Origin of the sequence: Paenibacillus sp. FSL R7-0312 (assembly GCF_038004445.1) — a bacterium.
Taxonomy (GTDB): domain Bacteria; phylum Bacillota; class Bacilli; order Paenibacillales; family Paenibacillaceae; genus Paenibacillus_AQ.
In genome coordinates, this window is record NZ_JBBORE010000001.1 from 5,185,723 (window position 1) to 6,108,468 (window position 922,746).

Annotated in this window: 860 protein-coding genes, 1 tRNA gene, 7 pseudogenes, 2 riboswitches and 2 other annotated features (2 of these 872 cut by a window edge); of the genes and pseudogenes, 213 read left to right on the forward strand and 655 right to left on the reverse strand. The window is 51.2% G+C overall.

Features of this window, described 5'->3' with window-relative positions; translation table 11 throughout:
* Positions 1–605, reverse strand: partial view of a sedoheptulokinase gene (locus MKX70_RS22545; protein ID WP_340840779.1) — the start only. Its footprint begins 781 nt before the window's first position; only the first 605 of its 1,386 coding nucleotides appear in the window; it begins with the start codon at positions 603–605; its stop codon lies off the left edge, out of view.
* 88 nt (positions 606–693) lie between these two features.
* Between MKX70_RS22545 and MKX70_RS22550 the strand changes: the two are divergent.
* Positions 694–930 (forward strand): annotated as a pseudogene (locus MKX70_RS22550) (SDR family oxidoreductase); the annotation flags it as partial.
* 68 nt (positions 931–998) lie between these two features.
* On the opposite strand, the gene MKX70_RS22555 reads toward MKX70_RS22550, so the two are convergent.
* The 5 genes from MKX70_RS22555 to nirB all read right to left on the reverse strand — a co-directional run bounded on the left by MKX70_RS22555 (position 999) and on the right by nirB (position 5,932).
* A complete protein-coding gene (locus MKX70_RS22555; RefSeq protein ID WP_042236352.1) occupies positions 999–1,319 on the reverse strand; it encodes an iron-sulfur cluster biosynthesis family protein in 321 nt (106 codons plus the stop codon).
* 193 nt (positions 1,320–1,512) lie between these two features.
* Positions 1,513–2,280: a uroporphyrinogen-III C-methyltransferase gene (gene cobA / locus MKX70_RS22560; protein WP_042236351.1), complete on the reverse strand. Its 768-nt coding sequence runs from the start codon at positions 2,278–2,280 to the stop codon at positions 1,513–1,515.
* On the reverse strand, positions 2,277–3,146 hold the full coding sequence (locus MKX70_RS22565) for a formate/nitrite transporter family protein (RefSeq protein ID WP_042236349.1): 870 nt from the start codon (positions 3,144–3,146) through the stop codon (positions 2,277–2,279). Before MKX70_RS22565 ends, cobA begins: the two co-directional genes overlap by 4 nt.
* Positions 3,147–3,175: 29 nt before the next feature.
* On the reverse strand, positions 3,176–3,487 hold the full coding sequence (nirD, locus tag MKX70_RS22570; protein WP_039291804.1) for a nitrite reductase small subunit NirD: 312 nt from the start codon (positions 3,485–3,487) through the stop codon (positions 3,176–3,178).
* A gap of 18 nt (positions 3,488–3,505) precedes the next feature.
* Positions 3,506–5,932, reverse strand: coding sequence for a nitrite reductase large subunit NirB (nirB, locus tag MKX70_RS22575; protein ID WP_042236348.1), 2,427 nt, complete (start codon positions 5,930–5,932; stop codon positions 3,506–3,508).
* Positions 5,933–6,274: 342 nt separating this feature from the next.
* Between nirB and MKX70_RS22580 the strand changes: the two genes are divergently transcribed.
* Entirely contained in the window at positions 6,275–6,871 is a 597-nt protein-coding gene (locus tag MKX70_RS22580; protein ID WP_042236346.1) for an ANTAR domain-containing response regulator, read from the forward strand.
* A 12-nt stretch (positions 6,872–6,883) separates the two neighbouring features.
* On the forward strand, positions 6,884–7,930 hold the full coding sequence (locus MKX70_RS22585) for an anthranilate phosphoribosyltransferase (RefSeq protein WP_042236344.1): 1,047 nt from the start codon (positions 6,884–6,886) through the stop codon (positions 7,928–7,930).
* Between the two features lie 356 nt (positions 7,931–8,286).
* Here the strand turns inward: MKX70_RS22585 and MKX70_RS22590 are convergent, their stop codons facing one another.
* The 7 genes from MKX70_RS22590 to MKX70_RS22620 form a co-directional block, all read right to left on the reverse strand.
* The gene (locus tag MKX70_RS22590; protein ID WP_269322104.1) at positions 8,287–8,418 is read right to left on the reverse strand and encodes a hypothetical protein; all 132 of its coding nucleotides are present in this window, start codon (positions 8,416–8,418) and stop codon (positions 8,287–8,289) included.
* A 186-nt stretch (positions 8,419–8,604) separates the two neighbouring features.
* Complete coding sequence (locus tag MKX70_RS22595; RefSeq protein ID WP_042236342.1) at positions 8,605–9,099, reverse strand: DMT family transporter; 495 nt, start codon at positions 9,097–9,099, stop codon at positions 8,605–8,607.
* A gap of 77 nt (positions 9,100–9,176) precedes the next feature.
* Positions 9,177–9,602 carry a DMT family transporter gene (locus tag MKX70_RS22600; protein WP_039291582.1) on the reverse strand — a complete coding sequence of 142 codons (426 nt, stop codon included), beginning with the start codon at positions 9,600–9,602 and terminating at the stop codon, positions 9,177–9,179.
* 183 nt (positions 9,603–9,785) lie between these two features.
* Positions 9,786–10,187 (reverse strand): NUDIX hydrolase, encoded by a 402-nt coding sequence (locus MKX70_RS22605; RefSeq protein WP_042236340.1) that lies wholly within the window; start codon positions 10,185–10,187, stop codon positions 9,786–9,788.
* A gap of 19 nt (positions 10,188–10,206) precedes the next feature.
* Complete coding sequence (locus MKX70_RS22610) at positions 10,207–12,165, reverse strand: elongation factor G (protein ID WP_042236339.1); 1,959 nt, start codon at positions 12,163–12,165, stop codon at positions 10,207–10,209.
* A 9-nt stretch (positions 12,166–12,174) separates the two neighbouring features.
* Positions 12,175–13,158 carry an aldo/keto reductase gene (locus MKX70_RS22615; RefSeq protein WP_042236338.1) on the reverse strand — a complete coding sequence of 328 codons (984 nt, stop codon included), beginning with the start codon at positions 13,156–13,158 and terminating at the stop codon, positions 12,175–12,177.
* A 424-nt stretch (positions 13,159–13,582) separates the two neighbouring features.
* Entirely contained in the window at positions 13,583–13,822 is a 240-nt protein-coding gene (locus MKX70_RS22620) for a GNAT family N-acetyltransferase (RefSeq protein ID WP_042236336.1), read from the reverse strand.
* Between the two features lie 65 nt (positions 13,823–13,887).
* Here MKX70_RS22620 and MKX70_RS22625 point away from each other — a divergent pair, with 65 nt between their 5' ends.
* Positions 13,888–14,091, forward strand: a complete 204-nt coding sequence (locus MKX70_RS22625; protein ID WP_042236335.1) for a TOBE domain-containing protein — start codon at positions 13,888–13,890, stop codon at positions 14,089–14,091.
* A gap of 98 nt (positions 14,092–14,189) precedes the next feature.
* On the opposite strand, the gene MKX70_RS22630 is transcribed toward MKX70_RS22625, so the two are convergent.
* The 15 genes from MKX70_RS22630 to MKX70_RS22700 all read right to left on the reverse strand — a co-directional run bounded on the left by MKX70_RS22630 (position 14,190) and on the right by MKX70_RS22700 (position 30,855).
* Positions 14,190–15,476, reverse strand: coding sequence for a sensor histidine kinase (locus MKX70_RS22630; RefSeq protein ID WP_052416386.1), 1,287 nt, complete (start codon positions 15,474–15,476; stop codon positions 14,190–14,192).
* Entirely contained in the window at positions 15,463–16,143 is a 681-nt protein-coding gene (locus MKX70_RS22635; RefSeq protein WP_042236334.1) for a response regulator transcription factor, read from the reverse strand. The genes MKX70_RS22630 and MKX70_RS22635 overlap by 14 nt, the downstream gene beginning before the upstream one ends.
* A 22-nt stretch (positions 16,144–16,165) precedes the next feature.
* Complete coding sequence (locus tag MKX70_RS22640) at positions 16,166–16,942, reverse strand: ABC transporter ATP-binding protein (protein ID WP_042236333.1); 777 nt, start codon at positions 16,940–16,942, stop codon at positions 16,166–16,168.
* 42 nt (positions 16,943–16,984) lie between these two features.
* The gene (locus tag MKX70_RS22645; RefSeq protein ID WP_042236330.1) at positions 16,985–19,336 is read right to left on the reverse strand and encodes an ABC transporter permease; all 2,352 of its coding nucleotides are present in this window, start codon (positions 19,334–19,336) and stop codon (positions 16,985–16,987) included.
* A 136-nt stretch (positions 19,337–19,472) separates the two neighbouring features.
* Positions 19,473–21,044, reverse strand: a complete 1,572-nt coding sequence (locus MKX70_RS22650) for an ABC-F family ATP-binding cassette domain-containing protein (RefSeq protein ID WP_042236328.1) — start codon at positions 21,042–21,044, stop codon at positions 19,473–19,475.
* A gap of 130 nt (positions 21,045–21,174) precedes the next feature.
* On the reverse strand, positions 21,175–22,347 hold the full coding sequence (locus tag MKX70_RS22655) for an alanyl-tRNA editing protein (protein ID WP_340840780.1): 1,173 nt from the start codon (positions 22,345–22,347) through the stop codon (positions 21,175–21,177).
* Positions 22,340–22,786: a GNAT family N-acetyltransferase gene (locus MKX70_RS22660; protein WP_340840781.1), complete on the reverse strand. Its 447-nt coding sequence runs from the start codon at positions 22,784–22,786 to the stop codon at positions 22,340–22,342. The genes MKX70_RS22655 and MKX70_RS22660 overlap by 8 nt, the downstream gene beginning before the upstream one ends.
* 23 nt (positions 22,787–22,809) lie before the next feature.
* Complete coding sequence (locus MKX70_RS22665; RefSeq protein WP_042236324.1) at positions 22,810–23,574, reverse strand: TSUP family transporter; 765 nt, start codon at positions 23,572–23,574, stop codon at positions 22,810–22,812.
* A gap of 122 nt (positions 23,575–23,696) precedes the next feature.
* Positions 23,697–24,131 (reverse strand): NUDIX hydrolase, encoded by a 435-nt coding sequence (locus tag MKX70_RS22670; RefSeq protein ID WP_042236323.1) that lies wholly within the window; start codon positions 24,129–24,131, stop codon positions 23,697–23,699.
* A 190-nt stretch (positions 24,132–24,321) separates the two neighbouring features.
* Positions 24,322–24,501: a hypothetical protein gene (locus MKX70_RS22675; protein WP_042236321.1), complete on the reverse strand. Its 180-nt coding sequence runs from the start codon at positions 24,499–24,501 to the stop codon at positions 24,322–24,324.
* Positions 24,502–24,641: 140 nt separating this feature from the next.
* On the reverse strand, positions 24,642–25,361 hold the full coding sequence (locus MKX70_RS22680; RefSeq protein ID WP_042236318.1) for a YebC/PmpR family DNA-binding transcriptional regulator: 720 nt from the start codon (positions 25,359–25,361) through the stop codon (positions 24,642–24,644).
* A gap of 95 nt (positions 25,362–25,456) precedes the next feature.
* A complete protein-coding gene (gene lysS / locus MKX70_RS22685; protein WP_042236316.1) occupies positions 25,457–27,010 on the reverse strand; it encodes a lysine--tRNA ligase in 1,554 nt (517 codons plus the stop codon).
* Between the two features lie 541 nt (positions 27,011–27,551).
* Positions 27,552–28,667, reverse strand: a complete 1,116-nt coding sequence (locus MKX70_RS22690; protein WP_340840782.1) for a 5-methyltetrahydropteroyltriglutamate--homocysteine S-methyltransferase — start codon at positions 28,665–28,667, stop codon at positions 27,552–27,554.
* 15 nt (positions 28,668–28,682) lie between these two features.
* Positions 28,683–29,615, reverse strand: coding sequence for a LysR family transcriptional regulator (locus MKX70_RS22695; RefSeq protein WP_039291538.1), 933 nt, complete (start codon positions 29,613–29,615; stop codon positions 28,683–28,685).
* A 118-nt stretch (positions 29,616–29,733) separates the two neighbouring features.
* The gene (locus MKX70_RS22700) at positions 29,734–30,855 is read right to left on the reverse strand and encodes a phosphodiester glycosidase family protein (RefSeq protein WP_340840783.1); all 1,122 of its coding nucleotides are present in this window, start codon (positions 30,853–30,855) and stop codon (positions 29,734–29,736) included.
* 252 nt (positions 30,856–31,107) lie between these two features.
* Between MKX70_RS22700 and MKX70_RS22705 the strand changes: the two genes are divergently transcribed.
* Together MKX70_RS22705 and MKX70_RS22710 are read left to right on the forward strand one after the other, a co-directional pair.
* Entirely contained in the window at positions 31,108–32,058 is a 951-nt protein-coding gene (locus MKX70_RS22705; protein ID WP_340840784.1) for a helix-turn-helix transcriptional regulator, read from the forward strand.
* A 131-nt stretch (positions 32,059–32,189) separates the two neighbouring features.
* Positions 32,190–32,558, forward strand: coding sequence for a VOC family protein (locus tag MKX70_RS22710; RefSeq protein ID WP_042236306.1), 369 nt, complete (start codon positions 32,190–32,192; stop codon positions 32,556–32,558).
* A 360-nt stretch (positions 32,559–32,918) separates the two neighbouring features.
* On the opposite strand, the gene MKX70_RS22715 is transcribed toward MKX70_RS22710, so the two are convergent.
* Positions 32,919–33,368, reverse strand: a complete 450-nt coding sequence (locus tag MKX70_RS22715) for a MerR family transcriptional regulator (RefSeq protein ID WP_340786353.1) — start codon at positions 33,366–33,368, stop codon at positions 32,919–32,921.
* A 170-nt stretch (positions 33,369–33,538) separates the two neighbouring features.
* Between MKX70_RS22715 and MKX70_RS22720 the strand changes: the two genes are divergently transcribed.
* Positions 33,539–34,390 (forward strand): aldo/keto reductase, encoded by an 852-nt coding sequence (locus MKX70_RS22720; protein WP_340840785.1) that lies wholly within the window; start codon positions 33,539–33,541, stop codon positions 34,388–34,390.
* 131 nt (positions 34,391–34,521) lie between these two features.
* Here MKX70_RS22720 and MKX70_RS22725 read toward each other — a convergent pair whose 3' ends face one another.
* The 8 genes from MKX70_RS22725 to MKX70_RS22760 form a co-directional block, all read right to left on the reverse strand.
* A complete protein-coding gene (locus tag MKX70_RS22725) occupies positions 34,522–35,991 on the reverse strand; it encodes a TPM domain-containing protein (RefSeq protein ID WP_340840786.1) in 1,470 nt (489 codons plus the stop codon).
* A gap of 126 nt (positions 35,992–36,117) precedes the next feature.
* Positions 36,118–36,948, reverse strand: coding sequence for an aldo/keto reductase (locus MKX70_RS22730; protein ID WP_340840787.1), 831 nt, complete (start codon positions 36,946–36,948; stop codon positions 36,118–36,120).
* Positions 36,949–36,986: 38 nt separating this feature from the next.
* On the reverse strand, positions 36,987–41,477 hold the full coding sequence (locus MKX70_RS22735; protein WP_340840789.1) for a hypothetical protein: 4,491 nt from the start codon (positions 41,475–41,477) through the stop codon (positions 36,987–36,989).
* Positions 41,464–42,222 (reverse strand): DUF6063 family protein, encoded by a 759-nt coding sequence (locus MKX70_RS22740; RefSeq protein WP_340786367.1) that lies wholly within the window; start codon positions 42,220–42,222, stop codon positions 41,464–41,466. Before MKX70_RS22740 ends, MKX70_RS22735 begins: the two co-directional genes overlap by 14 nt.
* Positions 42,223–42,233: 11 nt before the next feature.
* Positions 42,234–43,739 carry a hypothetical protein gene (locus tag MKX70_RS22745; protein ID WP_340840790.1) on the reverse strand — a complete coding sequence of 502 codons (1,506 nt, stop codon included), beginning with the start codon at positions 43,737–43,739 and terminating at the stop codon, positions 42,234–42,236.
* Positions 43,740–43,983: 244 nt separating this feature from the next.
* Complete coding sequence (locus MKX70_RS22750) at positions 43,984–44,580, reverse strand: GNAT family N-acetyltransferase (protein ID WP_042236294.1); 597 nt, start codon at positions 44,578–44,580, stop codon at positions 43,984–43,986.
* A 56-nt stretch (positions 44,581–44,636) separates the two neighbouring features.
* Complete coding sequence (thrS, locus tag MKX70_RS22755; RefSeq protein WP_340840791.1) at positions 44,637–46,550, reverse strand: threonine--tRNA ligase; 1,914 nt, start codon at positions 46,548–46,550, stop codon at positions 44,637–44,639.
* Positions 46,551–47,005: 455 nt separating this feature from the next.
* Complete coding sequence (locus tag MKX70_RS22760) at positions 47,006–47,671, reverse strand: HAD family hydrolase (protein ID WP_340840792.1); 666 nt, start codon at positions 47,669–47,671, stop codon at positions 47,006–47,008.
* A 121-nt stretch (positions 47,672–47,792) separates the two neighbouring features.
* Here MKX70_RS22760 and MKX70_RS22765 point away from each other — a divergent pair, with 121 nt between their 5' ends.
* Both MKX70_RS22765 and MKX70_RS22770 read left to right on the forward strand, forming a co-directional pair.
* Positions 47,793–48,278 (forward strand): DUF6803 family protein, encoded by a 486-nt coding sequence (locus tag MKX70_RS22765; RefSeq protein WP_039291493.1) that lies wholly within the window; start codon positions 47,793–47,795, stop codon positions 48,276–48,278.
* 232 nt (positions 48,279–48,510) lie between these two features.
* Positions 48,511–49,188: a DUF1796 family putative cysteine peptidase gene (locus tag MKX70_RS22770; RefSeq protein ID WP_340840793.1), complete on the forward strand. Its 678-nt coding sequence runs from the start codon at positions 48,511–48,513 to the stop codon at positions 49,186–49,188.
* Here the strand turns inward: MKX70_RS22770 and MKX70_RS22775 are convergent, their stop codons facing one another.
* The 12 genes from MKX70_RS22775 to MKX70_RS22830 form a co-directional block, all read right to left on the reverse strand.
* Positions 49,189–50,574, reverse strand: coding sequence for a sensor histidine kinase (locus MKX70_RS22775; RefSeq protein ID WP_340840794.1), 1,386 nt, complete (start codon positions 50,572–50,574; stop codon positions 49,189–49,191).
* Entirely contained in the window at positions 50,564–51,277 is a 714-nt protein-coding gene (locus tag MKX70_RS22780) for a response regulator transcription factor (RefSeq protein WP_340840795.1), read from the reverse strand. Before MKX70_RS22780 ends, MKX70_RS22775 begins: the two co-directional genes overlap by 11 nt.
* Positions 51,278–51,424: 147 nt before the next feature.
* On the reverse strand, positions 51,425–52,618 hold the full coding sequence (locus tag MKX70_RS22785) for a cell wall-binding repeat-containing protein (RefSeq protein WP_340840796.1): 1,194 nt from the start codon (positions 52,616–52,618) through the stop codon (positions 51,425–51,427).
* 74 nt (positions 52,619–52,692) lie between these two features.
* Positions 52,693–53,163: a beta-1,3-glucanase family protein gene (locus tag MKX70_RS22790; protein ID WP_340840797.1), complete on the reverse strand. Its 471-nt coding sequence runs from the start codon at positions 53,161–53,163 to the stop codon at positions 52,693–52,695.
* Between the two features lie 38 nt (positions 53,164–53,201).
* Positions 53,202–54,053, reverse strand: a complete 852-nt coding sequence (locus MKX70_RS22795) for a beta-1,3-glucanase family protein (RefSeq protein WP_340840798.1) — start codon at positions 54,051–54,053, stop codon at positions 53,202–53,204.
* Positions 54,054–54,391: 338 nt separating this feature from the next.
* Positions 54,392–54,904 (reverse strand): peptide-methionine (S)-S-oxide reductase MsrA, encoded by a 513-nt coding sequence (gene msrA, locus MKX70_RS22800; RefSeq protein ID WP_042236281.1) that lies wholly within the window; start codon positions 54,902–54,904, stop codon positions 54,392–54,394.
* Between the two features lie 95 nt (positions 54,905–54,999).
* Entirely contained in the window at positions 55,000–55,434 is a 435-nt protein-coding gene (locus tag MKX70_RS22805; RefSeq protein ID WP_042236279.1) for a GNAT family N-acetyltransferase, read from the reverse strand.
* Between the two features lie 22 nt (positions 55,435–55,456).
* A complete protein-coding gene (locus MKX70_RS22810) occupies positions 55,457–56,038 on the reverse strand; it encodes a TetR/AcrR family transcriptional regulator (protein WP_042236277.1) in 582 nt (193 codons plus the stop codon).
* Between the two features lie 175 nt (positions 56,039–56,213).
* A complete protein-coding gene (locus MKX70_RS22815) occupies positions 56,214–57,239 on the reverse strand; it encodes a Gfo/Idh/MocA family protein (protein WP_340840799.1) in 1,026 nt (341 codons plus the stop codon).
* 39 nt (positions 57,240–57,278) lie between these two features.
* Positions 57,279–58,367, reverse strand: a complete 1,089-nt coding sequence (locus MKX70_RS22820) for a Gfo/Idh/MocA family protein (RefSeq protein ID WP_340840800.1) — start codon at positions 58,365–58,367, stop codon at positions 57,279–57,281.
* Positions 58,364–59,140, reverse strand: a complete 777-nt coding sequence (locus tag MKX70_RS22825; RefSeq protein WP_340840801.1) for a sugar phosphate isomerase/epimerase family protein — start codon at positions 59,138–59,140, stop codon at positions 58,364–58,366. Before MKX70_RS22825 ends, MKX70_RS22820 begins: the two co-directional genes overlap by 4 nt.
* A gap of 70 nt (positions 59,141–59,210) precedes the next feature.
* Positions 59,211–60,374, reverse strand: coding sequence for a Gfo/Idh/MocA family protein (locus tag MKX70_RS22830; RefSeq protein WP_340840802.1), 1,164 nt, complete (start codon positions 60,372–60,374; stop codon positions 59,211–59,213).
* A 159-nt stretch (positions 60,375–60,533) separates the two neighbouring features.
* Here MKX70_RS22830 and MKX70_RS22835 point away from each other — a divergent pair, with 159 nt between their 5' ends.
* Complete coding sequence (locus MKX70_RS22835) at positions 60,534–61,367, forward strand: helix-turn-helix domain-containing protein (RefSeq protein ID WP_331281919.1); 834 nt, start codon at positions 60,534–60,536, stop codon at positions 61,365–61,367.
* 492 nt (positions 61,368–61,859) lie between these two features.
* Here the strand turns inward: MKX70_RS22835 and uxaC are convergent, their stop codons facing one another.
* A complete protein-coding gene (gene uxaC, locus MKX70_RS22840; protein WP_340840803.1) occupies positions 61,860–63,269 on the reverse strand; it encodes a glucuronate isomerase in 1,410 nt (469 codons plus the stop codon).
* Positions 63,270–63,479: 210 nt separating this feature from the next.
* On the opposite strand from uxaC, the gene MKX70_RS22845 reads away from it, so the two are divergent.
* Together MKX70_RS22845 and MKX70_RS22850 are read left to right on the forward strand one after the other, a co-directional pair.
* Positions 63,480–64,157 (forward strand): GntR family transcriptional regulator, encoded by a 678-nt coding sequence (locus tag MKX70_RS22845; protein WP_039292670.1) that lies wholly within the window; start codon positions 63,480–63,482, stop codon positions 64,155–64,157.
* 137 nt (positions 64,158–64,294) lie between these two features.
* On the forward strand, positions 64,295–64,477 hold the full coding sequence (locus tag MKX70_RS22850; protein ID WP_340840804.1) for a hypothetical protein: 183 nt from the start codon (positions 64,295–64,297) through the stop codon (positions 64,475–64,477).
* A 113-nt stretch (positions 64,478–64,590) separates the two neighbouring features.
* On the opposite strand, the gene MKX70_RS22855 is transcribed toward MKX70_RS22850, so the two are convergent.
* The 8 genes from MKX70_RS22855 to MKX70_RS22890 all read right to left on the reverse strand — a co-directional run bounded on the left by MKX70_RS22855 (position 64,591) and on the right by MKX70_RS22890 (position 79,048).
* Entirely contained in the window at positions 64,591–66,378 is a 1,788-nt protein-coding gene (locus MKX70_RS22855; RefSeq protein ID WP_340840805.1) for a glycoside hydrolase family 36 protein, read from the reverse strand.
* 42 nt (positions 66,379–66,420) lie between these two features.
* Positions 66,421–68,139, reverse strand: coding sequence for a cache domain-containing sensor histidine kinase (locus MKX70_RS22860; RefSeq protein ID WP_340840807.1), 1,719 nt, complete (start codon positions 68,137–68,139; stop codon positions 66,421–66,423).
* A gap of 1 nt (position 68,140) precedes the next feature.
* Positions 68,141–69,706: a response regulator gene (locus tag MKX70_RS22865; protein WP_340840808.1), complete on the reverse strand. Its 1,566-nt coding sequence runs from the start codon at positions 69,704–69,706 to the stop codon at positions 68,141–68,143.
* A 137-nt stretch (positions 69,707–69,843) separates the two neighbouring features.
* A complete protein-coding gene (locus MKX70_RS22870; RefSeq protein ID WP_445323712.1) occupies positions 69,844–71,484 on the reverse strand; it encodes an extracellular solute-binding protein in 1,641 nt (546 codons plus the stop codon).
* 72 nt (positions 71,485–71,556) lie between these two features.
* Positions 71,557–72,456 carry a carbohydrate ABC transporter permease gene (locus tag MKX70_RS22875; protein ID WP_042137056.1) on the reverse strand — a complete coding sequence of 300 codons (900 nt, stop codon included), beginning with the start codon at positions 72,454–72,456 and terminating at the stop codon, positions 71,557–71,559.
* Between the two features lie 76 nt (positions 72,457–72,532).
* Positions 72,533–73,495: an ABC transporter permease gene (locus MKX70_RS22880; RefSeq protein WP_042236258.1), complete on the reverse strand. Its 963-nt coding sequence runs from the start codon at positions 73,493–73,495 to the stop codon at positions 72,533–72,535.
* 139 nt (positions 73,496–73,634) lie between these two features.
* Complete coding sequence (locus MKX70_RS22885) at positions 73,635–76,637, reverse strand: glycosyl hydrolase (RefSeq protein WP_340840810.1); 3,003 nt, start codon at positions 76,635–76,637, stop codon at positions 73,635–73,637.
* Positions 76,638–76,795: 158 nt separating this feature from the next.
* Complete coding sequence (locus tag MKX70_RS22890; protein ID WP_340840811.1) at positions 76,796–79,048, reverse strand: hypothetical protein; 2,253 nt, start codon at positions 79,046–79,048, stop codon at positions 76,796–76,798.
* A gap of 361 nt (positions 79,049–79,409) precedes the next feature.
* On the opposite strand from MKX70_RS22890, the gene MKX70_RS22895 reads away from it, so the two are divergent.
* Positions 79,410–80,111 (forward strand): HAD family hydrolase, encoded by a 702-nt coding sequence (locus MKX70_RS22895; protein WP_340840812.1) that lies wholly within the window; start codon positions 79,410–79,412, stop codon positions 80,109–80,111.
* Positions 80,112–80,462: 351 nt separating this feature from the next.
* On the opposite strand, the gene MKX70_RS22900 is transcribed toward MKX70_RS22895, so the two are convergent.
* Both MKX70_RS22900 and MKX70_RS22905 read right to left on the reverse strand, forming a co-directional pair.
* Positions 80,463–80,762 (reverse strand): putative quinol monooxygenase, encoded by a 300-nt coding sequence (locus MKX70_RS22900; protein ID WP_340786450.1) that lies wholly within the window; start codon positions 80,760–80,762, stop codon positions 80,463–80,465.
* Positions 80,763–80,851: 89 nt separating this feature from the next.
* Positions 80,852–81,862 carry an NADP-dependent oxidoreductase gene (locus tag MKX70_RS22905; RefSeq protein WP_340840814.1) on the reverse strand — a complete coding sequence of 337 codons (1,011 nt, stop codon included), beginning with the start codon at positions 81,860–81,862 and terminating at the stop codon, positions 80,852–80,854.
* Between the two features lie 120 nt (positions 81,863–81,982).
* Between MKX70_RS22905 and MKX70_RS22910 the strand changes: the two genes are divergently transcribed.
* Entirely contained in the window at positions 81,983–82,552 is a 570-nt protein-coding gene (locus tag MKX70_RS22910) for a TetR/AcrR family transcriptional regulator (protein ID WP_340840815.1), read from the forward strand.
* 219 nt (positions 82,553–82,771) lie between these two features.
* Here MKX70_RS22910 and MKX70_RS22915 read toward each other — a convergent pair whose 3' ends face one another.
* From MKX70_RS22915 to MKX70_RS22940, 6 genes are all read right to left on the reverse strand, one after another.
* Entirely contained in the window at positions 82,772–83,449 is a 678-nt protein-coding gene (locus tag MKX70_RS22915; RefSeq protein WP_042236243.1) for an ABC transporter ATP-binding protein, read from the reverse strand.
* Complete coding sequence (locus MKX70_RS22920) at positions 83,446–84,573, reverse strand: ABC transporter permease (RefSeq protein ID WP_042236240.1); 1,128 nt, start codon at positions 84,571–84,573, stop codon at positions 83,446–83,448. The genes MKX70_RS22915 and MKX70_RS22920 overlap by 4 nt, the downstream gene beginning before the upstream one ends.
* A gap of 117 nt (positions 84,574–84,690) precedes the next feature.
* Positions 84,691–86,076 (reverse strand): sensor histidine kinase, encoded by a 1,386-nt coding sequence (locus MKX70_RS22925; RefSeq protein WP_340840816.1) that lies wholly within the window; start codon positions 86,074–86,076, stop codon positions 84,691–84,693.
* Entirely contained in the window at positions 86,073–86,750 is a 678-nt protein-coding gene (locus MKX70_RS22930; protein ID WP_039292716.1) for a response regulator transcription factor, read from the reverse strand. The genes MKX70_RS22925 and MKX70_RS22930 overlap by 4 nt, the downstream gene beginning before the upstream one ends.
* A gap of 72 nt (positions 86,751–86,822) precedes the next feature.
* A complete protein-coding gene (locus MKX70_RS22935) occupies positions 86,823–87,656 on the reverse strand; it encodes an NAD(P)H-binding protein (RefSeq protein WP_340840817.1) in 834 nt (277 codons plus the stop codon).
* A gap of 2 nt (positions 87,657–87,658) precedes the next feature.
* Positions 87,659–88,213 carry a MarR family winged helix-turn-helix transcriptional regulator gene (locus MKX70_RS22940; protein ID WP_331281918.1) on the reverse strand — a complete coding sequence of 185 codons (555 nt, stop codon included), beginning with the start codon at positions 88,211–88,213 and terminating at the stop codon, positions 87,659–87,661.
* Positions 88,214–88,709: 496 nt separating this feature from the next.
* Here MKX70_RS22940 and MKX70_RS22945 point away from each other — a divergent pair, with 496 nt between their 5' ends.
* From MKX70_RS22945 to MKX70_RS22955, 3 genes are all read left to right on the forward strand, one after another.
* Complete coding sequence (locus tag MKX70_RS22945; RefSeq protein WP_340782749.1) at positions 88,710–89,840, forward strand: IS4 family transposase; 1,131 nt, start codon at positions 88,710–88,712, stop codon at positions 89,838–89,840.
* 195 nt (positions 89,841–90,035) lie between these two features.
* Positions 90,036–90,350, forward strand: a complete 315-nt coding sequence (locus MKX70_RS22950; protein WP_052415919.1) for a helix-turn-helix domain-containing protein — start codon at positions 90,036–90,038, stop codon at positions 90,348–90,350.
* Positions 90,351–90,355: 5 nt separating this feature from the next.
* Positions 90,356–91,288 (forward strand): IS3 family transposase, encoded by a 933-nt coding sequence (locus tag MKX70_RS22955; RefSeq protein WP_081956614.1) that lies wholly within the window; start codon positions 90,356–90,358, stop codon positions 91,286–91,288.
* Between the two features lie 439 nt (positions 91,289–91,727).
* Here the strand turns inward: MKX70_RS22955 and MKX70_RS22960 are convergent, their stop codons facing one another.
* The gene (locus MKX70_RS22960; RefSeq protein ID WP_340790204.1) at positions 91,728–92,918 is read right to left on the reverse strand and encodes a metallophosphoesterase; all 1,191 of its coding nucleotides are present in this window, start codon (positions 92,916–92,918) and stop codon (positions 91,728–91,730) included.
* Between the two features lie 206 nt (positions 92,919–93,124).
* Between MKX70_RS22960 and MKX70_RS22965 the strand changes: the two genes are divergently transcribed.
* The gene (locus tag MKX70_RS22965) at positions 93,125–93,388 is read left to right on the forward strand and encodes a hypothetical protein (RefSeq protein WP_340786465.1); all 264 of its coding nucleotides are present in this window, start codon (positions 93,125–93,127) and stop codon (positions 93,386–93,388) included.
* A 234-nt stretch (positions 93,389–93,622) separates the two neighbouring features.
* Here the strand turns inward: MKX70_RS22965 and tnpB are convergent, their stop codons facing one another.
* The 6 genes from tnpB to MKX70_RS22995 all read right to left on the reverse strand — a co-directional run bounded on the left by tnpB (position 93,623) and on the right by MKX70_RS22995 (position 97,888).
* The gene (gene tnpB, locus MKX70_RS22970) at positions 93,623–94,696 is read right to left on the reverse strand and encodes an IS200/IS605 family element RNA-guided endonuclease TnpB (RefSeq protein ID WP_340786466.1); all 1,074 of its coding nucleotides are present in this window, start codon (positions 94,694–94,696) and stop codon (positions 93,623–93,625) included.
* 9 nt (positions 94,697–94,705) lie between these two features.
* Positions 94,706–95,104 carry an IS200/IS605 family transposase gene (gene tnpA, locus MKX70_RS22975; RefSeq protein ID WP_156123092.1) on the reverse strand — a complete coding sequence of 133 codons (399 nt, stop codon included), beginning with the start codon at positions 95,102–95,104 and terminating at the stop codon, positions 94,706–94,708.
* A 126-nt stretch (positions 95,105–95,230) separates the two neighbouring features.
* Positions 95,231–95,509 carry an HIT family protein gene (locus tag MKX70_RS22980; protein WP_081956522.1) on the reverse strand — a complete coding sequence of 93 codons (279 nt, stop codon included), beginning with the start codon at positions 95,507–95,509 and terminating at the stop codon, positions 95,231–95,233.
* A gap of 67 nt (positions 95,510–95,576) precedes the next feature.
* Positions 95,577–95,990, reverse strand: coding sequence for a bacteriohemerythrin (locus tag MKX70_RS22985; protein ID WP_081956521.1), 414 nt, complete (start codon positions 95,988–95,990; stop codon positions 95,577–95,579).
* Between the two features lie 233 nt (positions 95,991–96,223).
* Positions 96,224–97,129, reverse strand: coding sequence for an NUDIX hydrolase (locus MKX70_RS22990; protein WP_340786477.1), 906 nt, complete (start codon positions 97,127–97,129; stop codon positions 96,224–96,226).
* 156 nt (positions 97,130–97,285) lie between these two features.
* Positions 97,286–97,888, reverse strand: a complete 603-nt coding sequence (locus MKX70_RS22995) for a TetR/AcrR family transcriptional regulator (protein WP_340840818.1) — start codon at positions 97,886–97,888, stop codon at positions 97,286–97,288.
* A gap of 142 nt (positions 97,889–98,030) precedes the next feature.
* On the opposite strand from MKX70_RS22995, the gene MKX70_RS23000 reads away from it, so the two are divergent.
* Positions 98,031–98,729 carry a DUF1295 domain-containing protein gene (locus MKX70_RS23000; protein WP_340840819.1) on the forward strand — a complete coding sequence of 233 codons (699 nt, stop codon included), beginning with the start codon at positions 98,031–98,033 and terminating at the stop codon, positions 98,727–98,729.
* Positions 98,730–98,825: 96 nt separating this feature from the next.
* On the opposite strand, the gene MKX70_RS23005 is transcribed toward MKX70_RS23000, so the two are convergent.
* The 3 genes from MKX70_RS23005 to MKX70_RS23015 form a co-directional block, all read right to left on the reverse strand.
* Entirely contained in the window at positions 98,826–99,689 is an 864-nt protein-coding gene (locus tag MKX70_RS23005) for a cation diffusion facilitator family transporter (RefSeq protein ID WP_039292727.1), read from the reverse strand.
* 326 nt (positions 99,690–100,015) lie between these two features.
* Entirely contained in the window at positions 100,016–100,519 is a 504-nt protein-coding gene (locus MKX70_RS23010) for a ferritin (protein WP_039292730.1), read from the reverse strand.
* A gap of 157 nt (positions 100,520–100,676) precedes the next feature.
* Positions 100,677–100,898 (reverse strand): hypothetical protein, encoded by a 222-nt coding sequence (locus MKX70_RS23015; RefSeq protein WP_340840820.1) that lies wholly within the window; start codon positions 100,896–100,898, stop codon positions 100,677–100,679.
* A 31-nt stretch (positions 100,899–100,929) separates the two neighbouring features.
* On the opposite strand from MKX70_RS23015, the gene nagZ reads away from it, so the two are divergent.
* On the forward strand, positions 100,930–102,006 hold the full coding sequence (gene nagZ / locus MKX70_RS23020; RefSeq protein ID WP_340840821.1) for a beta-N-acetylhexosaminidase: 1,077 nt from the start codon (positions 100,930–100,932) through the stop codon (positions 102,004–102,006).
* 370 nt (positions 102,007–102,376) lie between these two features.
* Here nagZ and MKX70_RS23025 read toward each other — a convergent pair whose 3' ends face one another.
* From MKX70_RS23025 to MKX70_RS23045, 5 genes and pseudogenes are all read right to left on the reverse strand, one after another.
* A complete protein-coding gene (locus MKX70_RS23025) occupies positions 102,377–103,480 on the reverse strand; it encodes an efflux RND transporter periplasmic adaptor subunit (RefSeq protein ID WP_340840822.1) in 1,104 nt (367 codons plus the stop codon).
* 24 nt (positions 103,481–103,504) lie between these two features.
* A complete protein-coding gene (locus MKX70_RS23030) occupies positions 103,505–104,896 on the reverse strand; it encodes an ABC transporter permease (RefSeq protein ID WP_340840823.1) in 1,392 nt (463 codons plus the stop codon).
* A 215-nt stretch (positions 104,897–105,111) separates the two neighbouring features.
* Positions 105,112–105,777: pseudogene (locus MKX70_RS23035) on the reverse strand (ABC transporter ATP-binding protein); the annotation flags it as partial.
* 39 nt (positions 105,778–105,816) lie between these two features.
* On the reverse strand, positions 105,817–108,411 hold the full coding sequence (locus tag MKX70_RS23040; protein WP_340840824.1) for a hypothetical protein: 2,595 nt from the start codon (positions 108,409–108,411) through the stop codon (positions 105,817–105,819).
* Positions 108,412–108,594: 183 nt separating this feature from the next.
* A complete protein-coding gene (locus MKX70_RS23045) occupies positions 108,595–109,428 on the reverse strand; it encodes a helix-turn-helix transcriptional regulator (protein ID WP_042236228.1) in 834 nt (277 codons plus the stop codon).
* 145 nt (positions 109,429–109,573) lie between these two features.
* Here MKX70_RS23045 and MKX70_RS23050 point away from each other — a divergent pair, with 145 nt between their 5' ends.
* The 3 genes from MKX70_RS23050 to MKX70_RS23060 all read left to right on the forward strand — a co-directional run bounded on the left by MKX70_RS23050 (position 109,574) and on the right by MKX70_RS23060 (position 113,269).
* The gene (locus MKX70_RS23050) at positions 109,574–111,637 is read left to right on the forward strand and encodes a beta-galactosidase (protein WP_340840825.1); all 2,064 of its coding nucleotides are present in this window, start codon (positions 109,574–109,576) and stop codon (positions 111,635–111,637) included.
* Positions 111,638–112,232: 595 nt separating this feature from the next.
* A complete protein-coding gene (locus MKX70_RS23055) occupies positions 112,233–112,952 on the forward strand; it encodes an AzlC family ABC transporter permease (protein WP_340841687.1) in 720 nt (239 codons plus the stop codon).
* A complete protein-coding gene (locus MKX70_RS23060) occupies positions 112,943–113,269 on the forward strand; it encodes an AzlD domain-containing protein (RefSeq protein WP_340786505.1) in 327 nt (108 codons plus the stop codon). The genes MKX70_RS23055 and MKX70_RS23060 overlap by 10 nt, the downstream gene beginning before the upstream one ends.
* Before the next feature lie 4 nt (positions 113,270–113,273).
* Here MKX70_RS23060 and MKX70_RS23065 read toward each other — a convergent pair whose 3' ends face one another.
* The 10 genes from MKX70_RS23065 to MKX70_RS23110 form a co-directional block, all read right to left on the reverse strand.
* Positions 113,274–114,215 (reverse strand): alpha/beta hydrolase, encoded by a 942-nt coding sequence (locus MKX70_RS23065; RefSeq protein WP_340840826.1) that lies wholly within the window; start codon positions 114,213–114,215, stop codon positions 113,274–113,276.
* Between the two features lie 98 nt (positions 114,216–114,313).
* The gene (locus tag MKX70_RS23070) at positions 114,314–114,721 is read right to left on the reverse strand and encodes a MerR family transcriptional regulator (RefSeq protein ID WP_042236223.1); all 408 of its coding nucleotides are present in this window, start codon (positions 114,719–114,721) and stop codon (positions 114,314–114,316) included.
* 27 nt (positions 114,722–114,748) lie between these two features.
* Complete coding sequence (locus tag MKX70_RS23075; protein WP_340840827.1) at positions 114,749–116,089, reverse strand: hypothetical protein; 1,341 nt, start codon at positions 116,087–116,089, stop codon at positions 114,749–114,751.
* On the reverse strand, positions 116,086–117,174 hold the full coding sequence (locus tag MKX70_RS23080) for a DUF58 domain-containing protein (protein WP_340840828.1): 1,089 nt from the start codon (positions 117,172–117,174) through the stop codon (positions 116,086–116,088). The genes MKX70_RS23075 and MKX70_RS23080 overlap by 4 nt, the downstream gene beginning before the upstream one ends.
* Before the next feature lie 3 nt (positions 117,175–117,177).
* On the reverse strand, positions 117,178–118,155 hold the full coding sequence (locus MKX70_RS23085) for an AAA family ATPase (protein WP_340840829.1): 978 nt from the start codon (positions 118,153–118,155) through the stop codon (positions 117,178–117,180).
* A 94-nt stretch (positions 118,156–118,249) separates the two neighbouring features.
* Positions 118,250–119,341, reverse strand: a complete 1,092-nt coding sequence (locus MKX70_RS23090; protein ID WP_340840830.1) for a GerAB/ArcD/ProY family transporter — start codon at positions 119,339–119,341, stop codon at positions 118,250–118,252.
* Positions 119,342–119,359: 18 nt separating this feature from the next.
* A complete protein-coding gene (locus MKX70_RS23095; protein ID WP_340840831.1) occupies positions 119,360–120,508 on the reverse strand; it encodes a Ger(x)C family spore germination protein in 1,149 nt (382 codons plus the stop codon).
* Positions 120,505–121,953: a spore germination protein gene (locus tag MKX70_RS23100; protein ID WP_340840832.1), complete on the reverse strand. Its 1,449-nt coding sequence runs from the start codon at positions 121,951–121,953 to the stop codon at positions 120,505–120,507. The genes MKX70_RS23095 and MKX70_RS23100 overlap by 4 nt, the downstream gene beginning before the upstream one ends.
* Before the next feature lie 184 nt (positions 121,954–122,137).
* Positions 122,138–123,115 (reverse strand): aldo/keto reductase, encoded by a 978-nt coding sequence (locus MKX70_RS23105; protein WP_042236208.1) that lies wholly within the window; start codon positions 123,113–123,115, stop codon positions 122,138–122,140.
* An 88-nt stretch (positions 123,116–123,203) separates the two neighbouring features.
* Positions 123,204–124,064: a DUF421 domain-containing protein gene (locus tag MKX70_RS23110; protein WP_042236206.1), complete on the reverse strand. Its 861-nt coding sequence runs from the start codon at positions 124,062–124,064 to the stop codon at positions 123,204–123,206.
* 216 nt (positions 124,065–124,280) lie between these two features.
* Between MKX70_RS23110 and MKX70_RS23115 the strand changes: the two genes are divergently transcribed.
* Positions 124,281–124,487, forward strand: coding sequence for a DUF1657 domain-containing protein (locus MKX70_RS23115; protein ID WP_042236203.1), 207 nt, complete (start codon positions 124,281–124,283; stop codon positions 124,485–124,487).
* 94 nt (positions 124,488–124,581) lie between these two features.
* Here the strand turns inward: MKX70_RS23115 and MKX70_RS23120 are convergent.
* The 3 genes and pseudogenes from MKX70_RS23120 to MKX70_RS23130 all read right to left on the reverse strand — a co-directional run.
* A pseudogene (locus tag MKX70_RS23120) lies at positions 124,582–124,905 on the reverse strand (class I SAM-dependent methyltransferase); the annotation flags it as partial.
* Positions 124,906–125,205: 300 nt separating this feature from the next.
* Positions 125,206–126,270, reverse strand: coding sequence for a Gfo/Idh/MocA family protein (locus MKX70_RS23125; RefSeq protein WP_042236201.1), 1,065 nt, complete (start codon positions 126,268–126,270; stop codon positions 125,206–125,208).
* 21 nt (positions 126,271–126,291) lie between these two features.
* Positions 126,292–127,179 (reverse strand): sugar phosphate isomerase/epimerase family protein, encoded by an 888-nt coding sequence (locus tag MKX70_RS23130; RefSeq protein WP_042236199.1) that lies wholly within the window; start codon positions 127,177–127,179, stop codon positions 126,292–126,294.
* A gap of 124 nt (positions 127,180–127,303) precedes the next feature.
* Between MKX70_RS23130 and MKX70_RS23135 the strand changes: the two genes are divergently transcribed.
* Positions 127,304–128,173 (forward strand): helix-turn-helix domain-containing protein, encoded by an 870-nt coding sequence (locus MKX70_RS23135; protein ID WP_042236198.1) that lies wholly within the window; start codon positions 127,304–127,306, stop codon positions 128,171–128,173.
* Between the two features lie 173 nt (positions 128,174–128,346).
* Here the strand turns inward: MKX70_RS23135 and MKX70_RS23140 are convergent, their stop codons facing one another.
* The 5 genes from MKX70_RS23140 to MKX70_RS23160 form a co-directional block, all read right to left on the reverse strand.
* Complete coding sequence (locus MKX70_RS23140) at positions 128,347–129,507, reverse strand: Gfo/Idh/MocA family protein (protein ID WP_042236195.1); 1,161 nt, start codon at positions 129,505–129,507, stop codon at positions 128,347–128,349.
* 242 nt (positions 129,508–129,749) lie between these two features.
* On the reverse strand, positions 129,750–130,952 hold the full coding sequence (locus tag MKX70_RS23145) for an L-serine ammonia-lyase, iron-sulfur-dependent, subunit alpha (RefSeq protein WP_340840833.1): 1,203 nt from the start codon (positions 130,950–130,952) through the stop codon (positions 129,750–129,752).
* Positions 130,953–131,012: 60 nt separating this feature from the next.
* On the reverse strand, positions 131,013–131,834 hold the full coding sequence (locus MKX70_RS23150; protein ID WP_340840834.1) for an enoyl-CoA hydratase/isomerase family protein: 822 nt from the start codon (positions 131,832–131,834) through the stop codon (positions 131,013–131,015).
* Positions 131,835–131,838: 4 nt separating this feature from the next.
* Positions 131,839–132,678: an enoyl-CoA hydratase/isomerase family protein gene (locus MKX70_RS23155; RefSeq protein ID WP_042236190.1), complete on the reverse strand. Its 840-nt coding sequence runs from the start codon at positions 132,676–132,678 to the stop codon at positions 131,839–131,841.
* A 29-nt stretch (positions 132,679–132,707) separates the two neighbouring features.
* A complete protein-coding gene (locus tag MKX70_RS23160; RefSeq protein WP_340840835.1) occupies positions 132,708–133,934 on the reverse strand; it encodes a M20 metallopeptidase family protein in 1,227 nt (408 codons plus the stop codon).
* A gap of 224 nt (positions 133,935–134,158) precedes the next feature.
* On the opposite strand from MKX70_RS23160, the gene MKX70_RS23165 reads away from it, so the two are divergent.
* Positions 134,159–135,478 (forward strand): hypothetical protein, encoded by a 1,320-nt coding sequence (locus MKX70_RS23165; RefSeq protein ID WP_042236188.1) that lies wholly within the window; start codon positions 134,159–134,161, stop codon positions 135,476–135,478.
* A 119-nt stretch (positions 135,479–135,597) separates the two neighbouring features.
* Here the strand turns inward: MKX70_RS23165 and MKX70_RS23170 are convergent, their stop codons facing one another.
* Entirely contained in the window at positions 135,598–136,479 is an 882-nt protein-coding gene (locus MKX70_RS23170; RefSeq protein WP_340840836.1) for a LysR family transcriptional regulator, read from the reverse strand.
* Positions 136,480–136,599: 120 nt separating this feature from the next.
* On the opposite strand from MKX70_RS23170, the gene MKX70_RS23175 reads away from it, so the two are divergent.
* The gene (locus tag MKX70_RS23175; RefSeq protein WP_042236184.1) at positions 136,600–137,502 is read left to right on the forward strand and encodes a DMT family transporter; all 903 of its coding nucleotides are present in this window, start codon (positions 136,600–136,602) and stop codon (positions 137,500–137,502) included.
* A gap of 310 nt (positions 137,503–137,812) precedes the next feature.
* Here the strand turns inward: MKX70_RS23175 and MKX70_RS23180 are convergent, their stop codons facing one another.
* The 8 genes from MKX70_RS23180 to MKX70_RS23215 form a co-directional block, all read right to left on the reverse strand.
* Positions 137,813–139,312: a DHA2 family efflux MFS transporter permease subunit gene (locus MKX70_RS23180; RefSeq protein ID WP_042236181.1), complete on the reverse strand. Its 1,500-nt coding sequence runs from the start codon at positions 139,310–139,312 to the stop codon at positions 137,813–137,815.
* 30 nt (positions 139,313–139,342) lie between these two features.
* Positions 139,343–139,966 carry a TetR/AcrR family transcriptional regulator gene (locus tag MKX70_RS23185; protein ID WP_340840837.1) on the reverse strand — a complete coding sequence of 208 codons (624 nt, stop codon included), beginning with the start codon at positions 139,964–139,966 and terminating at the stop codon, positions 139,343–139,345.
* 208 nt (positions 139,967–140,174) lie between these two features.
* Positions 140,175–140,945, reverse strand: a complete 771-nt coding sequence (locus tag MKX70_RS23190) for a stalk domain-containing protein (RefSeq protein WP_340840838.1) — start codon at positions 140,943–140,945, stop codon at positions 140,175–140,177.
* Positions 140,946–141,045: 100 nt separating this feature from the next.
* The gene (locus MKX70_RS23195) at positions 141,046–141,816 is read right to left on the reverse strand and encodes a M15 family metallopeptidase (protein WP_081956517.1); all 771 of its coding nucleotides are present in this window, start codon (positions 141,814–141,816) and stop codon (positions 141,046–141,048) included.
* Between the two features lie 65 nt (positions 141,817–141,881).
* On the reverse strand, positions 141,882–143,219 hold the full coding sequence (locus tag MKX70_RS23200; RefSeq protein ID WP_340840839.1) for an FtsW/RodA/SpoVE family cell cycle protein: 1,338 nt from the start codon (positions 143,217–143,219) through the stop codon (positions 141,882–141,884).
* On the reverse strand, positions 143,216–143,548 hold the full coding sequence (locus tag MKX70_RS23205) for a PadR family transcriptional regulator (protein ID WP_039292805.1): 333 nt from the start codon (positions 143,546–143,548) through the stop codon (positions 143,216–143,218). Before MKX70_RS23205 ends, MKX70_RS23200 begins: the two co-directional genes overlap by 4 nt.
* Positions 143,549–143,817: 269 nt before the next feature.
* Positions 143,818–145,272 carry a DHA2 family efflux MFS transporter permease subunit gene (locus MKX70_RS23210; RefSeq protein WP_340841688.1) on the reverse strand — a complete coding sequence of 485 codons (1,455 nt, stop codon included), beginning with the start codon at positions 145,270–145,272 and terminating at the stop codon, positions 143,818–143,820.
* 99 nt (positions 145,273–145,371) lie between these two features.
* Positions 145,372–145,941 (reverse strand): TetR/AcrR family transcriptional regulator, encoded by a 570-nt coding sequence (locus tag MKX70_RS23215; protein WP_340786551.1) that lies wholly within the window; start codon positions 145,939–145,941, stop codon positions 145,372–145,374.
* A 184-nt stretch (positions 145,942–146,125) separates the two neighbouring features.
* Between MKX70_RS23215 and MKX70_RS23220 the strand changes: the two genes are divergently transcribed.
* On the forward strand, positions 146,126–146,569 hold the full coding sequence (locus tag MKX70_RS23220; protein ID WP_340840840.1) for a DUF4395 domain-containing protein: 444 nt from the start codon (positions 146,126–146,128) through the stop codon (positions 146,567–146,569).
* 111 nt (positions 146,570–146,680) lie between these two features.
* Here MKX70_RS23220 and MKX70_RS23225 read toward each other — a convergent pair whose 3' ends face one another.
* The 9 genes from MKX70_RS23225 to MKX70_RS23265 form a co-directional block, all read right to left on the reverse strand.
* Positions 146,681–147,019 carry a DUF6054 family protein gene (locus MKX70_RS23225; RefSeq protein ID WP_042236168.1) on the reverse strand — a complete coding sequence of 113 codons (339 nt, stop codon included), beginning with the start codon at positions 147,017–147,019 and terminating at the stop codon, positions 146,681–146,683.
* Positions 147,020–147,061: 42 nt separating this feature from the next.
* Positions 147,062–147,592, reverse strand: a complete 531-nt coding sequence (locus tag MKX70_RS23230; RefSeq protein ID WP_042236165.1) for a hypothetical protein — start codon at positions 147,590–147,592, stop codon at positions 147,062–147,064.
* A gap of 213 nt (positions 147,593–147,805) precedes the next feature.
* Positions 147,806–148,552 (reverse strand): 4'-phosphopantetheinyl transferase family protein, encoded by a 747-nt coding sequence (locus MKX70_RS23235; protein WP_340840841.1) that lies wholly within the window; start codon positions 148,550–148,552, stop codon positions 147,806–147,808.
* A gap of 31 nt (positions 148,553–148,583) precedes the next feature.
* Entirely contained in the window at positions 148,584–149,516 is a 933-nt protein-coding gene (locus MKX70_RS23240; protein ID WP_340840842.1) for an NAD-dependent epimerase/dehydratase family protein, read from the reverse strand.
* Positions 149,517–149,848: 332 nt separating this feature from the next.
* Positions 149,849–150,823 (reverse strand): ROK family protein, encoded by a 975-nt coding sequence (locus tag MKX70_RS23245; protein WP_042236158.1) that lies wholly within the window; start codon positions 150,821–150,823, stop codon positions 149,849–149,851.
* Positions 150,824–151,007: 184 nt separating this feature from the next.
* Entirely contained in the window at positions 151,008–151,793 is a 786-nt protein-coding gene (locus MKX70_RS23250) for an ABC transporter permease (protein ID WP_042236156.1), read from the reverse strand.
* A 6-nt stretch (positions 151,794–151,799) separates the two neighbouring features.
* Positions 151,800–152,594 carry an ABC transporter permease gene (locus MKX70_RS23255; RefSeq protein ID WP_042242455.1) on the reverse strand — a complete coding sequence of 265 codons (795 nt, stop codon included), beginning with the start codon at positions 152,592–152,594 and terminating at the stop codon, positions 151,800–151,802.
* A 73-nt stretch (positions 152,595–152,667) separates the two neighbouring features.
* A complete protein-coding gene (locus MKX70_RS23260) occupies positions 152,668–153,723 on the reverse strand; it encodes an ABC transporter ATP-binding protein (protein ID WP_042236154.1) in 1,056 nt (351 codons plus the stop codon).
* A gap of 110 nt (positions 153,724–153,833) precedes the next feature.
* On the reverse strand, positions 153,834–154,616 hold the full coding sequence (locus tag MKX70_RS23265) for a GTP cyclohydrolase II (protein ID WP_042236152.1): 783 nt from the start codon (positions 154,614–154,616) through the stop codon (positions 153,834–153,836).
* 294 nt (positions 154,617–154,910) lie between these two features.
* Between MKX70_RS23265 and MKX70_RS23270 the strand changes: the two genes are divergently transcribed.
* Positions 154,911–155,237 (forward strand): winged helix-turn-helix transcriptional regulator, encoded by a 327-nt coding sequence (locus tag MKX70_RS23270; protein ID WP_039292833.1) that lies wholly within the window; start codon positions 154,911–154,913, stop codon positions 155,235–155,237.
* A 74-nt stretch (positions 155,238–155,311) separates the two neighbouring features.
* On the opposite strand, the gene MKX70_RS23275 is transcribed toward MKX70_RS23270, so the two are convergent.
* The 9 genes from MKX70_RS23275 to MKX70_RS23315 form a co-directional block, all read right to left on the reverse strand.
* A complete protein-coding gene (locus MKX70_RS23275; protein WP_340840843.1) occupies positions 155,312–156,193 on the reverse strand; it encodes an ABC transporter permease in 882 nt (293 codons plus the stop codon).
* Positions 156,190–157,185 (reverse strand): ABC transporter ATP-binding protein, encoded by a 996-nt coding sequence (locus MKX70_RS23280; RefSeq protein ID WP_340840844.1) that lies wholly within the window; start codon positions 157,183–157,185, stop codon positions 156,190–156,192. The genes MKX70_RS23275 and MKX70_RS23280 overlap by 4 nt, the downstream gene beginning before the upstream one ends.
* Positions 157,182–158,306 (reverse strand): hypothetical protein, encoded by a 1,125-nt coding sequence (locus MKX70_RS23285; protein ID WP_340840845.1) that lies wholly within the window; start codon positions 158,304–158,306, stop codon positions 157,182–157,184. Before MKX70_RS23285 ends, MKX70_RS23280 begins: the two co-directional genes overlap by 4 nt.
* Before the next feature lie 23 nt (positions 158,307–158,329).
* Positions 158,330–158,845, reverse strand: coding sequence for a sigma-70 family RNA polymerase sigma factor (locus MKX70_RS23290; RefSeq protein WP_042236145.1), 516 nt, complete (start codon positions 158,843–158,845; stop codon positions 158,330–158,332).
* A 235-nt stretch (positions 158,846–159,080) separates the two neighbouring features.
* Complete coding sequence (locus MKX70_RS23295) at positions 159,081–160,535, reverse strand: PTS transporter subunit EIIC (protein WP_042236143.1); 1,455 nt, start codon at positions 160,533–160,535, stop codon at positions 159,081–159,083.
* Positions 160,536–160,577: 42 nt separating this feature from the next.
* A complete protein-coding gene (locus MKX70_RS23300; protein WP_042236141.1) occupies positions 160,578–161,087 on the reverse strand; it encodes a PTS sugar transporter subunit IIA in 510 nt (169 codons plus the stop codon).
* A gap of 21 nt (positions 161,088–161,108) precedes the next feature.
* Positions 161,109–161,975: a PRD domain-containing protein gene (locus MKX70_RS23305; protein WP_081956514.1), complete on the reverse strand. Its 867-nt coding sequence runs from the start codon at positions 161,973–161,975 to the stop codon at positions 161,109–161,111.
* Positions 161,976–162,311: 336 nt separating this feature from the next.
* The gene (locus tag MKX70_RS23310; RefSeq protein ID WP_340840846.1) at positions 162,312–165,053 is read right to left on the reverse strand and encodes a CHASE3 domain-containing protein; all 2,742 of its coding nucleotides are present in this window, start codon (positions 165,051–165,053) and stop codon (positions 162,312–162,314) included.
* 100 nt (positions 165,054–165,153) lie between these two features.
* On the reverse strand, positions 165,154–165,537 hold the full coding sequence (locus tag MKX70_RS23315; protein ID WP_042136936.1) for a DivIVA domain-containing protein: 384 nt from the start codon (positions 165,535–165,537) through the stop codon (positions 165,154–165,156).
* A gap of 190 nt (positions 165,538–165,727) precedes the next feature.
* Between MKX70_RS23315 and MKX70_RS23320 the strand changes: the two genes are divergently transcribed.
* Positions 165,728–166,291: a TraR/DksA C4-type zinc finger protein gene (locus MKX70_RS23320; RefSeq protein ID WP_340840847.1), complete on the forward strand. Its 564-nt coding sequence runs from the start codon at positions 165,728–165,730 to the stop codon at positions 166,289–166,291.
* Positions 166,292–166,325: 34 nt separating this feature from the next.
* Here the strand turns inward: MKX70_RS23320 and MKX70_RS23325 are convergent, their stop codons facing one another.
* A complete protein-coding gene (locus MKX70_RS23325; RefSeq protein WP_042236138.1) occupies positions 166,326–166,685 on the reverse strand; it encodes a helix-turn-helix transcriptional regulator in 360 nt (119 codons plus the stop codon).
* Between the two features lie 1,094 nt (positions 166,686–167,779).
* Here MKX70_RS23325 and MKX70_RS23330 point away from each other — a divergent pair.
* Positions 167,780–168,343 carry a GNAT family N-acetyltransferase gene (locus tag MKX70_RS23330; protein ID WP_340840848.1) on the forward strand — a complete coding sequence of 188 codons (564 nt, stop codon included), beginning with the start codon at positions 167,780–167,782 and terminating at the stop codon, positions 168,341–168,343.
* A 125-nt stretch (positions 168,344–168,468) separates the two neighbouring features.
* On the opposite strand, the gene MKX70_RS23335 is transcribed toward MKX70_RS23330, so the two are convergent.
* From MKX70_RS23335 to MKX70_RS23445, 23 genes are all read right to left on the reverse strand, one after another.
* A complete protein-coding gene (locus MKX70_RS23335; RefSeq protein WP_340786602.1) occupies positions 168,469–169,125 on the reverse strand; it encodes a general stress protein in 657 nt (218 codons plus the stop codon).
* A 111-nt stretch (positions 169,126–169,236) separates the two neighbouring features.
* Positions 169,237–171,729 carry an ATP-dependent helicase HrpB gene (gene hrpB / locus MKX70_RS23340; RefSeq protein WP_340840849.1) on the reverse strand — a complete coding sequence of 831 codons (2,493 nt, stop codon included), beginning with the start codon at positions 171,727–171,729 and terminating at the stop codon, positions 169,237–169,239.
* Between the two features lie 446 nt (positions 171,730–172,175).
* Complete coding sequence (locus MKX70_RS23345; protein ID WP_340786606.1) at positions 172,176–172,574, reverse strand: DnaJ family domain-containing protein; 399 nt, start codon at positions 172,572–172,574, stop codon at positions 172,176–172,178.
* A gap of 64 nt (positions 172,575–172,638) precedes the next feature.
* Positions 172,639–173,028 (reverse strand): GIY-YIG nuclease family protein, encoded by a 390-nt coding sequence (locus MKX70_RS23350; protein WP_042236134.1) that lies wholly within the window; start codon positions 173,026–173,028, stop codon positions 172,639–172,641.
* A 53-nt stretch (positions 173,029–173,081) separates the two neighbouring features.
* The gene (locus tag MKX70_RS23355) at positions 173,082–173,849 is read right to left on the reverse strand and encodes a DUF2087 domain-containing protein (RefSeq protein WP_042236132.1); all 768 of its coding nucleotides are present in this window, start codon (positions 173,847–173,849) and stop codon (positions 173,082–173,084) included.
* Positions 173,850–174,027: 178 nt separating this feature from the next.
* Positions 174,028–174,372, reverse strand: a complete 345-nt coding sequence (locus MKX70_RS23360) for a DUF1801 domain-containing protein (protein WP_340840850.1) — start codon at positions 174,370–174,372, stop codon at positions 174,028–174,030.
* Between the two features lie 137 nt (positions 174,373–174,509).
* On the reverse strand, positions 174,510–174,734 hold the full coding sequence (locus MKX70_RS23365) for a hypothetical protein (RefSeq protein WP_340840851.1): 225 nt from the start codon (positions 174,732–174,734) through the stop codon (positions 174,510–174,512).
* Positions 174,735–174,809: 75 nt separating this feature from the next.
* Positions 174,810–175,619, reverse strand: a complete 810-nt coding sequence (locus MKX70_RS23370; protein ID WP_042236129.1) for an SDR family oxidoreductase — start codon at positions 175,617–175,619, stop codon at positions 174,810–174,812.
* Between the two features lie 184 nt (positions 175,620–175,803).
* Positions 175,804–176,670: a transglutaminase family protein gene (locus MKX70_RS23375; protein ID WP_042236127.1), complete on the reverse strand. Its 867-nt coding sequence runs from the start codon at positions 176,668–176,670 to the stop codon at positions 175,804–175,806.
* Entirely contained in the window at positions 176,667–177,620 is a 954-nt protein-coding gene (locus MKX70_RS23380; RefSeq protein ID WP_340840852.1) for an alpha-E domain-containing protein, read from the reverse strand. Before MKX70_RS23380 ends, MKX70_RS23375 begins: the two co-directional genes overlap by 4 nt.
* 58 nt (positions 177,621–177,678) lie before the next feature.
* Positions 177,679–179,142 carry a circularly permuted type 2 ATP-grasp protein gene (locus tag MKX70_RS23385; RefSeq protein ID WP_042236125.1) on the reverse strand — a complete coding sequence of 488 codons (1,464 nt, stop codon included), beginning with the start codon at positions 179,140–179,142 and terminating at the stop codon, positions 177,679–177,681.
* An 848-nt stretch (positions 179,143–179,990) separates the two neighbouring features.
* Positions 179,991–180,989, reverse strand: a complete 999-nt coding sequence (gene ftsY / locus MKX70_RS23390) for a signal recognition particle-docking protein FtsY (RefSeq protein ID WP_340840853.1) — start codon at positions 180,987–180,989, stop codon at positions 179,991–179,993.
* A gap of 81 nt (positions 180,990–181,070) precedes the next feature.
* A complete protein-coding gene (gene smc, locus MKX70_RS23395; RefSeq protein WP_340840854.1) occupies positions 181,071–184,640 on the reverse strand; it encodes a chromosome segregation protein SMC in 3,570 nt (1,189 codons plus the stop codon).
* Between the two features lie 231 nt (positions 184,641–184,871).
* A complete protein-coding gene (rnc, locus tag MKX70_RS23400) occupies positions 184,872–185,576 on the reverse strand; it encodes a ribonuclease III (protein ID WP_042236118.1) in 705 nt (234 codons plus the stop codon).
* Positions 185,577–185,588: 12 nt separating this feature from the next.
* Positions 185,589–186,827, reverse strand: coding sequence for a beta-ketoacyl-ACP synthase II (fabF, locus tag MKX70_RS23405; protein ID WP_083442770.1), 1,239 nt, complete (start codon positions 186,825–186,827; stop codon positions 185,589–185,591).
* Between the two features lie 220 nt (positions 186,828–187,047).
* Positions 187,048–187,281 (reverse strand): acyl carrier protein, encoded by a 234-nt coding sequence (locus tag MKX70_RS23410; RefSeq protein ID WP_039307421.1) that lies wholly within the window; start codon positions 187,279–187,281, stop codon positions 187,048–187,050.
* A gap of 120 nt (positions 187,282–187,401) precedes the next feature.
* Positions 187,402–188,151, reverse strand: a complete 750-nt coding sequence (gene fabG / locus MKX70_RS23415; protein ID WP_340841689.1) for a 3-oxoacyl-[acyl-carrier-protein] reductase — start codon at positions 188,149–188,151, stop codon at positions 187,402–187,404.
* Positions 188,152–188,202: 51 nt separating this feature from the next.
* Positions 188,203–189,126: an ACP S-malonyltransferase gene (fabD, locus tag MKX70_RS23420; protein WP_340786626.1), complete on the reverse strand. Its 924-nt coding sequence runs from the start codon at positions 189,124–189,126 to the stop codon at positions 188,203–188,205.
* Positions 189,127–189,217: 91 nt separating this feature from the next.
* Positions 189,218–190,207 (reverse strand): beta-ketoacyl-ACP synthase III, encoded by a 990-nt coding sequence (locus MKX70_RS23425; RefSeq protein ID WP_144026103.1) that lies wholly within the window; start codon positions 190,205–190,207, stop codon positions 189,218–189,220.
* An 8-nt stretch (positions 190,208–190,215) separates the two neighbouring features.
* Positions 190,216–191,205 (reverse strand): phosphate acyltransferase PlsX, encoded by a 990-nt coding sequence (plsX, locus tag MKX70_RS23430; protein ID WP_042236112.1) that lies wholly within the window; start codon positions 191,203–191,205, stop codon positions 190,216–190,218.
* Entirely contained in the window at positions 191,189–191,785 is a 597-nt protein-coding gene (fapR, locus tag MKX70_RS23435; RefSeq protein ID WP_039307413.1) for a transcription factor FapR, read from the reverse strand. Before fapR ends, plsX begins: the two co-directional genes overlap by 17 nt.
* 314 nt (positions 191,786–192,099) lie before the next feature.
* Complete coding sequence (rpmF, locus tag MKX70_RS23440) at positions 192,100–192,273, reverse strand: 50S ribosomal protein L32 (RefSeq protein WP_019911234.1); 174 nt, start codon at positions 192,271–192,273, stop codon at positions 192,100–192,102.
* Positions 192,274–192,326: 53 nt separating this feature from the next.
* Positions 192,327–192,848, reverse strand: a complete 522-nt coding sequence (locus MKX70_RS23445) for a YceD family protein (protein ID WP_039307410.1) — start codon at positions 192,846–192,848, stop codon at positions 192,327–192,329.
* 204 nt (positions 192,849–193,052) lie between these two features.
* Here MKX70_RS23445 and MKX70_RS23450 point away from each other — a divergent pair, with 204 nt between their 5' ends.
* Complete coding sequence (locus MKX70_RS23450) at positions 193,053–194,291, forward strand: nucleotidyltransferase (RefSeq protein WP_042236110.1); 1,239 nt, start codon at positions 193,053–193,055, stop codon at positions 194,289–194,291.
* Here the strand turns inward: MKX70_RS23450 and MKX70_RS23455 are convergent.
* Positions 194,281–195,321: a YlbL family protein gene (locus MKX70_RS23455; protein ID WP_340786807.1), complete on the reverse strand. Its 1,041-nt coding sequence runs from the start codon at positions 195,319–195,321 to the stop codon at positions 194,281–194,283. The genes MKX70_RS23450 and MKX70_RS23455 overlap by 11 nt on opposite strands.
* Positions 195,322–195,481: 160 nt before the next feature.
* Between MKX70_RS23455 and MKX70_RS23460 the strand changes: the two genes are divergently transcribed.
* On the forward strand, positions 195,482–196,735 hold the full coding sequence (locus tag MKX70_RS23460; RefSeq protein WP_340840856.1) for a nucleoside recognition domain-containing protein: 1,254 nt from the start codon (positions 195,482–195,484) through the stop codon (positions 196,733–196,735).
* Here MKX70_RS23460 and coaD read toward each other — a convergent pair.
* The 12 genes from coaD to MKX70_RS23520 all read right to left on the reverse strand — a co-directional run bounded on the left by coaD (position 196,707) and on the right by MKX70_RS23520 (position 205,456).
* Positions 196,707–197,225, reverse strand: coding sequence for a pantetheine-phosphate adenylyltransferase (gene coaD / locus MKX70_RS23465; RefSeq protein ID WP_156123140.1), 519 nt, complete (start codon positions 197,223–197,225; stop codon positions 196,707–196,709). The two genes, MKX70_RS23460 and coaD, sit on opposite strands and share 29 nt — an antisense overlap.
* Positions 197,209–197,817 (reverse strand): 16S rRNA (guanine(966)-N(2))-methyltransferase RsmD, encoded by a 609-nt coding sequence (gene rsmD, locus MKX70_RS23470; protein ID WP_042236104.1) that lies wholly within the window; start codon positions 197,815–197,817, stop codon positions 197,209–197,211. Before rsmD ends, coaD begins: the two co-directional genes overlap by 17 nt.
* Before the next feature lie 353 nt (positions 197,818–198,170).
* Positions 198,171–198,488, reverse strand: coding sequence for a hypothetical protein (locus MKX70_RS23475; RefSeq protein WP_042236102.1), 318 nt, complete (start codon positions 198,486–198,488; stop codon positions 198,171–198,173).
* A 56-nt stretch (positions 198,489–198,544) separates the two neighbouring features.
* Entirely contained in the window at positions 198,545–200,272 is a 1,728-nt protein-coding gene (locus MKX70_RS23480; RefSeq protein WP_340840857.1) for an alpha/beta fold hydrolase, read from the reverse strand.
* A 76-nt stretch (positions 200,273–200,348) separates the two neighbouring features.
* Positions 200,349–200,813, reverse strand: a complete 465-nt coding sequence (locus MKX70_RS23485; protein WP_340786818.1) for a GNAT family N-acetyltransferase — start codon at positions 200,811–200,813, stop codon at positions 200,349–200,351.
* A gap of 52 nt (positions 200,814–200,865) precedes the next feature.
* Entirely contained in the window at positions 200,866–201,117 is a 252-nt protein-coding gene (locus MKX70_RS23490) for a YjcQ family protein (RefSeq protein WP_340786819.1), read from the reverse strand.
* Positions 201,118–201,258: 141 nt separating this feature from the next.
* Complete coding sequence (locus tag MKX70_RS23495) at positions 201,259–201,393, reverse strand: sporulation protein YjcZ (RefSeq protein ID WP_099052468.1); 135 nt, start codon at positions 201,391–201,393, stop codon at positions 201,259–201,261.
* Between the two features lie 147 nt (positions 201,394–201,540).
* Positions 201,541–201,963, reverse strand: coding sequence for a hypothetical protein (locus tag MKX70_RS23500; RefSeq protein WP_340786826.1), 423 nt, complete (start codon positions 201,961–201,963; stop codon positions 201,541–201,543).
* 99 nt (positions 201,964–202,062) lie between these two features.
* Positions 202,063–202,344, reverse strand: a complete 282-nt coding sequence (locus MKX70_RS23505; protein ID WP_340840858.1) for a holin — start codon at positions 202,342–202,344, stop codon at positions 202,063–202,065.
* 5 nt (positions 202,345–202,349) lie between these two features.
* Positions 202,350–203,153, reverse strand: coding sequence for a glycoside hydrolase family 73 protein (locus MKX70_RS23510; protein ID WP_340840859.1), 804 nt, complete (start codon positions 203,151–203,153; stop codon positions 202,350–202,352).
* A gap of 144 nt (positions 203,154–203,297) precedes the next feature.
* Positions 203,298–203,402: a sporulation protein YjcZ gene (locus tag MKX70_RS23515; RefSeq protein WP_197073088.1), complete on the reverse strand. Its 105-nt coding sequence runs from the start codon at positions 203,400–203,402 to the stop codon at positions 203,298–203,300.
* A 419-nt stretch (positions 203,403–203,821) separates the two neighbouring features.
* Positions 203,822–205,456, reverse strand: a complete 1,635-nt coding sequence (locus MKX70_RS23520; RefSeq protein WP_340840860.1) for a sensor domain-containing diguanylate cyclase — start codon at positions 205,454–205,456, stop codon at positions 203,822–203,824.
* 265 nt (positions 205,457–205,721) lie between these two features.
* Between MKX70_RS23520 and MKX70_RS23525 the strand changes: the two genes are divergently transcribed.
* Complete coding sequence (locus MKX70_RS23525; RefSeq protein WP_231637862.1) at positions 205,722–206,009, forward strand: hypothetical protein; 288 nt, start codon at positions 205,722–205,724, stop codon at positions 206,007–206,009.
* A 127-nt stretch (positions 206,010–206,136) separates the two neighbouring features.
* On the opposite strand, the gene MKX70_RS23530 is transcribed toward MKX70_RS23525, so the two are convergent.
* Complete coding sequence (locus tag MKX70_RS23530) at positions 206,137–206,742, reverse strand: pentapeptide repeat-containing protein (RefSeq protein ID WP_340840861.1); 606 nt, start codon at positions 206,740–206,742, stop codon at positions 206,137–206,139.
* Between the two features lie 141 nt (positions 206,743–206,883).
* On the opposite strand from MKX70_RS23530, the gene MKX70_RS23535 reads away from it, so the two are divergent.
* Positions 206,884–207,267, forward strand: coding sequence for a PilZ domain-containing protein (locus MKX70_RS23535; RefSeq protein WP_340840862.1), 384 nt, complete (start codon positions 206,884–206,886; stop codon positions 207,265–207,267).
* Between the two features lie 92 nt (positions 207,268–207,359).
* Here MKX70_RS23535 and MKX70_RS23540 read toward each other — a convergent pair whose 3' ends face one another.
* The 5 genes from MKX70_RS23540 to MKX70_RS23560 are packed head-to-tail and all read right to left on the reverse strand — an operon-like array spanning position 207,360 to position 210,891.
* Positions 207,360–208,094, reverse strand: coding sequence for a hypothetical protein (locus MKX70_RS23540; protein WP_042236086.1), 735 nt, complete (start codon positions 208,092–208,094; stop codon positions 207,360–207,362).
* Positions 208,088–208,789, reverse strand: a complete 702-nt coding sequence (locus tag MKX70_RS23545; RefSeq protein WP_042236085.1) for an ABC transporter ATP-binding protein — start codon at positions 208,787–208,789, stop codon at positions 208,088–208,090. The genes MKX70_RS23540 and MKX70_RS23545 overlap by 7 nt, the downstream gene beginning before the upstream one ends.
* A gap of 14 nt (positions 208,790–208,803) precedes the next feature.
* Entirely contained in the window at positions 208,804–209,178 is a 375-nt protein-coding gene (locus tag MKX70_RS23550; protein WP_171719315.1) for a GntR family transcriptional regulator, read from the reverse strand.
* Positions 209,178–209,927 (reverse strand): ABC transporter permease, encoded by a 750-nt coding sequence (locus MKX70_RS23555; RefSeq protein WP_340840863.1) that lies wholly within the window; start codon positions 209,925–209,927, stop codon positions 209,178–209,180. The genes MKX70_RS23550 and MKX70_RS23555 overlap by 1 nt, the downstream gene beginning before the upstream one ends.
* Entirely contained in the window at positions 209,920–210,891 is a 972-nt protein-coding gene (locus MKX70_RS23560; protein ID WP_042236081.1) for an ABC transporter ATP-binding protein, read from the reverse strand. The genes MKX70_RS23555 and MKX70_RS23560 overlap by 8 nt, the downstream gene beginning before the upstream one ends.
* A gap of 260 nt (positions 210,892–211,151) precedes the next feature.
* Between MKX70_RS23560 and MKX70_RS23565 the strand changes: the two genes are divergently transcribed.
* Complete coding sequence (locus MKX70_RS23565) at positions 211,152–211,523, forward strand: hypothetical protein (protein WP_042236079.1); 372 nt, start codon at positions 211,152–211,154, stop codon at positions 211,521–211,523.
* Positions 211,524–211,594: 71 nt separating this feature from the next.
* On the forward strand, positions 211,595–211,933 hold the full coding sequence (locus tag MKX70_RS23570) for a hypothetical protein (RefSeq protein WP_340840864.1): 339 nt from the start codon (positions 211,595–211,597) through the stop codon (positions 211,931–211,933).
* A gap of 277 nt (positions 211,934–212,210) precedes the next feature.
* Here MKX70_RS23570 and MKX70_RS23575 read toward each other — a convergent pair whose 3' ends face one another.
* The gene (locus MKX70_RS23575; protein ID WP_340841690.1) at positions 212,211–213,206 is read right to left on the reverse strand and encodes a phosphotransferase enzyme family protein; all 996 of its coding nucleotides are present in this window, start codon (positions 213,204–213,206) and stop codon (positions 212,211–212,213) included.
* A gap of 162 nt (positions 213,207–213,368) precedes the next feature.
* Between MKX70_RS23575 and MKX70_RS23580 the strand changes: the two genes are divergently transcribed.
* A complete protein-coding gene (locus tag MKX70_RS23580; RefSeq protein WP_042236074.1) occupies positions 213,369–214,208 on the forward strand; it encodes a sulfurtransferase in 840 nt (279 codons plus the stop codon).
* Between the two features lie 319 nt (positions 214,209–214,527).
* Positions 214,528–215,793, forward strand: a complete 1,266-nt coding sequence (locus MKX70_RS23585) for a hypothetical protein (protein ID WP_340840865.1) — start codon at positions 214,528–214,530, stop codon at positions 215,791–215,793.
* Between the two features lie 263 nt (positions 215,794–216,056).
* On the opposite strand, the gene MKX70_RS23590 is transcribed toward MKX70_RS23585, so the two are convergent.
* Positions 216,057–216,713 (reverse strand): hypothetical protein, encoded by a 657-nt coding sequence (locus MKX70_RS23590; RefSeq protein WP_340840867.1) that lies wholly within the window; start codon positions 216,711–216,713, stop codon positions 216,057–216,059.
* 675 nt (positions 216,714–217,388) lie between these two features.
* On the opposite strand from MKX70_RS23590, the gene MKX70_RS23595 reads away from it, so the two are divergent.
* From MKX70_RS23595 to MKX70_RS23615, 5 genes are all read left to right on the forward strand, one after another.
* The gene (locus tag MKX70_RS23595) at positions 217,389–217,739 is read left to right on the forward strand and encodes a DUF975 family protein (protein ID WP_231637861.1); all 351 of its coding nucleotides are present in this window, start codon (positions 217,389–217,391) and stop codon (positions 217,737–217,739) included.
* A gap of 506 nt (positions 217,740–218,245) precedes the next feature.
* The gene (locus tag MKX70_RS23600) at positions 218,246–218,503 is read left to right on the forward strand and encodes a hypothetical protein (RefSeq protein ID WP_340840870.1); all 258 of its coding nucleotides are present in this window, start codon (positions 218,246–218,248) and stop codon (positions 218,501–218,503) included.
* A 407-nt stretch (positions 218,504–218,910) separates the two neighbouring features.
* Positions 218,911–220,566: a helix-turn-helix domain-containing protein gene (locus MKX70_RS23605; RefSeq protein ID WP_340840871.1), complete on the forward strand. Its 1,656-nt coding sequence runs from the start codon at positions 218,911–218,913 to the stop codon at positions 220,564–220,566.
* A 120-nt stretch (positions 220,567–220,686) separates the two neighbouring features.
* Positions 220,687–221,649, forward strand: coding sequence for an ABC transporter substrate-binding protein (locus MKX70_RS23610; protein WP_340840872.1), 963 nt, complete (start codon positions 220,687–220,689; stop codon positions 221,647–221,649).
* A gap of 13 nt (positions 221,650–221,662) precedes the next feature.
* Positions 221,663–222,418 carry a (2Fe-2S)-binding protein gene (locus tag MKX70_RS23615; protein WP_340840873.1) on the forward strand — a complete coding sequence of 252 codons (756 nt, stop codon included), beginning with the start codon at positions 221,663–221,665 and terminating at the stop codon, positions 222,416–222,418.
* Between the two features lie 200 nt (positions 222,419–222,618).
* On the opposite strand, the gene MKX70_RS23620 is transcribed toward MKX70_RS23615, so the two are convergent.
* Both MKX70_RS23620 and MKX70_RS23625 read right to left on the reverse strand, forming a co-directional pair.
* Positions 222,619–224,145 carry a serine hydrolase domain-containing protein gene (locus MKX70_RS23620; RefSeq protein ID WP_340840875.1) on the reverse strand — a complete coding sequence of 509 codons (1,527 nt, stop codon included), beginning with the start codon at positions 224,143–224,145 and terminating at the stop codon, positions 222,619–222,621.
* Complete coding sequence (locus MKX70_RS23625; protein WP_340840877.1) at positions 224,111–224,287, reverse strand: hypothetical protein; 177 nt, start codon at positions 224,285–224,287, stop codon at positions 224,111–224,113. The genes MKX70_RS23620 and MKX70_RS23625 overlap by 35 nt, the downstream gene beginning before the upstream one ends.
* A gap of 156 nt (positions 224,288–224,443) precedes the next feature.
* Between MKX70_RS23625 and MKX70_RS23630 the strand changes: the two genes are divergently transcribed.
* Complete coding sequence (locus MKX70_RS23630; RefSeq protein WP_042236063.1) at positions 224,444–224,971, forward strand: MepB family protein; 528 nt, start codon at positions 224,444–224,446, stop codon at positions 224,969–224,971.
* The gene (locus tag MKX70_RS23635; protein ID WP_340840879.1) at positions 224,968–226,338 is read left to right on the forward strand and encodes a cryptochrome/photolyase family protein; all 1,371 of its coding nucleotides are present in this window, start codon (positions 224,968–224,970) and stop codon (positions 226,336–226,338) included. Before MKX70_RS23630 ends, MKX70_RS23635 begins: the two co-directional genes overlap by 4 nt.
* Positions 226,339–226,391: 53 nt before the next feature.
* Here the strand turns inward: MKX70_RS23635 and MKX70_RS23640 are convergent, their stop codons facing one another.
* Entirely contained in the window at positions 226,392–227,504 is a 1,113-nt protein-coding gene (locus MKX70_RS23640; protein WP_340840880.1) for a metallophosphoesterase, read from the reverse strand.
* 173 nt (positions 227,505–227,677) lie between these two features.
* Here MKX70_RS23640 and MKX70_RS23645 point away from each other — a divergent pair, with 173 nt between their 5' ends.
* Complete coding sequence (locus MKX70_RS23645) at positions 227,678–228,931, forward strand: MFS transporter (protein ID WP_340840881.1); 1,254 nt, start codon at positions 227,678–227,680, stop codon at positions 228,929–228,931.
* Between the two features lie 65 nt (positions 228,932–228,996).
* Here the strand turns inward: MKX70_RS23645 and mnhG are convergent, their stop codons facing one another.
* From mnhG to MKX70_RS23680, 7 genes are all read right to left on the reverse strand, one after another.
* Positions 228,997–229,380 (reverse strand): monovalent cation/H(+) antiporter subunit G, encoded by a 384-nt coding sequence (mnhG, locus tag MKX70_RS23650; RefSeq protein WP_340840883.1) that lies wholly within the window; start codon positions 229,378–229,380, stop codon positions 228,997–228,999.
* The gene (locus MKX70_RS23655; protein WP_340840885.1) at positions 229,355–229,648 is read right to left on the reverse strand and encodes a Na(+)/H(+) antiporter subunit F1; all 294 of its coding nucleotides are present in this window, start codon (positions 229,646–229,648) and stop codon (positions 229,355–229,357) included. The genes mnhG and MKX70_RS23655 overlap by 26 nt, the downstream gene beginning before the upstream one ends.
* Positions 229,645–230,124 carry a Na+/H+ antiporter subunit E gene (locus MKX70_RS23660; protein ID WP_039306107.1) on the reverse strand — a complete coding sequence of 160 codons (480 nt, stop codon included), beginning with the start codon at positions 230,122–230,124 and terminating at the stop codon, positions 229,645–229,647. The genes MKX70_RS23655 and MKX70_RS23660 overlap by 4 nt, the downstream gene beginning before the upstream one ends.
* 6 nt (positions 230,125–230,130) lie before the next feature.
* Positions 230,131–231,609 (reverse strand): Na+/H+ antiporter subunit D, encoded by a 1,479-nt coding sequence (locus tag MKX70_RS23665; protein WP_340840887.1) that lies wholly within the window; start codon positions 231,607–231,609, stop codon positions 230,131–230,133.
* The gene (locus tag MKX70_RS23670) at positions 231,606–231,941 is read right to left on the reverse strand and encodes a Na(+)/H(+) antiporter subunit C (protein WP_340840888.1); all 336 of its coding nucleotides are present in this window, start codon (positions 231,939–231,941) and stop codon (positions 231,606–231,608) included. The genes MKX70_RS23665 and MKX70_RS23670 overlap by 4 nt, the downstream gene beginning before the upstream one ends.
* Positions 231,941–234,805 (reverse strand): Na+/H+ antiporter subunit A, encoded by a 2,865-nt coding sequence (locus MKX70_RS23675; RefSeq protein WP_340840889.1) that lies wholly within the window; start codon positions 234,803–234,805, stop codon positions 231,941–231,943. Before MKX70_RS23675 ends, MKX70_RS23670 begins: the two co-directional genes overlap by 1 nt.
* A gap of 66 nt (positions 234,806–234,871) precedes the next feature.
* A complete protein-coding gene (locus MKX70_RS23680) occupies positions 234,872–235,480 on the reverse strand; it encodes a universal stress protein (RefSeq protein ID WP_340840891.1) in 609 nt (202 codons plus the stop codon).
* A 476-nt stretch (positions 235,481–235,956) separates the two neighbouring features.
* On the opposite strand from MKX70_RS23680, the gene gdhA reads away from it, so the two are divergent.
* The gene (gdhA, locus tag MKX70_RS23685) at positions 235,957–237,312 is read left to right on the forward strand and encodes an NADP-specific glutamate dehydrogenase (RefSeq protein WP_445323713.1); all 1,356 of its coding nucleotides are present in this window, start codon (positions 235,957–235,959) and stop codon (positions 237,310–237,312) included.
* Positions 237,313–237,857: 545 nt separating this feature from the next.
* On the opposite strand, the gene MKX70_RS23690 is transcribed toward gdhA, so the two are convergent.
* Entirely contained in the window at positions 237,858–238,841 is a 984-nt protein-coding gene (locus MKX70_RS23690) for a diaminopimelate dehydrogenase (protein ID WP_042236050.1), read from the reverse strand.
* Between the two features lie 188 nt (positions 238,842–239,029).
* Between MKX70_RS23690 and MKX70_RS23695 the strand changes: the two genes are divergently transcribed.
* Positions 239,030–239,644, forward strand: coding sequence for an alpha/beta fold hydrolase (locus tag MKX70_RS23695; protein ID WP_052416357.1), 615 nt, complete (start codon positions 239,030–239,032; stop codon positions 239,642–239,644).
* An 86-nt stretch (positions 239,645–239,730) separates the two neighbouring features.
* On the opposite strand, the gene MKX70_RS23700 is transcribed toward MKX70_RS23695, so the two are convergent.
* Positions 239,731–242,124 (reverse strand): polyprenyl synthetase family protein, encoded by a 2,394-nt coding sequence (locus tag MKX70_RS23700; RefSeq protein WP_445323675.1) that lies wholly within the window; start codon positions 242,122–242,124, stop codon positions 239,731–239,733.
* Positions 242,125–242,338: 214 nt separating this feature from the next.
* On the opposite strand from MKX70_RS23700, the gene MKX70_RS23705 reads away from it, so the two are divergent.
* The 4 genes from MKX70_RS23705 (at position 242,339) to MKX70_RS23720 (ending at position 246,901) form a co-directional block, all read left to right on the forward strand.
* Positions 242,339–243,310, forward strand: coding sequence for an iron-hydroxamate ABC transporter substrate-binding protein (locus MKX70_RS23705; protein WP_340840896.1), 972 nt, complete (start codon positions 242,339–242,341; stop codon positions 243,308–243,310).
* A gap of 93 nt (positions 243,311–243,403) precedes the next feature.
* Positions 243,404–244,426 carry a FecCD family ABC transporter permease gene (locus tag MKX70_RS23710; protein ID WP_042236045.1) on the forward strand — a complete coding sequence of 341 codons (1,023 nt, stop codon included), beginning with the start codon at positions 243,404–243,406 and terminating at the stop codon, positions 244,424–244,426.
* A complete protein-coding gene (locus tag MKX70_RS23715) occupies positions 244,423–245,436 on the forward strand; it encodes a FecCD family ABC transporter permease (RefSeq protein ID WP_340840897.1) in 1,014 nt (337 codons plus the stop codon). The genes MKX70_RS23710 and MKX70_RS23715 overlap by 4 nt, the downstream gene beginning before the upstream one ends.
* A gap of 115 nt (positions 245,437–245,551) precedes the next feature.
* Positions 245,552–246,901, forward strand: a complete 1,350-nt coding sequence (locus tag MKX70_RS23720; protein ID WP_042236041.1) for an FAD-binding oxidoreductase — start codon at positions 245,552–245,554, stop codon at positions 246,899–246,901.
* Positions 246,902–246,969: 68 nt separating this feature from the next.
* Here MKX70_RS23720 and MKX70_RS23725 read toward each other — a convergent pair whose 3' ends face one another.
* The 6 genes from MKX70_RS23725 to licT all read right to left on the reverse strand — a co-directional run bounded on the left by MKX70_RS23725 (position 246,970) and on the right by licT (position 255,345).
* Entirely contained in the window at positions 246,970–248,559 is a 1,590-nt protein-coding gene (locus tag MKX70_RS23725; protein WP_340840898.1) for an ABC transporter substrate-binding protein, read from the reverse strand.
* A 256-nt stretch (positions 248,560–248,815) separates the two neighbouring features.
* Complete coding sequence (locus MKX70_RS23730) at positions 248,816–249,115, reverse strand: heme biosynthesis protein HemY (RefSeq protein ID WP_042136836.1); 300 nt, start codon at positions 249,113–249,115, stop codon at positions 248,816–248,818.
* A 233-nt stretch (positions 249,116–249,348) separates the two neighbouring features.
* Positions 249,349–250,719, reverse strand: coding sequence for a DHA2 family efflux MFS transporter permease subunit (locus MKX70_RS23735; RefSeq protein WP_340840900.1), 1,371 nt, complete (start codon positions 250,717–250,719; stop codon positions 249,349–249,351).
* A gap of 294 nt (positions 250,720–251,013) precedes the next feature.
* Positions 251,014–252,462, reverse strand: a complete 1,449-nt coding sequence (locus tag MKX70_RS23740; RefSeq protein ID WP_445323714.1) for a 6-phospho-beta-glucosidase — start codon at positions 252,460–252,462, stop codon at positions 251,014–251,016.
* 45 nt (positions 252,463–252,507) lie between these two features.
* A complete protein-coding gene (locus MKX70_RS23745) occupies positions 252,508–254,406 on the reverse strand; it encodes a beta-glucoside-specific PTS transporter subunit IIABC (protein WP_340840905.1) in 1,899 nt (632 codons plus the stop codon).
* 102 nt (positions 254,407–254,508) lie between these two features.
* Complete coding sequence (gene licT / locus MKX70_RS23750; RefSeq protein ID WP_042236034.1) at positions 254,509–255,345, reverse strand: BglG family transcription antiterminator LicT; 837 nt, start codon at positions 255,343–255,345, stop codon at positions 254,509–254,511.
* 357 nt (positions 255,346–255,702) lie between these two features.
* Between licT and MKX70_RS23755 the strand changes: the two genes are divergently transcribed.
* The 4 genes from MKX70_RS23755 to MKX70_RS23770 all read left to right on the forward strand — a co-directional run bounded on the left by MKX70_RS23755 (position 255,703) and on the right by MKX70_RS23770 (position 260,925).
* Positions 255,703–256,386 (forward strand): response regulator transcription factor, encoded by a 684-nt coding sequence (locus MKX70_RS23755; RefSeq protein WP_340840907.1) that lies wholly within the window; start codon positions 255,703–255,705, stop codon positions 256,384–256,386.
* Positions 256,386–257,666 (forward strand): HAMP domain-containing sensor histidine kinase, encoded by a 1,281-nt coding sequence (locus tag MKX70_RS23760; RefSeq protein ID WP_340840908.1) that lies wholly within the window; start codon positions 256,386–256,388, stop codon positions 257,664–257,666. The genes MKX70_RS23755 and MKX70_RS23760 overlap by 1 nt, the downstream gene beginning before the upstream one ends.
* 140 nt (positions 257,667–257,806) lie before the next feature.
* Positions 257,807–258,580, forward strand: coding sequence for an ABC transporter ATP-binding protein (locus MKX70_RS23765; RefSeq protein ID WP_340840910.1), 774 nt, complete (start codon positions 257,807–257,809; stop codon positions 258,578–258,580).
* Positions 258,581–258,582: 2 nt separating this feature from the next.
* Complete coding sequence (locus MKX70_RS23770; RefSeq protein ID WP_340840911.1) at positions 258,583–260,925, forward strand: ABC transporter permease; 2,343 nt, start codon at positions 258,583–258,585, stop codon at positions 260,923–260,925.
* Between the two features lie 24 nt (positions 260,926–260,949).
* Here the strand turns inward: MKX70_RS23770 and MKX70_RS23775 are convergent, their stop codons facing one another.
* The 3 genes from MKX70_RS23775 to MKX70_RS23785 all read right to left on the reverse strand — a co-directional run bounded on the left by MKX70_RS23775 (position 260,950) and on the right by MKX70_RS23785 (position 264,658).
* On the reverse strand, positions 260,950–261,915 hold the full coding sequence (locus tag MKX70_RS23775; protein WP_340841691.1) for a DMT family transporter: 966 nt from the start codon (positions 261,913–261,915) through the stop codon (positions 260,950–260,952).
* Between the two features lie 86 nt (positions 261,916–262,001).
* Positions 262,002–262,111, reverse strand: a riboswitch (purine riboswitch).
* 70 nt (positions 262,112–262,181) lie between these two features.
* Positions 262,182–264,293, reverse strand: a complete 2,112-nt coding sequence (locus MKX70_RS23780; protein WP_340840912.1) for a M56 family metallopeptidase — start codon at positions 264,291–264,293, stop codon at positions 262,182–262,184.
* Between the two features lie 2 nt (positions 264,294–264,295).
* Positions 264,296–264,658: a BlaI/MecI/CopY family transcriptional regulator gene (locus MKX70_RS23785; protein ID WP_340840913.1), complete on the reverse strand. Its 363-nt coding sequence runs from the start codon at positions 264,656–264,658 to the stop codon at positions 264,296–264,298.
* 208 nt (positions 264,659–264,866) lie between these two features.
* Between MKX70_RS23785 and MKX70_RS23790 the strand changes: the two genes are divergently transcribed.
* The 3 genes from MKX70_RS23790 to MKX70_RS23800 are packed head-to-tail and all read left to right on the forward strand — an operon-like array spanning position 264,867 to position 268,499.
* Positions 264,867–265,616, forward strand: coding sequence for a hypothetical protein (locus MKX70_RS23790; protein WP_340840915.1), 750 nt, complete (start codon positions 264,867–264,869; stop codon positions 265,614–265,616).
* Positions 265,617–265,643: 27 nt separating this feature from the next.
* Positions 265,644–267,332 carry a vWA domain-containing protein gene (locus tag MKX70_RS23795; RefSeq protein ID WP_340840918.1) on the forward strand — a complete coding sequence of 563 codons (1,689 nt, stop codon included), beginning with the start codon at positions 265,644–265,646 and terminating at the stop codon, positions 267,330–267,332.
* Positions 267,333–267,359: 27 nt separating this feature from the next.
* The gene (locus MKX70_RS23800) at positions 267,360–268,499 is read left to right on the forward strand and encodes a toxic anion resistance protein (RefSeq protein ID WP_340786984.1); all 1,140 of its coding nucleotides are present in this window, start codon (positions 267,360–267,362) and stop codon (positions 268,497–268,499) included.
* Positions 268,500–268,672: 173 nt separating this feature from the next.
* On the opposite strand, the gene MKX70_RS23805 is transcribed toward MKX70_RS23800, so the two are convergent.
* The gene (locus MKX70_RS23805) at positions 268,673–269,599 is read right to left on the reverse strand and encodes an AraC family transcriptional regulator (RefSeq protein WP_052416349.1); all 927 of its coding nucleotides are present in this window, start codon (positions 269,597–269,599) and stop codon (positions 268,673–268,675) included.
* Between the two features lie 161 nt (positions 269,600–269,760).
* On the opposite strand from MKX70_RS23805, the gene MKX70_RS23810 reads away from it, so the two are divergent.
* The 5 genes from MKX70_RS23810 to MKX70_RS23830 all read left to right on the forward strand — a co-directional run bounded on the left by MKX70_RS23810 (position 269,761) and on the right by MKX70_RS23830 (position 275,375).
* Positions 269,761–270,891 carry a serine hydrolase domain-containing protein gene (locus tag MKX70_RS23810; RefSeq protein WP_340840920.1) on the forward strand — a complete coding sequence of 377 codons (1,131 nt, stop codon included), beginning with the start codon at positions 269,761–269,763 and terminating at the stop codon, positions 270,889–270,891.
* A 95-nt stretch (positions 270,892–270,986) separates the two neighbouring features.
* Positions 270,987–271,832, forward strand: coding sequence for an ornithine carbamoyltransferase (locus MKX70_RS23815; RefSeq protein ID WP_042236027.1), 846 nt, complete (start codon positions 270,987–270,989; stop codon positions 271,830–271,832).
* 202 nt (positions 271,833–272,034) lie between these two features.
* On the forward strand, positions 272,035–272,616 hold the full coding sequence (locus tag MKX70_RS23820; RefSeq protein ID WP_042236025.1) for an RNA polymerase sigma factor: 582 nt from the start codon (positions 272,035–272,037) through the stop codon (positions 272,614–272,616).
* Positions 272,585–274,156 (forward strand): DUF4179 domain-containing protein, encoded by a 1,572-nt coding sequence (locus MKX70_RS23825; RefSeq protein WP_340840921.1) that lies wholly within the window; start codon positions 272,585–272,587, stop codon positions 274,154–274,156. The genes MKX70_RS23820 and MKX70_RS23825 overlap by 32 nt, the downstream gene beginning before the upstream one ends.
* A 64-nt stretch (positions 274,157–274,220) precedes the next feature.
* Positions 274,221–275,375 carry a hypothetical protein gene (locus MKX70_RS23830; protein ID WP_340840922.1) on the forward strand — a complete coding sequence of 385 codons (1,155 nt, stop codon included), beginning with the start codon at positions 274,221–274,223 and terminating at the stop codon, positions 275,373–275,375.
* A gap of 102 nt (positions 275,376–275,477) precedes the next feature.
* Here the strand turns inward: MKX70_RS23830 and MKX70_RS23835 are convergent, their stop codons facing one another.
* Together MKX70_RS23835 and MKX70_RS23840 are read right to left on the reverse strand one after the other, a co-directional pair.
* Positions 275,478–275,744, reverse strand: a complete 267-nt coding sequence (locus MKX70_RS23835) for an SDR family NAD(P)-dependent oxidoreductase (RefSeq protein WP_197073085.1) — start codon at positions 275,742–275,744, stop codon at positions 275,478–275,480.
* A gap of 22 nt (positions 275,745–275,766) precedes the next feature.
* A complete protein-coding gene (locus tag MKX70_RS23840) occupies positions 275,767–275,916 on the reverse strand; it encodes a hypothetical protein (RefSeq protein ID WP_156123134.1) in 150 nt (49 codons plus the stop codon).
* Positions 275,917–276,196: 280 nt separating this feature from the next.
* On the opposite strand from MKX70_RS23840, the gene MKX70_RS23845 reads away from it, so the two are divergent.
* Positions 276,197–277,492 carry a DUF5050 domain-containing protein gene (locus tag MKX70_RS23845; protein WP_340840923.1) on the forward strand — a complete coding sequence of 432 codons (1,296 nt, stop codon included), beginning with the start codon at positions 276,197–276,199 and terminating at the stop codon, positions 277,490–277,492.
* A 22-nt stretch (positions 277,493–277,514) separates the two neighbouring features.
* On the opposite strand, the gene MKX70_RS23850 is transcribed toward MKX70_RS23845, so the two are convergent.
* A complete protein-coding gene (locus tag MKX70_RS23850) occupies positions 277,515–277,700 on the reverse strand; it encodes a hypothetical protein (protein WP_042236019.1) in 186 nt (61 codons plus the stop codon).
* Positions 277,687–277,839, reverse strand: a complete 153-nt coding sequence (locus MKX70_RS33470) for a hypothetical protein (protein ID WP_081956509.1) — start codon at positions 277,837–277,839, stop codon at positions 277,687–277,689. Before MKX70_RS33470 ends, MKX70_RS23850 begins: the two co-directional genes overlap by 14 nt.
* A 183-nt stretch (positions 277,840–278,022) precedes the next feature.
* Here MKX70_RS33470 and MKX70_RS23855 point away from each other — a divergent pair, with 183 nt between their 5' ends.
* Entirely contained in the window at positions 278,023–278,397 is a 375-nt protein-coding gene (locus MKX70_RS23855; protein WP_052416342.1) for a hypothetical protein, read from the forward strand.
* A gap of 93 nt (positions 278,398–278,490) precedes the next feature.
* On the opposite strand, the gene MKX70_RS23860 is transcribed toward MKX70_RS23855, so the two are convergent.
* The 5 genes from MKX70_RS23860 to MKX70_RS23880 form a co-directional block, all read right to left on the reverse strand.
* Positions 278,491–279,624, reverse strand: a complete 1,134-nt coding sequence (locus MKX70_RS23860; protein ID WP_340840927.1) for a DUF4179 domain-containing protein — start codon at positions 279,622–279,624, stop codon at positions 278,491–278,493.
* Positions 279,614–280,150, reverse strand: a complete 537-nt coding sequence (locus tag MKX70_RS23865) for a sigma-70 family RNA polymerase sigma factor (protein ID WP_340840929.1) — start codon at positions 280,148–280,150, stop codon at positions 279,614–279,616. The genes MKX70_RS23860 and MKX70_RS23865 overlap by 11 nt, the downstream gene beginning before the upstream one ends.
* Before the next feature lie 169 nt (positions 280,151–280,319).
* Positions 280,320–281,552, reverse strand: a complete 1,233-nt coding sequence (locus MKX70_RS23870; RefSeq protein ID WP_340840931.1) for an aminopeptidase — start codon at positions 281,550–281,552, stop codon at positions 280,320–280,322.
* A 103-nt stretch (positions 281,553–281,655) separates the two neighbouring features.
* Positions 281,656–282,204: a hypothetical protein gene (locus tag MKX70_RS23875; protein ID WP_340840933.1), complete on the reverse strand. Its 549-nt coding sequence runs from the start codon at positions 282,202–282,204 to the stop codon at positions 281,656–281,658.
* 85 nt (positions 282,205–282,289) lie between these two features.
* On the reverse strand, positions 282,290–282,637 hold the full coding sequence (locus tag MKX70_RS23880) for a hypothetical protein (RefSeq protein ID WP_340840935.1): 348 nt from the start codon (positions 282,635–282,637) through the stop codon (positions 282,290–282,292).
* A gap of 216 nt (positions 282,638–282,853) precedes the next feature.
* Here MKX70_RS23880 and MKX70_RS23885 point away from each other — a divergent pair, with 216 nt between their 5' ends.
* Positions 282,854–283,984, forward strand: coding sequence for a VanZ family protein (locus MKX70_RS23885; protein WP_340840936.1), 1,131 nt, complete (start codon positions 282,854–282,856; stop codon positions 283,982–283,984).
* Positions 283,985–284,014: 30 nt separating this feature from the next.
* A complete protein-coding gene (locus MKX70_RS23890) occupies positions 284,015–285,556 on the forward strand; it encodes an amidase family protein (protein WP_340840937.1) in 1,542 nt (513 codons plus the stop codon).
* A gap of 79 nt (positions 285,557–285,635) precedes the next feature.
* Here MKX70_RS23890 and MKX70_RS23895 read toward each other — a convergent pair whose 3' ends face one another.
* Positions 285,636–286,403: an exodeoxyribonuclease III gene (locus MKX70_RS23895; protein WP_340840939.1), complete on the reverse strand. Its 768-nt coding sequence runs from the start codon at positions 286,401–286,403 to the stop codon at positions 285,636–285,638.
* 89 nt (positions 286,404–286,492) lie between these two features.
* On the opposite strand from MKX70_RS23895, the gene MKX70_RS23900 reads away from it, so the two are divergent.
* Entirely contained in the window at positions 286,493–286,615 is a 123-nt protein-coding gene (locus MKX70_RS23900; protein WP_269322102.1) for a hypothetical protein, read from the forward strand.
* 342 nt (positions 286,616–286,957) lie between these two features.
* Positions 286,958–287,245: a hypothetical protein gene (locus tag MKX70_RS23905; RefSeq protein ID WP_042236003.1), complete on the forward strand. Its 288-nt coding sequence runs from the start codon at positions 286,958–286,960 to the stop codon at positions 287,243–287,245.
* A gap of 179 nt (positions 287,246–287,424) precedes the next feature.
* On the opposite strand, the gene MKX70_RS23910 is transcribed toward MKX70_RS23905, so the two are convergent.
* Entirely contained in the window at positions 287,425–287,670 is a 246-nt protein-coding gene (locus tag MKX70_RS23910) for a DUF7667 family protein (protein ID WP_340840941.1), read from the reverse strand.
* Positions 287,671–287,795: 125 nt separating this feature from the next.
* Here MKX70_RS23910 and MKX70_RS23915 point away from each other — a divergent pair, with 125 nt between their 5' ends.
* Positions 287,796–288,020, forward strand: coding sequence for a helix-turn-helix domain-containing protein (locus MKX70_RS23915; RefSeq protein ID WP_340840942.1), 225 nt, complete (start codon positions 287,796–287,798; stop codon positions 288,018–288,020).
* Positions 288,021–288,037: 17 nt separating this feature from the next.
* Here MKX70_RS23915 and MKX70_RS23920 read toward each other — a convergent pair whose 3' ends face one another.
* From MKX70_RS23920 to MKX70_RS23985, 14 genes are all read right to left on the reverse strand, one after another.
* Positions 288,038–288,361, reverse strand: coding sequence for a YolD-like family protein (locus MKX70_RS23920; RefSeq protein WP_340840944.1), 324 nt, complete (start codon positions 288,359–288,361; stop codon positions 288,038–288,040).
* A 13-nt stretch (positions 288,362–288,374) separates the two neighbouring features.
* Positions 288,375–288,683: a hypothetical protein gene (locus tag MKX70_RS23925; protein WP_340840946.1), complete on the reverse strand. Its 309-nt coding sequence runs from the start codon at positions 288,681–288,683 to the stop codon at positions 288,375–288,377.
* A complete protein-coding gene (locus MKX70_RS23930; protein WP_340840948.1) occupies positions 288,673–288,873 on the reverse strand; it encodes a hypothetical protein in 201 nt (66 codons plus the stop codon). Before MKX70_RS23930 ends, MKX70_RS23925 begins: the two co-directional genes overlap by 11 nt.
* Positions 288,874–288,969: 96 nt before the next feature.
* The gene (locus tag MKX70_RS23935) at positions 288,970–289,203 is read right to left on the reverse strand and encodes a hypothetical protein (RefSeq protein ID WP_340840950.1); all 234 of its coding nucleotides are present in this window, start codon (positions 289,201–289,203) and stop codon (positions 288,970–288,972) included.
* Between the two features lie 133 nt (positions 289,204–289,336).
* Positions 289,337–290,923, reverse strand: a complete 1,587-nt coding sequence (locus MKX70_RS23940; RefSeq protein WP_340840952.1) for an SIR2 family protein — start codon at positions 290,921–290,923, stop codon at positions 289,337–289,339.
* Between the two features lie 99 nt (positions 290,924–291,022).
* On the reverse strand, positions 291,023–291,385 hold the full coding sequence (locus MKX70_RS23945; RefSeq protein WP_340840954.1) for a phage holin, LLH family: 363 nt from the start codon (positions 291,383–291,385) through the stop codon (positions 291,023–291,025).
* 12 nt (positions 291,386–291,397) lie between these two features.
* A complete protein-coding gene (locus MKX70_RS23950; RefSeq protein WP_340840955.1) occupies positions 291,398–292,315 on the reverse strand; it encodes a peptidoglycan recognition protein family protein in 918 nt (305 codons plus the stop codon).
* Positions 292,315–292,683 (reverse strand): hypothetical protein, encoded by a 369-nt coding sequence (locus MKX70_RS23955; protein ID WP_340840956.1) that lies wholly within the window; start codon positions 292,681–292,683, stop codon positions 292,315–292,317. Before MKX70_RS23955 ends, MKX70_RS23950 begins: the two co-directional genes overlap by 1 nt.
* On the reverse strand, positions 292,673–292,888 hold the full coding sequence (locus MKX70_RS23960; RefSeq protein WP_042215744.1) for a hypothetical protein: 216 nt from the start codon (positions 292,886–292,888) through the stop codon (positions 292,673–292,675). The genes MKX70_RS23955 and MKX70_RS23960 overlap by 11 nt, the downstream gene beginning before the upstream one ends.
* Position 292,889: 1 nt before the next feature.
* On the reverse strand, positions 292,890–293,174 hold the full coding sequence (locus MKX70_RS23965) for a hypothetical protein (protein WP_340840958.1): 285 nt from the start codon (positions 293,172–293,174) through the stop codon (positions 292,890–292,892).
* Between the two features lie 86 nt (positions 293,175–293,260).
* Positions 293,261–293,416 (reverse strand): hypothetical protein, encoded by a 156-nt coding sequence (locus MKX70_RS23970; protein WP_340840960.1) that lies wholly within the window; start codon positions 293,414–293,416, stop codon positions 293,261–293,263.
* 118 nt (positions 293,417–293,534) lie between these two features.
* Positions 293,535–294,362: a hypothetical protein gene (locus MKX70_RS23975; RefSeq protein ID WP_340840962.1), complete on the reverse strand. Its 828-nt coding sequence runs from the start codon at positions 294,360–294,362 to the stop codon at positions 293,535–293,537.
* 1 nt (position 294,363) lies between these two features.
* Entirely contained in the window at positions 294,364–294,906 is a 543-nt protein-coding gene (locus tag MKX70_RS23980) for a hypothetical protein (protein WP_340840964.1), read from the reverse strand.
* A 75-nt stretch (positions 294,907–294,981) separates the two neighbouring features.
* Entirely contained in the window at positions 294,982–296,988 is a 2,007-nt protein-coding gene (locus tag MKX70_RS23985) for a phage tail protein (RefSeq protein WP_340840967.1), read from the reverse strand.
* Positions 296,989–297,104: 116 nt separating this feature from the next.
* On the opposite strand from MKX70_RS23985, the gene MKX70_RS23990 reads away from it, so the two are divergent.
* Entirely contained in the window at positions 297,105–297,476 is a 372-nt protein-coding gene (locus MKX70_RS23990) for a hypothetical protein (RefSeq protein ID WP_340840969.1), read from the forward strand.
* 29 nt (positions 297,477–297,505) lie between these two features.
* On the opposite strand, the gene MKX70_RS23995 is transcribed toward MKX70_RS23990, so the two are convergent.
* The 24 genes from MKX70_RS23995 to terS all read right to left on the reverse strand — a co-directional run bounded on the left by MKX70_RS23995 (position 297,506) and on the right by terS (position 318,867).
* Entirely contained in the window at positions 297,506–297,862 is a 357-nt protein-coding gene (locus tag MKX70_RS23995) for a winged helix-turn-helix domain-containing protein (RefSeq protein ID WP_340840971.1), read from the reverse strand.
* Positions 297,863–297,980: 118 nt separating this feature from the next.
* Positions 297,981–298,715, reverse strand: a complete 735-nt coding sequence (locus tag MKX70_RS24000) for a hypothetical protein (protein WP_340840973.1) — start codon at positions 298,713–298,715, stop codon at positions 297,981–297,983.
* A 65-nt stretch (positions 298,716–298,780) separates the two neighbouring features.
* A complete protein-coding gene (locus MKX70_RS24005; protein ID WP_340840975.1) occupies positions 298,781–298,957 on the reverse strand; it encodes a hypothetical protein in 177 nt (58 codons plus the stop codon).
* A gap of 77 nt (positions 298,958–299,034) precedes the next feature.
* A complete protein-coding gene (locus MKX70_RS24010) occupies positions 299,035–299,352 on the reverse strand; it encodes a hypothetical protein (protein ID WP_340840976.1) in 318 nt (105 codons plus the stop codon).
* Positions 299,353–299,374: 22 nt separating this feature from the next.
* Positions 299,375–301,669, reverse strand: coding sequence for a hypothetical protein (locus MKX70_RS24015; RefSeq protein WP_340840977.1), 2,295 nt, complete (start codon positions 301,667–301,669; stop codon positions 299,375–299,377).
* 16 nt (positions 301,670–301,685) lie between these two features.
* A complete protein-coding gene (locus MKX70_RS24020) occupies positions 301,686–302,480 on the reverse strand; it encodes a phage tail domain-containing protein (protein WP_340840978.1) in 795 nt (264 codons plus the stop codon).
* Positions 302,477–306,961 (reverse strand): phage tail tape measure protein, encoded by a 4,485-nt coding sequence (locus MKX70_RS24025; protein ID WP_340840979.1) that lies wholly within the window; start codon positions 306,959–306,961, stop codon positions 302,477–302,479. Before MKX70_RS24025 ends, MKX70_RS24020 begins: the two co-directional genes overlap by 4 nt.
* A 302-nt stretch (positions 306,962–307,263) precedes the next feature.
* Positions 307,264–307,671, reverse strand: a complete 408-nt coding sequence (locus MKX70_RS24030) for a hypothetical protein (protein ID WP_340840980.1) — start codon at positions 307,669–307,671, stop codon at positions 307,264–307,266.
* Positions 307,672–307,751: 80 nt separating this feature from the next.
* Entirely contained in the window at positions 307,752–308,303 is a 552-nt protein-coding gene (locus MKX70_RS24035) for a hypothetical protein (RefSeq protein ID WP_340840982.1), read from the reverse strand.
* Between the two features lie 20 nt (positions 308,304–308,323).
* Positions 308,324–308,659 carry a hypothetical protein gene (locus tag MKX70_RS24040; protein ID WP_340840984.1) on the reverse strand — a complete coding sequence of 112 codons (336 nt, stop codon included), beginning with the start codon at positions 308,657–308,659 and terminating at the stop codon, positions 308,324–308,326.
* 2 nt (positions 308,660–308,661) lie between these two features.
* Positions 308,662–309,063: a minor capsid protein gene (locus MKX70_RS24045; protein WP_340840986.1), complete on the reverse strand. Its 402-nt coding sequence runs from the start codon at positions 309,061–309,063 to the stop codon at positions 308,662–308,664.
* Between the two features lie 4 nt (positions 309,064–309,067).
* Positions 309,068–309,520 (reverse strand): HK97 gp10 family phage protein, encoded by a 453-nt coding sequence (locus tag MKX70_RS24050; protein WP_340840987.1) that lies wholly within the window; start codon positions 309,518–309,520, stop codon positions 309,068–309,070.
* Positions 309,513–309,728: a hypothetical protein gene (locus MKX70_RS24055; RefSeq protein ID WP_340840988.1), complete on the reverse strand. Its 216-nt coding sequence runs from the start codon at positions 309,726–309,728 to the stop codon at positions 309,513–309,515. Before MKX70_RS24055 ends, MKX70_RS24050 begins: the two co-directional genes overlap by 8 nt.
* A 98-nt stretch (positions 309,729–309,826) precedes the next feature.
* On the reverse strand, positions 309,827–310,213 hold the full coding sequence (locus MKX70_RS24060) for a hypothetical protein (RefSeq protein ID WP_340840989.1): 387 nt from the start codon (positions 310,211–310,213) through the stop codon (positions 309,827–309,829).
* A 10-nt stretch (positions 310,214–310,223) separates the two neighbouring features.
* Positions 310,224–310,583: a hypothetical protein gene (locus tag MKX70_RS24065; RefSeq protein WP_340840990.1), complete on the reverse strand. Its 360-nt coding sequence runs from the start codon at positions 310,581–310,583 to the stop codon at positions 310,224–310,226.
* A 64-nt stretch (positions 310,584–310,647) separates the two neighbouring features.
* Positions 310,648–311,733 (reverse strand): major capsid protein, encoded by a 1,086-nt coding sequence (locus MKX70_RS24070; protein ID WP_340840991.1) that lies wholly within the window; start codon positions 311,731–311,733, stop codon positions 310,648–310,650.
* Positions 311,734–311,768: 35 nt separating this feature from the next.
* Positions 311,769–312,350 carry a hypothetical protein gene (locus MKX70_RS24075; RefSeq protein WP_340840992.1) on the reverse strand — a complete coding sequence of 194 codons (582 nt, stop codon included), beginning with the start codon at positions 312,348–312,350 and terminating at the stop codon, positions 311,769–311,771.
* Between the two features lie 15 nt (positions 312,351–312,365).
* Complete coding sequence (locus MKX70_RS24080) at positions 312,366–313,067, reverse strand: scaffolding protein (protein WP_340840993.1); 702 nt, start codon at positions 313,065–313,067, stop codon at positions 312,366–312,368.
* 88 nt (positions 313,068–313,155) lie between these two features.
* Positions 313,156–313,653: a hypothetical protein gene (locus tag MKX70_RS24085; RefSeq protein ID WP_340840994.1), complete on the reverse strand. Its 498-nt coding sequence runs from the start codon at positions 313,651–313,653 to the stop codon at positions 313,156–313,158.
* Between the two features lie 5 nt (positions 313,654–313,658).
* Positions 313,659–314,714, reverse strand: a complete 1,056-nt coding sequence (locus MKX70_RS24090) for a phage minor capsid protein (protein WP_340840995.1) — start codon at positions 314,712–314,714, stop codon at positions 313,659–313,661.
* Between the two features lies 1 nt (position 314,715).
* Positions 314,716–316,221 carry a hypothetical protein gene (locus tag MKX70_RS24095; RefSeq protein ID WP_340840997.1) on the reverse strand — a complete coding sequence of 502 codons (1,506 nt, stop codon included), beginning with the start codon at positions 316,219–316,221 and terminating at the stop codon, positions 314,716–314,718.
* Positions 316,222–316,251: 30 nt separating this feature from the next.
* On the reverse strand, positions 316,252–316,506 hold the full coding sequence (locus MKX70_RS24100) for a hypothetical protein (RefSeq protein WP_340840998.1): 255 nt from the start codon (positions 316,504–316,506) through the stop codon (positions 316,252–316,254).
* A gap of 32 nt (positions 316,507–316,538) precedes the next feature.
* Positions 316,539–317,969: a DEAD/DEAH box helicase family protein gene (locus tag MKX70_RS24105; RefSeq protein WP_340840999.1), complete on the reverse strand. Its 1,431-nt coding sequence runs from the start codon at positions 317,967–317,969 to the stop codon at positions 316,539–316,541.
* Entirely contained in the window at positions 317,959–318,867 is a 909-nt protein-coding gene (gene terS, locus MKX70_RS24110) for a phage terminase small subunit (RefSeq protein WP_340841000.1), read from the reverse strand. Before terS ends, MKX70_RS24105 begins: the two co-directional genes overlap by 11 nt.
* A gap of 96 nt (positions 318,868–318,963) precedes the next feature.
* Between terS and MKX70_RS24115 the strand changes: the two genes are divergently transcribed.
* Positions 318,964–319,611 (forward strand): DUF4145 domain-containing protein, encoded by a 648-nt coding sequence (locus MKX70_RS24115; protein ID WP_340841001.1) that lies wholly within the window; start codon positions 318,964–318,966, stop codon positions 319,609–319,611.
* 247 nt (positions 319,612–319,858) lie between these two features.
* Here MKX70_RS24115 and MKX70_RS24120 read toward each other — a convergent pair whose 3' ends face one another.
* The 3 genes from MKX70_RS24120 to MKX70_RS24130 form a co-directional block, all read right to left on the reverse strand.
* The gene (locus MKX70_RS24120; RefSeq protein ID WP_340841002.1) at positions 319,859–320,260 is read right to left on the reverse strand and encodes a hypothetical protein; all 402 of its coding nucleotides are present in this window, start codon (positions 320,258–320,260) and stop codon (positions 319,859–319,861) included.
* A 786-nt stretch (positions 320,261–321,046) separates the two neighbouring features.
* Complete coding sequence (locus MKX70_RS24125) at positions 321,047–321,355, reverse strand: hypothetical protein (RefSeq protein WP_340841003.1); 309 nt, start codon at positions 321,353–321,355, stop codon at positions 321,047–321,049.
* 298 nt (positions 321,356–321,653) lie between these two features.
* Positions 321,654–322,139, reverse strand: coding sequence for a hypothetical protein (locus MKX70_RS24130; protein ID WP_042215813.1), 486 nt, complete (start codon positions 322,137–322,139; stop codon positions 321,654–321,656).
* A 170-nt stretch (positions 322,140–322,309) separates the two neighbouring features.
* Between MKX70_RS24130 and MKX70_RS24135 the strand changes: the two genes are divergently transcribed.
* Positions 322,310–322,498 (forward strand): hypothetical protein, encoded by a 189-nt coding sequence (locus tag MKX70_RS24135; protein ID WP_340841004.1) that lies wholly within the window; start codon positions 322,310–322,312, stop codon positions 322,496–322,498.
* Positions 322,499–322,534: 36 nt separating this feature from the next.
* On the opposite strand, the gene MKX70_RS24140 is transcribed toward MKX70_RS24135, so the two are convergent.
* The 29 genes from MKX70_RS24140 to MKX70_RS24280 form a co-directional block, all read right to left on the reverse strand.
* Complete coding sequence (locus MKX70_RS24140) at positions 322,535–323,584, reverse strand: DUF5131 family protein (RefSeq protein ID WP_340841005.1); 1,050 nt, start codon at positions 323,582–323,584, stop codon at positions 322,535–322,537.
* A gap of 5 nt (positions 323,585–323,589) precedes the next feature.
* Positions 323,590–324,120 carry a hypothetical protein gene (locus MKX70_RS24145; RefSeq protein WP_340841006.1) on the reverse strand — a complete coding sequence of 177 codons (531 nt, stop codon included), beginning with the start codon at positions 324,118–324,120 and terminating at the stop codon, positions 323,590–323,592.
* Positions 324,121–324,175: 55 nt separating this feature from the next.
* A complete protein-coding gene (locus MKX70_RS24150; RefSeq protein ID WP_340841007.1) occupies positions 324,176–324,859 on the reverse strand; it encodes a hypothetical protein in 684 nt (227 codons plus the stop codon).
* A 22-nt stretch (positions 324,860–324,881) separates the two neighbouring features.
* Complete coding sequence (locus MKX70_RS24155) at positions 324,882–325,949, reverse strand: hypothetical protein (RefSeq protein WP_340841008.1); 1,068 nt, start codon at positions 325,947–325,949, stop codon at positions 324,882–324,884.
* Between the two features lie 295 nt (positions 325,950–326,244).
* Positions 326,245–327,924, reverse strand: a complete 1,680-nt coding sequence (locus tag MKX70_RS24160; RefSeq protein WP_340841009.1) for a DNA cytosine methyltransferase — start codon at positions 327,922–327,924, stop codon at positions 326,245–326,247.
* Positions 327,925–327,938: 14 nt separating this feature from the next.
* Complete coding sequence (locus MKX70_RS24165; protein WP_340841010.1) at positions 327,939–328,130, reverse strand: zinc-finger domain-containing protein; 192 nt, start codon at positions 328,128–328,130, stop codon at positions 327,939–327,941.
* A gap of 15 nt (positions 328,131–328,145) precedes the next feature.
* Complete coding sequence (locus MKX70_RS24170) at positions 328,146–328,289, reverse strand: hypothetical protein (protein WP_340841011.1); 144 nt, start codon at positions 328,287–328,289, stop codon at positions 328,146–328,148.
* Positions 328,286–328,411 (reverse strand): hypothetical protein, encoded by a 126-nt coding sequence (locus tag MKX70_RS24175; protein ID WP_340841012.1) that lies wholly within the window; start codon positions 328,409–328,411, stop codon positions 328,286–328,288. The genes MKX70_RS24170 and MKX70_RS24175 overlap by 4 nt, the downstream gene beginning before the upstream one ends.
* 39 nt (positions 328,412–328,450) lie before the next feature.
* On the reverse strand, positions 328,451–328,888 hold the full coding sequence (locus MKX70_RS24180; RefSeq protein WP_340841013.1) for a DUF5348 domain-containing protein: 438 nt from the start codon (positions 328,886–328,888) through the stop codon (positions 328,451–328,453).
* A 17-nt stretch (positions 328,889–328,905) separates the two neighbouring features.
* Positions 328,906–329,334 carry a hypothetical protein gene (locus MKX70_RS24185; RefSeq protein ID WP_340841014.1) on the reverse strand — a complete coding sequence of 143 codons (429 nt, stop codon included), beginning with the start codon at positions 329,332–329,334 and terminating at the stop codon, positions 328,906–328,908.
* The gene (locus MKX70_RS24190) at positions 329,303–329,539 is read right to left on the reverse strand and encodes an IDEAL domain-containing protein (RefSeq protein ID WP_340841015.1); all 237 of its coding nucleotides are present in this window, start codon (positions 329,537–329,539) and stop codon (positions 329,303–329,305) included. The genes MKX70_RS24185 and MKX70_RS24190 overlap by 32 nt, the downstream gene beginning before the upstream one ends.
* 32 nt (positions 329,540–329,571) lie before the next feature.
* A complete protein-coding gene (locus tag MKX70_RS24195) occupies positions 329,572–330,552 on the reverse strand; it encodes a hypothetical protein (protein WP_340841016.1) in 981 nt (326 codons plus the stop codon).
* 68 nt (positions 330,553–330,620) lie between these two features.
* Complete coding sequence (locus tag MKX70_RS24200) at positions 330,621–331,040, reverse strand: RusA family crossover junction endodeoxyribonuclease (RefSeq protein ID WP_340841017.1); 420 nt, start codon at positions 331,038–331,040, stop codon at positions 330,621–330,623.
* A 137-nt stretch (positions 331,041–331,177) separates the two neighbouring features.
* Entirely contained in the window at positions 331,178–331,369 is a 192-nt protein-coding gene (locus MKX70_RS24205) for a hypothetical protein (RefSeq protein WP_340841018.1), read from the reverse strand.
* Entirely contained in the window at positions 331,366–331,527 is a 162-nt protein-coding gene (locus tag MKX70_RS24210; protein WP_340841019.1) for a DUF6906 family protein, read from the reverse strand. Before MKX70_RS24210 ends, MKX70_RS24205 begins: the two co-directional genes overlap by 4 nt.
* Before the next feature lie 15 nt (positions 331,528–331,542).
* Positions 331,543–332,952: a replicative DNA helicase gene (gene dnaB / locus MKX70_RS24215; protein WP_340841020.1), complete on the reverse strand. Its 1,410-nt coding sequence runs from the start codon at positions 332,950–332,952 to the stop codon at positions 331,543–331,545.
* Positions 332,939–333,289 (reverse strand): replicative helicase loader/inhibitor, encoded by a 351-nt coding sequence (locus MKX70_RS24220; RefSeq protein WP_340841021.1) that lies wholly within the window; start codon positions 333,287–333,289, stop codon positions 332,939–332,941. The genes dnaB and MKX70_RS24220 overlap by 14 nt, the downstream gene beginning before the upstream one ends.
* Positions 333,249–334,172 (reverse strand): hypothetical protein, encoded by a 924-nt coding sequence (locus MKX70_RS24225; RefSeq protein ID WP_340841022.1) that lies wholly within the window; start codon positions 334,170–334,172, stop codon positions 333,249–333,251. Before MKX70_RS24225 ends, MKX70_RS24220 begins: the two co-directional genes overlap by 41 nt.
* A gap of 221 nt (positions 334,173–334,393) precedes the next feature.
* Positions 334,394–335,101, reverse strand: coding sequence for an MBL fold metallo-hydrolase (locus MKX70_RS24230; protein ID WP_340841023.1), 708 nt, complete (start codon positions 335,099–335,101; stop codon positions 334,394–334,396).
* A 3-nt stretch (positions 335,102–335,104) separates the two neighbouring features.
* The gene (locus MKX70_RS24235; protein ID WP_340841024.1) at positions 335,105–336,172 is read right to left on the reverse strand and encodes a recombinational DNA repair protein (RecE pathway); all 1,068 of its coding nucleotides are present in this window, start codon (positions 336,170–336,172) and stop codon (positions 335,105–335,107) included.
* A complete protein-coding gene (locus tag MKX70_RS24240; protein ID WP_340841025.1) occupies positions 336,173–338,161 on the reverse strand; it encodes a hypothetical protein in 1,989 nt (662 codons plus the stop codon).
* Entirely contained in the window at positions 338,158–338,418 is a 261-nt protein-coding gene (locus MKX70_RS24245) for a hypothetical protein (protein WP_340841026.1), read from the reverse strand. Before MKX70_RS24245 ends, MKX70_RS24240 begins: the two co-directional genes overlap by 4 nt.
* Before the next feature lie 104 nt (positions 338,419–338,522).
* Entirely contained in the window at positions 338,523–338,753 is a 231-nt protein-coding gene (locus tag MKX70_RS24250; RefSeq protein ID WP_340841027.1) for a hypothetical protein, read from the reverse strand.
* Positions 338,750–338,995 (reverse strand): hypothetical protein, encoded by a 246-nt coding sequence (locus tag MKX70_RS24255; RefSeq protein ID WP_340841028.1) that lies wholly within the window; start codon positions 338,993–338,995, stop codon positions 338,750–338,752. The genes MKX70_RS24250 and MKX70_RS24255 overlap by 4 nt, the downstream gene beginning before the upstream one ends.
* A 318-nt stretch (positions 338,996–339,313) precedes the next feature.
* Positions 339,314–339,583: a hypothetical protein gene (locus tag MKX70_RS24260; RefSeq protein WP_340841029.1), complete on the reverse strand. Its 270-nt coding sequence runs from the start codon at positions 339,581–339,583 to the stop codon at positions 339,314–339,316.
* On the reverse strand, positions 339,580–339,873 hold the full coding sequence (locus MKX70_RS24265) for a hypothetical protein (protein WP_340841030.1): 294 nt from the start codon (positions 339,871–339,873) through the stop codon (positions 339,580–339,582). The genes MKX70_RS24260 and MKX70_RS24265 overlap by 4 nt, the downstream gene beginning before the upstream one ends.
* Before the next feature lie 11 nt (positions 339,874–339,884).
* The gene (locus MKX70_RS24270; RefSeq protein WP_340841032.1) at positions 339,885–340,400 is read right to left on the reverse strand and encodes an XRE family transcriptional regulator; all 516 of its coding nucleotides are present in this window, start codon (positions 340,398–340,400) and stop codon (positions 339,885–339,887) included.
* 129 nt (positions 340,401–340,529) lie between these two features.
* On the reverse strand, positions 340,530–340,844 hold the full coding sequence (locus tag MKX70_RS24275) for a DNA-binding protein (protein ID WP_340841033.1): 315 nt from the start codon (positions 340,842–340,844) through the stop codon (positions 340,530–340,532).
* The gene (locus tag MKX70_RS24280; protein ID WP_340841034.1) at positions 340,845–341,084 is read right to left on the reverse strand and encodes a helix-turn-helix transcriptional regulator; all 240 of its coding nucleotides are present in this window, start codon (positions 341,082–341,084) and stop codon (positions 340,845–340,847) included.
* A gap of 155 nt (positions 341,085–341,239) precedes the next feature.
* Between MKX70_RS24280 and MKX70_RS24285 the strand changes: the two genes are divergently transcribed.
* Entirely contained in the window at positions 341,240–341,584 is a 345-nt protein-coding gene (locus tag MKX70_RS24285; protein ID WP_042215867.1) for a helix-turn-helix domain-containing protein, read from the forward strand.
* On the opposite strand, the gene MKX70_RS24290 is transcribed toward MKX70_RS24285, so the two are convergent.
* Complete coding sequence (locus MKX70_RS24290; protein ID WP_340841035.1) at positions 341,581–341,703, reverse strand: hypothetical protein; 123 nt, start codon at positions 341,701–341,703, stop codon at positions 341,581–341,583. The genes MKX70_RS24285 and MKX70_RS24290 overlap by 4 nt on opposite strands.
* A gap of 105 nt (positions 341,704–341,808) precedes the next feature.
* Here MKX70_RS24290 and MKX70_RS24295 point away from each other — a divergent pair, with 105 nt between their 5' ends.
* Positions 341,809–342,060 (forward strand): helix-turn-helix domain-containing protein, encoded by a 252-nt coding sequence (locus MKX70_RS24295; protein ID WP_340841036.1) that lies wholly within the window; start codon positions 341,809–341,811, stop codon positions 342,058–342,060.
* A 190-nt stretch (positions 342,061–342,250) separates the two neighbouring features.
* On the opposite strand, the gene MKX70_RS24300 is transcribed toward MKX70_RS24295, so the two are convergent.
* Entirely contained in the window at positions 342,251–342,583 is a 333-nt protein-coding gene (locus MKX70_RS24300; RefSeq protein WP_340841037.1) for a hypothetical protein, read from the reverse strand.
* A gap of 99 nt (positions 342,584–342,682) precedes the next feature.
* On the opposite strand from MKX70_RS24300, the gene MKX70_RS24305 reads away from it, so the two are divergent.
* A complete protein-coding gene (locus MKX70_RS24305) occupies positions 342,683–343,120 on the forward strand; it encodes a hypothetical protein (RefSeq protein ID WP_340841038.1) in 438 nt (145 codons plus the stop codon).
* Between the two features lie 20 nt (positions 343,121–343,140).
* Positions 343,141–344,469 (forward strand): tyrosine-type recombinase/integrase, encoded by a 1,329-nt coding sequence (locus MKX70_RS24310; RefSeq protein WP_340841039.1) that lies wholly within the window; start codon positions 343,141–343,143, stop codon positions 344,467–344,469.
* Between the two features lie 179 nt (positions 344,470–344,648).
* On the opposite strand, the gene MKX70_RS24315 is transcribed toward MKX70_RS24310, so the two are convergent.
* Positions 344,649–345,758: a citrate synthase/methylcitrate synthase gene (locus MKX70_RS24315; RefSeq protein WP_042236002.1), complete on the reverse strand. Its 1,110-nt coding sequence runs from the start codon at positions 345,756–345,758 to the stop codon at positions 344,649–344,651.
* A 119-nt stretch (positions 345,759–345,877) separates the two neighbouring features.
* On the reverse strand, positions 345,878–346,723 hold the full coding sequence (locus MKX70_RS24320) for a helix-turn-helix transcriptional regulator (protein WP_042236001.1): 846 nt from the start codon (positions 346,721–346,723) through the stop codon (positions 345,878–345,880).
* A 134-nt stretch (positions 346,724–346,857) separates the two neighbouring features.
* Here MKX70_RS24320 and fabF (MKX70_RS24325) point away from each other — a divergent pair, with 134 nt between their 5' ends.
* Complete coding sequence (gene fabF / locus MKX70_RS24325; protein WP_340841040.1) at positions 346,858–348,096, forward strand: beta-ketoacyl-ACP synthase II; 1,239 nt, start codon at positions 346,858–346,860, stop codon at positions 348,094–348,096.
* 313 nt (positions 348,097–348,409) lie between these two features.
* On the opposite strand, the gene MKX70_RS24330 is transcribed toward fabF (MKX70_RS24325), so the two are convergent.
* The gene (locus tag MKX70_RS24330) at positions 348,410–349,285 is read right to left on the reverse strand and encodes a LysR family transcriptional regulator (protein ID WP_340841041.1); all 876 of its coding nucleotides are present in this window, start codon (positions 349,283–349,285) and stop codon (positions 348,410–348,412) included.
* 166 nt (positions 349,286–349,451) lie between these two features.
* On the opposite strand from MKX70_RS24330, the gene MKX70_RS24335 reads away from it, so the two are divergent.
* The gene (locus MKX70_RS24335; protein ID WP_340841042.1) at positions 349,452–350,612 is read left to right on the forward strand and encodes an MFS transporter; all 1,161 of its coding nucleotides are present in this window, start codon (positions 349,452–349,454) and stop codon (positions 350,610–350,612) included.
* A gap of 116 nt (positions 350,613–350,728) precedes the next feature.
* Here MKX70_RS24335 and MKX70_RS24340 read toward each other — a convergent pair whose 3' ends face one another.
* From MKX70_RS24340 to MKX70_RS24350, 3 genes are all read right to left on the reverse strand, one after another.
* Positions 350,729–352,162, reverse strand: coding sequence for a glycoside hydrolase family 43 protein (locus MKX70_RS24340; RefSeq protein ID WP_445323676.1), 1,434 nt, complete (start codon positions 352,160–352,162; stop codon positions 350,729–350,731).
* Positions 352,163–352,381: 219 nt separating this feature from the next.
* Positions 352,382–353,452: an ABC transporter ATP-binding protein gene (locus MKX70_RS24345; protein WP_042235994.1), complete on the reverse strand. Its 1,071-nt coding sequence runs from the start codon at positions 353,450–353,452 to the stop codon at positions 352,382–352,384.
* Positions 353,453–353,619: 167 nt separating this feature from the next.
* The gene (locus MKX70_RS24350; RefSeq protein ID WP_340787037.1) at positions 353,620–353,757 is read right to left on the reverse strand and encodes a hypothetical protein; all 138 of its coding nucleotides are present in this window, start codon (positions 353,755–353,757) and stop codon (positions 353,620–353,622) included.
* A 459-nt stretch (positions 353,758–354,216) separates the two neighbouring features.
* Here MKX70_RS24350 and fabV point away from each other — a divergent pair, with 459 nt between their 5' ends.
* Positions 354,217–355,413 (forward strand): enoyl-ACP reductase FabV, encoded by a 1,197-nt coding sequence (gene fabV, locus MKX70_RS24355; protein ID WP_042235992.1) that lies wholly within the window; start codon positions 354,217–354,219, stop codon positions 355,411–355,413.
* A gap of 151 nt (positions 355,414–355,564) precedes the next feature.
* Here fabV and MKX70_RS24360 read toward each other — a convergent pair whose 3' ends face one another.
* The 5 genes from MKX70_RS24360 to MKX70_RS24380 are packed head-to-tail and all read right to left on the reverse strand — an operon-like array spanning position 355,565 to position 360,522.
* Positions 355,565–356,536 (reverse strand): phosphotransferase family protein, encoded by a 972-nt coding sequence (locus MKX70_RS24360; protein ID WP_340841043.1) that lies wholly within the window; start codon positions 356,534–356,536, stop codon positions 355,565–355,567.
* A gap of 1 nt (position 356,537) precedes the next feature.
* Positions 356,538–357,506 (reverse strand): sugar phosphate isomerase/epimerase family protein, encoded by a 969-nt coding sequence (locus tag MKX70_RS24365; RefSeq protein ID WP_042235990.1) that lies wholly within the window; start codon positions 357,504–357,506, stop codon positions 356,538–356,540.
* A 39-nt stretch (positions 357,507–357,545) separates the two neighbouring features.
* Positions 357,546–358,616, reverse strand: a complete 1,071-nt coding sequence (locus MKX70_RS24370) for a Gfo/Idh/MocA family protein (protein ID WP_042235988.1) — start codon at positions 358,614–358,616, stop codon at positions 357,546–357,548.
* 48 nt (positions 358,617–358,664) lie between these two features.
* Positions 358,665–359,762 carry a Gfo/Idh/MocA family protein gene (locus tag MKX70_RS24375; protein WP_340787048.1) on the reverse strand — a complete coding sequence of 366 codons (1,098 nt, stop codon included), beginning with the start codon at positions 359,760–359,762 and terminating at the stop codon, positions 358,665–358,667.
* Positions 359,755–360,522, reverse strand: a complete 768-nt coding sequence (locus tag MKX70_RS24380) for a sugar phosphate isomerase/epimerase family protein (RefSeq protein WP_042235983.1) — start codon at positions 360,520–360,522, stop codon at positions 359,755–359,757. The genes MKX70_RS24375 and MKX70_RS24380 overlap by 8 nt, the downstream gene beginning before the upstream one ends.
* Positions 360,523–360,835: 313 nt before the next feature.
* Here MKX70_RS24380 and MKX70_RS24385 point away from each other — a divergent pair, with 313 nt between their 5' ends.
* Positions 360,836–361,654, forward strand: coding sequence for a helix-turn-helix domain-containing protein (locus tag MKX70_RS24385; RefSeq protein ID WP_039303582.1), 819 nt, complete (start codon positions 360,836–360,838; stop codon positions 361,652–361,654).
* Between the two features lie 2 nt (positions 361,655–361,656).
* On the opposite strand, the gene MKX70_RS24390 is transcribed toward MKX70_RS24385, so the two are convergent.
* Entirely contained in the window at positions 361,657–361,869 is a 213-nt protein-coding gene (locus MKX70_RS24390) for a hypothetical protein (RefSeq protein ID WP_340787056.1), read from the reverse strand.
* 260 nt (positions 361,870–362,129) lie between these two features.
* Here MKX70_RS24390 and MKX70_RS24395 point away from each other — a divergent pair, with 260 nt between their 5' ends.
* Positions 362,130–362,810: a TIGR00266 family protein gene (locus tag MKX70_RS24395; protein WP_042235978.1), complete on the forward strand. Its 681-nt coding sequence runs from the start codon at positions 362,130–362,132 to the stop codon at positions 362,808–362,810.
* Positions 362,811–362,915: 105 nt separating this feature from the next.
* Here MKX70_RS24395 and MKX70_RS24400 read toward each other — a convergent pair whose 3' ends face one another.
* Positions 362,916–363,506 (reverse strand): TetR/AcrR family transcriptional regulator, encoded by a 591-nt coding sequence (locus MKX70_RS24400; RefSeq protein WP_042136757.1) that lies wholly within the window; start codon positions 363,504–363,506, stop codon positions 362,916–362,918.
* Positions 363,507–363,644: 138 nt separating this feature from the next.
* Positions 363,645–364,118: a ferric iron uptake transcriptional regulator gene (fur, locus tag MKX70_RS24405; protein ID WP_042136755.1), complete on the reverse strand. Its 474-nt coding sequence runs from the start codon at positions 364,116–364,118 to the stop codon at positions 363,645–363,647.
* 253 nt (positions 364,119–364,371) lie between these two features.
* On the opposite strand from fur, the gene MKX70_RS24410 reads away from it, so the two are divergent.
* Together MKX70_RS24410 and MKX70_RS24415 are read left to right on the forward strand one after the other, a co-directional pair.
* On the forward strand, positions 364,372–364,947 hold the full coding sequence (locus MKX70_RS24410; protein WP_042136753.1) for a hypothetical protein: 576 nt from the start codon (positions 364,372–364,374) through the stop codon (positions 364,945–364,947).
* A gap of 132 nt (positions 364,948–365,079) precedes the next feature.
* Positions 365,080–365,754 (forward strand): S-layer homology domain-containing protein, encoded by a 675-nt coding sequence (locus MKX70_RS24415; protein ID WP_340787070.1) that lies wholly within the window; start codon positions 365,080–365,082, stop codon positions 365,752–365,754.
* Between the two features lie 86 nt (positions 365,755–365,840).
* On the opposite strand, the gene MKX70_RS24420 is transcribed toward MKX70_RS24415, so the two are convergent.
* The 4 genes from MKX70_RS24420 to MKX70_RS24435 all read right to left on the reverse strand — a co-directional run bounded on the left by MKX70_RS24420 (position 365,841) and on the right by MKX70_RS24435 (position 370,002).
* Complete coding sequence (locus MKX70_RS24420; protein ID WP_340787073.1) at positions 365,841–366,590, reverse strand: amino acid ABC transporter ATP-binding protein; 750 nt, start codon at positions 366,588–366,590, stop codon at positions 365,841–365,843.
* Between the two features lie 12 nt (positions 366,591–366,602).
* Positions 366,603–367,271, reverse strand: coding sequence for an amino acid ABC transporter permease (locus tag MKX70_RS24425; RefSeq protein WP_042136746.1), 669 nt, complete (start codon positions 367,269–367,271; stop codon positions 366,603–366,605).
* Positions 367,272–367,364: 93 nt separating this feature from the next.
* Positions 367,365–368,219, reverse strand: coding sequence for an amino acid ABC transporter substrate-binding protein (locus MKX70_RS24430; protein ID WP_340787078.1), 855 nt, complete (start codon positions 368,217–368,219; stop codon positions 367,365–367,367).
* 262 nt (positions 368,220–368,481) lie between these two features.
* Entirely contained in the window at positions 368,482–370,002 is a 1,521-nt protein-coding gene (locus tag MKX70_RS24435; RefSeq protein WP_340787080.1) for a DHA2 family efflux MFS transporter permease subunit, read from the reverse strand.
* 345 nt (positions 370,003–370,347) lie between these two features.
* On the opposite strand from MKX70_RS24435, the gene MKX70_RS24440 reads away from it, so the two are divergent.
* The 9 genes from MKX70_RS24440 to MKX70_RS24480 all read left to right on the forward strand — a co-directional run bounded on the left by MKX70_RS24440 (position 370,348) and on the right by MKX70_RS24480 (position 378,824).
* Positions 370,348–371,013, forward strand: a complete 666-nt coding sequence (locus tag MKX70_RS24440; RefSeq protein WP_340787083.1) for a TetR/AcrR family transcriptional regulator — start codon at positions 370,348–370,350, stop codon at positions 371,011–371,013.
* Positions 371,014–371,081: 68 nt separating this feature from the next.
* A riboswitch (TPP riboswitch) is annotated at positions 371,082–371,184 on the forward strand.
* 112 nt (positions 371,185–371,296) lie between these two features.
* Entirely contained in the window at positions 371,297–372,079 is a 783-nt protein-coding gene (locus tag MKX70_RS24445) for an ABC transporter ATP-binding protein (protein WP_340787086.1), read from the forward strand.
* The gene (locus MKX70_RS24450; RefSeq protein ID WP_340787098.1) at positions 372,060–372,836 is read left to right on the forward strand and encodes an ABC transporter permease; all 777 of its coding nucleotides are present in this window, start codon (positions 372,060–372,062) and stop codon (positions 372,834–372,836) included. The genes MKX70_RS24445 and MKX70_RS24450 overlap by 20 nt, the downstream gene beginning before the upstream one ends.
* Positions 372,833–373,912 carry an ABC transporter substrate-binding protein gene (locus MKX70_RS24455; RefSeq protein WP_340787100.1) on the forward strand — a complete coding sequence of 360 codons (1,080 nt, stop codon included), beginning with the start codon at positions 372,833–372,835 and terminating at the stop codon, positions 373,910–373,912. Before MKX70_RS24450 ends, MKX70_RS24455 begins: the two co-directional genes overlap by 4 nt.
* 75 nt (positions 373,913–373,987) lie before the next feature.
* Positions 373,988–374,785 carry a hydroxyethylthiazole kinase gene (thiM, locus tag MKX70_RS24460; protein WP_340787102.1) on the forward strand — a complete coding sequence of 266 codons (798 nt, stop codon included), beginning with the start codon at positions 373,988–373,990 and terminating at the stop codon, positions 374,783–374,785.
* 27 nt (positions 374,786–374,812) lie between these two features.
* Positions 374,813–375,640: a bifunctional hydroxymethylpyrimidine kinase/phosphomethylpyrimidine kinase gene (thiD, locus tag MKX70_RS24465; protein ID WP_042235945.1), complete on the forward strand. Its 828-nt coding sequence runs from the start codon at positions 374,813–374,815 to the stop codon at positions 375,638–375,640.
* Positions 375,637–376,308: a thiamine phosphate synthase gene (thiE, locus tag MKX70_RS24470; RefSeq protein ID WP_042235943.1), complete on the forward strand. Its 672-nt coding sequence runs from the start codon at positions 375,637–375,639 to the stop codon at positions 376,306–376,308. Before thiD (MKX70_RS24465) ends, thiE begins: the two co-directional genes overlap by 4 nt.
* Positions 376,309–376,515: 207 nt before the next feature.
* A complete protein-coding gene (locus MKX70_RS24475) occupies positions 376,516–376,992 on the forward strand; it encodes a MarR family winged helix-turn-helix transcriptional regulator (protein ID WP_042235941.1) in 477 nt (158 codons plus the stop codon).
* 20 nt (positions 376,993–377,012) lie between these two features.
* Entirely contained in the window at positions 377,013–378,824 is a 1,812-nt protein-coding gene (locus MKX70_RS24480) for an ABC transporter ATP-binding protein (protein ID WP_340787105.1), read from the forward strand.
* A gap of 90 nt (positions 378,825–378,914) precedes the next feature.
* Here the strand turns inward: MKX70_RS24480 and MKX70_RS24485 are convergent, their stop codons facing one another.
* The 19 genes and pseudogenes from MKX70_RS24485 to psiE form a co-directional block, all read right to left on the reverse strand.
* Entirely contained in the window at positions 378,915–379,859 is a 945-nt protein-coding gene (locus MKX70_RS24485) for a hypothetical protein (RefSeq protein ID WP_340841044.1), read from the reverse strand.
* A 19-nt stretch (positions 379,860–379,878) separates the two neighbouring features.
* Positions 379,879–380,580: a pseudouridine synthase gene (locus tag MKX70_RS24490; protein ID WP_042235936.1), complete on the reverse strand. Its 702-nt coding sequence runs from the start codon at positions 380,578–380,580 to the stop codon at positions 379,879–379,881.
* A gap of 158 nt (positions 380,581–380,738) precedes the next feature.
* Positions 380,739–380,936, reverse strand: coding sequence for a DUF3934 family protein (locus MKX70_RS24495; RefSeq protein ID WP_039303638.1), 198 nt, complete (start codon positions 380,934–380,936; stop codon positions 380,739–380,741).
* A 146-nt stretch (positions 380,937–381,082) separates the two neighbouring features.
* Positions 381,083–382,168: an aspartate-semialdehyde dehydrogenase gene (gene asd, locus MKX70_RS24500; protein WP_042235932.1), complete on the reverse strand. Its 1,086-nt coding sequence runs from the start codon at positions 382,166–382,168 to the stop codon at positions 381,083–381,085.
* A 122-nt stretch (positions 382,169–382,290) separates the two neighbouring features.
* Entirely contained in the window at positions 382,291–383,508 is a 1,218-nt protein-coding gene (locus MKX70_RS24505; protein WP_340841045.1) for a VWA domain-containing protein, read from the reverse strand.
* Positions 383,509–385,857, reverse strand: a complete 2,349-nt coding sequence (locus MKX70_RS24510) for a DUF5682 family protein (RefSeq protein WP_340841046.1) — start codon at positions 385,855–385,857, stop codon at positions 383,509–383,511.
* The gene (locus tag MKX70_RS24515; protein ID WP_039303646.1) at positions 385,854–386,957 is read right to left on the reverse strand and encodes an AAA family ATPase; all 1,104 of its coding nucleotides are present in this window, start codon (positions 386,955–386,957) and stop codon (positions 385,854–385,856) included. Before MKX70_RS24515 ends, MKX70_RS24510 begins: the two co-directional genes overlap by 4 nt.
* Before the next feature lie 60 nt (positions 386,958–387,017).
* Positions 387,018–388,865, reverse strand: a complete 1,848-nt coding sequence (locus MKX70_RS24520; RefSeq protein ID WP_340841047.1) for a HEAT repeat domain-containing protein — start codon at positions 388,863–388,865, stop codon at positions 387,018–387,020.
* An 81-nt stretch (positions 388,866–388,946) separates the two neighbouring features.
* Positions 388,947–390,392: an SWIM zinc finger family protein gene (locus MKX70_RS24525; protein WP_340841048.1), complete on the reverse strand. Its 1,446-nt coding sequence runs from the start codon at positions 390,390–390,392 to the stop codon at positions 388,947–388,949.
* Between the two features lie 579 nt (positions 390,393–390,971).
* On the reverse strand, positions 390,972–391,574 hold the full coding sequence (locus MKX70_RS24530) for a response regulator transcription factor (RefSeq protein WP_042136705.1): 603 nt from the start codon (positions 391,572–391,574) through the stop codon (positions 390,972–390,974).
* Positions 391,574–392,710: a sensor histidine kinase gene (locus tag MKX70_RS24535; protein ID WP_042235918.1), complete on the reverse strand. Its 1,137-nt coding sequence runs from the start codon at positions 392,708–392,710 to the stop codon at positions 391,574–391,576. Before MKX70_RS24535 ends, MKX70_RS24530 begins: the two co-directional genes overlap by 1 nt.
* A 150-nt stretch (positions 392,711–392,860) precedes the next feature.
* Positions 392,861–393,928, reverse strand: a complete 1,068-nt coding sequence (locus tag MKX70_RS24540) for a fatty acid desaturase (protein WP_042235916.1) — start codon at positions 393,926–393,928, stop codon at positions 392,861–392,863.
* Positions 393,929–394,049: 121 nt separating this feature from the next.
* Positions 394,050–395,255: an MFS transporter gene (locus MKX70_RS24545; RefSeq protein ID WP_042235914.1), complete on the reverse strand. Its 1,206-nt coding sequence runs from the start codon at positions 395,253–395,255 to the stop codon at positions 394,050–394,052.
* 983 nt (positions 395,256–396,238) lie between these two features.
* A complete protein-coding gene (locus MKX70_RS24550) occupies positions 396,239–397,834 on the reverse strand; it encodes a response regulator (RefSeq protein ID WP_042235911.1) in 1,596 nt (531 codons plus the stop codon).
* A gap of 18 nt (positions 397,835–397,852) precedes the next feature.
* Positions 397,853–399,220 (reverse strand): ABC transporter substrate-binding protein, encoded by a 1,368-nt coding sequence (locus MKX70_RS24555; protein ID WP_042235908.1) that lies wholly within the window; start codon positions 399,218–399,220, stop codon positions 397,853–397,855.
* A 14-nt stretch (positions 399,221–399,234) separates the two neighbouring features.
* Complete coding sequence (locus MKX70_RS24560; protein ID WP_340841050.1) at positions 399,235–400,962, reverse strand: cache domain-containing sensor histidine kinase; 1,728 nt, start codon at positions 400,960–400,962, stop codon at positions 399,235–399,237.
* Positions 400,963–401,047: 85 nt separating this feature from the next.
* Entirely contained in the window at positions 401,048–402,409 is a 1,362-nt protein-coding gene (locus tag MKX70_RS24565; protein ID WP_042235902.1) for an ABC transporter substrate-binding protein, read from the reverse strand.
* 272 nt (positions 402,410–402,681) lie between these two features.
* Positions 402,682–403,289: pseudogene (locus tag MKX70_RS33475) on the reverse strand (transposase); the annotation flags it as partial.
* A 459-nt stretch (positions 403,290–403,748) separates the two neighbouring features.
* Positions 403,749–404,153 carry a phosphate-starvation-inducible protein PsiE gene (gene psiE / locus MKX70_RS24580; RefSeq protein WP_042235901.1) on the reverse strand — a complete coding sequence of 135 codons (405 nt, stop codon included), beginning with the start codon at positions 404,151–404,153 and terminating at the stop codon, positions 403,749–403,751.
* Between the two features lie 165 nt (positions 404,154–404,318).
* Between psiE and MKX70_RS24585 the strand changes: the two genes are divergently transcribed.
* The 3 genes from MKX70_RS24585 to MKX70_RS24595 all read left to right on the forward strand — a co-directional run bounded on the left by MKX70_RS24585 (position 404,319) and on the right by MKX70_RS24595 (position 405,861).
* Positions 404,319–404,531: a hypothetical protein gene (locus MKX70_RS24585; protein ID WP_039298136.1), complete on the forward strand. Its 213-nt coding sequence runs from the start codon at positions 404,319–404,321 to the stop codon at positions 404,529–404,531.
* 3 nt (positions 404,532–404,534) lie between these two features.
* Entirely contained in the window at positions 404,535–404,840 is a 306-nt protein-coding gene (locus tag MKX70_RS24590) for an HNH endonuclease (protein WP_081956504.1), read from the forward strand.
* A 103-nt stretch (positions 404,841–404,943) separates the two neighbouring features.
* A complete protein-coding gene (locus MKX70_RS24595; protein ID WP_042235898.1) occupies positions 404,944–405,861 on the forward strand; it encodes a manganese catalase family protein in 918 nt (305 codons plus the stop codon).
* A 142-nt stretch (positions 405,862–406,003) separates the two neighbouring features.
* Here MKX70_RS24595 and MKX70_RS24600 read toward each other — a convergent pair whose 3' ends face one another.
* Positions 406,004–406,162: a hypothetical protein gene (locus MKX70_RS24600; protein WP_197073083.1), complete on the reverse strand. Its 159-nt coding sequence runs from the start codon at positions 406,160–406,162 to the stop codon at positions 406,004–406,006.
* A gap of 173 nt (positions 406,163–406,335) precedes the next feature.
* The gene (locus MKX70_RS24605) at positions 406,336–407,337 is read right to left on the reverse strand and encodes an aldo/keto reductase (protein ID WP_340841051.1); all 1,002 of its coding nucleotides are present in this window, start codon (positions 407,335–407,337) and stop codon (positions 406,336–406,338) included.
* Positions 407,338–407,584: 247 nt separating this feature from the next.
* Between MKX70_RS24605 and MKX70_RS24610 the strand changes: the two genes are divergently transcribed.
* Positions 407,585–408,256, forward strand: coding sequence for a tetratricopeptide repeat protein (locus tag MKX70_RS24610; RefSeq protein ID WP_042235893.1), 672 nt, complete (start codon positions 407,585–407,587; stop codon positions 408,254–408,256).
* Positions 408,257–408,386: 130 nt separating this feature from the next.
* Here MKX70_RS24610 and MKX70_RS24615 read toward each other — a convergent pair whose 3' ends face one another.
* The 5 genes from MKX70_RS24615 to rpiA form a co-directional block, all read right to left on the reverse strand.
* Complete coding sequence (locus MKX70_RS24615; RefSeq protein ID WP_340841052.1) at positions 408,387–411,545, reverse strand: MMPL family transporter; 3,159 nt, start codon at positions 411,543–411,545, stop codon at positions 408,387–408,389.
* Complete coding sequence (locus MKX70_RS24620; protein ID WP_340841053.1) at positions 411,542–411,994, reverse strand: MarR family winged helix-turn-helix transcriptional regulator; 453 nt, start codon at positions 411,992–411,994, stop codon at positions 411,542–411,544. Before MKX70_RS24620 ends, MKX70_RS24615 begins: the two co-directional genes overlap by 4 nt.
* A gap of 212 nt (positions 411,995–412,206) precedes the next feature.
* A complete protein-coding gene (locus tag MKX70_RS24625) occupies positions 412,207–412,647 on the reverse strand; it encodes a GNAT family N-acetyltransferase (RefSeq protein ID WP_042235882.1) in 441 nt (146 codons plus the stop codon).
* Positions 412,637–413,167: a VanZ family protein gene (locus MKX70_RS24630; RefSeq protein WP_231637857.1), complete on the reverse strand. Its 531-nt coding sequence runs from the start codon at positions 413,165–413,167 to the stop codon at positions 412,637–412,639. Before MKX70_RS24630 ends, MKX70_RS24625 begins: the two co-directional genes overlap by 11 nt.
* Positions 413,136–413,816: a ribose-5-phosphate isomerase RpiA gene (rpiA, locus tag MKX70_RS24635; protein WP_197073117.1), complete on the reverse strand. Its 681-nt coding sequence runs from the start codon at positions 413,814–413,816 to the stop codon at positions 413,136–413,138. Before rpiA ends, MKX70_RS24630 begins: the two co-directional genes overlap by 32 nt.
* A gap of 72 nt (positions 413,817–413,888) precedes the next feature.
* Here rpiA and MKX70_RS24640 point away from each other — a divergent pair, with 72 nt between their 5' ends.
* Positions 413,889–414,086, forward strand: coding sequence for a hypothetical protein (locus MKX70_RS24640; protein ID WP_039298117.1), 198 nt, complete (start codon positions 413,889–413,891; stop codon positions 414,084–414,086).
* A 61-nt stretch (positions 414,087–414,147) separates the two neighbouring features.
* On the opposite strand, the gene MKX70_RS24645 is transcribed toward MKX70_RS24640, so the two are convergent.
* Both MKX70_RS24645 and MKX70_RS24650 read right to left on the reverse strand, forming a co-directional pair.
* Positions 414,148–414,702, reverse strand: a complete 555-nt coding sequence (locus MKX70_RS24645; protein ID WP_340787171.1) for a macro domain-containing protein — start codon at positions 414,700–414,702, stop codon at positions 414,148–414,150.
* On the reverse strand, positions 414,686–415,129 hold the full coding sequence (locus MKX70_RS24650; RefSeq protein ID WP_340787174.1) for a hypothetical protein: 444 nt from the start codon (positions 415,127–415,129) through the stop codon (positions 414,686–414,688). The genes MKX70_RS24645 and MKX70_RS24650 overlap by 17 nt, the downstream gene beginning before the upstream one ends.
* Before the next feature lie 238 nt (positions 415,130–415,367).
* Here MKX70_RS24650 and fsa point away from each other — a divergent pair, with 238 nt between their 5' ends.
* The 3 genes from fsa (at position 415,368) to MKX70_RS24665 (ending at position 417,820) form a co-directional block, all read left to right on the forward strand.
* On the forward strand, positions 415,368–416,015 hold the full coding sequence (gene fsa / locus MKX70_RS24655; protein ID WP_042213033.1) for a fructose-6-phosphate aldolase: 648 nt from the start codon (positions 415,368–415,370) through the stop codon (positions 416,013–416,015).
* 143 nt (positions 416,016–416,158) lie between these two features.
* On the forward strand, positions 416,159–416,596 hold the full coding sequence (locus MKX70_RS24660) for a MarR family winged helix-turn-helix transcriptional regulator (RefSeq protein WP_042235870.1): 438 nt from the start codon (positions 416,159–416,161) through the stop codon (positions 416,594–416,596).
* A gap of 12 nt (positions 416,597–416,608) precedes the next feature.
* Entirely contained in the window at positions 416,609–417,820 is a 1,212-nt protein-coding gene (locus MKX70_RS24665) for an MFS transporter (protein ID WP_042235867.1), read from the forward strand.
* 5 nt (positions 417,821–417,825) lie between these two features.
* On the opposite strand, the gene MKX70_RS24670 is transcribed toward MKX70_RS24665, so the two are convergent.
* From MKX70_RS24670 to MKX70_RS24680, 3 genes are all read right to left on the reverse strand, one after another.
* Complete coding sequence (locus tag MKX70_RS24670; protein ID WP_156123125.1) at positions 417,826–417,966, reverse strand: hypothetical protein; 141 nt, start codon at positions 417,964–417,966, stop codon at positions 417,826–417,828.
* Positions 417,967–418,026: 60 nt separating this feature from the next.
* Positions 418,027–420,384, reverse strand: coding sequence for an RNA polymerase recycling motor HelD (helD, locus tag MKX70_RS24675; RefSeq protein WP_340787186.1), 2,358 nt, complete (start codon positions 420,382–420,384; stop codon positions 418,027–418,029).
* 241 nt (positions 420,385–420,625) lie between these two features.
* On the reverse strand, positions 420,626–421,681 hold the full coding sequence (locus tag MKX70_RS24680; protein WP_042235860.1) for an FUSC family protein: 1,056 nt from the start codon (positions 421,679–421,681) through the stop codon (positions 420,626–420,628).
* 228 nt (positions 421,682–421,909) lie between these two features.
* Between MKX70_RS24680 and MKX70_RS24685 the strand changes: the two genes are divergently transcribed.
* Positions 421,910–422,410, forward strand: coding sequence for a hypothetical protein (locus MKX70_RS24685; RefSeq protein WP_340841054.1), 501 nt, complete (start codon positions 421,910–421,912; stop codon positions 422,408–422,410).
* A gap of 32 nt (positions 422,411–422,442) precedes the next feature.
* Here MKX70_RS24685 and MKX70_RS24690 read toward each other — a convergent pair whose 3' ends face one another.
* Entirely contained in the window at positions 422,443–423,123 is a 681-nt protein-coding gene (locus MKX70_RS24690; protein WP_042235855.1) for a phosphatase PAP2 family protein, read from the reverse strand.
* Positions 423,124–423,233: 110 nt separating this feature from the next.
* Here MKX70_RS24690 and hfq point away from each other — a divergent pair, with 110 nt between their 5' ends.
* Complete coding sequence (hfq, locus tag MKX70_RS24695; RefSeq protein WP_039298097.1) at positions 423,234–423,455, forward strand: RNA chaperone Hfq; 222 nt, start codon at positions 423,234–423,236, stop codon at positions 423,453–423,455.
* 157 nt (positions 423,456–423,612) lie between these two features.
* On the opposite strand, the gene MKX70_RS24700 is transcribed toward hfq, so the two are convergent.
* Positions 423,613–424,719: a lactonase family protein gene (locus MKX70_RS24700; protein WP_340787194.1), complete on the reverse strand. Its 1,107-nt coding sequence runs from the start codon at positions 424,717–424,719 to the stop codon at positions 423,613–423,615.
* A gap of 199 nt (positions 424,720–424,918) precedes the next feature.
* Between MKX70_RS24700 and MKX70_RS24705 the strand changes: the two genes are divergently transcribed.
* Together MKX70_RS24705 and MKX70_RS24710 are read left to right on the forward strand one after the other, a co-directional pair.
* The gene (locus tag MKX70_RS24705) at positions 424,919–425,254 is read left to right on the forward strand and encodes a LytTR family transcriptional regulator DNA-binding domain-containing protein (RefSeq protein ID WP_039298093.1); all 336 of its coding nucleotides are present in this window, start codon (positions 424,919–424,921) and stop codon (positions 425,252–425,254) included.
* Positions 425,255–425,507: 253 nt separating this feature from the next.
* Positions 425,508–426,746: a peptidylprolyl isomerase gene (locus MKX70_RS24710; RefSeq protein ID WP_340841055.1), complete on the forward strand. Its 1,239-nt coding sequence runs from the start codon at positions 425,508–425,510 to the stop codon at positions 426,744–426,746.
* A 96-nt stretch (positions 426,747–426,842) separates the two neighbouring features.
* Here MKX70_RS24710 and MKX70_RS24715 read toward each other — a convergent pair whose 3' ends face one another.
* Positions 426,843–427,037: a hypothetical protein gene (locus tag MKX70_RS24715; protein WP_042235847.1), complete on the reverse strand. Its 195-nt coding sequence runs from the start codon at positions 427,035–427,037 to the stop codon at positions 426,843–426,845.
* A gap of 79 nt (positions 427,038–427,116) precedes the next feature.
* Positions 427,117–427,716 (reverse strand): nitroreductase family protein, encoded by a 600-nt coding sequence (locus MKX70_RS24720; RefSeq protein WP_340841056.1) that lies wholly within the window; start codon positions 427,714–427,716, stop codon positions 427,117–427,119.
* A 314-nt stretch (positions 427,717–428,030) separates the two neighbouring features.
* Between MKX70_RS24720 and MKX70_RS24725 the strand changes: the two genes are divergently transcribed.
* Positions 428,031–429,407 carry a metallophosphoesterase gene (locus MKX70_RS24725; RefSeq protein ID WP_340841057.1) on the forward strand — a complete coding sequence of 459 codons (1,377 nt, stop codon included), beginning with the start codon at positions 428,031–428,033 and terminating at the stop codon, positions 429,405–429,407.
* A gap of 28 nt (positions 429,408–429,435) precedes the next feature.
* Complete coding sequence (locus tag MKX70_RS24730; RefSeq protein ID WP_340841058.1) at positions 429,436–429,651, forward strand: DNA-binding protein; 216 nt, start codon at positions 429,436–429,438, stop codon at positions 429,649–429,651.
* 349 nt (positions 429,652–430,000) lie between these two features.
* Here the strand turns inward: MKX70_RS24730 and MKX70_RS24735 are convergent, their stop codons facing one another.
* The 5 genes from MKX70_RS24735 to MKX70_RS24755 all read right to left on the reverse strand — a co-directional run bounded on the left by MKX70_RS24735 (position 430,001) and on the right by MKX70_RS24755 (position 433,818).
* A complete protein-coding gene (locus tag MKX70_RS24735) occupies positions 430,001–430,375 on the reverse strand; it encodes a hypothetical protein (protein ID WP_340841059.1) in 375 nt (124 codons plus the stop codon).
* A gap of 103 nt (positions 430,376–430,478) precedes the next feature.
* A complete protein-coding gene (locus MKX70_RS24740; protein ID WP_042242392.1) occupies positions 430,479–431,408 on the reverse strand; it encodes a phosphotransferase in 930 nt (309 codons plus the stop codon).
* Positions 431,409–431,654: 246 nt separating this feature from the next.
* Complete coding sequence (locus MKX70_RS24745) at positions 431,655–432,161, reverse strand: hypothetical protein (protein ID WP_340841060.1); 507 nt, start codon at positions 432,159–432,161, stop codon at positions 431,655–431,657.
* An 18-nt stretch (positions 432,162–432,179) separates the two neighbouring features.
* The gene (locus MKX70_RS24750) at positions 432,180–433,394 is read right to left on the reverse strand and encodes a chromate transporter (RefSeq protein WP_042235836.1); all 1,215 of its coding nucleotides are present in this window, start codon (positions 433,392–433,394) and stop codon (positions 432,180–432,182) included.
* A 79-nt stretch (positions 433,395–433,473) separates the two neighbouring features.
* Positions 433,474–433,818: a winged helix-turn-helix transcriptional regulator gene (locus MKX70_RS24755; RefSeq protein ID WP_340841061.1), complete on the reverse strand. Its 345-nt coding sequence runs from the start codon at positions 433,816–433,818 to the stop codon at positions 433,474–433,476.
* 135 nt (positions 433,819–433,953) lie between these two features.
* Between MKX70_RS24755 and MKX70_RS24760 the strand changes: the two genes are divergently transcribed.
* The gene (locus tag MKX70_RS24760) at positions 433,954–434,307 is read left to right on the forward strand and encodes a DoxX family protein (protein ID WP_340841062.1); all 354 of its coding nucleotides are present in this window, start codon (positions 433,954–433,956) and stop codon (positions 434,305–434,307) included.
* 20 nt (positions 434,308–434,327) lie between these two features.
* Here the strand turns inward: MKX70_RS24760 and MKX70_RS24765 are convergent, their stop codons facing one another.
* From MKX70_RS24765 to MKX70_RS24810, 10 genes are all read right to left on the reverse strand, one after another.
* Positions 434,328–434,612: a hypothetical protein gene (locus MKX70_RS24765; protein WP_340841063.1), complete on the reverse strand. Its 285-nt coding sequence runs from the start codon at positions 434,610–434,612 to the stop codon at positions 434,328–434,330.
* 126 nt (positions 434,613–434,738) lie between these two features.
* A complete protein-coding gene (locus MKX70_RS24770; RefSeq protein WP_052416327.1) occupies positions 434,739–436,247 on the reverse strand; it encodes a copper amine oxidase N-terminal domain-containing protein in 1,509 nt (502 codons plus the stop codon).
* 93 nt (positions 436,248–436,340) lie between these two features.
* Entirely contained in the window at positions 436,341–437,009 is a 669-nt protein-coding gene (locus tag MKX70_RS24775; protein WP_042235828.1) for a TraX family protein, read from the reverse strand.
* Between the two features lie 151 nt (positions 437,010–437,160).
* On the reverse strand, positions 437,161–438,324 hold the full coding sequence (gene mmsB / locus MKX70_RS24780; protein ID WP_042235825.1) for a multiple monosaccharide ABC transporter permease: 1,164 nt from the start codon (positions 438,322–438,324) through the stop codon (positions 437,161–437,163).
* 6 nt (positions 438,325–438,330) lie between these two features.
* Entirely contained in the window at positions 438,331–439,860 is a 1,530-nt protein-coding gene (gene mmsA, locus MKX70_RS24785; protein WP_042235820.1) for a multiple monosaccharide ABC transporter ATP-binding protein, read from the reverse strand.
* Between the two features lie 99 nt (positions 439,861–439,959).
* Positions 439,960–441,048 carry a multiple monosaccharide ABC transporter substrate-binding protein gene (chvE, locus tag MKX70_RS24790; protein WP_042235818.1) on the reverse strand — a complete coding sequence of 363 codons (1,089 nt, stop codon included), beginning with the start codon at positions 441,046–441,048 and terminating at the stop codon, positions 439,960–439,962.
* A gap of 181 nt (positions 441,049–441,229) precedes the next feature.
* Positions 441,230–441,553, reverse strand: a complete 324-nt coding sequence (locus MKX70_RS24795) for a hypothetical protein (protein WP_042235816.1) — start codon at positions 441,551–441,553, stop codon at positions 441,230–441,232.
* A gap of 43 nt (positions 441,554–441,596) precedes the next feature.
* Positions 441,597–442,823 carry a response regulator transcription factor gene (locus MKX70_RS24800; RefSeq protein ID WP_042235812.1) on the reverse strand — a complete coding sequence of 409 codons (1,227 nt, stop codon included), beginning with the start codon at positions 442,821–442,823 and terminating at the stop codon, positions 441,597–441,599.
* A 21-nt stretch (positions 442,824–442,844) separates the two neighbouring features.
* The gene (locus MKX70_RS24805) at positions 442,845–444,704 is read right to left on the reverse strand and encodes a cache domain-containing sensor histidine kinase (RefSeq protein WP_340841064.1); all 1,860 of its coding nucleotides are present in this window, start codon (positions 444,702–444,704) and stop codon (positions 442,845–442,847) included.
* A gap of 24 nt (positions 444,705–444,728) precedes the next feature.
* Complete coding sequence (locus MKX70_RS24810) at positions 444,729–445,742, reverse strand: substrate-binding domain-containing protein (RefSeq protein ID WP_042235806.1); 1,014 nt, start codon at positions 445,740–445,742, stop codon at positions 444,729–444,731.
* A gap of 256 nt (positions 445,743–445,998) precedes the next feature.
* On the opposite strand from MKX70_RS24810, the gene MKX70_RS24815 reads away from it, so the two are divergent.
* The 4 genes from MKX70_RS24815 to MKX70_RS24830 all read left to right on the forward strand — a co-directional run bounded on the left by MKX70_RS24815 (position 445,999) and on the right by MKX70_RS24830 (position 449,198).
* Complete coding sequence (locus tag MKX70_RS24815; RefSeq protein ID WP_042136633.1) at positions 445,999–446,187, forward strand: hypothetical protein; 189 nt, start codon at positions 445,999–446,001, stop codon at positions 446,185–446,187.
* Between the two features lie 125 nt (positions 446,188–446,312).
* Positions 446,313–447,233: a helix-turn-helix transcriptional regulator gene (locus MKX70_RS24820; RefSeq protein WP_340787238.1), complete on the forward strand. Its 921-nt coding sequence runs from the start codon at positions 446,313–446,315 to the stop codon at positions 447,231–447,233.
* Positions 447,223–448,215 (forward strand): hypothetical protein, encoded by a 993-nt coding sequence (locus MKX70_RS24825; protein ID WP_340787241.1) that lies wholly within the window; start codon positions 447,223–447,225, stop codon positions 448,213–448,215. The genes MKX70_RS24820 and MKX70_RS24825 overlap by 11 nt, the downstream gene beginning before the upstream one ends.
* Positions 448,212–449,198 (forward strand): hypothetical protein, encoded by a 987-nt coding sequence (locus tag MKX70_RS24830; RefSeq protein ID WP_042235797.1) that lies wholly within the window; start codon positions 448,212–448,214, stop codon positions 449,196–449,198. The genes MKX70_RS24825 and MKX70_RS24830 overlap by 4 nt, the downstream gene beginning before the upstream one ends.
* Positions 449,199–449,213: 15 nt before the next feature.
* On the opposite strand, the gene MKX70_RS24835 is transcribed toward MKX70_RS24830, so the two are convergent.
* The 4 genes from MKX70_RS24835 to MKX70_RS24850 form a co-directional block, all read right to left on the reverse strand.
* A complete protein-coding gene (locus MKX70_RS24835) occupies positions 449,214–451,025 on the reverse strand; it encodes an LTA synthase family protein (protein WP_340787245.1) in 1,812 nt (603 codons plus the stop codon).
* 426 nt (positions 451,026–451,451) lie between these two features.
* On the reverse strand, positions 451,452–452,441 hold the full coding sequence (locus MKX70_RS24840) for an aldose 1-epimerase (protein ID WP_042235792.1): 990 nt from the start codon (positions 452,439–452,441) through the stop codon (positions 451,452–451,454).
* 86 nt (positions 452,442–452,527) lie between these two features.
* Positions 452,528–453,253: an MgtC/SapB family protein gene (locus MKX70_RS24845; RefSeq protein WP_039298052.1), complete on the reverse strand. Its 726-nt coding sequence runs from the start codon at positions 453,251–453,253 to the stop codon at positions 452,528–452,530.
* A gap of 224 nt (positions 453,254–453,477) precedes the next feature.
* The gene (locus MKX70_RS24850) at positions 453,478–454,269 is read right to left on the reverse strand and encodes an SDR family oxidoreductase (protein ID WP_042235790.1); all 792 of its coding nucleotides are present in this window, start codon (positions 454,267–454,269) and stop codon (positions 453,478–453,480) included.
* A gap of 192 nt (positions 454,270–454,461) precedes the next feature.
* On the opposite strand from MKX70_RS24850, the gene MKX70_RS24855 reads away from it, so the two are divergent.
* Positions 454,462–454,584 (forward strand): hypothetical protein, encoded by a 123-nt coding sequence (locus MKX70_RS24855; RefSeq protein WP_269322101.1) that lies wholly within the window; start codon positions 454,462–454,464, stop codon positions 454,582–454,584.
* A 149-nt stretch (positions 454,585–454,733) separates the two neighbouring features.
* On the opposite strand, the gene MKX70_RS24860 is transcribed toward MKX70_RS24855, so the two are convergent.
* The 3 genes from MKX70_RS24860 to MKX70_RS24870 all read right to left on the reverse strand — a co-directional run bounded on the left by MKX70_RS24860 (position 454,734) and on the right by MKX70_RS24870 (position 457,586).
* On the reverse strand, positions 454,734–455,528 hold the full coding sequence (locus tag MKX70_RS24860) for an ABC transporter ATP-binding protein (RefSeq protein ID WP_039298046.1): 795 nt from the start codon (positions 455,526–455,528) through the stop codon (positions 454,734–454,736).
* Positions 455,515–456,441 (reverse strand): ABC transporter permease, encoded by a 927-nt coding sequence (locus MKX70_RS24865; RefSeq protein ID WP_042136618.1) that lies wholly within the window; start codon positions 456,439–456,441, stop codon positions 455,515–455,517. The genes MKX70_RS24860 and MKX70_RS24865 overlap by 14 nt, the downstream gene beginning before the upstream one ends.
* Before the next feature lie 68 nt (positions 456,442–456,509).
* The gene (locus tag MKX70_RS24870; RefSeq protein ID WP_042235785.1) at positions 456,510–457,586 is read right to left on the reverse strand and encodes an ABC transporter substrate-binding protein; all 1,077 of its coding nucleotides are present in this window, start codon (positions 457,584–457,586) and stop codon (positions 456,510–456,512) included.
* A 326-nt stretch (positions 457,587–457,912) separates the two neighbouring features.
* Between MKX70_RS24870 and MKX70_RS24875 the strand changes: the two genes are divergently transcribed.
* Positions 457,913–458,842, forward strand: a complete 930-nt coding sequence (locus tag MKX70_RS24875; RefSeq protein ID WP_042235783.1) for a C40 family peptidase — start codon at positions 457,913–457,915, stop codon at positions 458,840–458,842.
* A 99-nt stretch (positions 458,843–458,941) separates the two neighbouring features.
* On the opposite strand, the gene MKX70_RS24880 is transcribed toward MKX70_RS24875, so the two are convergent.
* Together MKX70_RS24880 and MKX70_RS24885 are read right to left on the reverse strand one after the other, a co-directional pair.
* A complete protein-coding gene (locus MKX70_RS24880) occupies positions 458,942–461,650 on the reverse strand; it encodes a calcium-translocating P-type ATPase, SERCA-type (protein ID WP_042242388.1) in 2,709 nt (902 codons plus the stop codon).
* Positions 461,651–461,791: 141 nt separating this feature from the next.
* Positions 461,792–462,205, reverse strand: coding sequence for a DUF2500 domain-containing protein (locus MKX70_RS24885; protein ID WP_231637855.1), 414 nt, complete (start codon positions 462,203–462,205; stop codon positions 461,792–461,794).
* 182 nt (positions 462,206–462,387) lie between these two features.
* Between MKX70_RS24885 and MKX70_RS24890 the strand changes: the two genes are divergently transcribed.
* Both MKX70_RS24890 and MKX70_RS24895 read left to right on the forward strand, forming a co-directional pair.
* Positions 462,388–462,747: a hypothetical protein gene (locus tag MKX70_RS24890; protein ID WP_340841066.1), complete on the forward strand. Its 360-nt coding sequence runs from the start codon at positions 462,388–462,390 to the stop codon at positions 462,745–462,747.
* 70 nt (positions 462,748–462,817) lie between these two features.
* Entirely contained in the window at positions 462,818–463,690 is an 873-nt protein-coding gene (locus MKX70_RS24895) for a YitT family protein (protein WP_340841067.1), read from the forward strand.
* Between the two features lie 111 nt (positions 463,691–463,801).
* Here MKX70_RS24895 and MKX70_RS24900 read toward each other — a convergent pair whose 3' ends face one another.
* The 4 genes from MKX70_RS24900 to MKX70_RS24915 form a co-directional block, all read right to left on the reverse strand.
* A complete protein-coding gene (locus MKX70_RS24900; RefSeq protein WP_039298036.1) occupies positions 463,802–464,089 on the reverse strand; it encodes a stage VI sporulation protein F in 288 nt (95 codons plus the stop codon).
* 66 nt (positions 464,090–464,155) lie between these two features.
* Positions 464,156–466,207, reverse strand: a complete 2,052-nt coding sequence (recG, locus tag MKX70_RS24905) for an ATP-dependent DNA helicase RecG (protein ID WP_340841068.1) — start codon at positions 466,205–466,207, stop codon at positions 464,156–464,158.
* Between the two features lie 14 nt (positions 466,208–466,221).
* Complete coding sequence (locus MKX70_RS24910) at positions 466,222–467,082, reverse strand: DegV family protein (RefSeq protein WP_042235774.1); 861 nt, start codon at positions 467,080–467,082, stop codon at positions 466,222–466,224.
* A gap of 59 nt (positions 467,083–467,141) precedes the next feature.
* Complete coding sequence (locus tag MKX70_RS24915; protein ID WP_340841069.1) at positions 467,142–468,920, reverse strand: DAK2 domain-containing protein; 1,779 nt, start codon at positions 468,918–468,920, stop codon at positions 467,142–467,144.
* A 191-nt stretch (positions 468,921–469,111) separates the two neighbouring features.
* On the opposite strand from MKX70_RS24915, the gene rpmB reads away from it, so the two are divergent.
* The gene (gene rpmB, locus MKX70_RS24920; RefSeq protein ID WP_019911441.1) at positions 469,112–469,300 is read left to right on the forward strand and encodes a 50S ribosomal protein L28; all 189 of its coding nucleotides are present in this window, start codon (positions 469,112–469,114) and stop codon (positions 469,298–469,300) included.
* A 98-nt stretch (positions 469,301–469,398) separates the two neighbouring features.
* Here the strand turns inward: rpmB and spoVM are convergent, their stop codons facing one another.
* The 20 genes from spoVM to MKX70_RS25020 form a co-directional block, all read right to left on the reverse strand.
* On the reverse strand, positions 469,399–469,479 hold the full coding sequence (gene spoVM, locus MKX70_RS24925; RefSeq protein WP_020431362.1) for a stage V sporulation protein SpoVM: 81 nt from the start codon (positions 469,477–469,479) through the stop codon (positions 469,399–469,401).
* Between the two features lie 171 nt (positions 469,480–469,650).
* Positions 469,651–470,319, reverse strand: a complete 669-nt coding sequence (gene rpe / locus MKX70_RS24930) for a ribulose-phosphate 3-epimerase (RefSeq protein ID WP_042235769.1) — start codon at positions 470,317–470,319, stop codon at positions 469,651–469,653.
* 4 nt (positions 470,320–470,323) lie between these two features.
* A complete protein-coding gene (gene rsgA / locus MKX70_RS24935) occupies positions 470,324–471,229 on the reverse strand; it encodes a ribosome small subunit-dependent GTPase A (protein WP_042136602.1) in 906 nt (301 codons plus the stop codon).
* A gap of 118 nt (positions 471,230–471,347) precedes the next feature.
* Complete coding sequence (pknB, locus tag MKX70_RS24940; protein WP_340841070.1) at positions 471,348–473,555, reverse strand: Stk1 family PASTA domain-containing Ser/Thr kinase; 2,208 nt, start codon at positions 473,553–473,555, stop codon at positions 471,348–471,350.
* Positions 473,552–474,328 (reverse strand): Stp1/IreP family PP2C-type Ser/Thr phosphatase, encoded by a 777-nt coding sequence (locus tag MKX70_RS24945; protein ID WP_042235766.1) that lies wholly within the window; start codon positions 474,326–474,328, stop codon positions 473,552–473,554. Before MKX70_RS24945 ends, pknB begins: the two co-directional genes overlap by 4 nt.
* Positions 474,329–474,334: 6 nt before the next feature.
* Positions 474,335–475,375: a 23S rRNA (adenine(2503)-C(2))-methyltransferase RlmN gene (gene rlmN, locus MKX70_RS24950; RefSeq protein ID WP_042235764.1), complete on the reverse strand. Its 1,041-nt coding sequence runs from the start codon at positions 475,373–475,375 to the stop codon at positions 474,335–474,337.
* Between the two features lie 151 nt (positions 475,376–475,526).
* A complete protein-coding gene (gene rsmB, locus MKX70_RS24955; protein WP_081956500.1) occupies positions 475,527–477,011 on the reverse strand; it encodes a 16S rRNA (cytosine(967)-C(5))-methyltransferase RsmB in 1,485 nt (494 codons plus the stop codon).
* On the reverse strand, positions 477,008–477,949 hold the full coding sequence (gene fmt, locus MKX70_RS24960) for a methionyl-tRNA formyltransferase (RefSeq protein WP_042235762.1): 942 nt from the start codon (positions 477,947–477,949) through the stop codon (positions 477,008–477,010). Before fmt ends, rsmB begins: the two co-directional genes overlap by 4 nt.
* Before the next feature lie 5 nt (positions 477,950–477,954).
* The gene (gene def / locus MKX70_RS24965; RefSeq protein WP_042235760.1) at positions 477,955–478,440 is read right to left on the reverse strand and encodes a peptide deformylase; all 486 of its coding nucleotides are present in this window, start codon (positions 478,438–478,440) and stop codon (positions 477,955–477,957) included.
* A gap of 104 nt (positions 478,441–478,544) precedes the next feature.
* Positions 478,545–481,076, reverse strand: a complete 2,532-nt coding sequence (gene priA, locus MKX70_RS24970; RefSeq protein WP_042235757.1) for a primosomal protein N' — start codon at positions 481,074–481,076, stop codon at positions 478,545–478,547.
* Complete coding sequence (gene coaBC / locus MKX70_RS24975; protein WP_042235754.1) at positions 481,076–482,308, reverse strand: bifunctional phosphopantothenoylcysteine decarboxylase/phosphopantothenate--cysteine ligase CoaBC; 1,233 nt, start codon at positions 482,306–482,308, stop codon at positions 481,076–481,078. Before coaBC ends, priA begins: the two co-directional genes overlap by 1 nt.
* A gap of 312 nt (positions 482,309–482,620) precedes the next feature.
* Positions 482,621–482,824, reverse strand: a complete 204-nt coding sequence (rpoZ, locus tag MKX70_RS24980; protein ID WP_039298009.1) for a DNA-directed RNA polymerase subunit omega — start codon at positions 482,822–482,824, stop codon at positions 482,621–482,623.
* Positions 482,825–482,878: 54 nt separating this feature from the next.
* A complete protein-coding gene (gene gmk / locus MKX70_RS24985; RefSeq protein WP_039298007.1) occupies positions 482,879–483,448 on the reverse strand; it encodes a guanylate kinase in 570 nt (189 codons plus the stop codon).
* Between the two features lie 18 nt (positions 483,449–483,466).
* Positions 483,467–483,727 carry an extracellular matrix/biofilm regulator RemA gene (gene remA / locus MKX70_RS24990; protein WP_006209218.1) on the reverse strand — a complete coding sequence of 87 codons (261 nt, stop codon included), beginning with the start codon at positions 483,725–483,727 and terminating at the stop codon, positions 483,467–483,469.
* Positions 483,728–483,777: 50 nt separating this feature from the next.
* The gene (locus MKX70_RS24995; RefSeq protein WP_340841071.1) at positions 483,778–484,674 is read right to left on the reverse strand and encodes a YicC/YloC family endoribonuclease; all 897 of its coding nucleotides are present in this window, start codon (positions 484,672–484,674) and stop codon (positions 483,778–483,780) included.
* A 38-nt stretch (positions 484,675–484,712) separates the two neighbouring features.
* Positions 484,713–486,587, reverse strand: coding sequence for a bifunctional homocysteine S-methyltransferase/methylenetetrahydrofolate reductase (locus MKX70_RS25000; protein ID WP_042235748.1), 1,875 nt, complete (start codon positions 486,585–486,587; stop codon positions 484,713–484,715).
* Between the two features lie 257 nt (positions 486,588–486,844).
* Positions 486,845–488,560 (reverse strand): methyl-accepting chemotaxis protein, encoded by a 1,716-nt coding sequence (locus MKX70_RS25005; protein ID WP_340841072.1) that lies wholly within the window; start codon positions 488,558–488,560, stop codon positions 486,845–486,847.
* Complete coding sequence (locus MKX70_RS25010) at positions 488,557–489,873, reverse strand: ABC transporter substrate-binding protein (RefSeq protein WP_042235745.1); 1,317 nt, start codon at positions 489,871–489,873, stop codon at positions 488,557–488,559. The genes MKX70_RS25005 and MKX70_RS25010 overlap by 4 nt, the downstream gene beginning before the upstream one ends.
* A gap of 251 nt (positions 489,874–490,124) precedes the next feature.
* Complete coding sequence (dapF, locus tag MKX70_RS25015) at positions 490,125–490,961, reverse strand: diaminopimelate epimerase (protein ID WP_340841073.1); 837 nt, start codon at positions 490,959–490,961, stop codon at positions 490,125–490,127.
* 112 nt (positions 490,962–491,073) lie between these two features.
* Positions 491,074–493,884, reverse strand: a complete 2,811-nt coding sequence (locus MKX70_RS25020) for a calcium-translocating P-type ATPase, SERCA-type (protein ID WP_340841074.1) — start codon at positions 493,882–493,884, stop codon at positions 491,074–491,076.
* 190 nt (positions 493,885–494,074) lie between these two features.
* Here MKX70_RS25020 and MKX70_RS25025 point away from each other — a divergent pair, with 190 nt between their 5' ends.
* Positions 494,075–495,961, forward strand: coding sequence for an Rqc2 family fibronectin-binding protein (locus tag MKX70_RS25025; protein WP_042235736.1), 1,887 nt, complete (start codon positions 494,075–494,077; stop codon positions 495,959–495,961).
* Between the two features lie 154 nt (positions 495,962–496,115).
* Here the strand turns inward: MKX70_RS25025 and MKX70_RS25030 are convergent, their stop codons facing one another.
* The 14 genes from MKX70_RS25030 to MKX70_RS25095 all read right to left on the reverse strand — a co-directional run bounded on the left by MKX70_RS25030 (position 496,116) and on the right by MKX70_RS25095 (position 511,683).
* Positions 496,116–496,976, reverse strand: coding sequence for a PHP domain-containing protein (locus MKX70_RS25030; RefSeq protein WP_445323715.1), 861 nt, complete (start codon positions 496,974–496,976; stop codon positions 496,116–496,118).
* A gap of 126 nt (positions 496,977–497,102) precedes the next feature.
* The gene (locus MKX70_RS25035) at positions 497,103–498,002 is read right to left on the reverse strand and encodes a selenium metabolism-associated LysR family transcriptional regulator (RefSeq protein WP_340841075.1); all 900 of its coding nucleotides are present in this window, start codon (positions 498,000–498,002) and stop codon (positions 497,103–497,105) included.
* Positions 498,003–498,124: 122 nt separating this feature from the next.
* Complete coding sequence (locus MKX70_RS25040; RefSeq protein WP_042235732.1) at positions 498,125–498,562, reverse strand: hypothetical protein; 438 nt, start codon at positions 498,560–498,562, stop codon at positions 498,125–498,127.
* A 117-nt stretch (positions 498,563–498,679) separates the two neighbouring features.
* Positions 498,680–499,648 carry a GGDEF domain-containing protein gene (locus tag MKX70_RS25045; protein ID WP_042235730.1) on the reverse strand — a complete coding sequence of 323 codons (969 nt, stop codon included), beginning with the start codon at positions 499,646–499,648 and terminating at the stop codon, positions 498,680–498,682.
* Positions 499,629–500,537 (reverse strand): EAL domain-containing protein, encoded by a 909-nt coding sequence (locus tag MKX70_RS25050; RefSeq protein WP_042235727.1) that lies wholly within the window; start codon positions 500,535–500,537, stop codon positions 499,629–499,631. Before MKX70_RS25050 ends, MKX70_RS25045 begins: the two co-directional genes overlap by 20 nt.
* A gap of 610 nt (positions 500,538–501,147) precedes the next feature.
* Positions 501,148–501,858 (reverse strand): ethanolamine ammonia-lyase subunit EutC, encoded by a 711-nt coding sequence (gene eutC, locus MKX70_RS25055; protein ID WP_042235724.1) that lies wholly within the window; start codon positions 501,856–501,858, stop codon positions 501,148–501,150.
* 20 nt (positions 501,859–501,878) lie between these two features.
* The gene (locus MKX70_RS25060; protein WP_340841077.1) at positions 501,879–503,234 is read right to left on the reverse strand and encodes an ethanolamine ammonia-lyase subunit EutB; all 1,356 of its coding nucleotides are present in this window, start codon (positions 503,232–503,234) and stop codon (positions 501,879–501,881) included.
* A 20-nt stretch (positions 503,235–503,254) separates the two neighbouring features.
* Positions 503,255–504,763, reverse strand: coding sequence for an ethanolamine ammonia-lyase reactivating factor EutA (locus MKX70_RS25065; RefSeq protein WP_340841078.1), 1,509 nt, complete (start codon positions 504,761–504,763; stop codon positions 503,255–503,257).
* A gap of 399 nt (positions 504,764–505,162) precedes the next feature.
* Positions 505,163–505,426 carry a YlbG family protein gene (locus tag MKX70_RS25070; RefSeq protein WP_020432997.1) on the reverse strand — a complete coding sequence of 88 codons (264 nt, stop codon included), beginning with the start codon at positions 505,424–505,426 and terminating at the stop codon, positions 505,163–505,165.
* A 42-nt stretch (positions 505,427–505,468) separates the two neighbouring features.
* Positions 505,469–505,906: a YlbF family regulator gene (locus MKX70_RS25075; protein WP_042235721.1), complete on the reverse strand. Its 438-nt coding sequence runs from the start codon at positions 505,904–505,906 to the stop codon at positions 505,469–505,471.
* A gap of 46 nt (positions 505,907–505,952) precedes the next feature.
* Positions 505,953–508,118, reverse strand: coding sequence for a helicase-associated domain-containing protein (locus MKX70_RS25080; protein ID WP_340841079.1), 2,166 nt, complete (start codon positions 508,116–508,118; stop codon positions 505,953–505,955).
* Positions 508,115–509,827, reverse strand: a complete 1,713-nt coding sequence (locus MKX70_RS25085) for a DNA repair helicase XPB (RefSeq protein WP_042235718.1) — start codon at positions 509,825–509,827, stop codon at positions 508,115–508,117. Before MKX70_RS25085 ends, MKX70_RS25080 begins: the two co-directional genes overlap by 4 nt.
* Before the next feature lie 171 nt (positions 509,828–509,998).
* Positions 509,999–510,430: a CBS domain-containing protein gene (locus MKX70_RS25090; RefSeq protein ID WP_340841080.1), complete on the reverse strand. Its 432-nt coding sequence runs from the start codon at positions 510,428–510,430 to the stop codon at positions 509,999–510,001.
* Between the two features lie 80 nt (positions 510,431–510,510).
* The gene (locus MKX70_RS25095; protein ID WP_042235714.1) at positions 510,511–511,683 is read right to left on the reverse strand and encodes a M20 family metallopeptidase; all 1,173 of its coding nucleotides are present in this window, start codon (positions 511,681–511,683) and stop codon (positions 510,511–510,513) included.
* 240 nt (positions 511,684–511,923) lie between these two features.
* Between MKX70_RS25095 and MKX70_RS25100 the strand changes: the two genes are divergently transcribed.
* Positions 511,924–512,271, forward strand: coding sequence for a YugN family protein (locus MKX70_RS25100; RefSeq protein WP_042212854.1), 348 nt, complete (start codon positions 511,924–511,926; stop codon positions 512,269–512,271).
* Positions 512,268–513,536: a putative lipid II flippase FtsW gene (gene ftsW, locus MKX70_RS25105; RefSeq protein ID WP_340841081.1), complete on the forward strand. Its 1,269-nt coding sequence runs from the start codon at positions 512,268–512,270 to the stop codon at positions 513,534–513,536. The genes MKX70_RS25100 and ftsW overlap by 4 nt, the downstream gene beginning before the upstream one ends.
* 106 nt (positions 513,537–513,642) lie before the next feature.
* On the opposite strand, the gene MKX70_RS25110 is transcribed toward ftsW, so the two are convergent.
* Positions 513,643–514,008 carry an Asp23/Gls24 family envelope stress response protein gene (locus tag MKX70_RS25110; RefSeq protein ID WP_019911482.1) on the reverse strand — a complete coding sequence of 122 codons (366 nt, stop codon included), beginning with the start codon at positions 514,006–514,008 and terminating at the stop codon, positions 513,643–513,645.
* A 154-nt stretch (positions 514,009–514,162) separates the two neighbouring features.
* On the opposite strand from MKX70_RS25110, the gene cax reads away from it, so the two are divergent.
* The gene (gene cax / locus MKX70_RS25115) at positions 514,163–515,233 is read left to right on the forward strand and encodes a calcium/proton exchanger (protein ID WP_042235710.1); all 1,071 of its coding nucleotides are present in this window, start codon (positions 514,163–514,165) and stop codon (positions 515,231–515,233) included.
* A gap of 72 nt (positions 515,234–515,305) precedes the next feature.
* Here the strand turns inward: cax and MKX70_RS25120 are convergent, their stop codons facing one another.
* From MKX70_RS25120 to MKX70_RS25140, 5 genes are all read right to left on the reverse strand, one after another.
* Entirely contained in the window at positions 515,306–515,608 is a 303-nt protein-coding gene (locus tag MKX70_RS25120; RefSeq protein WP_039297956.1) for a YlaN family protein, read from the reverse strand.
* Positions 515,609–515,786: 178 nt separating this feature from the next.
* Complete coding sequence (locus tag MKX70_RS25125) at positions 515,787–516,032, reverse strand: HPr family phosphocarrier protein (protein ID WP_042136544.1); 246 nt, start codon at positions 516,030–516,032, stop codon at positions 515,787–515,789.
* A 138-nt stretch (positions 516,033–516,170) separates the two neighbouring features.
* Positions 516,171–517,286, reverse strand: coding sequence for an aminopeptidase (locus tag MKX70_RS25130; RefSeq protein WP_042235709.1), 1,116 nt, complete (start codon positions 517,284–517,286; stop codon positions 516,171–516,173).
* A gap of 94 nt (positions 517,287–517,380) precedes the next feature.
* A complete protein-coding gene (locus tag MKX70_RS25135) occupies positions 517,381–518,247 on the reverse strand; it encodes a hypothetical protein (protein WP_042235706.1) in 867 nt (288 codons plus the stop codon).
* Positions 518,248–518,417: 170 nt separating this feature from the next.
* A complete protein-coding gene (locus tag MKX70_RS25140) occupies positions 518,418–520,418 on the reverse strand; it encodes a sensor domain-containing diguanylate cyclase (RefSeq protein WP_042235704.1) in 2,001 nt (666 codons plus the stop codon).
* A gap of 391 nt (positions 520,419–520,809) precedes the next feature.
* On the opposite strand from MKX70_RS25140, the gene rpsD reads away from it, so the two are divergent.
* Both rpsD and MKX70_RS25150 read left to right on the forward strand, forming a co-directional pair.
* Positions 520,810–521,409: a 30S ribosomal protein S4 gene (gene rpsD, locus MKX70_RS25145; RefSeq protein ID WP_039297946.1), complete on the forward strand. Its 600-nt coding sequence runs from the start codon at positions 520,810–520,812 to the stop codon at positions 521,407–521,409.
* A gap of 245 nt (positions 521,410–521,654) precedes the next feature.
* A complete protein-coding gene (locus MKX70_RS25150) occupies positions 521,655–524,573 on the forward strand; it encodes a transglycosylase domain-containing protein (protein ID WP_340841082.1) in 2,919 nt (972 codons plus the stop codon).
* 95 nt (positions 524,574–524,668) lie between these two features.
* Here MKX70_RS25150 and acsA read toward each other — a convergent pair whose 3' ends face one another.
* On the reverse strand, positions 524,669–526,393 hold the full coding sequence (acsA, locus tag MKX70_RS25155; RefSeq protein WP_340787439.1) for an acetate--CoA ligase: 1,725 nt from the start codon (positions 526,391–526,393) through the stop codon (positions 524,669–524,671).
* Positions 526,394–526,553: 160 nt separating this feature from the next.
* Between acsA and MKX70_RS25160 the strand changes: the two genes are divergently transcribed.
* The gene (locus MKX70_RS25160) at positions 526,554–527,186 is read left to right on the forward strand and encodes a GNAT family N-acetyltransferase (RefSeq protein WP_340841083.1); all 633 of its coding nucleotides are present in this window, start codon (positions 526,554–526,556) and stop codon (positions 527,184–527,186) included.
* Positions 527,187–527,212: 26 nt separating this feature from the next.
* Here MKX70_RS25160 and MKX70_RS25165 read toward each other — a convergent pair whose 3' ends face one another.
* The 3 genes from MKX70_RS25165 to MKX70_RS25175 form a co-directional block, all read right to left on the reverse strand.
* Entirely contained in the window at positions 527,213–527,908 is a 696-nt protein-coding gene (locus MKX70_RS25165) for a 5'-methylthioadenosine/adenosylhomocysteine nucleosidase (RefSeq protein ID WP_340841084.1), read from the reverse strand.
* Between the two features lie 94 nt (positions 527,909–528,002).
* Positions 528,003–529,013, reverse strand: coding sequence for a catabolite control protein A (gene ccpA, locus MKX70_RS25170; RefSeq protein ID WP_036695017.1), 1,011 nt, complete (start codon positions 529,011–529,013; stop codon positions 528,003–528,005).
* Between the two features lie 374 nt (positions 529,014–529,387).
* On the reverse strand, positions 529,388–529,843 hold the full coding sequence (locus MKX70_RS25175) for a hypothetical protein (protein ID WP_340787449.1): 456 nt from the start codon (positions 529,841–529,843) through the stop codon (positions 529,388–529,390).
* A gap of 283 nt (positions 529,844–530,126) precedes the next feature.
* Here MKX70_RS25175 and MKX70_RS25180 point away from each other — a divergent pair, with 283 nt between their 5' ends.
* Positions 530,127–530,651 (forward strand): type 1 glutamine amidotransferase domain-containing protein, encoded by a 525-nt coding sequence (locus tag MKX70_RS25180; RefSeq protein ID WP_042136527.1) that lies wholly within the window; start codon positions 530,127–530,129, stop codon positions 530,649–530,651.
* Positions 530,652–530,743: 92 nt separating this feature from the next.
* On the opposite strand, the gene MKX70_RS25185 is transcribed toward MKX70_RS25180, so the two are convergent.
* The 8 genes from MKX70_RS25185 to aroA form a co-directional block, all read right to left on the reverse strand.
* Entirely contained in the window at positions 530,744–532,153 is a 1,410-nt protein-coding gene (locus tag MKX70_RS25185) for a hypothetical protein (protein ID WP_340841085.1), read from the reverse strand.
* Positions 532,140–532,679, reverse strand: coding sequence for a sigma-70 family RNA polymerase sigma factor (locus tag MKX70_RS25190; protein ID WP_340841086.1), 540 nt, complete (start codon positions 532,677–532,679; stop codon positions 532,140–532,142). Before MKX70_RS25190 ends, MKX70_RS25185 begins: the two co-directional genes overlap by 14 nt.
* Before the next feature lie 221 nt (positions 532,680–532,900).
* Positions 532,901–534,667 (reverse strand): phosphoenolpyruvate--protein phosphotransferase, encoded by a 1,767-nt coding sequence (gene ptsP, locus MKX70_RS25195; RefSeq protein ID WP_340787463.1) that lies wholly within the window; start codon positions 534,665–534,667, stop codon positions 532,901–532,903.
* On the reverse strand, positions 534,664–536,550 hold the full coding sequence (locus MKX70_RS25200) for a glucose PTS transporter subunit IIA (protein WP_042235684.1): 1,887 nt from the start codon (positions 536,548–536,550) through the stop codon (positions 534,664–534,666). Before MKX70_RS25200 ends, ptsP begins: the two co-directional genes overlap by 4 nt.
* Positions 536,551–537,136: 586 nt before the next feature.
* Positions 537,137–537,607: a hypothetical protein gene (locus MKX70_RS25205; protein WP_445323677.1), complete on the reverse strand. Its 471-nt coding sequence runs from the start codon at positions 537,605–537,607 to the stop codon at positions 537,137–537,139.
* Positions 537,608–538,140: 533 nt separating this feature from the next.
* Positions 538,141–538,575 carry a CoA-binding protein gene (locus MKX70_RS25210; RefSeq protein ID WP_340841087.1) on the reverse strand — a complete coding sequence of 145 codons (435 nt, stop codon included), beginning with the start codon at positions 538,573–538,575 and terminating at the stop codon, positions 538,141–538,143.
* Positions 538,576–538,743: 168 nt separating this feature from the next.
* Positions 538,744–539,304 carry a GNAT family N-acetyltransferase gene (locus tag MKX70_RS25215; protein WP_340841088.1) on the reverse strand — a complete coding sequence of 187 codons (561 nt, stop codon included), beginning with the start codon at positions 539,302–539,304 and terminating at the stop codon, positions 538,744–538,746.
* Positions 539,292–540,584 carry a 3-phosphoshikimate 1-carboxyvinyltransferase gene (gene aroA, locus MKX70_RS25220; protein WP_042235675.1) on the reverse strand — a complete coding sequence of 431 codons (1,293 nt, stop codon included), beginning with the start codon at positions 540,582–540,584 and terminating at the stop codon, positions 539,292–539,294. Before aroA ends, MKX70_RS25215 begins: the two co-directional genes overlap by 13 nt.
* Positions 540,585–540,701: 117 nt before the next feature.
* On the opposite strand from aroA, the gene MKX70_RS25225 reads away from it, so the two are divergent.
* The gene (locus MKX70_RS25225) at positions 540,702–541,010 is read left to right on the forward strand and encodes a rhodanese-like domain-containing protein (protein ID WP_042235672.1); all 309 of its coding nucleotides are present in this window, start codon (positions 540,702–540,704) and stop codon (positions 541,008–541,010) included.
* Between the two features lie 31 nt (positions 541,011–541,041).
* Here the strand turns inward: MKX70_RS25225 and MKX70_RS25230 are convergent, their stop codons facing one another.
* The 4 genes from MKX70_RS25230 to MKX70_RS25245 all read right to left on the reverse strand — a co-directional run bounded on the left by MKX70_RS25230 (position 541,042) and on the right by MKX70_RS25245 (position 545,583).
* Complete coding sequence (locus MKX70_RS25230; protein WP_042235669.1) at positions 541,042–541,548, reverse strand: shikimate kinase; 507 nt, start codon at positions 541,546–541,548, stop codon at positions 541,042–541,044.
* Between the two features lie 147 nt (positions 541,549–541,695).
* Complete coding sequence (gene gndA, locus MKX70_RS25235; protein WP_039297916.1) at positions 541,696–543,108, reverse strand: NADP-dependent phosphogluconate dehydrogenase; 1,413 nt, start codon at positions 543,106–543,108, stop codon at positions 541,696–541,698.
* Between the two features lie 266 nt (positions 543,109–543,374).
* Positions 543,375–543,971: a hypothetical protein gene (locus MKX70_RS25240; protein ID WP_039297913.1), complete on the reverse strand. Its 597-nt coding sequence runs from the start codon at positions 543,969–543,971 to the stop codon at positions 543,375–543,377.
* Positions 543,972–544,293: 322 nt separating this feature from the next.
* Positions 544,294–545,583: an MFS transporter gene (locus tag MKX70_RS25245; protein ID WP_042235665.1), complete on the reverse strand. Its 1,290-nt coding sequence runs from the start codon at positions 545,581–545,583 to the stop codon at positions 544,294–544,296.
* 189 nt (positions 545,584–545,772) lie between these two features.
* On the opposite strand from MKX70_RS25245, the gene MKX70_RS25250 reads away from it, so the two are divergent.
* The gene (locus tag MKX70_RS25250) at positions 545,773–547,248 is read left to right on the forward strand and encodes an aminotransferase class I/II-fold pyridoxal phosphate-dependent enzyme (protein WP_039297911.1); all 1,476 of its coding nucleotides are present in this window, start codon (positions 545,773–545,775) and stop codon (positions 547,246–547,248) included.
* Between the two features lie 116 nt (positions 547,249–547,364).
* Here MKX70_RS25250 and MKX70_RS25255 read toward each other — a convergent pair whose 3' ends face one another.
* The 6 genes from MKX70_RS25255 to MKX70_RS25280 all read right to left on the reverse strand — a co-directional run bounded on the left by MKX70_RS25255 (position 547,365) and on the right by MKX70_RS25280 (position 550,836).
* Positions 547,365–547,688, reverse strand: a complete 324-nt coding sequence (locus tag MKX70_RS25255) for a DUF1292 domain-containing protein (protein WP_019911532.1) — start codon at positions 547,686–547,688, stop codon at positions 547,365–547,367.
* A gap of 84 nt (positions 547,689–547,772) precedes the next feature.
* Complete coding sequence (locus MKX70_RS25260; protein ID WP_039297906.1) at positions 547,773–548,327, reverse strand: hypothetical protein; 555 nt, start codon at positions 548,325–548,327, stop codon at positions 547,773–547,775.
* Between the two features lie 244 nt (positions 548,328–548,571).
* The gene (locus MKX70_RS25265) at positions 548,572–548,808 is read right to left on the reverse strand and encodes a DUF3892 domain-containing protein (RefSeq protein WP_039297904.1); all 237 of its coding nucleotides are present in this window, start codon (positions 548,806–548,808) and stop codon (positions 548,572–548,574) included.
* 92 nt (positions 548,809–548,900) lie between these two features.
* The gene (locus MKX70_RS25270; RefSeq protein WP_042235661.1) at positions 548,901–549,344 is read right to left on the reverse strand and encodes a GNAT family N-acetyltransferase; all 444 of its coding nucleotides are present in this window, start codon (positions 549,342–549,344) and stop codon (positions 548,901–548,903) included.
* Between the two features lie 122 nt (positions 549,345–549,466).
* Entirely contained in the window at positions 549,467–549,682 is a 216-nt protein-coding gene (locus MKX70_RS25275) for a hypothetical protein (RefSeq protein WP_042235658.1), read from the reverse strand.
* A 68-nt stretch (positions 549,683–549,750) separates the two neighbouring features.
* Positions 549,751–550,836, reverse strand: a complete 1,086-nt coding sequence (locus MKX70_RS25280) for a site-2 protease family protein (RefSeq protein WP_042235655.1) — start codon at positions 550,834–550,836, stop codon at positions 549,751–549,753.
* 74 nt (positions 550,837–550,910) lie between these two features.
* Positions 550,911–551,180: a binding site (T-box leader), on the forward strand.
* A 115-nt stretch (positions 551,181–551,295) separates the two neighbouring features.
* On the opposite strand from MKX70_RS25280, the gene metG reads away from it, so the two are divergent.
* On the forward strand, positions 551,296–552,972 hold the full coding sequence (gene metG, locus MKX70_RS25285) for a methionine--tRNA ligase (protein ID WP_042235652.1): 1,677 nt from the start codon (positions 551,296–551,298) through the stop codon (positions 552,970–552,972).
* Between the two features lie 935 nt (positions 552,973–553,907).
* On the opposite strand, the gene MKX70_RS25290 is transcribed toward metG, so the two are convergent.
* From MKX70_RS25290 to MKX70_RS25310, 5 genes are all read right to left on the reverse strand, one after another.
* Positions 553,908–554,858 carry an aldo/keto reductase gene (locus tag MKX70_RS25290; protein ID WP_340841089.1) on the reverse strand — a complete coding sequence of 317 codons (951 nt, stop codon included), beginning with the start codon at positions 554,856–554,858 and terminating at the stop codon, positions 553,908–553,910.
* 152 nt (positions 554,859–555,010) lie between these two features.
* Positions 555,011–555,835: a helix-turn-helix transcriptional regulator gene (locus tag MKX70_RS25295; RefSeq protein WP_340787491.1), complete on the reverse strand. Its 825-nt coding sequence runs from the start codon at positions 555,833–555,835 to the stop codon at positions 555,011–555,013.
* A gap of 249 nt (positions 555,836–556,084) precedes the next feature.
* Complete coding sequence (locus MKX70_RS25300; protein WP_042235647.1) at positions 556,085–556,852, reverse strand: creatininase family protein; 768 nt, start codon at positions 556,850–556,852, stop codon at positions 556,085–556,087.
* 26 nt (positions 556,853–556,878) lie between these two features.
* Complete coding sequence (locus tag MKX70_RS25305; protein ID WP_042235645.1) at positions 556,879–557,361, reverse strand: NUDIX hydrolase; 483 nt, start codon at positions 557,359–557,361, stop codon at positions 556,879–556,881.
* 77 nt (positions 557,362–557,438) lie between these two features.
* Entirely contained in the window at positions 557,439–557,870 is a 432-nt protein-coding gene (locus tag MKX70_RS25310; protein WP_340787496.1) for an NUDIX hydrolase, read from the reverse strand.
* 281 nt (positions 557,871–558,151) lie between these two features.
* On the opposite strand from MKX70_RS25310, the gene MKX70_RS25315 reads away from it, so the two are divergent.
* A tRNA-Val gene (locus tag MKX70_RS25315) sits at positions 558,152–558,223 on the forward strand.
* A gap of 853 nt (positions 558,224–559,076) precedes the next feature.
* On the opposite strand, the gene MKX70_RS25320 is transcribed toward MKX70_RS25315, so the two are convergent.
* Positions 559,077–559,907: an SDR family oxidoreductase gene (locus MKX70_RS25320; protein WP_042235600.1), complete on the reverse strand. Its 831-nt coding sequence runs from the start codon at positions 559,905–559,907 to the stop codon at positions 559,077–559,079.
* Positions 559,908–559,953: 46 nt separating this feature from the next.
* Positions 559,954–560,703 carry an SDR family oxidoreductase gene (locus MKX70_RS25325; RefSeq protein ID WP_042235598.1) on the reverse strand — a complete coding sequence of 250 codons (750 nt, stop codon included), beginning with the start codon at positions 560,701–560,703 and terminating at the stop codon, positions 559,954–559,956.
* Positions 560,704–560,848: 145 nt separating this feature from the next.
* On the opposite strand from MKX70_RS25325, the gene MKX70_RS25330 reads away from it, so the two are divergent.
* A complete protein-coding gene (locus MKX70_RS25330) occupies positions 560,849–561,523 on the forward strand; it encodes a TetR/AcrR family transcriptional regulator (RefSeq protein ID WP_042235596.1) in 675 nt (224 codons plus the stop codon).
* Between the two features lie 300 nt (positions 561,524–561,823).
* Here MKX70_RS25330 and MKX70_RS25335 read toward each other — a convergent pair.
* Positions 561,824–562,860 (reverse strand): IS630 family transposase gene (locus tag MKX70_RS25335; RefSeq protein WP_269322090.1). Its coding sequence is split into 2 segments (ribosomal slippage): positions 561,824–562,360 and positions 562,363–562,860, totalling 1,035 coding nucleotides; the frame shifts between segments, so codons are not numbered across the junction.
* A 101-nt stretch (positions 562,861–562,961) separates the two neighbouring features.
* Positions 562,962–563,243: pseudogene (locus tag MKX70_RS25340) on the reverse strand (SDR family NAD(P)-dependent oxidoreductase); the annotation flags it as partial.
* A gap of 540 nt (positions 563,244–563,783) precedes the next feature.
* Between MKX70_RS25340 and MKX70_RS25345 the strand changes: the two are divergent.
* Positions 563,784–564,014 (forward strand): YuzF family protein, encoded by a 231-nt coding sequence (locus MKX70_RS25345; RefSeq protein ID WP_063840107.1) that lies wholly within the window; start codon positions 563,784–563,786, stop codon positions 564,012–564,014.
* Positions 564,015–564,526: 512 nt separating this feature from the next.
* Here the strand turns inward: MKX70_RS25345 and MKX70_RS25350 are convergent.
* Entirely contained in the window at positions 564,527–565,492 is a 966-nt protein-coding gene (locus MKX70_RS25350) for a helix-turn-helix transcriptional regulator (RefSeq protein ID WP_340841090.1), read from the reverse strand.
* Positions 565,493–565,682: 190 nt separating this feature from the next.
* Between MKX70_RS25350 and MKX70_RS25355 the strand changes: the two genes are divergently transcribed.
* Both MKX70_RS25355 and MKX70_RS33480 read left to right on the forward strand, forming a co-directional pair.
* Positions 565,683–566,108 carry a hypothetical protein gene (locus tag MKX70_RS25355; RefSeq protein ID WP_042235587.1) on the forward strand — a complete coding sequence of 142 codons (426 nt, stop codon included), beginning with the start codon at positions 565,683–565,685 and terminating at the stop codon, positions 566,106–566,108.
* Positions 566,109–566,600: 492 nt separating this feature from the next.
* Positions 566,601–566,828 carry a DUF1801 domain-containing protein gene (locus MKX70_RS33480; protein ID WP_445323678.1) on the forward strand — a complete coding sequence of 76 codons (228 nt, stop codon included), beginning with the start codon at positions 566,601–566,603 and terminating at the stop codon, positions 566,826–566,828.
* 48 nt (positions 566,829–566,876) lie between these two features.
* Here the strand turns inward: MKX70_RS33480 and MKX70_RS25365 are convergent, their stop codons facing one another.
* The 6 genes from MKX70_RS25365 to MKX70_RS25390 all read right to left on the reverse strand — a co-directional run bounded on the left by MKX70_RS25365 (position 566,877) and on the right by MKX70_RS25390 (position 569,738).
* Complete coding sequence (locus MKX70_RS25365) at positions 566,877–567,248, reverse strand: LytTR family DNA-binding domain-containing protein (protein WP_042212764.1); 372 nt, start codon at positions 567,246–567,248, stop codon at positions 566,877–566,879.
* Positions 567,249–567,261: 13 nt separating this feature from the next.
* On the reverse strand, positions 567,262–567,384 hold the full coding sequence (locus MKX70_RS25370; RefSeq protein ID WP_156123117.1) for a cyclic lactone autoinducer peptide: 123 nt from the start codon (positions 567,382–567,384) through the stop codon (positions 567,262–567,264).
* Between the two features lie 13 nt (positions 567,385–567,397).
* Positions 567,398–567,934, reverse strand: coding sequence for an accessory gene regulator ArgB-like protein (locus MKX70_RS25375; protein WP_340841091.1), 537 nt, complete (start codon positions 567,932–567,934; stop codon positions 567,398–567,400).
* The gene (locus MKX70_RS25380; RefSeq protein WP_052416314.1) at positions 567,927–568,553 is read right to left on the reverse strand and encodes a hypothetical protein; all 627 of its coding nucleotides are present in this window, start codon (positions 568,551–568,553) and stop codon (positions 567,927–567,929) included. Before MKX70_RS25380 ends, MKX70_RS25375 begins: the two co-directional genes overlap by 8 nt.
* A 218-nt stretch (positions 568,554–568,771) precedes the next feature.
* Positions 568,772–569,065, reverse strand: a complete 294-nt coding sequence (locus tag MKX70_RS25385; protein ID WP_156123115.1) for a hypothetical protein — start codon at positions 569,063–569,065, stop codon at positions 568,772–568,774.
* Between the two features lie 181 nt (positions 569,066–569,246).
* Entirely contained in the window at positions 569,247–569,738 is a 492-nt protein-coding gene (locus MKX70_RS25390) for a hypothetical protein (protein WP_052416312.1), read from the reverse strand.
* A gap of 131 nt (positions 569,739–569,869) precedes the next feature.
* On the opposite strand from MKX70_RS25390, the gene MKX70_RS25395 reads away from it, so the two are divergent.
* Together MKX70_RS25395 and MKX70_RS25400 are read left to right on the forward strand one after the other, a co-directional pair.
* Positions 569,870–570,049 carry a hypothetical protein gene (locus tag MKX70_RS25395; RefSeq protein ID WP_340787523.1) on the forward strand — a complete coding sequence of 60 codons (180 nt, stop codon included), beginning with the start codon at positions 569,870–569,872 and terminating at the stop codon, positions 570,047–570,049.
* A gap of 39 nt (positions 570,050–570,088) precedes the next feature.
* Positions 570,089–570,694, forward strand: coding sequence for a thermonuclease family protein (locus MKX70_RS25400; RefSeq protein WP_340841092.1), 606 nt, complete (start codon positions 570,089–570,091; stop codon positions 570,692–570,694).
* 36 nt (positions 570,695–570,730) lie between these two features.
* Here MKX70_RS25400 and MKX70_RS25405 read toward each other — a convergent pair whose 3' ends face one another.
* The 4 genes from MKX70_RS25405 to MKX70_RS25420 form a co-directional block, all read right to left on the reverse strand.
* On the reverse strand, positions 570,731–571,402 hold the full coding sequence (locus MKX70_RS25405) for a stalk domain-containing protein (RefSeq protein WP_042136296.1): 672 nt from the start codon (positions 571,400–571,402) through the stop codon (positions 570,731–570,733).
* Positions 571,403–571,568: 166 nt separating this feature from the next.
* Positions 571,569–571,784: a hypothetical protein gene (locus MKX70_RS25410; protein WP_042235579.1), complete on the reverse strand. Its 216-nt coding sequence runs from the start codon at positions 571,782–571,784 to the stop codon at positions 571,569–571,571.
* A gap of 82 nt (positions 571,785–571,866) precedes the next feature.
* Positions 571,867–572,133 carry a hypothetical protein gene (locus MKX70_RS25415; RefSeq protein WP_042235578.1) on the reverse strand — a complete coding sequence of 89 codons (267 nt, stop codon included), beginning with the start codon at positions 572,131–572,133 and terminating at the stop codon, positions 571,867–571,869.
* A 197-nt stretch (positions 572,134–572,330) separates the two neighbouring features.
* Positions 572,331–572,786 carry a VOC family protein gene (locus MKX70_RS25420; protein WP_340841093.1) on the reverse strand — a complete coding sequence of 152 codons (456 nt, stop codon included), beginning with the start codon at positions 572,784–572,786 and terminating at the stop codon, positions 572,331–572,333.
* A 585-nt stretch (positions 572,787–573,371) separates the two neighbouring features.
* On the opposite strand from MKX70_RS25420, the gene MKX70_RS25425 reads away from it, so the two are divergent.
* Positions 573,372–574,427, forward strand: a complete 1,056-nt coding sequence (locus MKX70_RS25425) for a LacI family DNA-binding transcriptional regulator (RefSeq protein ID WP_340841094.1) — start codon at positions 573,372–573,374, stop codon at positions 574,425–574,427.
* 92 nt (positions 574,428–574,519) lie between these two features.
* A complete protein-coding gene (locus MKX70_RS25430; RefSeq protein WP_042235569.1) occupies positions 574,520–576,955 on the forward strand; it encodes a GH36-type glycosyl hydrolase domain-containing protein in 2,436 nt (811 codons plus the stop codon).
* Between the two features lie 171 nt (positions 576,956–577,126).
* Here the strand turns inward: MKX70_RS25430 and MKX70_RS25435 are convergent, their stop codons facing one another.
* Positions 577,127–579,109: a glycoside hydrolase family 127 protein gene (locus MKX70_RS25435; protein ID WP_340841095.1), complete on the reverse strand. Its 1,983-nt coding sequence runs from the start codon at positions 579,107–579,109 to the stop codon at positions 577,127–577,129.
* Between the two features lie 147 nt (positions 579,110–579,256).
* Here MKX70_RS25435 and MKX70_RS25440 point away from each other — a divergent pair, with 147 nt between their 5' ends.
* Entirely contained in the window at positions 579,257–580,129 is an 873-nt protein-coding gene (locus MKX70_RS25440) for a helix-turn-helix transcriptional regulator (protein ID WP_340841096.1), read from the forward strand.
* Positions 580,130–580,168: 39 nt separating this feature from the next.
* Here MKX70_RS25440 and MKX70_RS25445 read toward each other — a convergent pair whose 3' ends face one another.
* Positions 580,169–580,387 (reverse strand): hypothetical protein, encoded by a 219-nt coding sequence (locus tag MKX70_RS25445; protein ID WP_340841097.1) that lies wholly within the window; start codon positions 580,385–580,387, stop codon positions 580,169–580,171.
* 110 nt (positions 580,388–580,497) lie between these two features.
* Between MKX70_RS25445 and MKX70_RS25450 the strand changes: the two genes are divergently transcribed.
* The 4 genes from MKX70_RS25450 to MKX70_RS25465 all read left to right on the forward strand — a co-directional run bounded on the left by MKX70_RS25450 (position 580,498) and on the right by MKX70_RS25465 (position 583,073).
* On the forward strand, positions 580,498–581,016 hold the full coding sequence (locus tag MKX70_RS25450) for a DUF3231 family protein (protein ID WP_340841098.1): 519 nt from the start codon (positions 580,498–580,500) through the stop codon (positions 581,014–581,016).
* Between the two features lie 108 nt (positions 581,017–581,124).
* Complete coding sequence (locus MKX70_RS25455) at positions 581,125–581,706, forward strand: YitT family protein (RefSeq protein WP_042235555.1); 582 nt, start codon at positions 581,125–581,127, stop codon at positions 581,704–581,706.
* Positions 581,707–581,850: 144 nt separating this feature from the next.
* The gene (locus MKX70_RS25460) at positions 581,851–582,618 is read left to right on the forward strand and encodes a threonine/serine exporter family protein (protein WP_042235553.1); all 768 of its coding nucleotides are present in this window, start codon (positions 581,851–581,853) and stop codon (positions 582,616–582,618) included.
* 26 nt (positions 582,619–582,644) lie between these two features.
* Entirely contained in the window at positions 582,645–583,073 is a 429-nt protein-coding gene (locus MKX70_RS25465) for a threonine/serine exporter family protein (protein ID WP_042235551.1), read from the forward strand.
* Between the two features lie 365 nt (positions 583,074–583,438).
* Here the strand turns inward: MKX70_RS25465 and MKX70_RS25470 are convergent, their stop codons facing one another.
* The 20 genes from MKX70_RS25470 to MKX70_RS25560 form a co-directional block, all read right to left on the reverse strand.
* On the reverse strand, positions 583,439–583,954 hold the full coding sequence (locus tag MKX70_RS25470; RefSeq protein ID WP_231637852.1) for a GNAT family N-acetyltransferase: 516 nt from the start codon (positions 583,952–583,954) through the stop codon (positions 583,439–583,441).
* A gap of 3 nt (positions 583,955–583,957) precedes the next feature.
* Complete coding sequence (locus MKX70_RS25475; protein WP_340841099.1) at positions 583,958–585,982, reverse strand: Na+/H+ antiporter; 2,025 nt, start codon at positions 585,980–585,982, stop codon at positions 583,958–583,960.
* A 160-nt stretch (positions 585,983–586,142) separates the two neighbouring features.
* Positions 586,143–587,018, reverse strand: coding sequence for a beta-1,6-N-acetylglucosaminyltransferase (locus MKX70_RS25480; RefSeq protein ID WP_340841100.1), 876 nt, complete (start codon positions 587,016–587,018; stop codon positions 586,143–586,145).
* 75 nt (positions 587,019–587,093) lie between these two features.
* Positions 587,094–587,960 (reverse strand): VOC family protein, encoded by an 867-nt coding sequence (locus tag MKX70_RS25485; RefSeq protein ID WP_042235543.1) that lies wholly within the window; start codon positions 587,958–587,960, stop codon positions 587,094–587,096.
* 236 nt (positions 587,961–588,196) lie between these two features.
* A complete protein-coding gene (locus MKX70_RS25490; RefSeq protein ID WP_042235540.1) occupies positions 588,197–588,871 on the reverse strand; it encodes a DUF4085 family protein in 675 nt (224 codons plus the stop codon).
* A gap of 25 nt (positions 588,872–588,896) precedes the next feature.
* Entirely contained in the window at positions 588,897–589,325 is a 429-nt protein-coding gene (locus tag MKX70_RS25495; protein WP_042235538.1) for a helix-turn-helix domain-containing protein, read from the reverse strand.
* Between the two features lie 59 nt (positions 589,326–589,384).
* Positions 589,385–589,564 (reverse strand): hypothetical protein, encoded by a 180-nt coding sequence (locus MKX70_RS25500; protein ID WP_039297066.1) that lies wholly within the window; start codon positions 589,562–589,564, stop codon positions 589,385–589,387.
* Positions 589,565–589,952: 388 nt separating this feature from the next.
* On the reverse strand, positions 589,953–590,249 hold the full coding sequence (locus tag MKX70_RS25505) for a hypothetical protein (RefSeq protein WP_340841101.1): 297 nt from the start codon (positions 590,247–590,249) through the stop codon (positions 589,953–589,955).
* A gap of 19 nt (positions 590,250–590,268) precedes the next feature.
* Positions 590,269–590,691 (reverse strand): Rrf2 family transcriptional regulator, encoded by a 423-nt coding sequence (locus tag MKX70_RS25510; RefSeq protein ID WP_340841102.1) that lies wholly within the window; start codon positions 590,689–590,691, stop codon positions 590,269–590,271.
* A gap of 63 nt (positions 590,692–590,754) precedes the next feature.
* Positions 590,755–591,564, reverse strand: coding sequence for a HEAT repeat domain-containing protein (locus MKX70_RS25515; RefSeq protein ID WP_340841103.1), 810 nt, complete (start codon positions 591,562–591,564; stop codon positions 590,755–590,757).
* A 16-nt stretch (positions 591,565–591,580) separates the two neighbouring features.
* Complete coding sequence (locus MKX70_RS25520) at positions 591,581–592,180, reverse strand: DJ-1/PfpI family protein (protein WP_340787570.1); 600 nt, start codon at positions 592,178–592,180, stop codon at positions 591,581–591,583.
* Between the two features lie 39 nt (positions 592,181–592,219).
* Positions 592,220–592,537, reverse strand: a complete 318-nt coding sequence (locus MKX70_RS25525) for a carboxymuconolactone decarboxylase family protein (protein WP_340841104.1) — start codon at positions 592,535–592,537, stop codon at positions 592,220–592,222.
* A gap of 90 nt (positions 592,538–592,627) precedes the next feature.
* Positions 592,628–593,374, reverse strand: coding sequence for a type I methionyl aminopeptidase (map, locus tag MKX70_RS25530; RefSeq protein ID WP_039297084.1), 747 nt, complete (start codon positions 593,372–593,374; stop codon positions 592,628–592,630).
* A gap of 5 nt (positions 593,375–593,379) precedes the next feature.
* Positions 593,380–594,156: a metallophosphoesterase family protein gene (locus MKX70_RS25535; protein ID WP_340787577.1), complete on the reverse strand. Its 777-nt coding sequence runs from the start codon at positions 594,154–594,156 to the stop codon at positions 593,380–593,382.
* A gap of 38 nt (positions 594,157–594,194) precedes the next feature.
* Entirely contained in the window at positions 594,195–595,211 is a 1,017-nt protein-coding gene (locus MKX70_RS25540) for a hypothetical protein (protein WP_340841106.1), read from the reverse strand.
* Between the two features lie 189 nt (positions 595,212–595,400).
* Positions 595,401–596,030, reverse strand: coding sequence for an SGNH/GDSL hydrolase family protein (locus MKX70_RS25545; RefSeq protein WP_042136230.1), 630 nt, complete (start codon positions 596,028–596,030; stop codon positions 595,401–595,403).
* Positions 596,031–596,172: 142 nt separating this feature from the next.
* Positions 596,173–596,310: a hypothetical protein gene (locus MKX70_RS33485; RefSeq protein WP_445323679.1), complete on the reverse strand. Its 138-nt coding sequence runs from the start codon at positions 596,308–596,310 to the stop codon at positions 596,173–596,175.
* Between the two features lie 34 nt (positions 596,311–596,344).
* On the reverse strand, positions 596,345–597,136 hold the full coding sequence (locus MKX70_RS25550) for an alpha/beta fold hydrolase (RefSeq protein ID WP_231637850.1): 792 nt from the start codon (positions 597,134–597,136) through the stop codon (positions 596,345–596,347).
* 215 nt (positions 597,137–597,351) lie between these two features.
* Positions 597,352–598,530: an NAD(P)/FAD-dependent oxidoreductase gene (locus MKX70_RS25555; RefSeq protein WP_340841693.1), complete on the reverse strand. Its 1,179-nt coding sequence runs from the start codon at positions 598,528–598,530 to the stop codon at positions 597,352–597,354.
* 40 nt (positions 598,531–598,570) lie between these two features.
* Positions 598,571–599,008, reverse strand: coding sequence for a DUF1641 domain-containing protein (locus tag MKX70_RS25560; protein ID WP_042136226.1), 438 nt, complete (start codon positions 599,006–599,008; stop codon positions 598,571–598,573).
* Between the two features lie 325 nt (positions 599,009–599,333).
* Here MKX70_RS25560 and MKX70_RS25565 point away from each other — a divergent pair, with 325 nt between their 5' ends.
* Positions 599,334–599,951: a nitroreductase family protein gene (locus MKX70_RS25565; protein ID WP_076245312.1), complete on the forward strand. Its 618-nt coding sequence runs from the start codon at positions 599,334–599,336 to the stop codon at positions 599,949–599,951.
* Positions 599,952–600,069: 118 nt separating this feature from the next.
* Here MKX70_RS25565 and MKX70_RS25570 read toward each other — a convergent pair whose 3' ends face one another.
* The 4 genes from MKX70_RS25570 to MKX70_RS25585 all read right to left on the reverse strand — a co-directional run bounded on the left by MKX70_RS25570 (position 600,070) and on the right by MKX70_RS25585 (position 604,489).
* On the reverse strand, positions 600,070–600,699 hold the full coding sequence (locus tag MKX70_RS25570) for a hypothetical protein (protein ID WP_340841108.1): 630 nt from the start codon (positions 600,697–600,699) through the stop codon (positions 600,070–600,072).
* Between the two features lie 1,159 nt (positions 600,700–601,858).
* Entirely contained in the window at positions 601,859–602,779 is a 921-nt protein-coding gene (locus tag MKX70_RS25575; RefSeq protein WP_156123109.1) for a hypothetical protein, read from the reverse strand.
* Between the two features lie 35 nt (positions 602,780–602,814).
* A complete protein-coding gene (locus MKX70_RS25580; protein ID WP_340841109.1) occupies positions 602,815–603,408 on the reverse strand; it encodes a sigma-70 family RNA polymerase sigma factor in 594 nt (197 codons plus the stop codon).
* A 184-nt stretch (positions 603,409–603,592) separates the two neighbouring features.
* Positions 603,593–604,489: a LysR family transcriptional regulator gene (locus MKX70_RS25585; RefSeq protein WP_042235508.1), complete on the reverse strand. Its 897-nt coding sequence runs from the start codon at positions 604,487–604,489 to the stop codon at positions 603,593–603,595.
* A 401-nt stretch (positions 604,490–604,890) separates the two neighbouring features.
* On the opposite strand from MKX70_RS25585, the gene MKX70_RS25590 reads away from it, so the two are divergent.
* Positions 604,891–605,631: an SDR family NAD(P)-dependent oxidoreductase gene (locus MKX70_RS25590; protein WP_042235504.1), complete on the forward strand. Its 741-nt coding sequence runs from the start codon at positions 604,891–604,893 to the stop codon at positions 605,629–605,631.
* Between the two features lie 125 nt (positions 605,632–605,756).
* Here MKX70_RS25590 and MKX70_RS25595 read toward each other — a convergent pair whose 3' ends face one another.
* From MKX70_RS25595 to MKX70_RS25620, 6 genes are all read right to left on the reverse strand, one after another.
* Positions 605,757–609,425, reverse strand: coding sequence for a X2-like carbohydrate binding domain-containing protein (locus tag MKX70_RS25595; protein ID WP_445323716.1), 3,669 nt, complete (start codon positions 609,423–609,425; stop codon positions 605,757–605,759).
* A gap of 192 nt (positions 609,426–609,617) precedes the next feature.
* Complete coding sequence (locus MKX70_RS25600; protein WP_042235502.1) at positions 609,618–610,874, reverse strand: purple acid phosphatase family protein; 1,257 nt, start codon at positions 610,872–610,874, stop codon at positions 609,618–609,620.
* A 154-nt stretch (positions 610,875–611,028) separates the two neighbouring features.
* Positions 611,029–611,469 carry a hypothetical protein gene (locus tag MKX70_RS25605; protein WP_340841110.1) on the reverse strand — a complete coding sequence of 147 codons (441 nt, stop codon included), beginning with the start codon at positions 611,467–611,469 and terminating at the stop codon, positions 611,029–611,031.
* A gap of 130 nt (positions 611,470–611,599) precedes the next feature.
* A complete protein-coding gene (locus tag MKX70_RS25610; protein ID WP_042235500.1) occupies positions 611,600–612,043 on the reverse strand; it encodes a hypothetical protein in 444 nt (147 codons plus the stop codon).
* A 27-nt stretch (positions 612,044–612,070) separates the two neighbouring features.
* The gene (locus MKX70_RS25615; protein WP_340790213.1) at positions 612,071–612,481 is read right to left on the reverse strand and encodes a DUF4279 domain-containing protein; all 411 of its coding nucleotides are present in this window, start codon (positions 612,479–612,481) and stop codon (positions 612,071–612,073) included.
* A gap of 157 nt (positions 612,482–612,638) precedes the next feature.
* A complete protein-coding gene (locus tag MKX70_RS25620) occupies positions 612,639–613,223 on the reverse strand; it encodes a hypothetical protein (RefSeq protein WP_042235496.1) in 585 nt (194 codons plus the stop codon).
* A gap of 151 nt (positions 613,224–613,374) precedes the next feature.
* Between MKX70_RS25620 and MKX70_RS25625 the strand changes: the two genes are divergently transcribed.
* The gene (locus MKX70_RS25625; protein WP_042235495.1) at positions 613,375–614,307 is read left to right on the forward strand and encodes a serine hydrolase domain-containing protein; all 933 of its coding nucleotides are present in this window, start codon (positions 613,375–613,377) and stop codon (positions 614,305–614,307) included.
* A gap of 796 nt (positions 614,308–615,103) precedes the next feature.
* Here MKX70_RS25625 and MKX70_RS25630 read toward each other — a convergent pair.
* The 3 genes from MKX70_RS25630 to MKX70_RS25640 are packed head-to-tail and all read right to left on the reverse strand — an operon-like array spanning position 615,104 to position 617,266.
* The gene (locus MKX70_RS25630; protein ID WP_340841111.1) at positions 615,104–615,757 is read right to left on the reverse strand and encodes a YcnI family copper-binding membrane protein; all 654 of its coding nucleotides are present in this window, start codon (positions 615,755–615,757) and stop codon (positions 615,104–615,106) included.
* Between the two features lie 50 nt (positions 615,758–615,807).
* Positions 615,808–616,473, reverse strand: a complete 666-nt coding sequence (locus MKX70_RS25635; protein WP_340841112.1) for a response regulator transcription factor — start codon at positions 616,471–616,473, stop codon at positions 615,808–615,810.
* Complete coding sequence (locus MKX70_RS25640; RefSeq protein ID WP_042242331.1) at positions 616,442–617,266, reverse strand: sensor histidine kinase; 825 nt, start codon at positions 617,264–617,266, stop codon at positions 616,442–616,444. Before MKX70_RS25640 ends, MKX70_RS25635 begins: the two co-directional genes overlap by 32 nt.
* 287 nt (positions 617,267–617,553) lie before the next feature.
* Here MKX70_RS25640 and MKX70_RS25645 point away from each other — a divergent pair, with 287 nt between their 5' ends.
* From MKX70_RS25645 to MKX70_RS25660, 4 genes are all read left to right on the forward strand, one after another.
* Entirely contained in the window at positions 617,554–618,249 is a 696-nt protein-coding gene (locus tag MKX70_RS25645; RefSeq protein ID WP_340841113.1) for a response regulator transcription factor, read from the forward strand.
* The gene (locus MKX70_RS25650; protein ID WP_042235488.1) at positions 618,242–619,339 is read left to right on the forward strand and encodes a HAMP domain-containing sensor histidine kinase; all 1,098 of its coding nucleotides are present in this window, start codon (positions 618,242–618,244) and stop codon (positions 619,337–619,339) included. Before MKX70_RS25645 ends, MKX70_RS25650 begins: the two co-directional genes overlap by 8 nt.
* 135 nt (positions 619,340–619,474) lie before the next feature.
* The gene (locus MKX70_RS25655; RefSeq protein WP_340841114.1) at positions 619,475–620,332 is read left to right on the forward strand and encodes a M15 family metallopeptidase; all 858 of its coding nucleotides are present in this window, start codon (positions 619,475–619,477) and stop codon (positions 620,330–620,332) included.
* Between the two features lie 47 nt (positions 620,333–620,379).
* A complete protein-coding gene (locus MKX70_RS25660) occupies positions 620,380–620,988 on the forward strand; it encodes a VanZ family protein (RefSeq protein ID WP_340841115.1) in 609 nt (202 codons plus the stop codon).
* Between the two features lie 39 nt (positions 620,989–621,027).
* Here MKX70_RS25660 and MKX70_RS25665 read toward each other — a convergent pair whose 3' ends face one another.
* Positions 621,028–622,053: a hypothetical protein gene (locus MKX70_RS25665; RefSeq protein WP_340787620.1), complete on the reverse strand. Its 1,026-nt coding sequence runs from the start codon at positions 622,051–622,053 to the stop codon at positions 621,028–621,030.
* An 18-nt stretch (positions 622,054–622,071) separates the two neighbouring features.
* Positions 622,072–622,995, reverse strand: coding sequence for a cysteine synthase A (gene cysK / locus MKX70_RS25670; RefSeq protein ID WP_042235483.1), 924 nt, complete (start codon positions 622,993–622,995; stop codon positions 622,072–622,074).
* Between the two features lie 270 nt (positions 622,996–623,265).
* Between cysK and MKX70_RS25675 the strand changes: the two genes are divergently transcribed.
* Complete coding sequence (locus MKX70_RS25675; protein ID WP_042235481.1) at positions 623,266–623,625, forward strand: hypothetical protein; 360 nt, start codon at positions 623,266–623,268, stop codon at positions 623,623–623,625.
* Positions 623,626–623,738: 113 nt separating this feature from the next.
* Here the strand turns inward: MKX70_RS25675 and MKX70_RS25680 are convergent, their stop codons facing one another.
* Entirely contained in the window at positions 623,739–627,656 is a 3,918-nt protein-coding gene (locus tag MKX70_RS25680) for a galactose-binding domain-containing protein (protein WP_063840073.1), read from the reverse strand.
* A 433-nt stretch (positions 627,657–628,089) separates the two neighbouring features.
* Here MKX70_RS25680 and MKX70_RS25685 point away from each other — a divergent pair, with 433 nt between their 5' ends.
* Positions 628,090–629,172 carry a nucleotidyltransferase domain-containing protein gene (locus MKX70_RS25685; RefSeq protein ID WP_340841117.1) on the forward strand — a complete coding sequence of 361 codons (1,083 nt, stop codon included), beginning with the start codon at positions 628,090–628,092 and terminating at the stop codon, positions 629,170–629,172.
* A gap of 47 nt (positions 629,173–629,219) precedes the next feature.
* Complete coding sequence (locus tag MKX70_RS25690; RefSeq protein WP_042235477.1) at positions 629,220–629,975, forward strand: creatininase family protein; 756 nt, start codon at positions 629,220–629,222, stop codon at positions 629,973–629,975.
* A 158-nt stretch (positions 629,976–630,133) separates the two neighbouring features.
* Here the strand turns inward: MKX70_RS25690 and MKX70_RS25695 are convergent, their stop codons facing one another.
* The 4 genes from MKX70_RS25695 to MKX70_RS25710 all read right to left on the reverse strand — a co-directional run bounded on the left by MKX70_RS25695 (position 630,134) and on the right by MKX70_RS25710 (position 635,364).
* Positions 630,134–631,837: a methyl-accepting chemotaxis protein gene (locus tag MKX70_RS25695; RefSeq protein WP_340841118.1), complete on the reverse strand. Its 1,704-nt coding sequence runs from the start codon at positions 631,835–631,837 to the stop codon at positions 630,134–630,136.
* Positions 631,838–632,516: 679 nt separating this feature from the next.
* A complete protein-coding gene (locus MKX70_RS25700) occupies positions 632,517–633,215 on the reverse strand; it encodes a Crp/Fnr family transcriptional regulator (RefSeq protein WP_042235475.1) in 699 nt (232 codons plus the stop codon).
* An 81-nt stretch (positions 633,216–633,296) separates the two neighbouring features.
* Positions 633,297–633,830, reverse strand: coding sequence for a hypothetical protein (locus tag MKX70_RS25705; RefSeq protein ID WP_340841119.1), 534 nt, complete (start codon positions 633,828–633,830; stop codon positions 633,297–633,299).
* Position 633,831: 1 nt separating this feature from the next.
* Positions 633,832–635,364 (reverse strand): DUF4153 domain-containing protein, encoded by a 1,533-nt coding sequence (locus tag MKX70_RS25710; protein WP_340841121.1) that lies wholly within the window; start codon positions 635,362–635,364, stop codon positions 633,832–633,834.
* A gap of 113 nt (positions 635,365–635,477) precedes the next feature.
* Here MKX70_RS25710 and MKX70_RS25715 point away from each other — a divergent pair, with 113 nt between their 5' ends.
* Positions 635,478–637,154: an ABC transporter substrate-binding protein gene (locus MKX70_RS25715; RefSeq protein ID WP_340841122.1), complete on the forward strand. Its 1,677-nt coding sequence runs from the start codon at positions 635,478–635,480 to the stop codon at positions 637,152–637,154.
* 115 nt (positions 637,155–637,269) lie between these two features.
* Here the strand turns inward: MKX70_RS25715 and MKX70_RS25720 are convergent, their stop codons facing one another.
* The 8 genes from MKX70_RS25720 to MKX70_RS25755 form a co-directional block, all read right to left on the reverse strand.
* Complete coding sequence (locus MKX70_RS25720; RefSeq protein ID WP_340841123.1) at positions 637,270–637,761, reverse strand: DinB family protein; 492 nt, start codon at positions 637,759–637,761, stop codon at positions 637,270–637,272.
* Between the two features lie 95 nt (positions 637,762–637,856).
* Positions 637,857–638,180, reverse strand: a complete 324-nt coding sequence (locus MKX70_RS25725; RefSeq protein ID WP_340841124.1) for a DUF1835 domain-containing protein — start codon at positions 638,178–638,180, stop codon at positions 637,857–637,859.
* Positions 638,181–638,314: 134 nt separating this feature from the next.
* A complete protein-coding gene (locus tag MKX70_RS25730) occupies positions 638,315–639,142 on the reverse strand; it encodes a stalk domain-containing protein (RefSeq protein WP_340787646.1) in 828 nt (275 codons plus the stop codon).
* A gap of 795 nt (positions 639,143–639,937) precedes the next feature.
* A complete protein-coding gene (locus MKX70_RS25735) occupies positions 639,938–640,762 on the reverse strand; it encodes a carbohydrate ABC transporter permease (RefSeq protein ID WP_042235465.1) in 825 nt (274 codons plus the stop codon).
* Positions 640,755–641,651 (reverse strand): carbohydrate ABC transporter permease, encoded by an 897-nt coding sequence (locus MKX70_RS25740; protein ID WP_340841125.1) that lies wholly within the window; start codon positions 641,649–641,651, stop codon positions 640,755–640,757. The genes MKX70_RS25735 and MKX70_RS25740 overlap by 8 nt, the downstream gene beginning before the upstream one ends.
* A gap of 112 nt (positions 641,652–641,763) precedes the next feature.
* Positions 641,764–643,104, reverse strand: a complete 1,341-nt coding sequence (locus MKX70_RS25745) for an ABC transporter substrate-binding protein (protein ID WP_340841126.1) — start codon at positions 643,102–643,104, stop codon at positions 641,764–641,766.
* A gap of 186 nt (positions 643,105–643,290) precedes the next feature.
* Positions 643,291–645,072 (reverse strand): cache domain-containing sensor histidine kinase, encoded by a 1,782-nt coding sequence (locus MKX70_RS25750; protein WP_340841127.1) that lies wholly within the window; start codon positions 645,070–645,072, stop codon positions 643,291–643,293.
* A gap of 5 nt (positions 645,073–645,077) precedes the next feature.
* Complete coding sequence (locus tag MKX70_RS25755) at positions 645,078–646,676, reverse strand: response regulator transcription factor (RefSeq protein WP_340787653.1); 1,599 nt, start codon at positions 646,674–646,676, stop codon at positions 645,078–645,080.
* 193 nt (positions 646,677–646,869) lie between these two features.
* Here MKX70_RS25755 and MKX70_RS25760 point away from each other — a divergent pair, with 193 nt between their 5' ends.
* Positions 646,870–647,802, forward strand: coding sequence for a hypothetical protein (locus MKX70_RS25760; RefSeq protein ID WP_042235457.1), 933 nt, complete (start codon positions 646,870–646,872; stop codon positions 647,800–647,802).
* Between the two features lies 1 nt (position 647,803).
* Here MKX70_RS25760 and MKX70_RS25765 read toward each other — a convergent pair whose 3' ends face one another.
* The 7 genes from MKX70_RS25765 to MKX70_RS25795 all read right to left on the reverse strand — a co-directional run bounded on the left by MKX70_RS25765 (position 647,804) and on the right by MKX70_RS25795 (position 653,060).
* A complete protein-coding gene (locus MKX70_RS25765) occupies positions 647,804–648,247 on the reverse strand; it encodes a GNAT family N-acetyltransferase (protein ID WP_042235456.1) in 444 nt (147 codons plus the stop codon).
* A 37-nt stretch (positions 648,248–648,284) separates the two neighbouring features.
* Positions 648,285–648,854, reverse strand: coding sequence for a histidine phosphatase family protein (locus tag MKX70_RS25770; protein ID WP_340841129.1), 570 nt, complete (start codon positions 648,852–648,854; stop codon positions 648,285–648,287).
* A gap of 62 nt (positions 648,855–648,916) precedes the next feature.
* Positions 648,917–649,357 (reverse strand): hypothetical protein, encoded by a 441-nt coding sequence (locus tag MKX70_RS25775; protein ID WP_042235454.1) that lies wholly within the window; start codon positions 649,355–649,357, stop codon positions 648,917–648,919.
* Between the two features lie 62 nt (positions 649,358–649,419).
* Positions 649,420–649,953 (reverse strand): AAA family ATPase, encoded by a 534-nt coding sequence (locus MKX70_RS25780; RefSeq protein ID WP_042235452.1) that lies wholly within the window; start codon positions 649,951–649,953, stop codon positions 649,420–649,422.
* Between the two features lie 498 nt (positions 649,954–650,451).
* Entirely contained in the window at positions 650,452–651,858 is a 1,407-nt protein-coding gene (locus tag MKX70_RS25785; protein ID WP_340841130.1) for an NAD-dependent malic enzyme, read from the reverse strand.
* A gap of 75 nt (positions 651,859–651,933) precedes the next feature.
* On the reverse strand, positions 651,934–652,425 hold the full coding sequence (locus tag MKX70_RS25790) for a hypothetical protein (protein WP_340841132.1): 492 nt from the start codon (positions 652,423–652,425) through the stop codon (positions 651,934–651,936).
* A 38-nt stretch (positions 652,426–652,463) separates the two neighbouring features.
* Positions 652,464–653,060: a TetR/AcrR family transcriptional regulator gene (locus MKX70_RS25795; RefSeq protein ID WP_340841134.1), complete on the reverse strand. Its 597-nt coding sequence runs from the start codon at positions 653,058–653,060 to the stop codon at positions 652,464–652,466.
* A 120-nt stretch (positions 653,061–653,180) separates the two neighbouring features.
* Between MKX70_RS25795 and MKX70_RS25800 the strand changes: the two genes are divergently transcribed.
* Positions 653,181–654,173: an acrylyl-CoA reductase family protein gene (locus MKX70_RS25800; RefSeq protein ID WP_340841135.1), complete on the forward strand. Its 993-nt coding sequence runs from the start codon at positions 653,181–653,183 to the stop codon at positions 654,171–654,173.
* A gap of 126 nt (positions 654,174–654,299) precedes the next feature.
* Here MKX70_RS25800 and MKX70_RS25805 read toward each other — a convergent pair whose 3' ends face one another.
* The 9 genes from MKX70_RS25805 to MKX70_RS25845 all read right to left on the reverse strand — a co-directional run bounded on the left by MKX70_RS25805 (position 654,300) and on the right by MKX70_RS25845 (position 663,449).
* Positions 654,300–655,079, reverse strand: a complete 780-nt coding sequence (locus MKX70_RS25805; RefSeq protein WP_445323680.1) for a cupin domain-containing protein — start codon at positions 655,077–655,079, stop codon at positions 654,300–654,302.
* Between the two features lie 136 nt (positions 655,080–655,215).
* Positions 655,216–656,808 carry a sensor domain-containing diguanylate cyclase gene (locus MKX70_RS25810; RefSeq protein WP_340787676.1) on the reverse strand — a complete coding sequence of 531 codons (1,593 nt, stop codon included), beginning with the start codon at positions 656,806–656,808 and terminating at the stop codon, positions 655,216–655,218.
* Positions 656,809–657,058: 250 nt separating this feature from the next.
* Entirely contained in the window at positions 657,059–657,610 is a 552-nt protein-coding gene (locus MKX70_RS25815) for a YfiT family bacillithiol transferase (RefSeq protein WP_042235440.1), read from the reverse strand.
* 22 nt (positions 657,611–657,632) lie between these two features.
* On the reverse strand, positions 657,633–658,337 hold the full coding sequence (locus tag MKX70_RS25820) for an HAD family hydrolase (protein WP_052416290.1): 705 nt from the start codon (positions 658,335–658,337) through the stop codon (positions 657,633–657,635).
* Between the two features lie 19 nt (positions 658,338–658,356).
* Positions 658,357–659,982 carry a glycoside hydrolase family 9 protein gene (locus MKX70_RS25825; protein ID WP_340787684.1) on the reverse strand — a complete coding sequence of 542 codons (1,626 nt, stop codon included), beginning with the start codon at positions 659,980–659,982 and terminating at the stop codon, positions 658,357–658,359.
* Positions 659,975–660,832 (reverse strand): Cof-type HAD-IIB family hydrolase, encoded by an 858-nt coding sequence (locus MKX70_RS25830; protein WP_340787686.1) that lies wholly within the window; start codon positions 660,830–660,832, stop codon positions 659,975–659,977. The genes MKX70_RS25825 and MKX70_RS25830 overlap by 8 nt, the downstream gene beginning before the upstream one ends.
* Positions 660,833–660,868: 36 nt before the next feature.
* On the reverse strand, positions 660,869–661,609 hold the full coding sequence (locus MKX70_RS25835; RefSeq protein WP_042235434.1) for a GTP pyrophosphokinase: 741 nt from the start codon (positions 661,607–661,609) through the stop codon (positions 660,869–660,871).
* 199 nt (positions 661,610–661,808) lie between these two features.
* Positions 661,809–662,843 carry an HD-GYP domain-containing protein gene (locus tag MKX70_RS25840; protein WP_042235432.1) on the reverse strand — a complete coding sequence of 345 codons (1,035 nt, stop codon included), beginning with the start codon at positions 662,841–662,843 and terminating at the stop codon, positions 661,809–661,811.
* Positions 662,844–662,996: 153 nt separating this feature from the next.
* Entirely contained in the window at positions 662,997–663,449 is a 453-nt protein-coding gene (locus tag MKX70_RS25845; RefSeq protein ID WP_042235430.1) for a hypothetical protein, read from the reverse strand.
* A gap of 134 nt (positions 663,450–663,583) precedes the next feature.
* Here MKX70_RS25845 and MKX70_RS25850 point away from each other — a divergent pair, with 134 nt between their 5' ends.
* Positions 663,584–663,892, forward strand: a complete 309-nt coding sequence (locus MKX70_RS25850; RefSeq protein ID WP_231637849.1) for a Dabb family protein — start codon at positions 663,584–663,586, stop codon at positions 663,890–663,892.
* A 6-nt stretch (positions 663,893–663,898) separates the two neighbouring features.
* Here MKX70_RS25850 and lepB read toward each other — a convergent pair whose 3' ends face one another.
* The 11 genes from lepB to MKX70_RS25905 form a co-directional block, all read right to left on the reverse strand.
* A complete protein-coding gene (gene lepB / locus MKX70_RS25855; RefSeq protein ID WP_039297176.1) occupies positions 663,899–664,396 on the reverse strand; it encodes a signal peptidase I in 498 nt (165 codons plus the stop codon).
* Positions 664,397–664,422: 26 nt separating this feature from the next.
* Positions 664,423–664,824, reverse strand: a complete 402-nt coding sequence (locus MKX70_RS25860; RefSeq protein ID WP_160311794.1) for a DUF4265 domain-containing protein — start codon at positions 664,822–664,824, stop codon at positions 664,423–664,425.
* A 43-nt stretch (positions 664,825–664,867) separates the two neighbouring features.
* Positions 664,868–665,452 carry a hypothetical protein gene (locus MKX70_RS25865; protein ID WP_042235426.1) on the reverse strand — a complete coding sequence of 195 codons (585 nt, stop codon included), beginning with the start codon at positions 665,450–665,452 and terminating at the stop codon, positions 664,868–664,870.
* Positions 665,453–665,594: 142 nt separating this feature from the next.
* Positions 665,595–666,467 carry an SDR family oxidoreductase gene (locus tag MKX70_RS25870; RefSeq protein ID WP_340841137.1) on the reverse strand — a complete coding sequence of 291 codons (873 nt, stop codon included), beginning with the start codon at positions 666,465–666,467 and terminating at the stop codon, positions 665,595–665,597.
* 30 nt (positions 666,468–666,497) lie between these two features.
* Entirely contained in the window at positions 666,498–667,085 is a 588-nt protein-coding gene (gene pgsA / locus MKX70_RS25875) for a CDP-diacylglycerol--glycerol-3-phosphate 3-phosphatidyltransferase (protein WP_340841138.1), read from the reverse strand.
* 30 nt (positions 667,086–667,115) lie between these two features.
* Positions 667,116–668,267 carry a GNAT family N-acetyltransferase gene (locus MKX70_RS25880; protein ID WP_340841139.1) on the reverse strand — a complete coding sequence of 384 codons (1,152 nt, stop codon included), beginning with the start codon at positions 668,265–668,267 and terminating at the stop codon, positions 667,116–667,118.
* Positions 668,264–669,571 carry a F390 synthetase-related protein gene (locus MKX70_RS25885; protein WP_231637891.1) on the reverse strand — a complete coding sequence of 436 codons (1,308 nt, stop codon included), beginning with the start codon at positions 669,569–669,571 and terminating at the stop codon, positions 668,264–668,266. The genes MKX70_RS25880 and MKX70_RS25885 overlap by 4 nt, the downstream gene beginning before the upstream one ends.
* Positions 669,572–669,576: 5 nt before the next feature.
* On the reverse strand, positions 669,577–670,431 hold the full coding sequence (locus tag MKX70_RS25890; protein WP_340787708.1) for an MBL fold metallo-hydrolase: 855 nt from the start codon (positions 670,429–670,431) through the stop codon (positions 669,577–669,579).
* Positions 670,428–671,420: an NAD-dependent epimerase/dehydratase family protein gene (locus tag MKX70_RS25895; RefSeq protein ID WP_042235415.1), complete on the reverse strand. Its 993-nt coding sequence runs from the start codon at positions 671,418–671,420 to the stop codon at positions 670,428–670,430. Before MKX70_RS25895 ends, MKX70_RS25890 begins: the two co-directional genes overlap by 4 nt.
* Positions 671,417–672,646: an ATP-grasp domain-containing protein gene (locus MKX70_RS25900; protein WP_340787710.1), complete on the reverse strand. Its 1,230-nt coding sequence runs from the start codon at positions 672,644–672,646 to the stop codon at positions 671,417–671,419. The genes MKX70_RS25895 and MKX70_RS25900 overlap by 4 nt, the downstream gene beginning before the upstream one ends.
* On the reverse strand, positions 672,636–673,637 hold the full coding sequence (locus MKX70_RS25905) for a beta-ketoacyl-ACP synthase III (RefSeq protein ID WP_340787713.1): 1,002 nt from the start codon (positions 673,635–673,637) through the stop codon (positions 672,636–672,638). The genes MKX70_RS25900 and MKX70_RS25905 overlap by 11 nt, the downstream gene beginning before the upstream one ends.
* A 302-nt stretch (positions 673,638–673,939) precedes the next feature.
* Here MKX70_RS25905 and MKX70_RS25910 point away from each other — a divergent pair, with 302 nt between their 5' ends.
* Positions 673,940–674,728: a hypothetical protein gene (locus tag MKX70_RS25910; protein WP_340787716.1), complete on the forward strand. Its 789-nt coding sequence runs from the start codon at positions 673,940–673,942 to the stop codon at positions 674,726–674,728.
* A gap of 14 nt (positions 674,729–674,742) precedes the next feature.
* On the opposite strand, the gene MKX70_RS25915 is transcribed toward MKX70_RS25910, so the two are convergent.
* The 9 genes from MKX70_RS25915 to MKX70_RS25955 form a co-directional block, all read right to left on the reverse strand.
* Entirely contained in the window at positions 674,743–675,534 is a 792-nt protein-coding gene (locus MKX70_RS25915; RefSeq protein ID WP_042235407.1) for a lipid II flippase Amj family protein, read from the reverse strand.
* 121 nt (positions 675,535–675,655) lie between these two features.
* Positions 675,656–676,045, reverse strand: coding sequence for a ribosomal maturation YjgA family protein (locus tag MKX70_RS25920; RefSeq protein ID WP_231637848.1), 390 nt, complete (start codon positions 676,043–676,045; stop codon positions 675,656–675,658).
* Positions 676,046–676,120: 75 nt separating this feature from the next.
* A complete protein-coding gene (locus MKX70_RS25925; protein WP_042235404.1) occupies positions 676,121–676,597 on the reverse strand; it encodes an NUDIX domain-containing protein in 477 nt (158 codons plus the stop codon).
* A gap of 53 nt (positions 676,598–676,650) precedes the next feature.
* Positions 676,651–677,109 carry a DUF4362 domain-containing protein gene (locus tag MKX70_RS25930; protein WP_042235402.1) on the reverse strand — a complete coding sequence of 153 codons (459 nt, stop codon included), beginning with the start codon at positions 677,107–677,109 and terminating at the stop codon, positions 676,651–676,653.
* Positions 677,110–677,589: 480 nt separating this feature from the next.
* Positions 677,590–678,174 carry a putative ABC transporter permease gene (locus tag MKX70_RS25935; RefSeq protein ID WP_231637847.1) on the reverse strand — a complete coding sequence of 195 codons (585 nt, stop codon included), beginning with the start codon at positions 678,172–678,174 and terminating at the stop codon, positions 677,590–677,592.
* Between the two features lie 654 nt (positions 678,175–678,828).
* Entirely contained in the window at positions 678,829–679,017 is a 189-nt protein-coding gene (locus MKX70_RS25940) for a hypothetical protein (protein ID WP_039297241.1), read from the reverse strand.
* A gap of 251 nt (positions 679,018–679,268) precedes the next feature.
* Positions 679,269–679,442, reverse strand: a complete 174-nt coding sequence (locus MKX70_RS25945; RefSeq protein WP_179093583.1) for a hypothetical protein — start codon at positions 679,440–679,442, stop codon at positions 679,269–679,271.
* A 90-nt stretch (positions 679,443–679,532) separates the two neighbouring features.
* A complete protein-coding gene (locus tag MKX70_RS25950; protein WP_042235399.1) occupies positions 679,533–680,075 on the reverse strand; it encodes a hypothetical protein in 543 nt (180 codons plus the stop codon).
* Positions 680,076–680,114: 39 nt separating this feature from the next.
* Positions 680,115–681,017 carry an ArsR/SmtB family transcription factor gene (locus MKX70_RS25955; RefSeq protein ID WP_042235397.1) on the reverse strand — a complete coding sequence of 301 codons (903 nt, stop codon included), beginning with the start codon at positions 681,015–681,017 and terminating at the stop codon, positions 680,115–680,117.
* 162 nt (positions 681,018–681,179) lie between these two features.
* Here MKX70_RS25955 and arfA point away from each other — a divergent pair, with 162 nt between their 5' ends.
* Positions 681,180–682,688 carry an arabinosylfuranosidase ArfA gene (gene arfA, locus MKX70_RS25960; protein WP_042235396.1) on the forward strand — a complete coding sequence of 503 codons (1,509 nt, stop codon included), beginning with the start codon at positions 681,180–681,182 and terminating at the stop codon, positions 682,686–682,688.
* Positions 682,689–682,697: 9 nt separating this feature from the next.
* Here the strand turns inward: arfA and MKX70_RS25965 are convergent, their stop codons facing one another.
* From MKX70_RS25965 to MKX70_RS25975, 3 genes are all read right to left on the reverse strand, one after another.
* A complete protein-coding gene (locus MKX70_RS25965; RefSeq protein WP_042235394.1) occupies positions 682,698–683,387 on the reverse strand; it encodes an LrgB family protein in 690 nt (229 codons plus the stop codon).
* A complete protein-coding gene (locus tag MKX70_RS25970; protein WP_042235393.1) occupies positions 683,384–683,800 on the reverse strand; it encodes a CidA/LrgA family protein in 417 nt (138 codons plus the stop codon). Before MKX70_RS25970 ends, MKX70_RS25965 begins: the two co-directional genes overlap by 4 nt.
* 223 nt (positions 683,801–684,023) lie before the next feature.
* The gene (locus MKX70_RS25975) at positions 684,024–684,710 is read right to left on the reverse strand and encodes an NAD(P)H-dependent oxidoreductase (RefSeq protein ID WP_042235391.1); all 687 of its coding nucleotides are present in this window, start codon (positions 684,708–684,710) and stop codon (positions 684,024–684,026) included.
* Between the two features lie 150 nt (positions 684,711–684,860).
* Here MKX70_RS25975 and MKX70_RS25980 point away from each other — a divergent pair, with 150 nt between their 5' ends.
* Positions 684,861–685,262 (forward strand): winged helix-turn-helix transcriptional regulator, encoded by a 402-nt coding sequence (locus MKX70_RS25980; protein WP_042235389.1) that lies wholly within the window; start codon positions 684,861–684,863, stop codon positions 685,260–685,262.
* A 46-nt stretch (positions 685,263–685,308) separates the two neighbouring features.
* Here the strand turns inward: MKX70_RS25980 and MKX70_RS25985 are convergent, their stop codons facing one another.
* Positions 685,309–685,683 (reverse strand): YkvA family protein, encoded by a 375-nt coding sequence (locus MKX70_RS25985; protein ID WP_340787739.1) that lies wholly within the window; start codon positions 685,681–685,683, stop codon positions 685,309–685,311.
* A gap of 113 nt (positions 685,684–685,796) precedes the next feature.
* Entirely contained in the window at positions 685,797–686,756 is a 960-nt protein-coding gene (locus MKX70_RS25990; protein WP_042235387.1) for an acetylxylan esterase, read from the reverse strand.
* Between the two features lie 100 nt (positions 686,757–686,856).
* Between MKX70_RS25990 and MKX70_RS25995 the strand changes: the two genes are divergently transcribed.
* The 3 genes from MKX70_RS25995 (at position 686,857) to MKX70_RS26005 (ending at position 690,007) form a co-directional block, all read left to right on the forward strand.
* A complete protein-coding gene (locus MKX70_RS25995) occupies positions 686,857–687,693 on the forward strand; it encodes a sugar phosphate isomerase/epimerase family protein (RefSeq protein WP_042235385.1) in 837 nt (278 codons plus the stop codon).
* A 248-nt stretch (positions 687,694–687,941) separates the two neighbouring features.
* Positions 687,942–689,045, forward strand: a complete 1,104-nt coding sequence (locus tag MKX70_RS26000; protein WP_340841140.1) for a glycosyltransferase family 4 protein — start codon at positions 687,942–687,944, stop codon at positions 689,043–689,045.
* A 200-nt stretch (positions 689,046–689,245) separates the two neighbouring features.
* Positions 689,246–690,007, forward strand: a complete 762-nt coding sequence (locus MKX70_RS26005; protein ID WP_039297257.1) for an SGNH/GDSL hydrolase family protein — start codon at positions 689,246–689,248, stop codon at positions 690,005–690,007.
* Between the two features lie 139 nt (positions 690,008–690,146).
* Here the strand turns inward: MKX70_RS26005 and MKX70_RS26010 are convergent, their stop codons facing one another.
* A complete protein-coding gene (locus tag MKX70_RS26010) occupies positions 690,147–690,941 on the reverse strand; it encodes an AraC family transcriptional regulator (protein WP_340841141.1) in 795 nt (264 codons plus the stop codon).
* A 137-nt stretch (positions 690,942–691,078) separates the two neighbouring features.
* On the opposite strand from MKX70_RS26010, the gene MKX70_RS26015 reads away from it, so the two are divergent.
* Complete coding sequence (locus tag MKX70_RS26015) at positions 691,079–692,425, forward strand: glycoside hydrolase family 30 protein (protein WP_340841142.1); 1,347 nt, start codon at positions 691,079–691,081, stop codon at positions 692,423–692,425.
* A gap of 103 nt (positions 692,426–692,528) precedes the next feature.
* Here the strand turns inward: MKX70_RS26015 and MKX70_RS26020 are convergent, their stop codons facing one another.
* A complete protein-coding gene (locus MKX70_RS26020) occupies positions 692,529–693,650 on the reverse strand; it encodes a glycosyltransferase family 2 protein (protein ID WP_340841143.1) in 1,122 nt (373 codons plus the stop codon).
* A 182-nt stretch (positions 693,651–693,832) separates the two neighbouring features.
* Here MKX70_RS26020 and MKX70_RS26025 point away from each other — a divergent pair, with 182 nt between their 5' ends.
* The 3 genes from MKX70_RS26025 (at position 693,833) to thiD (MKX70_RS26035) (ending at position 696,807) form a co-directional block, all read left to right on the forward strand.
* A complete protein-coding gene (locus MKX70_RS26025; protein ID WP_340841144.1) occupies positions 693,833–694,228 on the forward strand; it encodes an RNA polymerase sigma factor in 396 nt (131 codons plus the stop codon).
* Positions 694,229–694,261: 33 nt separating this feature from the next.
* Positions 694,262–695,731, forward strand: coding sequence for a DUF4850 domain-containing protein (locus MKX70_RS26030; RefSeq protein WP_340841145.1), 1,470 nt, complete (start codon positions 694,262–694,264; stop codon positions 695,729–695,731).
* A gap of 263 nt (positions 695,732–695,994) precedes the next feature.
* Positions 695,995–696,807, forward strand: coding sequence for a bifunctional hydroxymethylpyrimidine kinase/phosphomethylpyrimidine kinase (gene thiD / locus MKX70_RS26035; protein ID WP_042235373.1), 813 nt, complete (start codon positions 695,995–695,997; stop codon positions 696,805–696,807).
* Between the two features lie 118 nt (positions 696,808–696,925).
* Here the strand turns inward: thiD (MKX70_RS26035) and MKX70_RS26040 are convergent, their stop codons facing one another.
* The 3 genes from MKX70_RS26040 to MKX70_RS26050 all read right to left on the reverse strand — a co-directional run bounded on the left by MKX70_RS26040 (position 696,926) and on the right by MKX70_RS26050 (position 699,270).
* Positions 696,926–697,831 carry a hypothetical protein gene (locus MKX70_RS26040; RefSeq protein WP_042235371.1) on the reverse strand — a complete coding sequence of 302 codons (906 nt, stop codon included), beginning with the start codon at positions 697,829–697,831 and terminating at the stop codon, positions 696,926–696,928.
* Between the two features lie 84 nt (positions 697,832–697,915).
* The gene (locus MKX70_RS26045) at positions 697,916–698,437 is read right to left on the reverse strand and encodes a GNAT family N-acetyltransferase (protein WP_445323681.1); all 522 of its coding nucleotides are present in this window, start codon (positions 698,435–698,437) and stop codon (positions 697,916–697,918) included.
* Positions 698,434–699,270: a helix-turn-helix domain-containing protein gene (locus tag MKX70_RS26050; protein WP_340841146.1), complete on the reverse strand. Its 837-nt coding sequence runs from the start codon at positions 699,268–699,270 to the stop codon at positions 698,434–698,436. Before MKX70_RS26050 ends, MKX70_RS26045 begins: the two co-directional genes overlap by 4 nt.
* A gap of 123 nt (positions 699,271–699,393) precedes the next feature.
* On the opposite strand from MKX70_RS26050, the gene MKX70_RS26055 reads away from it, so the two are divergent.
* Complete coding sequence (locus tag MKX70_RS26055) at positions 699,394–700,851, forward strand: alpha-L-fucosidase (RefSeq protein ID WP_340841147.1); 1,458 nt, start codon at positions 699,394–699,396, stop codon at positions 700,849–700,851.
* A 135-nt stretch (positions 700,852–700,986) separates the two neighbouring features.
* On the opposite strand, the gene MKX70_RS26060 is transcribed toward MKX70_RS26055, so the two are convergent.
* On the reverse strand, positions 700,987–701,808 hold the full coding sequence (locus tag MKX70_RS26060; RefSeq protein WP_042235364.1) for an AraC family transcriptional regulator: 822 nt from the start codon (positions 701,806–701,808) through the stop codon (positions 700,987–700,989).
* A 197-nt stretch (positions 701,809–702,005) separates the two neighbouring features.
* On the opposite strand from MKX70_RS26060, the gene MKX70_RS26065 reads away from it, so the two are divergent.
* Positions 702,006–705,119, forward strand: a complete 3,114-nt coding sequence (locus MKX70_RS26065; protein WP_340841148.1) for a glycoside hydrolase family 2 TIM barrel-domain containing protein — start codon at positions 702,006–702,008, stop codon at positions 705,117–705,119.
* 601 nt (positions 705,120–705,720) lie between these two features.
* Positions 705,721–706,695: a phosphotransferase gene (locus MKX70_RS26070; protein WP_042235361.1), complete on the forward strand. Its 975-nt coding sequence runs from the start codon at positions 705,721–705,723 to the stop codon at positions 706,693–706,695.
* A gap of 6 nt (positions 706,696–706,701) precedes the next feature.
* Here MKX70_RS26070 and MKX70_RS26075 read toward each other — a convergent pair whose 3' ends face one another.
* A complete protein-coding gene (locus MKX70_RS26075; protein WP_340841149.1) occupies positions 706,702–707,448 on the reverse strand; it encodes a glycoside hydrolase family 16 protein in 747 nt (248 codons plus the stop codon).
* Between the two features lie 148 nt (positions 707,449–707,596).
* Between MKX70_RS26075 and MKX70_RS26080 the strand changes: the two genes are divergently transcribed.
* From MKX70_RS26080 to MKX70_RS26115, 8 genes are all read left to right on the forward strand, one after another.
* A complete protein-coding gene (locus tag MKX70_RS26080; protein WP_340841150.1) occupies positions 707,597–708,517 on the forward strand; it encodes an ABC transporter permease in 921 nt (306 codons plus the stop codon).
* A 57-nt stretch (positions 708,518–708,574) separates the two neighbouring features.
* Entirely contained in the window at positions 708,575–709,459 is an 885-nt protein-coding gene (locus tag MKX70_RS26085; protein WP_340841151.1) for a carbohydrate ABC transporter permease, read from the forward strand.
* 45 nt (positions 709,460–709,504) lie between these two features.
* Positions 709,505–711,175: an extracellular solute-binding protein gene (locus tag MKX70_RS26090; RefSeq protein ID WP_340841152.1), complete on the forward strand. Its 1,671-nt coding sequence runs from the start codon at positions 709,505–709,507 to the stop codon at positions 711,173–711,175.
* Between the two features lie 140 nt (positions 711,176–711,315).
* The gene (locus MKX70_RS26095; protein ID WP_042235358.1) at positions 711,316–713,154 is read left to right on the forward strand and encodes a sensor histidine kinase; all 1,839 of its coding nucleotides are present in this window, start codon (positions 711,316–711,318) and stop codon (positions 713,152–713,154) included.
* A gap of 2 nt (positions 713,155–713,156) precedes the next feature.
* On the forward strand, positions 713,157–714,728 hold the full coding sequence (locus tag MKX70_RS26100; RefSeq protein WP_042235356.1) for a response regulator: 1,572 nt from the start codon (positions 713,157–713,159) through the stop codon (positions 714,726–714,728).
* Between the two features lie 168 nt (positions 714,729–714,896).
* The gene (locus tag MKX70_RS26105; protein WP_042235354.1) at positions 714,897–717,539 is read left to right on the forward strand and encodes a family 16 glycosylhydrolase; all 2,643 of its coding nucleotides are present in this window, start codon (positions 714,897–714,899) and stop codon (positions 717,537–717,539) included.
* 211 nt (positions 717,540–717,750) lie between these two features.
* Positions 717,751–718,245, forward strand: coding sequence for an RNA polymerase sigma factor (locus MKX70_RS26110; RefSeq protein WP_340787776.1), 495 nt, complete (start codon positions 717,751–717,753; stop codon positions 718,243–718,245).
* Positions 718,242–719,207: a hypothetical protein gene (locus tag MKX70_RS26115; RefSeq protein WP_340787779.1), complete on the forward strand. Its 966-nt coding sequence runs from the start codon at positions 718,242–718,244 to the stop codon at positions 719,205–719,207. Before MKX70_RS26110 ends, MKX70_RS26115 begins: the two co-directional genes overlap by 4 nt.
* Positions 719,208–719,728: 521 nt before the next feature.
* Here MKX70_RS26115 and MKX70_RS26120 read toward each other — a convergent pair.
* The 10 genes from MKX70_RS26120 to MKX70_RS26165 all read right to left on the reverse strand — a co-directional run bounded on the left by MKX70_RS26120 (position 719,729) and on the right by MKX70_RS26165 (position 728,937).
* On the reverse strand, positions 719,729–720,259 hold the full coding sequence (locus MKX70_RS26120) for a hypothetical protein (protein WP_340787782.1): 531 nt from the start codon (positions 720,257–720,259) through the stop codon (positions 719,729–719,731).
* Entirely contained in the window at positions 720,256–720,618 is a 363-nt protein-coding gene (locus tag MKX70_RS26125) for a MerR family transcriptional regulator (RefSeq protein WP_042235351.1), read from the reverse strand. The genes MKX70_RS26120 and MKX70_RS26125 overlap by 4 nt, the downstream gene beginning before the upstream one ends.
* 208 nt (positions 720,619–720,826) lie before the next feature.
* On the reverse strand, positions 720,827–721,570 hold the full coding sequence (locus MKX70_RS26130; RefSeq protein WP_340841153.1) for a hypothetical protein: 744 nt from the start codon (positions 721,568–721,570) through the stop codon (positions 720,827–720,829).
* Positions 721,571–721,611: 41 nt separating this feature from the next.
* A complete protein-coding gene (helD, locus tag MKX70_RS26135) occupies positions 721,612–724,032 on the reverse strand; it encodes an RNA polymerase recycling motor HelD (protein WP_340841154.1) in 2,421 nt (806 codons plus the stop codon).
* Positions 724,033–724,331: 299 nt separating this feature from the next.
* Positions 724,332–724,925 carry a flavin reductase family protein gene (locus MKX70_RS26140; protein WP_340841155.1) on the reverse strand — a complete coding sequence of 198 codons (594 nt, stop codon included), beginning with the start codon at positions 724,923–724,925 and terminating at the stop codon, positions 724,332–724,334.
* A 30-nt stretch (positions 724,926–724,955) separates the two neighbouring features.
* Complete coding sequence (locus MKX70_RS26145) at positions 724,956–725,894, reverse strand: ring-cleaving dioxygenase (RefSeq protein ID WP_340841156.1); 939 nt, start codon at positions 725,892–725,894, stop codon at positions 724,956–724,958.
* 323 nt (positions 725,895–726,217) lie between these two features.
* Positions 726,218–726,691, reverse strand: a complete 474-nt coding sequence (locus tag MKX70_RS26150) for a GNAT family N-acetyltransferase (RefSeq protein WP_340841157.1) — start codon at positions 726,689–726,691, stop codon at positions 726,218–726,220.
* 18 nt (positions 726,692–726,709) lie between these two features.
* Entirely contained in the window at positions 726,710–727,306 is a 597-nt protein-coding gene (locus MKX70_RS26155) for a GNAT family N-acetyltransferase (protein ID WP_197073080.1), read from the reverse strand.
* Positions 727,307–727,328: 22 nt separating this feature from the next.
* Positions 727,329–728,204, reverse strand: coding sequence for a MerR family transcriptional regulator (locus tag MKX70_RS26160; protein ID WP_042235342.1), 876 nt, complete (start codon positions 728,202–728,204; stop codon positions 727,329–727,331).
* Positions 728,205–728,439: 235 nt separating this feature from the next.
* A complete protein-coding gene (locus MKX70_RS26165; protein ID WP_340841158.1) occupies positions 728,440–728,937 on the reverse strand; it encodes a serine hydrolase domain-containing protein in 498 nt (165 codons plus the stop codon).
* Positions 728,938–729,019: 82 nt separating this feature from the next.
* Positions 729,020–729,278, forward strand: a binding site (T-box leader).
* Between the two features lie 43 nt (positions 729,279–729,321).
* Between MKX70_RS26165 and MKX70_RS26170 the strand changes: the two genes are divergently transcribed.
* A complete protein-coding gene (locus MKX70_RS26170) occupies positions 729,322–730,323 on the forward strand; it encodes a tryptophan--tRNA ligase (RefSeq protein WP_042235338.1) in 1,002 nt (333 codons plus the stop codon).
* Between the two features lie 324 nt (positions 730,324–730,647).
* Here MKX70_RS26170 and MKX70_RS26175 read toward each other — a convergent pair whose 3' ends face one another.
* The 7 genes from MKX70_RS26175 to MKX70_RS26205 all read right to left on the reverse strand — a co-directional run bounded on the left by MKX70_RS26175 (position 730,648) and on the right by MKX70_RS26205 (position 739,300).
* Positions 730,648–732,246 carry a hypothetical protein gene (locus MKX70_RS26175; protein ID WP_340841159.1) on the reverse strand — a complete coding sequence of 533 codons (1,599 nt, stop codon included), beginning with the start codon at positions 732,244–732,246 and terminating at the stop codon, positions 730,648–730,650.
* Complete coding sequence (locus MKX70_RS26180; protein WP_340841160.1) at positions 732,239–732,952, reverse strand: ABC transporter ATP-binding protein; 714 nt, start codon at positions 732,950–732,952, stop codon at positions 732,239–732,241. Before MKX70_RS26180 ends, MKX70_RS26175 begins: the two co-directional genes overlap by 8 nt.
* Positions 732,953–733,024: 72 nt before the next feature.
* Positions 733,025–733,783 carry an ABC transporter ATP-binding protein gene (locus MKX70_RS26185; RefSeq protein ID WP_340841695.1) on the reverse strand — a complete coding sequence of 253 codons (759 nt, stop codon included), beginning with the start codon at positions 733,781–733,783 and terminating at the stop codon, positions 733,025–733,027.
* Between the two features lie 9 nt (positions 733,784–733,792).
* On the reverse strand, positions 733,793–736,111 hold the full coding sequence (locus MKX70_RS26190) for an ABC transporter permease (RefSeq protein WP_340841161.1): 2,319 nt from the start codon (positions 736,109–736,111) through the stop codon (positions 733,793–733,795).
* Entirely contained in the window at positions 736,096–737,403 is a 1,308-nt protein-coding gene (locus tag MKX70_RS26195) for an MFS transporter (RefSeq protein ID WP_340841162.1), read from the reverse strand. Before MKX70_RS26195 ends, MKX70_RS26190 begins: the two co-directional genes overlap by 16 nt.
* Positions 737,387–738,049 (reverse strand): TetR/AcrR family transcriptional regulator, encoded by a 663-nt coding sequence (locus tag MKX70_RS26200; RefSeq protein WP_340841163.1) that lies wholly within the window; start codon positions 738,047–738,049, stop codon positions 737,387–737,389. The genes MKX70_RS26195 and MKX70_RS26200 overlap by 17 nt, the downstream gene beginning before the upstream one ends.
* A 279-nt stretch (positions 738,050–738,328) precedes the next feature.
* The gene (locus tag MKX70_RS26205) at positions 738,329–739,300 is read right to left on the reverse strand and encodes an aldo/keto reductase (RefSeq protein WP_340841164.1); all 972 of its coding nucleotides are present in this window, start codon (positions 739,298–739,300) and stop codon (positions 738,329–738,331) included.
* A gap of 117 nt (positions 739,301–739,417) precedes the next feature.
* Between MKX70_RS26205 and MKX70_RS26210 the strand changes: the two genes are divergently transcribed.
* Positions 739,418–739,852, forward strand: coding sequence for a MarR family winged helix-turn-helix transcriptional regulator (locus MKX70_RS26210; RefSeq protein WP_340787810.1), 435 nt, complete (start codon positions 739,418–739,420; stop codon positions 739,850–739,852).
* Positions 739,853–739,963: 111 nt separating this feature from the next.
* Here the strand turns inward: MKX70_RS26210 and MKX70_RS26215 are convergent, their stop codons facing one another.
* From MKX70_RS26215 to MKX70_RS26225, 3 genes and pseudogenes are all read right to left on the reverse strand, one after another.
* On the reverse strand, positions 739,964–740,827 hold the full coding sequence (locus tag MKX70_RS26215; RefSeq protein ID WP_340841165.1) for an aldo/keto reductase: 864 nt from the start codon (positions 740,825–740,827) through the stop codon (positions 739,964–739,966).
* Positions 740,828–740,870: 43 nt separating this feature from the next.
* Positions 740,871–741,214 (reverse strand): annotated as a pseudogene (locus MKX70_RS26220) (ArsR/SmtB family transcription factor).
* 125 nt (positions 741,215–741,339) lie between these two features.
* Entirely contained in the window at positions 741,340–742,110 is a 771-nt protein-coding gene (locus tag MKX70_RS26225) for a hypothetical protein (protein WP_042235319.1), read from the reverse strand.
* A 205-nt stretch (positions 742,111–742,315) separates the two neighbouring features.
* Between MKX70_RS26225 and MKX70_RS26230 the strand changes: the two genes are divergently transcribed.
* The 5 genes from MKX70_RS26230 (at position 742,316) to MKX70_RS26250 (ending at position 746,865) form a co-directional block, all read left to right on the forward strand.
* Positions 742,316–743,344 (forward strand): ArsR/SmtB family transcription factor, encoded by a 1,029-nt coding sequence (locus MKX70_RS26230; RefSeq protein WP_340841166.1) that lies wholly within the window; start codon positions 742,316–742,318, stop codon positions 743,342–743,344.
* 136 nt (positions 743,345–743,480) lie between these two features.
* A complete protein-coding gene (locus MKX70_RS26235; RefSeq protein ID WP_340841167.1) occupies positions 743,481–744,461 on the forward strand; it encodes an ABC transporter ATP-binding protein in 981 nt (326 codons plus the stop codon).
* A complete protein-coding gene (locus tag MKX70_RS26240; protein ID WP_042235315.1) occupies positions 744,458–745,255 on the forward strand; it encodes an ABC transporter permease in 798 nt (265 codons plus the stop codon). Before MKX70_RS26235 ends, MKX70_RS26240 begins: the two co-directional genes overlap by 4 nt.
* Position 745,256: 1 nt before the next feature.
* On the forward strand, positions 745,257–746,051 hold the full coding sequence (locus tag MKX70_RS26245) for an ABC transporter permease (protein ID WP_042235314.1): 795 nt from the start codon (positions 745,257–745,259) through the stop codon (positions 746,049–746,051).
* A gap of 112 nt (positions 746,052–746,163) precedes the next feature.
* Entirely contained in the window at positions 746,164–746,865 is a 702-nt protein-coding gene (locus tag MKX70_RS26250) for a lysophospholipid acyltransferase family protein (protein WP_340841168.1), read from the forward strand.
* 56 nt (positions 746,866–746,921) lie between these two features.
* Here MKX70_RS26250 and MKX70_RS26255 read toward each other — a convergent pair whose 3' ends face one another.
* On the reverse strand, positions 746,922–747,377 hold the full coding sequence (locus tag MKX70_RS26255) for a MarR family winged helix-turn-helix transcriptional regulator (protein WP_340787829.1): 456 nt from the start codon (positions 747,375–747,377) through the stop codon (positions 746,922–746,924).
* A 164-nt stretch (positions 747,378–747,541) separates the two neighbouring features.
* Between MKX70_RS26255 and MKX70_RS26260 the strand changes: the two genes are divergently transcribed.
* The 3 genes from MKX70_RS26260 to MKX70_RS26270 all read left to right on the forward strand — a co-directional run bounded on the left by MKX70_RS26260 (position 747,542) and on the right by MKX70_RS26270 (position 750,752).
* On the forward strand, positions 747,542–748,507 hold the full coding sequence (locus tag MKX70_RS26260; protein WP_340841169.1) for a quinone oxidoreductase family protein: 966 nt from the start codon (positions 747,542–747,544) through the stop codon (positions 748,505–748,507).
* Between the two features lie 175 nt (positions 748,508–748,682).
* Positions 748,683–749,288, forward strand: coding sequence for a histidine phosphatase family protein (locus MKX70_RS26265; RefSeq protein WP_042235308.1), 606 nt, complete (start codon positions 748,683–748,685; stop codon positions 749,286–749,288).
* Positions 749,289–749,418: 130 nt separating this feature from the next.
* A protein-coding gene (locus tag MKX70_RS26270) for an IS3 family transposase (protein WP_156123488.1) occupies positions 749,419–750,752 on the forward strand; the annotation gives its coding sequence in 2 pieces (ribosomal slippage) (positions 749,419–749,800 and positions 749,800–750,752; 1,335 coding nt in all).
* 85 nt (positions 750,753–750,837) lie between these two features.
* Here the strand turns inward: MKX70_RS26270 and MKX70_RS26275 are convergent.
* The 3 genes from MKX70_RS26275 to MKX70_RS26285 form a co-directional block, all read right to left on the reverse strand.
* Entirely contained in the window at positions 750,838–752,712 is a 1,875-nt protein-coding gene (locus MKX70_RS26275) for an LTA synthase family protein (RefSeq protein WP_340841170.1), read from the reverse strand.
* Between the two features lie 238 nt (positions 752,713–752,950).
* Positions 752,951–753,955 (reverse strand): phosphotransferase enzyme family protein, encoded by a 1,005-nt coding sequence (locus tag MKX70_RS26280; protein WP_042242274.1) that lies wholly within the window; start codon positions 753,953–753,955, stop codon positions 752,951–752,953.
* A gap of 418 nt (positions 753,956–754,373) precedes the next feature.
* Positions 754,374–755,420: an aromatic ring-hydroxylating dioxygenase subunit alpha gene (locus tag MKX70_RS26285; RefSeq protein WP_340787837.1), complete on the reverse strand. Its 1,047-nt coding sequence runs from the start codon at positions 755,418–755,420 to the stop codon at positions 754,374–754,376.
* A 439-nt stretch (positions 755,421–755,859) separates the two neighbouring features.
* On the opposite strand from MKX70_RS26285, the gene MKX70_RS26290 reads away from it, so the two are divergent.
* Positions 755,860–756,402 (forward strand): NADPH-dependent FMN reductase, encoded by a 543-nt coding sequence (locus MKX70_RS26290; protein WP_039308902.1) that lies wholly within the window; start codon positions 755,860–755,862, stop codon positions 756,400–756,402.
* 470 nt (positions 756,403–756,872) lie between these two features.
* Here the strand turns inward: MKX70_RS26290 and MKX70_RS26295 are convergent, their stop codons facing one another.
* Positions 756,873–757,934: a helix-turn-helix transcriptional regulator gene (locus MKX70_RS26295; protein ID WP_042235303.1), complete on the reverse strand. Its 1,062-nt coding sequence runs from the start codon at positions 757,932–757,934 to the stop codon at positions 756,873–756,875.
* A gap of 128 nt (positions 757,935–758,062) precedes the next feature.
* Between MKX70_RS26295 and MKX70_RS26300 the strand changes: the two genes are divergently transcribed.
* Positions 758,063–759,181, forward strand: a complete 1,119-nt coding sequence (locus tag MKX70_RS26300; RefSeq protein WP_042235301.1) for a saccharopine dehydrogenase family protein — start codon at positions 758,063–758,065, stop codon at positions 759,179–759,181.
* A 125-nt stretch (positions 759,182–759,306) separates the two neighbouring features.
* Here the strand turns inward: MKX70_RS26300 and MKX70_RS26305 are convergent, their stop codons facing one another.
* From MKX70_RS26305 to MKX70_RS26365, 13 genes are all read right to left on the reverse strand, one after another.
* A complete protein-coding gene (locus MKX70_RS26305; RefSeq protein ID WP_340841171.1) occupies positions 759,307–760,128 on the reverse strand; it encodes a methyl-accepting chemotaxis protein in 822 nt (273 codons plus the stop codon).
* A gap of 92 nt (positions 760,129–760,220) precedes the next feature.
* Complete coding sequence (locus tag MKX70_RS26310; protein WP_340787849.1) at positions 760,221–760,985, reverse strand: DUF817 domain-containing protein; 765 nt, start codon at positions 760,983–760,985, stop codon at positions 760,221–760,223.
* A 33-nt stretch (positions 760,986–761,018) separates the two neighbouring features.
* Positions 761,019–761,234, reverse strand: coding sequence for a helix-turn-helix domain-containing protein (locus tag MKX70_RS26315; RefSeq protein WP_042235296.1), 216 nt, complete (start codon positions 761,232–761,234; stop codon positions 761,019–761,021).
* Between the two features lie 10 nt (positions 761,235–761,244).
* On the reverse strand, positions 761,245–761,733 hold the full coding sequence (locus tag MKX70_RS26320) for a DUF2975 domain-containing protein (RefSeq protein ID WP_042235294.1): 489 nt from the start codon (positions 761,731–761,733) through the stop codon (positions 761,245–761,247).
* Between the two features lie 543 nt (positions 761,734–762,276).
* Positions 762,277–762,591 (reverse strand): L-rhamnose mutarotase, encoded by a 315-nt coding sequence (rhaM, locus tag MKX70_RS26325; protein ID WP_042235292.1) that lies wholly within the window; start codon positions 762,589–762,591, stop codon positions 762,277–762,279.
* 132 nt (positions 762,592–762,723) lie between these two features.
* Complete coding sequence (locus MKX70_RS26330; RefSeq protein ID WP_340841172.1) at positions 762,724–764,028, reverse strand: alkaline phosphatase family protein; 1,305 nt, start codon at positions 764,026–764,028, stop codon at positions 762,724–762,726.
* Between the two features lies 1 nt (position 764,029).
* Entirely contained in the window at positions 764,030–765,256 is a 1,227-nt protein-coding gene (locus MKX70_RS26335; protein ID WP_039308881.1) for an MFS transporter, read from the reverse strand.
* Positions 765,257–765,557: 301 nt separating this feature from the next.
* Positions 765,558–766,688 carry an IS4 family transposase gene (locus tag MKX70_RS26340; protein ID WP_042233458.1) on the reverse strand — a complete coding sequence of 377 codons (1,131 nt, stop codon included), beginning with the start codon at positions 766,686–766,688 and terminating at the stop codon, positions 765,558–765,560.
* 339 nt (positions 766,689–767,027) lie between these two features.
* Positions 767,028–767,798, reverse strand: coding sequence for an ABC transporter permease (locus MKX70_RS26345; RefSeq protein WP_042235288.1), 771 nt, complete (start codon positions 767,796–767,798; stop codon positions 767,028–767,030).
* A complete protein-coding gene (locus MKX70_RS26350) occupies positions 767,799–768,557 on the reverse strand; it encodes an ABC transporter ATP-binding protein (protein WP_340841173.1) in 759 nt (252 codons plus the stop codon).
* Positions 768,558–768,572: 15 nt separating this feature from the next.
* Positions 768,573–768,923, reverse strand: coding sequence for a DUF1048 domain-containing protein (locus MKX70_RS26355; RefSeq protein WP_340841174.1), 351 nt, complete (start codon positions 768,921–768,923; stop codon positions 768,573–768,575).
* 15 nt (positions 768,924–768,938) lie between these two features.
* The gene (locus MKX70_RS26360; RefSeq protein ID WP_042235283.1) at positions 768,939–769,286 is read right to left on the reverse strand and encodes a DUF1048 domain-containing protein; all 348 of its coding nucleotides are present in this window, start codon (positions 769,284–769,286) and stop codon (positions 768,939–768,941) included.
* On the reverse strand, positions 769,283–769,591 hold the full coding sequence (locus MKX70_RS26365) for a PadR family transcriptional regulator (protein WP_340841696.1): 309 nt from the start codon (positions 769,589–769,591) through the stop codon (positions 769,283–769,285). The genes MKX70_RS26360 and MKX70_RS26365 overlap by 4 nt, the downstream gene beginning before the upstream one ends.
* A 214-nt stretch (positions 769,592–769,805) precedes the next feature.
* On the opposite strand from MKX70_RS26365, the gene MKX70_RS26370 reads away from it, so the two are divergent.
* Positions 769,806–770,357, forward strand: coding sequence for a dihydrofolate reductase family protein (locus MKX70_RS26370; protein ID WP_340787876.1), 552 nt, complete (start codon positions 769,806–769,808; stop codon positions 770,355–770,357).
* A 21-nt stretch (positions 770,358–770,378) separates the two neighbouring features.
* Here the strand turns inward: MKX70_RS26370 and MKX70_RS26375 are convergent, their stop codons facing one another.
* The 8 genes from MKX70_RS26375 to sbnA all read right to left on the reverse strand — a co-directional run bounded on the left by MKX70_RS26375 (position 770,379) and on the right by sbnA (position 780,911).
* Complete coding sequence (locus tag MKX70_RS26375; RefSeq protein ID WP_340841175.1) at positions 770,379–771,365, reverse strand: GGDEF domain-containing protein; 987 nt, start codon at positions 771,363–771,365, stop codon at positions 770,379–770,381.
* 251 nt (positions 771,366–771,616) lie between these two features.
* Positions 771,617–772,483: a protease modulator HflC gene (gene hflC / locus MKX70_RS26380; RefSeq protein WP_340841176.1), complete on the reverse strand. Its 867-nt coding sequence runs from the start codon at positions 772,481–772,483 to the stop codon at positions 771,617–771,619.
* Positions 772,480–773,502, reverse strand: coding sequence for an FtsH protease activity modulator HflK (gene hflK / locus MKX70_RS26385; protein ID WP_081956793.1), 1,023 nt, complete (start codon positions 773,500–773,502; stop codon positions 772,480–772,482). Before hflK ends, hflC begins: the two co-directional genes overlap by 4 nt.
* 143 nt (positions 773,503–773,645) lie before the next feature.
* Entirely contained in the window at positions 773,646–774,752 is a 1,107-nt protein-coding gene (locus tag MKX70_RS26390; RefSeq protein WP_042235276.1) for a GerAB/ArcD/ProY family transporter, read from the reverse strand.
* On the reverse strand, positions 774,749–776,011 hold the full coding sequence (locus MKX70_RS26395; protein WP_042235274.1) for a Ger(x)C family spore germination protein: 1,263 nt from the start codon (positions 776,009–776,011) through the stop codon (positions 774,749–774,751). The genes MKX70_RS26390 and MKX70_RS26395 overlap by 4 nt, the downstream gene beginning before the upstream one ends.
* Positions 776,012–776,035: 24 nt before the next feature.
* Positions 776,036–777,547: a spore germination protein gene (locus MKX70_RS26400; RefSeq protein WP_042235272.1), complete on the reverse strand. Its 1,512-nt coding sequence runs from the start codon at positions 777,545–777,547 to the stop codon at positions 776,036–776,038.
* A gap of 74 nt (positions 777,548–777,621) precedes the next feature.
* On the reverse strand, positions 777,622–778,587 hold the full coding sequence (locus MKX70_RS26405) for a 2,3-diaminopropionate biosynthesis protein SbnB (RefSeq protein ID WP_340841177.1): 966 nt from the start codon (positions 778,585–778,587) through the stop codon (positions 777,622–777,624).
* A gap of 20 nt (positions 778,588–778,607) precedes the next feature.
* The gene (sbnA, locus tag MKX70_RS26410) at positions 778,608–780,911 is read right to left on the reverse strand and encodes a 2,3-diaminopropionate biosynthesis protein SbnA (RefSeq protein WP_340841178.1); all 2,304 of its coding nucleotides are present in this window, start codon (positions 780,909–780,911) and stop codon (positions 778,608–778,610) included.
* Between the two features lie 73 nt (positions 780,912–780,984).
* Here sbnA and MKX70_RS26415 point away from each other — a divergent pair, with 73 nt between their 5' ends.
* Positions 780,985–781,827, forward strand: a complete 843-nt coding sequence (locus tag MKX70_RS26415; protein WP_340841179.1) for a YheC/YheD family protein — start codon at positions 780,985–780,987, stop codon at positions 781,825–781,827.
* Positions 781,828–781,873: 46 nt separating this feature from the next.
* On the opposite strand, the gene MKX70_RS26420 is transcribed toward MKX70_RS26415, so the two are convergent.
* The 5 genes from MKX70_RS26420 to MKX70_RS26440 all read right to left on the reverse strand — a co-directional run bounded on the left by MKX70_RS26420 (position 781,874) and on the right by MKX70_RS26440 (position 787,906).
* Positions 781,874–782,581: a response regulator transcription factor gene (locus MKX70_RS26420; protein WP_042235267.1), complete on the reverse strand. Its 708-nt coding sequence runs from the start codon at positions 782,579–782,581 to the stop codon at positions 781,874–781,876.
* Positions 782,556–784,322, reverse strand: coding sequence for a sensor histidine kinase (locus MKX70_RS26425; protein WP_340787891.1), 1,767 nt, complete (start codon positions 784,320–784,322; stop codon positions 782,556–782,558). Before MKX70_RS26425 ends, MKX70_RS26420 begins: the two co-directional genes overlap by 26 nt.
* 96 nt (positions 784,323–784,418) lie before the next feature.
* Positions 784,419–785,990, reverse strand: coding sequence for an extracellular solute-binding protein (locus MKX70_RS26430; protein WP_340841180.1), 1,572 nt, complete (start codon positions 785,988–785,990; stop codon positions 784,419–784,421).
* 33 nt (positions 785,991–786,023) lie between these two features.
* Positions 786,024–786,905, reverse strand: coding sequence for a carbohydrate ABC transporter permease (locus MKX70_RS26435; protein ID WP_340787897.1), 882 nt, complete (start codon positions 786,903–786,905; stop codon positions 786,024–786,026).
* 17 nt (positions 786,906–786,922) lie between these two features.
* Positions 786,923–787,906, reverse strand: a complete 984-nt coding sequence (locus tag MKX70_RS26440) for an ABC transporter permease (RefSeq protein ID WP_340841181.1) — start codon at positions 787,904–787,906, stop codon at positions 786,923–786,925.
* 211 nt (positions 787,907–788,117) lie between these two features.
* Here MKX70_RS26440 and MKX70_RS26445 point away from each other — a divergent pair, with 211 nt between their 5' ends.
* Complete coding sequence (locus tag MKX70_RS26445; protein WP_042235259.1) at positions 788,118–788,954, forward strand: helix-turn-helix domain-containing protein; 837 nt, start codon at positions 788,118–788,120, stop codon at positions 788,952–788,954.
* Positions 788,955–789,263: 309 nt separating this feature from the next.
* On the opposite strand, the gene MKX70_RS26450 is transcribed toward MKX70_RS26445, so the two are convergent.
* The 9 genes from MKX70_RS26450 to MKX70_RS26490 all read right to left on the reverse strand — a co-directional run bounded on the left by MKX70_RS26450 (position 789,264) and on the right by MKX70_RS26490 (position 801,789).
* On the reverse strand, positions 789,264–789,902 hold the full coding sequence (locus tag MKX70_RS26450) for a hypothetical protein (protein WP_340841182.1): 639 nt from the start codon (positions 789,900–789,902) through the stop codon (positions 789,264–789,266).
* A gap of 555 nt (positions 789,903–790,457) precedes the next feature.
* Complete coding sequence (locus MKX70_RS26455; RefSeq protein WP_231637845.1) at positions 790,458–791,549, reverse strand: endo-1,4-beta-xylanase; 1,092 nt, start codon at positions 791,547–791,549, stop codon at positions 790,458–790,460.
* A 251-nt stretch (positions 791,550–791,800) separates the two neighbouring features.
* Complete coding sequence (locus MKX70_RS26460) at positions 791,801–793,846, reverse strand: beta-xylosidase family glycoside hydrolase (RefSeq protein ID WP_340841183.1); 2,046 nt, start codon at positions 793,844–793,846, stop codon at positions 791,801–791,803.
* Between the two features lie 29 nt (positions 793,847–793,875).
* Positions 793,876–795,783 carry a carbohydrate-binding protein gene (locus tag MKX70_RS26465; RefSeq protein ID WP_445323682.1) on the reverse strand — a complete coding sequence of 636 codons (1,908 nt, stop codon included), beginning with the start codon at positions 795,781–795,783 and terminating at the stop codon, positions 793,876–793,878.
* A 240-nt stretch (positions 795,784–796,023) separates the two neighbouring features.
* Positions 796,024–797,064 carry an ABC transporter substrate-binding protein gene (locus MKX70_RS26470; RefSeq protein WP_231637844.1) on the reverse strand — a complete coding sequence of 347 codons (1,041 nt, stop codon included), beginning with the start codon at positions 797,062–797,064 and terminating at the stop codon, positions 796,024–796,026.
* A gap of 88 nt (positions 797,065–797,152) precedes the next feature.
* Entirely contained in the window at positions 797,153–798,121 is a 969-nt protein-coding gene (yjfF, locus tag MKX70_RS26475; RefSeq protein ID WP_340841184.1) for a galactofuranose ABC transporter, permease protein YjfF, read from the reverse strand.
* Complete coding sequence (locus MKX70_RS26480) at positions 798,111–799,151, reverse strand: ABC transporter permease (protein WP_042235247.1); 1,041 nt, start codon at positions 799,149–799,151, stop codon at positions 798,111–798,113. The genes yjfF and MKX70_RS26480 overlap by 11 nt, the downstream gene beginning before the upstream one ends.
* 7 nt (positions 799,152–799,158) lie before the next feature.
* Complete coding sequence (locus MKX70_RS26485; protein WP_231637843.1) at positions 799,159–800,682, reverse strand: sugar ABC transporter ATP-binding protein; 1,524 nt, start codon at positions 800,680–800,682, stop codon at positions 799,159–799,161.
* 69 nt (positions 800,683–800,751) lie between these two features.
* The gene (locus tag MKX70_RS26490; protein WP_042235243.1) at positions 800,752–801,789 is read right to left on the reverse strand and encodes an ABC transporter substrate-binding protein; all 1,038 of its coding nucleotides are present in this window, start codon (positions 801,787–801,789) and stop codon (positions 800,752–800,754) included.
* A 267-nt stretch (positions 801,790–802,056) separates the two neighbouring features.
* On the opposite strand from MKX70_RS26490, the gene MKX70_RS26495 reads away from it, so the two are divergent.
* The 3 genes from MKX70_RS26495 to MKX70_RS26505 are packed head-to-tail and all read left to right on the forward strand — an operon-like array spanning position 802,057 to position 806,419.
* Positions 802,057–803,865, forward strand: a complete 1,809-nt coding sequence (locus MKX70_RS26495) for a cache domain-containing sensor histidine kinase (protein WP_231637842.1) — start codon at positions 802,057–802,059, stop codon at positions 803,863–803,865.
* On the forward strand, positions 803,862–805,457 hold the full coding sequence (locus MKX70_RS26500; RefSeq protein WP_042235241.1) for a response regulator transcription factor: 1,596 nt from the start codon (positions 803,862–803,864) through the stop codon (positions 805,455–805,457). The genes MKX70_RS26495 and MKX70_RS26500 overlap by 4 nt, the downstream gene beginning before the upstream one ends.
* Positions 805,457–806,419, forward strand: a complete 963-nt coding sequence (locus tag MKX70_RS26505; protein WP_052416270.1) for a sugar ABC transporter substrate-binding protein — start codon at positions 805,457–805,459, stop codon at positions 806,417–806,419. Before MKX70_RS26500 ends, MKX70_RS26505 begins: the two co-directional genes overlap by 1 nt.
* Before the next feature lie 306 nt (positions 806,420–806,725).
* On the opposite strand, the gene MKX70_RS26510 is transcribed toward MKX70_RS26505, so the two are convergent.
* Entirely contained in the window at positions 806,726–814,789 is an 8,064-nt protein-coding gene (locus MKX70_RS26510; RefSeq protein ID WP_340841186.1) for an endo-1,4-beta-xylanase, read from the reverse strand.
* 338 nt (positions 814,790–815,127) lie between these two features.
* On the reverse strand, positions 815,128–816,480 hold the full coding sequence (locus MKX70_RS26515) for a glucuronoxylanase (RefSeq protein WP_042235240.1): 1,353 nt from the start codon (positions 816,478–816,480) through the stop codon (positions 815,128–815,130).
* 249 nt (positions 816,481–816,729) lie between these two features.
* Between MKX70_RS26515 and MKX70_RS26520 the strand changes: the two genes are divergently transcribed.
* On the forward strand, positions 816,730–817,587 hold the full coding sequence (locus tag MKX70_RS26520; protein ID WP_340841187.1) for an AraC family transcriptional regulator: 858 nt from the start codon (positions 816,730–816,732) through the stop codon (positions 817,585–817,587).
* 71 nt (positions 817,588–817,658) lie between these two features.
* Here the strand turns inward: MKX70_RS26520 and MKX70_RS26525 are convergent, their stop codons facing one another.
* A complete protein-coding gene (locus MKX70_RS26525) occupies positions 817,659–819,662 on the reverse strand; it encodes a hypothetical protein (protein WP_340841188.1) in 2,004 nt (667 codons plus the stop codon).
* Positions 819,663–819,808: 146 nt separating this feature from the next.
* On the opposite strand from MKX70_RS26525, the gene MKX70_RS26530 reads away from it, so the two are divergent.
* Positions 819,809–820,666, forward strand: coding sequence for a helix-turn-helix domain-containing protein (locus MKX70_RS26530; protein ID WP_340841189.1), 858 nt, complete (start codon positions 819,809–819,811; stop codon positions 820,664–820,666).
* Positions 820,667–820,703: 37 nt separating this feature from the next.
* On the opposite strand, the gene MKX70_RS26535 is transcribed toward MKX70_RS26530, so the two are convergent.
* The 8 genes from MKX70_RS26535 to MKX70_RS26570 form a co-directional block, all read right to left on the reverse strand.
* Positions 820,704–821,822, reverse strand: a complete 1,119-nt coding sequence (locus MKX70_RS26535) for a GNAT family N-acetyltransferase (protein WP_340841191.1) — start codon at positions 821,820–821,822, stop codon at positions 820,704–820,706.
* Between the two features lie 79 nt (positions 821,823–821,901).
* Positions 821,902–823,203, reverse strand: coding sequence for an ABC transporter substrate-binding protein (locus MKX70_RS26540; protein ID WP_042235233.1), 1,302 nt, complete (start codon positions 823,201–823,203; stop codon positions 821,902–821,904).
* Between the two features lie 68 nt (positions 823,204–823,271).
* Positions 823,272–824,102: a carbohydrate ABC transporter permease gene (locus tag MKX70_RS26545; RefSeq protein ID WP_173137502.1), complete on the reverse strand. Its 831-nt coding sequence runs from the start codon at positions 824,100–824,102 to the stop codon at positions 823,272–823,274.
* A 12-nt stretch (positions 824,103–824,114) separates the two neighbouring features.
* On the reverse strand, positions 824,115–825,026 hold the full coding sequence (locus tag MKX70_RS26550) for a carbohydrate ABC transporter permease (RefSeq protein ID WP_340841192.1): 912 nt from the start codon (positions 825,024–825,026) through the stop codon (positions 824,115–824,117).
* Between the two features lie 63 nt (positions 825,027–825,089).
* On the reverse strand, positions 825,090–826,412 hold the full coding sequence (locus tag MKX70_RS26555) for an ABC transporter substrate-binding protein (protein ID WP_340841193.1): 1,323 nt from the start codon (positions 826,410–826,412) through the stop codon (positions 825,090–825,092).
* A 199-nt stretch (positions 826,413–826,611) separates the two neighbouring features.
* Positions 826,612–828,204 carry a response regulator gene (locus MKX70_RS26560; RefSeq protein WP_340841194.1) on the reverse strand — a complete coding sequence of 531 codons (1,593 nt, stop codon included), beginning with the start codon at positions 828,202–828,204 and terminating at the stop codon, positions 826,612–826,614.
* Positions 828,201–830,015: a sensor histidine kinase gene (locus MKX70_RS26565; RefSeq protein WP_231637840.1), complete on the reverse strand. Its 1,815-nt coding sequence runs from the start codon at positions 830,013–830,015 to the stop codon at positions 828,201–828,203. Before MKX70_RS26565 ends, MKX70_RS26560 begins: the two co-directional genes overlap by 4 nt.
* Before the next feature lie 123 nt (positions 830,016–830,138).
* Positions 830,139–830,288 (reverse strand): hypothetical protein, encoded by a 150-nt coding sequence (locus MKX70_RS26570; RefSeq protein WP_156123102.1) that lies wholly within the window; start codon positions 830,286–830,288, stop codon positions 830,139–830,141.
* A gap of 256 nt (positions 830,289–830,544) precedes the next feature.
* Between MKX70_RS26570 and MKX70_RS26575 the strand changes: the two genes are divergently transcribed.
* Entirely contained in the window at positions 830,545–835,629 is a 5,085-nt protein-coding gene (locus MKX70_RS26575; RefSeq protein WP_340841195.1) for an S-layer homology domain-containing protein, read from the forward strand.
* An 832-nt stretch (positions 835,630–836,461) separates the two neighbouring features.
* On the opposite strand, the gene MKX70_RS26580 is transcribed toward MKX70_RS26575, so the two are convergent.
* The 16 genes from MKX70_RS26580 to MKX70_RS26655 all read right to left on the reverse strand — a co-directional run bounded on the left by MKX70_RS26580 (position 836,462) and on the right by MKX70_RS26655 (position 860,015).
* On the reverse strand, positions 836,462–836,671 hold the full coding sequence (locus tag MKX70_RS26580) for a hypothetical protein (protein ID WP_197073143.1): 210 nt from the start codon (positions 836,669–836,671) through the stop codon (positions 836,462–836,464).
* A 12-nt stretch (positions 836,672–836,683) separates the two neighbouring features.
* Positions 836,684–837,862 (reverse strand): glycoside hydrolase family 27 protein, encoded by a 1,179-nt coding sequence (locus tag MKX70_RS26585; RefSeq protein WP_340841196.1) that lies wholly within the window; start codon positions 837,860–837,862, stop codon positions 836,684–836,686.
* A gap of 1,014 nt (positions 837,863–838,876) precedes the next feature.
* On the reverse strand, positions 838,877–840,583 hold the full coding sequence (locus MKX70_RS26590; protein WP_340841197.1) for an RICIN domain-containing protein: 1,707 nt from the start codon (positions 840,581–840,583) through the stop codon (positions 838,877–838,879).
* Between the two features lie 128 nt (positions 840,584–840,711).
* Positions 840,712–842,346, reverse strand: coding sequence for a response regulator (locus MKX70_RS26595; RefSeq protein WP_042235224.1), 1,635 nt, complete (start codon positions 842,344–842,346; stop codon positions 840,712–840,714).
* Positions 842,324–844,081, reverse strand: a complete 1,758-nt coding sequence (locus MKX70_RS26600) for a sensor histidine kinase (protein WP_042235222.1) — start codon at positions 844,079–844,081, stop codon at positions 842,324–842,326. The genes MKX70_RS26595 and MKX70_RS26600 overlap by 23 nt, the downstream gene beginning before the upstream one ends.
* Before the next feature lie 33 nt (positions 844,082–844,114).
* Positions 844,115–845,788: an extracellular solute-binding protein gene (locus MKX70_RS26605; protein WP_445323717.1), complete on the reverse strand. Its 1,674-nt coding sequence runs from the start codon at positions 845,786–845,788 to the stop codon at positions 844,115–844,117.
* A gap of 136 nt (positions 845,789–845,924) precedes the next feature.
* Positions 845,925–847,196 (reverse strand): endo-1,4-beta-xylanase, encoded by a 1,272-nt coding sequence (locus MKX70_RS26610; protein ID WP_340841198.1) that lies wholly within the window; start codon positions 847,194–847,196, stop codon positions 845,925–845,927.
* 30 nt (positions 847,197–847,226) lie between these two features.
* Positions 847,227–848,174, reverse strand: a complete 948-nt coding sequence (locus MKX70_RS26615) for a carbohydrate ABC transporter permease (RefSeq protein WP_156123098.1) — start codon at positions 848,172–848,174, stop codon at positions 847,227–847,229.
* 16 nt (positions 848,175–848,190) lie between these two features.
* Positions 848,191–849,096, reverse strand: coding sequence for a carbohydrate ABC transporter permease (locus tag MKX70_RS26620; protein WP_042235219.1), 906 nt, complete (start codon positions 849,094–849,096; stop codon positions 848,191–848,193).
* Positions 849,093–851,654 (reverse strand): DUF5696 domain-containing protein, encoded by a 2,562-nt coding sequence (locus MKX70_RS26625; RefSeq protein WP_042235217.1) that lies wholly within the window; start codon positions 851,652–851,654, stop codon positions 849,093–849,095. Before MKX70_RS26625 ends, MKX70_RS26620 begins: the two co-directional genes overlap by 4 nt.
* A gap of 14 nt (positions 851,655–851,668) precedes the next feature.
* On the reverse strand, positions 851,669–852,295 hold the full coding sequence (locus tag MKX70_RS26630) for a YIP1 family protein (protein WP_042235216.1): 627 nt from the start codon (positions 852,293–852,295) through the stop codon (positions 851,669–851,671).
* A complete protein-coding gene (locus MKX70_RS26635; RefSeq protein WP_042235214.1) occupies positions 852,292–853,752 on the reverse strand; it encodes a hypothetical protein in 1,461 nt (486 codons plus the stop codon). The genes MKX70_RS26630 and MKX70_RS26635 overlap by 4 nt, the downstream gene beginning before the upstream one ends.
* A gap of 18 nt (positions 853,753–853,770) precedes the next feature.
* Positions 853,771–854,652 (reverse strand): carbohydrate ABC transporter permease, encoded by an 882-nt coding sequence (locus MKX70_RS26640; protein WP_340787997.1) that lies wholly within the window; start codon positions 854,650–854,652, stop codon positions 853,771–853,773.
* Positions 854,649–855,614 (reverse strand): carbohydrate ABC transporter permease, encoded by a 966-nt coding sequence (locus MKX70_RS26645; protein ID WP_340788000.1) that lies wholly within the window; start codon positions 855,612–855,614, stop codon positions 854,649–854,651. The genes MKX70_RS26640 and MKX70_RS26645 overlap by 4 nt, the downstream gene beginning before the upstream one ends.
* Before the next feature lie 18 nt (positions 855,615–855,632).
* Positions 855,633–858,527 (reverse strand): extracellular solute-binding protein, encoded by a 2,895-nt coding sequence (locus tag MKX70_RS26650; protein ID WP_340841200.1) that lies wholly within the window; start codon positions 858,525–858,527, stop codon positions 855,633–855,635.
* Positions 858,528–858,623: 96 nt separating this feature from the next.
* Positions 858,624–860,015: an ABC transporter substrate-binding protein gene (locus MKX70_RS26655; RefSeq protein WP_340841201.1), complete on the reverse strand. Its 1,392-nt coding sequence runs from the start codon at positions 860,013–860,015 to the stop codon at positions 858,624–858,626.
* A gap of 255 nt (positions 860,016–860,270) precedes the next feature.
* Here MKX70_RS26655 and MKX70_RS26660 point away from each other — a divergent pair, with 255 nt between their 5' ends.
* From MKX70_RS26660 to MKX70_RS26675, 4 genes are all read left to right on the forward strand, one after another.
* Positions 860,271–861,038 carry a helix-turn-helix transcriptional regulator gene (locus tag MKX70_RS26660; RefSeq protein ID WP_340841203.1) on the forward strand — a complete coding sequence of 256 codons (768 nt, stop codon included), beginning with the start codon at positions 860,271–860,273 and terminating at the stop codon, positions 861,036–861,038.
* A gap of 372 nt (positions 861,039–861,410) precedes the next feature.
* The gene (locus tag MKX70_RS26665; RefSeq protein WP_340841204.1) at positions 861,411–862,325 is read left to right on the forward strand and encodes an ABC transporter permease subunit; all 915 of its coding nucleotides are present in this window, start codon (positions 861,411–861,413) and stop codon (positions 862,323–862,325) included.
* Positions 862,322–863,287 carry a carbohydrate ABC transporter permease gene (locus MKX70_RS26670; RefSeq protein WP_197073078.1) on the forward strand — a complete coding sequence of 322 codons (966 nt, stop codon included), beginning with the start codon at positions 862,322–862,324 and terminating at the stop codon, positions 863,285–863,287. Before MKX70_RS26665 ends, MKX70_RS26670 begins: the two co-directional genes overlap by 4 nt.
* 46 nt (positions 863,288–863,333) lie before the next feature.
* Positions 863,334–865,127: a hypothetical protein gene (locus MKX70_RS26675; protein WP_340788018.1), complete on the forward strand. Its 1,794-nt coding sequence runs from the start codon at positions 863,334–863,336 to the stop codon at positions 865,125–865,127.
* A 687-nt stretch (positions 865,128–865,814) separates the two neighbouring features.
* Here MKX70_RS26675 and MKX70_RS26680 read toward each other — a convergent pair.
* From MKX70_RS26680 to MKX70_RS26720, 8 genes and pseudogenes are all read right to left on the reverse strand, one after another.
* A complete protein-coding gene (locus tag MKX70_RS26680) occupies positions 865,815–866,597 on the reverse strand; it encodes an alpha/beta hydrolase (RefSeq protein ID WP_042235204.1) in 783 nt (260 codons plus the stop codon).
* 91 nt (positions 866,598–866,688) lie between these two features.
* The gene (locus MKX70_RS26685; protein WP_340841205.1) at positions 866,689–868,713 is read right to left on the reverse strand and encodes a right-handed parallel beta-helix repeat-containing protein; all 2,025 of its coding nucleotides are present in this window, start codon (positions 868,711–868,713) and stop codon (positions 866,689–866,691) included.
* Between the two features lie 244 nt (positions 868,714–868,957).
* Positions 868,958–869,905, reverse strand: a complete 948-nt coding sequence (locus tag MKX70_RS26690; protein WP_340841206.1) for a carbohydrate ABC transporter permease — start codon at positions 869,903–869,905, stop codon at positions 868,958–868,960.
* A 16-nt stretch (positions 869,906–869,921) separates the two neighbouring features.
* A complete protein-coding gene (locus tag MKX70_RS26695) occupies positions 869,922–870,896 on the reverse strand; it encodes an ABC transporter permease (RefSeq protein ID WP_042235199.1) in 975 nt (324 codons plus the stop codon).
* 90 nt (positions 870,897–870,986) lie between these two features.
* Positions 870,987–872,696, reverse strand: a pseudogene (locus MKX70_RS26705) (ABC transporter substrate-binding protein).
* A gap of 102 nt (positions 872,697–872,798) precedes the next feature.
* A complete protein-coding gene (locus MKX70_RS26710; protein ID WP_042235195.1) occupies positions 872,799–874,541 on the reverse strand; it encodes a sensor histidine kinase in 1,743 nt (580 codons plus the stop codon).
* Positions 874,542–874,559: 18 nt separating this feature from the next.
* The gene (locus MKX70_RS26715) at positions 874,560–876,125 is read right to left on the reverse strand and encodes a response regulator transcription factor (RefSeq protein ID WP_042235194.1); all 1,566 of its coding nucleotides are present in this window, start codon (positions 876,123–876,125) and stop codon (positions 874,560–874,562) included.
* A 128-nt stretch (positions 876,126–876,253) separates the two neighbouring features.
* Positions 876,254–877,999, reverse strand: a complete 1,746-nt coding sequence (locus tag MKX70_RS26720) for a family 43 glycosylhydrolase (RefSeq protein WP_231637836.1) — start codon at positions 877,997–877,999, stop codon at positions 876,254–876,256.
* A gap of 241 nt (positions 878,000–878,240) precedes the next feature.
* Between MKX70_RS26720 and MKX70_RS26725 the strand changes: the two genes are divergently transcribed.
* Positions 878,241–879,032 (forward strand): helix-turn-helix transcriptional regulator, encoded by a 792-nt coding sequence (locus MKX70_RS26725; protein WP_340788041.1) that lies wholly within the window; start codon positions 878,241–878,243, stop codon positions 879,030–879,032.
* Between the two features lie 645 nt (positions 879,033–879,677).
* Here MKX70_RS26725 and MKX70_RS26730 read toward each other — a convergent pair.
* Positions 879,678–881,660: a glycoside hydrolase family 31 protein gene (locus tag MKX70_RS26730; protein WP_340788044.1), complete on the reverse strand. Its 1,983-nt coding sequence runs from the start codon at positions 881,658–881,660 to the stop codon at positions 879,678–879,680.
* A gap of 125 nt (positions 881,661–881,785) precedes the next feature.
* On the opposite strand from MKX70_RS26730, the gene MKX70_RS26735 reads away from it, so the two are divergent.
* Complete coding sequence (locus MKX70_RS26735; protein WP_042235185.1) at positions 881,786–882,676, forward strand: AraC family transcriptional regulator; 891 nt, start codon at positions 881,786–881,788, stop codon at positions 882,674–882,676.
* On the opposite strand, the gene MKX70_RS26740 is transcribed toward MKX70_RS26735, so the two are convergent.
* The 9 genes from MKX70_RS26740 to MKX70_RS26780 form a co-directional block, all read right to left on the reverse strand.
* A complete protein-coding gene (locus tag MKX70_RS26740; protein ID WP_340788047.1) occupies positions 882,673–884,187 on the reverse strand; it encodes a glycoside hydrolase family 43 protein in 1,515 nt (504 codons plus the stop codon). The two genes, MKX70_RS26735 and MKX70_RS26740, sit on opposite strands and share 4 nt — an antisense overlap.
* A gap of 23 nt (positions 884,188–884,210) precedes the next feature.
* Positions 884,211–885,641, reverse strand: coding sequence for a glycoside hydrolase family 43 protein (locus tag MKX70_RS26745; RefSeq protein WP_042235182.1), 1,431 nt, complete (start codon positions 885,639–885,641; stop codon positions 884,211–884,213).
* A 20-nt stretch (positions 885,642–885,661) separates the two neighbouring features.
* Positions 885,662–886,681 carry an endo-1,4-beta-xylanase gene (locus tag MKX70_RS26750; RefSeq protein ID WP_042235180.1) on the reverse strand — a complete coding sequence of 340 codons (1,020 nt, stop codon included), beginning with the start codon at positions 886,679–886,681 and terminating at the stop codon, positions 885,662–885,664.
* Between the two features lie 116 nt (positions 886,682–886,797).
* A complete protein-coding gene (locus MKX70_RS26755; protein ID WP_340841209.1) occupies positions 886,798–888,318 on the reverse strand; it encodes a response regulator transcription factor in 1,521 nt (506 codons plus the stop codon).
* On the reverse strand, positions 888,311–890,119 hold the full coding sequence (locus MKX70_RS26760; protein WP_042235175.1) for a sensor histidine kinase: 1,809 nt from the start codon (positions 890,117–890,119) through the stop codon (positions 888,311–888,313). Before MKX70_RS26760 ends, MKX70_RS26755 begins: the two co-directional genes overlap by 8 nt.
* A gap of 24 nt (positions 890,120–890,143) precedes the next feature.
* Complete coding sequence (locus tag MKX70_RS26765) at positions 890,144–891,676, reverse strand: response regulator transcription factor (protein ID WP_340788055.1); 1,533 nt, start codon at positions 891,674–891,676, stop codon at positions 890,144–890,146.
* Between the two features lie 129 nt (positions 891,677–891,805).
* Complete coding sequence (locus MKX70_RS26770; protein WP_340788058.1) at positions 891,806–892,717, reverse strand: carbohydrate ABC transporter permease; 912 nt, start codon at positions 892,715–892,717, stop codon at positions 891,806–891,808.
* Between the two features lie 14 nt (positions 892,718–892,731).
* Positions 892,732–893,718 carry an ABC transporter permease gene (locus MKX70_RS26775; RefSeq protein WP_052416259.1) on the reverse strand — a complete coding sequence of 329 codons (987 nt, stop codon included), beginning with the start codon at positions 893,716–893,718 and terminating at the stop codon, positions 892,732–892,734.
* 93 nt (positions 893,719–893,811) lie between these two features.
* Positions 893,812–895,494 carry an extracellular solute-binding protein gene (locus MKX70_RS26780; protein ID WP_042235169.1) on the reverse strand — a complete coding sequence of 561 codons (1,683 nt, stop codon included), beginning with the start codon at positions 895,492–895,494 and terminating at the stop codon, positions 893,812–893,814.
* A 616-nt stretch (positions 895,495–896,110) separates the two neighbouring features.
* Between MKX70_RS26780 and MKX70_RS26785 the strand changes: the two genes are divergently transcribed.
* Together MKX70_RS26785 and MKX70_RS26790 are read left to right on the forward strand one after the other, a co-directional pair.
* On the forward strand, positions 896,111–896,425 hold the full coding sequence (locus MKX70_RS26785; RefSeq protein ID WP_340841210.1) for a helix-turn-helix domain-containing protein: 315 nt from the start codon (positions 896,111–896,113) through the stop codon (positions 896,423–896,425).
* A 151-nt stretch (positions 896,426–896,576) separates the two neighbouring features.
* Positions 896,577–897,362: an IS3 family transposase gene (locus MKX70_RS26790; protein WP_340841211.1), complete on the forward strand. Its 786-nt coding sequence runs from the start codon at positions 896,577–896,579 to the stop codon at positions 897,360–897,362.
* A 462-nt stretch (positions 897,363–897,824) separates the two neighbouring features.
* Here MKX70_RS26790 and MKX70_RS26795 read toward each other — a convergent pair whose 3' ends face one another.
* The 4 genes from MKX70_RS26795 to MKX70_RS26810 all read right to left on the reverse strand — a co-directional run bounded on the left by MKX70_RS26795 (position 897,825) and on the right by MKX70_RS26810 (position 902,989).
* Positions 897,825–900,062 (reverse strand): glycoside hydrolase family 95 protein, encoded by a 2,238-nt coding sequence (locus MKX70_RS26795; protein WP_445323718.1) that lies wholly within the window; start codon positions 900,060–900,062, stop codon positions 897,825–897,827.
* Between the two features lie 31 nt (positions 900,063–900,093).
* Positions 900,094–901,113 (reverse strand): zinc-binding alcohol dehydrogenase family protein, encoded by a 1,020-nt coding sequence (locus tag MKX70_RS26800; protein WP_042235165.1) that lies wholly within the window; start codon positions 901,111–901,113, stop codon positions 900,094–900,096.
* Complete coding sequence (locus MKX70_RS26805) at positions 901,113–902,072, reverse strand: aldo/keto reductase (protein WP_340788071.1); 960 nt, start codon at positions 902,070–902,072, stop codon at positions 901,113–901,115. Before MKX70_RS26805 ends, MKX70_RS26800 begins: the two co-directional genes overlap by 1 nt.
* 77 nt (positions 902,073–902,149) lie before the next feature.
* Positions 902,150–902,989 (reverse strand): amidohydrolase family protein, encoded by an 840-nt coding sequence (locus MKX70_RS26810; protein WP_042235161.1) that lies wholly within the window; start codon positions 902,987–902,989, stop codon positions 902,150–902,152.
* Positions 902,990–903,120: 131 nt separating this feature from the next.
* Between MKX70_RS26810 and MKX70_RS26815 the strand changes: the two genes are divergently transcribed.
* Positions 903,121–903,990: an AraC family transcriptional regulator gene (locus tag MKX70_RS26815; protein ID WP_042235159.1), complete on the forward strand. Its 870-nt coding sequence runs from the start codon at positions 903,121–903,123 to the stop codon at positions 903,988–903,990.
* An 11-nt stretch (positions 903,991–904,001) separates the two neighbouring features.
* Here the strand turns inward: MKX70_RS26815 and MKX70_RS26820 are convergent, their stop codons facing one another.
* On the reverse strand, positions 904,002–906,446 hold the full coding sequence (locus tag MKX70_RS26820; protein WP_340841213.1) for a glycoside hydrolase family 31 protein: 2,445 nt from the start codon (positions 906,444–906,446) through the stop codon (positions 904,002–904,004).
* A gap of 100 nt (positions 906,447–906,546) precedes the next feature.
* Between MKX70_RS26820 and MKX70_RS26825 the strand changes: the two genes are divergently transcribed.
* Entirely contained in the window at positions 906,547–907,440 is an 894-nt protein-coding gene (locus MKX70_RS26825; protein WP_042235157.1) for a helix-turn-helix transcriptional regulator, read from the forward strand.
* Between the two features lie 131 nt (positions 907,441–907,571).
* Here the strand turns inward: MKX70_RS26825 and MKX70_RS26830 are convergent, their stop codons facing one another.
* A complete protein-coding gene (locus MKX70_RS26830; protein WP_042235155.1) occupies positions 907,572–908,999 on the reverse strand; it encodes a family 43 glycosylhydrolase in 1,428 nt (475 codons plus the stop codon).
* A gap of 270 nt (positions 909,000–909,269) precedes the next feature.
* Positions 909,270–911,093 (reverse strand): family 43 glycosylhydrolase, encoded by a 1,824-nt coding sequence (locus MKX70_RS26835; protein ID WP_340841214.1) that lies wholly within the window; start codon positions 911,091–911,093, stop codon positions 909,270–909,272.
* A gap of 224 nt (positions 911,094–911,317) precedes the next feature.
* Between MKX70_RS26835 and MKX70_RS26840 the strand changes: the two genes are divergently transcribed.
* Positions 911,318–912,463 carry a glycosyl hydrolase family 8 gene (locus MKX70_RS26840; RefSeq protein WP_042235152.1) on the forward strand — a complete coding sequence of 382 codons (1,146 nt, stop codon included), beginning with the start codon at positions 911,318–911,320 and terminating at the stop codon, positions 912,461–912,463.
* Between the two features lie 278 nt (positions 912,464–912,741).
* On the opposite strand, the gene MKX70_RS26845 is transcribed toward MKX70_RS26840, so the two are convergent.
* From MKX70_RS26845 to MKX70_RS26865, 5 genes are all read right to left on the reverse strand, one after another.
* Complete coding sequence (locus MKX70_RS26845) at positions 912,742–914,370, reverse strand: response regulator (protein ID WP_042235150.1); 1,629 nt, start codon at positions 914,368–914,370, stop codon at positions 912,742–912,744.
* Positions 914,348–916,114, reverse strand: coding sequence for a sensor histidine kinase (locus tag MKX70_RS26850; RefSeq protein ID WP_340841215.1), 1,767 nt, complete (start codon positions 916,112–916,114; stop codon positions 914,348–914,350). The genes MKX70_RS26845 and MKX70_RS26850 overlap by 23 nt, the downstream gene beginning before the upstream one ends.
* 83 nt (positions 916,115–916,197) lie before the next feature.
* The gene (locus MKX70_RS26855; RefSeq protein WP_445323719.1) at positions 916,198–917,019 is read right to left on the reverse strand and encodes a carbohydrate ABC transporter permease; all 822 of its coding nucleotides are present in this window, start codon (positions 917,017–917,019) and stop codon (positions 916,198–916,200) included.
* Between the two features lie 113 nt (positions 917,020–917,132).
* Entirely contained in the window at positions 917,133–918,032 is a 900-nt protein-coding gene (locus tag MKX70_RS26860; RefSeq protein ID WP_042235145.1) for an ABC transporter permease, read from the reverse strand.
* Between the two features lie 19 nt (positions 918,033–918,051).
* Complete coding sequence (locus tag MKX70_RS26865) at positions 918,052–919,779, reverse strand: extracellular solute-binding protein (RefSeq protein WP_340841217.1); 1,728 nt, start codon at positions 919,777–919,779, stop codon at positions 918,052–918,054.
* A 783-nt stretch (positions 919,780–920,562) separates the two neighbouring features.
* Between MKX70_RS26865 and MKX70_RS26870 the strand changes: the two genes are divergently transcribed.
* Both MKX70_RS26870 and MKX70_RS26875 read left to right on the forward strand, forming a co-directional pair.
* Positions 920,563–920,727 (forward strand): hypothetical protein, encoded by a 165-nt coding sequence (locus MKX70_RS26870; RefSeq protein WP_156123096.1) that lies wholly within the window; start codon positions 920,563–920,565, stop codon positions 920,725–920,727.
* 29 nt (positions 920,728–920,756) lie between these two features.
* Positions 920,757–921,521 carry an AraC family transcriptional regulator gene (locus tag MKX70_RS26875; protein ID WP_042235141.1) on the forward strand — a complete coding sequence of 255 codons (765 nt, stop codon included), beginning with the start codon at positions 920,757–920,759 and terminating at the stop codon, positions 921,519–921,521.
* Positions 921,522–921,547: 26 nt separating this feature from the next.
* On the opposite strand, the gene MKX70_RS26880 is transcribed toward MKX70_RS26875, so the two are convergent.
* Positions 921,548–922,746 carry the 3' portion of a carboxylesterase/lipase family protein gene (locus MKX70_RS26880; protein ID WP_042235139.1) on the reverse strand. 325 nt of this gene lie beyond the right edge of the window, so the window shows 1,199 of its 1,524 coding nt (coding positions 326–1,524); its start codon lies beyond the right edge, outside the window; it ends in the stop codon at positions 921,548–921,550.

Sequence of the window (922,746 nt, forward strand, 5' to 3'; positions counted from 1 at the left end):
ACATCAATTCCGGCCTGCATAAGCGCAGTGATATCAAAAGCACCTGTCTCCAAGCTGTAGCCCCCGATGCCAGCCGCCTGCGTTGCATCAATTAGAGGTACCACGCTGTTCGCCAGCCTCATCGCGATGTAATCCGCAATCGTGCAGAATTGGACTGCATGCTCAGGCACCAGCTGATGCTGCAAATTATAATAGTGAGTGGCTAGTCCGTAGCCGGGAGCTATACGATATCCGGTTAGCCTGCTAAGCTGCTGCGCATAAGTGAGGCTGTCACCCGCCCTGCAAGGCAGATTTCCTCTGCCATCCTGCCACGTATAGAGCGGGCCCAGAGGATTCCCGCTCTGGTCTATATATACAATCCCGTGCATCTGCCCGGTCAGGCCGATTCCTGCTGCTTCCGGCCCCCTTGACAGCAGGAAACCAAGGATACGTTCAGCCTGCTGCAGAATAATCCCCGGCTCCTGCAGACGTTCCCATTCATGATTCAGGCTGAAGGGTTTACTTACCTGTTCCTCTGTCGTCGAATGCAGGACGGTTCGTGTCTCCAGATCGTAGAGCAATCCGGAAATTGAGGTGGTTCCGATATCCAGTCCGATCATGATCATATACTTCATCCTCTTCCCGTTCATATAGCCTCTATGGTAAGCCTTCATGAAGTACAGCGTCAACCAGGCAGCAAGGAGTGATTATTAACGTAGCATCCGCTGCAATGCGATTGCTCCGGGCGGGGTGGAGAGTAATATCGGATCTGCCATGACGCATATTAATGAATTCGGGAAGGGACATACCCAGCCGGGGGCGGCTCTCAATCCGCGCACAGGCAAACCGGAGGAAATCGCGCTGCTTGCCCTGTTCCTCGGCTCAGACGAAGCAAGCTTTATTAATGAAGCTGTAGTGACAGCCGATGGCGGATGGACTGCTTATGAATAGTCTGCCCTGCTTCAAAAGAAAGGCCATCTCCCGTTATTCACGGTGGATGGCCTTATTACATACCGTTGTTAGTTGCGTGCATCCTGCACCCTGATATTACTGCCGAACAAAGTAGAATCGCTTGTCAGTTTGTAGGCCGGGTAGCCTTCCTCTGCTTCCAGTCGCATGATCTCATCGAATAGGGATTCCTGCTGCCGGTCACACAGAAAGGTGAAGGGTTCGGTTTGAAATACGATATCCGTCGGGGAAGGACCGCTTACAATCCGGATGACCAGAACGCCATTACAGCCGCAATCCTCCGTATCATAGAACATTTTGAATTGCCCGGGCTGGCCGGCAAGACTCTGCGTAAGACGTTCTTCAGTAAGCGGGTTTAGTTGTATTTGCATCAGATATTTCTCTCCTTTGTAGGGCAAAATGCCTGAGAATTCGATCAGGTGACAAGTATAGTGTGTATTTTGCCTGGACTCCTGTGACAGCAGTCACTTTGGGTTTGACATTAATATAACATATAATCAGGCGTTGACGTGCCCCGGCCGCCGCCGGGTCATGTCAACGCCTGATTAGGGATTATACTATATCTTAGCCGATCTGTGAGCGCACTGCCTTTTCCAGGCTGAGTAGTTCCTCTCTTACCTTAACCACTTCGCCAATAATGATGATGGCAGGATTGCTGATTCTCATCGCCGCTGCCAGTTTGCCAATACTGCCGAGCGTTCCGGTCACCGTCCGTTCGCGCACTGTTGTCCCGTTCTCAATCAGTGCAATAGGTGTCAGCGGATCTTTCCCGTGCTTAAGCAGCTGATCACAAATCTCGCCCAGTTTGCTGACTCCCATATAGATGACAAGAGTGTCCACACTATGGGCAAGTGCATCCCATCGTACCGGAGAGTCCTGATCATGGCAGCGGCTGCCGGTCACGATAGCGAATGAGGCTGCCAAACCGCGATGGGTCAGCGGGATGCCGGCAGAAGCTGCTGCACCGATCGCCGAGGTGATCCCTGGAATTACTTCGTATGGGATTCCTGCAGCGGCGGCTTCCAGCGCTTCCTCCCCGCCCCGTCCGAAGACAAACGGGTCTCCGCCTTTCAGGCGTACCACATGACATCCGGCTGCAGCATAGTTGATCATCAGCTGTTGGGTGGATTCCTGCGGCATCGAGTGAAGTCCGGGTGCTTTGCCGCAGTAGATGCGCAGAACATCGCTTTTGGCATAGCCCAGCAGCTCTTCATTCACCAGGCGGTCATACAGAATCACATCTGCACACTGAATACGCCGCAGTGCCTTGACTGTAATCAGCTCGGGATCACCGGGGCCTGCACCGACAATGGATATGCTGCCCTGCTTCATAGGCTTTTCTCCAGGGCGGCTGTGGCTGAGATTACTGTATCGCGTCCCGGCGTCAATCCGGCTTCAGAAGAGGCTCCGGGTTTGAAACTTTTTTGCGACAGATATAGAAGAATGCCTGTGAACAGCAGGCCTCCGGCGAAATTGCCGATTAGTACGGGAATACCGTTCCAGATCCACCAGTCCGCGAAGCTGACATTCGCGCCAAGCATCATTCCGGCAGGAATAACGAAGAAGTTGACTACCGTATGCTCGAAGCCTTGCCCGAAGAAGGTAAGGATCGGCAGCCACATGGCGAAGATTTTGCCGGATGTGGATTTGGAGGTCATGGCCAGAACCGCACCCAGCGTAACCATCCAGTTGCAGAGTATGGCTTTGATGAAGGCGAGTGTCATCCCCTCTGCCCCCATACTCTTGTAGGCCGTCGTCTTGCCTTCACTGGCCGTAATCAGTGTCTGAATCAGCGGATTCGACATATCCGTCCCCATCTTCGTAATTGTGAGTCCATAGAGAGCTGCGTATACTGCGCATCCAATCAGATGCCCGATAATAACCCAGAAGAAATTACCCAGCATCCGTTTTATTGTTGTCCGCTTCTCCAGCACAGCCAGCGGGACCAGGGCAAAGCTGCCGGTGACGAGTTCAAGCCCAAGTAGAATGATCATCACAAAGCCTACAGGAAACAGAAGTGCACCAACCATCGGGATCTTGGTCTGAGCGGTTGCGGTAAAGGCCAGCGTTGTGGCACAGGCCAGTATGGCACCGCCAAGGCTGCCGCGGACAATCAGCTGCATAATGCCCAGTTCCGCTTTGGTCTTGCCGGCTTCAATCATTGAGGTCAATACTTCACTTGGTTTGACATAGTCCATTAGGAATCCCCCTTATATGCTCGGATGAATTATATCGTTAGGTACAAGCTGCCACTGGTGTGATCAACCTCTACCTCATAGGTTGTCACATGCCCTGTATCAGGTGCCTGCACGTCACCGCTATGGAGATCGATCCGCCAGTCATGGAGCGGACAATGCACCTTCGAACCGCAGACCATCCCTTCGGATAAGACTCCGCCTTTATGCGGGCATTTATTCTCCACCGCCAGCACCTCCCCGCTGCTTAACCGGAACAAGGCAATCTCGGTATTTCCCACCCGTAACTTACGCGAGCCCTTGATGTCAATATCGTTCAAGTTACCAATGAGCATCTTGGTCATTGTCATTTGTAAGCCCCCTTAGACTGTCTCCGGCAAGGAGATCGGTTCGAAATTTTTGCGCAGCTCCGGTGTATTCACAATTTGCTTCCATGGATCGGTGGTGAGACTAAGCGTCTTCTGAATTCTCTCCTGCAGCGCCAATCGTGCCTCGCGGGACTCCAGCGCCTGCTTGATGCTGTCAAGGCCGACACGTTCCACCCACTGGGCAGTCCGTTCATTCCACCCGGCATTTTCACGGTAATATTGCAGGAACGCACTGGCCCACTCCATCACCTCATCATCGGTCTTCACCACGCAGAGCAGCTCCGTGGCCCGGACATGAACGCCGCCGTTGCCGCCGATATGCAGCTCCCAGCCGCCGTCAATGGCTACGACACCGAAGTCCTTAATCGTCGCTTCCGCACAGTTGCGCGGGCAACCGGATACGGCCAGCTTCACTTTGCCCGGTGTGTTCAGCCGTTCAAAGGCCTGTTCCAGCCGGATACCCATTCCAAGGGCATCCTGTGTGCCGAACCGGCAATAGGTGGAGCCGACACAGGTTTTCACTGTCCGCAGTGTCTTGCCGTAGGCATGGCCGGAGGGCATATCCAGCTCTTCCCACATCTTCGGCAGGTCCTCCTTCTTCACCCCAAGCAGATCGAGCCGTTGTCCGCCGGTGAACTTGACCAGCGGTACCTCGAACTTCACCGCAACCTGGGCAATCTTGATCAGTTCTGCCGGAGAGGTGACACCTCCGTAGATTCTCGGCACCACAGAATACGTACCGTCCTTCTGGATATTGGCATGATAGCGCTCATTGGTGAATCTGGATTCGTTCTCATCCAGATATTCCTCAGGCCAGAGCATTCCCAGGTAGTAGTTAAGGGAAGGCCGGCATTTGGCGCAGCCTTCTTCATTGCTCCACTCCAGGACATTCATGACCTCCTTGACAGTCATCAGCTTCATCCGTTTAATTTCGGCGACGATCTCATCCCTCCCGAGCGTGGTGCAGCCGCAGATCCCTTCTTTGACCGTTACGGCATCCTCACCGGCATATAGCTGCAGCAGTCCTTCCACCAGCGGCTTGCAGCCGCCACAGGAAGCCGAAGCTTTGGTGCAGGCTTTGATCTGCCCAACACTGGTACAGCCGCCGGAGGTAATCGCATCGGCAATCGCCCCTTTCGAGACTCCATTGCAGCCGCAGATGATCTCATCATCTGCCATTCCTTCAAGCCGGTTCCCTTTAGGTGCCAGCGCATCAGCAGATATTCCGAGCAGCAGCTCTTTTTCTCTCCCCTTAATATTCTCGCCCTTCTTAATCATCGAGAACAGCTGCGCTCCGTCACCTGTATCACCGAACAGCACGGCTCCAATCAGTTTGTCGCCGTGAAGGACCAGCTTCTTATACACACCGTCGGTCTCATCCTGGAACCGCAGCGCCTTGGTGCCGGGCTGTTCGGTGAATTGTCCTGCCGAGAACACATCGACGCCGGATACCTTCAGCTTGGTAGAGGTAACCGAACCGGCGTAGCCTTCTGTTGGTACACCTGCCAGCCTTTTAGCCAGGACGGCTCCCTGTTCATATAGCGGGGCGACAAGCCCGTAGGCAATACCCCGGTGTTCCGCGCACTCCCCGACGGCATAGATGCCGGGCAGGCTGCTCTCCATATAATCGTTCACAATAATCCCGCGGTTGACTTCAATCCCGCTGCTGCGGGCAAGCTCTACATTCGGCTTGATGCCGACAGCCATCACAATCAGATCCGCGTCTTCTATGCTGCCATCTGCGAACAAAAGGCCCTTGACCCGCTTTTTGCCAAGAACTGCTTCGGACTGCTTCTTCAGCAGGAACTTCATTCCCTGGCCTTCCAGTTCCTTGCGCAGCATTACGGAGGCGGACTCGTCCAGCTGGCGCTCCATAATATATTCATGGATGTGGACTACCGATACCTCCATCCCCAGATGCAGCAGCCCTCTTGCCGCCTCCAGTCCGAGCAGACCGCCGCCGATCACCAGCGCTTTGCCATATTTTTGCGATACCTCCTGCATGATTTGTGTATCCTTGATGTCCCGGAAGGCAATAACGCCCTCCTTATCTGCACCCGGGATCGGCAGCATGAAGGGGTTGGAGCCGGTTGCCAGAATCAGCTCATCATAACTGGCAGTAATTCCTTTATCCGTATGGACTTTGCGCTCTACAGGATCAATGGAGGTTACGGTGTGTCCTGTATACAGCTGAATATTGAAGCTCCGGTACCACTCCAGATCGTTGATTACGATCTCTTCAAGGCTTGCACCGCCTGCAAGAACAGAAGACAACATGATCCGGTTATAATTCGGATGCGGCTCCGAACCAAAGATTGTAATGTCATAAGCCTCCGGCGCTAATTTGAGCAGATGCTCAATCACCCGTACCCCCGCCATCCCGTTGCCGACTAGTATCAGTTTTTTGCGAATTGCTGACATGTCTCTCTCTCCTCTCCAGGTAAACAACAGAAATAGCCCGCTTCACTCCGCCCGGAAACATACTTCTTCCCTTGCGATTTAAGTGAAAGCAGGCGCCATTGCCGCTTCAACCGAATACATCGTTGTATTCGAAGAATTGATGAATTTGTTAAAACGACTATACTACAGCCATCCTGATTACGTCAATAATTATGACATATAAAATTTTATTATTTTAATTCATCGACAAAATTACCTAAACTGTGTTATATAATATTACATCATCTTTATTCCGACTGTACTTGTTCTCCACTGATGTGCAGACTTAACCCCTTATTATATGTAAAAGGAGCGTCGTCAACTATGCATTCCCTGTTAGTTATAGATCCGGGCAGAACAGAGAATTCCGCAGAAGAACGCTCCTCACCAAGTCCTGACAGTATTCTCAGTTCCTGCGGTTATGTAACCGGGACGGCTGCTTCGGAAGATCAGGTCTTTCCGCTGATCAGTGATACGGATGCCTTCATTCTCCATCTCCCCGTTACTGAGATCAGTTATTGGAGAAGTATTCTGGTTCAGCACAAGGTTGCCCCGGTACTCTGGTGGTGTACCCCGCGAACCGCAACGTTATCCGTCTCTGCCTGTGGAGATGATATTATGGTGGATGGAATATTGTCTCCGGCGATGCAGCCTCAGGAGATCCACTGGATCCTCCACTTCAGCTCCAGACAATGCTTCGAGCGCCAGCAATGGCTCAAGGAACGGGAACAGCTGTTATCCCGGCTTGAGGAGCGTAAATGGATCGACATGGCCAAAGGTATTCTCTCCAAAGCCAGGAACATCAGCGAATCCGAAGCTTACGACCTGCTGCGCAAGCAGGCCATGAATGAACGGAAACGGATGGTCGATGTCGCTACTTCCATTGTCAAGGTGTACCAGATGCTGCAGGATCAAACTTAAGGAGACTTCCATATGATTAATATTCTGAAAGAAGTGGCCCGCGGGAAGCGCGGTGCCAAGGATTTAAGCTACGGGGAAGCGGAATATGCGGCGGAAGCCATTCTCGGACAGACTGCTTCTCCGGTGCAGATTGGCGCGTTCCTGATCGCCGAACGCATGAAGCTGGAGAGCCTGGAAGAGCTGGAAGCCTTCGTCGCGGTCTGCCGCAAATATGCCTCACGGGAACCTGTCCAACAGGGGATCGATTGTGCCGGCCCCTATGACGGCAGGGTTCATTCTTTCATCGCCACATTCCCGGCAGCCTTCCTTCTGTCTGCCGCCGGTCTGCCGGTTACCCTGCATGGCTCCGCAGGCTTGCCTCCGAAGTGGGGAATTACGCTGCAGGATATCATTCAAGCATCCGGAATTGATATTGCCGGTCTGAGCCGCAGTGCCGCCATTGAGGCGGCGGAGGCCAGCGGTGTGCTGTTCGCAAATTCTGAGCAGTGGTGCCCGCCGCTGGGTGCATTGCGCGGCCTGCGTGAAGACATTGGGCTGCGCACGATTTTCAACACAGCCGAGAAGCTGATTGATTATTCCTGTTCACCTTATATCGTCTTCGGCATTTTTCATAATACGGTATTCGACCGGATCTCCCGGCTGATTGTGAAGCTCGGTTATCAGCGGGGATTGGTTGTTCAAGGCGTGGAAGGCTCAGAGGATCTGTATATCGACCGGCCGAACCGCGTATACCGCATTCAGAATGGAGCGGCGGAGCTGGATATTATTGATCCGGAGTCGCTCGGACTGGACGTGCCCGTTCCGGAGTTCAGTTGGACAGCCGAAAGACAGCTGCGTACCGCCGAGGAAGTGCTGCAGGGCGGCGGACATCTGGCATTCTACAATCAGACACTGCTCAATGGCGCAGCCCGACTCCATGCCGCCGGCAGGGTCAACTCTATTGAGGAAGGCGTCTATACCTGCAAGCATCTGCTGGATAACGGTCAGGCCTGGAATACGTATGCGAAATGGAAAAGCACGATGTTAGCAAGCAGGGCAGCCTCCCTTGGGCAGGTGTAGCCTCTTTGCAGGCGTATAAAGGGGCGGCAGACCGTATTTGCAGTCTGCTTTTTGCGCGCGGTTAAGCACCGGGCTGCTGCCTGGTGTTGCTTTCCTTTGCGGGAGTACTGGCGATCAGGCACTTTTTCTGCGGGAGCATACCGGGTTCTACACAACTAACACACTATTATGAGGACTGAGATTCCGTTATTTCAGCAGTTTTGGCGAAATCGCTTGACAAGCGGACTCAGATTCCGTTAAGTGTCCGAAACACGCTCATTTTTTGTCCGAATGTACAGGATAACGGAATGTCAGTCCGCGTACGCTGCAATAGAGCTTTTTACATGAAATAGAGGAATATCAGTCCGCTTCTTCACTTAGTCGAACAGTTCCAGTACCACAAGCATCTCCAGTACCACAAGCACCTCCAACACACCAGTATTTCCAATTCCCCAACTCCACCAGTACGCTACCAGCACTACCAGCTCCACCAGTACCTTCATCCCCACCAGTACCCGTTCTTAGCAAGCCCTCACATATCAGCATCTCTCCTGTAACGGCAGCTTACCCGTCCCTATAAGGAAAGCATCTTTTCAGCAAGGAATAGAAGGATAAATTTATGGTGGATGCCAATAAATTCTTGTATATTGAAAAAAAAGCACGCAGTCCGTATTTGAACGGTGCGCGCCTCACATTTAATCCGTATGCAGCGCATTGCGGCGCTCGATGGCTCCGGCGGATTCTTTAGAATCGCTTTTGCCTCCTAATTTGAACACCAGAATTCCCCCGACGATGATGAGCACACCGATCAGCTGATTGAACGAGAACGGAACCTTCTCCAGGCCCAGCCAGCCCAAGGAATCCCAGAGTAAGGCGAAGCCGAGCTGAGCGGTCAGGACAATGGAGATGGCATAAGTTGCGCCAAGAATTCGGGTGGCCTGGACCAGACAGATGACGACACCCACACCGATCATACCGCTGAACCAGTACCAGGGCTGCATATGCTGCAGCGTGAACATGTTCTTCCCTTCCATAATCAGCCCCATAATCAGTGAAGCTGCGAATCCCATGCCCAGCACCAGTGTGGTGGTTGTCCAGGAGCCTGTATGCTCATTGACCTTGGCATTGAAAATATTCTGAAGACTAACCAGTGCACCCGCGATTAGCGCGAGTAATATTCCTGCTAACATATCTGTTGCTCCCTTATATACTAATTTGTATTGCCTTGTTGCCTGCTGGATATATTCTACATTGCTTGACCTAATCATCAGAACTTCAGCACGACCACACCCAGGATCATCATCCCGATCCCGATAAACTGCGGCAGCTTCATCTTCTGCTTGGCTACCCCGAACCAGCCCTTGATGTCGATGACAAAAGTCAGGCACAGCTGGGCAATCAGCAAAGCGGAGATGGTTAAGGTGACACCGATGCTCTGAATCGCCGTAACCTCACTGAAAATAACGAATGCGGCAAATCCGCCACCGATCAGATACAACGGATTAACCTTGCGGAAGCCGTGTTTCTTCCCGTCCCGTACGATCAGCGCAATGACCAGCGCCATCAGGAATCCGGTGAACTGTGTGATCGTTGCTGCCTGCCATGTACCAATATCCTGGCTGATTCTTGCATTCGCTACCCCTTGCAGCGTAATGCATGCCCCGCCTATAAATGCGAAAATTATCCCCTTCATCTGTCTCTCTCCTCTATATACTGTCTGCTTTAATTAAAAGCCAGTTTGCCGGATTCGGGAAGGACATATGTCCTGAGTTGTAAAAAGTGTCTGCGAACAGCTGCCCGAAAGCGGCCGGTAAAGAGATAAAAAGCCCATTCCAAACCGGATTTCCGGCTCGAAACGGGCTTATAACTGTATGGTTTAGGAGAGTAGCTTCATTTCCCGCAGCTTGTCCATAATCAACACACTGACAGCTGATACACGGGCTTTATCCTCATAGGTTAACCAGGCCAATTCCTCGATTTCGGAAGCCGGACTCAGTTCACCCGTGAAATCTGCCGTGAGGCAGGTCATCCGGACTGAAATGCCCTCTGCTTTGCCATGCGCTGGAGCTTCAAAGCTTCCGAATTCCGCAATAGTCTCCGGTATGATCTGAACAGATAATTCCTCAAGGATCTCCCGGATCAATGTCTGTGCATCACTCTCACCATGCTCCCGTTTGCCTCCCGGGAAATAATAAGTGTCCTTTCCTTTGGAACGCGCACCAAGCACCTTGCCGTCCACAATATATATCCAGGCAATTTTATCAATTACTTCTGTCATTGTCCGTCTGCACCTTTCTTCATCGAACTTTAATATGCATTTGCTGCTCCGCTTCATCCCAGGGTACCGGATACGCCTGGCCTTTGGCGCAGAAGATCGAGGTAGAGGAGTAAGCCGGATCGGCATTTTTATTATAATTCCGCTGCTGAATTACTGTCCCGGTCTGATGGCACGGCTGATAACCCGCGACTCTAAGCGACAGCGAACCCTTGCCCTGGGTCATGGAAGCCAGTCTCACCCCATAATTCATGAAGCTTGCCACTGGAACCGTACCGGTAATGACAGCGTTGGACTCCGTAATCTCAGGTGGGCTGAAGCTGCCGCTGGCCTGCTGGATATCACTCATTACTTTGCCCACGTAGTCTGAATCTATCCGGAGCTTCAGGTCATAGACTGGCTCCAGCAGCAGATTCACGGCCTGCTCCAGCCCCTGGCGTAAGGCACGGTAAGCCGCTTCACGGAAATCTCCACCGTTCGTATGCTTATTATGTGCTCTGCCGCTAAGCAGGGTGATCTTCAGGTCGGTCAGCGGTGAACCGGTCAGCAGGCCGTGATGGCCGCTCTCCAGCAAATGCTGCTCAATCTGATGCTGATAGCCCACGGCCAGATCATCCGGATGACAATTGTTAATGTAGGTAATACCGCTGCCGCGTTCCCCAGCCTCCAGCTTCAGATGAACCTCGGCGTAGTGGCCCAGCGGTTCGAAATGTCCGTAGCCATAGACGGTGCCAGTGATCGTCTCCTTGTAGAGAATCTCCGGCGGACCAAAAGTGATCCGGATCTGAAACCGTTCAGCCATGATCTGCTCCAGAATCTCCAGCTGAATTCCTCCCATCACATGGATATGCAGCTCCTGCAGCTCTTCATCCCAGCTTACATTGAGCGAAGGATCTTCCGCACCCAACTGTCCAAAGGCATTCATCAGTTCTTTCAGGTGTACCGGCGGCTCAAAAAGGACTTTGGATTTCAGCGTAGGTATCAGGCCGCTTTCCTGTGAGTCCATCAGTTCACCAACGCCCTCACCGGGCAGGGCCTCAGTAAGCCCTACAACCGCGAACAGTTCCCCTGCGGCAGCCCAATCGGCGGAAATATATTTGGTGCTATTATATTTCCGGATTCCGGTGACCCGCGCCGATAAACGTTCCGGTCCATGTCCGTACATTATGCTGTCCCTATTCTTCAGAACTCCCTGTAGAGCCTTGATGTAGGTGATACGCGTGCCTTTTTCGTCGTGGCGGATCTTGTAGACTCTCCCCGCAAAAGGCAGCTCATGATCGTACTCCGTGAAGGTTAACGCGTTAAGAACCTCCAGGAACCCGTCCACCCCTTGATCAAGCAATGCAGAGCCCTGCATACACGGAAATATCTCTCCGCGCTTCAACATGTCTGGCAGAGCACTATGGAAGACGTTGTCAGACAGTGTTCCTTCCAGATACACTTCCAACAGCTCGTCATCACGCTCGGCTATAAATGCTCTCTGCTCATCAGTCAACGCTTCCCCCGGCTGCTGCGACAGCAGGAAGGCATTGCCGCTGAGCTGCTGCCGGATCTCTTCGAGTACACGCTGCGTATCCGCACCAGCACGGTCGGTTTTGTTAATGAAGAACAGGGTGGGAATGTTATGCTGGCGCAGCAGCTGCCATACGGTTTCCGTATGACTCTCCACGCCTTCCACCGCACTGAGGATGACCACCGCATAATCCAGCACCTGCAGACAGCGCTCCATCTCTGGAGAGAAATCAACATGGCCCGGAGTATCCAGCAGGAAATACCGCGAATCCTTATACACAAATTCCGCCTGATCGGCAAAAACAGTGATTCCGCGCGCTTTTTCAATCTCGTGGGTATCCATGAAGGTATCCTGATGATCCACTCTGCCACGGCTGCGGATCGCTTCGGTATGGTAGAGCAGCTGCTCAGCGAAGGTCGTCTTGCCGGCATCTACATGTGCGAGCAGTCCGACAGTTATATTATTCATACGGTGCGCTTACACACCTCCACGGATATGCGGAGCTACTTCGGACTGATAAAATTCGCTAAGACGCTCCATTTCAGCTGAACTATAGGATGGAACATCCAGTGTAGCAAGATTGTCTGCGATCTGAGCCTCGTTCTTGAAGCCAGGAATGACACAGCTGACGGCCGGATGATCCAGAATCCAGCGCATAGATGCTCTGGCCATATTCCCGCGTCCTTCTGCGATCCAGTCGAGCTTGCGGGCCAATGCAACACCGGTGACAAACGGCAGTCCGGCGAAGGTCTCCCCGACATTAAAGTGCTCCCCGTTCGCATTGAAGCTGCGGTGGTCGTTCTCCTGGAATGTGCTGGATTCCTTGAATTTACCAGTCAGCAGTCCGCTGGCCAGCGGCAAACGCACCAGAATACCCGCTCCGTGGGCGGCAGCACGCGGCAGCAGTTCAAGTGCAGGCTGCTGGCGAAACAGATTGAAGATCACCTGCAGCGCCTCCACACCTGGATATTCAAGGCATAGCAGACCTTCCTCGATAGTTTCAACACTCACGCCGTAATGGCGGATTTTGCCTTCAGCTTTCAATTGGTCAAGCGCTTCGAAGACACTGCCGTCCCGTAGAATCTCAATCGGAGGACAGTGGATCTGATACAGATCAATGGCCTCTCTCTCCAGCCTGCGCAGGCTCTGTTCACAATATTCACTAATTCTGCGTGCGGAGTAGTTCTGCGGATCATGAATATCTCCACCACGGCAGAACTTAGTGGCAATATGTATCTCATCCTGCTTGCCTTTGGTTGCCTTGGCGAGTAGCTCTTCCGCATGCCCGGAGCCGTATACATCGGCAGTATCAAAGAAATTAACGCCCTGCTCCAAAGCCAGCTGCAATCCCTTGAGTCCGTCTTCATCCCTGCTGCTGCCCCAGTCCCCGCCGATTGCCCAAGTGCCAAAGCTGACTTCACTTACTGATAAACCTGTATTTCCCAGCTTGCGGTATTTCATCGTAGAACCTCCGTTTTGAGTTTAGTTAGTATAATGAATCCTATGGAACCGTTAACAACTGACCTTATTATTATGAATGGTTTGCACGGTAAGGTCCAGTCTCTGTATAGTTATACCGCCCCATACTTAATCGCAGATTGCATACTAGTCCGTTCTTGCGGGAGATTCCAAGTCCATCCACCTCTGACGCGGACTGAGATTCCCTTAATTGAGCTTATCAGGGTGATTTGCTGAACAATCGGACTCAGAATCGCTTAAATTACTCAATACTGTTCATTTCAGACACGATTTAACTAGATAACGGAATCTCAGTCCGCATCCTACAACACTGGATTTCTTACCCAAATGCAACATAGAGTTGTTTACATTAAAAAAGACCGCCTCCATTCTAATGGAGCACAGCCGGTGACTGAAGTTTAAGCTCCTAGCTCTCCATGACATAAGCAAACACCGGATAGCTCTCCACATGCTCGAATCCCAGCTTCAGTGCCAACCTATGTGACGCGGTATTCTCATGTGTGGTTTCCCACAAGGGTAGCTGGCCTCTCTCCAGGTAATAACTAATCAGTGACCGGGCGGCTAGCGTCCCGTATCCTTTACCGCGCTCAGCTTCTGAGTATGTAACCACATCAATGAAATAACTGTTGTTCACGGTCCTCTTCATGAGCCTCCAGAACAGTAAATTCCCTGTAGTCAACGGTCACACCATATTCAACCTCCAATACAATCATGAAGATCAGCGCCAGAAACCAGTTTGAAGGTACTGTAGTGTCGATTGAAGAGGGACAAGTCAATGCGAAGGTTGTGGTGGACACCGGAGGCCAGAAGCTCACTTCTATTATCTCAGTAGAAGCGCTACGCGATTTGGAACTGAAGGAAGGCTCTGCTGTTACGGCAATTATCAAAGCTTCCTCCGTATTGCTGATGGCATAACCGGCTTACGGCTTGCGCCGGGTAAGCTCATAGCCTATGCAAGCCCGCACGCCAAAAGACCTGATCCGGCGATCCGCCGCCACTCAGGTCTTTTGGGTTCAGTACCGCAGCACCAGCACAAACCGCATGCCCCGCTCCAGCGGCTCCGCGAAGATATCGCCGCCCATCTTCACCAGCAGCTGCTTGCAGATGAATAGGCCGAGGCCGTTACCCGGCTTCCCGTCCGCATTGGAGCCGCGCCAGAAGCTGGCGAAGATATAGGGCAGCTCGCCCAGCAATAGCGGTTCGCCTGAATTCTCAATGACGATGAGCTGGCGGTAGTCCTCTTCCCGGAAGGTCATGCTGACCGTACCGCCATCGCCGTATTTTATCGCATTCTCGATAAGATTATTAAGTACTTCAAGCAGCCTATCCAGATCACCCAACAGCAGCTTGTCCTGATAAGGACCCACCTTCAGCTCTATCTTCAGCAACTCCAACCGTTCTTTATGACCCAGGACCACCTTCTTGATTAACTCACTGATATAGAACTCCCCCGGCACGACCTCCATTTCCTGCAGTGAGGAGACTGAAGCCATGATAATATCGCCGATCAGCTGTTCAATATCCTCTGCTTTCTGACCAATCAGCCTTGCAGCAGCTTTGCGTTTCTCTTCACTGTCATAGAGGCTTTCGTCCAGCGCACTGGCGTATAGCCTGATCGAGGCGACCGGTGTTTTGAGCTCATGCGATAGAGAAGCGACCAGCGTCTGGCGGTCTTTTTCCAGGCGGAGATTGGTCTGCTTCTGGGTGTCCAGCGTTTGCCGCAGCAGGTCGAGCCCCCATACGAAACGGCCGAAGAACCGGCTCCGGTGCTCCTTCATCCCTGTATTCACATGACCCCTGGACAGCTCATAAGGCAACTCTTGTAGGGTGTGAAACGGCTGCAGAATCTGCTTACGGATATAGAACAGCAGGGCTATCATTGCCCCAAGCACCGCCAGCAGGAACACATTCAGGACCAGGAATACGCTGCGGTCCGCACCGGGCAACCGGTATGAGAACCTTAAATACCCTGTCAGCTGCTGCTCCAGATAGACAGGTTTGACCGTGAATTCGTATGAATCCGCTACACCTATTCCGGCAAAAAACCGCTCAACTGCCTGTGCTTCCGCCCCCTGATCTATCCAGCTTAAGCCGTTAACGTATGTATAATCTCCCGGAGTAAGTATAATCTCTTCCGGCCGCACCCCGCGCTGCACCTGCTCAATAATCCGGTTGATCTCCACCCGGTAAGCTTTGCCGGGCTCCCTTATTTCCCGGTAGGATACATATGTATTCAGAATGGCAATCACGATGAACCCGCCGAGTATTGTCCAGAGAATCAGTCTGTTAAATGCCTTCATACTTGTATCCTACCCCCCAGACGGTTACAATCCGCCTTGGCTCTTTGGGGTTCAGTTCGATTTTGTCCCGCAGCTTATTCATATGTACCGTCAGCGTCGAAGGCTCACTGAAGCTGTCTGCCCCCCATACCTGCTGGAACAGCCACTCTTTACGCAGAGCCTTTCCCTTGTTATTCATCAGCAGCACCAGCAGCTCATATTCCTTGGCCGTCATCCCGAGCTGCTGCCCGCCTCTATATACCATCATCGAGGTCCGGTTAACTGTAAGGTCTCCATCTGCCAGCAGCTGCTTATCATCGTTCATCTCATAGCTGCGACGCAGATGTGCTTTGACCTTGGCTGTCAGCAGGTTGACCGAAAAAGGCTTCTCCAGATAATCATCTGCGCCCAGCGTAAGGCCGATAATCTTATTGTCATCCCCATGGCGTGCACTCATAATCAGAATCGGCAAATTGAACTTCTCCCTGGCGATTCTGCAGACGGCGAAGCCGTCAAGCTCCGGCAGCATAATATCGAGCAGCAGCAGCCTGACCGGATGCATCTCCAAATATGTCAACCCCTCTTCCCCGGAAGCCGCAATGAATACAGAATACCCCTCCAACTGCAAAAAATCCTTGATCACCTCCGCCAGCTCCGCATTGTCTTCAATGATCAGAATATCCGCCACGGCTATCTCCTCCTGCTGCTTGTTACCAGCCCATCTCCATCAGCCAGCCCGCCAGGCTGCGCTCACGTTCCCTCGAACCCTGCTCCGGTGAATATTTGCCCAGGACATGCTCGCCCTGAATATTGCCGTCCACCATATATAATACCTTATCACTCTGTGCGGCTACCTTCACATCATGGGTCACAATCATAACGGTTGTTCCCTCACGGTTGATCCGGCACAGCTCATTCATGACTTCCTGCGCAGCTTTCGAATGGAGTGCACCCGTCGGTTCATCGGCAAACAGCATCGCCGGCTCATTAATCAGTGCCCGGCAAATACAGGCCCGCTGCAGCTGTCCGCCGGATACCTCTGTAATGTCATGTCCGGCCGTTTCAATAATATTCAGCTTCCGCATCAACGCATCTGCGTACTGATTGACATCGCTGCGGCTGCGCCTGCTTCCCTTCCCGGATATCGCCTGATAGCCCGATAGAATGATATTATCATAAACCGACAGATTGCTCAGCATATGCATCTGTTGAAAGATGAATCCCATCTTGTGCAGCCTCAGGTCAGCCATTCCTTTCTCGGAGAGCTGCGAGAGACTCTGCCCGTCAAACACCACTTCACCCGCCGTGAGCCGGTCCATCCCGCTGACGGTGTAGAGCAGTGTTGATTTACCTGAGCCGGACGGCCCCATCACGGACACGAATTCTCCTTCATGAAGCGTAAGATTAATATTCCGCAGGACATTATTCTGTCCTTTATTTACAATATAGGTTTTGCATAGATTGGTCACTTCAAGTACAGCTGCCATTCAATATTCCTCCTTGGGTAAATGATTTCTGTTCGCTGAAGCTCACTCTTTATTCATATTCCAGATCTGCACACGTTTGATCTGACCGCAGCTGGTGTATACCGCCAGCATGACGACAGCAAGGATGAGCAGCGGATAGAACACATAGACCTGAAGCGGGACGATCGTGAGTTCCAGCTTCGTCAGACCGAATATCCGGAAGAGGATGCCGAGTAAACGTCCTCCAAGGGTGTTTGCGGCGATTACACCCAGGATTAATGAGGCTGCCATAATAATCAGAATGCGCAGCACCTGCCACAGCCGGATGGCTGAATTCGTGAAGCCGATGCTCTTCATCACCGCAATCCCGTGCACTTCCTTCGTAATCATCAGCCTGACAAACAGGCTAGTGATGAAGAATGTAATGATGCAGATAATTGCCGTGAGCAGCGAATTGATGCTTTTTAACTGGCCCATGAAGCCTCCAGTGATTTCGCCCAGCATTTCCAGCGCCGTCTTGATATTCAGGTCACTGTACTGACTCTGGATTTCCTTAATCATCTCTGCCTTTTGGTCAGCCGGGGCATTGATTGTTCCGGAGAACAGATAAGCACCTATCACCTGCGGGTTGTATTCCTGTGCAATCCAGACCGCATAGCCCTCGTTAGAGATACTTTGGAACAATCCGGTAATGATAAAAGTGCTTTGTACGCCATCAATCTCAAATATCATATTGTCGCCAACCTGCTTGCCGTATTTCTCGCTCATAATGGTTGTAACAGCAATTTCATTCTTAAGCATAGGCGCAGTGCCCTCCAGGAATGGAACGGATTCAGCGAAGTCATTCTTCTGTCCGTTAATTCTCCGGTTCTCTTGCCCGTCATCAGAAATGTACTTGGTCATCAATGCGTAATTCGCCGCAAGTGACACGTCAAACCCTTGCTCCTTCATACTCCGGCTGATTTCTGCCTTCTCCTGCTGAATCTCTTGAGTGGTCTTATCCCCGACCACAGTCTTGGTATAGAAATCCGCTCCAATCGTACCAAAATAATCCAGAAACGTAGGAGAAACAATTGTATTGGTCAAATTCACCGGAATCAGAATGATGGCTGTACTTAAGATTAGAGTTAGAATAAGCGAGGTATAGCTTTTCAGCCGGTTCAGCACATCGCTCAGCGCCAGGAAGAATGCGGTATGCAGGAACCGGCTTTTATGTAAATGAATGCTGCGGGAAGCCTTGAAGCGTTCTCCTGTCTGGCCTTGGCGGATAGCGTCAATGGCCGAAGCCTTGTTAATCTTGCGCATACAGAGTAAACAGAACAACAGAATGAAACCTATAATGGCCACAGTGCTGCACGCTGAAATAATGATGCTGATGCTGCCGCCGGGTAAGATCAGATACTGCGAGGTCCTGCGGGACATTAGCTCTGTCAGCGGAAGGCTGATTCCAAGTCCGATGGCGCCGCCAAGAAAGGCGAGACCCATATATTTCGTTAAATAGAGCTGCTTGATCCCCCGGCTCCTGAACCCGATCGCTTTCATCACGCCGATCTCCTTGTACTCATCCTGCAGCGTAGAGACAATCGTGAACCGCAGGGTGAGAAATGCAATGAAGATCAGAAACAGGCTGATCGCAAACATCATCACGGAGATGATCTGGTCTGTTAAATAAGACGTGGAGACTAGCGACTTGTCGGCATCGAAGTTAATAGGCAGATTCGTTGTGGCGAATGAGCCCGACAATTCCGTGGGAGATATACCCGGGACCGCGATTAAGCTCCACAGATTCACCAGAGAATCGTCTGGCAGGCTCTGCTCTATTTCTGCAAAATCTTCATCCGCCAGTATAATCCGTTTGAAGCCCATCAAATCCGACCCCATAAAGGCATCCTTGAAGAAACCGTGCACCTTGAAGGTTTTCGTTATATTGTCAAAGGTAAGCGTGATTGGTTCTCCTGACTTAATGCCACTGGCTAGTATTAGGCTTGTCGGCAGTCCTATTTCCCCTGGCTGAAGGCTATAAGGCTCATTGTCTTCTCCAAAGATAAGATTGACCTGCTCCGGCACGGTAGACAGCATAAGACTCATATTCCCGGAAAAGCTGGCACGCCCGTCAGGCATTTCTATCTGATTCAGCGTTATTGAGATAAATTTCTCCATGTACGAAGTCTCTACTCTCTTCTCATTCCGAATCCATTCCTGGATGACCTTGTTATATTCCGGATGATCGGCCAGCGCAATATTAAGATCTGCCACCCGGCTCTTGTCAATAAAACTGTCGAGGGCGCTGGAGGTGGAATACATCAGGCTGGAGCTGCTCGCTACGAGCGTAGAAGCCAGAATAATGAGTACCAATAGAACGGTATTCATCACTTTTTTACGCCGCAGATCTTTTTTAAGTATTTTCAGGAACACGATGTTGTTCTCCTTTCGTCAAGCTCTGTCCTGATTATAACGGGGCAAATATTAAATAATCCTTAAGTCGCTGCAAAAGAAATCCGCGCAAAAAAAGAGCTACAGTATGATCCATAGCTCTCTAATTACTTCTAACCTAAACGTCCTGCTCCGAGATGCCCGATTCCGGGTCAAAGGTAAGCATCTTCGTCGCTATTTTATCAATAAAGAACCGGTCATGGCTGACGGTAACAACCGCCCCGGGAAAATGAATGAGTGCCTGCTCCATCACTTGAATACTGGTCAGATCCAGATGATTGGTAGGCTCATCCAGGATGATCACAGCAGCACCGGAGAGAAGGCATTTCGCTAACGCTACTCTGGCCTGCTGGCCGCCGGATAGATGTCCGATCCTTTTGCTCAAATCTATTTCCGAGAATTGCAGCATAGACAGGAATTTGTTCACTTTTTTCCGCGGCGCATCGAGACCCAGACCATACACATTAACCGCATGGCTTACTGTATCTTTAGGATCAAGCTCGTCCCACATCCGATTGAAATACGCGTAGCTGACACCTCGCTCCCAGGTCACAACCCCGGAATCCGGCTCCTCCTGACCCGTCAACACCTTGATTAGCGTCGATTTCCCGCTTCCGTTAGGGCCGACGATGACCAGCCGGTCTTCCTTTTGAATGTCGAAGCTAATGTTCTGGAAGATGGTCCGGTCATCATACGTCTGGCCAATTCCCTTCACTTCAGCAAGCTTGTCCGGAAAACGCAAATTGCTATAAATATCGGTAATCAGGACATTCACAGGATGCGGCTCCACCCGCTTTTTGATCTCCGTCAGCTTGCGCGACAGGCGGTCTTTGGGAGACTTTTTACGGCCCCGGTTATCCATGGCTTCAGACTCCATAAGCAGAAGTTCTTCCTCCCATTCAAACTGACGGTCGAGTACCTTTTTGCGCATCTTCTTTTTTTGAACATAATCGGTATAATTGCCTTCGTACTCCTGGAAATGATAATTCTCGATTTCTATGGTCCGTGTTACTACCCTGTCAATAAACTGCCGGTCATGTGAGACCAGAAGCATCGCCCCGGTGAAACGGTGCAGCCACTGCTCGAGCCATACGATGCCATCCATGTCCAGAAAGTTGGTAGGTTCATCGAGCAATACGACATCGGGCACCTCAATTAAGACCTTGGCCAGTGCCGCGCGGTTCCGCCACCCTCCTGATAACTCGTCTACAGGCTGATGCCGTGATCTCTCATCAAACCCCAGTTTAGTGAGCACCGTATTAATCTCCACCGAGACATTCCAGCCATCCAAATGATCCATCTGTTCAAAAAGCTCCGCTTGCCGTTCTAACAGGGTATTCATCTGGTTATCATCCGTTACTTGCCCAAGCTGTTCCCCAATTTGCTGTAGCTCCTGTTCGATAAGCGTCACCTGCCCGAAGCACAGCTCCAGCTCCTGTTGCACAGACAAGGACCCGGATAGCTCCGAGAATTGGGAGAAATAACTGATCTTAACCTTCGGGTCCAGCTCCACGTTCCCGGCCGTAGGCTGTTCTTGTCCCATGATCAGCTTGAATACAGTCGATTTACCTGCACCATTGCGTCCGATTAGACCTATTCGTTCACCTTTGCTTACGCGGAAATAGATATCTCTGAAGATCAATGTATCCTCATATTTCTTTGTCACATTCTCCATACGTATTACGCTCAAACCTATCGCCCCTCTGGTTCATAACCTCAAAATTCATCTATCCACACTCAGGGGTGATTATAACACTAAATCCGCATAACCGTTGTCACATTACACAAAAGGCCGCGATCCGCGGCCTTTTCACTTGAAACTAGAATTGTTTTTGGGCAAAATCATAAAAGGCCACGGCTGATTCCCATACCGGGAAGCCGGCCTGGGCCAGCTTGTCGCTGCCTCCGCCTTTGCCCTGATATTCGCCAAGATGGGCTTTGAAGAAGGCTCCGCAGGACAGATCCGCAGCACCGCTGTGGGCGAGCACCGCTTTATTCTCCGCCGCGCTCAGCAGCAGAACAGGCAGGTCCGTTAACGCTGTAAGCTTCGCCGCCAGACTCTGCAAATCCTTAAGCGGTCGGGTATCAGAAATATGTGTAATCAGTCCGCTGCCGGGTTCCAGTGCGGATAATAGCTCCCGGGCCAGATAAATATCATTCTGTTCCTTAAGCGAAGCCAGTTCAGTCTGCACCAGCTTCTGCTCATGCTCCCATTTCTCAATCCGGTCGATAATTTCGTCCTTACCGGTATTGAACTTGGCTGACAGCTTCCCCAGAATACGTACATTGTCATTGAATTCATCCAGTGCCCGGCTTCCGCATTTGAAGGTAATCCGGGTGTTGCCCTTCTGCTTCTCGGAACGCAGCAGCTTGATCATGCCCACGGCTCCTGTTGAAGCTACATGTGTCCCCCCGCAGGCGTTATGTTCGACACCTTCAATCTCCACAATCCGGATGTCCTCTGTCACCTTAGGCAGCTTCACCAGCGGTAGCCTGGCCATTTCTTCTGAAGTGACGAAGTAGCTGGTTATACTGCGGTTCAGGTATATCTGGCGGTTGACCTCTTGTTCGGCCTCCGCCATCTGTGCAGCAGACAGCTCCGGCACTCCGATGTCAATCGTGGCATAGTCACTGCCTAGGTGGAAGCTTAGTGTCAACGCCTGGTACAGATCACGGAAGACAGCCGACAACAAATGCTGGCCGCTGTGCTGCTGCATGTGGTCAAATCTCCGGCTCCAGTCGAGCCTGCAATTGACTTCAGCCCGATCAGGAAGCTGCGCTACCTTATGCAGCACCTCATTATCTTCCAGCACTACATCCAGCACCGGAAACTCACCTATGTACCCTGTATCACAAGGCTGTCCGCCGCCATGGGGATAGAAGGCTGTCTCTGCAAGTGTCACATAGATCCCGTCTTCACGTTCAACTGTACCACTTATGGTTGTACTCCATTCATTCAAGTAGGCTGAATCATAATACAGCTTCTTAGTCATGCGTAGACTCCTTTCCGTTACCGTCTTCAGCGGGCGTGAAGAACCTTTCCATTACGACATAGTCCTTGCCGCCCTTGCTGAAAACCTCATCTGTTGCCTGCATGCCAAATTTCTTGTAGAAGCCTGCTTTGTAGGTTCGTGCGTTGCAATAGATCCTTTGTACCCCTGCCTGCTCTGCCTCTTTCAGCACCGTCTGCAGCAGTCTGCTGCCGTAGCCCAGACCCTGCTCCAGCTCCAGCGTAGCAAACTTGCGGAACTGTGCTTCTGTACCATTAATAAACAGAGATAACACCGACACCAGTTGCTCACCCAGATACAGCCCGTAATGTACGCCAAGCTCATCATCCGTAAGTTTGATGTAATCCGGCTCTCTCTCGGGCCACATCACTTCATGCCTCAGTTTCCATGCTTCTTCCTTCTGTATGATCCTGATCTCCATCTCATCCACTCCAATATATGTACTTAATGCATCGTATCCCATATCTGCTTGCCGATCAATATGACAGTGACTGTTATGAATAGCGGGCGGATATACGCCGCGCCTTTGCGGATGGCAATTCTGGAGCCCACAATAGCTCCGATCACCATCGGAATGCCCAGAATCAGCCCATGGGTATAGCTGACAGAGCCGAGGGCTATAAACGTAAGCAGACTCGTGATGTTGCTGGCGAAATTCAGCATTTTGGCATTGCCTGCGGCCGTAACAAATTCGAAGCCCATCATCAGAAAAGCAAAGATCAGAAAAGATCCGGTTCCCGGTCCGAAGAAGCCATCGTAGAAGCCTATGACCAGTGCCGCGATAATCCCGATCAGCCGTGTTCTGCCATTGCTGCCGGAGAAGGTGGATACATCTCCCCAGGCTTTTTTGAACAACGTATAGACCGTTATCACTACCAGCATGACAATGACCAGCGGCTTCAGAAACTCTGAAGGTACCTGACGGACGGTAAGTGTACCGGCTACCGCACCTATAATGGACAACGGAATCAGTGTCCGGACCAGCTTGAAATTGATTTTGCCGGACCGCACGAAAGAAGCCGTACTGGTCAGGGAGCACATTGACCCGGCCAATTTGCTGCTGCCCAGCAGCAGAGGGAGAGGAATCCCTACGGACAGCAGTGCAGGAATTGCAATCAGTCCTCCCCCGCCTACCACAGAGTCAATTAATCCGGCCAAAAAACCGCAAAGCACCAATACTGCGACCATGCCAATCGTCCAATCTTCCATCCTGCGAAAATCCTCCTGCTATGTACTTTACATTTGTTTTCAGTAAACTTCATTCAGCATACACAATTTTCGCAGGATGCACCATAGATTTGTGAAAATGCGTACGGCTCCGGTTACTCCTGTCACGCCCAGCCATGTGAAGCAAACCAGACACCATCCCTGAACTTGCTCCAGGCCTCCTGCACAAAAGGGATTACATTCTCCGGAAGATCATCCAGCGGGAACCAGCGCAGATCATCGCATTTATCCGGCTCGGTGTTGCAAATCTCACCGCTCCAATGCTCCGCTTTGAAGAAGAAATCAATCCGTTCATTTCCGGGAGTCCGGATATGCATCGCTCCGAGCATTTCAAGGTCTGATGGCGCGATGACAGCACCGCATTCTTCCCGGACTTCACGGATGGCGGCGGAGAACAACTCCTCACCTCCATCCAGCTTGCCCGCAGGCAGACCGTAATCCCCGTCATGATGTCCTGTGTTCAAGCGCCTCAGCAGCAATATTTGCCCATCTTTGATCAGAAATACATGGACTACACTCAACAACCGGAAAGGTTCCATTTGTTAATCCCTCCTGTATGATCAGCTAACCAAATAAAGAGAACATTAGTTTGCCTTTTTACAATCGACTATAGCATACTAGGCTGTACTTTGTCAGACGGAAAGAGTACTGTCTTCTTCATTGAATGCCAAAAAGCGGTAAGGTTGCCCTCACCGCCCGCTTGGCCCCTGCTACATTAACAGGAACAAATCATTTATACGTATTCTGCTCATTTTTCTTATAGGTCGTTTTGTCATCCCTCAGGGATTCCTTGCGGATGTCACTCTTCTTCTGTTCCATCTGCTGCGCTTCCTGGCTGGTGACCGGGTCCTGATCAAGCTCCTTGACGGTATTAACCAGGTTCTTATCCGGTGCTGTATATTCTTCCACTGTATTGCCTCCTCTAAGTAGTGTGCTACTCGGTTCGGTTTATTTTGGCAAAGATCGGTACAGAATATACACAGCATGGCAGAAGTAAAAAAGCGGACAAGCCTGAGAATGGGCTTGTCCGCTTAGCAAAGCAGCTTATTCTATTCTTCCGAATCCACGTTATGGTAGACCTGCTGCACATCGTCCAGTTCTTCAAGAGCGTCAATCAGCTTCTCGAACTGCGCCTGTGCATCTTCAGGCAGGGCCACATAATTCTGTGGAAGCAGAGTCAGCTCGGCTACGGTAAATTCCGTAATGCCTGCGCCGCGGAAAGCTTCCTGTACAGCGTGGAACTGGTCGGGTTCGGCATATACAATCACTGCTTCATCCTCTTCCAGCACATCACGGACATCCAGGTCTGCTTCAATCAGCAGCTCCATCACTTCATCCGCCGATTTGCCTTCTACACCGATTACAGCTGTCGGATCGAACATATACGTTACCGAACCGCTGACACCCATATTCCCGCCGTTCTTACTGAAGGTGGAGCGTACCAGCGGAGCTGTACGGTTGACGTTATTCGTCAGCGCATCGACCACGATCATCGAACCGCTTGGACCGAAGCCTTCATAACGGAGCTCCACGTAATTTTCGTCGCCGCTGCCTTTTGCTTTTTCGAGTGCACGGTCGATAATCGCCTTCGGCACATTATAGGTTTTGGCCCGTTCCAGAACAACCTTTAGTGCCCGGTTGGATTCCGGATCAGGTTCGCCCTTCTTAGCGACAACATAGATTTCTACACCGAACTTGGCGTAGACTTTACTTGTATTGGCATCCTTGGATGCTTTCTTTTCCTTAATATTATTCCACTTACGACCCATATCGTTACCGCTCGCTTTCCAACATTTGATTAAAAACAGTCCTGTATATTATACCTCTGTTCGATATATCCCGTAAAGGGCCGTCCGGCGCTCATTCATAAATCCAGTAAAGCCAGCATCCGGTCCGTCCCCGCAGCCTGAATAAGCATTGGCAGACGCGGGCCTTCATCCGCACTCAGAACCAGCTGATAGATGATGGTGAACAGCCTTTTTTGCTGAGTCCGCATTGTTTTTTTGTCTTCATGATGACAGATCGCGTAGATTTGAGTCATTCTCTGCGTTTCGTCCAGCTCACAGTTTCTTAGCAGGCCGCAGAGGGTGCGCAGCCATTTCAGTTCTGCCGCGTCCAGTGAATGATAATAGGCTAAGTTCGGCGAAGAATTGACCGTAATCAGCTTGTGCGGCATCCAGTTTCTGATCCAGTGCTCCGCCCGGTCCGCCGTCAGCAGCAGCTGATGCTCATCTGCCTTCTCCCCATTCTTGGTGAGAATATCCCGGAGCAGTTCCCGATCGAAGTTGATTAATGGCAGCAGACTGGACACCTGATTGAAGCTCGGGGACGTTCCGGTAGAGCCGCTTAGCAGCGATAATTCCAGCGCATCCGCAAGATCACCAGTTAATGCTCCGGTATGAACTCCAGCAGCATACCGCTCGAACTCCGCATAATTGCGCAGCACATCCTCATCCAGTCCAATATGAAAAGCAGCATTCGGCTGGTATTTGGCGAACAGGAACAGGATATTCTCCGGGGCATATATGTTCAGCAGATCATCGGGTGTGTAATTATGCCCGGAAGAGCTGGACATTTTGGAGTAACTGCCTTTAATGCTGATAAATTCATAGGGCTCATACATAGGCGGAGGGTTGCCGAAGATCCGCTCCGAGATTACTGCGGCCACATTATAGCTTCCGGTTTCAGACGAATGATCACGCCCTCCAGGCTCAAATACCACCTGCTCCATGTTCCAGCGCATCGGCCAGTCGATTTTCCAGTGCAGCTTCAGGTTGTCAGCCTCAGGAACACGAATGGTATCGGCATGACCGCACTTACAGCTATACACCACGGTCTCTGCGCTGTCGTCGAAGCTGTGAATCGTTGTCGCATCTTTTCCGCATCGTCTGCAGTATACACTTACCGGATAAAAAGCTGCCCGGTCTTCCGCAGAGCTCTCCCCTGTTTTGAACGACATCAGAATATCGTAGATCTCTTCCCGGTGGCGCAGGGCATGCAGGATAGCCGGATTATAGCGGTGTGACTGGTATTCCCGGCTCTGGTAGATGAATTCAGGCTCGATCTCAAACGCTTGCAGTGCCTGCTCAAACTCCGCCTCGAAATGTGCCGCGTACGAAGTATGGCAGCCATAGGGACAGGGAACCTGCGAATACGGCAGCCCTATATATTGTCCGAACGAAGGGTCCACAAGCTTCGGCACCTTCCGGAACCGGTCAAAGTCATCCCACGAGAAAATGAACCGTACCTCCTTCCCCGCCCGCCGCAGCGCTTTGGCTACAAACGAAGTGGTCACAATCTCGCGGAAATTTCCGATATGGACCGATCCGGACGGACTGATCCCCGATGCACATACAAAAGTCTGCCGCTCCGGATGGTTCACGATTAACTGGCTTGCTATTCTCTCTGCCCAATGCATGACAATCACCTCTACTGTTAGTATGGAGCTCATGTGGAGCCTGTTAGATTTGGCACGACGCCCGGCCGCCCGGGAACACAAAAAAGCTCCCGCCCTCAAGATTGTTATCTTGAGGACGAGAGCTTGAATAAGCTTCGTGGTACCACCTCTGTTCGCGGACCTATTGCTAATCTTCCGCCTCTTCGGGTACGGCCTTTACGCTTATACCCTATCTCTGTAACGGGAGATCCCGGCATAGCATCCTTGGGGCTGTGCCCAATTCCGTATGCAGCTCAGAGACTTTTTTCAGATCAGACGCTTCGCTGCCCCCTTTCACCACTCTGGAGCTCTCTGTGAACGCTGCCGCCTGCCTACTCTTCTCTTCATCGCTTGTGTGTATGTAAGTAATTATTTGCAAGTGTACTTCGGGAGGGAGGGTTCTGTCAATAACAAAGCATTAACCGGGAACAGTCCCTCCTTGGGAGATTCCCCCATTTCTTTTGCAAAAAAGAGAGCAGGTCACCCCTTCGGGCAAACCCGCCCTCTATGCAGCATATACCTTCTACTCCCAAACCTCATCCGCCGTCTCAATCACCAGCCGCAGCTTGTCCCACTGCTCTTCTTCGGTCAGGATATTCCCTTCCTCGGAGGAGGCGAAGCCGCATTGGGTGCTGAGACAGAGCTGATTAATATCCACATATTGTGACGCTTCTGCGATCCGGGCTTTGAGCTGCTCTTTGCTCTCCAGGCCGCCATGCTTCGTGGTCACCAGCCCCAGCACTACAAATTGGTTACGAATAAAGCGCAGCGGTTCGAAATCACCGGAACGTTCATTGTCATACTCCAGGAAGAACGCATCCACTTCGGCGCCAGCGAACAGCTCTTCGGCAACCGGCCCGTAGCCCCCGGCAGCAAACCAGGTCGAGCGGAGATTACCTCTGCACACATGCAGCGCAATCGTCATATCCGCAGGGCGGGCAGCGATGCTCTCATTAATCAGCCGGACATAGTCCTTCGCCAGCTGGTCGGGATCGACGCCTCTGCTGCGCAGATGCGCCCGGTGTTTGCCGCTGCAAAGTGTGCCCCACGTGGTATCATCGAGCTGCAGATACCGGCAGCCAGCATCGTAGAAGGCCTGTATCGCATCCCGGTACACCTGGATGATATCTCCATACAGCGTTGCGGAATCCGAGTAGACCTCGTTTCCGTTATAATCCTGCACGAAATGAAACAGCGCCGGTGAAGGAATGGTCATTTTGGCAAGCGTGACTCCGGCCATCTGCTGCAGACTGCTGAAGTCTGCCACCATAGGATGGTCGCCGAATGCGATTTTCCCGGTAATCTTGAAGCTCTCTGCCCGGTTCACCGGTTCCTTGGAGCTGCCGGCCGGCCCGAGCGTGATCTTCTGCGTCCCCTGGACCCCGAAGAAGAAATCAAGATGCCACCAGGAGCGGCGGAACTCGCCATCGGTTACGGCATGCAACCCCAGGGATTTCTGCTGCTGGAGCAGCTTGGCAATCTCTATGTTCTCAACCTCACGCAGTTCCCCGGCAGTCATGGTACCTTGGGCATACAGGCTGCGCGCTGCTTTGAGCGCCTCTGGCCGCAGGAAGCTTCCGACAATGTCATAGCGAAAGGGCGGTGCATTTCTTGTCGATCCGATAACTGGACTACTCATACGTCCCTCCTGCTGTTAAAGTAAGAATGACTCAAGCTCGAAATAATTATCCGACACCAGATCATTCAGAATGTTAATATACCCCGACATAATCTCGCTCGGTTTACGGTCCTTGTGGGCAATCCAGCCGACAGAGAACACCTCTTTGCTGTCAAAAGGAATAGTGACCAGTCCCGCATCATTCAGCTCAGAGGCCATTATCCCTGTGCCTACCGTATACGAATCACTTCCGAGCAGCAGATGAGTCAGTGTGGCGCGGTCGGTAACTTTAATATTCTTCTCAATCTGCGTGAAGCTAAGCATTTCCTCCGAGAAGTGCAGTGAGTTGTTATCCCCCTGCTCAAAAGTAATATAAGGAAACGCAAGAATATCATCAATAGTGATTCTCTCTTTGCCGGCCAGCACATGTCCTGCCCGCACATACACATGCGGATTCGTATTGAATAGCGGTGTAAACTTCAGGTTACCGTCGCTGAACAGCTTGTTCATTACCTTATAGTTACTCTCATTGATATACAGAATACCAATATCGCTGCGCAGGGTACGCACATCCTCAATAATCTCATAGGTCTGCGTCTCCCGCAGGCTGAAATTGTATTCCGCTATCTTACTCTCCTTCATCAGCTTCACAAATGCGTCCGTAACAAAAGCATAGTGCTGCGTGGATACCGAAAAGTAGATCGGACTGCGTTTCTTGCCGGTATAGCGGTTCTCCATAAACTCCGTTTGTTCAATAATCTGCCGGGCATAGCCCAGAAACTCCATGCCTTCCGCCGAGATGCTGATCCCCCGGTTGTTGCGTTCGAAGATTGTAATGCCAAGCTCGCTCTCCAGCTCCTTGATAGCATTCGAGAGGCTGGGCTGTGACACAAATAGCCTTTTGGCCGCTTCGTTCATAGAGCCGCTGTTCGCAATCTCAATTGCGTAGCGGAGCTGCTGCAATGTCAAACCTGTTCCCCCTCTGATCAAGGAATTCACCTATACTACAAATAAGAATTTAATAGTTATCCTATCACACCTTACCGCACCCAATCTACTAGGGATTATGCAGCGTGAAAAGCTGAAGTTATTGGGTCCGCTTCTTGCCCGCATCGATTTTGGACGGATCAAGTCCTTCCCAGATGTTCCTGATATCCGCCTGTCCGGGATCTTCAAACACCAGGAATGCCGTAGGCAGATAACGCTCCCCGTATTGTGAAGAAGGCTTGTTGAGAATCTCGTTGTCCTTCACCAGTACAGTGGATGAACCCCCGTCCAGATTGGCTGCGATTACCGCACCCTGCTTCAGCATAATCTGCTGCACATCATACAGATTCGCCCCGATGCTGTAGCCCGGCTGCCGCCCGTCGATGACCACGAAGATCAGCGCACCGTCCGCCCGTTGGCCCATAGCCGTTCTTGGGGCGATCCCCCAGCCTTCAGCGGCATTCTTGATCTGGCCTTTGCCGTTCACAATAATCCGCGGCTGAAAAGTCACCGCCTCCTGTACTCCCATCTTGCTCAGCTCATCTAACGTGTAGTTTCCGGCGATCATTTTGCCTTCTTTATCAAGACCCACAATCTGTGTAGACTTCTTGCCGCCAAGTCCGTTATAGTACAGCTTCCCTTGTGAGACGACCAGCCCGATCGGCTTGAAGCCATTGCCTTTCCAGTTCGGATCGGCGAAGCCCCCGCCGTTCACCCCGGCGATTGCCCCTGTCCGCGCCACCATACTGGATACCTTTTCCCCTGAACCAACCTTATCGGGTACACCCAGACGGACCTTCTTCGGATCATTCACAATCATCACATAACCGGCATACCCGCTGCCAGTAACCTTTTCAATTTCGACCAGCGGTTTATCCTCCGGGACCACGGGCTCCGGTTCAATCACATGGGTGTCTACCTCATTGCCCATCTCCTGAAACCGCTCTGTATATTCGCTGACGCGGTTCTTAAGCTCATCTTCGCCAATTATATATTTGGCCATATACCGGTGTTGTGTCGTAATCAGTGTATCGGCGATCAGATATCGGGTGTTCTGGGCAGACGGTGCAAGGTAGAGCCAGCCTCCGGCTATAATCATCAGGATGAGGCAGAACATAAATACTCTGAAGACTGTACGGAAAAAGCCCCTTTTCTTGCGCTTACGGGCCGGTTTTTTCTTCTTGCGGACAGTGGAACGTTGCGGTAATGATGAAGAATTCACTTCTAGATATCCTCCCTAAACAAGCCTTTTGTTGTATACTTCTATACACTCACATATCTCATAATAGAGCAATATAGAAGTTTAAAAGTTTCAGTTTGGTCAATTCTCTGTCCATTATCTGTTATTTTCTGCTCAAGGATAGGAATCAATCAGAATACAGCAAATAGAAATGTAGAAACTATCATACGTTATTTTGAAACCACGAAAGATATGATCAAGGGTTGAATTCTAAGCAAGGGAGTGCAGCTTCAATTGAATAAAACAGAGCGTCTTTTATCGATTGTGATGGAACTACAGCGAAGTAAATTGCAGACAGCTGATGAATTAGCAGCGGTCTTAGGGGTTAGTGTAAGAACGATCTATCGTGATATGCAGGCTCTGAGTGAAGCGGGAGTTCCCATCATCGGTGAGACTGGATTAGGATACTCCTTAATGGAAGGCTATTTTCTTCCACCCATCAGTTTTACCACAGAAGAGGCAGTATCACTTCTTCTTGGAGCTGAATTCATAGAGAAACGTTTTGATCCGACTTATCGCAATAGTGCCCGTTCTTCCCGCAGAAAAATAGAAGCCATTCTTTCCCGGCCCATGCGTGAAGAGACAACCCGAATCCAAGGGAGCATCCGGTTGCTTCAAAGGGATGAAAAGGTCATAATGGCCCGGGACAAAGTAAACTTGGGAATCATTCGTGAAGCCATGCTGGAGGGCAAGAAACTTCGTTTAACCTATCACAAGCGGGTGGCTGAAGCTGATGGGAACCGGGTAAATGTGCGAATTGTATCGCCATACGGATTAGCACATGATGAGCAGAATGGCTGGCTGTTACTTGCTTTCTGTGACCTAAGGGAGGATATTCGCCATTTCCGGGTCTCCCGGATCAGTGACCTTACCATGACTGAGGATACGTTTCAGACTCCCGATAACTTCAACCTTGAGTCCTACCGGCCGAAGGATACCCGTAGCGTACGGGTCTGCGCAATTTTTAATCCAAACATCACAGATAGAGTTGAAGAAGCCAATAACTATTATATGGAGACTGCCGAATCTAAAGAGGACGGTTACCATGTCACTTTTCGTGTCCACGAGCCGGAAGAATTGCTGAGCTGGATGCTTGGATGGGGGGCAGATGTAGTAGTCACTGAACCTGAATCCTTCAAAAACCGGATAAGAGAAGAAATCGAAAAAATGAAAGAACGCTACTGACATGCTGTTGGCAGTAGGGGGCTTGTATAATCAAGATATACGAATAGTGCATTGAAGATTTGCAAATGCTGATTTTGAGGCGATGGCGAGTCAGATGATTATTCTAATAACATAAACAGGAGGACATTATTATGTCAGCAATTGGACCCGACTTCATTTCACTACAAGTAAGCAATCTTGAAGGCTCTGCGGAATTCTATCAGAACTATCTCGGACTGGTCCGCTCCCAGGCGGGCCCACCTCATGCTGTGGTCTTTGATACCAAGCCCATTGCATTTGCCCTTCGTGATCTAATGCCTGGAATAGAACTCGGTACAGGCACTCAACCTGGACTTGGTGTCGCTCTATGGCTTCATGCCCCTGATACGCAAGAAATCCACGACAAGCTTATTGCAGCAGGCGTAAAGATTACATCCGCACCCATAGACGGCCCCTTCGGACGAACCTTTACATTTGCCGACCCGGACGGTTATCAGGTTACTCTTCATAGTAAAGGCTAATACGCAAAAGTATTCAGCTTAATAACTAGGGATAGGCTCCCCATATGGTAGACAGGTGAGATCATACAACCTGTCTACAGTATGGGGAGTTTTTTCATGTCGGCGAATTGTCAGGCTAAGTGGAACACCTTGTACGGCAAGGCTATTTCTCCAACTCATAGCGGGCCGCGATAATGCCCGACTTGAGCGTTCGGCTGGATAGCAGCTTGAGCCTGATTTTCTCACCGTCATCGTGGAATGCTGATTTCCCACTGCCCAAGATGACCGGACAAATCGAGTTTTCTCATGTTTGCTTCTCCTCCGATTTCGAATTTTCTTCAAAGACAACAATATTGTGCAAATCTGTTCGTTCGGAGCATCTCACGCCTTCCGGACAGCGGGGGAGTACAACACGTCAGCATGCATATGCTGAATTTCGGCCCAGTTGCGGGGATTGGTCGTATCTGGTATACCATGCTCCAGAATGTCCTGATATAGGGCAGTTTTTTGTTCCAGATGGGCTATATGCCGTTTGGCTTCTTCAAGCTTAATGAGCGCTGCTTCTTTATGCTTCATCATGAGTTCACTGCGTTGCGGAAGGGTCGAATCACCTTCGAGACAGAGATCAATGTATATTTTGATAACTTCAATCGGCATCCCGGATTGCTTGAGACATCTGACGCCATGCAGCCAGTTGATCGATTCTTCATCGAACAGCCGGATATTATTCTGGTTTCGCTGTACGCTGGGCACCAGCCCTTTATCCGTGTAATAGCGTACAGCGTGCTCAGTGAGTCCTGTAATCAGGGCGGCTTCTTTGACCGTATGCATGTGTGATCCTCCTTGAAAAAAATGATAAGACCGCTTGACTTCGTGTTACACGAAGGCGATAGGCTTATTGTAATGCAACTCGGATGGAAGTGTGGAATCCCCGCTTCAGTATCCTACTTGGGGATACGCACCGTTTGCTGTTGTACATCTGAATACTGGGAGGAATTATAATGCTAAACGTAACCTTAAACAATGGTGTGAAAATGCCGATCATCGGTTTTGGTGTCTACCAAATCCCGGATGCTGGAGAATGCGAGAACGCCGTATATGAAGCACTAATGGCTGGATACCGCCTCATTGACACAGCGGCCGGTTACCTCAACGAGGAAGCGGTTGGACGCGCAATTAAGCGTAGCGGCGTGAAGCGTGAGGAACTATTCATCACGACCAAGCTTTGGGTTCAGGATGCCGGCTATGAGAGTGCCAAGCTGGCGTTCGCCAAATCCTTGAATAAGCTGCAGCTCGACTATCTCGATCTATACCTTATTCACCAGCCGTTCGGGGATTACTACGGCGCTTGGCGTGCTATGGAAGAATTGTACCGCGATAACAAGATCAGGGCGATCGGTGTCAGCAACTTCCTGCCCGACCGTCTGATGGACCTCATTGTGCATAACGAAATCGTACCCGCTGTCAACCAGATCGAAACGCACCCGTTCTACCAGCAGGCCGAGAGCGCTGCTTTTATGAAAGATCAGGGCGTGCAGCACCAGTCGTGGGCGCCGTTTGCTGAAGGACTGGGCAACATGTTCGGCAACGAAGTCCTGGCCTCGATTGCAGAACAACACAACAAGTCCGTCGCCCAGGTCGTGCTGCGCTGGCTTGTTCAGCGTGGAATCGTTGTGATTCCAAAATCAGTGAGAAAAGAGCGGATCGCGGAGAACTTCAATATTTTCGATTTTGAGTTGAGCGCGGATGATATCGGACAAATTACCGCCCTCGATACGCGGGACAGTCTTTTCTTATCCTACCACGATCCGAAGTTCGTCAAGATGCTGGGCACCTTGAGGGTTGATCTGTAAACCTTGATCAAACCGTAAGCTCGTCACATCTTTATCTTTATCTTTATCAATGAAAAAAAGGGACAGGGCGGTCACACGGCCACTGTCCTTTTTTACAATACTTTATTTGCATAGTCTACAGCTCCAGCCTATCACCGGTGTCTGCCTACACCGCCTCCGCTGCTTGCACTGCCGCCTCCGCCGGCATTATTATCATCATCGTCATCATAGGAAGAATAACGCCCCGCTCCACCCCCATTGGTAGAACCGCCATCCCCCTCATTTTCATCCTGGTAAGAGGAATGGCGTCCTACTCCGCCACCGCTTGATGAACCGCCACCTCCCTCATTGCTACCCCAGAAGCTGCTCTGCGAACTGCTGTGATTCAAGGCTTCGTTACGATGCCGCTCATGCCGGCGGTGCCGCCGCTGCCGCATAGTAGAACCTGAGCCGAACCTGGTAACTAGACGGTTAATATTCTGCTGATTGAACGGATTAAGCCGTGATCCAAAACGGGCAATTAAACGGTTGCGGCCGGAAGCAGCAAGACTGAATATAGCAATGATTATCAGATACACTCCCATAATCTTTAATCCTGTAGATGCGCTGACGGGTTTCGGTTTGTCGTTAATATGCGATTTTACGGGTGATTGGGTTCCTGCTGCAGCGGTAGATTTGGAGCCCGCCGCCGCAGCCTCCAGGCTGGCATCTGCTCTGGCCAGGAAGAAGCTGTAGAAAGCGTTCGCCGTCCCGGTTGCCCCGCCTGCGTAATCCTTTGCGGCAAATTCCGGTTCAAGTACCGTGTCCAGTATTCCGCCAATGCGTTCATTGGTCAAAATTCCATCGATTGCCTTACCCTGAAGGACATGATAATTATCTCCGCCGATATCCAGCACCAGCATTACATCTTTAGGCCCTGCGGCTACGCCGGCGAACTTCGCATACGTATAATCCTGCAGGCTTTTATCACCGGAATTCTTGATTGTCACTACATAGATCCCGCTTCCGGTCGTTGCCGCATAACGGTTGCTGGACTGGTTCAGATAATCCTTCGTAACTTGTTTGAAGACCCCGGCATTATCCGATACATAGTTTTTGGTGCCGACAGTCTCCGAATAGATTCCGCCAAGCTCCTGAATTAATGAACCATAGGTTTTGCGCGCACCAGCGCTATAGTTCTTCGCCGCGAAATCCGGCTCCAGTGACTCCGATAGAATCCGGGATAACACCTTGTCGTTCAGCGTATCCTCCAGACCTTTGCCCGGAACCGCCCAGTAATCATCATCCTGGGTGGAGAGCAGCAGCAGAACTCCGTTATTCTTATCTGCCGAACCGACTCCCCATGCATTGAACAGCGAGGTCGCATACTCTTGCATCGATGTTCCGTTCGTAGTATTCACCGTCACCAGCACAACTTGAGCACCAGTCTGCTGATGCAGCTTCACGCCGTAATTGACCATATAATTCTCTGTCTTCTGATCGATTACGCCCGCGAAGTCATTCACATAAAAGGACTCCGAATGGGCGGGAACAGCTGCCTCCGTCCGGCTTGGCGCCAGCGGCAGCAGAAGCAGGATCATCAGAATAGTGATAAGCGCATTTTTTAAAGTTTTCTCATACATTAATACCCCTCCGGCTACTTATATCTCTACTATACTATATCGGTTAAGCTCACAATGGGATATAGTTCCATTCCCCTTATACTTATGTCCGAATCTAGTACATATTCAAAAGAGACTGCCCGGAGGTTACTCGTTATTAAATCTGTCCGGATGCGATCCAAAGCGCTGGTTGTTGTTCAGCGCATTAATGCGGCTGATTTCATCCTCTGACAGTTCGAAATCAAAGATATCGGCATTCGCGATAATCCGCTCTTCTTTGACCGACTTTGGAATCGTCACAATGCCGTTCTGCAGATCCCAGCGCAGGATGACCTGAGGCAGCGTTTTGTTATGGCGTGCCGCAATGTCAGCAATCACCTCATTGTCCAGCAGATGGCCTTGGGCCAGCGGAGCCCATGCTTCAATCTGAATGTCCTGCGCCCGGCAAAACTCACGAAGCTCAAGCTGGCTAAGCAGCGGATGCAGTTCCACCTGGTTAACCATCGGCTTCACCTTGGCTTCAGTTAAAAGATCTTCCAAATGATCTATCTGGAAGTTCGAGACACCGATCGCACGGACTTTTCCGTCTGCATACAGCTTCTCAAGTGCGCGCCAGGTGTCTTTATATTTGGCTCTAATCGGCCAGTGCACCAGATACAGATCCACATAATCCAATCCCAGTTTGCTGAGACTCAGGTCAAATGCCGCCAGCGTAGAATCGTACCCCTGATCGTTATTCCATACCTTGGTGGTGATGAACAGCTCGTCGCGGGCAATCCCGGATTCACGGATCGCCTGACCGACTCCCTCTTCATTACCATACACAGTTGCTGTATCAATGCTTCTGTATCCGGCCTTAATTGCTGCTTTGACAGAATCCACAACCTCTTGGCCTTCCTGGACCTTGAACACTCCCAGACCAAACCAAGGCATTTCTACACCGTTAGCTAACTTCGTTGCCGACTTTAGGTTCATCATTATCAGAGTACCACCCATCTATATGATTTGGATTGTTGCTAGAACAATGAGGCAGGGACCAGCTTGCGTCCGCCCTTAATCAGGGTTGAATCCAGTGCATCTCCTTTATCCCCGCCAAAATACAGCTGCCAGTACACACCGAAACGGATGCTGACGTCATTCTTCACCAGCTCCGGCGGCGTAACGATCAGCCACTGGAACTTCAGCGCCTTGGAAATCTCGAATACCGGATCAAGCACGTTATTGGAGACCATTTCACCGAACGGATTATCGTACAGGAAGACCGTCCAGCCTTTATTCTCCCGGTTGACGCGCTTGTGGGTCATAATCATCATCGCCACCAGCAGCTGAACCGACTGGCGTTGACCGCCGCTGCCGACGGCCTCATCCAGCGCCCCGCGGTTAATGACCTCCCAATCCGAGTAATGGTACTCTTCCGGTGCTGCGTAGAGGAAATAATTCTCGGTCACCGGTTTATATACCTGGAGCACCGGGAAGCGGTTCTGCAGCGCGGCATACACCATCCGCCCGTCATTAATCAGCTCTCTGACTACGGAAGCCGGAACCTGCTCGATCTTCGGGAACTTCTCTAGCAGGCTGCTGATGCAGCGGTTGAAATACTCACTGACCAGCGGTTCGATGTCATCTGTCGTTCTCGGAACGGTAATATTCTTGTAATTCAGCCGGACCAGGGGGAAGGCATGCCCGTTCTCATTATGAATGATCATCCGGCGTTCCATCCGCTTGAGAATGTCGGTAATCTGCACGACCCGCTTCGCGGCACGTCCTACCCACAGCTTACGCGACAGCTCCATATCTTCCTTGTCACTGCGGATACTCTCAATCTGATCACGTGAGCTCTGGAGCATCGAGTCCAGCACCTGCAGTGCAATCGAGAAATCATCCCAGTGAACTGTGTTCAGCCGGTCCTGAATTTTGGTCTCCAGCTCAACGTTCCATCCGGATTTGGCCAGTCTGCCGCTGAGCGTTGTCTTCTCTTCCTTGACCTTGCGCGAGATTTCCGCACGCTGACTGCGGCTCTCCTTGCTGCGCAGCAGCCAGTCTGCAACCAAGTGCTCACAGTTCTCCCGCACATCCAGCTGCACGTCCTCGGGCACATCCCGCAGCGGCATGCGGCTCTCCACATGGGTATCCATGACCTTGCTCTGATTGGAGAGAGTCTGCAGCCAAATATCCATTGAGGCAAGCGCCTGCTTGCTTGTATTCAGCAAATACTCATTCTCGCGGAAGCGCGCACTTAGCTCTTCTTCCTTCTGTACCAGTGGCTCATGCCAGAGCTCTACAGCACGCTCGTGCTTCTCCTTGATGGCCTTCTCGGCTTTGCCCAGCTCCTTCTGCAGGTTGTCCAGCTCTGCCATACAGCGGATGTAGGAATCGCGGATATGCTGATAATCCTCGTCCAGAATCGCCGTGTCACTCTTCTGCCGTGTTCTGGCCGACTGAATAACCTCCGGTGATTCATCCGGTTCGGGCGCAGACTGCCATCCGTCATCGACCTGATGTACTGCAGCTTCCAGTTCAACCAGCTGTTGTCCCGCCGCTTTGATCTGGGCAGCCCGTGTGCGGATTTCCAGCTCATTCTGGCTGAGGGACTGCTGCAGACTTTCCACGGTACTCAGCAGCTGCAGCAGCTTATCCTGTAATGCTTCATCCGGCACTGCTTCTTCCTGCACAGTATCTTGTGCAGCACCGCCATGTTCACTCGGGAAGTGAATCTCCGGGAACCAGTTTTGCAGCCGCGGGAACAAGGAATACTTAGCTTCTCCCAGCCACTTCTCCCGTTGCAGGGCGAGGCTGTCTATGTCCGCCTTCAGAAGTGCCAGATGCTGTTCCTTAACGGCAATCTCTTTGCTTAAGGCTGTCTTCAATTCAACTGACTTTTGTTTGTCCTTGTAATCCTGCTCCTGCTTCCGGCTACGCTCCGCCCATTCACGCAGCGCCGCTGCCCTGGCCTCATGCTCGGTTTTCTCGGCCTCACTGACAGCCAGATCTCTGGCTATTCCGGATATAGTCTCTTCATTAAGGGACATTTCAGCATTCAATTCATTTAGACTCTTGCCAAGCTCCTGCTGCCGGGTCTCTAATACCTGCTGTCTGGCCCGCAGACTTACGGTGTGTTCACCCTGGAGCAGACGGTCATACTCCTGTCTGGCTGATTTCAGCTTCGCCAGATACCCTTCCGCATCCTGCAGCTCTTCTTCCCGCTCTTTGAGCCGGGAGGCGATCCCTTGCTTCCAGTCCAGGAAACGCTCCGGCTGCAGCACCATCTGCGGCCCTTGATGGGTGAGCAGCAGGAATGAAGCTCCTGTGGCATCCGCCATTTCCTCACGCACGAAGACCGGGACAGGCGATTTGAGCAAAAGCTCCTGAAGCAGCTCAGGCTGAAGCTTAGCCGATTCACGCTTCGTTACAATCAGCCCGTAAGGCAGCAGCGGGTGACGTTCCAGCTCCTCTTCACGGACCAGGTAAGACTGGTCGTTTAGATATGCACTGCCGATCATGGAGCTGATCTTCAGGGCATCCAGGGCATCCTTCACTGTCAGGATATCATTATTAGGCAGCCAATAGGCTTCCTGCTGCAGCTCTACATCCAGCAATTGATTATAGTATTCCCGTCTGAGCCGCTTCGTCTGCAGCTCGGCATCATCCAGCCTGCGGATGAACCGTTCCTGAATAAGTGATTTGGCCTCGAACAATGCTGTCGTCCCGAGCTGCTGATGTTCTTCATACATTTCCAGCAGAACTACAAGCTGTGACCAGAGCTGTGATTCCTTGCCCATCTGAGCTTCAATCCGGTCCGTAAGCTCCTCCGCCTGGCTTGCAGCCCCCAGCAGCTTCTCAGTCAGCCGTGTATGTCTGGTATGCAGAGCAAGCTTCTCTTCTTCTGCGGATTTGCGCTGCTCGTTCAGGGCAACGATATTCTCGGTAATGCTTCTGGCTGCAATCATCGTGCGCTGAAGTGCGGCTGCCGGGGAATGGGCAGCCTCCTGCCCGTGGCGGGAAGCGAACACTCCCAGATCTTCGGTATACTGGCGGATGAGCGCCGTCAATTCATGAATCTTGCCCTCCAGTCCGCCGAGTTCAAGCAGGAATGCTTCCCGGCCTTTGCGCAGAACGGCCTCTTCTGCACCCAGAGCCTGCTGGCGGCCGCTGAAGAACAGAATTCGCGCTTGCCACAGCCGGTAGACCTCATCCCACTGCAGGCGAAGCTCCTGCTTGGCCGCTTGAATGACCTCTTGGCGCTCCTTCATCGCAAGGGAGCCTTCGATGGCTTCAATTTCCTTCTGCCACTGCTCCATCTGGCGGATCTGCAGTCTGCGTCTGGCTAGATAATGGGCAACCTCAAGAGCCTTTTCCTTGATCTTCGATTCCTCCAACCGCTGCTTAGCCCGTGCCTGATTATCCGAGACCGCTTTGAAATCATCCTGTTTGCGGTCACGCTCTTCCTTAAGCTTCAGATACTTCAGATTATCCGTCTCAAATTTCAGCTGCTTCGCTTCCTGATAATGCCCGGCCAGCTCATCCGCAGTTTTGCGGCGCTTGTCCTCGGCATTCTTCAGCTCATCATAGATCACCGTGTACAGCTGCCGCCCGAACAATTCGGTCTCCTGAAAGCTGCGGTCAGCCTCAGTCCCCTGCTTGACGGCCTCATAGAGCGGGGCGGCAAGTGAAGTGAATTCAGCAAAAGCCCGCTCTCTCTGCTCCAGCATCGGCAGCCTCTGTGCAACCGTAGCGGAATCTATGAACATCCGCTGAAGCGAGCCTTCATCCTCGCGCATGCTGCCGTTCAGACTGGACCCGATTTCCGGAATAATCAGCTTCTCGAACAGATTGTGGTTGGTAAAGGCGTCATTCTTCTGGAAATAGCCTTTAATTCCGCCCTCTTCACCGTTGATTCTCCGCATATTCCGCCATTCATCAATATGGATATCCCGGTCTGCCAGAAAAGCATAATATTTCTTAAGGTCCGAGCTGTGGCTGCCATACGCAACGATCTCATTACGCCGCTCACGGACAAATTGCTGAATCGCTTCAAAGCTGGCCGGAGTGTTCAGCTCGTGATCATAGAGCGGCAGAGTAGACAACGTAAGCTCCGCATTCTCATCATAATTGAGCAGCGCATAGAGCAGATAATCTACTTTGATCTCCAGCTGATCCATGGAGTTCTGGGCAGTCATTGCGATTCCGGTGGTTATGTATTCCGTCCGTTCCGGCTCGTCCAGCCGCCATTCGATGGCAACGTGGAACGTATAGGGCTTCAGCTGTTTTTTGTGATTATGGAAGAAGGCTTCTACCTGGTTCTCATTATCTTTACCCCAGGCCGCCTTGGGCATCAGCAGCTGGAATATCGACTGCAGCAGTACGCCCTTTCCCCCGCCGTTCATCAGCGTAATCAGCGTGTTGGACGGGCCTTCCTCATTGCACAGGTCGAGGATCATATCCTCATATTTCTTCAGCATCTTCTCATATTTAAGTCCGGCGATGCGGATTCGCTCAATGCGCGGCATGGGCTTCCTCCTCCTTCTCGCTGAGTGTCCGGCCAATCAGGGCCTTCAGCTCCTTATAGCGGTCCACATCATGATAGAGATAACGCATCCGCTCATACAGCTCTTCCCGGGGGAAAATCCGCTTCTCGTTCTCGGAGATGAACACCAGATGTTCTTCCTCCAGCAGCTTCATCCCCTCATGGATCAGGCCGATCCGTGAGCCGGCGCCGCGGGTCAGCGAATCGCCCTCCTCCTGGCTTTTGGTCTGCATATACAGGCTGCTCCATACTTTGTACATCGCCTGAATATCCAGCCGCCACTGCTTGCTGAAGCTGCCGTCTTCGTCCATGTCCATCCATGTCTGGAACAGGACGGATACCTGATCCGAGAGCTGTATGTAGGACATGCTGTCCTGACCCGGCTTGAAATGCTGTTCATCCTGATCCATCTCAGCCAGGAACACCAGAATAATTACGTTGATGATATGCAGATGCGTCTTGCGTTCGATGCGCGAATATTTATTGCGCAGCTGTGTGAAGTTGCTGGCAAAGCCGGAACCCATTGGACTCACGAGCAGGTGCAGACGATGCCCGGAGTTCATAATCCGGCAGCCGGCTTCTTTGGCTACATATTGTAAGGCATCATAAGCGACGGTATCCTGCAGGCATTCGGCCGCAGCGGGATCATCAAGTGATATCACCTTGCGGCGAAGCAGGTCGAAGAACAGCCGTGAAGCCTGTTGTACTTGCTCTAACGAATAACTCATGCTGAATCATCTCACTTCTCTACTATAGTAATGGTATAAGGACTGATCTCCAGACCGGGCCAGCGGATGCTGCCTTGCTGCCCGTTAGCAATCCTGGTCTGCAGCACTTTGCCCCGCAAGGTCTCAAGCTCCGGGTGGTCCGCAATCAGCCGCCCAATCAGCTTCTGACATTCATCGGCCCCGCCGTGACCTTCCACTTCCTGCTCCTGCACCTTAATTTCGGTATGGAAAAATTGAACCCACAGGTCCACCGCATTGGGGGTATCCGCCCAGCGCCGCTGTTCATCCTCAGAGAAAGCCTCTGCCGAGAATGTAAAGCTTCCCTGTTCTGCCAGTCCGGCGAAGACCGGCAGCCAAAGCTCAGATACCTCGGTCCACGGTATGCTTTTGGGGACATAGTGGAGTTCTTCCTCCTCCCCGGCTTCATCCGGGTCTTCCGGCAATTCGTCCGGCAGGAAGCCGACATCCTGCTCTTCCCAGGCCCAGGCCAGCGGATAAATGAAGTCTTGGCTGGGAGAGAATAGCCCGCTGATCAGAGTTTCCATGCTGTCTCCATCCGGCAACCCTTCCGGCTTCACCCATTCCTCCCAGACGTGGGTACGGAAGTTGAAGCCGGCGGCACCCCAGAACAGCTCGGGGAAGTTGAGCCTGAGATTGGTTTCCGCTTCAAAAATGCTAAGTACCACTTCGGCAAGCTCATCATGCACCCGACGGGAGAGTTCGACCCGCTCGGAGAGCAGGCGCAGCTCATTGAAGTCGATGACATCCTTCTCATCATTGGCCAGCCGGGCCAGCGAGCGGTGAATATTATCGAAATGCTTGCGTTCTTCGTCAAATTGCTGATGAATCTCCTCCAGCCGCTGGTGCCGCTGAGCGCCATATTCGCTGAAGATATGCTTCGGATTACGGCGTAGCGCATTGCGGTATTCCTGCTGCTGCTGGGTCATCTTCCGCACCCGGGAGATCAGCTCGTTCACATCCTGCATCGCCCGGGTTACCCGTCCATGCTTGATATGCATCTGAATCTCGAGCAGCTTGATGCTGATTTGAAATTCGTCAATGATCTCATGGCTCATGAAGATCAGCTCCATCGCATATTCGGAGAGCCGGTAGATTGTGGTCCCGTTCTCTTCCCAGCTGGTACGGGTGGCATCTTCATCCACTGAGAAATATTTGTATTTCTGCACCGCCATCTGACGGGACTGATCATCATAATAGTTCGCCTCGAAATCCCCGCCGCCTCCGCTCCACAGTAGCCCGTCCACCAGCCGTTCCACCGATTCCGGACTGCCAAGCTTCGCGATGCCGAAGCGTTCAAGCGAGCTCCAGGTCAGCTGGACCAGATCCTCCCTGGATCTCTGTTCATTCGATTCCAGCTCCAGATAATAGATCTGCAGCAGCACGCTTAGAGCAATCATTTCCTTATAAGGCTGAAGCTCGCCGAGATTCATGCCTGCCCCCAGACTCCATAGGGGATTCAGCCGTTTATTCCGTTCTCCAAAATCATTCCAGTTCATGCTCCAGCCAACCTCGCCATCACTTCATAATTTACCTCACAACATAACATAAACCCACATCTGCCCCGAAGGGTGAAGTATGGGCTAAGATCACGATAAACGATATATTGGGGAATGTATGTTTCTATCCTCAGTTCTTTCTATTATATCAATGTTTCTCAGATATGGCTATTTGCAAAAAAATAATAGAGGGGCCCGCAATGGGACCCCTCTAAGCTTCGCTTGGGCACCCGGATGGATGCAGCTACTTATACTTCACATTCAACAAATAATCAAGATTAGCCTTCACCGCCGGCCACTCGTCATCAATGATACTGTACAGCGCATTGTCCATAACCATGCCGTCAGAAGTGAGGCGGTGCTTGCGCAGCACGCCTTCCCGGACAGCACCAATCCGTTCAACCGCCCGCTGTGACCGGAGGTTGCTACTGACAATAGAGAAGTTAACACGGATTAATCCGAGCGCCTCGAAGCAGTACTGCAGAAGCAGCGACTTCGACTCCGTGTTCACTGCGGTTCTCCAGTAATCCGGCGAAATCCAGGTGCAGCCGATCTCAGCATTGCGGTGTGTCCGGTCCAGATGCATGATCCGCGTAGTGCCGGCAATTCGGCCGGAAGCCTGCTCAATGATGACAAAAGGCATATCCGTACCTTTAGCCTTGTTCACCAATGCCGCGTCAATCAATTGCCCTACCTGCTCTTCTGTACTGATTCTTCTCCAGGTGTATTCCCAGATCAGCGGATCGTTCAGCACCTTAACCAGCTCCGGCTTATGCTCTTCCATGAGGGGCACAAGCCTGATCACGCTGCCCTCCAGTTGCTCAGCATTCTTCGAAATCATATCAGCCCTCCTGAACTTTGACTACCTATTCTTCGACTACCTATTAATGAAGCAATTTATTTCCGATCAGCGATTTGGCCGGCCAGCAGCTGAATGAATTCCTGCACGCTGAGCGGTATTTGTGTACTCTCCGCACGGCCCCGAACGGAAACAGTACCGTTGTTCTGTTCTTGATCTCCAAGTACGAGCATATAAGGCACTTTCTCCAGCTGTGCTTCACGGATTTTGTAGCCCAGCTTCTCATCCCGCACATCCATCTCAACCCGCAGTCCGGCAGCCTGCAGCTGCTCTTTAACCTCGAAGGCATAATCAGCATGAACCCCGGATACAGGCAGCAGCTTGACTTGCACGGGAGACAGCCATAGCGGAAAAGCTCCGCTGAAGTGCTCTGTAAGAATGCCCATGAACCGGTCAATGGAGCCGAATACAGCACGGTGAATGACTACCGGACGGTGTTTTACGTTATCTTCACCAATATAAGTCAGATCGAACTTCTCCGGCATTTGGAAATCCAGCTGGATTGTACCGCATTGCCAGCTTCTTTTCAAGGCATCAAGGACATGGAAATCGATCTTAGGCCCGTAAAAAGCGCCATCCCCCTCGTTCACCCGATACAGGGTCCCGTTATTCTTCAGCACGCGTTCGAGCGACAGCTCCGCCTGATCCCAGAGTTCTTCAGCCCCCATATAATCATCCGGACGTGTGGACAGCTCCACCTTGTACTCGAAACCGAATACTTTGTACATCTGATCAATGAGCTCCAGCACCCGGCTAATTTCATCCTCAATCTGTTCCGGCAGGACAAACAGGTGGGCATCATCCTGGCAAAACGTGCGGACACGCATCATACCATTCAGCGCCCCTGAGAATTCATGGCGGTGGACCTGGCCATATTCAGCAATCCGGATCGGCAGCTCACGGTAGGAACGAAGGCTGTTCTTGTAGATCAGCATATGTCCGGGGCAGTTCATCGGTTTGAGCGCAAAATCTGTTTCATCTACTTTTGTGAAATACATCTCGTCTTTATAATGATCCCAGTGTCCGGACTGCTCCCATAGCCTTCTGTTCATCATCAGGGGTGAACGGACCTCATCGTAGCCGCTGGACCTCTGTAATTCACGCGAGAAGTTCTCCAGCTCTGTACGGATAAGCATCCCTTTCGGCAGATAGAACGGCATACCCGGCGCTTCTTCGGAGAACATGAACAACCCAAGTTCCTTGCCCAGCTTGCGGTGATCACGCTTCTTCGCTTCCTCCAGCATGTGGAGATGCTCCTCCAGCTGGGATTTCTTGAAGAATGAAGTTCCGTAGATCCGCTGGAGCACCTGATTATCTGAATCCCCGCGCCAGTAGGCTCCCGCTACGCTAAGCAGCTTGTAGGCCTTGATCCGGCCAGTAGACGGCAAATGCGGCCCCCGGCACAGATCAGTGAATTCACCTTGCTCATACAAGCTGATCACTGCATCCTCCGGCAGGTCACGGAGCAGTTCAAGCTTAAGGGGCTCCTCCAGCTGCCGGAACCGTTCCATCGCTTCACTTCTGCTGACAACCCGGCGCAGAATCGGCAGATTTTCTCCGATTATCTTCTCCATTTCCCGCTCAATCGCACTCAAATCTTCCACGGACAACGGACGTGCTATATCAATATCGTAATAGAATCCATCCTCTATGACCGGACCGATACCCAATTTAACATTCTGATCCCCGTAGATCCGTTTGACAGCCTGGGCCATCAGATGAGCTGTACTATGTCTGTGGATCATTAGACCCTCACTGCTGTCCGCCATTATAATTTCAACGAGGCTATCCTGTTCAACCGGGTGATCAAGGTCAACGAGCCTGCCGTCGATTCTACCGGCTACCGCATTCTTCTTCAGACTTGCACTGATTGACTCCGCAACCTGCGCAACTGTGGTGTTACGCGAATACCTCCTATTTGTTCCATCCGGCAGTTTCACTTGAATCTCCATGATTGTGGCCTCCATTTCTTCAGGTTTCTGTTAGTGTGATTTGAACGCAAAAAAACGCATCTCATCCCGGAAAGGGACGAGTGCGTCTAAGCTCGTGGTTCCACCCTAATTCGACTATGTATTCACGGACCCCCGGCTGTTCGGCGGAAACGTGATAAGCACAATCCTCATGGCATCCGTTAACGGGGATGGGTCGGTGGCATTTACAGCCTCACTAACAGCAGGAGGGTTCAGTGTCACGGCTGCAAAGGGGTAACATCCGGCTGGTCTCTGTAAGAAGCTCTCACCTTGCACTTCTCTCTCTGGTCAGTCCTGGGAGGATATCCTGTCTCTGGTCATTGCCTTAGATATGGTGTTGCTGGTTACATAATACTGAATGCCTTCGCTAAAAGTCAATACCTCAATGTAAAAATAGTTGTATGCCGCTGCCCCCCCCGGCAATCTATCCGTTACTATCATTCACTTGAAATCCGTGAAATAATCTTACCCGTTTCTTCAACCGTAGGAGCAATATAATCCGCTCCGGCAGCTGATAATTCCTCCTCCGAACCGTAGCCGAATAACACGCCAATGGAGGGCACACCGCAGGCCTTCGCCCCGATAATATCATGCTCCCTGTCCCCGATCATCAGCGCCTGTGCGGCAGGAATATCATTCTGATCCAGCACATACTGGATCACCTCGCGCTTCTTCGAGCGTGTCCCGTCCAGATTGCTGCCAGCGGTGAACCTGAAGAAGTGATCCAGCTTGTAATGGCGGAGAATTTCCTCAGCAAAGACCGTGGGCTTGGATGTCGCCACATACAGGCTGAACCCCTGATTCCGCAGGTTCTCCAGTAACTCCGGAACCCCTGGGATCACATTGTTCTCGAACATGCCTAGCGTCCGGTAACGCTCCCGGTAGAAGTCCACGCCCTGCAGGGCAGCTTCATGTGTCAGACCCTGGATGTGAACAAAAGAATCATAGAGCGGCGGCCCGATATACGGGATCAGCAGGTCGGGATGCTCCACCCCGATCCCTAACTTATGCAGTGCATATTCCACGCATTTGGTGATGCCTTCTTTGGGGTCGGTTAATGTGCCGTCCAGATCAAATAAAATATGATGCAACGCGTCCTTCACTTCCGTTCGTGCTCCCTTCCTGTTTAACTTTTATCCATCATACCTTCCTTTCTTCATACTTTCCACACACTTATCTACTAACATCACTATGTAAGCTATATTTGAATTTGGAGGATGTAACATGAACATGACGCATTATATGTCCCTGCTGGCGGACAATCAGCCATGGAATCTGATTCTTTTTATGGCGATTCCCGTGATTTTTGCCGAGACGATAACGGTTACGGAGTTTATTATTCTGTTCACCAAGAAGCTGAACGGGCCGCTCCGAGCGTTCAACCGGGTATGTAGTATTCTTGCCGGACTCTATTTCACCGGAGTTTTCCTGTACTTGTTCCCTACCGCCTTCATTCCGCTCACCGCAAATGGTGAATGGCACACCTGGGTGGATGTAGTTGCGGTAAGCTTTTATCTGAGCGGAGTCATCTTCCTGCTGCCTCTGGCCCTGCTGGATCTCGGTCTCATCGCCCGCAAACGCAGTGAAGAGAGCAAGCTTAAGCTGCATTTCCTGCTGATCAGCGGCTTCCTCGTTGTTGCCCACATCGCCATGATCTTCGGGATGGTGAACCCGGAAATTATGGGCGGAATGGCTGGCATGAGCCACTAAGAGTTGAGTCACTTAAGTTTATAAAAGATTGACAGGTGTCCGGGGAGGCTATAGAAATAGCTGCCCGGGCGCCTTTTGGTTTTCATTACGCACAAACCCCTCAGAATGAAATCGCCTCTCAGCTATCCGAAGCATGTGTACCGCTGAATTTTGTCTCATCCGTCCAATCAATCCCGGAGCATCTCGTATATGATTTACTAACGATGAAGTCTGGATAGAGATGGGTGAATTCATGAAACTACAAGACGTCAAAAAGGACTATGGACTGATCGTCAGCTTAGGTTCATCTTGTGCGCCAGCAATTAACCTGAAGAGATACGGTCTACGTAAATTCTCAATGCCTCTAGACTGGATGATTTCGTATTCACTGGCAGACGTCAACCGGCTTCTAAAGAATGAGTTCAAGAACTTTATGGATTTGAGAAATCTGCATCCGTTGGATGAGACTCATTTTTTGCTGGATGATGGAGATCCCGTATATTTGGATCATTCCAGGAACAATCTGTCACCATCCTATTTCATACGGGACTCTCTGTATAACATCATCTCTGCCCACGATTTCCCGATTATTCCAGGTCAGGGCTGGAGCGCTTCCTATCCCGCCTACAGACTGAAGCTGGAATACCGGGTCGGCCGGTTCTGGAACAGTCTGCTCAGCAGCGACAATAGTTTATTTATCAGATGGTTTGCAAGCGCTGAACAGGTACTGGAGCTGCATAGGATATTATCAAAACTTTTAGACAACAAGAAATTCACAATACTCATCCTAAATCCCATACCCGGCCTTACCCTAACAAGAGAAGCCGAATGGGGTATCGGCAATGTCTGCGTTCTGGAAGTGCCTGGCGATATGAATGATTATGCGAATTGGGATTACATCCTGCAAGGGATAAGTCTAAATCATTCTTAGTTATCTCTTAAAAGTAACCTCACAGCGTGTTCCTACGCCGACCTTACTTGTAAATACAATCGTACCGCCGAGCAGCTCGACCAGCTTGTTCACAATTGAAAGCCCGAGGCCGGAGCCTCCGTATTGCCGCGAGCGGGATTTCTCTACCCGGTAAAAACGGTCAAAAATAAAGGGAAGCTCCGCCTCCGGAATTCCGATTCCCGTATCCTCTACAACAAATATTGCTGAGTCCGGAGTGAATCTTAGATTCACCTTGATCTGTCCCTTTTCGGTATAGCGGACAGCATTCTCCAGCAGATTCATCACAATTTGCTCCATCCGTTTGCCATCGCCTAATACCCTCACGTCCTGCCCGCCATCGTACGACGCTGTCAGCAGCAGACCTTTCTCCTTCGCCGGTAATTCCACCCTGCGGACCGCCTGATCCACGATCTGTCTGAGATCGACCTGTTCCAGGTTCAGTGGAATTCTGCCCTCTTCCATCTTGGCCAGCTCGAACAAGTCGTCGACCAGGTGCTGCAGCCGGTGCGCTTCCTGATCGATGATGTCGAGATACAGTCCCTTCTCTTCCTCCGTCTCATACAACCCGCTCTTCAATACCTTGGCATATCCCTGCAGGTAAGTAATCGGTGTCCGCAGTTCATGTGAAATGTTAGCGAGGAATTCCTGTCGGGTATCCCTGTAACGCTGCAGATCAACGGCCAGATCGTTAATGGCTCCTGCGAGGAAACCAATCTCATCCTTACCGCGGATGGTAAGGCGTGTCTCCAGTTCACCGGCGGCGATCTTGCGGGTGGCTCTCTGCATCTGCAGAAGCGGACGGGACAGGACCACGGCAATAATCCAGGTGATGCCGAGCGCCAGAAGGAATGCGCCGATCCCGGCAAGCAGCAGTATATTACGTACTGAGGCCAGCGATTCTTCCATATTCGTGGTGGAGGACATCACATATAGCGCCGAACTGACACCTTCACTGCCCGAGATAGGCTGACCAGTAACGAAATAACGGTGCCCCTCTGGATCTTTGTACAGGAAGCTGACCGTTTTGCCGTTGAAAATATCAGTTAGATCCCCGGTTCGGATAAACGCCCTGTCCGAAGAATCGTGAACGCCTGAATGGAGACTCGTATGGCCATCGGGAAGTATGTTAAATATACTGACATTAGAGAATTCAGCAAACGTCGTCATCATCTGGCTGGTCGTGGATTCCTTGGACTGGGCCATGACCGTGAAATGGGAGGCGAGCTCCTCCGTTTCCGTCTGCATTTCGTTGTAATAGAAGCTGGTGAACATCCTGTCGATCACCATGCCCAGCGACAGCAGCACGATCAGGAATACGGACATGATGACCAGCCCAAGCTTGGAGCCGATGATATTATGTTTCATCCGGACTACCTGTGACCTGGAATTTATAACCGAGGCCCCATACCGTTTGCACCGGATTATACGCCAGTCCCGCTCTCTGCATCTTTTCGCGGATATTCTTGATGTGTGTGTCGATGACCCGGGTTTCACCGCCGTAATCGTTGCCCCATAACCGTTCGACCAGCTCATCGCGGGTGAATACCCGTTGTCCGCTGCGCGCAAGCAAGGCCAGGAGATCGAACTCTTTTAACGTAAAATCAACGTTCTGGCCCTGTACACGCACCTCGCGTGCCTCCGGGTAAATCCGCAAATCGGGGTATTCCAGTACTTCTTCCCGGGGTGCCAGTGACTGCGTCAGCGCAGAACGGCGGAGCAGCGAATGTATCCGGGCCAGCAGTTCCTCCGGCTCAAACGGCTTAGTCAGATAATCATCCGCGCCGATGCCAAGACCCTGCACCTTATCCTTAATCTCCGAACGCGCGGTGAGCATCAGGATGGGGATATGGCTCTGCTCCCGGATCACACGGCAGACCTGCCAGCCATCCATGTCAGGCATCATCACATCGAGCAGTATCAGATCAAACGCGTGCTGCCCCGCCATGCGGATGGCTTCCTGCCCCGTGGCCGCTTCCTTGGTGGTGAAGCCCTCATTCAGCAGATATATACGCAGCAAATTCCGCATATTCCATTCATCGTCTACTATAAGTATTTGAGATTTGGACAAGCCGTTCACCCTTTTTTGTGGAATGGTTAATCGTTCGTGCATTCATTATACCCAAGTGGGAACGGTTATGCCGTTCTTTTGGGGTGAGGTCCGTTTCCGCGAAAAAAGAGCAAGTCGACAGCGGGTCCCGCTGCCGGCTTGCTCTGTCTAATGCCCCGAGTGCGGATTGTCACCGGAGGCGGAGGAAATTTCCAGCATGTCATCGATCTCACTCTGCGCCGCGGCGCTGATCGTTGCTGCATCGCCAGTCAGCCAAGCGTGATTATACGGGCCTTCCGCCGGTGAATCCTTGAATTTGGGCTGCAGCTCCATCGTATAATTCATCAGAGAATCCGGCAATCCGTCCTGCTTCATGAAGACCAGCGGCGCGTGTTTGCCCAGATGGGAGAAGGGGGCTGCGGCAATCGCAAGCATCGTTGAATCCGTAGTCAACAAGGACAGATTATGTCCGGGAGCAGTGATTCCCCAGCCGAAGCCGTTCGCCGTATCCTTGAATTTGGCAAAGGCAATGGCATTCTCATAAGGATCCTCTCCCGCTATACGCGTAACCGTTCCGTATTGCTTAAGCTGCTCTTCCACATCAGCTGAAATGACAGATTGGGGACCGAGAATGTAGATTGCTGCACTGCCGCCGCGTTCCTTGAGCGCGTCTGCTGTTGCAGCCGGGATTTCGCTTTTTCTCACATATAGTAAAGGCTCTGGCATATGGGCGATCCAGTTCACAGCCGGGAGGGTATATTCAGGACTATCCACCGATCCGATAATTACACTCTGCGGCAGCTCGCCTGACACTTTCGCATAGTAAGCATCAATAGCGCCTGCCACTGCGGCTGGATCATCCCCTTCAATCTTGTCCAGCTTCAGATTAAGCGAGCTGAGCTGCGACTCGACAGCTTCAGACGAAGGACCGACAATTACAACCTGAATGCCGTCATTGCCGTCCGCACCAAGCGGCTTCAGCCGCTTCAATTCAGTAAGAGTCTCATCCGGCACACCATTTTGGGTGAAAAAGAGCACCGGACCGTTGTTCGGATGGTGGATCAGGTCCGTGCTTACCGCCGCAATCTGCCAGTTATCCACACTTGTCAGGACTACAGACGATGGCCGGTTGCCCTTCGTTTCAGCCGTCCATAAGGTCCGGGAGACCAGTACAGCCGCCTGAACAGGGTCAGAGGAGTTAATCCGTGTTGTATTCTTGGTAGCGATCCATGGCGTGGTTACTGCTGTTTGTGCAGGGATAGCGCTTGATTCTTCCTTGTTATCCCCGCCCGGGCTGCAACCCGCCAGTATAGCTCCAAGCAGCAGGATAAAGGTAGCCGTCAGTAGTCTTTTCTTCATCATTGTCCCTCCATTCAAGTTGCTCTAGCGAATACCTAGAAGTGTACAGGACAAATGTGTAGAAAGAATGAAGCTGCTTACCAGGCCACGCGGATAATCAGGCCTTTGGGATCGCCGACTTCGAGATAGGCCGCCTGGCCGTTGACATCATCATAAGGGAAGCCGTAAGCCAGCCCGCTGATGCTGTGATCATGCCAGAACTTCGCATAGTAATTGGCTGGAGCCGCTTTGTAATAGTCCTCGACATTGTTCCAGTTGCCGGAGGTGTAGACATGGCGGTTAATGGCAGCGCTGGTGGCAGCATCAATAAGCGAGCCATCGTTGCGGAGAATATCCTGGGTGCTGTAGCTGGAATAACCTGCGAAATAATTGCCGTTGGCCCCGCCGGCTTTAAACGATCCATGGACAGGAGCGATAATCCGGTAAGGCGCCTGATCCGTAGCAAGTGATTTGAAGGCGGACGGTACTTCATTCTGGTATTTAGTGAAGATTCCGGCCCGTGTCTCCGATTCCAGCTCGCCTACGGTCTTATCATAGCCGCCCGACAAGCCTACCAGCCGGTGCTGGATCGGGAAGCCGAAGGCATCTACGCGTGTCGGTTGCCGTGATAGCCTGTAGCATCCACCGTGAATTCAACGAAATCGAAATAGAGATTACGGTTAGGGTCGGTAGGATTATCAATATCCGGTCCGGCAAAGCCGTCATCATAAGTCTTGATGTACAGCGGCGTGCCTACGCTGAGGAACATGCGGCCGGAGGTGATTTTGGGCATCGTTACCCAGGAAGCCTGACTTACGGTATGGTAGATATTCGCGTAATTCACGCCGTTCTTGATCAGATGACCGGAGGCATCATTCAGCGCATTAGAGATTGGCAGCAGATTGCCGCTCAGATCCAGATAACTCCATTTACCGTTGGCCGGATTAATGCCGATGACTCCCCAATATACCTGATTGTCCGGATAAGCTCCGCCCGTGCCGTTCATGACCTTCACCGACACGGAACCTCCCGGCGGGGTGGGAATGGAAGAGGCGGTAATGGAATAGATCGAAGCAGAGGAACCCCCAGGCGGGGTAGTCGGCGCCGTTCCGGCGGTATACGTAAACCAGCCGGTATCATATGCCGGTGTTCCATTGTTGTACGTGAAGAAATAGGTGAGAACCGTTCCGCTGGTAACGCCAGTGACCACCTGCTCATAGCGGGCTTTGCTGCTGTTGTAGGTAGTACGGTAATTGAGCTGCGTTCCGGAATTGACCTTGTAATGTACATCCACCCAACTGGTGCTTACTGTAGATTTGAACCAGATCGTCGCTGTAGTTCCCGACAATTCTACTCCCTGGGTATAATCAGCGGCGGCAGCTTTGGAACCAAAGAATGGCAGGCAAGAGAGCAGAAGCACGAACGCAAGCATGGACATTAGCCATTTTTTACGCATCATATATTCCTCCTGAATTATAGTGGCATTGCTGTAATCATTACCTTTAGCAACGGGAAGCTATAGACAGATCATTCAGCATTTCAGAAAATATCCACCCTCCCCCATCCCCGGATCAAACCAGAATTACGTGTAGATGTATGCGTTTACAAATATGATTATAGTAGGGCAAATCTTCATTTAGTAGGCTCGGAATTTCGGATTCAGGTTCCCATTTTTTGGTTTTATGACTTAATTTCTTCCGTTTCACCTCTAGAGCGCTGCAAAAATAGCAAAAAGCCCTCAATCCCCAGATGCCAGGTGATTAAAGGCTTTTCTAAACTTTATTTCAGTATCCGCTTTTACCAGTGCTGCGAAATAAAGGTATCCCGTCCGGATTGCTCACGGTCCTCTTTATAATGCTTCGGATTCTTCTTGTGATAGTCCTGATGATAGTCCTCAGCCGGATAGAAATGGGGTGCAGGCAGAATCTCCGTCACCACAGGAAGCTCAAATCTGCCGCTGGCCGCCACTTGCTCCCGGGAAGCCAAAGCCGCCAGCCGCTGCTCTTCATTATAGTAGAATACCGCTGTCCGGTACTGCGTGCCGCGATCCTGAAACTGTCCGCCGTCATCCGTCGGATCAATCTGCGGCCAGAACAGCTCCAGCAGTCTATCGTAGGGGAAAAGTGCCGGATCAAACGTAATCTGTACTACCTCATAGTGACCCGTTGTCCCAGTCTTGACCTGCTCATATGTAGGGTTCTCCACCGTGCCTCCGGCGTACCCTGATACAATTCCTTGAATTCCGGGAAGCTCTTCAAACGGTGTAACCATGCACCAGAAGCAGCCTCCGGCAAACATTGCCTGTTCCATAAGCTTAATCCCTCTCCCTGTCTCTCATCTGCAATTCATACATTAACGCTTGTTCTGAAGATAAGGCCTGCTGGTCATAAAGTCAATTTGAGAGATTAGACCTGCAAGCTTTTGACCATAATGACGTGGGGAATTCCATCTTCCATAAAGACAGGCGAGGAAGTCTCATAGCCCAGCTTCTGATAAAAGCCTTCGGCCTGCTTCTGGCCATGCAGCTTAGCTTGCCGGAGTCCTTGCTCTACTGCCATAGCCTCCAATGTGCCGATAATTACGGACCCTAGCCCGCTTCGGCGGTACGGGGCCAGCAGACAAATCCGTTCCAGCTTGGCCCATCCGTCCACAACCCGCAATCTGGCTGTTCCTACTGGAGCGTCCTCATCCTCGTGAAACACCAATATATGCTCTGCCTGGTTCTCATATTGATCAAATTCATCGGCCAGCGGTACGCCCTGCTCCTCCACAAACACTTCACGTCTGATCCGGAAGGCCTCTTGTAATCCTGCTTCATTCGTAACCTTGTCTACACGCATATCATCCTGCCTCCCTCTCCGGTTAAGCTTGCTTAATACCCGCCCAGAAAATCCCCCAGATATCCTCCAGGCGCTGTTCAAATTCCTCCTGCTTGTAAAATAACATCTGCATAGCGATCCCGTCCAGCAAACAATAATAGGCCGAGAGCAGGCTGTCTGTCCGCTGCTGCCGTATGACTCCCGTGCTCATGCCCTCCTCAAAAATCGCCCGGTACAGCACAGCGGAACGTTGCTCCATCACCGCAATCTGCTCCTCCAGCAAATCTTGGAAGAACGGCGGCGGAAATTGCACGGCCATTTTGTAGAATGCAGTCAATACCGGGTGCTCCGCTTTGTAATAGTAGTTCTTATACATAATCTCACGCAGCTTCATCTCTATAGGTGTATCCCTGAGGCCCTTATACAGTTGTTCAAGAAATTCATAGTAATGCCGGGCCATTTCGCCGAAGGCGGCCATGAACAAATCCTCTTTTTTCGGAAAATAGGTAGCAATGGATTGCTTCTTAATCCCTACCGCCTGGGCAATCCCTGCCAACGAAGCTCCTTCAAAGCCCTTCTCGGCGAATTGTGAACATGCAGCCTGCAGTATCGCGTTAGCAGTCATCTCATCAACCCCCTGACGATCGTCAGGTAATTATCACATGCAGATTATAGGTTTGTCAATCTTGCAGGCAACACCCCTGTATGATCGTTGCAGCGCGCCAAAAAAGGATCACAGCACGTGATCCTTTTGCCTTGTACACTATGAGGGTACTACGTATCATCTTATTCCGTTCATTCTACACATACTGTCCTGCAGTCAACCCAGTTCTGCTCGTCGAGGACATGTAGATCCCTTCGATCAGTTCAAGCGTCTTAATTCCTTCCGCTGCGTCAATCCAGAACTTTCGGCCATCACGGATATGGGCATAGAAATCATCAATTAACCGTGAATGTCCGCTCCCCCAATACGATTTCCCCTTGGTGCTGCCGGTTGCCGGTTCGCTGAGCAGCGTCTCTTGCCCGTCCTTTAACAGATACAGGCAATCCCGGCGCTGCAGCAGCGTTCCCTGCTCGAAGACCAGCTCCAGTTCAACCGGAGAATTCACCACATAAGCATTGGTACCGTAAAAGAGTCCGCGCGCACCATTCCTGAAGCTGATGCATGCATGCGCACTGTCCTCCACTTCAATGACTTCATTCAGCACATCGGTTGTGACACTGCCCTTCACGGAAGAAATTTCACCGCCGAACCATTGCAGCAGATCCAGGGTATGAATAGTCTGGTTGATGAGCACACCTCCGCCTTCAGTAGCCCAGCGTCCTCTCCAGCTGCTATTCTTGTAATAATCGCTACTACGGGTCCAGGTAACTACCCCCTTCATACAAATGAGGGCTCCCAATTCGCCGGAATCTATCATTGTCTTGATCCGGACCGAAGGGTCATTGTAACGGTTCTGGAAAACTACACCGAGCTGCCCCTCCGCTTGATCAGCGGCTGCCTGCATGAACCGGGCAGAAGGTACATCCAGCGCCATCGGCTTCTCGGTTAACACATGTTTGCCGGCCTTCAGCAGTTCCACCGCCATCCCGGCATGCAGATAATGGGGCGTGCACAAATGGACAATACCGATATCCGACCGCTCCAGAAGCTGCCTGTAATCCGTCAAGGCTTCGCATCCATAATCCTGAGCGGATTGTGCCGCCTGAACGGGATCACTGTCCACCACGGCCAGCAGCCGCGCATCATCTATAGAAGCAATGGCCCTGGCATGCAGCGGAGCAATCGCACCGCAGCCGACAATCGCTGCTCCAATTGGATTCATCTTATACACCTTCCGTTCTTCTAGTAGCTGTTCATGCAACTATTTGAGAGTATCCGGGGTCAGATTGAGCGCTTGACGCTGCGCCTCCAGGCATAGTTCGGCCGCCTTGAAGGCATGCTCCTGGGTCATGGCATTTTCTGTACGCTGCAGGCAGTCCAGGATCAGCTCGCCGAAGAACGGAAAGCCGATTTTACCTGCTACATGTTCATAATGTTCTCCTTCACGGTCCACATAGTAGACATGGTCAGGGGTGCTGGAGCGGCCAATATCGCTGTATTTGCGCAGCTCGATATACCCTTCCGTGCCTAGAATAATGGTCCGTCCGTCCCCCCATGTTCCCAGACCCGCCGGAGTGAACCAGTCCACCCGGAAATATTGGGTAGCCCCGTTATCGCCAACCAGCGTGGCATCTCCGAAATCCTCCAGCTCCGGGTACGCCGGATTGTTGTAATTGGCTACCTTGCTGTGCAATACCTTCGCATCGCGGCAGCCTGCATAGAAGAGGAACTGCTCAATCTGGTGGCTGCCAATGTCACAGAGAATGCCTCCGTACTTGTCACGCTGGAAGAACCATTCCGGGCGGCTATTCGCATTTAACCGGTGAGGTCCCATGCCTATTACCTGGAGGACACGGCCAATGGCTCCCTGCTGCACCAGGTGACCGGCATAGACAGCGCTCTCCACATGCAGTCTTTCGCTGTAATACGTCATGTACTTCCGCTGTGTCTGCTCTACCTGAAGGCGTGCTGCTGCCAGCTGATCGAGTGAGGTGAACGGTGATTTGTCCGTGAAATAATCCTTCCCGTGCGCCATGACGCGCAGACCCAGCGGACCCCGCTCCGAAGGAACCGCCGCCGCCGCTATGAGCCGTACTTCAGGATCTTCAAGAATCTCTTCAGCCGAGCGTGCGGCCCGGACGCCGGGATAGGTGTTCTGGAACACTTTCACCTTCTCGGGGTCAGGATCGTATACCCATTTCAGTTGTGCTCCCGCTTCCACAAGCCCGTTGCACATCCCGTAGATATGCCCGTGATCCAGCGCCAGTGCGGCAATTACGAATTCACCGGGGCCCACAACAGGCTTGGCCTCATGTACCGGGGCATACATCATTCCGTCCTTGCGGCTCATGCTTCAACCTCCAGCTTGGCGTGCAGATAGTTCAGACTAATCTCCAGGCTCTCAAACGGATCACGCTGGCACACATCCTGCTCCACGATATGCCATTCCACACCTGTCTTGCGGCAGGCTTCAATAATCGCTCCGTAATTCATGTTCCCCTGGCCGATTTCGGCAAAAACCGGTTTGCGCGACAGAATCGTCATATCTTTGAAATGCACCGCCTGCATTCTGCCCTTCACTTTATGAATCCACTCTACAGGATCGCCGCCTCCGGCTTGAACCCAGTACAGATCGAGCTCAAAGCCAAAAACCTCCGGATCACTTTCCTGCAGCAGAATCTCCATACCCGTCATGCCTTCGAACCGTTCAAATTCAAAATCATGATTATGATAGACAAATTGCAGGCCATACTGCTCCTTCAGCGTACGCGCGATTCCGGAAGCCAGCTTGGCAAAGGTGCGGTAGCCTTCCTGGCTGGTCTGATACTCTGCCGGCAGTGCGCCAAGGCCGATGTACTTGCAGTTCCACAGCTTATGTTCAGCCGCGAGCGCATCCAGATCATTCACCAGCCGGTTCCAGGGGACATGCGTTGCACATATTTTCAAGCCGTATTCATCCGCATACTCCTTCACCAGCTGGGAGTCAATGGGTCCAATCCCCGAGATCTGCACGGCCTGGTAGCCAATTTCACTCACCTTCCGCAGACTTTCTCTTAACCCCTCCGGGGTCTGGGTAAATTCACGTAAGGTATACATTTGTGCGGCAATCGTTGAACGCTCCATTTCATTCATCCACTCCTAGATTAGTTTGAATTGGTTAGATGATGCTATACCTGCAGATTAAAGAGTGATGCTAGTGGGTTCCCGATACATCCAGGGCTTTCTGGCTGACAGGCGCCTTTTGAAAAGTAGAGTTCTGCACCTGCACCATCAGCTTCTCGTGGAACAAGTCGCTGTCGATCGGCAGGTCTACCCAGTTATCGGTCCATGCTGACAGGTACATCGCATTGGACAGTGTCAGTCCGTGAATCCCCTCTTCTCCAGGCGCCAGGAGAGGCTCGTCATGAAGAATGGCATTGGTGAAATTACGCAGAATGCCTTTATGCTGATCTCCCTCACCAGGGGCAACCGGAATCTCGCATTTCCAGCACTCGGGTGCTCCGAATCCTCCTGTAAATTCAGCATTGAACTGCGGCTCCGGTGTGCGCAGGCGGAAGAACGTAAGCTTCCCGTCTTCGATTATGATTTTACCGTTGTCGCCTGTGATCTCGAACCGGTTAGTGCCCGGCGCTTCCCCTGTGGTGGTGATGAACAGCCCCGTTGCGCCGTTCTCATATTCCACATAGGCAGTCACATCATCCTCCACCTCAATGTTGCGGTACTTCCCGAAGTGGCAAAAAGCCCGTACCCGCTTCGGCATCATTCCGGTCGTCCACTGCCAGAGATCCAGCTGATGCGGGTCCTGGTTAAGCAGTACGCCGCCGCCTTCTCCGCCCCAGGTCGCCCGCCAGCCGCCGGAGTCATAGTAACTCTGAGAGCGGTACCAATTGGTGATAATCCAGTTCGTCCGCCGGATCTCCCCCAGCTCCCCTGACTTGATCAGCTCTCTAAGCTTCTGGTAGAGCGGGTTGGTCCGCTGGTTGTACATAATGCCAAACTTGCGGTCAGACCTCGCAGCAGCGTCGTTCATCTCCTGAACAGCTTTGGTGTAGACGCCTGCGGGCTTCTCAATCAGAACATGCAGCCCGTACCCCAGCGCTTCAATCGCCAGCGGCGGATGATCATAATGCGGTGTGGCAATCAGCACAGCATCAATGCTGCCAGACTTGAACAATTCTTCCGGTGAACTGAACCGCTGCACTCTATCCGGCAAATGCTCCTCCGCCCAGTCCAGCCTTTCCTGGTTGCTGTCACAAACGGCTGCCAGCTCGGCCCCCTTAATATCACTCAGCAGGCTTTGCGCATGCGCTCGCCCCATATTGCCCACTCCGATAATGCCAAATCGTACCTTTTCCATCTCCCAATCACTTCCTATTACAGTTTATGATATGAGGATAACCTTAATCGCCCCCGCTGAACATGACTGTAATTAAGGTGTTTTTGTATAATAATAAGATGTATTAGATAAATGAAAGCGGTATAATGAATGTATGAGCGTTGTAAAGGAGCTAAACCTATGAATATGAATGCCAACGGAAACCTGACCGGACGCCTGCTGCAGAATCTGACCGTTACCGTTACGCATGCCCAGTTAACCAGCAGATACCCCGGATGGAATAGGACAAACGAGACCCCTTCCTTCAACCGGCTGTACTATATTGATTCCGGCGAAGGCAAAGTGATCATCAACGGCGTGGCGTATTATCCCAAGCCCGGACAATTAATGATCATGCCGGCTGGCTCTACCCAGACCACGGACACCTCGCCGAATGATCCTTATACGCGCTACTATTGCCATTTCGATGCGCAGATCGGGGAATGGCCGCTGTTTCATTCTGCGAATAAGCTCTACATCAGCGATGTGCCGGATCCGGATGCGGTAAGGGCGATTTTCACGGAAATGATTGATTTGTTTCAGGATACCGGTTTTCTGGCGACTCTGCGGACTCAGGCTTCGCTGCTCACGCTATTGGCGCTGTGTCTGGAATCGGGAGGCTACAGCAATTTCCTGGATGACCTGACACATACCAGCGATCAGGGGAAGCTGGCGAATGTGCTGACTTACATTGACCAGCGCCTGATGCGTCCGCTTGATGTGGAAGAGCTGGCGGAGCTCGTTCATCTGCATCCGAACTATTTCATTCCCTATTTCAAGAAATTCATCGGCGTTCCCCCGATGCAGTACGTTCAGCTGAAACGGATGGAGCTCGCTAAAAGACAGCTCTCCTACACCGATTTCAGCATCTCCAATATCGCTGAGCAGGTCGGCATGGAGCTTGCCCATTTCTCCAAGGTATTCAAGAAGACTACTGGCGTTTCTCCTTCTGCTTACCGGAGCAGTACGAAGTAGGGGGGCTTGGGGTACGATAATCATATGCGCCTTGGGTGAATGCTCTGCTCCATTCCAGCTAAGACTGCGATAGCTGATATAAGATCCAGCAGTTCAGAACGTGCGGCGTTACTTCGCTGGACCCGACTTTTAGGCAAAAAACCGCTTCCGAGGAATGCTAGTTGGATTTTCGGCACTTAATTATCCCGTTTCTCCCATTCAAAGGCGAGTAAGTGGATTTTCAGCATTTAATTCTGCGAATATTCTAACTTTTCCTATTTTCAGTAGAAGTAAGTGTTGTTTTTCCAACTAGATTAGCCGAATTAGTTATTCCTGCAGAATTAGATGTCATTTATCCAACTGCTTCCGGCAGAGTCTCTGAGCACAACTTAATAGGGGTCCATATATAAGCACAAAAAACAGCAATACTCCAAAGGTTATTCCAAATGAAAAAAAGGAACCATCCCAAGCCATATGATGGCTGATAGGACTGTTCCTTTTTGTAGCTACATACTATTTAATCCCGAAATATGTCTCGGCATTGTTGTAACAGATGTTCTCGATCGTCCGGCCCACAAAAGCATAATCACGCGGCAGATCGCCCTCTTCAATCCATGTGCCGAACAGGTTGCAGAGAATCCGGCGGAAATATTCATGTCGCGTGAAGGAGAGGAAGCTTCTGGAGTCGGTCAGCATGCCGACGAATGGACTGATCAGCCCGATGCTGGAGAGCGCCTTCAATTGCTGCAGCATGCCTTCCTTCTGATCATGGAACCACCAGCCTGAGCCCATCTGCACTTTGCCTTTGATCCCAGAGCCCTGGAAATTACCGATCGATGTGGCAATCATCTCGTATTGTGACGGATTCAGCGTATACACAATGGTCTTCGGAAGCTGTCCGCTGGCATCCAGATCATTCAGCAAGGCGTTCAAGCTGCGTGCCATATTGAAGTCCAGAATCGAATCGAAGCCGCTGTCCTTGCCAAGCGCATCGAACATCCGTGAGTTGTTATTGCGGAGCGCCCCGATATGCAGCTGCATGCTCCAGCCCCGCTCGTGGTAGAGCCGGCCTAATTTGAGCAGTGTGTAGCTCTGGAACTTCTGTTCCTCCTGGGCGCTGATCTCCTCGCCTTTGAAGGCACGGGCAAATATGTAAGCTGCTTCATGTTCGGTTGAATGGGCGTGCGGAAGCTCACCGAAGGCCTGATCCGACAGACGGCAGCCATGCTTGTGGAAATAATCGATCCGCGAAGTCACAGCCTTCATGAATTCGGAATAACAGTGAATTTCCAGTCCGCTGGCTTCACTTAACGTGGCAACATAGCCGGCAAACCCTTCATCGCGGATATTCAGCACCCGGTCCGGTCTGAAGGTTGGAGCAACCACGGTCTCCAGTGCACTGTCATTCTTAATAAGAATGTGATGCTCCAGTGAATCGGCCGGATCATCCGTTGTGCAGACGACGTCAACATTCTGCTTCTTAAGGATGCCCTGTGTAGTCATGCCGTCTCCTTGCAGCTGTTCATTACAGCGGTGCCAGACACTCTCCGCGTTATCGGCCGAGAGCAGCTCATCGATGCCGAAGTAGCGCTTCAGCTCCAGATGTGTCCAATGGTACAGCGGATTGCCCAGCATCTCGGGTACGGAACGTGCCCAGACCATAAATTTGTCTTTGTCCGGAGCGTTCCCAGTAATCAGCTGTTCATCAATACCGAGCCAGCGCAGCGCACGCCACTTGTAATGGTCCCCCGATAACGCCAAATCGGCAATATTGCGGAACTTGCGGTTGCTGCTGATCTCCTGAGGATTCAGATGACTGTGGAAATCGTAGATCGGCATTTTTTGGGCATAGTCATGGTACAGGGTTTGCGCACTTTTGTTGAGGAGCAGCCAATCTTCATGAATAAAAGGTGAGGTACTCAATGTGTTCTCCAGCCTTTCGTCATACCGTATTTTAGAAGATAAGAATGTATAAGCTACACGCAATATAACGTTCTTATCTTTCCCGCAGAAGAGGATTCCTGTCCTGGTGAGGACGGTATTAGCCGTTTCTGCCTGTTTGCACTACCATACTACCATACTTGTATGGTAGTATGGTAGTGCTTCTGAACAACTTAACAGGAGGGCTACGCGATGGAATACATTATCGGTACACAAGCGGTTTCCACAAGGGACATCGTGTATCGTTCTTTGAAGAATCAGATTTTGCTGTTGGAGCTGCCTCCCGGCACCAGCATCTCGGAGAAAGAAATTTCACTTAAATTCAATGTTAGCCGCACTCCCGTCAGAGAGAGCTTCGTCCGGCTGGCCCAAGAGGGCCTGCTCGATGTCTATCCCCAGCGCGGAACGGTTGTCTCTCTTATTGATTCCGGACTCGTCGAAGAAGCCCGCTTCATGCGCGAGCATCTGGAGCGGGCGGTTATGCGCGAGGCCTGCAGCTCTTTTCAGGCCAAACATCTTATAGATCTAAAGGCGAATCTGGATAAACAGAGACTCTGCATTGAAGATCAGGACTATAAAGAAATGTTCATGCTGGATGAAGAATTCCATCATCTGATCTTTACAGGCTGCAGCAAGAAGAACACCTGGGAAGTCGTCCAGCAGATCAAGGTCCATCTGAACCGCAGCCGGATGCTTAAGCTTACGGCAGATCATAATTGGGAGCATCTGTATCAGCAGCATTATTGCCTCTATGAAGCGATTCAGACACATGATGTTTCGCAGGGTGATCATATGATGCAGGAGCATATGGCCTTAACCATTGCCGATCAGGAGATGCTGATGGAGAAATACCCGCAGTACTACAAGTAGAAACGACTCTGCCGTCCATTTAAAAAGGAATCCGAGGAACTGAATAGAAGCCCCGCCCGGCGGGTAATGATGCCCGATAGTAAACAGACTTCGTCCTATTTAGGATCATACTTACATTAGAGAAGGGTTGGATACCTATGTCTGAGTTCGCCGATGACCAAAGTTCCGGCTGGATAGTACGCAAAGAGCTGGCCAGCGGCGAATTAAGTGAACTAAGAATCAGGCATACACTGACTGAACGGGATTTCCGGATCATCCGGCAGAAGAATGCTCCAGATACACTGGCTATGCGGGTCTTTATCGGGAAGCTGCTGGATTGATATACTCTGCTCCAGTTAATCAGCAAGCAGAAGCCAGAGCAGAACAGCTTCAATACGGCCGGTCCTCCACTGGAATACATGTGGGGGACCGGCCGTATTGTAAGAACAATTATTCAGCTATTCGGGGCAGGCCGAATCATGATTATCCCTGCCGGCGGAACCTCCAGTGCATGCACACCTTTCTTCCACACCAGCCTGTGGTCCGCAATAACAGTTCCGCGGCAGTCGCGGATATTCACGAGCAGCAGACCCGGATCGCGGTCCAGCTCCAGTACCAGGCGCGGGTTCAGCGTCCCGTTGATTACCAGAACCAGCCCGGGCAAATCCCCTGCTAAAGGGATCACTGTATCATGATAAGCGGCAAACACCCACTTCTGCGCGGTGCGGGCGATGACAAGCGGATACAGCAGCTCGGGACTCACCGGCTCCAATCTGCCGTCCAGCAATACATCCCGGTGCTCGCGCCAGAAGCTTAGCCAGAAGCCCAGCATAGCCTTATGCGGCTCAGGCAGAGTATCCAGCCGTACAGATATCTGCGGCACAGCGAACAGAATGTTAATGAACTGCAATGCCGCTGCCTCGACCGGTTCCTCCGGATTCCACATCAGCATATCGGCATGTGCCGCGGTATCCCCGCAGATCAGCCGGATATCGATTGTATGCATCCGGTTCTGCAGGGCATCGTTCGGACAATCTGCTGCCCGGAACATATTGCCGTATTTGCGCATCAGCGGTCCGGTATAATTCTGGCGGAATTCGATCAGAATATCCGGCTTCAGCTGCCGCAAGCGGGAGAGGATTCCGCTTAACAACAGATCGACGGCTTCCGGAACCGAGCCTGTATCCCGGCTGCCCCCGTCGTCATCCTTCTGGTCCGCCTCCCGGGCCGTATAGAAGCTATCCACGAAGTCGAGCTTGAAGCCGTCCAGATTCCATTCCAGCAATGCCTGCTCATATAAGGAAATTATATATTCCCGGACTTCCGGATAACGGGGATCGGCCACGCCTGCTCCGAAGCTCTCACTATAGTAGAGTAACTTATCCTTGAAGCGCAGCCAGGCTTCACTATGCTTGCCGATGAACGGCACGGCATACCACAGCAGGTATTTCATGCCAAGGTCATGGACACGGGCTACATGAGCCTGCATATCCGCGATTTTGTCCGGGCTGGCCTTCCAGTCTCCGCAATACGCATACCCCCGGGCTTCATCCGACGTCTGCCAGCCGTCATCCACAATTACCGAGCCGCAGCCCAGTTCACCTGCGAGTCTGCACTCCAGCTCTATGGTCTCCGGCTTCAGCTGCTGATGGAAGCTATACCAGGTGGAATACACCGGCTCCCTTGCAGTATCAGGAACCGGGGACGGCTCAATCCCTTTCAAGCCTGCCCACCATTTCCCCGCTGCGCCCAGTGCTTCATAGTAAGGAACGCTGCGGGAATCCAGCCGCAGGATGAGCTCATAATGAGTTAAGGGAGAGACATCGCCTGCGAACAACGTTACAGCACATTGAAAGCTGGACGTTTCTTCATTCAGTCCCGCACGCAGCTCCAGCGGATTCAAGACATCGGAGCAGGCAAAGGTCAGAGCATTGTTCCCCCTGCTACCATACAGGCTGACAACCGGTGCAGAGAAAGTGGATCTGGACAGGAACCCCTCCCGCCAATCAGGAACCAGTCCCCTGTTTCGTTCCGCTGCCGGATGCCACATTCCTTGAATATCAATGGCCTGGCAGCACCAGCGAAGGGTTAGCTTGGGGGGAGCTGCCGGAACAGGAGCACTGAGTGTCAGGACAGTATAGGTAACGCCATCTACTCCGTGCTCCACATGAAGCTGAGATTGAAAGTCCGGACTGCTTCCTTCAAGAAGAATCTCGTAATCTCCCGTGCGAATGGTCTTCATTACGGTCCAAGCTCCTTCATAGCCAATTATCCGCTTATACGGTTATAACCGGCAGGGAATCGAAATCTGCACACAGGTGCCAATTCCGGAACGGCTGGCGATTAGCACTCCGTATTCACTGCCGCCATGCAGCTTAATCCGGGAATCTACATTACGGATGCCGTAGCCGATCCGGGTCCCCTCAGGGGCCAGAATCTGCCGGATGGTATCCGCATTCATGCCTACCCCATTGTCTATAATCTTGAAGATGATGCTGTCCTCCCTCTTCTCCGCTACCAGCCGGATTCCGATGGTGCTGCCGAACCAGGCATGCTCCAGCACATTCTCAATCATCGGCTGCAGAATCAGCTTCACCGTCGCATACTCCAGCACCCCGGGGTCAATATCGTAATATACCGACATCCGCTCCCCGTATTTGATGCCCTGAATGGCAATATAAGCCTTGGCATGCTCAATTTCATTGCCCACGGTTGTGATAATTCCGCCCCGGTTCAAAGACAGCCGGTAGAACTTGGCCAGCTCCTGAACGAGGGTGTGCAGCTTCTGAATATCTCCGAACTGGGCCAGACGATTGATCGAGGAGAGTGTATTGTAGAGGAAATGCGGATTGATCTGCGCCTGCAGTGATTCCAGCTCCGCTTCTTTTTTCTGAAGATTGGCAACATAATTCTTATGAATCAGCTCTTCGATATTGCTGCCCATCCGGTTGAAGGCTACCGCAATCTGTGCCAGTTCGTCATTGCCCTTATACTTAATTCTCTTGTGAAAGTCTCCATCGTGAAAAGCGTTCAGCGATCCGACGATCTTCTGAATCCGCCGGGTGAAATAGCTGGATACTCCGATGCCGAGACAGGCCAGGACCAGCGCGCTGGCCAGACAGACCAGCAGAGTCATTCTCCGCACTTCGTTTGCACTCTCATCGAACTGGCTGTTCGGAATATAGGCCTGCAGCACCCATCCCACACCGTTCAGCGGTTCACTCAGCTGTAGCCGGTTACCGCTGGAATATAAGGTGCCGGAATCAGCAGTCTCCGGCGAAGATTCCAGCACCATTCTGCCGCTGCGGTCGGTCACCACAAGAGTGGCATATTCGCCGATCTTGCGGTAATCCACCGAATCCAGCAGATCCTGCATCTGAACGGTCACCCGGATTAGACCCATGCTCCGCTGCTTCTGAATATCATCCAGCCGCTGGATCAGCGAGATATTGCCATTCGCCTCATCGCGCAGAACCTGCCGCCATTGTCCGGTACCGGCCTTAGCTTCCGGCATCACAAGAGCCTGGTACCATTTCTCTTTCCGTATTCTTTGTACATGAAAAATTTCGTAACGTTTGGTCGAAAGCAGCGGATTGGGTCCAATCTCGCTGTAGTATAGTTCAGGAATGGAGTCATTCTCCAGATATAGCGACAGTCCGACATTACCTGCCGTGTAATTGAGCAGATTCTCAAGCGTAGGCATCAGGGTCTTCGTCATGGTCTCATAGCTGTACCAGCCTTGATCATAGCGCCGCAGGGCACTTTGCAGATTGAAATTATAGTATAAAGTGCTGGATATACGTTCAATATTATCCGTACGGTAGGTGATGTTATCCCGCATTTGCTGCAGTGTGCCTTGTATGTTCTCCCTCGTCTTCTGTTTGAGCGAGTTCACGGAATGACTGTAGGCGAACATGCCTACCGTACCCACAGCTACCAGCAGGCAGAACACATAAGGCAGAATCAGCTTGTATCCGTAGGGCATGCTTAGCCTGCGCCACATCTTACAGATGTCTCCTGTAGTCGCCCGGGCTGACTCCGTAATAATCCTTGAATTGCTTGCTGAAATGGGACAGATTCTTATAGCCGACCCGCTGGGCAGCTTCATAAACCTTAAGCTTCGGGTCACCAAGCAGCAGCTTCACCCGTTCCAGCCGTCTTAAGGAGACATAGTCGGAGAAATAGACTCCCTTCTCTTCAAAGAAAATCTGTCCCAGATGATTGGGCGAGAAGGAGAAATGATTGGCAGCATCCCGCAGCATCACGTTGTGCTCCAGACGTTCCTCTATATAAGCTTCAATCTCCTGTACGAGCTTGCGTTTCTTGCCCTGCCGTTTACGCTGCAAATGCTCCGACAGCTCGAACATACGGCGGCGCAGCCAGGATTTCATATCCTGGGTAGTCTCGAAATGGTAGAGAATGCTCAGATGCTTCCGGTCCAGTCCGAGCACCCCGTAGAAGTCCTCATTAATCGTATGCAAATAAGCATCGAGCTTCGACACCACATGCAGAAACAGCTGATAGATCTCCAGCTTGGTCTCCATATGCCCTACCCACACGAACAGCTCCTCATTACAATCGTCGATGGCAACCAGCCGGTAAGAGGACATGGCCTGAAACAAGGCCTGGAGAATATCATCAAGATCCTTAGCTTCAGCCGTAACCGGCCCTCTGGCATCCGTGTGCAGTATCAGCTTGCCTTTGCCCAGGAACAGCTTCAATCCTAGGGCTTCCTTGGCCCGCTGGAAGGAGAAATGCAGCTCCTTCAGACTGTTCACCAGCGGTCCGGCTCCTATGGTCACTGTCAGCGGAGTTCCGCTGACCGCATGATGAATGAATTCCCTTAGCCGTCCATGCTCTACACGTTCTTCAAGGATTAGAGCAAAATGGAACTGATCCAGTCTGCAGACCTGAATCCGTTCCATCGCACAGAACTGTTCAACCGACAGGCTCAGCTGCTGCTCTACTGCCGCTTGGGCCTCCTCACTATATCCGTTCAGCTTCCAGGCCAGGTCATCTGGTTCCAGCAGAGCGGTGTACAGGCGGGATCTTTGCCATGCAATCCCCATGCGTTGAAGCAGCGGCAATACCCGGTCCTCATCCGGTGTTCCATCGAGAAGCTGCATGAACAGCTCACGCTTCAGCAGGGGTTCCGACTCCGAGAAATAATGCTCCAGATGGCTATGCGCCCGTTCCTTGTTCAGGGCCTCCTTCACATCAATCAACGTCCGCCGCATATCCTCATCGTCCACAGGCTTCAGAATATAACCGCAGGCACTCATGGAAATGGCCTGCTTGGCATACTGGAAATCCTCATAACCGCTGACAAAAACAATCTTCAGCATCGGATTCAGCTCAAGTGCTCTGCGGGCAAGCTCCATCCCGGTCATAATCGGCATCTTGATATCCGTAACGACAATATCCACCTGCTGCGCTTCCAGCACTTCAAGCGCCTCGAAGCCGCTGCTTGCGGCTGCACACACTTCCATGTCCATATCTTCCCAGTTCATGAAGTATTGCAGACCCTTCAGATCCAGCAGCTCATCGTCAACCAGCAGCACCTTATACATTCCATCCCCTCCTTCAGACCGCTTGCTGCCAAGGCGCAAGAGCGGAGGTTATCCCCTTAAGGCGGAAGGCAGCCCCTTCCCAAATAATGGGGTATACTTGGCTTCAGTATACCCCACGCCCCAGGCAGACTCTATTGTTATTTCATCCTGCTGAGGTTGTTCTGCCATCTTTCCGTCTGGTACGCCAGCAGCTTACCGTAACCCGCTTTTGAGGCGTCTTCATTCGCTTGGTTAATCAGGCTCAGCACCTCTTCATCACTCTTGGCATACAGCGTCTTGGCAAAAGCCTCCTGATAGATATCGTTAACGGCAGTGGCAATGGTTCCTTCTTCCGAATCCGGAAGCGGATCAAGGTTCACGAATTCCGTAAAGTTTCGGGAAGTCTTCCAGGTCACTTTCTGCTGTGCCAGCGTCGTCCAATTCTGCTTGTCAGCCGGCAGCTGCGCATCCATCTTGGCTTTGGTCTGATCGATGAATGTCGTATTGCCTACCCAGTTGAAGCGGCCGATTCTTTCCTTGTCTTTTCCTGCCTGCTCTGTGCTAAGACCCCCGGCATTCAGAATCGGTACTCCATCTGCGTCAGTCTCATCCCAGTAGAGCCCCTTACGTCCGAAGTTGATAATACGCTGGCCCTCCTCTCCGGTTAACCAGTCCAGATAGGAGAAGATCGCTTCAGGGTCCTTGGCATTCTTCGTAATAACAAGCACATTCCAGCCGAGGGAATTGTAATTATTCGGAGTGATTTTGGTGGCATCCAGGCCAGCTTTGTGGATCGGCCAGATGATCTCATAGCCCGCTTCCGGATCGGTAGCCTTCAGGGCACCGTCCGCTCCCCGGCCCGGATTGACCACATCGCCATCCACGTATACTGCGACGCGGCCTGTTTTCAGCTTTTCGTTAATCTGGTCGCCGGTCTGCGTGAATACATCCTGTGAAATCAGCTTGTCGCGGAACAGCTTGCTGGCATACTGCATGTTCTCAATGAAAATCGGGTCTTCAAAGATCGACTTCAGTTCATTGCCCACAGGATTAGCTCTCGTCAGATAAGGTTTGTTCTCCGCCCATCCGCCATACATGGTATCAATGCCCCGGCCTTTGGCTCCAACCTCCAGCGGAACAACATCACTGTATTTCTCCTTCACCAGCTTCAGATAGGCATACAGATCATCGAAGGTTTCCAGCTTCGGCGAGCCCAGCTCTTTATAAATTTTCTTGTTGATGATCCAACCGCCGTTGCCGTTGGGGCTTGAGGTATACCAGTTCGGGAACTGGTACAGCTTGCCGTCGTCTGAGCGGAGCATACCGAGTGTGGCTTCCCCGGCGTTATTCTTAAGATTCGGATATTTGTCGAGATAATCATCCAGTGCCACCAGCATTCCGCCTTGCCGCAGACGCTCGACACTCGCACCGCGGTCCGTCATAATGACATCCGGCAGACTGCCTGAAGCAATCATGGTGCTGAACTTCGTCTCGGCAGCGCCGCTTGACTGAACGGGAGTCATATTGACCTTAAGGGTATCGGCAATCCAGCGCGTGGTTGAGTCGGCGCCCCACTGCTCCGTAGTATCCCAGTCATAATTGCTGTAATAGCTGAAGGTTACCGGCTTCACTGTGCTTACTGCGTCTGTGGAAGGCTCCGTAGTTGCGGGTACCGCCGTTTCCGCTGCAGCAGTGGCTGCCGCCGGTTCTTTAACGGGTTCTGCCGTACCCTGAACTGCCGCGTTATTCCCTCCGCCACACCCGGCCATCAGCAGCACCGTGCATAATGCAACCGTCATTTGTGTCCATCGTTTGGTCGTCCGTTTCAAATTAAGTAACCCCTCTCTACATGTGAGTTCAAGAAATCTGCGCTACTCTTTCAAGGAACCGATGAGTACCCCTTTGACAAAATATTTTTGCAGAAACGGATACACCATAATGATCGGCAGCGTTGCCACCATAGTGGTAGCCATAATCAGCGACTTGGTGGTGACAGACTGCACCAAAGCCAGACGGTCCTGGGCTGCCGCATTGCCGACGGACTGAAGCTGATCGGTCACAATATTGGAGCTCAGGATCTGCTTCAGCAGCGTCTGGATCGGAATCAGGCTGGGATCGTTAATATAAATGCTGGCTGAGAACCAGTCATTCCAGTGATAGACGGCGGTAAAAAGGGACAGGGTTGCCACGACGGGACCCGATATGGGAAGGACGATGCGGATCAGCACACCGATATGGTTGCAGCCGTCAATCCGTGCCGATTCCGCCAGTCCCGCCGGCAGGCCAAGAAAGAAGGTCCGGAAAATAATCATATTATATACACTGATTAAGCCGGGAATAACGAGAACCCAAAAGGTGTCCATCATGCCAAACTCCCGCAGCAGCAGAAAGGTAGGAATTAAGCCGCCGCTGAAATACATTGTAATGATGCAGAAGACCATATAGAACCTGCGTCCGATCAGCTCATGACGTGATAGTCCGTAAGCCAGGATAGCCGTGAACAGCACGGACAGGATCGTTCCGGTTAGCGTTCTCAGAATGGATATCATGAACGCCTGCCCGATCCGGCTGTCCTGGAAGACGACCTCATAGTTATCAAACGTTGGGACCCGGGGCCAGAACGTGATGCCGCCCAGCGATGTATCCGAGCCCATATTGAAAGATATAACCAGGGAATTCCAGAAGGGATACAGGGTGACGAAGCCCAGCAGGATCAGAATGATATAAATGAACAGCTGCAGCACTTTATCCCCCGTTGACAGCTTCATCATAACCTGTAACCCCTTTCCCCGCAGCGTCTGATTTCATGAACATTTCTGCATCTATACCGCTTTGATGCTGCTTCGCTCACCATAGGCTGGAGCCCATTTTTCTGGCTGCCTTATTGGCCAGCGCCAGCAGTGTTACACTGACAACTGCCTTGAACAACCCTGCTGCTGCCGCGTATGAGAAGCGGTTATTCAGAATCCCCATCCGGTACACATAGGTATCGATTACATCCGACACATCACGGAGAATCGGATTCGTGGCCAGAATGAGAATATCTTCAAACCCGGCGTTAAGAATATTACCCACCGCCAGAATCATGAAGATGATAATGACTGGCCGGATACATGGCAGTGTGATCAGCTGGATCTGCTTGAATCTCCCTGCCCCGTCGATGGAAGCGGCTTCATACAGATGCGGATCAATTCCGGCAATGGCAGCCAGATAGACAATGGCGGCAAACCCCATCTCTTTCCACATCCCCGTCCCAACGAGAATACTCCAGAAATACTCCGGCACAGACAGAAAGCTGATCGGTTCAGAGGTTAGATTCAGGCTCATCAGCAGCATGTTAACGCTTCCATTATCAGTCGACAGCATCGAGCCTACGAAACCGCCGACGATCACCCACGAGAGAAAATGCGGCAGATAGCTTACGGTCTGCACGACCCGCTTGAACATCATACTCCGGACTTCATTCAACATCAGCGCCAGCAGTATCGGTGCCGGGAAGCCGAAGCAGAGCTTCAGCAGACTGATCACCATCGTGTTGCGCATGACTCTCCAGAAGTCCGGGGAATTGAAGAAAGCCTCGAAATGCTTCAGTCCCACCCATGGGCTGTGTAAAAATCCGCCGAACAGCTGATAATCCTGGAAAGCCATTAGAACTCCGTACATGGGCAGGTAACTGAAAATAAAAATGAAGATCAAAGCAGGCACTACCATCAGCTGAAGATCCCATTGTCTGATCCAGTTATTGCACCAATATACTGATTTTCCTTTCTTCCGGACAGGCAATCTCCGCTCGATTTCCACATTGGTCATCCTTCCTGTTTCTTTGCTTTACACCTTCATTCTATGATCTCCAGGAAGGAGCTACCAGTAGCGCAGCCAACGAAAACTGTGGTCCAGCAACGGAGATTTTTCCGGATCACTCCGGCTGGTTGAGTTAGTTACAGTGGGCTTATTCTTCCTCCACGGGCAATTTGATAGCTTTTACATCGTCTATATACAGTGTTCCGCTGCCCTGTGCCCCGCTGCCTTGGGCAATATAGAAGGCGAACTCTTTAATAGAACCCAGATCGATGACGCCGTTGCCGCCGGTAGACCAGCCGGGCCGCAGGAATTCGGTAAAAGGAATGCTAACAAGCACTGGCGTTGTGCCTTGAACCGGAATACTCGCTTCCCATACCTCACCGTTCGTCTCATGAAACTGAACCGCAAGCTGCCGGTTCGAGCCATCCGGCTGCAGCCAGAAGGAAATGGCTTCCATCCCCGGCCATTCCTTGCCCATGCTGCGGTAGACTCCCGCATAGCCGGGATTGCCTACCGTATAGTCCAGCTTAAGCCCGTAGATGCCGCTGTTCAGATGGTAAGTGTCCAGCGTGATCGTTGCCAGGTTACCGGAGACATTCCGCTGCCATTTGGCACGCAGGCTGCTGTTCGAGCTGCCGTACTGCTCGAAATCATCAATGAGATAACTGTCCGCAGGCGGCGGTACATACGGACCGTTGCCTGTTTCGCCGTTATGGAGCGCACGCGGATTGCTATAGAGCGCTTGAATGGCACTGAGAGAATTTTTGTCGGTCAAATATTGCGACCAGGTCATGAAATACGCATACCGGGGCTGCTTCTCCCGCAGCATATCCATGTCCGGCAGTTCCCCGTTCTCCCCGATAGCAATCGGTCTGCCGCCGCTAAGCTGCACAAGCTTGTTGTAATACGTATCCCGGTAATCGTTGTTATAGATATCCATCGCCAGCACATCTACCGCATCATGACCGGGATAATAAGGAGCAGAATCATAGGCCCATGAGCTCTCGGCATTCGGGCTCCATACCCAGATCAGATTATCCAGACCATGCAGATGGGTGAAACGGTCATACATATTGTCCCACAGCTGCCTGAACAGCTCCGGCCGCGCGCCCCACCAGAAGAATTCGGCATTCATCTCATGATACGGCCGCCACAGCACCGGAATGCCTTCGTCTCTCAGCTGAGCAAGATATCCTGCAACTTCATCCACTTGAGCAGCCCACTGATTGTAGAGTGCAGTCCCCGGAGTAACAATCTCCGCCATCTGAGCTGCTGTTACATCTCCTGTGACACTTTCCCATCCGGCGGTGGCAGAGTCCATAGGACGGGGCTCATGATACGTCAGGGTAATAATGCTGCCCGTATGACCTTTGTTGATAGCCTCGTCAATCATGGCCTGGCGCAGGGCGCTGAAATCCCCGCTGGTATAATAGGCGAAATCCGAACCCCAGATTGCCGGATAATATCCGGTCAATTCTGCTGCCGTATCATACCAAAGGGATGGCGCTTCGTAATAGTTATGCTGCCCCGTGTACACAGCATTGCCGACCGTGGCATAGAGCCGGTCCAGAAGGGCCACCGCTTCCTCCGATGCTCCCGGATTCACCGGGAACATCTTGCCGGTAGTGAGCTCAAGTGAACTCGCCGCTGACACTGCCGTCCCTTCGCTGACTGCTGTCACCTTCACCTCATAAAGACTCTCAGGTGACAGACCTTCCAGCTTATAGGCATACAAGGATTGGCCAGGAACATAAGGCACCGTTATATTGCTCCATTCAGTATCCGCCGCCTTTTTGAAGGTAATGCTATAATTCTTCACACCAAAAGGACCCGTAGCTGCCAGCCACTCCAGATCAGCGGATACACCATCTGTACGGTTCACGGTAAACCCTGCGGGCGCCCCAGGTGCAAGGTCCTCTGGAAGCTCCGGCAGCTTGCCGATATATACCTGATCCAGGAACTGATCCGTCCCCGTCTGATTCTTTGCTGTCAGCTGCATATATTCGGTGGAACCTGTTATCCGCAGCTGATTCTCCGAGCGTGCCCATACCATAGCAGTATTTGTGATCAGCGGATGCTCAGTTTCAGAGGATTCCTGATAGACACTGAGGCTTACGGTAGATGCTAGCGGGGGTACAGCTGCTGACCTGGTCCAGTAGGAAACCAGATAAGAGTCTTCCCCGTATACAGGAATCTCCTCGCTTCTGATTGCCGAATTGTCCGTCAACCGCGCCGCATATTGTCCAGCGTATGTTCCGTAGGTTATTGTCTGCACTGTTCCCGTTTCGGTCCACGGGCTGATCGAAGCCGTTTCGAAACCGCCATTAGTTAGCAGATTCACGCCCGGCGTTGCCTCCATGCCCATCACAGCACCGGATGTATTGCCGGCCGTATCTCTGGAACGCAGCATGATAGCGTATACAGAGAACGGTTCAAGGTTCTGCAAAGTATAGGTGTACGAGGTAACGGTCTCCAGATGCGGAACCGATAAGGTATTCCAGCCGGAGTCTTCTGTTTTTTTGTAAGACAGCTGGTAAGATTCGACCGCCATATCATCTGTAGAGCCCGCCCAGGTCAGCTTAAGTGAATCCGGCTCATGCTCGGCTGTCCAGGTTCCGGGAGTTGACGGCCGTTCAATGTCAACATTCTCCCGGATCAAAGCGTCATCAATATAGTAATCTTTGCTGGTGCTGTTCCAGAAGGAGAAACGGATGTACTGCACCCCGGGAGCCGGTGTGTACAGCAGCTGCTTATACTCCCACTGGGTCGAACCGGAGAAAAAGAGATATTGCTTCGTCTGCTGACTGCCGAAGGCATCCAGATCGATCGCCGCACTCGTCACTCCCGTTCCTGCGAATTTGACCCACAAGCCTACCCTGTAGGTTTTACCTTCCTGCACTGCTACGGACGCAGATGCCCCGCCTGTATTCCGCTTCACCTGAAGACTCTTCGTGCCACCATGCTTCTCGGCGGTTGTCACCACCGGACTCCCCCATTTCTCCCACGACACATCTCCCGCTTCGAAGCCGGGATTTCCAAGCAGATTCTCCCCTGCCGAATAAGATACCGCTGGCGGCAGGAGAATTGATGCAACAAACAGAGCGAGGGCCAGGCAACCATGCAACCATTTTTTGCTCGTTCGTGCAGCCACTTTGTTCAGTCCTCCATTTGAATAGAGCCGGATTATATTCGATGATTACATCGTCCGGCCCATCAAATGTAAGCGTTTTCCTAGAGACTCAACAAGAACCCGCAGCAACGAAAACTGTGTTTCAGCAATGACAACGCAGTTAAAAGCAGCAATACCCGCTACAGGCTGATTGTCCCGCGGAAAGCACCGTTGCCGCAGGTGACGGCAAGCACTTGTCTGACCTCACAATCAAGCGCAATCCCCTTCCAGCGGACAGCTCCAAGCGGGGCATGCTCCCACTCCTCCCAGGTATCTCCCCCATCCCGGCTCCAGGCCATTTCAGATTCTGTGGAGGTCCGGACCATCGGTTCGCTGGCCGATATCAGCACATCCTCTCCGTGTTCACCCCGCCCAACACAGAGTGCTGATACATTGAAGAGCTTGCCTGCCATAACCGGAAACAGCTTGTGCCAGCTCTGTCCGCCGTCACTGCTGCGCCATAGCCCTTCCGAAATAAACCCCGCATAGATTGTCCCCGGACAGGAGGGGGAGTACGCCACTGCGCTCAGTATTGAAGCCGGGCCGCCATGCTGAAAAGGAAGCCCCTCTCCTATGAAATCCCAGGTGTCACCATGGTCTGAGGATTGCCAAATCCCCTCCGTGGCTTCTCCGGCAATTAGCTGTCCTGCCAGATGCGGATTCGTATCCATGAGCTGGTTGGACCCGCAGGCATTCTTAACCTGATAGACTACAACGGACAGCAGTTCGGCTTCAATCCAGCGCTTCTGATGCGGAAGTGTCTCCACATAAGCCGGAGGCCGAAAAGCTGTGCGGTCCCATGAAGTGCCGCCGTCCCGCGACCGGTAGATTCCTGCGCCTGCACTGACTGCCCCGTCCACATAGGCATAATAGGTGCCCGGCTGATTGCCGTCCTCACGCAAAGCCTGCACGAATAACCCGGGACCCAGTGTTAAAGCTGCTCGGGCACGGTCTTCACCATCGTGGTATACAGCGATACAGGCTGTATTGCCGTGGCCGATGAGGCCGTACAGATACAATCCCGGATCTGCTGCGGAATTAACAGCCGCAGAGCTTCCGGAATAGCCGGACAGTCCGGGCAGATTGCGGAAGGAGAGACCGCCATCCTCGGTCACCTTCGGAGAATGGTCCGCCATGGTGACACAGAACTTGCGTGGCTGCAGCTTATCTGCTACCACCGCTTCCATGCAGGTGGTCTCAAGCCCCCGGAACTGCCCGGCCCGCCAGGTTATTCCGCCATCTCCGCTGTAGGCTACCCCATACCAGTTGCAGAGATAGAGGCGGCCTGGTGTGAACCGGTCTACGATAATCTTGGAGATCGCCCAGCCGGCAGCAGAAGCCCGTGAACCTCCGTTAAAGCTGTCCATGTATGCCGGAAAGCCGCTTAAATCATTATCCCTGTGATGATGCAGCAGTCTCCACCGCTCCGCGCCATCGTCTGTAACATACAGCGGTATCGGCGGGATGTCCTGCATCTGCGGGCGCAGATCAGGTGCTGTATACCAGCGCTCCGGGACATGCCAATCCTGGACAAGGGTCCCGTACCGCTGCTCTCCCTTCAGCAGACCTTCTCCGGCAGACTGCCAGGTCTGCCCTCCGTCTGCACTGCTCTTGATGCCGCCCCAGATGCAGGCGGCCAGCAGCCGCTGCGGGTCCCGGCTGTCGAATGACAGCCCGGCAAAGCTGGGACCTTCAACCAGCAGCTCCCACGATTGTCCCGAGTCACGGCTGAGATACAGCCTGCCCGCCTTCCCCCGTGGGCGGTCCTGCAGCAGTCCTAATATGCCGTACTCCCCCGGATCGGCATAATCCATATTCAGCTCCTCATCGCTGATCGTTCCGGCATATAACATACCCGGCTGATCCGGGTGAAAAGCTACACACCCGAAACGCTCCTCCGGAAGGCTGCTCTGCTCCCAGCTCTCTCCTTCATCCCTGCTGATCCAGAGTCCGCCGGTATACCCGCCGGCCGCTACAATTCCGGGATGAAAGGGATCTACGGCAATGACCTCCCCGTACATCCGGGTCGGCCCGTTGCCGTAGAAGCCCATCCCGCCGCAGACCTCATACCAGCTGTTCCCGCCATCTGCCGACTTGTGCACCGCGCCGTAGAAGGTCCTGCTCCTCACTTCGCCGCAGCAGCGGAACATCACCTCCGGGTGATGACTGCTAATGGCAAAGCTCTGCACCTGATGGTGGTAAGCCTGGGTCAATCCCCGGTTCAGGGTCTCCCAGCTCTCCCCGCCATCACTGCTGCGGAAGACGCCCGCCACATCACAGCGGGCATATAATACACGGTTGTCCGCCGGATGCTGCAGAAGGCCGGTAATATAACCGCCTCCGCCCAGCGCCGCCGGCAGCAAGACACCTGGCAGATTTAATGAATTTTCCATGTCAGCTTCTCCCCCTCGCTCCAGTTCCTCTAAGCATAACTTGGAGCTGACCAGAGCGGCATCCCCGGCAGCAACGATATCTACCGCTGAACAAAGAATGTGAATCGCAGTACAAAGCTGCTGCTTCTTTTCTAAATTCATAATTGCCTAAATCAGGACAAAGTGGCCGTACTGTATTCAAGAATAAAGTATTCGTCTGACCGGGTTTCATCAAGCTAACGGGCAGTATACTTTCGTAAGCAGGCAGGCTATATGCCTCAATGAGAATCTAAAATAGGAAATAAGCACAGATTAAATTCTCTTTTACAAAAGGTTTTTTACCATTATCATTTCATAAAAAGATAAAGTAGGGGGATTTGAAATGACTATAATAAAACCTGTTCGCGGTATATTTTTTGACCTTGGTTGGACAATTTTCCGTCCAGCAACAGGTGATTGGAGAATAACAGTAAAAGCTTTGGAATATATAAATCCACAAATTCTATGGTCAATACCACAAGATAAATTTAATACTGTAATTTCAAAAGCAAATGAATACGTTAAAAATGAAATTTACAAAACTGAAAATGAGGAGCTTGAAAGGTATATTAATTACTATAAAACGATTGCAGAAATGTTACCAGAAATCGATATTACATACGAACAAGCTGAAATTATTGCATATGATAGAGTGTATAACGATTCTAATTACGTTTTTTTTGATAATACAAAGAAGACAATTCGAGGTCTGAAAGAAAAGTATAAGATTGGAGTTATTTCAGATACTGACCCATCAATTAAAAGGGTCTTAAAAAATGCAGGTATATATGATTATTTTGATACTATGACACTTAGTTTTGAACTTGGAGAAACTAAGCCAAGTCTTGGCATGTTTAGACACGCACTTGAGGCTATGAATTTGCCAGCAATAGAAACAGTATTTATCGATGATTATGAAAAGAACTTAGATAGTGCATCAACCTTGGGTATGCAATCAGTTTTAACCCTTTCAAGACCAAACTCTGATGAAAGTACAAAACATCTAAACATTAAGAAGTTTTCCGATTTGTTGTTATATTTATAAAATTAGAAATTGATTTAACATTGTATTTTATGCACACGTACATTGATCTTATGTAATTCCGCTGACGGGAACGATAGCGCTATGACAATAGGCAGGCGAAATCATTAGATGCCTATTAAGCTAACGGGCAGTTTCGTTTAAGGAGCCGATACTTTATTAATACAAAGCAGAAGGATCCGCCGCAGCGGATCCTTCTTACTTCTGTTGCCAAGAACAGCTCAAATCTCTTTTAGTAGTGGAAAATGAAACTAGTGCCCGCAATTGGATAACAAAAGCCGAATGAGTGGGAAACTTCACGTTCTGTTCTTTTCTGTTAGAGATTGGGGGAGTCCCCCGGTCTAAACAACTTTTTCACTCCATAAATGAGCGCTCGTTCGAGACGTCGTATTTTAGAATGTCCATTGTCATCTTGTTCCCCCACTTTTTCAAAAACGGCGCTGACTCATGTCTTTCAACATGGGCCGTCAGCGATTCTTGATCTTGCCACCGCTGGACAGTCAGCATACGTCCGGTGCGTGCATCTTCCAAAGTAAAGGCATAAAACAGGCATCCCTTTTCAGCTCTCGTGCTGGAAACAACGGCCTGAACTTCTGCAGTGAACTCATTCACATCAGATGGATCTAGGTGAGCGTAACCCATGAGTATCATCATTGCTGTTCATCCTTTTCTTAAGTGAGTAAATTGTTTCATAACTAATTCTAATTCTGCTTAGAGAGTGATAATCGTTCGAGCTGCCGTCCTTACACGATCGTGAGCACGATTTTGCCTTGAATGTGTCCACCGGATACCCGCTCATGCGCCTTGCGAGCATCGGAGAGTGGGAATGTACTATCAATGGCGACGCGAACCGTCCCCGCGTCGAGTAAGCGTCCTAATTCCGCCAACTGCGGACCATTGGAGCGCACCTGGGTCATTGATACCGTGATGCCCAGTTTCGCGGCTTCCTCAGCGTCAGAGAAGCCTATGAATACCGGGAACAAAGCTCCGCCTCGCTTGAGCGTGCGCAAGAATCGACCGGTTGTTGGACCACCAAGGGTATCGAGGACGAGATCAACGTCTTTGGCGATATCCTCAGGAGAGTTTTTGGTATAATCAATGAATTCGTCAGCACCAAGCCCGCGCAGGAATGACTCATGTTTACCCGATGCGACCGCGATGACATGCGCGCCCTGCCATTTAGCCAGTTGTACCGCTATATGCCCCACGCCGCCCGCAGCGCCATTGATGAGTACCGTCTTGCCCTTAAGCGGCACCGGACGATGCGGCTCCGGTTGAAACGGATTCGCTTCACTATGCCCCAGCTCCATCAGGAACTGCCATCCGGTGAGACCTGCCATTGGCGCTCCTGCAGCAAGCACGTGATCGATGCCAGCCGGTTTCAGCGCAAGATCTGATGCTGGTGCGGTGACGTACTCGGCATAAGCAGTGCTCTCCCCCATACTAGGAAAACGAACCATACCGAAAACTTCATCGCCGACGGAGAAGCCATGCACATCCCTAGCTACCGCCTCGACGACGCCCGACACGTCCGACCCCAGAATCAAGGGAAAGGACACCGCTGGCTGCCACTCAGGAGGAAGATCCTTATACCCTTCGCGCAAATACCAGTCAGGCGGATTGATGCCAACCGCGTGAACGCGGACCAGCACCTCACCTGGTTTCAGCTCGGGAAAAGGCGCCTCCTCGTAACGCAGTACCTCTGGGCCGCCGAATTCATACTGACGAATTGCTTTCATTGTATCTTTAGACATCTGGCTTTCTCCCTTCATGCAAATGAGTTATACTTACCAGAGCAGCGCTCCGTTTAAACGGATCACCGTTCCGCTTATGATTATACGGAGCACTGCTCCTATTGTCAAGGGGGGATAACTATGCGATCCGATGCAAAGAAAAACTATGAGCACATACTGACAATCGCGAACGTCGTTGTAACTGAGCACGGCGCCGATGCCTCGCTGCGCGATATCGCACGCAGAGCTGGTGTCGGGCTCGGCACACTATATCGTCATTTTCCGACCAGAGAGGCGCTGCTTGATACATTGCTCCGTGCAGGTTTCGACGAGTTGACCGTAAAGGCATGTGAGCTCGAGACTGCGGATTCACCCGGTGATGCACTTGTGTCTTGGCTACGTGAGGTCGTTACATTCACTGGGATCTATCAGGGTGTTGTGTCAGTTATGGTTGAGGCTATGGAGGACACGGAGTCCGCACTCCACGCTTCGTGCGTCACGTTACGAGAGGCAGGTGCACGGCTTCTCGTTCGCGCTCAGTCCAGGGGACTTGCGCGTACCGACATGAACGGTGATGACCTGTTCGCGCTAGCTGCTGCACTTGCGTGGCTCGGCGACCAGCCCTCGTCAGTGCCACGAGCTGAGCATGTTTTTAGTATTATTGTGAGCGCAATTCTAACGAATGGAGCGAGCAGCGATTTCAAGGCATAGCTGCGAACTTAGGGCAGGTTGGACCCATAGTGGAGGTTAGTTAAACAACAACAGCGGCAGAAGAAGACTTTATCTATGCAGTCTTCTTCTACCGCTGCTTCATTTTATGGATCGTCTAAAACTTATTTGTCCACAACTGATGTACATCATCTTCCTAACTAAAAAAAAAACTGAACCCCGTCCCCGGGATTCAGTCTCACTATCCACTCAAATCATAACCTAGGCTTGAACCAGCACGCCATCCTCCAGATGAAGCACACGGTCGCACCACTCCAGCATGCGGTCATCGTGGGTTACCATGACAGCTGCCTTGCCTTCGCTCCGCACCTCATCGGCGATCATCCGCACTACTTCTCTGCCGCGGCTGTAATCCAGACTCGCTGTCGGCTCATCTGCGAACAGGATAGCCGGTTTGTTCATCCACGCCCGGGCAATGGCCACACGCTGCTTCTCACCGCCGGACAACTGCTCGGGATACTGATTGCGCCGCTCCCAGATTTCCAGACGCTTCAGCAGATAGGTTGCCCGAACCTTGGCTTCCTTCGTGGTGAGCTTGGCCAGCTTGGCAACATAGAGCAGCTGTTCCTCCACCTTCAGGAAAGGCAGCAGCTGTGCGCTCTGGAACATGAACCCGATCTTTTGCAGCCTCAGCTCCGTCAAAGCCCCTTTGTCTTTGTCACGCAGTGATTCACCATCGATGAAGATTTCCCCGCTTGTTGGGGTGAGCAGAGCACCGGCGGCAGAGAGAAAAGTGCTTTTGCCGGACCCTGAAGGACCCAATACCGCTACGAATTCACCTTCGTTTACCGTAAAATCCAGGTTATTCAGAACAGTCATTGCCCCGTCTCCGTCCCCGTAGGTTTTGGTCACTTGCTTCATGATTAATTTGGCGCTCATGCTCCAGTCCTCCCTATCGCTTCCAAGGCATCCACCTTGGCTACTCTTGCTACAGATATCAGTGAACCCAGCAGTGACATTCCGATGAACAGCAGGCTGGTCAGAATCATCGTCTGCCCGTCCAGCTGGAACGGCATCGCATCCGGCAGCCCCATATTCATTCCGAACGTAAGCAGCAGGCTCAGTGCCAGACTGGCTACAGACAGAATCAGGACTTGGCCGACCACGCTCCAGGCTAAATAGGACATTTTGGTACCCATTGCCTTAAGAATACCGAACTGGCTGGTCTTCTGGATTGTGATGACGTAGAAGAATACGGCAAGTACAACTGCAGCAATAATGAACAGGAAGGCTATCATCATAAGCAGAGAATTCTGTTCAGCCGCATATCCGGGGACACTGGAAATCGCCTGTTTCTGGGTAATCACCTCTACCGCCTGCTGCTGTCCGGCAATTTCAGATGCCTGTGCAGAAGATACTTTTAGCGCAATAACGTTGTAAGGAGCATCACTTGAATTACTTGAACTGCTGCCGCTCTGGACCGCCCCTTGCTTCATGGCCTGCCAATCCAGCTGGTTAATATATACCACCGGCGTATGGCTGTAAGAGCTGTCTTTCACAAAACCGCTAACCGTCCAGCTCATGCCCGTTGCCTGATCACTGATTGTACTGCCGATCGTGACACCGGACTCTTCCAGCTTCGAATCTACCACGGCACTCCCTTGAACTTCATTGGTGATTCCAGCACCATCCTTCACTTCAGGAGCCAGCATCCCCGCCATATCTACGGCAAAAAAAGTAATGTCCGCCTTCACATCCGCATCGGCAGCAGTAATAGTACTGGTCTGCACGCCAAGCGGAGTTGCCTTCGCCTCCCCGGCTACCGCACGGGCTGCTGCAAGCTCCGAATCGCCTAATTGTGAACGTCTAAACGTATGGTCAGCGTCGCTCTGCACGACAAAATAATTCGCAGGCATATTCTCCAGTGCCGAGATATTTGCATAGGCAAGTCCTCTGGCCAGGCCCGTTACGAACAGGACCAGAAACGAAACCAGCAGCATAATCACCATTATGAGGCTGTAGCGTGCTTTGGAATGCCTCATCTCCCGTAAAGCCAAAAACATATAACCACTCCTTCTAATCTGTATATCCACAGTTTAGAGGATGAAAATGAACGGAGTATGAATAAAGAATTACATTATACAGATTGAACAATAGTTCATCTGTTACTATACGTCTGCTCACTCTGAATAGTGGCTGGGCAAAGTGACAGTAAAAGTGGTGCCCTCTCCAACTGTACTTGCCACCTCGATTGTACCGTTATGCGCCTGGATAATCTTCTGTGCAATGGCCAGCCCCAGCCCGCTGCTGTTGCTGTCACGGGTGCGCGCCTGATCCACTTTGTAGAACCGGTCGAAGATCATCGGCAGCTGCTCCGCAGGAATCCCTTCACCGTTATCCGTCACCGTTACAGTACACGTATGATCGTCTGCACGTGCTGCAATGCTGATTGTGCCGCCCGCCGGAGTGTACTTCACGGCATTCGAGACCAGGTTCATCCATACCTGATAGAGCAGGTTAGGGTCGCCTTCCAGTGTAATTTCAGCTACGTGCAGCCGGACCGCAAGCTCCTTCTCTGTAAGATGCCATTCCATAATCTGCATGACCTGGCGGAGCTGGGCACGGAGGTCGAAGCTTCGCTTCTGCAGGGCATGTTCTTCATAGTCGAGTGAGGATAAAGTGAGCAGCTGCTTGCTGAGCACGGATAGCCGGCGGCTCTCTTCATCAATGATCGACAGGTACTCCAGCCTCTGGGGTTCGGGCAGTGTACCGTCTTTGAGCGCATGGGCAAAGCCCTGGATGGACGTCAGCGGAGATTCAATTTCATGCGAGACATTGGCGACAAATTCCTGACGCGCCCGGTTCGTGCGTTCCAGCTCCCGGCTCATCGTCATGAAATGGGAGGCCAGCTGGCCGATTTCATCGCGCCGGGCGGTATATAATTTGATGTCGTACCTGCCTTTGGATATTTTGAGCGTAGCCTCGGTTAGCCGCGTTATGGGCTTCACCACATGGAATACTGTAATGAGCATGAACCACAGGCTGAATAAGATAATGACGCCAATCAGCACGGCAAAAAAGATCCGCAGCTCCCCAAACTGCACCTCAGCATCCGGACGCATGAACAATGCATAAGTCTGTCCGGTGATCTGAACAGGTACACCAATCGAATTGCTGAGCTGATTATCGAAGAAGCCAGTGATAAATGCTGAGCTGGGGAAATTACCGACTCCGTGGTAAATGCCCCCCGCCAGCACCTTTTGCAGCGCTCCCTCCTGCAGGTCATTTTTGCGGAAAGGCAGGCCGTAGAATTGTTCATCGCCGTTGTCATTGGACAGATACATCTTGTACCCTAACGAGGCTGTACTCAGCAGATACTCCTCCACCGCATCCGGGTGGTCCTGAATGAACTGCTGCAAGCCGATGGCCATTTTGGTCAGCTTAGCATCGTTCTGCGGTTTGATTTTGGCCTGATAATAGAGATTGGAGACGAGGAACCCCAGTACACTGCTGATCACTATAACCGAGCAGAACACAATACTCATTCTTACATACAGCGATCTCATGTGTTCACCATGTCCACTTTGTAGCCAATCCCGCGTACGGTGCGAATCGTGAAATCATTCTGGTAGTCGCTGAACCGCTGGCGCAGCCGTTTGATATGCACATCTACCGTCCGCTCATCCCCCTCATAATCTGCTCCCCAGACCCGTTCGATCAGCTCACTGCGCGAGAATAGCCGTCCGGGATATTGCGCCAGCTGGGCCAGCAGCTCGAATTCCTTCACCGGCAGCAAAAGCACCTCATTCCCGTCACTGATCTCATAATTCTTTCGGTCAATCACCAGTGAGTTCAGGCGGATTTTATCGTCAGAGGCAATCGAATAGCGGCGGAACAGTGCCTTAATGCGGAACAGCAGCTCCTCCGGTTCAAAAGGCTTGGTCACATAATCATCCGTCCCGCGCAGATACCCCTGCTCCTTGTCGCTGAGCTGTTGGCGGGCCGTCAGGAGGATCACCGGAATATCGTAAGTTTCCCTTATGTACGAGCATAGCTCCAGACCATCCATGTGCGGCATCATCACATCCACTACCGCGAGATCCACTGTCTGCTCCTGCATCAGGGTTACCGCTTCCCGGCCGTCGCCGGCTTCCAGGACATGATACCCCTCTCTCGTCAAGACATGCCGCAGCAGCGTGCGGATATGGACATCATCGTCGGCTACTATAATTTTTTTCAACTGTAAGCTCTCCCTCCGGGCTTGCCGAATTCAATGACATCATACTAGCAACAAACCATTCTTAAGACAAGCCTATGAGCCTTCACCCGTTCTTGTGAGAAAAGGCATAATGCTCTCCTTCAGCGGTGTGACAGGACGCCCCATTAGCCGTTCCAAGTCTCCTGAAGTGGATGAGGTATCCAGCTTGCTCATAAAAGCATAGATCCAGTGCTGAGCTGCGGCATCCTGACGGTGTACCACGGGCTTCCCGGCAACCCCGGTTAATACTTCAGTCAGATCAACAAAATCCCAGGTATGTGCAGCGGCCAGCTCATAAATAGGATTGCCTGGTTCTCCTTCAAGAAGCACAGCCGCAGCTGCCAGCGCAAGATCTCCACGGGTTACCGAATTGAACTTCCATTCACCCGGAGCGGTAATCAATTCCCCGCTGGACAGAGCTTCCTTCAGCCCCAGCACTCCTACGAAATCAATGTATAAGGCATTGCGCAAAAAGGTATATTCCAGTCCGGAGTCTATAATCGCCTGCTCGGTTAGCGTGTGCACATTGTCCGGATTGCTCTGCTCAGATCTCTGCCGGGGAAAAGCAAAACCCGTATAGAGAATATGCCCGACACCGCTTCGCTTAGCAGCATCAATGACCCGCTTGTGCTGGATCAGACGTATGCCGTCATCCGTATTCGAGCTGGAGATTAGCAGCAGCCGGGATATCCCGCGAAAAGCTTCGTCCAGCGATTCCGTCACATCGTAATCGGCATAACGGACTTCTACGCCTTGCTCCCGTAGATACGCCGCCTGCTCCAGCTTCCGCACTCCGGCTACAAGCTGTTCTGCGGGGATACGGCTGCGCAAATTTTCTATGATCAGACTTCCCAATTGTCCGGTAGCGCCAGTAATCATTATCTTCATTCTTATCTCTCCCTTGTATGTTCGCTCAATTTGTTCAGCAGACCCAGCAGCTGGTGCAGCTCCGTTTCATCCAGACGCTTCATCACGCTGGCAACAGCTTCCCGGTTTCCAGGCAACTGTTCAGACAGCAGGACGCGGCCAGCTTCGGTAATCGAAATCACCGTCTTGCGTCCATCCTTGGCATGATCCGCACGGGAGATATAACCGTCTTTCTCCAGCGGAGTGAGCAGGAGGCTGATATTGGCTTTGGTTACACCGATTCTCTCAGCGAGCAGTGAAGGCAGTATCGCTCCCCCTTGCTTCGCAATCTCTACCAGTACGCGAATTCTTGCCCCGTTCAGCCCTTGAGCCTGCCAGTATTTCTCGGATACGGCTACTGCATGGGCTGTCGCTCCCACCATAGCGAAGAAAACCTCATTGTGGAGCGGCAGCTCCAGCACATACTTTTGCAGTGCATCCATCCGTGCATCCAGCCGATCATTCATTCTTTCACTCATAAGTCCATTCATAGAATCATCCATCAGTCCGTTCAATTGTTCGTCGGCTGGTTTATTCATCCGCTCACCCATTCTATCATTCAAAGTTTTGTCCATATCGCCCTTTATTGAGACATAACGCCTCTTAACGAGACATAACGCCTCTTAACGAGACATAACGCCTCTTAACGCCTCTTAACGCTTCTTAAGGTCCCTTAACGATGCAAACTAATTATAGTTAATAGCTTAACTATATTTAAGTAGAGAATAACTCAACCAGCTCTTATTGTCAAAATGTTGCATCAGTGCCCCCCGGTAGATGTGGGTTTAAACTAAAAGCCATTTTAATGACACATAGTTTGGGTTTTGATCATACGATTTCAGTACTCGGTTGGTTTAGGCATTCGGTTGGGTATTCATTCGGATCTTGCGCAGGATTACTGGTGATTTAACCGGACTAAGCCCGGATTGTTGTATTAAATGTAGGCGTGTTGATTTCCCAAAAAAAGGGACGAAAAAGGCCGCCATTTCGGGTAATGGTAAGTACGACCAAACCAAACCGAAATGAGGCGACCTCATGAATAAATATACCCCATTTTTAGCCGTTTTCAAACAAGTGTTAACACCGGAAGAAGTCCAAATGGTGACCGGACAAACCGAGGACTACGTGGATAGAGGAACCAAAATGACCGTCGGGTTGCTGCTCGATTACTTTGTCCAAGCCTGCTACCACAAATGGGACGGATTCCGGCAGAGTGCCCGCTTAGGCCCAAGCTTTGACTTGCCAGAAATTCATTACTCCACCCTTTCCGGCAAGGCCGGTGAAGTCCCTTACGAAATCTTCAAACGTATCTTTCAACTGCTCGTCACGAAATGTAACCGCCAAACCCGGCGGCATTTGAATCTTCCTAAAGATCTTTTGCTGATTGACTCGACTACGGTCACGGCAGCGAACTCTCGAATGCCTTGGGCCTCGTACAAAAAATTCAGAGGGGGTATTAAGCTGCATGTTGCTCTTTCGCATGGCCAGCGTTCACCCCTGAACGTGAAGGAATCGATCGCGAAGCGCAATGACGCTCCGTTTGGAGAAGTCTTGGCAGATACGGACTACATTTTGGTACAGGATCGGGCGTATGGAAAAATCAGCAGATTGGATCAATATGTGCTCCAGGGCCAGTCGTTTGTGATTCGGCTCAAAGACAATCTCCATTTGGTGAAGCCAAGAGAACTCCAGCGACCCGCAGAGGGAGAAACGAAAATTGTTCGTGATATTACTTGTTATATCGGTCAAGGGAAGTGCCAATCTGCTCAGCGCCACCGGGTCGTAGAATTTGAAAATGACCGGGGTGAAGTCGTACGGGTCGTGACCGATTTGAGAAAAGAGTCCGCTCATGTGATCGCTGAAATCTACAAGGCACGCTGGGAAATTGAAGTCTTTTTCCGCTGGATTAAACAGCATCTGAACGTGCCATGTCTATTTGGAACCACCGAAAATGCGGTATACAGCCAATTGTTTGTGGCCCTTGCTGTCTATGTGCTTCTGAAACGCGTTTATGATGAAATCCACCCCAACGTGCCTGCCTTTGCTCAACTGACCCTTTGGGAATTTATGCAGCATTGGCGTATATTTAGTCTTCCGCTGGAGTGGCAGGTTCAACTTAGTCTGCTCAGGAACAAAGGGGTTTTGGGAATTATATCCATCCCATAATATGGGGAATCAACAGGCCTGTATTAAATGCAAGATTTTTTCTTAATTCACTTGTAAAAATGGTTATTCTTGTACTTTTCACAACGATTCTTACGATTCAGCCGGTTATCGGACTGAATTCTCCACAGCCCCCTAAAGAAGTTGGAGTCCTCCCCCACAAAAATGTAGACTAGATACAGGAGGAGGATGAACGGAATGGGACACTTAACAGGAACAAGAGAGAAGGCAGCGCAAGAGGTGTTGTCTGGCATTAAGGCGGCGGTGGTTGCCCGAAAGTATGGGGTGACTCCATCAACGGTGAATCAGTGGGTGAGGGATTACCGGGAAGCCCATGGGGAGCAAGATCATCCGTATCCCCAGGACCAGGTGGAGGAACGGAAGCGCCTGCTGGACGTCGAGCAGAAATATGAGAAGGCCGTCAAGATGCTCGGTGAAAAGGAGTTAGAGATTGAGATTCTGCGTGAACTGCTAAAAAAGCCAACCCCTGCTTATCCGAAAAAATCGAGGTAGCCGATATGTTCATTAAGCAGGGGAATACCGCAGCCTTGGTGCTCCGTCTCGTGGGGCTAGCAGAGTCTACGTACTACGACCGTAAGAAACGCAAGAAGCAGGAGGCACAGGCCGTCCCCCAGGGGCGTGGAAGACCCCTACCCGGCTACTCCCTGACCGAGTCGGGAGAGAAGATTAGCGACGAGCAGATCCAGGAAATGCTCCTGGAACTGGTCGCTGGAGAAGAGCACGTGTACGGGTACAAACTGCTGGCCAAGTGCTTGTGGAACCAGCACGGGCTGAGGCTCAACCACAAGAAAAGCTACCGGCTGTGTCAGGCGCTGGAGATCCTGCAGCCCCAGCGTCAGAAGCGCTTTAAGCATCCCCGGAAGCTGCCGGAGAACCGAGTCATTACCGGAGCGGGCCAGCTCTGGCAGATGGACATTAAATACGGGTATGTGGCGGGCCGGGACCGGCATTTCTTCGTCCTGAGCATTATCGATGTGTTTACCCGGGTTATCGTCGGGTATCACCGAGGATCGTCGTGTGAGGCCAAGCACGCCTGCCAGACGCTGGGACGCGCCATGGAGCAACACTGCGCCCCTGGCAGCGCGCGCCCGGTGATCCGCACCGACAACGGCCCCCAGTTCATCAGCCATCTGTTTGGCGACATGTGTGAAAGCTGGGAGATGACCCATGAACGCATTCCGCCTCGAACGCCGGATTTAAATGCTTTTATTGAATCGTTCCACAGCAATATCGATCGGGATTTGTTCCGCAAAGAGGCCTTCGACACGTTCGAAGAGGCCTATGAAGCCGTGGACCGGTACATGGACTTTTACAATAACCGCAGAATGCATACGAGTCTTCGCAACATGCCGCCAGCTACCTTTGCGGAGTGGGTGCTGACCCTAGAAGACCAGTCCTGCTTCTTCTGGCCGAGAGAAAAAGCGAAATAAAGAGCAAGGCTACGACAAGTACCGATTTTATACGGAGGACTCCGGGATAAGGGGGTCGCACCGAATTGTTGTAGTTTGTGCAAGATTCCCGGTAAATTAGCGAGATCGAATTCGAATTGTTGTACTTTCTGCATGATTTCTCCCTCGTTTGATCGGATCAGGCCTGCTATGTTCCACTTTTCGCATAAATAAAACCCCCTATCCTTCAGTCGAAGGTAGGGGGCAAGGCGGAAGGCACACGAAGGACGTCAAAAGGTACAAGTTACGGTAGATGGTACACTTCCGATAGATGGTACAGTTACCGTAGATGGGTCAGTTCCAGTAGATGGTTCAAATCCGACAGATGGGTCAGTTCCAGTAGATGGTACAGTCACGGTGGATGGTACAGAACACAGTAGCTGGCTCACGTACAATTATGTCGCCTCCACTAGAGGATCTTTTAGATCAATACCGCCTTAGCCGTTGAAGTTACTGGTTCATCGTTGTAGCTCATACTACCCTCCAGAACAACCTCCAGCTTGATCAGCTCAGAGCGGCTGGCCAGACGGATCGGCGGTCCCCAGGTTCCGTAACCGGAGGAGACAATGACATGCAGCTTGTCTTTGAGCAGATAACCCCAGTCCAGCTCGAACAGGCGTCTCGTAATCCAGTGATTCGGAGCAATCTGCCCGCGGTGGGTATGTCCCGACAGCAGTACATCCACGCCAGCCCGCGCAGCAAGCTCGAAGCCGGTCGGCTGATGATCCATCATAATAATCGGCTTCGTGCGGTCAAGTCCGTCCAGCAGAGCGTCTACACTGAGCCGTCCACCCGCTTCCATCGCCTCCGCCGTCTTGTCTTTGCGGCCCACAACGTATACTCCCGAGGTTTCCACAACCTCATCCTGCAGAACTTTAATGCCTATGTTCTTCATCACTTCGGTGTACTGCGCAATCGAACCGCCATAATACTCATGATTCCCCAGCACAGCATAGACCCCGTAACGTGCCTTAAGCTGCTTCAACTGCTGGTCCATTCCATTGCGGATAAAAGGTTCGATGCTGTCATCCAGCACATCTCCGGCCAGAAGCACGATATCGGGATTCATCGCATTAATCTCCGAGACCATCCGGCGTAAATGCCGGTTCCCGACAATGTTGCCCAAATGCAGGTCAGAGGCTACAGCTACCGTCAGCGGAACGCTGGTTCCGATAGACTTATCGACTTTCAGTCTGTGGCTCCGCACCACTGTACTCCAGGCATTACGTGAACCCCATAGCAGGAATACGGCAAGCAGTGCCAGCACGGTAGCTCCAGCTTCGGTCACAAACGCCGAGAGGCCCACACCAGTGAGCGCCAGCACTCCATATACCAGATCGGTCAACGGCAGCAGAAGCACGGCAAACTCCATACAGGCCAAATAATAGGAGCCGACCACCTTGAACAACCGGCCAACCGGCTTAAGCGCCTTCGGCAACGGAACTCTGCCAATAATATAAGAGAAGGCAATCACAAGAAAGACAGGCCAGTACGCAGCAGCATGAATACCCGGCAGCCATTCCTGGAGCAGAACCCACAGATGCCATCCAATGTAGAAATTAACAAGTCCAAGCACAAGAAGCATGATAATTCCCGAAGCCAGCATGCGCATGTTTTTCACCCTATCCACTCCCTTAAGGTAAGTTTCTATAATATCTACTTCAGATCATATCACAAAGTATTCGAGAGGTATAAATTGTGCTCTGCCACTATGAAAAATCTTAGACACATCAGGAACTTTGCAGAATAAAAACGAATCCGTTCTATGTAACAGTTGAGCAACTATTTACGTTAAGCGGGAGAAAGGTGAGGATTTCCTTGGATCATACTTTTATGAAAAACATTGATCCTTACTTCATGAGGTTTGATTACTCTGATACACAAAAGGTGGCAACTAGTGAACATAAGCTAGACGATGATGGACTTGGATTGTTGATTGATTCAATCGAGCATACCAAACAAGATCCATCAGCATTTGCTGCAAACTTCTGCCTGAAGATAAAAAATTACTGCTGGAAGATTATTAAGCTGTGTATGCACAGTAAAAAAGAGCCCAGCAGGCTCCATTTATACTTCACTTAATGCTTTCAGAATTTTCCCTTTAGTCTCGTTTAACCGTGTCTCTGCACCATCCGGGTGCAAGGGCTCACTCCAGGCCATCCCATCACCCTCGTACCTTGGAACAACATGCATATGGTAATGGGTCAGATCGGTGAACTACACACCACCTAAGAGGTGGGTGCTTCTTGGTCAATAGAGCTACTGCTCCAAGTTTACCCAAGCTTATAGGCTAGTTCCTAACCCGCTAATGGCCATTTACATGGCTAGTTGTAGAAGATTCAGTGCCGCATTCCGGTCTCTGTCATGCTCTGTATGACAGGCAGGACAGGACCACTCCCGTACGGCTAGGTTCTTGACTTCTGCATTTTTGTAGCCACAGCAGGAACACAATTGACTGCTTGCAAAGTGTTTGGGGGCAATGATTAATTCTCTGCCGTACCATTTCGCTTTGTAGGTCAGCATGTCTCTGAACAGGCTCCAAGACACTTCGGATATGGCTTTGGCTAACTTATGATTCTGCATCATGTTCTTTACACGCAAGTCCTCCATCACGATCACTTGGTTTTCGTTTATCATTTGGGTGGACGTTTTGTGCAAAAAGTCTTTCCGTTGATTCGCTATTTTTTCATGCAGTCTGGCGACCTTCAGCCTTGCTTTATACCGGTTACGGCTCCCTTTCTTCTTTCGTGACAAGTCCTTTTGCAGCTTGGCTAATCGTTGTTCAGACTTCCGCAAGTACTTCGGATTCGGTATGATTTCGCCATGTGAAGGAATCGCAAAGTCTTTCAACCCCAGATCCACACCGATCTTCGTCTCGAGTGGGGGCAATGGGATGATATCCGTTTCCACCAATACGGAAGCGTAATATTTTCCCGTGGGTGTTTTGGAAATGGTGCATGATTTAATACGTCCCTCGAATGGACGGTGCAGCTTGATTTTGATTTTCGTTTTTAGTTTAGGAATTTTGATCCTTCCATCTGTAATGGAAATGGTTCCCTTCTGGTTATTGGTTGTGAAGCTATGGCTATTCCTCTTCTTGCTCTTGAATTTTGGAAATCCCACGTTCGGTTCACGGAAGAAATTCTGATATGCCTTGTCCAAGTGAAGCTGGGCATTGGCTAAGGCTAGACTATCCACTTCTTTCAGCCAGGCAAAATCCTTTTTGTAGGGCGCAGGTGTCGTTTTGAGCATCGTTTCCGTTTGCTTGTAATGTTCAATCTTATCTGCAAGCATTCGATTGTAGATGAAGCGAACTGCGCCGAATACTTTAGTGAAGTACTGCTCTTGCTTATAGGTGGGATGGATTCGATACTTATAAGCCTTTAACACCTGTCCACCTCATTTCTGACCTTGAGATTCGATGTACTTCCGGATGACTTCAATCGGCGCACCGCCAGTCGTCAGTAGACAATAACTTCTGGACCAGAAATATTCCTTCCACAGCTGTTGACGAATTACAGGAAATTCTTTCTTAATTAGACGGGAGGATGCACTCTTATAAGCGTTCAGAAATTTAGAAATATCGCTATTGGGGTGAGCTTTCATTAGAATGTGAACATGATCCTTGTCATGCTTCCATTCCTGCAGGGTGATATTGTAATTAGGCTGAATAGACTCAAATATCTCTTGTAACCGATTCGAAATGTCATCGTCTATTACTTTTCTGCGGTACTTCACGACTAGAACAAGATGATAATGAAGAGAGAATACTGAATGATTATTTGTGTCTAATTCCACGGATATCACAACCTATTTCATAATACTACTGAATACTTTTATTGTAATATTTTAGGTTGTATTTGTCTATGAGAAAGACCGCTGACATTCATCCCGCCACTTAGAGAAGTGGGGGAATTCTGACAGCTAACTGTTAAATTTACCGCCGTCAGCACAAATTCTAATCCCATCCGGTTTGTACAAGCTTTTGAGCAGCGCAGTAACCTTCTGCGAAGCATCCATAACCGCATGCGCGGTTTCCGGGTCCAGCTCGTCAGTATCCAGGTAATGCTTTTTAGGAAGAATCAGGGTATGCCCTTCATTGAACGGAGCGATATCAAGGACACAAGTGATAAGTTCATTTTCCAGTATAATATTCAGGTCTGGTTCAATACCCTTAGCGATTCTGCATCCCAGGCAATCCATATTGCGCCTCTCTCCCCTCTAAAAAAAGAAAATGCCCTGCGGCATCTTCGTGTTCCGGATTATGTAGTTAAACGGCTTTGTTACCTTTTGCAGCGATACAGTCCCCGATCAGCTTGTCACATTTGTGAATATGATTAATCAGCCAGTCAGTCAAAGTTCGGTTAAGCTTGATTGTTGACAATACGGATACCCCTTTGGTCTTAATGCTCTCTTCCAGATCCAGAACGGTCTGTACGAATTCAGCATGCGTCTTCTGGTGTTCTGTCAGTTCAGGGAAGTCGATGTCCTTCATCAATTGCTCTTCACTGCCGAAATGCTCCACGGTGTAGTCCTTGAGGAATTTCAGTGTTTCTTCGATCTTCTCTTTGCCCTGCTGATTGGTACATGCTTCAAAAAAGTCATTCAGCTTCACAAGCAGCTGTCTGTGCTGGCAGTCAATCTTCTCTACTCCGATGTCATATGAATCCTTCCAGGTAATCAATGACTCACCTACCCTTTACAATAAATTACATAATGAAAAGCATAATTTATTGTCCACTTTTCCGCATAAAACCTCTATAAACAACATCACACGTCATGCTAATTGTCGAATAAGGTGGACTGAGCCACGATAATCCGTAAGGTCTCTGGAGTCGGCTGGATGTTAATTCCGCTGAGTCTGTAACATAGGTTGTACTGGTCTTCTAGCAGGCTGTTAACCTATATTTCGCATCCTCAAGTTAGATTCCACTCTAGATTGTATCTGTACAGCTTCGATGGGCGGTGTCCGGCATCGCGGGTACTCTCATCCGTCTCAATCACCCGCTCAGCAATCTTGCGGCGGAATGCGGCGGCGAGCAGCTCTTTGCCAAGGATGATTTCATACACACGCTGAAGCTCGGACAAGGTGAACAGCGGCGGCATCAGATTGAATACAATATCGGTATACTCAGCTTTGCCGCGCAAGCGTTCGATTGCAGCCTGCACCATCATTAGATGGTCAAAAGAAAACCCCGAGCTCCGGACAATCTCACGGTCCATATGGCGGACATGCCCCCGGATGGTTTCGGTAAGCCTGACCACACCACTGAGCTTCGCCTGTTCATTCTGCAGAATAATCTCCACAAATGTCTCCAGCCGGATGCCCTGCTCCAGCTCCTCGCGGCGTGTCTCCAGGATATTATAAGAAACCTCAAACCAGGCTGCTGCGGCCGCATCATCCCCTGCCTGTACAGTCAACGCTTTGCGGTCCACGAGTGCCATGTAAGAACAACTGATCACCCGCATACGCGGATCACGCTGAACATCGCCCCAGGTATATAACTGTTCCATATAAATATTATCAATATTAGTCTCACTGTACAGCTCCCGGCGGGCTGCCTCCTCTACGCTTTCGTGGATCCCCACGAATCCTCCAGGCAACGCCCATTGTCCCAGAAAAGGATGTTCACCGCGCTGTATCAGCAGAAGCTGCAGTGATTTCTCGGCCAGCTTGCGGTAATTATCCTGCTGCTCCTCCATTACAGTGAAGATCAGCATATCCACAGCAACAGACGGACGTTCATAGTTCCCGGCGTCATAAGTCTTCAGGAACTGCTCTTCGGTTAGACCGTTGTGATCAGTGACGGGTTGGTTAGGCATGGGTGCACTCCTTTTTCTCATAATTATACCTCTTGTTAATAACATAGTGTTATTATATATCGCTTCCTGGAATGCATGCCAAGCACAAGTATAGCTGGAAAAATGACAAAATTCCGTTATAGTATCCTTTTATTACTTCAAAAAATGGTAATACCTCTATTCTGATTTGGCATCCCGCATATCGCCCATAAGACCTTTGAAGAAAAATTGAATAAAGCGTTCTTCGGAAATAACAGGATGATCGGAAGGTCCAGTCTCTTGGAACTGAATCATCGCTTTCTGGTACATATTGAAATAAAAGAATAGTTCGTCTTCCTTCAAATCCTCTGCCACATACTGCTCTTCCTTCCCACGCTGAACGAGCTTCAGCAGAATTGGAACGAACTTCATCGCCAGAAACCGATCCACTCTCCCATGCATCGCAAGACTATCAGCAGATTGATTCATGCAGTCATGAATGACCTTGACGTATTTCATTTCCTCCGTCATTACCGTATACATGAGCTTTGGATAAGACATATGGCCTTCTATTAACTGCTCATATCTCTTCAATTGTTCCTCCATCATTTCACTGATAGCTTCAAATAACAGATCGTCCTTGCTCCCGAAATAATTGTAGATGGATACTTGAGATACTTTTGCATCCTTGGATATTTCTTTAATCGTTGCTGCTCGAAAGCTGTTATGGTTAAGCTTCTCTCTTGTTATGGCTAATATAAGCCGTTTCTTCTCTTGCGTTCGTCTCTCAAATCCGTTCAACTGTGATCCCTCCTCACTACCCAACAATAGTTTTTAACGATCGCGATGTCAAATTTCAAAACTATATAGCCAATTGATTAAAGTTGAGCTAAAATAAGTTTTATAATATTGTCTTTTTAAATTTCAAAACTAGGGGCGCACCATGAAATCTCTTTATCAAAACGCGCAAAACGCAGGCTATTGGTATCCTCGTCTTACCTTATTTGCGCTAGAGACGATTCTCTTGGTAATTTCCAGCTGGATGCTTTTTTTGGATGGTACTGAGGTATTAAATACTGTATTCCATTGGAATTTAACACATGGTAATGCAGGACGGAATTTGCTTCTATTCATCCTTATTTTAATCGTTTTCGTTCGGATGAAATTCACGATGTTTTATCTTCTAAGAAGAGCTATGCCATGGCAGGAGGCGTTCAGTGTTCCAGCGGCTTTTTCGTTGTACTATATCGTTATTCCTCTTCTCAGCTTAACCCGCAACAAACCTTTGAATGGATGGGACATTGTATTTGCCGTCATTTTTGTCACCGGTTCAATCTTTAATTCGCATTCCGAATGGCTTCGTCATTTATGGAAACAAAAACCAGAGCATAAAGGAAAACTGTATACAGGCGGCTACTTCCGCTATTCCGTCCATATTAACTATTTCGGAGATGTATTGTGGGTGCTTGCGATGGCGCTCACCGCATGGAACGCATGGGCGCTGCTCGTACCACTATGGTTGGTCTGTTTCTTCGCATTCTACAACATCCCGATGCTCGATAAGTACCTTGCCGAGAAGTATGACAATGATTTCGAACATTACCGTAAAAAAACAAAAACATTTATTTCTTTTATCTTTTAACTGAGCGTTTTGCATCATTCGTTTTCCAGAAAAAAATAAGGATAGCATATATGCTATCCGTTTGTCTGCCAATGGTTCGAAGCAACTATATATGAATCACAAGGGTTCAATATGGACAAGCACCGTAGCTACTTGATGGCGGTCTTTCAACTGGTCCTCAATCTCTTCCGTAATATCATGGCTCTGCACCACATTCAGTCTGGAATCCACAAGTACCGTAGTATCCACTAGTACATTGTTTCCGTGAATGCGGGCTTTGATATCCTTAATTAACTCTACGCCTTCAATCTCCGATACCGTCTGCTTCATTAACTCCAGCTCACTTGCATCGAATCCGTCTGTCAGGTCATGAGTGGCTTTGCGGAAGATATCCCAAGCGGTTTTGCAGATCAGCAGACCGACAATGGTAGCAGTAAGCGGATCAAGCCACGGAATGCCGAACTGTGAGCCGATAATACCAATGAAGGCACCCACGCTTACGAGCGCATCCGAACGGTTATCCTGGGCAACGGCATGCATCGCATTGCTGTTCAATTTACGGGCAAGCTTGATGTTATACCTAAACACAGCGATCATAATCACAGCACAGGCAGCTGCCGTCCACGCGGCAATTAGATCAGGGGTTTCCAGCGAAGGCTGAATAAACTTGTTGACACCCTGATACAGCACTTGAAAGCCTACAGCAATCATAATGAAGGAGGCGATCAGTGCAGCAACTGTCTCTGCTCTGAAATGACCATAGCTGTGATTGGAATCCGGGGGTCTGCGGGAAATCTTCAGGCCTGTCAAAATGGCTATGGAAGCAATAATATCGGTGCTGTTATTCAGTCCGTCGGCAAGTAGTGCCTGCGAGCCTGAAACGGAGCCGATAAACAATTTGACGGCAGATAGCAAGATGTAGGCTAGTAGACTGAGCCAAGCCCCTTTTTCACTTTGTTTAATATCGCTGTAATTATCCAAGAAAAAGGACCTCCAAATATTAGTATTGTTCCATACTACACGCTGACTGGCGGGTGGGTCTAGAGAAACAGTGTTGCCGGACTGCGCAAGAGTTAACCCCGCCAAATAGAGTTGCGGATCCGGAAGTATGTTGCCTTGCGCAACATTGTTTGCCCCGGTTCAACATGGAGCACGAATCCCTGTCGCAGAACCCTGTAACTTTTCATTGCAAACATCGTCTAACTAATAAGAAGCCGTCACGGCAGCCGCATTAAAAAGCGGATCCCCTCCTTATATAGGAGGTATCCGCTGTAAAAGCAAACGAAAGGGACAAGTCCGGAATTATTTTATTCCGCCGGAGGTGTAAAGGAACGGGCGGCGAACTCGGCATCCAGCATATAGAAAGCATTACTGTCCGTTTCAATCCGTTTGAGCTTGGCGATAATATTGCTGAAGAGCGCTTCTTCTTCCACCTGCTCGTCAATGAACCATTTGAGGAAATAGATTGTAGCATGCTCGCGTTCATCCAGGGCCAAATCAGCCAGATGATAGAATTTCTTCGTATTCTGCTGCTCATGGGCGAAGGCATGCTCGAACGCATCCAGCATAGATGAATATTCATTGTTCGGCTCCGGCAGGGCGGCAAGGGTGGCACGATAGTCACGGTCGTTGAGGAATTTGTAGATTTTCATCGCATGGAACCGCTCTTCTTCAGCCTGCACCAGGAAAAAGTTGGCGAATCCATCCAGACTTTCACCGGAACAATACGCGGCCATCGCCAGGTATACATGAGCGGAGTAGAACTCGAAATTCATCTGTTCATTTAGCGTGTTCATTAATTGTTCTTTCATTGACAGGTCACCTCATCCTTCTCATTTGTGTACACAGTAAGCAGTTCTTATGTAAAATCTACTTCATCTTAACATTCCTACCCGCCAATCAGCAACCGAAAGGACGAATTCCAACAATGAAATGGTTCAGCCCACGCCAATATAAATCGTCCCTGCATCAGCGCCCTCTCTTCCTAGTGACAACCGTTGTTTGTCTTCTGCTGGCAAGTGGTTGTGGAGGAAACGGAAGCTCTGCACAGGCAGGAACGGGTCCTTCCCGGGCACCGGCATCAGCTTCTCCCTCTGCTTCGGTAACTACACCGGCAGCAGCAGCAGAAACACCTGCAGCCAGTGTCCAGCCCTCCGCTACTTCTGCTTCGGCAGCAAACAGTACAGACATTAGTGACGTTATCTCCCGGAAGCTAGCCGGAATGACTCTGGAGGACAAGATCGGGCAGATGCTGCTGGTCGGAATCGATGGAACTGCGGCAGAGTCAGCGGCACAGAAGATGATTGCCGAAGACAAGGTTGGCGGAATCATCCTCTATTCCGATAATATCAGCAGCCTGAAGCAATTGGTCAGTCTGACCAATGCCTTGAAGAAAAGCAATAACGGCAACCCTGCCCCGCTGTTCATGAGTGTGGACCAGGAAGGCGGCAAGGTGAGCAGGCTTCCTGCTGAATACGCAGTGTTCCCTTCAAATGCAGCGGTAGGAAAAGGGAATACTGCCACCGATGCCGGAACAATGGGCGAACTTCTCGCCCGGGCCGTGAAGTCCTCCGGCTTCAACATGGATTTCGCACCTGTCCTTGATATTAACAGCAATCCGGATAACCCGGTTATTGGTGACCGGTCCTTCGGCAGCACTGCAGATCTGGTAGTCCGACTCGGCATCGCCGAAATGAAGGGCTTGGAGTCTGAAGGGATTGTGCCTGTAGTGAAGCATTATCCCGGCCATGGGGATACTTCCGTGGATTCCCATCTGGAGCTGCCGGTAATTAACAAAACCGAGGCGCAGCTCGCCAAGCTGGAATGGCTACCTTTCCAGGCGGCTATTAAGGAGAAGGCAGATGCAGTTATGGTAGCCCATATCCTGTATCCGAAGCTGGACCCTGAGAAACCCGCTTCCCTGTCCAAAGTAATCATCGGCGAGCAGCTGCGCGGAGAGATGGGCTTCAAGGGAGTTGTCATTACCGATGATCTTACGATGGGCGCTATCGTCAAGAACTACAGCCTCGCTGCGGCTGCAGTCGATACTGTACGGGCCGGCAGCGATATTCTGCTGGTCGCCCACGAGTACAAGAATGAGCAGGCGGTGCGTGCCGCTCTGCTTAGCAGCGTGAAGGACGGTACGATCACAGAATCACGGATTGATGAAAGTGTCTACCGCATTCTTGCACTGAAAGCCAAATATGAGCTGACCGATCAGGCGGTCCCCGTCCCGGATCTTACCGGGCTGAACAACGGGATCAAAGCTTGGCGTAAGCCATTTCTTCAGAACAAGTAGTTAACAAGCGGAATCGGTACCACTCTCAACAATTTATACGCTCTGGGGAAGTGAAGCTTACTCCTTATGCAGTAGCGAGAGGTGTGAACCAGCAGAGTTGGAAAAAAGGCACTTAATTCTGCCGAAACCATGCGCTTCAGGGAGGCAGTTGGAAAAAGTACAATTAATCCACTGAGCCCCAAGGATTTTAGCAGAATTCGGTCTGATTAAGTGTTGTTTATCCAACTGTTTCCAGGAATTGTGCCCGTGACATCAAATTAGATGTACTAATTCCACTTAGATCATCCGCCGCGCTCCGCCTGTAATTTGTATTTATAAATAGCCCCAAACCCGGCAATCAACCCGGTTGGGGCTATTCATTGTTGCTATACTACTGCAGAACCACGGTGTCTCCTGCCTTCAGTCCTGACAGCACTTCCGTTTTGTCTGTTGTTTCCATTCCGACCTTAATCTCTTTCCGTTCATACTGCCCGTTCCCTTTGTCCAGCATCACAAAGGCTAATTCACCTTCACGGATAACAGCGATATTGGATACAACCACTGCTTTCTCTTTGCGCGAGGTTTCGATGTCTCCGCTCAGGCTGAGTCCGCCGATCAAATGCTCGTCCGGCTGGAGGGAGATGACGACTTCAAATTGCGGAATTTGTCCGGCTGTGTTCTGGCCTGTGGTGGTGGTGGCAAATTTGGCTACTTCTGTTACCTCACCGTTCAGGATCAGGTCCTTCATCGCGGTCATCTTCACCTTAACCTTCATGCCTTTTTTGATGCGGAAGATATCCTGCTCTCCGACCTGGGCAATGAACTCCACCTTCTTCATGTCCACAATCTTGCCGATGTATTGATTGTCGGTTACCGTCTGCGGCCGTTCAGTGCTGCTGTCAAACAGGAAGATGCCGTTCTCCGGTGCATGATACACGGCAGTGCCCAGCTTCGCCTTCTTCTCCGAAAGCTCCTTGGCTTGAATCTCGGCAGTCACCTGATTCAGCTCGTCGTTCAGACGCGCCGTTTCCTGGGCGGCCAATGCTTTCAGCCGTTCCGCTTCCGTACCGGCCGGAACCGCAGTATCGTCCTCCTGCTGGCTGACAAAAGCGTTCAGTTCTCCCTCCAGCTTCGCCTTGCGGTTGGCAGCCTCTGCTGTAGCAATCTCGTTGCGTAGCGTAGTCTGATCCAGGGTGAAGAGCACATCGCCCTTCTTCACCTGCGCCCCATTCTCAACCTTCCAAGCCGTAACCTTGGAGGCAAAAGGTGCGTATACCAGCGTCTCCTGCTGGTATTGCGATCTGCCCTTGATCTGTATCGAGCTGGTTAGCGTTTCCTCTGTTACCGGGAAGCTGATCACCTGCATCGTTTCCGGCGGGAGCTCGGCAGTCTCCTCGCCCTTGAAGAATTTGGTATACCCCAGATAACCTGCGGTACTGATGATACCTAAGATTATGATCCACTTCAGGCTCTTCTTTAGAGTCCTCTTCATCATTTCGGCTTCCTTTCTAGCTTAGGGTTAGTCTCGTTTAATGGCAGTTAATGCATCGGTTCTGGAGGCGCTGATCGCCGGATAAATCCCCGACAATACGCCGGTCATAATGGCAAAGGACATCCCGATCGGCAAATTCATCGGCGGGATGAAGAAATTCATTCCATCGCCTGCCGAACCGACCAGCTTATTCAGCCCCATGACAATTAAGTAAGAGAACAAGACACCCAGCATTCCGCCCAGCAGTCCCAGAAGCGCAGCTTCTGTAATGAACATATTGCGGATCTGCCCCATGTTCGCTCCCAGCACCTTCATGATTCCAATCTGCCGGCGGCGCTGATGAGTCGACATGGTCATAGCCACAATGATGGAGATCGAAGCGATCACCAGGATAAACACCCCGATTCCGAGTGCAGCCATCTTAATCATGTCGAATTGTTCTTTCAGCATCTCCTGCTGGAATAGATTGTCTTGAGCGTTCAGTGTCAGCTTCTGAATCATCTGCTCCACCGACTTGATGTTCGCCACATCGTCCACTTTGACCGTAAGCGAGTTATACGTCCCCTCCGGTGGAAGAGTGAGCACACTGGTGGTGGAATTATCGAAGGTCAGCTCCTTGGAGAGCTGCAAGGCCGTTTCGGGCGACATGTACATAATCTTATCATACGATGCCCGCAGGTCATCCATTCCCTTGGGAGTTGCCAGAATTCCGTCTACCTGAAGGGGCGAGCTAAGCTTGATAACCGGTGTTGTAGAGCTGTAATCCTGAGCCTGAATCTGGATCTGCTTCCGATACATTTCGGTGGGCACAGTGGCTAATTTGTCATATTGCTGGTACAGGTCCTGATTGAACGGGTCCGCATTCATCTGGTCAAACAGCTTCTGACGGGTCTCCAGGTCAATCAAACCAAGAGTGGCCCCGTAACTCAGCACAATCGACCCTACTTGACCACCGGCTCCCCCTTGCTTGAACTTGTGATCATAGGCCGTCAACATCTTCAAATCGGCAATGATGATACGGACATCGGCGATTTTGTTATCCACGGTCACCATCTGCAAGTATCCGGCTTCCTGGAACGGCGAAGCGGCCTTTACATGATTCAGCCCCTGGATGATCTTCAGCTTCTGGTCGGTCAGCTTACCGGGGTCGAGGTTCTCATTCACTTCTCCAGAACCGCCGCCTCCGCTGCCGCCCTTGCCGTTTGATGGAATCCCACCGCCCGGCGAGACCATGATTTCATCCATTTTGAAATTCTGGTTCACCTGTTCAGTCACATAGACCTGAGCAGATTGGCCCACACTCAAGGCCACGATAATAGCTGCGCAGCCGATGGAAATCCCGGTCATACAGAGACCTGTGACCACCTTGCGCCGTTTGACCTGTTCCCAGGCCATCCGTGAAATATCTCTGATCTTCACGGCTCCCCTCCCTCTGCAGGCTTAGCTTCCACAGCGGTCTGGTGTTCAGGTTCTTCAGCGGTCTGATGTTCATCCGCTGCTGCTGTCAGGTGTTCTGTCTCTACAGCTTCCTGCTCAGCTTCTGCAGCTAATTGCTCTTCAACCTCAACCACTACCACTGCTTCCTGTTCAGCTTCCTCGGCTATTTGCTCTTCAACCTGTACTTCTCTCTGCGATTCTGTAATCAGGAAGCCATCCCTGAGCGTAAAAATCCGCTGCATTTGTTCAGCCACCTTGTATTCATGGGTAACCACAATAAACGTGGTCTTCATCGTACGGTTCAGATTCAGCAGAATGCTGATAATCTCCTCTTCGGTCTTGGAATCCAGGTTCCCCGTCGGCTCATCGGCGAAGATGACCGACGGCTCTGTGATCAGCGACCGGGCAATACTGACCCGCTGCTGCTGTCCACCGGAGAGCTGGGAAGGAAATAAATCCGCCTTGTCGGGAATCCCCACCTGCTCCAGCAGCGCAAGCGCCTTTGCCTTGCGGGCCTTGGGAGAGACCGACTGGAAGACCAGCGGCAGCTCCACATTCTCACGGACCGTGAGGCTTGAAATCAGCTCATATGCCTGAAAGATAAAGCCGATATTCTTGCGCCGGAACTCGGCAAGCTTATTCTCGCCCATCTTCACAATGTCCTGGTCGGCAATGTAGATATGACCTTCCGTAGGCTTCATCAAGCCGGCCATCAGATTAAGGAGCGTCGACTTGCCGGACCCCGAGCTGCCCAGTAGTGCAACCATCTCCCCCTGATTGATCGAAAAATTGATTTTATGAAGAACGGATGTCCATTCATTACCGCTTTTGTACGAATGCGTAATATCTTCAACACGCAACATGGAAGCTGCTCCTTTTTAGGCTGATGTGAATTTCAATTACTATGATTTAGGCGGAAGCTCTTCTTTGACGATATAGACCTGGCCGCCGAGCATCAGCCGTTCGCCCTGGAATTCATCATACAAGGTTAATTTATAAGTACCACCGCCGAGAGTTTTATACAGGCTTCTGTTGATGGCGAGCGAATAGACGTTGTTCGTTCCCTCAATCAGGTCGGTACCTATGATGAGCGTCTTTTCCTGCGAGATTCCGAAAGGATCGGTAATTTGTAGAATAAGCTTATGCTCCAAGGCTCCTGCATCGTATTGATAATCCCGCTTCAAATTGTAGTTAATTGAAATATTGATAGTATCCGTGGATATCATATGTCTGCCTTCTGAGCTCAGGAAGGAAATGGTATAAGGATATAGAACCGTATTCAGTAGTGTGGTTGCCGGTACATTGGCCTGCGGATTCAGCTGGAGCGCAGCCACATCTACAAATCCGGTCGCTTCCTCCTTACTCTCAATCAGCTTGCCTCCGTTGATACCGGCACCCAGATAGAGGGAGATGTCACTGATGTCCGTGGTTTTGGGCAGCTTGGTCCAGAAGACCACGAGCTGTTTCGCACCGGGAGCAGCGCTGTTATCTGATTGGCTAGGCGTTGCCTCAAAATATTGTCCATCTTTGGTTCTGTAATACGCCTGCAGCCGGGCCATCTTGCTCTGTCGCTTTTCTTCACTGCTCATGAGCAGCTCGGTATAGACCAGATTGTAATTTTCCCCTTCATAGACGGTCGTTCTGTTTTCCTGCACAGTGGCTGTTTTGCCTTTTCCATTGACGGTGTAGTTCTTGCCCTGCGGAATGATGGCGATACTGTTAATCGAGTTGTTAATGCTCAGATCCAGGAATGGAACGGTTTCTGTATTCTCTGTGCCGTATAAGGCGATTCGGATATCCCGGAACTCAGCCGTATAGGCGATTTTGCCGAGTACATACAGTACCACTGACTTGCCGGGGGCCAGAACCGAAGATTCTTTATTCTCCATGAACAGATCCGTAGTCACAAGCAGACTGTCATTATCGAGCTTGATGGAACCTTTAAGTTCCGGCAGGGTCAGCGACACGGATTGTGTATTGGTAATTTTCAGTCTGGCGGCTACAATATCATCATCTCTCCAAGGGTAACGCTGCACAGATTGAATACTGTAAGAGAAGGAGCCGTATGAATTCGTCGTCATGTACTCCTGCCCCGTCTGCACATCCGCACGAAGCGCGTAAGGAATGACGAAATAGGCAACCGGGAAAATCATTTTGGATGTCGTTGCTCCACTGCCGGCATTCCCTGCACCAGGCGTTCCTTCTGTACCTTCTGTACCTGCCGTACCAGATCCAATTGCTGTATCCGCGCCAACCGCTTCGATCATCATGAGCTGCAGCCCGGATTGCTCCACTTCAAGCGGTACGCGGACCGTCAGCGGAATGATTTTGGTCTCTAGCGGCTTGAGCGTAACTCCGCTTAACCCCTTCGCACTCACCGGGAAGGTTGTGCCTTTCTGGGATTTGACCGCCAGCTCATAGCTTGGCAGCGTGACTGCTTTGTTGCCGGTATTCTTGATCTGCATCTGAAAAGTCCATACCGCATCAGCATCCTGTGAATATACATTGGCATTGCGTATCAGCGTTTCTATGGTATTGCTGTTCACGATGATTTTTTTGACTACGCCGCTGCCGACGACCAGATTAGGCGATGTGGCCGCTGGAAGCTTATAGGCCGATTTCGGCAGCTCCAGCTTCGTAGTTTCATCCTTTTGCGTAAATTGAAGCTTCATATTATCCGTCTTGAGGTAAGCTGGTATTTCGGCCAGATAATAGATGCTCCGCTTCTCTTGCGGCTGAATCTTGTAATCCGCCTGCGTGCTGCTTAATGCAAGCTCAAAGGAAGTCCCGCTGGCGGATACCAGGTACGCGGAATACCCCGGATCACCCAGCACCTTGTTTCCTTTATTGGTCAGATTGAGCCCTACCTTGGCATAGACTTTGCCGCCGTATTTGTAGAGCTGCAGTGAATCCGCACTGACTGTAACAGGAATGTCGTTCATGGTGATATTCAGGCTTGTACCGGCTGCAGCAGCTGTGGAGTAATTCGCCGGAACTGCGTAAGAACCCGTCTGCTTCAAGTACCCCTTCGCCTTGGCGTCCCAGACCAGCATAGAGATCTTAAGGCCCTGCAAGGATGAAGTTTGTCCCACATTTACATAGTAGGTAACGCTCAGACTTTCTTTCGCTCCGACCTTTTTCTTCAGTGCATCCGTACCTACCGGATTTCCCGGAAGCACTGAACCTCCAGGTGTTACAACCCGTGAGAAATATTTCAGCAGACTCGCGCTTGAATTACCGGAATTGGTATATTTCAGCGTATAAGATACGATATTTCCGCCGGTCTGACTCCAGATGTTCACGTTCTCAAGTACTGCTGTCACCCCGGCTCCCAGCGTAACGGGATTGAATTTGAATGCTGGTGCAGCGGCAGATGCCGCCGCATTCTTAGTTGTTGCGGCTGCGGCGGCAACGGGGGCAGCGATGCTGCCGGCCAGCTGACCGGCTACAAGCGTACTCACGAGCAGAGCAGCATATGTAACTCTATACTTTCTCATTTATTTCCCTCCAGATGTATTTACTAGCAATATTATAGTTGCAGATCGCGTGGAAATTGTATCCACTTTGTAACCCTTCGCTTCCGTTTGTAACCTTCTCAAGCAAAAACATGTCAAGTACAGCACAAAAAGCGCTGATAATGTAACAAAGTTTGTTAATATTGTTTCGGCTACACTATGATTCTATGAGCTGAACAACCGTCTGTACTGGTTGGGCGGCATGCCTTCCAGCTGTCTGAAGACCTTAATGAAGTAACTGGACTGGTGAAAACCGCTCTGCAGTGCAATTTGCGCGACAGACAGCTCAGTCGAGACCAGCAGCAGCTTGGCACGGGCCATCCGGCAGTCACTTAAATAACGGTTCGGCGTCTTGCCCATTATGCTCCGGAACAGCCGCAGAAAATGATAGCTGCTGTAACCGGCAAGCCTAGCCATCGCTTCCAGTGTCCAGGGCCGCTCGCATTCGCTGTGTATCCTGTCGGCCGTGAGCCGGATGGAATGTCTGATCTCCAGCGGCACCGCCCCGTGCAGCGGCTCAGAATTCTGCATCAGGGTCACAAGAATCTCATAGAGCAGAGTAGACAGACGCGGTTCACTCCGGGTCTCATAAGCCGCACTTAGCCTGTACATCTCCTCGAAGACCGGTTCATAGCCCGTTCCGGGATCGAAGGTGAAAAAATAACCGCGGGAGTGATCCGCCTCCTCCAGCATCGGCAAAGATAAAGCTGTGGCGAAATGGACCCAGCGCACATTCCAGGCCTGGCCCGGCTCAGAACCGTATTGCTGGTAAGCCCCCCGCGGGAACAGAAACCCGCTCCCCCGCTTCATGGATATCCGTTCCCCTTCCTGGAACACATACCCTTCTCCGCCAAAGACCATATGTAGATTATAGCTGTTCAGGAGCCCTTCGCTTCTACGCTCTGCATGCTGGGGGAAGTCGCTGTAATGGCCCAGCATCTCCGGATAGCACACATAGTGCGTATATGCAGGCTGCGGCAGAACCCAATGTTTTTTCATATTAACTCTCACCTCCACCTGCCGTATATCAAGCACGCAATATAGTAATACAATAGCAATATTATGTTATATAAGTGTATACACTGCTGATAATACAATAGATTGGTATCAACTATAAAGCATATATTTACACTTGGAGGTTACTATGAAGAAACCTGTTGCTGCAGAACGATTCGAGCTTGGCGTCTGTTATTATCCCGAACACTGGCCTGAATCCATGTGGGCGGATGATTACCGCCGTATGGTTGAAACCGGATTCACTATTGTTCGTCTGGGCGAGTTCGCCTGGTCGGTCTTTGAGCCGGAAGAAGGTCAATTTCAATTCGGCCTGTTTGACCGTGCTATTGATTTGGCGCACAGCTACGGGCTGAAGGTCATTATGGGAACACCTACTGCCACTCCGCCTGCCTGGCTTACCGAACAATATCCTGAGGTATTAAATGTGACTTATGAAGGTGTGACGATGCAGCACGGCATGCGCCGTCATTATAATTACAGCAGTCCCAAATACCGCGAGCTCTGCGCCAGAATTGTGACTAAGCTTGCCGCGCATTACGGAAGCCACCCTGGTGTGTCCGGATGGCAGATTGACAACGAATTGAACTGTGAAGTCAATGTATTCTACTCGGAGAGTGACCATCTTGCCTTTCGGGCATGGCTTCAGGACAAATATGTAACACTGGAAAAGCTGAACGAAGCCTGGGGTACTGTGTTCTGGAATCAGACCTATACACGCTGGTCACAGGTCTATCTGACCCGGCCAACCCCCTCGCCGAACCAGCCCAATCCGCATCAGGCACTGGATGAGAAGCGCTTCATCTCTTATAACACGATTTATTTTGCCAAGATCCAGGCGGATATCCTCCGTGAACTGGCTCCTGACCAGTGGGTGACTACGAATGGCTTATTCGGACATCTGGACAGCCATGAACTGAATGACGAGCTGCTGGACTTCTTCAGCTATGATTCATATCCGCAGTTCTCCACCATTTACTTTGATCCGGCAGAGGTGAACCCGCTGCGTGACCGCGGCTGGGGGCTGTCACTCTCTGCGGTCCGCTCGGTAAGCAGCAACTTCTGTGTGATGGAACAGCAGTCGGGACCCGGCGGTTGGGTAAACCGGATGGATATGCCTTCTCCGAAGCCCGGGCAGATGCGGCTGTGGACTTACCAGTCTATCGCCCATGGTGCGGATATGCTGCTCTACTTCCGCTGGCGGACAGCTACTATGGGGAACGAAATCTATTGGCACGGCTTGAACGACTATCATAACCAGCCGAACCGGCGCGTGAAGGAAGCCGAGCAGATCGGCAAGGAGCTGGCAAAGATCGGCAAAGCCTTCATCGGCAGCCGGACTCAGGCTAATATCGCCATCGTGCGGGATTATGATAATGAGTGGGACGGGGAATATGACGTCTGGCACGGGCCATTCATGTGGCAGAGCAACAAGGAATGGTTCAAGGCACTGCAGCGGATGCATATGCCCAATGATGTTCTGTATATGCGCAGCAATACAACGCTTGCAGAGCTTGTGCGTTACGAGGTGCTGGTCTACCCGCACCCGGCCATTATGAGCGACGACACAGCGGCCCTGCTGGATCAATATGTACAGCAAGGCGGGAAGCTGATCTTCGGCTGCCGCACCGGATACAAGGATACCACCGGACAATGTTATATGCGGCCTTTTCCCGGAGCAGCCCAGGAGATGTGCGGTGTAACCGTGGAAGAGTTCACTATGGTCAAAGGAACACGTCAGCCTACCTCGATCCGTTGGACGAATAATCCAGAGACGCTCACGGGTGCGGATGCTTTCAATGATATTCTTCATGTGGAAGAGAACAGTGTCGAGGTTATGGGAACCTACGCTACCGATTATTATGCCGGCAAACCGGCAGTAACCCGCAACAAGCGCGGCAAGGGGGAAGTCTGGTACTACGGGGCTGTATTTAATGAGCAGGCCGTGCTGCAATTGATCGGAAGTTTGGGACTGAATTCACCAGCTGCTGAATGGCTGGAATTGCCGCCGGAGATTGAGCTGCAGATCCGCGCTTCTGAGGAGAATACCACTGCAGGACTCACCTTCCTGCTTAACTATAGTGAAGAACCGGCAGAGATCGTGCTTAAGAAATCCAGAACGGATCTGCTGAGCGGACAAACCCTCAGTGGAAATTATACGCTGGATGGATATGGCGTTCTGGTGCTGGAATAACAATTGCTATGAAGTCTAGGGCATGACTATATCAAAATAAAAGGGTTCCGCCGCCGCAGATTGCTCTGCGGATAGCGGAACCCTTTTGCTGCTGCAAGCTGCCCGGCACCGAAACTGGCGAAGGCATTGCAGCATATAAAATATAGAATTTCCTTGCAATACGCTGTGAATTATTAGATATTAAAAACTGAAATTCATATTCAGTTTCAACGTGGAAGTTAGTTATAGTTGTATTATGTGCAATTATAAACAGAGAAAAAGCATGTTTGCCTCTTATAACTGTAGTCTGTACAACTAAATTTGCCCGAATGGGCGAGCCCCCCTCTACATAGGGCAGTTTAATTGCACGATATACAACTAAACGCTTAAACACTAGTAAAACAGATGGTTTAGTTGTACAAAGTACAATTAAGCTTACCTGATATACCGTAGCCAGTCACTGTCAAACCTTCAGCAAGCAGTTTACCAAAGTAGGTATTACAAGTTTATATGTGATGCTATACATAGCTTGGAGATGAATAGTTTGGACTATAGAGGAGCGAGTGAATCCGTGAAGCCAGAATTCATACAACAGGAGTCTCCGGCGAATGGCCGCCTGCAGCAGGATGCCCTTGAGGTACCGGAGGGGAATGACACCTTCCTGCAAGGGGTCAAAGACTGCCTCCCTACTCTGCTCGGCTATCTAAGCATTGGCTTTGCAGCAGGTGTTGTGGAGAAAACGGCCGGCCTCTCCATTGCCGAAATCGCCATGATCTCCATTATTCTTTATGCCGGATCAGCACAGTTTATCGCCGCAGGAATGATTGCGGCCGGAAGCAGCGCCTCCAGCATCATTATCACAATTCTGCTGGTCAATCTGCGTCATCTGCTGCTGAGCGCGGCGATATCGCCGTACTTCCGCCATTTGAATCCGCTGCGCAATCTGCTGATTGGATCACTGCTTACCGATGAGACCTTCGGGGTAGCCATCCAGAAGAGCACCTCCAGGAAGCGGATCAGCGAGAAATGGATGCACGGGCTTAATATTACAGCCTATTTGAACTGGTTCCTGGCCAATATCGCCGGCGCCTTCCTCGGACAGTGGATATCCAGTCCGGAGAAGTGGGGGCTGGATTTCGCTCTGCCCGCCATGTTCATCGGACTGCTGGTGCTGACGGTCATGGCACGGCGCAAATATCTGCTGGACATTACCGTCGGCTTCATAGCTGTCATTGTTGCCGTTCTGGTCTCTATTCTGTGGTCGCCCAGCATGGGCGTGATTGCGGCAGCTCTTGTAGCCTCTACGATTGGAATGGTGATTGAACAATGGAAATAAGACTGGACATCTTCTTCATTATCCTGGGTGCTGCACTTGTTACCTTCCTTCCCCGCGTTCTTCCGCTTATGCTGCTTAGCAGGATCTCCATTCCGGACTGGGGGATGCGCTGGTTAAGCTTTGTGCCGATTGCGGTAATGGCTGCATTGGTCGCCCAGGAACTATTCGTAACAGACGGCAAGTTCGCGGGGCTTTCCACGAATATGGAGCTGATCGCGGCATTCCCCTCCTTCTGGATAGCCGTCAAAACCCGCAGCCTGCTCGGAACCGTAGTTACCGGTATCCTGGCGCTGATGCTGCTGCGTCTGCTGTTTTAAGCTCTTATACTTCAGCTTCCAGCTTCAGCGTCTCTTTTACATAATCGCCAATATGATGAATCGCCTGCTGCGCTTCAGGCAGCAGCGCAGCCAGCATCTGAAACACACTCCACATGTTCTCCCACACTTCCAGCGTGGCGGGTGTCCCATCCATCAGTGCCTTACCGGCCAGCCGCTCGGCATCGCTCAGCAGAACCTCGTGATCACCTACTTGAATGAACAGAGGCGGCAATCCAGTGAGGTCTTGTCTCAGCGGTGATAATAGTGCAGGAGCTTCCCCGGCATACTCTCCAAGATAATCTTCCAGAATACGCTGATTAGTCTCCCTGCTTCCTGTGGGATCTCTATCTGCCCGGCTCGTATAAGACTCTCCGTCCAAATGAACAAGATCTCCATGAGGCGAGAGCAGGAATGCGCCGCCAGGAAGCGCCTTCTCTTCATCCCGCAGAGAGATCAGCGTCATAAGGGCCAGCGTGGCACCTACAGAATCTCCGCCAAATATGATGTGCCCGGGCTTGAAGCCCTGGTCCAGCAGCCATTGGTACGCAGACAGGCAATCTTCACCTGCAGCCGGATAACGAAATTCCGGAGCCAGCCGGTATTCCACAGTAAGCACAGCAATTCCGCTGGCGGCCGAGAGCCTAGCGGCCAGATCCCGGTAAACTGCACAGCTGCCGGCCACAAACCCTCCGCCGTGGAAATACAGAATTACCTTAGTCTCCCTATTTGCATCCGTTTTTTCATCAGCCCTGACCCACTCCCCACTGAACCTCTCTGTCCTTACCTGCTCAACCTGCACACCGTTTAACGCAGGCAGTTGTCCGGTGGATTCCGCAAGGGCGGCGCGGATCTCTTGGGCAGGTTGTCCCGGATACGGTTTATTGTACTTCAACTGGTTGGAAATGGCCTGCAGCAGTCCGGCCGGAGTTACACTAGGGCATATCATAACGGTTCATTCCTCCTCTTAATCGTTCATAGACACAATATAAACCCTGTACCGGAGTACAGGGTCAAGTGGCTATCTCAGATTAAATTCCCGCCGATTCAGCCTTTCATGTTCAAGATATCAAGAGTCTCCTGAATACCTGGATGTATGTCCTGTGTAAGGAGGCTGCTCTTCAATTCTTCCAGCTTTGTGCGGGTCTTGTGCCGTTTGGCAATCTCCAGATCTACAGCGGCCATTTTACTTTCAATGACTGTAATAAAGTCCGGTATTCCGATACTGCCGTCTGCAGATTTGACCAAAGCTTTCTTGATCTCACGCAGAGTGAAGCCGCAAGCTTTCGCATTCTGAATGAAAGCGATCCGTCCCAGTGCTTCCTCCGGATACATCCGGTATCCGCTGGACGTGCGCTGCGGCTGCGGAATCAACCCGTATTTCTCATAAAATCTTAGCGTTTCTATGTTTACTCCGGCCTCTTTGGCCAGCTCGCCTCGTAAATATGGGGTCATCCCTATTTCTCCTTCCTGCAGGATTAGTTAGAGCTTCAACTGTTCTTTAAGTGCGGTAATCTCTTCAGCAGAGAGCTCAGTGAGGTCTGAGTGTTCATCTGCATATCTGGCCTTATTATAAAGGGCAAGCAGACGGCTATAGGCTTGCCCTTCGCTGCCCGGATTTTTGCGCTGCCGCTTCTGTCCTTCCGACCACGCTGCCACATCGGCACCCGTCTCCCGAGGGGTCAGATATGCCTTCACCTCATATCCGTCGATATGCTTGGCGCGAAGCCAATGCCGATAGAGCCAGCGGATGCGTGCCCGGCTTCCGTCCATCGTCTCCCACCGGTCCCGGCGGCTGGATGGTGTAAGCTTGGTACGCAAGTAATCTCTGAAACCCTGAACGGTCTGCTCCCAAGTGAATAGGCTGGTCTCTTCATCCTGATAACCGGCAGCAGCTGCAGGCGATTCTCTACGCAGTAGTGTCAACAGCCAGTCCATTGCTCTGCGGAGTAGTCCACCGGTATTTCTGTATAGCCAGCGTACACCGTAATACAGCACCACAACTATTGCAGCCGCCCCTATAATATAGAAGCCAATGTTAAGAATTGCGGCCAGAATGCCAGGTTCGCCGGCTTCCGCTGCCGGGAATTCCTGAATGGCTTGTGGGGGAGCCTCCTCCGGCGGAGGTTCTTCTGCACCGGAAGACAGCCGGCTGAGCCAGGTGAAGAAGAGCCTCGCCGCATTCCACAGCAGCATACCCACCGCTTTGCCTCCGCCCGCCGCCAGGATTGCCGCCAGGACAATGAAGCCCGCCAGATACAGGTGGTTATGCCGCCGCAGGCCTTCGGGCAGACGTGCTGAATCACTGTTTAAGGAGCTGTAGCGCAGATGGCTGCTGCTCGAGTCAATCAGTGCCAGCACCAGACATAAGCTTCCGCTCCAGGTTAGAATAGTCACATTATCCTGCAGCTCCGGAATCCGGGAGAAGGCTATTGAAGCAATGAAATAGATTGTGATTCCGGCCAGATAGATTCTGAACCGGTTCATCCGTGAAGCAGTAGTCATGCCAAGATAGGCACAGACTGCGGCACCCGCTACCAGCGGGATGCCCGGAAGTGTCAGTATGCTGCTTATCAGTCCGGCTAAGAGACCCATCAGCAGCGCTGCCAGCAGCTGCTGCCATAACCGGCTGCACTTATAGCGCAGCAGTACACCGCCTGCAACCAGCAGCGGTAATAGGTAAATCCACCGGACCACTGCTTCACCGGATTGCAGATAAGCCTGAAGAACCAGCCAGACAGGCAGAAGCAGCAGCCAGTCTATGAATGCAGTAATCCAAAGCGCAAGGTTGGCCTGGAAGGAAGACGAGAAACGGAGCTTCATCGCGCTGCACCGCCTTCTTCCGGAATATCCAGCCATTCTACGCCATTCCCCATGAAGCTTAATGCAGCAGCAGCAGCCTGCAGCTCCGCCCCCCGGTGACAGGTAATGATCAGATAATCTGCATCACCCTCCCCCTTCTCTGCTTCAATCTCCATCAGCCTGCTCATTGGCAATGTTCTGTCCAGATTCAGTCTGGCCAGCATGCCCAGGAATTCTTCAGCATGTGATATTGGCCAGGTATCCACCGGCTCTCTTGCCCCGCCGCCGTCCAGCCTTCCGTTGCTGAGCAGCCGGGTCTCAATGCCATGGCTGATGGCATATTCAGCCACAGTCGCCGCATACCGGATGCCTAGCTCAATCCGCTCCACATCGGTTACGGTCCGCCACATGGAATCGCTGATCTCCACGTTCAGGCAGATTACAAGCCTTGAATCGGCCGTGTAATCCTTCTGATGCACCTGCATGCTTCCTGTCCGGGCTGTCGCTTTCCAGTTAATCGAAGCCAGGGAATCCCCTGCACTGTACTCACGGGTACCTGCGGACAGGAACGGATCTTCTACAATCCAGCGCTTGACGGGCAGCTCGCCGAGCCAGCTGTGCACCGGCAGCGGAAGCTCATGAAATTGAAGCAGCCCCGGGTAGACAAGGAGCTCCAGCTGCAGCGGGAATGTCTTCGATCTGCGGCTCATGCCGAAGAGATCCCCCGTGGTCATGGTTGCGGTCTCCAGAAGAAACAATCCGCGCTCCCGGCAAATCACATTATGCCGGCGTTTGATGTGGCGGTAAGACCTTAGAAAGAACAGGCTGACGTGATTCTGTGAGATCTCGCCGCTGCTGATGCCCAGATTCTCCTGGGAACCGAACTCAAGCCCCCGGGCGATACTGGATTCCAGACGCAGCCAAGGCAGCGGAAGCAGCTTCTTATTCATGATCTCCTCGACCATCTCCACCTGCTCTCCTGCATATACGGCCTTGGAAGAGAAATAGCGGGTATATGTAACCTTCTTAAGTGCGTTACGGTCGTATACAGCAGAGACGAACAACAACAGGAACAGCGTGCTTGCAATGAACCACGGCAGCGACATGGCTCATTCCACCCTTCCGCCTCTGGACAGGACAGCAGCCTCCGCCGGAACCTCCACCTCGCGCAGCACCTGTAGCACGACCTCTGCCGATTGCCCCTCGCGGACTCCGGGTCCGCGCTGAAGGATGAGCCGGTGTGCAAGCACCGGAACGGCCACGGACTTAATATCATCCGGAAGTACATAATTCCGCCCTTGAATCAGAGCATACCCCTGCGAAGCACGCAGGAGGGCGAAGCTTGCCCGGGGGCTCGCACCCAGCCGGACAGCAGGAGATTTACGTGTAGCTTCGACCACACTGATCATATACGCCAGCAGTTCATCACTTACATTAATACCAGCGGTAAGCCGCTGCATCTCTTGAATTTCCTCTGCACCTGCAACCGCACCGGTATCCTCCAGCGGGTTGTTCTGGCGGAACCGCTGCAGAATATGAACCCCTTCATCGAATGTAGGGTACCCTGTTGTAATCCGCATTAAGAACCGGTCGAGCTGTGCCTCCGGCAACGGGAACGTCCCCTGGCTGTCAATCGGATTCTGCGTGGCGATGACCAGAAATGGCCGCTGCAGCTCATGAGTCACACCGTCGATGGTAATCTGCCGCTCCTCCATACATTCCAGCAGGCTTGACTGGGTACGCGGAGTGGCCCGGTTAATCTCATCAGCGAGCAGAATACTGGCGAATACCGGACCTGGACGGAATTGAAATTCCCCGCTTTTCTGGTTGTAGTAGTTGATGCCGCTTAAGTCAGAAGGCAGCAGGTCGGGCGTGAATTGAATCCGCTTGAATGTGCAGTCCAGCGAGCGGGCGAGTGTTTTGGCAAGCAGCGTTTTGCCTGTTCCGGGCACATCCTCCAGGAGGACATGACCATTTGCGAGCAAAGCGGTCAGCAGCAGGTTTACACCATCATCTTTTCCGACAATAACCTTAGCCAAATTTTCCCGGATCGATTCAATTCGAGCAGATGCTTCTTGAAGATTCATGTATAATGACACCATCCTATTCCAAAAAAAGGTATGTACTATAGCTTCATCATACCAGAAAGCGTCTACATTATATAATTGGGAGAATCAACAGTCATTTCAGCTGCTTGCCGGACTTCGAGCGTACCCATGCCACGATAAAATAGTACACCGGTATAAACTCCACAATCAGCCAAAAAATAGTCGTATTGAAAGAATAATAATTGTGGTAATATACGGCCACATTCATCGAGTATACAAATGCAATGGTAATGGAACAGACCGTCAGGAGCGGAATCATAACTTTTTTTGCTTTTTGTCTGGTAAGATACAAGGCGCATTTATAAGCAACATAGATCATAAAAGAGCTGTGAATAAACATTGAGGACGACCATATGCCAATCAGAATCGGATCAGAGTTTCCCAGGAGATCATCATTCGAGGAACTGCGGATCATCTGCAGGAAGGGAAACTGCAGTTCCTTCCCGAGATACGGGCCGAAATTCAGCATAGTCATAAGCCATACAATCAGAACAATCAGTATCACAGTGCCCCCCCCAAGACTCAGTGGCTTCATGATCTTATTGCTGATCTTAAGCTCCGGGGCAACAAAAAGAAACACAACCCATTCGCCAAACCAGGACATCACCGTAATCGAATCCTTAATGACGATACGCGGGTCATGATAATGGAGAAATGCCGGAAGCATAGCATATTCTGCATGCTGGATGAATAAATACGTACTTAGAATAGCGAAGACAATGCAGATCAGAGCAATGCCTTCCGACATATACACCATAGAGGCCAAACCCAGATGAGCGGTGTACATAATGACAAGACCCACAACAAGTATAATAAAAAGCGGGGGAGTTCCGCGCAAATAATTGCCTCCGAAGAACAGTGCGAAATTTTGTATATCATATGATACGTAATAAATACACCAGCACAAGAGCAGAATCACTATGATTCCATGCAGCCACTTCCCCATGATCTCTGCCCCGAACTCTACCCAGCCTATTTCCGGCTTGAGCTTTCCCACCAGGATCGTGAAATATAACAGAATCAGGCCGAGGAAACCGCCTAGAATCAGGCTTATCCAGCCTTGGTAGGATGAGGTTTCAATGAGACCGGGAATCAGAAACATCGTGCTTTGAGAGCCCAGGTATACAATCGAGAACCGAGTCATTTGCCATTTCGATGTCCGCATATTTTCTCCTTCGCCCCCTTATTTCTCCGAACCAAAATCTGCAATTTTAAAATCAGCTGTCACCTTGATCCGGGCCTCCCTGCTGTAATAATCCTCCCAGTGATCACGCAGACGTTTCCATTCTTCCGGATAATTCCATTCCAGCAGCATACCGAGCTGAAGTACATCTACTCCCGCCTTCTGCACATTTTCCAGCGTCTCCGAAACTTCCTTTACCACTTTCTCCTGAAGTTTGGTCTTAAGCAGATGGCTGAGCTGGTCCGCTTTACGTTGATTGGAGTCCTTGAAGGAGGTTATACTCGCCCGGCCTTTTAGCTTCACATGGAATTCTGGCCCTCCAGGAGTCATCTTGACAGAGGAGGAGGCCTTGTCATTCAGAAAATACGCAGTGGCAGTCCCCTTTCCGTCATCCTCCCAAGCAAACGAATTTACAGATTGAACGTAATGATCTGCCGCCCAAGCCAAGGCTCTACCCTCTTTCACCTTCAGTATGGCCTTCATCTTCTTATCCTGAAACAGCATCACACCGTCTACCCCGCACCAATATTCTTTCTTCCCCTGCTCAGAAGTTTCACTTTTTTTGCCGAAAGACAAATAATTCATGGCATAGCCCATATGGTAGGATTCCGACAGTATGCAGTCTCTGATTGTAGTGCTGAACAGAACCTTTTGCCGGGCCATATTATTGAGTACCTGATCGGGCAATTGCTCGAAGACCGGTGTCAGCAACGGGATCTCCTTAGCCTTGCCCGGAGCAGCCATAATATAGGTTCCGAGAGAATTCTCAGGCTGCCGCTGGAACCATTCCAGCATATCTCCTATCCCCTGCTTGGCATATTGTTTGCCCAGTACAATTATCTTGAGATGTGAAGCCTCCATTTTGCGTGACAAATCCTTCTGAATCAGCAGGATAGCTTCCGGAATGGTCGGTGCAGTCTTGGATACCATAGAATAGCTCTTTCCGTCTCCAGCCCCGCCCCCTTGTGTGCCTGAATCCAGACGGTTAGGGAGCGGTGAACTGATCGTCACCTCAACCGTTCCGGGTTCCTCACCAACGTCAATAAACAAGCCATAGACAAAGGTCAATTCGTCCAGTTCCAGCTTGGACCAGCAGCCGGTCAGATTCATAAGCAGCACTAACACAAGGATCAGCTTGAGTGGTTTCATTGCTTCTGTCTCCTTTTATTCTTCCTGTCGGTATAAGAAGAGCTGCGCTCCGTCATATACTGGGACGGAACACGGACCACGGTATCCTTCCAGTCTTCAAGAACCAGCGGAGCCACCGGCTGGAGAAAGGGAGTGCCGAACGATTTTAGATTAGCCAGATGGCCATATATGATAAAGACGGCAATGAAGACGCCAATCAGTCCCATCGTCCCCCCCAGAATCAGGAGCACGAAACGCAGCAGCCTGAAGGTCAATCCAAGCTCAAGATGGGGGATGATGTAGGAGGCGATACCCGTAATGGAAACTACAATGACCATGGGTGCTGAGACAATTCCCGCCTGTACCGCTGCCTGCCCTATGACAATACCGCCGATAATAGAGACAGTCTGGCCAACCGGCTTCGGAATGCGGGTCCCTGCTTCTCTCAGTGCTTCGAAAGTAAGTTCCATGATCAAAGCTTCCGTCAGTGCGGAGAAAGGGATATTCTCACGGGCGGCAGCAATGGTGATCAGCAGGTTGGACGGAATAATCTGTGCGTGGAAGGTTGTGATCGCCACATATAAAGAAGGCAGAATCATCGATATCAGCGAGAAAAAGAAGCGGACCAGCCGGATCCAGCTGCCGGCATAGAAGTTCTGGTAATAATCCTCAGAGGATTGCAGGAGCGCAAAGAAAGTTACAGGTGCCAGTAATGCCGACGGGGTACCGTCCTGCAATATGCTGATTCTGCCCTCCATCAATGATGCGGCTACAGAGTCGGGACGTTCTGTATATTGATAGATTGGAAAAGGTGAAAAATCCCCCTGGCGCATATGCTCAGCCAAATAGCTGATGCCCAGAATTCCGTCGACTGAAAGATTATTTAGTTTCTCTTCCATTTCATCCAGGATTTCCGGCTTACAGAGCCCTTCGATATAAACCAGATATACATCGGTTTTGGTGTATCTGCCAATCGAGAAATGTTTGGTCTTCAGATCAGCATGTTTGATTTTGTGCCGCAGCAAGGACAGATTCGTCTGAACATCCTCGATAAAAGCCTCCTGGGGTCCAATGACCACCAGCTCGTTCTGTGATTCGGACACTGCCCTCTTCTGATATTGGGTAATTTCGAAATAATAGACATAAGGCAGCCCTTCAATACATAGAACCGGATTCCCGCTGACAATCAGCTCCACGGCCCTGTCCGGATGAAAAGCCTTCATATATGGAATCACAAAGGCTGAGCCGCGGTCCAGACGCTCCATGAATTGCGGCCAGTCCGGTTCACTGTTAGCCTCTGATTTCAGCGGACTGGCAACAAATTCCTGCAAGCTAAGCATGTCCACGATGGCAGGTATATAGATCAGGATGCAGGCGTGTCCGTACACATGTATCGACTGGTATACAGCATCACTGCAATCTGTGAGCTGTTCTTGGATGAGCTCAAGTATATTCTTGTCCGGCACCCTGCCTGCCTCCTTCCGGCTATAGAGAATCTTCCTTAGTGTGCCAGAACACCCTCAATTTATGCCTCTAAGCGCAAATAGCCCCACTATGCGGGGGCCCGAAACCTATAAATTCTATTAAAAAAGGAGCCGGATCACCCCGGCTCCTCCATTAAACGGTGCATTATCGTTGCTGTATCTGTCCTTAGAAGCCCATCACAGGATGAGGAATATAAGGCTCCTCCAAACGGAGTACATCTTCCGGACTGAGCGTGACCGACACCGCTGCAGCGGCATCCTCCAGATGGCTCATGCTGGTCGCTCCGACAATTGGTGCTGTGACCGGCTTCTTCTGCAGGACCCAGGCTAGTGCAACCTGGGCACGCGGAAGACCCCGTTCTTCAGCAATCTCCTTCACTCTCAGCGCCACAAGGCGGTCGGCTTCCTCCGTCCGGGAGTACAGCAGCTTAGCAAATTGGTCACTTTCCGACCGGGTACTCGTCTCCTGCCAGTCCCGGGTCAGCCTCCCGCGGGCCAGCGGACTCCAGGGAATCACTCCGATCCCTTCCGCTTCGCACAGCGGCAGCATTTCCCGTTCTTCCTCACGATACAGCAGATTCACATAATTCTGCATCGATACGAACCGGGTCCAGCCGTGCCGCTCCGCCACATGCAGTGCCTTCAGAAACTGCCAGGCAGACATCGAGGATGCTCCGATGTAGCGAGCTTTGCCCGCCTTCACCACATCATGCAGCGCTTCCATCGTCTCTTCAACCGGGGTCGACGGGTCCCAGCGGTGAATCTGGTACAAGTCCACATAATCCGTCCCCAGCCGCTTCAGGCTATGGTCGATCTCGCTCATAATAGCCTTGCGCGACAAACCTCCGCCATTGGGGCCGGGACGCATTTTACCATGCACCTTTGTAGCAATGACCACTTCATCCCGGGAGGTGAAATCCTTGAGCGCACGTCCGACAATCTCTTCGCTGGTACCGTCAGAATAAATGTTGGCCGTATCGAAGAAGTTGATGCCCAACTCCAGCGCTTTGCGGATAAACGGCCGGCTCTCTTGCTCATTCAGTGACCAGGGATGGGTCCCGCGCTCCGGCACCCCGTAGCTCATACACCCCAAGCAAATCCGTGATACATCCAGTCCCGTTGTTCCCAGCTTCACATATTCCATAATCGGCAGATCCTCCTTCTGGCTAAATAGATCTTATGAAATCGATTATAGTATACCGCTGCCGGTTAGCTTCAACCAATATTTTGTGTCAATTTTGGATAAAAGGCTTCAGTCTCTTCAGCAAGGTCTGCAGCTGTTCTGAGCAATTTTCGTACATCTGCTTGGCTTCTTTATGCTTCGTAGACAAGCTGAACAGCTCCAGATCGGCTTCGCATTTCTTCAGCAGCGCATACAGCTGGGGCTTGTCCTGCGGCTGCTGAACCTCCACACTATCCGTGTACAAATCTACGGTAAGCTCACCGTAAGAGTCTACCTGGCCCAGGAATACATTTTCCGCGCTCAGATTCAGCTTCTCCAGTTCTCCCTGCAGCCAGCCGCGCGACAGATTCAGGGCATCGAGTGGTTCATCCATAATTTCGCCGTCCATTATCACCGCCTGAGTCTCTCTCTCTGGAGCAACCTTAATTCCAAGATGCTTAGGTGTAAGCGGCTGATTCTCACGGGTGAGCAGCACATTGATTGCACCGTCCGACTCCATAATGGCAAATTCAACATCGGCCACTTTGAAGACATCCTTCTTGCGCAGCTCCTCCAGCAGCTCGTCCGTCGACAGACGCTCCTTCTTCATATTGTCTTCCAGGATCTTACCGTCTTTGATCAGTACGGTCGATTTGAAATCAATGAAATCCCGTGCTTTCTTGCTCTTGATCTGCAGGAACTCAATCCCGAATGAGAAAGCAACCCAGACAAGTAGGGCGATCATGCCTAGATGCCAGGTTTTGTCTGTATCCAGCGAGATATATGCTGCAATACTGCCTATAGTAATTCCCGTAATGTATTCGAAAAAAGACAGCTGTGATACCTGTCGCTTCCCCAGCATTTTGGTAAGGAAGAAAAGCACTACTACAGCAAAAATTGTCCGAAGAATGACCTCCAGTGCTTCCGGCATTCGTAAAACCTCCTGTGAAGTTATTCATGTTCCGCATATGTATCTTCATTATTTGTCACAACAGGCGGAAAATAACCAAGAGAATAAATTCCTGCTGCCAAACGGCGCACTGGCCTTCTGCTCAATGGGATTTATTACCTGTATTTCATACTGCCGGATGCGGATACTACGCTGTGAGATTTTGTTCCAACCCAGACCCGAGGAGGTAATGATCCAATGACTGTTGCATCACAGGTCAAAACCTGCGTAGCTTCGCTGAAGAGCGCCCAAGCCAGTCTTGAGCAGTTTGCCATGGAAACCCAGAACGAGGAAGCCAAGACCCTGTTCACCAGTGCTGCAGAGCAGACGCTGCAAATTGTCCAGCAAGTGGAAGGCCGCGTAACCGAAATCGAGAAAGAAGAGCCGCAGTATAAAGGGTTCTAACTTGCATTAGTTATCAAGAACGGTAAATAGGCTGATCCATACGCAGATTTCCCTGCAACCGGATCAGCCTATTTGTTACTTTTGAATACAAGTCTCACAGTTTAACTGCATCGGCAATTAATGAAATAAAACCTAACTTCCCCTCCGCATTACGGTGATCAAAACGCTTCGACCGGTAGATGAAACCGCCGCGCTCATCCCAGGGAAATTCATGAAATTGGCCGGATTCATCACAGTATTCCAGCAGTTTAACCTGATACCCTGCGGCAGTGAACATCTTCTGCAGAGTAATATAAGTATGTACGATCCGGTGGGAGGCAGCAGGATGGTCCAGCGGTCCCGGCCCGCCGATCTGCACAATGTTCTGATAAGCTTCATCAGGGAAGAACCCGTCCGGAACAGCACAGCGGATATATCCGCCAAGAGCCACCTCCGCTTCCAATCACTACTTTTAACGGTTCATTCAACCGGACCACTCCTTGGTTAGCATTCACTACCCTGGTATCCATTGTAATCTCATTTGTAGAGATCAGGAATACAGCTTTGTCAGCTTTCCATGGATTTATGTGACTTGTTTTGCAACCTCTGGTGAAGCGGACTGACATTCCTCTATTTGCTCAGATTGGGCGAATTTACTGCGCAAGCGGACTCAGATTCCGTTCCTGTCTGACTGAATGAAGAGGGGGCAGCCAATCGGCTGCCCCCTCTTCCACTCAATTTATTTATCAGGCACATTCCGCTCGGCATTCCGGATAAATTCCGCAATGTTCAGCTTGCTGCCTGTCCGCGTACTCTCCAAAGCGCCAAGCACCATCGCCATACTGTAGCGGTTGTCGCGACAGTCAGTCTCGGCGGGACGCTGCTCCGCTAGTGAGCGGAACATCTCTTCAAGACAGCCCTGATGGAAGGTCTCCTTCATCTGCACAGCCGGCCCTTCTACCCGCTCATATTCATTGAGGAACTGTCCGGAAGCTTCACCGCCACCGATAATCTCGGCATACGGCATATCCCGGCCATCCCAGATCGCTGCCCCCCGTTCCCCCTGGACCCGCCATGACGCTTCCCAGGACGTAGGCGCGCCTTCCGCACACCACGAGCCCTGATAACAGAATACGGAGCCGTCTGACATTTCGAAGATACAGATGGCTGCCGCATTCCCTTCATACCATGATCCGGGAGGGTTAAATTCCTGGCAGTACACACTTACAGGATCGGCGCCGCTGATAAAGCGGGCCTGATCGAAGGTATGGATGGCCATGTCCAGGAGCAGCGGGCTGTCCATCGCTTCCCGGAATCCGCCGAAATGCGGGGCCAGAAAGAAGCTTGCGCTTATGGAACCCGTTCTCCCTATTGCTCCCGAGGTGATTAACCCGCGCAAAGAGCGGATATGCGGATCATACCTGCGGTTCTGCATTACGGCATGGCTCAGCCCGGTACGTCCGGCCATGTTAACGATTTCATTACATTGCTCCATCGTTTCTGCCAGCGGCTTCTCGGTGAAGACATGACATCCGGCTTCCAGTGCCTTACTGGCAATACTGAAATGGCTCGAAGGCACGGTGATATCGAACACCAGATTAGCCGCTGTAGCTTCAATTGCCTGTGATATATCTGTAAATACCGGGCAGGTCAGTCCATGCTTCTCACCCATGGTCTGCGCGGATTCCACCCGGATGTCTACGAGTCCGACGATTTCAATTTCAGTATGCTTCACCGCATAACTGATCCATTCATTAGCCATGGCTCCACAGCCCGCTACAACTACACGATACTCTGCTGTCATAGGTGTTCCCCGCTTTCTGGATTAGACCGGATTCGGCACGAAGCTTCCGCCCCGGCATTTTTTCAAATAATGGAGCGCATGAACCTGGCCTGTCATTTCCAGGTCATCACGATAAACGGGATCATGCCAGCCTTCGATATCAATCGTTCCTGTGTACCCGGCCTGCCGCAGTATTGAGATTACATCAGTCCAGTTCGTATCTCCAAAGCCCGGTGTCCGGTGCCACACATACGGCTTAGGTCCGTGAATTCCGTATTCCTTGATAATATCCCAGGCAATCGTAGCGTCCTTGCCGTGCACGTGAAAAATTTTGTCCGTCCATTTGCGCAGCTGCGGAATCGGATCAATTAGCTGCACCATCTGGTGGCAGGGCTCCCATTCCAGACCCAGGTTATCGGCATCCACCGCATTGAACATTTTCTCCCAAGCTGTAGGGTTATGGGCAATATTCCAGTCCCCGGATTGCCAGTTTCCATCCATGGAACAGTTCTCAAAGGCGATTCTGACACCGCGGTCCGCAGCTCTTTTGGAGAGCTCACCGAACACCTCTGCGAATTTCGGAATGGATTCGTCGATTGAAACCCCAGGCAGACGTCCGGTAAAGCCGGAGACCATATCGCTTCCAAACAAATGGGCATGATCGATCAGCCGTTCCCAGCTAGCCAGAGCATCGGAGTTATCCCCAGTGCCTGTAAGCGGATTCCCGAATATCCCTACAGAAGAGATCACGAAATCATGCTCCGCGGCCAATTCACGCACCCGTGCAGCAGTTTCTGTCAGATCCGTATTTCCCGTCGTCTGCCAGAAGGTCAGGCTGAATGATTCGAATCCGTGTCCTATAATTTGCGGAATCACTCTTAGTGCATCTCCGCCTCCCACCAGTGTCCCGATTCTCATTGTATCCTGCATCTTGTATACCACTCCAATATTGGTTTATAGTTAGTTCAATAACCCAAGTATATCCCTCATTTCGGGCAAAATCTCTTCTTATCTTGCGTTAAACTAGCTGAATCTTGTGGGAGTTGAAGCCATTATGACATATCCGAAAGAACTGAAGGAATATCCTGCGCTCGAGGAGAAGACCTATCCATTCCGCTTATTCTTCAACCATTGCAGGGATGCCAAGCCCCAACAGAATATCCTGTTCCTGCACTGGCATGAGCATTTCGAGATTATTGTCATGCGTGAAGGCCGGGCGATCTTTCATGTGGACAGCAAACCTTATGAGGCCGGCCCCGGAGACGTGATCATGGTACCTTCCGGCGGGCTGCATGTCGGCTATAGCCTGGATAGCGGGGATGTTTCCTATGTCTCAATTGTTTTTCATGCCTCATTGTTCAAGGACCGCAATCAGGATTCCCAGCATGAGCAATATGTGGCACCTTATCTTAGCAACCGGTATCAGTTTCCTGTCATGCCAGTGGTCCACAACCCGGAATGCGCCTCGTATTATCCCTTGCTTGAGCGGATTATTGAGGAAGTGCAGGCAAAACAACCGGCTTTTCAGCTTGTGGTGAAGAACCAGCTCCACTTATTCTTCACACACCTGTCCCGTACATTTCCCGCGCAGCAGAGCGAACGCCATTCTATCAACCGCGAACGCTTCAAGCCGTTGCTGGAATATCTGGAAACACATGTCGATCAGAAAATGTCGGTCGAGCGTGCTGCCCGCTTTGTCAATCTGAACGCTTTCCATTTCTGCAAAACCTTCAAGAAGCTGACAGGACGCACCTTCATCGACTATGTGAACCTGTGCCGGATGGATGAAGCCGAGCGGCTGCTTAAGGAGACCGGCTTCAGCATTACAGAGATTTCCGGCAGAGTCGGCTGTGACAATCCCAATTATTTCACGAAGCTCTATAAGCAGTACAAAGGCCTGACACCCTCTATGGTACGTAAATAGCCCTCTGTTTTTAAAATTGAAGCAAGCAGCAATACGCCCATAACAGAAAACAGCGATTCTCCAGTAACGGGAGAATCACTGCTTTTTGACGTTTGAAGCTTTTGAGAAATATGAGAATCTGACTTGTCAGTAGAATGTCTACTTTTGGGATAGCCCCTTATACATTGTAGTATCTACATTTCAGATATCGGAACCCAGCGCCGCTCTTCAATCGAACGTTCCACAGCTTCCAGTACAGCCTGGCATTTCACACCGTCACGGAAATTCGGCTCAGGCTGACGGCCTTCGGCAATCGCATTCGACAGCTCCAGCATCTCGTGAATGAATGTGTGCTCAAATCCAATGGTATGGCCCGGCGGCCACCAGGCTTCAGCATAGTCATGTGCAGGATCGGTGGCGAGCACTCTCCGGAAGCCCTGCACATCTTCGTCATCCGAGGTCAGATAGACCTCCAGTTCGTTCATCCGCTCGAAGTCGAATTTCACACTGCCCAGACTGCCATTGATCTCAAAAGAATTGGTCGAACGATGCCCGGCAGCGAACCGTGTCGCCTCAAAGCTGCCCAATGCGCCGTTTGCAAAACGGGCCAGGAACAAAGTAGCATCATCCACCGTTACTGCGCCGCGCGGTGCATCTTTGCTGGCCCGGGCGCTAAGACCTGTCATCTCCGTTGCCAGCGGCCGTTCCTTGACGAATGTCTCACTCATGCCAATGACCTCCTGCACATCGCCTACCAGGAAATGGGCCAGATCAATCAGATGCGCCCCCAGATCCCCATGCGATCCTGAGCCGGCAATCTCCTTCTGCAGACGCCAGACCAGCGGGAATTCAGGATCGAGAATCCAGTCCTGCAGGAACCAGGCACGGAAATGATAGACCTTTCCGAGCCGCCCGCTCTCAATCAGCCGTTTCGCCAGCCTGACCGCCGGGGAGAAACGGTAATTGAAGCCAACCATATGAACAATGCCGGCCGCCTCTGCAGCCTGGAGCATTTCTCGCGAATCTGCCAGATTCAGCGCCAGCGGCTTCTCGCAGAAAATATGCTTGCCAGCAGCAGCCGCCGCCAGCGCAATCTCCTTATGGGCATTGCTCGGCGCATTGATGTCGATTAGATCAATATCGCTGCGGGAGACCAGCTCCTTCCAGTCCGTCACACCTTCCGACCAGCCCAGCTGGCCGGCGGCCTCCTGCAGCGCTTCTTCATTCCGTCCGCAAATGACAGACATTTGCGGTTTGAGTGCCTGGGGGAAGAACATGGGCAGACTGCGGTAGGCATTACTGTGGGCTTTGCCCATGAACTTATAACCTATCATTCCGATCCGTAGCTGTTTCATTTGAAGCCTCCTCTACTAAATTCACTACTCCATGTACACGCATACATTTTCTCATCCAAGCGGCGCTCCGTCAAATTGCTTCTTGCGCAGATGACCAGCTCTGCACAGATTGGATGAATCGCTTCCGTTGCCTCGAAACGTATTTCATCGAATGGACAGTGAATCCTAATATATCAAAAAGAACGTCCCTTCTGCCAACCTGCAGCATGGGACGTTCTTCGTCATTTTTCACAAGTATGAAATTATGCTTTGTAGAGCTTAGCAAGCCCGCCCTCTGAAGTTTCACGGTACCTGCTGTTCATATCCAGGCCTGTCTCATACATGGTCTGTACAACTAGATCAAAGGATATCTTACGGGTACCAGACAAGAATTTGGCCAGGCTCAGCGCATTGATCGCCCGCATCGCACCGACAGCGTTCCGCTCAATGCAAGGGATTTGAACCAGTCCGTTAATCGGATCACAGGTTAACCCCAAGTGGTGTTCCATAGCAACCTCCGCCGCATACTCAATCTGGTCGATCTCCATACCAGACAATTCAGCCAGTGCAGCCGCTGCCATAGAGCAAGCCGTGCCGACCTCCGCCTGGCAGCCGCACTGAGCGCCGCTGATGGACGCGTTCTGCTTGACCAGATTGCCAATGAGCCCGCCGACCGCTAGAGCCCGGAGGATCTGTTCATCCGGAACCTGCATCTTCTCCTGCATATAACGTAGCGAGGCGGGCACGACACCGCTGGCCCCGCAGGTCGGGGCCGTTACGACAGTGCCGGCGGCGGCATTCTGTTCGTTGACGGCGAAAGCGTATGCGCTGACGATCCTGTTCTCCCTCGTCTCCGGGCTCTCATCCATATCCCGCTGATGATACAGATATTTCGCCTTGCGTTCGACTTCAAGACCGCCCTCCAGAATACCTGTGACAGACAGCCCTTCGTCGATCGAACGCTTCATCGCTTCCCAGATTCCTTGGAGGAAATCCCAGATCTGTTCGCCTTCACGCTGCTCAACGTAATCGCTTAGGGAGATATGATTCGCTTTACACAAGGTACTGATTGCTACAAAGGAGTTCTCCGGGTAGACATCGGGCGTTTGCATCTCCTCCCGCCCCTCAATAACGATGTCCCCGCCGCCAATACTGACAACACGCATAGATGAGGTTTGCCGCCCGTCTTTGTAAGCGAACAAGTCCATGGTATTGGGATGTGGCAGAACAAAATCTGCCTGTGGAACAAATTCAACCTCCGCCGGAACGGGTGAAAGTGCTCTAAGAATAGCCTTGTCCGTCAAATGGCCTTTGCCTGTTTTGGCAAGGGAACCATAAATTAACGCCTTGAATTGGTCTGCGTCTTCATTCTCTGATTTGAAGATCCTGGCCGCCTTCTCCGGCCCCATAGTATGGGAGCTGGACGGTCCACTGCCAATCTTAAATAGCTCAGTCAACGATCTCATAGCACCCTTATCCCTTCTCAGTTGTCTTTGGCTTAAGCTCTTCATCCTGCGGCTTGAGGCTCATTGACCCTTCCCCTGAAAACGTTCCTTGAGCTTCATCAGGCGCTCATGAATCCCCTCTTCATCAATGGCCATGTCAACCAATTGGTGAGTAATCTGTAGACCCTGATCATTTGCAAGAGCTTTTTTCCACGGGTGCGACACAATCGAATGAGTAAGATGTCTGACAGAGCGGGGTGCCTGCATGATTCTTTCTGCCAGCTGCCACGCGCGTGGAAGAAGCTGTTCACGAGGCAGCACCTCATTGACCAGACCGAGGTCTAGTGCCTCTTGAGCATCAATGTTCATCCCCGTGTATGCGTAGTATGCCGCTTTCTTGCTCCCCAGTATCTTTTGAAGGGCCAGGACGATTCCGTCTCCAGGCGGAACACCGCCCAGATAATGGGCATCGAAGAACGCAGTGTCTTCCGCACAAATGGTAATATCACAAAGTGATCCCAGCTGCCAATGTGCACCTGTGCCATTGATCGCCCCAATCGTGGGGATATCCAGGCAATGAACCATATTTTCAATCATCCGGAGTGAGTCGTGGTACATTTGCAGCTTCCGGCGATTCGTCCAATCCATGAATTTGGTGGTCCAGACTTCAGGATTGCCGGTCTGCCACAGCTCTCCTGTCCCAGTAAGGATCATGACCTCATTCTCAGGATCACGGCCAATATCTGACCATACATTACCGTAGGCAGTCTGTACCGACCAGTCAAATTGAAGCGGTTCCCCGCCGGTGTGCATACGCACTTCGAGTATGCCGCCGCGGCGGGTCATGATGAACAAGTCCTTGTACTTCTCCGAATATTCTTCGAATCGTGTAGGTCCCGTCATCTCGCTATTGAACATCTTTGCCCATAAGGCGCCCTTGCATTTTCTTCAGGCGCTCCAGAGCACCTTCTTCATCAATGGCCATGTCGTACATTTGATGGGCAAGCTGGAATCCCTGATCGGCGACCATAGCCTGCTTCCATGGACGGGAGATGATAGAGTGCGACAGATGTCTCGTTGAACGCGGTGCCTGCATAATCATCTCGGCAAGCTCCCATGCGCGGGGCAGAAGCTGTTCCCGGGGCAGAACTTCACTAACAATGCCCAGGTCCAATGCGGTTTGACCATTGATATTCTTGCCGGTGTATGCGTAGTAGGCTGCTTTTTTGAAACCGATCATGTTCTGCAGTGTGAGCAGCATTCCATCTCCGGGAGGTGTGCCTCCCAGATAATGCGGATCAAAGAAGTCGGCGTCTTCGGTACAAATGGTAATGTCACAGAGAGTCGCGAGTTCACAGTGCGTTCCCGGACCATTGATTGCCCCGATGGTCGGGATGTCAATGCAGAAGATCAGATTCTCAAGCAGTCTCAGCGATTCATGATACTGTTCGAGCTTCTTTTGCTTCGGCCAATCCATAAATTTCGTATTCCAGACCTCTGGGTCGCCAATCAACCATTTATCCCCAGTTCCCGTAATAATCATGACTTCGTTCTCAGGGTCACGGCCGATATCTGACCAGGCATGAGACCAGGCGGTATGAGCTTCCCAATTGTGCGTGTACGAACCTCCGCCCGTGTGAAGACGCACTTCAATGATTCCGTCACGGCGGGTCATTAACAGGAATTCCTTGTATTTCTCCGAGTACTCTTCGAATTTGGTGGGTCCAATCATACGTCTCTCTGTCATTGTAATTCCTCCTAAGTTTGGTTTAGAGCTTAACCGTTATTTTCAAGCCAGTCTCTGGCAAATGCTGCATAAGCCGCAGCCCCTCTATGAAGCACCTCATCCGAGAACATCGTCTTCGGATGGTGTACAGGGTAACTATAACCATCTTCGATATTGCCTGCGTTAAGAAACACTGTGGTACTTGGCACCGCCTGTGAGACAAAGGCGAAGTCTTCTGATCCCATTAATTTACCGCCGGGTACCAGCTCAGTTATACCAATGTAGGAACCGTCACCAAAGGTATTTTCAATCGAAATCCTCATTTGCTCATTAAGCCCGCCATCCGTTTTCACTTCAGGACAACCCCTCGAATAGATCACATCCAGCTTTGCCTGAAAAGTTTCTCCGATACCTGCTGTAATTTCGCGGATACGGATCTCCATTTTATCCCGCAGTGCGGCGTTAAATGTGCGTACACTGCCTTTCAATCTGGCCGTATCGGGAATCACATTGTTTGTACTTCCGCCTTCCATCACGCCGATGGTAAGGACTGCATGTTCAATCGGCGAAATTTCACGGCTAAGTATACCCTGCAGCGCCAGATGAAGATGAGCAGCCACATTTAAGGGGTCCACTGCGGCCTCGGGCATTGCGCCATGTGAACCCCTTCCGCGGATGATGATTTCGAACCAATCCGAAGAAGCAGAAATCGCTCCACCTTCCTCAGGCACTACAAATTGTCCGATAGGAAGTGGCATTCCGGTCAACACGTGAAGCATCATAGCTGCATCCACTTTAGGAGTGTCGAGAATCCCGCTCTCAAGCATCATTTTTGCCCCATGCAGCGTCTCTTCACCCGGCTGAAACATAAGCTTAACCGTCCCGCGAAGCTGCTCTTCGTTAGCCTTCAGGATCTCCGCCGCTCCCAGCAGCATGGAAGTATGCATGTCATGACCACAAGCATGCATGTTCCCGTTCAACGACGCGTAAGAAAGCTCCGTTTCCTCTGCAATAGGCAAAGCGTCCATATCTGCACGGATAAGAACCACCTTCCCGTCATGCTGCCCGCCAATGGTAACCGTTAGACCTGATTCCCCTACTGGAGCGGGCTTAAGACCCATCGACTCCAACACCTCTTTTACATAAGCAGTTGTCCTGGGCAAACTTAAATCAAGCTCCGGAATCGCATGAAGATGATGCCTGTACATGACCAATTTGTCCTGCAGCTGATGAGCCATACTCAAATAGTCTCCAGCTTCTTCAATCACAATGAACATCTCCCGCAACATAAATTGAATGAATGTAAGTACAGAGTTTAAATGTCCTCCTTCACATTTTAAGACTTTTTAAGAACACAATCATCGTACTTTTAAATTCCTTCGCTGTCAAGATATTTATAGACATTTTAAGAACATTATTTTAAAGGCTGCCGGAACATTGTAATATCACATTTATTGTGATATAACTCTTTTGATTGAACTGTTTATGAAAGGAATCTACTATGAAAATCAAGCTGGGTATTATCACGCCAGAGACCCATATGGATTATTTCCGCGCTATTGAAGAAGAAATGCGGCCCTTATGCCAGTTCCGGTTCCTTACCGTCAGCAACTTCAGGGAAACAACAGACCTATATCTGCAGAACTTAGGTTCAGTGGATGGATTTGTGGTCAGCGGCAGGATGCTTTATGAGTCAATAGATAAGGATTGCCTGGATGAGAAGGTCCCTATTCACATTTTGCAGGATAATGAGAATCTTCTGTATAGAGAACTTTTCCGGCTGCTGGTCACAGAACCAGGGCTTGATATATCGAGGATCTATGTGGATTATGCGTATATCATTGATTCTTTCAGTGAATTCCAACAATACCTGACTCATGATGGAAAGCCCATTGACGGCGAAGATCTGCTCGAACGGGTGGAGACCATGCTGGAGAACCATATCACGCTGTGGGAAGACAAGAAGATTGACCTGTCCATTACGGCGTTCGGCCACTTCGTTCCAGAGCTCCAAAAGCACGGAGTCAGATATATCTTGATCCGGCCCACTTTGGAAGATGTTAAAGAAACCCTAAGAGAGATCATCAACGAAATTACCATCCTCAAACTTAAGAGCCAGAGGGCAGTTGTAGCATGTGTATCGACCAAAACGGCACAGCCGCCATCCGAAGAGCAGCTTCATGAGCTGAAAATTCTTGTCGGCAGGTTTCTGCGCAGCGTGAATCTTGCCGACACAGCCCAAATTTCGGAAGGCTTTGTCAGACTATACACCACCTACGGAAATTTCATGAAAATTACCTCTGGCGCGCAGAACTGCTCCCTGCTGGAGTATCTGGAAGAGTACGTAAGCTACAAGGTGAAGATCGGGTGGGGCTCAGGACATGAGTATTTTCAAGCTAACGAGAACGCCACCAAAGCTTACAGACAGGCCAAAGCCTTTACGGGCAGTTGCAGCTTTTTTATTAACGAGGATCAGCAGGTTATCGGCCCAATGCGGAGCATGAATGTCATTCAGTTCTCTGAACAGGGGGACCCGGAAATCATCGCATTGGCCAAAAATATTGGAATAAACAACATCAATTTGCAGAAAATCATGTCCTACGCAGAAATTATGAGAACCAATAAATTATCCTCTGAGGATGTTGCTGGGTGCCTGTCCATGACCGTCAAAGGTGCAAACCGTATCCTTAACAAAATTGAAGAAAAAAAATACGTCCAAACGGTATTTGAGAAACGTGACAACAGTAAAGGCCGGCCGAAAAAATACTACGAGCTGTTGTTTCTCGACAAAGAAGGGCGCCAATTAAGCAAAACCAAGTAGAGGCTGTCCCAATAGTAGATATTCTACTGACAAGTTAGGTTCTCAAATTTCTCAAAAGCTTCGAACGTTAAAAAAGCAGCGATTCCCGTTATTGGAGAATCGCTGCTTTTACTTCCCCGTCAAATCCCTTCTTGGCCAGGCGACCAATTCTGCACATGCTGCAGGAACCGCTTCGTTGCAGGAGAAGCATATTTCATTGAGCTGACCGCAATGCCCAGAGAACGGAAGCTGCACTCCTCCAGCTCCAGCATCGCCACATGCTCTTGCTGGAAGCGGGTAACCAGCTCCGGGAGGATGCTGATACCCAGGCCTTTTTCCACCATAGCTATAATCGCATAATCATCTCCGGCCGAGAATTTGATGTTCGGCTTAATCCCCGCTTTCTCCAGCACCCGCTGCACATCATAGTCCGAGCCGGGCCTCGGAATGATGAAATCCTCGTAGGCGATCTGGGCCAGCGGCATATACGGGGCTTTGCTCAGAGGGTGGTCTAACGGAAGAATGGCCAGCATCCGGTCCTGCTTGAGCGGAAACACCTCGAATTTCTCCCTGGTAGGCAGTGAAAGGAAGCCACAATCGACCACCCCGGCCTCAATCCACTGCTCAATCTCCAGATACCCGCCCTCCATCAGCTTGAATTCAATGTAAGGGTACTCTCTCCGGAATTGTTTGATCATGTCCGGCAGCCAATGAACGGATACACTTGTGAAGGTGCCTATTGTTATGGTCCCTGTCTCCAGACCATGAATATCGGCCACCTGCTGCTTCAGCTGCTCATTCCATTTGAGGATTTCGCGGATAGGCGGAATAACCTGCTCCCCATTGACTGTCAGCTTGACACCGGAACGGCTCCTCACAAGCAGCGGGAATCCGAATTCGCTCTCCAGACTGCTGATGGTATGGCTTATACCGGATTGGGTGAAGCCCAGCACCTCGGCGGCTTTGGTCAGACTGCCCAGTTCAACCACTTTCAGAAAGACTTCGTACTTAATAAGGCTCATCGGTAACCCTCTCATTTCACATGAGCATTTCTCATGTATCATATGATAAACATTCAGTTAACTTATGTATTTGAGCGTATTATACTATACTCACTTGGAATAAAGAAGGATGATGATGGAATGAAGCCGCTAAAGGCCGAGCTGATGCTCATAGTAGTAACGATGTTCTGGGGTTCCTCCTACCTGTTCATGAAAATGGGGCTCGGCACACTGGGAGAATTCAATCTGATTGCACTGCGTTTCGGGCTGGCCTTCATTCTGGCGGCTCTGCTGTTCCACAAACGTCTGCGCGGTGTGGACGCCAGAACATTGAAATATGGAGCTCTGCTTGGCTTCCTTCTACTCGGCGTGTTCACCTGTATCACCTTCGGACTGAAGACTACTACGACCTCAAACGCCGGCTTCCTCGTCGCCTTGACCGTTGTGTTTGTACCGCTGCTGGATGTGCTAATCTTCAAAAAGAAAGTCGCACCTCCTCAGATCTTCGGAGCCATTCTGGCCATCGCCGGTATCGGGCTGCTCACCCTGAACGGCTCGCTGCATATCCGGCCCGGTGATCTGCTCTGTATTCTGGCTGCTGTATTCTACGCCGTACAGATTCTGGTCACCAGCAGGGCTGTACAATCCAGCGATTCGCTGAATATCGGCATTCTCCAGCTGGGCTTCGCCGGGGGATATGCCCTGATTCTGTCAGCTGTCTTCGAGACTCCCGCACTGCCTTCGACTCTTCCCGGCTGGATCGCCATCCTCGCACTCGGAATTTTCTGCAGCGCCTGCGGCTTCATCCTGCAGCCCGTTGCCCAGAAATACACAACGCCGACCCGCACCGGATTAATCTTCGCCCTGGAACCGGTCTTTGCCGCTTTCTTCGGCTACTGGTTCGCACATGAGCAGCTTTCGCTGCAAGGTTACACCGGCGCTGCCCTTGTCCTGCTGGGCATTATAGCTTCCGAGCTGCTCGGCAGATTGCACTTTGCCCCTTTCCCGGCAAGAACGCTTAAGAAACGGCGGGCCAATCTATAGCCTTCCGATGATGGCTCTGATCTGCTCTCTCTGTCTTCGATTCCGGGAAGAAGAACAGCATACCTCTAATTCCTCCTTTCGCCCTTCTGTATAGCCGTACTATAAGATGACAGCAATTGAATTACTTAAGTTCTTGCTGTAAGGACATAAATGTTGTACGTAGTACAACTCTGATACCGAGATACCCGTAGGGTTGGGAGAAATGTTGTATTTTGTTCAGGATTTCGAATCGTAATCGCAACAACGGGGATGAAATCAGAAAAAACCGCCGCAGCGATATGCTGCGACGGTCGTAAACCCAAGATATGAATTAATGTCCCATCATTACAGCAGCGTCCGCTTGCTGGCCTTCCGGAGTTCCGGCGGAACCGGCTGTCTTCGGTTTGCGCAGAATCAGACTGATGACCACTCCGGCCAGCGCGATGCAGGCGGAGAGGAAGAATACATCATTGAAGCCCTGAACAGCGGCGACAAGCGGGTTGCTTCCGGCAGCCATCTCACCCATATGAACGGTAATCTGGCTGGTTAAGTATCCGGTCATACCGGCAACCGCGAAGGATACAACAACCTGCTGGGCTGCGGCGGTAAGCGGAGTCACCCGGCCAACCCATTCACGCGGCGCGGAGTTCAGAACATGGGTGTTGACCGGCATCATCGACAAGCCCATTCCCAGACCCATCATAGCAAGACAGCCCATGATAACGGGAAGACTGGTGTCTACTGTAACACCGGACAACAGGAACAGTGCAGTGGAAATGATACTGAGTCCGACAAAGAGCAATGGGCGTGCACCAATCTTATCGAATAAGCGGCCCCCCACCGGCATACCGATACCGGATGCCAGCGCCTGCGGAAGTAGAATGAGACCTGTCTCAAGCGGTGTGTAGTTCCGGATCTGCTGCAGATACAGCGGAACGAACAGCATGGAACCGAATAAGGCAGCCTGGGTCACCCAGGATAGGATAATGCCGCGTGTGAAGTCCGATGAACGGAAGACACGCAGCTCCAGCAACGGATGCTTCTGCAGCAGCTCAGCGATGACGAACAGCACCAGCGCCACACCACCGACAGACAAACCTACAAGAGCCCCCGTCGAGGTCCAGCTTTCACCTCCGCCTTGATTCACGCCATAAGCAAGCATGGAGAACGCAAGCGGAGCCAGAATGATACCGAAGATATCCAGATGCGCTTTGCCCTTCTTCTCGGTAACAGGCAGATATTTAACTCCCAGAATGATACCAACGATACCGATAGGCAGGTTGATCAGGAAGATCCAGTGCCAGCTCACGTATTCTACCAGCCAGCCGGAGAGGATCGGACCAAGTGCCGGAGCCAGCAGCATGGGAACACCGAGCATCCCCATAATAGAACCTCTGCGCTCTGCCGGAGCCAGTCTGAAGACCATTGCCATACCGATTGGAGCTACCATCCCGCCGCCAAGACCTTGTATGACACGGAAGATGACCAGCTGCGTCGAGGTCTGGGCAACCGAACAAAGAACGGACCCCAATACAAACATAACAATAGTCGTTAGAAAGACTTGCTTGGACCCGAAGCGGTCAGTCATGTAGCCAGCCAGCGGAATTACAGCAGCCAGCGCCAGTGTATACCCCGTAATGGCCCACTGAACGGTCTTAAGATCTGTTGCGAAATACTGCACCAGATTCGGTACCGCAACGTTTACAGCAGTGCTGTCCAAGATAACCATAATCATGCCGACGATAATAGCCATTAACGGCGGAATAATGGCTTTCAGCGAGAACGGTACTTCCACTGCTGCACTGTTTCCTTTATTTGAGGCGTTTGTCATTCTCTTCTCCACTCTTTTCTCTGTTTATAATTAGTTATACTTATGAAAATAAAGTTCAAATAACCCATCAATCTGCTCCTCAAGCGGCGAAAGCCTGAAGAACTCCTTGAGATCCTCCCGGTCCTTCGGCAGGCTGGAGACCATAATTACCGGAAAAACAATGGCCCCATAGACTTGCATCATCATCATCATGAGCTTGTCGCGGTCCTGCTCCCCTGTGATCTCACTGAGCACTTCCTTAATGCGTTCAAGCCTCATCAATTTGGAGTACTTCGCATATTCATCCTGTGAGCCCATAATATGATGTCTTTGATCAAGCATCTGCCGGGCCATTCCCGGGTAACGGCTGAGATTCATAATATAACGCATGAAAAATAGCTTCATCCGCTCCTTCGGCGGCAGGCTGTCATCTTCCAGTGTTTTGAAGGCATCATCAAATGTAGACACTAGCTTCTTCACTGCGTCGCCAAATAGCTTTTCCTTGGAGCCGTAATAATAATTCACCAGTGCAAGATTCGTCTCTGCCCTTGCTGCGATACTCCGAAGGGTGATACAACTGAACCCCTCCTCGCGGATCAAATCCACGGTAGCATCGAGTATAATCTGCTTCGTATCTTTATCTGAAGGATCAGCATTGTTGTCAGATTTAACCATAATGCAGGTTGTCGCCCTCCTTCACCACAATTTCTAATCAATGATTTAAACAGCGTTTAATCAGAATCTAAAGTTACTCTCTTTGGAGTGATCTGTCAATAGAAGTTTTCAGAAATTTTCAAAAGTGTTGGTCATTAATAAAAAAGAAGCATCTCCGGCAGCGGTTTACAGCTGTGAGATGCTCCTGCTATGAATGATCCGTTATTTGTTATTTCGACGGGTTGGCCAGCACTTCCGCTGCCTGCAGCGCCGCCAGACTCAGCTTCACGATTTTGCCCGATGTATTCAGCTCCAGTGTCAGTAGCGCCTCGGATTTGGAGAAGGACAGCACGCTTGTTATTGTCATATTCCCTTCATGCTGCCGGCTCTCCGTAGATTTCACTCCGAAGTACTGGCCTGCCGGAGCACTTACACCCTCCCAGCTCTGCTGAATGACGGGCAGCGAGGGCTGCTCTGCTTCCACAGCGAAGTAACGCTCGCGGAGTCCCGTATAGTTGCCTGCGGCCAGCAATCCGGCTACCGCTCCGGCAGCTACCTCCGGTGAGTAGATCTCAACTTGAGCTTTTGCCGGATCATAGGATGTAACCAGCCCTATCGCTCTAAAAAAAGACAATGGTGCATAGGCCCGCTGCTGCTTCAGTTCAATGCTATCTGTAAAAGCCACCCGATCCTTGCCGTTCAGAAGGATCTCTTTCCCGCCCAGCCTGAATTCAATCGTTTCCTGGAACCGGTTCAGCTTAAACTGCCCTGTAGCTCCTATAAAGGTAGTCTTGTACTTAAGGATTTCCGAAGTCTCCCGGAGCGGGAGCATTGGGGTTGTTCCACTAGTATAGGTTTGCGGTCCATCCAGCTGCAAGGCTTGTCCGTTCACTATAATATTTACACCCGGGGCTGCGTGGACACTATTACCGGTTAATACTCCCGATCCTGCTGCCAATAACAGTACACTTAGGAAAACGGCTACGATTCTGTTCTTCAAATCGATCCCACCTCTCCTGTAATATAATTATTATGCACGCAAACTTCAGGCACTAAACTTACATTAATCATTAACCGTTCTGCGCAGCTTTGGAACAGCCTCACTCCACATTAAAGTTAAAATACTGCCGCGGATACGGCTCCTTGATCAGTGTGAAATGCCACCATTCCTTGGTATAGGGCTTGAAGCCCTGCTTCGACATGGCATCCTTAAGAACTTTACGGTTGGCATGCTGGGTACTGTTGACCAGAGTAGTATTATAGTAAGAAATCTCACCGAAGAAATCATACGGGCTGCCCATGTCAACCAGCGCCCCCGTTTTTTTATCAGCCAGTGTCAGATCGATGGTGCTGCCCCGCGAGTGCCCTGATTTCTTGGAGATGAAGCCCAGCTTGAATAGATTACGCTTGTCCAGCTTGGGATAATACTGCTGCTTCATCTTAATATCCGCGGCATCCTGTGACCAGCGTACGAAGTGATTAACGGCTTTTTGCGGACGGTAGGCATCATAGATTCTCAGGATATAACCTTTGCCGTCCAGATCATCGCTGACTTTCTTGAGCGCATTGGCTGCAGTCCGCGAGAAAATCGCCAGCGGAGCCTTATACCCGTCCACCCTTGTTCCGGTGAAATTATTCTCACTGTAGTAGCGTATCTCATATTGCGCCTTAGGAATCACTTCATCCAGATACACAAAACCGCCGGGCAGGTTGTGTTTCTTCTCCACCCTACTTTGCGCCGGGGCTGCGGCTGTATTCTGTATCTTAGGAGCAGCAGCTGTGGCTGCTGTTGCCGTTAGAAGGGCAGCTCCGCCTAGGATAATCGCACATGAGATCAGCCCCAACCTTCTGCCTGTAATTCGCAGCTTCATCACAATGCTAACCCCTCTCCTGCCTCGTCCGTATTTTTCACCCTACCAGTATACGTGCAGCAGCACTAGGCGTCCATAGTTAAGTCCAGACTTGTATCCGCAGGAAGCATATCCTTCCGCCGGTAGACACCCATCAGCAGCCCGACAGCGGCGAATTCAATGAAGACATGCTGTCCGTAGCTGAGGAATGGGAACGGTATAGCTGTGATTGGCATTCTTCCGCTGAGGATCGATAGACCATAAACTAAGCGGATGGCTAACATGAGAGCCAGAGCAAGGATAAGCATCCGCCCGTAGGTATCGCGTACAGCGCGGGTATAGGAGATCATTTTGAGAACGAACCAGCCCACTGCCGCAATGAAGAGCAAGCCCCCGGCCCAGCCGAAGCATTGAACCAGAAATACCGGAAAAAGATCCGAATACGCATACGGCAGTCCTTCTTCCGCACCTCCGAAGCCATACCCTCTCCAGCCTGCGGATGTAATGGTCTCGTGAATTCTGCGGTTGAGGTAACCCGGGCCATTAAGCATATAATTATGATTTATCGCTCCGATGACCCTGTCACGCAAATTCATATTACTCCAAACATACATGGCTCCGCCCGACACAAATGTTATAACCATTAATCCGGCTGTAATCCAGCGCCGTGTTATCCATACATATAGCGTCAGCGATACTGCCAAATAAACCACCAGCTCCGGTAAAGACCGGAGCGCCGCATAGATCGCCGCAGGCAGCAGCAGTAAGGCTAACTCCGCTAATTCCCTGGTCCGTCTGCTCCATTTCAGCATAAAGCTGCGGCTGGTCCATATCCCTGCCAGAGCGATAACAAATAGATAAGGACTGTATCCAACCAGATCAAAATATAAGCCCAAAAAACCAACATAGCGTCTGTTCCCATTGATTAATTCAGGACCCAGCCATAGGCTGGCAACTATAGCCATTAATGCTGCAGCATAGATGAATCCTGATGCTCTCTGAAGCAGCTTGAAATTGACGAAGTACATTCCTGTCATAACGGCGATCCCAAGGCTGATATACACCGTCTGGCGCATCGTCAGATCAGATAAGGCCGGGTTGAAGGAGGTTCCGGCTTCTATCGCCCCCATCCCCAGCAGACTTACAGCTGATAACATCATTACTGCTGTGAGCAGTCCCCACGGAATCCGCGGTTTATGGATTTTGTGCAGACCCCGGCCGATCACCTGCGGATCACCCATTTGCGCGATAGCATATTGCTGCGCTTCTTCTTCAGTTGCGCCAAGCTGCTGGCGCTCCAGCATTAAGTCCTGGAAGTGCCCGCTAAGCTCCTCCCGGATCTCCCTGTGCATTCCTTTGGCTCTGACCTCTGCACACACCCTATCCAGATAGTTATCCAGCTTTTTCTTCCGCCGCTCCATCATGCTCCGCCCTCCCCCAACACAGAATCCACCGCGCCTTTGAAAAGATTCCATTCCGCTCTCTTCTCCTGCAGCTTCGCCTTGCCTTCATCCAGCAGCCGGTAATATTTGCGTTTGCGCCCTTCTACCTCAAGCCAATACGCCTCCACCCAGCGTTCGCTCTCCATCGCATGAAGTATCGGGTAGAGCGTGCCCTCCTTCAGGGAAAACACCCCCTGCGAGCGCTGCTCCAGCTCTTTAATCAGTTCGTAGCCATATAACGGCTTATCGAGTAGCAGCGTGAGAATTAAGGTCCCCGTGCTGCCCTTCAGCATTTCTTTGCTGACTTTCATTGACGTCCCCTCCCGTTCGTATGGCAATTCACTGATACATCGTTAATCTATGCTTAATATACTTTAATTCCCAGTTGATGTCCAATCATCGTCTTAAACTCAGGAATCCTTTTTTACAACAATTATGAATTAGGAGCGTTATCATGAGAGAAATGTTATATTTAGGGCAGGATTTTTTACAATCAATGCTCTGTGAGCTCCATATTGCACATAACAAAAACAGCACACCCGTAATCCGGATGTGCTGTTTGCTGTATAAGAAGATTAGTTTAGTGCATGGAAGCCTGTGTCTTGTGCGAGACAATAACACGTTTGAGGAAGAAAGCAACAACCAGACCAACAATGGCCATCACCATGCCGAAGATGAACGCATTCTGTACCCCATGGGTAAATGCAGCGCCAATATTCAGCGGATCACCAGGGTCAGTTACAGTCTTCATGTAGCTCTTGGTACCGGAGGTCATAATGCTTACTGCCAGAGCCGTACCAATCGCCCCTGCAACCTGCTGCAGAGTATTCATGATCGCTGTACCGTCAGGATAGTATTCCAGCGGAAGCTGATTGATCCCGTTCGTCTGGGCAGGCATCATAATCATCGAGATTCCGATCATGAGCACGCTGTGAAGTACAATTACGAAGATAACGGTAGAAGTTGCTGTAATACTGGAGAAGAACCACAGCGAGACAGCTACGAGCACGAGTCCTGGAATAACCAGCCATTTCGGACCGTATTTATCGAACAGGCGTCCCATCACCGGCGACATCAGTCCGTTGATAATTCCGCCCGGCAGCAGCAGTAAGCCTGCTTTGAACGCAGTATAGCCTTGTCCCTGCTGCAGGTACATCGGAAGAATCAGCATCGAGGACAGAATCACCATCATACAGATGAAGACCATCAGAACACCGACCACGAACATCGGGAATTTGAAGGCACGCAGATTAATCATCGGCTGCTTCATCGTCAACTGCCGGATGCAGAATAGAACGAGCGCAATTACACCAATAGCAATGGCGATAATCACCTTCGGACTTCCCCAGCCTTCCGCTTCACCGGCGCTGCTGAATCCATACACAACGCCGCCGAAACCGAGTGACGATAATACGATCGAGAGGATATCAATCTTCGGCTTGGTCACTTCTGTGACGTTCTGCATGAAGAAAATTCCGCTGAACAGCGCGATCACAAGGAACGGCAGGGACAGCCAGAAGATCCAGTGCCAGCTGAGACTCTCAATCAGCAGACCTGCAATGGTTGGGCCGATCGCTGGAGCTACCATGATGACGAGTCCGATGAGCCCCATCGCCGCGCCTCTTTTCTCCGCAGGGATAATAATCAGGATCGTGTTGAACATCAGCGGCAAAAGGAGTGCAGTTCCCATCGCCTGAACCACACGCGCTGTAAGCAGGAATTCGAAATTCGGCGCCATTGCAGCCAGGAATGTTCCCGCAATCGAGAAGCAGAGTGCAGCAATGAACAGCTGTCTGGTGGTGAACCACTGCAGCAGCAGCCCGGAGATCGGAACCAGAATACCCAGCGTCAGCAGGTAAGCAGTAGTCAGCCATTGCGCAGTGGTCGGAGTAATTTGTAATACATTCATAAGATCACTTAAGGCTACATTTAATGCAGTCTCACTGAACATGCCGATAAATCCGGCAAGCAATAAGGAGACGAGAATTGGAAGGGTCTTAAATTTGCGGGGCTCTGTGTGCCCCTTACCAGTCATAGTTGCGTTCACTCTCATATCCTCCTGATAATCTGTTTGTTCTCTCTCTATTTATTGCTGTATTGCAGTATTGCGTTGGTACGATGGTTCTCTGAAACCTTAAGCCAGTATTGCCGGAATACTCTCTGCTGCTGCAACCAGCGGCTGGACATTTCGGCAGGTCAACGCCAGCAGCAGCGCACCTTCAAACAAGGAGACCACAACAGTCGCCTTGCGCACAGCAGCTTCCTCCTGCATGCCTTCCTTCATCAGACGCTGGGCGATCACATCCTGCCAATCCTTGAACACACATTGACAAGCAGTCCTCAGCTCATTGCTGACACAGGAAGTCTCAACGGCTACCCAGAAGCTGAACGGCACCAATCCTTCGAAAGAAGATTCCTCCGCTTCCCTGGCTATAGACAGAATGAAATTCTGCACCGCCTGGGCAGGTGAGGCTTCACTCTCTACATAATGCCGCAAATTTTGGGAGACCATTTCACTTGTCCGGTTAATGCAGGTCAACACCAGCTCTTCTTTGCCGTGAGGAAAATAATAATACAATGATCCCTTGGGCGAATCGCTGTCCTTGATGATCTGATTTAGCCCGGTTGCATGATAGCCCTGTGTGAAAAACAATCTTGAAGCCGTATCCAGAATAGCTTCACGTGCATTATGCTTGTTTGACAAGCCGGACACTTCCTTTATAGATGTTTCTGCACTTTTATAACAATTGGTCTACATAATAAAACCACGAGTGGGCTCCGCTGTCAATGGATAATAATTTCAAATTTTAATGTTTACGCTTACCGATTGCCACATTGCAGATCATTGGTTATAATTTAATTATTCCAATGCGAAAGGTGTGGATTTAATGAGTGAGCCTTCAATCATTAAGGGAATTCCCCGGCCGTTAGTCAGAACTAATCAGGCTTTTATCGTAATTTCTGTATTATTGTCACTATTTACGGGAGCTTACTGGATTCTTGCCCTGCCGCTTGCCGCAGGACTGTCTGGCCTAATCTTCGGATATAATCCGGTGATCAAGGTTGCAGCGAAATTCCTGACTAAGGCGCGCTCCGCCTATGTACTGGAAGACTGGGAACAGCAGCAGTTCAACCAGAGCATTGCCGTCTTCTGCCTGACTGCAGGGCTGGTCAGCTTCCTTGCCGGCTGGACCGTAGCCGCTTATATCTTCTCGATCATGGTTGCGGTAGCAGCCACAGTAGCTATCCTCGGCTTCTGCATCGGGTGCTTCATCCACTACCAGTGGAGAATGTATACCTATAGACGCAAACAGGCAGCTCTCCACAAATAAGCAGGAGTCCGTGCTGCCCGTGCGGTGAATCTTACAGGGCCAGTAAGCCGCAGCAGCAGTATGCTGCCGGACCTACACTGGCCTCCAAGCTCCCCTCCTTAACCTCCCCGCTTATTCCACAATATAATCCGCCAGAATTCGCTCCACCGAAGAAGCGAAGCTTTTGCCGGCGCCCCAATCGAGCTTAAGGATCAACCCGTTGGAGCCTCCCGCCGGAATAAGCCGGACATTACTTCTGCCCTTCAGATTATCGACTAGGATCACCAGCGCAGCCTGATTACCGGACCGAAAATAATACCGCTCATAGACCAGCGTCCCGATCATCTTGCCTTCACCGAGATCATTCAGCTCCTCGTACAGCAGCTCCGACTCCTGCGGCATTCCCTCTTTGATTAGCGCAAGCGTCTCATTGGGCTGCAATTTAACATTGAGTTGATAGGCCTCATTCATGCTCATCACCCTCCCACGGGTATAGGGTATACAACTATTTACCTAATTGCCTTCGCCAGCCACATCCCAGCGATGACGGAATTTCTCCAGCCGCGGATGTAGTTGTGCCGGCGCTTCTGATACCAGCAAACGCAGCTTGACGATCCATTCCTCGAAGGAGGAATAAGACGCGAACAGATTTGCCATCTCCGGAGTCAGATAGAGAAAGTAAGGAGCGGAATAGACCTCACTGATATGGCGCAGCGCAGAATCGAGCGGGGTGTATTTCTTGCGTTTCCCCTCCAGACTTTCCACCGTAATGAAAGACCGGCCCTGATCTCTTTTCCACTCATGCAGCCGGTCCTCCCGTTTATGAAAAGCCTGCACCGGCTCCTTCGTCATCCGTCTAACGGTTTCTTCATGCAGCGGATACAGCACCAGCTTGGTGAATTTTCGCTCTATCGCTGTCTCAGCCGCCTTCAGCAAATCCATATCCGAGATATGCTCGAATGAATCATAGAAGATCAAGGTTCCTTTGCGTTCACCGGCTGGCGGTTCATAACCATAAGGCACATGTTGAATGTCTCGTTTCATCATTACCCTCCTGTGAGCTTCAATATCTACAGCATATCATGCTACTCCGGATCGCGTACAATTCTGAGACTTAGAACTTATGCACTGAATGGAAATACTAGCCAAAAAAGCAGCGGTGCCATGATGGCAATCGCTGCTGTATGTAAGTGTCGCGCCGCGCAAGGATATACTGCGTCCAGTAAAACTTATGCCGGCTGTCGGGTACCCTCTTCCCTACAAGACGATGAGTCCGTCAGGTTCTGGAGCAGATTGCTCCGCCTGCAGCCGGCAGCGCCGCAGAAACACTTCGACGAGATCCTTAGCCCGGACCACCAAATACTGATCAGGAAAGCGGAAATCTGTTGAACAAGCGGTCAGCACGTAGCCCGGATCTACCGGATATTGCCTGAACGCATGATCGGGCAGCCGGTCGCTAAGCACAGACTGCTCATACTTCAAAGCGTACTGCTCGGAGAATACAGAACGGATTGGAATCGTCAGGCCAATGCCCTCCATCTTCAGATAACTCTCCTTCCGCGTCCACAAGTCATAGAAATAGCGTATTTGAGCCTCTGATTTCAAGCTCTGGTATCGCTCCATTTCTTCAGGGGACAGGCTGTACCGGGCTAATGCCGGATTTATGGCTGCCATCTTCTGAATGTCGATTCCTACCCGCTGTCCCTTGCGGCTGACGATACCTGCCACCCATTTCCCCGAATGTGAGAGGTTAAAGTCCCACGGTTCACGCATAGCAGACAGCCGGGGTTTGCCAAACACCCCTTGGTCAAAACAGATCTCATCATTCCGCATCCCCTCCATATCCATAGCGAACATCCGGGCAAGGATGTCTCCGATAAGAGACCTGCGAACATCGTCTTCACGTTTCAGCCGGCTGCTGCTCATCCGGCGTTCTGGTGACACATAGGGCAGCAACTCAGGAACCGAAAAAGCGGTCCCGAGTGATACGGCAATGATATGCATGAACGGCTAAGCCTCCTATTGGTTCTCCTGTCTATTCCTGCTGCTCCCGGAACCAGCCCAAGGTTTCTTTGACTGCATCCTTGTAGGCGGTTGGAGAATATTCCGGGAACCGCTTCATGAATTTGTTCTCGCTCAGCACCAGCGGATACTGGAATTCGTATAGCAGCTCATGGAATTCTTTAGCTTCTTTATCGAATATACCTGCCAAACCAACGGCCCAGCCCGGCAGTGTCCGGCATTTCCTTGGACTGTCTGCTTCATCCTGGATGATATTCAGGAACTGACGGCCCTCAATCGCCCCGGAGCCCGACACATGCCACTCCCCTTCTTCCCCGCTTTCCGCCAGTAGCACTGCTGCTTTAGCCGCATCGCGGATATAGATCAGATCATGGGGAACATCCAGCCTGACCGGCCAGGCGATGGTTTTGGCCTGCAGCGCTCCGTTAAATATGGGTCCGAATACCCTGTTCGTAACGTTGGGGCCATAGTAGTCGGGATAACGCGGAATGACATTGCGGAAGCCGTTCTCCGCTGCCTGCTTCTTCAGCAGCTCTTCCATTTGGTTACGAAGCTTCCCTTTACGGGTAAGAGCCGCCTTGGGATGGCTTTCATCAGCGGGAAGGTATTGGAATCTGCCGTATCCGTAGACATTCCCGGGAAATACCAGCGTCTGCCCGGAATGCAGCTTCGCGGTTACCCGTTCCAACGCTTTGGGCATGATCGTGTACCAGTCCTGGTAAGGCACATTAAGACAGAAGTAGACCGTTCTCACTCCTGTCAGCAGAGAAGCAAGTGCCCTCTCATCTTGTATATACAGTGAAACCATAGTCAGCAGCGGTCCTCTCAATCTGCTTAGTGCCTCATTAGAACGATGATAGGTCGCTGTTACCAGCTTACCTCGCCACAGTAATTCTTGGGTGATGGAATGGCCCAAACCGCCATTGCCTCCGATTACGAGATTCATAACATTACTTGGCTCCTTATCGAGCGGATGAATACCTTCAGCCACCAGCTTCACGGTTTATTCAGTCTGCCCGGGATGATGTTTAGCAGTTATGAAGAACCGTTACATGCCGCTTCCACAGAAACTGCGGATAAAGAACTGCTGCCGAATTCTTAACCTGTTATTAGTATACAGCCAAGAATATGCTGTCATCATTGGGATAATTTGACGATTATTGTCGGTTGAGGTCCTTAATATGTAGATATGGTGAATTATTGTAATTCAATAGTTTTGCATCACTCATAGTTAGTCTTCGCCGATCAATTTCAGGAGATCATTGTCCCGGTCAATCATCATTTTAGAGCATTCAGTCTCTGGTCCGCATATACCGCCGCGCCAAGTGTGCCCGCTCTGGCGCCCAATTCGGCTTGAACGATCCTGCATTTGCTTCCTGAGAGCTTCAGCGCATGAGCATTTACAGTGCCGCGGACGCTGCCAAGCAGCCGTTCTCCTGCGGCAGCCATGCCGCCTCCAACAATGATCAGCTCCGGGTTCAGCAGATTAATTACATTTGCCAGACCGTACCCCAGCAGCTCTCCGGTTTCATGCATGACTTCGACCGCCAGCGGGTCCCCGAGATCATAAGCCTCCGAGATCATCTTTGCGGTAATTTGGCCGTCATCCTGATTCGTCCAGGCCAGGATCTGACTGCTCCTTCCTTCCCGGAGCTTCTCCTTGAATGTATGGACCATGCCTACAGCAGATACATACCTCCCGAGGCAGCCGGAGCTCCCGCAGCGGCAGGGCCTGCCCTGCCTGTACATATTCATGTGTCCGATTTCACCAGCGCTGAAAGTTGTTCCGTACAACACCTTGCCGTCATGGACAATGCCTGAGCCCAGTCCGGTTCCAAGTGTGAGCAGCACCAGGTTACGGCATCCTTGTCCGGCTCCCTGCTGCCATTCCCCATATAAGTTAACCCGTACATCATTATCGATGTAGACCGGAAAATTATAAAAGGGCTTCATTGCATTCACTATATGTATTTGTTCCCATCCGGGAAAGTTAGGCGAAAAGATGGACAGGCCTTCCTCCGGGTCCAGCAGACCGGGAATTCCCATCCCCATACAGGTGATCTGCTGCTGATCTATCCCTTTGCCCTCTGTCAGCTGTGTAACGGCCAGCCTGATCCTGGCGAGCACATGCGCCGGCCCTGCCGCCGCTTCCGTTGGCAGAGACAGCTCACCGACTGCTCTGTAATCCCCATCGAACAATCCAGCTTTGATATTCGTTCCGCCCAAATCGATACCTATCGTATATTTTTCCATCGCTTCTGCTCCTTTACATTATTTGTCCTGGCTTCACTCTCCCTCCTTATTATGCGCTTTCATTTATTGGGCAGGTAGGATTTTTTGAGCATCATTATAGTATTTTCTACACGAAAAGGGCCGTCCGTGCCATCCTATAGATAGCTGCTCGGACGACCCTGTATGATTTTCTTAGCGGAATCCCTTAAGAACCCGCACCTTTATACCGCTTAACGCCATAGCTCCAGGCCATCAGCCCAATGCCGAGGAACACAGCACCCACTAGGGGGGTCAACAGCGCCATCCCCTTCATCTCATCACGGTGGAGGAACAGAGCTGCCGGATAGATCCCGACAAATGCAAACGGAATAATCCAGGTGAGCAGCACCTGAATCGCCCGGTTGTAGATCGTAACCGGATAACGGCCGTAGGTCTGGATATTATACATCAGCGGCAGAATACCCGTCGGCGCATCTGAATAGAAAGACAGTGAAGTCAATGTCGTATAGATGCCGGTATAGATTGCTACCGCACTGAGTGTCAGGATAATCAGCATCGGAAGCGTCCACCATTCGAACGGCAAGCCCAGATTGCTGCCGCTGATTGCCATAATAATCAGTCCGATGAAGGAGCCCATAAGTGATGGCGGGTCCACATTCTCCAGGAAAATCTGGAACAGATTATGCGCCGGTCGGGTCAGAATGCGGTCCATCTCACCTTTGACGATATATCGCTCACTGAAGCCCCACATATTCACGAAACAGCTGAACACGCCGAACGGCACCATAAAGAACCCGTAGACGAACACCACTTCGTTCTGATTCCAGCCGCCCAGGCTGTCGGTATGCATGAAAATGACCATAATGAAGATAAAGTTCGTTGCCTGGAAGAGAAGATCGGAAACAACCTCCACCCAGAAATCAGCACGATAGGTTAACCTTGTCTTCATATAATTTTTCAAATATTCAATTAACAAACCTAAATAATACATTCCGGCTCAACCTCCCTGCACGAACAGCCGCTGGCGCGCTGCGTGATATAGCCAGACAATCGGAATCAGCAGGACCAGGAACCAGATGACCTGGATGCCCAGCACATTCCAAATGCCCACTCCCTGCACCCGGCCCGTGAATACGGAACCCGGCAGGTACGTGATGGCCTGAAAGGGCAGAATCTTGAGAATGGACGATAACCAGCCCGGAAAAAGCGTAATCGGGACGATCAGGCCAGAGAACAGGTCAACGATAACACGCTTCATGCGCATCATCCCCTCGTTATTCTCGACGAAGAATGCAGAGAGCCCCGTTATGATATTAATCTGTGAGCTGATCAGGAAACTGAAGAAGAGCATTACCAGGAAACCGATCCAGGCGGATGGTTCTGTCGGCAGTTGCACCGGAAACAGCAGAATGGCAATCACCATGCCCGGAATCATCAGCATCATGAAGCGGAACAGGCCTTCGCCAAGTCCCTGCATCATTTTGACCAGCACATAGTTATAAGGTCGGATGAACTGAATCGCGATGCTGCCGTCACGGATATCGGTAGAAATCTCCCTGTCCAGGTTATTGAAATAGAACGCCCGAGCCATCCACGAGACGGCCACATACGTAGTCATCTGTGCTCCGGTAAAGCCGCCTAGTGATTCTCCGCCTCCATAAATAGCTTTCCAGGTGAAATAGTTGACCCCGATATTCAGCGTGTAGATCAGAATTCCTGAATAGTAATTGATCCGGTAAGCCAGCATCGTCAGAAAGCGGATGCGGATGAAATCGAAATAAGCGCCGAGCAGCAGCCTTCGTCCGTTCTCCCGGGAGCCGCCCGGTGTTCTGCTGCCGGAGGAGGAAGCTGCCGTTGCCAGCTGCTTAGACATGGAGTGCCTCTTTCTCATCACTCAGTGCCGCGATCCGCTCTTCCGGCTTCTCTGCCGAGCCTGACTGATAAATACTGCGGACGATGTCATCCGTATTGGTTTCGATGATTTTGATATCTGTAATATCTGCCTGTCCGACCACCCGGCCCAGCACATCCGATACATTCAGCTCGAGCGGAATCCATACCTTGGCACCCAGCTCATTCTCGGCTGTCCAGGTAACCGGCATCCCCTCTGTCCACTGCACCAGCTGCTGCAGCTTCGTAGCGGTACCGAACTGGAACTGCACTTCACGTCCCGTTCCCCACCGCTGCTTGAGATCCTCAAGACCCCCGTCATAGATAATCCGACCGTCATCCAGCATGATTACCCGCGAGCAGAGAGCTTCAATATCCTGCAGATCATGCGTCGTCAGCAGGATGGTCGTGCCATGCTCACGGTTCATATCCTTGAGGAACTCTCGAATCTCTGACTTCACGACAATATCAAGGCCAATCGTCGGCTCATCCAGAAACAGAATCGACGGATTGTGCAGCAGCGCAGCGACCAGCTCACAGCGCATCCGCTGTCCGAGACTGAGCTTACGTACCGGACGGTTCAGCAGCTCCTGCAGCTCCAGCCGCTCAACGAGCTCATCCAGCCGTTTTTTGAAATCCTGCTCGGAGACCCGGTACACCTTACGCAGCAGTTGGAAGGATTCGATGACACCGATATCCCACCAGAGCTGGCTGCGCTGTCCGAATACAACTCCGATATTCTGTACGAACTTCTCACGTTCCGCATACGGCACGAAGCCGCCTACAGAAAGACTGCCGGCGGTAGGTACGAGAATACCAGTGAGCATCTTAATCGTGGTCGATTTGCCGGCCCCGTTCTCCCCGATGTATCCGCATATTTCGCCTTCCGGAATACTGAACGAAATGTCCTTCACTGCGGTCACTTCGGAATATTGCCGTTTAAACAAATCAGCGAAGGCTCCTTTGAGGCCCTCGCGGTTTTTTTGGACTTTAAATGTCTTGCGCAAGTCCTGCACTTGAATAGCATTCATAGGTTACCTCACTAAGCTAAGTATTGGGTTCAGTACCCCATTATAATAGAATGAATCCAAAAGTACTACCTATTTCCCTTACCATTCTGCTCTGTCAGAGTACGGCCGGCTTATTTAGCTACTCTGCCCTCAAAAAAATCCGCGCTCTGCACAGCCTCCAGATGTCCGGAACGGGCTACTTTGGTCCGCAGATACTTTTCGTTGAAGACCGAGACATCGCCCCATAGCGGTACTCTTTTGACCGTGTTCATTCCGGCAGCTCTCAGAGCTTCCATCTTCTTCGGATTATTGGTGATCAGGGTCACCGGTTTGCTGCGCAGGTGCTGAAGCACACTGATCGCGTCTGTGTAATCTCTGGAATCATCAGCAAAGCCCAGCTCCAGATTAGCTTCTACAGTATCATATCCTTCTTCCTGCAGAATATAAGCCATGGCTTTGCTGAACAGGCCGATGCCTCGTCCCTCATGATTAGCCAGGTAAAAGAGTGCTCCGGAACCATGCTGGGCAATCATCTTCATCGATGTGTGCAGCTGGAAGCCGCAATCGCAGCGTTTGCTGCCAAAAATATCACCGGTGTGGCAAATGCTGTGCATCCGGATCAGCGCTTCGTCGGAGTTCTCGAAATCCCCATAGACAAGAACGCTCGACTGTTGTCCATCCGCAAGGTTCATTGAAGACAACCGGCTGATAAGCAGTTCAGTAGCCTCTTTACCTTCCGCTTGCTGAAGCTCTTCATCCGTCACTTTCAGCCAGCTGTACCATTTGAAGGTAACGGTCTCCCCGTCCAGGTTCACCGGCAAGGTAATGGGACCAACCAGTATATTCGTGGAATCATCCTTGGAGATCCGTTTGATTTTGTTCTGTAATATGGAAAGGATATCGGGTTTGATCATGAGTACACCGTCCTAAAAGTTTTGATAGCATAGACTTCTTCGATTCCGTTTCGCAAAACTTGCTTCGGAAGCATACACTTAGTTTTGATAGCATAGCCTAAGCAACTTTTCTCCCAAAAATGCGTAATAGCCTATGCCGGGTTCGTAAAATTTTAATATTCATTATTTGCGCTAGTAACTATTTGTAAGTTAGTTTATCATTGTAATATAAGTTCGTCAAGTTATAAAATATATTTAAATATTAATGATTACTTATTGTAAGTTTATGATATAATGAATGTCGAGGTGATGCTAATGAACAATTTCGAGATGTGTCCACGCTTCGAAAAAGCGGTCGATGTGCTTAGTAAACGGTGGGTTGCACTGATCGTATTCGTCCTGATGGATGGTCCGCGGCGATTCGGGGAAATCGAGCATTGCTTATCCAATCTCAGCGGCAAAGTATTATCCGACCGGCTGAAGGAAATGGAGAACGAAGGCATCATTCAGCGCACGGTGTATCCTGAAATGCCTGTGCGTATTGAGTATTCGTTAACCGACAAAGGCACGGCACTGGCTCCCATTCTTGGTGAAATCGGTAACTGGTCTACGGATTGGATTGAGATTGGCGTGACCAAATGATTGCCGGCCTGCATGCGAAGCAGCGCCCCTGAAGTTCCTTAACCAGGAAACTTTGAGGGCGCTGTTTATTTGTCTTATAAATCCTTGCGCTGAAAATGCAGAATTCCTATTGCAAATACAATTACGGTATAACACACAGCATATACGATGAATGACACTGACGGGTACGCGCTGATATTAATGATGCTAAGTCCGCCGTTACTTAGGGAAACCAGACCGCTGATATCCTTCAGACTGAACAGCTCGGCGGTCATTCTGCGCTGCAAGGCATCTGCCGGCATCAGCATCGACATGATCCCGGTCAGATTATGCAGCACATTCAGCGCGTCGTTCTCCAGCCGCAGCGAACCGCTTAGCTTATCAAGCATTCCTCCCAGAAACCCTGCCCCATAGAGCATCGTCATGAACACACCGTTACCCAGCGCCGAGAAAATCCCTGAGCCCAGCATGGATACGGAGATTAACAATGGAACCACAGAAGCAAACAGCAAAAATGACTTCACTAGTGCTGCCGGATCTCTGGGAACGCTCGCATGGACATTTGTGATCAGTAGGATAGCCAGAAATAGAATGAAGGCATAAACTACACCCAGTGTTACGAAACCGAGCCAGCGTCCGGCATACCATTTCCAGCGCGGCAGCGGCCGGGGCAGCAATGCCTGCATGACTCCCTGTTCCGCTTCCCCGGCAATTACCGAGAACGAGCTGAAGATCGCCAGAAAGGCGATTACAAAGGCGCCGAAGAAGTATCCCAGACTAAGAATAAAGGCGCCGTTCGTAAATCGTGTGAACAACTCACTCCCGTTATGTATAGACCCTGCCCCAGGCTCATTCTTTCCAACCGTATCGGCCACAAACCAGAAGGCGATCAGAAAGACAAACGTGAGCAGCAGAGTTAGCAGCATCACCTTTTTACGCAGCATTTCCTTCCATGTCATTTCAAGTATGGTATTCATTCGCTCTCTCCCCTATGGCTAAGTCCGGATACAGCATCCATGAACCACTCTTCCAGCCGTTCTTGTTTGCGGGTTACTTCATATAGAGTCATCCCCTGCTCCACAATCAGCCCGTTCAGCCAGCCCGCCTGCTCCTCGTTGTCCAGCTCTGCTTCCAGCCATACGACACTGCTGCCTAATTCCGGCTCTTGTCCGATTCCCTGCCTGGTTTTTCCGGCTCCAGCGGCCGTCTGCCGGATGGTAAGCCCTGTATGTTCCTTCAGCCAGGACAGCAAAAAAGGCGTATACCCGCCCACTTTGAAATGCCAGCTGGTCCGCTGGCTCAGGATCTCTGATACTTTGCCGTGCCGCAGGACCGTCCCGTTATTAAGCATGGCCATCCGGTCGCACAGCACTTCAACATCCTCAAGCAAATGGGAGTTGAGAAATATCGTGATCCCTCTCTCCTTGAGCCGCTCCAGAATCATCCGTACTTCCATTCTCCCGATTGGATCAAGCGCAGAGGAGGGCTCATCGAGAAAAATAATTTCCGGCTCGTTGACCAGCGCACAAGCCAGTCCCAGCCGCTGTTGCATTCCCTTGGAATAATGCTTGACCCGGTCCTTCCCCCGCTGACCAATGCCTACTTCCTGCAGAAGCTGTGGGATCCTTATGTCCGCCACACTTTTCCGGGTCCGGCTTAGCTTAGCATGCAGTCTGACTACCTCTTCTCCGGTCAGCCACTCCTGATAGCGGTATAGCTCAGGCAAGTACCCAATCTTGGCTTTGGCTTCAAGAGAACCGAGCGGATGACCCAGGATGGAAGCTTTCCCGCCCGTTGGCGAGATGAGTCCCACCAGCATTTTGACGAAGGTGCTCTTGCCGGCACCGTTGGGGCCGAGGAAGCCGAAGGCTTCCCCTTTCCCCACAGTGATGGTAACATCCCGGCAACCGCGTCCATTAGGATACTCTTTGGTCAGGGCGTTAGCATCAATTGCAGGTGCGCTACTCATTCTGTAATCAACTCCTGTACCTTCTGAATGAACTTATCCCTATCCGGATAGACATCTCCGCCTGTAAGCTGGAGCATCTGACCATCCTGGACCCAGACTGCGGAATAGCTATAGCCTTCGCTGAACTTCATTTCGGTAAGAATAACAGGGGTGTCAGCCACTGTAATCTGTTCATCATTGCTGCCCTTTATCAGCGGCATCGGAATATCACCAGACAGAATCCGGCTCTTCTGCAGGTCGCTTCTCAGATAATCGGGAATTAGCGGAAAGTTAACTACGGCATCCAACGCTTCATCCATATCTATAGAAGGATCAACGGTAATTACAGGTGTATTCATCTGTGACAGAGTAGCCCAATGCTCCTGATCTGTAGACAGGTCATAATTCACAATTTCGGGCAAATGCAGTGTAATCGGTTTTCCGTCCACAGACTCCGGCAGCAGATCGTTCGAGCCTACACGCTTCAATGCCTGATTCACTTCATCCACGTTCAGCGTAAGGGTAATATCACGGGACGCGCTTACCTCTACAGTCTTCATATTAGTAATATCTTGGCCCTTCAGGTGTTCATATCCCAGCACCCCTTGTATTTCCCCAACCGGGAGCTTGCCCTCGACAGATCCGTTAGCGAATGTGAAGGTGCCGAAGGAATTCATAGTTTGGTTGAAATTGCCTTCACCGCTCACCTGATAGAACATATCCCGAAGATCGCTCTCTTCGACTACGGCTACATCCTGCATCCGGAATTGGTTCAGGATAGCCGCCATGGCGGTATTGCCTACTGGAGTAGCCAGGATAGCGGCGAAGATGGCAACCCCTGCAGCTGCAGCAGCCCATTTACGGCTGCGGCTTAGTCCCGGTCTGCGTGATTTACGGACGGAATTCTGCGAAAGCCCTGAATCTGTATTCTCCCTTGCTCTTATTGAAGATATAGAATGGATTCCGCTTGCCGCAGAATCCGTTTTAACGGTTTCCTCTGTTGTAGCCGCTAGGACTGCCTCCCGCTTGCCCCAATCTGCCCATACCGGATTCACCGGTTCTTGCCCGAGCTTCTCCTGCAGTTTAGCCCAAGCCTCGTCTGTTCCCGCAGGCTGGGAATTCCCATGTGCTCTATTATTCATTGCTTCATTCCTCCCGGATGATCTTATTCTTGCGGAAGCGACTTCACCGCATGCTGTTTCAATTTGGCGGTAGCCCGGCTTAACAGCGTGCCTACCACCGGCGGGTTCACACCGAGCTCTCCGGCGATCTCCGCATAGCTGTAACCCGAGTACTTAAGCAGCAGAGCCTGCCGGTCCCGCTCAGGTAGCCCGTCCAGCCAGTTCCTCACATCTTCCTGGTCCAGCTTGCCCAGCACTATTTCTTCCCCCGTAGGGGCTGAGGCATCTGTGTCGTACATTAACTCCTGCTTATTAATCAGTCTGCGCTCCCGTACTTGCTTGTTCAGGTAATCGTAACCGATCCGTGTAAGCACTCTATGCAGCCAGGCTCCCAGAGCTTCGGGATCATCCGGCGGATTTCTGTACAGTCTCAGAAAGACCTCCTGCGCCAAATCATCGGCTGCACTCTCATCCCTTACAAGCGCAGCCAGCTTTCGGCGCACGATTGGATAATGTGTATAAAAAATCGATTTAAAGTTGTCTGATTCCGGAATGTCCATCAGGTAATCCTCCTTATCCGCTGCAGCTATAAGTAAGACGAAGGCTGAGGCAGATTTGTATCATTCCCATTCCAAATGGTCCATCTAATTCTTACCATAAGAGCTGACGGTACGCAAAATAACCCACAAATTGGGGTATACGGATCTTATTTCTCAGCTATCCACAATCAGTTTGTGCGTAAAAAAAGCAGACATCCAAGATGTCCGCTTCGGATTAAACTATTGTGCTGCAGAGTTACATCAGCTTTTTAATATCATCCTTAATCTGCTCGGACTGCGGTCCGAATACAATCTGTACGGCCCCTTGCCCCAGTCTCATTACACCGGAAGCGCCAAGCTGCTTAAGGGCGGAATCCTTAACCGCCTTTTCATCGTTAACGTTAAGACGCAGACGGGTGATGCAGGCATCGATGCTGCGGATGTTCGCAGGGCCACCGATGTTCTCCAGAATCTTAGCAGCACGGGAAGAAGCCGACACGGTTGTTGTGCCTTTGCCCAAGTCAATCATCTCATCATCTGTATCATCTTCACGGCCAGGTGTTTTGAGATTGAACTTCGCGATAACAAAGCGGAACAATACATAATAGAGTACGAAGAAAGCCAGCCCTACAGGAATTAGAACCCATGCATTGGTTGAGAGCTTCAAGTTGGTCAGGTAGTCAATGAGACCTGCGGAGAAACTGAAACCTAGCCGTACATCTAGAATGTACATCACTGCCATGGACACACCTGTCAGAATCGCATGAACTAGATACAGAAGCGGTGCCACAAACATAAATGAGAATTCCAGTGGTTCGGTAATACCTGTAAGTATAGAGGCAATAGCAGAACCAATGAATATTGATGCTACCATCTTTTTCTTTTCCGGTTTTGCGGTATGGATGAAGGCAAGCGCCGCACCAGGCAAAGCAAACATCATAATCGGGAAGAACCCTGTGGTGAACATCCCTGCACTTTTATCTCCGGCCAGGAAGCGCCAAACATCACCATGGATTACCTCACCGGCTGCGTTCGTATAATCACCAAGCTGGAACCAAGCAATAGTGTTAATGACATGATGAAGGCCAATCGGAACAAGCAGACGGTTTGCGGTTCCGAATACAAATGCGCCAATTGCGCCAAGGCCTACTACCCAGTTCCCGAAATCACTGATGACATCCTGTACCGGGCTCCAGATCATACCGATGAAGACCGCCAGTACCATAGTCGAAGCAGCTGTAACAATTGGAACAAAACGTTTACCGGCGAAGAAGCCCAGCCAATCCGGCATTTTGATATTATGATATTTCTTATACAGGAACGCTGCCCAGGCTCCGGCGAATATACCACCAAGCACACCCATATCCAGCACTACATCATCACCAATGAAACCAAAGGTTGCCGGTACGATTAACAATACTTTGGTAAGAACCATATAAGCAATTAGTGCGGATAAAGCAGCTACGGCATCCCCGGCGAATCCAATGGCGACACCAATTGCAAAAATTAAGGCCAGGTTGCCGAATACCGCACCAGCACCTGCGTTTAAGAATGGAGCAACGTATTGGTTCAAGAATCCACCTATTGTGCTACCCAGATGCAAATCCTTTTCATAATCGAGAAGTCCAAGCCCTTGCAGAATCGCTGCTGCCGGCAATGTTGCGACTGGAAGCATCAGAGACTTCCCTAACTTCTGTAAAAAAGCTAACATAATGAAATCATCTCCCGGTTTCATATTAGTACGTATATGTTTTTATAGCTTTGAAGCCACTGTAAGAATACTGCTCTGTCCCGCAGATATTGCGCCGTAATGGCATTTGACTTCCGGGGTATACTCCTCGCTGCTGGTCACAATGACCGGTGTAATGGTTCGGTACCCCGCTGTCCGTATCGCCTCGAGATCGAACTCAATCAGCGTCTGGCCTGCTTTTACTTCATCACCATTTACAATATGGCTAGTGAATCCGCTTCCTTTTAAGCTGACGGTGTCAATTCCTATATGCATCAGCAGCTGCAGACCGGAGGAATGCTCCAGGATAAGTGCGTGATTGGTTTTGACCACATGAGCGATTTTGCCGTCAAAGGGGGCGATTAATTTCCCTTCGGAAGGTTCTATAGCAATCCCCTTGCCCATATGTCCGCCAGCAAAGGTCTCATCCGGCACTTCGGATAACGGCACGGCTTGCCCGCTGACCGGCGCAGATATCTCAATGCTGGTCTCAGCATGTTTCTCTTCTTTTTTAGATTTCCATCTGGAAAACATAAATTCCACTCCCTGCCTCTGCTATTTGTTTTTCTCTAAGGTCTGGAATAAGCGGTGCAGATGCATGGCCAGAAAGCATATCTCTTCTTCCGGTACGTCTACACCAAGCTTGCCTTGCATGATCTTTCCCATTTTATGAGCGAGCTTATATTCATCCTTGTATTCTTTCTTGATGTGCTTCACGAATGGATTATCTATGAGCGAACCCTGCAGAATCCGTTCAATAGAGAATCTCAAATGAACCATCAGCCGGACATGATTCATACTACCCTGTTCAAAAATAATATTGCGTTCGTTGCGGATCATATCCATCAGATCACTGACGATGTTAGAGGCCTTGACTAGCTGACCAACCGGCACATTGCTGACCGCAGAATATACGTGATAGGTGAGGAATCCGACTTCATCTTCAGGGATCCGCACCTCAAATTCCGCGCTGATCTTCTCCGATGCCTTGTAAGCGATCTCAAATTCCCTGGGAAAGGTCATCCGGGTTTCCTCAAGGAACGGATTGACAATGTCCATCCCGCTCCGCAAGCGGAAAATGGTGAACTGGATATGGCTGGGGAGCGCCAAATAGATCTTGTCGTTTAACTTGCCGGGAAACTCACGGGCGATATCCGAAATAATCTCATCCGTAATCCTCATGACCTTAGGATCTATATCTTCCAGCAGAATCTGATACTGGCTCCATTCTTCCCGGTCCTCCAGCCGAAACAGCTTCTCAATCCGGGGATCATCCGCATCAATCACACCTGCGTCTTTAAGCGCAAAACCGATGCCCTTGCCGATAATCACATATTCCTTGCTTTTCTTGCCTCCTTGGACCATCACGACATTATTTCCAATCACCCGCAAAACCTGAAATTGTTCATTTTCCCTCGCCAAGTTCTCCCTCCTTTCCGTCCATTGCCTGATTTTTCGCACAAAAAAGAGCCAAGACTGACTCAAATGAATGAGATCAGATCTTGGCTCATGCCCTATAAAGGTAACACGCCACTTGCATATAAATGATCATTTATGATCTCATAATAAATCATACCTTGTATTCCGTCAATGGGTTTTTCGAAAAGTCAAGTTTTGCCCCTGCCAGTCTGCCTGTATCGTTGTAGTCTGCACCATTATTCAGTATTTATGCATAATAATCCCTTAATTCCGCATGAAAAAAGAGTCAGACAAAACTCTCTAGAGGAGTTCTTGCCTGACTCTTCAGTTGTAGACTTATTAAGCCCGTTCCTGTATCCACCGGCACATCCGGCTGACTACATCTTTCATTACTACAGGTTTGCTTATGAAATCTGATGCTCCTGCGGTCAGACACCGTTCACGGTCTTCCTTCATAGTCTTGGCTGAAATCGCAATGATCGGAAGCTCTGTGAGTAATAGTTCTTCCCGGATAATAGACAAGGTATCGTAGCCATCGAGATTCGGCATCATGATGTCGAGCAATACAATATCCACATCAGGCTGTTCTCTGACAATCTGCAGACACTCGTAACCTGTCTGGGCAGTGAGGATATTCATTTCATAAGGCTCCAGGCCCTTCTGCAGTGCAAAAATATTACGCGTATCATCATCTACAATCAGAACAGTTCTGCCCTGAAGCTTCTGGAACTCCTTATCAAACAGTAAATCTTTGCTGTTGGCCACCGTCCCGCGCAGGGCAGCCTCTGCCTGTTCAGAAGCTGCTGCAGCCTGAGTCTGCCCCGGAAGGCTATCTGGCTCTTCCCCGCTGTCCAGCTCACGGCATGGAAGATAGAGCGTGAACGTGCTGCCTGCACCCTCTTCACTCTCCAGGCTGATATGTCCGCCCAGCAGCTTGGCTAACTGAAGCGAAATGGACAGCCCTAATCCGGTTCCTCCGAATCTGCGGGCAGTCGTCCCATCAGCTTGACGGAAGGCCTCAAAGATCAGTTCGCGGTTCTCCGCCGAAATGCCGATACCCGTATCTTTTACCGCAAAGGACAGTAAGGTATCATTCATGGCGTAATTCATATTCGAGTAGGAATCCAGCTTATGGACATCCACAGAAACTGAACCATGCTGTGTGAATTTGAACGCATTGGATAGCAGATTACGCAGGATCTGGTGCATCCTCATTTCATCGGTGAAGAACAGATCGGGAACCTCTGCGCCAATGGTCACCTCAAATTCTAAATGCCTTCCCTCAGCGAGCTTACCGAAATAACCTTGCAGCAGGGACGGCAGCTCTGTAAGATTAACGGCATCCATTTCCACCAGCATTTTGCCGGCTTCCACCTTGGAGAGATCAAGAATATCATTAATCATACTCAGCAGATCACTGCCGGAATCGTAAATTACAGAGGCATAGCCCTGTTCTTCTTCTGTCAATGTGTGATTGCGGTTCTCTGTAAGCAGCTGTGAGAGAATCAGCATGCTATTGAGCGGAGTGCGCAGTTCATGTGACATATTGGCCAGAAATTCCGATTTATAGCGGGAGCTTAGCTCAAGCTGTTCATTGTACCGCTCCAGCTCTATTGCTGCGTTCTCTGCCACAGACTTCTGATCCTCAAGCTCCTTGTTCACGGTCAGCAATTCACTGGTCTGATCCTGCAGCTCCTCAGTCTGTACCTGAAGCTCCTCCGACTGCACCTGCAGCTCTTCGGATTGCACCTGCAGCTCTTCATTCATAACCTGTGATTCATGCAGGAGCTTCTGAATCTCCATTCGGGTCATTACGGAATTGACGGTCACGCCCATCATTTGCAGCAATTCATCCAGCAGCTCGAAATGATATGGCGCCCACCGCGTAAGCGCAGCAACCTCCAGCACTGCTACCGTCTTGTTCTCAAAAACAATCGGAGCGATGACCGCAAACCGCGGAGCAGTCCTGCCCAAACCAGAGGAGATATAAATATAATCCTCCGGTAGATGCTCAATAATGTTAACCCGCTGATCCAATGCGCACTGGCCGATCAAACCCGCTCCAGGCTGAACGAGATCTCCGCTTAAACGGGCTTCTTTGTTCTCGGCTCCAGCATAGGAGTACCTCCGCTCAAAAAGCTCATCCCGGTTAAGCACAAATATAGTCGCGTACTGCATTTCCAGCATCAGCGACAGGCGGTTGATAAAGATCCGGCACAAAGCAGCCATATCCGTCGTTTCCTGCAGTGCAATGGACATCGAAGTAAGCTGTTCGCTGTTCCACTGATCCCGCTGCACAGTGTCCAGCAGGCCATTGGTCGCTTCTCCCAATTCATAGATCTCATCAAACGTCTTCACTTTGATTCGCTCTGACCTATTCCCTCCGCTGGCTATTTCGTTAATGGCCCGGATTACACTGTGCAAAGGATTCACAATGCTGGCTGAGAGCAGATAGGTAATGAGTGAGGCTAATACGGCTACGAGACCCCAAAGAATGTACATCGTAATAAGCAGCTTATGGTTACTGTCTTTGAGATTGTTAATGCGCTCTTTGGTAAGCGTGCGTTCAATATCGCGAAAGTAATCGGATTGCGTACGAATCGCATCGATCACTATTTTACCTGCGTCATTGCGAAAAAAAGCACTTACAGTCTCATTCTGGCCATTCCGCTTCAGATCAACTACATATTGACCGGCCTCATCGATCCATTTCTCAATATTATCTGAAATGTTATTCAGGTTCCCGACTTGCTCCGGGTTATCTGTAATCAGACCGTGTAGCTTCGCGAAATTAATCCGCCATTCTACAAGTCCGTTACTATATGGCTCCAGGTAAGACTCGTCCCCGGTAAGGGCGTACCCCCTTTGCCCGGTCTCCATATCCAGAACATTTTTTTCAATTTGATATGTAAGTTCATGAACCTCGATATCATGGTCACTCAGGAACACGGTTTCTTTCTCCAGGCTGGTAATCCTGTTGGAGACGATAACCAGAAACAGCCCCAGCATTAATAAAATGATGACATATCCAAGTGCGATTTTGCCACGGATCTTCAAGCTCCACGCATGCTTCTCCGGCAATGGTCCAACCCCCATTTTGCGTTATAATATACTTTATTTCCTATAATTGTAAAGTCTGGTGCAAGGGGTAACAGGTAGACCGGTTTCCAGGTGTAAAGTCCTACAAATATCCTTCTGTACGCGGTAATCTGTCCTTGAGCTGCCGTACATTAGCTTCAAGCTTAATAATAATTTCTTCCAAATCCAGCGGGTCGATCCCTTTGATAACCGGAGCAGGCGCTGTTGCTGCCTTGGTCTCGGCCTTCAACTCCTTCATTTCAATCTGCTGCTCCTGCCACTTGTCCATCAGATCGGCAATGGTAGCATAGAACCGCTCATAATCCTTAATTACACTATCCAGAAACGTATCCACTTCCTCGGCATCGTAACCGCGAAGCTTCATGCTGAATTCCTTCTCATGAATAGTAAGTGCATCCAGAGTAATACCTAGCTGGCTGAACAGCTTTCTTTGCTTGTCCAACCGGCGTTTCATATGTTCGTCCATTTAAGTAACCTCCAAAGTTATGCTGCTTTCATCCGGCAGTAATTATTATAACAGGGTGAAAGCAACCTGAAAACATCACTAAAGTTGCATTTAAGCAGAAGTGAGCCTGCTGATTGCACTCTGGGACAATAGGGTAAGGAAAGATTACAACAGTATAACCACTACACACATCCGAAAGGAAGATGACCCGATGAGCCACTTAACAAAATCAGAGTTGACTAAGCTCCAGCAGCTACTTGAGGAGCGCAGAACAGAACTGGAACAGCATTTCTCCAGCAACGGGGCGGAAGACAGCCTGCTGGGCGATTCACTTACACTCTCTACGGGAGAACTCTCTTCTGTCGATAACCACCCTGCCGATACAGGAACCGAAACCTTTGAACGCAGCCGTGACCTGTCCATCAACACTTCACTATCCCAAGAATTAACCGATATCGAAGCTGCCCTTCAGCGGATTAAAGACGGTACTTATGGAATCTGTGAAATCAGCAAGCAGGAAATTCCTTATGAACGTCTTGAAGCCATCCCCCACACCCGTTACGCTGTTGAATATGCCCCGTCCAGCCGGAATTCAGACGTGCGTCCCGTGGAAGAAGAAGTCATGACTCCACCGCCTTCCGGCGCAGGCCAGGGACGGCAGGAGCATAGCGGGAGATTCGATGACGCCGGTGCCTGGGAAGCAGTCGAGGATTACGGCAGTGCGAGCTCACCTGTTACCTCTCCGGGCCAGGATACCGAAGAAGAGGATTCCTGAGCTACGGGCAGAATGGCAGGTCAATAGATTAGCTTCAAAAGTTGTCTGCGACCGCCTTATTCAATATCCCCAGACAGCGGTCCAGATCAGTCTTCACCTGCTTTTTGTACAGCTTGGCCTTCTCCTCCCCGTCGGCAGTGAAATGATATAGGACAATCTCCTGAAAATCGACTTTGGGATCACTGCCCTTTAGCTGCTTCGTGCGGAAAAGTATCCCCTGCTGCACTAATTCATGCAGCGCACGGTAAATTTCACTTTGGGGAGGGGAATACCCATACGCTTTGAAATCTCTCCGCAAATCCTCCAACATCTGATAACCGTATCCTTTGTGCTGTTCCACCATAGTAATCAGATATACTTTTATAAACGCCCGCTGTGCAATCATGAACGCCATAGGTCACCTCCTGGGTGTTTTTTTGATTTGGATTCTTTGATATGGTTTTTGATATGAAGAATACTTTTCATTTTTATAATGGCTTTTTTATGGTTTGTTTTGGCTTCCTTATTACCCTAGTATAAACCCTATTTCCCATCTTTCACAACAAGTTATGCCCAAGTTAAATTCAGGACATCGGGAGGGTTTGAATACTAGCCTCCTTTTTCCGGTTTGAAAATTTGATAGATACATGTTGAGTGTGATTTAAGGTGTATGAGTGTGTAGGCACGTGTTGGTATTTTTTTATATTTCTATTGTGAATTATTCATATAATGAATTTGCAGAATAACAGGAATCAGTGGGGCGAAGTAGCCTTGCTTGCTCAAGCGGACTGATTAGTCGGAATAACCCTCCAATTTCATGGTGTCGAAATATACTATCGGTCGATTCCATTTTGATCCCTCGTTGAGCTGGAGTTTTCTTTGTTTCTTGGCAGCTGTATACCTGTACTGACCGGACTTATCTATATTTATTTATTAATTGGGAGTTTATTTAATGCTATCAACCTATTATGAATTTTTCACATAGTGATATTATACAATTTTTCGGGGTTTGTTCTTTGAACTTCTGTTGTCTCTTATGGTCTTTTGTTGGTCTCCAGTTGGTCTATATTTATTTATTTTATCGATCTATTTAATCTTTCCTATTACTTCATTTGTTTTGTTTGTTTGTGTGTTCTTGGTCGGTTTTTGTTTTTCTATTTTCCCTTGTCTGTTTGTATCTTTTGTTTATTTCTTCATAATGCTTGAGTTACTATTGTGAATTTTTCATGTATTGAAATTTCAATTCTCGCTACATATTTATTGTTGTAAATGCAACATAAATCATGTACTATTTTTTCACCTCCATGTGACAATATTATTACGGGCTGCAGAAGTCACGGTAAAATCACCCGAGCGAACAGTCCTAAATGTTGTACAAATTGCAACTTGTATGTATTGATCCAAGCTGATTCGTAAGGATTTTTAGTTAGTGCCGTTAGTCTCTGAAGTTCAGCTTATACAGGGTAGTTGTAATAACGGGAGCTTGATTGGAATAAGGAGGAGTCATACATGAGTATAACTATAACAAAATGCTCGGCCGGCGATTTGGGCTTGCTTCAAGAAATTAGTGTTGAAACCCTCAGGGGTACCTTTGAGCATCAAAATTCAGCGGAGGTTATGCAAACCTATTTAGAGAAAGCTTTTAACCTGGAGCAATTAAATATCGAGTTATCTAATACCGCTTCTGAATTCTATTTCATCTACTCCAAAGGCGAGCCTGCCGGGTATTTGAAAGTAAACACGAATGAGGCCCAATCTGAAAATATGGGTAACCATTCGCTTGAAATCGAGCGGATCTATATCAGGAGGCCTTTTCACAATCAGGGACTTGGAAAATATCTGATAAATAAAGCCATAGCAATTGCGGTTGAGCGGAACATCGATAAAATTTGGCTGGGCGTGTGGGAACGAAACGGGGGTGCGATTGCTTTTTATACAAAAATGGGGTTTGTCCAGACCGGTACGCATTGTTTCTATATGGGCGACGAGGAACAGACTGATTATATAATGACCAAAATGCTTAACAGCACCGCAGCAGAGGGAACAATAATCACTTCAGAAAAGCATTCATAGACCCTACGGACTCTTAGACGATACCTGCTCGATATCCCTCCTAAAGCAAAGACTGCCCCAGGCCGAATGCTCCTGTGAGGCAGTCCTTGTTATCCTTTATATCATTTTGAAATGAATCTGCTGATTTACATTTTGTCGCGGTTATAGAGGTCCGGATCTCTGTCGGCGTTCATCGCACCTCTATTACCCAGCGTGTTGCCGACCCTTGTATCCTCCGGAATAATATCGGGATTCGTAGGTCCACGGTCTGCCAGTGTGCTGTTTACGGTATCGTCTGCATAGAGGCTGTCGTAACGGCTTGCATTGAGGGAACGGTTCCCCCGGAAAATATTATGGATATCCCTGCCGCGGCCGTTGTCATCAACGAGGACGAGGATTTTGCCGCTGTCCACGTATCCTTCGTAATCACGGGCTTCATCCTCCGGAATGCCGAGTCCGATTAATCCGCCCACCAGTCCGCCTGCACCTGCGCCAATTGCAGCGCCTGTCAAAGTGGCTACAATGGGACCTGCTGCGAGGATCGGTCCTATCCCCGGGATAGCGAGTGCGCCGATTCCTGCTAGTAATCCGGTGATTCCGCCGACTACGCCCCCGGTTGCCGCTCCTGTTGCTACGCCTTCCGGCGCCATCGTTCCTGTATCCTTGGAAATGCTTTTTAAATCATCACGATCCCGTGTAATTACTGAAATATCGTCGTTAGTGAACCCTTGACTCTGTAAACTTTCAATTGCTCTGGTCGCTTCTTGTTCTGTGTCGAATACACCTACGATTTTATCTGTCACTTGAAGCCCTCCTTCGAAATTGTCGTTCGCTATTGTATTACCCATTCACAGGTGTGCCAAACAGCGATTCCAATTCTTTGCGGGCTAATTTGCGTTAATATGCAAAAATGTTTATTTGGACGGGCGGGTGCGGTTGGTTGGAATAGCCTGCAGCGGGTCATCCGGCCAGTAGTGCTTAGGATAGCGGCCTTTCAAATCTTTTTTGACCTCAAAATATGTGCCCTGCCAAAAGCTGGCCAGGTCTGAGGTCACCTGCATCGGCCTTCTGGCCGGAGACAACAGATGCAGCAGTACCGGAATCTTCCCTCCGCCAATCCTCGGCGTATCGGTCTGCCCGAACATTTCCTGCAGCCTCACGGCCAATACTGGAGATCCCGGATTGCTGTAATCCAGTGGAATACGCGACCCGCTAGGCACGGTAATATGTGTGGGCGCCTCTTTGTTCAACGTCTGCCTGCTGTTCCAGTCCAGCATACTCTCCAAAGCCTGGGTCAGATTCACACGCTGCAGATCGCGCAGATTACGCATTCCGTGGATATACGGGGCCAGCCATTCGTCCAGGGTACCGCACAGCGCAGCATCGGACATATCCGGAAAGTGCGCCCGCAGGGCATGCAGGAAGCCCATCCGCTGGCGCAGCTGGATGGTTCCCTTTTCCCACGGCAGCCGTTCCAGCCCTTCTGCGGCAATCACTTTCAGCAGTACGCGTTCCGTCTCCTCTGGGGTTGCGCGTTCATGCGTCGTCTCCTTCAGGATGAGCGCGCCCAGCCGGGTTACTCTGCGCGCCTTCACGCTTCCGCTCTCGCTGTCCCAGTAGACTTCGCGCTCTTCAAGAAGGCTGTCCGCATGATGCTTCAGCAGATCCTGCTCGGAGAGCTCTGCGGCAAGCATGATCCGGCTCTGCCCGGCACGATCATCCACGCCGGGCGCCACAATATAGGGCGAGCGCGCCAGCGGCTGGCCCTCACGCATCGCCGCCCCCCGACCTCCGGAGAGCAGAAACGCGCCATCGCCGCGTTTTTGCCCGATGCGGTCGGGATAGGCGAACGACAACAGCAGCCCGCTGAGGCTGATGTTGTCAGGCGGTCCGCCCGGCGCTGCCTGCAGCTGCGCCAGGAAGTTCCGGCTCTCGCGCTGCACCGCGCGAAGGGCCGCCGGGTCCGCTCCGCCGCCGGCAGCGGAGCGCCCGGACCCGAGCAGCGCCTCCACGCGCAGCGTGAGGTCGCTGCTTAGTGCCGCGGGACCCTTGAAGAGGTCCCGCTCCTGCAGCAGCGCCGCGAGCAGTGCCGCGAGCGGCGCTGCTGCAAGGTCTGCCGCGCGCAGCAGCATGTGCGCGATGCGCGGGTGCGCGCCTAGCGCGGCCATGCTGCGGCCGTGCGGCGTGATGGCGCCGCCGGCGTCTAGCGCGCCGAGCTGGCGCAGCAGCGCCGTGGCCTGCGCGTAAGGCGCGGCAGGCGGCGCGTCGAGCCAGGCGAGCGCTCCGGGCCCCGGCACGCCCCACAGCGCCAGCTCCAGGGCGAGCTGCGCCAGGTCGGTCTCCATAATCTCCGGCACGTTATCGTCCGGAAGGCGGTCATGCTCTTCCCGGCTCCACAGCCTGTAGCATACGCCCGGCGCCGTGCGGCCGGCCCGGCCGCGCCGCTGATCCGCCGAGGCCTTCGAGACCGGCACTGTGGTCAGCCGCGGCATGCCGGTGCGCGGAGAGAACACCTGGGTCCGTCTTAGTCCCGTGTCAATCACCGTGCGCACACCTTGAATCGTCAGACTGGTCTCGGCGATGGATGTCGCCAGGACGACCTTGCGTTCTCCCGGTACAGCCGCTGCGACCGCTTCATCCTGCATCTGCTGCGGCAGCTGGCCATATAGCGGACGCAGCACAGTTCCCTCCGGAAGACCACAGGAGGCCAGTTCCTGCTCCGTCCGCCGGATCTCCCGTTCGCCCGGCAGGAAGACCAGTACATCCCCCGGCTGCTCGGCAAGTGCCCGGCGCACGGCAGCCGCTGCCGCTATCTCTGGATAGATCTTTTCGGGGCCCGGTACATACACCGTTTCAACCGGATAAGTCCGTCCCGGACAATGGACTACCGGCGCCCCGCCAAGCAGAGCCGATACCCGCTCACCATCCAGTGTCGCCGACATCACCAGAATGCGCAGATCCTCCCGCAGTACACTCTGTGCTTCGAGCGTCAGCGCCAGCCCCAGATCAGCATGCAGGCTCCGCTCATGATATTCATCGAAGATCACGAGTCCGACATCACCGAGCGAAGGATCGCTTTGCAGCATTCTAGTTAACACGCCTTCTGTAACTACAACGATACGCGTATTCCTGCCGACCCTGGTATCCATCCGCATCCGGTATCCGACCGTCTGGCCGACCGTTTCACCGAGACAGGAAGCCATATAAGCCGCCGCCGAACGGGCTGCTAGACGTCTGGGCTCCAGCATGAGAATGGTTTTACCGGCGAGCCAAGGCTCGTCCAAAAAAGCCGGAGGGGTCCCTGTTGTCTTACCCGCTCCCGGCTCGGCGATCAGTATTGCCGCAGTAGTATCTCTAAGTATTCTTTTCAGGTCAGGGAGCACCTGCATAATTGGAAGCTGCTTCATTTCATCTCTCCATCATCCGCTACAAATTAGGTGTAATTTGAATTAACATACTTTAATCAGGTATATCCATTTCATTATCATGGGCGAAACCGGCCTGGATATCAAGGAGTTCAGCTCAAATTAAGATTATACAACTATAACGAGCCATTTCTGCCTGGGAGCCGGTTTAATTGCACTCTCTACACTTATTAAATTCTCATGCCGTAAAAGAATAATTCTCCTATTTTTAGTTGTACAGAATGCAGTTATCCCGGATCATCCGTTTCATCCCCGTCTTTTAACTGCAGGATATACAATTATCCGCTAACGCTCTGTATTATTGTCTGCACTATAAGAGCTCACGGTACAACCCGCTGTTGTACAGACTACTTATATTTTCGCTCCAGCTATATACACAGAGAAGCAGCCCCCAGTTCTTCGAACTGGAGGCTGCTCCTACATATTCCTTACTCGTCCATTCCTTCAAGCCGCTGCCGGATCTTATCTCCGTAATCCATATAAGCCGCACTGCCGTCCAGTCCGCGCTCCTGCAGCAGTGCCTGCAGACGCAGGCGCTTCAGGGACAGCTTAGATTCCAGCTCCTTGCGTTCACCGCTATCGCTGTTCCCGCTGCGATGGCAGGCAGCCAGCAATTCTTCCAGGGTTACACACTCCGCACGCAGCGAGACTTCTTCGGGCAGCAGCCCTGCATTCTTCATGATCTTGAAGGACATCCGCAGATCCTCAGGCACTCCCGAGAGATCCTCCAGTTCCAGCGGCTTGCCATGCCCAGGCAGATTAGTGAACTCTCCGCTGCGCATGGCCTCCTGAATTCTCTGTTCTGCAAGCCAAGATAATATAGCCATTCACACCGCTCCATTCGCCAGCGCCTGCTGTTTGCCCTTATTTTAGCACAGGCGCTGATGAAATTCATTCCCGGTTTACTTTCTGCTTATGATAACCCCGCTCCCCGTATGGAGATAGCTGCTCCAGCCATTTGTTCTCCAGCTCCGGCAGCATTTTGCGGTATTTCTTCAATTCCTGTACATCTGCCACGAAATCTTCTTCTGGCTTAATCTGCTCCAATACCTCAAAACGGAACCCGGCCTCACCATATTTATTCCAATCGGCCTGCAGCTCCTTGTTGTCATGGTTGTTGATATCCAGCATGAACTTATGCTTGTTCCAGACCCCATCGAGATTCAGGCTGCTTCCTACATACGCTTTGTCGTTGCCGGTATTTACAATTCTGTATACCCCCATCGGCCGGTGCGAGTGCGCATAATTATATCCCAGCTCTTTGCGTCTTAATTTGTCCATTCTCTTGTCTCTCCTTCATATCTGCGCTAGTCTGTGTTCTCCCTTAAACTGCGCTATAATTTCACCCAGTAGCTGCTTCCGTCATCTTCGCGGTCCAGCAGTCCGTAATCGATCAGGTAGCGCCGCAGCGTCACATAATCAGGATAAGCCGATTCCAGCACGGCGTTAATTTCTTTCTCGCTGTACTCGCGTCCCGTCTCAAAACGCTGGATCAAATGCCGCAGAATTGCCGCTTTGCGTTTCTGTTTCTTCGGGAACTCTGATAAGGGGCCGTCCAGGCCCTGTTTGAAATACGCACCCAAGATCTCGGTATTCTCCTGTTCAGTAATGGCGAACCGTTCATCAACCATCACAGCCGTACGCGGAATACTGACAAAAGGGGATGAAGCCCCCGGCTTCTCTTCGGCCAGCTCCATTACAGCCAGGAAAAGCCTGGCCTGCTTCACCTTCTCCCGAAGGGTGAACCGGTGATTGCGGACTGTAGACGTGCTGCCGATTCCCAGCTCTTTGGCGGCCTCAGCGTCACTTAGACTTTGACGGAAGGCCTGCAGCAGACCCTTCTGCAGCTCCGTTAATCCGGTCAGCTTCTTATCCAGCGTAAGCAGCCAAGCGAACATTCCACCGTGCATGGTATCTACATGCTGAGCTGCGAACCTCTCAGCTTCATAGAAGCTGTCCCCATCCTTATAAATAATCCCCTTCTCGAATGGCTCTCCGCAGACCAGACAATGGAACACAGCCAGGTGCCCGTCACCTTCACAGGTATAGCCCTGCTTCAATTCTGCAATGGAGGCATTCCAGAATTTCTCTGAAATCCGCATCGCTTCATTTCCTTCCGACAACTGGATCACCACATTCTTTGTTTGTTTTTATATAGACATAATATCATTTCGTTTGTTATTTTACAACTATCTAATTAGATTGTTTGTTTAAAAAATAAAAACACCGCCAATTAAGGCAGTGTCTCAGTTCCCCGCTGTGGTTATTTGATTAATCGTTCTATAATGAAGCCGTGGCTTGTTTCAGCAAGGAGGACAGCAGCTCATAATCAACAGTCTTGCCCTCCGGCAGCTTGGTTGTCAGACGGTCCCCGCTTCCCGCTTCGAATTGGCCTTCAGGCACCTCCAGCGCTGCTGCATTGAATATGGAGAAGCTCACCCAGCCTTTGGCGGTGGAGATTACAGCTGCATATTTTCCGTTTTTGAGAAAATGCGGTTTGCCGTATTGAATCCGTTCCGTCACGTCAGGAACCGTTTCGTGAATCACTTGACGTAACTTAGAGCATATCTCCAATTGCCAGGGTACTTTGATTTGAGCAATGAAATTTGTAACCTCTTCATTCATGGAATCACCTTTTTCTGGAGGATGTGATGCAGGCTCTTACGGTTTGGCTATAGCAGCAATATCCCGGTTCTCCACAATATCACGGTCATGGCCCCGGCCCACAATGTGAATCATGGCCAGTCCAATTTCCTGCAGAGTCACGGCATACCCGGTGATAAGGCGCGCAGCACGGGGTACATCCATCCAATAGCATAATAATATTTATGTGTGCGGGTCAAGCCCGGAGTAGGCCGGATAAACCCCGGACGAAAGAAGTAGGTTCCCCGGAACGGCAGTTTGCGCAGATCATTCTCCGTCTTCCCCTTCACTCTGGCCCACATACTGCGCCCTTGTTCTGTGCTGTCCGTACCTGATCCGTTCACATAAAAACAACCCTGTCCAGATCACGCGGATCTTCGGACAAGGTTATTTTCTACAGCCTATTTTATACAAGCTACTCAAGATAACAATGACTCCGCTCCATCAATAACAATCTGCGCACCGGTAATATGGATCGACTCATCTGAGGCCAGGAACGCCACCAGATCAGCCACATTCTCAGGTTTACCTGGACCGTCAGCGAGGGGCTGTGCACCTTCGGGGAATTCAATCGGAATCACAATCGATTCTACATCCTCATTGAACTCTGTGCTTTCATCGATATTCGTGGATATTGCTCCTGGGCAAATGACATTCACACGGATTTTGAACTTGGCCAGCTCCAGCGCGGCCATCTTCGCAAACGCCACTTGGCCTGCCTTGGTTGTACTGTATGGTGACCAGCCGAAGCTGGCGAATCTGCTATTGCCGTTAATCGAGCTGGTGATAATGATGCTGCCTTTGCCCTTCTCCTTCAGGTGGGGAATGCTGTATTTCAGCGTCAGGAAGGTACCCGTCAGATTGACTGAAATGGTTTTCTCCCAATCACTCAGGCTCAGCTCCTCAATCGGACCGACTGCTCCGTTAATGCCGGCATTCGCGAAGACAATATCAAGCCCTCCGAAATGCTCCACGGTCCTGCGCACCGCTTCTTCCATTCGCACGGCATCCGAAGTATCTACATCAATGGCTAATGCGCAGTCTTTGCGCTGTTTGTTCAGCTTCTGCTCCAGGATCGAGGTACGTTCATTCACCAGATCGAATAAGGCCACATTCGCACCTTCACGCGCCATCTGAATCGCGGCCGCTCTGCCGATCCCCGAGCCCGCACCTGTAATTATGGCCGTTTTCCCGAGAAAACGCTGCTTTTTAGCTATATTTGGGCTCATATGTATTCTCTCCCTCCGTATCGTCCATCTTCATGAGAATGGTTCTGTTTCAAGATTACCCATTTGAGCCTGGATTATAATCATTTTATGCAAAAATTGCACAAAGTTTGTGCAACTTGCACAGTATTATCACACGTTCACAATAAGAAAGGACCCCACCGTTGTGAGGTCCTGCCTGTTGTCTTTAATTATCCAGCCGACGGACATCCACTTTAACAGTAAGGGTGCCCGCTACCCCGCGGTAGACGCCTTTGACCGGAACAATATCCTTGTAATCCCGTCCATGTCCAAGCTTGATATACCGCCAGCTGACTTCAACATTATTAGTCGGATCGAAGCCGAGCCAGCCCGTTCCCGGAATATGGGTCTCTACCCAGGCATGTGAGGCCTGCTCGAAATTGGCATTGCCTCCCTGCAGATCGCCGACAAAATGATACCCGCTCACATAACGCGACGGCAGCCCTACACTGCGGCAGACGGCAATCATCAGATGCGCATAATCCTGACAGACCCCGCGTTTGAGCTTCAGCGCTTTTTTGACCGTTGTGTTTACGCTGGTCGCTTCAGGGTCATATGTGAACTGTTCATAGATCGTTGAGGAGAGCTTCTTGGTCCACTCATACATATCCTCGGCTTCCTCAAAAGGATGCTGTGAAGCAAACTCCACCAGCTCAGGCGTCACCTCGGTATACCTTGTCGGCAGAATAAACTCCACATAACGGTTCTGGAACTTCTCATCATTAAGCAGCTTTACCTGCTCCTCCAGCGGGATATGCGGCAGGTCCGCACCCTGGGCTTTGTCGAGCGTCACCACCGTCGCTTTGGTATGGATCACCATCTCCGTATGCGGCTTGTTCACAGAATAGGCATGGACGCGGTTGCCGAAGAAGTCTTCATAGGTCAACAGATTGGCCGGCGGGTGCACCTCCACCTCATGATGGTAACAGGATTGGCGGTAATTGGTGCGCGGCGTCAGCCTGATCTCATTGACACTGTCCGTCACCGGCTCCGAATAAGTGTAGGTTGTTGTGTGATTGATTTGGATCTTCATACCGAGACTCCTTCACGGCGAAAAAATGCACCCTCCATTGTTTTGCCGAGCTTCTGGCAGGATAACATTAGAGCCTGCAGTACATCCTCAACCAAGTCACCGGACATTTCCTCCTTCTCCATATAGTCCAGCTCGGCTTTGATCTTCCCCGCCTGACGGATGACCTTCTCATGCCCCGAGCCCTTCTCGGAGCTATCCAGCTCCAGCTTAGCCAGATGCTCCTCCAGCTTATGGAAGGAGAATCTTATGGAACGCGGGAATTGCGGATTCACAATCAGGAATTCCAAAATGCATTCGGGGGACATATCATCCGCGTAATACCGGCGGAATGACTGATAACCGCTCACCGATTTCAGCACCGCTTGCAATTTCGTATAGATTGAATTGATATCCTTCGATTTACAGGATACCGTTACTGCCTGAAGAATACGCGTCGTATTCTCGGCCCGTTCCAGGAACCGGCCACTTTCAATGAAATGCCATTCGTTGCCGCGAAGCATCACCGACTGTTCTGCTCCGAGGAACATGGCGGCGCGTTCTTTGATCTGCTGATAGAACTGGTGGGGACTGCTCATAATATCTGCTACCGACTGCTCGCCAAGCCACAGATTGAAGCTGTTGGCTATATCCCACAGCTCACTGGGCAAATGCTGGCGCAGGGTGCGCAGATTGTTCCTGGCCTGATGCACACAGGAGAACAATGAATTTGTATTACCGAGATCCAGTGTGATGAAGGACAGCACATCCTGCTCAGCGAAGCTCTCGAACTGCTGCAGATATTCATTCCGGACACCAAGCGCATCAATCAGCCTCGACCACTTATGGCCTTCCGCCTGGAAATCCTCTTCCTGTTGAATATGATAATGCACATCGATCAGCCTTGCATGATTCTCGGCCCGTTCTATATACCGGCCAATCCAGAATAAAGCCTCCGCATTGCGATTCAGCATCGTAGCCACCCCTTCACCTTACATATTGATGCTGCATTATTGGTGAATCCATATCACGCTAGGCCATTACCCAAGTGTCCTTCACTCCGCCGCCTTGTGATGAGTTCACGACCAGCGAGCCTTCGCGCATCGCCACCCGGGTAAGACCGCCGGGAATCACATGGGGCTTGCGGTCAGCCCCCATTAGCACGAACGCTCTAAGATCAATATGGCGCGGCGCCATGGAAGCTCCCGACAATACCGGTGCACGGGACAGCGACATTATGGGCTGGGCGATATACCGCTCCGGTTCCGCCAGAATTTTGAGCCGGAAATCCACCAGATCCTGCTTGGTCGCCTCGCTTCCGATCAGCATACCGTATCCGCCGGAGAGTGAGGTCTCCTTCACCACCATTTCGGACAGATTATCCAGCACGTACTGTCGCTCTTGCGGCCGGGATAGCAGGTATGTCGGAACATTGCCCAGAATCGGTTCTTCATTGAGATAATAACGGATCATATCCGGCACATACACATACATGGCCTTGTCATCTGCGACGCCGGTTCCTGGTGCATTGGCAATTGCGATATTCCCGGCACGGTAGGCATTCATTAAGCCGGCAACCCCAAGCAGTGAGCTGGGCTGAAAAGCCAAAGGATCGATGAAATCATCATCCAAACGGCGGTACAGTACATCCACGCGGCGCAAGCCATTCATTTCCTTCAGGTAGATCTTGTGGTCCTGGGCTACCAGATCCCGTCCTTCTACCAGGTGGATGCCCATTTGCTGAGCGAGAAAAGCATGCTCGTAATACGCGGAGTTATATTCGCCAGGGGTCAGCAAAGCGATCACCGGATCTTTGGTGCGCGAAGGGGAAAGGCTGCGAAGTACCGACAGGAACCGGTTCAGGCTGTGATCCACATCGCGGATAGAGCTGGCGAACGATAATTCGGGAAAGAGCTGGTTCATAAGGGATCTGCCTTTGAATAAATAGGAAAATCCGGAAGGCGTACGCAAGTTATCTTCAAGCACATAATACTCACCGTCATGATGGCGGATCAGGTCGATCCCCGAGGTAGTAACGTAAGCACCGCCAGGGACCCGAAGTCCAGTCATTTCCGGCCGGAAATAGCAGTTGGATATAATCATCCGCCGGGGGACAACCCCATCCTTCACGATATATTGCTCATGGTAAATATCATGAATGAACAGGTTAAGTGCTGTAATCCGCTGCACAATGCCAGCTTCAAGCCGCTCCCATTCTGCCTTTGGAATAATCCGTGGAATCATGTCGAAGGGAATTGTCCGCTCCATCGGTTGATCCTGTGCCGGGTTGTAGAGTGTAAAAGTAATGCCTTCTTCCATCATCCGACGCTGCATCAGCTTCTGCTTGCCTTGCAGCTCTTCGGGGCTCATCCCGGAAAACATGCGGTTCACATGCTTGTAATGAGGCCGGATACTCCGTTCATCGGCATACATTTCATCGTAAAAATGCTGCAATGAATACGGAGCTACACCGGGCAAAGGATCTAGTTTGGACATGAGCCCGACTCCTCTCGGATCAGTGTAATGTGTAAAGTTTATTGACAAATTAGCTTACTTTTTAGAAATATATCATGAAAATATTAAATACTAACTTCATAATACGTAAATGATAATGTTCATGTCAATATATATAACAGCAAAATGGAGTTTATGAACCATCCCGCATGATTGGAATCGCTTCCTTTCTCTTAAAGGTGCTTTGGAGGCGTGCTAATGGGAATCGTACATCAAATTGTATGCAGGAGCGTTGACAAGCAGTACTATTATGAATTTTTCATATAATGTTTTTTTATATTGATTTCGGTAAAACAACAGCCGTTCCTTCTATTTAAATGTGGGCGGGCTGCTTCACGACTTAAAAAAGTGGGTTCGACCGCTTCATGCCTTAAAGAAGTGAGTGGGGCTACTTCATGCCCATCACCTATGATGCGGACTGAAATTCTGCTAATCGCGCAAAATCTTGTGATTTGCAGAGCATTCGGATTGAGAATCCCTTATATGACTTCTGACACCTCATTTTCAGCTCCAATGAACAGGATAACTGCACTATCAAAAAGCGGTTTTTTCAGGAAATAAGTCCGTTCCCCGTACTGTCTGCAGCTACAGCTTCCTCTTACCTTCCATTTCTACCTCCACTTCTACTTCTACTTCTACTTCCACTATGAAGCCTGGTTCCTCACATGTTATACTTGGGGATTTCCGGATTTCCGGATTCAACAACGCCTTTTTCACAAAACATGTAGTCTATAGTTTCCCATACCAAAAAAGCCTCCAGGGCATTTTCGCTCACTGGAGGCCTTATAGATTACGTTCATACTGGTGCAGCAGGAGTTGAGACCCGGATATTACGCTTGGCCTTCGGTCTCTTCCTCTTCAGAGATCATGCCTGCGAACAGGGCATGCACGAACTGGTCGGAATCAAACGGCTGGAGGTCTTCCATCTTCTCGCCCAGTCCCACCAGCTTCACCGGCAGATTCATCTCCTGGCGGATGGCTACTACAATTCCGCCCTTTGCGGTGCCGTCCAGCTTGGTCAGCACCAGCCCGGTCACACCGCTCTTCTCTCCAAACAGCTTGGCCTGGCTGAGTGCATTCTGGCCGGTCGTTGCATCCAGTACCATCAATACCTCATGCGGGGCACTCGGTATTTCGCGCTGAATCACCCGGAAGATTTTGTTCAGCTCTTCCATCAGATTGCTCTTGTTCTGCAGTCTACCGGCAGTATCGCAGATCAGTACGTCTACGTTACGCTGCTTGGCAGCCTGTACCGCATCGAACATAACAGCTGCCGGGTCAGAACCTGCCTGCTGCTTAATCACATCCACGCCCGCGCGCTGACCCCAGACCTCGAGCTGTTCAATTGCTCCCGCGCGGAAAGTATCGCCTGCCGCCAGCAACACCTTCTTGCCTTCCTGCTTATAACGGTGCGCCAGCTTGCCGATCGTCGTAGTCTTACCGACCCCGTTCACGCCTACGAACAGAATGACTGTAATGCCGACCGGATTCTCGTTCAGACTGTTATCGTCATCGCCGCGCAGCAGCTCCATCAGCTTGCGGGAGAGAATCGGCTGGAGCTCTGAAGCATCCTCGATCCGCTTCTGCTTCACTTCGACGCGCAGCTCTTCCACCAAATTCATTACTGTATTGACGCCAACATCGGCACCGATCAGAATCTCTTCCAGCTCTTCATAGAATTCTTCATCTATCTTTTTGCGGCGGATGATCAGATCAGAGACCTTCTCAACGAAGCCCTTGCGGGTCTTCTCCAGGCCGTCGCGGAATTGTTTCGTTACGCTTTCCGTTTTGCCGGAGATGCTTTCTTTCAGTTTCTTAAAAAAGCTCATATTGTTCCTCCTAAAAGTTTTATGAAGCGATACTGCATAGAATTACTCCGCAATAAAACTCACTTCGTAAGCATCAGCCTATCAGGCAATTTCCGCCTCTTCATCCTCCAGCCGCACCGATACGAGCTTGGACACGCCGCCTTCCTCCATGGTCACGCCATAGAGTACATCCGCTTCCTCCATCGTTCCTTTGCGGTGAGTAACTACGATAAACTGCGTCTGCTCCGAGAACTCGCGCAGATATTGGGCGAAGCGCACGACATTGGCTTCATCCAGCGCCGCTTCCACTTCATCCAGTACGCAGAACGGCACCGGCTTGACCTGAAGGATCGCGAACAGCAAGGCCATAGCGGTCAAAGCGCGTTCACCGCCGGACAGAAGCTGCAGGTTCTGCAGTTTTTTGCCCGGAGGCTGGGCGACAATATCAATCCCCGTATCCAGCATATGCTCCGGATCAAGCAGCATCAGGTCTGCCCGCCCACCCCCGAACAGCTTTGAGAATACCGTGCCGAATTCACGGCGGATAGCATCAAAGGTCTGCTTGAAGCGTTTGGACATTTCCTCTTCCATCTCATGAATGACATGATACAGCGTAGTTTTGGCTTCGACCAGATCGTCTTTCTGTCCGCTGAGGAAGGTATAGCGTTCATACACCCGCTGATACTCTTCAATGGCGCCAAGGTTCACCTCACCCAATCCGGAGATGCTGCGCTTCAGACGCTGTACTTCCATCTGCGCTGCTGGCACATCCTCGGGAACCGGATAACGCTGCTTAGCCAGCTCATAGCTTAGTTCATAATCATCGCTCAGCTTGCGCAATATATTATCCAGCTCCACATCCAGCCGCCCGACGGCAACCTCCGTTGAACGGAGCTTGTCTTCAACCCCTTTAAGCGCCTGCCGCTGGTCTTTGGTCTCTCCTTCAGCCAGTTCCAGCTTGCGAGAGATCGCGGTACGGTCGGCACGGGCCAGGTCGAGCTTCGCTGAGGTATCTTCCTTCTTGAGGCGTAAGCTGTTCACATCTTCCTTCTGCTTCACAGCTTCGCGTGTATTCTCTTCCAGATCCTGCTCGATGGTCATCAGCAGGCTGCGGCTCTGCCGCAGCTCTTTCTCCTGCGAGCCGGCATCCTGTCGCATACGCCGCAGCTGCTCCTCCAGGGAGAAAATCTCCTGGTCCAGCTTCCCTTCCGTAACCTTCATGCCTGTCAGCTTACCCTGCAGCTCTTCCTTGGCGGTTTCATTTGCCTTACGGTCGGATTCGGCGTTCCGGATGGCCTCGTGGGCTTCCTTCTCTTCCTTCTCCAGCCGGGCAAGCTCCGCCTCCGCCTGCTTGCGGGTCTCTTCGAAGCCGCGGACCTCATTCTCGAATCCGCTGCGCTCTGCGCCAGCACCCTCAACCTGCTCCTTGACGTGGCGAAGCTCCTGCTCCAGCTGCTTCAGATCACCGGAGACCCGCTGCTCCTCCAGACGTTTCTCGTCACCGTCATGCCGCAGCTCTTCCAGCTTCTGCGCTGCTTTGTCCTGCTCGGCGCGCAGACGGAGGATTCCCTGCTTCAGCTTGGCGATCTGCTGCTCGCTCTCTTCAATCTCGCCGAACAATTGGTCCAGCTGCCGTTTGCGGCTGAGCAGACTGTTGTTCTTCTTATGCTGGCTGCCCCCGGTCATCGAACCGCCGGCATTGACAACATCTCCCTCAAGCGTTACGACTCTGTACCGGTATTGGCATTTGGCCGCAATGCGGTTCGCCTGCTCCAGGCTCTCAGCGATAACCACATTCCCCAGTAAACTCCCTACAATGCTAGAATATTTCTCTTCGAAACCAACCAGCTCAGAACCAATCCCGACAAACCCCTCGGCACCTTCCACCATACTGCGGTCACTGCCGGTAATCTGCCGGGGCCGGATTACATCCAGCGGCAGGAAGGTCGCCCGTCCCAGCTGGCGCTGCTTTAGGAAAGCAATCGCTTGCCGGGACACAGCTTCGTTCTCCATAACAACATGCTGCAGTGAAGCGCCCATGGCCGTCTCAATAGCCATTTCGAGCTTCTCCGGAACCGAGATTAGTTCAGCAACCGCGCCGTGAACGCCGGTTAACTGTCCTTTGCGTGCACCTTTCAGCACTTCCTTAACCCCAAGCATGAATCCGTCAAAATCATCCTGCATTTCCTTCATCGTCTCATGCCGGGAGACCTGGGCTTCGCGTTTCTGCTCCCATTTGCGCAGGCCGCTTTGCGTTTCCTCCATCAGCTTCTGCCGCTTACCGGTCTGCTCGCTCTCCGTAATGTACGCGCCGCGCAGCAGGCCTATTTCCTTGCCGAGTCCGGCAATCTTATCCTTAAGCCCGCTCTGGGCAGAGGTCAGCTCCTCCAGCCGGGCTGTCCATTTGCCGCTCTCTTCCTGGCTGCGGCTCATCCGCTTCTCGAGGCTCTCCTTCTGCTGATCCGCATAGCGGATTTCATTACGCGCCTGAGCCATCAGGTTCATCAGCTCGAGCAGCGCGCTCTTCAGCTTCTCTTCCTTGCTCTGGCTGATGCCCCCGGCAACACCCTGCAGCCGGGATTCTTCATCGGCCAGTTGCAGACGCAGTTCCTCCAGTGCCTGGCGGGACTGCTTCAGCTTATGCTCAAGCTCCGCCAGCTCACGCTGCCGTCCCTCAGAACGCTCGCCTACAGAACCAAGTGTCTGCATCAGCTGTTCGCGGTTGTTCTCCAGGTTGCGGCGGCGTTCTTTGAGCAGCTCTCCGTAGCCTTCACTCTTCTCATTCGCTTCACTGTAATGCAGCAGCTGCTCCTGCAGCTTCTCCACTTCCTGCTCCAGGCTCCGCAGCTCAGCACGGCCGCTCTCCAGCTTGGCGTCATGGGCGGAGACTACTGTCGACAGCTCCAGCTGTTCATCCTTCAGCAGCTCAAGCCGGGCATTCCCCTCCTGCCAGGCCGTATGTATGCCTTCAATCTGATGCACATATACGGAGATCTCCAAATGCTTCAGCTGCTCACGCAGTTCCTTGTAACGGATGGCCTTCTCGGACTGATCCTTCAGCGGCCCCACCTGATCCTCAAGCTCACTGATCAGGTCATGAATCCGCAGCAAATTCTGCTCGGTCTCGTCCAATTTGCGTCCGGCGTCTTTTTTGCGTGATTTATATTTAACAATCCCCGAAGCCTCTTCAAAAATCCCCCTCCGGTCTTCGGAACGGGTACTAAGTATCTCTTCAATCCGGCCTTGTCCAATAATCGAATAAGCCTCACGACCGATCCCGGTATCCATAAACAGCTCTGTGATATCCTTCAGCCGGCAGGCTTGCTTATTGATTAAATATTCACTTTCTCCGCTGCGGTGCACACGGCGGGTAACCGTAACCTCGCTGAAATCCAGCGGCAGTACATGATCCTCATTATCCAGCGTAAGAGAGACCTCGCCGTAATTGACCGCTTTGCGGGCGTCACTTCCGGCAAAGATAATATCTTCCATTTTACCGCCGCGCAGTGATTTGGCACTCTGTTCGCCAAGCACCCAGCGTATACCGTCGGAAATATTACTTTTGCCGCTTCCGTTCGGGCCGACTACGGCCGTAATTCCGCGCACAAACTCCATTTCCGTTTTGTCGGCAAATGATTTGAAGCCAGCTAATTCAATCCGTTTCAGAAACATAACTCGCCTATCACCTCTAACCCATTATACCATAGCGTTTCCTTGCCTAAACACCCCCACAAAGTGGTGCACTCGCTTCGACGTTTACTCAAGTACTTTGCGGGGACCCAAAAACATTTTATTTCTGATATCTCGAAAAAGAGCAGCAAAAGTCTGACTTCCGCCTAAACGCCGGCATTCAGACCATTGCTGCTCTACTCCGCTTGCCCAGCTTTGCTGTTCAAGTCTACCTCAGGCACCGTCTTCCTTCAAATGCAATAACGCCGCTGCTGCGGCCTGCTGTTCCGCTTCCTTCTTGGAACGGCCGCTGCCGCTGCCCAGCGAACGGCTGGCCATGAACACTTCAGATACGAATTCGCGCTCGTGCGCCGGTCCGCGCTCTTCAATAATCCGATATTCCAGCGTACCCATGCCATGATGCTGTATCAGTTCCTGAAGCTCTGTTTTGAAATCGCTCATCTGCATTTGCAGCTTACCATCGGTTTCGACCAGCGGGAAAACGTGATTATCCAGAAACTTCCGGGCCGTTTCCAGTCCCTGATCGAGATAAAGCGCTCCCACGAAGGCTTCAAACACATCGGCCAGCAGAGCCGGGCGGGTACGCCCGCCCGTAAGTTCTTCCCCCTTACCCAGCAGCACAAACCGTCCGAAGCCGAGCGTCTCGGCAAACCGGACCAGCGACGGCTCGCATACAATAGCGGCACGCAGCTTGGTCAGTTCACCTTCAGGCCTGTCCGGGAGCAGATTGTACAAATATTCGGACACCGTAAGCTCCAGTACAGCGTCACCCAAAAATTCCAGGCGCTCATTGTCCTGATGCTGATTGAAACGGTGTTCGTTCACATAAGATGCATGGGTAAAAGCCTGCTTCAGAAGTACAGGATCGTGAAATTGGATTTGAAGTTGGCTTTGTAACTGCTTCAGGTCTCCTTTCACTGCACTGTCCCCCTACTTATTATATTTTTTGAGTATAACAGTCGCGTTATGTCCTCCGAATCCGAATGAATTCGACATTGCGATATTCAGATCCGCCTTACGGGGCACATTCGGAACATAATCCAGATCACAATCCGGATCAGGATTGTCCAAATTAATCGTAGGAGCAATCATGCCCTTCTGCAGCGAAAGACCGCAGATAATCGCTTCCACACCTCCGGCAGCGCCAAGCAAGTGGCCTGTCATTGATTTGGTGGAACTGATCGCTACCTTGTACGCGTGCTCACCCAGAGCTTTCTTGACAGCCGCTGTTTCCGATTTGTCGCCTACCGGTGTAGAGGTGCCATGCGCATTGATGTAATCGATATCCTCCGGATTAATTCCGGCATCGCGGATCGCCATCTTCATGCAGCGTGCTGCACCGTCAGGATCAGGCTCGGTCATATGATGGGCATCGGCACTCAGGCCATAACCAATCACTTCGGCGTAAATCTTGGCTCCGCGTTTCTCTGCATGTTCCAGAGATTCGAGAATCAGGATTCCTGCGCCTTCACCCATAACGAAACCGTCACGGTCAACATCGAACGGGCGGCTTGCCTTCTGCGGCTCGTCATTGCGGGTGGACATGGCTCTCATCGCACAAAAGCCTGCCATACCTGTAGGACGGATGGTTGCTTCTGCACCGCCACAGATCATCGCATCCGCATCACCGCGCTGTATCAGCCGGAAGGATTCACCAATGGAATGGCTGCCTGTCGCACAAGCGGTTACCGTCGTTGTATTCGGACCTTTGGCACCGAGATTGATCGACAGCTGGCCGGAGCCCATGTTGGCAATCATCATTGGAATGAAGAACGGGCTGACCCGTTTCGGGCCTTTTTCCAGCAGCAGATTGTGATTGTCTTCCCAAGTACCCAGACCGCCGATACCGGAGCCGACAGAAACGCCGATACGCTCAGCATCGATATCTTCGCCAATCTTCAGTCCGCTGTCCTTCAGGGCTTCTTCGCCGGCAGCAACCGCAAATTGCACGAAACGGTCCATTTTGCGGGCTTCCTTACGGCCGAAACGTTCCTCAGCATTGAAATCCTTGACCGAAGCCGCAATTCGCGTAGTATATTCACTGACATCAAAAGCTTCAACAAGAGATACTCCGGATGTACCGCTCATCAGGCTGTCCCAGAACGTTTCCAGATCCTTGCCCAGCGACGTCATCACTCCCATACCTGTAACAACCACTCTTTGACTCAAACGCGCTCACCCCATCTGTAGGCTGTAATACTTCTACAACATGTAATTGTATTCCGGCCAGAAGTCTATATAAACTGCAGTCGCCGCAAGATTAACCCATCTGCGGTTCTGTTATTTTCCCCATAAAGATGCTCATGCACCCTTTGCTGCTGCCCTTAAATCACCTCAAAATGAGGAGAAGTCCCGCCCTGGCAGGAACGGGACCCTCAATCATATGACTCTAGGTATGAGATTGTATGTACTTCACAACTTCACCCACGGTCGTAATACTCTCTGCATCTTCATCAGAGATTTCCATATCGAATTCATCTTCCAATTCCATAACCAATTCTACTACATCAAGAGAATCAGCACCTAAATCATCTTTGAAAGACGCTTCTAATGTTACCTCAGCTTCATCGGCACCTAAGCGGTCGATGACAATGCGTTTTACACGCTCCAATACATCGGACATCCGGTTCACCTCCTCTTTTGGTATTATACGAGATATGAAGTCAAAATACCATAGAGCATAAAAAACGCTTTCTGGCCGCCTCTGCTCTCTTCCCCCGTAATGATCTGACGCTTAGAAGCCTTACATGTACATTCCGCCATCCACATGAAGTGTCTGACCTGTCATGTAGGCTGCCCCTTCCGAGGCCAGGAATACCGCCGCGTTAGCAATGTCCTCCGCCCGCCCAAGCTTCGCAAGGGGAATCCCCTTGATCAGCTCACTGCGGACTTCATCGGACAGCTCGCGGGTCATATCGGTATCGATGAACCCTGGCGCAATGCAGTTCACGGTAATTCCCCGTGAAGCCAGCTCGCGTGCCGCGGATTTCGTCATCCCGATAACCCCTGCCTTGGCAGCCGTATAGTTCACCTGACCGGGATTACCCGTCACACCCACGACAGAGGAAATATTGATGATCCGGCCGTAACGCTGCTTCATCATCGGACGTGTCGCTGCCTTCAGACAATTGAACACACCCTTCAGATTCGTCTCGATGACCTGGTCGAATTCTTCCTCTTTCATGCGCATAATCAGATTATCCCGGGTAATGCCGGCATTATTCACAAGAATATCAATTTTTCCCCAAGTGTTAATAACCTCTTTCACGAGGTTCTCCGCTTGTTCGCTGTTACCGACATTCCCTTGCAGAGCAATTCCTTCCGAGCCCAGCTCCTGAATCCGGGCTACAGTTTCCTCTGCCGACTGAAGGCTGCCCGAGTAGTTCACGGCAACCTTCACGCCCTGCTCCGCCAGTGCCAGTGCAATAGCACGGCCAATCCCCCGGGAACCGCCGGTAACCAGGGCGGTCTGACCTTTGAGTGCTGCAAACATTTCCAGTTGTCCCCCTTCAATAATCATGCCGCTATTCTCATGTCAAGCGGATTACCAGCCAGTCTGAGCGCTCTCAAGGCTGTTGATATTCACGAGCTTAACATTTTTGTCAATTTTGCGGATCAGGCCTGCCAGCACGCTGCCGGAGCCGATCTCTACAAAAGTGTCCACGCCGTCTGCAATAAGCCATTCCACGCTGTCCTGCCAGAGTACAGGAGAGAATACCTGCGCTACCAGCAGATTACGGATCTCTTCCGGATCCGTTACCGGGGCAGCTGTGACATTGACGATTACCGGCATAACAGGAACGTTAAAGGTTACTTTCTGCAGCTCTGCAGCCAGCTGTTCAGCGGCTTCCTTCATTAATGAGGAGTGGAACGGGCCGCTGACCTCCAGCGGAATTGCCCGTTTGCCGCCTGCTTCCTTAACGCGCTGCACCACTTCATTCACGCCAGCCACGGTGCCGGAAACCACGATCTGTCCCGGGCAGTTGACGTTAGCCAGCTCAACGGAATTGCCAGCCTCTGAAATACTGCGGCAAAGTTCCGTGAGGGCCGCACGGTCTGCGCCAAGTGTAGCAGCCATAGCCCCTTGTCCTCCTGGTACAGCTTCTTCCATGAATTGTCCGCGCAGACGGACCAGCCGCACTGCATCCTCATAAGAGAGGACCCCGGCGGCTACAAGAGCGCTGTATTCACCAAGACTGTGACCTGCTACATAATCAGGCGTTACCCCTAAATCCCGCAGTGCTTCCAGATAAGCCACACTGGCTGTAACCAATGCCGGCTGTGTATTGACAGTCTGCTTAAGCTCGCTCTCAGGTCCTTCAAATATAAGCTTACTTAGCGGAAATCCAAGTACTTCGTCACCCTTTTCAAATACTGCACGGCTCTGCGGCAGGGCTTCATATACATCCTTACCCATACCAACTGCCTGTGCACCCTGACCGGGAAAGACAAATGCGATTTTACCCATGATGCTTAAAAGCTCCCTTCCCGTTAACAGCGGCTCCTCCCGCCTTACGCCCGGATAGAACCGCTTCGTTCTGTTAGTATTGCCCTGTTCTTTACCAGATCAGTACGGAAGCTCCCCAGGTGAGTCCGCCGCCGAAGCCGACCATAAGCACCGTGTCGCCTTCCTTCATCCGGCCTTCCTCTGCTGCTTCCACAAGTGCCAGCGGAATGGACGCCGCTGAAGTATTCGCATATTTATCCACATTGATAACACATTTCTCAGGCGGCAGATCCAGACGCTGCATCGCCGATTGAATAATCCGGATGTTAGCCTGGTGAGGCACGAACAAGTCGATATTCTCCTTGGTCAATCCCGCTTTGGTTAGCACACGTTCCGTAGCCGTCCCCATTACACGCACCGCAAATTTGAATACTTCACGGCCGTTCATATAGATGAAATGCTTCTTGTCTTCTACCGTCTGCTGGGAAGCCGGCAGACGTGAACCGCCTGCTTCCATCTTGAGCAGGCTGCCGCCGGAACCTTCAGCGCCAAGATCGAAGGACTGGAAGCCGCGGCCTTCCGGAACTTCACCTACAATGACTGCGCCGGCACCATCACCGAACAGTACACAAGTGTTGCGGTCTGTATAATCCGTGATGCGCGACAATGTGTCAGCACCAATAACAAGCGCATTGTTATACATTCCGTTCTGGATAAAGCCGGTTGCCGTAGCCAGACTGTAGACGAAACCGGAGCAGGCTGCCGACAGGTCAAAGGCCGCAGCCCCCTTAGCGCCCAGCTTGTCCTGAAGAATACAGGCTGTGGATGGGAAAGTGCTGTCCGGTGTAACTGTGGCTACAATAATAAGATCAAGCTCTTCCGCCTTCATGCCAGCGGATTCCAGTGCCTTCAGCGCTGCTTCATAAGCAAGATCGGATGTGGCTTGTTCCGGAGCAGCAATATGCCGTTCCCGGATTCCTGTACGGCTGACAATCCATTCATCGTTTGTGTCGACGATCTTCTCCAGATCGCTGTTGGTCAATATTCTCTCGGGTACATATTTCCCTGTACCAATGATTCCTACCGGACGTAATTGTTTCATATCGTCACTCACTTCCCGCTAATTTCTCTGGATATACTGGCTACCAGATCCGCCTGCAGTGCAATCCGGGCCTGCCTTACCGCATTCTTCACCGCGTTGCCGTCGGAGGAGCCATGCCCCTTCACTACGAGACCGCTAAGACCGAGCAGCGGCGCTCCGCCGTGCTCCTTATAATCCATTTTGCCCTTCAGACTTCTAAGCTCCGGCATCAGTATGGCTGCGCCCAGCTTGGTCTTAAGCGACTTGCTGAATTGCTCCTTCAGCAGAGAGAACATGGCTCCTGCCGTTCCTTCCAGCGTCTTCAGAAGGATATTGCCGGCAAACCCGTCACAGACCAGCACATCGCAGGCTCCCGTGAGCACATCCCGCGCCTCCACATTGCCGACAAAATGAATGCCAGTCAAAGCTTCAAGCAGCGGATAAGCTTCTTTGGTCAGCTCATTCCCCTTGCCAGGCTCAGTCCCTACGTTCAGCAGGCCTACCCGGGGCTTCGCAATGCCATGGACCTTATTACGGTATATGCTGCCCATCAGGGCATATTGGGCCAGATGCTGCGGTTTGGCATCCATATTGGCACCCAGGTCCAGGGCTAATACGCCGACATCATCCAGCGTTGGTATCATCGGTGCCAGGGCAGGACGTTCTATACCCTGCATTCTTCCCACAACCAGCAGCCCCGTAGTCATAAGTGCTCCGGTATTGCCGGACGAGATCATGGCATCGGCCTCACCTTCGCGCACCATCCGTCCGGCGACTACCATGGACGAATCCTTTTTACGGCGGACTGCTTTCACCGGCTCCTCATCGGAACCGATCACATCCCCTGCATGACGCACCGTCACATTGGACGGCTTGTTCTTGAGCAGCGGCGCAAGTCTGGCTTCATCACCGACCAGCACGATCTGCGTATCACTCCACTCCGCAGCTGCGGCCAGGGCCCCTTCTACATTACACTCAGGAGCATTATCCCCGCCCATGGCATCAATGGCGATCAGCACTCCGGTTTCCCCCTTCGCTGTACTCTTCAATTGCAGAACGGTACACTACAAAATGGCCTTGAAATACCAGTTCTTCTCCAACATATGTAAACACGTCCACCTCAGCTTTGCCGTTCCGGCCCGCAAGCGAGCGTACCTGCGCTTTGGCGATACATTTCTCACCCAGCCGGACCATGCGCACGAACCGGATATCGGCTGAAGCGGTCAGGGCAATTTCATCATTGATAACAGCAACTGCCAGCGAATTCGCCTGGCCGAAGACATAATGGCCGCGGGCAATCCCGTTTCTGGAGAAAACATGCTCTTCACGGATCTCAAAAATAGAAATCCCGCTCCGGTCCAGCTGCAAATCGACTATGTCACCAACCACTTCATCAACAGGCAGGGAACGGACCTGATCATAGGAGTGCTCTGCCATTTGCTTCATCCGTTCACGCAGCTCCGGAATCCCCAGCTCCATCCGATCCAGCCGGATCGTCTGAATGCTCACCTTCAGCTGGCGGGTCAATTCCCGGTCCGTTACAAAAGGATTACCTTCAATGATTGAGAGCAGCTGCTGCTGCCGTTCTTTCTTGGACAACCGTTCGATGGCGACTCACCTCCTGGCACATGCCTCTACTGAAAAGCATCCGGCCGCAAGAGTGGCCGCTTGTAGTTATAATTCTCTGTTCTTAATTAACAATTAGAACCAGGTACTAATATGTAGTATAAAGCATGACGCCGCAAAAATAAAGCTTTGACTTGAAAACCGGCGCAAACCCGCAGCGGACTTGGGGAAACAGTACGGGAAACAGAAGGATGAACTATCATGTGAAGCATATAAATTCATATATCCCCAAAAAAATAGCACTTCACCGGCAGATGAAGTGCTACTCTTATATGCAAATATGCAAACTATTGTTTGATGATCTCTCTTGCTTTGTATGTTCCGCAAACTTTGCATACGTGGTGAGCCAGTTTCAGCTCTCCGCATTGTTCACATTTCACCATACCTGGAACTACCAGTTTAAAGTGAGTACGACGCTTGTCACGGCGTGTCTTGGACGTTCTGCGTTGTGGTACTGCCATGTTAATCAACCTCCTGATTTTGGTTTTGACCCGTTATAGCCCGGGATTTGTTCTTAGTTATCTTGCTTGGTAAAGAATCCTTTCAACCCAGCGAGTCTTGGATCGATCACTGTGTTGTCGCAACTGCAGGTGCCTTCGTTCAAGTTCTGTCCGCATTTCTGACAAAGACCAAGACAGTCTGCCTTGCACAATACCGAATCCGGTAAGTGCAGTACGAAATTTTCTTCCACATAGGGGATAAGATCCACAATCTCATCCTTGATGTAAATGAGTTCCTCACCTTCATCTTCCGGAAGAATTGGCTGTTTAAGCCACTTGAAAGTCTCAGCGAAAGGAATGTTCAGCTTACTGTTAACCTCCGTGAGACAACGTGAACATAACATGTCCACTTCTCCACTCAGTGTTCCCACCACGTTCACACTATCGGTTCCCGCGGGCAGCGCTTTAAGGTCTACTGAGAGTGGTGCAACAGCAAGAATATCCTTGCGCCCTTTGACAACCTCACTGACATCCACAACATCGTGGAGGACCAGGGGCTCGTCGGCATTCGCTAATTTGCGAAAGTGAATGTTCATAGTTATCACTCCAAACAAACAAAATTTATTATACCTATTATTACCGAACTTTGTCAACCATTTTTCCTTTATATTGTTTCAGGCACAGAGACAATTTATGATATAGATAAGTTTAATGCAAGAAATCTGCAAAAAACGGGAAGGAATGAGTCTGAATCCGGAACCCGAATCGTCAGATATCCCAGAATAGGGCGTGAAGCAAACGTGACCACTGTAGGCATTATAGCCGAATATAACCCTTTACATAACGGGCATGTCCACCATTTCAGCGAGGCCAAAAGAATCTCCGGAGCCGAAAGCTCCATCGTCATCATGAGCGGCCCGTTCACCCAGCGCGGCGAGCCGGCGGCGGTCAGCAAGCGTGCCCGCACCGAGATGGCGCTGCATATGGGCGCCGACCTCGTGATTGAGCTGCCGGTGGCTTATGCCGTACAGCCGGCGGAATGGTTCGCCTTCGGAGCGGTATTCCTGCTGGAGGCTACCGGCGTCGTGGACAGCCTGTGCTTCGGCTCCGAAGCCGGCACTTTGGGCGCGCTGCTGCCCTTGGCCGGATTCCTGGCCGAGGAGAGCAGCGCGCTTAAGGACGAGATCCGCGCGCGCATGGCACAAGGTGCGGGATTCCCCGCCGCATACAGCGCAGCTGCGGCGGCAGCCTGGGGGGAGACTCCCGCCGGGAACGGGAGTCCCCTTGATGCCGAGGCGCTGCTGCGGCAGCCGAACAACAGCCTCGGCCTGCACTACCTGATCGCGCTGCAGCGGCTCGGCAGCGCGATCAGGCCCTTCACCGTGCCGCGGACCGGCGCGGGCTTCCACGACCCGCTGCAGGGCGGGTCGTCCATTGCCAGTGCGACAGCAATCCGCAGGCTGCTGCGGGAAGGCGGCTCTCCGGCGGCATACATGCCGGAGTATAGCGTGTCCATCCTGGAGAGAGAGCATGCAGCGGGCCGGGGGCCGGTTACGCTCGAGGACTTCCAGACTCCGCTGCGCCACGTGCTCTCCACACACTCAGCCGCTGAGCTGCGAACGGTGCAGGATATGAATGAAGGGCTGGAGAACCGGATACTCCGCATCCTTCCCCAGCTCGGCAGGTTCACGGTCGCCGGTCTTCTGCAGGAGCTGAAGAGCAGACGTTACACCCATACACGGCTGCAGCGTCTGCTGCTTCATACCTTGCTGAATCACAGCAAAGAAGAAATGACCCCGGCCGCACTGGCCCAGGGTCCGGGTTATATCCGGGTTCTTGGCTTCCGGGAGAGCGGCCGCAGGCTGCTGAAGCAAATGAAGCAGCGCGCGGCACTTCCGGTGGTCACAAGCCCTGCCCGCTTCTCCCATCCTATGCTGGAGCGGGATCTGCAGGCGGCAGCTGTGTTCGCCGCTGCTTATGCCGATCCCGCACGAAATGATCTGTACAGCGATTATCTGGAGCCGCCGGTCAGGATTTGATGACCGGCTGTTCTTCCATATATTTCAGCGCATCAGACAGAGTCGATACCGGAATCAGCTTCATGTCCGTGCCGATCTGGTCAGCTTTTGCCTTGGCTTCCTCATAGTTTTTGACTGGAACGAAGAAGAATTCGGCACCTTTGCGGTCAGCAGCCACAATCTTATGCTTCACTCCGCCGATCGCTCCCACATTTCCCTCAGCATCAATTGTACCTGTACCCGCTACCCGGTGGCCCTTGGTCAAATCTCCCGGAGTGAGCCGGTTATAGATTTCCATGGTGAACATCAATCCTGCGGAAGGTCCTCCTACATTCGTATCCACAAAACTGACGCCTTTCCCCTCTTCTTTAGGCTGTACCTTCTGAACAGCTCCGATAACAACCCCGAAGCCAGGCCGTCCGGCCGAGGTTTCTTTATCCTTAACCTCCACCAGCTTCACCTGCTCGGAAATTTCCTTGCCTCCACGCTGCAGGACTACCTCAACGGTATCGCCGATTTTGTATGCAGACAGCAAGGCAGACAGAGCCGCCGGATCAGCTGCGTGCTGTCCTTTTACACTGATAATCTTGTCGCCCGGCTTAAATTGGCCCTGATTGGTTGCGTCCGGCACTGAGAACACGTACAAATAATCCACAACATCCTCATACGGCACTTTGGCAGCATGATAAGCGGCCTGTACAGCATAAGACTGTGAACTGTTCATATAAAAGACCTGCTCAGCCGCGTATTCCTGCTCCGTCTTATCCTGCAGGCGGGTCTCTTTCAGGACAACCTCCGCATTCGAGTTAAATACGGAGGCGACCAGAAGCGCCACATTGGCATAACTGGCAGATACGGTAGTCATCATGAACATGCCCTGCTCCGCGGGATCAGCATTCTCCACCTTGATCATCGGGGCTACCTCGGAGGCGCTTCCCGGCTGATACACAATATACGGAGTATTCATAAAGACAGCAACATAGAGAATGACCACAAATGTAAATAAGTAGGCTGTGGCGCGGATACCCACACGGCGTTTCTGTTGCCTCAAGTCTCTTCCCCTTCTTTCCCGCGGCATGCAGCCCCGGCATTGGAATGTGCTGCCAGGAGCCGGGAGCTTCTCTCCGGCTGTGGCATGATGGTTGTCTCCCCTGCATAAATTGATAACAAGCTCTGCCCATGTCCTAAGCTATGAAGAGGTGATGCTACTAATGATTAACTTTACAATACGGCGGTTCTTCCGGGGTTCGGCTCCATTCCTATCAGGGGCGGCTGCGATCCTGCTCGCAATAGCGATCGTCTTGGCACCGGAATCCTCATTTAAGGCTTCCCTTGCGGGACTGAAGCTCTGGTGGTCCCTTGTCTTCCCGGCACTGCTGCCATTCCTGATCCTGTCAGAGATGCTGACCGCTTCAGGGTTCGTGCATGGCATCGGCGTCCTGCTGGAGCCGCTGATGAAACGCTTGTTCCGGCTTCCCGGAGCAGGCGGCTGGACGCTTGTGCTCGGAATCACCGCCGGCTTCCCGGCCGGAGCCGGAGCGGTGATGCAGCTGCATAAGCAGGGGGACATCACGGACAAGGATGCCGGACGTCTGGCCTCCATGGTCCATTATGCCAGCCCGGTTACACTGCTTATTGTCGTCGGCACCGCTTTTCTGCACAGTCCGGCAGCCGGATACGCCCTGCTTGCCATTCACTGGCTGTCAGGCCTTGCCACCGGATGGCTATCCGCTCTCTTCAGCGGAACGCGGAAGAGTAGCGAAGCCGCCGCCACTGTCAGCAGACTGCCACGCAGCGGCCCGCACGCCAAAAAAGCATCCTTGCCCGGGCGAATCCATCAGGCGGCACTGGATGCCCGCGCGAGAGACGGACGGGGCTTCGGCAAAGTGCTGGGCGAATCTGTATCCGCCGCCGTCCAGAACCTGATGATCGTAGGCGGCTATATGATCATGTTCGCAGTAGTTATTAACATCATCACCAGGCTGCTGCCGCAGCTCCCGTCTCCGCTGGCTGCCGGAGTGCTAGAGATTCACCTCGGTGCCCATGCGGTAACCTCAGATTCGGCCAGCCCTGGAGGGTTCTTGTCCGGCAGTCTTCTCGGTCCCGCTTTGCTGTCAGCTCTGCTTGCCTGGAGCGGAATCTGCGCCCAGCTTCAGGCGCTGACTTTGCTTAAACCGGCTAATGTCCGCTTTCTCCCGTTTGCTGCAGTTCGGTTATTGCATGGACTAACCGCCTTTGCCTTAACCCTACTGCTCTGGAAGCCGCTCGTAAATATCCGCGCCGCTGTACTTCCGGTCTTCACCAGTACCGGTTCAGACAGTCTGGAAACCGGTTTAGGCTCTGCAACCGGAATATGGGGCTTGTTCCCTCAGATTCTTAGTCTGCAGGGACTAATACTCCTGCTCCTGCTAAGCTTATCAGTAGCTCTAAAGCTTTTTACTTGGCGCCGCCATCCATCCGTTTGAACTTAAGCTTCATGGCCTGTTCCACTTCAGGCGTTACAAAATCCGAGACGTTCCCGCCAAAGTGGGCAATTTCCTTAACCACACTTGAGCTAAGATAGGAATATCTCGGATTGGTCATCATAAATATCGTTTCTGCTTCGGGATCCAGATTATGATTAATCGATGCATTCTGCAGCTCATACTCAAAGTCGGTGACCGTACGGATACCCCGTACAATCACCTGTGCATCCTTTTGCCGGACATAATTAACGAGCAGATCACGGAAGCTGTCGATCTCTACATTCGGGATGTCCGCTGTAGCCTGGCGCAGAAGCTCTGTACGCTCCTCGACTGAAAATAACGGATTCTTGCTTAAATTGTTCAGCACCGCCACAATCAGCCTGTCGAACTGTTTCGCTGCACGGTGAATAATATCCATATGTCCCAGGGTTACCGGATCAAAGGTTCCGGGATAGATTGCCACACGCTCTTTTCTAATTTGCAGACTCATCATTAACCTCCTCGCCACTGACGGCAACTTCCGGCAGAGCAGCTTCATACTGATAGATTGAGATCGTAGTCTCTCCATATACGGATTGCCGTGTCCTGCTGAATCCCGGTATATTCTCCGGATATTCATAACCCGATTCATGCTCAAGCACAATTACGGCATCAGGCTTCAGCAGATTCTTGGCTGCCATCGTCATCATAAGCTCATCCCCGTGCTTCAGACGATACGGTGGGTCCAGAAAAACAAGATCAAACGCTCTCCCCCGCTTCTCCAGCGCAGCCAGTGCCCTTCCGGCATCATTGCGGTAGACTTCGGCCTGCGACTCCACCTTGGCTGCCTTTAGATTCGCCCGCACAGTGTCGAGCGCCTTCTGCTCCATATCCACAAATACGGCGGCTTCCATCCCTCTGCTCAAGGCCTCAATCCCAAGCCCTCCGGTACCGGCATACAGATCCAGTGCCGTTCCGCCTTCAAAATAAGGCCCGATCATACTGAATAAGGCTTCCTTCACTTTATCGGTTGTAGGCCGGGTGCCATTGCCTGGAACACTCTTAAGCGGCCTGCCCTTTGCAGTGCCCGATATTACTCTCACCGATCATCCACCTGCTTTTATGTCTCTATTTATTATGCCGTTTCAGGGCACAAGTCCAAGCCTATAGTACCACAATTATTCCGTGAAATAAAAAGATTGTCCGACTTTGTCACAATGCGCAGTTCAGAAGTTTTGGAGAATGGATGTATAAAAGTCCGGCAACCGGGCCATCATGTAACTATCGACATCGCAAAATGTCGTAGACAACCGCGGAGCAGGCTTACGTTTCCCCATAAGCTCTTCGTCCGGTTTCTCCTCTCCCATGAAAGAGGCTCCCGAAAGGGAGCCTCGATTTTTTGTGTTGGGAAACCTATAAGAAAAGCCCGGCACCATGCAGTGCCGGACTAAGCAATTTATTTAATTCGTTTAATGAGAGCCTCTTGCTCAATCGAGCGTGCCGACAGCAGTTCGATGATCCGATGCTGATTCTCCAGAATGGACTCCATCCGGATCACCCGTTCATTGGTATCCAATACCGCACGTTTAATCAATTCCTGATCCTGCTTCAATATTTGCACATCTTGCTTCAGCGTCTGTTGATCCTGCTTCACTAATTGAACTTCCTGCTTCAAGCCGGTCTGTTCAGTCTCAATCCGTTCCAAGCGCTCATTCACAGGCTCTAATTCTTCACGAATGACGGATCTTAACAACATTGCCAGATCATTATCCATGCATCCCGCTCCTTAAAACTTAATAAATAGATTGTACCAGAACCAAGCTTCTTATTCTACCTGCTCTGCTTCAAAATCCATCGCCCCATATCTTTAATCACCTGGGCATCGACCATACCGGGGACATTGTATTCATCCGGTGTTCCTGCCCCCGCTCCGTCATAATCAACGAAGAAATGATTCAGGCCCGGATACAGCTTGAACTCTGCCAAGCTATTATTCTTCAGAACATCCTTCCAGAGCGGATAATCCACGTCCGCATAGACCTGGAAATCATCGCTTCCCTGCAACACAAGCACAGGTTTCGTCAGCTTCCGGCCCAGCTCGGCGGTACTGTGCTGATCCATTTCCTTGAAGTAATACGCCGCTGCACCAAACACAGCCGGAGCAGCTTTGGCCTGCTCTTCTGTCAGTGCCGACAGCGCCTTGGCTTTGGCCAGCTCCGCATTCACGCCGGCAGCGGCTTCTGCCTTAGCAGGAATAGCATCATCCAGCCTGGAGATCACTCTCATATTCTGGTCGTAGATAATCTCCCACAAGCTTCGCGGTGAGCCGGCAAGCAGGATTAACCCGGCGAAGTTGCCGCCATCCGCATCAATTCTCGGGCCCAGCATCCCGCCCAGGCTGTGCCCGGCAAGATATACCTGCACAGCATCCATACGCTTGTCCTGCTTAAGCAGAGCTGCCGCTGCAATGGCATCTTCAACCGTTTCTTCCTTAACGGTAACCGATGCGGCGGCACTTCCCATGAATTCCTGCGGATAGCTGTAGCCCCGCTTGTCATAACGCAGAACTGCAATTCCCTGTTCTGCAAGACCATACGCTATATCACGGAAGGGCTTGTACGCATATGCTGCTTCATTAAGATCAGAAATACCTGAACCGTGCACCAGTACTACAGAAGGCAAAGGCTTCCCGGTTGCTTTGGGGAGAGTCAGAATGCCCTTAAGCGGATGTGAGGTCCCTGCTCCTACTGTAACTGCTTCTTCGGTAACACCTGCCGGCAGAGCCAGCTCCGGCGCTGCTTGCGGATCTTCGTACGGAGTAAACCACAGCCCCTGAATCTGGCCGCTGCTGTTGACTGTAAACTTCACCGTGAGCTTTCCATGTGCAAATACAGCGATACCGGACAGAGAATACCGCCCATTGTCACGGCTGCTTTTCAGCGAATCGACCTTACCATACTCTCCATAAGCAGCAGTAAAGCTCTCCCAGACCTGTTGAAGTTTAAGACTCGACAAGTTTTTCCTCACCTCTGTGCTGAAGAACCGGTCTGATAATGCTTCATACTGGCCGGAAGCAAGCAGCTTCATTACTGACTCGGTGTAATTCTGCGGTGTGCTTATTTCTGCCTGGCCAGAGCCCGGACCGGGCTTAGTAATATAGCCGATCTCATCCAGTAGCGGCAACGGTACATAAATTCGATTGTTCTTCAGAACAGCTGCACCTTCAATGGTAAGTGTATCCTTTCCATTTAAGATAAACTGACCGCCTTCCAGCTTCATCAAGAGCTCTGTACCGCTGAGCTTGATTTGCAGACTGGAGCTCTCTTTTATGTAAGCCGTCTCAAACCCCAAAGCTTCCCCTGCCTGACGGACAGGCACCATGATCATTGTACCCTCCAGATATGGCGCCTCGGCTGCGGGGAACTTCAATACTTCACCGTTCACACTCAGAGTTACTTTGTTATCCGCTGCCTGCGCTACCCGCGGTGTGACAAAGCCCGCTGATAACAGCAGAGAGCAGGCCAGCATGGACAACAAGAATCGTTTGGGTCTTCTCATTGATTACAACTCCCTTCAATACTCACATCCTTTTGTTTATACGGAGCATTTGGCAGATAGTTACATAATCCCAAATTTATTTCCCGCCATTCAAGTCCTGTGATAACCGCACCATATCCCTGCAATGTATGCCATTTTCGTATATAATCTCCGCGTAATGTCTGGTGAAAAAATCAAAATCTACGCCAACGATCCGAAAGCCGCATTTTTGATATAACGCCAGCTGCCCCAAGCTTGAATTCCCCGTTCCCAGTTCAATAGTTGTATAGCCCGTTTGCCTCGCTGTCTCAATGGCGCGCTGCACCAACATCTTGCCGATCCCTTGACCCTGATGCTCTTCAGCAACCGCCACATTCACCAGCTCGGCTGTATCCGGCCGGGTAGGCAGCAGCACATACACACCCAATAACTCCTCATCCTGGACGGCAATATAGCAGTCTCCTCTTTTGAGGTAGTCCTTCACCAATGATTCGGACGGATCGGCGGACAGCAGCAAATCCATCGGCGGCAATTCGCCGGGCAGCAATTTTCTGATATCCATACAAGCCCCCTTGTGCTGAAACATCAAATTCTGTATCTCAGTCAGCGTAAATTCAAATTCTGCCCGATTCTTTCAGTAGAATAAAATCATGGCCGCGGCGGGTCAGCTTCATTCCGGTAGTCCGGACAGTTACAGTACCATTGCCGGCTCTCGGGAAGCTCACATTCTCCACCATCCGGCTGTCCACAAGCTCCTCCATAATATCGGCATACTCTGCGGCCTCCAGCCCCATTTCATCCTGACCGACCGGCTTGCCCAATTCAATCCGCTTAAGTATGGCATAGACCAATTCCTTCTCTTCCATGAAGCACCTCTTTCATCACTGCATTGATTGCCATGAAGACAATGACTACTATTATCGCATATTCCTGCCAGACATAGCTAATCAGAAAAAAAGCGCAGTCCCAAGGCCTTTGCCCAGGACTGCGCTGATTGACGTTAAGGTCTAGTAGAAGCAGGCACTCAGAATAATAACCAGCAGGATATAAAGTACCAGAATCGCACCGGTTGAAGTCCAAGGACTTACCGGAACCACATTAACGCCGCCTACATTACCACCGTATCCGCAATCTGCACCCATGAGATTACCTCCTTCAAAATGATGACTACAGAACAGAATATGAGCAGAATGCCTTAACAGATTGGGCGAAACGGTCAAAATTTGGGGGTATGTACAAGGGCATCCTGCCCGGTCAACCGAACCGGACAGGATGCATGAATCTAAGGATTAATCGGAAACCAGAATTCCGTCAAAGCTCTCAGGACCTACACGAACCGTACCGAGAAGGCTAGAGGAGATAAATGCAGTATAAGTCAGCTGCGGAGTAATCGGCGGAATGAAGTCATCCGCAGAGAAGGTGATAACCTGTGGAGCCAGCACACTAAGGCTGAAAGTAGAGGTAGCGGAGTACACTAAAGGATCCGTGGGCAACGTTCCTCTAACGATTGAAATAGTAATCCCAACGAGTGCAAGCGGAAGCTGTACACTTACAGTACCCTTCATTATGACTCGTGGGTTAGTGGTTACACCCTCTGTGATAATACCAATCTGCCCGAACAGCTGCGGAGTATCAACCACCAGAATCGGTATTGCAATAGAGTTGGCAGTACTGGCATTCTGCGAAGTTCTTCCATCAACATAAGTTCCCATATCAAGCACCTCCTTTCTTCATATATGTGTATTAACAAGTCCCCGGAATTGCTTGGATATAACGCCAATGCACATCTCCCCATATTACGAGCAGCCTGCTTAATCTTCCTTGGTGGTCCCGCTACGCTTGTTAAAGGCCAGTTCAAACAATCCAGTTGCCGACAATCCCGCAAGCCCGCCTGCCCATAAACGCAGAATAAGGTTCATATCTGTAAAAGGATAGGCTACAGCTCCGACCAGCAGACCAATACCCAGTCCCACTGCGGGAACAACGTTGCGCGGAAGATTCACACTGTTCTTCACCAGTTGAACCAGCGCCATCACAAAGACGGCCAACAGCGACGCAAACGCCAGCACATTGTTAAGTGCATCGTTGTACATAAGGTTTACGCCTCCTTCTTGGTAACCAGCAGTCCGGCCCTGTTCAGCACCGTCAATATCCGGTAGAAATCATAGCTTCCTCCTGTAGGGGTATCGAGCAATCCCGCTGCCACCGCTGCCTGAACCGCCGGCTCTGCCCAGGCAGGTATGCTTACTGCAGCACGGCCTTCTATTGCGGTAAGCCGTTCTGCTACTCCTTTAATTGCCTGTCCCTGTTCCAGAACACCCGTTTTGAGCGTATCCCGGCTTACTGTAAGTCCTGCCAGCAATACCCGCATCTCCTGAAGCTCCGTTTCCAGAGTCGCAAGCCTTTGTTTATCTTCAGCCGACATCTCCTCATCCTCCTTCAGCTCATCGTATTGATACAAGTTATACGCATCCATAATCTGAATCAGCTTTGACGCGTAGTTCGGATCAGTCGCATACCCCGCAGCGGCAATCTCCCTTGCAGCCGTTCTGCCGTCCGCTCCAATCACCTTGCTGTATAAGACCCGGTTCCAGGAGACGCCCTGGGCAATCAGCGCAGAATGGTCAGCCACAGATTCGCCCCAGTTATTGTAGGCTCTGAAAAGCGCAGATACCTGCACAGCTTGGCCGTTCCTATATTCCGTAGTCCGGATTGACAAGCTTCCGGCGGGTCCGCTGCCTTTGATGCCAAACAGATTATTAGCCTTCGCGGTCAGGCTGCTGTTCCCCCAGCCGGATTCCAGCGCGGCCTGGGCAATTGTCAGGGAAGCCGCAATATGACTGCGCTGCATATCAGCCACGGCAAAGGAGGCTATTCGGGAGATAAACTCAGAATCCGTCATTTCATCACATCCCTTCCTACTATATTAAATGCTCGTTCTGTTATGCTGCCTGTGCTTATCCCTGATACTTCAGGGTCATTTATGCAAAAAGCGCCAGAGCTCCCGCTCCGGCGCTTTTTAAGTTATTCGTCTAGTTAGCTTCAGCTAAAATACGCTGAGGATAATAACCAGCAAGATAAACAGTACCAAAATGGTAGCAGCAGACGTTCCAATACAGCCATAGCCGTAACCAGCCACATTCTCTCCCATTGCAATTCCTCCCTCAGCCTGTGCCGTCGTTTATGTCTTTCCTTAGCATCATATGCCTGAGGTCCTGAAAAAACCGGGCTAATGCATAATATGGTAATTATAAGCAAAAAAAGTATTGTGAAATCTTCCATCGTAGCGTAAACTAGTAATAATTAACTATATCGGAGGGACTAATTTACTATGCCTTCATATTATTTTAAGGAATTCTGGACACCGCTGAGTTGGGTAGGTATTAAGTTTTTCCGGGATGACGAAGGATTTCTATGGATTAAATGGTGGTCTAAGCCACGCAAGAGATTACGCTGACTTTGTTAGATACATATCTGCATATAGTTCTCTATAACCAGAATGCCAAATAACCTCTCTCTGTCATTTGACGGAGAAAGGTTATTTGCTGTTATGAATATGCGCTGGAGAACTTAAGAAGCCGCTTCAAACGTAATCCGGTTCTTACCGCTCCGTTTGGAAATGTATAACGCTTCATCCGCCAGCCGCAGGGTTTCAACAGTGTCGCTGCCCCCGTCCGGTGTCCATACTGCCGCGCCTACACTACAGCCGACATGCAGATTCTCGCCTCTGATCACAATGGGCAGATTGATTTTACTGATAATCCGTGAAGCCACAATTTCTGCCTCCTTCATAGGTTTGCCGGCAGAGGTATTAAGAATAATGACGAACTCATCCCCGCCCAGCCGGGCTACGATTTCATTATCACGTGTGCAGTCCATCAGCCTGAAGGCTACCTCCTGCAGCAAGGCGTCGCCGATTGCATGGCCGAAGGTATCATTTACTTTTTTGAAGCCATCCAGATCAAGGTATAGGAAACTAAGCGTTGTGCGGTTCTGCTTGGCTTTGCTGACCGCATGGGCCAGAAATTCATCCAGCGCTGCCCGGTTGGGCAAGCCCGTAAGCTTGTCATGCAGCGCCATATCCGACATGAAGCTCAGCTTGTTCTCTGTCTTGGTCAGATTATTCACCAGGTTGCGCAGTGACGCGGACAGAATCGCCACATCTTTGAACCGGGTCGAAGATGGAATCTCCACATCAGCGCCGGAGCTGAGCAGATCGGCTGTGCGGGTAATGTTCCTCAGCGGACGGCTGATCCATCCGGCCAGCAGCCAGCCGATAACCGCGAAGACAACTGCGGTGATCAGTCCGCTGATCAGAATAAAGCGCTCAAGCTGATGCACCGAGGCAAATGCAATATCCGCTGGCTGGCGGATAATGACCGACCAGCCCAGCCCGGGATAATTCAGATAGCCGTCCCCGTAGGCATAGCCGGTCAGATAGGAGTCCTGATTCCGCTCCTGTTCAATAATCCATGAACTATTACCGCTGCGGGCTTTCTGCAGCACTTCATCCGGCATTCTTTTGCCGACGAGTGCTTCAGGACCGAGAAGGATCGTGTCATCTTTCCTGCTGACAACAAACACTTCTACACCCTTCAGGCGCTCCTTGAGCGGAGTCACAATGGAAGCCTCGACTTCACGCGACCACTCCCAGCTGAGGTGTGCGGCCAGTACACCGCTTGTCCGGCCTTGCTTGTCAGTAACCGGCACGCTCACATCCACAAACTGCAAGGCTTCGCCGGTAGGATTGGGAAGCAGCTTCGAGAGCAGCACCGCATCATGGACATCACCGGTGAAGGTCCCCTTCAGGCCTTCCTGAAACACCGGCCGCTGGCTAATATTCGTACCCTGGAGTATATGATCTGTGGAAGAAAGGACATTCCCTTTATTATCGAGGAAACCCACCCAGGTGAACACCGGCAGACTCTTCTTCAGCTGATTAAGCAATCCGCTGACCTCTGAGGAGTCAACCGGCTCCTGAAATGCATTAAGCTTGCTGAGTACCTCGACTTCTCCGGAACGTGACCACATGAAATGATCAAGCTTCTCAGACATTTGGTAGGCTTCTTCCGCCAGAGAGCTGCCAATGCTGACCTCTACGGACTGTGTAGACCGGTGGCCGATAACATAGCTGAGCAACGCCGTTAATAGGATAATAATGACCGCAAAAGCCGTTGCAAATAACGTACGCAGATTTAAAGACATTCACATTCTCCTCTTCGGAAGACCTTTTCGTAGCACCGACCGCCGAGGTTGCCTGGAAGCACACTCAATGTCGAAAAGCGTCGATAATTATTTATCGGAAGGAATCAGGGGAAATATAATACAGCTACCGGCAGACTTTCCGATTTCCTTAATTTAGCTCATATGTTGTATCAATATTGTGCGGAGTTGGGCGGATGATAGTGTTTACTTTGTGGCATTATAGTATAATCTGCTTTGTAGCACATGCCACCTTAAGGAGTGATTGATGATGACAGAACAATTTGAAATGTATGATGATCCGTTCAAGATGCTTATTCTGCTGGCAACGCTTATATCGGAGAAACAGGGGACCGAGCTGAAATTTGAGCATGTCCCTTCTTATGAGAATGAGGTTTTTGCCATTGAACACCAGAGATTCCTCTATAAAAAAGACGGCACGGAAATTACCTGGTTTGAGTTCCTTGGCAGAGATATTGCCTCTTCCAGCGATCTGACCCGTTCCCAGTACAACAAAATGTTCGTAGATTGCATGGCTTCACTCTATAGCCTCTAATTCTTCACCAGGTTACATAAAGCAGCCCCAACAAAAACTGCAGCCCTGCCGTCCCGTTCCGGGGCGGCAGTTCCTTTGTTGCTACACCTATGCAGGTGTATAGGGAATAACCGGCCAGCCCCTCCGGTTATCCGACCTTGGCTCCCATCGAGCGCGCCAGCAGCACAGCCTGCTCCACATCCAGCCTTACCCCTTTAAGATCAAGACTCTTCAGGTCTATCCCCTCAAGCTTGGCACCCTGCAGATCCGCCCCTGCAAGCTGGCACTGCGCAAGCTGTACACGGCTTAAGTCGGCACCGCGCAGGTCCGCTTTTTGCAAATTGCAGCCCTGCATATCCGCCTCGGCGAACCGGATGCCCCGCAGATCCTGCCTGCTGAGATTCAGATGGCGCAGATTTGTATAAGCCCAGTCCCCTCCGGAGAGAGTAATCCCATCCATATAAGCATTCGCGAAATCGGAACCAATCATCTTGCAATTCTCAAACTTCGACACAAACAGATTCGCCCCGGTAAACTTGCAATTGGTAAAAGCCCCGTCTCGATGCAGTGAAGCATTAAGCAGCGCACCGGTAAAATCACAGTCCACAAAACGGCAGCCGGTGGAGGTCATTTCTTCCATGGAAGCCCCTCTGAACGAGCAGTGTTCAAAGGTACAACCATTTATTTCTCCATCCTGCATATTGGCATAATCAAAGTTATGATTCTGAAAGGTTTCATTGTGGTATTGATACATAATGTTTTGACCCCTCTTCCTATGGGTATTGATTCTAAAGTTCTGAATACCGGATAATAATTTATTTTTAAATATACTACTTTAGGAGATTGTCCAAGTGTAGCCGTTTCGATATAATAGCAAATAAACTCGCGGAGGTAAATGATGGATGACTCCAGCAGAAAAGAACCGTTCCGTTATGTTATGAACCAGCCCATCGATTGCTGGCTTGAAATCCCGGCCAGTAATAACGGGCCCGGAGCCAGTAAATTGACGGAAGGCATCCTGCTAGACCTTAGCCGTTCCGGCTGTAAGGTACGTACTTCTCTGAACCTCCGTTTTACTGCAGGTGATACGAAGCTGATTATACATTTCCAGCTGGCGGAAGAGAAGCTTCAGTATGAAGGAAGTGTCCGCTGGGGTTGGATGTTCGGCCTTGGACAATTCCAGTACGGGGTAAGGCTTGATCTGCAGGAAGCCGAAGAAGAACAGCTGCTGCGGGAGCTGGAGATCTGGACCCACGGCAGAAGGGCTCAAGGATTGTAACTGTAATTTGCACAAAAACGAAAGCAAGGCTGACATCGTCAGCCTTGCTTTCTTGTTGAATGGACATATGCTCAGGGCAGCTCCCTACACGATCACACTTCAATTCTTTTCTTCACCATTACAACCATTGAATAGATCAGAATAAAGGCAACTACAAATTCGAGCACAAGCGGCCATTGATTGGTAGAAAGGTATCTAATCGTTACTCCGCTTTCTGGCCGCAGATTACTCTCGTAAACCTCAAAATTAAAGGTATTGTCCAGACCAATGAAATAGCTGTTAAACATAAGTTTTTCAAGATAGGCTATACCATTCTGCAGAAGTGTGAGGATCACAATCCCTACCCATATTCTCCACTTGAACCGTAAGCTTAATGCTACAGTAATAGAGAACATGACCATAATCATCATGAAACCAGCTGACCACATAAACTGCAGTAAACATCTTAAGCCAACTGACACTATATTGTCCGGCAGGAAGTCTAGCGGGTAGATAAGCTGGTAAATGCTAAAATGCACCAGGCCCAGAGCGATCACCGTCAAGATTAGCAGCAGCGCAAACAGCAACGGTGACATGACCGTCTGCAGGGCAGTAACCGGGATAAGCCGCCGCTGGTAAGACTTCAGATTCCGGAAATAACTGAATACAGCTATAAATACAAGCGCCAATGCAAGTATAAAGTAGATAACCAGATTCAGCGAAACTAGTTGTTCATTAACTTTAGTGCTGGATATCCAAATCGCAGGCTGAACCAGCAGAGCAATTACAATAAAGACAAGGATCCGTTCCCTTCTGCGTCTCAGATCATATTTTAGCAGCTTCAGCATTCGGCAAACACCTCTCTGAACAGCTCATCTATACTTTTCCCGCGCTCCAGTCTGAGCTCTTCCACTTCGCGCTGGAGAACGATCTCCCCGTTTTTCAAGAAAATAACCTCGTCAAAAATTCGTTCGATATCGTTCACCAGGTGTGTAGAGATCAGAATGCTGCTGTCTTCCTCATAGAACTCCATCAGCGCATTCAGAATCTTGGTCCGTGCTACAGGGTCGACACCGCCGATTGGTTCATCCAGCATGTAGAGTCTGGCCCGGCGCGACAGCGCAAGCGTGAGCTGGAGACGTTCGTTCATCCCTTTGGATAACGTCCGGACCTTATCCTGCCCTCTGAGGTTCATGAAATCGAGCATCCGATGTGCTTTGGCCTGATCGAAGTCCGGGTAGAAATCCCGCTGGAACTTCAGCGCATCCCCCACATTCATCCAAGACTCCGTAACGGGGACATCAGGCATGAAGGATACAAGCTTCCGGCTCTCCACCCCAATGGGAACACCGAGGACTGATATCCGGCCTGAGCCCGGCTGTGCCAATCCTGCGATCAGCTTCATGAGGGTACTTTTGCCGCTGCCGTTGCTGCCGAGCAGTCCGGTAATTCTGCCTGCGCCCAGTCTAAAGGAGACATTGCGCAGCGCTTGTTTGGAGCCGAACTTCTTGGTCACACCCTGTACTTCAAGTAACTCATCCACTCTTGGTAATCCCCCTATTCTTGGTCGCGCTGATGTATATTCTCCGCTACGGCCGCCAGAATATCTTCACCCTGGAAGCCGAGCTCCTGCATGCCGCGGATAAAACGGTCCAGCACATCCTGTGCCATTTCCTTCTTGATGGTCAGAATCGTCTCTTCTCTTCCGGTAACATATCTGCCCATGCCGCGGCGGGTCTCCACGATTGTCTCACGCTCCAGTTCCTGAAAGGTTCTTTGTACCGTATTCGGGTTAATCTGCAGTTCTGCCGCCAATTCACGTACTGAGGGGATTTTGTCACCGGGCTTCAGCTTGCCTGTAATGATCTCCCCTTTGATGTAATTCATGATCTGAAGATAAATCGGCTGGTTGTTATCAAATTCGATAACCATCAAGCAACATCCCTGCGTCTGAAGACCGCAAATCCAGCGAACAGGAACAACGCCAGATATATGCACAGCAGCACAATGGAGAAGTTCAACGTCATTCCAGGAATCGGCGCACCCCCATCTTTATACGCTGCGAGATTTAGGTTCGGGAACAGGAAGTATTTATAGAAATCACGGTTGATGATGATTTTATCTATGGTAGTGGCAAAGATAGTCGCACCGATCGTTACCCCTGTTGAGCGGGTCAGGATTCCGAGCATAAATCCGAGCGTGGCATACACGATGCAGTATACGGAGGAGTACAACAGTGAGGTAAGGATATCGCTGAGTCCTGAGTCCCCTCCGCTGAGTCCAAAGAAGATCATTCCTGAGACAAACAGCGCGATCGTTGCAATCAGCAGCATACTCAATGAATAGAGCAGTACGGTTACATATTTAGAGGCCAGTATCGCAGTCCGGCTGCGGGCCCGGATCAGCAGAAACTTGATGGTCCCCTGGCTGTATTCTTTGGACACAATCCCCGATATCCCTACAATGACGAGGATCACCAGCACCTGGCCGATTCCTGTAGGCAGCAGTGAGTCTGCTGTGAATTCCGCCGCAGAGGTATACGTATCCGCCCCTGCCACCGTGTGCACAATATAACCTATTACAAATACCATCAGCACCAGAAGGGCATATGGAACAGTAAAGCTGCGTTTCTTCGAGATTTTGAGCCATTCATTCAGTACGAGCTGATTAAATTTACGCAATGCGGTTCCCCCCTGTCCATTTCAGGAAATCATCTTCCAGACTCTGTTTATTCTCGGTAATCCGGTATACCCCAACCTTGGCTTCACTGAGTGCAGCCACAAGCACCGGAACATTCCCGTCGGGCAGGCTTACATGCAGCTCGGAGTGAGCTTCATCTGTCCCGGTCACCTCCACACCTTGCAATGCTTCGGCAACAGTACGCGCGTTCCCGGTATTATCCACCCGGATGGTGAGGGCTACTTCACTGCGCGCTTCCGGCGCCTCAGCAATCTGCGTAACCGTCACAAGCTTCCCGTTCTGAATGACAACTGCGCGGTGGCAGATCTGTTCAATCTCGGCCAGCATATGGCTGGAGATTAGTATTGCAATTCCTTCCACCTCGGCAATCGTGCGCATATAATCGCGCATTTCCCGGATTCCGGCGGGGTCCAGCCCGTTGGTCGGTTCATCCAGAATGAGCAGCTTCGGCGAATGCAGCAAGGCCTGGGCGATGCCCAGACGCTGGCGCATGCCCAGCGAATATGCTTTTACCTTCTTCTCCATCGCTTCCTGCAGTCCAACCAGCGCCACAACTTCATCAATCCGCGATTCTCCGGCCCCGTCGCTCATCCGCAGATACTGCTTCAGATTGTCATAACCGGTCATATGGGGATAAAACTCCGGATTCTCGATGATCGCTCCGATCTGCGAGATGGCCCGCTTGAAATCCTTTTGTATGCTGTGCCCATGAATGAGGACATCTCCTCCGCTCATACGGATGAGTCCGGTCATCATGCGGATGGTGGTCGTTTTGCCCGCCCCGTTTGGACCCAGCAGTCCGATAATCTCCCCTCTGCGGATGTCGAAGCTAAGGTTGTCTACGATTGCCTTCCCTTTTATCACCTTGCTGACGCCTTGCATTTCCAATACGGTTTCTTTCTTCACCGGGCCTGACAGCCCTTGATTACGAGTGGATGTATTCATGACAGCCTCCTTGTGTAGTACGGGATTGTTATTGTTTTCAACTGTGCTTTTAAATTGTTGTATTGGTGTGTTAGTTAAATAGTACACTAGACATTTCAATCTGTAAAGCCCGTTTGTGAATTTTTTCCTTATCCTCACCTGAAACAGGCTATTCATGCGTGGGGTTTAACCATACCAGTCTTCCAAAGCAATCATAGAATAGTATTGCAACTGGCAGTATCGCACTGCATTTGCCATTCCAGCTTCGAGGAGGAGTTCGCATGGACAAAGAGGTTCATATCTCACAGACTTATCCGCGGCTGACCGTGTACAGCGAGGAAAACTACCGGGGAAGAAGCAGAATTTACAGGGGCAATCTGGGTATCCGTAATACAGACAATATCCTGGACGGAATCGAAAGTCTCCGTTTCTTCTCCACCAGCAGCAATGCTACGCTCGTCCTGTTCAGCAGAACCCGGTTCAGAGGCAGCTTCCGTGTACTTCGCGGGAACCACAGTATTCGTGATCTGGATGACTATATCTCAGGCAACGATGTAGAGTCGATTATCTCAACTAACCAAAGGCTGACCCTGGCACAAATCCGCAGCATCCGCAGCAGCGGAAATCTGCCTTCGGGTTACCGGCTGATCTAGTAGCATCCACAAGACCAATAGGGCACGCTCCGGTATCGCCCAGCCGGAGTGTGCCCTATTTGGTTGTTCGAATGAATCCAAAGCGGGTAATCAAGGAAACCTTCTTCCAGAAATACTTCTGGCTGTTAGCTGGATTTGCCTTTGCCGTAGTTATCCTGGGGTTTGCTGACCGCTATTATGTCACAGCCTGGGGGCTTGGAGTGCAGCAGGGGCTCATCACCGCCAAAACGGTGCAATGTGCCATCTTATGGATAGCCGGACTGATATTAACATTGAAGCTTTACGGCATCACAATTAGAGCTAGGGACAAATTCAAGGGCGGCTACCGGTTCTTCTATATCTTCAGCTTCCTGAATTGGCCCGCAGCGGTGCTGCTGGTTCTAACCTTTGTCTTCCAAACCCCTCAGTAGACGCTTGACCTGGTTCATTATTGGAAAAGCGGCAGCTTCGCCGAGTATTCTACCCTAATTACGGACAGCAGGAAAAGCTGCGAAACCAGCGGCAGCTGTACGCTCATCGTAGACACCACGGATCAGGGGAGATTCCGTGTTAATGGCTATATGAGCAGTCTGATTCTTGCTCATGAAACAGAAATAACCGCCATCCGGTATCTTCCTGCTTCCCGGCGAATCATTAATTTCCGTACGGGGGAGGGCTGGCAGTAAACTAGCGGATGAATAAATTCAGCTACAGCTTCCCGCCCGACATCTGAAGCACCTCTGCTGCGAGCACTGCGATCTGCTCCTGCAGCACATCCACTTCATCAATGCCTTTCCAGTAACGGGTGACAAAATGAAGAAAGACGTCGACCTTACGCAGCAGGATCAGCGTGGGAATCGCTGCAAATTCTTCCGCCGTAAACATGATCTTGCGGCTGAAGCCCCGCCAGAAATCACGGAGAATCCGCTCTTCCTCTTCGTGGCACAGCATTCCGGATAGAATGACCGCAGCCTCCATGGCCCGCACATCCCAGGTACAGAACTCAAAATCAAGCAGCGCCGTCACCTGCGCAGCATCCTCCGCATCCACCAGCAGGTTGGAGGCATTAAGATCGCCATGCACCAGCTGGTGGGGTAATCCCTCCAGCTGCTCCAATGAGTCTGCCACACCTTCATAAGCCTCAACCAGCACTTTCAGTTCGGGCAGCAAACCCTGGAGAGGTTCAGGCGGGTTCAACAACAGGTCGCGAAGCGCTTCCCGGGTACACAGCGGGTATGACCGCCCCAACTCATAGTAGGGCTTGTATACAGCAGGGATCTCCGGCTTCACATCAGCGAGCACAGCAGATAATGTCCCGGCCGCCTCACCGAACGACTCATAGAAGCCCGAATCCTGTTCAGCGGGAGATTCACCATCAATATAGCCGAACAGGCAAGCGAGCTTTCCGTCCCCCTCTTCAAGCTGAACCATCGTTTCCCCTGTGGAGGTAAGAATGGGAACAGGGGTTTTAAACGGCAAATCCAGTATAGCCAGCTTCTGCAGCACGGCATGCTCGAACTCTATTTTATTCCGGTCCCGATGTGTATCATAGATTCTTAGTACAGCGCGGCGGGCGTCCTTGTCCACGAAGTAGGTGGTGTTATTCCAGCCTCCGCTCCGCTTCCTTAACGTTCCATTCCACTCCGGCCAGGCCTGGCTTACAATAGTATCCGTAGGCTTTTGCCCCTTTCCAAGTAAATATATGTACTGTAATTATCTTCAGTTCACTCCACTGGTTCTCAAGCCATTGTAGAATCAGGATTGAGACTATGTCAAATTGCCATGATTCAGGTTCAGCGGTTATGCGGAAATCTATTTTTCCGTTATAATTAACTTCACAGAATATAAGTAAAGGATGGGATACATATGCACGCTACCGTAACCAAACGCTGGCTGCTCGCCAGACTCTACGAGCCGGAGCAGATCATCGTTGACTGCCGCTTCACACTGGGCAAACCTCAGGCCGGCAGAAATAGTTATGAAGAAGAGCATATTCCGGGTGCAGTCTATCTGGATATGGAGCTGGATCTGTCATCTCCGGTTGGCGGACATGGCGGCCGTCATCCCCTGCCTGATCCTGAGGTGCTGGCCGCACGGCTCACGAAGCTTGGAATCGGCAACGATTCACGTATTGTCGCCTATGACGATGAGAGCGGCATGAACGCTGCCCGGCTGTGGTGGCTGCTGCGCTACCTCGGACACGAGCAGGTATTCATCCTGGAAGGCGGCTTCAGCCAGTGGAAAGCCGAGAAATACCCGGTGACGGATCATCAGCCGGTGCGGGTGCCAAGTACTTTTACGGCAAATGTACAGCCGCATATGCTGGTGGACGTTGAAGAGGTTCGGGAGGTGTCGAAGAAGACGGTAAATGCTGTCTTGATCGACTCCCGCGCGAATGACCGCTATCACGGCCAGAACGAGACCTTGGACAAGAAGGCCGGACATATCCCCGGCGCGGTTAATTACTTCTGGAAAGACACGCAGAACGCAGACGGCAGCTTCAAGAGCGCCGATGAGCTTGCGGAGCACTTTGCAGGTCTCGACAAGGACTGTGAGATCATCGTCTACTGCGGCTCCGGAGTAACCGCTTGCCCGAATGTACTGGCCTTGGAGAAGGCCGGGTTCAAGAACGTGCGGCTGTATGCGGGGAGCTGGAGTGACTGGATTTCGTACGAGGAGAATCCGGTGGCGACTGGGGAAGAGTAAATATGATGAGCCCGCGTCCGACGCGGGCTATTTGTGCTGGGATCATATAGGTTTAGAATTCGTACAGAGTCCAAGAGGTATCTTAAGCCAACAAGGAGTTAACCTCAAGCGGGAGAAAACATTTGCAAGCAGATAAAGGACATTAACTAATTATCGCTCCCTGAACACATCGAGAGAGATCAGGAGAACGCTCCAAACAAGTAAGGTGTTTTTTGTTAATTTGAGAAAATCCACAGAATTCTTCATACGCACTCAAGGCTTTTAGCCATTTATTCAGGTGCGAAAGTTGAGTGACTTATAATACTGGAGGTACATTTTTTTGGAACTTGAGAAGCTTTTGTTTCTTTTATCTAAGGCCGAACAACCTAATCATGTATTATTTTCATTAAACATCTACGGCATTACTTCTAGAAAATTTAAAACAATTGTAGCACTTGTGAATTATGATAAAGATATAATCCCAAATCAACTAAGTAACCTTGCTAGGTCGGATGCACATGATTTTGTTTCTTATTTTTCTTCAGAAAATCTATTTTTTGTTGATGAAAAATTATTAGAAGAGATAAACGACGGAAAATCAGTAGACTTTCCACTTGATTATTCAATAATGGTTGATTCAAATTATGCGAGCTATATACATAGATTTATCAATGCTGATACTATAGATTTCAATAATAATGTATTCAACACAATTTCTATATTGCTAAAGGAAAGATTTAATTATGACTATTGGTTCTATTTACTAGAAAACTACAAGGATACTTCACTACATATGGAATTCAACTTACAAATTTTCATAAAGGAGCATCAGGATCTACATTCGAATTTAGTTAGTTTAGAGCTTTTTAAAAGTATAGATATTGATGAATTTAAAGATTCTAATAGAATAATTTACACAATTTCCAAAGAACAAGCAGTTAACAATGCAAATAAATTAATTGAGGACTTGTATTGCAGTGAAAGCGGGAAAGAATTTCTGAATCAATTTATCTTTATCCAAAAACAAATGACACTAATACTAATTGGAATACTGAAAATAAACTTTAAAAGTGGAAAGAATGCTGCAAAGAAAGTTTCTGAGTTATTTGAATACATGAATGAGATTGTAGGTGCCTACTTTGATCGTGAAATGATATTGGCACATAAATATTTCAATAAACCTGGTGGATTTAGAATATTTAGCAAAATTCAAAAGAGGGGTAAAACATCTGATTTATTAAAAAAAATTGAAAATATATCATGGGACTTTATTGTCCCGCGAGTTATGGAATATTTCATGAAGAATGTTGGCGAAGGGCGATTTTATTTACCCTTCTTTTTATCACATGACAGGGGTCTTAAAGATATTATGGATCTCTACAAAGTCAAAGGTGTCTTTTTTAATGAGGAGATCGGTCCACTACCGCTTACAAGTGAGACAAACGTTGAGTATTTTGAGAAAGAAGGTTGTACGATAGATTTTGAATTCTATTTTTCAAATGAAAATAAGCAAAAACGGGCTCGAATACTTAAGAGAAATAGACAATCCGTTGAGGAACTTATACAAAAAGAGTTTCAAGAGCTGGTGGAGATATTAGGTAATTAAAGCGCCTCTAAATCTAGCTTGCTAATAATTTCCGATGATGGTTTGAAGCTAATCCTACTTTTATGAACATGTATGAGTATAGGAAACATTGTTTGACTCAGTAAATTGTATGTAACTCTCGTTTTTTATACTCCGAAGTTAACATGAAGCCAACTAGCATTCACGTTGCCAGCTGCGAATGTACAACTCTTTACAGGAAGTTGGAGCGATCGATTAGTTATGTAAAGCTGTGGCTACCGGCGAATAATCAACATTAGAGCCAATTAGAGGAGCAATTCATCATCCCGCCGCCTCTTTACATGGCTGGTTTTCCATAACCATTCGCCGGTTACATTACTCATCAGTTCAGATCTGGACTTTGGCGTACCTATATACTCATAATAAATAATTCGCTGAGATACTCCTCTTGCCACGGGGTGAAATTCCCCTTTATCCACCAGCATGCGGCAGTATTTGATGACAGTCGTTGTATGCAGCTCCAGCTCTCTCGCAGCTTCAGCCGGGCGAAGGACACGATGGGGACGGAGGGCTGACCGCATCAAATCACATTCAATTTTAGAATAGGTTCTCTTAGCGCTGCTATGTACAGACCTTTCTGCCGACAAATATGGAAACAGAATACTCCGCAGCGCGGAGAGGATGAACGACGGATTCTCTTTCAGCTCATCCAGTGATATAAAGAGCAGCATGCAATCCTGTGACTGTAGGAAAAGCCCGCGGTTCAGGTCCATCCGGTATTTGCTCCGGTCCGTGCCATGTGAGCCAAAGTCCATAATCTCAAATGCAATACGCCAGACTCCTACCTCCCATAATACATCGACAAAATAGGATCTGCCACGCCAATCCTTAACTTCATATTCCGGGTGTAGTCCCTGAAAATGTCCGGCCAGCCAATGCTCATGTTCTTCCTTAAAGCCCATTGTCCATCCCTCACTCTGCAATGTAATTTGCTTCTAAACGCACAAAACCCCGCCTTCTTCCGAATAGGTTAGGAGACGGGGCATACTTTGCCGCGTTTGCTTGTATCTATACTTAGTGTGACACTTTTAGCTGGCTAAAATAATAAAAAAAGATCAATTCTGTATTCAGTCAAAGGTTACAGTAATTAATGGATTGTCTAATGACATAATCTATGGTATCAATTGTAAGACGAAGAATAAAATGCTAACAAGGAAAGAGGTTTTTTGATGTGGGATCGTAAAGAAATAAAGGGAAGGGCTAAGAATGTTCTCCGCACCTCGTATTGGAAGGCTTTTGTAGTAAGTTTACTGCTGGTCTTTCTCGGAGAAGGCTCAGGTCTTCCAAGCTTAAATCGGAACTGGGGATCGTCGGCACGTTCTAAAATTTCCAGCTCCGGTGTGGAAGTAGATTGGAGCGTGTTAGGGTCTTTTCTTGCAATCGCATTATTCATAATTGGCATCTTCGTAGTAATTGGAATAGCGTTTTATGTCCTGATCGCTTCCCCTCTTACTGTAGGTTCACTGCGCTACTTCAAACGATCTGCCGAGGGTGAAGTCCGGATGGGCAATGTCGGCTATGCGTTTAACAGGGACCGGTATTGGGCTATAGTTCTAACTATGCTCTGGAGAGGTTTCTTGAATTTCTTATGGTTCCTGCTGCTCATCATTCCTGGCATTGTAAAATCCTATGCGTACAGTCAGGTGCCTTACATCCTTGCGGACAATCCGCATATCGGGTATAACCGCGCAGTAGAATTAAGCAAGCAAATGACACGCGGTCATAAATTCAGCATGTTTGTGCTTGATTTGAGCTTCATTGGCTGGATTCTGCTGGGCCTGCTGGCACTCGGCATCGGCGTATTATTTGTTCAGCCCTATATCAATGCCACTAAGGCCGAGCTGTACCTGGAGTTGCGCCACAATGCACTTTCGTATAATTTGACAACGGCCCATGAACTCCGGTTAGCACAGACCCCGTTTTACTAATATCATATCAGTTAATCTTTAATACCAGGATGGAGTTGCTGAAAGCGGTAATCGTCAAACTGCAGCAGCTCCATTACCTTTGACTCAGCTTCTACGGCGCCCTGTTAGATTTGCCAGCTCTCTTCGCACGCTCACACCCAAGCTCTTAATTGATCCATGTCTGATTTCCACTATTTATACAAGTACACAACATAATTCAACTGAAAAGCATTGTATACAAAAGTAAACAGCCGGCCTTGTTCAAAAAGACTCCTTCGTCTCCGTGCAGCATCTGTCCGCATCCCGGAGCATCTGTCAGCACTTCTGCGAAGCGGTCCGTTGAGGCCCTCCTGTTCCGGCCTTAGCCGTGCTCACCCTGCCTGAAGAAGACTGGACCGCATTGGGTGCGTTCCGTAATTCCTGTATAATGGTAAACATTACGCCGGATGTGATATTACTCTTACTAACCGCAGGTAAACAAGGTCCATCAGGCGTCTGAAACCGCAAACCGGAAAGGATGAAGTCATTTGAGTTATACGGAATTACTGGAACGGAAAAGCGAAATTCTGAAGAAGACAGTCGAGAACTGGGTTATGAAAGAAAATCGCGACGGACTGGACCGTCAGGAGACCCATATTTACCGGAATATGCTCAAGGAGCTTCACCAGAACGAATATGAATTAAATGGTGTGCGGGACGAAGAAGCCGTCAAACGCCAGGACTCCGAGTCTTCTAAAAAGAAAAACACCGTGACCGCTCTCGAACATGCAAGCACAAACGTTTGATTACGGTTAACGTACCGTTTGCGAATAAGAATATGACGGGCCGCCCGTGCTCAGTTGCTTGCTGAAGCCGGGCGGCTTTTTTTTGCCGGACAATAACTGAGCAGGTTGTCTTGTGTGCGTACCGGTTTGAGCGGACTCCGCCTGCACCAGCTCGTATCGCGGATGTTGCGGGAAGACTTCCAGCGGCGGGACCCGGGACGATATCACCGGATGCGGTCCAGAACAGTCTTGCTCACAGAGAGGTTCCCTGCGTCCAATATACACTGCAGCAACCGAAGCTTTTCATATGAGCCCCTACATTCTACCGTCACTCCAGGCTGGCATTTATCCATCTGGGGCATGTACTCACAAGGGTGCTGAGGGAGATTGATCTGCACGGTGACAGATAGCGGAAGGTGGTACGAAGAATGAATGACAAGAACGGGATCCCTACTGCGGGAACCTTCGGACAGCTTAATCAGATGTGGTTCAGGCTTCGCAGCATTGAGCAGAACAGCAGTCTCACGGGAGAGTGTTCACTCCGCCTGCAATTTCTTGAATCGCATCTGCTCCTGATTCCAGTTTCGGGCCGGGGCTGGATCACTGTGGACGGCAAGTATAGCGAACTCAGACCCGGATATTTGTCCGTGTGCCTGCCTGGGCAACTAATCGAAGCACAGTTAGACAGCTCAGGAGAGCTGGGATTATATATTCTGCGCTTTGATGTATTTGGGCTGCGTGATCTGCCTGGGCCTCATGAACCTCATGAACCGGCAAGCTCTCCGGAGCTTCATTGTCGCTTCCCATGGGAAGGCGAAGCCGCAGTTGCTTCAACGATTACTTACAGCAAACACTGTGAAGCCATCGCCGCTTCCATGCGGAGTGATAACGGCCTGGAGCGGCTGCGGGCCCAGAGCAGATTCTATGAACTGCTGTACAGCTTGCTCAGCGATGCAGACCAGCTGCAGCCGAGCGATATCGACGCTGTTATGGAGCGGGTCAAGACTTATATAGAGCAGCACTACCGTGAGGATCTCTCCATCGCTCTGCTGGCTGGCGAGGCAGGCACCAGCGCAAGACATTTCATCCGGCTGTTCAAGCAGAGATACGGTCTCAGCGCGATTGAATACCTGACCGAATACCGGATCAGACAAGCAAGAAGTTTTATGCTGCCGCATACGAATTATGAATTGAAGGATATTGCCGCTTACGTCGGTTACAAGGATATTGCTTATTTCCGGCGCAAGTTCAAGCAAGTTACGGGTGTAGCTCCGGCCACCTTCATGCGGAATGCCAAGTTGAAGATCGTTGCCTACCACGGCAATCTAATCGGGGCACTGCTTACGCTGAATATTATTCCCTTCGCTGCTCCGGCTGACCATCCGTGGACTGAATATTACCGCCGGAAATATGAGCCAGGTGCAGTGCTGCCGCTTGCCGAGGATGATGAGAGCAGAATAGAGCAGCTCGCCTCCCTCCGTCCTGATTACATCTTGGGTTTGGAGCAAACGCTAAGTCCGGCTATACAGCAGCAGCTTGGAGAGCTTGCCTCCACTTATCTGGTGCCCCGTCATCCCATGGACTGGCGGACGCAATTAAGATTCATTGGAGATTGCCTGGGCAAGTCAAAGGAGGCGGCAGCATGGCTAAACCGGTATGAGCGCAAAGCCAAATCTATACGGGCAGACTTCGTCTTTGAACCCGCCAGTGTCAGACTGCTGATTGCCCGGATATCTGCACAGACAATCACCGTGATGTCTAACCGGAGCCTAGGTGAAGTACTCTACGATGATCTGCAGTTTATTCCGGCGAACGTTGTGAACCGCAAGCTTGAAGGGCAGACCTTGACGCTGGAAGAGTTGGAGTCTGCGGATACGGACAAGCTTCTGCTGATTGTAGATGAGGATGCCAGCTCGCAGGCCATCTGGTCCAGGCTCCGGGATAAGGCGCCGTGGAAGCATCCTGATTCAGCCGGATATTCGCGTGTTGAGCTTCTCCCTCCCTTCCCTTGGACGGAGTATACCTCATTTACACAGGAGCTGATTCTTGAGCTGGCTCTGTCTCTGTGGCGTAATTGGACATAAAATATTGGCGTGATCGTCAATAGTCGAAAACTCAGGATTGTTTTATACTCCTAACAGTGATATTGATTCTCACTATCAGGTGAGGATGAAGGTATCAATACTCAGGAGGTTACAAAATATATGAGACAGATGAGACAAGGTATGGCATTGTGTATGGCTATTGTCCTGATATTGATCATGGCGGCCTGCTCAAATAAGGATGGACAGGCCAAGGCTGACGCTACAGCGAAAGCGGATTATCGTGTAGTGAACAGTGAACAAGGAGAGATTAAGATCCCTGCCCATCCCACTAGAGTCGTTGGCCTATCCGTAGTCTACCCGGAGTTTCTGCAAGCCTTAGGCGTTACACCCGTCGCAGTTCAGAATTACCAGGAAGAGTTCCCTACCTATCTACAAGAGCCTTTCAAGGATACTCTGAAAATGGGCATTGCCAAAACCCCGAATTTTGAAATGATATTGGCCTCCGATCCAGATCTCATCCTTGCTCCCGCATGGTGGTCAGGCAAAGACTTTGACCAGTTATCCGGGATCGCACCGACGGTTCTGCTGCCCGAACGTGAGGACTGGCGTGATGAACTGAAGGATATCGCCGAGGTGCTGGACAAGAAGGAACTTGCAGAGAAAGTCATTCAGGAGCTCGAGGTCCAGGAAGACGAAGCCAAACTGAAGTTAGATGCCCTGGTTGGCAACGAAACCGTGATGTATATGATGGTTATGCCTAACAGCTTCGTTCTCTATGGGGATCAGATCGATCGCGGCAAGTTTATTCATACCATCATGGGACTGGAGATGATTCCAAACTTCCCTGATAAAGATCCGTCACTTTCCATATCCCTGGAGAAGTTACCGGAGTACAACCCCGACCACCTCATTCTGCAATTGAATAATGAGGACAGCCCGGAGGTGCAGCAAACCTATGAGGATATGCTGAACAGCCCTCTGTGGAAGAACATGAAGGCAGTCAAGAATAATCAGGTGTACATGATGGCGGGCAAGGATTGGTTTAACCTGGGCATGTCTCCGCTGGCGAACCGCTATGCGATTGATGCGGTTCTAGAGGCCTTCGGAGGCAACTCGAAATAAAGGGGATTTCAGGATGTGCGAAACTGGAAACATGCAGTGGGCAGAACGTTTCTTCATCTTTCCTGAAGCCGTAGAGAATGCAGTGATTACTATATCACTTACTGAATTATGCCAGCCTGCTGCAGCAGAGCATCTGCTCAGCACTTATGCTTCTATGCTTGGAACGGCGAACAAACGACTCGCGGCGGCCATCTTTTGCAGCTGGATCGCCGGAATCTGCGGAGCCAAAGCTGTACTGCTAACGGCTGGACACCCGATGGCTTATGATTTGTGCGGGAGCAATATGTCTGTGCAGCTCCTCCGCACGGAGGGATACCCCGAATTCGCCTTCCCTATCCATAATCTGCGGGAGGGTGTCTATGATCGGACGGGTAAGGGAAATGAATTCATAGACGAGCTTGGAATGTTCTACAAAAATGATGTCAGACCGATTATTGCTGCGCTTGCCGAGGCTTCACAGACCGGAGCAGTGATGCTGTGGAAGCAGGTGTACAGTCAGTTGTATACCTTCATGGAAGAGGAAGCCCAGGATGCAGCAAGTGAGATCCGCCGCGCTCAGATCACCGAACAATTCAAGGCTGTGACCTGGGCGCTGAAGCCGGAGGACTTCGGACTTCGCAGTAATCCGTTCCGCATTCTAGCCAGATTCCGAACGGACCCAAGCCCCCCTCATCACTTGATATCTATTAAGGCAACCTGCTGTCTGGCCTACCAGCTCAGAGCGGATCATGGATATTGCAGCAGTTGTCCTATACTGCCGGTGGAATAGACAGACAACAACAAGCTGAGCATAAAGTCGCATTTACACCGCACTCTCTTCGGAACGCAAAAAATACATCGCCGGTGAGCATGCGTCCCTTGGCGATGTATTCTTCAATTATCATATATTGGTAATCAGTATAGGGAAAAGGATCATTAAGGCTGGGCTTTTTCAACATGTATTTCAATCGTCTGTAATTGGTTGCGCTATTAACTGTAGAACTGCCAGAATACAAGCAACCCCACCTGAACAACCATCATGACTATAGGAAGAATAGCTGACCACTTGCCACGGGCTGTTGAAGCAGAGCGGTTCTTCCTCCAGGATAGCAGCAGCGCGGCCAAGAACAACACCGCCAGTCCAGTCAGACCATAGTTAACCAAAATCTGCGGATACACTTCTGCGTAGGCACGTTCATTGTTGCTTAGCATCCTCAAGGCCAGAATCAGGTTGTTCAACACAATGCCGGTGCCTGTCAAAGTGAGGCCAGCTGCCAGCATGCGGCTGACGGCACGTGGTGCAGGGCGTGTTCCGGCTCTTCGCTTGTTCAATATTGCCTGTATCAGCAAGACAAACGGGGCGATAACGAAATAGAGGATGACCAGTGCCGCAAGCACGGCACTCAAGAGCAGCACCGGCATTGATTTGCCTGCAGGCAGCGGCAAATAATCTGTCGTATATACCGAGATGGCCTCCACCTTACCCTCACTGACCGTGGCATGCAGCATTGGCCAGGCATCCAGCGCCGAGTCTCCGCTCACTTTCTCATAGAGATAGGGCTGAACCTGCTTATAGCTTCCAGTCATCCCGGCAAGTGATACCCGGAGTTGATCTTCCCCCTGTGGCTCAAGCTTCATCAGCGTTAGATAGGGGAATAGATTCATGAAGCCGTGTCCGGGGCGCCGCGCAGCCATGAATTCGCCTTGAACCTCTGACGAATCCGGCAGATCACCGGCATCTGCCTGCTCACGCGTGCCCAGTATTGCTTTGGTCAGACCATGTACAATATTGGATTCGCTGGCCTGATTGGTCATAATTATAATCGCGAACCGGTCTTCGGGCACAATCTGCAGATTGGTGGCAAATGCAATCGTATTTCCGCCATGTCCAAGCGTACGCTTCATTCCGGGATATTCCCAGAACCCATGGGCAATACCCGGCATTCCTTCAGCTGAGGTATAACTCTGAGTCAGCATCGTGCCCAGTGTCTCCGGCTTCTCGAACAGAGGGGATGCTTCTCCGGCTGCAGGCATGAATGCCATCGCAAACTTAGCCAGATCTTCTGCAGTGCCGTTATTGCCTCCGTTAGGGTACATGGACATATAATTCCATGATCCTTGCGTAAAACTCCCTTCTCCCTCGAAGAAATAACCTTTAGCTTTATGCTCCAGCAGCTCCGGACGGTCCTCTACAATAGAATAGGCAATCGAATCCTTCATCCCGAGGGGATCAAAAATATGCTGATGAACGTATTCATGATAAGGCTGGCCGCTGATTCTCTCCACAATATAGGCAGCCAGTGAGTTGCCGCAGTTAGAGTAAGCTACAACCTCACCCGGTCTGTAAATCTGTGCCGGCTGGGCCTGCTGCAGCCCCTCTTCCAAAGAGCGTACTTCCTCAGGGGACTGATAAGCCATGTCGAACATATACTCCTCGAATCCGGCATTGTGGTTCATCAGATGAAGCATCGTTATGGGATCATCATATTTCAGCCTGGTCAGGAAATTGTCCGGCAAAAGCTTCCAAACGGGTCAGCAGAATCCCTGATGGGGTTACTCCCACTGCTCCTCCGCTGCCTTTCCCGGCAGCAAATGCCGTGATACTGCCGGATAATAGCAATAGTATTGAGAACATAACGGTAAATTCTTTTCTTGACAATTAAACCTCTCCTTTAGTCGGGTAAATTCCTGCAGTTCCCCCATTCTAACAAATATCATCCTGCATAACATTACAGACAGCTTACATTTATGCCGGATGGACTGGTATTATCTTAATTGAAGACAGCATTATAACCACTCAGGAAGAAGGCATCTCATGAATAACTTTTATAATACGTTAGCTTATATAACTGATGCGTTTTATGCACCTGCCCGCTTCACTGTTGATTCAGTGCGGGAAGAACCTCAGAATGCCGAATACGGCGCAGGGTGGTTCCAGCTGAATACTCTGTCCGTTCGGTTCCGTGTTGCAAAAATCACCCCAACGAAGACAGGGCAGTTTGTCGTCTTCTGGGAAAAGGATGCGGAGCGGAAAAACCGGGCTTTTGCCTATATGAACGCTCCCGATATATTGGTAATCCACACCTTCCATCCCTTCAGCGGGGAGAGTGGACAGTTCGTCTTTCCCAAAGACGTGCTGAGAATGCAAGGGGTGCTGGCGGACAAGGATGCACCAGGAAAAATGGCAATGCGCGTGTATCCGGACTGGGATACCGTGACTAATAAGCAGGCTTCTGCTGCGCAGAAATGGCAGCTGCCTTATTTTTCGAGAGTAGCTCCCATGAACGATCAGCATATGCAGGCCTTAACCCGGTTGTATGAACCAAAGGAATTACAGCTATGATTCTGTTCATTCACCGGAAGGATCTGCGGACAGATGATCTTCCAGCTTTTGATGCCATCTGCTCTGCGCAGGAAAACTCCCTGCATGTATTGATTCTGGAGCCATTTTTATTACGGAATGAACGTTATCTTGAGCATAGCGGCCTGAATTTCCTCCAGCATGTATCCACCCTGCAGCAGGAATATGAACGTCAAGGTAAGCTTCTCCATATTCTTTACGGGGAGCCGGATGCTATCTTAAGGAGTCTGGCCGGGGTTCACCCGATTCATGAGGTTAGGATCCATGCCGACTATACCCCCTATGCTCTGAAAAGAGACAGGCTTCTGCGTGACACGGCCCATGCGCTGAGCCTCCGGTTTCACACCCATCATGACAGCATGCTCTGTGACCTGGAAGATTTCATGGATTGGTGCGGGCGGAGTGAGCCCTTTAAGGTATTCACCCCCTTTTACCGCCGCTGGCGCAGTTTTCTCTCGGAACGCTTCCGGCCTCCCTACTCTGCGGGTCTGCAGGAACTGCAAACCGTGGACATTCATCCGCAAATAACTGACACCTTCCGGATTCCCGGAGAGATTACCCGGCAGCTCACAGCGCTTGCCCAGCCTGCGCAGACGATGAGTCCCCGTCATCTGCTTGAGGATTTCCTGCAAACGGAGCTGCAGCATTATGCGGCACACCGTGATAACTATTCGCAGGAAGGGACAAGCCGGCTCAGCAGGCATATTAATACAGGGGCGATTTCTGTCCGGACGGTCTATAGCCGGCTTACGGAGAACGGGCACTTCGGGGAAGAATGGCTCAGACAGGTGGCCTGGAGGGATTTCTTTCTGTATCAGGCGCGGCTGGAACCTGATTATTTCAACTACGAGAATGTGTATGATCTGTCTGCTCTGGGGACATGTAATTTCGAGGCATGGTCCAGCGGTAAGACCGGTATTCCGGTCATCGATGCAGCTATGCGCCAGCTGAATGAAACCGGCTGGATGCCAAACCGGCTGCGGATGATTACTGCGATGTTCCTGACCAAGAATCTCGGCTGCCCGTTTATTTACGGGGAGCGCTACTTCCGGCTGAAGCTTAGCGATTATGACAATACTTTGAACCGCGGCGGCTGGCTGTGGAGCTCTTCACTCGGATACGATGCCTCGCCTTACTTCCGGGTGATGAATCCGGTAACCCAGTCTCAGACCCACGACCCAAGCGGCAGCTATATCCGCACCTGGATGCCTGAGCTGTCAGAACTGTCAGACCAGGCCATCCACCTGCCCCGCGCTGATGCCATTGTTGATCTTAAGCGGTCACGGGCGCTGGCTATAGAACTCTACAAGGAAATATTGAGCAGCAAAGGAGCTGCGTCTCAAGAGTGAGCTGCTTATAACAAGAAAGGCCCATCCGAATATCCGGATGGACCCTTCTTGTACTATCGCTCTGAATGATTAAAATTCACATGAATGGATACTACCTCCGACCGCGATCCGATACGGATCGGCGGACCCCAGAATCCATATCCGGAGGATACTATGGAATGGAGCTGCCCTTTCTGCAGATATCCCCAGTCATTCTCAAACAATCTGTCAGTCAATATATTGGCAGGCGCAATCTGTCCGCGGTGGGTATGACCGGAGACCATCAGATCAATCCCCTGCTCCTCTGCTGTGTCGAAACCGACCGGTTGATGCTCCAGCATAAACACCGGCTTAGCAGGATCTGTGTTCTTGGTCAGATCCTCCAGCTTCGCACGTTCCTTATCACTGTAATCCTTCCGCCCGATCAGCGTCAGCCAGTCTCCCACCTCAATGGCTTCATCATAGAGAACCTGAATCCCGCTCTCCTCCAGAAGACTGATGATCTCCTCCGTCCCGCCTTTGAAGCGGTCATGATTACCCAGAGAAGCATACACGCCGAGCGGAGCCTTAATCTCCGATAAAACAGCTCCGATTCCCTTCTCCTTATACGGCCGGACATCATCATCTACAATATCACCGGGGAGCAGGACAATATCCGGGTGTAGCGCATTGATCTCCTCAACCATCCGCAGCGCATGGCCTTTACCCGACAAATAGCCGAAATGCATATCAGAGGCCATCACAATATGAAGTTCACCGTTCGCCGGACCCGTCTTGCCGATCTTAAGTTCATAGGAACGGACAACCGGACTGTAAGCGTTGAAGCTCCCGAATCCAAGCAGACCGGCCAGCAGCAGCATAGTAAGAATCCCCGACCACTTCTGAACGGCATGACGCGGCAGCCTGCTCAGCTTCGTTAGCCAGACCGATAGATGAACAAGCGGCAGCAGCAGAATCAATAAGCTGAACAAGGCCAGCCAGTAGCTGCCGATAACACTTAAAATCGCCGATCCTGCAACCACTCTGGACAGGATCAGCGAGCTGGCCAGAAAAACAAGCGCAAGGATATAGAATAGCCGGAACCTGCCCGACACTACCGGCTTGATCCAGCCCCAGCCGCTCCAGCCGATGTAGAATACAATTAAGGCATATACAATAATAAATACGATTCCGATAAGGATATACATGTTAACCACCTTATGTTAATTTCATCCGGGCACAAAAGCTTTTCTAACCAGTCTACAGTAACTTCAGGCACTACTGCAACTTAGCTGTGTTTTGTTGTTGACATTGTCCTGTAATTATCATTTAATGGTTTGGACCTTTCCTTACTTTACAGACAACCCTGGAGGATTTCATCATGGCACAACCTTTCTTTCCAAGACTGCAGGGAAACAGCCGGGGCTGCTTAACCTTTGAGCCTTTTTTCCTGATTCCCTACAGCATGTTCTCCACCTATGCCACGCTTTATATGTACGAGCTGGGACTGACGGAGCTGAACATCGGCTGGATTACCACGATCGGACTGATCGTCCAGGTATTCTCTTCATTAATCAGCGGATATTTAACGGACCGACTGGGACGCAAGCGGGCCATTTTATATTTCGACCTGCTTAGCTGGAGCCTGGCCACCCTGTTATGGGCCGCATCACAGAACCTGTGGTTTTTTGCGGCCGCTGCGGTCATTAACGGCTTCCAGCGTGTCCCGCATATTGCCTTTTATTGCCTGATTGTCGAAGACACCCGGCCCTCTGACCGGACGTATGTCTTCACGCTGCTGCAGATTATCGGTGTCATCGGAGGGTTGTTTGCACCGCTGGGCGGTCTGCTTGTACACCAGTACGGCATGATTCAGGGGATGCGGATGATGTATGTGCTCGCGTTTCTGTTCATGACCTTCCAGTTCGTCGGCCGTCAGCTAACGACCCGCGAAACCGAAGCCGGAATAAGGAAACGCCAGGAAACACGTGAACTTGGACTGCGGGAAATTATGGTCGAATATGGCGGCGCATTCCGTGAGCTGTGGGCGGAGCGCAATCTGCTGCTGATCTTCGGCGTATACATCCTGTTCAACTTTCAGGCCACGCTGAAGAGCACCTATCTGTCACTGTATCTGGCTGATTATCTGCATATGGATAGCGGTATCCTGTCCCTGTTTCCGGCGGTCTCTTCGGTAATCATGCTGCTGACCTTATGGCTTCTTATGCCCAAAATCCCGGACCAGAGCGCCCACCGCTCCATGATGGCCGGCTTCGGACTCTCTGCGCTATCCAATGCCATGCTGGTGTTATATCCTTCCTCCAGCCTCTTGTGGATCGGACTCAGCACCATACTGGCAGCCGTGGGACTGATGATCAGCTCCCCTTATCTGGAGGCGGCCGTACAGAACGCCATCGATGACGATAAGCGGGCCAAAGTATTTTCCACCCTGTCCGTGCTGATCCTGCTGTTCACTGCACCTGCGGGCATCATCGGCGGCTGGGCATACAAGCTCGATCCGCGAATCCCGCTCTGGCTGGTCACAGCAGCGTTTATCCTTTCCTATATGCTGCTGCATCTGTACCGCAGACGGACTGCGCGGAATCACAATTCTCCGCAGCAGCTTTCACAATAAACCAGGGCAGGGATGTCCCTCAGACCATTTATGGCCTGGAGGACATCCCTGTTTACACCTTACGGCTATGACGTTGAAGAATCCGACTTGATCCGTTCCTTCTCCAGCACCTCTTTGAGGTCATCCTGGATACGGCGGTTCCACAGCGGAACACCGGAGCGGTAGGCCGCCCGGCCGGTCAGGTGGGCTGACAACGGGGAAGTCATAAATACAAAGAGGATCCCCAGCAGCAGCTTTGCACTGACGTAATCGAGAAAAAAAGCAAAGTAGAGAAACGCCCCGCTGAGCACACACAATACACCAAGCGTAGCGCTTTTAGCAGCAGCATGTGATCTTAAATAGACATCCGGCAGACGGATCAGACCCACAGAGCTCACAGCACTGAGCAGTGCACCAGTCAGGATAAGCAATACGAACAGCAATTCAACGGCCGTCCTGATCATTTCCATGTTCAAACACCACTCCCCTTTCGATATATCTGGCCAGCGCCATCGTTCCGATAAAAGAGAGAATGCCGATCAGCAGAATGTATTCAATGAAGGCCTCAGTCTTGAACAGGATCGAGAGAACCGCCACCATCGCCAGCAGGTTGATTCCGATTGTATCGAGTGCTGCGACCCGGTCAGGCAGCGAGGGTCCTTTGACCAGCCTCCAGGCACAAATCGCAATCGAAATGACCATGATCGAAAGCGACAGCATGAGTATAAAATGAATCATGAACGGGTCACCTCCAGAATCGCTCGTTCGAACGTATTGCGGATATTCGCGCCGAACTGTTCCACATCCTGTATATCCATCGCATGAATGTATAAAGTCCGGTTATCTTTGGATACTTCCAGCACCACGGAGCCCGGAGTCAGGCAGAGCAGTGTAATCAGCACAGCAACCTCCCAATCCGACTCCAGCTCCGTGTGGTACATTAGAATAGCCGGTCGAATGTTGAGGTTCGGCCGAAGCACCGCCTTGACCACGATATAACTGGATACAACCAGTTCCCGCAGCAGCAGGCCAGCCAGCTTCACAATAGCCCATACCTTGCCAAGATACAGCCGCCCGTCGAAGAAACGCCGCATAGCCATGAGAACTGCAATACCCAGCACATACCCGACGATGAAGCCGGAGGCCGTCCAGTCATTATTCAAGAACATCCACACGAACGCTATCATGAGATTTAATAATATTTGAAAGGCCATCTTCATCTACTCCTTCATGACAGCGTTAATGTATTCTGCCGGATCAGCCAGCACGGCCCCGGCTTGAGCCACAAGCCCGTTCACCGTTTCGGCGCCGATCCCCATCAGGATGATGAGGACAAACAGCACAGCAGCCGGTGCCATCATAGCTTTGTAGCGCAGCGGATGGACTTCTTCCTCGCTTCTTTCACCACCCCAGAATACTTCCTGGAACACTTTGACCAGCGAATAGAGCACAACGAAGCTTGACGCCAGTGCAATAAGTGCAAGAGCGACGTGCTGCTCCGCGAAGCCGCTGCGGACCATCATCACTTTCCCGGCAAAACCGCTAAGCGGCGGTACGCCCACCAAGGCCAAGGATAGAATAAAAAACATCCAGCCCGTCCAGGGATATCGGCGGATCAGGCCGCCCATTTGCCGCAGCTGCTCCGTTCCCGACGCTGCAATAATCATTCCGCCCAGGAAGAACAGCAGCGCCTTGGCAATCATGTCGTGCATCAGATAGAACACTACCCCGTTTAATGAATCCTGGGTTGCCACCGATATGCCAAAGGCAATAAAGCCTACGCTAATCACAATATTATAATTAAAAATCCGGCTCAAATCATTGTAAGCCAGCGCGCCGACAGCTCCAAGAATCATTGTTGCTCCGGCCATCCAGCCGATCAGCGTATGTGTCAGTCCCGGATCATGAACAAAAATCAGGGAGAATGTACGCGTGATGGCATACAGCCCAACTTTGGTCAGCAAGGCTCCGAACAGCGCTCTTACGGCCAGGGGCGGAGCACTGTATGAATCCGGCAGCCAGAAGAACAGCAGCAGACCGGCTTTGAGCGAGAAGACCAGCAGCAGCAGTACAGCAATTACATTCATGACACCGCCCTGCCCCGCCTCCGCTACACGGACCGCCAGATGCGCCATGTTAAGCGTACCTGTCGCAGCGTACAGATAAGCAATTGCCGCTACGAACAAGCTGGAAGAGATCACATTGACGAGTATATATTTCAGTGTCTCCCGCAGCTGAACCCGGGTTCCGCCGAGTACAATCATCGCGTAGGAGGCAACCAGCAATACCTCGAAGCATACAAACAGGTTAAACAGGTCTCCCGTAAGGAAGGACCCGAACACACCGGTCAGCAGGAAATGGAAGAAGGTGTAGTAGTAGAACCGCTCCCGCTCTTCCCCGATGCTTGCGAAGGAAAAGAACAGGCAGGCCGCGCCTACAACTGCCGTGGTTAATACAAGCAATGCCGCAAACATATCAGCAACAAAGACGATGCCGTAGGGCGGCAGCCACCCTCCCATGTACAGCGTTTGAATCCCGTTTGTATTCACCTGATACACAATAATTAATGCAACGGCAATATTCACAAATACACTGATTGCACTGATTATACGCTGCAGGTTAATTCTTTCCTTCAGAAAAATCAGGATGACCGCCGTAAAGGCCGGAATCAGCAAAGGCAGTACCAGCAGATTGTTCATGGTCTCTCCCCCTTGCTTCCTTCCACATCATCCATGCCTGCCGAGCGGTATGCCTGGTAAGCCAGCACGATGAAAAACGCGGATACCCCAAAGCTGATTACAATCGAAGTAAGGATAAGCGCCTGCGGCAGCGGATCGACATAACTGTCCGCTTTCTCGCCAAGCAGCGGTGAAGCACCAGTCTTAAGTCCCGCCATGGTCAGCAGCAGCAGATGAACACCGTGAGTCAGCAGTGTTGTCCCCAGAAGGATGCGGAGCAGGCTTTTGGATAAGACCAGATATACTCCTACGGTAAACAAGACACCGATCGCCAGGGCAATAAGGATCTCCATCAGTTATCCCTCCCGATCGTAAAGATGATATTCATGGTAACACCGATAACAGACAGGTACACGCCCAGATCGAACAGTGTAGCTGTAGTGAGTTCAGTCTTGCCCATCACCGGCAGCTCGAAATAGCCGAAGGTCTGGGTCAGGAACGGAACATCGAATACAAAGGAACCTATCCCTGTGAGAAAAGCTATAGAAATTCCGGCCGCAATTAACTTACGGTAATCGACAGGCAGCACCTTCTGTACAAACTCTGTACCGAACGCAATCGAGAGCAGCACGAGCCCGGCTGCAGCCATCAATGCGCCGATAAATCCGCCGCCCGGATGATTATGACCGGCAAAGAACAAATACAAGGAGAAGGTAATGATAATCACGAAGGCCACTTTGGCCACAGACTGCAGCAGCACATCGTTACTGCGCGCATAACGCGGCTTGTTATCGTCCGGCACATCTCTGACCAGATCAGGCTTACTGCCCGGTTCAAGCTGCAGCTTAATCATTGAATAAATAGCCAGCGAGGCCAGACCAAGCACCGTAATCTCAAACATGGTATCAAAGCCGCGGAAATCCACCAGCAGCACGTTGACTATATTTTTGCCGCCGCCGAGGGTATAGCTGTTCTCCACGTAGAAGCTTGAGATGGACTCGAACGGACTGCTCCCAAGCGCCGCCAGTGCGACAAGTGTCATCGTTGCCCCGAACCCTACGGCGATGATCAGCTTCGGGATTTTCACCCGGAATTTGACCTTCTCCCGCTTCAGTCTGGGCAAATGCCGGAAGCAGAGCAGGAACAGCGTCACCGACACGACTTCGACGATCATCTGCGTAAGTGCCAGATCGGGTGCACGGAACAGGATGAAGAGCAATGTCACCATATACCCTACCATTCCCGTCAACAGAATTGCCGCAATCCTGGACTTGGCGAATGGAATCGCGAGCGCACCTGTCAGCAGGACCAGCACTGCCACGACTTCAAAGAAGGTGACCGGAGCATACTCCCCTTGCCCAAACGTAATTCCGTCTACGTACAGCAACGAACCGCCAACTATAACAATAATCAAGGTGAAAATATACATTAGATAATGGCGCATGGAGCCCGTCATATATAGCCCTGTGACCGAACGGGATACCCGCTCCACCAGCCGGATACTGCCGTCGTAGACCTGATTCAGCGTGTACCCGCTGCGCCATTCCTTATTAACCAGACTTAACCGGCCATACACACGGTATACGACAATTCCCAGTAGGATCACACCCAGAGTCATCCACACTTCAGCTGTGAAGCCATGCCAGAAATAGATATTCACATAAAAAGGTGAGCTTGCCGCCAGCTGCGGATGAATAGCATTCATTCCCGGTACAATCAGTGTCTTGGACAGGATGTTCGGAAACAGTCCGGTGATAACGGCCAGCAGTGCCAGGAGAATCGGAGGTAGCAGCAGCCCAAGCGGCGCTTCATGCGGCTTCTTATCCAGCTTCTCAGGCTGGTATTTGCCGAAAAAGGTATGAAAAACCATAATCATGCTGTATGCAAAGGTAAATATGCTTGCAATCCAGGCCAGCACCGGAAAGATCGTGTAGAAGGATTGCGGGCTAAGGATATCCAGCTGTCTGATGTTCAGTACAGCCGTGAAGAACATTTCTTTACTCAGGAATCCCGCAAACGGCGGGAGCCCTGCCATGGAAAAGCTGCCGATCAGCGCTACCGTGAAGGTCACCGGCATTAGCGACACCAGTCCCCCCAGCTTGCGCAGATCACGGGTGTTCGTCTCATGATCGACAATCCCGACCACCATGAACAGCGAACCCTTGAATATGGCATGATTAATCAAATGAAAGAGGGCAGCCGTTGTTGCGGCGGTAAAGAACACAGCCTCTTCACCCGTGTAGAATGAAGCTGCCGATCCCATTCCCAAGAGTCCCATAATCAGTCCCAGCTGGCTGATTGTAGAATAGGCTAACAGAGCCTTCAGGTCCGTCTGCTTCATCGCCTGGATCGATCCATAGATCAAGGTGATCAGGCCGACGCCCGACACAATCCAAAACCACTCATGTTGCCCCGCAAACACCGGGCTGAAACGCGCGACCAGGTACAGTCCTGCTTTGACCATCGTTGCCGAGTGCAGATATGCGCTGACCGGGGTAGGTGCTTCCATCGCATCCGGCAGCCAGATATGAAACGGAAACTGGGCCGATTTGGTGAAGGCCCCCAGCAGAATCAGGATCATCGACGGTATGAACAGCGGTTGTCGGCTGATGTCCCCGGCCTGGCTCCAGATTTCGCGGATACTGAAGGTCCCAGTCATACCGTACAGCATCAGGAATCCGGCGAACATCGCCAGGCCACCGAATACCGTAATTAGCATCGACTTCAGTGCGCCGTAGCGTGACTTCTGTCTCCGGTGCCAATAGGCAATCAGGAGGAAGGAGGACACACTTGTCAGCTCCCAGAAGCCGTACAGGACCATCAGGTTATCGGACATTACCACCCCGAGCATCGCGCCCATAAAGATTAGGAGATATACATAAAACGGGGTCAGTTCTTCTTTGCGTTTGTCCAGGTAATAAATCGAGTAGAAGATGACAAGCATCCCCATTCCCGTAATTAACAATGCGAACAGCAAACTTAATCCATCGAGATGAAATACCAGATTAATGCCAAGGGACGGAATCCAGGATACAGTCTCATATCCGTACTCCCCTCCCTTAATGATAGGAATCCGGGTCAAGAAATAAATGAACAACACCAGCGGTCCGGCAAGTACAAGCCACCCCCGATGGAGCCTGGCTATCCTTCGGCGTAGAAGCGCTATCATCAGGGCCAGCAGAAACGGAACAAGTACGGTTATATGCAGCAAAGGCAAGCCTCCTTTTCCACTCTTCAGTATAGGTTGTGAACACTGGTACTTACTTCTGGAAGGAAACCATGTTTATACGGGATCGGTTAATGTCCCTTCACAGATATGCAAATATCTCGCTTTACCATCTTGCTCAATTCTGAACAAGCCATTCTCAAATTCCGTGTGCAATTCGTGAAAAAACTTCCCTTTGATGTAATCCTGTCCTTTCGGCTCATCACTGAGCTGGTAAACGCCCTCATTCTTTACCAGATAGGAGATCACGCCTTCTTCATGCGTCTCTTCGAGACCGGCGCGCATCCGCTGCACAGCCACAACATGCAGATCCATCATCTTCATTTTGCTGATCAGCTCATTGACAAAGTTGCGCTTGGTCAGCTCCTGCCACAGCGTCTGGGCCGATTGCCCGATAATGATCTGCGTAACATCCTTCTCTTCTGCCGCTTCAACGATAACATCCGTTGTCTTGCGCCCCCGGCGTTTGCGGACCATAAACTCTGCTCCGGCTTCCTCGGCCAGACGCTTCCAGACCGCCATGAACATTTCTTTGCTCTGATTGTATTCATCACTGTCTGAACTCTCCACATTGAGCACATAGAGCGGTGCCCCAAGCATCTCAGATAGCTCGACTCCCCGCCGGATTAACCGCTCCCCGTGCGGACCATAATGAACGCATACCATAATTTTTTCCTTGTGAATGACTTTCGCCCTCCTGTAACATGGGCAAGAAATACAAAAGGAGCCTACTGGCGTTAGGCCCCTTTCTGTTGTTTCAAACCCTAAAAATTATACTTAAATTATATCTATTCCGATACTGTTTGTAAAGTTTACGGACAAGGAAATGACAACATTGAAACATTATTACCATTATATAGAATGCTTAATTTCAGCCGGAAGTATGCTTATCAGTCATAATTAACAACGCACTTAATGGATGAAATAACGGATTCCTTTATAGCTTAGACCGGATATATCTAGCACAACATGTAAGGTTCATAGAATTTCTTAATGACCACACCAAAAATAATTGATTGGTAAATTGATGTAAGGTTTTATAGAATTCTTTTAAATTAAAAATAAATCCGGGGCTGCCCGAATCCACTATCAGACAGGGAGTGCTAGCTAAAGTGTCCACCGTTCATTCCGTTTCTTCAGAAATTACTAATCAGGCTGTACAATATGTTCATCAGATATACGCGGAGGTCCAGCAGCGCGACCCGCAAGAGGCCGAGTTTCATCAGGCGGTCAAGGAGTTCCTGGATTGTCTCGTGCCTGTCCTGGCCCGTCATCCGCAATATATGAAGCATGGTATTCTCGAACGGCTGGTTGAACCCGAGCGCAGCATATCCTTCCGCGTGCCCTGGGTCGATGATGCCGGCAAGGTCCGGGTCAACCGCGGTTTCCGCGTTCAATACAGTAGCGCCATCGGCCCTTACAAAGGCGGACTCCGCTTCCACCCTTCCGTTTATCTTGGCATCATCAAGTTCCTGGGCTTCGAGCAGATTTTCAAAAATGCGCTGACCGGACTGCCCATGGGCGGCGGCAAAGGCGGCAGTGATTTCGATCCCAAGGATAAGTCGGATCAGGAAGTTATGCGCTTTACCCAGAGCTTCATGACGGAATTGTACCGCCATATCGGCCAGGATACGGATGTTCCCGCAGGGGATATCGGTGTGGGCGCACGCGAGATCGGCTATATGTTCGGACAATATAAACGGATTCACGGAGGACATGCGGCCGGGGTTCTCACCGGAAAAGGGCTGCTGTACGGCGGAAGTCTGGCGCGTAAGGAGGCTACCGGCTACGGCTGTGTATACTTCGTGCAGGAAATGCTGTCATCGACACGGGGAACCAGCTTCGAGGGCAGCCGGGTAGTCATCTCGGGATCAGGGAACGTCTCCATTTATGCCATTGAGAAGGCCCAGCAGCTGGGAGCTCTTGTTATCGCGTGCAGTGATTCCAACGGATACATTCATGATCCGCAAGGCATCAACCTCGCTACTGTCAAAAGACTGAAGGAAACCGAACGCCTGCGCATCAGCGAATACGTGAAGGAGCATCCGCATGCCCAGTACATTGATGGCTGCAGCGGAATCTGGAGTCTGCCTTGCGATATCGCCCTGCCTTGCGCCACCCAGAATGAGCTTGATCTGGCATCCGCCCGGACGCTGATTCTGAACGGGGTTCAGGCCATCGGCGAAGGGGCTAATATGCCGACGACGATTGAAGCGGTTGAATTGTTCCTTGAGAATGATGTGTTGTTCGCTCCGGCCAAGGCTGCTAATGCAGGAGGAGTAGCGGTCTCGGGACTTGAAATGAGCCAGAACAGCATGCGGCTGGCCTGGAGCTTCGAAGAGGTCGATGCCAGGCTGCAGGAGATTATGAAGAGTATCTACCGCAGAACCGTACAGGCGGCAGAGGAATATGGGGTTGCCGGTAACCTGGTGGCCGGAGCCAACATCGCCGGCTTCCTGAAGGTCGCCGATACCATGCTGGCGCAGGGGATTGTGTAACTAAATAAGCAGCAGATTAATGGCGGGCGGAACAAGCTTTGGTTATTACAGCGAGTTGTATGGACTACCCGCAATCGATCTGTTGCTATATGTGTAAAGCTACCTGCGCTTGATTACGTGGAAAATGCTGCTTTTTATACAACAATTCTTGATTAGACCCGATATTCTGAAGGAAATGTTGTATTTCGTGCAGGATTTCAGTATGACTATTTCGTCCAGCTTATTTAGTAACCGTGTTTGTCCGGTTCCTTCCACTCCCTATGGATCAGAGGTACTTCTACCTCTGATTTTTTTTTGATTCCAGCAGAACCTGCAGAAGGGGTGTCTCAAAGGCCATGAAATGGCTGCTTGAGACACCCCTAGTTTTTTGAGTATAAGATACACATAAACTCGTGGTGAGAACGCTCCGCGAACGGACCGTTGTTCCAACTGCTGTGCTTTTTAAGCAGGATCAGGGTCTCCCCCGGGCGAGCCCCGGCCAGATCATCGTCATCACAGCAGCCGGCTGCTCCCACCAGCATGCCCGTTGCTCACTCTTCGCCAGCCTACAGCAGCTCGCGCCGCAGCGTCTCTGCCGATTTTGGGGACAGATGGCCAAGCGGAATATCGAATACCGTCTTGGCACCCTTATGGCCTTCATGCTTCAGGCGGACAGCTGCGCGGGCGTAGGCTGCCAGCACGCTGGCCGTAAATTCCGGATTACTGTCCAGCTTCAACCCGAATTCGACAATCTGCTTGCTTCCGCCGCCGGTTATACCGCTACGGATAACGAAGCCGCCATGCGGCATGCCGGAATGCTTCGCAGCAAGCTCATCCTCCGAAATGAAGTTCACCGTTGTATCATAATCGGCGAAATAATTCGGCATCTCCACAATGCTCCGGGTGATTGCCTCACGGTCCGCCCCATCTTCCGCCACTACGAAACATTCGCGGCGGTGCTTCTCGCGGGTAGTCAGCTGCGGGGTCTCACCACCGCGGATATTGTCAATGACCTCCTGGACAGGAACGGTATATTGCACGCCTGCCTTCACACCGGGAACGCGGCGGATCGCATCCGAATGCCCTTGGCTGACCCCGGTGCCCCAGAAGGTATACTCCTCACCTTCCGGCAGGATGGACTGCATCAGCAGACGGTTCATGGAGAACATTCCCGGGTCCCAGCCCGTTGAGATCACACTAACTGTCCCGCCGCCTTGGGCTGCCTTATCCACGGCAGTGAAGAAGTCAGGAATTTTGGCATGGGTGTCAAAGCTGTCCACTGTATTAAACAGCCGGGCCAGCTGTGGGGTCTGCTCCGGCAGATCTGTTGCTGATCCGCCGCACAGAATCATTACGTCGATTTTGCCTATGTATTGCTCGGCTGCGGATATATGCTCTGTAACTGTTCCTGTGATCTCCGCCAGCTGCTGCGGGTCTCTGCGGGTAAATATAGCTGCAAGCTCCATATCCGGATTTTGTTCAATCGCCTGCTGCACCCCCTTGCCCAAATTCCCGTAACCGACAATCCCAACTCTGATGTTTGAAGTCATGTTTAATATAGTCCTCCCTTGCCGGTTAACCCGGAGATATGAATCCTTTAAATTATAAGTATATATACATTACACGAAATGTAAACAATTAAGCGTATATAAATTGAATTTTCCCGGACTTGTCCTTTCCCCGTTCTTCACTTACAATGAGTCCAATTGATAATCATTCTTAATGGATGGGGTGGAAAATGAAGCTGCCAGCTGCGATATCTCATACGTATGGAAACAGCCACTACATAAAAATACTGGACGGGCTTCAGCTCCATTACATGGAGAACGGATCCGGTCCGGTAACTGTCGTATTCGAATCGGGCATGGGGATGTCCCGCTCTGCCTGGGGGCTGGTGCAGCCGGTAGTCGCCAGGTACGCGCGGGCCGTCGTCTACGACCGGGCGGGCAGCGGAAAGAGTGACGTGGACCACGCCCCAAGGACCCTGAGCAGAATGGCTGATGATCTCATGTGCCTATTGAACCGCTTAGGAGCAGGCCCCTTCATTCTCGTCGGACACAGCTGGGGCGGGCCTGTCGTCCGCACTGTAGCTGCACGGAACCCCGCCATCATCCGCGGAATTGTTCTGGTCGATCCGACAGACGAGCATTGCAGGCTGTATTTCGAGGAAGCCTCCGTGAAGCATTTCGCCAAGATGAACACCCTCCTTCCGCTGCTTGCCGGAACCGGCTTATACAAGCTGATGGGAAGCAAGCCGGGCAAGGTTCTGCCAGCGGATGTCTACAAGGAACAGCGGCAGGAGGATTTCACTATGCGGGCAGCTCATACCATGGTTGCTGAGGGAGCAACCTGAATCCCGGCAATCCGGTCATATGATCATGTACAGCGAGCCCGGGCTGGTCGCAGATGAGGTCAGACGGATGATCGATTAGTCCGGGCTTACCGCTCCCTGTTCACCACATAATTCATTAAATGCTTCAGGAAGGTAATATTACGCGGGATCCCGCGCAGTGCCTCATTGGCCTTGCAATAGTGATCCCACATCTCTTTACTGGCCCCTTCTTGACCAAGAATCGAGACAAAATTCGTATTATTGTTAACAACATCGTTGCCGACAGGCTTACCAAGTACATGCGTATCCCCTTCCACATCAAGCAAATCATCCTTAATCTGAAAAGCAATTCCCATATGGTAAGCGATTTTTTGGAGTGCAGCGATCTCTGCTTCACCAACCTCTGCCAGCATAGCCGGCATAACCAGACACGCCTCAAAGGCCACTCCTGTTTTGTAAAAGCACACATTATTCAGCTGCTCCAGCGTCAATGTTTTGCCTTTTGCATCCAAATCCATCGCCTGACCCATACACATCTCCTCTGCCTTCCGGGCTGAATAACGGATCAGAGCAAGCACAGTCTCCGCCTTAAAGCGGTCAAGCGAGGCCTGCTCCCCAATAGCCTTCTGGATCAGATACAGACCGGTTAACTCCGCAACTGCACTGCTGTGAATCTCATGCAGGGTCGTGCGCCCTCTGCGGGTAGCGGCATTATCCTGGGAAGGCAGATCATCGAAGATCAGGGAGGCGGTATGCATATATTCAAGCGAGCGGAGAAGCGGAACTATGGCTGCTGGCTCCAAGCCGTATTCCTTCACACCCATCACCCAGGTTAGAATCGGACGCACCCGCTTGCCGTCACCCTCCAGACTGTAATTGGCCGCATCGATCAGCCGCTCCTTCATGGCCGGAAGTTCCTGTGGCTTGGTAAAGAGCAGTTCGTCATTGATCAGACTGCGGACACTTTTAAACGTATCGGCAAACTCCTTCTGCTCCCTGGCATCCTTCTTCAAGTGCTCAATCATCCGGTCCCGCAGCAGCTTATCAAAAAAGTCCACTTCATCCGCTTTGTCTACCATGATCTGAATGAGCCTGTTAAACTCTGTATTTCCTGGTGCAAAAATCCTCATCGTCTCATTATACTTATCTGATCCCACACGTTCTTTGTATCGTTTGAGCCCGTTAATCGCCCGATCCAGTATTACCTCACGGGCTTTGGCATCGGAGTGGTATACACTGTGGATCAGATTGGAGATCACCGCCCAGTATAATTCAAAAGGATTCATCAGATCCGGCCTTTGCTCATGATATTTCATATAATAAGTGTAAGGCGTTACGGCTCCATCACTCATATCCTCGGTCATATCCGCGAAATCATCGGCAAGCTGATTGTATAGGCCAAAAAAGAAGGTCCGCTCTTCAAATCCCTCATCCTCAGGCGCACTAATCACCGAACGCGCAATGAGCCGGGACGACGATGACTTCAAGATAACGGGGATGTACAGCTCTTCGTTAGTGTAATCCCTCTTGGTGAGCACTTTGACACGGTCCCTATCCTGAGCCTGAAAAAAAACATAGGACTGGCCGAAAAAGATATGCTGTGTCTCCGGCCGCTGCTGCTGCTTAATATACTCGAATGCCTCTGAAAGCTCCGAATGAATGTATCCGATCAGCTTCATATTCTCGCCGGTCCAGCCGCCCAGCCCAGGGACAACCCCGGTAAGCAGTGCCTCACGGATCAGCTCGGAGTACTGTTCTTTCTCACGAGCCGTCAGTATCTGTGAATCCAGCAGATCGTCAACGAAAGGATACGTCAGTCCATAGGAATAGCCAAGCCTGATCGCTTCATCCAATCTCCGGGAGCGTTCCACAGGCGCAGTATCATCGTCCATCTCTTCGATAACATGCAGAATAACGCCAACGATAATCTTGATTAGCTTGCGCTGGGCATGCTCCGCGTTCATTCCCTCCGGGATATGGGCAGCTACAGATCTTAATTTGGCAAACACCCAGATCACTGCAGCTTCTATCCCTTCCTTCTGGGCCCAGCGGTATACCCCGTCCAGATTCATGAAATCCGGCACTTCTCCACTGCCTGAGCGGGCAGACTTCAGCAGATGCTGGTTCAGATCAGCGATGGTTCTCCTGATCCGTTTCTGTGTATCTGGAGAATCCGGTGCCTTACCCAGATCCCTCATATAAATGTACGAGACGCTCCGGTCCAGATAATCATCCAGCTTCCCTGTGTAATTCAGCCATTGGATGTAGCGGTAATAATTTTGGGTATCCGGCTTTTTCTTTCCGGGTGACCACAAGGACAACACGGAGAAGCGCCGGATATGCTTTTTTTTCCATTCATGGATATCCGCCGTCAACGCCGTCACATAAGATTGGCTCTTCATCTGATCATGGAGTGAGCTTAAGTAGCGGGCGGCCTTCTGCTCAGCCAATGGATAACCTGTATGGGGATGATCTCTGACAATTTCATTCATAGGATGCACAACCTTAGCTTCATATTGGTTTATTTTGCTGTATTTCGGCCTTTGAACAAATGGGGATCCTGCTTTTTATCCTAATACGAACAACTGGCACCATGGTTACGAAATCAAGTTAAGGATTGACAAACGGCCTATAAACATTTAAAGTTTTAACAGTCATATCATTGATAATGATTATCAATTTCATAAAACATCACGGAAAGGGAGATTACCAGTAATGAAGAAATTGTTGTTACCCTTACTCATCCTTACCCTCCTGCTTCTAAGTGCCTGCGGCAATAATGCAAGCAACAGTGCAAGCAGCAATACAACTGCTGCCACAACTACACCGGCACCCGAAGCCAGCGCAACTGCAAGTGCTGACAACAGCAGCGCGGATACCATTACTTATGAGTCCGAAACCGGACCTGTCGAAGTTCCCGCTAATCCCCAGCGTGTTGTAGTTCTTGCCGGATACGCAGGCAACCTGCTCGCTCTGGATGTCCCCCTCGCCGGAGTGGATTCCTACATCAAAGCAAATCCGAATTTCCAGGACCAGTTGAAGGATGTCGCCGAAGTCTCCGAGGAGAATGTGGAGAGTATTCTGAATCTCAAGCCAGACTTAATCATTGCTTCGTCAGACACCAAAAACCTGGACAAGATGAAACAAATTGCACCAGTAGTTACCTATACATATAACAAAGTGGATTATCTGACGCAGATCCTGGAGATCGGCAAAGCGGTTAACCAGGAGCAGAAAGCCGCTGACTGGATTGCTGATTTCAAGGCACGTGCCCAGGCAGCCGGAGAAGAAATCAAAGCCAAAATCGGTGCTGATAGCACGATTTCGGTTATTGAAGGAGATTCCAAAAATCTGTACACCTTCGGCAGCGCCTGGGGAGGCGGTACAGAAATCATCTATCAGGCCATGGGGCTGAAGATGCCGGATAAAGTGAAGGAAATGACAGCCAAAGACGGATATTTCAATTTGTCACTGGAAATCCTGCCGGATTATATGGGAGATTACGTGATCTACAGCAAAGACCCTACCGGTGATGCTTCCTTCCAGGAGACTTCCACTTACAAGGATATCCCGGCCGTCAAAAATAACCATGTCTACGAAATAGATGCTACATCTTTCTATTTCAACGATGCACTGTCACTCGACTATCAGCTTGATTTTATTTCCAAGTCATTGCTGGGAAATTAAATAATCTTTAATAATCCAGCCACGTGAAACCGAAAAAAGGAGCGCAAATCGCGTTCTTTTTTTTCGCAAACTGATAAGGAACGGATGGTTGAAATGGGAAAACAGTCTCCGCAAAAGCCGATAAACTCTACTTTTATGCTTAAGCTGCTCGTCAGCATGATTTTATTTGTGGCCGTATTTGCCCTGGCGGTCAGGCTTGGTGCCAAAAATGTTTCACTGGCGGATATTTGGAGCGCCATCAGCAACCCGAAGGCTACGGGTGGTGATATCTCTATCATCCGTGAACTGCGGCTGCCCCGTGAAGTCGGCGGCATACTGGTAGGCGCTGCCCTTGCTGTTGCCGGGGCAATCATGCAGGGACTAACCCGAAATCCGCTTGCCGATCCGGGACTCCTTGGTTTGACCGCAGGTGCCAATGCTGCACTGGCGGTATCCTTTGCCTTCATCCCCTCCATCGGATACTACGGAATCATGATCGCCTGTTTCATCGGCGCAGCCTGTGGCGTGATGCTGGTGTTCGGGATCGCTGCACTCCGGAGGCAGAATATGTCGCCTCTGCGGATGGTGCTGGCCGGTTCTGCCGTATCCGCTCTGCTGACCGCTGTAGCCGAAGGAATCAGCCTTCAATTTAAGATCTCTAAAAATGTATCGATGTGGACATCCGGCGGGCTGATCGGCACCACCTGGGGTCAGATTACAGCAATAGCTCCTGTAATTATCATTTGCCTCATCGTTTCCATTCTGTTGTCCCGTCAGCTGACAATCCTTAGTCTGAACGAAGGAACGGCTGTGAGTCTTGGGCTCAAGACGACTCAGGTTAAAATTGCACTGTACATATTGATCACGCTGCTCGCAGGCGCTGCTGTTGCGCTTGTCGGCAACATCGCTTTCGTCGGCCTAATGATCCCCCATCTCGTGCGGGTGTTTGCCGGGACAGATTACCGCGCCATTCTGCCGCTGTCCGCCATTGCCGGCGCCACCTTTATGGTGTTCGCCGACACACTCGGCCGGATGATTGACGTCCCGTTCGAAACGCCTGTCGCCGCGATCGTGGCTGTGCTGGGCCTGCCGTTCTTCCTGTTCATTGTCCGTAAAGGAGTGCGATCCTTCTCATGAAACCAGCCCGGCTGTATCGTAATCAACCGCTTGTCGTATTGTTGCTCATGCTTCTTATCCTGGCTACCATCGTTATCGGAATAGGGATCGGATCTTCCCCGGTGTCATACGGGAGACTGATTCCGACAATCCTCGGGCACGGTTCTTTCGAGGATAATTTTGTACTGTTCTCCATCCGCCTCCCCCGGATACTGATTACGCTGCTCGCAGGTATGGCGCTTGCTTTATCCGGTGCTATTCTGCAGGGCATTACCCGCAATGAGCTGGCTGATCCGGGAATTATAGGCATTAATGCCGGGGCCGGGGTCGGGGTTACCGTCTTTTTCATCTTTGCATCCATTGACGCCGGGTCCTTCATATACATGATTCCACTTGCGGCATTCGCCGGAGCCCTGGTAACCGCTGTACTCATCTATGCGTTTTCCTACACCCGCACCGATGGCGTTCAGCCGATCAGGCTGGTCATCACCGGAGTCGGGTTCTCCATGGCGCTCTCCGGCGTGATGATCGTACTCATCTCTTCCGTGGACAGGACCAAGGTGGACTTCATCTCCAAATGGCTGGCCGGCAATGTGTGGGGTACAGACTGGCCTTTCGTTCTGGCCCTGCTGCCCTGGCTGATCCTTCTGGTTCCTTATGTGCTGTACAAATCCAGAACACTGAATTTGCTTGCTTTGAATGAGCCTACTTCTATCGGTGCAGGCGTGGCGGTCTCCAGAGACCGGGTCCTCCTTATGCTGGCGGCGGTTGCGCTGGCGGCGTCGGCTGTTTCGATGACCGGCGGCATCGCCTTTGTCGGCCTGATGGCTCCGCATATTGCCAGAGCCCTGGTAGGAGCGAGGCACCAGCAATTCGTGCCGGTATCCATATTAATCGGCGGCTGGCTGCTGCTGCTGGCAGATACGATTGGCCGTAACCTGACCCAGCCAGACGGTATCGCCGCCGGAATCATGGTTGCATTTATCGGCGCTCCTTATTTCCTGTATCTTCTATTGAAGAAAGAAGGATAGTACTGACGCAAACTCTCCGCATAAGCCCACTCCATAGACTAACGCCCTACATACTATATCGGGACCTAACTGCATACATGCAGTTAAATTGTTAGCTCAAAAGGAGCTGGAATCATTGAAATCAGGAACGAGACTTACCGGGCGGGTTATCTATAAAGGTGATCCGGGCTATGAAACGGCACGCAAAAATTGGGATCCGCATACGGACAGATTCCCGAAGGTATTTGTCTTTGCACAGCAAACGCAGGATGTAGCCAACGCCATCCGCTGGGCCAACGAGAATAACATCCCTATCCGGCCAAGAAGCGGCAGACATTCGCTGGAGGTCAATCTGTCCCAGGTCAACGGAGGCATTGTCATCGATGTAAGTGAACTGAGGAGCATCAAGCTCAATAAAAAATCGGGAACTGCAGTTGTGGGGACCGGAAATACGGTGGGAAGAATCGCCCATACGCTTGCACGGCAGGGATACATGGCCCCTTTTGGGGATAGCCCTACTGTCGGAATCGGGGGCATTACACTAGGCGGGGGAATTGGGCCGCTTCAGCGGACCGTAGGCCTTGTCAGCGATAATCTGATTGAGCTCGAAATGGTGGATGCCAAAGGCAGAATAATTGTCGCCAATAAGAACAGCAACGCCGATCTCCTCTGGGCTTCGCGCGGGGGTGGCGGAGGTAATTTCGGAGTCTGCACCCGTTATAAGTTCAAAGTGCGTCCCGCGCCGGCCACGGCGACCGTATTCCGCATCACCTGGCCCTGGAATCAGTTCGAGAAGGTACTCAAAGCCTGGCAGCGCTGGGCTCCTTCCGTTAACACCAGACTGGGCAGCGAGCTATCCATTGGTCCCAAAAAGGGCGGTAATGTCAGCATGCTGGGCCTGTTCCTCGGATCAAAAGCGGAGGCGGTCCGCCTCTTAAAGCCCATTACGGACGTAGGGACGCCCACGAATCAATTGATCCGCTCTTTACCTTATCCCAAAGTAGTGAGTTTCCTGCTGGCTCCCGATCCGGTGCAGACCCAAAGATTCAGCAACCAGTTCTCCAGCGGTTTCGGAAGAAAACCATTCCCGGATAAAGCGTTTAAGTCTATGCGTGAGTTCCTTGAGAACGTGGAGGGCGAGTTCGCAGGATTCTATTTCCTCAACTGGGGCGGGGCTGTAAGCCGTAAATCACCCAGATCTACCGCCTTCTACTGGCGTAAAGCGAAATTCTATGTAGAGTGGAACAGTTCATGGGTCAAGAAATCGGATGCTGCCAAAAATATTGCCATAGTGCGGAATACACGCCGGAAGCTGCAGCCGTTCATCGTCGGAAGCTATATTAATGTTCCGGACCAGGGGATCAAACATTCCGGCCCGGTCTATTATGGAGCGAACTATCCCCGGTTACGGAGAGTCAAAGCCAAATATGACCCCGGAAATGTATTTAACAATCCGCAGAGCATTCCCCCGGCCCGTAAAGTATAATAATAAGATTAAACTTATAAAGAGGCCCGCATATATCCTGCGGGCCTCCTTCTTATGGTTCCAGCCTTTTACTGCCCGGAATTAGCCAGGAATTCATCAATTTGCCGCTGAACCTCTGCGATGATGGTATCAATTCCTGCTTCCTTCACTTGTGCCTGAAGCTTGGCCAGTCCGCCGTCCACATCCTTCACTGAACCGTATTCCAGCGGAATGCCATATTGCAGCATCACATTACCGACATTAGCTACCTCCGTCTTCACTTTACTGTTGTCGAAGACAAAGGTCTCCAGCGGATAGTGGTAAACCTCACCTTCCCATTTGTCAGTCAGTGCATTGCCTTCGTCAGGGAAGGAGGCGTTGTCCCGGTTCAATGGGGAGTTAAAGCCCCAGTTGGAGAATCCGGTATAGTTAGCATTTTTCTCAGCATTCGTATATTTATCGTCGCCAACCGGATTATAATGCACAGCCGTTATGCCGTTCATCATCAGATCATGCAGTTCCTTGTCATTCTGCAGCAGATCAATCACCATCAGTGAACGTTCCGGGTTCTTGGTCGTAGCGTGAATGGAGACCCCGTTCTGGGTGGAGACAGCAACAGACTTCTTCTTGTCCGGTGTAATATCAGCCAGAGCCAGCTCATACGGTGAATTTTTCTCGCGCATATCCGTCATTAAAGCGCCTAGTGTGCCAAGATTGTGTGTGATCGATGCGGTCTTGCCTGCACGGAACTCCTGCTGGTGATCCAGCTTGCTGTTGAGTGCGCTCTTCGACCAGGCATTGTGATCCGCAAGATCTTTATAATAGTAGACAAGCTCTTTGAATTCCGGAGTTTCGTATACATTGAATACCTTACCGGCCGGATCTGTCAGCTTGAAGCCAATCGGCAAATCAAAGTCGAACATGTTCCATTCATTCTGCTGCTTCAGCAGGACCCGGTCCAGATTGTGCAGCTTCCAGTCCCCTGTCTCCGGTACGAACGGAGTGACACCCTGCTCCTTCTCGGAGACCGTCTTGAGATAACTAGCATACGCCTCCGGACTGTTGATCTCCGGCAGATTATATTTCTTGCGCAGGTCCTCCCGGTACAGGATCAGCTTCTCAATCGTTTCCCCGCGGTTCTGAGGCACCATATAGAGCTTGCCGTTCACCTTCGCCTGACCCCAGCCCACCTCCGGCATCGCCTCCCAGGTCATCGGCGCGTACTTCTGCAGCAATTCATCAGTCAGCTCAAGAAACCCGCCTTTGAGGGCCTGATCATTATAGCCTGCCCAGTTGGCAGAGTAAATGAGGTCAAAATTCTCATTCGCCGCCAGTTTAAGCGGATATTTCTGCGCCCAATCCGACCAGTCCAGGAACTCGGCTTCCAGCGTAGCGTTAACTTTTTCCTTCAGCTTCTTGTTAATCTCTCCAAATACCAGGTCATAGTCGACCGGCTTAGGTCCTACAAAAATCATCTTTAGTGTTACGGGCTGGGACGTATCCACTGTGCCGGAATCTCCGGCTGGGCTGGCATTCGTCCCTGCAGCTTCTGTCGCGGTTGCCGAAGCCTGCGGCTCCGCCATGCTTCCTCCGGCATTACCGTTGTTATTGCCGCATGCTGCAAGCAGAGAGATCATCAGTATACCGGACAGCAGTGTTAATCTTTTTTTCTTATTCAATTGAATTTCCCCCCAGCGTATGTGTAATCGCTTACAATTACAGTATAATAAAAAATCCAAGCCGGTCTAATGTAGGCAGTCAACGATTATACATACTTTTGCAACGACTTTTTGGGCGGAAGTACAATAAATGATGAATTTTGCCGTTCTGTTTATTTTAACAGCCCAAAGAGACGGCATTAGCTTTAGCAGCCCTTATAAGGCTGTTAAGACAATGCCGTCTCAAACCATATGGTGCTATATCAGATTCAGCTGCTTATTTCTCAAGAAATCCTGTGGAGGGATTCGTAATGAAGAAGCCTTCTTGGGGAACATAGAAATACTGAATCCAGACACCGTCGAGCAGCGGTTGACGTGTATCCAGCACAATCTCGATACCTTTATCCGTGGCAACCACTTCATCATGCTCCGTCGGTGTATCAAGAGCAACATCATAGTGGCCGTGATTGCCGTGATCCTGAGTAATAATGACGCGGATCTTCTTGCCTTCCGCTTCAGGAGTGTTCAGCATATCCTTCAGAACCTTCGCAGCATTGCGGTTAACTTTAACTTTCATCCTCTAGCGACCTCTATTCTTTGTAATTTACAATAAGAAATCCATTATAACATAATATAAGGTGCTATATATAATTCACCAATAAATTGCGCCAGCTCTTAGTGCAGCAAAAAGAGAGCCGGGCTTGGCTCTCTCCTGTTTTCTTCCATTTCCCTTTGTGCTGCTGAGGATAATATCCGGTTTGAGCTTCAGGATCGCTTCCAGATCAGGTTCTGCCTTTTCCCCGATCGCTGTTACAACCCCTTCAGATTAAACGATAAACCTAATCCGGCTATGGCCACTACGGTCAAACTCCAAAAAGCGGCATGGAATCCCTGCATCATATTCACCGGGAATGCGAAAGAACTGTAATTCATCGTAATCGTCATTATGGCTATCAGCAGAACCCCTCCCATAGAGCTGGCTATCGAGCGGATCGAAATCGTCATTGGAGAGGCATGTGCAATCATCTTGGGAGATACGCTTGCCATCGCATAGGCGGTAACAGGTGTCATAATAAAACCGATTCCAACCATTAGAAATACATATAGCACTGCGAGTATAAGTATGGATGAATCCTGGGATAACATAAGCGAGATTAGCAAAGATACCCCGGCAATGAGGGTAAACCCGCCGCGAAGCACCAGCCTCACTCCATAGCGGTCATATATTTTCCCGGAGATTACACTGGTACACCCCAGCAGCAGCGCACCCGGCAGCAGCATTAGACCTGACTCCCTTGGCGTCAGCCCCCGGACATTCTGCACATATAACGGAATCAGCAGCTCAGCCCCCACCATTACGATGAACAACAGCACCCCAATGATTGAGGCGAGGCTAAAGCTTCTGTTCTTGAACAGCTTGAAATCAAGTAATGGAGCGGTAAGCTTCAGCTGACGCCTGATAAATAGAACTATGAACAATATCCCGCTTAGGATAGCGGCTCCTGCCCATATCCGCGAAGCACGTTGATCCCCTGCCAGATTAACTCCATATAGCAGACCGGCAAATCCGGTTGTTGAGAATAAAATAGATATGTAGTCCAGCTTCTCCCGGTGTCTCTCCCCCACATTCTTCAGACTGAACGCAGCGAGCAGCAGATTGGCTATCACCACAGGCAGCAATGCATAGAACAGAATCCGCCAGGAGTGATCCTGAACGACTAATCCTGACAGGGTCGGACCCAGCGCCGGAGCCAGGCCCATTACCAGTCCGATTAATCCCATAGCCGAGCCTATCTTCCCCTTCGGGAACACCCTAAGAATCGTTGTCTGGAACAGAGGCATCAGCAGGCCTGCACCCAGGCCCTGAATAATACGCCCGCACAGAATCAAGATAAAGTCCGGGGATATTCCCGCGATCAGTGTACCTGCTGCAAAGGCACTTGCCGAAGTAAAGAATAAACCTCTTGTCGTGAATCTTCCGATTAAAAACCCGGCAACAGGCACCGTTATGCCTGCAGTCAGATAATATACAGTAATCAGCCATTGGGCCCTGCCCTCATCAATCCCCAAATCCAGCATCATTCTGGGCAATGCCGTATTCAGCATCGTCTGCATCAGCTGCCCGAGGAAATTCGCGATGACCAGCGAAGATACGATTAATCCGGGTCTGTTTTTTTCCATTCTCTCTCCACCTGTCTCGCTTTATTGGATATATTGAAGATATATTAAGTCCTTAATAAAAACGAAATACGCTCACCGCTTAACTTCTGACAATATTCCCGGTTAATTAGACAGGCCGTAAACCGCTCTATCAAAGACTTAATGTATCTACAATATATTCAAAAGTACAGATTGTCAATCTGTACTTACAGGAGTCAGCATCCTAGCATTCTCGTTACACAATAAAATAGCAGCCGAGCAGTGCAGAAACACTGTTTGGCTGCTATTCTTATGAAGTCATTGCTGATAGCCTGATTAATCCAGCTGTGTTCCGCTGCTGGCGATTACATTTTTGTACCAGTAAAAGCTGTCTTTGCGGGATCTGGCCAGTGTGCCCTTCCCTTCATTGTCCTTGTCGACATAGATGAATCCGTAGCGCTTCTTCATTTCGCCTGTTCCTGCGCTGACCAGATCAATGCAGCCCCAAGGAGTATAGCCGATCAATTCTACCCCGTCCTCCAGCGCTTCTCCCATTGTCTTGACATGTTCCCGCAAATATTCGATCCGGTAGATGTCTTTGATCGAACCGTCCGCTTCAACGGTATCTACAGCTCCAAGTCCATTCTCCACTACCATCATAGGAATGCCATATCGGTTGTAAATATGGTTCAGGGACCATCTGAGCCCTTGCGGGTCTATCTGCCATTCCCATGCGCTTGCCTGCAAATATGGATTCTTCAGCCCCATCGACAGGTTGCCTCCGATTGCCTCCTGATCCGGTGCTGCGCTTACACAGGTGGATGAATAGTAGCTGAAGGTGTAGAAATCTACACAGCCTTCCCGCAGCGTCTGCCCATCCTCCCCCTCCACCTGGAGCTTAATATTCTTCTCCTTGAAGTATCTTGTAGCGAAGCCCGGATATGCGCCTCTGACCTGTACATCCGAGCAGAGGAAATTGCTCAGATTATCCTTTTGCTGCGCCAGCAGAACGTCTTCCGGATTACAGGTCAACGGGTAAGAACACATGTAGGCAATCATGCAGCCGATCTGGAACTTCTCATTGATCTCATGCCCCAGCTTCACGGCTTTGGCACTTGCTAGGAACTGGTGATGCAGCGCCTGATAACGCATTTGCTCATTGTCGCCGATTGCGGAAGTACCGAGTTCTGCATTGCCCTGTGGCATGATCGCTCCCGCCATGAATGTTCCGAACGGCATCGTCAGAATATTAATCTCATTGAAGGTCAGCCAGTATTTCACACTGTCCTTGTACCTATTGAAGATCACTTCACAGAAACGGATATAGAAGTCAATCGTCCTGCGGTCGGTCCACCCGTTATAGGCTTCAGCCAGATGAAACGGGGTTTCATAGTGGGAGATCGTCACCAGCGGTTCGATCTGATGCTTTTTGAGTTCGGCAAAGACCTGATCGTAGAATTGAAGGCCCTCCTCGTTCGGCTGCGCATCATCCCCATTCGGGAAAATCCGTGACCAGGCGATGGACAAGCGGAATACTTTGAAGCCCATTTCGGCAAACAAAGCGATATCCTCCTTGTAGCGGTGATAGAAATCCACTGCCTCATGGCTAGGATAGTTAGAACCGGCTTCAAGAACAGGTGTGATTCTTCTGGATAACGTATGCGTTCCGGCAGTAATCACATCGGCAGTGCTTAGTCCCTTGCCTCCAGCATCGAATCCGCCCTCCAGCTGATTGGCAGCGGTTGCACCGCCCCACAGGAAATCCTCCGGAAAACTTTTGTACATTATGCTCATTCTAGTTCCTCCTCGTTTGGGGTTTCATTGAACAGATCAGATCATGACCGTCAGCAGATTCTCCCTGTAATCAATGCTCTTCAGGTCCGTCTCAATCACATCGAGATACTCTGCGGAATTCGAAATAATGACCGGTGTGGTCAGGGTATAGCCAGCCTCTCTGATCGCCGCTACATCAAACTCCATCAGCAGCTGTCCTTTTTTGACCAGATCACCTTGCTTGGCCTTAGGAGTGAAGTATTTGCCCTTTAATTTGACGGTATCCTTGCCCACATGAATCAGGATATCGACCCCGTTATCACTGGTGATCCCTATGGCATGCCCGGATGCGAACAATGTGGTCAGTACCCCGTCTACCGGTGAGTATACCTTGCCTTCCAGCGGCTCAATCGCGATGCCCTTGCCCATGGCTCCTGTAGAGAAGGCTTCGTCAGTCAGCTCGGACAGCGCTCTGATCTGGCCCTTCAGCGGACTTCCCACAGTCTCCTGCTTCACAAGCGTATTGCGCGGGGTGCCTGTGCTCTTGCTCTCAGCAGCCTCTTCATCCTTAAAACCGGAGAAGAATACAAGAATGAAGCCTAGAATGAAGCTGATTATAATCGCCGCAATTGCACCGTAGAAGCCTTTATCCATACCGTCCGGACTGATATAACTTGGAATCCCGAAGACGCCCAGCCCCCCGAGAATGTAGCCCTTGGTCCCCATCAGACCGATGATCCCGCCTCCTACTGCCGCAGCGATACAGCTTAAGACAAACGGCTTCTTGCGCGGCAGCGTAATCCCGTAAATAGCGGGTTCGGTAACACCGAAGACCCCTGAAATGATTGCCGGAATAGACAATGACTTAAGCTTGACGTTCTTCGTCCGCATCAGAATAGCCAGCACCGCACCGGTCTGAGCAAAGGAAGCACCGAAGGAAGCCGCAAGAATCGGATCATATTTCAGCACAGCCATATTATTAAGCGCGATCGGCACCAGCCCCCAATGCAAACCGAAGATGACAAATACCTGCCAGAATGCGCCAACCAGCAAGCCTTCAATAACCGGACTGAGATTGTAGAGGAACAAGGTTCCCTCTCCCAGCAGTTGTCCTGCCCAGGTGGAGATTGGACCAATCGCAATCAGTGCCAGCGGAACGATGATCAGCAGAGTGAAGAACGGAACCAGGAAGGTGCGCACCACACTCGGAATCACTTTCTTGAAGAAGCCTTCCAGCTTGGAGCCTACAAAGGTTGAGAGGATGATCGGAATAACACTGGAGGTATACGACATCAGGATGACCGGGATACCCAGGAACGTAATGTACACCGGTGATTCAAACACCGTTCCGCTAAAAAGGGTATACAGCGGCTCGCCGGCAGCTGTTATATTGCCGAAGGCCGGATACACCAGCGTTGCGCCAATCGCCATTCCGATAAAGATATTGGCGCCAAACTTCTTCGCCGACGTATACCCGAGGAAAATCGGGAAGAAATAGAACAGGCAATCCCCGAGCGCATTAAGAATCTGGTAGGTACCTGAAGTATTCGTAATTAGTCCCAGCGTCACAAACAGTGCAGTGAACCCCTTAATCATTCCTGTTGCGCACAGCACACCAAGCGTCGGAGAGAATACCCCGGAGATCATATCGATAAACCTGTTGAACAGGCTTGTTTTACCGGCAGCGGCTGCCTCTGATCGGTCTTCCTGAAATCCGCCAGCAGCCATAACCTGGGCATAGACCTCAGATACATGATTGCCGATGACAACCTGATACTGGCCGCCGCTCTGAATGACCGTAACAACTCCATCCATATTTTTCAGCACATCTGTGTTCGCCAGTGTTTCGTTCTTAAGTTTGAAGCGCAGACGGGTTATACAATGGGTTAATCCGTTAACATTTTCTTTGCCGCCGACGTTCCTGATAATTTCATTAGCGAGTGCATCATATTTCATCCTAAACCCTCCCATTCCCAATTAAAATACAAAAAACGAAACCACCCGGCAATGTTCTGCCGATTTGGTTTCGCCTGCATGACCAGTAACAATCCAAAGGTTTTATTCAGTTTGTCTTTGTGTTACCCGCTGAATGTGAATCGTCAAGTACAGCCTTTCCTCATCCAGAAGCCGGGTGTCCAGATATTGCTCAATTTTGAGTACACAGCTATGCGCCTTTTTGTATTTGGTCCGTACCTGCTTGAGCAGAAAATCATCAACCGACTCCACCGATTCCTTCTTACGTGACCGCTGGAAAAAATACCGCAGATGGGTAATGAACCGTTCATAGCTGACCGAACTCTCATCAATCTCGTTGTTATATGAATACTTAACAATATTGAGAATGTCATCGATCTGTTGCGTCTGTCTGGTGACATCAGCAATTCTATGACCGGAGCTGTTCATTTGCGCATTGATCAGATGCAGGGCAATATTGCCGGCTTCATCCTCCGGCAGGCGGATGCGGGTATAACTCTGAATGATCTGCAAGGCATGAATTGCGATACCATATTCCTTGGGATAACAGCGCTGTATCTCCCAGATGAGCGGATTGGTATTGCGGATCCCCTGGTCCCAGAGCCTTAGTGCATGGGTCAAATGATCCGTTAATGTAACATAGATATAATCGCTTAGGCGCACCTTCAGGGATTGCTTGGCATATTCGATAATATCGTGGCTTAAGGCTACATATTCGGCGGGCGCATCTGCCATTAATGCTTTGAATTTCTCCGAAGCATCATTCTGTTTCAGCACAAACGTCTTCTCAATCAGAGATACATCCACCGGATCGCCGGCGTTCTTCTTGAATCCGATGCCGCGTCCCATGACCACCAATTCATCTTTGCCTGAATCCTTGGCAATAATGGCATTGTTATTGAAAATTTTTTCGATAATCAACCCTCTGCCCTCCTTTATCCCGAATTTCATTCATCAATACAGGATGTAGACGGATTAATCAAGGATTCCCACGGCGTCCCGCAGGCCTTAACATAAAGAAAGGCAAAACCCAAAACACGTGACCATGTTTTGGGTTTTGCCTTTTCAGTAACAATCCCAAATTCAGAATAGCACTCTATTTCACTTTTGGCAACAATAATGTTTGCGCTTTCAATGAACGTTATTCCGTCCGGATGACCGGAACATTCTGCGTAGGCAGGTAATCTCCGCGAAGTCATTTCCCCCCAACCTTGACTTATTGTTGTAAAATGAGCTCATAGAATTGAAACCTATATTTATCGGATCGGGGACAGATACATGCGATACGACTGTTTAATTGTAGATGATGAAGTGGAGCTGGCGGAAACGACCAGTGAGTATTTCAATCTGTTCGATGTCTCGACGGCCTATGTAACTAGTGCGGGTGCCTGCCGGGAATTCATCCAGGAGCACACTGTCTCCCTTATTCTGCTGGATATCAATCTTGGCGGGGAATCGGGCTTCCAGCTATGCAAAGAGCTGAGGCAGATTACGGACATCCCCATTCTGTTCATCAGCGCCCGCTCCAGCGAGGACGATGTTCTGATTGCGCTGGATATCGGCGGGGATGATTATATTCACAAACCTTATACACTGCGGGTCATGCTGGCCAAAGCGAAGGCGGTACTCAAACGTTACGGCAGCGAGAACCCGGACGAACCTGCATTACTCCAGGCCGGACCCTTACAGATTGATCCCGGACTGAGACGGGTCCAGCTGAACGGTGTGCCGCTCAAATTGAAGACGATGGAATACAAATTAATCAGCTACCTTATTCTGCATAAAAACCGGGTCATCCCCAAGGAAGAGCTGTTCACGGCGGTCTGGGGTGAGGCCCTTACAGGTGACGGCACATTGAATGTACATATCCGCCATCTGCGCGAGAAGATTGAACAGAATCCCAATCAGCCCCGGTATATCAAGACGGTATGGGGCATCGGTTATGCCTTCGAGGATCAATAATGATGTCCAGAAAACTGCTGCTTGCCCTGCTGCTGGTTGTTCTGTGTACTTGTGCAGCTTATCTGCTTCTGCTGGCGAATATTAGGGATAGAGAATCCACGGATAGAGTGGATAGAGTGGCTATCAACAGCATCGTGAAGCTTACTGAACAGAACTGGGGAGCGGTCCGGGGGAATATCTATCCCGAGTCCCCGTATGACTTCGCTGTTGTGGATTCCTCAGATACACTCTTATACCAGTCAGCAGCCGGAATTGCAGACTCGGTGAATGAAGCTATTAATCATCGCGATACGCTGATTGATGTAACTGTTCAAGACCAGACTGTTGGCAAAGTGATAATTCATAACAACTACAGCGCAGTCTTGTCCCGGCTCAAGCTGAACTTCACCCTTGTCACTGCTGCCTCGCTTCTGCTGCTGATCCTGCTCTGTCTGGCGTATATCCTTTACCTGAACCGGATGATCTTCCGCCCTTTCCGCCAAATGCAGCGTTTCGCCAAGCATATCGCCAAAGGCGAGCTGGATATTCCGCTGGAAATGGACCAGAGCAATATGTTCGGTGCCTTTACCGAAAGCTTTGATCTGATGCGCGAAGAGCTGGCGGCGGCAAGACATAATGAATATCTGGCTAACAAAAGTAAACAAGAACTGGTCGCCAGCCTCAGCCATGACATCAAGACACCTGTATCCTCGATCAAGGCCATCACCGAGCTGATGATCTTAAGCGCGGACAATGACAAAGTCAGCCGGCAGCTGAACTCGCTGTACGCCAAAGCCGACCAGATTGATCATCTTGTAACGGATATGTTCCATGCCACAATGGAGGAACTCAATGAATTGCAGGTAAACATAACCGAAGAGCCCAGCACTTTGCTAGATGTTTTAATAGAAAACGCCAATTATTATGAACAGATCACAGCTGCGCCTATCCCCGAATGTCTCCTGAGCACGGATCCCCTGCGCCTGCAGCAGGTGATTGATAATGTCGTGAATAATTCCAATAAATATGCCGGAACGCCCATTGATGTTGCCTTTGAAATCGTCGAAGGCTTCCTGGTGATGCAATTCAACGACTATGGACCTGGTGTTTCCGGGGACGAGCTGCCGCTGCTCTTCAACAAATTCTACCGGGGCAGCCGGGCTGTATATCAGAGCGGTTCCGGACTGGGGCTGTATATCTCCCGGTATCTGATGCGCAAGATGCATGGAGATATCGTGTGCTATAGCAACGGAAACGGTTTCACGGTAAAGCTGCTCATTCCGCTGGCCGGAAAGAATTAAGAATCTGCTAAGCTTCGCGCAAAGACATGTTAAGAATATTCACCGTAGAATAAAACTGTAGCTGTATATAAAGGCTGCAGCCATTATGGGATGCCGGCAGGTGCCCATTAATGAGTATGACCTAAATGGAGAGTCTTGCCATGAGTGAACCATCCAAACCAGTATTGATGCAAACCAAAAAGCTGTGTAAAACCTTCTCGAACGGAGGTGTTCAGCAGCATGTCCTGAAGAATCTCGATCTGACACTGTACAAGGGTGATTTCACAGTCATCATGGGCAGCTCCGGTTCAGGCAAATCTACCCTGCTCTATGCAATCTCCGGGATGGACAAACCGACGCTCGGGGAGATTCTTTTTGAGGAACAGGATATTACCGGCCTCAGCAATGATCAGCTGGCTGTGTTCCGGCGGAAACATTGCGGATTTGTCTTCCAGCAGATTCATCTGCTCGATACCATGAGTGTGCTCGATAATGTGCTGTCCAGTGCTTATCTGGTGCAAAAGGACAGGAACGCGGCGGTAAACCGGGCCAAACAGCTGCTCACTGAAGTGGGCCTGGATGCTACCAAGTGGATGAAGTTTCCGGCACAGCTGTCGGGCGGAGAGGCTCAGCGGGCCGGGATCGTCCGGGCTTTGATTAATACGCCTACCGCCTTGTTCGCCGATGAACCTACCGGAGCGCTTAACAGTGCAGCAGGCGCGAGTGTCCTTGGCGTCCTGACGGAGATGAATGCGCGCGGGCAGAGCATCATTCTGGTCACCCATGATCTCAAGACTGCTCTGCGCGGCAACCGAATACTCTATCTGCGGGACGGCGTGATGGTTGGCGAATTGCAGCTCTCTTCCTACAGCGGGGCTAACGGGCCGGAGCGGCAGGAGCAAGTACAGTCTTTTTTAGCGGATTTGGGGTGGTAAGGATGCACAGTGTTCAAGGAAAACTGGCCTGGTCCAATATTCGCAAGCGGAAAAGCTCCACTGCCGCGCTCTTTCTGCTCATTCTGCTGGCCGTTCTGCTGCTGTACACCGGAGTCTCGGTGGTACTGAAGCTGGGTTCTTTTCAGGAACAAAAAATGACGGAGCTTAAAACACCGGACGTAATCTCTTATTTCGCGACGGATGAACATCTCAAGGAATATGAGGCTCTGCTGGACAGTTATCCGTATACCGCCATGTGGGAGATGGAGCCCGCACTCCTGCTGTCTGACGTTACTATGAAGTATGGACCAAACGATATTACTACCGGATTGTTAATTCTGAATGCAGATCAGCAGCGGACCTTGGCTCCCTTCCGAACCATCTCTCCGGTCCATTCAGACGGCTCTAATCTGATCTATCTGTCCTATGTATTCCATGTCGGTGCAGGCTATAACGCTGGTGACAGCCTATCCTTCACTTACGGGAACCAGGTCTATACCTACAAGATTGGCGGGTTTATAGAGGAGCCATTGATAGGAACGCTTAGCAACGGTGCGCCTAAAGTGTTTATGCTGGGCAGTACCTACCGGGAGCTGGCTGAACGTACCGGTCAAACCGCAAAGTACAGCTTCCTCTCTGCGGCTGTAACTAATCCTGACAAAGCGGAGAAGCTCTGGCAATTGTTAAGGGAGCAACTGTCCGCTTCAGGAACAAGCGCAACCTATGTTGTAATGAGTGCGCAGACGGGCATATCCGGAAATCTGGTGTTTGTCAATTTCCTGACAGCGATCCTGCTTGTCTTCGCTCTTATCATGGTGGTCATCTCACTGATAGTTATCCGCTCCCAGATTCTTGAGCATATTGAAGACCATATGCAGAATATTGGCGTACTGAAAGCAAATGGCTATACCTCCTGGCAGGTGATCACAGCACTTCTGTTACAGTTTGCCTGGATATCCGTTGCCGCCGCAGTCCCGGGCATAGCTGCTGCCGGAGCCGTCATGCCTTATGCCGGCAATCTGATCTCCTCTTCCATCGGATTAATCTGGCCCGCGTCCTTTGACATACTCGCCGCTGTACTCAGCATGCTGTTCATCATGGGTATGGTTATGCTGGTCACCTTTATGTCCAGCAGGCGGATCAGAGACATCACACCCATCGCTGCGCTGCAGAGCGGATTTCTGAACCATAATTTCAAAAAAAACCGCATGCCGCTGGAACACTCTCCGCTTGGCCTGCAGTTTGCTTTGGGACTTAAAACCTTACTCCGGCAAACCAAGCAGAACCTGATGATTCTGCTCATTGTCGCGGGGTTAACCTTTTCCAGTATCGCCTGCTCTATTCTGAATTACAACTTCACAGGTGACACGAACGCCGTTCTTCAGCTTGTGGGTTTAGAACAAAGCACCTTTCAAATCGTACTGAACAGGGGAAAGCTTCAGCCCGAACGGATTGCCCAGGTGAAAAGCTTAGAGGGCGTACGCAAAACCTCCCTCCTGGGCAGCCTCGCAGCTTCTGTTCAAGATACCAGCATTACGCTGAAGGTATCCGATGATTTCGATACCATGGAGACGCAGACGGTGTACAAAGGCAGACCGCCGATCTATGACAATGAGATTGCTGTTTCCGGAATCATTGCGCGGCAGGAAGGAAAAACCATCGGCGATGAAATTGAGGTCAGCACAAACGGGGTATCCGGCAAATACCTGATCTGCGGGCTCAGCCAGCAAATCAATCAGCTGGGAATGGTAGCGACCATGACGGAGACAGGTCTGAGGCGGCTGCTTCCGGATTACACCCTTACTACACTCAATGTATATCTAAACGAGGGAGCTGATCCTAACATATTTACTCAGGATCTTGAGCGTAACTTCCCCGGCCAATGGTCGGCAACCAATGTGGAGGAGATGCTGCAAGGGACGCTCGGCACGTTCACTTCAGCCATTACCTCCATGACAACAGTCATAACGGTGGTAACAATTATTGTAGTCACACTGATTCTGTATCTGGTCATAAAAACCCTGATTCTGAAGCGCAAACGGGAATTCGGAATTCTGAAAGGGCTGGGATATACCACCTTTAATCTGATTACACAAATCACCTTCAGCCTGCTTCCGGTAGTAGCTCTTGGAGTACTTGCCGGAAGTCTGCTGGGGTACTTTTACTCTGATACCGTGTTCGAAATGCTTCTCTCGAGTCTCGGAATTTTCAATATTCAATTCGCGGCAAATTTGCCGCAGATTCTGTTACTGGGTATTGCTATTCTCGCAGCAGCTTTTATTGTAACCCTGTTAGTCTCATTGAGAATCCGCAAGATCAGTGTATACGGTCTGATTACGGAGTAGAATTAGCCTTGGCTGAATAAGAACTTAAACGGATGTTGAAGTTACGGACCGGGAATTTCTCCAACGCAGCTTATACAGCTCCGGCAGTACGACTCCGATCAGCACCAGAATCACTCCGGTCCACTGCAAGCCGCTCACATGCTCATGCAGTACGAACGAGGACAGCAGCACGGCAACCGGCAGTTCAGCGGCACCCAGGATACCAGCCATGCCTCCCCCGATATGCGGAACACCGATGGCGAACAGGACTGGCGGAATAAAGGCGCCGAACAATCCCAGCAGGAAGCCGAACAACAGCAGCTGACTCCACAGCAAACCGTTAAACAGGAAGTATGGCGGGAACAGGATGAACAGCAGCAGCAGGCCGCCGGTAACCATCCAGGCGCTACGGTAGGCCGGATGCGCAGCCGGAACGGCTTTGCCGCTGAAGATAATAAACATGGAGTAGCTTACCGCAGATAACAGCCCGAGCATAAGCCCGAGTGCGTTAAACTCGGCAGCTCCCTGATTCAGAATTCCGGCTGCCAGCAGCGTCCCCCCGAACAGCAGGATCAAGGTCAGCACGGTGATCTTATCGGGGCGCTGACGTTTGCTTACAGCCTGGATCAGCACACTGATCCAGGTGAACTGGAACAGAAGAATAATCGCGAGCGACGCCGGAATATACCGGAGGGACTGGTAGTACAGCAGACCGGTAACCACTGTTGGCGCACCGGCGAGCATTAGCAGCAATCTGTGCTTCCAGGCCAGCTTCATGGCTGGTGCCTGGCTGACAGCAGCCGCGGCCGCAGTATTAGTACGGCTGCGCTGTTTGCGATTCTCTCTAACCTTGGTATATAAGGCCAGCAGCCAGGCGAGAATGCAGCCGGTCAGCAGCTGCGTACCAACGACTTCACCCAGCTTATAGCCTTCTCCGTATGCTAATACGACGATTGTGGATAAAATGCCGTAGCTCATAGCGCCTATGAGCACGGAGATTAAGTATTTCATATCTTTCATTTCAATTATGCCTCCTGAATCTCTGTTGTGTCGGCCGCAACACGCAAATAATCCTAACTCCGGGATAGGGACCTGTGTAACAAAGTCCTTATCATCGTAGTTAGGAAGAGTAGGCTTCCTGTAGAAACCCTCGCCCTGATGTACCTGATGGCTGCGAGGTTATACGAGAACAATATGTAATTATCGGGTTGACGACTGTTCATATGTTACACGTCAAGTGAGCTGGCGTCAACCCTAAATTCTTAAAATTTGTGGAGTTACGGGACATAGACCTCTGTGACGGTATTAACCGTGTTATTGCTTACCGTAATCATACAAGGAGGGGCGAAGCCGGTAAACTGCTCAGAATACGCAATAAACTCCGCTTTGCTGACGCTTTGGAGCGATCCGGGATTCACACGGTCTATCAGCTTATACTCCGTTTCCGCCGTGACAGTGTAGAGATCGTTAATCGTATATTTGTTGAGGATATAGAATCCTCCCGGCAGATCCTCCTCCGTGATACCCAGGGCGGCAAAACGTTCAGAATCTTCAAGCGTCAGCCACTCCACCTGATCCAAATTCAATGTGTCGCTGTCCATGGCAAGACCTGTAACGTAACCAAGGAAGCTGCTAACAGGTGTAATTGCAAAATCTGCGGCAGTTGCCTCATAATCTACTACAAGATTGTCTCTGGATACCGGCTGGCCCAGTTCAGTTCTGATATATTGAACCGCCACCTGAAGCGGGTCAAGCCATGCCTGTTCCGTCCCCGCATCAGCTCCCGCCTGCAGGCTGGCATAGTATGCAGCCAGAGTCTCTTCCGTCTCCGGTGTTTCGTAATACTCATTGCCGCGCGTATCCATCCAGCGTTCGACGGTCCAGATACCTTGCTCTCCCTGCTTCACCGGCTGGGATAATAACAGCTGGCTGGTCTCACCAGTGGTCATAATAAATTTGACCAGGATATGATTGCCGCTGAATGTCTCATGCGGAAGCATGCCTTTCTCTTCAAAGAACTTGCGGAGAACTGTTTCCTGACCGGCCGGCCGGGACATGTCGTTCTCCCCGCTCCTGATCTCCCCCAGATACTCCGGTATAGAATCCTGATAGGAGAATACAAGTATCGGCTTGCCCATACTCCCGTCTTCGGTAAGCATGCCGTCTTCTATATTTATATTTCCCAGCTGCATTAATTTGTCTGCATCATCCGGCTTCAGCCTGTATTCCATTGCCCAGAGCTGTACACGCGTATCCAGCAGGTGATCGAATTCACCGATTCTCTCAAATGTAGTGATGGTGCTATCCTCAAAAGTTAGATCCGGCACCGCCCTTTGATAGGACGCAATATTTGCCTCAATGTATTGTTCTGCGTAATCCCTTTCTGTCATTTCAACCTGCTGTCTGGGGTTGCCAAGCAGCCCCACGCTGATCGCGGCGATTCCGGCAATACAGAGCAGGACTACCCAGAATGCGGGTTTGCGGTAATGTAAAATATTTCGGATCCGTCCTTTCGTACCACTCTCTCCAAAAGCAAGCGGCGAGCCGTTGGTAAAACGTCTCCCTGTTGACAAAGCTAACAGCGAGAGCGAATAATCCTGCTTGATTCCGCTGCCCAGCTGCCGGATCACACTCTCATCACAGGATTTCTCCATATCCTCGCTCATCAGGAAGAATGCGAGCCAGACCAGCGGATTAAACCAGTGGATACAGAGAACAACACATGCCAGCGGCTTAATGATATGGTCAAATCTGCGGATATGCACCTGCTCATGCTTGATGATATAAGCCCGCTCCTGATCACGCAGACCGGGGGGGAGATAAATCCGCGGCCTCAACATACCCGAGACAAACGGGGTTGAGATCCATCTGGTTTCATAGATATTACCGGATAGGAGCTTTGCGCTCTCCAGCCTGCGTTTCAGGCGGACTGTGGCAATCAGGCTGTGGAGAAGCATTACACCAATCCCGGTAAGCCAAATATACAGCGCAGTCTGGGCCCATGGATTACCGGAAGCCGTGCTGTCTGCAGGTTGAGCAGAAGCAGCTGACTGTGATACTGCATTCTCAGGCTGCAGGCTGACGGTTGCGGTATAACCCGCCTCCGGTAACTGCAGGGATTGAGCGGGCTGGGGCTCTGGCAGGCTTGCCCCTGCAGCAGCTTGGTAAGCCGTCAATTTCAATGAAATCTGTTGCGCTTCAGGTGGTATAAGACTGACGGCACTCTCGAAAGAAAACGGGCAGATCAGCCGAAACAAGACTATGGACCATAATGCATAGGAATAGATCTTGGGAACCCTGCGGAGCATCAGCCGCATAAGGATTACAATTACAATACAGTAGCTGCCTGTAATAGTCATCTTCATCAGGTGTTCCAACAGCTGATCCACGGCTATTCCTCCTTATGCTCCTTGATTAGCTTCACAAAGGCATCTACTTCGCTGTCACTAAGCTTCCGGCTTCTGGTGAACGCCGCCAGAAACCTGGGCAAGGAGCCCTCGAAGGTCTCCTCCACGAACTGCTTGCTCTGTTCGGCGTAGAAATCCTCTTTATTCAGAATTGCCGTAACTATGCCATTCCGGTTCTCACATATGCCTTTGCTCTCCAAACGCTTCAACATCGTATACGTTGTTGATTTCTTCCAGTTCAGTTCAGTCTCGCACAGCTTCACGAGATCGCCTGAAGGAATAGGCTCATGGCTCCAGATCAAATCTGCGAATTTGGACTCCATATCCGTTAATGCATTTTTCCTCAAGTTATTCAGCCCTTTCGGTCTACAAGTTGTAGACTCAACTGAACTCAGTTTACAACTTGTAGACCGGAATGTCCAGAAGTTAAGCTGCCTTGTTCATGACTGATAGTTCACAAATGCATATTGTCCCCCATTATTAACAGACCCTGCACAGTATTTCTCACCATTTACGAATCAAAAGGAGCAGTAGCTAAATATACTCTTGGAGGGGGTGTTAATCCTGAATAGTTCCGGACTCGTTAAGCTGCTGGGCGTAATTGCCGGAGTCGTCATTCTGAACATTGCTATCTTATCGCCAGGATTACTCGGAGTAGCCATCGGCGGGTCCAGTGCTCTTGAAACTGCAGCAGGGGTGACCCTGCTGGTTGTCAGCCTGCTGATTGTGCTCTACGGGAGTTATACCCTGCTCTTCAAACGGGCAATTATTCCCGCTGTCCCCTCTCTCGATTCACGGGAAGACTATATAGCTGAACTTAACCGCTACCGTAATGTGAGGGTACTGAAAGAGGATGTCGCCCTGGCCCTGGATCAGCTGGAGCGGATGGATAAGAAGAAGCTGACGCTGTTGAATGTTCTTGCCGGGCGTTTCGAGCGGTCAGAGCTCAGTTTCCGGAAGTTCCACACGGTGATTCAAGACGTTGAGAAGCTCCTATACCTGAATATCCGCAGTATCTTGAACAAGCTAAGCGTATTCGATGCCGCCGAGTTCACGCAATTTACGGGCAAAATCAACTCCGGCAGATTCACAAGTACATTCATCCAGAAGAAGAACGCCTTGTTCAACGAATATTTCACCCATGTCAAAGGCTGTCTGGCAGCAAATGAAGAGATACTGCTGAAGCTGGACCAGCTGCTGCTGGAGATCTCCCAGCTCGGAAGTGCTGATTATGATGCCGCTCTGGAAATGCCCTGCATGCAGGAGCTGACCGCCCTGATCGGGCAGACGAAACTCTATCAATAGTGAATCAGTAGGGAAAGGAAGATGATTATGGCCAGGAAAAGCAAAACATTCATCGTTCTGGGCCTCATTGCCGTGTCCGTCTTTGCGCTTGTCTACTTCGGAATCAGCCTGACCGCGAACATGGGCAAATCCAAGACAGAGATCTCTGCAGAAGATGCTGATAAAAAGCTGAACAGGATCTATAAAGATATTAACGTGAGCAGTACCGCACCTGTAAAAGGGCAAATTGATCTTGATCCGGCAGCAGTCGGCGATTCATTGCCCGAGATCTCCAAATTCCCGCTTTCTGTGAATAGTACAACGGACAGCTACGCCGAAATATTCTCCTCGACCGAGAAATCCGGCACCGGCAACGACGGCTGGCTGAATGAAGTGGCCAATGACTTCAACGCTGCGGGTATCCTCGTGGACGGCAAGCACGTCTCTGTCAGCATCCGTAATATCGCTTCGGGTACAGCCGCGGATTATATCCGGTCCGGCAAATATGTGCCAGACGCCTACACTCCGTCCAATGAGCTATGGGGTGAAATGGTCAAGGCAAGCGGCGTCTCTGCAGAACTTGTATCTGAGCGGCTGGCCGGCAATGTAGCCGGGGTGGTCATGAGCAAGCAGAAATATGATCAGCTGGTCGGCAAATACGGCTCGATTAATGTGAAGACGATCACCGATGCCATTGCAGCGAATGAGCTCGCGATGGGCTACACTGATCCTTTTGCCAGCTCCACGGGATTGAATTTCCTCGTGACTGCACTGGGCACGTTCGACAGTACGGATCTGCTGGGGGACAAGGCGGTTCAAGGCTTTGAGAAGTTCCAGGCGAATGTGCCTTTCATTGCCTCCACTACCCTGCAGATGCGGGATGCGGCGAAGTCGGGCATGCTGGATGCCTTTGTGCTGGAATATCAGACATATGTCAATGCGGCGGATCTGACAAGCGGGTATGTGTTTACCCCCTTCGGGGTACGGCATGACAGTCCGCTCTATGCACTGGGTGATTTGCCAGAAGAGAAGCTGGAGATTATACGCAAGTTCGCCGAATTTGCCGTGCAGGACAAAACCCAGACAGCAGCCTCGGACAGAGGCTTTAACGGTCTGAATGATTACAAGTCCGAGCTGGCTCCGGTGAACGGCTCCCTCCTCTCCTCAGCCCAGAAGCTATGGAAGGAGAAAAAAGACGGCAGCAAACCGATTGCCGCAGTATTCGTAGCTGATGTATCGGGCAGCATGGCCGGGGAACCGCTGAACCGGCTCAAGGAATCGCTGCTGAAGGGCCAGAAGTTTCTGGGCAAGGACAACAGCATCGGATTTGTCTCCTACTCCAGTGATGTGACGATTAATCTGCCGATCGGCAAATACGACACCAATCAGCAGTCCATGTTCGTTGGGGCGATCAATAGCCTGCAGGCTGCCGGAGGAACGGCTACTTTTGACGGAATGGTCGTTGCCATGAAGATGCTGAAAGAGGAACTCACGCTGCATCCGGAGATGAAACCGCTGATCTTCGTGCTTAGTGACGGGGAAACGAATGAAGGACATTCATTGGATGAGATCAGAGGATTGATTGAGAGCTACAAAATCCCCGTATATACAATTGGATATAACGCCAACATCAAGGCACTCGAGAGCATTTCAAGCATCAACGAGGCGGCAAATATCAATGCAGATACTGAAGATGTGGTCTACAAAATCGGCAATCTGCTCAATGTACAAATGTAAGTCCCATATTCCCGAAGGAGGGTTCCCATGTCATTCTCAATGGAAATTCCCAGCCCTGAGAAGCTGAAAGAGGCCGTCGAAGAGCAGGTTCAGCCGGAGCCGGAGGAAGTTACGCAGCTGAAGGAACAGGCGGTCAATAATGTATCCAATATTCTTGCACTGGATTTCGATTCACTGGAGAAACGCAAATCAGTGTTGCAGTCGATTGACAGCTTCGGGATGGGCACCATGCGCTCCTCTTCTGAGAAGAATTCACTCCTTCAGGTATCTGTAGGTAATCTATCCAAGACCGGTGATGAAGGCGGCCAGGTCGCCAGGGGATTAACAGAGCTGCATCTGCAGCTGAAGGATCTGGACCCGAGTGCAGTTGATTTCGCCAAAAACGGCTTCCTGGGCAAGTTCTTCCATCCCCTGCGCAATTACTTCGCCAAATACCAGAAGGCGGATAGTGTCATCTCCGATATCATTCTGTCTCTGGATAAAGGCAAAAGCGTGCTGAAAAATGACAATACCACCTTAGAGATTGAGCAGCAGACTCTGCGGGAGCTGACTAAACGGCTTAAAAAGGAAATTCAGCTCGGCATCCTCATGGATCAGGAGATCGAGACGCAGATTGAGGCGGCTAAGCAGCGCAGTGAAGACGAGGATAAAATCCGGTTCATCACCGAAGAAGTACTCTTCCCTCTGCGCCAGCGGGTTATGGACCTGCAGCAGATGCTGGTGGTGAATCAACAGGGGATCATGGCCATTGAAGTCGTAATACGTAACAACAAAGAGCTGATCCGCGGTGTGGACAGAGCACGGAATGTTACGGTATCTGCGCTCAAAATATCGGTTACGGTCGCAAGTGCCTTATACAATCAGAAGATCGTGCTCAAAAAGATCGAGCTGCTGAACCAGACCACCAACAACCTGATCAGCGGCACCTCCAAAATGTTGAAGGACCAAGGCGCGGCCATTCACAAGCAATCGCTCGAAACCAGTATTTCCGCTGACACCTTGAAGCAAGCGTTCACGGATGTCCTGTCTGCACTCGATTCTATCAGCACCTACAAGCAGGAAGCCCTCCCCAAGATGCGGGAGACGATCAACCAGTTCCGGGAACTGGCGGATAACGGAGAACAGCAGATCCGGCGGCTGGAAAAAGGCAGTACGCTGGGGTTATAGCACTACTGAGCACTACTGTTGTCAGCATAAAGTAATGGATTGGACTGAGCTCTAAAATCAAAACAGCGGCAGCTTAGGACAGAAAAATAGCGTCCTTGACTGTCGCTGTTTCCATAGATAACGTTATATCCTAGTGTTCACAGACATACGGAATACCGTTATTACGTGTTACCTCAGAAGCCGGCTTCGTTTAGTTTAACAGGGATGCCAAATTCCATTTTCCACTGTCCTGCCTTATGGTCAAGCGAGTTGGATAAGAAAATTTCCAGGGCTGGTCGTGAGACGTCCCATACATACGGGCTTAGAGGAAGCCACTCGGTGGAGACTAAGTGGAGCAAATCTTTCACCTTATCGGGTCTGTCTCTCAGCTGCACTAGGGCGTACTTGCCTCCCGGGATCGTCCGGACGCCTAGATCGCCAGTCGGTGTCATCCGGTGCTCCGTTGTAATGCAAGCATCGTACCTGTGTCTGCCATCCGGTGTAATGTAAGGGTCATCCAGGATGAGTCCGACAGTTAAGCTGTCTTTAGTCAAGGCTTCTCTCGCGGCCAACCACGAGGTTACATGCTCAAAGAGCCCTGTAATATCCGAATTAATCCTTCCTTCATTGATAGTCCCCCTATATCGGGCATAGATCGTATTCATCGGAGCGAGGCTCCGAATCTCGATCGGGAGCTCTGCCAGCTTGCAGGACAGATCGGTGGACTTTTCCAAGGTGACTTTAGCCCTAAACCGTTCGGCGATCGTCCGCAGGCGAAATCTGTCCCGGTATTCAGAAGCGCTGAGCCCGGTATGCTTGCGGAATACTCTGCAAAAATGGGCCTGAGTTTGCAGACCACAATCCAAAGCGATCTCAGTGATGCTTCTACCTGGATGAAACAATAACAGCTTGATTGCCTTCTCGATGCGGATCCGCTGGATAAACCCGTGCACGTTCTCATCCATCACCGTTTTGAACACCCGATGAAAGTGATAGGGGGAGTAGGCACTCACGTCCGATAATTCTTCAAGGGTTAATGACTCCGTAAGATGCTCTTCCATGTAGTTGACGACATGGTTGATCCTGTACCGGTATTCCAATTCCAAGGCTTTTGCCGCCACTATCCGTTTCCCACCTTTCCTTTATCCCATTCATAGGTTCAGCCTTATTTTTTATTATAGCAAGATTTGTTAATTCGTTAGCAAGAAATTGGAAGACGATACGCGCCCATTACACTACCATAAGGGAGTTCGACTTATAAACTTAAGGGGTGTGTTACGCTGTGAACAAATTATTCAGCTTTGCTAAGCTGGCCATGGTGGCTGGGGCAGTTTGTCTGATCCTTACCACTTCCGCTTGCTCTTCCGAAAAGTCCTCAACCTCTGTGCCATCCCTCAACAGCTCCAAGGTGATTAGCTTGCCTAATGGGGAGTGGCCGATCGGCACTCCAGAGCAGGTAGGGATGGATTCCAAGGAAATCGAGGCAGTGATGCAACAAGCCAAGGAATCGGCGGTTCTCTCCATGCTTGTTGTTAGAGACGGCACAATCGTCTCCGAGTATTACAAGGATGGCATGCCGGATTCTATGCTGGCTGTAAACTCCATCACTAAGAGCGTGACTTCGCTCTTAATCGGGATAGCTATCGACAAAGGCTATCTGAAAGGAATTGATGAGCCGATCGAGGCTTTTTTTCCCGAATATAAGGATTCGTTCGATTCATCAGCTAAGAAATCTATTACCATAGAGCATCTGCTCAGTATGACAAGTGGCTTGCATTTCCCGGAATGGACCGAGTGGAATTATATGCTCAAACCTATGACGGAGACCAAGGACTGGAACCAATTTATACTTAGCCAATCAATGAATGACGCTCCAGGTAGTATTTGGAATTATAATACTGGCGGTTCCCAATTGCTGGCGGCGATTATCAGAAAAACGACTGGAAAATCCGAACTCGATTTTGCCAAGGAATATCTGTTGGGTCCTCTCGACATTAATAGCGTAGAGTGGCCTAGTTCACCTGATGATTCGAATTCAGGTGGTTTCGGACTGAAGATGATGCCAAGGGATCTGGCGAAGATTGGCCAATTGGTGCTTAACCTTGGCATATGGAATGGTGAACGTATTGTATCGGAGGCATGGATCCAGGAATCGACCTCTCCGCATTCGGAGGGAAATGCGAATTTCGGTAATTATGGCTACCATTGGTGGATGAATCAGTACAGCGGGCACAAGGCCATCTTCGGTATGGGTTATGCCGGCCAATATTTGACCCTCGTACCCGACCTTGATCTGGTAATTGTCGTAAACTCGGCTTTCTCCAAGAGTCCCCAGGATACCCTCCTCCCCATTCAGTATATCGGGCGCTTGGTCAAAGCCGTGAGCTCTAATACTATCATTCAACACCAGTAACTTTTTGTCATTAATTGGTTTGTATATCCTTCCGCATTAATGTATATTTATACAGTTACTGTAATGAATATACCCATGTCAAGGAGGATACCACAATGCATTTTCTGGATATAGGCCAGCTCACCGCTGAGCAGATCCTTGAAATATTTGAACTAACCGATCAGCTTCGTTACAGAAGCCCGGAGCCTTTACTTGATGGTAAGACGATGATTCTGTTCTTCCCCGATACCAGTCTGCGGACCCGGATCAGCTTCGAGAAAGGCATCCGGGACCTGGGCGGAGCCTATATCACCTTTCCTCCGGACGCTTTGGATAAGAAGGAATCCCCCGGGGATATGATCCGCTATCTGGAGAACTGGGGGGACGGTATTATCGCCAGATATCCGGAGTTGTCCAAGCTGGAAGAGCTGTCGGCGCACGCTTCGATTCCAGTGATTAATGCCATGACTGCGCACAATCACCCCTGTGAGATTCTGGCTGACCTGTACGCCCTGCGCTCCATCAGAGAGAACTACCGGGAACTGACCTACACCTTCATAGGTCCGGCAGGCAATATATCCAGAAGCTGGATGGAAGCCGCCAAGGCCCTGAACCTCTCATTTAATCATGTATGCACACCTGGAAATGAAATGGGAACAAATACCACCAACTATGCGTTTCACACCAGTCTGGACAGTGTTCTGCCGGAGAGCGACGTTATTCTTACCGATTCGTTGCCCGTAACTTGTCTGACGCAGGAGTATCTTGGTGCCTACCAAATTACCCTTGAGCGGATGAGATGTGCCAAACCGGAGGCAATCTTAAATCCTTGCCCGCCCTTCTTCCGCAATGAGGAAGTAAGTGAAGATGCGATTGCTTCACCTTATTTTGCCGGATTCGGATTCAAGAAAAGTCTGATCTATCTGCAGCAGGCCATTCTTATCTATTGTTTATCCCATTAACTGCAGGATCGGATTGAACCTGTTCATTAAATAAATTCCTTCAGGGCAGTCTTCGGACAGCTTTCAATTTGTTCCTTACAGCCTGCTTCTCAGAAACTGCTGCCTAAGATCAGAACCGGATACGAAATATTTGCGCTAAAAGTGAGAAAGATCGGACCGTCTGCGCGTCTTATAAGTAAATACGTCCATTTGGAGGCAATAGATGAAGGAACAAGACAATGCCGAAATCATAATTGCCGAGGTGCTGGCCGGAAATCGTGAGGCTTTTGCTATACTGGTTGACCAGTATAAATCCGGTTTATACCGTCTGCTGCTGGGTCTCGGTGCGAGCCATCAGGATGCGCAGGATCTGGCGCAGGAGACTTTCATTCAGGCCTATCAGAAGCTGCGCAGCCATAATGAGCAGTCCAGCTTCGCCGCCTGGCTCTACGCCATTGCCATCAACCGGTTCAGATCACAGAAGCGGCGCAAGGCATTCTCTTTCTCGGGAGGCTCCATTCTGGAAGAGAGGGATCAGGCCCCGACACCTGAAGAGCGGTATATGATCAAGGAAAACAAGCTGGAGCTGCAAAAAAAGCTGGCCCGGCTTCCGGAACGCTACCGGATCGTGCTGCTGCTGCGTTATACCAATGAATTGACCTATGAGGAAATTTCCGCCATCACGGGAATGACCTTGCATCAGGTGAAGAACCGTCTGCACCGCGCCCGCTTAAAGCTCAAAAAACAATGGCCGAAACCGAAGGAGGATTCCAATGAAAAAATCGGATTACCGCACACACGATAATGTGGCAGATGAGGTTATGCTGATGTCTCTGTCCGGTTATGAAGATCATCAGATGGATGAGGATTTCACGGGGCGTGTTATGGAGCAAATCCGCCAGACGGAGATTTTGCCTGCATCAAGCGGGTCCATGGCTGGCTATACCAGCAATCCCGGCCGCAGAAGGTTCCGGCATAATGTACTATGGGCAGGCTTGGGTACAGCTGCCATTGCGCTGGCGGTCCTGCTGTTCCTGCTCCCGGACTTATCTGCTCTACAGCAGATCCAATCCGCCAAATCCCATCGGCTGCTCATACTGCCTTCCGAGTGGAGTGACCATCACCTGCTGGAAGCCAAGAAAGCCGGGGTAGTGAAGCTGCCTGATATTGAGGTCACGGATCAGGGCTATACGCTGACGCTTCAAGAGGTTGTTGCCGACCCGAACCGGATGATTCTGAATCTGAGAATTACCGATGCCAAAGGTCAGCCAGATGAAGAAATGATGAGTATGTTTGATATCACCCAGCTGCAGCTCCGTAACGAGGAAGGGCTAGAAATTGGAGACCTGCAGGTCATCAATCATATGAGTACTAAGCTCGGCCCCGATAAGTTCAGGATTGAATATCTGTTATTAACCTATTATTTCAAAGGAGAACAGCCCGGGGATACCGTATTCATTGAAGGGAAGGTTCATGAGCTGATGCTGGACTACAAGACCAATGATAGGATTTCGGGGAATTGGAGCTTCAGTTATGCTGCAGACATGACAACCGCCAACGCTCTGACAGTGAACTCTGATTTGAGTAAATACAGCTACACCACACCTGAAGGGCTGGAAATTCTGATGAAAGGCATCACGCATTCTCCTGCCGGTGCCAAAATTGAATTCAGTACCCTGCTTAAGGATAAGCTGGCCTCCCAAGTTCCGGAGAACCGCAGGATTAATCTGGGTGTCAGGTATCATTTCGAGAATGCCAAAGGTCAAATCGTAGGATCGCTCATTAATACTAAATATGGCGGAATGTCTGAGATGTACAACGTCGGTCATGATCTCCAATTGAACTGGAGTTATCATTTAACGGAACTTCCATATCTCAGCGAGCCGATTTATTTCGTACTCGACGGCTTCTCCATCCCTGTTGAATCGGATGATTCATTAACGTTCAATCCGGCGCTGCTGAAGACAAAGCCTGCTGTCTTTGCAGCAGAGGGCGATATCTTGAATGTGAATAATATAAAGATCACTGAGACTCAGACCTTGCCGGGTCTGTCGGCCTGGATGGCTGTCAGCGGCAAATTCAGCAATGAATTCGATATGGACAAATGGATAGCCCGGGACGGCAATGGCACCGAGTATGATGTAATCCGCTGGGGTTCCTACCGGGAGGGGGATCTCGTTACCTTTGGCCAGAGTAGTGGGAACTCTGATCTTGTGTATCTGATTGTTGACGGTATGAAATCCATTCCGAAGGAGCTGACGCTAATCCGTACAGTCACAGACAAGCTCTTCAATGACGCCGACTGGAGCTTCGAGTTGCCTCGCTCGGCTGCAACTTCACAATGATTTCCGCGTCTATTCCTAATAATAGGGATTCATTATCCCAATAATAGGAAATGGATGTGAATCTATGAACCGCAGTATTAGGCTATTCTTGCTATTGCTTGTAACCATTGCTGCACTCGGCGGCTGCAGTTCAGTGCAGGCTGGTCCCCCTAAGTCTTCTTCCTCATCCGCTGCTCCAGGATTCACAGGAACGGTGGCCACAAGCACACCTGAACCTGCCGTTTCCCCGTCTGCTCCTGGAGTTACCGTAGCCCCTGGTGCGGAGGCTATACCGGATCCGGCAGATTCCTTCCGGGGTGTCCGGCTTGTCAGCAAACAGGGAGAGGTTATAAGAGAATGGGCTTCAGCAGCCATTAACTTGTTTCAACCGGTAAGGACCGGACTGAACGAACAGCAGCAACTGCTTATCTACCACATCGGCAGTGAGCAGCCAGAGCTTCTGGCGGAGGACGGAAGCATAACATCCTGGCCGGCACCGCAATGGTCCGGTGAGGAACCTCCCTACGGCAATGACTACGGCAATGATGTGCTCTATGCCGACCGGCTGCTGAATGATGAGATTTTCGCTGTCAAAGGAAACCGCACTTTATACCTGGTGAATATTACAACCGGAGAAGCCAAAAAGCTGTATACTGCCAAGCGGCCGGTATATGGCCTCACCGCATCTCCGGATAACAGCCAGGCTGCCCTGCTTGTTGCCTCTGAGCCGTATATAGGTCCTGACGCCGATTTGATTGTGCTGAACCGTAAGGGCGAAGAAGTCTTCAGCAAACCGAGGGCCAGCGTCCAAAGCCACAGTGACGGATTTCTGTTTATTTATCCGATGGCCTGGAAAGATCCCGGTATCCTCACAGTTCCGGTCAGCGGATATGAGCAATATGGCAACGGTGGAGTGAATCTGGTTCATACCGATACTGGGGTAATTGAGTTCTTGGAGAAGCCTTCACTTCCCGCTGGCCTGCTGCTTCTCTTCGAGGAATCCGCCGGAAAGGTGAAATTCCCGGAGGAGCTGCACTTCCTCCCCGAGCCTGGAGACCAGCCCGTGTATTATGCGGTTCAAGGTATGAATTCGGATATCTGGCTGCTTAATCAGAAGACCCGGCAAGCCGTGAAGCTGGAGAGGGGACGTCTGCTGAAATGGACCAGTGACGGCAACCTGCTGGTGGGCAAAACCTCAAGGGAACTGCTTGAGGCCTATATAGGAACAGATTCTTTATAATATGCAGTCACTAGCATAATTTTCGATAGCGTACCTACCACACGCAAAAAAAGCGGGGATCAGCTATGCGCCGGTCCCCGCTTCCCTGTATTCACTACAAATTTATATTTTCTCATCCCAAATTTTCCGCTCATTCTCCTTCACCAGCAGCTCAGCCGCCTCGGGATAGACCTTCTGGAACGGATGATGTTTGGCTTCGATGCTCGTCTGAGTCATCTCCAGTGAACTGAATACATTAGTCTCAATAATCCGGCGGACATTCTCCAGCAGAATTTCTGCAACCGGTCCGGCTTCGCCGATACCGGCGTTGGTTACATAGATATCAAAATCATAGGTTTCCAGCTGGCTGTGGTCCCGCTTATTGTTCACATCGAGCTTCACCACCTCAAGCTCAACGCCCTCCGCCTCTCTGCCACCTCTCTACCGCCTCCCGCAAGGGGAACATTTGTGAGATCGTATCTACGGAAGCGATCACCTTATGTCCCTTTTTGGCCAGCCCGATCGCCGCCCCCTGGCCCAGTCCGCTGCCATGTGCTTCCACTTATACTTCTCGTATAATGCGGTTCGGTTACATTTTCTCATTCGTGCAAGTCTTGGGACTCTTTCCATCACTCGTCAGACTATATTTCCTTTCCTCCCCGTAGGATTACCGCCTTTCACCATACATAAGAACGCAGAATCCCCTAGCAACTTCCTTGATAACTTTTATGTTTCAGTTAATAATTGGTTCTTTAGATTTATATTACATATTGTGAATCTCTCCGATATCTTATTAGGACAGTATTTACTGTATACCACATCTGCCAAAGAGGAGACTTCACATGAACGCTTTAAAGTTATTATCCAAAAAACTAGGTTGCATTCTACTTGCACTGTTACTGGTTACCATCGGTACAGCAGGCGCCAGCCGGACACAAACGGCTTCAGCGGCAGCAGGTAAAGCATATGTGTATTATGTATCCAATGAAGTTCTATACCGTGTAACGACAGACGGAAGTGAAACACAGAAAATCGCCGAGAATTTCGATGGCAACGGATTAATGTCGACAGGTAAATATCTCTATTTTTACTATGAAAGCTCCATGGGTATACAGCGCCTATCTTTAACTGATCCCGATGCCTTAATCACCAATTTTAGCGGAGATCGCAATATTGTCTATTTCTTGATCGATGGCGACTTCCTGTACTTCATGGATGACACGGGCAGCATCTACCGGACTTCAGCCAATGCTGAAGATGATACCCAGCTTACGCGGGTCGCAGACAATGCAGATGCGAACTTCCAGTGCTTCGACGTCCTGAATGGACGAATCTACTATAATGCCTTGAAGGATACAACCACTACCTGGGTAGCTTCTAAGCCTAGTGACGGGAGCGGAGCCATTCAATGGATCGCCAGCGGAGCTATTCAGGATGCCAGTTTCATCCACCCGTATGGTGCCAGCCTTAACCTGATGATTGACACTATTCCTGGTGAAACAGAATATTCCCTTAATTCTAAGGTGCTCTACACGCTTCCCTTAAGCGGAGGGGCTCCCAAAGCAGCCAATGCCAAAAGTCCGCTGGATTCAAATGAAGTGTACGCGGGCACCTGGTCCAATAATTACTTCCTGTTTAACAAAGGGATTAAACTTGATGCAAATGGAGAGAACAACTTCACTACTGGCAAAGGCTTCCTGATTGACAAAAACGGAAAAATCCTTCAACTGAGCCAGAATAGTGTCCTAAGCATCAGCGAGTTAAGCAATACCAAACTGGCATATGTGGATTCCAAAGGCAAAGCATATATCAGCACTCTTGCAAATGGCAAAATAGCCTCTTCTAAGGCACTTGCACTGACTAATGTTATCAATGTCCAAACCGTAAAGAATGGAACCACGCTTACTACCATTTTTTATACCAAAAACGATGCTTATGTACTGAATGCCGATTCAACACTGACCAAGATGGCGGGTGTAGAATCTGACTACTCCGTAATTACAAACGATATCCCGGGTATATATTATATTAACGCTGGAGACAACGATTGTTTGTACCGGTTCAGCAATGATGGTAAAACCAAAACCAAGCTTTCGACTGGTCCCGTAACTTTTATTGGCCTGGTCTCTACGAAATAAATACTAAAGAAACTGGCTCGCTTCAATATTGAAGTGTAAGCCCAGAACGAAAGACCATGCACTGATATAACAGCTGCATGGCCTTTTTTTCATTTAAATATAAATTCACACAAATAACTATATCCCGTCTGAAAAGTTCTGGATCAAGCCGCAGACTTCTTCCGGCTCCGCCATTCATCATTTCAATCAGCAATTCAGCGGCAAGCATTCCAATTTCTTCCTACCGGTGACGTATGGTGGTAAGCGGCGCTTCGTATATGCGGTAAAAAAGCATCATCATAGCCAATCACCGAGAGATCGTCAGGCAACTTTATCCCCTTACGGCCTAATTCCATAATTGCCCCCATAGCCACGAGGTCATTGGCACAGCATACCGCTTAATATCAAGTTTTCTGTCCAGAGAAGGCATTCTGAATTAGCCCGGTTTAAGAGCGTTTCCCGTAGGCCTTGCCCTCTTAGGGCATACCCCTAACCGGCACGGTATATTTGAGGATGCTGACGAATGCCGCACACTGGCGGACCAGTATGAAGTGCAGAATATCTGGTGGGAGAAACCCGGGATTCTCTACCCTTTTCTGATCATGGTGAATTCACTGCCGGCTGGTTTCGCACTGATTGCCACTCCGCCGCACTGCGCGCAGGGGGTGAATTATTTCGTGAATGACTTTTTTCTGCTGCAGCCCTTCAGGGGAATTGGTATCGCGGAGCAAGCGGCTGTGGAGCTGTTTGGACGGTTCCGGGGCGAATGGGAGCTATTTACCAATCCGGCGGTGAAGAATCTAACCGGACAGAAATTCTGGCGGAAGACGGTCTCCCGCTATACGCAGGGTCAATATACAGAGTGCACCGGAGAGACCTTCGACGGGTACCTGCTTGCCTTCAGATTCAATAACCGGATTGAATAAGTGTTAACCTTAATAGTTAGACACTGCACAGGTGACACAGCACAAAGGCTGACGCGCTGAAAATACCGGCGGTCAGCCTGCTCTCATCATATTTTACGGCAGAATGGGCACGTTAATTTCCTTGGCATTCTTCCCCGTACCTGTCTTCAGAATCATATTCAGGGACTTGGGCTGATCCAGCAGATTGCTGCCGTATCTCCGTTCAAACCCCTCATAAGTCCCGGATCCCAGCGTCATTCCTAGATGGATAGTTCCATATTTTGTAATCGACTGAATTTCATTCCCGTATACAACTTCAAATATATTTTGCCTGTTCTGCCAGGTAATATCTGACTCATTCTTAATTTTAATCATCGTCCGGATCAGAAGGGGTGAGATTTCAACCTTCTCCAGTGTCACTTCGATCCCGTCCAGGACGAAGTCTTCATCCGGCTGAACAATGACAGTTTGCTGCTCTTTGAATTTCGGGTCCAGCTTGAAGCTGACCTTGAGTCTGGGAGAATAATGCATGTCGGCTACAATTGTCCCTGTCTTCGGCTGACCAAGCTTGCCGGTGTCCACAGAGGCGATCTGGAAATCCGCTTCCAGCTGTTCCGGGAACGGCTTGTTCCGGTCCAGATTAATAATGCTTCGGCCGTAGTAAATACGGTTATTGAGCAGGCCAGAAGCCGCCCTATTGCCCCCGATTCCGCCACCGTTCTCCAAATATTGTCCTGTCGATAGATCCTTCATTCGTGCACTGCTGGTACCATAGACCTCCTGGCCTTCAGCCACTTCTGCGGTATACAAAAAGATAATCCGGTTCTCATCCGCTGTAACGGCATTCAATGTGATCTTGTAATCTCCGCTAGCGGCACTATGATTAATCATCTGGATATAATTATGCCGGATAGCTGAATCCAGAGTCGCTGCCTCCATATCAAAAGAGTAGAGCCGTTTAAACTTTTCCAGCTCTCCCCAATTCACTGCTCCAGGAGGCGCGGCAGTATGCGATGTGGAATCGTGGATTACTGGAATGAAAAATAGGATCATTGCGGCAACCGCAGCGGCAGCCAGACCGATGAAAGAACCTTTGGTGAATCTGCTCTGCCAGCTTCTTCTGCGTCCGCTCTCCATTCCCGCCTGAACTGCCATTCTGACCGCATTGCCTCCGGCGTCCGCTTCAGCTGCCTCGTGTATACGGACCGCATCAGACAACATCGCCTGTTCTTCCCTGCTACTGTTCATTCCATTCACCCCGGTTCTTCATAATCATCCTAAGCTGCTTCAGTCCTTTGTGCTGCCAGGTTTTGACTGTCCCTTCCGGCTTCTTAAGCAGGACGGCGATTTCAGCCAAGGTCATATCATTGTAATATTTGAGCAGCAGCACATGACGGTATTTCAGCTTCACCTGCGAGAGTGCCCACTGCATCTCCATAGTATGAGTGCTGTTATGAATGACCGGCTCAATCATGTTCTCCGCTGCGGTTGTGACCGCCCTCTTCCTTCTCCGCTGTTCGTCAATGCAGACATAGATTAATATCCGTATCAGCCAGGATTTGAAGGCCTGGGGATCTTTCAGGGTTCTTCGTTTCATCCAGGCCCGGCAGGTTGTTTCCTGCAAGGCTTCCAGCGCATCGTTGCGGTTGCCCAGATAACTGTATGCAATATGATACAGCTGATCGCTGTGCTCCATAACCGCCTTAACAAAATCCATCTCTTCATGCGGCACAGCGGCAGCAACCCGTTTCATCTCTGCCCCGGACATCGTCATCTCTCCCTCTCCTCTCCATCACTTTTACATGAATTAGACGGAGAGGTGTCACAAACAGTTTTATCCTGCGGCAATGATTATAACAAAAAAAGCCGCATTCCCCGCTGACCGGGAAAAAATGCGGCCTTACTTGTGGAACGCAGCTGATAAGCCGCCGAATATCCTTCGGCTACAGCACCCAGTTACCTTGGCGGAACACCGGTTCGATGGTCCCATCGGCCAGCTCCCCGTCAATATCAAGCTCCGCCGAGCCAATCATGAAATCGACATGCGTAAGGCTGACATTGGCTCCCCTGGCAATCAGTTCTTCGCTTGTCATGGAAGTCCCGCCTTCAATGTTAACCGGATACGCACTGCCTAGGGCGAAATGACAAGATGCATTCTCATCGATCCCGGTATTATAGAATACTCTGTTCAGCCGGGAGATCGGCGAGTCATGCGGCACCAGTGCCACCTCCCCAAGATAAGAGGCCCCTTCATCCGTGTCCAGCAGCGAGGTCAGATGCTCACGCCCGGATTCGGCATCATAGGCTGTAACCTTACCGTCCGTAAAGGTAACCGTAATTCCGTCCACCAGCCGTCCGTTCAGATTAAGCGGAAGGGTGCTTTTGACAGTACCATTGACTCCGGTGCGATGCGGCATCGTGTAGATTTCTTCCGTTGGCATATTTGCTACGAAATACACACCACCGGCATTCTCACCTCCGCCGCCGCGCCACAGATGGCCTTCAGGCAGTTGTACGCGCAGATCCGTGCCCGGTGCACGGTAATGCAGGCTTTTATACCGCTTGGCATTCATCCGCTCTTGGCTCTGCTTGAGGTCACCGATATGACTGCGCCATGCAGCAACCGGGTCCTCACTGCCCACACGGTTCATCTGGAACACTGCTTCCCACATTGCCTCAATCCGGCCCTCTTCCGGCATATCAGCGAATACCTTGTCCGCCCAGGCACGCGTAGGTGCCTTGACCAGCGACCAGCTGATTCGGTTGTTGCGGGTATAGTTCTGATATTTCTTGCGTGCTACCGCAGCAGCCTTAACCGCTGTGGAGACTTTGGCGGAATCAATTCCGCGGAACAGCTCAGGGTCTGGTACCTTTATATGTAATATAGCCCCGCCTTCTTCAGCGAACCCCTCCAGCATGTCCGCATGCCACTGCGGGTAATATCCGAAGGAATCCTCAGAAGCCTTCTCATAACGGATGCGCGTTACCGCTTCATCATCCCAGTCCACAAGCACATATTTAGCCCCTGCCTCATAAGCTTTGCCTACGATTAGCCGGGTAAGCTCCACAGTCTCAAGCGGTGCATGCACCATCAGCACTTGCCCCGGCTGCACGTTCACGCCAACCTTTACCACAAGCTCTGCATATTTCTCCAGCATCAGATCAAAATCCTTCATGTCTACTCTTCCTCCGTATCTATTCCGTCTATGAATGATTCTTGCCTTGCTTTGAACAAACCCACTTGTTATTTTAACGCAAAAAAGGGCATGTGGCGATCAGTTAATCCACCTCTGTCCATTTTCCTGTATAGACGCCGCTCTCATCACTTCGGATCATAAACCGGGCTTCGCTGAACACCGAGTTATGCCGGTAAGCAGACATTGTCAGCTCACTCTCTGTAATTCTCTCCGGTGATTCTCCGGTTAGCGGAGTCCAATAGATCGTCTCACCCGGCGCTATCGTAATCTCCTTACCAGCCTGGTTCACCTTATAGTCTGGCGCATTCCAGCGTATGAAGCTGCCCGTACTTGCACTCAGCCTGATCTCATCCGCATCTTCAGCATTTACAATTAGCGTATAGCCGGGTGCCTTGCTGTCGGTGACACGGTAGCTTCCATAAGAAGCCTCACGATCCGGCTGCGCCGGCTCCGGTGTTCCGTCTGCAGTATGAACCGTTAGACTAAATACCTTCTGCCATGCCTGAAGCTTCTCCGGACCGGAAGAAATCTCCCTGTAAAAAAAGGCAAGCAATCCTAGAGCGATAATGAGCAGCACTCCCGCAACGAGGCGAAACCGGGCCTTCTTCATTCCGGTCCTTGTCCTGTTCATTCCCATCCCCCTCCAATCATATTAATCTCCCTGCTGCGCCGGAAACGGAAAGTGCATTTCCCCTCCGCCTCCGGTACCGCAGAATCTACTGTTTATCCACCTGCAGCAGCGTAATTGTCTTCACATCATACGTATGTGAAATCTTCTCTTCGTCAATCACTTTCAATTTCGTGAGACTCGCTACTTTGGCCGGGTCTGCCTTGGAGAGCAGCCTCCATAGTTCCGGATCTGACAATGTCTGGTAAAGCTTATCATCATCATATTCCTTCCGGTTCTGCGTGACAAGCTTCACTTTGTAGCTGCCGATAACCGACTCCACCTTGCCCTGTTCTGCAAAATAGGCCAGAATATCCTGCCTCAGCCCGGCCAGCTCCTTTTCCAGCTCCTTCTGCCTGGTCTTCAGTTTATAATACTGCTGTACCTTCTTCTCCATCTTGTCTCACGCTCCTCTCCTCATATGTATGCAGGAAAGAACGGATAGAATGATTAATTCCATGGATTAAGCCCGGGTATAATTCTATACTGAAGTCGGTTCAAGCAAGTTATAATAGGGGAAATAGTCTGCAACATTAAAAAGCGGGTCTCATACATAATGTTTAGCATCCTATCGAGAAATCGTTCAGACAAAAACTAAGGCAGCAGGTGAACTATGTTTCAATCCTATCTTTTTCCGATCTCTTATGCGTTTATGGTTTTTCCGTTAGCGGCGCTGTTCTTCACTTTGCCGTTCCTGATCGTTCAATACCGCCGGCACGGTTATATCAACAAGATTCGGGCGCTAATCCTCTATTTGCTGCTCCTCTACTTGCTGAACGCCTTTTTCCTGGTGCTGCTGCCCATGCCGGACTCACGCCATAACGCTGCGCCTACCGGGCATATGCTCCAGCCTGTGCCGCTGCAGTTCATTCAGGACATCTTGCACAATACGCATCTCTCGCGTAATGAGCCGTCAAGCTATCTTAACGTACTGCGCGAAACGGATTTCCTGCTGGCTGCCTTCAATGTTGTACTGACTCTACCTTTCGGGCTGTTTCTGGGCTACTATTTCCGGACCCGATGGGTCGTGTGCATCATGCTATCTTTCGGGCTGTCGCTATTGTTTGAGATTACACAGATTACCGGAATTTACGGTTTCTTCGACCATCCTTACCGGATCTTTGATGTCGATGACCTGATCACCAATACGTTCGGCGGAATAGCCGGATTCCGGATCGCCTTATGGATCTCCAGACTGCTGCCGCGGATTGAACAGCTGGACAGCCAGGAGGATTTATCCGCCAAAAAGGTTACCTACACCCGCAGAGGCCTCGCTTGCCTGCTGGATGCAGTCCTATGGATGTCAGCGGCACTTCTGCTCAATCAGCTATCTCTGAATATTTCATTCTGGGCAGTCAGTGTGGTGTATTTCCTGATTGTCCCTCTCTTTACCGGAGGGCGGACGCTCGGCAAATGGGTGGTGCGAATCCGGCTGGGCAGTGCGGATGGCGGTCCGCTCAAATTATGGATGGTGTGGGTGAGGTATGGTCTACTCTATGGATTGCTTGGAGGAATAAACTTCCTGTCCCTTGATTCTGCCTTAATGCTTAATTTCGGCACTGCCAGTTCTACGGTTATACGAATTACAGCCGCGCTTGCCGATCTGATCTTCTTCATTCATCTGATTCTGCGGATGTTTAAGCGTGACCGGCCGCTATTCTATGAAGAGTGGAGCCGGACCCGCAATGTGATTACCTGGCCGGACCCGCAGCCGGCTGCTGCCGCTGAGACGCTAGCCAACTAAAATTCTATGTATAGAGAGAAGAAAACAGCCATGAAAAATAATGATGCAGACCTTAGCAGCAACCCCCTCAGCAACATTCAATCCCCCGCCCGGGAATGGCAGGAATGGATAATTGAAGCGGATATAACAGCCATGCAGCAGGAAATGGAGCAGGGAAAATTATCTTCCGAGCGGTTAACAGCGCTGTATTTAGAGCGGATTGACCGGTATGACAGCCTGCTGAAATCTGTACTGGAGATTAATCCGGATGCACTAGAGATTGCCCGGGGGCTGGATCAGGAACGCCGGGACAAGGGAGTGCGTAGTCCGCTGCACGGAATCCCAGTACTTGTTAAGGATAATATCGCTACTTCGGACAAGCTGCACACCAGTGCGGGAGCGCTGGCATTGGCAGATTACAGGGCTGCTGAAGATGCCGTAGTAATTAATAAGCTGCGCGCTGCAGGCGCAGTGATTCTGGGAAAAGCAAATATGACGGAGTGGGCCAACTTCATGTCGCCCACCATGTGGGCGGGATACAGCTCACGCGGCGGACTGGTGCTGAATCCTTACGGGCCCGGCGAGCTGTTCATTGGCGGCTCCAGTTCGGGAAGTGCTGCGGCCGTTGCCGCTAACCTGGCAGCTGCCGCTCTGGGCACGGAAACTTCGGGTTCCATCATTTGTCCGGCTGCCCAGAACTCGCTTACCGGCATCAAACCTACGTGGGGGCTGGTAAGCAATGCGGGGATTATACCAGGGATCGGCAGCCAGGATACCGCCGGTCCGATGGCCAGAACCGTATCGGATGCCGCACTCCTCCTCAGTATCATTGCCGGTACCGGAGAGCATCCCCACGGGACTTTATCGGATGGGACAGCAGGCAGACAGGATTATACTGCCTCTCTGGATATTGAATACGTGAAATCCAAACGGATTGGTATCCCGAGATTCTATTATCGGGATTTGGATGAGGAGGCTCTGCTCCTGATGGAATCTGCCATAGCTGTTCTTAAAGAACTTGGCGCTGAAGTCATTGATCCCATTGAGCTTCCTTGCCAGAATGCCGAGTGGAATGCAGTTATTCTGCAATATGAATTCAAAAAAGGCTTAAACCGTTATTTAAGCGGCCTGCCTGCTTCTATCCCGGTGCATTCCCTGCAGGAGTTAATCGAATTCAACAACCAGCACAGCGCACAGGCGCTGAAATATGGTCAGGGATGGCTGGATACTTCCGGAGACGACATTACGGAGCAGGAATATCTGGAGCAGCTGCAATTCTCCCGGTCCATGGCTGGCAGACAAGGCATCGATTATGCACTGGAGCATTACGGTCTGGATGCCATCATGTTTGCCGGATTTCACGGCACTGACCTGGCAGCCAGAGCCGGCTATCCGCTCATTACAGTCCCGGCCGGATATACCACTACCGGGATAACTGCACCGGGAGGCTATATCACCAACGGTCCACAGGGGGTCACCTTCTCCGCCTCAGCCTTCAGCGAAGCCGTGCTGATCGGCATTGCTTACAGCTTCGAGCAGGCCACGAAACACCGGCGTCCTCCGCTTCTTGACACGGCCGGAGAAGCTGATTGATGTTACAAATAGAGGCGGTACCCCGCAACCCGGGATACCGCCTCTATGCTTTATGTTCTTTTGTACAACAAATATAAATCTACACTTCCGCCGCATCGGCAAGATGAAGGACTACCGGACAATGATCACTGCCAAGAATATTACACTCTATCCCTGCATCCAGGAGGCGCGGGGCCAGCCGCGAGGAAGCGAGGAAATAGTCGATCCGCCAGCCTACATTCTTCTCTCTTACCTTCGGCATATAGGACCACCAGCTGTAGGCACCTTCAAGCTCAGGATAGAAATACCGGAAAGTATCAACGAACCCGGCCTCCAGCAGCTCTGTCATCTTTCCGCGTTCTTCATCGGTGAATCCTGAATTGCCGCGGTTTGATTTGGCATTCTTGAGATCAATATCCTGATGCGCCACATTCAAATCCCCGCAGACGAGAACCGGCTTATGCGCATCCAGCTTCTGCAGATAATTGCGGAATTCATCCTCCCATTCCATCCGGTAATCCAGTCTCGACAGATCCCGTTTGGCATTCGGAGTGTATACATTCACCAGATAGAAGTCTGCAAATTCCAGGGTAATAATCCTTCCCTCGTCTTCGGTCTCCTTGTCCAGACCATATCTGACAGACAGCGGCTTAATCCGGGTGAAGACGGCTGTGCCTGAATATCCTTTTTTGAGGGCATAATTCCAGTACTGCGAATACTCCTCACCGTGGTCAAGAACAATCTGACCCTCCTGAAGCTTCGTTTCCTGTACACAGAAGATGTCTGCGGCGCTTTCCCGGAAATATTCGTTAAACCCTTTATTCACACAAGCTCTTAGACCGTTTACATTCCAGGACACCAGCTTCATCGTTGTCATTCTCCTTACCATTCACTAGAATTAGCTCCAGTGTACCATACTATTCGCACCCGGTAAGCCTTGACTTAAGTCCGGCACGGATGGACGACACCTTTATCGGGGTCTATCTTCTGGAGCTGGGAGGCAAATCTGCACTGGTAGGCCAGTCCTTTTTCATAGCCGCAATCAGCGAGATTGTAGTCTTCCCCTTAATCTTCTGGTGACTGCGCAAGGGCAAGGAGCTGAGTGTCCGGCATGCTGGCCTCCTATGCGGAGGCGCAATCTATCAGGCTTACGGCGGCAGAGTGCTCTACTTCAGCATAGCTGCCATGTCTTTTGCCGGAATGCTCTTCGGGCGTAAAATGCTCCAGCTTCGGTCATAGACCAAATCCATAGAGTAATCGAACCGCAAAGAGCCTCCGCCCGCCATGGGTAGAGGACCTTCTTCTATTTCATTCTAACTCTCATCACCCTATTAAAATGTGCTAATCTCCCAAGACATTCGTTGCAGCAATCATAGTTTCGGCGAATATGATATCCTATCAAACGAAAAGGAGGTCATTACCATGGCAATCTTGTTACCGCAACAATTCTTCAACCTGGCTGCAGGCGTTGGTAAATCATATTATGAGAATCTGGCTGGAGGCATCAACGCGGCTGTAACTGTAAATAACAACTCCGGTTTCCCTGTGGACCTTGTTCTTTACAGAGTCAATGCTCCAGTCGTCACTTATACTATTCCTGCGCTGAACAGTCTCACAATTTCTGTAAACCTGCTGCTTGTTGCCGCACTTCTCAGCTCAGCTGCAGGCGCAGTCTTCGGCACCATCGAAGTTGCAACCTCTGATTTCTAATCTAATGTCAGAGTATCCCCCTCATACGCTCTTGGGCTTTTCGGGACTTCCCTCAGTCCCGTTAAGTCTTTTTTTTGTTTCTCATGGACATGTCTAATCAAATTCACTTCGTCAAACCACTGCCGCCTTTTTCAATCTTGTGATTTTATTTGTGATTTGTGATTCTCGAAAATCGTTTGTTAAACCTTCGGCACTCTCTCCGTCAATCGCAGCACCTCCAGCTTCCGCTGCAGCTCCAGCTGCCATTCGTGGTCGTGCGTTGCTCCGGCCAGTATCGATTGATTTTGAATCATCAGACAGTCCCAGCAATACCTGGCGTTCTCCCGCAGGCAGTATTGCAGCTCCTTGGCCTCTTCGAGCGTCAGAGGTCCGGCCATATTAATATGAAAGATCTCTGCCAAGCGTAAATGTACTGGTAACATCATAAATCACTCTCCTGTATTATCATCCTAATACATCATATGCAAGTGTATCAGAAAGATGATACGCGTATGAGGATATTGATACATTTTTCCTTGTGATGTATACTTTTGGAAAAGGAGGCTTGTCCGTGATCAAGAATAATATAAAGGACATCATGGACCGGCAGAATAAAGGGATACGAGGCACTGCGAGGGAGACGGGTTTAGCCATCAACACTGTGTCGGGGCTATACCATAATACGTCCAAACGCGTGGACTTTGAGACGCTGGAGAAGCTCTGCAAACACCTGAAGGTTAGCACTGGGGAACTCATTGAGTACATAGAAGACGAAGAAACCCCACCAGAGCAGTGAAGCTCGGCGGGGTTTAATTATGTAATGACTCGTATCACATCATCGATCTTGATCCAGCTGAAGTCCTCTTCCATCTGAAACTTGATTCGCCGCAGTTGCCGATCTACTTTAACTACAGCCCCGCGAACCTTCAAATCCTTATAAGGGTCAAATAATACAATTGTGATCTGCTCCTGCTTCAGTAATGAGTACCCGAACGCCTGGTCAATCAATTCCCATTCATCAGGGTCGATCACGGGTCGGCTGTGTCGTCCCTGCTCTTGCATTTCCTGCCTCAGCAGCTGCACATGCTCTGGCAGCATGAACCGACTACCTTCCCATACACTCTCCAGTTTCTTCATGATGTCTGCCCTCCTAGTACTCGGTCCAATAATCTATATTCCCTGTCAATGGTGCTTGCTGTGATTTGTGTGGGCCTGCCGCAGCATGATCTTTAAATGGGACGTCCCTTTCCCAAGCCTCGATTACACTGGCCGTCTCAACCGGCTGCTTATCGTCCCACTGAATGTAGTGATGTTCAACCAACTGCAGCATACCCGCTTTGATTGCTGCCGGCCTGCGGCCACTCAGCCGTTTCAGCTCCTCCAGTGTTGGCATCCGGCGAAAGTGTCCGTTAAACTGAAACATGATCCGAAGCAGCTTGCGCGCCGTATCATCCAGCATGACGATTCTCCGCTACTGGTCTCCATGAAAGAATGCTGGCAGCCAAGAACACCCGAGGCGCGCCAGTGGTCAGACAGGTGGCCCGGATGCGGCCGTCACGTATGCCGAGGATCTCAATCTTCCGCTGCGTGATCTTGCCCGCTTTGTCCTGGTATATCATTTCGATGGTTTGGCCGATGCTCATTTTCATGTGATCGCCTCCAAAATAGGAACGTTTGTTTGTATTATATGCTGTATACTCAATATTTAGCAATGGTTTGAATTGCCAAGAAACAAAAAAATCCGCCTACCAGTTAGGTAGACGGTCTAATTCTGCTCTGAATTCAAAACGCTCCCGGACGAACCGGGCACCAGCTATCTTGATGGATTGAGGCGTGTAACCTTCGACTATTCCGCCGTTATCCATTAAATGGCCAACCGGATCCAGATCAAGCCGAAACCACACTGATACCTGGGATTGTGCAAGGGCTGCCGCAAAGAAATCATTATCGCTTTTCAATACTTTATAATAACTATTCAACGGAACAAATCCTCCTAGTATTAGGAAATTCCATGACAAAAAACATTGATTTTTAAGGAATAATTCTGTATTATAAACATATACTATTACGGTTTCAAAGAGGTTAGCGTCAATCCACACGTGGGTTCGAGCGCTAACCTTTATTAATTATAAAATCAAAAATCATTAGTAACCTTCTAAAAGATGTCGGTAGACTCCGTGCTCCCTCTGCTTTGAAACCCTCAAGTTTTTCTTTAATATAATCATTCAGCTCTTGTTTATCTAATTTCAATGCATTATATGCTATCACTTCAAATTCCTTGTCTGGTTTAAATTTGAGTTTCATTATGGTATTCATTGAAGGCATCCTTATTTTATAAGATGCATTTATCTTTTTTATGCATACCGTAGCATCTGGATATGAAATGATCCTATGTTTTATTTTATCTTTGTCAAATGGATGAAGATTTGTTTTATCGATATCAACGTCTTTAACATATTTTAGAAATGGAATTCTTGATATGGCGCTCTGACTTGCAATAAATCGTAATGCTATATCTGTATGAAAAGGTTCGCTTTCATAAAAATAATTATACACGTAGCTTACGAAGTCAGGCATTTGAAAAATATAAGTAGCATCTCCCAATGCAACTATTAATTTCCCATCCCCTATCCTTTTTTCAATTTCATCCAATTGATCAGGAGCGACAAGTAGTGTATTCAAGCTACCTTTCCTACCTCCATCAACAATTAATTTCTTTATCACATGCTGATACTTCCGAACCTCAGACGGTGCTATTCCCTGATCAACTTTACTTATTTTATCAAATACAAGCCCAAAATTATCAGTTTTAATAACTTTTAGTTTGCAGCCTAAATCCCTATCGGTTAGTACCTCTTCAATTAAGCCATGTTCTCCTTCGAGCCATTCTACTAGAATCAAACGATTTTCCAACAATTCCACTTCAGCATCAGAAAGCGATCGGGTAAAATCACTTATGATTTTTCTCATATTAACATCGGTTAGAGAATATCCCAAAAATATGATGGGGGACGTAAGCATCATAGAGATTATCTTTGCTGTAATTAGAACTGAGTTTTTTTCAAAACGTAGATAATCGCTTTTCGTTATGGTTATATCGTCGGGGCTATCCACGCAACCATGCAGTTTATATAGTTCTGCATAATCGAAAGACTCACCAAAAAACCCGCGTTGTCCAATGTATTTTGTAATTGTATGAACACCAGATTCGTTATAAGAATCTTCGATAAATGTATCGTAGTTTGTAGTCAGAATGATTTGTGTTTTTAAAAGCATTTTAGTAAATAGCTTATACTCCTCTTCCGTTTCTACCTTTAAATTATATTGTTTAAAACGGTTAGATATTGCCTTTTTAAATGGAGATAATTTAGATTTGAAAGAGTCTTGTTGCGTGAAGTTGTCAATATCCAAATTACCACTATTAAAGAGTCGATTGAATTCTGTTTCTAAAGTAGCCCCAACTTGAATGTATGCCTCATGATCAATTTCTTTTTCATTGAAGTGAGGGTAATTCGATTGAACTTGAGAGCGAGCATTATTCAACTCGCCATAAAAATTATGTAGATTTGCTTTTTTCCAAAATTCTTCAAGCAAAGTTGGCCAATCAGGAAAGTCATTAAGAAATCTTTTTGAAATACCTGAACCGATAAAAACTATTGGAAATTCATTTTTTTCTAGCAGTTGATCTAATATCGACAATGAAATCACTCCTTTAGCAAAACCGTTAGGAAAATAGTACCACAAATTACAATTGTGCAAAACAAAAAAAGCCCACCAGCCGAAGCCAGTGGGCAATTATTACTGCTTGGTCAATACTGTCGCTTTATAAGCAAGGTACGCCTTTTCCACGGCCGCCCGGATCTCCTCTGGAGCAACCTTGATACCCCGCGCTTCCAACTGATCAGAAGCATACACCAGCGCCTGCTGAAGCTTGTCCTCCCCGCCCAGCTCCTTGTAGACCGTCTGCGCATATGCAAAGCCCTCGGAAGCAATCTTGTGCAGCAGTTCCCGCTGAGACACTGACAGTTTAGCATCAAACCAAGAGTCTGCCTTTACCTGCAGCAACGCCACCGCCCGCAGGATCACTGTAGCGAGAACGCCGATAACAGCCAGCACGACGGCTGTGATGTACGGCTGGGCCTGATCAATAATGGTTTGCATATTAAACCTCTCCTATTCTATCGGCATGCCCGCAGCTCGCCGCAGGTGATTTGCCGTATTGTTAAAGTAAGCCATAGCCGTCTTATCACTCTTGACCTTCGCCGCCTGCCAGCCGGGAGAAAGCCACCTGAACACCAACTCCTGCACGTTACTCTTCGGCAGCTGAGTAAATGGCGCTGCCGATCCCGGTTGTAATGGTATGCGGGCAGCCAGCCGCAGGTTATTAGCCAGATTGTGCAGATGCAGGGTGCCTACGGAGTCGCCTGCCTTCCGGGCTGCGAACCATGCCGGGGATACATAATCCTCAATGAGTGCCTGCGCTACACTGGCCGGCAGCTGCACGGCAGTAGGTGCAACAATAACTACCGGCTCCTCCTGCATTTCCTTGACCACATCGTAGAGTAGGTCCTTCAGTGTCTTCCCGATGGTAGACAGCGCCTGGTCAACATCGCTCTTGCGGGTTGGGTCCAGTTGCTTATGGCTAGGGATGTGTGTCAGCGGGTTAAGCTTCCATTTGTCACAGCAGTAGGCCAGATACCACACATAACGCTTGTATGCCTCAAGGGTATTGATCTTACCGCCGTAGCACAGCTCCACACCCAGGGCGATGTCATTGGCGTCATCGCCGTATTTGGCATTGTCAGTAGTCACGTTGTATAGCACATGCCAGGCTTTCTCTGCCGGGTCCGTCCCGGTGCCGGTTGGGATGATCTCCAGGATCTTCTTATCGTCAATGAAGACCTGCGCGGAAACTGACCGGTTCAACAGCGTCTGAAAATACTCAAAGTGATTATCCGCCGTCGCCCCGGGATTCCCGGTATCATGGGCAACTAAAAAGCCCGGCGTACCCGTTACTAACCGAGTGCCGGGCCGAACGTTTTGGCGCTTGTTGATATAGCGCCGCTCAATCGTATATTTATTTTTGATCATTACCGTCTAACTCCCTTCTTCTTTTCCGGCCGTTCTAAGAACAGCCCCAAGTCCCTGCCCTGCACCAAGATAGCCAGCGCGCAGAGCGTAACCGTCGTACCGATCACTCCGATGGTCCATCCCCAATCCTGCAACAACCGAAAGGAGTAACCGCTCCAACCTTCAATGCGGCCGAAACGGATCACGAACCCGATTAGGCGTTCCAAAGCATAAGCGGTAAACATCAGCATTCCGAGTACCAGCCCGATGCCGACAACGCCCTCCCGGTATTTCTTCCTGAAATAGATGTGCATGGCTGCTGTGATATAAATGATGCAAATCAGCGATAACGCATAGCAGATGAGTGTAATGGTGTCGTTAGCGCGCATAGTTCTCCCCCTCTTTCGTACTGTGATCGTAAATAAAAGCGCCGGCGAAGCCATTGGACCGGACGACTTCCTTGTGTCGTTCGTCCAGGTCCTCATATCTCCGAATCGCCCACTTCACTTCCTGTTCCTTCTCTTCTAATTCCGCCTCTTTCTTTTTGATGGCGGGTATCTTTCTGAGCAGTTCGAACAAACTTACTCGCGGCATGTTACCCACCTCCGTCCTGGTCGCCCGGATTCAAACGATCTGCAGGCTTCATTTTCTCCATAACATCACTACTCCGATTTAGAGCAGCCACGGCGGATATGGCCTTCTCGATTGCATCATCCCGCTGCTTCTCCGCCTTCTCCAGCGACTTTCCCGGCACCAACTTACCAATAACCAACCACCTACCAACAATGACCAACAGCAGCGCTTCCCCGAGCGCAAACACCCAGCCAATTCCGTACTTGTCCGCCAACGATAGGGCGTCTGCTAAGCTTGGTATATCCATCCTCCCGCCCCTCTCTCTACATGGAAATAGCCCGCGGATCGGCTCCGAGGGCAAAAAAATAGCACGCTCCTCTTCAGGGCGTGCCGCTATTCAACCGGTGACTCCAAATCTGCTGCCACTTTGCTGTCTGCTGCCTTCTTACGGGCTTCGTCCAGTGCAGCCAGTGCTTCGCCGATCTGCATGTCGATCTGCTGAAGCAGCTCATGCTGCCGGCCGGGATGGGAGTTAATGAGCAGCAACACAACTTCCACCGCCTCCTGTACCGGCTGGGTGAGATCGATGGAAACGTCGAGTTTGGTTACTTTGGCCAGAGGGATCACCTCCTTTCGAGGGAATAAAAAAGAGCCCTCATAAGAGGACTCACAGGTCGATTTCAAACAATATGGATAAACCGCCAGCTTCGTTATACGCCTTGAGGACCTTCAGCATAGCCTGCTTCTGCTGCTTGGTTAGTGTCATATCATAATGGCGACTCTCACCCTGAGCACGAATAATAACCTTCTCAGCATTGCCGATCTTCTGCACAATCGGTAGGATCTCTTTGTCGATAAATGGTTCGTAATACTCCCATACACCACCGCTGCTATTATCCCGAATCACTTCAGAATACTCAGGTGTAAGTTCGAATATCTCGCCATCTGCATTGATGGTGTACTTATCAATGAAGATCCAATCATCCCCGGCGAATTGAATCCTGAAGCGCGGGTTTGAAATTACTCCGTCGTTGCTCTTAGAGAAGTATACATAAGCATCATTCTCATTGACATGTCTTGAAGTTGACTGAGCATAGAAGAATGAAATATTTCGGACCTCATCTTTAGACTCGCGCAATCCAGATAACGCCTGCTTCACTTCGTCTGGAGACTTCGTTGGCTCGGCGGCCGTTTCTGAGGATATGCCGCTGCCGTTCTTCTTGTAAAGTTCAGCTGACCAGGCAAGAACTTCCTTTGTCTTTGGATCATCCGGGTACAGTCCGTTCATCTGATCTCCAGAGGAAAGCAGGCTTGTGTAGTCCCCGGCTTCATAATGTCCTTTCGCCTCTTCATAGAGGCTGTCCAGACTTGGAGCCGCAGGAGCCTCTGTAGCAACAGGCGAAGGAGTCGGGCTTGGCTCTGTTAATTCTACATTAGAAGAGCAAGCAGACAATATAGCAACAACTAACAATAAACTAAGCAATTTCCTGTTCATTTTACTTCAATAGTGCAGAGATCTTCGCATCGATTTCTACTAATTGTTGATTCAAGGTTACAAGTTCGGCCTTCATTTCAACAATTTGTTTCTTCAATGATTCCACCAACTCCAATTGCTGTTTACCAAGAGTGCCATTGTTGGCCAGTTCTTCAGCCAATTGGTCGTGAGTAGGAATAACATCTGATTCGATATTTTGTATTCCCGCTTCTCTTTTAGCAATCTCCCTAATAACCTGATCCCGCTGGCTATTCAAGTTTAACAGCAGGGCTGATTTTGGCGTTATAGTCGTCTTCAAGTCATCACTCATGATTATTTTCTTCCCTTCAACGGTCAGCTCAGCTCCAGTCGCTTCCGCAACGGACCTAACCGGGGCATAAGCTGAACCATTAATGATTACAGCATCAGCAATCTTCGCGCCGTTCTTTTCAATCGAAAAAAGACCCTGAACTTTCTGACCGATGAGATTATTGGAGGCAGCAAACGCCGATGCTCCACCAATTAATAAAACCCCAGCAATCACCCCAGATATCATTTTCTTCAAGTCATCATACCTCCCTATTTATTTATCCTAATAATACCATATGTCGGTAAATAGGGATGGAATGATTATCTTAGTTTACGCCCAAGGTTCACTTGCGAGGTAAGTCCAGATTGAGTTTATATCAGAACTTAATGATGAAATTTGAGACTGTAAAGAAGATAATTCTGATTGCAAAGTATTATGGGATGAATCACTGTAAAAACTGCTCCACGAAGGTATTCTGACGTATCCACCCGATGGGCTCAATATCACATTGTCGCCAATAATCATGGCATTGTCATAAGCGCTCATGATAAACCCCGATGTTGGTGAATTGAATAACGTCGACTCATTCCCGTTTGCCAAGAACCTGATCTTGCTGACCCCCCCGTCGTAAGCTGGAATCAAAATCCCATTGTCAGGATCAGCATATACACCAAATGCAATGCTCGACGGATCAATTTCTACGCGCGGGTAGATACCAGGAGCAGCCGTTCTAAACATTGCCCCCGTCACTGTGCCGGCAATAATATCCGAATAGGTCATCGTGCTTTCTTCAATCAGCCCCGTCAACGTTATGGACCGTGCCACGACATTCCCAGCCATGTCCACTCGGAACGGAGCACTCGCCCAATCCGCATGCCCTGCGCTGATGCCGCTAGGATTGATCTTAGTGATGTTGTTACCTTCGCCAATCTCCATCCGGACAAAGTTACCGAGCACCCCGGCAATGACTTCAGCAGCAATGCCCCGGCCGGTGATGGCCGTTCGCGCTGTGGCCCCACCGTCTTCTGTGATAATGAACCCGTGTGAAGTCAGGACCATCTGCACATTCGGATGATCCACTTCCTGCAGCACAATGCCGCGGCTGTCGTAAATGATCTCGCTCTTGGAAGCATTAATGTCGATGACGGCCTGCTTGGCGAACTCTTCGAAGGCAGCTGCCCGCACCCGGCCGCCGGACAGGAGGTCATTCAGGATCTGCTTGCTGCGCTCCAGGTCAGCGAGAACCTGAGTATCATCCCGCATCTGGTAATTGGAGAGCGTCGCCTGCGAGTGCTTATCCATGCTGAACGGATACTCCGTCAGTTCCATCACCCGGCAGCTGACGCGCTGCAGCTCCATTTCCGGATCGTACGCATAGACGGTGTCGCCCAGCCGGGGCTGCTGCTCGTCTGGATCAATCTTGTAGATATCCGCCGCGTTGACTCCGATCTCAAACTCCGGCATTTCCTTCTTCCGCAAAGCCTCCCGGGTAGCGATCAGCAGTTCTTCCGGATCTTCGATATTCTGATCGATGAGCTCACCGTCATAAAATGCGTTGACGTTGTTGGTCCAGTACTGAGTATACGGAGAGATCAGGTAATTGACGGCCAGTTTGTTGTCGACAATGGCTCCAGGTAAGGACTGCAGCAGGCTGCGCTCCTCCGTGGTCAGGAAGTCGGCAGACAGGCCGATGAATGTGCGGCCGTCCTTCATTTGGCTGAACAGGCGAGTTACCAGGTTCGAAGCATCGTCCTTGAATGAGTCGCTGATGATGTTCTTCTTCAGCCGGTATTCGAATCCATCGTCTGAACCGATGCGCTTGTGCAAGTGAATGACGAAGTTGTCCGGATCAATCTCGCAGCCATACAGGTTGACGGTATCCTGCAGGGCAGCCAGTGCCGTGGTCGCTCCCCAATCCTTGACGTCGCGGAGGTCAAAAGTGTCGTGTATGACGAAGGTGTACACACCACCTGTGGCCGCGCTGATCTTGTCCAGCAGTACGCTGATGTGAACGCCGTATGCCTCATCGATGTAATCGGAGTACATCATCTTGAAGTCGATCATCTTGAACATGATGTGCGTACAGACGACCTGGGCGCTGATCACTTTGTTGCTGCGATCCCGGGCGCGGCTCTGCACGACATAAAATTGGCCACGCTCGTCTTGAACGTGGCCTTTGGGTATGATCAACTCTTTGTAATCGGTGCTGGTCATTGGGACGGTGAAGGATATCTCATAATCGCTGTTCAGCCGACGACGGCGCTGGATGTCAGTGCATTGGACTAGCAGGCCAGTTGGGGCACGGTTGCGGTCGAAGGATTTCAGGTGCTGCTGCATGGTGGAGGCTCCTTTCAAAATAACTCTGATTAAACCTATTTAAATGATTTCAGGTATTAAATTCCAAACACAGTTTGTCGATATTATATACACTTTACTATGAAGGAGTGTTAGGTTTGGAGGAAATAGAGGCATCTAAACATGCAATTAAAGATATTCAGAGTATCGAAAAAAAATATAAAGATAAATTAACAAAAGAAGACTTATCGTATTTGATAATCCATCTTAATTTTGAATTAGATACATTAAAACAACCATTCATAATTACTGCTGGATTATCATTTACGGCATTTGTATTTGGATTAATGATTACGCAAGTGTTTAAGGAAAATTCTTGGATAATGCTTCTTATACTGAGTGTTATATTTCTAAGTCTTCTGGGTCATTTGGGTTGGAAATACCACACTAGACTGAAGCATTACACTTTAAGAAAACACATCACTGAGAAAATACTTTGTGAAGTAGAACAAAAAGAGCCTTCGGAGTGATCCGGCAGGCTCTTTTTTATTTGAAATCACTATTCATTATTTATGATTTGTTTTCCAGAGGGTATTACTGGCGGAAACCATTCTTCGAATGTTTCGATACCTTTATCAGTTAATTTCCAGTAACCCTTTCTATTCGGATCAGACTGTATGATTCCTTTTCCTTTCAAATGATCATATGATGATCTCACTCTGGCTTGCCAATCGTTATATCCCTTTTCCGTTAAATGATTCTTCTGTTCTTCTGACAAGCCAAAATGATTGGCCACTAGTTCGTAGGCTTCGGAGGTTGTTACAAATTCTCTCCCGGTTCTATGTTGCAAATACAATTTGTACCACAAGATGAAGTGCAGTTCTTCAAGATTTGGTAAGTCTTCATTGTATCTCATCCGTATAAATATCCCCCTACAAATCATGTTTTGATATCCATTTTCAGGATATCATAAAATTTTAGGGTAGACAAAAATTTTCATGTTGCGCAGTATGGTCCTACTGTCAATAAGTAACTTAAGCAAGGAGTAGATACAAATCATCTATAAACTTTCGTAAATGCTCATAAGAAGTTTTTATCAAATCGATTATTCTAATATTCGAATCTTTAAAAGCAAAATCTGTCCAATCAACCAACTCAATAGGTTCCTTTATCTTGCTCATATCACTTCTGATTTGGCCCCCTGAAATAACAAAATCATTGCTTTGTTTTACACCATTAATAACATTTCCTGAAATAATTATATTTGTGTTACTGCCTCTATTATAATTCAAACTAAAAGCATCAGTCAGTTTAACTGTCCTCATGGCGAGCCGTTCTTGCTTCCTTTGTTCTACATGTTTGATTTTATTTGTGATGTTGCAGATATCATATATCCATGTCTTACGACTATTAAATGACTGAACTGACAAAATCAACTGATATATCTCATTGTGAATAGATTGAAGGTTTTTGAAGCTTCTTCCTAAACTAGAATGAAAATCACCTAAACTCTTGCCGTAAGGGAAATATAGTGACATTTTCCCCCTTTGCTCCTCCGTTTTCCCGTCCCTGTCCTTATAGAGAAAGTCATAAATATCGTGAGCTGCATAATCCAAGCAACTTCTTAGATGTTCTAATGCTGATTTAACCTTAGGCTTTGAAATCTCCAATATTCCCGAATTAGTATTAGCCTTGCTTTTCTGAGTTTCTAATGAAGCTACAATTTCTTCAACTTCAGATAGTAATTCTTCTATATCAGATTTTCTCATGATCAAACCTCCTTTTTATCTATCATTCAATAAAAAGGAGTTATATCCTTTATTGTAAAAGTGAATTATTGATAAAGATTTACATGTGATTTAATAGCCAGCGGGTTGTTTGTTACGGCTGCCCATCCTTTGCAAGATTCACTACCGCACCGACAGGGCAAAGTAATCATTCCATTTAAATACTCCTCTATTTGAATATTCGACCTCCTGCAGTAATCTTCTTCAAACTCTTTCTTATTCATATTGCCCTCCTACTCCAGCACATCAACAGCAGACGCAGATGCTGTTAAACACTTGATATGTTTATAAGTCTGCCTTTTTAATCGACCGTGCCGTCACCGTTGGTAGTTTCTCTGATCAAATCTATGATGTGCCAGAGGTCTGCTTCCCGGTATTCATTTGGAGGTTTTCCTGGGGCGAAGTCAGGCGATTCAGACATTAACAAATCGTAATGTTGGCCTCGCACTTGATAGTATTCGTGTGTCAAAACGGTTCCATCTGCTGACTTTAAAGCGATCGTTACATCAACAATCCGAGACCCTTTATTTTCATTGATCACATAAAATTCTTCAGTCGACACCTCCACCTGCTTTTTGACTGATTCCGTTAAGGTAACATATCTATTAGAAGAACGCATGCTTTCACCTCTTTCATCTTTTCTACTTCCAACGACCAGTACATGAAAGCCTAATTCTAATGGCATCTGTTTTGCTCGTTGGGCTAACGACTTGATACTGTACATAAGTCGGATGAACTCCGACTAAAACCCCAAATAATACACTCTGCGTGTCATTATTAGGCACGATGCTGGGGCTAAAATCACTATTTAAAAAAGTTGCTGGGAATGCCCATGTCCTTGCTGGTGATTTATACATACTGCCATCAGCTGTTGTAATGTCCAAGCCATAGACTACTAAGTTCGTGTAGCAAATCATCGTACCATCATCGTACCTAATGTAGTTACCCTGACCGTTACTTCCGGCACTATGAATCGACTTTTCGATAATCCATCCCGTAACATTGTAACCATCAAACTTTTTCAGATAGGTTCCTTCAGGGCTGTTCCAGATGCTTCCGTTTCCGGCAGCTACACCAGTTGGACTATTTTTAGAGGAGTGTTGGATGTTCACAAAGTTTTGAGATAGCAAATCCAAACTGTACTCCAAGTAACCATCTGCAAACCCCGGACAAATATTGTTTACCAGATGCACTTCGTCCACATGCACATTATCAAAGCGTATAGCGCGGTCATATGAGGCAGTGTGATAAACGGTGCTCCCTTCGATTCGGACAATTCCGTAAGTATCCATTCCGGTGAGCGCATCAATTACAATTCCGTGACTTCCCGCGATCCGTACAGCATTAGTCAACTCAAGGCCACTAATGATTACATCCGTTGGATAATTTTCAGCGGGAAAAATCTCAAGTCCGCCTGCAGTAAATCCCTCAAATTCACTATTTTTAACGACTACCTTTTCGAAATATTTAACTGACATGCCCTTGCCCACATACATTATCTCCGACCCTTTGTATCTTACTTTGTTATCGGTCCAAATAATCTGACCGGAATTGCTACTCATATTGTTACACAGCAATCCGTGTCCTGAACTACTGGCAAGGTCAATATTATGGTTGTTAATCTTCAAATCGACAATTCTATTGCCATAGAAATTCCAAAGACTAAACCCATGTGTGCAATTAAAAACGGTGTTAGAATTATACAATGCTTCTTCCATGTCCATATTTGTTGCAGATAAAATGAAAGGGTTCGTGTATCCCGAAATTATGTTATTGGAGATTACAGATACCTTAGCGTGATTTTCGATTGCACAGTTGCCGTGCTGAGTTGGCATATTAGTATTGAAAAATGTGCAGCCGTCTACTAATAATTCCTCTCCGTTAAAATACAGAGAGGAGTGGTCTACTTGCTCATTTCCGGGGATGCTTGATCCACTTTCCATAATGACGCAGTTTAGGACCTTCACCCTACCAAAACCTGTCTCGTTGTCCCGACCGAACCGAAAGTGCTGCAAACCTGCATTGTTGAAGGATTTAACATTGCGCACGACAACATTATCTCCATTCCAGCATTGGATAGAGTTGTTCTCTTTAGCATAATCACCTGGATCTACGATCATGTTGTTAGTACCGTTCAGATCAAAAGCAAAGTCAGAAAGGATTACATTTTCGACAAGGTCGTCCATTGACTCAGTCGAAAATCCATTAAAATAACCGATACCCCCAGGAAAGTTTAAACCTCCCGCGGCCTTCAAAATACTCCCGAACCCATCTCCCTTGAAATTTACTCCCGACCTGAAAAAGAGTAGCGCATTTCTAAATCCCTTAACGGTGTTTAACCAGTACAGTCCTGTAGAGAGTTTCACCGTCCCCCCGCCGCGACTGTAACAGTAGTCCATGGCAGCTTGTATAGCTAGTTGATCTATTTCATTCGTGAGTGATGTAGCTAACGGATACTTCATTTGGGCTGTTGCTAGCGTTGGAAACCTCTCTGACAAAGGGTGGCTTTCCCCGTCTCCGATTGCACCAAATGACTTTGGGTTTATCGCCATATCCGCCAACTGCGCATTAGTCTGAAGGAACTCTGTATCCACCCGATCCTTCAAAGTGTCATATGTTGTGCCTGACACACTGACAGCCGCAGCCGCAGCCTGTGTTCCGTCTCCGCCGTCCACAATGACGTTATCGAGTGTATCCTTTAGTCCATCTAAGCCTTCTTTGATGTTTGTCGCCCCGACAACAGCTCCATCATAAGTGACGTGCTCAGCCGCATGAGCAGCTGTCGAAGCCTTGTGTGTTGTGATATCGCTCTGCGCTCCAGTGATTCGGCCTTCATGATCTGTTAAATCCGTCTGAATATCGGCGTAGTTGTCATTGTGCCTCTGTAGGTTCACGAGATCGAGGAGCTTCGTAATGGTCCGTCGATTAAAAATCATATCCGTATGCCCCTTTCTAATAGAGGTATTGATAGCGATAGATCACTTCAACAGTGATATTGGGGCTTGTAGCCGTCACGGTGAATGTTGTCTCACCTGGTTCAAGAACGAAGAACACACCATTGCTGCGGGACCAAGCATTAACCCCATTAAGCCGCACCGAGCATTTATCCAGGTCGCTGTCTAACTCAAACACATCATTAGCTCCAGCGCTGCCGGTGATGGTCAAGGTCTGGCTGCCGTCACTTAGCGATAGATTTGTGAATGCACCGGTAATGCGGATCAATGGGTAAGCCAAGGTAGAACCTTCATTGTTAACGGTGAAGGTCTGCCCGCTCGCTGTAATCGGGAACGAAGAATCGGAGATATAAAAATATCCCTCCCCGAAGGAAAGGCCATCTCCATATTCCCGCAGCTCGGTATCCTGTATCGACTCGATCCACGAATCATCCATCTTCATAGGCACATCAATCTTCCGGTTCCCGGTCGAAGTGTCAAATGCCATAGAACCGCGATACTCTGCAATGAATCTCTTTTGCGGAATATCATCAAAGATGACTATTGCCGGGCCATTCTTCACATCAAATACACGGGCCAGGTTCGCCACAGTGCCGTAATAATCATCACCCATGATAAATAGGCCCAAGCCGAGTGGCCGGGCCGCATAGGTACTGCCGAAGTTCTTGACGCCGTCCCTGCCGGCAAGCTTGATGGTGTTTTCCTCGGTATCCGGCAGGGGCGGTAGGTCACGGGAGACCAGCAGGATGTTCAGGGTTGAGAGCCAGACACCGTTTACTGATACATCATTCATCCGGACTTCACTCCCATCGTCTGCATCCTCCGCGCCGTCTTCTCTCGTTCAGAATAAAGGATTTCCGTGTCTGCCCGGTCTTCCAAGGTTACACCATTAACGGACATATCGATGTGGTTCTCTACCTTGGTTTCTGACTTCGCCACACCAGCTGCCGCTCCGATAATGCCTGGGTTGTCCAAAATCCGGAACAAGCCATTGAGCTGCGCAGTATTGAAGATCGCTTCCTGGCCGTGCGCGATGATCGGTACCGGAGTTCCGGCAGACCCCGGGATAATACCACCGACATCGAAGCTCTGTAGCTTATCGCCAGTGTCCTTGGTAATGCCGTACAGATCGCGCAGCGCTTGATTCCGGGAGGCAAGTCGCATCATTTCAGTGCGGTTGCCTGCGGCAGCAGCTGCGGCATAGGCATCCTTGTTGGCATTGTACTCAGCAAGGTCAGCATCCTTCTGAGCTGCTTGCTTGGCAGCAGAGATTGCTGACATCTTCGATTGGTACTGTATGATGAAGGCGTCCAGATCAGTCAGAATCTGCGTATTGGCCGTGCCGGCGGAAGATACCCGGAAAGCAGCGATGCCCGCTTCAATCATCTTGATGTCATCGGAATAAGTATCAAAGGCTTCTTTCAGATCATCATAATGCGCTTCAGTCTTATCCTTCTCATCCTCGAACGCCTGAAGCTGAACGTCCTTCTCATCCTGCAACGCATCCTTCTGGTTGTTCAGGTCCCGCTTGCGGAGGTCGCGTTCGTGATCCTGTATAAGTTTGTCGCGCTCAGCAATGACCTTCTCACGCTCCTGCTGACCGGGTTTTCCGACCGCAGAAGCAAGCAATTCAATGCGGGCATTCTTCTTGGCAAGTTCTTCTTCGAAATCAATATCCTCATTGGCTTCGGCTTCCTTCGCCAGCAGATCATCAATAGCCTTGATCTTGGCATCCTGCGACGAGACATAAGCATCCTTACGGGATTCAATCGCAGCCAGATCGGCTTTCTGCGCTTCATCAATCCGGTCCTTCTCAGCATCTACAAGTTCCTTGGTCAGATCCAGCGTCTTATCCGTCAGGTCCTTCCGGGATTGATAGAGTTCATCATCCGCCTTCTCATAATAATTTGAATCGATGGCGTATTGATTCCGCAGGTCTGTCCAGGCTTTAACCTTATACGTTGCAATTTCTGCCTCAGTAGAACCTGATTCCTCCAGCTGTCGGACTTCTTTCTCAATTAGCTTGGAACGCTTCTCATACAACTCGCTGATCTGCGTCTCTGTCTCCGCAGCAACTTCCTTGCGGGATTGCCGGACCTGGTCATCAGCAGCCTTATACTGCTCGGAATCCTTGTTGTACCGATCCCGCAGCCGGGTCCAGGAATCCAGCTTCATCTGAGCGATCTGCAGCTCCGTCTTCCCACTGTCCTCCATCCGCTTGGATTCAGCATCAATCCAGGTGGCAGAAAAGTCATACCGGGACTTGACCGAATCCTCACCCAAGCGTTTGAGTTGCAGGGTCAGCGTGCGAGCATCGTCAACCGATTCAGACAAAAACTTAGCATGCTTCTTTCGGAGTGCTTCGTACTTCTCTATCTGCTTTTCGGCCGTCAGATCGTAATAATCAGCCTGGAACTGGATGGTCTTCAGGTCGGCCTCGTATGCAGCTTGACGAGCTTCGGCAGCAAGTTCGGCAGCTGTTTTTCCGGTGGCTGGTTTATCCTTCTTAACCTTTTCGGGATCAGTCAGATCAATGCCCGGACCGCTTGGCCCATCCAAGTCAAAATTACCAGATGATAGAGCGGCGGCCGCAACTTCAATTACCTTTTGTTTCTCCGCCAGTTCCCGCTGTTGATCTGTCAGTTTGGTCAGTTCTTTTTCCGTTTGTACCTTCAAAGTATTATTCACGATGTCCATGACATTAGGAGTCGTCCTCTTCGCTCTTTCCTCATTTTGCTTCACCGACTCAGCAAATGTGGAAGCTTGGACACCGTTGACCGCATTCATAGATTTTAGGAGTTCACCATAATTCTTGATTTGAGCCTCAACGGCCGCTTTCTGTGCCGCGGTCTCTGTCACCAGAGCCTGCATCCGCTTGGAAGCTCCAGAAATAGCCTGGTTAGTAAAGTGGCGGTCTGATTCAATCTGACCTTCAATAACACCGATATTGTCAGCTCGGATCCGTCCGTCTTCCTCCTGGACAGCATTGAGACCAGGATACTCCCGCTTGAGCGCGTTCGTAGCATCGACGAGCTCCTTCTTCTGTGCCTGATCCAACTTCTGCGCTGAGGACAGTTTTTTGAAGGTAGCAAGCGACTTTTCTAAAGCCTTCAGCTTGTCGTTCTTTGCAGCTAGGTCAGAAACTTCCGCTTTCTGTTCTTCAAAGAGAGCACCGACAGAACCCTTAATCGCCGTGTTCATTTCCTTAAGCTTCTCAGTCGCCTTCTCAACGCCGTCAAAACCCATACTCCGAAGTTGTTTATCGATCTTCTCCAGCTGCTCATTGATGTCCATCGCTTCGGACATCATCTGGGGATTCCCTTGACCGGCTTCACCCTTCTTTTGAATCTCATTTAGCCGTTGCTGCAATTTCTCGCGCTCATGAAGTGCCTTGGTAAGATCCTCCGTCTTCTTCCGGAGTTCGGTCAGATCATCCACGGAACGCTTAACAGGAGAATCATTAAGAGTATCGTTGAGCTCCGCCTGTGCAGCTTCGAAGTTCTTAGTCTCTTCCTTGGCCTCATTGTATTTCCCAACGAGAAAGGCTGCGCCGGCAGCGACCGCTCCAATGGCTACAGCTAAAAGCCCTAACATTGGAATTGTTTTTGCAGTGAGTGTGCCCGCCAATATCGCAGCTTCGTATGCAACCTTGACTGCATCAATGGCTTTTTTTAGCTGATAGGCAACGACAACGCCGCCAAGTAATAGCGGTGGCAAAGCTGCGAAGGTAATTAGCGCAGCCTGCGTTGACTTATCAAGCTCGGAAAATCCGGTTAGCAAGGCGGTTACGCCTTCAACCGCCTCCCTGACAGCCGGTAGGAACATATCCCCGATGATGATTCCGGCACTCTCAAACGCGCTGCCCATGTTATCTGCAGCGCCCTTCAGGGTATCCATCTGAGTTTTCGCAACACGTTCCGCAGTCCCCCCTGCTTCGGCGAGGGAATCGGTGTAAGCGTTAAGCTTGCCGCTGCCCGCTTCAATTAGCGTAATAAATGCAGACGCCGCTTCGCGTCCGGCAAGTGTGGCAGCTACATCAGCTTGCTGTGCCTGGGTAAGCCGTGGCCAGATTTCAGTTAATTGCTTGACGATGCCAGATAACGGAAGAATGTTGCCTGCGGTATCTTTTATCGAAAAACCCAACTTATCCATGTATCCGGCAGCTTCCTTGGAAGGGGAAGCCAGCGCCAGGAGGATCGCCCGTAACCCTGTACCCGCCATCTCACCTTTAATGCCGGCATCAGACAAAGCACCAACCGCCGCAGTGGCCTCTTCGAGAGACAACCCCATGGACTTGGCAACCGGGGCGACGTATTTCATCGCCATACCCAGGTCAGTCACATCGGCATTGGTCGAAATACTGGACGATGCCAGCACGTCCACAACTCGAGTGGTCTCAGTAGCTGCCATTCCAAACCCGCGCAAAATGGAGGAGGCGATGTCTGCTGTTGTGGCCAGATCAACATTACCGGCTGCTGCGAGTGACAGCACGCCCGGCATTGCCGCGATGATCTCCTTTGTATCAAAACCTGCCTGTCCCAACTCGGACATGGCGTCAGCAGCCTGCGAAGCCGAGAACTTGGTCTGAGCACCGAGCTTAATCGCATTAATCCGCAAAGCTTCGAAGTCAGCACCCGTTGCTTCTGTAATCGCCTTGACGTTCTGCATGGCCTGTTCGAAATCAGCTGCCGTCTGCACAGACTTGGCAATCGCAGCTCCAACAGCAATCGCCATGGCTGCATATGCAGCACCGAGCGACTGAATCTCAAAATCAACACTACCGGTTACTTCATTAAGCTCTTGCATCTGATTGATAATGTCGTCTATGACTGAGCTGCTGACTCCGAGATTCTCAAGTTCCTCTCTGACACTGGCAAGTTGCTGCTCAAACATTTCTGGGTTGGCCCGGCGGATCGCTTCATTAATGTTGTCAATGTTCTGGCCACTTGCCCCAATATCACGCAGTGACGAGTTCAATTTATCAAAATTCCCCGTTGCATCACGGGCACGGGTTCCCATCTTCTGCACACCGTCAGAGGCGTTCTTCGCGCTCTTCTCGGTCTGACCCATGTTCTTATTGATCTTACTGATCGTCTCCGCGCTGACTCCGGACTCGGCCAAAGCCTTATTTAATTGCTGTATATCAATGCCGGCCTTCTTGGCCGTTTCGCCCATGCTGGCAAAATCCTTCTTCACTTCTTTGATGTCGCGTTTGATGCCGTTGGCATCGGCAGTCAGCTTTGCTTTCAACTCTCCAAGGTTTCCTCCTGCCACTGATTAACCTCCTCCCTTCATGCGCGCAAGCTGCGCTTGATACTGATCTTCTGCGGAAGCCCGCGGCTTCTCCGGGACCTTTGGAAGCACTTTGATATAGCGATTAATGATTTCCTGCCGGACTTTCGCATCAGTGATATGTGGATAGGATGCAACCTCAAGCTGAGCAATCATTTCCGATGCACGGGCTTGATCCTTCAGCAAGAGCAACTGAGGCAAGTCAATAAAGAAGTACTCGTTCTCAATCTGATGCTGCGTCTTATCCAGTACCGTGCAGCAGCGTAAAACAAAATCGTCATAGGTTAACCCTGGGCCTGATTCTGACGAGCCGCGATTGAGGTCACGAACTGCTGCGCCATCGGGGGAACCAGGCCGCTTAAGTTTTTTAGGGCTGCATTCATGTCGTTCTTGGCCCAAGTGAGATTCAGGAACTCCGTGCATTCAGCCAGGCTCGCCTGCTCGCTGAGTTCGTCTATATCCAAATCGCTGAGTAGCGATGTGAGTTCGTAGATTTCATCGATCATGACTTCCGCTCCGGCGACGATCATAATGGAACGGTCGGCCGGTGGGACCAGGAATACTTTGACGAGAAGATCACCGATCGTGCCGAGGTGGTCTGTCAGCTTCTTCAGGCGGTTCCTGGTAAGCTTAGGTATGGACACCGTGCGGTTACCGAGCTTCAGCTTCTCTTTTCTGATAAGTGGAAACACATTCATCCCTCATTTCTCGGAATACAAAAAAAGGAGAAGGCACAATGCCCTCTCCCAGAATGGTTCTATTCAATTATGTTTTACGCTGTGGCTGTGATATCGCCCCAGGTGTAGAGCAGGCCCTTCGGTGTGGCATTAACATCCGGATAAGCCATAGCAGCAACAGTCAGCCGCAGGTTGTTATCCAGGACGAACGCGGCGTTCATATCAAACTTGATGCCGACACTCTCGATGTAAATGAACCGGGACGGATCAGTGATGCCCTGCGGCTTTATAACCGCCCGCTTGCGCGGCAGCTCCTTACCAGCCAAACCTGTGACCTGATACTTCACCTTTGCAGGTGTGTCGCCGTCTACAACCTTGGATGCATTCGGGTTGTAAGTGACAACCTTCTCGAAGTCCATATCTGGAGTCTCAAAGTTGATCGCTCCTGTGGTACCCGTGACAATGGACTTCACCGGCGCGGTACCCGTTTGGTCAACGGTTGGTTCGAAGTAAGTTGTGGTCGTTGTGAAATTGATACCGCCCTGGGTCAGGTCAATAGTGATCGCATCAGATTCCTCAGTTCCATTCGCGTTAATCCCCCATGTAAAGATGCCGGGGCCTGCGTAAATATTATTGATATCACTCATGAATTAATTCAGCTCCTCTCTTATGATTGCAAGCTCAGAACACCCACGAGGATGTCTGTGCTTACGGAAAAATCGACATGGACAAAGCCGCCCTGGTTATACAGCTCGGCATCGAATGGTCCAATGAAGCTCTGATCACCTGCAGAAACAGAAACAACCTTCTGCCCGGTGCGACCGTGTTTATCGGTAGACATCGGAATCGTCACATTCACTGCGCTGCCGGATCCGTTATCGACGTACAACAGCTGCGCGCCGTTGTTCTGGAATTGCATGTCATCTGCGGAGTTTGCTGCCTGCGTTGCCAACTCTACTCCCGCCAAACTTGCGGTTGATCTCGCTATCGTGGCTCTAGCCATGATTATTCCTCCCTCGCGTAAAACTCAAAATTTGTTGAATAGATCGGCCTGTCCTTTTCATCCAGCCCAATGAAGATCGGCTGCATTGTAGCTACGCTGGAAAAGACATAGGTGCTGCCGAGCATGTAATTCGATTCTCGGTGCAGCAGCTTGGACAATCCCTTCGCCACTATCTCAGCCGCCGCCATATTAGCCGGGTTGGCCTTGTAGGACTTTCCCTTGATGATAATCTGATAGGACGGCCGCTCCGTCGGAACATAGTCATCCGGCGGAGGACCGCCAGAGTCTTCAACGAAGAGGCAAGGAAACTTTGCCTCAGGGAGATCTGCGGGTATAAAGTTAGCATCCGGATATACGGAGTAGCCGGCTGCTGTCAGGAAAGTAATCAGATCACTTGCGAGCATGGCATCACCATCCTTCCAATATCTTGGACAACTCACTCTTGATCAGCTTTTCGTTTAGTTTGATGGCATTCGCCAGGTACTTCTTGCCCGGCATATAACCTCTATAATTGCCTTTGCTCAAGGTCTTCTCCCCAGGCTTGAGTGTAATCACCTTGCCCAGCGAAGACTTGTTAAATCCCTCATGCTGGATGACAGAGTAATCATTCACATCTACAGTAGCCCCGAAGTCGATGGAGGATAATCCAATTAGCTGAACAAGTTCCCCAACTTCCAGGGCTCCCTCCAAATCACCGATATCATTAGGAGCCAGCCTCTTCGCATCATGGATGATCTTCATGGCCAGTTTGGTCAATGTCGCATCAAGGCGGATTTCGATGTCCTTCTCCAGATCATCGAGCCGGTCAATGATCTTGTCCAAGCCGTCCAGTTCGAAGGAGAACGCGCCGTTATCAGCCATACAGAACCACTTCCTTGACATCATCGGTACCGAGATACTTCCGGATCTCATAGTGTTTAACATCGATGCGGACCTCTGTGCCAATCGCATCGATGTACAGAAGCCAGTCATCGAAGCCGACAGCATTGATTCCCTCCAGGTAAACGGTGTAGGCGACCGTGATCTCCTCGCCCTTGGCGTTTTTAACGAGTTTTTGTTCCTCGACCACCTTGGCATCCTTCTCCACCGGATCAGCTGGCAGAGGGCGGCCCCAATCATCGACACCGGGGTGATAATGGATAACGGTCGCTGGGTAACCGAACAGACTCATATCAGACACCCGCCATATTGCAGGTCAGTGCCGTCTTCTTCAGCCTCTTCTTCTGCAATCTCGCTGGCCGTCTTCCCTAGCAGGTCCCGCACGTCCGGAGCCACAACATCACGGATGCCGCTATACGTGACGCCCTCTCCATGATCATCTACTGACTTGACGCCATGCTTCTGAAACTTAAGCGCCGGGTCCAGCCCTTGCATCTCCCAGATGGATTGCAAGGCGATAACCTCAATGTTCAGGACCACAGCAGGATACCATCGAGCCAGATTGCGCTCTGCCTGCTTCACGGCCAGTGGCTGCTTCGCGGGCTTCTTATCCCATGCATCCGTATCGAGGACGTTCTCCGCTATCCAGAGGTTGACCTCTTCGGTAGTGGGCATGACTCATCACCTACTTCTTTTCAGCTTCAGCAATGGCAACAGTAAGTTCCTCGGCCGTCTTGGTGTCAAAACCCTCGATGTCCAGTTCAGCAGCCTTCGTGCGGAGTTCTTGTAGCTCGGCCTCTTTCTCGGTAATGGCTTCCTTCAGTTTTACTTCACCCAGACGGCCAGCCTGCGGCACGCCGAGTACCTTTGCCCGCTCCCGCAGTGCCTGCAGTTCGGTGTCATCCTCCGGCAGGGGTTCGACTTCATCGGCATAATCTTTAGCTATCAGATCAACAGCAATCTCATCATCCAACTTGCGGATGATATCCCCCGGCTTCAACCACTTCCCGCCGTTCTTCACAACGCCTTTCAATTTGATATCCACTTCATTCACCCTTTCCTCTAAGTGATCTTACGTGATAAAAGAAAAGAGCCCCCGGAGGAGGCTCCTAGATTACGGTAGCGCTCATAACAGAATCGGCATACGGGAACGAAGGGAACGCCAAGTTCACACCGACCGTGCGGAGCCGCAGTGGATGTTTGCTGACCAGATCACGGAAAACGTAGATACCATTTTCGCCAGTAGCTTCCGCCTCGATGCCGGATACCATGGACTCGGTTGTCTCTGCCCACAGGTAGTCACCCAGTTTGCCTCCCGGCAGCATCACGAACCGATCTTCCGGTGTCATGCGGACGGTGCTGTAACTGGTCTTACCATTAACCAAGGCAGTGTTCTCTGTCCGGGCAATCGTATCGTAAGCAAGGATACGCGGCAGCTTCATCCGGTCGGTGATAGCATCCAACTGGCTCGAATCCAATTGCGGCGGAACTGCTGTTCCGGATGGGTTGCCGAAGTAGAATTGCCTCATGGAAAGGTTGTTCAGCAGGTACGAGAGAATTGTCTGGCTGGTGAATGCACGTTCCAGAATTACGCCACGGGCTTTCTGGATGTTAAACCACGTCTGCATGTCGAGAAGTGGTGTGGAATTCACCAGGTCACTCCAACGGTCAGTACCACTGAGGACAGGTTTCTGATCATTGGTAAAACCATAGTCAACAGTAATACGGACATCGTCTTCAACATAGTTTACAGCACCGAGGCTTGCTGCCTGCATAGCGATCCACTCTTTACGAGCCCGGATACTGGATACTGCATACTTCGCATCATCCAGCTGATCCCGCACAATGCTGGCAACTTCCTGTCTCCGAAGGCCTGACGCCTGGCTTGCCATCAGCAGCAGACGGATCAACTTCTCGTCCATCCAGCGACCGCGCTGAATCTTAGGAATCTCAATGCGCTGTCCGGATGTACCTTCACGGGAACCGTACTTAGTTTCAGTCCCAAGGTGTGCGATCGATGCCATAACAGGCAGCGTCGATGCCGACTTGATCACATCAATGGTAAGCTCGTCCGTTTGCAGTGGCGGGAACAGGATATTCTGCCAGTAGTCATTCTGAATCGTGAGGTTAGACGCATAGACCAGCAGTTCCTCCCCGGACAGCGCCTCTTCTAACAACAACAGTTCTGGATCCATATGTTATTCATTCCTTTCAAGTGAGTAGAATTGGATTAAGCAAAGGTGATGCCGGGCATCTTAGCTTTAAGAGCAGCATCAACGGTAACGGCCAGACGTGCAGAGATGAGCTTCGCCACTTCGACGCCGCCGATGACATGGTCACCATCCTTTACGTTGGCCGTGCGGACAGTGAAGAATGTCGGAGTGTCGCCTCCGTCTGCCATGGTCAGCACGCCGTTAGCGGTGGTATAGGCATTAGTAATCGCCGTGAAGGAAATCGTCTTAGTGCCGGTATTAATCGCGGTGATAGTCTTCGGCTCGGTGTTCGTGCCGTTGTAGAAGGTAATGATATCCCCGACCACCAGCCGACTGACATCATTGAGCACAGCTGTAGTTGCATTTGCTGCGACGTTGGCAGTAAGCGCAAGCCCGCCAGTGTACGGACGATATTTGCCAGATGCCGTGATCTTCGCCATCGGCGTACCCTTTTTGATAATCCGATTGCCATTGGCATCAGCCGGAACCTTGGTGTAATCGACGGTGGCGCCGTTCGTAATGAACCGGACAACTTCCATCGAAGCGAAGATTTCATAATCGCCTTCCACTTCAAAGAGTGGACGTGGTTGTAATCTCATAACGAGTACTCCTCCTTATTTTTTTGCCCAAGGATCATTGGCAGCTGCAGTTGCAGTGCTGTCGTTTTGGGCCAATTTCTTAATGTTCTCAAGCGCTGACTTCTTCTGGTCCGGGGAGTTCGGAACGGTTGCACCGAATCGGCCAGTGCTTCCAGTCTTAGCCTTCAGCAGGTGCGGCTTTTTCTTTGCCAGCGCCTCCAGCGCTTCCTTGACGCCCTCCAGCTCGCCTTTGTCATTCTCCTTGACGGCGGTCAGATCAGACAGCGCGGCAGCATCCTCCCAATCGGCAAACCCGAGTTCGTTCGCCAGTACCTTTACCTCGGCATTTAGCAAGCGTTTGAAGGTCTTGTCGTTCTGTTCCTTCTCACGCGCCTTGATTTTGTCCTCGACCAGGCGGTCGACTTCAGCGGGATCAAGTTTCCCGTCTCCAGCCTTATCCTTGTCTTTCGGCTTCAGGGCAGCCTGCATGGCTTCGACGGAGTCATAACCCAGCTCCTTCGCCAGCGCAACTTGCCCTGCCTTCTCCGCGCGGGAAACACGCTTTTGGACTGCGGCATCAAGCTCGGCCTGCGTGAAGGTCTTGTCACCGCCTTTATCTCCCGCAGCACCAGCACCGCCCTCGCCGCCTGCTCCTCCAGCTCCACCTTCACCGCCGCCACCGTCCGGTGCGAAGAGTTGATGAAACCGTGGAAACCGTCTTGAAATATATGTGTACATGTTGTTGACCTCCTGTTTTATGCCCGGGTAGGCTTCCTCGATAGGCAGTTTAAAGTCATGCCACGGTTTGGACAAAACAAAAAGCCGCCTATTTAGCGACTTGGTGTGCCATATCTTTAAAAATAATAGTTGCAGGGCCATCGGAGTCAATAACCACGTTGTTCGTTTTGAAATGGAAATGCTCGCCTGCCGCAACCCTGACAACTTCACCTTCAGATCCTCGCCTCAATGCAATCAAACCTTTACTGATTGCTTCAATGGCCTGCTCCTCGGCAATTTGGAGTGGTCCATCTGTGAACTTTCCGGTTATCGGATATAAGTGAATATGGAGCAGCTCATGAACGAGGTATTGCTCCATGTCCTGAGGCAGAACATTATCTGGATCATAATCGATTGGATCGAGGATAAGGATAAGTGCAATCCGATTCGCCAGAGTGATACGAATCTCTGCATTCAAATCAGTGTCTGACATATCACGTAAACGTGACAACTTAACATTTATGATCCAATCCTGCAGCCGGAGCACCTTCTGCCATTCTGCGCATTTGATTTGCAACTCCTCTTCAGTGTAAATAACAGTATCCAAGGCAATCAGCCTCCCTTCTTCTTAATCTCAATGTTGGCCGCCCGATAGAGTTCCTGCAGCTCCCCGTATTTCTTGGTGCCTCGCACTTTTCCACTGGCAAACTGTTTCAGATCAGGCGTATCGTTCGGAAGCGTGGCCTTGTACCTGATCCATTGCTTCCGGGTCTCATTCTTCCGCGACTTTTCCCGCTGCAGCTCGTTGTACCGCTTTATATTGGCTTCGGTACGGCTTTCTTGGTCGAATGACCGATTGCTATCCTTAATGGTCTGCTCAACCTCTGCGTCAGGTGTATATTCTTCAACCCATACCGAAATGGAGTGAACACAATGGCTATGATACGGCGGCCGCAGCTCCAGCTTTGGGAATCGCTTGTCTGCTCCGCTGATGGAGTAGACACGGCCCTGATACTTGGCACACATCGAACAGGTGATGCCGACAGAGTTGACATACACCAGGTCCTGTCCGTTTTGCACGGCCATGTTCTCGGTACCGGTGACATGCGCCTTGCGCTGATGATACTGCACAACGCCAGCCATGTACTTGTCAGCAGGAATCTCCGCTCCATTTTTCGCAATCATCCCGGTGATGCCCTGCTTATTAACCTCAGCAACAGCATTCTGCGTAGCCTGCCGCCGGCTGACGCCCTGGATACGCGACTGCTTATTCGCACGGCTGACAGCAGTTTCAATCCGCCGCTTTGCATCGCGGCTCATATGTTCGGACGCCTCAAGAATGGAATAGAATCCCTCGTCTGAGATCGTCTGTGCCGCCTGCTGGTGGATGATAGTCTTAAGCGAACTGTTAACCGTTTCAGCTGCTATACCTGCTGCCGTCATCTGCTCAACCGCTACGGCAGCTCCGTTACGGTATTCAGAGCCAACCAGATCAGCCAGACCTTGTCCGGCACTACTGGTCAACTCCTCGACGATCACCTCAACCTGCCGAAGCAGCTGCTGCCTGCGGCGATTCGAGATATTGCCGTCCTCCAGCGATTGGACGAGGGCACGCAGGCGTTCATCCGTCAGGACATACTGAGCGATAAGTTCCTCCGACGTAGCCATCCTACACCGTCACCCGGGGCGGCTGCGTGTAGGTCGGGTTTAAAGTGTCGACCGCCTTCTCATCCTGGATCTTCTGAATTTCTGCAGCAATTGCTTCCTCTGACCAATCCGGATGCAGCCGGCGAACCGTGGTTTCAAGCGATTGGACTCCGTCAACATACTTCTTGCTCTCTTCCTCGTCCTTCTCGCTCTCAGCCTTCGGCAGCATGGTTCCCCATTCAATGACCGGGTTAACAGGCTTCAGTCCGCCTTTACCAATCGCATTTTCGAGCAACATGCACTTCCGGATGGCGTCCTTGATTGCTGAGTCAAACTTATCTTTGATCGCCTCGGCCTTAATGACCGACTGTATCCAGAGATAGAGCAGCGCAATACCGGTATCGCCCTTGGCATCCTCCAGCCCAGCTGCCTGAACAGAAGTCTTGGAAACGGCCAGCAGGTACCGAATCAGCCTCTCAACATGCTTGAAAGACTGGTCCGTCTTGGCATCCCAGGTGATGTATTGCGGGATGGCCCCGGTCTTCTCATCGAAGGAAACAACCTCCAGATCAGCTCCACGAACAAACCGAGCACCGTAATCACGCTGGTTCTGGTTGGCGACCGTATCCCACAGTGCCCGCGGAATCGCCAGCTTCGGCTTACCGTGCTTATCGAAAACGATGGAATCCCGGGTGATCGTCCAGTTGATTTCCTCCTGGATAGTGTCGATGTTCCGCAGAGCCGAACGGCCTCTGGGGTGCAGCAGGGTTTCATCGTTGATGACAAAGCCGCAGAGCAGCTCATCCACATCCTTCAGGGTCTGATCATCCGGGATCTCGATCTCATAAGTCGCGGCATACTGGTTGATATCAATCTGATCGCCAACACTGTCGCCGTCCATCTTATAGACATGCTGCTGGATGGTGAGCCCTTCATCACTGAGCTCCTGGCGCTCCACCCGGAGGAACTTCAGTTCTCCGCCCTTACCATCATCCCATTTCTCAATCCATGCCAGGTCAGCCCCGTTCCCATCCTCATGCGGAAAGTACCGATCACCAAGCACCCATTCGAACCAGACCTTACCCTTAGCACTCCGCCGGATCCGGTAAGCGATCAGACCGTCAACCTGGTGCTGTGTGACTGCTGACCATATCTTGTCATTCGGCTTGGAGGCGGTGACCACGGCAGAAACAAACTCCAGCTCCGGCCCCGCTTCCACGTCCGCCGACACATTACCGAGCGCACGGTTGATCAGGTCAGCCGGCACTTCAGCTACAAGAGAAGCGAAGTTGACCACGACATACTGATGCTCGCTTGTTATCTTGATGTCTGCGCTCATGCCGCGACGGATTAACCCCGGACGCGACCGCCGGAACACCCGCTCCGTGGTTTGGATGCTGCGAGCCCGCGGGAAGATCTGGTCATGATCTCCGCCATAGAGCAGCCGGTAATAGTTCATATCCTCGACTTCAACGTCATACGGCGGCGGCGGGAAACGCTTCTTGCTGTAAATGATGGTCACGGTCATTCCTCCTTTCTGGGCAATAAAAAAAGCCGCTCATTTGAGCGACTGCATAATTTTATCAACTTCAATAATTACCGAATCGATAGAGAAGTGAGTCAATCCATTGAATTTTTCCTGATAGTACTCATGGGCTTTAACATTATCCTTCCATACCTCAAACCCGACGGCTACACTTGCATTGTCGTAATTGCTGGCCAGTCGTGTTTTTAATACATCTTGATCAACTGTCGCCAATTCAAGACTCGGAACGTGGTAATCAAAATAGTTGAAAAGGACGAAGATATACATTCAAAGCCCTCCCTTTGCACCATAATATCACATTACCAACCACCAGGCCGCATAATGGTGTATTGCATATCTGGTTCGGTTACAAATGAAAGGATCACGGCGTCAGCTCGGTCAGGAGAATCAAGCCCGCGCTTCTTCATGTCCTCTTTCCGCTCCAACGCAATACGTCCCTTGCTGGTCATGCGGTACTTCCGCTGGGATAGCTGAGTGATCAGCCTCTCATCATTCGGAAGCTCAATCTCCATTGACCCACCCTGCAGATGCTTGGAAAAGGCTTCTTGGAGAACATCTCTGAGAACGGCCCATGATTCGGTACCTCTGTTCTCGTAATGTTCCAGTTCATCATCGGTAGCCTTACTGCCGTTATTCACTGGGATGACCCACCAATCTGTCAGCCCCTCCTCAAGGATCACCTCATTCAAACGGTCCGTGACTCCACCGCCGACGCCACTGTCATCGACCTTGATCTCAACACGGCGAAGGCCCGGCGTATGTCTCAACATATCCCGGCCAGCAGCAATAACCCTGCCGGCGGTAACCATCGTGTCCTGCTTGTTGTAGCATTGCAGCGGAAATACCTTCATGCCGACTCGCAGAGCAATAACCGTTTCATCATCACCAAAGCGCGCCACGTCCACGCCGATGTGAAGTGTGTCACCCCTGGCTTCAATATGAGCAGCTGCCGCAAGCTCCACCAGCTCCAGCGGAATAAACGCATCTGCCTCTGCCTTTGGAAACTCCCCGAAGACCCGGACCCGGATCACATCGCTGTCTGCACCGTATTTATCGATTAGCATTTCGATGTTCTCGCGGCTGGTACGCTTGCTATCCCGGCTATCGACCTTGTGGGTCTTGAACTTTGCCCGGTCCCGGTTATGAGAATCATAAAAAACCCCACTCGTTCGAGTCGGGTTGCTGCATAACAGAAGCTTATTTCCATCACCGGATAGTGTACCGAGTATGGTTTCCATGATCTTGTCACCGATACCAGAGGCTTCGTCTACTACAAAGAGCATGTAGTCTTCATGGAAACCAGCCATGTTTTCCGGCTTGGTCGCGGTACGCGCTGTAGCAAACCAACGCTCCTCATGACCGACCATGTAAATCTTGGTCTTTGTCCACTTCAATAGGTTCTTCACCAGTGAGCGCTCCAGCCATTTAGAAACCTCGGCCCAAAGTACATCATGCAGTTGTTGCTTGGTTGGAGCTGTACACACCACCTTGGGATTTGGCCGGCAGCAGAGAAACCAAATAACAAGCGCTGCCTCAAATGCTGTCTTCCCGACTCCCTGACCTGAGCGAACGCTTGTCCGCGGATGCATAGATACATCAGCCATTGCCTTCCGCTGCCAGTCATCTGGATCAAAGCCGAGCATGTCTTCGGAGAAGGCGACCGGATCGTCCCAATACAAATCGATGAGATCCGTCAGGGCAGCGACAACATTATACGGTTTACTGCTCATGCTGTTCACTCGCTTTCAAGGCTCTACGCCGCTCCGCGATCTCACGAATAGTATCTGTCCAGCTTGCGGTCGCACCTTCAGCACCTTGCAGCTTCTGAAGCTCAATCCGGAGGATTTCTGTGCGAACCTGCTTCTCCTCATCAACAGCGATGAGTTTGTTCTTCAGCTCAATAGCCCGGATCTTCTTATCCTGGATGCGGGTAAGGGCTTCTTCCAGCTTCAGAATGTCATCCAACTTGCGGAATGTCTTCTCCTCAACCTTGGACAGCACCATCTCATCACGATTAACTGGAACATTCTTCGTGATGCCTGACTTCTCGTCATGAACTGTGCCTATACCCTTAATGCTCTTGAGCTCCTGAAGCTCGCTTCGTTCCTTCTCGGAAAGTCCATCCATCAGGTCTTTGATTCGTTGCATCATACGGCGCTCCCGCACAGAGAGAAGGGTTATGGAGTCATCGGCCTGCGCAACTGGATCGGTATTGATATGATCCATGAGCAGCTGCTCGGCTTCAGTAAGAGTGTCCAACCATATGGTTTCATGCTCGCCAGTGGTAACAGCCTTCTTATTGCCGAAGGGACCGCCGTGGCCGCCTTTGTTTCCCAACGCATTCTTGCTGCCGGGAGGAGCACCGCCACGATTGCCGACAGCGTTCTTGTTTCCCTTCGGCGCGCCAATCTTTCTTTTAGAACGTTCCGGTTTATTTGGAGCGTTCCCTTCATCAGTTCGGAACGTTCCGTTTAATTGGCCGGACCAGTTATCCTTACTCTTCCAGCCCCGGATCGTCCCAGCAGACACATTCAGCTGAGCAGCAATTTCAACAAGATCGAGCTGCCCGCCACTGTCCAGCCACATTTTTTCTGCTTCTGCCCTTTTTGGGTCTCTTTCTCTTGGCATTTACATTTCACCACCTCCGAAATTTTATTGATAAAAAGGGTTTTTATGAAAATAGTAGAATAAATTCTATATAAAAAAGAAAGGGAACGTGACTTAATGAACGCAGAATATTTTCCACCAAAGCATAAGGAATCGTCTTTTCATTGCCCCTATTGCGGTGTTCTCGCACAACAAACATGGGGGGACTTGTTGCATAATGTTGGTAATCAAATAGGTTATGTTGACAAGTTTGATGCAAGCAGATGTGGTCATTGTAATAAAATTTCTCATTGGCATAATGGACTTTTAGTAATACCAAATGTTAAAACAGCACCATCAGCACATGTAGATATGCCTTTATCAGTAATTGAAGATTATAATGAGGCGCGTGAAATTGCCAATCTATCTCCAAGAGGCGCAGCCGCACTTCTTAGATTGGCTATTCAAAAATTAATGAAAGAGCTTGGAGAACCGGGCAAAGACATTAACACTGATATAGGCTCTTTGGTTAGAAAAGGACTGCCCGATGAAATACAACAGGCGTTTGACATACTTAGAGTAATAGGCAATGAATCTGTACATCCTGGGGAACTAAATTTAAAAGACGATATAGAAACAGCATTACAACTATTTGATCTTATTAATTTTATTATTGAGGATCGAATATCTCGGAAAGCGAAAATTTCTTCACTCTTTTCACGCCTGCCTGCTGGAAAGCTAAAAGGCATTGAAGACCGGGATAAAAACAAACCTGTCAGTCCATAATGCCGTATAATTTATAAGAGGTCCGATTGAGGCGATGTCGCTCACATTCGACCTCTTTTTATGTTATGTCGGTTTTGTGTAGGGTCAGGCTCAAATGTATCAGCACGCTGCGTGGCTTGCTGCTCCCTGCCATTCTCCGGCTTCATCCTCACAAACGGACGCCATCCACCAAAAACGCTTAAATCACCTCACAGAAGGCCATATATCGACATGAAAAAAGCACCCTTGATATTGGGTGCTCACTCACTCATTGAATCGTAATCCTGGATCGTTGCAAATATTCATCAAAACTATAGCCATGAATAGAGTTGAGTATTTCTCCTATTGCATATTGCTCTTTGGTTATAGTCATGGTGTTTAATACTGGGTAAGGAATATACGACCGATGTCCATCGACTGCCACGGTATAAAACTGTTCGATTATAGAATCATTAAACTGAAGAAAATACTTCTTTCTTACTGCATTTTTATCCGGAAAGCTTCTTGCCCAATCCTCATAAAACCCTTCATCACCAACAGATTCAGATCTATCAGAAAGAATAGATATTCTGATGTCTCCCATAAACACATATTTTCCGATATCGTCGTCATAAATCCAATCATCAGGCGATGAGTTGGAAATAAGAGACTTAAATTCGCTATATCTCATTCTGCGCACCTCCCTTCGACATCATATTTCGACGCTCAGGAAGATTTTCCCTTCTGACAAACAGGCCTTCCACAAAACTGCCTTGTTCCTACCCAGCGCCCCCATACACAGCGTGCGCATTTAGCTGGCTGATTCGGATGTTCTTTAACCAGCGGAGGCCGGATGCTATTCTGTTTTCTTGCCATGCTGATCACCCTTTCGTGAATACAATCGAATCCAATCATGCAAATCGCTTTTCGATAATGAACTGGACTGAAGCGCAACTGCTAGTTCCCGTTTCCACTCTTCAGAACCGAACTCATAAAACCTTGCTGCTATCTCCACCAGAATCCCCCTTTCCTCATAATAAAAAAGCCACCCAATTATGAGCGACTTCGGGATATGTATTCGATTAAATCCTGCAATGAGCCTGGTCTATAGAGCGGCGTCCGCTAAGCGTCCGCAGCAAATGCGCTGCGCTCTTTGCTTAAATCTTTACCTCCATTGTTACAGAGGAGAACAACACAATTTTACTGAGCTTGAGAAATCGGAGTCAAAGCCGCCACAGCTGATCTCAGCAGATATGCTCACGTAAATCTCATTCTATCTCTTCATTGCTCACTCTTTCGGCAAATGCTGCCGAGAGTATTTCCGGACGGTTCCATCTATTAACTTAGCTTCTATAACCTTGAGCCCCGAAGTAACTTTATCTGTGCTGATGACCCGGGCAGGCTCATGCACGATGTTGCCATTTACCCGATATCCGAATTTCCTAATGTTCCCGAATTTCACGATGAGCACCTCCAGTTATACCGGCTTATATTTCAGCTTCAGTTCATCCATCATTACCTTGACTTCTGCCTGCTCCCGTTCAATCCTTTCTTGGAGAACATCACGTTTCGCAGGATCCTTCAAAGCAGCGAATCTATCCCGCAGCTTAGCGATGGAGCGCTGTTTCTCACGGACGGCAGTGTCCGTATAAAAGGACGGATAGTGTTGTTGGCAGTAAGGACACTCAAAATACGTTTCCTCAATTGAGTCTTCAAGTCGGCGATGCTGCACGAAGATATGAAATCCACCCTTACAGTTATCACATTTAACCGGCATACCGTTCATAGTAACCCTCCAGAAGTTTGATTTGATCTTATCATCGGTTGGAACAAATTAAATCCGGCACTCACTCAGGCGGCCGGCTGCCTCCACGATCCGAACTTTAACCGTTGTGGTCACGGTTCTAGGGGGACAAGGGTAACAAGATCGGAGTAAAAGAAAAAGCGAGAGGAGGTACGCCTCGGTTAATGCTGCATTGCTGCAGCCGTGCGTGTCACTCTCGCCTGATTTCCACATTACCAATATAGCACGGTAGAATCTTCATGTGGTGTTCAGAAAACCCCGCTATTCCGCCATGTTTTCATCAGTTCCTCTTCAATATTTCATCGAAGAATCCCATCTGTACCAAGGAGTTCGCTATCATCTTGGTTCCCCGCTCAATGTAACGATCCACGGTGCTGCCTGATGCGTAAGTAAACAGGATCGTATTACTGCGGTTATGTCCTTCGATGAATCTGGCCTTGATCACCTTCTTTATTCCCTGGTGCGGAATCAGGTTATATGCTCGGAAGATCATGAACGTATAAACGCGGTACCGCTCATACATCCATTTCTGCTTTTCGGTCAGGATTACAGCATTGGCTGTCTTGTCGGCGTGCAGCTCGTCCGCACTCAACCTGCGGGCAGCCTCTCCATCAACCGCAACCTGAGCCATTTCTGATTGGAACCCGTTGAAATCTTCTATAAACAAAATCATGTCCCGATATCGTTCGAGGTAGAACTCGGTCTCTGTAATCTCCTCCTCTGATGCTTTAGCAAACAATTCCCCTTGCTCGTATGCCATCGCCATTCCCCTCATTCCCCTTTATGTTATAATGTCAAGAGGAATGATTTACCGAAATGACCCCCGCCCCGGCCAAGGATATGGGGGTCTTTGCTTTGTCTACTGTCCAGAATCTTCGAAATGCGTTTACCTCATGCTATTATTCATTTATTCTGTTCTATATGGAGGTGGGTAGTTTGGTTACTTATAAACAAATCACTGCTTATATTAAAGAAGAACATGGTTATACAGCTCAAACTTGTTGGATTGCACATATGAAAGAAGTTTGCGAATTAATTCCTAAAAACCCTTCTAGAGTTAAACCATGTCCACCAAACAAGCAGAAAGACTTGTTAGAAGCATTTAAGCATTTTAATATGATTTAGTTTCTCCCTGCTTAGCTAGAAGTCGCTAAGCCTTTTTTATTGCTGCGCCATCCCTCCAGGGAACTCATCCCACTTTCGTCCGTCCAACTCTCTGCCCGCAGCCTGCATACCGATCCGGCATACCGATGTGTCCGGGTCGAAATGAAACCACGGCTTACCCTTAATTCCGGGCTCGTTGCAGCGCAGGGCATGAGTCTCCCGCCATTCACCCCACTGTTTGAAGAAGAACGGCACACCTGCAGCCTGACACTGGTCCCGCAGCTCCTGCACCCACCACGGATGCATTGGCCGGGCTTTGGAGCCGCTCTCTCCGCCTACTATGACCCAATCAATGCCGGCTGTGTGCTGTTTAGGCTCTCGTCCGCAATGGCGCATACCATCCGGGGTTCCAACTGAACATTGATTCTCCCACCCGTAAGTAGCATCACCTGGGTTGAATTTGTGCCACTTCCATATATCAACCGGACCCAGCAATGGCTCGCAGCTCAGAAAACGGATGGCTGCCGGAGTCTGCAGCAGGAGTGGTATCCGTTCATCTGCAGCCTGCTGGTTCTCAACACTTACGCCGAGCCAGAGGTTAGGCAACGGCCACATTTCTTCAATCGGCCATCCGCTGATGTACTCCGAATAGAACACATCCCCATCATCCATTATCAAAATACCGTCCAGCGCCTTGCTCCAGCGCTCCAGCAGCCGTTCAGGTCCTGCCGAGAAGTATTCCCGCATACGCTCCGGCCGCTTGGTCAGCAACATATAGGTGTGCTTGCCAACTCCCTCCAGCATGTGAGATGCAAGCATGATACCGAATACCTGGTCAATGTACGGCTGCGGTACTTCCTGGTGGAAAAGGTCGCTCATACTGTTGACGAATATCCGCCGGTCTCTCTTCCAGCGAATCGGCTGCATCAGCTTATCCGGCCGCAATGTCACATCAAATCCTGATTCAAAGTAATGTCCGGGAACACCTTTGAAGCGCTCCGCGAAGCTCTTGGCGTAGCAGTTCCGGCACCCTTCGCTGACTTTGCTGCAGCCGGTGACCGGATTCCACGTGGCGTCACACCACTCAATGCCTGTTTTGTCGCTCATACTGGTTATGCCTCCCCTTTAAAATCGACTATGCAATCAGGTAATGCACCATATATCAGTCGCTCTCCAATTTTGGAGAGTCGCATCCATATTGGATCGCCAGCATCGCGATGTCGTGTTAATAGTTTTGTTGCTCCACACCAATCCACCTGGTGCGGCTCATATCCCCAGATCGCAAAGTTATATGAGGACCATAATTCCCGGCATGCATCTCTTAGTGGATCATCGCGGTAATCAGACCGTTTGTTTTGACCCAACCTCAGATGGTACTCAACTGGGCTTAATACGTCCGGCGGAATGATTACTTTTACGTCAACATGCTCATATCCAGAGGTTGTTACGTTTGGATGTGATGGCATCCAAAGCAGATTATTAATCTCGATCTTCAGGGCCCGCTCTGATTTGAGTTTCTCGTATTCATCCCAGCCTAATGCCTTCCGGCTCTCGGCGATTCTCTCCTGGAGACTCTCCGATTCAAGTAATTTCTGAGCCTGCAGCTTCTCTTCATTCAATATTTCAAAAAGATCAATCTGCATCTGCTTATCAGCTCCTTTATAGGGGGAGAGGGTGGTTAACCCTCCCTCGAATGGCTTACTCGTATTCCGGGTTTCCAAACTCCGTTTCGTAATCATCAAGGATCAGCTTCGCCTTCTGAGACCACATCTTGAACAGAGTTGCATCCAGTCCGTACATACCGCCCATAATCACGCGGTTATCAAAATTTTTGTCAGCTACCTCAGCTCTCGAAATAGTCATATCTTTCTCAAGAGAGATCTTGTATTTGCATTGGTACCATTCAACATCTTCTTTCGGGTCCATATAAACGTATTTGGTGCCGTACTTCTCCTCGACAATAACAGTGATTTGCTCAACCTCTTCATAGGACAACTCTTCAAGTTTGAGTTCATCCTCAACCATTTCTTTAACTAATTCTGAAAGCATGTACTCGTTTTTCCCGGTTCCAAGCAATTCTTGTAACTGTTCTTGCATTCTGGCAACGCCCACATCATGAACTGAACGTTCAATTTCGCCCTTTATCGCATTCAGAATTACTTGGTTGTATGAAGGTATGTCCAACTTTTCAAGGTTGATCTGGAGTTGACTATTCACCGCCTCTTTCAATCCTTTGCCGAAATCGCTCCAACTTCTCAGAGAGTCTTCCACAATATCCTTGATCGTAGTTTCAAGCTGCTTTTTAATAATCTTTTCTACGTATCCTTCCTTTTTCAATTCAGCCAGCTTATCGTTAATGATCAGATTCATATCCATGCTCATGGCCGTTCTCTCCTTATAGGGGCTATGCCCTGATTAGTAGCTCATCTGGATTCCATTTCTTCTGGATCGCCGCCTCCCAGCCGCTTACCCACCGGTTCAGCTCCGCTCCATGCACCGCGCTTATCCGCTCATGCTCTGCTGCGTAAACCTCGTCCAGCGGCCGCCTGCTGTAGTGCAGGAATGGAATGCTCTTCATGATCTTGCTGCCGGTACGCTGAACCTTTCGCAGCGCTTGGTCGAAGTAACAGGCCTTCAGGAAGGACAGGGGCTCCGCTTCGATAATCTCGTCCCAGTCCATCCCTATGTCCCGGGCTCCATCACAGTTGAAGGGGCAGAGGTAGCAGCGGGAACGCCGTGTAGGGAATCTGTTGTCCTCCAGAAACCGGATGCTGCCGGCCGTAGTCTCGTTCTGCTCCACCAGCGGATAAGCCAACCGAACGTATTTGAACTGCGGGGACTGGCTGGTGTTGATCCGGCGGATCTCGTCGTATGAAAAGCCGATGTCAATAATGAACCCGATGTTATCTGGCATCTGCTGCCGATACCCCAGCCCATGAAGCTCCAGCACCGCCCGGCGGGCCGCCTGCTTGACGGGAACAATCTTGAAGTCCACCGTGCACTGCCTGGGCATCATCCCTGCCGCCTTAATCTCTCCGGTAACCGGGTCCATCGTGCTGCAGTATACTGGCATTTGGAACCGCTGATAGTCCGTATGGATGTAGCGCATCAGCATTTCTTCCAGCCCACGCTCCATGCTGCTGTGATGTGTGATTATAAAAGGCGTGGTATTCCCGCAGGCCTGCTGCCGCCGCTGCCACCAGGCAACCTGCTCATGAATGAACTGCGGCTCCGCACCGGTGTCAGAAAATATGATGTAGTCATAATGGATAAGTCCCTGAAAGTGCTGCTCCAGCAAGTGTGCGGATTGCGTGCCGCCGCCGAAGGAGAGAACATGGTATATGCGATCCCGGCCCAGCTCCAGCAGTTCCGCTTTGATTTGCGCTTTGGTCTTGAATATCCCTTCGCGGTATTTCTTGTGATCACGGTAGTCGGGAGTGATCTCGAAGAGCTCAAGCTGTTCGGGCTGCATGTCTGTTCCCTCCGTGAGCGATAAATTATTTTTTATGAAAATTAGGTAAATGGGATTTTCCTCCCGGTAATGAAGGACCAGAACCATTAAAGATGGTTACTCAATTGCCGGGAGGCTATATATCATGCAAATCATTAATAAAGTTTCTGAGAAAGTAACCAAATTCGTCACTAAACATCCCTTAATAACTGAATACCTATTAGTTCCATTCCTTTTACATTTAGGTGACAAATTATTTTGGATCCTTGTTGGATTGCTCATAAACTAAAGTCCAACTGCCCAGTTGTGGGCCTAATCATTGCAGCACTGTCGGCCTCTGTTCCTCACCAGGAGCCACCCATACCGGATTCCAGCTAAGCTGAAAGGATATGCCCGCTTCAGCTTCCGCTGCCGCCATCAGGATGACATTGCCCATAGCCTCCTCAGCTCCCGGAGGAACAGCATTCCCGATGTACTCCCGTGCCTTGGCATCATTACAGCCCTCAAGCTGGAACGGTCTGCCGTCTGGAAGATGCGTAGGGAAGTTCTGCAGCATGGCGAGTTCATAGGTAGTGAGCGGCCGGTGCCAAGTACCATCTTGGGCGATTATCACCCAAACTCCCTGTTCGTTGTCTTTCGGAATTCTCGGATCAGCTACCGCTGCAGCTGAAGCATGAATATCGGCGCTGCCAATCACTGTCTTGGCTGGCTGATCCCAGTCTTGGACACCGTAGCTATCCGCCCGTGGGGTGCATTTCAGCAAAGGATCTGCAATGGCAATAGCCCCGCTGCCAAATCGCGTACCTGTCACACATGGCGCCACCTCGTCAACCCGCACTACCCGGTAGGCTGCCGGGTGACGACTAGGCCGTTCCTTCAATGCAGGATCAGCGATGCTGGCTCCGCCCTGATATGGTCCAGCAGCACCGGTTATGCAGGAGGATTGTTCATCTACCGATTGTATCCGCAGAATATTTGTCTTGCCTTCGCTGTTAATATGAAGCCGTGGGTCCGACACTGCGGCAACACCATTGCTGCGACCGGGTCCCGCCGTGCTGGTTACTGCTCTGCTCGGTTCATTCCAATCAGCCACTTCGTATGCCCCTCGCCGCGGTTCATGTGCAATTCGCAAGTTCTGCCAATCGACCTTGTTCAGATCTCGCCAATCTCCGCCGGCGAGTATAAGGGCCAATCGCATCCAAGTCTTCCACTGCAGCTGCTGTAATTTGTTCATCGGACCGCCTGCAACTGTATCTCCTGGGGCAGGCAAGGGTCCAAGTACCTCTCCGATGCTCTTCATGGGCTTAGCTTCAGGGTAATAAATCACATTTGGAATCTGCTTCGGATCGCGAGCCTTAAGAAGAAACCGCACTCGATTTTGCCCAAGCCCACCAATGGTGCCCAGGTTATGATCAGACCGAACACTTACCTCATATCCGTATTTCTTAAGCATCTTCAGAATTTGCTTCAATAAAGGTTTGCCCCGACTGGTGATTCTCGGTACATTCTCCAGTTGAATGACTGCCGGGATGGATCCCCCATATTCCAGACAAGCCTGCAAAGCCATTTCCAATCCATGAACAGTAAGGAAATTAAGTGCCTGATATTGAGCTGAAGCAGCTCTATCAGACGGAAGCAGTCCGCTGAGTCCCTTGCATGGTGGTGAGAGGAACAGGAAGAACGGGACCTGCTCCTTGAATGCCAGCCAGATATCCCAAGGCGTTGTTTCCCTCCAAGTATCAGGCGCCTCATGTCCGTGCCAGGCTTCATATTGCCAACGCTTGAACAAATCCATTACAACGGATGTATTCTCACCACAGATCAAATCATGATTGCGGCATGCTACCGGATCGTTATCGATCGAGCACAGCACCTTGAACTTATAAACCTTGCCGCCAAATTCAACTGTTGAGCGCATTGCTCCGGCCGTGGCCCCGCCGATCCCCGCAAAGAGGAACGCTGCAGTTTTATAGATGATGTTTTCTGGTAAGCCCAAAGCTTCACGCCCTTTCACGTATGATCACGTACCAATTCCCGACCTTGTAACTGCAGCAGCCCGCCCACCGGACACTGCTTGTTGCAGTTCCCGTCTATCTTGGAATAAGTGCTGCCGTGCTTCTGGTTAAGCTCCACACGCTGCGGGCAGACCCCGCAATGCTGGAGGATATCGCTTATTGCATATACCGCCTGCAGTCTGGTCATTATTCAGCATCCTTTCTATATAAGGCAGCTCAGCAGCAGCCAGAGAACAAACATCGCTATGCTGAACCGGACAAGTACCCGATTCGCGCTCGGCAGCTCCTCTTCCCGCGCCGTCATAATCCGGCCGTTGTCGTCTCTGAAGCGAATGACTGTTTTCATCGCGGATACACCCTCTTCATTTTGTAGTTGGTCTTGCCCCACTTCTGCCGGCGGCGCCGGAACAGCTCCGCAGCAGCCTCCTGCCGCAGAACCGGGTGCGCGCCGGTGTCCCACATAATCATTCGTAATTGCTGGGGAGTCGCAGCGCGCCAGTTCATAGCTCAACCAAAGCGCTTTACGCGTTTGACCCTTACCAACACCCCCGCCAACGGTAGCTCTGGCTCGGCGACGATGTAATAATCTCCATTGTGTTCGATCCGGCTTGCACGCCACATGTCCGGCCATCCGTGTTCGCCACGTTGCAGGTATTCAACCCGCGATCCGGAATTCAATTCGAAACCGCCGACTTCATAACGGCCCAAGCCGTTCTTTGCGAGTTGCCCTTCCGCTACCACTTGAGCATTCAACAGATCAAATGCAGTCCGGATGTCATCAATCCGTTCACCAATTGCTCCATACTCTTTCCGCAGATACTGGTCCTGAGGATCATTGCGGTCATAATTTTCTGTCCAGCCTTCCTCCGCTCCTTCGATCGCTGCCTGTACCATACGCAGCTTAGGCATCAGGCCTGCCAATGCATCGTGTATCACTTTCTTCATAATGAATCCCTCCTGATTTATACAATCCTGGCTTTGCTCCAAAATCCCTTAGTGTCGGTGTTAGCCGCTCTATTTCGCTTCATCAGGAAATCATAGTACCGTGGTCCGTACTTCTCGACCTGGTCCTTGCGATTCTGGATAATGTCAGCGACTAACTTATCCAAATCATTGGTACAGTAGAAGTATTTGAGATAGCGATCCAGTTCGACATAACTGTGATCGATGTTCTTCAGTAAATTGAAGCGATTAGAGCGGCTGAGCTTACCCATGTGATCACTAATCCGGACGCTGTTCGCCACGCCGTAATCAAATTTGAGGTAAACACTGTTAGTGGTGAAGGCGTCATACCGCTGTACGGTGATTCCGTGGGCCTTAACCGCCCGGGTGATCCGGTCTGCTAACTTCCGGATGGATTCATCCTTTGGACGCCGATGTGACTTGCCCATAATCCTGCACCGCCCTTACTCCGGCCAGTTCCGCCGAGTACTGAAAGAACGCTTCCGGGTCCGAATCATCCAGTGCCTGGTCGATCAGCTTGAGTAGTCGTTCCTCATTAAAGCTCTGGATAGAGGCTTGCCAAATTGCATCAGCGTGAACGCTCAGCATAGCTCCATAACGCAGCTGCATGAGCATCCCGAAATCGATGAACATCGCGCTCCCTCCTTTGTAAGAGAAGAAGCAGCTTACGCTGCTCCTCCGCCACCCTTCATTTTCTTAGCTGCCAGTTTCTTGTAGGCGCTGAATTTCCCCTGGAACTGTCCCTTGGTCATTCCCTGAGAAACAGCGATCTCCAGCCAAGTCTTGTCTTCCTTAGCCCGCTTCTCAATCAGCTCCGGGAACGGGATAGGCTGCCCTTGATGCTCAATTTCTGGGAAGATCGGGCGTTCCTTCAGAATGAAGGCATCCAACTCGTCTTTATCCACTTCCTCAGCATCTGTAGGGTCTGCTGGGTCCTGACCTGGTTCACCGGCGGGGTCACCTCCAGGCTGTCCGCCTTCTGCATCCCACTCCGGCACGAATCCATCGCCTTCACCATCTTGAACAGGGCCATCTGCTTCTTCAATAACGATATCTCCGTCTTCACCTTCAGCCGAACCGCCATCTTCAGTGACTGGAGCTGCCTCCGCTGCTGCGGAAGGGGCTACACCCTGGGACTGCATCCACTCATGCCAAGCTGCTGCGGAAGGGGCTACACGCTTGCGGTATTCATCAATCTTTTCGACGATCTTGCCGCTGCTGATCCCGAGCTCGGAAGCGATCTTCATGTAAGTCTCCCCGCCGGCCAAACGCAGGGAGAAGGCGACGAAATCATAATCCAAATCCTCGAAGGTCGGTGCCAGGCCGGACTGGATGAATTCTTCGATGATGGCCAGTTCGATCTCTGCCGGCAGTTGCTTGATCTCAATCTTCTCGGCGGGCAGCCCCAGGTCCATCGCAAGCTGCTCACCCTCAGGCTTCACCTCGGAAACAACGCCGTTATCCACCCGGTAGGTCTTGATCGGCTTCTCTGTCCGGGCGTTGATCTCAATGTTGTAATTGACCACTGCGGAATCCAGCGATGCCGTCACCTTATCCCCGATCATTTCATGCAGCCATTCAATCTTTCCGCGAAGATCTTCCCCGGCCACAACCAGCAAGATGTTCACGTCACCGTCAGCCTTCAAGTCAACCTTCTTTACCAATCCTTTAAAATCGAGATATCCCACAATTCCCCATTCCCTTCATGTTTGGATTAAGTTAATTCCTTGATCTTCACTTCAATGCGCGGCCGGTTACTATACCGCTTCCGAACAAATGCATCCACCACCTGGCTGTCATCCTTCCAGATAATGCCCTTCAGAGCATCCTTCACCCCTTTCAGGTAATTGTCTGCATCCGGCTTGGTGACCGGGAGGATCTCGCCGCGCTCAGCTGCCGCCGCCTTAGCAGGATATTTACTGATGCTTTTTGGCATCGTTCTGTATGCAGTGACGGCAATCCCAAGTGGCCCCTCCAGCAGAGCTGCCGGCGCGAACTCCCGGGCGGCCAGCCGAACATAATCCTTATAGTCCCGGGACTTGGCCGGATCATAGGCTCTCGTGAAGCCGCCCGCAGTGCTGAACTTAGGCCGGCCCTGGGCGACTGGCTCCCCGTAAACGGTGAACTGAATCATTCGGCTTCCCTCCCCGCTGCCCTTGTGGCATCATCCCTGAGTCGAGAACATACACCGTACCAGCAATCCGGCCGCTGTCATCACGGATGACGAAGTAATTACGGCGCTGAAAGAATGGGTCGATCAGTTTGCGCTTCTTAGCCAATCTGCTCAGCTCCCCTCTGCCGCTTACCCATCACCAAATCAAATTCGGCGATTCCTTCGTCCACCTGTTCAGGATCCAACTCTGCGAATTCTGCCAGCAGAACCAAGCGCTCCGGTACGAGCCCCGTGTTCTGGTAGTAGGTGACCATGAAGTGATAGACGTGCCAGTAATTCCAGGCACTCACGACACTGCCCTCCGGATCGTCCGGGGCTTGCCGGAGTACCGATTTATCAGTACTAACTGTTCACGCGTATCCCGCTCCACAAACCAATTCCCCGCAATTAAGCCAGCTGCCTGAATTTCAAGCTTCTGCCGGCGTGTTGGCCGCTTTTCCTGCTTCATCACAATTCCCCTTTCTCATGCCCATTTGCGTTTATCAATATCATCCGGCGGAGCCGGAATGTCGCTGTGTGCCCGCTCGTAGTTGACGAATTTATTGAATTCCTTCAGGAACACCAGCTCTACCGTGCCCACCGGGCCATTCCGCTGCTTTGAGATAATGATCTCGATGATGTTCTTCTTCTCGGATTCCTTATCGTAATAGTCATCTCGGTACAAGAAGGCTACGATATCGGCATCCTGCTCGATGGAGCCAGACTCCCGAAGGTCGCTCATCATCGGGCGTTTGTCCTGGCGTTGCTCCACACCGCGGCTGAGCTGGGACAGGGCAATCACTGGAACCTCAAGTTCCCGCGCAAGCTGCTTCAGCGTCCGGCTGATCTGAGACACCTCTTCCTGCCGGTTCACTCCCCGCTGCCCTCTACCCTGGATAAGCTGCAGGTAGTCAATGACAATCATACCGAGGCCTTTTTCCTTCTTGAGCCGCCGGCACTTGGAACGAATCTCGTTGACCGTGATTCCTGGAGTATCGTCGATGTAGATGTCAGCCTCGGATAGAGATCCCATCGCCATGGACATCTTCTGCCAATCATCTTCCTCGAAGTGCCCGGTCCGCATCCGGCTCGCATCGATGTTGCCTTCAGCACAGACCATGCGCTGCACGAGTTGAGCATTGGACATCTCAAGGCTAAATACGGCAACTGTCTCTTTGGCACGAACTGCCACGTTCTGAGCGATGTTCAAGGCGAACGCTGTCTTTCCCACCGATGGCCGGGCTGCAACAATGATCAGATCATTACGCTGGAATCCGGAGGTCATCTTGTCGAGATCGTCAAACCCGGACCGGATACCAGTGATCCCTCGTGATGTTTCCCGCACGCTGTACCGCTGTTCGGCGTCTTCCCAGACCTGCATCAGAACGTCCTTCATGGTGGCAAACTCTCGAGCTGGAACCGACTGATCGGAGAGCTTCGAGACAGCATGTTCTGCCATCGCGATGAAGCCTTTCACATCCTGTTCCTCACCAGCATTTCGCAGCAGATCCATTGCAGTGTCTATGGCTTGGCGCCGTAGGAACATTTCCTGTACCCGCTCCGCATAATATCCGGCGTTTGCCACGGTCGGAACAGCTCCAGCCATCCGAGCCAGATAACTGACCCCGCCGACTTTCTCGAGCTCCTCACTGTCTTTTAGCTGGGAGGTCAAGCTGACCATATCGATCGGCAGCTCAGCGTCGTTCAGCTTGCGCATAGCCCGGAAGATTCGGGCATGGCCTTTGTCACTGAATTCTCCCCCCTGCAAGATGTCGGCAGCAGCATCGTAAGCCGTCTGGTCCAAGAGTGCGGCTCCAAGAACTGCCTGCTCTGCTTCAAGATCAATCGGTGGCTGAATGCCCATCTGCTCCAGCATTTCTTCACGATTCAGCATTTGCTTCGCCTCGAATCTTCCGCTTTACTTCGTCCCAGTACCCTTCAGGCGGCGGTTTGCTGCTGGCGCTCCAGGTGTCGAGATTAGCAAAGTGCTGATCAGTCAGAATTTTCATCTGCTCCCGCTCGATCTGCTCCCCGAGACGGCCACGAATCTCCGCAACATTTGGCGGAAATTCCTTTGTCTTGATATGGGCGTCAACATTCTCCCTGGCAGCTTCAAACGGGAAATCCTTCAGGTATTTGTACAGCCGTTCAATGTTTTCAGGCGACTTGTCAAACCCGGGATAGTTGGCCTTAATGGTGCGGACCAGAAGAATGACCTCCAGTTTCTCCACGTCGTCGTTCCTCCTCGATCATCATGTCTAATTCTGCAAGCTCTCGTTGCTGTTTGGTTTGGTGCTGCGGCTTATCTGGCGGCTCTCCCGGGGCGACTCCGTCAGTCGGTGCTGCGGTAGTTTGGGAGTTCAGCCATGCTTTTTTAATCCCGTCCACGTAGTATAAAAAGCTTGTGGGATACTTAAAGCCGTCTCCCTCGCGTTCTCGCTTTGCCTGAAGCAGGCTCTCCATAGTTCGGATGGTAAAAGGGTTAGGCGTACCTCCGGCGACCATCCTACCCATGGCTTCGCGTTCACGTGGGGAAATGTGAATATCAAGTCTGTGATTCATTTTGCAAAAGGCATTTAAAAGTTCGAACATATCTCCTGGCTTGCCTTGATCAATCTCATCAGCGAACTCATTGTCAGTAGTAGAAGTAATAGTAGTACTAAGATCTTTTAATACAGTGTCGGGAAAGTGGTCCAATTTTCGGACAGCTTCACCGTCAGCTTTTGAAAAGTAGTCCGGTTTTTGGACCACTTCTTCACCAACTATATTAAAGTGGTCCGAATTTCGGACAGGTTCGCCGACAACTATTAGATCAAAACTGACCGTGTAACTACCCTTAGCACTCCCCCGAGGAGGGGAAGTATAGCCGATCAATCCGGCATTGACGAGTTTACTACGATGTGTGTTAATGGTATCCCGACTCTTTATTCCGGTTTGAAGTGTAAGCTCAGTGTTTGTCATTTGGAAAGCCCGCTTCCATCCCAGCTTGCAAGATTTCCGCCATAAGGCGACCATGATTGCAATTCCCTCTGGTCCGTATTCCTCAGGACCGCCTATCGCTTCATACTGGTTAAGGAGGCCGGCCATAGTTGGTTCTCTGGCTGACTCCGTCATTCACTCCCCCCTCCCGCAGCAGCCGTGCTAATTCACTTGATTGTTTCTATCGTCCTGAATATAAATGTGCGGATACTTTGCTCGGACCACGGTGAAGCCCGGATGCCCCCGAGCGAAGTACTCTTTGACCTCTGCTTTGAATGATTCCGGGTCAGATGACCGCAAGGCCCACAATCGTTCACTGATCATGCTGATCCAGATCCGTTCTCCCATTGGCCCGTTCATCGATCTGCTACCCGGACGAGCGCACCGGTGGTCTCCTGAATCTCTTGCTTGAAGCGCTCGGCATCGCTGTTCCCATCAGACAGGTGCAGCAGCCAGATCTCCTCAGCATTCCGGGTATCATTGGCTTTCAAGAAATCCTTTACATTCTCCAGGGAGAAATGAGACCGAAGCAGCCGTTTCTTTTGCGCGGGATGAAGGTGGCCGGAAGCCACTCGCTCATTGACGATGTCCCGGGAGTAATTGCACTCCACCATGATGTGAGTCAGTCCGCTGAAGCGATGCCGGCAGTAATAGGTATCTGTCAGGAAGACCAGTTTATCACCTGCTGTATTCGCCAGTAGGAAGCCCAGAGGCTCCTCCACATCATGCTGAATATCGAACGGTAGAATCGTCCAGGTGCCTATCGTGAACTGCTCCAGCGCCTTGATGACCTTCAGGCGATGACCTGATAACCCTCTGGCTGCTGCCGTCCCTGCACTGGTGTAAATGTTGATGCCTGCTCTCATAATGTCAGGAGCAGCCTTGCTATGATCCAGGTGCTCATGTGTGATGAGGCAACCAGCAATGTCCAACATCCGGAAGTTAAGGGCCCTCTGAATCGACTTATAAGGAAAACCAGCTTCCAGCAGAAGAGCGGTATGACCATCCGATATACGGTAGGCATTACCGGCACTGCTGGAGCCGAGACATTGGATGTCGATCATAGGCTAAAAGAGTACTTCATCGTCTGGATTCGCATTAGAAGACGCACCCTTTGGAGGGACATCCTCAGAGAAATCATATGGGTCAGGGCTGCCTGTAGGATCTTCCGGCTGACTATCGGGCGAACTGGCTGGTGGATCATCAGGCGTAACATCAATAATGGTTCTATTTGCATTAGCTCGGATTTCCTCGTCAACTTCCGCCTCTGCAAAATCACTCTCCATTTGCTTCAGTCGGAGGTAATCATCATCGATCTTCTGAGAGTCGATAGTGATGTCTCCATAAGCTGCGCGGTAAATAGTCTTCCAGGCCATCTTGTCGTACCATCCTTCTACCGTTTCCTTTCCGACGTTTTTACCATTTTCCCATTTATCTTTTTCGCCTCCCCAGAATTCAGCAGAAGCATGATCCGGTTTTCTCTTTTCAATATCTTTCTTTGTCATAATCACAAGCTTGTTCTTCTCAGGAGCCTGAGAAAAGCTGTGATAATAGAAGCCACCGACGATATCTCCGCGATCAAACGCATTAACAATTTCAAATTCATAGCCTTCATATTTATTTTTGGAGTCCTTCTTAACTGGTCTGAACTTGTCAGTGGAATAAACAAGTTCAACGGTCACATGATCCGGAACGTCCAGGCCGTATTTCGTAGCCTTAAGCTCAATGCCCCGGTATCCTTCGATAAAGGTAATATCGTATTTGTTCGTATGCTTGTTTTTGTAAGGAATAGGGTTGATATGATTCGGTTGCGAAGGATCAAAGCCAACCCTAGCCATTGCGACTACATCACGAGCGAGTTTTTCCATGTTCACGTTCTGCCAGGTAACCGGCAGTGCATCGCGGTACTTCTCTGCTTTTTTCAGTCTTTTTTCCTCAGTTAGTTTCAGGATGGCGTCCAAAGCAATAAAGTAATTCTGAGCCAACCGCTTTTGGAAATTAGTGAGGGCAACCTCGCCGACACTGGAACCAAATTCGGAAATGACCTTTGTCATGAAGCGTTCCGATTGGGTGGGTTCCTTCTTAGCAACTACCGTCGGAGCTGCCTGCTGTTTTGCATGATCTGTAGTACTCAATTAAATCGCCTCCTGTATAGCTGCCGTCTCAATGCGCAGCTTCTTATCAGCCTCGCTTACTACCAGCCTTATAACCTGCGCATCCGTTCCGATCAGTTTGGTAACGGCCTCCGCATTGTCTACGAAGATCGGAGCACTGAAGCCGTAATGCTCACCCAGCGTATTGATGATGTCCAGGCCCACATTGATCCGAGCGGCATTGTTCAGGCCGCCGTCGTAAGGAACGCCCTTATAGAGCGTGTCGCAGACTTCCTTGATCCCACCATTGATCTGATCTTCGAAGAGGCGGAACCGGGCAAGCTTGAATTTACTGTTGATCTTGGCATCCAGCATGTTGACCTTGGTCTTGGTGAATTCTTCACAGAGGAACAGTTCATGCTGCAGACGCTCATACTCTCCGGCGAGCTCCCGCTCCTGGTTCTCCAGCTCCGTCACACGCAGCTGCGCGCGGCGGACACCATCAAATTTAGCAAGATCCCGCTCCATTTCCTCGATCTCAGAACGTTGCTGCCGGATATCGCTCCGAACAGCAGCTGCAGCATCATTAGAAGAAGCTTTCAGATCGCTGATCTGCTGCTGTACTGTCGCTGCCTCAGCCTGCTTGTTGGCATAATCCGGATCCGCTGCAGGGTCTTTCACACCAGCTCGAAGATCGGTCAACTCAGCTTCGGCGTCCGTCAACTCTGCTTGGAGCAGTTGCAGTGCGCTCTTCAGGCTTTCAACCTCTCCACTGAACCGAACAATCTCCTGTTCAAACTTCTGAGCTTCGGCGACTGCCGCTTTACCGGAAGCGTTAATACGTTCCTTTCGCTCGGCCAATCTACGGTTAAAATCAGCCTCTGCCTTGTCATGAGCAGCCTTGACCTGATCTTCAGGTAAGGACTGTCCGCAAGCGGAGCAATGAGCATCGTGATCAGCAGCAGGTTCAAAGGTTAAACCCTTCAGTTCAGCAAACTCTGTCCGTAGACGATCCGCTTCCTGCTGGCGATCCTTGGCCTTCCGCTCATTAATCTGAATACGCTGCTGCTTATCCTCAATGTCCCTGCGGTACCGATTGACTTCCATATGCATTTGGTTGACTGCATCGCGTTTTAGAGCTACCTTATCCAGCACATCCGACTGCATGCGGCTCTTAATGGCAATCAGCTCGCCCTCAATCTCTCGCAGCCGTTTCTCCTTCACGGCCACTTCGCCACCGGAGAGAATCCGGGACAATTCAGCTTCCCCTGATACAACCCTGTTCCGGAGGACCGCCATGTCTTCTTTAAGAGAATCTTCATCCAGCTCCGAAACATCCGGCATTTGTCGCTGGACTTCACTGATCCGCACCGGCAGCTCCTTGATCTCCTTATTGATCACGGTACACCGGGAGGAGATAACCTTCTTGTGAGAGTCAAGGTCACGTCCGTTCAGGATTCCGGGAAGCGGAGCAAGCTCCTTGTTGCCATGGATTACTTCGGCATCCGTCAGGTCACCGCATACTTCCAGCAGTGTCTTCCTGCGATCCTCCTTCTTCATTTGTTCATTGAAGTAAGAAGGTGAAGTCAAAAGCTTGAACAGTTCTTCTTTAATCAGAGAATCTACTTCGGCGGTGTACTCACCCTTTTTCACAGGAACGCCATCCAAGAAGTAATTCGTCTCATGCCCTTCGAAGGCGTCCGTTGCGGATCCGCGCTTCTTCGTCCACTTCTCCGAATAAACCCGGCGGAACGTCCGGCGGCGGCCATCGATCAGGAAAACTCCCTCGACCTCATGCTCCAGCTTGTGCTGTAGGACCTTACCGGCACCGTCCAAGCCTTTGATTTCGAAGTCGGCCTTGTTCTGACTGTCCTTACCGAATAAGAGCCAGACAAAACCGTCAAAGACGGTTGTCTTCCCAGTGGCGTTATCGCCATAGACATTAGCGTCCCCGCCGTTGATGGCGAGGACAAGTTCTTTAATCCCTTTGAAATTGCGGAGCGTCAGGCGCTCCAGATTGATACGCTTCAAGCGATCCCCTCCTCGATAGCCGATTCACATTCGGCATTTAAGATCATTTGTTGATCAGGTGTTTTGGGATAACGGATACCTTCCAGATAAGTCCGGATGGCATATTCGACTTCGGCCAGTTGCTCGGGATCAGCATGCAGTTGAAAGGTCCCGAACTGCTGCCTGATCGAAAGCACCGGTGGCGAGTAATTAGTAGGAGGTACAATCTCTACTTCGATGCGCTGACCGCTAATGTCAGCAGAATAGGCAGTTGACATTCCATTCACTCCCTCTTGTGTAGTGCGCCTCCACCTGCTAAGATGGAGGCAAGTTGATAATTCAGTTTTCAAAGAGCAGGCGTCCCGGTGCAACGGGGCGTTTTTTATTTGCGGTTTTGCTTGCGAGATTCACGAACAGCCTTCCGGCGCTTCTTCCGTTGGGCCTTAGCCCATTTGGACAATGGTCCGTTGGATGAAAGATCGACAATCACGCTGTCTTTTTCACTCAAATGTTTATTGGCTTCGCGCTGCAGCTCCCGTGGAATCGGTACAAATCCACCCGGTACGGGCTGAGATTGCTTAAGGCGGATCAATTCGCCTGTGTCGATATTCAAACCGGTTCACTCCCTTCCTTAAGCTCATCCAGCGCAATTTCTAGCACTTCCAGCTTTTCTTCCACATCTCCGACTTCATCTGCAACTGCTTCGAGTTCGTCAACCAAATCGTTCAGATCATCATCAATGAAGTCCGAAATGCTGACCAAGATATCAGTTGTCGTTTGTTTCGCATCGTCCACTGCGTTTTGAAAATCTTTAAGTGTCTGAACTGCTTTCTCAATCCGTTTCTGTAAAGTCATTTCTCTTGTCCTCCTTCCTATGTAAGATCAAGGTGGGCCGGGACTTGAACCCGGCATCGGTTTGCATCGTAGTTTATGGCCGCCATGTTTCGGGCAAGCTTCACCGGAAAGGCTAAGTGGGCGTTTTTCTGTACGATCATGCCGTACAAACTCTTATGAGCGCCGGAGAATTTCACTCCTACTTCACTTTTCGTTTTAAGGCGCTGCATACTCGTTCTGCCACCACCTTGGATGCGTCAGCCGCATCTCCAAACGCCAACCCGGAGGAAAGGTTATTTCTAAGGGTCGACGCTTGGAGACAGGGGCCGAAGCCGCTGCTCATATAGCTTTTTCTCTACGTTTCAACTCCACATCGAACGCTGTCTTGATAGTGGGAGTAAAAAGGTGGTTCGTAATATCTGAAATCAAATCCCAGTTATGTGTGGCCTTCTCGTTCTGTTTAACAGCCCGGTTGTAACGGTGAGGATCGGTGAATCGATCTGAGTACGCTGCTTGCGTCAAGTCCAGAGCTTCAAACCACCGTTGTCTGTAATGGAGATAAGATGACACCAGGGCTACGGCGAATTCCTGCACTTCCTGCTCTGTCACACCGCTTCCCCCTTGCTTTTACGGTCATCGTCCCGTAAAATGGACGCAACGAGATACTTTAGACGAGTTCTCAACGAGGTCCGCCCTGCCAGGCGGGCTTTTTTCATTTGTTCCTTTGCTGCTGCCAGATCCTTCTGATGCAAAGAAATCATCATTTCAAGCCACTTAATGTTGTTCTCCAGCTTTGCCGGGTCAATTACCGCTGCCTGCTGCTTAACCAGCTTCAGGTTGTGCTTAGCGTTTTGTGCCACGAATCTCGCTTCCCCTTCCAATTGTTCGAGTGTTATCATTTCAGATTCCCTCATTTCATGTATTGTTTGGCCTTCAGGTCCGCACGGTGTTCTTTCCAGGTCGATAACCAACTGAAGGAATATTCCTTGCAAAGCACAGCGGCCAGATGAGTAAGTGCCGTAATTGCCTCTACCGTCTCCATCAACAACCGCTTGATCTGCTTTCGTTCCAAATCATTGAGCTGCTTGTTTGTCTTGCTGATTGGAGCGTCGCTGGAGGCTTCCAGTACTTCCTTGACCTCTTCTATTGTTTTGAACATCACGCTTGCTCTATGTAGGTCCACATTATCCAGCCAAGGAGCAGAAGCACCACCGGTGACCTCCGCCGCCGCTGCCAGATAAAGTTGACCGTCATCGTAATGCTCAGCTGCCGCACTCATGACTGGATTTGATGCCTTACGGGTCCCTCTGGCGATTTTCCCTATTAATGAAGCGTCAGCATGGACGATGAGCCCTGCCTTCTCCCTGGTATCGCCTGAGCGCTTTAACACTTGTTCTAATGCTGGTCCGAATTGTCCGATTGCCAATTTCTGATCCTCTCCTTTGTCCGGTTTTGCGGGTTATATCGGACAGAGGCCTGATGTATAATTGTCTTAAGCAATTCCCCTTGCCGCATTCCCTGCCCGCCGCTGCCGGTACAGCTCGGCGGGTTTTCTTTATCCAGTAGCATGATTGCGTCTTGCCTTAAATTCTTTACCAGCGTTCTCATTGATCCAACCGACTTGCTTCTCAGCCCATTGCATCAGCAGATGCGTGACTACCCGAGGATGACCAAAATCTCTGATAACGGGGAAGTCGGGACGATTAAAGAGTTCGGCTGTTTTCGATTCGCCAATTCCCAGCAAATTCATGAATTCTTCCCGGCGTAAGAATGGCGGAAGCTCTTGAGTAGTTACAGTTTGTACTGATGCTGCGACCGTTTCTCTGATCCAACGTTCAAGGTCATCGGTTTCAATTACGACAACTGGCATTTAGATCACCTCTTTGGCGTTTTCAAAATTCTTATTTTCTAAGAGTTTTTGATCAAAAAAATAACCTGGATTCACTCTTAATGATGAACAAATTGTTTCATATTCATCAGTATCAATTTTTTGTTTTCCGGTCATCATACGAGAAAACTTCTTCATATCAATGTTGGATTCCTTAGCCACGTAAGTAAACTTTAGCCCATTTGTCTTTATGAATTCACGAATACGTTGATTTATTTCCATTGTCTACGCCCCTTCCTCTTAGATATTAAGATTTCGTACTCACAATATAACTCTTAGTTTCTAATACGTCAAGCTTAAATTCTATATTTCTAAGAGTTAATTCTTTGTTACTAGGAATTTAGTTATAATTATTGAAGTCAAGGAGGTGAGTAAATTTGTCAGTTGTATCGGATAGATTAAGAAAAGCAAGAAAGAAGAAGGGTTACACACAGGTTGAAGTACAAAAGAAGACTGGCATCCATAATAAGACTTTAAGTGGATATGAAAACGAGGTTAGTGAACCTGATATCGGTTCAATTAATTTGTTGTCGGACCTTTATGAAGTATCAGTGGATTGGCTATATGGAAAGACGGATGATCCTAAGAAGAAAAACAATCAAGCATCGAGAGAAATTGATGAGAACAGAAAATACCTTATTGATAAAATCATGCGCGCATCTGATGAAGTCTTGCCGGATCTTACAATAATAGTGAACAGAGTTATTCCTGATAAAGATTAAGTCTCTTCACAACTCTCTTTTTGTTCAATTTCATATTCTTTGAATAACATCATAAGTTCTTTAATTTCTTCATCAGTAGCCGCAATGATCTTAGTGATCAGGCATTCTCTATTGTTCATATTGCACCATCCATTTCAAAGGTGGATTATTTTATCATATTAACATACGAACCTACGTTCGTAAATGTTCCAGAAAAATAGTATAATAGTTAGGTGGGCAGTGCGATGGAACTTGTTCCCGTGCGCTGTCGCATTCCCGAGTTGCTTGTCCGGCGCCGCAAGATGGAGTCGTCGACGAGTCAGATTAAGATCAACCAGCAATGGTTAGCAGATAAGATAGGCATTAGTAAGCAACAAATGTCTGATTACATCAATCTCCGCTCAGGATACACGAGCATGAGTATTCAGCGCGCAGCATTGATTGCTTACCACCTTGACTGTTTACAAGATGATCTGTTTGTCTGGGAATGGCGATAGCAGAGTAGCTCAGCTGCTCTTAAGGAACAAGTACATGTATATCAGTACCTATTGATTCTCTCGATCACCTCACAATCACGAAATCTACTAGCTGTAATACATAGATTATCAAATCTAGATGGAAAACGCTGTCGAAAAAGGACGAACGAAAGATACCCCTAAACACCATTGAAGGGGTTGACTTTCACACCTAGATTTGCTTAAGCACATACAATTCGCTGCCATCTTTGAATTTGATTATGGATCCATTGTGTTCAATCGAAATAATCAGATCTATTTTACATTCCTGCACCAAGGCTGTCCTTCCTATTAACACGAAGCCATGATCCTTATATGCCACAGCTGCCTCAGACAGAATGTCTAAATCTTGATATGAACCGTTGCTCGTATGATAAGCAAGTTCAGAATGTGAATTTCCCGTACGCTGCCACTTATCTATATAGTTCACATCTTTAAGATCAACATCTTTGCATTCAAATTTATCTTTCTTTTCAAGCTGCAGCCTCTTCATTCGTCTAATCATATGTATCTCCTCTGCCGATTTCTGGATGGGTTTAGATTATTTTACGACAAAGTTCTACATACGGCATTACATAAAATATTACAGTCACATGGAGGTGGCATGATGTCTGATCTAATTAACCTGTGGCTCAACTATAGGGCAACTGAAGACCATTTTTTAGACCATCTGAAGTTAGTCCAGGACAAGCCCTATGAACTCCATTTCTCATACAACAACTTTATCAAGCTTTATACAATGCACCTTATCCAACCGGATGCAGCCGAGAAGCTTGTCGCTGTGTGTCTGAAAGATATAGAGTTGTTTCCGAAATTCCGTGATGAATGGCATTCTCGGAATCCAACCTATGGTTTTCTTCCCTTCCTTCCTTCTTTCAAAACCTTGATCTTACATTATGAAAATAGAAACCAGCTGCCTGAGGCAATTGATATCTGTTACGCTGCTATTCAGTATGAGCTTGATGATAAAACGAAGGGCGGTTATCCAGGGAGATTGGCTAAGCTGGAGAAGAAATTAGAAAAGAAAATTAAAAATTCATAAAAGGTTTAGGGGGCGACACCATGGCCGACAAGAAAAAGGGCTCACCAGATTCAGACGGAAATATGATTACAGAAGACGCCCAAGGGAAAAAGCGATCACCCACCCCAACTCCAAAGAAAATCCCTGCCAATAATAAGCAGGGGTATAAGTGGCGACTTGTTATTGAGGGGCCGCCTGATCCAGTGACCAATGAACGCACACAAATCCCCCGTGTGCGGGATACAATTGCCGAGGTGAAAAAGGCCTGCCAAGAAGAATATGACCGGTTGGCCGGAGGAATAAACGTCAAGAAGGCAAAAAAGGTCACCATTACTGAGGCTGCTGCAGAATGGCGTAAAGAATATATTAAGACAATTGATAAAGATGCCACACTAACAATCAGGGATAAGTCGATTAAAATTATCAATAAAAATATCGGAAAAATGCCTATTGCGAATCTAACAAAAAAACAATACCAGGAATTTCTTGATAAGATGGCCACCATCGGATACCAAGTCAAAGACAAAGAGAACCCTGGTCAATACATTAATAAGCCTTATGCAGTAAATTCGATTAAGACCACGCATACTGCTGCTGGAATGATATTTGAGTGGGCCGTCAAAGAAGGATTAAGAAAGGACGATCCTACTGAGGGTGCGGTCATCAAAGAAAAGGCGTTGACCGTTGAGGAAATAGAAGATGAAGATTTAGAAGCGTCTTATTTAGAGCGACACGAACTTGAGAGTTTTTTAAATGCAGTAATGAATCATGGACTCGAGCGTGATATGGAGACTTTCTACCTCTTAGCTTTCACTGGCTTACGATCGGGGGAACTATGTGCTCTTAAGTGGGCAGATATTAATTTTGACACCACAATGATGCGAGTGACCAAGACACTTTATAGTCCCGGCGGTATGAAAGACTATGATTTAACACCACCTAAGACAACAGGATCCATACGGTCGCTCAACTTAGATATTGCTATTATAAATTTGCTCCAATCGTACCAGGAACAACAAACGGGGATCCATGAGAAATACAGAGCACATTATGACGATCATCATACCAAAAACTTTATATTCTCCCGACCTAACGGATATCCGTATAACCCTACTAATGTACTAAAGCGCATGGATCGGATCTTAAAATATACAAACATCACCAAGCATGCTACACCTCACATCTTCCGTCATACCCATATCAGCATGCTTGCAGAGGCTGGAGTAGATATCGCTAATATCATGAAACGGGTTGGACACGATGATGCAAAGACAACAACAAGGATTTATTTACATGTCACAAACAAGATGAAGCAAGATGATGCAAATAAGGTAAATATACAGTACGGCGACTTGCTGAAATTGAAATAATTTAAGCTACTGTGATTTTTATGTGATTTTTCTAAATAATAAACCCCTCTTAACCCTTATACACCAAGGATTTCAAGGGGTTTTACAATCAGTACAAGGTATCCCCCTCATACTCTCTCATTAACATTCCCTTGTTCAACATCTCCGGCTGTTTAACGACCGGGGATGTTTTTGTGCTGCTATGACACAACCTCTGATTCAGGCATCGGTCCGATATACGTAGATTGCGGGCGGAAAATCCGGTTATTGGCCGCTTGCTCCAGTATATGGGCCGTCCAGCCGACAATTCTACCAGCCGTAAACGTTGGAGTAAATATCTCCGGTGAGAGCTGCAGCGCCTTCAGAATGGCTGCGGCATAAAACTCGACGTTAGTGAACAGCCGCCGGCCCGGTTTGTATTCCTCCAGCAGTGCAATTGCAGTGGCTTCTACATGCAGAGCAAGGTCAAAGGATGCATCCTTGCCGATCATCTCCAGCGTGGCAATCTGCAGTGCTTCCGCACGGGGGTCCTTGGTCTTATAGATGCGGTGTCCAAAGCCCATCAGCTTCGTCCCGTTATCCAGCGCATTGCGCAGCCAAGGCTCTGCCCGCTCTACCGTCCCGATATCCTCCAACATTGAGATTACTTCATAAGGTGCACCGCCATGCAGCGGTCCTTTCATCGCCCCGATAGCTCCGCATACCGCTGCGCACATATCGGATTCAGTCGAGAGCACTACCCGCCCGGCAAAAGTCGAAGCATTCATGCCATGCTCCATACAGAGAATCAGATAGGCGCTGAGCGCCTTGACATGGGCTTCCTCCGGCAGCTTTCCTGTCAGCAGATACAGATAATTCGCAGCATGACCAAGCTCAGGAAGCGAATCCAGCGGTGCCAGGCCCTGCAGGCTGCGGGCTCTGTATGCGATGATCGCCGGTAGAACGGCTGTCAGCCGTACCGCTTGCTTCAGCGTTGGCGGCCAGGTCGTATTCTCTTTATCGCCTAGCGCGGCAACTGCACTCTGCAGCACCAGCATAAGCGGTACCGACGCCGGAAACAGATCCAACATTTTGCAAAGATATTCTGGAATAACTCTTTCCTCTGCCATCTGTGCCTTGAGCAGCGCCAGTTCCTCTGCATCCGGCAGACGCCCGTTCCAGAGCAAATAAGCCACTTCCTCGTAACTTTTGCTTACCGCAAGCTCTTTGGCCCAATATCCGCGGTATACCAAATGTCCTTTCTCCCCATCAACCAATCCAATTTCAGTTTCTCCGGCAACTACGCCTTCCAATCCGGTTACTTTAGCCATTGACCTTTGCTCCTTTTACGATCCCGCAGGAATTAATTCATCATATAAGGAGTATAAACGTCAAAATTGATATTGTATATTTATAGTTTTTTATGATTCCATAAATAATATCTATCACCCTATGATTCAGGCTCCATCAGCTGCTTCAGCTTGGATTCGGTATTGGAATCTCCGGCGGGGGTGTAGATGCTGCATCGCAGATCGGTGCTGCCCTGCACCTGAAGTGAGGTTAAATGGAACAGCATTTTTCCTGCTTTGGCATGCCGGAACTCCAGTACTACGTCCGGAGCGGAGCTTACCCGGCTCTCCTCCCATAGCTGATGGAACTCCGGATGCTGATCTTTCATCTCCATAATGAAATCATCATACCAGCGGTCCTCCAGATATTGTCCGTAATAGGCGCGGAAAATCGACAGGTACCCTCGGACAAACTGCTCCCAGTTCACGGCCAGCCGTCTGAATTCCTTGCGTACAAATAGCAGGGAGATCATGTTGCGCTGCTCCGGCGGCAGCTTGGCGAAATCGAGAAACACATGTGCGGCCGCCTCATTCCAGCCGACAATACCGCAGTGCCGGTCCGAGATAATTGTCGGACAGCTCTTCAGCTCCTGCAGGATCTTCTGCAGGGACGGATGAATCACTGAGCTCTCCTCTTGAGGATAAATCATACTTCCCGGCCCGTTATCCAGGGCCAGGGCAAATAAGTAACTCCGCTCATCCTTGGTCAGCCGCAGTGCTGCGGCAATACAATCCAGAACGGATGGAGATACTTTGATGTCACGCCCCTGCTCAAGCCACGTGTACCAGGTATTGCTGACTCCGGCCAGCTGTGCCACCTCTTCGCGTCTTAGCCCCGGCGTTCTTCTGCGCGATCCTTCCGGCAGTCCTGCCGCTGCCGGCGAGATGGCCGCACGTCTGGATTTCAGGAAATCGGATAATGCTTGCAGCCTGTTCTGATTGGACATTGAATCTCCCTGCCTTCCGGTTGGTCTGCCTATTAGTGTGGTAGTAATTATACTAGTATAAACTACAACTTGTAATAGGATAAGTTAAATGGAAAAATAGATCTATAAAGAAGCTTGAACAGGAGGATTATCGTATGGAACGCGTAGTGATCACAGGGATGGGCGTAATTTCGCCGCTTGGCAATACCGTCGAACAGTTCTGGAGCCGCTTGGCTGCTGGTGAATCGGGGATCACTCCGATTACTACTTTTGATACTGCACATTTTAAGACCAGAATTGCCGGCTCTGTACAAGAGTTCGATCCTGACGCCATATTCGGCCGCAAGGAAGCGCGGCGCATGGACCGGTTCAGCCAGTTCGCACTTGCCGCCGCCGAGGAGGCCTGGGCCCATTCCGGCCTGCAGCTGGACAGGATTGACCGCGAACGGCTCGGTGTCTATGTAGGCTCCGGAGTAGGCGGCATCCAGACCCTGATGGAGCAGGGTGATCTGCTGCGCTCGCGTGGCCCGGAGCGGGTAAGTCCAACCCTGATCCCGATGCTGATCTCCAATATGGCAGCAGCAATGATCAGCATTAAGCTTGGAGCCTTAGGGCCGACCCTCTCGCCGGTCACTGCCTGCTCGATTGGTAACACGGCCATCGGCGAGGCCTTCCGCCTGATCCGTTACGGCGGAGCCGATGTGATCATCGCCGGGGGTGCCGAAGCGGCGGTGACCGAAATTGCCCTGGCCAGCTTCGGCAATGCAACCGCCCTATCCACCCGCAATGAGGAGCCGCAGAAGGCCAGCCGGCCTTTTGACCAGAGCCGTGACGGCTTTGTTATCGGGGAAGGCGGCGCAATTGTGATTCTGGAGTCGCTCTCCCATGCCTTGCAGAGAAATGCTGTAATCTATGGCGAAGTAACCGGTTATGGTGCCAGCTCTGATGCTTATCACATGGTAGCCACTCATCCTGAAGGCATAGGTGCCTACCAGGCGATGAAGCTGGCGCTGAGAGAGGCCGGAATCACTCCGGCGGAGGTGGATGTAATTAGTGCCCACGCGACCAGTACGATCGTCGGAGACCGTTCTGAGACCATGGCAATCAAGAAGCTGTTCGGCGATGACGCCTACCGGATTCCGGTTACAGCGAACAAATCTATGACCGGACATGCACTCGGAGCCGCTGGCGGCCTGGAAGCGATCGCTCTGCTTAAAAGCATGCAGGAGGGCCTGATTCCGCCGACAATCAATCTGGAGCAGCCTGACGAATTGTGCGACCTGGATTATGTTCCTAACCATGCCCGTCAGGCGGATCTGAAGATCGGGATCTCCAATTCCTTTGGCTTCGGCGGACATAATGCGGTCATCGTACTGCGCAGGTATGAGGAGTAAGTCAAGGTAAGCTTACGGTATTCAGTGGTGTGGGAATAGAATGTTGCTACCTGAGCAGCGGATCTCCGGATGGAGACCCGCTGTTTGTCATACAAGTTACCGGTCACGCAGCGGGACTGGAACACAGGCGACAATATCTGACATTGGATTCGTTACTGGGAGAATGGAGTCTTTTAGGAAGCACTCTAGACCTAAATGTTGTACGTTCTGCAACTCTGACCGATTAGTAGCCTGGTGTTCGGCAGGATCAGAGAAATGTTGTATTATAGGCATGATTTTATAAGAAGTTACCCTATCAAGATCTGCATATAAATCAATTGAAATACGCAATAGTTTTCTCAATAAATGCCTTGGCCGATTGAGTCAGAAACCGGTCTGACCGGTGAATGATCTCAAAGTGACGGTATGGCGGATCATCTGTAATTCGGATGCAGCGCAGTGTCGGTTCATTCATCGCTTGGATCAGAGGATACGGCAGCAGGGTTCCTCCGACATTGGCTTTTACCAGGCTAATAATGGAAGTGGCCGAACTGATCTCCATGATCGTATTTAAGCTGAAGCCATATTTACGGCAATAGTTATCCACCAGTTCTCGGCCTGTAAATCCTTCGGGGAACATCACCGTTTGGATATCACGCAGCTCCCGGATACCAATTGAACTTCGCTTCGCCCAATCATGATTCTCGGAAACGACGAGCACATATTCTTCACTGCACAAAGAAATGCGTATAAGCCGGTCATCAGGAGCAGACGAGACGTCGATGCCGATGTCTACTTCATTCTCCAGCACTTGATTCAAGACGAAGACCGAAGAGACAACCTTCAGCTGCACCTTCGGGAACCGGGTATGAAAATCTGCCAGCAAAGGAGTAATCCGGTAGTCCAGATCGGAAGGGAGAACACCGATTACCAGTCGGCCCCGCTGATCATTGCGGAATTCAGCTAATGCATCCCTGGTATTCTGTAAATGACGGATCATCTGTACACAGTGCTCCAGAAACAGATTTCCTGCCTGTGTCATCACAATCCTTTTGCCGACCCGGTCGAATAAGGGAACGCCGAGTTCATCCTCCAGCGCACGTATTTGTTGACTCAGGGTAGGTTGGGATATGCCAAGCTTCTCAGCTGCCCGTGTGAAATGAAGCGCCTCGCACACCGCAATGAAGTTTTCCATCTGACGAATCTCCATATCAGCCACCTCCAATCATTGGTTTTAGTAATCATTTTAATAGAAACAATAGTATTGTTCAATCATTCTAATGATTCTATACTTAACCGTGCATCCCCCAATGCTCTGTCACGGGCTCATGCTCACGGGTGAAAGCCACAATACTACTACCATGAGGAGATTCAGAATGAAACTTTTTTACATCGTCTTGGCGCTTATCCTGGCTTCACTGAATTTACGGCCGCCTATTACATCCATTTCTCCTCTAATGAGCACCATACAAAATGATCTGGGTATAAGCGGGATTACCGCCAGTCTCTTAACCACACTTCCGGTATTGTGCATGGGCCTATTTGCTCCGTTCTCCGTTAGATTAAGCAGAAGGTGGGGAAATGAAGGGGCCATTGTTCTGGCTCTAATCCTCATCGGGCTGGGTACGGGATTACGCTGGTTTGTGGGTACTACTCCATTGATAATGTTCACTTCTTTTCTGTCGGGTGTAGGGATTGCATTGGCAGGACCGCTGTTGTCCAGCTTCATTAAACAGCATTTCCCTGACCGGGTGGCAGCCATGGTAGGGATCTACTCTTCAGCGATGGTGGCGGGGGCGAGCATTAGTGTGGGACTATCGGTTCCGCTTCAGCATCTGCTGGGGGGATCATGGAGGAGTTCACTGGCTGTATGGGCATTCCCCGCAGCCGTTGCATTGCCTGTCTGGTTGCGGTTAGCCTGGTCTGCGCACACAGACCGACAATCCGGTATAAATAAGAGTGTACTTCATGCACCTCTTCCGGTGAAAAACAGGCGTGCCTGGGTGCTGACCCTATTCTTCGGGCTGATGGCAGCGATCTTCTATTCCTTAACCGCCTGGCTCGCACCAGCCATCCAAAGCCAGGGTTACAGCCAGGAGACGGCCGGAAACATCCAAACCTTATTCACATTGATATCGCTGCCCGCTACGTTGTTCATTCCCATGCTTGTACACCGCTACCAAAGACGTGTATTCTGGCTTGTCGGGTGTGCGTTAATGGAGTTGACCGGTGTCCTGATGCTGAACCTATCCGTTAGCCCTTGGCTCGCAGCGGTCCCGCTCGGTATTGGTGCGGGCGGACTGTTCCCGATTGCATTAATGTTGCCCATTGATGAAACAAGCAACGCCCAGGAAGCCAGTAGCTGGTCTGCAATGACTCAATCCGGCGGTTATATTCTCGGAGCGCTTGGGCCGCTGGCCATGGGCTGGTACTACGATGCTACGGGCAGCTTCGTACAAGCATTCTATGGTTTGGCTGGCATCATCGTGCTTCAGATTATCGTTCAATTGGCAATTGGGAACAAAAAAGTTCTCTAGAATAAAAAACAGCGGCAGCCAGGGACTATAGTTCGTCCTTTGCTGCCGCTGTTTCGTATAACAGGTGATCCCTTTACTTTATATTTCTGCTTACAATAGCCTTGACCGGGATAAATTCACTTGTTCTGCGGGGATACATGGCTTCCCCAGACTGAGATGCCTTCCGCCGACAATGCCGTGAATGTCATTACGTTGCTGGCGGTTGCTTCATTCCATTCACGCAGGAACACGCCGCTATACTCCGTCCCGTCTATAGTCAGCTTTGCATTATGCTCATCACCCAGGCTCCATGTGCCTGTTACTGTACCGCTTATCGTCCCGTCTGTGTTCAGCTTAAGAAGCTGCGACTCTACAATCTCAGCGGAAATATCTTTGCCGTGATTGATATATTTGTACTCGCCGGCCACATCCTTACCGGAATACTTGCCGATCTTCTCCCCGCTGTAGCGGTGGGGCGCCACTACCGGCCAGCCCGCTTCGTTCAGGAACATCTGGTGCACCCGCACTTCATGCTGCTCGCCAAGATACGGGAACCGGGTATGAAATATTAGATAATACTGCCCGCTCTTCTCATCGTAATATGCCGAGTTATGTCCGGGAGAGACATACCCTGCACCGCTGGCTGAGAGTTCCTGATCTGTATTCAGGAACTCATAATTCCCCATCAGCTTCACCCCGTAAGGGGCATACGCCGGATCATCAAACAGAACACCAGGTGTCCCCTGCGCGTCAATCATAGCTTTGCCTTCAGAATCCTCAAACGGTCCATCCGGTTGCTCGGAGCGGGCAACACGGATATTATAGCCGCCATTCGCATCTAGCCCTCCGTAAGACAGGAACAAGTAGTAGTAATCCGTCTCCGGACTGTACAGCATATAAGGCCCTTCTATCCGGGCATGATTCGACCCCAGCAGCTTCTTCCCATACCCTTGGTCTGCCAGCGGAAATCCCGTAGCCGGGTCCAGTTCCAGAATGAAGATGCCTCCGGAATACGAGCCATAGACCATCCACAGCTTGCCTTCCTTATCAAAAAACACATCAGGGTCTACTACATTCGGCTTCTCTGTGGCATCATAGACCTCACCGTCATCCCCGATGCCGGCCATTCCCGACTTAAGAATAATTCCCTTATTCTTATAAGCACCATCGATCTTGTCAGCGACTGCGATGCCAAGTGCTGACAACGGTGAATCTCCCCGGCAGGCATCGTAATACATATAGTATTTCCCGTCCGCCAGCTGAATGACATCAGGCGCCCACAGGGTGTCCGATTGTGCCCAGTTGAGAGTCTCACTGAGTTCCTCCGTTACATTGGGGATAAGCACGTTGCCATCCGTTACCCCGGAGGAAACCTGAGTCCACGACATCAGATCTTTAGATTTGGCCGATGCCAAATGCGAACCAAACACATAATAAGCATCGTCAGCCTTGATCACGGATGGATCGTGTACCGATACATTCTCAAACTCAGGTGTGCTTACAGCATTCCCGCCGCTGCAGGCAGACAGCAAAGCTAAGGATATCAAAGCGGTTAGCGTTCTTGTTATCAAGTTATAACCCCCCTTATGTATACCCTTACATTTTGCTGCGCACAGACCAAATAGTCAAGATTTTTATTTATACTTATTAATATTGTTTTAGGTTTATTTAAACTATAAAGTCTGGAAAACCCGTCATGCATGTTCTAGGTGTGGTCCTGAAAGGCAAAAAAGCGCCAAGCCGCAATCGGCCTGACGCTAATCTTAATAGTATGTGCTATAGCCCTGTTCTTAATACTCGCTGCTGTTCTGCACTAGAACCGGCTCCGGATAGGTGTTGCTCAAGACGCGGCGCTGCTTCTTCACGACAGCCGGCGGTTCTACCGCGGGTGCCATCGGATGCATCAGCCAGGACTTCACAAGATGAGTATCGGAAACCTTGTACATTGGCGGTTCTTTCTCCATGTCAATCGCCATAGCATATGTGCTCCGCAGTGCGAAGGCATCACCCTTAGGCGGCTTAATCAGATCTGGAGGTGTGCCAGGAATCGCTGTCAGCAGAGATCCCTTGCTCTCAAGACTTGGCATGGAAGCCAGCAAGCCCCAAGTATACGGGTGTCTCGGGTCATAGAAGATCTCTTCCGCTGTACCCATTTCCACAATTTGTCCGGCATACATAACTGCTACGCGGTCAGCCATTCTCGCCACAACCCCAAGGTCATGGGTGATGAAAATGATCGCTGTATCAATCTTCTTCTGCAGGTCCTTCATCAGATCCAGAATCTGGGCCTGAATGGTTACATCGAGCGCGGTTGTCGGCTCATCGGCAATCAGAAGCTTAGGGTTAGCGGCAAGAGCCATAGCGATTACGACACGTTGACGCATCCCGCCGCTGAACTCATGCGGGTACTGCTGGAAACGGCGTTCAGGAGAAGGAATTCCCACCAGATTAAGCAGCTCAATGCCGCGTTTGTAGGCAGCATCCTTAGAAATTTTCTCATGCTTGAACAAAACTTCGGTAATCTGTCTGCCGACCTTCATCATCGGATTCAGCGAGGTCATCGGATCCTGGAAGATCATTCCGATTTCCTTGCCGCGGATTTTTTGCATTTGCTTCTCATTCTTGCCGATCAGATCTTGTCCATCGAACAGAATCTGTCCACGCTTATATTCGCCCGCAGGCTGAGGAACCAGCTTCATGACTGCTTGTGAGGTTACGCTCTTACCGGAACCGGATTCACCTACAATCGCCAGAGTCTCCCCTTTATTTACATGAAAGCTGACACCACGGATTGCTTGGACTTCTCCTCCGCGTGTTCTGAATGATATAGCTAGGTCTTTTACCTCTAAAAGGCGCTCCATCCTGTCACCCTCTCTGCTTCTTTTCAAATTATGATAATAATTCTCAGTAGTCAAAAAACACGCAATAATATTATTTTATCTATCACTAGGGGGTCACGTCAAGATTTTTCTGAAAACGTCACCGTAACAAATCATCATTCTCAGGTGCGGTTATGTCTTGTCCCGTACTACATCAAGCCCCATACAAGCAGTGGTGTCAGGATCAGCATGAGCAGCACCGACCACCCTATGTTAGCTTCGCTGACAATATTCTCATACTGCAGGCGGTTAAAAGCATTTATAGCGTGCGGCAATGCTACGAGCACGGCTGTCACTACACCCGGGGGATACAGCTTAGAACAATACTTGTGCCAAATGTGTGAAGGTTACCCCCACTATCAGAATATACACGAAGAGCACATCCATAGCAAAATTCCTGGTGGCATGCCATCATAGGCGCCAGGCGCTTCCGCAACGACGGAGAGGGCGACGCTGATATAGCTGGACGATTGTTTGTTCCCCCATGCCTCAACCTCAAGCAAATTGCCACTGGCCCCTTCCAGTTGGCCGTCGTCCCTGTCTTACTTGCGGGAATAACATTCAATGAAGTAAATTAGATCAATATAGCAATCATACAGCTTGATCTGGCAGCTCAGATGTTTCTTCACTTCATTATAACGATCCCCTGAGAGGTTCACCATGAGAAAATACTCACTCTGAATCAGGCAGATCCTCTCCATTCTACAATCCCTGCAACCATCGATGAAAGCGAGGTAAATATTATAATGATCATAAAACCCAGAACGCGCGGTTTCATCTGTACGACTGCCCACCCCGCAGGCTGTGCACATCAGGTACAGCAGCAAGTGAACTATGTACAAAATCAGGGTAGATTTACCGGCCCCCGCAATGTACTCGTTATCGGGGCTTCAACCGGGTATGGACTTGCAGTCAGGATTGCAGCAGCCTTCGGTGCAGGAGCAGCAACTGTAGGTGTATACAGACCCAGCACAGCCAGCGAGACGCGGACGGCCTCCGCAGGCTGGTATAATTCCGCAGCTTTTGAGGAAATGGCCTATACGGCCGGCCTGCGCTCCTACAGCGTATGCGGTGACGCTTTTACCGCAGAAACGAAAGAACGGACCATAGAGTTGATCCGCAGTGAGCTCGGACAGGTTGATCTTGTCATCTACAGCGTAGCCTCGGCACGCAGAACAGACCCGCAGACCGGAGCAGTACATCATTCTGTATTGAAGCCGATCGGCAGCACCTATATCAATACAACGGTCAATTTCCATACCGGAGAACTAAGCACTGTACAGATTGAACCTGCCACCGAAGCTGAAATCGATGACACGGTTCATGTGATGGGCGGAGAAGACTGGCAGCTCTGGATTGAAGCGCTCCGGAATTCCGGTGCTCTGGCGGCAGATGCGGTCACTTTCGCCTTCTCCTATATAGGTTCGGAGCTTACACAGGCCGTCTACCGCGACGGCACCATCGGCCGGGCTAAGGATCATCTGGAAGCCACAGCCTTAGAACTGAATGCCCAATTATCACCAGGCGGAGGCCGCGCTTATATAGCAGTCAGCAAGGGCCTGGTCACCCAGTCCAGCTCGGCGATCCCTGTAGTTCCGCTCTACATCTCCGTTCTCTACAAGGTTATGAAAGAACAGGGACTGCATGAAGGCTGCATCGAACAAGCATACCGGCTGTATACCGGTTTCCTGTACAACCCGGAAGGGACTCCGGTAGACGGACAAGGGCGCATCCGGATTGATGATCATGAGATGAGCCCCGCAGTGCAGACAGAAGTGGACCGCATCTGGCCCAAGCTAAGCACGGAGAATGTCTATGAATGTACCGACCTGCAAGGCTACAGACGCGAATTCTTCCAGCTGTTCGGATTTGAGGCCGAAGGCGTCGATTATGAAGCCGATATTGATCCTGTCGTACCTGTCCGTAACAGGTACTGCGGCTAACCGGAGTATCTCCGGAAATACAAATGCAGGAGGCCGGATTCTCATAAGAGAACCGGCCTCCTGTGTGTGTATTAACGTCACCGCTTCCTGTGCACGCTTTCGCACCAGACACGTTTATGCAAGAAACCGTTGTATTCTTTAGGACTTAAGCTTATTCTGCAGCCGAGAACAGCTTCCAGGTCTCCGCCAGATTATCACGCGTCCAGTTCACATGATTCTCATCCTTATATTGGCGCGAATAACACTCAATAACCATAATAAGATCCAGATACAGGTCGTACAACCGCTTCCGCAGCACTTCATTCGGACTGTTGAGTGCTGTCCCATAACCCTCAAAAAACGCTTCCGAGTTCTCGAAATGCCGGAAATAATACTCCTGAAGCACATCACCCCAAAGCGCCCGCTCCCAGTCAATAATGGATACGATCACGCCATCCTGCACAAAAATGTTGCCGTTCCATAAATCCCAGTGAACAAGACGCGGCTGTGTCACCTCATCCAGCGCAGGCAGATAACGCTCCAGCGCCTGCTCAATCTCAGCTTCAGATACAGGTAACACTGCATTCAGTCTCCGGGCATCCTGGAGAACATTCCCCATCATCGTTCTGAAGGTCTCCCGCCAGGATGCTCCGGCACTAGCAGCACCCCCGCTGAACAGACCGAAGGCCGACCCTTTGATTTCATTGATCAGCCGCTGATACCGTCCGAGCTCGTACTCAATAGAAGCTCTTTGCTCAGCGGACAGGCTCTCCTTCACATCACTGTAAGGTTCGCCTGCTACTTTCTCCATGAAGAAATAGGGGCATGGAATCAGCTGCAGGCTCTCATCATAACTGTAGACTTCAGGCACAGGAATTCCGCCTGCGGCACGGACCAGGCGGAGAGCTTCCACCTCAGCACGCATAATATCCTTCTCATAGCTGAGCACCGCTGTCTCCGGCCCTGGAGCAACCTTAAGGATGACCGACCGTCCATCGCTTAGCTCCAGATCATATCCTGTATTAAAGAAACCTCCGGTCAGCTCTTTGCTGCCGACAACTGCTGAATCTGCACCGAAGGCGCTTGCTGTCAAAAGACTCAGCTGCTGGTCATTCAGCTTGACCTTGGTGAAGCTCTCCACCACGTTAAACCCACCACATCTCGGAAAGAGGCTCTTCAATGAGTACCTGGCGGAGATTGTCTACAGCCTTGGAGAACCCTTCCTCAATGGACATCAGGCCGTCTTCGTGTTCAATGCTGACCACATAGTCGTATCCTACAAGGCGGAGCGCGCTCATCATGTCCGCCCACACCTTGACATCATGTCCGTAGCCTACGGAACGGAACTGCCACGCGCGGTCAAGCATATTCGTATAGGACTGCATATCGGTCAGACCATGCTTGTTGACATTAACCGGATCGATCACTGTATCCTTCGCATGGAAGTGATGAATTGCACCTTCACGGCCCAGAATATGAATCGCCTGCACCGGATCAATCCCCTGCCACCACATATGGCTCGGGTCCAGGTTCGCGCCAATGGCTTCCCCTGCAGCTTCTCTTAGTCTCAGCAGCGTAGCTGGCGTATGCACCGAGAATCCTCCGTGCAGTTCAAGGCCAATCTTCACATCATGCTCAATTGCAAAAGCAGCCTGCTCCGTCCAATAAGGGATCACTTTGTTCTCCCACTGCCAGGTCAGAATCTCCTGGTAATCATTCGGCCATGGCGCAACCGGCCAGTTCGGATATTTCGCGCCTTCATGATCGCCGGGACAGCCGGAGAAGGTATTCACAACCTTAACACCCAGCTTCTGTGCCAGCTTAACCGTGTTCACGAAATCCTCATGGTCCTTGGCTGCCAGCTCCTTCTGCGGATGCAGCGGATTGCCGTGGCAGCTAAGCGCACTGATCATCAGACCGCGGGATTCTACTGCATGCTTGAATTCCTTAAGCGCTGCTTCATTCTCAAGCAGCAGCTTCGGATCGCAATGGCTGTTACCGGGGTAACCTCCGGTGCCGATCTCAACGGCCTTCAGACCTTTGGATGCCACATAATCCAGTGCTTCCTCCAGCTTGCGGCCGCCGAACAATACCATAAATACTCCAAGTTTCATTGATGTTGCCACCTCTCCCTGATCTCTTCTCGTATCTTGTTATGCTCCGTAGATATCGAAATTCTTAATGGTCTCATTCTTCTCTGCCGCTTCAAAGATGGCTTCAATCAGAACAAGCACACGCAGCACCTCAGCGTTCTTGACAATCGGTTCTGCTGTTCCTTCGATTACTGCAGCCAGATTGTCATAGAAGCTGGAGGACAGCTCAGACGCCGCCGGCAGGTCTTCGGTAATTGTCGAGCCTTCTGAAGGCGGAGCCATCGTCTTGGTCAAGCCAACACCTGCACGGATCGGTGTCGGTTCTATTTTCTCAGATGCGTGGTTACGGGTGATCATTCTTCCTCTCAGAGACCAGTCCTCAATAATAGCTGTCCCCTCAAGCCCCTTCACATACCATCTTGGCAGCGTGATGAAGTTGGTGGTTCCGACCTCAACGATAGCCTTGATCCCGTTCTCAAACTGCAGGCTGGCCTCGAAACCGTCATCTACATCATTGCCGAGAATAAAGCTCAGACTGCTGCTGACGCTTGTGACTTTGCTGTCAATCATGAACAGCAGCTGATCCAGCAGATGAACGCCCCAGTCCAGCAACATCCCTCCGCCCTGCGCCTTCACATGACGCCAGTCGCCGGGAATTCCGTTAGCACCATGCACCCGGGACTCAAGCTGGAAGAGTGATCCAATCGTCTCCTTCTCATACATCTCCTTGATTACGCGGAAATCCTCATCCCAGCGTCTGTTCTGGTGTACCATCAGCACACGTCCGGCCGCATCTGCCGCTGCCTGCATCTCGGTAAATTCGGCCGAAGACATGGCCACCGGCTTCTCACAGACCACATGCTTACCCGCCTGAAATGCACGAACAGCAATGTCCTTGTGGACATCATTCGGTGTAGCGATCAGAATAATGTCCACCTCCGGATCTGCCAGTACTTCCTCATAGCTGGAATAAGCGGTGTAACCTGCTTCGGCAGCCAGAGCGCGCCGGTCTTCCAGCAGATCGAAGGCTCCGCTCACTATCACGCGGTCACTTTCTTTGATTAATTGCGTGTGATAGCTTCCCATTCCGCCGTAACCAACGATAACTACAGTATGTTTGATTGAACTCATGGATTCCACTCCTGTTTTCTCTAATAGTCGCGTGAACCGGAGGTGCTCTTAGTTGTCAGAACTTCCGTCAAAATAAACGGCCCGTCCGGTACGTGCTGATTCATACACTGCTTCAAGGATCTGGGTAACAACAAAAGCCTGCTCCGGCAATACAACCGGATCTTTATCTTCTCTTACCGCTTCCAGCCACAGACGCGCTTCACGGTCAGCTTCAGTCTCAGCAGCACCGGAGTAGAACGCTACTCCGCCTGATCCAAGATCAACCTTGGTTTCGTACAGGCGTCCGGCACGTTCGCCGTTCAGACGCAGGCCGTCCTTCATGTCTGCTCCGCCCTCCGTGCCGGCGAGCATTGTCTTGGCTTCACCAAATTCTGACACATTCAGCGCCCAGCTGGCTTCAAGCACAATTGTAGCACCGTTCTCCATTGTAATGAAGCCGAATGCGGAATCTTCAACCTTGAATTGTTCCGGATCCCATGGACCGAAGGCATTCGCCGCATTCTTCTTCTGGCCCAGCTTATGGAAGGTGGAGCCTACAACCATACGCGGTTTGTAGTTATCCATCAGCCAGAGCGTCAGATCCAGTGCATGTGTACCGATATCGATCAGCGGTCCGCCGCCCTGCTTCTCTTCATCCAGGAATACGCCCCAAGTCGGCACGGCACGGCGGCGAAGCGCAATAGCCTTACCGTAATAGATATCGCCGAGTTCACCGCTCTCGCACAGCCCCTTCAGATAATCGCTGTCTGCGCGGAAACGGTTCTGATAGGCAATGGACAATTTCTTTCCTGTACGCTTGGCGGCATCCAGCATCTCCTTCGCCTGCGCAGTGGTCTTTGCCATCGGCTTCTCGCACAGCACGTGATTGCCGGCTTCGAGGGCGGCCACAGTGATCTCGGAGTGGCTGTCGTTTGGTGTGCATACATGCACGATGTCGAATCCGCCAGCGGCCAGCATCTCACGGAAATCAGTGAAGACAGCAGCGCCTTCAGCGCCATAAGTCTTGGCAGCCTCTTGGGCACGTTCTTCTACGATGTCACAGAATGCCACCATTTCGGCATCCGCCTGACGGGAAAGACTTGGCATATGTTTGCCGTTTGCGATACCACCGCAACCGATAATAGCAATTTTGAGTTTGTTAGACATGAATATTTCCTCCTTGATTACCATATGATTTGATCCAATTCAAACTGTCAGCTACACTGGCAAGCGGTGAACGGCTGCAATAATCCTGTTCAACCACTGCCCATTCCACACCAGCCGCAGCAGCCGCTTCAATGATAGCAGCCAGATTGACTTCGCCTTCACCCAGTACAACAGTCTCCGGAGATCCGTCTTCGCGTTTCTTCAGGTCCTTGAGGTGGATGATCGGCAGCCGTCCTGCGTATTTATTGATGTATTCTACCGGATCATATCCGCCAAAATACACCCAGCATGTATCCATTTCCACTTGAAGCTGTTCAGCAGGCACCTGTTCGAACAGATAGTCAAAAGCAGTAAGGCCGCCCACCTTCTCAGTAAATTCAAAATCATGATTATGATAAGAAAGAACCGCCCCGCCTGCCCGGCATTTGTCGCCGATCAGTTGCAGGTTCTTAGCCACTTCAGGCCAATTGCGCTGTTCTTCCGTCAGAAAAGGCACGATCAGATTACGGTTGCCAATCTCCAGATTGAAGCTGATTTCCTGTTCCGTATTGTTCAGCATAACATCATACGGGCGATGTGCTCCGAGAGCAGCGAGTCCTGTTTCCTCAAGCAGTGCCTTCACCTGCCCGGCCGTCCGGCCGAAATAGTGGAAGAATTCCACACCGCTATAGCCCAGTTCGGCAACCTTGCGTATTGTCCCTTCGAAATCCTGTTCCAGTTCGTCTCTCAGCGTATACAGCTGAAGTCCTACCTTCAACATTATTGCTCTCACTCCTAAGTTTGATCCGAGAGTCAGACTGATCTTGCCGCCACCGCCCTTTGCCCGCACCTATGCCAGGCATTCCACCTGAACAAACGGGCTGTAAACATAGGATGGAATATAGCTGTCTATCTGCCATCCGCTGCGTCCAGTGTTTGCCTATGTAGCGATCAGAGCCGCAATACAGCCTCCCCCACATCATTTGTATGTTTTTTTGCTTAGGTACATGGTAATATGAAAGCGTATATAATAAAATGAATAATATGATTAAAACATGAACAATCTGCTTATCATTTAACAACCAGGAGGACTCATGACACCTAACGCAGCCTGCCACATCCTATCCGCCGGATTCTCCTTCCACCGCAAGCCGTTTCATATGTCCCGCAGCGAAGGCGTCCAGTATTATCTGCTGCGCCTCCAGACCGAAGGACGCAGCCGGACGATGGAAGGCGGAGTCATCACTACTGTCGAGAGCGGCAATCTGATGCTGTTCGCACCGACTGATCCCTACTATTTAAGTATCGACAAGGAAGTCTACCCTGTCGGCAAGCCGCGGATTGAGAGCGGCGACTATCATATTTTCTGCAGCGGTCCCTGGATTGAAGAATGGTGGGGACGCAAGCATCGTCCGGCCGTACTCCGTCTGCCGCTCAGCGATCATATTCTTGGCCTGTTCCGCCAGCTTGTACTGGAGCAGCGCCGTTTATCGGATTCTTCACCGGATATCTCCGCGTGTTATCTGCAGATTCTATGTATGGAAATTGACAGGCTAATGTCCGAGCAGCCGGCAATTTCACCCAAGGCCTATCTTGCTTACCGGATGAAGCAATATGTCGAGGAGCATGCCGCGTACGCCTTCCGTCTGGAGGATGTGGCCGGCCATGTCGATATTTCCGTCTCCCGCGCGGTTCATCTGTTCAAAGAGGCGTTCGGCACTACGATTGTAAAATATGTAAATGACGTCCGGCTGGATATGGCGAGGGAGAAGATCACCTTCAGTCCGATGCCGCTGGAGCATGTCTCTGAAACTTGCGGGTTTGCCAATTATACGTACTTCCACCGTGTCTTCCGCAGCCGGTTCGGAATGTCACCCAAGCAGTACCGTATCCATAGCAGGGCGCAGGCGTAAGGTCAGGAGACCAGGAGGCATGCAAAAGGAGCGCCATCATTATAGATCCGCTCCTTGTGTTTAACTTTATTCAATTGCTGGCGCTTGCCGGGTGTCATTCGTACATGCTGGGAGATGGTGCCGTAATCCTGATTCATCCTGCGGTTTCTTTCGGCACACCAGGTGCCGGAGCGTCCTGCCTTCAGCAGAGCTTTTTGCGTGCGTGTACGTGCCATATGCGGTAACACTCCTTGCCATAATCTTATTCAGTACATGCGGTACTGTTATTTTAATATTAACATAATCACCACACTACTGCCCGGTATAATTAACTATAATAGTCGATTACCCTATGGCGAGCTTACGCGGCCTTGTCCCCGGCTTGCAGCGGAGCAGCTTGTTACAGTATTCTTGATGGGCAAGGTACATGCATCTGGTACAAGAATGTCATGCATCATACCCGGAATTGAATAGGCAGAATCAGGAGGAGAAATCAATGAAATACGATGTGCTGTATGACGGCGCTTTTGCCATGCTGAAGGTAGTCCTGGAGTCAGGAGAAAGTGTGAAGGCGGAGATGGGGGCGATGGTCGCCATGTCGCCGAATGTGGAGCTGAGAGGAACGGTAGACGGCGGTCTCATGCGGGGCCTCGGCCGGATGCTGAGCGGGGAGAAATTCTTCTTCCAGGAGCTGACCGCCACCCGCGGACAGAGTGAAGTGCTGCTCTCACCAGGGGCAATTGGGGATATTCAAGCCATTGAGCTGGACGGCTCGTACAAGCTGATGGTGCAGAAGGATGGTTTCCTGGCTGGAACCCACGGCATTCAAGTAAACACCAAAATGCAGAATCTGACCCGCGGTTTATTCTCCGGCGAAGGCTTCTTCATTGTAGAAATCAGCGGCAAAGGTACCGTCTTCCTCTCCTCCTTCGGAGCCATTCACGCCATTAACCTCGGCCCTGGCGAGGAAATGATCATTGATAACGGTCACCTCGTGGCCTGGCCGGATTATATGGAGTATAAAGTGGAAAAGGCAGCCTCCGGCTGGCTGAACAGCTTAACCAGCGGGGAAGCCCTGGTCTGCCGGTTCCGCGGCGAAGGCGTCGTTCTGGTACAAACCCGCAATCCCGGAAGCTTCGGGACGTGGATCAAGTCCTTTGTGCCGAACCGGCCGTAGCAGCGGCGGGCTGCCGATTCCGAAATTTAAAAAAGATTGAACCTGTTAATAGAAGAATCACAGGTTCAATCTTTTTTGGAAATTCATCCGCGTTTGACCGGGTACTTAAGCCATCAGCTTGTCGAAATGACTGGAAATGAGCATAATCATATCTTCCGGTGTTACCATTTCGGGATAGATTACACTATGGACGACCAATCCGTCTACTAATGCATGCAGCGTCTTAATTTCCCGGTCCAGATCCAGGTCCTGTCTTAACAGATTCACGGCATCCAGGTACTCCATCATCTGGCAGAAGCCGCTATACAGCCCGTTATGTACTTCCTGTTTCAGCGCCTGTATGGCGGGGTCCGCTGCTGCCCGTCCGACAAAAGCCAACCAGACCTCCGCTTCCGCTCTCCTCTCTTCATCAATGGGCATTAATTCATGAATCAGCCTCTCCACATCCTCCCGGGGATTCCCCGAGTATTGAAAGACCTCAACTCTCTGATAACTTCGTTCACTCACCAGTCTCATGGAGAAGGCAAGCAGCTCGGATTGGCTGGCAAAATAATGCCGCAGCGATCCCAGCGACATGCCTGCCTCCTTGGCAACATTCCGCACGGATACAGCTTCCAGACCATCACGCCGGATGATCCGCCAAGCCGCCTCCGCCAGATGATTACGGCGTTCATCATGGTCCACTTTTTTTGGCATAACGTCATTATAGCATGTGCACCAGCGTCATATCCCTGCCCCATAAGTCGCAAATGCGCTGATTCTCCGCTGCAGTCAAACAAAAAGACGCCGGCTGTTAAATCAGCCATGCGTCTTTGAATGTGCCCCAGCTGCGGCTCAGGATACAGCCCGGCATTCTTTATCGCCCTTGCAGCCGTTTCCCTTGCAGGTATTATAGGTGCCTTTGAAATCAAGCCGGTGATCGGTCACACTGAAGCCGTACTCACGGGCCAGCCGCGCTTCAAGGTCCAGCAGCCAGTCATCCTTGATCTCCTCCAGCTTGCCGCATACACTGCAGATCAGGTGGTGGTGCATATGAACATGATCGTCACCGCGCAGGTCATAGCGGGCAACGCCATCGCCGAAATTCATCTTTTCTACAATATGAAGTTCACACAGCAGCTCTAAGGTACGGTATACGGTCGCAAGTCCCAAATGCGGATAACTGCGCTTGACCAGCATATAGACCTCTTCCACACTTAAGTGATCCTTCTCGTTGTCCAGTAATACTCTTACTATAGCTTCGCGCTGAGGCGTAAGCTTATAATTCTGCGCCGCAAACTGCTGGCTGATATTTGCTACTCGGTTCACCCGGGTTCCCACCTTTCCGGAAGTTGAACAATTCCCGACAATAATTAGTAATCTTTACGATATAAGCATAACAAACTTGTCCGTCAAAGAAAAGGCCTGACACCAGTATAACATCACTTTTCCCCAAAAACGTATAAATAGGTTCTGCGGATTATGATTATATTATCGCCGGCTAGTCATACGCCCAATCCGAAGTGCGCCCTCCCTCCATACCTTATATAGACTAAATCTCTTATAAGTGAGGATGATCCGGATGGTGAAAATAAAACCTAAGCAGACCCAGCGGCTTGTAACAGCCCGTGTACTGCGCAGAGTAGCCACGGCCATGCTGCCGTTCTACCGGAAAATTGCCGGCAACAGCAGTTATGCCGCTGATTGGACAACCGCTGTTGTCTCCGCAGATCTTGATCTGATGGGCAGCCTGCTGGCCAGAATTCCCACCCTTTCCAGAGTAGAGAATTATGGGACGAACGGCATCGGCTATTTCATCTCGTTTCCTTTTCCGCTGCCGGTTGCGTTCTACACGAATGGAACAACGATTCCGCCGGGCACGGTCCAGTTCACCTTCAGTACAGCAGCCCACCGGAGCATCGCACGGGCCGTTATTCCGCTCTACCGGGAGCTCTCTGTAAATAACTGCTTCGCGGAGAGTCTGGCTGCAGCCATCCGGCGCAGAGACCGCGGTGCGGTAACAGCGATGGTACGCAGCCTCGTCACAGCAGATTCGCTGAAATCCGTAACCATTGAAGACAGCGGGATCGCGCTGCTGTTCAGAACCCGGTTCAGTAAATACCCTTACCGCAACCTGCTGTTCCAGGAAATGATGTAAAACGTCTGCAACCTTTTCTATTGTCATTGCGTCATTAGAGTCAAGTTGAAACGGTTACGCCGTGCTGTAACGGACAATCACCGGATCAGCGTGAAATCTAGTGGTACAACCTACAATAGAGGTGGAATTCAGATGAGTATCAAAAAAAACACGATCGCAGCTTTTACAGCCGTAACGCTTCTTACCTTCTCTTTCGGCGGACAAATTTTTGCAGCCGGCAGCAGCTTTAAGGATATTGACAGTGTAACCGGTAAGAACAAAATCAACTCTCTGAAGCAGCAGGGCCTGATCAAAGGGATATCGGATACCCAGTTTCTGCCCGCATCCACTGTAACTACAGCACAAGGCGTTCAGTTTATCACGGGCGGACTCCAGCTTAGCCTGGCCGCAATCAGTTTCAACAAGGCTCCCGTAGCCAGTGCGATCTTCTCCAAAGTAAAAGACAACGCCTGGTACGCAGAAGCCTTCATCAATGCACACTATAATGACGTGGATATTCCCGCTGATATTGATCCATCCAAACCGATTACCAAAGAGCTGTTCACCAGCCTGCTGATTCAGGGCGTTGAGAAGGCAGGCAACCTGCCGATGATCAACATCGTGCCGGTGGACATCGCCGATGCAGATGCGCTTGAGCCATCCTACCAGGGCACTATCCAGCGGTCCCTGAAATACAACATCAATACACTGGATGCTAACGGCAAGTTCAACCCGAAGAGCCAGCTCACCCGCGCCGAAGCGGCAATTATGCTCTACAACGCACTGGACTATTTGAACTCACGCAGTGATGGAGCAACACAGAACTAACTAATGGCTGAGTAAATTCACAAGCGGAAAAGGCAGTCCAGGATTCCCCTCCCGGACTGCCTTTTTGCGTTATTGCTTAAACAAGCTTAGACTTCTCCGCTGAGCCGGTTCAGGAACTGCAGGGCGCGCGGATTCTTCGTCTGCTCCAGCACCTGCTGCGGAGTTCCCTGCTCCAGAATGACCCCGTTATCCATTAAGATGATCCGGTCGGCCACATCGGCCGCGAATTTCATCTCATGGGTAACAATGACCATCGTCATTCCTTCCCGGGCCAGCTGCTTGATGACCTTCAGCACCTCACCGACCAGCTCCGGATCGAGCGCCGAGGTTGGCTCATCGAACAGCAGCACCTCCGGCTCGACCGCCATCGCCCGGGCAATCGCCACACGCTGCTGCTGGCCGCCGGACAGCTGATGCGGATAGGTATCCGCCTTGTCGGCCAGCCCTACCTTGTCCAGCAGGGCAAGCGCCTTCGTTCTGGCTTCCTCCCTGGAACGCTTCTGAACGGTCACCTGGCCCTCCATTACATTACCGAGCGCCGTCATATGCGGGAACAGATTGTAGGACTGGAAGACCATTCCCGTCTGCTGGCGAAGAGACAGCACGGTACGCTGTGGAATTTTGCCGCCGGGAGTGAAATCCAGCTTAATATTATTCAGAGCCAGGCTGCCCTTGTCGGGAGTCTCCAGCAGGTTGAAGCAGCGCAGCAGGGTGGTTTTGCCGGAGCCGGAAGGTCCGATAATGACCATCACCTGGCCATGCTCAACGGTAAGATCAACCCCCTTCAAGACCTGCAGCGGACCGAAGGATTTATGTAAATCACGTATTTCAATCATGGGTATGCCTCCTTAACTGGCCGAATACCGGTCCAGCCGCTTCTCCAGGTATTTCTGCAGCACCGATAATACTGAGCAAAATAACAGATAGAATAAACCCGCTTCGCAATACAACAGCAGCGGTTCATAGGTGGTGGCTGTAATTTGCTGAGCTTTTCTGAACATTTCTACATATGTGATGCTTGCTGCAAGTGATGTATCCTTCACCAGACTAATAAATGAATTGGATAATGGCGGAACCGATACCCGGGCAGCTTGAGGCAGAATCACCCGCCGCAAAGCCTGTCCACGGCTCATACCGACGGAGAAGGCAGCCTCCCATTGCCCTTTATGTATGGAGAGAATAGCCGCCCGGACAATTTCCGAGGAGTATGCCCCGACACTAAGGGTGAAGCCAATCACAGCTGCGATGAACGGATCAAGCACAATACCTACCGTAGGCAGCCCGTAGAAAATAATAAACAGCTGAAGCAGCAGCGGTGTTCCGCGGATGACCCAGACGTAGAAGCCGGCAATCAGCTTCGGAATTCTCCAGGAAGAGAGCCGCACAAGCGCAGTAATTACAGCAAGTGTAAGCCCAAGTGCAAAGGAGACCAAGGTCAGCGGAATGGTAAAAGCCACCCCGGCTTTGAACAGAGGCAGCAGTGAATCGAGAAATATTTGTATTTTGCGGTCATCCATCGTTCTGACATCCTTCTTGGAACGGCAAGGCGGAAGCAACCAGCTCCGCCCTGTGTCCATAAGTTATTTGAGACTGCCGTCAAGCAGGCAAGCTTATTTCGATACATTAGCTCCGAAGTACTTCTCGGAAATCTTCAGATATGTGCCATCATCATGCATGGCAGTCAGCGCTTCATTCACTGCCTGCACAAGCTCATCGTTACCCTTCAGGAAGACCGCTGCACTATACGAGCCTTCTGCAATCTCATCAACCTTCTTGATCTTGATATCAGGCTTCTGCTTCTTCAGATCCAGGAAGGACAAGCCGTCATTGACGGTTGCATCAATCCGGCCGGAGGTCAGCAGATCAATTGCCTGATTGAAGCCTTCGGTGGATACAATCTCTGCACCGTTATCCGTTGCAATCTGTCCGAGGTTACTTGTCAGGGACTGGCCGGCTTTCTTGCCCTTGAGGTCCGCGAATGATTTGATATCTTCATTATCTTCACTGACGATCAGCACAGCCTTGGATACGATATACGGGTCGGAGAAATCATATTTCACTTTGCGCTCATCCGTAATGGAAACTTCGTTGAAGATCGTATCGAACCGCTTGGCATCCATGCCGGCAAAAATACCGTCCCACTGAGTCTCGATAAACTCGGCTTCCACGCCCAGACGTTTAGTTACTTCTTCAGCAATTTCCACATCGAAACCGGTCAGCTTGCCGTCGGCATCATGATATGTGAACGGGGCATAGGTGCCTTCTGTTCCGATACGCAGCTTGCCGCTGGCTTTGACAGCTTCCAGACTATTCTGCTCAGCAGGTGCTGCACTATCAGTAGCCGCCGCAGTCGGTTCAGCCGCCGCATTGCCGCCTGTTGCTGAATTATTGTTATTGTTGTTGCCGCATGCCGCAACCACGGCCATGGTCAGGAGCAGCATAATTGTCAGACTAAGTTTTTTCATAAGATTAATCCCCTCTCATCTCTCTTTATGTTCCGGACTTGCCAGCAAAATGAATCGTAACACTGAGCTGTTACATCCGTCAATAACTTTTTCCGATAATAAACATCGGATTTATGTTATATAGGTTTTTGATAGTTTAGCTTGCCCCGAAATTGCATTTCTACATCAGTGGAAGACAAACTAAATGATCCACAACGCAAAACAGCGACCCTCCAGTAACGGAGAATCGCCGCCTTACTTCTTATGAATGTGAATGCACCTATTAACCGTGCATGATTTCAGGCAACGCTTTCTCCCTGGAGCCTCCGCTTTCTGGTTTGCGGCCCCTGCGCAGCAGCAGTCCAAGGACGGCGCCGCCTAAAGCTACAAAAATCATAATGTGGAAGGTGTCGGCAAAGCCTTGGGCCAATACAGTCTGCTTGGCCAGCTGCAGGGCTTCCTTCGAGACTCCGTCCACCGTCTGCCCGGCAGCGGCTGCCGCCTCCTGCATTTCAAGACCACGCGCGGAGGTTCTGGCCGTCAGAATCGTAACCAGTGTTGACACTGCAAGTGAGTTAATGACCTGCTGCATGGAGTTGGTGAGTGAGGTTACCCGGTTGACCAGATTGCCTGGCGCCTTGTTCAGCAGATGCGTATTCATCGGCATCATCATCATCCCCATCCCTGCACCGCACATGATTAGCGGAAGAATGAGATCACGGCTCTGGGTGGTCAGATCGACATGGGAATACTGAAACAATGCGCCAGAGACCAGACTGAGTCCGCAAACCACCAGCCAGCGCACCCCGATCCGGTCGAACAGAATTCCGGCAATCGGCATCATCAGCCCGGAAGCAATGGCCTGCGGCAGCAGGGTCAATCCGGTATCAAATGCGCCGAAGCCGCGGGCCTGCTGCAGAAACTGCGGCAGTAGAAATAAAGCACCATATAAGCCGAACTGGGCGATCCACTGCACGATAATTCCGGTGGTGAAATCCACGGATTTCAGAATCCGCAGCTCCAGTAAAGGGGTCCTGGAACGCAGCTCGGCAATGACAAAGGCAATCAGTGCAACAGCTCCCAGAGATAACCCGATTAGCGTTTTGTCCGAGGTCCAGCTCTGCGCACCCTGACTTACACCGTAAGTGAGTGAAGCAAAAGCCAGCGGTCCGAGCACCATTCCGAATTTATCCATGCCGGGAACGGTGTTCTTCGCCGCATTCGGCAGCTTTCGCAGCCCGATCAGCACACAGATAATACCGATGGGGATATTAATCAGGAAGATCCAGCGCCAGGAGTGGTATTCCACCAGCCAGCCTGACAATACAGGACCAATCGCGGGTGCGAACAGCACGGGAATCCCCATAATTCCCATAACAACGCCGACTTTACTCTTGGGAGCCAGTCTGTACACATAAGCCATCCCGACCGGGAGCACACAGCCCCCTCCGAGACCCTGCAATACCCGGAATACGACCAGCCATTCTGCACTGCTTGGCGTTGCACACAGAATGGAGCCGATCGTAAACACAATAACAGCTGTCAAAAAGACGTTCTTAGCCCCGAACCGGTCAGACAGCCAGCCTGACAGCGGAATGACCGAAGCCTGCGCCAGCATATACCCGGTTACAACCCACTGCAGCGTATGCAGGTCTGTATTGAAATCCACCACTAGTCTGGACAATGCCACATTCATTGCGGTACTGTCCAGCACAACCATAAATACGCCGGCAATAATAGCCAGCAGCGGAACTAGAATGCCGGATAACCGGAAATCGGCATCCTGCTTCAAGGTCTGATTCATACTCCTTCTCCTCCTGAATTGTCCGCAGTCAGCTACGTTGACCTGCGGGCAGGTTTGTCTATATAATTAGTGAACGGACAATTGTCCGTTATCGCATTTCATAGTCTACGGACAATTGTCCGATGTGTCAATTGTTTTACATAATTTCCTGTAAACAACACACAAGTTACCAGTGAATTACTTCGGGCTAGCGGAATACGTCAATTCCCCCTCACTTGATTCGTTACCGGCAGTATAGAGATTTATTAGAACTCACTGTAGGCATAAATGTTGTTTATTTTGCAGCTTTGATTCATGGATAGCCGGGTATCCGGATGGATTGTTGTATGACTGAAAGGGGATATTATGAAAAAAACAGAAACGGAAGTTGAACCTGTAACATCAGCAGCTCCCGAGAACACAGGGCACGCAGATAACGCTGCAAAAGAACCCGCCGATCCTTATATGCAGCGGATACTCGAAGCGGCCCGCCAGCTGTTCACCGAGAGCGGCCTCGAAGCTGTCAGTATGTACGGCATCGCCAAACGGGCCGGCATAGGACAGGGATCGCTGTACCGCCGCTTCACCGATAAGGGCGAAATCTGTTCGGCTCTGCTGCTGGACAGCACCGAGCAGTTTCTGTCGGGGATGGAACAGCAGCTTGCTGCCAGCGCCGGTGAAACGGCTGCCCTCGCGCATCTGCAGAGCAGCATTGAGCAGGTCGTTGGTTTCATTGAGCAATATGCGGAGCTCTTGAATATGATCAAATCTGAATTCACAGGCAAGAAGCAGCTTACCCAGTTCGAACATCCTTTTTTCCAGCGGCTCGGGAGGATTATGAGTGAACTTCTGCACCGCGCATCCGCGAATGGAGAGATTATCGGGATTGATCCCCGCTTCGCTGCCACAGCACTTATCTCTGTACTTAGTCCCGATCTTTACCTGTATGAACAGAAACGGAACGGATCCTCCAAAGAGGAAATCTCGCAGGGAATTGTTGCATTGTTCATAACCGGCCTCTCCAAGCGCTGAGTACAGGCTCTTTACAAGCGGAGGAATTATGGTATATTAAGTAGCAATTACGAATTCAATAGCACCTGTTATTTCACTAGGGGAGTCGGCCGACTGAGACGGAGCTTAAGCTCCGGACCCTTGGAACCTGATCTGGATCATACCAGCGGAGGGAAGTGGAGCAGAATGTATCAGCGGTTCCGCGTCTTTGCAAACTGACTGTACCTTCAGACCCATTCATTTCCTCCGGAAATGGATGGGTCTTTCTTGTTTTCGTAGCGTAATCACTTTTCCCTAAGGAGGCTTGCTTCTCCATCCTATGATCAACATCGCGAACCTGTCCTATTCTTTCGGCGCAGCTTCAAGGGCTCCGGTCTTCTCCGAAATCTCCATGAAGGTCCGCCGCGGGGAGTTCATCTCCGTCGTGGGGGCCAGCGGCTGCGGCAAAAGCACGCTGTTCAAGATTATCGCCGGCCTGCTGGAACCCGGCAGCGGCGAGGTTGCACTGCACGGGCAACCGTCCAAAAACACCTCGGAGCGGCTCGGCCAGGTCGGATATATGCCGCAGCGGGATCTCCTGCTGCCGTGGAGAACCGTGCTGGACAATTGCCTGCTGCCCTGGGAACTGAAGCGGAGCGGCTCCAAAGAGGAAGCCGTTATCCAGATTCGCAGCATGCTGCAGCAGTTCGGCCTTGGTGAGACCGGGGCTGCGTATCCGCATGAGCTGTCGGGCGGCATGCGCCAGCGGGTTGCGGTGCTCCGCACCCTTGCCGCCGGGAATGAGCTGCTCCTGCTGGACGAGCCGTTCGGGGCGTTGGACGCCATAACCAAGCGGGAGCTTCACCGCTGGCTGCTGGAATTATGGTCGGGACTGGAGAAGACTGTGCTGTTCATTACCCATGACCTTGAAGAAGCGCTTCTGCTTAGCGACCGCATCTATCTGATGACCGGCGGTGCCGGGGGCGGTATGCAGGAGTTCATCACCGGTCTCCCCCGTCCCAGACATCACAGTCTGAATTACGAACCGCAGTTTGTTGCCCTGCGGAAGGAGTTGGAGCTGAAGCTGTATGACAACCGTCTTTTATAGAAGATTGCTGCGGGAATACAGCCCGGCTATTCTGCTCGTGCTGCTGATCCTTGCAGTCTGGGAAACGGTGTCCCGGCTGGGGCTGATTCCTCCGTTCATCCTGCCGGCCCCCACTGCCATCTGGAGCGCTCTGATGGAGGAGCGGCGTCTGCTCTTCGGTGTGCACCTGCCCGCAACGCTGCTTGAGGTACTAACAGGCTTCGCTCTGTCCGTCTTCTGCGGCAGTCTGCTGGGAACGGGCATGCATCTATTCAGGCCGATGGCCAAGGCGCTGTATCCGCTGCTGATTATCAGCCAGACGATTCCGCTGGTTGCCCTCTCTCCCCTGTTTATCATGTGGTTCGGCTACACCTTGTGGAGTAAGGTCGCCGTAGTGTTCCTGACCGCCTTCTTCCCGGTGGTTGTCGGCACCTACGACGGGCTGGGCAAGAATACGGAGCAGTACCGCGAGCTGTTGTTGACGCTTGGCGCGAACCGCTGGCAGATTCTCCGCAAGGCTGCTGTTCCGCTGGCCCTGCCGTCCTTTTTCTCCGGACTGAAGCTGTCGGTAGTGTACTGTGTCATAGGCGCTACCATCGGCGAATGGCTGGGTGGCAGCCAGGGGCTCGGTTACTTCAGCCGGAGAATGGCCGGCAATCTGCAGAGTGCCGAGATGTTTGCCGCTGTTGTGCTGCTGTCCGCTCTTGGGATCACTCTGTTTCTTTGTATTGCTACGCTTGAGAAGTTATTTTTGAAGAAAAGAGGACGTTATTCATGACTCCAATCCGCTATACCCGTTATCTCTACCCCCGTAGTGCTCAACCTTATAAGTTGCTGCCTTATGTACTGCTACTGTCTGTTCTTTTGGTTCTGCCCGGCTGCGCCGGCAATAACGGGCCGACTGGCTCCGGCTCATCATTGGCATCATCCGCTCCGGCGGCAGCCGCAGACGGTACAGCCCATAAGCTGACGATCATGCTCGACTGGTATCCGAATGCCGTTCATTCCTTTTTGTATGCAGCTCAGAGTGAGGGGTATTTTGCCGAAGAGGGGCTTGATGTTGAGATACAGATGCCTGCCGACAGCAACGACGCGCTGAAGCTGGTAGCTGCCGGACAAGTCGATCTGGCCCTCAGCTACCAGCCGCAGGTGCTGATGGCCCGGGGAGAGCAGATTCCGGTCAAATCCGTCGCCGCTCTGGTACGGCATCCCCTGAACCATCTCATGGTTTCCGCAGACAGCGGAATAACCCGCCCCGGAGAGCTCTCAGGCAAGCAAGCCGGTTACTCCTCCATTCCGCTGTATGAAGCCATGCTGCACACTATGATCCAAACCGATGGCGGCGATCCCGCCTCCCTGAAGCTGATTGACGTTGGCTTTGAGCTTATCCCTGCCCTCTCCACCGGGCGTGTGGATGGAATTATGGGCGGCTTCATCAACCATGAGCAGCTGATATTAGAACAGGAAGGCCATCCTGTGCGTTCGTTCAATCCGGTAGACTACGGGGTTCCTGATTATTATGAGCTGGTGCTGGTCGCAAGTGACCAGGGTCTACAGGATTCCTCGGCATATTTCCAAAAGTTCATGAATGCTGCGCGCAAGGGTCAGCAATTCGTCACTAAGCAGCCGGAGCAGGCGCTGAAGCTTCTGCTGGAGCATCAGGATGCCACCGCACCGCTTGATGAAGCCATCGAGAAGCGCAGCCTGGAAATTCTGCTGCCGCTTATGGACGCCGGGTCACAGCCCTTCGGATATCAGGATACCGCTTCCTGGGAGAATGTCCGTAAATGGCTGAGCGAGGGCGGTCTGCTGGCAGAGGAAGTTGACAGTGCAGATGCTTTTATTAATTTATAGAACATGCTTTCGAAGTTAGTTTTGCGAAATGATCTCAAGCATGCGTATGCTATCAAACTTTCAGGAGGAATAATCATGTCTTTTGTATCTAAGGTACGGCAGGCAAATCCGCTCGTACATAACATTACCAATATTGTTGTGGCTAATTTCACCGCTAACGGACTGCTGGCGCTGGGGGCTTCCCCGTTCATGGCCGACGCACTGGAAGAGGTGGCGGATGTTGCCGCGATGTCCGGGGCGGTCGTGCTGAACATCGGTACACTGAATGAAGCCGCCATCGCTTCAATGGTGAAGGCCGGACAAGCCGCGAACCGGCATGGTGTCCCGCTCGTGCTCGATCCCGTTGGAGCAGGCGCTACACCGTACCGCACTGACGTTACCGCGAAGCTGCTCGGTGAGCTGCAGCTGACCGCTCTGCGCGGCAATGTGGCCGAAGTTGCCAATGTCGCCGGAGAGAGTTGGGCGAGCAAAGGCGTCGACGCCGGAGCAGGTGACGGCGATGTGATTGCCTTGGCGAACAAGGCTGCGCGGAAGCTGGACTGCGTGGTGATCATCACCGGCAAGGAGGATATCATTACCGACGGCACGCGCACCTACATCGCCAGCAACGGCCATTCCATCCTGACCCAAGTGACGGGAACCGGCTGTCTGCTCAGTGCCGTAGTAGGCGCATTTCTTGCAGTAAGCGGCGGGAATGCGCTTGAGGCAGCTGCCGAAGCAATCTCGTTCTACGGCGTGGCAGCCGAGATTGCCGCTGAAGCCGCGGAAGGACAAGGACCCGGCAGCTTCCAGATGGAGTTCCTGAATCAATTGTCCCTGGTCACACCAGATATCTACAGCAGCCGGTCACGCCTGCAGCTGCTTGAACAATAAACCGCACCTTATAGAGGAGAATATCCGATGACCCTTATACGTAAAGCGTTAACGATTGCCGGCTCTGACAGCGGCGGCGGTGCCGGTATCCAGGCTGATCTGAAGACCTTCCAGGAGCTTGGAGTCTACGGAATGTCCGCGCTCACTGCGGTCACGGCACAGAATACCTTAGGCGTTCAAGGTGTATATCCGCTGGAGCCGGAAGCCGTTGCTGCACAGCTGGATTCTATTGGGAGCGACTTGGCGCCAGATGCCATTAAGACCGGTATGCTGTTCAGCAGTAAGATTATCGGTGTTGTCGCGGATAAGGTGACAGCGTACGGCTGGCAGCAGCGGCTTGTGATCGACCCGGTAATGATTGCCAAGGGCGGGTCCGCTCTGCTGCTGCAGGAAGCCGTGCAGGCACTGATTAACGGATTGCTGCCTCTGGCACTTGTGGTTACTCCTAATCTTCCCGAAGCAGAGATTCTCACCGGGATGAAGATTAATGGAATAGCAGACAGAGAACAGGCTGCAAGACTCCTGCATCAGATGGGGCCGCAGTACATTGTTCTTAAGGGTGGACATGATCCGTCAGGCGATCAGCTGGTGGACCTGCTCTATGACGGCCGGGAATTCCAATATATGACCAGTCCGCGGATCGAGACCAGGCATACGCATGGGACCGGCTGTACTTACTCGGCGGCAGTGACGGCAGGACTTGCGCTCGGCCACTCCATTGATGAAGCGGTTCATACAGCCAAAGCCTTCATTCAGGCAGCTATTGAGGACAGTCTGAACCTCGGGGCAGGACACGGGCCGACCAATCATTTTGCTTACGGGAACCGTATCAGATCAAGGGGGCAGCAGCTATGAAACGAATGGACCGTGAGGATATACGCAAGCTCCTTAAGGTATATTTCATTATGGGCAGCGTGAACTGCCGCATCTCTCCAGCCGAGACTTTATCTGCCGCAGCAGACGGGGGAATCACCTTATTCCAGTTCCGTGAAAAGGGTCCCGGTGCTCTGACCGGCGCTGCTCTGCTAGAGCTTGGCCAGCAGCTCCGGGCAATCTGCCGGGACCGGCAGATTCCGTTCATCGTCAATGACGACCTGGAGCTGGCGGTAGCACTTGATGCAGACGGGGTCCATGCCGGCCAGGATGATCTGCCGGCCCGGACGATCCGCCAGCGGCTCGGCGAGCACAAGATCATCGGCGTTTCCGCCCATAATCTCGCGGAAGCGCAGCAGGCTATTGCGGACGGAGCCGATTATCTCGGGGTCGGTCCGGTCTACCCCACCTCCTCCAAAGACGATGCCGAAGCCGTTCAAGGGACGGCTGTCATTGAAACGCTCCGCCGCAGCGGACTTAATGTTCCCCTGGTAGGGATCGGCGGTATTAGCCTGGATAACGCCCTGCCGGTAATCCGGGCCGGTGCAGACGGAATCTCCGTCATCTCGGCCATTGCCGGAGCGGAGGATATCCGGGAGACCGCGAGGGCATTCGGGCGGATTATACAATGCGGAATGCTTCCGGAATGAGCTTATATAAATGAGCGTATTTCAATTACAAATACACCCGCTGCTGCCTTCACACAGGCGCTGCGGGTGTTTCTTATGTATTCCGGCATAATCTGTTTACCGCTATTTCAGCGTAACATTTACTTTTGGAATATTCAGGCGTATAATCAGTTTACATTGTTAACTGTTAACAAAAGAAACTATTATCAGATCAGAGGAGGTTGCCCCATGACAGATCCGGCGCAGACGATAGAGGTGTATCATTCCTTGCTTGCCGTTGCCCGCCAGCTCCGTAAGCTGGCCCATCAGAGCGCTGCGGATCTCGGTTTAACCGTGCATCAGATCGGTATACTGAATTCTCTCCTCAAGCATCCGGGTCAATCGCAGAAGGAAATAACGGAGCGTCTGGTATTTGCCAAGAGCCGCGTAAGCCTGCATATTGATGTGTTGGCCGAGAAGGAACTGGTGACCCGGACCGCCTCCGAGGCAGACCGCAGGGAAACGAGGCTGAATCTCACACCGGCAGGTGAAGCGCTGTGCAGGCAATATAACGAAGACGCCTACTCATACCAAATGCTGGGCGCGGCTCTGGATCATTTTTCCGGAGAAGAAGTCCAGTCGCTCATTCAAATGCACTCACAGCTGCTCGAACAGCTGACCCGGAATCAGGATAACTTAAATACACACAAAGCTGGTGATGAATAATGGGAAGAGGCTTCGGTCCAATGGGATTCGGCGGGCCCGGGCATGGCAAATTAAAGTTCGACGATGATGAGGCGAAGCCGGATATATCCAAGACGCTGCTGCTCCGCATCGTGAAATATTTCCTGCCTTACTGGAAGCCGACCCTGCTGGTGATGATTGTGCTGTGCATTACCGCAGTGCTCGGGCTGCTCCCTCCGATCCTGATTCAGCATATTATTGACCGCGCGCTTCCGGATAAAAACCTGAGGCTGCTGGTTCTGCTCGTTTTTGCCTCACTCGGAACAACTGTAGTGTCCGGTCTGCTGGGAGTGCTGCAGAATTACCTTAACTCTTTTATCTCGCAAAATATTGTCCATGATATGAAAAATCAGATGTACCGCCATTTGCAGGGCATGCCGCTGCAGTTCTTCTCAGGGGTCAAGCAAGGCGAAGTCATCACCCGGATGACCAGTGATATTGCCGGAATTCAGGGCGTGTTCAACAGCACCATCGTTAATTTTGCCAGCAATCTGTTCATTCTGACTACGACAGCGGCAACTCTGTTTATTATGAACTGGAAGCTGGCGCTGCTGGGCATACTGGTCGTCCCCCTGTTCATTATGCCAACCCGCAAAATGGGCAATGTACGCTGGAAGCTGGCCAAGGAAACCCAGGAGAAGATCTCCGAGCAAAACCAGATCATCCAGGAAACGCTCAGTCTCAGTGGATATATGCTCATGAAGCTATTCACCAAGGAAGACACCGAGCTGGCAAGCTTCAGAACCGTTAATGCCCAGGCGACTCGCCTGCAGATCAGAGAATCGATGGCCGGCCGCTGGTTTATGCTGGTCCTCACCACCTTCACCAGTATCGGGCCCATGCTGATATATCTGTACGGGGGTTATTTATTTATTCAAGGAGAGCTGACGGTGGGTGCGATTATCACCTTTGTGGCGCTGCTGGGCAGATTATACGGGCCGGTCTTGCAAATGACTAATCTGTATGTGGATGTGAACCGGTCGGTGGCGCTGTTTGAACGGATTTTTGACTATTTCGATATGGACCCGCTGATTGTGGATTCGCCGCTGGCCCTGCCAAGCAGTGCTGACGGCCAGGATATCGTCTTCGACAAGGTGAATTTCGCCTATCAGCCGGGCAAACCGGCCCTGAAGGAGATTTCCTTCACGGCTGCCGCCGGGTCACTGACTGCGCTGGTCGGCCCCAGCGGAGCGGGTAAAACGACCATTACCAACCTCATCCCCAGACTCTATGAACTGGATTCGGGTGTGATCCGCATCGGCGGCAAAGATATCCGTGAATTCACGCTGCACTCCCTGCGTTCTCAGATCGGGCTGGTTACGCAGGATACGTATCTGTTCAACGGAACCATCCAAGAGAATCTGCTCTATGCAAGCGCCAGTGCCACTGAAGCTGAGATGATTGCTGCCTGTGAAGCCGCTTATATTCATGATTTCATTATGCAGCTCCCTGAAGGCTACAATACGGTAGTCGGTAACCGGGGAATCAAGCTGTCCGGCGGAGAGAAGCAGCGGATCTCGATCGCCCGCGTGCTGCTCAAGAATCCGCCCATTATTATCATGGATGAAGCCACCTCGTCACTGGATACAGTGTCGGAGTTCTATATCCAACAGGCGATGCATCAGCTGCTGCTGGGCAAGACCAGCATCGTTATCGCTCACAGGCTTTCCACCATTATGGCTGCCGATACGATTCTCGTCGTTCAGGACGGCGCTATTGTGGAGTATGGACAACATGCTTCTCTGCTGGCGGACAACGGGGTCTACAGGGATTTGTATAACAAGCAGTTTCAGGCATCAGAGTCCGCCACTTGATGTTGTACGGAATTGAAAAAAGGGATTCACGGAGGCCATTAACCGCTGCCTCCGGAATCCCTTTTTAGAATTGAACAGACAAGTCCAGGTTTATCTCTCTGTACGCAATGGCTCCAGCTTGTCCATCCATCCGCTGAAGTATTCCCGCGTCTCGTTCTTCTTCAAGCGGTCATAATATTCGTCCACAAAACCGCCGTCTCCGGCACGCTGTCCTGCCCACTCATAGAATTCTTCAAACCGCGACAACGCAAAACTACGCTGCTCCAGAATCAGATAAGCACTGAGCAGGCTGTCCAATGTCAGGTCTGTGGGGTTATTTTTGTACTCCTGCTCATTTAGCCGCAGCTGGTCTTCCGCATATTGCTTGGTGAGGGTCTTATCCGGTACATACCGTGTTCCCTGAAGCTCATACACGCCTACCAGCGCTGGACCAAGCGGCAATTGCCCGGAAAAGGGACTTGCAAGCAAATCCTCATCTCCGTCCTGATCCGTATCCTCATAGTTCACCGAGACATTATCGTTAACAGTCACCTGCATGACTCCGTCGATTTCCTCCACGACAATATAGGATGATTCAGGACGGTTATCCATCAGACTGAACAAAAAGGTGGCATGGTTATTCTGCACAAGCGCTTCCGCCCAGAGATCATCCTCCTCACTCCAGATATTGCCGCCTTCAATCTTAATTCCGGCCTGCTTGCTGTCAAAGACAATCTTCCCGTCCTTCACAATCGCAAACTGCTTATACGTAAACTCCCCTTTGTTCCAGTAATACACCTCGTAGATCTGCCCGTTCAGCTGAACGGCATCCATATGTAAGAAGCCTGAATATTTATCCGAAATCTCCGGGGAGACTTCCGGTACTTCCCCCGTATAATCAGCGGTTGTATCCGCCGGAGAGGCTTGTGGTGCAGAAGACTGTGCTGCTGTTTCTGAAGTCACAGATGCTTCCGGCGGCTCCGCAGATTCATTACTGCCGGTTCCCGAGCAACCGGCTATAACCATTAGCGCTACTAGCAAACTTATTATTCTCATTTGATCCTCCTGTGAATGCCTATTTCTCTGCGTCCAGTCTGGAGTGGAGCTCAGCCAGCTCATCTGTAGTCAGATGCCTCCACTGCCCCCGCTCAAGGCCGCTGAGCGTAATGTGCATGATCCGGATGCGCTCCAGGCGGAGCACCCGGTAACCCAGTTCTTTGCTCATCCGGCGGATCTGCAGATTCAGTCCCTGGGTTAAAACAATCGCAAACTCGTTGTCCGTGATCCTGCGGGTGAGGCAAGGCTTGGTCCGGGTCCCGAGAATATCCACACCGGCTGACATCTCCTGAAGGAATGCTTCAGTCACCGGCTTGTCCACCGTAACGTTATATTCCTTCTCATGCCCATGCTCGGAGCGCATCATCCGGTTAACCACGGCTCCGTCATTGGTCATGAGTATCAGTCCTTCGGACTGTTTATCCAGCCTGCCGACGGCAAAGATCCGGGAAGGATAACCGACATAATCAATGATATTCCCTTCCACCTGCCGGGCAGCTGTACAGGTAATCCCAACTGGCTTGTTAAGAGCCAGATAGACCCGTTCTTCCGGGTCCGGGCTCAGCGTAACGCCGTCAACGGCCACAGTATCACCAGGCCCTACACTGGCCCCCGCTGCACAGGCTATACCGTTAATGGTTATCCGTCCCGCCGCAATCAGCCGATCCGTCTCTCTGCGCGGGTATACGCCTGTCTCACTTATATATTTATTAATTCTCACTCCAGTACCCGCTTTCCTGCCCTACATATTAAAGAACACCTGATTCACTTACAAATCAGATGCTGCCAAGTGGAAACGGTTATTCCGTCCTTGAACAAGGACGGTTCCGTTTCAGCGTGAAATAATATTTTGAAACCATTTATGGGCACATGGCCGCCTTATTTACTGCCTCCGGTTTTGTTGCCGCCGCTGCTGCCCTTGGCAGTGCCTGCTCCTTTGGTTCCCGGTTTGGTGCCCGGGCTTCCGGGAGGTCCGCTTTTTGCCGGCTTCACGGGTTTCGCCGTCTTATTCCATCGGGTCCAGCCCTTGCTCCCTGTCCCTCTGCCTGTGCCGCCGCCTTTACTTTTTGCCACAATATCACTCCGTCAGTATTCAGTTTTCGTCATGCATTCCTCTATCTTACCATTATTCCGGGGGTAATGTCAGGTAAAACCGCAAACAACCTGCGCGGAGAAGCTCCGGCAGGCTGCAATACGAATTGAAATGGAGTTGTTCCTGCTGCTTATTTCGGCTGAATATAACCTTCGGCCTTCAGCAGCTCAGCGATCAGGACAGCACCGCCGGCAGCACCTCTTACAGTGTTGTGGGACAGGCTGACAAATTTATAGTCATAGAGTGAATCTTCACGGAGTCTGCCTGCTGAAATTCCCATTCCGTTCTCAATATCACGGTCCAGACGGGTCTGCGGACGGTTCTCTTCTTCGAAATAGGTAATGAACTGTTTAGGTGCGCTTGGCAGTCCCAGCTGCTGAGGACGTCCCTGGAAGCTGTTCCAGCGTTCCAGAATATCTTCCCTGCTAGGCTTCTGCTCAAAGGAGGCGAATACCGCAGCCATATGGCCATCAGCAACCGGTACACGAATACACTGTGTCGTGATCACTGGCTGTTCGCTTTTGACAATCCCCTCTTTAGTTACCTTCCCCCAGATCCGCAATGGCTCCTGCTCGCTCTTCTCTTCTTCGCCGCCGATGAATGGAATCACGTTGTCCACCATGTCCGGCCAGTCGGCAAAGGTTTTACCGGCTCCGGAAATCGCCTGATACGTCGTCACAACAACCTTCGAAGGCTTGAAATCATGAAGCGCATGCAGTGTAGGCATGTAGCTCTGAATGGAACAGTTAGGCTTGACAGCGATAAATCCGGTTTCGGTACCCAGACGTTTGCGCTGCTGGGCAATCACCTCAAGATGCTCAGGATTGATCTCAGGAATCACCATCGGAACATCCGGCGTCCAGCGGTGCGCGGAATTGTTGGAAATAACCGGAGTGCCGGTGCGTGCGTAGGCTTCTTCCAGTGCCTTGATTTCTTCTTTCTTCATATCTACAGCGCAGAAGATCAGATCCACATCCGCAGACACTTCCTCCACCTTGGAGGCGTCCTGAACCATAATGCTCTTAACGGCCTCCGGCATGGGTGTGGACAGCTTCCATCTGCCTTTGACGGACTCCTCGTACGTCTTGCCGGCCGAATTCGCACTCGCGGCAATAGCCGTTACCTGAAACCAGGGATGATTCTCAAGAAGTGCAATGAAACGCTGGCCGACCATACCGGTACCGCCAACAATACCCGCTCTCAACTTACTTGACATAAGAAATTCATTTCCTTTCAAGCAGCGCCTAGCGATAGGTGCTTTTTAATAACCGATTATAAATGATATATGCATGTTACACAATATGTGATTATAAAGTAAGTGTTTCCTGTTGCAAAAAATTATCGCGCCATCCCCAGACGCTTGGACAATTCACCGAGATCCTGGCCCTTGAGCGCTCCCTCCACCAAAACAGGCAGTAACGCCGGAGTACAAGCAAAGCAAGGGGTTCCGTCACGGGTGAGCTGGGCGGCAAGGCGCTCGTCGTAGGAAGGCTTCCCTTCATCCGACAGGGCCAGCAGTGTCATCGTCCGCACACCGGATTCGCGCAGCTCACGCATCCGCCGGACCAATCCGGCCTGGTTGCCGTTCTCATACAGATCGGAAACAATGATGAATAGCGTCTTCTTCGGCTCCTCAATGAACTGCTCACAATATTTCACGGACTTATGGATATCTGTGCCGCCGCCAAGCTGAATGCCGAAGAGCATGTCTACAGGATCATTGGCACATTGCTCAGTCAAATCTACGACCTCAGTGTCAAAAGCAACCACGCGCGTGTTAAGCGCCGGAATGCTGGCGAAGATCGAGCCGATCACCGCAGCCCAGATAACAGAGCTGGCCATCGATCCGCTCTGGTCAATGTCCACGATCACGGTCCATTCCTTGCTGCGGCGGGCCCGGTCGAAATAAAAGAACCGCTCGGGGATAATCATCCGCCGCTCTGCATCATAATGCTTCAGATTGCGCTCAATCGTCCGCTTCCAGTCCAGCCCGCTCAGGGACGGCAGCGGAGAATGCTGGCGCTTGTTCAGCGCACCGGTGACCGCACGGCGGATATCCGTCTCCAGCAGCTTGACCAGCTCGTCAACCAGTGCCTGGACTAGCATTCTTGCGGTGTCCTTTGTTTTCTCAGGAATTTTGCCTTTGAGTGCCAGAAGCGTACCCACCAGCTGGATATCCGGCTTCACTGCCGCCAGCAGCTCCGGCTCGAACAGCAGCTGCTTCCAGCCTTTGCGCTCCATGGCATCACTCTGGATAATCGAGACAACATCCTCCGGGAAGAAGGTGCGCACGTCCCCAAGCCATTTGGACAGGTTAATGGCGGCATGCCCTGATCCCGCCCCCCTGCCCTTTGAACCCGCTTGAGAGGTCCCGTCAGCACCTGCCTCATTATAGATGGCAGCCAGCGCCGCATCCATAATCCGCTCTTCCTCGGTCAGAGTAGGCCCGCCGCCTGCCCCATAGCCGGATAAAGCTTCCTCTGCTTCCTGGCCCAGAATCAGCCTCCAGCGCGACACAGCCCCGTTCCGCCCGTTATCCTTAATATCCTCCGCCATCTATAGGTCACCGAAGTCAAAATCGTTCAGCTCATCCAGCATTTTGGCTTCCTCCTCCTTCAGCTCGCCTGTAAGTATCTCAGCAGCCTGTTCTGTGTTAACCCCCCACAGCTCACCCAGAAGCTCGGAGATCATCGTCTTCTCCCGGGGAGAGAAAGTGCTGAATGCCCGGCGCAGAAAGACCAGGGCACGTTTGAATTCCTCATCGTCCAGGGCATTAATGTAATCATTCAGCTGCTCCCACAGGCTCATCCGTGACAGCAGGCCGTAGCGGTTACGCATCGACAGCCCTTCGAACCAGCCCGCCCCCAGATCAGCGGGGATACCCGGAGACAGCCGGCGCGACACCTCTGCGGCCACATCTTCCGCAGAGACCGCAGCCCGCTCCATCAGGATCGCGCAGGCGAAGCCGGACAGCCGGGGGTTACGGTCATCCCGCTGTGACAGCTGCTGCAGCTCCTGAAGCCACAGGACAGAATCCAGAGTCCCGCTATGTTCCAGCGAGATGCCGTTCAGCTCATTCATGGCGCTGATCATTAGCGCCGCTGCTTCGTCGTTGCAGCCGCTCGCATCCAGCAGGAACAGGCAGCCGCGCCGGAACAGCTCCTCCAGCAGCGGCACGAGCGGAGCGGTATCCACCTTGCGGATATCGCCGAAGCCGATAATTGTCGCCAGCTCCCGGGCAGCGGCGGCAATAGCAACTACATCGCGGCTGTCCACCGCCAGGCTCTGCAGCACCCGGCTGCTCTCCTCCATCTGCGAGGTCATCGCGCACTGGCAGGCGATGCGGATCAGCGCAGACGCATCAGTAATGGAGCGGCATTCCAGCAGCTTCTCCCTCAGCACATAAGCTGCAGCGACTTCAATGGTCTCGCCCAGGAGAGTCGATTCAACTACCTGAATCTCCACTTCCGGTGACCACTGGATAATCCAGTGCTCTGCCCAGGTTGCCCCGGACTGTCCGCTTGGCATATTCCGCACGAATGATATGCCCAGCAGCTCCAGCCTGTGAAACAGCACGGAACGGTGCAGATCCAGGTAGGCCGCTTCCGCGCTTGACACCCGGCGGTTCTCCCGCAGATCGAGCGCCAGGTCACTGGCTACAGTGGACTTATATTTTTCCAGCTTATACCGCTTCAGCAGCCGGTTCAGGTCATCCTGAATCGGTGTCTGGCTGACACCTTCGGCCAGGCTGCCGATCGCCGTACCGACATCCACGCGAGCCAGTGATTCGGCAACAACCGCGAGGTCGCCATGGCCGAGCAGCGTCTGGGCGGCATCGCGCAGATCACGCAGTGTAGGCGCGCTCCCGCCGTGCAGAGCTGCAAGCGACTCTGCCAGCCGGACCGCTTCAATGACTTCTGCCGTGGAGCGGTGCGTCCCGGAACCGCGTACCTGCCTAGCCACGGAGGACAGGTAGAGATGCGGCAGCTCCTCAGCCCTGCCGGACTCCATCAGCTCCCACATCAGCTCAAAGTAATGCGGAGCCCCGTTGCCTGCACCATAACCCGACATCGTAGAGAGCTTGTAATACGAATACGGCATCAACGTCAGCTTCGTGCTGCGTGTAGGCAGTGACGACAGCTCGCTGTCGGTCATCCCGTCTGCAAGGTCTGAGAGGGCCGCAGCATGGTAAGCGCCGCAGATCACTACTATCTTATCCGGCGGATGGCCGGCTTCAATCTTCCTCCGGATCTGACGCCGCATATAAGCTTCGCGCAGCGCGTTATAAGCATATTCGCGGGGCTGCTCTATCAGCTCCCGGGACTCTGACAGCTCACGCATCCGGGCAGAGAACGCCAGTATCGCCGCACGGTACGCTCCGCTGCTGGCGTTATGCTCGTAATTGCGTTCCCAATACATATCATAATCAGACTCACCGGCGAGCCGGGCAATCTGGCTGTATACCGATTCCTGCTCCTGCAACTCATCATCCGTAGGCTCACCTTGTTCATCCGCCGCAGGCTTAAGCAACGGCCTGCTCAAGGATTCAAGCCGCAGGGCATCCTGCAGACCCAGGGTTACGGAAGAGGGAAGATCGATGAATTCCGCTTCTGCCCCATGCTCCTTCGCCCATCGCATCCCCTGGTATTCCGGGGAGTAGACAGCGAACGGCCACAGCACCGTCCGCACAGGCAAATCCTCGGTGAAGGCCAGAATCGCAACCGGAGGTTTCGTTACGTTGTGAGTCAAATGGCGGATCTCATCAGTGGCATCGCCGGGTCCTTCGATCAGGACAGCGGTCGGCTGAAGCTCATCCAAGTATTCCAGCAGATGCTTCGCACCGCCCGGAGACAGATGGCGCACCCCGAAAATATTCACACCGGCAGCAACAGTCGCCCCACTCACTCGTTCATCTCCTTGCAGGCTTGATACAATCCGCGCCAGTCCGCTCCTTTTTTCTTCATTACATTATCGAGGTATTCCTTCCAGACCAGCTTATCTTTGTCGTCATCCTTGACGATAGCCCCCTGCAGGCCGGCAGCCAGATCCCCGTCGGTCAATTCTCCGCTGCCGAAGCTGGCTGCCAGGGCCATGCTGTTCGTCAGCAGGGAGATGGCTTCCGCCGTGGAGATTACACCGGCCGGTGTCTTCACCTTCTCTTTCTTGTCGAGCGTCATGCCGCTGCGCAGCTCGCGGAAGATCGTCACTACCTTGAGCAGTGCTTCATCAGCCGGAACGGAAGCCTGAAGCTCATACGAAGAAGCAATCTCTGCAACCCGCTTCTTCACGATAGACAGCTCAGTCTCCAGATCAGACGGTGCCGGCAGCACGATGATGTTGAACCGGCGCTTGAGCGCCGCTGACATTTCGTTCACGCCGCGGTCACGCGTGTTGGCGGTGGCAATAATGGAGAAGCCCTTGCGGGCACTGGTCTCCTTGCCTAGCTCTGGCACAGAGATCGTCTTCTCAGAGAGGATGGAGATCAGCGCATCCTGCACCTCGGAAGCGCAGCGGGAGATCTCCTCAAACCGGGCTATGCCGCCATCCTCCATTGCCCGCATGATCGGACTCTTGACCAGCGCCTCCGGCGTTGGCCCGTTCGCCAGGAGCATGGCATAGTTCCAGGAATAACGTACATGCTCCTCACTGGTTCCGGCAGTCCCTTGCACAACCAGGCCCGAGTTGCCGTAGATCGCAGCCGCCAGATTCTCGGACAGCCAGGACTTCGCCGTTCCCGGCTCACCGATCAGGAGCAGCGCCCGGTCTGTTACCAGCGTGGCCACCGCCATCTCGATCAGCCGCGTGTTACCGATATATTTCGGGGTAATCACGGTCTTGCCCGCCTTGCCTCCGGCAATGAACGTTAACACCGAACGCGGCGACATCTGCCACCCGGCAGGGATACGGCCTGTATCTTCCCTGCGTAAGGCCTCCAGTTCCTCACGGTATAGAACCTCGGCTGGCAGACGCATGTAATCCTGAAGCTGACTTTGTTCCGTCGACATGAACACCTCTCCTTTATAAGAACTCTTCAATTAGATTTCTTAAGCTACTTCCGCCCTGGATTATTGCGCACTCTTCAAGCTGTTCAGCACATACTCCAGCTGCTGCTTGCATTCATATCTATATTTAGGGACAATCGCTTCCAGACGTCCTGCATAGCTGGCCGGGAAGCGCTCCATCAGTTTAAATAAGTAGAGCTCAAAGGTGTAAGCTGTATGAACATTTTTATTCTCCAGGGCTGTCATCAGCAGCTCAAGACGCTCCGGCTCCGGCACCCCCGCCCTCTCCAGACCCTTGAAAATATTAGCAAGGAGATCATACGTCGTGCGTTTAAATGGCTCCTGCAGCTTGCCAAGCAGGTAGTCCCGCACGCCCTTATGACCCGGCCGGGCAAAAGCGCTTGCCAGGTTCACCGCATCATGCTGAATGAACCAGTCCAGCCAGCGGGAATCCCAGTCTGCCGCAATCTCCTCGGCTGACAGCATCTCCCTGCTGTAAGGCTGCCTAATACCTGCAGCATCCCACTCTACCTCATACGCCCTCCGGCGGATATCCACGATCTGCTCCTCAATCGTATTTATCAGCAGCTGGGCGCGCTGAGCCGCATCTTTGGCATCTTTGCCCACTAGCGCTTTCAATTTGTCCATAAAGGTTCCGCCGAACCTGCTGTACAGCTCCTTGGGCGTCATCACCCGCTGGGCAGCATGGAAGTAATTCGGCAGGAAACGCACACTCCGCTTATCCAGTGCCTCCAGCTCTGCCAGTGCAGCTCCGCCCGGAGTATTCTCTTTATACCAGGCTGCCTGGTCAATGAGCGGAATCCAGCCGAGCGGGGAGAACCGGGCGTACTCCTGAAGGATATAGCTGTAGACTTCATCCAGCTGCGGGCTCCGCTCATGGCGCAGAGCGGTTAAGAATGGAAGAAGGCTATTCCATGCGGACTCTGTCAGCTTCTTGTCTGCATTATTCTGCGGCGCCTTCTGCAGTTCTTCCATGAACAATGCCGCCAGCTTATCAGACACCTCTGCGGAAGCTCTGCCCGCCAGTACACCGGCGACCATCTCACGGTCCTTTTTCGCCGTGAAAGCCTCCACAAGCCGTTCAGCGCCCTGCTGCGAACCGCCTGCTGCCAGCGCCGAGAAGGCAGCTTCACGGATGGCCTTCTTCTTATCTGTTGTCCACTCCAAGAGTGCGTCCACATACGGCTCATGACCGGCGAGCCATTTCATAGCGGCTACCCGGATGTCTTCACTGCCGCTTCCGGCGATGCGGAACATCTCCTCCAGATACCGCTCTCCTCCCACCTTGCCGATCACTTCAAGCTTGCGGACCTCGCTCCTGCCACCGGCTGGATCCAAGCTTTCGAACAGGAATCCGGCAATGTCTGGTCCATACGACGGAAGAATATCGGTCATCGCAAAGTCTGCAAGTTCCGAATAAGGATCGTTCAGCGCCGAGACTGCCGGAGGCAGCAGCCGCAAATCCTGAAAAACATGTTCCTTAAAAGCATCAATTACAATTTCATATCTTCCGCTTCCTGTTGTGCTGAGCGCCTGCTGAACGGCACCAATCTTGCGGTAGGGCTGGTTCGTCTTAAGTTCAAAGCTCAAGGCTGGCAAAGGTCCGGGGGTTCCGTCAACTGCTGTTGTCCCCTGGGTATACAGCACCGACTCCAGCAGCAGCGTAAGCTCCTGCAGTTGAACACCGGGAGCGATCTCTTCAGCACCGTCAGGCTCTAGTAATGAAGCCACGCCCTCGCCCAGCTTCTTAAAGACTGGTGCGCGTTCCCCCAGCTGCTGAAACTGCGGAAGCAGGCGTTTCAGGCGGAAGTCTCCAGCCGCCAGCCCGCTTCCGGCAATATACAGTCTTCTAATCTCCTGATGCAGCTCCTGTAATAACGCTGTGCTCATGGACTGTCCTCCTATATGAATGAACTTGAGTTATCTTAGAATTCAGATGCTCGGCAGTGTCCTTCCTAGATACAATCTTAACTAATACAGCAACCGGATGATTTCTTCACCCTTAATGACTGTCAGCGGCTGGGCAGTCAACCTTCCCTCGTCCAGATTATGCTCGAACATCACCAGCAGGTAGCAATCCGTATGCGCGGCAGCCGGCACAAACGGCAGCATATGCACGGTTCCCTGCAGCAGGGACGGAATATCCTCCAGAGCCAGCCTGCTGCCGGATTCATCCGTTATGACATATTGGCCGCTCTCCGTAATGCCCAGACTGGCGGCATGCAGCAGCAGCACCGGCAGCTTGTCGCTGAGCGGATTCTTGATCTGATTCTTCACTGTCTTGACAGCTTCCGCATAGGAGCGGTGAGCCTGGGTGGTAGCCCGTTCTATATCCGGACCTTGCACTGTCCTTGGAGACATGGCTTCAAAACGGACCCGTGCATTCATATCCCCCGGATAAGTATATAGCTGGGGGACCACGGCAATCTCGAAGAAGCTGTCTTCCTCCCGCATCAGCTTAGCTGCCTTGTACGGCCGGTAATTAACCGTCCGGTGGATCTTACCGCCTTCCGCAGTGAGGTCCATCCAATACCCGAGATCCACATATTCCAGCCGGGCCATATCATTGAAGCTGTAGAAGGCCAGCTGCAGCAGCTCAGCCCCTTCCTTCACCAGCCCGTATTCCTTCAGTTCGCTCAGCTGCCAGGCATGCCCCAGCCATTCATCGATGGTCGATTCATGATCGAGTGCAAGCTCCGGGTCCTCGCTCCGGGCCAACAGATACGCCCGCCCCTTCTTAATAAATGCATGAAGACGTGACAGCTGCTCCATCGCATATGTATAGTTCTGTTCCTGGTCCTTGCCGCCGAACATTAGAATCGTGAACCGGCGCAGCTCAATCTGTGCTCCTGACAGATAATAGTTGCCAAGCTGCTTCACCTGCTCCTGAATCGTCTTCATGCTCGAACGGTCAATGGTAGACAGTCCGCCGCGGACGAACCCCAGCACCAGCTTCTCAAGCATATCGAGCCCTTCAAGCTGGGCGGTAATTTTTTTCTTGAGCGCGGATTTGTTAACCTTTTTTGGCTTAGGCTCTGCCCCTTCGGCCGCCTGCTTCACCTTATTCTCTTCCCGCTTCTCGGCCTTCTCACGCTTGGAAGCTATGTCTTCAGGGACGGGAGCGGGGCTGAACGTCTGGCCTTCGGCCATAGCATAGAGCAGGCCTAACGCATGCTTACAGGGAAACTGGCGGCTGGGACAGCTGCAGCGGAAGACCGGATTGTCCGGCACGATGAAATCCACAGAACATTCATAGGGAGTCTTGCCACTCCCTGCACATTTTCCAAACAGCAGCTCTCCGTCCTCCGACTGATGAAGCTCTATGAAGCTCTTTTTGCGGACCAAACCTTGACCGTTCTTGATGGCTGCAGCATTGGGTGCAAGTGAATCAACATATGATGAAGTAAGTTCAGGCAAATCAGATTCCTCCCGGCTGAAATAAGATGTACGCGGCATAAAAAGGAGTGCGGTTATGACACATGCAAGTTATTACCCAACTTCAACGGATAAGATCACATGTTTGCATTTATATTAGCAAAAATATTCCATCGATCCAATCCCGGAGGGCTTTTCGTGGAGAAAATAGTAAATATGAACTAGCTATATAAACTTATCTAGGGAGCGCATGCAGGGAATAAGTGTATTTCGTACAGTTAAAAAATAGGCTTTCCAGCGGATTTGTTCCATTAATTGTATTCTGTACAACTAAAATTACGAAAATTGATCATTCAACGAAAGGCAGTCTATATAAGTGCATAAAATACAGTTATCCAGCTTATCTCGTACTGTCAGGAGATTTCAGTTGCATTAAATGCAGTTAGAGCCAGGCTGATTTCTCTACTTCAATCAAAGTCCGCCTCTGCTCCGCCCCTTACGTCGGCCCGTCGGCCCGTCTTCCCTACCACTAGAATAAGCCTTGTCTCTGTCTGCAAAATAAAAGAAACGGCCCACTGCCACAGAAGACAGTTGCCGTTTCAATATTCCAAGCAAGTTATTTTATTTAAACCAGCCTTTTTCCTTAAAGCGCGTGATCGCTTCAATCCGGTTGCCGACATCCAGCTTGTCCAGGATCACAGAGATATAGTTGCGGACCGTTCCGGTTGTAATATACAGCTGGCTGGCGATCTCCTTCGTATTCTTGCCGTCCGCGATCAGCCCCAGCACTTCCTTCTCACGCTGCGTCAGCGGATTAGCTTCGCTGCTGTAAGCCTCATCCATCAGCTCCGGCGCGTAGATCCGTCTGCCGTCCATCACATTGCGGATCGACAAGGCCAGCTCTTCGCTTGGACTGTCTTTGAGCAGATAGGCATCAACTCCGGCCTTAACTGCACGTTCGAAATAACCGGTCCGTGCAAACGTGGTCAGTATCATGATTTTGCAGCCCGATCCCTTCAGTGCTTCCGCTGCTTCGAGACCGGTCATGGCCGGCATTTCAATATCCATGATACAGATATCCGGCTGATGCTGCTTCACCAGCTTCACGGCCTCTTCCCCGTTGCCTGCCCGGCCCACAACCTTCATATCCTCCTCCAGATCCAGGAGGGCGGCGAGCGCTCCCAGCAGCATCCGCTGATCTTCGGCAATCACTATCGTAATCATTACACGTTTACCTCCATTTCCGGCCGCTGTGCAACATTAGGCACCTTAATAACTATCGTTGTTCCTTCGTCAAGCACCACATCCATACTTCCGTTGACGAATTCAAGCCTTTCCTTCATCCCCTGCAGCCCATGACCTTTATGATAGTGATTAGTCCCTTCAATTCCCGCGCCGTTATCCTTTACCCTGATGACCAGATCGGTCCGGGAAGGTTCAATCTGAATCAGGCAGAGCGAGGCACCGCTATGTTTGACCACATTGTTCACGGCCTCCTTCATACACATGCTCAGCACATTCTCGGTAATCAGTGAAGTGTTGGTCAGGTTAGGGTCACCCTCCAGCATGTAGCCAATCTCTGCGGCCTGGAGTAATTGCCGGATACGGATCAGCTCATCTTCAAGCCGGATGCCCCGCATCTGGGTAATCATTTCCCGGACTTCCTTGAGGGCGCTGCGGGCCGTCATTCGGACATCATTAATTTCGATCTGGGCCTGCGCCGGATTCTTAGTGATCAGCTTGCCTGCCAGGTCACTCTTCAGTCCGATCAGCGACAGCCGCTGCCCCAGCGTATCATGAAGATCACGGGAGATCCGCTGACGCTCCTCCATAACGACCAGCTCGGAGATCCGTTTGTTGGCATCCTCCAGCTGTCCCTGCAGCTTATCCTGATTGTTGCGGTTATATGTCGTGGCCGGAAGCAGCACCACAGCAATGATACTAACCAGCACGAACGGCAGCTGTGAGAGAAACACAGGATCACGTGTAATCAGCTCATAGTTGATGGCAACAATCGTCGTCAGCATATGAATGGAATACAGTGTGAAGAAGGCGGCCCGTTTCTGGATATTCCCGATAAAAAAAGCCAGGAACAGCGCAAAGTACATGTAACCGAACAGCAGCGTCATCGTAATCGAGACCACCATCTGTACACTGGTCCAGAAATAGACCACCCAGCCCTTAGACTTGAACGACAGCACATAGCAGGCAAAGAAGATAATAATCATCAGTATTCCGTAAACCCAGCGGTCCGGAGAGGCTGAACGGAAGATGGAGTAGAACGGGAGAATGTAAAAAATGACCCACACATAAGGACTTAGTCCCGTACTTTTATGAAAAATATGATGCCACTTCTGCATGTTTGCCATCCTTTTTGCCAGCAAGATTATACCCCCATTTTAGCATAAACCATCACATAAACGGCAATTCCGCTCAACATTTCGGACAAAAAGAAAGACCAGCTCCGGCATCCTGCACGCCGGAACTGTCTTTCTCTTCTGTGACGGCTTCTATTTATTCTGGAATCCCGGTTTGATTACCTTCAGCACCTCGGCTGCCGCAGGCTTCTTTTGCTGCAGCCGCTGCTTCATTTCCTTGAAGCTGACGAACGTTTTGTGCTCCTCATCCCACAGACGGTACTTCAAGGCCTGCAGACTGGTGCTGAGCGTAATGGTTGTCGCTTTTTGCAGCGGCGGGGTGGCATTATGGGCCAGCTCCAGATTATAATTGGGCACCTTCGGGCTCAAATGATGAACATGGTGAAAACCGATGTTGCCGGTAATCCACTGCAGCAGCTTCGGCAGCTTATAATAGGAGCTTCCTTCTACTGCGGCGTTGACATAGCTCCATTCCTCATCATGCTCGAAGTAGGTATCTTCAAACTGATGCTGCACATAGAACAGCCAAATCCCGAGAAAACCGGAGAAGAACACAACCGGCAGCTGCACCAGCAGGAATGCCTGCCAACCGACAAGCATAATCATCGTACCGTACAGAGCCACTATCGAGACATTCGTCAAATACGTATTCATGCGTTCCTTGCGTCTGGCACCTTTGGCGTTGAAACGGTACTGGATCACGAAGACGGCAATGGGTCCGAGTACAAACAAAACCAGAGGGTTACGATAGATCCGGTAGTATAGTCGCTGCAGCGGTTTCGCGGCTGCATATTCATCCACCGTCATAATCCAGATGTCGCCGATGCCTCTTTTGTCGAGGTTGCTGCTTCCCGCATGATGTATCGAATGGCTGTGCTTCCACTGGCGGTAAGGGACCAGAGTGAGCACACCGGTTATTGTTCCGAAAATATCGTTCGCTTTGCGGTTCTTGAAGAATGAGCCGTGACAGCAGTCATGACAAATAATAAAGGTGCGGATGACAAAACCTGCAGCCGGAACGGCGAACAGCAGCGTCAGCCAGTAGGAAACGGATAAGCTGAAATAAGCAGCAGTCCATAGGAGCACTAGTGGTCCAAGTGTATTAATGAGCTGGTAGATGCTCGCTTTACGGTCTGTTTTTTCGTAAGGGGCTACGCTTTTCTTCAAGCTGGAGAGCTGGGATGTCTGGTTTGTAGTCATCGGGATCGTTTCCTCCTCGGATGCATCCATTCAAGGATACTTATCTCTCTACATTATAGAGAAGAAAGTGTCACCCCTGTAAGTCACAAACATCAACCCCGGTGTATGACATATGTCATAGTCACCCCTGAAGAGATTGCCGCCCAGACTCCTTCGCCCTGACCATCGGCAGCAGAATCAGCATCGCCATCAGGAACAGTATGCCACTTCCGGTGAATACTGTGAACAGCGAGAAGGCTTCCTTCAAATAACCTGCCGCAGACATTCCGATCACCATGAAGCCCATGAACATCGGCCCCATTATACCGCCAACCCTGCCCATGTAGCCGGCCTCGGTATTCCGCAGAATCAGTGTGTTGATGCCGATATGGATACACGGGTAAAAGAATCCGGTCAGCGTCTGTAGTAGGATCGTCAATGCTGCATGATGCGACCAGCCCACGCCGACCGTTCCAGCCGCACTGACCAGCAGACCGAATGCCAGCATCGTCTGTGGCTTCACGGCTTTGCCTTTGCTCATAATGAGCATTCCGCCGAGCAGCATCGCCGCCCCGTTCGCCATCATGATCCACTGCAGGAACCCTCTGTCCCTGCCCAGATTCTCAATGATTACGAATACCCCCAGCGGCTGGATCAGTCCTGCGGCAAGCCCCGCAAACGCAAAGGCTGCGCCCAGATTCTTCAGCACCTGGCTCGAACGAACATAATCCAGTCCGGATTTCATTTCAGCCATGATCCCGTTCCGGAGCTTTCCGGCCTGCTGCGGCGCGTCTTTGGGCAGCAGGCCCAGAATAAGCGCAGAGCCGGTGAACATACCGATCATCACAGCCAGCGATACCTCAATTCCGTAATGGTTATAGATGAAAGCGCCGATTACCGGACCAATCACCATAAAGAAAGCAGACAGCGACTGGAACATGGCCATCACACTCTGTAACTGATCTTCAGGCACATGCTGTTTGAACAGCTTCATCGCAGAAGGCTGCGAGAACTGTGACAATATAGCTGATACCAGGGTAGCCAGCAGCAGTGCCCTCCACGATCCGGACATGACAACCAGCAGCACCACAAAGACGGAACATGCCGATAACGCATCACTGATCATCATCGTCCGCTTGGGCAGCCACCTGTCCGCGAAGGTACCGCCTATAATAGCAAACAGAAAAATTGGAGCATATTCGGCCACCGAAATGAGCGAGACATAGAATGGATCATTCTGCGTAATATCCGTCACGTACAGCAGAATCGCAAAGTTCCTCACCCATACTCCGAGCTGCAGAAATACTCTTGACATAATAATCGTTCTTACATATTTGTTCCTTAACACGACGCTATCCCCCATACATTAATATAGACTAAATAGATATATATCTAATCTGTTTATTAATATATAGATATTAAGTTATTTTGTCTAGTCATAAAATAGATTATTATTTCATTAATCTATTTTATAACTGTGAATATGGCTCGAATCCTATAACATCACAGATGGACACTGTTCCATAAAAAAAGTAACCGCTCAAGTGAATGATGTTGGAGCTTATGCGGCTTATGCGCTTATAAGATATTAAGTGCCACCGCATATTACTTCATTTAGATTACTTCTGGGGCGCCTCCAGCAAACAAGCGTACTTGCGCTCCTCATTTCTTCCGTGGTAGCACATTGCATTGTATTCGGTTTTTCTGTGAAAATACTTCTGGCACAACCTGCGATAAACGCACGGCCTACGTGGCACGTCCAGTCCAATTGTGTTCGGTTTTCCGATTACATTCGGCCTACGTGGCGCTCACAGTTCAATTGTGTTCGGTTTTTCGATTACATTCGGCTTACGTGGTGCTCCCAGTCCAATTGTGTTCGGTTTTTCGATTACATTCGGCTTACGTGGCGCTCCCAGTCCAATTGTGTTCGGTTTTTCGATTACATTTGGCTTACGCTACCCACCCGGTCTAATTGTGTTCAGTTTTCCGTTAAAATTTGTTGAATAGATGAACAGACGACGTTCTGTTTTTAGGCGCGCTGCTCATTTTCATGCTGGAGTTGTGCCTTGAAAGACATGTTTGTTTTCGCATACATTGGCTCTCCCTTGGCTCGCGACCGGTGAAATTAGAGGGGTTACTGACGATTATCATCTCTATAACCATAAAAAAAGCACCCGAAGGTGCTCAAAGTGCTCGTACTCATCCTCATACTTATATTCTTATGTCCTATGTTCCTATTTCCCAATGTTCCTATGTTCCTACATTCTTATGGCCTATATGCTATGCTATATGTTCTTATCTGGTCTTTACGGTTAGCGCCACCCCGATGCATCAATCCTGCTTCACATGCTCCTCACGATACTCCGTCGGCGTCTTGCCGGTAGCCTTTTTGAACACCTGAGTGAAGTACCTCGGGTCCTGATAGCCCACAAGCGGCGCTACCTGGTAGACCTTCACATTGCTGCTTCGCAGAATGTACTTGGCATTCTCCATCCGGCAGTGGGTGACGAATTCCAGGAAGGTGTAGCCCGAGATTTGTTTGAACAGTGTGCAGAAATGGCTGATGCTGAGATCGGCCACCTCGGACACTTCCTCAATGCTGAGATCCTTGTGGTAATTGGATTCAATGTACCGTTTAACCTTCTCAATGATGCTGCGCCCATCTTCGCGGGCTGCTGTGCTGTGACTCTGAAGCAGCCATTCACGGAATTCCGACTTGAGTGCTTCGATCATGCCTGACAGCGTTCCCAGGCCATGCAGCTTGCTTAGCAGACTTTCTATCGACCATTCGCTATGGGTGTTCAAATGCTCGAACTGCCGGTACAGCACCACGCTCATCTCAATAATCAGACGCTCCGCGAGCGGCTGCGGAAGGGCCTGGGATTCAATGAAGACAGACATCTCGTCAAAAAGGGCAAGCATACGCTCCAGGTTCAGGGTGCGGATACTTTCAATCAGCGAGAGCTCCAGCTCCTTCGGATACTTCACCTCACGGCTGCCAGCTGCTGCAGTCTCCTCTTCAATGAATACACCGGCTTGTCCGGAATAGAACCGCTGATATAAGGCCTGAGAAGCTAACGGATAGACCGTGCTTAACTGATCAATTCCCTGGGTGGACCGGCTGATGCCAACAGAACAGTTCAGCTTAGAGTAACGTTTGATGCCGGCAATCAGCTGTTCACCGAGCTCTCTTTTGCCGGCACTAATGCCTGCCGGGAAGAGCAAGATCCATTCCCCGTTGTAGAACGGGAAGATGGACAACGCCCCATTCTCCAGGGACCATTCCTCCAGGATATTGCGGACCGCGAACAGCCAGAGATGCTTCTCTTCCGCACTCCACTTGGCTGTCAGCCCGGCATAATCGTCCAGACGGACAACCGCCATGAAATATTCATCTTCCAGCTCGCTATTCTCCAGCCACTTCAGATGCTGCAGCGGACGCGGGTTGCCCAGCGTGAACTCGGCCAGCATGCGCTCGCGGGCAAGCATTGACAAGGTCTGCACTGACAGCATCAGCTGTTCATTTTCCTTCTGGCGGTCAAGCCGCTCTCTGGCCCGGGTGAGCATCTCCGCCAGTTCCTCATGGTCAATCGGCTTCAGCAGATAATCAAACGCACCGAGCCGCAGCGCCTCCCTGGCATATGTAAACTCCCCGTAGCCGCTGATGAAGATAAAAATCAGCTTGGCGCTGCGCGGAAGCACCTCCTTCATTAAAGCGATCCCGTCAATCACCGGCATGCGGATATCGCTGATAATAATATGCGGCGTGGTCTCCTGAATCAGCTGCAATGCAGCTTCCCCGTTCTTTGCTTCACCGACTATCGTCAGGCCAAGCTCTTCCCAGGGAACCGCAACCTTCAGGCTGCGGAGAATAATCGGCTCATCATCCACCAGCAGCACTTTATATTTATCCTTATGTTCACTCATCTCTTGCACCCCCCAGGCTTATTGACCGGCCGAACTCCGGATCAGATTCCAGTATTGCTTGGATGCATCTTGCAGCTGCTGTAAAGCCTGATCCGTATGCATCCCTCCATCAATCATCTCTTCAATTACACTCAGAAATGTCGTTTTCACTTCAGGGGACAACAGATTGTCATATGGCACAAAGCTCTGATTGTTCTCCTCCATCATATCCATGACCTGGGCAAACACCGGGCCGGTCTTATCCGGGTCGAAGGCAATGCGCATCGACGGAATTCTCAGTCCTTCGTATACTATCCGGGTCTGAATCTCCTTCGTATAGAAAGCTTTCATCAGTTCCAGGGCAGCTTCCCGCTTCGCTCCGCTGAGGCTCGAAGAGAGTCCGATTCCTATAGTGTAGCCGCCGGCGATCGACGTCTCTGCCCCCTTGATCAGCGCGGGAAACGGAATTACACCAACCTGGTTCTGGAAATCTGCCGGCGCTGCCGCGCCTGAGAACAAATTGATGTCCCAGTTTCCGTTAAGATACATGGCTGCTTTCCCTTCCGTGAACAGACCCACAGCATTCTCGGTGGATACATTATTGGAATCACCACTGAAAGCACCTTCATCTATCCATTTATCCAGATGGCGGAACGCATCCGAGTAGCTGCTGTTCTGAAAGCTCGCCCCATCCTCCCCGGTAACCAGCTTCTGTATAAGCTCGGGTCCGGCATAGCGGTCCATTAGATAATGGGCGAAGACCCCTGCGGGCCAGAGGTCTTCGTTGCCCAGCGCAAACGGGATATATCCTGCCGCTTTCAGCTTCGTAATGACTCTATCGAGCTCAGCAACCGTTACGGGAATATCCAGTCCGAGCTCAGCGAAGATACTCTTGTTATAATAAAGCGGTTCAGCATTGCCCTCAATGGGCAGCCCATAGATACGCTTATTGAAAGTCCACAGATGCAAATCCTTAAATTGATCGCCCAGTCCGTTCACTTCGGTGAAATCCGTTAGATCCATCAGCCGGTTCGAACGCACATAAGGCTCGATCTCCGCTCCGCCGAAGAGGACGAACATATCAGGCGGTGTTCCAGTGACCATCTCACTCTTCAGCTTCTGCTCCCGGTGAATGGTCTGGTCCAGACCCTCGAAGTTCACCTTCACATTCGGATGGCTCACCTGATAGTTCTTCACAACTTCCTCAAAGATGGCCAGAAGCGGACGGTCATGCTCCTTGATCCAGAAGTGCCGGAAGGTCAGCGTGATTTTTTCGGGAGAGTTATCTTCGATCTGCCCGCTGTCTTCCTGCATAATGAACCATACCGCACCGGACATTAGTACAGTATAGAGCAGAATCCATCCCCAATTGGTCAACCATCTAGCAATACTCCGCTCCTCTTTCATTTGGTTTCTCCTTCTCATGACGGCTGAATCTTCGGAATCCGGATACAAATTGTTGATCCAAAGCCGGGGGATGAGCAGACCAGAATGCCATAGGGATTGCCGAACCGGATGTTCAGGCGCTCATGCACATTCTTCAGGCCCACCCCGCTGTCACTGTATTTCTTGGCATTGGCCCTTTCCTTGTTCCATTGGCTCATTAGCACCTCAAGGTCAAAGCCCGGTCCGTTATCCTTGACGATAATGATAACATCATTGCCGTTCTCCTGTGCCTTGACCGTAATGGTGCCATGCTCCTCCATCTGTTCAACTGCATGATATAAAGCGTTTTCGACGATCGGCTGGACAATCAGCTTCTGGGTCATCACGTACCTCAGCGGTTCAGGCAGCTCCAGCTCATACGAGAACTTCTCTCCGAAACGGAACTTCTGAATATCGAGATAATGGCGGACATGCTCGAATTCCATTTGCAGCGGAATCAGCTCCTGGTTCTGGCTGATGCTGATCCGCAGCAGCCTGCCGAGCGAAATAACCATTTTACTGATATCCCTGTTACCTGCCAGCACGGCCATCGAATTAATTGATTCCAGTGAATTATAGATGAAATGCGGGTTAATCTGCGCCATCAGCGCCTTCATTTCCGCTTCCTTCTTGCGCGCCTGCTCCGTCTGCACCTGCTCAATCAATTCATTGATTTGCGTGCTCATCCTGTTGAAGCCGTCAATGAGGGAATCACTCTCATCATTGGCACGGAGCGGTACGGGGATCGGGATGAATATCCCCTGCTTGACCCGCTTCATTCCATTTACTGCACTGTTAATGCTGCGGACGAGCCTGCGGATGAAATAATGGTCGAACAGAAAAGCAGACAGCAGCGACACAATCCCGAGGATAACCGCAATATTACGGATAGATACCGATTCTGATGAAATCAGATTCATCGGTGTAATAGCAGCCAGATACCAGTCTGAATTATGTGAGGGCAGGAAAGTGATCAGAGACCGCTCCTCCTGATAATTGTCAATGTAATAGTCCTGCTCCTGCGTATAATCCTCCTGCAAAAATGGAAAATCCGTCCGCTCACCAATATGCTCCCCCGACTTGTTAAAGACGATATTGCCCTGCTTGTTCACCAGCAGAATATCCCCTTTCTTCAAGGTGGCAGCCTCCCAGAAGATTTGATCGAGCAAATCCGGCTTCACGTAAACGACCAGGTAGCCAATATCCTCCAGAGAATAGAAATCCTTAATCACTCTTGCCTGCACAAGCACAGGTTTACCCGCGCTTGCCGAGCCGTTCTCTCCGGGACCGGACCAGACAGGACGCCCCTCGGCACTATTCATCGCTCCGAACCAGACCTGATTTTGCATTTCGGCAAAAGACATCGGCGCGTTATATTGATAGATCAGCCGGTCTTTGCCGTATAGGCTGAAGGAGGTGATCATTGGATGAATTAACAGCAGATTGTTGATCAACTGCTTGTTGTCATAGGTGAGGACAAAGTTCTGCTGCTTGAGCGCCTGCTGAATTGGCGGCTGCGTAATGGCTGAATTGGTGGTCGATGAAATCTCACTGAGCGCGAACTTCAGCTTGCGGTCCGTCTCCTGCAGGGAGATCCAGTAGAAATTGCTTGATTTCTTCTCCATAGCATTAGAGAAATTGACATACGTAACAATCCCCATGACGATCACGGGAATGAAGACGAGAAGAATAATAGCAAACAAGATCTTACGACGGAGCTTCATGTATGTTCCCTTCCTCCAGCTGACTCTGTCTATTATTATTCTTCATAGCATTCTTTATTTCCTGTCGCAGTCATTTATAGATTGGTTAACCGGGTGGAGCAAGCGTTTTCGCCTGCTTCACTGCATAGTTCCATTCTTTGGCCGGATCGGCTTTTTTTTCCGACACGTTTCTCAGCGCATTCTTGAAGAAGGTATCAGCCCTGTCATGCAGCGGTCCGTAGTATACCCATTTAACACGGTTAGCCGCTTTACCGAATTCAACAGCAGTCTGCTGGCCGCCGAAGAACTCATCCTTGAAATCTGCGAATGCAGGATCTTCATACAGAGCAGGGGTCGAGGGGATCAGCCCTTTGGTCTTGAAGGACTCCAGCTGATTCTCCTTGTTAACGAGCCACTGGATGAATTCATAGGCTTCCTTCGGATGCTTCCCTTCCTTAGGCAGGGTAATGAACGAACCGCCCCAGTTGCCGACGCCTTCAGAAAGCTGGGCAATTCTCCATTTGCCGGAAGAATCAGGTGCACTGCTTTTGATTTTGCCGGCAAGCCATGCCGGTCCTATCACAACTGCGAATGAACCGTCATTCATGCCTTGTTCCCATTCAGGCGACCAGATCTCCGAATTGCTGATCCAGCCTTCCTGAATGCCTTTAACAGTAAAGTCATACGCTCTCTTCAAATACGGATTGGTGTCGCCGAAGAATGTTCCATCTGTTCTGCTGAAATAGATTTCATCTACAGACTGGTCTCGAAGTGCATTAAACGTAAGATCCGTCAGGTCGGAAAAGTACTTCCCGGTTATTTCTTTGAAATCTTTGGCGACAGCAGCGAATTTATCCCATGTATCGATCGCTGCGCTGAACCCTTCAGGGTCGCCGGGCAGGCCGGCTGCTTCAGCCAGATCGGTGCGGTAATAGACCACAGTTGGTCCGATATCAGCCGGAAGTCCAAGCTGGAAGCTGCCGTCCACGGATGAGGCTTGTTTCCACTTCCATTTTAGAAAGTCCGTCTGGATATCTTTGGCTCCAAGGTCGTTCAGATTATAGAATTTGTCCTGAACACCCAGGTAATGTTCCATGAAACCGGCCTCAAGCTGGAAAATATCGGGCGTACCCGAACCTGCCGAGAATGCTGCCGCCAGTTTGTTATGGTGTGCATTCGTGTCACCGGTGTTCTGCACCTTAATGGTTACATTCGGGTGTTCCTTCATGTATGTATTGGCCAGCTCTTCATAGTTCATGTCGCCCATTGTCCAGAAAGTAAGCTTTACCTTCGCTTCGGGCTCTGTATTCTTCTCCCCGGAGGTTGGTGCATTCGCGCTTGCTGTATTGTTACCCGTATATTTATCCGCAGCAATGTTGCCGCTGTTGTTGTTAGCTCCGAATGCCGCGGGCGAACCTATGAGTATGATGGAAACCAGCGTCAGCGCCAAGTACTTTGCTTTTTTCATTCCTCTGTACCCCTCCTCAAAGGTTTCTCTTACAAGATTTAGTGTACAGTAGGCGAGTGTTTTTTTTTGAGGAGGCAAACCGCCGATTTATGGTGGAAATATTTCCGATTCGGCAGCTTTACCAAACGCGAGGCTTCAATACAGAAGAAACCAGACTGCTATTCAGTCCACAACGCACAACGGGGCTGTCCCAAAAGTAGGTTTTCTACCGCGGAAGACAGTTCTCTTCATTCTTAACACTACAAAAAGTGAGCAGAGCAGCGATTCTCCCGTTATTGGAGGATCGCTGCTCTGCGTTTTTGGTCATTGGTGGCTTGCTTCAGCAGATTATGAGCAAGGGAAAGCCATCCGACCTCAAGCGACACTTTCTCCATGCCGCGAAGCAGAAATCACCGGAACCCACGGTTGTTCTTCAGTTGTCCAAATACACTTTCTGGCTCCGTCATTCGGCGTACGGCCAAGGCGTAACCTTCCTCACTCCGTAGAATTTCCCGAGCCTGTTTCTGGTATCGTAGTCGTTCCAAACTGACGACCACCTCCCGATTTCCTGCCGCTTTCGTGCAATGCTCCTTTAGGGGGCAGCCGTCACAGGAGCCGCTTCGGTAATGACGTCTACGAATTTTATAGCCGCTCTCTAAGGTCTTTTGCTTTCCCTATGAAAATGCAGCATTTTCCCGGCTGGGCACGTCCAGTTATCCTCGGCTGTATGGTGTATCCAGTTCTCAATTTTACCAACATTCGCTTTCCAGGCTTTGCTCTTTTCCTTGTGGTAGCTGCCGTACTTTACTACCGCCTGAATCTTTTCCCTTTCCAGATAGGCGTAGTTTTCTTCGCTGCCATAACCTGCATCCGCAATGACTGTCTTTGGCAATTTCCCGAGGATCTGATTCCAGCCGGTTGACGGCTGCATTCACGAACGCGATCGAGGTGGTTCGAAGGAATATCTTCTTCGAGATCCATGGGCAAGCAAAGTTGGTCCATGGACTATTAAATGTACAAAGAAATCGCTCCTTTGGGAATGGTTGGGTGGTACCTCCATTTTACCAAAACGAGCGATTTCTTTTTGTGATTTTTGAAAGACCTTTTAGAAACGCCCCCCGCTTTAACAGCGGAGAGGACGGACTGATTGTGGAAAAGCGGTAGCGGTCGCCTTGCTCTCCGGATTTTTACCGCTAAGGGAAATAAATAAAATCTGGAGAGCACAGCGATTGTAGCAACGGTCCGTTCGCGCAGCGTCCACACCACGTTCACAAGTTAATCCAACTCAAAAAAAGAGGGGCCGTCCCAAGCAGCCATTTCATGGCTTTTGGGACAGCCTCGTAAAATGTGGATAAGCGATTTATTCGCGCTTCAATTGCTTGGTGTTGGCTAGATACAGCGTGATCACCAGTACAAGTATGGCACCGGAATACAATATAGTGTCCAGCGGACTCTCATGATCGATGATGATCAGCCGGATGATCGCCGTAATGCCGATATAGATGAAATAACGGAGCGGGAAATGATAATGGGCCTCGAAATACTTGATAATCAGCGCAATGAATTCGAAATACAGGAAATACACCAGTATCCCTTCGAGCAGCTCCAGCTTGGATAATTCACTGGCATCATTAATGTGGCTGAAGATGTATACTGTTTCCTTGCCCAGGAAAATGACCAGAATCAAGGCGAGTACAACAAGGGACAGGTTCAATACCCATTGCAGAACCAGCGGCACAACAGCGAATTTGTTAAGAATTTTCATCGTATCAGCTCCTGCTCCAGGTTAACCCACAGTATAGAAGTGATTACGTTTCCAGTGCAAGTACTGCTTAACCGGGATGAGCGAAGTGGATTTATGGCCTGCTCGCGGGTATACTGTTTGTATTTACTGAACTACTTTCATCCCTATAAAAAGGAGATTTATCCCATGCCCATCAACCGTCCTTTGCTGACCGACAGCGATCTCCAGGAAGCGATTGACCGCAAGCTGCCCGTCCGTGTATTCCAGGATGACCATCTAGTGAATTCCGGTGCGACTGTGGTCCGCTTCACAGATTCAGATGTTGTGATCCAGTCCCGGGTCAGCGATTTGACCTATTATTCGCGCAGCCGATGCGAATTCTTCGAAGTCCGGCCGTAGCACATGAAAGAACAAGCCTTGGGCAAGTGTGAGCTATGCGGCCGTTCCCCTCTCGCAACCACCGTCCATCATCTGATTCCCCGTGAGAAAGGCGGAGCCCTGCTGCCTACCGCTCTTCTCTGCAAGGCTTGCCACCGGCAGATTCATGCCCTGTATACCAACAGCGATCTGGTCATTCTTGGCCTGACAACGCTAGACAACCTTAGACACGACCCCAGGATCGCCGCATATCTCCAATGGATCATCAGGCAGCCGCCAGGTTCTGAGCCTAAGCTCCGCAAATCCAAGCGTGTGCGGGGTGGATATTAAGCCGCTTGACCGAAAATATGAATAGATTGCCTGATATAGAGACACTATAGAGCGGAGAATGGCCGGCAGGCCAACAATACTCTATAGTGAGGCAGGTGCGTTTATGTTCAAGCGCTTTGACGAAATTGCCATTGAGATTCCTGAAGTGGAGCGTCCCGATCCAAATGCCGCAGCAGCAGTTCAAGAGCTGCTTGGCGGTAAATTCGGCGAGATGTCGACACTGAATAACTATCTGTTCCAGTCGTTTAATTTCCGCAGCAAAAAAAAGCTCAAGCCCTTCTACGATCTCGTTACAAGTATCACTGCAGAAGAACTTGGTCATGTAGAACTGGTATCGCATGCGGTCAATAAATGCCTGTGCGGATCAACAGCCTATAAGGAACCGGATCAGACTCCGCTTAATCCGTTCAAAGATGCGCGAAATACATATTTCGCCCTCGGCGGAGCCCAATCCGCTATGCCCTTCGACTCTATGGGCCGTCCCTGGAGCGGTGAATATGTCTTCAACAGCGGGAATCTGATTCTCGATCTGCTGCATAACTTCTTCCTGGAGTGCGGTGCCCGTACACACAAGATGAAGGTGTATGAATTGACCGACCATCCGGCTGCGCGTGAGGTTATAGGTTATCTGCTGGTCCGCGGGGGAGTCCATGTAGTGGCTTATGCCAAAGCGCTGGAGGTGGCTACCGGTGTTGATGTCAGCAAGCTAATTCCAATCCCTTCCCTCAGCAACAAGGCTTTTAATGAGACCCGGAAATACGAGTCCAGAGGCGTTCATACGAAGCTGTATACGAACAGCGATGGTGACTTCACAGCGATCAGGCAGATCTGGAAGGGGCTGCATCCGGAGGATGGACAGCCGCTCGAAGTAATCGAAGGTATACCTAAGGGCTTCCCGGTTCCCGAGGCGCCAGAGGTGCCTGAAGAATTCGCTCCGGGCATCTCCGAGGACGATTTCCTCGCCATTGCTGCCCGCCTGCAGTCGGCAGCCAATATAAGCTCTTCCGGAAATACGAATTAAACGCTAAGCTGCACCAGGTAAGTAGAGTGAAATAACCAGATATACAAAGAAGCAGGTGCCCCCCATCCGGGAAAGCACCTGCTTCTTCTGGTTCTATAGTTTGCTGCGATATATTCTGCATCTGGCGGTTCCTATTTGAGATTCATTTCTTCCTATCGCCATAAGCGCTCAGCTTCTCATTGAGAACTTCCTGAAAGCTCTGGACTTTGTCTTCTGACTTCTGCGGCTTAGGATTAAGAACGGGCTGAGGTCTAAAAAACTGATGATTAAAAGCCATAAGATTATGTACGCTCATACTCATTGAAGTTCAACCTCCTTCTGTAATCTTCACCTTAGTTTGCGTGAGTGCGAAATATCTTATCCCTTATATAACCTGCTCTTTCCAGTCTTAAACAGTTATTTATTAATTTAAGCAAAAAAATAACCTCCAGGCCGCTAACCCGGCCGGAGGCTATGTACAAACACAATTACCGCTTATCTCTTCAGTGCTGCCCAGGATGCTTCATCCAGCAGTCCCAGCTCCTCCTGGTTTAGCCGGAAGGCCATGGCACCGATATTCTCCCGGGCATGGCGGGCTTTGGATGCTCCCGGGATGGCAACTACGGTGTCGCCATGATAATGAATGAGCCAGTTAAGGGCTACCTGGCCCGGTGTCACCTCATATTTCTCTGCCAGCTTACCCAGAGAATCAATCAGCGGCTTACTGCGGGTCAGACCGGCATCGTCCAGACCCGATTGCATCCGCCGTATCCGGGAGACTGCAGCAATCTGCGACGGATCATTGTGGAAGCGACCGGTCAGGATGCCTTGCTGCAATGGAGAGTAGGCGATAATGGAAATCCCCAGCTCCTTGGCAGCGGCCAGAGTCCCATTCTGATCGATATTGCGGTGCAGCAGATTGTATTTGACCTGATTGGATACCAGCGGGAGCCCGAAGGTTTTCAACAGCCGGTGTGCCTCCACCATCTGCTTGGCGGAATAATTGCTTACGCCCACATAACGGATTTTGCCTGCCCGCACAAGTCCAGCCATAGCTTTCATCTCACTGGCAATGGAGGATAAGGAGAACGGCTGATGAATCTGATACAGATCAATTCCTCTTCCTCCCAGACAGGCGATGCGCTGGTCAATCGTTGCGGTAATGGAGCCGGCTGTCCGCAGCAACGGCCACCACTTGGTAGCGATCAGCGGTGCGGCATGCGGGTTGCCTTCCTTCCGGAGCTGATCCAGCACATGAGCCAGCGCCTCTTCCGATTTGCCCCCTCCATAGATTTCTGCCGTATCGACCCAGTTCATGCCGCCTTCCAGGCTGACCCGTACAATATCCAGAATATCCGCATCAGTGAGATTACTCCAGTAGCGGCCCACGATGCCGCTTCCCCGGCTGAACTGCCAGCAGCCGAGTCCAAGCGGCGATACGGATAAATCCGACTGCCCCAGCAGGCGTAAATTGACCTTGCTTGTCAGTGTCTCCATAGTTCATCCTTCTCTCAGAGAATTAATTGAATCCAATATGTAAGAGCATATATAGCTATGAGACAATATCATTGTACACAAAGCTTAAGTCTTACCCTACGGGCTGTCAATTGTAGTGCCATTAACACTGCATAATAAGGCCATGGCCTTAAAAAAGGAGGATATGGTATAATTGCCCTGCCATACTGCTCTAATTCTTGCAGGAAGCTTACATAAACACAACCATAACGGAGGGAATTCATTATCCATGATTAAATTTCTAGGTTTCCTGCTGCTGTACCGTCTGCTCGGCAATCCATTTCTGGCCCTGATCATTCTGCTCGTCGTTCTATATTTTGTAGACCGCCGTTATGTAGGCATTCTGCCCAGCTTCTCCAAGCCTTTCCGCCGCAGCCGCCAGATTTCCAAACTGCGCTTGACCATTGCACAGAACCCGAACGATGTAACCGCCAAATTCGATCTGGCCCGGCTGATGACAGAGCGCAAACGCTACAGCGAGTCCAAGGAGCTTCTGACAGCAATTGTTGACCGTTACGAAACATCGGCTGAGTATTGGGTGGAGCTGGGATATGCTAACCTCAAGCTGGGCCAGCTTCCCGAAGGAGAAGCCCAGATGCTCAAGGGACTGGAGATCAACCGCAGGGCGCAATACGGGCAGCCCTACCTTCGACTTGCCGAAACCTTCCGGCATGTAGACCATGACAAGGCACTCCACTATGTGAGCCAATTCCAGGAGATTCAGACCTCCTCCAGCGAAGCTTATTATCTGGCGGGTTCCATGTACAAGGCTTTGGGGCGCGGGGAAGATGCCAAGCGTGCTTTTGCCGAATCGCTTGCCGTCTACCGCACCTTGCCCAAATACAAGAAACGCCAGGAACGCGGCTGGGCGCTGCGCAGCTATTTCGCCAAGCTGCGCTGAGCGGCTTATTATTAATGATACAGGACCTTTACCGCAAACAACCTCCGGCTGCTGCACGTTACCGTGCCCCGGAGGTTGTTTGTGTTATTTTACAGGAACCGTTATCTCAAGTTCAGGGATTTAGAGCTCCTTAGAGATTCAGGGATTTGGGCTGTTCCTCTGCAGCTGCCGTACCGAACGGCCACCAGTTGGCCCGGCCGAACATCCGCACCATTACCGGCACGAAGAACGGAAGGAACAGCAATGCGTACAGGGCCAGACCAGATAGCACCACGGTGGCAATCTGCATCATCGACAGCACCCCTGAAGGATACATCGAGGCGAAGGTTCCGCCAAGAATAACAACGGCTGACAGAATTACCGTCCCCATATTCCGCATGGCATGCAGAATGGCTTCACGCACATCCCATGTTTTATTCTCATTGAACCGGGCCATCAGGAAGATACTATAATCTACCCCGAGGGCAATCAGCATGACGAAGCTGAAGAACGGAGTCGTCCAGGTGATCCCGGAATAGTTCAGCAGATGGACGAAGATCGCCTCCGTTACGCCCAGTGCTGTAAAGTAGGTAATCAGCAGTGAGATAATCAGATACAGTGGCATAATGATTGACCGGAGCAGCAACACCAATATAATAAAAATACCGCCCAGCATCAGAATCACGGTCCGCGTGTAATCTTCATTAGAGATTTTCTGCAAATCGCTGTAGGTGCTGGTCACGCCGCTCATGGCTGTCTCCGCATTTTCCAGCTTCGTACCGGCCACGGCACGGTCCACTGCAGCCTGGATATCTCCGACACTGTCAATGGCTTCAGCACTGTATGGATTCTCAGCGAATACAACATCCAGTGTCATGACCTTACGGTCTCCGGACAGATAGGTATCAAATACCTGCTGAATACCGTCAGCTTCAAGCGCCTCTGCCGGTACGAAGAACCCGCTCAGCTCGTCATCCTTGGCATCCTGAATCTGCTTAAGATAATCCTGCGCGGAACTCAGGCCGCCAGTAATTTGTCCCAGGCCATCTGCACTTTGGGTAAGTCCGCCCTGCAGCTGGCCAAGCTGGCCTGTAAGCTCACCGAAACCGTCCGCGAGCTGCTGCTGTCCGCCTTGCAGCTGATCCAGCCCGCTGGTGATGGACGGAATCTTGCCGACAATCTGCTCCTGTCCGTCTGCCGCCTGATTCAGGCCGGATTGCAGCTGGCCGATACCGGCCACCAGCTGATCCAGTCCATTCGCCAGCGCGGATTGGCCTGCTGCCGCTTTGGCATAACCGGCATTGGCTTCGCTCAGGCCCGCTGCCGCCCCTTTGAGCTGGGCTGATATCTGGCCCAGCCCTCCGGCCAGCCCTGCAGCTCCAGCGCCGCTCTGCGTCACTGTACCTTTGATCGTCTGGTAATTGATATCCTGCAGCAGCTCCGGATGCGCGGACTCAAGTCCGGTGAAGGAGCCTTGTAGGCCTGTCAGTGCATCGGCAACACCCTGAAGCTGTGTCTGCAGGCCGGCAAGCCCTCCATCCAGCGCCGTCAGGCCGCTTCCGATCTTCTTGTAGCCTTCGAGCAGTGACGTATTGGCCGCTGCCAGCTGTTTCGCGCTTGCCGCCGCCTGCGAGAGGCCGGTCTTAATCTCTCCGGCTCCGGCTGATCCGCTGCGGATTCCGTTCTCAATACGTGACAGGCCGTCACCCAGCGCATCGATGCCTGCCTTGAGCTCAGCTGTACCTTCCGTCAGCTTGGCGCTCCCGGATACGGCCTCTGTAAGTTTCGGCCCATTCTCTTTCAGTTGCTCGCTTGCTTCAGCAAGCCCGCTCTGAATTTTGGTTAAGCCTTCATTACTCTGATCCAGCCCGTCGGCGAGCGTAGCGACCTGGGTAGGGATCAGGAAATCGTTAATTTGCTCCCCGGTCGGACGGGACATGCTGCGCACAGCCTTGACTCCGTCCACCTTTTCCAGCTCACGGCTGATTTTCTCGGCCAGGCCCATATATTCAGCCGTATCCATCCGGTCATCATTCTTTATGACAATCTTGCCCGGCATCGACTCACCCGGACCGAAGCTTTCCGAGATCATGTTGAAGCCTTTGACCGACGCGTAATCCGAGCCGATTTCATCCATGCTGTTGAAGCTCAGCTTCCCGCTGTATGTAAGCAGGAACGGCACAACGATGACTGCCACAATCAGCAGCGCAGCCCAGGGTCTCTTCAGGGAGAAGGAGCCTGCCGCCCCCCAAATCCGGCTCTCGCTGTGCTCCAGCTTGCCGCGTGACGGCCAGAACAGCTTTTGGCCCAGCACCGCCATGAAGAACGGTACAATCGTCACGAGCGCCAGCAGCATCACGGCAATCCCGACAGCCACCGCGACCGCTGAACGGTACAGCATGAATTTGGACAGGCCGATCGCCAGGAATCCGACGAACACCGCCAGCCCTGAATAGAATACGGTACCGCCCGCTTTACGGTAAGTAGAGATAATGGCACTTGTCGTATCCTCGGAATGGGCAAGTTCTTCCTTGAACCGGCTGATCAGCAGAATGCAGTAATCCGTCCCGATCCCGAACATAACAGCGACCATGAAAATCTGTGTGAACGTGGACAGGGGGAAATCAAACCGGTCCACCAGAAAAGCCACAACCGACTGTGACACAATATAACTCAGCCCCACGGTTAACAGCGGCACAAACGGCGCTACGAACGAGCGGAACACAACGAACAGAATGAGCAGAATAAAGACAACTGTAATGTATTCCGACTTCTTCAGCCCGGCTTCAGAGCTGGCAATCGTATCTTCTGTAATCAGCCCTTCACTGGTCATATAATGATCAGCGGTGACGTCCCCCAGCAATGCCCCGGCCTTGGCCGGCAGCTCTTTAACCTCTTCTTCTCCGCCCTGCACCGACAAAGCAACCATGATTGTATTGCCGTCTTTGGCAATAAGGGTATCCTTAAGTTCAGGCTGTGTAAAAGGATCGGTGATCGCACTGAGATTCAGGGAAGCCTTATTCGCCGCCAGCTTCTCAACGCCTTGCTTAATACTCTCGGTGTCCGCAGCCTGCAGGCCCTCCGGCTTGTTGAACACAAGCGCAACCTGATGTACGGTTTCCCCGCCTTTGGCTTCTGCCACTTCCTTCATGATTTCGGCGGCTTTTGACGAAGTGTATCCTGCCGGGACCGAGATCTGCCCCTTCTCCCGTACCAGATCAGACATAGCCGGGGCGGTCAGGAATAGCACTACTGCCACCGCCAGCCAAATAGCGATAATTGCCCATCTTGCTTTTAAAATAGTTCTCAATTTTGTCTACCTCCTGGTTCCTGCATCAAAAATGCCAGCTTCTCAAACATCGTAATGAACCGCTCGATATCGTGATCCTCGAAGTGGAACAAGTAGGGGGAGATAACCTCCTGCATCTGCTTCTCAGAAGTGCTGTAGACACTTTTGCCATGCTCGGTCATCGTCAGATACACCTGCCGGCGGTCATTCTCATCACGGGTCCGCTCAATCATTCCCGCTTCGTCCAGCCGGTTGATAATAGCCGTAATTGAGCTTTTGCCCACCGCTACAGCCTCAGCCAGATAGGTGGAAGTACATTTCTCCTGTCCGGCAATCAGCCGGAGGATCAGGAACTGGTCATTCGTCAGCCCTTCGCCAAAAATATCCCTGAGCCTGGCGTTAATCTGCCTGGTAACCACTATATATGCGTCCACGTAACGGTTGATCCATTCCTCTGCATCTTTTTTCATGCGGGTTCCTCCTTTACGAAATAATAGTTCACGTGTAGAACAGTTTCACAGTAAAACTATATTGTCCTAATCTTAAAAAGTCAACCGCTCATCATGAATTTTACATTCCAGCGCAAAAACAGCCACCCTGCACCGTAAAGTGCTGAATGGCTGTTCTCTTCCGGTATGTTCTGTCTGTGATGTTCTGTTACGTTGATGCCAGCCTTTCCGCTCTACTCCTCGTCCTCGGTCTCTTCAACCTCGTACACACAGCGGAATATTTCGATTCCGGCTGCATTCTCGCCCAGGCTGTATACCATAAATCCAAGGCTGCGATAGAAATCCGCGGCAATCTCATCTTCGGTCTCCGCCACCAGATAACGCGGCTGACGGGTCGTCACCAGTTCCAGAATCATCCCCCGCGCATAGCCCTTGCCCCGGTTCTCCGGCAGCACTGCAATATGGCGGATATCCAGCGAACCGTCTTCAGTCTCTTCAAAGCCGGTGAGGCCGAGCAGCAGCCCTTCCTCCTCCCAGCCGCATAGCTGCAGCGCCGCTTGCTCCCGGTATTCTGCCGACGTGCGCTCCAGCGCATCCGGATCATCTATAACCGCATAAGCCAGCAGTTCGTTCACCTCAGGTGTTCCGACAAGTGGCTTCAAATCAATCAACATTATGTGACCTCCTAAAAGTTTGTTTAACACGCAGCAGTGCATATCCCGCCCATACCCCCAGCAGATTAAGCAGCAGGTCATCAATATCCAGGCTGCCCGCCCGCAGCAGCATTTGCATCAGCTCAAGCACTATTATACATAGAACGGATACTAGCGTTAACCGCAGCAATGAGCGGTAGGCGGTGCTAACCAGAGGCAGCAGGATGCCAAAAGGCACAAACACAGCAACATTACCCAACAGGTTGACCACCCGCCCTGAGTAAGACACTCCGTTACTCATATCAAAATACAAACGCATTGTGCGCAGCGGCTCCAGATTGTAGCGCAGCGGCCCCTCCGTCTGAACCGTCCGTCCAAAGCCGAGAAACATCCAGTAGATCAGCACTGCACTGTATATGAGTAGCAGCAGCCAGGCCAGTATCCGCCGCCCCGGGGGCAGCTTCTGTCTGTTTGCCGCCGGTTTTCCTTTCCGCCGGTGTTTACGCGTGTTAGAGATTGCTCTCACCTTCAATGATTTCAATGGTGCCGTCATTCTTGCCGATCACTGCCATATCGGCAATACCGATGAACAGCCCGTGCTCCACGACTCCTGGAATACGCTGGAGGGCAAGCGCCAGATCAGCAGCAGAGTCAATAGCCTCGAAGCGGCAGTCAGCAATGTAGTTGCCGTTATCCGTCTTATACAGCTCACCGCCGCTGCGGCGCAGCTCCGGCTTACAGCCAAGCTTGGCCAGGTCAGCGACAGTCCATTCCCAGGCAAACGGCACGATCTCAACCGGCAGAGGGAATTTGCCAAGTGTGGTCACTGCCTTGCTCTCATCTGCTACCACAATCATACGGGTGCTGCCCATCGCAACAATCTTCTCGCGGAGAAGCGCTCCGCCTCCCCCTTTGATCAGCTGCAGTGCACCATCAAGCTCATCCGCGCCGTCAATGGTCAGATCCAGAGAATCCACTTCGCCAAAAGCAACCAGCGGAATCCCCAGCTCACGGGCCTGATCCTCCGAAGCCTGCGAGGTTGCCACTGCCGTGATGTTTAAGCCTTCGCTAACACGTTCACCCAGCTTGCGGATGGCCCAGTAAGCCGTAGAACCCGTACCCAGCCCTACCTTCATTCCGTCCTGCACGTACTCGACGGCTTTCTCTGCTGCCAGCTGCTTAACATTGATACTCATTTTATTACCCCCATGTTATCCGTTATAATGAACCAAGTACAATAATGCACACCAGGAGGATTCCGGATGAGAACCGAAAATCAGATTCAATCCAAAATCAACGAATTAACGCTTCAGCGCAGATCTCTGGAGTCGCGGCTGGCACCCTTGTCTGCCGGTGATCCGCAGCGGGCAGCGCTGAATGTCCAGCTAACCCGGCTGGAAGATATGATGATGATGCTCGAATGGGTACTGAACGCACCCACGGGTAAATATCACGCCTAACGGATAGTTAAGGACAATATGTAAGCCCGAACAGATCAGCGGGCAGGCCTACACTGTCAGCTCAGATATAATCGTTGAGCATGGCCTCATACAATATGGCATTGTCATGTTCAAAGCAGATAAATTCAATCCGCTGCAGCGGGAGCTCCGCTGATGTCCGTTCACGCACATAAGTGACGGCTGAATCCAGCGCCGTCTTGCAGGCCAGCTCTTTGGGAAAGTTAAATATTCCGGTACTGATGTTCGGAAAGGCCACACTCCGTGCTCCGTAGGAGCATGCCAGACTGAGGCTGCTGCTATAACATTGGGATAAAATAGCCGTCTCGCCTGCAGTGCCCCCTTTCCAAATCGGTCCTACAGTATGAATGATTCCCCGGAACGGGAGAAGACCTGCTGTGGTTACCGCGGCTTGTCCCGGGAGTATTCCGCCTTGCTTCTGCCGGATTACAGCGCATTCTTCCGCAATGCGGGGTCCGCCTGCCCGGTGAATCGCCCCGTCCACTCCCCCGCCCCCGTAGAGACCTGAGTTGGATGCATTCACAATCATCTCACCCTGCCAGGCGGTAATATCGCCTTCACTTACTGAAATCACTACATTGTTAACGGTGATTTGCATGTTCGGCCTCCTGTTTCGCCGCAGTCTCCAGCGCTTTAATCAATTCCTTCTCCCCCCTGCGGGCAGCCTTGCCCGGAAAAGATAAATGTTCAAACCGGACTCCCTGCAGCGCGGCCTGGCGGAGATTGCTGAGCATATAATTCTGCGCGTCGGATAACACCATCTCGCCCCGTCCGGCAGCAACCCTGCACAGCGCATGCGTGATGAAGGACTCTTCGTCCGCCCCGTCAAACAGTGTGAATTGAAACAAAGGGACTGCTTCCGGCAACTCCTCATTTGGAGAGAAAGTCTGATGATATACAGAATACATCAAATGGCCGGTGTAGGCTCTGGATGAATCATTCTCCCGTTCAGCAAGCATTCTGCTGTTCTGAAAGGCAATAATTCCGGCGGCGAACAGCAGAAACAGCACCACACTTCCAATCAAAGTAAATATTCCCTTCACCGCCAATCGCATGAAATGGACAATACCGTTTCTATATTATCATGTAGAGAAGTCTGCCGTGAATGGCCCAGACGCAAGAAATGTTTATTTAAGCGTTTCATCTATAAAGTTATTTTGAGATATTCAAATTAACAGTTGAAACTTCCCGTGGCATGTCTCATAATGAAGTGGAGCAAACTGATTTGTCAATCCATACGAAATCAAGGGAGGATACCTGGAAATGAAATTTTTCTTGGATACCGGAAATATTGAGGAAATCAAACGTATTACCCGCCTCGGATTAGTGGATGGCGTAACGACGAACCCGTCGCTGATCGCCAAGGAAGGCAGATTGTTTAAAGATGTAATCAAGGAGATCGTGGCGATTGTTCCCGGTCCGGTCAGTGCTGAAGTTATCGGTCTCACAGCGGAAGAGATGCTTAAGGAAGCTTACGAAATCGCTGAATGGGCTCCGAATGTCGTAATCAAGCTGCCAATGACTGAAGATGGTCTTGAAGCTTGTTATGAACTGACTAAGAAAGGCATCAAAACTAACGTTACGCTCGTATTCTCTGCTGCTCAGGGCCTCATGGCAGCCAAAGCAGGTGCTACTTATATCAGCCCGTTCGTCGGACGTCTGGACGATATCGGCGTTGACGGCATGAAGCTGATCAAGGATCTGAAGACCATTCTTACCAACTATGGCCTGAAATCCGAAATTATTGCAGCCAGCATCCGCAATATCGCCCATGTAGAGCAAGCAGCTATTGCCGGCGCTCATATTGCGACCATCCCGGGTTCACTCTTACCTTCCCTCTGGAAGCACCCGCTGACAGACAACGGAATTGAGCGTTTCCTGAAGGATTGGGAGAAAGTGCCGCAAGTTTAAACTCATAACGGTTTTTTAGTTCGAGCCCCTTTCCGCGAACGCGGAGCGGGGCTTTTTGTTGTTTGCTGTCCCGCAAATGCCTTGACCAATTTGATTGTTGTAATTATAATTGTCATGACAACTATATTCGAAGGAGCAAATTTATGCCGCATTCTTCTCCGCAGCAATTTCTCGGTTTCCTGCTGGGCTCCACCCACCGCAGGATTACCACCGGATTTGCCAGGGCTCTGAAGCCTTATGATATTACTCCCGAGCAATGGTCGGTCCTGCTCATGATCTGTGACCGCAGCGGAATCAGCCAGAAGGAGGTTGCCGCTGCTGCCGCCAAGGACCAGCCGACCACTGCACGGATCGTTGAGCTCCTTCTCAAGAAAGGGTTCATCAGCAAGTCAATGAATCCCGGTGACCGCAGGGCTTTTCAGCTCTACGCCACAGAAGAAGGGCAGTCGCTTATCGGAAATACGCTCGAACTCGAGCAGCAGACCATTAATACTGCCGTGGCCGGACTGAATCCGCATCAGCTTGAAGAGCTCCGCAGCATGCTGGAGCTGATCTACCACAACACCAACCATCAAGAATAGGAGCATACACCTTTGAGCAATTCAACAGAACGTCTTTGGACCAAGTCCTTCATTACTCTCACCCTATGCAATCTGCTGCTGTTCACGGGCCTGCAGATGACCTTATCCACCCTTCCGGCGTATGCGGAAGGTACACTGCATGCAACTTCCGTGCAGGTCAGCCTCGTAACCAGCCTATTTGCACTCAGCGCTATCGCTTCCCGTCTATTCTCGGCCAAAGCCATGGAGAAGGGCGGCCGTAATCTGCTGATCTTCCTCGGACTGTCCGTTTCACTCGCGGCCGTGGCCGGCTACTACTTCGCAGGCAGTATCGCCGCCCTGCTGCTGCTCCGGATGTTATTCGGCGTTGGCTTCGGAATGGCCAGTACTGCCTTTCCGACTATGGCCTCGGATGTGATCCCTGTCCGCCGGATGGGTGAAGGCATGGGTTATTTCGGGTTGTCCACCAGTCTGGCGATGTCCGCCGGTCCGCTGATCGGGCTCAGCCTGCTGCAGGGACCCGGCTTTGGCTCCCTGCTCCTCGGCGCGGGAGCTGCGCTGGCCATCATCTTCCCGCTGGGCTACCGCCTGGCCAAAACCTTGCCCCCGCAGCACAAAGAGCCCGCAGGAGTACCCGCTTCAGCCTCCGGGGGCGGGGCGTACCGCAGGCTGTTTCTTCCCTGCCTGCTTAACTTCCTGTTATCCATCTCCTATGGCGGGCTGATTGGCTTCCTGGCGCTCTTCGGAGCTGAGAAAAACCTGTCCCATGTAGCCTACTTCTTCCTGTTCAATGCCGTTTCGATTGTGATTATCCGTCCGCTGTCCGGCAGGATTTATGACCGCTTTGGCCCGGCAGCCCTGCTCATCCCGGGAAGCCTGTTTATCGCCGGCGGTTTGCTGCTGCTCTCTTTTGCATCAACGACAGCTGCACTGTTCCCAGCCGCCCTATGTTACGGCTTCGGCTTCGGGTCGATGCAGCCTGCACTCCAGACCTGGATGATCCAATCCGTAGAACCGCGCCAGCGCGGACTGGCTAACGGCATGTTCTTTAACTCCCTTGATCTCGGAGTCGCCATCGGCACCTTGCTGCTTGGAGCAATTGCCTTATATACAAGTTATGCCGTTATGTACAGATACTCCATAATCGCACCTGTCCTGCTGCTCGTAATCTACCTCTTCGTCTATGCATCACAGCGCAGCCGAGGACGCCACTCTCATGCACACGAAGTAATCAGCCATACCTAACCCCGCTACAGTTCAAATACCTTCCAATGCCCCCATGACATCAGCAGCAGCGAACCATCGGCGGTCCAAGTGCCACTCCGCTGAACCGAATGCTGCTGTACAGGGCGGCGCTCATCGTTCACAAACTGGAGTCTGATATTCGCCAACGGCAAAAAAACCGCCCGGCGTATACACGCGTAGACGGTTCTGCAGACAATCGGTTGCTCTCAGTCCTGTAAAGCTCCTACCGATACAGTCTCACGCACCGCAGCCGGAAGGAACGGATTAGGCTGCCCCAGGCTGTAGATATGAAGCAGATGCATCGCCCGGGTACAGGCTGTATAGAAAAGCTTGCGTTCATGCTCACGGCCATATTTCTCTGCCGAGCCATCGTAGATAATTACCGCATCGAACTCCACGCCTTTTGCCAGATAGGCGGGCAGCACCAGAGTACCCTTTTGGAAATTAGGCGTTTCCTTGGTAACCAGCCTTACCGGCAGCCTGCTCTGCAGTTCATTATGCACCCGTGCACTTTCTTCCGCTGTTTTGCAGATAACAGCTACATAATGATAGCCCTGTGCATGCAGATTCAGCACATCCTGCTCCACCGAGGCCAGCAGGTCGTCTTCACTGTCCACGACCGTCAGCAAAGGCTCCTCGCCGCGCCGGTTAAACGGTACGATTTTCTCCCCTCCGGGAATCATCGCCCGTGTAAACTCGACAATCTCATAGGTGGAGCGGTAGCTGCGGGTCAATGAGATTACTTCCGTGTTCTCTTCGCCATAGATGCTGACCAGCCCGGCCAAATCCCCCAGCACCTCACCTTGCGCGTAGATTGCCTGGTTGAGATCGCCCAGTACAGTCATTTTGGCCCGCGGAAAGAGCCGGCGCATGAATTCCAGCTGGAACGGCGAATAATCCTGCACTTCATCGACAATCACATGACGGATCAGTGTATTGGTACGGAAGCCCTGACTGAGCTCCTTCAAATATAGAAATGGTGTCGCGTCTTCATAGGCCAGTTCGTTCCCGGCAAGGGTAGTCAGCGTGAAGCTGCAGATATCATCCCATACACCAGGCAGAACCTGGCTGCTGTTCAAGCTGTCCATTAACTCCCGGTCGGTAAACAGCCGGCTGTACAGCCCCTTCACATCAACGAACCGTCCGCGTTTAGTCCAGCCGCGCAGCGGCTTGAGGCGCTGGCTGACGATATAACGGGCGAGCATGATTTTCTCCGTTTCAAAATCATCAAAGCTCTCATTATGCCCTCCGCCCTTGCGGCGCATCATATTATAAGCACGCTGATAGTCGCTGTTGTCCATAAGCTCAATCTGGTCCTCGACCCATGATGCACTGCGTTCCTCAATGCTAAACGCGGCTATTCTTTTGAGCAGCCAGCCCGTCATCAGTTCGATCCGGTTAGCCAGCTTGATATTCGGATCATAGCTATAGAACTGGCGCTCCATCTCTTCCTTGCCGACGACCGCACGCCCCTGGAACATCAACGGCTTGAACATCATGCCTTCGTGCTCCAGCAGGTTTACATACCGCCGGATGACATCCAGGAACGATACGGAGGATTTATAGGTAATCCCGGCTCTGCGTATGGAGGCTTCCGGCCCATCCGGCGCATTCAGCAGGCTCTCCGTCTGATTGAACACATCCTCCAGCTGAAACTCCTGTCCAAGCCGGTGCTCCAGATACATCTGGAAGGTGGTCTGCTGCATATTCTCTTCACCGAGTTCAGGCAGGACGGTCGATACATAGCTGTTAAACAGCGGGTTCGGTGAAAAGAGCAGCATCTGGTCTGCCTGCAGCACCTCGCGGTATTTGTAGAGCAGGTAGGCTACCCGCTGCAGCGCCGCTGAGGTCTTGCCGCTTCCGGCCGCACCCTGCACAACCAGCATCCGGCTTCTGTCGTTGCGGATCACCGCATTCTGCTCCTTCTGGATGGTCGCTACGATGCTCTTCATCCGGTCATCGGCGCTGTGGCTCAGCACCTGCTGAAGCAGCTCATCGCCGATCGTTACGCCGGTATCGAACATCACTTCGATCTCTCCATTATCGATTACAAACTGGCGTTTGAGCTCCATGTTCCCCGTAATTAATCCGCCCGGTGTGTCATAGGCAGCCGGACCCGGCGCACCGTCATAATACAGGCTCGATATCGGGGCCCGCCAGTCATAGATCAGGAAGGTTCCGTTATCCTCCATCAGTGAACCGATGCCCAGATAGATTTTATCTGCCGCAGTATCCGTGGATTCCGAGAAATCAATCCGGCCAAAGTAGGGGGATACGACCAGCTTTTTATATTTTTTGAGCGCTTTACTGGATTGGAGATGATGGCGTTCGCGTTCGTTCAGGATCTGTGCCTGCTGCCGCAGGCTGGTTGAGGTCTCGCCCAGATCGTCAGGGCTGCTGAAGTTCACGGTAACTTCTTCCCAGAAGTCCTTACGCATATCCACGACATCTGTACGGTGGAGTCCAAGCTCCTCCGACAGCAGCCGGATGTGTGTAGATAACTGCCTGGTAATTCCGGTGACCCGCTCCTGCTCCTCTTGCCACTCGTGATCATGTTTATCCAAATCATTTCATCCCCTTCAGAAGGTTGACATTCATAATTCTTCATGTTATAATTAAATTGAATAACTATGTTTTTTTAGTTAGACTTTATTTGATATCTTTTTATATTACCAACTCTTTAGCGCTTTTACAAGTTTCCGGCACAATTTATTCAATAAGTTAAGAATTTATATGCTTCACGCAATACATAACCTTATGATGTATATCTTCATCCGGTCCCTCTGGGACCGGATTTTTTGTTCTTTATATTTCCCCCGTCATATCGGCAGAGTCCTTCTCGTCCGTGTTCATCCGGTTAATCTGATCAGCCACCCTATCCAGACGATCCAGCTGATAGCCGTAATCATATATTGCCGCTGCCACCACGGACAACCGCAGCTGCCCCGATTTCTCAGAATCATATCCGTGGATAGCCGCCTCCAGAAAACGGTCGTTGTCTTCTGCCAGAAGTTCAGAATCATGCGCACCCGGCTTCAGCTTATTCTCGAATTTCAGCAGGATGTACTCATGATATTTGATCAGCTGCTCCAGATGCCGGTCAAACAGCTTATCGGTACGTTCTGTTCGCTCGGCCTGGAAGTAATGCCGGTCTATAGCCTCCAGCACCTGAAACCCCTTCTGCAGAGAATTGAGCAGATTCTTATACACCACCATCTGCCTTGTCTGGCTGTATTTCGCCCTTCTTAGCTGCTTCTGCTCCTCTTCGAACAATGCATACTTGTCAGCCAGCGCCTTAATGGAACCCTCTAGAGCGTTCTTCTCATCCCGGAATACACTTTCCTTCATTTCATGCGATACCGCAGTCCTTAACAGCAGTGATAGGCTGGTGAATACATTCTCAATCTGCTGAATGTACTGCTTGCGCGGCTTCGGCGGAAAGACAGCGATATTAATAATGAATGCCGACAGAATACCGGTCAGCGTCAGCAGAAAACGGGTGAGCGCAAATTGCCACTGCCCGGAAGCCTCCATTACGGAGATTACGGTAACAAGCGTCAGGCCGATCGTATCGGCGCGGTTCATTTTCATGCTGATCATAATCACCAGAATACATACCAGCCCGACCGCAATCGGTTCATTGGACAGCAGCATTCCGCCCAGCAGTGCTATCACAGCTCCCATGGTGCTGGTCTGAATCTGATCGAGGAAATACCTCCATGATCTGTATATGGATGGCTGCATTGCAAAAATAGCCGCTATAGCCGCACCGACAGGGGAGGCGAAATTAAGTAGAACGGACAGATAAAGTGCGAGCGTGACTGCCATTCCTGTTTTGAGTATGCGGGCACCAAAAGCCAAATCCATCCCTCCTAAAGAGCTTAATCTATTTCAATATAGATGCTGTGATTAAAAATTTATGTATATCCTGAAGGTATTCGGTAAATCTCTAATAATTGCACACACATTATTACCCATGAAGCACGCTGGCGAATTTTAGTATGGCTTAAGCCAGGTTTAAGGATTCTTTCAGCTTTCAGGGAATAATGGGTACATGTCAGCCAACTCACAACTCAGAAGAGGTGAATCATGAACAACCCTATCCAAAGAATCACTGCATTCACTGCAGCCGTAATGCTCACTATGGCACCGGCTGCCGCTTTTGCAGAGAATCCATCTGCAGTAACGCCTACTTCCTCACCGGATTCCATACACGCCGGCAAGGAGCATGGGCATCCTCACGGCGGGAATAAGAACTTTCGGGCCGGAGGCCATTTCATCATCAATGAAACGGCTAAGCTGCTTGAGATGGACCGTTCAGAGCTGATAGACAGCCTCAAGGCAGGCAAGACACTCTCCGCCCTCGCCCAGGAGAAAAAGGGCTGGAGCGAAGATCAGTACATCCAGAAGCTGAGTGAAGCCGCCAGCCTCAAGGTGGACGAGTCCGTCAAGGACGGCCGGATTACGAAAGAGGATGCCGACAAGCTGAAGACCGGGCTGCCCGTAATGATCAAGCTGAGCCTTAGCCGTGCGGCCCAGTTTCACCAGGCCAAGCCTTCACAGCAGCCTGCTGCGCCGAAGACGCGCTAAAGCTACAGTCAATAATGCGGATGCCCAGCAGATTACTTGCGGGCATCCTTTTTGCCGTGCGGTCCTGACCCCTGGCGTTCCCTGAAGTTCCGGTAAGCCTCGAAGCAGGCGGCAGACAGCATCAGCCATGCGCCGCTGGCTGCGTATCCGCCGATCACATCACTGGGATAATGCACTCCCAGATAAATCCGGCTCCAGCCGATCCCGCCGGTCATCAGTACGGTGAACAGAATCAGGATGAACCGCTCGCGTCTGTTGTGCATATGCCTCCAGAGAAGATAGGCAATCACCCCGTATAATGAGAAGGCAGCCATAGAATGTCCGCTTGGAAAGCTATACCCGGCCTGTTCAATGAGTCTGTGTACAGTGGGACGTTCGCGGTGAAACCACAGCTTCAGCAGTGTATTCAGCAATTGGGAGCCTAAGCCTACCCACAGAAACAAAGCCAGTTCCATCCGGTGCTTCAAGGCGAAGAATAATATAGTCATAGTCAGCAGCGAAATCCCGATAGCCAGTCTCGAAGAGCCGACGAGCGATAGGCTTTTGGCCAGCGCAGTGAGCGGCGGCGATTCCATAGATTGCACGATATGTATAACGGCACGGTCAAAGCCTGCAGCTCCGCCCTGTTTAACTAATACAGCGATCAGGATAAATCCCAGCAAAAACCATATAAAACGGCGAAATCCGCCGGACCAGTAATGATAATAAAGCATAACTACCCCCTTGTCTATTTCCGCGCCCGATGACAGATTTCCTGGGAGCATCTCTCCCGTGTTATAATTGCCTAAGAAGTTAATTCATATAAAAATGGAGTGCTGCCAAAGTGGAAAGTCTAAAATTGCAGGAACGTTTGTTGAACCAGTGTATCTCAACAAAAGTGCCCGTGACCATTTTTACAACTAACGGAGTCAAAATGCAGGGACTCGTAACCTCTTATGACGCTTATACTATCACCTTGCAGGGTCAAGGTGACGGCAGACAGAACGTACTCTTCAAATCGGCAGTCTCCACGGTAGTGCCGTTGAAGCCCGTCTCACTCAAATAAGCAGTCCCGCCCGGCGCATCTCTGGGCCTAACACCTACAAATTAACCGTCCTGAATTCAAAAGGAACACCGGAGCAAGCCATTCCGGTGTTCCTTTTGCCATAGTTGCCTGGCAGGACAAGCATTACACGTAGCAGCTACTAACCGGTCCGAAATAACTATCCGGCAAATACGGCAGGCATGACACAGACTGGCTTGGACAATTCCGCCGTATTTCCTGTGAAGGTTAATCGTCCACCATTAGCATCCAGTGAGAAGACCACCAGATTATTGCCGTCCCGGTTGGCAACAATCAGATAGCCTCCGTCCGGCGTTACCGAGAAGTGGCGCGGATGCCCCCCTCTTGTGGATACATGCTCCACCAATGTAAGCTCAGCCGATGCCGTATTTACACTGTAGACAACGATACTGTCGTGGCCGCGGTTTGAACCGTACAGATATCTCCCATCCTTGGAAAATGCAATTTCAGCACAGCTGTTATTGTCTGACGGGTAACCTTCAGGAAGTGTCGATACCGTAAATGCCGTCTGCAGAGTCCCTGCAGCAGCATCATATAGGAAAGAAGTTACGGTGGAATCCAGCTCATTGATCACATAAGCGGATTTGCCATCCGGATGGAACACGAAATGGCGTGGTCCCGCTCCTTCATGCAGTGCAGTATCTCCAAGCGCTTCAAGCTTATTCGCTTCTCTGTTAATCCGGTAGGTCCGGATCAGATCCAGCCCGAGATCAGACACAAACAGGAAACGCTCATCCGGACTGAAGATGGCCGAATGCGGATGCGGCCGGTCGTGGCCAGGAAGATCACTATGACCGGTATGTACTGCAATATCCGTCAGGGCTTGGGGTATTCCGTCTGCATCCAGGGTGAGCAGTCCTACCGTTCCCCCGTGATAGCTGCATACTACAATATGTTCGCTTTCAGCATCTCTATTGATATTACAGGTCGTGGTTTGACCTGTGCCTGCGGCAGGCATCGTCGGAGTCCGCTTCAATTCACTCAGCTTACCGGTCTTAGGCTCAATCGCGAAGGTTACAATCTCTCCCTCTTTGCCGCCCTCCCCACTTGGCTTCTCGCCAATCGCATACAGCTTCAGCCCGGAAGGGTCCACATTTACGAACGTCGGGTTCGTTATGCCATCAGCTGTATCCAGCCGCTCAAGTGTACCTCCGGCTTCACCGTCAAAAGCAAACACCTGAACCCCGCTCTCCTCAACCGTTGCATAAGAGCCGGTAAACAACAGCAGCTTCGTATTCTCATTCATCTGGGTAATCCTCCTCCAACTTGTGGTTATGGATGCATATCAGCCATCTATATAATTTACAGTTTTTCGTGAGGTATGACAAATGCAACGGAAAAAATGACAAAAAACATTTCAAAAATAAGACTTCTCAAAGCAAAAAGAGTATGTTATAATGAAAGCGCTAACATCGATGTTAATTAAGTATAAAGGGGGAACACGAATGAGCAGCCTGCTGGAAGCCAGAAATGTATATGAGGACTTCGAGGTGGAGACAGACATTCTGTTCTTTAAGGTCGGGGACCATGACCTGGTCATTTTTCACGGCAGAAACTACAACATTAAAAAGAGAATGACTGCCGAGCAATTGAACCGCTTATTGTCAAGCAACAGCTATTATCATGTGTACGGGGGCTGCTACGTTAACCTGAACAAGATCAGTTCCATCGAAGATGACTGTATCTACTTCGGTGAAATGGGCTTGTATGCCAAGTCTGTGCGTGTTCCCAGACGCAAACAGGAAAGCATCCGCCATCTGCTGAGAGGACTTAGCTCCTAAGGCGGATACATATCCGCTGCCCGCTAATCCGTAGAATACAGCATGGAATCATTTTTATGCATTCAATGTCTCTCTCATCTGGCCGGAGCGTGCATGGGGAAACCTATTGCTGCTCCGGCTTTTTCCTGTTTCTTAATGGAATCTTAAAAAGTTATTATGCTTTTTTATACTTTCTTAAGGTTTGGAATTCTGTTTTCTGGTAAAGTTGTAGAAAGACAGGCACCACCTATATTGAAGGGAGTCATTAATTATAATGGACAAAAAAGATTTCAACGAAAATGGACAGCTTGAAAACGGCGGAACGCCGGAAGAGAACGACACTTCTGTAGTTACCCCGGAAGATGGAATTGAACCTGCGGAGGCCGTATCTGACCCTCAGGAGGAAGTAATGATTCCGGCAGAACCTGTACAAGCTGCAACAGAAAGCTCCAGCAGCGTGCATTCTCCGAAAATTGAAGAAAGCGTTCCCGTAATGAACAAGGTAGGCGACGGTACTCCTCCTTCCAAGCCGGCCGCACCTGCGGGCGGTAAAGGCTGGATGATCGCCTCCATCATATTGGCAGCGGCATTAATTGTAGTCCTGATTGTGCAGCCTTTCAAGAAAGACGACAGCAAGATCGCTGTTGCTACCGTTAACGGAACGGATATCACGAAAGCACAGCTTTACGATAAATTGGTTGAAGCAGGCGGGGAATCCACGCTGCAGAACCTGATTACTACCACTCTCGTGGATCAGGAAGCGAAGAAAGCCAACATTACCGTAACCGATGAAGACATTAACCAGGAGATCGCAGACCTGATCACCCAGTTCGGCGGTGAGGAAGCCCTGAATTCTGCTCTGCAGCAGAGCTCCATGACTCTGGAAGACCTGAAGAAGCAAATGCCTTTGCAGGTTGAAATCCGCAAGCTGGTTGAACCGAAGGTTACCATTACGGATGAGGATATCTCCAAATACTATGACGAGAACAAAGCTACCTTCAATCAGGAAGAAGAAGTTCGCGCTTCCCACATCCTCGTTGAAACCAAAGAAGAAGCCGATGCCATCGTCAAACAGCTGAAAGACGGAGCAGACTTCGCCACAATCGCTAAAGAGAAATCTGCAGATACCGGTTCCAAAGACAAAGGCGGAGACCTCGACTTCTTCAAACGTGCCGATATGGTTGCTGAATTCTCCGATGCAGCCTTCAACATGAAGGTTGGCGAAACCAGCGGTGCTGTGAAGACCGATTACGGTTATCACATTATCAAGGTTACTGACCGTAAAGAAGCACATGAATACACGCTTGCTGAGAAAAAAGAGGAAATCACCAAGACTCTGAAAGCGCAGAAAGTCTCGGAAATGTCTTCTACCTGGCTGGCTGATTTGACCAAGAATGCCACCATCACCAATACTTTGACCGATACTCCAGATGCATCCGCTACTCCGGCAGTATCTGCCGCACCAGATGCCAGTGCAGACCCTGCTGCTGCAACAGAAGCTCCAGCCAAGTAATCTATTCATTCCTGCATAATATGCACATACCTAAAGAGGACAGGCGGATTCCCGCCTGTCCTCTTTGCTGTCCGGTCTTAGGCCCGGGCACAGTGGTCAATGATTCTTTTTACGGATCTGTTTGTCATGATTCGCGCCCCACTCCTTGGCCTGCGCGGTTGCAATGGCAATCGCCTGCCCCTCCTCATAGCCATCCTCAAGCAGCGCATTGGCAATTTCCACAGCCTTGTTGCGCACTGGTGCAGTGAAGTTCTTCAGAGAATCCGGATAATCTCCTTTATTCCATGGCATAACAAAAACCTCCTTGATCTGACTATACTCATACTTAGCCGGATCAGGGAGGTTCTAAACCACTTATTGTTATGTTTCCTTATTTAATGACTTTCACACGCTCTTCGATCGGCTGGAATTCCTTCTCTCCCGGAGGGGTTACAGTTGTACCGAATGGCAGCTGCGCAATCAGCTTCCACTCTGCCGGAATACCGAATGTTTCTTTGACTTCATCGTCAATCAGCGGGTTGTAGTGCTGAAGCGAAGCGCCCAGACCCTGTTCTGCGAAAGCAGTCCACACTACGAACTGCAGAATCCCTGAGGACTGGTTGGCCCAGATCGGGAAATTCTCTGCATACAGCGCAAAGTTCTCTTGAAGATGCTTCACTACCGCCTGATCTTCGAAGAAGAGTACTGAGCCGTAACCGGCTTTGAAGGAGGCTAACTTCTGTGCTGTCCCTTCGAATTGATCAGTGGGAACGATTTTGCGCAAAGTCTCTGCAGTGATATCCCACAGTTTATCATGTTGTTCACCCAGCAGAACCACGGCTCTGGAGCTCTGGGAGTTGAAGGAAGTCGGGCTATGTAATACTGCCTCTTCAACGATCTTCTGGATCTGTTCATCAGAGATTGGCGATTCTTTACTGATGGCATATACGGAACGTCTACCTTTTACCGCTTCGAAAAAGCTCTTAGACATAAAATAACTACCTCCATTTAATTAAGTAACTTACTTTTATAAATCTTAACACTTTTCCTACCGGAATACAACTCTTATTCACAACTTTATCCTGTCTGCTTGCTTATGCTTATATATCAGCTCTTAGTGTCGCAGTATTGGCAGTAATTATACGCCTTCCACTATTTTCTATAAGCTGATCTTTACGTTTAGAAACATGGCACTAACTTTTCGTATATACAACCTGTCAATAAATACGCTACAATGATTCAGCAAAAGTGCAGAAAGAAGGTCAATTCATGAGCTCCCCTGTTAAGGATGGAACTAAAAGAACAATGAAATTCACATTATTAATGCTGCTAAGTTCTGCCTTGATTTTAAGCGGCTGCAAAGAAAGAGCTTCGACATCTTTAAATGCAGCGGCCGCGGTTACAGAACCTGAGACAGCTATAGATTCCACTGCGCCTGTGTCCTTCTGGGTCGCTACCGATACACATTATCTGGATAAAGCGCTTGAGGATGGCGGCCAAGCCTTCCAGACCTATGTCACGGGCGGAGACGGTAAGATGCTTCCCTACAGTGATGAATTGACTGAAGCCCTTGTCTATGATGTGGAACAGAAGGAGCCTGAATTCCTCATTCTCAGTGGCGATCTCACCAACAATGGTGAAGCAAGCAGCCATAAAGAATTAGCCGCGAAGCTGCACCGGATTGAGGCAATGGGTACCAGCGTATATGTTATTCCCGGTAACCACGATATTAATAACCCTTGGGCCAGATCCTTTGACGGTGACAAGCAGGTGGTTGCAGATCATATTAACGTGGAGGATTTCCTCGCGACCTATGAGGATTTCGGTTACCATGAGGCGCTATCCCGGGATGCTGACAGCCTAAGCTATGTGGTTAAGGCCGCTCCAGGCCTCTGGCTTCTGATGATTGACAGCGCCCAGTATGCACATAATGAAGAGTACAATTTCCCGCAGACAGACGGGCGGCTCTTACCTTCAACCTTGTCCTGGATGGATGAAAATGTGAAGCTGGCCGCACAGGAGCATGCCTCGATCATTACCGTAATGCATCATAATCTGTTAAGCCACACCTCCATGGCGGTATCCGGCTTCAAGCTTAACAACAGCCAGGAAACCATGAAGACACTCCGCAAGGATGGCCTCAATCTGGTCTTATCCGGACATATCCATATGCAGGATATCCGCCGGGACCCTTCTGCAGATTCTATTGATCCGGCCATGCCTGTATACGATATTGCTACTAGCGCAATGGCAGTTAATCCCCATCAGTACGGCGCGATGACGTTTGATCCGGTCTCCCGTGCTTTCACCTATAATACGGCCACAGTAGACGTGGAGGGCTGGGCTCAAGCGAAGGATATTACCGACCCTCATCTGCTGAACTTCAAATCATATGCTGAAGAGACCTTTGCAAGTGAATCTTATGAGAAGGCAATGACCAGACTGAAGGATAGCACCTTTACAGCGGCTCAGAAGCAGTCGATGGCCGAAGTCATGTCCAGGCTGAACGTGAAATATTTCGCTGGCAGCGCAGCTGACTCACTGGATGAGATCCAAGCCATGCCGGGATACAAGCTGTGGGAGAGTATGGAGGGCGGATTCATGTCCGGGTATATCCGCAGTATGGCCGAACACTCCGGTCAGAGCAATGTATCGCTGGAGATGGTTCTGACTACACAGTAACCGACATTATTTGAGAGGAGCATGCTTAGTGACAAATACTCATGAATCCCCGCCAGGCAGCAGCCTGCCAGAGATAATCTCCAAGCCGGCGCACCGGGCGCTGGCCGGAGCCGGTATTGTAAGCCTGGAGCAGCTAACCACAATTACAGAAGCAGAGCTGTTGAAGCTGCACGGCATGGGTCCCAAGGGCATCCGTATTCTCCGCCAGGCACTTGCAGACAAAGGGCTTGATTTTGCTAAGTAAGCTGGTTTAGTGTGACGCTCAACGGGATACATCAAACAGCGGCAGCCATGGACGGGATGAAGTCCTGAGCTGCCGCTGTTATGTTGTACTGGCTTAGCCAGAGACATGAGCAAGCTTTAACTGTATTTTGTACAACTAAAGCGAGCCAATATGCCTAAGAAAGAGATTTAATTGCACTCTGTACTCTTATATAATTCTTTTTTGCCGAAGAAGAATACTTTGCTCAATTTTAATTGTACAGAATACAGCTATTCCAGCACATCCGGCTTTTCTCCGGCTTTTAATTGTACAGAATACAGTTATGTGCCAGGCGCTCCTTACTGCCTGCTTATAAGGAAAAAGGAATTCTTCATTTCCTTATAAGCGCTACCGCAGAGAAAACCGCCAGAGAGAAAATCAGCCAGAGCGCTTCAATTTCTTGTGTAATATAATAAATGGCTCCGACAACCACAAGCCCTGTTGCATTAGAGATAACAAGCCGCTTTACCAGCGATTCCCCGGCTAATCTGATGACAGCAAATTGAAGCATACTAAGCAGGATATGCAGAGGGTACAGAATTAAAAAGAACAGCACAAACACAACGAATCCGCCGGGGCCACTGATATATGAGGTCTCAGATACTAATGAATTATCGATGCCCGTGACCATTATGCCGTATAACACACTTAACACTAGCGAGAATAGGCAGATGTTCATTAAAAGTTCTCTTTTAGCTTTGTCCATGTTCTAAACTCCTAACAGAAGTCTCTCATCCACATCGTGGAGAGAGACCTTCTTTCTGAAGTCCGCAATATTTTTTATTTCGCGGTTACATCTTTGATTCCCCTCAAGATTCTATAAACTGCAAAGCACGTCTGGTATGATAATCAGTAATTCCCTTTGCTGTCTGCTGATCCGGATAACCTCTATGAACCAGCTTTAAGCCCGCCGAGATCAACGAAAGATGATGATGATATTGATAGAACAGCTTCCTGTTTACATCGAGATTATCATTCTTCAGATACCGGTAGAAATCGCCAAAACGGAATTCCATAAAACTGTGCTCGTGCTCAATATCGTAGAATCCGGCTCCTTCAATATCAATCAAACAGGGTTCAAGCTGATCCGTAACCAGCACATGGTTAGGACCAAGCTCTCCGTGAATATATCCATAACGGCTTCTGGGTTCTATTTTGGACTCAAGGTTGTACAGCATATCGAGCAGCTTACCCTGATTCCTGCGGATAACATCAATATATTCAGAGGCATATGACAACTGAATTATAGCATTTTGCAACTGGATAAGATGACATTGTCCCGTGTCGGGCTCGGTCTGATCCGGTTTTCCGTAAATTTCGCTTTCCCCCGCATGCATGCCCGTAATCATGTCTCCCAGGCGTTGAAAGATAGTATCCTTAACCCTGGAATCAGAATGATTGAAATAGGCCTCGGCTGCTTGCCCGGCTACATACTCAACAAGCGCATAATCAAAATCATAAGGATTCCCTTCCTTATTCATATCATACAGAGCAGGCGTCCGGATAGAATGTTCGAGTAAATATCTGTTGTTTATCTCAAATTGTTCACTGCCGTAGGATTGCTCATTCGTATTCTGATTCACAATTTCTTCTTGAAAATAATTCATGGTAATATCCCACACATACAGAACGCAAGAAAATCCATTAGTGCATTCTATCTTATAGACCACCTTTTGCGCGCCACCATGCAGCTTCGTAACCATTGCAACAGAATAACTTGTGCCAAAGACCTTCCCCAAATATGCCTGTAAGGCAGCAGCATCGAGATGACAATAAATTTCCAAGGAACAACACTCCGCTTCTTCATTTATTGCCGGCTACCCCACTGTATTATATTTCCCGGAAAAAATATAGACTGTTTCTTTCCGTTCTGTTATTATGTTGAATTAGGTCTTGAATAAAATCGGCATACAAAACAGTCCTTGGAATCCTTCCAAGGACTGTTTTGTATTTGCCGAAATCCCCCGTATACAGCCCCTGCTCTCTTACTCCGTTTGGACTGCCAGCAGCTCCAGAATATCCAGGTTATTGTTCACGGAAATCAGCTTATCCTTATACTCACAGTTCTCAATAAACCGGGGAAGCTTCACGTGATTATAATCCCTGTTCCACTCTATAAACTCCTGGACACTTTCAGGAGTCTCACGCTTGTTACTTACGGCCACTCCGGATACACGCTCCTCATGCCTCTTCCATATTCGCTCTTCTTGTAGGGATAACGGCGGCATAAGCACGATGATCTTGTCTGCAGCCAGTAAACTTGGCCCTACCCACGCACGGTATACACCTTCGATGATCCATGATTCACGACTGACGATTTCTTTTAGCTTACGGTCCCGCTCTTCCTCCGGCGCTTTCACTCCATATACATCCGCTTCATTATCCCAGAAAATATCATCTAACTCGTAATGGGGGATATTCAGCTTCCGGCTCATTAATGCGGATATGTAGGATTTCCCGCTCCCCCCGCCGCCTATAATATGTAATTTCATTTCCAGTCCCCTCGCTGATTAAAATACTCCAAGTAACATTCCGCCCGCTGAACCAGCTACAACGACTACCCAAGGCGGAAGCTTCCAGAAAACCAGCATAATAAATAGAATGGCGGCCAGCGCGAAATCCATCGGCTCCACAATAGCTGAAGTCCACAGGGGATCATACAAGGCAGCAAGTAAAATCCCAACAACAGCTGCATTAATCCCGGCCAAGGCTCCCTGAATTTTCAGGCTTTTTCTTAAGCTGTTCCAAAAAGGAAGTGTGCCGACTACAAGAAGAAAGGCCGGCAGGAAGATAGCGGACGTGGCAACGATTGCTCCGGTAACACCTCCGGTCAGGGCCCCAAGGTAACTTGCAAAAGTGAACAACGGGCCCGGAACTGCTTGCGTGGCTCCGTACCCCGCCAGGAAATCTGCTTGGCTAACCCAGCCTGTAGGAACTACTTCTCTTTCCAGAAGCGGAAGCACGACATGTCCGCCGCCGAATACCAAAGAACCGGAACGATAAAAGCTGTCAAATATCGCTAACCCTCCGGTCTCTGCTGTTCCTCTTAATAAAGGGAGAGCTACTAAGAGACCAAAAAATAATAGTAAACAGAGAATAGCAAAGGTTCGGCTGATTGAAACGTGAAGGTCTGCTGTGCCTTCCGCAGTTTTTTTGCGATAAAGCCAAACCCCAACTATGCCAGCTGCAGCAATTGTAAGTACCTGGCTGTAGGCTGTCTGCCAGGACAATGTAACAGCTGCTCCAATAACAGCGATGGTTACTCTTTCCCGGTCAGGCGTCAGCTTTTGCCCCATGCCAAGAATAGCATGGGCAACAACCGCCACAGCAACGATCTTCAGTCCATGAATCCAGCCTGCACTGCCTATATCATAGCCTTGAAGCAAAAAGGCAAACGCAACCAGCGCAATGACAGAAGGTAAAGTAAAGCCTAGCCACGCAACAACCCCTCCCAGCAAACCTGCTCTTACAACACCGATACCGATACCAACCTGGCTGCTCGCCGGACCAGGGAGAAACTGGCAAAGAGCTACCAGATCAGCGTAGCTCCGTTCATCCATCCACTTCCGGCGGCGTATATACTCATTGTGAAAGTAACCCAGGTGAGCGATCGGTCCTCCAAACGAAGTAAAACCCAGTTTAGCAGATACAAGCAGCACTTCAAGAAGGGCCCCCCCTCTCCCCTTCTGAATATCTTCCGGTACCTTCTGCTCATCCGTCTGCATTTACATTGCCCCCTTGATTTTGAACTGCACAGCCTAGACTCTACTGATTTAATGTATCCAGCATTTTCCTCGCATCTGCTTAACTTCCTGAACGATCCGCTTCATACAGCTTCTTCATATGCTCAATATGAGAAACTCCCCAATCATTCAATACCTGCAGCACAGAACTTAATCCTTTCCCATATTCCGAGATTGAATATTCAACCTTTGGCGGGATCTGATTGTACACTTCACGGTGCACGATATCGTTATACTCTAGCTCCCTTAACTGCTGGGTGAGCATCTTCTTGTTAATATCAGGAATGGATTTCTGCAGTTCTCCGAATCGCATGGTGCCTTCGTTAATTAGCTGAAGCAGAATAACCGGCTTCCATTTCCCGATCAGAATGTCCAGTGCCGATTCAAACTTACAATACGATTCCATAGCCTCCAGCTCCCTATCCTGCGTATGGTTACTTATTCTTAACTATGTTTATTAAAAGTGCCTACTATCGCGTATTGCTTCATTGGGGCTATTATACAGTAACAGACAGCTAAAACGTATCAGGAGGAGTCATTTATGAATATTGCATTATGGATTGTACAGGGAATTGCAGCAGCAGGTTTTGTATATTCGGGCTGGCTTAAGGCCTTTCGGTACGGGCAGGCGAAAAAATCCTGGGGATGGGTATCAGATGTTCCCAAGGCATTAGTGGTCTTTATAGGGGTATCCGAACTATTGGGCGCACTTGGATTGATACTTCCTTATGCGCTGAATAGTGTACCTGTGTTAACGCCGGTTGCCGCAGCAGCCCTTGCAGTGACTGTCCTAAGCGGCGCCCTTTTCCATATCAAACGCAAGGAATACCGGGAGATCGGTGTGAACATCTTCTTCATCGTGTTGGCTCTAATTGTCGCGGTTGGCCGGTTCTGAACGAGAATGTCAAGATAGTCCTACTCAGCTGGCGGAAGGCCTGTCCAGCTATTCCAGGACAGAAAAATGCAAACCGCCGCCATTACTAAAAAAACAGCAGAAACCCGGGTGTTTGAACGGAAATTAACGCCATAGGCTGTAAAAAAGATTGCTGCTGCTAATTTAGAAGTAAGCTGATAATAACCATTTTGTGGTAAAGAGGAACTGCTGAATATGACGGCCGCAAGCAAAGTGGTAATAATAAGAATCTTAAACCACAGAGGTTCTGTTAAGAATTGTTTGTAGATTAGAAAAATCCGCTGCATCCTCGCCGCCCTTTCATTTATCTGAAATTTTATCCTTCTCTTTAATTTCACTATACCTGAATATAAAAAAAACCGGAACCACCTAATTTCTTAGGGGTTCCGGCTTCATGCTTACCTCTTTAAACCTTACGGACGGTCAATCCAGATATATCCGTCTTCATCCACTTCAACGGAAGCATGTAGACCTTGTGCCAGAACGCGCAGCGGCACATAAGCATCTCCGTATTCATCCACGAATACAGGCTGTGGAAGCTTCACGGTAGCGCCGGCAATCTGTGCCTGTGCGGAGCCGATTTTGAATACCAGCAGATCGCCGTAGACATCATCGGTTACATTAATCGCGCGATTAGCCGCATCCCACTCAACAGAAGCTTCCAGGTCCTCTGCAATATAGCGCAGCGGAACATAGGTTGTGCCATTGTCCACGATAGGATAATAGTAATCATCATCCGGTGCGATCATCAGGCTCTTGGACGTAATTCCCATATCATCCTTGAGCAGGTTATAGACCGCAGAGCCTTGTTCAAAGCTTCTCAATGTCTCACCCGGAGTAAGCTCCGCTGAGGAGAAATCAATGCCGCCGGTTGTGCTGATCGGATCAGCAGTTACAGGGCCATTCACGTTCCAGGTCTCTGAAACCAGCTTCACATTGATACTCTGCAGCGGCAGATCTTCACTGGCCGGAAGAGCAACCTTGAGATCAATGTTCTGTTTACGGACATGGAAACCGCTATCCACGAACAGGTCCACGGTCAGCTTCGTATCTTTGCCAAGAACAGTCTTCAGTTCAGGTGTGCTCTCATAGAGACTCTCAAGCTGCTTGTCGTAGACCAGCAGGAGAGCATCCACTGCCAGCTTGGCAGCATCATGCGCTACAGTGACTACGCCTTCTTTGTCATCCAGTGGGATCTCTCCGAAGCCAAGACTATTCAGATCTTCACCTGAAGCCTCCAGAAGCGGATACAGATAATCATAGAGGCCGCTGATCAGGGCAGTGAAGCCTTCAGTGTCTTTGGAGATCGATCTCAGGAAGCTCTTCAGCAGCACTGGAAGCTCTTCACCGGTAATTTCCGTATGTAGCTTCGTTAAGCTCGTCTGCTGGCCATATACAGATTCCGATACTGAGGCAACCGTAATTGCTCCAGGATTCGGCAGGTTCTTCACCACGAACTGGGAGATCAGCTTAGAAAGCTCCAGTGTCTTCGTCTGATCCAGACCTTCTATGCCGAGTGTGTCTTCATATCCCTGAATCGGGAAGTAGAACGGCTGCTTGGCTCCTTCAGCGGTAAAGACAATATTCGCCTGATCCATGAAGAAGGAGAACGGAATTTTGGATTGCTTATACCCTACAATTCCCGATGCCGAGACATTGCCGTTGTCCTGCAGCTTCACACTTCCAAGCGTAAGGGATAATGAATTAATAAGATCGACAATCTCCTGATCCTCCGCACGGATGCCTACTGCAGGAACAGCGCTTAAGCTAAGCGTCGTACTTGATTCTGAGGATTTCACATCGAGATCCCCAAGCAATGCCTTGTTGACATCAAATCCGCCGACGGTTTGGCAGCCTGCCAGGATCAGCAGCAGTGCAAGAAACGGCACCAGCCATTTAGTTCTTGCTTTCATTTTCTTCATAGCATGTCTCCTCTAGCTCATAATGTGGTAACGTATCCATCATCTCAAAGGAGGAAGGATTTGTAAATGTAGAGGACAGAATCTATTATTCCTTCAAAAGGTAAATAAACTCCGCCACTCTATAGATACCCAATCTTGGAAAAAGAGAATCTTTACCAACGCAAGTACCGCTAAATGTGCGGGATAAAATGACCACCAGACCCAGCGTGGCAGCCGTCTGCGCTCCAGTAATATCCAGAAGCCCGGAGTCAGCGCAATGAGAAGGGTAGGCACAATACTGGCCATCTGCACCAGCCAATTATAATAGAACAAATAGAATCCATTCAGCGCAAAATGTGCCAGCACAAGCCAATACGAGCGGGTATAACGGAAAATCAGCACCAGAAGCAGCCCGTATGCATTATAGTCCAGCGGCAGAAGATCCATGAGCAGCACCGCAACGATAACTACCGGAACCCCATACCACAACTTCGGCAGCTTATCTAGCAGCGTAAGCACGGCAGCAGACAGCAGGAGGGTGAACACCACATTCCATCCGCCGGGGTCCAGCGCCAAATTGTACGGAATCTGGGCAAGCAGGGCGATCATCAGCAGCCGCCGCAGGTAGCGGGGTCTCGATGAAGTATGTATATGCCCTTGCACCAGCGCGTAGCAGTAAATTGGAAAAGCAATTCGCCCCACATATCTCCAGGCCAGCTCGCCCGGGAAAAAAATATAGCCGATGTGGTCAATCAGCATGGTCAGCATGGCAATAATCTGCATCTGTGGCCTCCTGTCACAGCTATGTATTAGTATACGCCTTAGATGCTATTATCCATGGCCGGGCGGGATGCTGCAAGTGTTGCACGGAATCTTTATGTCAAAAAACCAGAAATGCCCCCTGTCAGGGAGCATTTCTGGCGGTATTTCAAGCCTAAGCCGTCTTCGACTTATTATAAATATCAAAGCCTACTGCCAGCAGCAGCACCAGACCCTTGATGCCCTGCTGCCAATCTACGCCGAGGCCGACGAGCGACATCCCGTTATTCATAACACCCATGACGAGACCGCCGATGATCGCACCAACCACTGTCCCGATCCCGCCGGAAGCGGAGGCTCCACCGATGAAGCAGGCCGCGATGGCATCCAGCTCGAAGTTGGTTCCGGCTTTTGGTGTCGCAGAGTTAAGCCGTGCAGCGAATACCAAGCCGGACAGTGCAGCGAGTACGCCCATGTTGACGAATACCCAGAAGGTAACCCGTTTGGTTTTGACGCCGGAGAGGCTCGCAGCCTTCTCATTGCCGCCCAGTGCATAGATATGCCGGCCCATCGTCATATGGTTCATCACGAATGAATAGATAACGATCAGCACCATCAGGATCACTAGAATGTTCGGAATCCCGTTATATTGAGCCAGTACATAAGTGAACAGGTTGATCACAATCACCAGCGCCGCTGCCTTGGCAATCGAAATCCAGGCGGGAGCTTGTTCAAAACCGTATTTCACGGTAATTTTACGGCTGCGGTATTCCTGATAAATAACCAAGACAGACAGGACCACTCCAATGACCAGTGTCAGCACATTCGTAGAGCTGCCGCTGAAGATATCGGGGATGAACCCCGAGCTGATCTTCTGAAAAGTCTTAGGAAAAGGCGCTATCGACTGTCCGTTCAGCACGATCATCGTTAAGCCCCGGAACAGCAGCATACCTGCCAGGGTGACGATGAACGCCGGGATTTTGATATATGCGACCCAGAAGCCCTGCCATGCCCCAACGAGTGCTCCCATTAGGAGCGAGAGAACCACGGCAAGCACAGGATTCATGTTCATATCCACCATCATAATGGCGGACAGTGCGCCGATGAAGGCGGCTACCGAACCAACGGACAAGTCGATATGCCCGGTAATAATGACAAGCACCATTCCGATGGCCAGCACCAGAATATAGCTGTTCTGCAGAATTAGATTGGTTACGTTCAGCGGCTTCAGCAGAATGCCGTCGGTCATAATTTGAAAGAAGATAGAGATAAAGATCAAGGCGATGATCATGCCGTATTGGCGGATATTCTTTTTGAAAAGTTCAGTAATGGCTCCCATGCGGTATTACCCCCTGCTTCGTGTCATAAATTTCATCAACAGCTCCTGCGATGCATCCTTGCGTTCCACTTCTCCACTGATGCGCCCTTCGCACATGGTGTAGATCCGGTCGCACATCCCGATGATTTCCGGCAGCTCGGAGGAGATAACCAGCACTCCCTTGCCCTCTGCGGCCAGGCTGTTAATGATCGAGTAGATTTCGTATTTGGCACCCACATCAATTCCCCGGGTGGGCTCATCCAGGATCAGAATATCCGGCTGGGCATAAATCCATTTGCTGAGTACCACCTTCTGCTGATTGCCGCCGCTGAGATTCACTGTCTTTTGCAGAATGCTCGGAGACTTAATATTCAGCTTCTTCCGGTATTCCTCGGCGACCAGCACTTCCTCATTCTCATTAATCACTCCACGGCGGGACAGCTTCTTCAGACTGCTGAGCGAGATGTTCCGCTTGATATCGTCGATCAGGATGAGCCCGTACTGCTTGCGGTCCTCGGTAACGTAGGCCAGTCCGCTCTCAATGGCCTGAGTGATGTTATTCAGCTGGACCTCTTTGCCGTGCATAAAGGTCTGGCCACTGATCCGCTTGCCGTATGACTTGCCGAACACGCTCATGGCCAACTCCGTACGTCCCGCACCCATCAGTCCGGCAATGCCGACAACCTCGCCGCGCCGGATATGCAGATTAATCTGATCCAGCATTTTGCGGTCCTGCTGCGTCGGATGATATACCTCCCAGTTACGGATCTCGAAGATGGTCTCTCCCAGCTCCGGTGTACGCTCTGGATAACGGTTCGTCAGATCGCGTCCGACCATGCCTTTAATAATGACATCTTCAGTGACCGCATCGCGTTTCATATCCAGTGTCTTAATGGTCTGTCCATCCCGCAGAATCGTTACGGAATCCGCTATCTTCTCGATTTCGTTCAATTTGTGGGAAATGATAATCGAGGAAATCCCGCGCTTCTTCAGCTCCAAAATGAGCATCAGCAGGTTCTCGCTATCATCCTCGTTCAGCGCCGCAGTCGGTTCGTCGAGAATGAGCAGCTTCACTTCCTTGGAGAGTGCCTTGGCAATCTCTACAAGCTGCTGCTTGCCGACGCCGATCGTTGATACTCCGGTAAACGGCGATTCCTTGAGGCCGACGGTCGTTAGCAGTTCCTTGGTCTTCACCGTCGTTTCGTTCCAGTTGATCACCCCGCGCCGCGCTTGCTCATTGCCGAGGAAGATGTTCTCCGAAATAGACAAATACGGAATCAGCGCCAGCTCCTGGTGGATAATGACGATGCCCAGACTTTCACTGTCCTTGATATCCTTGAACTGGCATACCTCTCCCTGATACAGAATATCCCCTTCGTAAGTTCCATGCGGGTACACTCCGCTTAGCACCTTCATCAGCGTGGATTTGCCGGCTCCATTCTCCCCGCAGAGGGCGTGGATTTCACCGGCCTTGACCTGCAGGTTGACATTCGAGAGCGCCTTGACGCCGGGGAATGTCTTTGTAATGCTTTTCATCTCCAAGATATATTCACTCAAGTGTCTCACCCAGCTTTCCTTGTGACTGTAGCAGCGGGTACCGGCGGCTCCTCCTGACTCAGAGATGCCGCCGGTTGCTGCTAAATGGTATCCAGCAGGTTATTCTCCCAGCTGATCTTTGGTATAGTAGCCGCCGTCTACCAGTACCTTGTCTACGTTGCTTGCATCTACTGAAACTGGCTCCAGCAGGTAGGACGGAACGATTTTGGCGCCATTGTCATAGGTTGTGGTATCGTTGACTTCGGCTTCTGTACCTTTCAGCACACTTTCGGTCATTTCTACAGCTTTCTTGGCTAATTCACGGGTATCCTTGAATACCGTCTGTGTCTGCTCTCCAGCCAGAATGGATTTCACGGAAGCCAGCTCAGCGTCCTGTCCGGTAACAACCGGAAGCTTCTTGTCGCCTGAACCGTAGCCTACACCCTTCAGGGAAGAGAGAATCCCGATGCTGATGCCATCGTAAGGAGAGAGAACAGCGTCAAGATTATCGCTTGCATAATTGGCGCTCAGCAGGTTATCCATGCGCGCCTGGGCGGCAGCACCGTCCCAGCGCAGCGTAGCTACCTGATCCATAGTAACCTGCTTGCTGCGGACAACCAGCTTGCCGGAATCAATATAAGGCTTGAGGATTGACATCGCGCCATCGAAGAAGAAGTAGGCGTTATTGTCATCCGGGGATCCGCCGAACAGCTCAATGTTGAAAGGTCCTTTGCCGTCCTTAAGGCCAAGCTTTTCCTCAATGTAAGAGCCCTGCAGTACGCCAACCTTGAAATTATCGAAGGTCGCATAGTAGTCTACATATTCACTTTTTTTGATCAGACGGTCATAGGCAATGACTTTGACATTCGCATCATGTGCCTTCTGCAGCACATCCGTCAGGGCCTCGCCGTCAATTGAAGCGATTACAATTGCTTTCACGCCTTTAGTGATCATATTCTCAATCTGGGATACCTGGTTCTCCACGACATCTTCTGCATATTGCAGATCCGTACCGTAGCCCAGCTTCTCGAACTCCTTCACCATGTTGTTGCCGTCATTCACCCAGCGTTCCGAGGATTTCGTCGGCATTGCGATCCCTACTTTGCCTTGGGACGAGTCTCCGCCGCTTGATGAGTTGCCGTTGTTGCCGCATGCGGACAAGATGAGTACGAGTGTTAGTAGCAATGAGACCAATGAATATCTTTTCATTCTGCACTACCCCCTGGACTATTCTGTTGTCTTCCACGGGTACTCCCGTGTGACAAGTTGAGTATAGCAACAGAAGCCATAGGGCGTATTTACACTCAGACTACTGTTTTTATAAAAATCAAACTTATGTGCAGCACAACAAAAAAACCGCATGCAGCCCGGAGGCGCACACGGTCGGTACCTATTCCAATTCGCTTATTGCCTGCTTGATCTCATCCAGTTCCTGCTTCAGTCGGGTGAAGAGGAGGCGGTTACTCTCCGCAGCCTTTACCTTAAAATTGGTTTTACTTAAAAAGGCCATATAAACATCCGAGATTCTTCGGGTAATATTCTCTGCTTCCACCGGACCCGTTTGCCCGAAAAATTGATTCATCTGCTGTCTGGTAAGCTCTGAGAACGACAGCTTCTCCAGACAGGATTCCAGAACTCCAATGCTGCCCAGTGCAGCTTGTCTGTATTCTCCGGCAGTTCCGCCAGTATTGTTCTTGTATTCAACTTCCTCCACGCAGTGCACCCCTTGCCGCTTGAATATATGGTTTCCCTATTCTTTATTCGTTCTTACTGTCTCCAGCTCCCGGTAATACCCCTTTGCGGAACTGTAACGGCGATACACCTGTATGCTTCTTGAACGCCGTGCTGAAATAATGCTGGGTCTCATAACCCGATTGCTCAGCGACTTCATTGATACTTAGCTCCGTAGAATGCAGAAGCTGTGCAGCTCTGCGGATCCGGATCTGAGTCAGGTAAGTGCCGAAGGATTCTCCAAGCTCCTGCTTGAACAGGCGGCTGAGATACACCGGTGATGCCTGAAGCTGGCCGGCCATCGCCTCCAGCGTAAGTCCATATTCGTTGTAGTGCTCCTGCATATACTGCTTCGCCCTGCGGACGAGCGGCGATAGCGGCTGCTCCTTGGCCAGCGCTACCCGGCAGCCCCGGTATGCCGATGCCAGCTCGGTAATCTCCCCCTGCACATTCTGGGTACCGACTTCAACCGCGATCTTGAGATTGCTGCGCACTGCGCCTTCCGCCCCGGCCAGCACCCGCTCACCTGCAGCATCCCAGAGCAGAATGACGATCAGTCCGGCGGAATCCCGGAAGATCACCTTGGAATATGGCTCAAGCAGCTCCGTGATGATATTCTCAATGGCGAACAGATACAGCTGGCGTTCGTTCTCTTTCATTCCCGGATGCTGGCCTTCCCATCTCCAGCGGATAATCCCGATCAGTTCCGGCCGCTCCGGCGGCAGCTGCAGGAACTGCAGCTGCTCCCGGATCTCCGCCTGGCTCAGATTCCCATCCAGCCATTCCTGGCAGAAGCGTTCACGCAGCAGCGGGAAATTCTTCTGCAGTTGCCGGGAGGCCTGCTGCAGATGCTGGCTCTGCTGCTTCACCGACTCCAGTTCATCGCGGACGCCGCGGAGCACCTGCATCAGCTGCTTCGGATCGGCGGGCTTGAGAATGTAATCATTCACCTGCAGACGAATCGATTCCTGGGCATACGAGAATTCATCGTGTCCGGTAATGACGATGATTTTGCAGCCGGGAAGCTGCTCCCGCAGCCGCTTCATCAGCTCCATGCCGTGCATAATCGGCATATTGAGATCTACCAGTGCAATATCAATGGAATGATGAAGCGCCAGCTCCAGGGCCTCCTCACCGTCTTCTGCCTCCGCCATCACACTCATCCCCAGGCTATCCCAGTCCACACACTGCCGGATACCATCGCGGATGATCCCCTCATCATCAGCAATCATTACTTTCCACTTGTCTATCATCCTCATAGATCCTCCTGTTCCTTATTCCTTCGCTGGGTAGCTATCGCGGACAACCGGGTGCCGGAGTGTTACAACCGTTCCCGTTCCAGGTTCACTCTCAATCATAATTCCGTAAGGCTCACCATAAGTCAGCCTGATCCGGGCCTGCACGTTCAGAATTCCGTATCCGCTGCCTGCGCTATCCGGCAGGGGCGTATCTGCATGCTCACGATCCTGTTTCCCGACAGCTTCAAGCCGCTGCTTAAGCATGCTTAGCCGTTCCGGAGGAATCCCGGCACCGTCATCACGAACGGTAAGATACAGCTCATTCTCCCGCTCCACCACCTCAATGGAGAGATGACCGGGACCACGGCGTTCCTTAATGCCATGATAGATAGCGTTCTCCACCATCGGCTGGAGCAGCAGCTTAAGCACGTACAGCTCCTGTAGCTGCGGCTCAACCTCAATCGAGTAGGTCAGCTTGCTGCTGTAGCGGACTTGCTGGATCTTCAGATAGCTGACGATATGCTCGAGTTCATCGGAGAGGGGAATAATATCACTCCCTTTGCTCAGCCCTAGCCGGAACAGCTTGGACAAGGACTGGACCACCTCGGCAATATCCTCCGCACCCTTGCTGCGGGCCATCCAGTGGATCGTATCGAGTGTATTGTAGAGGAAATGCGGTTTGATATGCGCCTGCAGGCTGCGCAGCTCTGCTTCCCGCTTTTGCCGGGCCTGCAGCTCCGTCAGTGACAGCAGCCGCCCAATCTGGGCCAGCATCGTATTGAAGCTGCGGCCCAGCAGCCCGATCTCGTCGGAACGGTTCCCCCAGTAGCGAATCGTCAGATCACCGGACTGTGCTTTGCTCATGAAAGAAGCCAGCTGTCCAATCGGACGGGAGATGGAATACGCCAGATAGAAGGAAGCCGTCATCCCCAGCATACAGACTACAAACACGAAGGTTACGACATTGAAGGTAATCTCGCGCACCCCAAAGGCTGACTCATCCATCGGAAACACGCCCATCGTAGTCCAGCCTGTAAAGGGAGAGGTCCGGTAGATCAGTTGCAAATGGCGGCCGTCCACGGTCTCCGAGGTGATTCCAGAGGACTCGGTGAATAGACCTGCCGGAATCTTTTGCATAAAAGGGTGCTGCGGCGCATAGATCATCTCCCCATTGTTGTCCACCACCGTTAGATAGCCCGTCTTGCCCAGTGTGACATCCCTGGCCGTCTCGGCAATCACCCGCAACTTCAGATCGACCAGCACCACTCCCTGCACGACCTGCGTTTCCGGATCGACTATCGCCCTGACGGCAGAGACCACCTCGCTCTCCTGATAATCCACATGGGACATTACAGCGCGGCCGTATGGATGACCTACAATCTTGAAGATCCCTTTGTTCTCCGCTGCCTGCTTGTACCAGGCCTCCTCCGTCAGCTGAGTACCAGAACGGGTATACATCTCATTGCTGATGAAATCGCCTTCACTATTGACCAGCATTATCCCGGCAATCTCGGAGCTGAGCGTAGTGAAGCCCTGCAGAAACTTGCGGATGTTGTATTCAGCCGACTCCCCGTTGCCAGCTGCATTGTTAGACTGCCCCGTATTTACTGTATCCCCCTTCAGGAACTTCTGTACTCCCGGATCAAACGACATCAGGTAGGTTATCTTCTGCAGATTCTCAACATCGTTCTCAATCGCTGTATTCACTTTGCCGATCAGCTGCATAGTGTTCTCGTTGCTCTGTTCTTCCACAATCCGGTCGACGGTCCAGCCAATCAGCAGCCCCAACCCGATGGCAGGCAGGATGCTGATCAGCAAAAAGTGAATAATCAGCTTATAGCGGATTGGCAGATTATTCAGCTTCAGCTTCTCCATGTTCAGGCCGCTTCTCCGCATCACAGGCTCCTCCTCTGCTGCAGCCTATTTGGCATAATAGTTATCAACGTTCACCCGTGTGACCACGTCTATCCCTGTATCGACCGTATCCGGTACGGGCACGGGCTTATGGTTCGCATACGCTTCAGGGTCCGCTTCCAGATCACGGTGCAGATGAAACAGCTCCGTAAGCGACCAATAGCCCATATTCCAGGTACCCTGGGCCATCGTAGCGGCTATTTTTCCTTCCTTCACCAAATCAAGCGTCCCTTTATCGGTATCGAAGCTGATGATCTGCGGAACCAAGCCGTTGCCGTGAGCCGCATCCACCGCTTCCGCTACACCGATACCGCCATTGGACTCCGTAGCAAAGATCCCCGCAAGCTGCGGATATTCTCCCAGCAATAGCTCGGCAGCTTCCCGCGAGGCGACCTGGTCTCCCCGTCCGTTCTTGATCCCCACCAGCTTCATCTCCGGGTATTCACTGCGGATGGTATCGCTGAAGCCGTCTGTCCGTTCCTGATGATTGTGCTGGTCAGGCGTGGTGATTATAGCCACTTCACCTTTGCTGCCGGTCAGCTCCGCCATTTTGTGTGCGGCCTGGGTGCCGGCATTGTAATTATCTGTTCCCAGAAAAGAATAGGCCTTACTGTCCGGCGCTCCCGAATCAAACAGGACCACCGGAATACCGGCCTCCACCGCCTTGTTGATCGTCGCCGTGAGCAGCTTGGAATTCACCGCCGAAATCGCAATCCCCGCCGGCTTCTTGGCGATAGTCTGCTCCAATACGGTCATCTGTTCATTGGCATTATGCTGGGTCGAGCCGTGGTATTCCACGGACACATTAAGCTCCTCTGCAGCATCCTCGAAGCCCTTCAGCACGCTTTTCCAGTAGTCGATTCCGATCTGGAACGTGACCATCACATATTTATCTTCAATATTCCCGCGCAGTCCGGCTGTCTCCCACGGGTCCGCCGAATCCCCCTGCTGCTTGTAGTTCAGCACGTAGATCAGGAAGATGCCGATCAGCAGCACGTAGACAAGCCAGAGCTTTTTCACGTATGTAACCCCTTTCAAATCAAGAAATAAATGACGCCGTCCAGATTGTCCGGTCTTCGTCCAGTCTAGTCTAAAGGCTTGGCAGGCTTTCCGTCAATTACGATCCGCTGGATTGAACTGTTACAGCTAGAGCATCCGTTATGCGGACCAGAGACCTTGCTCTTAGAATTATGAATTTGATGCGACATTTTATGTCGTACCAGCTGTTTTATACTGGACAAGTAACATTCAAATTGCTGAAATGAGGACTACACAAATGGTAAAAACAAAGCGCGGACGGGTACTTTGGACCCTGCCCTCCCATGGCCGGGGCACCTGCCCGGTCTGTGGAACAACCAGAATTAAGCTGCTCTACACAAAAGTAAAGTCTGATGGGGGAACCCTGAAGGTCTGCAAGCGCTGCGACAAGGCGCCACAAGCCAAAGTAGATGCCGTAGCCAAGTAAACACAACCCGGATGTCCGCCCGGCTTCATGCTTCATGCATGGATGCCCGGGCGGCATCTTTACCTTGTTGCGGTGGAAGTTCATCAGACGCTATACTGAAATCTGACAGAAAGGAGCGGAGCCGCATGAGCCATATTCACCGTATTCAGTGGTTTGACCAGCAAATCAGAAATGCCTGTTATCCGAACAGCAATATTCTTGCGGAGCAATTCGAAATCTCCAGGCGCCAGGCGCAGCGGGATATTGAATATATGGCGGAATCTCTACGGGCTCCGCTCCGGTACGTGGCCAGCCAGCGCGGATATATGTACGAGGATAATAGCTTTGTGCTGCCTCATCTGTACATCACCGACGAAGAGCAGCAGGTACTGAAATATCTGGCTTACCGGTACAGCCATTATGATTATGAGAACGGCCAGACTATCCGGAGAGTCGGTGGCCTGCTGGAACGGTTCACAGACCAGCCCCTGCAGGCTGGAGAATACAAGCTGCCTCTGTTTGAAGTAAATGCCCGGCGTCTGCAGGTTATCGGGCTCCTGGAGCAAGCCATTCAGGCCCGTAACGTAATTCACATCCTTTGCCGGAAACAGCCGGACAAACCGCAGGAGCTATATCTCTGTCCCCTGAAACTGAGCCGCCGTCTGGATGAAGATTATGTGCTTGCAGCTGTTGAAGGGAACTGCCAGACGGAGTTCTATAACTTGTCCGAGATCCTGCAGCTGAAGCTGACGGACAGATATTTTGCAACAAGCGAAGAATTTCCATCGGCTCCGCCGGATCAGATCCGGAAGCTGAAGCCGTTCACAGCCAGAATCCGGCTGAGCGGGATGCCTGCGGATTCCTCATGGGGAGGGTATACGATCCGATCCGCTGATGGAGAAGTCTATGAAATTGAATTTATTGACACGGATGCCTTTGTGGGGCAGCTGTTCAGCTCGGAATGGTCTGAAATTCTGTCCCCCAAATGGCTGAAAGAGAAAGTAAGGATCAGATGCCAGAACGTACTGAATCTGCTGAATGAACAGGAGAGCCGGAGTGATCATTAACGGAATACAAATGAAGCGCGAATCCAAATCTTTTACCGATGCCCTCTATGCCGTCCTCACTGCCGCAGGGTTATTCCATGGACCCACATTCATGCTCTCCGGGCTCAGCGGTATGGCCTTCAAATTCTCTGTGCATGAGAAGCTCTTCCCCTTCTCCGTTACCGCTTATGGACAGTGGGGCAAAGAGCATGGACCGGCCATCGATAATCTCGGCGTCCTTACCGGACATAGCGGAGGGAGAACAAGACATGATTCGTTCGCCGTATATCAGCAGGCCGCCATTGAAGATGTGAAGCATAGTCTGGACCGCGGACTCGCCTGTGTCTACTGGATACCGGAGTTCGGCGTTATTCACGGCTATGATGAGGACGACCGGGTGTTCTATGTGCAGGATGGATCGTCCATCGAGACCCGTTATGTGCTCTATGATAACTTCGGCCTCAACATTACCCCGTTCTGGTATTGCCAGTTTTTCGGAGATAAGGTTGATATTCCGCTGCATGACGCAGTACTGGAATCACTGAGGCTCGCCCTTGAGGATTGGGAGACTCCATACAAAACACTGCCCGATCAGAGCATTGCATCAGGCAGAATGGCTTACAGTTTCCTGATCCGGGCTCTTCAGCAGGGAAAGTTCGACAGCAGCGGAGCCGTCTATATTCTCGAATCACTCCTGACAGCGCGCTCAGAGATCCGGAGTTATCTGCAGGAGGTTCAGTCCGTCTTGCCGGGGCTGAATGAGGTTCATAGCATTTATGCTGAGCTGGATGAGATGTTGTGCGGGCAGTCGAAGGCTGCTCATACGCTGATTAACGGCAGCATGACGCTGGTGCAGCAGCAGCTTCCCTCACTCTGTGCCGCCTTGCAGCAGGCGCTTGAGCTGGAGGAACGCGCTATGCAGCAGTTTAGATTAATCTCCGGGCGGTATCCGGACCGGAAACGTTCCATTCTGCCAAGATGGGGGGCGCATACGGCCAGATGATGAACAGAACAGAATTGGATTCAGTACCAGCGGCCTTGCATCCTCCGCAGTTGACTCATTCTTATGTAGATGCCATGTACCAGGTTCTGTCGGCTAACGGCTGGTTCACACTGCCCAAATATATGTTATCCGGAATGACTGCCTCCTGTTTCCGTCTGTCCTTGCATAGGCAGCTTCACCGTGACTCACCTACGGCTTATAACTGGATGGCTGAGCATACGGTAGCTGCAGATTTAATCGGAATGATTTCGACTCAGGCGGCAGGGTTTCATTTCGCTCCTACATTTCCGCTCTATCAGAAGCAGGCTATCCTGGAAATCCGCAAATCGCTTGAGCAAGGCACTCCTGTCGTCTGCTGGAAAGATAAGTTTGTGGTGATAACCCGCTCCGATGATCAGAAGCAGGTATTCTGCTACAACGAAATATCTTCAAGAGCAGAACTGGAGCTGCCTTATGATCAGCTGGGAAGAAATGCGAGCCCTTATTGGCACTGTCAGATCTTCGAAGGACAGATCCGGAAGGACATAAGGCAGGTGATCAGAGAATCCTTCCTCCAGGCTGTATACAAGGCAGAGGTACATGATCCGATGCTGCCGGAATCGCAGTATGCCTGCGGACTGCAGGCTTATGATGCCATGCTGGACGCCTTGTCAGGCAGATCATATGATGCTTCCGGTGCTTATGAAACCTTGGTGTTCTATGCTGCCTCTAAGAAAGACGCGTCCAGCTATACCAGAGCAGCCTGCGAATATTGGCCTGAGCTCGAGTCTACCGCCAGCCATTATGAGCGTCTTTCTGCTGTCTATCATGAAATTACAGCTCTATTAAGCCCGAACGCGTCTCATGCTCCAACTCTACGGCCACAAAGGCTGCTTCCTCTCATCCGCGAGGCTAAGCATACCGAGGCCGAAGCGATTCAGTCCATCCGCGTGCTGCTGCGCGAGCCGATCGAGAACCGCTTCCATGATGTGGGGCTGCGCTGAGTCATGCTATTCCGGTTAGAACATTAAGCCTTCCGCGTACTTCTCCCCTTCCAGCAGATCATATTCGATCAGGCGATAGTCATCCAGCAGCTCCTGCTGCCCGGGTGTCAATCCAGTCAGGATTCCGCTGCTGCCGGACCCGACCAGCACATTCTTGCTGAGGCCGGGGATTTCTTCCTGCACCTGCTCCAGCAGCTTGTAATAGGCAGGCAGCGGCTGGCCGGATAGTCTAAAGACGGTTGGGCCAAGGTAAGCCGGACTAAGTGTCCCCAGCGGCTCATTTCCGATATCATAGTTAGCCAGAATCAGCAGCTGCGTCTCGTGCTTCAATCTAGGCTCCTGATCCCAGCCGGCCTCTGTATAGATCCCGGCGGTCAGCGCCGGCAGATGGTCGCCCCAGAATACAGCAACGGTTGGACGTTCAATCGTCAGCAGCTCTTCCTGCAGATAAGCCAGTGCCTCGTCGGTCAGCTTAGTATCCTGCACGTAAGTCTCCAGTTCGTCCTTCTGCGCCGGCTGTCCGCCTTCTACGGTAATCGTGTTCGGTCCGTTCAGCCCTTTGGTGAACGGGAAATGATTCTGCATCGTCACCAGATGCAGGAAGGCCGGCCTCGACGCCGACTTAAGCTCGCGGACAGCCTCCTGTACAGCAGCCTTGTCGGATATATAGCCATCCGGGGTGAGGCGGTTAGCATCCGGCAGATCCTTTTCACTGATGAAGCTGTCAAAACCAAGTACCGGATAGACACGGTTGCGGTTATAGAAGGTCTCATCGAACGGATGCAGCGCCTGTGCATGGTAGCCCCGCGATTTTAGAATACTGACGATGGACGGCATTGAGGACATTTTGACAATCCGCTGTTGATAGGGAATGGTTCCGTCCCCAAGGAAATACATCGACAGCCCGGTCATGGCCTCGAATTCAACATTGGCTGTATTGCCGCCGAATTCCGGTGACAGCAAATAACCAGACGGAGTCTCATCCGCCGCCGTATGAATGAATTTCAGCGGATCTTCGCTTAAGGTATACCCCGGCAGACGCGTAGGGTCAAAGAAAGCCTCATCCATCATAAACAGTATATTCGGCTGTTCCCCGGGACTGGCTACCGCCGGTTCATCCGGCAATGCCGAATACTTAGCTGACACCGCTTCAACCGCTTCACGGCTGTACCCTTCGGGCTTCTCCAGCAGGCTCTGCCGCAAATTCCCGGCAAAAGCAAATATGAATCCGTTCTGCGAATAATTAACCTTCTGGTTCCAGAAGATGTTCTGGTAGTTCATAGCGGTAACAACAGACGAATGGCCCGACACAAGCACAAGAAAACCTGCGCTCAGCGCGACTGAGATTCCGCCCAGGCTTAAGCGTAAAGGCAGCTTGATTCTGTTCCTGGGCAACTTGCGGATCATGTACACCAGACCAACAGCCACTAATATTGCGGCTATTACCGCCAGCGGTGAGATCATTCCTTTGGTAATCTTGCTCATTTCACCGGCATTCTTGACCAGCATCAGATCCCATGGAAAAAGCGGCTCTCCTCGCGTGACAAGCTTCTGATAATCAGCTACACCCAGCATTAGACACATTAAACTGACAACTGCAGGCCCTGCATATGTATTAGGCAATATCACTGAACTTAAGAGCAGAATGAAGAAAAGGAACAGACCTCCCGCACCATACAGCCAAGGGTAACCGCGGGTCCACTGCAGAGCACCGGATATATTCATACTAAAGGATGCTGCCTGCAGGAAAAAATTCAGCACAAATCCCCCGGCCAGCAAGACTAACAGCAAATACGACAAACGTTTGGAAGGCAATAACCGCGACAAATGGATTCACTCCTAACTAGATTAAAGGAGTAGTATACGCCTTTTAGCTTAAAGCCGCCTTAAAATTCAGTATCCAAAAGAAGTACATCTTCGTATTATGCACCTCACAGCCTCCTCCATAATCCATGGATACGAGATTTCCAGCACGTTATTTCTGCAACAAAAAAGAGCAGCAAACTTCGCTGCTCTTTTTATATATTCTTCAAAACTATATAGCTTGAACTTGAAAATATACAATGAGGGTGGAGTGGCGGAAGAGAAGTTTGAACTGTAGGAGCGATAGCGTCCGCCTTTAGGTTTGTATTTCTACTGCGAACAGCAGTTTAAATCAGGAAATACAAACCTAACAGTGGCCGGAAGTCAAACATTCTCTGCAGCCTCGGCTAATCCCTACAGTGGAATTTTCCCGGTTCAATCTATTTCCCCCTACTTCACATATAGGCGGCTAGTCTCCTCCCAATACTCCCCTGGCTCCAGACCAAACAATCCGATGTCATCGGCACGAAGATCTACCTTCGGTGCATTCACCAGGTTGATTTGCGGCTCCGGACAGAAGAACCCTTCGGTAGCTCCGTTGTTCCAGATCATCCACTGCTTATAGGAGGTTCCCACATCATACACCAGGGTAACGCCGGCTTTGCTGTCGGTAAGCTCCATACGGTTGCGGCCATTCTGGGCTACAGCGGTATAGTGGTTATCCATTGGCGCATAGAACGGATACAAGCCCTCATCACGCAGTGCCACTTCATCCGCAGTCAGCTCCTGGAATTTGCCGGTCGGCAGCATCCGGTCGCTAAGCTCCCAGCGCTCGCCGATGGTCAGCTTCACACGGTAATCCTGCGGCGTGCTGCCTGGTGCGAACGGAGCATTAATGGCAGTATGGAACGCCAGCAGACAAGGCATCAGCTCTGCGCCGTCATTATGAACCAGCAGTTGCTGGGACAGGCCGCCTTCTCCCAGAGTATAACGCAGCTTGACGGTGTATTTGAACGGCAGATATTGATAAGAAGGATGATTCTCATCCACCTTGATCGCTACAGTGACGAAGCTTTCGCTTTTGCCGCTGCCGAATTCTTCGACCTCCCAGGCTGCTGTATGTAGGAACCCGTGCAGATGGTTACCCGTCTTAGCCTCATTTACCGGAAAACGGTAGGTTTGTCCATTCCACGGGAACTCTCCATCCTCATATCGGTTCGGCGGGAACAATACAGGGATGCCGTGAATCCCGGGGTTTGCCTTGAATGCTTCCATTTCCTCTGAGCCCGGCTCATGCAGGAAACGGTAACCGCTCTCAGTATCACGGAAGCAGATCAGGTTGCCTCCGATGCCCGGCAGAACTGCGGCCTCATAACGTCCAGCTTTGAGCCAGACTGCGGCCTCTCCCTCATATTGTCCTTCAAATGCAGTAATCGACATAATAACTTTAAACTCCCTTCCATAAACTCATAATGACTCTCTCATAGATAGAGTACCACATCTGCCGGATTGGCAACATGCCAATTTTACAGCTGTTCCACTTCGACACTCATCACATGTTCAATTTTCTTCACATCATAATAGATTTCCGTAGCATAATCACGGTCTGGTGCGGAGATCACCATATCAATCATTTGTCTCCCGTCTTCGAGATCCTTGATCTTCATCCGCCGGATCGTCCGGCCGGTTTTACGTGTTTTGCGCTGCTCGGCAATGATATGGCGCTGCTCAATTTTCTGGATCACATCGGTTAGAATATAGTTCGGTTCCATGATGATCTTAATCGATATCTCATGTTTGTTCAGCACCTCCGGGCCAATGGCTTTAATTAGCAGGGGCACTGCATTTACTGCGAACATAAGCAGCACAACTGCATAACCCGCTTCTACATAGAATCCCGCGCCGACCGCAATCCCGATACCGGAAGCCGTCCAGATGAGCGCCGCAGATGTGAGTCCCGATATCGCATCTCCCCCTCTGCGCAGAATGACGCCCGCCCCGAGAAAACCGATCCCGCTGACAATCTGCGCCGCCAGACGCATCGGGTCCATATTGGGATGATCTGTACCGCCGAACTTGTCATAAGCATGGATCGAGACCAGCGTTACCAGGCAGCTGGCGATGCTAATGACCATACTGGTCCGGATTCCCAGCGGTTTCTGTTTCAATTGCCGGTCAATCCCGATGAACAGCCCGAACAGCATGGCCACAAGCAGCTTCACAATCGACTCCGTGTGCAAATCAATATTCATAGTTGTCCTCCTCTCCGTGACAGATAGAATCAGTATACCTGAAAAGCACTGCAATCTTTACAGTAATTTTTCGCAAGCAGATTTAAAAGAAAAAACGGACGTCTGCACCTCTGTACCCGGTCATCAATCAGTACCTGATGAGCTCCGGCAAAGGGACAACGCCCGCTTGTAGTAAAAGGCTGTACTCCATACATTATATGAGTGGAAAGGTACGAATAGAAGAATCAGCCATGCAGCAGCGATTCTGCTCCATCACAGTAGATTTCCGTTCCTGTAATATGATCCGAATCCGCAGAAGCCAGGAACAGCGCCAGCTTGGCTACCTGATCAGGACGCCCGGGTCCCTTCTCCAGCGGCTGTCCGCCATCCGGGAATTCAACCTCGATCTGCACTTCCTTAAGATCATCCGAAGGGTACGTATTGTCATCAATATTAGTGGTGATCGCACCAGGACAGATGGCGTTCACGCGGATTTTGAACTGGGCCAGCTCCAGCGCCGCCATTTTCATAAAAGCGACCTGCCCGGCCTTCGTTGTGCTATATGCTGAGAATCCGATGTTGGAGAATACACGGTTACCGTTGATGGAGCTGTTGATCAGGATGCTGCCGCCCTGCTCCTTCAAATGGGGGATGGCATATTTGACCGTAGCGAACGTACCGCGGAGATTGATCTGTATGGTCTGGTCCCAGGACTCAATATCCATTGTCTCAATTGGTGTCATCGCTCCGTTAATCCCGGCATTCGCAAACACGATGTCAAGCTTCCCCCACTTGGCAACAACCTGCTTCACGGCGTCCTCCACCTGCTGCGGCTCAGCGATGTCGCATTCGAACACAGCGGCTTCTCCGCCTTCCTGCACCACCTGACGTGCAACCTTCTCTGCGTTCTCCACGGTCCGGTCCAGAAGAGCCACCTTAGCTCCATTTCTGGCGAACTCCAGCACCGTGGCCCGGCCGATGCCCGATCCGCCTCCGGTTACGATTGCTACTTTGCCTTCCAGCTTCTTAGTGTTCATATGTGTAGTTTCCTCCTATGGTCATTGTTGTTCAAAATCAAGTTCTTTCGTTAAATATACCTCCCATACCGCTTGGTGAATCGGCTGGCCCTGCTGTTTTGACAAAGCATATTTGGGGATATAATTTAAGAGGCTCTAATGAAATTGACTTTAGACATGCTTTTATTTTCTACACAGAGGAGATTATTACTCATGATGAATCATAATGAAGGGATCCGTGATCAGATCTGCGCTGCGGTCTCCGGCCTCTCGTCCGAGACCCTGAACCGGAAGCCTGAAGGCAAATGGTCAGCTGTGTTTCATCGGCATTTATGAAGAACGTCATCTGACTCAACTGAAGGAAGCCCTGGACGGATTTAACCGAATCCTCTTCACCATTAAAGAGTAAAGACACAACAATAAAGGCTTGAGCAGCTGTCCATTTAACAGACAGCACTCAAGCCTTCACCAGGTTCGATACCTGCTTATCCCAGCATCATCCGGTCATCCGCCAGCTTATGGCCGCTAATGGCTTCGAATTCACCAAGCAGCCGCTCTACCGTCAGATCCTTCTTGCGGGATTCATCAAAATCGAGAATGATCGACCCCTTGTCCATCATAATCAGCCGGTTGCCTAAACGGATAGCCTGATCCATGTTGTGGGTGACCATCAGTGTAGTCAGCTTCATCTCACGGACAATGGATTCCGTAAGCTTCGTGATCAGTTCAGCGCGCGAAGGGTCCAGCGCAGCTGTATGCTCATCCAGCAGCAGAATCTGCGGCTGGGTGAAGGTCGCCATCAGCAGGCTAAGCGCCTGCCGCTCGCCTCCGGAGAGCAGCCCTACCTTAGCGCGCAGCCGGTTCTCCAGGCCAATGCCCAGCTTGCTGAGCTGCTCCCGGAACAGCGTGCGTCTGGCCGCATTCACTCCGAAGGACAGCCCGCGGCTCTGACCCCGCTTATAAGCCATGGCCAGGTTCTCCTCAATGGTCATATGAGGCGCTGTACCAGCCATCGGGTCCTGGAAGACACGGCCGATCCAGCGTGCGCGCTGGTACTCGGCCAGATTGCTGATCGAGCTGCCTTCAATGCGCGCTTCACCGAGATCCGGCTTCATGACACCGGATATAATATTCATCAGTGTCGATTTACCGGCCCCGTTGCTGCCAATAATCGTCACGAAATCTCCGGCGCTCAGCTCCAGATCTATACCCAGCAGGGCAATCTTCTCGTCAGGGGAACCCGGGTTGAACAGCTTGGATACATTATCAAGCTTTAGCATCGGCTGCCCCTCCTTTCTTGCTGCTGCGGGTCAGCTCCGCAAGCTCTTCAGTCCGTCTGCGGGCCATCGTCTTCTGCTTCAGGAACCGCTGAACAGACGGGAAGACGAGGGCGATGATAACGATAATAGCCGTAATCAGCTTGAGATCCGAAGCCTTGAGCCATGGCACCCGCAGAGCCAGCGCCACAACGATCCGGTAGACGATGGAGCCGAGCACTACAGCCAATGTAGCGCGGAAGACGTTACCCGCACCGAATATCGCTTCCCCGATAATTACCGAAGCCAGCCCGATAACAATCATGCCTATACCCATGGATGAATCGGCAAATGTAGAATATTGAGCGATCAGTGCACCCGAGAGGGCCACCATTCCGTTCGCCAGACTGATACCGAGAATCGTCGTAGTATCCGTATTGACCCCGAAGCTGCGGATCATCCGGGAATTATCTCCTGTTGCACGCAGGGCAAGTCCAAGGTCTGTACGCAGGAACAGATCCATCAGGATCTTGACCAGCAGAACCACAAAGGGCATAACCAACAGAGGATTAATAGAGCTGAAAAGAGATACCTCACCCATTAAGGAAACATTCGGCCGCACGAGAATCCGCAGATTGATGGAATATAGCGCAATCATCATCAGAATCCCGGATAGCAGGCCGTTGATCTTCCCTTTAGTGTGCAGCAGTCCTGTACACATGCCTGCAGCCATCCCTCCGAGCAGGGCACATACTGTTGCCAGCAGCGGAGAATATCCGTGGGTTATCATGACCGCGGCAATCGCGCCGCCGGTGGTGAAGCTCCCGTCTACAGTTAAATCCGGAAAATCAAGAATACGAAATGTAATATACACCCCGAGTGCCATAAAAGCGTACAGCAGGCCCATTTCCAGGGCGCCGATTAATGAACTATACATAGATGACTTCCTCCCTCAAGCGGCAAAGGGCGCCCGCATTGGGAACGCCCCCTTATGATATCTGTATGTTATTGAATAATGTTATTGTCAGGATCTGCAACTTCAGCCTTCATAGCATCGGTTACTTCAATGCCCTGAGCTGCTGCCGCTTTGAGGTTAAGAATGAGATCCAGCTTCTCTTGCATCGTTACCTTCATATCACCCGGGCTTGTACCGTTCTTAAGCACTTCCACTGCCATTTCGCCAACCTGGTAGCCATGATCATAATATTTGAAGCCTACAGTTGCAAAAGCACCCTTCTCCACCGTATCACGGTCTGCAGAGAAGAACGGAAGCTTGTTGTCATTGGCAGTCTGAATGATTGTATCCACACCGCTTACAACAGAGTTATCAAGTGTAATGTAGAGGGCATCCACACGTCCAACGAGGGACTCAGCAGCCTGCTTCACTTCCGATGTATTCGTGATCGCCGCCTTGACCAGCTCAATACCGTGCTTGTCCAGCTCTTCCTTGGCAATATCCGCCATAACTACTGCGTTAGGTTCACCTTCATTAATGACAAGTCCCAGCTTCTTCACATCCGCAAACTGCGTTGCGATGAAATTCATCAGACGCGTAATCGATTCTGGATTCGTATCGGATGCGCCGGAGACATTGCCGCCGGGATGATCCAGGTCGCTTACAAGTTTGGCATCCAGCGGGTCAGTGACTGCCGCGAACAGAATTGGTGTGTCCTTGTTTACATTCTGCACGACCGATTGAGCGGAAGGAGTGGCGATGGCCAGTACCAGGTCATTTTTGTCGCCGGCAATCTTCTGGGCAATGGACAGGTTATTTGCCTGATCCGCCTGGGCATTCTCCAGGTCTACCGTCAAATTCTCGCCTTCCACGATTCCGGCGTCCTTCAGTGCCGCCAGGAAGCCTTCCCGTGTTGCATCCAGCGACGGATGTTCTACATACTGTGAGATGGCAATCGTATAGGATTTGGTCTCCGCAGAACCGGTGTCTGCCGGAGCGCTGGTTGCGTTTGCCGGAGTATTTCCTGCATTGGCTCCATTATTTACGGCTGCATTATTGTTACCGCAACCTGCTGCTACCAGCATCAAGGACATACTCAGGCCAAGCCAAATGTTCTTTCTCTTCATCAGATAACCCCTCTTCTTTTACGGATTCAGCGCGCGAACCTGGGTTAGCGGTTCAGCAGTATCGCTTTCATCTTTGAAAGCATTAAAGCAAAAGCCCGCACCATTTCCGCATCCACTGCCGCAATCTATTAAACATATATTATATGTAGGTTGATTTTCCGTCAATCATTTATCACGGCTCCATATTTTACAAAAAACGCACAATGGGCTGATGTTTCGACAAGAACAAGCCTGTTGCTCTTGACATTGATTGCTAAACCCTTATCCACATAAAAAAAGCCGCCCTGCACAAACTTTACTTAAAGTTTGAAGATGGAGCGTGCCAAATGCCAATAAACAACGCATACAAAACTGCGGCCACAGCCGCACTGCTTACTGCCGTCATTCTTGGCTCAACCGCCTGCAGCTATTCCAGCAAGGACGATACCCCGAAGGGGAATTCGGTTACGCCAACCGGAACATTTGCCGGGAGCTACTATGAGAAGAATGCCATCACGGACAAAGAAGGCAAGTATTGGATTCCGCTGAAGCCGGCCGCTGCCTCCATAGGATACAGAATGAAAGACGACACCTCAAGCGGAGGATATACCAAGCTGGGCTACAGCGATGTAATGTACATGCTCCGTCCGGATTCCAGCCAGGTTTTCTCCCTGGGGGAGAAGATCACCCTGCCGGATGTTCCTATCCGCCGCGAAGGTCAAATCTACATCACGCCTAATGCATTGTCCAAGCTGCTGCAGACCGAGGTTGGCTGGAATCCAAGCACCGGAGAGATCAATATTGCTGCCCCCTCTGACAGGGATACTACTGCCAATACTGGTGCAGGTGAAGCAGCTAAGCCGCTGCGGATCCAGAGTGTCTCCAATGTGGATACCGGTGAACTAATCGCCTATGCCAAGAAGTATCTCGGCGTACCCTACGATTTCGGTGCCGGACCTTATGAGGAGACCAAACGGTTTGACTGCTCATCCTTCACCCGTCATGTATTTAAGAAATTTGGTGTCGATCTCCCTCGGCTGGCCAAAGATCAGGATAATATCGGCAGACGCATATCAAGAAGCGAGCTGGAGCCCGGGGATTTAATTTTCTTCACGGTACCCGGCCGATTCGAGAGCGACGCCATTCCCGGTCATGTAGGCATCTACATGGGGGGCGGCAGTTTCATTCATACTTGGGGCGATCCCGGAGTACAGATCAGTGACCTGGACAGCGGGTACTGGAGTAATGTTATTCTGCACATGCAGCGGGTGTTATAATCCCCTAAATATAACAAATGCAAGGAAGGTTACGGGCTTCTGCCGAAGCGCCGTACCACCTTGCATTTTTTTATGCCACCGCCATTGTCCGGCAGTATACTATTCCCAGTTCTTACTGCGCCCGCTTAAGCGGAGAATCAGCTTCACCAGCTCCACAATCACCACTATCGCCACTGCAGCCCCGCAGACAATTCCCCACTGCAGACCGCTCAGATGCTCCACTCCGAACCATTCATTCAGCCCGGGAATGATAATAACCAGCACCAGCAGAAGTCCCGAGATGACCGAAGCCCCCAGCATGTAGCGGTTGCTGAACAAGCCGATCTGGAACAATGACTTGGTATTGGATCTGACATTGAAAGCATGGGTAAGCTGCAGCAGTCCCAACGTCGCAAAGGCCATCGTGACTGCAACACCTTCGTCGTAATGGGTATGTGCCCAGTAATACACCAGCAGGGTCAGTGCCGCCTCAAGCAGCCCTTGATAGATGATTCCAATCCCCACGCCTCCGGCAAAAATACTGCTGCTCGATTTACGCGGCTTCTTCGACATCACATCATTATCCGCTTTTTCCAGTCCGAGCGCGAGCGCCGGCAGGGTATCTGTGACCAGATTAATCCACAGGATATGAATCGGTTCAAGAATCCGCCAGCCGATCAGTGTCGCAATGAACAGGGTCACCACTTCCCCCAAATTGGCCGACAGCAGGAACTGGATCGCTTTGCGGATGTTGCTGTATACCTTGCGGCCTTCTTCGACAGCAACGACAATCGTAGTGAAATTATCATCGGCCAGTACCATGTCGGATACGCCTTTGGCCACATCTGTTCCTGTGATGCCCATACCAACACCGATATCCGCTGATTTCAGCGCAGGCGCATCATTAACTCCGTCACCTGTCATAGCAACGATTTTGCCCATTTGTCTCCAGGCCTTGACGATCCGCACCTTATGCTCAGGTGATACACGGGCGTACACGGAATAATCGGCCACTCTTGTGGCAAAATCCGCCTCGCTGATCTGATCCAGCTCGCGGCCGGTCAGCACTGCCTTGTCATCGTCGATGATTCCAAGCCGCTTAGCAATGGCGGCAGCCGTGTCCCGGTGGTCCCCGGTGATCATCACCGGACGGATGCCCGCCCGTCTGCACACGGCAACCGCATCCCGGACCTCCTCGCGCGGCGGATCGATCATCCCGGTCAGGCCGATGAACACCAGATCCTTCTCCGTCCCCTCCGGCGAAGGATCGGAGGGCTGCTCTGCATGGTCGCGGTAAGCAAACGCCAACACCCGCAGCGCTTCGTCTGCCAGACTTTTGTTGCTGGCTGTGATCCGGCTGATATGCGCCTCCGTCAAGGGCACCACGGTGCCGTTCTCTTGAATATGGCTGCATTTGGACACCAGTACATCCGGCGCTCCCTTGGTTAGCACCCGGAACTCACCGTTATCCAGCTTATGAATCGTCGTCATCAGCTTTCGGTCCGAATCAAAAGGCAGCTCATTCACCCGCGGATAACGCTGCTCCAGCTCCCGTTTGTCTGTCCCGATGCTGAGTGCGAAGTCAACCAGCGCCGTTTCGGTAGGGTCGCCGATAATGGCTTTACCGCTCCTTGTCCCGCCTGCTAAACCAGGCTTCACCTCTGCCCGGGCCCCATCCGAAGCTTTATCTGCAGCACTTTTGCCTTCGTCTATGCTGGAATCATTGCACAGGGTCATCGCTTGCAGTAGCAAATCACCGCCCGGCGTATCGTTAAGCTTCGAATCGGCCTCGACCGTCTCTCCGCCAACATACAGCTTTTCAACGGTCATCTTGTTAAGTGTTAATGTGCCCGTCTTGTCAGAGCAGATAATCTCCGTACTGCCCAGTGTCTCCACAGCAGGCAGTTTGCGGATAATTGCCTTACGCTTAGCCATCCGCTGCACGCCTAGCGCCAGAATGATGGTTACGATGGCCGGAAGACCTTCCGGAATCGCCGCTACTGCAAGTGAGATGGAGGTCAGCAGCATATCAAGCAGCTCTCTGCCCTCCAACCAGCCGACCACGAAGATAACGACACAGACACCCAGGATAATGAAGGTGAAATATTTTCCAAGCTCATCTAGCTTTTTCTGCAATGGGGTAACTTCATTCTCCGCCTCGGAGATGTATCCGGCGATCCGGCCCACTTCGGTATGCATCCCCGTAGCCGTTACCACACCCACACCCCGTCCATAGGTTACGCTGCTGCTCATATAAGCCATATTCGTCCGGTCACCGATCACAAGATCGTTGCCTTCCAGCACTCCCGATTGCTTATCCGAGGGCAGTGATTCACCGGTCAGCGCCGCCTCCTCGGTCTTCAGTGACGCCGCTTCGAGCAGACGTAGATCAGCGGGCACCACGTTGCCGGCTTCCAGCAGCACAATATCGCCAGGCACCAGCTCCTCGCTTTTGATCTCTGTGACCTGTCCGCCCCGGCGGACTCTCGCCTGCGGAGAGGACATGCTTTTGAGAGCCTCCAGCGCCTGCTCCGCTTTGTTCTCCTGGATGACGCCCAGCACGGCATTCAGGATCACCACCAGCAAAATGATAACGGTATCCGTCCACTCTCCAAGGATTCCCGAGAGTACGGCAGCCGCCAGCAGGATGAAAATCATTACATTCTTGAATTGCTCAATGAATTTGGCCAGCAGCGATTTAGACTTGGCTTCCTGCAGCATGTTCTTGCCGTAATGTTCCAGTTGCCGTGCCGCTTCTTCTGCAGTCAGCCCTGCTTCCCTGCTCTCCAGCTGCTTTAGCACCTCAGCCGTATCCAGAGTATGGAACAGTACACCTTCTTTACTTTTGCTTTTAGTAGAATCTGAGTTCAAATCATCCGCTCCTTCTATAATTTATTTAGTTCAATCAAACCCTTATATGGAGTTTTACCCAAAAATAGCAGGAGAATTCTAAAAACATATGTATATTTATCAAAGGTTGCGCCTGCTCGAACGGGCGAATCCTTTGAACCGGGTCCCCTTGCTGGTCAGCTCCCCCCTGTCTCCCTCAACGATCAGACCATACGCTTTGGCCTTCACTTCCAGCTCCCTCCGGTTCCCGTCCTGGAATTCAAAGGTTACATAGTAGCTGGTGTGAGTACCCGCATGCCCTCTGCCGCCCCACACCTCCGCGCGTTTAGTAACTGCTGTCGCCACCCTCGACTCGAGCGGGCTGGCATTGTTGGTCATCCAGATCTTCAGGGCTCTGGTAATAGTGTAAGCAACAAAAACTGCGATCAGCAGCAGCACCAGTTGTAATAAATATGGCCCTTCGGAGAAGAAGCCGCGGGAGGAACTGGCTAAAGCCGAATTGAGAAATCCGTTAAAAATGCCCTCTATATGCAAATTAAACGCTCCTTTGGTAAAAATAATTATAAAATGTTCATTTTACTAGAGAATACGCGGTGTACCGGCTCTGGTTTCGTATTTTCATGAAATTCCCCCCCAAAAAAAAGTGCCGGAAATTTGGTCCTGCCCAGAATCATATGTTATGCTTTAACTACAATATACAGTAAGGAGGTGTTCTCTTGATGACATATCTAGCGCGCTTGTCCATTTCTAAGCTGCTGAAGGCGGCCTTCATACCGGTGCTTCTCCTGACATTTCTGGCTGCTTCTTCCCAACTGCTGAACGTACAGGAGGCTTCCGAAGTGCAGCATGCCAGACTGGAGCGTTATGAGCATAAAATGGCTCAGCCGGTCCGTGTGCACAGCACAACGTTCCATTACATTCCTTCCGCGCGGCTGGCCCATCCTGAGAACCTGCTGGCGCTTCATCCGGAAGCGTCCCTGCCTCTGCTCTGTGTGTCGTTTTTCCCCATCATTTACATCATTCTGAAGCGGCTGCTGCTGTATCCGCTGAAATGCACATCACACTTTATAAGGTAAAGGCTTTCCTAAATCCTTTGAGTGCACAACGCATTATCATTCAGGTTTCCTGCTGAAAGGAGGAAATCCATTGAAAATCAGATATAGAGGGGCTGCCCCCCTGCGCCCTTCCAGAATACTTCGCCTGCTCTCGGTTATAGGCGGGGGCTTGCTCGCTGCTGTAGGACTGGAACTGTTCCTGATGCCGCACAAGCTGCTGCCGGGCGGCATCGCCGGATTGTCTGCCCTGCTGTCTCATCTGACCGAAATGCGTCTTGGCTTATTTCTGTTCCTGCTCAACCTTCCGTTCATTCTAATGTCGCGCAGGCAGATTAATCTCCGGTTTGCCCTGTATACAATGCTTGGATTAATCTGTCTGACGGGGGGCTCGCTGGCCCTCCACCACTTCCCTGCCGCCACCAGCGAACCGTTGCCTGCTGCGATAGCCGGCGGACTGTGCCTGGGCTTTGGACTTGGCATCTCTGTCCGCTTCGGAGGCATTACCAGCGGAAGCGAGAAGCAGGGAGTCCGGCTGCTGAATGGCGGTCCGCCCAAATCTGCTGAAATGGTGATTATGCTGTTCAACTGTGCCATTCTGCTTTTTGGCGGTTCATTGTTTGGGTGGGATCAGGCGATGTACAGCATCATTGCTTACCTCCTGGCCTTTGAAGCCCTGCGCTTCTCGTTAAGAGACTTATCCCTCTCCCAGGCTGTCTGGATTACGAGCAGCAACTGTGAAGAGATCCGCCGCAGGCTCCAGCAGTCTCTTGACCGCGAAGTAAAACTCGTCAGGTCCACCGGTCCTGAGGGACAGCCGGGCACCGTCTTCTGCCTGGCTAGCAGGCTGGAGGAGGAGAAGCTGGCTTCCATCGTCCACGGATGCGACCAGGATAGTAAGATTGTCATTAACGCGGCCCGGAACAGCCGGATTTCTGCGCTCTTCCGTAATCACCCGCCAGGATGACCAAGGGTATTCACCGGACAGCTTCCAGCCCCTGATCAACCAAAAAGCGTTCCCGCATTTAGTTGCGGGAACGCTTTTTGGTTAGATCAGGCAAGGGCAGGCTCCGCCCTGTCAGCGGAACATTCCCCATAAGCGGATCAGGTGAAATGTGTTGCCCGGATCAATCTTCTGGGCAATCACAAATTTAACAATTTGCTCTTCCTGCGAGGACGTCAGCTTCTCATTCATCACTGCAGAAGCGTTGCGCACCAGTCTGCGCACAACGGCAGTGTCCTGCAGCTCTTGTTTGGAAATTCCGTTGATCATATTCTTGATGCGTTCCTTAACCGCCGGATTCTTCATCTTCAGCTTAATGCGATCCACCAGCGCAGGACTGATTCCGAATTGCTGATAACCCAAGCATAGCACCTCCCGTCATATCCAATCATTCACAGTATATGAGGGTTGGTCTCCGCATGTGCCTAATCAGTCAATTAAATCTCCCTGGAAAATTTGCTCCTGCTGCAGGTACCCGCGCAGCGGAGCATAATCCGCTGATGTCCAGAACGCGGCATCCCGCAGCAGCTCCGCAGCATCATCGCGCGCCAGCTCCAGCGTTTCGAAATCGGCTGTCATATCCGCCAACCTGAATTCCGGCAGCCCGCTCTGCTTCGTCCCGAAGAAATCCCCCGGTCCCCGCAGCTCCAGATCACGCCGGGACACCTCGAAGCCGTCGTCCGTATCCGTCATGGCCGTCATCCGCTCTCTGCCAATCTCAGATTTGGGATCTGCCATCAGCACGCAGTAGGAAGCATGCTCCCCTCTGCCAACCCGTCCGCGCAGCTGATGCAGCTGGGACAGGCCGAAGCGGTCGGCATCCATGATGATCATCAGCGTGGCATTCGGCACGTCCACCCCCACCTCTACGACCGTCGTAGAGACCAGCAGCTGCACTTCGTTGCTATAGAAGGCACGCATTACTTCATCCTTCTCCGCAGGTGTCATCCGCCCGTGAAGCAGCCCTACCTTGTATCCCGGGAAAGCCTGAGACATCTGAACATGCAGATCAATCGCATTCTGCACATCGAGCTTCTCCGACTCCTCAATGAGCGGACAAATCAGATAGGCCTGCCGGCCCTGGTCTATCTCGCGGCTGATCAGATTCAGCACCCGCTCCATCAGATCGGGCTTCACCCAGTAGGTCGTAATCGGTACGCGTCCCTTCGGCCGTTCCGACAGTGTAGACACATCCATGTCGCCAAAAACAGTGATCGCCAGCGTACGCGGAATCGGGGTTGCCGTCATCGTCAGCACATCCGGATTATAGCCCTTGCGCCGCAGGACGCTGCGCTGGTTCACCCCGAAGCGGTGCTGCTCATCCGTGACTACAAGCCCCAGACTGCGGAAGAAGACATCATCCTGTATTAACGCATGGGTTCCGACGACCACATCCAGCATTCCCAGCTGCAGGGAAGCCAGCAGATCCTTACGTTTGCGTCCGGTCACACTCCCGGTCAGCAGACCGACGGTTATACCAAACGGCTCAAACATCCTCGTAAGCGAGCGCATATGCTGCTCTGCCAGGATTTCAGTCGGCACCATCAGTGCCCCCTGGAACCCTGACCTTACAGTGGCATACAGTGCGATTGCCGCCAGCACGGTTTTGCCGGAGCCTACATCGCCTTGCAGTAGCCGGTTCATACAATGCCCTGAGCGCATGTCATGCAGAATCTCCAGCTCTACATGCTTCTGGGCGTCCGTCAGTTCAAACGGCAGGCTCCGCACAAACTGGCGAACTGTAGCGTTATCCACTGTATGGACCACACCGTCCATTCTGCCGCGGTTTAGTACACGGAAGGCCTGTACCTTGAGCTGGAACAAGAATAGCTCTTCATAGACCATCCTGCGCCTTCCCTGCTGACCTTCGCGTGTATCCTCCGGCTGATGGATAGTGGCAATCGCCTTTTTACGCGACATGAAATCATATTTGCGCATAATACTGTGCGGCAGTATTTCCGGAATCAGCTCTCCATACTGCTGCAGGGCCTGGCCTATGACTTTGCGGATCCATGACTGAGTGATCTTGCCGCCTACAGAGTACACCGGCTGCAAGGTTCCTGTCTTGCCTTCTCCCCGGTCCGGAAATTCATAATTGGTTACGGTAATCTGATTGCGTTTCTGGTCCCATTTCCCGGTTAATACTACTTCGCGGCCCACTGTCAGCTGCTCACGTGCATAATGCTGATTGAACCATGTTGCCGTGAACATCCACGGCTCGGCCACCATCTTGCAGCTCATACGTGATTTGCCCCCGAAGCGCTGCAGCACCGGAATGCCGATCACCTTAGCTACCAGGGTTGCTTTATCCCCATGCTTAACTTCACTAAGAGACTTAGGCCGGAAATCCTCATAACGGAACGGGTAGTATTCCAGCAAATCCTTCACTGTAAAGACGCCAAAGGCGTGAAGCTCACCTTGCTTTTGAGCGCTCACGCCAGTTATTTGTTTCACTTCAATGGATTCCAAAGCCAGCACCATGTTCATCCCCTATACTAGGCGGGCCAGATGAATACGGCTAAGGTCCCGTTGCCGACATGGCTGCCTACGACAGGTCCAATGTTGGTCAGTACCTTCTCTTCCAAGGTGAAATGCCCGGACAATTCCCTCAGGAATTCTTCGCCGGAAGCCGGTTCAGCCGTATGACCCACGGCCACATTGATTTTGTTCACACCCGGCAGATCCGCCTTGAACAGCTCGATCATGCGGGCAACTGCCTTCTTGCGGCCTCTAACCTTCTCTACCGCATAGATGATTCCTTCTGCATCGATCGACAGGATCGGCTTGATATTGAGCAGCGTACCCAGGATGGCGGACGCTTTGCCGATTCTGCCGCCCTTCTGGAGATATTCCAGCGTATCCACCAGGAAGTACAGCTTGCGCGACTTGCGCAGACTCTCTACCTGCTCCAGAATTTCCTCCGGCGCCTTACCCTGCCCGGCCAATCTAGCGGCTTCCACTACCATGAACCCGAATCCGTAGGAAGCGGACAGGGAGTCAACCACGGTGACCGACTCCCCTTCCTCTTCCAGCATGGATTTGGCCAGGACAGCAGATTGATAGGTTCCGCTAAGTCCGGAGGAGATATGGAAGGACAGGATCGGACTGCCCGGATAACGTTCCTGAATGCTGCGGTACACGTTCATATATTCGACCGGCGACGGCTGTGAGGTGGTCGGCAACTGCGGCGAGCGGGGAAGACGCTCATAGAACTGCTCCGGAGTCATATCCAGATTATCCCGGAAAGCCTCTTCGCCGAACATCAGTGTCAGCGGAACGACTTCAATGCCGTACTGATCCGCCAAGGCAGGCGGGATATCGGAAGTGCTGTCGGTAACGATTACGGTACGATTCATGGATTTCCTCCCCATACTATGATTAGCTGATCCACTCTGCTTGCTTAGGTCTAAGATGTCTATGGCTCCACTGAGAAAAGATAGTAATACAGCGGCTGGCCTCCATCATGAACTTCTACTTCAACCTGCGGATACGTTTCTTCCAGCCATGTGCTGAGGGAATCTGTAACGTCTGCTTCGGTATCTGCACCTGTCAGCACCGTTACAATCTCGTCACCGTTCACCAGCATGCTAGCCAGCAGCTGCTTGCTTACAGCAAGCAGTTCATCGGCGGCAGCAACGATCTTGGAGTTCGAGATTCCGATATACTGCCCGGCTTTGATCTCCAGCTCTTCAATGACTGTATCCCGCACGGCATTGGTAACCTGTCCCGATTTGACCTGTGCGATTGCCTCCAGTATATTGCTCGTGTTGGCATCTACCGCTTCCTCTTCCTGGAAAGCAAAGGCGGCCGAGATTCCCTGGGGAATACTCTTGCTAGGGATAACCGTGATGTCACGTTCGCCTTCCAGCAGCTCCTTGGCCTGCTGCGCAGCCAGTACTATATTGGAGTTATTCGGCAAAATGTAGATATGCTTCGCTGAAATAGAAGAAATCGCATTAACGAAATCCTCCGTGCTCGGGTTCATCGTCTGGCCGCCGGCCAGGATGGCATCCACGCCAAGGCTGCGGAAGATATCAGAGATTCCATCTCCCGAAGAGACTGCGATGAAGCCGTATGGCGCCAGATCATCCGCAGGAGGAACTGCCGGCGACTGTATGCTGGCCTTCTCTTCCGGAATATCGGCGAATACATCCGGCATTGGAGCAATATCCATTCCGGCTGTCAACAGATCGCGGTGCTGCTCACGCATATTAAGAATGTGAATCTGTGTGATCTCACCATGCAGCAGCGCCAGGTTAAGCACCTCGCCGGGAGTCTTCGAGTGCACATGCACCTTGATGGTCTCATCATCCGAAATTACGATGATGGAGTCACCGTTAACTGACAACGCTTTCCGAAAAACTTCCTCATCAAAATCTGATTTCACAGATGCGCCAAGCTGGCGGTTGATGAAAAATTCCATATCATATAAAAATTCGATGTCTTCCGTAGAAAGCTGGGATTGGGCGGAAGACTGTACGGAGGACAATACGTTCTCAGGTTTAGTCAGTACTGCTGCAGGAATTGGTGCAGGAACTGAGGCTTGTCCTTGTACAGGTGTCTGTACAGCGGCTGATCCGCTGGTCAGATACTGGTGGAAACCTTCATAGATGTAGACCAGACCCTGCCCGCCGGAATCCACAACACCGACCTGCTTGAGCACAGGCAGAAGTTCAGGTGTATTGGCTAGCGCTTCCTTGGCTTTGGCCAAAACCTCGGTCATCAGCTCAGTAACATCCGTTGTACGGCGCGCATAATACACTGCATGTCTCGCAGCTTCCTTGGCGACGGTAAGAATCGTGCCTTCAACCGGTTTAACCACTGCTTTGTAGGCTGTATCAACGCCAGTCTGCAGTGCTGCAGCGAACTGCTGCGTGTTCAATTCTTCATATTGGGCTGCATAACGTCCAAGACCTCTGAATAACTGCGACAAAATAACGCCGGAGTTCCCCCGCGCGCCCATCAAGAGTCCTTTGGAGAGTACTCCTGCACATTGGCCTACAGAGGCAGTATTATTTTTCTTCAATTCATTCGCGCCAGCGGTCATCGTCAAATTCATGTTTGTTCCCGTGTCTCCATCCGGAACCGGAAAAACATTTAAAGAATTGACATGCTCCGCATGCTGCTGCAGCTTTTCCGCACCGGCGAGTACCATTGCGGTAAAATCTGTCCCGTTTATAGAACGCTTACTCAATGAGAATTCCCCTTCCTAACTTCATGCCTAATCAATTCTATGATTAACTGGACATAATGCACTAATTTATATTGTACTATAAGAGTCTAAAGAAATAAATGTTTTTGAATCGGTTGACGTAGCAAATTTTGCTGTGATATTATATTTAAGTATTGTTTTACGCAGGTGTAAGTAACAAGGAGGTGTAATCTATGTCCCGCAAATGTACAGTAACAGGCAAGAAACCGGGCAGCGGCAACCACGTGTCTCACGCAAACAACCGCAACCGTCGCTCTTGGGGAGTTAACGTTCAGAAGGTCCGTATCCTAGTGAACGGCAAACCGAAACGCGTGTACGTCAGCACCCGTGCTTTGAAAGCCGGTAAAGTTGAACGCGTTTAGTCTTGGATTATCCTAGACCTAGCGATATCTCATATGAAGCAAAAAGCACCCTTTACATTCGTAAGGTGCTTTTTTTCATGTTTTCTGTTCTGCCTCGCTCAGCTCTTCTGAAAAGTGTTCAAAATCGCTTTAACAAAACCTCCCAAAAATCTTGGCAGCTTGAACGTGTAAAATTTCATGATTAACCCTCCCATCAATTCATGCCATGCAGTAGGAGACTATCCTGTCATGATGTGTATGCCAACGAACTGCAGACCTCCCTTATTGTACAAAAAAAGGCTACATGAGATTTCTGCTCATGTAACCATATTTATGCGGGTATAACTTGGCCTATACCTAAGCACTCCGGATTAAAGGACAGCACCATCCGCCGCCTCGCGGATCGCCCGGATTGCACCTGCACGGTCACTGCGTCCGAAGACCGCATTGCCCGCTACTAATACATCTGCCCCTGCTTGAGCCACGAGTGGCGCTGTAGCCTCGGCAATTCCTCCGTCCACCTCAATGCGCAGCCCCTTGTGATTCATCTCACCGGCCCATTCTCTTAGCTGTGTAATCTTATGCAGCGTACGCGGAATGAAGGCTTGTCCGCCAAATCCCGGATTCACTGTCATGACCAGCACCAGATCAACATCCTCGAGAACCTCACGCACAGCCGCTGCTGGAGTACCCGGATTAATCGCCACACCGGCCATCAGGCCGAGCTCCTTGATCTGATGAACCACCCGGTCCAGGTGTACACAAGCTTCGGCATGGACGGTAATTACAGCCGCCCCTGCGGCGGCAAAATCAGCAATATACCGTTCCGGATTCTCGATCATCAGATGAACATCCAGCGGCAAGGAAGTATGAGCCTTGACCGCTGCCACTATGGCAGGACCCAGGGTTATATTCGGCACAAAATGACCGTCCATCACATCTACATGAATCCAGTCTGCACCGCTGGCTTCGGCTTCCTTGACTTCTGCGCCAAGTGCGGCAAAATCTGCCGACAATATGGAAGGAGCAATAATAACCATGTGTTTAGTACCTCCGCTTTTTATCTTTCATTTCGTTGTAGAACAGCTTGTAATGCTCATAGCGGCTATCCGCAATCTCTCCAGCCTGCAATGCTTCTATCACCTTGCAGCCCGGTTCGTGAAGATGGCTGCAGCCGCGGAATTTGCAATTCTCCGCATAGGAAGCGAACTCACGGAAGCATTCGGACAATTCATCCACACCCAGCTCCAGAAAGTCCAGCTGGCTGAAACCTGGTGTATCGGCCACGAAACCGCCATTCCCGATATCCATCAATTCAACGTGACGCGTCGTATGACGCCCGCGGCCAAGCCGCATACTGATTTCACCTGTCTCCAGCTCAAGGCCAGGTACGAGGCGGTTCAGCAGGGTTGACTTTCCTACGCCGGACTGGCCTGAGAATACGCTGATGATTCCGCCCAATCGCTTCCGCAGCTCATCAGCACCTGATCCGTTTAGTGAGCTCGTAACCATTACTTCATAGCCAATTTGTTCATAGAGAGCTTTGACTGCTTCTGTAGCCTGGCCCTCATCATCCGCCAGATCCTGCTTGGTCAATACAATCAGCGTGTCCAGTCCTGAATGCTCGATGTGAACGAGAAATTTGTCCAGCAGGTTGAGGTTCATATCCGGTTCCCGTACAGAGAACAGCAGTACGGCCAGCTTCACGTTCGCTACCTGCGGACGGATCAGTTCAGAGTCACGGGGGAGCAGTTCATCCACCATCCCCTCCCCGTTCTCGGTCAGCATATAGATAATCCGGTCACCTACCAGAGGGGCTATTCCTCTTTTCTTCAGTATTCCGCGTCCCCGGCATTGTACAGCCTGTTCCTCCGTTGCGATGAGTCCATCCTTAAGCGGCTTCACATAGTAATATCCGCTCAGCGCTTTGATAATGATTCCTTCAGGCATACATATTAAGCCTTCCTCTCCTGATTTTGCGCAAATGACCCAAGATTGGATCCCCCGGGTCATTTCGCCGCTCCAGCTGTAATGGTGTTGCCACCGCCCCGCTGAAGCTTATCTCTTTTTATTTATTTTTGCCCTTGCCCTTGCCATTTCCAGGGGAAGCGGCAAGCAGTTTATTATTGTTGTCTTTACCTGGTACGAAGCCCGTCTGATCACCTGTACCTGTCTCGTTGCCCTCTCCGGTGCCCGGCGGCAGAATCTCAGGTTCGATCGTCGGCTCAACCGGAGCCTCAGTAGGTGTAACGGTCGGCTCAGGTGCCTGAGTCTGAACCGGAGGCGGTTCAGGCGTCTGCACATTATTATTCTTGACATCCACGTAAGTTATAGGATAAGTCTCGAGGAATTCCCCGTCCCGGTATACAGACACCATTCCGTCCTTGTTGGGAGCAAGCACCATGTTCACGGATAAGGTCTGACTTTTGCCAATCGTGCGTGTACCCCACTCCTGGTTCTCGCCATTATTACGCGCATCTGCAAAGACAATACGGATTTTGCTCTTCTGTCCGTCCACTGCAGGTGCAACCGGTACGTTAAAGGTATATTCCAGTGCTTCCGGAGGATAACCTGAACTGAGGTAAATGGTTATTTTCTCTCCAGGGGGAACCTGATCCCCTTCCTCATATGCCCACTGCTTCGTGACTTCGCCCTTCTCATAAGTGAAGCTTGGCTCTTCCTTAATCTCATCCAGCACAAGGCCGGCTTTCTCAATCGCTGCTTTGGCTTCCTTCTCCGTCATTCCAAGGAGGCCCGGCATATTCGTGCTCTCTTCGCCCTTGCTCACGATTAGCTTAACCGTTACAGTCTCAGGATCATACTCACTATTTGCTGCAGGCTCAGAGCTGATTACTTTGCCCTTGTCAAATTCTTCACTGAAACGTTCGTCCGGACTGCTGATTCTATCCTGTGCAATTCCCAGTGCAATTAGTTCCTTAACTGCATCGTCATAGCTCATATTAGAAACATCCTTAAGCTTAGGCAGAACCTTGGCGGTACTTACCGTAAGGATAATATGCGTTCCTTCCTTGACCATCGTGTCAGTCTTGCTCTGTTTCCAGACGATATTCTCTGCAAAATTCGGGTTGTACGCCTGCACGGGCGGCTCCTCTGCGAACAAGCCCACCTCTTCTAGGGCAGCTTTGGCTTGCTCAAATGAAATACCGGTAACAACCGGCACCGCCACTTCATCCACGGACAATTTGGAGTTGACATACCAGACGACCCCGCCCATGGCGATCAGCAGGATAAGGGTAAGACTGATCCACAGCGCCGCGCGGCCCGATTTGCGCTTGCCGGGTGGAGGAGGCGGAGCATCCTCCATACTGCGGACACGTTCCTCTCCACCGCCGCCACGGCTGCCCAGCCCCCGCTGGAGCGGTTTGATTGCAGGAATTACCCGCGTTCTGTCCTCGTCCTCTTCGTCATCGAATAAGACCTTGGACTCGCTCCGCCGTTCTGGCAGCAGACAGGTCTCCAGATCCTGCAGCATTTGCTTGGCGGACTGATACCTTTCTTCCGGATTCTTGCGCATGGATCTCAGGATTACATTCTCCACGCTTTGCGGAATCAGCGGATTCAGCAGGCGCGGCTCCTCAAATTCCTCCTGCAGATGCTTCAGCGCTACACTAATCGGGCTTTCCCCCAGAAAAGGCAGCACCCCGGTAAGCATCTGATAGAGCACGATTCCCAGAGAATAGAGGTCGCTCTTCTCTCCTGTGGTCACGCCTTTGGCATGCTCAGGCGAGAAATAATGCACGGAACCGACCACGGAACCCGTCTGGGTTATGGTAGTGGACGTAACCGCCCGGGCAATCCCGAAATCCGTTACTTTAACCCGGCCATTACGGCCGATCAGAATATTATGAGGTTTAATATCGCGGTGAATAATCTGATTCAGATGCGCATGATCAAGCGCATCACAAATTTGTGATGCAATCCGCACGGACTCGTCAACCTGCAGCGGAGCCCGCTCTTTAATGATTTCGTTAAGATTCTTGCCTTCAATATATTCCATAACAATATAATGGACTTCATCTTCCTGGCCGACATCGTAAATGCTGACTACATTTGGATGAGATAACGATGCAGCTGATTGCGCCTCCCGCCGGAACCGGCGGATGAATTCCTCATCATGCACAAACTGGTTGCGCAATACTTTGATAGCAACATTCCGGTTGAGCAGAATGTCATGGGCTCTGTAGACGAGCGCCATGCCACCTCCACCGATCCGTTCGATGACTTGGTAGCGGCCGCCCAATTCGTGACCGATCATCTATCCCACTCCTTTGTCTCGGGCACTGCGGCCTCTCCTTGGTGTTCTAACATAGCAACGCTGATATTATCGTTGCCGCCGGCAAGCAATGCCAGCTGAAGTAATCGATCCGCTCTTTCTTCCAGAGAAATCTCATGAATTCCGGCTACCTTGGCCATATGCTCGGGGCTGACGAAATTGCTGAGTCCGTCGCTGCACAGCAGCAGAAGCTCCTGAGGCGCAAGCATAACAGAAGCCAGATCTGCAGACACCACGGCATCCGTCCCCAGAGCCCGGGTCAGCACATTACGGCGCGGATGGCTGCCCAGCTCCTCCAGGCTGATCTGGCCGTTCTTGAACAGCTCATTGACCAGCGTATGGTCCTCGGTTAGTTGTATTGCAGCACCGTCCTGAATGAGATATGCCCTGCTGTCTCCGATATGGCCGATGTATCCCGCTGACCCTTTCAGTAGAGCAGCTACGATGGTAGTCCCCATGTTGTGGTATTTCTCATCGCTTTGAGCCTCTTTGTGGACCGTGTGATTGGCTTCCAATATGGCGGCTGACAGTGCCTCCTTCAGCTCTGCCTCCGGAAGATCAGGCTGAAGCTGGTCCAGAATGTTCCTGACCGTCTCCAGCGCAATTCTGCTCGCGGTATCGCCAGCCAAATGTCCACCCATCCCGTCGGCTATAATGCCGAGGGTATAACCGTGGCGCGTAGCGCCGATCCAGACCGAATCCTCATTGACGGTACGTACCCGGCCAATGTCGCTGGCTTGAACTGTTCTGATCAAATATCCTCACCCCAACTCCATATGTTTGGCACGCAGCTGACCGCATGCGGCCGCAATATCATGGCCTTGCTCACGGCGGATCGTAACGTTCACGCCATGATCGGCCAGTATACGCTGAAATTCAAAGATATCATTGCGGGAAGTCCGTACATACTTGCGCTCAGGCACATGGTTAACCGGAATCAGGTTCACATGGCAGAGCATGGTCTTAAGCACACCCGCTAATTCCTCGGCATGCTCAGGCTGATCGTTCACTCCGCCGATCAAGGCATATTCGAAGCTGATCCGGCGGCCTGTCTTGGCCTGATAGTAGCGCAATGACTCGATTACATCATCAAACGGATAGCGACGGTTAACCGGCATCAGCTTGGAACGGAGCGTATCATTAGGCGCATGAATCGAGATCGCCAGATTGATCTGCGTATCTTCGTCAGCAAACTTGTAAATATTCGGCACAATCCCGCTGGTCGATACTGTAATATGGCGCTGGCCAATATTCAGACCCTTCTCATGGATCATGAGGCGCAGGAATCTCATGGTTGCGTCGTAGTTCTCGAAAGGTTCGCCGGTGCCCATGATAACAATGCTGCTGACGCGTTCGCCGCGGGCATCAAGAATCTGCTGGGAACGCACTACCTGGGCCACAATCTCCCCTGCGGTCAGATCACGCTTCAGACCTCCAAGCGTAGACGCGCAGAAGGTACAGCCGATCCGGCAGCCCACCTGGGTAGTTACACATACGCTGTTGCCGTAATTGTGCTTCATAATAACTGTCTCAATCGCATGATCATCATGCAGACCGAACAGGAATTTCACAGTACCGTCTTTGGATTCCAGCTTCGTAATTTCGGTCAGTGCCGAAATACTGAATTGTTCCACCAGCTTGCCGCGCAGTGCCTTGGAGAGATTGCTCATGGATTCAAATTCATTGACCCGCTTCACATACAGCCAGTCAAAAATCTGTCCGCCGCGAAAAGCCGGCTCTCCGTTATCCTTGGCCCACTGCTGCAACTCTTCTAAAGAAAAATCATATATTAAAGGTTTCATTGTTATTAGCACCTGTTCTTTCGTAAATTATATGCGTATTATTTCTCATTCTTCCTATTTTAACACAAATTCCAGAGCCGGTAAAAGAAAAGCCCGCCGCGCAAAACCTCTGCGGGGCGGGAAGCTGTAATTCCATGCAGAAATCACTATATTACGAGAGTCGCTCCAGCCGGGCAATATAGAATCCGTCGCTTCCAAAATGATGGGGAAGCAGCTGTATTCCATCGCCTGCGGCAATTGCGGTTCCCTCAAGCCGTCCCCAGACGGCGGTCTTGAAGCTGACCGGAGCGAACCCGGGATTATGCTCCAGGAACTCCCCGATAATCCGGCCGTTCTCCACCTGCTCGGTAGTGCAGGTGCTGTAGACCAGTACACCGCCAGGCTTAAGGAGCCCGGCGACCGACTGCAGCAGTTCATGCTGCAGCGCAGCTACGCTGTCCACATCTCCGGGCTGCTTCCGCCACTTCAGATCCGGCTTGCGCCGGATCACTCCAAGCCCCGAGCAAGGGGCATCCAGCAGAATCCGGTCGAAGGATTCCGGCTGAAGAACGGCACCCAACTGCAGTGCGTCGCCGCTTAAGGTGGCGATGCATTCCAGACCCAGACGGGCCGCCTGATCTGCGATAAGCTTCGCCTTATGCTCATGCAGATCATTGGCCAGTATAGCTCCTTCGTCCTTCATCAACTCGCCCATATGCGCGCTTTTGCCTCCGGGAGCGGCGCAGCAGTCCAGCACCTTCATTCCTGCTTCAGGAGCTACAACCTCAGCCACCAGCATGGAGCTTTCATCCTGCACTGAGAGATACCCGTCCCTGTACCAGGAAGTCAGAGCCATATTGCCGCCGCCCTTAACAATCACCCCGAAGGGGCTAACCTTCGATTCAGAGGCCTCAAGACCCGCTTCGAGCATCTCGGCCAGCAGCGCCTCACGGCTGATCATAGTTGTATTGACGCGGACGCTGACCGCAGGCGCTTCGTTATTCGCAGCACACATGGCCTCCGCCGTGTCTGTGCCATATTCCGCAGACCAGCGCTGCACCATCCAGAGCGGATGGGAATGAACAATAGAGATCCGCTCTTCCCTGCTGAGCCCCTCCGGCAACACCGGTAGTTCCCCGGCCCGCAGCACGCTTCGAAGCACGCCGTTAACCATGCCGGAAATACCCTGATGGCCGCGTTTCTTGGCTATATTCACAGCCTCATTAACGGCTGCATGCGAAGGAACCCGGTCCAGATACATAATCTGGTACAGGCTCAGACGCAGCAAATTACGCACCCAAGGCTGAAGCTTAGCTACTCCCTTGCTCACAAAACCCTCCAGAACATAATCCAGAGTAATCATCCGTGAGATCGTGCCATACACCAGCTCCGTAGCCAGTCCGGTATCTTCACGGCTGAGAGCGCCTTTCTGCAGGCTGCTGCCGAGCAGCAGATTGCTGTAGGCCCCCTGCTGCTCTACGCGGACAAGAACATCAAGCGCAACCTCGCGTGCAGAAGCTGCCGCCGGCGGTTTGCCGCCCGGCTTCTTCTTGCCTGCTCCTCTGGCTTGACCACCCGGAGCTGAGCTCCCGGAAGCCGCTGATGTATTGCCGCCAGAAGGATTACGCGGTCCGCCGCCTTTGCCGCCCGCGCTCAACCCAGCACCGTGCCGGGCTTAAGACTTGCGCCGCGGCTGAAATCTGCCGCACTCATCGCTTTTTTGCCGGCAGGCTGTACGGTTGTCAACAGGAGAATCCCGTCGCCGGTCTTCACTTCAACCCCGCGTTCGCTTACAGACAGCACTGTACCCGGAGCAGCATTGCCGCCGGTGGAACTGCCGTTATCCGGCTTCGCCGCCGCCCATACCTTGAAGGTCTCGTCATTCCATAGGGTGAAGGCACCCGAGAATGGTACCAGCCCGCGGATACGGTTATAGGTTGCCAGTGACCCGGCCGTCCAGTCGATCCGTTCATCTTCGCGGCTTAGATTCGGCGCATAAGTTGCTTCGCTGTCATCCTGCACCGTCGCCTCTACACGTCCAGCCGCGAGGCGCGGCATTTCCGCCTTCAGTAAATCACGTCCGGCAATGCTCAGCTTCCCGAACATGGTGCCTGAGGTATCCTCGTCCTCAATCGGCACCTCTACCCGCGAGATCATATCTCCGGTATCCAGTCCTTCAGCCATATACATCAGCGTCACACCCGTTACCTTCTCACCGTTAATGATGCAGCGCTGGATCGGGGCGCCGCCGCGGTATTTCGGCAGCAGTGAGCCATGGACATTCACACATCCGTTCTTCGGCAGCTCCAGCACACTTTTCGGCAGAATCTGCCCGTAAGCCGCTGTAACAATCAGATCCGGCTCATAGGCAGCCAGTTCAGCTACCGCCTCCGGGCGCCGCATCCGTTCCGGCTGAAGAACCGGCAAGCCCAGTTCAAGTGCAGCCTCTTTCACAGGTGAAGGGGCAAGCGTCTTCTTGCGTCCTTGCGGACGGTCCGGCTGGGTAACCACTGCGACTACCTCATAGCCCTCCTCCAGCAGCATCCGCAGGGAGGGTACCGCAAAAGCCGGCGTTCCCATGAACACTATCTTCATTTCATTCACTCCTCAGTTTCACTGCGTTCTGCTGTATACTCATATACCTTCTCGGCGATATCCGTGAACAGCACACCGTTTAGGTGATCGATTTCATGCTGAAAAGCCCGTGCAAGCAATCCGCTTCCGGTAATTGTAATTTCGTTGCCTTCACGGTCCAGACCACGTACGGTTACTGTCTCTGCACGGCGTACATCGCCGTTCAGGCCGGGGATACTCAGGCAGCCTTCAGGTCCGAACTGCTCCCCGTCCATACTGATAATCTCAGGGTTAATCAGCTTGATCAATCCATGCTCTTCATCGGCATCGATTACGATTAGACGCTTTAGAATTCCAACCTGCGGAGCTGCGAGACCAACACCTTCCGCGTCATACATCGTATCCGCCATATCGTCGAGCAGTTTTTGCACGTTCGGGGTTACGGTTGTTACGGTCTTAGCTTTCTTGTGTAATACTTCATCCGGTTCTTTCACGATCAGCCTGATTGCCATTACAAAAACACCATCCTTGTTCTGAACATGTCTATAGTATATAAAATGAAATCATTCTTTCATTTCATAGTAAAACACCTTACCCATTGTAACACGCCGTGAGATTACATCAACATCTGCGGGTCCACATCAATGCTGATCTGCAGTCCTTTGTCACGGACAGAGTCCTCTAGCTCCTCGGCCACCTGACGGGCCAGTCCGATCGCATCAATCGCACCGCGCCATTTGATAATACACTGGAATCTGTAACGGCCTTTGAGCCGCGGCAAGGGTGACGCTACCGGACCCAGCAGATCCAGTGCATCCGAGGAGAGCTTGTCCAGGCTTCCATACCAGCGCAGCTGCCTTGCTTTGCCCTGGATATTCAGGGCATAATTCTCCGCCAGCTTCAGCAGCAGCGGAAGCTGCTCATGCGATAGCGTAACCAGAATCAGCCGGCAATACGGCGGATAATGCAGCTCCTTGCGGTGCTTCAGCTCATCTCGCACGAACGACCTGTAGTCATGACCGCTGGCATGTATAATCGAATAATGCTCCGGTGTATAAGACTGCACCACCACTTCACCGGGGAGCTGATGTCTGCCCGCTCTTCCGGCAACCTGTGTGAGCAGCTGGAAGGTCTTCTCGGCCGCCCGGAAATCCGGCAGGTTCAGCGCCGAGTCCGCAGTGATTACACCGACCAGTGTAACATCGGGGAAGTCAAGTCCCTTAGCCACCATCTGCGTTCCCAGCAGGACATCGGCCTTCTTATCCCTGAACTGGTTGAGCAGCTTCTCATGTGAACCCTTCTCTGTGGTTGTATCCACATCCATGCGGATGACGCGGATACCCGGAAACAGCTTGCCCAGCTCCTCTTCAACCCGCTGGGTCCCTGTCCCGAAGAAGCGGATATGCTCGCTGCCGCATTCGGGACACAGCTTGGGTGCCGGCTCGGCATGGCCGCAGTAGTGGCAACGCAGATTGTCACTGCGGCTATGATAAGTCAGCGAGATGTCGCATTCCGGACAACCGGCGACATATCCGCAGCTCCGGCACATGACGAAGGTTGAGAACCCTCTGCGGTTCAATAGAAGCACCGTCTGCTCCCCGCGTTCCAGCCTACTCACCAGCGCAGCATGCAGCCTGCGGCTGAACATCGAGCGGTTGCCTTCCTTCAGCTCGTCCCGCATGTCGACCACCGCCACCTTGGGCAGCTCGTTGCCGAGTGCCCGGCTGGGCATCTCCAGCAGGATAGGCGAGAAATGAATGTCGCTCTGTGATCTGGCTGCGTGATAGCTCTCCAGCGAAGGCGTAGCCGAGCCCAGAATCACTACTGCCCCGCCCTGCTGTGCCCGGCGGACCGCGACATCACGGGCATGATATTTCGGATTTTCTTCCTGCTTATAAGAGCCTTCATGCTCTTCATCCATGATTATGAGGCCCAGATTGGCGAACGGAGCAAACACTGCCGAGCGTGCGCCGACAGCAACCATCGCTTTACCCTCACGGATCTTGCGCCATTCGTCGTAGCGTTCGCCGACAGACAGCCGGCTGTGCATTACCGCCACCCCGCTGCCGAACCGGCCTTTGAACCGTTCAACCATCTGTGGAGTCAGGGCAATTTCCGGCACCAGCACTACAGCCTGACGCCCTTGCTCAACACAGCGCTGAATGCACTGCAGATAAATCTCCGTCTTCCCGCTGCCCGTTACCCCATGCAACAAGAAGACTTCATGCGTTTGCTGCTCAACAGTTCCCACAATCCGCTTATAGACAACCTCTTGCTCCGCTGTCAGCGGCAAGGGTGTGCTCGGCTTGAAATCGCGTCCCTGATAGGGGTCGCGGTATACTTCAATTTCACTAATCTCAATATACCCTTTGTCCTCCAGAGCCTTAACCGTGCCGGCCGTTACCTGAAGAACCGATAGCACATCCTTGAGCGGCATGGGAAGTGTTGCCTCCATATCGATCAGGAAAGACAGAATTTCCTTCTGGCGCGCCGAACGTGCCGGGAAGCCGGACAGGGATTCGCGTGCTGCCGAGAGGCCTATGGCCAAATCAACCGCCTTCAGCTTCTTCTTGCCCATCTTGTCCTTGATCGACTGGCTCTCCGCCAGCACCCCGCGCCGCACCATGAACTTTACAGTCTCAGCAGCCTCCGGGAAGGTACGGGTCAGCAGCTTCATGGATACTTCCCCGTGACGTCTGACGAAGTCAGTAATCTCCTGCTCTTCGTTGTCTGCCTCCAGGAAAAGCGGAAACAGCTCATCTCCGGGAGTATAGGCTGCTGCCTCTGTATCACCCAGTGAGATCAGCCGCTCGGCTTTTCCCTTCAAGGCAGTCGGAAGCATAGCCTGCAGTGCGGAGATCCGTCTGCAAGCATATCTTTGACTTATCCAGTCGCCCAGCTCAACCAGCTCCGGCGACAGCGGAGGCAGCAGATCGAGCACTTCCACAATCGGCTTCATTCTTGATACACTGCCGGTCTCTCCCGACTCCAGGGATACAACAAAGCCCTGAACGGTCCGGGGTCCAAACGGAACTGCCACTCTGCTGCCTACTTCAATCCAAAGCTTCAGTGAATCGGGAATCAAATAATCAAACGGCCGGTCGGTGCTGCGCACAGGAACATCGACTATGACCTTGGCAATATCCATTATAACAAGGCTCCGGCAACACGCTCAGCAGCGAGCTGCAGCACCCGGCGCGCTACCTCATCCTTGGAGGCTAAGGGAAGATCCAGAACCAGACCGTCTGCATCATAGACTGACACAATATTGGTATCTGTGCCGAATCCGGCACCTTCCACTGCAACATCGTTGGCTACAATCAGATCAAGATTCTTGCGCACCAGCTTGTCTTTGGCGTAGTATTCCGCATTCCCGGTTTCGGCGGCAAACCCGATCAGGAACTGCTTATCCTTCATTTTGCCGAGACTCTCCAGAATATCCGTAGTCTTCACCAGTTCAAGGGTCATGGTGTCACCACTCTTTTTGATCTTGGACTCCGCGCTGTGTCTCGGGCGGTAATCTGCGACAGCAGCCGCTTTAATGAGAATGTCGCAATCGGCCCAGCGTTCCGTGACCGCTTCATACATATCCTGCGCCGATTCCACGCGGACCAGCCGGATATCGGCATCTCGCGGCGGCGCTTCATCCGTACGCGCGGCGATCAAGGTGACCTCTGCCCCCATGGCGCGTGCTGCCCGCGCCAGCGCGAAGCCCATTTTTCCGGAGGAATCATTGGAAATGTACCGGACAGGATCGATACGTTCAACCGTACCGCCAGCGGTAACAACTACCTTTTTACCAGCGAGCGGGCCGGATTTCTTGTCGTTCTGCAGCGCAAAGAAGTTCTCCACAACCTTCACGATCGCTTCCGGCTCTTCCATCCGCCCTTTGCCCACGTAACCGCAGGCCAGCAGTCCTTCGCCCGGTTCAATAAAGTGTACCCCCCGGTTGTATAGTGTATCGATATTGCTGAGTACCGCCGGATGCTGATACATGTGAACATTCATCGCAGGGGCCACCATTACAGGAGCTGTAGCGGCAAGAAGTGTAGTAGACAGCATATCATCTGCCAGCCCGTGCGCCATTTTGGCAATAATATTTGCGGTAGCCGGTGCGATCAAGACCAGATCGGCCGAATCCGCCAGATCAATATGCGAGATGGAGGACGGGTCGCGTTCCTGAAAAGTATCGCTGTATACCCTCTGCTTGGACAATGACTGCAGTGTCAGCTCCGTAATGAACTGCTTTGCCGAAGCAGTCATAATAACATGAACCTCGGCGCCTTGCTGGGTAAGCTTGCTGGTGAGGGCCGCCGCCTTATAGGCAGCAATGCCTCCTGTAATTCCGAGTATAATCGACTTTCCTTGTAAACTCTTCAAACTGATCTCCCCCCTGTACCTCAATCTGTGCCCATTGTATATGCCGCTATGAAAAGAAGAAATGAAAATCTTCATATTTACGTCAAAAGGAAGCTGTATAGATTTCATTTAGTTTTTTGAATAAAGGAACTAAATTCCCTTATAAATAGAGAAAAAAATAACAACCTTCCGGTTGTCAGGAACAGCCCGGTGCGGGCCATTATCTATTTCATTGTGCAGCTTAACTGGCTTAACTCAAGAAGAAACGGCTGCGCCATCCCTAAGCGGGATGGTTTCCGTTTCTGCTGTGAGCCTTGAGCCGGAACCTTGAGACTATTCTTCGTCGCCGCGGGTTACGATAATGCGGTCTTCATAGATCTCTTCAAGCGCAACACCAACATACTTGTGCGATCTCGGGTTCTTGATATCAGTCTTTCCGCCTTCACGGAGTGCTCTAGCCCGGCGGGCTGAAGCGACAACCAGGGAATACTTGCTGTCGACCTTGGTCACCAGTTCGTCAATGGATGGATATAGCATGTAAGACACCTCTTCATCTTTTACTGTAAATATGAACCAATCCTGTAGAGCCTGTCATCTCACCTTACAATGTTCGGCGATAATAATGCTTTCTATTCGCTTGCAGGCCAGATCGATCTCGTCATTCACTACTGCGTAATCATAATGCCGGATCAGGCCGATCTCATCCTCTGCAACAGACATGCGGTGATTAATCACATCAGGATGCTCCGTACCGCGTCCGCGGATACGGTCCTTCAACTCGTCCATCGACGGAGGAAGAAGGAAGACAAAGATGCCTTCCGGGAATTTGTCTTTGACTTTGAGAGCTCCCTGAACCTCGATTTCCAGAATAATATCTCTTCCGCTCTCGAGTGTTCTCTCCACAAAGTCACGCGGAGTACCGTAATAATTGCCTACGTACTCCGCATATTCGAGCAGCTGGTCACCTTCAATCATGTCCGCAAACTGCTCTCTGGATTTGAAAAAATAATTGACGCCGTTCTCTTCACCTGCACGCGGTGAACGCGTGGTGGCGGAAACGGAATAGACGAGTTCAGGCATCTTCGGCCGCAGCGCAGTGCATACCGTACCTTTGCCGACGCCGGAAGGGCCGGATAATATGATCAGCAATCCTTTTGACATAGTACACTCCATTTGTTGTTATTCGTCGTTATCGTCATCTTTGCTGGATAGGCGGTGAGCAACGGTCTCCGGCTGAACGGCCGAGAGAATGACGTGGTCGCTGTCTGTAATGATGACGGCCCGCGTCCGTCTTCCGTAGGTGGCGTCGATCAGCATATGCCGGTCTCTGGCCTCCTGAATAATTCGTTTGATCGGTGCAGATTCCGGGCTGACAATGGAAATAATGCGGTTGGCCGACACGATATTCCCAAAGCCGATGTTGATTAATTTGATTGCCATGTTCCGGTTGTTCCCCCCATAAGTTACATCTTTGCTTGTTTCAGGTCCTGTTATTCTAAATTCGCCGCTTGCTCGCGTATCTTCTCAAGCTCCGCTTTCATGTCAAGCGTGAGATTCACGATGTCCAGATGATTGCACTTGGACCCGATGGTGTTGGTCTCCCTGTTCATCTCCTGAATGAGAAAATCAAGTTTGCGTCCTGCAGGTTCACTGCCAAGCAGCAAAGCCCTGCATTGCCCGAAATGACTGTACAGCCGGGTAAGCTCCTCATCTATACTGCAGCGGTCGGCGAAAATAGCAATGTCCATGCCGAATTTATGCTCATCCCATGGGAAGTTCCCGTCATTCAGTCCGCTGAGCCGCTGCCGCAGCTTCTCGCGGTATTCATGCACAACCAGAGGCGCAAGCCCGGTTATCCCGGCATGCAGCTTCTCCAGTCGGTCAAGCCGGCGTGACAGATCAGCAGCCAGATACCCGCCCTCGCGGGCACGCATCTCCAGCAGGGCCTCCAGACTAAGGCGGAGCCCCTTCTCGAGGAGCTCTGCAACTTCTTCAGTAGGATCCGCAGCAGTAGTCGGAATCTCTTCCTTGAATTCCATAACACCGGGCATAGAAAGTATATCACGGAGAGTCAACTCTCCCTGGAATCCATACTCCTGTCTTAAGGCCCCAGCTGCGTCCAGATAGGACTTCACCAGAGTACGGTTCAGCGCATGCGCGTCAGCCGCACCCTCAGTGAGTTCCCTATTAATGATGACATCTACCCGTCCCCGTTTGATATGGGCTTGAACCAGCCGCCGCACCATATCCTCATAACCCGTCCAATCCCGGGGCATCCGCAGCACAACTTCGCAGTAACGGTTATTCACCGATTTGACTTCGAAACTAATCTTGTGTCCACCGAATTGCAGGGATGACTGACCGTATCCGGTCATACTAAATGACAACGGAATCACATCCATTACACTATTGTAATTGATTCTTACTAGCGAAACAAGGGGGACAATCTGCGTCCCTGCTTCGCCCAGACATACTCCAGCAGCTGTACACTCATATCATAGAACATAAAGGGTGTAATCAGATAGATGCCGTTAAAATGCGCAGTCGCCGCATCCAGCAGCTCCTTGGCAATGAGCACGCCTTCCGCGCGCCCCGCTTCGCCTTCCAGTCCCTGCATGCGGCTGCGGACCTCGGGGGAGAGCTGAATTCCCGGAACCTCATTATGGAGATATTCAGCGTTCCGGCCGCTGGCCAGCGGCATGATTCCGATAAAAATCGGAATATCCAGATGCTCTGTGGCTTTGGCAATCCGGGCAATTAATTCAGGATCATAGACAGGCTGGGTCATAATGTAATCCGCACCGGATGCGATCTTCTTCTCCAGCCGCTCCACCGCCTTGTCCAAATGCTTGACATTGGGATTAAATGCAGCACCGATCACGAACTTCGCCTTCTGTTTGAGCGGCTTGCCCGAGAAGGCGACACCGTCATTCAGCTGTCTGATCATACGTATAATTTCAAAAGAGGTCAGATCATAAATCGAGCTGGACCCGGGCAGATCACCGAAACGCGCCGGATCACCGGTTACCGCCAGTACATGGTCAATGCCAAGAGCGTCAAAGCCCATTAAATGCGACTGGGTACCAATCAGATTGCGGTCCCGGCAGGCAATATGCACCAGCGGCCGCAGCCCCGTACGGGCCTGAACCAGATGTCCCAGTGCCATATTGCTCATCCGGGTAACCGCAAGCGAGTTATCTGCCAGCGTCAGCGCATCCGCCCCGGCTCTGCGCAGCGCTTCCGCTCCCCGCATGAACTTCGCGATGTCAAGATCACGCGGCGGATCAAGCTCTACGATCACTGTATGCCGTTCCTTCACCAGATCCACAAGCGTCGGCTCTGCTCCGCCCTGTCCTTCATCCTCACTCAAATGCTCATGCACAGAAATCCGTTCTGCCATTCTATGTTCATCAGGTTCCGGTAACGGAGTAATCGCATAATCCTTGAGTGCAGCGGAAATTTCTGCAATATGCCGGGGAGTAGTGCCGCAGCATCCACCGATGATCCGGCTGCCCATATCCGCGAAGACCGGAGCCATCTGGCCGAAATATTCCGGTGATGCCCCATAGCGGTACTGGCCGTCCACATAATCTGCTACCCCCGCATTGGGATAGATCGATACCGGAAGCACAAGCCGCCCCTGAAGAGTGCCCAGCGCACGCTTGATGCCGTTCGGCCCGGTGTTGCAGTTGAAGCCGATTACATCCGCCCCGTCCTGTTCCAGAATGCGGAACGCCTCAGGCAGTGTAAGCCCGTCCAGTGTGCGCGCTGAGTCATCTACAGCCAGCTGGCAGATTACAGGAAGTCCGCTGAGCTTGCGGACGGTTCGGAGCGCCAGATGAAGCTCTTCCACATCATAAAAGGTCTCCAGCATGATACCGTCCGGCTGCTCTTCCAGCAGCGCAGCAATCTGCTGCGAGAAAAACCGCTTAAGTTCAGCCGAGGATAAATTAGCCCGTTTGCCGGCTCGTATAGAACCCACAGCCCCGACTACATAGCCGGTCTCTCCGGCTGCACGGCGGGCAATACTCACCCCGGCGCGGTTGATCTCCGCAACCTTCGCTTCCAGCCCGAATTTGGAGAGCTTATCATAGTTTGCCGAATATGTGTTACTCTCCAGCAGGACTGAACCGGCTTCCATGTAGCTCCGGTGCACATCCTCAATCACCTCCGGAGAGGTCAGATTCAATTCCTCATAGGAGATGCCTACAGGAAATCCCTTTTGATATAAAAAGGTTCCCATCGCCCCGTCTCCGACCAATACGTTATTCTCCCATGCAGAGCGCAAATCCGGCTTCACCGCAAGAACCTCCCCTATACTGTCATTAGTTTCATACTAATGTAACATAAAACGGGATGGATGATAAGCTTTAGCAAGCAAAAGCTATACGTCTTAACAGACCTTAACAAGTGGAAACGGCTTTGCCGGCCTTTTATTAGGACGGTACCGTTTCAGCGAGAAATATAAGGATAAGTTATTATGTGAAACATATAAATTCTTATATTTTAAAAAAGCAAATCTCCGAGTGGGAGACTTGCTGTGAAATTAATGAAGGATTAGCTAATTTTGAATTTTCCAGCCAGTTCTAATAATTCTTCAGACATTTTTGCCAGAGCCATAGATGCACTATTGACTTCTTCTACCGTTGCCAGTGTTTCCTGCGCAGAAGCTGACACACTTTGTGTCCCATCAGAGGTTGCATTAACAATTGCAGATATCCCTTCAAAGGTTGTAACCAGATTGTTGGTATCAAGGGACATTTCTTTGGAGGCCTCAGAAACTTCACTAATCTCAGCAGTCACACCATTCATGGCCAATTCTATTTGTCCAAAAGCTTCCACCGCTTCAGTGACCGAACGGATGCCCACAAGCACCACTTCTTCTCCCTTCAATACCTTGGATACGCTGATTTCGCTCTCCGCCTGTATACTCTTGATGACCTCAGATATCTGTTTTCCTGACATAGCGGTTTGGTCAGCAAGCTTTTTCACCTCAGAAGCTACAACTGCAAATCCTCGGCCTGCTTCTCCTGCACGCGCCGCTTCGATAGAGGCATTCAAGGACAACAGATGAGTCTGTTCTGCAATCTCATTGATAAAGTTAATAATGGTACCGATTTGCTTTGATTTCTCACCCAGGGATTTAACAGATACGGCAACCTCAGTAGAGTTATCCTTGATCGATGACATTTGCAGTATAGCTAATTTAACGGCATCTGAACCCTGAACCACAATTTGCGAGGCATTAATAGCGGACTGGTTCACACTATAGGCACTTTCTTCAATAAAAAATGCCTGTTCATTCATCCTGTTTACCATCTTCATGCTTCCGGCTATACTTTCCACTTGTTTATCCGTACCTTGGGCCAGATTCTCAGTAGTGCGGGCAATATGTTCAGTGGCTTGGCTTGTTTGCTCAGCACCTGCTGTCAGTTCTTCAGCGGAAGCTGCAACCTGCTCTGCATGAGACCCGATCTCCTGAATCAGATGCCGCAGATTGCCCGACATGTGATTAAAGGAAATGGCCAAATCTCCAAGCTCATCCTTATTCTTGATATGAATCTCGTTAAGTGTCAAATCGCCGTCAGCAATCCGGACAGCTGCAGTCTGCAGCAGCTTAATGGGCTTGGATATCTGACTGCTGATCAGCACAGAGGATGCCACTGCTGCTATTAGAGATATGATACTGATTCCTATGATTGTCGCTTTCACATCTTTGGCATGTTGCTGTGCCATTGCAGTTCTATTATCAGCTTCAGCCTGTTCTGTGGTAACCAGGTTGCGGGCTACTTCAACAAACTTATCAAGCACAACGCTTTGATTAACCGCAATAGAAACAACACTCTCTACTTCACCTTTATTTTTCGCGTCAATCATCTGATCGGAGATTACAATAAATTGCAGCTGCAACAGATCTAATCCGGCCAAAATCTGCTTATTTCCGGGATCAGTTATCAGTGATTCCAGCTTCGCATGATGTTCCGTGAATTCGAGGCGTGCAGCTGCATAACCATCCATTTTTTTCGGATCTGCGGAAATAATATAATCGGATACATTGGCATGTTCAGATTCGATTGTAGTGTTCAAATCTTTGAGTAAGCCAATCGTAGCCACTTGTTTTTCCAGGAGGCTGGTATAGGTTCCGTTAATTTGTGAGAGATAGATGTATCCGGTAGCTCCGAGAAACACCAGCAAAATCAAAACAATCCCAAATCCTACATACAACCGCTGTTTTATACTTTTTGCTTGAAATAACCCCTGGATTCTGTTCACTTGTTTCCCTCCCCCCTTGGCCCCAAAATCTCTTCAGCCTGTGCTCTGAACGTGCTTGCAGCCGCCTCTGGTGTAATACTGCCGGCATACAGGTTTTTTTGTATGATTTTCAGAGCATTTTGAACAACTGTATCAGACAGTGGTGCCGGCGGATCGATTGGGGTAGAGTGTTTAGCAATATAATTCATATATGTATATTGTTCTTTCCCCTGTTCGGTGGACTGACCGGATAATTCTTCAGCAATTTTAGAAGCAATCGGAACGCCTCGGTCACCCTTAAGAATGTTATTCGCTTCCTTGTTATTGGTGAGAAAATCAACGAATTTAACCGCCGCTTCTTTATGTTTAGAATAAGAAGATACCATTATGAACATGGAAGGTTTCACAAAGTTCCCTTCTGCAACAGCCCCCTCAACCGTGGGAAGGTTCATGATTTTCAGGGTTCTGCCCGCTTCGTCACCGTTCGAAACCATTTGGTTGCTTACAAGTTGTAAAAATGCGGCTTTCCCGGTTGCCAGCGCATTTTTCTCATCAGAGGATGAATTCGTACCGGGGTTCAGAAGCCCCTGATCCAGCCATGTTTTCGTCAAGGTCAGATATTCAACCAGCGTGGCATCTTTGAAACCAAGACCCGTTTTTTCTTTATTGTAAAAGGATTCGCCGTTCATTCTGAACCAGTAAGGCAAATCAAACATCGCATACAGAGGATAAAAACCCGGGGTTTCCACCTTGTCTTTAAATTGCTGCATGGTTTGTTGCAGATCCTGAATAGAATACGAATCTTGAAGCAGCTCTATGCCATACTGTTCAAACATAGCAGGGTCATATGCAATTCCGAGAGCATTCGATCCCATGGGGATGCCATACTGCTTCCCCTCATACTGTCCGGAGGCCAGATAGGATTTATCCACATCGGACAGATCAAGAATCTTGGATTTTATATATGGTTCGAGCGGCTCGATTAAGTTATGCGTGACATAATTGAAAGCAAAATTATAGTCTGTCTGCATAATATCCGGTGTTTTTTGCTCAGCGGTATCGATCGCTAACTTTTGGGCTACCTCGGCAGTTGAAGAGTAATCCTCTGTTTTTATTTTTATATTGGGATTCTCTTTCTCAAACATCTCAATAACCTTTAACGTGATCTCCTTACGGGTTGGTTTCCCCCACCACATAAAATTCAATGTGATTGGTTCATCCGACTTCTGTTCTTCTTCGTTCCCTTTCCCAGCACAGCCCACAAGTGATATGAACATCACAAAGGTTAATAAAATTGCTGAAATACGTGTTGGTTTGTGTTTTTTGTGTTTCATGAATGCCCGCCTCTCTAATACTAATCAATGTCTGGAAAGTAAATTTCTTTAATTGTAAGAAACTTATACTCTATATCGGTTGGTCCAGTTGTTTTTTCCTGCACTTATTCGACTTTATTCAACAATAAGAATGTTATCCTATAGTACATAAGTTAACTCTCTACATAAATACGAAAAAAGAGCTATTTCCAAGTGAATATTCCACTTGAGAATAGCTCTTATAGTGTTGATCTTTAATTGGGTCAGACAGATTAAATATCCACCGACCCGGTATACACCACCTGTGCAGGACCCGTCATATACACATGGTTATCTTCCTCATCCCACTCGATGAACAGGTCGCCGCCCTTCAGGCTGATCCAGGCTGAACGGTCCGTTACCCCGTTCAGTACGGAGGAGACCAGAGTGGCACAGGCTCCGGTTCCGCAGGCCAGTGTAGGTCCGGCGCCGCGCTCCCAGACACGCATATCCACATGTCCGCGGTCCACAACGGTAGCGAACTCCACATTTACTTTGCGCGGGAAGAGCGGGTGAACCTCCAGCTTCGGTCCCCATGTGCCTAGGTCGAAGGATACTGCATCGTCTACATAAATGACCGCATGCGGATTACCCATGGATACGGCAGTGAATTTGAATTCCGTTCCGTCCGCCTCGATCGGCTGATCCAGCACAGGCTCTGCATCGATAGCTACAGGAATCTGCAGTCCTGACAATACCGGCTCGCCCATATCCACTGTAACAGTCTCCACTACACCATCTTTTACCTTCAGTGACACTTTCTGTTCACCGGCACCAATCGTTTCAATCACAATCTGCTCCGATTCCACCAGTCCGTGCTCATACACATATTTGGAGACACAGCGGATGGCATTGCCGCATTGCTCGGCTTCCGAGCCGTCAGAGTTCATGATACGCATCATATAATCACCGCGCTCTGAAGGCAGAATGTAGACCAGACCGTCAGCGCCGATGCCGAAGAACCGGTTGCACAGCGTAACTGCCAGCTCCGAAGCATTGTCCGGCAGCTCATCCTCGCCGAATACAACTATAAAGTCATTGCCTAGTCCGTGCATCTTAGTAAATTCCATTGTATCGTCCACTCCTAAAAGTTTTGTTTGAAATATGCCAGCCGGTTCATCATAAACCAAGCTTCCCAGTGTAACCAGCATACCTTAAAGGAGTGGAGTGATGCTATTGATTTTATGCCGAAAACTTTGTACTTTTTATCATTTGCCGTCCACCGCTGCGGCTGCGGTTCTTCTTGCCGCCCCAGACGCTGCCCGCACCCATCAGGAAAGTCGGGACGCCGGCCATTACCAGCACCAGGCACCATTCGCGGAAGCTGAGCGGGACGGTTTTGAATACCGGCTGCAGGAACGGCAGGTACATTACGGCCAGCATCAGGATCACGGATGACAGAACGGCGAGCACCAGCGCTTTGTTCTGGAACGGATTCCGGTGGAATACCGACCGGGAGCTGCGGCAGTCGAAGACATGGATGAGCTGGGCCATAACCAGTGTGGCAAATGCAACCGACTGCGCCCGCACCAGCTGCTGCGCATTATCCGGGGCAATACGCAGCGTCAGCCAGAATGCGGCCAGGGTGCAGAGGCCGATCAGCAGCCCGCGGCTGACGATCTTCCAGCCCAGACGGCGGGCAAAGATATTTTCCTTGGCTCCGCGCGGCTTGTGCTCCATTAAATCCTTCTCCGGCTGATCTACCCCAAGCGCCATAGCCGGCAGCCCGTCTGTGACCAGGTTGACCCAGAGTATCTGGATCGGCACCAGCGGCAGCGGCAGCCCCAGCATCATGGCGAAGAACATTGTCAGAATCTCGCCGACATTCGAAGCCAGCAGATAGCGGATAAACTTGCGGATGTTCTCATAGATATTCCGGCCTTCTTCAATGGCTGCAACAATCGTCGAGAAATTGTCATCCCCTAAGATAAGTGATGATGCTTCTTTGGTTACATCCGTGCCGGTGATACCCATGGAGATTCCGATATCGGCCGCCTTGATTGCCGGAGCATCGTTCACACCATCCCCGGTCATCGCCACCACATGGCCCTGGCGCTGAAGCGACTTGATAATCCGCAGCTTATGCTCGGGAGATACCCGGGCGTATACATAGACGTTATCAGACACTTTGTCGAGTGCATCATCGTCCATCCGGGTAAGCTGGCTGCCGGTTAGGACAGTGCCCCCCCTCTGCAGAATGCCGAGCTGATGGGCAATGGCTTCCGCAGTCGTTCCATGGTCTCCGGTAATCATCACTGTTTTGATTCCGGCCCGGCGGGTAACTTGAATCGCATCGCGCACTTCACGGCGCGGCGGGTCAATCATTCCGGCAAGCCCTACGAAGACAAGCTGGCATTCCGCTTCTTTCTCGCTGCCGGCCACTTCTCCGGTACGCATCTCGCGGTACGCCATCCCCAGTACGCGCAGCGCACCTCCGGCCATTTCCTCATTGGCCTCCAGCACCTTCTGGCGCAAGGTTGGCGTACAAGGAACCACTCCGCCTTCCCACAGCATATAGGAGCAGCAATTCAGCAGCACATCAGGCGCGCCCTTGGTGCAGATCATCCGTCCGCCGGGATGGCTGACGATCACAGACATCAGCTTGCGTTCAGAATCAAATGGAAATTCTGTTTCCCGGGTATAGGTAACAGCAAGCGTTTGTGCGGTTAACCCCATTTTGGCAGACAAGGTCACCAGCGCGCCTTCGGTCGGATCCCCTTTAAGCTCCCACACAGACTGGGCGTCTGCAACCTTTTCGGCTTCCGCGCCTTTGCCCTTCTTCTTGCCGCGTGTATCGGCGACAGTCTCAAAAATCTCCGCATTACTGCATAAAGCGCCTACCTGCAGCATCCGCCGCAGACTCTGGTCATTCTTCAGATCTACAGGCTTGCCCTTATGGAGTACATGTCCCGCAGGCGAATACCCCTCTCCGGTCACTTCCAGACTCCGTCCGCCGTTCCACACCCGCGTTACCGTCATTTTATTCTGAGTGAGCGTTCCCGTCTTATCTGAGCAGATGACCGAGGCGCAGCCCAGGGTCTCAACGGACGGCAGCTTCCGGACAATGGCCTTACGCTTGATCATCCGCTGGACACCCAGGGCAAGAGCAATGGTTACAATCGCCGGAAGACCTTCCGGAATGGCTGCTACAGCCAGACTGACACCTGCCAGGAACATCGCCGGTGCGGGCTGTCCATGCAGGATTCCTGCAAGGACAACGACAATCGTGAGGCCCAGGGAGACATAGATCAGAATCTTGCCCAGCTGCTCCAGACGGTGCTGAAGGGGTGTTTCCTGGGTTTCGGTATTCTGGATCAGGTCGGCGATCTTGCCCATCTCGGTATTCATTCCGGTGCGGACGACGACCGCCCGGCCTGTTCCCCGGGTTACCATCGTGCCCATGAAGCCGATATTCTTCTGGTCGCCAAGCGGGATCTCTTCGGCATGAATCACCTCCGCATGCTTGGAGACCGGTAAGGATTCCCCCGTCAGTGCCGATTCCTCGGCGTAGAGGGCGCTGCACTGCAGCCAGCGGACATCCGCAGGGATACGGTCACCGCTCTCCAGCAGGACGATATCACCGGGTACCAGCATTTTGGCTGCAATCACTTCCTGCTTCCCGCCGCGCAATACCTTGGCAGACGGAGCAGACAGCTGTTTCAGTGCCCTGAGCGAACGCTCGGCGCGGAACTCCTGTACGAAACCGAGCACCCCGTTAAGCAGAATAATGGCAATAATCGTGATCGCATCAAGATATTCGCCGAGCAGCCCGGATACCAGTGTCGCACCCATCAGCACCAGCACCATGAAATCCTTGAACTGATTGAGCATGAGCGTAACAGGCGATACTTTTTTGCCCTCCGACAGCTCATTGTACCCGCTCTCTTTACGTCTCTCTGCAGCAGCCTCAGCGCTCAGACCCGCTTCCGGATGAACGCCGAACATCTCCTGCAGCTCCTCTGCACCGAGGCGGTGCCAACTTTTTTGTTCCATGACTTATCTTTCCCCTCCCGGTCGTTTCTTGACTTCCGGCGGCGCACAGCTTTTCCACCTGTTCATGTCCAAGTGTATTCATGGTCGTCCCAAATTATCACCGCATCCGGTTTCTCCTTTTGCGCGAACGAGTGAAAGTATGGCATCATAGGGGGAGTACATTATTTTTAGGCGACAGGAGAACTTTATCATGGCATTAGACGGCATCGTTACCAAAGCGATCGTGCATGAGCTTCAATCCTTCATCGGTGCACGCGTCGGCAAAATATATCAACCCAGCACACATGACCTGATCTTCACCCTGCGCGGCGCGGGCGGCGGCGGCAAGCTGCTGCTGTCAGCGAATCCGACCTACCCCCGGCTGCATCTGACCGAGAGAAGCACTATCAATCCGGCGGAAGCGCCAATGTTCTGCATGCTGATGCGCAAGCATTGTGAAGGCGGCACCATTGAGAGCATCACGCAGGTAGGCATGGAGCGGATTATTCATATTACAATCAGAACCCGGGATGAGCTGGGCGATGTCTCCGCCAAAAAGATCATCATCGAGCTGATGGGACGCCACAGCAACATCATTCTGACTGAGTTGTCCACCGGCACGATTATCGACGGGATTCATCATGTCACCCCGTCGATCAGCAGCTACCGGGTCGTTATGCCGGGAGCGGCCTATACCGAACCGCCGCAGCAGCATAAGCTGAATCCGCTCAGCACCGGTCGTGCGGATTTCATTGCCCTGATGGCTTCGGCCGAAGAAGCAGCTCTGTACGCGGCCGAGCATCCGGAAGAACCTGAAGAGGATATGATTGAAGGCGAGATCGCGGGGCTTCTGGCCTCTCTGGAAGAACCGAAAATCGACGGCTCCGGCGGCCCCGCCCCTTCAGCCGACCCCGCGGGCTGGCTGGTTCATGCTTGGAGCGGCCTGAGTCCGCTCATTGCCGGAGAGATTGTCCTCCGGTATCAGGAGCTCGGTGGCGGAGCCCTGGAGTTCAGCAGCGGGGCAAGACATCCGGAGCAGCTGTGGGAAGCCTTCGATTCCGTAATGGAGCCGGTAAGGGAGCTGCAGTTCTCGCCGATCTCCGGCTTGAATGCCAAAGGCAAACCGATCTTTTCCGCCATACCGCTGAAACTGATGGGCGGGAATGTGAAGCAGTACAGTTCCATCAGCACGTGTCTGGAGGATTATTACGGGGATAAAGCGGAGAAGGATACCGTGAAGCAGCGGGTAAGCGACCTGATCCGTTTCCTCGGCAATGAGCGAGGCAAAAACATCAAGAAGCTTGCCAATCTGCAGAAGGATCTGGACGAGGCCCAGGACGCCGACCAGTTCCGGATCTGGGGTGAGCTGCTGTTCGCATCCCTGCATACTTTGAACAAAGGGGATAAGACGGCAAAGCTAGTAAACTATTACGATGAGAATCAGGCAGAAATCACGGTTCCGCTAGATCCGCTGTTAAGTCCTACGGACAATGCGCAGCGCTATTTCAAGAAATACAACAAATATAAGAACAGCCTGCGGGTCATCGGCGAACAGTTGCTCAAGACCCATGAGGAAATTGCCTACATGGAGACGCTGCAGCAGCAGCTCGCCCACGCCTCCCTGAATGACATAGAGGAAATCCGTGAGGAGCTGGTAAGCCAGGGCTACCTGCGTGACCGCAGCAAAAAGGGCAAAAAGAAGAAGAAAGCGACCCGCCCTACCCTGCAGGTGTTCACCTCTTCCGAAGGCATAGATATCTATGTCGGCAAAAACAATCTCCAGAACGAATATGTCACCAACCGGCTGGCTTCAGCAAACGATACCTGGCTGCACACCAAAGACATTCCGGGTTCGCATGTGGTCATCCGCAGCGAGGAATTCGGCGATGCCACCCTGGAAGAAGCTGCACAGCTCGCCGCCTACTTCAGCCAGGCCAAGCAGTCGAGCAGCGTTCCGGTAGACTGCACCCTGATCCGGCATGTCCGCAAGCCCAGCGGAGCGAAACCGGGCTTCGTCATCTACGATCATCAGCGGACGCTATTCGTCACACCGGATGAAGAGCGTATCAAAGGTCTGGCAAGCGTTCTGCGAAGCTAGTCCCGGGAAACCAAACAACCTCCATTCCACTGGCATCATCGCCAATGGAATGGAGGTTGTTTGTGGTTTTGCCGCCCTCAAGTTTCATAGGGCAGGTATTGTCACAGGCTGCCGGCCCTTCCTTAAGAGGATCGCTTTGTATTCAGGTTCAGGCTCAGCTTCGGGCCGCCTTCAACTGCTCCAGCACAGCTGTGGATACATGGACACTGCCAATATCCCCGTGAAAAATCACGCCTTGCCGCGCCCCATGGAAATCCGAGCCGCCGGTGACCAGCAGGCCGAATTCCTCAGCCAGCGCAAGATAACGCTCATGCTCCGACGGACCATGATCGGAATGGTAGACCTCGATTCCGCGCAGAGCACCGGTCTCCAAGATCATCCGCACCAGTTCATCATCCCCGTAAATACCGGGATGGGCCAGCACCGCTGCACCGCCCGCTTCCTGTATCCAGCGGCAGGCGGTTTCCGGCGTGATGCGTGGAGGCGATACATACGCCGCTGCACCTTCAGCCAGATATTTATCAAACGCATCCCGCATGTCCGCTGCTGCTCCCAGGCGCACCAGCTCATCGGCAATATGCGGCCGGCCGACACTCTCATCCGGCTTCAGCTCCCGGCCCATGCCCGATAACACCTGCTCCATGCTGATCTCAATCCCCAGCCCGCGAAGCTTGTCTATTATTGCCTCATTTCGCCCTAGGCGGGTATTCCGCTGCTGTTCCAGCCGGGACAGGAACAGCTCCTGCTCCGTATCGATATAATAGCCGAGCACGTGAATCTCTTTCCCTCCGGTCCTCGTGCTGATCTCTACACCTGGAACTACAGTAATACCGAGCCGCTTACCGGCTTCCACCGCTTCTGCAATACCGCTTACGGTATCATGGTCGGTAATGGCTACTGCCGCCAGCCCTTTCTCATAAGCCAGACGCACATTCTCAGCAGGAGGCTGCATACCGTCCGAAGCCTGTGTATGGCTATGCAGATCACATCTTCCCGGTGCATGCCCCTCTTCTATTCCCTGTGTATATTCACTGTTATTATTCTTCACTTCCATATGAATCCCCCTCCATTCTCCAAGTGTATATCTTGTCTGCGGCTTCCGGACCCGCCCAGGGGCAGACGCCTTAGCCGTTCTTATGAGCTATTGCCCGTCTGCATGCTGGCGCAGGAAGGTCAGGAATGTCACGGCCGAAATCGGCAGCAGTGTTGACTTCAGATGAATCGCGTAGAACTGCCGTTTGAATGAGGCATCTGTGAGATTAACAATCTTCAGCAGTCCGAGCGCTACCTCATGCTTAACCGATGATGTTGAAATAATCGTTATTCCAAGCCCTGCCTCCACAGCCGACTTCACTGCACCTGTACTGCCCAGCTCCATCACAATCCGCATGTCACCGGGATCAAGTCCCTTCACTACCAGTTGCTCTTCCATCACCCTCCGTGTCCCTGAGCCCTGCTCACGCAGCACGAACGGATAACCGAGCGCATCACTCAGGGTAACTTCAGACAGCTCCGCCAGCGGATGACCCTGCGGAACGATCAGCTTGAGCTCATCGCCCATGACCGGCTCGATGACCATATCCGGATGGGATACCGGCGCTTCGATCAGCCCGAAGTTCAGCTGGTGTTTGTTAATCTCCTCCATAATCTGCGTGGTATTCATCACCTTCATCATGATTGAGATGTTCGGGTATTCCCTGCCGAAGGGACCGAGCAGACGCGGAAGCACATATTCACCGATGGTCAGGCTCGCACCCAGCTGCAGCCGCCCCTCCAGCATATGGGTGAAGGCTGACATCGCCTGATCCGTCTCCCGCATTAGCTGCATACTGCGCAGCGCGAACGGCATCAGCGTTCGGCCGGCTTCGGAGAGCATTATTTTCTTAGTCGACCGGTCAAACAGCTTGGCCCCGAAATAATCCTCCAGCGCCTGAATCTGCATTGTCACTGCAGGCTGTGTCATATGCAGCGTCAGTGCCGCCGCCGAGAAGCTGCCCCGTTCGGATACGGTATAAAAAATATGTAGCTGGTGAAAGTTCATGCTTTTCTGACTCCTTTTCAAAATAACCACACAAAGTGGCGATTTGCTTCGGGTGAACGCCTATTCTTCAAAAAAAGGGCACGCAGCCTTAAGCCGCATGCCTTCCTTGACTTACATCCCTTCTATTTGCGTCTGCGGCGCTTCTTCATCAGCTTCATGCGGCGGGAGTGGCGCAGCCACGAATAGTACTTCTTGAGATCCCGCAGCTGGGGAGTCGCCGAAATCCGGCCTAGAAACGACACTATCACCATGACGTACAGCGGCTCACCAGCGAGCGAAGTCACGCCCTCAAGCTGCCTGAAATCGACCACAATCACCGTATCACCGTCGATCAGATAGGCATTATACTCACTGAGCGAATAGGGTCTCACCCTGTTCTGCTTCAAGCATTGCCAGATCCATGCCGTCACTTCGCCGTTCCCGTCATCCTCCTCTGCGACACGGTCCGCATAGCGGCTCTTCGCATGCTGGGTAAGCACGATATCGGCAATCCCGTAGTCATTCAGCACGATATGGAAGGGCTCATACGCCCCCCACCATTCCATCCCCTTGCCATGCATTGTCATCACACTCCACGTAAAAGGGTCTTGGCATGCTCTTATTGTTGTCAATCTTACCGCATTGATGTCTGTTGTTCAAGCATACCGCCCTCTCCGTCAAGCATAGAGGCGATAGTCTTAGTATCCGTTCTTGTGAAGGCTGATATCGCTGTCATCAACATAGCTGCTGCCTTTGATCATTTTGCAGCTTTTTTTGAAGCGGGCCGCCTCTTCGGACAGGTCCTCGACCGAAGCGAATCTGCGGCTGCGGGTGGTTACAACGGCGATGGAGATCGAGACCAGCGGAATTTCCTCCATCCGTCCTGAACGGCTCTCGGTCAGCACAAACTGCTGGGCCAGATGCTCTGCATGATAGAAATCTTTTACCACCATATCGAACGCCCTGATGATGCTCCTGCAGCACTCCTCATATTGGTAATGGCTGATGAAAATAATAAAGTCATCCCCGCCGATATGTCCCAGAAAACCGTCCAGACGCAGCGCCTCATGCTTCAGAAGCTCCGCCGTAGCCTGGATCATCCGGTCGCCTTCCTTAAACCCGTATGTATCGTTGTAAGCCTTAAAATGATCCAGATCAATGTAAAGAACACTGAACTGCTCCTGCAGCAGCGATCTAACCATCCACTCCGTAATACTGACATTGCCCGGCAGTCCTGTTAACGGGTTCAGAAAGCTGGCCGCCACCGCCTGAATTTCTGCAAAATTAAGCAGCAGATCCCGCACACTCACCGCTCCGAACAATGCGTTCCCGTGGGTGACGATCACATAGTCGTACAGATTCTCATCGTTCCTGGCCATAGCCAGCCTGCTCACATCAATGATCGGCGTCTTATAATCCACCACAAGCGGATTTTTATCCATCACCAGCTCCACGGATCTGCCCATATACAGCGTATAACCGTACAGCGTACCGATCTGCTGATAAAAACGGATTCTCATGATGAGCGCTACCGTATAGCCATTCTCAGTTACTGCGACGCCTTGGAGCTGTGGATTCTTTTTGAAAATCTGATCTACAAACTCGCATTTGTGATGAATCGTAATTTCCGGAATCTGTTCGGCGATTTCACCAATTTGAAGAAACATGCCTATACCCTCCTCTTACTGGAAACGGCTGTGCCGAAGTAGGGAATCCTCCATGTTCAGGCAGATGGGCCGGTCTTCCAAGCGCATAACCTTGACCAAACTCCACTCCCGCCTTCTGTAAAAAAAGCAGCTCCTGCGCCGTCTCGATGCCTTCGGCAATCACCCGGGTGGACGAGCGGTCCGCGTATTCCCTGACTAGCTCCAGCAGCTCCTGCTGTTCCCTGCTGCTGTGAATTCCGCGAATCAGCGACTTGTCCAGCTTAATGAACTCCGGTTTCAGGTAGACTAGCGTCTTGAGGCTATTATAACCGGAACCGGCATCGTCAACGGCAATGCGGAAGCCCTGTTCACGATAATGGGACAGCACTTTCTCGAATCCGATATAATCCTGCACCGCCTGACGTTCCGTCAGCTCAAACACCACACGCTCCGGCGCAAGTCCCAGCTCCTTCAGGAGGGTAAGAGTTTCACCGCTTTTGTGGCGGGAATCATTCAGCACTCCCGGATGCACATTAATAAATACCAGTTTATCACCCGCAGCCTCCGCCCCAGGCAGCCTCTCCATATAACGGGACAAGGACATTCTCCGGCAATACTGCTCGAATCTGAACATCTGCTCTGTCCTTCCGGCAAAATCATAGAAATGCTCGGTGCTCGGAAACTGCGGGGAGCTGGGCGGCCGGTTCAGTACTTCATGTCCGATCGTTGTCCCGCTCCGCAGATGCAGAATCGGCTGAAAGTATGTATCCAGCATTTCCTTATCCATAATATCAAGCAGCATGGATAATCTCCCCAGCTCCCTGGCTTCTTCCCTTAATCTTCCGCTCAGATGCTGGAGGTATTGCGGCAGTGCCGCCAGCTTGCGGGACAGAGTCCCTGATTTATTCATTTTATCACCTGTATGTTTTCTTCGTGAATTTTGTCACTCTCTCCAGCATAGTCCGGAAGTATTAAGCAGGTATAAACTATGGGGGGGCAGTCATCGGTTTCCGGCAGTAATTTAGAACAGGCCCGGACTGGTATAACGTTAGATTCACACTAGTGAAAAACACATGGGCAAACCGCCTGCTGAGGGTCTGGAATGACCCGGTTATGGTATATGCCTAAGAGTATCCGGTATGCATAATTGCACTTTTCACAACTAAATCTTCTGATTTTCAACCACCTCTCCGTTTAGTTGTATTTCGTGCAATTAAAGTGACTGTAGCAGAAGGCTTCCACCGATTCTCGCAGATTTAGTTGTACAGAATACAGTTATAAGATGCACGCACATCTTTTCGCTGTGTTTAACAGTACAGAATACAGCTATCACTGAATACCCATTTGAAACTGAATACACAAATTACTGCATTAAATGAACTGTTGTACTAACCGGAACATATTCAGGATATTTCCAGGTACAGCAAATAACCTCAGGCCCGCAATTGCGGAATGAGGTTAAGTTAGAAACACACAAGAGCATCAGACTTAATTAGGATGCGTTAGAATTAAAGCCTCAGTTACAGCTCCAGGCCGACTCCGCTCATTCTGAGCTCCAGCATCCTGGCAATCAGGCTGCCCAGATGGGCGCCGGCCTCTACCGGAGGAGTACCTCCCTGATGAATGTTGGACAGGACCATCCGCTGGGAATCTGTCATTCCGGAACGCGGCCTGTAGCCAAGATAAGCACTCATAGACCGGGAGGTGATCAGTCCCGGGCGTTCTCCGATCAGCATTACAATCACTTCGGGCTCCAGAATATCGCCAATAGCATTCATACAGCCGACCCTGGCCTTCCGTACAAAAAACGGCGTCCCCGCAGCCAGACCGTGAACCGACAGAGAGTCCAGCAGCGCCGGATAGATATCCCGCAGGTTGCTGTCAATGGCATCGGCACTTAGTCCGTCCGACACCACAATCTGCACCTGGGGAGCCTGGATACAGCGCTCCCGCAGCTGCCGGATACTGCTCTCCGGCAGCTGCCGGCCCAGATCCGGCCGTTTCAGGTACAGCTCCTTGTCCGTCACCTCTGAGTCAACCGCAAACAGCTCCAGCTCATCCAGCAACGTGCTGCTGACGCTGCCGTATACTGAATCGACTGCAGCCGCATGATCCAGGCGCAGCTGCAGCTGCTCACGGGTCGTCGGCCGTGTTCCTGCCCGGCCTGTGCCGATCCGCGCCGGTGTAGCCTTACGCAATCTTTCCATTCCCTCCGGATCGTAGAATGCCATGCTTGCCCCTCCTTCGCTGTTTAAATGAATAATGTGGGATCCCCGGCAAGTGCAGTCAGTCGGCCATTCTTCAGGATGCCCATTTTGTCCGCCCAGGCCGAGAACTCTGCCCCCGGCTGCAGACGCAGCAGCTCCCGTACAGTAGCAATATCATGAAAGCTGGTCGACTGGTAATTCAGCATGCAGTCATCCGCCATTGGAACTCCGATGAAGAAGTTCACACCCGCTGCTGCCAGGAGGACAGCTAAGTTATCCATGTCATTCTGGTCTGCCTTCATGTGGTTCGTATAACAGACATCCACACCCATTGGGAGTCCCTGGATCTTGCCCATGAAATGATCCTCAAGCCCGGCCCGGATTACCTGCTTGCTGTCATACAGGTACTCGGGTCCGATAAAACCGACGACGGTGTTCACCAGAAACGGCTTGAACGCTTTGGCCATTCCATAGCAGCGGGATTCCAGTGTAAGCTGGTCCACACCGTGATGACCGCCCGCTGACAGCTCAGACCCTTGCCCCGTCTCGAAATACCAGCGGTTCTCCCCGCTGGCCGTGCCGGACTCCCGGATCAGCTGATCCGCCTCCTGCAGTAACCGCAGATCAATCCCGAAGGATTGGTTGCCGCTCTGTGTACCGGCAAGACTCTGGAAGATCAGATCCGCCGGAGCCCCCTTGGATATGGCTCTCATCTGGGTGGTCACATGAGCAAGCACACTGTTCTGCGTTGGTATGCCCCATCTGTGAATGACCTCTTTGGTTTCATGGAAGAGGCGGATAATATTCTCTGTTGTATCAATGACCGGATTGATACCGATTACCGCATCCCCGATGCCGTAGCTCAATGCTTCATAGACGGAAGCCTTCATCCCCAGCGGATCATCCGCAGGATGATTGGGCTGGGCCCGGCTCCCGAGCCGCCCGCGTTCTCCCAGCGTAGTATTGCAGCGGGTAATCACTTCACACTTGGCCGCGGCCTGGATCAGATCCAGATTGGACATCAGCTTGGCAGCCGCAGCGGCCATCTCACTATTCAGGCCTCTGCCGATCCGGCGCACCTTAGTCTCAGAGGCAGCGAGCAGCTGTTCCCTCAGCTCTCCAACCGTCCAGCTGCGGATCGTTTCGTAGACCGCTTCATCCACTCCCTCTTCGATCACTCTGGATACCTCGTCAGTCTCTGGAGGCAGCAGCGGGTGGCTGCGGATATCCGCCAGCGTCAAGCCGGCCAGCACAAGCTTGGCTGCCATCCGTTCGCGGTCGTCCGCTGCAGCAATTCCGGCAAGCTGGTCCCCGGACTTTTCTTCATTTGCCTTGGCAAACAGCTCCTTCAGATCATGAAACCGGTAGCTTTGGCCAAGCAAAGAGACGGTCAGTTTCATCGCGCTTCATTCCTTTCCGCCTAATTCGTTGAACTAAAGACCAGGGTCTTGACGGCAACCGGTATATAATCCCCGTCCACCGGGATTCCAATGTCAATATAATCGCCATGTGCCACTGAAATCTGGTCCAGACAGACGCAGGCTTGCCCGCCTTGGGATAGCAGATAGATACAATTGCCCAAAGCTTTGGCAATGTCATTCTCACAGATCAGGATGCAAAGCTTCAGCTTATACTTCCGGGAGCACCCGGTCACTGCTTCAGCAATCCGGCGTAACACAGAATAGGAGCAGGAGTTCATTTCGGGGATGGCGATTGCAAACTGCATTTCTTCCGGTTCATTTGAACCGTGCCTTATGGCTCCCGCAGCAAAAGCGGCTTGTATAGAGGCCAATATCTCATCCGGCTGCTCACCGTCCTGGACCTGTACGGGCCAGACCAGCTCTACAACGGGAATATTCCGCAGAGGCAGCAGGTTGGGGTCTGCATAAACCGTTGAACCGCTGAGCTGCAGGGTATGAACACCGGCACCAATCACTGTAGCCCGCTGCGCGCCTGGAGCGACCTGTAGCTTCACCGGGTAGTGTTCGGACGCCTTTATAATGGCATGAGCGAGCAGTGGCCCGATATCCCCATACCTTGCAGTCTCCGCGATATTGCGGGGAGCGGCCTGCTCCATTAATGCACCCACACCCCCGGAGATCCAGAGCTCCGTAACTGTAGCCTCTCTTGCAAATGCAACCGGAAGGTCCGGGTGACCATAAATTAATGGACAGGCTTGCGGATCACTGCCCTTAAGCAGGTTCTCCAGCAGCAGTTCACTCCATCTCCGGGTGATCTCCTGCAGCACAGGCCAATCCGTCTGCTCCCCCTCTTGCAGCCACAGCCCTTCCCGGTTCAGCCATTGCCGGGCTGCGGGATATATTTTCGCTACGGTTCCAGCCTTATCCAGCATAATCAGCCGGCCGCCGATATGAAAGTTCAAGGTTCCTATAATGCTTCCGCTGTTGAAATATGCCGCGTTTGCTGTGCCACCTCCGATATCCACATTGACTATCGTCCCCGCCGCTCTTCGCGAATAAGCCTCCGCTCCAGCGCCTTTGCCTGCAAGGACAGCCTCCAGATCCCCGCCCGCCTGGGCAACCACGAACTCTCCCGACTCTCCCGCCAGCTGATGGAGGATGGAATCCGCGTTCGATCTTACCGCCGTTTCTCCAGTAATAATGACAGCCCCTGTATCTACCTCCTCAGGCTTCAGTGCCGCACTGCGGTACTCTGCCGACAGAATCCGCTGTAATGCCGGAAGATCAATTTGCGATTCGCCTATCAGCGGTGTTAGATGCATTGGGCTCTCATATATAATATTCCGCTCCGTGATTTGATATTGCGGCAGCATGGACACACCATATCTCCGTCCGACCGTAAGTCTGCTGAAGACTATTTTAGTCGTACTCGTTCCAATATCAATTCCGACACTGGTAATTTCGCGCTTCGGTTCTATACCATTCCCTCCCGCCTGCCGCAGTGCCATGATATAAAAAAAGACGCCTTATCAGCCTTGCATCGCTCTGCCATGCGTACCTATTACGTCTGTGCCCTCTGTTGTACTCGTTGTGTTGTATTTATTGTGTTGTATTTATTGTATAGATCTATTGCAGATAGTCCCAGCGCGATCAGCTTGCTTTCCTTGAGGATATAGTAAGTCACCGGCGGTTAGCTGTCAATTTAATTAACATTCCCCTGCATAATGTCATCCACATCCCACTACCGGCTGATTCCAAGGTATTCGTACCCCACATTGTATTCGGTTTTTCGCATACATCCGGCTCGTCTTCCCTATCGCTGGAGCATTGTTTAAGTGATCAAGAAATACATTAAATTCAAAAAAACAGACGCCAGCGGCGCCTGTCCAATATAACTATATTTGAATTTACAAACCGTAATAACGGGACTTGTCCGGTCCATTGCTGGTGTATTCAGTCTTGAGTTCATTGCGGTAGGAACGCTCAATCTTGCGCACGTAGGAAAGTCTGCGGACATTCTTCATAACTTCCTCGGCGCGTTCCGCGTTCACATACATTACCGCATAGTGCATTTTTCGGGAAACATAGTGCAGTGTTCCGTATTTCTCCAGGTTACGCGCTGCCTTGACGTCGCTAACCCAAACGATATAACCTGTCCGTTCCGCAAACATAAGCTCATCCGCCTTTCTTTCTCTATTCTCCATACGGCCAGCTTATCCGCAAGAGCATTTGCCTCCGCTGCCGCATCCGCCTTTGGGGGACGGGTCATTGCTCGGAACCTTGATGCTGTCCGATACCGAGAAGGCGATTGCTTCAGACATGGAGTGAAGAATATCATCCAGCGTCTTCTCCGCATTCTTGAAGCGGACAACCTCTTCGAACTGTTCCATCTCCCGCTCTACTAACTCAACCTCATCCTTGGCCGAATGATAGTTCGGGTGAAAATGTCCAAACCGCTGTGTCTCCTCAAACAGCTCCTTCTTGCTCTGCAGCCGTTTGACCATGGCCTGGATTTCGGGGCTCTGATCGACCCGCCCTTTCCAGTATAAGTAATCCGACACTTCGGCGGATTGGTTAATCATATCGCCTAATTCATAGGCGTATGTCAGCACTTCGGCCATATCGACCGTATTTAATTCCGCTACGCTCATGAACTTCAACTCTTTTCTGCATTAATGTTCTACCGCAAACGGTAGACTACCTTATCATAACATATCCGGTTGCTCCAGAAGAAGAGGAATTTCTCTGTTTGACCGGATGCAGCAGCTTCATTTCCTGCCAGTCTTCGGCAGCAAGCTGAATCTGCTCTACAGTCCCTGAACCTGAACGCAGCAGATTCCCACGTACTCTCCACGGGCGGCCGCTTATTTGCTCCGGAATGAAGTCTGCTGTTTGGCCCTGCACGGAAATTCTAACCTTGATTCCCCAGCCCAGCGCCTGCTCCATCACCTTCTGCGCAGTGGTCACATGGTATTGCCTCCAGTGGTTGAACCACATTTGCGGAACGGCATCTTCACCCGGAAGCAGCTCCTGATCCTGCGCTGTCCCCGCCAGCGGCAGGAGCTTCGGATACGGAGCAGCATCAATCAGTCCCCGTTCCCCGGCAGGAGAAGGAAGCTCATAACGGAGCGTTGCAGCGGACCGTTCAAAAGGTCCGAACGGGTTGTGCGGCTGCAAGGCCTGCTCCCGGCCGCCGATGATTCTGGGCGGAGCCAGCCCGGCTGCAGCCAGCTCCTTGCGCAGCTGGCCGACAGATTCCGGGCGAACGATGAAGTGGAGCGGGCCAATCCGGGTCAGACTATCCTGCAGCCGGGGATGGGCAGCAATATCTCCGCTGTCCTGTTCACCTGCACAGGACAGCAGAATAACCTCATACAATGATGTCCGCCCGATTCCCTTAGCCCACTGCCGCAGCGACAGCTCCACTTGCTCCGGCAGCCCCCCCTGAGCATGCGCGGTAAGCCAAGCAATGGCATTCCCGGGAGGACAGCCCAGCTCCGCTGCGGACTCCAGCATTTCACGGGTCAGCCGGAAGCTCCAGAGGTCCTGATTATGCAGCAGCTCGGCGTATCCTGCCAGGGTCCAGCGGATGGCATAAGGAACTTCAGGCGGAACCAGCACCTCGAAATCCGGCTGGACAATGAACCTGCAGGCCGCAGGTACAGCGGATTCTGCGGATAAACCCCAGTCCGCGCCAGTCTCCCCTGACTTCAATGAGCAGCCGGAACGTATCTCCTCCTGATCCTGCTCCTCCTGATCCTGCTCCTGCTCCTGCTCCTGCTCCTCCTGCCCATGTTCTGGCCAGCCTTCTGATACAGCAACTCCGCCGCAAACTTCATCTGGTTGAGATTCCTTCGCTTTCACTATTTCTGAATCTTCTCTACTTATCTCCGGTTCTATTGTACCTGCCGAAGCTCCGTCCAGTTGCGGCTTCACTGCCTTCCACCGGAAGCAGAGCTCTCCCTTGGCTGAATAACCCAGGTCACACCATCCGAAGCCTGCCAGGCAGCGGAGCCAGGCAATGGCGGACGCATGAAGCTCCGAAGCGTCCGGCCCGGCATCCGACTGCACCTTGGTTAGGCCGCTCTGTATCATCCAATCTAGAAGAGGCGGCACGGCAAACCATTCTCCCGAGGGGAATTCAGCTGTGGAGATCACATGCCTGAAATGCTGTTCATCAGGCTTCGGAGAGCCGTATCGGCTGATTACTATGCGGTATAGCATATCGGTCATCTCCTGCTCGGTCAGCGCCAGCCAGCACTGCAGCTTCGTTATATCTATTAAATATCCGCTGCTGCTGCGGCTGATCAGACCCAGAACAACCATCAAATCTACGATAACCGTTACCGAAAGCGGGTAAAGCTCAGGACTGTCCTGGTTCAGCTTAAGTCCAGCCAGATGCTCCTCCTGCACCGACAGCTGGCCTGCGAGCAAGCCAAGCTGCTTCTTGTGTATAAGTCCCTTGGCTGTCAGCGGCAAGCCCTCCCGCGCTGTAAATAACAGCCCCCGGAACAGCTCAGCAGCCAGACCCGTGCAGGTAGCAAGCTGGGCCTGTACATCTGTTTCTCCAAGACTCTGCGGACGGGCAGGCCAGAAGCTACGCCCGATCCGGGGGAACCTCTGCTGCGGGATCTGATACAGCTTCTCTCCCCACATTTTCTGGCGCAGCTCCAGCATTCCTGCCGTGAGCAGCTCGTTCAGCGCGAGCTCCTGCTCAGCGCGGCACAGGAATGCCGGCCGCAGCCGTTCAATGCTATCCGCCGCACAAGGGCTGGCTGCATGTTCCGCATATATCGCCTGGAGTACTGCCTGCGCTTCCGGCGTCAGCTTCTGCACATCTGCATCAGGCTTCTGCCTCATCATAGAATAGCCTCCTCCGCGGATTCCAGCATTCTGACTGCGTAATCGTAGCCTTGCTCGGTTAAGAACATCCTGCGCCGCAAGGCGAATTCCTGCTCCCTGCTGTCCCCCGAGACCAGCGTATAGAAATACGCCTTGTTGTCGCCCGGCTTTGGCCGCAAAATACGCCCCAGCCGCTGAGCCTCCTCCTGCCGCGAGCCGAAGGCTCCGGATACCTCAATCGCCACCGAGGCATCCGGCAGATTAACGGCAAAATTAGCCACCTTCGAGACGACCAGCAGGGGCAGCCGCCCTTCGTTGAAGGCGGCATACAATGCGCTCCGTTCCTTCTGTGTAGTTTTGCCGGTAATAAGCGGCGCGCCCAGAGTCTCCGCCAGCTGCTCCAGCTGGTCCAGGTACTGGCCGATCACCAAGATCGCCGCCCCGGCATGTGCCGCAGCAATCGATGCCGCGGCTGCAGCCTTAGCCTGATTGCCGGCCGCTAGGCGGAACTGTTCTTTCGCCCCGGCATAGATATATTGCTGCCGCAGCCGCTCATCCATCGGGACAATCACTTCTGTACAATCCACTGCCGCAATCCACCCCTGTCTCTCCAGCACCTTCCAGGGCAGATCGTAACATTTGGGCCCGATCAGGGAGAACACATCACCTTCCCGGCCGTCCTCCCGGACCAGTGTTGCTGTAAGACCCAGCCGGCGCGTAGCCTGAATGTCTGCCGTAGCCCTGAAGACAGGAGCCGGGAGCAGATGGACCTCGTCATAAATGATGAGCCCCCAGTTCCGCTCATTGAACAGATTCATGTGGACAAACGGTCCTCCCTTGGCTGTACGGTGGGTCAGAATCTGATAGGTGGCGACCGTGACAGGCCGTACCTCCCGCTTCTCACCGGTATATTCCCCTACTTCATCCGCGCTCAGGGTCGTCCGCTGCAGCAGCTCACCCCGCCACTGCTCCACCGAGGTGGTACTGGAGGTAAGAATCAGCGTTTCACACTGCAGATGCTCCAGGACTGCAATCCCTACTACCGTTTTGCCCGCTCCGCAAGGCAGAACAACAACACCGCTGCCGCCGATGCCCCCAATCCCCTGGAACTTCCTGACGGCATCCCTCTGATAATCCCGGAGCCCGAAAGCTTCCCCGGTAATTCCGTCGCCCTTGCCTGCTTCCTCTATCCAGGCAAGCTTCAGCTCCTGTCCATCCCGGAAACCGGCATAATCAAGTACCGGATATCCAAGTCCTGTTAATTCCTGCTTGAGCAGCCCCCTGTTGCTCTTCGGACAATAGCTGTGCAACGGCCCTGCCCTATACCAGCCCAGTTCTTTCAGAATCAGGCTGTCCTCCAGTTCATCCAGCAGTCCGGCCTGATCAGCCGAGAGCGTCATGAGCAGCGGATCCGTTACATGCGTGCGCAGCTGCAATCTTCCGTACCGGGACATCAGCTGCCTGATTTCACCCTCAAGTCCTGAGGGAATTCCCCAGCGTGACAGCCTGCGGAGCTTAGCAATAACCGCCTCTGCCTCCTGGCCACCAGCCGCTGCATTCCACAGGGACAACGGTGTTATCCGGTAGGTATGATAGACCGGAGGGCTTTTGACAAGCTCGGCAAATTCAGCCAGGACCGCCCTGGCCTCCTCATAACCGGGATGGCCGCATTCCAGCAGAACGGTCCGGTCGTCTCTGGTAATGCACGCACCCGTTCCATCAGTGTTCATAGTATCCCTCCTTGTGATCTATAGTGTGTAAGCTTTAATACAGCAGGAATTGGATCATCCCATAGACAGGTAGCACAAAATAACCCCACAACGTGGGGCTTTTCACATATTAATTTCAATTTTGAAAAAGCCCACCTCCGCGTAACGGACATGAGCTTTCCATAACCCTATTTAATGCAGCTGCCGCTGGGAGATTCCGCTTAACGCCTCTGATGCCTCATCCGCATAAATCCTTTTCACCGCCAAGTCGCCAAGCGACACAATTCCGATCAGCTTCTTGTCACGGGTCACCGGAATACGGCGGATTTGCCTTGAAGCCATCAGTTCCGCAGCCTCATCAACAGAAGCCGTCTCCGAAATGGAGATAACCTCCCGGCTCATGACGGTTTCAACGGCTGTGGAACCGGGATGCTTGTCCGCATAGCCCCGGAGTACAAGATCACGGTCCGTGATTACACCCAGCAGCGTTGCCCCGTCGGCCGAATCTACTACAGGAATGAAGCCCGTCCCGTAATCTCTCATTTTGACGGCAACCTCATAGATATTATCGAGCAGCGTGACCGAAGCCGGATCGGCGGTCATTACTTCCTTGACTGTCTTCAAGAATGAACCCTCCTGTCTGCCATGTCACCATGCCATTTGTGAGTAGTTTTACCTCAAGCGTCAAATATTATACAAATACATTATTGTTCATTTAGGCAGGAATCGGCCATAGCTACCAGAAGCTTCGCCCCATAGAGCATGGCATCCTCGTCAATGTCAAATTTGCTGTGATGATGCGGATAGACAGCATCCTTGTCCGGATTGCCTGCACCCACAAAGATGAAGCAGCCGGGAATTTCCTTAACATAATACGAGAAGTCTTCTGCCGGCATAATTTTCTCCATCAGAATTACATTAGCGCCTTCACCCAGCGCTTCCGGGGCGACACGGTAAAAGCGGTTAAACTCCTCTTCATCGTTCACCAGCGGCGGGTACCCCATCAGATAATCTACAGTCGCCTCTGCCCCATACGCTGCTGCGATGGAAGCTGTCATTTCCTCGATTCTGCGGCGGATCAGATAGCGCGTCTCTTCATCGAACGCGCGCACAGTCCCGGTAATCCGGCAGCGCTCGGCAATAATATTCTGGGCAGATCCGCCTTGAATCGTTCCTACGCTGACCACTGCAGGACGCAGCGGATCTACAGTCCGGCTGACTATGCTCTGCAGCTGGGTGACAAGAGCCGCCCCTGCCACAATGCTGTCCACCGTACGGTGCGGCATGCCGCCGTGGCCGCCCTTGCCGATAATATCGATGAAAAATTCATCGGCAGAAGCCATCAGCGGGCCTGGCGCGCTGCCCACGGTTCCTAGCGGAAACGGCGTCCACAGATGCAGCCCATAGACGGCATCTGCACCTTCCAGCACCCCTTCTGCGATCATCCCCATTGCACCGCCCGGACAGACCTCTTCCGCCGGCTGGAACAGGAAACGGATCTCGCCACGGATTTCTTCACGGCGTGCGCTGTAATAGGCAGCCGCAGCCAGCAGCATAGCCGTATGCCCGTCATGACCGCAAGCATGCATAACCCCGGGATTCTGCGAAGCATACTCCCGCCCATTCTCTTCAGTAATCGCCAGGGCATCCATATCTGCGCGCAGAACAACCGTTCTGCCGGGCAATGCCCCTGTAAGTATACCTGTCAGCCCGTAGCCGGACCCGCTTCTTCTAACTTCAATCCCCAGTTCGGACAGTCTTGCCCCGACATAGGCGGATGTCTCCTTCTCCTGATAAGACAGCTCCGGATGGCGGTGTAAATGGCGGCGCCATTTCACCATCTCCGGCAGCAGGTCCTCTACCGTTAACCTCTCCATAATTCTCCATTCCCTTCTCCGGCAGCATACTTCGGACAAGCCTGCAGTCTGACTCTTCTATGTAAAGACCGGCCGCAGCATGCCATATATCTTTTATTGTAGCAGAAACACAAAAAAGTAGGTATCAATAGGCCCGCTCTACCTTGCACAACCCCGTGAAACATACTATCATGAGGAGGAACATCGCAAATTTTAATTACAAATGTTTCATTATACTTCATAACAGGGGAGTTGTGCGCTATGATATTTGAGAACACGGGCCTCGAAGGATTGAAGAGTGACCTTCTTTATCTGGACGAGAGCGCAACCAAAGCCGGGTTTATCCGCTGGCAGTGGGAATACTACCGCGCTACATACGACTGCAAGATAGAAGACCGCCAGAACGGCGGCGAGTACTTCCTGCGGATCAACACCCGCGCTGTGGAAGGGAAGCTGGAAAAGGCGGATGCCATACTGGCCATTGAAGCCGTCTACTTGGGCAAAGCCACTTTCCCCCATGGTCTGGAGTATGAATCTCCTGTGCCTCAACCGGTGCTGGATACGGCAACGAAGCATATTCATCAACTGAAAGAGCTGCTGGAAGCTTGAGTACCGCGAAGGGAAAGATAGCCTCCAAAGCCAGCCTGCCCAAAAGAGGAACGCCCGATTTCCAATTGCTCATTCTCACGTTGCTGCTTGTCGGCTTCGGACTGGTCATGGTGTTCAGCGCCAGCTCCAGCTTGACTCTGGCCAGTGAGAAATTCAGCTATGACGCTTTTTATTTCGTGAAACGCCAGCTGGTCTGGGCCGTGCTGGGAAGCTTCGTCATGTTCACGGTGATGAATATCCACTACAGCAAGTTCAAGAAATGGTACGCTCCGATCTTCGTCATCACCCTGGTGCTACTGCTGTTCGTGGCCACCACCGAGAGAATTAACGGAGCCAAGAGCTGGATGAATATTGGCGGATTAGGCATCCAGCCTACCGAGTTGGCCAAGATCTCCATCATCCTGTACCTGTCTGCACTCATAACCAAAAAAGGCGAACGCCTGCGGGATCTTCGAACCGGATATATCCCTGTAATGGTCATCGTCGGCATAGTGGCCGGACTGATCATGATGCAGCCGGATCTGGGCTCCTGTCTGATTCTCGTGGCTACCAGCGGACTTGTTATCTATGCCGGCGGCGCAAGCATGAAGCATATTCTTGGTTCGATCAGCTTGCTGGTGCTGGGTGTCGCACTGGTCATGGGAGCGAAGACTGCCATCGACTCCCTGTCACCGCCGACCGAGAAGGCAGCGGCCAATCAGGATTACAGACAAGGCCGGATTGAAGCCTTTCTGGATCCCGAGAGTAACTCTGATGGCAGCGGCTATAATATTATGCAATCACTGATCGCTTTAGGTGAAGGCGGGACACATGGCTCCGGTTTCGGTCAAAGCATTCAGAAGCTGCACTATCTGCCGTACCCTTATACGGATTTTATTTTTGCCATTATCGGTGAAGAGCTCGGATTTGTAGGAACCTCTATCTTCCTGTTGCTCTATCTGTATTTCATCTGGAGAGGCATTCTGATCGCACTGCGGTGTACAGACCCCTTCGGCACACTGGTCGGCATAGGTGTGATGGGGCTGATTGCGATTCAGGCCTTTATCAATATAGGCGGTGTGACCAACACTATTCCGCTTACGGGAGTTACGTTACCCTTCATCAGCTACGGCGGCTCTTCCCTGCTGGTCACCATGCTCTGTATGGGGATTATGCTCAGCATCTCCAGGGAAACCAACCGTCCCTCCAAAGAGGAAGTCGTCAAGTCTGTCACTACCGTCAGACAGGTGCGTGCGAATAGCCGTGCCAGCACGCGTGCCCGTTAAGTGGCTGCATCCTGACCGGTTGAATAGGGTATAACAAAAGGCAGTCCGGAATGAACTCCCCGGACTGCCTTTTGTGTACCCGCTATGCTCCTTAAGCAGTTAGCGCTTACGAGATCTCATCGTTCTTGAAGGCCACGCCTTCAACCTTAACATTTACCTCTACGATATGAAGCCCTGTCATGCTCTCCACAGCCTCGCGGACATTCTGCTGCAGCATCCGGCACACTTCGTGAATCGGCGTTTCATAGAGAACAATAATGCGCAAATCCACTGCCGCTTCCAACTGGCCTACTTCAACAGTAACGCCCTTCTGCACATTCTTGCCGCTCAGGCGTTTCGCCCAGCCCTCAGACAAACCGCCAGACATGGCTGCAATTCCGGGAGTCTCCAAAGCTGCCAATCCGGCAATTTTCGAGACAACATCATTCGATATCCGTATATTTCCCATTTCAAGTTGAAGTTGTTCTGCCATGCCATATCCCCCCTACACTCATTATCAATTATTGTAATTCGAAAACAGGCTAAAAAGCAAATGACTTTCTCGCATTCCCGTTTACAGTCAGGAACAATTTGGGTATATTGATTATGAATTCAACCTACATACAGAGACTGGAGTGTGCTTTACCTTGAAAAAATGGATTTCGCCGGCGCTGCTGGTCATCACCTTCCTCCTCAGCGCCATAGGACATTATGCGGACTGGGACCATACCCTGCAGTTCGTATTGTCCGCTATCTCGGTTATCTTCGTGGCCGGTTTCCTCGGCCGGGCGACAGAGAGCGTAGCCCACTATGCCGGTCAGCGGCTGGGAGGCTTCCTTAACGCCACATTCGGCAACGCTGCCGAACTGATCATCGCCTTCTTCCTGGTCAAAGAAGGACTTTTTGACATGGTCAAAGCCAGTCTCACCGGCTCGATCATCGGTAATCTGCTGCTGGTGCTGGGACTCAGTATTTTTGCCGGCGGCATGAAGTTCAAGGTTCAGAACTTCAATGTCACGCTCGCCGGGCTGAACGGATCGCTGATGATTGTTGCCGTCATCGCCTTGTTCGTTCCCGCCATGTTCTTCAACACCCACTCTATCACAGAGAAGGATACAGATGTACTCAGCCTTGTCGTCGCCGGCCTCCTGATTGCCGCGTACATGGCCTGGCTCGTCTTCTCTATGATTACGCACAAGAAATATCTCGCGGATGTAACGGATGACAGTGCAGAAGAGCTGCCTAATGAGCATGCCCCGGTCTGGTCCAGAAACCGTTCGATCCTCTATCTGGTACTTGCTACGGTTATGGTCGCTTTCGTCAGCGAATGGCTGGTCGGCACCCTGGAGACCCTAACAGAACGCTTCGGCTTCAGTGAGCTGTTCGTCGGTGCATTCCTGGTGGCAATCATCGGTAATGCCGCCGAGCACAGTGCAGCCATTATGCTGGCTATGAAGAACAAAATCGGCGCTGCGGTAGAGATTGCCGTTGGAAGCAGTCTGCAGATTGCCCTGTTCGTTGCACCGGTGCTGATCTTTGCCAGCTACTTCATGGGCAACACCATGTCCATTGTATTCACTACCATCGAGATTGTAGCTATTGCTGTATCGGTATTTATCGCCAAGTCGATTATTCAGGACGGCTCAACCAACTGGTACGAAGGACTGCTGCTGCTCACGGTATATCTGATTCTCGGTGTATCGTTCTATCTGGTATAACAACTCTGCACAAAAAAAACGCACATGAGCGGCCTCCCGGGTCCCCGTGTGCGTTTTTATGAATGACCGGAATTACATCTCCCGCTCCTCAGCCTTCTTATTGAGTGCTTCGTACAGTACAGCCAAGTTGCGTTCCAGCTTGCTTAGAACCTGCTTGCCTGTGAATTCAGGCACCAGCCCGGCTCTGACCGCAAAATCAACCTCTCTGGAGAAACCATACATCTGGGTATCCAGCACTTCCTCATAGAGAGGGCAGTAACGAGTCGCCAAATTCTCCATCTGCACTTCGATAAGCTTCTCAATTTTATTGGCATCTTCTTGTAGAAGATTGATTGCTTTAATATTAAGCTGTTCCTGCAAATCCGATGAAGTCATGCATTATCCCCCCTATGTCCAAAAGTTACAGCTTCTACTGCTTATTATACTTAATATTAGTCGAAATCAGGACCTAATACAAGAATTCAGTTTACGTTTCGTGAAGAACGGACAAATATTACGGGTCACATAGCAAAAACGCCCTGCCGCAAGGCCGGACGTCTTCGGAAATAATGGATTACTCCGCTACAACTGTAAAGTTCAAATTGTGCTTAGCAAATACTTCGCTCATTGCTTTCTTGGCTTCCTCGGCATCTGTGCCATGTACATGAAGCTCGTAGCTTTGGCTGGATACCAGAGTAGTGAACAGACCAAGGATACTCTTAACATCAATGTACTTGTTGTCCGCTTGTAGAACGATAGATGAATTAAACTGGCTGGCTGTTTGTGCAATATCCACGATTGCCGCATTGTTACTGGACATGAGAATCCCTCCACAACTTGATTATAAACTTAAGTTCATTTGTAACCAATTCCATGATACATTGAATCCGCTTACTCACGCAAGGTGTTTCTCGAAAACAAGCTTGCAAGCTTGCATTTCAGAGCTTTGTTTTACATTTTATTTCAGATTCTCGGGATTCAGACCTTCAAGCTCCGGCAACACAAAAATTCCGTCCTTCCGGATGAGCACATCGTCAAAGTAAATCTCTCCGCCGCCGTACTCCGGACGCTGAATGAGCACGAGATCCCAGTGGATGGACGAACGGTTGCCGTTGTCAGTTACATCATAAGCCTGGCCCGGTGTAAAGTGCAGGCTGCCTGCGATCTTCTCATCGAATAGAATGTCCTTCATCGGATGCAGAATATACGGGTTGAAGCCAATGGCGAATTCGCCGATATGGCGCGCGCCGTCATCGGAATCGAGTATCTCGTTCAACCGCACCGTGTCATTGCTGGAGGCTTCGATGATTTTGCCTTTCTCAAACGTAAACTTCACATTCTCAAAAGTCACGCCGTTATAGAGCGTCGCCGCATTGTAGCTGATCGTCCCGTTCACAGAGTCACGCACCGGTGCGCTGTAGACTTCACCGTCGGGAATGTTCTTCTGGCCGGAGCATTTCTCTGCGCCGATGCCTTTGATGGAGAAGGTCAGCTCCGTTCCGGGACCGGCAATCCGCACCTTGTCCGTTCTGCGCATAAGCTCAGCCAGCGAATCCTGGGCTTTGTCCATTTTGGCATAATCCAGATTGCAGACCGCAAAGTAAAAGTCTTCAAAAGCTTCGGTTGTTGTATTGGCAAGCTGCGCCATACTGGCATTAGGGTAACGCAATACTACCCATTTGGTATGCTTGACGCGTTGTTCGCTATGTACCGGGTGGGAATAGAGTGAATTGTAGAGCTTCATGTTCTCTTCCGGCACATCAGCCAGATCATTGACATTCTCACCAGCACGGATGCCGATATAGCAGTCCATCTGCTTCATCCGGTTCAGATCGATCTCTGCCCAGGTCTGAATGCCTTCAGGTGTAGCATATTTAAGCATGCTGCGCAGAACGGTACGATCCGTCAGCTGTACAAATGCACGGCCTCCGGCTTTGCCCACTTCTTCCACTACTGCTTTGATTAAATCTCTTTCACTGCCGATCATTTCGACGAGCACATTCTCGCCGGGTTGTACGTTTACGGAATACCCTACCAGGTTCGCCGCAAGCTTCTGAATTCGTGGATCATTCATGTTTCTCTCTCTTCCTTCCTCATGCTAAAAATAAATATACCGTTATATTGTAGCATGCCCGCTAAAGAGCGCAAGCTCTTACGGTATGTGAGCTTCATTGATAGCCATAGAAATCAACCTGTGTAATGTAGGTTTCCTCAGTAACCACTCCCGCACTGCCGGGGGAGGTTGTCGTCCGGTTGCAGGTCAGCCGCGCGGGCAGATTGCGCTTCGCGTCTACCTTGAGATAATAAACCGTTCTGATACTGGCTTGCTTCAGTCTCTGCTGCAGTTCAGCCTGCTTCTGCTCCCATAATGCTGCGCGTGCCTCCAGCTCCTTAGCGGGCTCCCCAGCAGCCGTTCCAGTGGCAACCTGGCTAGCGGGCCTTATCGCTTGCATCTCCCGTTCCAGCTCCGCCGACAGCTGGCTGCGCGCTTCCTCCGGCGTCAGTTCAATGCGCAGCACGCGGGTTCCCCTGGCACTCCCCGCCTCCTCGGTTACCGTCTTCTCCCGCCCCTCCAGCTCTTCCAGCTGCCGGAGCGGGTTCAGCGCCTCCAGCGGATTACTCTCCTGCGAAGTCGGCGCTGCCTGCTGCGGCTTCCATTCACCGTCTTCCTTCACCAGTCTGGTATAGTAAGCCGGAACATCCCTTGAGCCCTGCTCAAGAGGATGCGGGGCTGATTCGGAGGCGGTACCCGGCTGGCTCCCGTCCGGCAGCAGGGAATATAAGCTGACCTTGTTATGCTCCGCCACCTTTCCTCCATAATAGAGTGAGGATTCCGGAACCGCCTTGCCGCCGACCAGCAGCGCTGCTGCCCCTTCGAAGGAAACGCCGTCACTGCCGTCCATCCCGGCCAGTACGAGACTCAGATCCTCCGCAGCCGGTCTGTCATTCATGACACCGCAGCCGCTTACAGGAATCAAACAGATCAGCAGGACAAGGGAGAGGATTCCTGGACGGGACAGCAATATTTTCATCATGGCATTCAAGACCTCCGGTCAGATTAACATTCATTCTTCCTAGGGTCTCCCTGATTGCAGGGCTTATACGCAAATCAACCCCACAAACAACCCCACAAAGTGGAGCTTAGGCTTCGATGATGACTCAAGTATCTTGTGGGAGCCTCAATAAATAAAAGAACCCTTGAGGCTTAGGCCCAAGGATTCTTAGCGGTATTCTCAACGATTTTGTTATCAATCACTACCTGGTTCCGCCCGTTGTTCTTGGCTTCATACAGCGCCATGTCCGCCCGGTAGAACAGTGATTCTACACTCACTCGCTCATCTGTCCAGCTCCACTCTGCAATACCGCAGGACACGGTTACACGCGGCTCCGTCTCCCCCATCACCCGCTTACGGATGCGCTCGGCCACAAATATTGCCTGTTGCACCCCAAGCTGGGGCAGGTACACGGCCAGCTCTTCTCCACCCCACCTGGCGGCGACATCCCCCTGGCGGATCGAGGACTTCACAATTTCACTTACCTGCTTCAGTATCTTGTCACCCTTCTGGTGGCCGTAAGTGTCATTGACCGCCTTGAACTGATCGATGTCAACAACAATCAGCGTTCCGCAGAAATCCGTAGACTGCCGCTGTTGGATCTCCTCATCCAGATAATGCCGGGCGAAGAGCCCGGTCAGGCTGTCGCGGTTCGCCAGGCGCCGCACTTCAGCATGCAGCCGCGCGTTGCCAACCGCAAGCCCGATATGCCCAGCCATAGCCTGCAGCAGCCTGTAGCTGTCATAGGAGAAGAAGTGGGCGTCCTTATGGGCGAGCATAATAGCCCCCCGAACTTCTCCCCCTACACTTAGCGGAGTGGCGATCAGCGACTGTGAGCCTGTAGCATCCAAAAGCTTAGACGTCAATCCGGCGGCGTACTTATAGTCGGATAGAAGCAGCGGCTCGCCTGAAGTATAGACCTTTCCGCCCAGTCCATGCCCGGCCTCCACCAATTCCCCCAATAGCGGGATATGATTGCAGGCAATGACTTCGAGTCCGCCTCTTTCTTCATTCATATGGAGGATGCAGCAATAATCGGCCTCGAACATCCCCAGAAGCTCCTCAAAGGCAAATTGAAAAATATCCCCAAGACGCAGGCTCTGATTGAGACGCTGCGTAAGTTCATTACTCATGCGCAGCTCCCGGATAAGCTGGTTGGAGCGTTCATACAGCTTGGCATTCTCGAATGCCGTGCCGGCCGTATCCGCAACCATGGTCAGAAAGCGCAGATCCACTTCACGGAAGGAGGACTTGTCCAGGACCATATGAAAGACACCATAGACCCCCTGCTTACCTCCGAGCGGAAGACCTACCTCGACCGTACAGCTGTCCTCACGTCCGGTATGAAGCGCAACCCGGCCATCCTTGAAGGCTCTGGCACATACGTCATTAATGGCCCAGCGGAGCGGCAACGGTTTAACCTGGGGATGCGCACTGCGGTGGTCCTGCGACATGTACAGGTCCAGCCGAGCCCCGGGATACATCGCCGCAATACTGTCAATCACCTCGGTAAGCACGGCATCCACATCAATGTTGTCATGCATCCGCTGGACAATCTGAAAGAGCAGTGAACGGCGGCTGCTCTCCCGCTCAGCATGCAGGTGCACACCTGCAAGATCTGAAACAAATACATGCTCAAATTTATGATAAAAGCAGGTCTGGTAGTGCATCGACATCGCTTCTGCCGTATGTCTTCCCCCTTCTGCATACTGCTCTGACGGCATCTCACAGCCGAGGATCGCGAATATTTCCCCGTGCCCGCGTGTGAAAATCGGCATAGCTAATAATGTTCGCGCCTGTCCAGCCTCTTGAACCTCTATGGCATGCATCCCGCCAGAGCGCAGACAGGCTTCCGCCGCCTCTTCCCATTCAGACTTCCAACGCCCCTGCCGGAATTCGAATATGGGATCAATCCATTCTGCTTCATAGTTCAGTACACACCAGTTCCAAGACTTGGCGAAGGACGGTACGGCCTGTCCAAGCCATTCATTGAAACTCTCGGCAATCAAATTGGCTGCATAAGGAAAATCATGGGACACTATGTCCGTCTCCCGCAGCCAAGCAGTGGGATCTTCATAATCTCCGCCTGATTGCTTGATGTCCTGTAACAGCATACGACTACCCTTGCGGTCGTATGCTTCCTGCTCCGACATAAAGAGGATCCCCTTTGCTATTTGATATCAAATTTTCCCGATAACATCTAATTAGCTATATTTTACTCCCTTTTCTTAGGTATTGCATTATATTTTCCTCAAAACCGGGATTTTTTTTAGGACCAAAGAACTAACGACAAAGATAGACAAAAACTCTTTTAAGTTGCGCTTGACTTTGACTGTCATTTTCATATAATATTTATTGTTGAACAAGACTGTAACAAGTCTTAATTGGGCGTAACGTTGTGTCACCCTCTACGCATTTCGTTACTGCCAGGGCAGCGGCTGAACTTCCCTCGGTAGTGTGAAACCATCTAACGCTTTCACGGATACGATTTGCGGCGCAAATAGGCCCTACAATACATTTTCAAATTAAAAGGAGTCTACTATAATGGCACGTTACACCGGACCTAAATTCAAACTCAGCCGCCGTCTGGGCATTTCCCTAAGCGGTACAGGCAAAGACCTGAAACGCCCTTTCCCACCAGGACAGCACGGCGCTAACCAACGCAGAAAAGTAAGTAACTACGGAATGCAGCTTTTGGAAAAACAAAAACTGCGTCACATGTACGGCTTGGGCGAAAAGCAGTTTAAAACTCTTTTCACCAAAGCACAAAAGCTCCAGGGTATCGCGGGCGAAAACTTCATGTTCCTGCTCGAAAGCCGCTTGGACAACCTGGTTTACCGTCTTGGATTTGCTAACTCCCGTGCAGGCGCACGTCAGCTGGTATCCCATGGACACGTAACCGTTAACGGCAAAAAAGTCGACATCGCTTCTTACCGCGTAAGCGTGGGCGACGTTATCGGACTTCGCGAAAGAAGCCGCGCTATGGGTTCTATCAAAGAAGCTCTTGACAACCGTTCCCACCTTCCAGGTTACTTGGAATATGCTGATGGTTCATTCGAAGGCAAATACATTCGTTTGCCAGAACGTGCCGAGCTGTCCCAAGATATCGATGAGAAACAAATCGTCGAATTCTACAACCGTTAAGATTCCGCTGCAAGCAGAATCTGATCAAAGCTCCCGGATACTTTATTCCGGGAGCTTTTTTTGTTCTATCCCCCTCTCGGCATAGCGATACTCCTATAGTTTGCTCCCGGAAACAACACTTAGGACTATTCCGCCCTCAGCATCTTTGGCAAAAGCAGCGTCAGAGTAAATCCCCTGCGGCAGAAGCGCATTCAAAATCGCCAAATTGTGCTATAATAGTTCCGTTAAAAGGAGGATAATCGTCGATGGTTGAGGAGAATAAGAAGAAGACCGCAAAACAGCGTCCACCGCGCAGATCCTGGCTCCGCAGGTTCGGTTCAGTCGTGAAGTGGATGTTTATACTCGGTATACTCGGCATTCTGTTTGCCGGTGGCGCTGTGGCAGGCTACGTGACTTCGATAGTGAAAGATGACCCTGTCCGCACCGAAGAATTAATTCAACAGGAAGTCAGCCAGAACGCTATTACCGGCTTTGCCTATTTCAGTGACGGGCAGCCGATCGGCCAGCTCCGGACGGAAGAAGACCGCAGACTTATTGAATTCAACGATATTCCACAGCTTGTGATTGATGCCGTTCTCGCTATAGAGGACAATAATTTCTACAATCATAAAGGGGTGGATTTCAATGGCACCCTGCGTGCAGTCAAGCAGAGGCTGCTGAACGAATCCGTTCAGACCGGGGGCAGTACGCTGACCCAGCAGTTGGCTCGCCGCGTGTTCCTGAATCTGGACCGGACAGAAGACCGCAAGGTGAAGGAGATCCTGCTGTCGCTTCGGCTGGAACGTTTTCTGTCCAAGCAGGAAATTTTAACGGCATACTTAAATAAGGTTCCTTTCGGGAACGGATCGAATGGCTATAATGTATTCGGCATCAAGGCTGCCGCCAAAGGCATCTTCGGTCTCGATGATCTGGAAAAGCTGAATGTAGCACAAGCGGCTTATCTGGCCGGCCTGCCCCAGCTCCCATCCAAATACTCCGCCTTTAGCGGCGTAGGCGAATTCAATGAGACTGCCTTTGGCCGGGCCATGGAGCGCCAGCGCCTGGTGCTGCGGCGGATGCTGGAGGAGAACAAGATTACTACATCCCAGTATGATGAAGCCCTGCTCTTTGATGTCAAGGGCTCGCTTGCTCCGCATACGAAGAAGGCTTATGCTACCTTCCCTTATCTGATGATGGAAACAGAGCGCAAAGCGGCTGAAATTATGCTGACGCTGAACGAAGACAACGCAAGTGCTGGTTCGGATTCTGCTGCTGCCACCCCCACCGACAACACGCAGCTTCTCGAGGAAGCCCGCCAGCAGCTGATGACCGGGGGCTACCGTGTATACACTACCATTGATAAGAAAGTGTACAGCGCGATGCACAGCATCTCGGAAGACAGCGATAACTTCACGAAGGACAGCAAGGCCAGAGGTAAGGAACAGACGGCCGGCATCATGATTAACAACAAGACCGGCGCGATTCTCGGGATGATTGAAGGACGTGACTTCAACATCGAGCAAATGAATTATGCTACCCAGATGATCCGCCAGCCCGGTTCCACCATGAAGCCGATTGCCGCGTATCTGCCTGCACTGGATGCCGGATTAATCCAGCCTGCCGGCATCCTGGACGATGCCCCGATTATTATGAAGGACGGCGGCAAAGGCTTCCACATTCCGAAGAATGCCAACAACCGCTATCAGGGTCTGGTTACCGCCCGTTATGCCTTGAACAAATCCCTGAACCTTCCGGCCCTCAAGCTGTTCAATGACAAGGTGGGGATCGAGAAAGCCTGGGCCTTCTCCAAGAAGCTCGGGATTACTACGATTCAGGACGATGATTATAACGCACAGACCGGAGTAATCGGCGGACTGCGTTACGGGGTTTCCGTTGAAGAATTAACGAATGCCTATTCCTCAATCGGCAATCAAGGCGCATTCAATGATGCTTATATGATTGAGAAGATTGTAGACGCACAAGGCAAGATTATCTATCAGCACAAAGTGAATCCTGAGCAGGTCTTCTCCGAGCAGACCGCTTATCTGATGACGGATATGCTGCGCACAGTAATAACCGACGGTACGGCAAGTACAGTCAAAACTAAATATGAGCACTTCAAAAAAGTTCCGATTGTCGGCAAAACCGGTTCTACGCAGAACTACGGGGATGTCTGGTTCATGGGTTATACCCCGGATGTTACCCTGGGCATGTGGGTTGGATACAAAGAACAGATTAACACCCTGCAGGGAGATACGCAGAAACGGCAAGCGCAGACTTTGTGGACCAAGGTTATGAATACCGTGATCGACAAACGTCCGGAGCTGTTCGTGACGAAGGAATTTCCGAAGCCTGAGGGTATTGTCAAAGCGACGGTCTCCGCTTACAGCGGCAAGAAACCGTCGGAGCTGACAGATAAATTCACCACGGACCTGTTCAACACCAAGTTCGTACCCACAGAAAGTGATGACGGAATCTCCAAAGCCAAATATATCACCTACAACGGGGTGAATTACCTTCCGTTGGAAGGAACACCCGAGGATTTCCTGAAAGAGAAGATTGTCGTCAAACGGGAGAAGCCGATCCAGAACTTGGTCAAAGAACTGCTTGCGGCCTTCCCGGCCATGAAAGAACATGAATCTCTGTCGTATTACATGCCGGAAGATGCCAAGACTGACTTCCCGACTGAGGTGGACCCCCGGGTGGATGACGGCAGCGCGCCTAGTGCTCCGGGTGAAGTGATGGTCTCCTACAGTACCGGCAAAGCTGTAGTTACCTTCACTTCAAGCGGATCATCCGATGTTGTAGGCTACCGGTTATACCGTTCACTGAACGGCGGCTCCTTCCAAAAGCAGGCTGTACTCTCAGCAGGTGAGAGTACCGTCTTCAAGCCCGGAACGCCTGCCAGCGCCAATGCCACCTTCTATGTGGCTGCTGTAGACGTTGCAGGGCATGAGGCAGCCTCCGGCAGTGTAGCCGGGACTCAGCCTACACCAGAGCCGACGCTGCCTCCAGAGGAAGTACCAGGCTCTGGCGGCACGGAGCCAACGCCTGATCCGGGAATCATTCCCGAAAGCAGCGAGGATCCGGGTATGATCATTGTCCAGCCGCCAGGCGGCAATGAAGCAACGCCGTCTGGCAGCAGCAACGGAGCTGGCGGCAATACCGGTGCAACCACGCCATAGTCTACAGTCTGTGGATGGCGCCCTGAATGAAATGCAAAAGACCGTTCCCTGTATCCGAGGGAACGGTCTTTTCTATAGGCTGGCTGATAGAGTCTTCAATCCTCAATCGTAGATAAATCGCCTGCCGGAAGATGCAGCTCCCAGGCCTTCAGGACACGGCGCATAATTTTGCCGGAGCGGGTCTTCGGAAGCTTCTCCTTGAATTCAATCTCGCGCGGCGCAGCATGGGCAGACAGGCCCGCTTTGACAAAAGCAGCAATCTCGTCCTTCAGCTCTGCAGTCGGGGCGTAGCCATCCCGCAGTGAGATGAACGCTTTGATAATCTCTCCACGCATCACATCCGGCTTGCCGATCACTCCAGCCTCAGCCACCGCCGGGTGTTCAACCAGTTTGCTCTCCACCTCGAACGGACCGATCCGCTCTCCGGAAGAATTGATTACATCATCAATCCTGCCCTGGAACCAGAAGTAACCGTCTTCGTCCATATAAGCCGAATCCCCGGAAATATACCATCCGGCAATCCGGAAGTATTCATCATATTTGGCCTGATTGTTCCATACCTTACCCATCATCGACGGCCAGGGTGTCCGGATCGCCAAATTGCCCATGGAATACGGCGGCAGAATGTTGCCGTGATCATCCAGGATCGCAGCTTCAATTCCGGGCAGCGGCCGCCCCATGGAGCCAGGCTTGATATCCATCCCCGGATAATTGCAGATCAGCTGCGCTCCTGTCTCCGTCATCCACCAGGTGTCATGAATCCGCTGATGGTAGAATTTATCACCCCAGCGCACGACTTCCGGGTTCAGCGGTTCCCCAACAGACAGGACATGGCGCAGACTGCTCAGATCAATATCCTGAAGGCTTGCTTCCCCTGCGCCCATCAGCATACGGAATGCCGTAGGCGCACTGTACCATACCGTTACCCCATAACGTTCAATGGTCTTATACCAGTCCTGCGGGCTGAAGCGGCCTCCCCGGATCACATTGGCTACTCCGTTTAGCCAAGGAGCGAAGATCCCGTAAGAGGTTCCGGTCACCCAGCCGGGATCTGCCGTACACCAGTACACATCATCCGGACGCAAATCCAGTACAACCTTGCCTGTATAATAATGCTGAATCATTGCCCGCTGCACATGATAGATGCCCTTAGGCTTACCGGTGGACCCGGAGGTATAATGCATGATCAAACCATCCTCAAGACCCAGCCATTCCGGTTCCAGCTCTGCCGAAGCTGCAGCCATTTCCGCTTCATAACTCAGCAGCCCCGGATCTTCAGATGAGGAACCTCCGACCAGAATAATGTGGCGCAGCCCCGGAAGCTGGTCGCGCTTCACCCGCTGCAGCAGCTCCGGCGTAGTCACCAGCGCCACCGCTCCGCTATCCTCCAGGCGGTCCTTCACGGCTGTTTCCATGAACGCCTCGAATAGCGGCCCTGCTACGGCTCCCACCTTCAGAATGCCCAGCAGGCTGAAGTACAGCTCCGGTGTGCGCGGCATGAAGATGAATACCCGGTCCCCTTTACCAATCCCATATTTATGGAGCACATTCCCGAATTTGTTCGACCGTTCACGCAAGTCGGCAAAGGTATACCTCTCCACGCGCACAGTATCACTATAGATCAAAGCAGTAGCTGCTCCCCGCCCCTCCTGCACATGACGGTCTACGGCTTCATGAGCCATATTCACCTTACCTGTTCCATGCCAGGAGAAGCTGCTCTCGACATCCTCCCACCGGAATTCGTCAACGGCCCGGGAATAATCCTTCATATTCGCGTGCTGCACACGGCCCGGCAAAATTTCGCTGTGGACTTGCCCCATTACTCTTGCCTCCCCTACTGGTTTGATTTAAGCTTTAAGGGTAAGAATCTCTTAACTGCAATGTTGTCAACGCGCCAAATGTGAATTTTTCGTGTCGGAACCAGTATATCACAGGAAGCGGTTACATTCCATAATATAGTGAACCGGAGGGAGCCCAATCATGGAACACATCAAAATCCCCGTCTCCCATACCTTCGAACATGCAGGCAGGCTGGTATCCGTTGAAGGCCCCTTGCCACCGGACACACTTAGGCAATTAGCCATACACAGCGATCTGGATGCCTTCCGGAAGCCGCAGGAACAGCTGGAAGCGTTGATTGAGATATCAGGACTGGCGGAAGGCCGCGTCGTCGCTGCAGTGGTCTCAGGCGTTATAGTAGGGTATGTCACCTTTCATTATCCGGATGAGCTGGAGCTGTGGTCCCAGGGAGGGATGGAAGATCTCGTAGAGCTGGGGGCCATCGAAGTCGCGGATGAATACCGCGGATGCGGGCTTGCGAAGCTGCTGGTCTCCAGTGCTTTTGAAGAAGGGCAATTGGAGAACTGCATCGTATTCACTACAGAATATTATTGGCATTGGGATCTGAAGGGCAGCGGCCTCACGGTCTGGGAATACCGGCAGATGATGGAGAAGCTGATGAAGACCGTAGATATGGTGTGGTATGCCACGGATGACCCGGAAATCTGCTCCCATCCGGCCAATTGCCTGATGGTGCGCATGGGCCAGGCTGTTCCACTGTCCTCCCGCGAGACCTTCGACCGGGTCCGCTTCAGACAGCGGTTCATGTATTGATAGGAGCGGGTTGCATTGCGCCGAGCTTACATTGCCTTCAGCATATACTCCAGTATGGCGTGTGAACGTTCCGCAGCAGTCACCGTGAACTCACGGTAATTGACATGGGCCGAACCATCCGCTTTGTCAGACATGGAACGGATGATCACAAACGGCGTCCCGTTCATATTGCAGACCTGGGCGACAGCTGCCCCCTCCATCTCGGCGCAAGCTCCGTCCAGCTGTTCACGCAGCACGGCAACGGTATCCTTACTTGCAATAAACTGATCTCCGGACAATACAATACCTGTCACAGACTTCTGATTCAGCTCCCGGCACGCCTGCTCCGCCAGCTTCACCAGCTGCGGATCTGCCGGAAATGAAGAGGTCTCCTGGTAGGGAATCACCCCTCTGGCATAACCAAGCGCTGTCACATCCATATCGTGCTGGATGCACTGCGATGAAATGACAATGTCCCCGATATTCAAATCGGGATGCACTGCGCCTGCCACACCTGTGAACAGGACCCGCGAAACGCCGAAGCTGTCCAGCAGAATCTGCGTTGTAACTGCAGCATTCACCTTACCGACCCCCGATTTGCAGAGCACCGCTGTTTTGCCGAATACACTTCCCGAATAGAAGGTTATCCCTGCCTTTACGGTTGTCTCTCTATTCTTCATTTCCTCAAGCAGCAGTATAATCTCTTCATCCATTGCGCCAAGCAGACCCAGAACTTCACTCATCCAAAACCCTCCCCTTTATTACTACCCTGAAACATAAAAAGCTCCCGAAGGAGCTTTCTACGTACCTTATATTCACTTGTTAAACGGACAAATCTTATTTGTTCACATGGTTGACGGACAGGCGAAGTATGGTTTCATGCGGCAGAATAACCCGCGGGTTCTCCACCGTTTCCTTCTTCATCAGTTTCGTCAGCAGTCTCATCGCTACCGCTCCCAGATCGTACATTGGCTGTGCCACAGTAGTGAGCAAAGGACGAACCATAGATGCCATCCGGATATTGTCGACACTGATGATCGAGAAATCGTCTGGAACCTTCAAACCTTCATCCTGAATACTGTGAATTGCCCCAATGGCCATCTCATCGGTTGCTGCAAAAATAGCGGTCGGTTTCTTCTTGAGACCGAGGAAGTACTTCATGGCTTCGACACCGGATTCGTAACGATAGTTACCGATGCGGACCAGATCCTCCTGGTACTCAATGCCTGCTGCTTCCAGTGCTTTCTTGTAGCCGTGGAACCGGGCATAGCCGTTCGCGGGATCCTGCAGTGTTCCGCTGATCATTGCAATCTCACGGTGGCCGTGACGGATGAGCGTGTTCACTGCATCAAACGCAGCCGTCTCATGATCGATATCGACGGAAGGGTATGTACCCTTCTCATCACGCGTGGCGCAGAGCACAATTGGAACTGCTGAGGTCTGGAAAGCCTGAATATGCTCCTCCGTAACGGTTCCGCCCATGAAGAGCAGCCCGTCCACTTGCTTCTCAAGCAGCGTGTTAATAACACGAATTTCCTTCTCCTTGCGCTTGTCCGCATTACACAAAATGATATTGTAGTGATACATATTGGCAATATCTTCAATCCCGCGGGCAATTTCCGCAAAAATCGAGTTGGAGATATCAGGGATAACAACCCCAACGGTTGTCGTTTTCTTGCTGGCGAGACCTCTCGCCACGGCATTTGGACGATAGCCCAAACGCTCAATCGCTTCAAAAACCTTCTTCCGGGTCTGCGGTTTCACGTTCGGGTTATTATTCACAACCCGTGATACCGTAGCCATAGATACGCCTGCTTCTCGAGCTACATCGTAAATGGTTACCGTCAAATTACTCTCTCCATTGCGATAAATTTTATCGTTCGACTAATTAAAATTATGATACGACACTTTGTACAATTGTGCAATGATAACGCTTCATTTTCCTTTCAAAATTTCTTTCAAAGGTTGAAACGCCAGTCCTGGCGCGGCTTTAGCGCCTTCCGCCAATTCCTGATACTCCAATAACTCCCAGCCGTAAACCGCTTTAAATTTCAGAAACGCAAGGGCGGATAAAAGCGGATCCTGCGCTCCATCCCCAAGACAGCAGCAGCAATTCTGTAATCTCTTTCTATCGTATCAAAAAGTGCGTGAAAAATCCAACATTCGTTGAAAAATTTTCATTGATTTTGCAGAAAAATTTTTCAAAACGCCAAAAGCGCCATTTATTTAGCACTTTCTGCCGATTGAGCCGTTAATTGGGATAGTCTAAGTTCAGTTTCACCCATCCATGACCTGTCGCACATATCTACAGCTACGCGGTAAACGTCCAGCAGCAGATCTATCCGCCCCTGAATCGCACTCCGGATTGACTCCTCCAGTTCAGGCAAGCCGCCGGCAAATAAACCGGAAGCAAACGTTTCCTTCAGCACACTGGCCCACTCATTGCGCTCTGCAAACGAGAGCTGCTTCCGGCCAGGCGAAGTTGCAGCAAGCTCCCCGATGAGCTTCCCCAGATCCCGTTTGATCACGGGCAAAGGTTCATAGCGGGCACACTGCCTGCAGGTATATACCGGTACATGAGTAATTTTGATCTTTGCACTATAAATCAGCGTATGCATATGTATGGTCATGATCCCGCCGCAGCCGCATGACTTCTTCATTAAGTTATCTTTATACATCTCCCACACCTCAGAATGATCTTTTAATAAACCAAGCAAAAACAGCTACACCGTCCTGGAACAATTATTGCATGAAGTCTATCCATTATCTTATAAAAAACGCGTAAGTTTACCTGTTCAGATGCTATATTCGACCTTACTCCTGCGAATCCCTGCCGTTTTGCATATAATGATTTAATTGGCAATATGCTTAGGTTTTACCAAATGAAAAGTGACTTCAACTTTTTCTTTTGATAGAATGGCTTAGAACCGAGATGTTATTAACCGGAAGGAGCTGCATGGAATGAGACTGGCTGGCAAAAAGGTTATAGCGCTTGTAGATGATGAGTTCGAAGATTTGGAGCTCTGGTACCCTGTGTACCGCGTGCGGGAAGAAGGCGCCGAGGTTCATTTGGCCGGGCTGGAAAAAAACAAGACCTATGTGGGCAAATACGGTGTACCCGCCACCGCTGAATATTCATGGGATGAACTTAACGCAGCCGATTATGACGGCATCCTGGTACCCGGAGGCTGGGCTCCCGACAAAATCCGCCGCTACAGCGCAGTACTGAAGCTGGTGCAGGATTTCAATGATGCCAAGAAGCCTATCGGGCAGATCTGCCATGCCGGCTGGGTATTGATCTCTGCCAAAATACTGGAGGGTGTGACGGTCACCTCCACTCCAGGCATCCGTGATGATATGGAGAATGCCGGAGCCATCTGGAAGGACGAGCCTGTGGTGACCGACGGACATATCATTTCAGCCCGCCGTCCCCCGGATCTGCCGCCTTACGGCAAGGCTTTCTGCGATGCGCTGGCGGGGGAATAACCTGCTCCATACTGAAGATGAGTGATGTTAATACATGAAGAGCCCTGTTCTCCGCTGTAGCGGCGAGCAGGGCTCTTTTGAATTGCATTGTATTATTTGCGAAGAGTAAGCTCTGCAGAACCTTTAATCAGATTCGGGTAACTGATGATCTTGAAAGTCAAAGGCTGCGGCAGCTCAGCCGTTCCCAGCTTGTATCCAAACTGAATCGGAGGAACCTTCTCATCAGCATGAGCAGGATCAATAGCAGGCACTGCGGAATTATACGTAGCCGTATGCAATTTGCCTACTCCGTCCTTAAATGTCCGATCCAGAATTACATTTGCGGTATAGCCAGCGCTTTTATTGCTAGGTCTTTGGTATTCCATAATCAAGCTATGAGGATTAGACGCAGCGGTGATTCGCAGGCGGCCGTCAGGTCCTTTGATAATTTGCTTCTTATCGGTATCTACTATCAGCTCCTGGGCAGATTTCTCAAGACCGATGATACCGTCAATTTGCAGCTTCATGGTACCGGGTGACAATTCACTGCCAGGGAATACGAGATACTGTTTGCCCTCAACATTAATCGATGCCTTGGAGTACAATGCAGTAAAATCATTACCACCTCCAAGCAGAATATGCGGGCTATTCAGACTGAATATTTCCATGGAATTCTGCGGACTGTATGCAGTTTCCACATAGATGCCAGTTACCGCTATATATACGTCCCCGATCTTAACATCCTGGCCCGCGATTTCCATTGTACGGTTAATGGATACGGTCTCTCCAGACCGTGCAACAGCATTCTGCTCAATGGTAATCGGTACATAAACCTCATTGGTTGTCTCAAAGTTCTGTATGCCATCGACCACCCCGCCTACCGGCCCCACCACACTCAGCTTTACCGCCATCTGCTCCGGCAGTTTCGTATAATTACGATTCCAAAGTACTTTTTGGTAACCTCGTGTTACCCCAGATACAGCTTTCGAATTGTTGCTGAAGTACGTTCCTAGTCCCAGCTCAATATCTGCAGTAGTTGTCATTGAAAGCATATAAGAAGATGCCTTTACATTCTTATTCTCCAGCTTATAGAAAAAGAGGATCCCCATCCGGTCTGCTGCAACGGCTTCCACTGTCAGAACATAACCATCCGTCTCTGCTGTTGCCCCGCTTATCGGCTTAATGAGACCTGCCGCCAATGCTGAATTAACTGTAGAATCACTTCCAGCAACTTTGCCGTAAGCTTCGAACCACTTCATATCCTGCACCGTTACCTGCGAACTCAAAGCACCACTTCGTGGCTTCAAAGCCTCGCTTCCCCAAGGAAAAACGAACAGCAGCAGAATCGCCAGCATCGCCACCGAACCTAATACATAACGCGCTTTTAGAGACATATTGAATTTCTGCGACCGGGTCATCCCCATACGAACGGCAGCATTCAGCTTCAGCTCAGCAATTTCATCCGCCTCAACGGATAGACTGTGATAGTACTCCTTCAGCAGTGTTTCTTCACTCGTGGCCATCCTGCAGTCCTCCTCTAAGTCTCATTTTGTCGCGCAGCTGTTTCAATCCCTTGTTCAGCCAAGTCTTGACCGTTCCTTCAGGCTTCCCCAGCACCTCAGCAATTTCACTCAGCGTCATATCCCGGTAATACTTCAGTACGAGCACCTGGCGGTATTTCGGCTTGACCCCATTCAGCGCCTGCTCCATATCCAGCTTGCGGTCACTGGTCATCTCCTGTAGTCCGCCGCTAACCGGAACCGGACCAGGAGACGCCAGACGTTTCCTGCGCTTCAATTCATCCTTGCAGCAATTGATCAGAATTCTTGTCAGCCAGGGCGCAAACCGGTCCGTATCCTTCAGACTCCCACGCTTGACCCAGGCTCTGTATGTAGTTTCCTGCACTACTTCAAGCGCCTCCGCCTCACTCCGTAAGTAGCTATAGGCTATGCTGTAGAGTATTTTCTTCTGCTCTAGCACCCGGCTGATGAACAGCTGTTCCTGCTCATTTAAGACGCGTATCCGCTCGCCTTCCCAAACATTCTCCATCCCGCATCCTCCCTCTGCTTTTTTTGATTTCTGTATATACTGACTGTGCTGCGCAGCAAACGGTTTTACTTTTTTGGGACAAATAAGAAAAATAGGTAAGACATCTTCTGTTTAAGGAGCCAGTGACAGCTGTTATTCACAGCAAAAAGCCCGGCGTGTATGGGTTGACCACCACGCCGGACTTTATATTAGATAAGCTCATTATGTGTGCCCGTTAATGGTTATGACGTTTTTTCTTTGGAATCCCCGCCTGCACCCAGTGTAATTCCGCTGCGCCCGGCAAAGGCACTCAGCTGTGCCTCCGTCTCCGAGCTGGTCCGGTTACGGAAGCAGAGCTTGGCAACTTCTCTGGCTTCGGAAGCCAGCGTGTTCAGGGTACGGTGCTTCACCTTAAGCAGCGCCTGCGGCGACATGCTCAGCACACTAATTCCGAGCTCCAGCCAGAGCGGTAATGACCGTTCATCTGCGGCCATCTCACCGCACACACTGACATCGATACCCACGCTGCGGGCCGCATCTACTGTCATTTTGATCATGCGCAGCACTGCCGGATGGTAGGGATGATACATATGGGCAATCTGCTCATTCATCCGGTCCACAGCGAGTACGTACTGCACCAGATCATTCGTGCCGATACTGAAGAAATCCACTTCCTCCGCCAGCAGATCGGCAATCATGACGGCGGCTGGAACCTCAATCATAATGCCTACAGGCAGCTTGCGGTCATATGGAATCCCACGGCTGTCCAGCTCGCTTTTCACTTCCTCCAGCACCGCTTTGGCAGCCTGAACCTCTTCAACGGAGGAGATCATTGGGAACATCATCCGGACATTACCGTAATGGCTGGCCCGCAGAATGGCTGTCATCTGCGTCTTGAACATGTCCTTGCGGTCCAGACTGATGCGGATGGCGCGGTAGCCGAGGAACGGATTCTGCTCCTCCGGCAGCTGGAAGTAATCCAGATGCTTGTCTCCTCCGATATCAAGGGTGCGGATGACGACAGACTCCTTGCCGACTTTTTCAGCTACAAGCTTATAGACTTCAAACTGTTCATCTTCCGTCGGGAACGTATTACGGTCCATATACAGAAACTCCGTACGGAACAGCCCCACACCTTCGGCTCCATATTTCAGCGCCATATTAAGCTCTTTCACAGAGCTGATATTGCCGGCCAGACGCAGGTATACGCCGTCCTTGGTGAAAGCTTCAACGGTAGCGAGCAGCTCCAGCTGTTCCCGCTTCTTGAGCTGCTTGGCACGTCTGGAGGTGAAATCCCGCATGGTGGACTCATCCGGATGGAGCATCACAGCTCCGGTCTCCCCGTCGAGCACCAGCATGTCCCCGGTCTGAATCGGGGTAAGGATTTTGTTCTCCAGGCCGGCGACCAGCGGAATGCCGAGCGCCCGGGCCATGATGGAGGAATGCGAAGTCTTGCCGCCCATCATCGTGACGATCCCCAGCACATAGGCCGGGTTCAAATGCGCCAGCTGGGACGGAGAGAGCTCCTTCGCCACAAGAATATAAGGCTGTGTATCAGACGGAAGGGTAACTTCCGGCGCACCCAGCAGATGCTTCAGCAGACGGTTGCCGACATCCTTGATATCCACCGCTCGCTCCTTCATATACTCATCGTCCAGCAGATCGAACATCGCTACAAAATGGTCAATGGCTTCCTTAACCGCCACCTCAGCCGCTTTATACTGGCGTTCGATAATACCGCGGATTTCGCTCATGAACACAGGGTCGTCCAGGATCGCCAGATGGGCATCAAAAATACTCGACTCCTCCGGTCCGACGACCTCACGGAATTCTCTTTTGATAAATTCGATCTCATCCTTAGAGGTGCGGATCCCTTCGTATAAACGTTCAAACTCCTTAGCCAGATCCACCGGATTCACCTGAGTATCCGGCAGACTCCATTCCCAGTTCGGCAAGACAAAGGCCTTCCCGATGGCAACACCTGCTGCGGCGCCTATGCCTTGTATCATGCTTCGATCCCTCCAACATTACTTTCGTGTAGAACCACAGACATGACTGACGACTGCCCCTTTTTAACATTTTTAAATGGAGCATAGCTCCAGGATTTTACGCGGTCCGGGTTGGTAATGACCATAGGTGTAGCGAGTGAAGCGGCATGCTCCTTCAAGAAAGCCAGATCAAACCTGACCAGCAGCTGCCCCGGCTCCACGCTGTCCCCCTCCTGTACAAGCGCCTCGAATGGCCCTTTAAGCTGCGAAGTATCAATCCCTATATGCATAAGCACCTCCAGCCCTTCGGGTGTAGAAATGCCCACTGCGTGCATTGTAGGATATACATGCATCACCTTGCCGAATACGGGCGAGACCAGCTCTCCTTTTTCCGGGAAAAAGGCTACTCCGTCCCCAACCAGCTTGGCGGCGAAAATATGATCCGGCACCTCTTCGATCGGCATCATCCGGCCCTGGATGGGCGAGCTGAACAGCACCTGCGGCAAATCGCGCAGCATCAGCTTATCGATCTCTTCCCGGATCAGCTCCGAGTATGTACCGAAGACGACCTGCACATTGCCGCCGCCCAGCTTGATAATGCCTGCGGAGCCAAGCCCCTTAAGTGCTCCTGTATCTATAAAACGGTCGTTATGCACTGTGAGTCTTAGCCGGGTGATGCAGGCCTGTACCTGTACGATATTCTCCTTGCCGCCCAGCGCCTCCAGAATCAGCGGAGCCTGATACGGTATATTCCCCGCCCAGTCTCCCAGCTCGGACCCTTCTTCGCGGCCCGGTGTAGGAATCTGGAAGCGGCGGATCGCCCAGCGGAACAGATTATAATAAACAATCGCGTAACCAATCCCGATCGGAATCAGCAGCCAAGCCCGCTGGGACAGATGCAGATTGAGGAAGAAATCGATCGCACCGGCCGAATAGGAGAACCCGTGATGAATACCGAGTGAGTAGGTCAGTACCATGGCAAGGCCGGACATGACTACATGCAGCGCGAATAAATACGGGGAAGCGAACAGAAACGCGAATTCAATCTGCTCCGATACCCCGGTCAGAAAGCAGACCAAAGCGGCACGCAAAAAAGTCTTCTTGATCTTTGGCTTGAGGTCCTCGCGCGCTTCCTGAATAATAGCAAAGGCAATCGCCGGCAAGGCAAACATCATGATCGGGAATAGCCCGGCCATGAAGATCCCCGCTGTAGGGTCCCCGGCAAAAAAACGCGGCAAATCCCCTTGCACGACCGCACTTCCGTCAGGCGTCGTGAAGGAGCCCAGCTGAAACCAGAATACATTATTGAGAATATGATGCAGGCCAAAGGCCGTCAGCACTCTATACAATACCCCGTAGACAAAAACTCCATATCCGCCGGTAACCTGCACTACCCTGAAGAGATCATTCAGCAGCTGCTGGAGCAGCGGGGATACGCCAAGCATCACCCAGGCGAACAGCGCGGAGAATAAACCCATAAAAAGCAGTACAAAACGCGACCCTCCAAAAAACTGGATCGCCTCCGGCAGCTTAATATTCTTAAACCGGTTATGCGCTACGCCGGCTACAATTCCAAGGATAATACCAATTAATGTTGCAGGCTGTACAGCCCCGTCTCCCATGTTGGAAACAATCCGGTCATAAGTGAACATCCCTGCGAGCGCCGCCAGTCCGGCCGGTCCGGCCTGATTGGACAATCCCCACGCTACACCGACAGCAAACAAATAAGGCATGAAATAGAATATTCCTTGCCCCGCGTATGTCGTCACTTCGGATACCGAAGAAAGTCCCCATGCAGACCACGGTAAGCTGCCCAGACTCAGCAAGATGGCCGCCGCCGGAAGCACCATGGTAGGAAGCATAATGGCTCTGCCTAACTGCTGCAAAGATCCGAGCCAATTCAAGGTGACCCTCTCCTTTCTTTCTATATTGAATGGTAAGCGCTGCAGCAGTTTTTGTCAAAAGAATACGTGTGAGAATTTAGGCAATCGTATCGTCTGAATTCAGGAACAAGTAATGGAGACGGGGACATAATTCCGAAGAACATCTGCAAAAAAGAGGTGAGAACTGCAATGGAAACATATGCAAAGTTTACAAGGATGTATTGGGAATGTGTTGAATCGTAATTGAATAGTAGGCCTAACCATTATCTTGGTCGCTCTTAAGCCGCAATTGTACTTTATACAATAGATTGACTCTATATCCATTCAAATTAACGATCTATTGCACTTCGTACAATAGAATTCTCAAAAATCGATTAAAATCCATCAAAATTCATTATTCTACTGTACAAAGTGCAACAGAGTCTTAAAAAAGTGTTTTTTTAATGAATTCTAGTGTACAAAATACAATCAATCCAACGCAGTAGCAGTTGTAGAAGTAGTGGAGGCCGTAACAGCCAACCAATATATTTGCCCTATCCCCAGCTTCACTTCCATTTCTCATCTCCCCCACCTAACGAGCTTGCCGCTTAAGCTTAACTGCTTCTCTTTACCAACTCTGATCAGGATGCATCGGCTTCAATTCATAAGATCTTGTTCCTCTTCCGCCAGGAACGGGCTGGAGCAACCCCTTATTGCTCAAAGAGTTTAACATCTTCCGGGCAGTTCGAAAGTTAATCTGGATAAAGTCGGTAACCTCCTTCGGCCGCAGCGGCCTGCCAATCTGCCACGCCAAGCGCAGCACTTCTTTTTCTGCTGATAACAGCTTCTCTCCTCCGGCAGTACTCCGGGCTAAATAAGGAGCCAACGCCAGCTGCGGCTTCATCCGGCATACCTCCGGACGCTGCTGGATATCGTCGAATGAGAAATGCAGCCTTTTCCAACCCATTCCTGTTAAGAAGGTATCCCTGTTAAGTGCATAGCTGAATTTTTCACGGTCCATCTCTTTAACATGACTCTGAAAACCATCGCATTCGATTCCGAAACGGCTGCCGCTTGCAGGCAGAAAAGCAAAATCCAAAAATTGCGACTTGCGGTTCCAGTCATATACTTCGTATTCCGGATGCAGCTGCTCCAGCTACTCAAACAGCGGCCACCATACATTCTGTAAAAACAGTTTCTCCGCATAGTTGTGTCCACGCAGCATCCTCCCCCGCCGTTCACCAGCTCGTTCATTAGTATGCGTCTCCATAAACGTGCAATGTGCCTGTTCAAAGTCCATATGAATGACCTCCTGTAAAATAAAAAAACGCCCTTCCCCCATGAAATGGAGTTAAGGACGTTCTTCGTCTGTTTCAAGTACAGCAATCGCAATCAATAAAATCTATATTCTGCATGAGTAACTGATCTTCACAGATGAGCTGATCATGTATGCTAAACCCATATGCCTATTCTTTCTATACTCCCCCTGCCGTGCACGACAAGAAGACAGTTTCTGTTACAAACAAGCGGATTTAAGGCTCAGTACCGTTCCAGAATTCCGGATGATGGAAACCAGAAGCCGGGCTCCATCCGGCTCCACATGAGCTCTTTCATCCGGTTACATTCGATCATCTAGGCCCGGCTCCGGCCCTTCATCGTAATCGCTTCTTCCACCTTGATGCAGCGGTCCATGATGGCGATCATATCGTGTGCAGCGGCGATGTCAGCAGCCTCCTGGCTAATGATGCCCTGCTGCAGCCAGAGCACGCGCGCTCCGATATCTGCGGCTTCCTGCGCTACAGCTGCGCAGTATTCACTGCGGCGGAATACATTCACAATATCCACCGGCTCAGGAATTTCCGCCAGCGTGTGATAGCATTTCTCGCCCAGGACCTCTCCGTCTACCGACGGATTGACCGGAATAATCCGGTACCCCCGGCTCTGCATAGCGCCTGCGACCATATAAGAGGTGCGGTCCGTTTTGTCAGATAGGCCGACTACGGCAATATTACCTGCTCCAGCCAGAATATCTCCGATTTCTTCCCTGCTTGGATTCTCAAAGCTCATGTGTATTTCCCCTTCCTGTGGTTAGATGTTCGTTATAAATACATCATACAGCGGAGCTTACCAAGTTCCAAATTCACACGGCTCACGCGACTGCAGAACTTGTTCATTACCAGTCTGGCAAAGAAGCCGGCGCCGGGGAGACACGTTCGCATTGGTGCGGCAGAAATTTCAGCTCACCGTACACAGCCAGACCATATGGACAGAATCAGGACCCCAATAATCCTTAACTATCACATAGGGTTCTCCGAATTTCCGCAGCCACCTGGTTTGTGCGCGTCTGTAGCCGCTGTCCAGGCAGAACTGAGTGATACCCTGCTCCCGAAGAAATACCATAAGCATCGCGATCAAAGCCGACCCAACCCCTTGCCCCTGATATTCAGGCAAAACGTACAGACTACCCAGCTCGCCTACAGCATCCAGCTGATTCCCGGTACAGACCCTGATGTCCTCTCCGCAGGGTGCATAAGAAATGGTGCCTGCGACACCCCCTCCTATTCGGGCAACCCAGAACCAGGTATCTGAATTCGGCGGATTCAAGGAAGCAGTAGCCATTCGTATCTTGGATTCGACCTCCTGCTGAATGTCACCCTGCAGGTGACCCAATCCTTCTCTTTCAAAAGCATCCGTGATTGCAATCTTATAAAGCTCCGATACCGGCGAAATATCGTCCTCAGTGAGCGGAACAATACTTAATGGACCTGCCGTTGTCATGGTTGTTATTCTACCCATTCCACATTCGCGCCCAGCGAACGCAGGTGATCGAAGTATTGCGGGTACGACTTCGCGACATGATGGGCATCCTTGATCCGCAGCGGCTGACGGGCTCTGAGGCCCACTACTGTTAGCGCCATAATTACGCGGTGATCATAATGCGCGTTAATGGTTACGCCGCCTTCGACACCTTCAGGCGTGCCATGGACAATGATCTCGTCACGGCGCTCTTCCACCTTCGCACCGGCACGGGTCAGCTCGGCCAGGTAATCGGTAATACGGTCACATTCCTTGTAGCGTAAGTTCTCCACGTTATAGAAGCGTGATGTCCCTTCGGCAAACACTGCCGCTGCCACCATGGCCAGCACAGCATCCGTAGCGGCATCACCATCGAATTCCACCGCCTTAAGAATACCGTTGCCCTGCACATGCACGGTACCATTCTCATGCGTGAGCGGTACCTCCATCATCCGCAGCACATCGACAATCGCCCGTTCCCCCTGCTTGCTACGCTCGGCCAGACGGTGAATCGTCACATCCGATTTGGTCACCGCTGCGGCAGCAAGTACAGCTGCTGATCCCGGATAATCTCCCTGAACCGTATAGGACTTGGCCGCATAGGCCTGACGGCCAGGCACCTTGAAGGACATATAATCCTCAGCAGCATGTACGGTAATACCGGCCTGCTCCATGACCTCAAGCGTCTGTCCGATGACCACCTTGGATTTCAGATCATCCAGGACGATAATCTCGCTGTCATCTTCAAGAAGCGGAGTAAGAAATAACAGCGCACTGAGATACTGTGAGCTAACGGCACCGGATACGGTAATCCGTCCACCCTGCGGTTTGCCGCCTCGAATAGTGATCGGCAGCCTTCCGTTATGATGCTCCACCTCTACACCAAGCTGGCTCAGCGCCTGAATCAGGTCATCATGCGGGCGTTTGCCGAGCGAATCCGGATACGTATTCACGAAAGTGACCTCCGGGCTCAGCGCGGCAACCGCCATCAGGAAACGCAGCACGGCGCCGGCATTCCCGACATTCAGCTCCTTGACATCACGCGGGTGCCGCCCGAACCCCTGAACTACAATCTTCTCCTCATCTTCGGTCAGTACAGCACCGAGATCGGCGATACATCTGCGGATGGCATCGCTGTCCTCGCTGTGCGCGGGATGATAAATCGTGCTGACTCCTTCCGACAGGGCAGCTACCAGCAGGTAGCGTGTTGTGTAATTTTTGGATGACAGAGCTCCGAATTCCCCTTGCAGTGTCGGCGTTGGCCTAACAATAACGTCCATAATTTAAGCGCTCCTTAAAGTAATATAGTTTCTGTATGTACGGCCCCGTTTGACAGGGTAATCCGCAGTTGTGTTATCATTGATACATTCTATTAGGACAGAAAAGAGGGTACAACCATGAATGAAATCCCACAGATTACACCGCAGGAACTGCGTGAGCGGCTCGCTTCAGGCGAAGAGCTTGTTCTGATCGATGTCCGCGAAGACGATGAGGTTGCCTTCGGCATGATTCCCGGTGCGCAGCATATCCCAATGGGCCAGATCCCGCAGCAGACTGATGAGCTTCCGGCTGATACCGAGATCATCTTCATTTGCCGTTCCGGCAACCGCAGCCAGCGTGTCTGCGAATATTTGCAGCAATTCGGCATTAAGGGCTCGAATCTGAGCGGCGGCATGATTGAATGGAATGAAACCGAACAAGCCTAGTCATATCACGAACGCAAACACACTTAAAAGCTCAAGCGCGGTAATGCATTAAAATATATTGTGAGACTTCGGCCACATTCAGCTCCGTTGTATCGACCGTGCAGTGCGCGAAACGGTAAGCTTCCCTGCGCTGCTCCATAATAGCGTGGACCCGTTCTGCAGCATTGCCGGCGAGGAGCGGCCGGTTCTCATCCCCGCTGACACGGGCGATAATCGCTTCCTCAGTGGCTGTAAGTGCCACAACAAGTCCCTGCTCGAGCATAACTTCCGCATTACCGGGTGCAAGCACTGCGCCTCCGCCTGTAGAGATAATTCTGCGTTCACCCTGCAGCATCCGCTTCAGTACGGCTGATTCAATCTTCCGGAAAGCCTCTTCGCCGCCCGCGGCAAAAATATCAGCAATACTCCGGCCTTCACTCTCCGTAATCACTGCATCCAGATCAACCAGTTCATATCCAAGCTCCTCAGCCAGCATAGCGCCTACCGTGGTCTTCCCCGTAGCCATCATTCCGACGAGTATGATATTTCTATGGTACATAACTACCTCCAACCGCGACATTTGTCATATCATAACACAGGGTGAAAAGTTTGCACAATGCAGCAGAGGTGTAAAAAAGCCCGAAAGCTCTCCGCAGGAAGCGAAAAGCATTTCGGGCTCTCTATAGCCTAAGCTGGGCGGTTGCTGTTACTCAGCCAGCCAGTTGTGGTGGAATACGCCTTCTTTGTCCACGCGTTTGAAGGTGTGGGCGCCGAAATAATCGCGTTGTGCCTGCAGCAGGTTCGCGGGAAGGCGTTCTGTACGGTAGCTGTCATAGTAAGCAAGCGCACTAGAGAAGCCTGGAACCGGAATACCCAGGGTTACGGCCGAAGCAATAACTTTGCGCCATGCGGATTGGTAGTTATCCATAACATCCTTGAAGAACGGATCAAGCAGCAGGTTCTTCAGGTCTGCATTATTGGCATAGGCATCCGTGATGTTCTGCAGGAACCGGGAGCGGATAATACAGCCTCCGCGCCAGATCTTGGCCAGTTCACCATATTTCAGATCCCAGCCATATTCATCAGAAGCTACACGCAGCTGCGCGAAGCCTTGTGCATACGATACGATTTTGCTGGCGAACAATGCTTTACGCACGTTCTCGATGAATTCAGCCTTGTCACCATCGAAGGCTACAGCAGCGGGACCGCTCAGCACTTTGCTGGCTTCAACACGTTCTTCCTTCATCGCAGACAGGAAGCGGGAGAATACGGATTCGGTGATCATGGATAGAGGCACGCCGAGATCCAGCGAGCTTTGGCTTGTCCATTTGCCGGTACCCTTTTGTCCGGCAGCGTCAAGAATGACATCAACCATTGGTTTGCCGGTTTCTTCGTCATACTGCGCGAAGATATCCTTAGTAATCTCGATCAGGTAGCTGTCCAACTCGCCGCTGTTCCACTCTGCGAAGGTGTTATGCAGTTCCTTGGCATCCAGGCCCAGCACATCTTTCAGCAAATGATACGCTTCGCCGATCAGCTGCATGTCGCCGTACTCAATGCCGTTATGCACCATTTTTACATAGTGTCCGGCACCGTCCGGTCCGATATATGTACAGCAAGGCTCTCCGTCCACTTTGGCAGAAATAGCCGTAAGAATAGGTTCAACCAGCTTATACGCGCTTTCCTGACCGCCAGGCATAATGGAAGGGCCCTTGAGTGCGCCTTCTTCTCCGCCGGATACGCCAGTACCTACGAAACGGAAGCCTTTGTCCTCAAGATATTTGCTGCGGCGAACGGTGTCAGGGAAATAAGCGTTACCGCCATCGATAATGATATCGCCCTGATCCAAGAATGGCAGCAGCTGTTCAATGGTAGCATCGGTTGCTTTACCCGCCTGAACCATGATCAGAATTTTGCGCGGCACTTCCAAAGATTGTACAAACTCTTCTACTGAGAAAGTACCTACCAGGTTCTTGCCTGCTGCTTCTGCGACCAGATCATGTGTCTTCTCCGGGGAACGGTTAAACACGGATACGCTAAAGCCTTTGCTCTCGATGTTAAGAGCCAAATTTTTGCCCATTACCGCCAAGCCAATGACGCCGATTTGTTGTTTTGACATCTGGTTCTCCACCCTTTGCACCCTGTATTTTTGTGAAATCCATTTCTCGCAGTATAAGAATACCACCCTTTGTCAGAGACAGCAAAGTTCTGCCTGCGAAAGAGAGATCAATTTCATTGACAAAGTCCTAAGAATCAGGGAAATTGCTCACAATGACTATTTTAACGGTTTTGGGCGCAGAAGTGAACCCCTGCACGCAACTTGCATTACAAAGTTCAAGGCACCCCATAGCGGGATGCCTTGAACTGAAGATAATTCATTCAATTTCACCATTCAAGCGCGGCAAGCTCCCTCGTTAGAATGTTCAGCCTGGCCGTGCAAGCCTCCACCTCTGCAGAATCCTTATTGCGCATGGCTTCACTCAGCCGGTCCAGCTGCTCATCAACCTCCAGCCGGCGGTCACGGATCCGCTCCTCGCCTTCAATAGAGTAGAACAGCTTCGTCAGCTCCTGATCGGATAGCAGCGGACCTTTCTGGTACAGGACACGCTGCTGATATCCGGAAATCTCCACCAGGCGGATCACTTCGCCGAATAGAATATTCTCAATAATAATCTGGCGGTCGCGGAAACGTTTGACTACAGCATGACCGCGCATATCACCAATCAGCTTCTCCATCCATTCAGCCAGGCGCGCATCACGGATCATATAATCTCCCACCAGCTTGAAGCCATCCTTAATCCGCTGGAAGCGCAGCTTCACCAGCTTGCGTCCGGTGCGCACCGATATAAGAAAAACATTCTCATTCTCACTCCAGTAAAGGGAATAGCCTTCCTTTATCAGATCCTTAATCAAGTCCTGGATATGTTGTCTGTCAAACCGGAGCTCCAGATTGCAGTACTCCACTTCGTCATTTTTGTTCACGGCACTCCCCCCTAACTGCTTGGTTACAGCATAGCCAGTTTCATGGCCTAACTTAAGAAGTAGAACTGACTGCCGGACCTCCACATACGCACCATCATTTTGCATTCGTCTTACACTTATTTTATACTTCATTTTATGTAGCGGTAACTTGGTTTATTGACTATTTTTACCCGCTTTCCGCCTTTTCCAAACGCCAGACCCTACTTTTGACGTCATTCCCCGATCTATTGGCAAAATAAACTATATAAAAGCCGCAGGCAGCCGGATTTACCGGTCTGTCTGCGGCTTTTGCAATTACCGGCTGTTGTAGGAAAAACAGCACTTAATGCGCGCTTCCTTGCTTCAGCTTCGTCCGGTGGACAATCAGCAGATGCAGGCCGAAGAGCAGGACCATTACACCTGCACTGGCCAGAAAAGGCGCACTATGGCTGACGGAATCCCACAGCTTGCCGGACAACACGGGACCTGCGACCATTCCTGAGCCCTGCAGCGTCAGGAACAGGCCCCAGACCGTCCCCCGCTCTCCCTTGGGCACCTGCTTGGCCAGGAAGGCATTCCATGCCGGCAGAATAAGCGCATAGCTTATTCCGACCAGCGCCACGGCAACGAATGCGAGCGGCAGCCAGCGGACCTGCGAGAAGAATGCCAGGGAACAGGCTGCCAGCAGGAAGCCGATGTTGAGGAAGACCGATGTCCCGATCTTATCAACCAGCTTGCCCGCCGGAATCAGCGCCAGCACCGTGATGCCTCCGCCGGCAATCAGCAGCAGGCTGAACTGGTTAGGCGTCACATGCAGCTCGGAGCGGGCGAACAAAGTGACCACCGGGGTCATGAGTCCGATGGCAAAAGCCTGCAGGAACAGCGCCGGGAAGAGTAGCCGGCTTACCTTCAGCGAAGTTCTGACCTGATGCCAGGTCCGCTTCAGGCTCTGCAGCGGCCGCAGCGGCGTGTGCGGCACTGCGGCCCCTTCGGGATTCATCTCACGGACGACATGAGGCGCATGGCCGCCAATTCTAGAAGGCAGCAGCAGCGCTACAGCCACTACAGCAGCGGCGAAGCCCATCAGCACCAGAAAGACCGTACGGTAGCTCTGACCGCCATGGTCCATCATGAAATTGACGATGATCGGACCGATCCCGGTACCGGCCAGCGACGCCATCTCCACAGCGCCCATCGCCGCCCCGCTGCTGCCGCTTTCCGTAGAACCAGCAAGTTCGGTTATACCGGTCATGGTACACGGCCATAGCGGCGAGGTCCCGATGCCCAGGACTAGACAGGCAATGGACAATGTGGTTGCATCTTTAGCATAGATGATCATTCCGACAGCCACCAGAATCAGCAGCAGCGCACCTGTCATCGTCCAGCGGTAGCCTATCCGCTCCATCACCCAGCCGAACGGGCTGCGGAACAGATTATCCCCTAGATACTGCAGGGCAAAGGCGAAGCCGACCACCGTCACCGACAGGCCCAGAATATTCTCCATGTAGACTGGCAGCAAGGCTACCAGCAGCGATCCTTTGACGAATTCGACCAGAAAAATAATAACCCACATCTCCACAATGAACGGTGAGGCCAAATTGATATGCATACGCTGCGCTACTTTGCCAGACATTTCATCACATCCTAGTATTATGGTGATTGATTTGTTATACTGATGCTTGCTCAAGCAGAAATGGCTAGTCAGTCCTCTAAGGGGCGGTATCCGTTTCAACGAGAAATATAAGGATCAAGTATAGCATAAACTAGTACTTCCTTATATTTTGAAAAATCGACTCTTCGCGAAAGGTTGTGACAGCATTAAATGGATCAACATGTAACTCCCCTCTTCACAGCTCTCAAAAAGCATGCCGCCGGAAACCCAGTTCAATTTCATATTCCGGGACATAAGAAGGGGCTAGGGACCGATGCCGAATTCCGTGAGTTTATCGGCGATAACGCTCTATCCATAGATTTGATCAATATTGCACCGCTTGATGATCTTCATCAGCCCACCGGGGTTATTCTTGAAGCTCAGAAGCTGGCTGCAGAGGCCTTCGGCGCCGATTACACGTATTTCAGTGTACAAGGCACGAGCAATGCCATCATGACTATGATCCTCTCTGTCTGCTCAGAAGGAGATAAAATTATTGTGCCGCGCAATATTCACAAATCAGTGATGTCGGCCATTATTTTCTCCGGAGCCAAGCCTATTTTCGTCTCTCCTGTACAGGATGAGAATCTTGGGATAGACCACGGCATAACCACAAGCTCGCTCGAACGGGCTTTGAGGCGCCATCCGGATGCCAAAGGTGTCCTCGTTATCAATCCGACGTATTTTGGCGTGTGCGCCGACCTGCGTTCGATTGTCGACCTGGCCCACAGTTACGGGGTTCCCGTACTTGTGGACGAGGCACATGGAGTATTGATTCATTTTCATGAGGAATTACCGGTATCGGCCATGCAGGCCGGTGCGGATATGGCAGCAACCAGCGTGCATAAACTGGGTGGCTCCATGACGCAGAGCTCGGTACTCAATCTCAATGCCAAGACAGGTCTTGTTAACCCTCAGCGGGTACAAACCATTCTCAGCATGCTGACCACAACTTCAACTTCATATATTCTGCTTGCTTCTCTGGATACCTCCAGACGTAATCTGGCGCTAAACGGCCATGAGATGGCATCCAGAACCATTGCCTTATCCAACTACGCCCGGGATGCCATTAACAGCATTGAAGGCTTGTACAGCTTCGGCAAAGAAATTCTCGGTACAGAGGCTACCTTCAATCTCGATCCGACCAAGCTTAACATTCACGTCCGCCATCTGGGCATTACCGGATACGAAACCGAGAACTGGCTGCGCCAGAAGTATAACATCGAAGTAGAACTCAGCGACATGTATAATATTCTTTGCCTGATTACCCCTGGAGATACCCAGGAATCGGTAGATAAGTTATTAGCCGCGCTGCGCGTGCTCTCAGCGATTCATTACAGCAAAGGTGAGATCTATGAGATGAAGGTACAGGTGCCGAATATCCCTCAGCTGGCCCTGATTCCCCGAGATGCCTTCTACGCCGATACACAGCTGGTTCCCTTCCGGGAGTCTGCAGGCTACATTATTGCAGAATTTATCTATGTTTATCCGCCGGGCATCCCGATTCTTCTCCCTGGTGAAGTTATTACCCAAGATAACATTGACTATATCATCGACCATGTGGAAATCGGCCTGCCGGTCAAAGGCCCTGAGGACCGCAGCATCACCAACATCAAAGTAATTGTTGAGGCTGAGCCTATTTCTTAATCGGCTCAGGCCCTGCAGCAATACAAAACCCCGATACTATTACAGTATCGGGGTTTTGTATTAGGCGGTGCTGTCTTGTCCAAGACAGCAAGCCTAAGTACTTGATTCACTGAAATCTATTCTTGCTGGGCCAGCAGCTCGTTGTAAGCTTCTTCAACAGCTTTCCATTCAGCTTCATCTTCAATGTTGTAGAGTACCATTTCTTCGTCTTCTTCTTCCATACGCAGAATGATGCCGTCTGCTTCAGGGTTTTCGCGCTCGAGCAGCAGTGCGTATAACTTCTCGCCTACGTCAAACGTTTCTACCAGCACCATCTCTACATCTTCGCCCTGCTCGTTCGTCAAGGTCAGCACAAACTCCTCGTGCTCATGGTCGTGATCATGTCCGCAACCGCATGCTTCACCATGTTCATGGCCATGCTCATGTTTGTGATCGCTCATTGAAATACCTCACTTTAAATTGAATTATCCTACATTTGGTATCGTAACACGTAAGATAAGTTCAGGTCAATTTGCAGACCGCGGTTAATTCTTGGCCGAAGCCGTAACCACCTTTTCTGACACAAGAACGTAATCTCCGCTCTTGGATGACTTGATGAAGAACCCTACACTGTATTTACCGGATTCTTTGAAATCATAGGTGAATTCCGGGGTGGAGAACCAGAAGTCCTCATTCTTCGAGCCGCCGGCATCCTCCAGAATATCCTTCACATTCCCTGACGGATCGGTGATTGCCACCTTCACAGCTGAGACGCTGTCCTTCAGGCTGTCAACCTGGGTAAGGATCTTCATCTTCAGTTTGCCTGTGTTTACATTGCCGAATACCGTATCGCCCTTGAACAGCACAATATGCACATTAGGCTTGAGAATCGTCACTTTACCTGAACCGTCCCAGCTGACGACACCTCCCGCTTCTCTCGCAGGGATATAGGCCTTGCCGTCAATCAAATAGCCGCCATCGGCTATTTCCTTTCCATTGCTCCACACTTTGATTTTCTGGTTTACAGCGTCAGCGAACAAATATGAGCTTCCCATCATGGAAAACACAACCACGCATAGAGCAATTTTTCTCCATCTCATTGTAAAGCCCCTCCAAATAATTCATGCTGTTAATGTATACTACCAACCATTCGACAAGTTGCGCAGAATTCAGGGAATTATTTCTTTTTGCAGTAGAAAAGAAAAACGCACGATTATAAAACCGGTTTCGGCGTGCAATATAAGAAATATCTGGGAGACATCCCCTCCCCGCAACACAAAAAAGCCGGACATTAGCATCGAATAGACGCTTGTCCGGCCGTTTCATCCTAATATCTATACCTAGTTAAAATTGCGGAAGCTGATCCAGATTGTTGGTAGGATCTCCATCTGCATCGCCGCGAATATACATTTCTCCATCTTTTCCTTTGAATGCGTTGACTCCGGCAATACTCCCGGACTGAACCTCCTGAAGTGCCTGCTGGTAATCCAGCACACGGCCGGAAGAGGTCTGGAACTTGGTCAGATCACCATCACCGTTTCTTTGGGCTGCAATAAAGCGTTCACGTTCGTTGTTCATCACTTAGGATCTTCTCCTTCGCGCCTAGGATTAGCCAACAATCTGGCTCCCAGATAGCTTGTCCATAGAATCGAAAGAGTATGTACCCGGCCTGATTACAGCGTTTTCTGCATTCTCACGTGAAGAATACCGGCATCATAGAAGGGCTCCGGGGAAATCACTTCATAGCCCAGTTTGCTGTAAAAGGCTTCTGCATGACACTGTGCATCGAGAATTGAGGCTACCAGGCCGAGTTCACGGGCGTGCCCCTCCATAGCGAGCAGCAGGATCCGTCCGAAACCCTTGGAACGGTATTGCTCGTGAACAGCAATCCGCTGCATTTTAGCAATCTCTGCCTTGTAATAAATCAGTCTTCCTGTAGCTGCCGGCTCACCGTTGTCCTTAAGCAGGAAATGATGCGCATTGTCTCCGATCACATCGTATTCATCAATTTCCTCTTCGGCCGGCACCTTCTGTTCCTCCACAAATACCTTATGGCGGATCGCAAGCGCCATCTGGAGCTGCTCCTCTGTAGTGACATGTACGATTTCCACTGCCATTCTCCTCTAACCCCTCTCTGTAGGTCCTATCAACATTGAGCCATTATACAGAATTATTAATATCCTGTATAGAGCCTGAGGGCTCCAGGGATAGGGAGGACGGATAAGCCGCGTCCGGCAGACTATTGAATGGAATACACCTCTTCCGGAATCGAACGGTCGTACACATCCTGCATAACCGGTGATATAAGACCATCCGGTGTATCAAGTCTCCCGTCCAGTCCAGTCATCTTATGAACCCCCGTATATCCGGGAGCCTCACTGCCAGCCGCACATCCGGCCGTCCCCAGCATCACACACACTCCAATGACCCCGCTCCACACCAATGACTTGCGCATAGTTGTACCCCCCTGTTCTTCTTGGCTCTATACAGCTTTGACGAATCAGGGGCTTCATAAACGAATCCTTACAGATTTACATTGCCAACGATATGCACAAGGTACATCATGCCGCCGAGAAAGCCAGCGAGTACAAAATAAGCAATACCATATCTCCAGCGTGACGCGGCCGGCACATCATAATATTTATCATTATCAAACACCGTAAAGCTGATCTCACACTGCATCTTCAGCTGCAGCTTAGCATCCACATACAGCTGGTCCAGCTGCACGATCCGGACTTTACTGATAATAGACTGTACAGGCATAGTCGTTGTACCGTAATAGTCCAGATTATCCCAGCGGACACCAAGATATTGCTGGCGGTTCAAATCACTGTAGGTGGTAAAAGGTAGTTCTCTTTTGTGCTCAGGTCCGGGAATCAGATACCCTTGATCCTGCAAATCCTCAATCGGTATCAGGAAGCTTTTCATAACCGCATGCATCTGCTTCTTCGTGCGCCGGCTGATATATTTCTTGTACATGTCATAAGCAAATAACAGCCAGATAATACTGAACAGAATAGATTTCAGATAGATGATCACTGCCAGACCTCCAACCAGACCTACCAGCCATAACCAGCGGGTAACCGCAGTTGCAATTCTTCCCCCATCCAGCGGATGAATCGGCAGCAGGTTGATCAGGTTAAGAAAGAATCCGACATAAGCCAGTGAAAAGAGTAGCGGGCTCTGATAATAATAAGCTGCTCCGAAGACGGCGGCCGCGCCAATGCCCCCCAGAATAGGGCCTCCAAAAGCAACGTAGGCTTCCTCTCTGGCATCCAGCGGTTGTTTCTTCATCGTAATTAATGCACCCATAAAAGGAACAAACAGCGGTGCGCTCACCGGCAACCCGATCCGCTTAGCGGCGATAACATGGCCGATCTCATGAACGAATAATAAGGCAACGAAGCCCACTGCAAATTGCCATGGTGAGATCAGAGCATAGGCCCAGATAGACACCATCATCGAAATCAGCGGTCCCGCAATCTTCCCCAGCTTGAGCAAAGACAGAATAGTTTTGCCCTTCAGCAGCAGCAGTACTCCCGCGCTACCAAGCCATCCCATTATGCCTGAGCTTTTCTTTACCTGCTTGTTTTCCGGCAAAAGTCTCATTCTCCTTTATTTCTGTATCTGGTGTTGACATAAGCCATCACCTGCATATATGATATCCAGTAATTAGGATAACCACAATAGCTATGAAGAGAAAGAGTACCTTGGCCATTCTTTCACAGAGAGCTCCAGCCGCTGAAAAGGAGCAAAGAAAACCCACGGGAATATGGTCTCAGAGCTGCGCATCGAAGCCCGCATAAACGGGACGTAGGCTGCGCCGGAACCCGCATCCGTTACCATGCTAGGGTATACCCGCAGGCTTATGCGGACGTACCTGAAGAGGTGGATGCCGCAAGGCATTGATGAATTTGGGTGGTAACACGTGAGCGCAGGCTCTCGTCCCTTTTGGGGATGAGAGTCTTTTTTGTGCGCTTAGAAACCTAAACATGTTTTCCGAAACGGGTTTTGTCCGAAGCCGTTTCAAGGAAAATCTGTCAACAAAACTTATAGGAGGACAATGACATGACAAACATTTTTATCGGAGGGGCTTGGCCGTATGCCAATGGCTCCCTGCACCTGGGCAGGCTTGCGAGTATTCTGCCGGGAGATATCCTGGCCCGCTATCACCGTGCCAAAGGCGACGCTGTGCTGTATGTCTCCGGCAGTGACTGCCACGGCACTCCAGTTGCTGTACAGGCAGCGCAGGAAGGTGTATCCCCTGGTGAATTCGCCAGCAGATATCATCAGGAGTTCGCCGATTGCTTCCGTTCGCTTGGATTCACCTATGACTTATACACCCGGACCGATCAGGAGCATCACCACAGTGTGGTGCAGGAGCTGTTCCTTAAGCTGCTGGATAACGGCCATCTGTACCAGAAGTCTACGCTCCAATGCTACTGTGAGCAGGATCAGCGCTACTTGCCGGACCGCTATGTAGAGGGAATCTGCCCGGTCTGCGGACAGCAGGCCAGGGGTGACCAATGTGATTACTGTTCTACGATACTCGACCCGGTTGACCTGCTGGAGCGTACCTGCAAAATCTGCGGAACCCCTCCGGTGCTGCGTTCCACCCTGCATTATTATTTGTCACTGTCCAGCTTCCAGGGCGCACTTTCAGAATACGTAGATTCTGCGCAAGGCTGGAGAGACAATGCTGTGCGTTTAACCCGCAGATATCTGCAGGAAGGACTGCAGGACCGCGCTGCAACGCGGGATCTGGACTGGGGGGTGGATGTTCCGGTGGACGGCTTCACGGACAAGAAAATCTATGTGTGGATCGAAGCGGTCAGCGGCTATCTGTCCGCCAGCAAGCAGTGGGCTGCCGGGACCGGCAACCGCTGGGAGGATTTCTGGCTGGAATCCACTGAGAGCAAAGACGCCGCGTACCCTCCCATTACGGCCTATTATGTGCATGGCAAGGATAATGTGCCTTTTCACAGCCTGATCTGGCCGGCTCTGCTGCTGGGTGCTGGAGACCTGCATCTGCCGGACCGCATCTTCTCCTGTGAATACATGACGCTGGAAGGGGAGAAATTCTCCACAAGCCGTAACTGGGCCGTCTGGGTGCCGGATATTCTCAGCCGCTACGACCCGGATTCCATCCGGTATTTCCTGACGGCGAACGGTCCTGAGAAACGGGATGCCGACTTCTCGTGGAGAGAATTCATCTACAGCCATAACAGCGAGCTGCTGGGCGCCTTCGGTAATTTCGTTAACCGCAGTCTGGTATTCGTGAATAAGTTCTGGAATGGCGAGGTTCCTGAGGGTACAATGGATGCCGTTTGGGCCAGCAGCATTAATACTCTGTACAGCGAGACCGGGAGACTTATTGAGGGGGGCAGCTTCAAAGAAGCGCTGGAGCATGTCTTCACCCATATCCGCCAGGCCAACAAATATTTCGATCAGCAGCAGCCGTGGCTGCAGATTAGGAATGACCCCGCCGCCTGCGGCAACACGCTGTATACCTGTGTGCAGATCACCGCTAATCTGTCTAATCTGTTGAACCCGTTCATTCCATTCTCCTGCGGCAAGATCAGGCATTTCTTTGCCTTAGAACAGCCTTTATGGCAGCCAGTGTCCGTTCCGGCACATCAGCCGGTGCTGGAGCTGGAATTATTGTTCGAACGGATTGATATCGCGCGGATTGGGGAGGAGACCGAGCGCCTCAAGAGCTTGCAACGCCGTGGCGGCGAGGGCTAGCAGCTCCGTGGCAGCTAGAGTTAGTAGCTCCGTGGCAGCTAGAGTTAGTAGCTCCGTGGCAGCTAGAGTTAGTAGCTCCGTGGCAGCTAGAGTTAGTAGCTCCGTGGCGGCGAGAGTTAGCAGTGCCGTGGCGGCGAGAGTTAGCAGTGCCGAGCTCTAAGCACTGCTCCGCGGGACATGCACTAATTAGTCTCTAATAGGAGAATGGCTGCTGTATAGCAGCGAAAACATCCTTTGTGGTTGGCGGAAACTGGCAGAGTTTCCCCAGTTTGACGAGGTATGAGCGGGAACTTGGCGGGAACTCGCGGGATCTTGCATGATCATGCGGAGTTTCCCCATTTTGACGAGGTATGAACGGGAACTTCATCTGCCCTCGTCAACTGGCTGAAGAGGCGGACTGAGATTCCGTTATTCCTGCAAATCAGGCAGATACGCCGGTCAATCGGACTCAGAATCTCTTATATGCCCGGCGGCCCCTCACTTTGGGGCCGGATGAACAAAATAACGGAATCTCAGTCCGATTCAGCCCCAAAAAGCGCCTTTTCCGGGAAATAGGGTCCTCTCAGTCCGCTTAACATTGCGATGAACACTTGCTCCAGTACACCTGTCATCTGTTACTTGTTACGTGTCACCTGTCATCTGTCGCCTGTCACTCGTCACCTGCTACCTACTACTCGTCACCTGCTACCTACTACTTATTACCTGCTACCTCCTACCTTTAACCTGCTACCTGTTACTTGTTACTTGTTTCCGTTTTCGTTTTCGTTTTCGTTTTCGTTTTCGTTTTCGCAAGAATCCGAACATTGGCGGTATGCCGGCGCAACTTAAAAAAAGCGGCCTTATCTTACCGCTCACAAAAACAAGCGGTGCAGATAAGAACGCTTTTGGATTTCGATGCATAACCGATGCTGCTGCAGTTCTCAAACCTTCTGCCTTTAATGGCCGGGAAAGCGCCCTCCGGCTGCAACACCCTGCGGGGAGATCCGCTCGATCCGGGCCAGATCATCCGCTGACAACACCACCTGCAACGCGCCGAGATTCTCTTGGAGCCGCTCCAGCCGCTTGGTTCCCGGGATTGGCACAAGTTGATCCCCCTGCGCAAGCAGCCAGGCCAACGCAAGCTGCGAAGGAGCGCAGTCCTTCTCGGCTGCCATCTGCACGATCAGAGAGACCACTTCGAGATTTCTGGCGAAATTCTCTCCCTGGAACCGCGGGTAGTGACGGCGGTAATCGTCCAGCGGCAGGTCGTCAAAGCTTTTAATCTGACCGGTCAAAAATCCGCGGCCCAGCGGACTGTAAGGCACGAATCCAATGCCCAGCTCTTTGACCAGCGGCAGTATTTCATCCTCTACCTCCCGGCTCCAGAGCGAATATTCTGTCTGCAGTGCCGTGATGGGATGTACCGCATGTGCCCGGCGTATCAGCTCAGGTGAAGCTTCCGATAAGCCAATGTAGCGGATCTTTCCTTCCTTGACCAGTTCAGCCAGCGTGCCTATAGTCTCCTCGATAGGTGTGTTCGGATCAGGACGATGCTGATAATACAGATCAATATAATCCATACCCAGATGATATAAGCTGGCATCTATGGATTTTTTGATATAAGCCGGATCACCCTTGGGGCCCTGAGTATGCGTAATGCCAAATTTGGTCGCAACGACCGCTTTATCCCGTCTGCCTTTAAGCGCGCGACCCACGAGCCTCTCATTGCTGCCAAAACGCTGAAGCGCGAAATCTCCATAGATATCCGCTGTGTCCATCAGGGTTACTCCTAGGTCGAGTGCCCCATGGATCACTTTTACCGACTCTTCATTGTCCGGCATCATCATCGTTCCTAGTCCCAGAGCCGATACTGTCAGTCCTTCGTTTCCCAGTGTTCTTGTCTGCATTCGGTTGTCTCCCTCTTTTCCCGGTGAAAGATTCTTCGGATATGTCCCTATTGTAGCCTTCCTGCCATGGAGCAGCCACAGTACGTTTATGCTAGTAAGATCATTACCAGGGAACAGCACAGAAATAGCAGCAGACCGGCCGTTCAAATGACTTAATTCGATTCTAGGCTCTCTGCCACAGGTGTATAAATACAGATATGCAGACACGGGTGGTCGGCCAGACTTGCCACAGAGTTGATGTCATAAGTCACAGACTGATTCGTGCCGAGACTTTGTATGACTACACGATTTACTTTTTTGCCTTGAATGTTGTGCAGTTTCCACATGTCAGCGAAATCCATACTGTCCTCACAAAGCTTCACTACCATGTCTTTGTACCAGGGGTCGTGCAGATGCATGTCATAATAGGTTCTGAACACAGCTACTGAGTAGAGCGCGAACTCCTCCCAATTCAGCATCCGGCGGCGCAGCCCCTGATCGAGAAACAATAGACGGAGCATAATACGCTCGGAAGCGGGCTGCTTCCCGAAATCACTAAGGACTTCACCCGCCTTATCATTCCAGGCCAGAACCTCGGACCGCTCATTCGTAATAAAAGACGGATAAGACAGCTGGCTGATAATATCCCGCCACTGCGGATTCAGATCGGGACTCACCGTATTAATAGAAGGAACTGTATCCGGCATACCTGGTTTCCACAGCTCGAACAGATGCATCCGCTCATCAGGGGTCAAGCGCAGGGCCTGGCTGAGACTCTCCATAATCTCTCTGGAAGCGGTAACTTCTCTGCCTTGCTCCAGCCACGTGTAATAGGTGCTGCTGACACCAGCCAGAATCGCCACTTCCTCCCGCCGTAGTCCGGGTGTTCTGCGCTGGCTGTTAGTTTCCTTAAGCCCAGCAGCTTCAGGCTGCAGCCGGTTCCGGCGAGATTTCAGATACTCTCCAAGCCGCTTGAACTTCGAATTCTCATCGCTCATAAACTAACCTCTTCTCACAGCAATTGGTGTCCCTATTCTACCTTATTCTCTGCCGTTCACAAACTTACACGGAACTCGGACTTGAGAAGCAATAACATGATCTCTCGCATAAAAAAGCTGCAAACCACCTTCGCATTCGCAACGCCAGCTATAGTAATAGCCCCACTGGCTTCTCCAAGCCGCCGTCGCGGTTAACATGGACGAAGCTATGGGGCTTAACTATCTCGCTTTTATCTTTCTGCTGCTTGCCTACGTTTCCATTACAGCCTCACGAATCTCAGCAGCCTGTCCAGCAATTTTCTGCAGTTCGGCTGCTATAGCTTCTACAGAGCCCTTCCACAGCTTGCGTCCTAATTCTTCGCTGGCATGAGTTGGATCACCAATGACACCCGTTGCCGAGTAGTTGGTGAAGTCGAGTCCGGGATCATCCCAATCCGGTTCACTGCTGTCGGGATTCTCAATCAGCTCCTCACGGATGCACTCGGGATGTTTGTAGAGCCCCAGTGATGTGGTGAAGCTGTCGGCATGACCACCCGGAATATGTGGATCGGCATGTGTGCACCAGACCTCATGGAACGGATGATGCGGAATATGAACTATGGCTTTTCCTGCATACTCCTGATTGAATTTCACAGCGACCTGGTTCAGCATATGTCCACCGCAGCCGCGCATAATCACGAGCTGCCTGAACCCCTGGCCGGCCAGTGAAACCAGAACCGCATAAATCACATCCTCATATACCTTCTGCGGGATGTCGATGTAGCCATATCCGTAATTACGGTGCTCGGGAGTAGGACCAAACGGAATCGTCGGAATTACCAGCGACTTCACACCGTAGCTCAGATTTGCCATAGTTGCTGCCTCAATAGACAGCTCGGTGGCCAACCAGATATCAAAATCCACCGTCGAATGCGGCCCCTGCTGCTCCGTGCAGCCGGTTGGAATAATAGCCATATAGCCTTCGGCTACTTTTTGCTTAATCTCCAGAAAAGTTAACTTCCCATATTCTACGTTCATCTAGAATCTCCTTATATGATACTGCATTATATCTTCCTGCTTAGACTAACTATAAATTCAGGCTTGGTCTGATAGGCCATATAAGCAACTGTACCGTCAAACGCCAGATAAGCTTCATAACGGGTGCGGATAGCGGGGCTAGTAATCATCTCAAGCACTTTATCCCGGCTGATCCAGCAGCTCTCCGATGTTTCATCCGATGTTGCTAATGCCCCGCCGATTGGCCGGCACACATAGTCCAACATCACTTTGGTCGGAACATCGGTTACACCGTCATGCCCTTTGTACATCCCCGTATTGGAATACACGCCGATCAGCCGGTCAACAACAGTGAGGATGCCACTTTCCTCCTGTATTTCACGGGTTAGCGCTTCCATAAGATTCTCACCTGCCTCCACCTGCCCGCCGGGGAACACCCAGCCGCCCTTAAACGTTCGGACCAGCAAAATTTCTCCCAGTTCATTCTTTACAATCCCTCCGACCGCGACAATATGAGTAGGCATAGACATGGCAATCGCTCCGTTCAAGGGTATGATTATTGCGCACCAAAGTACAATTGCTCAATATATCTGGTTTCATTGGCATTCTAGCTCAGCTGCTTGGTATATTCAGTTACTCTCGCGATAAGCGTGGGATATATCCCGGGATACGTAACCGCTTCCGGAATTTCTCTGAATCTGCGAATCTCCTCCATTTCATATGGGGGCAGGGGGCCGAACTTATCTACAGCTGCAAAGTACAGCATCCCGTAGCTCGCAGGTACTTCTTCACTTCTGACCGAATATACGCCTAGAGGGTATAACTTGTACGCCTCAACGCCTGTTTCCTCATACAGTTCCCTGGCGGCAGCTTCATCAGGACTCTCTCCTGCTTCAATATGTCCTCCGGCAAATTCCCATGTGGACCGCTCGCGGTGCCGCACCAGAACCCAGTCCTCCCCCTGCTTCATGACAATCACAACATATTTCAGACCCATCCCGGGCTCAGGCCACCCGGATTCATGCAAAGTTACGATCATTAGAAGAACTCCTTCGGCTTCATTATGTATAATGGAATGATTGAGAGATATTCCCAGGCAACGCCATCATTATAATATATAATCTTTTCCGTGTCGCTCAACTTTTTCGCTGCAAAAAAAGCCCCGCTCACATTCAGCGGGACCTGAGCCTTAAGTTATCATCTGCCGCCAGTAAAGGGATTAATCTCACCTGTCAAATCACGGCTGGCCCTAAGCTATTTCAACGTTATAAAAAAATCTTGCCATTCCCTCACATCGTATGGTATTATAAATTTCGTTGCAGGACGGTAGCTCAGCGGGAGAGCACTATCTTGACAGGGTAGGGGTCATGGGTTCGAACCCCATCCGTCCTATACTGCATCACCTGAAAAAACCCTTATTTTATAAGGGTTTTTTCTTTTTGTCAGCCTATTGCCTCAATGACTCAAATTGTGAATTGGTGCCGATTATGGCACCACTTATTTTTTATCTTTCCAACCCTTTGAGAAAGACATCCTTAGACACCTTTTCATTCGGCCTATTCCCCCGTCCTGGTCGTTTTTACCCTTAAGTCCTTCGCGGTATGTCTTCTAGTGTTCTCCTCAAAATCTTCAATACTACATCAGTACCATCTTTTTTATTAATTTCAAAGCTGTTGTGTGAGAGATAATAGTGATAATTGCGAATATACACGTTTGTTGTATCCTCCCTTAGCGGGAGAGGAGGGATAGTCCTCTCTGTCCCTTAATGATTTGGTGCGGCTCCAGCCTGACGGCTAAGCGTACGCTGTCGGATGATGGCCTATCAGCCCATTGCATCATCTCTTCGTACTGTGCATCAATCACTATGACTATCGATGAAAAAGCTTCAATAAGCTAACTGGCAGAATAGTTTAAGATTAAACGCGGAGAACCCTATCATAAGTAGGGGCAAGTTTTGTATTATGCCGACTATAGGAGCAGTGTTTGCCATATTCCGGTTAGAAGGATACGATAATGCGCTTCTACGAATTTATTTGTGCTAAAGATTGTAATGTACCTATAAGGGATCTTTTGCCGACTCACAGCAAAAGATCCCTCCGCCGTTTGGGCAAGAGGAGATCATTAAAAAATGGTGTTGAACTCAAGTTCAATGCTACTCATCCTTCGACGTACCGAATAGGTTCTTGAGGTTTAAGAGAAAAAAAACGCTCCCGTACCTTTGGCTAAAATTACGGGAACATTCCAATCAGTTGTTGAAGTAGTGAGACTGTTCGAGGTCGGGAATCAGGGCAGGTTGCATTGGCTGCCATTCCAGAAGCTCCTGAGTTGCAACGCTTGATCTCGGGATATCGAGTGCTGCAAGCGTGCTGAGGAAACCAAAGTGGGCGTCTGCCTCTTCACGTGAAATGCTGACGACAGGCACGTTCAGATGTTTACCGATAACACTTGCGATGTCGCGAAATGGAACTCCTTCATCTGCAGTCCCGTCTAGTCTTGAACCGGCGGGTGCCTTTTCTAACGCAAGGCGGTATAAATGCGCGGCGTCAAGACGGTGGACAGCGGGCCAGCGGTTGGTCCCCTCTTCGACATAGGCTGATATGCCCTTCGTTTTGGCAATGTTTATCAGTCTCGGCACAAACCCTGTGTCACCCTCACCGTGTACCGAAGGACAAAGCTCTACGATCGAAGTCCGCACTCCACGCTCAGCCAGAGATAATACTACGTTTTCCACTGCCGCTCCATTATTGTGCGTGGTGATTACGAACGGCTTACCAGAACCCTCTAGCGCGGCCCCCATCGCTTCGACCGCAAGCAGATCTGCTGTGAGTGCCCCGGCGAAGTTCGAGAAGTCGTGATTGAATGCCAGATGAATGACCCCGTCCGCAGCTGCCGCGCCTCTACGAAGGCTGTCGAGATCGTCGATGTCGCCACGGTGTACTTCGGCCCCGACATCTTTTAGTTTCGCAGCGCTATTGTCTGAACGCACCAGACCGACGACCTGATGACCCACATCAATAAGTTCACGAACGACAGCGGAACCGATGTAACCTGTTGCTCCAGTGACAAAAACACGCATTATGAAATCCCCCTTAAGATGTTAACCACTAATGTATAAACTATAATTACCACGCAACGGGTCCAGCCTCATCTGAAAACGTTCCTGTTGGACCGTCCGCGCCAATCATCGCAAGCCGGACAGCTTCATGCGCCCCTTGTTCCACGCTACGAGTGCCGGCAAAATTATTAAGTGCAGTCGATGTAAAACCTGGACATGCCGCATTGACCTTAATATTTGTCGATTCAAGCGCAAAGGCAAAGGCAAGTGTCACAGCATGAACTGCCGATTTTGACGCCGAATAGGCCCCGAACATTGCACGATGTGAGTTACCCGGAATAGAGTTCCAGCTAAGGGATCCGCCGCTGCTGCCCATGTTGACGATACGAGCTGCGGGGGCCTCACGCAAAAGTGGTAGCATGGCCTGGGTGACAGCAATTACACCAAAAACATTAGTTTCATAAACCGCTCGAATCTCTTCGAGCGAAGCAACAGTCATAAGACCGCTCGCCGCACCGCTGCTTGGAAACTCACCCGGTTTGCCTGCATGTGAGATGCCTGCATTGTTCACGAGTACATCGAGACGACCGAATTCGTTCCGAATTCGCGCTGCTGCTGCAACGATAGAATTTTGATCTGTAACGTCAAGCTGAAGAGCGTGCGCATCTGCTCCGATGCTGTTGGCTGCAGTTTCCCCATTCTCAAAACTGCGTGATCCAACGAGTACGGTGAAGCCATGTCCCGCAAGATCCTTCGCAATTTGTAAACCTATTCCTTTATTTGCCCCGGTGATCAAGGCTACGGGTTTGATCTGCATGGTTATGTTCTCCTTCTTGGTATGGGATACCATCTATATATTTCCCGTTCGATGTGGGATAATGATATTAAATCACATAATTACGAAACTGTAAAGTTCCGGAACTGAAGAGTTTTAATTATATATTTTAAAAGGAGCTAATTCTATGAGTAAAATAAAAAAGGAAATTTCAGAGAGGGGCGAAAGTCCAGAGGCCATGGCAGACAAGCCTGCTCAAACATTGGGCCGCAAGCGAGATCACACGCGGGATGATAAAATCCTCGAGGCGGCAATAGACATCCTCGCTGATACGAGTTTTGAGGGGATGACAATGGACATGGTCGCGGCTCGGGCAAAGGCTGGGAAGGCGACAGTGTATCGCCGCTGGTCTTCCAAGGCAGAATTAGTCAGAGACGCTTTAGCATGGATGAACCGAAGTCAACTTGAGCTCGAAAGCTTACCAGATACAGGAACCTTGCGCGAAGATTTCCTCGTGCTTTTGAAGCCGCAATCGATTGCGGAAGAAGAGCGAAAATTCCGAGTCCTAGCCGGTCTGGGCTCCTTTTTGCAGCAGCCGGAATTTGCCGAAGCAGGAACAGCGGGGATTTTCGAACCATGGGTGGCTATGAACCGCGAGCTTATGAACCGTGCCGTCGTTCGTGGTGAAATTCCCGCTCACGCGGACATTGAGATGGCTTGCCAGGTCATTACTTCAATGGCTTCCTTTCGCGGACTTATCCAGCGAAAACCGTTCGACAAGCTTTTTTTTACAGCGCTAATCGATGGCATTCTGCTGCCTGCACTCAAAAACCCGCAAGCAGCCCCAAATATTATGAATTGATGATGACCAGGTCCACCTCCTCTTCCTACGCTCCGGCCTGTGTAGGTTAGTTGTTGTCGTTCAATACTGCGACTTGTAACATGGAGCCCTTCGCTAGTTTGATTGCGAACACGATCAAACATTTTATCCGACAAGACTTTCCGCATGAATATTACGGGTCGAGCATTACCTGCCACATTCTTGTTTTTGTTTTTTTGATCGGATAGCTTCTAATACCAATGTGCGATACGATCAGGAGGATAAACAGTACTCGATTTTCAAAGGTATTTATAAAAGTGTTATATAAATTGAATTAAAGAATTACACATTTATACACAATCGATCAATCACTTCCATTGGATTCTGGTTTATGCGTTTCATAAAACTGCTGACAGCGGTTCGAATTTTGTATGTTTTATCGTAAAAAACGTTGTGGATGACATCACTTTTTAACCATTTCCAGAGTCCCTCAATGGGATTGAGATTAGGAGAATATTTGGGCAAAAACACAAACTCTAGCCGGGGTTCATCCTGTAGAAAACGTTCAATGGAAGCTGCTTTATGAATACGACCATTGTCCAGTACCATAACGATTTGCCCGGTAGGATATTCGGTGAGAAGTGAGTTCAAGAAGTGTTCGAACGCCTTTGCATCGTATGATTCGCTTTCTTGGTAAAACACTTTACCCGTTGCATAATCCAGTGTTCCAAAGAGCTTCGCGCCCTCATGCTTGCCATAGGTTTTAATCTTTCGTTGTTGCCCCCGAGGAAACCAATTGTACTGCAGGGATTGGTAGGCTCGAATCATGGATTCATCTTCAAAGAGCAAATGGGCGATTTGTCCGTCCATGAGCTTTTTTTTAAAGTGATTGCGGTCTTCTCCCGAAACCTTTGTTGCTCTTCTGGATTCGCAGCCGTCAAGGTATACGTTGCTTTCGTGTAACTGAATCCAAGTCGATGCAAAAGCAAAGATAGACCACGCTCGCTAAAAGTTTGATCGAATTCACGCTCAATATAGCCAATAACAAGTTTCAAGGTCCATGTGTATTTCGCATCAAATCCAACGTCAGCCGGACGTTTGTTGGTAAGCACTTTGGTGAGTTGGTCCGTCTGTGTTTTCGTCAGTTTTGGAGGTTTACCCGGTGAATGCTCCATCGCCAATGCATCCAGTCCACCATCCCGATATTTATGCAGATAGCCACCTATAGTTTTTCGCGTACGATGAAGAGTCTTTGATATTTGTTCAAGGGTCTGTCCTTCCAATCGAAGGCGAACTGCAAGAAAACGCTCGTACATTCGCTTATCTGTTGTCTGTTTCATCGCTTGTTCCACTGCTTCAATTTCTGTCTGAACTTGCATTTCCTTCACGTCCTTTTCAAATCGTCTTACTTTTTATTACCCGATTTTGGACATGAAGGTTAATTTGGGTATTTCTTTAGATCATTTTATATAGCTATTATACTGTAAGCAGTATCCCCGGAAGTTTTCTGGACATGTTGGGATACAATCTTGACCATTCACTCTCTGTATCTCCTGGTTCAATAATAATGACGTCAATACCGAACGGATTAACTTCCAGACGCAGCATGGTAACAGGCACCGAGCAATGTATAAACTTTTCCGCCAGCCGATGAAGTGTTGATGATCTTCCCTGATTTTTGCTTTCTCATTGGAAGAACCAATTGCGTCAGACGACTTAATCGAAAAAGATTCACTTCAAATTGGCGTCTTTCTTCCTCTAGGCGAAATGTGCTGGCTCGGAATAATGAGAGCCTAATAGAAATGCTTAAGTGTGAACGAAAACGTCAACTCAATCTTTCAAAGAAAAGACCATCCCGCGAAGGATGGCCTTAAAACTTGCCGTTACAGACAACCCGGAGAACCCTATCCTAAGTAGGGGCAAGTTTTTTGAGGTGAAACGTGCAAGGGCCTATTAAAGCGTGTTGAGCGACATGGGTTTGGGCTAGGGCACAATTGGTGGAAAAGTCGCGACTAACGGACTTCTGTATGCTTTTCGGATCACTGAACGCCTACACACAAGGAACGATGCACGAAAGCAGCTGAAGACCGGGAAATTATCGTGAGGTTTCTGCTTCGAGGGATGCGGGTTGGTCTTTGGTTTGGCTGCATGTCAGTTCCCTAAGTTGAATTATTATTTTTACGTATTTATGTCATAACGCTTAGTACCTATCAAAAATGGGCTCTCGCCCAGCTCATTAATTAGGCGTTTGCATAGCATGAGGTATAACCATCTGGGAGGTAACAAAGTGCTGAATAATCAAATGTATCCAATGCATCAACAGATGCCACAAGCAATCATGGTCTATCCAATTGATCCCTATGTCGTTGAAACCTTAATGTCTGTAAAAGGTAAGCAGGTGGTACTTGAAACCACTCGCGGCGGGATTAGCGGCTGTGTGATGGATGTAAAGCCAGACCATGTTGTATTGGATATCAGAGGCAGAAAATTCTTTGTACGCATCTGTGAGATCGTTTGGATCATGCCGGAGTAAATTTCTAATCCCAAAATGACTGTTCATGAGAGAGTTGCGAAAGCAGCTCTTTTATTATGCCATTTCTACCTGAGCCCCCGAGTAACTTTCTTGCTGCAGCCCAAAAGCTTACTGCATCTGTCCAATCAGCCCGGATGCTACTAGGTTGATCCAATACACTTCTGTCCGGCTCTGTCCGGTTTCAATGATCTGCTACCGCTCCTACTGGTGCCATCCAGACAAGTACTCGTTACATATCCTTGCAGGATCAATCGCCCCTGACACCTTTCATTGCGGAAATCCACCTATTCTCGTATTGTATATTTAAAAGGAGTGATAGTTGTGCGTATAGCTTTTTGGATTGTATTTGCCTTTGTTGGTATTTTGATCTTTGGGATAGTAGGCGGCTTAATTGGCCGGAAGAAACGGAAGTAATCTATAGGGGCTATAACAACTTGACAGGGTAGGGGGATGGGGTCCGAACCCCATCATCCTTTACGCAGGAAGCCCAGATATTCAAGGCTTTTTTGCTTCTACTTCCGTACAGGTCTAATGTACTTAAAATGCCGTTCCGGATTAAAATAAAAGTAAATGATTCGGCCGGGGGTAGTATCAAAGAAGTAACCCGTGTCTGCAAAATCAAAGGTTGCCATTACCCGTTCAATCTTTTCCTCTACACTACGATTCTCCTGCTCATAATCGAATGGCCCATGTTCAAATACAATATATTCGTCTTCGGGAACATCAATCATAAGCATCTGCGGGGGGACTTGGCCTTCGAATTCCATAGGAAGCCGTACACCATGACACTCTGTACGCGGTATACCCCAATCGCAGAGTCTGCCGTCCGGGTCATTAATGTACGCCATAATCTGACCGCTGCCCCCATTAGTTTCACTCCCGCCATCGTCATCCAATTTGCCTTTGATACTATCCAGTAAGCCGCAGATGGTCTCGTAGTCCTGTCCCTGAATAAGATTTTGCTTTTGCCAAAAATCCCAATACCCGTTACTCTCATAGTTTTTAATGTGTAAAAATTTGTGAGCGGGAATGGTAACAAAATAAATATTCACATCATCTGTAGATTTAATCATCCCAATCTCTCCCAATCCTAAAAAGTAGCGGTCAAAAGGGTTTAATTTTGTACGAAGAACGACTGGCTTAGGATTTTTCCGGAAATCACTTGGAGTTACAGCATAGGTTCCCTTAAAGGCTCTGGTAAACGCTTCATGTGATGAAAAGCCATAATTAAAGGCAATATCTAAAAGGCTTTTTTCACTATCCCGAACTTCTTTTAGTGCAAAAGCTAATTTTCTATGCCGCAGATAATCCCTAAATTGCAGCCCCGATATTTCCTTGAATTTTCTCGTAGTATAAAATTCGGAATAACCCAGCCTGCAGGAAAGATTGCGTAGTGTCAAAGCTTCATCATTGTAATTTTTAATACTTATGTCAATTTCATCAATGATGATTTGTATTTGTTTCTGCCACTCGTACATTCGTTAATTCACCCCGTTTCAATCACCCTACATTTATTTTAAAGATAATGGAAGATCCTTGCTTGATTTTACTTGCTGTTATTTCATTTCTCTCTTTTTAAAATGGATATAATCATCAGGAATTAAGTCCAATATATACTTTCGGATTAACAATATATTAACGTATACCTATGAAATGGAGTGATGATTAATGGCGACAATTATTAGTTATGGTTCAGAGGCAAAAATCCCGTTAGACCCGTTCACTACAGCTATAACGGTTGCGGGGATTCCTGGAGCAGGCGCGGCTCTAGCCACAGCGCAAGTAAATATTAGTCCAGCTAATCCTGCCTCTTTCTCCAGTAGAGTCGAGTTAAATGGCAGTTTTAGTCTTACTGCACTTGCTAATAGTCAATTTATTGTTATTATCCGGCGTGCCGGGGTCGATATTTATAGATCCTTTTATTCGTTTACTACAAATACTGATATTCAATTAAATGTTCTGTGGGTTGATGGTCCTTATCTTGGAATCCACAACTATGAATTGATAATTCAAAATGATAGCATCTTGCCTATAAATCTATTTGGACCCATAGCATTCACAGCAAATGCTATTGGAGGAGAAGGTGTAATCTAAAAAAGTAAAAAAGCCCTGCGAACCATTACTGGCGGTAGGGCTTTTAACAATGCCCCGGACTGCACGCTAGCTCACTTCCACTTCTCCGCCACATTATCCTCGCCTTCATAGTAGTCTACCCGCTCTTCCCTGGATCAAGCGACCTGATCTCAAAAAGCAGTTACTTCGCCCCAGCCATTTCAGCCAGCTTCTTGCTTGAATGCCAGGCAAACTCAAAAACCCGGAATTGTTTTTTATACCAATCGCCGCCAGTAGTATGAATAGCATGTATTCATATTTGTTATATTATACCAGTCGCCCTGCTACAAACTCTAATATACAGCAATAAGCAATATACAGCAGTTTACTCCGAGAGGACCTATCTATTGAACATCAAAAGAAGAGATGTTACTGAATGACAAGTAGTGAATTGAATCCTAAAGCGGATTTTTTCTTTAATAAAGCAAGTCAATGGAAGGAAGAATACGGGAAACTCCAGACGATCCTGCTTAGATGTCAGCTGACAGAGGAATTGAAGTGGGGGGGCCTTGTTATACGTTTCAAGGCGCGAATATAGCTCTAATCCACGGATTTAAAGAATATTGTGCGATTATGTTCGTCAAAGGCTCCTTACTGCCTGATCCCCAGGGCATTCTGATTCAGTTATTTCACGGACCCCAAACAGTCCGATACCCGTACAGCACGGGTTTAGAAATATACGCCGCATATTCGGAAAAGTAAGGAATTGAGTGATTAGGTTGATACTTAAAAAAACCACCCAAAGGGTGGCTAGTTAAATACTATGTTTTCAATTGCACTTCCCAATTGTTTCTTTAAATCCTCATAACCTATTTTTGACAGCATGCAGCCGTTTTTGCTGTTCAGATTAAAGTACGCTGTTTTAAAAAAGTCATTCATCCGTACGATCTTCCTCACATTAATGGCCGCTGTACGGTCTCCCACCGAAAATTCGAACCCGCTATTATTCAGTGCTGTACACCAATAGCTAAGGGGACCTGTCGTATAATAGGTTCCATCTTCTGTGTATACAACGACCTTTCGCAAACCGCTGCTGTGCTGCATATACAAGATTTCATCAATCGGCAGAGAAACCACACCGGATTGGCCATTCACATCTTTTGTCACTGATAATGTAATCATAATTGTCCGCTCCTTATTTCAATAACTCTGAAGGAGTTTTCGGTTGATGAATATACAAAATACTTGCAGTACTGACAAACGTCAAAGCCACTACCGACAGACAAGATGCCAATCCGTAAACGATGCTCTTATTCATCTTCTGTAGAATTTTAGTCAATGGATTTCACCTCCCTTCGTGAAGTTTTAATCAGAGTAAGCGCTTGTACAAAGAAACTGACCGATACTGTTGGAGATATGATAATGAAGTTAGCCGCAATCATTACAGCTGCTATTAGCTTTAACAGCGGGTAATACTTTCTAGGAATCCTGCTTTGATGCTCAATATTGGATGGTGCGTACATGGCTACAAGAAGAATACTGATAAGGTTTAGCATTTGCGTCATTTGTACATCTGGCTTAACAAAAGACATTCCTGTAAATAGTGAGGTAGTAACTACTACGCATAGAACGCCAGATTGAAGATGTTTTCCTCCGCTTGTTTGCCTTAATAACGCAAAAGTTACGAGTATAATGAACGTTTCTTTGGTATTACTGGTAATCATTGAGATAAGCAATGTCAAGCCGATTATAAATACAGCGTTATAAATACCTTCCAGCGCATATTTAAGTACAGCTTCACTTGTTGGATGATGCGGAACCGCTTCTTTTATAGCTTTTGCTGTGAGGGCAGATAGTTTTTCAATCACTTTTTTGATCCTTTCGGATGGCGTAGTACAGTAGGTAAGCTGATGTAACCGCGAAGTAAATAATATTAATGTAAGTCTCGTTATAATATAGAACTGATGAAATGGAGATCAGAAAAAGCATGATCAACAGGATAACCGAAATATCTTCAAACTTAAACTTCAGCTTATTCAAATCGAAACTAAATCCATAACCTAAGCGATAAACTAACCATGCCCCTGATATAATGAGTACCCCGCTTACGGATTGCAGTATGTACCCATTACTAATACCTGACTTGGCAGCATCGATAGATCCAAAGAGAAGAATTGCAACCCCCGTCTGCACCACACCAAATATGACATAACCCGATATGGTTGACAATAATGAAAGGATCAACGACATTCTCACAAAAACAGCAAAGAAAAGAACGAAAAAACCTATTGTAACCAAAGGCATTATATTTCCTAAGGTAAAATCATTGCGGAGTACATAGCTTTGAAGATTGATCAATAGGGTTAACGATAAAGCCTGCCATACATGCTCCTGAAATCTAAATCTGAACAAACACATGATTAAAAAATATAAAGAAAATGCCTCTATACCTGAGAAAAACATGAACCCGACTGGTTCCCACGACAAAATAAAACACCGCCTGACATTATTTTCATTCAACAGCTTAATTATATAACTGCTTCCGATATTGAGTATACTACTTATTTTTGGGCTTCCGCACTAGATTTGCAGAGTATCCGTATTTAGCTAGCTGGGACTCCGCATAAGTCTGATGCATTATAATTCTACCCTGCATTCTATATAGAGAACCTTAATAGAAAGGGGTAGATTAGCATGGCGACTCGTCAGCCGGATTTGGTGTTGATCAACTGGAGCCGGAACCCGTTAGTGCCCGGATCAGCACGCAGAATTACCGCCAGCCGGGTTATCGGAAATGCCGAACCCTGCTTGCCCAGCTTAAGAACCAACGGATTGCTTAGCACGGCCTTAGCCTGTCTGCAGGATAACGACATCGGTTTCAGAATCGTGTTCCGCAAAAAAACCTCAAGCATCAGCGGATATTTGTTACTCCAGCGTAATTGATAGGATTTCAGGGATTTCAAGGGTCTGGCTAATTGCCAGGCTCTTTTATTTTGCAACTTCTCTGAGAGGACGAACGTAACAAGTGAAGGGAATTCAGGCGTATTGCCGCCTTTCTCTGGTCCATGCGGGATTAATATCGGGGGATTGTATGGTAAAATACACTAATACAAACAAAACATCCGCTGGTCTCTCCTGACCCTACACCAACGGATGTTCATCACTAACAGGATTTTTAATTTATAATTCCGCCCATGTTACATTTAGCTCTACAGTACCTTCCTGGGAAGCCAAAGAACCGCCGATGATCGACCAGCTCTGCTTATTGTCTTTGGTGGTACCCTGGATAATCAGGTTCTTGTCATCAAGGGTCTGTGCAGAATCGCTTCCGAGTCTTGAAGAGAAATAATCCTGATAGATCTTCGATACGGTATCCATGCTTTGCGTTGTGGTGAAGATCAGAAGAGCTGTCTTTTTGCCTTCGTTCTCTTCAGAATGGGATAGCTTGATTTGAACATCCTCAGGCAGCGGGAAATCCTCCGGCAGATTCTCCGGCAGCTCTTGGGAAGCGGCAGAAGCATCCGGCTGAGCCGTAACTCTATTGTTCCCGGCGGACGGTGCAGAGGTCTGCATAGAATCAGTTGCAGGCACATCCGGCTGATTACTGCAGGCATTCACTGCCAGCATGGATAACATCATCGATATGGTCCAGATTAGTTTTTTGGTATACACATCTTCACTCCTTAAGCGTTCTAGGCCTAACATTGCCAGTAAGATATGCAGGCTTACCGGATAATACCCTTTATGCTATTCCGCCAATCAGCTGCTTGATTTTAATTACATCTATAGAAGGAGACATGGATATGGATAAGAAAAAAGACTCCTCCCAGCAAGGCATCGCCCTGGGCTTATGCTTTGGTATAGTGTTTTGGATGGCTTTTGATAATTTGCCTTTGGGCATAGCCTTGGGTATTGCCTTTGGAGTTGTTTTCTCTAGACCCGGCAAATCTAAGAATGATCCAAAAGATCCTCCGGCTGAGTGAACCAGAATGATATAGTCACGGCAAAGGAGTCATTAGCAAATGTTCAAATCTAATAACGGTAAGAAGCTTACCAGGTACGGCTTGATTGTATTAGCTCTTACGCTTTCGTTGGTGACAGCTGTCCTGTCGAAAGATGAACCGGACAATACCTTTGAAACACTGGACACGATTGTTCTTACATATTCTTCTCAGGCTGAAGTTCTATCTGTGACCGACGGAGATACTTTCAAAGTTAAGTTCGAAGATGGTACGGTGGACAAAATCCGGCTCCTGCTCATTGATACTCCTGAAACCAAGCGCGCCAATACACCGGTTCAGCCCTTTGGCCCTGAGGCCAGCGAATACTTAACGGAGCTTCTGAACGGGCAAACGGTTAGGGTCGAAATGGATGTGTCTGAACGTGATCCATACGGCCGGATTCTGGCTTATGTCTATCTCGGTGATGAGATGGTGAATGAAATGCTGATCGCAGAAGGTCTGGCCAGGGTTGCCATGTATCCGCCGGATGTGAAATATGTGGATCAGCTCAGAGCCACTGAGAAAAAGGCTAAGGCTGCGAAGCTGGGGATTTGGAGCATAGAGAATTATGTGACCGACCGGGGATACGACACCTCTGTCACAGCTACCCCCGCCAACAAAAAATAGACCCGAGAGACAAAAGTCTCCCGGGTTCTTCTATAGTTATTTATAATAGGAAGTAGTCAATGGAACGAACATGGATGAGCCGTCTTGTACGTCCCCGGTTACATAGATAGAGCTTACTCCGGCAATGTCCACCTCTACGGTTACGAGCCCTTCTTCAGGGGTAATGTTCAGCTTCTTAAGCACCGTATCCGTATCGCTGTCTTGCACGGTAAAGTCTTTAATGTCAGTGCCGATCGCCGCTACCTGAATGTACAGCTTCTGATATTTCTTGTTCGGGTAGAGCATGAACGAACTGCCGCGAGTGCCGCTGCCATTATCGAAATGGACATCTTTGTAGTCCTTATCTTTATAGACGGTTTTGTCAGGATCTTTGGTATGGTACGACGAGTCAAAACCGGCTGCAATGGAGACTCCTTCCGTCTGCTCGCCTAATGAAATGGTATTGGAGGCGGCATCGAATTTAACGGTAACTCCGAGCAGATCCGACACAGAACGGACTGGCAGATACGTAGTATCCTTATAAGAAATCGGAGCGATCACTGCACCGCTGCTATTCTTCAGCTGCACAGGCTGGCCATCTACCTTGAATTTAATTCCCGGGTTCAGAAAAGCTTTGATCTCCTGCAGATTGGCTCCGGCGTATACCCCCGTTCCCATTCCTCCAAGTACAGCAAAAACAGTCAGCGCAGCGGTTAATTTCTTTTTCACCCGATCAAACTCCTCTCCATGTATTTCAAATTTAAAACTTACATACTGGGAGTATAATAAATCTTACCATAATATGCAAATGACTTAGAATCTGTCGTAATACAAAAAAACACCCCGCCTTCCGGCAGGGAATCCACACATCCAATTCTAATTGGCTATGTATCAATTAGAACTCATCATTTTTGTGAACGGATTCGTAATGGTTGCGGATTTCCAGATTCTTGGCATGATTGTACAGATCTAATGCAACAATTCCTCTGCGCGCGAGCTTCACTACCAGAACGAATAAATAAATACCGAGCCCCAGACATGCCAGCCAGATTAAAAAGAAAAATATGCTGAATCCGCCGGCAAGCCATGACCCAAAACCTGTTGCCATCATTTCTCACAGCCCCTCTCCTCGTAATCGTATTAGAGTTCAGAATGTTTAAGTAAATCATAATAGCTGTGGAACTCTGCCATGATCAGCGACCGTTGTCTTTGGGCGGTACCTGATATTGTCCGGTCAATGGATCATACTGCGGACGTTCCCCGGCTATCTCTAGCTCAATGCGCTGCAAGGAATAGACAAGTTCACCGAAGCCAATAAAAAACATACCGGCTATGCAGGAAACGGCGAGGAATATAACAACTGCAAGCACACCGCCCAAATGGAATCCCACTGGAATACAAGCAAATACCCCCAGCACGATGATCGCCACGCCAAAATACTTCAGGTAAGCCCCTTTCATCAGTTGTCCTCCTTGTGATTGCTCAGTATTTAGTAAGGTTAGCATATTTCTTGTGGAACTATTTGTAAATGAGTCATGTGACAACGCTGCCGGGCGAGATGATGGTGATCAAAGGTTCAATTAAAAGTTCAATTAACGGTTAATCAATCCGTAACTGCTACTCCTTCGCCGCTGGAATACAGAAGCATCCAAGGCAATCACTGACTCCATCGAGAAATTGATTCTGTATGATATTCTCCTGTGATCTCAATTAAATTACCATCCGGATCTTCGAGCATGAAGCAGTGATAAGGGCGCACAACATGGATATAGAAAATCTCAGATACGGCTCCGATCTCCAGTGACTTCACCCGCTCATACTCAGCATTCAAATCAGAAACGTTGAAGTTAAGGATCACATTATTCCCGTATCGAACCTCACTTTCTTGCTTATAATTCAAATACGCCTCATTAAAATGCTCCGACACATCGCTATTCGTGCGGATCAATTCCTTATCGAATTCCGGATTCCAAAGAGCGATCGTGTTCCCGCAGTGGAATTGTACCCAGCGCTCCAGCTTCCGGGAATCTGCTTTCATATTCAGCAAAGCTTCATAAAAGGCAATGGAACCCTTCATATCACGGACGATTAGGTACGTACAACCCAGCTGCATTGGAATCTATCTCCTCTATAGTGAAAATATTAATTACGAGACCACTATAGCGAACATACGATCTCTTTGCAACGAGGTTTTATACTTACTGCATAAGGAATAGTTGTATTTCGTGCAGTTATAAGACGGCGAAAACCCGGTTGATTTAGGATAAGTGCATTCTGTACAACTAAAATCGAGAAAAGTGTTCGTTTGCGGCGTAGCTGTTATTTTAGTTGTATGAAGTGCAGTTATAGCTCCCCCGAGTCATAAATCGCCCGCTTTAGTTGTACAAAATACAGTTAAACATGAAGCGAGCGTCTCGAAGTACGCGATCAGACGGTTTTTTAACGAATAAAAGATAACAATCTTTTTTCCTGATGCATTTATTTGTAACGCAGATCGGAGAATCCGGCAAGTGGAAACGGCTATTCCATCCTCAAGGGATGGAATTAGTTTCAGCGAGAAATTGAAGGATAAAGTTTGGCGTGAAACTAATCTTTCTTATATTTCAAGGCAAAATTGTTTGGGCGGACGATTGATTTTCGCGCCGGTTTATTTTACAATGAGTTCATAAACGCGCGTTTACAATAGAGGGGGTACACCATGCGAAGCGAAGATATTGCCAAGCTAGCCGGGGTTTCGCGAAGCACAGTATCCCGTGTAATCAACAACTATTCCAATGTCCCTGAGGAGACCCGGGCCAAGGTGCTGAAGGTCATTGAACAGCATCAGTACGAGCCTAACAGCTTCGCCCGGGCTCTGGCCGGCAAGAAGACCGATACGATCGGGCTTTTTGCAATCAGCATGAATGAGAAAGAGAACGCGACGCGGATCTATCAGAATAACTACTTCGCCCCGTTCGTCGATGCCGTTGTTGACACGGCGAATGCCCGCGGCTGTTATGTTCTGATTCACACCGTATATTCTCCCGACGACTTCCTGAAGGTGAAGCAGGCTTTCCTGCAGAAACGGATTGACGGCGGTATTATCGTCGGTACCCAGAAGGATATCGGAATTGTACGGGAAATGGTCGGTCTCGACTCGCCGCTTGTGCTGATTGATTATGACATTTCGGAGATTACGTCGGAGCATCTGGACCGCAATCATCTGGCTATAGTGAATTCTAAGGATTATGAGGGTACGGCTGAAGCCATTGAGTACCTGATCGGTCTCGGCCATGAGGAAATTGGCATGATCTGCGGACGGATGAACACGTACTCCGGACGGGAACGCTACACGGCTTACGAGGATACGCTGAAGCGCCATGGGCTTACGCTGAATGAGAATTTCATCCTACAGGGTGATTTCCTTAAGGAAACCGCCTATGAAGAGGTGAAGAAGCTGCTGAATTCCGGCGGCCCGCTGCCGACTGCGTTCTTCTCCTCCAATGATGATATGGCTATTTCGGCCATGGAAGCGTTCTCCGAGCATGGCATTTCCGTGCCGGAGGATATGTCTATCGCGGGGTTTGATGATGTGCAGCTCGCTTCCCGGATTCATCCCAAGCTGACCTCCGTCCGTCTGCCGATTTACGAAATGTCCAAGGCCGCTGTCGAGAAGGTCATCGAGCTGTGCGATTCACAGCAGCCGACCTTCAGCACTATCAGTTTCCCGGCGCGTTTGGTGGTAAGAGATTCCTGCCAGCCGCCGAAGCAGTAATGTTTCAGGATACAGAAAAACCCCTTACCCCGAGGGGATTTTTTCTCAGCTTTGTAAACGCGCGTTCACAATTGAAAGGAGACTTGTCTCTAATGAAATTCGGAACTTTTGACGACACTCGCAAAGAGTATGTAATCAACACCCCAAAAACACCTTACCCATGGATCAACTACCTCGGCAACGAGCAATTTTTCGGCCTCATCTCTAATACTGCCGGAGGTTACACCTTCTACCGCGATGCGCGCATGAGAAGACTTACCCGTTACCGGTATAACAATATTCCGCTCGATACAGGCGGACGCTACTACTATCTGTACGATGACGGTGATTTCTGGACCCCGGGCTGGATGCCGGTAAAACGCGATCTGGACTTCTACGAATGCCGCCACGGTCTGGGCTACACTTCCATCACAGGCGAGCGTAACGGAATTTCCGTGAACCAGCTTGCTTTTGTACCGATGGGCCACAATGCTGAAGTACACCGCCTGATCGTTAAGAACACGGGCAACGCGAAGAAGACTGTTAAGCTGTTCTCTTTTGCCGAGTTCTGCCTGTGGAATGCCAACGATGATATGACGAACTTCCAGCGTAACCTCAGCACCGGTGAAGTTGAAGTGAAGGATTCCGTGATCTATCACAAAACTGAATACCGTGAGCGCAGAAACCACTACGCTTTCTATTCTGTAAATAAAGAAATCGCCGGCTTCGATACCGACCGCGAATCCTTCGTGGGGATGTACAATGGTCTGGACGCTCCGCAGGCAGTTGCTGCAGGTGAAGCTACCAACTCCGTGGCCAGCGGCTGGTCGCCAATCGGCTCCCATGCCCTCAACATCACGCTGGAACCAGGCGAAGAGCAAAGCTTCATCTTCGTACTCGGCTATATCGAGAACCCGGAAGATGAGAAATGGGAATCCCTGAACGTTATCAACAAAAAACCGGCGCAGGCTGTAATCGATCAGTTCGCTACAGATGCCCAGGTAGATGCTGCATTGGCTACCCTGGCTGCACACTGGGATAACCTGCTGTCCAAATATCAGATCCAGAGCGGTGACGACAAGCTGAACCGGATGGTTAACATCTGGAACCCGTACCAGTGTATGGTTACCTTCAACATGTCCCGTTCCGCTTCTTACTTCGAATCCGGAATCGGCCGCGGTATGGGCTTCCGCGACTCCAACCAGGACTTGCTCGGCTTTGTCCACCAGATTCCAGAGCGTGCCAGAGAACGTATTCTTGATATCGCCGCTACCCAGTTCCCTGACGGCAGTGCGTATCACCAGTATCAGCCGCTTACCAAGAAGGGCAATAACGAAGTCGGCTCCGGCTTCAACGATGATCCGCTATGGCTGATCTCGGGTACTGCTGCCTATATCAAGGAAACCGGCGACTATTCGATTCTCGATGAGCAGGTTCCTTTTGACAGCAATCCGGATCACACCGCTACCCTGTTCGAGCACTTGAAGCTGAGCTTCGAGCATGTAACGAATAACCTCGGACCTCACGGCCTGCCGCTGATCGGACGCGCGGACTGGAATGACTGTCTGAACCTGAACTGCTTCTCCACTGAGCCGGGCGAATCGTTCCAGACTACTGAGAATATCGCAGGCGGCGTAGCGGAATCCGTGTTCATCGCAGGTCTGTTCGTCTTCGTTGGACCGGACTATGCTGAAATCTGCCGCATGCGGGGACTGGATGATGTCGCTGCAGATGCGGTTGCCAAGATCGAGAACATGAGTGCCATCACCCTGTCCCACGGCTTCGACGGCGACTGGTTCCTGCGCGCTTATGACCACTACGGCGACAAGATCGGCAGCAAGGAGAACGAAGAAGGCCAGATCTTCATCGAGCCGCAAGGGATGTGTGTAATGGCGGGTATCGGTGTGGAGAACGGCGAAGCAGCCCGTGCGCTGACTTCCGTTCAGGAACGTCTGGATACAGACTACGGTATCGTATTGCAGCAGCCTCCTTACTCCAAGTACTACGTGAACCTGGGTGAAATTTCTACGTACCCTCCGGGCTACAAAGAAAATGCCGGTATTTTCTGCCACAACAACCCATGGATCATGATCGCTGAAACAGTCCTTGGACACGGCGACAGAGCCTTCGATATCTACAAAAAAATTGCTCCGGCTTACCTGGAAGATATCAGCGAAGTTCACCGCATGGAACCTTACGTGTACTCGCAGATGATCGCCGGTAAAGATGCTGTACGTCACGGGGAAGCGAAAAACTCCTGGCTGACAGGTACAGCTGCATGGAACTATGTAGCGATTACACAGTCCATTCTCGGTATCCAGGCTGACTTTGCCGGTCTGAAGGTTGACCCTTGTATCCCGACGGAGTGGGACAGCTTCGAAATCACCCGCGTCTTCCGTGGAGACACTTATGTCATCTCGATCCAGAACCCGAACCATGTGTCCAAAGGCGTAGCCAGCCTGACTCTCGACGGCACTGCTGTTGAAGGTAACATCATCGCTCCTGTGGGCGACGGTGCGGTTCACCAGGTTGTAGTTACATTGGGTTAATTCGCATTACTGAAAATAGCCCCCGGTTGTTCCGCCTAAGCGGTTCAGCCGGGGGCTATCTTGTTGCAGAGAAACAAAATAGCGAAATTAAGATACATTTGTCCACTTACTGCCCAAATGGGCAGGTTGGTTTCAGCATTATATACGGTAGCTACCGATCGTAAGAGTAAACTACGGAATCCAGACCTTCATCTCGCCGCTACCGCGGTTACCCCACAGATAGTAAGGGACTGCGGTTACCTTCACTTCTTCCAGCGGCGCCTTCTCTCTGCTGTACAGCCCTCCGGTCCAGGCCGCCTGAGCTACACGGAAGCCGTCGCCTTCTACCACTACAGCACCGCCAAGCAGCAATTCATCATACGTCTCGGTGAATGGCGCTGCTTCACTCAAGGAAACCGAGCTTAGCGGTTCACTGTTATCTGCCGCTTCCAGGCAGTAGACCAGCGGTCCGCGCTGGATGGCAGTCTTCCCGGCGTCGGCACGCAGATTCGGATGGGCGTAAACGCGGTGCGCTTCCATCGGCAGAGTCAGCTCAATCACGTCGCCGGCCTTCCATTCCCTGCGGATCACGGCATAGCCCTGCTGCAAGCTTGCAGCAGAATCGACTAACGCCTCTCCGTTCACTCTGATCTCCACGTTGCCGCTCCAGGAAGGAATACGCAGCGCCATTCCGAACTCTCCGGCTTCCGCAGGATCAACCTTCAGGGTGACGGTTCCATCCCAAGGGAAACGGCTCTGCTGGCTGATTGCTACCTCTGTGCCGCCCAGCGTGGTCTTCAGCTCACTGCCGATATACAGGTTAGTGTATAGTGTATCGCCGTGCTCAGTGTAGATATACTGGTTCAGCGAGGTCAGCAGGCGCGCCACGTTCGGCGGACAGCAGGCACAGCCGAACCAGCCCTGGCGCTCCGATTTGACATGATGTTTGCCGGGGTTACAGCTGCAGGCCTGCGGCCATACTTCAAGCGGATTCACGTAGAAATAGTGTTTGCCGTCCTGTGCCATGGAGCCGAGCACATTGTTATAGAGCGCACGCTCCATCACGTCGGCATACCGGGCGTCCGGGGTCAATTCCAGCATCCGCTTGGCAAAAAAGATCAGCCCGATCGAAGCGCAGGTCTCCGCATAGACCGTATCATTCGGCAGATCATAATCAAAGGTGAACGCTTCACCATGATGTGTAGAACCGATTCCGCCGGTGATATACATCTGTTTCTCCGTCATATTGTTCCACAGGCGCACGCATGCTTCGCGCAGGCCCTCATCTCCGGTAAGCCGGGCCAGATCGGCCATGGCTGTGTACATATAGACCGCACGGACCGAATGTCCCAGAGCCACGCTCTGCTCACGGACCGGGATATGGGCCTGATTATAACTGATATCCACACTGCTTGTAGCCGTACCTGTCCAGTGCGTTACCCGTCCTCTTTGTTCCCACTCCTGATGCAGGAAGTTCGGTTCCTGTCCACGCTGATCAATGAAAAAGCTGCTGAGCTTCAGATATTTCTCTTCACCGGTCAGCCGGTACAGCTTCACAAGGGCCAGCTCAATTTCCTGGTGACCATCGTAGCCCTTCAGCTTCCCCTCTTCCGGTCCGAAGACGGTTTCAATATGGTCAACGAACCGCCGTACAATGCCCAGCAGTTTGTCTTTGCCGGTCGCTTCATAATAGGCCACTGCCGCTTCAATGAAATGCCCCGCACAATATAGCTCATGGCAGTCCAGCAGGTTCGTCCAGCGTTTGCCCGGCTCTTTGAGTGTAAAATAAGTATTCAGGTATCCGTCTTCGTGCTGTGCTTCGCCGACCAGCTCTATCATCTCATCCGCCTGGCGCTCCAGCTCAGGATCACGCTTGATGCTGAGCGAATAGCCTACAGCCTCGAGCCATTTAGCTACATCACTGTCCTGAAAGACCCAGCCTTTGAATTCGCCTTCTCTCCTGCCGGCGGCAATTTCAAAGTTGGCGATGGCATGGCTTGGCTCCGCACCGGCTACCCGGTCATGCAGCGCCTCATACTGGTAAGGAATAACGGTATCCTGAACCAGCCGGATATAACGCCCCCAGTATTCATCCTGAATAGCTACCTGCCGGCTTGTGTCAGTAGCTTGCTGAATATCTGCATATTTACTCAATGTGTTATCTCCCCTTTTCATTTCATCCTCGCTATTTGCAATTATAGACGGTAAAATGAATAAAAAACAGAATCATAAGCAACTCTGTTTTTGTACTATTTCACACTCAGATTTCTAACCTTCCACGGAAATCCGGCTAATTGAAAAGAGCTTGCGAAAGGAGCAGATATGCCAGCCAGTCCTGCCTATATTCATCTGTCGGCGCCGCCGTTCCCCTATTTCCTGGAATGCGGCCATACCGTATATTTGCCCGGCGAGCAGCATCCAAACCGCAGCCGCATGGGGAAATTCGATCTTATCATTGTAGAACAAGGCTGCCTGTTCATCGGTGAGGATGATAAGGAGTGGGCGGTAACCTCCGGGCACACCCTCCTTCTGCTGCCGGACCGCTATCATTATTCAGTTAAACCCTGCGAGGAGGTCACCTCCTTCACGTGGGTTCATTTTCACACGGTCGGTGAGTGGATGGAAGCGGAAGGCGATCCTGTATATGCTGAGCGGGAGAAGCATTTCCGGCAATTCCTGATTCATCCTTATACGATCCGCATCCCCCAGTACGGACCACTCCCGGCCCCCTTCGCGCGGAGCGGACAGGCAGAGCAATTGCTGCAGCTTAGTCAGGGACGGCGCTCCAGCTCTGTATGGCAACAGCAGCGCATCTTTGAGGAGATGCTGCGGATGATGGATCTGGCCCAGCAGGATACTGCGGGCAGCCAGGCGGCAGAGATCGCTGAGCAGACGGAGGCCTACCTGCGCAATCATTTTACGGAGGATCTCACGAATGCATCCCTGGCGGATGCGCTGCATTTTCACTACAATTATCTGGCCCGCTGCATGAAACGTGTCTATGGGCTAACCCCCATGGAATACTTGACGGATTACCGGCTGGAGCAGGCCAAGCTGCTGCTCCTCAAGACAGAAATCCCTATTTCCGGGATTGCAGAACGCACCGGCTTCGAGAGCACCGCCTACTTCTCCCGGCGCTTCAGCCGGAAGGTTGGCCTCTCTCCGCTGCGCTTCCGCAAGCGTTACTCCCGCTGAATCAGCAGCACAAGCGCTTCTAGGCAGGGAGCGGGGAGTCTACCTAGGCTCAGCCGGAAGCATTCGGAATTCATGTGCATCCCGGCAATACGATAATCCACGGATCCGGACAGATTTCGCTGTGTATGCTCTGATCTGTCCCCCCGGTTCCAGCACCTCCTCTGTACCATCCTTCAGCACAACTGATACCTGAACCTCCGATAGTGCCGCAGCCAGAAGCTCCATGTCGCTCTCCAGCACTTTATAGATATAATCCATCGGGCTACACCTGCTTTACTGTGACTTTATTTAGTGCACTTGAATAACACTGATTGCACTGGACAACCTAAACTACGTTCATAACCTATTTGTAGAGGAGTTATGTAATTATGGGAGTTCTAAACGGCAGCCCCAAAGATGAACCGCTTCACTATGGTGAGATCTTCAATCTGTGGCAGGTCTCGGCAACAGCCAAATTGTCCTTATCTACCTACCAGGCGTTTCACTTTCATGCCGGGGACCAGGATCTGAAGAAGATTATCGATGATCTTATGGATCAGGCACAGCAGGAAATTAAGGACTGTGACAAAATCCTCAAGCTGAACGGCTTCGTGCCTCCGCCTGCACTGCCGGACCGTCCCTCCGTCAAGCTCGAGGATATCCCGGCAGGTGCAAGGTTCTCCGACCCCGAGATTGCTGCGGCTCTCTCCGGTGCAGTATCGCTCAGTCTTGTGGTCTGCAGCCAGGTCATGGGCATGTCGATCCGCGAGGATATCGGCGCAATGTTCATGAAGATCCACGCGCAAATGGCCGCCTTCGGCATGGCACTGCTCAAAATGAACAAGCAGAAAGGCTGGCTGATCCCGCCTCCGCTGCAGCTAAAGAAACCAGAGCCGGTTCATGCCTGAGCAACTCACTTCTAATCCTGCGCAAGCAGGATTTTTTGTTTAATAGCTATTTTTTTCCAGACGGGCGCATATTTATTAAGACATGCCTTAAGTCTGGAGATGCTGAAGATGCGTTCATATCCCAAGTATGTCATTATTCTGCTGGCCAGCCTGCTGATTGCAGCGGGAACCAACTTTTTTCTGGTGCCCTATAAAATACTCGATGGGGGAATTATCGGCATTGCCCTCATCATTAATTACATCTCCGGCATCAAAATCGGACTGGCCATCATTGTTTGCAGTCTTCCAATCTTCCTGCTGGCCTGGTTCCGGGAGCGGGATATTTTCTATAACAGCATTCTGGGGCTGATGACTTCATCCTTTCTGATCGAACTGCTCGGGCCGCTGCAATATTACTTTCTGTATTATATCGAACTCGGTTCCATCTCCAGCGCTATTATAGGGGGCTTCCTGATGGGCAGCGGGCTCGGCCTGATGCTGCGGTTCAAAGCCAGTACGGGTGGAACAGATCTGCTGGCAAAGTTTATGAAACGTTACATTCCGCTCAATGTCGGAGTGATTATTTTCCTGACGGATTTCGTAATTATCGGCGCCGGTGGTGCACTGATCTCCAAAGAGACTTTTTTCCATTCCATATTGACTATTGTCTCCGGCGGTGTTGCCACCGGTCTATGTACGCTGGAAGACTAGACTGGACTGCAAAGAACGCGTCCTTAGGCTGTCCGGTTGCCAGACAAATATATTATTCGTCAGAATATATGGAATAAAGGTTGAAATTTTCACACATTCCGGCGACAATCGAATAGATAACATTCCCGGGGAGGATCGACGAAGTTGGATAGCACAAGCAACAATAGCAATACTACCGCGCATGATATTATAGACCTGTGCCTGCTGGCCGGCAAAATCATGCTGCAAAGCGGCGCCGAAACCTACCGCGTGGAGGATACCATGAGTCGTATGGCCGCATCGCTCGGATTCCCTGGAGCGCATAGCTACGTTACGCCGACAGTCATTATGTTCACCACCAGCCGAACCGAACCGGTGAAGCTGTTCCGGATAGCTGAACGGACGACCGATCTGCAAAAAGTGTCAGAGGTCAATGACATCTCGCGGCGGCTGAGCGAACGCCAGCTTACCGCCGCCGAAGCCCGCGAGCGTCTGGGTATTGTCGACGACGCGGCGCATGCTTATCCGGTCTGGCTGCAGACTGTAGCTGCCGCCCTGACCGGCGCCTGCTTCACCGTAATGTTCAAGGGCAGCCTGTGGGATGCCCTTCCGTCGCTGCTGATCTCCGGGGTCGGCTTCGCCGCCGTCACCTATCTGCACCGCCTGGTTCAGATCCGTTTCTTCGCGGAGTTCATCGCCTCCTTTATCATCGGCCTGCTGGCTTTCTTCTCCGTAAGGCTTGGCATCGGACAAGAGATGGACAAGATCATCATCGGCTGCGTAATGCCGCTTGTACCGGGGCTGCTCATCACGAATGCCGTCCGTGACCTTATGGCCGGCCATCTGGTGTCCGGCCTGTCTAAGGGAGCCGATGCCTTCCTGACCGCCTTTGCCATTGGAACCGGCATCGGACTCGTGCTGTCCCTTTTCTAATTACCACTTGAAAGAGGTAGTCCTACATGATTTTGCAACTCATAACCAGTTTCATCGCTGCCTCAGCCTTCTGCGTTCTGTTTAATGCGCCGGTGCGCGCACTGCTTCAATGCGGTTTCGCCGGAATGATCGGCTGGATGCTGTATCTGCAGCTGGATGACAGATGGGATACCGTTGTTGCCACCTTTGGTGCCACCGTGATTGTCGGAGTGATCAGCCAATTTTTTGCGCGTTCCTTCAAAATGCCGGTGATTATATTCAGCGTCGGCGGAATTATCCCGCTGGTTCCGGGCGGCCTGGCTTATGACGCCATGCGCCAGTTCGTGGAGAATGACAACAACCAGGGAATTCAGTTTGCCGTACAGGCGCTGCTGCTGTCCGGGGCCATCGCCGCTGGCCTTGTGCTGAGCGAGGTACTGGGACAGATGTTCCGGAGGAAGCACGTATCCGGATAGCTGTTCCCCAGGGTTCCGCCGGCCGGCACGCCCTAACCGTACATAAAGCCCGTTTGCCTGCATGGACCTGGTCCTTGCAAGGCAAGCGGGCTTATTGCGTTGTACGGTGGCATCCACCGGTGCCTGCTTCCCTATTAGATTACATACACATGCCTAATTGTTGTACGTATTGCAACTTTGAACTACAGAAACTGGGTGATTCTTAAGGATTGTTGTATGTAATACAATAATTGCCCCGCGTAACCGCTCGGATAAGGAGCAATGCTGCATTTCCTACAACAATTCTTGATTACTCTCGATATCACGAAAAGAATGTTATATTTCGTGCAGGAATTTAGTTAGTGGCTTCTGGCAACGGGTAGCGATTAGCCGATGATTTTCTCATAGCTGACAATATCCAGCCACCGGCCGAATTTGCGGCCGATCTCTTTGAATAAGGCGCTCTGCTCGTAGCCGTGCTTCGCGAACAGGCGGCGGCTGGGCTCATTGTCTGCACATACGGTAGCTACCAGTACATGGAACCCAAGCTCGTTAGCCCGCTCTTCAATGAACCGCAGCGATTGCCCGCCCAGACCTTGTCCTCCGCTGCCGGGCTTCAGGTAAATACTGACTTCACCGGAGGTATCATAAGCTTCTTTGTTCTTGTGCCGAGTAATCAGCACGTATCCCTGCAGCTCCCCTTCCCGAAGAAGGACATATGACTTAAATCGCGGATCCCCGTTCAGCACAGACTGGCGCATTTGCGTCAAGGTCTGCGGCTCGGTATGAAACGATACGGTGGTGTTAAGTACATAATAGTTATAGATATCTAGCACACCGGCCAGATGTTCCTCAGTAATTTCTGCAAAGTGCAGCCCGCTAGCAAGCAATTCTCCCATCATTCATTAATCCTCCCATATGGATGTTTCCAGCTGATCTACGAACCGCCGCAGCTTACCCGCGATCTTGAGATTAATAGCCCCGTTCTGATACATTTCCTGTACGGTATTCCGCTGCTCCTGAATGGCCTGCAGCTTCAGTTCCAGCTTCTCGTCATCGACGACACCATCTTTACTCCAGCCTTCGCCCTGCACCAGCCGGGATTCCAGCCGCTCATACTTGTCGATGACCTTCTGCGAGGCAAGCCGGTTCTCGTCGCTTATTCCGGCGCTGACGGCTGACACGGCCGCCTGGCACATCGCAATCTTCGCTGCCCGGGCACTTTCGGCATTCTGCACTGCACGCCGGCCCTCTTCCCCATTGAAGCGGCCCGAGAACAGGCCGGAGAACAGACGCTGAATTTCAGTTACTGTGAACTTAATTTGTGTATCCAGACGTCTGCAGAGCAGCGATTCCGTATGATCGAGCAGCTCCTCCATCTTCACGGCGACTGGGGCGGGTACCGCACCGTTCTCCAGCATCCGCCGCAGTTCTGTGCGCTCTGCCTCCAGGCCGCTCAGCCGGGCTTCAACGCCCAGACGCCGGAACTGCTCCGTGGCCGGATCACTGTCCGGCTTGGCCGTGCACAGCCGGTCGATCTTGTCTGTGAACTCCAGTAAGACAGGCTGTGTCGCCCGCTCCGGGCTCTCCGTAACCAGGCTACGCAGCATCGACATCCCGGCGTCGATCACAACATTCCTGGCTGCCAGTTCCGTATTTCCGTAGCCAATGGTCTTCACCACGGTCTCCTCTTTGTCGGCCAGCAGCGGCAGGAAGATGCTGGCAATGATTAACGACATCAGAATGACACCTGCGGCCAGCGCAATAATCAAATCCCGTTCAGGGAATGGCGTGATACCGTCCCCGAGCACAAGGGGAATGGAGAAGGCACCTGCTAATGTTACCGCTCCGCGCACCCCGGAGATTGAAGTAATGACCTGTGACTTAAGCGGCGCCTTCTCTACCCGGCGGAATCGGCTCTCCCATAAGGAATAGGCATAGACCCATAGAAAACGCAGCGCAATGAGCAGCGCGGTAATCGCCATCGCATACCCCGCAACCATAAAGTTGTTCAGCCTCTGATCGCGGTAGATGACCTCTACCACATCCGGTACGGATACTCCAAGGATCAGGAATACCAGACCGTTCAACACCAGCAGCAGCACCGACCAGGTGCTGGCTGATACAAGCTGCAGCTTATACTGCGGCGATACGGCCCTGTCCTTCTCAATAGCAAACATTACACCGCCGGCCACTACGGCCAGGATGCCGGATACGCCAATCTCTTCACTGATCAGATAAATAATAAACGGTGTTAGAATCTGCAGCAGCACATGGATCGTCACATCCTCCATGCCGAATCTGCGGATGAATACACTGAGGCGGATCAGCAGAAAAGAGAGCACCGCACCCAGAAGCAGACCCCCTGCGGCAATCATTACAAAGCTGAGCGATGCCTTAGGAAACGAGAAAACTCCTGTAACCATGGCCGCGATCGCAAATTTGAAGGCAACCAGGCCGGAGGCATCATTCATCAGCGATTCACCTTCAAGGATACGGTGTATACTCTTCGGCAAATGCACCCGTCCGGCCAGCGCACTGACCGCTACAGCATCCGTAGGTGACAGAATCGCCGCCAGTGCAAAAGATGCCGCCAGCGGAATTGAAGGAATCATCCAGTGAATGGCATAACCTGCGACAAAAACCGTTACAAATACAAGCCCCAGCGCCAGCAGCAATATGGGTGCCCTAAGGTTCCACAGCTCATCACGCGGTGTCCGTCTCCCGTCATTGAACAGTAGAGGGGCAATGAACAACACAAAAAACAGCTCAGGCTCAAAAGACATATGTATTCCGGTCGGTACAAGTGCAGTAATGATCCCTAGTCCGATCTGAATTAGAGGAACCGGCACAAACGGAATGAAACGGTTCACGATATTCGATACCGCGATAAGCCCGAGCATCAGCAGTACAGCGAGAAAAGTCTCCAAGCCCCATCATCTCCCGAATATCTTTTTTCAATATATTATATCCTCTATTTGCATTGACTGCATAAACGCCAATAAACGGAAGACACACCGGAATTTCCGCTTGTGCCTCCCGCTATATTCTCTTTTCAGAATCCATCCGGCTGATGAGGTAGTTAGAGCCTCAAGCCAGCCGCAGAATATCGCTGATGATCTCCTTGTCAACATCCAGATCGAACTTCCGGCCCCAGAAGCAGCCTGCACCTTGCTCGCGAATCCGTTGGTAATCCTCGGCCCGCAGCGTTCTGGGGAATTCCGGTCCAGTGTCCCAATCCGTATAGCGTTTGATCTCATTGATTACTTTATCCTTATATTTACTGTTCAAAATAATAGAATGGAAGAAGATCTCATCGCCGCAGAACGAATTCCTGAACAACCGGACGTATCCGGGATGCTCCGCGATGAATTCGAGGATATACTGCATGCATTCCCCGGTAAGCGACATCCAATTCGAGCCCTTATACAGCACCTCCGGCAGTTCCTTCAGGCTGCGCTTAAGCCAGGGTACCGACATCACCAGATTGATGTATCGGTTGCGGATCTCTGAGACAGCTTTGGCCCGGGAGACCAGGAACCTCGGATAATATACAGACACCCGGTACAGGCAGCCCCACATTTCCGCCTCATTTGGAAGCTGCAGATGCTTGACGAACTCCTGTCCTTCATGCTCCTTGAAGAAATCAGCAATCGTATCGTTCGAGGCAAGAGGCAAATCCTGCCCGCTGATGATATGAACATAGTTATAATTCCCGCTTGCCCGGATCAGTTCAAAGCACTTCAAGATACATTCAATCTGGCCGTAATGGCCCCACTGTACGTCTACCGGCTGCTCTACGAAATGAATATCTTCGCGATGGATAATTTGCTCTTCGATGCCGCTTTTCTTATCCACATGCATGAAAAACTCCACATGCTCATCCGTTAAACGATCGATTAGCAAATTAATCTGCTGAGGGCTCTTGTGACAGAGGACAACATAAGCCATTTTGAAATTGTGCAAAAGATTCATCCTTTCGCTCATTTATTTCCACATATTATAGGGGAATGAGCCAAAATGGACAAGCTTTCATTCCTATCAGCCTTTGACAAGCAACCGGATTCCAATATTCCACGGGTCTCTCAAGGTTGTAATGCCGCCTTCTACTTCTACAGGGTACCCCGCTTGCTTCACACGTTCCGCCACTTCCGATACATCCCCGCTGCCCGGAAGCAGCAGAGTGAAATAATCGATGCCCGCCGCATGGGCCGGAGCCGCCTTAGCACCTTGTCCCGCCCAGACATTAAGCCCCATATGGTGATGATATCCTCCCGCCGAGATGAATAGTGCAGCGTCCCCGTAATGAGCGGTTATTGCAAAACCAAGCGCATCCACATAGAATTTCTTGGCCTCCGCCAGATCGCCTACATGAAAGTGCACATGCCCGATCACCGTGCCCGCAGGCAGTCCGGTCCAGCTCAGCCCTTCGGAAGCCGCCAGTAAGCCGTCCACATCAACCGGGTCTGTAGTCATCACCACATTGCCAGTAGGCTCGTACTTCCAGGTGTCGCGCGGCCGGTCGCGGTATATTTCAATGCCGTTATTGTCAGGGTCCTGAATGTACAGCGCTTCGCTGACCAGATGATCGCCCTGGCCGATCTCGATGCCCGCATCAATCAGATTACGCAGCACCAACCCGAGACTTGGACGGTCGGGCACCAGAATCGCGAAATGATACAGTCCGGCTGCCGAATTACGGCGCAGAATCAGGGCCTGTTCAATCTCCCGCAGCACCAGAAGCACATGCACACCATCCGCGGTCATTTCCACTTCACGCCCCTGCCGGTGCAGGATCTTCAGTCCGATTACATTCTGATAAAAGGTGAGTGAACGCTCCAAATTGCTTACTCTAATCTGTACTAGTCCAATTTCCAGTTCTTGCGGCAATGCTGCTGTTGTCGTCATATAAACCCCTCCTGAATAAAAGCATATGGATCATATAAAAAAGCCAAACCCTCCGGTGCCGTTCGTGCTCAGTTCTGCTTAGTCTTGACTTTTTATAGAATCATCATTCAAGCTTGTAACTGTTTCCGTTACACATTAACTAACTTTAGTATAGTTGCGCTCTATATGTTTGTCAATTACTTTTCAAAATCAAGGAAATACAAAAACCCGGCCAATTGGCCAGGCTCCGATAGCAGTCATCCGTTGTATTTGGGTTCACTTAGCATTTCAAATGATACATCCTGCGCAGTAATTCTAAGCTCACTCAGCGGCGAATCCAGCAGAACACGTAATTCAAACCCTTGTTCCACCGCATAGATCTCGGTATACAACCAGACCATTCTGTTCAGGCGTTCAGGCAGAACCAGCCCGGTCACCCCGGTAAAGGTTAGTCTGATATCACACTGATAATGCATGGCTCCACTGCAGTCCAGAATGATCTCCACAACCTCCGCCGCCGGCACTGCATATGAAATCACCCTTGAATCATGGAGGGACTTCTCAACTAGCTGAATAGCATGTACAGGCAAGCTGTCCTTAATAGAGAGATACCCTCTATAGTATTTATCATCCAACACCTTCATCCTGGCTTCGTATTCACTACGCCACTGCTGCGCCTTTTCTTTGAACTCAGGTTCAGGATAAGTAGAATTGATTGTTCCGTCATGAATGGAGGGATGGAAGTATTCCGGAAGGTACTTCAGCAAATCCGCTTTGAGGTATTCCAGGAAATCCCTCGTCCTGTCCCTATAGCTGACCCCCTCCGCAGCATGCCACGCAACATCCTCCAGCCAATCCTGCTCCGTCTCAGGGAACACCATAAAGCCGCGCACCTGCATTTCTTCATACCATGATTTTGTATAAAATTTCATTTGGCGCTCCCATACTCCCCTAGTCTCATCTATTGGTAATCTTCGTACCCATATAGACCCGTTGTTCAAGTGTCGCCTGCTGAACCCAGTTCTGTAGCTCCGCCCGGTTAATCATGAACTGCTCATCGACTTTCATATAGGGAATTCCCGTAAGTGACCCGTTATACTTTAGAACCTCGTGCTCTGCCTTGATAATATTCAGCACCTCATTCTCAGTTAAATGCAGAAATTCCGCTGCCTCCGCCATTGTCATTAATGGGCTGTCAGCGGCAGTAGATACAGTCTGCTCTAACAGTTCCGCTTGCTCTTTGGCTTCCGTCTGCAACTGGGCAATCTGTGTTTCCATCGCCTTTTCATTGCTGGATGCACGTTCGTTGCTGATAATCAGACTGCTTGCGATTAAAGAAAGACCCAGAATCAGTGCGGCTCCCAGGATTGTAATTTGATTCTTCATGTACAATATCCCCCTTACTCCTATGTAAAATCAAGGTACAGACAGTCCCCTACCGTCCGCTACAGCCGTTTGTCAATAATATGCTTGTTCTCCTTGATCTCCTTGCGGAGCAGCCGGATTTCCTGAATCAATTCGTCCAATTTGTAGGTAGCCCTAGATCCATCAATGGCCTTTCGGATAATCAGCATAAAGACCAGCAACGACAGGAACCATATAATCAGTACTAAGAACATCATCATATTTCGCGCCTCTTCTCCATTTATTGCAGCAAACCACACCTGGTGTCAGTCTAAACCATCTGGAATAATGTGTAAAGACAGTACCAGCGATTTCTACAGCCGCAAAAAAGGGACCCTGCCGGGAACCGGCAGGGCCAAAGTCTATTATAAGGGGGTCATGTGATTAATATACAGGCCCAACCTTAACGCCTGATGAAAAACACATAAAGGTTTGATGAATTTATAAGTCCTAAACAAAGAGATAGACCCTGCCGAGGCACGGCGGAGTCTATCATAAATGTATCCACTGGGGGGTGGAGATCTTTAATATAATCCCCGAACCTTAAGCGTAAATAAAGCTATGCTGAAAGTTTCCTTAAGTTTCTGTGGCAGTCTACAAAATCTTACATCACGGTCCGGTGCCGCTTGAGGCTACATGCCAGCCCAGCCTGCTTTTCTTCACATAGATGTAGCTTCGCTCTGTTTCTTCAGCATAGTACAGATTACCGTACCTTGGATCATCCTTAATCTGTCCTTCTGTAACCCTGCCCGCAAATGCAGCTGCAGGATCACGGATCAGCAGGCTCTTGCGTACAGCGAGCTCAGGTGTAGGAGAAGGAAAAATGAGCAGATACAATAGCCCGAGCCCGAGCAATACCGTTATCCAGAAAGCAGCGCCTTTTCGCTTGCGCATAGAGTTTCGCATAGCACATTCCTCCTCTGCCTCACGAAACAGGAATTTGATGTACGATCTGATCCAGTGTAACCTCTTGCAGCACATCCTCCATCGCTTTCTGCGCAAGCGAGAACACGGGAATAATCGCACCGGCAATGTTCTTGCCGACCGGACACTCCGGATTCGGATGCTCGTGGACAGAGAACAATGAATCCTCCTCCACTGCATTGACCGCCTTGTAAATCTGCAGAAGCGTGATATCCGCGCTACTTCGGGTAAGCTTCGCACCGGCTACACCGGGGCGGACCTCCACCAGACCGGCCTTGTTCAGCATGCCTGTAAGGCGGCGGATGACAACCGGATTCGTATTAACGCTGCCGGCAATCCACTCCGAGGTGCTTTTACCGTCTTTGTTGCTGTCTATTAAAGTTAGAATATGAATAGCGACCGCAAACCGGGTGCTGATGTTCATGGGAATCTCTCCTTCATACTGACCAGAATGCTTCGCGGTAGATGTAACAATAATAGTTACATTCTAGACAATTGTCAATCCTGCAAGGAGTTCCGTGACCTCTTCGGGGTACTTCTGACTCAGCCGTTTCTTCCCCAGATTGCTCTTTACGATCCGGATCATCCGCTTATCGCCGCTCCCGGCCAGTCTGCGCAGCAAGGCAAAGCCCGCATCCGGCTGGCTGGCGACAAACAGGCTAAGCGCATATTCCATTCCTTTGGATAATACGCGGAGATGCTCAGGATCGCCTTGACTGTATTTGCCCGACAGCAGCTCATCCAGGATTTGCTCTGACAGCTCCAGACTATACGCTGCACAAGAACAATCCTTAAGCAAGGGAGGATGCGCCAGCGCGGCGACAAAAGTTCGCAGTTCCAGTATGGTCGCTTCCATTCTCCAGCTTTCAAGCACCCCAGCCAGCAGCCCGAAGCCGAACTCTCCGATCTGCTGCAACGCCATTGCCGCCGCCTCACGGACGCGCCATCTTGAATCATTCATCGCCCTGCGCAGCCTGCCTTCTATCCCGGATCTTTCTCCCTGCTCCGCATATCCGTAATAGGCACCGCAAGCCAGTAAAGCACAGAACGGAAGATATTCCTTCGGGTCATTAGCCTCCGCTGCAGAAATATCAGTCCAGGAAGCGAGCAGCGACAAAGACTGTGCAGAAAGTCCAGAACGGGCGTAATACCCGGCGAACTCCCCGGCAAGGCTCAGGTTCGCCCGCGGACCCGGCAGCCCGCTCCGGTTCATGAAATCCTCTGCGAGCAGCGGCCATTGCTCACTGTTCTCTATCTGCTGCTGAAACGGCAATGCGGCAAGCTTGCCACTATTCACCTTGATCCCTCCGGTTTCAATGGTTTCCTTCATTGGAGTACATTACAATACCTTGCGCGTCATACGGATAGTCGATCTGCTGCTTCACGGCAGCCATAGCCTCCCGGCCGGCAAATAAGGATACCAGATATAATCCCAGATCAATTGAGGTTGAGACCCCGCCTCCGGTAATAACATTCCCGTCCTGGACAATCCGGGCCTGAACCACTTCCCGGCAATACGGCTCAAGCAGCTCATAAGCCGATGTATGTGTTGTGGCCCTGCGTCCCTCCAGCAATCCGGCAGCACCCAACAGCAGGGCACCGGTGCATACGGATACCAGATAGGGAACCCCGCTTGCTCCCTGAAGCCAGGAGATAAAGCTCTCGTCATGACGCAATGCCCTCGTCCCGAACCCGCCGGGTACAAATACCAGATCATACACTGATAAATCCGGCAGCACTTTACCTGTTTTGACCGTAAGCCCCATTTCATCTGTGATTTCTCCGGCCGGACCGCAGATATCCCACTCCAGCCCTTCCCCTGCAGGGAACTGGCGCAGCCTGTAGATTACATCATAAAAACCCGCAAAATCCAAAAACGTAATGCCGTCAAACAGAATAAAAGCAATTTTCACGCTACCCGCTCCTTCAATATCCGTCGTCCTGCAATATTACTAGCTGTCGTAAGCCTGTAAAGCAACGGGCAAGGCCTGAATGACCACATTGCCTACAGCCGGAAGAGGCAGCAGGACTGCGCTTATAATCTCCTCACGGGTAGCGCCGAGTGATTTGGCATGCTTGACATGAAAGGCCAGCCCGCTCTCCAGCCTGACTGCCGCGAGTACGGAGATATAGGCAATTTCTTCTGTTTTGGCATCAAGCGCACTTGCTGCATCCAGCTTCTGCACGACTTCCCCCCAGGCCTTCTGCTGCTCCGGTGCTTCCTTCATAAACGTCATGAATGCATTGCTGACTTGCGGTAGATTGTCCATTCTTTGTCCCTCCATTGCTAGAATACAATAATAAAGAAGTCCACCCTCTTCAGGGCAGACCGTATCTGTTCGTTCTTAGGTGCTAAGCTCTTAGGCGCTTGTCAGAATAATCGGTTTGCCTTTGGTGACCACAATTGTATGTTCATACTGGGCAACACGGCTGTTGTCCGCCACACTGAGCGTCCATCCATCCGACTGCTGCTCTACAAAATCCGCACCCGTAGACAGGAATGGCTCTATCGTAATGACCTGACCTTCCTTCAGCACAGTCGTTACCCGCGGATTATAGAACGGCAGGATCTCGTAAGGCTTCTCATGCAACGATTTGCCGATGCCGTGGCTGCACAGATTGCGCACAACCTTGTAGCCGCGCTTGTGTGCCTCCGACTCCATGACCCGGCCGATCTCGTTCACCTTCATTCCCGCTCTGAGGTGATTAATCACACTCATCATAGTTTCCTCCGTACTCCGGCAGAGATGGACCAGCTTCTCATTATAAGGAGGCAGTTGAAAAGAGACACCGGCATCCCCGTAGTACCCGTTCAGCTCAGCCGAGACATCAATATTGATTAAATCGCCGGCCTGGATCACCCGTTGACCCGGGATTCCGTGTGCCACCTCTTCATTGACACTGATGCACGTGGTTCCGGGAAAGTTATAGGTTACCTTAGGGGCAGATTTCGCGCCAAAATGGTTCAGAATCCTCGCACCCACTTCGTCCAGCTCCGCAGTCGTCATTCCGGGAACTACACTTTTCTTCATCTCGGCGATGGTGTGGCCTACCACTTTACCGGCTGCCTTCAGTCCTTGCAAATCCTGCAGTGTCTCGCTCGTCATCCTGTTCACATTCCTCTCGTATCTGTTGATTCTCCGGTCATCCGTCCATAGCGGATCGCCACCGCATAATCAGGCCGCCCGGCCTCTTCCGCAAGGTCCGCCGCCTTGTCCCAGTCGTATTCAACCAGCCTGTGGTCAATACACCAGCCGCCCGGTGAACCATTGTCCCTGATGCACAAGCAATAGCTGGCTAAAGGCGTGCCCGACTTCATAACATAGGCATATGGAAGTTCCTCCTCATACGCGGGCAGGCCTACACTTCCGGGGTTCACCGCCTGCTTTCCTTCCGGCAGCTCCAGCAAGTGGAACACATGGCTATGCCCGCAAAAAACAATCCGCTCCTCTATCCTGTGCAGCTCCGCCGCCAATTGTTCCGCCGGCTTATAGATCGGACCGGCAGCTGGCGTAAGTTCCTCCAGCAGGTACTCGGTATTGCTCCACGGTGTTCCGTGACAGAACAATAATCCATCGTAGCTCCACGTTCCGCGGTGGCTTCGGATCCAGCTCTCTTCCTGTTCCCGGAGCAGCGGTTTAACATAACGGTAGGTGAGCGATGTACCCGTCTCCTCCAGCAGCTGCTCATCACAATTCCCCATGATGTTGATTATATCCGGGCGCTGCATCAGCAGCTCTGCAGTAGCCAGAGGGTCTAGCGGCCCGAATAGGCTGTCGCCCAGGTTGATGATAAGATCAGCCTTCAGATTGTCCAGGTCTCTAAGCACGGCTTCAAGTGCAAACCTGTTGCTATGTATATCGGAGATTACAGCGATTATATTGTACAATTGCAGGTCCTCCACTTCCTTATCTTCTCAGCCGCGGTTCAGGGGGCTACTTCCTGAAAAGCAGCTCCGTCCCAGCGGTATGAAGACTCAACCTGCCTGCCAAGAGCGTTGTCATAATGATCCGCCTGGAAACCGCCTTCGACTGCCTCCAGCTTGACCGAATACCGTTCAGGACTACTGATAAACAGCCCGGATGCCGCCCCCTTAATCTGCAGCTCCTGGATCGTATGATCCGGTCTCAATGTAAACAGCTTGAACAATGATCCATTCGAAGAACCATATTGGCCAACCGTAAAATCAGGATTACCGTCTCCGTTGTAATCAGCGAACTGAATCTGGAACAAATCGCCGAAGCTCAATTCTTCGGTGAAATGCCGGCTCAGCGCGAACGTGCCCAGTGCTGCGCCCTGTTCATCCGTAATGGCCAGCCGGAATTGCCCGCTCCAGTTCCGTCCAGCCAGCGGAGAAGGGATGGACCAATCCTCGCTGTAGCTGCCTTTCAGCAGCTGCAGGTTCAGAAATTCCTTGTTTCCTGTGACCGGGAATAAATCATTGCGTGAGACCGTTATCGGACCTTGAGTTACCACCGATGCCTCATCCGCTTCGGACTTCGCCGCTGCTGGACTTCCGCCGCTGAAGATCAGCCTGCGCAGCTTATCGGCATTCTTGGCGGAGACTGTATAGCCTGTCCCGCTGCGCTCAGCGGACAGCAGCAGACCGGTGTTCCCCTCCTGCTCGCCCAGACCCAGAATAAATTCTTCTGTGTAGCCGTCCCCGTACACCAGCTTCATGCGGAAATCCGCATCGTAATCCAGCTCTCCCGCAATACGCTTGCTTGTATTCATGGCAGAAGCCATCGTCTTAATGAACTCGCCGTCTTTGAAAATCCTGGACTCAGAGGGAGCCGTCTCCGCTTGGCTCTCTATAGAGTTATAGGTCAAATCAATTTCAGAAATCCATCTTGAATTAATGTAGCCGAAAGCATTCTGGCAGCCGCTTAATAGCACAACCAGAAAAACAGGCAGAATCAGCTGTAGCCGCCTTATGGGTTCCACCTCCACATCCTTATGTATGATACAAGTATAACAGCCTTCTTAAGCAGAGTGAAATTCACGGATCTCCCGCTTCCGTTCAGAAGGAAACCTATCCGCCCCGGTGTATGGCAAAAACCGGTCCGCTTGATACGCAGGAACCGGTCTGAGCAGCAAATTCAATATGTAGGGAGTAGTCTGCTATATTCCGCTTTAGCTTATAGCCCCTACAGCCTTCATCCAGGCTTCTGCAATCAGCGCATGGCCGGCAGGTGAAGGATGTACGCCATCCCCGGCCCAGAAGGCAGGCTCGGCCTTAACCGACGCGGCGGCGAACAGTCCGTCCAGCGGGACCAATACAGCGCCATATTCACGGGCCAGCTCACGGACCACATGAATTTTCGGGTCCAGGTCCTTACGCCAGCCCTTACGGTCTTCCGGCACCGGCAGTACGAACGGCTCAACCAGCACCAGCTTGGCATCCAGGCTCTGCTTGGTGCGTTCAATCAGATCACGGTAGGAAGCCTCAAACTCAGCTGCTGTAGTCTCCTGCCCGGAATCGAACCAGCGCCAGGTATCATTAACACCGATATAAATCGACACCCAGGTCGGCTTAAGCTCCAGACAATCCCGGTCCCAGCGCTCCTGCAGATCCACGGCGCGGTTGCCGCTGATGCCGCGGTTGATGAAGGTAAGGTTCTTCTCCGGATACTGCAGCCCAAGACGAGCGCCCGCCATCAGCGCGTAACCTACACCAAGTGATGAAGCGTCTGCGTAATTGCGGCCGCAATCCGTGATACTATCACCCTGGAACAGGATGATATCGTTCTTTTGAAATGGCATGCCTGAAATCCTCCTATGAAAACATCTGAAATGGTATAAACATCAACATTATAACAAATAGATTTTCCTGCGAATACGTTTTCATTATATATTTACGGAGTAAATCTGTTCACGGCTCTAAGCGCTTCATTCAGGACAGTATTCAGGTTGCCTTCTGCGGCTTCTCGGTTGATTGCCAGGCCACCGAACCTGGCGGCGATCCGCTCAACTTCAGAAGCCGGAAACCCTCAGATGTAAGGAATGGATGCTCCTTGTGGCGCTGTGCGATCAAGCTAATCACCAGTACTGTGAAGGTTCTTGTGAAGACGCTGATATCAGTATTTAAGCCCGTTGGAATGAGCCTGTATCATCCCTATGATTACTTCAATGACCAGCCCGGGCTGGTCATGATGGATATAATGACCGCTACCCGGCGCAATCAGCTGTCTGCTGGCTGAAGATAATTCCAGGAACTCCGCCTGGTTCTTCTGCTCGATCTCCAGTATCGCATGTGCCGGCCAGTCTGATCCCTCCTCATCCGCAAGCCCCCTGGTTATCACCGATAGCGGAACCTGGCTTGGCATGGAACCCCGGGCAGCAGAGATCTGCTTATAGCTCTGCATCTTATCGATCTGCTCCTTATTGAGCGAAGGGTTCAGCAGGTACGCCCGGTTCGCAGCGATATGCTGCGGGGGCAGCACCCGCTCATAAGTAAGCTCCTTATATTCGCCTGCAGCATCTATCAGTACAATTCCCGCAATCCGCTCCGGATAGCAGCAGGCGAACAATCTGGCTACCAGACCGCCAAAGGAATGACCGACCAGAATATAAGGGGCTTTAATATCCAGCAGTGCCAGCAGCCGGTACAGCTCCTCCACCAGATCCTGGCAGGTGCGCGGTCCCGGCACTCCCGGGCTGGTCCCGGTACCCGCTCTGTCATAAGCGAGCGTTGAGGCATGCTGTGCAATATTCTCCTGGACACCGCTCCAGGAATCGCAACCATCCCCTAATCCGGAAATAAAGATGACAGCAGGTGCACGGTGTGCAGAATATTTATAATACAATCCGCGGCCCTGCCCGTCCGTTTGAACCTCCATCCAATTGCAGATAAATCCGTTCTGAATCATCTTCTCCTCCTAGTGCTGCGCAATAAGTTCATATATAGGATGTATGCCTCATTCAGGATAAAGAAACTTCCAGTAATTTACTATGTTATTTCACACAGCTCTCCTTGCACAGTCTGAATGCATGAAAAATCCCCTTCAACTGCCTGCTGGCGGTTGAAGGGGATGATCTGCCGCATGGAAGCGGCCTGCAATAGGTATAGATGGTTAGGAGAGAATTAATAGGCCAGACTGAATAACCCGTGAATATGGGTTAAATACCGGATATTGCTTGCTTCCTTCATCAGCGTTGCCGGCAGACCCTTCAGCGGTGTGGAATTGCCGCCGACAATCGCTACTCCGTCTCTGCGTCCCAGACTGGCAAGTGTCCCGGAATTCACCGGACTGAAGGTCTCGGAGGCTTTGTCATTCAGGTAAGCGTAAAGGTTATAACCGATCAGTTCACCCATCTGCCAGGCAATTTGTGCCGTTGGCGGATACGGACGGCCGTCCGGTGCGAACACAACCGCACTGTCACCGGCTACAAATACATTCTGGTGTGAAGTGGATTGCAGGAACTCATTCACGGTTGCGCGGCCGCGGTTCACTTCAAGCCCGGACTCACCGATCAGCGGGTTGCCCTGCACGCCGCCGGTCCAGACGAAGGTATTCGCCACAATCTGGCGGCCGTCCTTCAGATCAATGGTATTGCCTGCTACATTCGTAACGGGAAGACCAGTCAGGAACTGAACTCCGCGTTTCTCGAGGCTGGTTGTAGCGCGCTCAATCAGATGATCCGGCAGGACCGGAAGAATCTTCGGTCCGGCTTCTACGAGCAGCAGCTGGATTTCAGCCGGGTTCACTCCATATTTCTTAGTCAGCTTGGGCAATACATCGGCAATTTCACCTACAAGCTCAACACCTGTCAAGCCGCCCCCGCCGATCAGGATGGTTGCATCGGCCGCGTTGCCGCTTTTGGCATATTCACGAATCCGGTCTTCAATATGTCCGTGAATCCGCAGTGCATCCGCCGCCGATTTCAGCACCATGCTGTACTGTTCAAGTCCCGGAATGCCGAAATAAGCCGTCGTGCTGCCCAGACCGACAACGAGAGCATCATAAGTCAGCATTACACCATCTGAGAGGACGATCTGCTTGTTCTCTACCGAGAACGAATTAACCTTGGCAATCTTCAGATCGATATCCTTACCGGCGAACAGCTTCGCAAGTGGCATGGCAACCGCCTGTTCCGAAGCACTACCTGCTGCAAGGCGGTGTAGCTCGGTTATGATCTGGTGTGTTGGATACTGATTAACCACTGTAACTCTGGCTTCAGCTTTGCTCATGTATTTGCGCACGGTTAGCGCACTCAATAAGCCGCCGTAACCTGCACCTAGAATAACTATGTGTTTTGACATCATATTTCCTCCATCCCTACGATTAAGAATTGAACAATAATTACTTACCGGATTGGCGTTCGCCGCTGACCTGCAGGTATGCATTCATGAAACGGAGCACGTTTTGTACCTGCGGGTCCTTGATCATTTTCATCATGCCAAACAGGCTGATGGTTTCACTGCTTGCATCCGCGCGGTCTTTCGCTTCAATAACCGTAGCCGCCAGATTCTTGACAGAGCCTACCACAGGACCCGCCATCTCTTTGATTGCGCCTACCGTATCATTTTTCAATACTTCATCCGTTGCAACCGACTGTACGAAATCGACCGATTTGGTTAATACATTCACCAGTTGGGTAATCTGCGGCAGCTGCTCCACCAGAAGAATCAGGGATTCCTGAACTTCCGGCTTCAGAAGCTGATTCAGCAAATCCTCTTGGGGAAGGCCTGCTGCGGGTATTTCTTGTTCCAAAGGGGTTTGGGTAATGGTTTCTGACATATCGAAGTCTCCTTTACAATGGCATTGCTGCTTAAAAGTATTCATCCACTGAAACTATGTGACTATTATAACATTCCGGTTGTAATAAATGTCACAATGTTTTTGGCTTTATAGCCTTATTTTGTGATTAAAATCACTTCTTTTCTCGCTTTTTCAAAATTTATCGACTATTTGAACTAAAATTCACAATTTACTGTTGTTTAATCATTGACGTACGCTTGTAGTTGTGATATTTTAAGCAAGTAACTTATTGTAAGCTTATTTATTAATATCAGCTATTGATTTTTACTAACCAACATACATATCCCAATGGAGGTCATTATTTATGAGTACTTTTTCAGAATTGGTTCAGTCCCGCAGATCGGCTATGAATTTCGTTGAAGGAGTGCAAATCCCACAGAATGAGCTGGAGGAGATGTTCTCACTGGCCCGCCTGGCTCCATCGGCCTTCAACCTGCAGCACGCCCACTACAAAGTCATCAGCGATGACACTGTGAAGGAAGAAATCCGTAAAGGTGCTTACGGTCAATACAAAATCCACACCGCCTCGGCTGTCATCGTTGTGCTGGGTGACAAAAACGCCTACCAGCAGGCTCCAGAAATCTATAGCGGACTTAAAATGCTGGGAGCCATGAGCGAAGAGGATTATGACCGCACCATTCAGTCTATTAATGATTCTTACACCGGAAAAGACGCTTTCCAGCGGGATGAAGCAATCCGCAATGCTTCCTTGTCAGCTATGCAGTTCATGCTGATTGCCAAAGACAAGGGCTGGGATACCTGCCCGATGATCGGTTTTGATCCGGAGGCGGTGAAAGCTACTCTCGGGCTCAGCGACAACTTCGTTCCGGTAATGCTGATTACGATCGGCAAAGACAACAAGCACAAAATTAGACCGCGCGGCTACCGCAAGCCGGTTAATGAGTTCGTTGAATTTATCTGAGCCTACCCCCGGTCCAGCAAAGTCCCTGTTCAATAGTTGACAGCAAAAAGGTCTTCCGGCAGCTTAACCGGAAGACCTTTTTGCTGTGATTTTATAAGATAAAGCTTCAGTCTGATGTTCATTTGGCATAATGCAGTATAGCCGCTGCCGCGCGTTCCCGCCGCTCCGCATCGGGACTGTGCAGGGCAGCCTTCAGAACAGCCAGCGCCTCAGCTATTGTGGCTTCATCCACACGGGCCGGGGAATGAGCAGTCTCCATATCGCCAGCCGAAGAATCTGCAAGCCACAAATCCATTCTTGCTGCAGGCAGCACCCCTGAATAGCGGGTAACCTCCTGATCCGAAGCAAGCAGTGCTTGTACTGCAGAATTTACAGCTGTACGGGGCAGACTCTTCAGCCAGGTTACCCCGCGCCGGTGCGCAGTTCCGCCCTCCACACTCTCCTGCCGGGCATCATAGAAATAATCACCCAGATCGCCAAGGTATACCCATTCCTCATCCGCAATCAGCACATAATCCCCGTCCTGCATCACGTTGACGAACGTGTCTAAACTGCTGAGAGCTTCTTCCAGCTCCAGCTCCTGCTCCTGATAAGCTCCGGATGCAACCAGCGCGCTGCGGATATCCTCTCTCCCGCTGGACTCCAGATTTCCAATAACGGGATCTCCCGCACATACATAATTATCCTCCAGAAAAGACTTGATTAACCCGCTGCGGGTTCCGTCAAGCCTCACTCCAAACAAACGCATCCTTTTCTTCCTCCTTCAAGTACCCGGATAGCTGAACCGCAACATAACAATCAGTAAATTATACAGCAAACGGCAAGGCTTTTGCCGTCCATTTTATAAGACGGCACTGTTCCAGGGCACCAATTTTGCCCTGCAGGTGAATCAAGCTAGAGATTGTGAAGCTTACCTGCGGACAAATCATGCTGGTGCTAAGAAGCTTAGCAATTGCACTTTTCCTCACCTGAGCTTGTCTGGAGATTGGCTGGAGCATCACGGGCTCATGAACTCATCAGCTTGTGAGGAGGACTGAGATTCCGTTATTTGCGAAGAAATGGCGAATTCGCAGGACATTCGGACTGAGATTCCGTTAATATCCTGAAACGCCTTGTTTTAGCGCTTAAAAGAACAGGATAAAGGATTCTCAGTCCGAATCCTCCGGATCATGAGGCTTTTTGGCGAAATAACGGCCTCTCAGTCCACTTCAGCAAGAAATCCGCTTCGATATACCGGCAATCAGTCCGCGGATTGACACCGCCGATTGCGGTCCAGAGTATTTATCCCTCCTTACAGCGACTGGGTTACGTTGGATCAAGTTTAGAGTGAATAACTATTGTTCTGAATCCTCCTAAAAACTAAGGATAAGGAAGCATAATAGCGCTTACATGATCTTACGGCGAAAAATAACCGCAAATTTAAAGTATTCGCCTTTTTACGGCTGCGGTGAATCCCGGTATAATACAGGTATCAACTCAAGGAACCATACACTGCGGTAAGAACGCATGCGGGGGCAGAATCTCCGGCAGTCCTCTTAAGCAGCTGTACTCCCTGAGCTTGAGACTATATCTTTGATCCTGGCGTTATAGCCTTCAATCCATCCCTACACGAAATGGTATGAGCTTCTTTAAGCTCAAAAGCCCACAATCAATCCTATCGTGGTCAGCGGATGAATTAGAGAAGATTTAACGGGCAGGATAGGCAAATTGACTGCCGCCTCGGACGATTTCTACCCGGCTGAGTACAAAGGATAGGATAAGGAGTCTGAGAAGAACATGGGTATAGTGGTTATAATATAAACCTCTATTGTTGATGAAGCTATCAATAATAGAGGTTTATATGTGTTATAGGGGATTTTTTTAGTTATAGCCGGACAAGCATAAAGCTGACCTTGGCATAGGCTGCTTTAGCGCAGCCCTTCGGCAACTTTAAGCAAAGTCTCTTTGGATACGTCCGGTGATTCTGTGCTTACTTCATGCAGAATGTTCCATTCGCTATTCTCCCCTAGCTCGATCCACTGGATATAAGCATAATAGTTGTTTTGGTTCCCATAAGCTTCTTTATTCACAATATATAAAGCATCTAAAGATCCAACCTTTATCTCCTCAACCGTAGTAGCCCCCGCAAAATTTGCTGTGAGCTGCGCTTCCAGTCCGCTAGGCGTATACTTAACTACAATTGCATCACTTTTTCCTCTTGGACCCTCATATATGAGCTGCGGGCTTACAGTCTTAGCTATTCTATTAGGAGTATTGAAGCTCTTGATCCAGGCATAATCCTCACCGGGCTTGACCCTTTTCGAGAGGACATTGGTGTATTTCTTTACCCAGGATTCGTCTATAATCCCAAGCTGACTGTCAGACCTCGCTTCGGCAAAATAATATCCTTCCGGCAGACTGCTAGGTACAGCCAGCTTTCCTGTAATTGGCTCGATGACCTCCTTCCAGCTCTCTAGATCGGAGAACAGCTGCGGACGGTTTACCTTAAGCAGGTCATATCCCCCTTCGGGCAGTGACACATACAGGAAGGCGGATTCATTCACAGCCAGTTTAGTCTGAATGTCTTCAACAAGCAGCTTCACGTGCTCACCGTGTTCAACGGATTCAGTATAGTCCGAATGAACAATCGCCTCTATTCCAGTAGAACCATATGTAACGGCCCATAACCTATCCGCACCATAAACCACGCCTCCGAACAGCATTATTCCGCAGAGAACAACCGCTATCCTTGCAGTGCCGCGAATGTGTTTTTTGGTTTTCCATTCGTTTTGGGATTTAAAGTACTGATCAAAGCTTGCGGAAATCTGTGTCTCCAGCTGTTCCGGCATTACTGTATTCTGCTTAAAGCTGGCAAACTCCCGTTTCAATTGACTTTCGACAGGCATGTATAGTCCCCCTTCATCTCATCTTCCTCTGTGAATACGGCTTGCTGCCGCAGCTTGCGCATTGCCTTGTGATGCCTGGATTTAGCGGTACCCAGCGGTATCTCCAGGGCAGAGGCAATCTCCTCAAAACTGCATTCCCCATAGTAGCGAAGGACAACAACACTGCGCAGTTTAGGGGGAAGCCCTGCCACCAGCTGAAGCAGCTCTCCCCGCTGTTCCTGCTCAAGGAGCGGTGTATCCGCCCCCGGCAACAACAACTCTGATGCATTCTCCCTGCTGCGGATCTGGATGCGCAGCCTGCGCCAGCTTCTCCGGCTCCAGTTGCTGCATTGCCGTACAATCATTCCGTTCAGCCATGCCCCAAAGGGCCGATTCCTGTCATACTGCGGCAGACTACGGAACAATTCAATGTAGATTTCATTCACTACATCTGCCACATCGCCCTGCCGGTCAACAAGCAGACAGACTGTCCCGTACACCTGGTGCCTGATGCTGTCATGCAGCGCAGTGAAAGCATCCTTGTCTCCTTCTTTCAGCCTTTGCAGACAGCCATGCAGCTCTCCCTCAGTCATCTGTCTCTCTCCTTTCTGTATTGGTTTTCACTCTATATTGGTCCACTGCGGGACAAAGGTTCCCTTTGAGTACAATAAATTCAATCCTTACACAAAAAAAACCGGCCGCCCATGAGTTTCGTCATGAATTGCCGGATGTGGAAGTAATGTATAGTTGTCAAAAACGGTTCTTATCAGCTCTATTCTACATATGCACAGGTATCCACAGTTCCCGCTTCAAAAACTGATAGACTTGTAAGCTCGCCCCTCTCAGCGGGTAATCAGCTATTCTGCAGGCGATTCCGCAGCTCATATCAACTGCCGGCCCTGACAGTCTCCTGACCACTGTACCAGACGGAAGAGTCTGTATTGTAATCTCAGGCACAAAAGCCATCCCAATACCGTTCTCCACATAGAATTTCAAGGAGGACATACTGCCGATTTCCATGGTGTTCAGCGGGGGACCGGCTGCTTCCTGCAAAATACTCTCCAGCTTCTTACGGTAAGGACAATCCGCAGCCGTAATGAGCAGACGGTGTCCGCGAAGCAGGTCCGCAGTAATCTCCTTCTCCGTCTCCAGAGGATGACCTTCAGGCAGCAGCAGCACGAACTCCTCGGTGAAAAGCGGCTCGAAATACAGCTCCGTCCCAAGCTGCGGGGCTGAACACAGGATCATGTCGAGTTCTCCCCGAAGCAGCCGCCCGCTGAGAGCCGCTGTTCCAGCAATCTCTACTGAAAGTACGATCCGGGGAAACTGTTCCATGAATATGCGCAAAAGCTGCGGCAGCCGGTAACTCGCAGTCGGATCGGTTGCACCGATCCGGACGCTCCCAGCTCCGCCCGACTGCAGATCAGCCAGACTGCTCTGCAGCCGCTCCATGTCTTTCACAATCTGCAGGCTCTGCTCATGGAACAGCCTCCCGGCCTCCGTCAGGATCACCTGCTGTTTGCCGCGCTCCAGCAGCTGAACGCCCAGCTGAGCCTCAAGCTTCTGGATCTGCATTGTTACCGTAGACTGGGCGTAGCTAAGCTCTTCGGCTGCACGGTTAAAGCTTCCTGTTCTTACAATGGCCTGAAAGGTTTTTAAAGTTTTGAAATCCATTTGCGCTAACCTCTTTCCAGTAAGACTCCCGTTTTCCGCCGTCCTATCGTTCTTCATTGCATTTTCTACAATAGAATTTGCGTTTTCATGCGCTAAAATCAGTTCTGTTGCACTCCATACAATTGATTTTCTGATTTCTGCTCAAAGTCACTGAATTAACAGAATTCTACTGTACAGAGTGCAATAGGGAATGGCGAATGTCATTCAGCCTGCCCTGAGCTTGAGGGTGTTTCATTTCAGAGTCCATTGACCATCTGCTGTTGAAGTCCCTCTAGTTCGCTCGATTAGTTCAATATTATTGAACCAAGCATTCATTTCATTCAATTATACAAAACCAGGCAAACTGATTACAATTGTACTCAGGATATCCAATAACAATAAGTAGTCGGGAGCGGATAAGGATGGATCTGAGGGGTAAAACCGCAATAGTGACAGGCGGAGGAACAGGTATCGGTCGGGCTACCTGCCTTGAGCTTGCCGGGCAAGGCGTAAAGGTTGCCGTAAATTATTCCCGTTCGGAAGCGGAAGCCCGGGAAACGGTTGACATGATCATAGCGCAGGGTGGGCAGGCCATTGCTGTACAAGCTGATGTGTCCGCAGATGCCGAGGTACGGGCAATGGTAGAACAAGTAGTACAGACCTACGACACTGTAAATCTGCTGGTGAATAATGCCAGCATCACTCAGCATATTCCTATGGATGATCTGGAGGCAGTCACCTCCGAAGTGTGGGATGAATTATACGGCGTGAATGTCAAAGGTATGTTCTTCTGTGCCCGGGCAGCCGCCCCGTATATGAAAAGCAGCGGGCATGGGGCCATCGTCAACCTCGGAAGTATTGCCGGAAATACGGGTGCCGGTTCATCACTTCCTTATGCCGTGTCCAAAGCGGCTGTTCACGGACTGACCCGGTCACTGGCCAAGGCTCTCGCCCCTGACATAAGGGTCAACTGCGTTGCCCCAGGAGCCGTAGCGACGCGGTGGTGGGCAGGCCGGGAAGCGCAGATGCATAAGCTCGCACCGAACCTGCTGCTGCAGAGCATTGCCGCGCCGGAAGATATCGCACGTTTCATCTGCTCCGCGCTCGCTCAGGAAGCCATGACCGGGCAGATCATAACAGTCGACAGCGGACAGACTTTATAGCCTCTACAGCGCTGGCAGATTCATTCTACAAACACCAAGCAGCCCCTCCTCCGCAATAATATGGAGAGGGGCTGTCTGTTCGAAACTGTTCAAGACTCTGCTACTCTACTCACTTGAACTCCTAATCAAGAAGGTTCATTTCCCCATACCAGGCTGCCGGAGATATAGGCTGGAATATTGGCCCAATCGGTATAAGCTGTGCCCGCTGCATTAAAGGAATAATCTCCGGTCTGGGTGTAATTGCTCCAATCCGACTTGGACGCCCGCAGTTGAATGTCTATGCTCTCCCCGGCCGCAAGTGAGCCTGCAGCACTTGTAAATCCAAGCTCCAGGTAATAATCGGCCCCGGTCTTGGCAACCGGAAGCTTCACAAACGTCCCGGTCACATTTGCGCTTCCCACCTGCGACCAGTCGCAGAAGAAGCTCTGGGTCTGCTCACCGTCAATAGTGTAGAAGTATCTGAGCTTTACATCGGCCAGTGAAACTGCAGCCGTGCCGGTATTCATCAGCTTAATCTTCGGGCTCAGCGTATTGGCCGCAGCCGCTGTGCCGCTGTTGTACATCTGAACTTTAAGGCCGCCAGCGGCCGGTGCTGTTGTGTCCACTACTGCAACAGCCAAGGTCTGCGCCGCTCCGGCGCTGAAATTGAAGCTAAGCGTTGTCGTACCCACAGCCTGAGCTGCCAGATACGCCTTGCTGATCGTGACAACTGAGCCGCTCACACTATAATCCGTTCCGGCGGTCAATGTTGCCGCGCCGTTCTTAATGCTGCTCAACGTGTTCCCGTTCAGCGTCATCGTCACGGCGATATCCGCCTGATTCGCCGTCTTCTTGTCGAAGCTGGCGCTCACCGGCGTGATCGCAGAATTGCTGGCCGGCGTTGTTGTATCCACTACCGCAACAGCCAAGGTCTGCACCGCTCCGGCGCTGAAATTGAAGCTCAGCGTTGTCGTACCCACCGCCTGAGCTGCCAGATACGCCTTGCTGATCGTAACTGCCGAGCCGCTCACAGTGTAATCCGTTCCGGCGGTCAACATTGACGCACCGTTCTTAATGCTGCTTAACGTGTTCCCGTTCAGCGTCATCGTCACGGCGATATCCGCCTGATTCGCCGTCTTCTTGTCGAAGCTGGCGCTGACCGGCGTGATCGCAGAATTACTGGCCGGTGCCGTTGTGTCCACAACTGCAACAGCCAAGGTCTGCGCCGCTCCGGCGCTGAAATTGAAGCTAAGCGTTGTCGTACCCACCGCCTGCGCTGCCAGATATGCCTTGCTGATCGTGACTGCCGAGCCGCTCACAGTGTAATCCGTTCCGGCGGTCAACGTTGACGCACCGTTCTTAATGCTGCTTAACGTGTTCCCGTTCAGCGTCATCGTCACGGCGATATCCGCCTGATTCGCCGTCTTCTTGTCGAAGCTGGCGCTGACCGGCGTGATCGTTGAGCCTGCCGCCGGAGGATTCACCGGATCGGCGTATAAGGTGCCCCGGCCATTGGTGCCCAGATATACGCGTCCGTAGATGCGCGGATCTCCGGTGATGGCCATGTTGATTTTGGCATACTGATGGGCATTGTCATTGATCCGTACCCAGCTCGCCCCGGCATTATCGGAGCGGAAGACCCCTCTCACACCGTCGATCTGAGCTACTGTATAGAGTGCCATGTAGCTCTGGCCCGGCGCTGCCTTGCCGAACCCGATGAGGTCAGCCTCATCAACATTGGCCAGCTTGGTGAAGCTTGCACCTGAATTGACAGAGTGCCATATGCCATATTTGTTCTCAACCGTATTGCCGCCGGCGAACCAGATATCGCCTTCAATGCCCGGCATGGCTTTCAGACTGATCTGGGCCTGATTAGGCTGCAGATCGCCGACATTATTGGTAGGGAAGCCTGTTGCCCCCGTAGCCGTGAAGGATGCTCCGCCATCTGTACTTACATAGAAGGTTCCCGCATAGAAGGCATAGAATTTATTCGCATTCACTCTGTCCGAAGCGATTTTGGCTCCCGCCGGAACCCCTGCGCTTGCGGTCCAAGTGTTGCCGGTAGTCTTCGAATAATATACTCCAATATCCGAGGTGCTCCAAAGGATGGAGTTTCCGCTCGCCGATACTGCCACCTGTCCCTGTCCTGCGGTAGTCTTGGTTCCGTTCGAAGGCTCGCCATTTGGCATATACCAATTGATACCCCCATCATTGGAGATTCCAATCGACTTCATGCTTGGTGTCTTCTCCTTATCCGCACCGCCAACACGTACTACATAGGCTGGACTTAACTCAGCATAATCGATGCCGGTTGTGGTTGCCCAGGAGGGACTTGTCTGGAACTTCACCGGTGCTGCAGTGACATCATCATACCGGAAGCCGGACACATCCCCGAGTGCGGTGATCAGGTGCGCTCCTGCTGGAGGGCTGATCAGCCCCAGCACTGCAGTCTCTTCTACTCCCTTCGCCATCACGGAAATATTGACTTTCCCGCCGGTATCCCAAGCGCCTACATTATTTGAACCATAGATGGTCGCACCCGTACCGTACATCATCCGGTTGGAGTTGAACGGATCAATCTCCAGATCCCCCATCATCCAGCCCAGCTTCGGCGAGGGGTCGAGTGAGGTAGAGTCGGTAATGCCATGATTCAGCCATGGCGCAGCGGTAATATCCATGGCAAATTTATAGCTCCGCTCCGGGTAAAATCCCCAATCCCAAATCCGGCTCCAGGATGCACCGCCGTCCTTGCTGCGGAAGATCACTTCATCCGGCCACCACGCATTCAGACTGGAGACCATAACCGTGTCAGGGTCTTGAGCATCCACAGCGAGACCGCCGAACCCGTACCAGTTATCCGTTCCTGTGGAGGGGCTGATATTGGTCCAGACCCCGCTTGTTGTGTTCCATTTCCAGACCTCACCTTTGCTTCCGTCATACGGCCCCACACCGTTACTGTACGTAATGTACAGATCGCCAGTAGATGACAGCACACCATGATGCGGCAGATAACCTACCGGCTGACCAGGCAGAGCAGACCAGGTTGCTCCCCCGTCCGTGCTGCGGTAGACACTGCTTGCCGTATCCGCTACTCCCACATAAATCGTCTGGGTGGCATTCCCGGAGGTGCCTGTGCTTTTATCAAAAGTAATCCAGGATAACCCCACCAGGTCATTGCCGTAATCAAGCGTCGGATTCTGAATATACGTCCCCACATTAGGGAAGGCGCTGACCTTGGACCAGGTGACCCCGGAGTCGGCGCTCTTCCACAGGCCGTTCCCGCTCCGCGCCCCGAAGAACAGGATGCTGTTCTTATTGGGGTCAATCACAAGCCGTTCCCCGGCCGAACGTCCAGGCATATTACCGCCAACCTTGAACGGCAGCGGCGTTGTCTGCCACGTATTCCCCCGGTCGCTGGAGCGCATGATTTGTCCATTTCCGTCCCATGAGTTCGTATAAGTACCGGTAGCCATATACACCTTGTCCGGATTCACCGGATCGGTAGCCAGCGCGTCTACGCCATTCTTGTTCCAGTCCACCCAGCCGACAGAATCACTGATCGATGTCCAGCTGCCGGATGCCTGATTCCAGCGGTAGGCACCGCCGATATCCGTCCGTGCATAGATCAGGTTCGGCTCAGTCTGGTTAAAAATAATGCCCGGAACAAACCCTCCGCCTGCACCGGTAACCACGCTGTTCCAGTTGTAGGCTTCACTTGCTGCGGCATGAGTTACTGCGGGAGAAACGGTAAACAAGGAGCCGGGCATTGCCGCCAGCAGGACAACCATTCCCATTCTTCGGATACGTTTTCGAATCACGGTTCTAACCTCCCAGGTTCTTTCTTTAATAACGCTTTCATTATAGAGCGTTGACAACCTGCACCGTGAGGGAAAACGGTCGAATTCATATGAAAACTGTCAGCAATCATCGTACCATTTTCACACTTTTTATTACTATTTTAACAATAAAAGGTTCTGTTGGAATGTCATCCAAAAGAACCTCGCTTACTAATGCTTCAAAACAAACTCATCCAGCTTGTTGCCGTCTGTATCATACGCCTGATAAGTCAGGGTATCCCCGCTAACCGTGATTCCCGCGAACATCGGTTTGTTATTCTGGAAATGAACCTTATGGTAGAACAAGTCTTCCTTCTTCCCGTTGAATTTGGCCCCGGAGGCGTTGGTCACCACATAGACCGTTCCGCCTGTTGTAACATTGCCACCATCACTCTCGGGTACAATTTGACCGGCGCGCAGCGGATAAGAACGGGAATACTCATGATTATGTCCCTGCAGCACAAGATCCACCTTGTATTTGTCAAAAATCGCCGTCCAGTCCTCGACCTTACTGTACATGTTCCCTCCATACGCCGGACGGTGCATCGCTACGATTGTCCACGGCTTATCCGTACCTGCCAGATCCTTCTTCAGCCAGTCAGCCTGCTTCTTCAGATTACTCTCTGTGTTCAGCACAGTCACATGGACCGGGCCGTAATCGAAGGAATAGGAAGTGCCGGCGATCGAACCCTTGGCCCAGTTATCCGGCAGATTGAAATGTGAGGTAAACAGCTCCGCCTCTTCATCAATCTCGTCATGGTTACCGGTCACCGGCATGAGGGGCACACTGGCCACCCTGTTCTGAACATAGCCAAAGAAGCTATTCCACGCCGCACTATCCTCCGAATCTTCAGTAAAATCACCATTATGCACAATAAACTCTGCTGCCGGGAAGGTCTTGAATGCCTGTTCCAAAGTGTTGCCCCAGATTGCGAAATCCGCATCTGTTACTCCCTGGGAATCCGTAACGTTGATAAAGGTCACCTGACCGCTGTCCGCTTCCGCAGTGCTGAACCCGTATGCGGGGCTCCACTCCTCTTCCTCTCCGCTGCCTACCCGGTAAGTGTAGCGTGTTCCCGGCTCCAGTCCGGTAATCTCGGCTTTGTGCACGCCTGCTGTACCCTGATCCGTCTTGACCGTGGTATTGGCTGCCTGAACCTTAATGACCCCATCTCCGGTAAAATCAGACGTCTTGCCCTTTATTACCTCAAGCCAGCCGTCTGCTCCGGGGTCCCCGGTGTACCAGGTAAAGGCGCGGCTGGTGGCCGCATCCCCCTTAAACGTACTGACCAGATCGTAGAGTGAACCTGAGAATTCAGCTCTTCCCCCTGCGGCCCGCTCCGATTTGAGCCGCTCCAGGCCAAGTGCCAGTATGATCAATACAACGACTATAATTCCGATGATAATAAATGTTTTCAAGTCGTTCATGTACTCCCTCCGCCTGCAGCTTCAAGCTTGCAATCTCTCTGAACCCGCCGGTCGATCTGTTCTGTTTCTCAAATAAGCACCTTATCATATATTAAAAATCATAAGCTACATTGAATCTTCTATTGCTTGGTATTTTTCAATTAGGATGAAGTTTTCATGTAATGCCCTTACACAACACAGCGCTTAAATCCCAAAAATCGCTATAAATCTCTTCAAATATTTTGGAAACTACGGTCTTTTCCATAAACACTGAACTTGGATGAGGTTCCCATTTAGTACGACTAATGCAAGTGACCTTAACAAGATTTGTATCCTCCTTGAATAGGAGCCGTCTCTCAATTCCCTGTTCGTAGAAATCTAATTCAAAGGAGTATATACCCGCTCTTGTTTTCCCTAATATATCAGGGACTTGTTCAATTACAGTACATAGATCCGTTCTACAATCAACAGGCCAATTATCTTGCCCAAAACCACCAACAACGAAAGATACAGATTGTGAAATTTCAAATGCTGTGCATATACACATTAGAATAGCCACTTCATCATCAAGTTCTAAATCAGGTATTAAGTATTCTGTTTCAGGTATACTTTCCAACGGCTTCTCAAATGTTAACTCCATCTTAAAGATATTATATCAGCCCTTCATATTGAGTTAATTTATATGGAATCGTATAATTATCGCCTCTCTAAGCACTCTCAATCAGAACCAGAATAAAAACTCCTTACTAAAATTGTTCACAGCTTATTTGTTCCACTTGTAAATTCTTTAAAACAGGCAAAACACGTTCCAAATACCAACTAAAATCAGTAATATCTATATCATCTTTTGCATTAATTTTCTTTCTTGCTATTGATAAACTAAACATCATTTGATTTGTATTAAAGATTAGTAACTCACATCCAACTTCAGAATCTACCCGCATTAACTCAATTCCAATAATCTCTTTTTGATCCTGCTTTTTTTTCAAGATATCGAAGAAGCTGTCTCTATTAAGTACACTAGATGTCCAATTATAATCATCATCACCCAAAGGCAGTATAGTAATCTCACCATTACTTTTTACGTATGTCCAACCTTCATTTTCAAAGTTTTGAAACAAATCCGGTAACGATAAGCTTTCACGACTATGATTGCTTAAACTTATATTTATAGAGGCTGAGATTGACATGAATCCCCTATCCTTTCCCGTTTCGTACTAGTCATCCTCTTCAACCCCACCAAAGGAAAGAATATGTATATTAAGCCCTAATCCTAAAATCGATATTTTCTTCATCATTTCAGTCGTAAGCTGCAAGCCCATTTGGCCATAACCCGATCTCAAGTAACAATCAATTCCAACATCTTTATAAAGACTTGTTAACTCATTAATTTCTTTAAAGTTGGGAGTTAGATCATTCGGTAAAAGCTGTAGTGCTTCTTCCGGTTCAACTTCTTCAGATATTATTACTTCATATCGCCAAATATCAAAGGGAGCCTGAGTCACTGCTTCTTTTCTGATGGCCTGCCCCTTTTTCAGGATTGAATTTGGTTTAAATGCTAATCTTTTAGTAATGTAATCAAAATCTAAAGCTTCATTACGTATTGTGAAAGAACAACTACCGTTCATCTTCAAAATAAGGAACTCCTTTTAAAATCCGATAATTTTCTCTAATCTCTTTAAGATCATTTCATAGGTTCAATATCATTTTCCTGAAAAATATTGTCCATAAAGTATACTGACATTTGATATCTCCCCGCCATATAACTTCTACATCATTATGTCGTCATACTTGAATATTTCTATCCCAAACACCAGCAGCTACCCGCGTGTAACCCATAAGATCACGTTTACCTGCACCCTCCTGCGTTCCAAAAACCCATCTCACCACATTATGGCTATCAAAATTCATCTTATTAAAATCCTCATCGTAGTCCACAACTACCTCGACACCTAATGCAGAAACAAGTAACTTATTCACCATTTCGGAAGATAACAGTACATTCGAAATTTCATCATAAATAGGCCGGGTAACATCATTAAGCGTATCGCTATCTAAGTATTCTATGTATTTTGTATCCAAAGACACTCTTGTTTCATAGATGGTATCAGTTTTACTTAACATCACTACAAATTTAAAAGACTGGATTTCACCAAATATCAGTAAAATTCGGCCTTTCTCAAGAAGCTCTAGGACTTCTGCAATCTCAACATCCTGCGGGTGGTTTATTAAATCGTTGAACTCCCAATTTCCGATAGATTCAATCTGATTAATATTAGCATCGTAACCTCTTCCTTGAAGGACTTTGAGTAGCCAGCTTAAATCAATTATCCTTTTGGTAAAAGTAATTACATTGAAGTTCGCAGCCATATATCCACCTCCGCAAGCGTCCACAATACATCGGGTCTTGTTAGTTATAACACTCATACCAATATCACTTACAGTATAATACATATCCAGCTATAGTAAGACTAGGCAAATTCCAAATAGTCTTAACTTTGTTGCTTACGGAGGCGAAACAATGAACACTGTACTATTAGACGAATTGGTAGCATTGGTGAACAAGCAGAATCTGCGCGTTTTGAATGTGGTGGTCAGACAGAACGGTGAGCTGATGGCCAGGCATGATTTTGAGGAGGAACAGCCGCACCTACTATACTCTGCAAGCAAAACCTTTACTTCCATGGCTGTGGGGATTGCCGTTCATGAGGGAAATTTCAAACTTGATGATCTTGTAGTAGATTTCTTTCCTGATTATTTCCATACCTGCAGTAATAACACGGAATTTCTGAAAAGGATCACGATCCATCATTTGCTGTGTATGGGGTCCGGGCATGCGGAATGTCCGGTGAATAAGGCGGATTGGAGAAGCGGGCAGAAATGGGATATTGCTGAGCTGTTTTTTGAGGAGCCGGTTGTCTTTGAGCCTGGGACTCATTTCACCTATGATAATTCAGCCACCTATATGCTCTCCAGAATCATTAGCAGCACTACTGGAGCAAACCTGGACGACTATCTGTATGAGAAAATATTCCACCCGCTTGATATTCCCAAGCCGGAGTGGGACAGATGTCCGCTGGGATTCCCGCAAGGGTTCTCGGGGTTACACTTAACCGCAGAGTATTTATCCAGATTCGGACAGCTGCTCCTGAATAAAGGCGCGTGGAACGGGCAACAGCTCATTCCATCCGGTTATGTGGAGCAAGCAACTTCCGTCCAGATAAAGACTGATGATTTCACTCCTGACTTTGCAACCCCAGATTATCACCAGGGTTACGGATATCAGCTGTGGATGAACTCCTATCCTAACTCCTACCGGCTCGACGGAATGTATGGCCAGTATGTAATTATGCTTCCGGATAAGAACGCAGTGGTTACCTATGTATCCAACGAACCGAATAAAATGACCGCGATTATTGAGCTGACCTGGAATACGTTAGTGGATAAGTTGTAAGGCTACATGTGGAAATTCGTGGAACACACCCGGAATAGGTGTCAGTAACTCATCCGTAAAGATTGTTCTCATGTGACCTGTCATTTAGCAGCCGCTTCGCTCGTAGAACCGCCGCACCCGGATAACAGATGGATTTATAACACTTATTGCTCCCGGCTCTGGAGCTTCAGCAAGAACAGTTGGATTTATGTCACTTAATTCTGCCCCTACACCGGGTAATTGCCTGATCCCGCAAAATTAAGTGTTGTTTTTCCAACTACGCCCGGTATGTTAGGGAATTTCCCGGAATTAAGTGTTGTTTTTCCAACTGTTGTTCCCAACCGGCGTGCGTGAGCATCCATAGATAAAGTTTGTTTACAAAATCGCTGGGCACCAGTCAGCGGGAATGCAACCGATCATCGCATAAGCACATCAGCACATCCTGCACCCTCATCCCTAGCATTCCAGCATTCCAGCATTCCAGCATTCCAGCATTCCAGCATTCCAGCATTCCAGCATTCCAGCATCCTAGCATCCTAGCATTCCAGCATATTACGCATTCCCACATCCCAGCATTCTCCCATTCTCACATCCCCACATCCCACATCCCCCACATCCCCCACATCCCCCACATCCCAGCATTCCTCAAACCACAAAGAACCCCGCACCTGAGGGTGATACTCACCTCAAGCACGGGGTTTCCGATTCGCCAGAACAGTCGTTTGGCCAGTATAGCAGATATGCTTACTATATTCCTCGTACAAATACCTGCTTCAATCCTCTTACCTGAACTTCAGGCAGTAGCCCGGTTCCAGCCCTACTCCTTCTTCCCCCGCAGCAAAGCAATAGCGGCCAGCAGGAAGGACAGCAGCGAGATGCCGAGCGCAATGTACAGCATCGGTGACACGCTGGAGCTGTTCCCCTCTTCCTCCATAATCGCCTCATGCTCGTCCATGGTCATGGTGCCGTTATCCGCCATGTCCATGGAGCCGTGGGAGTGGGTGCCTCCGCCGGAAGCTTCGGCAATCGCTGTGATGGAATGCGGGGATTCCGAGCCTTCTTCGCCGGACCACTGGACCACGCTGCCGTCGGCATAATGCTGATAGGCATTCCAGGCGATATCGCCTGCGGCGGCCGGGTTCTGGACGGTGAAGTAGAAGCGCTGGAACTGTCCGGCCAGAATGCCGTCTCCGTTCGCGATCCAGCTGACCTTGTCGCCAGCCACCGTTACGTCCCAGCCGGGAGCAGCCTCATATTGCTTGAATGCAGCTCCTGCCGGGATGCGCAGATCGATCTGCACTGTAGCAATATCTTTCTCAGAGGGTACTTTGAGCGTGTAAGTCTCCCAGGCACCTGCACTCGATTGTGCTGGGCTGACGGTTACATGCGCACTAGCTACGGCTGCGAATACCATTAGTGCTGCGGCCGCAGGTACGGCCAGGGCTGCTATTTTACGGAAAAGTCTGTTCAATGGGATCTCCCCTTCTCTCTTATGTAGTCTAATCATCCTTCTGCAAAGCTCTATCTTTTCCCCGGAAAATCCCGTTCCCGCGAAGCCAGTCCCTGCTCCATGGCATACCGGGTGAGCTGCGTGCGGTTCTGGAGCTGGAGCTTCTGGAGAATGTTTTTGAGGTGGTTTTTGACGGTGTGCTCAGAGATCCCGAGGGTGGCCGCAATCTCCCTATTCGTTGACCCGGAAGATACACAGCCCAGTATTTCCTTCTCCCTCGCCGTTAATGCCTCCCGCTCTTCCTTGACGGAGGTCACGGCTAACTCTTTCAGAATCTGAAAAGCCAGCTCCCGGCTCAGCGAAACCTCCTCACTTACAATAGCCAGTAAATACTCAATCCAGGTAGACGGTGCCAGATTCTTCAGGAGATACCCCTGCGCCCCCTGCTTGAGCGCTTCGAACAGATAGGAGATCTCATCCGATACGGTGACGATGACGATTTTGACATAGGGATATTCCAGCTTAATGCGCCGCGTAGTCTCCAGGCCGTCCATTCCCGGCATCTCGATGTCAATCAGAATCAGGTCCGGCATCCATTGCCCCGTCCAGACAATCGCCTCCGCCCCGCTCGCAACAGCGCCGATCACTTCGAACCGTTCATCCAGCGCCACAATCTCACTCATCGCTTCACGAGCATGCGCATGGTCATCTACGATCAGCACCCGGCAGCGTTCCATCCGTCGTCCCCCCTTTCGAAATCTCTACCACTGTTCCGGCAGAACCGGATTGTAAGTTAAGCTTCCAGCCCATGCTGCGTGCCCGTTCTCTCATAATCTGAAGACCATAACTTCCACTCACCGCAAAAGGATCGGCATGCACGAATCCGGCGCCGTTATCGGCAACATCCACGTTCCAATTCAGCCTATCGCCTTGGCCGGAGACAGATACTTTACCTGCACGCGTATGCTTGCGCACGTTAATAATGGCCTCGCGGATGCAGGACAACAGCTCAGCCTGTTCCGCTGCCGTTAGCGCCTGCTCGTCCAGATGCCAGTCCAGTGATACCTCAATCATCACTTCCCCGGCTATTCCGGCAAGCTGCTCTTGAATGGACCGCTCCAGGGAGAAGCTCTCTTTGCCGCTGACCGGCACCTTCAGATTGGCAATGGCCTGGCGCACATAGCGGTTGACTTCGTGCACTGTTTTCTTGATCTGATTCACGCTCTCTGCGCTGATCTCTCCGTCTTTGCGGTTCTGTTCCAGGCGGTCAATCCGCACGGAGAGCAGAAACAGCGACTGTGCCATCCCATCATGCAGCTCCTTGGCCAGCAGCTCACGCGCTTCCATCGCCGTAGTTGCCGCCCGCTCCCGTTCCAGCTCCCGCTGACTCCGTTCAAGCATCCGGAAGAGCGGCAGGAGCAGAACGATACTGAACAGAAAGACAAGCACCGGAGTTAAGTAGTTTCCCATGTCCATGGAGATGTACTGCATCAGGAACTGATGCCGCACAAACTCCCAGATGCCGACCATAAGTGTTGGAATCAGCAGAATGAGCACTTTAATTCGGGTATACGTCGCAGTCGCCTCCCTAATACTGAAGATAACTTTATCATTACCGGGACTTCCCCGGCATGACTCTTTCGGGCTATGCCCGCAAGTAAATGTTACAAAATTAAGTATTTAAAATATAAAATCATCAAAGATGGAACTCAATCTTCTTATCATAGCAGGTCGCGAAACCATATCCGATAGGGTACACTAGGATCAAAGCACAATCAAGTATGATTTCATGCTGACTATACAGGAGAGACAACGAAATGAAACGTATTACGATTCTTATCGCCGATGACGATGCGGAAATTGCTGAGCTGATCGGACTGCATCTGGAAAAAGAGGGCTATCACCCCATCAAGGTTACAAGCGGCACAGCGGCTGTGCAGGCGGTCCAAACCCAGCATATTGATCTGGCGGTATTGGATATTATGATGCCCGGCATGGACGGGTATGAGGTGACCCGGCAAATCCGGGAGAAGCACGGGCTGCCGATTATTTTTTTGAGCGCCAAGACTTCGGACCTGGATAAAATCACCGGACTTGTTATCGGCGCCGACGATTATATGACCAAGCCGTTCAACCCTATGGAGCTGGTCGCCAGAGTGAATGCGCAGCTTCGCCGGTCCACTCAGCTGAATCAGCCGGTTACGGAGCAAAAGGCAGTGCTGGAAACAGGAGGTCTGATCATTGATCCGGACCGCCGGTCGGTGACGCTGTACGGACAATCGGTTGAGCTGACGCCGAAGGAATTCGATATCCTCTATCTGTTGGCCAGCTATCCCAAGAAGGTGTTTAGTGCAGAGCATCTCTTCCGGCAGGTCTGGGGTGAAGCCTATTATGAGGGTGGGAACACGGTCATGGTTCATATCCGCACCCTGCGGAAGAAGCTTGGCGAAGAACAGACCAAAAATATGTGGATCAAAACGATCTGGGGGGTAGGGTACACCTTCAATGGCTAATCTGTTCCGCAGCTTCCGCTTCAAAATGATCTTTCTGTTGATGCTGAGTATGGCCTGCTCGGGCGCTGTTACTTTTGTGCTATATAAAAGCCTGCAAATGTACTATACCTCACAGGTTAAGTATGAGGACACGCTGGCCCGTTACCGCTGGATGATCGCTGAATTTGGCGACCTCAATTTCTTCCTGATCTTCTTCATCCCGCTGGCGCTGCTGTTCTTCTTCCTGTTCACCAAGCCTTATGCCCGTTATTTCAAAGAGATCTCCCAGCATATCCGCCTTCTGGCGAACGGCGATTTCAAGAGTCGCATCAGCATAACATCCAGCGATGAGTTCGAGGATATTGCCGCCGATTTGAATCTGGCCAAGGATAAGCTGCAGCAGGCTGTAGAACGCGGGGATTTCGCCGAGAACAGCAAGGACAAGCTCGTGCTCAATCTGGCTCATGATCTGCGGACACCGCTGACCTCCGTGCTGGGTTATCTGGATCTGGTGCTGAAGGACGGGCAGTTAAGCGCCGATCAGGTTAAGCATTACACAACGATTGCCTACACCAAATCGCAGCGGCTTGAGAAGCTGATTGATGAGCTGTTTGAGATTACCCGGATGAATTACGGCATGCTGACCGTCCAGAAGCTTCCGCTTGATCTAAGCGAGCTGCTCGTCCAGCTGAACGATGAGCTGTATCCTGTGCTGGAGAACAACGGGCTGACTGCCCGCCTTGCGCTGGCTCCGCAGATGAGAATATCCGGGGACGGCGAGCTGCTGGCCCGGGTGTTCGAGAACCTGTTGACCAATGCCGTGCGTTATGGCAAAGACGGCCAGTATGTCGATATCCGCTGCAACCCGGAGGGAGAGAATGCGCTCGTCCAGGTGATCAACTATGGGGATAGCATCCCCGAGGAGGAGCTTCCCTTTCTCTTCGATATGTTCTACACCGGCGACCGGGCGCGGACCCATCAGGAGGGCAGTACCGGACTGGGCCTGTTCATTGCCAAAAATATCGTCGAGCAGCACCACGGCACGATCTCTGTCCAGAGTGACACGATCCGCACTCTCTTTGAGGTGCGGCTGCCGGGTCTGCTCAAGTAGAGATTTAAATTCAATTATTTTACGCGGAAATGCCTTTGCATTTTAATATTTTAAGAAAAACTTTATCTTTACCCCACTTCTTTTTAAATTCACTTCCCTATTCTTATAGACATAGAGTCCAAGGAGGAAGATGAAATGAAGAAGTGGTTTTTTTGGGTTGTTCTTGCCGGTTTGCTTGGATTGGAGTGGGTGCACCAAGGCAGAGAAGCTGTTGTCCCCGGACAGGACACCCCAATCGTTCAAGTCGTTACGGACCACGGCTCCAAGAATCTGACGGTTATCCCTAAAAGCAGGGTTCATCAGGGCAATCTGCTGCTCGTCAACAAAGAATACCCTGTACATAAAGCGGGAGTCAGTAAAGATATTGTGAATCTGTCTGAGCATCAGGAGCTGACCGAAGGCTATGGTCTGCTGGACAACAAGACGATGCTCTCCGAGCAGGTAGCGGAGCAATTCTCGATTATGATAGGAGCTGCAGCCGGGCAGGGTGTCCAGAATTTCCTGATCAGCAGCGGATACCGGAACAACTCGGAGCAGAAGCAGCTCTATGAGGAGAAGGGAGCCGAATATGCCCTTCCACCGGGCCATAGCGAGCATAACCTGGGCTTGTCACTTGATATCGGCTCCTCGCAGATGGCGATGAGCCAGGCTCCGGAAGGGCAATGGCTTCGTAACAACGCCTGGGATTACGGATTTATCCTGCGCTATCCTGAAGATAAGACGGATATTACCGGCATCCAGTATGAGCCTTGGCATTTCCGTTATGTCGGCCTGCCGCACAGCATCATTATGCGGGATAAGCATTTCACCCTGGAAGAATACCTGGATTATCTGAAGCAGCAGGAGACGATTACCGCTACCGTTAACGATACAGAATATCAGATTTCCTATATAGCGGTCTCTGGAAATACTCCGGTTCCTACCCCTGAAGGCCGGCATGTCGAGTTCTCGGGCAATAATATCGACGGCGTAATTATGACGGTATATCCATAACAGCCAGGCCATATAACAATATAACCTAGAGAAGGCGGTGATGCGGAATGAATCCGGCATACAAACTGAGAATATACGGGTTGCAGGCACTTTTCGCCGTATACATCTATGTACTATTCAAAATCATCTTATTCAAGTTTGGTTCGATTAACTTCAGCTTTCTCTGGCAGCAGCTGCAGCGCAGCCCGGATAACATTGCCGGCAGTCTGCGCACAGGAAACTTTGTTCCGCTCGCTACCCTGTCCAATACGTATCATCATCTCACACCTACTACCATGCTTAATTTCGCGGGAAATATTGCCTTGTTTATCCCTTATGGCATATTCCTTGTGCTACTGTCCCCGAATGGAAAAGGCGGCGGCTCCTTCACCGGTGTCCTGCTGCGCTCTTTGGCATTAAGTGCGGTGCTTGAATGTGCGCAGGCGGTATTCTACATCGGAACCTTTGATGTGGACGATCTCATTCTGAATACCTTCGGCGGGCTGCTGGGGTATATCCTGTTCCGGCCTGTGATGAAGGCATTTAAGCCAAGCGGAAAAGGCAGTGCCGCCAATAAGGACGACCCCGCACCAGCGGACAATAGAAGGATCATCTATGATACGAAGTCTAATCCTCCTGTTATAACCGGCAAAGGCTCCTCTGTCACCAAAAGGTGACCGGGAGCCTTTGTCATCGTTAAGAATCTATATCCCGCCTTATATAGGAGAGGTGTACCGGCCGTACTGGATCTCCAGTTCTTTGAAGGCATTGCCTTGCTGCAGCAGGAAAAAGGAGTTCACACCCTCCGCTCCCCACCAGTTCAGGCCAAGCAGCAATCCGTCTGCCGACTGTGCAGCAAACAATAACGAGAACATCTCCGGCCGCATCTCCCCGCCGTCATCGACACGCCAGACCGAATATTCATCGTTCTCAATAACCGCAGGATAATCCATGAAGCTGAGCTTACCGTCTTCATTCAGGACAAGACTGAACAGCATATCCTTATCCTGCCTTGTGAATTGAATCAGATACAGCTCCCTATTCTGGGCCAGATCAGCCAGCTTCCAGGCGGACTGAATCTCCCGGTGCTTAACGGCAGCTATGCTCTTGCGCACGGGATCTCCGGCGGCAAGCTGCGGAGCAGCCGGGTCAGCCGGTTGAAGCTCCAGCAAGGCAGCCGGAGGGAAGAGGGCGGAATCAGCCAGATAATAGGTTTCATCCGGCTTCGCAGCGCCGCTCTCTATCGTGTAGACAAATCCGGCCAGATTAGCGAAATTATTCGCCAGCTCCCGGCCATTGCTGTTCTCACTCCCCGCTTGCCGCTTCTCGAACTTCACAGCCAGCACCTGGCCTCCGTTGCCGATAGCGGTATTCAGGGATTCCATCTGCTCCCCGCTTCCCTCTTCCTGCGAGGTCACAAGCATATGACTCCCGGTCTCGTCGGCGAAGCCGAATACAGGCTGCAGCTTGGCGGGATCGAGGAATGCCGCCAGGGCAGGCGACTCGGTACCCGCGGCGGCTGCAGTAGGGTCCGCCGTTTGCGGGACGGCGGTCTGCTGCGGGACAGGCGACGGACTCTGCGCCACCGGAGGTGATGGCATGGCCGAAGATTCTGCACCGCCTGAATTGTCGGTACCGCCCGGCCGCGAACAGCCGGACAAGCTTGAGATTAGCGCCGCCGTAAGAATCATCAATCCGGCAGCTTTCAGCCGGTGCCGGGAACTTCTCTTCACGCGATTCATAGGGTCCCCTCCAGTGGGTTATTCGAATATCCCCATACTAAGATATCGTTCACCAGTATCGGGAGCAATGCACAACACCCGCTTGCCGCGGCCGTGGCGCCGGGCTTCCTGCAAGGCTGTCCATACTGCTGCTCCGCCGGAAGGACCAATCAGGATCCCTTCGGTACTGGCCAACCTCCTTACCATATCCAGTGCATCTTCATCGGATACCTGCACAATCTCATTATAGATGCCGGTATTCAGAATCGCCGGCACGAATCCGGGGCTGGTGCCCACCAGCTTATGCGGTCCGGGCTTGCCGCCGGAGAGCACTGGTGAGCCTTGAGGCTCCACGACAACCACGCGGAGCTCCGGCAGCTGCTCACGCAGCGCCTCTCCTGTGCCGGTAATCGTGCCGCCTGTTCCAGATGTAGCAACGAATACGTCCAGCCGGCCTTCCATCTGCTCCAAAATTTCCGGAGCGGTGGTGATGCGGTGGATGTCCGGATTCGCCTTGTTCTCGAACTGCTGAGGGATGAAGCTCCCGGCAATTTCCTTGCCCAGCTCTACTGCCTTGGCAATTGCGCCCGGCATCCGCTCCGCCGCCGGCGTCAGCACAACCTCCGCGCCGTAGGCCTTCAGGATATTGATCCGTTCCTTCGTCATATTATCCGGCATGATCAGGATTGCCTTATATCCTTTCGCCGCCGCGTTCATCGCCAGACCGATGCCGGTATTGCCGCTCGTCGGCTCGATGATCGTACCGCCAGGCTGCAGCCGCCCGTCCAGCTCCGCCTGCAGAATCAGATTATACGCGGCCCGGTCCTTAACGCTGCCGCTGGGATTGAACATCTCCAGCTTCACATACAGCTCCGCATCCTCCGGTCCGGTAATTCGGTTCAAGCGTACCACCGGCGTTCCGCCGATCAGCTCTGTAATATTATTGACTACCAGCTTCGTCATATATATACCTCCCCTATTCCTGTCTTAATCTTCATGCACGATGTAACATCCATTGTATCGCTACAGTAGGCTATCTGTCGATTTGGCGGATGGTGCCGCTGCTGCTGGACTGACATTCTATCCATATTACCCAGCAGACTTCCGGTAAAAGCTGATGCCAAGACTTGGCGGGGACATGAACATGACAATTGTTGTAGATTATGCAGGATTTCCGGCAACCAGGCGAATTCCGATATGTGGTATTATGGTAAAAATCAGAGGAGGGAATGTATGAGAAGAGAAGACTGGATTAACGAACCCTTAGTTACGCAGAAATTAGATGATGCAATAGATTCAGTTATCTTACACATAGGAATGGAGGGTGACGATAAGGATGCTGTTCTTTGGAAGCTGCATGATTACTTGAAACAGTTCAAGGTTGGTGACGAAACCTTGGCAGTTAGCCTAACCGATAAGCAACGAGCTGATTATATTTATTTAGCTGAGAAGCTCCGGTCAAGCGGCTGGAACTATAATGTTGGATATGATACTCACTGGAATAATTTCGCATCCAAAGTAAATGGGCTCATAACTGAATCATACTATCAAGATGATGCAACAGTAGACCCATACTCTCCTTACATCAAATAACCGCCCCCCAGACACACGGGAGGCGGTTCTTGCAGCATGCTGAATATTATGCAGCTTAGCATATTGCAGCTGGGTAGTATTCAGCCATACAATAATCAGCTATACTATTCAGCCTACGGATTCACCGTAATCGTAAACGTTGACGTGGTATTTTTAATAGGCGTTACAGTGTTCAGGATCTTCAAGTTGTTGAAGACAACGTTACCTACCGCCGGGCCTTGGCCGGGTTCAGCCGATTCGTTGGCCCAGATACCGACTCCGGACTTGGAGTCGAAGGCATCGCCGCTCTTTTGCGCGCCGGATATCGTGACATTCGTAAAAATCGTGTCCGCTACAGGGAATTGCGGCGAATTGCCGACATAGTTGGTCTGGAACATAATCCCGTGATAGGTCGGATCAATGATATCCACATCACTGACGCGGATGCCCTGGAACACCTTAGAGGCGGAGAATACCCAGATAGCCGGGAAGGTCTGTGAGCCCCAGAAATGTCCGCCCGCCCGGACGACTGAGATGTTCTGGAAATTCGTAGTCGGCGATGCGCCGAAGCCGTTCATGGCATACCCGAAGTCCAGTGAGCTGATCGTAATCCCCGAATAGCAGAGTGTATCCGCAATATAGATGTTGCGGAAGGTGTTGGCGTAACCTCCATAGACGGCTACACCGGCTGCACGCCAGGTCAGGATTGAGGTCAGATTCTCGTATACATTGTCCTTCATGTCCGAGCCGCCAGAATCGATTGCCGAGAACAGCGCGAAGCTGTCATCTCCGGTAGCCCGGGCTTCGTTGTTGGACACGAGGTTGTTCGTGCTGCCGTTGGTCATATTAATGCCATCGGCGAAGGTGTTACGGATACGGGAGTTTCGGATCACCATGTAGTCGGTATTCGCCCCCCAGTACATACATACCTGATGTTCGGTCCAGATGTTGTCGATCGTAATGTTCGCTACATTGGAGAAGTCGAACACTTTGCCGGGACCGTCAATGCGTGAGGTATAGTTGCCGAAATAGGCAAAACCTGAGAAGGTTGATCCATTCGCTGAATCGGCAGCCCTGAAGCCAACATCCGTATTGGACTGGTTGACCGGCGCATAGAACCGCGTATACCAGGGTCCGGCTCCGACAATTTTAATCGCTTTGCCGTAGACCTGGAACTTGTTCGAGGTTTCATACGATCCGGCCGGAAGATATACACCTGTGAGGTTACCAGTCGTATCCATACGGACCTTATCAATCGCATTCTGCACGTCCTGGTGCGTGAAACCAAGCGGAACCGTATATTTGGCCGGGTCCGGATTGGCGATCGGCGCTACCTGCTCCAGGCTGACGAAGTCAATTGCATACTGTGAAGTGTTGGCTGCGTCCTTCTGAAGTCTGATTGTGCTGCCCGCCGGAATAGTGCTGTCGAACATAATATTCGCTTCATCATAAATGTGGCGCGGAGAGCCGGCGCTTGGCGAATTGCCCGGGCTGATCTCTGAGCCATACAGCCAGGCGTATTTGGAGTTCAGCGTGATGGCTTTGTTGAATACGCCGTTCACATAGATATTAAGTGTAGCGGTTGTTCCGTCACCGCTTGCCGAGTCCGGAATCGAGAAACGGGTAACAAGCGTGTTGGTGCTGGCTTTGGTGGTGAATTCAACATAGCTGCCCGTTGTGTTCAATGTGACTGCTCTTCTGCCCGAGGCTTCACCGGCAAGATCGCCGATATTGCGGTTCGGATTCAGCTTGACCGCTCCGCCCCCGACAACCCCGTCCTCCGCTTCATACATGTCATAAGGCATATTGGCCCCGCGTCCGATGTACAGCGAATGATTCTGGATGTTGTTGGCCCGTTTCACTGCCAGTTCATTCGCGTCTGCGGCAATTTCAGTTTTTACATTATACTTCCCGTTCGCTGCGGTCCAGGTTCCAAGAGTAACCGGGGCTGTAGTGCTTCCGCTGGCAATGACACCGTTATAAGCACCGGTCAGCGTTTTGATTACCGCACCGGTGGTCGCATCAGTCAAAGTCAATGTGATGTTATGTGCACCACTGGCCGAGGCTGCCGTTCCCTGATTCTTAATAGCAACGGAGAAGCTCACCGTATTCCCGCCAGCCGGATTCCCCGGCGACCAGCTGACCGGAGAAGCGATCAGATCCGAGCTGGATACGGGATTTACGGTAAGCGATGCGGGATTCGAGTAGCTGTTATTCCCTTCATTCAGCTCAATGACGGTGTTGTTCTCGTCTACCTTTGCAGTTAATGCATAGGTTGCGGCATCTTTGGCACCGATGTTCAGCGATACTGTGGCCGAAGCACCTGCAGCCAGTGCACCGACTGGTGCTGTCCCGGCAAGCGTGGTACCTAGATAGAAGCTGACGTTTGTTGTTGCCGCTGAAGCAGACCCGGTATTCTTGACGGTAGCATTCAGCGTGATGACATCGGTCTCTACCGGAGCGGAAGGGCTCCAGGACATTGCCGTTACCATCAGATCCGGATTCGCAGCCGGTGTGCCGATGATCTGAAATTCAGCTACTTGTCCGGCGCTTGAACCGGAGTTCGCGGTGAATTTCAGCTGCAGCTCGCTGGCCGTTGCTGTTACTGGAATGGTCACGGAGTTGCCGCTGGCCGGGTTAAAGGTATACACCGTGGCCGGCACCAGACTCGTGAAGGTTCCTGTAGACTGGTTATGACCCAGTACCTGAATGGTTTGGGTACGGGTAGCCCAGGCCGCAGCCGGATTGAGCTTCACAATTACCGAGGTTACATTGGCGTTCGCGCCAAGGTTCACAGTCAGTGTATTCGGATAGCTTCCGCCCGCTCCTTCCCAGTACGTAGTCACATCTCCGTCATTGGCGTTAGCGGGTACAAATGTAAAGACTGAAGATGAGGCATTAACCGCTTTGCCGATTGCCAGGTTCGAGCCAGGACCCACGCTTGGGGAGGCCGTCGGCGAGGCAGTTGGCGAAGGCGTTGGTGTGACAGTTGGGGTTGGAGCCGGCGTGGCCGTTGGTGCTACTGTAGGAGAAGCCGTTGGTGCTACTGTTGCCGTTGGCACCGGTGTGGCTGTCGGGGCTATCGTTGGTGCCACCGTCGGAACGGGTGTAGCTGTAGCGGTCGGTGCCGCTGAGACGGTCAGGACCAGCTGATCCAGATTCACGTTGCCGGAGTCGGACGCATCGTATTTGTAGGCAATCGTGTTAATTCCGGCATTTAACGCCAGGATTTCTGCCTGTGTAGACCAGGTATCCCAGTTGGCCAGATTAGCAAGCGAGGTCTGCTTGATCTTGATACCGTTCACATAGACACTCAGCGTCCTGGTGCTGCCGGAGGCATTGGCATACCGCAGCGCTGCGCTGTAGTTGCCAGCAGATGCAGCCGAAACGGTGAACGTTGTCGCTGCTCCTTGGGCAAGATAACCATCAACAAATGCCGACCCGGTATAGCCGGTGTGATCTGTGTTGGTTTTGGCCCCGCCAGACAAGGCGGCAGCTTCCGCTTCATAAGTTCCCGGTGTAGAAACCGCAGTTCCGTACACCTCGAGTTCGGATAGCTGCGCAGCAGGCCAGCCGGTGTTGGCCGTGAAGGTTATTTTAATATAACGGGCTGTTGCAGCAGTGAAATTAACTGTGACTGTGTTAGAGCCGCTGGAAGGATTGAAGCTGTAGGCCGCTGATGCAGCCAGGTTGCTGTAAGAAGCATCCTCCGTACTGCCTTGAACGGACAATGTCTGTATTCTTGCTTCCCAGGCTGACGGCAGCTTGAGTACAACCTGATTGACGCTGCTGCTGGAGCCTAGATCGACCTTGATCCATTGCGGAAAAGCATTGCTGGCACTCTCCCAATACGTCCCCTGGTTGCTGTCATTGGCGTTCGCTGCCACATACACATCACCGACCGAGCTAGCGGTAATCGTCTTGCCTTGAGCCAGATTGCCTGCCGCTGCCCCCACTGCCGGGAATAACGCCAGCTGGCCCACACATAGCGCAAGAATCAGACTGTACAGCAGGAATGTCCTTTTCACAGAAGCCTTGTGTCTGGTAATCATCTGCCAACCACCTCCTATAATTTTATGATGCGGCCTTAAAGTATGCGCTTTCAAAAATATCCCCTCTCCTTATACTTCTCGCCTCCTTGATTCCCCCCGCCTTCCCTGCTGTGAAGATTAGGTTGCAATCAGCCAGATCAGCCCTCTCCGCAAGCGCAAGTGAAACGGACCGAACCCAGAGAACGGCTATGAACTAACTAATTATGGTAATAATATAAGATATCACTGGATTTAGGTCGATGGCGTATTCTATGATTAGTATGTGCATAAATACGGATTTCATATTTTTATGCAGCGAATTAAGTGAAGTTGACTTGAGCCCTTCCTCTGACCAACACCGGGAGAGATTAATCTTAATTAAAGTCGGCATACCCCCGCAGGCAAGATGCCTATACAATGAATAGACAAGGCGCGGGCCAAGGGGGAACTACACATGAATAAAGCTGACCAGCAGGAACTATTCCACAAAAACGAGAAGCTCATTAACATGGTTATTGAGCGGGCCAAGCGGGATTATCCGGAGGAGATTGCATTGATCGGGCTTACGGGCTCTTTTCGTACCGGAGATTTCCATGACAAAAGCGATCTGGATCTAATTATTATCAATAACAACCATCAGGGCTGGGGCATCTCTTCCTGCTTCATACTGGGGGATGTCGGATACGATATCTATTGCACTCCATGGGAGACCCGGATTGAAGAGCAGGCTGCGCTTGAGAGTCCGATGACCTCCAGTCTGATAGATTTACAGGTGCTCTATTGTGCCAAACCGGAATATATGGAGAAATTCAATGCGTACAGACAGCGGGCGCTGGACACTTTAGCTAAGCCTATCGGGAGCGAATGCATCGGCAGAGCGAAGAAGTGGATCGACAGTGCCAAGCAGGAGTACGCGAATGCCATGCTTGCTGAGGATCTCGGGACCGTCAGGCTGGCTTCATGCGAGGTGGTCTACAATCTGGTCTGTGCACTGACTAATTTGAATAATACGTATTTTAAAAGAGGGCTTAAGCGATATCTGGAGGAAATTGCCGCCTACCGGTATATTCCTGAGGATTTTGAAAGGATATATATGGATGTGATTCATGCCAAGACGATGGATGACATACGAAGCACAACCTATACCCTTCTAAGAAGCATCCACAATCTGTACAAAACTCTATATCAAAAATATGTAGTCCCGCCTGTACCGGCCTACGATAATCTGGCGGGCACCTATGAGGAGCTATGGTGTAATTACCGCCATAAGGTTATTGCAAGCGCCGAAATGAAGGACCAATCCTATGCCTTCTATGCCGCAATGGGAGCACAGCAGTTCCTGGATGAAATGACGGAGTCGCGGGGAACCCGGAGGTTTGATTTAATGCAACACTTCGATGCCGATCAGCTTGATGGATTTAAGGAGCAATTTCTGCAGGCGATGGATGAATATCTGGAAGAATATAACCTGACAGGCCGGTCAGTCGAACGCTATGATACTTTTGAGGAGCTGTATAGACAATATATGAAGGTATAAGTAATTTCTACGGGATAATTAAATGGCCAAATGATCAGGAGGTTATTATGCTTAGCTATAAAAATACAACGACCGAAGTTGCAGCCAGCGGAATTGATACTGTTATTATATCCGTTGGTGCAACCGAACAATTCGGTCCGTTCCTTCCCATGCATTTGGATACATTAATTGCAGAATTGTATGCTGAATCCTATGGAAAGGCATTAAATGCCTACGTTCTGCCTACCCTTCCATTTAACACTTCAGAAGAACATGCCAACTGTAAGGGAACGGTAACGGTCAGCCCGAATATTTTGACCGCAATGATAGAAGATATGATTACTAATTTAGCAAGACAGGGATTTACCAAGTTTGTAGTTTGCAATGGACATGGTGGAGCGTACTGGGAAGCCGCCTTTGTTAAGCATATCAATTACAAATACCCTGAGCTTCTCTTGATCGCCCCGAATCACAACACTCCTAATGCCTGGACAGAAGCAGCGACGCAAGCTGGTTTGGACGAGGTAGATGAAATGCATGCCGGGTTATTGTCGGTGTGCACCGCCATGTGGCTCTGCCCTGAACTTGTCCAGACGAAATCTATGGGCTCCAACATCCCTGCTGATAACCGGTTGTACGCAGACTATATGGGATGGGACAAGCTTACCGCAGATGGCTGCTGGGGGAAATTTGAAGAAGGCAGCTACACCGATCAAGAATTAAGTGAGAAAGGCAGGCTGTTCTGGGAAACATTCATTCATAGACGGAGTGAAGGGTTACATCAAATTCTTGAGGAAGCCTACCGGAGAAAGATGGCAAAATAGTATATTCGTCCATCGGGCAGGTATGATTATGATCGCTTCTACCCGCTGAGTGCAAAGCCCCCCGCCGTCTCTGGCAGGGGGTTAAGATCTATTCTCTGGGAGAGAATTCTTAATTATTATGCATAATCAAGCTGAAAATAAGCTGACGGCCAGTTAATCTACACGTTGAACCGTGCCACCAGGCCCTGCAGACCTTGCGCCAGCCTGTTCAGTGCGCTGGCTGAGGAGGCAATTTGCTCCACCGAAGCCATCTGCTCCTGCGATGCAGCGGATACCTGCTGCGTATTCGCCGCAGTGGTCTCCGAGATCTGCGTAACCATGCGGATGGAGTCTACGATTTCCTCCGTTGCCGCCGTGATTTCTTCCACGGCTCCGGATACCTCCTGAACCTGTCCGGCCAGCGAATCAACCGAGCTGCGGATTTCATGGAAGGAATGTCCGGCCTCTTCAATGATATTAGTTCCGCTTTGCACTTCGTTCATGCTGTTCTTCATCATCTTCACTGCATGGTCGGCATCTGACTGGATTCCGGCCGCCATCTCGGCAATCAGATTGGCGGATTCAGCTGACTGTTCGGCCAGTCTGCGCACCTGATCGGCCACTACCGCAAACCCTCTGCCCTGCTCTCCGGCCCGCGCCGCTTCGATTGTCGCATTCAGCGCCAGCATATTCGTCTCCGAAGCAATCCCCTTGATCACTCCGACAATGCTGCCAATTTCCTGTGACCGCTTCACGAAGCCTATGACCTGCTGAGAGAGGGACTGAATGGATTCGTTGATGGAATCCATCTGACGGCCGGCGGATTGCAGCGATTGATCTCCGGCAACCGCATATTCGGCAGAGCGCAGCGAGGCTTCCGAAATATCCTGCACACTGGCAGCAATCTGCTGAATCCCGGCTGACATTTCAATAATCGTATTCATGTTGGTCTGCAGATCATTCATCTGCCGGCTCGTGCCGGTGGCAACTTCGCCCATAATCCCGGCAATCTTCTCAGTCGCTTCAGCAGTCATTCCGCTATCAGCGGTCAGCTTGACCGAAGAAGCGGCGAGGCCGCTGGCAGAAGCATTCACCTGGCCGATCATCGCCGCCAGATTATCGGTCATTTTATTGAAATTCAGGGCCAGATCACCGATCTCATCCTTCGTCCGCACACTCAGCTTGCGGGTCAGATCGGCATCGCCGTCTGCAATCTCTTTGAGCTGCTTGTTCACATCACTCAGTGGCTTCAGAATCCGTGCCGACATCACGAACGCGATCAGCACAGCCAGCAGGACAGATAGTCCCGTGACTCCCATACTCGTAACCATAGACGAGCTGCGGTGGGTAGCCGCCTGACTCTGCTCCTTCGCAATTTCTTCATGCAGCATAGTCTCAAATACAAGCTGTGAATCGATAATGGTATCCAGAGAGAGCGTTGTAAACGACTTTTGTGCTTCCGGGAAATTGCCGTCTTTGGCTAAGGCAAAAGCTTCCTCCAGCACGGCCAGATAATTGCCCCATTCACTCTCCAGATTCGTAATTCCCGCAAGCTCAGCTTCGTTCAGGCCCGCATCCTTCAGTTGTTCAGCCGCCGCCGTAATCTGCGGGATCATCGCTTCATAAGCAGTCAGATTGGCCGTTCTTTCCTCATCCGTATTGCTCATGACATACCTCGCCGCCAGCCCATCTGCCGTACGGATATCATCGGTTAACCCCTGCACCAGCGACAGCTTGCTGTAGTTACGGTTGATCTGTTCTGTAAGCATGGTCACCTTACCCTGAAATAAGGTGCTGCCCGCGATTGCGGTAATGAACACGATAATCACAGCGGCGAAGCCGGACATGATTTTGGCGCGTATTCCTCTAATTCTGCTGAACATAGTAATTTCCTCCACTCCATATGTAAGCTATATTGCATAACCCCTGCCCCTAGGGGCTTGTAGACTATGTATCCTACGTGTATCCACATGCATGTGCGCTCCATACGTCTGCTGCTGGCCCGTCCCTCCTTAAGCGTGTTACTAATCTTTTCCTCTTGTCTGTATCTTACGTTCCAATCCTTAAACCAATCTGAAATGAAGCTGAGCATTCGCTGAAACATGCAGGCAAGGCTGTAAGAATGATGAATTACAGAAACATACCTCCATGGCAGCCCATTGTATTCGGTTTTTCGCTTACATTTGGCCCAGTTACCTCCATGGCAGCCCATTGTGTTCGGTTTTTCGCTTACATTTGCCCCGGTTACCTCCATAGCAGCCCATTGTATTCGGTTTTCCGCATACATTTGACCCGGGTACCTTCATGGCCGCACATCGTGTTCGGTTTTTCGCATACATTTGACTCTCCTTTGGCCCAGCTTCCGGGGGATTCAGCGGGATTCCTGTATGCAAGAACATAATCTCCATATTTACATAAAAAACACAAAAAACCGCCACCCCGGCCAAAGGCAGGAGATGACGGTTCTGGAAGAGTACTCTATCCGTTTAACTTCTATAGCTATGTAAGTAGGCTGCTGTCATTCACCCAGGTTTGCTCAGTCTCACTAGAGTTCACTCAGGTTCATTCATACAAATTCCCGTTCGCAAGCATGGCCAGCCTCTCTTCGTCCAGCACGATCAGCCGGCCTCGTCTGCGTTCAATGATCCCTTCCTCGATCAGACGGCGCACCACCCGGTTCAGATGCCGGTAGCTTGTCCCCAGCAGATCAGCAGTCTCTGTCAGGCTGGAGGTCCGGATCTCTTCTATCCGCTGAGCGCCGGTGTTGTCCGAGAAGAGTGACATCAGGTAGCTGGCGAAGCGGTTCTCCACCGGGTACAGCACATTCATGGCCGAGGTCTGGCCCAGCGTATACAGCTTGTGGCTCAGCTCCCCGACGAGGAAGCGCAGCAGCGCCGTATTGTCTTCGAGCTCTTTTAGCAGCAGCTTTCTTCCGGCCACCAGCAGCAGGCTGTCCCCCACCGACACCACTTCGTTCTTGACCGGATACTGGCGCAGCAGTTCCACATCCCCGATCACCGACATCGGCCTGGCGAACCGGACCAGCATTGATTTGCCGTTAGGCAGCAGGGTATGAATCTTCAGCTTGCCCTGCACCAGAATGAACATGCTCTCCAGCCGGTCGCCCACCGAACACACTGCGTCCCCGTCGTTGTAGCGCCGAAGCTCCATTTGGGCAATTGCGCCGCTGCTGAACATTGCCGTAAGATTATTCTGCTCCGCAAGACTGCGTACCGCCTCCGGATTTACTATTGAATACATGCAGTTCTTCCTCTCCCGCCGTGTAAAGTCAACCTTATGTTCAAACTGTACCACAGCTCCAGGGCAAAGGGCTAACCGGCCTTACTTCATATCGGCGTCGTCCAGGCGGATTTCACCTACTGTAGCATCTGGAGTACACCAGAATTCTAACGTAACACCTTGTTTATGATCAATATATCCGATAATATCTGCGGTCTGCTCATTGCTTTTGTAATATTTGCTTCCATACAGGTCAAGCACACTTTGTTTGCTGTCTCCCAGTCCGATGCCCAAGGCCGTATGGAGCGGGTCATCTGAGCGGTTATTATCTATGGCTGTGATCTTGATCCGCTTGATCATTCCTTCATCCGGGCCGGAATGAACTGAGGCTGTGACAAGACCGTCCTTCCAGTGATAGTAATCATACAGCTCATTATCCTCTTTACTTAACGGGCTGCCTAACTGCTTAAGCAGGTGACTGTCATTAATATGGTCATGCAGGTTCACACCGCCGATCGCTTCGCGGGCAAGGTCTGTGGAAGGCGTCAGCTTTTCGGAATATGCCGAGAATTGATAGACACCGAAACCCGCAATGATCACCGCAATCAGAATAAATACTATCCGTTTTATCCCCATATTAGTGTGCAACGCCCTTCTCAAAATATTGTTCCAGTTCCTTACGCTCCTGGAATTTGGCTAGATTGAAGGATGGCCAGCTCTTCAGCGGCTCTGACCGGTCAGACAAACGGCTGTGCAGCGCTTCGTCAAGAATACCTTTCTCCTGCTTGCTGAACTCAATCAGCTCAGGGACCACATCCGCGGACAGCCCGGTCAGATAATTGGCATCCAGGGTGCCGCTTGCGGCATACCGCTGAATATTTTGCCTGGCGATAATGTGATCCATCCCGATATAGTTCATCAGCACATAAGACAGCAAACCAAGCACGATGTAACACTTAAGCAGCGGGAACTCTGCCCGGCTGATCCGCACCGCAGCCAGAACAAGCAGCAGCCCGAGGAAGATCATGAAAGCATGCACCAGAAAGCGGATATAGGTATAGCCATACGCTTCTTCATACAATGTCAGCCGTGAGTATGCAGAGTAGAGCATGACCATCGAGCACAGAACCAGAATGTAGAGCAGAATCTGAATTACCCGCTTCAGCCCGCCGCCTGCTTTGCGCACCGCCAGCAAGGAGAGCAGCAGAATAGCGAAATTGATCGCTGTCACCAGAATCAGCTCAAAGAATCCGCTCCGCGCATAATCCGCATACGTCTTGCCATCCGGCAGAATGCCTTCCCAGGCTCCGAACAAATACGAGAATTGCACGCTCACAAACAGCATGTATACGGCATTGATCACCGCCAGAACCGTAGTAATGATGATCGGATCATCAACGCCGATGCTTTCCTCTTCCGGTTCGTTCACATCGCGCTCTGTCAGAGTATCCAGCCCGCCAGGCGGATAGGTCCGGATATAGGACTTACTGTCAATGAACCCCCACACAAAGCCGAACATCCCGAGGCCAAGCAGGATAATCCACAACGCCCTGCTGATCCATTCGCCAAAGGAGATATTGTCAAAGTAACCCGGGAGCTCTGACAGCAGCCGGTTGAATACCCCATCCGCCGTGGAGAGAAGCGAGGTGACGATCAGCAGCAGCGGAACGGAAATCAGCAGCCCGATCACAATACGGATAAGAACCTGCTTGCGTGCATTAGACACCCCGCCCTGGCTACGGCGTAACAGCTTCACCGCTGTGTTCCAGTGGCGCAGGCTCTGGGGGAAGAAATGCTCCAAAGCCGCTCCGATCAGCCCGAAGCCGCCCCAGGAGGGCAGGCGGTAACTGAGCATATAAGTCATATGTAATAGAATCAGCGCCGGAATGACAAGAAAATTAAGTCCGAAGAAAAACCAGTTGCCAAACAGTGCGTACGTCAGCGACAAAAGGAAGACTGAACCCATCCACATATAGCTGAACCAGTTGTGCTTACGCAGCTTCTCCTTGCCGAAATAGAACATAAACGCGTAGAACAGCACTACAAAAATCGGGTAAGAGATTCCGGGCATCTTGCCGTAGAACAGGTACTGATGCACAAGCGCAAGCAGAAACGCGGCCAACATAACAACGCGCGCAAACCCCGGTTTGGATACGGTTTGATTGTCCATGGTAAATTCCTCCATCTTTTTACTTTCCTACCCTGATTCTAGCTGATAAAATAAGAAGAAAAAGAGAAATATATTATTATTAATTTCCTATTTTGTAAAAGGAGAGCTTATAGATGAAGCTGCACAGCCAATTTCTGAAGCTGCATTCGCATCATGGAGGCCCGGCAGAGGTCCTTGTTACCCTGGATGAGCTGGCCTTGACCCTCGGCTGTACCCACCGCAACGCGCTGCATGTGATCCGCAAAATGGTAGAAATGAACTGGATCACCTGGACGCCCAGCCGTGGACGGGGGCGGCGCTCCAAGCTGGTGTTCCTCGCAGCCTCCGAGGATATTGCCCTGGAATCCATGATGCAGGCCATCAGCAGCAAGGATATCAGCAGCGCTCTGGAGGGAATCCGCGGACATGCCCGCACCTCCGCCCTGCAGGATACACTACAGGGCTGGCTGCTGGCTTACTTCGGGCATCATGCCGAGATGCAGAGCGACAAGCGGATTGATACGCTGCGGCTGCCGGTCACGCAGCAGTTGCACACCTTCGATCCGCTGTATATGAATCTGCTGGCAGAGTCTTTTGTTTCCAGCCATGTCTTTGACGGTCTTGTCGGCCGCAGCGGCGAACGCGGCAAAGTGATTCCCGGTCTGGCCCATGCCTGGGAGACCGACGAAGCCCGTACCGCGTGGACCTTCCATCTGCGCAAAGAAGTCCTGTTCCATCACGGCAAGGTACTGACCGCCGAGGATGTGGTCTACTCGTTTGAACGGATGATGTCTACCTCACAGCGGACGCTGTACAGCTATATTTTCAAGGAAATTCAGGAAGTTAGAGCCCTGAATGCCTCCACCGTCCGCATTCTGCTGAAGAAGCCGAACGAGCTCTTCCTCCCGTTCCTCTGCACCAGCCGGGCGGCGATCGTCCCCCGTGACCTGCAGTCCATCGGTGAGAATGTATTTGGACGAAGACCTGCGGGAACGGGACCTTTCAAGGTAGTAGAGATGAGCGAGGATACTTGCGTGCTGGAGGTGTTTCCTTATTATTTTCAGGGGCGGGCCCATCTGGATCGTGTGGAAATCATCTATGTACCCTGGGGGCTTGCGCCGGGACCCTCCGAGACGGGTTCGGGCTTCCATGTCATTCCGAATCCGCAGGCAGCGGGTACCGGCTCCCTGAGCAAGATTCATTCCGAATCCTCGGTACGCAAATTCGTCACCTGCAACACCAAAAAAAAGGGACCGCTAAGCGATCCCCTTCTCCGTGCCGATATTCTGTCCTGTCTGCATGAAGCTCCCCGTGAACCTTTCAGGCATTCAGCCGGTCTTCCGGCGGCGGCACTGCAAATTGCCACCATTCCGCAGTATGCCGGGGACGCTGAATACATTGCCTCAAGGCTGAAGCAGCACGGATATTCCTGTAAGGTGGTCTCCGTATCCCCGGAGGAATTCAAAGGACCGATCCGCCTGCAATCGGATTTGATTGTCTTCTCTCTGCTCCGTGATCAGGATGAACAGCTGCGGCTGTACGATCTGTATCTGACCCTCTCGCAGCATATCGAGCCGCGAACCCGCGCCGACATCGAAGGCAGACTGCAGATGATCTCCCGCGAGCCTGATACGGCTGCCCGGACAGAGGGCTTCAAGATCATAGAGGACACCTTGACCCGGGATCATCAGCTACATATCCTGTATGAAAAGCCTGCCGAAACTGCTTATCTGCCCTCCGTGCGCGGCGTTACGTTCAACAGCCAGGGCTGGGTGGATCTGCGTCACCTTTGGTTTCCGCCGGAGCTGTAAAGCTAATCTAAGCTTCGCCCGCCTTGGCCGCAGCCTTTTCAACACTCAGATTTGTATCTTGTTCATGCCTGCTGGCAGTGTAAAATCAAGTCTGAAAGGTGACTAAACGCACCCTTTATTCTCTGCCCGGCAAACTGCCCGCAAGCCCTCTGCCCACCAGATTGGCGGATACCGGCTTCCTGCCCAGCTCCCTGGACCATACAGAGAGCTGGCCGGAATGATGAATCTCATGAGCGATAATATGGCGCATAATCTCACCCCAGGTATCCTCAATTACCCGTCCATCCGCCCGCTCATCCTTCAGTATGTTCTGCTCCAGCCCCTCATGCCAAGCCAGCACGAACTGCTCCACCTCCGGCCGGAACCTTGCATCCAGCTCCCTGATCTTCTGCAGAGTGTTATATTCCGGGAAATCTGCCCGAACATCAGGCTTACCCTCCATATCCCGGATCCAGCTCAATTCCACATCGATAATATGAACCAGCGTCTTCAGGATTCCGCCCATTCCGCCAATCCGTTCCTTCAGCAGTTCTTCTTCCGGCAGCTTTTCACACCATTTGTACCATTCCTCGCGGACCATCCAGTTATAACGGAATAATGTTTGCATAGGCTGCCTCCTGAATTGTAATGTAATTTTCAACTTCCGGCATTCAACGTTCTGTTTCCCTGCTCAGTTTGCTTTGCGTCTGACACTGTAGAATCTCATTGCTGTCGGAAACCTACCTGCACAAGCTTGTCCATAAGCTCCGTATACATTTCTTCGCACTCATCAGTGGCGGTAGAGTATCCTATGATATTCTGGAGGAACCACTCACTCCGGGCCTTCCTTCCCTCCGGCGAGTCCAGCTGGCCCAGCGGACCTATGGCATAATTCTCCCGGAGTGTAACAAGCTTGTGCGAGTCTGTCCAGCCCAGCCCTGTCAACGCTTGCTTCATGCCTTCAGCGAAGGAATCACCGCATACGATATGCACATGCGTACAATCCGGTGAGGAGTCCCAGAATGCCCGCTTTTTGGGAGAATCCATCAGACTTGCGTAGTATCCCAGCAGGCTGGCAACCGGTGCCGCGATATGTTCATCAAGCGGTGCTTCAAGCCGCTAACAGCGTTTACGATTTCCTGCATATCTATCATCATCTGATTCCACCTTTGTTCAGGTATTTATATGGGGGAGCGGTCCAGCAGCCTCCCTTTGACAAGCAAATAAAGCGGGGGATAGGGCGATTGCTTCTGAGCGGTAACCAAGGTGAACCCGTCCTTCCCGACAGCCGGTCTTTCCCGTCTCGGCACCGGGAACTGAACCGAATCTTTAAACACCACATATGCGGCTACATCCGCTGCTCCTGCCGGAATATCATTTCCGGTTATATTCTGCGATTTAACAGTAAAGCTGCCCTTTGCCGCGTCATACGTATACGAGACAGGACGGAAAGCATTGTTGCTGATAATCGCCCCCGGCGGTGCTCCAAAGGCGCTTCTCTCCAAATCCTCTATCGCTAATTTAATAATATCCGTCTGCATCAGAGTGTCCCCTGTCAATGTATAGAGATGATTATTCTGATCCCATTTACTCACGATGCCCAAACTGCCCGCCAGAACACTGACCGGGATGAACATCGAATTTTGCTCCAATACCGGAATCGTATCCATGGAGCCGGCAACCCCGTTAACCGAAACAGACTTCGACCTTATCGTGAACTTAACCGTTACATCATCCATCCCGATTGTAGCCGTTTTACTGTTGGCATCGAAGCTGACCTTCGCCCCGAGCAGCTCGCTGATCGAGCGCAATGGAATCATCATTCGTCCCTGTGAATCCACATAAGGCGCCTTCGGTGCCGTATAGAGCACATAATACTCGTTGATCTTGAGCAGTACCGGATATTCCTTAGGCGCTGCCTGCACCTTCCCCGTACTACCCCCTATTAATAACGCCAAGCTCATTCCCGTTGTCAGCAGCAACACGAGTAACTTCTTTCTCTGCTTCATAGTAACAATCATCCTCTCATTCTGCTCCGTTTGGAATAATGCAGCGCTCCCGCTACTGCGGCTCTTGTTAAGTTAACGCATGCAACGATTAAAATAGTACCCGTATCAGGTTAAACCTAATGACAAAACCTTGGTAAATCGCCTGCTTAGGTTTGACATCACCCGATTACGGTCCATCCTCTGTTACGCTTAACTGCACTTTGTACAACTAAAACGTCTGATTTACAAACGATTCTCCGTTTAGTTGTATTTCGTACAATTAAAAAGCCCATGTAGATGGGTTCTCACCCATTCAAGCAAATTTAGTTGTACAAACTACACTTAAAAGAGGCGAGTCTACCTTTTCGCTGTTTTTAAGTGTACAGAATACAACTATTGCTGAATTCCGCTTGGGGATGAATACATCAATTGCTGCATTGTTGAACGAACACCGCTCCAGCCGCCACATTATGGATGAATGTCCGCAGTTAAGCATCTCATCTTATCCCTCTCCCCCCCTAATTTAACCCTCGTTTAGTAAAATAAGCAAGAAAAAGAGGCAAGCAGCATCCTTTCTGCTGCTTGCCTCTTTCGCGATTCTCCCCTGCCACACCCCACATAAATGAACTTAAGAATTTTACAACAGGGCTTGCGTACGGAGGGGGATTTTTGGAACTGTAGGAGCGGTAGCGTCCGCCTTTGTCTCCGGATTTCATCCGCTATAAGCGGCTAGAATCAAGAAATCTGGAGACAACAGCGGCCGGAAGTCCAAAATATCCACCCTAGCTACGCCCCGCCCCAAGTGAACTCTTCTGTTCATTTCACCGACCCGATCATCCCAGCCACAAACTGCTTCTGCATCAAAAAGAATACCAGCGCAGTCGGGATCGTGCCGATTACAATCGCGATCATAATCATGCCGTAGTCCGGGGCGTAGCCCGAACCGAGTGTCGAGATCAGGAGCGGCATCGTCTTCGTCTGCGGGGTCTGCAGCACGATCAGCGGCCAGAGATAATTGTTCCAGCTTGACATGAACGTGATGATTGCCCCCGCGGCGTAGGTCGTTTTCATGGTCGGCAGATAGATGCGCAGGAAGATGCCCAGCTCGCTGAGCCCATCCATCCGGCCGGCCTCCAGCAGCTCCTTCGGAAACATCTTCGTGCTCTGCCGGAAGAAGAAGATCAGGAAGGCCGTGGTCACCGTAGGCAGAATGACCGAAGTCATCGTATCAATGCCCATCCACGGGAACACATTCGAAATCTTGCCGAACATCCGGTACAGCGGAATCATCAGCGCGGCGAACGGAATCATCATCGACAACAGCAGGATGTTGAACACAACATCCTTCGAGCGGCTGCGGAAGACTTCGAAGCCATAACCGGCCAGCGAGGCAATCAGCAGCGCCAGCAGCGTTGTGGTTATCGAGATTTTAGCGGAATTGATCAAGGATAACTGCAGGTCTGTGGTATCCAGCAGCTTCTGGAAATTATCCAGCAGATGTGTTCCGGGCAGCAGCCGCCCGCGGGTGACGTCGACCGACTGGTTCGTGGAGCTGACCACCATCCATAAGAACGGGAAGATCGAGACAATGGCCGCTATGCTGAGGAACAGATACAAGAAGAAACGTTTACTCTTAGCCATTTTTATCACCTGCCACTTTGAACTGGATGACCGACAGCAGCGCAATCATAATCACGATGGAATACGATACGGTGGCTGCATAGCCGAAGTCCGCTGAATATTTGAACGACAAATTATAAATGTACTGGGAGATCGTCTGTGTTGCATTCCCCGGACCGCCCTTCGTAATATTCATGACCTCATCGAACAGCTGCAGGGTACCGATGGTGGATGTGATCGAGGTAAACAGGATGATCGGCTTCAGCAGCGGGACAGTAATTCCGAAGAATTGCCGCGATGCAGAAGCCCCATCAATTCTAGCGGCCTCGTAAATGGAATGATCAATATTTTGCAGAGCGGACAGGTAAAAGATCATATTGTACCCCGTCCAGCGCCAGGTGATCGCGATAATAATCGTAATTTTGGCCCAGAACGGATCGGTGATCCATTCAATCGGGGCACTGACCAGATGGAGCTTCAGCAGCATGGTATTCACCAGACCGTTACCAGCGAACAAATACTTGAACACTACAGAATAGGCAACCAGCGAGGTTACACAGGGCAGGAAGATCGCCGTCCGGAAAAACCCTTTGAACTTCAGCTTGCTGTCGTTCAGCAGCACTGAAATAAACAGTGCCAGCACAATCATCAGCGGCACTTGAACCAGCAGATAAATGAAGGTGTTTTTTACAGAAACGATAAAAGTCTTGTCAGACAGCAGCCGTGTATAGTTGTCGAATCCGGTGAAGGTAAGATTGCTGCCGGTTCCTGTCTGGAACGACAGAATCAGCGCCTGCAGCATCGGGTAGAAATAGAAAACGAAGATCAGAATGACCGCAAGCAGGACGAAGGACCAACCGGTCAATACGCTTCTGGTACGGATACTCACGCTCGAATTTGTTTTTTTCACATCGGCCCAGCCCCTTCGGAGTAAAGTAAATAAACCCCGGACGCTGCCCTGCCCTCCTGAAAGCCCGGAAGCCGCAGGCCACGCCCAAGGTTTACCTGTGTGCAAGACTCAGCTATTTAATCTGTGATTCAGCCTGAGCCTGGGCATCGCTCAGCACACTGTCAATGTCCTTGCCGTTCAGATAGTTCTGCATTTCTACAATGAGAATGTCTTCAATTGCGTAGGTATTGATACCGTAATTGACACTTGGAATCTGCTCTGTCCAGGCGGCGAAATCCGATACAATCTTCTGGCCGCTGAAGAATTCATTGGCCTGGCTGTAAGCTTCTCCGCCCGCTGCCGCTTTGAAGGTACCGATAACACCGATGTCTGTGAGCAGCTTCTGATACATTTCCACACTTACACCGAAGGTCTTTGCCATGAAGTCAGCTGCAGTTTCCTTGCCGTCCACATTCATCACATACCATGAGCTGCCGCCGAGATTCGAGGCATGAACCGATTCATTCGCCGTCAGCTTCGGAAGCGGTGCGATGGCCCATTTGCCGGACTGCGTTGCTTCAGCCGTGATCGAAGGAGTGATCCAGTTGCCTGTCGGTACCGAAGCGACGTCCCCGCTGTTCAGGGCAGCTACGAACTGGCTCCAGTCCGCATGCACCTTAGCCACATTGGATTCCATCAGCCCTTTATAGATTTCAAAAGCTTCCTTCAGCGGCGCATTGCCGGCAATATTCGGTGTCTTGCCGTCTTCCTTCAGATACCATTCACCGGCGGATTGAATCATCATCCGGATCAGCCCAAGGTCGTTCGGGTCCAGCGTAATCAGCGCTTTACCGGTCTTCTCTTTCACGGCTTTGCCGATTTCAATATATTTGTTCCAGTCCATATCCTGCAGATCGGCCAGCTTGTAGCCTGCCTGCTCCAGATAATCAGTTCTGACATAGAGTCCGGTTACGCCGGAGTCAAAAGGAATTCCGTACTGCTTGCCGTCCAGGCTGGTCGGACCGCTTTTGTAATCCGCGAAGTCAGAGCCTTTGATCGAGCCGCTCAGGTCGTAGAAGGAATCCTTATACGATTGCAGGAAGCTCTGGGAACGGTAGTCCTCAATCAGTACGATATTCGGCAGGCCTTTGGTTGTTCCAGAGTTCAGCCCAGTGTTCAGCTTCTGGATAATATCAGCCTGTGCATATTCTACAATGTTGATTTTTACATCAGGGTTGGTTTTGGCATATTCCGCTTTGGCTACTTCCAGTGCGGCAATATTGAATGCAGGGTCCCAGGCCCAAATTGTAATTTCTTTTGCCTGAGCAGGTTCTGTGGCTGCTGTGTTTCCGGATGTTCCGGTATCCGCAGCTGCACTCCCTGTGTTCTTGGAGCCGGAATTCGAGTTCGAATTGGAGCTGCAGGCAGTAAGCATAAGCAGGCAAATCAGCAATAACGCAATGCCTTTTTTCATTTGTAATCCTCCCCTTTGATGCGCTTTTATGAGTTCCGCTTCAATGTAAGCGCTTATTTATTACATAAGTAATCTTATCATCCGCGTAAGAGGACCCGTTAGAACTTACTTTATAGGGATTTGTCATTTTATCGCCTATTGTAAGCGCTGCCTATCTGCAATTTGTTCTTTTTTTAGATAATGGTATTATTTTTGTCCCATCAGAAGCGGCAGGCGTATTTTAATAGCTGTCCCCTCACCAGGGACGCTTTTAATAGTAATCCCGTACTCCTCGCCGTACATCAGCACCAGCCGGTCATGCACATTCTTGATCCCAATCCCGGTGAACAGCTGGCGCTTGCTCGCGGGCCCGGACATGGAGAGATCGGCTTCTCCGGTATCCATACCGTCCCCATTGTCGACCACCTCACAGAGCAGGGAACCGGCATCCTGGGAGATGAGGATATGAATATACCCGCCGCTTTTCTTCGTAAACGCATGGAAAAAAGCATTCTCAATAAACGGCTGAATGATCAGCTTCGGCAGATGGAAGTCCATACAGTCCGGTGAGATGAAGAAATTCACTCTGATCCGCTCCCCGTAGCGTACATGGTTGATAAACACATAGGACTTCAGATTGTCCAGCTCCTGCGCTACTGTGATGCTCTCACTGACGTTACTCAGCGCATTCTGCAGCATCGAGATCAGGGCATGAATCGTGTGAACCGCCTTCTCTTGGCTGCCCTGCTGCACCAGGAAGTTGACCGAGGCCAGCGTATTATACAGAAAATGCGGGTTAATCTGATGCTGCAGGGCAGCCAGTTCGGCATTCCGCTGCTCCTTCTGTGTCTCGACCAGCTTCTCTACGTAATCATTCAGCTCATCAAGCATATAGTTATAGGCATGTCCCAGCTCCTGAAATTCAAAGCTGCCGGTTACCGTAATGTAATTATGGAAGTTCCGCTGGGTAATCTTGGACATCTGCCGGGTAAGCAGGGTCAACGACCGGGTCAGCCTTCTGAAGATCAGGAACACGACGATCAGGGCTACGATGACGATGGCTGAGCAGATCAGCACCACCATTTTACCGTTGACCATCTGGCCGAGAGCCGTCTTTTTGTCAATCAGATTCACAATATAGAAATCATAGGAAGACAGATAATCCGCAATCAAAATGGAATCCGTGCCGCGGAAATCAATATTTTTGTAATCCAGCTGCTTCTCTTCAATCTCCTTGGCAAACTGCAGTAAATCCTCCGCCTGCTGGCCCATCAGATCGCTGCGGTTGCTCGAGACAATGACTCCATCCCTGTTCAGAATTGCCACATCGTTCCCGGTGCTGACAAAGCTTGCGTAGAAGGGGCGGAAATCCTGCTCATGAATGGTAAAATACAAGGTTCCGTAAATGTCGCCCGTTGTGCGTTCCATGAGTGCTTTGCTGGCTACGATCACAGCCTCTTTCTCCGGGGAATCCTTACTGCTCTCCTCATAGAACTGGTACATCAGCCGTTTCGGCTCAGCCAGTGTATTCTTGGTCAGCTCATGCTGCTGAAGCTCCTGGTCACTCATCAGCAGATTATTCGTATTGGTGGAATAGCTGCGTCCGTTTTTGCCCATGATTTTGATCCCGACCTGGTAGGAGTCCAGAGTAGACTGGATTTTCTTCATCTGGGTCGTCATATTGTAATAAGTCCGCAGCACCCGCAGGGAATTCGAGTCCTCTTCCGTCAGGAAGCTCTTAATGGTGCCGCTCAGCTGTGTGTTGTTGGTGGCTGTAACGATGGAATAATGAAACGATTCGAAGCTCGCCTTAATCTGGCTGATCACCTTGGTATTCGTAATGCTGAAGGTGTTCATGAACAGCTTCTCCGACATGCGGACCGTGGTCCATGAAGAAGCGATGGCTACAGCAATAATGCTGATTAGCATCACGATGAATATTTTGATGAACAGGCTGTGGAATTTGAAACGATCCCAATATCTGCGCATAGGCTCTACTCCTGTCCGTAATGCTGACGTCTGTAAGCGCTCGGGGACAAGCCGGTATATTTCTTGAACACTTTGCAAAAATAGCTGTGATCCCCATATCCGACCATGCTGCTAATCTCGGAAATCGGTGCCTCGCCTGCCCGCAGCAATTCCGCCGCCTTGCCTGTACGGATCGTATTGAGATGCTCCTTGAATCCCTCCTGGTTATAGGTCGTGAACAGACTGGACAGGTAAGAAGGGTTGAAATGAAAATGACGGGCCAGCTCCGTAAGACTCAGCGGCTCGGTGTAGTGCTCCTCCATATACTGGAGCAGCTTGGCCATATTGGCATTGCTCCCTGGTGTCAGCGCTGCCGATGAGGTCAGCTCCATGACCCGGGCAAGAAAATGTTCGAGAATCCGCACGGCCCCATCCGCTGAGCCCGCTTCATCTATGGCCCGGAACAGCCCGTATTTCCCTTCCTCCAGCTCTCCCAGATGGCTGAACTGATTCGTCACATTGAAGATCATATTGCCGAGGAAGGACTTGAACTGAAACACATCCCCGTCATATTGCCGGCTTAGCGCATCGACATGCTGATGCAGATCGCCGAACGCCTCCTCCAGCTGCTGGCGCTTCAGCTGCTCCGTGAACTGGGTCAGGTTGAATTTCGGCAGCTGGGCTTCCCGCTGCGGCAGCTCATCGTGTACCAGCAGTACCTGATCTGGCAAAAAGAAGCGGTACTGCCGCAGCTTCAGAACACTCTGCTGATAGACCGCTGCCACCTCGCTGAGCGAACCGAAGGCCCGGCTCAGGGTCAGGCGCAGCTCAGGCTCTTGTCCGGCCAAGGCGTGGGCCAGCTTATTCACAGCCTGCAAGAGCGCCGGCCACTGCTCTTCTTGCAGGTTGACCAGCAGCAGTGCCGCATTCGGCTCGCCGCCAGGGATGATGCACTGCATCAGTCCTGGAACATTCCGTTCCAGTTCCCCGGTTACAGCTGCGGTGATGGCTGTCAATGCGTCTGCGTCATTGTCTGCGTTATCGGCACCGGTAACACCGGCTGGTCCGGTTCGCCCGGTCTCCCAGCCGAAGAAGCTGAAGCAGTCCTGCGGAAGCTGCTGCTTCACGAACTCCTCCCCCTCAGGCTGCAGCCGGTAGCCTGAGATCAACCGGCTAAGCAGGGCATCCAGCCGCTGGGGTGCCGCTTCCGGCTGAACTCCAGCCGCGGTGGCACCCAGCCCCGGGATACGTTCCCGGGTCTTCTGCAGCACCTGCAGCAGCGAACCGGCTTCCAGCTTCGGCTTCAGAATATAATCGGCCACCCCATTCTGGAACGTGGAGCGCACATAATGAAATTCACTGAAGCTGCTCAGCACGATTACCTCTGTAGCCGGATAATCCCGCTTCACTAGGCGTGTTAATTCCTCGCCGTCCATTACCGGCATCACAATATCGGTAATGATGATATGCGGCTGCAGGGTCTGCAGCGAATTCAGCGCTTCCTGCCCGTTGGCCGCTTCACCTACAATCTGAAATCCTTCGTGTTCCCAGTCCAGCACATATTTAATCCCCTGCCGGACCAGAATTTCATCGTCCACAATCAGCACTTTGCATATTTGATTCACAGTTGTCCCCCGCCTTCTGTAGTCATGACCACTGGTCCGCCACTCATGAAGGGATTATAAAGCGCTGTCATCGGGATGGTCAAACGGAATATTTGGAAGGGGGAGGCGAAGAAGGAGTTATTTATGAAGGGAAGTCGGATTTTTGCAATACAAATACTATGTTAGACTATAAGATATTTACGAGGTGATTGTTGTGAAAAAACTATGGATACATGATTTCAATGACATTAAGGCCTGGATTTATCGTAATGCAAGAGCACTTGATCTGACTCTGTTTCAGTATCATTTTGAAAATGGAACTAAAGAACCTGTTCTTGCGGCCCTATCGCATTATCAGAATAACGACGGCGGTTATGGAAATGGCATTGATCCTGATAACTGGAACCCTCATTCCACCCCGTATAATGCCCAGATTGTGATCAAAATGCTGAGACAGATAGATTTCACGGATGTATCTCACCCCATATACAAGGGTATATTCCGGTATCTTGAGAACACAGAGCATATTACGGAAGAGGGCTGGATGTTTACAATTCCATCGAATAATGACTATCCTCATGGTGTCTGGTGGGATTATAATGCTGGGACAAATACTTATCAGAGTATTGGAACTACTGCAAGCCTATCCGGCTTCATTCTTCGTTATGGAGACAGCAAGTCACACTTGTATACAATGGCTTTATCCTACAGCGGAATTCTTATTGAAAAACTGAAATCAACAACGGAGTACGGAGATATGGGGGTTAGTGGTTATTGTGATTTGCTTGAGGATATTGAAGGTGCAGGATTAACAGAGCAATTTGACTATGAATTCCTGTGTAAGCAAATCCCCTGCTTGGTTGGTGAGAAAATACGTAACGAAACCGGTAATTTTATGGCGAACCCTCTTGAGTTTGTTCAGTCGCGGGCAAGCAGATTTTATGAAGCGAACAAGCAAGAGGTCCATGCGGCACTTGATACATTAATAGACCAAAAACCCGAAAGCGGCGTTTGGTCTATTCCTTGGGAATGGTACAACAACAGCAGGTACCCTGAAGCATTTGCCATCAGCGAGAACTGGTGGAAATCATGTAAAACCATTGAAAAGCTTTTGCAGCTAAGAGCTTTTGGGCGGTTGGCTGATTAGCCTAATGCGAGCTCAAATGCTTACGGTAGCCCTCCACCGGCTCTTCTTTGTAGCCCATCTTCTCATAGAAGACATGCGCTTCCTTCCGCTTCTCTCCCGACACGAAGATAATATAGTAGCAGTCCCGCTCGTGGGCGATGTCTTCGAGGGCAGTCATCAGTTTTTTGCCAATGCCCTGCCGGCGAGCTCGCGAAGAGACCACTACATTCTCAATCACCATGAACGGGCGGCAATCCCCAACGAGGTCCTGGCAGACGATCCCCATCATAGAGCCCAGCAATTCCCCGTCTACAAAAGCACCCAATAATACATACCGGCTATCCTCCCGGATGGACCGGAATGCCGTCTCCAGCTTCACCGGATCTGTCGGTCCGCCAATCAGTTCTTCGTACAGCGTGTTTAGTGCTTCCAGCGATTCAATGCCGATTTCTTCGATCGTTACCATAGTATGTATGACCCGCTTTCATATATTTGTGAATCCTTTAGTTCTTCTCATACAGATATAATTGCCCATTGCGCGGAAAAAACATCCGTTCTGCCTTATAGCCCCTACGCCGGAGTTCCCGGTCAAGCACCTTCATGAACGCTCCATGGCTGACGATCAACACACGTCCTTCCGGTGCAGCTGCTTCAGCTTCTGCCGCTAGAGAATCTATTACCATCTGGGCACGCTGCAGAACAGCCGCTTTGCTCTCCGGTTGAGAGGGATGACCGGCAGTCCAGGACAAACGTCCAAGCGCAAGCCAGCAGGATACAGGCAGGCGCAATCCGCTTAGCTTGAATTTACCTAACTGCAGGGCTGCTATATCAATTTCTCTTAGCTGCTCTGTATGTACGAACTCTTGAGCATCAAAATAACTTGCCGTATGTAACGCTCTCGCCTGATCACTGCACAGACAAATATCCCATTTTTGTAAGCTGCTCATAGGTACAGGCTGCTGAATAGGCGCAGTCTCATATTCCTTAATCCATTGATTGAACTGTTCCCCGGTCAGCCAGGTCCGCTCCGGCTTGTGCTGCACTCTGAAATGCCTAACCAGCCCTAAGCTCATTCCTCCGTAACCCTCTCTTTAATCATCTTGGGCAGCCTCTCCTAATCAGTGACAACATTGCCCTACTTAGCATTTATGAGTTCAAATTCCTCACTGTGACCGTCCCATTCCACATTTACTTTAATGACGGAATCCTCCCACTCAAATGCACCGGTTCCATTCCCTCCTGAGTGCAACATGTCGAGCCTAACGGGTCCTTCCTGAGTCCGACTGCCACCGCCGCTTATCCCTTTATAGCTGTATTTGAACTGTTTGATCTCTCCGAGGTCTGACTGTTCACCTTTGTAATGAAGATCGAATGTATACCGTTTGCTGGATACGGAATCCTTCACGCGGTCATTTTTGATGATCAGCTTCTGGCTTGCTGTCTGCTCATATACAGCCGACCAGGTTTCACCCTCGCCTTTAAAAGTATAATTGAAATGAGTAGTTTCCGTATTGCAGGACGTAAGCAGCATAAGCATGACTCCGGGAAGCAGCAGCGCACGCATGATCTTCTTCATGTTTAGCCCTCTTTTCCATAGCTTATATTGTGAAAAAAAGCCTGATCCGGTCATGCCGGGAATTACCGGGACATATGGTGCAGTACAGCCGCCACCCGTTCTTCCACGGACATATCTCCTTCCAAACGCATAACATCACAATTCAGCCCGGCCATCCATTCCTCATGCAGCGCCCGGCTCCGGACCTCCGGTCCAGCCGTATCATAGAGCGCCGCCCACTCCATGAAGGTCTCGACATCCTCATATTTGCTTCCCCCAGGCAGACCCGCATCGCCATAGCGCTGATATTCCCTCGCCCGTAAGCGTTCCAGCCGGAGCTGTTCAGGTATCCACAGGAAAATCACCAGATCAAACGTATCGCGCAGCCCGTCTCCCCATCCGCAGACTGCACCCGACAGAATCCACGGCTCCTGTTGCTCCAAATCGGCCCGCAATCTGCTTAGACGCGCTGCAACCGGAGTTTGCTTACTATATTTCTGCTCCCAAAAATAATCGTCACTGTCCAGATGAACATGCGGAAGCCTTGCCGCGAGCGCCTTGCCAAGTGTGGTAGTCCCCGATCCGGAAGCTCCCATAATATGAATTTTGCGGTTCATAGCGCCTCCCGAATAATTGAATAGATGTTTTCAATTGTATATTCTACCATGCTTTAATTGGATGTGGATAGTCTGATAACACCTGATTCCTTTCTAAAATCAGATCGTAATTACAACCGCATAATAGTTGGATAATTGTATCTTAATTTGGAACTTTCAATGCATCTTAACTAATTAGTTGGATATACGTTATTTAATTCCACGTCTTTCCTCCACTTTGATCTATTTGCAGCCTAGTAAGTGCTGATTATCCAACTGTTGCCTGGCGAGGGCTCCTCCGTTCATGAGCAAGTGGAGAAAATCCAACTATTCCCTGCCTCTCGCCTCCTCCGCCAAACCCTTGGCAATTCTATTCCGTTATCTTAGTCTCTCAGCGGAGTGATACATTTTATTAATAATGCATAATTACCCAAATTGCAAAAAGCCGCAAGCCATAGTGGCCGCAGCTTCATATGCCTTGCTAGTATTCAAGTCGCTGTCCGGGTTAGCACTATCCGTTCAGCTGATGTCCGGCGGAATACGCCGCGCTATCCCGGTAGCAATCGCAGCCTGGATAACAGCAAGACGTACCTGCTCCACTACCTTTTCGTTAAAAATACTCGGAATAATGTACTGCTCATTCCGCTCATCCGGATGGACAACTGCAGCGATAGCCTGTGCTGCGGCCAGCTTCATCTCCAGGTTCACGGTCTTCGCCCGGCAGTCCAGCGCTCCGCGGAAAATCCCCGGGAAACAGAGCACGTTATTAATCTGGTTCGGATAATCGCTTCTTCCGGTGGCCAGCACGCGGACAAAAGGCTCAGCCAGCTCCGGTTCAATCTCCGGAATAGGGTTAGCCATAGCAAACACAATGCTGTCCGGGGCCATGGTCTGCAGATGCTTCACTTGAAGAATCCCTCCGCCGGAGACGCCGATGAATACATCCGCCCCGCGCATCGCTTCGTCAAGACCTCCGCTCACATTCTCCGGATTCGTTGCCTTGGCCAGCCAGCTCCATTCGGAATTGGTGTAGGTTTCGTCCCGGTTCAGAATCCCTGCCCGGTCCACAGCATAGATCTGCTTCGCCCCTGCCGCCAGCAGCAGACGGCAGATTGACACGCCTGCCGCACCGATGCCGACGACAACAATTCTGCAATCGGCTATAACCTTGTCCACCACGTGGAGCGCATTCAGCAGACCCGCCAGCGCAACCACCGCTGTTCCGTGCTGATCATCATGGAAGACCGGAATATCCAGCTCGGCTGACAGCCGCCGCTCAATCTCGAAGCAGCGCGGAGAGCTGATATCCTCCAGATTAATTCCGCCGAAGCCCGGAGCAACCGCTTTCACAATCCGGATGATTTCATCCGGGTCCTTCGTGTCCAGACACAGCGGAAAAGCATCAATATCCGCCAGCTGCTTGAACAGCATGGCCTTCCCTTCCATCACTGGCATCGCGGCCTCCGGTCCGATATCGCCAAGACCGAGCACTGCGGTGCCGTCGGTGACGACAGCTACCGTATTTCTTTTCATCGTCAGCGAATAGGCCTTTGCGGGATCTTCGGCAATCGCCATACAGACACGGGCCACACCAGGTGTGTAGACCAGGGACAGATCCTCCCGGTTCTTGATCGGCATCTTCGGAGTAATCTCAATTTTGCCGCCGAGATGGGCCAGGAAGGTCCGGTCGGAGACGTTAATGACTTTTATACCCGGCATATTTCTTAGCACACTTATAATCTCTTCATTGGCCGCATCCTGCACATTTACTGTAAGATCACGGGTTGTTACGTCCTTGCCGCCACGGATGACGTCTATCGCCACGATATCGCCGCCTGCAGACGCAAGCCTTGCTGCTACATCCCCGAAAGACGCTTCAGCCTTGCGGATCTCCAGCCGGATAATCATCGTTGTTGCAATTGACATAGAATATGCCTCCCTCATCAGACGAATCTAAGTCCAATATACTACAGTTCACAGATTGTACATAATAATTCCTGCTCAATCCGGAACTTCCCAGTTCTCCGCAAGCTTTAGCAGCTTGTCTGCCGCAGCATCTTCATCTTCTCCCAGTACTTTGGCTTCAATATAGTAAGTTACAAGATCATCCTCTGCATGCTTGCCGGGACGCTGAATACACAGCCAATAATAAATAACCTCAGGAGCAGGAAATACAGCACTCCCTCCCTGTGTGCACTTGATCAGCTGCCCTTCTCCCACCGGAATCGTGACCGGTTTCTTCCACAAGATCTCCGAATGATTATAGATACTGATGTAGCCGTCTGGTTGGCTCTGCTTGCCTAAACTAAGCTCCATTTCATCCACAATCACTACCCCGTCACCCTGCAGATATTGTACGGGTGTCCCTTCGCTAATCCGCAGTCTGCTGTGACCATGAGAGAATCCGGTGCCGTATAGCCAATACAACACTCCCCCGCCAAGAACAAGACAGACCACAGCTATAAGTACGATTTTCCGCCATTTTCTCCCCAAATGCTATCAACCTTCCCCTGTTTTCTGTATACTCCCCTCTACACACTGAGCACCTTCATAATTGCCGTGTAACAGGAATCCTTGAACACCTCATGCAGCTCGTCCTTATCGGCCATCAGCCACTGGATCAGGCAGCCGTCAATAATCGCCCGGATCACCGGGGCAGTCTTCTCTGGCGACAGCTCTTTGGAGAAAATCCCTTCCTGCTGGCCCAGCGTCAGCACCTCCGTACTGATTCCCGCACAGCTGTCATAGAAACGCTGATTAATCTCCCGGTACACCGGAATACGGCTGGCCCGCGCCAGGAAATCCAGATAGACTCGGTAAAAGGCACGGTTCTGCGCCGGACCGGGAAACGCAGACCCGATGTATGCCGTCAGCTTCCCCGTTGCGGTATGCTGTTCCCCCACAGCGGCCTGCTCCTTGGCAGAGATTCTGCCGGTCAGCCATTCCAGCAGTTCAACCAGCACCGCTTCCTTGCTCTCGAAATAATAATGGACGACTCCCTTGCTGACCTCCGCATGATCGGCGATCGTCTGCAGGGTTACAGCATCGTAGCCCCGCTCGGACAATGCCCGAAACGCAGCGTGCAGGATCTGCTTGCGCTTCTCTTCAGATTTCTTGTAACGTACCATAGGACCTCCGCGATTTAAGCATAATGTGTATTATATCATAGGCAATAAAAAGTTGACCGGTCAGAATAAATATTATATAACAGATATACAAATAGAGTTCGGTTAAGGAGAATATAAGATATGACTAACCTTTTTCAAGCTTTGGTGGTAGATAAGACTGACACTTTCTCTGTAGAGGTCAAGCCGCTGTCACTCGAAGACCTGCCGTCCGGTGAAGTCCTAATTAAGGTAGCCTACTCCAGTGTAAACTATAAAGATGGATTAGCGGGCATCCCGAATGGCAACATTGTGCGAAATTATCCGTTTGTCCCCGGGATTGATCTGTCTGGGACTGTGGTCTCTTCTACCGACAGCCGTTTCCAGGAAGGCCAGTCCGTTATTGCCACCAGCTATGGCATCGGCGTATCGCACTTCGGCGGCTTCAGTGAATATGCACGTATTCCGGCGGATTGGGTTATTCCCTTGCCGGAGAGCTTAAATTTGCGGGAAGCAATGATCTACGGAACGGCCGGATTCACAGCTGCAATGTCTATTGAAGCACTGGAAGCTCACGGACTAACTCCGGATAATGGAAAAGTGCTCGTCACCGGTGCAACCGGAGGTGTCGGAGGTGCTGCTGTGGCCATTCTGGCTAAGCAAGGCTACCAGGTAACGGCCAGTACCGGCAGAATTGATGAAGCCGAATATCTGCAGACCTTGGGCGCAGCCGAAGTGATCTCCCGTGAGGATGTGGCCGGCAGTGCAGTTAAGCCGCTCGATAAGCAGCTCTGGCAGGCTGCTGTAGATTCCGTCGGAGGCACCCCTCTAGCGGCTGTACTAAGCAAAATCACATACGGCGGCGCAGTTGCCGCAAGCGGATTAACAGCAGGCACTGCCGTTCCCACAACGGTATTGCCGTTCATCCTGCGCGGAGTCAGCCTGCTGGGCATCGATTCCGTCTCCTGCCCTTCCGAGAAACGGGCGAAGCTGTGGCAACGTATGGGCCTTGACATGAAGCCTGCCGTGCTGGAGGAGCTGGTGGACCGCGAGATTAGCCTGAAGGAGCTGCCTGCTGCACTCGAAGATATTTTGAAGTCGAATACACGGGGCCGCGTGCTTGTCCGCCTGTCCTAAGTCCCAAAACCCCAAAATTCCCCGGCGATGCTCCTGGTTAATTTTTCAGTTCAATCAATATACCATGACGGCAGTGAATTCTGATTTCTCAGAATTCACTGCCGTCTTATTTCATTCCCTGTTCTATTATTCGATTCCCGCTTCATTTACGGCATTTCCCGCATTCGGATCGAACTGGACATACGGATGCTGGCGGTAAGGCTGGGCATACGGCTGGGTATAGTAGCCATGGACCGGCATAGGCTGGTATCCAAAAGCTTGCGGAGCCGGCTGATAACTATAAGGCGCCATATTCGCAATTGCCATCATCGGAGCCATATTGGCATGAGCCATATAGGTTCCTTTCATATTCCCGGCAGCCGCTTGCGAGGGATCGCAGCAATCTGCTGGCGGGCCAATGAAGGTCTGGGGCTTAACGGGAGCCAGCGCTTCCTTAACCAGTGCTTCATTTAAACAGTACGTATGCGCCAGGACATTGGCCGGTGTCTTGCTCAGAATATCCGAACCCAGAACGACTTCCGGCGTCGGTGCATTGAAGATAGCCAGCAGATGGGTACAATCCGTCGTTGCCACTTCATAATGCCACCAGCCTTGCGGCACATTGGCTACCTGGCCCGGTGATATGGGGAAATGCAGCAGCTCATTTGTGAACGGGTTGATCAGAGATACCACTGCACAGCCGGATATACAATACACCAGCTCTGCAGCATTTTGATGATAATGCGGTTCTACCACATTGGATTTGCTGAGATAAATATCCAGCAGTGAGGTGTTCTCCAGGGTGTTCAAGTTTTTGATGCCGAGCACGTTGATATAATTGCAATCATCCTTTTTAAACAACGTGTTGCCATTCATATCAAAGGTAAACTGTGTATTAGGTGACGTGTAGTCCATATAAGAGGTCACGCGAATCCTTCCTTTCATCGGGGCCGTTTTTTATCGTTCTGAGGTAGGATATGTATCCGCCCAGGCCCAGGTGACGATTAATTTCAGCTGCAGAGAGGAACCTAAAAAGCATCCCCTGATGGAGATGCTCCTTTCCCTATTCACGGGCAATCACAGTCCGGTTCCGGCCGGTATGCTTTGCAGTATATAAAGCTTCATCCGCTTTCCCCAGTAGCTCTTCGCGCGTGCGGCCATTCGTAGGATAATGGGCAATCCCTTGGGAAGAGGTCACTTGCATCGGCAAGGGGACCTTGCTTTTCTCAAGCGTCTGACGGATTCGTTCGGCCACATTGTAGGCATCCTCGGGTCTGGTCCGCGGGAGCAGCAGCACAAATTCCTCTCCCCCATAACGGGCACACACATCACCCGGGCGGATATTTGCGGTTAGAACATCGGCGACCTGCCTCAGCACCTCATCCCCGGCCAGATGCCCGTAGGTATCGTTAACAAACTTAAATTTATCCACATCCAGTACGATCACGGAAAAAGGCACCCGGGCGGCAATCCATTGGCTTATGCTAAGATCCAGGGCTCTCCGGTTAGTAAGACCTGTCAGCAGATCCGTCATGGCCTCCTGGGTTAACTGGTTGGTCTGCTTCTGGATATCCGTCCAGGCGATGACCACCGCTTTGGTCAGCAGATCCACCTCCCGGTTCCAGTGAGGCTTCAGATCAGGAAGCTCAACATTCTCTTTGCCGATACGGTTTACCAGATCAGCAAGCACCACAAACGGCTTCGCCAGCCGGTGCGCCAGCACAAATACGCACAGCAGCAATAATATAAATGGAATAATCGTATACGAAAGTGTTTTTCGCAGATGTACCAAAAGCTCTTTCTGAATTGCACTCACCGGGGACACGACAACAACCCCCCAGCCATTGGCTGGAACCGCCGAATAGCCGGCAAGCATCGGCACTCCTCTCATATTGAGCGCTTGAACTTCGCCGCTCTTCCCTTCCATCAGCTGCTGCACAACCACATTCTCGCTGATATCCAGATTTATCCGCTCCTTATCAGGATGAAACAGTACATGACCCTCCGAGCTGACAATATAATAATACGATCCGGTCTGATCGATAACATTGCTCCCGAATATCATGTTCAAGATATTGACATCATGAAGATAGATCGTGCCTCCGAGCAGTCCAAGATACTGCTTGTGTTTGTTATAGAGCGGCTCGCTCATAAATATAAGCATCCTGCCGGTCGTAGATCCTTTATACGGTGCAGACAGGTAGGGGGTCTGCAGGGCAAGCGCTTCCTGGGCTGGTGGAGAAATAAGCTGACTCCCAACCATTCCCAACGAGGCTGGTGAGTTATTGAGCACCTTCCCCTCAGCATCCACCCGGATAATTGAATTGAAATAATTGCTGCTGTTACGCATCAACTCAAGATATTCATCTATAACTTCAGGCTGCGCAGCCTCCATGCCGGAGATTGTGTACGCATCGTAAATCAGGCTGCTGCGCATCGATCGAAAGAGTGAATCCAATGTCTTACTCATTCTGTCCGCATTGGAATAATTCAAATTAAGTGTGGTTGCCATCAGGGATTTCTTCTTAGATTGGTAAGACCCGGCAAGCAGGATCGTTGTAGTGAGCAGAAACACCATAGTCACCAGGGCCATTAAGAGCAGAGTAAGACTGATTTTCCTCTTTGGTTTATGTTCCGCTCCCTTTGATATAGGCATTTCCTAACCTCCATGTCTGCCTGAGCCCGTATTGTTTAATTATATACGATTAAGAAATGGAGCACACGCCCATTTTACATTCCATTTTTTGTCCAAAAGGTACCTAATTCCATTGCTGAAAAAACGTCCAGGTCAGCAGAGAGTAGATTTCATTAGAATACCGTATGATGCAGAGATAATGAACAACTGAAAAAGAGCAGACGGAAGGGTATGTCCCAATTTCGTCTGCTCTTGATTGAAAGAATATGATTTACCAGCTGTTACGCTGGATTAATGAAGTAATCTGGGCCAGGTGATGGCGGCTATGCCAGATATATCTTTGAATTGCGGCATCCAGCGTCAACGTGCCCAGTCCGGCACTTACGAAGCTTCGATCATAATCACCCGGTTTCAGTGAGGTAAGCAGAGTTGCGAATCTCCGGTTAAGCAGCTCCACCAGCTGAAGAGAGGACTCCGCCGGTTCATCCGTATAATCGCTCTGCTCCGCCCACAGATCCTGTCTGTAGCTCGGAACCTGCGGGGCTTCTTCTGTCAGACCCCGCTTGAACCGCAGATAGGCATACATGCCAGTATCCGCCAGATGATGCACGACCTGACTCACTGTCCAGCCGCCCGGACGGTAAGGCGTGTCTAGCTGCTCCGCCGTTAGCGGCCCTACAGCCTCCCTAAGTTCAGCCGCCAGCTGCTTCATGATCCGTATGGATTCTTGCCGTGCTTCTTCCGTGCGGTTCTCCACAGCTGTGAATTTCCCGATCGGATACTTCAGTAACTCCAGGTCCTGCTCTGTCAGTTTGTGGTTCATTTCCCTCACGGCCCCTTCACTATTAATCAATGGATATCGGACTACTCTCTTTTGATATAAATTCATAGACTTCCTCCAGGGTACCCACTGTATAATCCGGCTTCACCCCATGCTTCCAGGTGAGTTGCTCCCGGTTGATCCAGCAGGACCTGATTCCTGCCCGGGCTGCTCCCAGCACATCTGATGCCGAGTCTCCGATATGGAGAATCTGCTCCGGCTCCACACCATAATGGGCTATAACCTCAGTGAACATCCGGTTATGACTGTCATTCTTATAAGACTGATACCTTTCGGAAGTGAATAAAGAGATAGGATAACTCCGGTAGAAGTCAGGAAGCATAAGCTCATCGGTATCACTGACAATGCAGACCTGATATTCCCCGCAAATCCGCTGTAAAAAGGCTTCGGTGTCCGCATACATTTCGGACAGCCGGTGCTGGGCAAACAGGTTATCTACAGCCTGCAAACAGTCATAGTCCATGCCATGCTGCAGGAACACTTGCTGAAACCCTCTGCTGTATATTTCTTTGCTGCTGATGAAGCTGCCCGCCTCCCGGGCTTTGGTTGCTGCGGCGAAATAGTGGCTAAGCAGCTGGCTGCCCAGCTCCCGGGACTTGTCTTCGCTGAAATTCTGCTTAAGGATCGGCTTCCAGACTTCTGCCCGCCTCCCCTGAATATTCACCAGAGTCTGGAACATATCCAGACTAATAACCTTAAATGTCTGCATGGACCGTCTCCTCTTCTAATCAGGAATTGAACCTTGCCGTCACGAACACCGCCGGTGAATTCCAGTAAATGGTGACCTCATTCGTCGAGTAGCTGTCTTCATGATCAACGAAACATTGGGCTGCCGGTTTGCCTTGTAAGTGCTCCTGCACATATTCATCATGCAGTCCGCGGTCAGGTCCCCCTGAGACCAGACCCGGAACGGGTTCTGCTATGTTGTCTCCCACAGATGGGCGGTGATGCGGATGCATGACCGCGTGTTCACCGAAGCCGGTCACGTAGCTGATGCCCAGGACATTGCGTCCGAGCAGATAATGCAAATGATCCAGTGCACAAGCCGCATATTCAGTCTCCCCGCTGAAATGCTCCGCAACCAGCAGCAGCATGGCATTATTCAGGACCAGCATGTTGCTGCCCCAGATATAATCCTCTTCCCGCAGCGAGATTCTGTAACCATCCTCCCGGCTCTGCCGGAGGAGGCGAGCGGCTTCAGCCACCAGCCCTTCCTTCAGCTCCGCATACAGAGAGGCCACAGCTTGCTCTTCACCGTTCAACAGGTAAGCCAATGTGCCATAGCCGCCCATATCCGCCCAGCCGAGGCCGTATTTCGGGAATGGATGCTTCACCAATTCTCTCGCTGCGCTATGGTATTGCTCACCGCCTGTAGTCCGGAACAGCTCCGCCGCTGCCCAGAAGCGCTCGTCGCGATCTTCCTCATCACCGTATTCCCCGGTCGTAATGCCCGGCGGATTAGTGAAGCCCGGCTCCGCCGGATGTGCCTCCAGCCAGTTCCAGGCCGCCGCTGCAGCTTCCAGACACCGGGCGGCATACGTTTCATCGAATGGCTTATAGATCCGTGCCGCCATCGCCATCACACCGGCGAAGTCACCTGTAGCCGCAGCGGACACCGGGGAGAAGTACAGCTCCGCCGTATCCGCTTCCGGCATCACATCAAGCCCCGGAAAGTTCTGTGTGGTCAGCTTGTGATACACAGCACCGCTGCCGCTCTCCTGCATTTTGAACAACCAGTCCAGCTCCACTTTACATTCCAGCAGTACATCCGGCATCACGCCGTCACTCTCCGGCAGCGTACGTGCACCGGCAAATGCCGCAGGATACAGCTCCCAGGCCAGCAGCAGATCGGCAACCGCCTTGGCTCCGGGCCCTGAATATTTCCCGTAATCACCTGCATCATGCCAGCCTCCACAGCTATCCAGCTTCAGCTCCGGCCGGCCGATTACGGTCCCTGCTGCCAGATGACAGGCTTCATGTCCCCAAGGACCGGCATATTCTCCGCTCAGCTCTACTCCGCAGCGGTAAAAATAGAAGGCTTTTAATAAACCCTGCTGCAGCTCCTGGTAAGGCTTGTCTGCAATCACAAACGCAGCCGAGGCCTGTCCATCCTCACCTTCAATACGGTACATCCCCGTAGCCGTTACTGCGGAGAACTCACCGGTGTGCACACGGCTTCCGCTTGGCTTATCCTCCACTCCCTCCCCTGTCTGTCCGGTGAATACAATGCTTCCAGTCTGAAGATCAATTACCCGGAAACGGGACCCCTCTCCGGTAAATAGGGCAAGCTTCTCTCCTGCACTCGAATAACCTGCCTGGTTCACTGTAATGGTACGAAGACACTGTTCACTCACCCGTCATCTCTCCCTTGTTCATAGTTTCTGCCAGAAACACTGCAACACCGTTCTCATTATTGGATGCGGTAATCCGATGTGCGACAGCTTTGAGTTCCTCATGGGCATTCTCCACCGCGACACTTGTTCCCGCTGCGGCAAACAGGCCCAGATCATTCAAATGGTCACCGAAGACAACGATATCCTCTGTATCCAGCCCCATATGCTGTGCCCATAGCTTCAGCCCCTGGCTTTTATTCGCATCCGGATGGCTGAATTCCAGGAAATAATGATCTTTTATGTATATATCCTTCATGAAATGAATATGTACCTCTGAACCGAAGCGGTCAAGCACTTTCTGATGCAGCGGGGCCAACTCCTCCAAACGTCCAATGTAAGTTATCACCAACGTCCGGTGATCTGCCGGACATTCAAGCCGCTTCACCTCACGGAAACGTACATCATTCATCCGGGACTTGTAGAATTCCACATCTCCGGTCCGGATAGGCGCTTCATACAGCACCCGCTCGCCGTCCGCTGCATCCAGCAGGAAATGAAACGGTGTAAGTTCAAATTCCCGTCCAATGTCAATGATTTCCCCGGAAATAATGGAATCCAGCCAGTAACCGGTAATCACTTTGTGCGTCATGCTGTCATAGATAAGTGCCCCATTATAAAGAATAAGCGGATATTTCCAGGAAATATCCGCTACTACGCTGTCTGCACTGATGAACCCTCTCGCAGTAGCGAAGCTGATTATCATCCCCTGTTCCATCGCTTCCGTTAGTACCCGCACTGTGTAAGCAGAGAGTTTTTGTTCCGAGTTCAGCAGGGTTCCATCCAGATCCGTAACATAGGCCTTTCTGTGCATGAGTCTATCACCCTCCATCTTCCGCTTGTCATCCGGCTATTCCCCTAATAGCTTAATGAAGTTGGCAGGCAGGTTAAACTGCTGATTATTGAGGATAATCTCCCGCAGTCCAGAGAAGGAATCCTCGTCCTCCTGGGCATCCTTGATCTCCTGAATCTCACGGTGCAGCCGCTCCATCTGCAGATCGAGTGCATTCGCTTTGTCTGCCGCATTCTTGAGTTCAAGGGTCAGATGCTCAGGGACCGCCTGACTGTATTTATAGAAAATTTTATGCTCCAGACTGGCCCAGAAGTCCATCGCAATCGTACGGATCTGTACCTCTACACAGACATGCTCCTGACAGTCAGACATAAATACCGGAACCTCTATGAGCAGATGCAGACTCTGGTAACCGTTCGGCTTCGGGTTCTTGATATAATCCTTGACCGCCAGCACCTTGAGATCGTCCTGCTTCTGCAGCATGGCACTGACATGATAGATATCTGAAATGAACGAGCAGGTGATGCGCAGCCCGGCAATATCCTTAATGCTGGCTCTAATTTGCTGGAGTGACAGCTCGCTGTTCTTGCGCAGCATTTTATTCATAATACTCTCTGGGGATTTAATCCGCGACTTGGTGTGCTCGATCGGACTGTAGTCGTGAAGCAGCTGAAATTCCTCTTTGAGAATCTCAATCTTGGTCTCCATTTCAGCGAGGGCGAATTTGTATATCATCATAAACCGGGTAAGCTCATATTTAATCTGCTTGAATTTCTCTAACTGATTGTCGGCATTCATTGTAATTTCTCCTTTATGCTGCTGCACAGAATTGCTATAGTAATCTCTCATTAATCATAGCCAATCTATTCCCGGAATACAAACCGGCAAGCTTATACCTTCTTCTAGTTGCGCAAAAAACGGATATACTATCCCGGGGGACGGTATATCCGTTCATAAGAACCGTGTGCTCTCCAGAGAGAGCCGCTTATCCGGCATATCAGTTAAAAACTTCATCCACAGACAGGCTGCGCTCACGCGACAAATCTCTGAAGCCCTCATCTACTTTAACCAGCGGCTTGAAGAGATCCAGCGGATTATTCATTACGATCATGCCCATTTCACCGTTGCTGAGCTGGACATTCTTGCCTACAAAGCTTGGCAGCAAATGTCCGGTAAGTGCCTGCACAACCGTCTCGTTCAACTTACCAAAGCCCATTTCATGCACCTTGCGCAGCACGGTAACCAGCCCCTGCTTGGGACGGTTCATAGTGGAAGTGGTCAGAGACATATAGATGTTAGCCACAGATACGATTTGAGTGAACGGGTGAATCTCATTCTTGCGCAGCCTCTTCGGATATCCTGAACCATCCTCATATTCATGATGCTGCAGTGCCACAAGCGCTGTTACCTCGTCCATATTGGAGCCGCGGATCAGATCATAGCCATAGGAAGTATGACGCGCGAGTTCATCCCGTTCGGAATCCGTCAGCAATCCGTGTTTGTTCAGAATAGACAACGGCACCTGGCTCTTGCCGATATCATGCAAATAACCTGCACGGCTGATCTGGTAACGCTCCTCCTTGGAGTAGCCCATCCAGGAAGCAATGTAATAGGACAGCAGTCCAACCTGCAAAGAATGGTGATATGTATCGATGTCATCGCGGTCCAGCAGGAGCAACAGGGAGACTACATCCTTTTGTCCGGACAGTGTTTCCAGAAGCGGCTTCAGTGTATTATCGACCATGGAGTGCGAGAACTTCCCGTCCCTCAATGCTTCCAGAAAAATCGTTTCATAATTCAGAATGGCGTGATCGAAATCATCATGCAAACCATGACTTTGCTCTTCTTCACTGCCCGTATGCAGTATACTGCGCGGCTCAATATCCACATAATGAATTTTGTGCCGGATGAGGATACTGATCTCCTCCCGTTCAACATGCGTCCCCTTGGGGAGAACATGCAGACCTACACCGTTGAAAGTGTCTGTCATAAGACAATCGCCGTGTTTGAGATCCGTGACATGTACTTTCAAGTTTCAGCACCCCTTTAGTTTATAGGAATATTCCGTTATGCTCCACTTGATCATAGTCAATAGATCCCAAAGTAACAATCCGGTGAAAGTCACAATCTGCCCTTAATCTAGTTCAAATGAATCCCTGTCTTTAGCCGCCTTTCCATTAAATATTCACATCCACTTCACAAATCTCTTATATTTCAGCTTGATTCCGTTGGCTTCCGTCCAGTTCATCAGTCTTTTCATGTCCTGTTCCCGGTCTTCGATGAACCTGAAGCACAGATTAGCCGGGACAATCCTTTTGCCTTCGGGCAATATTCCTACTAACGGACCATCTATGTATATTGCCTTAATCTCCTTGCCGGAATAACTTCGGTTGCGAACTGTAAGTGCATCTGTCCCCCACTTCAGCCTGCCGGCCTTCCGCAAAGCGTTGAATAGAATGAACAGAAAGGCCAGGAGGCTGGCACTCAACCAGAACACCCGGAAATAGTAGATATACGGATGCCTCTCTACGTTGGTAATGGGAGTTAGAGCCACGAGCAGCCCCGGGAGAAGGATGCCTATCAATGTCCGAAGGGACATTGGGGCCTTGATTTTGCTGTCGGTGGAGTATTCAGGCATTGTTTTCCCCTTTCTATTGAAAAAATTTATAGTATAATCTCGTTATGCTTACAAAACGATGCTTATGCTTCCGAAGTCAGTTTTGACGAAGTGATCTCAGGGAGCTTATGCTTACAAAACTTTTAGGAGGATCAATGATGTACGAGCATCTGGTAGCGTTCCAATTCAATGAGCATTTCAAGCCGGGCAGTGAAGAAGGCCTGATCGCAGTACTGCTGGGGCTGAAGGATCAAATTCCGGGAATTGTGGAGATTACGGCAGGAGTTAACATGACGGAGGAAACGGAGAATATCCACGGCTATACGCTGGGGCTTCGCGTAACCTTTACAGATCAGGAAGCCCTGCGTCAATACGGGCCGCATCCGGCGCACCGTGCGTTTGTTGCAAGGCTGGAGGGGATTCTGGAGAATGTCGTCGTGGTAGATTACCCGGTTCGCCCGTAGCCTTTCTCAGAAAAGGTTATTCACATCAAACAGCACTTTACCAATCAGTTTGTCTTTGTCTACAAACGGAGTACTCCATAAATGAGCGTCATAGCTGACATTCCGGTTATCGCCAAGGAAGAAATAGTGGTCTGCGGGAACGGTGACCGGTCCGAAGGTGTAGGTCATCGCTTCCTGGAGATACGGCTCGTCAACCGCCTCATTATTACGGTACAGGGTACCGTCCTTAATCTCAATCTCATCTCCCGGCAGCCCAATCAGCCGTTTCACATATCTTTTATGCTCATCTCCGGCTACCGGGGGATAGAACACAACAATGTCCCCATGCTTCAGCGAAGAGTTCCAGAGCATTTTGTCCACAACCAGGCGGTCGTTAATCTCAATGGTCGGAATCATGGAGCCGGTGGGTACTCTCATCGCTTCAGCCACGTAAGTCCGGATAAATAGGGATAGAATAATGCCAATTGCAATACTGGGCACCCATTGTCTCAAGAATTTCTTCATAATATTGCCACCTCGAATTAGTATAATTAGGCTTCAAAACGTCCGATAATCCGTGACATTTCCAGCTCTGCATCCACAGCAGAATGTTTAGGCAGATGAATTACAAGCAAACCGCCGAAAATCTGCTCCCATCTCCCCTCGTGCTCCGTAACCCGTTCTGTGAAACTGCGGATCTCCTGCGAAGCAGCCGCTTCTTTGCTAAGCAGCCAGGCATACCTGACGAACCCGGATTTCTGCACCGTTTCTACATAATAGGCAATGCCCTCTTGTTCTCTCACCCGGATGATGTCACCAAGAGCAATCCCCGGGTTAAAAATAGGCGTTTCTTCAATCCGGTATTTGTCCCTGGCAACCGGAGTCACATCCAGAACCTCAATCTCACGGCCACGCTCATCAAAGCAAATATGTAATCCTACTGTTCCAGGCAATGCATACACCCCAGTTCTGCTTCTGCAAAGATAAGAATTACAGCTAACAATACTCCTCTAAAAGCGTTATCCACCATTGCTTGTTCACCAGATACTTATAACCGGGCGGCAGCAGAAGATAACCATGGACCGGCTTCACGGGTTCCTTAATACCATAGACCAGATCAATCCGGAGTGTGAAGGTGCTAATGCTTCTGCCTGTCTGCACCTCAAACTCGTTAATATAATTATAGATGTCCGGCGCAGCCTCCCAGAAGCGCATAGCGGTCTGGCCCCCCACCTCCATCTCCCACCATTCTATAAAAGCAGGCCAAAGTCCGGCACAAGTCTGCCGCAGTGCCAAATCGGCCACAGTCTCAAACCCCGGAGGCTGATGCAGAAGCGGATGTTTCCCCGCCAGGATGCAATCCGTTTTATAACGTACCAGCTCCAGCCACCACTGTTCATAAGCCAACTTCAGCGAATCGGAGTCCGGAAGACCCGGGTCAAAGCCGGAAGCAGGCCACACATGCTGCCCTCCAGGTCCGCGCAATGCCCCGACTGAACAGCCTACATACGATGCGAAGTTCAACCCGTAATCTCCGCCAATGCTGATATGCCATTGATTAGCTCCATTCAGCTCATGCATGACCATTCTCCTCCGTTCAAGTTCAACCTCTGATCTTCCGGACAATTCCGGCATAAGCGCCATAGCTAAACTGTAAGGGAAATTCCGGCAGAACGCAATCCTCCTCCTTGGTTTGCATCTCCCTGCCATTTCAGGCTGTCATTCATTTCATCGCGCGCAGTGACCTTGCAATTATGCCTTCCAGCACCTTCCAGGGAAGCAGCATTTTACTCAGCATGAGGACCCGCGAGCCTTTGCCGACCGGATAGCGCAGTTTGGGTGCGCGCTTCTCTGTAATCCGCCCGATCAGCTCAGCAACCTCCTGCGGATCCGGTGCTGTATCAGCGGTCCGCCGGGAGTAACGCAGTATCTCCTCCAGCCTGGCCTGGTAAGGAGAGCCTTCGCTGCTATGGATGCCGGCAATACCTTTCCCCCAGATAGGCGTGCGGAATGAGCCGGGTTCAACCAATACAACGCGGACGCCAAAAGAAAGCATCTCCTGCCGCAGGCTCTCGCTGAAGCCCTCCACAGCAAACTTGGAGGCGGCATACGGCGCATATCCGGGAAAACCGGTCAGCCCGCTGACACTGCTTACGTTGATAATCAGACCCGCACGCTGCATGCGCATGATGGGAAGTACCCCCTTGGTTACTGCTATCAGGCCGAAGAAGTTCGTCTCCATCTGCCGCCGCCACGCTTCCATGCTTACTTCTTCCACATAGCCGCCTACAGCAAATCCGGCATTGTTCACCAGCACATCAATTCTTCCGAACAGCTCAGTAACCGCGTGGATCGCTGAAGCAACTGAAGATTCATCCGTCACATCCAGCGTCATCAGATGAATACGCTCCAGAACACCGGCCTGTTCAGCCTGCTCTACAAGCTCGTCTTTGCGGCTCAGATCCCGCATGGTGGCGATTACCTTATAGCCTCTGCGCGCCAGCGTAAGTGCAGTCAGCAGCCCGAAACCGCTGGAAGTGCCGGTGATCAGCGCAATTGGATCATGACCGTGGGGCAAGTTTGGAATAATGCTCATATTGCAGCTCCTTTTATAGATAAGTGATGTTCAATGTCCAAGCTGCAGTAATAGATAGTTGTTCTTAATATAGTTATAACCGGAGTATACCGTCATGGCCAAAGCTCCATACAGCAGTGTCAGACCGACTGGAAAAGAAGTGAACAGGCTGAACGGAGCATTGTTCAACAGGATTGCCGAGAAGGCCGCAACCTGCAGCACCATTTTCCACTTGCCGTATCTGTCAGCTGAGAGAGCTATCCGTTGCGCTGAAGCGGCGATCCGGATGCCCATCATTATTATTTCCCTCGCCAGGATTACAAAAGCAATCCAAGAGGCGATCAAATGCAGGCTTACCATCAGGATCAACGCAGCAGCAATGAGCAGCTTATCTGCCAGAGGATCAAGCAATTTTCCGAGATTTGTGATCTGATTATATTTTCTTGCGATATACCCGTCCAGCTTGTCCGTTAAGGAAGCCACTATAAAGACCAAGGCCGCATAAAAAACACCATGTATTTCAAGATGCTGCAGGATCACCGATTTGCTGATTAACGCTTGCGGATAGATAGGAAAGAGTGCAATGAACAAAGGAATCAGTAGTATCCGGAATAAGGTGATACGGTTAGCGAGATTCATTTTTTGCCTCCTGACGATTCATTGATCCAGCTACAGCTTCAGCTTCTGAATCAGCGGCATGCCGATCCGCCGGAGCAGCAGCTCCAGAAATGACCAGCCGCAGCGGTTCAGCCAGGTAGTACCCCGGTCATATACAGCAGAAAATTCTATAGCGGCCACCGCTCCCCGGTTGCGCTTGAACTGGCCTACACCGGAGCTCTCATGCAGCAGTAGACTGCGGCTTCCGGCAAGCCCGATCAGAACAGCAGACAGCATACGGTAGAGTCCCACAGACTGGGGCAGAGCCGTGTCATAGCCGAAGAGCGGCGCTGTCATTGCGCCATCCCGCTCATAGAAGCCAAGTACCGCATCCAGCCTTCCTTCCTGTCCTTGCCGCAGCCCATAGACCTGCAGCGTCCCCCGCTCCAGTGCCAAGGCAATGAAAGCTTCTGTAAACTGCGGGTTATACGCCGAATACTTGTCAATGTACAGCAGCCTGTACAGCTCCACAATCCGGGGAATATCCTCCGGTGTAATTTCAGCCGGGGATACTTCGGTGTACCCGTGTTTGGCCAGCAGACTCCGGTCGCGTTTAACGAGCCATCTGGCTTTGGAGCCGGCGCTGTTCTGCTGCAGCAGATAAATCTGCCGGCTTGGCACCAGCTTGCAGCCGTACCCGCGCAGACTGCCGATGAGGTCTCCTGAAGTCTCCATACTGAGCGAGCGGTAGATAATCGTATAGCCGGGATAGGCTTGACGGAGATACTCCAGTAATTCCGTCAGCTGCCCGGCGCTGAGCGCAGGATAGAGATTGGTGGACAGCAGCCAGTTATTAACTTGAATCACCCGGTTGAACCTGCCTTGCCTCAGCAGCCAGCCCATTCCCCTTAGCATGATTGACAATGTGCCTTCAAGCATCCGGTTGTTCAGCAGAGCAAGCTCCTCACGCGCATAACTGACGTAATGCGTATAAGGGGAACACACATATGAATTATCATAATTGCCATCATTGACTGTAACCGGAACCGGGATCCCGTCCACAGTCAGCACCTTAACGATGGTATGGACGTTGGAGATATAATATTCCGTTTCCCGTTCCAGCAGCGGAATAATATAATCGCGGGCATACCGCCCATATTCTGTATCCGGCCACTCCAGCTGATCCACCGAATGGCGGTCATATTGAATGACTCTGCTGTTCACAGCTTCCAGCCCCTCTCCACCCGGCGCAGCTTCTGCCTGCCGGGGGTGAAGCTGTACGCTGTGAATTCCAGCTGCGGAGGAATGCAGGACAGCCGCGTGAACAGACGTGACAGCTCGCCGGCAATCAGCGGCTCCATATCTTCCGCGCTGCCCGGCCGTGTGCGGTACGAGATCTCCAGCTCAAGCAGGCTATGCTGGATAACCCGGTAATGCTCAATTTCAGCAGAGGCTGCCAGCACTGCCCGGGTGATGAAATCCGGAAATACCGTGACCATTTGGCCGTCTGAAGCATGCGGCAGATACAGGATATCGTCACAGCGGCCTTCAATCCGCTCGATCGCTGTAAACAGCGAACCGCAGGGACAAGGCTCAGCCGCTTCGGTCAGAATATCATTCAGCCGGTAGCGGATAATCGGCTGCACGGATCTGGAGAAATCGGTCACAACCGGTACGAACCGACGGGATTCCTTATCAAGGATTTCTTTTTCAATATGTACGATGTCCTCATTGAGATGCAGTGTCCCATGACTGCAGGTGGAGCCAAGAAAGCCCTCAGTGCATTGATATGCCTGATGCACCCTCTGCCCGAAAGTACGTTCAATATGCTGCTGGTCCAGCGGGTCCAGCACTTCAGCTACAGCGATAATTCTACGCGGCTGCAGATTCAGAACGCCTGAATGCTGCGCTTCAGCCAGCAGTCTCAGCATGGAAGGCGGCGCGATCCAGATATCCGGCTGATACTGCTCCATCCGGGCCAGGAGCTGCGGAAGCGGCTCCAGCAGGTCGAAGTACTGGAACTGCAGACGGCCCTGCTTCACAGATTCGTACAGATTGCTGTTCGCCCGCAGGAAAAAGGCAATCCGCGCACGTCTCCACAGTCCTCCAGGCAAAAGCTTGGCCAACACGGTACCTGTCCAGGCTGCCTGTTCCTCTTCTCCGACCAGAAAGATCCCCCGGCTGCCCGAGGTTCCCGAGGACAAACCAACCGTGACGCCTTGAAGGGTAGGCTTGAAATCCCTGCTGTTCTCCGCATCATAGGCTTCGGCAAAAGCCTGTTCCTTCGTAATGCCCACCGTATTCAGATCATCGAATTTTTCCATCATCAGTGACTTCTCTATCACAGGAAACTTCCGCCATTCAGCCGCCGGAATGCCTCCCCACAGCTCCTTATAGAACCGGGAGTTCTCCCTTACCTTGTCCACATGGCGCCGGATGCGCAGCTCCTGCCACTGCTCCAGCTCTGCGCGGTTCTTCCAGCGCCGGCCCCATTTGGTGAGAATATAATGTGTTATGACTAGCCTCATCCGCTTCATTTCACACTTCCCGTTCCCCAGAGCGCAAGCGCCTCGCGGCAATGGCTCGGTACGATCCGGATGTCCGGAAACCGCTCATGGATCTGGCGCAGCCGGTGGAAATTCTGCTTGTATTCCGCGCGGCTGGACATAATCAGGCCGGCTGCCGGATGCGGCTTGCGGTTCTCGCGGAACGCCCGGCTGGACCAGACCGTATCCGCGCAGAGCAGATAATCATGTTCCCCGGTGGAGACGAACATGCCAATCATACCGGCGGCATGGCCTGACATCTCCACCGCCAGCAGACTTCCGTCTCCAAGCAGATCATACGCCTCCGTGAACGGAAGTCCGGCCGGCAGCTGGCGCGTAGCCGAATACTCATCTACGGGCAACGAACGGACGTTGAAGTCCTCTGGCAGCAGTCCCGGCAGAAATCCTGCCTTTGTTGCCCGGACCGGACCCAGTCTGCTTACGGCATCGTATGATTTACGCAAATAGATAAACTTCGCCTGCGGGAAATCCTGCACCCCGCCGATATGATCCGCATGGAAATGCGACAGCACAACATAACGCACATCCTCCGGAGCAATCCCGCCTTCCTGGAGCCGCCGCGCAGCGCTCTCTTCATCTGTATACACTACTGGCGTAATCCGGCGGTAGAGTGAGGCCGGCAGACGCGCCGTTTCCTGAAAGAACCGGGCACTATACCCCGTATCGAACAGGATGGGCCCATGCTGCGGATGCCGGATCAAGGTATAGCCTGCCGGGAAAAGAGCGGGCTTAAGGGAACCCCCCCGCAGCGTCAGCAGCTCGGGATGCAGGCAATATCCTGCAGACAATATGGATAATTTAACTGGTATCTCAGTAATCATTGCTGTTCCCTCCACCATTCCGCGAAGGCACGAAGACCTTCATCTAATGTCACGCGCGGGTGATAGCCAAGCTGCTCCTTGGCCTCCGAAATATCCAGCGTCTGGGAGATTCCCAGCGCGGCTGCCGAATAGCGGGTGAGCAGCGGTTCTCCCAGGAACGGCAGCAGCCTGTGTATGCCTTCCATCATCCCCGCAGCGGCATAAGCGGCGGCATACGGCAGCCGCCTGGTGTGCAGAGGAATATCAAGCAGGGAGAACAATCTGGTCACCAGATCCCTGAACATGACCGGCTCACCATTGGTTATGTTATAGGCCCGCCCGGACGCAGAGAGCGGGGCTTCGCAGCAGAGCAGCATGGCATCAATTACGTTCTCCACACAGGTGAGATCGATCCTTGCTGTTCCGTCATTCATCAGCGGAACTCCCTTGGTCTTATTCGCTGCCAGCAGCCGCGGGAAGAGGGCATTGTCCATCGGGCCGAAGATGGCTCTTGGCCGGAGCATAAATGCCGTAAGCCCGCTTTTCGCTACCTGCTCCACTACCTGCTCAGCCATAAGCTTCGTCGCGGCATAAGCATTGGCCGGCTTCCCGGGCAGCGGGTCACTCTCCCGGATTCCAACGCGGTGAAGCTGGCTGGAATACACGCTTGGTGTAGAGATATGAATCAGCCGCCCTACACCCTGCCGCTTGCATCCCTCGGCAATATGGCTAGTCGCTTCCACGTTGCATGTATAGAACTCCCGGTATTTCCCCCAAGGCGAAGACAACGCAGCACAGTGGAATACGAAATCCATCCCCTGACAGGCGCGGTCTGCTGTGTCAGCATCGCGCAGGTCCCCGGGGAGGAATACCGCTCCTTTCTTCTCAAGCCGCCTCCCAAGCTCCGGATTCCGTCCCTGCCCGTAGACCTCCCAGCCCAGCTTAACCAGTCTGCTTACTGTATGCTGCCCGAGAAAGCCGGTCGCCCCTGTCACCAGTGCTTTTGTCATCCTTCACCATTCCATTCTATGTCTTCTGTCAGCGCCTCTGTAATTGAAATCCGGTGCCGCCAAGCCGTCTTCTGCGCGGCATAGACCACACGGAACTGCTCGCGGAAAGGACGCTGATCACCCTTCCGGCAGATTACATCCTCTGCCCCGCGCAATGCCCGCCGCCAATTGCTCCAGCCTCCGCGCCCCGGCTTCAGTCCGCAGCCGAGCATGGGCAGAGTCAGCATAGCTCTTCGGTCTGAGCGCGGAATCAATACTTCGCCAGTCTGCACAAGCATACCGGGGTTCAGCAGAGCCTCCGTTAGCCCATCCTCCGGAGTGAACAGATGAATCCCGCTGGTCGCACGCGGATTGCATTCAATCGGATACAGAATTCCATCCTCCGCCTCTATGAAATCAAACCCGATCTGGCCGCTGAAGCTGATAGCTCCGGCAAACCGCTGCACCCACTCCTGTGCCGCAGGATGTTCAAGGTGCTCGAAATATACACTCGCACCGCTCCGGCCCGTCCGGTACCTGCTGTCATACGCTGCATGCGCGACTACCGAGCCTTCATGCACGATGCTGTAAGTGCAGACTGCCTTGCCCTTGATATACTGCTGAGCTACCCAGGGTGCAGCAGCGGAAATACCAGTCGGAGGAGAGATTTGTCGCTGCTTCTGGCTCCGGCACCCTGCGGCATCTCCGCTATCAGGCAGGATCACTTTAGAGGCAAACCGGGAAAAGGCCGGTTTATAGACCTGCTGTTTACCGTCCGCCGCAGCAATCTCTTGGGTCCGGTGCCACTCGGCAGCGCTGCTGATTAGGGTAGTCTCCGGGACGGCAAATCCAAGAGAGCGGACCCAGGCAATGAACTCCCCCTTGTGATGCAGCTGCGCCAGGATCTCACGGCAGGGAGCAAGCACACGGCAGGGAGCAAGCACACGGCAGCCGGTTATATGCTCAAGTCCAGCAGCGATATAGAATATCTCTTCGCAGGTGGGAATTAGACAGCTAATATTTAATTCCTCCGTTAATCCGGCGAGCCGCTGGATATAAGCCTGTGGCTGATGCCTCGGAGAAGGCACAAGGAAGCTGGCCTCGACAGCGGAGGACACCCGGCACAGATGATATTCAGCGCTTTCCGCAACGAAGACCCGGTGGCCTGCTGCCTTTAACAGCCTTGCCAGCTCCAGGGCTACCGGGGCGCGTCCGCCGGTAATCAGAATATTCTGATCAATAGTCAATAATCATGCCTCCCAAAGACAACCCTGCCGCTGTACCAATCAGCATAATCCGGTCTCCGCGGGTAATCCGGCCCTGCTTAATCGCTTCATGCAGTCCCATAGGTATAGAAGCCGCAATGGTATTGCCATGCCCTGCTGTATTGTCGAGGAACCGTTCCTCGGCAATTCCCAGCTTCTTGCGCAGCAGCCGCATAGCCATGGCACTGCCCTGATGAGGAATGACCAGACGGAAGTCATTCATCTGATTACCCGTAGCTGTCAGCATTTCACTGATGAAGTCCGGAAGCAGCTTCGAAGCCTTGCGGAAGATGGCCTGCCCGTCCATATGGAATAAATACGGCACTGCATTCTCGGCAGTGAATTTCTGGGCATGCAGCCTTGTGCCGCCCCCGGCGATTTCCGAATAACGCGCGCCGCTGCTGTAGGTTTTGAGTGAAGCATGAAGAATTCCCGAGACATCACCGGCCTCCGCCGGACCAATAACAACTGCCGCCGCCCCGTCACCAAACAGTGCCGAGCTCTCCTTATCCTCCCAATTGAGCCCTGCCGATGCGATTTCTGTAGCAACCAGCAGTACATTCTTGTATCTTCCCGCTTCAACCATATATGACATAACATCAAGACCTACCAGAAAACTGAGGCAGGTCGCATCGATATCAAAAGCCGGAACGCCGGAATCTGCCTGTCCCATCGCCTGCTGAATGAATACTGCCGTACTCGGAAGCGGCTGCTCCTTGGTCCCGCTGGTACAGACCAGACAATCGATATCCTCAAAGCTTAAGCCTGCATCGGCCAATGCCGCTTCCGCAGCTTTTGCACCCATCATAGAAGCAGTTTCACCTTCACCGGCATAATGGCGGATGCCAACTCCGGTTATTTTATTAACCCAGCCCGGAGGCGTGCCAAGTACAACATCAAGCTCCGCATCACTAATCTCGCGTTCCGGCAGATATTTGCCTGTACCTTTTATTTTCACATGTCTAAGTTGCATCCTGCATCCCCTATTCCTATGAGTACCTAGATGTCGAACTTTATATATTATTGTAAACTATAGATATATTCTACTAGATTTCCTGGCCAAGTCATATAAAAAGAAGCATTCCACGAATAAGAACTAACGTTCTTTATTTTCCTTGACTATCCATTCCTTCAGGGTTATACTAAATGAACAATAACACACGCTAAGCGGGAGAAGCACCTCGCAGGATCGGCAGTTCATGCCTTTCTTGGGGGTGCTTCTTTGTGTCCTATGGTGTTGTATTATCAAATTAATGATGACAGGAGCGGAATGATATGTTTAAATTCACAAGTTTTACCAGAGAGTTTGTAAAGAGAATCACGGTTATGCTGATCCTGCTGACACTTTGGCCTGGTGTTGCCCCCCAGGTTTCTGCTGCCTCAGACTGGGATTCAGCGCTGGATGAGATTCACAATCTTTATACGGATTATACGGAACTGCAGGTAGTGTTAAAGTCGGAAATTCAGCGGAACCAGGAGCTGCGCAAGCAGAATAATACGGCGCTCACGGCGGTTAATGCCAAGCTGAAATCCACAGATGCCGCCCAGCTTGCCAAGCTGCGTGCTGCAGCCGAAGCCATGCAGAAGAAGCATGCACCCGTGCTGGAGCAATACACTTCACTGGGCAAACAGGCGGCAGCTGCGCGCAAGGCCAATAACCTGAAGAATGCCACGCTCCTTGAGATCAAGCGCAATAAGCTTAAGGCGGCCGCAGTTGCAGCACGGGCTGAGGTGAAGGTCACAACCTCTGCACTAGCAGAAGCCAAGGCGCTTACTGTTGCAAGAAATAAGCCGGCTAAGGATGCCCTTGCACCCGTTGCAAACCTCAAGAAACAGATCACCGCCCAGAACAAATTGTTCTCGGCAATGCAAGCCGAGAGAAGCGAAGCCGACAAAAGCTACAAAGCCGCCGTCAAGGCGGGAGATGCCACCAAGGCCGCGGCTGCGATGAAGCTCTCTTACAGCAAAATGGGTGAGATACGTACAATGGCCGGACGTATGTACAGCTGGGAACAGCAGATCAGCACAGCCATCCATTCCGCAGAATTGAAGCTGCCTAAGTAATTTGTCCCTCAGAATCAGATCAGCTTCACCAGCCAGCAAATGATGTGGGCTCCCGGAACAAGCAGTGCTTGACCGAGCAGTGAGCCCAGAAAGCGTGAGCCCATCAGCAGAACATAGATTTTGCCCAGCTGATCACGGTATTCCACATTCTCCGTCGCCTTATGGGTAATGATCCCGAGCTGCGGGTCGATGAACACCGTCAGCAGGATCGTCGCTAACCCGTTAATCAGACCCGAAGCCTGGGAGGCAGTTGTGCTTAAATCAGGCATTAGCTTGGCTGCATACATGGAGGATAACACCCCAACGGTGTAGAACGCCGTTACGAATATATTCATTACGATGAATCGTTTCGGAATACCCAGATAGCGGAAGCTGCGCAGCCTCACCTTCGGCCTGCGGATATATTTCCGCGTATTCTTGAGCTGGCCGACGGTTACACTGGTCAGGAGCTTCGGAATAGAGCCTTCAATCTCAAGCTTGGAGATGATTCTTCCGAACAGCCCTACGAAGGTAGGAAACAAGGCAATGGCTATCAAGGTGCCCAGTGAAGAAGCCAGCATAATAATCCGCAGATAATTGAGCAGCGGAAAGCTACCGTCTATTTTGCCATAGTCTACGAATTTGGCCGTTAAGGGAGCCTGTACCATATTAGCCGTTCTGGAGACCAGCACGATAATACCGGTCAGGGATAAGGCGATGGCGATCTTGTTCAGCTTCACTCCGGCAAAACGCACCGAATACGATAACGTCTCTGCTGTGTGAATGATCAGGGTCAGCAGGCATACCACGATTAAACTGTTCGTCATTTGCAGTTACTCATCTCCAAATCAGGCAGCGTTCGGCTGATTACAGGCATTCTCATTCCAAATTATTACATACCTGCATCGCCTCACTTAATATATATTCTTCCTCCTGTATATTCCAGAATCAATTTTGTAAGATTTGGTCAATTACATAGCAGAACAGAATTCCAGCCGTATACCGGACCAGATCAATCCAGAGGAAACCCTGGCCCAGAATCAGTCCGCCTGCTGTTGTCGAGCGTACATGTATAATCCATTCCGCCTGATAGAGCTGGCTGAACTCAACCCCGAAGCTGAAGCACAGGCTGAGCATAAGCGACAATCTTAGCGGATACCGGGTCAACAACACGCGGAAGGCAAGGTAGATCATCCCTGCCCAGATCGCATCCCCAAAGTGTCCGCTGACAAAGCGCGGCAGCTGGTCACCATATACCCTGGTCCCAAGGCCCAGCATAACAGCGAGCAGTACTGCGCCGCAGTAGATCAGTTTGGATCTTATTACCGGATTATGCAATGAAATTACTCCTTTGTATTGAAACTGCTGAATCCTATGGGAACAATATCTTCATTTTGCTTAAATGGCAGTGCTTTACTCAAAAATAACTTTCCGTGTATCAGAGGCATCGCTCACAAACAGCTTCGGGGGATACGGGATGGCTAACTCAGGCAGTTCATCTTCCTTGAAGAACTCCAGCTCTTCCGCCTCCCCGTCCATACTTCTCAGATGTCCTTTGACGATGACGCATTCAAACACAATCACCGTGTACTCCACCTGATCACCATTTATATATTCATATCTGTATTTCCCGCCGCCAAATACGCCGAGGATCTGTTCAGGTGTAACCATCAGACCCGTCTCTTCGAACACCTCTCTGCGGAGCGCTCTGGATGGTGTTTCTCCAGGCTCGACCGCCCCTGCGGGCAGCCCCCACAGCGTTTCATCTTTCTTGCGGATCAGCAGAATTCTGCCTTGTTCATCCCGCACTACCGCCGCTACTGAAGGCTTCATTAATAACCCGTTGCCGGTCTTGCCGCGCAGCTCCCGGTAATATTCAGACATTGGCATGAAGATTCCTCCTAAGATTGATTTAGCATTTTATTATAACCCTTCATTCCGGCCTAAAGCTCATCCTTGCGAAAAGAAACCGGATTAACCTTGAAGTCTTCCGGCTGATTCTCACAATCAGACAATTCTACCCTGTAGAATTCTTCGACCTCCGTAAGCTGGATCTCCTGGCAGACATATTCTATTTCCCCATTGTACCCGGCTCCGTCCCGGCTGCTATCCACCGTCCAGTGCAGCACCTTACCGTCATCATATACATCATGAATAAACGGTCCGCTATCGACGCCCCACCGGAGCATGGTAAGATTATCTCCCTTGCCTTCCTTAAATCTATGTATCATTTCTCTAATTCTGTCCAAATCCAGCTGATCAAAATGCGTAATCAAGTTAAGCTGATCTCTGGCCAGAGGGACCGGCTTATTGATTTCGCGTATCCATAACCCTGCGAGTAAAACTATAATCAGCGCTTCCAGAATGATCACAGCCGGATAGTATTTCTTGAATCTCTTCATATTCCCTCCCGCTCCGGGGTATATTAGGCAACCCGTATACCTCTATATTTGACACGGTTGTAAGATATTCCTTGTCTGAGCGTCATCCGAACAGCTCCATAACGCAGTCCACTTCTTATATTTACGGATAAAAATATTTCTTAAGTCTTAAGGTTATCGTATGATTGCAGCTAAAAAATCAAATCAATCTGACGAGGAAAAAGGTGACTGAAATGAAACGTAAGATTGTAATCAAAACAAACACGAAGTCCTCATTACCCTCCGGCATTAGTATAGAATTCATGGATTATCTGTTTCAGGTTATGAATGAATATGATCAAACCTTAAAGGGACTTAAGAACAGATAAGAGTGAGTTCTTTTTCATCCTCAACAGAAATAGGCCAACCAAATTACTCTGGCTGACCTATTAACACATACATCCCCGGAGAATCATCCGGAGAATCATCCGGAGAATCATCCGGAAATGTCTCCTAGTCTAATCATCCCTCACCAAGCTCCAGCTGCTCCGTAGGATCCAGCTCCCTCAGCCCGCGCCGACGGGTACGGAAAGTCCAAAGCAGATCTGCCGAGAATAGCAGCAGGGCCAGCGGAATCAACGGTGTCCATACCTGCTCAACATGCAGATACAGGAAATGCACCAGCGGCTGCAAACCATAGATACAGGCAATAGACAACCCCCACCAATACAACGAGAATTTCAGGCAGATATGTCCCTGCAGCTGATAGGGCATTCCCGAATAATCCCACCACTGCTTACGAAAAATACCCTTGAGCAGCCAGCCGCTGACAAACTCAACAGCCGACGGAATAATCAGGGTAAGCATCAGGAATACAGGAAGCGGAAGCCCAATACTCTGTCCCGTCAGCAGCAGCAGCGGCGCACAGCCGTACATGGGTTTAAACGGCCCCTTCAAGAATCCTTCTTTGCGAAAAGCACCTGCACTATAGAGGTTATAGCTGCCTTCAAGCACCCAGCCCAGAAAAGAGTATACAGTAAAATAGAATAAATACGGGCTTACAGCTGCCAGTGCGCTATAACTATCTTGCAAAAGTATCATTGTCATTGTAGTCGGTCCCGCCTCCAGCCCCAGTATTTCACTAATGGGAGCTAGTATGCCTCCGAGAAAGGGAGGTTATGACGGTAATTTCTGGCGGTCCTCACACGAACAAAATCACCCTAACGGGTGAATCAGCCCGAGCTATGCAGCCTGAGCAGCTGATGTAGATTTTAAGCCATCTCACATTGCTCTATTCTGAATGCTTTGTTTGGGACAGCCTCCGGTAAAATCAGGGGCACTTTTGCTCCTCATTCCCTCCTGCTGCCCAGTTTTGGCGGATTCAGGAGCACTTTTGCCCCTCGTTCCCGCCTGCTGCCCACTTTTGGCGGATTCAGGGGCACTTTTGCTCCTCATTCCCTCCTGCCGCCCACTTTTGGCGGATTCAGGGGCACTTTTGCTCCTCATTCCCGCCTGCTGCCCACTTTTGGCGGATTCAGGGGCACTTTTGCACCTCGTTCCCGCCTGCTGCCCACTTTTGGCGGATTCAGGGGCACTTTTGCTCCTCGTTCCCGCTTGCTGCCCACTTTTGGCGGATTCAGAGGGATTTATCCCTATTTCGTATACAAAGAAAAAGCTGCAGGGTTCCGGTTAGGAACTGCAGCCATTTTTATAGGAGTTAATGATTTAGAGCCGAATAACGACCACACTAGCCTTCAGAATTCATTCTTTATGCTGCTGTTCTCTCTGCATCTGCATTAAGGGCGGACCTTCCTCACGCTGGCTTCTCAGCGTTTCCAGCTTCATGTCGCTTCGCACACCGAAGCTCGATCCGTACTTTTTCTCGAGGTTGCCTGTCAGGGCATCACCGCGCTTTTGCCGATACCGGCCGTTCTCGTTCCGACTACGCATACTAGGTTTCCTCCCCGCAATTTGAATTGCCTGAGACCTGTGAACCTGCGATGATCTGGAGAATCAAGACGTGATGAGGCTGTACTTTCCTATAGTATACATTATTTACTAAACCAAGCTCAATAAGCCCTTTCGCGCAGGGCGCAAAACAAACAAAAACCGGATGCCCCTCGCAAGGAAAGCATCCGGCCTCTGTGAAAAAACTCTGTCCCTAAGGAAAAGTCTCATACATACGAAATGCAGTTGCCGCTCTAATTCTTCGGAAGGGGGTCGGGATGAGCAGATTCAGCCGGTTTGGCGACCCAGTCATCGGCTTCCGGTTCAATGTCTACACCATTTTCCATCTTTTTGCGTTCCGCGAGTGAATCACCGTCTTTATTCTCTTTGTTGCGGATGTCTGCTTCATTCTCGATATGATCTGGCATCTGAACTCCTCCTTATGCAAGCTGTGCAGGTTTTGGATTACTTAGTTATAGTTACCCGTTGACCTATTTTGCAAACATTTTGGCTGGAGGTTATTTCACCCGGCGCTCCCACTGATCCTGCCAGACTGATTGCAGGGACTCATACTGCTGAATCGCTGTGTCCCTGTCTGCTGACGGATAGCTGAGAATGATGCTGTCATCACCAGGATCATCTTCCCCGTAAATTGCATAATAGAAGCTGTTACTTTCATAACCGGGAGACTTCTCCCCCTTCTGCAGAGCAAGACTCCATGTCTGAAATCCGGAATCTGCAAATACCTGACCCAAAAGTTTATATTCACCTCCCGCGTCCTCCCGAGCACAGATCATGAACCCCCGCTCCGGATTCAAATCACAGTATTTATACTGAACCCCGTTAACAGCGAGCTTACCGGTGTAAGAATGGGTTTTTTCGGCATACGCACCTTTCAGTGTTACAGTCACTGTCTTCGCATAACCTGCCTCCTGCAGCTTATAGGCGGTAACCTGCATTTCCTGCTCCAGCCGGATTACCTTGGGTGCACTCAGGAAACCGTAAGCAATAATTCCCGTCAGAACAAGTACGGCAATACAGCCGTAGAGCCATTGTCTCAACCCGTCACACATCCCCTACTCTTCATCTATACAGTTTCACTATTCGTAATACACGCGGAAAACAATATCCTGCTCGTAATTCCCGAACCCGCGTCCGAACAAGGTTAAACCGCCCCGCCTTCGGGTGGTGTCTTCTGCAGTTAACCTGAAGCTCCACTGGTCCTTCTGCCAGCCTATTTCATCAATGGTGACTGCAGAAATCTGCTGGCCGTCTATGTAAGTTCCCCCTGCGTTAATCCTCAGCACCTTCAGCAAGCCATACTGGTTCACATCGGAATTCCACCAGGCCGGAGTCAGCCTTCCCCGCTGCACACCGAAATCACCGGGACTGGTCCATTTGCCAAGCGGAATTCCATTCATCGTAAACGCAATGTCTGAAGGCCACTTCTCATTGACATGCGGCGCTTCCGAGCCGACCTCCATCGAAATTTCAATCTCCTGCACCCTCTGGTCCATGAACAGATAGTTCGGCACCTTATATTCGGCATAGCCTTTGGCGAACCAGAGAATTCCGGCATCGACCCGCTCCGGGTCCAGGAAATAACGCGGATCATCATAATATCCGATCAGCTTCTCGGTGGTGGCAATGCCACAGGTTGGTGAAGCCTGAAGATCGGTATAATGTCCCACCGGCACGGAGACCTCAACCACCTTCCGGGCAATGCCTTTGGCTCCTGACAATTTAATCTGCAGAAAATTAGCGGAGAGCGAGCAGTATTTATATGTGCCGCCGTCAATCCGCTTCATTTGGGAGCTGACGATGCCTGCCTTTTGGAGCTTGGCCACATGGGAGCTGACTATGGCGCTGCTTAGATACAGCCGGGCTGCGATTTCCTTGATATGCATCTCCCCCACGCTGAGCAGATCAATGATCCGCAGCCGCACTTCACTGGCTAATGCTTCATATACCTTCAGTGATTCGGAATCCGTTGTTAAATACATCCTCTAACCTCCGCACTCTTTGAATTAGCATTTTTATTAATCCTAAATATTTTTATTGCTTAGTATACGCTGTAATCCGTATGATGTAATCATAAATCAGGATATTAGATTAATAATTTCATTAATTGTAATATGAATTCAAAACAAAAGGAGCTTAACACAATGAGCATTCAATCCAAGATGATTGTCGACAAGGACTTCAAGCTGGCCGAAGTAGACCCGAGGCTGTACGGATCGTTCATCGAGCATCTGGGCCGGGCCGTTTATGGCGGAATTTATGAGCCGGGACACCCTACCGCAGACGCTAACGGTTTTCGGGGTGATGCCTTGCAGGCCATCCGGGCTCTCCGCGTGCCGATCATCCGCTATCCCGGAGGTAACTTTGTCTCCGGCTATAACTGGGAAGACGGCGTAGGACCCAAGGAGAGCCGTAAGCGCTCTCTTGAATTAGCCTGGTGGACTACAGAGACGAATCAGATGGGTACCAATGAATTTGCCGATTGGGCCAAGCAGGCCGGTTCTGAGGTCATGATGGCGGTCAATCTGGGTACCCGCGGAATTGACGCCGCCAGGAATCTCGTGGAATATTGCAACCACCCTTCCGGTTCCTACTGGAGCGATCTGCGCATCTCCCACGGGTATCAGGCTCCCCACAATTTCCGCACCTGGTGCCTGGGCAATGAGATGGACGGCCCGTGGCAGATTGGAGCAAAAACGGCCGTCGAATACGGCAGGCTCGCGAATGAAACCGCCAAAGCCATGCGCTGGGTAGACCCTTCCCTTGAGCTTGTGGCCTGCGGCAGCTCGGGCAGCTCCATGAATACTTTTGCCGAATGGGAAGCAACCGTGCTGGATCTCACTTACGATAACGTAGATTTCCTCTCCCTGCATACCTACTACAATAATAATAATGGCGATACAGCGAATTTCCTGGCCAGCTCACTCGATATGGACCAGTTCATCGACAGCGTAGCAGCAGTATGTGATTATATCAAGGCTAAGAAGAAAAGCAAGAAAAAGATTTATCTGTCTCTGGACGAATGGAATGTGTGGAAGACTCAAGGAACCAGCCGCGCACAGCAGCATTGGGAGATTGCCCCGCCGGAGTTCGAGGATGTCTATAATCTGGAGGATGCACTTGTGGTCGGCTGCTGCCTGATCAGCCTGCTGAAGCATGCGGACCGGGTGAAGATGGCCTGCATTGCCCAGCTGATCAATGTCATTGCCCCTATTATGACTGAGAACGGGGGACCCCTTTGGCTGCAGACCACTTATTATCCTTACATGCATGCTTCAATCTATGGCCGGGGAACGGTGCTGCACCCGTTGATTACTAGTCCGAAATATGATTCACAGGATTTCACCGACGTTCCTTATCTGGAAGCGGTCAGTGTGTATAACGAAGAAATGAACGAGGTTACCGTATTTGCTGTCAACCGTCATCTGGGCGAAGGCATGGAGCTGACCGTCGATTTGCGCAGCTTCGGTGCAGTAGAGGTAATTCAGCATACCATCCTTGAGCATGAGGATCTCCAAGCGGCGAACACCCGCTCGAACCCGGCGAATGTGCTCCCGCATAACCGCGGAACGGCGGCGGCAGACGGCGGATGTATAAGCGCCATGCTTCCGGCAGCTTCGTGGAATGTCATCCGGTTGCGTGTTAACGGGTAAGAAGCTGCATTAATGATACATGATCCAGGCTACGAACGGTCCGGCAATGGAACCGACAATGGCGCATACCGTCATGGCCACAGAGCTCATGGACACCGACTGCTCACCGTACTCCAGGGCTTTGGCTGTGCCAAGGGCGTGGGACGCCGTTCCCAAGCCGATGCCGATGCCGGACTCGCCGCGGATTCTGAACAGCTTAATGATATACGGCCCGCCGATGGCCCCCGTGAATCCGGCGATCATCACGAATACGGAGGTAAGCGAGGAATCTCCGCCCAGATTGCTGGAGATCTGGATCGCTACTGCAGTTGTAATCGACTTGGGCAGGATGGAGAGGACATACAGCTTGGAGAAGCCGAGTCCGGCTGCCATCAGCAGCCCGCTGAACATTCCTACGAGCAGTCCGGTCACCGTTCCGCCAAGTACGGCCGGGAGATTCTTCCACAGCACGTGCCGCTGTTTGTACAGCGGATAGGCCAGGGATACAACCGCCGGTCCAAGCAGGCGGTTAATCCAGTCGCCGCCGATCATATAAGTCTCATAAGAGATATGGAAGCCCAGGAGCAGCACGACTACAGTGAACGTTGCGGTCAATGCCGGCAGCAGGACAGGAAGACGGTAGCGTTTGTATAACATGGACATGAAGAGATAGATCAGAACATTCATCAGTACAAAACCAACGGCCAGCAGAATTCTCATGCTTCCTTCCCCTTCCCTTGCAGGCTGCGCGCAGGATACGTCCGTCTTGTCAGCCTTTTGGCGCTGCGGCTGGCAATCCACTGGCTGGAATGTGCCGTGACGACCATGGTCAGTACACTGCTAATCACCAGAACGCCAATCAGGAGAAGCCCTCTTCCGCTGAAGATATCCAGATGGTTCATAATACCAGCGGTTGCCGGGATGAAGAACATGGGAAGATACGCCAGAATAAAGGATGAGCCGTTCTCGATCAGCTTCACCGGAACAATCTTAAGCAGCAGCAGGACGAATAGCAGCAACAGCCCTACGATACTGCCCGGAACCGGCAGATGCAGCAGTTTTTGCAAGTAATCTCCGGCCAGGAAGAACACATACAGCAAGCAGACTTCAGCGATAACGCGGATGATTTTCATATTGCAGGAATCCCTTCAATCTTGAATTGACGATCACTGGCAGCCTGTTACAAGTAACAAGCTGACTTATTAAGAGTAGCAGAATTTTCAGCAAGTTTTCAAACTTTTTTCGAAGCTTCTATGTATTTTCATAACTCGCAAAAAAACAGATGCCGCCCTTAATAAGGATGGCATCTATTTTTAAATGGCTCACACTTCGCCTAAATTGCTGAAGCGGCTGCGGTTAGACCCACTGGACCACCTGCCCGGCCGTTTGACGGGTTTTGCCGCGCGGCTCATTAACCCGGTAACCAAAAGCCGCCATGCAGGCAATTCCGAAATGTGACGGGTCCATTATCCCTTCCTCTGTCAGCACCTGCTCGATCTTAGCCTTGTCGAAGCCTTCAATCGGACAGGAGTCGATGCCAATCTGCGCGGCAGCAGTCATCATATTACCCAGAGCCAGATAGGTCTGCCGTGCACCCCATTCAAATATCGCCCGCTCATTCCCTTCCAGTCCGAAATCGGATTTCAGGAACATATCATAGACCTTCCGCTTACCCTCGGCAACCTCCGGCGGCAGGCTCTGCACATCCTGCATTATACCCTGAATATACTCCGAGCCCGCAGCCATATCACGCGGCAGTCTTGCGAGAATCAGCATGAAATGGCTTGCTGTCGGCAGCTGCTTCTGTGCCCCCCAGGCATAAGGAAGCAGCTTCTCACGGATGTCCATACTCTGAACAATAACGAATTTCCAGGGCTCGAAGCCGAAGGAGCTCGGTGACAGGCGGCCTGTTTCCAGGATGAACCCGAAATCCTCTTCGCTGATCTTTCTGCTGCTGTCAAATACCTTGGTAGCGTGTCTGTATGCATAGGCGGCCAGAATTTCCTGCTTGGTTGTTGCGGTTTCTTTTACTGTATGATCCATTTCACATACTCCCTTTCTGTGTATCCTTCAGGTCTGGAATTGACGTTATCCTGCTCACATGCTTATAGTAGTGGATAGATAACCATTCGTGAAGTACGCACATTTTTGATAGGTAGTATACAAAATGATACTTAAGGAGCGTGTTCGGTTATGCGTAACCGTAAAGGCGGTTTCGGTGCTTGTCCGGACGGCCAGGGTGCAGCTTGTCCTGTTGAATTTACCCTCGATGTTATTGGCGGCAAGTGGAAGGGTGTGCTTTTATACCATTTGATGGATTCAACAAAACGCTTCAACGAGTTCCGCCGGATCTGTCCCGGCATCACCCAGCGTATGCTGACACTTCAGCTTCGTGAGCTGGAGGAGGATGGCGTGGTTCACCGCGAGGTGTATCATCAGGTGCCGCCGAAGGTTGAATACTCGCTGACCGAATTTGGCCGGACGCTGATTCCGATTATTAAACTGATGAGGGATTGGGGCACAGAATACCAGGCGAAGCAGCAATCCGCAGACCGCTGCCCTCCTGGAAATGGACATTTAGAGGAAGAAGCATAATGAATCCGGTGCAGCAACCCGCTGCACTTTTGGGGTTACCGGTACCTCACGATTGTTCAAAAAAATTCTCGGCCTTCTGCTTATGCTCCTCCTTCACCTGACCGGCAATCGCCCGGATGCCTGCGGCAATGACCGCTGCATCATCCGTGAAACCGAGTCCGATCAGCGCATCAGGAATCGCGTCAATGGGTGAAATGAAATAAGCCAGCGCGCCGAAGGCTATGCCTTTGGCCCATAACGGGGTTTTGGCATCAATGGCGCAGTAATACATGGCAACCGCATCTTTGGTGAACGGGATTTTGCCTGCCGCTTTCCTCGTTTTGCTCCAGAAGCTCTTCTTCACCAGCTGCTCATTCATTTGGCTGTATTCGAAATTCTCCACGACCAGTTCCGCGGGAAGCTTGTCTCCATCCTTATTCATCTGCCATTCCCTCCCATTCCTTAGGCTGCTTCGCATTCTGACAGCTTAGCACCTTCATTATAAACTTTACACCAAACACCCGCCGCTAATCAGCCTTCCGGTAATTAATCTTTTTAGCCCAGATACTCCCGGAAAAAGAGAGCCGTTTGCCTCCGCTGATATTCGCTGACCTCATGCCCGGAGAACGGATAATCCATCATCTGCTTCGGTGACTGGATACGGTTATAGGCCGCATAGATGGTCTCCGGCATACAAACAGTATCCTTCCAGCCTGCGGACATCAGAACAGGTACGGTGAACCGGTGCGCCAGATTAACAATGTCGAAATATGCCAGATTCTGCAGCACCCGCTCCAGATGCTCCGGATAGCGCTTCAGGAAATCGGCAATCTCTGTGAGCGAGCTGGTTGAATTCAGCACCCCGAAGTCGAGGCGGCAGAGATTCGGTATGTCTGCAGCCACTGCAGCAACCCGCCGGCTCAGTGCCCCGGCCAACAGCGATATTCCGCCTCCCTGGCTTCCCCCGGTAATGGCAATACGCTCGGGATCAACACCCGGCAGCTGCGCTGCAGTCTCTATGGCACGAACCGTATCTATCGCTACAGCCACATAATAGGACCGTTCCTTCTCCAGCAGCCCCTGGGTGATCCAGCCTCTGACTATACCTTCTTCCTGCGGCAGCAGATTGCCGGTCTCTCCCAGTTGTCCACGCACATCCACGGCAAGTACTGCATAGCCAAGCATTAGAAAGTGAGCATACCGTTCCGGATACCCCCGGTCGCCGGTGTAACCGGGAAACGTTACAATACACGGCAGCTCTCTATGTACACTTGTGTCAGCAGCAGGCCGGATGTACCAGGCATGGATGGTCGTTTCCCCATAACCTGTATAGCTTACTTTGCTCACCTCCATGCCCGGATATGGAGTTTCTTCAGGGATTATTGTAACATCCAGCGGCTGCTCCTCATCCTCGGCGAGCAGATCATTCCAGAATTCGTCAATCGTTTCCGGGTCCAGCGTAGGCTCTGGACGGCAATTCTCAAGCTCCTGTTTGCGTTGTTCAATAGCATTCATTTCATCGGTTCCTCCTGTTTCTCATAAACTTCTTTATCATTGCAAGTCACTGTAAGCGCATTTAATATTATAAATATAAATCCATAGAATTCCAAAGGAGATGTTATTTATTCGTTACGGAACCTTGGCACATACAGCGGGCTGCCTGCCGCTTAGAGAATTGACCGCTACGCTGCAGACTTACAATATTGACTTCGTACAGCTCGCCCTGGCCAAAGCCATTCAGGATATCGATCTGTCTCCCGGCAAGCTCAGCCCCGGCCTGGCCTCCTATATCGGTGAGCAGTTCGACAAAGCCGGCATCCGCATTGGCGTACTTGGCTGCTATATCAACCCCATTCATCCCGATCCTGCCATCCGGCGGGCAGAAATTGACCGTTTCAAGGAACATTTGCGCTATGCCCGCCAGTTCGGTGCACCTATGGTCGCTACCGAGACCGGCTTATTGACGACCTTTCAGGAATCCGATCCTTACCGGTATGAAGAAATCGGCTGGGATACCCTCAAGGCAACGGTCGAGGAGCTTGCTGAGGAAGCGGAGAAATGGGGGGTGTTCCTGGCACTTGAAGGAGTCTGCACCCATACGCTGTCCTCTCCGGCCAAAATGCGCCGTATCCTCGACGAGGTTCCTTCCAGCTCCATCGGTGTGGTACTGGACCCTTGCAACCTGATTGGCGAAGAGGTTCATCTGCAGGATGAGATCGTAGACAGTGCATTCAGCCTGTTCGGCGACCGGATCATTCTGGCCCATCTCAAGGATCTCTATAAGGACGGAACCCGGATACGCCATGGCGCTTCAGGGCAAGGGCTGTTCCACACCACAGAGTTCCTGAACAAGCTGGAGTCACACAAACCGATGATCGACGTTTCGCTGGAAGAAGTAACAGTCATGGATATCAGGGACACTGTTACCCTGCTGCGCAATCGGCGCCTCTAATCATAAGCTGCCAGTTCAGGAGATGCGCTACAACCCGGCCGGTATGTCAGGGGTGATTCCTCTGCTGTACCGGCCAGTATTTTATGAATACTTCAGCTGTAGCCCTCCATTCCTGATCAGCTCCTCCCAAACCCCCAATTGCTGCAAAAACACCGTATAACCGGTACTTTTGGCCATTCAATGAATAAAATAGTATACATATCGCATGTTTGCAAGCGATTCTTAAGCCAGAAAGGAAGGGATCATACATGAGATTCACTTTCCCCATTCTTACCTTATGCCATGGCGGGGCACAACGCATGCTCGTGGAGCTCACGGATGGTCTTACTGCCAGAGGGCATCAGGTGGTGATCCTCATGCCGCTTGGAGGCGATGTTTCTTATGAGGTCCATTCCACTCTGCTGATTACCGATTATACGCTGCTCCGTGAATCCGATTTCCCGGCCAGCGATATCATCGTTTCGAATTTTTATACAACGGTTTCGGTATCACAGGCTGCAAGCCAGAATGGCAAGGGCATCCATATCCGCCTCTCTCTGTGTTACGAACCGCTGTTTCTGCCGCGGAATGAGGTATCCTTTCCTTCCTATCATACCACCGATAAGCTGATTGTTCTGTCCCAGTGGCAGCAGGAATTAATTGAGCTTGGTCACGGAATTAGCGGAAGCATTGTGCCTGTAGGAATCAGTTCCACTTTTAGCAATATGCATATCCGCCACAGCCTTCAGGAGCCGCTGAACATTACCGCTATCCTGCGCAAAGTGGAGAACGGCTTCTCCTGGCACCGTGAACAGGATTTTCTGGTGAAGCAGCTAGATATCGTGAAGCATAATGTCCCGGAGGTAAATATCAATTTCATCAGTCCTCCGGATGAGTTCTACAGTTCGGATTCGCTGCAAAAAATGAAGGCCAGCGGCAAATACCGCTTTTTCACTCCCCTGAATGACGACGAACTCTGCTATCACTATAACGGGGCTGATATTTTTGTCAGCTCCAGTATATTCGACACCGGATCTTTGCCGGGACTGGAGGCCATGCGCTGTGGTGCTGCGCTTGTGTCCGTATACTCGGGAGGGAATCTGGAATATGCCCGCCACGAAGAGAACTGCCTGCTGTCCTACCGGTACGAGAACCGGATTGCCGAGGATGTCGTCCGGCTGATTCAGGACCCGGCTCTCCGCGTCCGCCTTGCCTCCAAGGGGGAAGCCGATTCCCGGGCCTGGACCTGGGAGAACAGTGTCAGGATCATGGAGCAGACCACGCTTGGCTTCCTGACTGGAAATTCAGTAAACACTCCGCCCAGATCAGCTCTCCTGCAAAGACTCGGCGGCTTCAGAATGCGCAGGAAATAAGCGGTCAACAAATGTTCTTCCGGAACAAGATTCAAGGAAGCTCCAGGTCCAACTTCGAGTATTCAGAGTCGGACCACTTCGGCTTGCAGCTTGTCATATCGGGATCGCCCCGCATGAAACCATGACATATATGCATAGTCACTGCTCTATGTATGGTTTACACTAAAGTTATATACACTAGGGTTATCGGAGGTGGGACAATGAATTCGTACGAAGAGCAGAAGGAAGCCACGGGGCTTGAGTTTAAATACATGGTCAGCGGAGATTCGATCTCCAAGGGTGTTGTCTATGATGAAGCAAGAAGCAAGTATGTCATTCTGGAGGATAACTACGTGTCCCTGCTGCAGGGCAAGCTTAAGGGAGCTATGCGTAATACCGCCAGATTCGGCAATACGCTGATGAAGGGCTTCGGCAATCTGAAACGCGATGTGCTGAAAGACAAGCCGGATGTGGTACTGATTGAATACGGAGGCAATGACTGCGACTATCACTGGGAAGAAATTGCAAGCAATCCCGAAGCAGAGCATAATCCCAAAACTGATTTTCCGGCGTTCGAGCGGATGCTGCTGGATATGATTGATTACCTGAAGAATCAGGGGATTACACCGATTCTGATGAGTCTGCCCCCGCTGAATGCGGACAACTATTTCAAATGGGTCAGCGGCAATAATCCGGACACCGAGCTGAACATTCTGAAATTCCTCGGCAGCGTCACCAAGATTTACTGGTGGCAGGAGCGGTACAACTCCGCAATTATCAAGGTCGCCGAGAGCACCAAGACCAAGATCATTGATGTCCGGGGCGCATTCCTGCAGCAACCGGATTACACCAAGTTTATCTGCCGGGACGGGATTCACCCTAACCGGGAGGGCCACCGGATTATCTATGACAAAGTCATGGATTTCATCCGTACAAGCGAACCCCATCTTCTGCTGGACAATTCGGCGTTACCGGGACACTGATTACCGGACAAGCGGAATATAGGTTAAGCAAACAACTGAAATTTCAGGGCAGCCCCTGCGGGCTCCATACATAGGGGTGTCCCAATCCGCCATAGCCACGTAATGGCGGATTGGGACACCCCCTTTTCATCTTCACAGGCTATGAACGCCTCCGGTACACTCCCGGTGCAACGCCGTACCGCTCCCGGAATACCCGGTGGAAGTAGGTATAGCTGCCGAAGCCGGTCTCCTCAGCAATACGCTCCAGTGTATAGTTGCTGTTGTCCATCAGCCGCAGCGCCATCGCCAGACGGACCTGCACCGCATATTGCATCACCGAATACCCGAATTGTTCCTTGAACAGATGAACCGCCCGGGTGACGCTGATTCCCGCATGGCGGGCCACATCCTCCAGCCGGATGGAGGATGTCGCATGCTCTTCCACATAATTCTTGATCTTCAGTCCCTGCAGGAGTGAAGAGGAGGATGAGGCCGGCGCTTCGGCGATAGCCCGGTCCAGCAGCAGGCACAGGGCCTTAAACAGCGCCTCAAGAATTTCCGGGCTGCCTCCGTCGATCCGCCGCTTTTCCAGAATTAATTGCTGCCAGATGCTATGCAGCTTGCTGTCTTCGGCAATCCTGGACTTCTTAGCCCTCACCTGCTTGTTCCACCACTCATCCACCCATTCACCTGTACACATGACATAGTAGTCTGCGCTGAAGCCCAGCGGACTTTCTTTCTCGCCAATCCGCAGATCGTAGAGCTCGCCGGGACGGAACAGTAGCAGATCACCCGGCATCACCGTGACCATCTCCCCGTCAATCAGCGCTTCACATTCCCCTTCTGCCTGGAGCCTGATGATATAGGTATCCAGCCCTTCCCGGAACAAATGCCAGAACGGCTGGATATGCCGGGAAAATGAGCTGAGATGAATGTCTACACAGGTTGTACCCATCCTGGATCACCCTTCCGTACTCTTACCTCATGACCAGATCGTTGAGGTTCTTAACCATATTGTTTCTTCAAAGTGCAGCGGAATACCTTCTATAATTAGACTATTCCTACAAAATTTCAGGAGGTAACATAAGTCCTATGAGCAGCACTACAATCCGCGTGATCCAGACAGCCAAAGAAACCGGTGACCGGTTAAAAGAATTACAGCCTCTGTCCTTCCGGCCCGATTCCGAAGAGAAGGAAATGGAGTTAATTAATATTTATGAGGATTTGGAATATCAGGAAATCGAAGGCTTCGGCGGTGCGCTGACGGAAGCCTCCGCAGTCACGCTAGCCAAGCTTAGTCCGGAGAAGCAGCAGGAAATCATCGATGCCTACTTCCATCCGGAGCACGGAATCGGCTACACCCTGTGCAGATCACATATCCAGAGCTGTGACTTCTCAACGGGCAACTATGCTTATGTAGATGGCGTTGACCCGGAGCTGGCTACTTTCAATATCTCCAGAGATCAGGAGTCGATCCTTCCGTTAATCAAACGCGCGGCTGATGCTGTGGGCGGGAGCTTCCGGCTGTTCTCCTCCCCATGGAGCCCTCCGGCCTTCATGAAGACGAACGGCGAGATGAATAACGGCGGCAAGCTGAAGCCGGAATATCGGGAAGCCTGGGCTAATCTGTTCGTGAAATACATTCAGGCTTACGCTGAAGCCGGCATCGATATCTGGGCGGTCAGTGTACAGAATGAAGCCAAAGCCAAGCAGATCTGGGATTCCTGCATTTATACCGCTGAAGAAGAGAAGGATTTCGTACGCGATTATCTCGGTCCTGCCCTGGAGACAGCCGGCCTCAGCCATGTCAAGATCATGATCTGGGATCATAATAAAGAACGGGTCTATGACCGGGCGAAGACCGCTTTCACAGATCAGGAGGCAGCAAAGTATATCTGGGGCATCTGCTTCCACTGGTACTCCGGTGATCATTTCGAAGCCTTGAGCGCTGTACATGAGCGTTTCCCTGACAAAAAGCTGTTCTTCAGCGAAGGCTGTCAGGAAGGTGGCGTTCACCTCGGTTCCTGGAACACCGGCGAACGTTACGGCCATGATATTATCGGCAACCTGAACAACTGGATGTCCAGCTGGACGGACTGGAATATCGTCCTTGATGAGCAGGGCGGCCCGAACCATGTGGGTAACTTCTGCGATGCACCGATTATCGGCGATACCCTGAAGGATGAAGTAATCTATGAGAGCTCGTTCTATTACATCGGGCATTTCAGCAAGTATATCCGTCCGGGCGCCGTCCGTGTGGGCAGCTCCAGATATACCGACAAATTCGAAACTACGGCGTTCCGCAATACAGACGGCACTTATGCCGTGGTCGTACTCAACCGCACGGACAGCGGGCTTCCATACACCCTGCACTTCCGGGATCAGCTGGCGGAGGGTTCAATTCCGGCCCATGCGATTCAAACCCTGCTGTTCCAATAAAAACACACAAAGGCGCTCCCAAGCTACGGCTTGAGGAGCGCCTTTATTCATATGGCCGGTCTGCATTTATCCGCCGCTTCGGTACCGCTGTTACGCAACCCTGCTATTTCTTCTTCTCCCCGGCGGTCTCCTGCGGCTGCAGCGAAACATACTTTTCACCCAGGAGCTTCTGAAAGTAGGTCCGGTTATACAGCATACTAGGATGGCTGGGAAGCTGCAGCAGGGCCGTCTCATTGAAATGATTAGCCCGTTCATGCTGGCCCAGCCGGTCATAACAGAGCGCGAGCTGCAGATTCGGAATCCAGGTGGCGAAGGCCTCATTCTTCACACCCAGGGAAGCTGTCTGCCGGGGCAGCATAACAGCAAGCTCATACCAGTAGATCGCCGGATGAAGCTGGCCTTTCTCCACATGCCAGGCACCGAGCCGGCAGCAGAACTCGGCACGCGGGGAATCGTACTGCAGCGTCCGGGTGATCGCAGTGAACGCCGCTTCCTTGTCACCCAGCCGCTCCCGGCATTCGGCAAGCCACAGGCAGGCCTGAATGTTATCTTCAACCCAGCCTTGACCGCCGTTCAGGAACAGCTCGTAATATTGGCAGGCTTCCCCGTGGATTCCATGATCGCGCAGCTCATTGGCATAATAATATTGATCCCGCGGAGAGAAGACTTCCCCCTCAGCCACCCGCTTGCGGTAGATCCGCAAGTTTCGGTCCGTGTACTCTTTGTCTTTCTCATGGGTAATGCAGACATCACTGCTGTAAGAAGGGCCGTATACCTCCAGGTATTCATGCACCGGGCCGATCCATTTGAACCCGCAGGACCGGCGGACCAGCCGGTTGCGCCGCAAGGACGTGACCACCTTCCCCTCCGCGTCAAAAGCGAGATTATACTGCATGTTCACACTGTCCACATTCTCCGGGAGCGACTGCTTCAGCTCTCTGAACAGCACTTGATCACTTTCCATCAGATAGTCATCTGCATCCAGCCAGAAGATGTATTCCTTGGTCGCCTGGCTGAAGGCGAAATTGCGGGCAGCAGAGAAATCTTCGATCCAGGTAAAATCATATATCACCGCTCCGAAGGTTTCCGCAATCTCCTTCGTTCTGTCCGCCGAGCCTGTATCCACAATGATGATCTCATCCGCAATCGCGCGAGCAGAAGTAAGGCAGCGGGGCAGGCTCTTCTCTTCATTGCGGACAATCATGCATAAGCTAATTTCTATCATGGCAGCCTCCTAATCGGTATCCTCCTATATAAATATGCAGCCCCCTCGAATTGGAACTCCCGTTCCTAGCCAATCTGCTGCACTTAGTGCCACAATCACCGCTATATAATTTTATTCAGGACAAAAGAAACTTTCCGGAGGATACAGAGGTCAATACAGTAGAGAGAAAAGGGAGGGACCGTATGTACGGTGCAACGAAGGATTCCAATATTATGAACGCCGCCGCGTTAAAGACACTTATGGAAGACTATGGCGAGGATGTATGGAACTATGCCTACTACCTGGCCCGCAGCAGAAGTGCTGCTGATGATATCTCCCAGGAGACCTTCATCCGGGCTTATAAATACAGGGGTACTTTTCGTGGCGAAGCTTCCGTCAGAACCTGGCTGCTTCAGATTACCCGCAACCGCTGGCTGTCCTACCGCAGCTGCAGCTTCATCCGGCGGGTAACCTTACAAGATCACGCTGGCAGACCCGGCTCAAGCCCCTCCGCTGAAGAAACCTTTTTGCAGCAATCCTTAAGCAGTGAGGTGTGGAAGGTAGTTCTGCAGCTGCCGCGCAAGGCAGCAAGCCAATGAATATTGGGAAAAGGAAAAGGAGCTGAACAATTCATGAGCAAATTACCGGAGGAATGGGAACAACAGTTGAAGGAGAAGCCTTTTGAGGGCATGAATTTCACTCCGCAAATGCAGAAGAAGGTAGAGCAGCGTCTGGGAGGGTATCAGCCCAAGCGCAAGCGCTATAAGGTTCTTGCTTACGCAGCGGTACTGCTGCCGGTCATGGCCATGCTGCTATGGTTCGGTTACAGCGGCCTGGAACCCGGCATGCTTGCTGGACGTCTAACTCCCCTGGTATCGGAAGCTCCCCAGCCTCTGGAAACCGGAGCTGCGGATTTCTCCCCCGCCCCCACCAGCAATAACCAAAGCGTTCCAAGCAATGATTATGCCGTCGGCATCCGCAGCATTTATAATGCTGAAGTCCCTTTCCCTTCTGTTGAAGACAAAAGTGCTGAAGTATCGATCCCGCTGGCTGCCGTCCTTTCCGTTCCCGTTCTGGACGACGGAAACAGTCCTGCACATGTCACTCCGCCCCCGTTGCCCAAGATGACCTTCCCGCTGCCTTCCGGCATGGAAGATAAGCTGCAGGCGGCCCTCGTCTTCCAGGGCGATACCGGCAGTGCTTATATCCTGCTGGCCCCTGCCGGCTGGAAAGCTTCGGCTATTACTGGAGCCAACGGCTCCTTAGGGGCGACTTTTGAGGACCCGGATAATCCGGGGCAAACATTGCAATATTCCGATAATGCCTGGGGCTGTCAGGGCTGTGCAGTCGGCAGCATCGGGACCTATTTCCCCGGCAAGGCAGAATGGGCGGATGAATACGGATTGACCATTATTCCTCCTGCGTTCACCGAACAGTATATGGCGGGAACCGGAGGAGCCGATGCACGCACTGTGCGGTATTCTCTGCCTGCGGAAGCCAGCGGGTATGAAACAGCCGGAACGGCCTACTACGATGAAGGCGAATGGGGATATCTGTTCCGCAAGCTTGAGATAACCACCTCTTCAGCCTTTGACGGGCAGGATGTGATTGACAGCATCCAGGGATTTTTCGCAGCCCATCATGGCCCGCTCCTCCTTCCTGCAGCGCAGAATCCGGAATCTGCCGCAGGCAGTGCAGAATATACTACTCAGTCTCTCTACCTGGCTCTGGAACAGCGGGGCATGCAGCTCAGCCTCGTCCCGGATACCACTGAGCTCATGTTCAACAAGCAGCTGGCCGGTGTCTGGCCTGAAGAGCTGCTGATTGATAAGACCGATACACCGGCCCGGCCGGACCGGTTGTCCGTCTATACCTACGCTGACAGCCAGGAATGTGCCGAAGGTCTGGCTGCGTTGAAGCTGGAGATTAACCGTACGACAAACGACGGAGGAATGCGGATATACCCTCATGTCTTCAGGGAAGGGAAATTCCTTGTGGTGTACTGGATGGGCGGGGACAGTGCTGAGCCCTACGTTTATGACAAGACCATCAAGCTGGCGCTGCGCAGCCTCGAAGGCGGCTCCGCCTCTGAAACGGACTGAGAATCCGCTTCAGTCTCAAAATGTGATTATTGCGGGAAATAAGGTCCTCTCAGTCCGCTTCACTATACTGCCAACCTATTGCCAGCCTGTGCTCCCGCACCACTTATCCCGGCTGCACACCTAGGTTATCCTCAATTCTTATCTTTGAAAATAGCACTGTCATGCGGACAGCCAGAGTGTTTTTTGTTATAATGTCGTAGAGTTAATAAGTTGCACCTAAACCAGGCTCCATACCATCCATATACAAAAAGGGGACGTTACCTTTGTCAAAAATCATCAAAACCTTAACCATTGCCGGCAGTGACTCCAGCGGAGGCGCAGGCATTCAGGCTGACCTCAAAACCTTTGAGGAATACGGCACCTATGGCTTCAGCGCACTGACTACAATCGTTACCATGGACCCCGACCGGGGCTGGCATCATAATGTATATCCGATCGATGCCGCAATCGTCGCCGAGCAGCTCAAAACCATCTTCGCCGGCGGTCCCGTAGATGCCATGAAGACCGGTATGCTAGGCAGTGTTGAGATTGTGCAGGTTGCCGAGCAGGCGATCAAGAACAATCTGCAGACCAATGTAGTTATTGACCCGGTGATGGTCTGCAAAGGCGAAGATGAGGTGCTGAATCCGGAGAGCGCCAATGCGATCCGCGAACTGCTGCTGCCTCTGGCTACTGTAGCGACACCGAACCTGTTCGAAGCCGGTGTCCTCTCCGGAATGGGGAAACTGACTACTCTTGAAGAGATGAAAGAAGCGGCCCGCCTGATCCATCAGCTCGGCACCAAGAATGTTGTCGTCAAAGGCGGCAAGGCACTGGGCGGCGACATGGCGATCGATATCTTCTTCGACGGCAGCGAATATCTGGTGCTGGAGACGGCCAAGATCGAACCAGCCCACAATCACGGAGCCGGCTGCACCTTCGCCGCTGCTATTACCGGCGGCCTGGCTAACGGTTTGTCGGTGAAGGAAGCCGTGGTGAAAGCGAAGGACTTCGTGTCCGCAGCGATCCGCAACGGTTATGCCTTCAACCAGTATGTCGGCCCTGTGTTCCACGGCGGATACCGTCTGGAGAACTAGGAACAGCCAGTCTGCCGGATAACGGCGCAGCAAAAAACCTCTCTTCGGAAATGGGTGTGAACAACCCTTCGAAGAGAGGTTTTTTGTTATTTTCAGAGATGCTGATCTTGCACCCTGCTTACTTCGTAGCTTGTTCCTCCGCAATATGCTTCACAAACTCAATCGTCTTATCCTTATTGTCTTCGCCAAGCACACCGATAATGATCGATTTCACATTATAGTCAATGGGCAGTGCAGAGATGAACGGAGAGTCCATAATATCCACGCCATACAGCTCGCGCTTGCCGGTATCTTCATTCGTTCCCCATCTCATACGTGTATCGTCAGCAGCCAGCTTGCCGTCTGCCGTAATGGGTTCGAGATTCTGGAATCCAGCCTGTCCGCCGATCCACTCGATGGTTGCATCATCCATAATGACGATATCCGGCCGGTTGGCCGCCAGCTCGACCACAGCTTTCTGCATATGGTTCATATCCAGCGTATCAGCGCCTTCCCCGGTCTTGGGCAGATACACAATGGTCGCCTCTACCCGCTTCCACTGCGGATAAGCGTCAATGACCGCTTGCTCCAATGCCGCTGTATCCCCGCTGCTGTCCTTGGCCCCGAAATTACCCACGAACATAATGGTCGCATCCACCGGCGGCAGCGAAGCAAGATACTGTTTATGCTGATAGTTATCGTACAGTGCCTTCCCGCCAAAAATCAACACAAGCACTGCGACGATCGATAGGATAACATGCGTTTTGTAGAGCCGCATAAAGCGTTCCCATTGGCTTGCAGTCCCGGAGAACCGCCCGTATTTGGCGAGCCGCTGGTCTTCAGCTTCTTGAATCTCCTGCTCGTCCCAAGTATCCAGAATAAGCTTGTACGCCTGGAAATCCGCTTCATAGTCTGCTATTTCTTCATCCGTAGTAAGGGTCCGTCTGCGCTTCAGGAGTAAATCGAACCGTTTGTTCAATTCTTCTCTGGTTACGGTTTCAGTTAATCCTAGCCGCATGTACGCTTGCTTCAAGTTATCGTTCACATTCAGTTCTCCTTTGATATGTATGATGCCATAATTCTATTTTAACAGACTTCGCCCTGTATTCTCCACTCTGGCTATTGATGGTCAGAACAGGCCCGCCGTCTCCATCAGCAGGAACTCCGTTTCGTTGTCTCCATACCGGTTGATGAAGCGTTGCCCGGGCAGGAAACCCGCCTTCTTATACACGGCAATAGCCCGGAGATTAAAGGCCGCAACCGACAACCGGAACCGCTTCGCGTCATAGGTCCGCTGTGCAAACTTCATACCCGCCTGCAGAAAAGCAAGCCCTTTTCCAGCGCCGGTCAGGTCCGGCCTTAATCCCAGTCCGATATCAAGCGCTGCACCATCCAGATAATATCCCAGCTCTACCCCTCCTCCCACCTGGGCATTCCTTCCGTAACAGAAGAATCCGGCCAGTTCTCCCTCCGCAGTACGTACGTTGAAGTAGGATCCGTCCATTAGCTCTTCGATATCCTCCGTTTCAGCAGAATCATCCATCATATTGTACAGAGAATACGGCGGTTCGTATTTCCAGTTAAGAATCGCTCTGGCTGACGGCTCATCCATTAACCGGATCTGATACCCGCTATATGCTTCGCTGCTCATAGTTTAACTCCTCCTGTTTCCTGTTTTCGGAATTCTGTGGGCGCAAGCCCGGCATGTTTCTTGAATTGCCTCGAGAAATAGAACAAATCGCCGAAGCCGAGCTGGTCGGCAATGTCGCTGACTGAACCGGAGGTGGTTGCCAGGAGGTCTTTGGCTTTTTCAATCTTTTGCCGGGTGATGTATTGGATGGGGGGGACGCCAATCTGCTGTTTGAACAGGCGTATGAAGTAGTTAGGGTGCATAAGCGCAATTTCGGCTAGGTCATGAATGGTAATATTGTGTTCGATATTCGCAGCGATGTAATCCAGAACGGCTGTCAGCTTCCGGGCGGAGCCCAGATTCTTATAAGAGATTTCATCCAGCCTGAGGTTCATGATGTAATAGGAGATCAGCTCCAGCAGCTTGCTCTTCGCCAGCAGCGGGGCATATACAGCGTCCGATTGGGCACTCCCGGTAATCCCTTTGAACGCCGCCTCGACAGCAGCAGGATTCTCCGGAATGCATACATGGCTCATCTCCAGGATACGGAACAGATTAATCTCTCCGACCTTGGCGCTGAAATGACACCAGTACTTGAGAAAAGGTCGTTCACTGATGCATGAGTAGGACTGCTTCACACCCTCAGGCATCAGGATCAGCTCCCCCGGCTGCGGATAATATTCCTTATCCCCGATCTTCAGCCAACCTTCACCGCCGCAGATGTAATAGAACTTGCTGTAGTCCGGAGTATAGTCCAGATCCCTCCACTGTGTGGTGCACTGGTTATAATCCGCCATGAGCAGGTCGACCTTCAGATTGGATAAGTAGCTGGTAAGCAATGCTTGATGATCCATCGTTCAGACCGCCTTAAAGGTTATTTTTGTACATCAGAAAGTTAATCGCGTACATTCTTAATCCCCCTGCGGCCCGGTACAATGAAAGCGTTATATTAATCGCGGGAGGATGAGAAACTGACTATGAACATGACTGATTATTTGCACCTTATCGACGAGACCATTAAGAACGGCCCCTATAAGGATGATTGGGATTCTCTAAGTATGTATGAGGTGCCGCAGTGGTACCGCCAGGCCAAATTCGGCATTTTCATTCACTGGGGGCTGTATTCTGTCCCGGCCTTCAGTAACGAGTGGTATTCCCGCAATATGTATATCCAAGGCACGAAGGAATATGAGCATCATCTGGCTGTCTACGGGAACCACAAGGATTTCGGTTATAAGGATTTCATTCCCTTGTTCACGGCGCAGCAGTTCAACCCCGGCGAGTGGGCTGCCTTATTCCAAGCCTCCGGCGCCAGATATGTCATTCCCGTTGCAGAGCATCATGACGGCTTCCAGATGTATAAAAGCGCTGTCTCCCATTATAACACGTACGAGATGGGGCCCGGGCGGGATATTCTCGGCGAGCTGAAGGCCGCCTTCGGGAAGCATGATCTGGAGCTGGGCGTCTCCTCCCACCGCGCGGAGCATTGGTTCTTCATGTCCCACGGCAAAGAGTTTGAGTCCGATATCCATGAGCCGCTGGAACGCGGCGATTTCTACTGGCCGTCCATGCCGGAACCTGATCATCACGATCTCTACGGCTCTCCCCCGTCTGAAGAGTATCTGGAAGACTGGCTGATCCGCTGCTGCGAGCTGGTTGACCAGTATCAGCCTAAGGTCTTCTATTTCGACTGGTGGATTGAGAATGCTGTATTCAAGCCGTATCTGAAGAAATTCGCCGCCTATTATTACAACCGGGCTGCTCAGCGGGGAACTACGGCTGCCATTAATTATAAACATGATGCCTTCATGTTCGGCACAGCTATTCCCGATGTAGAGCGGGGGCAATTCGCTGAGCTGAAGCCATTCTTCTGGCAGACGGATACTGCAGCAGCACGAAACTCCTGGTGCTATACGGAGAATAATGACTTCAAATCGGCCGGAGAAATCATCCGCGATCTGGTGGATATCGTCAGTAAAAACGGCAATCTTCTGCTGAATGTGGGTCCGCGGGCAGACGGCAGCTTTGCCGATGAAGATAAAGCGATTCTGGCTGCTATCGGCGGCTGGCTGGGTACAAATGGTGAGGCCATTTATGATAGCTCCTTCTGGCGCACGTTCGGTGAAGGGCCGACACGCATTGAAGAGGGACAGTTCACCGACGGCAGCGCCAAGGTGTTCACCCCTGAGGACATCCGCTTCACCGTGAAGGGAAGCTGCCTGTATGCAACTGTCCTGGTGTTCCCTGCGGATGGCGTTGTGCGCATTACATCGCTCAGGGAGAAATCCCCCTATTTCGAAGGTATTATCCAAAAGATGTCCGTGCTCGGTTTCGATGAGCAGCCTGCCTGGGAGCGGGATGCAGAAGCATTAACGATCCGCACCACAGCGGTGGCCAGCGCCCTGCCGGTTGTGTTCAAGCTTGAACTTGCCTGATCTTGGCCTACTACTCTTCATAAACGGAAGCGGATCGTCGATGCTTTGAGGAAAGTGCATGGCTACTGGATGTACGCCCGGCTGAGGGAGAGTCTGTGATACGGATACGGATACGAATCCGTAGTCAGGCAGTCCCTAATCCAGACCATGCAGGCGCCTCCACTCTTCGGGCTGCATACCGGTAATCCGTTTGAACACAGCACAGAAGTAGCTGACATTCTCGAACCCTGCCCGCTGGGCGATTTCATAGACTCTCTGCCCTCTGCTGCTGAACATAAGCTGCTTGCTCCGGTTCACCCGCTGTTTGTTAATGTAGGCGACCGGCCGCTCGCGGACGGTGCGCTGAAACAGCCGGCACAGATACTGCGGCGACACTTCAGCCACCTCGGCCAGCTCCTTCAGCAGCAGCGGACGGTGCAGGTGGAGCTCTATATATTGCAGCACCGGCTTCATCCGCTCCAGCTCATTATCCTCATTCGAGGCGGGGAGCAGGCTGCGTTTCAGATCCAGAAGCAGCGAGTACAATAACTTCGAACGTTCCAGATTATCCTGAAGCTCATTGCCGTATGAAAGGGTAAGCATCTCCTCCAGCGGTTTCAGGATGGGCTCCGCTCTTAAGCTCCCCATTCCTGACTCGCGTATTCCGGCATAGAGCAGCATCTGGGCCGCTTCCCGCCCGTTAAAGGAAATCCAGGCCAGCTCCCATTCCCGGCTCAGCGGTGCATACGAATGGGGAACATCCGGATAGAGAAAGAAGATATCCCCGGGACCGGCAATATAGGATTTATCCCGGATATGCAGCTCTCCCTTGCCTCCAAGCACCTGGTGCAGCTGGTAATCCGGAAACCCCGCCGGACGTTCCGTCTCTTCCTGATGCTCCCAGTACCCGATGGTCGTAGCATAGAGCGGAAGCGGAAGCGTTTCTTCCATTTCGCAAAAGATCATTGTACTTCTCACAGGCGTCCCCCCTTTAAAAGCCCAGCGGGTTCTAACCGCCGGTATTCCTGTTCCACCTCCTCATCATAACGGCACGCAGTTTCAAATTCCAGTCTATTCTTGTTTCATATTTTGTTATATTCGATGAATATCATTATATATACCCCAGTCATTCTCCATTCTATAATATGAATATAACAATATAAGGAGATGTTAACTTGCGCCAGAAGCTCTCATACCAGCAGCCTGCAAACGGATATCCGGAGTGGAATAATAATCCTGAGCTATTTCAATTGAACCGGATAGACGCGCATGCCTCCATGATGTCTTTCCCGGCAGTGGCTGAAGCCCTGCAAGGAACTAAAGAAGCCTCATCCCGTTATCAATCCTTGAACGGAACCTGGAAATTCGCATTCGCCGAAACTGCGGAAGCACGGATTAAGGATTTCTATACCGCCGGTTATGACTCCGGAGACTGGGCGGATATTACCGTTCCCTCCCACTGGCAGTTCCAGGGATATGATTACCCGCAATATACCAATGTCCGTTATCCATGGGCGTTATCGGAGCCTGAGCTGAAGCCGCCTTTTGCACCGACCGTGTACAATCCGGTGGGCTCTTATATCCGCACCTTCACCGTACCCGAGACTTGGAATGGGCAGCCAGTGTACCTCAGCTTCCAGGGGGTGGAATCCGCTTTCTATGTCTGGGTGAACGGTGAGCTGGCAGGGTACTGTGAGGATACCTTCACGCCATCCGAATTCGATATTACTGCTTATCTGGTACCCGGTGTCAACAAGCTGGCTGTAGAAGTCTACCGCTGGTGCGATGCCAGCTGGCTGGAGGATCAGGATTTCTGGCGGCTGAGCGGAATATTCCGCGATGTTTATCTGTATACTGCACCGACTGTAAGGGTTGCTGATTTCTTCGTCCGCACCGATCTGGATGAGAAGTTTACCGATGCGCAGCTGAATGTAAATCTGACGATAGAGAATTATTTTGACAAGGTAATTGAGTCCCATTCGGTACAGGTGCAGCTCTATGACGGTAAAGAACAGCCCTTATGGGCTGAACCTGTCTCCGCCTCTGTCGCTTTCGGCCAGGATGGAATTCAGCAGCTACAGCTCTCCGCAGCAGTGACGAACCCGAAGAAGTGGAGCGCCGAGAAGCCTTATCTGTACACACTGGTTATTGCTGTATCAGATGATCAGGGACAAGTGCTGGAAGCAGTCAGCTGCAAAGTAGGCTTCCGTACCTTCGAGATCCATGAGGGTCTCATGAAGATCAACGGCAAACGGATTGTGCTCAAGGGTACCAACCGTCATGAATTCTCCTGCGACACCGGCCGTGCACTCTCCAGAGAAGATATGATCACCGACATCAAGCTCATGAAATCGCATAATATCAACGCTGTGCGGACTTCCCATTATCCGAATCAGTCCGTATGGTATGAGCTGTGTGACGAATACGGGCTCTATGTCATCGACGAGACGAATCTGGAGACCCATGGCTCCTGGCAATACGAGCAGCAGGAGCTGCATGAGCACAATGTCCCTGCCAGCCGGCCGGAATGGCGCGCCAATGTCATTGACCGCTGTAACTCCATGATGCAAAGAGACAAGAATCATCCGTCGGTTATCATCTGGTCGCTCGGTAACGAGTCCTTCGGCGGCGATAACTTCCTGGCGATGCATGACTATCTGCGGGAAGCCGATCCGACCCGTCCGGTGCATTACGAAGGGATTTTCCATTACAGAGCGTCAGAAGCCGCAAGTGATATCGAATCTACCATGTACATCAAACCGGATGATGTCGAGAGATATGCGCTGAACCATCCCAAGAAGCCATATATTCTCTGCGAATACAGCCATGCCATGGGCAACTCCTGCGGCGGTCTGCATCTCTACACCGAGCTGTTTGACAAGTATGACATCATTCAGGGCGCTTTTATCTGGGACTGGGTGGATCAGGCCATCCGCACGACTACCGTTGACGGCACAAGCTATCTGGCCTACGGCGGCGATTTCGGGGAAAATCCGCATGACGGCAACTTCAGCGGCAACGGCCTGCTGTTTGCTGACCGTACGGTTACTCCCAAGCTGCTGGAGGTCAAAAAATGCTATCAGAGCATTGTCATCACCGCACTGGATCTGCCGAACGGACGTCTACAGGTTCGCAATAACTTCCTGTTTACGGATCTGGCAGACTATCAGCTGCAATGGAAGCTTGCTCTGGACGGAGAAACCGCGCAGGAAGGACTGCTGCCGCTGTCCGCAGCACCTGGTGAAACCGCTGAAATTGCTATTTCATACGATCAGGACCTGCTTGAAACCGGTAAAGAAGCAGTACTCACAGTCTCATTCGTCCAGCAGTCCGAAACGGCCTGGGCAGGTGCAGACCACGAAATCGCCTGGGAACAGTTCGTTCTAATACCATACCTTCCGGCCAGCGCACCTGTTACTCCAGGAAGCACGCTGCAGGTCAATGAGCAAGACGGGCTGGTGACTTTTGCAGGCAGCAGCTTCGGAATATCGTTCGACACGGCAACCGGCGCCCTGGTTTCTTACCAGTCTTCCGGCAAAGAGCATCTGCTTGCACCGGCAAGACCTAACTTCTGGAGAGCGGTAACTGACAATGACCTCGGCAACAAGCATCCCGAGCGCTGCGCAGTCTGGAAGGAAGTCTCTTACAGCCGTCAGCTCACCCGGTTCAGCTGCCGGGTTGAGGGCAGTCTCGGTTTCGTGACCACTGAGTATCTGCTGGATACCCAGCCGAAGTCCTTGCTGCGTGTTCAATACGAGATCCGCACGGACGGCTCGGTAGAGATTGTTCAGGAGCTTCAGCCGGGCAGCAGCAAGCTGCCGGAGATTCCGGAATTCGGCATGGCCTTCGAGCTGGACAGCAGCCTAGACACTATCTCCTGGTACGGCCGCGGCCCGCATGAGAACTACTGGGACCGGCAGTCCGGAGCTCCGCTGGGACGTTACAGCGGCACTGTCAGCGGGCAATACACACCATATCTCCGTCCGCAGGAATGCGGCAACAAGACGGATGTAAGATATGCTTCTGTCACTGCAGGCAGTGATGGACACGGCTTGCATGTAGAAGGTGCATTGCCAATTGAGATCAACGCTCTTCCTTGGAGTGCCGCTGAGCTTGAAGCCAGCGATCATGGCTACAAGCTTCCTGTATCCAACAAAACGGTGCTGCGCGTGAACTATAAGCAGATGGGTGTCGGCGGTGACGACAGCTGGGGTGCACCGACCCATGAGCAGTTCACCCTGCCTGCTAACCGTCCGTATTCGTTCCGCTTCACGCTTTCACTCGTGTAAGTTGCCTCCCAAGTAGAAACGGTACCGTCCTTTTATATGGACGGTACCGTTTCAGCGAGACATAGAAGGATAAGTTATCGTGTGAAGCATGTTATATTTTCAATAAAGAGGTGTCCCGGCAGCCGGTACTGCGGCTTGGGACACCTCTTTTCGCTTGTTCATTACCAGCTTTTTTCCTGCTCATGCCAACCTCACCGCACGGTTAAGAACCCATTCTCCTAGTGCACACTAGCGTGCAAACAATTCATGACCATAATGCAACATTTCCCCTTCTCCAAGCGGCTTGGAGGGACAATTCTTGTATTTCATACAACAATCTATCCCCACACCCTTGTTTCTGCGAAACCAAGTTGCAATACGTACATCATTTAAGGTTTACAGTGTAAATTCAAGCACCTGTATTCAGCATTCACTGGTCTATGAACTTAAACTAACCGGGCAGTAAATGGCTGCATCGCCCTTCGGTTTCTCAGCAAATATTTATCTTGAATAATCCCCTCACTCCGGTGAAAATAAAGTCATATAGGAGCATTACAGAGATTAAACTAGTGTTAACCCTGAATACATTCATCATTTATATTTCCAGGTGAGGAGATATTATATGTCCGACACAGCCGCAACCATCCGGGATGAAATCTTAGACTCCATTTCAGAGATTTTCGGGGTGCACGTTACTGAAGCTACGCAGATTGATCAGGGTTTCCTGAATCTGAAATGGAAGCTTGAAAGTGATCACGGACGTTTATTCGTGAAGCAATACAGCAAGATACGTTATCCGGAACACCTCACCCACGGACTTGAAATTTCATTGACTCATCAGGATCAGCTGCAGCTGCAGGGCATCCCGGTTCCGAAGTTATTTTCACATCAGGGGAAATATGTCTTACGAACGCCTTCGCAGGAACGGTATGTGCTGATGAACCTGTGTGACGGAAGCAGTATTGAGCCGGGCTCAGCAAGTGAGCCCCAAATGTATGCACTGGGGAGCGTAGTCGGCCGGATGCATAAGCTGCTGAACACGGACCTGACTCCATTGCCCCTGCACTGGAATATACGGACCCAGGAAGCTATGGTGAAGCACTGGGACAAAAGATACCTTCAGGCCACCACCCTTCATAATGGCGAAACGGTTGCAGCGCTTGAGATTCAGCGGAGAATTATTGATGGAATGGACACCGGTATCTTTGCAGACTGCGAACGGGGCTGGGGGCACTGGGATTTGTTCGTCGATAATATTCTGTTCAGCGCCGATGAAGTAGCCGCTATCCTTGACTTCGACAGACTGCATTTCGTGTACCCGGAGTTCGATATATCACGCCCCATCCTGTCCTGCGCCTTGTCAGGCAACCAGCTCCGGCTGGACCGGGTCCAAGCCTTTGTGACCGGCTACCGCGAGCATATCCCATTACCCGTTAACAAATTGATCCGTTCCATTAAATTAACGTGGTGGAGGGAAGCCGAATGGATTGCGGTTCCCCAAAAGGATGAATTCACACCGCTCATCCGGTTCCGCCACGAAAATAATTGGGTCGCCGCCAACTGGGACCGCCTGGAGGATATTTTCACCGGAATTTAAGCTGCCTCAATGCTGATACAGCCGGATGCTTGACACCGTCATCACCGCCGGCAGCGCAGCTTCGTCCACCGCCACATTGTCATACCAGCCGCCCACGGCAAGATTAAGCAGCAGATAAAAAGGCTGATCAAAGGGCATCACCCCCGGCTCCAGACCCCGCTCCGCGAAGCAATGCCCGTCGACCAGCCAGCGCATGGAACCGGCTTCCCATTCCAGCGCATACTCCCGGAACTCGTTAATCGTTCCGTTCTCCAGCTCATAGGTGAACTCTTCAACGACTTTCCGCGCAAGATCCGGTCCATAATGCAGCGTTCCCGCAATCTGCCGGGGCAGGCGTCCCTTCGCCTCCAGCATATCGATCTCCCCGGAGGCGGGCCAGGGCCCGTAAGCCTGATCCTGCGGAAGCAGCCAGATGGCGGGCCAAATTCCCTGCCCTACCGGCAGCTTAGCACGCACGACCAATCGGCCGTAGCTGAAAGAGAACTGGTCCCTTGTGTCCAGCCGGGCCGAGGTATACGCGAAGCTGCGTCCATCCTGCTCCACAGTTTCGCGGCGCGCACACAGCTGCAGGCCTTCTTCTCCAATAGACAGATTCCCCGGATTCCCCGTATAAAACTGCTGCTCCCCGTTGCCCCAGCCCGGATACACCGGCTTCCCGTCATTGTCTAATAAGTCATTGCCCAGGCGGATATTCCAGCTCTGCAAATCCGCATTTCCGCTTACGAAATCCTGCTCCCATACAAGCTTGTTCATCCTTCGCACACTCCCTTCAGTTAATCACAGCATACTTAATTTCCAGACCCGGTGGGTGGAATCCAAAAAATTGGGATAGGGTCAATAATCATGGCCTTTTTTCCTCTGCCCTTTTCTCATACGATGAAAGAGGAAGGGGGCACAGCACATGTTCCAATACAGAACGGAACAAATGAAAGCGCTTGTCAGACAGTGGCAGCTGCAAAGCATGGTAATACCGGGCATTCTCTGGATGTTCATCTTTTGTTATATCCCTATGTTTTGGCTGATCATCGCCTTTATGGACTTCAGCATTGCTAAGCCTATGCTGGAGTCGCCATTTGTCGGGCTGAAGCATTTTCAGGATTTTATGACGGATGACCGGTTTTGGCGCTCGATCCGCAATACCCTCGGGATGAGTACGATTAAGCTCGTACTTGGTTTTCCAATCCCCATTCTATTCGCCCTGCTGCTTAATGAAATCCGGGGTCTGCGGTTTAAGCGCACGGTGCAGACAATCTCGTACCTGCCCCATTTCATCGCCTGGACGATCTTTGGCGGAATCGCACTCAACTGGCTGGGGGAGGGCGGTGTGATTAACCAGCTGATGATGGCGATCGGGTTCCAGGACCGGGAAATCCTGTTCAACAGCGACCCTCAGTACTTCTGGTGGATTACCTTTTTCACCGATACGCTCAAGGAAACCGGCTGGAGCGCCATTATCTACATAGCAGCCATAGCCGGTATTGATCCGGGGCTGTATGAAGCAGCCGAGCTGGACGGCGCGAACCGCTGGCAGCGGATGTGGCATATTACCGTGCAGAGCATCCGCCCCACGATCGCGATTCTGTTCATCCTTGCGGTCAGCGGGATCCTCGGCAGTAATTTCGAGCAGATCTTCATGCTTAAGAACAACATGAATATGAAGATGGCGGAGAGTCTCGACCTCTACATTTACAACATGGGGCTGGTCTCCGGGCGTCACTCCTTCTCCACCGCCGTCCTGTTTGCCCGCTCGATTGTAGCGCTGGGGCTGCTGCTGTTGGCCAATCAGACCTCCAAGAAGCTGACCGGCGACAGTATTTTTTAGAAGAAACGAATGATGAGCGGCGAAGCCGACTCCCCCTGGAAAGGAGACAACAGATTCATGGCAAGACGCGGAAGATTCCGGCGGATTGGCGCTTTTGAGATCGGCAATACCCTGCTGATGCTGGCGGTCTGCTTTCTGACGCTGTACCCGATGTGGTTTGTACTCGTCAACTCGCTGAATTCACCGGCGCAGGCCTCGCTGGGTACCGTCAACTGGTTTCCCAAAGAGCTCTCGCTGGCCAGCTACAGCGTAGCCTTTAATGATAGGACGCTGATGAACGGCTTCTACATCACAACCATGCGTACGGTAATCGGGACTGTGGTGCATGTGCTGTTCACCGCTATCGTAGCCTATGGAATGAGCAAGTCCAATCTGATGGGCCGCAAGCTGTATCTCAAAATCTCTTTGATTACGATGCTGTTCTCAGGCGGGCTGATTCCCTCCTTTATTCTCATGACGAAGCTAGGCCTGTATGATAGTTTCTGGGTATTCATCATCCCTTCCATGTATACTTTTTTTAATATGGTTATATTTATGAGCTTCTTCCGCACCATTCCGGACAGCCTGGAGGAATCAGCCAAGGTGGACGGCGCTTCGGATTATGGCGTTCTGTTCCGGATTGTCCTGCCCAACAGCATGGCTGTCATAGCCACCATCTCCCTCTTCTCTGCAGTCTATCACTGGAACGACTATTATCAGGGAGTCATCTATATCCATTCCCAGGAGCTGCTCCCGCTGCAGACCATGCTGTACAAAATCATTGCCGAGAACTCCATGTCCTTCATGCAGCAGCAGGCGATGGCGCAATTCGGCGCAAGGCTTCCCGGCAACTCGATCAAATTCGCCTCCATGATGGTGGCTACGCTGCCTATCCTCATCTTCTACCCTTTCATCCAGCGCTATCTGGTCAAAGGTGTAATGATAGGTGCTATTAAAGGCTAGCCGTAATGAAGCATTCTACACACATACAGAAAGGATGATTATGCCTTGAAAAGCAAATCTGTCAAACCATTCTTAGCCATTATTCTGGCTGTAATCCTGACGTTAACCCTGGCCGCATGCAGCAGCAATTCCGCGAATAAGGAAAGTTCACCCACAACTGCGCCGCAGGCTGATACTACACCGGCGCCTCAGGCAGAAGCCACTCAGAATCCTGATGAACCCGCCTGGAAGCTCGATACCAGCCCTATCGATTTAACCTGGTTTGTTGGAGCGAACTGGTATGCACACACCTGGGGTGAGAGCCTGGCTTCCAAATATGTGACGGAGAAAACGGGCGTCAATGTCAAGCTGGAGGTCCCTTCCGGTGAAGCTAACGAGCAGATCACACTGATGATGACCTCGGGCAAGCTGCCGGACCTCATTTCTATGGGTTCCTGGGAAACCGCTGTCAAAAAGCTGTGGGAAGGCGATCATGTCTATGCCCTCAATGAATTGGCCGATCAGTATGATCCGTACTTCTACAAGGTAGCAGGTGATGGTACGCTGAAGTGGTACCGCCAGGAGAACGGCAACACGTATGGGGTTCCGAATGACTCCTACAGCCCCAACCTGATGCACGAGACCGGCATGACAGCTGCCAATCAGACCTTCCTGGTCCGCAAAGATCTGTACGAGGAAATGGGCAGTCCGGACCTCAGTACCCCGGAGGGCTTCCTGGGTGCGCTGCAGCTGCTGAAGGATAAGTATTCCGAGTATAAGGGTCAGCCTATGAGCCCCTTTTTCGCCCAGGGAAATGTCCCTTACGGGATGACGGAATATCTGCAGAATCTGCTGGCCGTTCCGCATGAGAAAGACGGCAGCGTATATGACCGGGTGACCGACCCGGATTATATCGCCTGGCTCAAAACCTTCCGTACCGCTTACGAGCGCGGACTGCTTAACGTAGATTTCCTGGTGGATTCCGATACCCAGGTGGAAGAGAAAACGAACAACGCCCGCTACTTCATGATGATCCGCGAATGGACCGGCATGACGGCTGTCAATCCGATGCTGGCTGCGGGTGCTAATCCGGACTCCAACTACATCGCAGTTAACGGGCCGCAGAACAGCAAAGGTGACAGTGCCAAGCTGTTCCCCGGCAACATGGACGGCTGGATGGTAACCATGATCAGCAAATCCACCGAGCATCCGGAGCGTGCGATCCGCTTCCTGACCTACCTCGCCAGTGAAGAGGGCCAGCGTGACCTGTTTCTCGGCAAGGAAGGCGAAACCTGGGATACGGTGGACGGCAAACCGCAGCTGAAGGCTGAATTCACAGACATGCTGGGCAGCAATATCGAGAAGCTGGAGAAGGAATACGGCATACTGGATACCTACTGGATGATGCGCAATCCTGTTATCGTCAACCAGTGGAGACCGGAGAAAGCGCCTGTGATCAAGCAGATGGAAGACTTCGCGAACGCACAGGCCGATATCGACAGCGGTATCTACAAAGGGCTGGACCCGCTTGGCGATTCGGATGTAGCGGTGGCTTGGGCGCGTATCTCCCAGAACTGGGAAGAAGTACTCCCTGAGCTGATTACGGCCAAGGACGAAGCTGCTTTTGACAAAATCTTCGACAGCTTCCTGTCCCGCCGCGACAGCTATGGCTTCGAGCAGGTTCAGGAGTACCGCCAGACGGAGCTGGATGCACGCAAAGCCAAAATGGCGGAATAATGTCTTAAACTATGCCGGCGGCCGGAATGGCGGCCGGTCTTCCCTGCTTAGAGGGGTTTCTCCCCTTACGCCGCAACGCCTTATTACCTACCAGCCGGTTTGTAATATATGGTATATTACAGGGATGGGAGGGTAACCAGATGAAGTATTTGCTGACTACGATGAGGAAGCTTTACCGGAATTCCCACATCTCAACCAAGCTGTTTTTGGCCTTCAGCCTCATGATTGCCATACCTGCGTTTGTGGTCTCCTTTTTATTCATCCGCACGCAGGAAAGCCAGCTCTACAAGGAAGCTATGGCGGAGGGCAGCAATCATGTAGCGCGCCTGAATGAGCGGCTGCGCAGCCGGATGGATATTCTTGAGAACGCTTCCTCCACCGCTCTGACCCAGAAGGGATTTGTGGATTTCATCCACACCAATATGCGCGGGGACGGCCTGCGGCTCGTGAAATTCAAGCAAGACCAGTATGAGCAGATGCATAATATCATTCAAAGCCATGAGCTGATAAGTGAGCTAAGCTTCTATGTCGATAACCCGGATGTATACGAAATCTGGCCTGAAATCTACCATTACAGCAAGTTTTGGCCGCAGGATTACTGGATGACGCTCCGGGATGAAGGTGGGGCCGCCTTCCGCTTATCCGCCTTTAAGGATGGCGAGGATACGTTATCCTACTACAGGCTGGTGAGGCTTCAGGGCCAACAGCAGAAGCTCCCTACGATTATGGAAATCCGCGCCAGGCACAGTGTTTTTTTCAGCGATCTGCTTGAAGACACCCACGGAGATTTCTTCACCGTAGTAATGGACGGAACGAGTGCTTTCCGGAATGTATACAATCCGGGGCATGAGTTCCCGCAGAATGCCGGGGAGAAGCTGGACGGAATTCTTAGCCGGATTCACGAACAGCTGGATGTGCTGCAGCAGAATAACCCGATTAAGATTCACTCCGGGGATCAAACCTACTACGCGCTGTATCGCTACATCGCTCCTCTGAACGCCTATGTGGTCGATATCGCCTCCCATCAGGCGCTGATGCAGGGCCCGCGGAACTGGTACCTGATTGTGATCACCGTCACCTCCTGTGTGCTGCTGCTTATGCTGCTGCTCGTTTCACAGATGACCCGGCGTATATTCCGGCGGCTGGAGAAGGTGCTCGTCTCTATGCGCAAGGTACGCAGGGGGCAATTGGATGCGAAGATTGATACAGGACTCCGGCATAACGAAACCGGTGACGAAATCGACTACGTGGCCGTCAGCTACAATAATATGCTGGACGAAATCCAGCACCTGATGACACAGGTGGTGGATAAACAGCTTATCGCCAAGAACGCGCAGCTCCACTCCCTGCACTCACAGATCAATTCCCATTTCCTGTACAACGCCCTGGAGTCGATCCGGATGCATGCGGAAGTCCAGCAGCAGCCGGCTATTGCGGGTGCACTGGTCTCTTTAGGCTCTCTGCTGCGTTATAGCATGCAGTGGCGCAGCGATACGGTTGCCCTCAGTGAAGAGCTTGCCAACATCCACAGCTATATCCGGTTCATCAACTTCATGGAAGGCGGAAGCATTGAATTATCAGCCGCTCTTCCCCCGGAGGTGCAGCGCTATACGATTCCCAAAATGTGCATGCAGCCTATCGTAGAGAATGCCGTGCATCACGCAGCCCCTGCAGGCGGCAGTGTACATATCCAAATTACTGTAAGGGTAGAGAATGATAGCCTGCTGCTGATAGAGGTCCGCGATGACGGCGCAGGTATTGATCCGCAGATGCTGGAGAGGCTGCAGTCTGTGCTGCGGGGTGACTCGGATACGCCGATTATTACCAGCAAGAACGGGCTGGGTCTGGAGAACGTGCATAAGCGCCTGCAGCTGCATTACGGCAAGGGCTGCGGACTTTGGATTGACAGCGTGCAGAGCGCCTATACCTGCGTAACCATACGGCTCCCTTGGGAAAATGTGAATCTTGGAGGATGGTAGGCATGATCAATATTCTGGTTGTGGATGATCAAAAGCAGATCCGTGACGGCCTGCAGGCTATGCTGCGCCAATTCCCTCTGCAGCTTGACCATATATACAGCGCTGTGAGCGGAATTGAGGCACTGGAGCTATTGCGTCAGCACAGCATCCAGCTCGTGATTACCGATATCCGGATGCCTGATATGGATGGCCTGGAGCTCATGGCTCAGACCAAAGAGGAATGTATTAAGGTTGATTATCTGATTATTAGCGGCTACAGCGATTTCGCCTATGCCCAGAAGGCCATTGAGCTTGGGGCTAAGGGTTATCTGCTCAAGCCTGTGAAGCGGGAGGATTTGCAGTCCTCGGTGGAGCATGTCTGGCAGGAAATTCAGACACGAATGTCGCTCTCGCGTAATCTCGAGCAGTTGTCCCGCCGCGCCATGGAGTCTGACCGTAAGGAGCTGCGCATGTATATGCTAGGCGCGGCGGGTGATGAAACGTGGATTAACACGACTGAGCAGCAGAATGCAGAGCTATGGCGCAGCTACCGGCTCTGCATTCTGCGCGAGGAGCTGTGGATTAACCAGCCGGGTGCCAGCAGCAGCCATAGCATAGAATCTATTGCTTACCGCGTATATGGCAGACAGGGTTGTATCTGTCTTCAGCACCGCCCCCACCTGATCCTGGCGGTTGATGCAGCCATAGATCCGGGGGTCTTCCCTGCTGCGCTCCAAACCGAGCAGATTGAGGCCATTACCGCAATGACCCGCCCGCAACAGGGATTAAGGGAGCTTCCGGGCAGCTATACGCTGGCATTGGAGCTGTACCGCCATAGCTTCCTGTTTCCAGATAAACGTTGCCTCCTGCCCGCGCATATTGAGCGGCTGGAGCAGCAGTGGGAGCTCCCCTATGAGGAGCTGTATGCCCTGTTCCAGTTAACCGGCACTAAGAATGGTGGCAGAATTACGCAAGGAATCTCCGGCCTATTCCATAAGGATGTACTGCAGCGGTATCACATTCGATATACACAGCAGCTATGCCGGGCCGTAGTCCAGATGATGGAGGAATATGAGCGTGTAATCCGCCCGTACATGGGAGAAGAAGCGCTGGACTTAGACTCTCTGCGCAACCTGTTCGACTATCCGGGCATCCGCGATTATATTCAGGCGCTGCAGCAGCAGCTGCTCCGGCTGAACCAATTTTATTATGAATACAAATGCAGCTACCGCAACTCTCAGGACTTGAACGAAGCTATCCGTTTCATCCACGAGAATTACCACAAGCCGCTGGATCTCGCGATGGTGTCCAACCATGTGTCGCTGAATTACGCTTATTTCTCCAACCAGTTCAAGAAGAATATCGGCAAAGGCTTCGCCGAATACCTGCGTGATGTGCGTCTGGATAAAGCCCGGCGTCTGCTTGCAGAAACGGACCATAAGATCGTCGAGATTGCCTCCATGGTCGGATATGAAAGCTACAAAAGCTTCACACGGGCCTTCCGGGATGTGATGCATATGCAACCCACGGAATACCGGCAGCTGATCCGCCGCAGGCATGGCAGAGAGGGCGATTACCAGGATAACGTGCTATAGACCAAGGGAAACGCTGCCAGATGAAGTCCTTGTGAGCAAAAGCCAAAAAATTGGGTCATAACAAAAAGTATTGTCCCTTTTAGCGCGATATTAGTTTCGATAGAATAAAGATGTTCTCTCACATGTAAGCGGTTACCTTCACTACCATTTAATTAAAGGAGGGCAAGTATGAAGCGACTTCACCTAACGGATATCGGATTTAAACAGAAGGTATTATGTTTGTTCCTGAGCTTAGTGATGCTGGCCGGCATCGGCCTGTGGCCTGCTTCGAGAATTCAGACTGCAGCAGCAGCAGGTGTCACTGTTAGCTCCATGACCTATTTTTCAGCGGCAGACGGTCCAGTTATCTCCAAATCAGGGGTTGGACAAGCGAGCTACGGTTTCGTAATGCCAGTGTTCAACGGCGGCTCCGCCACCTGGAGTGATGTATCGGACGATGTGGGCGTCAAAGTGAAAGTAAGCGGCAACTGGATAGACATCGACAGCGCAGGCGGCTATGTCTACAACCAGAACTGGGGGCACTGGAGTGACGGCGGGATGAACGGCTACTGGTTCACGCTCTCCGCAACAACCGAGATCCAGCTCTACTCCAAGGCTAATAGCGCGGTCACACTTAATTACACACTGGCCTTTCAGAACCTGAACACAACAACCATCTCGGCTATGGCGCCTACACAAGGGCCGCAGATTACAGCAGGCTTTACAGGCAGCGCAGGCTTTACCTACCCTACCTTCAACAATGATCCGGCCTTAACTTATGAAGCCGTGGCGGATGATCTGAAGGTGTACGTGAAACCTGTTAACAGTAGCACCTGGATTGATATTGATAATAACGCAGCCAGCGGCTGGATTTATGACAGCAACTTCGGCCAGTTCACCGATGGTGGCGGAGGCTATTGGTTTACCGTTACTGAATCCATGAATGTCAAACTGGCCTCCAAGACCTCTTCCGCGAATCTCATCTATACCATCACCTTTAATACACCTGTTAGAAATTCGTACGTACTGACTGCTTACGACGGCACAGCTTACACAGCGGATAACAACGGCTCCATCGGCTTCCCCCTTCCTAAAATAGACGGAGGCGCACCGGTTGGCAGCGAGCTTGGCAAATTCGTCTATCAGATCAAAGCGGGCGGCCAGTGGGTGGATCTGAGCAATTCCGGACAGAGCGGATTCGTCTATGCCGGCAACGGCTATAATAATATGTCCGCTGCCAACCAGTGGGGCTACTGGGCCGATTACATCTATGGCCTGTGGTTCCAGCCGATCCAGGTGAATATGGAAATCCGCATCGGGTATCCGCTGAACGGGCAGCAAGGCGGAAATGTCGGCAGCAATTATGTCTATTACACCTTCACCGGTAATCCCAATGCCCCGCGTCCCGATGAAAGCGACCAGGAAGATATTACGCTCGGAACACCTTCGGACCCTGCCGTAGCAGGTATGAACCTCCTCTGGCAGGATGAGTTCAGCGGGACAGCGCTCGACACCGGCAAATGGAATTATGAGCAGGGGTACTATATCACGAGTGATCCCAATAGCTGGGGCTGGGGCAATGCCGAGCTGCAGCATTATACGAACAGTACCCAGAATGTATTTCTCCAGAACGGACAGCTGAATATCAAGGCCATTAATGAGCCAAAGTCCTTCCCGCAGGACCCGAGCCGGTATGCGCAGTATTCCTCCGGCAAAATCAACACCAAGGATCATCTGTCCTTCCAGTACGGCCGGGTGGACATTCGGGCTAAGCTGCCTACAGGCAATGGGATCTGGCCTGCACTGTGGATGCTTCCGGAAGATGCTGCTTACGGGGCATGGGCCGCATCCGGTGAAATCGATATTATGGAAGCCAAGGGACGGCTTCCCGGCACGACCAGCGGCGCCGTACATTTCGGTGGACAATGGCCTGTGAACCGGTATATTTCCGGTGAATATCACTTCTCTGAGGGGCAGACCTTCGCGAACGATTATCACGTCTATTCCATCGTCTGGGAAGAAGACAATGTGAAATGGTATGTGGACGGTAAATTCTTCTTCAAGGTCAACAGAGAGCAATGGTATTCCGTAGCGGCACCGAACAATCCAAATGCCCCCTTCGACCAGCCCTTCTATCTGATTATGAATCTGGCGGTAGGCGGACATTTTGACGGCGGGCTCTCCCCCGCTCCGTCTGATATCCCGGCAACGATGCAGGTAGATTATGTACGGGTCTACAAGGAAGGCAGCGGCGGCGGGAATCCGGGCAATCCCGGCAACGTTCCGGTTAGTGGTGTCACCGTAACCCCTTCCACCGCCCAGGTGCAGGCCGGACAGAGCGTCCAGCTGACCGCCAATGTGGCACCGTCTGGTGCAACTAACCAACAGGTTGCCTGGACCGTATCCAACAGCAGTACCGCCTCCGTGAACCAGAATGGTCTCGTAACCGGTCTTGCACCGGGTACCGCAACTGTTACGGCAACAACGGCAGACGGCAACAAAACCGCCTCCAGCACGATTACGGTTGTGTCCCCTCCTCCGGCGGTCATTGTGATCGGCGATCAGGTGCGCGGCCTGAAAAAAACAGGCAATAACCTGCTGTTCTATGTGAACGGCGCAACCTTCGCCGACCTGCATTACAAAATTAACAACGGCGGACAGCAGAACGTCGCAATGACCTCCGCGGGCAACGGCAACTACACCTACGCGGTAAATAACCTTCAGCAGGGTGATACCGTGGAATACTTCTTCACGTACAACCCGGGTCAGGGGGCACTGGATTCCCCATGGCAGACTTATGTGCACGGGGTGACCCAAGGAACCCCGGAGTAGGAAGAGCATCCTGGAACAGATAAGCGGCTGAACGTATGGCCGCTTCATATGACCGCTAATACAGGGGATGGGGAAGTCTTAGGACTTCCCCATCCCCTGTTCTATTTTCACTTCAAGGCAACAGTAATACAGAGCCTAATAAATTACCGGAAACAAAATGTGACCAAATGCCGTCCTTAAGGGTGTTATAGGTAAAGGAGGGCATAACCTCATGCAGCAACCCATGACCCGGCCGGGCAATCATGTGATGGCAAGCTACGAAAAATACGCAGAGATGCTGTACCGGATTGCCCTGATCCATCTGGGCAGCCGCCAGGATGCCGAAGAAGCCACGCAGGACACCTTCATCAAGCTGATGGAGAAAGCTCCCGCATTTAAGGATGACGAACATCAGAAGGCATGGCTGATCCGGGTAATCACCAATCATTGTAAAAATCTGCTGGGCAGAGGCTGGCGCAAGCGCGAAGTCAAGCTGGAGGGCACTGAGCCGGCCGCGGCCGACACCCCCGAGGATATGGCGATCCTGCAGCTGGTGCTGGCGATGCCGGTAAAGTATAAAACGGTGATCCATCTGTATTATTACGAGGATTACCCCATCCAGGAGATCAGCAGGATTCTGCAAATCAGCGAGTCTGCCGTGAAGATGAGACTTCAGCGGGGACGTCAGCTGTTAAAACTGGAGCTGGAAGGAGCGGAACCGGAGTGAAGGAAGAAGAATTTCGCACAAACTATAAGAAAGCGGTGAATTCAATGAAATCCAGTGAAACAATGAAACAAGGATTCGTCGATAAAATGGAGCAAAAACGCCGTCCGCGTAAAATCGTCTATGTGGCAGCAAGTGTACTGCTCGCTGCCGGAATCGGCTTAGCCGGACCAAGCATTATGCAGCAGCTGAATGGAACGGCCTCCCCGGGTCAAGTGGCTCAGGTAGATCCGGGCACGCCCGCTGCGGGTACCTCGGCAGGCATCGTCATTCCCAAGATAGAGCTGCCGGATAAAAGCTCCGGTGTTTCAGCAGATATGATCGCCCTTGTCGTATATAAGGGCAATATCTATACTCAAGCGGCGACCCGTATCGATGCGGCCGATGCCGCAGCACTGCGCGGCGAGAAGCTGGGCAGGACGTCCGGCGGCATTGATGAATGGAGCGGCAAGGATGAGTATATCGAGCTGGCCTCCAATATTGGCGAAGCGGATATCTATGCCGTAAAGGGATACGATTCCGGATTCATGGTGATGTCCTATACGGAGATTGATGGCCAGGTATATGCGGAGCTGTATGAACACACGAATGGCATTACAATAAGCAGCGGCGCTGATCTGTTCGGCAAGCTGAATCTGGAAGGCCGCATTGCCTCCGCCCAGTGGGAGAGCTTCAGCAGCTGGAACAACGGCCAGCAGCAGTACCTGCCGCTGCCGGAGGGTGCCGCGCTGGATGGCTTCCTGAGCGCGCTTAATGCCGCCAAACCACTGGCAGCAGAGCCGCTGACGGAGCAAGGCATCTATGACAGTGAAGACCGCAAGATCATCTACCTGCAGCTGGATGACAAGGCCCGGGTGGAGCTGACCCTATTCGGCCAGGGACTGGTACGCTACGGCAATGCTCCGGTATTCTTCGAAGTCGAATCCGGTGCTTTCCAGGCGCTGTGGAACAGCATGAATCCTTGAGTTGCTGCTTAATAGCAGCAAGCTGGTTTAACAGCCGAAACATAACCTCTCATCTCCTAACACCAAGGTGGGTCAATGAGGAGATACAGCCAACGGGCGGTAGGAAGCTGAAGAGCTCCCAACGGCTGCAACAGCCCACTTCCACCAGAATCAGGTGCACTTTTACCCCCGAATTACCTCTTTAGCGGCAAACAAGTGGATAAAGGTATCTTAATTAGCCCAGTTCCGCGGGATATACGGAAGCAAGTGGAAAAACAGCATCTAATCTAGTTCGTTTTTGCTACTGTCGATGAATTGGGCAAATTTAAGTGTTGTTTTTCCAACTGTTGGTATAGATGCTACCATTCGTTCATCAGCAAGTGGAGGAAATCCAACTAATTCCGCTTCCCCTCCCCTCTGAGCTTATCCAGTTCGTTCTAATCACCCTAACGGGTGAATTGGTTTTCTAGCCAGCGGTCATTTGTCCGCTGGCTCTTCTTTTCTAACCCATGATGAGCAGGATTCTCTAAAAAACTAATATACTATTCAATTGCCCCTTCAACGCGGTACTTTTTCTCCCATTCGGATACAGTACTGGAGTCCATCCTGATCAGCTTAACCGGGAGGAATTCGTTATCCTCCTTCATCCCACCACTGCCAGGCAGAAGCTGCAGTCCTTTAATTCTTCGCACCACTTCCTCATCGGTATCAATATCCCCGGACTCTTCTTCGGGTACGACAATAAGCGGAATCTCCTGCCTGATACTGGTGACCGATCCTACACAGTCTTTGTATGACAGTTCAACAGTAATATAGTGCATCCCGCAGGGGATTGGCTCCAGTGTAAAAATTTCGAGGAACAGATCCGCTACAGCCAGCGGATCAAGAACCGATATCACCCCTGCGTTGTCCTCGTCGGTACCATTTAGATTACGCATCCGGTGAAGTCCTGCCGGCAGAGTAATCTGCACCCGGGCATTCTGGACTGAACCCAGCGGAGTAATCTGAAGCCAGAGATGATTCATGCCTTCTTCATTTTCAATTGCAGATTTAGCGTAGCGGACTTGTATCATGAGTGTCCCTCCTCCTTAAGTAACCGGGTGACGGTTTCGATCATCTTATCTTTCAATGCTGGCGGGATACGCGGACTCACCGAGAGAATCACATCTTCATTGACAACAAACATTTCGTTTCGGATCATCTGGTCTGACTGATACAAACGCAGGTTCTCACCAATCTTAATCACTTCATCCATCGCCAGATCCGCTAATTTCTCTTGAGCCGAGGAGAGTGTGTCGCCGCCCTTGGACAATACCAGAATGGCGCGTAAATAATGCAGATGCTTATCCGTATACGCCCGCTTGTTGCCAACCAGCTCGAGCGGTGGAAGCATACCAATCTGTGTGTAGTACCTGACCGTCCGCAAATTCATTTGCGGATCTTCGCTTTGCAGTACTTCGGCTACTTGCTAATGCTCCTCATTTCCTCCTTTGGCCCGTCTGGGGAAATCCAGGAGATTCAGCAGGATTCATCCACAACAAACGAAAATCATAATTTACTAAATACCAAAAAACCAGCTGCAGCGCAGCCGGTCGGTTACTGTTCATATTTTCTTTATCATATGGTATTCAGAGCGTTATTCATTTACCGCTAAGCGCACGTATCTTATTTCGCATGGACTCCTGATGGCTGGCAAACTGCTTATGTCGATGTCCATTGGCGCCGGAAGGATGAGGGAATCCCCACAGACAATCTCGTGCATCCAGCACCCCGTCCGCCGCAAGCTGCTGAAGCACCTGCTCTACATTTTTGCCCAGAGGTATGATTATCGGCTGATTCATGAGACTGAGTTCATCTTGCAATGAGCGCAAAGCAGTCTGGTTCAGAAAAGGGTTGGTCAACAGATGGGGATGGGTTCCGTTATAATTATTCCCCGCTACAAAAACCGGAAACCGCAGCAGAGAAGTGGTATGCAGCAGCTCATGCTGATCCTGAAACAAATCCCCGCAAGATTCGGCACCCAGATATCGATGCAGTTCAAGCGCGTCCAGCATGTCAATTAAATGGGTTCTCATGGTGCCGGCGAAGCCGGCCGCTTCTTTCGCCAGCCTGCACACTGCCTCATCGGAGAGTCCAGCTTTAAGACCGGCTTTGGCTGCCTGCAGCGCTATCCTCAATTGTGTCCATCCGGGCGTGATTCCGATAATCACTACTTTGGCAGCAGGATTGACATACTCGTTGTGTGGAGCGTAATACATTTCAAGAAGGCCGCTGCGCTTCATGAGCAGATCACTGGCCAGCAGTTCCGCTTTAGACAGCTTTTTATCTTCCGGGAGCTCAAGAATCGTCTGTCTATACTTGTTCAAATGACCGGAAATAAGCATGCATCCACTCCTTTCAAGAAATCTCAGGGTATAACCTGTGCTTAGTGCTCCGCCAGTTCATACAAAGCCGGGTCTACTTCCCGGATGAAAGGCGTCCATTCCCCTGTCGTGTACAGCTGAAGCACATGCATCGCCCTTGTACATGCGGTATAGAAAAGCTTCCGCTCGCTCTCCCTCTGATACGTCTGCGGGGAAGCATCGTAGATCAGCACAGCGTCGAACTCTACGCCTTTGGCCAGATAAGCAGGAATCACCTGTACCCCTTTCTCAAAAGTAGGCGTGTTCTTCGTGATCAGCCGCAGCTCAGCGGCACCTCCGGCGGACAACAACCTATACGCTTCTATACTCTCAGCCGCAGTCTTCGTAATCACGGCAATTGAAGTGTACCCCTCCTCGTGAAGCGTGGCAAGATCTTTCACTATGTGTTCGGCCTTCGTCTCATGGCTCTCCAGCTTAGTTAGAACAGGCTGTCTGCCTCTCCGCTCAAAAGGGACAATCGACTCACCGCCGGGCAACAGCGGCTTCGTGAACTCCACGATCTCAAACGTCGAGCGGTAGCTGCGCACCAGCCGGTACTGCGTAGTCTCCGCCGCTCCATATAGCTGAACCAGCGGTGAACTCTCACCTGACAGATTCGTCGCCTGTGTGAAGATCGCCTGGCCGAAATCACCAAGGACCGTCATACGGGCGCGGGGAAACAGCTTTTTGAGAAACTCATACTGGAACATGGAATAGTCCTGGCCCTCATCAACGAAAATATGCCGCACCTGCGTATTCGTCCGGACGCCTTCGATCAGCTCTTTTAAATACAGATAGGGTGTCGCATCTTCATAAAAGAGTTCCTGCCCGCTCAGCTTATCCTTAGTCTGCGCACAGATCTCCGGCCAAAGCTCCGGCATCTCCGCTTCACCTGTCATTTCCCTGTAGGCCTGTTCATCAGTGAAGAGCTGGCAGTATAATCCGCTCATGTCGATAAATGTGAACCGCTTGATTCCCCGTCTCAGAGGTCTGAACTGCTCCTTCACGATCATCTGGCCCAGCAGCTCTTCCTCCCGTTCGGCGTAATCAAAATCACTCTCATCCAGCTCACGTTTGTGCACCAGCATTTCCTGAAGCCGGAGGTATTTCTCAGCAAAGCCAAACACCCCCTTCTCTCTGTGCAGCATGCCGTATACCTTAGCGTATTGCTCATTATCGAGGTAATTCATCTCCTCCTGTACCCAGGACGCTCCCTGCTCCTCCTTTTGCAGTCTGGACAGCTCTTCCAGCAGCCATTTCTGCACCAGGGTGACGCGGTTCGGCAGACGAATCGAAGGATCATAGCTATACAGCCTGGTCTTGATCTGCTCTCCTGAGATCAGCACGCGGTCCCCGAAACAGATGTCGTTAAACCGCATGCCCTCTTGCTTCAGCCACAGCGAATAGCCCTGAAGTGCCCTTAGGAAGGCTTCCGATGCCTTATACTCAATGGCCTGAAGACGGGAGCCATAACCCCTGTCCTGTTCCCCGGTCAATACATATTCAATCTGATCAAACGGATCTTCAAGCCGGAATTCCGGACTTAGCCAAGTTTCCAGATATTCCTGAAAGGTCGTCTGCTGCATATTCTCTTCACCCAGTTCGGGGAGAACAGTAGACACATAGCTGTTGAACATCGGGTTAGGGGAGAACAGCACGATCTGATCCGCCGAGAGCCGCTCGCGGTGTTTATACAGCAGGTAAGCTACACGCTGCAGCGCTGCTGATGTTTTGCCGCTGCCGGCCGCTCCCTGCACAATGAGCATCTGGCTGTTATCGTTGCGGATGATCGCATTCTGCTCCGCCTGGATGGTTGCCACGATACTTTTCATTTGGGCATCCGCACCCTTGCCGAGCACCTGCTGTAGCAATTCGTCGCCGATCGTTACATTCGCATCGAACAGATGCTGAAGCTCGCCGTTACGGATCTGGTACTGCCGCTTCAGACTCATGGTTCCGCTGATCCGTCCTCCCGGTGTGTCGAAGGCTGCTTTTCCCGGCGGATAGTCATAGTACAGGCTCGCAATTGGAGTGCGCCAGTCATAGACCACAAAGCTCAGTCCGTCAATATCGACGAAGGAGGAGACCCCGATATAGACCTGTTCTTCAGCACTCTGCCCATCCTCATGAAAATCAATCCGCCCGAAATAAGGGGACGGCAGCAGCCGCTTCATATTCTTCCACTGCTGCAGCTTCCGCGCGTGGCTGCGTTCCCGCTCGGATAAGACGGCATCCTGCTGAGTTATGGTGAAGAAGCTCTCTTCGAAGTCTTCCTGGGTGCTGGTATTCACCGTTACCTCTTCCCAGAATCTTTTGCGGATATCTGTTGCCTGCTCCTTTAGCCGGCCAACCTCCGGCTCCAGGTTTGCGATCCCCAATTTCAGCTTTTCTTTTACCTGCTCCAGCCACTCCTGTTCCTGCTCCCAGCTGCTTATCTTCTCCATCACCCGACCACTCCCTTTTCTTGAATGATATTCCTTATCCTCCCCGCTGAAATAATCCCAAACTGGCAGGTTGACAAACCGGATGTCCATTTGCTATAATTAAAATATAAGTAAGATGCATAACCTCCGTTCTTTTTTTGAAAAAATCAACAGTTCTTTAACATTAACATATTACTTCTTTGTATGCAATACTTCCCGATACATAATTAACCCTGGCGCTTGCGCCAGGGTTTTGTTGTTCAGATATAAGAAACGGAGTATAACAGACTTCCTACGGCTGCCTGTTTACCAGCACAGCCTTAAACCGGGCGCTCTATGCTAAAAACCTCACCAATCCCCGCATAATTATTCCCTGCCAGGCGGCTTACCGCCCCTAATTTCACCGGATCAATTCTTCCCTGTTCGTAGATATCCTCATCGATATGAAACTGTACAATCCTGCCGATAATCAGGTCATTATTAGGCAGCTCCAGGCAATGCTCAAGTGTACATTCCATCCGCACCTTCGCTTCCTTAACCCCCGGAACAGCAATCTGCAGGCTATCTACCGGCGTCAGTCCCGCTAAAGCTACTTCACTCTGGTCCAGAGGCAGGGGCGCTGCGGTGATATTTACCTGCCTGACATTCTGCTGATCCACAATATGAACGACAAACTCCTTCGTCTGCTTAATATTCCGTGCCGTATCCTTGGACTGGCCCGCAGCATGCTGAATCGAGATGGAGATCATCGGCGGATTGGAGGAAACAATATTGAAATAGCTGAACGGCGCACCATTCAAGCTCCCCTCTCCCGACATCGTCGTGACAAAAGCAATCGGCCGCGGGATAATGCTCCCGGTGAGAAGCTTATAATTATCTCGCTCGGTATTCTGCAGTGGATCAATTGAAATCATGATTGTGCCCCCTCTTCATTTGAAGCTGAATTAGTCAAGTGTTCTTACTGTGAACGGCAGCAATACCTGTTCGAGCTGTTCTCTATGCGGCTCATATTGTTCCGGCAGCATCAGGTGGCTACCCATTGTTTCCGGCGATTCATCATGGGCGAAGCCTGGAGGATCAGTAGCAATCTCAAACAGGATCTCCCCATGCTCTCTGAAATAGATGGCATTGAAGTAATTCCGGTCCTGAACTGGCGTTACTCCATATCCATTATCATGCACAACATCCTGCCATTCAAGCTGATCCTGATCATCCTTCGCTCTCCAGGCAATATGATGCACGGTGCCGACACCCATTTCGCCGCGCTGCACCGCAGTTACCTTGAGTTCAACTACATTTCCGATGTCCGCAGTAGAATGGTAACGGGCGACATCGCCTTCTTGTCCTACGAATGTAAGTCCCATCACCTTCTCCAGCAGCTCCGCCGTTTGTTCCGGATGCGTGGACAGCAGTGTAGCACCACCGAAGCCCTTGATCGCAACCTCTGGTGTTACCCCGCCGAAGGTCCATTCGTTACGTTCTCCTGCCTCCCGTTCCACCAGTTCGAGATGAAGACCATGCGGATCATCGAATTCCAGGTACTGCTCGCCAAACCGCTCCATTTCGGTAAAAGCAACCTTAAACTTCGTCAGTCTTTCTCTCCAGAAAGCCATCGCCCCTACCGGAATCACATATGAAGTAACGCCGACCTGACCCCCGCCGATTTTACCCTGATACGCATCTGCCCAAGGGAAGAAGGTGATAATGGTCCCCGGCTTGCCAACATTGTTGCCGAAGTAAAAGTGATACGTTCCGGGATCGTCGAAATTGACGGTTTGCTTAACCAGCCGGAGTCCCAATACGCCTGCATAGAAATCCATATTTTCCTGCGGATGGCCGACAATTGCGGTGATATGATGAATGCCCATAGTTTGTTTATTCATTTGAATTCACTCCTGTTTTGATAAATTTTAAGTAGCAACTAGTACAGCTTATAATATCTTTACTTTAAGATATTAGGTTGAATATTATCTTTAAGTTAAGATAATTTATATTCTCACTTTACTTTTTATTAATCCGCTTGTCAAGCGTTTGTCTATATCTCTTACGATTTACAATCCTGCACAAAATGCAACATTCTCCTCCTTAAAACGTCCCTAATCGAAAATTTTCATACAACAATCCCTTGAAAACTTAGTTACTTATGAATCAAAGTTGCAATAAATACAACATTTTATAGCTTCATCTCTTAACGTTAACGTGAACCTTAAACAAGCTTTTTTTCATAAAAGCACAACGTCAGCTTGTCATTGATCTCTTTGGTCTCACCTGTTCTTCTGTAACCCAGCTTCTCATACAAGTAGCAGTTTCTTTCATCTTGCACGATGGTAGCCAGCCCCCAAGACTTAGCGTCAGCATAGATGCGCTCAATCTGGGTGAAAACTTGCTGGGCAAGTCCTTGACCCTGATATTCCGGCAAGATGAATGTTGTGCCGATCCAGTAATGATTATCCCCTTTCTTCACGACTCTAATACTACCAGTCGCAACACCGGCATTCCGGATGATGTAATAATCTACACATGCTTGATTGAACCGCTCCATTACTCTTTCTAGGGTTTCATTGGCCGGGTTCGTATCATGATCCTGATATTTCTCGAGTAGGGGCAGGAACGCCCGGGTTTGCATTTCATGAATCGCCGCCGCATCTTCCACTACCGCTTTACTTAATGTCACTTCCATCCTATGTACCTCCAGATTTTATACAAAATATACATAATCCAAGTGTTCGCCATCCAATCCGGCAATATGATTATTCGGTCTTCTACGCGCCAGGGTGAATCCGATACGCTCATACATCCGCCGGGCAGGGATTAGATCATCATTCGTTGTTACAATAATTTTACGGACTTCTTTTTGGAGGATTCTATTCACTGCTTCTTGAAGCTGCATCTTACTGTAACCTTTACCTTTGTGTGCTGAAGCAATGCAGTTGTGGCCTATTTCCGCAACCTCTGGCAGGTTCCTCGGGTCCCAGGTAACAAATCCGATGGCTTCACCGTTTAGCGTTGTGATGAATCCGTATTTTTCGGCAATTTGCAGATTATCAAAGAAAAAGTTGTCAAATTCCCGCCATTCAGCAAGGCAGCTTTGCTCATACCGGCAATTAAAGGCATAGGCATCTTTCAATAATTCAAAGAGTGTTCCCCGCCCGAACTCACTTATTTTCCTAAATTCTATTCCCATGTCCCTCCCCATTTCCTCTTCAAATACACTTCCAAACATTACAATGAAATACATCATTCCACCATGATATATTGCATGTAGATTCTTGAATGCAAACAGGCGGAACTTCACTAAGGAAGTCCGCCGTTTACACTTATTTCAATAACACCGGCTCCAGCAGGTTCAAATAATACAGATTACCGCTGCCTTCCGGATGATCATTACGGATATGCTCTTCCAGGCAGAGCCGTCCGCGGTCAGAGCGGTATTTCTTACTTTGTGATAACTGATTCATCAGTGTCTTCCATGATCCGCCAATGTCGTCGCTGCTTTCCAGCATAGCAAATAATCCTCCGGGCAGCGTCATTTCCTTAAAGGGCTCCGGCACAACAACGCCCTCAGGAATGGTCGCACACATTCCATAGCCATAAGGTTTGCCGGCACTGCCGGGCATAGGCTTCATGTTCCCGCCGAAGAAACGCGCCGTGCCGAGCAGATTCGCTGACCTCAGCCAATCCATCAGCGGCCCCATCACTTTGTCCTCGGGGGATACGTCCACGACAATATGAAAAGCGACTCTCATGGGTGCTAAGTCAATGATTTTGAATACATGCTGTTCCGTTAAACTGCTCATAAATACAGCCTCCGTCTCCATAAGGATATCATCCAGGACCAGATTTCCTTCATTCTGCCTCTCCAGGTATTCCAGGACCCGGGTCAACTGCTTCTCAACAAGCCCTACCTGTTCTCTTTGCTTCTTAAGAGAGTTCACTTTCTTCTCTATGACTTTACTAAGTCCGGCTATTGATTTCGCTATAAGGACAGTCTTTATTTCTTTGATCGGAATGTCCATCTTCCGCAGCATCGCTGTTATCCGAATACATGCCAGTGCATGTTCGTCGTACACACGCCAACCGGAGGAAACATCTCTATCGCTTTGGAATAACCCTTCCGCTTCCCAGTGGCGCAGCGTACGGCTCGTCAGCCCCAGCTGCTCCGACATTTCTTGTATAGCAACAGATCTGTTCATTTCGCTCTCCTCTCTGAGATCTCATAGCTATCGTATCACTTGACGCTGCGTCAATATCAAGAAGTAATCCTGGTGTGCCCGAAAAAAGTCATCTCACCCATCTCATTCTCTGCGATCCTGTAGGGATGGGTCTGGTCATAATATCTTTGGACAAATACTCCCTCACCTACTGGATAGAGCTCAATATGAAAATTGCCGGAGAATCTCGTGAAATATAATTTTCCGTTTATGATTTCTATCTGGATTTTGTCTTCCAGAAATTGGAGTTATTATAATCATATTCTGTACCCGCCGGCTTTGTGGGCTTCTTGTTGATATACTGCTGGAAGTACTCCGTCTGTGAGTAATTCATTCTGTTATATCCGCCGAAAAAATCATTCTCAAAATTATAAAAATTATATAAACCGGATGTGTGTGACAATAAATGATGTACGGTAATAGACTCATCAATTTTCAGATCTGCAGGTAGGTATAGCTGTGCGGATTGATCGATATCCAGCACCTGCCTGTCACATAGAAGCATAACTGCAAAAGCCGTAAACTGTTTAGACATGGAAGCAAGTGAGAAGCATGAATGCATATCATTTTTAATTCCAAACTCAATACTCGCATAGCCGCAGGCCTTCTCAAAGAGTACTTCGCCCTTCCGGGTAACTTGAATAACCCCGTAAAAATCCCACAGCTTCAGGTACTCATTCGTATAATCCTCAAGCTTTTCACGTAATGTCCGCACGGACTCACTCCCTAATCTGTTTTAACTATCAATTGACATTCACCCTTAGATGTTGTAAAAATACAGTAATACAATATTATACAACTTTGCAATGACGAAGAGAGTACGCATAACGAATACTCCAGAGAGCTGATGGCCGGTGCGAATCAGTGTAGGGATTATGCCGAAGTGGGCTTCTGAGCATCCAAACCGAACCTTCAGGAAGTAGGCTTTGGCGAAGGTCTCATCGTTACAAGAGACGCGTATTCAGGGCATATAGCGATGTCGCGATACGTTTAAGCGGGTCCGGATCACAATCCGGGCTAATTAAGGTGGTACCACGGGGTTCTCTCGTCCTTTTCAGGATGAGAGGACCCCTTTTTGATACATAAACGGAGGGATAACATGAGTAAGGAAATTGTATTAACCGGAATTAAGCCTACGGGCAAAGTCCATCTGGGGAATTACATCGGAGCGATCAAGCCTGCACTGCAACTCGCCGGGGCCAGTGATTGTACTGCGCTTTATTTTATCGCTGACTATCATGGATTAACTTTCATACAGGACAGAGACGAGTTTCGTAATCTGTCTTATGGTATCGCAGCTACATGGCTGGCACTGGGACTGGACCCGGAGCGGGTAATCTTTTATCGACAATCTGATGTGCCGGAGATCTTCGAGCTTCACTGGATTCTATCTTGCCTGACGTCCAAAGGTCTAATGAACCGTGCCCATGCGTACAAAGCCATTCATGAACAAAATATTCAATCAGGCGTGGATGCGGATACCGGAGTCAATATGGGCCTGTTCACTTATCCGGTTCTGATGGCAGCGGACATTCTGCTGTTTCAATCAGACAAGGTCCCTGTCGGTAAAGACCAGATTCAGCATGTGGAGATCGCCAGGGATATTGCCGAAGGCTTCAACCGGATTTATGGGGATACCTTCAAGCTGCCTGATTATAGGGTCGATGAGAACACATCCGTGATTCCAGGGCTGGACGGGCGGAAGATGAGCAAAAGCTATAATAATACGATTCCGCTGTTCGAAACACCAGAGAACCTGAAGAAGCTGATCAGCAAAATCAAAACAGACTCTACACCTCCCGAGGAACCGAAAGACCCGGATACGTCTAATATTTTCTTGCTGTACAAAGAGTTTGCGGCTCCCGCTCAAGTACAGGATTTCAGGAACCAATATCTAAGCGGCATCAGTTGGGGTGAGGCTAAGCAGGAGCTGTTTCAGGTGGTTAATGCTGCACTGGAGGAACCCCGGAACAAATACAATGAGTTAATGGCAGCGCCAGAGCAGATCGACGCGATCCTGAGTGAAGGTGCCCGGAAGGCAAGAGCCCTAGCTGCACCTCTGCTTGCCCAGGTCAAATCCAGGATCGGACGATATAAATAGATCCATGGAGCGGAGTTTAGCCTAAGCGGGTGATATGGTAAAATTATCAAGTCCATACATGATATAAAATAGACTGGTGGGAGGAATATCGGTGACCGTACGTAACTCAACGTATAATTTCCAGAATGTCAGTAACGGATATGGATGCCATCCTCCAGCCCGTTCCCCGGATGCGCATGCGATGCTACTGTTTTTTATGGCCTGCGTTACTAAACCTTAATAGATTAACATGAGGGGCTATGATGAGCTTTGTTCATAGACAACACAAAGAAACCACTTCTTTGAAAGGTTTAATCCTATTTTAAGAGTGGTTTCTTTTGTGTGCTACAGCCTCTGAAACAACCGCTCCCCGCTAACCCGTATATACCTGTACATTCCGGCGCAGCCCCCTGCCATTATAACTGCGTATATCAGCATAAGGAGATTTCCATTCACATTACTAAGAAGCATGAATAGAGCCGCTGGAGCGGCCAGACTGATGAATCCGAGAATCATCGACACCAGCACTGCTGCACTCTGCTTGATTACCGCAACCTCATTTGTCCATTCCAGCTTAGGCAGCTTCAGGTTCACAATAACGCCCAGCATGGCAGAGTAACAAGCGTAGATCACTGGGATCACAAGCATTAATATACTTTCGGCCCATCCAGTCCCCAGTGTATAGATAAGCAGTACCCAGCTTACGGCAATGACTGGCAACGTAAGGGTGAGATTCACGGCAACTTTACTGAGGATAATGGTAGGTTTAGAGACGGGCGAGCTTTGTAAAATCCACAGATGATTCCCTTCAAGCGAAATCGAACTTGCCGTGGTGCAGCTAATACTCACAAATAAGGAAACCACAAGCGGACTCAGCGTGCTCAAATACTGTGATAATTGCGGAATTTCAAGCAAGGCTCCGAGCTTCTCTGAACTGACGAACAATAAGGAAACCGACATTACCAGTAACAGAACCATACCAATGCCTGTGTTCAGCACATAATTAGTAGAACTGAAGTAGCGGCGCAGCTCCTTGAGATACAACGCCTTGAATGCAGAATTTGCCTGCAACGGCTTCATAGTATATTTGCTGCCTGCGTGGCTGGTCATTAGTCCCGTATGGATAGCTTTGTACCGTGTTGCCAGCACTGTGGAGAAGAGTACAAATGCAAGTACAGACAGAGCAATAAAGAAGATCAATGAAGGTACCTGGTACGAGCAGACAGCATCCACATACACGGAAGCCAGAGGATACAGCTTAAAGATCGCATCACCCAGCCCAGCCCCTAAATCCGCAAGCTCCTGCTCGTCTCCGTTAAGATTAAATGAACCCAGCATGAGTACAATAATGAAGGCAAAAGTGAAGAGTATACTAATCAGCTTGCTTGCTCTAAACCTTGAAGATATCCAGCTGATCAATGAGCCAATAATCGTTGCCGCTATAATCGGCAGTAAGGTGATGAATAGAAGCGTCATTAGAAAAAACAGATAAAAAATCACACCCGGATTCACTTGCATCGCATATACCGTACCGGCCGGCAGCATAACCAGCAGGGTGAAAAACAGATTCATCACATATAGCTGAAGCACACGGCTCGCAACAACATGACTCGTCTTCACCGGCAGCGACATCACCATATCATAGTCCTTATAGCTGAATAATACACCACTGGCCTTATAGACCGTTGTGAAGAACCCGACCATCGAAGTAACAGCCATCATAATGGCCAGCAGCAAATCCATCCGTCCAAGCTCTTCAAAAGCCTTAGCCATCATGAAGCTGTAGCTGAAAGACATCGCTCCTATCATAAGTACACCAGCGATAATTGTTAGGCTGAGCAGCAGCGCCTTGCGTCTCTCTGCAGGATCTTTGGTATGCAGTGCTTTATTAAGGCCGAAGGAGGACATCAGCTGCAGCTTCGTTAACCTCCAGATATTAATCATTGTCGATCAGCTCCATGAATACTTCCTCAAGGCTATTCTTGCCCTTCACCTCTTCAGTGCTACCATGGGCAATCAGCTGGCCTCCCTTAATGATCGCGATCTTATTGCAAATCTTCTCGGCCGTATCCAGCACATGTGTCGAGAAGAAGATCGCCCCGCCGCTGCTGCACAGCTCAGCCATGATGGTCTTCAGCGTATGCGCAGCTTTGGGATCAAGGCCTACAAAAGGTTCATCGAGCACTAAGAGCTTTGGCTCATGAATAAGCGCAGAGATAATTGCAAGCTTCTGCTTCATCCCGTGAGAATACGAGGAGATCATATCACCCAGATTGGCCGTAAGCTGAAAGGCATCACTGTATTTCTGGATGAGCCGCTCACGGTTGGCCTTGGATACACGAAAGAGATCGCCGATGAAATTCAAGTACTGAATGCCGGTAAGATGATCGTACAGATCGGGGTTATCCGGAATATAGGCAAGTTTCGTCTTGCAGGCTAACGGATCTTTCTTAATGGAGATTCCATCGATTTCTATTTCCCCTTCTTCAAAATCGAGTACACCGACCATAGCGCGGATAGTCGTTGTTTTGCCCGCCCCGTTGTGACCGATGAAGCCATAGATATCGCCCCGCTCGACCACTAAGCTTAAATCATTTACCGCCTTCTTCCCGCCCTTATAGCTCTTCGTAAAATGTTTGATCGTCAGCATGTTCTCTCACCTCTTCATTGGTGTTAGCAAATAACTATAATACGTATAGCCTGCGCTAATCGTTCATTTTCACTAAATACCAATCTCCCGCATTTTCGCCGTGAGCTTGTTCACCCGCTCCTCAATATCCTTGCCGCTGTATTTTGGCAGCCGCATTTCGCTCACAATTCTGCCGTCACACATGAACATAATCCGCTCCGTCTTCGCTGCAATCGTTGCATCATGAGTGACCAGCATGACCGCCGTACCCTCCGCATTGATCTCGGACAGCAGGTCCATGATCTCCTGGGCAGCTTTCAGGTTAAGCGCACCGGTCGGCTCGTCACCAAAAATAATTCTCGGGCTGCTCATCAATGCGCGGCATATCCCTGCACACTGAAGCTGCCCTCCCGAGGCCTGCGTAATATCCCGCTTCGCCAGCTCCGCGATTCCCACCTTCTGCATAAGCTGTCTTGCTTGCTCTGTAATCCCTGCGGCGTTTCGTCTGTTGTCACGCATGGATGGAAGGATAATATTATCCAGGATGTTCAAGTTCTTCATTAGTGTCGGCTGCTGAAACACAAAGCCCATTCCCGTTCTGCGCAGGTCAGCAAGCTCATTCTCCGCAAGTGTCCCCAGATCCCTGCCGTCAAAAGTAACCCGTCCGCCGTCCATCCGCTCCATTCCGCTCAGCGCAAACATCAGCGTCGACTTACCAGAGCCCGAAGGTCCCATAACTGACACGAACTCCCCTTCTTTAATTTCGATAGACACTCCGTCCAGAACATTACGCTTGTCATCACCGGTGCCGTAATGTTTGGTTATATTTATACCGGTAATCATCTTCTTCATCTCCATGACCTACTCCTTAATATTCCCGGATATTTGAATTCGTCCTGTTCCTGCTGTACCGATAATCGTGGCGATCAGCACTGAGCCTGCCATCATCAGCGGACATAATACATACGCCGATAGCGGATTGATCACGAACTTGAACGATGAAGCTCCAAACGAGGAAATCAGTACACCCGCAAGTACCTGCCCGAGCGTGTTTGCCAGCAATGTGCCGAGAACCATCCCGATAAGCAGCACGAATACCGAACGTGAGAAATATTGTACAGTCAGATCCGAATTCGTAAACCCGAGTGACTTCATGACGGCAATGGCATGCCGGTCCTTGGCCACAAGCATCCGCATAAACAACAGCGTAATCAGTACATTGATGAACAGCATCACGATAATGGCTAACCGGGAGGCCTTACCGACTGAGCTGATGGTAGAGCCGAAGGTCTGTGTAACATATTCATCAATCCCCGACACCTTCGCATAATTGAAGCGGTCCGCATATTCGGTTACCTTACTGCCGGTTAGCGATGGATCTGCAAGCTCCGCATAAATAACGGACCACATGGCTTCCGCTGAATTCGTGGTGAATACGGCTTTGGCCGTTTTTCCGCCATTGGTAACATCCGAATAAATTCCGCATACTGTAAGCTCCCTGGGTTCCCCGTCAACCAACAGTGTAATGGGATCCCCAGCCTTTTTGCCCAGCTCATCAGCATTCACAGCCGAGAGGGCAACTTCGTCCTCTGCAGCCGGCCCACGTCCTTCAGAATAGGCTACAGGGAAAATTGAATGGTCACCGATCTCAACCTTTAACCGTTCCACTGATCCATTCTCCAGCTTCACCTTGAGAGCCTGTGTTGTAAGTACAGCGTATCGGGAGATGGCTGTGTCGTTCTCCATGACCTGAGCAATATCAGCAGCCTTCTCAGTAATATTGCCGGTCTGCTGAATATCCAGGCGTATATCACTGTCCCCGATTCCCATGTAGGTGATGAAGCTTTTGGAGGCAATCGTATTGTAGAGGTTCTGGGGAACAATCATTATAAATGCAGAAATTATGAGTACAGCGAGCATTGTGCCATATAGCCTTTTCCTCGACAGGACATCCTTGATACCTAGAAAAACATTCGTATTCAGCAGCCGGTTCCCGCTCAGATTGAAACGCTTCGAGCCCGCCGGTTGTTCCTGTGAAGTACCGAAGCGGATGGCTTCTGCAGGGGAAATCTTCCGGAAGCGTGTCAGCACCCTGTTCACATAAGCGGTAACCGCAAGGAATACAAGCAGTACGCCAATGACTCCGCAGCCTAAGGCAAGCGCAGAGTTCTCACTCTCCCCCATGTATAACCTGATATTGACAAGTAGCAAGCCTCTGAATACAAAGGAAAGCGCAAATCCGAGAACACTGCCCAGCGCCGCCACACCAGCGTATTTCGCAAGATAGATCTTCTTCAGGTCAGAAACACGTAATCCGATGGCTTTCATCACACCGATCTCACGGTAATCGCTCTCTATAGTTGCAAGGAGTGTAAAACGTATACACATAAATGCGATAACAACAACTAGCAGACTTGCCAGGAGGATGACCGCGATCATAAGTCCGTCGGAAATAGCATTCACCATTTTGAACAGGGGATAGGTTAGGGTTGGTCCGTTGGCTTCTAGACCTGCAGTGGTGTAGTCTGTTTCGAATGCGCCAAGCATGGACAGATCTCTGAGTCTGAACTCAATCAGATATTCTGTGCTTCCGGAACTCTGAATTTCCGCATAATCATGCTGGCTTATAAGGAATCTCTTCGACGAGGCGAGCGGCGAGTTCATCTGTGAATCACGCAGAAATCCTGCTACAGTGAAATTCTTGCCGGCGACGTTGGCCGTACTCCCCACTTTTGCTGAGCCATCCTTCATATAGCTTACCGGAACATAGACCTCACCGTCAGCTGCCGTAATCACGTTCCCGTCCAGGTCCAGCAGATAATCAAATTTCCCGCTTTGCGTGCTGAAGCCGTTATCCTGAACGCTGTCCGCAAGCGATTGGCCGTCGATTACAATCCTCGCACCTTCAACATTGAGGAGATCAAGCACTTGAAATTTATCAACCTTGCTGTTCTGCTCGGCAAAAGCGGTAAACCGCGACTTATCCAGTTCACCGGAATGCATCTGCATGAAATGTGGTGTTCCGGCCTGCTTCATGAGCGTATCAATGGCTCCGGACAGATTGACGATCAGGATTGCTGACAGAGAAACAAGCATCGCAGCGGCCGCCACAAATATCATCGTGGTCAGAGTGGTCCCTTTGCTTTTGAGAATATCATTGCGGATTATTCGGTAGTACATATGTCACCCCTGTTCTCAAGGCTTCGAATCGATTTCAAATGATAAATGATGAGCGAGGCTACGCTTAACAGCAGCCCTGCGATAATAATGAGCAGTCCCATGCCCCGTCCGCTGCCTGTGCCGATGACCCTCCCCACGCTGCCTGCAAGCACTCCGCCTGTCACCAGCAATGGAGTGAACACATAATCTGCCAGCACACCCGCCAGCGTATATGCGGCGACAAACCCCAGTTGTGAAACCAGTCCGATCAGTGACCAGGCTCTTCCCTGAACGGAATTATCGATGTTGGTGCGGACCAGATAATCCAGGGCTGTGTTCGTGAATGGCAGCATGGCAAAAAAGAGAAATCCTGAAATGCCAAGCAGCACAATATTCTCACGGAGTCCGAAAGCCGCCATACTTATTCCCGAGCAAAAGAGTGACACTGACAGGATTTTGACAAAACCCTTCTTGAGCGGCAGCATTCCTATAATCACACTCGACACAAGCATCCCCGAAGCAATAATAGTCTCAAGCGTACCTAATACCGCACTGTCCTTAAAAGTCAGGATCATCGGCATGGACAGGGTCTCAATGAAACCAATAAAAAATGTCATTACAGAGGTCATAACCACAAGCACCAGCACGCCCCGGTTACCGGAAACAGCTCTCCAGCCGTCTTTGAATTCACGGATAAAGGGTTGTGCCTGCCCGGAGCTCTTCGGGGAAAGACCGCTGCGTACAGCTAGCGTTACAGCAACGGTTACGAAAAATGTGCAGATGTCGATCACCAGCAGCAGCTTCACATCTGTAACCGCGAGCAGAAATCCGGCGATGACAGGCGAAATGAGATATTTGGCCGAACCCGCCACTTGAACAAAACCGCTAGCCTTCGTGTATTGCTCCTCGCTGAGCAGATCCGTAACCGTAGCCTTATAAGCCGGATCAAGCAGTGAGGAGAACACCGAGCTAATAGTCACTCCCGCACAAATCTGCCACAGCTGCGCTTCTCCGTTCAGTAAACAGATCAGTATGAAAATAAGTCCGGTTGCGGAAAGACTGTCGCCCAGTACCATCAGCAGCCTGCGGTCATAGCGGTCCGCAAGCACCCCCGCTAGTGGACTTAATAACAGGGAAGGCAGAAACGCCAGCAAAGTTACCAGTGCCATCGCGGATGCCTGACCGGTCTGCTGAAAAATATAAATGCCCAGCCCGAACGAGGTAAGCCCGCTTCCTATTGCTGAAATCAGCTGCCCTGACCAGAGCAGCAGAAATTTACTGAACCCTTTGCCGGATCTATTCGCCGTCTTCATCTCTGGCTCCATCTCCGTTACCGAACATCTGCATTACGCTCATCAGACTTCCGCTTTCGGCCCCGAGCAGCCTTTCTACATTCGAAATAAACGCCAGCACCCGTGACATGCGTACCTCATCCGTCATTTCAACCATGTCATCATCAAAAATCGTATTCGCATAGATCACAACCATTTCCATACATTCATAGGGATACTGTGTGTTGAATATTCCCTGCTCAATGCCTTCGCAGATAATCGGCGTCAGGATCGGCGGAACTCCGCTGATAATTGCTTTTTGAATCTTCTGATGCATAAGCGCGTTCTGCGGCTTGTGAATATGCTCCATGATTTCCGTGCTGCTTCCGTTTCCGCCGCTAATGTTCAGTGCCATAACCACGCGGAGAATCCGGTCAATGACAGGTATGCTCTTGTCAGCGGCAATGTGCTGCGCAGCCCCCAGTATATTGACATTCGTCCGTTCAATCAGCGCATCCATAATATCCTCCTTCGACTTGAAGTGATAATATAGCGTCCCCCGTGCAATGCCGACCTTGCCCAGAATATCTCCCGTGCTGGTGCCGTCAAAGCCCTTCTGTCCGAAAAGCGCCTCTGCTGCGTCAAGGATTTCATTTCTGCGTATTTCGGCTTCTTTTACAATTCTCATGGTTTAGTTCTCCTTAAGTTATACCGACCGACTGTCTGTCGGTAATTGATTATAGAATAACATGCTTTTGCAGAGCTGTCGCGTTAAAAATGTTACAAACAAGTAGAAACGGCTTTGCCGTCCTTTTGTAAGGACGGTACCGTTTCAGCGAGAAATAGAAGGATAAGTTATCATGTGAAACATATAAATTCTTATATTTCAGGAAAAAAGGGCGCAGCTCCGGCGCCCTTCTTCTTTTTTATATAGGAGAATCACATTCTTATTACAACTTCAGGCTATTTAGATCACTGGATGAGGGATATAAAGTTCTTCCAGGCTTGTGATTTCTTCAGGTTTCAATTGAACAGACAATGCCGAAACTGAATCTTCAAGCTGGCTGATGCGGGTCGACCCGATGACCGGAGCTGTGACCTCCTCCTTGTGCAGCAGCCAGGCAAGGGCAATCTGTGCGCGCGGAAGTCCACGGTTCGCCGCAACCTCGGCAACTCTCTGTGCAACCTTGCGGTCTGCTTCTTCTGTTCTGATAAACATCGCCTTGGCTACCTGGTCATTCTCTGATCGTTCGGTGCGTTGATCCCAATCCCGGGTTAACCGGCCCGCGGCCAGAGGCAGGTAAGGAGTGATGCCTACGCCCTGATCTTTACAAAGCGGGAGCATTTCCCTTTCCTCTTCCCGGTAGAGCAGGTTAAGTCTGTTCTCCATAGCCATAAATCGTATCCAGCCGTTTCGCTCTGCGGTGGACTGCGCCTTCGCAAACTGCCATGCCAGCATGGAGGATGCTCCAAGGTACCTAACCTTGCCAGCCTTCACTAAGTCATGGAGAGCCTCCATCGTCTCCTCAATCGGCGTATTCGGATCATAGCGGTGAATCTGATACAGGTCAATGTAGTCTGTTCCAAGCCGTCGTAGACTGTTATCAATTTCGGTCATTATGGTTTTACGGGAAAGGCCCATTGCATTGGGACCCTTACGCATCGGTACGAACACCTTCGTGGCAATCACCGCTTCGTCCCGGCGGGTAAAGTCCCTTATTGCCCTTCCGAGAATTTCTTCACTTGTGCCGTCGGAATACATATTAGCAGTACTGAAAAAGTTAATGCCTAATTCGATTGCTCTTTTAATAATCGGTCTGCTGTTCTCTTCATTCAACGACCACGGGGTATTGCCGCGTTCAGGTACCCCGAAGCTCATGGTTCCAAGACTTAACTTCGATACGTCCAAGCCGCTTCGTCCAAGCTTCACATATTCCATTAAATAGTCACACTCCTATATGTTTATGAATCCTCAGGTTGACGTGTCAACCAACAAACATACAATAGCATCTTGTGGTTGATACGTCAACCATGCTATGATCCTCCTATGGATAATATGAGCGAATTACACGAAGATGAAATGCGAATATGGAATATGTGGAAGGGCTCGTTCAAACGGATCTTTGGCCGCGTTGTGAAAGAGATGTCTGAGCATACAGGGCTATCCGAGGGCGATTTCGGAGTATTGGACCGGCTGGTACAATTCGGGGAAGGCAAGCTTCGCCAACAGGAGCTGGCTGACTCTATGGACTGGGATAAAAGCCGGTTATCCCATCATCTGACGCGGATGGAGAAACGGGGTCTCGTGCTAAGAAAACCGCTGGACACAGACCGGGGTGTACAAATCATCATTACTTCTGCCGGCCGATCCGCCCTGGAGGCAGCCCTTCCCATAGTCTCGAAGGCAATACGCAAGCATTTTCTGGACCAGTTAACCGATGAGGATATTAAGTCAATTACTACACTGGCGGAGAGAACGAAAACACCCTGACTACTTAAGATACGTCTGCCGCAATACATCATTACGGGCAATTCCCGGTACCTCCAGGGCCATCCCCTCGCGGGCTGGCCTCTTCTCTATGTTCATTGTCTATATGCGGAGTCACCTCGGAATGAATAGCTTCATGAATGTCACATACACAGGATTAACCATAAGACCTGCCGGGTTTACGGAATATCTCTTCCCCTTGTCCAACCGCCGGATTCGATCCCTTTCCTCCCGGTTCAGTGCAAAGTCGTAAATTTCGCTATTCTCTTGGATCCTCTGCGGATTTGACGACTTAGGGATCACAATACTCCCGCGCTCCAGATGCCAGCGCAAAATGACCTGCGCAACCGACTTGCGGTGAGAGCGGGCGATGGCTGTCAGCTCCGGATGCTCCAGCAGCACCTTGCTTCCCTGCCCTAGCGGCCCCCACGCCTCATGAAGAATCCGGTTCTGAACCATATAGTCATACAATTCGTTCTGTTGGAATTCAGGATGAGTTTCGATCTGATTCACCATCGGCATGATCCGGGCGTTCTTCTTGAGCTGCTCCAGATGCCGTATCCCGAAATTGGCAACACCTATGACTTTGATTCTTCCTTCATCGTACAGCTCCTCCATCGCCTTCCAGGCTTCTGCATAATGAGGACCGGCGAAATGGATCAGATACATATCGAGATACGTTACGTTCAGCTTCCGGCAAGTCTGCTCGAACGCCTTTCTCGTCGCATGATACCCAAGATCCGTCGTCCAGGCTTTGGAGGTAATGAAGAACTCCTCACGGTCAATGCCACTGTGCAGGATGACCCGGCCCAGTGCCGATTCATTGCCGTAAATTTTCGCTGTATCGAAATGGCGGTACCCGCTCCGGATAGCATTCTCTACCGTCCGCTCAAAGGCTTCCCCATTCTTGATCTTATAGAGGCCGAACCCGAGTTGAGGAATGTTTACCCCGTTCACGGCTTGAACTGTCTGATTCATTGACGGTCTCCTCCCTTTTTCTTCCGGATTACGGCCCCGATGCTTAACTGTCACATTGTACAAGGGCCTTTTCCAATTCGCTTACTAAGCTTTTCAACAACATCAGCTTGCTTCCGGTGTCCAGACGATAATAGTTACGTGTTCCTTCTTTCCGGACGCTTATAATCTGTGCACCTTTCAATATTTTCAGATGATGCGAAACGGCCGGACGGGATAAGTGGGTTTCCACCCTTATCTCACCTACACGCATGCCGGGATTCTGCGGCCCTTGAAGCAAGGCCAACAGGATGGCCTGCTGGTCTCATCTCCGACCGCGTTCAGCACCTTGAGCGAGTTCCTAAATTCGATGGCAAGAGCAGCTACAAGTTCCTGGTCTACGGAAATCACCCCTTTTCGTTAAATCGTTTATTTCTTTGAACGGAAATAAGATACCACAAATTCCACCCCGCCTGCATTTCGGGAAAGAAATTCAAGAACCTTTCTTTCCCATAACAGGAAGCAAGGCCGTTACTTTACATTAGCTTGGCTAACCGCCGGATCTCATCGCTTAACCTTGGATTGACCGGATACACCTCTTCCAAGAAATCCAGAATGCATAGTGCCGATTCGGGCACATGATCGTATCCCTGAATCATCCCGCCGATAATCTCTGCAAAACGGGGGTATCTCTTCTCGAGCCGTCTTTCATTTCCAAACGGGTCGGGATAATAATCAATCTCGTCCTCCAGCAGATGGAGTACAGACAGAATCCTGTCTATCGCATGTCCCTGAATAAACCGCGTAGCGGATAGACGCTCACCTCTTGCATAACGTCCGAGGCCTACGTATAGATTGGTTAAGGCTTCGTTCAAAGGAAAGTCCAGGGAATCCTCCTTCGGGGAAGGGAGCGGTCTTAAAGGTCTGGCGATTGCCGAATTGGCAAAGTCCGGATTCTTCCATATCACCCGGCCCTCCGTGTAAGCGGCATCCGCCAGCTCCGATTCCTCGAATACAGCATATTCCGCGAAAATACCATCCTCGAACAACACCTTATATCCAAGGTCCGAATTCTTGAAGGCATAGGCAAGAGGCTGTATGGCTTCGAGCCAATCCAACTGGTCGATATATCTCCGGGTCACTCCCGGCTTCACAATAACGAAGAAATCCAAATCTGAATACTCATCCATCCGTGCCGTCTCGACCCCAACGGAACCAACACCTAATAATAATAGAGCATCGCCCGTACGCTCCAGTGACTTACCGATTTCGTCCAGCCGCTGCAGCAGCAACTCTGTTCTCAACATCTGAATCCTCCTCTGGTTCGGGAATGCAAAAAGGGTCCAACCCCACTTCTCAGCGAGGTTGAACCCTAAGGTTACATTGCCTTTATTAATCTACCGTAACGTTATCATGTTTGAATTGTTGCTGTCAAGATATAAGCGCGCACCGGCAATTTGACAAAAGAAGTTTCATCTCTTATGTTGAAATGAGAGTAAAGGGGGATGTCCATTGGCGCTCGAACAGAGTGAGAACAACGTTACTAAGACAGTTATACATACAATCTCTTCTGTAGCGGAAGCTATTGCATTATTATCAAGTTATACCGAGGCTGACCAGCATTCCTATGCACAGCATGAGCATGAGCTGTTGCATCAAGCGTTATCTGCTGAGGCCAATGCCTTTATTACTAGCTGGAGAATAAGAAGCCGTTGGGATTTTATGTACCTGTATGAGTTTTTTATTCCGTTTCCCCATTTCAATGATATGGCGTTATTCCTGGATGAAATTTTCGGGCTGTCTGACGAGTCTTATCTATTCTATATTTTTGGCGGGGAAGTGCCACAGCAGCAGATTGCTGAAGCTTTGCTCCATCCGGATATAACTGCTGATCTGGGGGTCAATGCAGCCTCCATGTTTGGCGATAAGCCGGATTTCATGAAGGTCATGTTCACTGAAATCAAGCCGATCCGCGCATCGATCCAGCTCCTGCTGCAGGAGATAACAGACTCCGCTGTCTTTCGCGGGCATCTGCAGGCCAAACAAGGCTTATATGAGGCTGCCATTCAAGAAGCTCAAGCCTTCGGACTGGAGCCGCTTCACTTAGCGCAAAAGCTGATGGAAAAAACGTTTCGCAGAGTCAGTAACTACCAGACGTTTTACTTCATCCCATCCTATTTCCTGACTCCCCGTCATATCCGGATATTCGATAAACATAACTGCATCGTTATTTATGGCTGTTATAACGCTCCAATGAATACCCTGGAGCGAAGCCTGGAACTGGAGAAGCAGCTGAAGGCATTATCTGATCGGAACCGCATTATGATTCTGCGGATTCTCCATCAGCACAAGGAGTACGGGGCAAGGCTTGCGAACACACTCGATTTAACTACTGCGACGATCTCGCATCATTTGGAAATATTGAAGCAAGCCGGCTTGATCGTTGAGGAGAAGGTTGGCAACATTAAATATTTCGAGCTTGATCATTCCAGGTTCGGGAAGCTGCTGCAAGAGCTGAGTTCTTTTGTGCAAATGGAATAGCTGTGAATTAGACGATCATCCGTTAACCGGGTGGTCGTTTTTCATTTCATCACAAAAATGTACTTGCCTAAAACAGAAATCAGATGCTATTTTAATATAAGACATTTATCTTATATAAGAAAGGTGATCATCTTACATGAGCGCAGAAATCATTCAGGTGCATAATTTGAAACGGACCTATCAAACCGAGGAAGGTATTTTCAAAAAAAAGAGAAAAATCGTTGAGGCTCTTCAGGGTATCAGCTTTTCTGTGCATGAGGGGGAGATTCTCGGATTACTAGGTCCAAACGGTGCAGGTAAAACAACAACGATTAAAATATTGACCACGCTGCTAACGCCGACCTCCGGCGAGGTTCGTATTCTCGGGCTTGACCCGGTGAAGGAATTCAAGAGGCTGCACTCACAGATCAACTTTATTCTCGGCGGAGAGCGCAATCTGTATTGGCGGTTATCAGCCTATGATAATCTCGCTTATTTTGCAGATTTATATAAAGTCCCCCGCCAGGTGCAGAAGAGCAGGATTCCACAATTGCTGGAACTGGTAGGTTTGAGCGAAGTTGCCCACCGCAGAGTCGAAACCTTCTCCAAAGGCATGAAGCAAAAGCTGCAGGTTGCCCGCGGTTTGGTGAACGAGCCGAGAATTCTGTTCCTGGATGAACCGACGATCGGGCTTGACCCGGTGAGCGCAAGGCAGCTGCGTGATATTCTGCGTGAGTTAAGGCAGCAAGGAACAACTATCCTGCTCACTACGCATTACATGCCTGAAGCGGATGAGCTCTGCGACCGGATAGCTTTTATAGATAAAGGGATAATTTCTGTACTGGACACTCCAGAGGAGCTTAAGAAGCGAATCGATCAAATTTCCGTTGTAACCTGCAGCATCTCTGAATTGACGGAGGAGGAACGGGGGATAATTACGGCGCATCCGGCAACCCTCCATATGCAAATTGATCAGCCAGAGCAGCTGCAGCGATTGCGTATTCAAACCCGCCTTCCCCAAGAGCTCATCATGGAGCTGTATCATATTGCAGGCCCGGTAAGAATGGCGAATTTGTCGATTACAACGCCTACTTTAGAGGATGTCTATATTCAAATATTAGGCGGGGATGCCTCATGAGTTACACCCTTACCCCGGATCTGAGATCCTTACTCCATACGATTAAAGTACATATGAAGCTCTCGCTCGCTCGTCCAATGTTCCAGTTTATTATTTTCCTGATGCCATTCCTGTTCTCAACCATAGCGATATTGGTATACGGAAATTCCTCTGCGGAGCAAATTTTTCAGTATGTTGTGCTGGGCTCCGGGTTCATTACCCTTTGGTCCTCCATCGTATTCTCTTCAGCCAGTGATGTTAACCGTGAGAAGTACTATGGAACTTTAGAACTGTTGTTCACAGCCCCTATCCCATTCGGGCTTACGCTGGCCGGCAAAATTATAGCCAACACCCTATGGGGAACATTATCCATGCTTATTTCTTATTGTTATTTAATCGTCATTTACCGCGTTCCAGTGATTATTGGGCATCCGTTGCAATTCATACTTGCTTACCTATTTGTCCTATGCGCGCTATCGGTCTTCTCCTTCTTTCTTGCTATGTCTTTTACGCTGTCCCGTCAGGCTTATGCCCTGATGAACATGTTGGAATATCCGGTGTATCTCATATGCGGGTTCATGTTTCCCGTCTCCGTACTTCCGGACTGGGTCAAGCCTTTATCCTGGGTGCTGCCCCCTACTTGGGCCATAGAATTACTAAGAATCATTAGCAGGAAGGATATGAAACAGGATGAGCTTATTGTTGCTTGGGGAGCACTGCTGATGTTAACCGTCTTTTATCTCGTTATTTCTCTTGCCTACTACCGGCTTGTAGAGAGACGAGCCAGAATAAATGGAAATTTAGGGGTGTTCTAAAATGAAATCTGTTGCCCGGTTTTACCGTCATGCGCACCTATCGTTCAAAGCACTGTTCGGCTGGCTTAATCCCGGTGTCTATCTGATGGTTATGGTCATTAACCCGTTAAGCCAATTGCTCTTCTTCGCAATGCTGGCCAAATACGCTTTTCAGGGAAGCAATCTTGCCGGTTATGTGGTTTCGAATGCGCTTCTGTTGTGCGTGATGAACGCGGTCTTCGGCATGATGACCGTTATCAATACTGACCGACAGATGGGTACACTGCAATTGGTAGTGGCAAGCCCTGCCAGCAAAATTGCCGTCTTTTTTGCCCGGGCTATATTTCATATTGTCAGCGGCCTATTCACGGCAGCTCTTGGACTCGCTTTCGGAATGCTGATCTTTGGGCTTACCTTCTCGGGTGAGCAGCTTGCATGGCTTGGCCTCGTGTGGACCGTATCCATTTCCGCTGCCTGCGGACTCGGGTTTGTGATCTCAAGCTTTGCGCTCTGGTCACCGTCGATGCATATCTGGTCCAATCTGCTTGCAAGCGTGTTACTTCTGTTCAGCGGAGCCAGCTTCCCGCGTTCTCATATGCCGGACTGGATGTACAGATTATCTGAATTTTTCCCGCTAACAAGAGGTGTAGAAGCGACGAAACTGCTCATTCGTACCGGGGATAATGGATTTACAACCCTCCTTACCCAGATGGCCGTAGAGGGTTTGCTTGGATGCGGCTTTTTTCTCCTGGGTATACTGCTGTTCTATTATGCGGAATATTTAGCAAGGGTTAAAGGCAATATGGAGATGGAGTAGGATACATAAGGCCTTCAGGAATGAAGGTTTTATTCGTTCTTCCAATAGACATCAATCTTCATGCCAGGATATGGTATCCTAGATTACAGGTGAATATTAGGGGGATACGTACATGATTACCGCTACAGCGGCAAGAATCATAAATTTTTTGCCGGATAAATGGGTCACATCCATATCGAAAAATATAATAAATAATTACCTGAACAAATATGCAAATATACATATAACCGGCAGTGAAAACTTAAAAGAAATACAAACACCCACTATTTTTGTAAGTAATCATCTAAGCAATTCGGATGGATTAGTGCTGGACAAGGCTCTAAAAGCGATTGATCCTACTTTTGTAGCTGGGGAAAAGCTGTCAAATAATGCAGTGACCAGCATCGGTGTCCATGTACTGAAGACTACTACTATTAAGCCCAATACCGCTGACAAAGAGGGTCTCGAAAAGATAATAAAGCTTGTTAAACAAGGGGAAAGCTTACTGATCTTTCCGGAAGGAACCCGAAGCAGAGCCAGCAGTTTGATTGAAGCGAAGAAAGGTATCCTTCTTATAGCAAGATTAACCGGAGCTCCCATTGTACCTGTCGGGTTATATGGGACAGAGAAGCTTTTACCCATTCATCAAGATGGCGATATGAAGGCGGAAACGTTCAATAAGGCAGATGTGCATATCCAGATCGGACAACAATTTGAATTACTCCAGCGGGCGAAGGATCAGGATAAAAAAGAATATGAAGAGTTCACCCTCACCTACATAATGAAAAAAATAGCAGAATTATTACCCGAAGGCTATCGGGGAGTCTATAAATAATCTGAGCCATCCTTTGAAATTTCTAGGCCATCCTTTGCGGATGGCCTTCTTTCAGTTCAGCGACTTGCCCCAGGCGCAGTAATCAGAATCTTACTGGCAAGAGCAATGGTCTGTGTACGTTCCGCTTCAGTAAGCCCTGCGGTTACCTCCGTAATCTGACGCTCAATCTGCTCGCCTACTTCATGAATAATCTGCCACCCCGCAGCAGTTGCCCTCACATTGAATCCCCGTTTGTCGGCGGGTGACACGATTCGCTCAACCAGTCCGCGTCGCTGGGCCCGGTCCACCAGTCCGGTAATGCTGGATTTATCGAGTCCCAGATGCTTGGCCAGCTGCAGCATGCCCGGTTCCCTGTCGCGCAGGATACCCAGCAGCCGAATCTGAATGATCGAGAGATCATGCTCCGCCCCTATTCTGGCGAGAATGTTCTGGATCAGGAAGGATAGCTGCACCAGACTGTCCACAATCGACAGATCATCCAGCTTATCAAAAGAATCATCGTAACTGCTCATATACGCCCCTCCGGGATTCATCATTTATCTAACCTGCTGTCCACATTGTATCATAATCGCCGTTGACTTTGTACGTGAAACAAACTATATTTGTTTGTATTACAAACTTATTAGTTTGTTTTACAAACAAAAAAACGCCCGTGGGGCAAATGGAGGCCAATATTATGTATGCTGCTATTGTACGATCCTTCGATTCAGGTCCGAAATATGAAATCCACGATACTCCGGTACCCTTGGGAGAACATGAAGCTCTGGTTGATGTGCTTGCAGCCGGATTGCATCTCCGGGTACGGGCACAGGCTAATGGCTCTCACTATACCAGTACGGATGAATTGCCGCTGATCCCTGGTGTTGACGGGGTAGGAAGGCTGCCGGACGGTCAGTTAGTCTATTTCGTTACAACAGATACTGCTCTAGGATCTTTTGCCGACAAAACCGTAATTGACCTGCGGCGCAGTGTGCCAATTCCGGCTCATGCCGATCCTGTGCTCATCGCTGCCGCTATGAATCCGGCCATGTCAGCCTGGGTGACCCTGCGCCGCCGGGTTCAGGCGAAGTCCGGGTTCAAGGTTCTGATTCTGGGCGCTACCGGCAATTCCGGACAGATGGCTGTCCAGATCGCCAAGCTTATGGGCGCCAGTCAGATTATCGCTGCCGGGCGGGACCCGGAGCGTCTCCGTTCGCTTACGCCGCTCGGCGCTGATGTAACAGTGTCGCTTGCGGGTGATCCACAAGCATCCGCCCTGCGCCTCGGCGAGGCTGCTTCCGAAGTGGATATCGTTCTTGACTATCTTTGGGGCGAACCTGCCGGGCTGGCTATGATTCCGCTGCTGACCCGCCGGGCTGACCGCAGCCGGCTCTTGACCTGGATCCAGATTGGTTCTGTTGCCGGAGCGGATGCCGCTATCCCTTCTGCCGCACTCCGCTCGGCCAACTTCCAGATCATCGGCAGCGGCCAAGGGTCTGTGACTCCGGCCGGATACTTAGCCGAATTCCCGGCGCTCATCGATGCGATTGCTGGAGGCAAGCTTATTGCGAACCCAATTGCTTGTCCGCTGTCCAAGATTGAAGAAGTGTGGAATACGCCGACAGGCAGTCAGCAGCGGGTAGTATTCACGCCGGAGAATTAAGTAATCCCCTGACCTGGATTATCTAAGCAGGCCCTTGTCCGGCTTTTGTCAAGCTTTGTTATCCCGGTTGTAACTTCTCCTCTTGATAAATCTGGAAAGTGAGTGATAAACTTAGCAGGGCATCCCGCATAAGGAAGCATGCTTACTCTCTACAAAACAGGAGGCCGAAGAATAATTGGCGATTTATTTAGTAAGACACGGCAAAGATGATGAAGGATTCCGTGGCGGATGGAGCCAGCGGGGACTAATCACGCAAGGTTACCGACAATCTGAGAAGCTCGGCCGCTATCTTCAAGATAACCAATCTTCATTTAATATAAAGCGCATTGTCAGCAGTGATCTGCAGCGGGCTCTGGATACGGCTGGTGAGCTGGCAAGAGAACTCAGATTGCCGATAGAGCGCAGTATGGACTGGAGGGAAATGAATAATGGCGTGATCGCCGGCATGCCGAACGAAATCGTAAATGAACGGTTTCCGGGTTTGTATTTCTCCGGTTTACGGATGGACGAGCGCTATCCCGGCGGCGAAAGCCCGTTGGAGTTCTTCACACGCATCAAGGAAGCGTTCGGCCGCTTATGCGAAGAACAGGCCAACCGACATCCGGAAGGTAACCTCATGATTGTTACTCACGGCGGAGTCATTAACATCATCTATCATATTATAAAAGAATTAGACTGGAACAACCGCGGCAGTAAATTCCCGGCTTCCTATACCGGATTGCACACCATTGAGAATCAGGACGGCAAATGGATCGTTTCCCTTGAGAATTATACTGTGTAGCTTACAAAAAAGGCAGACCCGCCAGCCATTATGAACTGTGACCCACAAGAAAGACACTTTGAAAAAAGTGACCTTCTTGTGGGTCTTTTGTGTTTTAATCAGAATATTGGAAAAGGAGCGGGATAAGACTGTGGGAAATTTAAATCGAACCCTATTTACGGAAGATATCATCAGAAGATTAGAGAAGAATCCAAATGTTCAGCGAGTATCCGAGACGAATATTTCGTATACTGCTGAGTTTAAGTTGGCGGCAGTGAAGGCCTACAACGAGGGGACACCCCCGTCAGAAATATTTCTTAAGGCGGGCTTTGACCTAAATCTCATCGGTTCTAAAAAACCAAAGCATAGTTTGAAACGCTGGAGAGATAGCTTTGCTAAATATGGTGAACTGGGACTACTGGAAGAACGGCGTGGCAAAGGCAGCGCTGGACGAAAGCCTGCATGTGCCTTGTCTGCTGACGAAGAACTGAAGCGCGCAAAGGCGAAGATTAAATTACTAGAAGCTGAGGTCGACTTTCTAAAAAAGCTCGAAGCGCTCGAACGGAACCAAGGAAAACCTTAACACCTTCGGAGCGCTACGAAATCATTTATCACACCCTGAGAGCCCATGGATTAAGCCGTATGACTCGTTATCTATGTGGAGTCGCCGCTGTGAGCACCAGTGGCTATTACAGATGGCTGGGCGCCGAGCAAAGGCGTCAACTTCGTGCAGCCGACGACGAGCGCGACCTTGTTCTTATTAAGCAACACTTCAACGCATTACAAGGAAGAGCTGGCGCTTTGGTGATTAAGATGCGTTTGGAGCATCTCAGCGGTGTCACCATGAATCACAAGAAGATTCGCCGATTAATGCGTAAATTTAACCTTGTCGCAGCCTTACGGCAAGCTAATCCGTACCGTAAGATGGCAAAGGCAACGCAGGAGCATCAGACCTGCGCAAACTTACTGAAACGCCAATTTGACCAGAAAGAGCCGGAGAAAGTCTTTCTAACCGATATCACCTATCTGCGGTACGGAAACGGACAGTGGGCTTATCTTTCGTGCATAAAAGATGGAGCAACCCGGCAAATTCTTGCTGACTGTGTAGCAGGGACACTAGAGTTACCACTCGTTGAAAAAACCATTCGGCGTCTGCTGGAACGGCTTGATGGAAATCTTCATCCAGAAGCCATTTTCCACTCCGATCAGGGCATGCACTACACACATCCTAAAACTCGTCTCCAAATTGAGCAGGCAGGTTTTCAACAGTCCATGTCCCGTAAAGGGAACTGTTGGGACAATGCATCGATGGAGTCGTTCTTTGGGCATATGAAAGATGAAATGAGCGTTCGAGATTGTCAGAATCTCACAGAAGTCAGGGCTCGTGTTTCGGAATATATTGCCTACTATAACTCCGAGCGATACCAATGGACATTAAAGAAGATGACTCCTGACGAATTCAGAAGTCATCTCCTTGCGAGCTAGCTCTAGGGTATTTCTTTTAAACCGTCCTCAAATCGGGTCACAGTTCATTACGGCTTTTGAGTCTGCCTTTTTTTCAAACCTAAATCTATTCTTCTAACTGAACATCCGGACGGTCCGGCAGCTGTTCAAGGTAACTGTTAGACATATTCAGCAGCCGCTGCACGTTATTGAACTGTGCCTCAGTCGATCCGCCAGCAATCACCGAATTATCCTTCTGGCTGAAGTTGGTTCCGTCCGCGTAGGCTTCTCCGGTTACATAAATACTTGAATTATTGATAAAAGAGCCCGTCGGCAGGAAATGCCGGACCGGTAACAAATTAGTCTCCTGATTCAGCAGATCCTCCCCGAAGTGAAGCTGATTCTGAACGGAGACGCCCAGCAGATTGGCTACAGTCGGCAGAATATCAATCTGTCCTCCGGTATGACCGACCTCGGCAGGCAGTATTCCGGACGGTGAGTGTACAATGAACGGGATATTGAACATGTCGGTATAACCGTACTCATACCCGATCAGCTCTTTCAGCCAGTCCTTCTCCTTATCGCCAAGCGCATAGAGCGGTACGCCCTGGTGATCCCCGTAGAATACAATCAGGCTGTCGTCCCACACTCCGCTGGCCTTAAGTTCATCCAGGAACTGCCCCATCGCATAATCCGCATAATTCTGGGATTGGATATAGTCGCCAAGCAAGGTCCCCTGATACTGCTCAGGCAGAGTCATCTTAAGCTTATCCTCCGGCAGACGGAAAGGATGATGAGCACTCATGGAGATGACCATGGCATAGAACGGTTCTTCCTTCGCATCCAGAGCGGCCAGCTCGGGAACGGTTTTGGCGAACAGCACTTCATCTGAAGATCCAAAAGCAATAGGGTCATCGTCGCCATAGAAGCTCTGATCATAATACTTGTCGAATCCGATGGCTTTGTAGAGTTCTTTACGGTTCCAGAATTCCACACTGTTGGTATGGAAGGTATACGTCTGATAGCCGTCTGATTTCAGCAGACCCGGCAGGCTCGGCAGCGTTTTGTTCATATAATTGGAAGAAGTCGCCGGCTCATTCTTGGGTACATAAAAAGAAGTATTCACCACGAACTCCGCGTCCGAGGTTGTGCCCTGGCCCGCGTCCGTGTAAAAGTTATTAAAGTAGGTATTGTCTTTCACCAGCTTATTAATGTTCGGCGTAACTTCCTGCCCGTCAATGGTCAGGCCGATCAGGAAGTTCTGGAGGGATTCCATCTGTACCACGATCAGATTCTTGCCTTTGTCGGCAGCGAAATACTGCGGGGACTCAGGCACGGTAATACCTTTCAATTCATTCACAGCCGTCTGCGTAATCTCTTTGTTGTCGATGATTTTTTCCTTCTCTGTAGTGTCGGCGAACAGGGTATATACCTCGTAGTTGAGAATGCCCATACTCTCGGCTTTCTTGATCTCATTCATACTCGCATGGTTCGGCCAAATATTGAAGATACACAGTCCGATGGAGACAGCAGTGATCACTGTCAGCACCGGCCGGTTCATCCGCACGGTACCTCTTTCTTTCCAGCGTGAAATATATTTTGGACGGAACATCAGGAACAGGAAGAACACGACGTCTACGAAGATAAACAGATAATAAGGGGTGATGAGGGAATAGGTGCTCTCCCCTACCTTCGTAACTTTGTCGGCCTGCTGCAGCGCATGATACGTCGCAATGACGCCATAATACTTGTAGTACATCAACACAGCGAAATAAATGACCGTTATAAAAAGATTGGCCACCATGTAATAGAGAATCTTCCGCTTGCGTGCCAGCCACTCGATGAGACTGAACACAATGAGGAAAAATGGAATTTCCGTAAACATTGTGCCCCAGTTAGGCCCGTCATTAAAAACAACATACCACGCCACCCCACTCTTGAGCAGCAAGAGAAAAGTGAACAGCAATATAGGCTTGTTGCGGATATCAAATGATTTTTTCATAAGTAGTCTCTATCTCCTTCTATTTCAGAAAGAATTACATCACGTTTCAATAATATGCACAGCATGCGGTCTTTGCTCCAGCTGTTGCCATAGAAGGACTAGCGATGGGTCACTTCCTCACATTTGTTGTAGGCGTAAATTGTACTACTGAATTAAAGCACAAATTACGTAGGTTATCAACCTATTTTAATTACTCAGATAAAAACGGCAATGCCGTCCTCCGGGGACGGCATCTGTTTCATCCTTCATACTCGAAGGGATCGTCGCACGAGTAAATCTCATCGAAAAATCCGTTATACAGAATATCGTCTTCCAGGCATTTAATGAGAAAAGACAGCCGCCCGTCACATTCCGGTTCCCCGCCGTTATTCCGCATGACCTCGAAGGCATCCACAACACTTTCCATCAGGGTTGCTTGGATGAATAAAGGCAGCTGATCCAGCACAGCCGGTTTAATCCGGGTCTCTGACCGGTACCCAGCGAGAACGGTTGCAAAGTAAGCATCCATGAATTCCTTGCGTTTACCCGGATCGGGTTCAAATTGTATCCAGCCTACTCCATGTGTCCAGAGAGCTGCCAGCTCAAACATATACCAGCCGAAACAGCAATTGTCGAAATCGTATACAGTAATTTGTCCGGTATCATAATCTATTGAATAATTCCCGTCATTGAAATCGAAATGTAGCATTCCGTAAGTCTCCCCGTTCACTTCCACTTCTCGCAGGGTGTTAAGCAGCTCAATCAGCTTCCCCTTAAGCAAGGTCAGGGATTCAGGAATCAGCTCATCCAGATATGCGGGATTGTATTTGTCAAAAAAGCTATACCGGCGATGGACCGGCGTGTACTCTTTGGATAACTGATGCAGTTTCCCCAGCACTTTACCGCAGTTATAATAATATTCGGTAATGGGCACTCCTTCCCTGTACCGGTAATGATGCTCCACCAGCATTGTTCCTGCAGCCTTAGTGAACAGGCTGACAAAATACCTGTGATTATCGTGAGTAATCTCTTCCAGCAGATTCCCGTTCCGGGAGCTGATCACATTCGCGACGCTGCCTCCATGCTCATACAGGTAGCGGACATACTCCAGTTCACCCAGGAAATCGTCGCGGCTCCGGTCAGGCAGGAAAGCGAACCTGAGTATTTTGGGGCTGGCGCCTGCTTTTTCACAGGTGTATACAATATTACGCCCTCCCTCATGCGCTTCAATCTGCTCGAACTCGTAGCCGTTTAACCCGTACAATTCGGATACCAGGGGAAGTAAGTGTGCAGTACTTTTCTGGGCAACCTCAATATAGTTTATAATATCTCCTCCAAATCTAATTTGCGCGGCGATTTCCTGTGCCGGAATCCCAACCACCATATTTTACCAAAGAAGCCACTTAAGCTCCAGGGATAGTTTTTATATATTCAAACTTTACTGCCATTTATTTCTTTTTGTTTCCATACAACCATCCGCCACTGATTGAGTTCACTTCGCCCTTAGCAATGATTAGAATGCCATTTTACTGATCCGCACAAAGAAGAAAAGATCTTGTATATTCAGACGTATCCGACTGAATAATAAATAACCAAACACAAAAAACAGCCCCGGTCATTCGCTGACCATCGAGCTGCTTTCTATTCTTATAAACAACCGTTCGAAGGAATTACGCCTGCGGTTAAGACGTATAACTCTTACCCAGTCCCAGGCTGGTCAGCAGTTGTCTGTAGGCAATCGATGTCCGGTCTGCCGGGATATGGGCTTCCGCCTGCAGATCGAGCGGCAGATCCTCCGGAGTCTGCGACTCCACCATCTCCGCGTCCTCCTGGAACACCTGCAGATTGAACTTAATCGTATCCTCTACAGGGGCGCTCTTGTCAAAGTTACGGGAGATCGGGCAGAACAGCCGGGTATAGCGGGCGGATACCGGGGAGGCACAGTTCAGAATCTTCAGCCTGCCCTCATCCGGGAAATAGACAGTCAGCGAAGCGGCAAACGGTGCAAAGACGCGGAACTCGCGCAGCCACATGAACCCTTCGGGTGCAGGGTTCTCCTGACCTTTGCCGTAGTTGCTGACCGTGCTCCAATACTCCGCTACCAGCTCCGTATCTCCTTCACGCCATACTTTATACTGGGGGACCTCTGTGTTGTTGCGGTCACCGAAGGTTGCCGTATGCACGTAAGCGAAATGCGATACATCCAGGAAGCCTTCCATCTGCCGCCCGGAGGAACCGGCAATATCAAAGCTCGGAATTAGAATATTAATGTAGTCGGGATCCTCCCAGGCCGGAAAAGACGGGATTTGCTCCGGTGCGCCGGCAAGGCAGGTCCAGATCAGGCCATAACGTTCAACGGCGGGATAGACAATCAATTTCAATTTGGGTGAGATCTTGCTGCTTGGATGCGCCGGCACCGCCGTACACTTTCCTTCACAATTATACCGGAAGCCGTGATAAGGGCAGACAATCTCACCGTTCTCAACCCAGCCCTTGCTTAAGGGCGCTCCACGGTGGAAGCAGAGGTCCCGGGCAATGACCACCTTGCCTTCGCTGCGGTACAATACCAGCTTCATATCCAGCAGCTTCACCGGAACAGGTTTATCCTGAACCTCATCTGCGGCCGCCACCGGGTACCAATACTGGGCCAGTATACGCCAGTCTTCTGGCGAGAAGGTGCAATCACGCGGGAGCTCCAGTTGTTCCTGCCGTTTCTTTTCCTCTATCATGACCGCTCCACCTCTCAATTCGCTATGAATGCATAAGATGATTTAATTATATGTTAGAATAACTAACTTGTTGTGTATATTTTAAACTGATTTCGCTGCTAAAATCAATTACAAATCCATTATTTTTGTAATTTCGCCTAAATTACACCCGTCAATGTTATGCATCATGACATAACGAGGGCAAAACCTTAATAGATGTATATTCAGGCCATCCTCCGCAAAAGTTAACTGTTGCGCTACCGTAAGCTGCAATACATACAACATTGTGAATGGTACCGCTTTGCACACTGGTCACCGGGTGCTTTCAAGTATATATGTCTAGTAAGATTCGCCTAATAATAGTTTCTAAAAATAACTTGCTTTATTTAAGTTATAAGCTATAATAAAAACATAAGAGCTACTTCAAAAAACTTACAACCACATTCGAGGAGGAATTACAATGACAACATTAAACATCGGAATTATTCTGGGAAGTACCCGCCAAGGCCGCGTTAGCCCGCAGGTAGGCGAATGGGTGAAAGGTATTGCAGATGCACGCGGAGATGCCAATTACGAAATCGTGGATATTGCCGACTTCAAACTACCGCTTCTCGGTGAAACCGACAGCTATGCGGAAGCCCAAGCGTGGGCAGCCAAGCTGGCAACACTGGACGGCTTCGTATTTATCGTACAGGAATATAACCACAGTCTTACCGGAGCACTCAAGAATGCCCTGGACTCCGCCCGTGAAGAATGGAACAACAAGGCAGCCGGTATCGTAAGCTATGGTTCAGCCGGAGGCGTCCGCGCCGCTGAGCATTTACGCGGAATTCTCGGCGAGCTGTCCGTAGCTGATGTTCGCGTACACCCTCTGCTCTCATTGTTCACTGACTTCGAGAACGGCTCCGTCTTCAAACCAGCCGATTTGCATATCGCCAATGTTAACGCCATGCTCGATCAGGTTCTGGCCTGGAGCGGCGCCTTGAAGACTTTGCGTCAGTAAATAAAAGGTAATGGCAACGCATCAACGTCATTAATATAGGAAAAAAGGGGTCTCAACCGCCAGAAATGGCTATTGAGACCCCTTTTATATTGAGATGGGTTGATGGAAGGATAGATAGGATAGCGGAACTATGTGAGAATGCTGCGCGAACAGACTGTTGCTCCAAGCGCTGTGAGAATAACGGAATACGACTACTCCACATACTCTAATCGTTGCCAGCAGAATGGAGTATTTAGACATAAATGTTGCACGTTTTGCAACTTGTATTGGCATATACCAAGGTGTTCAGGCAGATGGTTGTATGAAATACAATAATTGTCACGCTAAACCGCATACTGGAGGAGAATTGCTGTTTTTTGTACAACATTATCGGATTCGGGCCGAAGTTATAGGTTCAGCCGATACCTCCATCCATACGCACAAGTCTAATCCTATCTTTAAGATGATTCATCAGGGACACCCGCTCCTTCTTATCGTGACAGCAGCCTGCTGATCAGCTCCCGGCGGCTGGACACGCCTGCTTTGGCAAAGATTGATTTCAGGTGATCCTGAACGGTATAAGCAGAGATATGGAGCGACTCCGCCAGTTCCTTGGTGGATAACCCCAGCAGCAGCATCTCTGCAAGCTGTTTCTCGCGTGCGGTTAAGGTAAAGGCATAGGCCAGCAGGCGGAATACATCGGAGGATCTGGCATTTACAAAAGAAACGGCCAGCATACCTTCCGGACCGTCCAGCCTGCTGGCCGTAACGGTCAGATAAGCCCCATCCCCGGTTTGGAGGCATATTTTAGCGCTTGAAGGGACAGCACTGGAAGCTTTCTCCTCCGCTACAACCCGTAAGCACACGGCCCGGACCGGCCCCGGCAATACTCCCGCATCCAGACGTTCGAACTGCCGCATCTGCTCCAGCCAATAATTCGCCGCTGTATTCGCACTCAGCGTAACCAGCCGCTCATTCAGCATCATAATTCCGTTATCTTCCGGTGCTCCGCTGTCCGAATCCTTGCCGGGCTGCGATGTGGCGTAACTGCGCAGTCCGGCAGCAACCAGCGGAGCAACGGAAGCGATCCGGGCACATTCCTGCGCTTGAAACGGATGGCTATCCAGCGGACGGAACAGAGTCAGGAAGCCCCAGCAGACCCCGCCTGCCATGAGCGCTGCGCGCAGCTCATCTCCGAATCCGGCGGGCTGCAGTACTTTGCGGTAACGTTCACTCTTCTCAAGGCTTCCGCCCGTAACTCCGCTTAAGCAGGCTACCGGAAGCTCCCCCTTGGCCAAGTGCTCATACTTCATATAATCCTCATGCAGATATTCATATTCGAACAATACAGAGTGCACTGCTGAAAGCCCCTGCTCTGTTACCGCTCCGGTGGTAAGAAGCGTATGCGGATCTACTGTCGTGCAGCAGGCCGCAGCAAACGGAATAACGGAACGGAGTTTAGCGATAACCGCTTCCCTGTATTGCTGTGAATTCATAGCTCCCCCGCCCCGGGCCGGGTCCAGCTTCAGAATGCTTTTCATCGCCTCGTTCATCTTGGTGTCCTCTCTAAATCCCACATATGTGGGATGGTCTCCCGTCCTTGAAATCCGGATAATGAAACATAATTCCTATTATATCGCAGGCAAGCTTACATTCAATATTCAAGGACGGAGAAGATACAATGAAAACAGATATTATAGTCATCGGCGGTTATGGTCATGTCGGGTCACAGATTTGCCGGCTTCTTGGCGAGAAGCATCCCGGGAAGGTCTATGCGGCGGGAAGAAATCTGAAACGTGCTGAAGAGTTCTCCCGCAGTACCGGCGGGTATGTGAAGCCGCTGCGTCTGGCGGCAGAGGAGCCGCTGGACCAGAAGCTGCTCGAACGGGTGAAGCTGGTTGTAATGTGTCTGGATCAGCAGGATACGCGGCTGGCAGAAGCCTGCCTGCAGAGCGGTACGCATTATATAGATGTCTCGGCGAACGGCGAATTCCTCAGCAAGCTGCAGAAGCTGGACCTGGTGAAGAATGGCCTCCAGGCTGCAGCACTGCTGAGTGTCGGCCTGGCTCCTGGCCTGACCAATCTGCTCGCGGCAAGGGCCATGCAGGAGCTGGAGCAGACGGAGTCCATTGACATCTCCATTCTGCTTGGGCTTGGAGACAGTCATGGACAAGCCGCTCTGGAGTGGACCGTGGACAACCTGGGGGCAGTCTTTGAGATTACTGAGCATGGCAAAACGCGTACGGCTTCAAGCTTCACGGAAAGGAAGTCCACTGATTTCGGCTTGGGTCTGCGGACCCGGACAGCCTACCGTTTTCCTTTTTCGGATCAGCAGACGCTGCCTGTAACTTTAGGCGTTCCATCGGTGTCCACCCGGCTCTGCTTCGATTCCCGCATCTCCACCTCCGCTGTTGCTGTACTGCGCAGACTAGGTCTGCCCGCACTGCTGCTGCGGAACAGAACCTGCCGTAACTTCGCTGTCCGGGCTTTCGGCAAATTCCGGTTCGGCTCGGCACGCTTCGCGGTTAAAGTGGATGCCTATGGGCTGAAGAACGGCAAGCCCATGCAAATTGAATATGGAATAACAGGTGTACATGAAGCAGACATTACTGCAATAACTGCGGCTGGTGTAACCCTTAACCTCTATGAATCCGCACCTCCGCCAGGTGTCTATCATATTGAGCAGTTATTCACACTGCAGACGGCAGGGAACCATCTGTCTCTGGCATACACCGGGGAAGCCGGAACCAGTCAAGGTATGACTTATTCTCTGGAAGGCGCTACTTTCTGGAACCGGTGACCGGTACAACAGATTCTCTTTTGAACTTACCTGCACGCCTATCCTCCGGGCAGTTCTAATTCCTGACGCCTTCCTGAATACAACAAGGCGGCCGTTAACATAACGGCCGCCTTGTTTATGATATTTTATTGGATTACGGATGAAATGAATCTGGCCATCTCCCCACTGGTCTCATTCAGCTTCTCAATGACATCGCTGAACTGGGTTACGAGCTCAGCCTGCGCCGAAGAAGACAAGGCAATTGCCTCAATCTCCTGCTCCATCTCCCGGATCGAACGCTGCACCGTGCTAAGAGAATCCTCGATCGACTTCGTGGCTTCCTTCGTATGCACCGACAGCTTGCGGACCTCTGTCGCCACTACACCGAAGCCTGCGCCCTGCTCTCCGACCCGCGCAGCCTCAATCGCCGCATTCAGGCCCAGCAGATTCGTCTGCTCGGAGATCTCCCGGATGAATCCGGCCACCTTGTTCACCTGCTTGGACTCTTCCACCGTCTTGCGGGAATTCTCCAGAATCTGCGCCGTCGTTGCCGACAGCTCCTCAGACTGGGCTGCTACATTCTGCACCATGTCTGCCAGCTGGCCGCTGATCTGATTGATGCTCTCGGTCAGCTGTTCCATTTTATCTTCATTTTCCAGCGTATAGGCAATTGCGAAGGCCCCGATGACTTTACCTTCATCCCCATAAATCGGGACTGCCGAAGAAACTACAGTTGCTCCGTACAGCTCAGGTGACAACCGGTTTGTCGTGGCGCGTCCAGCCAGGGCATTTCCGAGAGACGGATCATCCGGTGAAACGGGACTTCCTTTGGTTAAGCCGAAATCCAGCACTTTGCTTGGCTCATAATAATGGAAAATTTCTCTATCCGTAATACCGATCATAATATCCTGTGCGTGAATCTGCTTGAACAAGGGTGCTGCTGCGATCAGTGCTGTTAAGTTATCCATAAGCATCTCCTAAATGTGAATGTTTAGAATTATTATCGACACATTTAACCGATTAGTGAAGAGTGCTGATTATGAATTATGAACGTCCTGAATTATAAACGTCCCGCCTTAACATGCTTAAGCTGAGCCACAATAATGACGCTGATGATCACAAGCAGAAACCAAGAGCTGATCTTGCCAAAGCCCACCAGATGCCAGCTTTCATGCTGGTCCGGATATTTCCAGGCATTAAAGAAGGTAGCGATATTCTCCGCCAGCCAGATAAAGAAACCTACAATGATGAAAGCCAATGTCAGCGGCATCCTGTACGTTCTGTCCTGCACCCGGTAAATGATCCATGTTCTCCAAAAGACTACCAGCACCAGCGCCGTCAGCCACCAGCGGAAATCCGGAATAAAGTGGTGGGTGAAAAAGTTCAGATAGATCGCTCCGCCAAGCATTCCCGCAGCAGCCAGCCCCGGCCAGCCGGTCATAGCCATCTTCAGTCTGCGCCAGATCTGACACATGTAGCTTGCCACACTTGCATACATAAACCCGCTATACAGCGGTACACCGAGCAGCTTCGTGAATCCCGGATCAGGATACGCCCAAGATCCCATTCGTATCTTATAGATCTCCAGCAGCAGACCAATCACATGAAATACGCAGATGACCTTGATCTCATCAAGGGTCTCCAGTCCAGTGCGGTACATAAGGTACTGCACGGTAAGCAGTATCAGCAGAATAACATCATAACGGTGGATAAATGGCACTTCTATTCTGCTTGTAAGCAGGAGGGTTCCAAAGATCGCAACGGGAAAGATGCAGCTCATCGCCTGGTGATAACCAAAATGCAGCAGTCGTGTGATTGATTTCAAAAAGTTCCTCTCCTCGCCGGCCGGGCTTCCCCTTCATTCAATAGATTCCGGGGTGTATACTAATATATCTCCGGGCTGACAATCCAATGCCTTGCATATCGCCGCAAGTGTTGAGAACCGGATGGCCTTCGCCTTGCCGTTCTTCAAGATAGACAAGTTAGCCATCGTTATACCTACCTTCTCTGTAAGCTCTGTTACGCTCATTTTCCGTTTCGCCAGCATCACGTCAATATTGATAATAATCGCCATGGTCGTCACCTCAGACTGTCAAATCATTTTCAGATTTTAGTTCGATAGCTTCATTCAGTAGCTTCTGGAGCACCGCTGCGAATACAGCGATCACCATGGAAGCCAAAATAATGATCATTCCAATAACGATAATCCCCGGAGCGTCATCCCTCTCTGCCATGAGATAGAACAGCGGCATCCCTAAGACAAACATACTGCTGATGGCGACTGCACACCGTTTGATATTCTTCAGCACCTGTACTGAGGCATCCGAGAATGCCTTGTTCTGATCGATATAGCCTAACAGCTTAAAGGCTTGATAGAGGGCAATGTAAAAAGGTAGCGCCGCCCCATACAAATCGATCATTACGAGTGCCTGTATGTACGCATGCTCCGGATACAGCTCTGCTGCAAATTCAGCAATCTCCGGCACTACAAATACACATAGAGCAAGTGCAGCCATTCCAAACAGAATAATTACTGCCTTCAAAAAAGTGGTCGATCCTGGTTTACGTTTCATCAAAAAAACACCTCACTTCGTATTCGTGAGTTTAATTTATCACAATATTTATTGTTTATCAATATATTTATATTGATATATAATATATTATTATTGTTAATATCTCTGCCGAGCCGCGAATCGAGGCTACTGCACTGCAGGGCGGCAGGCAGCAAAGGGTACGACGGATTTGTGCTTGGCATTGTCACGGCATGACAATCACCGCAGAGCAGGATATAGAGCTCTATCCTTGCTTGCGGGTCTCTGTACGCCTTGCCAATATAAAACTTGCTCAAGAAGAGCTTCCCCTCTTCTTGTCTGGCCGAGATATATCCGACTGTGGAGCCGTCATTATGGATCAAGTAATATTCGTAGCCCTGATGATAGATCTGATTCGTAATCGCCGGAAGCGATTGGAACTTATCAATCATGTAATTAATCTGCTCGATTGTAATAATCGAAACATAATATTCGTGCCATATTTCTGCCGCCCATTGAGCAACCTCAGGAAAATAAAAAAGAGCCCCACACTTTCGTCATAGGGCACTCCAGACTACTAACTGGCTATTTTAAATAGAATACTTCTTTCAGGCTCTTGGATACCGGGCTGTGATCAGCGTTAGTCTCCATTAACGGCTCCATATACACCCACCACTTCCGGCAAATCTCCGTCTGCGACATCTGATCCCACCGCTCTTCGTCTTCAATCTCTACGTAAGCAAACAGGCTGCCCGTTTCTTCATCCAGAAAAATAGAATAATGATGTGCGCCATGGTTCTTCAGCTCTTCAGCCATCTCCGGCCACAGCTCATCATGACGGCGTTTGTACTCCTCATAAGCATCGGGATAAACATGCATAACACTCGCTTTTCTAATCACTGTTCAGCACTCCAGACGTATTGGGGTTTGGACAACATTGAATGAACTATACTGCACATTATATATGAACCAGTCTGGCAATCTCAATGGCCCCTGCTTCCGAGAAGTGCGTGTTATCCTCTGCTCCCTATCTTAATCTGCAACAATCTCTTCCAATGCTCTCCCGTCCCCGTGACCGAAATTGATCCCCAGAATTCTTCCCAGCGTCGGCGCAATATCGACCATTTCGATGTCGCCGATAGAGTAGTCCTGTTTAATCATGCCGCCGGAAACGACAAAATTGCACCGGTAGCCGCTTTTGTCAGGAGAATAACCATGCGTAGCATAACGAACTCCATGTGCCTGCAAATCGGTAACCAGCTGCTCCTCTAGACTCTCATCGAAACAATAACCGCGCCGCGCTTCAAGCATAAACATTGTATAGGGACTCGCATGAAGATCATCCAGATTCTCCCGGTTATACACACATTCAATTCCTGACGCCCCGTCCTTCATGTATTCTTCAACAGCCGTGAGTGCCTGCTGCTGCGCTTCCTCGTCTCCCGGCTGGACATGCAGGTACGCTGAACCTCCGCCGCACTGGAAGTACGCCCGCCATCTCATTACGCCGCCCTCTTCATAGATCAGACCCTTTGCCTGTAAAAGCTTGTTCAAATGCACTTTGTAGCGCACATTGAACTGACCATGGTCTCCGAGGACCATAATCACCGTATCTTGCCTGATCCCGGCATCATCCACAGCCTGCAGGAGCTCACCCAGCCGGTTATCCATGCGCAGGATGACTTCTTTCACCTCATCACTGTCTGTCCCATACAGATGTTTGGCATCATCCAGGTCAATCAGATGCATCATGAGCAGATTAGGCTTGTTGCGCTTAATCGTGTCTATCGCACACTTCGTTGTAAAGTCATCCAGGTAAGGCTGGGTAATCCCTTGCCTGATCCGGCCGTATTTCAGCTCCATCCGGATGCAGTAGGCGGGACTGCCACTTCTCAGCACCTTAAGTGCCTGATTCTCACCTTTCAGCGCCCTGATTTCCGGAATATTATAACGGATCGAGGACTTGCCCGAAACCGGCCAGAGGAGTCCGGCGGTACTGAGCCCTGCCTTACGTGCAGCATCATAAATTGTCGGTACCTTGACCGCCTCACGGAACCAGAACCAGCGCTGGTCCTCCTCCTTCACGAACGGCTGCAGCGGATTGTTGTGGTGAATACCGTGCTTGTCCGGATGAACGCCGGTAGCAATGGTGGTATGAACTACATAGGTGAGTGTGGGATATACACTCCGCAAGCGGTTGCTGTGGACACCTTGCTTAATCAGTTTGGATAAATTGGGCAGCCGGCTGGCCAGCTCCCAGTTGTCCTCCGAGAAGGCATCGTAGGAAATGACGATCAGATGTTTAGCTAATGGCGCGCGAGGCGTTGTCAGTTCCATGTTAGTTCCCCTTAGGTAGTGTGATGAAGATGAAGAATCCGATCAGAAACAGCGGAATTATGGATAAAATGCTAAAGCGGGCCTCGCCCGTTAACGTCGTAGTCAGTGACATCAGCGCCGGGCCGAGAATTGCCGCGAACTTGCCGAAGATATTATAGAAGCCGAAGAATTCATTGGAATTCTCCTTCGGGATGATTTTCGCGAAATACGACCGGCTGAGCGCCTGGATGCCACCCTGGGCCGAACCGATCAGCGCGCCGAGAATAAAGATATGCCACACTGAGGTGATGAAGAAAGCCGCAATACAGGAAATGATATAAGTGAAAATCCCGAAGATAATCAGCTTGCGGGCAGAGTGGGTTTTGGCCAGATTACCGTAGAGAATCGCACACGGAAAGGCAATGATCTGGATGATGAGCAGAATGCCCAGCAGGGTGAAAGTGTCCAGGGAATCCCCGCCCAGCACCGAAGTCGCATACGGCACCACCATTTTAATAATGGTATCTACCCCGTCGATATAGAAGAAATACGCGATCAGGAATACAAATACAATTTTGTGCTGGCGGATATTCATGAAGGTGTTCGCCATTCTTTTGAAGCTGTTTGCAACCGGATTGGGTTCAGGCTCAATATAGTAGCGCTGCTTCACATCTCTGATCATAGGCACAGTGAGCAGCCCCCACCATAGTGCAGTAATGATGAATCCGATCTGATAACCGATGGCCTTGTCCATCCCCATCATGAATATCAGCAGCAGGCTGATCCCAAACGGTATACAGCTGAAGATATAGCCGAAGGCGAACCCTCTGGTAGACACCTTATCCATCCGCTCATCATCTGTAATATCGACCAGGAAGGAGTCGTAGAAGATATTGGCCCCGGCAAACCCAACCGCTGACAGAATGTAAAAAGCAATCAGTAGCTGCCATTGTCCGCTATCCGGTGACACGAAGGCCAGGGAAGCCGTAGCAAGCACGCCTACCGCAGCGAAGAAGATAAAGAACCGCTTCTTCCTGTCCTTGTAATCGGCAATCGTCCCCAGGATCGGACTAAGCACCGCCACCAGAATACTGGCAATGGAATTGAAATAGCCCAAATCCATACTGCTGCCCACAGTGGTGAACATGCCGAAGATAATGGGCAAAAGCGCCGTAGTCACCGCCATCGAATAGGCAGAATTCCCGCAGTCATACAGAATCCATGATTTCTCCTCTTTACTCAGCTTCATCTAATCTTCTCCTCTAATAACCGATTGTTTCAGTTATATCACGCGAACATATGAAGCATGTTAATGGGATGTAAAATCACAGAATCTCTGGCTTAGTGGCTATAGCCTTCCCAATATCCTGCAATATACATGGTCATTATAACCTGAATTACCAAAGGAAAGGGTGAAAAATATAGATTAAGCTCACTAGATTCACAGAATATATATGGGCAGAGGGTGCTGCCGCAGAATGGAGACTTTTCAGTAAACACTGTAGAAGACATAAATGTTGTAAGTTTTACAGGCCTGTTGATTCCCCATATTATGGGATGGATATAATCCCCAAAACCCCTTTGTTCCTGAGCAGACTAAGTTGAACCTGCCACTCCAGCGGAAGACTAAATATACGCCAATGCTGCATAAATTCCCAAAGGGTCAGTTGAGCAAAGGCAGGCACGTTGGGGTGGATTTCATCATAAACGCGTTTCAGAAGCACATAGACAGCAAGGGCCACAAACAATTGGCTGTATACCGCATTTTCGGTGGTTCCAAATAGACATGGCACGTTCAGATGCTGTTTAATCCAGCGGAAAAAGACTTCAATTTCCCAGCGTGCCTTGTAGATTTCAGCGATCACATGAGCGGACTCTTTTCTCAAATCGGTCACGACCCGTACGACTTCACCCCGGTCATTTTCAAATTCTACGACCCGGTGGCGCTGAGCAGATTGGCACTTCCCTTGACCGATATAACAAGTAATATCACGAACAATTTTCGTTTCTCCCTCTGCGGGTCGCTGGAGTTCTCTTGGCTTCACCAAATGGAGATTGTCTTTGAGCCGAATCACAAACGACTGGCCCTGGAGCACATATTGATCCAATCTGCTGATTTTTCCATACGCCCGATCCTGTACCAAAATGTAGTCCGTATCTGCCAAGACTTCTCCAAACGGAGCGTCATTGCGCTTCGCGATCGATTCCTTCACGTTCAGGGGTGAACGCTGGCCATGCGAAAGAGCAACATGCAGCTTAATACCCCCTCTGAATTTTTTGTACGAGGCCCAAGGCATTCGAGAGTTCGCTGCCGTGACCGTAGTCGAGTCAATCAGCAAAAGATCTTTAGGAAGATTCAAATGCCGCCGGGTTTGGCGGTTACATTTCGTGACGAGCATTTGAAAGATACGTTTGAAGATTTCGTAAGGGACTTCACCGGCCTTGCCGGAAAGGGTGGAGTAATGAATTTCTGGCAAGTCAAAGCTTGGGCCTAAGCGGGCACTCTGCCGGAATCCGTCCCATTTGTGGTAGCAGGCTTGGACAAAGTAATCGAGCAGCAACCCGACGGTCATTTTGGTTCCTCTATCCACGTAGTCCTCGGTTTGTCCGGTCACCATTTGGACTTCTTCCGGTGTTAACACTTGTTTGAAAACGGCTAAAAATGGGGTATATTTATTCATGAGGTCGCCTCATTTCGGTTTGGTTTGGTCGTACTTACCATTACCCGAAATGGCGGCCTTTTTCGTCCCTTTTTTTGGGAAATCAACACGCCTATAAGTTTTACAACTTTGGATCATGGATAGTTAGGTATCCGGGAGGATTGTTGTATAAAATACAAGAATAATTCGGCTAAGCCGCTTGAAAAAGGTAAAATCCTGCATTTATACAACAATTCCGGATTTGGGGTGATATGAGAGGAACACTGAGACAATACTTAACCGTCTGCAAGCAGAAATGGCGCCTGTCCCGGAAGGTTCGGGAAGGCGCCATGCTTTTGATATCAGAAACCGGGCAGCCGTTCACGCCGCCTTTCGTTTATATACGCGCATCGCAAACAGATATGCGGCAATCATTATCCCCAGGCACCAGGCAAGTGCAGTCCAGATGTCATGTCCGGCAGGCTGCCCTGCCAGCAGGGCGCGGACCGCTTCCACTATTGAAGTTACCGGCTGGTTCTCAGCAAAAATACGGACAGCGCGCGGCATCGTTTCAGTAGGCACAAATGCGGAACTGATAAAGGGAAGGAAGATTAGCGGGTAAGAAAAGGCACCTGCGCCGTCTACCGATTTGGCGGACAGTCCGGCAATCACCGCGATCCAAGTCAGGGCCAGCGTGAACAGCGCCAGTATACCGGCCACGGCAAGCCATGACAATACTCCAGCCGGAGAGCGGAAGCCCATAAGGAGCCCTACAAGGATGATGACGGCAACCGAAATCGCATTGGACACAAGTGAGGTCAGCACATGCCCCCAGAGCGCTGCGGAACGTGCAATCGGCATCGAGTGGAACCGTTCGAAGATGCCGCTCTGCATATCCATGAACAGCCGGTAAGCTGTATAGGAGATGCCGCTGGCAATTGCAATCAGCAGGATGCCGGGCAGCAGGTAATTCACATAGTTGTCCGTGCCGGTCTGAATGGCCCCGCCGAGCACATAAACGAACAGGAGCAGCATAGCGATCGGAGTGATGGTGACTGTGATGATGGTATCCATGCTGCGGATAATATGGCGCATGGAACGTCCAAGCATTACGCTCATATCACTGAAGAAGTGCCTCACTGTCATTTCCATTTACTTTCCCTCCTTTTTAGCGGTGATGGCGAGGAATATCTCTTCTAATGTGGGTTGTTTCTCCACATACTCCACCTTGTCAGGCGGAAACAGCTTCTTCAGCTCGGCGAGTGTGCCGTTCGCAATGATCCTGCCCTCATGCAGGATGGCAATTTGATCGGCCAGCTGTTCGGCTTCCTCCAAATACTGCGTGGTCAGAAATACGGTCGTGCCCTTAGCGGCAAGCTCTTTGACTGTCTTCCAGACTTCGCCCCGTCCTTCGGGGTCAAGTCCGGTGGTCGGCTCGTCGAGAAAAATAAGCTGCGGCTCTCCTACAAGGCTCATGGCGATGTCCAATCTCCGGCGCATACCGCCCGAATAAGTAGACACCCTGCGGCTCCCGGCTTCGGTCAGGCCGAACCGCTTCAATAGATCGTCCGCTATCTGATGCGGATGATTCAGGTGACGGAGCCTGGCGATCATGATCAGGTTCTCACGGCCGGTCAATATCTCGTCAACGGCGGCAAACTGTCCGGTCAGGCTGATCGACTCGCGTACATGATCAGGCTTCGAGGCGACATCAAAGCCGTTGACGGTGGCACTTCCCCCGTCCTGTTTCAGCAGTGTAGTGAGGGTTCTGACAATCGTTGTCTTACCCGCACCATTGGAACCGAGCAGCGCGTAAATTTCGCCGTGCCGCACCTCGAAATTGACACCTTTCAGAACTTCTATATTATTGAAGGACTTTCGCAAACCTTTTACTTCTATTGCATTACCCATCTCTGTTTCCCCCTTTCACTTGGTTTTATCCATAGCCTTTTTCATCGCCTTGGCCACTTCTTTGTCTACAGGTTCCTGATAGATATCAGCGTAGGTTTTGGAATCTTTAATGAGATCGTCGCAGAAAGCTGCTACGTCCCTGCCCGTGACCTCAAGCACTCCTTTTCCCAGGGCGGCACCCTCTTCAAACAGATCCACAATTCCCGAGAGCAGATCCGTCCCCTCTGTGAGTTCGACCGGACCGACCTTGAAAAGATACTTTTGCAGCTCTTTGTAAACAATCTGGTAATCCTGCGGGAGTGCTTTAATACGCGCAACATGCGCCCGCCACTCTTTTTTGCCCTCAATTATATCCCGTATTCTCATTGTCTCCTCCTCCTCCTATTTCCCTAATTTTCGGGCAATAGTATTGTTCAGCTCCTGGCGCCACTTGTCACGGTAAGACTTTGCCCCTTCTTCGCCGGCCAGTGCGGAACAAAAGCCTTTGATATCATCACCTAACACTTCCCTTGCATTCTGTCCGTCTGCCGCCGTTTCTTCCAGAAGGCCAAGCACACCGTCAAGAATGGGCATAAGATTGCGGCCGGTGAGATCGGAGTGCGGCCAAAGCCCGTCTTTAATTTGTTTCCAGGCCGCCTGATAATCAGCCGGGAGCTTTGTGACCCGCAGCTCGAAATTTTTGAATTCTTTGGTCATGTCGCTGCCGGTGATTTTTTCCCAAAAATTCATTGTTTTCTCTCCTTTAACTCGTTCATTTTGGAGGATATGAACTCCCACTTGCCCCAGAATTTCTGCAGCTCTTCACGCCCCGCATTATTAAGCGCGAAGAACTTGCGCGGCGGGCCCATATCGGAAGGTTTCTTAGAAGTATCTACCAGCTTGCTCTTCTCAAGCCGGATCAGAATGGTGTACACCGTTCCCTCTACCACATCACTGAAGCCGAGGGTATTCAGTTGCCTAGTAATTTCGTAACCGTAGGTTTCTTTGCGGCTTATAATTTCAAGGACACATCCTTCAAGCACGCCCTTCAGCATTTCCGTCAGATTATCCAGCACAATTCCTCCTCACTACTCTGTATGACTGGTATTCAGTATCACTAACTACTACTACATAGTATCACGTAGTAGTGGAATGTCAATAGCTGTTATTCTGATAATTAAGCTAAAGGGCGGGTTTGTTTAGTCCACCCACCTCCGTTAAACTAAAGTTGTATCCGGCAGGCTAAAAAGGAACATAAGGAGGCTGCATATGGGGCGTGTAATCCTGCAGATGAATGTGACGCTGGACGGTTGCTGTGACCACACGCAGGTGATAGCGGATGAGGAGCTCCACCAGTATACGGTGGATTTGATGGACCAGGCCAATGGCCTGCTTATGGGACGTAAAATCTACCAGTTGATGGAAAGCGCTTGGCCAGCCATTGCTATTAGCGGTGCAGGACCACAATTTTTGGTCGACTTTGCACATAAGCTCGACCGGAAACCCAAGTATGTCTTCTCGCGGACGCTGGATCAGTTGTCGTGGCAGAACTCTTTTTTGCTAACGGGGACAGTATCAGAGGAAGTGCAGCAGCTTACTGCAGAAGGAAAGAGCCTGGTCGTTAACGGCGGTCCCGGCCTCGGCTCTACTCTGGCAGGGCTAGGCTTGGTGGATGAATATCACATCCTGGTACAGCCAATCGTTGCCGGACGTGGTCCCCAATTGTTAGGGGGAGTCCGTGAGCGGCTGGATCTGAAGCTGAGCGAAACCACAACCTTCGGTTCCGGCGTCGTGGTACTCCGCTATACGCCCGTCCGTTAACCACCTGACTGACCACCGAGTTTATGTAAGCTGCGGTTCAGCATAGCAAATTTGGTTTCTGCCTTTTCCTTTAGCCTCATATAAAGCTTCGTCGGCTTTCTCCAGCATTTCTGCCGGGGCAGATTCCGGAAAAGAAGAAACCCCTACAGAAATCGTAATCCTTAGCTGGGACTGGTCAGGAAGTACAAAGATGCTGTCTTGAACCGAGGTACGCAGCTTCTCGGCGACCGTCATGCCTTTATCTGCCGTACACCGCAGAAGCAGAACCGCGAACTCTTCTCCACCTTTGCGCGCACAATAATCGCGTATACGGATACCGGACTGGAGAATATCCGCGAGTTTAGACAGAACCACATCTCCGGCCGCATGACCGTATGTATCATTAACAACCTTGAAATGATCGATATCTATTAACAGCAGAGAGAACGCCTCATTCTGGAGCGCGCTTATTTCCGCCGTTTTTTTGAAAATCAGATTAAAGGACCGGGGATTATGGAGTCCCGTAAGGAAATCCCGCTCTGCAGCCTCTTTAAACATTTCTAAAGCGTCATGGGATCTCTTCAGGTGGTTAATGAGCAGATAATTAAACAGGCATGCCATAAAACAAATCATGTCAAATAAAAGAATCGTGCCTATGTTAGTCCAGCCTACCAGCGGAAGCAGTATACAGGTGGAGAGTATGACCATACCGCAAGCTGCAACCAGCCACCGGTAAAAATCCGGGATTTTAAGCGAAAAAGCAAAAACGCCCACCAGAAAAGTAATCGCGATATTTACAACGCCTAATAGGGTCGCTTCATTAATTTCACCAAGGAAAAAAAGCCGGAACAAAGCAATTAAACTTGTCGAAATCATCCCGGTAACAGGCCCGCCAAGATATGTGGCTGCCAGAATCGAGACTTGCCGGAAATCTATAATGGTTCCATCGCCTAAAGGAAAAGCAAAATACAGCTGAACAATGCCAAACAGTCCAAACCCGATTCCGTATAAAGCATGGAATTGAAGCATGGAGAACGCCCGCTTTCCTTTTAAGAGGGTCAATATCATGTCCCCGAAAAAGATAAACGTAGTAAGCAATGAAAAATTGATGAGCAAATTAACAAGCATAACATACCCCTTACAAAATAAGTGATATCCCCTTTGATTCTATAATGAGGGATAGTTGAAGATTCCCCATCAGTATAGCATGGACATTTCAAAGAGGCCCATGCAAAAATCGCATGGGCCTTTCATATTTACGTCCCACCAATCAGATGAGGTTATTGCCCCATCAATATTTTGGCATATGGCGAATCAATCGGTATCATGATAACCGGCTCATTCTTCAGCGTGGTCACATAACTCTCCAGGGTACGATAGAAGCTATAGAACTCGGGGGACTTTCCATAGGCCTGGTTATAGATCCTGGCGGCTTCCCCTTCTCCTTCAGCGATGATTTTTTTAGAATCGGCTTCAGCCTGGGCCATCAGCTCTCTTGAGGAACGGTCGGCCTTGGAGGTGATTTTCTTGGATTCCTCGTCACCCTCGGACAGATAACGCGCGGCGATGGACTGGCGGTCCGATATCATCCGGTTGTATACACTTTGTTTGTTCTCCTCCGGCAGATCCGTACGTTTGATCCGTACGTCAATCACTTCAATCCCGTAATTATCACGGGTTAAGGCGGCAATGACATCATTGGTGATCTCATCGTTAATGTTACCCCGTCCGGTGTCCTCACTGATAATATTCTCATAATTGACTTCCGACAGCTTGCGCCGCACGGAGTTATATACCGCTTCATCAATACGCTGAATCCCGCCGCCTACCGATTGTACTGTTCTCAGGAATTGTGAGGCATTGGTGATTCTCCACACGGTATAGTTATCAACCACAATCGGCTTCTGGTCCTTCGTCAGAATGCTGGTAGGTGAGCTTTCGTATGTCATCTGATACTTGGGGAGAGCTGAGACATTCTCGATAAAAGGGATTTTCAGCCTCAGTCCAGGCTCATCAACGGTACGCATCGCTTCACCGAAGCGCAGGACCACCTTGTATTCGCCCTCCTTTACTACATACAAAGAGCCGGCAATCAGAATAGCTAGAACAATAGTTGATATCAGTCCGATGATCTGGTTTCTTTTCACTCTGCATCTCCTCCTTGCGGCGTGGCCGAAGCAGCCGGGCTGACCGGAGTGCTTCGCATCAGCTCATTCAGCGGCAGATAATTCACAGTATCGCTATCCGAGTTGGTTATGAAGATCTTGGCGCTAGGTAGAATAGTCTCCAGTGTCTCCAGAATCAACCGGCTTTCGGTTACGCTCTTATTGTTGCTGTATTCGGCAAATATGGCGTTAAACTGGGCTACATCCCCTTGCGCATTCAGGATACGTGATTTCTTCTCGCCTTCGGCTCTCTCGATCAGCGCCTGCGCTTCACCGCGTGCCTTAGGGATGATATCGTTCTCATATTTCTTGGCGTTGTTAATCTTCGTGTTCTTCTCTTCACGGGCATTGGTAACCTCGCGGAAGGCTTCTTCTACCTGGCCGCTCGGCGGTTCAATATCCTGGAATTTGATATCAATGATCTGAATACCGGTGTTGTACTTCTTCTGCAGATCAACGAGCAGCACCCGGACCTTATCCTGAATAACCGTCTTTCCGTCTGTAATGGCATAATCCAGCTTCTCGGAACCAATTACCGCACGGATGGAGGAGCTGGCCGAGTTACGCAGAAATTTGTCCGGGTCATCAATGTTATACAGATAATTGCGGACATTGCTGATCTTCCACTGTACTACAGCATCGGCAGAAACGATGTTCTCATCGCCTGTAATCATCATCGCCTCATCTTCAACGGCTACAGCTCCGTCAGCCTCCTGACGGTACCCGATGTGTATCCGCTGGGTCAGTTCCGCAGGCACCGTTATCACTTCCTGTATTGGATAAGGCCATTTGAAATGAAGTCCTGCCGAGGACTCGTTCGTGTATTTGCCGAAGGTCAGGATAGCTGCACGTTCCTGCTCCTGCACGGTATAGAATGAAGATGCGCCAATATAAATCAACACAGCGGCAGCGGCTACCCCTAATCCAATCTTCTTATACATTCCCGGTTTCAGCTCGGGAAGCTTGCGTCCCGGGACCGGATTTTTCCCATCCCCATTCATGAAATTCAAGATGCATCGCTCCTTTTTACGTATTTAAGTCTATATAGAGATACATATACGTAAATAAAACAAAAAAGTCGCAAATTTCGCGACTTTGTTCAAGCTTGTTGGATTTTTCTGCGTTTTTCTCATTCGCAGTAAGATTAGCGCCGGATATCGGTATGAAAGTTTGCTTTCACAGCCGAAACCAGCCACAGGAATAGCGGAATTCCGATCATATTCACAGGCAGCACATAACGGATCCATACTCCCTTCAGCAGCAGCCCGGCCGGAGGATTCAGAATGATCACCAGCATGGTGAGGATGAACGAGACTGCGGCTACGATCAGGGATATTTTTTTCCAGCTGCCGGTCTTGCCGGTCCACTGGGCCACGCCATAGCTGGTAATGAACATATAGATGGACAGCTTGACGAATATGCAGACCAGCCACACCGCCATCACAAATATATCCATATTCTGAATAAACTCCATCAGATAGACCAGCTTGACCATCTCAAAAAAAGGAAATTGCAGCCGACCGCTTACAGCCGGACCAAAGGTCATAATGACCCACAATACGCCAAACAGCAGCACTACCGAGGATAAGGCTACTCCCAGCAGCACCGCCTTGCGGGTTCCTTTGCCGGGATGCTCCACAAAGGGAAACAGCATCATGAGCAGAACGGATTCGCCCAGCAGCGAGACCGGTGCCAGGGCTCCTTGCAGGATTGGTCCCGGTCCGGTATCTGCATATACAGGCAGCAGCATCGGCGCATTGAGATTATTGACAGTGAGCGCAAAGGTGAGCGCAAGAATAATCATCAGAATCGGCCCCCACAGCTCACTGACCCTGCCGATGGCTTCAATGCCTCCATGGTAGACCGTGTATATAACTACGGCCAGCATCGTTCCGATGACTACCCAGGCCGGTGTTTTATAGAGAACACTCAAGCGTATGAACAAGAATTCATCGCGCAGAATGAGACCGATCACCCAGAACCATTGGAGAATGAACGGAATGACAATCAGCTTGCCGCCCCATTTTCCCAGAATAGTCACACTGTACTCTATCAAGGTCTGCCGGGGATACCGGGAGCTGAGCTTGGACGCAACATAGGTAATGACCAGACCCGCGCCTCCAGCCAGAATATAGGAGATCCAGGCGTCCTGCTTGGCATAAAGAATTGTTGCTGTCATCGAAATCAGCAGGTTGATCCCGATTTCCATCATCATGATCATCCAGAACAGCTGCCGGTTGTTGATCTTCATTTCCCTTCACCGCCGTCTCTCGTTGGCAGCAGCGATTGTCCTGTCAGGCCTGTCCCGGTGAGGTCCAGCTTAACCGTAATGTCCATATCAATATCCGGAAAGATCGTATCCCAATCCGCAGCAAGCTTCTTCCACTGATAGGGATGGCGGTGATGAATCGTATCTCCGAATCCGAAGATATCGCATTTGAAATCCTTCTGCACTTTGGTTAAGACTTTCTTAATCCTCGCTTCAAGGTATTGATTCATCCGGACTTCGACCTTTTGCACATTGTCCGGCTTGGAGAGGTTCAGCGGTGAATTATTCTCTTCTATGAACCCCTTTCCCTCAAGCAGAATCCGGAATTTGGGCAGAGCTCCGGTCATAACCGGTGTAATTTGACTCTTGAAGGTGTCCACATTAATGCTCACGGTCTTGCCCCTGGTTGCTCCAGAGAGGGCATCCGCTGCCGCTCCCCCCGGCTTGTCTGCATCAATAGAGTTGATAATTGTAGTGAAATTCCGGAAGGCCAGCTGGTTCGTAATCCAGAGTCTGACCCAGAATTCATCATAATTCAGATATCCCGCCAGCTTCAGCTTCTCATTAAAAACAGCCGCCCCGTATAAGCTCAAGGTCGTCTGCGGCGGGCTGTCCTCCGGTGTCTTCTTGTCCGTATTTACTTCCGGAGTTTCAATCGAGAGTGCAGGCATGACGCCGCAACCGGTGCCATTGGCCATGATGAAGAAGTCCAGCAGTGAGCGGCTGATGGGTGCCCCGCTTTTCTCCTGAATCTTCTGCACGGCAATTGCCGGATTGGCTTCAAGCTGATAAGCAATGCTCATCGCCTCCTGCGCAGTCCCGCCCTTGACAACAAAAATATTCGACCGCGGGCGGACCATAGGGCTTCGGCCATATTCGTCCATGATGGAGAAGACCCCCTTCTCCGCCAGCTTCTCCCCGATGAAGATATTCCGCCGGTGTCCCGGAAACAGTACCCGCGAAAGCTTTCTCTGCATATTCTGTTCGGCATCCCTGTTGTTCTTGCCGAAGGCACTTTCGGTCATGAACCCGGATGTGCTGCTCTGTCCTCCGCTTTCCTGACCGCCTGATTTGGATACCAGCGGCAGCACAAGATTGGCCGTAGCCAGATATTCTCCGTTCTCCATCAAGTCCATGCCCCAGCCCAGGACAATCGCCTGGTCGTTCAATTCCTGACGGTCCCAGCAGCCGGTCAGAATCAGGGATAAGGCGAGGAATACAGAGCTTATTTTCCTGAACATATGCCCCCGTCCCTTCCCTGCCGGTTATTTGGTGCGTTTGGGGAACCGCTCAGTCTTGCCATTGGTCAGCCATGGCATCAGCCTGCGCATCTTATATTTGGGTGCACGTACAAGCACATCATTCAGATTCTCCATAGACAGCGGCGCATAAGGCGCCATATAAGGTATCCCAAACGGCTTCAGCGTCACCATATGCACCGAAAGCATAATCAGAAACAATACAATTCCATAGAAGCCGAGAATTCCGGCTGCGATGAGCAGAGGAAACCGGAGCATCCGGTAGGCAGCTCCCAGGTTATACAGCGGAAAAGCAAAAGAAGCGATCCCCGTCAGAGACACAATGATTACCATGGGTGTAGATATGATTCCCGCAGCTACTACCGCTTGTCCAATGACAAGGGCTCCGGCAATACTCACCGCAGGCCCTACCTGCTGGGGCAGCCTGATTCCCGCTTCACGCAGACCCTCGAAGATAAACTCCATAATCAGAGCCTCAAACACTGCCGGAAGTGGAACGCCTTCTCTGGCAAAGGCAATACTGACCACGAGCGGTGTAGGCACGACCTGCAGATGGTAAGTGGTCAATGCCACGTAAAGGGAAGGCAATAAAAGTGAAGTATGGACGAAGGTATATCTGATCCAGCGCACAAAGGTGGCATACATAAATCTGTCGGTATAATCATCTACAGCCTGCAGCCCGGACCAATAGGTCATTGGAACGATGAGCACAAACGGCGTGTTGTCCGTAATAATAATAACCTTGCCTTCCAGCAGGCTGGAGACCGCCACATCGGGCCGCTCGGTATTCTGAATCTGGGGAAAAGGCGAGAACACGTTATCCTCAATGTATTCTTCGATATTGCTGGAATGAATGATCCCGTCAATTTGGATTTTTTGCAGACGGGCTCTCACTTCCTTGATCAGGCTCTCCTTGACGATCCCTTCCATATAGCCGATTACAACATCCGTTTCCGTGATACTGCCGAGTGTCATACTTTCCAGCTTCAGCTTGGAGGAGCGGATACGCCGCCGGAGGAGGGAGGTATTGGTCCGCAGCGTTTCCATGAATGCATCCCGCGGCCCGCGGACGACCTTCTCCGAGGTAGCCTCCTCAATCGAACGTTTCTCCATCTTGATCAGGCTGGCCACCATCGCAAAAGCATTGCCCTCTGTGAAAATAACCGTCTCCCCGCGCAGAACAGCCTGGATGACTTCCTTCGTATCATAGACTATGCGGATTTGCAGCGTCGGAATAAAGACCTCTTTCAGCTCTGCCTCTCTGCCTTCATTGACCTTAGTGCTTCTGCGGAAATGCTCCAGCAGCGGCTGCAGCACAAATTCATCCACGGCATGCGTATCGCACATCCCGTCCACATAGATCAGTGTTGCCCGGTTGGTCCCGTCAATGCTGCAATTCCGGTACATAATATCTGAGCAGCCCAGAAACTCCAGCTCCATCCGTTCTACGTTGAACGCAAGATCCGGATACAATCTCTCTGGCTCATTATGCTCTTTGGCTGTTTGTTGTTGTTCCATGCGGCATCCATCCCCCTCCTGTTGGTATTTGCTGGAGGGGACGAAATTATGCATAGATCCAGGACATTCACCGTTTAAGCCAGCTCAGTCCCAATCCCCATTTCTCTCGCCTTTTTAACATAATGCACTGCCACAGCGATATCAAAAACAGCCATGCCCATCGGACAGAAGAGGATTGGATCATCGGCGGCGAATGTACTGAGACTGCGGCGGCAGACGACATCGGCAAGCGTCTGTGTTCCGGAACGGGTCAGCCCCTGTTCCAGGTGAAGCTGCTCGATATCCGTATTCTCCCGGCATACTTCCTCCCAGTCGTCGACGATGATCGCTTTCAGTGAAGCCAGCGCCTCCGGCTTGTAATCACGCAGTGAAACATTCAGCAGCAGCATGCCTTTGGCGGGGGGAAGATCAATATACCGGTGATCGGACACTGTACAGGTGATAAGAATATTAGAATGCAAGTAGACATCCGCCCACGTCTCTGCCACTTCCATCCGCTCCATGTATGGAGATGGAATTCCTGACAAGTCTGCTCCCCGTATATCGTAGATACGAACCCGTTCAATCCGGTCTCCGAACAGAGCCATAGCCATCTGACAATGATATTGCCCGATAGGCCCCCAGCCGATAATGCCAAGCTGAATCCGCTCCATTGAACGGCTCTGCAGCACATGACGGATCATCAGCCCGCTGACAGAAGCCGTTCTGACGATGCTGGGAAGCGGCGAGTTCAGAATAGCTGAGGGCTGGCCCGTACCCTGGTCATTTAATACGATGATACTATGCGCACGCGGGAGACCCGACCTGATATTGTCAGGGAAGCTGGAAATCCATTTGATCCCGGCTGTATTGACATTCCCCCCGGCATAAGCCGGCATGGCAATGATCCGGTTACGGGGATCCTTATACCTCAGGTAGGGCTTTACCGGCTGCACATAATCACCGGAATGGATGAGGTGCACCGCAGCTTCTGCTGATTCTGCAAGAGCAGCCCAATTCAGGCCTACTGCCCGCAGATCCTGGTCATTTAAGTACAGCAACCTGTCTCCTCCTTATGCGGTCATGTTAGGAACTCTTCATCTGCTGGCGGGAGCTGTTGTCCAAACTGGCTCTGAACCCAGGAATCCGAGAATACCGTATCGAGATAACGTTCACCCTTATCATGCAGAATAGCGGCGCAGACAGCTCCGGGAGGGAGCTCCTGCTTCATCTGCCGGATGGCCGCAAGAACTGCCCCGGAGGACGCTCCGGCCAGAACCGATTCCTTCCGTGCAAGCGCCCGGCAGCTCTGAACCATATCGGAATCGGTAACATGCACAATATGGTCAATCAGATCTGTTCTGCAAAAAGGCGGCACAATGCCGGCACCAAGTCCGGGGAACCGCCGTTTCTCCTGATTGCCGCCAAAAATTGCGCTGCCCGCCGCATCAACAGCCACAATCCGGGTCTGCAGCCCGTTGTCCTTCACGTATTCTGCAAGCCCGCGGATCGTCCCGCATGTACTGACAGCGCAGAACAGATAATCCACCTGTCCAAGCTCAGCCACGATCTCTTTCATGGTTGTATGATAATGGGACAGATAATTATTGGGGTTCGCATACTGGTTCGGCCAGTAGCTGCCCGGTACCTCCGCGAGCAGCTGCTGCACTCGCTTCAGTCTGGCCGGCAGAAATTCCCCTGTTTCGGGATCGGGACAGGCAACATAATCGATGGTTGCGTCCAGAGCCCTCAGAATCTGAAGATTCATCTCTGTCGTCCTGGAATCCACAACACTGATGAAGCTCATCCCCAGATATTTGCAGATCATAGCCAGGCTGATCGCCATATTTCCCGAACTTGATTCAATAATGACTGTACCCGGCCCGATGAGCCCTTCCTTCCAAGCCTCCCGGATCATCCACAGTGCCGGACGGTCTTTCGCGCTTCCTCCCGGGTTCATCAGCTCCATCTTCGCGTATACGCTGAACCCGCCTCGCGGAAACAGATGGTCCAGCCTGATCAAAGGCGTCTTGCCGATGGCCGACAAGATACCGGTGTCCAGGTTCAGCTCTGCCCTGTCATTGACTCCATCCTTCTGATAATACAGCTTCTTATTCTTCACCTGTCTCGTCTGGAGCTTCCCGCCGTCTGCTGCCAGAATGACCTCAATATCGTCAAGCAGATGATTGCGGATCATCAGTCCGATTTCCGGAATGCATTCCCTGATTTCTTCCCTGATCGCCGGAACTGCGGATGGAACCGCAGATCTGCTCTGGATATACACAGTTAATGCATTATTGCTGACCTGGACCCGGATCATTGCATCCTGGAGATGACGGTAGACCACCTGTTCAATATCGTAGATGCTGATCTTCTCCCCGTGCTTCAGCTCGCGGCCCACCCGTTTGACGATGGACCCGAAGCTCTGCTTCTCCGTCCCGTCTATCTTCACTGTCCTGAAATCCCTTACGACATCATAGGTAACAAAACGGATAGCGGGCAGCAGCCTGCGGACAGTTGAGGTAAGCACCAGGATGCCTTCTCCAACTCCCAGAGGGTCCAGCCCTTCCCCTAATGCCTCAGTTCCGATGGCTTCCGCAACAATCCCGTCAGCAAAGATATACCGGCCCAGATCATGCGAGTAGTACGCGATTGTGCCGATTTCAATAGACCCGTACGTATCGGTAATGTCCTGCGGCTCAAGGCCGAACAGCCGGGCCATATTCCGCTGCCACTCCACTGTTGCGATCTCACCAACTAGAATGATCTTGCGGATTCCGAGCGAACGCGGATCTTCAGCAGCATATACGATATGGTCCAGAATAGAGGGCATCGTATACAGCAGGTCGGGCTTAAATGCCTGAATCCGCTCTATATGCTGCTCTATCGGCAGCTCGAAGGGGATTGAGCTGTTGACAAGTCCCAGCCGTTCGAAAATGGACAGCGCCGTATTCGCAGCATGTCCGGTTCCCATATCGGCCAGCGCCCTTGTACATCCGCTTCCGGCAATCAACTCACCGAACAGCTTTGTTTTGATATTGATATAATGGGCGTCATCTTCTTCTGAGTAGACTATAGCCTTGCGCCGGCCTGTACTTGTACCCGATGTCCGGTATACGGCGAGCGAAACATCTGGTGTGCTGCTATAATAATGGGTTTCAAGAATGTCCGCGGTCATCAGGGGAAGATTCTGCAGACTGTAGTTCGTAGTCTCACTGCTAATGATTCCCTTGTACCAGGGGAACTGCCCGATGACTTCAAGTACTTTATCCCGCCAATTGTCCATCAGCATCATGGATGCCTCCTGCTCCGGCTGCATGCCGCAGCCTCTTGGATTCACACCTTCAATAACATATGTAGCAATCTCCAGTTGTGTTCTGCCCATCACGTCTGCCCAATCAAAAGCCCGCTCTCTGCCGTACTATGGCCTATAAGAAGCTACCGGACGGAGGGCTACGATGAAGAAGCAGCAGATCAACCGTATTTCCAATAAACTGACGAAGACAAGAGTACTGGCGGAGAAGCCGGAATTAAAGAGGTATATCCCGGACACAAGAAGAATGAGCCGGAGTGTTCTGCATGCAATGCTGCAGAAATACCAGATGGTATATATTAAGCCCTGCTGCGGCTCACTTGGCGAGGGGGTTATCCGGGTTGAACAGAGGACACCTACAAGCCGGGGCCGCTCTGGCGGGAGAGCTTCTGTCGTGACGCAAAAATGCACCTACCGCTATCAGGCAGGTACACGGCTGAGCACATTCGCTGATTATGACAAGGCATATCAAGCAATCATGGAGGAGACCGGAGGGAAACCCTATTTAGTACAGAAGGGCATCCATCTTCTGACATACGGCGGGCGGCCGTTTGATATCCGCGTAATGGTGCAGCGCAATCCTCAGGGAAAGTGGGAAGCTACAGGAGCGGCAGGACGCGTCGCGCATCCGCAGAAGGTGGTTACGAATGGAAGTCAGGGCGGGACCATATATCCGGTCGAGGAACTGCTTGGCGTTCACACTAGCCTGAAGAAGCACAGCGCTCTGATCACGCAAATGAACGAACTTGGCGTGAAGTCTGCCATTCAGTTAAGCTCTGCCTATCCGGCGCTGAATGAAATCGGCGTAGATTTCGCCTTAGACCGGCGGCTTAGCCCATGGATTCTGGAAGTAAATACCGCCCCCGATCCCTGCCCGTTCACCAAACTGAAGGACACCCGTATGCTTGACCAAATGATCAGATACGCCAAAGCCTACGGCCGCACCTATAATCTGAAGTGCATGAAGGCTAAGCGGGGGATGAGATGATAGTATCAATCCCGCATTCCGCTCGCCGCCCCTCCGGGCTAAGGCTTCAATGTGCCTCCCGGTAGGCACCCGGTGTGCTGCCGGTATATTTCTTGAATACTTTATTGAAGTAATGCTTATTCTCATACCCGACCCGGCGGCCGATCTCGCCCACTGGCAGATTGCGGTGGGCACTAAGCAGCTTTTGCGCTTCTTTGATCCGGGTGGCATTCAGATAATTCACAAATGTATCGCCGGTCACCTTTTTGAAGAGGTTGCTGATGTAATTGGGATGAAGCTTCATCAGGTCAGCCAGATGATCAAGAGAGAGGTCGTTCATATAATTCAATTGGGTATACGCAAGAATCTGTTTGGCATGAGGGGGACAGTCCGTGTTGTCTAGGGATGGGAGATCCCTGTTTAATTGCTTCAGCAGATTTGCCATCTCCCCCTTGTCCACCGGCTTCAGCAGGTAGTCAATCACTCCGTATCGGAGTGCCCTGCGAGCGTATTCAAAATCATCATATCCCGTGAGAATAATAAAGCGCTCACATAAACCGTTTTCCTTGGCCTCCTCCATCATTTCAAACCCGTTTTTCTCCGGCATATGCAGATCGGTTACCGTAACATCCGGCATGTATTCCTTCATGATCCCAAGAGCCTCGAAGGCGTCGCCGGCCTCCCGGATTTCGGTTCCGACCGGCGCGGCTGCGCCAATCACCTTGACCAGTCCTCCAAGGATGATCGGCTCATCGTCTACTATTAAGATTCGCATGCTCGCTCGCTGCCCCTTTCGCTATGATAATAGTCAAGCAGGTACCCTTGCCCTCCTCACTCTCCAGAACCAGCCGTGAAGCTCCGCCATAGAACGATTTAATCCGCTCGCTGACGTTATACAGCCCCACGCCTCCTTCCGCCTCCTCCCGGGGCTCCACATCCTCTCCATTGGATAACCGGCTATGGAGCTGCAGCAACCGGTCTTCAGGAATACCTATGCCGCTGTCCGACACACTTATCCTGATCACGTCCTCCGTCTCGGCGGCCTGAATCCGGATATGGACAGGCCGGAGCGTCACGGAGGCTCCATGGATGATGCTATTCTCGACCAGCGGCTGGAGGATGAACCTTGGACAGCTCATTTGCTCGTCAGCCACAGCGATATCGACCTCATAGGTCAGTCTCTTCTGCAGCCGCATTTTATGAATATTGAGGTAGAAGACCACGGTCTCGATCTCTTTGGAGAGGACCGTATGATCCTCTTGGGCGGACAGGCTGTACCGCATAAGTTTGCCGAACCAGTACGAGATTTCAGCCACTTCCTGGTCATTGTTGGATTCCGCCAGCATCCGGATGGTCTCCAGCGTGTTATAGAGGAAATGCGGTTTGATCTGGGCCTGAAGGACTTTGTAAGCGGCTTCCTTATTGCGCAGCTCCGCCCGGTGGACATTGTTGATCAGCTCATCCATACGCAGGAGCATGGAATTATAAGTCTCCGTCAGGAAACTGATCTCATCCTTGCGGCCCGGCTTATCTTCCTTGCTGATCGACTGCTTCAGGTTATCATCATTTAAGTTGCGCATATGCCGGGCGAGCCGGAGGACGCGCTTGGTAATCGTCGAAGCCAGGGTGTAATAAGCAAAAGACAATAACGTCAGAAGAACGGCGAGCGTCGTAATCATCACGATCTCCTGGCTCCTGATCGAACGGAACACCTCGGATACCTTGCCGATCACGGCGACCCGGACACCCAGCTCCTGAATAAACAGCTGGTTGACGATGACCTCACGGTTGATGAAATACGTCTGCGACTCTCCCGATGCCATTCTTGCCCAGGTTGCAGGATCAACCGCCGAGGGGATGCCTTCCCTCTCCGGCAGCTCCCCCTCCGGCGGCAGAAGCATGGCGGTCCAATCCCCTCCGCCTGTCGCCCGGTAGAATTTGCGGATCAGCTCACTGCCGACCCGCAGCTCCAGCAGTCCGACAATCTCGGTAAAGTCATGATTATATATGTTCTGATAGAACACCAGCGGGGGTGCTTCGACCTTGGAGTCGGGGAGTATCCATTTGCCCTGTCCCGGCCGCAGCATACGGGTAGCCCCGGCACCCTGTTCATCCAGCGCCGATAGTTCGAGCAGCCGGTCAGTAATGGGCAGCACGCCCTGCTTGGTTATATAGATTCTGAACGTGTCGATCTCCGGACTGATATTAAGCGATTGCAGAATCACCGGATTGATATAACGGTTATAGGCATATATGCTCTCTGAGTCCGTCTCATAGCTGCCGTCCAGATAGTCAGTGACATACGGGTTGTACTGGAGCATCCGCTGGGTGGAATCGATCCGGGCCAGATCCGCCTTCATATTGGAATAGGCCTGCTCCAGTATCTTCTGACGGCTCTCCACAAACTGTCTGCTTACACTGTCATAGAGCTTGCTGTAATAATAATAGCCGAAGGTAACGACCGGTATAAAAATCAGCAGGATATATCCTAATATCATTTTGCGCACAATGCTCACGGCAGCCTGTCCCCCCGGTGCCCGACTTCTTTTTTCTTATCCTACCATGAACATGTAAAACCCGGTAGAGACAAGTCTCTACCGGTAGGAAGCCGCTTACTTAAATAAATCCTTCTTCTTCTGATAGGTTGTATTCGCCCAGTCGGTGAGCTTCTGCAGCCCTATGTTCTCTGCATTCTTCAGCATATTCTCATAGGCTGCCACTGCCGCCTCCTCCGATTCTGCCAGATAGATCTTGACCTTCTCATTCTTGACCATCTCGTCAATCTTCGTCTTGATGGTCTTCTCCTGTGAATCCGGCTGGGTCTGAATCAGCCCGATCTCCGGCTTATAGACTCTGACGGACTTCAGATCCATCAGCGCCTGCGTCTTCTGCAGCTCAGGAACATAAGACAGCATGCCCTCGGTAACCCCATCGTTATAGAGATACCACCACTTAATCCCGTTGCTGTTCACAAAATCGGCATCGGATGGATTATATTTGAAGTCGGGGTGGCCCTCTTCATTCCAGGTCCAGTGTACCCCTTCGACTCCGAACATCGTCAGCTTCTTACCCTCGTCGCTGGCCAGATACTGGATGAATTTGATGGAGGCCTCCGGGTCCCTATTCTTCTTGGTGATGAAGGTTCCGGAGAAGCCGAGTCCTGAGCTGACTACCTTGGCATCCTTCGACAATACGCTTGGCAGCATCTTGAAGGAGAAGTCCCCCTGATTGCTCTTGATCTTGATGTTATCGGTATCTGCGGTGGATACGGTATGGCTATGGGCGAAGGCTTTGCCGCCCGTAGCATATTGATCATCAATCTGGTCATTAGCCAGTGCGAAATTCTCAGCCAGGATATAGCCATTGCGGTACAGGCTATTCATGAACTTGAAAAATTCCAGCATCTTGGGCTGCCTGATCGCATATTCCACCTTGCCGTCCTGTTCATACCAGCCGTCGAGCAGGGTCTCCGTACCGAACTGGGCCAGGAAATACTGTTCAATCCAGTCCTTATCCATGATCAGCGGGACCATCTCGGGATATTTCTCCTTGACCATGCCCAGCACCTTGACGAAATCATCCAGGGTCTTGATCGGCGGATTCCCCAGCTCCTTCAGAATATCCTCCCGTACCGCGATGCCCGGGTTGCCGTCGCTGCCTAACGAATATTTACTATTCTTCATCTCCTCCTGGGTCGCAAAGGAATTCCGCACGGTATAGAACTTGCCGTCATCCATGGTATGGATGGCAATCCGGGTCTTGTCAATCTTGAAATCCGGCGCATATTTCTCAATCAGCTCATTCCAGGAATAGGACAGCTTCGAGTCTGATAACCGGTCTATATTGGAAGAGGTGAACACCAGGTCCGGCAGGTCACCGGAGGCAATCATCAGCGGAAGCTGCTTATCATCGGTAGCGACTGTAACCTTGAGCTTCACTCCCGTCTTCTCGGTAATCATATCGGCGACCGGGCCCTTCCATTCCGTAACCGGGTACCACGACGCATCAATGAACAGGCTCAATTCCTTCACTTCCGCAGGTTTGGCCGGAGAATTCCCGCCTGCTGCTGCGTCCGGACTGCCGGACGGGGCGACCTGAGCGGCATTTCCTCCGCTGCCGCAGGCGGATAATACGGCAATTGCCAGCGCGGCTGCAACCATTTTGAAGCTTCTGCTTTTGTTCAAGCTAATCCCTCCATGATTGAAATTATGAATTGTCTAACCTTTTACCGAACCCAGCATGATGCCATGTACGAAATACTTCTGCAGGAACGGGTACACACAGATAATGGGAACAATGGACACCACCATTGAAGTGACCTGTAAGGAGAAGCTGGTGACACCCGCCGAGACACTGTTGGCTACCGCCAGCGAATCCATAGGAGAATTGCTCTTGTTGATGACCTCCATCATGCGGAAGGCCAGCGTACGCAGCTCCTCGGACTGGACGAAATAAGCTGAATCCAGCCAGGAATTCCATTGCCCAACCCCCATGAACAAGGCCATGGTCGCCAGCACCGGCGTTGAGACCGGCAGGATGATGCGGAAGAATATCGTAAGCTCACCGGCACCGTCTATATGCGCAGACTCTTTTAGCTCAGCAGGAATCTCGCGGAAGAATGAGATCGCAATGAGCAGGAAGAACGTGCTGAGCATGGACGGGACAATGTATACCGCAAAGGAATTCAGCAAGCCTAGTGAACGCAGGACTACATAATAAGGGATCAGTCCGCCGGAGAAGTACATGGCGAATACGATCACTGTGAAATAGACCTTGCTGAATAACAGATCACGATGGGACAGGCCGTAAGCGACAATGCTGGTGAGCAGCAGTCCAAGCAAAGTACCGGAAACCGTCCGCAGTACGGAGACCAGGAACGCCTTCACCCACTTGGGATCATCCATGAACACCCGGTAATTCTCCAGGGTAAAGTTCCGGGGCCACAAATACACACCGCCCAGCAGCGAGTCCGAGCCTTTATTAAAGGAAGCAATTAACACATAATAGAACGGATACAGCATCGTGAGCATAATAACGAACAATACCCCATAGATCACGCTGTCAAAAACAAAATCCTTCTGCCGCTGACTCTTCAGCACAGCCTTTCCTCCTCTCTCTAAAAAAGACTTGAGCCTGACACCCGTTTGGCAATATAGTTACTGGAGAATATCAGCGCTACCGAAATCACGGATTGGATTAAATCTATCGCCGCTGCGTAGGAGAACCGCCCGTCGCTTAACCCCACCCTGAATGCGTAGGTCTGGACAATCTCAGAGGTTGGATTATTGATACTGTTGCCGAACAGGTAGGCCTGCTCGAAGTTGGAACCCACCAGTCCGCCACCGAGAATACTTCCGATGGTCAGCACCAGTACAACAACGATGGTCCCCTTCATCCCCGGCAGGGTGATATAACGGATACGAGCCAGCCTTCCGGCACCGTCAATCTCCGCAGCTTCATAGAGGGAAGGACTGATCCCCGATATCGCCGCCAGAAAAATAATCGTCCACCAGCCCATCTCCTTCCACACCGCACTCCCTACCGCCAGCCCCCAAAAGTAATTCGGACTGGTCAGGAAGGCCAGCGGCTCATCCGTGAAGCCCATCGCCATCAGCGCCTTATTGACCACACCGACATCGGCGGACAGGAAGGCATAGGATACGCCAACCACGACGACCCAGGAGATAAAATGCGGCAGATAGCTGATCGTCTGCACCAACCGCTTGAAGGCCATGTGCTTCACTTCATTCAGCATAATCGCCAGCAGAATCGGTGCCGGGAAGGCGAAGATGACCTTCAGCAGACTGAGGACCAGCGTGTTGCGGACCAGCTTGCCGAATTGATAGTCATGTACGAATTCATCGAAATACTTCAGGCCGACCCAGTCGCTCGTGAAGATCCCTTTGATCCCGCTGGAGATGCTGTAATCCTTGAAGGCCATCAGAATACCAAACATTGGCGTATACGCGAAGATCAGCAGATAGATCATGCCAAGCCCGACGAACAAATGCAGGATCTTCTGTTTTTTGAAACGCTTCCATAAAAACAACCGCCGGCTTCCGCCAGTCCCGGGACTCCTAACCTGTGTTTGCAATTCCATATTCGCTCCTCCCTTGTACCTTCAGTTTACCTTCAAGCCCAGGGACGGCGTAAGCCAACATTCTTAAGAAAGCGTTGTCATTTTTACATGCGGTTACGGAAAGGTGCGGTTGTCGATTTGAAGTGCGGTCCCGATTCAAGCGATCTATCTTTATTCGTCAGATTGCTATACCCTAGTAGTATCATACTGTTAAAGGATACGGGTGCTGACTATGAATGCTAAGGAATATGGACTCAGCGAGGGACCGATGGTGAAGGGGAACGGGTATAAGCCTCCAAATCTGCACAGATGGGGACCAGGTGTCCGTGATGTCTATGCCCTGCATTATATCGTAAGCGGCAGGGGGTATTTGAAGACAAGCCAGGCGGTTTATCCTCTGGAGGCCGGAGACAGCTTCATTATTTTCCCGCAGATGGAGGTGTATTATTATCCTGATCCGCAGGACCCGTGGGCGTATTGCTGGATTGAATGTGGTGGTGCGGAGGCCTTGCGGTTATTGGAGATGATTCATATGTCACCGGATCACCCCGTTGCAGCGGCTGCTCCGCAGGACCTCAAGCCCCTGTTCGACAGAGTCGAGGCGAATGCACTGGAGCCGTATGAACGGGAGCGGTCGGATGCCGGACTTCGTCTGTTGCTAACCTATTACATGGAGTATTATCCAAGCGAACAGGCCTCCCTCAAGAAAGACTATGTAGGTTCAGCCAAGGCATATATGGAGAGGAACTTTTGGAAGTCTTCCTTGTCGGTTCTGGATGTCGTGGATTATGTCACAATCGAGCGCAGCTACTTGTTCCGGCTGTTCAAGAAGGAGACCGGCACCTCCATCTCAGGTTATCTGACCGCCTTCCGGATTCAGCGGGCCTGCGAGCTGCTGGGCGAGTCCCGGTTATCTGTTAAATCACTGGCTTATTCGGTCGGCTACCACGACCCGCTGTATTTCTCTAAGATCTTCAAGAAGGTTACTTCTTACACGCCGTCACAGTACAGGAAGGTGTATAGGGAGGGGATTGTACCCCTTCCTCCGGCGGATGGGGGTGGGGGGTGAGATTGGCGGATGCCTTGGTGGGCGCGGGGAAACTTACCTGTGCGGGTGAGCGATGTTGGTGCTGGTGCTAAGTTTTTCGCTTACATTTGGCCCACGCGCCCACGCAGCGTCCAATGTGTTCGGTTTTTCGCTTACATTTGGCCCACGCGCCCACGCAGCGTCCAATGTGTTCGGTTTTTCGCTTATATTTGGCCCACGCGCCCACGCTAGCGTCCAATGTGTTCGGTTTTTCGCTTACATTTGGCCTACGCGCCCACGCAGCGTCCAATGTGTTCGGTTTTTCGCTTACATTCCGGGTTGTACTATTCTTCAGACCAAATCCGGGCTTTGAATGGTACCTATATACTCGTAGTATGTAACTCGTGGAGATACCCCTCTCGCTACAGGGCGAAATTTCCCCTTATCCACCAGCATACGGCTGTATTTAATAACTGTCGTATTATGTAGCTCAAGTTCTCTCGCGGCATCACCCGGACGGAGGACACGGTGGTTACGGATGGCTAACCGCATCAGATCTCGTTCAATTCGAGAATAGGATTTGTCTTTTCTTTTATTAGCAGTTCCGGCCGACAAATAAGGAGCCAGAACGTTCCGCATTGTGGAGAGAACAAAAGGCGGATTGTCTTTCATCTCATCCAGCGAGATATAGAGAACCATGTAGTCCTGTGATTGCAGGAAGAGACCGCGATTCAAGTCCATCCGGTATTTGCTCCGGTCCGTGCCATGCGATCCATAATCCATAATCTCAAATGCAATACGCGAGGAACCGACCTTCCACAGTAAATCAATAAAATACGATCTCCCACGCCAGTCCTTAACTTCATATTCCGGATGGAGTCCCTGAAAATATCCAACAAGCGGCCACCACACATATTCCACGAATAAGCGGTTACCGTAGCTATGCCCCCGCTTTAGCGCATCAAGCCGCTCCCCCTTTCTTCGTTTCAAATGATTGCTTAATCAATGGTCATGTTCTTCTGTAAATCCCACTCCAATTCCCCCGCTTTGCAATAAAATTAATCTCTAAACGCACAAAACCCCGCCGCCTTCTTAAAGAGAAGGGAGCGGGGCATTCTTTGCCACGTTTACTGTATCTTTTACTAGTGTGCCACTTTTGGTCAGCGAACGCAAGATGAAGATCACAAAAGACCTTATGGTCCAGCTACACAAGTACAATGTGTTCGGTTTTCCGCTTACATTCCGCTCGAACGACTCCGCACTCCCCAATGTGTTCGGTTTTTCGATTACATTCCGCTCGTACGCCTCCGCACTGCCCAATGTGTTCGGTTTTTCGCTTACATTCCGCTCGCACGCCTCCGCACTCCCCAATGTGTTCGGTTTTTCGCTTACATTCCGCTCGAACGCCTCCGCACTCCCCATCTCACAAAAAAAAGGCTGCTCCCGGCGCGTCTTACCGCGCATGGGGAGCAGCCATATTCACGCATCAGAAACAGCCTTGTTCACACTTTGACAACAGCCCTTATGCTGAAGGCCTGCTTCAGCTTACTCAGCCGGAACGGGTTCCAGCACTGGTTGGAGATCCAGTTGAAGCTCTGGCTCGACCACACTGTCCGTACTGTCCACACTGTCCGTACTCTCCGTAATTTCCTGAGCGTCTGTCGATTCCATAAGAGCCGATGAACCGCCCAGGTATTGCTTCAGCCATTTCAATGCAGGGCGCTCTGTGCCGTTGGAATTCACCAGATGGGTGTTGGCTGCCCAGGTCTGATTCTGGATGTAGCCCCAGAGGGTTACGCCTTTTACCGAAGGATGATTCCAGAGCACCGGGAACTTCTCTTTGTATCTGTTAAGCTGTGTGTTGTCGTCGCCGGTGATATCCAGCTCAGAGACGTAGATAGGCAGGCCTGTCGCGGCCAATTTGCCCAGCACGGTATTCATCGTAGAGACGCTAACTGTATCCATATTGAAATGATGGCACTGAATGCCGATTCCGTCGATCAGTCCTCTGGACTTCAGGTGATTGATAATGGTCACATACTTATCCGTCAAGCTGGGGTCACCGATAATGCCATATTCATTGATGAGCAGCTTGGAATTCGGGAACGCCGCTCGTGCTTGCTGGAAGGACCAGATGACCCAATCCCAGCCGGTGCTTCCGTCACCGCCGATGGCATTGCGGTACGAAGGCTTGGCATGCAGCGGTTCATTGACGACATCCACAAAGGCTGACTTTGCGGAATAACGCTGGCCTGCCTGAGTAATGAATGAGCTGATCTCCGCCTTTTGCTCCGCTGCCGATAAGCCTGCAACCCAGTTAGGCTCCTGGCTTCCCCACACTAGGGTATGGAACTTGAACGGGATGTTCTTGCTAATCGCATAGTTATAGATCATATCCGCATTGCCCCAGTTCATATTATTGCGGTTGCCTTCGACCGCTCCCCATTTGGTGCCATTCTCAGGGGTGACCTGATTCCAGTAGGTGGTGAAGTTCCCGGGAGCACTGCCTGCAATGATATTTCCCAGGAACTTAGGTCCATTGGTAAGTGCTGCGCTGGCGTTGCCTGCCATGACAGAGGTGAGCAGGACACTGGCTAAAGCCAGCCCGCCTACTAGCTTTTTGATGCTGTTCTTCAATTGAATACATCTCCTTTGGATGATTATATAAGACGCACTTAAGTTTTGAACTTGAAGCTTCATCGTCACTACGGTGAACATTTGGACTTCCGGCCGCTGTTGTCTCCAGATTTCTTGATTTAAACCGCTGTTCGTAGGTGAAATCCGGTGACAAAGGCGGTCGCTACCGCTCCTACAGTTCCAAATTTCCCCTCCGCTTCTTTTGCTTTTTGTTTATTTCTTTAGTGCTTCTTATTTAGATTCAAATGCAGCTATTCCAGACGTAAATAATCAAAATCCGCATAACCGCCCGCAGCCTTCGTTGCATAATTGAACAGTGCAAACCGGTAGCCCATGAAGTGGGGCATTGTATAGGACATCTGCAGCGTATTGCCTGCCGACGTCCAGTTGCTGCCGTCAAGGCTGTAGTAGAAATAGGCCTTGTCTGTCTGGTTGGTGTAATCACAGACCACCTTCAGATAGACTCTGTTCTGGCTGAGCGGCACGTTTGCCACTTCAGTCATCGATCCGGAGCCGGCATTAACCATTACAATGGACTTGGAATTGCCGGACCTTTTCACACCCACGAAGCCGTATTTAGCCTGGAATGCAGCCAGACCTGCGTAATCCCCGTCCTTCATACCGCTGGTCTCCAGGGCGGTGACGCCCGTGCTTTTCGGTCCGAACGTCCGCTGGGTCAGCGTGTTTCGGGCATCCAGAATATTTGTGCTTACCTTGCCGGTGGTTAACCGCATGAAGCCGGGACGCTGTGTCAGGGACCACTTGGTGTTGTCGGGATTATGGTTCCACTGCCATACCTTGGCAAGCCCCGCTTCTGACGAAGCTGTAGCTGCGAACGACACATCGTCTACATAAAAGTTCATCAGGTCATTGGCGGCATCCGGCGCAGAATTGTAAGGGGTTTCAACAAAAATAAAGGTCTGGGACAGATCGGCACCGGCGGGAAGTGTATAGGTTCCCTGGATGGTGCCCCACTCTCCCCGGGTCAATGTGGCAGAGCCCAGAACCGTAATACCGGTATAGCTTGGCCCATTCTGGATATCCAGGTTAAAGGACTTGGTAGCCGGGCCTGTCGTGTATTTAACCTTTGCCGAGAACATATAGACTGTGCCAGCGGTCACCTTCCCGGTGAGATCCTGCTTCAGTCCTGTACCCGTCTGTTGTCTCCCGCTGACCAGTACGCTGCTCGAACCGCTATAACGTTCTGCAGCAGTAACGGCCACCGCTGCCGTATTGTTATTCATCCACGGGCTGATGTCTGCCGCTTCAAAGCCGCCATTCACAATTAGCTCCGCAGAGGCGGAAGCCGCTGAGAACTCATCGGACGCGTACACCTTCTTCACAGGATAGCCTTCAGCAGGCATATTCAGCGTGCGCGGCGCTTTGCCCCCGCTTCCGAAGACCGGCCAGTTGCCGGACCAGGATACCGGAACCAGATACGGCATCCGTCCAACCGCTCCGCTGTCCCTGAAGAGCATGGCATACCAGGAGCCGGATGGCGTGTCCACGATTCCGCCCTGGGCAATGCCGGAGTCGTTAAGTGATACCTGACCCGTATAGCCACCGGTTAAGCTGGTGGAGCGGTAAGTCAATTGTGTGCGTCCGCTTCCCGAAGGCCAGCAGATCAGAAAGACATAATAATAGCCGTTGATCTTCTGGATATGCGCACCTTCCGCCTTCACAATGAAGCTTGAACCGGCAATATTGCTGGAGCCGGGGATAATAACCTGGTTGATTCCTCCTGACTTGATAGCTTTGGCGTCCGCCGTCAGCTCAATCAGGCTGATATTATCGACACCGTATACCAGGAACACCCGGCCGTTATCGAACAGCAGCGACGCGTCATGATAATAGCTGCCCAGCACAGATGAGGTCCATGGACCATTTTCAATATCCGCCGTCTGATAGATATAGGTTTTGCCGGTAGAATTGGACCCAAAGCTCACATAGTAGATACCGTTATTGTATCTGAGGCTGCTTGCCCAGGAACCCTTGCCGTACTCATTCTGTCCGTTGTTCAGATTCTGTGCATCGCCATTTGCATAGGTATCGTAGACGTAGTTCACGATCTCCCAGTTCACCAGATCATAGGACTTCATGATGGGAACGCCGGGGTTCATGTGCATGGTGGTGCTGGTCATATAATATACGCCTCCTACCCTAATTACATCATTGTCCGGGGCATCGGCATAGATGAACGGATTGGTAAATGTTGCAGCGGCAACCGTCGAAGGATTGAACAGTATGCCTAGCAAGAGCGAAATTGCCAGCAAAAACAGCCCCGTTTTTTTGACCATAGTGCCTGACCTCCTGCCTGCTTGTACGATCATTGGCTCCATTCAATATAGTCCACAAGCACATCCCAGGTTCCATCGTCCGTGGTTACGACCAGCTTGACCTCCTGATTGCCGGTGCCGTGTGCCACATTGGACAGGGTCTGTACGGAAGGTGTAGTCCCGCTGAAGCTGAAGGAGCCGACAGTCACCCCGCCGATCTGCAGATCAACTTTGGCCGTAGCAGAGTTGCTGGAAGCACCCCGGACTGAGACATTATGAGTACCAAAAGCAAAATACTGATTGAACGCAGCCGCGTCATCATTCCCGTATAACGCCACTCCGCTGAACGGGGTAGTGATCTTACCTGCATACGTGCCGCTTAAGCTCATGTCTTCTGCTTCAACCTTACTTCTGGAAGGAGTCGTGGTGCCCCCCTCAGAGAACTGCCAGTAATCCAGATTGAACAGGTTGCCGGAGCCTGATCCGGTGAATACCAGGTAGAGTCTGTGAACTCCTGTCGCATTGGTGACTGAGGTTTCTACCTCCTGCCAGGCTTGCGCTCCTCCTGTAGAAGGGACATTAAGCGTGCCCACTAGCGGTCCGGTTGCGCTGTCCAGCCGGAGTTCGATTTTGCCGCCTGTGGTAGAAGCCACGTTAGCCTTGAAGCTGGTAGCACCGGAACCGAAATCGGCATTGCCGACGGCAACCCAGTCTCCATTGTTAATGCTGGTCACATTCATATTGCTTACAGGGCCGCCCGCAGCCTGAGTAGCTTCAGTAGCAATGCCTGCATTCCAACCGATGGTCTCGGCTTCGACTCTGGTGAACGGATTCAGATTGGCAATCTGGGCAATACCCGCCAGATCTCCCTGAACCTCCTGAATGGTCCCGTTTGCATTATGGACAAGCTTGTTGATATGCGGAGAGCGGTAGCCTTTGCCGTCCCCGAGTACAGCCTTCGCCACGGTCTGGGCATGATACACTACATACCACTGGTTATTGAAGTTAAATACCGCATGGTGGTTGTTGCCGCCTACACCGAAGAAGGTATAAGGATTCTTCAGAAAATGTCCGGTATACGTAAATGGTCCCATCGGACTGTTGCTCACCATGTACCCGATTTCACCTGCCGGATAGGCAGCCGGGTGTGTGCCGGAGAAATTGAAGCAATACGAGTAATAATATTTGCCGCCGTATTTGTGAATTCCCGAATCCTCGAACATATAGGGAGCGTCAATTGTGGATGCGCTGCCAACAATGCTCGTCATATCCGCACCCAGTCTCAGCACACGAGCTGTGCGGGGATTGGCTACAGATGCCGGGTCCGAAGTGTTGGGGATTCCCCCGCCGGCATACAGATATCCGCTGCCGTCATCGTCCACCAGGACAGCCGGATCAAACAGCCAGGTCACGCCGGACATGCCGGGAGTAGACCCTGTCACCAGCGCTTTGCCCAGCGGATCCGACCAGGGGCCAATCGGAGAATTGGCTGTTAACACGCCGATGCCTGATGCACCGTTTGCAAAATACAGGAAAAATTTATCCTGGCCGTTAATTTTTTTCACCGCCGCCGAAGGCGCCCAGGAGAGAGAGGCCCATTTGGCAATGCCGGCGCTGCCGTTGACATTATTGGCTCCGGCCACCGGAATGGCGCCGTGATCTGTCCAGTTCACCATATCCGCCGAGGAGATGACATTGATTTTATTCAAGGCGCTGAAATCATTGTCCTTCACGGTTCCGTTGCTGTTATAAACGTAGGCATCGCTGGACATATAGACATAGACTCTTCCGTTATACGTCAGGGCGAAAGGATCGGCACCCAGCTTGTGATCCATCAGGGGATTGGAATTCCCCGGCTGCTTGGCCGTGGCATTATTTGCAGCAGACACAGACATCATGGGCAGACCGTTCAGGAATAAGACAAGGGTTATTGCAATGACCAAGAGTTTTTTAAACATCGGCATACCTCCATTAAGATTAATTTGTAACCCCTTTCAATCGGCTGCCGCAAAATAACGGTCGCCAGCAGCTCCTCCCTTCTAGGATTCTTTAGATGATTCTACTAATATTTGTTATTCGAGATCATCTTAAACTAATTTCCAGTTTGGAACAATGTAGTTTTTTGTTTGAAAAGTTGAATTTTTTTGGCGTTTTATCTGCATAAAAAAAAGCCGGAGCAAAAGCGCCTGGCTGATTCTTCAATATTTGCGGTTGTCTATCTCCCTACCCGCCAGTTCTTGCGTGTAAATGTCCTCCGGCGTTATCATTCGCTTGGGCAGCGTCCGGCCAGCCATAATCTCATTGACTGCCTGCATCAGCAGGGGGCCCAGCATCGGATTACATTCGACAACAGCATTAATGCTTCCCGCCGCCATCTGTTCAAATGCCCGCCGTGTGCCGTCCACTGAAACTATTATTATATCGGTGCCCGGTACAATACCGGCCTCTTTCATAGCCTCCACAGCACCAATAGCCATATCATCATTATGGGCAAAGAGCACCTGGGGCCACTTCTCCTTCGGTTGCTGCAAAAAAGTCCTCATTACCTCACGTCCGCCGCTTTGTGTGAAATCTGCCGGTGCAGTCATTGTAATCCGGAGGTTCTGCTTGTCCCCGAGCATCTTCCGGAACCCGCGCCCACGGTCAATCGACGGCGTTGAACCTACGGTACCCTGCAATTCTGCGATATGGATGGCTTCACTATGATGGCGCATCTTATCTATCACATATTTGGCTGCCTTTACCCCTTCTTCATAAAAGTCAGAACCGATAAAAGTGACATAGAGCGAGCTGTTCTTCACGTTGACTGAACGGTCCACAATAATAACCGGAATCCCTGCCTGCCTGATTTCCAGAAGAATCGGTTCCCAGCCGGTCTGAACCACAGGAGCAATCGCTATGACATCAACATCGCTCCGGATAAAGGCACGAATGGCATCGAACTGTTGCTGCTGATCTTGTTCTGCGTTCTTCAGGACAAGGGTGATCCCCGCCTCCCCGGCGGCTTCACGGATCGAAGCGGTATTCGCCTCCCGCCAGGTACTCTCCGATCCAAGCTGGGAGAAGCCCAGCACAATCGGCTTGACCATGGCTCTATCTGCCGGCGGCAGCAAGCCGGTATTCACTGCAGGAGAATGATGAGGCATCATCAATACCTGCGTATTGTTGCCTCCGCCGCCTGAGCAGCCGCCCAGCAGTAGTAACAGTAGGAGAACCAGGCACCCCTTAGCCGTTCTCAACAGGACCCCTCCTTCATATGATAGCGATTACAATTATATAGCAAAAACATGGGGAGACAAGAATTATTTGTCTCCCCAACCAGTCTTCTTATTCTTTTAGAGTCAACCGCCTTGTGCTCAACACCCGTTGCAGGAGGATAAAAATGAACAGCAGCAGGCCAATGACAATTTTGGTCCACCAAGAGCTGAGTGTGCCCTCGAAGCTGATAATGGTCTGAATCACACCTTGGATGAGTACACCGAAGAAGGTCCCCAGCACATAGCCTACACCGCCAGTCAGCAGTGTTCCGCCAATGACAACAGCCGCGATGGTATCCAGCTCAAAGCCAACAGCATGAAGCCCATAACCCGACAGCATATAAAAGGTGAAGACCACCCCTGCAAGCGCCGAGCATAATCCGCTAAGCGTATAGACAAGCACCTTGGTTCTTGCAACCGGAAGCCCCATCAGCAGAGCCGATTGCTCATTGCCCCCAAGCGCATACACGTTGCGGCCAAACCGGGTGTAATGGGCGGTGAAGATCGCCACAGCAACGGCAACAAGAGCAATAACGGCACTGATCGAGAGAAAGCTGCCGCCCGGCAGCGGGATTCTCGTCTGGGCAATGGCTGTGTAGAAGGAATTATCAATGGTAATGGTATCAATGCTGATTACATAACATAAGCCCCGGGCCAGGAACATTCCTGCCAGCGTTACAATGAACGGCTGGATTGTGAAATAATGAATGATCGCTCCCATAATGGTGCCAAACAACGCACCCATCAGAAGCACCAGCGGAATAACAACTGCCGGCGGCCACCCCTGCTGCTGCACCAGGCTTGCGGATACCATGGTCGATAAGGCAATGATAGAGCCGACCGAGAGATCTATGCCGCCTGACAGGATGACAAAGGACATGCCAACGGCCGTGATCAGCAGAAAGGCATTGTCGATGAGCAGATTCATCAGCACCTGCAGGGAGAAGAATCCGGTATACCGGAAGGAACCGGCGGCGAACATGACGAGGAACAGCACAATGGTGACCACAATCGGAATAAACTTGCGGTTAAGAGACATGACGGGTCACTTCCTTCTCTGCGGGATAATGCCGCGACTTCCAGCGGGCGGCCATAGCGGCCCGGAAGGTATCCGATTGAATCAGGCAGACCGCCAGCACGACACAAGCTTTGACGACCAGTGTGATTTCCGGCGGGACGCCGATCATATAGATGGTTGTGGTCAGCGTCTGGATAATCAGCGCACCGATTACGGTACCCGTAAGATAAAAACGTCCGCCGTTCAATGACGTCCCCCCGATGACTACCGCCAGAATAGCGTCGAGCTCATACCAGAGTCCGGCGTTATTGCCGTCGGCGCTGGAAACATTCGAGCTGAGCAATAGTCCGGCAATGCCGGCGCATAAACCGCAGAATACGTACACCGACAGAATAACCCAACGGGCGCGGATACCGGACATGGAGCTGGCGGCCGGATTGCAGCCCACCGATTCTATAAACAGGCCCAGAGCGGTCTTACGGGTAAGCAGCACGGCAATGACCAGGATTAGGGCTACTACAAATATTGAAAATGGCAGCGCAGCAAATGAGCCGGACCCGATATAGGCATACTTCGAGCTGGTTACCGTAATTATCTGTCCGCCTGTAACCAGCTGGGCGATCCCCCGCCCCGCTACCATCAGAATCAGCGTGGCTATAATCGGCTGAATTCCGGCCCCGGAGACGAGCAGACCGTTCCATACGCCAAGCATGAGCGACAAACCTGCTGCCAGCAGCACCGAGGTCAGGATCAGACCCAGGGCATTCTGGTCTGAAGCTTTGCTGATGCTCAGGCAGGCAATGGCGCCGGATATAGCGACAATGGAGCCGACAGACAGGTCGATGCCTTTGGTTGCCACTACCAGTGTCATCCCGATGGCCACCAGGATAAGCGGTGCTCCGAAGTTAAGAATATCAATCAGGCTTCCGTATAAATGTCCGTCATGGACGGTAATTGAGAAGAAGTCCGGCGAATAGCACAGGTTGAACAGCAGCAGTACAGCCAGAACACACAGCGGCCAGAATAAATGATGTTTTACCAGTTGGCTCATGATCGTGTCAGCCTCCCGCAATCGCCTGCATAATTTGCTGCTGGCTCATGTCCTTATCCGAAATTTCCTTCACTTTGCGGCGGTCGCGCAAGATGGCGATCCGGTCGCTGACCCGCAGCACTTCCTCCAGCTCGGAGGAGATGAACAGGAATGACATACCCTGCCGTGAGAGCGTCAGCACCAGCTTTTGAATTTCTGCCTTGGCTCCAATGTCAATGCCCCGTGTCGGCTCATCGAGAATAAACAACTCAGGCTCCGTCAGCAGCCACCGTGCCAGCAGAACCTTCTGCTGATTTCCGCCGCTTAAATTCTTGATCAGCAGGTCGGGATTTGGAGGATTGATATTCAGCATGCGGATATATTCTTCAGCCATCTCCTCCTGCCGCCTGCGTGAAATGGTCTTGAACATGCCGTACTTGGCCTGCAGTGCAAGGATAATATTCTCTCTTACCGACAGATCGCCGATAATCCCCTCTGTCTTGCGGTTCTCCGAACAGAAGGCGATCCGCCGTCCAATGGCTTCCCGTGGCGAATGTACCCCACCTCCTGATTCCGCTAGCGTCAATTGCCCGGAATCCGCTTTGTCGGCACCGAAGAACAGCCGGGCTGCCTCTGTCCGCCCAGATCCGAGAAGTCCTGCCAGCCCTACTACCTCACCCTTGCGGATCGACAGATCGAACGGCTCAATTCCGCCTTTGCGGCCCAGCCCTTCAGCTTTGATCAGCTCATCCCCCAAGGCATCCTTGTATTCTGCTGCCAGACCCGGCAGCTCTTCCAGCAAATTAAGATCCTTACCGATCATTTTTAAGACCAGATCCAGCCGGGATAGCTCCTTAACCCTATATTCACCGACAAGCTCACCACCCCGCAGGATGGTTACCCGGTCGCAGATTTCGTACATCTGATCCAAAAAATGCGTGACAAACAATATCGACAAACCATCCTTTTGCAGCTTCCTCATAATACGGAACAGCTGCTCCACTTCATTCTGATCCAGACTTGAGGTCGGTTCGTCCAGAATCAGTACCTTGGCTGAAATATTCAGCGCTCTGGCGATTGCGATGAGCTGCTGAACCGCTACAGAATACATATGCAAGGGAAGGGTAACGTCAATCTGCAGATTCATCCGTTCCCGAAGCAGCTCCGCAGCGCGCAGATTCATTTCCTTCCATAGAATGCATCCGAATCTTCGCGGCTCTCTGCCAATGAAGATGTTCTCGGCTACTGTCAGATTGGGGCACAGATTGACCTCCTGATAAACCGTGCTGATTCCCGCAGCCTGCGACTCCAGCGGGCTGTGCAGGGAAATGCGCGCACCCTCCATTTCTACCCTGCCCTCATCGATGGAATAGACACCGGTCAACACTTTGATCAGCGTTGACTTGCCTGCACCATTCTCCCCCATCAAGGCATGAACCTCACCAGGGAACAGGCGGAGGTTCACATTAGTTAACGCTATTACACCCGGAAACCTTTTATGAATCCCGGTCATTTGCAGTATGGGCAGCTGCGTGCTCATGGTTGTATCCACTCCTCATTCTCCATAGAAACGCCAAGGCGGTTGTCGGCCGCCTTAGACGCGATCTATTAGGCTTGCTGATTAATATTCACGGCTAGGCAGCGCTTCCTTGGCCTGCTCGGAAGTGAAGGTCGATTCCTCGGTCACAATCCGGGCCTCAACCGCTTGGCCGTCAACTACATTCTGCACCACCTGCATCAGCTGCGGTCCAAGCAGCGGATTGCACTCGACGATAAAGCTGATTTTACCTTCGCTGGCTGCCTGCATTCCGTCCTTCACCGCATCGACAGAGATAATCTTAATGTCCTCGCCCGGCTTCAGCCCTGCCGCCTCAATCGCCTGAATTGCCCCGAGTGCCATATCATCGTTATGGGCGTACAGCACATCAATATCCTTATTGGCCTTCAGGAACGCCTGCATAACTTCCTTACCTTTGGCCCGGGTGAAATCGCCGGTCTGAGAGGCAATGACCTTGAGATGCGGATTGCTCTTGATGACTTCGGCAAACCCTGCCATACGGTCATTGGCTGGAGCAGAGCCTGTGGTTCCCTGTAGCTCTACAATATTAACGTCCTTTGAAGCGTCTTTATACTGATCAGACAGCCACTCACCCGCCTTGCGGCCTTCTTCCACGAAATCGGAGCCGAGGAAAGTAACATACAGCGAGGTGTCTTTGGAATCCACCGCACGGTCGGTCAGAACCACCGGAATTCCTGCAGCCTTTGCCTCTTTAAGTACAGTATCCCAACCGGATTCCACGACCGGGGAGAAGGCAATCACATCCACTTTTTGCTGGATAAAGGAACGGATGGCCTTAATCTGATTCTCCTGCTTCTGCTGCGCATCCGAGAATTTCAGCGTATAGCCCGCTTCCTTGGCTGAATCCTGAATGGACTTCGTATTGGCACTTCGCCAGCCGCTCTCTGCACCCACCTGCGAGAAACCGAGCGTAATGTCCTTGGCCTCCGTCTTGGTTCCGCCATTCGCCGCCGGTGCTTCCGTTGCTGCATTCCCGGCATTCGCCGCCTTGTCCCCCCCATTATTGTTGCCGCATGCTCCAAGCATGACCATAGATAAGGTGAGTGCAAGCACTGCTCCCATTTTCCCGAATCTCTTCATACGTATTTATTCCTCCCCCTCGGCATTCACCAGATTCTGGTGTTCTGCTCATTATAAATCGCTTACAAAAGTCCGTTATACGGGCAGCCTTTGGCGTTTGCTTTCTATTTTTGGCTTTGTTTTGTCCACAGGAGGATTTTGTGTATTTTAATATTTAAAAGGTGTGAATTTTGATTGCGCTTTCTTCTTTGGGTATCGGCATTCCATAATTTGTTATAAACTATATATTGAAGCCAAATCTACTCTATTTGCGAAAGGGAAATTCCGATGATGCGGATCACACACTGGATCTCCTCCAGTCTGAGGGCCAAACTGCTGGCTTTGTTTATTGTGCTGTCCACGATACCGCTGATCGCTGTCGGTCTCATTTCTTACCAGAAATCCTATACTTCCATTTCCAGTCACAGCAAGGCTTCAAGTATGCTTCAGGCTGACATGCTGGGAACGAATATCGATAATCTGTTCAAAGATACCGAGCGGCTGCTGGAGCTCAGCAATAACCCCCAGGTCATCCATTTTCTTTTCTCACAATCTGAAACCTATCAAGAGGCGAAGGAAATTCTGCAGACCTTTACACTCTACCGGGACACCTACAAATATGAGGATGTACTCAATATCAGCCTGATTAATCTGTACGGCAAGGGGATCAGCGAGCGGAGGGGTATCTTTCAATCCAATATTAATCCGCTGCGCAATCCGCATTTCCAGACACTGTCCCAGAACCCCGAGCTTATTCTCCGGATTCCTCCACCCTTGATTTCCGGTTATGACCGGGTTGATGGCTTCACCTATAGGAATCAGGGTGTCATATCGATCATGACAGCTGTCAAGCAGCGGATTACGCATGAGGTGATCGGATTCATCATTGTGGATCTGAACGACTCATTCATTAAGGAATTCTGCGACAAGATGACGATTGGTACAACAGGGTTCTTCTACCTGCTGGATCAGCAGAACAACCCCATCTATGTGCCGCCTGTTCAAGAGGCCGCTGTGACCCTGGTTCAAGAAACAGGATTACCTGCAGGGGAATTAAGCGGGAGCGGAAGCTTTGTGCTTCAGATCGCCGGCCCGCCCTGGTTCATTGTCCATACCTCCTCCCTTTCGACAGGCTGGAAGATTATCGGCATGGCCCCGCTGCAGGAGATCGTTGCCGAAGCCAACCGGATCAGGCAGCTGATTATAGTCAGCGTCGGCTTAAGCATCATTTTCGCCATAACGCTTAATTATCTGCTTACGCGGCGGCTGACCCGGCCCATTCAGCTTCTGCAGCACAAGATGCGCCTGACGGCAAGCGGCTACCTGGAAGCCAAGGTCAAACCGGACGGCAATGATGAAATTGCCGATCTGGGACAAAGCTTTAACATTATGGTTGAGCAGATCAAAGCGCTGCTGGAGCAGAGCATCCGCAAGCAGCAGCAGCTGCAAAAGGCGGAGCTGCGGACGCTGCAGGCACAGATCAATCCACATTTTTTATACAACACACTGGATTCCATTGTATGGATGGCTGAAGCGGGTAATAACGATGGTGTCATCCGGATTGTGAAAGCGCTATCCGGGTTCTTCCGGCTTAGCCTGAATAAAGGGCGCGACTGGGTACTGATCCGCTCTGAGCTCGCCCATGCGCAAAGCTACCTGATCATCCAGCAGATGCGTTACCGTGACATTCTGGAGTTCAAGATTGAGGTTGCGGAGGAGTTGCAGGAATACCCGATTCTGAATATGACGCTGCAGCCTTTGATAGAGAATGCCCTCTATCACGGAATCAAAAACAAAAGAGGCAAAGGGCTCATCAGCATTGGCGGACATACGGACGCGAACTCCATCCTTCTCACAGTCGCCGACAACGGAATTGGCATTCCCGGAGAACGGCTGGCGCAGCTCAGAGAATCTATCGAGCATCCCATTCAATCGGAGGATACGGATACTACTCAGAACGGATTCGGTCTGCAGAATGTACATCAGCGGCTACAGCTGTATTTCGGGGAGGAGTATGGAATCCGCTTGGACAGTTCAGAAGGTTATGGTACACAAATTACAGTTCGCATACCCAAGAACAGGGGGACCCTAAGATGAAAAAGGTTATGCTGGTGGATGATGAGATCCTGATCCGTGAAAGTATACGGGAATCCGTAGAATGGGAGAAGGAAGGCTTTATCTTTTGCGGTGACGCCCCCGACGGCGAGCTTGCACTTCCGGTCATCGAAGAACAGCTCCCCGACATCCTCATTACCGACATCAAAATGCCTTTTATGAACGGGCTGGAGCTGAGCTCTGTCGTCCGGCAAAAGTTCCCGAAGATCAAAATCATTATTCTAAGCGGTCATGATGACTTCCAATATGCCAGGGCGGCGCTACGGCTTGGGGTTGAGGATTATTGTCTGAAGCCGTTCAGCTCTGCGGATCTTCTGCAGCTGCTCCATAGTGTCAGCTCCAGGATTGATGAAGAATTTCGGATGAAACAAAAACAAGCCTATACCCCCGAGAATCTGTTCGCTGATCTGTGCGGAGGACTGATCAGTCCCGCTGCCGCCATCGAATCGGCGGAACAGCTGGATCTGCTGCTTATGGCCCCTTACTATGCAACTGCCATATTTACGTTAAACCCATCGGATATCGATGTAGGAACGGGCTGCCCATGCGCGCCGCAGGATGCCGAAGCGCTGTTCGCAGGCCTGCTGAAGGAGCTGGCAGAAGGCTTCATCTATAAACGCAGCCGCACTGAAACTGTACTGATCTATAAAGGCAGTAATCCGGCCCAAATGAGCCGTACCCTGGAAGAGATCTGCGGGACTTGGAAGCAGAAGCTGAGAGCGGCTTGCGGCCTGGAGCTGTCCGTCAGTCTGGGTGATGTCCGGGAACGGCTGCAGGGCATTCATCTCTCCTATCTGGATGCCGAGGATGACCGGATGTTCAAGAAGATGTCCAGACTGAATTCAGCAGCGTTGCTTGATGCTTACTTCGATCCATCCGCTAGCGGCATCCTGCTTGACCGGAACCGGCTGATCCAGTTTCTGAAGCTGGGAGACCACAAGCAGGTTCCCGCATTTCTGCTGGAGCTCTCTGCGGAGCTCCAGCAGATGAATTGGCTGTCCGTGTACGCCTATTACCTGATGAATGACATTACCCTGGAGCTGGTACAGACGGCTAAAAAATGTTTTCGTGCGGCCCCAAATCCTGCCGAGCTCATCAAGGAATTCCAGGCGCAGCTGAAGCATATTTCCAATACAGATGAAGGTCTACACTATTTGAACAGGCTATTCGAGCGGCTATGGGAGTGGAGATCCGAGGGAGCAGATAAATATCGTGAGCTGATTGACAAAGTTAAGCATTATATCAGTGAGCATTATGACAAAGAACAGCTCTCCCTTAACGACATCTCCAGTCAGGTCAGGGTCAGTCCCAGCCATCTGAGCAAGACCTTCAGCCAGGCGACCGGACAGACGATCACTGAATTCCTGACGGCCACACGCATGGATAAAGCCAAAGAGCTGCTGAAGTCAACGGGACATAAAACGTTTGAGATTGCGTTTAGCGTGGGCTACAACGATCAGCATTACTTCTCCAATCTGTTCAAGAAAGTAACGGGGATGACGCCTATGGAATATCGCAAGCACGGAAATTCCGGGGATCAGCTTCAGCCTATCCGTAAAGGGGCGGGGAATTAGTGACTTCTTCCAGGATGCGGAACCGGCATGTCTTTATCCTGCTGCTGGCAGCAGGCTTGATCCTTGGCGGCTGCTCCCGTTCCTCCGGAGTCACGAATACACCTTCGGAGGAAGCCCTGGACTCTCCATCAAGTCAGAACGGGGAGCCGCCGCTGACTTTCGGTATTATCTACCCCATGGTGAATGACACCTACGAAATGATAACCGAGAATGCAGAAGCTGTGGCAAAAAAGAATAATGTAGAGCTGCTGGTTCAAGCGCCTGATGAAGCCAATCTGGAGCAGCAGGTCCGGATTATGGAGATGATGATCAAGCGGGGCGTAGACGGAATCGCCATTGCCCCGGCGGATTCCCTGGCGCTTACCAGCGTTATTAACAAAGCGGTATCCCGGGGGATTCCCGTTGTTTGTTTTGAGTCGGATTCGCCTGCCAGCAGCAGAGAAGCCTTTATCGGGGCTGATAATAGAGCAACCGGCGCTACTATTGGACAGACTGTGGAACGCTTGCTTGGCGGAAAAGGGATGATTCTGGTGGAGTCTGGAATGTCCCGCATGCTGGGCACTCAAGAACGGCTGCGCGGGTTGGAGGACTATTTGGCGGAGCATAGCGAGATCGATGTACTGGAAATCCGTCATAATGACGGCAGTGAGGACATCGCAGCGTTGCAGCTGGAGCAAATGATATCGGCCCATCCCCATTTCAGCGCTTTGGTCAGTCTGGATTTCGTGTCCAGCTCAAGCTCTGTCCTGGTCTGGAAAGCCAAAGGCCTGACGCGCTATAATATCGCTCTGGGCCTCACACCTTCGTTGAAGCAGGCGATGGACAACGGGCAGATTACGCGGGTGATTTCACAGAACGAGCAGAATTGGGGAGAGGACATCATCAACACTCTGCTGCTAAGGGCCAAAGGAATAGCTGTAGCCAAATGGATCAACACGGAAATTACGATCATCGGGGAATAGACCTGTCCGTAATGTAGCTGATAGGATACTAACCTTGCGGCGGATTCATGTGCACTTCTGCTCCTCCTTCCCTCCTTGACCGACATACAGGGGTGGAGGCAGAGAGATTTATCCCTCTCATTTTCTCCTCTCGCCCACTTTCGGCGCATTCAAAGGGATTTATCCCTTTGCGCTTCACATTCAGCCTTATCCACATCATAAAAAAACCTCCGGCCGGTCAACGTCTATCCCATCTTCCGATGTCTATAGACGTTGACTGCCAAGAGGAATGTTACGGTGTTACGTCATAGCTTCGCTTGTGGGTGCTTATTTCTCCAGCATCCGGAAGATTATTACAGCGGCTTCCGCCCGCGTTGCGGTTCCGGTGGGATGGAGGGATTTCCCGTCTCCCTGGACAATTCCCTCTTTGACCAGTGCCGCTACACTATCGATGGCATACTTTGCCACCTTCATTCTATCTGTGTAGCCGCTCAGTTCTCCGGCACTGCCGCCGGCAGATAATTTGTTCACTGCCTTCAATGCCCTGGCTGCAATCACCATCATATCCTGCCGCGAGATTTCGCCCTTCGGATTGAATCGGTTGCCATCCGTTCCATTGATAATTCCCAGCTTCTTCGCCATGCTGAGGGCTTCAGCATAGTAGGCTCCCGGGCTTACATCTGCAAAGCTGGAACCGGATTCCGCTTCGAGGCCCAATGCTCTCATTACCAGCAGCACAAAGTCCGCTCTCGTAATGTTCTTCTCCGGGCTGAAGGTGGTCGCGGAGGTTCCTTGGATGATGCCCAGCCTGTGCAGCGTATCAATACCCTCCGAAGCCCAGCTATATTTGGCACCTACATCTTTGAACGGGCTGGTTGGCACTGGTATCGGTGTCGATGGTACCAGTGACGGAGCCGGTGTTGCTGTTGTTCCCGGCGCCTGTGTTGGTGTTGGTGTCGGCGCCGGCACAGATGTTGGTACTGGTGTGGGTGCTGGTGTTGGTTCTGATGGACCGCCGTTATTGCTTAGCGTAGTTACAGAGATAGCGGGACCGTCTGTACTCCAGTTCCCTGCTGCATCCACGGCCTGCACCGAGAAGTTATATCCTGTGCCCGGCGCCAGTCCAGTTACCTCATAACGGTGCGTTATTCCAGGCAACTCCGCGATTTTTTCTGATCCTCTATAGAGCGTGTAGCCCGTCACTCCCGTATCGTCGGAAGCGTCCGTCCAGGTTAACGTAAGGCCGGTTGCCGTGATCCGTAAGGCTTCAAGCTTGCTTCCCGCTGTCCAAGCCGGAGGTGTTGTATCCGAAGCGGCCAGTGTTGCAGCGGAAACCGAAGGTCCACCGGCACTCCAATTGCCGCCGGTATCTACTGCCTCCACTGTGAACATATACTGCGTACCCGGCATAAGTCCTGTTACCTGATGACTGTATACAGCCCCGGTAACCGTCTCCGTATACACGGCATCCGTAACCGTAACCGGCTTGTCACCGGTTCCATTCGTAATCCGGTAACCGGCGATGCCGCTCTCGTCCGATGCCGTAGCCGACCATGTCAGAGTCAATCCCTTGCTTGTAATGCCAGAGGCTTCAAGCGAACTTCCCTCTGCCCATACCGGTGGTGTAGTATCTGAAGTCGGTAGTGTAGTTACCGGGACGGAAGGTCCGTCCTTGCTCCAGTTCCCAGCAGCATCTCCGGCTTCCACCTTGAAGGTATACTGCGTATTCGGCATAAGTCCGGTCACCTGGTGGCGATATACCGTTCCGCTTACGGTCTCTACCGGTTCACTGCCGGTTATGATCACCGGTTCAGCATCCACTCCATTGTAGACCCGGTAGCTGGTGACTCCAAGATTATCCGATGCCGCAATCCATGACAAGGTAACTCCGGTACTGGTGATATCAGTGGCTTCAAGCTTGCTTCCCTCTACCCAAGTTGGCGGAATCTGATCTCCCTTGCCGCTGAGGGTCAGGCTGCCGAATACCTCTGTCGATTTCGACGCTCTGCCGAGCAGATCATTCCAGGTCGCTACGCCGATCAGATTGGCTCCGTTTGCGTTATTCACCTGTGCATCGAACCGGATCTGTGTACCGTTCTCCGGTGTGATGGTGCGGAACGGAATCTTCATTTCCACTATATAATCCGTTCCGGCCGTTACCGCTGCTGATTCGAAGCCCGGGGAGGTCGCCGGAGTCGAATTACTGAGGAACTTGAAGGACTGCTCTCCGGCATAGTTGACCCGGTATTGTCCGTCATCCTCAAGGTACGGCCAGGCGTTGACGCGGTCTTCATCCACGTAGGCTTCTACCGAATCCTGCTTCGTCTTATCTGTATTGTTTTTGCTTAGCTGCTTATCCTTCACCTGGAACAGCACGTATAGATTCTCCTCGTCCCACAGCGTCCGGGCTGTGCCGGTCGTTTCTGCTGTTGCCATCAGATGGTTGTCGATATGAATTTCAGGTGCATTCTTCCAGATGTCGTCCATGCTTCCGTCAATATCCGGTGTACCGTAGAGCGCCGTAGAGCTCTTGGTTTCAGGCGTAATATAGAGCGGATGCTCTGCCAGATACTTCTCCGGGTCGATAATTGCGTAATAGGCAGGCTTCGGTGCCAGAGAACTAAGGAATGGCAGCGGATTCTGGCTGGATCTCCAGCTTGAGCTGTCCGTGTAACCCCAGAGGGTGACACGCGCGATTTTATCGGCATGCTTCTTATAAATCTGGAACAATTGGGCATACAGGCTAGCTTGCTTATCCGCCCATTCCGGGGAGAGGGAGGAATTCATTCCCGCCAGAACATCCAGTTCGCTGATAGAGATTTCAACGCCCAGGGAAGCATACTTCACAATTGCCGCTTCTACATTGGCGGGCTTGGTTCTCATGTCGTAATGAGACTGCAGCCCAATGCCGTCAACCAGCAGCTTGCCTGGATGGGCCTCTGCATACCGGTCATTCATCTCTTTAACCATGTCGTGGATAGCGTCCCGTTTCTCCGGGAATTCATCATTGAAATCATTGTAATACAGCTTGATCCCTTTCAAATCCTGGTTGCTGTCCACCACTTCCCGTGCGGCCAGAAATGCCTGCTCCACGAAGTCTGGACCGACGGAATAATACCAGGGCGATTTCCGCAGTGCATCTTTCCAGTCGGATACTGCCGGAGGTCCATCCTGCATGGCCTCATTGACAACATCCCATGAGATCACCTTATTCCGGTAGTGTTCCATAACGGTCTTGATGTGTGTTCGCATATTCGCAAGCGCCTCACTGCGGCTGAGATAGAGCGGATTACCCGCCTGATCCTTCAGTGCATTGCCCGAAGCGTCCACTTGCTGTGTAAACCACGCCGGAGTCTGGCTATGCCATACCAGTACATGACCGTGTACTTCCATCCCCATAGCCTGAGATTTGGTAATCATGTCGTCAGACTTCGTGAACGTGTAGGTCCCCTTGGTTTTCTGCAGTGCATCCGGTTTCATCTCATTGCCGAAGGTCACGCTGTTGAAATGATAATTGAAGAACGCATTTTGTCCATTGCCCGGGTTAATGTCATTGTTGCCCGGCACATTTCCAAGCACGAAGTCGTTCTTATAGACATCCTTGAGCGAAGCAATCGTCTGCAGCCCTGTATCCTCGAAGCTGAAGTCGTCAATATAGTAGGCTGCAACAGCACTGTTCGGGCTCTCTACATACAAAGTGACATCCTCGTGCAGATAACGGTACGTCCCCTCCAGCTTCACCCAGTCTCCGCCTGCATTGACCGTCTGGGTGGACAGACTGACATAATACGGCGTAGTATCATTGACCTGGGCAGTCAGCTTCAGCTGCGCGCTGGCCGGGCTGATCAGCTTCACCCATACCGTTGTTTTGTACTCATTGCCAATGGTAACAAGGTCCTTCACATTGACGGACGGTCCGTCCGGATTAGCCGCTCTGCCTGTAACCTTCAGGGCATAAGCTCCGCCCGGGGTATGGTTGGCCTCCTGGGTAGATGCAACAGTTACACCTGCACCGCCCTTCGGCTTGAAGCCCTGAACCGTCTGATCCTCGAAATCTCTTGCACGTTGAATACCAGCCACAATGGTAAAAGGATTAACCGATACGCTGACGCTTCCCTTAGTTACCCTTAGCGTAAATCCGCCATTCTGGAAGGTAATGGCTGTAGTCACTCCCAGCAGGCTCAGCTCTTCCCTCTCATTCAGGACAGCCTGTGCTTTGGCTATCAGCTTAGCGTGATCTTCACCTGCCACTGCATTCGGAACGGTAATCCGGTTGCCGATCAGCGCCGCTGCTTGTTCTACAGCCTGCTGATCAGGGCTCAGTTCACCCGTCTCCCCCAGGGTCTTGACTAGAGTCACATTGGAAAAGGTTACTTTGAAATCCGTTACTGTGCTGGTATTGGTTCCGTACAATTGTACCTTGGCATCCTTGAAGAATTCCGGGGTATACGTTGACGGATTCCCCATCGCCAGCCAGGAAGAACCGCTGTTCGTGGAGAAATACCCTTGAACCACATTGCCCTCTTTTACAATCCGCAGATAATAGTTGGTACCACTCAAATTAGTCTGATTCGTATTGTTCGTGAAGGGCTGAGTACCTATCAACCCTGAATTATTCACTTTGATGTTAGCGTTCACTTTCCTTGCATTGATTCTGTAGAACTCCCCGCTTGAAGTGCGGCTGATGCCAAGTCCTACCTGGGAATTCTCACCCATAGTCGAATCATTAAGCGGTTTGTCTACCGTCAGCTTCGCTGTAAGCGTCCAGTTGCCTTCGGCCGAACCCGGCATCTGCAGCATATTATGGCTGCCCGGATATTCCGTGCCGCCCTTCAAGGTCTGGATGGCCGCACCCTCAGCACTATAGCTAAGTGCGGTCTGCGGATCAGCCGGATTTATAACCTCCCAGCCCGCCGGAAGGCCAGCCGCAAAGTCGATAACTTCATTCGTACTGAAGAAGATTTTATAAGTCTTTATCTGTTCTCCTTTGACAAACCGGACCACTGCCGTTCCTTGCGCACTGTCCGCTTGTGAGATGCTTACGATTTCAGCCGGGTCACTCGTTACCGCCGTTACCTTCGGTATGGCGTTCCCGGAAACCGTATACTTATATTCGTAATTGGAGGCATCGAAGTTAGTCGGCTGAACGCCATCCACGAAAATATTGCGCGAAGCCACGGCCTCCGGCGTCAGTGACAGCTGATCGGCGTAGAGGATGTTGGCATCCTTCGCATACACCGCCATTACCACCTTGGCAGTACCTGACGGCTCATCATAGGTAAACGGGGCATTAGGCGTCTCATGCCAGTCCGCTACCTTCACATCCACAGGCTGGAAAGAGCTTAAGCTGAGCGGCCCGCCCTCCAGGATACGTCCGACAAATTTGCCGCCGATCCAGTATGCGGGATCACCCGCCTCCCGGGCTGCATAGGGTTCAGGCATATCGCGGCCATTGATCGGAGTCATACCGAGCTGGGTCCCGTTCTGGTCGTAGTACACCAGCGCCACTTCCACATCACCCGGATGCTCCGCAGCGAGATCATAGCTCTCCGGCCGGCTCATCATGGAGAGGAAATAACCCTTGAAGTTATAGCTCTCTCCCTTGTTCAGCTTACCGGTAATGTCCTGCCACATTCCGTCATACTGTTCCGCAGCGTCGATGCGGCCAGCAAGCTTGCCGGAACCGGCAACCTTCGAGGTGGAGCTGTTCTTCAGGTAACGTGACAGACCCGAATAGCTCTGTATGGTATCCGCTGTTAACACGGGTCCTGGAGCAACAGGCTCAAAGGTTCCCTTGTTGTAACGGCCAGTAGACCAGTTGTCTGTATTGGAGGCAACAGTTGTATCAAAGTCTCCATTGAGCAGCAGGTTCCCCGGAATGGATACTGTAGAGTTATTCGCGGCAGCACCCCAGTCGGAATCGCCTGCTCCGAACAGGAAGCGGTCAACGGTGATTGTACCCGCAGTTCCGTTCGGTTCGGCCACAATATACAGATCCTTATGGCCGTAAGCGCTAAGATCGCCAGTATCAACCATATCCTGGAATTTACCGTAAACCTCATTGGCTGGTACAGGAATTTCTGCTACACGCGTGCCTTGGGACAGAATGTCGTCGTTGCTGCCCACAGCGCTTCCTACCGGAAGCACATAAGCGGCAAGCTTGCCTCCTTGAGCTGATTTACTCTGAGCGGTCAGGTACAGCAAGTGTCTGCGTACAACGCCTCCGTTCGCGGAGCCATCTGCAAAGTTCAAATTTCTGTAGGCGAGGTACTTGCCGGCACCGAGTGTCACTGCCTCTTCAGCGCGTCCCGCACTACCTGCACTGTCGCCAGGTATACTATTGTCATTTCCCTCTGCTTCCAGCGTTGAGAAAATGTCACGTTCTCCATCAAGCCCCTGATATGTGGCGAATTTGCCTTGGGACGGAACCATCGTTACGATGCTGGCCGACGGAATGTCAACAACGAACTTCCCGTTCGTTACAGGAATCGTGCCAAGCTTCTTCTGATTCTCGCTGCCTGAAGTACGGAACACGGTAATACTTGTTGTGCCTGCCGGGAAGTCCTTCAGATTGAATTCAAGCGGCTGAACGCTGTCATCATTCTTGGCATTCGATGCCGTGATCGAGTAATCATTTGTATTCGGATTCTTGAAGGCGACCACGTTGATATCGGCCGCAGGTACCCGCGTGACATCAAACCGGACATCTCCGGGATTCATAAACCGGGAGAAATGCCCATAGCCGTAAAAACGCTTGAACAACCGGTATTCACCCGTCAGCGTGCTGATCCGTCCCGGCTCCTGCTGGGAGTTGGTCGTAACGAAGCGGATCAGGTCGGAGCCGTCCGCGCCGTTGCTGTCCCACATACTCCACCAGACAAAGCCGTTAAATCCGGGGTTGCTGCTGAACATATTGGTCAGCAGATTGGACCAGCGCACCGCGTCACTGATGTTCTGATTGCCGTACCGCTGAGTATAGGCACCGGCCGATCCGTCACCGGTATCCTGATTCATGAATTCGGCCTGCCAGAGCTTATATTTGGTCAGGTATTCGGGATACTTGCTTCCATCCTTGGAGTAATCCAGCGGATTCTGGGAAAAGTCGCCGGTATGGTACAGCTTGTTCTCATCCGTGCCGATCCCGACCGTACCATACAGATGGGTGGTAAATACATCGAGGTAAGGGTTTTTGTCCAGTGCATTGTCAGGGTCGGTCTGACTGAACACTTCGCCGCCTCTGCTTAAGGAAGCGTTCAGATTGGTGCCGTCCACGGCGGCAAGCTGAGGAATGAAGTCAATGAGCTTGCCGTCCGGATTCTGGATATCATAGAGGGCACCGCCCGGCTGCATCGACTTCTTCAAGGCAGGACCGATGTAACCGTTAATCAGCTCGGTAACGTACGCGGCTGACCCGCCCGCGAGGTCAACCTCATTGAAGGGATTGATGTGGGTGATCGGAATTCCATATTGCTCCCACATTCCGCGGATATAATTCACGAGATAATCCGCATAGGCCTGATAATAAATTTTCACCACTTTACCATTAACGGTGGCTGTATCGCTGCGGACAATCTTGTTAGGGGAGCCTGTCGAAGACTGGCTCATCCAGTAAGGCACCGTCCATGTACAAGCGTAGAACTGCTTGACGCCGTATTGCATCGCCTGGCGCATCGTCCAGACCTGATCCACATCGAACAGCTCCTTGCGGGTACGCGGCGAGTTCTTAATCACCACAGGATGATCCCCCGGTGCGCTCAATAGATTGGTCGGACCTCCATCGTCATTGGCAGCCGGCTGGTTCCAAGACGGATAATCCCACACGAAATCCTGTACAGGCACCAGCGTGCCTGGAGCATGCTCGGGTTCAACAGGCCAGATACTGTCGGTATTGCCATCGTAATAGCGGTTCTCCGCTTCTATTTTGTATCCATATTGCCCGCCTGTTCCACGCAGGGGAATGGCATTTCCTTCGATATCGAAGCCGGGCTTGCTGACATCTGCAAGCAGACCGGTCAGAGGGTTGAACCCCGGGCTTGCGGCGGTGGCATTGGCAGTGGTAAGGCCGCCGTTATCGCCGATGATGACCCGGACAATGTCGTGGCCTGTGCCCTTTTGTTCACTGAAGGTCAGATCCAGCAGATGCCTGACGGTATCTTGATGACCGGCCGAAGCCAGTTGCAGCATATGGACGGAATCTGTATAAGCATAAGCGGCTCCTACGCCATCCATCGTCTGGTAGGTTTTGTACCAGTCAGCAGTTACCTGCGCCGGGACGGCTATTGTAGGAGCAGCCTGAACCGGGGCGGAAAACGGCACCGGGGTAATCATGGCCAACACCAGAGTACCGCTTATTGCAGCTACAAGTGTCTTTCTCCAGATCTTTTTACTCATTCCGCGTGTTCCTCCTTTTTTGTATACGCTTACATCAAATTGCATGGTTATAGCTTAACAATTCGAAATTAGATTTTGTATGAGACTGATGCACGATTCATTTTAAAATAACACTAAAATACTTTGATTTTTAACGAAACGAACTTGGATGCAAGTGGAAACGAATACCGTCCTTATAAAAGGACGGTATTCGTTTCAGCGAGAAATAGAAGGATAAGTTATCGTGTGCAACATATAAAATCTTATATTTCAAAAAATCCCGGCCCGTAAACGCACTGTACAAGCTGCTGTTTACAGACCAGGATAGGGTTGCCTATGGAAACTGGAGTGAGTGGCTTCTATTCTGCAACGATCAAGGTAGTGTCGGTGCCGGCTTCGGCGTCGGCCTCATAAGTAGTATCCGTTACTGTAGCCTTGCTGCCCCCGATGGAAGCGACAAAGGTTGTCACACTCAGGGCCGGAAGCTGGGCGGTAAATGAACCGTTCGACACATTAATGGAGGACCCGGCGGCTACCTTGCGGCTGGCGTCCGTGATCCAGGTGGACACGCTTGAGGCTGTGCCATTCTGCAGGACAAACTTCTGGCTTACAGCCGAAGTGCTTTTATTAATAGCCACGATGACCGCTTTGTTGTTTCCTTTGTAGGCCGAGACATAGACATTGGTATTAGGGTTCTTCGTAGCATCAACTCTTACATATCCCGGACGGATGAACTTGGAGAACTGAGCCATGCTGTCTCCGCGCTTGCTGATGGAGCCGTCCTCATTCATTGGGCTGTATTGGCGGCGGATATACCACCATACATAAGCCTGGAAATCCCCTTCTACCATCGCATTATGCATATGGTATGCTACTTCCAGCGCTTCAGGCCACAGGTTGGCGGAGTTATTATTGCTGTTCGGGTAGTAGACCTCCGTCATCCACAGCTCTTTGCCTGCACCCTTCTGCTTGAAGAGTGGATACGCAAAGTTGTTAAACGAAGTGCCATACGTGTGTGCCCCCAGAATATCCATATTGGCCAGCGCCTGGGAATCATTCAGAATCGGGTCGGACATATTTTTCAGATATTGAAAGGACTCGGGAGCAATGACCCGGCAGTTAATGGAACCGGCATAATTTTTCATAAAGTTAAGCATTTCGGCAGGTGTCCACCAGGTCCAGGTCTCGGCATAGTCCGGTTCATTCTGCACAGAAATCGCGTACAGGTCAACCCCGTTATTCTTCATGTACGTCACGAAATCATTCAGATGCTGGGCGTATGCGCCGTACTTGTCATATCTGAGACGCTTGGCTGAGGTATTCCCGTTGTGGTTGAAGGTCTCGGTCATGCTGCTCGGCGGATTCCATGGCGAAGCAAACACAATGGCTCCCTTGGCGATGGCTGCCTTAGCCGTGTCTAATTCCTTATACCAGTTATTCTTATTATCGTCTACATAGATTCTCAGAATAGAGAACCCAAGCTGGTTCGCGCCGTTGCCGAAGGCGGTCTCCCGCTGCGCGGCCGTCAGATCCCCGATCCAGGCAGGGTGGTTGATTCCTCCGAAGCCGCGAATGACCTGCTTCTGGGCTGACAAATTAACGGTCACATCGCTTGCTGCTGAAGCTTTAGGCGGTGCGGGTACCATCATTGCCGATAGCAGTGTTACAGATGCCAATATAGTACACAGTGATTTTTTAAACTTTGATATCATGGACTCATCTCCTCATCGTATAATTTCTGCTCAGATCATTTCTCGGAAACCCTGCTCTGGTCACCTCCTGTGTGGTTGAAGCGGCAGCGGTACCTTCCACCCTGCTTGTCCATGCTTCTAGCAGCACTTGCAAGCGCTTCCTTTTCCTGTATTATAATAAATATTTACAGGTTAATCCTTGCAGATCAACGAACATATATTGCGCGGATGCCGATAATACCAAATTGTGTAATAAAAGGAATGAATGTTATGGATCAGAACACTAACTATATTTTCACCCCCATCCCGGAAGAGATGATATGCTTCCATAGAACAACCACAACCGAGCTTCTTAACCCGGCCATGCCATATCACCACCACGATGCCTATGAAATCTATCTGTTCCTGAGAGGCAATGCCTACATGTATCTGGAGCAGTCCTGCTACAAGCTGGCCCCCGGCGACATGTTCATCATCAGCCCCAGTGAAATGCACCGGTGTGTCTGTACCGACAATCAAATGTACGAACGGATCGGGCTGAACATCAAGAGGTCTACCTTGCAGCGACTCTCCAGCCCGCGCTCTAATCTGCTATCCTGCTTCGATGCCCATCCCTTCGGGCAGAACAATCTGACCCGGCTCTCCCGGGACCAATGTGCCTTCTACTCCAGGCTGGCCGACCAATTGATCGTCTGCCTCCACTCAGAGGCTTATGGACAGGATCTGCTAGCAGAGGCCTACGCTACCCGGCTGCTTGTGTTCATTAACACCCTCTACCAATCATCTACGTCCCCCTCGGACAATCTCATGCCGGAGCTGGTCAGGCGGACCATGACGTACATTGAGGAGCATCTGCTAGAGTCTATCTCGTCCGCACAGCTAGAGCAGGCGTTTCATTACAGCGGCAAATATATAAGCCAGCTATTCAGGGAGCATACCGGACTTACCATCCGCTCTTACATTGTGGGCAAGCGCATCTCCCTGTCCATGAGCCATCTTACCGCCGGGAAAAGTGTCGCTGAAGCCTGCGAGCTGTCGGGCTTCAGCGACTATGCCAACTTCATCAGAAGCTTCAAAAAAATAGTGGGCATGCCGCCCGGCAAATACAAAGCCAGTGAACAGGCCTGAGTGAACGGGGCGCCTTGCGTTACAGACGAAGAGGACAACTATATAAAAATCACTAAAGAAATAAACAAAACTTAGGTGCATCTTATATAGCGGCTTTTCTTGGCGCCTGCTTCCCAGTAATCGCCAACCAGACCTTCAATAATACTGCTGCTGGCCCATGGCATCAGACAGAACCAGGTGCTTGCCGGAGAACCGTCACTGTAAGTCTCCGTTAACAGCCCCTCGGAATGACAAAATCTCTCGGACATCCAGCCCGTCAAGCCATGGTCATATTCCCGGTCATACCGATTATAGGTCTGGCAGCCCCAGCCGACGGTATCCAGCATCCGCTGCCGGACGTAAGGATCATCGCGCTGCTGTACGTAGTAATACAGCTCATCCACCACGCTGCTCGACATGGGATGGATATGCGGGTTGGCGACGGAGGTCACGCTTCCCCCGCAGCTGGACCACCCCACCGTGCTCAGCGGCGGCACCTTAACCGGAGAATTGTACGCGAATTTGAAGGTGAACTCGTAAGCAATCGCATCTCTCATATGATCAAGATACAGCTCATCCCCTGTGAGGGCGTGCAGATATCTGACCGCCCTGATGTACGCGAGAATCCCTTCAGAGTCTACCGCCTTATCCGCATCAAGCGGCGCACCATAACATTCCATCCGTATCACATAGGTCTCATAATAATGCCGCTCACTGCGCTTCAGGCTGTCCAGATGCGACCGGTTTCCGGTTAGCCAGCTATAGTAGGCAATTGCAGCCATGATCCAGGTTCCGCTGAAGGAATCATATTCAAGCCCGGCACCGGTTCTCTCAGAGAGAATCGTAGGGTATTCATCGTCCGAATTCCGGCTTCTCTCCAGTACAGGGAGAACCTTCCGCACGAAGTCCACCCACTCCTCGTGGATGACATGTTTGAGCCGTTTCTCGTATTCATAGGCCTTCATAATATAGAATAATGCCTGTCCGCACAGATAGGCAGAATGGCCCGGAGTGCGCATTCCGTCAAACCACCAGCCGTTAATGCTCCATTTCCCGTCCTGATAGGCCTCATAAGGAAGGCCGGATGCCGGGTTCATGGAGTTCTCGATGATATTCTCAATGCAGGATAGCGCTTGCTCGCGCATGGGTTCATCCTCCAGCCGCAGGGCAGCCATCAGCATTGGAGTGGCTACACTCAGACCGTCTGTCCAGCTGATCGAGATGATTTTATTATACCTGTACCCGCCTGTCTCCTTGTCCTCATAGACAAAGGTTGTGTAGCTCCGGTCCTCAGGCAGCCACGCATATTGATAGATCGCCTTCGACAGGTCGGCCGCAGCGCTCCGGATATCACTGCCCGGTCTTGGAGGCTGATGATAGCGGGAATAGATGTCTTCCAGCGCCGCATTGATGCCCAGCTCAGACTCAGCCTTGTACTCGAACAAATCCAACGTGAACTCTACAGACTCTGAGGCCTTCAGTTCAAAGCAGTTCTCCGCAAGCCGTGCCCGTTCCTTCACAAGACGCGATTTGATGAATAGAAGCGGAGCATTCTCATACCCCAGCGTATATCCGACCGTTCCCTTGGCAAGCGAGCAGGTGAAGCCGCCATACTGGTAGAACTCACCCTCAAGCTCAGGCTTCCACTGGATTCTTTCCCCAGCCCGGCTTATAAAGTACGGACTGGCACACAGGCCGAACACCCTGCCGTTGTCATATACCAGTGCCGCAGGATGCGACAACCGGTCGCTTCGTACCATCCACCAGGGAGATGATGGACGTGAAGGCTCGCCTTCTCTCAATCTCGGGAACTCGTTTGGAACATTCTGCGGAGCCTCCCCTCGGTTGCGGCCATACATAAAAGCGGGAAGAAAAAAACGCGGGTCCGTCTTGGCAAACGGCAGCTCCACATGAATGACTCCCGACCACGCTGCACTGTTAAGATTCGTGATTCGCACACAGGCCTGAAAAGGCTGCCTCGCGCTGCCTGTACCCCCTGTTATCTCTACGGACGCATGTAGTCCCTGCCCGTTCAATCCGGTATATCCGGTATCTTCCTGATGCTTGCTTCTTGCAGTTACGATTAGTTCCATCATCCGGTCCTCCAATCTGGTGTGTACAATAAAAACGTTTGCAAATCATATCCTGACATGCTAGGATAAGGACATTTTAAAGTAGTTCCAGAGAAGAATCCTTGCGAATACCGCGCAATGTATTGCGCCAAATGACCTGGAGGTTACCGATGAACGATCCTTTTGAGCTGCGGTATGATCCCATCCATAAAGATTTTCTCTACCTGCACAGGACGACTACCTATAATATGGGGACCTTCTATCACCAGCATGAAGCCTACGAGCTGTACTTGTTCCTGCGCGGCAACGTCAATTTCTATATTGAGAACAGCTGTTACCATCTGGAACGCGGAGATCTGCTTGTGATCAATCCGGAAGAGATGCACCGTTCCTTCAGCCAGGATGAATCCGAATATGAACGGATTACCCTTAACCTCCAGAAATCATATCTGCACCGCCTGTCTACACCTGCAACCCCTCTATCCTGGTGCTTCGACTATCGACCGAAGGGAAAAGGCAACATCGTACATCTTGAGGAAGCCCAGCTTCGGCAATTTCTACGCTTGGCAGGCAAGCTGGAGAAAGCTCTCTCGTCCGATGCGTATGGATCAGATATTATCGCCAACAGTGCACTCGCTCAATTATTGGTGCTGACCAACACGGTGTTTCATAAGGCAAGCTTTGTACCTGACGATATCATGCCGGAGCTGGTCCGCAAGACTATGAAGTATATTGACGTCCATCTGGAGCAAAGGATCACGCTTGAGCAGCTTGCCGGTATCTTTCATTTGAATAGCACCTATATTAGCCGCCAGTTCAAACAACATACGGGCTTAACTCTCCGTGCGTATATATTGGACCGCCGGGTTTCGTTAGCCAAAGCTTACCTCTGCGAAGGGCTTAGCATTACCGAGGCCTCTTATCAATGCGGCTTCAGCGATTATGCCAATTTCATCCGCAGCTTCACCAAGATTACCGGAATCTCGCCTGGAAGATTCGCCAAAAAAAACGCAAGCCTCCCGGAGTAGAAGGCTTGCGTTGCTCTATTGTAAGGCACGGGATTACTCAGAATTTATCAATCTTGTACCAGAATAAAGGCAGCGGGAACCAGCCTAGAGGCGCATCCACTGCCATATAACGGGCATGGTGGGTAAGCAGAAGTGTCTGAGCCTGCAGCCTGTCCAGGACCCTCGCTCCCGGCTGGGCAGTCCGTTCAACGCTCACGCCATCTTCATCTACCCGCGCCGTAACCGGCTGACCGTCCATCACTGCGGAGAATTCTCCCGGTACAATACCAGTGGTCCTGAACTTCAGCGTCAGATAAGCCTTCAGGACATTGGCGAAATCCAGAATATGATACATATCCGAGTTCTCGATCACAATGTCTTCCGCAATGCCGCCAAGAGCCTTATTCAGCGGGATGTCATATTCTGGCGCGTACATCGTTATTCTCCCTGCTCTGCTATAGGCCATGTATGCCTTAAGCGTCCGCAGAATATCATCCGCCTTCTCCAGCGCGAATTCAGCTATATCATCGCCCGCTTCGTTGACAACCAGATAGCCGATCAGCTTACCCTGATCCAGAACGCCAAGTGCCTCTTGACAGAGGGTTCTGAAAATCAGCGGTAATTGCTCTAAGCTACGCTCAACATAAGCAAGCCGCGAGGTATTCAGGTTATGCGCAAATTCTGCTCCTCCTTCCATCTCAAACAGCGGGCTGAAGGAGATTCCGGTGTCATTCACCCCTCTTAAGCCATGGCGCACATTGGCCTCTGCCACGGTATATTTGAGCTTGACACCGCCAAGCGTGAAGCCGAAGTACTCATATCTCTGCCGCTGTCCATATAATACAACCATATCACATGTACTCCGCAGTTCTTCAAGCCACAGGTTCATAAGCGCTTTCATATGCCCTTCGCCGCGCGCACGCGGATGGACCGATACGGTACCCAGATAGCCGGTCCGCAGCGTATCCTCACATACTTTAAGAGACTCTGGAAAAACAGCCACTAGTGCGCGCAGCCTGCCCTGCTCGTCCACTGCGACCTTATGCATCGCAGATGAATCCACACTTTTGTCATAAGCCTTGGGCATCAGAATTTCAAAATCAAAGCGGAAGGCAAGATTGGCTAAATCTATGTATTCCTCTCGCTCGTGCGGAGCTGCCGTTCTGTAGTTAACCATTGGTTAGACCCCTTCAGACTGCATATTTAACTGCCTCTTTGACTATATTCTAGAGGCATCCGCCATCTCCTGCTGCAGATCACTTTGATTCCCGCCGCCTTGCCGCGGCCTCATCTATCGCTTGCTGGATATCGGCCAGGGCTGTCTCCAGGGGCTGCCCGGCCAGATATTGATTCACGCCCTCCTGAATCTTCACCTGGAGTGATTCTGTGGATACGGTGTGCGGCCAATAGAGCGTGGCGTCCTCCCGCGTGACCGCCGCTGCAATGGAGGATACCGAATCGGTCCGGTCCGTCGGCGCCGAGATGACGGAAGGCACAGCCAGCGCGCCTGCGGCGAGCTTCTCCTGTGTGGTTCTGCCGTTCATGAATGCCACGAACTGCTTGGCCTCCTCCGGATGCTCTGTCCGGGAGCTGATCACCCGGTAGGTGCCGACGTTGATATTAGGCACCGTCTTCACGCTGCCCGGCACCATCATGAACCGGATATCCTGTCCAGGGTTGCGCTCCTTGATGCTGGGGATGTCCCAGGTTCCGGTAATAATCATGGCCGCGCGGCCTGTGCCGACCAGATCCTTGGCCTGCTCATGCTTCAGACTCTTCCAGTTCGGCGGCACGAACCCCCGGTCAATAATGTAACGGTGCTTCTGGATCGCATCCACGAATACCGGGTCATGGGTCCGGATCTCCCCGCTCTCCAGCTTCTTCGTCCAGGCGGCATCGGCCCCGTTATCCGACATGATCGACCCCCAGAAGAACTGGGCCGTCGACCATTCGGCATCCATTGCCACCGGAATAAGCCCTTCCCCCTTCAGCTTCACGCACAGCGCCAGGAACTCGTCCCAGGTGCGCGGAACCTCCAGCCCCAGAGAGTCGAACAAGGTTTTGTTGTAGAGCAGCCCGTCACTGTGCATTACCTCCGGCGCACCGTACACGCGGCCGCCGACCGTAACCGGCAGCAGCGAGTTGGGATAGAATTCCTTGAGGAACTCGGCCCCGGTCAGGTCCAGATACATATCAGTCCGCAGGCCACGGAATTCCTCGAACAGGCTGGGCGACCAGGTATCGAACACATCCATCGGCTCACCGCCCAACAGCCGGATCTTGATCCCTGCCGTATAATTATTATTCTGTATAAAGTCTGCTTCGATCTGGATCTGGGGATGAAGCTTCTCAAATTCGGCAATCGCATCGAAATACACCTTGCCCGCCTGCGCTGTATCCAGCAGATAGCTGGAGTAACGCAGCGTGACGGGTTCACGCCCTCCTGGTGCTTCGCCGGACAGAAGGGAGGCGTCCGTACGGCTCCGGGCATCACATCCGGCAATCGTGACCAGCAGCAGCATCGCGCTGCCCCAAATCCCAATTCTCCTCGTAATCATGACGCCCTCCTCCTTCCCTATTCTCCATTCTTATTCTGAGCGTCCAGCCGTCCTCCGTCAACGGACAATCAGAGCTTGCCCCCCGAAGTTGCAATCCCTTCGATGAATTGCCGCTGGAACAGGATGTAGATAAGCAGCATCGGCCAAATCGCCAGTACGGAAGCCGCCATCAGCTCCGGGTAGTCCACGGCGAAGGCGCTTTGAATCTTCGCCAGAGCCGAGGAGAGAGTCGCCGCATCCGAACTGGTGTTGACGATCATCGGCCACATCAGGTCCTTGAAGGAGAACAGGGCCGTGAATATCCCGAGGGCCACCAGACCGGAGCGGACCAGCGGGAGCATGATTCTGGCAAACGTCTGCCCGATATTGCAGCCGTCAATTTTGGCCGCCTCCTCCAGCTCCTTCGGCAGGCCCATGAAGAATTGTCTCAACAGGAAGGTGCCGAAGGCACTGACCAGACCCGGGAACAGCAAGGCAAATATTGTATTGCGCATCCCCAGCGCATCGACCATCAGATATTGCGGGATGATGAAGATCTGCGTCGGCACCATCATCTGAAACAATACGAGACTGAAGAAGAAATTGCGCCCCGGGAACCTCAGCCTGGCAAAAGCATACGCAGCCATCGCGCTGAACATTACGGCACACAGCACCCGAAGTGCCATCATCGCAAAGGTGTTCCAGTACAGGACCAGAAAGTTATTCTGACGCCACACCTCCAGATAGTTCTCCGCCCGCCAGGTCTTGGGGAAAAAGATAAAAGGATTCATTGAGGTGGACTCCGTAACCGACTTGAACGAGGTCAGCACCATCCAGACGAACGGAAGAATCATGGCGGCCGCTCCCAGGAGCAGCACAAGGTGGGCTAAGATCCGGTTAAAGTATTTATGTTTGGCCAATAGTGCCGCCTCCTACATGTAGTTGACCCATTTTTTTTGCGCCCGCATCTGGAAGAAGGTGATGATCATAATCAGCGCGAGCAACACCATTACAACCGCTGAGCCATAGCCCTTATTTGAGTACTTGAATGAGTTATTATAGAAGAGATACACAAGCGATACTGTATGGTCATAGGCCGGGTTGCTCACATCAATCATCATATAGATGACATCGAACACCTGCATGGCCTGAATAATCGTGGTCACCACCACAAAGAACAGGGTGGGCGATACAAGCGGCAGGGTAATCACGAAGAATTGGCGTACCCGGCTGGCCCCGTCGATATCCGAGGCTTCATAGAAGTCCTTCGGAATCTCCTGAAGACCGGCGAGCAGCAGCACCATATTATAGCCGATGACACTCCAGATGCCGATCACCGCGATGGACAGCATGGCTACCCGGGGGTCCGTCGTCCAGTTGACAGCCGGAAGGCCCAGCATGGATAACCCGTAATTAATGAGACCGTAGTGCTGGTTGTACATCCAGCGCCATACCATGGTCACTGCTGCAGGAGCAGCGACCATCGGGATGAAATAGATCGTGCGGTACAGCGAGCGGCCGGCGAGCTTGCCGTTCAGCAGGACGGCTACCAGCATGGCAATGGCAATGCTGACAGGCACGACCAGCAATGTATAGAGCAGTGTATTGCCGACAGCGTGCCATACCTGGGGGTCATGAATCAGCTTGTGGTAATTCTCCCATCCAATGTAGATATTGCCTCTGCCGAAATCTCCGCTCTTGAAGAAGCTAAGGTAAGCGGTCTGTATAATCGGGATGAAGTTGAGGACGATAAGGCCGATCATCGTTGGTGCGATCAGGAACCAGCCCCAGGACCATTCATTCCAGGTTTTGGCTCCGATTTTCCTCTTGACGGTATGATTCATCTGCTTCCCTCTCCTATCAAACCTGCGGCAGCCTCCAGGCTGCCGCAGGCATATGGCTCATGCTTACTTCTCTTCCGCCAGACTCTCATTCATCACCTTAGCTGCATTGCGGGCTGCTTCCTCTACAGACACTTTGCCGGAGAACGCCGGCTTCAGCGCTTCATAAGCCTTGTCTTCCCAGACAGCCGTTGTATTGGAATACGGTCGGATTACCCCATAGCTGACCATGTCAACGAATGCCTTGATATTGAAGGTCTTGTTGGAATCAACCCACTTGTCAGCCGCACCCGTGTACGCCGAGATGGCAACGCCCAGCTCCGCCTGGCGCTCCTGGCCTGTCTTGGAGCTTAAGTATTCAACGAACTTCCATGCTTCCTCGGGATGCTTCGTCTTGGCATCAACCGCATTACCGAGGCCGTTATAGATGGAGGCCTGCGCAGCCTTGCGGGGCAGCACGGCGACATCGAAATTCTTCGCCATGAACTCGTTCTCGGTGAAGCCGCTCAGGTTCCATGAGCCGAAGAGGCCCATCGCCGCCTTGCCGTTCTTCAGCAGATCGGCACGCTCGGCATCCCCGTACACCTCTGGCGACAGTCCGTCACGTACGAAGCTTACATAGTAATCAAGGGCTTCGATCGTCTTGGGATCGTCATAGCCTGACTTCTTGTCCGCTGTAATAATGGTGCCGCCGTTCTGATAGACGAAGTTATAATACCCCTCCTGGTTGTGCATCGGTGCGAGGAAGCCGTATACCCCGTCCTTCGTGAGCGCTTTCGCGGCGCTGTGAAGATCATCCCATGTCCAGCTCTCATCCGGGTATTTCACGCCCGCCTGGTCAAACAGCGTCTTGTTGTACCACAGCCCGATGGTATCGAAATCCTTCGGAACCGCATATTGCTTGCCCCCCAGATTATAGATCTGGTTCAGGCCTTCCGGGTAATTCTCCAGCTTGACGTCTTCGCTCTTACTGATGCGTTCTGTCAGATCAAGCAGCATGCCGTTGTTCGCATAGCGGTAGATCTCATTGGAATGCATCCAGAATACATCCGGCAGCGAGCCGCCGGTGGCTCCCGCTTCCAGCATCGTCCAATAATCGGACCAGCCGGTCACCTCAATATTGACCTTGATGTCCGGGTTCTGGCTCTCGAATTCATCGGCAATGGTCCGGATTCCCTTCTCCTGGTTGGAATCCCAGATCGCATAGGTCAGCTCGACCTTCTCGCCGCCTGCTGCCTGGGTGGCTGCTGCGGCATCCGTTGCCGCTGCCGATGGTGAAGCCGCTGTATTGCTGTTGCCATTACCGTTGCCATTACCATTGCCGCAAGCCGTCAAGGTGACCGCCGTAAGTAAGATAGACAACGCGGTCGCTAAGCTTTTTTTCTTCACTAGAATGACCCCCAACTTCCATTTAGGATGTGCTGCATCTGCTGCATCTCCAATAGTAGGCGAAGGCGGCCGGTATCGAAATGGCTGTTTTTTACGGAACATTTCCTTTTTTTGACCATTCGTCAGTGCACATAAAAAGCGCATCCGCAGCGGATGCACTTCTTTTACAGTGTCTGTTCTTTTTTTGACAATTGCCGTTCTAGCCCCGGTATTCCTCGGGACTCATCCCGCTCAGCTTCTTAAACAGCTTGCTGAAATATGCTGTATTCGGATACCCTACACGCTCTGCTACCTCATATACTTTCACGTTCTTGTCCTTGAGCATGTGCCTCGCCTTCTCCATGCGCAGCCGGGTCAGGAAGCTGACGAAATTCTCTCCCGTCTCCTGCTTGAATACCCGGCTTAGATAGGAGGCGTTCACGTTAATCCGGTCCGCCACGGATTGCAGGGAGATATCCTCCGCATACAGCTGCATGATGAGTTCACTCGCCTGCTCCGCATAACTCCGGGAGGATTCGCCTGCCGACATCTGCGTCCTGCACTGCTCCAGATAACCGGCAACGGTCCGGTGCAGACCCTCCAGGCTCTCTTCATGGAGAATGCTCTCGTACACCGTAAGCCCTGCTTCGTTCGGCTCGGGAAGCGCCGGGAAGCAGGACAGAATCGCCCCAAGCAACCGGATATAGGTCGAACGCGCCGCCTGCTTCGTACAGCCCTCCAGCAGCATGGTATCCTTCAGGCTGTTCAGGAAGTCAATCGCCCCTTCGCTTCCACTCTCGGTATCCTGCCTGAACTTTCGCATGGCCGACCTGTCGATGAACACACGATCCCCGCTTCTCTGGCGGCTCCGGGCTTTATCATAGAAGGACAGGCCGCTCCCGCTCGCGAAGAACAGCTCGTCAAGCGCCATATCTGCCTCCTGATATGCCCGCTTCAGGCCGCCAAAGCCAGGCGCCGGGCCGCTGACGCCGATGGACAGCGTCAGCTTCAGAAAATCCTTCATGGCCGCCTGAATCTTGGCGGCTGCGCGTTCGATCTCCGCGCGGACAATCCTCCCCTCAGGCCCGAGGTCCAGCAGCAGCACATATTCCGCGGAGTTCATCACAATGATCTCCTTCGCCCGCTTGCGCGGAAGAATCTCTTCGAGAATATTGGCGACAGAATAGCGCAGCAGCTTCTCATCCTGCTCCACATACTTGCGTCTCTGCTGTTCGAAATGGTTAATCCGCAGCTTCATGAGCACCATAGGCTCATCCGTCAGGCGGATACGCAGGGATTCGCGGTTAGCGAGCACATCTCCGGCGGTCTTGAAGCCGCTGATCATCTCCTTGAAAAGCGTCTCCTTCAAATACCCGATACTCTCCTTGTAGGAGCCTGGGGGCATTTCATCCGAGCCTGCACGGGAGTGGCGGGACGCCCGCTTCCTGACCCTATCCAGCACCTGCTGAAGCTGCGAGGGCTTCATGTCGCTTTTGATCAGATAATCTGCCGCTCCAAGCCGCAGTGCCTCCTGCGCATAATGGAATTCCTCCAGGCAGCTTAGGATCACGAACTGTCCGCCCAGATCCATCCGCCGGGCCTCCCGAATCAGCTCAAGACCGTCCATCACAGGCATCTTGATGTCTGTAATAATCAGGTCGGGCTTGTGCGTCCCGGCCAGCTCCAGCGCCTCCCGTCCATTCGCCGCTTCACCGAGAATCGTAAAGCCTTCCTCTTCCCATTGAATGATGGACTTCAGGCCGATGCGCATCAGCAATTCATCATCCACGATAAGAACACCCAGCATATTCATCCTGCCTCCTTCCTGCTCCTTATAGGAATTCTGATCACGAATACTGCGCCTTGCCCCGGACTGCTCTGAAACGATACCCCGTAAGGCCCGCCATATCCGCGGCGGATACGCTGATGTACATTGATAATACCGATGCCGCCGCTGACTTCTTCGCCGTCAAGCCTGGATTGGAGCTGGTCTGCCGCCGCCCGGCTCATCCCCGCGCCGTTGTCTTTTACCGTAATGGCAAGCTCGGAATTCCCTGCATACCTGACTTCGATGGATACCAGACCGTCCTCCTGGTCGGCAATCCCGTGAAAGATCGCATTCTCTACCAGCGGCTGAATACTGAGCTTGGGAATCTCCTGCTCCGCAAGCGCCGGCTCGATCTCACTGTGGAATTCGATCCGGTTGAAATAGCGCACCTTCTGGATCACGATATAATGATCAATGTGTTCAAGCTCTTCACGGATAGGAACCAGCCGGTTATCCGTCTTGGCGGTATAGCGGAGCATGGAGATCAGCGCCTCTGTCATCTCAACAATGGTGTCCGACTGCTGCATGGTGGCAATCCATTTGACCGAATTCAAGGTATTGTAGAGGAAATGGGGGCTGATCTGCGCCTGCAAAGCCCGGATCTCCGCTTCAACCTTCTGCTCCTGTTCCACATAGATCCGTTCCACCAGCTGCTTCAATTCGGCTGACATTTGCTCGAAGCGGCTGGCCATCACCCCAATCTCGTCATTGGACCGGACCACAGGCAGATTGTCGAATTTGCCCTGCTCCACAAGCGTCATATTGCGGATTAGCTGCTTGATCGGCCGGGTAATCAGATTCGACATATACATAGAACTTATCAGGGCGAACAACAGTAGCACAACGACGATCGTCCACAGGTTCCGCTTAAGAATATCGCTCTCGACAGCCAGCTCCTCCACCGGCATATACATATACGTCTTCCAATCATGCACCTCGAACGGCGACTGGATCAGAATATAATCCTTGCCCGATACGCGGACAATCTGCCGGTTCAAATCGGCAGCCAGCGCATCTTCACGGAGCGGAAACAGCGATTTGAACGGCTTACCGATCAGATCATAATTATTATTGAATATAATGCTGTCGCTGTTATCCACGACGGTAAATGCCGAGCGGTTCCCGGCCTGCATCCGTTTGTTCAGACGGCTGATGAAATCAATATCCACGCTCACGACCATGAGACCAAGCAGCTTGCCGTTCTCCATATCGAATATTTTGCGCAAATTATAAATGGCCCAGTTGTCGTCTCCCTTGGTCTGCATATCCAGCCGTGTCGGCAAATCACGCGTAATATCGTCCGATCGCAGGAAATCGTTGAACCACTCCTCGTTCCTGGGATGATAGGTATAGTCGATGGGCTTGTTAGGAGCGATATATAGGTCACTGCCTTGATTCAAATTATAGACGTAGATGGAGATCGCGCGGTCCTTCATCGTAATGTAATTCATCAGCAGCTGCGTAGCTTGCAGTTCGTTGGGAACGGAGCTGTCGTGCAAATAATTCTGAACAGGATAATTCTCCTGCGAGACGGCGGAGATATAGCTGTTGATCCCATAGCTGGAGATGAGGGAAATCTGCTTCGTATCCTCCAGGAACTCTTCAATTCGGATGTTCGACTGCCTCGTAATATCGGCCAGCAGATCCGTATATTTGCGCTCCAGCATCTGCTGGGAGGAGATGTAGGAGTTGATAAACATGATCACAACCGGGATAAGAATGGCCAGCAGAAAAAAGAACATCATTTTGTTCTTCACACTCACAAAGCGGCGGGTCCGGGCCAAGTTATATTTCAAATGATAACCTCCGGTGGCAGAAATGTTGGAATAACGGTTAGAATACCTCTAATGATAGACTCCCGGGGGCTTTCTTTCTACCCTGACTGGCATGTCTTTTTTTTACTCTTTTTTCTCTCTTTTTTACCTCTTCAGGCCTGAAGGGACATCCGGCTGGCCGGATTCCGCTATCCGCCCGCGCAGCATCGTATGCTGCAGATTTCCCGCCCTTGCCCAGATCGTAAAGAAAGGAACAAAAACAGTAAAAAAGCTTGATTTTATAGTGCTGTCCATTCACTTAACATTCTCGGTGAAGAGATACGGCAATGAACAGGGAGGTTGCGGTGCCTATGCGGAAATAGCCCGGAATGACAGTGCGATTACTACTACAGATGAATACTGCACCAGAATGACAAGAGGTATCCAAGTAGAGACGGAAACACCGTCCTTTTGAAGGATGGTACCATTTCAGCGAGAAATAAAAGGATAAGTGATCAGGTGAAACCTATAAATTCTTTTATTTCAAAAAAACACAAGAGGTGAGATTCTATTGAGGCTGCATCTTAAACGTTCACTGATATCCATGCTGGTATTCCTGACTATTCTGCCATCTACATTAGCAAGCGCTTCCACGGATCAGTTGTCTGATCCGCTGCCGGTCCCGGAGTCTGCTCCTGAGCAAATACTGCTGGAGCAGCAACAGTTCCAGCAGGATCAAGTGCAACAGAAGGAAGTCAACGCTGAGGCGGCTCCGCTGTACCAATGGAGCTTCCACCCCGGACAGGTGGTCGACCGTGTCTCGGTGGTGAATAGCGTCTATCCTGCTGCAGGTGCTGAACGCGCCGAGCTTAAAGGGGTAGCGTCGATTGTATACGACGACCAGCGCGGAGAGGTCCTCTCCTTACCCGGCGGCGGGAACGGCACCGGCTGGCTGAAGCTGCCGGATCAGCTCTACAGCGGAATCGAGGATGAGCTGTCCATCGCCTTCTGGGCAAATATTGACTCATCCTCAGGCGCCTATTCACGCCTGCTGTCCTCGACCATTGCCGAGAAGGGGCTGACAAACGCCGGAGTAAACGGTTGGCAGGATTCAGAATTCATTGTCATTGCCGGGGATGGTACGTTCAGCAACCGTATATATACCGGGACGAATCCGAATGAAATTGCCAGCTACAAAGGCGATATCGTCTGGAACCGCAATCCCGCTAGAGGCAAATGGCAGCAAGTCGTCATTACGATGACAAGCAGCGGGGCCTACGAGGTATACCAGGACGGTGTTCCCGTGGGCACCAAAGGTCTGGATCTGGGTAAAAGCTCTCCGGATGCAACAATGACCTCAGTTCTGGAGCATTTCTTCTCGCGCGGCTATCTGGACGCCCTGACATTCAATGATTTCGGCAGATCGCTTTACACCTCGGATGGAGATATCAAGGGTAAATTTGACGATCTGCGGATTTACAATGTCCAGTTAAATGCCAATCAGGTAAGCGCACTCTATGCAGAGACGAAGCATGAAGAGAACACTTCAGCCAAGCCGGCCAAAATCTCGGTCGATCTGGCAGACCGTTCGCTCGGACCTGTATTCCATGGCTCTTCCGGCGCACTGTATGCGATCAGCGAGCCTAATGTGCCGGATATCAACACGCTGATTCCGATCAAGCCCTCGCATATCTCCCAGAAGCCGCCGAACGGTATCCAGCATCCGACCGGAGACGCGCTCCGGGTGTCGGACTATTTCTTCGAGGCCGGCGGGGAAGCTGTAAATATCGTTATGCAGGATTATTATCAGCATTGGTACTATCCGTCCAGAACGGCTAACGAATATATTCAGGAAGCCGTCATTCCGATTACAACGGCAGTCAAAGCCTATAAAGAGCAATGGGCGGCGGCGAATCCGGGCAAGGACCCCGATGCAAGATTCATCTATATCCCGTTCAATGAGCCTGAGCAGAACAATACCCGTTATCCCCAGCTCCTGTCAGACAACCAGACGGGCAAGAATTCAAGAGCCGTATTCAACAGCGACTGGCTGGCAGTAACGAAGAAGATCAAAGAGATTGACCCCGGCGCCGTCATTTCCGGGGTGAATTTGACCCAGTACGGAGCCAAGGTATTCGAGGATTTCATTCCCTACTGCGTAGAGAATGACTGTCTGCCGGACATTATCAGCTGGCATATGCTGTGGGATAAAGCCTTCAACCAGGCTCCCTCGAATGTGGCCACCTTCCGGACGGTGGAAGAGAGGTCCGTGCAGCGCTATAAAGAGCTGTATCCGGACCGGACGGTGCCCTTCCCGATCAAGGTGGACATCAATGAGTATGCCGCTACCTCGGAGATTGCCGTAGGCGGCTCGCTTATTCATTACATTGCACGTTATGATGAGCTGAAAATGAACAGTATGCTGCCGTATTGGAACACGGCCAACTCCTACGGGTCCCTGCTCGCCGGGCAGAATGAGCCTAACGGGGCATGGTGGCTCTACAAATGGTATGCCGACATGATGGGCGGCGACATGGCCAAGATCGAGGTCATCAATGCCAGACATGAGAATGACGCCTTCGGCCCCGGCTTGTACGGGCTAAGCTCCATTCAGGATAACAAAAAGCAGGCCAGTATCGCGTTCGGAGGTACACAGGGAGATAGCCAGATCGTGTTCAACAATGTGACCGGCAATGGGAACAGCCCCTCCTTCCTCACAGACGCAGAAGCCGTTCATATCACCGTATGGCACGCTGGATATACGGGCTTAACCGGATTCCTCGTTGAGCCTACCCAGATTCTTGACCGTGATTATTCCGTCAAGAACGGCTCGGTCACACTGGATGTCAACCTGAACGATTACACCTCGGCGTATTATGCAGTCATTACTCCGGCTGTCGATCACGCCCCGAAGGAGACTTTCTATAAGCGCTTCGAGGCTGAGAATGCAGAGGTGCGGACCAATGTGACCCTGACGGATCACTATCCGCGCAAGAGCACCGGACGCTCTGCCTCGAACGGCCAGTACGTCCAAGGCATCAAGGCTGCGGAAAGCCTGGTGAAATGGACAGATGTTACGGTTCCGGCGGATGGGAGCTACCGGCTGGATCTGATTGGCGGCAGCGGCGCAACCTCCACCCTGCGCAATCAATCCAATACCGGAGATGCGAATCAGCGGATCAATTCCGAATGGTTCATCCAAATTGATGATCACCCGGCAACGAAGGTGGTTCTGCGTGCAGATTACAACATGCAGCTGCTGGGAAGCAATACGATCTTTGCCGATCTGACGCAAGGGACGCATTCCATCGGCATCAGCAAGTACAACCCGGATACGGGAGAAGCAGGCCAGGGCGAATCCACCCTTGACGCGATGGAAGTAACTTATAGCGGTATGCCGGGCGCACAAGCGAATTACCGTGTACAGGCGGAATTTGCCGACTATGATCCTGCGCTGGGGTTGTCGAGAGAGAGCAGCCTGGAAGGCTTCGAGGGTGCCGGATATGTGACCGGTTACGGCAGTAGCCAGAACGCCAACACCCGTTTTGTTGTAAGTGTGCTGGAGGACGGCATGTATGATCTGCAGATCCGCTATGCAGCATCGGGTGCGGGCAGCCTGCAAATCCAACATGACCGCAAGCCGCTAGTAGATCTGCCTGTTACCAATACCAGCGGACAATGGCAGACCGCTACAGTACCTACCTTCTTACGCACAGGCATTAACCTGGTTGATGTGCGTTCCAGCGCTGCGCTTAGCCTGGATTATATTAACGCAGCCTTCGTCAGCCAGACTTCTGTATATTCCGTTGAGGCAGAGGCGGCAACGGTCGTAGGTACTCCGGCCGGCTCCGAGCTGCCGCTGGTTCGGGAGGATGCCTTTGCCAAATACGCCTCAGGCGGCAAATATGTGAATGGCATTACCTCCTACGACGGAGCAGAGCGGTATCTGGAGCTGAAGGACATCACAGTGTCCAAAGCAGGTACCTATAAGCTCGTCGTAACCTACGCGAACGGCGAAAGCGCCGGGACGCATGCCTACAACAACGACGTTGTTGAACGGTATACACAGGTCAGCGTCAATGGCAGCGAGCCGCAGACCGTCTTTTTCAAGAACACCATCTCATGGCAGCAGTTCGCCACACAGACCTTGGATGTTGAACTGAAAGCAGGCACTAACAGCATCCGCTTCTCCAATAATAATACGTATGACGGGGGCTCCAACCCTTATGGAGGAACCGGCGCGCAAGGCTTCACTCCTTACACAGCGGTCCCGCGCCAATACGCGCCTGCGTTCGACCGGTTCGATATTTACCCGCGGCATACGCTTGTGACTGACGGCGGTGGTGAAACTGGCGGCGGCAACAACGGCGGTGGTGAAACTGGCGGCGGCAACAACGGCGGCGGTGAAACTGGCGGCGGCAACAACGGCGGCGGTGAAACTGGCGGCGGCAACAACGGCGGCGGTGAAACTGGCGGCGGCGGCAACGGCGGCGGTAACAATAGCGGTACGAACGCCGGTAGCGGCAACGGCGGTGGGACTACCGTTGGCTCGGTCAATCCTGTGCAGCCGGAAGCACCAAGCGGCAGCGGTCTTTTGACCGTCGAAGCAGAGGTTACAGGAGCTACTGCCACAGCCACATTGGATGCCCAGAAGGTAAAAGCGGCGGAACAGCTCACCGTCTCGTCTCCGCTCGGCACCTTCCACTTCCCTGTAAAAGCGGTAGATACCGCTGCTTGGGGACAGCAATTGGGAACCGATGACTGGAAGCTCAAGGTCAGTATGATGGTCTTGCCGGAACAGCGGCAGCAAGAGATCGTTCAGGCTGTTCTGGCAGCCAAGGGCAAATTAATCAGCCCTGCCATTGAGTACACGGTAACGGTTGAAGCCAATGGACGTACGGTGGTGATCCCGGGGTTTAAGGGCAGCTATTCCCGTGGCACCTTGCAGCTCGATGCTCCGGCGGACAGCCGTAATACTACTGTGGTGCGGATCGAGAAGGACGGAAGCTTCACCTTCGTTCCGGCTGTCTTCAACGGCACCGGTGTAACCTTCTACAGTCCAAGTAACGGCACATTTGCGGTGATTTCAAGCAACAAGACATTCGAGGATATCAAGGGACACTGGGCACAGGCATCCGTCGAAAAGCTGGCCTCAAAGTACATCCTCACCGGCTTAACGGATAGCCAATTCGCACCAAACGCTACCACAACCCGCGCGGAATTCGCAGCGATGATGGTTCGTGCACTGGGCTACTCCTCCTCCGGTTCGGCAGACGTTTCGTTCAAGGATATCCCCTCCGGTGTGTGGTACACCGGAAGCGTCGGAACAGCCGCTGAGTTGGGTCTGGTGCGGGGCGGAACGGACAGTAATATCCGGCCGAACGATATCATTACCCGCCAGGAGATGACCGTTATTCTGGTTAAGGCGATGGCCCTTGCAGGCTCGCCGCTCCCAGCTTCAGAGCTTCAGCCTGCAGCCTTCAAGGATGCAGACAAGATTGCGGGCTGGGCGCAGCAGGATATAGACAAGGCGGTTCAGGCTGGCCTGATCACCGGAACACCGGCCGGTCTGTTCCAACCGGGGCAATCCGCTACCCGTGCGGAAGCGGCAACCGTCATCCTCCGCTTGCTGGTGCAAGCGAAAGTAATGAACTAAAGACATGTGGCATCATGCTCCCGCCTGCCGGGGCTGATCCACAGTTATAATTCCGGCAAGTTGAGACAGACGAGGTCCGTGCCCAACACCATATAGATCAAAAAGAGCAGCGATTCTCCCGTTACCTGGTACCTGGAGAATCGCTACTCTGCTGTTTCGGGTCTTGTTTAGGTTCTTGTTTCGGTTCTACTGTAGCTTCTCGTACATCTACTGCTATTTTGCTAAAGAGCCCCGGGTTTTAGTTGGATAAACGTATCTTAATTGGGATGATTGGGAGCTTCTGAGGAATTTAATTGGATAAACGTCATTTAATTTCATGCATTTCCCCTGCTCTGATCGTTTGGCAGCAAATTAAGTGCTGTTTTTCCAACCGTTTCCCGGCAAGGCCTCCTCCACCCCTAAGCAAGTGGAGAAAATCCAACTGCTATTTCCTGCCACAGTCCCAGTCACATCCGCAGATAGCTACAGCTACCAGTCCCCATCACATCCGCAGATAGCTACCAGCTACCAGTCCCAGTCACACCCGCAGATAGCTACCAGCTACCAGTCCCAGCCACACCCATACTAATGCTGCTCCAAGATTCACCGCGTTCTTGTATAGGAATTCAGAGAGTGGGCTCCGCAGCTGATTAGACGCCTGGAAGAGATTGATCGCCCGGAATATAAACATGAGGCTGGAAAAGATGACCACACCAGACAATAAGCATATACGACCGATGAAGCAACGCTATACAGGTAGCCCAAAAACCCCCTGCCAGCAAGCACGTGGCGCAGCATTCTGTCCGCTGCTTTCTTCCGCGCCTGCCAATAGGGGGTAATGCAAGTAGTACAACTAACGGAACAACACGCATTTTCCCGATTCCCTGAAATACTTGATCAGCCGCTCAATCGGCTCGCGTCCGCATTTCAGCTGCTCGCCAAGACAGTCTATACACAGGAAGTCTTGCGCGTTGCGCGTAACAAGCTTCAGGTAGATCGCCACATCATCCGTCACCAGGGGAACGCCGCATTGTCTGCATGTTCTATTCATGTTCACGCTCACGCACTTCTCTTCCTACACCAATTTGGCCCGCACAATCAGACAATCATGGGCTGCGACGACCGGAGCATATCGTTCTCTGAATACACCAAGCTCTTTATGCTCCCAGCAGTCATACAGGGACAGCGATTTGCCGGAGGCATACGGGAGTCCGAAATCCCAGAATTGCAGCGACATTTCTCTTTGTCCATCGCTCAGGTTGAAGAAGCCGATCGCAAGGTCTCCGTCCGACAATACTTTGACCAGCATGAACACATCATCTGCATGGAACCACTGGGGTTCCGGCTTGATGCGGTAAGCCCCGCGGCTCTCCACATCCTGATTGATGGCAATCAGATCCGGGTTCAACAGAATATTCTTGGTGGCCTCGTTGGCCTTGCGGATATCGCTGCCGATCATCAGCGGGGAACCCAGCAGGCTCCATAGTGAGAAGTGGGTCTTGTACTCCACATCCGTGCAGCCGCCGATCTGACTGCCGATGAAGTCGCTGTTGCTGCCTCCGTACATGCCGACTACCAACATATCCAGGTCATTATGGCAGTAGGCCCCGGTGTAGGCGGCTTTATCCAGCTGCGACAGAGCCTGGGTCTTGATGGATTCCCAGCTGTCCTGGATATCTCCGGTAGAGCGGTACATATGAGCGCCGGATTCACGAATCCACTGATAGACGTTGTCCTCGCCCCAGTTGCACGCGGAGAACAGAATGTCTCTGCCGCAGTTCTTCAGTGCGAGACTCATCCGCTTGTACAGCAGCTCTCCCGACATGTGTCTGGGCTTGAAGCAATAGTCATACTTAAGAAAATCCACGCCCCATTCAGCCAGAGATTCCGCATCCTGGAATTCATGCTCGAAGCTCCCCGGATACCCGGCGCAGGTATGTGTGCCTACACAAGAGTACATGCCGAACTTCAGTCCCTTGGAGTGAATATAATCTGCAAGCGCCTTCATTCCGCTCGGGAATTTGACCGGATCAGCGACCAGCTTGCCATCCTTGTCCCGTTCTTTCAGACTCCAGCAGTCGTCAATGACAATGTAATCATATCCCGCAGCCTTATAACCGTCTGCCACCAGGGTATCGGCGGCCTCCCGGATCAACTGCTCGTTAATATCCCAGGTGAAGGTGTTCCATGAGTTCCAGCCCATCGGAGGCGTCAAGCCGAGCTGTTGCTGTTTGTCCACCAGTTGTTTGTCCATGATCAGTATTCATCCTTTCGCATCACTCCAAATGTAGGTTCCAGAGCAAATGCTGTATTCTTTATGTATTTAAACACACATAATCCTTGTAATCTATAGCTTCACGTTGCTTTCATATCGACGTATGTTGCTTTTCTAAATTTGATTTGAAGGCGGAATTAGGCCCTCACCCCGCGCCTGTTCAATGTATTCGGTTTTTCTGTGAAAATACGTCTGGCACTGCGATAAACGCACGGCCTACGCGGCGCTCACAGTCCAATTGTGTTCGGTTTTTCGATTACATTCGGCTTACGCGGTGCACCCAGTCCAATTGTGTTCGGTTTTTCGATTACATTTGGCCTACGCGGTGCTCCCAGTCCAATTGTGTTCGGTTTTTCGATTACATTTGGCCTACGCGGTGCACCCAGTCCAATTGTGTTCGGTTTTTCGATTGCATTCGGCCTACGTGGCGCTCACAGTCCAATTGTGTTCAGTTTTTCGATTACATTCGGTCTACGCGGTGCTCCCAGTCCAATTGTGTTCGGTTTTTCGATTACATTTGGCCTACGTGGCACGTCCAGTCCAATTGTGTTCGGTTTTTCGATTACATTCGGCCTACGTGGCGCTCACAGTCCAATTGTGTTCGGTTTTTCGATTACATTCGGCCTACGTGGCGCGTCCAGTCCAATTGTGTTCGGTTTTTCGATTACATTCGGCTTACGCTACCCACCCGGCCTAATTGTGTTCGGTTTTCCGTTAAAATATGTTAAATAAATGAAAAGACGATGTTCTGTTTTTTAGCCACGCTGCTCATTTTCATGCTGGAGTTGTGCCTTGAAAGACATGTTTGTTTTCGCACACATTTGACCTTCGCACTCGGCGCCCGTCTAATGTATTCGGTTTTTCGCACATATTTGCTCCCACGCCCGCCCTCTTCCCCCCGCACCACCGCAAAAAAACTCCCGTCCCCCTGCGGAGTCCGGTATGATCCCGGACCCCGCAGGAGAAGGAAGCTCTGTGTTTTGCGCTTACCCTTTAATTCACCTGAACCAGCTTCCATTGCTGGTGCAGATCGCCGCGGTACAGGTTCTGCTGCAGCTTCGCGCCGTCCGCACTGGAGGCTCCTGTGACTTCAACGGCTCTGTTGCTGTTCACGTTCAGAATGCTCCAGTACCCGTTACTCAGCTTAATCAGTCTGAACTGCTGGGCCGTGTTGTTCAAATCCTGCATCAGCTGGATGGCTTCGCCGTTATTCTTCGTTCCGTTTCGCACATCCATCACTTTGTTGTCCGAAGAGTTCACACTGCGCAGCCGGTACACGTTATTGTACGTGCCCATATCGGTAGCTGTCCATTGCTGGGCAGCCGCAGTATTCTCCGGCCATTGCTGAAGCTGAAGGGAGTTCGTATTCTGCCCGTTCGGAACATCAATCGCTTTGCCTGACGCCCGGTTGATCAGCTTATACTTCGCATTGTTGGTTACCCCGTTCCATACCCCGTTCCAGGGATTGAACTGCGCCCGCTCATAATACCATTCGAAGATAAACCGCGCCATTCCGTCCCGGGTGGCATTGCCGTCATACATCAGTCCGCCGTCCGGGTCTGCGAAGGAGCTTTTGGGGCCGGGGTCCAGCAGGAAGCCGTTCATATGGACGGCAATGCTGACATTACCGGCTGCGGTGAAGATCGCTTTGGTGTTCTTGCCGAAGCCTGCGTTCGTACCGTTGAACAGATCCCAATATTCGGAGTCTCCCGGCTGTCTCTTGAACCAGGTGGTCTCGGTAATATTGATCGGGTACTTATCGGCAGCAGGCTTGATGCTGCTATCCCAGATCTGCTGAAGCGAATTGAAATCGTCATACGCGCCGTAGCCCGGATACCAGTGTACGGCATAGCCGTAGTTGTTCAGCGGGTCCGTAAGCGGATTGGATGCGGTCAGCTGGTAATGCTGGTCCCATCCGAGTCCTGCAGCCCAGATCACATTATCCGCGCCCTTACTGCGGATCGTGGAGATCATGGAGTTCTGGAAGTTCTTCAGTGAATTCCAGAAGGCCTCGAAGTTAGGCTGGGAGGGATTTCCGCCCCATTGTCCGTTCACATCGCTCAGCACCGGCTCGTTAACCAGCTCGAACATCACATTATCTGCGCTTTTTAGGGCCGGCTGGGAGGCCAGGTAACCCCAGATCTGATTGAACTTGTCCAGATTGGCCTGGGTGGTCGCCTTGTTATCCAGCAGGGTGAAATCTAACCCCAGTGTGACATACAGCCCTTTCGTCTTCGCATATTGGACATAAGGGATAATCACATTCTGGGTGGCCGCTTGAAGCCCTGCGAAGTTATAGGTTCCTGCCGCCACATCCCCCATATCCTCCCGGTCGATGAACAAGCGGACCTGGTTCGAATACCAGCCATGGCTGTTGCCGTATTTGCCCGAGGTGCTGGTGAAGGTGTCCGTAATTTCCTTAAGGTACTCCAGGGTGGCCGCATGACGGTTCCCTGCGTTGCGGTTCAGATAATAGTTACTGTTCTGATACGTCCAGTAGGCTCCGGTAGGCTGATGCCAGCCGCTGAGGAGTACAGGCTGCCCGCTGCCGTTCACCAGCTGATTGCCGCTGACATGGAGCTTGGACACGGGAGTTCCCTCCCAGGCACTTGCGGTACCGCCGCCGGACTGCATAGGAACCAGCAGCAGCGCCATCATAACCAGCAGCTTGATGGACCAGTTCAACTTCCTTTTTCTCACAGATACCCATCTCCTTCTTGTTTGGGGAATCGGCTTATGCCGTAGTAATGAAAGCGAATACAATTGAATTGTACTCTCCAGGGAGATGGGGGGGAAACCTGTCTGATTATAGTTAATAGACTGGCAGATTATAGTTTTATATGCATAGACTCCCTGAATTCCTGGGGAGTCATCCCCGTCATTTTTTTGAAGAACCGGGTGAAGGAGTGAGGAGCCTCATAGCCGACATACAGCGCCACATCACGTATTTTGAGCGCCTCGTTCCCCAGCAGCTCCTTCGCCTTCACCGCCCGGCAATGGTCGATGAACTCCGACAGATTAATGCCCTGCTCCTGCTTGAAGAACCGGGACAGATACGACGGGTTGAAATAGTGAAGCTCGGCCAGCCGTACCAAAGACAGGTCCTCACCCAGATGGCTGTGGATATACTCGCAGATCCGCTCAATCACCTCTAAGGAGCGCTCCTTCTCGGCAGTGCTTCTAAGCTCAAAGAGATCGGAGGCCAGCTTCTCCAGATAATAGAAGCCCTCCTTCAGGGACGAATGCTCGTCAAGCCGCATCAGCTTGCTATATTCATTGACAAGGCTATAGTACTCCGAACGGTTCAAATGGGACAGCAGGACAAGGGCAGCTGTATAATACAGCTCCGCAGCTTCTTCTACGGAGACGCTGGAATGGATGCCTTCCGTGATCTCTTCAAGCGTCTCTGCGAACCGCTCCCGCCGGCCGGCATCCAGATGCGCCGCAAGATTCTCCACCCGCTGCTGGAGCCGGACCCCCGTCTCCCTGATTCCGTCCGGCTCCGGCGGGCCGCTCCGGTCAATCTGCACCATGGAGATGCCGTCACCGATCTTCACCTGCTGCAGACGGTGGAGCCGTTCGTAGTGACGCCCGATCTCCGTCCAGGCGCAGGCCGAGCCGCTGACCGTAAAAGCAACAGGCAGGCCAAGCGTCTGCCGGAAGGAATCCTGGATCAGCTCCAGCGTCCCTTCCAGATACCGCGACAAATGCCCGCCAAATACAGCTTCGGCATGATGCAGGGGCTGGAGCAGCCATAAGAGATCCCCGTGTCTGTCCAGTACCCAGGTATGCCGGGTCATCTCCGCCAGATGGGAATTCCAGATTAGCCGGGAAGAAGTCAGAATCTCGCTCCGGTCCATGTAGGAGGTGCCCTCCGGGTACGTGAGCCGTCCAAGAATCAGCATCACCGGGGACCCGGGCTCCAGGCTGATGCCCAGTTTAAGGAAATCCGTGCTTAACGTCTGCACATCCGCACACAAGACTTGGCTATCCTGAAGCAGATGACGGAGATAATCGCCCTGCGCCGCTATTTCCATCGAATCACGCTGCTCCCTGGACTGCTCCAGAAGCTCGCTCAGCTGGTTGCCCTGCTCAATCTCCAGCAGCACCTCCTGCACCGTCTCAATAATCTTGTCGAAGCCTTCCGTCTTAAGCAGGTAACGGGCACCGGGAATTTGCAGCGCTCTGTAGGCATAATCGAACTCGCTGTAGCCGGTCAGGAATACAATCCTCGACCGCGGCCAGAATTCACGGATTTGCTCAGACATTTCGAGTCCGCTCATCCCGGGCATCCGAATATCCGTCAGCACAATATCGATCCGGGTGCGGGAGAGCCACTCCAGTGCCGCTTTGGCCGAATAGACCTTGTAGACATCGAGCTTGTCGGGAATAAGCTGATTGAAGGCCTCGTATAAGCCGTCTGTTATAATCTCTTCATCGTCAACGATCAGAAGTCTGTACAAGCCCTTCACCTCCTGTCAGTCTAATTCGGATCTCGACCCTGAGGCCGTTCAGCGTGCTTCTATGCAGGAACAAGCCGCTGCCTTCCCCGTAGATGAGCTGGATGCGCCGGTGAATATTGCCCATGCCGGTGATTTCATGCGTTCCGCCGTTCTGATTCAGCCGATGCCCCAAGGCCTCGATCGCTTCATCCGTCAGCCCGCTTCCATTGTCCTCGACAATGATCCGGATTTCTTCCTCCCCCTGCTCAAAAGCAACCCGCAGTTCCCCCTCCTCCGCCTGCTTCTCCAGACAATGCTCATAGGCATTCTCGATAATGGGCTGGAGAATCAGGCGCGGAACACGTAGCTCCTCCATGGCTTCCGGCAGCTCGTCGAACCGGACCAGAATGCGTCTGGAGAACCGCATCTTCTGGATCTCCGTATACATCCGGGAATGCCTGGTCTCCTCCGCGAGCCGGACATTATCCTCCCCGTTACGGGTGATGAATCTGAAATATTCGCCCAGCATCCCCGAAAAGTCCTCAATCCGGTCACTGTCCCCTTGCTTGGCCAGCGAGCTGAGAATAAAGAAGCTGTTGTACAGAAAATGCGGGTTGATCTGCGACTGAAGCTGCTTCAGCTCCGCCCGCTGCATCATCAGCTTCTGGGTATAATCCTGATCAATCAGCATCCGCAGCCTGCTGAGCATCTGGTTGAAGCGGAGATACAGATAGCCGAATTCATCCTTGCGGGCATGGTCAATCTGAATATCAAGCGAACCGCTCTCCATCCGCTTGAAGCTGCGGATCAGTACAAGCAGCGGCTTCTGTACGAACTTATAGGTGGCATAGGAATAGATAAGCACCGCCAGGAAGGAAGCAGCCGCGAACAGCCAGGCCCAGACCACAAACTTGGTCAGCGGGCGCTTGACCGCCTTCTCCGGCAAATAGGTGGCTACAGCCATCCCCAGCTTGTCTGAGGTGAAGCTGTCGATATGATACCGTGTTCCGTCCAGTTCCCAGTTGTACAGGTCCCCTTCATCAATGGCCTGGTGATAGCTCTCAATCAGCTCCGGAGAGCTGTTCTCGGTTCCGAGCGCATAATCCGTCTGCCTCGAGACCAGCAGAGAGCCGCTCTCTTCATAGGCGTTAATGGCCCGGAGCGAATCCTTCAGCTTCTCATTGTCCAGCTCAATCTGCACGATGAACAGCGGGGGCTCGCCCATTCTGCCGCTGGACTGGGTCACGCTCAGCTCCAGGGAGTTGTTCCAGTTGATCAGCCGGCCTTCTTTTCTCAGATCGACGGACCGGAAGAAATTGAACTTGCCGCTGTCTAGCTCATCAATGCCGTTCATCGCGGACAACGTTTTGTTGATCGTACGGATATGAACGAACACATCGCCGATGTAGGCGCTGCTGTTCTTCAGGGAGGTGAGCCGCTGCGTAACGTAGTTCAGGCTTTCTCTTTTTTCCACATCGTCCATGTAGCTCCAGGTTACGGCAATCTTGTTCAATTCGGTATCCTGGGCAAGATCATACTGCTGGATCTCCATCCATTCCACCTCGCGGTTCAGGTCCTCCAGGTAATAGGTCAATTGCGACAGCGTGGCTCTGGACAGATCCTGGCTTGCATTGCGGTAACTCCAGTTGTACAGATAGAGGCCAAGCAGCAGAATCGGCAGAATAATTGCGAGATAAGTAACGACCATCCGGATAAAAATAGTGTGGCGCATGGACACCGCAGGAAATTTAAGCAAGTGTACCGCCTCCGATGCTTTCTTCATGCCAGATCATTTCCGGTTCCCGCCCTTCTCCGCATACCACTCATTGACCTCAGCCGTGATCTGCTCGCCGCCAAGCTTGTTCCACTGGGCAACGAAATCATCGAACTGGCTGATCGGTCTTCCCTGAATGATATCCAGAAAGGAGTCAATCTGAAGATTATATAGAATATTCTGCTTCTCAATCATCGTCTCTGTAGGTGCACCGACGAAGCTCTCATAGAGTAGCTGAGATTTACGTTCATACCTGTCCAGGATGGAAAAAGCACCCGAAACCCCGTACGTCTTCTCCCAGCCCCAGCCTGTCTCGCTATCCGGACCACCGGCCTCATAGGCGGCAATCCGCTTCTGGATCGTCTTCGCTTCATCCTTAAGCACCGAGGCATCACCGTCCCGCCGGAAGGTCTCCAATTGCTGGAAGGCCTCCAGATTCTTCCGGACCGGAAACGGTGTCACGGGTGACAGCTTCCATACCGCCTGCGGAGCGTTATAGAACCGCTCTACCTCGCTGGTCGCTCCCCAGTTTTTCTCCAGATGCAGGTTGATCAGCTTGATGAGCGCTTCAGGATGCTTTATCCCTTGTCTGACCGCCAGGAAATGGCTGGTGCTGAACGGAAGCGGAACCTTCGGCGGGGCCCCGGATTCCGATACAAGCGGGAAGGCTTGCCACTGGGCCTGCGGATTGTGTATACGGCTGAGCTGAACCAGGAATGATCCCCACTGCTCGCCGTACAACATTCCGATCTGTTCATTCTCGATCCATTCACCGGCCTTGACCCCGTCCTTGAAGGCGAATTCCCTGTCGATCTGCCCCGTCCTGTACATGTCCTGAAGCACCAGCAAGGCCTTCTTGACCTCCGGCTGGATGCCTCCATAGACCAGCTTGCCGGTCTTGTCCTGTACCCAGATCCCCGGATACGCGCCATAACCGGCCATAAACCCGGTAAGTCCCATTACCGGGTCCCACAGATATTTGGTCGTTGCCAGCCCGTAGGTATCCTGCCTGCCGTTCCGGTCGGGGTCCCGCTCGGTAAACGCTTTCGAGATTGCCAGCACATCCTCCATCGTCTGCGGCGGCTCCAGGCCCAGGTCTTCCAGCCAGTCCGTGCGAATCCACAGGAACATAGCGCCTTCAATAGACGAATTGGTCTCCGGGATCGCCATAAGCCTGCCGTCAATGGTGGCGGTATCGAAGGGTCCTGTTCCTTCCTCGCTCAACACCTGCCGGGTCAGCGGCGTGGCATACTTGCTGTAGACCTCCGTCAGATCCTGGATCAGCCCCGCGTTGCTGAGCACCCTTAACTGCGAGGCATTCACCCGCACAATATCGGGAATATCACCGGAGGCCAGGGATACGCCCAGCTTGCGGGAGTAGATGGAGCTCCACTCCGTCCAGTCATAGGTGACCTTAATGCCCAGCACCTCTTCATACAGATCGGTCCAGCGGTTATGCTCCAGCGTCTCCCCCGGCAATTCCTTCAGTATCTCTTCAAGCGCATCGTTGTTCTCGCGTACAAAAGAAAGCTCAACGGGCGGATCATACCTGCTTAGACCCGGCTCCTGATATAGCGGAGCGCCCCCCGTCTGTCCCTGCGGGACCGGAGAACGCTCCGGAAGACTATTATTCCTCTCACAAGCGGTCATCAGCCCTACGGCCATACATGCTGCGACAGTCCAGATCATTCTGTTCCTGATTGTTTTGGGCACCAGTTGCAACCTCACTTTGCAAGAATATATATACCGGAATATTATATTATCCAAGCAAAGCAAAAGGAATTGTAAGGTGCAATTCTTGCCCGGCTTACCAGATCTTTACTACTTAGAAGCCGGTGACCGCCTGGAACGCCGGTTTGGGCTGATGCTGCCTGTCGAACAGCAGCGGCGCCTCGGTCCGGGCTACCGGGAAGGTGCTAAGCCAGGTATGGTCATCCGCGATTCCCCAGAACATAACTCCGCTTAGCAGCTCCTTGTGTGCTCTCAGCGCATCGAATAATTCCCCGTACCGCTCAGCCTGCTGCTGCAGGATGTCCCCCGGAACCTCCGGGCCGACATCGCTGAGATCGTTATAGACGTACAGGCTCATATCCAGCTCGGTGATCTGATTGTCGAGTCCCAGCGTGTGGAACTGCTCCAGCGATTCTATAATGCGCTCAGTGGCGGGGTATTCCAGACTAATATGCGTCTGGTGCCCCACCCCGTCAATCGGTACCCCCTTCTCCAGCATTTCCTTCACCAGCCCGTACAATCTGTCCCGCTTCACCGGATCATCCGTATTGTAGTCATTGATATACAGCTTGATGTCCGGTCCCCCGGCCTTGCGGGCCGCCCGGAAGGCCGTCTCGATGAATTCGGTGCCGGTAATCCTGTACCAGTTGCTGGCCCGCATTCCGTCCGGGTCTCCCGGCTCGATGACTTCATTCACAACGTCCCAGGAGGTAATGTCCTGCTTATACCTGCTGACAACCGCGGTGACAAAGCTGTCCAGCCGCTTCAGCAGCAGCTTCTTGTTCGCTTCGCGTCTCGATGCATCGGTCTCATCGACCATCGCCCCGCCCGCCTCATCCCGGAAGAACCAATCCGGCGTCTGGTTGTGCCAGACCAGCGTATGGAAGCGCAGCTCCATGCCGTTCTCCTTGGCGAAGTCCACAATGCGGTCCGCCCGCTCCCAGGTGAAGCTGCCCTCTGCAGGCTCCATCGCATCCGGCTTCATGGCATTCTCGGCCACGAGCCAGTTCACATGCCGCTTCAGCAGCTCTGCTGCGGGTCCCTCCAGCTGTTCCGGTTCAACCGCTGCCCCTATGCGGAAGTAATCGGCATACGCCGCCGCCAGCGGCGGAACCTCCGCCTGCACCGCAGGCTCCGCTGCAGCTTCGGGCGAAGCTTTAGCGGCCGGGGCCCCAGTGGAAGCCGCTGCCCCAGACGGGACCGCTGTCGCGGCTCCCCCCCCGATCTCCTGCTGCTCCGGCGGCAAGGTTGCCGGAGCAGCATTGTCGCCCGGGCCGGAGCAGCCGGACAGCCACAGGAGCGCTGCGGCGAAGACCAGGCTCCGGGCCAGTCTGGCCGGGAGCCTCAGTCTGCCTTTTTTGGTCACAATCATCCTCTCCTTCTCGTCATTCACGGTTTAACCGACAATTCCTGTACGTTCAATACTCTCCACGAAATACCGCTGCACGAACAGGTAGATGATAATCAGCGGCAGAATCGCCAGCAGAATCCCGGTATCCTGAACCATGCTCAGATAGAAAGGGTCTGCCTTGGAACTTACTCCGTCCTCCAGCAGAATCGCCAGATTATAAGGCAGCGAGCCGAGCTGGGTCGCCATCACCTTGCTTGAGGTCAGATAGGTCGTGGTGAAGAAGCTGTCGTTCCACTGCCACACAAACGAGAAGAGCAGCACCGTAACGATGGAAGGTATGGCGTTGGGCAGCATAATTCTGTAGAAGGTTTTGCCCACGCCTGCCCCGTCGATATAAGCCGCTTCCTCCACCTCCTTGGGAATCCCCCTGAAGAACTGCCGGAAGATAAAAATGTACAGCCCCGCCTTCAAGGAGTTCGCCGTTGCTGACGTTAAGATAAACGGCCAGTAGGTGTTAAGCAGATTGACCGATTTGCCGGTCAGCAGCGGAATCAGCCCCATCAGGCTGAAATCCTTCAAATTCAGGTAGACCGGAATCAGAATCGTGATCGGCGGAACCAGGATCGTCAGTATGACCCCGGCGAACAGAAGCTGGCTTCCCTTGAACTTCAGCCGGGCGAAGCCGTATCCCGCGAGAGCGCAGGATATGGCGGTCAGGAGCGTAGTCAGCGCCGACAGCGTGAAGGTATTCAGCAAGGCCTGCCAGTAATCCATGATGCTGATCGCCTTAATGAAATTGTCGAGCGTATAATGCTCGGGAAGCCAGACGACGATTGGCGAATACAGATCGCTTTTATCCTTGAATGCCGTGGAAATCTTCTGAAGCACCGGATAGAGGATCACGAACGCCAGGCCTGCAATGAGTGTCAGCCGCACGAAGGACCATATCCATTTCTTCCAGCGTTCCAGCGACAGCAAACGGTTTGCATGCAATGCTCCCATCCTCCTTTTAATCATAATAGAAGACCTTCCTCGAAATCAGGTAGCTGCTGACAGCCAGAATCAAGGCAACGGCTGCGAAATACAGCCAGGCCATCGCCGAGCTTAGTCCGAAATTGAACTGGGTGAAGCCCGTCTCCCGGATCAAATCCGTCATGGCGTTATTGGAGAAGGAGTCGATAATCGTATAGATGGCATTCACCAGAATGAGCGGGCTGACCATGGGGAAGGTGATTTTCCAAAAAGCTTCATAGCCGGTTGCCCCTTCCATCTTAGAAGCCTCGTATAGCTGCGGCGAGATCGTCTGGATGCCGGCCAGGAAGATCAGAATCTGTACACCGGACTGGCTCACAATATCATAAATGCGGCCCACGGCGCTGCTCAAATAATCAACCACCCATTCACTTAAGCCCGCGTCCAGCATCATTCCTTCCAGCTCGAACGTACCCAGGCCCTGAATTGCACCGGCCCCGGCATTCTGATCGTTGACGGCCTGAATCAAGCTGGTGCTCTCCAGGCTAAGAATCACCCCGGAGGCCAGAATAACCGGCAGGAAGAAAATAGACCGGGCCAGCGATCTGCCGATAAACTTCTGATTCAGCAGCACCGCCAGAAACAGGCTGAAGATGACGATGAGCGGCACATTAATAACCATATTCAGGATGGCATCGGCTAGCGAACGGTTGAACTCGGTATTCACCGTCAGCGCCTCCACATAATTCTGCAAGCCGCTGAAATGAATAATCAGTCCGTCGGAGTTGGCCTGCACAGAGCTTAGACTGTAGCGCAGCGAAGACAACAACGGAATCAGGAAGAAGAAGATGAAGCCGAGCAGCCAGGGCAGCACATAGAAGAAGCCCATTAATGCCTTTTGATCGTTATAGGTTCTGCGGTTCAGTCTCAGTATGGATTTCACAATTGCTCACCACCCGTAATATAGCTTTCGGCTTCTATCGTGCGGCCTTCGGCAAGGACTGCCGTCCGGTTGTAGTTGACGATGACGGACAGACCGTTCTCATAGGTACTTTTATAGACACCGTCTGCCAGCTTCTCATGACCGGTCAGCCGCTGATTCTGCACATTTTTCATAACCGCGTTGACTTCCAGATACATATCGGCGGCCTGATTGATCCATTGTTCATAATTGACCGCGTACAGGTTGCCGAAGTCTGTATCCTTCACCTTGTAGTTAGGCGCATGCATCCACTCGTAATAGAGGCCGGACCCATACTCCAGACTTCTCAGCACATATTGTCTGGGGCTGGTGAAGGTGGACAGATTGAACGGCTTGCCTGTGTAATTCACATATCCCCGCACCACCATCGGATAGAACGGGATCTCCTCATCCTCCAGCTTGAACTGGCTGCTGGACACCGGTGCATTGGTAATATCGGTCAGATACGGCAGCGCATAGGCATTTCCGCCGTCAGCGAGAATACGGAGCGACTGTCCGGTGATCCGGTCCAGCGACTGGACCGATATCTGCTCGGACGCTGTCCGGTCGATCTCATGATTCTTGCGGAAATCGCTGTTCAATTGATCGGCCATGTCTCTCAGCGAGATGCCGCCGGTCTGAAACGGCCCGATCTCCTTCAGCGTGGCATCGACATATCCGCCGACCTTGGCCGGTGAAATAATATAAGCAGGGCTGACGGTACGGTCCCGCCGGTTCAAGGCCATATTGTACGGATAGACGGCTGCCGGAATTTCACTGAGCATCCGGGAAGCCTTCTGGTTAACTCTGAAGCCGGAGGCCTGGTTCGCTCTGAGCAGCGCAACGTCAGGGAATAGCTGAATGCCTTGCTCCTTGGCGAACGCCACCAGCCGGTTCAGCCCCTTGCTGCCGCCGAGCGCCTTGTCTACGGACAGCCGGTCCGGCACTTTGTGATCGAGGCCCCGGTTGAACCAGCCTGCATATTTCAGCCGGATATTGTTAATGCCGCGCTGCTGCATCTGTTCCAGAATACTCTCTGCCTCATCGAAAGTGGTCAACGGCTCCAGCGATTGATAAGGAAAGCCCAGCACATGCTTCGTCTTGGTAATTCCGCCCACCAGCTCCAGATAAAAGGGGGTATTCACGGGGGATTCCGGCGTTCCCGCCGCCTGCGCCTCAGGCAAACCGCCGTGCTGCGTCAGATAGTTCTGGTAATATCGCGCCATGCCGGGATAAGACGCCTCGTCTCCGCTCAGGAACGCATACCGGATGACGTAATCCGTCTTGGGCGGCTCCTGCTGAAATCTTGGCAGGGTACGGTTCTGTTCGGCTGACGTCAGGGTAACCTCCCCCTTGGCAATCAGGGTGAAGCTCGGATACACGTAGTTGTAACCGTTCAATCTTCCGCTGGTATCGGCATTAATCGTGGCGAGTGATGCGCCCTGCTCAATAATGCCCAGCATCGCGCCTTGCTCGCGGATCAAGCCGAACACCGGCAGCTTCACCTCCTGCTGCTGCGCATAGGCATCCGTGACCTCCATGGACCCGTCCTTGCCGTATACAGCTTGCTTGTATGCGGGGTAACGGGTCTTGCCGTTGTTGAAATGTATCAGCGCTCCGGAGCCGTCCGGCACCAGAATGGAACCGGAGTCCTTGCTCCCGCCGGCCCCCAGGAAGCTGAGGACGGAGATATCATTCACCGGATAATCGGCGGGATACCTTATGTCCGCTGCAGGAACCTTGACTACCAATTGATCCCCGTCAAGGGAGTATTCAATCGAGAGCTGGAAGATACGCGGCACCGGCTTGGTCTGGCTCAGGTTATTCTCGGTGATATCCTGCTGCAGATCCTCCTCGGTGTACCCCGCTTCCTCGAAGCCCTTCAGGGTCCGCTCCAGCTGCAGCCCCTTCAGCGCTTCATCGTTACGCTTATACACGCCCTTCTCCTCATCGAAGGTGTAGGCGATCTTCATGGTTCGCTGCCCGGTCTTATCCATCTTGCTCACAATCTTCTCCTCGAACCGCTCCTTGCCCACCATCATGGGCAGATCCTCCGCCGTCTTGGCGGTCGTTCCGAACTGGTAGAAGACCTTGATGCCTTCCGGCGTCTGTTCCAGCTTCATTTGCTTGTGGGCCACGCTGTCTGTATACGAATTGACAGAGCTGACCTGGCCCAGATTGTTGTAGAAATCCAGCTTGAGCTGCGCGGATAACAGGTCTTTATTCTCTCCGCTGGCCTTGGCATCGGCTTCACGATCAGGCGGATTACTATACCAGAGCGTTCCGTCCGACTGGTTCTTGACGGCGATACCTCCGGTAGCTTCATCCATATACAGCCGGAGCTGCTTATTCTCCAGAACACCCTTCATGCCATCCACAGCTGTATCGTCAAAGGCGGGCTTCAGACCGCCCCCTTCAAAGGACACTTCAAGCTTCGGTTCATGCCCGCCGGCCTGGCTGCCTGAGCTTGACGATGTACAGCCTGCCAGCACACTCATACTGAAGAGAATCGAGAGCAGCATGATTAACGGCTTCCTCATTCCCGGTCCTCCTCCTATCCTCTCAAGACAATCTCTTGGTATATGGTTGAGATAAACACAATCATCTGCTGAACCAGACTGAAGAACAGCAGGGTCAGGAATGCCATGAACGCCATGGCAAGCACCGTGAGCAGAATCGTCCCGACCGTTTTGGACGGGGAGAACTGGTGCACGGTCATAATGCCCACGAACAACAGCAGGCCCGACCAGATGACGGCAAAGTTTTTGAAAAAATAATAAAAGGAGCTTTCCTGCACCGAGATAAAATTACTGATCCAGATCCACGGGAAGTTAATCAGCACAATCGGCAGCAGGGAGAAGCAGGTGGTAATAAAAATCTCCACGAACTTCCCTTCCCCGTCCATCAGCGTGGTCAGCGACCAGTTCGCCACACACCAGAAGAGGACAGGAACCAGGACATAGACTGCTTCCATCAGACTGTTCAGATACTTAGGATCACTATGATTCACCAGAAATCCGCTATATTGACTGCCCAGCACATTGGTTAGGATCAGCATAAACAGAATGCCGAAGGACAACATCAGGCTCGTTTTTTGACTGCGTTCATATTTGAGATCCCAGTATCCGTTGAACGGATGAACGATAACGTACAGCGGATGTTGCAGCGCTTCTCTGTTCAATGTAGCTCAACCTTCTTTCTGGCCTTCATTTTCCGGTACACTCTCACGCCCAGCCATAGGGATGCCAGCATGATCAGAAAGGTCATGATCGTGGAGAATTGTCCGCGGAGCACTTCCTTGCGGTAGAGCAGGAACGCTTTCGAATAGTTGGGACGGTCCATGCTGCGCTTGAAATACTCCGTCGCCTCCTTGTACTCGCCTTTGCGCAGATAAGCCTTACCTATGCCCGCATAAGCATATTCCATATTCGCATTCAGATTCACAACCTCGCTGAACTGCTGATAGGCCATCTCTTCATCACCGCTGTAGTAACTTCTGACTGCGCTGTTCAGCATTCTTCCGTACTCTGTGGTCTGAAATACCGTAATCTCCCCCAGCGCCTGATCCAGTACAAGGATATCGTCACCGCTGTGCTCAATGGCCACCGGGGAGTTGAATTCGCCCAGACGGTTCCCGATTCCGCCGATAATGTACATCAGATATCCGTCCCCGTTGTAGGTGAACACCCGGCCCCGGCTGGCATCCAGAACGGAATAGATCTCACTGTCGCTGACATCAATATCCACGAGGCGCGGAGCGCCACCCGAGCGCGTGGAGTAGAGCAGATCGCCACTCGGCTTGTAATAGCCCTCTCTGCGCAGAATATCGGCCCCCTGCGCGTTCAGCTTCTTGATCGGGTCGCCGAACTCATCCCCGTTGGTAGCGTAGAGGAAGCCTTCATCATTGATATCCAGATTGGTGAATTCGGTTGGCGTATACATCACCATCTGCTCACGCTGCGCCTTGGTCGATATGGATTTCCAGAAGTAATCCACAGCATCGACACGTACCCGGTTCGCACCGGTGAAGGACTTGAAGGCTCCGTCTGCGCCGAATTCCATGAAGCCGTCGAATACACCGGCAGACATCACATAGATCCGGTCCGCTTTGTCTACAGCTACACGGACAGGCTGAAATTCGAAGCTTGCCGGCAGCAATTCGGACTTCGGCGATTCCATGATACCGATCGCCCTTAAGCCGCTATCGAAATGAACAATCCGCTTATTGCCGGTATCCGCAACATAGACCTCCTTCTGCTGCGTCACATAAATCCCCTGCGGATTATTGAACTTCTCCGCCTTCCCTTTGAACTGGAACGCGTCTACTGTCTTTATGGATTTGTAGTCCTGATCCAGAATCACAAACCGGTTATTGCCGCTGTCCAGCACATAGATCTGCTTGTCGGCCGTTACCTGAATATCCTGCGGATTCTTGAACTCGCCAGCACCGGAGCCTGCACCCGTGATCAACGTGCTTGCCTGATAAGCGGACGGAGCCGCCACACTATACCCCCAGTATGAATAATTGTAGGAAGGGGCTGCGCTCTCCGCCGAGGCAAGCTCTCCGCGAAGTCCCAGGCAGACCAGGCAGCACAAGGCCAGCAGGCCGGTTCTCAGTTTCTTTATCCTTGCGACCATCGTCACCGTTCCTCCTCTCTACTCTTTCATACCGGATGTGGCCATCGTCTGAATGACACTGCTCTGTGAAATAATGAACAACAGGATCGGCACGGTCATCAGCAGCAAGGCCACCGCAGCCCCTACTCCGGCACGTGCAATCCCGCCCTGGATAACCTGGCTGAGCGCATAGTGAAGCGTTTTAAGGTTCTCGCTGTAGATGAAGCTGCCTCCATCCGTGCCCCACAGGGCTGGAAATTGCAGGATCATCAGCGTCAGCCAGGCCGGCTTCACATTGGGCATCACGATCTGCCAGAACACGCGGTATTCATTCGCACCATCAATTTTGGCCGCTTCGATCAGCGCATCCGGGATCTGCTCCATGAACTGCTTCATCAGGAACAACCCCAGCGAGAAGGCCAGTGAAGGAACGATAATCGCCGCCTGTGTATTAATCCACCCGAGCTGTGACATGACCAGGTAATTGGGAATTGCCGTCACATGAGGCGAGAACATCAGGGACAGCACCACAATCCTGAACAGCATATTGGAGCCGGGGAACCTGAATTTGGCCAAAGGATAGGCCGCAGCCGAAGCGAGCAGGATATGGCCTGCGGTTCCTACCAGTGTAATCAGCAGGGTATTCGCTACATATCTGGTGAACGGTACCCAGGAATTCCCCATGATCACCACCAGATCGGTGAAGTTCTCCAGCGTCGGGTTCCGCACAAGAAATCTCGGCGGGAAGATAAATAGTTCATCCAGCGGCTTGAAGGCATTGTTCACGGTATAGATCAGCGGGAGAACCATGAACGAGCCGAAGGCGAGCAGCAGGCCGAACAGCATCAAGCTGACAGTAAAGGACCGGTTCAGTCTTTTTTGAGGGCGAAACGCCCCTATAACTCTCGAATACAGGGTCATTCACCCACCTTTCTGAGCAGTTTCTGGGTCATCATATTGGTACCGATCATAATACCGAAGAGAATGGTAGCAATGGCAGAAGCATAGCCCATCTCAAAGCGGAGCGTCCCGTAATCCATCAGATGGGTTACCACCGTATGCCCCGCATAGTTGACGCTTGGGAACCCCGCAAGCGCGATGGAGACCTCGGCCACCGCGAAGGAGGCGGTGATCTGCATAACTGCACCGAACATTAGCTGCGGCCGCATGGACGGCAGCGTGATGAACCACAGCTCCTGCCAGCGGTTCCTGATCCCGTCCATGGCCCCCGCCTCGAACAGCGTTTGGTCTACGGTCTGCAGACCGGCGATGAATGCCAGAAAGCTGGTGCCCAGACTTAGCCAGAGCTGAACGATAATGACAATGGCGAGGATATACTTCTCATTCTGCAGCCATTGGATCGGCTCCAGCAGCACCCCGATCTTCATCAGGAAGCCGTTGAGATACCCGTAGCTGTCCCCAGAGAAGACAATCAGCCAGATAAAGAACACATTGCCCGAGATGGATGGCGCATAGAATACCAGCGTCATCAGAGCCCTGACGAAGGGCGACAGTTCATTGATCAGCCAAGCGAACAGGAAGCAGGCGATATAGCTTAACGGACCCGTGATGACTGCGAACAGGAAGGTATTCTTCAGCGCAATCATGAATACATCGTCGCCCAAAAGCAGCCTTGAATAGTTCTCCCACCCGACGAACCGCGGCGTCTCCAGCATATTGAAGTAGAAGAAGCTTAGCCCGAAGGAGACGACCACCGGGATCACTGTGAATAGGAAGAAGATAATCATATAGGGACTCATCATGAAATAATAATGCTTGCTCTTCTTGATATCTTTCCATAATTGCGCCCGGCGGGACACCTTGACGGGACCGCCGGCCAGCCCATGTAAGGCTGGTTCAGCGGTATTGTGTATTTGTACCATCGGCTCACAGCCTCCAAACTAATACGGAAGTTTGAATTCCTTCCGTTTGATCTGAATTTCATCGTTAATATAGATCAGATAATCCGACAGCGCTTCGCGCGGATTCACGTTCCCGTTAACCACCTTGCGGAACGCATTGTCCAGATGTCTGCCTGTGAAGTATCCGCCCGGAACCTGCGGATTGCCCTTCACCCATTGCCACTGGTTCTCCAGCTGGGTATAATCCTTCACCGGCCACGGCAATTCCTCCAGCGCCTCGATATTGGCGGTCGGATAACGTGCCGCCGCCCCCATCAGCCCTTCCATTTCCCGGCCGTACTGGACCTGGGTGTCCTTACCCGTCCACCACTTCATGAATTCCCAGGACGAATCCTTATCCTTGGCATTCTCCAGAAGCATTACGCCGGTCGTATGACTGGCTACGCTATGATCCACCGTACCGTCCGCCTGCTTCGTTCCTGGCACCACCGCGAATTCCCACAGGTTACGGATCTCCGGTGCCATCACGGTCAGGCTGTTGTAGATGGTATAATCGGCAATCCCGATCGGGATCTCCCCGGTACGGAAGCGGTTCGGAAAGTCCACCTTCACCGGGAACTTGTAATTGGTATAGAACTGGGTCCATGTGTTGAATTCACTCATGGAGGTCTCCGAGTTCAATGCGCTTCGCTTCTGGTCGTCCGTATACAATTGACCCCCGTTCTGATAGAGCAGCATGGTGAAGGCCGCATTCGGCACCAGTGTAGCATTGTTCAGCGTATCCTCCAGCGGCAGATAGAACTCCAGGTTATGCCGCTGCAGCACAGAAACTACGTTGTAGACCTCCTCCCAGGTGGTTGGCGGCTCCAGGCCAAGCTCCTTCAGAATATCCTTCCGGTAGAACAGCATCGGGAAGATCTGCTGCTCGGGAAGCCCGTAGACGCTTCCGTTATACTGGTAAGGCGTGAGGGCGCTGTCCCGGAACCGGGAGGCCACCTCCTCGAAGTCCGCGAAGCGGGATAAATCCGCAGATGCCTTACGCATGGCATAGTTAACCGGAAGGTCCTCTCCAATCTGCATGGCTACATCCGGCCCTTCCCCGGCCAGGGTGGCGGGCAGCAGAATGTTCGGTGGCACCAGTCTCAGCGCAACGGAGATGCCCGTATCCGGGGTGAACGTATCGTCAATCATGCTCTTCATTACCTGAGCCTGATCCCGGCCGGTCGAAATCCAGACCGTGATCGACTTCTGGTTCTTCGCCACATTACCAATGCTGTCATAATCAGCGGTATACGACGCGCCATACGCTCTCAGCTCATGCTTCAGCTTCTGGAAGAAGGTAGCCTGCGCACGGGGCAACGGCTTGCCGGGTGCCGAGATCACCAGGGAATCCAGCGTCAGCGGCTGCTCCCGTACGCTAAGTATCCAGGTGCCCAGTCCGCCGACATTAGTTTTGAAGGAGACCAGCCGTTTGGCTACCGTATCCGGATGCTCTGCCATATCCTCCAGCTGGGTTACCATCGAGTACAGGACCGATACTTTGTCGCTGCGCTCTCCGGTCGCCTGCTCCAAATATTCACCGACACTGCGGATGATCTCTGCCTGCTCCTTGAATACCTTGGTCATATTCGGTATCCGCTTCTCCAGCTGATAATCGCGGAATTTGTCCGGATTATTGGAGGTAATCGCCAGAACATTACGGTACATTTCATTCAAGGTCAGGACGCTGGACTGAATGGTACGGACCAGAGGCGCGATATCGCCCAGCGTTACAGTCAGCCTTAGCCGGTGTGTCCCTTGGGTAAGATGGAACAGGTAAGGCTCCTCCCCGCCCAGTACGTTCATCTGCCAGCCGGGACTGTAATTGAACCGGATTTGCTTCATCTCTGTGAACGGGTATTCACCGTCAATCGTCAAGCTGCGGTTGGCATAGACGCCCCGTAGCTGATTCTGCTTCTCCTTGAGTGCTATCCGGTACAGCCCGTCTTCGGGAACGTCAATCTGCCACTCAATCCATTGCCCCGGCAGCTTCCAGTTCACCCCTCCGATCGTATTGATCCTTAAATTGGAGACATCATAAGGAACAACCGCCGGACTGGAGCGGTCAGATAGCGGGTATAAAGTAGGCGAGGATTTGGCGGACGCCGCTTCGGCCTGAACCTCAATATCAGGCTCTGTTACCAGCTTCAGGCTCTGAGCCTCATACTCCTGTTTGGCCTCCGCATAAGATCTCACTTCCCGGTCCTGGAACAGCTCAATGTAATCTATAGCCATCGGCTCACGGAGTGCGCTCAGCGACAAGGTCTGATTCCCCTGCTCCAGGTAGAAGGAATACGGCTCCTCATAGAAGCCCTCACTGTCGGCAATCACCGTGGACTGCCACACCGGCTGCTCCACCTGTCTGGGGCGGAGATCGTTCCCGCGGTCGTCCTGCTTGATGACCTCCTCACGGTTCCCCCAGACCCGGTCGAACAATAATGTATCCGCACCCTTGAACGGGATCTGCTGATTAATGGTGAAGGAACGCTCAATGGAGGAGCTTTTGCCTTCCACCGGGTAATAATGAACCCGGATGTTGTACAGTCCGGCTTCCGGAACCGGCACCTCCCAGGAGATCGTTCCCTCTTCCGGGGTAATGACCGCCGTGCCGTCAAGCCCCTCGTATTGCGCTTTGACTTCAAAGAGGTCACCCTGATTGCGGGAATAGTCCTCCCCCTCAATCCGAAGCTCCCGCTCTGGCCGTGCAGCGTTCCCGTATTGCTTCAGATAAGCTTCATAGCTGCCTTCCTCCGCTTCCTGCAGGACGGCAGTGAACTTGCCCGCCGCCGGAGAATCGGAATGAACAGGCTGCCCCGAGGAATTCAATATCCAGATCGTCCCGGCCAGCAGGACAACAACCAATATTATCGCTGTGCTTCTATTTCGAATATTCAACGTTCTCCTCCCCTTAAGCGCTGGATCATAAGTCTAATGTCAGCGAAAATGGGAACAACAGTCCGCCGGGGACTGTTGTTCCATCCGGGTATCCGGTTATTTTTTGTATACGGCGTCCACAGAAGCCTGGACCTTAGCCTTGTACTTCTGGATGACCGTGGAGGCTGAAGTTCCCTTCTTCAGTTCGTCAAGCAACTCATAGTACGGCATGGTCGAGAATGTATTATGGTTCGTTAACAGCATCCCGCCCTCTACCAGCTTGGCATTATTGATATCATCTTCGTTGTCATACGTACTCTCCAGGGATGCCTGCTTAGGATAATCGTAGATCGACTCGATGTCGTTGATCTTCTCCCAGATATACAGCAGCCATTCCGGATTCTCGACCTTCTTCGGGATCGTCAGGAACTGGACATTGGACTCTACGCTGTGATATTCGGTCGCATTCGGGCCTTTGGGAAAAGGAACGAACCCGATATCATAATCCTTCATATCCGTCTTGAAGCCATTCGCCTCATAATCCGCCCCCGCATACATCAGCGTGTTCCCCTGGCGGAAGAACTGCGCCGGTTCCTGCCAGTCGCCGCCTTCTGTCGGTCTGGCTACCTTCTCGGCACCCAGCTTCGAGATGAACTTGAAGACCTCCAGCGCCTTGGGATCATCGAGATTCTGCTTGTCGTCTATCGTCAGATCAGTCTCGTTGGAGGCCAGGGCCATTTCCAGGAACCCGCCTGAAGCCAGTCCCCAGACATCAAGTTTACCGTTGTTATCCGTATCTTTATTGGCCTCTTTGGCTACCTGGGTGAAGGTATCCCAGTTCCAGTTATCCTCGTTAACATATTCCTGAAGCGGCTTCATGCCTAGCTTCTTCATCAAGGTCCGGTTATAGAATACACCGCTGATCAGATTGCCCGCATTCTCTGAGAATCCATAGCCCTTGCCGTTGTATTGTGAGAAATCCGTCGTCATTTGCTGGTTGAAGGCATTCTCATTCTTCGTATAATCATCAACCGGCCAGAACAGATCCTGCTTGGTCAGCGCCGGAATCATATAGGCCTTGCCCATTCGGACAATATCTCCAAGCGGTTCACCGGCCACCAGTGAAGCTACAACCTTCTTCTGGTATTCGCCGAAGTCCAGCGCCACATATTCAACCTTGAAATTATGCTTCTTCTGGAGTTCCTTCAGATTCTTCGAGCGCTGGATATTGTCCGGGTTGTCCTCAGGGATCGTCATATCCCACCAGGAGACAATCTTGATCGTTCTGCCGCCCATATCGAAATCCATTTCCGGTGTGGCGGTGGTTGGCTCTGCGGTTGCTGAAGCTTCAGGTGTTGCCTCTGCCGCCGGCGTATTCGCCGAAGCAGCCGGCTTCGCTGACGCCCCTCCCCCGGCATTCCCGCCGTTCCCTGATCCTCCGCCGCATGCCGTCGTTGCAGCCACTAACAACATACTAATGAGTACTGACATTACCTTTTTAGTCCGCATTATGTGCCCCCCCAAATATGAATGACTTACCTCGAAAGTTTAGCGCTTACATTTTCAGGCAACAACCTGTCTAACTTCAGGTGTTCACCTGTCAAATTATAGGTCCGGCCGACAAGCCCTTACACACCGGGCAACGCAGTTCCGATCAAGTAAACAAATGGAGCCTGGTGCAAGAATTGCACATTGTAGCCCTTCGCTCTGTTGCACATAATGAATGGAGGCAGCCTTAACTTCTCTTAAGAAAGCGGGGTCTTCATGTTGTACAGAATCTTGTGTGTCGAGCGGAACCGTCATGTGCGGGAGATCGCTTCTTATATGGCAGGGAGCAGGCTTAATAATTTCATCTTACATGCACATGCTGATTATTCTTCCGATATTCTCCGGCTGATCCATAGTGAGGGGATTTCACTGGTTCTTCTGAATATCCGGGGCGTCCACACGCCGGGCATGAGACTCTGTGAGCAGATTAGACGGGGGAGCTCCGTTCCGATTATCCTTCTGGGGGGCAGCGGGGATTTCGAATTGGCGCGTCAAGCGCTGCTCTATAATGTAAGCGATTACTTGACGGACCCGGTTGATCCGTCGGAGCTGGGCAGAAGTCTGGAGGCGGTTAGACGGGGCTTTGCCTCTGAGGACAGACCTGCTGCGATGGCACAGGATGATCAGAAGGCCAGTGTTCAAGAGCCGGCACCCTCCTGTCCGATCGTCAGTACGATCAAGCAGTACGTGGATGAGCAGCTCCATCATAATATTACACTCAAGCGGATCTCCGATTCCCTGAACTTCAATTGCGCGTATCTCGGACAGAAATTCAAACAGCAGGAGAATATCTCCTTCAACGAATATCTGCTGCGGCAGCGGATGGAGAAGGCGAAGCTGCTTCTGGAAACGACTGATATGAAGATCTATGAGATTGCAGATGCTGTAGGATATACGGAAATCGACTGGTTCTACAAAAAATTCAGAGAATACACCGGAGCAAGTGCCAACGAATACCGTAAGCAATGCTTCATCACAGCATGAGCCGGCTCACCTTTAACCGGACAATGCAGGCGTTTAGCCTCAAACTAATAATTTGAAAATAATATATTTTATTGTAAATTAGTAATATAAATGTTATTCATTCGTAATTTCACCTAACAATAGATCAATAACTGGTGAGGATCTGTCATTGTTTGAAGGCAAACGATAATTTATTATAATTCCATAGATATGTAAGCGCTATCAATAAAGAGAGGTTAGGGGAAATAGCGTTCCGCAAACCCACCGCGCAGGTTGAACTTCGTTTTTTGTAAGAAGGGGGATGACATACTGGATTATATATAAGGGATAGCAGCCCTGGTGAAGGCTTTTAATGAAGCAATATACAAAGAGAATATGATGAGGAGTGAAACGATGCGCAGCCAGAGCATAAGAAGCAATTCTTTCCGGAAATTTCTTTACATTTCGCCCTTTATGGTTTTACTTGCTGTCTTTGCATACTATCCGCTCTACGGATGGGTATATGCCTTCTTTGACTATACCCCGCCCATTCCGTTGTCCCAATCACCGTTTGTCGGCTTCAAATGGTTTCACTCCCTGGTCGAGAATCAGGTCAAGATTGATCAGTTGCTTCAGGTCATCAAGAACACCTTCGGCATCAGCGGACTGGGCATTCTCTTCTCCTGGCTCCCTATGATCTTCGCCATCTTCCTGACAGAGATCAAGGCTGTCCGGTTCCGTAAATTCATTCAGACCGTAACCACACTGCCTAACTTTATCAGCTGGGTCCTTGTCTACTCCCTGGCCTTCTCCATGTTCTCCAGCGAAGGTATGGTCAACGGCTTCCTCCACATGACGGGACTGTCCGATTCTCCGGTTCTTTTCCTTCAGAGCTCGGATCATGTCTGGCTTACCATGTGGTTCTGGGCTACCTGGAAGACACTCGGCTGGTCAGCTATCCTGTATATCGCCGCCATCATGGGCATTGACGAGTCGCTGTATGAAGCAGCTTATGTGGACGGTGCAACCCGGATGCAGGTGATCCGGCATGTCGTATTGCCAAGCATGATGCCGACTTATTTTGTTTTGCTGATGCTCCAGATTGCAAGCTTCCTGAACAATGGACTGGAGCAATATTTTGTCTTCCAGAATGCGTTTAACAAGGACACTATGCAGGTTCTCGATTTATATGTGTATAACCTCGCCATGGGCGGCGGCAGTTATTCCGTCTCCGTTGCCATCAGTATGCTGAAGAGCCTGATCAGCGTTGTGCTTCTCTTTTCGGTAAACGGACTGTCCAAATTATTGAGAGGAGAGGGCATCGTATGAGTGACAACCAGACTGGACTTACGCCAATTAGCCGGGATATAAACATTTCCAAAAAAACGATCAAAATGCAGGTCAGCGCCACCGACAAAATTATTTCAACAATCGTCTATATCCTGTTCTCCCTCTTCGCCTTCATTTGTGTCTATCCGTTCTATTCGATCATTATCAATACCATCAGCGCGAACGATCTCAGTGCCAGGGGTGAGATTATCTTCTGGCCTAAGGGGATTCATTTCCAGAACTATGTAGATGTATTCAAAATACCGGGCCTTGGGAATGCCTTTGTCATTTCGCTGGGCAGAACGGTAATAGGCACCCTTCTCACTGTAGGTGCTTCTGCCTTCCTGGGATTCATGTTTGCGCAGGAGGATATGTGGGGCAAGAAATTCTGGTACCGCTTCACCATCATCACGATGTTCTTCAATGCCGGGATCATCCCGTGGTATCTGACCATGAGAACCCTGCATCTTACCGACAATTTCCTGGCGTATATTCTTCCGTCCGTGGTAGCCCCGTTCTTCATCATCCTAGTCAAAACCTTCGTGGAAGCTACGCCGAAGGAGCTGCAGCAGGCGGCCAGTATTGACGGTGCCGGGATCTTCACGATTTTCTACAAAATCATTCTGCCGATCAGCAAGCCTATCCTTGCAACCGTTGCCATCTTCTCGGCGGTCAATCAATGGAACTCCTTCCAGGATACGCTGCTGCTGGTGACGGACAGCAAATTGTACAGCCTGCAGTTCATTCTGTACAACTACATCAACCAGGCAAGTTCCTTGTCCACCATGGTTAATCTGCAGAACGCCGGATCAACGGCAATGGCCACTCTGGCTACCAAGCAGACCTCTACCTCCATCCGCATGACGGTAACCATTATCGTTGTCGCACCTATTCTGCTGGTATATCCGATCTTCCAGAGATTTTTCGTTAAAGGAATTATAATTGGTGCTGTCAAAGGCTAATGCGCCTGCGCCATTTATGATACATTAAACATTCGGGGGGCTACACATGAGAACACATATTAAGCTGGGAAGAAAGTCCGCGCTGTTACTAGGGACGACCATACTGCTGGTAACAACGGCACTAAGCGGCTGCAGCGGGAATTCCAACAATGGTGGCACTGCAGCGGGGACGGCCGAACCCGGAACACCTACTGAGTCATCCGATCCGGGCACTGGCGGCATTGATCACAGCAAACCTTTGACCATTACGGTATTTAACAATGCGGCTAACTATCAGGGCGAGCAGACCGGGTGGTACGGCAAGCTGCTCAAAGACAAGTTCAATATCACACTGAACATTCTGGCTCCGCAGGTAGCCGGCGATCAGCTGTACAAGACCAGATCTGCATCAGGAGATCTGGGTGACCTCCTCATTATTGAGAACAGCCAGCTTGAGGAATTAATTCCGGCGGGTATGATTATGGATCTTACGGACTTGATTAAGAATACAGAGCATCTGTCCAAATATGTAGACAACCACTTCAAGCCGTTCAATGTTGCCTTCGAGAAGCAGAATCCGGACGGTAAAATCTATGCCCTGCCGGCCTTCACCGCCGATACTTCACCAACCACCTTCTCGGAGGAGCTGCCATACTCCAGCCCGATACTGCCTTGGGACTATTACAAGGGAATCGGCGCGCCAAAGCTGAACAATCTGAACGATCTGATGACCGCCCTCAAGGACATGCAGGCCAAATATCCGAAGACTCCGGACGGCAAGCCAATTGTTCCGATCACGCTGTGGAAGGACTGGGACGGCGGAAGCATGGAGAATGTCCGCTGGCTCAGCAACTGGTATGGCTATGAGCAGCCGAACGGGACTACAACCATTCAACTGAATGCCAAAGGTGATATCGTTCCGATCGTAGACGACAATAGCATGTACAAGAAGATTCTACAGTTCTATTATGACGCTAACAAAATGGGCCTTGTCGACCCGGACTCCCCTTCCCAGGACTGGACCAAGGTATCCGAGAAGCTGACCAACAAACAGGTTCTTCTGCTGTGGTATTCCTGGCAGAGAGGCTTCTACAACACGATTGAAAGAGGCAACCAGGGCGACGGCAACGTAGCGGTTCCAATTGCGGACAGCCACTTGATCCAGAACAGTGATGCTTACTTCGGGAACGGAAGAGTCTTTGCCATCGGCTCCAAAGCGAAAGAACCGGAAAGAATCATGGAACTGATGGACTGGATGTCTTCCCCTGAAGGCTTGCGCTACTACACCAACGGCTTTGAAGGCTTCAACTATGAAAAAACACCTGAAGGCAAATTCAAGCTGACGGAAGTAGGCCAAACAGCATTCCAGGAAAACACCCCTGTACCTGATGAGTACGGCGGCGGCGGTTATCAGGATGGCCAGAGCAAAGTGAACTCGATGATCATGAGTGATTTCGTAGTCGATCCGGAAACCAAGGAGTTCTACAACAGCACCTATTGGGCTTCCACCATTGAAGCCAACAAAACAGCGCTGACAACAGACTGGCAGAAAACCTATGATGCGACCACTCCGACCGAATACTATCAGAAGAACAACATGATTGATATCGTACCTAATATCAACACAAGTCTTGGCTCGGATTCTTCGGATGTTAAGAATAAACGCAGCCAGATTTCGGATTATGTGAAGAACACTTCCTGGAAAATGATCTTTGCCAAGGATCAGGCTCAATTCGATCAGCTCTGGACCAAACTGAAGAGCGATGTAACCGGTCTCGGCTGGGATGATGTATTCGCCGTAGATAAGGAAAGAGCAGACAAAATCGTTAAAATGCGTGCCGATGCAATCGCGAATAAATAAGCAGTGACCGGATGCACAGAAAAAAAAGGCAGCCCTGGCTTGGGGCTGCCTTTTTCGCGCTTAAGTATATATTAAGCCAACCTCTGCGGCCTAATGCTGCACAGTTCCGGCCAATTGAGCCCCTCGTCGGCCAACCTGCCTACCATTCTCCGGCCAATCCAGCCCCTCGTCGGCCAACAAGTGGAAAAACGTATCTTAATTTACCAGCTTCCGGCGTTTGCAGACATATAAGTGGAAAAATAGCATCTAATTTTGCTATTTTCTCCATTTAGGGTGAGATTGCAATGAATTAAGTGCTGTTTATCCAACTGCTGTTGCAGCAAGGGAAGTATGTTCATCAGCAAGTGTATACAATCCAACTATTTCCTCACAACAACCTCAACGCCGCGTGCAGTGCAGTCTTATGCAATCGGTGGACGACATGATTAGTGGCTGATTAGTTGGCGATCGGCGAACGTTGGTGTGTGATTGGTGGACGAATGATGGGCAAACGGCAGGTACTCAGTGCTTAATCAATGCCCGATCAGTGTCTGACCATTGCCCGATCAGTACCAATCCGCACTCGATCAATGCTCGGTCAGCGTTTGATCAACGGACAATCAGTGTACGTTTGGCAGGGCGTTTCGCGGCTACAATAGCACCTCCAACGGAATCAGAGGCGCCCATTCCGAACGCCCCTCGAATCCCTTAGAAAATAAGCTGCGAGAACTGATACAGACCGTTCTTCCAGACCGGCCAGTCGTGGTCGCCCTGCTCCTCCACCCAGATGTGTGGTACGTTATGCTCCGCCAAATAGACATGTGTCCGGTCGCTGACATACTTGAGGCTGTCCCGATCTCCGCAGGATAACCAGAGCAGGCTAAGCGCTGCGGACGTCTGCTGCGGGCCCGGTACCAGCAGTTCAGGCTCCTTCGTGTTGGGCGCCGGGGAGAACGCCCCGATCCAGGCGAACCGGTCCGGGTTATTCAGACCCATGTTGAGCGATTGCCCGCCGCCCATGGATAACCCGGCCAGGGCACGGTGCATCCGGTCCGTCTGAACGGAATAATTCGCTTCAATATAAGGGATGAGATCGTTCAGCAAATCAGATTCAAACGTCTCAAAGGCCTTCACCTTGTCAGGAGCGAAAATATCGCCTTCCGGCCGGTCATTCAGCATCGCGCGGCCGTTCGGCAACACAACGATCATGGGCTTCAGCAACTGATCGGCATACAGATTGTCCAGAATGATCTGCGGTTTGCCGTGAGTATACCATTCGTCCTCATCCCCGCCAATCCCATGCAGCAGATATAAGACGCTGTATTTCTCTGCGCTGGAATATCCGGGCGGTGTATATACCCGGGCCTTCCGGGTGTTGCCTACTGTAGCAGAGGGGTATTCTATCGTACGGATCTCTCCCCGCGCGATACCTTCCTGCTCCTGATCATACCCCGGTTTTTGCGTCAAATACTTCGGATTACTTCCGTTCAATGCCCCTCATTCCTCTCTTTGAATGTATGTATATTCCACACTTAGTTTATTCGATAAACAAAGTGTGGATTCCTTCCCCTGTTCCTCTGTGTTACAGCACAATTTTCACTGGGCCATTATCTGATAATTCAAACGGTCCGGGAGTCACTCGGGTGTCCGGGCGCTGCTTATTGAAGAAGTCACGGTCGAAACGGTAAGGGGAGCCATCCGGTTCCTCATAATACATCTCAGCGTGATAGCTTCTGCCCAGCAGATTCGTGGTGACTACTGTAGGCGCTGCTGCACGCAGCAGCTCAGGGTTCACAATATGCACCTGCACCTTGCCCGAAACCGGATCAACCTCGATCTCAAGACCCCTATCGGCATAGACCTTAGCATTCGGCTCATGCGTACTCGGCACCGCGTCTTTCAAATACAGATTGCCCTGGATCGCTACTGGAAGGGGCATCTGTTCGGGATGGAACGGCTTCCCGGCCTCCACCATCGCCTTAATCTCTTCCTTGGTGTATTCCCACCACTGCTTGTCCAGGGAACCCGGGTAATCGTTGTACCCGCCCAGCCCGACAGGATGGAGATAACAGCGGGAATTATCCGGGATACCGTCCATCACCCGTTCACCGTTATCGTTAAGGCTCTCCCTTGGGGCAAGCGGGAGATGCTCGAAGAACGTCATCGGAAGATGCTCATTGCCGGTATCCTCATCACGCAGGAAGATATTGTTGTAATACCTGTCGTCACCGCCCACAATATTGCTGTACCCGGCCACTGCTGTCTCGTGAGGCATATGGTACGGCGTATAGCGGGTAAGCTCAGGGCGCACCACGAACCTGCCGGCAAACAGATTATGGACGAATGCACCACCCTGGGCCATATTGCGGAAATTCATCGGCGACAGGAACAGGTTGTGATCCACCATATAAGGGCCGTGGCAGACCTCCATGAAGAAATCCTCGGACAGATTGTCATAAAATACATTCCGGCTGATGCGGGTGCCCTGCGCCTGCCAATCCAGCCATAACGCCCGGTAGGAGCTGTAAATGACATTCCCGCAAATCTGGGTATCCAGTGAAGCATGGAGCTTGATTCCGCCCACCTCTGCCCCGTGGAAAATACGTTTATGATGAATATTGAAAATGCGGTTATGAAGAATCTGACTGAAGGCCCCACCTAAATGGCCGACAATTCCGGCCTGTTCACAATCATGAATCAAGTTATTGCGGACGATATGACTTCCAATGTTGTCCTTATGCCAATCCTGACGGAGTGCGCGGAAAATAACCTCCTGCTCGCGTTGCGTTCCGCCTTTGCTGCGGCCATTTGACCATTCGTTATGTCCGGTCGTTATTTCTTTGCCAAGGCTAATCCCCGTACATTTGGATTCGCTGATATGGTTATCCTCAATAATCCAGCCCTTGCTCCAATGGGGACCTATAAGCCCTTCCTGCAAAGCCGTAGGCGGAGCCCACTGGGGAGAGGCCTGCCGGAGTGTAAATCCCCTGACCGTTATGTAGCTGCGGCCGGTCTTCTCAGGCCAGAAGCAATAGGGACGGACATTGATTTCCACATTCCCGCTTCGGGGATCTCTGCCGCCGAAGTTCGCCCAGATTTGGGTGAAGGCAGTGCCTGCTTCCGCATACCACTGCAGCAAAGAGTCCTCCGCATATTTGGCCTGCGGCCAAACCTCGGGATTACGCAGCTTCTCCACGCCATCACATTCATACAGGGATTTGCCGTCAAGGTATACCTCTCCCAGATGCGGCTCGAATGCACCTTCAAACAGCCAGTCTCCGTACAGTTTAACCTTATAAGGATTGCGGACAGCAAAGAGGGTATTCGGTACCATCGTGCTCCAGACACCGTCTCCTTCGTCTTGCCAGTCGGCTACCGGCTCAGCACCGGTAATCACCACTTCCCCGTCTCCTGCCGATTGATATACAATCCGCTGGTCCTCCGTGCCTCCATTGGCGGGACTGACCCATTCCCTGTAGATCCCCGCATGTACTGTAATGATATCTCCCGGCAACGCAAGCGCCGCAGCGCGGGAAATGGAGCGGAAAGGTTGTTCCGCCGTACCCGGCGCCTGATCGCTCCCTTGAATGGCAACATGATATTCCATTGCTTAAATCCTCCTCTTCCCTGCAAGTCATCAGTAAATTAAGGGTATTCACCCAAGCTTACAGGTTAGTACCCAACCCTTTTATTATACCATTTATAGGGTTGGTTTTAGTAGAGTGATAGCGTTTTCTCCTGCCTCTGACCAGCTTGGCTGGAGTAGCCCATTAGTGTTAACGTCAACAACAAAGAGAAGGAGTGCTTGATAGCATAACTCAAGCGCTCCTCCTCTACAGTTATCCGCAATGTTACCCTTTGACTCCCCCAACCATCATGCCTTTGACAAAATATTTCTGCAGGAAAGGATACACCATGATGATCGGCACTGAGGCCACAATCGTCATCGTCGCACGGACAGACATTGGCGTTACCGCATTATGCTGCCCTCCGGTGGCGCCCTGAATCATACCGTCGATGCTGGAGGTGCCGTTGGTAGTATTCGAATTCTGCAGAATCTTTTGCAGCTCATACTGCAGCGTACTGAGACTGGCATCCGACGAATTGTAGAGGAAGACATCGAACCACGAGTTCCACTGGTACACTCCGGAGAACAGTGCCACCGTTGCAAGCACGGGTACCGTTAACGGCAGGATGATGCTGAAGAAGGTTCTGTAATCCCCCGCACCGTCAATCCTGGCCGATTCGATGATACTCTCGGGAAGATTCTCGATGAAGGAACGGATGATAATCAGATTGAACACGCCGATCATCCCAGGGAGAATGTAGACCCAGAAGGTGCCGACCAGGCCCATATCCCGCATCAGCAAATAATTGGGAATCAGACCGCCGTTGAAGTACATCGTCATGATAAAAGCAACGGTGATGAATTTGCGCAGCACATAATCCTGTCTGCTGAGCGTGTAGGCCAGCATGGCTGAGCAGAAGACAGTCACAACCGTTCCAATAACGGTCCGCAGAACCGAGATGAAGGTCGCATGAAAGATCGTGGCCTCTTTCAGAATATAACTGTAATTCGCCAGCGTCCACTCTCTCGGAAGCAGGTAGATCCCGCCTTTTATGGAGTCTTGTGCGTTGTTAAGCGATACGGCAAGGACATTCACAAACGGATAAAGTGTAACGATCATTAATACGATCATGAAGCAGTAATTGCAGATAACAAACAAGCGGTCGCCGGTGGAAGAGCTTATTTTGGGTTTGCGGTTTAGTTTTTTTTGTTTGGCAGCTACGGTTTCCATACCTGCGCCTCCTTTTCTAATACAGCCTCGCTTCGCCCATGCGCTTCGCGGCATTGTTCGCCAGGAACAACAAGATGAAGCTGACGACGGTCTTGAACATTCCCGCTGCGATGGACAGGGAGAAATTACTCTGGGCGATTCCGTATTTCAGTACGAATATATCAATGTTCTCGGAATAGTCCACATTCATGCCGTTGCCCAGCAGGTACTGCGGCTCAAATCCCGATTCCAGCAGATAGCCGATATTCATAATGAGCAGGACAATCACAACGGACTTGATGCCCGGAAGCGTGACGTAGATCATTTTCTTGAACCGGTTCGCGCCGTCGATCTCTGCAGCCTCATACTGTGTGGGATCAATCGTGGTCATCGCGGCTAAGTAGACAATCGTGTTCCAGCCGATATCCTTCCAGACGGAGCTGGCTCCGAAGATCGTCCAGAAGTATTCCGGGATACCCAGGAACAGAATCTCATTGCCGCGGTCAATGAAGCCCAGACCCACCAGCAGCTGGTTAATGGTCCCATCCGGCGACAACGTCGTCTGAATAATGCTTGCGGCAACGACCCATGAGATAAAGTGCGGCAGATAACTGACGGTCTGCACTACACGTTTGAAGGCAATATTGCGTATTTCATTCAGCAGCAAGGCAAGCGTAATCGCGGTAACGAAGCCAAAAAACAAATTGATCGAGCTCATCGCCAGCGTATTGCGGAGTACCCGGAGAAACCGGTCATCCCCGAACAGAAATTTGAAATGCTCCAGCCCGATCCAGGTCTGCTCCATGAATTTCTTGGCTGGCTTATAATCCTGGAAGGCGATGCTCCAGCCCCATAACGGCAAATATTTAAATATAATCAACCAGATCAAAAAGGGGACAGACATCACAGCCAAAGCCCGCTGCTGCCCCAGCTTTCTGCAAAACAGCCTGATCCGGCCCGGCTCCTTGCTCGCCGCCAGCCGGGGTAGGGCGGGTACCGTATTTTTATCCATCCGTATTCTCTCCTTCAGCACATCGTGCAGTCCAAGCAACCGGAAAGACCAGCCTAGCTGATGCAGTCTGGCCTTCCCCCGTCTTCCTGACTACTCGTTCGCCAGTTCAACCTTCGCTTTGACTTGTTCGGTAGTCCATTTCTCGTAACCGGCAGTGTCGAGCTTGCCGAATTCCTTCATATAGTCCTCCCAGACAGTCTCGAATTTATCCGGAGTAGTTAGCACCAGCTTAGGGAAGAACTTCTTCGTCAGTTCATCCTTGCTCGCTTCCCAGAGCTGTTCCGGTGAATTCTGCTCCTTGGCGAAGCCCCAAGCCGGGAAGTAAGGACGGGGAACCGGTTCAGCGAACAATTGGCTGTAGGTCTGAACGCCGTATTTGTCCAGAATAGCTTTGTCTTTGTCCGTCAGCGTCATTTGGAACACTTCCGGCTGGCTGGCGACATTCTTGGCATTTCCGTTAGCCAGGGTAGAGGTCGTATTATACATCGGCCAGTTCCAGCTGAAGTATTTGAAGCCAAAGCTCTCTCTGAAGGCTTCGTCAATCTTGTCAATCTGCTCCTGTGTCCGGTGGTAGCGGCCTTCTTCATTCACTTCATACGTCTCGCCCTTGATTCCCCAGGACATGAGGGTCTAATTCTCTTCGGTCAGCATATTGTCGAAGAACTGGATGATTCTAACCGGATCTTTGGCACTGACTGTAATGCCGATTCCGCGGTTGGTTACGAGTCCGCCCGGAGGATCAAGGTAAGCATCCGGTGTGCCCTCCTCGAAGGTAACCGGCAGCGGGAAGTACTTGTAGCCGTCCAGCTCAGGATCTTTTCTGGCCGCATCCTTCAGCACATTCAGCGCATTGTCCACCTGCCAGCGGTAATCGAAGAAGCCAAGCACCTTGTGGGAGGTCAATTTCGCAATGTATTGATCATAGTTATCTACAAAGGATGCCTTATCGAACAAGCCGTTCGCATTGAGATCATTCAGCACCTTCAGCCATTTCTTGGTGGCCTCTGAGCCAGCATAGGTTTTGGCCTCCCAGGTGCTTGTATCCACCGTAACGTTCCCGTCATTCGGATAGCCCATCAGGTGCATCGGCGGGTTGGAGGTGGCGAAGAATCTCCAGTCATGCGTAAGGGACACCAGGCCTGTCAGATTTTCATCCTTATGCTTTTCACGGTAATTTTTGATCAGCTCAATATATTGATCCAGCGTTGTGATCTTCGGATAACCGGCTTCCTCCAGCACACGGCGCTGGACCCAGAATCCCGCTCCCGCTTCCGGTTCAGGAATAAAGTCGTTCACCTGGGCGGCAATCGGCAGGAAATAGATTTTGCCGTCCTTGGACCGCATTTGATTCAGCGATTTGCCATACACACGCTTAATATTCGGACCATATTGTTCAATCAGCTCATCAAGCGGGATAAACGCGCCTGCATTCAGTACTTCCTCTATAGCGGCATCCGGGATCAGCACATCCGGGTAATCGTTGGCAGCAATCATGGTTCCAATCTTGGTATTGAGATCCCCCACTACGAACTCCAGCTTGAAATTCACACCGGTCTGTTCCTCCAGCAGCTTACCGATGGTCGTTTCGTTGGTATTTCCATCCTTCGAGCCGGCCACCCCGTTGAAGATTTTGAACGTTACTTTATCCTGCTTGGGTTCGGCCTCTGTAGTTGCAGCGCTTGTCGGTTCCGTTGTTCCCGTATTCTTCTTGGCATTATTGGTCCCCGAGCAAGCGGTCACCATAGATAATGAGACGACTGCAGTAAGAGCGAGAAGCCATATTCTCTTGGTTTTGCCCATTACTTTTATTCCCCCTTTTGTATTCATAATTTAGTGCTTCTTTAGTATAAAAGCGTTTTCATTTCTACGTTACCCGTAAAATTATGGCTTCTTCTTTGAAAACTATGGATTTGCTGGAATTCTCAGCTCAATCCGCGTCCCTTCACCCGGCCTGCTGTCCACATGGAAGGCTGCTCGCCCGCCATACAGCATGGTGACCCGGTAGATTACATTCTGTATCCCGATGCGTTCGCCGATAATCCCCTCCATATTGAGGTATCCGTACAGCGTCTCCACCTGTTCGCTGCTCATGCCAATCCCGTTGTCCTCCACTTGAAAAACAACCTCATCCCGCTCCACCCGGATGCGGAGCTCAATGTCTCCGCCCTTCTTCAGCGGCTCGATACCATGAATGCTGGCGTTCTCCACAAAGGGGAGGAACACCATCTTCGGAACCAAGCAGGCGTAGGCTTCAGGCTGCACATCGATATGGTAGCTCAGCTTATCTTCGAAGCGGTATTTCTGGATATCCAGAAAACACATAATAAACCCAAGCTCCTCCTCCACGCTCACCCATTCCTTATTCCAGGTCAGCGAGCTGCGCAGGATCATCGCCATGCTTTGGATGATTTTGGCCGTCTCGTTCTCATGCTTGAGCAGGCTGCGCATCCGTATCGTTTCCAGCGCGTTGAACAGAAAGTGGGGGTTAATCTGGCTCTGCAGAGCATTAAGCTGCGCCTTCCGCCGTTCCAGCTCCAGGGATTTCTTCTGAATTTCCGTGAGATATACATCGTTAATCAAGGCCTTAATCTGCATAATCATACTGTTGAATTCCAGGGTCAGCTGGCCGATTTCGTCGCGGGACTCCCCGTGCATGATCATCTGGAACTGCTGTGTCTTGACCTTCTTCATGTGCCTTAAGATCTCGACAATCCTTAAGTTGATCGAGCGGGTAATAATCAGAATAATGACGGTGGGGATGATCATCATCAGACAGGCAGACCACAGAATGAAATGGCGGGATTTCAGCGCCGCCTTGAACATCTCATTCTCGTTGACGGTCCCGATAATCCGCCAGCCGGACAGATAGCTGATACTGCCGTATTCCTTCTCGAAATCAATGTTATGCTCCTTCTTCAGCGAGGCATACTGCTGCCTGTCAGTCCCCCGCCAATCCACGGCCCGGTTGGTCGTATATTCAATCTGGCCCTCCGGATTCAGCAGATACACATCGCCCTGCACATTCAGATTGGCAAACACCTCGATGAGGTCAATCGTCTTGAAATCAAGCTTCACCAGCTTCTCCTTGACCATCCGGTCTGCGAAATAATCCATCCGCCGGAGCAGAGAGAACGATTGGAAGCGGCCGCCGGAGTCCTCAATACGGACGAACATCGGCTGTGAGGAGGCTTCCTGCATCCATTGCTTATACCAGTCAGTCCCCCGGACCTCATTAGACAGAATACCGATATTCCCTGAATTCAGCAGTGTGGAATTATCCACATAGATCGTCTTGTTCTGCAGCGAGGAGGAGAACGGGGAATAGTTGTTCAGCGTGGATCGCAAATAGAGATCATAGGCTTCCACATAGTCTTCAGTCTGGGTGAAATTACGGTTCAGTACCTCATTGGTTTTGTAATCCGCATAGAAAAAAGAGGATAAACCCACTGCCTGATCCACCATCAGCCGGAACTCATTTTTGATCTGCTCAACGGCCAGGTCGATGTCCTTGATTCTCTGCTCCCTCACATTTCCGGTAATAATGTTGTAGAAGATGATATTCGTCAGAATGATCGGAGCAATAATCCCGAGAAAATACACCAGGAACATTTTGTTCCTGAGCCGGATGTTATTCAACAGCTTCATACAAGCCCCTCCCTGGCATTAACGGTTGCCCATCCGGTTTCTATATTCTGTAGGCGTCCTCTGCTCCAGCTTCTCAAATTGGGTTACGAAATAATCGGCATTCTTGAAGCCTACCTGCTCGGCAATTTCATAGATTCGCAGGTCGGTCTGCCGCAGCAGCTTTTTGGCTTCTGTGATGCGCAGCTGGAGCAGATAGTCATTGAAGTACATGCCATATTGTTTTTTGAACACTTGGCCGAGATAGGCTGAATTCATATAAAACTGGTTCGCGATATGTTTCAGATTCAGATTTTCATGGAAGTTTTTATCCACGTAAGACTTGATTCTGTACATCCCGCTGCTGCCGTAGCTCTGGTACAGCCCTTGTATCCACTCTGCCGCTTCCAGTGCAAAGGCTTCAAATAAGGAACGCAGCTCCGGCAAAGTAATGTTATGATCATGCCAGTTCATCATCGGCACAAGGCTCACCAGCTGCTTCTCATCGCCCTCCATGCTCCGGATGGTGTGCAGTACACTATGGACGCATTGAATGGCCACCGCCTTTATCGCTTCCTGGGAGACCATTTTCTCCTGAAATTCTGCAAACAGCTTGCCGATAGCGTCAAGCAGCTCCCCTGTCTTATTCTCCTCAATCGCTTCTATTAAAGTCCGGAATACCTCATGGCTGGCATGGGTATAGTTCAGCTTGATGCCGGCAATATCCGAGAACAGCAGAATGGGCTGAGCAGGCCGGACATATTTGTACGCAACAGTCTCCTTGGCCGAAGTATAAGACTGCTTCAGCTCCTTAAGCGAGCTCACCGGACTGCCCGCATACGCTTGGAACTGCAATGGAAACCGCCGGTAGATCCGGCCCAGACAATCCGTGAGAAAGCTGCGCAGCTCACCGTCATGCTTCCCTACATAGTGATCAGGCACAATGAAGCCGAAGGACCGTCGGTGCTCATACACTATAGGAACCTCTGAAGTGAAATGCTGCACCGCTTGCCGGATCGCTTCCTTCAGCTCCGCCTTCACTGGCACAGGCTTGTCACTCCAGGGAAACACATTGTTGACCTCCAGCAGGACGTAGGTGAACTGGCTCGCTCCCGCCTCTGTCCACTGCCGCTCCCAAGCCTCCAGCGCTTGGTCCATGGGCTCCCCCCGGATCAGGGCTTCTATCCGCTGCTCCCCTTCATGAAGATGAAGCCGGTCCTGGACCTGCTGCTGAGCCGAGAATTCATCGCGGAACTTATGAAGCGCTTTCACAATCTCATGCTCGTTAATCGGCTTCAGCACATAATCGAGTACACCGTACCTTACAGCCTGCTGGGCATAGCGGAAATCATTATACCCGCTGATAATAATAAATTCGGTCCCGAGCTGCTCCTGCGTCACAGCCTCAATCAGCCCAATGCCGTCCAGGATCGGCATGCGGATATCTGTGATCACCAGATGCGGCCGTCTGGCGCGGATTAGCTCCAGCGCATCCTCCCCGTTATCCGCCTCATCAATAATCTGGAAACCGCTATCCTCCCAGTCAATCATCTCGATCAACCCCTTGCGGACAAACAGCTCATCGTCAACAATGATAATCCCGTACATTCCGTATTCACTCCTCCATTAAAGTCGATTGCCGGCAACTCCGAAACAAAAGAACCCCCGGCCTGTGTGAAGGGTCAAGGGTTCCTGGATTGTAGGGAGACGCTTATGCGGTTAGCCAGACCTACAGTCTAGCCTACGATTACTTCCATTGATACCTGCTTCAGTTCAGGCTTCAGGTCCTTATCCTCTGTGAGATCCAGAACCGGAGCACCGTCAATGTCAAAATGCACCCGGCGCAGGCCGGAGCTTCGCGGTCCGTCTATTCCCGGTCTGGCATGATAGGCATTCCAGATGACCCCGTCCTCGTCCGTCACGTAGGAATTATGGCCCGGCCCGTATTCTCCCGGCACACTTCTGGAGGTCAGCAGCGGATAATTGCCTTTGGTCCAGCTCTCTATATCCAGCAGATCCGCCCCCTTATCTGCAGTCAGCAGACCGACTACATAGGTGGCATCCACCGCTGCGCTGGCAAAGGTCAAGTAGAGCTTGTCATCCGCATAGAGGGCAAACGGACCTTCATCCACGAAGGTATGATTGTTGGCCCAGCCATAATCGGGCCGGGTCAGCAGCACCGGATCACTGGTCAGCTTCCATGGCTCCTGCGGATCAATGGTTGCAATATAGACCCAGGCTCCCAGATCTACAGGCACGAACTGGCGCTCTGACCATGCCGCATAGAGTTTCCCGTTCCAGCGGATGACCGTCATATCCAGAGAAATCGTCTTGCCCGCTTCGCACAAATACGTGCCGTCCTTCTTCACCACACGCTCCGGCATCGACCAGTCCGCCGCATTCATCGGATGACCGCCTGACCGCAGCTTCATCACATGCGACTCTTCATAGAAGAATTCACCAGAGGTTGCCGCATGAAAAATATACAGCTCATCTTCAATGACATGGAATTCCGGTGCCCATAGCAGACCGCGGATCTGTTCATAGGTGGATGAATCGAGAATCAGCGCTTCTTCAGCCGTTACCAGTCCGGGGATCGTATCCGCTTCCCTCATATACAGTGTATGATTCTGATCCGCATCATTGGTGGCAATGAAATAATATTTCCCCTTCCATTGTGCAATGCACGGGTCCGCACGGTCAAGTGCGATTGGAAATGAATAATGCTCCTGATGAATCTCCCCGGAAATTCTGTAGGTTCCTGCCTGGCTCCAGTCGATGGCGTCCGTATTCCAATTCACTTTTTTGGACGCCTGTGTACCATCGCTGTATAGAGCCGTTGCCCGGACACCCTTCACTTCCTCAACCGAAGCCGCACTCACACGGTCCGGTACCACGACAGCAATATTCTCTGGAACCGTAAGCTTGCAGTAGAGTCTGCGCTCGATCTCTGCGGAGACGGAGATCACATTGCGCGGCAGCATCCCTTCGATATCAGCAACCACGGTATCCAGAGTGAACGGCTCTGCTTCCTGCGGTGCCGAGACATTCTGAAGGCTCATGAGGTCAGCGATGAAATTCTCATAGCCCTTACCCTGCTCATCTATCCAACTGATCAGGTAACCGTTCCGGTCCGGATCATATGTGCAGGAGACATCGCTTACAAAAGTATCGGCCTTAAGCTCCAGCAGTCCGACCTCGCTGTATTGCAGCAGATCGGCGGAGGAGAACAACAGCACCTTCCCCTTGCTCTGTTCGTCGGCTTCGCCGTCTGCCTCCGTACGCACGGCAATTACGCCGTATTTCCCGTCGGCTAAATGGAAGAGGTACGGATTCTTCAGGCTCTTGGCCCGAAGTGTCCCGTCTTCATTCTCTGTCGCCTTGGCGAACAGAACACCCGAGTTATGATTCAGTTCCTGAAACTGAACCCCGTTCGCGCTATAAGCCAGATGCATGCTGTGGGCAAGTCTCGCAGCGTACACTATATCCTCCTGCGGCAGCCTTGTATAGCAAAGGATCTGTTTCCGATCTTCGTTTGGTTGTGGTATCATTAATCAATAACCTTCCTTCAAATTGATAATTTCTAATAAACATTAATATAATCACCACTGTCATAATTCAGTTTCACCCATAATATACACTATGAATTATAGAGATTCACCGGAATTCTAACAATGATATTTACTGACCATTAATTGATCTATCCGAAGAAAGGAGAAGCCAATGCCCTCAATACATTACGTTGAATATGACGCTGCGCATCAGCACGATTTCGTGTACAGCATACCGGAAGGGCTGGATGCCTGGCTTCTTGTCCTGACACAAACTCCGGCGCTGTTTGAAGTGAATGGAGTACTGCAGGAGTATCCCGCTCACTCTGCTGTCCTGTACCCGCCTAAGCACAACATCTATTACCGCGCCTGCTCGCGGAAGTATGTGAATGACTGGGTCCGCTTTGATGCGGATGAATCTTATATTACAGAGACCGTCTTACCGGTCGGTACTCCATTCTCGTTGCCGGACCCCGGCTATTGCCATCAGCTGTTTCAGCTGCTGACGCTGGAGAACTCCTTCCAGAACGATTACCGGGAGCTATCCATTGACTACCTGTTCCGGCTCTTGTTCAATAAGCTGTCCGAGGCGTCCCAGGACAAGCTGACTCCGCAATACTATAACCTTCTGGATCTGCGTAAGACGCTGTACAGCAACCCCGGCCACCCCTGGACCGTGTCCTCTATGGCCGCGCATCTGCACATCAGCACCGGCTACCTGCAGACCATCTACAAATCCACCTTCGGGATCTCCTGCATGGAGGATGTCATTCACTGCCGGATTCGGCTGGCCAAGGAGAGGCTCGGCTATGGCCAGCACAAAATTGCGGAGATCGCCTCACTCTGCGGCTATGCGAATGTTGAGCACTTCTGCCGCCAGTTCCGGCAGCTTACCGGATTCTCCCCCCGGGCCTACCGCGAGAAGCTGGCTGCCAAACAACCGCTTCCCAGGGATGAGGAATAGGTTGCTCCTTGGGAAGTAAATAGGTTGCTCCCTGGGAGGTGAACTGGTTGAGCCTTACTGGGAGGTGAACTACATTGAGCCTTAGATGGTGGGGGTGTGAGGACAGACTCCAACTGTACGCGAATCCATCCTTACTCCAACTGTAGGCGAATCCATCCTTACTTAGATTAGGTTAGATTACCGTTCCCGCATACATTAGCTGTCGATCACAGGGGGCATCGGAATACATTAGCTGTCAAGCTATCCACGGGGAGCATCCATTCAGCATCATTAATTGGATAAACGTATCTTAATTTGGATGTTACGCAGCATTTGGAGGAATTAATTGGATAAACGTCATTTAATTTCAAGCATTTCTCAACTCCGACAGATTTATAGCAAATTAAGTGCTGTTTATCCATCTGCTATCCGGCACAGGCTCCTCCGCTCCTTAGCAAGTGTAGAATATCCAACTAGCTTGGGCTCGGGCTCGGGCCACGGCCACAGGCGCAGCCACTCCTACCAAGGCCGTTCCCTGCCTCACTTTAGCCGCTATAATCCATTTAAGTACAAGTCAACTGGAACAAGCCGCATATGACCAAAAAACAGAGCAACGATTCCTCCAATCAGGAGAATCGCTGCTCTGTTTGACCTGACCCAATTCCCTTATTCTTCAGCCGCACCCAGAATCGGCAGCGCTGCATCATCACGGATAAACAGCGGAATCTGCTCCAGCGGGGCGTCTGTCATGATGGCCTGTCCCCCGGCAAACGTATTGCCGGAATAGACATGGGTCCACTGTGATCCCGATGGCAGATACACCTTACGTGCTCTTTCACCCTCACTCAGCACCGGGGCGACCAGCAGATCAGGACCGAACATATATTGGTCTTCGACATCCCAGGCTGCCGGGTCCTGAGGGAAATCATAGAACAATGGACGCATCGGAGGTGTACCCTTCTCATGGGCAGCTTCCATGAGCCCACGGATATAAGGCTTCAGCCGCTCTCTCATCTGCATGAATTCCTTGAAGATGGCATAGGCCTCTTCCCCGTAGCTCCACACTTCATTATCCGAGCCGCTTCCGCACACGCCACCGCCACGCGTACCGGTTGGCGGAACAAAAGGCTGGCGGTCTCCATGCAACCGGAAGACCGGAGAGAACGCGCCATACTGGAACCAGCGCACCATCAGCTCGCGGAACGAAGCGTCTGCCGGATTGCCGCCGTGGAAGCCGCCGATGTCCGTGGTCCACCAGGGAATTCCGGCCACGGCCATATTCAGACCGGCCCTCACCTGAATCGCCAGAACCTTGAAGCTGGAGTGGATATCTCCAGACCATACTAGCGCTCCGTAGCGCTGGCTGCCTGCCCAGGCGGTACGCACCAGATTGATGATATTCTCCTGTCCCTCAGCGGCCATTCCGTCATAGAAGGTCTGGCTGTATTTCACCGGATAGAGATTTCCGATCTGCTTGCTGGAGCCGATATGATAACGGTAAATATCATGGTCATAGACGGTCAGCTCCGGCTCCGCCTCATCCAGCCAGAATACCTTGATCCCTTTATCATAATAATTCTGCTTGATCAGCCCCCACAGGAACTGGCGGGCTTCAGGGTTGGTCGCATCAAAGATAGCATTTTGGCCCAAAAACTGAAATTGTGTCCGCACCCCACGGTCCGAACGGAGCAAATACCCTTTCTCCAGCATCTCCTGATAATTCTCGCTCTCGGTCTGCACTGTCGGCCATACCGAGACCATCAGCTCAATGCCTATCTCCTGAAGCTCCTGCACCATAGCCTCAGGATCAGGCCAATATTCGGGATCAAATCTCCAGTCTCCCTGATTCGTCCAGTGGAAGAAATCAATGACGATAACGTCAATCGGCAGGTTCCGCCGTTTATGCTCTCTGGCCACCTCCAGCAATTCCTCCTGCGTGCGGTAGCGGAGCTTGCATTGCCAGAACCCCATACCGTAATCCGGCATCATCGGAACGGTTCCCGTTGCCTTGGCATACGCCTCTTCGATCTCGGCAGGCGTATCCCCAGCAGTGATCCAATAATCCAGTTGTTTGGACGACGGGGCGGTCCATTCTGTAACATTCAGACTGAAATGCGCCTGCCCGATGGCCGGATTATGCCACAGGAACCCGTAACCGGCGCTTGACAGCACAAACGGAATACTGATCTGGCTGTTGCGGTGAGTCAGCTCCAGCGAACAGCCCTTCAGATTCAGGAAGGAATGCTGGTATTGCCCCATGCCGTACAGCTTCTCTAACGGATCGGCTTCCAACCGTAGCTTCACAGAGAAATCGCTGCTGCCGGGAACGGCAGCAAGCTCTCTGCCGCCATATTTTAACTGATACGTATCTTCCGTTTCGTTAAGCAACAGCTTGCCATGCTGGTTATAGAAGAAGATCTGGCCCTTGCCTGTCATCTCCGCCCGGATATTCCCATTCACGATGGTCGAACGTTCTTGGGTAATGGTTATCTTGCTTGAGGTCTGCTCTGCCGGCAGAAGCGCCCACTGTTCATCGGTGATCTCTGAATACGAAGCCCGGATACGCAGCGAATGCTCTCCCCAAGGCTCTATCCAGACTCTCTCATGGTCATATTCTCTGATCAGTCTGCCATTCTCTTCACGAAACATAGCGTGATCCCTCCAACAGTTCTATAATAAGGTTGCAACCACATTATAAAGAGTGCGAAGCCGCGATACTATACATAAAAGTACGCATCTATCATACGATATTACGTTTTTGTGGAGGGATTAAGATGAGTGTAGCTTTCGAGGACAAGCCTTATCCATGGAAAAAAGAGCACACGGAGATTCCCGAGGGCCTGTTTCCCATCAATGTGTTTCATATCTGCTTTCCGGACCGCAGCATCATTCCGCCTCATTGGCACGACCATCTCGAATGGATTCTAATTACCAAGGGCAGCTTCCGGGTGCAGGTCGGTCCTAGTTCCAGAGAACTTGTGGAAGGGGAGCTGGCCTTTGTCGGCCGGCCCCAGATCCACGCGGCCTATCCTACAGAAGAGGGCAGCGAGCTGTATGCAGTCGTCTATAACGAAGCTCTGCTGAACGGGATGAGAGATCTTACCGAGCTTCAGCACATCCGGCCACTGCTCTCCGGCGAGATCCGGCTGCCCGCCTTTTATAGTTCGGATCAGCCGGTTACCCGGCGGATAAGAGCATGTATTGAACAGATCGTGTACAGCTATCAGAACAAAAGCCCGGGTTATGAATTATGTATCAAAGGCGGCTTGTTCTCTTCCCTGGGTCTTGCTTATCCCTTGGCAGAATTCAAAGCACCGCCTTCCAAAAAAGACCGTCAGGAGACAGGCATTCAGCCTTTGCTGATTCATCTTAGCAACCATTTCCATGAACCACTGACTGTGGAGGAAGCCGCCCGGATCTGCTGCGTGACCCCCAACTATTTCTGTCACCTGTTCAAGAAAAACACTGGAAAAACCTTGATTGAATATGTGAACATGCTGCGGGTATACGAAGCCTGCCGGCTGCTTCAGCTTCACCAGTATCCGGTTCAGGAGGTGGCCTTCCGGGTCGGATTCTCCAACCTGACGTATTTCGGACGAATATTCAAACAGAACACTTCCATGACTCCAAGCGTTTATGCTACCCGGTTCAAGACCCGGACTTAGCCCTGCCTGCGATAACGGAAATAATCGAAATCGGCATAACCGCCGGATGACCCGGTTGCATAATTGAACAAGCCCATCCGGTAGCCCATGAAATGATCCAGCGTATATTTCATATGAAGCGTCCCGCCAATAGCCTTCCAGACCGCCCCGTCCGCCGAATAGAAGAAATGGGCCTGGTCCACGCTATCTTTGAAATTAAAATCGATTCTGAGATATATCCTGTTGCCGGTGAATGGAATACTCTCCACCGTCTGCGGGAAGCCCTCACCGCTGTTAACGCACATGCTCACGCTGAAGCCGCCCTGCTCCAAGGCGGCAGCCTCGACCGTCCCGTACCCGTTCTGCAGGGCAACCAACCCTGCCCTGTCGCCGGTCTGCATGCCTGAGAGGTCAATCAGGGTCTCCGCACTGCATGCCGGACCCTCCGTCCGCTGGGTCAGCGTATTGCGCGCCCGCAGGATGCTGTCTGCTGTGCGTCCGGTGCGCAGCCGCAGATAACCCGGCCGCTCGGTGAGCGACCATAGCCCGTTGTCAGGATTATGGTTCCACTGCCAGTTCAGCGCCAGCCGGTCGCTGCTGTATTCGAACTCATCGCTGATCACCAGCGGTTTCGGCTCACCCGCAGGTAGCTTCGTCTGGAACACTTTAGGCGCTTCACCATTCTCCCCGATCACCGGCCAATCCTGCTCCCAGCTTACAGGGAGGACACAGGGAATCCGCCCGACAGCCCCATGATCCTGGAACAGCACTGCGTACCAGTCTCCGTCCGGTGTATCAATAATGCCGCCTTGCGCGACACCGTTATTCTGGTAGCCCAGATCATCATCCAGAACAACCCTCCACTCGTAAGGACCCAGCAGCTCCCGGGAACGGTAGCATAGCTGGCGTCTGCGCTGATTGCCGGTTCTCGGCCATTCAATGAAGAACAGATAATAATAGCCGTTCCGCTTATGCGCATGACAGCCTTCAATCCGCAGGCCGATGTCTTCCCGTTCGCCTTCCAGCAGCAGCAGATCCGTTCCGCTGGGCTTCACAGCCGTCAGATCCGCTGTCAGCTCCTTGATCCGGATGTCCCCGTTGCCATAGATCACATAATTGCGGTTATCTTCGTCCAGCAGCAGAGCCGGGTCATGATGGAGTCCTGGAATGACCGAACGCTCCCAAGGTCCCTGCTCGATGTCTTCCGTCCGGTAGATATAGAACTGGTCCATATCATTGGAGGAGAAGCATACATAGTATACCCCGTCCTTATAACGGAGGGAGGCCGCCCAAGAACCGCTGCCATATATTCCTTGGCCGTCTTCCAGCCGGTGGGCCTCGTGATCCTCGAAGGTGTCATAGACATAATTCACGATTTCCCAGTCGTACAGATTCTCCGACTTCATAATCGGACAGCCCGGCATGGAGTGCATACTGGTGCTGACCATATAGAACACAGGGCCGACCCGGATGACATCCACATCCGGGACATCTGCCCACAGTACAGGATTGGTGATGGTGGCGATATTCAATGTATTAGCCCCCTTGAGGTTAGTTATGCTTCTGCCGTGAATTGCCAAGCTGCCAGCTTGAACAAGCCCTTGCCGCTCGCGCCCGTGAATACCAGATAGAGTGAATGCACTCCTACAGCTCCATGAACCTCCGTCTTCAGCTCCGTCCATTCTGCCCCGTTCGCTGCAGGCACGGACAGTTTGCCGGCAAGCGGGCCTGCCGGTTCATCGAGATGCAGCTCCAGTACACCACCGGCTTCAAGACCCAGAACCGAAGCCAGGAACGTCTCTGCTCCCCGGCTCCCGAAGTCCACTCCGGATAATCCGATCCAGCCGCCATTCTCAATATCCGTTACAACCTGCTCTCCTCCCGCAGTGAGGAATGCTGTCTTCACCCCTGCGCTCCAGCCCAACGTTGCCGCCGGAATGCGTTCATACGGATTCAGTGTGCCAAGCTGCTGCACGCCCTCATAGTCAGCTTGAATCTCCTGAATGGAACCGTCCTCAGTATGAGTCAGGCGGTTAAGATGCGTGGAGCGGTAGCCGTTCGCAATCCCTTGGGCCTTGGACAAGGTCTGAGCGTGATAAGCAATATACCAGCTGTCATGAAATTCAAATACCGCATGGTGGTTGTTCCCGGAAACTCCGAAGAAATGTCCCGGATTCTTCAGGATCGTCCGCTGATAAGTCCAGGGACCCATGGGACTGTCACTCGTCATATAGGCGATCTCTCCCGCAGGAGGGCTGCCCTCCGGCCGTTCACCGTCATAGAAGTTCGAGCAGTAAGTATAGTAGTAGACACCGTTCCGCTTATGAATCCCGGCATCCTCGAACATGAACGGGGCCGGAATCACTTCGGCAGTACCCACTACGCTGGTCATATCCTCACCCAGTCTCATCACCCGGGCTGTGCCCGGCTCTGCGAACTGCCCTTCCGGGACACCGCCTCCGAAGTAAATGTAGCCCTTGCCGTCGTCATCGACCAGAACGGCCGGGTCGAACAGCCAGGTCACATCTTCAACCCCGGGCGTGGAACGCAGAATCAACGCTTCCCCGATAGGGTCAACCCATGGCCCCACCGGACTGTCACTCGACAGAACCCCAATTCCGCTGGCATTATTGGCGAAGTACAGGAAGAACTTGTCCTTACCGCCAATCACCTTATGAACCGCTGCCGGTGCCCAGGACTGGGTAGCCCACTTCGCTGCGCCTTCCGGTCCGGCCACGGCAATCGCGCCATGATCGGTCCAGTTGACCAGGTCGGCGGAAGAGATAACGGTAATGGTATTGATACTGCTGTAAGAGTTCTCTTTCACCACGCCGCTCTCATCATATTCCAGCGCGTCGTTGGTCATGTACAGATAGACTCTGTCCCCGAATACCAGGGCGTAAGGGTCAGCTCCGTATCTGTGTGCTACAAGCGGATTACCGTTAGGCGGTACCTTTCCGGTAGCCTGATTCAGCTGAGTTGTCATTTAATTCCCTCCATTATTGATTAAGATTGCGAAGCCGTCAGACCGGCCAGCCGTGTGAATGAAGCCTTGGGCTGCTTCTGCTCGTCGAACAGGAACGGCCAGTTCTTGCGTCCGCGGACCGGGAAGCCGTCCAGCCAGGTATAATCATCGGCCACGCCCCAGAAGGTCACCGAATCAATGGAATCTTTGTATTCCAGCAGGAGGGCGAAGATCTCCGCATATCGCTCCTCCTGGAGCCTCAGCATCTCTTCTGTTGGCGCTTTCAAGTCCGTGCGTTTATCGTCATGACGGAACATCGAGATATCTAGCTCCGTGATCTGAATTTTGAGTCCCAGAGAGACGTACAGCTCCAGGGCGCTGCGGATTTCTTCAATGGACGGGCCATAGATATTCCAATGCCCCTGCATACCTATGCCATGGATCGGCGTATTCTGATCGAGCAGGCTGCGGACCAGCTTGTGGATTTTGACGCTTTTGACAGGATCGGTCTCATTATAGTCGTTGTAGAACAGAAGAGCGTCAGGGTCCGCCTGATGTGCCATCTCAAAAGCATGGCGGAGATAATCCTCGCCGATCATCTCCAGCCAGCGGGTCTCCCGCAGATATTGATCGGATTTATCCTCAATAGCTTCATTAACCACATCCCAGGCGTAGGCCCGTCCCCGGTAACGCCCCACAACCGTGTTGATGTGAGTCTGCAGGCGGGTCAGTAATTCCTCTCTGCTGCAAGGGCCGCCCTCTGCATTCCGGAACATCCAGTCCCCTGTCTGATTATGCCATAGAAGCGTATGTCCCCGGACGCCGATTCCATGTGCCTCTGCGAATTCAAAGATACGGTCCGCAGCATCGAAGGTATAGCTCCCTTCCTCCGGCTGAAGCTCTACCGGCTTCATTTCATTCTCGGCAGTAATACTGTTGTAATGCTTGGCAATGAAAGAACCCTGAGCAGATATAATGCCAGTACTGACGGCAGCCCCTATCTTGAAGGCATCCCGGAACATTTCATGTAATGCAGGAATTTCGCTGCTGGCTTGCTTCATCTTTTCTAACCTCCTGTGAATCACAATTTTAGGACAGCTATCTCTATCATAACGGATTTGAATGCGTTTACCATCACCATAGTAAAGACTTGGACCCTAATAAATAAATGGATGCCCTAGCCTTGTTCAGATTGGGCCTGTTCCCGGAATGCTACCGGCTTGAGTGCCGTCCGCTTCTCGAACTCTCTCAGGAAATGATGATAGTGCACATACCCCACACTCTCCACAATGCTTCTGACGGTGTCGTGAGTTTCGATCAGCCGCCTCTTGGCTGCTTCTATACGCAGATTGTGAATGTACTCCAGAATGCTGATCCCATGCTTTTTGATGAAGGCCTGACCCAGGTACACCGGATTGATATAGAAATGCTCGGCAACCTCTTTGACAGTCAAATGCCTGGAATAATGATCCCTCAAGAAGCATTCTACGCGGATAAGCGGATGCTCGGAGTTGCGTTCCTTGTGCTGCCGGATAGAATTCATACACGTTTCCAGTACGTTCTGAAGGGTGGCTTGCAGGGCTTCCAGCGATTTGGGCTCAGTTCTGAAACAATCAAGCGTGCCGCTCCACTGATCATCCACTCCGCCGAATTCCTTCAGCAATTCCATGCTTCTCAGCATGATATCCATGCTCGTCATCTGAACGACTCCCGGATCTGTCCGGTTCTCCTTGAACACGCCAAACATCTCGTTCAGCTTCTCCAGAACCTTCTTCTCCTGCAGCCTTTCCACAGCGCTTATCATTTCCTCAATCAACTCCGTGGCAGGGAGATTGTAGTTCACCTGGCCCTCGCCTTCAATAGCCGAATCCACCGGACTGCTCCCGCCCGAATAGAAGTAGTGGCGGGCCGCAGCCCCTGCCGCTTCCCTGTAGGAGACAGGCAGCTCGCGCAGTGACCGCACACTTGGCCCGATGCTTACGGAGCCCTTCACACCGCTGAGGGTCAGCCCGGCACATAGCTGCTCCGACAGCCCTGCCGCCGCTTCCGCGCTCTCCACAACGAGCCCGGCTTGATCGCCTGGCAGGTCAATGAACAGGGCACCTGCTGGTCCGGCGAGCTCCCGGCACAGCTCTGAGATATTGCTGCTATGTCCCTCCACATGCAGATACGTCCAGCCCGTGACGGTCTCATCCAGACGGTCCATCTGCTCCGCCGCCTCCTCTTCAGGCTCGGCCCAGTGACCCTCAAGCATGCGCGCAATCGCCAGTGGCAGCAGCCGGCTCGCCAGCATACTCTGCTGCATCCTCTGCTTAACACGCAGCTCCAGCTCATCCGTAATGTCTGTAAGCACCTTATCCCATTCGGCCTCAACGACCGGCTTCAGCAGATAGTGTCTTACCCCATAACGAATGGCAGTTCTAGCATATTCAAATTCGCCGTAGCCGCTAAGCACGATGAAGATCGGCTGCTCCATCTGAAGGCTGCACACGCGCCCTATCAGCTCCAGCCCGTCGATCCCGGGCATACGGATATCGGTAATCACTAGATCGGGCGAGTTTTGTACAATCGCAGCCAACGCTTCCTCCCCATTCTCGCAGGCCCCGCAGATTTCAAAGCCCAGCTCTTCCCAATCCGTCTGCGTCCGTAAACCCTCTAATGCGATGGTTTCATCATCCGCGAGTACCACTTTATACATGAGATCCCTCCACTATCAGATCCAGGCTCAAGTCCTCGGGAATCCGGATGGTAATGACCGTCTGTTCATATTCGGTGCTCTCAATGCTGAACTTGGCTCTGCCGTTATAGTACAACATCAAGCGTTTATACACATTGCGAAGCCCGACATTTTGTCCGGAATCCTGCTCCGTTTCCAGATGGGACTTGATCCATTCCAGCTTCTCCTTCTCGATTCCCTTGCCATTGTCCGTCACTACGATCAGCAGACCTGCGTCATCCCTCGCAGCGGACACGTGGATTTTCCTGGCCCATTTGACCGACTGCAGGCCATGCTTGCAGGAATTCTCCACCAATGCCTGTATGCTCATCTTGGGAATCCGGCATTTCAGCACCTCAGGCTCAATATCAATTACATAAGAGAACCGGTTCTGAAAGCGGAACTTCTCAATCTGCAGATACATTTCGATAAAAGAGACTTCTTCCTCTACGGTAATAAGGTCATCCTTCCAGCTTAGCAGCCTGCGCATAATCAGAGCCAGATTGCGGATGACATCCGTGACTTGTTCATACTTATATTTCTTGCAAATGACCAATATGGCATTCAGCGTATTGAAGAGGAAATGAGGGTCCACCTGGCTTTCCAGATATTTGAGCTCTGCCCGTACCCGTTCAAGCTCCAGGTCCTTCTTCTGAATCTCCAGCTTATAGACATCATTGATCAGATTGCGGATTTTCCCGGTCATCAGATTGAAGCTGCGGATCAGTCCGCCGATTTCATCCTTCCCCTCATACATATCAATGCTCTCGAACTGTTCATATTTGACCAGCTTCATATGCTTGTAGAGCAATCTGACCCGCAGATTATAGGACCTTATAATCACAATCATGAGCAGGGTAGGGAGGATTATAGTTAATAGAGCAAGAATCAGTGAGACCCTTAGCGCATGGACCATTTCATGATTCACCTTCCGGCCCTCCGGAGTTCCGACCAGCCGCCAGCCCTTTGTGTAGGCTGCACTGCTGAGCGTACGGACAATCTGCTCTGAAGGCTGATCCAGGCTCGTGTCCACATTCAGCAGAGCATTGGCATCCAGCGAGTAGAAGGATTGGCCCGATGCAAGCACGATCCGGTTCTTCTCATCCATCAGCTTGAAATTCAGGTAATCACGCTCCTTCTGGAACAGCTCCTGCACATTGTTCAGCCGCAGATCAATCCGCAAATACTTATTGTAGGGCTGGCCCGTAAAGTTATCCAGCTTGCGGATCAGGCTGACAAACACCTCCTGCTGGGGCGGATTAAGCGGGTTGGTCCCCTGATAGGAGGTTAGAAGCACCTTGTCTGTGCTGCTTGATATTTTTCGGTACCATTCACTCTGCTTATCCTTGTCTGACAGAATGAAATAGCTGCTGCCATTCTGGATCGTCGGATTGGAGGTATATATGCCCATCCAGTAAATATAGGAGTGGAGATTGCTGTACTGCCGTAGCTTGTCCTTGAGAAAATCGTTATAGGCATCATAATAAGCCTCATTATCCGGGTAGGCATAATCCATCATTTCCATATAGGGCCGGTCTGCAGCCACCGTATTGCTGATCGCCACACATTCATTCACGATCTGCATCAGATCATAGACCACCCGGTCTACCGAAATCCCCAGATTCTCCCTCTCCCGTACTTCCACGTTGCGGCTGATCTGTACATAAAAAAGGGCGTTGATGCTGAGTATGGGGACGAGAACACACAGTAAGTAGATAAACAAAAACTTGTATTTGAGCGGAATATCATTGATGAAGGCAGACGGCTTCCGTTTATGCTTCATGCAAGTCCCCTCCTCCCCCTTGATTTAGCTCTTCTTGTATGTGGTAGGCGTAACGCCGTTAAGCGTCTTGAACTTGGCAGCGAACACATCAGCGTCTGAATAGCCCACCCGGCATGAGATATCGGAAATGCACATATCGGTCCGGCGCAGCAGCTTCTTGGCTTCTTCAATACGGTATTCATGGAGATAGTCGTTAAAAGAGCTGCCACAATGCTTCCTGAACCGTTGTCCCAGGTAAGCGGAATTCACATGCAGAATTTTCGCAATATCCTGCAGCTTCAGCTTCTCCTGGTAATGTCCGCGGACATATTCTATCGCAGCGGACACGATCTGGTCCTCCTGCCTGCCGTCCGCAGCCGCAGCGAACCACTCAGCGGCTTCGCACAGCTCCTCCTCCGTCTGCCGTTCCAGCAGGGGCAGACAGCTGGCTGTATACCGGGACGGGAACCATTTTTTCACCCACTGCGCATAATCTCCCCCTTTGGCGGTAATTTCACGAAGCAGCTCTGCTTTGATATTGGCCAGAAAAGCGTCGATCCATGAGCTTGAAGCCACCTCCGCCGAGAATATATTGAACACAACGCGGAGTTGCCCGCTCAGGTGCTCAAGCTTCCCTTCAGTGACGGCTTGCAGCAGCGATCTTCTCAGCTCTGCCGGAAGCATCGCCATCTGAGTCTTATCCTGCTTCTCAAAGGAGCCGGCGGCTTCACTCTCCGGGGCATCCGGCCTGCAGAGATCAGCAGCCAGCGCCTCTTGATAAGCCGAATTCAGAGCCTCCGGTCCGTGAGGCTGAAGGCTTGCTGTGAAACAGACCGGTGTGCTGTACAAAGGTCTTATTTCATCCATCCAGCTTGTGAGCATAGCCGGGTCAAGCTCCGGCCCTTCCTGCGGGGAGACCAGCAAATATCCATGCTTTCCGCTTCCTGCGGTGAACGGATAGACGCTCAGGCTGCGAAGCGGCTCCTTGCCGCCCATGGAAGAGACCTGCTCACGCAAGTGAACGCTGTCCGGCGCTGTTCCATGGACCAGTATACAGCATATCCGCGAGGCGGGGGGGATTCCAAGGCTATTCAGCCCCTTCTGCAGCTCCTCTTCTGTGTTCTCCCTCATCAGGAGCCGGGATACCGTATCCGCCTGCATCAGAGCCGAAAGAGCTTCACGCCGTGAGGACACCTTCCGCTCCTGATGGATTTGGTCGGTTACCCTCTGCAGCGCCTCCGTCAGCTCCTTCTCATCCAGGGGTTTGGTCAAATAGTTGGATACCCCGTACTTAAGCGCCCGCTTGGCATACTCAAAGTCGGCATAGCCGCTGAAGATAATAAACTTGGGCCGGAAAACGCTCTCAGAAGCTCTCTTTATCAGTTCAAGGCCGTCGATGACCGGCATACGCACATCGGTTATCACCAGATCAGGACGGGTACTGTGAATCAGCTCCAGCGCGTCCTCCCCATCCAGAGCCTCACCGCATACTTCAAAGTTTAATATCTCCCAGTCTACCAGGAATCGCAGCCCTTCCAGCATAAGCGGCTCATCGTCGGCAAACAGTACCTTAAGCATTGGATCACCCTCTTTATTTAAGTATTGGAGTTCTGCAAGGCTCACCAGTATTGAACAGGAGAAACCGCTTCGGCTTCACCCGAAACGGTTATATTATCCATATTTTTCTTATATAATTCTAACTGACAATTATTCTTTCACACTTCCCAGGTTTAACCCTACCACGAAATACTTCTGTAAGAAAGGGTAGACGAACAAAATCGGGACAGCCGTAACGATCGTAATCGCGGAACGGATGGAAGCCGGTGTAACCAAAGCCTGCACCTGATTATTCTGGCCTCCCGCAAGCATGGAAGGATCGTTGTTCGTGCTCATCGTGGAACCCAGCAGCTTCATCATTTCATATTGCAGTGTGCTTAGTTTAATATCCGAGGAAGCATAGAGGAAGGTATCGAACCAGGCATTCCATGAGCCTACTGCAATGAATAATGCAACTGTTGCCAGTACAGGGGTACACAGCGGGAAGATGATTTTCCAGAAAATCCGGAAATCCCCCGCCCCGTCGATCTTCGCCGATTCAGTTAGACTGAATGGAAGACCGCGGATATAGGTCCGCATAATGATCAGGTTGAATGCGCTGACCAGACTCGGAAGGATATAGACCATGAAGCTATGAAGCAGGCCCATATTCTTGATCAGGAAGTAGTTCGGAATCAGGCCGGCATTGAAATACATGGTCAGGATGAACAGCAGGCCGATTTTTTTGCGGAAAATATATTGTGGCTGCGCCAATGAATAAGCCAGCATAGTGGTGAGAAAAACACCGAGCAGCGTTGAGATTACCGTGCGGGATACCGAGATAAATGCGGCATGGTAGATCGTCCCTGAAACAAAGACCGCCTTGTAGTTCTCCAGCGTCCACGAACGGGGCCAGAGATAGATTCCACCGGCCAGCGTGTCACTGCCGTCGTTGAACGAAACAGCCATCGTGTGGAGGAATGGATATAGGGTTACAGCAACCACAAAGAGCATGAACAGCGAGTTCAGTGTATGAAACACAACCGGCTCTAAGCGGCTTGATCCTTTTGCTACAGCTTTCATAAGGGCTTCCTCCTTTAGATTAATCGCTCTTCGCCGAGACGTTTGGCAGTATAGTTGGCCATGAATACGAGAACAACACTGACGATGGTCTTGAAGATCCCTGCTGCCGTAGCCAGAGAATAGTTCCCCATAGAGATCCCGTACTTAATGACGAAGATATCTATGGTCTGCGAATAGTCTATAGTAAGACCGTTGCCGAGCAAGTACTGAAGCTCAAAGCCGGCATCCAGAATATGTCCAATATTCATAATCAGCAGAATAACAAAGGTTGCTTTAATTCCCGGAAGAGTGACAAAACGCATTTTTTGCAGACGCGTAGCGCCGTCGATGGATGCTGCCTCATACAGGGAAGGGTCAATGGAGGTAATCGCGGCCAGATAGATAATTGTGCCCCAGCCGACTTCTTTCCACACGTTGGAAGCCCCGACAATACCCCAGAAATACTTGCCTTCACTGAGCCACATAATCGGTTCTTTAATCAGGTGAAGCTTCATTAGAATGACATTGACAATCCCGTCATCAATGGACAGGGAGGTAGCGACAATACCCGCTGCGATAACCCAGGATAGAAAGTGCGGCAAATATGAAATTGACTGGACGATACGCTTGAAGAACTTGGCTCTGATCTCATTCAACAGCAAAGCCAGGCCGATCGCCGTTACCGTGCCGAGGACCAGATTGATGAAGCTCATGGCAACCGTGTTGCGCAGCACCAGCATGAAGGTCTCATCGGAGAATAAGAATTTGAACTGCTGAAAGCCTACCCACTCCTGCTGGCCGAAGGACAGCGCCGGGCGGTAATTCTGAAAGGCCATAATCCAGCCCCAAACGGGAACATAGTTAAAAATAATTAGATAGATGGCAATCGGCACAGACATGAAAATAAGCTGTTTCTGTATCTTTAGTGTCTTCCAGCTGAGGCTCACACCGATTTCCGGATCGACTTTGCTTCTACGGGTCTTCTGTTTCTTGACCTGTTTGTCCAGTACGGCATCAGACATGTAGTATTCCCTCCTGTGTAATCGTTCTCTCCACTCCTATTTAGGAAGAGCGGGAAAGTTCATTTCCCGCTCCGTTTCAAGCCTTAGTGCCGCTTACTTGACGCTCCATTTTTCGATACGCTGCTGGATGCCTTCATTCATCCGGTCTTCGTAGGCCTTGATGTCCAGCTTGTGGATTTTGTCCACATAATCCTGCCATACGCCTTCGAACTCTGCCGGACTGGCCATAATGGCTTTGGGCAGGAATTTAACCTGAAGGTCATTCAGCTTGGACTGTGCAAGCTGAGCTGGCGAACCATCCTTAAGCACGATGGAGTAAGCCGGGAAGTAGATATAGTTCTCTTTGGGTTCCTTGAAGAATTCAGACCAGGATTTCTTGTTGTACGCCTTCAGAATCTTCTGGTCATACGGCTTCAGGCTGTCGAAGAATTCCTGTGGCTGCGTACCCGGATCTGCTGCATTTCCATCGCTGTACGTACCTTGAATCTTAGGCATATAACCGTGCATACCTGTGATTTTGTTAGCTACCTGCCAGCTTGTCTTGTCTGCGTTTGCCCGTTGTTCCGGTGTCCGGTAGAACGAACCGTCCGCATTCACTTCATAATCCTCACCCTTGACTCCCCATTGGATCGTCTTCTGCCATTCCTCAGTGATCATCTGATCCCAGAATTTGATAATGCGCTCAGGGTCTTTGGCATTGATCGAAATGCCGAAGCCGCGGTTGGTGCCGACCGCTCCGCGGTCACGGTACCACTCCTCAGCACCCGGATAGAGCAGAGGGAAGCCGATGTACGTATCTTCGATTTTGCCCTGGGAGATCAGGGAAGTCTCGCCATCCTGGAAGTTCCAGTGCTGGTCAAACATACCCACAACCTTGCCGCTTGCGATCTTGGCCAGGTACTGGTCATAGTTCTGCACGAACGCTTCCTTGTCCATCAGCCCTTGAGCGTTAATCTCGTTAAGCTTCTTGTAGTAGTCCTTGGCCATATCCTTGTCGGCAAAAATCTGCGCTACATTGTTGTCTACGACCACAGCTCCGTCATTCGGATGTCCTGACAGATGCTCAGGCGCATTCTGCAGCGGGAACACACGCCAGTCGAAGTTAAGCGATTCGAACCCGATGACATCCGGGTGTTTTTCTTTATATTTGGCAATGATATCGAAATATTCATCAAGTGTCTTAGGCGTTGGATATCCCATTTCCTCCAGTACCTTCTTTTGCAGCCAGAAGCCTGGTCCCTGGTAAGTCGGTTCTGTAATTTTACCTTGATATACGCCATAGCTTGGCAGTACGTAGATGTGGCCGTCACTCTCATCCTTGATTTGGTTCCACACATCGGCATAATGCTTCTTCAGGTTGGGCGCGTACTTCTCAATCAGATCCTCAAGCGGAATGTAAGCTTTGGCATTGATCAGCTTATCGTCCCCCGACATGATGTCCGGATAGTCACCCCCGGCGATCATGACGCCCAGCTTTTGCTGCAGGTCGCCAACCAGGAATTCCATATTGAAGCTGACCCCGGTTTTGTCTTTCATCAGTTTGAGAATTTTGTTGTCAGGCGTAGGCTGCTGCCCGGGACCACTCATAAATACCGAGAATGTTACCGGAGCATTGTCGTCTCCGGCCGCTGCCGGACTGGCGTTTCCTCCACTGGTGTTATCTTTGCTTCCGGTGTTGCTGCTGTTGTTGCCAGAACCACAGCCTGTAAGTGCCAGTGTGAGTGCTAATACACCGGCTGCAGCGGCCTTGGCTGAACGTTTTGCCGTTTTGTGCATGTTGTTATGCCTCCCCTTTTTGGCTAATCGCTTATGCTAATAAATTCTCCTGTTGATATTTCTAATTATACGTTTTCAGAATGCGCTTACAATTCATAAACTATAGGACTTCCCCCCCGAAAATTCGATTAATGAAAACGCTTGCTTGCTGCGTGGCAACTGAATTTCCGTTCTTTAGCACAGGAGCAGCCGGCGGTTGATGAGCCGCTCCCGGTATTTCACATGACTTAATGCACCTGCTGGCGATTACACGGCTGCAGCTATAAATGAAGAACAAGATAGATAGTTTACACCATTCTTTTGCCTGCGCATATCGGGCGGATTGAGGGGCACTTTTGCTCTTCATTTCCTCCTATCGCCCACTTTCGGCGGAATCAGGGGCACTTTTGCTCCTCATTTCTTCCTATCGCCCACTTTCGGCGGAATCAGGGGCACTTTTGCTCCTCATTTCTTCCTATCGCCCACTTTCGGCGGATTCAGGGGCACTTTTGCTCCTCATTTCTTCCTATCGCCCACTTTCGGCGGATTCAGGGGCACTTTTCTCCACAGCCCCCTAAAGAAGTTGGAGTCCTCCCCCACAAAAATGTAGACTGAATACAAGAGGAGGAGGAGCACAATGGGACACCTAACAGGAACAAGAGAGAAGGCAGCGCAAGAGGTGTTGTCTGGCATAAAGGCAGCGGTGGTTGCCCGGAAATATGGGGTGACCCCAGCGACGGTGAATCAGTGGGTGAGAGACTACCGAGGGGCCCATGGGGAACAAGATCATCCGTATCCCCAGGAGCAGGTGGAGGAACTGAAGCGCCTGCTGGAAGTGGAGCAGAAATACGAGAAGGCCGTCAAGATGCTCGGCGAAAAGGAGTTAGAGATTGAGATTCTCCGTGAACTGCTAAAAAAGCCAATCCCTGCTTATCCGAAAAAATCGAGGTAGCCGACATGTTCATTAAGCAGGGGAATACAGCGGCCTTAGTGCTGCGTCTCATAGGGCTAGCGGAGTCCACGTACTACGACCGTAAGAAACGCAGGTCACTGTCCCCAACAGCCGTTCAAGGGGGCGTGGAAGGCCCCAGCCAGGCTACTCCTTGAACGAGTCTGGCGAGAAGATTAGCGACGAGGAAATCCAGGAATGGCTGCTGGAATTAATCGCTGGAGAAGAGCACGTGTACGGGTACAAACTGCTGGCCAAGTGCTTGTGGAACCAGCACCGGTTGAAGCTCAATCACAAGAAAAGCTACCGGCTGTGTCAGGCGCTGGAGATCCTGCAGCCCCAGCGTCAGAAGCGCTTTAAGCATCCCCGGAAGCTGCCGGAGAACCGGTTCATTACCGGAGCGGGCCAACTCTGGCAGATGGACATTAAGTACGGTTACGTGGTGGGCCGTGACAGGCACTTCTTTGTCCTGAGCATTATCGATGTGTTTACCCGTGTCATCGTCGGCTACCACCGGGGATCGTCGTGTGAGGCGAAGCATGCCTGCCAGACGCTGGGACGCGCCATGGAGCAACACTGCGCCCCTGACAGCGCACGTCCGGTGATTCGCACCGACAACGGACCACAGTTCGTCAGCCACCTGTTTGGCGACATGTGTGAAAGCTGGGAAATGACCCATGAACGCATTCCGCCTCGAACGCCGGATTTAAATGCTTTTATTGAATCGTTCCACAGTAATATCGATCGGGATTTGTTCCGCAAAGAGGCATTCGACACGTTCGAAGAGGCCTATGAAGCGGTGGACCGGTACATGGACTTTTACAACAATCGCAGAATGCATACGAGCCTTCGTAACATGCCGCCAGCTACCTTTGCGGAGTGGGTCCTGACTCTAGAAGACCGCTCCAGCTTCTTCTGGCCGAGAGAAAAAGCGAAATAAAGAGCATGTCTACGACAAGTACTGATTTTATACGGAGGACTCCGGGATAAGGGGGTCGCACCGTTTTGCTCCTCATTTCTTCCTATCGCCCACTTTCGGCGGAATCAGGGGCACTTTTGCTCCTCATTTCTTCCTATCGCCCACTTTCGGCGGATTCAGGGGCACTTTTGCTCCTCATTTCTTCCTATCGCCCACTTTCGGCGGATTCAGGGGCACTTTTGCTCCTCATTTCTACCTATTGCCGACTTTCGGCGGAATTAGTGGGATTTATCCCCTTCATTCCTGCGCATTGCCGACTTTCGGCGGGTCTATTTTATAAGCAGAATTTCCTGCACAAACACAGAAAAGGATTGGCGCAAATGCGCCAATCCCCAGCACAATCTTTTATAATCATCCACTCTGTCAGTATCCTGTTACCGCAATCTTCCATAAACATCAACTCAGGGAGCTTCCGGTCCATGCTTACCGGGTAAATGTATAAGAGCTTCCCGCTTCCCCTGCGAACGAAACGGAATCCAGACCCGGGCCTTCGATCCGGCATGGACCGGATACGGTACATGATACTACCGCTTCCGTAACGACTCCATCGGCCCACGTGAAGTCAAGGGTATAGCCGCCTCTTGCCCGCAGACCCTTCACACTGCCCTCACTCCAGCTTGCAGGCAGCGCGGGCAGCAGTCTGATGCGATCCGTGTGACTCTGCAGCAGCATCTCGGCAATTCCCGCGGTTCCTCCGAAATTCCCGTCAATCTGGAACGGCGGATGGTTATCGAACAGATTAGGCAGGGTCGAATGCTCCAGCAATGCCCTTACATTCGTGTAGGCTTTGCTCTCATCCTGCAGTCTGGCCCAGAAGTTAATGATCCAGGCCCGGCTCCAGCCGGTGTGTCCGCCGCCGCTTGCAAGTCTGCGCTCCAGTGTAGTCCGGGCTGCTGCCGCCAGCTCCGGCGTATGCTCCACCGTGAAGGCATCCCCGGGGTATAAGGCGAACAGATGGGAGATATGACGGTGTCCCGGCTCCACCTCTTCGTAATCCTCCATCCACTCCTGAATCTGGCCGTATTTCCCGATTTGCGGTCCAGGCAGATGCTCCAGCGCAGAGAGCAGTTCTTCGCGGAACGCCTCATCCCGGCCGATAATTTCCGCACTGCGGATGCAGGCCTTGAACAACGCTTCAATGATCTGGAAGTCCATGGAGGCCCCGGCGCACAGCACACCCGATTCCCCGCCAGGCAGTTGATACGTATTCTCCGGCGAGACGGACGGGCAGGTAATCAACCGGCCAGCCTCATCCTCTATGAGATAATCCAGCAGGAATTGCGCAGACTCCTTCATGGTATCGTACGCCTGAACCAGATAATAACGGTCCTGGCTGAACTGGTAATGTTCCCACATATGCAAGCACAGCCAGGCCGCGCCCAGCGGCCAGAAGGACGCCGGCAGATAGGAATCCTGCGGAGCGGTATCCGCCCAGATGTCCGTATTGTGATGTGCCGTGAAGCCTCCGCAGCCGTACATCACCCTGGCCGTCACCCGTCCCGGCTCCCGCAGCCGTTCAATCAAATCGAACAGTGGCTCATGGCATTCTGCAAGATTGCAGATTTCAGCAGGCCAGTAATTCATTTGCGCGTTGATATTGATCGTGAATTTGCTGTCCCAGGCCGGGGTGAAGCTGTCATTCCAGATTCCCTGCAGATTCGCTGGCAAGGAACCTGGACGGCTGGAGGAAATCAGCAAATAACGGCCATACTGGAAATAGGTTGTGAGCAGCCCGTGATCCTCCTCCCCCTGCTGAAACCGCTTTAGCCGTTCGCCGGTCGACAGCCCGTGTAGCTGCGGGTTCTCCGGGAGCGTCAGTTCAACCCGCCCATACAAGCCGCGGTAATCCGCAACATGACGTGCCAGCAGCTCTTCATAAGAGACCCGGCTCAGTTCTTCAAGCTGCCTTTTGGCGTGCAGCGCCGGATCGGGATGGCGGAATGTGGTTCCTGCGGCAAGGAGCAGCGTAACCGAGCTTGCCCCCTCCACAAGCAGATATTCTCCGATGTTGCGGCAGGTGCCGTCTTCCGTAACTGCCTTCAGTACGGCAGCGAAGGAGCTGCCTCCTCGGCCTCCGCATTCTCCGCCCATCACGAGTCCATGGTCCTGCCACTTCTCCGTCTTCTCCAGGTATCTCCAGTTGTGACGGTTGAATCTCGCCTTCAGAGATATTCCATTCTTCCGGTCGGAGGTCAACCGAACCACTAAGGCCTGATCCGGGAAGCTCGCAAACAGCTCACGGGTATACCGGACCCCTCCGGTTGAATAGCTCACCCGGGATACGCCGCGCTCCAAATCAAGCTCCCGTCTATAATCCGCAGCCGGCTGCTCATGCCCGCCGAACGACAGCAGCAGCTCGCCCAGCGGCAGATAATGGCGCTGCGCTTCCGGCAGCCCCGTCATCGTCATCGCGGCGAGTTCCTCCGCCTCCTTCAGCTTCCCCTCAAGGATCAGCTTGCGGAGCTTGGGCAGATGAGGCAGCGCGTCTTCGTTGTTGCGGTCACGTGGACCTCCGTACCATACGGAATCCTCATTGAGCTGCAGCTTCTCCTCGGCTACCTTGCCGAAGATCATGGCTCCGAGACGCCCGTTGCCAATTGGCAACGCCTCATTCCATTCCTGCGCCGGTTCACTGTACCATAACCGCTGGCTCTGTTCCATGCTTGTCATCGCTTATTCCGCTCCTTCGCATTTAATCCAGCTCCACCAGTGCCTTAATTACCTTGGACTCCGGATTCAGCCAGCTCTCGAACTGGCCGGTCATATCTTCGAATGAGCAGCGGTGGGAAATATAGCTGTCTACATCAATATAACCGTCAGTAATGGCCCGAATCACCTGTTCAAAATCCTCCCGGGTCGCATTTCTGCTGCCCTGCACGGTCATTTCCCGCGCATGGAAATCTGGATCATTAAAGGTTATATTCCCTTTGACCAAGCCAACATAAGTCAATGTTCCTCCATGGCCAACCAGGCCAAAGGCCCCCTCCATCGAGGAGATGTTGCCGGTGGAATCAATGACATAAGGCAGGAAGTTGCCTTCTGTCAACCCGGATAGCTTCTCCTTCGGTTCGCGCAAGGCACTCACGGTATGCTCCGCCTGCGCCCAGCCCTTGCAGAATTCCAGGCGTTCATCGTTGACATCCATCGCGATCACCTTCGCACCGGCATATCTGGCCATCGCCATCACGCCCAGTCCGATAGGACCGGCTCCGATAACCAGCACCTGATCGCCTGATCCCAGACCTGAGCGCCGGACGGCATGTGCGCCGATAGCCAGGGGCTCCAGCATGGCCGCCTGATCCAGCGTCAGTCCGTCTGTCTTCAATAGATTGCCTACAGGTAAGCTCACCCGCTCCCGCATTCCGCCGTCCAAATGGACACCGAACACTCTCATTTTCTGACAGCAGTTCGTTTTGCCGCTCAGACAGGCCCGGCATTGCCCGCAATGCAGATAAGGAATCACACTTACCTGATCACCGGCCCGCAGCCCTTGCGGGTTGTCGCCAATGCGCTCAATCGTCCCGGACAGCTCATGTCCAAGCACACGCGGATAAGTGAAATAAGGCTGATTACCCCGGTAGGCATGCAGGTCTGTGCCGCAGATTCCGATCCGCCGGATACTTACAATGGCTTCTCCGACCTGAAGCTCCGGCTCCGGCAGATCTTCCCGGTATACGAACTTCCCGATCTCCTCACAAATAATTCCCTTCATTATATTCGCTCCCCGTTCCGGCCTTGAGCTACGTTCCACTCCGGCTGGCCGCTCGGCCAGGTTGCACCGTCGACAGGCTTCAGAATGTCCCGTACTTCCGCCAGTAATTGTTCATCCATCGGCTCATCCGTCCATTTAATATTGTTGCGGATATTCTCCGGTGTCGCAGTGCTTACAAGTGTTGTCGGAATCTGTTCATTCGCAGTAGAGAACTGGACCGCCAGCTTGGCGATGTCCTCTCCCTTGTCCCGGCAATATTCGGCGGCACGCTGACACGCGGCCTGGATCTCCGCACTCGCCGGATGCCAGTCAGGCACTTTACGGTTGCTGAGCAGACCCATGGAGATAGGCGAGGCATTGATTAGTCCTGTGCCGCAGCTCTCCAGCAGCGGAAGGAGCTGAAGCAGCGTGGTGTCATTCAGCGAATAGTGACAGTAGGACAGGATGACATCCAGGGCGGTCCGCGACAACACGGTCTCGAAGATAGGAAGAGGCAGGCCGGTCACGCCGAAATAACGGATTTTCCCGGATTGCTTCAACTCCTCAAGCGCTGGAATCCCCTCTTCCATCACCTGTTCCAGAGAGCCGAATTCAATATCATGCAGCAGCAAAATATCTATATAGTCCGTTCCCAGACGGCCCATACTCTCTTCGGCGCTGCGGATAATCCGCTCTCTGGAGAAATCAAACTCATCCGAGCCATAACGTCCGGCCTTCGTACTCAGGATGTAGCGGTCCCGCGGAACAGTCTGCAGCGCTTCTCCCAGAACGGTCTCCGCTTTCGTCAGGCCGTAGTAAGGAGAGACGTCGATGAGGTTAATCCCCATATCAAGCGCCGTGTGAACCGTACGGATTCCTTCTTCCTTGGGAACATCCCGGAATACGCTTCCCAGCGATGATGCCCCGTAGCTTAATACGGAGACATCCAGCCCTGTATTCCCCAGCTTTCTGTATTTCATAGCGTTCTACCTCCTGTAGTTTGATATTGCACTTAACATTTGAACTTGAAGCTGAGTCAGCACTTTAGTGCTTCTTACTATAGTGAATCCAACTTGTAAAATCTCACTGCATTCGCTCCAAAGACCGGCTCCATCTCTTCCGGCGACAGCCGTTCCTGCAGTGCCGTGCGCAAGATCTGAAGGACCTCATCATAGGTTGCCGCCATCAGGCATACAGGCCAATCGCTGCCGAACATCACGCGCTCCGGTCCGAATAGCTCCAGCACCGCATGGATATAAGCTGTGAAATCCTCCTGTGTCCAGCCCTCCGGACCGGCTTCCGTTACCATTCCCGACAGCTTGCAGCAGATATTTGGGTGCTTCGCAATCTCCGACATCCGGCTTCGCCACGGCTCTAATTGACCCGCTGCAACCTTAGGCTTGGCTAAATGGTCGATGACCCCTCTTAGACCCGGAACCCGATCCAGCAGCTCTATAAGCTGCGGAAGCTGATCTGCAAGAACCAGCAGATCAACGGGTAGATCCTCGTCCGCAAGAAATGAGAGCGCTTCTATATATGGACGGGTCAAAAGCAGGCCGGGGTCCTCCATCTCCTGGATCATCACGCGAAGACCGGTGAACTTCCGGTGCCCGCGAAGCTGCTGATATTGCTCACGGAAGGACGGACTCGCAAGGTCCAGCCAGCCTATCACACCCGCTATGGAATCCGACTGTTCACTCAGTCCCAGGATGTATTCCGTCTCTTCCACGGTAGGCGCGGCCTGTACCACAATCGTGTGGCTAATCCCGTGCTTGTGCAAATGCGGTTCAAGATCGGCGGGCAGATAATCGCGGAACAGCACCGGAATGTCCGGCGTAATCCATCCGTAATCGTCCCTGTCTATCTTCCAATAATGCTGATGAGCATCTATATACATCACAGCACCTCCATTCCACCTTATTTTAAACACCCGATAAAGGAATAAAAATAGCTTAAACAAACAAATCTATACCTTATTTTGATATGATTAGAATAAGAATTGATAGATTTGGCTAAGGAGGCCGCGTCATGGAACCGATCCGCAAGCATTTCGGCAACGAAATGCCGTTCACTCTGCTTCTGGACTACAAGGAAACCAAAAGCCCGCAGCGCGAGCTGCCCGACCATCAGCATGACTGGTACGAAATCATATACGTGTACGGCGGCAAAGGAAGCTTTTTCATTGATCAGACCTTTTATGAAATGCGCCAGGGCGACGTTATCGTTGTTCCCGGAAACACGGTGCACCGGGGATTTCCCGACAACGAGGAGCCGGTGACCTCCTCCGCTGTATTTTTCAGCCCGGGTCTTGTTCTTAACCACACCTACAGCGAGTCCTATGCTTATCTGAAGCTGTTTGACGCTGCCAAGAAGAACAAGCAGTACAAGTATACCCTATCACCTGAACACGCCGGAATTTTACAGAACGATATCGATGCAATCCACAGTGAACGGGAGCAGAGCCACCCGGACGGCGGACAAGCCCTGACGCTGCTGCTCCATCTCACACTGCTTCACTTGAACCGCTACTGCCTGCCGCAGGCCGCCGAGCCGGAAACCTCAAGCGCCTTGCTGCCGGACTGGTTCCGTGAGGCGCTCAGCTATATCAACGATCACCTGGATCAGCCGCTGGAGCTGGCCTCTTTGGCAGGGCGGGCGGCGATCTCTCCGGCCCACTTCAGCCGGGTCTTTAAGCAGCGTCTGGGGATGAATGTGACGGATTACATTGCGACCAAACGGATTTTTGCCGCCAAGGACAGCCTGCTGCAATCCAGCGGCACGATCGAGCAGATTGCCATGGCCTGCGGCTTCGAGAGTATGCCCCATTTCTACCGTACGTTCAAGAGGATTACCAAAGTGACACCGGCTGCCTACCGGAGAAACAGCAGAACTCATTGAGGGATTCAAATTCAGAGGTGCAGGTCTGCTTCCCGGATGGTTACAGCTTCTCCCTCATAAGTTACGATACAGCTTCCGGCATGTCCGGCGATCTCGACAGTAAATTGTCTTACCGCCTGCATACCGGCATACTCTCCTGACCGCTTCCCAATGGTTAAGCTACGGTCCGCTTCGCTCCAGGTCATCAAGATCATGGAATAGGAGCCGTGCTCATAATTGTAATTATCCCCTTCATCTTCATACAGGGTGAAGGACGTATCCTTACCGCCGTATACCTTGAGGCCAATCACAGCATCCGGCTGTTCATCCGTATATTGAACTTCCGGGCCAAGTGGAACAATCGAACCGGCGCGGACGAAGAGCGGAATTGTCTCCAGGTCGGCCTTGGCTTCAATCGTCAGGCCGCCTTCCATCCGTTCATCGCTCCAGTAATCGTACCATTCCCCTGCAGGGAGGTAGACACTGCGCTGCTTACTGATTCCCTCAAGCTCACGCGAGCCGGGACCGTAATACATTGCCTCCGTTACAGGAGCTACCATGAAGGCCGGACCGAACATGAACTGGTCACCGATCGAATGGACCTGCACATCTTCCCGGTAGTCGAAGGCTAGCGCCCGGAACAGGGTATAGCTGCGGTGTGCGACGGCACCGGCCAGTGAGTAGATGTAAGGCATCAGCCTGTACCGGAGCTTCAGATATTTCACAAGTGTATCGTACATCGGCTCTCCCTCTTCTCCGAACTGCCACACCTCTCTTGGCGTATCCGTCCCATGGGAACGGAACATCGGCAGGAAGGCCCCTAGCTGGAACCAGCGGACGTACAGCTCACGGTATCCGAGATCGGCGACGCCTTCGTCATAATCCCCGTTCCAGAACCATTGCTCCTTCTGCTTCTTCACGAAAAAAGCACCGATATCCAGTGTCCAATACGGAGAACCTGTAAGGCAGAAGTTAAGGCCGTCGGCAATCTGCTTCCTCAGCGTCTCCCAATTGGCGGCGATATCGCCTGACCATGTAATCGTGCCGTACCGGTGCTGCCCCGCAAAGGCGGAGCGAGTCAGATTGATCACCCGTTTCTCTGAGGTCGCTGCACGCTGGCCTTCATAGATACCTTTGGAGTGCTGCATGGAATAGGCATTGATCAGCCCCGGATCGAGATAACGTTTGGATTCCGAGGTGTTGATCAGCAGGCGCTGCTCTGGCTCCGGCTTCACCGCTCCCTTCCAGTCCGCTTCAAACGGCTCGGTGCAATCGCACCACCAGGCATCGACTCCGTGGGAGAACAGCCCGTCATTGGCCTGCTTCCAGTACAATTCGCGTGCCTCCGCGCGGAAGGCGTCATAGGTGGCCTGATTGCCGAGAAGGAAGCCGCGTTCGTTCATCTCCTCATGGTTGGCCCCGCCTGCGCCCATAATCGGCCAGATCGATACCATGAGCTTGGCATTCATGGCGTGCAGGCTGTTCATCATCTGCGAGGGGTCAGGGAAACGTTCGGGATCGAAGGTCTTTTGCCCCCACAGATTCCCCGTCCAGGACTGCCAGTCGAGCACGATACAATCAAGGGGAAGCGACCGCTCACGATACTCCTGCACAGTGGCAATGAGTTCTGCCTGGGAGATGTACCTTTCCTTGGACTGTACATAACCGAAGGACCACTTGGGAAGCATTGGCGCTTCTCCGGTCAGGTAACGGATTCCCCCGGTAATCTGATCGAACTCCGGCCCGTAAATGAAATAATAATTCATTTCTTCATCAACATCACTCCAGAGGTAGGAGCCAAAGGCATCATCATGGAAGGTCATGTACGACCCGGAATCTACCAGAATCCCGTAGCCGCGCGTAGACACAAGCACCGGAACAACCGCTTTCATATTCTGCTGGTACAAGTATTGCTGCCGGCCCCGGAGGTTCATCATCCCTTCTTCGTGGGAGCCAAGTCCATACAGGGCTTCACCTTCCTGCCATTCAAATTCCAGCTTCGTATGACAAGCTTCTCTGTCCAGCCTGCGGTTGACCCCTTCGGCTCTCGCGCGCAGACCATCGGCCCCCTGACCGGTCTCAACCGTCTCGGACGAAGCATCGAAGACCGTATGATAGACCTCTGTCCGCTCCAGGGTCTTGCCGCCTCTGGACGGCTCCCGTGTCAGCAGTCTGCCATTCGAATCCCTATAGCTGAATGCACAGGTCTGTTTGTCCACTTGAATCGTAAGCAGTGCTGTTGATATTTCCAGATGGCCGGTCAGATCTGTGACCTTCCACTCTACACTATCTGCCTCCGGGCGGCTCACCACCATAAGACTCTCTTTCCCGCTTAGCTCTGCATTGAGAGTATACCGGATTCTGGCGATGCCCGGCGTATACATAGCGATATGCATAATCCCCTCTGTAGTCTCCAGCCTTACGCCATCTGTACCGGAGTGTATAGCAATCAGTTTCACAATGGTTCCACCCTTCATTAAGACTTCCTTTGATTATAATGATATTATTATTTATAGCCGTTATCTAACATATATTTGCGCTTTATAGACACAATATTACGATTAGCAGGAGGTAATCATGTACGAACACCGTTACCGCGAGAACAAGCTGCATGGTCAGCCTGAATTCCCGCTTCATATCTACCGGGTGGAGCATCAGGACCGCGTTCATTCGATTCTTCCCGTGCATTGGCATAACGAAATGGAGATCATCTATTTAGCGGAGGGCCGGGCTACCTTCTATGTCGAGAGCCGGGAGTTCACCATTCAGGCAGGCGATGCCCTGATTGTTCACCCGGGAGAACTTCATTCAGGCATGGATACTGTCTCCGGAGGCACCTGCTACTACTCCATCGTGTTCAAATGCTCCTGGCTGTCTTCACCGTATCCGGACCGGGTGCAGGAGCTGTTCCTGGACCCTCTAATGCAGGGGACAACCCGGCTGCCTGCCTTGTTATCTGCTGCGGATGATACCCATATTTCACTGCTCGATCTGGTAAAAGAGCTGCTGAACCGCTATGAGCATCAGTCTGTGGGGTATGAACTGAGCTTGAAGGCTCTCCTGCTGCTGCTCATTGCAGACAGCCATCAATACGGGCTGACCGGGAAGAATCCGGAGCTGGAACCCCGTCAAGGTCGCGAATACAACCGGCAAATCAGGGAAGTGCTTAGCTATATGGAGGAGCATTCCCGTGACAGACTGGATTTGGATCAGCTTGCCTCTGTCGTATCACTTAGCCGCTCGCATTTCTGCAAGTTTTTCAAAGCCCAGACCGGTATGCGCCCGATGGAATATCTGAACTATATCCGCATCAGCCAGGCGGCCAGTCTGCTCCGCAGCGGATCATACAACGTGCTGGAGGCTGCACTTGAGTCGGGCTATCAGCATGTCAGCTACTTCTCGAAGTGGTTCAGGCATTATATGAACATGACGCCTTCGGACTATAAGGCCCGTTATTCTTCCGGGGTGTAGCGGTGGTGCGCTTAGCATAGCTACCTCATGCGGCTTGCTCCCTGCTTCCTGCTTGTAGCAACCAAAAAGCAGCACCCGGGAACTTCCAAGTGCTGCTTGTGTATCAGGCCATATTCAGGAGGTTCTCCGGGTTATTCCAGCGTAAATGAAGCAAACTGGGCGCCGCCGTTGCCGGTGTACGTGAAATACAGCGCCTGAATGCCGTCTGGAATCTCCACTTCCGTAGTGTACTCTTTCCAGACATTCGTGAACCCTACCGGGATACGTCCAAGTGCAGGTCCGTCCCAGGCCGCTTTCACCTCAAACTCGCCGTGGCAATAGCCGCGCACCTTGATGGAGACCCGGGTAACCCCTTCACAATTGAAATATTTGAATCCTGCGGTAGCCGAATCGGTCATATTGGCAATATATCCTGTCTCTTCATCGCCGTCTCTGCCGTCCTGGGTAATCTTCGGGAAACGGCTGTCCATCCAGGCTCCAATCCGGCCGAAACCTCCGGTGTACATCTCCTGATCCTTGCAGAACAAATGGCAGGCCAGATACGCCGGATATTCGCCGCGCCCTTCGAGCGGACCTCCGTTCGGACCGCAGGAGGTAATCTCCACCTGGGGGATTGTGCCGTCTGCGCAGAATTCAATCCGCTCGATACAGCCCTGGCGGGAGAACGCTGTGCCGTTGGTATGGCGATGGTAGAAGATATACCATTCTCCATTAACTTCTACGATACTGCCATGGTTATTGCCGCCATAATACATTGGCTGGTCCGCAGGCTTATACGTATCGATATGCAGATCGCAATTGCTTACAATGACACCCTGATAGACGAAGTCCCGGGTCGGATGCTTACTGGTCGCATAACACAGCTCATGCATCGAGATCGAAGAATAGATCAGGTAGTAGATATCCCCTCTTTTGCGGATGGACGGGGCCTCGAAGAACTCAAAGCCTTCAAATCCGGTTCCCTCGCTGTATGGCTGGCTTGGTGCCACGAACACAGGCTCCTCAATAATCGTAAGCATGTCAGGACCCAGCACGGTAGCCATGGCGCCGTGTCTGGACTTGTCCCCGTATCCGCAGAAGCCGGTGTACAGGTAGGTAGTATCGCCTTCGGTCAATACCCCCGGGTCAAACTGCGGCTCATCGCCTTCCCGTTCGCCCAGACGCGTGCCGTCACCGTAGGTTACATAGCCATAGAATTCATATTTGCCGCCCGGCTTGTCGCAGACAGCCACCGATACGACAGGAACTTTGTCCAGTACATAGTAGAGATAATACCGCCCGTCCGGGCCCTTCGTCACATCCGGTGCGTAGAGGCACATGCTGCCTTCCGGGTTCAGCGGGTCATCCGTAGTCCGGTAGATCACACCTTCATACTGCCAATCGGCTAGATTGTCCTCCGGCGCAGACCAGCAGGCATAGTCATTCAGACAGAAGGCGTGTCCGTTGAACCGGTCATGTGAGCCATACACATACACTCTGCCTTCAAATACATAAGGTTCAGCATCTGGGATATATTCCCAGGATGGAAGATACGGATTGAATCCCTGTTGTTGCGTCATTTCTGTTGTCCTCCTAGTTGTTATATAGAATAAGATGCACTTAAGTTGTGAACTTGAAGCTTCGTCGTCACTGCGGTGAACTTTGGACTTCCGGCCGCTGTTGTCCCCAGATTTCTTGATTTGAACCGCTGTTCGCGGTGGAAATCCGGTGACAGCTTATGCTTACGAGGTAGCTTTCCTGCGGAAAGCTTTCAGGCGGACGCTACCGCTCTTACAGTTCCAAAATTCTCCTCCGCTTCTTTTGCTTTTTGTTTATTTCTTTAGTACCTCTTATATAGATTGCACCGTCACCTGTATAACGCAATCGGCGTAATCCGGGTGTACATCTCGTTCATTGGCTACATCGAGTAGCGGCCTACCCTCGCTGTTAAAATGGACTCTGTGCATCGCCGAGCATCTCGTCCCATGCTTCACCAGCTGCTCTTCCCCGTGATACAGGACTAGCACCGTGCCGTCAACATCCTGGAAGAACGAGTTGTGTCCGGGACCGTAGATCTCTTCCAGTGAGTAGTAAGACAATGCAGGGGTACCGGCTTTGCTCCATGCCCCGGCATCCAGATAATCGCCGCCTCGTGGAATGCTTAACCATCCCACCGCATAGGTATACCCCGTTGCAGCTCCGCCGGAATAAGCAATGTACACGGTATCATCCGTAATCAGCGGATAAGGTCCTTCGTTATTGATCGTGCCCTGAACATTCTCCCAGCCCAGCAGCGGACGCGAGAGCAGCACCGGCTCGCTGGTTAATACCGCCGGGTCCGCTTCATTAACGGTTGCGATATACAGCATGGAGCCGGTGTCCAGCGGCGTTCCGATTCCTTTGCGGTATGACCAGACGACACAGGAAGTCTCATCTGCCTTGAAATAAGTCATATCCAGCGTAATGCCGTTTTCCGTCAAAGGAGTACCGTCCATCCGTCTCACCCGGACTGGAGTGCTCCAATCGGCGGCATTCATAATGTCGCCGCCCTGGTTCAGCTTCATGAGATGGCACTGCGGCCCCCATACTTTGCCGCCTACGGCGAACAGAATGTACAACTCGCCGCCGATGAGATGAAATTCCGGTGCCCAGAAGGTCTGGATGAAATTCAGCTCCTCATTCAGATCCAGAATAACGGCTTCTTGGAAGCCAGGGGCGAATAAGCCCAGCAAGGTATCTGCCACGCGGACATAGATGCCGATATCACCAACATTATCATTGGTGGCAAGGAAATAATACCTGCCGTTCCAAGGGAGGATTACCGGGTCGGCATAGCCGCTTGCCAAGGGGAACGGAAGGTCGTGCGTGACTACCTTACCATGCACGGTATAGGTTCCGGGCACCGTAAAGTCAATACCTTCGGTATCCCAGGCTACCTGCTTGTCTGCCGTGGAGCCGTCAGAGTACACTGCGGTGGCTCTCACCGTTATCAATTCGTCGGCAGAGCGGACACTGACCTGCTCTGCCACGCGGATACCGGTGTTATGCACCGGGGTCCAGGCCCTCTGTACTCTATGGCCGATGGCATAATCCACCGTAATCTCATTCCCCGGACGGGTTCCGGGCAGCGGTTGAGCCGACCGCTCTACCGCAATGGGTTCCGCAGGTTCCGGCGGCGAAATAAGCTCGGGCTTTCGCAGGTCGGCCAGCCGGTTCACATACCAGCGGCCATCGTTATCCTGCCAGCGAATCTCGTATTGTCCTCTGGTGCTGTCGAATCCGCAGACGGCTTCTTGGACGTACCTCTCCCTGTCCAAGGGCACAAGGCCCTGATACTCGAAGGTGATCAGATCCGGCGAAGTCCACAGTAGAATCTGCCCTCTGCTCTCTTCGTCTTCCTCCCCCAAGGCATCTACTCTTACCGCTACAATGCCGAAAGCACCGCCGGATGTGGGGAATACATAGGGATTTTTAAGTCCTTTATCATGAATCACATCGTCCTCATCCACGGTAGCCATGGCGAATAATAGGCCATAGTTCCGGTTCAAGGGCTGAAATTCGCCAGAGTCATCTGCACAGGCAAGATGAACGCTGTTGCTTAGAGACGCCGTGTAATCCTGGTTCGGCAATCGTGTATAGACTGTAAGCTTCATAGGACCCTGCACCTTATTCATAAGAATATCACCCTTACCTTCATGTTCACCTTATAGCATGTCCCTATCAGTATAGAGAAGCCGCTTAAGCGAAGTCCATGACATATAGACACCTAAGATTGATCTATTCTTAGATTATGGGAAGGCCGCCGGAATCCTCTATAAATTTTAAGGAAAACGCTTTAATCTCTATATCTCCGGTTGTGTTATACTTTGGGCAAATATGATCTACCTGGAGGATGATTATGAGTACTACCACAGAAGGCTCCTTTTATACGCAAAAATACAGAAACCTGTTCCTTGAGAACGGCCTGTCGTCCGAGGCCATTGCGCAGAGACTTGAAGATACCTGGAACGAGCTTTTCTATGGCGCTCCCGGGGTCCGAATCTACCATCCTATGGGTGACGATAAGGGATATATCGTAGATACCGGCAATACCGATGTGCGTACCGAAGGCATGTCCTATGGGATGATGATGGCAGTTCAAATGGATAAAAGGGAGGAATTCGACCGGCTCTGGAAGTTCGCCAAGGTCTATATGCAGCATACGGAAGGCCGCTATAAGGATTATTTCGCCTGGCACTGCAAGCTGGACGGCACGCGGCTGTCTCCCGGTCCGGCACCGGACGGTGAAGAGTTCTTCGCCATGGCGCTGTTCTTTGCGTCGGCGCGCTGGGGCGACGGCGCCGAGCCGTTCAACTATTCTGAGCAGGCCAGAATCATTCTACGCGCCTGTGTGCACAAAGGCGAAGACGGAGAAGGCGATCCCATGTGGGATCCTGCAACCCGGCTGATTAAGTTCATTCCCGAGACCCCTTTCAGCGACCCTTCCTACCATTTGCCGCATTTCTATGACCTATTCGCTCTCCAGGCGGATGAGGCGGACCGGGCATTCTGGAAGGACGCGGCAGCCAAAAGCAGAGCCTATCTGCATAAAGCCTGCCATCCCGAAACCGGTCTGTCGCCGGAATACGCTAATTATGACGGGACTCCGGCTGAACCCCAGCCGCATGGGGACTTCCGCCATTTCTTCAGCGATGCGTACCGGGTCGCCGCCAATATCGGGCTAGACTATGAATGGTTCCGCTGTGACCCTTGGCAGGTCGGGCAGTCTAACCGGATTCAGGCGTTCTTCCGGGACATAGAGCCTGCGGATTACCGGCGTTATACTATTGACGGACAGCCGTTTGACGAGCCTTCCCTCCATCCCGTCGGCCTGCTGGCAACCCTGGCTATGGCCTCGCTTGCTGCCGATGGACCGGATGCCGGACCTTTCGTCAAGCGGTTCTGGAATACTCCGCTGCGCACCGGGGAGCGCAGGTATTATGACAATTGCCTGTACTTCTTCACTATGCTGGCGCTGAGCGGAAACTACCGGATTTATTTATAGTAGATTCCTATATAGCTGGAGCCGGGATAAAATCCATGGGGCTTACCGTGACTGCAGAGAATGTTTGACTTCCGGTCGCTGTTAGGTTCGTATTTCCTGATTTAAACTGCTGTTCGCAGTAGAAATACAAACCTAAAGGCGAACGCTATCGCTCCTACAGTTCAAACTTCTCTTCCGCCACTTCACCCTCATGGTATGTTATAAATCTCAAGCCATAATAGCTGCACACCAAAAATCGCTCCCCGGGAACATCCCGAAGGAGCGATTCTTTTATCCATTCAACCGCTGATCATATCCGTACGGTATTCCTGCGGCGTAGTTCCGGTCCACTTTTTGAACACCCGGGTGAAGGATTGCGGGGTCACATAACCGATTAACGAACCGACCTCCGCGACCTTCAGCTCCCCTCTCTTCAGCAGGTCCTTGGCCTGGCGGATTCGCATGTCTTCAATGTACTCGGACAGATTTATTCCGCGTTCCTGCTTGAACAGTCGGGACAGATAGGAGGGATTGAAATGGATCACATCCGAGAGCCGGACCAGCGACAGATCCTGGGTAAGATTCTCTTCGATATATAAGCAGATTGTATCAATGACCCCCGCTGCCCGCTTCTGCTCCCCGCTCTTCCTGACCGAGAACAGAAACTCTGCCGTATCCCGCAGATAACGGAACGCTTCTCCCAGAGTACGGTGGACCTCCAGCTGCATCAGACCGCTCACGCCTATCGCCTCATCGGCTTCCCAGCGGTTGATATACGACATCAGCATCAGGGCAATCGTGTAATACAGCTCGGTGAGATAAGGATTGCATCTTCCCCGGTCCTGCCCCGCCGGTCCGGCCATCTCCCCGAACAGCTGAAGGAACTCCTCCTTGCGGCCTGCCTCCAGATGCGCAGCCAAGGTATCCACCTTGTCCCGCAGGAACCGGTCACGGCCGGGGTCCGGCACAGCCGCCTCATTCAGGTTCACCCTCTGCACCATCCGTTCCCCGTCACCCGCGCGGTAATGCTGCACCTGTCTTGCCTTGTCGTACAGCATGGGAAGCCTGGCCCAATGCGACTCTTCTGCACTGAGGGTAATGGCAATCCCGACCTCCAGCGACTCCCGGCAGGCTTGTTGAATAAGCTCGAAGGTACCCTCCAGAAATTTGCCCAGTTGTTCAAAAGTCTCCGCCCTATCCAGATCCCTTGACTGCTCAGGCTGAATCAGCCAGATCAGGTCGCCGTACCGGTCGATGACCCCGAGGCTTACCGTCCGCTCCTTCAGCAGCTTCTCCGACAGGAACTTAACCGCAAGCGCTGTCTCCTGGCGGTCGGAATAGGTCCGGGAGGACTCAGGATCACTTATGCTGCCCAGTGCGATCAGCATAGGCTTTGAAGCATCCAGCGGAATCTGCAGCCGACTGAAGTCCTCCGCCACCTCCTGATCCATTTTGACACTGTGAATCAGATGGCGGAAGTAATCTCCCTGAGCCAAGGTCTCCAGCGTGTTAAGCTGCTCTTTGGACTGACGGATCAGATCATTGACCTGCATCGTGTCCTTCAGCTCCAGAAGCGCACGTTTGACCGCCTCAATCAGCTTCGGATAACCTTCATTCTTGAGCACATATTGAACTCCCGGAGCCTGTATCGCCTGATAGACGTAATTGAAGTCGCTGTGTCCAGTCAGGAACACGATTTTGCACTGTGGCCAGCTCTTGCGAATATGCTCCATCAGCTCCAGCCCGTCCATTTCAGGCATACATATATCGGACAGAACGATATCCACCCGGGTGCGGTGTAACAGATCCAGCGCCTCCTGGCCCGAATAAGCCTTGTAGATGTCCAGACCCAGGTCCATTTTGCCAAAAATAACCGCCAGGCCATCGGTAATAATCTCTTCATCGTCAACGATCATCAGCCTGTACACCCGTATGCTCACCTCCAGCTCTAAGAAGGATGGTCACCCTTAGTCCGCCCAGTGCACTCCGCTCAGCGAGCAAGCCGCTCTCTTCCCCGAAGGTAATGCGAAGGCGCCGGTGAATGTTCACCAGTCCGGTCGTCTCTGCCTGCTCCTGACACACCTTAAGGGAATCATTCAATTGTGCCAGCGTCTCATCTGTGAGCCGGTCTCCGTTGTCTTCCACGATCACACGGATTTCAGAGCCCTCTTGCTCAAAGCGGACAATGATCAAGCCCTTTGCCGCTTTCTTTTCCAGACTATGCTTGAACGCGTTCTCCACAATCGGCTGGACAATCAACCGGGGAACGGACACCCGCTTCAGCTCCTCGGACAGGGGATCGAAGCGGACCCCGATCCGCCGGGAGAAGCGCATGGCTTGAATTTCTGTATACATCCGCGCATGATGAATCTCCTGTTCCATGGTGACCAGATCGGAAGCGTTCCGGGTCACAAATTGGAAGTATTCGCCGAGCATGGTCGTAAGCTGTTCGATCCGCTCGGTGTCGCCGGTCTTGGCCATGGTATTCAGAATGAAGAAGCTGTTATAGAGAAAATGCGGATTAATCTGTGACTGCAGCTGCTTCAGCTCTGCCCGCTGCGCCATGATGGTCTGCTTATACACCTGATCGATCAAGGACTGCAGATTGCTTACCATCTGATTGAAGCGGCTGTACAAATACCGGAATTCATCCCTCGATTCATGCTTAATATGAATATCCAGATCTCCCTGCTCCATTCTCCTGAAGCTCTTCACCAGCGTCAGCATGGGCTTATGAATGAACTTGTAGGTGGACAGCGCAAAGGCAATGATGATGGCAAGCGCAGCTACGGCAAATACCCAGGCCCAGGTGTAGAATTTGCTTAGCGGGGTCTTGATGATGCCTTCCGGGATCATCCGGTAGATGGACAAGCCCAGCTCCTGGGATCCCGCCTGGACAATATAATAAGGTGCCCCTGCAATCCTTAGTCGCTCCCCGGAGGCAACTGAGCGGATCTTGGGGGAGTACTGGGAAGGGTCCGACTGGGCCAGATCTCCCGTTACACTGGACAGTGCAAAGCTTGCACGGTCTGAGAGCAGCAGCGTACCACTGCCCGGATAGGTGTTGAATTGGCCCAGCGCCGCCCGCAGCTCCTGGGTGTCCAGCTCGATCTCAACTGTCAAAAGCGGCTCTGCCCCCTTGATGCCCCGCTGCTTCATCGCACTAAGATACAAGCCTCCCTCCCATTCAATCACCTGGGACCCGCGGTCTCCGAAGACCGAACGAATCTCGCGGAAGCGCTTCAGCTCGATCTCACGTACGCCGCCAACGGACGAGACGGTTCTGCCTATAGTCATGATATGAACCCTTACGTCCTTAATATACGTACTGCTGTTCTGCACGATGAACAACCGCTTCATCAGCGAATTCAGGTTCTCCGTACGGTCAATGGTCGGCAGCGTCTCCCAGGTCAGCGCCAGCTTGTTCAGATCCTCATCCTCCAGCAGGCTGTATTGCAGCAATTTCATCCGCTCGATCTCATTCTCCATATCACTCAGATAGAATACCGTCTGGGCACTGGCTGAGCTTCTAATGTCCGCACTTGCGGTTTGCACAATCCATTGATACAAATAGACGGCAAAGATAAGAATAGGCAGCATAATCAGCAGAAAGGTCACAATCATCCGCAGAAAGATCGTATTGCGCAGTGAGAAATCCTTTTGGAACAACAATGCCCAGGCCTCCAAGAATCATTTTCCACCATTATAGCCTGAATTCCGGGAGATCCGCAGGCTGCTGCATAACTTCACTGAGGTCAGCCTTTGACACTGCCGAGTACAATCCCCTTCACGAAATACTTCTGCAGGAACGGATACGCCAGGATAATCGGCAGGGAGCCGAGGAAGATCTGGGAGGATTTGAGCGTCCGGTCCGAGATCAGCGCCAGGTCCAGCATCGCGTCACGTGACATGTTCGACAGATTCTGCTGGATGACAATCGTCTGAATATAGCTCTGGAGCGGATAATTGGCCGGATTCCCCATTAGCAGCAAGCCGTCAAACCAGCTATTCCAGTGCTCGACCATCGAGAATAAGGCAAGTGTAGCGAGCGCAGGCTTGGAAATGGGTACAAAGATGGACCACACGGTCCGAAAATGGCCTGCCCCGTCTATGAGCGCCGCTTCTTCAAGCTCCTTCGGAATCTCCCGGAAGAAGTTCAGCAGCAGCACCACACTGAACACCGGAACCGCACCGGGCAGCACAAGCGCCCAGATCGAGTCTAGCAAGCCGTACTCTTTAATGGTCGTATACCAGGGAATCAGTCCCCCGTTGAACAGCATGGTAACGAAAAAAGCCCAGGCATACACGCTGCGGAACCGCAGGGCATGTGATTCTTTGGATAATGGATACGCCACCAGAATGGTCAAAAGCAGATTCAGCGGAGTTCCGATGCCGATTCGGGTCAGGGAGACAAGCATCGACTGCCAGAATTCAGTACGGCTCATCGTATACATATAGGAGGCCCGTGTGAAGTCTACCGGCCAGAGCCTGACATACCCTGCGGAAGCCGCTGCACTTGAGCTGAAGGATACCGCTACAATATGAATCAGAGGCAATATACACAGCAGTGAAACCATGATTAGAACGGCTGCATTCAACACCGCAATCCAGTCCAGGCGTTTCTTGGGGCGAATGGGAGTCCATTCCGCCTGCTTAGGCGTAAGCCGTTGCTCCATGGGTACTCCCTCCTCTAAAAGATCCGGTATTTGGCAAAACGGTAAGCCAGGAAATAGGAGCTGGAAATTAAGGTGAGCGAGATGATTGATTTAAAGAAGCCGACAGCGGTCGCCACTCCATACTGTGCATCCAGCAGACCGATCCGGTAGACAAAGGTGTCCAGGATATCCCCGCTCTCATAGACCTGCGGACTGTACAGATTAAAGACCTGATCGAATCCCGCATTCAGCAGCTGTCCCAGACTGAGCACCGACAGCAGAACGATAACCATGCGTATACCCGGAATGGTAATATGCCAGGTTTTGTGCCAGCGGTTAGCTCCGTCAATGGTAGCTGCTTCATACAATCCGGGATCAATCCCCGTAATCGCCGCCAGATACACAATGGTGCCGTAACCGAAGTTCTTCCAGACATCCGAAGTGATCAGCGTGAAGGGGAACCAGTCATTGTCGCCCAGGAAGAAGATCTTGGAGACGCCGAACCACCCGAGAAATTCATTAACGATCCCGCCCGAAGGGGACAGAATATCAATCAATATCCCCCCAAGCACGACCCAGGACAGAAAATACGGCAGATAGATCGCGGTCTGCACGGACCTTTTGATCCAATTACTGGTCAGCTCGTTCAGCAGTATTGCGAATACAAGCGGAATAATCAGACCCAGAATCAGCTTGAGACTCGAAATAAACAGCGTATTCCACAAGACCTGCGTGAAGCTCGGCAGATTCATCACATATTCGAAGTTATCCAGGCCGATCCACTTCTGATCTCCGAACAGCCCCTTGGCCGGAATGAACTTCTGGAAGGCAATCATGACACCGGCCATGGGCACATAAGAGAACAGGATAATCATCACCAGACCCGGCACAAGCATCAAATGAAGCGGCAGTTCTTTTCGCAGCTTTGCTCTCATCGTTATCCTCCGGGGCACATCATTTCTTAGTCGATTCGTACCATTCATTGACCTCTTGCGTAATCTGATCCCCGCCCAGCTTCTGCCAATCCTTCACAAACTGGTCGAACTTGTCGATAGGATCACCTAAAATAATTTTGACGAATATTTCATTCTGCTGCTTTTCAAGCGTCGTTTTGCGCTCGACCATGGTCGGTGTCGGAGCGCCGACGAACTTCTCCTGCAGGAACTGGTCATTCTTGATGTACTGGTCAGCTATTCCCATGGAACCTTGCTCGCCATAGATCCGCTCCCAGCCCCATAGAGAGAAGCCCTCCGTTGAACCTGAAGCATAGGACTCCAGCTTGCCCTGGATCGTCTTGGCTTCGCCTTTCAGGGTGGAGAAATCACCGGCCTTGCGGGCAGCATCAATTTCACGGAAGGCGTCCACATTCTTCGTTACCGGATACGGTGTAACTGCAGACAGCTGCCAGACACTCTCCGCTTCCGGCGGTGCATAGTACTTGTCGAATTCGGCCGTCTCGCCCCAGTTCTTCTCCACATGCAGATTGAACATTTTGATTACAGCTTCAGGGTGCGGAGCTCCCTTCTTGACCGCGAAGAAGCGAGTGGTGCTGAATTTAAGCGGCACCTTCGGCGTATCGCCCGATTCCGAGACAATCGGGAAGGCCTGCCATTGCGCCTTGGGATCATTGTCACGATTAAGCTGCAGCGGCCAGATGGAATTCCATTGCTCCCCGTACTCCATCCCGATCTTGCCTGCGGAGATCAGCTCAGAGACCTTGCCGCCGTCCTTGACCCCGAACTCCTGGTCGAGCTGTCCCTTCTTGGCCATATCCTGGAGCACCTGGAGCGCTTGCTTCACTTCAGGCTGAATGCTGCCATAGACCAGCTTGCCGCTGCCGTCATCCACCCAGATATTCGGGTAAGCATTGTACCCGGCCATGAAGCCTTCCAGCCCCATTGCCCCTCCCCACAGATCCTTGGTGATGCCGAGGCCCATGGTATCCTTCTTGCCGTTCCCGTCCGGATCCTTCTCCACGAAGGCTTCGGAGATGGCAAGCACATCCGCCATGTTCTTCGGCGGCTGCAGTCCCAGCTTCTCCAGCCAATCGGTACGAATCCAGATGTACATCGACCGTTCAATGGAGGATTCCAGGCTCGGAATCGCCATCAGCTTCCCGTCGAAGGTCGCCGCGTCGAATACACTCGTCCCTTCCCCGGCGAGCACCTTTTTGGTGAACGGGGAGGCGTACTTTTCATATAGCGCCGTCATATCCTCAATCTGGTCTGAATCGGCCAATTGCTTGAGCTGTGTGGCGTTGACCGGAGTCACATCCGGCAAGTCGCCGGAGGCCAGGGTGACATTGATCTTCTGCAAATATTGATCCGAGGTCTGGCTGCCCTTCACAATCCAGTTATACTTGATCTTGATTCCGAGCTGATCCTCGTATAACTTGGTCCAGCGGTTGTTATCAATCGTCTCATCCTTCAGCACACCAAGCACGTTATTCTCTACCACATCGCTGAGGTCTCTGACGAACGATACTTCGATCGGAGGATCATATTTCCCGAGCGGGCTCTCATCGACGGATGCGCTTGCCTTCGGATCATTGCCGGCTGCCGCTTCCTTGCCGCCGTTACCGGATTCTAACTTGCCCGAGCAAGCGGACAACAGCAGTGCAGACAGGAGCAGTATTGAAGTGCTTTTCAGCCATACCGAACCATTCCTTGTACCTGTGTTCATAGTCAACCCCCAGTTCAAATAGTACAGATTTTATTTGGTTACGCTTTCATTATGGGGGAGGCATCTATTTATTGACAACGCTCACATTTTTACTTCACTTATCCGGCATTGACACAATACCTGATGCGGTACTTTAAACTCAATTTGCCCTCATCGCAATTGGCTTGGGTTTGGTGTCCGGCTCAAAAGTCCCTTTGACCGCCGGTTCGTCACAATCCTCCGCATCCCTGTGATAGATTTAACAAACGAGCCGAGAAGGTTCTGCTGTTCGATGCCTTCATTATGGGGGGCATTATCCAAAACCCTTGACGAAATAATATTATTATACTATTACTGAAACTATATTAAGCTTTGGAAGCTATAGGAAAGGTGAAACGGCAACAACATGCGAGCTTATTATTTGCCTAATTTATCGGAATTCCGTTTTTTCTGCTTTCCGCATTGCGTGGGAAACTACATCCGGCCGTACGACCATAACGTGAACCGGCCGAATGGAATCAGAGATTTCAGTTTGCATTATATCGCCAGTGGAAGCGGGGTGATGCTTTTCTTCATTTCCCGAACGACCGTATGCGTTATTACTGCTCCGAAGAGGACCAGTAGAATATATTCCAGATTCAGTTTAACGGTCATGCGTTCCCGGCTTACTTTCTGGAGAACCGGTATTCCGGGTCGTCAATCTGGATCCAGAAGTATGATTCTCTGCTGCAGTCGGCCTTTGAAGATTTATTTCATGAAATTGAACACTATAATTTCTTGCGCCCTTCCCGGAGCACCAATCATTTGGACAAAATAACCGAACTGTTGCCCGAGATGCACAAAAAAGCCCACCTTCCATTCGAGCTGGAATTGCGGGCCGGGAAGGCAGGGCTAACGCCCAATTATTTCTGGAGTCTGTTTAACAAAGCAACGAGAATCACGCCGGAGGAATTCCGCGAGATTCATTAAATCCGATACCCTGCCAGGAGGAGAACGTGATGGCTCTTATCCACTATGTTGAGTGCAATACTTCACACGCTGGTAATTTCGTTATTGATGTTCCCGTAGGTTCTCATTGGCTGCTTGTTATTACCAAGACTCCAGCAGAGTTCTGGGTACATGGCGGACTTAAGCTCTATCCCGCTCACAATGTAATCCTCTATCGTCCACAGCAAAAAGTCTATTACCGGGCCAGCGCCGGTCATTTCGTCAATGACTGGATCCGCTTCGAATCCAATGAACCCTATATTACGGAGTCTCCGCTTCCTTCGGGTGTGCCCTTTGCGTTAAATGACCCTGACTACTGCCAAAAGCTGCTTGAGCTGATGGTCAGCGAACACAATTTCGACCGGAATTGCAAAGAATCCTCCATCGATTATCTGCTCCGGACCTTGTTCAACAAACTGTGGGAATCCTATTTCCAGGATAATATTACACCTCAATACTACAAATTGCTGAAGCTGCGCACGGCTATTCAAGGCAACCCCGGAGACTACTGGACTGTTTCAAAAATGGCTGATTTTCTCTGCATTAGCCCAGGCTATCTCCAGAGCATTTACAAAAAAAGCTTCGGAATCTCCTGTATGGATGATGTCATCAGCAGCCGGATCCGCATGGCGAAGGAATACCTCATTTACAATGCCCAGAGCATTGCCGATGTGGCTTCACGGTGCGGATATCAGAATGTGGAACACTTCTGCCGGCAATTCAAGCAAATGACCGGGCTTACGCCGAGAAATTTCCAGAAGCAGGCCAAACGCTAGCATGGGAGACCTCCAATCAAACCGGTTTATTCGCAGTTCTTGAAATATTGCTGAACCAGGAAATCCATCATGGCCTCCGGTTGTTGTCTGGAAAACTCCGCCTTGTCTGCAAACAGCATCCCGTACGGCGCGTCCGGGGTATACGGTTCCCACCGGGGTAACTCCGCTCCTGTGGAGTCTGGGCCGTTCGGGTCTCCGGAACGGATGAAATGGGCCCAATAATTGCACATCTGCCGGGCCAAATCATAATGCTTGCCAACAAAAGGCCTCCAGCATTTGGCAAGCGTCTCGAAGAAGAACCAGAGATCCACAGAGTGGAAGGTGCCGGGATTATCCCAGCCCGGTATTTCAGCATCGAAATTATAATAGTAAAGCGGAGTTTCGCTGCCGGTGTCGGCATTGGCCCGCGCAGCAATGCGAATCGCATATTCTATTCCGCTAACCGAAGCTCTCTGTCTGGCTTCCTCTATTGGAACAGTCTGATCCCCGCAAAGCTCGAGAAATGTACCGGCATCCTCACCGAACATATCTGCGGCCAGCTTCTTGAGCTCGTCAAATGTTACGGCGCCAGGGGTGCTAAAGAACTCCGAGGAGGTATGGCCCAACATTACCGGCACCTTCAAGCGCTTGTTCTGAAGAAACAAATCGAACGGGTTGCCTGTTTGGAATCTCTGGTCTGCGACCGTGCCCCAGAATGCCCCGTACTCCACGGCCTTGTCCCGAAGATAGACCGCATCCAGTTGCCGGGCTTCTGCAAGCGAAGATACGCCCAGGTAATTGAAGAACCGGGTACCGTCATGCTCAGCCTCCTGCAGATCACTGCGGTGAGGAGGCAGCAGGGTTCCCGGATACAGCTTCGTGAAAATCCCGCTTTCAACAATCGCCCTCTGAAAAAGACCTTCGTTCTGGGGTGAAGTCAGCTGGCTCATGACACTCCCGCCGCCGGCAGACTGTCCGCCGATGGTGATATTGTCCGGATCGCCTCCGAATGCCGCAATATTGCGCTTCACCCAGCGGGTCGCTGCCTGTTGATCGAGGTTGCCAAAATTGGCTGGCGCCTCCGGCGCTTCCGCTGTTATTTCGGGATGGCAAAGAAATCCGAAAGCATTCAGACGGTAGTTGATTGTCACTACCACTATGCCTCTGCGTGCGATACGTTCGCCGTCAAATTCCATCTCAGCCGGATGGCCTACCTGCAGACCTCCGCCAAAATACCATACGAATA

Excerpts from the sequence above, each read along its gene's own strand:
- MKX70_RS23205 (WP_039292805.1), bottom strand. The coding sequence starts at position 143,548 with ATGAAAGTCAGCAAAGAAATGCTGAAGGGCAGCACGGGGACCTTAATT.
- MKX70_RS22555 (WP_042236352.1), bottom strand. The coding sequence starts at position 1,319 with ATGCAAATACAACTAAACCCGCTTACTGAAGAACGTCTTACGCAGAGT.
- MKX70_RS24390 (WP_340787056.1), bottom strand. The coding sequence starts at position 361,869 with ATGGCACGTACACGCACGCAAAAAGCTCTGCTGAAGGCAGGACGCTCC.
- MKX70_RS26345 (WP_042235288.1), bottom strand. The coding sequence starts at position 767,798 with ATGGAAATGACAGTGAGGCACTTCTTCAGTGATATGAGCGTAATGCTT.
- MKX70_RS24830 (WP_042235797.1), top strand. The coding sequence starts at position 448,212 with ATGATGAACAGAACAGAATTGGATTCAGTACCAGCGGCCTTGCATCCT.
- MKX70_RS23330 (WP_340840848.1), top strand. The coding sequence starts at position 167,780 with ATGAGTATAACTATAACAAAATGCTCGGCCGGCGATTTGGGCTTGCTT.
- MKX70_RS25720 (WP_340841123.1), bottom strand. The coding sequence starts at position 637,761 with ATGCAAACATTATTCCGTTATAACTGGATGGTCCGCGAGGAATGGTAC.
- MKX70_RS33470 (WP_081956509.1), bottom strand. The coding sequence starts at position 277,839 with ATGGGGGCAATTATGGAATTAGGCCGTAAGGGGATAAAGTTGCCTGAC.
- MKX70_RS26860 (WP_042235145.1), bottom strand. The coding sequence starts at position 918,032 with ATGAGAGCAAAGCTGCGAAAAGAACTGCCGCTTCATTTGATGCTTGTG.
- MKX70_RS22925 (WP_340840816.1), bottom strand. The coding sequence starts at position 86,076 with ATGAGATCGCTGTATGTAAGAATGAGTATTGTGTTCTGCTCGGTTATA.
- fsa (WP_042213033.1), top strand. The coding sequence starts at position 415,368 with ATGAAATTTTTCTTGGATACCGGAAATATTGAGGAAATCAAACGTATT.
- rpmF (WP_019911234.1), bottom strand. The coding sequence starts at position 192,273 with ATGGCAGTACCACAACGCAGAACGTCCAAGACACGCCGTGACAAGCGT.
- MKX70_RS26465 (WP_445323682.1), bottom strand. The coding sequence starts at position 795,783 with ATGTTTAAAAAACTCTTGGTCATTGCAATAACCCTTGTCTTATTCCTG.
- MKX70_RS25080 (WP_340841079.1), bottom strand. The coding sequence starts at position 508,118 with ATGATGAGGCAGAAGCCTGATGCAGATGTGCAGAAGCTGACGCCGGAA.
- MKX70_RS26250 (WP_340841168.1), top strand. The coding sequence starts at position 746,164 with ATGATTACCGCTACAGCGGCAAGAATCATAAATTTTTTGCCGGATAAA.
- MKX70_RS26855 (WP_445323719.1), bottom strand. The coding sequence starts at position 917,019 with ATGGTTTCACTGCTGTGTATATTGCCTCTGATTCATATTGTAGCGGTA.
- MKX70_RS25645 (WP_340841113.1), top strand. The coding sequence starts at position 617,554 with ATGAAACGTATTACGATTCTTATCGCCGATGACGATGCGGAAATTGCT.
- remA (WP_006209218.1), bottom strand. The coding sequence starts at position 483,727 with ATGGCAATCAAATTAATCAACATCGGCTTTGGGAATATCGTGTCGGCC.
- MKX70_RS26120 (WP_340787782.1), bottom strand. The coding sequence starts at position 720,259 with ATGATACAAGTCCGCTACGCTAAATCTGCAATTGAAAATGAAGAAGGC.
- MKX70_RS26275 (WP_340841170.1), bottom strand. The coding sequence starts at position 752,712 with ATGAAAAAATCATTTGATATCCGCAACAAGCCTATATTGCTGTTCACT.
- MKX70_RS25560 (WP_042136226.1), bottom strand. The coding sequence starts at position 599,008 with ATGTCAGAAACCATTACCCAAACCCCTTTGGAACAAGAAATACCCGCA.
- MKX70_RS23570 (WP_340840864.1), top strand. The coding sequence starts at position 211,595 with ATGAATCCAAAGCGGGTAATCAAGGAAACCTTCTTCCAGAAATACTTC.
- MKX70_RS25785 (WP_340841130.1), bottom strand. The coding sequence starts at position 651,858 with ATGTCAATTGCAACAACGATGATTATCCGGCTGGAGATCCGCAAGGCT.
- MKX70_RS26020 (WP_340841143.1), bottom strand. The coding sequence starts at position 693,650 with ATGATAGAAATTAGCTTATGCATGATTGTCCGCAATGAAGAGAAGAGC.
- MKX70_RS26520 (WP_340841187.1), top strand. The coding sequence starts at position 816,730 with ATGGATCAGAACACTAACTATATTTTCACCCCCATCCCGGAAGAGATG.
- MKX70_RS25780 (WP_042235452.1), bottom strand. The coding sequence starts at position 649,953 with ATGAACCGCAAAATTCATATTATGGGAGCTTCCGGATCGGGGACTACC.
- ftsY (WP_340840853.1), bottom strand. The coding sequence starts at position 180,989 with ATGAGCTTTTTTAAGAAACTGAAAGAAAGCATCTCCGGCAAAACGGAA.
- MKX70_RS25685 (WP_340841117.1), top strand. The coding sequence starts at position 628,090 with ATGAATAAAGCTGACCAGCAGGAACTATTCCACAAAAACGAGAAGCTC.
- MKX70_RS26185 (WP_340841695.1), bottom strand. The coding sequence starts at position 733,783 with ATGAAGAAGATGATTACCGGTATAAATATAACCAAACATTACGGCACC.
- MKX70_RS22725 (WP_340840786.1), bottom strand. The coding sequence starts at position 35,991 with ATGTATGAGAAAACTTTAAAAAATGCGCTTATCACTATTCTGATGATC.
- MKX70_RS25885 (WP_231637891.1), bottom strand. The coding sequence starts at position 669,571 with ATGAGGCTAGTCATAACACATTATATTCTCACCAAATGGGGCCGGCGC.
- MKX70_RS23955 (WP_340840956.1), bottom strand. The coding sequence starts at position 292,683 with ATGCGCGCTAACGACACCATTACACTCATCTGCTATGCGTTATCGCTG.
- MKX70_RS24095 (WP_340840997.1), bottom strand. The coding sequence starts at position 316,221 with ATGACCGTGACCATCATTTACAGCAAGAAGCGTTTCCCGCCGCCGCCG.
- MKX70_RS26080 (WP_340841150.1), top strand. The coding sequence starts at position 707,597 with ATGTTCCAATACAGAACGGAACAAATGAAAGCGCTTGTCAGACAGTGG.
- MKX70_RS24175 (WP_340841012.1), bottom strand. The coding sequence starts at position 328,411 with ATGATTATGTGGGACACCGGCGCGCACCCGGTTCTGCGGCAGGAGGCT.
- MKX70_RS26395 (WP_042235274.1), bottom strand. The coding sequence starts at position 776,011 with ATGTTCAGGAAAATAAGCTCTGTATTCCTCGCCTTATCCCTGATTCTG.
- MKX70_RS23830 (WP_340840922.1), top strand. The coding sequence starts at position 274,221 with ATGAACCGCAGTATTAGGCTATTCTTGCTATTGCTTGTAACCATTGCT.
- MKX70_RS23125 (WP_042236201.1), bottom strand. The coding sequence starts at position 126,270 with ATGACAGCAGAGTATCGTGTAGTTGTAGCGGGCTGTGGAGCCATGGCT.
- MKX70_RS26585 (WP_340841196.1), bottom strand. The coding sequence starts at position 837,862 with ATGGACAAACAACTGGTGGACAAACAGCAACAGCTCGGCTTGACGCCT.
- chvE (WP_042235818.1), bottom strand. The coding sequence starts at position 441,048 with ATGAAAAGATATTCATTGGTCTCATTGCTACTAACACTCGTACTCATC.
- MKX70_RS26645 (WP_340788000.1), bottom strand. The coding sequence starts at position 855,614 with ATGGTACAAATACACAATACCGCTGAACCAGCCTTACATGGGCTGGCC.
- MKX70_RS22905 (WP_340840814.1), bottom strand. The coding sequence starts at position 81,862 with ATGTCTAAAGATACAATGAAAGCAATTCGTCAGTATGAATTCGGCGGC.
- MKX70_RS23850 (WP_042236019.1), bottom strand. The coding sequence starts at position 277,700 with ATGCTTGCCGCTGAATTGCTGATTGAAATGATGAATGGCGGAGCCGGA.
- MKX70_RS23000 (WP_340840819.1), top strand. The coding sequence starts at position 98,031 with ATGAAATCTCTTTATCAAAACGCGCAAAACGCAGGCTATTGGTATCCT.
- MKX70_RS23150 (WP_340840834.1), bottom strand. The coding sequence starts at position 131,834 with ATGACGGGACCTACACGATTCGAAGAATATTCGGAGAAGTACAAGGAC.
- MKX70_RS23605 (WP_340840871.1), top strand. The coding sequence starts at position 218,911 with ATGAATGACAAGAACGGGATCCCTACTGCGGGAACCTTCGGACAGCTT.
- MKX70_RS24230 (WP_340841023.1), bottom strand. The coding sequence starts at position 335,101 with ATGATCGACATCCAATGTCTCGGCTCCAGCAGTGCCGGTAATGCCTAC.
- MKX70_RS26865 (WP_340841217.1), bottom strand. The coding sequence starts at position 919,779 with ATGAACACAGGTACAAGGAATGGTTCGGTATGGCTGAAAAGCACTTCA.
- MKX70_RS26695 (WP_042235199.1), bottom strand. The coding sequence starts at position 870,896 with ATGGATAAAAATACGGTACCCGCCCTACCCCGGCTGGCGGCGAGCAAG.
- MKX70_RS25635 (WP_340841112.1), bottom strand. The coding sequence starts at position 616,473 with ATGGAACGCTGCCGGGTGCTGATCGTAGATGACCATGCGCATGCTCGT.
- MKX70_RS23480 (WP_340840857.1), bottom strand. The coding sequence starts at position 200,272 with ATGAGAAGACCCAAACGATTCTTGTTGTCCATGCTGGCCTGCTCTCTG.
- MKX70_RS26820 (WP_340841213.1), bottom strand. The coding sequence starts at position 906,446 with ATGAAGGGTGGAACCATTGTGAAACTGATTGCTATACACTCCGGTACA.
- MKX70_RS22670 (WP_042236323.1), bottom strand. The coding sequence starts at position 24,131 with ATGGAACCTTTCCGGTTGTTGAGTGTAGTCCATGTATTTCTGATCAAA.
- MKX70_RS25980 (WP_042235389.1), top strand. The coding sequence starts at position 684,861 with ATGCGTAACCGTAAAGGCGGTTTCGGTGCTTGTCCGGACGGCCAGGGT.
- MKX70_RS26390 (WP_042235276.1), bottom strand. The coding sequence starts at position 774,752 with ATGAAGATCAACAACCGGCAGCTGTTCTGGATGATCATGATGATGGAA.
- MKX70_RS33480 (WP_445323678.1), top strand. The coding sequence starts at position 566,601 with ATGTCAGCTGACAGAGGAATTGAAGTGGGGGGGCCTTGTTATACGTTT.
- MKX70_RS25280 (WP_042235655.1), bottom strand. The coding sequence starts at position 550,836 with ATGAGACTTTTGCCGGAAAACAAGCAGGTAAAGAAAAGCTCAGGCATA.
- MKX70_RS24520 (WP_340841047.1), bottom strand. The coding sequence starts at position 388,865 with ATGAGCACAGCGTTATTACAGGAGCTGCATCAGGAGATTAGAAGACTG.
- MKX70_RS22605 (WP_042236340.1), bottom strand. The coding sequence starts at position 10,187 with ATGACAGAAGTAATTGATAAAATTGCCTGGATATATATTGTGGACGGC.
- MKX70_RS26725 (WP_340788041.1), top strand. The coding sequence starts at position 878,241 with ATGCCCTCAATACATTACGTTGAATATGACGCTGCGCATCAGCACGAT.
- priA (WP_042235757.1), bottom strand. The coding sequence starts at position 481,076 with ATGGATATTGCCAAGGTCATAGTCGATGTTCCTGTGCGCAGCACCGAC.
- MKX70_RS25490 (WP_042235540.1), bottom strand. The coding sequence starts at position 588,871 with ATGAAATTTTATACAAAATCATGGTATGAAGAAATGCAGGTGCGCGGC.
- MKX70_RS25455 (WP_042235555.1), top strand. The coding sequence starts at position 581,125 with ATGCGTTCATATCCCAAGTATGTCATTATTCTGCTGGCCAGCCTGCTG.
- MKX70_RS24305 (WP_340841038.1), top strand. The coding sequence starts at position 342,683 with ATGATGTCTGATCTAATTAACCTGTGGCTCAACTATAGGGCAACTGAA.
- MKX70_RS22955 (WP_081956614.1), top strand. The coding sequence starts at position 90,356 with ATGTTCATTAAGCAGGGGAATACCGCAGCCTTGGTGCTCCGTCTCGTG.
- MKX70_RS25290 (WP_340841089.1), bottom strand. The coding sequence starts at position 554,858 with ATGCAGACAAGAACACTGGGAAACGAAGGACTGACAGTATCGGCTCTG.
- MKX70_RS24295 (WP_340841036.1), top strand. The coding sequence starts at position 341,809 with ATGGAACTTGTTCCCGTGCGCTGTCGCATTCCCGAGTTGCTTGTCCGG.
- MKX70_RS23130 (WP_042236199.1), bottom strand. The coding sequence starts at position 127,179 with ATGCAGGATACAATGAGAATCGGGACACTGGTGGGAGGCGGAGATGCA.
- MKX70_RS25545 (WP_042136230.1), bottom strand. The coding sequence starts at position 596,030 with ATGCCATTTCAAAAGAACGATATCATCCTGTTCCAGGGTGATAGTATC.
- hflK (WP_081956793.1), bottom strand. The coding sequence starts at position 773,502 with ATGAATGGGGATGGGAAAAATCCGGTCCCGGGACGCAAGCTTCCCGAG.
- MKX70_RS23010 (WP_039292730.1), bottom strand. The coding sequence starts at position 100,519 with ATGAAAGAACAATTAATGAACACGCTAAATGAACAGATGAATTTCGAG.
- MKX70_RS22655 (WP_340840780.1), bottom strand. The coding sequence starts at position 22,347 with ATGACTAAGAAGCTGTATTATGATTCAGCCTACTTGAATGAATGGAGT.
- MKX70_RS25905 (WP_340787713.1), bottom strand. The coding sequence starts at position 673,637 with ATGCAACTTAGACATGTGAAAATAAAAGGTACAGGCAAATATCTGCCG.
- MKX70_RS23530 (WP_340840861.1), bottom strand. The coding sequence starts at position 206,742 with ATGTATCAATACCACAATGAAACCTTTCAGAATCATAACTTTGATTAT.
- MKX70_RS23820 (WP_042236025.1), top strand. The coding sequence starts at position 272,035 with ATGAAGGAACAAGACAATGCCGAAATCATAATTGCCGAGGTGCTGGCC.
- MKX70_RS23290 (WP_042236145.1), bottom strand. The coding sequence starts at position 158,845 with ATGGACATTCCGGAATCAGACAACTTTAAATCGATTTTTTATACACAT.
- MKX70_RS25870 (WP_340841137.1), bottom strand. The coding sequence starts at position 666,467 with ATGAGCATTATTCCAAACTTGCCCCACGGTCATGATCCAATTGCGCTG.
- MKX70_RS23590 (WP_340840867.1), bottom strand. The coding sequence starts at position 216,713 with ATGGGCTTTAAGGAAGAACATGAGCATTGGCTGGCCGGACATTTTCAG.
- MKX70_RS25915 (WP_042235407.1), bottom strand. The coding sequence starts at position 675,534 with ATGACGAACAGTTTAATCGTGGTATGCCTGCTGACCCTGATCATTCAC.
- MKX70_RS26015 (WP_340841142.1), top strand. The coding sequence starts at position 691,079 with ATGAGCAGCACTACAATCCGCGTGATCCAGACAGCCAAAGAAACCGGT.
- MKX70_RS26510 (WP_340841186.1), bottom strand. The coding sequence starts at position 814,789 with ATGAGTAAAAAGATCTGGAGAAAGACACTTGTAGCTGCAATAAGCGGT.
- MKX70_RS24210 (WP_340841019.1), bottom strand. The coding sequence starts at position 331,527 with ATGAAGCAGGAAAAGCGGCCAACACGCCGGCAGAAGCTTGAAATTCAG.
- MKX70_RS23160 (WP_340840835.1), bottom strand. The coding sequence starts at position 133,934 with ATGTTCATTGTGATTGAAGAAGCTGGAGACTATTTGAGTATGGCTCAT.
- MKX70_RS26875 (WP_042235141.1), top strand. The coding sequence starts at position 920,757 with ATGGCTCTTATCCACTATGTTGAGTGCAATACTTCACACGCTGGTAAT.
- MKX70_RS24020 (WP_340840978.1), bottom strand. The coding sequence starts at position 302,480 with ATGAATGATGTATCAGTAAACGGTGTCTGGCTCTCAACCCTGAACATC.
- MKX70_RS25430 (WP_042235569.1), top strand. The coding sequence starts at position 574,520 with ATGAAATTCGGAACTTTTGACGACACTCGCAAAGAGTATGTAATCAAC.
- MKX70_RS24620 (WP_340841053.1), bottom strand. The coding sequence starts at position 411,994 with ATGAAAAAAGATGCAGAGGAATGGATCAACCGTTACGTGGACGCATAT.
- MKX70_RS23645 (WP_340840881.1), top strand. The coding sequence starts at position 227,678 with ATGGCACAACCTTTCTTTCCAAGACTGCAGGGAAACAGCCGGGGCTGC.
- MKX70_RS23360 (WP_340840850.1), bottom strand. The coding sequence starts at position 174,372 with ATGAATGAAGAGGTTACAAATTTCATTGCTCAAATCAAAGTACCCTGG.
- MKX70_RS23220 (WP_340840840.1), top strand. The coding sequence starts at position 146,126 with ATGAGTGAGCCTTCAATCATTAAGGGAATTCCCCGGCCGTTAGTCAGA.
- MKX70_RS26295 (WP_042235303.1), bottom strand. The coding sequence starts at position 757,934 with ATGAACGAGGCGATGAAAAGCATTCTGAAGCTGGACCCGGCCCGGGGC.
- MKX70_RS26375 (WP_340841175.1), bottom strand. The coding sequence starts at position 771,365 with ATGCTTCAATTCCATGCTTTATACGGAATCGGGTTTGGACTGTTTGGC.
- MKX70_RS23505 (WP_340840858.1), bottom strand. The coding sequence starts at position 202,344 with ATGTACAACGATGCACTTAACAATGTGCTGGCGTTTGCGTCGCTGTTG.
- MKX70_RS24375 (WP_340787048.1), bottom strand. The coding sequence starts at position 359,762 with ATGTCTAACAAACTCAAAATTGCTATTATCGGTTGCGGTGGTATCGCA.
- MKX70_RS22950 (WP_052415919.1), top strand. The coding sequence starts at position 90,036 with ATGGGACACTTAACAGGAACAAGAGAGAAGGCAGCGCAAGAGGTGTTG.
- MKX70_RS24605 (WP_340841051.1), bottom strand. The coding sequence starts at position 407,337 with ATGGAGACACTGACAAGCAAGGTCAATTTACGCCTGCTGGGGCAGTCG.
- MKX70_RS26760 (WP_042235175.1), bottom strand. The coding sequence starts at position 890,119 with ATGAAGCATAAACGGAAGCCGTCTGCCTTCATCAATGATATTCCGCTC.
- MKX70_RS23090 (WP_340840830.1), bottom strand. The coding sequence starts at position 119,341 with ATGCGGACATCGAAATGGCAAATGACTCGGTTCTCGATTGTATACCTG.
- MKX70_RS23535 (WP_340840862.1), top strand. The coding sequence starts at position 206,884 with ATGATGGATGACTCCAGCAGAAAAGAACCGTTCCGTTATGTTATGAAC.
- MKX70_RS23425 (WP_144026103.1), bottom strand. The coding sequence starts at position 190,207 with ATGAAACAATTACGTCCGGTAGGAATCATTGGTACAGGGAAATATGTA.
- MKX70_RS24735 (WP_340841059.1), bottom strand. The coding sequence starts at position 430,375 with ATGGACAAAGCTAAAAGAGAACTTTTAATGAACATCTGCCTATTCTCG.
- cobA (WP_042236351.1), bottom strand. The coding sequence starts at position 2,280 with ATGAAGCAGGGCAGCATATCCATTGTCGGTGCAGGCCCCGGTGATCCC.
- MKX70_RS26840 (WP_042235152.1), top strand. The coding sequence starts at position 911,318 with ATGAGTACTACCACAGAAGGCTCCTTTTATACGCAAAAATACAGAAAC.
- MKX70_RS26550 (WP_340841192.1), bottom strand. The coding sequence starts at position 825,026 with ATGAATCATACCGTCAAGAGGAAAATCGGAGCCAAAACCTGGAATGAA.
- MKX70_RS23275 (WP_340840843.1), bottom strand. The coding sequence starts at position 156,193 with ATGAATACCATACTTGAAATGACATGGAAGGAAATGCTGCGTAAAAAG.
- MKX70_RS26005 (WP_039297257.1), top strand. The coding sequence starts at position 689,246 with ATGAATTCGTACGAAGAGCAGAAGGAAGCCACGGGGCTTGAGTTTAAA.
- MKX70_RS23895 (WP_340840939.1), bottom strand. The coding sequence starts at position 286,403 with ATGAAGCTGGTGTCCTGGAATGTAAACGGTCTAAGAGCTTGTGTGAAT.
- MKX70_RS24610 (WP_042235893.1), top strand. The coding sequence starts at position 407,585 with ATGATTAAATTTCTAGGTTTCCTGCTGCTGTACCGTCTGCTCGGCAAT.
- MKX70_RS22795 (WP_340840798.1), bottom strand. The coding sequence starts at position 54,053 with ATGATGCGTAAAAAATGGCTAATGTCCATGCTTGCGTTCGTGCTTCTG.
- MKX70_RS25600 (WP_042235502.1), bottom strand. The coding sequence starts at position 610,874 with ATGAACGACTTGAAAACATTTATTATCATCGGAATTATAGTCGTTGTA.
- nagZ (WP_340840821.1), top strand. The coding sequence starts at position 100,930 with ATGACTCTGGAGGACAAGATCGGGCAGATGCTGCTGGTCGGAATCGAT.
- fabD (WP_340786626.1), bottom strand. The coding sequence starts at position 189,126 with ATGGGTAAAATCGCATTTGTCTTTCCCGGTCAGGGTGCACAGGCAGTT.
- MKX70_RS25985 (WP_340787739.1), bottom strand. The coding sequence starts at position 685,683 with ATGAATAAGGATGGAGACAAGCTTCCCGCGGAACTGGTCGTGGAGAAT.
- MKX70_RS26415 (WP_340841179.1), top strand. The coding sequence starts at position 780,985 with ATGAAGAAGCAGCAGATCAACCGTATTTCCAATAAACTGACGAAGACA.
- MKX70_RS24435 (WP_340787080.1), bottom strand. The coding sequence starts at position 370,002 with ATGAATCAGACCTTGAAGCAGGATGCCGATTTCCGGTTATCCGGCATT.
- dapF (WP_340841073.1), bottom strand. The coding sequence starts at position 490,961 with ATGGAATTTACTAAGATGCACGGACTAGGCAATGACTTTATAGTTGTA.
- MKX70_RS22765 (WP_039291493.1), top strand. The coding sequence starts at position 47,793 with ATGAACATGACGCATTATATGTCCCTGCTGGCGGACAATCAGCCATGG.
- MKX70_RS23560 (WP_042236081.1), bottom strand. The coding sequence starts at position 210,891 with ATGAATACATCCACTCGTAATCAAGGGCTGTCAGGCCCGGTGAAGAAA.
- MKX70_RS23690 (WP_042236050.1), bottom strand. The coding sequence starts at position 238,841 with ATGACTTCAAACATCAGAGTTGGGATTGTCGGTTACGGGAATTTGGGC.
- rlmN (WP_042235764.1), bottom strand. The coding sequence starts at position 475,375 with ATGAAACCTTTAATATATGATTTTTCTTTAGAAGAGTTGCAGCAGTGG.
- MKX70_RS23385 (WP_042236125.1), bottom strand. The coding sequence starts at position 179,142 with ATGTCCAAACTAGATCCTTTGCCCGGTGTAGCTCCGTATTCATTGCAG.
- MKX70_RS23760 (WP_340840908.1), top strand. The coding sequence starts at position 256,386 with ATGATGTCCAGAAAACTGCTGCTTGCCCTGCTGCTGGTTGTTCTGTGT.
- MKX70_RS24540 (WP_042235916.1), bottom strand. The coding sequence starts at position 393,928 with ATGACTACAAACCAGACATCCCAGCTCTCCAGCTTGAAGAAAAGCGTA.
- MKX70_RS25130 (WP_042235709.1), bottom strand. The coding sequence starts at position 517,286 with ATGAATGATCCACGAATTCAGAAGCTTGCGGCGAACCTGGTAGGGTAT.
- MKX70_RS26305 (WP_340841171.1), bottom strand. The coding sequence starts at position 760,128 with ATGGATAACTTAACAGCACTGATCGCAGCAGCACCCTTGTTCAAGCAG.
- MKX70_RS24190 (WP_340841015.1), bottom strand. The coding sequence starts at position 329,539 with ATGTTCATCGATTTCGGGATGCTCATGCAGCTGCGTTATGGAGCTATG.
- MKX70_RS25180 (WP_042136527.1), top strand. The coding sequence starts at position 530,127 with ATGAGACTGGCTGGCAAAAAGGTTATAGCGCTTGTAGATGATGAGTTC.
- MKX70_RS26175 (WP_340841159.1), bottom strand. The coding sequence starts at position 732,246 with ATGATTAATATCTGGAGGTTAACGAAGCTGCAGCTGATGTCCTCCTTC.
- MKX70_RS23680 (WP_340840891.1), bottom strand. The coding sequence starts at position 235,480 with ATGGTATGCGTTCATTATGGTCCGCACGGGGAGCGGTTAATCCGGCGG.
- MKX70_RS24480 (WP_340787105.1), top strand. The coding sequence starts at position 377,013 with ATGGGATTCGGCGGGCCCGGGCATGGCAAATTAAAGTTCGACGATGAT.
- MKX70_RS24865 (WP_042136618.1), bottom strand. The coding sequence starts at position 456,441 with ATGTATAGTTCATTAATCGGCGCCCTGGAAATGGGCCTGCTGTACGCT.
- MKX70_RS23800 (WP_340786984.1), top strand. The coding sequence starts at position 267,360 with ATGTCATTCTCAATGGAAATTCCCAGCCCTGAGAAGCTGAAAGAGGCC.
- MKX70_RS26000 (WP_340841140.1), top strand. The coding sequence starts at position 687,942 with ATGAGATTCACTTTCCCCATTCTTACCTTATGCCATGGCGGGGCACAA.
- MKX70_RS24860 (WP_039298046.1), bottom strand. The coding sequence starts at position 455,528 with ATGCTAAAGCTTGATAATGTATCCAAGCTGTTCAACCCGGGTTCCCCT.
- MKX70_RS23925 (WP_340840946.1), bottom strand. The coding sequence starts at position 288,683 with ATGCTGGATGATACGGCGCGCAAGCTGCTTCGGATCATGTTTCAGTTT.
- MKX70_RS23040 (WP_340840824.1), bottom strand. The coding sequence starts at position 108,411 with ATGAGAAAGTATAGAGTTACATATGCTGCTCTGCTCGTGAGTACGCTT.
- lysS (WP_042236316.1), bottom strand. The coding sequence starts at position 27,010 with ATGCATTGGGCAGAGAGAATAGCAAGCCAGTTAATCGTGAACCATCCG.
- MKX70_RS23795 (WP_340840918.1), top strand. The coding sequence starts at position 265,644 with ATGGCCAGGAAAAGCAAAACATTCATCGTTCTGGGCCTCATTGCCGTG.
- MKX70_RS24745 (WP_340841060.1), bottom strand. The coding sequence starts at position 432,161 with ATGAAATTACATATTATAGGCGGCGGGGGGAGCGGGAAATCCTACATA.
- sbnA (WP_340841178.1), bottom strand. The coding sequence starts at position 780,911 with ATGGGCAGAACACAACTGGAGATTGCTACATATGTTATTGAAGGTGTG.
- MKX70_RS26245 (WP_042235314.1), top strand. The coding sequence starts at position 745,257 with ATGAAATCTGTTGCCCGGTTTTACCGTCATGCGCACCTATCGTTCAAA.
- MKX70_RS22880 (WP_042236258.1), bottom strand. The coding sequence starts at position 73,495 with ATGACCAATGTGGAAATCGAGCGGAGATTGCCTGTCCGGAAGAAAGGA.
- MKX70_RS24420 (WP_340787073.1), bottom strand. The coding sequence starts at position 366,590 with ATGATTGAAATACGTGATTTACATAAATCCTTCGGTCCGCTGCAGGTC.
- MKX70_RS23910 (WP_340840941.1), bottom strand. The coding sequence starts at position 287,670 with ATGATGTTACCAGTACATTTACGCTTGGCAGAGATCTTTCATATTAAT.
- MKX70_RS23250 (WP_042236156.1), bottom strand. The coding sequence starts at position 151,793 with ATGTATTATTTAGGTTTGTTAATTGAATATTTGAAAAATTATATGAAG.
- MKX70_RS26460 (WP_340841183.1), bottom strand. The coding sequence starts at position 793,846 with ATGGTCAAAAAAACGGGGCTGTTTTTGCTGGCAATTTCGCTCTTGCTA.
- MKX70_RS22565 (WP_042236349.1), bottom strand. The coding sequence starts at position 3,146 with ATGGACTATGTCAAACCAAGTGAAGTATTGACCTCAATGATTGAAGCC.
- MKX70_RS22825 (WP_340840801.1), bottom strand. The coding sequence starts at position 59,140 with ATGGAGCGTTCAACGATTGCCGCACAAATGTATACCTTACGTGAATTT.
- MKX70_RS24035 (WP_340840982.1), bottom strand. The coding sequence starts at position 308,303 with ATGAGTGATATCAATAATATTTACGCAGGCCCCGGCATCTTTACATGG.
- MKX70_RS24715 (WP_042235847.1), bottom strand. The coding sequence starts at position 427,037 with ATGCCATGGAATAAAGGAGATTATCCGGATTCTCTGAAGAACTTCACT.
- MKX70_RS26495 (WP_231637842.1), top strand. The coding sequence starts at position 802,057 with ATGATGCGGATCACACACTGGATCTCCTCCAGTCTGAGGGCCAAACTG.
- MKX70_RS23445 (WP_039307410.1), bottom strand. The coding sequence starts at position 192,848 with ATGAACATTCACTTTCGCAAATTAGCGAATGCCGACGAGCCCCTGGTC.
- asd (WP_042235932.1), bottom strand. The coding sequence starts at position 382,168 with ATGTCAAGTAAGTTGAGAGCGGGTATTGTTGGCGGTACCGGTATGGTC.
- MKX70_RS26160 (WP_042235342.1), bottom strand. The coding sequence starts at position 728,204 with ATGAACAGATCTGTTGCTATACAAGAAATGTCGGAGCAGCTGGGGCTG.
- MKX70_RS25085 (WP_042235718.1), bottom strand. The coding sequence starts at position 509,827 with ATGAACACTGATGGAACGGGTGCGTGCATTACCAGAGACGACCGGACC.
- MKX70_RS24690 (WP_042235855.1), bottom strand. The coding sequence starts at position 423,123 with ATGCTTTATTATCATTACTGGTCCGGCGGATTTCGCCGTTTTATATGG.
- gmk (WP_039298007.1), bottom strand. The coding sequence starts at position 483,448 with ATGTCAAAAGGATTGCTGATCATATTATCCGGCCCTTCCGGCGTCGGC.
- MKX70_RS26200 (WP_340841163.1), bottom strand. The coding sequence starts at position 738,049 with ATGAGAATTGTAAAAGAAGCCGAAATACGCAGAAATGAAATCCTTGAC.
- MKX70_RS22945 (WP_340782749.1), top strand. The coding sequence starts at position 88,710 with ATGAATAAATATACCCCATTTTTAGCCGTTTTCAAACAAGTGTTAACA.
- MKX70_RS26320 (WP_042235294.1), bottom strand. The coding sequence starts at position 761,733 with ATGAAACGTAAACCAGGATCGACCACTTTTTTGAAGGCAGTAATTATT.
- MKX70_RS24560 (WP_340841050.1), bottom strand. The coding sequence starts at position 400,962 with ATGAAGCTCCGTCGTAAGATCTTGTTTGCTATTATTCTTCTCGTCTTC.
- MKX70_RS24200 (WP_340841017.1), bottom strand. The coding sequence starts at position 331,040 with ATGATTCAGTTCACCGTTTACGGGGAGCCAGTCGCCCAGGGCCGGCCT.
- MKX70_RS26540 (WP_042235233.1), bottom strand. The coding sequence starts at position 823,203 with ATGATTACGAGGAGAATTGGGATTTGGGGCAGCGCGATGCTGCTGCTG.
- MKX70_RS23745 (WP_340840905.1), bottom strand. The coding sequence starts at position 254,406 with ATGAAATATGATGCACTCGCTAATGAAATTATCAGGAACGTCGGCGGC.
- MKX70_RS22815 (WP_340840799.1), bottom strand. The coding sequence starts at position 57,239 with ATGAATCCAATTGGAGCAGCGATTGTCGGCTGCGGTGCGATTGCTCCG.
- MKX70_RS26635 (WP_042235214.1), bottom strand. The coding sequence starts at position 853,752 with ATGGTCGCAAGGATAAAGAAACTGAGAACCGGCCTGCTGGCCTTGTGC.
- MKX70_RS24600 (WP_197073083.1), bottom strand. The coding sequence starts at position 406,162 with ATGAGTATGAGCGTACATAATCTTATGGCTTTTAATCATCAGTTTTTT.
- MKX70_RS25295 (WP_340787491.1), bottom strand. The coding sequence starts at position 555,835 with ATGAGCGATGAGAATTCGAAGTTCAAGCGGCTTGGAGAGTATCTGAAA.
- MKX70_RS25070 (WP_020432997.1), bottom strand. The coding sequence starts at position 505,426 with ATGTTTGCGGAACGGACAGGTTATATCGTTTGGGTTAGCGACGTCAAG.
- MKX70_RS23495 (WP_099052468.1), bottom strand. The coding sequence starts at position 201,393 with ATGGGTGCAGATTGCGGATACGGTGGTAATGTAGGCGGCGTTAATGTG.
- MKX70_RS23640 (WP_340840880.1), bottom strand. The coding sequence starts at position 227,504 with ATGTATATCCTTATCGGAATCGTATTTATTATTGTATATGCCTTAATT.
- MKX70_RS25365 (WP_042212764.1), bottom strand. The coding sequence starts at position 567,248 with ATGATTACATTATCAGTGACAAAAGATGTGAATGGCCAATCCGGTGTG.
- MKX70_RS25995 (WP_042235385.1), top strand. The coding sequence starts at position 686,857 with ATGTTATTTATTCGTTACGGAACCTTGGCACATACAGCGGGCTGCCTG.
- MKX70_RS24225 (WP_340841022.1), bottom strand. The coding sequence starts at position 334,172 with ATGACGGAGTCAGCCAGAGAACCAACTATGGCCGGCCTCCTTAACCAG.
- MKX70_RS25970 (WP_042235393.1), bottom strand. The coding sequence starts at position 683,800 with ATGAAAATCATCCGCGTTATCGCTGAAGTCTGCTTGCTGTATGTGTTC.
- MKX70_RS26045 (WP_445323681.1), bottom strand. The coding sequence starts at position 698,437 with ATGAGCAGCGAAGCATATAGCGGGTATCAGATCCGGTTAATGGATGAG.
- MKX70_RS24125 (WP_340841003.1), bottom strand. The coding sequence starts at position 321,355 with ATGAACGGTATGCCGGTTAAATGTGATAACTGTAAGGGTGGATTTCAT.
- MKX70_RS23610 (WP_340840872.1), top strand. The coding sequence starts at position 220,687 with ATGAGACAGATGAGACAAGGTATGGCATTGTGTATGGCTATTGTCCTG.
- MKX70_RS24750 (WP_042235836.1), bottom strand. The coding sequence starts at position 433,394 with ATGCAGACGGATGAGCAGAAGGTACCGGAAGATATTCAGAAGGGGAGA.
- MKX70_RS23200 (WP_340840839.1), bottom strand. The coding sequence starts at position 143,219 with ATGATGGAGCGGCGGAAGAAAAAGCTGGATAACTATCTGGATAGGGTG.
- MKX70_RS25930 (WP_042235402.1), bottom strand. The coding sequence starts at position 677,109 with ATGAAGAGATTCAAGAAATACTATCCGGCTGTGATCATTCTGGAAGCG.
- thiE (WP_042235943.1), top strand. The coding sequence starts at position 375,637 with ATGAAACGAATGGACCGTGAGGATATACGCAAGCTCCTTAAGGTATAT.
- MKX70_RS22660 (WP_340840781.1), bottom strand. The coding sequence starts at position 22,786 with ATGGAGATCAGGATCATACAGAAGGAAGAAGCATGGAAACTGAGGCAT.
- MKX70_RS26070 (WP_042235361.1), top strand. The coding sequence starts at position 705,721 with ATGTCCGACACAGCCGCAACCATCCGGGATGAAATCTTAGACTCCATT.
- MKX70_RS22875 (WP_042137056.1), bottom strand. The coding sequence starts at position 72,456 with ATGATGAAGCTGTCAACGGGGGATAAAGTGCTGCAGCTGTTCATTTAT.
- MKX70_RS22865 (WP_340840808.1), bottom strand. The coding sequence starts at position 69,706 with ATGTATAAGGTGCTGCTGGTTGACGATGAGCTGCTGGATCTGAAGGGT.
- MKX70_RS26225 (WP_042235319.1), bottom strand. The coding sequence starts at position 742,110 with ATGTTGAGAACAGAGTTGCTGCTGCAGCGGCTGGACGAAATCGGTAAG.
- MKX70_RS23195 (WP_081956517.1), bottom strand. The coding sequence starts at position 141,816 with ATGAAGCTGCGAATTACAGGCAGAAGGTTGGGGCTGATCTCATGTGCG.
- MKX70_RS25665 (WP_340787620.1), bottom strand. The coding sequence starts at position 622,053 with ATGAATCGCGTGAAGAGAAGTTCCCGGCACCGGCTGAAAGCTGCCGGA.
- rsgA (WP_042136602.1), bottom strand. The coding sequence starts at position 471,229 with ATGCCTGAAGGAATCATTATCAAAGCGCTGAGCGGATATTACTATGTG.
- MKX70_RS26205 (WP_340841164.1), bottom strand. The coding sequence starts at position 739,300 with ATGGAATATGTGAAGCTTGGACGAAGCGGCTTGGACGTATCGAAGTTA.
- MKX70_RS25255 (WP_019911532.1), bottom strand. The coding sequence starts at position 547,688 with ATGAGCGATCACAAACATGAGCATGGCCATGAACATGGTGAAGCATGC.
- MKX70_RS22580 (WP_042236346.1), top strand. The coding sequence starts at position 6,275 with ATGCATTCCCTGTTAGTTATAGATCCGGGCAGAACAGAGAATTCCGCA.
- MKX70_RS26100 (WP_042235356.1), top strand. The coding sequence starts at position 713,157 with ATGATCAATATTCTGGTTGTGGATGATCAAAAGCAGATCCGTGACGGC.
- MKX70_RS26365 (WP_340841696.1), bottom strand. The coding sequence starts at position 769,591 with ATGCTGAAGGGCGTGCTTGAAGGATGTGTCCTTGAAATTATAAGCCGC.
- MKX70_RS26085 (WP_340841151.1), top strand. The coding sequence starts at position 708,575 with ATGGCAAGACGCGGAAGATTCCGGCGGATTGGCGCTTTTGAGATCGGC.
- MKX70_RS25175 (WP_340787449.1), bottom strand. The coding sequence starts at position 529,843 with ATGTATAAAGATAACTTAATGAAGAAGTCATGCGGCTGCGGCGGGATC.
- MKX70_RS23140 (WP_042236195.1), bottom strand. The coding sequence starts at position 129,507 with ATGAAACAGCTACGGATCGGAATGATAGGTTATAAGTTCATGGGCAAA.
- MKX70_RS25570 (WP_340841108.1), bottom strand. The coding sequence starts at position 600,699 with ATGCGTTTGTTTGGAGTGAGGCTTGACGGAACCCGCAGCGGGTTAATC.
- MKX70_RS25615 (WP_340790213.1), bottom strand. The coding sequence starts at position 612,481 with ATGAACGGTAGTTGTTCTTTCACAATACGTAATGAAGCTTTAGATTTT.
- MKX70_RS25625 (WP_042235495.1), top strand. The coding sequence starts at position 613,375 with ATGAACACTGTACTATTAGACGAATTGGTAGCATTGGTGAACAAGCAG.
- MKX70_RS22710 (WP_042236306.1), top strand. The coding sequence starts at position 32,190 with ATGTCAGCAATTGGACCCGACTTCATTTCACTACAAGTAAGCAATCTT.
- MKX70_RS25975 (WP_042235391.1), bottom strand. The coding sequence starts at position 684,710 with ATGGATCATACAGTAAAAGAAACCGCAACAACCAAGCAGGAAATTCTG.
- MKX70_RS23245 (WP_042236158.1), bottom strand. The coding sequence starts at position 150,823 with ATGGAAAAATATACGATAGGTATCGATTTGGGCGGAACGAATATCAAA.
- MKX70_RS24755 (WP_340841061.1), bottom strand. The coding sequence starts at position 433,818 with ATGGAATCGTATTGTAAGTTTGAATCGGCACTGGACATTCTGATCGGG.
- MKX70_RS26240 (WP_042235315.1), top strand. The coding sequence starts at position 744,458 with ATGAGTTACACCCTTACCCCGGATCTGAGATCCTTACTCCATACGATT.
- MKX70_RS26030 (WP_340841145.1), top strand. The coding sequence starts at position 694,262 with ATGAGCAAATTACCGGAGGAATGGGAACAACAGTTGAAGGAGAAGCCT.
- MKX70_RS25010 (WP_042235745.1), bottom strand. The coding sequence starts at position 489,873 with ATGAAACACAAAAAACACAAACCAACACGTATTTCAGCAATTTTATTA.
- MKX70_RS25550 (WP_231637850.1), bottom strand. The coding sequence starts at position 597,136 with ATGATTCAGAACGGATTTATCTGCAATTGGATGGAGGTTCAAACGGAC.
- MKX70_RS26105 (WP_042235354.1), top strand. The coding sequence starts at position 714,897 with ATGAAGCGACTTCACCTAACGGATATCGGATTTAAACAGAAGGTATTA.
- MKX70_RS24765 (WP_340841063.1), bottom strand. The coding sequence starts at position 434,612 with ATGCAGCGGATTTTTCTAATCTACAAACAATTCTTAACAGAACCTCTG.
- MKX70_RS23325 (WP_042236138.1), bottom strand. The coding sequence starts at position 166,685 with ATGGCGTTCATGATTGCACAGCGGGCGTTTATAAAAGTATATCTGATT.
- MKX70_RS24300 (WP_340841037.1), bottom strand. The coding sequence starts at position 342,583 with ATGATTAGACGAATGAAGAGGCTGCAGCTTGAAAAGAAAGATAAATTT.
- MKX70_RS25035 (WP_340841075.1), bottom strand. The coding sequence starts at position 498,002 with ATGAACTTTCACCAGCTACATATTTTTTATACCGTATCCGAACGGGGC.
- MKX70_RS24070 (WP_340840991.1), bottom strand. The coding sequence starts at position 311,733 with ATGGATCCAGAACTGTTGTTGTTAGAAGAGGCGCTGTCCGGGGAGGAA.
- MKX70_RS23225 (WP_042236168.1), bottom strand. The coding sequence starts at position 147,019 with ATGAATGAGGCCTATCAACTCAATGTTAAATTGCAGCCCAATGAGACG.
- MKX70_RS25735 (WP_042235465.1), bottom strand. The coding sequence starts at position 640,762 with ATGGCTAAGAGTAAACGTTTCTTCTTGTATCTGTTCCTCAGCATAGCG.
- MKX70_RS23345 (WP_340786606.1), bottom strand. The coding sequence starts at position 172,574 with ATGGCTATATTATCTTGGCTTGCAGAACAGAGAATTCAGGAGGCCATG.
- MKX70_RS22810 (WP_042236277.1), bottom strand. The coding sequence starts at position 56,038 with ATGACTGCTAACGCGATACTGCAGGCTGCATGTTCACAATTCGCCGAG.
- MKX70_RS26335 (WP_039308881.1), bottom strand. The coding sequence starts at position 765,256 with ATGAAGCTGAGTAAAGAGGAGAAATCATGGATTCTGTATGACTGCGGG.
- MKX70_RS24710 (WP_340841055.1), top strand. The coding sequence starts at position 425,508 with ATGGACAAAAAAGATTTCAACGAAAATGGACAGCTTGAAAACGGCGGA.
- MKX70_RS26300 (WP_042235301.1), top strand. The coding sequence starts at position 758,063 with ATGAAAACAGATATTATAGTCATCGGCGGTTATGGTCATGTCGGGTCA.
- MKX70_RS22835 (WP_331281919.1), top strand. The coding sequence starts at position 60,534 with ATGAATATGAATGCCAACGGAAACCTGACCGGACGCCTGCTGCAGAAT.
- MKX70_RS24485 (WP_340841044.1), bottom strand. The coding sequence starts at position 379,859 with ATGAGAATAATAAGTTTGCTAGTAGCGCTAATGGTTATAGCCGGTTGC.
- MKX70_RS25440 (WP_340841096.1), top strand. The coding sequence starts at position 579,257 with ATGCCAGCCAGTCCTGCCTATATTCATCTGTCGGCGCCGCCGTTCCCC.
- MKX70_RS23755 (WP_340840907.1), top strand. The coding sequence starts at position 255,703 with ATGCGATACGACTGTTTAATTGTAGATGATGAAGTGGAGCTGGCGGAA.
- MKX70_RS24550 (WP_042235911.1), bottom strand. The coding sequence starts at position 397,834 with ATGAGTGAACATAAGGATAAATATAAAGTGCTGCTGGTGGATGATGAG.
- MKX70_RS23485 (WP_340786818.1), bottom strand. The coding sequence starts at position 200,813 with ATGGATATCAGAAAATTGCTGCCCGGCGAATTGCCGCCGATGGATTTG.
- MKX70_RS24800 (WP_042235812.1), bottom strand. The coding sequence starts at position 442,823 with ATGATAGACAAGTGGAAAGTAATGATTGCTGATGATGAGGGGATCATC.
- MKX70_RS22770 (WP_340840793.1), top strand. The coding sequence starts at position 48,511 with ATGAAACTACAAGACGTCAAAAAGGACTATGGACTGATCGTCAGCTTA.
- MKX70_RS24155 (WP_340841008.1), bottom strand. The coding sequence starts at position 325,949 with ATGCAGCCCGAACAGCTTGAGCTCTTCGAGATCACTCCCGACTACCGT.
- MKX70_RS26315 (WP_042235296.1), bottom strand. The coding sequence starts at position 761,234 with ATGGCGATTATTATCAATATTGACGTGATGCTGGCGAAACGGAAAATG.
- MKX70_RS24565 (WP_042235902.1), bottom strand. The coding sequence starts at position 402,409 with ATGAAAAAAGCAAAGTACTTGGCGCTGACGCTGGTTTCCATCATACTC.
- MKX70_RS23920 (WP_340840944.1), bottom strand. The coding sequence starts at position 288,361 with ATGAAGAAACTGGAGAGTGTATGGGAAGGTAGTCGGTTCATGCTGCCA.
- fabF (WP_340841040.1), top strand. The coding sequence starts at position 346,858 with ATGGAACGCGTAGTGATCACAGGGATGGGCGTAATTTCGCCGCTTGGC.
- MKX70_RS25465 (WP_042235551.1), top strand. The coding sequence starts at position 582,645 with ATGATTTTGCAACTCATAACCAGTTTCATCGCTGCCTCAGCCTTCTGC.
- MKX70_RS24720 (WP_340841056.1), bottom strand. The coding sequence starts at position 427,716 with ATGTCTAAGAGCTTTTTCGAAGCGGTAAAAGGTAGACGTTCCGTATAT.
- MKX70_RS24075 (WP_340840992.1), bottom strand. The coding sequence starts at position 312,350 with ATGAGATTACAACCACGTCCACTCTTTGAAGTGGAAGGCGATTATGAA.
- MKX70_RS23490 (WP_340786819.1), bottom strand. The coding sequence starts at position 201,117 with ATGGAAGAGAAGGAATTGGTCTATGCCATACTTAAGCGGATTGAATTG.
- MKX70_RS22680 (WP_042236318.1), bottom strand. The coding sequence starts at position 25,361 with ATGGGTCGTAAGTGGAATAATATTAAGGAAAAGAAAGCATCCAAGGAT.
- MKX70_RS22665 (WP_042236324.1), bottom strand. The coding sequence starts at position 23,574 with ATGGAAGATTGGACGATTGGCATGGTCGCAGTATTGGTGCTTTGCGGT.
- MKX70_RS23285 (WP_340840845.1), bottom strand. The coding sequence starts at position 158,306 with ATGAATAATAGAGCACATGGGAATTCCCAGCCTGCGGGAACAGACGAG.
- MKX70_RS25660 (WP_340841115.1), top strand. The coding sequence starts at position 620,380 with ATGAATCCGGCATACAAACTGAGAATATACGGGTTGCAGGCACTTTTC.
- MKX70_RS23410 (WP_039307421.1), bottom strand. The coding sequence starts at position 187,281 with ATGTCCGATGTATTGGAGCGTGTAAAACGCATTGTCATCGACCGCTTA.
- MKX70_RS26255 (WP_340787829.1), bottom strand. The coding sequence starts at position 747,377 with ATGAGCAGTTACGATGATTCTTTTGATAAGCTGGATGATCTGTCGATT.
- MKX70_RS25965 (WP_042235394.1), bottom strand. The coding sequence starts at position 683,387 with ATGAGAATTCTGCTGGCCGTTGGTTTTGTACTGATGAATGTTCTGATC.
- MKX70_RS26685 (WP_340841205.1), bottom strand. The coding sequence starts at position 868,713 with ATGGAATATCATGTTGCCATTCAAGGGAGCGATCAGGCGCCGGGTACG.
- MKX70_RS26145 (WP_340841156.1), bottom strand. The coding sequence starts at position 725,894 with ATGAATAAACAAACTATGGGCATTCATCATATCACCGCAATTGTCGGC.
- MKX70_RS23695 (WP_052416357.1), top strand. The coding sequence starts at position 239,030 with ATGAAGCTGCCAGCTGCGATATCTCATACGTATGGAAACAGCCACTAC.
- MKX70_RS25150 (WP_340841082.1), top strand. The coding sequence starts at position 521,655 with ATGGTTGAGGAGAATAAGAAGAAGACCGCAAAACAGCGTCCACCGCGC.
- MKX70_RS25890 (WP_340787708.1), bottom strand. The coding sequence starts at position 670,431 with ATGATTACTGAGATACCAGTTAAATTATCCATATTGTCTGCAGGATAT.
- MKX70_RS23630 (WP_042236063.1), top strand. The coding sequence starts at position 224,444 with ATGAATAACTTTTATAATACGTTAGCTTATATAACTGATGCGTTTTAT.
- MKX70_RS25025 (WP_042235736.1), top strand. The coding sequence starts at position 494,075 with ATGGCATTAGACGGCATCGTTACCAAAGCGATCGTGCATGAGCTTCAA.
- MKX70_RS26330 (WP_340841172.1), bottom strand. The coding sequence starts at position 764,028 with ATGGAACTGACAACGCCTCGCGCGCCATTAGCTAAACATCTGATCGTC.
- MKX70_RS26350 (WP_340841173.1), bottom strand. The coding sequence starts at position 768,557 with ATGGGTAATGCAATAGAAGTAAAAGGTTTGCGAAAGTCCTTCAATAAT.
- MKX70_RS23015 (WP_340840820.1), bottom strand. The coding sequence starts at position 100,898 with ATGTCTGTACTGTTTGCTGCCGAAGCAGAAGTAGCGGAGGGCTGGACA.
- MKX70_RS26775 (WP_052416259.1), bottom strand. The coding sequence starts at position 893,718 with ATGTCTGATGCCGTACTGGACAAACAGGTCAAGAAACAGAAGACCCGT.
- MKX70_RS26710 (WP_042235195.1), bottom strand. The coding sequence starts at position 874,541 with ATGAAGCTGTTGAATAACATCCGGCTCAGGAACAAAATGTTCCTGGTG.
- MKX70_RS25925 (WP_042235404.1), bottom strand. The coding sequence starts at position 676,597 with ATGCCAATGTCTGAATATTACCGGGAGCTGCGCGGCAAGACCGGCAAC.
- MKX70_RS24060 (WP_340840989.1), bottom strand. The coding sequence starts at position 310,213 with ATGCCCACTACCGAAGAGGTCAACCTCTGGATAGCGGAGAACGTCCTC.
- MKX70_RS23825 (WP_340840921.1), top strand. The coding sequence starts at position 272,585 with ATGAAAAAATCGGATTACCGCACACACGATAATGTGGCAGATGAGGTT.
- MKX70_RS22850 (WP_340840804.1), top strand. The coding sequence starts at position 64,295 with ATGTCTGAGTTCGCCGATGACCAAAGTTCCGGCTGGATAGTACGCAAA.
- MKX70_RS23375 (WP_042236127.1), bottom strand. The coding sequence starts at position 176,670 with ATGAAGATCCAAATCAATCACACAACAACCTACACTTATTCGGAGCCG.
- MKX70_RS25400 (WP_340841092.1), top strand. The coding sequence starts at position 570,089 with ATGTTCAAATCTAATAACGGTAAGAAGCTTACCAGGTACGGCTTGATT.
- MKX70_RS25260 (WP_039297906.1), bottom strand. The coding sequence starts at position 548,327 with ATGAGATGGAGAAAAATTGCTCTATGCGTGGTTGTGTTTTCCATGATG.
- MKX70_RS25990 (WP_042235387.1), bottom strand. The coding sequence starts at position 686,756 with ATGAATGCTATTGAACAACGCAAACAGGAGCTTGAGAATTGCCGTCCA.
- MKX70_RS26355 (WP_340841174.1), bottom strand. The coding sequence starts at position 768,923 with ATGAGAATACGGGATATAATTGAGGGCAAAAAAGAGTGGCGGGCGCAT.
- yjfF (WP_340841184.1), bottom strand. The coding sequence starts at position 798,121 with ATGTCTCTTAACCGCAAGTTTATTCCGATTGTGGTCACCATTGTGCTG.
- gndA (WP_039297916.1), bottom strand. The coding sequence starts at position 543,108 with ATGTCAAAACAACAAATCGGCGTCATTGGCTTGGCGGTAATGGGCAAA.
- MKX70_RS26110 (WP_340787776.1), top strand. The coding sequence starts at position 717,751 with ATGCAGCAACCCATGACCCGGCCGGGCAATCATGTGATGGCAAGCTAC.
- rpoZ (WP_039298009.1), bottom strand. The coding sequence starts at position 482,824 with ATGCTATATCCATCCATTGACGAACTGGTGACCAAGGTCGACAGCAAG.
- MKX70_RS25350 (WP_340841090.1), bottom strand. The coding sequence starts at position 565,492 with ATGTACGAGTGGCAGAAACAAATACAAATCATCATTGATGAAATTGAC.
- MKX70_RS26765 (WP_340788055.1), bottom strand. The coding sequence starts at position 891,676 with ATGCTTAAGGTACTGTTTGCCGACGATGAGCCGCTTATGCTGGAAGGG.
- MKX70_RS22735 (WP_340840789.1), bottom strand. The coding sequence starts at position 41,477 with ATGCCGCGCATTGAGCGAATCCGCATCGCCGGACTTAAATATGAGAAG.
- MKX70_RS25770 (WP_340841129.1), bottom strand. The coding sequence starts at position 648,854 with ATGAGCTTAGGGCTGGTTAGGCATTTCAGAGTGCAGCACAAGCCGGAG.
- MKX70_RS22615 (WP_042236338.1), bottom strand. The coding sequence starts at position 13,158 with ATGAAATACCGCAAGCTGGGAAATACAGGTTTATCAGTAAGTGAAGTC.
- MKX70_RS24705 (WP_039298093.1), top strand. The coding sequence starts at position 424,919 with ATGAGCAGCCTGCTGGAAGCCAGAAATGTATATGAGGACTTCGAGGTG.
- MKX70_RS25835 (WP_042235434.1), bottom strand. The coding sequence starts at position 661,609 with ATGAATGCCGACAATCAGTTAGAGAAATTCAAGCAGATTAAATATGAG.
- MKX70_RS25210 (WP_340841087.1), bottom strand. The coding sequence starts at position 538,575 with ATGAGCTTTGAGAATCCAAGCAGGGAAGAAATCGGAGATATTCTGGCT.
- MKX70_RS25505 (WP_340841101.1), bottom strand. The coding sequence starts at position 590,249 with ATGCGAAACTCTATGCGCAAGCGAAAAGGCGCTGCTTTCTGGATAACG.
- MKX70_RS24625 (WP_042235882.1), bottom strand. The coding sequence starts at position 412,647 with ATGTTGATTGATTTGAAGCCACTTGTCGGAACACCTGAGGTGAACGAA.
- MKX70_RS23300 (WP_042236141.1), bottom strand. The coding sequence starts at position 161,087 with ATGTTTTCCAGATGGAAATCTAAAAAAGAAGAGAAACATGCTGAGACC.
- MKX70_RS25135 (WP_042235706.1), bottom strand. The coding sequence starts at position 518,247 with ATGATGAAAATATTGCTGTCCCGTCCAGGAATCCTCTCCCTTGTCCTG.
- MKX70_RS22785 (WP_340840796.1), bottom strand. The coding sequence starts at position 52,618 with ATGATGAAGAAAAGACTACTGACGGCTACCTTTATCCTGCTGCTTGGA.
- MKX70_RS23635 (WP_340840879.1), top strand. The coding sequence starts at position 224,968 with ATGATTCTGTTCATTCACCGGAAGGATCTGCGGACAGATGATCTTCCA.
- MKX70_RS25305 (WP_042235645.1), bottom strand. The coding sequence starts at position 557,361 with ATGTCTATGCCTACTCATATTGTCGCGGTCGGAGGGATTGTAAAGAAT.
- MKX70_RS26210 (WP_340787810.1), top strand. The coding sequence starts at position 739,418 with ATGAGCGAATTACACGAAGATGAAATGCGAATATGGAATATGTGGAAG.
- MKX70_RS23280 (WP_340840844.1), bottom strand. The coding sequence starts at position 157,185 with ATGAGTAGCGCACCTGCAATTGATGCTAACGCCCTGACCAAAGAGTAT.
- MKX70_RS23655 (WP_340840885.1), bottom strand. The coding sequence starts at position 229,648 with ATGATTCATTTTATACTCATGCTGTCGCTTTCGATCATGGTCATTTCG.
- def (WP_042235760.1), bottom strand. The coding sequence starts at position 478,440 with ATGGCAATCAGGCTGATCGTGAAAGAACCGGATGAAGTATTACACAAG.
- MKX70_RS25650 (WP_042235488.1), top strand. The coding sequence starts at position 618,242 with ATGGCTAATCTGTTCCGCAGCTTCCGCTTCAAAATGATCTTTCTGTTG.
- MKX70_RS25690 (WP_042235477.1), top strand. The coding sequence starts at position 629,220 with ATGCTTAGCTATAAAAATACAACGACCGAAGTTGCAGCCAGCGGAATT.
- MKX70_RS23985 (WP_340840967.1), bottom strand. The coding sequence starts at position 296,988 with ATGCAGCAGCACCTGAAATCCTTCGACCGCAACCGTGCCCCAACTGGC.
- MKX70_RS24395 (WP_042235978.1), top strand. The coding sequence starts at position 362,130 with ATGAAATACGATGTGCTGTATGACGGCGCTTTTGCCATGCTGAAGGTA.
- MKX70_RS25120 (WP_039297956.1), bottom strand. The coding sequence starts at position 515,608 with ATGACTTCATCGGATTTGCAGGAACAGCTTAATATTAAAGCAATCAAT.
- MKX70_RS23085 (WP_340840829.1), bottom strand. The coding sequence starts at position 118,155 with ATGAATCTTCAAGAAGCATCTGCTCGAATTGAATCGATCCGGGAAAAT.
- MKX70_RS24815 (WP_042136633.1), top strand. The coding sequence starts at position 445,999 with ATGGTAAAAACAAAGCGCGGACGGGTACTTTGGACCCTGCCCTCCCAT.
- MKX70_RS24805 (WP_340841064.1), bottom strand. The coding sequence starts at position 444,704 with ATGCGGAGAAGCGGCCTGAACATGGAGAAGCTGAAGCTGAATAATCTG.
- MKX70_RS22745 (WP_340840790.1), bottom strand. The coding sequence starts at position 43,739 with ATGAACTGGAATGATTTTGGAGAACGGAATAAACGGCTGAATCCCCTA.
- MKX70_RS24660 (WP_042235870.1), top strand. The coding sequence starts at position 416,159 with ATGCCGCATTCTTCTCCGCAGCAATTTCTCGGTTTCCTGCTGGGCTCC.
- MKX70_RS25775 (WP_042235454.1), bottom strand. The coding sequence starts at position 649,357 with ATGAAGAAGATCATGCGTGCGCTGCTGCTTCCCGGAGTCATGCTTATG.
- MKX70_RS25045 (WP_042235730.1), bottom strand. The coding sequence starts at position 499,648 with ATGTTTCTTCAAATTGGTGAAATCGCCGAACAGATTCCGGAAATTACG.
- MKX70_RS22600 (WP_039291582.1), bottom strand. The coding sequence starts at position 9,602 with ATGAAGGGGATAATTTTCGCATTTATAGGCGGGGCATGCATTACGCTG.
- MKX70_RS23170 (WP_340840836.1), bottom strand. The coding sequence starts at position 136,479 with ATGAGCCTTATTAAGTACGAAGTCTTTCTGAAAGTGGTTGAACTGGGC.
- MKX70_RS23730 (WP_042136836.1), bottom strand. The coding sequence starts at position 249,115 with ATGAAAGTTAAAGTTAACCGCAATGCTGCGAAGGTTCTGAAGGATATG.
- MKX70_RS23615 (WP_340840873.1), top strand. The coding sequence starts at position 221,663 with ATGTGCGAAACTGGAAACATGCAGTGGGCAGAACGTTTCTTCATCTTT.
- MKX70_RS23975 (WP_340840962.1), bottom strand. The coding sequence starts at position 294,362 with ATGAACAGGAAATTGCTTAGTTTATTGTTAGTTGTTGCTATATTGTCT.
- MKX70_RS24850 (WP_042235790.1), bottom strand. The coding sequence starts at position 454,269 with ATGAACACTAAGAAGCTGGAAGGCAAAGTAGCAATCGTAACCGGAGGC.
- MKX70_RS26805 (WP_340788071.1), bottom strand. The coding sequence starts at position 902,072 with ATGAAATACAGAAAGCTGGGGAATACAGGGCTGGATGTCTCCGTATTA.
- MKX70_RS22585 (WP_042236344.1), top strand. The coding sequence starts at position 6,884 with ATGATTAATATTCTGAAAGAAGTGGCCCGCGGGAAGCGCGGTGCCAAG.
- MKX70_RS22860 (WP_340840807.1), bottom strand. The coding sequence starts at position 68,139 with ATGTGGCGCAGGCTAAGCATGCCCTACGGATACAAGCTGATTCTGCCT.
- MKX70_RS23230 (WP_042236165.1), bottom strand. The coding sequence starts at position 147,592 with ATGAAACGAGACATTCAACATGTGCCTTATGGTTATGAACCGCCAGCC.
- MKX70_RS24015 (WP_340840977.1), bottom strand. The coding sequence starts at position 301,669 with ATGATTTTTAATCGACGGACCATTACGAAGCTCCTCGATCTCGTGAAC.
- MKX70_RS25330 (WP_042235596.1), top strand. The coding sequence starts at position 560,849 with ATGAGTAAAATAAAAAAGGAAATTTCAGAGAGGGGCGAAAGTCCAGAG.
- MKX70_RS24040 (WP_340840984.1), bottom strand. The coding sequence starts at position 308,659 with ATGGCTAGAGCCACGATAGCGAGATCAACCGCAAGTTTGGCGGGAGTA.
- MKX70_RS25585 (WP_042235508.1), bottom strand. The coding sequence starts at position 604,489 with ATGGATTTCAAAACTTTAAAAACCTTTCAGGCCATTGTAAGAACAGGA.
- MKX70_RS26665 (WP_340841204.1), top strand. The coding sequence starts at position 861,411 with ATGCGCAGCCAGAGCATAAGAAGCAATTCTTTCCGGAAATTTCTTTAC.
- MKX70_RS22750 (WP_042236294.1), bottom strand. The coding sequence starts at position 44,580 with ATGATTTCGAAGAATGCTGAGCAACTGGAGGGCAGCGTGATCAGGCTT.
- MKX70_RS22890 (WP_340840811.1), bottom strand. The coding sequence starts at position 79,048 with ATGGAAAATTCATTAAATCTGCCAGGTGTCTTGCTGCCGGCGGCGCTG.
- MKX70_RS25050 (WP_042235727.1), bottom strand. The coding sequence starts at position 500,537 with ATGAATAAATCAGGGACTCTGTCCCGCAAGCTGGCGGCACTGCCGCAA.
- MKX70_RS24475 (WP_042235941.1), top strand. The coding sequence starts at position 376,516 with ATGACAGATCCGGCGCAGACGATAGAGGTGTATCATTCCTTGCTTGCC.
- MKX70_RS24170 (WP_340841011.1), bottom strand. The coding sequence starts at position 328,289 with ATGAAAACAGTCATTCGCTTCAGAGACGACAACGGCCGGATTATGACG.
- MKX70_RS24585 (WP_039298136.1), top strand. The coding sequence starts at position 404,319 with ATGCCCATCAACCGTCCTTTGCTGACCGACAGCGATCTCCAGGAAGCG.
- MKX70_RS22920 (WP_042236240.1), bottom strand. The coding sequence starts at position 84,573 with ATGTTTTTGGCTTTACGGGAGATGAGGCATTCCAAAGCACGCTACAGC.
- MKX70_RS26370 (WP_340787876.1), top strand. The coding sequence starts at position 769,806 with ATGGGGCGTGTAATCCTGCAGATGAATGTGACGCTGGACGGTTGCTGT.
- MKX70_RS24595 (WP_042235898.1), top strand. The coding sequence starts at position 404,944 with ATGTTCAAGCGCTTTGACGAAATTGCCATTGAGATTCCTGAAGTGGAG.
- MKX70_RS24290 (WP_340841035.1), bottom strand. The coding sequence starts at position 341,703 with ATGAACAATAGAGAATGCCTGATCACTAAGATCATTGCGGCTACTGAT.
- MKX70_RS24090 (WP_340840995.1), bottom strand. The coding sequence starts at position 314,714 with ATGGCTACGTCGGAGGAACTTATCGCTCAGTATGTCCTGACGGATGAA.
- MKX70_RS23095 (WP_340840831.1), bottom strand. The coding sequence starts at position 120,508 with ATGAAACCACTCAAGCTGATCCTTGTGTTAGTGCTGCTTATGAATCTG.
- MKX70_RS25320 (WP_042235600.1), bottom strand. The coding sequence starts at position 559,907 with ATGCGTGTTTTTGTCACTGGAGCAACAGGTTACATCGGTTCCGCTGTC.
- MKX70_RS26050 (WP_340841146.1), bottom strand. The coding sequence starts at position 699,270 with ATGGATCATCAAGCATTGCTTACCAGCTACTTATCCAATCTGAAGGTC.
- MKX70_RS25710 (WP_340841121.1), bottom strand. The coding sequence starts at position 635,364 with ATGGACAATCAAACCGTATCCAAACCGGGGTTTGCGCGCGTTGTTATG.
- MKX70_RS26530 (WP_340841189.1), top strand. The coding sequence starts at position 819,809 with ATGAACGATCCTTTTGAGCTGCGGTATGATCCCATCCATAAAGATTTT.
- MKX70_RS24005 (WP_340840975.1), bottom strand. The coding sequence starts at position 298,957 with ATGAATAAGAAAGAGTTTGAAGAAGATTACTGCAGGAGGTCGAATATT.
- MKX70_RS25165 (WP_340841084.1), bottom strand. The coding sequence starts at position 527,908 with ATGAGTGAAGTTCTGGGTCTGCTTGGCGCAATGGATGAAGAGATTATA.
- MKX70_RS26830 (WP_042235155.1), bottom strand. The coding sequence starts at position 908,999 with ATGACGCAACAACAGGGATTCAATCCGTATCTTCCATCCTGGGAATAT.
- MKX70_RS25715 (WP_340841122.1), top strand. The coding sequence starts at position 635,478 with ATGAAGCTGCACAGCCAATTTCTGAAGCTGCATTCGCATCATGGAGGC.
- MKX70_RS24120 (WP_340841002.1), bottom strand. The coding sequence starts at position 320,260 with ATGAGATATAGCGAATTTAAGTCTCTTATTTCCAACTCATCGCCTGAT.
- MKX70_RS22960 (WP_340790204.1), bottom strand. The coding sequence starts at position 92,918 with ATGCGCATGCTGGCTTCGGGAATTATCATGCTTCTTGTGCTTGGACTT.
- MKX70_RS25820 (WP_052416290.1), bottom strand. The coding sequence starts at position 658,337 with ATGCAGACATTTAAGGTTATTAGTCTGGATATGTTCCAGACTCTGGTG.
- MKX70_RS25185 (WP_340841085.1), bottom strand. The coding sequence starts at position 532,153 with ATGGCCACGAGTGAAGAAACACTGCTGAAGGAGTACTATCACAGTCTA.
- MKX70_RS23180 (WP_042236181.1), bottom strand. The coding sequence starts at position 139,312 with ATGACAAACGCCTCAAATAAAGGAAACAGTGCAGCAGTGGAAGTACCG.
- MKX70_RS24180 (WP_340841013.1), bottom strand. The coding sequence starts at position 328,888 with ATGAAGAAAGTGATACACGATGCATTGGCAGGCCTGATGCCTAAGCTG.
- MKX70_RS24640 (WP_039298117.1), top strand. The coding sequence starts at position 413,889 with ATGAGAACCGAAAATCAGATTCAATCCAAAATCAACGAATTAACGCTT.
- MKX70_RS23295 (WP_042236143.1), bottom strand. The coding sequence starts at position 160,535 with ATGTTAGCTTTTTTACAGAAGTTAGGGAAGTCTCTGATGCTTCCAGTC.
- eutC (WP_042235724.1), bottom strand. The coding sequence starts at position 501,858 with ATGGCATTCTACGATCCGGAGGGAATGGAAAGATTGCGTAAGGCTACA.
- MKX70_RS24000 (WP_340840973.1), bottom strand. The coding sequence starts at position 298,715 with ATGAGAAAATCTGATATAGAAGAATTACTATCTGAAGTTGAAGAAATT.
- MKX70_RS22830 (WP_340840802.1), bottom strand. The coding sequence starts at position 60,374 with ATGGAAAAGGTACGATTTGGCATTATCGGAGTGGGCAATATGGGGCGA.
- MKX70_RS25415 (WP_042235578.1), bottom strand. The coding sequence starts at position 572,133 with ATGAAAGGGGCTTACCTGAAGTATTTTGGCGTGGCGATCATCGTGCTG.
- cysK (WP_042235483.1), bottom strand. The coding sequence starts at position 622,995 with ATGACGAAGCTGGTAGTCAATAATATTACAGAGCTGATCGGCGGAACG.
- MKX70_RS23580 (WP_042236074.1), top strand. The coding sequence starts at position 213,369 with ATGCACGCTACCGTAACCAAACGCTGGCTGCTCGCCAGACTCTACGAG.
- MKX70_RS23380 (WP_340840852.1), bottom strand. The coding sequence starts at position 177,620 with ATGCTGAATCGCAATGCGGAGGCTTTATTCTGGATTGGCCGGTATATA.
- MKX70_RS23355 (WP_042236132.1), bottom strand. The coding sequence starts at position 173,849 with ATGCGGATTTCAGAGAAATTCTGGAATGCCTCCATTGCAGAATTGAAG.
- MKX70_RS25410 (WP_042235579.1), bottom strand. The coding sequence starts at position 571,784 with ATGATGGCAACAGGTTTTGGGTCATGGCTTGCCGGCGGATTCAGCATA.
- MKX70_RS26835 (WP_340841214.1), bottom strand. The coding sequence starts at position 911,093 with ATGAATAAGGTGCAGGGTCCTATGAAGCTTACAGTCTATACACGATTG.
- rpe (WP_042235769.1), bottom strand. The coding sequence starts at position 470,319 with ATGGTTATTATTGCTCCTTCCATATTGTCGGCAGATTTTGCCGCACTT.
- thrS (WP_340840791.1), bottom strand. The coding sequence starts at position 46,550 with ATGGAGATTCAAGTGAAACTGCCGGATGGAACAAATAGGAGGTATTCG.
- MKX70_RS26290 (WP_039308902.1), top strand. The coding sequence starts at position 755,860 with ATGACAACATTAAACATCGGAATTATTCTGGGAAGTACCCGCCAAGGC.
- MKX70_RS24725 (WP_340841057.1), top strand. The coding sequence starts at position 428,031 with ATGAAATTCACATTATTAATGCTGCTAAGTTCTGCCTTGATTTTAAGC.
- MKX70_RS26445 (WP_042235259.1), top strand. The coding sequence starts at position 788,118 with ATGAATGCTAAGGAATATGGACTCAGCGAGGGACCGATGGTGAAGGGG.
- MKX70_RS25590 (WP_042235504.1), top strand. The coding sequence starts at position 604,891 with ATGGATCTGAGGGGTAAAACCGCAATAGTGACAGGCGGAGGAACAGGT.
- MKX70_RS25425 (WP_340841094.1), top strand. The coding sequence starts at position 573,372 with ATGCGAAGCGAAGATATTGCCAAGCTAGCCGGGGTTTCGCGAAGCACA.
- MKX70_RS23735 (WP_340840900.1), bottom strand. The coding sequence starts at position 250,719 with ATGGAAAAAAACAGACCCGGATTAATCGTATCTTCGCTGGTCATCGCG.
- MKX70_RS25845 (WP_042235430.1), bottom strand. The coding sequence starts at position 663,449 with ATGCCTGAATACTCCACCGACAGCAAAATCAAGGCCCCAATGTCCCTT.
- rpsD (WP_039297946.1), top strand. The coding sequence starts at position 520,810 with ATGGCACGTTACACCGGACCTAAATTCAAACTCAGCCGCCGTCTGGGC.
- MKX70_RS22775 (WP_340840794.1), bottom strand. The coding sequence starts at position 50,574 with ATGAAACATAATATCATCGGCTCCAAGCTTGGGCTGGTCATCATGTCC.
- MKX70_RS25865 (WP_042235426.1), bottom strand. The coding sequence starts at position 665,452 with ATGCATGAGCTGAATGGAGCTAATCAATGGCATATCAGCATTGGCGGA.
- MKX70_RS23025 (WP_340840822.1), bottom strand. The coding sequence starts at position 103,480 with ATGATGAAGAGGACTCTAAAGAAGAGCCTGAAGTGGATCATAATCTTA.
- MKX70_RS26525 (WP_340841188.1), bottom strand. The coding sequence starts at position 819,662 with ATGATGGAACTAATCGTAACTGCAAGAAGCAAGCATCAGGAAGATACC.
- MKX70_RS24455 (WP_340787100.1), top strand. The coding sequence starts at position 372,833 with ATGACTCCAATCCGCTATACCCGTTATCTCTACCCCCGTAGTGCTCAA.
- MKX70_RS22715 (WP_340786353.1), bottom strand. The coding sequence starts at position 33,368 with ATGCATACGGTCAAAGAAGCCGCCCTGATTACAGGACTCACTGAGCAC.
- MKX70_RS26755 (WP_340841209.1), bottom strand. The coding sequence starts at position 888,318 with ATGTATAAAGTGGTACTCGCGGATGATGAAACCATCGCATTAGAGGGT.
- MKX70_RS26150 (WP_340841157.1), bottom strand. The coding sequence starts at position 726,691 with ATGGAAGTGACATTAAGTAAAGCGGTAGTGGAAGATGCGGCGGCGATT.
- MKX70_RS25140 (WP_042235704.1), bottom strand. The coding sequence starts at position 520,418 with ATGTCGGAGCAGGAAGCATACGACCGCAAGGGTAGTCGTATGCTGTTA.
- MKX70_RS24430 (WP_340787078.1), bottom strand. The coding sequence starts at position 368,219 with ATGAAAAAACTTAGTCTGACAATTATGCTGCTCCTGACCATGGCCGTG.
- MKX70_RS22990 (WP_340786477.1), bottom strand. The coding sequence starts at position 97,129 with ATGCCTAACCAACCCGTCACTGATCACAACGGTCTAACCGAAGAGCAG.
- MKX70_RS25935 (WP_231637847.1), bottom strand. The coding sequence starts at position 678,174 with ATGACAATGATACTTTTGCAAGATAGTTATAGCGCACTGGCAGCTGTA.
- MKX70_RS23050 (WP_340840825.1), top strand. The coding sequence starts at position 109,574 with ATGAAGAAACCTGTTGCTGCAGAACGATTCGAGCTTGGCGTCTGTTAT.
- MKX70_RS23665 (WP_340840887.1), bottom strand. The coding sequence starts at position 231,609 with ATGAACAATCTGCTGGTACTGCCTTTGCTGATTCCGGCCTTTACGGCG.
- MKX70_RS22870 (WP_445323712.1), bottom strand. The coding sequence starts at position 71,484 with ATGACGGTTGCATTATGCACGGTGCTGCTGATGGCCGGGTGTGGCGGA.
- MKX70_RS25745 (WP_340841126.1), bottom strand. The coding sequence starts at position 643,104 with ATGAAAAAAGGCATTGCGTTATTGCTGATTTGCCTGCTTATGCTTACT.
- MKX70_RS25300 (WP_042235647.1), bottom strand. The coding sequence starts at position 556,852 with ATGAACGTAGAATATGGGAAGTTAACTTTTCTGGAGATTAAGCAAAAA.
- aroA (WP_042235675.1), bottom strand. The coding sequence starts at position 540,584 with ATGGACGTTATTGTTAGGCCAACGCCGACACTGCAAGGGGAATTCGGA.
- MKX70_RS25800 (WP_340841135.1), top strand. The coding sequence starts at position 653,181 with ATGACTAACCTTTTTCAAGCTTTGGTGGTAGATAAGACTGACACTTTC.
- MKX70_RS23165 (WP_042236188.1), top strand. The coding sequence starts at position 134,159 with ATGAAAATCAAGCTGGGTATTATCACGCCAGAGACCCATATGGATTAT.
- MKX70_RS26780 (WP_042235169.1), bottom strand. The coding sequence starts at position 895,494 with ATGCACAAAACGGCAAAACGTTCAGCCAAGGCCGCTGCAGCCGGTGTA.
- MKX70_RS26125 (WP_042235351.1), bottom strand. The coding sequence starts at position 720,618 with ATGAATTTGCGGACGGTCAGGTACTACACACAGATTGGTATGCTTCCA.
- MKX70_RS24010 (WP_340840976.1), bottom strand. The coding sequence starts at position 299,352 with ATGCGTTCTTCTAATAGATATGTTACCTTAACGGAATCAGTCAAAAAG.
- MKX70_RS26660 (WP_340841203.1), top strand. The coding sequence starts at position 860,271 with ATGTTGTACAGAATCTTGTGTGTCGAGCGGAACCGTCATGTGCGGGAG.
- MKX70_RS23945 (WP_340840954.1), bottom strand. The coding sequence starts at position 291,385 with ATGCAAACCATTATTGATCAGGCCCAGCCGTACATCACAGCCGTCGTG.
- MKX70_RS26770 (WP_340788058.1), bottom strand. The coding sequence starts at position 892,717 with ATGAAAGCTGTAGCAAAAGGATCAAGCCGCTTAGAGCCGGTTGTGTTT.
- smc (WP_340840854.1), bottom strand. The coding sequence starts at position 184,640 with ATGTTTCTGAAACGGATTGAATTAGCTGGCTTCAAATCATTTGCCGAC.
- MKX70_RS25695 (WP_340841118.1), bottom strand. The coding sequence starts at position 631,837 with ATGTTCAGCAGAATTAGAGGAATACGCGCCAAAATCATGTCCGGCTTC.
- MKX70_RS24840 (WP_042235792.1), bottom strand. The coding sequence starts at position 452,441 with ATGTCGATTACTGCATTTGAAGGACAATATGAGGGAGAGGCCGCAGTC.
- MKX70_RS22910 (WP_340840815.1), top strand. The coding sequence starts at position 81,983 with ATGCGATCCGATGCAAAGAAAAACTATGAGCACATACTGACAATCGCG.
- MKX70_RS24770 (WP_052416327.1), bottom strand. The coding sequence starts at position 436,247 with ATGAAGAAAATGAAAGCAAGAACTAAATGGCTGGTGCCGTTTCTTGCA.
- MKX70_RS26480 (WP_042235247.1), bottom strand. The coding sequence starts at position 799,151 with ATGAGCCAACTGGTAAAACATCATTTATTCTGGCCGCTGTGTGTTCTG.
- MKX70_RS23880 (WP_340840935.1), bottom strand. The coding sequence starts at position 282,637 with ATGGAGAAGAAGGTACAGCAGTATTATAAACTGAAGACCAGGCAGAAG.
- MKX70_RS26215 (WP_340841165.1), bottom strand. The coding sequence starts at position 740,827 with ATGAATCAGACAGTTCAAGCCGTGAACGGGGTAAACATTCCTCAACTC.
- MKX70_RS26605 (WP_445323717.1), bottom strand. The coding sequence starts at position 845,788 with ATGATCTGGACTGTCGCAGCATGTATGGCCGTAGGGCTGATGACCGCT.
- MKX70_RS23865 (WP_340840929.1), bottom strand. The coding sequence starts at position 280,150 with ATGACGATGTCCGGGGCAGAGATGAAACGGGTTGCTGCCGCTGTGCCG.
- nirD (WP_039291804.1), bottom strand. The coding sequence starts at position 3,487 with ATGACCAAGATGCTCATTGGTAACTTGAACGATATTGACATCAAGGGC.
- MKX70_RS26340 (WP_042233458.1), bottom strand. The coding sequence starts at position 766,688 with ATGAATAAATATACCCCATTTTTAGCCGTTTTCAAACAAGTGTTAACA.
- MKX70_RS22625 (WP_042236335.1), top strand. The coding sequence starts at position 13,888 with ATGAAGATCAGCGCCAGAAACCAGTTTGAAGGTACTGTAGTGTCGATT.
- MKX70_RS26500 (WP_042235241.1), top strand. The coding sequence starts at position 803,862 with ATGAAAAAGGTTATGCTGGTGGATGATGAGATCCTGATCCGTGAAAGT.
- MKX70_RS23890 (WP_340840937.1), top strand. The coding sequence starts at position 284,015 with ATGAAAAATAATGATGCAGACCTTAGCAGCAACCCCCTCAGCAACATT.
- MKX70_RS22855 (WP_340840805.1), bottom strand. The coding sequence starts at position 66,378 with ATGAAGACCATTCGCACGGGAGATTACGAGATTCTTCTTGAAGGAAGC.
- MKX70_RS24760 (WP_340841062.1), top strand. The coding sequence starts at position 433,954 with ATGAATATTGCATTATGGATTGTACAGGGAATTGCAGCAGCAGGTTTT.
- MKX70_RS22805 (WP_042236279.1), bottom strand. The coding sequence starts at position 55,434 with ATGCGTGTAGACAAGGTTACGAATGAAGCAGGATTACAAGAGGCCTTC.
- recG (WP_340841068.1), bottom strand. The coding sequence starts at position 466,207 with ATGGTGCTGGCTTTGGAATCCATTGAAGTGAAACAAATAACTGGCGTG.
- MKX70_RS23525 (WP_231637862.1), top strand. The coding sequence starts at position 205,722 with ATGATGACAGAACAATTTGAAATGTATGATGATCCGTTCAAGATGCTT.
- MKX70_RS23075 (WP_340840827.1), bottom strand. The coding sequence starts at position 116,089 with ATGAAGCTCCGTTTCTCGTCTTCCTTCCAGGCCAACCTTGCGCTTTGG.
- MKX70_RS24105 (WP_340840999.1), bottom strand. The coding sequence starts at position 317,969 with ATGAGCAGTAAACCGTATAATGTTGTCGCTGCCCTGACGGATCTCATC.
- MKX70_RS23270 (WP_039292833.1), top strand. The coding sequence starts at position 154,911 with ATGAACAATTTCGAGATGTGTCCACGCTTCGAAAAAGCGGTCGATGTG.
- MKX70_RS25485 (WP_042235543.1), bottom strand. The coding sequence starts at position 587,960 with ATGACGACAACAGCAGCATTGCCGCAAGAACTGGAAATTGGACTAGTA.
- MKX70_RS23950 (WP_340840955.1), bottom strand. The coding sequence starts at position 292,315 with ATGATCAAAAATAAATATACGATTGAGCGGCGCTATATCAACAAGCGC.
- MKX70_RS23240 (WP_340840842.1), bottom strand. The coding sequence starts at position 149,516 with ATGAATCTCGTAATCGGAGGCAATGGCGGTTTGGGCCATTCCATCACC.
- MKX70_RS25215 (WP_340841088.1), bottom strand. The coding sequence starts at position 539,304 with ATGGGTAGAATAACAACCATGACAACGGCAGGTCCATTAAGTATTGTT.
- MKX70_RS24275 (WP_340841033.1), bottom strand. The coding sequence starts at position 340,844 with ATGCCAGTTGTCGTAATTGAAACCGATGACCTTGAACGTTGGATCAGA.
- MKX70_RS24330 (WP_340841041.1), bottom strand. The coding sequence starts at position 349,285 with ATGGAGATTCGTCAGATGGAAAACTTCATTGCGGTGTGCGAGGCGCTT.
- MKX70_RS25040 (WP_042235732.1), bottom strand. The coding sequence starts at position 498,562 with ATGCATGGCAAGGGGATGGAATGGTGGGGGGCGTATGAGCCCTTCCAT.
- MKX70_RS23065 (WP_340840826.1), bottom strand. The coding sequence starts at position 114,215 with ATGATATGCCCTAGTGTAACTCCGGCCGGACTGCTGCAGGCCATTTCC.
- MKX70_RS24910 (WP_042235774.1), bottom strand. The coding sequence starts at position 467,082 with ATGAATCGTACCGTAATCGTTACCGACAGCACTTCCGATATCCCGCCT.
- MKX70_RS25675 (WP_042235481.1), top strand. The coding sequence starts at position 623,266 with ATGAGAAGAGAAGACTGGATTAACGAACCCTTAGTTACGCAGAAATTA.
- MKX70_RS25525 (WP_340841104.1), bottom strand. The coding sequence starts at position 592,537 with ATGGACAATCTACCGCAAGTCAGCAATGCATTCATGACGTTTATGAAG.
- MKX70_RS22630 (WP_052416386.1), bottom strand. The coding sequence starts at position 15,476 with ATGAAGGCATTTAACAGACTGATTCTCTGGACAATACTCGGCGGGTTC.
- MKX70_RS26655 (WP_340841201.1), bottom strand. The coding sequence starts at position 860,015 with ATGCGGACTAAAAAGGTAATGTCAGTACTCATTAGTATGTTGTTAGTG.
- MKX70_RS23960 (WP_042215744.1), bottom strand. The coding sequence starts at position 292,888 with ATGCCGCGAGTAAGTTTGTTCGAACTGCTCAGAAAGATACCCGCCATC.
- MKX70_RS23705 (WP_340840896.1), top strand. The coding sequence starts at position 242,339 with ATGAAGAAATTGTTGTTACCCTTACTCATCCTTACCCTCCTGCTTCTA.
- MKX70_RS23875 (WP_340840933.1), bottom strand. The coding sequence starts at position 282,204 with ATGAACAGGACAAGGACCGGAATGAAGAAGGCCCGGTTTCGCCTCGTT.
- MKX70_RS26095 (WP_042235358.1), top strand. The coding sequence starts at position 711,316 with ATGAAGTATTTGCTGACTACGATGAGGAAGCTTTACCGGAATTCCCAC.
- MKX70_RS26490 (WP_042235243.1), bottom strand. The coding sequence starts at position 801,789 with ATGAAGAGATTCGGGAAAATGGGAGCAGTGCTTGCACTCACCTTATCT.
- MKX70_RS25160 (WP_340841083.1), top strand. The coding sequence starts at position 526,554 with ATGGAACACATCAAAATCCCCGTCTCCCATACCTTCGAACATGCAGGC.
- MKX70_RS26195 (WP_340841162.1), bottom strand. The coding sequence starts at position 737,403 with ATGAAGACGGCGAATAGATCCGGCAAAGGGTTCAGTAAATTTCTGCTG.
- MKX70_RS25100 (WP_042212854.1), top strand. The coding sequence starts at position 511,924 with ATGATATTTGAGAACACGGGCCTCGAAGGATTGAAGAGTGACCTTCTT.
- MKX70_RS25125 (WP_042136544.1), bottom strand. The coding sequence starts at position 516,032 with ATGTCCAGTAACAATGCGGCAATCGTGGATATTGCACAAACAGCCAGC.
- map (WP_039297084.1), bottom strand. The coding sequence starts at position 593,374 with ATGACGAGCGAGACACTGCAGGATTTGCAAGGACTGAAGGCAGCCGGT.
- MKX70_RS22720 (WP_340840785.1), top strand. The coding sequence starts at position 33,539 with ATGCTAAACGTAACCTTAAACAATGGTGTGAAAATGCCGATCATCGGT.
- MKX70_RS24130 (WP_042215813.1), bottom strand. The coding sequence starts at position 322,139 with ATGGCGATGGCATACGAGCAAGGGGAATTGTTTGCTAAAGCATCAGAG.
- MKX70_RS23105 (WP_042236208.1), bottom strand. The coding sequence starts at position 123,115 with ATGGAATATGTGAAGCTGGGAACAACGGGACTGGATGTATCACGGATT.
- MKX70_RS23320 (WP_340840847.1), top strand. The coding sequence starts at position 165,728 with ATGAGCCACTTAACAAAATCAGAGTTGACTAAGCTCCAGCAGCTACTT.
- MKX70_RS25445 (WP_340841097.1), bottom strand. The coding sequence starts at position 580,387 with ATGGATTATATCTATAAAGTGCTGGAGAGCGACATGGAGCTTCTGGCT.
- MKX70_RS25940 (WP_039297241.1), bottom strand. The coding sequence starts at position 679,017 with ATGCGTAGTCGGAACGAGAACGGCCGGTATCGGCAAAAGCGCGGTGAT.
- MKX70_RS23185 (WP_340840837.1), bottom strand. The coding sequence starts at position 139,966 with ATGGTTAAATCTGACAACAATGCTGATCCTTCAGATAAAGATACGAAG.
- fabV (WP_042235992.1), top strand. The coding sequence starts at position 354,217 with ATGATCATAAAACCCAGAACGCGCGGTTTCATCTGTACGACTGCCCAC.
- MKX70_RS23775 (WP_340841691.1), bottom strand. The coding sequence starts at position 261,915 with ATGAAATACTTAATCTCCGTGCTCATAGGCGCTATGAGCTACGGCATT.
- MKX70_RS25500 (WP_039297066.1), bottom strand. The coding sequence starts at position 589,564 with ATGATGATGTTCTTAGTACTGATTATATGGTTCCTGTCGTTGCTGGTC.
- MKX70_RS26715 (WP_042235194.1), bottom strand. The coding sequence starts at position 876,125 with ATGTACGGGATTATCATTGTTGACGATGAGCTGTTTGTCCGCAAGGGG.
- MKX70_RS24050 (WP_340840987.1), bottom strand. The coding sequence starts at position 309,520 with ATGGCTGATAACGGCGCGTTCTCCTTCGAACTGGACGGCTTGGACAAG.
- MKX70_RS26735 (WP_042235185.1), top strand. The coding sequence starts at position 881,786 with ATGAGTGTAGCTTTCGAGGACAAGCCTTATCCATGGAAAAAAGAGCAC.
- MKX70_RS26025 (WP_340841144.1), top strand. The coding sequence starts at position 693,833 with ATGTACGGTGCAACGAAGGATTCCAATATTATGAACGCCGCCGCGTTA.
- MKX70_RS24845 (WP_039298052.1), bottom strand. The coding sequence starts at position 453,253 with ATGAATATTGATTTGCACACGGAGTCGATTGTGAAGCTGCTTGTGGCC.
- helD (WP_340841154.1), bottom strand. The coding sequence starts at position 724,032 with ATGGAGAAGATAAGCAGCTGGGAGCAGGAACAGGAGTGGCTGGAGCAG.
- MKX70_RS25245 (WP_042235665.1), bottom strand. The coding sequence starts at position 545,583 with ATGTCTGGCAAAGTAGCGCAGCGTATGCATATCAATTTGGCCTCACCG.
- MKX70_RS23110 (WP_042236206.1), bottom strand. The coding sequence starts at position 124,064 with ATGCCGGAAGCACTGGAGGTCATTCTTCGGACAATTTTTGCTGTAGTA.
- MKX70_RS25795 (WP_340841134.1), bottom strand. The coding sequence starts at position 653,060 with ATGGTACGTTACAAGAAATCTGAAGAGAAGCGCAAGCAGATCCTGCAC.
- MKX70_RS23995 (WP_340840971.1), bottom strand. The coding sequence starts at position 297,862 with ATGAGATACAATGAAGACTTACCAAATCTTGAAGAACTGCACTTCATC.
- MKX70_RS24150 (WP_340841007.1), bottom strand. The coding sequence starts at position 324,859 with ATGAGCATGGATATGAATCTGATCATTAACGATAAGCTGGCTGAATTG.
- MKX70_RS22730 (WP_340840787.1), bottom strand. The coding sequence starts at position 36,948 with ATGATGAACCTAAAGTCGGCAACGAAGTTAGCTAACGGTGTAGAAATG.
- MKX70_RS22935 (WP_340840817.1), bottom strand. The coding sequence starts at position 87,656 with ATGAAGATAATGATTACTGGCGCTACCGGACAATTGGGAAGTCTGATC.
- MKX70_RS24280 (WP_340841034.1), bottom strand. The coding sequence starts at position 341,084 with ATGGAAATAAATCAACGTATTCGTGAATTCATAAAGACAAATGGGCTA.
- MKX70_RS24380 (WP_042235983.1), bottom strand. The coding sequence starts at position 360,522 with ATGTTGAAGGTAGGACTTCAGCTGTATACGCTGAGAGACGAACTGGAA.
- MKX70_RS23740 (WP_445323714.1), bottom strand. The coding sequence starts at position 252,462 with ATGTACAAAAGTTTTCCGGAGGATTTCCTGTGGGGCGGTGCAACCGCT.
- MKX70_RS25575 (WP_156123109.1), bottom strand. The coding sequence starts at position 602,779 with ATGCCGGAACAGCTGGAGACACAGATTTCCGCAAGCTTTGATCAGTAC.
- MKX70_RS23965 (WP_340840958.1), bottom strand. The coding sequence starts at position 293,174 with ATGGATATACCAAGCTTAGCAGACGCCCTATCGTTGGCGGACAAGTAC.
- MKX70_RS25190 (WP_340841086.1), bottom strand. The coding sequence starts at position 532,679 with ATGGAGAATGTTTGGGAAGGCGAGCGGATACGCGTCTTAAATGAGCAG.
- MKX70_RS23565 (WP_042236079.1), top strand. The coding sequence starts at position 211,152 with ATGGACAAAGAGGTTCATATCTCACAGACTTATCCGCGGCTGACCGTG.
- MKX70_RS26825 (WP_042235157.1), top strand. The coding sequence starts at position 906,547 with ATGTACGAACACCGTTACCGCGAGAACAAGCTGCATGGTCAGCCTGAA.
- MKX70_RS23045 (WP_042236228.1), bottom strand. The coding sequence starts at position 109,428 with ATGAAAAAACATTGGGTTCTGCCGCAGCCTGCATATACGCACTATGTG.
- MKX70_RS24140 (WP_340841005.1), bottom strand. The coding sequence starts at position 323,584 with ATGAGCGACAAAACAGGCATTGAGTGGTGTGACGCCACGTGGAATCCG.
- MKX70_RS22845 (WP_039292670.1), top strand. The coding sequence starts at position 63,480 with ATGGAATACATTATCGGTACACAAGCGGTTTCCACAAGGGACATCGTG.
- MKX70_RS23905 (WP_042236003.1), top strand. The coding sequence starts at position 286,958 with ATGGCAATCTTGTTACCGCAACAATTCTTCAACCTGGCTGCAGGCGTT.
- MKX70_RS23860 (WP_340840927.1), bottom strand. The coding sequence starts at position 279,624 with ATGAACAGTAGCAGGGAAGAACAGGCGATGTTGTCTGATGCGGTCCGT.
- MKX70_RS22915 (WP_042236243.1), bottom strand. The coding sequence starts at position 83,449 with ATGAGCGCCAAATTAATCATGAAGCAAGTGACCAAAACCTACGGGGAC.
- MKX70_RS26795 (WP_445323718.1), bottom strand. The coding sequence starts at position 900,062 with ATGGAACAGAGCCAGCGGTTATGGTACAGTGAACCGGCGCAGGAATGG.
- MKX70_RS22980 (WP_081956522.1), bottom strand. The coding sequence starts at position 95,509 with ATGGATTGCCTGGGATGCAGAATCGCTAAGGGTATTGAACCAGACCTG.
- MKX70_RS25955 (WP_042235397.1), bottom strand. The coding sequence starts at position 681,017 with ATGTATTTAACAACGGATTCCGAATCACTGAAGGTATATGAAGCATTA.
- rpmB (WP_019911441.1), top strand. The coding sequence starts at position 469,112 with ATGTCCCGCAAATGTACAGTAACAGGCAAGAAACCGGGCAGCGGCAAC.
- MKX70_RS24265 (WP_340841030.1), bottom strand. The coding sequence starts at position 339,873 with ATGATAACACTCGAACAATTGGAAGGGGAAGCGAGATTCGTGGCACAA.
- MKX70_RS23135 (WP_042236198.1), top strand. The coding sequence starts at position 127,304 with ATGACATATCCGAAAGAACTGAAGGAATATCCTGCGCTCGAGGAGAAG.
- MKX70_RS25470 (WP_231637852.1), bottom strand. The coding sequence starts at position 583,954 with ATGATGGGAGAATTGCTTGCTAGCGGGCTGCACTTTGCAGAAATTACT.
- MKX70_RS26625 (WP_042235217.1), bottom strand. The coding sequence starts at position 851,654 with ATGAGGAAGCCGTTAATCATGCTGCTCTCGATTCTCTTCAGTATGAGT.
- MKX70_RS24385 (WP_039303582.1), top strand. The coding sequence starts at position 360,836 with ATGACACCTAACGCAGCCTGCCACATCCTATCCGCCGGATTCTCCTTC.
- MKX70_RS26400 (WP_042235272.1), bottom strand. The coding sequence starts at position 777,547 with ATGGAACAACAACAAACAGCCAAAGAGCATAATGAGCCAGAGAGATTG.
- MKX70_RS23155 (WP_042236190.1), bottom strand. The coding sequence starts at position 132,678 with ATGACAGAGAGACGTATGATTGGACCCACCAAATTCGAAGAGTACTCG.
- MKX70_RS25230 (WP_042235669.1), bottom strand. The coding sequence starts at position 541,548 with ATGTACCATAGAAATATCATACTCGTCGGAATGATGGCTACGGGGAAG.
- MKX70_RS25275 (WP_042235658.1), bottom strand. The coding sequence starts at position 549,682 with ATGCGCAAGTCATTGGTGTGGAGCGGGGTCATTGGAGTGTGTGTGATG.
- MKX70_RS25065 (WP_340841078.1), bottom strand. The coding sequence starts at position 504,763 with ATGGCACTGCGGCAGGCGGGAGGGAATGGTATAGAACCGAAGCGCGAA.
- MKX70_RS24440 (WP_340787083.1), top strand. The coding sequence starts at position 370,348 with ATGAAAAAAACAGAAACGGAAGTTGAACCTGTAACATCAGCAGCTCCC.
- MKX70_RS24870 (WP_042235785.1), bottom strand. The coding sequence starts at position 457,586 with ATGAAGAGAAAGAACATTTGGCTTGGCCTGAGTATGTCCTTGATGCTG.
- MKX70_RS25680 (WP_063840073.1), bottom strand. The coding sequence starts at position 627,656 with ATGATTACCAGACACAAGGCTTCTGTGAAAAGGACATTCCTGCTGTAC.
- MKX70_RS26750 (WP_042235180.1), bottom strand. The coding sequence starts at position 886,681 with ATGAAGCAAGCCAGCAGCGAAATTCCTGCATTACATGAAATGTTCCGG.
- ptsP (WP_340787463.1), bottom strand. The coding sequence starts at position 534,667 with ATGATACAAGGCATAGGCGCCGCAGCAGGTGTTGCCATCGGGAAGGCC.
- mmsB (WP_042235825.1), bottom strand. The coding sequence starts at position 438,324 with ATGGGAGCCATTACTGAACTTTTCAAAAAGAATATCCGCCAATACGGC.
- MKX70_RS25705 (WP_340841119.1), bottom strand. The coding sequence starts at position 633,830 with ATGGGGATAAAACGGATAGTATTTATTCTGATTGCGGTGATCATTGCG.
- MKX70_RS23265 (WP_042236152.1), bottom strand. The coding sequence starts at position 154,616 with ATGATCAAACCCGATATCCTTTCCATATTACAGAACAAAATCAAACGG.
- MKX70_RS23475 (WP_042236102.1), bottom strand. The coding sequence starts at position 198,488 with ATGGATAATGATCTGGCAATGTTGTTAAGATCCGTCATTCGTGAAGAA.
- MKX70_RS26745 (WP_042235182.1), bottom strand. The coding sequence starts at position 885,641 with ATGACAACTCAGCTGAATCAGGCTACCGGAAAGGTACCGCCTAACGGT.
- MKX70_RS24515 (WP_039303646.1), bottom strand. The coding sequence starts at position 386,957 with ATGTCGACGGAACAAAGTCAGCTTCAGGATTACATGCGTCTGCCAGCC.
- MKX70_RS25450 (WP_340841098.1), top strand. The coding sequence starts at position 580,498 with ATGGGAGTTCTAAACGGCAGCCCCAAAGATGAACCGCTTCACTATGGT.
- MKX70_RS23145 (WP_340840833.1), bottom strand. The coding sequence starts at position 130,952 with ATGAGATCGTTGACTGAGCTATTTAAGATTGGCAGTGGACCGTCCAGC.
- MKX70_RS24645 (WP_340787171.1), bottom strand. The coding sequence starts at position 414,702 with ATGCAAATCACCGTTAACAATGTAGTGATTTCAGTAAGTGAAGGCGAT.
- pknB (WP_340841070.1), bottom strand. The coding sequence starts at position 473,555 with ATGATCGGTCACGAATTGGGCGGCCGCTACCAAGTCATCGAACGGATC.
- MKX70_RS24185 (WP_340841014.1), bottom strand. The coding sequence starts at position 329,334 with ATGGGCAAGTCACATCGGCGTCCAAAGGATGAATCCATCCGGAAGTTA.
- MKX70_RS23080 (WP_340840828.1), bottom strand. The coding sequence starts at position 117,174 with ATGTCGCTGCCGTGGTTCATTGCAAGCACGCTGTTCCTGTTGTTGTTC.
- MKX70_RS23235 (WP_340840841.1), bottom strand. The coding sequence starts at position 148,552 with ATGCATATCATTGCCGTATCACTCGGGACCGCTTTTTCGGTTCCTGAG.
- MKX70_RS23510 (WP_340840859.1), bottom strand. The coding sequence starts at position 203,153 with ATGACGGATTCTGAGTTTATCTCCCGAATAGCCTCCTTTGCCGTGGCT.
- msrA (WP_042236281.1), bottom strand. The coding sequence starts at position 54,904 with ATGGAACAGGCAATGTTTGCCGGAGGCTGCTTCTGGTGCATGGTTACA.
- MKX70_RS26515 (WP_042235240.1), bottom strand. The coding sequence starts at position 816,480 with ATGATATCAAAGTTTAAAAAATCACTGTGTACTATATTGGCATCTGTA.
- MKX70_RS26075 (WP_340841149.1), bottom strand. The coding sequence starts at position 707,448 with ATGAACAAGCTTGTATGGGAGCAGGATTTCGTAAGCGGAAATGCGGAT.
- MKX70_RS22690 (WP_340840782.1), bottom strand. The coding sequence starts at position 28,667 with ATGAGTAGTCCAGTTATCGGATCGACAAGAAATGCACCGCCCTTTCGC.
- MKX70_RS23540 (WP_042236086.1), bottom strand. The coding sequence starts at position 208,094 with ATGCTGAAGCTGCTAAAATATGATCTGAGACGCAGAAGGGAACGGATC.
- MKX70_RS22640 (WP_042236333.1), bottom strand. The coding sequence starts at position 16,942 with ATGGCAGCTGTACTTGAAGTGACCAATCTATGCAAAACCTATATTGTA.
- MKX70_RS25325 (WP_042235598.1), bottom strand. The coding sequence starts at position 560,703 with ATGCAGATCAAACCCGTAGCCTTGATCACCGGGGCAAATAAAGGAATA.
- MKX70_RS24310 (WP_340841039.1), top strand. The coding sequence starts at position 343,141 with ATGGCCGACAAGAAAAAGGGCTCACCAGATTCAGACGGAAATATGATT.
- MKX70_RS24315 (WP_042236002.1), bottom strand. The coding sequence starts at position 345,758 with ATGGCTAAAGTAACCGGATTGGAAGGCGTAGTTGCCGGAGAAACTGAA.
- MKX70_RS25895 (WP_042235415.1), bottom strand. The coding sequence starts at position 671,420 with ATGACAAAAGCACTGGTGACAGGGGCGACCGGCTTTCTCGGGCAGCAT.
- MKX70_RS23670 (WP_340840888.1), bottom strand. The coding sequence starts at position 231,941 with ATGGAGATCCTTATTGCCCTGGCGATCGGTGTCTTGTTTACCGTAGGA.
- MKX70_RS26140 (WP_340841155.1), bottom strand. The coding sequence starts at position 724,925 with ATGATTTCAATTGATCCACTGCAGAATACCGAGCGAGATAATTATAAG.
- MKX70_RS25510 (WP_340841102.1), bottom strand. The coding sequence starts at position 590,691 with ATGAACATCAGCACCCGGTTTGCGGTCGCTATTCATATTCTAACTTTA.
- MKX70_RS26260 (WP_340841169.1), top strand. The coding sequence starts at position 747,542 with ATGTATGCTGCTATTGTACGATCCTTCGATTCAGGTCCGAAATATGAA.
- MKX70_RS23870 (WP_340840931.1), bottom strand. The coding sequence starts at position 281,552 with ATGAAGGATTTTGATCTGATGCTGGAGAAATATGCAGAGCTTGTGGTA.
- MKX70_RS24400 (WP_042136757.1), bottom strand. The coding sequence starts at position 363,506 with ATGCCAAAAAAAGTGGACCATGATGAACGCCGTAATCATCTGGCGGAG.
- MKX70_RS25060 (WP_340841077.1), bottom strand. The coding sequence starts at position 503,234 with ATGAAACTGACCGTCTCTTTGCTTGGCCAAAGCTACCGGTTTCATGAT.
- MKX70_RS26180 (WP_340841160.1), bottom strand. The coding sequence starts at position 732,952 with ATGCTGACGATCAAACATTTTACGAAGAGCTATAAGGGCGGGAAGAAG.
- arfA (WP_042235396.1), top strand. The coding sequence starts at position 681,180 with ATGAGCATTCAATCCAAGATGATTGTCGACAAGGACTTCAAGCTGGCC.
- MKX70_RS25730 (WP_340787646.1), bottom strand. The coding sequence starts at position 639,142 with ATGAAGCAGAGAAAGAAGTTACTCGTGTTGCTGCTGACAACGGGAATG.
- MKX70_RS26570 (WP_156123102.1), bottom strand. The coding sequence starts at position 830,288 with ATGGACAGCACTATAAAATCAAGCTTTTTTACTGTTTTTGTTCCTTTC.
- MKX70_RS23500 (WP_340786826.1), bottom strand. The coding sequence starts at position 201,963 with ATGGGAACTTATGTTGATGGAAGAACTTCGCAGAATGCCAGTACTGCC.
- MKX70_RS25495 (WP_042235538.1), bottom strand. The coding sequence starts at position 589,325 with ATGAAGAATCAAATTACAATCCTGGGAGCCGCACTGATTCTGGGTCTT.
- MKX70_RS23370 (WP_042236129.1), bottom strand. The coding sequence starts at position 175,619 with ATGAGCCCAAATATAGCTAAAAAGCAGCGTTTTCTCGGGAAAACGGCC.
- MKX70_RS25580 (WP_340841109.1), bottom strand. The coding sequence starts at position 603,408 with ATGACTGAGGGAGAGCTGCATGGCTGTCTGCAAAGGCTGAAAGAAGGA.
- MKX70_RS25850 (WP_231637849.1), top strand. The coding sequence starts at position 663,584 with ATGATGTACGAGCATCTGGTAGCGTTCCAATTCAATGAGCATTTCAAG.
- MKX70_RS26360 (WP_042235283.1), bottom strand. The coding sequence starts at position 769,286 with ATGAATTTTTGGGAAAAAATCACCGGCAGCGACATGACCAAAGAATTC.
- MKX70_RS26560 (WP_340841194.1), bottom strand. The coding sequence starts at position 828,204 with ATGAATATGCTGGGTGTTCTTATCGTGGATGATGAATTGCTGATGCGC.
- fmt (WP_042235762.1), bottom strand. The coding sequence starts at position 477,949 with ATGAAGATAGTGTTCATGGGAACGCCGGCTTTTGCGGTACCCTCCCTG.
- MKX70_RS26535 (WP_340841191.1), bottom strand. The coding sequence starts at position 821,822 with ATGGTTAACTACAGAACGGCAGCTCCGCACGAGCGAGAGGAATACATA.
- MKX70_RS25815 (WP_042235440.1), bottom strand. The coding sequence starts at position 657,610 with ATGAACCACAAACTGACAGAGCAGGACCTGGAGTTACTGAAGTATCCG.
- thiD (WP_042235945.1), top strand. The coding sequence starts at position 374,813 with ATGACCCTTATACGTAAAGCGTTAACGATTGCCGGCTCTGACAGCGGC.
- MKX70_RS23460 (WP_340840856.1), top strand. The coding sequence starts at position 195,482 with ATGATTAACTTTACAATACGGCGGTTCTTCCGGGGTTCGGCTCCATTC.
- MKX70_RS23660 (WP_039306107.1), bottom strand. The coding sequence starts at position 230,124 with ATGGCCTTTCAAATATTATTAAATCTCATGATAGCGTTCGTGTGGATG.
- lepB (WP_039297176.1), bottom strand. The coding sequence starts at position 664,396 with ATGAAGAAATTCTTGAGACAATGGGTGCCCAGTATTGCAATTGGCATT.
- nirB (WP_042236348.1), bottom strand. The coding sequence starts at position 5,932 with ATGTCAGCAATTCGCAAAAAACTGATACTAGTCGGCAACGGGATGGCG.
- MKX70_RS23060 (WP_340786505.1), top strand. The coding sequence starts at position 112,943 with ATGGAAATAAGACTGGACATCTTCTTCATTATCCTGGGTGCTGCACTT.
- MKX70_RS23350 (WP_042236134.1), bottom strand. The coding sequence starts at position 173,028 with ATGGACAAATTAAGACGCAAAGAGCTGGGATATAATTATGCGCACTCG.
- MKX70_RS26440 (WP_340841181.1), bottom strand. The coding sequence starts at position 787,906 with ATGGAATTGCAAACACAGGTTAGGAGTCCCGGGACTGGCGGAAGCCGG.
- MKX70_RS26170 (WP_042235338.1), top strand. The coding sequence starts at position 729,322 with ATGAGTAAGGAAATTGTATTAACCGGAATTAAGCCTACGGGCAAAGTC.
- MKX70_RS24045 (WP_340840986.1), bottom strand. The coding sequence starts at position 309,063 with ATGCTCGCAAGTGATCTGATTACTTTCCTGACAGCAGCCGGCTACTCC.
- MKX70_RS25370 (WP_156123117.1), bottom strand. The coding sequence starts at position 567,384 with ATGAATAAGAGCATCGTTTACGGATTGGCATCTTGTCTGTCGGTAGTG.
- MKX70_RS23070 (WP_042236223.1), bottom strand. The coding sequence starts at position 114,721 with ATGACCCCATATTTACGAGGCGAGCTGGCCAAAGAGGCCGGAGTAAAC.
- MKX70_RS25345 (WP_063840107.1), top strand. The coding sequence starts at position 563,784 with ATGTATCCAATGCATCAACAGATGCCACAAGCAATCATGGTCTATCCA.
- MKX70_RS24320 (WP_042236001.1), bottom strand. The coding sequence starts at position 346,723 with ATGTCCAATCAGAACAGGCTGCAAGCATTATCCGATTTCCTGAAATCC.
- MKX70_RS25765 (WP_042235456.1), bottom strand. The coding sequence starts at position 648,247 with ATGGTAACGATCGAAGAAATCGGCATTGAATCGCTGGAAGCACTAAAC.
- MKX70_RS24425 (WP_042136746.1), bottom strand. The coding sequence starts at position 367,271 with ATGGATGACCGCAAAATACAAATATTTCTCGATTCACTGCTGCCTCTG.
- MKX70_RS24100 (WP_340840998.1), bottom strand. The coding sequence starts at position 316,506 with ATGTATATCTTCGTCCTTTTCAACTATTTTGATTACCACGTTCCGAGT.
- MKX70_RS26670 (WP_197073078.1), top strand. The coding sequence starts at position 862,322 with ATGAGTGACAACCAGACTGGACTTACGCCAATTAGCCGGGATATAAAC.
- MKX70_RS23710 (WP_042236045.1), top strand. The coding sequence starts at position 243,404 with ATGGGAAAACAGTCTCCGCAAAAGCCGATAAACTCTACTTTTATGCTT.
- MKX70_RS25435 (WP_340841095.1), bottom strand. The coding sequence starts at position 579,109 with ATGAAAAGGGGAGATAACACATTGAGTAAATATGCAGATATTCAGCAA.
- MKX70_RS23815 (WP_042236027.1), top strand. The coding sequence starts at position 270,987 with ATGCATTTTCTGGATATAGGCCAGCTCACCGCTGAGCAGATCCTTGAA.
- MKX70_RS24245 (WP_340841026.1), bottom strand. The coding sequence starts at position 338,418 with ATGTCAACTGCCTATTCTGCTGACATTAGCGGTCAGCGCATCGAAGTA.
- MKX70_RS26815 (WP_042235159.1), top strand. The coding sequence starts at position 903,121 with ATGGAACCGATCCGCAAGCATTTCGGCAACGAAATGCCGTTCACTCTG.
- MKX70_RS25655 (WP_340841114.1), top strand. The coding sequence starts at position 619,475 with ATGAAGAAGTGGTTTTTTTGGGTTGTTCTTGCCGGTTTGCTTGGATTG.
- MKX70_RS25620 (WP_042235496.1), bottom strand. The coding sequence starts at position 613,223 with ATGGCTGCGAACTTCAATGTAATTACTTTTACCAAAAGGATAATTGAT.
- MKX70_RS23115 (WP_042236203.1), top strand. The coding sequence starts at position 124,281 with ATGACTGTTGCATCACAGGTCAAAACCTGCGTAGCTTCGCTGAAGAGC.
- MKX70_RS23550 (WP_171719315.1), bottom strand. The coding sequence starts at position 209,178 with ATGGTTATCGAATTTGATAACAACCAGCCGATTTATCTTCAGATCATG.
- MKX70_RS26690 (WP_340841206.1), bottom strand. The coding sequence starts at position 869,905 with ATGGAAACCGTAGCTGCCAAACAAAAAAAACTAAACCGCAAACCCAAA.
- MKX70_RS24555 (WP_042235908.1), bottom strand. The coding sequence starts at position 399,220 with ATGAAAGAGGAGCGGAGTATTGCTAGATGGTTGACCAATTGGGGATGG.
- metG (WP_042235652.1), top strand. The coding sequence starts at position 551,296 with ATGACAAACATTTTTATCGGAGGGGCTTGGCCGTATGCCAATGGCTCC.
- MKX70_RS23715 (WP_340840897.1), top strand. The coding sequence starts at position 244,423 with ATGAAACCAGCCCGGCTGTATCGTAATCAACCGCTTGTCGTATTGTTG.
- coaD (WP_156123140.1), bottom strand. The coding sequence starts at position 197,225 with ATGAGTCTGCAAATTAGAAAAGAGCGTGTGGCAATCTATCCCGGAACC.
- fabG (WP_340841689.1), bottom strand. The coding sequence starts at position 188,151 with ATGTTTGCAGCACTCAAAGGTCAGACCGCCCTGGTTACCGGCGGTTCC.
- MKX70_RS24855 (WP_269322101.1), top strand. The coding sequence starts at position 454,462 with ATGATGAATCATAATGAAGGGATCCGTGATCAGATCTGCGCTGCGGTC.
- MKX70_RS24345 (WP_042235994.1), bottom strand. The coding sequence starts at position 353,452 with ATGGAGCGCCTTTTAGAGGTAAAAGACCTAGCTATATCATTCAGAACA.
- MKX70_RS25945 (WP_179093583.1), bottom strand. The coding sequence starts at position 679,442 with ATGCCAGATCATATCGAGAATGAAGCAGACATCCGCAACAAAGAGAAT.
- MKX70_RS24820 (WP_340787238.1), top strand. The coding sequence starts at position 446,313 with ATGAGCCATATTCACCGTATTCAGTGGTTTGACCAGCAAATCAGAAAT.
- MKX70_RS23175 (WP_042236184.1), top strand. The coding sequence starts at position 136,600 with ATGAAGCCGCTAAAGGCCGAGCTGATGCTCATAGTAGTAACGATGTTC.
- MKX70_RS22820 (WP_340840800.1), bottom strand. The coding sequence starts at position 58,367 with ATGAGCCGCAAGGACGGAATGATGTATGCCCCGGTACATGAGGCCAAG.
- MKX70_RS23315 (WP_042136936.1), bottom strand. The coding sequence starts at position 165,537 with ATGGACGAACATATGAAACGCCGGTTGGACAAGCAAAGAAAGCTGTTC.
- MKX70_RS24370 (WP_042235988.1), bottom strand. The coding sequence starts at position 358,616 with ATGAGTTCAATCAAACATACTGTAGTTATCGTTGGTTACGGCGGAATG.
- MKX70_RS24080 (WP_340840993.1), bottom strand. The coding sequence starts at position 313,067 with ATGTACACATATATTTCAAGACGGTTTCCACGGTTTCATCAACTCTTC.
- MKX70_RS25355 (WP_042235587.1), top strand. The coding sequence starts at position 565,683 with ATGGCGACAATTATTAGTTATGGTTCAGAGGCAAAAATCCCGTTAGAC.
- MKX70_RS25270 (WP_042235661.1), bottom strand. The coding sequence starts at position 549,344 with ATGGCAGTGGAAATCGTACATGTCACTACAGAGGAGCAGCTCCAGATG.
- MKX70_RS25725 (WP_340841124.1), bottom strand. The coding sequence starts at position 638,180 with ATGGATTCTCCCAAAAAGCGGGCATTCTGGGACTCCTCACCGGATTGT.
- MKX70_RS26730 (WP_340788044.1), bottom strand. The coding sequence starts at position 881,660 with ATGTTTCGTGAAGAGAATGGCAGACTGATCAGAGAATATGACCATGAG.
- MKX70_RS23845 (WP_340840923.1), top strand. The coding sequence starts at position 276,197 with ATGAACGCTTTAAAGTTATTATCCAAAAAACTAGGTTGCATTCTACTT.
- MKX70_RS26190 (WP_340841161.1), bottom strand. The coding sequence starts at position 736,111 with ATGTACTACCGAATAATCCGCAATGATATTCTCAAAAGCAAAGGGACC.
- MKX70_RS25075 (WP_042235721.1), bottom strand. The coding sequence starts at position 505,906 with ATGAGCGTAGCGGAATTAAATACGGTCGATATGGCCGAAGTGCTGACA.
- MKX70_RS26130 (WP_340841153.1), bottom strand. The coding sequence starts at position 721,570 with ATGCTTATTTCCGGTCATTTGAACAAGTATAGACAGACGATTCTTGAG.
- MKX70_RS24535 (WP_042235918.1), bottom strand. The coding sequence starts at position 392,710 with ATGCAGAAGTGGCATCATATTTTTCATAAAAGTACGGGACTAAGTCCT.
- MKX70_RS22610 (WP_042236339.1), bottom strand. The coding sequence starts at position 12,165 with ATGAATAATATAACTGTCGGACTGCTCGCACATGTAGATGCCGGCAAG.
- MKX70_RS24505 (WP_340841045.1), bottom strand. The coding sequence starts at position 383,508 with ATGGCGGAGGATATTAAGGATAACGGGCGGAACGGGGCTGTGTCGCGC.
- MKX70_RS24165 (WP_340841010.1), bottom strand. The coding sequence starts at position 328,130 with ATGACCAGACTGCAGGCGGTATATGCAATAAGCGATATCCTCCAGCAT.
- MKX70_RS22620 (WP_042236336.1), bottom strand. The coding sequence starts at position 13,822 with ATGAAGAGGACCGTGAACAACAGTTATTTCATTGATGTGGTTACATAC.
- MKX70_RS25610 (WP_042235500.1), bottom strand. The coding sequence starts at position 612,043 with ATGTCAATCTCAGCCTCTATAAATATAAGTTTAAGCAATCATAGTCGT.
- MKX70_RS23885 (WP_340840936.1), top strand. The coding sequence starts at position 282,854 with ATGTTTCAATCCTATCTTTTTCCGATCTCTTATGCGTTTATGGTTTTT.
- MKX70_RS24530 (WP_042136705.1), bottom strand. The coding sequence starts at position 391,574 with ATGATTACGATAGTGATTGCCGAAGATCAGCGGATGCTGCTGGGAGCG.
- MKX70_RS26285 (WP_340787837.1), bottom strand. The coding sequence starts at position 755,420 with ATGATAGAGGAAAAGAAACGGCAGGAACAACTGGAGCTCCCGCGTGAT.
- psiE (WP_042235901.1), bottom strand. The coding sequence starts at position 404,153 with ATGAAAATTCTTAACAAATTCGCTGTTGTGCCGCTGGTTCTGCAATGG.
- MKX70_RS26420 (WP_042235267.1), bottom strand. The coding sequence starts at position 782,581 with ATGCGAATCTTAATAGTAGACGATGAGCCGATCATCCTTGGAGGACTG.
- MKX70_RS25020 (WP_340841074.1), bottom strand. The coding sequence starts at position 493,884 with ATGGAACAAAAAAGTTGGCACCGCCTCGGTGCAGAGGAGCTGCAGGAG.
- MKX70_RS23900 (WP_269322102.1), top strand. The coding sequence starts at position 286,493 with ATGGACGACACCTTTATCGGGGTCTATCTTCTGGAGCTGGGAGGCAAA.
- MKX70_RS23930 (WP_340840948.1), bottom strand. The coding sequence starts at position 288,873 with ATGAAAATGAGCATCGGCCAAACCATCGAAATGATATACCAGGACAAA.
- acsA (WP_340787439.1), bottom strand. The coding sequence starts at position 526,393 with ATGGGGCAAGTCCACAGCGAAATTTTGCCGGGCCGTGTGCAGCACGCG.
- MKX70_RS24145 (WP_340841006.1), bottom strand. The coding sequence starts at position 324,120 with ATGCAGATTGATCTTTTTGAAATATTGAATGAAGAGAAGCTGCAGGCT.
- MKX70_RS26785 (WP_340841210.1), top strand. The coding sequence starts at position 896,111 with ATGGGACACCTAACAGGAACAAGAGAGAAGGCAGCGCAAGAGGTGTTG.
- MKX70_RS22740 (WP_340786367.1), bottom strand. The coding sequence starts at position 42,222 with ATGAGTTATTCGTTAGAGCAAGTACAACAGGCTTCACGGCTGTTCTTC.
- MKX70_RS24450 (WP_340787098.1), top strand. The coding sequence starts at position 372,060 with ATGACAACCGTCTTTTATAGAAGATTGCTGCGGGAATACAGCCCGGCT.
- MKX70_RS25395 (WP_340787523.1), top strand. The coding sequence starts at position 569,870 with ATGGATAAGAAAAAAGACTCCTCCCAGCAAGGCATCGCCCTGGGCTTA.
- MKX70_RS24775 (WP_042235828.1), bottom strand. The coding sequence starts at position 437,009 with ATGCAGATTATTGCCATGCTGACCATGCTGATTGACCACATCGGCTAT.
- MKX70_RS25225 (WP_042235672.1), top strand. The coding sequence starts at position 540,702 with ATGAATGAAATCCCACAGATTACACCGCAGGAACTGCGTGAGCGGCTC.
- MKX70_RS24685 (WP_340841054.1), top strand. The coding sequence starts at position 421,910 with ATGAACAACCCTATCCAAAGAATCACTGCATTCACTGCAGCCGTAATG.
- MKX70_RS23765 (WP_340840910.1), top strand. The coding sequence starts at position 257,807 with ATGAGTGAACCATCCAAACCAGTATTGATGCAAACCAAAAAGCTGTGT.
- MKX70_RS24590 (WP_081956504.1), top strand. The coding sequence starts at position 404,535 with ATGAAAGAACAAGCCTTGGGCAAGTGTGAGCTATGCGGCCGTTCCCCT.
- MKX70_RS26055 (WP_340841147.1), top strand. The coding sequence starts at position 699,394 with ATGAACATGACTGATTATTTGCACCTTATCGACGAGACCATTAAGAAC.
- MKX70_RS25750 (WP_340841127.1), bottom strand. The coding sequence starts at position 645,072 with ATGCGCAGATATTGGGATCGTTTCAAATTCCACAGCCTGTTCATCAAA.
- MKX70_RS23770 (WP_340840911.1), top strand. The coding sequence starts at position 258,583 with ATGCACAGTGTTCAAGGAAAACTGGCCTGGTCCAATATTCGCAAGCGG.
- thiM (WP_340787102.1), top strand. The coding sequence starts at position 373,988 with ATGTCTTTTGTATCTAAGGTACGGCAGGCAAATCCGCTCGTACATAAC.
- MKX70_RS24365 (WP_042235990.1), bottom strand. The coding sequence starts at position 357,506 with ATGAAACTTGGAGTATTTATGGTATTGTTCGGCGGCCGCAAGCTGGAG.
- MKX70_RS25250 (WP_039297911.1), top strand. The coding sequence starts at position 545,773 with ATGGATCAACATGTAACTCCCCTCTTCACAGCTCTCAAAAAGCATGCC.
- MKX70_RS26010 (WP_340841141.1), bottom strand. The coding sequence starts at position 690,941 with ATGGGTACAACCTGTGTAGACATTCATCTCAGCTCATTTTCCCGGCAT.
- dnaB (WP_340841020.1), bottom strand. The coding sequence starts at position 332,952 with ATGCTGAATCGTGAAGAAATGCTGGAGCAGATGGGCATTCAGCCACCG.
- MKX70_RS22940 (WP_331281918.1), bottom strand. The coding sequence starts at position 88,213 with ATGAATAAACCAGCCGACGAACAATTGAACGGACTGATGGATGATTCT.
- MKX70_RS25310 (WP_340787496.1), bottom strand. The coding sequence starts at position 557,870 with ATGATCGTAACTTTGCATGAATCCGGGTGGCCTGAGCCCGGGATGGGT.
- hrpB (WP_340840849.1), bottom strand. The coding sequence starts at position 171,729 with ATGAAGCAGCTTCCAATTATGCAGGTGCTCCCTGACCTGAAAAGAATA.
- MKX70_RS25420 (WP_340841093.1), bottom strand. The coding sequence starts at position 572,786 with ATGCAGCTGGGTTGTACGTACCTAATCGTCCGTGATATGAAGGGTTCC.
- MKX70_RS25095 (WP_042235714.1), bottom strand. The coding sequence starts at position 511,683 with ATGGAGAGGTTAACGGTAGAGGACCTGCTGCCGGAGATGGTGAAATGG.
- pgsA (WP_340841138.1), bottom strand. The coding sequence starts at position 667,085 with ATGAATCTCGCTAACCGTATCACCTTATTCCGGATACTACTGATTCCT.
- MKX70_RS22595 (WP_042236342.1), bottom strand. The coding sequence starts at position 9,099 with ATGTTAGCAGGAATATTACTCGCGCTAATCGCGGGTGCACTGGTTAGT.
- MKX70_RS23260 (WP_042236154.1), bottom strand. The coding sequence starts at position 153,723 with ATGAATGCTATTCAAGTGCAGGACTTGCGCAAGACATTTAAAGTCCAA.
- MKX70_RS25700 (WP_042235475.1), bottom strand. The coding sequence starts at position 633,215 with ATGTATTCAATAGTAAATCCGGAGGCGGTACGCAGTCTTGCGGAGCAG.
- MKX70_RS25565 (WP_076245312.1), top strand. The coding sequence starts at position 599,334 with ATGAGTACTTTTTCAGAATTGGTTCAGTCCCGCAGATCGGCTATGAAT.
- MKX70_RS24115 (WP_340841001.1), top strand. The coding sequence starts at position 318,964 with ATGAACGCAGAATATTTTCCACCAAAGCATAAGGAATCGTCTTTTCAT.
- MKX70_RS25810 (WP_340787676.1), bottom strand. The coding sequence starts at position 656,808 with ATGCCTATATCAAAGGGAGCGGAACATAAACCAAAGAGGAAAATCAGT.
- MKX70_RS25830 (WP_340787686.1), bottom strand. The coding sequence starts at position 660,832 with ATGCACAGAAAGGCCTATGTTACGGATCTGGATGGAACCCTGCTGAAC.
- MKX70_RS25555 (WP_340841693.1), bottom strand. The coding sequence starts at position 598,530 with ATGTCAAAACACATAGTTATTCTAGGTGCAGGTTACGGCGGCTTATTG.
- mnhG (WP_340840883.1), bottom strand. The coding sequence starts at position 229,380 with ATGGAAATGATCAGGACGGCCGTTGAATTGCTGTTCGTATTGCTTATC.
- MKX70_RS26810 (WP_042235161.1), bottom strand. The coding sequence starts at position 902,989 with ATGTATATAGATGCTCATCAGCATTATTGGAAGATAGACAGGGACGAT.
- MKX70_RS26640 (WP_340787997.1), bottom strand. The coding sequence starts at position 854,652 with ATGACCCTGTATTCGAGAGTTATAGGGGCGTTTCGCCCTCAAAAAAGA.
- MKX70_RS24255 (WP_340841028.1), bottom strand. The coding sequence starts at position 338,995 with ATGACTTTACAGAAACGGATTGAGAAAGCAGTTCAGACACTTAAAGAT.
- MKX70_RS25110 (WP_019911482.1), bottom strand. The coding sequence starts at position 514,008 with ATGGCAGAACAACTTCAACTTGAAATGGGAAATATACGGATATCGAAT.
- MKX70_RS24410 (WP_042136753.1), top strand. The coding sequence starts at position 364,372 with ATGGTGAAAATAAAACCTAAGCAGACCCAGCGGCTTGTAACAGCCCGT.
- MKX70_RS23210 (WP_340841688.1), bottom strand. The coding sequence starts at position 145,272 with ATGACTGGTAAGGGGCACACAGAGCCCCGCAAATTTAAGACCCTTCCA.
- MKX70_RS26675 (WP_340788018.1), top strand. The coding sequence starts at position 863,334 with ATGAGAACACATATTAAGCTGGGAAGAAAGTCCGCGCTGTTACTAGGG.
- spoVM (WP_020431362.1), bottom strand. The coding sequence starts at position 469,479 with ATGAAATTTTACACGTTCAAGCTGCCAAGATTTTTGGGAGGTTTTGTT.
- MKX70_RS24700 (WP_340787194.1), bottom strand. The coding sequence starts at position 424,719 with ATGAATGAGAATACGAAGCTGCTGTTGTTTACCGGCTCTTATGCAACG.
- terS (WP_340841000.1), bottom strand. The coding sequence starts at position 318,867 with ATGCCAAGAGAAAGAGACCCAAAAAGGGCAGAAGCAGAAAAAATGTGG.
- MKX70_RS26235 (WP_340841167.1), top strand. The coding sequence starts at position 743,481 with ATGAGCGCAGAAATCATTCAGGTGCATAATTTGAAACGGACCTATCAA.
- MKX70_RS22895 (WP_340840812.1), top strand. The coding sequence starts at position 79,410 with ATGACTATAATAAAACCTGTTCGCGGTATATTTTTTGACCTTGGTTGG.
- MKX70_RS24875 (WP_042235783.1), top strand. The coding sequence starts at position 457,913 with ATGCCAATAAACAACGCATACAAAACTGCGGCCACAGCCGCACTGCTT.
- MKX70_RS23515 (WP_197073088.1), bottom strand. The coding sequence starts at position 203,402 with ATGGGAGAGAATGTGGCTGGTTACGGCTATGGCTGTATTGGAACGTCT.
- MKX70_RS23520 (WP_340840860.1), bottom strand. The coding sequence starts at position 205,456 with ATGTCTTTAAATCTGCGTACGTTATTTGCAACGGCTTTTGCGGTCATT.
- MKX70_RS25640 (WP_042242331.1), bottom strand. The coding sequence starts at position 617,266 with ATGGTCGGCATCTGGGAGTTTGTGCGGCATCAGTTCCTGATGCAGTAC.
- MKX70_RS24335 (WP_340841042.1), top strand. The coding sequence starts at position 349,452 with ATGAAACTTTTTTACATCGTCTTGGCGCTTATCCTGGCTTCACTGAAT.
- MKX70_RS22900 (WP_340786450.1), bottom strand. The coding sequence starts at position 80,762 with ATGATGATACTCATGGGTTACGCTCACCTAGATCCATCTGATGTGAAT.
- MKX70_RS24415 (WP_340787070.1), top strand. The coding sequence starts at position 365,080 with ATGAGTATCAAAAAAAACACGATCGCAGCTTTTACAGCCGTAACGCTT.
- MKX70_RS25910 (WP_340787716.1), top strand. The coding sequence starts at position 673,940 with ATGTTTAAATTCACAAGTTTTACCAGAGAGTTTGTAAAGAGAATCACG.
- MKX70_RS26800 (WP_042235165.1), bottom strand. The coding sequence starts at position 901,113 with ATGAAGGGAATTATTTGTGAGGAGATCGGGAAGTTCGTATACCGGGAA.